The organism is Bacillus cereus group sp. MG4, assembly GCF_040460055.1.
GTDB classification, from domain to species: domain Bacteria; phylum Bacillota; class Bacilli; order Bacillales; family Bacillaceae_G; genus Bacillus_A; species Bacillus_A wiedmannii.
The window spans coordinates 1612521-2535266 of record NZ_JARVGZ010000001.1 but is presented as its reverse complement, the minus strand read 5'-3'; the positions used below and the strand labels follow the sequence as shown (position 1 = coordinate 2535266).

Sequence of the window (922746 nt, the reverse complement as noted above, 5' to 3'; positions counted from 1 at the left end):
ATTTCTAATGTAGTTGAGTTAGAAACAGGAAAGCAAGAAGAAGTAAAACAAGAAAAAGAAGTGCCGAAAAAACAAATGTCTACGCCTGTAGAAAATGTGAACGTAAAAGCAGTTGTAGCTGTATTAATTCTCGGCATGTTCGTTTCTATTTTAAACCAAACAATTATTAACGTTGCATTGCCTCCGTTAATGAATGAATTTAATGTATCAACTTCAACAGCACAATGGTTAATTACAGGCTTCATGCTCGTAAATGGTATTTTAGTACCGATTAGTGCCTTTTTAGTTTCACGATTTACGTATCGTAAATTATTCGTAGCGGCAATGTTATTCTTCACGGTAGGATCTATCATTTGTGCTATTTCAGGAAACTTTACAATGATGATGACGGGCCGCGTTATTCAGGCGGTGGGTGCAGGTATTTTAATGCCGGTTGGTATGAATATTTTCATGACATTATTCCCGCCTCATAAGCGCGGAGCAGCGATGGGATTACTAGGTGTAGCGATGATTTTAGCACCAGCTATCGGACCAACTGTAACGGGCTGGGTGATTGAAAACTATAGCTGGAACTTAATGTTCTATGCGATGTTTATCATCGGTTTAATTATTACATTCCTATCTTTAAAATTCTTTACACTAGCTCAGCCAGTATCTAAAACGAAGTTAGATGTATTCGGTGTTGTTAGTTCAAGTATTGGACTAGGTAGCTTATTGTACGGATTTAGTGAAGCAGGAAATAATAGTTGGACTAGTGCAGAGGTTGTTATTTCACTTATCATTGGTGTAGTAGGTATTGCGGTATTTATTTGGAGAGAGCTAACAACGGACAATAAAATGCTTGATTTACAAGTATTTAAATACCCAGTATTTACTTTTACTTTAGTAATTAATGCAATTGTTACGATGGCATTATTCGGAGGTATGTTATTACTTCCGGTATATCTGCAAAACATTCGCGGTTTCACACCGATAGAATCAGGTTTATTACTACTGCCAGGATCATTAATTATGGGGATCATGGGACCTATTGCAGGTAAACTATTTGATAAGTATGGTATTCGTCCGTTAGCAATTGTCGGTTTAGCCATTACAACGTTTGCGACATATGAATTCACAACGTTATCGATGGATACACCGTATAGCGTTATTATGACGGATTATATTATACGTTCGATTGGTATGTCATTCATTATGATGCCAATTATGACAGCAGGTATGAACGCACTGCCGATGAAATTAATTTCTCATGGTACAGCAACGCAAAATACGTCAAGACAAGTAGCTGGTTCAATTGGAACAGCGATATTAATTACACTTATGACGCAACAAACGACTGCTCACGTAGCAGATTACGGCAACATGTTAACAACATCAAACCCAATTTTAGTTGATAAAGTACACGGCATGGGGCAAAGTTTAGCAGCTATTGCTGGCTCAGCGCAAGCAGGAGATGCGATGAGCACGCAACTATTATTTGGACAAATTTCAAAGCTATCTGCAATTAACGGTATTAACGATGCCTTCTTAATTGCAACGATACTCGCAGGGATTGCTTGGGTGTTATCGTTCTTCTTACCGTCAGGCAATAAATCAAATAGAAAAGCAGGGAATTAATTTCCCTGCTTTTTTGTCTTTTAAAGAGTGAGATATAAAAGGTGACAACCACTCACAGAGCATAATCCTGTTATAAACAAAAGCGTCCCATAGCACGAATACTTGATATTTGTCTTCCGCTTATAATAGCTAATAGTCCGGCTAAAGAGAAAAAACTCCAATATAAAGTTCCTGAAATTGGAACCATCCGCTCTAGATCTATTCCATAACCTATACAAATGATAGGAACAACAATAAGCGATATGCTAATGAAACCAGCCATAATAGTAAGTGAGTTACGACATTTAATACCAGCAATAATTTAAAAAATGCCAACGATGAAGTCGCATAACATTAAAGTAAGAGCGAAAACCATCCAAGTTAATATTCCGAACACTTTTGTATTACCTCCGATTTATGCGTTTCTAAAAAATATTATATATAGTATGAATCACCTACAGTCATGAGTAATCAGAAGATAACCCCTAATATACCAGCGAAAAATCCGCATAAAACAAGAAGTGGCATATAAACAACCCAAAGTAAGCTCAACATATATAGTCTCCTTCTATGTAATCAGTTTTTACTACAGGAGGTTTATTTTGGATATTATTAATAAATATGTATAAATTGATAGAAGTGAGAAGTAATGATACGAATTAATAGATATAGAGAACGTTAGAGAGGAGGGTGCATATGAAAATTACAGAAGAGAACGTTGCAATGCAGCTAAGGAAAAGGAATGAAAAAGCATTATACTTTATTATCGACCAGTACGGTGGACTTATAAAAAGTATTATTCAGAAGCATTTAGCTTCATTTCAAGATGTACAAGAGGAATGTATGGATGATGTGTTATTAGCGATTTGGAATCATATTGAAAAGTATGATGAGGAGAAAAATACTTTGAAAAATTGGATTGCGGCTATTACAAAATATAAATCTATCGACTATGCGAGGAAATATGCGAAAACAGTAAATGAAAAAGGGTTAGATCAAATAGGTGAAATAGCGGCGCATACCGATACGACTAAAAATGAAATTAGTAATGATATGGAACATATATTAGATCATTTAAAGAAGAACGATAAAGAAATCTTTATGAAGCATTATGTGGAAGAAGATAGTGTAGAAAATATTGCAGAGAAAATGGGAGTGAAAACTTCTTTTATATACAATCGTCTATCGAGAGGACGGAAGAAGTTAAGGTCATTATTTTTACATAACCGGATGAAATAAATAAGAAAAGAGGTGAAGAAAATGAAAGATCCATATGAAATGTTAAATGATATGAAAATGGATGAGAATGAATATGAAGAGGTTAACTTAACTCACATAGAGAAACAGAAAATAAAAAAGCGAGTTCGTAAAAAAATAAACAAGAACAAAGCTCATACGAAACGGAATGTAGCGATTGTAACATCGGCTGCGGCATTATTTATTATGATGATGACTGTAGATATGAGAAGGATGATTGCGGATATACCGTTAATCGGAAGTAAAATGGAAGACTACGTGAACAGTAGAGGGGAACCTTTAAAAGAATATAAAACGACAATAGGACAAACAGTTTATGATAACGGTGTAGAAGTACGGTTAGATGAAGTGATGATAGATGAAGGGCAGATTATTGTTAATAGTACGTTTAAGTCTAGTCGAATCAATTTAGAGGGTTCTTATCCTAGTCCTGATATTTATATAAATGGAAAACAGTTAAATGGCAGTGGTAGTGGTGGAGACAAGAAAATAAATGAGTACACGTATACATTTTTCTCAAATATAGATTTAAAAGATGATGAAATGGATCCTCTAGAAATTCGTGGAGAATGTGATGTACAAGTTGTATATAGGGATATTTCTTTAAAAGAGGGCAATTCAACATGGAAAGGAGAATGGGGCTTTTCCTTCAAAGCGTCTGGAGACAAAATAAAAGCTGAAACGAAAACAATCCCAATCCATAAGCATTTTAAATTAGAAAATGGCCAAAAAATAGAAGTGGAAGATTTAAAAGTTTCTCCTATATCTGCGAAGTTGAACTATAAGATGTTGAATGGAACGAAATTAGAGGTGAAATTTATCGCGAAAGATCAAGAGGGAAAAGAGTTAATACCACATTCAGGCCTTACACTATCGAAAAATAGTTATTGGCGGTTTGAAAAACTAGAGGATAATGTAACGAAAATTATACTGACACCTGTCCTAACTTCTGGTGAAGAGGGAGAAAAGAAAACGAATTATCGAAAAGTGTTAACGGAAGAAGAGTTTGAAGTTGTTATAAAAGAGTAAAGAGAGGTATCGTGATGATACCTCTTTTTAGCTCAAAAATGCCAACATATTATTCAGAATATGAAATAACATAGCTGGAATTGGGGTGTCACTAATAAATTTGATTTTTAAGTAAGAAGTAATCAGTGTAGGATAAAGAATCCACTACTGATGGAAGTTTTATAACAATGCAATGGTATTATTCAGCATGTGTAATAAAATAGCTGGAATAATGGATTTTGTTTTTTTACATAAAATGGCCATAAATAGACCCATGATGAACATACTAAACATCACACCAGTTGAGTATATATGACCTATTCCGAAGAGGCAGCTAGACCCAAACGCTGCAATCCAAAATGGGAAGCGCTGTTGTAGGAAGTGAAGAATAATACCACGGACTATAAGTTCTTCAAAAATAGGTACAAGTATAGCGCCACCTATTAGTAATAATAGTTTGTATTGTTTTAACATTTCTAGGTCTAAAGCGGATGACTGCTCTTTTACCGCATCAGGAAAAATATTATTAATTATAAATATATCATTAACGATATGTAGTCCATAAAAAAGAATGATATAGATGTATGTGCTTACTTTTTTTAATGCTGTAAAGTTTAGTGTTGGGACAATTAAATTTCTTAATGGCTTATATGCATAAATTAAAATTAATAAAATGCACAATACAAATAAATGCCTCCCAAAAGTAGTAAGTGATTTTGTTAAAGCAATTTGTTTTGGATCGGTTAAACCTTCTGTATAAATAACGGTAGGAAGACCTATAAAGAGGTCGGCTAGAAATCCTGTTCCCCAAATCGCAAAAACGAGTGAAAATAGAAATTGTGAGAGTGACATAGGGTGTTTTTGTGGGTAAGTTAGTTGTGTGGCTTGTATAATAGTGAATCACCTATCCTTTCTTATTTTATAGTTATATATAAAGATTATAGAATATTTATACAAAAAATTCATCAGTGTAGTAAAAATGATATTTTGAAGCTAATATTTACAGACAGTAATGATTTTACATTGATGTTCTATGCAAACGGAAGAGTTTGAAGTTGTGATAAAAGAGTAAAAATAGGTATCGCAATAATACCTATTTTTAGCTCAAAAATGCCAACATATTATTCATAATATGAAATAACATAGTTGGAATAATGGATTTTGTTTTTTTACATAAAATAGCCATTAATAATCCCATGAAGAAAGTAATTACCATTACGCCAAGTGAGTATGTATGAGCGATACCGAAGAAGAAGCTTGTTACGATAGCTGCAATCCAAAATGGAAAGCGTTCTGAGAAGAAGCGGAGTATAAAACCACGGAAAATCAGCTCTTCAAAAATTGGTGTAAGTATTGCGAAGCCGAGAAGTAATAATATTTGATACTGCTTGAAAACATCTAAGTTAAGTGCGGAAGATTGCTGCTTTGTTGCGTCTTGGAACATATAATTTAACAAGATGTAATTGAGTAAAATATTTATAGTGAAGAAAAGAAGTAAGTATACGTATGTACGCCATTCTTTAAGTGCTTTAAAGTTAAAAGATTTTAGTAGTAATTTTTTTGCGGGTTCGAATTTAAAAATGAAGAATAACAACACGGCTAGTTGTAATACGATACTTGCAGTATTTGCAATAGATTCATACAGGGCAATTTGTTTTTTATCTGTAAGACCGGCTGTATAAATTGTTAAGGGCATTGCGAGGAACACAGTGATAAGTCCGGTTCCGAAAAAAGCGAATAAAACGGAGCTAATAAATTGTCCCCATGACATAGAGTATTTCTGTTCATTAGAAAGTTGTGTAGATGGTTGCATTTGTAAAATCACCTCTTTATATTTGTATATTTAATTATAAAGTGTTTTGTTTTTATATGTAATATTTAAATATTACATATAAAGTGAAACTTTAATGAGTGGGGAGGTTTATCCCCCACTCATTATCAGCCCTCACCAATCGGGCTTTTACGGGCAGTTGATTCCCCCACCTAATTTCTTTACTTCCGCTGAATTTTTGGGGGGGGTCTTACTACCCGTTAATGCGGGGTAAAGGTGTATTTTCCATAAAATAATAAAAGAGGTATCACCCTATAGTGATGCCTCTTTCTCATTGATAACTATGTTCTGCCTTGTTATTCGATTTTGATTGCTCTATTTGTAATTCACGTTCTACCAATCGGTCTAACTGCTGAATAGCTTTAAGTGCTTTTTCATAAGAAATCGTTCTATAATGATGCGCTCCGCCCGGTTCTTCATCTGCTTCGTCTGCCCATTTAATAATGTTTTGAAGAGATGTCCTTTCAATTTCTTGCTGTACTAAGAAAGAATCTGTATGAAGAAGAATTGCGATAGAAATTTCTTTTGCTAGTTTCGGATGTTCTCCTAATCTAATAAGCAATTTATGAGCTCTTTCTGCTCCTTTAATCGCATGTATATCATTCTTTTTATACAAGTCATAATCCCATTCTCCCTCACTGTACCATGTGTGATGTCCGATATCATGAAGGAAACCAGCTTTTGTTGCAGCATCGACTGAGGCGTGATGCTTTTTAGCTAAGTGAAACGCATGGTAAGCGACAGCAATCGCGTGGACCATCCCAGAACGATTTACGTATTTTTGTGTAATATGGTGTTTGAAAATTTGTTCAAGCGTAATACGGTGCATAAAACATTCACTCCTTTTTATCTAATGGTGTCTATAAAGAAAATCGATCGGTTTAAATGTATTTTGAATATTGTACTCCATCTGTGTAGCGTTAGTAAAGTAGAAATGTTTAGGAGAAGAAAAATTTTATAGACATAAAAGGTCACCTTAGTTTTTTTCTAAGGTGACCTTTTATTGTTTATTTTTTTAATCCTTGTTCCAGTGTTCCTAACATTTCGTGTTTTTCATTTTCATCAGCATTTTTCCAAATGACTTCGAATAAAACGCCAAGACCTGGAAGCATTTTTTCTTCACCGCTTTGAATTGCATCGACAATCGTTTCTTGTAATTGATCTTGTGAATTTCCAGATACATTCGCTAATACAGCACCGCGTAAATTAAAACTCATTATTTTCACCTCTTCTTCGGAATTGAAACTGACGTTAGTTTTTGTTCTTTTTTATGTAAATATGTATGAAAAATAGGCTATAATGATAAGACAAGAAGAGAGGGAAATACATATTATGAAAAACATTGATTCAGTGCAAAATCCGCGTGTGAAGCAGTGGAAAAAGCTGCAGACGAAAAAAGAGCGTGATAAAAAAGGTTTATTTTTTGTAGAAGGATTCCACTTAGTGGAAGAAGCTTTAAAAGCAGGAGTTGTAACAGAACTTATCGTTTCTGATCAGACAGATCTTCCGAAAGATTGGACAGTTAATGATGTGGAAATGTATATCGTACCTGAAGCAATCGTAAAAGTACTACGTGAAACAGAAACGACGCAAGGGGTATTTGCTGTTTGTGAGAAACACGAGAGTGAAGTAGCTCTTGCAGATGGAAAGTTTCTTTTATTAGATGGTCTTCAAGACCCGGGCAACTTAGGGACAATTATTCGTACAGCTGATGCAGCTGGTATTCATGCTGTTGTGCTTGGAGAAGGATGCGTTGATGCATATAATAGTAAAGTGCTTCGCTCTACACAAGGTTCTATTTTCCATTTACCAGTTGTAAAAGGGAACTTAGAAGAGTGGGTAGACAAGTTAAGAGAAAATAACGTTCCTGTATATGGAACAGCTCTTGAAAATGGAGTTCCGTATGGTGAAGTAACACCAGCTGGTGGTTTTGCATTAATTGTAGGAAATGAAGGAAGCGGCGTAAGCCAAGAAATTCTTGCAAAAACGGATCAAAACTTGTATATTCCGATTTACGGCGGGGCAGAATCATTAAATGTTGCGGTTGCAGCAGGGATTTTAACGTATTATTTACAAAGCCCAGTTGCGAACAAATAAAAAACTTCTTATAATAAGTTGAAGTATATTATATTAAAAGTTAAATAACGAAAAACGTTGATAGAGAAGAGTAACTTACAAAATCGCCATATAGGGAGAGAATGCCTTAGACTGAAAGCATTCTTATGGTAGACGGAAGTGAATTCACCTCTGGAGTTGACGCCAGGACCATATATATGTAAAGGCGTTCCGGTCAGAATTGATCGTTATAACTAATGAGTGGGCAGACCTGGTCTGTCAATTTAGGGTGGTACCGCGAATTTACCTCGTCCCTTTTTGGGAGCGAGGTTTTTTTATTTTTAAAATTAGGAGGGTTCCAAATGGAAGCACGTTTAAAAGAGCTAAAGCAAAAAGCGTTAGAGCTTATTGAAGAAGCGAAAGAGCTAAAGGGCTTAAACGACGTACGCGTAGCGTATTTAGGAAAAAAAGGTCCAATTACAGAAGTATTACGCGGCATGGGAAAATTATCAGCAGAAGAGCGTCCACGTATGGGAGCATTAGTAAATGAAGTACGTGAAGCGATTCAAACGCGTCTAGACGACAAAATTGGTAACTTAGAAAAAGCAGTAATTGAAGCGAAATTAGCTACGGAAACAATTGATGTTACACTACCAGGTCGTCCTGTTGAAACAGGTTGTCACCATCCGTTAACAGCTGTTGTTGAACAAATTGAAGATGTATTCATCGGTATGGGTTATGAAGTAGCTGAAGGAACAGAAGTAGAAAAAGACTACTACAACTTCGAAGCATTAAATTTACCGAAAGATCACCCAGCGCGTGATATGCAAGATACATTCTACATTACAGAAGAAACGTTACTACGTACACATACATCTTCTGTGCAAGCACGTACGATGGAAAATAATAAAGAAAAAGGCCCAATTAAAATTATTTGTCCTGGTAAAGTGTATCGCCGCGATGACGATGATGCGACGCATTCACACCAATTCATGCAAATTGAAGGTCTTGTAATTGATAAAAACATTCGCATGAGTGACTTAAAAGGTACACTGCAAGTATTCGTGAAAAAGATGTTCGGTGAAGATCGTGAAATCCGTCTTCGTCCAAGTTTCTTCCCATTCACAGAGCCGTCTGTAGAGATGGATATTTCTTGTATGATGTGTCACGGCAAAGGTTGCGGCACTTGTAAAGGAACTGGCTGGATCGAAATTTTAGGCGCAGGTATGGTTCATCCGAACGTACTTGAAATGGCTGGTTATGATTCAAAAGAATATCAAGGTTTCGCATTCGGTATGGGTGCAGAGCGTATCGCAATGTTGAAATACGGCGTAGATGACATTCGTCATTTCTATACAAATGATGTACGTTTCTTACAACAATTCAAACGAGCGTAAGGGAAGGAGAGGATAAGTATGTTCGTATCATATCGTTGGTTACAAGAGTATGTAGATATTAAAGATGTAACAGCACAAGAACTAGCAGACAAAATCACGAAAAGTGGTATTGAAGTAGAAGGTGTTGAAGTATTAAATAAAGGTGTAAAAGGTGTTGTAGTTGGTCACGTATTAGAATGTGAAAAACACCCAGAAGCTGATAAATTAAGCAAATGTTTAATCGATATCGGTGAAGAAGAGCCCGTTCAAATTATTTGTGGAGCTGCTAATATTGCAAAAGGTTTAAAAGTACCAGTTGCAAAAGTTGGTGCTGTACTTCCTGGTAACTTCAAAATTAAAAAAGCAAAACTACGCGGTGAAGCTTCGCACGGTATGGTTTGTGCGCTTCAAGAGCTTGGTATTGATGGAAAGTTAGTTTCAAAAGAATATGCAGACGGTATCTTCATCTTCCCAAGTGACGCTGAAATTGGTGCAGACGCACTTGAAATTTTAAACTTACATGATGAAGTACTTGAGCTTGGTTTAACACCAAACCGTGCAGATTGCTTAAACATGTTAGGTGTTGCATATGAAGTCGCTGCTATTTATGGCCGTGAAGTAAAACTTCCAGCTATCAGCTTACAAGAAACGGCAGAAAAAACTTCTGATTACATTTCTGTAAGTGTAGAAGCGAAAGAAGAAAACCCATTATATATTGCAAAAATGGTGAAAAACGTAAAGATTGGTCCATCACCAATGTGGATGCAAACGCGCCTTATGGCAGCTGGCATTCGTCCAATTAGCAATGTAGTTGATATTACAAACTACATTTTAATGGAATACGGTCAACCGTTACATGCATTCGATTACGATAAATTAGGTTCAAAAGAAATCGTTGTTCGTCTTGCAAAAGAAGGCGAAAAAATTGAAACGTTAGATGATCAAGAGCGTACGTTACAAAGCCACCACCTTGTAATTACAAACGGAACAAAAGCTTTAGCTGTTGCTGGTGTAATGGGCGGAGCGGATTCTGAAGTTACAAATGAGACAGTAAACGTTTTAATTGAATCTGCATACTTTGCAGGTCAAACAGTACGCCGTACATCAAAAGACTTAGGTCTTCGCAGTGAATCAAGTGCACGTTTTGAAAAAGGAATTGACCCAACACGTACATTTGAAGCAATTCAACACGCAGCTGCTTTAATGGCGAAATACGCTGGTGGAGAAGCACTTGAAGGTGTAGTAGAAGCTGACAACTTACAAGTACAAGAGCGTACAGTATCTGTTACTGCTGAAAAAGTAAACCGTGTATTAGGTACAAATATTTCTGCAAGTGAAATGGGTACAATGTTCACAAACTTAAAATTCCCATTCACAGAAGTAGAAGGAACATTCCATGTGAATGTACCAGCACGTCGTCCTGATATTACAATTTCAGAAGACTTAGTAGAAGAAGTGGGGCGTCTATACGGTTATGACCACATTCCAGTTACATTACCTTCTGGAACAATGACTCGTGGTAAATTAACATCAGCACAAACGAAACGTCGTAAAGTACGTCGCTTCTTAGAAGGTGCTGGTTTATATGAAGCAATCACGTATTCATTAACGAGCGCTGATAAAGCGAAGCAATATATGGTTGAGCCAAATGAAAAAGCTCCTGTAAACCTTGCACTTCCAATGAGTGAAGAGCGTAGCCAACTTCGTTTAAGCTTAGTACCGCAATTACTAGAAGCTGTTTCATATAATGTGGCACGTAAAAACGATAGTGTTGCTTTATACGAAGTAGGTTCTGTCTTCTTACCAACAGAAGCAGGAGAACTTCCGAAAGAAGAACAACATCTTGCAGGTGTTATGATAGGTCTTGCTCTTCACCATGCATGGCAAGGTGAGAAGAAAGTAGTAGACTTCTTCGTTGTGAAAGGTGTACTAGAAGGATTATTCGACGTACTTGGCGTTGCAAACCAAATCACTTATGCACCAGCAAAACGTGAAGGTATGCACCCAGGTCGTACAGCTGACATCGTATTAGATGGCGAAGTAATTGGTTTCATCGGTCAATTGCACCCAGAAGCAGAAAAACAATTAGATGTAAAAAATACATTCGTATTCGAATTATCTCTTGTAAAAGTATTTGGTGCAGACGCAGAAGAAACTTACTACGCAGCAATTCCACGTTTCCCATCTATGACACGTGATATGGCTGTTGTCGTAACAAAAGAAACAAAAGCTGGCGAAATGAAGCAAGTCATTGCTGAAGCTGGCGGAGAACTTCTGAAAGACGTAACGTTATTCGACTTATACGAAGGTGAAAAAATGGAAGAAGGCAAGAAGTCACTTGCATTCTCTATGACCTACTTCGATGCAGAACGTACGTTAACAGACGAAGAAGTAACAGAAGCACATAACCGTGTATTAACAACGGTAGAAGAGAAATTTGGTGCGGAGTTACGTAAGTAATAAAAAATTGCCGGATTAAGTCCGGCAATTTTTTTTATGGCACGATTGTCGGAAAATCGATATATTACAAAAATCGCTGATATATTTTTTGGTATCTTGCATCTTTCTCTCGAATGTAGTACATTAATTTTAGTTTAACAAAATGAAAGACGATGATAAGGAAAAGTAGTATATACTATAATCCAAAGCGAGTCAGGGACGGTGAGAGCCTGATGAGGCGGTATATGTGAAGAACACCTTGGAGTTGCTAACCGAAATTGAAACTTGTATTCAAGAGTAGGCTTAGACGGGAATCCGGCCTGTTACAAACCGGGAAGTATGTATTACATACGAGTTAAAGTTGGTCTTTATGACAAATTGGGTGGTACCGCGAAGTTTAACCTTTCGTCCCTTTATGGATGAAAGGTTTTTTTGTATTTAAATATATGTGCAAAGGAGAATTTCACTATGGAAAACACATTAGTAAAAAGTCTGTATAGAGATACAGATAAATACGCAGGTCAAACAGTACAAGTATCAGGGTGGATTCGTAACTTACGTGATTCAAAAGCATTTGGTTTCATCGAATTAAACGACGGTAGCTTCTTCAAAAGCGTTCAAATCGTTTTCGATACAGAGTTAGAAAACTTCAAAGAAATTGCAAAACTTCCACTTAGCTCTTCAGTTAAAGTAGAAGGTAAAGTAATTGCAACGCCTGGAGCGAAGCAACCATTTGAAATTAAAGCAGAAAAAATTGATATCGAGGGCTTATCAGATTCTGATTACCCACTTCAAAAGAAGCGTCATACGTTTGAATACTTACGTACAATCGCTCACTTACGTCCAAGAACAAATGCATTCTCTGCAACGTTCCGTGTACGTTCTGTCGCAGCATTTGCGATTCACCAGTTCTTCCAAGAGCGTGGATTCGTACATGTTCATACACCAATCATCACTGGTAGTGATACAGAAGGTGCAGGCGAAATGTTCCGCGTAACAACGCAAGATTTAAACAACGTACCAAAAGGTGAAGACGGACAAGTTGATGAATCAAAAGACTTCTTCGGCAAAGAAACAAACTTAACAGTAAGTGGACAGCTGAACGCTGAAGCTTATGCATTAGCATTCCGTGACGTATACACATTCGGACCTACATTCCGTGCAGAAAATTCAAACACAACTCGTCATGCAGCTGAGTTCTGGATGGTTGAGCCGGAGATTGCATTCGCTGAATTAGGCGACGTAATGGATCTTACAGAAGATATGCTGAAATATGCAATGAAATACGTACTAGAGCATGCACCAGAAGAAATGGAATTCTTCAACAGCTTCGTTGATAAAACAGTTCTTGAGCGCATGAACAACGTAATCAACTCTGACTTCGGTCGTATCACATATACAGAAGCAATTAAAGTGCTTCAAGAGTCAGGTGCTGACTTCAAATATCCAGTAGAATGGGGTATTGACTTACAAACAGAGCACGAAAGATACTTATCAGAAGAAATTTTCAAACGCCCTGTATTCGTAACTGACTATCCGAAAGACATTAAAGCGTTCTACATGCGTATGAATGAAGATGGTAAAACAGTTGCTGCTACTGACCTTCTAGTTCCTGGCATCGGTGAATTAATCGGCGGAAGTCAACGTGAAGAAAGAATGGACGTTTTAGTAGACAGAATTAAAGAATTAGGTATGAACGAAGAGGACTACTGGTGGTACTTAGAACTTAGAAAATACGGCGGTACAAAACACGCTGGATTCGGTCTAGGTTTCGAGCGCTTCCTAATGTACATCACTGGCATGGCTAACATCCGTGACGTAATTCCATTCCCAAGAACTCCAGGTTCTTCTGAGTTCTAAAATATGAAAAAAGCGAGAGGATTTCCTCTCGCTTTTTATTTTGTATATTGTATAGTTTATTCTCCCGTAGCAAAAAGTAACGCGAAGGGGTGAATATAAATGAGTAAAAAAGTGAAAAAAGATCATTCAAGATCAAGCCTTGGTTCTCCAGAAGTAGAAGGACAAGGAACGACGACACATGAAACAGGTTCTTATAAAGTATCTTCATCAAATAAGAAGCAGAAAAGAAGCTAACATAAAAAAGGAGAGTCTTGGCGGCTCTCCTTTTTTATATGTATTACACCTTATTATCATTAATTTCCTTTGTAATTTTATCTACATCTTTGTCTAATCGACCTAAATAGAAAAACCACATTAAGCTCATGAGCACGTAATAGATGGCCATCACACAAAGACTATCAGATAAATTTTCGAATGTGGATTTAGTAGTGAAAAAAGCTCCCCAAATGATAGAAATAGTGAGGAAAGAAAGTGGGCCTACGAGGTGTACAAAAACATATAATAACTTTTTAACTTTTACAGCGTTCATATGAAGTCCCTCCTTATGTAAACAATCCTTTTTTTCTAATCATAGATTCAAGTTCCTCACAGAAGTGTTGTAGTTTTGCTGGATTGTGTATTAACAAGCGGGCATCGTGTTTCCCGATAAATCTTCGAATCCGAAAGTTTAATAAGAAAGATCGGCCGTAACGCTCTATTAAATCGTTGAACTCTCGTTGTTCACTTAGTAGCTGAATGTTTTCTCTAATTTCAAACTGTCTTTCGTGTGGATCGCCTAGTAAAATATTTAGAATCATTTGTAGAAGTAGCAATGGGAATCTCCTCCTATGTTAGAATAATCTGTATATTCTAATTGTAACAAAAACAAAAGGACAATAGTAGAGTGAAACAAAAAACAGGAGTTTGTAGGCTCCTGTTTTTGTCGATACTATTTTAATAAGCGAAACGCCTTCTCCTTATTAGCGAAATGCATTTTCACAAACTCAGGTAATCGTTCTTTACCAAGCTTTTGAATTAATTTAGCAGCTGCAATATCAACTTGTTTACCAGCACCTTTTGGAAGTGGCATACCGGCTTTTTTGCTTAGTTCATCAAACTGTTTTACGAATGAGTAACGAGCTAAAATAGAAGCAGCGGCTACTGCTAAATGGACACTTTCACCTTTCGTTGCGAAGTAAACATTTTCACGCTGTACCTGCTTTTGCTTTGCTAAATATTTGTAGTATGTATCAGGTTGTGTGAATTGATCGATTAAGACGCCTTCAGGTTTTGTAGGTGCAATTTTAGCTAATAAGTTTGTAATAGCTTTATTATGCAGTAAAGCTTTTAACTTACCTTGGTTGTTTCCTTTATCAAATAGCTCGTTATATTTTTCATTATGAAGGACAAGAGAGCTATAAGGAACAACGTGTAGAAGTTGTTTTGCAATGGCAGTAATTTGATCGTCATTTAAGTTTTTAGAGTCTTTTACACCAAGTTCTTTTAACAGTGGGATTTGCTTCGCATCCACATATACAGCAACTACTGTCATCGGTCCGAAGAAATCACCAGTACCAACTTCATCTGACCCTACGATAGACATTGTACCGATGGAAGCAGGGGGTGCATAACGGTGTGAATCGACAGATTTTTTTACAGCTGTTTTCGGTGTTTGAGAGACAGTTTGCCAACGAGAAGCTTCTGCTTCAGCACGGCCACCTTGGAACATTACTTTTCCAGATTTATAAGCTGTAATGGTGCAAGACGGCACCTTTGCCATGAAGATTCCACCTTGTGGGGTTTTTGGGCTAAGTGCCTGTTTGTATTGTTGTTTCATGTCTTCAATTACTGTAGAATTTGTTTGAATTACGATAGAATTTGACATAGTGGTCGCCCCTTTTTTTATATTGTTATTTTTATCATATCGGATTGTTCTTTCTGTTTCCATAATATGATGGTTCATGGTATGATAAACTTTAGGATTCTGTACGTGATTGGAGGCCGGTGAGTTGTCACAACAAAAGGGAAAGAAAAGTCGAATTAATGTAGAAATCTATGGTCAACAATATTCAGTTGTTGGCGATGAAAGTACAAGTCATATCCGCATGGTAGCAGCGATTGTGGATGATAAAATGCGCGAACTCAATGCCAAGAATCCTTCGCTTGACACGAGTAGACTAGCGGTATTGACGGCGGTAAACGTCATACACGATTACATAAAATTAAAAGAAGAACATGAGAAATTGAAAGAAAGTATGACAAAAAAAGGAATGGAATAACATGATTGATATTATTATCATTTTACTGCTTGTTATGGGATTTTTCCTCGGCTTACGCAGAGGGTTTATTCTGCAACTTGTAAAATTAACAAGCTTTATTATCGCATACCTTGTTGCATACTGGTACTGTAAAGATTTAGCGCCAGCACTTGCGAAATTTATTCCGTATCCATTTGATAAAAACGTATCTGTTCCAGAATGGATTGATGCAAATAATATTGAGACAGTATTTTATCAAGCGCTTGCGTTTATCATATTGTTTATTATTACAAAAATTGCACTTTCATTACTTGGTAATTTGTTAAATATGTTTGCAGAAATACCGGTTTTAAAGCAAGTCAATGCGTTTGCGGGGGCAATCCTCGGATTTTTAGAAGTATATATTATTTTGTTTGTTTTAATTATCGTTGGAAACATTCTTCCAATTGAACAAATACAAACACCATTACAAAAATCATCAATTAGCAAAATAATTGTAGACGATACACCGATTCTTTCTGAAAAGGTGAAGGAACTATGGCAGACAGGTAGCAGAGTATAACTTCTCTTTTTTCGGAAAGAGGAGTTTTTTTCTATGAAAGAAAGGCGGGGCAATGATGAAGGTAAATAAAAAACAAGTTATTAAATTATTAGAGACAATCGGTCTGTTTATGGAACTAAAGGGCGCGAATCCATTTAAAATATCTGCATTTCGTAAGGCGGCGGCAGCGTTAGAAAGTGACGATCGCAGTCTTTCTGAAATTGAAGATTTCACGAAGATTCCGGGCATTGGAAAAGGAACAGCGGCAGTTATTCAAGAATATATAGAATCGGGAACATCTGAAGTATTACAAGAACTTGAAAAAGAAGTGCCAAGTAGCTTATTACCGTTATTAAAATTACCAGGCCTTGGTGGTAAAAAGGTAGCTAAGTTATATAAAGAACTTGGTGTTGTTGATATGGAATCGCTAAAAGCGGTTTGTGAGGAAAATAAAGTACAAGCTTTAGCAGGTTTCGGTAAGAAGACAGAAGAGAAAATATTAGAAGCAATCGATCAAGTAGGATCTCGTCCAGAGCGTTTACCAATCGCAATGGTATTGCCTATTGCCGGGGAAATAGAGGAGAAATTGTCGAATATTGCTGAAGTAATTCGTTTCTCTCGCGCTGGTAGTTTGCGCCGAGTTCGTGAAACAGTGAAAGATTTAGACTTTATCATCGCAACGTCAGAACCAGCTACAGTACGTGAGCATTTACTGCAATTCGATAATATGATTGAAGTAATCGCAAGTGGAGATACGAAAGTTTCTGTTCGTCTTCAATATGAATATGATATTTCAATCGATTTCCGTTTAGTAAAACCTGAAGAATTTATTACAACTCTTCATCATTTCACAGGATCAAAAGACCATAACGTAAAAATGCGCCAAATCGCGAAAGATAGAGGCGAGAAAATTAGTGAGTACGGTGTAGAAAACTTAGAAACAGGTGAAGTGAGAACATTTGAAACAGAAGAGGAGTTCTTCTCTCATTTCGGTCTTCCATTCATTCCACCAGAAGTGCGTGAAGATGGAAAAGAAATTGAATTAATTAAAGAGTATCCGAACTTAATTCAGTTCTCTGATATACAAGGTGATTTACATATGCATACAACGTGGAGTGACGGTGCCTTTTCGATTGAGGAAATGGTACAGGCATGTCGTGCTCGTGGTTATAAATTTATGGCAATTACCGACCATTCACAATACTTAAAAGTAGCGAATGGTTTAACGAAAGAGCGCCTTCGTGAACAAGCGAAAGAAATTGAACGTATGAACGAAAAGTATCCAGACATTACAATTTTACGCGGAATTGAAATGGACATTTTACCAGATGCAACACTTGATTTTGATGATGAAGTATTAGCAGAATTAGATTATGTCATTGGAGCGATTCACTCTAGCTTCTCACAAGACCGTGAAACGATTATGAAACGTCTTCGTGCTGCGCTGGAGAATAAGCATGTCACAATGATTGCCCATCCGACAGGACGCCTTCTTGGGCGTCGTGAGGGTTACGATGTAGATACAGATTTATTAATTGAACTCGCAAAAGAGACAAATACAGTTTTAGAATTAAATGCGAATCCAAATCGTCTAGATTTAAGCGCGAAATTATTAAAACAAGCACAAGATGCTGGTGTAAAAGTAGCGATTAATACGGATGCTCATACGCTTGAAATGTTAGAAGATATGGAAACAGGTGTAGCGGCAGCACGTAAAGGTTGGATTCAAAAAAATAACGTGATTAACACGTGGGATATCGAACGTTTATTAGACTATATTAAACGTAATAAGTAACACAAGGGGGACCTGCAACATGTTAGAAAGAACGTTGCGTGTATTAGAATACAATAAAGTAAAAGAACAATTACTTGAACATACAGCCTCTTCACTTGGCCGTGACAAAGTGAAGCATTTAGTGCCAAGCACTGATTTTGAAGAAATTGTAGAAATGCAAGATACAACGGATGAAGCAGCGAAAGTCATTCGTTTAAAAGGTAGTGCACCATTAGGTGGTATTACGGATATTCGCTCAAATGTGAAGCGTGCAAAGATTGGGAGTATGTTAAGTCCAAATGAACTACTTGATATTGCAAATACGATGTATGGTAGTCGCAATATGAAACGTTTCATTGAAGATATGGTTGATAATGGTGTTGAGCTTCCTATTTTAGAAACTCATGTCGCTCAAATTATATCTTTATATGATTTAGAAAAGAAAATTACAAATTGCATCGGTGATGGCGGTGAAGTAGTCGATAGCGCAAGTGATAAACTGCGTGGTATTCGTACTCAAATTCGTACTGCGGAAAGCCGTATTCGTGAAAAGTTAGAAAACATGACGCGTTCTTCCAACGCGCAAAAAATGCTGTCTGACGCGATTGTAACGATTCGTAACGAACGTTACGTAATCCCAGTAAAACAAGAATACCGCGGTGTATATGGCGGTATTGTTCACGATCAATCAGCTTCTGGGCAAACGTTATTTATTGAACCACAAGTCATTGTCGAGTTAAATAACGCGCTTCAAGAAGCACGAGTGAAAGAAAAACAAGAAATTGAACGCATCTTATTGATGTTAACAGAAGAAGTGGCAGTAGAAGCGGATATCGTTTTATCTAACGTAGAAGTAGTTGCAAATCTTGACTTCATTTTTGCGAAAGCTTTTTATGCGAAGCGTATAAAAGCAACGAAGCCAATCGTAAATAACGAGCGCTATATGGATTTAAGACAAGCACGTCATCCGCTTATTGATCCAGAAATTATCGTGCCAAATAACATTATGTTAGGTAAAGATTTCACGACAATTGTTATTACAGGACCGAATACAGGTGGTAAAACAGTTACGCTGAAAACAGTTGGTATTTGTGTATTAATGGCACAATCTGGTCTTCACATTCCAGTAATGGATGAGTCAGAGATTTGTGTATTTAAACATATTTTTGCTGATATCGGTGATGAGCAATCGATTGAACAAAGTTTAAGTACGTTCTCCTCACATATGGTGAACATTGTTGATATTTTAGAAAAAGCTGATTTTGAAAGCTTAGTTTTATTCGATGAATTAGGTGCTGGAACAGACCCGCAAGAAGGGGCTGCACTAGCAATTTCAATTTTAGATGAAGTATGTAATCGTGGTGCTCGCGTAGTTGCTACGACGCATTACCCAGAATTAAAAGCATACGGATATAACCGTGAGAAAGTTATTAATGCGAGCGTTGAGTTCGACGTGAACACATTAAGCCCAACGTATAAATTATTAATCGGTGTACCAGGACGTAGTAATGCCTTTGAAATTTCGAAGCGCCTTGGATTATCTGATCGCGTGATTGATCAAGCTCGTAATCACATTAGTACAGATACAAACAAAATTGAAAATATGATTGCGAAGTTAGAAGAAAGTCAAAAGAATGCAGAACGTGACTGGAACGAAGCAGAAGCACTTCGTAAGCAATCTGAAAAACTGCATCGCGAATTACAGCGTCAAATTATTGAATTTAATGATGAGCGCGATGAAAAATTATTAAAAGCGCAAAAAGAAGGGGAAGAAAAAGTCGAAGCTGCAAAGAAAGAAGCAGAAGGCATTATTCGAGAACTCCGTCAATTGCGTAAAGCACAGCTTATAAACGTGAAAGACCATGAGCTTATTGAAGCAAAGAGCCGTCTAGAAGGGGCAGCGCCAGAGCTTGTGAAGAAACAAAAAGTAAACGTGAAAAACACAGCGCCAAAACAACAATTACGCGCAGGTGATGAAGTAAAAGTGTTAACGTTCGGTCAAAAAGGTCAATTGCTTGAAAAGGTAAGTGATACAGAGTGGAGCGTACAAATTGGTATTCTGAAGATGAAAGTGAAAGAATCCAATATGGAATACATTAATACACCGAAGCAAACTGAGAAAAAAGCAGTCGCAAGTGTGAAGGGTAGAGATTATCACGTTTCATTAGAGCTTGACCTTCGTGGTGAACGTTATGAAGATGCAATGATGCGCGTTGAAAAATATTTAGATGATGCACAGCTTGCAAGCTATCCGCGCGTATCAATTATTCACGGTAAAGGAACAGGAGCGCTTCGACAAGGTGTACAAGATTACTTGAAGAAGCATCGCGGTGTGAAAAACTACCGCTACGGTGACATGGGCGAGGGAGGCCTAGGCGTAACAGTTGTCGAATTAAAATAGCAAACAACGAAACAAAGGGGAACCATTATATGTTTATGGACAAACTTGCAAAAGTATTGTTAGCTTGTTGCGGAATATTTTTGGTAATTGGGGTTATTTATTTAGTTGTTTTTGCGAAGTAAAAGAGCGTCAATCGTGGCAGAGTGATATTGCCATAGATTGACGCTTTTAATATATAGGAAAAGGAATAAGCTATGAAAATCAACCAATACATAAGCGAAGCAAAATCCTGTTCAAGACGCGAAACAGACCGTCTCATTAAAGCGGGACGCGCTGCAATTAACGGCGAAATATGTACGCACGGTGCATTCGTGAGCGATGATGATGTGGTAACGATTGATGGACAGGTTATTGCAAAAGAAGAGAAAGAAAAGGTGTATATCGCCTTTCATAAACCAGTTGGTATTACTTGTACAGCAGCCGATCATATTGAAGATAATATTATTGATTATATTAATTACCCAGAGCGGATATTTCCAGTTGGGCGATTAGATAAAGCATCAGAAGGACTTATCTTATTAACGAATGACGGTACAATTGCGAATCAAATTTTACATGGTGATCATGAGCACGAGAAAGAATATGTTGTTACAGTTGATAAACCTTTTACAGACTGGTTTATTGAGGAGATGTCCAGTGGTGTAAAGATTAAAGATGGCATGACGAAGCCATGTAAAGTGACGAGAGTTGATCAGTCTACATTTCGAATCGTTTTAACGCAAGGAATGAACAGACAAATTCGTAGAATGAGCCGTGCTTTCGGATTTACTGTAACAAAGTTAAAGCGAGTTCGTATTATGAATATAGAGTTAGACGATCTAGAAGTGGGAAAATGGCGGAGCGTTACATCTGAGGAATTAGACATTTTAATAAATCAGTTATAGGGAGGAAAAATTTTCTCCCTATATTTTTTTGTCAGAAAAAATAAAACTATTGATTTTTTAAAAAATAGCCCATATAATAAAAAACAACAAGTTTCGACAAGATATTTTATAAAAGTAATGATGAGGACATGAGTTGTTTTTGACGATTCTCAGAGAGGGAAGCCTAGGCTGTGAGCTTCCTAATACGGAAAGACAAACTTACCACCTCTAAACTTCAAGAGTGAACTGCATGATGCATTGTAATTCTTGGCGGATAAAACCGTTATCAATTTACACGAGCTATAAAATGAGCTTATTTTGTTATAAATTCATTTTATTAGAATAAGGGTGGAACCACGATTTCAACACTCGTCCCTTTGTTAGGGACGGGTGTTTTTTGCGTTCTTTTACGGGGAAGTATGCTTGAAAGAGGATATGTGACGGCTTTTAATTCAGAATATTTTGTCAATATAAAAATATGTAGGAGGTTAGTAGAAATGAAATCATCTTTAAAGTTTTCTGAGATGTTTGCAATAAGTTTAATGTTGTTTGCACTATTTTTCGGTGCAGGTAATATGATTTTCCCGCCGGCTTTAGGGCAAGGTGCTGGAACAGACGTATGGATCGCGTTATTTGGCTTTATCGTAACAGGTGTTGGATTACCTTTATTAGGGGTAATTGTTATAGCTCTAAAGGGAGATATTAATGAGCTAGCGGGACGTGTACACCCTGTATTCGCACTTGTTTTTATCACTGCAATTTATTTATGTTTAGGCGTATTCGTAAGTGTTCCACGTACAGGAACAGTTGCTTATGAAATGAGTGTTGCACCATTTTTACCAAGTGAGATAGCTGGTCAATCGTATCCACTTGTTATCTTTACATTCATTTTCTTTGCAGTAACTTTCTATTTAGCTTTAAACCCATCGAAATTAGTGGGCCGCATCGGTAAAGTATTAACTCCGATTTTGTTAGCTGTTATAGCAATTATCGTAGGTAAAGCAATTATTACACCAATTGGAGAATTTGGTGCACCGACAGAAGCGTATAATGCTCCGCTCTTTAAAGGTTTTATTGATGGATATTTAACTTTAGATGGACTTGCAGCACTTGTTTTCGGAAATGTTGTTATTAATGCTTTAAAAGCAAAAGGCGTTACAAGTAAGAACAGCATTGCAAAAGTAACAATTTTTGCAGGATTTATTGCAGCGCTCGGTTTACTACTTGTTTATTTAGCACTTGCTTATCTGGGAGCTTCTAGTGTGTCTCTTGGAATGGGAGCAAACGGAGGGATTATTTTAACAAACGTTGTAAATCATTTATTTGGTAGTTACGGAACTTTATTATTAGGGATCGCAATTACAGCGGCATGTTTAACAACTTCTGTAGGTATTGTTGCAGCTTGTGGGGAATATTTTTCTTCCTTATTACCAAAGCTTTCTTATCAAAAGATTGTTTTCATCTTCTGTGTATTAGCATTTATGGTAGCAAATCTTGGGTTAACTCAGTTAAACGCATTAGCATTACCGATTTTAATTGCAATTTACCCAATTGGTATCGTACTGATTGTATTATCACTTGTTGAAAACTATATTCGTCTTCCATTAGCTATGTATGTAGGCGGTATTGTAGGTTCTTTTGCAATTAGCTTCTTTGATGGATTGCATAATGCAAATCTTCAAGTAGCGGCCCTTGCTCCTATCTTAGATAAAATTCCACTATATAGTGTAGGGATTGGTTGGCTAGTTCCGGGTATCATTGGAATTGCAATTGGATATGTAGTTTCTTTATTTCAAAAGCAAGAAGTTGCTGTAGAAAAATAGTGAAAAGAGGCTTTCTATGAAAGAAAGTCTCTTTTTTTGTAGAAAAAATTGCATATAGGGAAATTTAGATATTAAAAATTTTATACGTAATATAGTTGACAAAAAAAATAGCATTAGGCTAAGATTGACTTAGTTGTGGAAATATTTGAAGGAAAGTGAGGAGTGGAAGGTATAAGGTTTTCTATAACGATATCATTTTGTAGATAGAGGTGATAGAGTAGGAGAATGGTGGTTTTATTTTTTTTTGACCTTCATTGAGAATGATAATCATCAAAAGGAATAGGGACTTATGTTAAAATGTAAATCGCTCTTTATAAGGAATAGAGAGGGATATTATTTTTAACACGTAGTGAGAATGATAATCAATAATATCTATATTACATAAATAAATTACAATTAAATAATGATAGAGGATTATTATTTTTTTCTTATAAATTGAGAATAATTATCATTTTCAAAAAAGTATGGATGAAAGATAAACAAGGAGGAAGTAAGCCAAATGAGAAAGATTTCTGTATTACCCGCTTTTATTATAACGTTCGTATGTATGCTAGCTTTTCTTGTCATGCCATATGGGAAAGTTTCAGCACAACTAGCTGACGGTACTTATGATATTAACTATGTCATTCAAAAAGCGGAAAATGATTCAGCTTCAATGGCAAATGATTATTTTGAAAAACCAGCTAAGTTAGTTGTAAAAAATGGTGAGATGAGAGTACAAATTCCGATGAATCATAGTGCTTGGATTACAGAATTTAAAGCACCTGAAAACGGGAATTTTGTTGATGCAAAAGTTGTTAGTAAAGATGAATCAGCAGATAAAAGAACTGTAGAGTTTAAAATAGACGATTTATCTAAGCCAGCAGCTGCAAAAATTCATGTTGTTGTACCGAACGTAAATTATGACCATAACTACACAATTCGCTTTGCGTTTGATGCAAATGTAAAAGCGGTAGGTGGAGAAAATAAAGCAACTACTGTAACAAAGAATAATGATCAAACAAAAACAGATACAAAAGTAAAAGAAGAAGTGAAGAAAGAAGAGAGTAAAGAAGCAAATAAAGAGGCAAGCAAAGGAACAAATGAAAGTGGAAAAGCTGAAAAAACAGATAATCCAAAAACAGGTGATGAAGCACGCATTGGAATATTTGTAGCGTTAATTCTTATTTCAGGTGTTTTCTTAATTCGTAAAGTGAAGTTAAGTAAATAAATCTTTTGAAGGGCGATGAATATATGTTTAAACAATTAAAAATGATTATTGGCGTATTTGCTGTTTTATTTACGTTTATCGCAACACTAGGTTTACAAGATGCAGAGGCTGCTACAAAACTAGCTGATGGAAAATATAATATTGCTTTTACTGTATGGAAAGGCGATAAAGATGAATCATCTAGAATGAATAGTTATTTTGAAAGCCCAGCAACATTAACAGTGAAAAATGGAAAACAATATGTTTCATTTAAAGTGAAAGATAGTGCTTCTATTAAAAGTTTACAAGTAGAAAAAGATGGTCAATTTGTAGAAACAATCGTGTTAAGTGAAAACAAAAAAGATAATACTAGAGTTGTAGAATTTGAAGTTGCTGACTTGTCAAAAAAACTAAATGGCAAGGTGAAAATTAATATCCCAATTATTAATTATAATGCTTCATATGATATTCGTTTTGTATTTGATGGGAACAGTATTAAATAATTAAAAAATTTCCAAAAGGGAGAGTCGTTCCATTGAACAGGTATGTAAAAATTATTGTTGCTATGTTTTTAATGGCATTTACATTCGTATCAACATTACAACCGCTTGCAGTTCAAGCAGCAAGCCAACTAGCTGACGGTGAATATTCAATCGGTTTCAAAGTTCTTAAGGATACATCAGATGAAGAATCTATGATGAATCAATACTCTGTAAGTCCAGGAACTTTAAAAGTGAAGGATGGGAAGAAGAAGGTATCCTTTACGTTAGAACATAGTTCATGGATTACAAAGTTTGAAACAGAAAAAAATGGCCAGTTTGTTGCGACAAATGTAATTAGTGAAGATAAAGAAAAAGATACACGAGTAGTAGAATTTGAAGTGGACGATGTAGAGAAAGTATTAAATGCGAAAGTAAAAGTGGACATAGACTTTTTAAATTATCATCATGATTATGATGTGCGTATTGCAGTTGATCAAAATAGTATTACACCGATTCATGTAGAAAAACCAAATGAAAAAGAGGATCCAGCAAATAAGCCAGATCCAAATGAAAAACCGGATCCAAGTCAGAAGCCCGACCAAAAGCCTGACCCAGATCAACAACCCAATTCTAACACAATTAACGATGGGAATTATAGTATTCCATTTAAAGTGTTAAAAGATAAGACAGATGAAGAATCTAAGATGAATACTTACATGGTAAATCCAGGAGTATTAAAAGTAGAAAACGGTAAGAAAAAGGCAATTGTAACACTAACAAGTAGCTCATTAATTAAAAATTTCCAAACGGAAAAAGATGGCGCATTTGTTGATGCAAAAGTAGTGAGTGAAGATAAAGAAAAAGATACACGAGTAGTAGAGTTTGAAGTGGACGATTTATCAAAAAAATTAAATACAAAAGTATTTATCGAAATGGCATCAAGAAACTATAAGCAAACACATGATGTACAACTTTTATTTGAACAAGATAAACTTGAGTCAATTAAGAACGAAGAAAAGCAACCAGACGGTGATAAAAAGCCAGAGGTAGAGAAACCAGAGGTAGAGAAACCAGAGGTAGAGAAACCAGAGGTAGAGAAACCAGAGGTAGAGAAACCAGAGGTAGAGAAACCAGAGGTAGAGAAACCAGAGGTAGAGAAACCAGAGGTAGAGAAACCAGAGGTAGAGAAACCAGAGGTAGAGAAACCAGAGGTAGAGAAACCAGAGGTAGAGAAACCAGAAGTAGAGAAACCAGAAGTAGAGAAACCAGAAGTAGAGAAGCCGAATGTTGAAACAATTAAAGACGGTGAATACAGCATCAATTTCAAAGCTTTAAAAGATCAATCAGAAGAAATTTCAATGATGAACACGTATACGAAGAGTCCGGGCGTGTTAAAGGTGAAAGATGGTAAAAAATATGTATCATTCACATTAACGAATAGTGCATGGATTACAAAGTTTGAATTTGAGAAAAATGGTTCGTTCGTTGATGCGAGTGTATTAAGTGAAGATAAAAAAGCTGATACACGCGTAGTGGAAGTAGAAGTAGATGATTTATCTAAAAAGTTAAATGCAAAAGTAAAAGTAGATATCGATTCAATGAATTATCACCATTTCTACGACATTCAATTTGCATTTGATAAAGATAGCGTTAAACCGTTAGACAATCAAGGCGGAAATGATAACCAAGGTGGAAACGATAACCAAGGTGGAAACGACAATCAAGGCGGAAACGATAACCAAGGTGGAAACGATAACCAAGGTGGAAACGACAATCAAGGCGGAAACGATAACCAAGGTGGAAACGACAACCAAGGCGGAAACGACAACCAAGGCGGAAATAATCAACCAAAAGTAATAGTTGATCCGAAAAATTTAGTGGATGGTCAATATGATATTCCATTTAAAGTGTTAAAAGATAAAACAAATGAGCTTTCAAAGATGCATGACTATACTGTACACCCAGCAAAATTAATCGTTAAAGATGGTAAAAAGTACATTGAGATGACGTTGAAAAATAGTGCATGGATTACAAAATTCCAAACGGAAAATAACAGTCTTTTTGCTGATGCGAAAGTAGTAAGCGAAGATAAAAATGCAAATACGAGAGTAGTGCAATTTGAAGTAAGTGATTTATTTGCAAAATTAAATGCAAAAGTAAAAGTTGATATCAACGAAATGAACTACCATCATTTCTACGATGTCCAAATTCAATTTGATACAAATAATATTGGTGCATTAGGAACGATTAAAGAGGATCCAAAAAAAGATCCGAAAAATGATCCGAACAATCCAGTGATTACACCGAAAGTAGATAATGTGAAAAAAGTAGATAATCCTGACTTTAACCGAAATGCAGATGATAAGAAGAAAAAAGAAGATCAAAAAAATGATCCGAAAAAAGAGAAAAACTCAAAAACGGCAGATACAGCACAACTAGGTTTATACATGGTGCTATTGCTTGGGTCACTTGTTTTACTAGTTCGTAAATATAGAGCAGGAAGATTGTAATTTTTGGAGTCTTGATGCATGTTCGCATGCATCAAGACTTGTTTCATATTATTTGGAAAGGAGTGGTGATTGAGGGTGAAGAAAATTGCTAGTGTACTAATGGCTATTATTCTATTAGTGAGTATAGCTGGATGCTCGGCGCCTAAAAAAGAAGCAGCAAAACAGGTAAAGAGTGAGAGTAAAGAGAGAATTGTTGCAACGACAGTTGCTGTTACTGAAATTATGGATGCGTTAGAAGTAGATTTAGTTGGTATTCCAACAAGTACGAAAGATTTACCAAAGAGATATAAAGGTTTACCTGAAGTCGGGAATCCGATGAGTCCTGATATGGAAAAGGTAAAATCGTTAAAGCCGTCAGAAGTATTATCCGTGACAACACTTGAATATGAATTAAAGCCAGTTTTTGATGGTGTCGGCACGAAAGTAAACTTTTTAGATTTAACAAGCTTGAAAAATATGCAAAATTCCATTAGCGATTTAGGTAAGCAATATGGACGTGAAAAGCAGGCTGAAGCAGTTGTAACGAAGTTAGATAACAAGGTTGCAGAAATTAAAAAAGCAGTAAAGGGAAAGAAAGAACCGACAGTGCTTATTTTATTAGGTGTACCAGGGAGTTATTTAGTAGCAACAGAGCATTCTTATATTGGAGATTTAGTGAAACAATTAGGTGGTAAAAACATTGTACAAGGTGAACAAGTAGAGTATTTAGCTTCTAATACAGAGTATTTAAAGAAAGCTGATCCGGATATTATTTTACGAGCAGCTCATGGTATGCCTGATGAAGTTGTGAAAATGTTTGATAAAGAATTTAAAACAAATGATATTTGGAAACATTTCGCTGCAGTTAAAAATAACCGTGTTTACGATTTAGAAGAGCGTTTATTTGGAACAACAGGTAATTTAGCAGCAATGGAAGCTTTAGATGAATTGAAAAAAATGATGTATCCGTGATGCATTTTAATATAAAGGAAGAGTGGAATGAATAAAAAAACTTGGAGTTTCCTCATTGTTACTGCATTGCTTATTGTTATGACATCATTGTCAGCGATGAAAGGGAGTTTAGAAATAGGTATTGTTGAGCTTGTGCAAGGGATATTTACAGGGGGGAATGAAGATGTTGAAGTGATTAAAGATTTACGTTTCCCACGTATTATTATTGCACTATTTACTGGAGCAGCTCTGGCTGTTTCAGGTGTGCTTTTTCAAGCTGTTATGAAAAATCCACTTGCTGATGCTGGGGTAATCGGGATATCTTCTGGGGCAAGTTTTATGACACTTGTTATTATTACGTTATTCCCGCAATTCTTTTTCTGGACACCCGTATTCGCCTTTTTAGGTGGTGCGTTTGCATGTTATCTCGTTTATGCATTTTCATGGAAGTCAGGGTTAAGTCCACTTCGCATTATTTTAGTTGGTATAGCTATTAATGCGATGTTCACTGGATTAAATGAATCGTTCATTACGATTTGTGGATATTTCATTAAGAGTATTAAGCAAACGACGACTTCTAACATAACGATGAAGACGTGGGGCGATGTAGAAATAATGGTTACATATGGAACGATTGGTCTTATTCTTGCTCTGTTTGTAGGAGCTTGGTGTAACTTATTATCGTTACAAGATAAGACTGCGAAAAACTTAGGTTTGCACGTGACGAGAGTTCGTCTTATTATTTCTGCTATTGCAGTACTTTTAGCGGCAGTATCAACAGCGATTGCAGGTGTTATTGCTTTCGTAGGATTACTCGTTCCGCACATTTCAAGACAACTAGTCGGTTCGGATCATAAAGTATTAATTCCATTTTCTGCTCTTGCAGGAGCGTTATTAATTTTGACGGCGGATACGATTGGAAGGTTAATTGTGCCACCTAACGAAATTCCAGCAGCGACGATTATGGCGGTGATTGGTGGCCCATTCTTAATATTCTTGCTTAGAAAGAGTGATAAAGTTCATGGAAATTAAAAATGTAACCTTTTCGTATGATAATGTAACGGATCGATTAAAGTCGGTTAGTAGTGAAATAGAAATTGGTAAAATTACAACAATTATTGGCCCAAACGGTTGCGGGAAATCGACATTACTTGGCGTGATGTCAAGAAATCACGCCCCTCGTAGCGGAGAGATAATACTCGATGGGAAGGCGATTAGTCAATATAAACCGAAAGAGTTTGCTAGAAAGTTAGCCGTTGTCCATCAACAAAATGAAGCACCGGCAGACATGACGGTAGAGAAATTAACAAGTTTTGGTCGTATGCCTCATAAAAATATTTTTTCCTCGCAAACTGATGAAGATAGAGAAGCGATCGAAAGGGCTTTAGCATGTACGAATTTGCTAAGTAAACGTGATAAAGAGATTCATGCTTTATCTGGTGGAGAAAGACAACGTGTTTGGATTGCCATGACGTTAGCTCAGAAAACACCAATGCTCTTTTTAGATGAACCGACAACCTATTTAGATATTTATTATCAACTCGAAATATTAGAGCTAGTAAAAGAGTTAAATGAAGTACATGGATTGACAATCGTTATGGTACTACATGATATCAATCAGGCGATTCGCTATAGTGATCATATCATCGTTATGAAAGACGGCGAAATTGTTACGAAAGGTAAGCCGAATGATGTTGTGACAGAAAGTATGATAAAGACGATATACGGTGTAGATGTCGTTGTAAAGCAAGATGAAGATACAGGGTTGTATATGGTCCCAATGGGTATTTAAATATGCGAACAATCCGTTTTGAGGTGATGATTTGAGTAGTAAAAAAGAACGGAAGAAGAATTCTTTTTTTCAACGAATACTTACAGTTGTTTTTTTAGGTACCTTTTTCTATTCAGTATATGAATTAGGTGATATTTTCATGGATTACTATGAAAATCGTAAAGTAATGGCCGAAGCACAAAACATTTATGAAAAGAGTCCGATGGAAGAGCAATCACAAGACGGGGAAGTACGTAAACAGTTCAAAGCTCTGCAGCAAATTAACCAAGAAATAGTTGGATGGATTACGATGGACGATACACAAATTAATTATCCAATCGTTCAGACGAAAGACAATGATTACTATTTATTTCGTAATTATAAAGGTGAAGATATGAGAGCGGGAAGTATTTTTATGGACTATCGTAATGATGTGAAATCTCAAAATCGAAATACTATTTTATATGGTCACCGTATGAAAGATGGTTCTATGTTTGGAAGTTTAAAGAAAATGTTAGATGAAGAGTTCTTCATGTCGCATCGTAAATTATATTACGATACATTGTTTGAAGGATATGATCTTGAAGTGTTCTCGGTGTATACAACAACAACTGATTTTTATTACATTGAAACGGATTTTAGCAATGATACGGAATACACATCATTTTTGGAGAAAATTCAAGAAAAATCGCTGTACAAAACGGATGCAAAATTGACAGCAAGTGATCAAATCGTAACACTTTCGACGTGTGACTATGCACTTGATCCAGAAGCAGGAAGGTTAGTCGTGCATGCGAAACTAGTAAAAAGACAGTAAATAAAAAAGTATAGAATAGGAGAAGTGGTAACGCTTCTCCTATTCTATACTTAAAAAAGAAATATGTTTACTGTGCTGCAGCCATTGGCATACGTACAACTTCAACATTGTAGTAAGTGATTTTATTATCAAGAATATATTCTGGCATCCCACCTTGATGTGAGTGAGCATCTTTAAATGCTGAGCTCTTCGTCCAACCTTGGAAATCTTCTTTTGCATTCCAGCGTGTGCTAATTGTTACTTCATCATAATCCACTGTATTTTGCGTTAAAAGAACTTCTAATCCTAAAAAGCCTGGCATCGTTTCGACTTGACCTACTTTATTAAAACGCTCAATTAATTTATGTCCATTTCCCTTTGTAATTTTAGCTGTATTTGTAACAATAATCATGTTTTATTCCTCCTATAAATATAGCCTTTATTTTCGAGAACTCATATACGTTAAATGATAATGAAAATCATTATCAATGTCAATGGTAAATGTGAAATAAATAAGTTTTTTTATTATTTTGGACAGTAAGATTTCCATTTCAAAATGTAGTAAATATGTGGCGGTTAAGCGAGTTGTACTAGCAAAGCGATAATATGGTATAGTGAAACGAGGTTATTTTTTAGCCTCGTTTTTTATATGCTTCCTACGAATTAGAAAGCATGCAAATGGAAAGGAAGTTATTATATGCGATCAGAAGTAACTGTAAAAATAAAACCGAAATTTATAAAAGAAATTAAAAGTGGATATCCGCTTATTTTAAAAGATGCAATTCAAAATTTAAATGATGTTCAGGAAGAAGGAACAATCATTAAAGTAGTAGATGAGAAAAACAATTTTATCGGAAAAGGTTATTATGGAAAACAAAATAAAGGATACGGCTGGATTTTAACGAGAAAAGAGAGTGAACAAATTAATCAATCTTTCTTTGAAAGTAAAATAAAATCTGCCTTACATAAACGAAAGCAATTTTACAAATCAAGTGATACGACAGCATTCCGTGTCCTAAATGGTGAAGGTGATGGTCTTGGAGGCTTAATTATCGATTATTATGACGGCTATTATGTAGTAAGTTGGTATAGTGAAGGGATTTATACTTTCAGAGATGAGATTATAGCAGCTCTTCAAAAAGTAGCAAACTTTAAAGGGATTTATGAGAAAAAGCGTTTTGATACGAAAGGGAAATACATTGAAGGCGATGATTTCGTAGCAGGAGAGCGCGGCGAGTTCCCACTTATCGTAAAAGAGAACGGTGTGAACTTTGCGGTGTATTTAAACGATGGAGCGATGGTTGGTGTATTTTTAGATCAGCGTAACGTTCGAAAACAAATTCGTGATAAATATGCGACAGGGAGAACAGTGTTGAATATGTTCTCTTATACAGGTGCTTTCTCTGTATTTGCAGCGCTTGGCGGAGCGAGTAAAACGACGAGTGTCGACCTTGCAAATCGTAGTTTAAGTAAAACGATTGAGCAATTTAGTGTAAATGAAGTTGATTATGAAGCGCAAGATATTATTGTAGAAGATGTATTTCTTTACTTCAAATATGCAGCTAAGAAAAAGATGAAATTTGATATGGTCGTACTTGATCCTCCAAGCTTTGCACGCTCAAAAAAATATACATTTAGTGCAGCGAAAGATTATAAAAACTTATTAAAAGAAACAATTGCGATTACAGAAAATAATGGGATTATTGTTGCCTCTACAAATTGTAGCGCATTTGATATGAAAAAGTTTAAAGGATTTATTGATACGGCATTTAAAGAAATGAATGGCAAATATAAAATATTAGAAGAACATTCTTTACCAGAAGATTTTCGTACCATTGATCAATTCAAAGAAGGAGACTATTTAAAAGTAGTTTTCATCGAGAAAATTAAAGGCTAATAAAGAAAAGGAGCTCGGGTTTACTTGAGCTCCTTTTCTTATTGAACGATATTTTGTACTCTACCGACTTGCCCGTCCTGCAATCGTACTTTAATGCCATGTGGATGAGAAGGGGAGTTTGTTAAAATATCTTTTACAATTCCACGTGTTAATTTACCGGTGCGTTGATCTTGTTTTAACACAATATCAACTTCAAGACCGGGTGCGATATTAGAACGTTTTTGTCCGTTCATTTATACACCTGTACGTCTACGTTGGTTGTTTGTTTTCTTCGTTTGTTGATTTTGTAATTTTTTCGTTTCTTGGCTTTGATTTGTATTATTTGAACCATTTCCATTTCCTTGCTTTTTCTTTGCAAGTTGTTCACGCATTAAATCAGCTAAGCTTACTTTTTTGTTTTCTGACATGATAAGTCTCCTTTATATAAAGTTAATTATGAACAATAGTAGTGAATTTCATCATATCACTGTTAGGGAAGGAAGGGAAGTTGGTTTGAAAATTCATATAATTCTTTCCAGTATTCATTCGTTACGATACAATTAACATGCTAATGTTTGTAAAAAAGGGGATAGACATATGTCACATCATATTTTATTAGTTGAAGACGATATCTCAATTCAAGAGATGGTGGAAAAGTATTTAATAAAAGAAGGTTTTCAAGTTACAATCGCGTCTGACGGAGAAGAAGGGGTGCAAGCATTTTTTAAATCATCCTTTGATTTAGTTATCCTCGACATTATGATGCCAAAGCTAGATGGCTTAGAGGTTGTACGTATTATTCGGGAAAAAAGTGCGGTTCCGATTTTAATGATGTCGGCAAAAGATACAGATGTTGATAAAGCTGTTGGATTAGGACTTGGAGCAGATGATTACATTTGTAAGCCATTTTCTATGATTGAATTAGCCGCACGTGTAAAAGCGGGTATTCGGAGGTCTACGAAATATTCGGCTACAGAAACAACAGAAAAGATGATTCAAATTGGTGATTTAGCAATCGATCCAATTAATTTTACAGTTGAAAAAAACGGAAAGCCCCTCAAACTTACTTTAAAAGAATTTGAGATTTTAAAGCTATTCGTAAAAAATCAAAATCGTGTATTTACAAAAGCACAAATCTATACGTTAGTTTGGAGCGAAGAGTATTACGGTGATGATAACGTTATTAACGTTCATATGAGAAGATTGCGTGAGAAAATCGAAAGTGATCCATCTAATCCAGAATATATTAAAACGTTATGGGGCATCGGCTATAAGTTGGAAGTGATGTAATATGGTCAATCTGTTAATATGCATTATTTTTATATTGTTATGTATCATTTATATACAATATAAAATGAGAAAAAATAGTAGTAAAAATTTACGATACACATATGAAAAGTTAGAAAGCATTGTGAATGAACAAACAGGCGAGAAGTTGCTCGTTATGACAGATGATCTAGAATTGCAAAAGTTATTAGTGGCAATTAATCAATTATTAGATGCAAAGCAGAAAACGAATGCAGATCATGCAAAAGTAGAAATTTCGATGAGAAAAATGCTTTCAAATATTTCACATGATTTAAAGACGCCACTAACAGTTATTCTTGGATATACAGAAATGTTAAATAAGGATAAAACGATAAATAAAGAAGAAGAGCAAATATTACTTGAAAAGGTGCATGTAAAAACACTAGAAGTAATGGAACTGATCCATAAGTTTTTTGATTTAGCAAAATTAGAATCTGGTGACAAAGCAATCGAAATGACAAAAGTAAATATGAATGAAGTTTGTCGCGAGAAAATTTTATCTTTTTATGATTTAGTGACGACGAAAGGGTTTCAAGTTCATATTGATATACCAGAAAGAAATATATATGCACTTGGAAATGTAGAAGTATTAGGTAGAGTGTTGAATAATTTAATATCAAATGCGATTACATATGGAGAAGATGGAAAGACACTCGGTATGACGTTAAGAGATGATGAAACGAGTGTGTATATAGATGTATGGGATACAGGAAAGGGAATTGACGAATCTCATATTGATAAAGTGTTTGAGCGAATGTATACACTTGAAGATTCAAGAAATAGATTGTACCAAGGGAGCGGTTTAGGGTTAACAATTACGAAAAGGCTTGTGGAAGCGATGGATGGAAAAATACATCTTTCTAGTAAGCCGTATGAAAAAACAATTTTTACAGTTGTATTAAAAAAGATGCTGTTTTAGCTTGTAGAGAAGTAGATTCTACAAGCTTTTTTTCAGCGTAAGGAATTTGTAAGGAACGGGTAAGAAAAAAGAGATTTCCGTTGTCTATTATAGAAGTATAAGGTAGTGCGAAAGGAGACAGTGACATGACATATATATTAAAAACGAATCAGTTAACGAAAGTGTTTAAAGGGAAAGAAGTTATTTCTAGCGTTAACATGCATGTGAAAAAGGGAGAGATATACGGTTTCTTAGGACCGAATGGTGCAGGTAAAACAACGATTATGAAAATGATCACAAATTTAATAAAACCGACGAGCGGTGATATTGAAATTTTTGGTGAGAAGTTAACGGATACATCTTATGAATTGTTAAAGCGCATGGGGACAATTATCGAATATCCAATCTTTTATGATAAATTAACGGCGAAGGAAAACCTAGAATTACATTGTGAATATATGGGGTATTACGACAAGAATGCAATCGATCATGCTTTACATTTAGTGAAATTGCACGGTATAGATGATAAAAAAGTAAAAGATTTTTCATTAGGGATGAAGCAACGACTTGGTATTGCAAGGGCGATCATGACAAAGCCAGAATTACTCATTTTAGATGAACCAATTAACGGTTTAGATCCAATTGGTATTAAAGAATTAAGAGACTTATTTAAAATGCTCTGCAAAGAATATGGTATTACGTTATTAGTCTCTAGTCATATTTTAGGCGAGATGGAACAAATGGCGGATACAATTGGTGTAATTCAAAATGGAAAACTAATAAAAGAAGTTTCAATGAAGAGTATTAACGGAAAACAAACAGAGTACATTGAAATTACTGTTCCTGATGTGAAGCGTGCAGCTTATATTTTAGAAGATAAACTTGGTATAAAAAATTATAAAATAATGAGTGGAAACATGATTCGTGTGTATGAATTGAAGGCGTCGCAGCAAAACATTTCAAAAGCACTTATTATGAACGATGTAGAAATTGAAAGTATTAATAAGAAACATAGTTCCTTAGAAGAATATTTCTTAAATGTAATGGATGGAGAGGGCATTCATGCTTAATGGATTGTTAGTGAATCTAGTAAGTGGAGTGATCGTAATGTTATAAGTGGGATTTTATATTATAGGAAACCAGAGCGGAAATGGTTGTTAATTCTACTAGTGATAGGAATGTTAAGCGTAATTACTGCTGGAATTAGAATGTTAGTAGTGTAGAGACAGTTATATAAAGAATGGAGGCGTGGTTTATATGTTTCAATTAATGAAACTCGAATGGAAAAAACATAAATTATCTAGTTATTTTAAAGGAGTAGCGATTTGTATTATAGCAATTTTTGCTGCGGTAAGTCTTATGGCATGGGGGTCTAAAGTAGAAGATGATTTGATGTTCTCTAGCTATATGGAATACATGTCTTTAGCAAATATTTTTATTAGAATTACATTTGTTATTTTTGCATCGGTTATTTTATCACGTTTAGTGATTGATGAATACAAGAACAAAACAATACAGCTACTATTTATGTACCCACTGCAAAGGAAAATGCTAATGAGAGCGAAATTAGCAATTGTTTTTAGTTTTTGCTTTGTGAGCACGATAATCGCAACATTTATTATTAGTTTGCTCATATTCTGTATGAATCCAATAATAGGAATACTTGAAACGCCTGTTACGATGGGGGAAATAATAGCTACCGTTCCAACTACTATTATAAGTGCATTTATGATATCTGGTATAAGTTTAATTCCTTTATTTTTTGGAATGAGAAAGAAATCGACACCGACAACGATTACTTCAGCAGTAATAATTGGTATGCTGATTAATGGTAACGTTGGTCCTGGAAATGGTCAAGTAAGTATGTTTGATTTTATAGCTATCCCAATCGTGCTCTGTTTATTAGGAATTTTCATTAGTTATCTATCGTATCGAAAAATTGACAAGATTGATGTGGCGTGAAGCAAGCTTAAAACAAAAACGAACTGGGGTATGACTGGTGAAAAAAATAATAGTAATTGCAATATTAGTCATTACAATTGCTAGTGCGGTTTTTGGTTTTAAGGTATTTCAGGTGAAAGATTTTAAGCAAGAAAGGTCTTTTGAAATCAATAATATAAAAGAAATAGAAGTAGACAATGAAAACTGGAATATTGAATTTAAAAGTACAGACGCTAATAAAATAGTAATTTCCGCTCAAGGTCAACAAGTAGATAAAAAGATAGATCCCGTGAAAATAGAAAATGACGAAAATAAAATTGTGATTAAGCAAAAACAAAAGGTGACCAAATTTTTTAATGGTTTTACGTTTAGGAAGAAAAATAGTATATGTATAGCTATTCCGAAGAAAGAAATAGATAAAATTGTATTAAATAATAAATCGGGTGATGTGAAAATAAGCAATATAGTAGTAAAAAATATCGTGACAAAAGGCAAGTCTGGAGATGAAATGATTACAGGACTATCGGCAGAGAAGGGTGAGTTCACATCCGAAAGTGGAGATTTAATGTTAAAAGATAGTTCATTACAAGAAGTAAATATAACTTCTACTACTGGCGATAATTATGTGAAAAATGCGGAAAATGGAAATATGAACATCACTTCAACATCTGGGGAAGTATTACTAAAAGATATGACAGAAGGAAAATCATTATTTATAGAAACAAAATCAGGAGACATTGGCGTACGGTATAAAGGTGTCCCGGTATCATTGAAACTTACGGCTAAAAGTAATTCGACTGACATAATTGTGGATTTAAAAGAGCTTAAGAAAGATAAAAATACAGAAAAAATAAAAGAGGGAACTATTGGTGATGCAAAAAACGAAGTGAAGATTTTAAGTAAAACAGGAGCGATTTATATCGATTAAAATGTAAATGAAAGGAGGACTATTATGCTACATCTTATGAAGCTAGAATTGAAAAAGTTTAAGCTTGGATGGTATGTAAGGGGAGCGATTATTGCAAATATCGCTATACTGGCATTAATGATCTTTACGAGCATCGTTGCTCAAGTAGAAGGTGATCCGGAAATAAGGGATCCGCAGATGATGTTGTTAACGGCTAGTACATTAGTAAGAGCAACATTTATTATTTTTGGTAGTGTATTAATCGCAAGGTTAATAATTGGTGAATATAAAAACAAAACAATATTACTCATGTTTTCTTATCCAATTAACCGAAAGAAAATGATGATTAGTAAGTTGGTTATTACAGCAACATTAACATTTATAACAGTTATTTTATCTAACATTTTAGTAGTAGGAGTTTTCTTTGGGATAGATAGCTATTTTTCAATTCTTCCTAATTCATTCACAATAGATCAATTGAAGCAAGAAGGGATAAACCTTGTTCCTTTAGCCATTGCAACTGCGGGAATAAGTTTAATCCCTCTATATTTCGGAATGCGTAAACGTTCGGTGCCAACTACAATTGTTTCATCTCTGATTGTTGTATCAATTGCAATTAATAACACTCCTATGTTTTCTACAGCAACTTTTCTTCCCCTTCAACTAGTACTTGCTGCAATTGGAGTTGCGATTGCATATTACGGAATTAAAAATATAGAGAAGGAAGATATAACTGTATGACAAGAATACGTAAAAAGAGTTGGCGTTACACCAACTCTTTTTTGTATATGTATGCTTCGTTACTACTCTGTAAATTTGGAGTGTTTGCTTAAATACTCTTGCACTCCTGGAGAAATATTAAAGTTATTAGGACTTTTATATTCGATAGTAAATTCTCCATCTCTACTTGTCTCAAAGGAGATTGCATAGTTATTCATTTTAGCATCGTAAGAAGTATTTTTGACTTCCGCATCTAGATTAAAGTATTTTGTAATATATTCTTTTGTTTCCGTAATTGCTGTTTGTTTTCCCCAAGGGGTACCATAACTTGTGAAATAAAGAGATACGCTGATAACTCCAATAATAGAAGTTAGTAAAATAGTTTCACATGAAACAAGTTACAGAAAAAGACAAGATGTGTAAACACCTTGTCTTTTTTTTTTGTTACATTTTAGGAGCTTCCATTCCAGCCACAGCCCATTCTTCTTTTGCAGGGCCATATACGCCAGGAACTGTTAAGCCGGCTTGTCGCATTAAAACTGTTATTTGCCCACGATGGTGATTTTGATGATTAATAAGTGTCATTAAAAATATAGAATTCGGCATAGGGCGACCAAAGAAGTCATTAATAGTAGTTAAATCCTTATCAGTCCATTCGCTTTGAAGTGCTTCAACAAAAGCCGCATTCACTTTACGATACCCATCTGCAATTGTTTTAGCTGAAGTTGGAACAGGATAATCTTTCGTTTCCCCTTCAAACTTAAGCCCCGTACCAGATAGCATAACTGGAATTGCCGTCACGATATGCCAAGCAACTCTGCCTAATGTCCAGTGCCCATGTGCAATTTCTTGTGACAAAGACTCATCTGTTAATGCATCGAGCATCTTTTGAGTAGACTCAGCCTCGTATGTCCATGATTGCAAGAAGCCTTCAATAGTTTGGTACATGTTATCCCTCCTCGTTATGTTCATAGGTTAAATTCGTGAAAAAAAGATAGTTTCCTTTTGATCTTATAAGAATGAATAAAAAAGGAGACTTCCAAGAAGATCCTTTTTAACTTTCTTCCAACTCTTCCTCACCAACCATAAGAAATAAGGTGCTCCAAGTACAGCAACGTTCAAATTTGCGCTAACGATAAAGAGTTGAATAATTGTTGAGCCGAGAGCTGAAATACCGATTTCTATTAAAGTAAGGGTTGTTGAGCTAAATCCTAATTTCCATGAAAAAGGGCAATTTTAACTGCAAGTAGTCCGCCGATGAATACACCAATTGGATTGAAGTTTATATGTATATGCAGAATAGAGAAAAAGAATTTCGTTTGAGCAAGAAGGCGAAAGTACAAGCAAAAAGAGAGCAAATCGCATGTAATAATTACTAGAATGTATGGAATAAATCTGTGTTTATCCCCACTAGGTAAAGTGTTTTTTTGTTATTTAGATAGGTGTTTTCTAACTTGGTGATTTTACTTAAAAGATCGAACGTAAAGGAAGTGATCAACATGTCTTCATGGAGCAATAATATAAATGGATATTGTGGGTGTAATAATCAAAATGGTGTACATGTTGATTCATGCTGTTTTAGTTGTGATGGGACAGTTCCTAAGCTGGGTCCAACAGGTGACACAGGCCCAACGGGAGCAACGGGCCTAACAGGTGACACAGGTCCAACGGGAGCGACGGGAATAACAGGGGCAACAGGTCCAACGGGAGCGACGGGAATAACAGGGGCAACAGGTCCAACGGGAGCGACGGGAATAACAGGGGCAACAGGTCCGACGGGAGCAACAGGAATAACAGGGGCAACAGGTCCAACAGGAGCGACGGGAATAACAGGTTCAACGGGTCCGACGGGAATAACAGGGGCAACAGGTCCAACGGGAGCGACGGGAATAACAGGTTCAACGGGTCCGACGGGAGCAACAGGAGCAACAGGAATAACAGGGGCAGCAGGTCCAACAGGAGCGACGGGAATAACGGGTCCAACAGGAGCGACGGGAATAACGGGAGCAACAGGAGCAACAGGTCCAACAGGTCCAACAGGAGCAACAGGAGACACGGGGGCAACTGGCACAAGTATAACTGCAACATACGCTTTTGCAAATAATACATCGGGAACAGCGATATCGGTACTTCTTGGTGGAACGAATGTCCCGCTTCCGAATAATCAAAATATTGGTCCAGGTATTACTGTTTCTGGGGGGAATACAGTATTTACGGCTGCAAATGCGGGGAATTATTATATTTCATATACGATTAATATAACGGCTTCATTATTAGTCAGTTCGCGGATTACAATTAATGGTGCACCTCTTGCTGGAACGATCAATTCTCCTGCGTTAGCAACTACATCATTTAGTGCAACAATTATTACGACTCTTGCGGCTGGAAGTGCCATTAGTTTGCAACTATTTGGTTTGTTAGCTGTTGCAACATTATCAACAACTACACCAGGAGCTGTGTTAACGATAATAAGGTTAAGCTAAATAATAACTCTCTTATTCTTTTAAGATTAGGAGAGTTTATACATATAATAAGAAGTTAATGGAGTGAAGCATAGTTATATAAAAGTCAGAATATTATGATTGTAACGTTATGGCGACTATAATATAATGAAAACAACCATCATGAATGAACATTCATTTATTTTTATGTATTTGAAGGGGGAATGAAGGTGGAAAAACCATGGTTGAAAAGTTATCCAGAAGAAATTCCAAGTACGATTTCTTATGATATTCAGCCGCTTCATGGATATGTGGAACAGGTGGCTTCACGTTATCCAGAAAAGAAAGCGCTTCACTTTTTAGGGAAGGATATTACATTTTCAGACTTCCACGATAAGGTGAAGAGGTTTGCAAATTATCTTCAAAAACTCGGTGTGGAAAAGGGTGATCGAGTTGCTATTATGTTGCCAAACTGTCCGCAATCTGTAATTGGTTATTATGGTACATTACTTGCGGGAGGTATCGTAGTACAAACAAATCCACTATATACAGAAAGAGAATTAGAATACCAGCTTCATGATTCGGGAGCAAAAGTAATTCTTTGTCTCGATTTAGTGTTTCCAAGAGTAACGAATGTTCAATCTGCTACAAAAATTGAACATATTATCGTAACTCGGATTGCGGACTTTTTACCCTTCCCTAAAAATTTACTTTATCCATTTGTACAAAAAAAGCAGGCAAATCTTGTTGTGGATGTGTCGGAAAGCGAAACGATTCATCTATGGAAATCAGTAGAACGAGAAAGTAATGTTAATGTTGAAGTGCCTTGTGATCCTGAAAATGATCTAGCTCTTTTACAGTACACTGGAGGAACAACTGGATTTCCGAAAGGCGTTATGTTGACGCATAAAAACCTTGTTTCGAACACTTTAATGGGAGCTCATTGGCTATATAATTGTAAAGAAGGGGAAGAAGTAATTCTTGGTGTCCTTCCGTTCTTTCATGTGTATGGGATGACAGCTGTAATGAATTTAAGTATTATGCAAGGATATAAAATGGTGCTGATTCCGAAGTTTGATATGAAAATGGTTTTTGAAGCGATAAAAAAACATAAAGTCACACTATTTCCAGGGGCACCGACCATTTATATTGCTCTATTAAATAGTCCCCTCTTAAAAGAATATGATATTTCTTCTATTCAAGCTTGTATTAGTGGATCTGCCCCGCTTCCTGTAGAAGTACAGGAAGAGTTTGAGAGAGTTACAGGTGGGAAATTGGTAGAAGGTTATGGATTAACGGAGTCGTCGCCAGTTACACATGGGAATTTTTTGTGGGAAAAACGCGTGCCAGGAAGTATTGGTGTGCCGTGGCCAGATACAGAGGCAAACATTATGTCACTTGAAACTGGAGAGGCTTTACCTCCGGGTGAAATTGGTGAAATTGTTGTAAAGGGTCCTCAAATTATGAAAGGGTATTGGAATAAGCCAGAAGAAACAGCAGCTGTATTACAAGACGGATGGCTTCATACAGGGGATGTTGGTTACATGGATGAAGATGGATTTTTCTATGTGAAAGATCGTAAGAAAGATATGATTGTTGCGAGTGGATTTAATGTGTATCCTCGCGAAGTAGAAGAAGTATTATATGAGCATGAAAAAGTGCAAGAAGTAGTGACGATTGGAGTTCCCGATCCGTACCGGGGAGAGACAGTTAAAGCATTTGTTGTGTTAAAAGAAGGTGCGGAGTGTTCTGAGGAAGAATTAAACCAGTTTGCGCGTAAATATTTAGCGGCTTATAAAGTGCCGAAAGTATATGAGTTTAGAGATGAACTGCCGAAAACGACAGTCGGAAAAATTTTACGCCGTGTCCTAATAGATGAAGAGAAAAGAAAAAATGAGGATGAGCAAACGGGCTAAGGCCCTTTCTTTTTGAAAAAATAGGATTGACACTTTTCTAAATAGTCAGTATTATAAGAATATGAATGACTATTCATTCAGTCATCTTCTTGAAGGGGACAGTAAAGTGAAGAAAAATAGACCAAAATACAATCAAATTATTGATGCGGCAGTCATTGTGATTGCGGAGAATGGGTACCACCAAGCGCAAGTTTCTAAAATAGCAAAGCAAGCTGGGGTAGCTGATGGCACGATTTATTTATATTTTAAAAATAAAGAAGATATATTAATATCCTTATTCCAAGAGAAGATGGGAGATTTTGTCGAAACAATTCGTCAAAAAACAGCAGGAATTGAAAGCGCTGTATCGAAGTTATTCATGTTGGTAGAAACGCACTTCTTGCTGTTATCACAAAATGATCCTCTTGCTATCGTTACACAATTAGAGCTAAGACAGTCCAATCAAGACTTACGCCTGAAAATAAATGAAGTATTAAAAGGCTACTTACAAGTTATGGATGAGATTTTGGAGACAGGTATAAAGCAAGGTGAATTCCAAGCGGATTTAAATGTTCGCGTGGCAAGACAAATGATCTTTGGAACAGTAGATGAAGTTGTGACCAATTGGGTAATGAGCGATCATAAGTATGATCTGGTCGCACTTTCAAAAACGGTACATGGGCTACTTATTGCAGCTTGTGGTTATCGTCAATAATGGGAGGGATCATGTTGAAATTCCTATCTGTAAGAGTTGAAGATCATATCGCGGTAGCGACGTTAAATCATGCGCCGGCAAACGCGATGTCTTCACAAGTTATGCATGATGTTACTGAATTAATTGATCAAGTGGAGAAGGATGATAACATTCGTGTTGTTGTTATTCACGGTGAAGGGCGCTTCTTCTCGGCGGGAGCAGATATTAAAGAATTTACATCTGTTACTGAAGCGAAGCAAGCGACAGAATTAGCGCAGCTTGGACAAGTTACGTTTGAGCGTGTTGAAAAATGTTCAAAACCAGTTATCGCGGCAATTCATGGAGCGGCACTTGGCGGCGGCCTTGAGTTTGCTATGTCTTGCCACATGCGCTTTGCAACTGAAAGTGCAAAACTTGGTTTACCTGAATTAACACTTGGATTAATTCCTGGATTTGCAGGTACACAGCGATTACCACGTTATGTTGGGAAAGCGAAAGCTTGTGAAATGATGTTAACAAGTACACCGATTACTGGTGCAGAAGCACTAAAATGGGGACTTGTTAACGGAGTTTTTGCTGAAGAAACATTTTTAGATGATACGCTTAAAGTTGCAAAACAGATTGCTGGAAAAAGCCCAGCGACGACTCGTGCTGTACTAGAGTTATTGCAAACGACGAAATCGTCTCATTATTATGAAGGTGTACAACGCGAAGCTCAAATCTTTGGTGAAGTATTTACGGGTGAAGATGGAAGAGAAGGTGTAGCAGCGTTTTTAGAAAAACGTAAGCCTTCATTTAGTGGCAGGTAGTTCAATTATTTTTTTAATATAAATTAACAGAAAATTAAAATTGATAGAATCTTTCTGAAAAACAAGGGGGTAAATGGAATGAACATCTACGTACTCATGAAACGAACATTTGATACAGAAGAAAAAATCGTAATTAAAAACGGTGCAATTTACGATGGCGAAGCGGAATTCATCATCAACCCTTACGACGAATATGCGATTGAAGAAGCAATTCAAGTAAGAGACGCACAAGGTGGCGAAGTTACTGTTGTAACAGTCGGTGGCGAAGATAGTGAGAAAGAACTTCGTACGGCATTAGCGATGGGCTGCGATAAAGCGGTATTAATTAATATTGAAGATGATGTGGAAAATGGTGACCAGTTCACGACAGCAAAAGTACTTGCTGAATATTTAAAAGATAAAGATGTAGATTTAATTTTAGGCGGGAACGTTGCAATTGATGGTGCATCTGGACAAGTTGGTCCACGCGTAGCAGAAGCGTTAAATATTCCGTACGTAACGACAATTACAAAACTTGAAATTGACGGTACAAACGTGAAGATTGAGCGTGATGTTGAAGGTGATACGGAAGTGATTGAAACTTCATTACCAGTTTTAGTAACAGCACAACAAGGTTTAAATGAACCTCGTTATCCATCGCTTCCAGGTATTATGAAAGCGAAGAAAAAGCCACTAGAAGAAGTAGAATTAGATGATTTAGATTTAGAAGAAGATGATGTGGAAGCAAAGACAAAAACAATTGAAATCTATTTGCCTCCTAAGAAAGATGCAGGAAAAGTGTTACAAGGCGAGCTGCAAGATCAAGTAAAAGAACTTGTATCGTTGCTCCATACAGAAGCGAAAGTAATCTAATAAAATACGAAATTATATATGCAGGAGGGAAAATCTATGGCTCGTAAAGTATTAGTAATGGGTGAGGTTCGTGATGGATCGCTACGTAACGTTTCGTTTGAAGCGGTAGCAGCAGCAAAAACAATTGCAGAAGGCGGTGAAGTAGTAGGTCTTCTAGTTGGAGACAGCGTTGCCTCTTTTGCAAATGAATTGATTCATTACGGTGCAGATCGCGTTGTGACAGTTGAAAATGATAAATTAAAATCATATACATCTGATGGTTATGCACAAGCATTTTCAGCTGTATATGCTGAAGAAAAGCCAGAAGGTATTGTATTTGGACATACAGCACTGGGTAAAGATTTATCACCAAAATTAGCAGCGAAGCTTGAAGCTGGTCTAGTTTCTGACGTAACTGCTTTAGATGTTGAAGGTGGAAATGTTATCTTTACTCGTCCAATTTACTCTGGTAAAGCGTTTGAGAAGAAGATTGTAACAGACGGTATCTTATTTGCGACAGTGCGTCCAAATAACATTGCGACGCTTGAAAAAGATGAGTCTCGCAGTGGTGACGTGTCTTCTATTACAGTAGATGTGAAAGATTTACGTACAATTATTCAAGATGTCGTCCGTAAGACGGCAGAAGGTGTTGACCTTTCTGAAGCGAAAGTTATTATCGCTGGTGGACGCGGTGTGAAGAGTGAAGAAGGATTCAAGCCATTAAAAGAGTTAGCTGACGTATTAGGCGGCGCTGTTGGAGCATCTCGTGGTGCTTGTGACGCTGAGTATTGCGATTACTCATTACAAATTGGTCAAACTGGTAAAGTTGTTACGCCAGACTTATACATTGCATGCGGTATTTCTGGTGCGATTCAGCATTTAGCTGGTATGTCTAACTCAAAAATAATCGTTGCGATTAATAAAGACCCAGAAGCAAGTATCTTCAAAGTAGCTGACTATGGTATTGTTGGCGATCTATTTGAAGTCTTACCTCTTTTAACAGAAGAGTTTAAAAAGTTAAAAGTACATTCATGATTTGAGTACCCTTGAGTTCCAAGTGAAGTACCCCTATATATAGAAAAGGTGAGAGATCCCCTGTCTCTCATCTTTTTAGTATTTAATCCGTATTTTTATATAGTATAAAGGAACACTTTTTTGTTACAATACATAACGATACATATTATTCGCCACGTATATAAGTTAATGATATACTCTTGGTAGAATATACTTGAAGGAGGAAATAAAATGGCAATTGTAAATGCAAATGACCAAAGCTTCGCAGCTGAAACTAGCGAAGGTGTTGTATTATTAGATTTCTGGGCACCTTGGTGTGGACCTTGTAAAATGATCGCTCCTGTATTAGAGGAAATTGATGCAGAATTAGGCGAAAAAGTAAAAGTAGTAAAAGTAGACGTGGATGAAAACCAAGAAACTGCTCGTCAATTCGAAGTAATGAGCATTCCAGCTCTTTTCGTATTAAAAGACGGTAAAGTAGTTGATCAAACGTTAGGTTACAAACCGAAAGAAGCATTAGTAGAATTAGTTTCTAAACACTTCTAAAATAAAGGGCTACCATTTGGTAGCCTTTTTTATTTTCCTTTTTTACACCTTTCCGTTACAATAAAAGAACGTATGTTGGGTGTTTTGGCATAGTATGTTTTCATGTGAAAATAAAGATGCTAAGCATGTAGAAATGGAGGGTAACGAGTGCACGAACATTTAAAAGAAAAATTGGCTATTTTACCAGATCAACCTGGTTGTTATTTAATGAAAGATAAGCAAGGAACGGTTATATATGTCGGAAAGGCAAAAGTGCTTAAAAATCGTGTGCGCTCGTACTTTACTGGTTCACATGATGGAAAAACACTACGGCTTGTAGGAGAAATTGTAGATTTTGAATATATTGTAACCTCCTCAAATCTAGAGGCTCTCATTTTAGAGTTAAACTTAATAAAAAAACATGATCCAAAATATAATATTCAATTAAAAGATGATAAAACATATCCTTTTATTAAAATTACAGCTGAGAAACAGCCGCGATTACTTATTACGCGAAATGTAAAAAAGGATAAGGGAAAGTATTTTGGTCCTTATCCGAATGCACAATCAGCTCATGAAACGAAAAAGCTGCTAGATCGTATGTATCCGCTTCGTAAGTGCTCAAATATGCCAGATAAAGTTTGTTTATATTATCATATGGGTCAATGTTTAGCGCCTTGTGTGAAAGAAGTGACGGAAGAACAAAACAAAGAAATTGTAGATGAAATTATTAAGTTTTTAAATGGTGGACATAAAGAAGTTCGTTCAGAATTAGAAACAAAGATGTATGAAGCTTCAGAGAAACTAGAATTTGAACGTGCAAAAGAGTTACGTGATCAAATTGCTCATATCGATGCGATTATGGAAAAACAAAAGATGATTATGAGTGACTTAGTGGATCGTGATGTGTTTGGGTATGCAGTTGATAAAGGATGGATGTGTGTTCAAGTTTTCTTCGTTCGAAAAGGAAAGCTAATTGAACGTGATGTTTCTATGTTTCCAATTTACGATGAACCAGAAGAGGGATTTTTAACGTTTATCGGTCAATTTTATGAGAACAGCAGTCATTTTAAGCCGAAGGAAATTGTCGTTCCAGGAAGTATAGACTCAGAGTTAGTAGAGCGCTTTTTAGAAGTTGAAGCGACACAGCCGAAACGTGGTAAGAAAAAAGATCTTGTAGAATTAGCAAATAAAAATGCGAAGATTGCTCTTGAAGAGAAATTCTACTTAATTGAACGTGATGAAGAGCGAACGATTAAAGCGGTAGATCATTTAGGGAAGCAGCTTGGGATTGAAACACCTTATCGTATTGAGGCGTTTGATAACTCAAATATTCAAGGGACAAATCCTGTTTCTGCAATGATTGCTTTTATCGATGGGAAACCAGCTAAGAAAGAATATAGGAAATATAAAATTAAAACGGTTCAAGGACCAGATGATTATGAGTCTATGAGAGAAGTTGTGAGACGCCGTTATACAAGGGCATTGAAAGAGAGTTTGCCTTTACCAGATTTAATCATTATTGATGGTGGAAAAGGTCATCTGGCAGCTGTAAGCGATGTTCTAGAAAACGAACTCGGTTTATATATTCCGATGGCAGGGCTTGTAAAAGATGACAAACATAAAACCTCCCATTTAATTATTGGAGATCCACCTGAACCTGTGATGCTTGAGCGAAATAGCCAAGAATTTTATTTATTGCAGCGCATTCAAGATGAAGTGCATCGATTTGCGATTACATTCCATCGTCAATTACACGGGAAATCTGTCATTCAATCAGCACTGGATGATATTCCTGGAATTGGAGATAAACGAAAAAAGATATTGTTGAAACATTTTGGGTCACTAAAAAAGATGAAAGAAGCTTCTGTAACGGAATTTGTCGAAGCGGGTATGCCGAAAAATGTCGCAGAGACGATTTATACTTATTTAGCGGATAAGAAGACGTTGTAGTTTACAACGTCTTCTATTTTCTGGTATAATTTCTGAAGATTTAAAATAAACCTAACTGAATGAAAATACAAAAAAGTCAACTAAACTTATATGTCTAGTTGACTGTAGGTAATGCTACACTTCAATGAGATCTTTTATATCCCATTTCACAAGAAATGTAATAGAGTCTGAACGTTTTTTCTTTTCTTCATAGGACTCTGCAACGACGTTTCGTTGCTTTTGAATTTGTTCAGCGATGAATCCAGCTTCTAATTGATAAGAAGAATGTCTGTTTTGTTTTTGACGTTCAGCGATGAGTGTGCCTTTAAGTTGGAACTGCATTTCACGACGCTTATGTTCAATAATGCTTAAAGTGCCCCAGCCAGCTTTTTCAAAGAACTGAATGACTTCTTCAATTGTTTCTAGTGGATATTTTCTTGCAAGGTTTCTACCAGACCAGTATAAAATACCATCTAAATCGTTACCGATTAAATCAGGTAGTAATTCTTCACGTAGCAATTCATAAGCGAAGGCGTTCAATGAAACATCTTCTAAAGATGTTGTATCGATTGTATTTTTACTCACAATATTCCCCTCTTTCTATAGGGATTATTATATAACATTTTGCATTTATAAAAACAGATTTTTCTTTGGGTAAATCTGAATATATAAGAAGAAAAAAAGAATTGGCAAATTATATGCAAATTATGTATACGTTTTCTTGACGCTTCGACAAAAATAGGAGTAAAATGAACTTGGTATCAAATTATGCTGAAATATTTCGAATAATTTTTTCAGTTTTTCTTATGCCAATAGTGAAAAAACATTATTGTTGTAAACTAATCTGAAAACAGCAGTCAAACATTCAAGGGGGGTAATGGGGACATGAAAGGCCGCGAGTATACGTTTCGTAAGTGGCACTCATTAATGGGGGTCATCCCGGTTGGTGTCTTTTTGACGCAACATTTAATTGTGAACAACTTTGCAACACGAGGAGCAGAGGCTTTTAACAAAGCTGCAGGCTTTATGGAGCTCCTTCCATTCCGGTATGCGCTAGAGATTTTCATCATCTTTTTACCGATACTGTACCATGCTATATATGGCTTATATATTGCATTTACAGCTAAGAACAATGCGGTTTCTTACGGTTATTTCCGTAACTGGATGTTCGTCTTCCAAAGAATTTCAGGTATCGTTACACTGATTTTCATTTCTTGGCACGTCTGGGAAACTCGTATTCAAGCAATGCTAGGTAAAGAGGTAAACTATGATATGATGGCAGATATTTTAAACAATCCAGCTATGTTTGCATTCTACTTAGTTGGTGTTGTTTCAACAATTTTCCACTTTGCAAATGGACTATGGACATTCTGCATCAGCTGGGGAATTACAGTATCTCCACGTTCACAAAGAATCTCTACTTATGTAACATTAGCTATATTCTTAGGTCTATCTTATGTAGGTGTGAGTGCATTATTAGCGTTCATCGATCCACAGCTAGCAAACCAGTAAGGAGTGGGAGAGCATGAAAGGGAAACTTATAGTAGTCGGCGGTGGCTTGGCTGGCTTAATGGCAACGATTAAAGCGGCGGAAGCAGGAGTAAATGTTGAACTGTTTTCTTTAGTACCAGTAAAACGTTCGCATTCTGTATGTGCCCAAGGTGGAATTAACGGTGCCGTAAATACGAAAGGTGAAGGGGATTCTCCATGGATCCACTTTGACGATACAATTTATGGTGGGGACTTCTTAGCGAACCAACCACCAGTTAAAGCAATGTGTGAAGCAGCACCTGGTATCATTCATTTAATGGACCGTATGGGTGTTATGTTCAATCGTACGGAAGAAGGACTTCTTGATTTCCGTCGTTTTGGTGGAACACAACATCACCGTACAGCATTTGCTGGTGCAACAACTGGACAGCAATTACTATACGCATTAGATGAGCAAGTACGTCGTCACGAAGTAGCAGGACTTGTAACGAAATATGAAGGTTGGGATTTCTTACGAGCTGTTGTTGATGACGAAGGTGTGTGCCGAGGAATCGTTGCACAAGACTTACAAACAATGGAGATTAAAAGTTTCCAAGCTGATGCTGTGATTATGGCAACAGGGGGCCCTGGCATCATCTTTGGAAAATCAACTAACTCTATTATTAATACAGGTACAGCAGCTTCTGCTGTATATCAACAAGGCGCATATTATGCAAACGGCGAGTTCATTCAAATTCATCCAACGGCAATTCCTGGAGACGATAAATTACGTCTTATGAGTGAATCTGCACGTGGTGAAGGTGGCCGTGTTTGGACATATAAAGATGGTAAACCATGGTACTTCCTAGAAGAAAAATATCCGGCTTACGGAAACCTTGTACCTCGTGATATTGCAACGCGTGAAATCTTTGACGTTTGCGTAGAGCAAAAACTAGGTATTAACGGTGAAAACATGGTGTACTTAGATCTTTCTCATAAAGATCCGAAAGAACTAGATATTAAACTTGGTGGAATTATTGAAATCTATGAGAAGTTTACAGGTGATGATCCTCGTAAACTACCAATGAAAATCTTCCCAGCAGTTCACTATTCAATGGGCGGACTATGGGTTGATTATAAGCAGATGACAAGTATTCCAGGTTTATTTGCAGCAGGTGAGTGTGATTATTCTATGCACGGTGGTAACCGCCTTGGTGCGAACTCACTATTATCAGCAATTTACGGTGGTATGGTAGCAGGACCGAACGCGATTGAGTATATGAAAGGTCTTTCTAAATCGTCTGATGCTGTTTCATCTACTGTATATGAGCAAAATGAATTAATCGAAACAGAGAAATTTAACAATATTTTAACGCTTGATGGTAACGAAAATGCATATGTTCTTCATAAAGAGCTTGGAGAATGGATGACAGATAACGTTACAGTAGTTCGTGAAAATAAAAAGCTACTAGAAACTGATGCGAAAATTGAAGAGTTAATGGCGCGTTACAAACGCATTAACATTAACGATACAGCGAGATGGAGTAACCAAGGTGCTTCATTTACACGCCAACTTGCAAATATGTTTGAGTTAGCACGTGTTATTACAATTGGCGCATATAACCGTAATGAGAGCCGCGGGGCGCATTACAAACCTGAATTCCCAAATCGTGATGATGCAAACTTCTTAAAAACTACGATGGCGAAATTTGAAGGAGAAGGGAATGCACCAGCATTCCATTACGAAGAAGTGGATGTTTCACTAATTAAACCACGTAAACGTGACTATTCTTCAAAACATGATGTAGCTGCTAAGGGTGAAGAGAAGGGGGATAAGCAACATGTCTGAGAAAACAATCCGCCTCATCATTACGAGACAAGATGGACCAGATGCACAAGAGTTTGACCAAGAGTTTGAAATTCCATATCGTCCAAATATGAACATTATTTCGGCACTGATGGAAATTCGTCGTAATCCTGTTGATTCAAAAGGAAACCAAACGACTCCGATTGCATGGGATATGAACTGTTTAGAGGAAGTATGTGGCGCATGTTCGATGGTGATTAACGGAAAACCACGTCAATCATGTACAGCTCTTATTGATCAGTTAGAACAACCAATTCGCTTAAAACCAATGAAGACATTCCCAGTTGTACGTGACTTACAAGTTGACCGTAGTCGCATGTTTAACGCTCTAAAACGCGTTAAAGCTTGGATTCCAATTGATGGTACGTATGACTTAGGACCAGGACCAAGAATGCCTGAGAAGAAACGTCAATGGGCTTATGAGCTTTCAAAATGTATGACATGTGGTGTTTGCTTAGAATCATGTCCAAACGTAAATAGTAAATCTGACTTTATTGGACCAGCACCGTTATCACAAGCTCGTTTATTCAACTCACATCCGACGGGTGAAATGCATAAAGCAGATCGCTTACGTGCAATTATGGGAGATGGAGGACTTGCAAACTGTGGTAACTCTCAAAACTGTGTGCAATCATGTCCAAAGGGTATTCCATTAACAACTTCAATTGCGGCATTAAACCGTGATACAACAATTCAATCGTTTAAAGATTTCTTTGGTAGCGACAATAACTATTAATAAATATTGCCTCTTCATGTTGAAGAGGCAATATTTATAACTTTATTTTTCTGTTTATTCTGTTTATTTTGAAGGCGAAAAGGAGAGGAAACAATGAAGAGGATTTCTTATATTGAAGACTTTGAGCGATGGGAAAGTGGTTTTTCATTTTACAATCCTGTAAAAGTTCGTTTTGGTGAAGTAGATATGTTTGGGCATGTAAATAATGTCGTTGCCTTTACCTATTTTGAAGAAGCACGTATCGCATTGTTTAAAGAACTTGGGTTTATGCAAGAATGGACGCATGAATCTTCAGAAACGATGATCGTTGTTGCAGATTTACAATGTAATTTTATTAAGCAAATATATTTTGATGAACAGTTGAAGGTGTATGTAAAAGCGGGATCGGTTGGGAATTCTTCTTTAGATTTGCATTACATGGTGAAGAATACGGCAGGAGAAGTTTGTTTAGTTGGTCGTGGAATGATGGTTCAAGCATCGAAAAAAACGGGAAGAGGCGAACCATGGCCTGAAGAATGGAAGAAAAAATTACTACAATGATAGAGTGAAAGAAAAATAAGAGAGCAATTTGCTCTCTTATTTTTTGTCTTCCATCGCTTCTTCTAATGTTAAATGATGTTTATATATGTATGTAGCATACGGGTTTCCAACGTAGCGCAAATGCCACGGTTCATATGAATATTCTGTTGTTTCTGTTTTATCTTCTAAATAACGAATGACAAAGCCAAATTCATGGGCGTGTTTTGCAACCCATTTTCCTTCGGCTGTCTCTCCAAAAATAGGCTCTAATTGGAATTTAGCAGATTTTGAACTAATATCCATTGCTAAACCAGTTTGATGTTCACTCGTACCAGGAATGGCACTTACTGAATCAGCTTCAGCTTTTCCTTGACGTCTAACGTATGTATCATGTAATGATTTTTGGCGTTTGTATGAACGATAACCAGATACAGCTGTAAGTTCAAGTCCTTCTTTCTTTGCCGCTACAAACATATTTTCAAGCGCATCTGCAGCATCTTTGCGCAGTAGCGTTTTTTCTTTATCTTTTGGACTAGTAAATGGTACGTTTGGTCTTGTTAAATCTTCAGGTATGTATCCGTCTGGTAGTTTTCGATGTTTATTAACTAATACAAGATTAGACTCTGGATTTGTTACAACGGAAAAATCATTGTCTAGCTTCTTTGCATTATGATCAGCTTTCGGAAAAGCAGGAATCTCTTCTTTTTGGTGATTACTATGCTGTTGACTTTCGACAGCTTTTGCCCCATTTTGTAGTGGTGATTTAGAACCAAAGTAAGCGAAAGAAGTGATACCGATTACAATAGTAGTGGCAGAAATAATGATTATCTTTTTCATGATGCCTTGTAATCACAGTCCTTTCTTAATAAAATATGTATTGTTTTTATTATAAGTCTAGTTTGTTGAAAAAGAAATATAAGAGTCGTAACGTAATAGAAATGCAAAGAAAATGTCAGAAAATGTGTGAAATTGTAGTATTTTTTCATTTAATTCATTTCTTATCTTTCATGAAATGAATTTTTTATGTAATATATATACATAAGAAGATGTAGCGATTATCGAGAATAAAGAACTTCTTGTATAGACTAGGAGTGAATGGGAATGGATTTTGCAACAATTATTGGACTTATTTTAGGATTTGTAGCAGTGGTAGTAGGGATGGTCGTCAAGGGCGCTGACGTAAATTCTTTATTGAATCCTGCCGCAGCATTAATTATTTTTATCGGTACATTTGCTGCAGTATGTATCGCATTTCCGATGAATCAACTAAAAAGGGTTCCAAAATTATTTAAAGTTCTTTTTGGTTCAAATAAAAAGGATTTAAGTTATGAACAGTTGCTAGAATTATTTGTTCATTGGACATCAGAAAGTAGAAAATACGGTATTTTGTCTTTAGAGCAACAATTAGACAAAATTCAAGATGAATTTCTTTTGCGTGGTATGAAATTTGTGATTGATGGCGTATCCGCAGAAGATTTAGAGCAAATTTTAGAAGCTGAATTAGAAGCGATTGAAGAAAGGCATGCAAAAGGAGCGGCAATTTTTTCACAAGCTGGTACGTATGCACCGACATTAGGGGTTTTAGGTGCTGTTATTGGTCTTGTAGCTGCACTTGGCAATTTAACTGATATTGAAAAGTTAGGTCACGCTATTTCGGGTGCTTTTATTGCAACGATTTTTGGTATTTTTTCAGGCTATGTATTATGGCATCCATTTGCAAATAAACTAAAGCAAAAATCTGCAGCTGAATTAGAGAAAAAACGTTTAATTATTGATTGTTTATTAATGTTACAAGAGGGTACATATCCGTTTATTATGAAGAACCGCATTTTAGGTGCACTTTCTGCAACTGAGCGTAAAAAGCTAGAAAAAGGAGCAGAAAAAAATGCGGAGTAAAAAAAATAGAAGAGGCAAAAAGAAAAAACACGAAGAACATATCGATGAAACTTGGTTAATCCCTTATTCTGATATGTTAACGTTGTTATTTGCATTGTTCATCGTATTATTCGCAATGAGTAGTATAGATGCTGCGAAGTTCAAACAGATGGCAGTAGCGTTTCGAAGTGAATTAGCAGGTGGAACAGGAAATAAAGAGTTTTTAAGTGATCAAAAGCCAAATGATGAGAAAGAATTATCAGCCAGTAGCCTTGAGACAGAACAAGCAAAAAAACAAGAAGAAGCTAGAGAAAAAGAAAAAAAAGAGATGGATGAATTGAAAGCATTACAAAAAAAGATTGATCAATATATTAATGAGAAACAATTATCCTCTTCTTTTCAAACTAAATTAACTGAAAAGGGATTAATGCTGACAATATTAGAGAATGTGCTGTTTGATTCGGGGAAAGCAGATGTGAAATTAGAATCTTTAGGGATTGCAAAAGAGATGTCTACTTTACTTGTTTCAGCATCACCTCGTGAAATTACAGTGTCTGGTCATACAGATACTGTCCCTATTGCCAATGCGCAGTTTGCATCGAATTGGGAATTAAGTACGCAGCGGGCAGTTAATTTTATGCAAGTATTACTGCAAAATAAAGAATTACAACCAGAAAAATTTAGTGCGATTGGTTACGGAGAATACCGTTCAATTGCTCCAAATGATACACAAGAAGGAAAGGCAAAAAATAGACGTGTGGAAGTGTTTATCTTGCCTTTAACAGAGAAAACAAAATAAAGAGGATGGCGAATGCCATCCTCTTTATTTTGCATCAAATGATTTTAAATTGTCACGACGGATTTTATCTTTTTCCGTATCTGATTTTTTGAAATCATAATCATATAGAGCACCTTCCCAATCGCCGTACATTGGATTCGGGAAAATGATGAATTTTTCACCAAATTGTGCTTTTGAATCTGTTACAGTTTGATTGCGATCTTTTACAGACTTTCCATCAAAACCAGTGAAATCAGATAAGTTATCCCCGAAGAATAAGACGATCTCATGTGTTTGAGAAACGAGTTCACGGCGTTTTTCTTTTCCTTTTTCTTTCGGATCTTGTAGTAATATATGTTCTTTCGTTGCTTGAGGAGCACCTACACGCTCAAGATTTTTAATTGTTGCATCTAGTTGGTTCGTTTTACGATTTGAGATGTAGTAAATATCTACACCTTTAGACTCGGTATATTTTAAGAAGTCAATTGCGCCTGGAAGAGCTTCAGCTTCAGCCTTATTAATCCAATCATCCCATTTGTAAGGATAGCCTTTTCCTGTTTTTACGCTCATTGCTTGATGAGGGCTGTTGTCTAAAACAGTTTCGTCTAAATCAAGTACGATAGCAGGCTTTTTCTCTGTCCCTTTTGTAAGAGCTGCATCAAGCTTCAATTGGCCGATATTGTACCCTTGGTAGTAAAGTGCTTTCGTTTCACCGGCTGTTTGATACCATAAATCAGCCATTAATTGCTGTTCTGTTAATTTTACCTTTTCTTCTTTCGCCACAGTTTTCTCTGGTGTTCCTGAACATGCTACAAGCGATGTAGATAGAACTGCTACAGATAATAAAGTGGTAATGCCCCTCTTCATCTTCATATGTATCCTCCTTGATGTTAGAAAATCATTTTATATTATATATTAAAATATAATATTTTTATATGAACATTTGCATATTGTCTTTTGTATATATAGTAGTATGTCCTATATTAGAAAGATGAGAAAAATGTTGGGAATCGTTTTGACAACTTTTATTGTCGGAATGACAATTATAATTGACAAATGACATGATATTATTTACAATTTTAACTAAATAGAACAAATGATGGATTAAGGAGATGTTACATACTAAGAGGATGAAGTGTAGTGCTATATTTTATCCTGAATAAATATAGTCTTTGAAAGAGAGTATGAATGATATTAAAGGGGAGGCTTTATACTTTGAGTTTACAAATTCAAAACTTAACGAAACAATTTGGGGAATCAAAAGCAGTTAACGGTTTGCAAATTTCGTTACCAAAAGGTGAAGTGCTAGGATTACTTGGACGAAATGGTGCAGGGAAAACAACGACAATCAAAATGCTTCTCGGATTATTAACGCCTAATGAAGGATCTATTACATGGGATGGAAAATCATTTGGGACTAGTGGGGTAACGATTGGGTATTTACCAGAAGAAAGAGGTTTATATACAAAAAGTAGAGTAATAGACCAGTTGCGATATTTTGGTAGATTAGAAGGAATGTCGAAAAAAGAAGTAGATCTTGCTATTGATCACTGGTTAGAGCGATTAGCGATACCGGAATATAAATTTAAAACGGCAGGAGAGCTTTCAAAAGGAAATCAGCAAAAAATCCAATTAATTGCTGCTCTTCTTCATAATCCTGAACTTCTCATTTTAGATGAACCATTTAGCGGACTTGATCCAGTTAATGCTGGGATGCTAGCTAGCATTATTGAAGAACAAGTACAGAGCGGAAAGACAATTATTTTATCTAGTCATCGTATGGAACAAGTAGAGGCTTTTTGCCAACATGTATGTATTTTGAAAAAAGGCGAAGCAGTCGTAAAAGGCCAGTTAAGTGATATTAAAAAAGAGTATGGTTTCCGCAATTTAACGATTGAAGATACAGAAGAAAATGCGAAGGGATTAAAAGCTATACATGTATCGTATGAAAAACAACAAGGCCTTCTTTATGTGCAAGTACAAGACGATGCAGAAGCTCTAAAGATTTTACAACAGTTGCAAGAACAAGGTGTTACTTTACGACAATTTAAAATGTTAGAGCCGACGTTAAATGAAATCTTTGTAGAGAGGGCGAAATAACGATGCGTAAATTTTCTCACGTATTTTCATTTTATTTCAGGGAAGCGTTTTTATCTAAAAAATCATTAATCATGAGCGCGATTTTATTTTTAATTGTTTTTGGGATTTTTGCGTTCAATCATTTTACTTCAAGTAATGATAAAAATAAGGATAAAGATAAAATTGCAGTTGTGACAGAGAGTTCTACATATAAAATACAAAAAGAAGAGTTAACTAAGTTATTACCATCAGCTAAATTAACAATTGGTTCAAAAGAAGATTTCAATAAACTGCATAAACAAGTAGAAGAAGGCGAGTTAGACGGTTTGTTTCGTGTAACTGAAAAGAATGGAGTTCCAGAAGTCACGTATATGTTTAATGGGTTCGCTAGTGAAACAAATTCTACAATTATAGCTAGTTATTTAAAGGGAAAATATATGGCGGTAACAGTTGCTAAACATAATGTTTCACCAGAAATTGCACAACAATTGCAAACCGAAATTTCTGTGAAACAAGAAGCAATAAAAGATCGTTCTGCCTCTGCTGGAATTGCATATTTCTTCATATTCGCTTTATATATGTTTATTGTTGCGTTCGGAAGCACAATTGCGATGAATATTGCTTCTGAAAAAGCTTCTCGCGTTATGGAAGTTATGATTCCGAAAGTAAAACCTCTTACGATGATGTATGCAAAAATTTTAGCGGTTGTTTCAACGGCGTTATTACAACTTGTCATATTGGCATGTGGTTATTTAGTTCCTTATTTACTAGGGTGGGTAGATTTAGAAAATGGTTCATTATTTGGCGTAATTGATGTTACAAAGTTAGATGCAAAAATAATCGGTATGTTCCTAATTTATTTTGTTACAGGATATTTCCTGTATGCGATGATGTATGCAGCTGCTGGTGCGGTTGTTTCTAAGACGGAGGATTTGCAAGGTGTAATGCTACCGATTTCAATTTTAATAATTGCAGCATTCTTTATAAGTCTTAAATCGTTAGGTGACCCAAATAGTACTATCGTTGTTATAAGCTCTTATGTTCCGTTCTTTACCCCGATGGTTACATTCTCACGCTTTGTAGCTGGTGAAACTGGTATGTTAGAAATTATGATAACATTGGCGGGGCTTTTAGCGACAATCGGTATTTTAAGTGCTGTTACAAGTCGCATTTACGTAAATGGCGTAATGAATTATTCAGACAAAGTGAAATTTAAAGATTTAGCGAAGTTTATAAAGCGTCAATAATGAGAGAAAAGTATGATTTCCTATTGGAATCATGCTTTTTCTTTATGTATAAATTAAAAATAGTATATAATAATAAGAGTCGTCTTTTAATAGAATGAATACAAAGGAGGGTGTGCAGATGGGGATTAGTAGTCGTTTTACAGTAGGTGTTCATATGTTAACGTTACTTGCGATAGATCGAAACTCTCGCTGTACCTCTGAATGGATTGCTGGTAGTGTGAATACAAATCCAGTTGTGATTCGTCGCATTACAGGAATGTTGAAGAGAGCAGGACTTGTTGATGTACAAGCTGGTAAAGGTGGTACGACACTTGCTCGTGATTTAGAAGAAATTACATTACTTGATGTATATAAAGCAGTGGAAGTTGTAGAAGAAGGACAACTATTTTCCTTCCATGAAAATCCCAACATTGAATGTCCAGTAGGAGCTAATATTCAATCAGTATTAGAAATTATTTTAATGCAAGCGCAAGAAGCGATGGAAAACGTACTTGCAAATGTAACGGTAGATCAATTAGTTACAAACTTAAAGTCTAAAATGAAAGAGTAAAAAAGCGAGCAACCTCATAATGAGGGCTCGCCTTTTTTTATTCAGAAATATTGAAAATTCTATTTTTCAGTATTTAAAATGAATTTACCAACAATAGCTGCTACGATACCACCAAGAATTGGCGCTACGATGAATACCCATAGTTGAGAAAGTGCTTCTCCGCCAGCGAATAGAGCTGGTGCGATACTACGAGCTGGGTTAACAGAAGTTCCAGTTAACGGAATTCCTAATAAGTGAACTAAAACTAATGTGAAACCAATTACTAATCCTGCTAGAGAAGAACTTCCTTTTTTACCTGTTACAGCAACGATAACTAAAATGAATACGAAAGTTAAAATAAATTCGACTAGAAATGCTCCAGATAAACCAAGAGTTCCAAAACCATTTTGACCTAAATTATCTAAAGGTGTTTTAGCAGAGCGTAAAATCGTTACTAACGTTGCAGTTCCTAATAAACCACCTAAAATTTGAGCTAATACATAATAACAAAGTTCCATAGCGTTCATTCTTTTGTTGATGAACATAGCTACTGATACTGCTGGGTTAATGTGACATCCAGAAATTGTTCCGATGCTATATGCCATAGCCACAATAGATAGACCGAAAGCCATAGCGATTCCTAATGTTCCAATTCCTTCAATTCCGCCGCCAATGACAGCTACTCCAGTTCCGAATAATACAAGTACAAATGTACCAATAAATTCAGCGATTGCTTTTTTTAACATAATTTACCTCCTAATATTGCGCATGAAACGTATTATAACATAGGTTTTAGTATAAACAGCTAATGAAATACTATTCTGATAAGGCGGAATAGGGGGACAATAAAAAAAGAGTATAGTTCTTTGTTAGAGAACTATACTCTTTTTTATGCAGTTTTTTTCTGCTTAACGACTGGAGCAGAACGGTTTAAAATGCTATTAGCAACCATTCCTAACATAATAATAATCATTCCAAGTAGGGAAAGACCACCAGGAAATGAACCATTCAAGAAAACAATTTCGCCAAACACGGTAAAGACCATCGTTCCAGCTTGCGTTGCTTCAACAGCTCCAAGTAGAGAGAGGTTATCTTTGGCTAAGTCAGTAGCAAAGAAAAATGTCATCGTCGCAATCACGCCAGAACATAATGCTAACAAAAATCCTTGCAACATTTGGCTGGATGTTGGAATACCGGTAGTAGAAAATCCATATATACCAAGTAAAATTGTTATAGGTAGACTTCCTATTGCCATTCCTAATACACGTTGGAACGTATCAAGACGTCCGCCAACAAGTTCCATCATTTTTCGGTTGCCGAATGGATATAAGAAGGCTGCTACTACGACAGGTAAAAAACCTGAAATGAACTGAGTCATTGTAATATGACCTGCTGCAGTAGCTTGCATACAAATTACACCAAGTAAAATAAATAATGCGACATATAAACTACGAAGTGGAATTTTTCCGCGTACAAGTTTTGTGCCGGATTTCGTTTCTAATTTAACGAAGAATAATGGTGATAAAAGTAAACCTGCTAATATAGTAACTTGCCAAGTTCCAGCAACGAGCCAAGCTGGAGAAAAGACAGCTGCGAAACTTAATAAAGAATAGAAACCAATGCCAGCAACGGAACCCCATCCGATCCACGCTAATGGATGTTTCTTTAATTCTTCCCATAAACCCCTTAAGTTTTTGCGAAATAAAACGATAAGGAATAAAATAGGGAGAGCAAATAAAAAACGGAAGGAAGCTGTCCAGGCCCAGCTCGTTCCAGATACATTCATCGCTCGATTAATAATAAAGGTTGCGGAAAAAAAGGCTGATGATAAAAGGCCTAATAAAATTGCGCGCATGAAGTATAGCACTCCTTTCGGAATTTGATGATTATGTATAGTATAATATACTTAAAAATAATAAAAGTAAACTATTTTATACTTTAAGGTGGTTTTATAGATGAAAGAACATGAAGATATGCAAACGAAAGAAGTCATTCAGCAAGTAGGTCAGCTGTTAAGACAAATTCGAAATGAACAAAAATTAAGTTTAGAAGAATTAGCCCAAAAAACAGGGGTTAGTAAATTAACATTAGGAAAGATTGAAAGAGGCGAAACGAATCCGACGTTAGCTGTCATTTGGAAAATAACGAAAGGGTTATCGATTCCTTTATCGAGATTGATGGTTGTTGGAGAGCCTGTAGCTGTGGCGCGCTGCGGAGAAGGATTTGCAGTAGATGTAGGACAAGCATGGCATTTAGAAACGATGTTCCGCTATACGAAAGAAACGGGGATGGAAATGCACCGTGCTTGTTTAAGATCGAATAGTATATATGAACCAGAAGCTCATCATGAAGGTGCTATTGAGCTTGTAACAGTAATGAAAGGGAAAGTATCGATTCAAGTAGAAAGCGATGTATACGAATTAAATGAGTTTGACTCTATTCAATTTGAAGCGAATAAAAAACATAGTTATAGAAATGAAGAAGATGAAGTAGCAGTATTACATTTAACGATGAAATATTCTTCATGAAAAAATCCCCTATAGAAAAATCTATAGGGGATTTTTTATATGCTGTGCTCAAATATATGAAAGAATGTTATTAGTAAGAGCGTGGCATAAGTAATAAACAAATAAAATAAACTAAAAACCCCGTCCCAAAACATAAAATAGCAATGACCCAAAGTATGCGAATGAGAGTAGAGCTAATATCAAAATATTCCCCTAAACCACCGCATATACCAAATAGCATTTTATCAGTTTCGGATTTACATAATCTTTTTGACATCTTCCAATCCACTCCTTTTTATCCCGCTTTAACGAGCAGTAAGACCTCCACCTAAAAATTCAGCGAAAGCAAAGAAGTTAGTTGGGGATTAACTGCCCGTAAAAGCCCGATTGGTTTAACTAATGATCAGTGGGGGGATGAACAAACCCCCCCACTGATCAAAGTTTCACTTTATAACAAGCTATATACTTCTATTCTATATGGAAATTTATGAGAAGACTATGAGGTTGTATGACATTTTTTTAGGGGACAGTCATATTAATTGTCTTAATTTTCAGTTGATATTAAACTTATAGTAAGGGATATAAGGTAACTTTTAATAAAGGGTGGGGGAAATAGAGATGACAGTATATTGGTTGACTAATGTAATGCTTGAATCAGGGTATACATATGAAGAGGGGAGAATTTCCCAAACAGAAACAGAGTTATGTAGTTTACTCATTGAAGATGGACGAATTAAAAAAATGATAGCAGGGGCTGTTCAAGAGGAAGGAGTATTAATTCTGGATGCTAAGCGTTTATTGATTTTGCCAGCTTTCAAAGAGATGCATATTCATATTGATAAGACGTATTATAGTGGCCCTTGGAAAGCTTGTATGCCAGCAGAGAATATTTTTACGCGTTTTAATGAAGAAGAAAAAATTCTGCCGAAGCAATTAGCAACTGCTCAAGATAGGGCGGAAAATATGTTAGCATTATTGCTTCGAAATGGTGCAACGAATATAAGAACGCATTGTAATGTTGATCCGATTATTGGTCTTGGTAATTTGGAGGCGACGTTAGCGGCGTTGGAAACATATAAAAATCAAGTTTCTGGTAGAATTGTTGCTTTTCCGCAACATGGATTATTGCGTAGTAATTCTGTACAACTTGTGAAAGATGCGATGCGTATGGGTGCGCATCTAGTCGGTGGAGTGGATCCAGCTACAGTGGATAATGATATTGAAAAATCATTACATACCATTATGGATATCGCAGTAGAATTTAATGCGGATGTTGATATTCATCTGCATGATGCGAATAATCTTGGGACGTTTACGATGAAGCGATTGGCAAGTTTAACAGAAGAAGCGGGATGGCAAGGTCGCGTAACAATTAGTCATGCACTTGGACTTGGTGGTGTTACGGATAAAGAAGTTGAAGAAGTGGCGGAAAGACTAGCTGCTTTAAATATTGATATTACTTCAACGGTGCCAATTGGGAAACAAGTAATCCCAATTCCGTTATTAGATAAAAAAGGTGTGAAAGTTTCATTAGGAAATGATAGTATTACTGATCATTGGTCACCGTTTGGCACAGGTGATATGCTGCAAAAGGCAAATCGATTAGCGGAACGTTTTGGATGGAGTGACGAAAGGTCTTTAGGAAAAGCCTTTCGCTTTATTACGGGAGGAAAAGAAACGTTAAACAATGAAGGGAAGCGAGCATGGCCGAATGTAGGAGATGAAGCGAGTTTTGTTTTGATGAATGCAACATGTACTGCTGAAGCGGTAGCACGTCAAACAGAGAAACGTTTAGTCGTGCATAAAGGGAATATTGTTGTTGGAAGTTTAAATGAGGTGGAATTAAATAATCTTGTGTAAAAGAATCGTGTGAATGTTTTGAGGAGGGTTCTAATTGTGAGTGTAGAACCCTTCTTTGTTATGCTTGCAATATATTTCTTATAGGGAAGCTAGAAAGGATGAAAAATTTGGACAATCAACATAACCAAAATCATATTATGGGAACTTTGCAATGGTTTATATTTTTATTAGCGAATTCAATCGCACTACCAGTTGTCGTTGGCGGATTATTTCATCTTACGACGGAAGAAATATTTTATTTAATGCAGCGTACGTTTTTTGTAGTTGGTATATCTTCTTTTTTACAAGGGTGGCTTGGACATAGACTGTCAATTGCGGATGGGCCAGCTGGATCGTGGGTTGGAGTATTTACCGTACTTGCTTATGCAACGGCCGGGCAAGATCAATTACATAGTACGTTGCAAATTTTAGAATTAGGAATGATAATTTCCGGTGTTATTTTAATCGGATTAGGAGTCACTGGTTTTATCGGACGTATTTTATTTTTATTCACACCGCTTGTGACAGGGACGTTTTTACTTTTATTATGTTTACAATTAAGCGGTGTATTTCTAAAAGGAATGCTAGGAATTACTGCTACTGTTTCTCAAATTGATGGATTTACAGCGATAATTGCGTTTAGCATATTTCTTTTCGTTATTATACTATCTAACTTCGGAAAAGGTTTTGTCAAAAGTTATGCGGTTTTAATAGGATTAATTAGTGGGTGGATTCTTTTTCTAATTGCAGGAAAAATGACGATTCCATCTCAAGTAACTCATTTTGTGCAACTTCCACATGTATTTGCTTGGGGAATTCCAAAGTGGAATACAGGTATGGCTGTATCCAGTTTCGTTATGGTATGTATTTTAGTTTCAAATACAGTGGCAGCTATTATAGCAATTAATCAAGCTACCATTCAAAAGGGGACTATTGAACAAAAACAGTTGAAGGGTGGTACGTGGGTTGGAGGGATTTCGCATATCATTTCTTCTGTATTTTCAACTGTCGGTGTCGTGCCGTTACCAGCAACGGCAGGATTTATACGTTTAACGAAACAAAAATATATACGATCGTTCTTACTAGCATGTTTGTTACTAGTCGTAATGTCGTTGTTTCCAAATATTATTCGTTACTTAGCATCGTTACCACCCGCTGTCGCATCTGCGGTTTTAATGGCTTCGTTCGTACAGTTAATTGGAATTGGGTTTCATAATATAAAACAAGTGCCAATGAGCGAAAGGAATGTAACGGTTTTAGGAGTTTCTGTATTATTTGGAAGCGGTGTTATGTTTTTACCGTCTGGAGCACTCCAATCACTGCCGTCTGTTATGCAATATATATTCGGAAATGGTTTGTTCGTAGGTACAGTTGTCAGCATATTACTAGAACAAATATGGCGAAATGAAAAGTGAGTGGATACAAAGAGTGTCTGCACTGTATAAAAGTCTAAAATAACATGTGAAATAAAGCCTATTTTCATTCACCACCCGCACATTTCGTTCATACAATATCTTGACTAAATAAACACCCAACTTACACATACACGGCTCTGGCTTAAGCAAGGAGGTTTATACCAGTTGAAGGAAAAAGCGTATCAATCTAAACCGTTACTCACAAAGAGAGAGAGAGAAGTATTTGAATTACTGGTTCAAGATAAAACAACGAAGGAAATTGCAGGTGAACTTTTTATCAGTGAAAAAACAGTACGCAACCACATCTCAAACGCAATGCAAAAGCTAGGAGTTAAAGGACGTTCACAAGCAGTTGTTGAGCTTCTTCGCATGGGAGAGCTCGAACTATAAAAAGAAAGCCGACTTTTATATGAAGAGTCGGCTATTTTTCTGTTTATATTTTGAACTTAAAAAGGTATTTCAGACTTTGAGAAGGAAGATATGTTTAAGAAAGAAACGTTAAAAATAACTACTTTAGAACATGATGAGGCATTCAGGGTAGGTATCTTTGTCATTCACAAATAAGAAGGTGCAAATATGAAGTTGTATTTTAAGGATATGGAGATAGGTGAAATTAAAGATGTTTTTGGAGACATGCCATGGATGTATGGAACAATTCGTCTATATGAAAATAGTAAACCGTTCCAAAAATATTTTCATGAGATGGTAGACGAAGATAGTGGATTTGATTTTGAAAGCATAGATCCTGAATTTTTATATGAAGGAAATTGGTCTGTTTTTGATGAGGATAATCAGCGGTATTTAGGGATTGATATACCCGCTATTCATATGGAGGATAACACGATTGCGTGGCGTTGGAGATAAAAGTTATAAGGTTGTGAAAATCTTCGTACGAAAGAATTCAAACGATAACAACAAGTTGACTTTTATACAAAAGGTCAGCTTGTTGTTATCGTTTTTTCCGCTTGCTATATGAATGATAAGAACATTCCATACATAAATAGGTAGTAAGGAGGGGATATGTTGAAAAGGATATTGTTAGTTTCAACAAGCGCTCATGATATGAATGGACACCCGACTGGTTTGTGGCTGGAAGAGCTCGCAGCTCCTTATAATGTGTTTAAAAAGGCTAAGTTCGATGTTGATATTGTGTCGATAAAGGGCGGTAAAGTCCCTATTAATAGAGTGTCTATTCCGAATGGGATACCTCGTGAATTTAAGTATGTCGCTTCTTTATTGCAAAATACAAAGCCGATCTCAAATGTTCATTTTTCGGATTATGATGCAGTTTTATTTGGTGGTGGGCACGGAGCGATTATAGATTTTCCAGGTAATCCATATGTTGCAAATTTGATTGAGAATATGTACAACAATAACCGGATTGTAGCGGCTGTTTGTCACGGAGTAAGTTCTTTAGTCGGTGTGAAAAATAAAGATGGCTCGTTTTTTGTTGCCGGTAAGCGTATAACAGGTTATACAAACGATGAGGAAAAAGCTGTACATTTAGAAAAGCGAGTGCCGTTTTTATTAGAGAGTAAATTGAAAGAAGAAGGAGCTTTGTTTTATGTTGCTCCAAATTTCACGCCGCATGTAGTAGTAGATGGGCGTTTAATTACAGGGCAAAACCCGCAGTCTAGTATGGAAATAGGGAAAGCTATAAGAAGAGCTGTCAATAAATTATAGAAAAAGTGCTCGCTTTCATTTCTGCTCATTTCTTCTTATTAATAGGAATGTCTTCTTTCCAAAAAAAGATGGAGCAATAAATACGCATTTTATATAGAAGAAACCGACTTTCATATAGAAGGTCGGTTATTTTTCTGTCTTGCAAATTATGAAAAAAAGGAGCAAAATAAAAAAGTCCTAGTCTATATAGGTACTAATGAAAATTTTCATACAGAAGCAGTTTAAGTGAGCGAACTTAAAGTGTGTAAAATATAATGATAAAATAAGATGATGAATGAGAAAACGGGTGATTAAGTTGAATAGAGCAATCGGTGTTATCGATTCAGGAGTTGGCGGTTTAACAGTAGCGAAGGAATTAATTCGTCAGTTGCCGAAAGAGCGTATTATATATTTAGGGGATACGGCACGTTGCCCTTATGGTCCACGTTCCCGAGAAGAAGTGCGTCAATTTACGTGGGAAATGACGGAGCATTTACTAGATTTAAATATCAAAATGTTAGTTATTGCGTGTAATACAGCAACTGCAGTTGTATTAGAAGAGATGCAGAAACAATTACCAATTCCAGTGGTAGGGGTTATTCACCCAGGATCACGTACAGCTTTAAAAGTGACAAACACGTATCATGTTGGGATTATTGGAACGATTGGAACGGTGAAAAGTGGTGCATACGAAGAAGCGCTAAAGTCTATTAATAACCGTGTTATGGTAGAAAGTTTAGCGTGTCCGCCTTTCGTTGAGCTTGTAGAGAGTGGAAATTTTGAAAGTGAAATGGCGTATGAAGTTGTACGAGAAACGTTGCAACCGCTGAAAAATACTGATATTGATACACTTATTTTAGGTTGTACACATTATCCAATTTTAGGTCCTGTTATTAAAAAAGTAATGGGAGATAAAGTACAACTAATTAGTTCGGGTGATGAAACAGCGCGCGAAGTAAGTACAATTTTATACCATAGTAAAATGTTGAATGAGGGAGAGGAACAAAGTGATCATCTCTTCTTAACGACAGGGAAAATAGGCCTATTTAAAGAAATTGCATCAAAATGGTTCGGTCAACCGATTGAAAATGTGAAACATATTTATTTAGAAAAAGAATAATAGTAGAATTTATATAAGTGAGCTCCTGAGAAATCAGGAGTTTTTTTGTTTATAGGAAGCACAGCTTGTTCTAAAAAGTGAAACAGCTCGTATACATAATAATACAAACTTAGATTTTAGGGGGGAATGGCATGCCTAAATCCACTTTTAAATGGGTTGTTGGTGCTACTGTGAGCGCTGTTTTACTAACAGGGTGTGGCTTTATAAATCAGGAGAAAGCAACGGAACAAATCGATCCGCCAAAACAAGTTACGTATACAGAGGGTGGAAAGAAAGAAGTAGCTAAGAAAGATAAGCAAGGACAAACGGTGAATAGAGAACTATACCTTGTTGATAAAAATGGTTATGTTGTACCGCAAACGTTAGCTATACCTACTCCGAAAGCAAATGGGGTCATTCAGCAAACGTTAGAGTACCTTGTGAAAGATGGACCGGTAACGAATTTATTACCGAATGGGTTCCGTGCAGTCATTCCAGCGAATACATCGATGACCTTAGATTTGAAAAAAGATGGGACGGCAGTCATTGATTTCTCTAAAGAAATGAAAAACTATGCAAAAGAGGAAGAGCGTCAGATGGTTGAGTCAATAGCCTGGACGTTGACGCAATTTAAAGAAATAAAACAAGTGCAGTTCCAAATAAATGGTGAGAAATTGGCAAAGATGCCTGTTGGTGGTACACCGATTGGTGAAGGGGTGAGCCGTGCTAATGGTATCAACTTCGATGATGAACAAGTAGCGGATGTAACAAATACAAAACCGGTTACACTTTATTTTATGGCACAAAATAATAATAAGCAGCAATACTACGTACCAGTAACACGCCGCGTTGTAGAAGGAAAAGAAAATGATTATGCAGCAATTATAGATGAACTTGTAAAAGGACCGATTCATCAATCGCTTCTGAATGATTTTAATCCAGGAGTTAAGTTGATTACGAATCCGAAGTTACAAGATGGAAATCTTACATTAAACTTTAATGAAAATATATTTATAAACCCAGATAAAAATATGGTTTCAAATTACGTATTGAAGTCGTTAGTTTTATCTTTAACAGAAAAGAAAGGCGTGAAAAGTGTTTCTATTGAAGTGAATGGTAAAGCGAATCTTATAGATGAAAAGGGTGGAAAGTTAATAAAACCTGTCGATCGTCCAGAAAACGTGAATACAGGTAGTTTTTAATCTTCAATAATTTGATATACTTATACTTAAGTAAGAAAGGGGAATTGCTTTTTGGGTTCTCCTTCTTTTATTGTATACATATCATACATTTAAATTTGGCTATACTAACAAGTAGTTATGAGGAGGTTATTTTTATGCGAGTAGATGGTAGAGAGAAAACAGAATTACGCCATATACATATTCATACGAATTATTTAAAACATCCAGAGGGATCAGTATTAATTGAGGTTGGGGATACAAAGGTAATTTGCTCAGCGACAATTGAAGAGCGTGTCCCACCGTTTATGCGTGGAGAAGGAAAGGGCTGGGTAACAGCTGAATATGCGATGATTCCACGTGCAACAGAACAACGTACAATTAGGGAATCAAGTAAAGGGAAAGTAACAGGACGTACAATGGAAATCCAGCGCTTAATTGGACGAGCATTACGTGCGGTAGTTGACCTAGAAGCACTTGGTGAGAGAACGGTTTGGATTGATTGTGATGTTATTCAAGCGGATGGTGGAACGAGAACTGCTTCTATTACAGGTGCATATGTAGCAATGGTATTAGCGTTTGAGAAGTTATTACAAGCAGAAAAAGTATCTAAAATTCCAGTAAAAGATTATTTAGCAGCAACGTCAGTAGGAATTGTTGAAGAGCAAGGTGTTGTTTTAGATTTAAACTACGCAGAAGATTCTAAAGCAGACGTTGATATGAACGTAATTATGACTGGAAAAGGTCAGTTTGTTGAAGTGCAAGGAACTGGAGAAGAGGCGACGTTTAGCAGAGCGCAGTTAAATGAATTACTTGATGCTGCGGAACAAGGTATCTTCCAACTGATTGACATGCAAAAAGAAGCGTTAGGTGACATCGTATCTCATATAGAGTAGAGGTGGAAAGTATGAAACAAGTTGTTGTAGCGACAAAAAATATGGGGAAAGTACGTGAATTTGCTGAGTTATTTGAGCGATTTGATTTAGAAGTAAAATCATTACACGATTTTCCTCATATTGAAGAAGTCGAAGAAACTGGTGAAACATTTGAAGAAAATGCGATCTTAAAAGCGGATAGTTTGAGTAGACAGCTGAATGCGATCGTAATCGCGGATGATTCAGGTCTTATTGTAGATGCTTTAAATGGAAAACCCGGCGTGTATTCAGCTCGTTTTGCTGGAGAGCCGAAAGATGATCAAGCGAATATTGATAAAGTGTTACAAGAATTAAATGATGTAGCGTTTGATAAGCGTAAAGCTCGCTTCTACTGTGCATTAGCAGTGGCTTTCCCTGAAGGGGATAAAAAGCCTGTCATTGTAAACGGGACGTGCGAAGGGTATATTCTAGAACAGCGCCGCGGAGAAAACGGCTTTGGATATGATCCGATTTTTTATGTGGAAGAATATAAAAAAGCGATGGCGGAACTAAGTTCAGATGAGAAAAATGCTATTAGTCACCGTGGACGTGCTCTACGTAAGCTAGAAGAAAAAATCCCTGAATGGTTTTTAGGAGAATAAGGGAGAGAGATTGATGAAAGCTTTAATCGTAAGCGATAGTCATAGCTCTGTGAAGGAATTACAGCAGTTGAAAGAGAAATATGAAGGAAAAGTAGATATCATGATTCATTGCGGTGATTCAGAGCTAACGCCTGCTCACGAAGAGCTGCAAGGTTTCCATGCTGTAAAAGGAAACTGTGATTATGCTAACTTTCAAGACGAGATTGTAACTGATGTAGATGGTATTCGTTTCGTAGTTGTGCACGGACATCGTCATAACGTGAAAATGACATTACAAACATTAGCGTACCACGCAGAAGAGGTAGGGGCGCAAGTTGCATGCTTCGGACACTCTCACGTATTAGGTGCGGAATTAATCGACGGCGTTTTATTTATTAATCCAGGCAGTATTTTGTTGCCACGTCAGCGTGTAGAAAAGACATTTGCTTTATTAGAAATGGATGAAAACCAAATGGAAGTTCGTTTTGAAACATTAGACGGACAACTAGTTGAACAAGCAGTTTTTAAAAGAGGATAAGAAAAATTATCCTCTTTTAAAAAAGGTGTTGACTTTATGTATGGTTATACATATAATAAATATTGTCGATAGGGCAACAGCGCTAACGAAGAAAAATAAAATAACATATGCGGGTGTAGTTTAGTGGTAAAACAAGAGCCTTCCAAGCTCTGGTCGAGAGTTCGATTCTCTTCACCCGCTCCATGTCCCAGTAGCTCAGCCGGATAGAGCATACGCCTTCTAAGCGTACGGTCGGGAGTTCGAATCTCTCCTGGGACGCTAAAAAAACCATTGCGGTGACGTCAAGATCCGCGATATATAAGCCTTCTAATTCGTTCAGTTGAAACGGTCAGTGATCGGTCAACAACGAGTTAGGAGGCTTATTTTTTTATGTCTAAAAGAAAAGATTCTCTAACAGTTAACGTAGATTTGTCGGATGTTTTTAATCGTAAATCGAAAAAGGAACGTGTCAGAGGTTTTGCAATCGACAAAGCACTCGTAACAGTTATTCGTCAAATGAAAGCGACGGGATTACGTGAACGTACGATTTGTGATTACGAATTACATGTTAACCACTTTATTAAAGTAACAGGCGTTCAGTTTATTGAAGAGTTGAACGTCGATCATATTTATCTATGGTTATCGTCTATGGAAGTGAGTAACCAAACGAAATTAACTCGGTTAAAGTGCCTAAAGGCATTTTTAGGGCGTTGTTTTGATAATGGATGGATTGATATAAATTTTTGGCGAAATGTCAAAATAAAGGTTGATAGCCCTGTTAAAGAAGGTGCAACTGACCGCGAAATAAATATTTTGCTATCAATGCTCGATTTAACACATTTTATAGAGTTACGTGATGCAGTAGCGATATTAACCATGTATCAAACAGGTATACGTGTCGGTACGCTATCACAACTAGAGCATAAGCATGTTAATTTAAACGCGAAACTATTAAGAATTGACGGCGGTATTATTAAAAATCATGAATCTATACATTTACCATTCGATGAATTACTAATGCGATTATTAGACGTTCTTATGAAACAAAACGTTATTATTCGAAAAGAAAGTAAAGTGCATAACGACTACCTATTTATAACTAAAAGTGGAGGACGGATTGCCACAAGTCCGACAAATAACAATATAACAAAACGCTTAAGTAAGTATGCGAAAGATTATGGGCTTAAGAATGTTAATCCACATGCGTTACGACGGGGTTTTGCGAAGAACTTGCTTAAGAAAGGTGCAAATATAGCATTGATATCTAAAGCTTTAGGTCATAGCGATATAGCCGTTACGACGCGTTATTTACATTTAGAAAAAGAAGAGGTAGCGGAGAGTTTACGAAGTTTCTTGTAAATAAAAAAAGAACGTCCGCCAAGACGTTCCTGTAGGGTAGACCGCGCCAACGGTTGATTACCCAAAAATTCACCTTAAAACTAAATAACGGACAAGCCGTATATTCATTACCTTCATTTTATCGAAAAAATTCGAGGAATGCAAGGCTTCTTAAGTGCTGCCTTTTTTAGGAGGTAAGAAGTTTGGGTTACGGTTTTCCGAACGTGGAATTGCCTGTAAACCACGCTAAAAACTGAAATTGGATCGTCTACGTTCGTGCAGGGGACACTCGTCATGTCCCTACAAAGTAGGCAACCCGTAACGTATTCCTATTCGTACGTTGCGGGAGGGTGAGAGCGACCTATAACGGCTCGGGTGGTAGCCATGAGCATTAAGGTGCTCGGGAACACGTTCAGCTTGTCGCACAGGGGTGGCTTTGTGTAGTGGACAGGCCTTCGGCGAAGGGCGTGCGCGATGAAAGTCGCCAAGTGAATAGGGTCTATACATACGGAACACTGACGAAGCAAGGCATGGCATTAACCGTATAAGTCGCTTGTCTCTCTTACGCGCTTCGTTTATTTTTTAACGTAGCGACGTAGGGGACAAGTCCGCCTGCCAGCCGTTTTCCTAACTTCGCTTCGGCATGATAAAAACCGTAAGACCTTAAAGTCAAGGGCAAAAACGAAAGAAAACGAAAGACCAACGAAGTAAACGCCACTGGCTACGAGAGGTGGAGGACGGTAGTAATTACCGCTAACTAAGCGAGATCGGTAAAAGGGCGGAGTAAAGCATGCGTTAAGTTTAAGTTGAAATAACGAGACAATACAATGATAAAACGGAGGAGAAATTACGTTTGGGAGTTAGGGGAAGTGGACGAGAATTAACGTAGGTTATCGAGAGTACAGTCAGTAAATATGATGGAGGAGGACAGAGATGCGAAAATGAGTGCTGTTAAATAGTGCGAAAAATTGTAACGTAGAGAAGCTATTTTTGAGCACGAGAAATGCGTTGAAAAGTGTCCACTAAAAGTGCACGAAAAATGTTGGACAAATGTCCAACAAAAACGGTGTAAAAAATATGGACAAAACGGTTGTAAGTAAACGCTGAGTTAGTTATAATGAAATTAACGAAAAATCACCTCCCTATATTATGACTTTTAGGTTGACAATAGTCTTACAGTTCTGTAACATAAGACAGTCCGCCAGGGGATATAATGTAAAAAATAGGGAATAATAAAAAAGAAGCTCCCTAGCGTTGCGAGCACTAGAAGAGCTTTTAGGTAAAACGTAAAGTATTACTTCTTATTGTTGTTTTGAATCATACCTAGAACAACTAAAAACACAGCACAAGTAGCAGAAACGGTGATCGGATCCATTTTTATCACCACCTTATATAGTGTAAGCTTAGCGCGTATTGCGAGTACGGAGCTAGGCTTTTTGTCGTATGCTTGTATTATAACCGATTTGGTTTTTCAAGGCTAGAGTATTTGTATGTTTTTCCAAAAAAATATTTCATTCTTCTATTTAAAATGAGGACGGTTTAACATAACTTAACAAATTAGCGCACTCTCACCGTTTACACTACGCTACATATTACCAGTCGAACGCTCGTGACGCACGCCTACCCTCCGAAACTCACCCTTCAATTAGTGTATATCGTATGCATTATTTCGTTATGCAAGCAATGTATAAACCGCATAACAGCAACGTTTGTTATTGATGCATAAACGATATAAATAGTATGCAGTAATCGGAAGTAGTACAATCGTTGCTATGACGGTGTTTATTAACTATTGTAACAGGAACAGTTACTTCCTATAGGGGTAATTATGTTAACTAGTGATGAATGAAATCTTGCATAAAAAGCGGGTGGCTCCGATCGGATTTTTGAATGCCGGGGGCTCTCTCGTCGGAAACTTGGGTCCCAGGTAAGGAGAGAATCGACGAATCAAAAATTTTACCTCACCCTTCAAATCTTCAAACTGTCAGTAACCTTGTTGTGTTTTCCACGTTATAAACCTTTCCTATATATTACTACCGCCCTACATATATACCGCTAAATTTCTAGACTATTCTCTCGAAAAATAGCCTTAAAATGCACGTTAGCGCTTCAAAAAGGTTCAGTCTACGCCGTATATCTATTCGTGTGACCAAAACGATACCTATTTCGAATATATGTTGTCAAAACGATACCTAAATTGAGCGACGTCGTGTATTTCTCCATAAAAAAGACGCCCATAACAGGCGGTCTTATTTGATCATATACCTAGTAATTGTTTTTTCTTTGTTGAAAACTCTTCCTCTGTAAGTATCCCTTGATCTTTTAACGAAGCAAGTTTTGCGATTTGGTCAGCGACATCATGGTTGTCTGTACTAGCAGCAACTTGTGATCCAGTATCTTTCTTTTGAATACTTTCTTTTACTATTTCGATAAATTTGGCAATATCGCCGTGATTAATCCACTTCATTTTAACCTTATTCCCGGAGGCAAAGAAATTGATGGAGTGCCCCATAAATCCCTTGCTCACCTCGATTGAACTTATATTTGTATACGGAAATACTTCCATATCGTAACCGAACATTTTTTTTGCATAGAATACCACACGTTTTTCAGTTGCTATGAAAATACCATTTCGAACTGTCTCGCTTTTCATCATTTTTGTTTCATAAGCACCTAAAATAACTGCTAATACTTGTTCAGTTGGCTCTAAGTGTTCTTTAGCAGCTGATAATAATTTGTCAATCTTAGCCATAGTAATAGTACGCACCCTTCAATATAAATTATGTATACAATTTTAGTATATCAAAAATAAACAAGCTAATCTTACATATTTTTAAAATATTTTCCATTTTAAAGTAAATAAAAAGAACGCTTATTTAGCGCCCTACTCATCTTCTCTTATAATCTCGAATAATTCTCTAATATCGTCTATTTTGAAATGATCTGCTACTCTAGCGAGTGTTTCAATATTGGCTCTTTTAATATCTCCTTTACACATTTCGTTAACTGTAGATGGACTCACCTCTAGTATCTCAGCTAACTTGTTTTGACTCGTCTTATTCTCTGTTAATACGTCTTGTAGCTTTATTTTAATTTTTCTCATTAGTAAAAGTCCTCCTATCAATCGTTACTAATAAGTATAAAAGTATTCGGTTAAACTGTAAATTAAATGTTGACATTCGGTTAAACCGAATATAAAATAAAATCAAGTCATTCGGATAAACCGAATAAAATGAGGGGAGAAATGCAAGATGAACGTATCAAACATGGAACAGGTATCAGTAAAGGTGACTATTCAGAATTACGATGGCAGCACTGTTACATTCGCCGAAAAAGGATTGAAAATCAGCGATACATTAATCCTTAGTGTTTATGAAGCTGGCGTAGCTATCAATAAGTTCTACTATGATCAAGCAGGTGACATTGTGTTAGCAGATGAAGTACTTGACCTTCAAGGTATGGTTAACGACTCCGGACTCAACTTAGAAGATATTAGCAACATGAGCGCTATTGGATTTCTTTTGAAAATTGCAACGTTCATGAAGGACTTGCATTAATGGAGGCGCTGAAAATGTTCGAAAAGATGAACGATTACTTTGGAATAGAGACCCGATCAGATGGATTATGGTTCTATGGAGTGTTTGGCGTAGGTGGTACGTTATTTTTAATTGATATGGCGATTGCGTTTATTCTATAAAATTCGAAAAGGTGAGTCGTTAGGTTCGTACACGTTAGGCATGTGTATGAGCGACGACTGAAGTGATGCGCTAAGGTGGCATGGAGCCTTAAGGTTGGCACCTTACGGTTGTGTGCGATTTTTCGTATCGGCCTATAAACTAAAGGGGGAAAAGGAAGTGGAGAAAATCACGGTTAATTTTCATTATCAGGATGTAGATGGATTAAAGGAATCGAAGTATGACGCGTATTTATTATCGGATTCAGTATATTACGAGTTTAACGGAGAGAATCTAACATTTCGAGAAATACCTTTGTGTGAACGCGGTAAAAAGGAGTTAACGATTTACGATTCAGATAGTTATAGAGCATTCGAGGTTTACTGCAATGCGGAAATTGAAAATATAAATGAAATGAGTGCCGTTGAATTCATTGAAGCGGTAATGGAAGGTCAGAATTTACCTAGCGGCAACTAGGCTAAAAACAAATCCTGGCAAGGTAAGACGAAAACGATGACGGCAATTTTATATATAGAACGATTAGAACACGCGCAGCCTATACGCGTGTTTTTTTTTGCGTTTATTTAATCGGAAAGTGCGCGACGGAGGAATCACACGCGTCCTAATAAGTATAGGCGGTAAAAATTACAGAAAAAGCGGGGCGTGGAAATGAGAAAACCAAAGATATTTCATAAAGCAAGAGGGGCGTACAAAGGGAACTTTATCAAACTTCCGTCAAATCTAAAACACTACGTATATCATCCGAAGTATAAAGCCGAGATGAGTTACCTATATGCATTGATCGTTGATTATTTTAACGAAGAATACGGATACGCCTGGCCGTCAACGCACCGACTAGCGATGGAATACGGCAAAGTCGAAAAGACAGTACGAACGCATTTGAATGTGTTAGAAGAGTTGCGATTGATTCAAAAGCGTAGGGGATTATTAGGTAATAGCTATCGACCGTATGAACCATTAGACGAGGACGAGTTTTTCGAAGTATTCCCGGATGCAAAGAAAGCATACGAGAGAGCATTACGTAAATTGGAAGCGGAAAAAGAGGCGGGAATAGAGCGTAAAAAAGAGCTTTACGGCGCTCATTTATTCGACGATTCCTCGGAAGTTTAAGGAACGGTAAAAAAGTATAGTTAGGCGAGGCATTTTAGGTAATTCCGTAAGGGTAATATTTACCGTCTAACTAGATTTATTATAACGAGATTTAAGAAAAGAGATTTATAGTAGCGAAGGCATTCGCTTACGCTCATGCTTCGGTAATCCTTTTCTATCGAAAAGAATTACATCTCATATATTATCGATTAATTACTTATATAAAAGATACTCCGCTAATGTAATAAAAGATATAAAAGAAAAAACATAATTGTATTGGTGGGCGGTATTTTTAACTACGAAAGGGGCGCGTGGAAATGAGGGAGGATGAAATCGCGAAAAAGGTTACAGCCTTTTATTATACGAATCAAAAAGTAGAATCGGCAGAGGAGCGAATACGACTTGTAGAGTCGTTTTTATCAGAGGAATTACTAGTAAAAGAAGGCGATACACCTGAACGGTATGGGAAGGTCTACATGAGGCATCCGGTTATATATCGTAAGAATTTCTCTAGGAATTTCTCCGTATTAGAGGTGCTGGCGGAGTTCATAATGCAGCCAAAACAGTACGGTACAAATGGTGAGAAACATAAGGAGTATCCAGTTAGCGGGGTAGAACGTGAGCATAATAAACTACAACGACAGAAAGAAAAAGAAGTCCCAATCTTATTTGATATCGATGAGAAAGAAACCTATGGGTACGGTGTTCATGAGAGTGAATTAGTTCGAAAATAAATTAAATATTTTTCGATTGTCTACTTGTTTTTTAGGGGGTTAAATTCCATACATAAGTACAGAGGTTTTCCGTTACCTCACGCATTGGATCAGTTTGAGACGTTCATCAACCGCGCCGGTGGCCGTCTTTTCTTTTGACTATTAAGCGACAATTTTAGATTGATAACGATATTACAGGATAAATAAGGAGGGAGTCGTGATGGACAGTACAATGTTTAGGGATTTACGTACGTATTTTCATTTGACGCAACATCAGTTCGCCGACAAATTGAATCTACACAGAAGCACTGTCGCCAATATTGAATGCGGACTATTGCCATTGAGCGATGCTGTTAGAATGCGGGCGTTTCGTGCTTTTAATATAGATGCAGAAATGCTAGAAAAACTTAAGCAATATAGAGAACTTTCGATATAGGAGTGATGGAAATGGCGAGAAAGAAAAACCGCTCTTTGAGGTCTAAACGTGAATTGTTCCGACAGAAAAAAGTGCACGGCGGTACTAGATGGACCGATCAATTGTTACAGAAACTTTTCGTAGATAACGAAGAGGCTCCAACGAAAAATGCAAATTAGAGTAAATACGAGAGGACTCGACTCTTTAATTAGGCGACTAGATCCCGGCAAGTATGAAAGGGCGATTGAGCCAGTAGTCGAAAAACACGCTCGGTTACAAGCGAATACCGCAGCAAACCGTGCGCCAGTCGAATCGGGGCTACTTTCGAACAGTATTCAATCAAGTCCTAAAAGGTTATCGAAACTTAATTGGAGTTACGGGACAGACGTACCATACGCCCAAAGACAAGAGTATGAACATAAGACGAAGAAAGGTTTTATTCGTAAAACTGTATTCGAGGGACGACAAGCATTCATTGGTGATATAAAAAACGCAGTTCGCAATGCATCGAGGGGGTAATTGATATTAAAACTGAAGTGCATAGAGAATTGAGCAATATTTACTTGGGCAATCAGTTGCTAGAAGAGAAAGAAACTATTATTTATTACTCGGACGGGACGTTCGCAGTAGTGCCGTCGGCGAGAACTAAATGGAATGAGGAAGAGGAGGAAACAGAGTGACAGTTACAATTCCAAAGCAAACACACAAAGTATATATGGAGCAATCTTTAGTAATAGGACAAAATCGCTATGAGGCAGGGCACATCTATAACGTGGACTCGGAAATATTTAATGGATTAACGAAATCTGATGAAGATGGGAAAACACCGGCAGCATGTAAAGTTGATTTCCCAAGCCTCGACGCAATGGAGCAATCTATTGATTATGCAGTGGATACTTACAAGAAACAACGAGAGGAATTAAAGTCGCATCCAAAATATGATGACGCACCAAGTCTACGCACACATGAATTACAAGCGTTGCGAAAAGGGTTAGATAAGCAAGTTGCTGAGATGAAAGAGAAGTACGAAATTGAAATCCAAGCATTGCAGTGCGAAGTCGCAGATAAAATGTATACGTTACAAGCATCAGAAGATACGGCGTATTTAGATGTTGCAACAACACAATTACAATTTGGCAATCCGGTAACAACATTGCAGAGTTTACTACTTAAAGCGGATCAAGCAGATGAAGCGGGGAAACTAGCCATCTTACAGGCGTTTAGTGGTATTGCAGATAAAGTTAAATCGCACAAGCATTACTCCTATTACGAAGCTAGTATTGAGAAGAAATTAAGTGAACTGTATGAGAAAGCGAGTAACGTTCCAACTATCCGTGAAAATGAACGTCGCCTACAGCAATTAGACGTATTGAACGAAAATAAATCCAGTGTAGGGGCGTCCTACCGTATGATGAAAATTGTAGAAAAGGCGTGATGGAAAATGACGGATGTAGAGAAAGAACAGTTAACCTCGCAGCTAGAGCAATACAGGGAAGCACACGAAGAGTTAATCGAAATGCGTAAGCGTGAAGCCCTTCGCGAAAAGGGTTTTACAGGGCGGGACGTAGAAAATGCAATTCCACAATTAAATGGTGAAACAAAGGCAGATATTGAAGCTTCACTAAAAGACTTAATGGTACGGTTGCGTATTGAAGAAAGAAAACAAGGTGTAGACCCGAGTCCTGGGAATGGACTTCGATATACACCACCGTCAATAAATCCGACAGAGATTGGGCGGAAGATGTATGAAAGAATTAAAGAAAGTAAATCGAATGTAAGAAGTTTAAGAGAAATTAAAGAATAGGGAGAGCTAATAATGAGAGAACATATCGAAAAAGCACGCACAATTCAAGCGGAAGCGACTGAAAAATATCTTGAACTACAAAAGGAGCTTCAAGGAGAAGTAGAAAAGGTAAAAGCAGATCCTACATTATCGGAAATTGGCCGTACAGGTAAAATAGAGCAATTACAAAAGGAACATGGTCAGAAACTTATTGAATTTGCAAAGCAGTTAAAAAATGAGTATCAAATAGAAGTCATAAGAGCGAAAGGAAGTGCCGAACGCTTCCTAGAAAAGCCCAATAAAAAGCCATCGGACTTTAAAGTTCAGCTCTTCGAACAAGGATTTACAGATTTAAAGACTCGCATTATGTTATCTCTTAATTCGACTCGGGCACTTGAATTAATTAGTGAATTTGTAAAGGGAATAGACGATGCATATCTCGCAAATTTATTACGTAATCAATTCACGGAATTAATTTCACATGTTATTCAACATGCCGATGTGTCCGAAGGTGCAAGGATAAAAGCAGATTTATTAAAGATTTATACCAATTTAGAAACCGACTTTATTACAAGTGAGCAAAACGAAGCAAGACAGATTATCGACGAAGCTAACGTAATGTTTGGAACTAGCTTATTCAATTCAATCGTAGTAGATAGCGTAAGAGAGTTCTATCGTCATAATTTTGCTGATTACATTAATAGACCTGATATATATGTTTACGCAGAAGGTACAAAATAAAAGAATATTAAACATTTGGTGCGATGCCTAGCCTCCTAGCTACTGTTAAACGGTAACACCAAATGAAACACGAGAGGTCGCTATTTTAGCGGCTTCTTTTTTATTTATTTAAAAATAAGGAGTGTTCAAATGAATACATTACAAAATCTAGAGAAGATGCATAAAATCACAGAAGAATTAGCAGTCGCAAAAGATTTAAACGAAGCAAGATCAATAATGAGCCGTTTGTTAGTACTAATGAGCGAAGAGGTTACGAAGATAAATGTTGCTTACGCTTTAATTAATAGTCAACTTGCTGAGATTGAAGACCACCGCCGTTTCCTTGAAAAAGAAGGCCTAATGTTACAGTACGAAGCGTTTAAAAAACGCGGGGTAAAGTAGATGGAAGAACGTATTACGGTCGACCTAGCCGCTCAAATAGGGAATTTTACGAGTGGATTTAGACAGGCTAATCAAGTAGCTAATAACTTCCGTCAAACGATGAGTAGTATGCGAGTTGATATACCGGCTCCTAACATAGCGCCTATTCAACAAGGGTTACAACAAGCGAGTGCCCATGTACAAAGTTTTGGAAACGGCGTAAGTAATGCAGGAAGAACCTTACAGAATGCCTTCGCCCCAGCCGCAGCCGTTTCCGGGCTAGCACTCGGAAAAATGGTGCAAGACAGCCGGGAGTTCGAAAGCCAAACACGAAAGGCAGCGGTACTAACGGGTGGGGCATATGGTCAGGTAAAGAGTGATATTTTAAATATGGCGAAGACCTCCGTTTATTCAACTAGCCAAGTAGCCGCAGCCTATGCAGAACTTGGCGCAAAGGGTTTTGATGCGGCTAAATCAACCGCAGCATTACCTGGTGTATTATCAGCCGCAGCCGCTTCCGGTGAGGATTTAGGACTAGTTGCCGATACTGTAACGTCGGCGTTAAATGCATTCGGAATGGAAGCAAGCCAGTCGGGGAAAGTAGCTGACATACTAGCGCAGGGAGCCAATCAGTCAGCAGCGAGTGTGTTAGATATGAATTATGCGCTAAAATATGCCGCTGGACCTGCTAACGCGTTAGGTATTTCGTTAGAAGAATTATCAGCAAGTATAGGAATCATGGTGGATGCGGGTTCGACCGGAGAATCGAGCGGTACAGCGTTACGCGCCTCACTGCTAAGGCTCGTTGATCCGCCAAAAGCTGCGGCAAAAGAACTTGCTAAACTCGGCGTTTCTGCGACGGATTCTAACGGCAAATTCAAACCGCTTGCACAAATTATGGAAGAGTTACAGAAAGGTATGTCCGGTTACACGGATGCCCAGAAGGCAAGTGCTATGTCTACGATTTTTGGTACGGAAGCCGTTTCCGGTATGTTGAACTTAATGAACGCAGGGCCAGATAAAATCCGAGAAATGACCAAAGCGCTTGAAAACAGTGGAGGTGCTAGTAAGAAAGCGGCCGATGATATGCTCAAAGGTTGGGCGGGCGCCATGACAAAAATGGAATCCGCATTAGATGCCGCAGGACGTGGCTTTACGGACGCTTTAGCACCGGCTATTACAGCGGTATCAGATAAAGTCGCTAGTTTAGCAAATTGGTTCTCGGATTTGCCTACGTCTATGCAAACAACTATTGCTACAGTTGCCGCAATCGCAACCGCATTTACTATATTTGCAACAGTGGCCGGTATTGCGATGTCCGCAATCGGTACATTCATTAGTATCATCGGTGGGTTAGGCGCTTCCCTTTTCGGCGCGGTCGGAGGAGTCGGGGCGTTATCTACGGTATTCGCAGTGATAACCGGTCCGATAGGTATTGCGATTGCCGCTATTGCAGGAATTGGAGCGGTACTAGTCGCCATTTGGCAACAGAACGAAGAGTTTCGTAATAAAGTAACTACGATTTGGAACGCAATATCTTCCGTTATCTCTACGGCTCTTTCAGCTGTAAGTGGATTTATTATGTCGATTTGGGGACAAGCAGTCGCCTTTTGGAATACGAACCAGGAATCGATTTTAACGGCAGCGCAAAACGTATGGACTATGATACAGACGGTAATTAATACGGCGCTTACTGTAATTATGGCAGTATGGCAAGCAGTATGGCCGGTATTAGCATTCATCGTTCAGGGCGTTTGGGAAAACATTAAAGGTTTGATTCAAGGGGCGTTAACGGTTATTCAAGGAATCATCCAAGTGTTTAGCGGCTTATTCTCTGGTGATTTCGGTCTAATGTGGGAGGGCATTAAAAACATATTCTTTGGCGCGATCCAAGCCATTTGGAATTGGTTCAACCTATTGTTAGTCGGCAGATTATTAAGTCTTGGAAAACTTTTATTCTCTGGTTTACAAGGGATTGTCGTTGGCGGATGGTCCTTCATTAAATCGATTTTCCAAGGATCAATTTCAAGTGTATCGACTCTTGTATCCAATGGATTTACTACGATTAGAACAATTATTACTTTCGTAATGAATTCCGTGAAGTCAATTGTTTCGGGTGCTTGGAATGCGATTAAGAGTGGTACCTCTAGCGTCATGTCGGCTATCCAAAGTGTAATATCAGCAGTTTGGAACGCGATTAAGTCAATTATTACTACCGTAGTAAATTCTGCTAAATCAGTAGTACAAGTTGCCTTCCAAACTATGAAAAACGTAGTATCAGAAATCTCAAATAGTATTAGTTCGGCTATATCTACTTCATGGAACGGTATTATTTCATTCTTAAAAGGGGTTAACCTAATGAGCATCGGTAAGAACATCATGGAAGGTTTATTAAAAGGTATTACATCCATGGCGAGTGCGATTTGGGATAAGGTAGCGGACATTGGTAACGGCATCAAGGACAAGTTAACGGGCCTATTCTCGATTCATTCTCCGTCAAGATGGATGCGCGACATGATCGGCGTCAATATGATGAAGGGTTGGATTAATGGTGTTGACGGAATGAAGTCAGCGGTAATACGAACGTCTGAAAATATGGCGAATTGGATGAAGCCGGAAATGTTAGCGGTGGATACAGGCTATGGCAACGTGAACTTAGCGAAGTCTGTAACACCTTCGGTATACACAAGCAAAGAACGTTCTATTAGCGAACCAGTTCGACAATCTAATCGACAAGTAACGATTGAAAACGTAATTGTGATGGATGGATATGAAATTGCAAGAGTTACACAGCCGTATATTGACGATATGCAAAGTGAGAGACTATCGCTGAAGTCTTATATGAAGGGAGGGCGTTGATATGAAGGAAGCACCCGTAATTGACTATGACAAATTAGATAAGAAAATCGAAGAACTACGAGCGAGAAACGAAGCGCACAGACAGGAACGTATTGCAAAGGGATTGTCACCACAGCGTCCTGATCATTTCGTAGATAGAGAAGTATCGAAAGTTTTAGCAGATAAGGTGGAACACCTCTTTGATTACTTTAAGAAGTATAGCGTTCTACTAGTAAAAACGCGAGCATTACAACCAACGGAATATAATACAATCCACCAGAAATATGGCGACTATCTTCTATTATTAAATGAGGCGATTGACCAGGTGCATAATGTAACAGGTCGTAGTCTGCGTGATTTATTAAGAACGATGAAACGTATTGATGCAGACGAAATCAGTTACGAGAAAGCTAGTCGTGAGATTTACTACACATTCAAACTACTAGACTTACGCAGCATCGGGATAAACCAATTTACCGAAGAACCTTTACCGGAAATAGATGAAGAACGGTTAGCGCAACTGCGGAGTGACGAATCGTTCTTACAATCGGAAGTAGATCGTTATTTAAAACACTACGAGGAAATTAAACACTTAATATAAGGAGGAAATACATTGGATCTAAGAGATTTGCGACAGGAGATAACAGAAGAACAAGCACAAGCCGCGGTTAAATTAGTCGAGAATTCGTTCGCAGGTAAGGAACGAAAGACGCTCGAAGAGATTGCGGAAGAGTTAGGCGTTTCAAGGAGATTTTACGGCTAATAAGACACCGTCAATTAAAGCGTTAGAGTTATTCTATAAGTTGAGCGGTAAGCTAGTCGATAAGAAAGAGATTATTACTAACGTTGACAAGCCGAAAGTATCGCAAAGTGAGATCGAAGAGACACTATCGGAATTAGGAAAAGGGATTTAGTAAATAACGGCGGATTCTCCTACGTGGAGGGTTCGCCGCTTTTTTTTGTGCCTATTTACGCTGAAATTCGCATTTTGAGACGATTAGAAATAGCTTTACGAGTAATAGGTCGATTAATAGCGAAATGTTCGCCTTGACGGTAATTCATATAATAAGGTAGAATTTAAGCAAACGGTCAGTTGACCGAACCAGTGAACGTATCAAAAAGCGGATTGTACAAGCGCTTATACATATCGGGTTAAAGGCGGGTCGGGAGTTCGAATCTCTCCTGGGACGCTAAAAAAACCTTGTTATCTTTTGATAACAAGGTTTTTTGTTTGTTTAAAAATTGATGTATGTGCAAGAGGTGTAAAAAATATAAAGTAATATATGATAATTATTATATACAACATATTAAAGTGCATTAAAAAAAGAGCACCATTTATGCGCCCTATTTCTCTTGTTTAATTTAAAGAATCAATTGGCTTATGATGGAACTTAAATCCACATCTGTATTATCCCAATTGTTCACTTAGAACGTTATAAAACTTTTTACCATTCTAGTACGATTAAGCAGCTGTTATCGGAACTTATCCCCGACAGTGTGTTACAATTAATAGAAGCGGAAAACGAGAATCTCCAATTGACTGGACGTGTGATTGGTTGGACAGTTTAAGAAGGTTGTATAAAAAAGGGAGATGGCGCAAAGATGGCTAGATCAAATGAGAATGATTTAACAGAGAAATTGGCAGAAGGTCACCGGAAATATGGTGATGGCAACTTTACAGTACAGAACATCGGTGATGAAACTAACCCAGATTGGACTGTCGTAAAAAATGTGAGGAAGGGATCGGCAGGCATTCGTGAAGGAGAAGATATATTAAGACTGCGATCAAAATATATAAAATAGTACGGAAATGGGCGGAGTGGGAGTTCAAATCTCTCCTGGGACGCTAAGAAACCCTTGTTATCTTTTGATAACAAGGGTTTCTTGTTTAGTTATTAATAAACTTCTCAAAGACAAAACCATAATCTTTCACGTTATATTGTTTCTTCGTATCAACGAGCCAGTTAAAGGCGATCTCGTTCATTTCTTTAAATTGTTCTGCTAAATTTACTTGTGCGTTTGAAATACGGCTGAAAGCGTTAGATGCCATATCTAGACTTTTATGTGCATACTGCAATGTAATATCGTTGTCGTATGAAATTTCTTCTATTTTAAGTAAAGCCTTATATAAATCTTTTAATTCTTCAATATGTTTTTTATGAACATCAATTGAATAATGCTCATCCCCCATCTGGAACTTAATTTCTACGTCTAAATCAATCGTTCCTGCAGTTTCAAGTGCTACGTTTTTAATTTGATACTTACTATAACTAAAGCGGCGTAGTGTACGTTTTTTACTTGTTGCACTTGTACCATCTAGGTGGATTAATCCTTTGTTTGTGAAACAATATTCATCTGATTTTGATTTGATTAAAAAATAAATTTTCTCCCCATCTTCATGCATCACGTAATCATCAGCATCAACTTTATCGTAATCTTTCGGTGTAATGACAGAACCTACATCGCTTAGCCCTAATACATCTGCAGCCATTTTTTTAAACATACATAATCCCCCTTTTAAATTAAATTCTTAATTGTATAAAAATATATTAACACGATTTCAATAAAGTGTTTTCTTATAATTAAAAACATTTGAAGGTAAGTTAAGAAAAGTAACGAATAATTATTTCAACCCTAAGTTATTTAGTAAATCTATCAGTTTAAGAGTGGATTCTCCGAAAAATAACCAAGAGAAAAAGTTAATTTTGCAAGTAATTATAGAGAAATTCCGTGAAAACCTCTCAAGTAATATGAGGTTTTTTCTATCCATTTTGAAATCTTACAATTCTGTAAGGTAACTGTAAGGAAGTTCGATGGTAACAAATTGCTAATCCTCTATAATGAAGGTAACAACGATAAAACGAGGAGGAAGAAATGATGAAAGGATTAATCGTAACGGGTTTAACAGTTGCTTTTGGATTTGTAGCGTATGAGAAATTAACGTATGTAGTTGATGTTGTAAAACATTTAATCGCTTAGTAAAAAAACTGCCATGAGAGGGAAAGGGAATGAGTGAATGAATGGAATGGTTATTTGGAATTATAGGTACTTGTAGTGTAGTGTTATTGTTCTTTGTCCCGAGTGGTATACTTAGTTCGACAACGAGTTTGTTCTTCTTAAGTTTGTTTGCTTGTACGATGCTTATTATTATGTTTTTAATGAAGCGAAGTAAACCAATCTTCTATTTTAGCATGATTGTTATGGCAATTATTGTTCTCCAAATTATTACCCTTGTTATATACCCCACTATTATAAAAGCTTTCCATTAATGATGAATCCTCTGCTTTAATTGATGAGGATTTTTGTTTGTACATTTTTAATTTTTAGTACGGATTTGTTTATATTGAAATATAAAAATTAAATATTTCTATATTTCAAACAAAGGGTTTTGGAATGTTGTGTTCTTATTACTCATTTGATATATTTACTTTAAAGATAATTAAAATCTAGAAAAAGAGGCGGACGTATGGATAAAAAAGAAAATACGGTCGTATTGTTTCCACAACTATCAGAGCGATATATTGATGAAGGTTTTTTAGCACTGAAAGAGCGGAAATTCGAAGATGCATTGCGCTGCTTTGAAATATTACGTCAGTATAATGCAGAAACGGAACAAACGGAACTCGCTTCTGTTATTTGTTTGTTAGAATTAAAACATATGGAAGAAGCGAAAGACAAATGTGAACAGTTACTTGAAACAGGAGCTGTATTATTTGGTGATATTCTTGAAACATATGTGACGATTTTAGTTCAAACAAATGATTATGAAGGTGTCATTGAAATCGTTGAAAAGGTTTTGCAAACGAAAGATGTAATGCCTGAGCAAAAAGAAAAATTAGCACAGCTCGCTTTATTTGCAGAAGGTATGTTAAGTGAAGTAGATACGTCACTAGTCGATTCGAATTTTGAATTGGATGAGTTTACTAATGAAATGTTTGGAGAAAACTTTGGACAAAAGCTAAGAGCGATTCAGCAACTTTCGTTAAAAGACTTGGATCTTGCATTACCTATTTTAAAGAAATTTTTAATAGACGAAAAACAGCACCCTTATTTGAAAACTTCTATTTTATATAAAATGATAGAAAATCAAATAGAAGAAGAGATAGAGGTAGAAAAGTTTGGGAATACGATCAAGGTGATTCCAGCATTTACAGGTCATAATGAGGAGCAATCCGATAACATTATACATACATTATCAAGCCGATTAGAGCAAAATTATCCCGATATATTTGATGCGATGGTTACATATTGGAAAGAATTGCGAATTAGCGTTTTCCCATTCGCTCTATTAATGGATAAAGTGGAGATTTGGGCTGCTGTTTTAGAGAGAATTGGAAGAAAGCGTTTCGGATTGATTATTGATGAAGAAGAGCTTATGACAGCGTATAATATTGAATTAGAAGAGTTTCATATTGCCTATCAATGGTTATTACGTGTTGAAAGAGAAGGATATTTGCCCGTATAATTATGAAAAAGAATCGTTCGGTTCTTGAAACGAGCATATTCTATGTTATAATGTAAGGGTTGCAAAAGGCAGAAATCTGCCTGTTTGTAAGAGAAGAGAAGTGTAAATCTCTTACTTAATATGTTTCATATTATTCTCGAACAAAATATACCGTAGTTGTCTTTTAGACAATTAGTAGATTGGAACATTATATCTGAAAGCTTTTGCTAGAGGATTATTTGTACTTTTGTTATTTCAAAAAAGAGATAATGAAGATTTTAATCTATAGAGGTATGTGCATACATTATTATAGATGGAGGGAAAGAATAAATGGCTGCAAAATGGGAAAAATTAGAAGGTAACGTAGGCGTTTTAACAATCGAAGTTGATGCTAAAGAAGTAAACAACTCTATCGACGCTGCGTTCAAAAAAGTAGTACAAACAATTAACGTACCAGGTTTCCGTAAAGGGAAAATGCCTCGTCCGTTATTCGAACAACGCTTTGGTATCGAATCTTTATACCAAGATGCTTTAGATATCATCTTACCAAAAGCATACGGTGAAGCGATCGATGAAGCTGGTATCTTCCCAGTTGATCATCCTGAAATCAACATCGAGAAGTTCGAGAAAAATGCTAACCTTATCTTCACTGCAAAAGTTACAGTGAAACCTGAAGTTAAATTAGGTGAGTACAAAGGTTTAGCAGTAGAAAAAGTTGAAACAACTGTAACTGACGAAGATGTAGAGAACGAATTAAAATCTTTACAAGAGCGTCAAGCTGAACTAGTTGTTAAAGAAGAAGGAACTGTTGAAAACGGTGATACAGCTGTAATCGACTTCGAAGGTTTCGTTGATGGCGAAGCATTTGAAGGCGGAAAAGGCGAAAACTATTCTCTTGCAATCGGTTCTGGTACATTCATCCCAGGTTTCGAAGAGCAAGTAATTGGTCTTAAATCTGGTGATTCTAAAGAAGTTGAAGTATCATTCCCAGAAGAGTACCACGCTGCTGAATTAGCTGGCAAACCAGCTACATTCAAAGTAACAATTCACGAAATCAAAACAAAAGAACTTCCTGAATTAAACGACGAGTTCGCTAAAGAAGCTGACGAAGAAGTTGCAACTCTTGATGAATTAAAAACAAAACTTCGTACAAACTTAGAAGAAGGCAAAAAGCACGAAGCTGAGCACAAAGTACGTGACGAAGTAGTAGAATTAGCTGCTGCTAACGCTGAAATCGAAATTCCAGAAGCTATGATCGACACTGAGTTAGATCGTATGGTTCGTGAATTCGAGCAACGTTTAAGCCAACAAGGTATGAACCTTGAGCTTTACTACCAATTCACAGGTACTGACGCTGACAAGTTAAAAGAGCAAATGAAAGAAGACGCTCAAAAACGCGTAAGAATCAACCTTGTTCTTGAAGCTATCATTGAAGCTGAAAACATCGAAGTTACTGAAGAAGAAGTAACTGCAGAAGTTGAAAAAATGGCTGAAATGTACGGTATGCCAGTAGACGCTATCAAGCAAGCTCTTGGAAGCGTAGACGCTTTAGCTGAAGACCTTAAAGTGCGTAAAGCTGTAGATTTCTTAGTAGAAAACGCTGCATAATAAAATAATAAGGCACGATTTTAATCGTGCCTTATTTTATAAATATAGAAATATATTTATAAAACTTTTTGATGAAGAAGGAAAAGTTCCTTTGTAAGTCGAATATACATATTTCAAAAGTTTTAAAATTTTTTTATTTGTACATAACTAGTCATATTATTTGTATTTCTCGCCACGTAGTGACATAATATGTATTTACATACGATACATTTATCGTGTACATACGAAGGCAAGAGGTTAGCACTTTGTAAGGGGTGTGAAAATATGTTTAAATTTAATGATGAAAAAGGTCAATTAAAATGTTCTTTCTGTGGTAAAACACAAACGCAAGTTCGAAAGTTAGTTGCAGGTCCAGGTGTTTACATTTGTGATGAGTGTATCGAACTTTGTACTGAAATTGTACAAGAGGAGCTTGCGAAGGACGAAGAAGTAGAATTCAAAGATGTACCGAAACCGGTAGAAATTCGTGAAATCTTAGATGAGTATGTCATCGGACAAGATAACGCGAAAAAAGCACTAGCGGTAGCGGTATATAACCATTACAAACGCATTAATTCTAACAGTAAAATTGATGATGTAGAATTAGCGAAGAGTAATATTTCACTTATTGGGCCAACTGGTAGTGGTAAAACATTATTGGCACAAACATTAGCGCGTATTTTAAATGTTCCATTTGCAATCGCGGACGCAACATCTTTAACAGAAGCTGGTTATGTAGGGGAAGATGTAGAAAACATCTTACTAAAATTAATCCAAGCAGCTGATTATGATGTAGAGAAAGCGGAAAAAGGAATCATTTATATTGATGAGATTGATAAAGTGGCACGTAAGTCCGAAAATCCATCAATTACACGTGATGTATCTGGTGAAGGTGTACAGCAGGCACTTCTGAAAATTTTAGAAGGTACTGTAGCGAGCGTTCCACCTCAAGGTGGTCGTAAGCATCCGCATCAAGAGTTCATTCAAATTGATACAACGAACATCCTATTCATTTGTGGTGGAGCGTTTGATGGCATTGAGCCAATTATTAAACGTCGCCTTGGTGAGAAAGTAATTGGATTTGGTGCTGAGAAGAAAAATGCTGATGTAAATGAGAAGCATGTTTTATCTCACGTTTTACCAGAGGATCTTTTAAGATTCGGTTTAATTCCGGAGTTTATCGGTCGTCTTCCAGTTATTGCGAACCTAGAGCCGCTTGATGAAGACGCTCTTGTAGATATTTTAACGAAACCGAAAAATGCACTTGTTAAGCAATTCCAAAAATTATTGGAGCTTGACGATGTTGAGTTAGAGTTTGAAGAAGGTGCACTAGTTGAGATTGCGAAAAAAGCAATTGAACGTAAAACAGGTGCTCGTGGACTTCGTTCTATTATTGAAGGCTTGATGCTTGATGTAATGTTCGAACTTCCATCTCGCAAAGATATCGAGAAGTGTATTCTGACGAAAGAAACAGTAGCTGATAATGAACCGCCGAAATTGGTGTTACAAGACGGTACTGTACTTGATACAAAAACATCTGCATAGTGCGAAGAAGAAACAGCAATTTTTATAATTGCTGTTTTTCTTTATGTTTAGCTATGTTCCTCCGCGGAAATACTAAGTGATAAAACATTGCGGGAGGAAATAAATTATGAGCTGGACAAATATATTTTTACTTGTTCAACTTGTTTTTGGTGTAATTGTCGGATTGTATTTTTGGCATTTACTTCGAAATCAGCGAACACAAAAAGTTTCAATTGATCGAGAATCGAAAAAAGAATTAGAGCAGCTTCGTAAAATGCGTGAGATTTCTTTAACAGAGCCGCTTGCGGAAAAGGTACGCCCTACATCCTTTTTAGATATTGTAGGGCAAGAGGACGGAATTAGGTCGTTAAAAGCGGCTCTTTGTGGTCCGAATCCGCAACATGTAATTATATATGGTCCGCCAGGTGTCGGGAAGACAGCGGCAGCACGTCTTGTATTGGAAGAAGCGAAACGAAATCCGAAATCTCCATTTCGTACGAATGCAACATTTATCGAACTTGATGCGACAACAGCAAGGTTTGATGAACGTGGTATTGCAGACCCATTAATTGGCTCAGTCCATGATCCGATTTATCAAGGGGCAGGTGCAATGGGGCAAGCGGGTATTCCACAGCCGAAAAAAGGGGCTGTAACAGATGCGCATGGTGGTATTTTGTTCATTGATGAGATTGGTGAATTACATCCAATTCAAATGAACAAAATGTTAAAGGTGTTAGAAGATCGGAAAGTATTTTTGGAAAGTGCGTACTATAGTGAAGAAAATTCGATGATTCCAACGTATATACATGATATTTTTCAAAAAGGTTTGCCAGCCGATTTTCGCTTAGTTGGGGCGACGACACGTTCGCCAGAGGAGATTCCTCCTGCTATTCGGTCACGCTGTTTAGAAGTGTTTTTCCGTGAGTTAGATACAGAAGAGATTCAAAAAGTAGCGAAGAATGCAGCTGATAAAGTGGAAATGCAAATAGGTGAAAATGGTATTGAAATGATAGGGATGTATGCAAGAAATGGACGAGAAGCGATTAACCTTGTACAAATTTCTGCTGGTATGGCAATAAATGAAGAACGTTCTTTCATTAAAGATGAAGATATAGAGTGGGTTGTTCACTCTAGTCAACTTACACCGAAATATGAAAAACGTATTTATCCTATTCCGAGAATCGGTCTTGTAAATGGACTTGCTGTATACGGACCAAATACAGGCGCGTTATTAGAAATTGAAGTAACAGCAATCAAGGCGAAAGATAAAGGGTCGGTAAATGTTACCGGGATTGTGGAAGAGGAAAGTATTGGTAGTCAAACGAAATCCATTCGCCGTAAAAGTATGGCGAAAGGTTCTGTAGATAATGTATTAACAGTACTTCGTTCTCTAGATGTGTTGCCAGAAGGGTACGATATACATATTAATTTTCCAGGTGGTATCCCAATTGATGGGCCTTCGGCAGGTATTGCTATGGCAACAGGTGTATATTCAGCGGTGCATCGTACGTATGTGAGTAATGAAGTAGCGATGACCGGTGAGATAAGTATACACGGGGAAGTGAAACCTATTGGTGGTGTGTACGCAAAAATAAAAGCCGCGAAAAAAGCAGGTGCTAAGAAAGTCATCATTCCTGCTGAAAACATGCAACCGTTTTTGTATACAATAAAAGGAATTGAAATCATTCCTGTTCGTAAGTTAAAAGAAGTATTTGAGCTAACATTTATGCAGGAAAATATGCATCGAGACCTTGATATACATACTACTGTAGACGAAACAGATGCACAATCAATGTGAGAATGAACGATAATAAAATTTGCCAGACTTCGTTTAAGTTTGTATGCTTAAGCGGAGTCTTTTTTCCTTTTTAAAAGGGAGAAAAAACGAGGGATTTACAATTGCGGAAAATCTCTGCAATTGCATCTAGATGTATTGTAATATAAAATAGTTGAACAGGAGTTTAATTTATTATGGAGGTGCTATGTCTAGTATGAATACGAATGAAAGAATCGTACCCCTCCTACCATTAAGAGGCGTTCTCGTATATCCAACGATGGTTCTGCATCTTGATGTAGGACGTGATAAATCGATACAAGCACTAGAGCAGGCGGCAATGGATGAAAATATCATCTTTTTAGCGATGCAAAAAGAAATGAATATCGATGATCCGAAAGAAGATGACATATATAGTGTAGGTACAGTGGCGAAAGTGAAGCAAATGTTAAAATTGCCGAACGGTACGCTTCGTGTCCTTGTAGAGGGTTTACATAGAGCTGAAGTAGTAGAGTTTATCGAAGAAGAGAATGTAGTGCAGGTTTCTATCAAAACGGTAACTGAAGAAGTGGAAGATGATCTAGAAGAGAAAGCTCTTATGCGTACATTACTGGAGCATTTCGAACAATATATTAAAGTTTCGAAAAAAGTTTCAAATGAAACATTTGCAACGGTAGCTGATGTAGAAGAGCCAGGAAGATTAGCTGATTTAATTGCTTCTCACTTGCCGATTAAAACGAAGCAGAAACAAGAAATCTTAGAGATTGTATCTGTGAAGGAACGATTACATACACTTATTTCAATTATTCAAGATGAACAAGAGTTACTTAGTTTAGAAAAGAAAATTGGACAAAAAGTGAAACGTTCAATGGAGCGCACGCAAAAAGAGTATTTCTTACGTGAGCAAATGAAGGCGATTCAAACTGAACTTGGTGATAAAGAAGGTAAGGGCGGGGAAGTTGAAGAACTTCGTGAGAAAATTGAACAATCAGGAATGCCTGAAGAAACAATGAAGGCTGCACTGAAAGAATTAGACCGTTATGAAAAGTTACCAGCAAGTTCTGCGGAGAGCGGTGTTATTCGTAATTATATGGATTGGTTATTAGCACTTCCGTGGACAGAAGCGACAGAAGATATGATTGATCTTGCTCATTCTGAAGAAATTTTGAACAAAGATCATTACGGGCTCGAGAAAGTGAAAGAGCGCGTACTTGAATATTTAGCTGTGCAGAAGTTAACGAATTCATTAAAAGGACCTATCCTTTGCTTAGTAGGACCTCCTGGGGTCGGGAAAACATCGTTAGCGCGTTCGATTGCAACATCATTAAATCGTAATTTTGTCCGTGTATCCCTTGGTGGTGTACGTGATGAATCTGAAATCCGTGGTCACCGTCGTACGTATGTTGGAGCGATGCCAGGACGCATTATTCAAGGTATGAAAAAGGCGAAAACAGTTAATCCAGTCTTTTTATTAGATGAGATTGATAAAATGTCTAACGACTTCCGTGGAGATCCATCAGCAGCATTACTTGAAGTGTTAGACCCAGAACAAAACCATAACTTCAGTGATCATTACATTGAAGAACCGTATGATCTATCGAAAGTTATGTTTGTAGCAACTGCGAATACACTTTCAAGTGTTCCAGGTCCGTTGCTTGACCGTATGGAAATTATTTCGATTGCTGGCTATACAGAACTTGAAAAAGTTCACATTGCCCGTGAACATTTATTGCCGAAACAATTAAAAGAGCATGGCTTACGAAAAGGTAATTTACAAGTACGTGATGAAGCACTTCTTGAAATTATTCGTTATTATACACGTGAGGCCGGTGTTCGTACGCTAGAGCGTCAAATCGCAAAAGTTTGTCGTAAAGCAGCAAAAATTATCGTTACAGCAGAACGCAAGCGTATTGTAGTAACAGAGAAAAACATTGTTGATTTACTTGGTAAGCACATATTCCGTTATGGGCAAGCTGAAAAAACAGACCAAGTTGGTATGGCAACAGGATTAGCGTATACAGCAGCAGGCGGTGATACACTTGCGATTGAAGTGTCTGTAGCGCCAGGTAAAGGGAAATTAATTTTAACAGGGAAACTTGGGGATGTTATGAAAGAATCCGCACAAGCAGCGTTTAGCTATATTCGTTCTCGTGCAGAAGAGCTTCAGATTGATCCGAATTTCCATGAGAAAAATGATATTCATATTCATGTTCCAGAAGGAGCAGTTCCAAAAGATGGACCGTCAGCAGGTATTACGATGGCAACGGCACTTATTTCTGCACTAACAGGTATTCCTGTAAGTAAAGAAGTGGGGATGACAGGTGAAATTACACTTCGTGGTCGTGTATTACCAATTGGTGGTTTAAAAGAAAAAACATTAAGTGCTCACCGCGCAGGCTTAACAAAAATTATTTTGCCGGCAGAAAACGAGAAAGATTTAGATGATATTCCAGAAAGCGTAAAAGAAAACCTTACGTTTGTGCTTGCATCTCATTTAGATGAAGTATTGGAGCACGCATTAGTAGGAGTGAAACAATGAAAGTAACAAAAGCAGATATTGTAATTAGTGCTGTTAAACCAGAACAATATCCAGACAGTGATTTACCAGAAATTGCATTAGCAGGTCGTTCAAATGTCGGGAAGTCTTCCTTTATTAATAAAATTTTAAATCGTAAAAAGTTAGTACGTATTTCTTCTAAACCAGGAAAAACGCAAACGTTGAACTTTTTCTTAATCAATGAGATGATGCATTTTGTTGACGTTCCAGGTTATGGCTATGCGAAAGTATCTAAAACAGAGCGCGCAGCATGGGGCAAGATGATTGAGACTTACTTTACAACACGTGAGCAATTAGACGCAGCTGTATTAGTAGTTGATTTACGTCACCAACCAACAAATGATGACGTGATGATGTATGATTTCTTAAAGCATTATGAAATCCCAACAATTATTATTGCGACGAAAGCCGATAAAATTCCGAAAGGGAAATGGCAAAAGCATTTAAAAGTTGTAAAAGAAACGCTTGCTGTTGAAATTGGCGATGAAATCGTTCTATTCTCTTCTGAAACAGGACTTGGAAAAGAAGAAGCGTGGAAGGCAATTCATAGAATGACAAAAACAAAAAACGCGTGACGAATGTCGCGCGTTTTTTTTATTTACTAAATTTTTTTATCGTACGTTTAATATAACCTCAATATTACCTCTTGTTGCTTTCGAATAAGGACATACACCGTGAGCGGCTTCTACAAGTTCTTGTGCTTCGTCATGAGAGACGCCAGCAACATGTACATCAAGTACAGCAGATAGGCCGAAACCACCATCTGTATCTTTTCCGATAGAAACGTGAGCAGTTACTTCTGTACTTTCTACTTTCACACGTTTTGTACGAATGACAAGCTGTAGTGCACTATCAAAACAAGCGGCATAACCAGCAGCAAATAGTTGTTCTGGATTCGTTGCCTCTCCGCCTGCACCACCTAGTGCTTTCGGCATTTTTACATCAAGATTTAATATGCCATCATCTGAAATTACTTTTCCGTTTCTTCCACCTGTAGCAGTTACTGAAGCAGTATATAATTTATCCATGTTTATTCCCCTTTTCTATCATTAATTGTTTTCATTGTTTCAATTAGTTTATTTAATTGAATTAATAAAGAACGATATTCTTGTTCTGTAATTCCTAAATTTGTTGCCATTGTTGTCGGCAATGAACAAGCCTTTTCTTTTAAATCTTTACCTTGTTCTGTTAATTTAATACAAACTTTGCGCTCATCTTCTTTGGAACGAACGCGTTTTACAAGTTTTAATGATTCCATTCGTTTTAACATAGGTGTTAACGTACCAGAATCTAAAAATAGACGTTCTCCAATTTCTTTTACTGTTAGTCCATCTTGCTCCCATAGTACGAGTAAAGTAATGTACTGGGGATACGTAATACCCATCTCTTCTAAATATGGTCGATAAAAGCGGGTAACTTCTTTAGAACAGGCGTAAATAGAAAAACAAAGTTGGTTATCTAGATGTAAAGAATTCTCTGTCATACATAACTCCCTTCTAATTAAGTTGTGTACAATTTAATTTTGTAAAATCAATATAACGAAAAAGAAATACAATGTCAAATACATTGTATTGAGAAAGTTTGTGTTACGATTTGGAACAATCATACATATTTTCCTGCATGATGAAAGAAGATAGGAAAGATGATGTTATAATTCATATGGAATAGTTTCCATCACTTGATTATGAGTGCTTTTTTTGGTAACGTACAAATAGAGTTATTAATTTATAATCATTATAAAGTAGAAAGTCTTTATTAGTTTTACTGAATCTCCTTTATTACATACGGAGAATAAATAAAAAATAATCGGTTGTTCACACGATTGTCAGATTCATAAGAGGAAAGTTGTATTATGATAGTAGATAAAGTGATAAAACGGGTGAAGGGGGACATGCTGCGTGCATATTCTTGTTGTTAGTGTAAATTATCGAACAGCCCCTGTAGAATTTCGTGAGAAACTCACATTTCAGGCAGCAGAGCTAGAGCAAGCAATGACTACATTACAAAATCAAAAGAGCGTGTTAGAGAATGTCATTGTATCAACTTGTAATCGCACTGAGATTTATGCTGTTGTCGATCAATTACACACGGGACGGTATTATATTAAGAAGTTTTTAGCTGATTGGTTTCAGCTTGAAATAGAAGAAGTCGCACCATATTTAACTATTTTTGAACAAGACGGTGCAATAGATCATTTATTCCGCGTGACGTGCGGTTTAGATTCTATGGTAGTTGGAGAAACACAGATTTTAGGCCAAATAAAAGATAGCTTTTTAGAAGCGCAACAAGTAAAAGCGACAGGCACAATTTTTAATGAGTTGTTTAAGCAGGTGGTTACGTTAGCGAAACGTGCGCACTCAGAAACGACGATTGGTGAAAGTGCGATGTCTGTTAGCTATGCTGCTGTTGAGCTCGGAAAGAAAATATTTGGTGAGTTAACAGATTGTCATGTGCTTATTCTTGGTGCTGGTAAGATGGGTGAACTGGCACTGCAAAACTTATATGGAAGCGGTGCTCGAAAAGTAACAGTCATGAATAGGACGTTTACGAAAGCGGAAGTAATGGCTGAGAAATATATGGGACATGCAAAGCCTTTAAGTGAATTGCAATGTGCATTATTAGAAGCGGATATTTTAATTAGTTCAACTGGTGCATCTGAATATGTCATCACGAAAGAGATGATGACAAAGGTAGAGAAAATGCGCTCTGGTCGTCCGTTATTTATGGTGGATATTGCAGTGCCACGTGATATTGATCCAGCGATTGATGAACTAGAAGGTTCTTTCTTATATGACATTGATGATTTGCAAGGAGTAGTGGAAGCAAATCGTGCTGAGCGTTTGAAAGAAGCAGAGAAAATTCAATTTATGATTGAAGAGGAAATTGTTTTATTTAAAACGTGGTTAAGTACACTTGGTGTTGTTCCGTTAATAGCAGCTCTTCGTGATAAGGCACTTGCTATTCAAAGTGAAACGATGGAAAGCTTGGAACGAAAAATACCGAATCTTAGTGATCGTGAGAGAAAAGTAATTAGTAAGCATACGAAAAGTATTATTAATCAATTATTAAAAGACCCAATTTTAGTAGCGAAAGAAATAGCTGCTGAAGAAGGAGCAGACGAAAAATTAGCGTTATTTGCAAAGATTTTCGACTTAGAAATGGAAGATGTAGAGAGTTGTGCGGAAGAAGTAGAACATAAAAGAGCGTGGACACCATCCGTTCCATCTTTATAATTTGGAAGGATGATCGGATGAGTTTTTTAAATAACAGTATTATTTATCATATTGCAATTATTTTATATGCTTGTAGCATTAGTTTATATTTTATAGATTATTTCCAAAGTAACCGAAAGGCGAACCGATTTGCTTTTTGGTTACTTTCGATTGTATGGGTTCTGCAGTCTATCTTTATGTTACTTAGGGCTACAGATTCAGAAACGAACCCGATATTAACTTTATTATCAGGGATTTATTTTTATGTTTGGCTATTGATTACGATGTCGTTAGTCATTAATCGATTTATGAGAATTGACTTTCTAGTCTTTTTTACAAATGTTGTCGCATTTGGCGTAAGCGCTTTTTCTATTTTTACACCGCTCGGAAAGATGTCGCCGGTACTGGCAGAGCAATTAGTTTCAGAACTTGTATATGTACATGTCGGTATGGCTATTATTTCTTATGCAACTTTCACTGTATCGTTCATTTTTTCTATTATGTATTTATTGCAATATCGCCTATTAAAAAAGAAAAAATGGAATGCGAGATTAAGAAGGTTAGGGAATTTGCCGAAGCTAGAATCGATGTCTTACGGATTAAATTTATTTTCTGTTCCATTTTTCTTATTAGCTATTTTATTAGGATGCATATGGGGATATACGAAATTGGACAATTTCCATTGGTATGATACGAAAGTGATCGGGTCTTTTGTCGTTCTATTTGTATATTGTACTGGCCTATATTTACGAGTGGCAGATGTGTTGCAAGGGAAGAAAATCGTGCAGTGGAACATCGGAGCATTTCTCGTAATGCTAATCAATATTTTTCTATTAAGCAGTTTATCCAACTTCCACTTTTGGTATTTATAATGAGGAGAGAGAATTATGCGCAAAATTATTGTAGGGTCACGAAAGAGTAAATTAGCATTAACGCAAACAAACTGGTTTATTGATCAGTTAAAAGCACTAGGTTTACCATATGAATTTGAAGTGAAAGAAATCGTCACAAAAGGTGATGTTATTTTAGATGTTACTCTTTCAAAAGTAGGCGGAAAAGGCTTGTTTGTTAAAGAGATTGAACATGCGTTACTTACGAAAGAAATTGATATGGCTGTACATAGTATGAAAGATATGCCGGCCGTACTTCCAGAAGGATTAATGATTGGTTGTACACCGAAGCGTGTTGACCCTCGTGATGCTTTTATCTCAAAAAGCGGAGCATCGTTTAAAGAGTTAGCAGAAGGCGCTATTTTAGGTACGAGTAGTTTAAGACGCAGTGCACAATTATTAGCTGCGAGACCAGATTTACAAGTGAAGTGGATTCGAGGAAATATCGATACACGTTTACGTAAATTACAAGAAGAAGATTACGATGCAATCATTTTAGCAACAGCTGGATTACAAAGAATGGGCTGGGATAATGAAGTTATTACAGAACATTTAGATGAGACGTTATGTGTACCTGCTGTAGGACAAGGTGCATTAGCGATTGAATGCCGTGAGGATGATAAGGATTTACTACAGTTGTTAGCGCATATGAATGATGCAGTAACAGAAAGAACAGTGGCGGCAGAACGAGTATTTCTTCATAAACTTGAAGGTGGCTGCCAAGTTCCGATCGCTGGATATGCAACTCTTACAGAAAATGATGCAATTGAATTAACAGCTCTTGTCGGTTCTATGGACGGTTCTATTTTGTTGAAAGAGACAGTAGTAGGAACTAATCCAGAGGAAGTAGGATTAGAGGCTGCGGACCGTTTAATTAAACAAGGCGCAAAAGAACTCATTCTTGCTGCAAATAAGGGGCAACAATAAATATGAACGCTCTCGCTGGCAAAACGGTATTAATTACACGTGCCCAGCATCAAGCGAAACAAATGAGTGTAGCGGTGAAAGAAAAGAGCGGAATTCCATTGGAAATTCCGCTTTTGCGTATGGAAGGTATGTCTCATAGGCAAATTCAACATATAGCAGGGCAGCTGCATTCGTATGACTGGGTTATTTTCACGAGTAAAAATGGGGTAGCTTTTTTTCTAGATAGTTTGAGAAAGAAGCTACCCGCAAAGACTAAAGTTGCTGCAGTAGGCGTGAAAACAAGGTTAGAGTTAGAAAAGCGGGGCTATCAAGTGGACTTCGTTCCAACTTCATTTGTTGCAGAAGTATTTGCAGAAGAGTTTGTAAAAAGACTAAGTGGAAACGAGTGCATTTTATTTCCGAAAGGGAATTTAGCAAGAGATGTAATTCCAGTTGCACTTCGCGAAATTGGTGTTTCTCTAGAGGAGCTAATCGTATATGGTACGGAAGAGAATGTAGAGAAAAGGCAAGAGCTTATAGGAGCGTTAGAAGTAGGGAAAGTAGACATTATTACATTTACGAGCCCTTCAACTGTTACTAGTTTTGTTCGTTTACTTGAGGGTACAAACTGGAGAGAATGGACAAAAAAATGTACAATTGCTTGTATAGGTCCTATTACGGAAAAAGAGGCGAGCCTTTATTTTCCGCATGTTATTATGCCGAAAGAGTACACTGTAGAAGCATTACTACAATGCATTTGTGAATCTATAAAATAAAAGAATGGGGATAGAAATCTATGAACTCTTTACAATTTAATCGTCATCGTCGCTTAAGACAAAGCGGTAATATGCGTGCGCTTGTGCGTGAAACGTTTTTACATACGGAAGATTTTATTTATCCTATTTTTGTATTAGAAGGAGAAAATGTTCGTAATGAAGTACCTTCTATGCCAGGCGTATATCAAATGTCTTTAGATTTATTGCAAGCTGAGATGCAAGAGGTTGTTGATTTAGGTATTCGTTCTGTTATTGTATTTGGTTTACCTGCTGAAAAAGATGAAGTTGGATCATCAGCATATTGTGATCATGGAATTGTGCAACGTGCAATTAAGCAAATTAAAGGTGAATTCCCTGAGCTAGTAGTAGTTGCGGATACATGTTTATGTCAATTCACAAGCCATGGTCATTGCGGTGTAATTGAAGATGGTATTATTTTAAATGACGAGTCTCTTGCAGTCCTTGCGAAAACAGCTGTAAGCCAAGCGAAAGCAGGGGCGGACATTATTGCGCCATCAAACATGATGGATGGATTCGTAACAGCAATTCGCCATGCATTAGATGAAAATGGTTTTGGACATGTACCAGTTATGTCGTACGCTGTGAAATATTCATCAGCATTTTACGGGCCGTTCCGTGATGCGGCACACGGTGCACCACAATTTGGGGATCGTAAAACATATCAAATGGACCCAGCGAACCGTATGGAAGCATTCCGTGAAGCAGAATCAGATGTAATGGAAGGGGCAGATTTCTTAATTGTAAAGCCAGCTCTTTCTTACTTAGATATCATTCGTGATGTGAAAAATAACTTTAATTTACCAGTCGTTGCTTATAACGTAAGCGGTGAATATTCAATGATTAAAGCGGCAGCGCAAAATGGTTGGATTAATGAAAAAGAAGTTGTACTTGAAAAATTAATTAGCATGAAACGTGCAGGAGCAGATTTAATTATTACGTATCATGCAAAAGATGCAGCGAGATGGTTACAAGAAGGAGGCGCTAAATAATGAAAAAGTTTGATAAGTCGATTGCGGCGTTTGAAGAGGCGCAAGATTTAATGCCTGGTGGCGTAAATAGTCCCGTTCGTGCTTTTAAGTCTGTTGGTATGAATCCGTTGTTTATGGAGCGCGGAAAAGGCTCTAAAGTATATGATATCGATGGAAATGAATACATCGATTACGTATTATCATGGGGTCCTTTAATTCATGGTCATGCGAATGATCGTGTTGTTGAAGCTTTAAAATCTGTTGCTGAAAGAGGAACAAGCTTCGGTGCCCCAACGGAAATTGAGAATAAATTAGCGAAACTTGTTATTGAGCGCGTACCATCAATTGAGATTGTACGTATGGTTAACTCTGGAACAGAAGCGACAATGAGTGCACTACGTTTAGCTCGTGGTTATACAGGACGTAATAAAATTTTGAAATTCATCGGTTGTTACCACGGTCATGGTGATTCGTTATTAATTAAAGCGGGTTCTGGTGTGGCAACACTAGGTTTACCAGATAGCCCTGGTGTACCAGAAGGTGTAGCGAAAAATACGATTACAGTAGCGTATAATGATTTAGAAAGTGTGAAATACGCTTTCGAACAATTCGGTGATGATATTGCTTGTATAATTGTAGAACCAGTAGCAGGAAATATGGGGGTTGTTCCTCCGCAACCAGGATTTTTAGAAGGTCTTCGTGAAGTAACAGAGCAAAATGGTGCATTGCTTATTTTTGATGAAGTCATGACAGGATTCCGAGTTGCTTATAATTGCGGACAAGGTTATTACGGTGTAACACCTGATTTAACTTGTTTAGGTAAAGTAATCGGTGGTGGCTTACCAGTAGGAGCATACGGTGGTAAAGCAGAAATTATGCGCCAAGTTGCACCGAGCGGACCGATTTACCAAGCAGGTACTTTATCAGGTAACCCACTTGCAATGGCAGCAGGTTATGAAACGTTAGTACAGTTAACGCCAGAATCATATGTAGAATTTGAGCGTAAAGCTGAAATGTTAGAAGCTGGCTTACGTAAAGCGGCTGAAAAACATGGCATTCCGCATCATATTAACCGTGCGGGTTCTATGATTGGTATCTTCTTTACAGATGAACAAGTTATTAATTACGATGCAGCAAAATCTTCGAACTTAGAATTCTTTGCGGCTTACTATCGTGAAATGGTAGAACAAGGTGTATTCTTGCCACCATCTCAATTCGAAGGTCTATTCTTATCGACAGCACATAGTGATGCAGATATTGAAGCGACGATTGCAGCAGCTGAAATTGCAATGTCAAAATTAAAAGCTTAATTTTTGAAAGAAAATCGCTCTCCATAAGGGGAGCGATTTTTTTTATTCATAAAGTCAGCTTTCCATACATAAATCTGTAATGACATATAGTTTGGGAGGGGGAAAAGAAGTGGCAACAGATCATTCATTACGTTTTTCATTAAAAGAATCTGTTTGGTTCCAAAAAGGACAGGAAGTCGAAGAACTTTTGTCAATTTCGTTAGATCCAGACGTTGAGATAGAAGAGCTTGATCATGAAGTTATCGTGAGAGGGCAATTAGATTTAACGGGAGAGTATGTTGCGCGGCAAGATGATTCGGCTTATTCATTAAGAGATTTATCGCCAGCGAAGTCGATTGATTATGTAGAAACAAGGGAAGATGGGGTTAATGAACTTGTTCATTCCTTTCCGCTTGAAATATCAATTCCGAGAAACCGTGTGAAAGTAATTGAAGAACTATATGTATCTATTGAGGAATTTGATTATGAATTAAAGGAAAATGGTTGCTTACAATTATTAGCGGATATATCTATCACTGGTTTATGTGATGAAGAAAGAATCGAGGATGAAGAGGAAGAAACAGCGTATGCTGAGTTAGAGGCTGATTCCGCAAAAGAAGATGAAAATAGACCCGCTATGCACGTAGAAGAACCAGTCTATAAGGAATCAGATGAGTGGGAAGATTACGCATTTGAACCGTTTCAACTAGAGCAAAGAAAAGAGCAGGAAGTAGAGGAAGAGGAAATAGAAGAACATGAATTTGTGGAGCGTGAAGAGGAGAAAGAATCAACGCCACAATTTGAATTGTTCGGAAGAAAAGATTTCAAGAAAGAAAAAGCGAAAAAACAAGAAGAGCAAGAAGAAGAAACGTATTCACAGCGAGATGAAAATGCACTTTATTTAACGAAAATATTTACGAAAGAACCGGAAGAAGAATTTACAAAGTTAAGAATGTATTTCGTGCAAGAAGGGGATACAATCGAATCTGTTGCAGACCGTTATGAAACGTCTGTACAAAACTTATATCGTGTCAATCAAACAGAAGATATATATTTAACTGCGGGACAAATTATTTATATTCCTGTTTCAAGGGCAAAAGCGAAATAAGTGAGTGTTTTCACTCGCTTATTTTCCTAAAGGCTATGTTTTGAATAGAAAGGGTTATTCGTATGGATATTGAATTACGAAATCGCTATGAACCCATTGTAAGGCAATATAGATTGGATACACAGCATATGGAAGAGCACGGAAGTGTAACGAAAATTTACACGAATCAAGGTCCGTATGCGCTCAAGAAAATAGAAGACGGGAAGTTAGAGCGGAATAACTTTTTGCACCATATTCAATATTTGAAGGAGAAAGGTTTTTCAAATTATGTACCTATATACCATGCGACAGATGGAAATTATATTTTAAGTGACGGGACGTATAATTATTATTTAATGCCTTGGTTAGAACGTGCGGAAGGCAACGGCGAGGATAATGATCAATACTATAAAATGTTTCAAACTCTCGGGACGTTACATCAAAAAACGGTGAAAGAAGAAACGTATACAGAAGAAGATTTAGAAAAACATTATACAAATATATCCGATCGCTGGGAGAATGATGGTGAGATGTTAGAAGAGTTTCTCGTAGAATCTGAAGCGAAGTGGTATATGTCTCCGTTTGAATTGCAATATTGTACGTACTATCATCATGTAATGAGGGCGCGTGAATTTGCAACGAAGCAATTAACTGAGTGGAACGATGCGATGAAAGAAAAAGAAAAAACACGTATTACTTTTGTACATGGTAACGTATCGCTTAATCATTTCTTATTTGATTATGAACGGAATGGCTATTTTATTAGTTTAGAAAAATCGAAGTTTGCCACACCGGTGCAAGATATAGTAGGGTTTTATTCTCGGTCTTTAAACACGTATCCAATTGCACGAAGTGATCGGTTTGAATGGTATCAAATGTACCAAAAGAATTTCCCTTTTACGAAAGAAGAGCAACTACTCATGTTTGCGTATATGACGTATCCATCGCAATTTATTCGGCAAATCCAGTCTTATAAGAAAAGAAGAGAGAGTCGCAATGAGGAAAATGAACTTCTCGGAGTAAAGAGCTTGCAACAATCGCATTGGCTCGTTAGCAATATAGAATATTTCCTTTCGCAATTACAAGCTGCCCAGCAAGGGAACGGATAAGGGGATCTTACTGCCCGCAAATAGTGGGATAAAGAAGATAAGTAGAGGATGCTACTTATCTTCTTTTTTTGCCCAAAAAGCCGTAGTATTAAATTTATCTTGACGAATAGGGTTTCGTTTTTTACACTATTGTATATAATAATTAACAATCATATAAATGCCTTGAAGGGGAAGAGTATAACAAGAAACGTCTTCAGAGAGGAGAATCATTAGCTGGGAGATTCTCTAGATAGTTATGTTAGAAGGTAGCCCTGGAGCATCTTTTCTGAACGGAATAGTTCTCATTAGGAAAAGACGGATTTGTCCGTTATCAAATTAAGAGTATAAGCAAATTTCTGAATTTGTTTGTAAATAAAGGTGGTACCGCGATGTCCCTCGTCCTTTTTGGATGAGGGGCATTTTTTATTTTAAGGAGGGAAAATAATGTCAAATACGGAAAAGAATTTACCAACTAAATATGATCATATGTCCGTTGAAGAAGGCCTTTATCAATGGTGGCTTGAAGGCAAATATTTCGAAGCAACAGGAGATGAGAAGAAACAACCATACACAATTGTAATTCCACCTCCGAACGTAACTGGTAAGTTACACTTAGGTCATGCTTGGGATACAACTCTTCAAGATATTTTAACTCGTACGAAGCGTATGCAAGGTTACGATGTATTATGGCTTCCAGGAATGGACCATGCGGGTATCGCAACACAAGCGAAAGTAGAAGGAAAACTTCGTGAAGAAGGTATTTCACGTTACGATCTTGGCCGTGAGAAATTCCTTGAAAAAGCTTGGGAATGGAAAGAGGAATACGCGTCTCACATTCGTCAACAATGGGGGAAAGTTGGTTTAGGACTAGACTATTCTCGCGAACGTTTCACATTAGACGAAGGTTTATCTGATGCGGTTAATAAAGTATTCGTTCAATTATACGAAAAAGGCTTAATTTACCGCGGTGAATATATTATCAACTGGGACCCAGCAACACGCACAGCTCTTTCTGATATTGAAGTAATTCATAAAGAAGTTCAAGGTGCATTCTACCATATGAACTATCCGTTAACAGATGGTTCTGGTCATATTCGTCTTGCGACTACTCGTCCAGAAACGATGCTTGGTGATACAGCAGTAGCAGTTCATCCAGAAGACGATCGTTACAAACATTTAATCGGAAAAACAGTTACACTTCCAATCGTAGGCCGTGAGATTCCGATTATTGCTGATGAGTACGTAGAAAAAGATTTCGGAACAGGCGTTGTAAAAATTACACCAGCTCATGACCCGAATGACTTTGAAGTAGGTAACCGTCATGACTTACCACGTATCTTAGTAATGAACGAAGACGGATCAATGAACGAAAAAGCTGGTAAGTATAACGGTATGGATCGTTTCGAATGCCGTAAAGCGTTAGTGAAGGACTTACAAGAAGCGGGCGTATTAGTAGAAATTGAGCCTCATATGCATTCAGTAGGTCATAGTGAGCGTAGTGGTGCAGTTGTTGAGCCGTACTTATCAACACAATGGTTCGTAAAAATGGCTCCACTTGCTGAGAAGGCAGTAGAGCTTCAACAAAAAGAAGAAGAGAAAGTAACGTTCGTACCAGAGCGTTTCGAAAACACATATTTACGCTGGATGGAAAACATTCACGACTGGTGTATTTCTCGTCAATTATGGTGGGGACACCGCATTCCAGCTTGGTATCATAAAGAAACTGGTGAAGTATACGTAGGTACAGATGCACCAGCAGATATTGAAAACTGGAATCAAGATAACGACGTACTTGATACATGGTTCAGTTCAGCGCTATGGCCGTTCTCAACACTTGGCTGGCCGGATGAAGATTCAGCAGACTTTAAACGTTATTATTCAACAGATGCATTAGTAACGGGTTATGACATCATCTTCTTCTGGGTATCTCGTATGATTTTCCAAGGTTTAGAGTTTACAGGGGAGCGTCCATTTAAAGATGTATTAATTCACGGTTTAGTTCGTGATGAGCAAGGACGTAAAATGAGTAAATCTCTTGGTAACGGTATTGACCCAATGGATGTTATCGAGAAGTACGGTGCAGATGCAATGCGCTATTTCTTATCAACAGGAAGCGCACCAGGTCAAGATCTACGTTTCAGTATGGAAAAAGTAGAGTCTACGTGGAACTTCATTAATAAAATTTGGAACGCATCACGTTTCGTATTAATGAACATGGATGATATGAAGTATGAAGAAATCGATTTAACTGGTGAAAAATCAGTTGCGGATAAGTGGATTTTAACTCGCTTAAACGAAACAATCGAAAGCGTAACGCGTAACATGGATAAATATGAGTTCGGTGAAGCTGGTCGTTCATTATACAACTTCATTTGGGACGATTTCTGTGACTGGTACATTGAAATGGCGAAACTGCCACTATATGGTGAAGATGAAGCAGCTAAGAAAACAACTCGTTCTATTTTAGCTTACGTATTAGACCAAACAATGCGTCTATTACATCCATTCATGCCATTCGTAACAGAGAAGATTTGGCAACATTTACCGCATGAAGGCGAATCTATTACAGTAGCAGCATGGCCAACAGTTCGCGAAGATTTACAAGATACAGAAGCTGCGGCAGAAATGCACCTTCTAGTTGATATCATTCGCTCTGTTCGTAACATCCGTGCAGAAGTTAATACGCCGATGAGCAAAAAAGTTCAAATGCAAATTAAAGCAAAAGATGAGGCTGTACTTGCTCAACTTACAAAAAACAGCTCTTACATTGAGCGTTTCTGTAACCCAAGCGAATTAATAATTCAAACGGATTTACAAGCACCAGAAAAAGCAATGACTGCAATCGTATCAGGTGCAGAGTTATTCTTACCGTTAGCTGATCTTATCAATCTTGATGAAGAGAGAGCACGTCTTGAGAAAGAATTTGAGAAGTTCGACAAAGAAGTAGAACGTGTACAGAAGAAACTTTCAAACCAAGGTTTCGTAGCGAAAGCTCCTGCAGCAGTTATTGACGGAGAGCGTGCGAAAGAGCAAGACTACCTAGAAAAACGTGAAGCAGTTCGCCAACGTCTAGCAGATCTTGAAAAGTAAAATGTTTTTTAGAGGCTCACTATATTGGTGAGTCTCTTTTCTTTGCGTATAATAGGAGTATGAAGGTTGTCTTTTGAAAGGGGAAAGCATACGTGATACATACATACGAAGAAGCGATAGGATGGATTCATAGCCGATTGAAGTTTGGTATTAAACCAGGATTAGAAAGAATGAGATGGATGCTAGAAGAGCTCGGAAATCCAGAGCGTCACATAAAATGTGTTCATCTTGCTGGTACAAATGGAAAAGGTTCAACGTTAACATATATGCGCTACATGTTAGAAGATGCAAAATATAAGGTAGGAACATTTACCTCTCCATATATTGAAACATTTAACGAACGTATTAGTGTGAACGGGACACCAATTGCAGATGAAGAGATTACTGAACTTGTAAAGATGGTAAAGCCAGTCGTTGAAAAACTAGATGGGACAGATTTAGGGGAAGCGACTGAGTTTGAAATTATTACTGTTATGGCAATTTGTTATTTCGGTAAAGTTAATTTCTGTGATGTTGTTTTATTTGAAACAGGGCTTGGAGGGCGCTTTGATTCTACGAATGTTATTCATCCTGTTCTTACGATTATTACAAATATCGGCCACGATCATATGCATATTTTAGGGAACACACTAGGAGAAATTGCATATGAAAAGGCGGGGATTATTAAGTCTGGTGTTCCAGTTATTACTGGTGTACGAGATGAGGAAGCATTGCAAGTCATTCAAAAAGTTGCAAAGGAAAATCATGCAAACTTATACGAGATGGGCAATCATTTTACAGCGTTACATAAACAGTCTAGTGAAGATGGAGAACAGTTCGATTTCACTTGTCCTTTTGCCACCTTTGAAGATGTGCAAATCTCAATGAAAGGTATTCACCAAGTAGGAAACGCAGCACTTGCACTTATGGCAGTCATGTATGTCAAAACATACTTGTCATTTTTAATTGAGGAAGAAGAAATAAGAACTGGATTACAGGAAGCATATTGGATTGGGCGATTTGAAAAACTGCAAAGCAATCCAGATATTATTATAGATGGTGCCCATAACCCAGAAGGTATCGAAAGTCTTGTGAAAACAGTAGAATCACATTACAAAAATAAAAATGTAATAGTTTTATTTACTGCCCTAGGTGATAAACAATTGCATAATATGGTAGATCAATTAGAAACCATTGCCGATGAAATTATTTTTACAACATTCGCCTTTGATCGTGCTATTTCTGCTGACAAACTTGCATCGTATGCAAAGAAAGAGTCAAAACTAGTTTTTGAAAATTGGAAAGAGGCAATTGATACGAAGGTTGAAATGATTGGAGAAAATGATGTTTTTATCATAACAGGTTCTCTTTATTTCATTTCGGAAGTTCGAAAATATATTTGCGAGAAAAACTAGATAGTCTTTGCTATCTAGTTTTTTTGTTCTACAAATGAAGTCAAATGCATACATATAAGATAAATATATAGGGTTATTTGGCGAATTCCTCTGACAAATATCTCGTTTTTTTGTGAAATGAATATGATATGATGCGGACAACGATAAGAGGTGAGGTGTGAGTGTATGGACAAGCAATCACGAACGATCTCAGTGAAAGTGAATGGAACCGAAGCGAAGTATGAGGAGAAGAAGAAAGATGAATTTGAATGGATGGTAGTAGAAAGTGAAAGACCGAAAAACGTTGTTCCGTTTCAAAAAGCGAAATTGGTGTCTAAGGAAAAAAAACGAAAGAAGTGGAGCAATACGTTAATTGCAATCGTTGCAACTGCGATTGTTATTGGTACGGCTTTTGGGATGGGAATGCTACAGTTACTTAAAGGACAAGGTGCGACAGGGGGAAGCGAAGTAACAGCTTCGAAGCAGATGCGAAATGAAGAATCAAAGGTGGGTGGAACGGCAGAACAAACACCGGAACCAAAAGAGGAAAAACAAAAAGCACAGACAGGAACGTCATTAGATCCAATGAAATTATTTTTTGTGCAAGGAGGGATTTATTCTTCCGAAGAAAAGGGACAGGCCGCTCTTGAAGAGTGGAAAGGTAATGGAGGCGTTGCAGCTTTAAAACCGAGCGGTGATAAGTATGCATTAGTTGTTGGTATTGCTAGCGATGAACAAAGCATAAATCAATTAATGACGCAGTATAAAAATGATAATGTTTCCGTATTGAAAAAGAACTGGGATATAACAGATAAAGCGTTACTTAAAGACGATAAAGAAATTGGGGCGTTTTTAACAAAAGTACAGCCATTATATACTCATTTAGCAAAATATGCTTCCAGCGTACAAGCTAGTGGAAAAAGTAGTGCAAAAGATATAGGTGCGATTGAAAAAGAGTGGGAAGCAATTGAAAAAGAAGGAAAAGGTATGAAGCAGGAAGAAGCAAAGAAATTGTATATGTATACGTCAGTAGCTGTGCAAACAGTGAAGGATGGAAAGGGTGATAAGGAATCTTTGGCGAAATTAAATCAAGTTATTATTGATGGTATACTTTCATATGAAAAAATTGTTTCCCAAAAGGTGAAATAATAGGATAATGAAATGACGAAGGAAGAAGTATAGGTACTTCTTTCTTTTCTTTTGAATTTAGAGCAAAGTGCTTTCTCTATGGCAGGAATATAATCGTATTTTAGTAAAAAGTATTATTTTATTTAGAGAAAATAATATTTCTTTCATTTGTGGACAAACTATTCCTTTGATACGATTGATGTAAATGATTCTGCTTCATGTGAGAAAGGAAGGAGAAAATATGAGAAAAATTATTTTAGCATCAGGATCACCTCGCAGGAAGGAACTGCTTGAGTTAGCGGATGTACCATTTGAAATCATTGTAAGTGAAGTAGAAGAGACGATTGGTGCGTACTCATCACCTTCTGATATCGTTATGTCCCTGGCCCTGCAAAAAGCATCTGCGGTAGCAGAAACGAATAGTGATTACATTGTGTTAGGTGCAGACACAATTGTTACATATGAATCGCGTATTCTTGGAAAGCCTTCTAATGAGGCTGGGGCGAAAGAAATGTTGCAATTATTATCAGGGAAAACACATGAAGTGTATACTGGTGTTGCAATTATAGCAAAAGACAAAACAGTCACTTTTTACGAGCGCACAGAAGTTACGTTTTGGGAATTAACAGAAGAGGAAATTGACGTATATGTTGCATCAAAAGAACCTCTTGATAAAGCAGGAAGTTATGGAATTCAAGGTAAAGGATCTATTTTTGTTCAACATATTCAAGGGGACTACTATAGTGTAGTCGGGTTACCAATTTCACGTCTTGTTCGGGAATTAAAACAATTTAATATTGATGTAACCCATGCGTAAAATTGCATGGGATTTTCTTTGAGAGAACAAATAAAAGGGGTGGAGAAATGAACGGTATTCGTGATGTTGTCAAAGAAGAACAGCCACGGGAGCGTTTATTGTTAGAAGGAGCTGGAAGTTTATCGAATCGGGAGCTTCTTGCTGTGTTACTTAGAACAGGTTCTAAAGAAGAAACAGTTTTAAAGTTATCAGATAAAATTTTACATCACTTTGATGGTTTACGTATGTTGAAAGATGCAACGTTAGAAGAGCTTGTCAGTATACATGGTGTTGGGATTGCAAAGGCAGCCCAGCTTATAGCTGCTTTTGAACTTGGTAGAAGAATGGTACGTTTAGAATATCAAAATAGATACAGCATTCGAAGCCCAGAAGATTGTGCGAGATATATGATGGAAGAAATGCGCTTCCTGCAACAGGAGCATTTTGTATGTTTATATTTGAACACAAAAAATCAAGTTATACATAGGCAAACGGTTTTCATTGGAAGTTTAAACACATCAATTGTACATCCAAGAGAAGTTTTTAAAGAAGCGTTCCGCCGCGCAGCAGCCTCTATCATATGTCTTCATAACCACCCTTCAGGAGACCCCACGCCGAGCCGAGAGGATATTGAAGTAACGAAACGCTTAGTAGAATGCGGCCAGATTATCGGAATTGAAGTTTTGTTATCCTAATAAAAAATATAGGGCGAAATTATATTAGCATTGAAAATAATCATGTATCTCACTTTTGCCCTATTTTAATTTAAAATATGAGCTGCGTATATATCTGTTGTGTGGTTAAGTTGATTATATTGATTTAAATGGTTTTTTTAATCAATAAATGTATTAAATCGTGGAGCTTTAATTTTAGGTATATATAGTGAAGGATAGGGGAATGAAGATTACCATCGGAGGGTACACTGGCTATTTTTTTTGTTCTATTTACTAATTATTTTAGGATCCCCTCTTGTAGGGATAAGAATTGAAGTAGAGGATAGTTGTTTGATTTTTATATTAGGGGAAGGAGAGCCATCGGCTCTCTATTTTTTATTTTTGTATGAATGAAGGGGGGAGAATTATAGACTTGTCAGTTTTATTTTGATGTCTTATTTCTAGACGAGGTTAGCGAATTAAAAGTGTTGAAGTAGCAGAAGAGTTTGTGCTCTTCTTTCAGCGGCTAAGTTTGAGACATGAATATATAATCGGGAAAGTTAAACGTATGTTTGTTTGGAAGAGAAGTTAAATAATATATAATTTAAAATTAGGTTTTAGGATGATTTTCTAATAATAAGTAATTCATGTAACTCACTTCATTTTGCAGATGATGAAGACAAATTAGAGATATGTATACTGGAAGGTTATAAAGCGGCTTGGGAAATAGATGTAGTTCTATTAGTAACCTTGTCTAAAGAATACAACGTAGATATAAAAATTTATATTTTTGGGCGTGGTATGGAATTTAATCAAGATGTTGAAATTTATAAGGGCGAAATTATTAAGGATGTAGAGATTGAATTTGATAATTACATGTGGGAATGTATCAATCCTAATATAGGCGGATGACAATCAAACAAAAGCTTTATTTGGAAGTAAAGGCAGGTGATGAAAGATGATGGGATTTAATCCGTTTCATGAATGTTGGAAGAGAGGCGGTTATGTTTCATGGACAGCATATTTGATAGGAATGTCGCTTATAACAATAGTGATTGCAATAGCAAAGATAGTTATTTAATAAAAACGAGCACTTGTGCCAGAGTGCCCGCTTATGAAATCTTAAACCATTTTATTTATGTTTATGTGTGTGAGTCATGAACAAGGAATAATTAGGAAAGTAAGGATTCAAGATAGTATATGTATGTTGGAGTGGTTGGTTCTTTAAACCAAAAAAAGCAGCTAGCAAAAGCTAACTGCTTAAAGAAAAGGGTGACCGAAATAACAAAAAACTCGATTAAAGGAGGTGTTTACAGTATGCACATGAGTCCATTTTTTATACCAGGTAGTCATGAATGTTTGGTTATATATACCTAATGTTGAACGATGATTTTGTTGATTAGACGGGTAGAAATTAAGAAATTGAGAATGAAAAACAAACCTGTTTTAGGAAGGCGTTGGTGAGCTACTGAATGAATCGGGAATATGAATTTTATATACAGATATAACAATTCAGCATCTTATTTAACACCTATGATGTTTTCAATCGAATTAAAGGGATTTTTATGATCTATATGAAACATCCCTATGTTCCTCGTGGGGAGCATTTATGTAAGTGTCTGAAAGGGTTTCACCTGGTTTCAAAATCCAAATGGAAGTCCAGCTACTATCAGAGATATGGATAGACCTTAAAGCGATTGTGGCATCGTTCCATGTTTCGTGATAGCTTACAATATCTGTATAATCACCAAGTAAAATGTAAAAGTTAGTATTGTTAGTAAAGAAGTTTTTTTGCTTAATACCATTCATTATTAAATCCTCCTTGCAATGGTTGATTGTATTTTTTTATGTATGGTAATCAAATTATTTGGTTAAAATAACCAAGGTTGAGCAAGTTAGTAAAACTAAGTGCTCAACTTCGAAGGTGATTCAAATATGGGATGTCTCCTGAAGGGGAGATTTTTATAATATATTCGGAGTTAAATGATTTATTCTTAATTAGGGATAAAAATGGTTTTAAAAACCATAAAATAAAAATGCTGTTGTAAAGTGAGGGTAGAAGAATGAAAGCTTTGAAGAAAAGAAAAATTAGAAAAGCAATTGCGCGTCGTGCGAAGGTAGTGGAAAAATATCAGTTTGATAAGGCTTGGAGGAATATTTTTGTACGAACTGGTTATTTGAAATAAATGGAATTTGGATAGAGTCCGGATAGAAAACTAGAGGCCACCAATTTTTAAAACAGCAATTGCAGCTGTCTTAAGAAATGGTGGCCTCTTTTATTTTGGAAGGGGGATGGGGAAGGAAGACACTAAAGGATTAATTACATGAGTGGGGAAAACAAGTGGAAAATAAAAATTAAGTATGCGTGAAATTGAAGAATGAATAGGGATTCGTGGCTCGCGTTATGAACGTAGACTTAGAGCATTAAGACAAAAGTAATAAAAAGGAGTGGTCTTGTATGACGAAACAGTTATCTTTCTTACCAAAAATTGATAGAATAGCAACGCAGAAAAAATTAGAAGGTGTTCTCGAAAATGTACGTTTATATAGACAGTTTGGAATGATGAGTGAAGAAATGAAAGTCACTCCTTCTTATGAAATTAGATATCATGGACCTACAAATGATGTAGGGAAGCCACTAGAAGATGTAGCGATGGTTAATATCCAACAAAGTAAAAGAGAAGAGTGGATTAAGCAAACATCATTTCGTATTGACCAGTTTCTTAGTCGTTTGGGTAATGGACGCGCAGGAAAGGATCAAAGAGACATCATCATTAAGCGTTATTTAGAAGATGTATGTGATTATATGGTATATAGTGAAATCGGCATGAGCGAGCGTACGTATCGACGTGTTAAGGCTAGAGTATTTTATAAACTTGCTTTTGCTCTTAGATTAGAAGTTTATGAGACTGAAGAAACGGGAGGTAATGAATCATGAATTTTGTTCAGCCCATACGTAATCTAGAGCAAATACAGTATTTTAAAGAAAAGAGCTTACGTAATTACATTCTCTTCATTATGGGAATCAATACAGGTTTGAGAATATCGGACATTTTGAAATTGAAGGTAGGGGATGTCAAAGGTAGTCATATATCTATGAGAGAAAAGAAAACCGGGAAACAGAAACGAATACAAATTACTGCAGCATTGAAAAGAGAACTCAAATGGTTTATTGAAGAAAGAGAAGATAGTGAGTATTTATTGCACAGTAGACAAGGTAGGAATCGTCCAATTGGTCGTAGTATGGCATATAAGATATTAAGAGGAGCAGCGGCAGAGTTTGGATTAGATGAAATAGGAACACATACATTGAGAAAGACGTACGGGTATCATATGTACATGCAAACAAAAAAATAGCATTTTACTACTTATGGAGATATTCAATCACTCGTCAGAGAAGGTCACATTACGTTATATAGGGGTAAACCAAGATGCAATGGATAAAGCAATGACTAGGTTTAAAATCTAAGCATTGCTTTTTCTTTTTGAATCTATACAGTTACTCGTAAAATTCATACTGTGTAACTCAAAAGGGAATGTTTAATTAGGTCAATGATATCAAGGGATTTGGGGAAAGGGTCAGTTACACACAATATAAGATATGGGTAACTGCAGGTATCGAGAAATCGAATGGTGTATATACATAAATATAAACTGTAAGGGGAGGTAATTGTGATTCATGTTAAATGAAGAACTATTAGAAGGAATCATTAAATATAAAAGGAATACGGGAAGAAATCCAGATATGTTAAAGCTGAATCCAACTTATTTTAGGAATATTCTAGAAGAATTGAATTATCCACATTGGATTATTAAAAAGAAAATGACAGAAATGAAAAAAAGTATATTCGGTGTACCAGTAGAATTAACAGAGGCAGTGAAAAAATTTGAACTATGAAACACACTGGCAGAGTTGTGACCGCTTTTTGTCAGAAAATGTGACGGTTATTTTGGAAGTAATGTGTTATATTTGTATGGTGGGAAGTGTCGGAAAACGCAACTCACGATAATGATATTAAAATTCTAAACGGTTCATAATGACGGTATCAAAAATCCGAAACCAGTTTTCGATGGTGCGAGATTGAATGTAGCTGTTGAATGAAAAGAGCATCTTGAAAGATGCTCTTTATTTTGTATATAGAAAAATACTAATTCTTATAGTAATTATGTTTACAAAAAAGAATGTTACTCTGTCATCTTATTTCTTTATTTAGAGTAAACAGGGAATCTTTGATGTGGTAGGAATGACTTGAAAAAGTGTTGTATTGCTAATGCATGTGCATGGATACAATTATAAACGAAGAGGTAGTTTTTGTATGAACTCGTAGGTATAAGGAGCGCGTGTTTTTAAAGTTTCATGGGTAGAACTATTCAAGTAATAGTAGGCATAGGCTTCAGCAAAATATTCCTCTGGATAGTAGTAATAAGAACTGTTGGAAAAGGAATTATATTCACGACTATGAATCCTTAAGAATTCTTGTGAATAGCTAATGTTTTGGAATACATAACGATCAATCGCGTGAGCTGTTTCGTGTAATTCAAGATTGATTGAAGTATGCATATTACCATAATTACTATATCCTATACGAGCAACAACAGGATTCCCGCCAATACCTGGAACAGAGTCCCAGGTATATCCTGTACCTTCCCAGCCTCTAGGGATTTGCCCTCTTAAATAAGTATATTCGGGTAAATAAGTGATAGGAAAGTTAATGAGTTTAATACGAATATTTTTATGGTAAAGAGCATATAGAGTTTTGCTATCAATGTTGCTAATACGCTGTATCATATTGGCGGCTTCTTGTTGATTATAGTTGCCGGAAGTTTGGACGATGATAAGTTGTTGAGGAAGATTCGCCGGTGATGGTGTGTGCAGTTTTAGGAAACCCGGAAGGGTGGATGGAAAGAAAGGAGAGGTAGAGACAGAGGGATTCGTTGTATTTTTATCAGAAATGATAGGTTGTCCTTTTTGAGCGCTCACACTAATCGAGGGTATAATTAGGAATAATGAGAAACATAAGACAGTTAAGAGTAATTTTTTGAATTTCATAGTTATTCATCCTTTGAAAGTAATTTATATCCATAGTATTATATTATGAAGTTTAGATAATGGTGATAAGAATGTAATCGTTATTTTTATATGTAAAGAGGAAAAGAAAAAATAGGGATGAAGTTATTGGAGAATTATAGCTTTTTCGTATGTTCTCACACAATGCTAATGTGCAAGATAAGTCTATAGCTTGCTATAAAAAAGAGAGCTACATGGTCTGTATAAGACAAGTCATGTAGCTCTGTAAGTGAGTAGGAGGACAAGTGAGTTTTTATGTCCTCGCAGAAATTTAATTAGGGTATATGTATTTTAACATGCCGGGCTTGTAGTGAGGAGAGAAAAGTGTTCTTTTAATAAAGGACAAAAAATAGATAGTTGAATATAGGATTGTATGGTATTTTAAATTAGGTAAATGATGGCGGAAACCACTTTTACGATATATGTATAAGCAGATTTACGGGCATCCATTGTAATTCGGAAGAGCTTTTGCTCTTCTTTCAGCCGCTAAGTTTTAGACATGAATGTATAACCGGGAAAGTTAAACATATATGCTTAGCGGTTGAAAGAGGGGCTAAATAATACATAATGTTAGATTAAGTTTTTAGGGTGATTTTTTAATAATAAGTAAATGCAGTACAAGTTGTACTAGAAGAGAGTACTTTTATTATTGAGGTGCTCTTTTTGATAGGATTTATAATGGGGTGATGGATTAAGGCGGTAAGGGATGAATGATGTATGAAGGAATGAAAAATGCGAAGATATAGATGTGTGGTAGGTTAATTTTGGGATAAGGGATATCCATTCGCATTCTTCATCCTTCTGAAAGAAATGTTGGAGGAAAACAGATGGATTGTAACTGCTTACTAAGTTAAGGGTCTGAAATAAACAGTAGACAGCGTCAGTTTTCCAACCATTTTTAGTATATGCAGAAAATGGTTTTTAAAACCAAAAATAATGTGTTGTCTAGAACTTTTTTCTAAGAATAAGCATATAATGAAGCATAGGACAACACCTATTGATAGTGCTTTTCCAAAGACCTTCCTTTCTATATAAATGATACAAGAGCAGCTATTACCTTGGTTGCTCTCTTTTTACGTCCATATGTACTTTTATAGAAAGAGGCATAGATATGAAAAATGGGCATATAAAGTATATAGAAAATATATGATAAATTGGTTATTTTAACAAAGTGAGGAGTGGGGTACGGATGGACAGCTTGTCTAGAATTATTTTATCAAATGGGAAAGAATATATTGTATCGATTCAGCTTGGTTCCCTCATTGGAAAGACACTTGTAAATGGTGAAGGAGAATTCCTTAATACTTTTGTTGTATTATCTCATATAGATGTGGAAACAGGAAACGAAATGTAAGTTGCTTTAAATCCGCGGTATATAGTAGCGATTGAAGAGTCTAATATAAGAATGCAACCTCATATACCTTCAGTATTTAGAATTGAAAAAATAAATAAGGATTTAGAGTGAAAGTATCCATATGGATACTTTATTTTTGAAGAGGAGTGAGAATAAATGATACTAAATAAACAAGAACAAACTGTTATTATTGGTAAGTTAATTAATAACATTCTTGGGTTGGAATTAGTCAAGGAACATATTCATCCACAGAAATTAGAAAAAGCCGTATTTTTGCATAATGAAATAAGTGATGATATGACACCAAAGCAATGCAGAGAGGTGATGGTTAGTGTGTTAAGTAAGATGGTGGATGAATTTCTGAAGGACAAGGAGTGAGGGGAGATACAAGTTTATTGTTTTAGCTGTAATGAAAATTATGATATGCAACCACACGTAGCGCAGATTTGTAATCGTATTGAGAAGTGTTACTTCACGTGTCCTCATTGTGGCCATGAGCATGTTGCTGCATAAGTGAATGATAAAATTCGTAAGTGTCAATTGGCTATAATCAAGTGCATGAACGGATTAATAAAAAGAATCTTGCTATTGAGGATGAGATGCAACGATTGAGGAAGAGAATGGCAGGTGCCAAGTAAACCATTTAAGCCGTGTAAGTCCTTAGGTTGTAATGAACTAACACGAGATAAGTATTGTGTTAAGCATATCGAAAAGGAAAAAGAAACTGTAAGATATTACGACCAACATATTCGAAACAAAAGTTCACGTTCATTCTACAACTCACGATTGTGGAAGGATATGCGTGAGATTATTTATTGTAGAGATCATGGTTTATGTGTTCAATGTAGATGCAAGGATGACAACATTATGATAGGGGATGTAGCCGATCACAGCAGACCTAATCGTATTGATTGGTCAAAATGATTAGAGCCGGCTAATTTACAAGCACTCTGTCATGCTTGCCATAATAAGAAAACAAAAGAAGATGAGAAGAAAAACAGAATTAGAAAGGAAGGGAAGTACACAAGTATATCACTCTAGATAAATGGGAAGAAGCCCTAGAATGAGTCTAGGGCTTACAGGATACTTGTTTAGGGAAACTGCATGTAACTACAAGTTACATGCATAAGGATAACATTGCATCTATATAAAAGCACGGATGAATTTGTCTTAAAATCGGACAAAAAATACCCCCACCGTAAAAAAGAAAAAAATTCGTTTTATTCCATAAAAGGGGGTTCGGCTGAAGGAGGTGTTATGTCAAGAAAATAGACACATTAAACAGAGACATTTTATTCGTTAAGCAGCCTTATGGTTTCTAGACTTACTGAGATAAAAATCAATCGTGTTTCCTTCAGAGTCAACGGCACGATATAGGTACATCCATTGCCCTTTTACTTTTATGTACGTTTCATCTACTCATCAGGAGTCATTCGTTTGTTTGAGATGACGTCGAATTCGCTTATTTAACTCCGGCCCATATACCGCATAATCGTTGTATGAGCCAAGGATAGTCCTCTTTCCTCCATCATTTCTACCAAATCACGAAAACTAAGATTGTACCGTAGGTACCAACGTACAGGTAATAGAATAATATCTGGCTGATAGTGCTTCCATTTAAACAAAGTTTCCTTTTTCATACTGATCACACATCCTTTTGTAGAGTAATAGTATCAGTATGTCCAAGATTTACAGATTCATTGCACAAGTGTTATATTTTTTGCACCATTTTGGTCGTGTTGAAGATAAAACCTCTTAGAAAGGAAAATAAGTGTGTTTTATGAGATTTATAGTTTTAAGTAGAAAGTAGGTGAATCATCATTTGTTTAACTGGCTGAAGGTATATCAAGAATTAGAACAGGGTATTGCGTATCTAGATTACCACTTAGACAAAACAAAAGCTGAATTAAAACGCTGGGTCAGTGGTGAGTTGCGAGAAGTACGTTTAACTGCTGAATCGAAAGGTGCAAGGGTAGAAGAACGTATTGAAGCAATTGAATATGAATTAGCGCACAAAATGAACGATATGTATAAACTGAAAAAAATAATTCATACATTCAAAGGATTGGAACATAAAATTGCATATCTCAAGTATGTGGAGGGCATGACATTGGAGAAGATTGCTGAAGAACTTAACTACAGTTCACAGTATATTTATAACAAGCATGCTGCCATGCGAGAGAAGGTTGTGTACTCAAATAGAACTTAACATTTACTTAAGGTAAGGTATCATTATACAAACCATTGAAAATATCGATTATAGTAATAACATAAGATTTTGACGAAAGGATAACGGATGTCGTTCACTCCTTTTCTGTGTAGGGAGATAAAAAAGTATTATTGGGAATGGTGTGATTAATAAGGGGAAAATGGTCTATTTGAGCCATAGTAAAAGGGCCTACATAAAAGGTGGCCCTTTTTACTATGTTGTAACGGTTGTCGTAGCGCTTGGTGTAAATTGTACAATTTCCAAAACAATAGGTGTTCCTGTTATTAAATCATCTGCACCAACTGGAACAGTAATGGCTAATGAACCAACGCCTGTTGCACCTGGGGTATACACTGAAATATCTCCCATTTGTAAAACACCATTTACAAACACGTTAACATAACTATTATCAGTAGGTAGAGCGGGCAAAGCAGTAACAGCGGATCCATCATCTTGGAAAAAGTCTGCAGCATCAATAGTTAATGTGTTCCCTGCTGTAGTGGGAGCTGCGGCAACATAGAAAAAACGTAAACTTTCAGGATCGATATTTGTGGAAGTAGAAGCTGTAATAGCGAGTTTCATAAGTTGTAATGCCATAAAAAATCCTCCTTTTCTTTAAAATGGCTGTCCTATTGCAGTATATGTGAGAGGGGAAATTGTGTTCCTACGGATAGATGCTAATGAATTGTAATGTAATAGGTGCATGTAAGGAAGGTGGCTCTTCTGATAATAAGATTAATTTTCCAGTTTCAACAGTATATGTTGAGAGAGGCTGAATAACGCCATTAATAAATAAATTGAAATAAGATACTTCAGAAGGAGAGAGAATATTGGAACTTTTATATTCAGTCAAACCATCTGCATTGGTATATACGAATTGATCTTGTTTGGCAAGAGTGTGATACATGGTGTTTTGGACAGATTTATAAGGTGAAAAAAGAATCGCCAAGGGGCGTTTAGGGCTGCAGTTTGGCAGTTTACTTTTATAGTGCATAAAGAGGTCTCCTTTTAGTTGAGATATTATATTGTATGAAAAAATGTGGGAGACATGTATGGGTGGGAGTTTATTTTGATGAGAGGATGTTACCGTAATATGTCGAAAGGGTAGCTGAAATACAATTTTCTTTTGTTGTATAAAAGAGAAGAATTTAGATAGAAAAGTTTCTAAAAGAGGACAATGGATATGTAGTAGGGGGGAAGGAATGAAGAATGCAAGAAGTTGTAAGTGTGGAGGGTTATTCTAGATGAAAGGTATTCTGAGCATTCTTCACCCTTCTGAAAGAAATGTTGGCGGAAAACAGTTTAGATACCAGAGTAATTGTTTACCAAGTTGAGGGCCTGAAATAAACCGTTTTGGATGGTTTGTTTTCCAACCAGTTGTAGTATGTGCAGAAAATTTGTTTTTAACACCAAAAATAACAGAAGATTCTTCACATTGTATTGATAAGTGAATATGATAAAGTATGGGCAGGAAAATATGTCACCTTTGGAGAGCACACTGGTCATGTGCTTTCCTTTTTGTTTTATTTACCAAAAATACAGAACCTTTTTTTAAGCCAAGCATATATTGGAGCATAGGACAACCATTTAATTGGTACCTATTCACTCATAGAACTCCTTTCTATAATAGAGCTTCCTTAAGGGTAGCCATTTCATTTTGGCTGCTCCTTTTTTCTTTGGTAGCAGAAAACGTTAAGGTGTGTTGGATTAGGCGTATGAATGACAGGCGCATTTGCCTTATCTACACGTAATGTATCGCGACGGTAGATGCACCTCCTAATTTATATACATCGCCTTTAGGGGCACTTTGGCGCGGTTACTCTATTTTTTATGAGAAAAATGATTACAGAATGGTTTTATATACCAAATAAGAGCATATAAATATGGTGAACGTCTATTAGGAGGTTCTTTGAATGAAAAACGGTAAAGAGGGCGTGAAAAGATGGATACCACAAATACAGAGTTACAAATAAAAATTGATATGTTACAGCTATGTCCTGTGAATGATCGTGTTTATCATGAACATCTGAAAGCTTATGAAGAATTAGGGATTTATACAGAGCGTGTGGAGTATTATAAAATGTATGGACAATGTTTTGTGCCCTATTCAAAAGAATATGTCATGCGTTCAACCATAGAAGAGTTGTTACAAAGGGATAAAGAAAAATACATGCAATGTAAGCCATCTTTTTTTAATCGCTTAAAAAGAAAAGTGGGTGTATGGATATGGAGGGGAAAGGTGAAGTCGTTAGGGGGATTAGCAGAGTGGAGCCAGAAATATTTAAAGGATAAAAAGTGATAGACCATTTTTTCTTATTCGCATGAAAAAGCATAGCCAAACTATTTTATGATAAACAATCTGGCTGTGTAGGAGTCAACGGATACTGAAAAACATAATGGCTTCTTTAGGGAAGTCATGTAAGGTGAGGAGAGAGTGGGATGGATAAAATAGTTACGACTCATGTTGGACTTGTGAATGGAAAAGTACATATTTTTCAAATGAGTTTGGAAAAATTTTTGGATAAAGTAGTTGCTGCAGATGGATGTTTTAGGGAAGGGTTGATCCGTTTTAATGATATTTTAATTAATCCAGAACATATCGTTTCTGTGCAACAAGTATCTTCTGTTCGGGCGCGTAGACTGAGTCGAATGATAGAGTGAAATTTAATTTAACATCTATATGGGTATTTTTTTGTGGAGGAATGAATAGATGAAACAATAACGAGCCGTGATCATCGGTACATGCATTTCAATAGTAGGACAAGACCTTGTAAAGAAATGAAAAGCACAGCTGCAGTATCATCTGTGGATGACAAAGCAACTGTGCTAAGGGTAGAGATACAGAAAAGGTAAAACCAAATATGTTTTAGCCTTGACAGCAAGAGAGGTTTAACTCACTTTTACTATAACAGGAAATGAAAATATAGAGAATGATAAAAATGATCTTTTCCAAGAGTGAAAAAATAGTAGGTCAGTATAGACAAAAAAAGACACAGCTACATCATCTGTGGGAGACAAGTAGCTGTGTACATGAAGAGTAGAAAAAAGTCCTTTATAGCTTAATCGTTACAAGGAACATGATTAGGGTACCTTTACTATAACAGGCAGTATGCAAACAGAAAATCATAAAGATAACCTTTTACAAATGCAAAAGGAAGGATAAGCGCTAAGGTGGTTAGAGAACACCTAAAGAAGTGAAGGAATAAAGAACAGTTGTATAATTGTAATAAAGGAAAATGATGGTTTAGGTTTAATAGGAAGTATACAACATGTTCCTTATCCTTCATGGAGTGACTGAAAGGATGAAGCACATACATATTCACACATTTCAAAGATGTAGAATAGCTAACTGGGGTCATTCAATGTACGAGTCATATCATGAGTTCTTCATCCATTTTTACTATGTACTATCTTTTGGTTTTGTATACCAATAATACTGAATATAAATGAGTAAATACCCAAATGGTGTTTTAATGGGAACAGATAGGAGTGGAGAAGATGGAACATATTGAAACAGATGTCCAACAAAAGATTGATGCGCTTGGCCTGCGTCCTTTGGACGATGCAATTTATCATAGGTACTTTAAAAATCGAACGGTAGTAGGAATTGGTGAACTGCAATTTAAGTATTATAAAATGTATGGGCAACAACCTATGTTTTATTCAATGACTCATCTTGCGGATTCGACAATAGAAGAATTAGTAAAGAATGATGAAAAGAATCAAAAGCAATTCAACCCTTCTTTTTTTATGAGATTAAAAAGAAGGGTTGATAGATGGTTGTTCAGAGGAGTAGTTCGAAAGTAGAATGGTAAAGAGGGAATGAAAGAATATAAAACGAAACAACAGAAGCGAAAGTTCTATGACAGTGGTGAGTGGAAGAGGAGAAAGTTCGAAGAACAAGGTACCAATATGAACAACTCTTGAAGAAACATATGATGGCTATCCATCTTACATCCCCCTCTTTATGGATGCTTCCGTTTGCAAGTAGCACTAAAAAAGAGGGATTTCATGTGAATCATCAACGTGTGTGTTAATGAAAGAGCTGAATATTTGGTTTGTAATTCCAAAGAAACGGCGTTTCTTTGGGCGCAAGGCCTTTATTATACAACCAAATTGACTTAATCGTGTATTTAAAATGAATCAACCGAACCGTCATTATGTTACTGTTACAGATATAACCTATCTAAATCTTGGAGATCGTTTCTATGACCTGTTTGCTATCCAAGTTTTTTTTAATAATGAAATTGTCGCGTGGGAGCTATCAAAACGAAATGATCTGAAGTTGGTGAGTGACACTGTCGAAAAACTGGCTACAACAAGGGCGGTATAAGGAGAAATTTTTCATTCAAATCAAGGTTTTCAGTGCATATCTAAAACATACAATAATTAAATGAAAGCATTAGGGATAATAGGTTGTCATTCTCGCAAAGGAAATTGCCTAGATAATGCATGCATTGAATCGTTCTTTTCACACCTCAAAACAGAGAATATGTAATTTTCTGCATATAAAACAGAAAACGATCTCTATCGAGCTGTGGGGGATTATATTTGGTTCTATATTCATGAACGATTTCAGAAAAAACTAAATCAGTGTGCACTAATTGAATATCGGGGCACACTGATTGCATAGTATTTTTGAATATGTCCACTTGACAGGAATAAGACCAATAACAGACTCCTTTAAAAACTATAAACAATGAAATAAAGCAAATATATTGAAGCTGTTTCATAAATCATACTCTGGGGTATTGTCTTGACTTTTATTGATTGAATGTAAAGGGATTACTTTAGAAGGATCCAAATGTTGTTTAGCTTGATACTCTAAATGCTTTTCTAATTCTTGGATAAATGATATGGGATTTTCAAATGTGTCTTGTAATGCTAAGTTTATAATTGAGGATTTAGAGCTACCTGTATTTAGCATATTTACGAGTTCATTTTCTTTGTTACTATAAGTAAACATAGCTAATAATGTTTTTTGAATTCTATAATTTTTTTGTTTTAGAGTTTGAATGATCCATTCTTGTTTATTTAATTTATTTTGTAATGTATTATTTTTATCTTCCAATTGTTTAATTGTTGAAGCAATATTGTACAGGTGTTTATCATAAGGCTCTAAATATTCCCACAGTAACTTTTTGTTTTTCCCCCCATACTTATCAATCAATTCTTTAATATTAATTAAGTCTAGTTCTATTGATTCAGAAATAGAAACTTTTTGTGACTGTATAGTATTAACTGTATCGACTAGTTGGCGGCCAATACGATCTTTCTTTTTCCAAAAGTCATAGCTCGTTTTGATAGAGAATTTCCCTTGTTCATAAAGATGATTGGCATATTCCCAAATATGCTTATATTTAATTTGAGGGTAAGGATTGTGGTCTTGGTTGTAAATTTTAAGTAGATATAATATCTCTTGTTTAAGCTTTTCATTGAGTTCATATTTTTTGGGTCTGCCAGGTCCTTTATTTAAGTTCATCAATCTCCACTCCTAATAGATATTGTAATCTTGCGATAGAAGTTTTGTCGTATTCTATTTTGTCAAATGTGGTCCTTAGCTCAGTTTTTAATTCAGGATTAATTTTTCCGAATTCATCTAAGTGGTGTAAATTATATAGCCCTACTAAGTAATTAATTTTTTTTTGGAGACCGTTATAAATTACACTAATTTCTTTAATAATCAATTCTCGTTTTTCTTGCAAATCATGTAATGATATCCCCCAATGCTTGCAGAAGTAACATCCTGTAAAGTGCCAATTAAATGAGGGACAGGGCATTGTTTTATCTTTACAATAACCCAGGTTTAATTCGATAAAATTACTGGATGCATTATGACTGTAGGTGTTAAATTCACTATAAGCAATATCATCGTGTAGTTTTTCATATCCTTGAACACCTTGTGGTGATACGAAGTTTCCTGTATTGTGTAATATAAATTGGTTTGTTAATCTTTGTATATCTGTGTCAATCCAAAATTTCATATGGTTCGCATAAGAATATTGTGTGTTAAGGTCAAAGTGGCCTGCGAGTCTCTCAATCTCGACTCGGTCATATCCTTGCATCATCAGTGATATGATAGCTATATGTCTTAAATCACCAGGTTTAAGTCGATTGCTAATCTCTAAGTTATAGTCCTCTTTCATAATTTCTATATAAAAACATTCAATTAATTTTTGTAGATATTCTCGAGTAAATATTTTTTGTTCATAGTTTATAGAGTTTTTTATATTTTTTAATGTTAGTTCCTTAAAGGCTTTGAAAGATATTAGGTATTCGGATGATTCATATTCTGATGTTAGTTGTAAATATTGTATAATTTTTCCATATAATTCTTTTGGAATTGGTAATGTGTCGTATGTTAGTTCCGTTCTGTTTTTTTTATTTCGTTTTTGTTTAAGACGAGGGAAGGTTAGGGTATTCTCTGTCAGAGAGAGACAATCTCTCTTAATCAAACAAAATTCGCTAGGGCGCATTGGTATAATGGATGTTATATCCCACCATAGGATGACCGGAAAGAATTTAATCAGTTTATTGAATTTTAATTTGTCTGTTATCTTGTCTTGATGGATTATAAAAAAATATTCTATACAGTCTTTAAAGGCTAAGATATCTTTTGGTGGAGGTAAATCACGATTGTTTTTAGATGATTTTATTTTAGCTCTTTCATTTTCTAGTATCTGAATGTAATAAGGATCTATAGGGAGATCTGTATAAAATTTTGAAAAGCTAAGAAAACTATTTAGAAACCGTAGTACGGTTTCTGGAGCAACAGTTTTGGCTACATAGTCATTGCTTCTAGAGTTTTTTCTACTATAGACTTTACCGGAGTTAATTAATTGGATTAAATTTTCAAAGTTCGTTTGAAACCCTTTTGTTAGTCGACAAATAGAGTATAAATTGCTAAAAAGTTTATACGTTACTGAAGGGGACTTAGAATTTAGGTGTAAAATAATCCAACATTTTAAAGCTAGTACACATTCACTAACTACTAAATTACTATTAAACTTAAGCAATGGTTGAAAAGATTCAAAGTTGAAATGATAAGTTTGACCATTGATTAATTCAGTGAATGACCAGGTATTACTTTTGAAATCCTTTGTTTGGTTAAAAGATTTTATATCGAAATACTCGTTAAATAATTGTTGAGCCTCTATAATATTTTCATTAATATCAAACACATTATCAAGGGTTGAAAGGTCTTCTAAAACTTTATGATTAATTTTTAACAAGCGAATCCTCCTTTGCTGCGCAATTGTATTTAATAGATACCGTCTGTCAAATATTTCTTAGTCTTTGGTAATTGTTGAGAAAGAAGCGAGAATTTCTCTTTGCCACCTTCAACAAAATCATATATTAAATCACCAAACTGTACTTTAGCTGATTGAACTTGTAGCCAGAGCAAGTAGAAATGATTAGCCATTTTTTTCTTTTCTCCTTCTTTAGCACTATCAAAATGAGAAATTATATGATGAATCCCTTTTAGATACGTGTTCATTAAATTTGATAAGGCATATACATTAACAATAGAAAAGGGACAACAGGTGCAGTCTCTATTACTGGTTATATCGTTATATTTACATCTGGAAAAGATACACTGGTAATATTCTTGTTTAGAATATAATGTATTGGTCATTGCTTGAGAGAGGAGATGGTGAATTTCCTTTTTTCTTAAGCCATTTATTAAATCTATAACTTCCCATTGTTCAGTTGCTAGACGATCTATGAGACCAGAAGAGACTTCTATTTTTTGAACATCACCAAATTTCTTTGTTAACTCTAGCATTTTTTGTGTTTCTACATTTTTTTCAATATTTAACCCATCAAATAATTTGTTGGTTAATAGCTGAGTTATATAGCCGAAAGAACTTCTTTCAAAGATTTGCTCTATTAAATGAGTGAGTTGCTTCTCATCTAATTTAATGTAGTGCATCGTTGAATCTTCATTAAAGTGAGATCTTGAGACCTTAGCGGCGTTTAAAGATCTTAATACAGACCAAATCAAAGTCGTAAGTGTACGATTCATTTTTCGATTAGAAAATTTAAATTCATGTTTGAAATATTTAAAAAAGACTTTATGTACTGTATGTTTTGGCTGAATGATATAGCGAGTTTTAATCCATATTAAAGCACCTACATCTTTTGGTTTATTCTTAGGTGATGTGTTTTTTTGATCTGAACTTGGTGTAACGATATGATAAGCATTTACGCGTAATTGACAAATGCTTATAGCAGTTGCAAAAGCGATTTTTAAAGGATCAGCAATCCGAAAAATGCTGTCTGCGCCAGTTTTGTGGATCTTTTTTACATAACGACCTATCTGGAAGATTATAGAGTTAGCATCATCTATTGAAGGGTTATTTTGTTTTAACCAATCTAGATCTGTAATCGAAGTATTCGATAAGTCTATTTCTGGAATTTGAGTTATAACTGTTGCATGGCGCCAATTATTTGTAAGTTGTATTAAGATGTATAGCCAATAACTGTCATAATTATAGTATTTGTTTCCCTTAAGCAAAGATTCGACATCTTGAATTGCAGTAAGTTTGTGTATTGATAAGTCATTGACAAATCGATATAAATCTTTGTACTCCTCATAGGTATATCTAGATAAATCTACATCACGTTGATTTAAAAAATGGTTAGGATTAGTAAGTTTGTCCAGTGTATAAGGTGCTTTTTGTGTAACCTCATAAATAGAAGCATAGACTTCTCTGCAAAAATGATATAGGATGCGCTGGTAAGTACGAGGTATGTTTGAGTTTTCTTCAAAAAATAATTTGTTTAAGGATGACGCAGAATAACTGTAGATTTCTTTAGTTAATAAATCTGCTAAATGGAAACTTGTTTTTGAGAGTTGGTTAATGTAAATACTAATATTTGAACTTCTGGTAGCATGTAATTGTTTTCGAACATATTGAAACCACAGATCTTTAGTTCGTATCAATTTTTTTGAAAAAGAAATTTGTAAAAGTGTTTCTGTTTTGTAAATGAACTCTTTAAAAGGGTCGTCCATTTCGATACTAATTAGGTTTTTGCTGTTTTTACGATCTAATAAGTATTGGTGAACATCTTCTTTTCGAAATAAATTCTTACTGCCATTGTATCTTTTTAATACACCCATTAATAAGGAGGGACATTCAGTAGGTTGAATATTGTTTCTAGGTATATAGGAATATAAAAAATTTGTAGTAGAGCCATCTTTGTTCATAAGTAATTTAATCTCTCGGATTGTGTAATATTCTTGCTTATATTGGCGTTTTAAAAGCCTTTGTTTTTCGATTAATTTATGGATTTCATCTTTTGAAAAGAAGTAAATAAAACTTGTTTTATCTGTATTGAACTTGTATTCTAATATTTCTACAGGTTTAATATCATAGTTATTTAATACCGTATTGATGTAATCGCTACTGAGTGAAAGGTAATTCATTACTTGCTTCTTTGTATAATATTTTTCCCTATACTCAATATATTTGTCATTGCGCTGAGCGTAACTGCCATTTCCTCCACTGGTAATTCCTTTTCTATATGTCTGTAAGTAGTGATAATCGCTTTTTGAAATGAATTTGCCATCGTGGCTACTGCCATAAAGCGTATATATTTTTATATTAATGTGATGCAAGAGGGTAACTAAGTTACTTCGCCTCATAGATAATTCATTTAATACTTTGTTGATACTCACATGTTGTTCAAAAAAATTAATGATTTTCTTACGAAGAAAAACATGGTGTTGAGGTTGAGTTGTATTTTTGAAATATAAAGGTATTGTAAGTTCCTTGTAACCCAATAAGTTATTTAAATTGTGTTTTTGAATGTTGTTAATTACACTTAGTAATGCCCGGCGTGGAAAATTTCTTTTTGATCTTTTGTCTATAGAGCTTATTCTTAATAAATCATATCCAGTAATGTATTTATCATCGGTTATATACTTTTCAATGAATTCTAGTGGAATAAAAATATCTTTGTATATTGTATTGAACTTATGTAGAGGAATTTTATGTGTTTTACATAGCTTTCTTAACGTTTGAGGAGAAATATTACAGCTATCCATTATTTGCTTACCAGACATGTGTTTTTCTAGGTAGGCAGAGCCTTCATGTTGATTCAGAAAAAGGTTTGTATCATTTGTCACCCAAACATCTAGAATATTTGCAGTGGCCAATTGTTTTAGTGTTTGTCTATACAGGTATTTTGAAAAAAAAGGTGCTGATGGGTTTAAGCCAATTCTTTCTGCAAATTCATCACTACTAATTACAGCTTCTTTAATCTGTAAATTCTCTGTATCGGTTATCTGGATTAGCAAAGTGCACGACATCCTTCCATGTTTTATTTAATTCGATCTCTTCAAATTCATAGGATGAATCAATAGATTTAGGGGATATAGTATCTATTGCGTGTATAATGCTACTTGTTGCAGTTAAAATATCGGTGTAGTCTAACATCGCTTGTGGTGACCTATCTCCTCTTAAGATGGCAGTTTGTACAGCACTATAACCAGCATCTAAGCAAAGGTTGGTAAAGGCACCACGTCCGATATGTGTACTCCATTTTGTTTCACGGAACTCTTTAAAATCTTCGTATCGCCCATTTGTATTTTTTAACATTCCTAAGTAAAAACGTTTCAAATTATTGAATGTATTTCGGTAAGTATGGGTCTGCATTGCTTCCCCACGACTATTAATAAATAAAGCTAAATTACTTTTAAACTTACTTTTCCCTTTCATGGAACGGCGCTTTTTATTCAACCAATCTAAATGTTTTTTGTATAAGTAAGGAACAAGAGGGTCTAGTAAAACAGCTTGATCCCGTGGACGTTTCACTTGGTTGTTACTTTGAGGGGAATATAAAGGAAATAAATTCGGTTGCCTATCTCTAATTTTTAAAATCATTCCTTTTTCCCCATATTGTGAGTTGTTTTGGGGTAGTACAGAATTTATATCAAGGTTCATACATTCGGCTGCACGTAACCCCCCGAATATCTGTAAGCAAACTGCAAATGCTATATGAGGAAACTCTATTTTCGCTATCATTAAAAATTCTCTTATTATTTTTAATCGCATGGCTTGTTTTTCTTGTGGTGTTGTCCATTTTTGGGTTAGGAAATCTTTTTTCTTAATTACATTAAGGTCATAGTCTTGCTGTTTAGGTTTCTTATAATAGAGATTTACATTGAAAGTACTTGTTTGTCTATACGATTTAGTATCATTTAAACTGTTGGAATGGCTTGGTTTATTTATCAGAGGTTTATTCTTTAAAACTTTTTTTTGGATTCCAAAAAAGTAATAAAAATGTAGAAGGTAATATTCTTTACGTTTAACAGTGTCCCGTAGGTTGCCTTTTTCTCCACAATACTCTAGAAAAGCTTCCACATGGCATAATTTCAAATCAGCAATGCCTCTAAGTTTTTTAAATATTGAATGACCATTCCTCTTTTGATTGAGTATATAGTTGAGAAATTGTACCAAGGTATCCGCAACTGCTTTTTCGCTGTTTATTGAACCGGATTCATTATAGTAATTTTTATCAAGGAAGTCTGTAACTGGGTGAGGGATTACAATTTCATCTTTTATTAGAAGTCCAATTATATACCGACTATCCGAAATGTATTCATTGCCTTTTTTTCAATATATGGGAACCTCTCTTTTAACGAATTTTATTGTATCTCCGTTAGAACATAAATCCATATGCCCACCTCATCCTATTTTATAGTTAAATGTTTTAAAAGAATTTACTTCTATTCTAAGGATGATTTAATTCTAAGAGTGAGTTGTCTTAATTTTAGCACATTTTTGACGAAAAGGGCGTAAAAAAAAAAGCTCTATACAGATGGTCTCTGGAGGGGATTCTTTAAAGAAATGATAGGGTTCTATAGCTTGCTCTTTTTTGTTGGGATATGTGCTTGACCATATTATAATAGGTGACCATAAATTCGTGAGTTTAAAGGAAAAAGGTCATATTTAAGACTATGCTTTTTACTTATTTTGTTTTATAATGTGATTTATGAGTTTTTTGTAGAAATTTATCTACAAAAAGGATAAAGATATAAAAAACGTACTGTTTTTATAATATAAAGTAAGAAAAAATGAGTCCGTGAAAACAAGAAAGGAAGATAAATAATATGTTTGGATTTGGTGGCTTTACTCGCGATCTTGGAATAGATTTAGGAACTGCGAACACGCTTGTATATGTAAAAGGAAAAGGTGTAGTTTTACGTGAACCTTCAGTAGTAGCGTTACAAACTGATACGAAACAAATCGTTGCTGTAGGTAGCGATGCAAAACAAATGATTGGTCGTACACCAGGAAACGTTGTGGCACTTCGCCCGATGAAAGACGGTGTAATTGCTGATTACGAAACGACAGCAACAATGATGAAATATTACATTCAACAGGCTCAAAAATCAAATGGATTCTTCTCACGTAAGCCTTACGTAATGGTATGTGTACCGTCTGGTATTACAGCTGTAGAAAGACGTGCAGTAATCGATGCGACTCGTCAAGCGGGTGCTCGTGATGCTTATCCAATCGAAGAACCATTTGCAGCAGCAATTGGTGCGAACTTACCTGTTTGGGAACCAACTGGTAGTATGGTTGTTGATATCGGTGGCGGTACAACAGAAGTTGCAATCATTTCTTTAGGTGGTATTGTAACAAGTCAATCAGTTCGTGTTGCTGGTGATGATATGGACGATTCAATCATTCAGTACATTAAGAAAAGCTATAACTTAATGATTGGTGAAAGAACGGCTGAAGCATTAAAATTAGAAATCGGTTCTGCAGGCGAGCCAGAAGGTATCGAGCCTATGGAAATTCGCGGTCGTGATTTAGTAAGTGGTTTACCAAAAACAGTACTAATTCAGCCAGAAGAAATTGCAGATGCATTAAAAGATACAGTAGATGCAATTGTAGAATCTGTTAAAAATACGTTAGAGAAAACTCCACCTGAATTAGCGGCAGACATTATGGACCGTGGTATCGTATTAACAGGCGGCGGAGCATTACTACGTAACTTAGATAAAGTGATTAGTGAAGAAACAAATATGCCAGTTCTTGTTGCGGAAGATCCATTAGATTGCGTAGCAATTGGAACGGGTAAAGCATTAGACAATATCGATCTTTTCAAAACTGCTGCTCGATAATATTGCAAAATAAAAATCAATGAAATTAAGAGGGTGTGAACGTGCCACAGTTTTTCTTAAACAAAAGATTAATTGTTTTGTTAGTTAGTATTATTCTTCTCGTGGCATTGATTGGAATCTCATTGAAAGAACGGAACAGTTTAACATGGCCAGAGCAGTTTGTTAAAGACACTGTCGGTGTTGTAGAACGTGTATTCCAAAAGCCAGCGAAATACGTAGCTGGATTCTTCGAAAATGTAGAGGATGTAAAGCGCACGTATGAAGAGAATAAAGAATTAAAAGCAAAATTAGATAATTATGCAGGTCTATCAGGGAAAGTAAAACAATTAGAAGATGATAACAAGAAGTTACAAGAGTTAACGGGTAAAAAAGAGTTGAATAGCCAATATACTGAAATTCCATCTACTGTTGTTTCTCGTAATCCAGATAAATGGTACGATTTAATCGGAATTGATAAAGGAGCACAGCAAGGAATTAAAAAAGATATGGCTGTAGTAACTTCACAAGGTCTAGTTGGACGAGTGAAAAGTGTATCCCAGTTTACATCATCAGTAGAATTGCTAAGCTCTATGAGCCGAACAAATCGTGTTTCTGCTATCGTACAAGGTGATGAGAAAATCTTCGGATTGATTGAAGGTTACGACAAAGAAAAGCACTTACTTCTTTTCACAAAGATTGGCTCTGATGCTCAGGTAGCGAAAGATCAATTAGTTGTAACATCTGGACTTGGTGATATTTTCCCAAAAGGTCTTGTAATTGGAACAATCGTTGATGTTCAGCCAGATCCATACGGCTTAACAAAAACAGCTTATGTAAAACCGGCCGCTGACTTGAATGACGTAGAGCATATTATGGTTGCTAAACGTGCAACGCCTTCAGCGCCATTAGAATAGGAGGGGGAGAAGAGATGATGAAGATTTTAAAAAGAGCAGCTCTTCCTCTTTTGCTCCTTTTTGTTTTTCTATTTGAAAATATGTTTGCTACTATTGTTCCAACAGAGGTTTTTTGGAAAGACGGTATAGCAGCACCTCATTTCTTTATAATTGTGTTATGTTTTATTACTGTGTACTATAGTCCGGTCCAAGGGATTTATTACGGACTCTTATTTGGTTTCTTATTTGATACCGTATACACAGAACTTGTTGGTATATATATATTTGCGTATCCGATTTTAGCTTATTTAGTTTATAGTGTGATGAAGATACTACAATTGAATTTATTTATTGTTGCTTCTATTGTACTAGCTAGCATTGTAGCACTAGAGTATTATGTGTATGGATTTTTAACTTTGTTAGGACGTACTCATATGTCAGCGTATGTCTTTTTCACAGATCGTCTCCTGTCTACTTTATTGCTAAATGCAATTTTCTTATTGATAGTTTGTTTCCCACTGAGACGATATTTAGTGCGTCTTTCAAAAGCGATGGAAGAAAAAGAAAAAAGGATTTTCTAATTTTATGTCGAATTGAATCGGTGGGGTGAACTTTAGTGGAAGAAAAAAAGCAACAAAATGTAACAATAAAAGGGACAAAAGACGGAATAACGCTTCATTTAGATGATTGTTGTTCATTCTCTGAATTACTGGAGGAACTGGATGAAAAGCTTTCTACACATTACTATGATGGTGATGGGCGCTCTTTAATTGAAGTGCATGTGAAAGTGGGAAATCGTTATTTAACAGAAGTCCAACAAGAAGAGATTCGTACGTTAATTCGTAATAAAAAGAATCTTGTTGTGGATTCAATTGAAAGTGATGTTATAACGAAAGCAGAAGCAATAGCTTGGAAAGAAGAAACAGAAATTGTCCCTATTTCCAAAATTGTTCGCTCTGGACAAGTTTTACATGTAAAAGGAAATTTATTGTTAATTGGAGATGTTAATCCAGGCGGAACGGTTATCGCTGGGGGGAATATTTTTGTCGTAGGATCATTAAGAGGAATTGCGCATGCTGGGTATTATGGGGATTCGGATGCGGTAATCGCTGCATCTGATATGAACCCGATGCAACTTCGAATTAGTGATGTGGCAATGCGGGCTCCGGAAGAGAAAGAAGACGGAGCGGAGGCGGCAGAATGTGCGTATATTAATGAGAACAATCACATTGTTGTCGATCGACTGCAACTTCTCACTCATCTTAGACCTAATTTAACAAAGTTAGAAAGGGGAATTGTATAGCTGTGGGAGAGGCAATAGTAATTACATCTGGAAAAGGCGGAGTAGGTAAAACTACAACGTCTGCGAACATTGGTACAGCCCTGGCGTTATCTGGAAAGAAAGTGTGCTTAATTGACACAGATATCGGTCTTCGAAACTTAGACGTAGTAATGGGGCTGGAAAATCGTATTGTATTTGATCTTGTTGATGTCGTTGAAGGGCGTTGCCGTTTACCTCAGGCGCTTATTAAAGATAAGCGTTTTGATGATCTTTATTTATTACCTGCAGCACAAACGAGTGATAAATCAGCGGTAACACCTGAACAAATGGATGAATTAATACAAGTATTACGTCAAGATTATGATTACATATTAATTGATTGTCCTGCGGGGATTGAGCAGGGATTTAAAAATGCGGTAGCTGGTGCGGATAAAGCAATCGTTGTTACGACGCCAGAAGTATCCTCAATGCGCGATGCGGATCGTATTATCGGGCTTTTAGAAAAAGAGGATATTGAACCACCAAAACTTGTTATTAATCGTGTGCGTAGTCATATGCTTCATGAGCAGGATATGTTAGATGTTGATGAAATCGTACGTACATTGTCAATCGAGCTTCTTGGTGTTGTCGAGGATGATGATGAAGTTATTCGTGCTACAAATACAGGTGAACCTGTAGCGTTGCAACCGAGCGGAAAAGCAGCGTTAGCTTATCGTAATATTGCAAGACGCTTGTTGGGTGAGAATGTACCATTGCAAGCATTTGGACAAGAAAAGGTATCGGTATTTACGAAGATGAAAAACTTCTTTGGAATCCGTTAAAAGCACTTCGCACATATGCGAAGTGCTTTCTTTTTTCTTCACACGAATATCTTCCTGTCTTAGCTCATACATATGTACAAACTGTATACAACTGTTTCTATTTAAATTAGCTTAACGAAAGAAAGGAGACAGTATGAAGAATAATCGTGTAGAAGAAATTAAAAAACGGATTGCGAAAAGGAAGGCAGAGCAAGAAAAGATGGAGGAAGAGCAGTATTTTGCTGGAGGGAATTTTGATAGTGAAACAGTATTTATTGAAGAAGGAGAAAAGGAAATTCATCCTTTATTTCGAAAAGAAGTATTTTTCTTCAAATTTTTGTTATCAGCAATATTAGTTCTTTCTGTCGCTATTTTATATAAGAATGCACCCTCTTCTTTCGACGGTGTTAAAGCTGTTACAGAAAAAGTGATGAAAGAAGAATTTCAGTTTGCTACTGTAGCGAAATGGTACGAAAAGCAGTTTGGAAAACCGCTCGTATTTTATTCACCTACTGAGAAAAAAGAAGGAACTATTCAGCAAAAAGATTATGCCATCCCTGCTTCTGGAAAGGTGATGCAAGGGTTTCAAAAAAATGGCCAAGGTGTATTTGTTCAAACAGCTATAAATGCAACTGTTGAGTCAGTGAATGAAGGGCTAGTTGTTTTTGCAGGCAAGAAAGAGGAACTTGGTAATACGGTTCAAATTCAGCATGCAGATGGAACAGAATCGTGGTATGCGAATTTAAATGACATGACAGTGAAATTATATGATTACGTTTCAAAGAAACAAAAAATTGGAACGGTGAATAATGATGCAAATAATAAAAATGGTAAGTTTTATTTCGCGATAAAAAAGAATGAAAAATTTATTGACCCGATTCAGGTGATTTCATTTGATTAAATATAGAGAAGTTTTAACGAAGATTTCAGTGCATCCGTTGTTTTGGGTTATTATTGTCATTGGTATTTTTACGGCACGTTTTAAAGAGTTACTACTGTTATTTTGTATCGTTCTTATCCATGAACTTGGGCATGCCTTTGCGGCGGCACACTACAATTGGCGTATTAAAAAGATTCAACTTTTACCGTTTGGTGGTGTGGCTGAGCTTGAGGAGCATGGGAATAAGTCATTGAAAGAGGAGCTTGTTGTTGTAATTGCAGGGCCTATACAACATATTTGGATGATGGTGGTAGGTTATATAGTGTTTGAAGCTGGTTGGCTGGGTGCGGATTTATATTATTTCTTTATATGGAATAATATAATTATTTTAGCATTTAATTTACTACCTATTTGGCCGCTTGATGGTGGAAAAGTATTGTTTAACGTATTATCATATCGTTTTCCTTATTTACAAGCACATGAAAAGATGATGAAATTATCATGTGTTTTTTTTAGTGTAATACTAGTGTGGCAGTTACTTTGGAATAGTAACAATATTATGATGTGGGTACTACTCATATTTTTAGCGGTGTCGTTATATCAAGAGTGGAAACAAAGACAGTATGCCTTTATGCGTTTTTTATTGGAACGTTATTATGGGAACAAAAGAGGAATTGAAAAGATTGCACCTATTGAAGTGCAATCAGAAGATCATTTATATAAGATATTCACAAAATTTCGTAGAGGGTATAAGCACTCTATTATCGTCCATGGAAAATATAAAGAACATTATACATTGGATGAAAATGAATTACTCTATGCGTATTTTACTGAAAAACGAACAACTTCATCTGTTGAAGAATTAATCGGTTAGTGTTGACGATAGCACTAACCTTTTATTATTGTAAAAGCAAAGAAGATTATAAAGTGAGGAAAGAATTTTGAAAACGTTATATATGAACTATGCAGGATCGGAAAAATGCGTTGCAATTGAAGAGAAGAAAAAAATTGTTGAGTTTTTATGGAAACGAAATGAAGAACAAGAGATTGTTGGGCATATTTATGTTGGACGTATCGTAAGAACGATTGCTGGAATGAACGCAGCTTTTGTAAACATCGGTTTAGAAAAACATGCGTACCTTTCGTACGATGATGTACCATCTTCTTATCGTATACATGAAGGGCAAGCAGTACTCGTGCAAGTTGTGAAAGAGGCAATTGATACGAAAGGGCCGAAATTGACGGCGAACGTAGAATTTACCGGGAAATATGTCGTTTATATGCCATATGATGAAATGCGTGCGGTTTCTCGGAAAATAAAAAACAATAAAAGAAGGCAACAGCTACTCCAAATTGAGGTAGAAGGGACAGGAGGTTATATTTTCCGCTCTGCTTCTGAAAAAGGAGAAATTGAAGAAATACAAGCTGAAATGCAAAGGTTACAGCAGTTATATGAAGAGCTAAAAAGAAAAGAGGGCCAAGGAAAGGCACCGTTACTACTTCATCGACCGGCGACCTTTTTAGATCGTGTATTCCAAGAGAATCCGATTGAAACGATTGAAAAAGTAGTTGTAGATACAAGAAGTATAGTAAAAGAATTAGAAGAAAAGGTCGGAAAAGAAAAAGTATCTTTTTATAATGAAAAATCTTCAATGTTTAACCATTTTGGAATAGAGCGTGAGATCGAGAAAGCACTTCGAAAAATTGTGTGGCTCCCGAATGGTGCTTATTTAATTGTGGAACAAATGGAGACGATGACTGTAATTGATGTGAATACGGGCAAGTTTACTGGAAAACAGAATTTACAAGATACAGTCCTTCGTACAAATGAAGTGGCAGCTGAAGAGATTGCACGTCAATTAAGACTGCGTGATATCGGTGGTATGATATTAATTGATTTTATTAATATGAAAAGAAGCGAAGATAAAGAAAAGGTAAGAGAATGTCTGATGGCTGCTATGCAAAATGATCGCACATATACAAGAGTTCTCGGTTTTACAGAGTTAGGGATTTTGGAGATGACACGTAAACGTAAGAAACATTCTTTACGCGACGTATTACTAGAAGAGTGTGTATCTTGCAAAGCGACGGGGTATGTAATGTCATATGAAACAATTGCGTATGAGTTAGAGAGAGAGCTAATTACATATGGCAATATAGAGGATGAGGCAGTATTAATCGCTGCACCTAAAGAATTGCAAAAACAATTTTTGCAAAAAGAATTACAAAAAAATATTCCATTTGAAATTTGTTTCAAAGATGATATGATCGAAAAGTATGCAATTGTCCGTTTTGGAAGTAAAACAGAAATTGTAGAACGGAAAAAATAGTTAGTAGAACATTTATTGACAACCGTCTATGATTCATGATAACATCTTTATGTTATAGTTTATAGCACCTAAACGGCTATATGCTACAACCGCACAAGACAGGTTCCCTAAAGACATTTATGTCTACCTCGTTTTTGGCGAGTCTTAGTAATTAAGAGGAGGTGCAAGTATGTACGCAATTATCGAAACAGGTGGAAAACAAATTAAAGTTGAAGCTGGTCAAGCAATCTACATTGAAAAATTAGATGTTGAAGCTGGTGAAACTGTTACTTTTGACAAAGTTCTTTTCGTTGGTGGCGAAAACGTTAAAGTTGGTAGCCCAGTTGTAGAAGGTGCAACAGTTACTGCGAAAGTTGAAAAACAAGGTCGCGCTAAGAAAATCATCGTTTTCAAATACAAAGCGAAAAAGAACAATCGTAAGAAACAAGGTCATCGTCAACCTTACACTAAGCTAGTTGTTGAAGCTATCAACGCTTAATCCAGGTTAACATGATTAAAATTACGATAAGTCGCACGAAATTAGGAAGTATCCAATCATTTAAAATGACTGGACATGCCAATTATGCGCCACATGGACAAGATCTTGTCTGTGCTGGAACTACAGCGGTTGTGTTTGGTTCTATAAATGCAGTGGAAGAACTTTGTAATGTGCAAGCAACTATTGAACTCGGAAGTGATGGTGGATTCTTGACGTATGAATTGCCTAATGATTTAGACGTTCATACAGCAGAAAAAGCACAGATACTTTTAGAAGGATTGGTTGTTTCGCTTAAGACGATCGAACTTGATTACGGAAAGTATATCCGTTTAATAGAAAAAGTGCAGGAGGTGTAACGTATGTTAAGATTAGATCTTCAGTTTTTCGCATCTAAGAAAGGTGTAGGTAGTACAAAGAACGGTCGTGACTCTCAGTCAAAACGTCTTGGTGCTAAACGCGCAGATGGTCAAACGGTTTCAGGTGGTTCAATTCTTTACCGTCAACGCGGTACAAAAATTTATCCAGGTGTTAACGTTGGTCGTGGTGGCGATGACACTTTATACGCGAAAGTTGACGGCGTAGTACGCTTTGAGCGTCTTGGCCGTGACCGCAAACAAGTGAGCGTATATCCTGTTGCTCAAGAAGCATAAGAACTCACGGAAAACTCTAACCTGAGTGCAGGTTAGAGTTTTTCTATATTAAGGGGTATCTAAATGAATGAAAAATGGACAATTATAGATGCATTGCGTCATTCAAGACATGATTGGCTCAATCGTATGCAGATGGTGAAAGGAAACCTTTCCCTTGGAAAAGTGGAAGAAATTCATAGTCTCATCGATCGTTTTGTCCAAGAAGCGAGACAAGAATCCAATCTGATAGGGTTATCAATGCCTTTATTTTCAGAGTGGATTTTAACATATAATTGGAAACAGCAGCCGTGCTTATTGGAGTACGAAGTATTAGGGAAATTACATAACTTATCTCACTTAGATGAGATTGTATGTACATGGACGAATCAATTTTTCTCAATACTTCAGCATAGTTTAGACGTATATGTTGAAAATTATGTTTGTATCACAATTGAATGTGACGCGGAGAATGCTCGTTTCTTTTTTGATTTTCGTGGTAAGCTAACGAGTGTAGAAGAACTACAGAATTGGCTTGCGAACCAAAACAATAAATGGTATTCCATTTCTTATACAGTACGAGACGAAGAAGTCTCAGTTATATTACAACTAATTGAAAAAAGTGTGGTGAAATAATGTTTGTAGATCAGGTCAAGATATATGTAAAAGGCGGCGACGGTGGTAACGGAATGGTTGCGTATCGTCGTGAGAAGTATGTACCTAAAGGTGGCCCAGCAGGTGGCGACGGTGGTAAAGGTGCAGATGTTGTTTTTGTTGTTGAGGAAGGCTTACGTACATTAATGGACTTCCGCTACCAACGTCATTTCAAAGCTGATCGTGGTCAGCACGGAATGAGTAAAGGTCAGCACGGTCGTAAATCTGAAGATTTAATCGTAAAGGTTCCACCGGGAACAATAGTAAAAGATGAAAAAACAGGTGAAATTCTTGCCGATTTAGTAACGCATGAACAAACAGCTGTAATCGCAAAAGGTGGCCGCGGTGGCCGTGGTAACTCACGTTTCGCAACACCGACGAACCCAGCGCCAGAAATCGCTGAGAACGGGGAACCAGGTCAAGAACGTGATGTCACGTTAGAACTTAAAGTGCTAGCAGATGTTGGACTTGTTGGATTCCCAAGTGTAGGTAAATCTACATTATTATCTGTTGTATCATCAGCGCGTCCGAAAATTGCAGAGTATCACTTTACAACAATCGTTCCAAATCTTGGTGTTGTTGAAACTGGTGATAGCCGCAGCTTCGTTATGGCTGACCTTCCTGGACTAATTGAAGGCGCACATGCCGGCGTCGGACTTGGACACCAATTCTTACGTCATATTGAGCGTACACGTGTAATCGTGCACGTTATCGATATGTCTGGTTTAGAAGGCCGTGAGCCATATGAAGATTATGTAACAATCAATAGTGAACTAAAAGAATACAATATGCGTTTAACTGAGCGTCCACAAGTTGTTGTTGCAAACAAAATGGATATGCCAGGTGCAGAAGAAAACTTACAAGCATTTAAAGAAAAATTGGGAGACGAAGTGAAAATTTTCCCAATCTCAGCTGTAACGAAGCAAGGTGTTCGTGACTTACTATTTGAAGTAGCGAACTTATTAGAAACAACACCAGAATTCCCAATGTACGATGATGTGGAAGAATCTGAAGCAAGTGTAATGTACAAATTTGAATCTGAATCTAATTTTGAAATTACACGCGAAAGTGATGGCACATTTGTTATTTCTGGTTACGATATTGAGAAAACATTCAAAATGACAGACTTCTCACGTGATGAATCTGTACGCCGATTTGCTCGTCAAATGCGTGGAATGGGTATTGATGAAGCCCTTCGTGCACGTGGTGCAGTAGACGGAGATATTGTAAAAATTCTTGAATATCAATTTGAATTTATCGATTAAGACTGCCGAAATATGGCAGTCTTTTTTTATTGTAAATGTCTGATTCATATAGGAAAAAATACCCACTAATTAAATTTTCAATTTATAATAGAACAAGGAGTGTCTTTGGAAGAATTTTTTATGGGGAGAAAACGAACATGTATAAAATATTAATTGTAGAAGACGATGAAAAAATAGCGGGAATATTAGAGGAGCATTTAGAAAGGTATGGCTATCAATCATTTAGAGCAAGTGATTTACGTCATATAAAAGATGAGTTTGTGAAAATAAATCCTCATCTCGTATTACTGGATATTAATTTACCATATTTTGATGGTTTTTATTGGTGTCGTCAAATTCGTACTGTATCGAATGCGCCAATTATTTTTGTTTCTGCAAGAACAGGGGAAATGGATCAAGTAATGGCGATCGAGAATGGCGGAGATGATTACATTACGAAGCCATTCCATTTAGATATTGTAATGGCTAAGGTGAAAAGTGCACTTCGCCGTGGCTATGGTGAGTATGCCTCTGTTGCTGAGAGTGATTGTTTAGGTGTAAATGGACTGTTGTTATTTCCGTCCCAGCACATTGTTGAGTGGCAGGGGCAACAAACGGAGCTGACAAAAAATGAATTTTACTTATTAGAATGTTTAATGAAACAAGTAAATCAATATGTAACGCGTGAAGAACTGTTAGAAGCCCTGTGGGACGAGGTAGCTTTTGTTGATGATAATACATTAACCGTAAATGTAAAACGCGTAAGGAAGAAACTAGAGGAACTAGGCATTCAAAATGCAATTGTAACGAAACGCGGATATGGTTATGCGCTTCTTACAGAGTGGGGCGAAGGGCATGAAGGTTAAAAATTACCTCATGGACCGTTTTTCTTTACTTCTTTCTTATATTATTAGCCTTTGTTTATTTGGGCTCGTTTTGCAGTTGCAAAGTCTTTTAGAAAAAAGATCCATTGATTGGAGTACGTGGTTATATGGGCTTTTATTAGGGACAGTTGTATTTACTGTATACCTCATTTACGATTATCGAAAACGAAGTGTATTTTTAAAAAGAATCGAAAAATATGTTGCTAGCAGACATACATTACACGACTCTTTACTTATTGATACTTCTTATACTTCAGAGCAAGAGATGGTTGTTGAATCGTTTACGCTATTAAGACAGCAATATATGAATGAAGTTCATAAACAACATGCGAAAGAACAACAGCAAATGATATTTATGAACCAATGGATTCATCAAATGAAAACACCAGTATCGGTTATAGAATTGCTATTACAAAAGTTTGGTAAAGAGCATCGTGAAGCAAGAGCAACAGTTGAAAGTATTCGTGAAGAAAATAATCGTATACTAAATGGTTTAGATTTAGCGTTACATATGGCAAGGTTAGATCAATTTGCGAAAGATTATAAAGTAGAAGTAGTAAATGTGATAGATATTATTAGAGGTATCATTAATGAAAATCGAAAATCCTTCATTCAATCGTCTGTATTTCCGAAAGTAATGTTTGAAGAAGATACTTGTATGGTTGCATCTGATAGAAAATGGCTAAGTATTGCTATTGGGCAAATTGTTGTAAATGCAATTAAGTATACGAAAATTTCAGAAGCAGAGAAAAAGGAAATTCAATTTCAAATTGAAGAGAAAGATCAAAAGGTGTTACTACATATTAAGGACAATGGAATTGGTATTCCAAAGCAAGATGTAAAGCGTATATTTGATCCATTCTTTACGGGAATAAATGGCCGTAAAACGAGAGAAGCGACTGGAATGGGTTTATATATTACGAAGGAAATTTGCGATAATTTACATCATGGAATGTATGTGCAATCGGCTGAAGGGGAAGGGACAACATTCACGTTCCAATTTGCAAAAGATGAAGAATATCATACATTAATGAGAAAAATGACAAAACTGTAAGATAACAAAACGTTTTGTAAGGGAAATCACTCGTTTCTTTTTCTTATTTTTCTTATAGTAAGTGTAAGAAGAAAACACATAGGGGGATTAGAAATGAGTGTTCTTGAAGTAAAAGGATTAACAAAAGTGTACCAATCAAAAGGTTCAGTAGCGACGACTGCTTTAAACGATATAAATTTTAAAATAGAAGAAGGCGAATTTGTAGGAATTATGGGGCCTTCTGGGAGCGGGAAAACAACGCTTTTAAATTTATTAGCAACAATTGATAAGCAAACTTCAGGTCATGTGCTTGTAAATGGTGAAGAAATTAATCAAATGCGTGCTGCAAAATTAGCGGAGTTTCGCCGTACACATTTAGGATTCATTTTCCAGGATTTTAACTTACTTGATACGTTATCGATTAAAGAAAATATCATTTTACCACTTGTAATGGCGAAGAAATCTGTAAATGAAATCGATGCGAAAGTGCTTGAGATTGCAAAATTTTTAAATATCGAAGAAATTTTAAATAAAAAAGTATATGAAGTGTCAGGCGGACAACAACAACGTGCAGCAGCAGCGAGAGCGATCATTCATGAACCTACGCTAATTTTAGCGGATGAGCCAACTGGAAACTTAGATTCGAAGTCAGCAAAATCATTAATGAGTGCATTGCAAGATTTACATGAACAAAAGAAAGTGACAATTGCAATGGTAACGCATGATCCAGTAGCGGCGAGTTATTGCGAACGTATTCTTTTCATTCGCGACGGAGAAATTTTCTCAGAAATACATAAAGGAAGAACGAAACAAGCCTTTTTCCAAGAAATTCTGGACGTACTTGCGATGCTAGGAGGAGAATATCATGAACTTTCGCCAGCTCGCGCTTAATAACGTAAAAGGAAATTGGCGTAATTATAAAGCTTTCCTTATTAGTAGCTGTTTATCGATTGTCGTATTTTTCATGTATGCTTCCTTTATTTATCATCCAGATGTCGTAAGTGGTAATATTAGTATGAGGGAGATGATCTCAAAAGGGCTAGAATCGATGAATTATATTGTAGTCATCTTCTCAGCACTCTTTATTTTATATGCAAATTCAACATTTTTACGAGCAAGAAAAAAAGAGTTTGGTCTATTAACATTAATAGGCGGAACAAAATCTCAACTTGGCCGAATGATTATATTAGAACAGCTTATGTTAGGTAGTATTGCAATTGTAGTAGGTATTGGGCTTGGCATGCTTTGTTCAAAATTATTTTTCCAAGCATTAAGCGTAATATTGAAAATAGATAAAACACTTCCACTCGTATGGAATAGTAAAGCAATTCTTATTACAGCAGGTGTATACTTTATTCTATTTTTAATCCTATCATTGTTTAGCGTTTGGACGGTAGGCCGCTTGCAAATTATTGATTTATTAAGAGAAGCAAGAAAACAAAAAGTAGAACCTTTTGCATTTACATCGTTATGTGTAGTTGGTATAGGATGTATTATTGTTGCATATGTACTTAGCTTCCAAGTAACATTTATGAATTTTATCATACTGTTTTTACCGATTGTAGGGCTGACGATAGGCGGAACTTATTTACTGTTTACACAAGGTAGTACAGTCGTATTAAAAGCATTGCAAAAAAGAAAAAAATCTTTTTATACATATCCAAATATGTTCGTACTTAGCAATCTTATTTATAAAATGAAAGATAATGCTCGTTTTCTATTTGTAATTTCTATTATTACGGCGGTTGTATCTTCAGCTGTTGGTACACTGTACGTATTCTTTGAGGATATGAGTTATAAGACAGTAACTAGTACCCCGCATGCTATTTCGTATGAGGAAAAGGGAATACATACGCATAATGTTATAAAAGAAGGGAAAACAAAAGAATTAATAAAAAAACATGGATTTGAAGAAGCGCGAGAAGTAACGTACGTAAAACTTCCTGGAACTCAAAAAATCACGATGTTTAACAGTGAACATGAGATGCCAATGGCGATTGTTTCAGAAAAAGAATATAACGCTGAAGTACGTAAACAAAAGAAAGAGCAAGTTAGAGAAGTTCATAATGCACCAGGTAGTGCAACGATGGTCATAATGGATATGGCGAATGATATGATGAAGATAGATCGTATGAAACCGCATGAAATTAAAATTAACGGACAAACGCAGTCTGTTCAATTAAATGAGCCAACTTCATTTTCTGTTTTTAATGATAGTGAATATCTCATTGTGAATGATCAAGATTTTGAGAAATACGCAAAGCTCGTACCGGATGAAGAAAAGACGAAATATTACGGTTATTATATAGAAGACTGGAAAAGTACGGAAGATCTTGTGTTAGATTTGAAAAAGGAAGTTGCACCAGATAAGCAAGAGGAATTGCATAACTCGGTGTTCGCTTATAAAAATATAAGAGAATCAGGAGCAATTACAATGTTTATTGGTTTCTTCGTAGCTGTACTATTCTTCTTCTTTGCTTGTAGTATGACATACTTTAAATGGTTTAACGATAAAGAACAAGATCGTATTCAATTTAAATCGTTAAAGAGAATCGGTATGACAGATCAAGAAATTCGTAAAATTGCAATTCGACAAATGGGCGTTATCTTCTTTATCCCAATTTTAATTGGTGCCATTCATAGTGGATTTGCTCTTCATACGTTAGGAAAAATGCTTTATCTCGATTTATGGAAATCAGGTGCGATTGTAATTGGATCGTACATTGTAGCTTCTGCGATTTACTTTATGATCGCGCAAAGAGGATATTTGAAACATGTGCAAAGCTAGAGAAATCTCTAGCTTTTTGCCTATGTAGTAAGTCATAGGGGGACGATAGATGAACATTCGGCAACTAGCGCTGCAAAATATAAAAGGAAATTGGCGTAATTATAAAGTATTTTTCTTAAGTAGTTGTTTTGCAATATTTGCGTCTTTTGCATACATGTCTGTCATTGTACATCCGTATATGCAGGAGACGATGTGGTATCAAAACGTACGCTGGGGACTGATTATATGTAATGTTATTATCATTTCTTTTTTCGTCATATTTATTTTGTACGCTACTTCTATTTTCATAGAGGCACGTAAGAAAGAATTAGGATTATATATGTTAATGGGAGCAACGAAATCTAACGTAATAGGAGTGATTATGACCGAGCAAATATTAATCGGGATATTTGCTAATATTTTTGGCATTGGGCTTGGCGTGATCTTTTTAAAGCTCTTTTTCATGGTGTTTAGTATGTTACTGGGGCTTCCGAAAGAACTTCCTGTCATATTTGACGTGAGAGCAATTGGGGGAACGTTTATTGCGTATATGGTCGTATTCGTTGTTTTATCTTTTATAAGTGCTTTACGAATATGGAATATAAAAATCATTCGGTTATTGAAAGAATTTCGAACAGATAAAAAAGAGAAGAAAACATCAATGTGGCTTTGCATATTCGGCTTTAGTTGTTTAGGGATAGGATATGCGTTAGCGTTACAAGCGACGATGCCAACGATAGCATTATACTTTTTTCCTGTGTCTATACTTGTCTTTTTCGGAACGTATTTTTCATTTACGCATGGCACTGCTCAAATATTAGAAGTGATAAAACGAAATAAAAAGATTATGTATACATATCCGTACTTATTTATAGTGAATCAATTGTCACATCGAATGAAGGAAAATGGTCGTTTTTTCTTTCTAATGTCAATGGCAACGACGTTTGTAGTTACGGCAACAGGTACGGTGTTCTTATATTTTTCTGGTATGCAAGATATGTGGCGGGATGGGGGCGTACACTCATTTTCATATATAGAAAAAGGTGTTTCTACTCATGAAGTCTTTGAGAAGGATGCGGTTGAACAATTACTGCATCAATATGGATATGATGATTTTCAATCTATGAGTTTTGTTGGAGTGTATGCATCTTTTCAGTCCAACAAGGGAGAAACAGAAGTAGCGCTGCTCATTAAAGAAAGTGAATACAATCAAGAGGCAAGAAAACAAAAACAGAAAACGTATCATCCTAAAAAAGGAACTGTTACACTCGTTTATTATAATAAATACAATCATTCGAATATATATAATCAAAAAGAGATTCAATTACAAGTAATGAATCAAACGTATCCATTCGTATTTAAGGGTCAGAAAGAAGGGGTGCGATTTAACTATCATCTTGCGCACATTAACGGTCTGTTTTTCGTTATGAATGATGAAGATTTTGACAGTATAGCAAATAAGGTTCCGGATTCTGAAAAAATGATGTATAGAGGATACACATTACCAAATATCGAAAATACGAAAAAATTAAATGAAGCTTTACGGAAACATATGAAACAAGATGATAATAACGCATTTCGAAGTAATATGGAGTTATATGTGAATATGAAAGAGTTCGGCAATATTACTCTATTTATAGGATCATTCATTAGTATATTATTTTTCCTTACATCATGTAGCATCGTATATTTTAAATGGTTTCATAATATTGCATCGGATCGTAAAGAGTACGGGGCGCTCTCTAAGCTTGGAATGACGAAAGAAGAAGTGTGGAAAATTTCCCGTTGGCAATTGTGTATGCTATTTTTTGCGCCAATTCTAGTTGGGAGTATGCATAGTGCGGTTGCGTTATATACGTTTCATAATACGATATTTATGGATGGTTCATTACGAAAAGTAGGCTTGTTTATTCTATTTTATATTGCTGCATGCATCATGTATTTCTTCTTCGCTCAAAGAGAATATAGGAAACATTTAGACTAGCGAATGCTAGTCTTTTTTTAATATTCGAAATTTACATAGAAGAATATAAAAAAGTATGGTATAACAGTAAGAAAATGAAAAAGAGGGGAAAAGACGATGATTCGAGTAGGATATTTAGGACCAGAAGCAACATTTACAAATATGGCGGTGAGTCGTTTTTTTCCAGAAGCAGAGCATGTACCGTATCGAACGATTCCAGACTGTATTGATGCAGCTGCAAATGGAAATGTAGATTATGCAGTGGTACCACTAGAAAATGCTATAGAAGGTTCAGTGAATATAACAGTTGATTATCTCGTACATGAGCAACCACTTTCTATTGTAGGAGAAATTACAGTACCAATTCAGCAACATCTACTTGTACATCCGCAGTATGCAGAAGTGTGGGAAGAAGTATATGCAGTGCATTCTCATCCGCATGCTATTGCACAATGTCATAAGTTTTTAAATGAAGAATTAAAAGGGGTAACCGTCCGAGATATGACATCAACAAGTGCAGCTGCGCAATATGTGAAAGAACACCCTGAAGAAAAAATCGCTGCCATTGCAAATGAAGCGGCCGCAGAAAAATATGGATTAACGATCGTAAGACGTAGCATTCATACACATAAAAATAATCATACACGCTTCCTCGTGCTCCATAAAAAAAAGAAAGCAATACTCCCAAATAACGGAGAAAACCGCGGAGAGAAAACGACGCTTATGATAACGTTACCTGCTGATTATGCAGGGGCGCTATATCAAGTGTTATCAGCTTTCGCATGGAGAAAATTAAATCTATCAAAAATCGAATCTCGTCCGATGAAAACAGGACTAGGAAATTACTTTTTCTTAATTGATGTCGATAAAGCATACGATGATGTATTATTGCCAGGCGTAACGATGGAACTTGAAGCGCTCGGTTTTTCTGTTACTGTGCTGGGGAGTTATTCTTCTTATTGGTTGTAAGAGAGGTGGATGAACTGTCGACATTTCCCTTCTAATTGCTGGTATAATTTCATCGGATAATACATTTTGTGATAGATAAATAAAATCCCACCTATAAATGGTGGGATTCTTTATTTTAATTTCGCAAGACGATCCTCTAACTGACCACGCCAAATATCGGCTAGTTCTGGAACAGCAAGAATCTTTTCAATGCCATCTTTATCTTTTCTATTATGAAAATAAATTTCGTTAGAGAACAAAACAGAAACGTTGCCCGGTTGACGTTCTAGTAATGTAATTTTAGAATCTTTACGTACAGTACCTTCTTGAAGAACGCGGCATAGGTAACCAGTAAATCCAGTTGCTACAATGCGAGGCAGTATGCCAGGAATACCGAGACGTTTTGAAATAGTGCTACAAGGTACTCTCGCTTGTGTGACCTGAATGGTTGCTTCACCTAGTTGATATGTATCTCCAATGCAAACATCACGCTCTAACATATTTGTTACGGTAATGTTTTCGCCAAATGTGGAAGCTGGAAGCGTAGTTTGAAATTCTTCTTCCCATAGTGCGTAATGCTCATGTGGATACACACAAACTGCGCGATCAGGTCCCCCGTGGTGTTTTAAATCTGCTACGTCATCACCACGAAATCCATCTTTTGAGAGGAAAGCTTCTTCTGTAAGTTCTTTACATATACCAGTAATCATTTCTTTATCTTCGCTATATTTCATTTGTTTCGGTTTGCCAATGCTAAAGTGAACGAGTTCGATTCCCATGTTTGATCCCCTTTACAATTGATTACAATATTATAGCATTAAAAAAGCACAGAGAATGATAAAAACTCTGTGCTTTACATGAATTAATAAACGAGAAATCCTGCTTTATCTAGTGCCTCGCAAGCAGCGTCTAATTTCTCTTTTGAATCTGCCTCAATTGTATGTAAGTGAATACCATCTGTTAGCTGCGAAAGATAGGAAGCATTTGTGTTTTCGATTTTTTGTAAATATTGCTCTACATCAAATCGATTACTTACCATGATGGACGCTGTTAAGTCACCGTATACAGGATGCTCAACTTTTACATCTTTAATCGTAACGCCGTGATCAACAAGCATTGTAAGTTCCTGACGTACTTCCGCTGGTTTATGTTGGCATACAATTACGCGTTCGAAAGCTTGTTGTTTCTCTTGTGGTTTTAAATATAAATACCCTTGAGCAGTCGCGATAATCGGTTCGTTTCGTGCTTTAAGCAAGGAAATATCTTGCACGATCACTTGTCGACTTACATTTGTCTTTTTCGACAGTTCATTCCCAGATAACGGTTCATTTGCAGCGAGAAGCCACTGAAGGATAAGTTGTCGTCTTTCTTCACCTAAAATCTTTTTTTGGTCATTTTGTTTCATTATGATTTAACACCTCTATAAAATTGATTTCCAATTGTGTGTAGTGCATGAATAGTAGTATCAATTTGATCTTTCGTTGTTTGTTGTCCGAAAGAGAAGCGAACATATTGTTTTGCCTCTTCATACGTTTTTCCAATTGCAAGCATTGTTTTCGAAGGTTCTTGTTTACCGACTTGGCAAGCACTTCCAGTGGAAATGGCAATACCGTGGCGATTACATTCTAGCATTGTATATTGACCTTCTATTCCTTTTATTGTAACCCCAACAATATGTGGTAAACAAGAAGTAGAATGACCTTCTACTTGAATTTCTAGAGGAAGCGCTTGTAAATGTCTTAAAAAGTAGGATCGTAACTCTTTAAAACGTAAGCTCTCTTCTTGTTGATTTTTTAATATATTCTCAGCAGCTGTTAAAAAAGATGCGATGCCAGGAACGTTTACTGTACCTGGGCGAAATCCTTTTTCGTGAGAAGTTCCTGGAAATATTTGTGCCCAGCGAACTTGGGGATTTATATAGCAAGCGCCAACACCCTTTGGTCCGTATATTTTATGTGCTGAAACAGAGAGACTATCAATTCCCATCTCAAAAACATTAATAGGAAGTTTACCAAATGTTTGCACACAATCTGAATGAAATAAAACGTTATATTTTTTTAAAAGTGCCCCGATCTCTGTGATGTTTTGAACGGTTCCGATTTCAGAGTTTCCGTGCTGTATGCTTGCTAGAACAGTATTTTCTGTAATAGCTGTTTCTAAATCTTCTAAATGAATTAGCCCGTCTTCATCAACAGGTATTTCAGTAATGGTATACCCTTCTGATTGTAAGGATTGAAAATAACTTCGAATGAATGCGTGTTCCATAGGTGTCGTAATAATGTGCTTCTTATTTCGAGCATTGAGAAGGGATTGAATCGCAAGGTAGTTGGATTCCGAGCCACCGCTTGTGAAAAATGCCCCTTGTTCCTTTCCACCAATCATTTCAGCAAATGTTTTTCGGCAAACTTGTAATAAAGAAGAGGCTGTTCCTCCAATATCATGTAAACTTTGTTCATTTCCGAAGTATTGCGATGCTGCTTTCATATATGTGTGTAATGCTTCTTCACTCATAGGTGTAGTAGCTGCATAGTCAAGATATATCATCATGTAAGTTCCTCTCCCTAGTAAGAGTTACATTTCTTGTATTTTTTAAATGGTAGTGAAAATAAGAATTATAAAAAAACTCTTGTCATTATTTTAAAACTATGTAAATATAGGTGTCAAGACAGTTGAAAAGTGTAAAGTAGGAGGCAACAATTATGCCAAGTGCAGATGTCTTAATTATTGGAAGTGGCGTTGCGGCACTTCGTGTTGCGAAAGAGATTTGTCACGAAAAGAATGTGATTATTGTCACAAAGGAAACAAATCGTAATAATAATACATATTTAGCGCAAGGTGGAATTGCCGCAGCGGTTGCAACATATGACAATCCAAATGATCATTTTGAAGATACGTTAGTAGCAGGATGTCATTATAACAATGAAGATGTGGTCCGTTATTTAGTCGAGGAAGGACCGAAAGAAATGAATAATCTCATTGAAAATGGAATGAAATTTGATGGAGATGAAACGGGTCCTCATCTTGGAAAAGAAGGCGCACATCGAAAGCGTCGTATTTTACATGCAGGTGGCGATGCAACAGGAAAGAATTTATTAGAGCATTTTATTCAAGAAGTAGCTCCGTACGTTACGGTAGTGGAACAGGAAATGGTGCTTGATTTTATTATAGAAAATGATAAATGTGTTGGAGTTTTAACAAGAACTAGTGAAGGGAAGTTGAAGCGTTACGTTGCAGAGTATACGGTGTTAGCAACAGGCGGGATTGGCGGTTTATACGCCTTTACTTCTAACGATAAGACAATTACGGGTGATGGACTTGCGATGGTGTACCGCGCAGGCGGGGAGCTCGTAGATTTAGAGTTTGTACAATTTCATCCAACAATGTTATACACGAGCGGACGATGCTGCGGCCTCGTCTCTGAAGCTGTCCGTGGGGAAGGAGCTGTCCTTATGAATGGAAAAGGGCAGCGTTTTATGATGAATATACACCCTAATCACGATCTCGCACCACGTGATGTAGTAGCAAGAGCGATTCATGAGCAGCTTTTGGCGGGTGAACAAGTGTATGTAAATATCGAGTCTATTCAAAATTTCGAAGAACGTTTTCCGACGGTATCATCATTGTGTAAAAAGAATGGTGTCGATATAAATAAAAAACGCATTCCAGTCGTACCCGGTGCTCATTTTCATATGGGCGGCGTGAAAACGAACTGTGATGGGGAGACGTCCATTCCAAATTTATATGCGGTCGGTGAAGTAGCTTGTAATGGTGTTCATGGAGCAAATAGATTAGCAAGTAATTCATTATTAGAAGGTCTTGTGTTTGGAAAAAGAATAGGAAAACATATTTTAACTAAAGCGACAAAAGAAAGCTGGAACAACGTGGCTGAGAAGGAAAAGAAGTTTATCGTTCTGAATCATTTGCCGGCGAAAGAAGAAATACAAGAATGCATGATGAAATATGTTGGGATTGTGCGAACAGAGCAAAGTTTATCTTATGCAAAGAGATGGCTTAGTAAGTATGGTGTTCGAAATATGATATTACAACATGATGCTCTTACAAATGAAGAGATAACGCTTATTAATATGTTAACAGCCTGTGAGCTTATAGTCGTATCAGCTTTGCAAAGAGAAGAAAGTATTGGTGGCCATTATCGAAGTGATTATCCAGATAGAAATAGCGTAAAAAAAGAGATCGTTCGAGTGAAAAGAAAACTACAACTTGTGTGATGAAGGGAAGAGGGGCTCTATGAACACGATAAAAGTGAAAGAAGCATTAAATCGATTTTTTCTAGAAGATATAGGAGAAAGAGATGTAACATCTCAGCTTATTTTTCCAGACAATTTACTTTCAAAAGGAACGTTTCTTGCGAAGGATACAGGTATCTTTGCGGGGCGTTTAGTAATTGAAGAAGGATTTAAATTAATTGATGAAAGAATGGAAGTGGAGCTTCATAAAAAAGATGGAGATCTTGTAGAAAAGGGCGAAATAATAGCAACTGCGCAAGGTCCAATCGCATCGTTATTAACGGCAGAGCGCGTTATATTAAACGTTATCCAGCGTATGAGCGGGATAGCGACAATGACACATAAAGCTGTTCTTGCTTTAGATAGCAGCCATACACGCATTTGTGATACGCGAAAAACGATGCCAGGGCTACGTATGTTTGATAAGTATGCAGTCGTATGCGGAGGCGGATTTAATCACCGTTTCGGTTTATATGATGGTGTCATGATTAAAGACAATCATATTGCTTTTGCTGGTTCTATTACGAAAGCTGTTACATCGGTGAAAGAAAAATTAGGGCATATGGTGAAAGTAGAAGTGGAAACAGAAACGGAAGAACAAGTGAGAGAGGCTGTAGCTGCTGGTGCGGATATTATTATGTTTGATAACCGTACGCCAGATGAGATTCGAGAGTTTTCAAAGATTGTACCAAGTGCCATCGTTACAGAAGCTTCAGGAGGCATTACAATTGAAGATTTATCGAAATACGGAAAAACAGGGGTAGATTATATTTCACTTGGAGCGTTAACACATTCAGTGAAAGCACTTGATATTAGTTTCAATATTGAGGCGTAAGGAAAGTGGCTTAGAGGGGGAGAAAGAAATATGAGTATTTTAGAAAAAGTGCAACCGATTGAAACGATGTTACCGGAGCGTTATCACACGATGTCAACAGAAGATATGGAAAAGCGGGTTCGTGAAATTAAAGAAAAAATGGGGAAAACATTATTTATTCCAGGACATCATTACCAAAAGGATGAAGTGGTACAATTTTCTGATGCGGCAGGAGATTCACTTCAGCTTGCGCAAGTTGCAGCGAGCAATAAAGAAGCAAAATATATTGTGTTTTGTGGTGTACACTTTATGGCAGAAACAGCTGATATGTTAACGACAGCTGATCAAATCGTTATTTTGCCAGATATGCGCGCAGGTTGTTCAATGGCAGATATGGCAGATATCGAACAAACAGAAAGAGCGTGGAAAGAGCTCACGAAATTATTTGGAGATACGATGATTCCATTAACATATGTCAACTCTACAGCTGCAATTAAAGCGTTTTGTGGTCGCAATGGAGGAGCGACAGTAACTTCTTCTAATGCAAAACAAATGGTATCTTGGGCGTTTACACAAAAAGAAAGGCTTGTCTTTTTACCGGATCAACATTTAGGGAGAAATACAGCGTACGATTTAGGCATCCCGTTAGATAAAATGGCAGTATGGGACCCGTATACAGATTCATTAGAGTACGATGGAGATATAGAAGAAATTCAAGTGATTTTATGGAAAGGTCATTGTTCGGTTCATCAAAACTTTACAGTGAAAAATATTGAAAATGTACGGAAGAATCATCCGGATATGAATATTATTGTACATCCAGAATGTTGTTATGAGGTTGTTGATGCTTCGGATTACGCAGGATCAACGAAATATATTATTGATATGATTGAAGTAGCGCCACCTGGAAGTAAATGGGCAATTGGTACAGAGATGAATTTAGTGAACCGAATTATTCAGCAACATCCAGATAAAGAGATTGTTTCACTTAATCCATTTATGTGTCCGTGTTTAACGATGAACCGAATTGATCTGCCGCACTTATTATGGGTGCTTGAAACGGTAGAAAGAGGAGAAGAAATTAACGTTATTAGCGTAGATAAACAAGTGACTGAAGAAGCGGTTCTCGCATTAAATCGTATGTTAGAGCGTGTGTAAAGCAACGGTGTTTCTGTTGCTTTTTTTCATGCATATAATCATAACGAGAACGAAATGGGCATACATTGTTTTGAAGAAATCATTGCGATTTTCTTATGCTTATTCCACTTCTAATGATATTGAAAACCGAAAAAGTGATACAAGTGAAAAGAAGTTAGCGTTATTTAGAAAGGGTTACTTCATGAGATTTGTTACTTATAGATAAGTTATACAGGAGGGGGAAAATTTGAAAATTCATATCGTGCAAAAAGGGGATACCCTTTGGAAAATTGCGAAAAAGTATGGAGTGGATTTTGATACGTTGAAAAATACAAATACACAACTTAGTAATCCAGATTTAATCATGCCAGGTATGAAAATTAAAGTACCATCAAACAGCGTTCACGTGAAACAACATGCTGGAGCAGGTTCAGCACCTCCAAAACAATACGTAAAAGAAGTCCAACAAAAAGAATTTGCAGCAACGCCAACTCCGCTTGGAATAGAGGATGAGGAAGAAGTTACGTATCAAGCAGCGCCAATTACACAGCAACCTGCTATGCAACAAACACAAAAAGAAGTGCAAGTAAAACCACAAAAAGAAGTACAGGTAAAACCACAGAAGGAAATGCAAGTGAAACCGCAAAAGGAAGTACAGGTAAAGCCACAAAAAGAAGTGCAAAAAGAAAAGCCAATTCAAATAGAAAAACCAGTTGAAAAACCGTCTGTTATTCAAAAACCACCTGTTATAGAAAAACAAAAACCAGCAGAGAAAGAAAACACGAAATTCTCGGTAAATGTATTACCACAGCCGCCGCAACCACCAATAAAAGCGAAAAAAGAATATAAAATTTCAGATGTAATTAAAAAAGGAAGCGAGTTAATTGCTCCTCAAATTACTAAAATGAAACCTAATAACATCATTTCTCCGCAAACGAAAAAAAATAACATAGTATCACCACAAGTAAAGAAAGAAAATGTAGGAAACATAGTATCACCACAAGTAAAGAAAGAAAATGTAGGAAACATAGTATCACCGCAAGTAAAGAAAGAAAATGTAGGGAACATCGTGTCACCGCAAGTAAAGAAAGAAAATGTAGGGAACATCGTGTCACCGCAAGTGAAGAAAGAAAATGTAGGAAACATAGTATCACCGCAAGTAAAGAAAGAAAATGTAGGGAACATCGTGTCACCGCAAGTGAAGAAAGAAAATGTAGGGAATATAGTATCACCAAATGTAACGAAAGAGAATGTAGTTATTCCACAAGTAATACCGCCAAATATTCAAATGCCAAACATCATGCCAATGTTGGATAATAATCAACCGCCAAATATAATGCCAATCATGGATAATAATCAACCACCAAATATAATGCCAATCATGGATAATAACCCAATACCAAACATCATGCCGATCATGGATAACAATCAAATGCCGAATATGATGCCGAATATGGATAATAATCAAATGCCAAATATGATGCCGATCATGGATAACAATCAAATGCCGAATATGATGCCGATCATGGATAACAACCAAATGCCGAATATGATGCCGAATATGGATAATAATCAAATGCCAAATATGATGCCGATCATGGATAACAATCAAATGCCGAATATGATGCCGATCATGGATAACAACCAAATGCCGAATATGATGCCGAATATGGATAATAATCAAATGCCAAATATGATGCCGATCATGGATAACAACCAAATGCCGAATATGATGCCGATCATGGATAACAACCAAATGCCGAATATGGATAATAATCAAATGCCAAATATGATGCCATATCAAATGCCGTATCAACAGCCTATGATGCCGCCGAATCCATATTATCAACCATCAAATCCATATCAAATGCCATATCAGCAAGGAGCACCGTTTGGACCACAATATACGTCTATGCCAAATCCAAATATGATGCCAATGGATAATAATATGCCACCGCTCGTGCAAGGAGAGGAAGATTGTGGGTGCGGAGGAGAGAGTAGGTTATATAGTCCGCAACCTGGAGGCCCGCAATATGCGAATCCGTTATATTATCAACCAACTCAATCGGCATATGCACCACAGCCAGGAACGATGTATTATCAACCAGATCCACCAAATGTATTTGGAGAACCAGTTTCAGAAGAAGAGGACGAAGAGGAAGTTTAAAAAAGGTGGGATTATTCCCACCTTTTTTGTATGTAGAGTTGTTCCGGAAATGGAGGATTTACATCAAATGTTAGAAAATCCCCAGTGAAATATTAACAGTGTAAAAACCTTCTCTGTTACTCATCATAAGAGGGAGCTTTTCAGAAGAGAAGCTCATTCTAACAGAGGGGGTTTTTGTATTGAATACGAAAGTAAAAGTGATTGCTGCTTCTTTGTTAGTTACCAGTGCATTAGCTGCATGTGGTACACCAAAAGATAACAATGCAATGGATGGACGTAACTACAATTACGAGCGTACATCTTATAATGATACACACCAGTATCGTGATAATGTAACGCGTAATGATCGTTATACAGATTATGTAACATATAGAAATGGTCGTAACGATACAGGATATAACAATTATTACCGCGATGTAAATTACAACGGTCAAATTGCTAACCCGCATCCGACACGTAATATTACAATGAACAATTCATACATTAACAATGATGGTAAAACAGCAGAAAAAATAACAAATCGTGTAAAGCGTATGAATAACGTAGACCGCGTGTCTACAGTTGTATATGGAAACGATGTGGCAATTGCGGTAAAACCGCGTAATCCAGTATCGAATGAAACGGCACTTGCAAACGAAGTTCGTCAAGCGGTTTCAAATGAAGTTGGAAACAGAAACGTATATGTTTCTGTAAGAAATGACATGTTTACTCGTGTCGATGCAATGAGTACACGCTTACGTAATGGTACAGTTACAAACGATTTTAATCGTGATATAGGGAATATGTTCCGAGACATTCGTTACGGTTTAACTGGTACTATGCGATAGCAAAACAAAAGAGGAAGGGGTAGCCCTTCCTCTTTATTCATCTTCATCTTGTAAACGACGTTTTTTAATAAAATAACTAATGGAGTAAGAAATTAAAAAACATATAAAGAAAATACTACCTGTTAGAATAGCCTCAAAGAGAGGTCTTTCTGGACTGAAAATGATATAAATAATGGCTATAATAGTTCCTACAATAAGAGAGCGTAAAATAATTTTGTAATAAGGAGTTAACTTTATATCCTTTTCGCCTTCTTCTACATCGATAGAAACACTTAACTGTAAATAACTAAGTACGATACTTGTAAGGATAAATAATAACCATAACGGAGATTTTGTAATTTGATCCATTCCTTCATTGAATCCGATATAGCCTAAAATGCCAATTATACCAAGCGATTGAAAAAGAAAGGCAATACGTATGTTTTTTAATGTTTTCAGAATGAGACGTTCATCCTTTATTTTTTTCACAATATCCATCTCCTGTTTATTATGATTTCGCTGTCACATTAATTGTAACATATATATTGCATTTATCAATTTATAATTTACATAAAGTTCGTTTGGTTAAAAGAGGAAATAAAATATTTTTATAAACATGTTGCACTTATACTTTATTAATGTTATATTAGCAAAGCGATGAGCTAATTTACGTAAGACGAGAGATATGCTTAAGTGCTAAACACGCGAATGTGGTCGCCTGGTCTCTCGCCGTAAACGCATCAAGACGCCTGCTTTGCAGGCGTCTTTCATTTTGTATAAAAACAAATGCTAATGCAGATAAAGATAAAACTTTATCTGCATTTTTTATTTTCAAGAGAATTATAATGTTTTTGTTTATATGGATAAAACCCCCATTTCCGGAAAAACTACTAATGAAAGTTTGATCTTGCCTAAAAGAGGTGAACGGAAATGAAATGGATGCTGATTACGATGCAAGCTTTCGTTATGATGTTTTGTTTCGTTTATGAAACGAATGTGAAGGCGGAAGGGCCAGTACCAGAAGTAACAGAAAAAGAGCCTGAAGTTACAATTTTATTAGAGCGAATGTATGTTGATGGAGAAGTAAGCGAGGAAATATTTACAGAAAAAGTAGCGGACTTAGAAAAGTTTCTACAGCAATATAAAGGATGGCAACTCGTTGATCGTGATGATGTACAAATTGTATTACAGAAGAAAGTTGATGATATTTCTCCTTTATTAAAGACGAGTGGTTATTTTGGTGTGTCAGAGGAAGGGATATTACAAATCTTCAAAGGGGTGCCGAAAAGTGATAATGCGATCCATTCTTTCTTTCAAATTGATATGAAAAAGCTTGAGAGCTATGAGCGTGCGAAGTTGAAGCGTGGTATTCGTATTAAATCAAAAGAAGGTTTTGTGAAGACGATTGAAAAAATGAAGCAATACGCAGTGCAAAGTAAGAAAAAAAGCAGCTCATGGTGAGCTGCTTTTTTACTTGTTTTTATCTAGAATTTGTTTTGCGATTTCATCAATTAGCATATCTTTTCCGATTGGATTGAAAGCTTTCGTATTAAAGATTTCATTGGATACTTCATATACGTGATTGTTTTTAACTGCTTTATTGTCTTTCCAAACGGCACTGTTTTTGTAGTCTTCGTAAACTTTATCAGCTTCGCCGCCAAAGTTTACAATAAACATTTGATCAGGTTGGAATGCAACAAGACCTTCTAGCGATACTTGTGCCATCGTTTGTTTTAAATCCGTACCTTTTGTTGCTGGAAGTTTTAAGTCATTAAAGATGATGTCACCGTATCCGAAGTTACCGTATACACGGAAGTTTTGTGGTGTAACTGCGACGAACATAAAGTTCTCATCTTTTGTTTTTTCTTTAATTTTTTTAGATAAAGAGTCTGCTTTTTTATCGTAGTCTGCAATCCATTTGTCTGCTTTCTTTTCTTCGTCAAATAGTTTACCTACTTCTTTAAACTTACCGCGCCAGTCTTCTAAGTTTGTTTCTAAAACAACTGTTGGTGCAACCTTTTCTAATTGATCATAGATCTTCAATTGACGATTATTTAAAATAATTAAGTCTGGTTTTAATGCAGTAACAGCTTCTAAATCAACTTTAGGTGCCCAGTACCAACCTACTGCCTTTACGCCGTCTAATTTTTTTGTTAAATGATTTTGGATTTTATCTTTATATGTGTTTGCTGTACCGATAGGTTTGTGTCCAAGAAGTAATAATTCTTCTGTTGATCCAGATAGGTCAACAATTCTCTTTGGATTTACTGGAATTGTAGCTTCCCCTTTAGCGTGTTTTACAACTTTTGTTTTCGGTTGTTCTTTCGCTTTCGATTCTTCTTTTTGAGAAGAACAGCCAACGATAGAAAGAACAACTAGCATAATAGTAAATAAAATAAATAGCTTCTGTTTCATCCTGATGTAACCCCTTTAATTAGTATTGATAATCATTATCGACTTCTGTATATTAAGGTGCTTCATACTTTCTGTCAATGGAAAATAACAGAAGTTTCAAATGGAGAACATTTGTTGGGGTAGTCTCGCTTTTCTATCATTAAATATGTTAAAATGGAATACATGATTTAAGAGGGAGAGATCGTATTTTGTTTGAATATGTTACAGGTTACGTGGAGTATGTAGGACCGGAATATGTCGTAATTGACCATAATGGAATTGGTTATCAAATTTTCACACCAAATCCGTATGTATTTCAAAGAAGTAAGCAAGAAATCCGTGTCTATACATATCATTATGTGAGAGAAGATATTATGGCACTTTACGGGTTTAAAACACGTGAAGAGCGTTTATTATTTACAAAGTTGTTAGGTGTGTCTGGTATTGGACCGAAAGGCGCTCTTGCAATTTTAGCGTCTGGTCAAACAGGACAGGTCGTTCAAGCGATTGAACACGAAGACGAGAAGTTTTTAGTGAAGTTCCCGGGCGTCGGAAAGAAAACAGCACGCCAAATGATTTTAGATTTAAAAGGAAAACTAGCTGATGTCGTGCCAGATGCATTTGTTGATTTATTCTCAGACACAGAACGTTTTGATGAGAAGAAAGGTTCATCAGCTGAGCTTGATGAGGCGCTGGAAGCTCTGCGCGCACTTGGATACGCAGAACGAGAAGTTTCCCGCGTTGTACCAGAGTTATTAAAAGAATCATTAACGACGGATCAGTATATTAAAAAGGCACTTAGTCTTTTACTAAATGGTAAGAGGTGAGTATAATGGACGAACGTCTCCTTTCAGGGGAATCTGCATATGAAGATTCGGATTTAGAATATTCATTACGGCCACAGACGCTCCGTCAGTATATTGGCCAAGATAAAGCGAAACATAATTTAGAGGTGTTTATTGAAGCAGCGAAAATGCGTGAAGAAACGTTAGATCATGTGCTTTTATATGGACCACCAGGACTTGGTAAAACGACGCTTGCCAATATTATTGCCAATGAAATGGGCGTAAATGTTAGAACAACTTCAGGTCCAGCAATTGAAAGGCCGGGAGATTTAGCAGCTGTATTAACAGCACTTCAGCCGGGTGATGTATTATTTATTGATGAAATTCATCGTTTGCATAGGTCAATTGAAGAAGTATTATATCCTGCGATGGAAGATTTTTGCCTTGATATCGTAATTGGAAAAGGGCCGTCAGCACGGTCTGTACGTTTAGATTTACCTCCATTTACATTAGTTGGAGCAACGACACGTGCGGGAGCATTATCAGCGCCGCTTCGTGACCGTTTCGGTGTACTTTCAAGATTAGAGTATTACACAGTAGATCAGCTTTCTGAGATTGTTGAACGTACAGCAGAAGTATTCGAAGTTGAAATTGATTCGTTAGCTGCATTAGAAATTGCAAGACGTGCTCGTGGTACACCTCGTATTGCGAATCGTTTATTACGACGTGTACGAGATTTTGCACAAGTTCGTGGTAACGGAACGGTTACGATGGAAATTACACAAATGGCGTTAGAACTACTGCAAGTAGATAAATTAGGTCTAGATCATATCGATCATAAATTATTACTTGGTATTATTGAGAAATTCCGTGGTGGACCAGTCGGGTTAGAAACGGTTTCGGCAACGATTGGAGAAGAATCTCATACGATTGAAGATGTATATGAGCCATATTTATTACAAATTGGCTTTTTACAACGAACACCAAGAGGCCGAATCGTAACGCCGCTTGCATATGAGCATTTCGGAATGGAGACGCCAAAAGTATGACGGAGATGCCAAAATTGCTTATTACAGCAGGTATCTTACTCATCGTTGTTGGATTAGCTTGGAAGTTCGTTGGAAGGCTTCCAGGCGATATTTTTGTGAAAAAAGGAAACGTTACCTTTTATTTTCCTATCATTACATGTATTGTGTTAAGTATTGTATTATCTTTTATTATGTATATAATAAATCGATTTAAATAAGAAATAGGTGGATATAGTTATGGATATTAATCTGTTTGATTTTCATTTACCAGAAGAACTTATTGCACAAATCCCATTAGAAGATCGTGAAACATCAAGATTAATGGTGTTAGATCGTGAAACAGGCGATATTGAGCATAAACATTTTACAGACATTCTTTCTTACTTACATGAGGGGGATTGCTTAGTTTTAAATGAAACGAAAGTTATGCCTGCTCGTTTGCACGGTGTGAAAGAAGATACAGGCGCGCACATTGAAGTACTTCTTTTAAAACAAGAAGAAGGCGATAAGTGGGAAACGCTTGTTAAGCCAGCGAAACGTGTAAAAGAAGGAACTGTTATCTCTTTTGGCGAAGGGAAATTAAAAGCAACTTGTATAGGAACTGCAGATCAAGGTGGACGTCAGCTTGAATTTTCATATGACGGCATCTTCTATGAAATTTTAGATGAACTTGGGGAAATGCCACTTCCTCCATATATTAAAGAGACGCTAGAAGATCGCGATCGCTATCAAACAGTATATGCGAAAGAAATTGGTTCAGCAGCAGCGCCGACTGCAGGACTTCACTTTACAGAAGAGTTACTGGAGAAGTTAAAACAAAAAGGCGTTGGGTTAGCTTTCATTACACTTCACGTAGGACTTGGAACATTTAGACCAGTTTCTGCTGATACGATTGAAGAACACCATATGCACGCAGAATATTACCATATGTCTGAAGAGACAGCTGCGTTATTAAATCGCGTGAAAGAGAATGGTGGACGTATTATTACGGTAGGTACGACTTCAACTCGTACGTTAGAAACAATTGCGACAGATCATGACGGTAAGCTTTGTGCTGCTTCTGGCTGGACAGACATTTTTATGTACCCAGGTTATGAATTTAAAGCAATTGATGGTTTAATTACAAACTTCCATTTACCGAAATCAACATTAATTATGCTTGTAAGTGCATTTGCAAACAGAGATAATGTACTGCATGCTTATAATGAAGCAGTAAAAGAAAAATATCGTTTCTTTAGCTTCGGTGATGCAATGTTCGTTGCATCTCACGCTAAAATGGGAAACAAATAAAAGGAGTAAATTATGACAGCAATTCGTTATGAATTTATTAAAACTTGTAAACAAACGGGTGCCCGTTTAGGACGTGTACATACGCCGCACGGTTCATTTGATACACCAACATTTATGCCAGTTGGTACACTTGCAACAGTTAAGACAATGTCACCAGAAGAATTAAAAGCAATGGATTCTGGTATTATTTTAAGTAATACGTATCATTTATGGCTACGTCCAGGTCACGAAATTGTTCGTGAAGCAGGTGGTTTGCATAAATTTATGAACTGGGACCGTGCGATTTTAACTGATTCTGGTGGTTTCCAAGTATTTAGTTTAAGTGACTTCCGTCGCATTGAAGAGGAAGGCGTTCACTTCCGTAATCACTTAAATGGAGATAAATTATTCTTATCACCAGAAAAAGCGATGGAAATTCAAAATGCATTAGGTTCAGATATTATGATGGCATTTGATGAGTGTCCACCATTCCCAGCTACTTTTGAATATATGAAGAAATCTGTAGAACGTACAAGCCGCTGGGCAGAACGTTGCTTAAAAGCACATGAACGTCCACAAGATCAAGGTTTATTCGGTATCGTACAGGGTGGAGAGTTCGAAGAGCTTCGTCGTCAAAGTGCGAAAGACCTTGTTTCAATGGACTTCCCTGGTTATGCTATAGGTGGTTTATCTGTTGGGGAACCAAAAGATATTATGAACCGTGTACTTGAGTTTACAACACCACTTCTTCCAGATAATAAGCCACGTTACTTAATGGGAGTGGGTTCTCCTGACTCATTAATTGATGGTGCAATTCGCGGAGTTGATATGTTTGACTGCGTACTTCCAACTCGTATCGCTCGAAATGGTACATGTATGACAAGTGAAGGTCGTCTAGTTGTAAAAAATGCAAAATTCGCAAGAGACTTCGGTCCACTTGATCCAAACTGTGATTGCTATACATGTAAAAATTACTCTCGTGCGTACATTCGTCACTTAATGAAATGTGATGAAACGTTTGGAATTCGTTTAACGTCTTATCACAACCTTCATTTTCTGTTAAACTTAATGGAGCAGGTGAGACAAGCTATTCGTGAAGACCGTCTTGGCGATTTCCGCGAAGAATTCTTTGAACAGTATGGCTTTAATAAACCGAATGCTAAAAACTTCTAATACATAATTTAAAAGGAGGAACAAAAGATGAATCCAGGTATGATGAATATCGTTATGATCGTTGCGATGTTTGCGATTTTCTATTTCTTATTAATTCGCCCGCAACAAAAGCGTCAAAAAGCAGTTGCTCAAATGCAAAATGAGTTAGCAAAAGGTGATGCTATCGTAACAATCGGTGGTTTACACGGTACAATCGAATCAGTAGATGAGACGAAAATCGTTATTAAATCTGGTGGTTCACACTTAACTTTCGATCGTAATGCGATTCGTGAAGTTGTGAAAAACTAATGAGGAAGGCCCTGCATGAAATGTGCAGGGCCTTTTTTAGTTATTTTGTTTTGACATATTTACCCCGAAAATACCACCGAGTGTACTCGCGCCCATTAATGCTAATTGATAAAGTAACTGGGAGTTCGATAAAGTTTGAGAGAAGCCTAAATAGTTAACTAGAAAAACAAGTATAGCGAATGTAAGACCTGTTGTGAAACCTACTAGCCAACCTTTCCCTTGTGCTTTTTTGCCGGCAGTAAATCCGGATATAAGCATAGATAAAAGAGCTAGTATAAAAATAGTAACGGCTAATGTCTCTTCAGTCATATCTGTAAACTTTAATAAAAGAGCCATAATCATGCTAATAATTGATGCGAAAATTAATAAGGTAATGATACCAAAGCCGATTGCGGTTGATAATTTTTTCGTTCCATCCATTTATACATTCCCCCTTTTTAATACAAGCATATTTTCTTTTTGCCCAAGTTAGACTAGTTTATTTTTTATAGGGGAGTCTATACGTAAAAAAGGAGATGTAGAAATGGAATGGGTATCAATCATTGGCCGGACGATACTTTTGTATATCATCATATTAATTATTTTTCGTCTTATGGGTAAACGTGAAATTGGAGAGTTAAGTGTATTAGATTTAGTTGTATTCATTATGCTTGGGGAAATGGCTGTAGTCGCAATTGAAAATACCGATAAATCACTTTGGCACCAATTAGTTCCGATGACTTTTCTTATGTGTATACAGATTATTTTGTCAGTCATTTCATTAAAGTTTCAACGATTTCGGCATTTAATAGAAGGTGAGCCGGCTATTCTTGTAAATGCGGGGAAAATTGATGAAAAGAAGATGAGAAAGCAGCGTTATAATATAGATGATTTATTGATGCAATTAAGGGAGCAAGGAGTTGGAGATATCCGAGATGTAGAATACGCTATTTTAGAACCATCTGGGAAGTTATCTGTCTTTCAAAAACAAAAAGGTAAACAGGATACATTGCAGTTTACTCTTCCTCTTATTATTGATGGAGAAATTCAATTGAATCATTTACAAATGATTGAACATACAGACGAATGGCTTATTGGCAAATTAAAAAACTTAGGTTATAACGATATCGCACAAATTTTATACTGCAGCTTTCAAAACGGACAATTTTTTGTTGATTTGAAAGAAGACTAGAGGCTTACTATATGAAATAGTAAGCCCGTTTACTTCAAAAATGAAAGTTTTCGAATGATTGGAAGTCGACTTAACTCTTCTTTTCGAATGAGTTTGAAAGTGAAGAGGAGGGTAATATAAACGATTGTTGTTAAAGTGATTTCCCATAATGTTTGTACGCCAAGTGAATGAGAGAAAATCATATATTTATGAAGGTAAAAACCGAAAGCACCTGCAATACCGATGGCAAGTCCGCCGAAAATGTAGTCTTTTGCGTAAATGGTAAATGTAATTTTCTTTAAAACAGTAGCGTAATGAAGGAATGTTACCGTCACTATATTTGCTGCAATTGCAAGGGCAACCCCCATCATTTGAAAATCTGGCCTTGAAGCTAGTACAAAAATAACGATTAATTTCACGATGGCGCCAATAAATGTATTCATCATTGCAGCTCTTGCTAAGTTTAAAGCTTGTAAAACAGAGGTAAGTGGACTTTGAAAGTAATGAAATAAAAAGCAAGGTGCAAGAAGCTGGATAAATGCTGTTGCACTATCCGATCCATACATAAGAGTTAAAATAGGAGAAGCGAATACGTATAATATAACGACTGACCACCCACCAGTAATTAATGAGATCCGAAGAGCTTGTTGTAGGCGGTGTTCCACTAATTTATGCTGTCTTTTAGCCATCGCTTCACTAATAGATGGAACGAGTGCTGTAGAAAGAGCGTATGTAATAAAGGCTGGCAGTGATAGAAGTGGGAATGCATAACCGTTTAATATACCGTATTGCTGGGTTGCGACAGAGGCAGCAACTCCGGCAATCGCTAAGCTTTGCATAACGACGATAGGCTCAAAAAAATATGAAACGGAACCGATTAAACGACTTCCTGTAGTTGGAAGGGCAATATCCATAAGAGAATAAAATGTACCCTTGCTCTCCTTTACAGTAGTGAAAAATCCAGAGCGTATAGATAAATGTTTTTCGCGCTGGAATAAAGTGAGTAAAAATAATAACGATGCAACTTCACCGAGAACGGCTGATAACATAGCGCCAGCTGCAGCATATTCTACACCGTAAGGTAAAAATAACTGAATGCATATAGCGATAATTGTAATGCGGACAACTTGTTCTATAACTTGAGCATAAGCGCTAGGTTTCATATTTTGTTTCCCTTGGAAATAACCGCGTAAAACAGAAGAAACAGCAATAACAGGAACGACAGGTAAAATGGCCATTAATGGATAGTATGTTCGTTCATCAGTTAATAATGTTTTTGCTAAAATAGGTGTGAGAAGCATAATTCCGATTGTTAAAATGATACTAATAACGGATGTAACAGCTAATGACACTGTTAATATTTTTTTAACCCTTTGTTTATCGTTCACAGCTTCTGCTTCTGCTACAAATTTTGCGATTGCGACAGGAAGGCCGATTTGTGTTAATGTAATTGCTAGAATGAATGTAGGAACGGCCATCATATAAAGGCCAACACCTTCTTCTCCTAAAATGCGTGCCATTACAATCCGGTTAATAAATCCAAGGATTTTGGTAATAAAGCCGGCTATCATTAAAATAAATGCGCCTTTTAAAAAGCTTTGTCTCGTCATGATCTTCTCCTACCTTCTCAAAATCAGTGGAATGATTTACAATAATTTATATGCACGTATGAGACAAGAATGACAAGCATTTAAGAGAGTGAAGTATGAGAGTGCTCTTGAAAGTAGTTATTGCTGTCCATTAGAGCGGGATTAAAAGCGACTTTTCGTGCTGAAATAAGAAGGAGATGTTTATGTATGTTAGAAAAAGAGGCTTTGGTAGAATCATACCGCGGACAGTTACAAGTCGTTTTAGAAAGCAAAGTAGAAGAGTTTCACATGTTCGGTTATGACCGAGTAACAGATGATGATATTTGGAAGTTTCTTAAAGTGAAGAAGTGGAAAAAAATAAATGGTGATGTTAGATTATATGAATTAGTAAATGATGTATTAAGAGTAAGTACTAATGAATATATGAATTATTTAACTGTTGAAGCATATCAAGCACCACTTTGGTCATTTGATGAATATGAAAATAAATAACCGACTGCAATTGGTTTGTTCTTCCTTTTGCAGTATAATGATAGGTATTGATAATGAGGAAATAATTATGTCTAAGATTATATATAAAGGGGGTAGTGAAGAGAAAAAATAAATAATGAAAGTGTAGGTATTGTGAAAAACTTACCGACACAGCTAGTGATGAACTAGCAAAATTATAGAAAGGAAGTCTACTAACTAGGCGTATGCACACGTGTAAAAGTAAATCGTAAGAGATTTATTTAAAGTGTTAGTAGCAGAAAGAGGGTACATATGGCAAAGCGTGGTACGAGAATTGCCGCCTTTTTCCTCATCGTTTTATTAATCGGTGGAGTAATTGGTGCGGCAGGAAAAGACATAGCAAAAGGAATTAGTCTAGGACTAGACCTTCGCGGTGGTTTTGAAATTCTTTATGAAGTAAAACCAGCCAAAAAAGGTGATAAAATTGATCGAGACGTACTCGTAAGTACAGTAGGTGCTCTTGAAAATCGTGTCAATGCACTCGGTGTAAGTGAACCGAACATTCAAATCGAAGGACAAGATCGAATTCGCGTACAGCTTGCTGGTGTACAAGATCAGCAAAAAGCACGTGAAATGTTATCAACACAAGCGAAATTAACATTCCGTGATGTAGATGACAACCTTCTTATGGATGGGGCGGATTTAAAAGGCGGCGGAGCGAAGCAAACATTTGATGATAAAGGTCGTCCAAGTGTTGGACTTACGTTAAAAAGTGCTGAAAAATTCCGTGGAGTAACAGAAAAGATTTCAAAAATGCCACCACCAACGAATTTAATGGTAATTTGGCTTGATTTTGAAGAAGGAAAAGATTCGTATAAAGCAGAATCAGCAAAACCGAATCCGAAGTTTTTATCAGCAGCAACAGTAGAACAAGTATTTAACCAAGCTGAAGTATCTATCGTAGGTGGAAACTTCACAGTTGAAAGTGCGAAAGAACTTTCATCTTTATTAAATGCAGGTGCACTTCCTGTTGATTTAAAAGAAATGTATTCAACATCTGTTGGAGCAAAATTTGGTCAACAAGCATTAGAGCAAACGATTTTCGCTAGTGCGATTGGTATCGCTCTTATTTTCTTATTTATGCTTGTATTCTACCGTTTACCAGGAATTGTAGCGGTTATTATGTTAGGCTTATACATTTTCGTTACATTACTTGTCTTTAACTGGATGCATGCAGTTCTTACGTTGCCAGGTATTGCGGCGTTAGTGCTCGGGGTAGGTATCGCAGTTGATGCGAATATTATTACGTACGAGAGACTGAAAGAAGAGCTGAAAATTGGTAAGTCAATGATGTCAGCATTTCGTGCTGGTAACCATCGTTCATTAGCAACAATTCTAGATGCGAACATTACAACACTTGCAGCAGCTGGTGTGTTATTCGTTTATGGTAATAGCTCTGTAAAAGGATTCGCAACAAGTTTAATCGTAAGTATTTTAGTTGGTTTCATTACGAACGTATTCGGTACTCGTTTCTTACTAAGTTTACTTGTAAAGAGCCGTTACTTCGATAAAAAACCAACCTACTTTGGTGTGAAACAAAAAGATATTATTCCATTAACAAAAGGTGTAGTACATCCACCGACAAGATTTGATCGTATTAACTTCGTAAATATCGGTCATAAATTCCTTGTTTTCTCGATTGTAGTTATAATTGCAGGTGCAATTATTTTACCAATTTTCAAATTGAATCTTGGTATTGACTTTGCGAGTGGTACACGTATCGACTTGCAATCAAAACAATCAGTTACTGTATCAGATGTTCATAAAGATTTTAAAGAATTGAACATTGATGTGAAGGAAGAAAATATTGTACCTACTGGAGATGACAATAAAGGTTTCGCCGTTCGTACTTTAGGTGTTCTATCAAAAGATGAAATTGCGAAAACAAAAACATTCTTCCATGATAAATACGGTACAGATCCAAACGTAAGTACAGTTTCACCGACAATTGGTAAAGAGATTGCACGAAATGCATTTATCGCAGTATTAATTGCTTCTGCGGTTATCATTTTATACGTAAGTATTCGATTCCGATTTACGTATGCATTATCTGCAGTGCTTGCATTATTACATGATGCGTTCGCTATGATTGTTATATTTAGTATTTTCCAATTAGAGGTAGACTTAACGTTTATCGCTGCGGTATTAACAATCATCGGTTATTCTATTAATGACTCAATTGTTACGTTTGATAGAAACCGTGAATTATACAAACAGAAAAAACGAGTTCGCGATATAAAAGACTTAGAAGAAATCGTAAATGCAAGTATTCGCCAAACGCTTGGCCGTTCGATTAACACCGTATTAACAGTGTTATTCCCGGTAATTGCGTTACTTATCTTCGGTAGTGAGTCATTACGTAACTTCTCGTTTGCGTTACTTGTTGGATTAGTTGTAGGTACGTACTCTTCTGTTTTCGTTGCTTCTCAAATTTGGTTAATGCTTGAAAACCGTCGTTTGAAAAAGGGCAAAAACAAGAAAAAGGTTGAGAAAGTAGAATCTGAACCGCAAGTATAAAAAAGATGATGTCTCTTTATGAGGCATCTCTTTTTTCGTTTGTGGATACAATAAGATAGCAACCTTTTAACAGAAGTAAGATGGAAGAAGGTGGTGATGTTATCGCTGTTTTTGCTACAATAAAAAGATAGGTTAAGAAAAGAAGGGATTTTAATTATGGAAAAAGATGAACGTTTTAAACAGGCCGAGTTTGGTGCTATTGTCGGGATCGTTGGTAATATTATATTAGCGATTGTAAAGGCGGTAATTGGTTATATTGGGAACAGTAAAGCACTATTAGCGGATGCCGTACATTCTGCATCAGATGTAATTGGTTCGCTCGCTGTACTTTTTGGATTGCGAGCAGCAAAGCAACCGCCCGATGAAGATCACCCGTACGGTCATGGTAAAGCGGAATCGATTTCAGCGATTATTGTTGCAGTATTATTATTTATTGTGGGAATCGAGATAGCGATTTCGTCTATAAAAGCTTTTTCGCAGGAACTAGAACCACCGAAGGGAATTACGATTTTTGCTGTTGTTCTTTCAATTATCGTGAAAGAAGGAATGTTTCAATATAAATTCCGATTAGGGAAGAGGGTAAATAGTGATGCAATTATTGCAAATGCATATGAACATCGTTCGGATGTATTTTCTTCAATTGCAGCTTTAATCGGTATTTGTGCAGCGATTATGGGTGGTAAGTTCGGGTTAGATTGGCTTGTGTATGCCGATCCAATTGCAGGATTATTTGTTTCACTTCTTGTTGCAAAAATGGCATGGAGTATTGGAGCAGAAGCAATTCATGCAACGCTTGATCATGTTCTTCATGAGGAAGATGTTGTTCCGCTTAGAGAAGCAGTACTTCAAATAGACGGTGTGAAAAAAATCGGTTCTTTATATGCAAGGGAGCATGGTCATTACGTTATTGTCGATATTAAAGTTTCTGTAGATCCATACATTACTGTAGAAGAAGGGCACCGCATTGGAAAGCATGTGAAAGAAACGCTTATGGAACAAGATAACGTACAAAATGTGTTTGTACATATAAATCCGTATTCTCCAAATTAAACATTATTAACATTTTAGTATATAGATATTGCAGCGTAGTTTGCATTATATTGTCACCCCTTAATCTGTCTTGTATAATGAACAGGTTAAGGGGTGATTTCGTGTTACAACCGAAGACGCGTTGGAAAGAAAAAGAATATAATGACGAGCGAGTGAGTGAATTAGCAAGTAAATTAAAATTATCACCACTTGTCGTTTCGTTATTCCTCGGTAGAGGACTAGATACAGAAGATAAGATTTTAGATTTTTTAAATACAGAAAATCAAGAATTTCATGATCCATTTTTATTAGAAGGAATGGATAGAACGGTAGAACGTGTAAATAAGGCGATTCAAAATGGAGAGCAAATATTAATATTTGGTGACTACGATGCGGACGGAGTAAGTAGTACGACTGTGTTATATCTTGCTTTGCAAGAATTAGGTGCAAATGTAGAATTTTATATCCCAAACCGTTTCACAGAAGGTTATGGACCAAACGAAGAAGCATTTCGTTGGGCGCATAGCGCGGGGTTCTCCCTAATTATTACTGTCGATACTGGTATCGCAGCAGTACATGAAGCGAAGGTAGCGAAGGAGCTTGGAATAGATCTTATTATTACAGATCACCATGAGCCACCACCAGAATTGCCAGAAGCACTTGCGATTATTCATCCGAAATTAGATGGCGGTGTATATCCGTTTCACTATTTAGCTGGTGTAGGTGTTGCATTTAAAGTTGCACATGCACTACTAGGCCGTGTACCAGAAAATTTATTAGAAATTGCAGTAATTGGTACAGTAGCCGATTTAGTGTCACTTCATGGTGAGAATAGATTACTAGTGAAGCGCGGTTTAAAGCATATGCGCATGACGAAAAATATCGGGCTAAAGGCGCTATTTAAAGTTGCTAACGTTTCGCAAAGTGAAATTACAGAAGAGAGCATTGGATTCTCGCTCGCGCCGCGTATTAATGCAGTTGGCCGTTTAGAAGATGCTACGCCGGCTGTACATCTTTTATTATCAGATGATCCAGAAGAAGCGAAAGAGCTAGCTGAAGAAATTGATGAGCTGAACAAACTGCGAAAAGATATTGTAAAGCAAATTACAGAAGAAGCTATCGCTGAAGTGGAAAATAATTTCCCGCCAGAAGACAATAAAGTACTAGTACTGGCAAAAGAAGGCTGGAATCCAGGTATAATTGGAATTGTCGCATCTAAATTAGTTGAACGTTTTTATCGTCCAACGATTGTATTATGCATTGATCCTGTAAAAGAAACAGCAAAAGGTTCAGCACGTAGTATTGCAGGATTTGATTTGTTTGCAAACTTGTCAGATTGTAGAGAGTTATTGCCACACTTCGGAGGGCATCCGATGGCAGCGGGAATGACGCTACATATGAATGATGTAGATGAATTGCGCCGCCGCTTAAATGAACAAGCAGAGGTAATTTTAACAGAAGAAGATTTTATTCCAATTACAGCTGTTGATGTCTTTTGTAAAGTGGAGGATGTAACACTGGCAGCAATTGAAGACATGCAAAAGTTAGCGCCATTTGGTGTTGGAAATCCAAAACCGCGTATTGCAGTGAAGGATGCAGAGCTAGAAAGTATTCGTGCAATCGGATCAGACGGTTCACATTTAAAAATGGCTCTTCGCGATGGACAAGCGACATTGGATACAATCGGATTTGGATTTGGTGCGTATGCGAAAGAAATTTCTCCAGTTGCAAAGGTATCTGTAATAGGGGAAGCATCTATCAATGAATGGAATAATTTTAAGAAGCCGCAATTAATGGTACAAGATATTGCTGTAGAGGCGTGGCAATTATTTGATTGGCGTAGTATGCGTAACGTAGAAGCGAATGTAGCAGAACTTCCGAAAGAAAAAATAACGATGGTGTATTTTTCTGAAGAGGTATTGAATAAATTTTCTTTAGAAGACTATAAAGAGCATATGATGCATGCATCAGAAGTGACTCATTTAGACGATCAATACATCGTGTTACTTGGTTTGCCAAAAGGCACAGATGAATTAAGAGATTTATTTAAAGCTGGGTTCCCGTCGCGAATTTATACGCTATTTTATCAAGAGAATAATCATTTATTTAGTACTGTTCCAACGAGGGAACATTTTAAATGGTACTATTCGTTCTTGAGCCAAAAAGCACCATTTTCTTTAAGACAATATGGAGAACAGCTATGTCGACATAAAGGTTGGTCAAAAGATACAGTAAATTTCATGACACAGGTGTTTTTTGAGTTAGAATTTGTTACAATAAAAGATGGCGTCATTTTTATGGCAGACAAAAAACAAAAGCGTGATTTAATTGAATCGAACACATATCGTGAGAAAATGAACCACTTACAATTAGAAAAAGAATTGGTTTATAGCACATATCAGCAACTATATACATGGTTTGAAACGATTCGTAATCATAAAGAAGTAGAACAGTTAGGGTAAAGGATTTGTATTTGCAAACCTTTTAGATCTGAGGAGGATTCAGAAATATGGATTTCAAGCAACATATCGCAATTGTACCGGATTATCCAAAAGAAGGTATTGTATTTAAAGACATTACACCGTTAATGAACGACGGTAAAGCATACAAAGCAGCAACAGATGCAATCGTTGAGTATGCAAAGAAAAGAGACATTGACGTTGTAGTAGGGCCAGAAGCACGTGGCTTTATTATCGGTTGCCCAGTTTCTTATGCGTTAGAAGTAGGTTTTGCACCAGTTCGTAAATTAGGAAAATTACCACGTGAAGTAATTACAGTTGACTACGGTAAAGAATATGGTAAAGATGTTTTAACAATCCATAAAGATGCAATTAAGCCAGGTCAACGCGTATTGATTACAGATGATCTATTAGCTACAGGTGGAACAATTGAAGCGACAATTAAGCTAGTTGAAGAACTTGGCGGAGTTGTAGCAGGAATTGCATTCTTAGTAGAGCTTACTTACTTAGATGGTCGTAAAATGTTAGATGGTTACGATGTATTAGTATTAGAAAAATACTAATCACTATATAGGTAAAACTACGGTGATAAGAAGTACCCGTGAATCTCTTGGAGAGGAGCGGGTACTTTTGTATAATTGCACAAAAAAATAAGGTGAAATGTCAGTAAAATCTTTTCCTTTTCACAATTCACAATCATTAGGTTATAATGATAGAATATAATTTATTCTACTTAATTAAGATAAAGTCAATTTTCAATAAAAGGTGATTCGATGGCAAATGAGCAGGTACTAACAGCTGAACAGGTACTCGAGAAAGCAAGTCAATATTTAGCAGATGAAGATATTGAGCTAGTGGCACGTGCCTATGAATATGCACGTGATGCGCATAGCGAACAATACAGAAAATCGGGTGAACCGTACATTATTCATCCAATTCAAGTTGCAGGTATTTTAGTTGATTTACACATGGATCCAGCTACAGTATCAGCAGGTTTCTTACATGATGTAGTGGAAGATACTGAAATTACATTAGAAGATATTGAACGGGAATTTAATAAAGAAATTGCTATGCTTGTCGATGGTGTAACAAAGCTCGGAAAGATTAAATATAAATCTCATGAGCAACAACAAGCAGAAAACCATCGCAAAATGTTTATCGCAATGGCTCAAGATATTCGAGTTATTTTAATTAAACTAGCTGATCGTCTTCATAACATGCGTACATTGAAACATTTGCCTCAAGAGAAGCAGCGTCGCATTGCAAATGAAACGTTAGAAATCTTTGCACCTTTAGCACATAGACTCGGAATTAGTACTATTAAATGGGAGCTAGAGGATACGTCACTTCGCTATTTAAATCCACAGCAGTACTATCGTATTGTAAATTTAATGAAGCGTAAACGTGCAGAGCGTGAAGAATATTTAGACGAAGTAATGACTGGTATTCGTGAGAAATTAAAAGAAGTTGCAATTCAACCTGAGATTTCTGGAAGACCAAAGCATATTTACAGTATTTATCGTAAAATGGCACTGCAAAATAAACAGTTCAATGAAATTTACGATTTATTAGCTGTACGTGTCGTTGTAAATAGTATTAAAGATTGTTATGCAGTACTTGGAATTATTCATACGTGCTGGAAGCCGATGCCAGGTCGTTTTAAAGATTATATTGCGATGCCGAAAGCAAATCTATATCAATCTCTTCATACGACTGTAATTGGGCCGAAAGGTGATCCGCTTGAAGTGCAAATTCGTACGAAAGAAATGCATGAGATTGCAGAGTTCGGGATCGCGGCGCACTGGGCGTATAAAGAAGGAAAAACAGCAGAAACAACAGGTACATTAGAGAAGAAACTTACATGGTTCCGTCAAATATTAGAATGGCAAAATGAAGCTTCTAATGCAGAAGAGTTTATGGAGTCATTAAAAATTGATTTATTCTCTGACATGGTATTCGTCTTTACACCGAAAGGCGACGTAATGGAGTTGCCACTTGGATCTGTTCCGATTGACTTTTCGTATCGCGTGCATTCAGAGATTGGAAATAAAACAATTGGTGCAAAAGTAAACGGGAAAATGGTGACGCTTGATTATAAATTAAAAACTGGTGACATCATTGAAATTTTAACATCGAAGCATTCGTATGGGCCAAGTCAAGACTGGGTGAAACTTGCTCAAACATCTCATGCAAAAAACAAAATACGTCAATTCTTTAAGAAGCAACGTAGAGATGAAAATATTGAAAAAGGCCGTGAACTTGTTGAGAAAGAAGTGCGTAGCCTAGAGTATGAGATGAAAGAAGTGTTAGCTCCTGACAATTTAAAACGTGTTGCTGAAAAATTCAATTTTGCAAATGAAGAAGATATGTTTGCAGCAGTTGGATATAGCGGGATTACAGCGTCGCAAATTGTTACGCGACTAACGGACAAATTCCGTAAGCAACGTGAAGAAGAAGAAATCGTTGAAGTTAAAGAAGTTCGTAAACCAATGAAAATTCGAAAATGGGATTCTGGCGTTAAAGTAAGTGGTGCGGATAATTTATTAATTCGTTTATCAAAATGCTGTAACCCGGTTCCAGGTGATGATATCGTTGGGTATATTACGAAAGGCCGAGGTGTATCGATTCACCGCCGTGATTGTGTAAATGTTCATACAGAAGAAGCTATAGAACGTTTATTGGAAGTAGAGTGGGAAGGTAGTCCTGAAAAAGAAATTGAGTATAACGTTGATATTGAAATCTCAGGTTACGATCGCCGTGGCTTATTAAATGAAGTATTACAAGCTGTTACAGAGACGAAAACGTATATTTCGGCAGTTTCTGGTAGAAGTGACCGTAATAAGATGGCGACAATTAATATGTCAATCTCTATTCGTAACTTACAGCACTTGAAAAAAGTAGTAGAACGCATTAAACGTGTTCCAGAAATTTATGCAGTACGACGCATGATGCATTAATAGGGAGTGTAGAAAAGATGAGAGTTGTTTTACAACGATCAAAAGAAGCGTCTGTCACAGTAGACGGTGAGATCGTAGGGCAAATTCCGTTCGGTTTAACATTACTAGTTGGCATTACGCATGAAGATACAGAAAAAGATGCAACTTACATTGCAGAAAAAATTGCGAACTTACGTATTTTTGAAGATGAGAGTGGAAAGATGAACCATTCTGTACTTGATGTAGAAGGACAAGTTCTATCAATTTCGCAATTCACATTATACGGAGATTGCCGCAAGGGAAGACGTCCCAACTTTATGGATGCTGCCAAACCTGATTATGCAGAGCGTTTATATGATTTCTTTAATGAGGAAGTTCGTAAGCAAGGATTGCATGTAGAAACAGGGAAGTTCGGAGCAATGATGGATGTTTCTTTAATCAATGATGGTCCGGTGACCTTAATTGTGGATAGTAAATAGTATTGCTTAAGAAGAGGGGATTACATAATCCTCTCTTTTTTATACATTGCTGTATGTTTTGTTCATTTATCCTGCTATTTGTGGGCAGTGAAACCCACTGATTAAAGTTTCACTTTATTTGGAATCAATAGCTGTTTCAGTTATGTATAACTCTTTCATCAATATGGAACAATAAAAAGTAAAACATCTATATTGAATGTGAGGGATATACGTATGCGTATGAATGAAAAAGGGCATTCTGTTACAAATGGTGCAAATCAACTGTTTAACGTAAATTTTCATGATTTTATTTCAAAAGAGCAAAACAATACTTCAATGGAGCTTGCTTCTGAGTTTGGGATTTCTCTTCAAGATGTAAAGCGTCTAAAGAAGCAGATTGAACGCTCTTAGAGTACTTGACAATCCTACTCAACAAACGTATAGTAATTTTATATTTACATATGAATATAACCGTTGATAGAGAAGAGTAAATGAGATACACATGGAAAGAGAAGAAATGTCTTAGGCTGAAAACATTTCTGCATGATGACTGATTGAATGACACTCTAGAGGTTTCAACTTGAACGGCATATATGCTTAGTAGGGATGAACGCACATTTAAGCGTTATTAAAAAAGTGGAAGCATACGTGCTTCAATTAGGGTGGCACCACGGGTATAATACTCTCGTCCCTACTGTTCAAACAGTAGAGGCGGGAGTTTTTTATTTTTATTAAGATTAAAACAATTTGAGGAGGAACTGAATATGTCTATTCAAATCCCACGCGGAACGCAAGATATTCTTCCAGGTAGCGTTGAGTTATGGCAGTATATCGAAGGGCAAGCACGCGAAATTTGCCGTCGTTACAACTATAAAGAAATTCGTACACCAATTTTTGAACACACTGAGCTATTTTTACGTGGTGTTGGTGATACGACAGATATCGTACAAAAAGAAATGTACTCATTCCAAGATCGTGGAGAGCGCAGTTTAACATTACGTCCAGAAGGTACTGCACCTGTTGTACGTTCTTACGTTGAAAACAAAATGTTCGGTGATGCAACACAACCAACGAAATTATACTATATCGGTCAAATGTTCCGTTACGAAAGACCACAAGCAGGTCGCTATCGTCAATTCGTACAATTTGGTATTGAAGCAATCGGTAGTAACGATCCTGCAATTGATGCAGAAGTAATTGCACTTGCTGTAGAGTTTTACCGCGGCATGGGCTTAAAAAATATTAAAGTTGTATTAAACAGCTTAGGTGATGCGGCGAGCCGTCAAGCGCACCGTGATGCGTTAATCGCACACTTCCAGCCACGTATCGGTGAGTTCTGTTCTGACTGTCAATCTCGTTTAGAAAAGAACCCTCTTCGTATTTTAGATTGTAAGAAGGACCGTAACCATGAATTAATGGGAACAGCACCATCTATTACAGAATACTTAAATGAAGATTCAGCAGTATACTACGACAAAGTTCAAGAACTATTAACGATGATGGATGTTCCGTTTGAAAAAGATCCGAACTTAGTACGTGGTTTAGACTACTATCAACACACTGTTTTTGAAATTATGAGTGAGGCAGAAGGTTTCGGTGCTATCACTACATTAAGCGGCGGTGGCCGTTATAACGGGCTTGTACAAGAAATTGGTGGGCCAGAAATGCCAGGTATCGGTTTTGCGATGAGTATCGAACGTTTAATTATGGCGCTAAAAGCTGAAAACATAGAATTACCAATTGAACATAGTATTGATTGTTATGTTGTAGCGCTTGGTGAAAAAGCGAAAGACCATGCTGCGAAAGTTGCGTTTGATCTTCGTAAAGCTGGATTATCAGTTGAAAAAGATTATTTAGACCGTAAAATGAAAGCACAATTTAAATCAGCAGATCGTCTAAAGGCGAAATTTGTAGCTGTATTAGGGGAAGATGAGCTAGATAAAGGCATCATTAACTTAAAAGATATGGCAACAGGCGAACAAGAAGAAGTAGCATTAGATGTATTTGCTTCATACGTAGCAGAGAAATTAATATAGGGGGAACTTACAGTGGCTGAAAGAACACATGCATGTGGAAAAGTAACAGTAGAAGCAGTTGGACAAACAGTTCAATTAAAAGGTTGGGTACAAAAACGCCGTGATTTAGGTGGATTAATCTTTATCGACTTACGTGACCGTACAGGTATCGTGCAAGTTGTATTTAACCCAGAAACATCAAAAGAAGCGTTAGAAATAGCAGAAACTATTCGTAGTGAATACGTATTGCACGTAGAAGGTACAGTTGTTGAGCGTGGTGAAGGCGCAATTAATGACAATATGGCAACGGGTCGTATTGAAGTACAAGCAACGAAAGTAAACGTATTAAATGCAGCAAAAACAACGCCAATCATTATTGCTGATGATACAGATGCATCAGAAGATGTGCGTTTAAAATATCGTTATTTAGACTTACGTCGTCCTGCAATGTTTAACACATTCAAAATGCGTCACGATGTAACGAAAACAATTCGTAACTTCTTAGACACAGAAGAGTTCTTAGAAGTAGAAACACCAATTTTAACGAAGAGCACACCAGAAGGAGCTCGTGACTATTTAGTACCAAGTCGTGTACATGATGGTGAATTCTATGCATTACCACAGTCTCCGCAATTATTTAAACAGCTGCTTATGGTCGGTGGATTTGAGCGTTACTATCAAGTAGCACGTTGTTTCCGTGACGAAGATTTACGTGCAGACCGTCAACCAGAATTCACACAAATCGATATCGAAGCTTCATTCTTAACACAAGATGAAATTTTAGATATGATGGAGCGCATGATGACGAAAGTTATGAAGGATGCAAAAGGTGTAGAAGTGAGTGCACCATTCCCTCGTATGAAATATGCTGATGCAATGGCTCGTTACGGTTCTGATAAGCCAGATACACGCTTTGAAATGGAACTAACAGACCTATCTGAATTTGCAGTAGGTTGTGGTTTTAAAGTATTTACAAGTGCTGTAGAAAGCGGCGGACAAGTAAAAGCAATTAATGCAAAAGGTGCTGCGAGCAAATACTCTCGTAAAGATATCGATGCATTAACTGAATTCGTAAAAGTATACGGTGCAAAAGGTCTAGCTTGGCTTAAAGTGGAAGAGGACGGCTTAAAAGGACCGATTGCGAAATTCTTCGGTGAAGAAGAAGCAAACGCGTTAATGGCTACATTAGAAGCTACTGCTGGCGACTTATTACTATTCGTAGCAGATAAGAAGAGCGTTGTCGCAGATAGCTTAGGTGCACTTCGTTTACGTCTAGGTAAAGAGCTTGAGTTAATCGATGAAAGTAAATTTAACTTCCTATGGGTAACGGATTGGCCACTTCTTGAGTACGATGAAGATGCAGATCGTTACTTCGCAGCTCACCACCCATTCACAATGCCATTCCGTGAAGATGTTGAGCTATTAGAAACAGCACCAGAAAAAGCACGTGCACAAGCATATGACCTTGTATTAAATGGTTATGAGCTTGGTGGTGGATCACTTCGTATTTACGAGCGTGACGTACAAGAAAAAATGTTCAAAGCACTTGGATTCTCACAAGAAGAAGCACAAGAGCAATTCGGATTCTTACTAGAAGCATTCGAATACGGTACTCCACCACACGGCGGTATCGCATTAGGTTTAGACCGTCTTGTTATGTTACTTGCAGGCCGTACGAACCTTCGTGATACAATTGCATTCCCGAAAACAGCAAGCGCAAGCTGCTTATTAACAGAAGCTCCAAGCCCAGTAGCAGAAGCACAGCTTGAAGAACTGAACTTGAAGTTGAACGTGAAAGAAGAGAAGTAAGAATAAAGTCTAGATGGTTATACTATAGCCGTCTAGACTTTTTTTGAGAGGAAATTTAAAAAGTCCGGTTCAGATGGCAGTCGCATCTCGTCGTTGCTTCGCCAGTCTGGTGCTCGAGTAGTAAAGCTACACTGCGCTCCTCCTGGCTTCAGCGCCTCGATCTGCTCGGCCCTCTGAATCCTCCTTTTTAAACGTGTATTGGAGAGAAAGTTTAAAAAGTCCGGTTCAGATAACTGTCGCATCTCGTCGTTACGTATGCTAGTCCGGTGCTCGAGTAGTACTTCTACACTGCGCTCCTCCTAGCATATGTGCCTCGATCTGCTCGGTTCTCTAAATCCTCCTTTTGAAGCGTATATTGAAAGGGTTGTTTAAAAAGTCCGGTTTACACTATGTTTTTATTCTCGAAATATGTATTTTTAGGAATTCTATAACTTTTTCTATACAAATAGTCGGAAAAACGCTAGAATACATGATAGACCATTTTTGTAATAGGAGTGTAGAGCTGAATGTTACATCAATTTTCACGTAATGAATTAGCCTTCGGTAAAGAAGGACTTGAAATATTAAAAAATAGTACAGTCGGTATTTTAGGAATTGGCGGCGTAGGGTCATTTTCGGCAGAGGCGTTAGCACGTTCTGGCGTAGGACGTCTCGTATTAGTCGATAAAGACGTTGTAGATATTACAAACGTAAACCGTCAAATTCACGCGTTAGTATCTACTGTAGGACGTTCAAAAGTAGAATTAATGAAAGAGCGTATCGCAGACATTAATCCAGAGTGTGAAGTAATTGGACTAGAAATGTTTTATACTGATGAAACATATGAAGAGTTCTTCAAACATGGATTGGATTTCGTAGTAGATGCATCTGATACGATTACGTTCAAAATTCATTTAATTAAACAGTGCTTACGTCGAAAAATTAAAATTATCTCATGCATGGGTGCAGCAAATAAAATGGACCCAACTCGTTTCCGTATTGCGGACATCTCTAAAACACATACAGATCCAATTGCGAAAGTAATTCGTACGAAGCTTCGTAAAGATGGTATTAAAAAAGGTGTAAAAGTTGTCTTCTCTGACGAAAACCCAATCGTAATTCGTGAAGAAGTACGTAAAGAAATCGTACCAGACGAAAATGCAAAAATTCGTAAAGCGAAATTACCACCTTCATCAAATGCATTCGTACCATCTGTGGCAGGCCTAATTATGGCAAGTCACGTTGTACGTGAACGTATTAAAAACGTTGAAGTGAAGCGTGTAGGGCAAGAATAAAAAGAAAGCATATATCCGTCTAGGATATATGCTTTTTCTATTATGCTTTAAAGAATTGCAGATATTTGCAATACTAATAATTCGAATGTAAGTAATCCTAATAAAGAATAATCGTATTTATCCGACTTATAGGCAGAAGTCTTTTTTAAACTTTGAATGGTAAAAAATCCTAATGTTAGGACGAGAACACCGAGTGTTATTTTGAAGACTATTAATGAAATAGTAACCATCTCCCTTCAAACGTATATGTTTATAGTAATATTTAAGTGAAAAATATCCAATTCGTTTCAGAAGTTTCCTTTTATGAAAGAGAAGGATATTTCGTCAATTTTTGTCGGTAAATCGATATTCCTTGTCGAATCGTCGATATATTTTGAGTTTCGATAGATATATTTGAAAAATCGTCGATATAATTTCATTTACCGGCACATATACGCACATATATACTCTCCGCCAAAGAAACAAACAGGGATGTCACTTAGCCAAAAAAGTGACATCCCTGTTTTTAATTTTCTGCAGAATAAATAATATCTAAATTTCCATTTTGATCTGTCTTGAAAATTGGAGCGATCTGTTCTTCTTGTTCTTCAACTGAAACGAGTTTTCGAGCACGGTCCATAATTCTAACAAGCATGGCGTAATCTTCTTCGATTGCTTGTTGTTTTTTTGAGAGGACCGCTAATTTTGCTTCAAGTTCATGATTTGTTTTTTGCAGGGAAGTGAGCTGAGCTTGTAATACGTCATTTTCAGTTTGTAACTTTGCGAGTGAAGGGTTATTGTGCTCTAAGTTTTGCAAAAATGAAATGACACTTTGCATTGTAAGTTCTTGTTTATTTGGCGTAATATCTTCTGAAAACTCGGCATCAATTACGAGTTGTTTCGTTTGTGTGAAATGTTCTTTTTCTATTTTAGCTTCAGAGCGTTTTAATTCTTTACGTTGTTTTTTTGCAAGTTGCACCGCATCTTCGTAATTCGGTCTTACTTCAGCATTCCATCTAAATCCGCAAGCTGCTGAAGTGCGGTTCAATGTATCGCCGACTTCATCGAATGCTTTTATTTGTGTACTGCCGCTGCGAATATGTCGTAAAACAGTTTCTGCTAAAAGGAGATCGTCTTCTTTTGTCCATGCATCTTGACGTGTTTTCATAAGCGAAGCCTCCATAATGGTGACGTTTTCGCTTATGTTACCCTTTATTTTTCGTTTTATTCGAACTTTGTAATCTTTCATATACAGTAGAAAGTGCTTGCTCAAATTTCCCTGTCGTTTTTGGTTTATAATATTGTTTGTTTTTTATTTTATCAGGTAAGTATTGTTGTTGTACCCAGCCATTTGGATGGTCGTGTGGGTATAAGTATCCAATGCCTCTTCCAAGTGATTCTGCGCCTTTGTAATGACTATCTTTTAAATGACTTGGAATGTCGCCTGTTTGACCGTTGCGTAAATCGTGTAATGCAGTATCAAGTGCTTTGTAAGCTGAGTTTGATTTTGGTGATAAGCAAAGCTCGATAACAGCATTTGCAAGTGGGATACGTGCCTCTGGGAAGCCAACTCGTTCAGCTGATTCTATGGCTGCTAGTGTACGCGGTCCGGCTTGTGGGCTAGCAAGTCCGATATCTTCGTATGCCATAATAAGAAGACGTCTACCAATGCTTTGTAAATCACCAGCTTCAATAAGACGTGCTAAATAGTGAAGTGCTGCATTTACATCACTTCCGCGTACCGATTTTTGAAATGCCGATAATACGTCATAATGAGCATCTCCACCTTTGTCGTGAACGAAACTCTTTTTTTGCAAGCATTCTTCTGCGATTTCTAGCGTAATTTCTGCAGACTTGTCATCCGTTGTAAAGCTAGATAAAACAGCTAGTTCAAGTGCACTATAAGCGGAACGCATGTCTCCACCAGATGCATTTGCAAAGTGATGTAATGCTTCAGGCGTAACCGTTACATCATATTCCCCGAGACCTTTTTCTTTATCTTCAAGTGCTCGTTTTAAGCCAATTAAAAGATCATCTTCTGTTAATGCGTGTAATTCGAAGATTTGACAACGACTTCGAATAGCAGAATTAATAGCATGGAACGGATTACTCGTCGTTGCACCGATTAAGGTAAGGAGTCCGCTTTCTAAATGAGGTAATAGAAAATCCTGTTTTGCTTTATCTAGACGGTGTACTTCATCTAAAATTAAAACGAGGTGTCGATGCATCTTTGCTTCTTGTACGACAACTTCCATATCTTTTTTATTATGAGTAACAGCGTTTAATAGGCGAAAAGGGGTTCCAGTACTTCCTGCAATTGCGCTCGCAATGGATGTTTTTCCTGTGCCTGGAGGGCCGTATAAAATCATAGATTGAAAATGATTTGCTTGGACCATTCGCCATAAAATTTTTCCTTCACCAACTAAATGTTGTTGTCCGATAATTTCTTGAATATTTGTAGGGCGCATTCGATGTGCGAGTGGCTGTTTCATTTTTACCGTCTCCCTTAAAGTATAATCTCTTTCTATCGTATCATTTTTTTTATTGGAATTTGAAATAGGATGCTGTTTTGTGGGAAAAATGAATATAAATATTTTCATTTTTCTTTCAATTGTAATAATTTCCGAGTTTTTCAATGTGATTTTATGTTATCATTTTGATACACAAGTTGAAATTTCTTATAATACTATATTATGCTATAATTTCATAGGATTTTAAATTGTGTTCTTTTATAAATAAGATATAACCAATAGAAGTGAAAATTTGAAAAGAGGTGCAAAATAGATGAAGATTTCAACGAAAGGCCGCTACGGCTTAACAATTATGATCGATCTTGCAAAAAAGTTTGGTGAAGGTCCAATTTCCTTAAAATCAATTGCGCAGGCACATGATTTATCGGAACATTACTTAGAGCAATTAATTTCACCACTTCGTAACGCTCGTCTAGTAAAGAGTACGCGTGGGGCATATGGCGGATATGTATTGTCTGATCAGCCAGCTAACATTACAGCTGGGGATGTAATCCGTGTATTAGAGGGTCCGATTAGTGTTGTGGAAATGATAGAAGAAGAGGAACCGGCACAACGCCAATTATGGATGCGTGTTCGTGATGCGGTGCAAGAAGTGTTAGATAGTACAACGTTAGAAGATTTAGTACGTTATGAGGAAGAAAATCACGGGGGCTATATGTTTTACATTTAATTCCTTGTGAAACGATTTGGAAAGAAGGAGATTTAATGGAACGCATTTACTTAGATCATGCTGCGACATCTCCGACTCACCCAGAAGTGGTCGAAAAGATGATTCCATATATGACAGAAACATTCGGGAACCCGTCTAGTATTCACTTTTATGGACGTCAAACGCGCCATGCAGTAGATGAGGCAAGACGCGCGGGAGCACGTAGCATTCATGCGAATCCGAATGAAATTATATTTACGAGCGGTGGTACAGAAGCTGATAATTTAGCACTTATAGGTGTAGCACGTGCGAACCGTCATAAAGGTAACCATATTATAACGACGCGAATTGAACATCATGCAATTTTGCATACGTGTGAATTGTTAGAGCGCGAAGGGTTTGAAGTGACATATTTACCTGTTGATGAAACAGGACGCGTTCAAGTTTCTGACATACAAAATGCATTAACAGAAGAGACGATTCTCGTATCCGTTATGTTTGGGAATAATGAAGTCGGGACGATGCAACCAATCGCGGAAATAGGGAAGTTGCTAAAAGAGCATCAAGCTTATTTTCATACAGATGCGGTACAAGCTTACGGATTAGTAGAAATAGATGTGAAAGAGTTCGGCATTGATTTATTATCGATTTCAGCTCATAAAATTAATGGACCAAAAGGTGTAGGGTTCCTATACGCTGGTGCAAATGTGAAATTTGAACCGTTATTAATAGGCGGGGAGCAAGAAAGAAAACGCCGTGCTGGTACTGAAAATGTACCGAGTATCGTTGGTTTGCAACATGCAATTTTGCTAGCTGAAAAAACTCGTGAGCAAAAAAATGCCCAATATGAAGAGTTTAAAGATATAATGGTATCTGTCTTCAAAAATGAAGACATTACTTTCGAGGTAAACGGAAACTTAGAATATCGCTTACCACATGTGCTTAATATCAGTTTTACAGGAATGAACATTGAACCGTTCCTTGTGAACTTAGACTTAGCTGGCATTGCAGTGTCGAGTGGTTCGGCGTGTACAGCTGGTTCGATTGATCCATCACATGTATTAGTAGCGATGTTCGGAAAAGACTCCGATCAAATACGTTCATCCGTACGCTTTAGTTTCGGACTTGGAAATACGAAAGAGCAAATTGAGAAAGCGGCGTACGAAACAGTGAAAATCGTGAAGCGATTAACACAAAATTAGCATGGGAGGTGACATGATGAACAAACTACCTCAAGAAACACGCGTTGTCATCGGGATGTCCGGTGGCGTCGATTCATCTGTAGCAGCTCTTTTATTAAAAGAGCAAGGTTATGATGTAATCGGGATTTTTATGAAAAACTGGGATGATACAGATGAGAATGGTGTCTGCACAGCAACAGAAGATTACAATGATGTAATTGAAGTGTGTAACCAAATTGGCATTCCGTATTATGCAGTAAACTTTGAAAAACAATACTGGGATAAAGTATTTACGTACTTCCTAGATGAGTACCGAGCTGGTCGTACACCAAACCCAGATGTAATGTGTAATAAAGAAATTAAATTTAAAGCATTTTTAGAGCATGCAATTGCGCTTGGTGCTGATTATGTAGCGACAGGTCATTATGCACGCGTTGCTTATATGGACGGCGAATATAAAATGCTTCGCGGCGTTGATGATAATAAAGACCAAACGTATTTCTTGAATCAATTAAGCCAAGAGCAATTATCAAAAACAATGTTCCCATTAGGTGAATTAAAGAAACCGCAAATTCGTGAAATGGCGACAGAAGCTGGTTTAGCGACAGCGGCGAAGAAAGATAGTACTGGTATTTGCTTTATCGGTGAGCGTAACTTTAAAGATTTCTTAAGCAACTATTTACCAGCGCAACCAGGTGTGATGCAAACATTATCTGGTGAAGTGAAAGGAAAACATGACGGTTTAATGTACTATACAATTGGACAACGTCATGGTCTTGGTATTGGTGGTAACGGTGATCCGTGGTTTGCTGTTGGGAAAAACTTGAAAGAAAACATTTTATATGTTGATCAAGGATTCCATAACGAACTTCTATATGGTGATGAAGTTATTGCTACGAATATCGGCTGGGTAAGTAATGAAGCGAAAGAAAAAGAATTTAAGTGCACAGCGAAATTCCGTTATCGTCAAGAAGACAATAAAGTAACGGTTCAAATCGTTGATGAAAATACAGTTCGTATTCTTTGTGACGAGCCAATTCGTGCAATTACACCAGGACAAGCAGTTGTTTTCTATGATGGAGATGAGTGCTTAGGCGGTGCTACAATTGATGAAGTATATCGTAGTGGTAAGAAATTGGATTATTTAGGATAAAATGAGAAGCCTCTGCCGATTAGCGGTTAGAGGTTTCTTTTACATAAAGCGAATTTTCGTTCGCTTGGAAAATACATTCTTTGTTATAATTTGTTGTAGAGGTGAAGGACATGTCAAACAAACTTGAAACAGGTATTCAATATATGCAAGAAGGAAACTGGGAAGAAGCTGCTAAAAATTTCACAGAAGCAATCGAAGAAAATCCGAAAGATGCGCTTGGATACATTAATTTTGCGAATTTATTGGATGTACTAAGTGATAGTGAAAGAGCAATTTTATTTTATAAACGTGCATTAGAATTAGATGATAAATCTGCAGCTGCTTATTATGGATTAGGAAATGTATATTACGGTCAAGAGCAATTTGCAGAGGCAAAGGCTGTATTTGAACAAGCGATGCAAGCGGGATTACAATCAGCTGATGTAACATTTATGTTAGGTATTACACATGTGCAACTTGGAAATGATCGTCTTGCACTGCCGTTTTTACAAAGAGCAACAGAATTAGATGAAAACGATGTAGAAGCTGTGTTCCAGTGCGGACTTTGCTTTGCACGTTTAGAACATATTCAAGAGGCGAAACCTTATTTTGAAAAGGTATTAGAAATGGATGAAGAGCATGCAGATGCGTATTATAATTTAGGTGTTGCGTACGTATTTGAAGAAAATAACGAGAAGGCTCTTACTTTATTTAAGAAAGCAACTGAAATTCAGCCAGATCACTTTTTAGCTGGTAATGGTGTTCGTTTATTGGAGCAAGAAGCTGAATAAGATGAAAAGATAGTTTAATGGGTAGTTATCCCTCATCTAAATAGGTGGGGGATGTACTGCTCATTAAAGTGAAACGAACCGGAAAGGAGAGGAAAGATGGGAAATCAACATGCAATGGATTTGTTTGAGGAAGATAAAAAGTTTATAAAAGCGCAAGTTCTTCATACCATTTTCCACAACGAAGAAAACCTCTATTCCGTTGTCAGTATGAAAGTCATTGAGACGAATGAAACGTACGACGAAAAAAAAGTGATGATAAACGGTCATTTTCCCCGCATGCATGAAGATGAAGTGTTTACATTGACAGGGCATTTTAAAGACCATCCGAAGTATGGGAAACAATATTTAGTTGAAACATTTAAGAAAGAATTGCCGCAAACAAAAGCTGGTATGGTGCAATATTTAGCGAGTGATTTATTTAAAGGGATAGGAAAGCGTACAGCTGAAAAAATTGTGGATCATCTTGGGGAACATGCCATCTCTAAAATTATGGATGATCCGGATGCGTTAAATGGTGTTGTCAATAAGCAAAAAGCTCAAGAAATATATGAGACAATTGTTGAACATCAAGGACTAGAGAAAGTAATGAGTTTTTTAAATGGTTACGGTTTTGGAACGAAGCTTTCTATTAAGATTTACCAGCAATATAAAGAGATGACATTAGAAGTGATTCGTAATAATCCGTATAAGCTTATTGAAGAAGTGGACGGGATTGGATTTGGAAGAGCGGATGATATAGGACGTGCGTTAGGTATATCGGGTAATCATGATGACCGTGTACGTGCGGGTTGTTTTTATACGTTAGAGAATGTTTCATTGCAACTTGGTCACGTTTATATGGGGAAAAATCAACTCGTAAGAGAAACGATGTCACTTTTAAATAATCAAGAAGGAAGAGTGACCGAGGAAGACATTGTAGCTTGCGTTGAAATGATGCAAAGTGAAGGGAAAGTTATCATAGAAGAAGAACGAGTGTATTTAGCATCGTTATTTTACTCAGAAAAAGGTGTTGTAAAGTCTATTCGCCGACTTATGAATCAAGAAGAAACACCTTCATTTCCTGAAGCAGAAGTGTTAAAGACGTTAGGCCAAATTGAAGAACAACTGAACGTACAGTATGCACCGTTTCAGCAAGAAGCGATTCAAACGGCACTTCATAAACCGATGATGTTATTGACAGGTGGACCAGGAACAGGGAAAACAACAGTTATTAAAGGAATTGTTGAAATGTATGCGTCACTTCACGGGCTATCGTTAAATCCGAATGAATACAGTGACGATAATCCATTTCCGATATTATTAACGGCCCCAACAGGAAGAGCAGCGAAGCGAATGAGTGAATCAACAGGGCTTCCAGCTTGTACAATTCACCGTTTACTTGGTTGGACCCCAGAAGGGTCTTTCCAGCGTAATGAAACGGATCCGGTACAAGGGAAATTGCTCATTATTGATGAATTTTCAATGGTTGATATTTGGCTTGCAAATCAGCTGTTTAAATCATTGCCGACTAACATTCAAGTTATCGTTGTAGGTGATGAAGATCAATTACCATCTGTAGGACCTGGACAAGTGTTGAAAGATTTATTGAATGCAGGTGCAGTTCCAACAGTGAAGCTTACTGAAATTTATCGTCAAGCGGAAGGCTCATCTGTGATTCAACTCGCCCATGCGATAAAAAATGGAACGCTCCCACCAGATTTAGCACAAAATCAAAAAGATCGTTCATTTATCGGCTGTACAGGAGCTCAAATTGTTGAGGTTGTTAAGAAGGTTTGTGAAAATGCTAAGACAAAAGGGTTTAGCGCAAGAGATGTACAAGTACTGGCCCCGATGTATCGTGGCCCTGCCGGTATTAATGTACTAAACGAAGCGTTGCAAGAAGTGTTTAATCCGAAAAGGGAAAAGAGTAAAGAAATTGCTTACGGTGATGTTGTATACCGAAGAGGCGATAAAGTACTGCAACTCGTTAATCAACCGGAGAGCCAAGTGTTTAATGGTGATATCGGAGAAATTGTTTCGGTGTTTTATGCGAAAGAGAACGTTGAACAACAAGATATGATTATCGTTTCATTTGATGGAATTGAGGTAACGTATACAAAGCCAGACTTAAATCAAATTACACATGCGTATTGCTGTTCGATTCATAAATCGCAAGGTAGTGAGTTTCCGATTGTGATTATGCCGATAGTGAAAAGTTACAATCGTATGTTACGTCGTAATTTAATTTACACTGGTATTACAAGAAGTAAAAAGTTCCTCATTATTTGCGGGGAGGAAGCAGCTTTCCAATCTGGTGTAAATCGCCTTGATGATGCAATGCGTCAAACGACTTTAGCGAATCGCTTGCAAGAATCACAAGGAGAAGTACAGATGGTAACAGTTAATGGTGAAGAAATGGACGTGGAAAACATTTCACCGTATGATTTCATGTAACAAGGTGAAATTATATAGTGAAACTTTCAAACGTATAACGTTGAAAGGCTCCAGTAATGTATAAATGAATGCGGTTTGGACATAATGGCGAATAGAATCTGGGAGACTGTAAGGAGATGAAAGCCATATGTTCATTTGTCCAAATTGCAAAGGGAAAGACATTGGAAAAATAGGTGTCAACCAATTTTATTGCTGGAATTGTTATATCGAATTATCGGTTTCAAAAGGGAAAATCCATACGCATCAAGTAGAGGAAGATGGTTCATTAAGCTCTCTTGATGATTTATTTGATGAGAACGAAAGAACGATCGGATAACGAAAAGGGGGATTTACTTTGAATCTACGCAATTCATTAATCGCATTAGGTGTTGGAGCGGCAGCATATCAATATGCTCGCAAGCAAGATGTATTTTCAAAACGCAATATGAAAAAAGCACGTAAGATGATTAAATCTTATTTATAAGCGCAAAAAACTCCCTTCATCATAAGGGAGTTTTTTTATGCACTTGTATGTAAATATAAAAGTCCAATTTCAGAGAAGAGATACGATAGGCCATAACATCCAACGCCAAGCATTCCGTAATGAAATAATTGCTTCGCCCTTTCTTTTCGCGAGGAACGAATAAAGAAACCTTTCCAAATCCCAAACCCGATACAAACCCATTCAAGAATCATAAAAAGTGCTGATAATACGAGCATAAATAAAACCATTATGAGCCCTCCTGATTATATTGTTTCATGCTGCATTCTCAGGGGTGGTTGTCCTTATTATGTTATGTATATGTACGTCTTTACAAAACAGTATGGTCTGTATAAAAAGATTTTAAAACTTTCGCACATAACCTACCCTATTTATTTTCAAAATAAAGGTGGAGGAGGTTTTTCGTGTGAAGAATCTTAAAATCATTTGGATATATCGTTTAGGGTTATTGTTACTTGTATTTCTTTGTTTGCTCGTCTTTTTAAAAATTAAGCCGCTATGGGCACCGATTATTTTTGTATTTAAAGTGGCAATTACACCGTTTCTTATTGCGTGTTTTATTGCGTATTTATTGCATCCTTTAATTGAAAAAATTCATAAAGAAGGGATGCCACGTACACTTGCTATTTTGCTTATTTACATCCTTTTCTTTGGCGGGATTGGTTATGGAATTTATAAAGGAACGCCAGTTGTTATTAAACAGTTACAAGAGATTAATGAACAATTTCCGCAGTTTACAAAAATGTATGATTCTTGGATGGATGGCGTCACAGAACAAACAGCAAATTTCCCATCATTTATTCATGAAAAGGTGAAACAAATTTTTGTTGGTGTAGAAACGAAGATACAATCACTTTTAAATAAAGTGATGAGTACGGCTCGTGGCGTACTGGATTCGTTGCTTATTATTTTCTTAATACCGTTCATTGTATTTTACATATTAAAAGATTACGATGAATTTTATCACATCTTTTGGAAATTAGTCCCAAGTAAGTGGCGTAGTACAGGGCAAATGCTGGCGAAAGAAATTGATAAGTCACTCGGAAGTTATATTCGAGGACAGTTATTTGTTTGCTTAGTATTAGGGGGAGTATCTGTTCTTTCTTTTTGGTTTATCGGTATGAAATATCCATTATTACTCGGCATTATTATTGGGGTAACGGATATAATCCCGTACTTCGGTCCTATTTTAGGGGCGATTCCGACATTGATGATTGCGGCAACGGTATCAACAAGTTTACTCATTAAGGCGGGAATTACGATTGCTATTTTGCAATTTTTGGAAAGTAACATTTTATCACCTTACATCGTTGGTAAGTCACTTCGTATGCATCCTGTTATTATTATGCTTGCATTACTAGTTGGAGGAGAAGTAGCAGGAATTGTAGGGCTATTAATATCAGTTCCTGTTTTAGCGGTCATTCGTACGGTGATCGTTCATGTAAGACCTCTTTGGAAAAAAGAAGATGTGTAATATGAAAGCCCTCTACTTATAAAAGTAGAGGGCTTTCATTATTTAGAGAGTTGCTCGTGTATTTGTTGAACGAGAGAGCTTACATCATTTGTTTGAATATACTTTATTTTTTTCCATTCATTATCGTACATAAATATAATTTGATTGCTGAAAAGCCGCTTTTGCTCTTTTAGATTAGAAATGTTTGCAAAAGAGTACTCTTCAAATATTGGGTTCTTACTTACATCTGGTCCATAAAAGAAGAGCCGTTTGTTCGTTAAAATTAACAGTCCTGGTCTTGCAACGGAACGATAAATAAATATATCTAATGAACATGCAGTGTAAAATAATATCGTTTCGTCAGTCGTTAATATGTTTTAGCCTTGTTCAATAAAGTTGTCATTTTGCTCGCTCCTTTATTATTAATAATTTAATAATAACAAAAAAATAATATTCTCAAAAAAATATAGAGGTAGTACAATTTATTAATAAATGCATAATATATTGAAAGGCTGTTAAGAATGAATAGTAGAATAACTATGGTTAATGCAATATAAATGATTATCTACATTGACAAACTTAAGAGAATTCTATTATATTTAGTCATATAATACATTAAATCAATGACGGAAAAAGTACGTTACAGTCCATTTATAGAGAGAAGCTTCCATATGGCTGAAAGAAGCTTTAAATGAAGGGTAACAGAAAGCTAATCCTGAGAGCAGCTAATCACTGCCGTCTTGCCACGTTACGGCACCATGAGGTGATGAATTGATTGTTATAATAATCAATTCATAATTAGGGTGGTATCGCGAGTTAACTCTCGTCCCTTTTATAGGGGCGGGAGTTTTTTATATTTAAGGAGGAAAATACAATGAAACAACTAACAGGCGCACAAATTCGTCAAATGTTTTTAGACTTTTTCCAAGAAAAAGGACATGCAGTAGAACCTAGTGCATCACTAGTTCCGCATGAAGATCCATCTCTGTTATGGATTAACAGTGGTGTAGCGACATTAAAAAAATATTTTGATGGACGTGTAATCCCGCAAAATCCACGTATTACAAATGCCCAAAAATCAATTCGTACAAACGATATTGAAAACGTAGGGAAAACAGCTCGTCACCATACATTCTTTGAAATGTTAGGTAACTTCTCAATCGGTGATTACTTTAAAGAAGAAGCAATTACTTGGGCTTGGGAATTCTTAACGAGCGACAAATGGATCGGATTCGATAAAGAATTACTATCAGTTACAATCCATCCAGAAGATGAAGAAGCATTCACAATTTGGAATGAAAAAATGGGTGTTCCAAAAGAGCGCATCATCCGTTTAGAAGAAAACTTCTGGGATATCGGCGAAGGACCAAGCGGACCGAATACAGAGATTTTCTATGACCGCGGAGAAGCTTATGGTAATGACTTTAGTGATCCAGAATTATATCCAGGCGGAGAAAACGAGCGTTACTTAGAAGTATGGAACCTTGTATTCTCTCAATTTAACCATAATCCAGACGGTTCATATACACCGCTTCCTAAGAAAAACATCGATACAGGGATGGGTCTAGAGCGTATGACATCTATCGTTCAAGATGTACCTACAAACTTTGATACAGACTTATTCATGCCGATGATTGGTGCAACAGAAACAATTTCTGGTGAAAAGTATCGTAATGGTGACTTAGAAAAAGATATGGCGTTTAAAGTAATCGCTGACCATATCCGTACAGTAACATTTGCTGTAGGTGATGGTGCTCTTCCATCTAACGAAGGCCGTGGTTATGTATTACGTCGTTTATTACGCCGCGCGGTTCGTTATTCGAAGAAATTAAACATCAACCGTCCATTCATGTTTGAATTAGTGTCGGTTGTTGGAGAAGTAATGAAAGACTTCTACCCAGAAGTACTTGAAAAGAAAGATTTCATAGCAAAAGTTGTGAAAAACGAAGAAGAGCGTTTCCATGAAACACTTCATGATGGGGAAGCAATTTTAGCTGAAGTTATCACAAAAGCAAAAGAAGAAAAAACAACTGTTATTTCTGGAGTAGATGCGTTCCGTCTATATGACACATATGGTTTCCCGATTGAATTAACAGAAGAATATGCAGAAGAAGCTGGTATGACAGTTGATCAGGAAGGCTTTGAAAGTGAAATGGAAAAACAACGTGAGCGCGCACGTGCTGCTCGTCAAGACGTTGATTCTATGCAAGTTCAAGGCGGTGTCCTTGGAGAAGTGAAAGTAGCGAGCGAGTTCGTTGGTTACGGTACAGTTGCAACAGAAAGTAACGTTGTTGCACTTGTGAAAAACGGCGAATACACAGATAGCTTACAAGCTGGTGAAGAAGGGCAATTAATGCTGGATGTAACACCATTCTATGCTGAGAGCGGTGGACAAATTGCAGACCGTGGTTACCTTCTTGCTGACGGCGTGAAAGTACTTGTAAAAGATGTACAAAAAGCACCAAATGGTCAAAACTTACACAAAGTTGTTGTTGAAGAAGGTACATTAACGAAAGATGCGGCTGTGAAAGCTATTATCGACACGAAAAACCGTAGTAGCGTTGTGAAAAATCATACAGCAACTCACTTACTACACCAAGCATTAAAAGACGTACTTGGAACGCATGTTAATCAAGCAGGTTCTCTTGTAACTTCTGAACGTTTACGTTTTGATTTCTCTCACTTCGGTCAAGTACAAGCTGACGAATTAGAAAAAATTGAGCGTATCGTAAACGAGAAAATTTGGGAAAGTATTGATGTTGAGATTTCTCAAAAAGCAATTGAAGAAGCGAAAGAAATGGGCGCAATGGCATTATTCGGTGAAAAATACGGTGATGTTGTACGCGTTGTACAAGTAGGCGATTATAGCTTAGAGCTTTGCGGTGGTTGTCACGTTGATAACACAGCTTCAATTGGTATTTTCAAAATCGTTGCTGAGTCTGGTATCGGTGCAGGAACGCGTCGTATTGAAGCAGTAACTGGTAAATCTGCATACGAATTAATGAACGATCAAGTAGGTTTATTAAAAGAAGCAGCAGGAAAAATGAAAACAAACCCGAAAGATATTTTAACAAGAGTGGATGGTTTATTTGCTGAAGTAAAACAACTTCAAAAAGAAAACGAATCTCTTGCTGCAAAATTAAGCAATATTGAAGCTGGAAACTTAACTGATTCAGTAATGACAGTTGATGGAGTAAACGTATTAGCAGCGAAAGTAAACGTTGCAGATATGAACAACTTACGTACGATGATGGATGACCTGAAAAATAAATTAGAGTCTGCAGTTGTCGTATTAGCGTCTGTAAATGATGATAAAGTAAACATCTTAGCTGGCGTAACGAAAGATTTAATTAGCCAAGGTTACCATGCTGGTAAACTTGTGAAAGAAGTAGCTTCTCGTTGTGGCGGCGGCGGTGGTGGCCGTCCTGACATGGCTCAAGCAGGCGGTAAAAACCCAGCGCAAGTTGAGGAAGCTTTAGCATTTGTACAAGAGTACGTTAAATCTGTTTCAAAATAAAGAGATAGTAGTGTACAATGGTAGGGAGAGGAGAAGTTCTTCTCCCTATACTTACTATATAAGTGAGGTGCTTGAAATGGACGGTTTTGATAAAACAATGAAGTTTAGCATTCAAGATGAAAAACAGAGTGTCCATGTAAATGATGTACTTTTAACTGTGTATGATGCACTTCAAGAAAAAGGCTATAATCCGATTAACCAAATCGTCGGTTATTTATTAAGTGGAGACCCAGCATACATACCTCGCCATAAAGATGCACGAAGCATCATTCGCAAGCTTGAACGTGATGAGTTAATTGAAGAGCTTGTGAAGTCGTACTTGAAACATCATCGTGAGGAGTAGTTTATGCGGATATTAGGTTTAGATGTAGGTACAAAAACAGTCGGAGTTGCAATGAGCGACGAAATGGGCTGGACAGCGCAAGGGCTGGAAACAATCAGGATTAACGAAGAACGAGGCCACTTTGGTTTTGATCGTATTTCTGAGTTAGTAAAGCAGTACAATGTGGACAAAATAGTAGTAGGTTTACCTAAAAATATGAATGGTACAATTGGCCCACGTGGTGAAGCGTGCCAGCAATTTGCAGAAAACCTGCGAAATCTGTTACAATTAGAAGTTGTAATGTGGGACGAGCGTTTGTCAACGATGGCAGCGGAACGTCTGCTCATTTCAGCTGATGTGAGTCGTAAGAAGCGAAAACAGGTAATCGATAAGATGGCTGCAGTCGTAATCTTACAAGGATTTTTAGATAGTAAATAAGAGGTGACCAAAATGGAAGAAAATCAAATTACAATTGTAGACGAAAAAGGTAACGAACATTTATGTGAAATTATTTTCACTTTTGATGCTGAAAAATTTGGCAAAAAATCATACGTAGTCTTCTCTCCAATCGGTGAAGTAGACGAAGATGGAGACCCAATTTATGATGCAATGGCTTATGAGCAAAATGAAGAAGAGGGCGGAAGTTTACTTCCAATCGAATCTGAAGAAGAGTGGGAAATGGTACAAGAAATGTTCAACACTCTAGCTGATGAGCAAGAAGCTGAATAATAAGTACTGAAAAGGTGGACGACATATAGTCCACCTTTTTTTATATGTAAAATGAAAGATTTTTTGTCGAAACCGTGTAATCCTTTGTAGTATAATGAGACGGATTGTAGAAAAATAAAATGTCTATCTAAAAAAAGATAAATAAATTTATTGTGTTTTTATATCGTGTTGTATAGAAAGATATACATACGGTCTACAATTTAATTAAGGAGGAAGAGTGTTGATAGAGAATCAAGTGAAAAAAAAGCGTAGACGTCTTTTTTTATTTTCGATTATTGCACTGCTTTTAGTTTGTGGTTCAGTCTATGCGTATATTTCATCCGCATTAGGACCAGTTGATAGCGGGAATAAAAAAGAGATTGAAGTAGAAATTCCAAAAGGATCATCTACTAGTAAAATTGGTGAGATTTTAGAAGAAAAAGGTGCTGTGAAAAACGGTACAGTTTTTAGTTTTTATACAAAGGCTAAATCTAAAAATTTACAAGCGGGTACATATTTATTAAATTCTTCAATGAGTGCCTCAGATGTTATTGAACAAATGTCATCTGGTAATGTACATCGTCCAGCTCTTTATAAAGTGACGATAAAAGAAGGTGCACAAGTAACTGAAATTGCAGAAACGGTTGCAAACGAATTAAAGTGGAATAAAGATGATGTCGTACGTCAATTAAACGATAAAGCATTTATTCAAAAAATGCAGCAAAAGTATCCGAAGTTGTTAACGGATAAAATCTTTGATAGCAATATTAAATATCCATTAGAAGGTTATTTATATCCTGCGACGTACTCTTTCTATAAAAAAGATATAAAGTTGGAAGAAATTGTAATTACGATGCTTGAGAAAACGAATGCAATCATTGTTCAAAACGAGGCAAAAATGAAAGCGAAAAACTGGGATGTTCATCAGCTTTTAACATTGTCTTCACTTATTGAAGAAGAGGCAACAGGCTTTACAGATCGTCAAAAAATCTCTAGTGTCTTTTATAATCGCTTGGAAAAAGGTATGCCCCTGCAAACTGATCCAACGGTATTATATGCACTTGGAAAGCATAAACAACGTGTATTATACGAAGATTTAAAGATAAACTCACCGTACAATACGTATGTTGTGAAAGGATTGCCGGTTGGTCCGATTGCAAACTCTGGTAAACATTCAGTGGAAGCGGCGTTAGAGCCTGCACAAACAGATTATTATTATTTCTTAGCTGCACCAACTGGTGAAGTGTACTATGCGAAAACATTGGAAGAGCATAATACATTAAAGCAAAAATATATTACGAAAAAACAGTGAAATGAGGAGGGATAGCGAAAAATGTCGCACATCCCTCTTTTTTGTGGTAAAATATATCGGGTTAAAAACTGGCAGAAGAATCGTTTTTAATATCAAAACGGGACGTACAAGCTAAGGATGAAGCTGGCTTGTATTTTTATTGCATTCTATGTGTGAAAAGACGTCATAGAGGCACTTCTCCATGTAAATAAGGAGGACCATTATGGAGGATGCAGTTAACGAGTACCTATTATCATTTATTGATCCGAAAGATAAATTAATTCTTGAAATGGAAGATTATGCGAAAGAAAATCATGTGCCGATTATGGATCGACTTGGAATGGAATTTATGTTGCAATTTTTACGTTTAATTGGACCAAAAAGCATTTTAGAGCTTGGTACAGCAATTGGTTATTCTAGTATTCGTATGATGCAAGCTATTCCAAATTCTCGCATTGTGACAGTTGAACGCAATCGTGAGCGATATGAAAAAGCACTTGAATATATAGAACGTTCATCAGTTAAAGAGCGTATTTCTGTTATTTACGGTGATGCGTTAGAAACAGGTGAGCAAGTAGAAGAACATGGAACGTTTGATGTTATTTTTATTGATGCAGCAAAAGGACAATATCGTCGCTTTTTTGACTTATATGAACCGTTATTAAACCCTGGTGGCGTAATTATTTCAGATAATGTTATGTACCATGGTCTTGTAACGACAAAAGAGAAAATTGAAAACAGACGTACACGTGGTTTAATCCGTCGTATTAAGACGTACAATGAATGGCTTATGAACCATGAAGGATATGATACAACGATTTTCCCAATTGGTGATGGAGTAGCTGTTAGTAAAAAGAGAGGGTGACCAAGGTATGAAGAAACCTGAATTGTTAGTAACGCCAAAAGCAGTAGTGGATATCGAACCTCTTGCGAAAGCAGGAGCAGATGCGGTAATGATCGGTGAGCAAAAGTTCGGTTTACGTTTAGCAGGGGAATTTTCACGTGAAGATGTGAAACAAGCTGTGAAGATTGCGCATGAAAATGGTGTAAAAGTATACGTAGCAATGAACGCTATGTTCCACAATGATAAAGTAGACGAATTAACAGATTATGTTGCATTTTTAAACGAAGTAAGTGTAGATGCAATTGTTTTCGGAGACCCAGCAGTATTAATGGCGGTCCGAGAAGTAGCGCCAAATATGCAATTGCACTGGAATACAGAAACAACAGCAACAAACTGGTTTACTTGTAACTACTGGGGAGAAAGAGGAGCAAAACGCGCTGTATTAGCTCGTGAGCTTAGCTTAGATGAAATTGTTGAATTAAAAGAAAATGCTGAAGTGGAACTTGAAGTACAAATTCACGGTATGACTTGTATGTTCCAATCGAAGCGTTCCTTAGTAGGAAACTACTTTGAGTATCAAGGACGTAATCTTGACATTGAAAAGAAAAAATATGAAGAGAATATGTTCTTATATGACCCAGAGCGTAACAATAAATATCCAATTTATGAAGATGAAAATGGTACTCACATTATGAGTCCAAACGATATTTGTTTCATCGATGAGTTAGAAGAACTAATTGACGCTGAAGTCGCTAGCTTAAAAGTTGATGGTGTACTAAAAAGCTCTGCATACATTATTGAGGTAACGAAGAAATATCGTAAAGCAATTGATTTATGTGTAGAAGATCGTGATGCGTATTATGACGTGAAAGACGATTTATATAAAGAGATAGAAGAAATGCAACCAGTAAATCGTCCGTTAGATACAGGATTCTTCTTTAAAGAGACGGTTTACTAAAAGAGGAGGGTGTAGGAAATGACTGGACAAGAAATTTCACGAGTAATCGATGGCAAACGCGTTATTGTGAAGAAACCTGAACTGTTAATCCCTGCGGGTAACTTAGAAAAATTAAAAGTAGCTATCCATTATGGGGCAGATGCTGTATATTTAGGTGGACAAGAATTTGGTCTTCGTTCGAATGCAGGTAACTTTACACTGGAAGAAATGGCAGAAGGTGTTGAATTTGCAAAGAAATATGGAGCAAAAATATATGTAACAACAAATATCTTTGCACATAATGAAAATATGGACGGGCTAGAGGAATATTTAAAAGGGATTGAAAAAGCTGGCGTAACGGGAATTATCGTTGCTGATCCGCTTATTATTGAGACTTGTAAACGTGTAGCGCCTTCTGTTGAAGTGCATTTAAGTACACAACAATCACTATCCAACTGGAAAGCAGCACAGTATTGGAAAGAAGAAGGTTTACATCGTCTTGTATTAGCTCGTGAAGCAAGCTATGAAGAAATGAAAGAAATTAAAGAAAAAGTGGATATTGAAATTGAAGCATTCGTCCATGGTGCAATGTGTATCGCATATTCAGGCAGATGTACGTTAAGTAACCATATGACAGCACGTGACTCTAACCGTGGTGGTTGTTGTCAATCTTGCCGTTGGGACTATGATTTAGTTCAAACAGTATCACAACATAAAGATGCAAAAGAGCTTCCTCTATTCCAAGAAGAAGATGCTCACTTTGCAATGAGTCCAAAAGACTTAAATTTAATTTTATCAATTCCGAAAATGATTGAAATTGGAATTGATAGCTTAAAAGTTGAAGGACGTATGAAATCAATCCATTACGTAGCAACTGTAGCAACGGTATACCGTAAAGTAATTGATGCGTATTGTGCGGATCCGGATAATTTTGAGTTTAAACAAGAATGGTTAGATGAGCTTGATAAATGTGCAAATCGTGATACAGCTCCCGCATTCTTTGAAGGGGTTCCAGGACATCAAGAGCAAATGTTTGGAAATCATAGTAAGAAAACAACGTATGATTTCGCTGGTTTAGTGTTAGATTATAATGAAGAAACAGGCATCGTAACGATTGAGCAACGTAATCATTTCAAACCAGGACATGAAGTGGAGTTCTTTGGGCCAGAAATAGAAAACTTTACGCAGACGGTGGAGAAAATTTGGGATGAGGATGGAAACGAATTAGATGCAGCGAGACATCCGCTGCAAATCGTGAAATTCAAAGTGGATCAACCAGTGTATGTGAATAATATGATGCGCAAAAGCATACTTCAATAAGAAAGAGTTGATAGTCGAATGGGGACGAATAAGCCTGTTGTAATTGGAATTGCTGGTGGTTCGGGATCAGGTAAAACGAGTGTAACGAAAGCGATTTTTGACCATTTTAAAGGTCATTCTATTTTAATCTTAGAGCAAGATTATTATTACAAAGATCAAAGCCATTTACCAATGGAAGAGCGTTTAAAAACAAATTATGATCATCCGCTTGCGTTTGATAATGATCTGTTAATTGAACATTTGCAGCAGTTACTTGCATATGAGCAAATTGATAAGCCTGTATATGACTATACATTGCATACGCGTTCAGAAGAAGTTATTCCAGTTGAGCCGAAAGATGTAATCATTTTAGAAGGAATTCTTATTTTAGAAGACCCGCGTCTTTGTGAGTTAATGGACATTAAGCTATTCGTTGATACAGATGCAGATCTTCGTATTTTACGCCGCATGCAGCGTGATATTAAGGAACGCGGCCGTACGATGGATTCAGTTATTGATCAATACGTAAGTGTTGTACGTCCAATGCACAATCAATTTATTGAGCCTTCTAAGAAATTTGCGGATATTATTATCCCTGAAGGTGGACAAAACCATGTTGCAATTGATATTATGGTGACAAAAATTGCAACAATTCTTGAACAAAAAGTAAATTTGTAATAGCATAGTAAAAGATATACGGTAGGAAGGGATTTTTTCCCTTCCTATCGAATACAATGAAACATGCAACCTCATCTATATATAGGTGAGGGCATATTTATATCAACTTTCCATACATATCTTCTTTATATAAAGAGGAATTGGGAATACGGGGTTGTATGTGACAACTCCGCTAGTACAGGCGTGCTAGAAACCTCCGCTATATATATAAGTGGGGGAGTTTTCATATGGAACTCCTCTTTTTTTTCGGGGGATTGGTATATAAAAGGAGTGGAAAATATGGCAACAGAAAAAACATACCCTATGACGCAAGAGGGTAAGCAAAAGCTAGAGAACGAACTTGAAGATTTAAAAACGGTAAAACGTAAAGAGGTTGTAGAGCGAATTAAGATTGCACGTAGCTTCGGAGATCTTTCTGAGAACTCTGAGTACGATGCAGCGAAAGATGAGCAAGCGTTCGTAGAAGGACGTATTACACAATTAGAAAACATGATTCGTAACGCAGTTATCATCACAGATAACGGCGAAGAGTCTACAGTTGTTACATTAGGTAAAACAGTAACATTTAAAGAGTTACCAGGTGGAGATGAAGAATCTTACACAATCGTAGGTAGCGCAGAAGCAGATCCATTTGAAGGAAGAATTTCTAACGATTCTCCAATTGCAAAAAGCTTATTAGGTAAGCAAATTGGTGAGAAGGTAGCAATCCAAACTCCAGGTGGAGAAATGCAAGTAGAGATTATCTCTGTAAAATAATAAAAAATCACTCGTGTAAAAGCGAGTGATTTTTTTATTTGTATAAAAGATGAAACACTCGGTCCAAACTATAATAGACGAGGTGTTTTTTTATGAAAATAAAACGGAGAATTACAATTGTTTTAATTTGTTTTATATGTATCATGTTTATTTTACTTTGTCGTTTAATTCAAATACAAATTATAGATACAGAATCATTTACAGATCGTAAGATAAATTTAATTGAAAAAAGTGTTACACAACGGACGCAATCCATTACGGTAGATGATGGACGAGGCCACTTTATAGATCGGAACGGTAAGGAAATAGGTGAGAAAAAGTATCCTGTTTTAATTGTTTTTCCATTTCTACAAATAAAAAATGACATGTTAGAGAGAATTGCGCATATCATTGGTGTGTCGAGACAAGAGATTGAAAGTCAAATGAAAGACAAGAAAAGTGCATTTATCATGCAAAGTGGAAGTGGTCCATTTCGCTTGGCACGAGAGCAGATGGAGAAGGTAAATCAATTAAATGTATTAGGTATTGTAGCAGCTGAAGTTCGTTTACGGCAAACTGGCAGGGTGAATCATTTAATTGGCGATGTGGGGGAGAATGAACGAGAATTTCAAAAACGATACGGAGAAGTAAGAAAAATTTCAAGACAAACGTCAATTGGTATTTCAGGATTGCAGCAATCATTTGATGAATTTCTTTTGACCGATGGAGAGGCAAAAGTATTGTATCAAGTGGACCGACAAGGGGAACCGATTTTTGGAAAACAAGCGAAATATACTGCGCCTGGAAATCCGTTTTATCCAGTGACGATTCAAACAACTTTACATAACAGGTTACAGCAAAAAGCAGAAGAAGTGGTTGAAGCAAGCGAAATAAAGAAGGGGGGATTAGTATTACTTGATGTAAAGACAAATGAAATTTTAGCGATGGTCAGTAAACCATCTGTGCAGGTGAAGGATGAGCGTTTATATAAAACTACACTGGAAAATCAAATGTTGACACCACATTTTCCCGGTTCTGTTTTTAAAACAATAGTTGCAGCGGCAGTGATTGATCAAAATGAAAATGTGTTTAATCGTACATTTAATTGTAATCAAGATTTATATGGTGAAGACCAACCACAAGTTATGATGGGTACACTTAGTTTTAAAGAGAGCTTTGCTAGAAGCTGTAACAGGACATTTTCAGAGTTAGGTAATGAGCTAATACAAAAGGATAAGATGGTGTTAGAAACTTACGTAGCAGCGTTAGGAGCCGCTGGTAAGGTTGGATGGAAAGGTTCTGTATTTCATACAACTCATTTTGAGCAAATGCCAGAGGAGAAGAGGGTTACGATTTGGGGTAGTGAAGGAAATAAGAATAGTAAAAAGGCGGTAGCGCAAACAGCAATTGGACAGAAAGATGTACGTATGTCACCTCTAGCGATTGCAAATATGATGGCGACGATTGCTAGAGGTGGAGAAAAGATGGAAGTGAAAGCTGTGGAAAAAATAATGTATAAAAATGGAACGGACTTCTATACATTTGAAGACCATACATTAGGTGGAAAACAGCTTTCCTATGAAACGGTGAAAACATTACAAGAGTTATTAAGGGGCGTTGTAACAACGGAGAAAGGAACAGGAGCAGCATTCAGGTCGTTACCACTAAGCGTTGCCGGAAAATCTGGGACAGCGCAAACAGGAAAAGGGATGAAAGAGAATCGTTGGTTTGCAGGTTATTTTCCATATAAAAATCCAAGATATGCTTTAGTTGTCGTGGATATAGAAACGAATAGTAATGTAAATAGAGTTACACCTATTTTCAAAGCTATCGTAGAATCAATCTATCGATTAGAGAATGAAAAGTAATCTTGCAATTCATAGTGAAATGTTTTCATTTCGTGAAAATATTATTGTAAATGTTCAACCTTTCTAGATTTAATGTTACAATAGCAAGTATGAAAAACTGCATGGAGGTTTGAAGAATGGCAGGAGGATCTAGATTCCAACAGAAACAACAAAAACGTCGTCAAAACGGTGTTTTAAATATTGCAATTGCAATTGTATTAATATTAGTAGCTATTGTATCATATCAATTGTTTGTTCCTGAAAGAAAAGAACAAGCGTCTTCTAGTGATAAAAAAGTAGCTCAGCAAACAACGAAAGAGAATAAGTCTGAGAAAGCTAAAGGCAAAGAAGAGACGAAGAAGAACGAGCAAGATAAGGCAGAGGCTAAGAAGAAGGAAGAAGAGAAGCAAAAGGCTGAAGAAGAACAGAAAAAAGCTGAAGAAGAAGCGAAAGCTAACGAGAAAGTACCAGCTGAAAAAACACAGCCAAAGGCAACTGACGCTTATACGAAGTCTTCTTGGAAGCCAGTAGGTACAGAGCAAGGTGCGACACCTGCGATGACGTTTAAAAAAGGTACAGCAGATTGGAATGAGATGAATCAAGCTATTTCAGCTGCAATTGACGTTCCAGTAGAGCAATTAGTTATTCATCGAATCGGAAATAACGGTAAAAATAAAGCTTACGGTAACGTACAAGATAAACAATCAGGCAAAAAATATTATGTGAATATTGATTGGGTAGACAACGAGGGCTGGAAACCAGTACTTGTTCAAGACCTAAACTAAAAAAGAGAAGCTCCTTAGGAGCTTCTCTTTTTTAGTTTAGCGTAATTTCTTTAATTTAAAATGAACAACCGCGCTATAATATGGCCTTTTGCTTTCGGGATCCATAACCATTTGATGCGAGATGTGATGAACTTCAAGCATAAGTGCTTTATTATTATCGATTTGTTCACTAATTTTTCGTTCCAAAGAAGCTAAGTCTCCTGCTTCGAAAAACTCTACTTTATCTTCTAACATTTCAAAGGTAAATGACACGAAGACGACCCCTCTCCTATGTAATCAACTATAGTGTAACAAAGAAAAGAAGGAAATACCATGTACATTTCAATTGACATTTTTAGAAAGAGGGCATATTATACTGATAAAACCGATAAGAAAAAGGGGAATTTTTATGGGTACAGAATTTAATGGTTTATTTGATGAGTGGGCTCATACGTACGACTCATTTGTACAAGGCGAAGATATACAATATAAAGAAGTTTTCGCCCATTATGAGGACATTCTAGAGGATGTAGTTAACAAGTCATTTGGTAATGTATTAGAATTTGGTGTTGGTACTGGCAATTTAACAAATAAATTATTGTTTGCTGGACGCACAGTTTACGGTATAGAACCGTCACGTGAAATGCGCATGATTGCAAAAGAGAAATTGCCAAAAGAATTTTCCATTACAGAAGGTGATTTTCTTTCGTTTGAAGTCCCAAATTCAATTGATACCATAGTAAGCACCTACGCATTTCATCATTTAACAGATGATGAAAAAAATGTAGCGATTGCGAAGTATAGTCAATTGCTAAACAAAGGTGGTAAAATAGTGTTTGCTGATACGATATTTGCAGATCAAGATGCATATGATAAAACTGTTGAAACAGCAAAACAAAGAGGTTTCCATCAGTTAGCAAACGATTTGCAAACGGAATACTATACACGTATTCCAGTCATGCAGTCTATTTTTGAAAACAATGGCTTCCATGTAACGTTTACGAGATTAAATCATTTCGTTTGGGTAATGGAGGCAACTAAGCAATAGAAAGAGGGATTAGATTGAGAATTGCTGTAATTGGAGCAATGGAAGAAGAAGTACGTATTTTACGTGACAAATTAGAACAAGCAGAAACAGAAACGGTTGCGGGTTGTGAATTTACGAAAGGACAATTAGCAGGACATGAAGTGATCTTGTTAAAGTCTGGTATTGGTAAAGTAAATGCAGCGATGTCAACGACAATTTTATTAGAAAGATATAAGCCTGAAAAAGTAATTAATACTGGTTCAGCTGGTGGCTTCCATCATTCTCTAAATGTTGGAGATGTAGTTATTTCAACAGAAGTTCGTCATCATGACGTAGATGTAACAGCATTTAACTATGAGTATGGTCAAGTACCAGGAATGCCGCCTGGATTCAAGGCTGATGAAGCATTAGTTGCATTAGCTGAGAAATGTATGCAGGCAGAAGAAAATATTCAAGTTGTAAAAGGTATGATTGCAACAGGTGATTCATTTATGAGTGATCCGAACCGCGTTGCAGCAATTCGTGATAAATTTGAAGACCTTTATGCAGTAGAAATGGAAGCAGCAGCTGTTGCACAAGTATGCCACCAATATGAAGTTCCGTTTGTTATTATTCGTGCACTTTCTGATATTGCTGGTAAAGAATCAAATGTTTCATTTGATCAATTTTTAGATCAAGCAGCTCTTCATTCTACAAACTTTATCGTAAAAGTACTAGAAGAGTTAAAGTAATGTAACAAAAAGGCAACTGTCTCATATAAAGAAAATACATACAGTTGCCTTTTCTTTATTGGCAAATAAGGGGGAGAACACGATGAATGTATATCGTGGAGTTCATGAGTTGATTGGTCATACGCCAGTTGTAGAAATTACTCGTTTTTCACTTCCGGAAGGGGTCCGTTTATTTGCAAAGCTTGAATTTTATAACCCAGGTGGAAGCGTTAAGGACCGTTTAGGAAGAGAATTAATTGAAGATGCGCTAGAAAAAGGGCTTGTTACCCAGGGTGGAACAATTATTGAACCGACTGCTGGAAATACTGGTATTGGACTGGCACTTGCAGCGTTACAACATGATTTACACGTTATCGTTTGTGTACCAGAGAAATTTAGTATTGAAAAGCAAGAACTAATGAAAGCACTGGGTGCAACGGTTGTGCATACACCAACTGAGCAAGGAATGACCGGCGCAATTGCAAAAGCAAAAGAATTAGTAAATGAAATACCGAATTCATACTCTCCAAGTCAGTTTGCGAATGAAGCAAACCCGCGTGCTTATTTCAAAACATTAGGACCTGAACTTTGGGATGCACTGAACGGAGAGATTAACATATTTGTTGCAGGAGCAGGAACTGGTGGTACATTCATGGGGACTGCATCTTATTTGAAAGAAAAAAATATAGATATAAAAACGGTTATTGTCGAACCAGAAGGATCTATTTTAAATGGTGGTAAAGCTGGTTCGCATGAAACAGAAGGGATTGGCCTTGAATTTATCCCGCCATTTTTGAAAACATCTTATTTTGATGAAATTCATACAATTTCTGATCGAAATGCATTTTTACGAGTGAAGGAATTAGCGCAAAAAGAAGGACTGCTCGTTGGGAGCTCTTCCGGAGCAGCATTTCATGCAAGTTTACTTGAAGCAGAGAAAGCGGCGCCAGGTACAAATATTGTAACGATTTTTCCTGATAGTAGTGAGCGCTATTTAAGTAAAGACATATACAAAGGATGGGAATAAAAAATGAGAGCAAAGACAAAGTTAATTCATGGTATTCGCATAGGAGAACCTTCAACTGGATCTGTAAATGTACCGATTTATCAAACAAGTACGTACAAACAAGAAGCAGTTGGTAAGCATCAAGGATATGAATATTCACGTACAGGCAACCCAACACGTGCAGCTTTAGAAGAAATGATTGCAGTATTAGAAAACGGTCATGCTGGTTTTGCATTTGGTTCAGGAATGGCTGCTATTACAGCTACAATTATGTTGTTCTCAAAAGGTGACCACGTTATTTTAACAGATGATGTGTATGGTGGAACGTACCGCGTTATCACGAAAGTATTAAATCGCTTCGGTATTGAGCATACATTTGTAGATACAACAAACCTAGAGGAAGTTGTAGAAGCGATTCGTCCAAATACGAAAGCGATTTATGTGGAAACACCAACGAACCCATTACTGAAAATTACTGATATTAAGAAAATATCTACTCTTGCTAAAGAGAAAGATTTATTAACAATTATCGATAACACATTCATGACGCCATATTGGCAGTCGCCGATTACTTTAGGAGCAGACATTGTACTTCATAGTGCAACGAAATATTTAGGAGGTCATAGTGACGTAGTTGCAGGCCTAGTAGTTGTAAATAGCCCGCAATTAGCAGAAGACCTTCACTTTGTACAAAACTCAACAGGAGGCATTCTTGGCCCACAAGATAGCTTCTTACTACTTCGTGGTTTAAAAACATTAGGAATTCGAATGGAAGAGCATGAAACGAATTCACGTGCAATTGCTGAGTTTTTAAATAACCATCCAAAAGTAAATAAAGTATATTACCCAGGTCTTGCATCACATCAAAACCATGAACTAGCGACAGAACAAGCAAATGGATTTGGTGCTATTATCTCATTTGATGTAGATAGTGAAGAAACATTAAATAAAGTACTAGAGAACTTACAATACTTTACACTTGCTGAAAGTTTAGGGGCAGTAGAAAGTTTAATTTCTATCCCATCTCAAATGACACATGCATCAATCCCAGCAGATCGTCGTAAAGAGCTAGGAATTACAGATACATTAATTCGTATTTCTGTCGGTATTGAAGACGGTGAAGATTTAATTGAAGATCTAGCACAAGCGTTAGCATAATAAAAATGCACTGCTCATATAGGCAGTGCATTTTTATTACATTTATTTTGTGAAAAACTTCACAAAATAGACATACACAAATGAAATAATTTCATGTATATTAAGTTCATGAAGTGTTACTCACGAATAAACTTGTGAAATATTTCACAAACAATGAGGTTCATGTAGGAAAGCAACTCTATTTTTTTTGCGCTAATCGGGACTAATTATGACCTATAGGGTCTTATTTAGTCCATGATAGCAGAATAGGAGGAATTTACATGGTAGTCAAAGAGAAAGTTGTAAATGAAATGCAGGAAGTAAAAGAGATGATTGATACGTTAGTGAATAACGGTCGAAAGGCTTTACAAGCATTAGAAAGTTTTACACAAGAGCAAATTGACAACATTGTTCATGAAATGGCATTAGCAGGTGTGGATCAACATATGCCACTTGCAAAGTTGGCTGTTGAAGAAACAGGTCGTGGTGTATATGAAGATAAATGCATTAAAAATATTTTTGCTACTGAATATATTTGGCATAGCATAAAGAAAGATAAAACAGTAGGGATTATTCACGAAGATCCTCATGAAGAAATAATAGAAATTGCGGAACCTGTCGGAGTAGTAGCTGGGGTAACGCCAGTAACGAATCCAACGTCGACAACAATGTTTAAAGCATTAATCGCGATGAAAACGAGAAATCCAATTATTTTCGCATTTCATCCTTCAGCACAAAACTGTTCCATTGCAGCGGCGAAAACAGTATATGATGCAGCGGTGAAGGCCGGGGCACCAAAACATTGTATTCAGTGGATTGAAAGACCTTCTGTCGAAGCAACGAAACAATTAATGAACCATGAAGGTGTTGCGCTTGTTTTGGCAACTGGAGGAGCAGGTATGGTGAAATCAGCTTATTCTACTGGAAAACCAGCGCTAGGTGTAGGTCCTGGTAATGTACCGTGCTATATAGAGAAATCAGCGCATATAAAACGAGCTGTTAATGATTTAATTTTATCAAAAACGTTTGATAACGGTATGATTTGTGCATCAGAACAAGCAATCATTGTAGACAAGGAAATTTATGATGATGTGAAAAAAGAAATGATTGCAAACAATTGTTACTTTGTAACAGAAGAAGAGAGAAGAAAATTAGAAAAGCTTGTTATTAATGAAAATACATGTGCAGTAAATAGTGATATTGTAGGGAAATCAGCACAGTACATTGCCGCATTAGTTGGAATTACTGTGCCTGAAAATACAAAAATGCTTTTAGCTGAAATACAAGGTATCGGAGGAGCATATCCACTATCTCGTGAGAAACTGAGTCCAGTATTAGCTTGTATAAAAGCAAATTCACTAGAAGAGGGACTTACATATTGCGAAGACATGTTAGACCTTGGTGGTTTAGGACATTCAGCAGTCATTCATTCTACAAATAAAGAAGTACAAAAACAATTTGGATTACGTATGAAAGCTTGCCGTCTTATTGTAAACGCCCCTTCATCACAAGGTGGAATCGGTGACATATATAATGGATTTATTCCATCACTTACGCTCGGTTGCGGCTCGTATGGGAAAAACTCAGTTTCTCAAAACGTAACAGCGACGCATTTATTAAATATAAAAAGGTTGGCAAATAGAAAAAAGAATATGCAGTGGTTCAAATTACCACCAAAAATTTATTTTGAAAAACATGCGACAGCATATTTAGCAAATATGCCTAACATTTCACGTGCATTTATTGTAACGGATCCAGGAATGGTTGAGCACGGATATGTAGATACGGTTACGCATTATTTACGTAAACATGCAAATGATGTAAAAGTCGAAGTTTTCTTTGAGGTCGAGCCAGATCCATCAGATGAAACTGTGTTTAAAGGTGCGGAAATGATGAGAAGTTTTAAGCCAGATGTAATTATCGCACTTGGTGGTGGTTCAGCTATGGATGCAGCGAAAGGGATGTGGCTTTTCTATGAGCACCCAGAAACAACATTCTATGGAATTAAACAGAAGTTTTTAGATATAAGAAAACGTACATGTAAATATCCGGAATTAGGAAGTAAGGCGCAGTTTGTTGCCATTCCAACAACATCAGGAACAGGATCAGAAGTGACACCATTTGCGGTTATTACAGATAAGAAAAATAATATAAAGTATCCGCTCGCGGATTATGAATTAACACCAGATGTAGCAATTGTTGATCCACAGTTTGTAATGACAGTACCACCACATGTAACAGCAGACACTGGTATGGACGTATTAACGCATGCAATCGAGGCGTATGTGTCTGTTCTAGCAAATGACTATACAGATGGATTAGCATTAAAGGCCATTGATCTCGTATTTAAATATTTACCAAGAGCATTTAAAGATGGAAATGACGAAGAGGCACGAGAAAAAATGCATAATGCTTCTGCAATTGCAGGGATGGCATTTGCAAATGCTTTCTTAGGTATTAATCACAGCTTAGCACATAAAATTGGACCGGAATTTCATATTCCGCATGGGCGTGCGAATGCAATTCTTATGCCGCACGTAGTTCGCTATAATGCTATTAAGCCAAGAAAACACGCATTGTTCCCAAAATATGAGCACTTTGTGGCTGATGAACGTTATGCACATATTGCGAGAATGCTCGGGCTTCCAGCAGGCTCGACAGCAGAAGGTGTGGAATCCCTCGTCCAAGCAATTATTGAGCTTGGAAAAAGCTTAAATATAAATATGAGTATTGCAGGACAAGGAGTTGCTAAAGACCAATTTGAAGAGGTTGTTGGATTATTAGCAGAAAGAGCTTTTGAAGATCAATGTACAACAGCTAATCCGAAATTCCCTCTCATTTCAGAGTTGAAAGAAATTTATATGGAAGCATATAAAGGGGAGTAATGGGTATGAAAGAGTCGCAATAAAGCGGCTCTTTTTCATTTGGAAAACATCTCCCAGAATGGCTGTATTTACTGGTCTTTAAGTTTAATAGAATATGATACAGTGAAATAGAGGAGTGAGAATATAATGAAAGAATTACAAGGAAAAATAGAAGATTATACTCGGTTCGGACAAATCCTTCTCGCTGTAAGTACATTGTTAATGGTTGGCTTATTGATTCCGAATGGAGCAAAAGAAGCAATACAATCTTTTGTTATGATGGGGAGTACCGTTATATTTTTAAGTTTATCATTCTTTTTCTTTCAGCGTGTGAAAATGATGCGAGAACAGTTAGAGGGAAACGAATGTGAGTAATATTATGAAATAGAGCACTACGAAAAGAACGAATCTTTTTGTAGTGCTTTTTGTTTTTGTAAAAAATGTATGCGGTTTATATTGACAATGATAATCCTTATCAATTAAAGTAGAATAGTAGTTAATGATTATCATTATCAGTTAGAGGTGGAAGAATGAAAAAATCTATTACGCTATTCACAGCGATTTTATCTATTTTTTTCTTGTTAATAGGTTGCAATGCAAAGGGAGACGAAAAAGCATCTGCAACAAAAACAGAAAAAGGAAAAGAGAAAATCGAAGTTACCGACCTATCAGGAAGAAAGGTAACATTCGATAAAGTGCCAGAGAGTTTTGCAACATTAAGTATGGGGGACATGAATATTATTCATGCTTTAGGCGGAAAAATAGTAGGTCGTCCGGATGCAAAAATAACTCTTCCAGAGGATTTAAAGAAAGTACAAGTAATCGGGAATGCACATCAACCGAATTTTGAGCAAATCGCTAGTTTAAAACCGGATGTACTTATTGCTAACAATGGGTTTCAAAAGAATGTTCCAACGGTTGAAGGACAAGGAACGAAAGTAATGATTTCTTCTGCGAATTCTGTACAAGATATTCAAAAGAATATTGAACTATATGGAACGATAATGAAGAAAGAAGATAAAGCAAAAGAACTTAATCAAAAAATTAATGATCAAATGAAGACATATGAGAAAAAGAGTGATGTGAAAGCACTGTTAGTATACGGAGCACCAGGTACTTATTTAGCAGCATTACCAACATCTTTATCGGGTAATATTTTAGAAAAAACAGGCGGAAAAAATATTGCAGCTGATTTTCCGGAAATGAAGGAATATCCGCAATATGCGCAGCTAAGTGTAGAACGTATTATTGAGGCAAATCCAGATGTGATTTATTTAATTACACATGGAGATCCAAATAGCGTTAAAAAAGCATTTGAAGGCGAAATGATGAAAAATGAAGCGTGGAAAAATTTAGATGCAGTAAAACAAAATCGTGTAGTTATTTTGCCACCAGACTTATTTGGATCAAATCCTGGAACAAAAGTTACAGAAGCAATGGACTTTATGTATAAAAGTATACAAGATGTAAGGAAATGATACGTATGGAAAGTAGTGAAGTAGTAAGGGAAAAGGAACATCCTTTTGCGAAAAAAAGATGGATAATAGCAGTTACTTTAGTTGTATTAACGATTCTAGGTCTTTTTTACGGTCTTTTCGCAGGAAGCCTATCCTTTTCTTTACGAGAAATTCTAACAGGGATACAAGATGAAGGTTCGACGGTTCATCGAATTGTATGGGACCTTCGTATACCGAGAGTGCTCGTTGGATTTATAGTAGGAACATGTTTAGCAGCATCTGGTGCACTGCTGCAAGGGGTTATGAGAAATCCTCTTGCAGACCCTGGTATTATCGGGGTTTCATCTGGAGCAGGCCTTGTAGCAATTGTAATTATGATTTTATTCCCTCAGCATATGGCATTTTTACCGCTCGGGGCGTTTATAGGAGCTTTCATAACGGCGATGGTCATTTATGCTTTATCATGGCAAAAAGGGGCGCCGCCTTCAAGGATTGTCTTAGTAGGTGTATCAATCAATGCATTAATTGGTGCAGCGACGTCAGCGTTAATGTTATTACATAGTGACAAAGTACAATCGGTGTTACCCTGGTTAGCAGGTGGCATTGGTGGTGTAAGTTGGGCACATTTAAACATGATTATTTATTATGCACTATTCGCTATTATATTGGCCTTCTTTGGTATAAAGCATATTCGAGTATTAATGCTTGGAGATGAAATGGCGAAATTATTAGGTCATAACGTGGAGAGAAGCCGGTTTTATTTAATAGTAGTAAGTACACTATTAGCTGGAATTGCAGTTAGTGTTTCTGGTCTTATTGGATTTGTCGGTCTTGTTGTACCACATATGTTACGTTTATTAGTTGGAAATGACTATAAATATTTACTGCCATTATCATGCCTTGGTGGAGGGATATTACTTGTTTTCGCGGATGCGATAGCTCGAAGTTGGTTCGATCCAATTGAATTGCCTGTCGGTATTTTATTATCCTTCTTAGGCGGTCCGTTCTTCTTATATTTAATTCATAGAGGGGGGAAACAGCGTGATTTCCGTTAATAAAGTGTTTTACGCACATTCTGAAAGATTTCAAATGCAAAATATGAATGTACATATTAAAGCTGGAGAGGTCGTTAGTTTAATTGGACCGAATGGGTCGGGGAAATCTACTTTGCTTCGTTTAATGGCAAGACTACTTAAACAAAGCGAAGGGGATATCATTTTAGATGGAAAAAGTATTCATACGATGAAAAGTGCCGATGTAGCGAAGCAATTAGCGATGTTACCACAAATGCATGATCATCAATTAGATTTAACAGTGAAAGAATTAATCGAATTTGGAAGGGGACCTCATAAATCATGGAGAGGTCGCTTAAATAAAGACGATGAAGAAATTGTTGATTGGGCATTGTCTGTTACAAATCTTGAAGGGTATGAATATCGTCTTTTACAATCTTTATCAGGAGGAGAAAGACAACGTGCCTGGATTGCAATGACGCTAGCACAACGTACAAATGTCTTATTATTAGATGAGCCAACAACCTTTTTAGATATCGTTCATCAGTTGGAAGTAATGGAACTTGTGAAACGGTTAAACGAGGAGTTTGGCATGACAATTGTAATGGTTTTACATAATATTAACCAAGCGGTTCAATATAGTGATCGTTTACTCGTATTAAAGCGAGGGCAGCTTCAGTATGACGGTATACCAGAAGAAGTGTTATGTCATGAAATGTTTCAACGTGTGTTCGGCATAGAGGTAGATATTTTTCAAGGAAGTGACAAGCCATTTTTCACACCAAAACGAATTTCTAAAAAAGGAGGAGCAAGATGCGAACAGAAGAATGTATTACCACTGAGTTAGTAAGAGAATTTGTTATGGCAGCTCACGGAGATTTAGAAAAAGTACAAGAACTGTTAGCTGAATCGCCAAGCTTACTTCATGCCTCTTACAATTGGGGCGGATCAGATTGGGAAAGTGCGTTAGGAGCGGCGGCACATGTAGGTCGTAAAGATATTGCTCTCTATTTATTAGAAAAGGGTGCTCGAATGGACATTTTCGCGGCCGCGATGCTTGGAGAATTAGAAGTTGTACAAGCTATTTTAGTAGCACAACCAGAGGCATTGTGTGCATCGGGTCCACATGGTATTTCTCTTCTTCAACATGCACGAATGGGTGGAGAAAAAGCACAGCGTGTATTTGAGTACTTAACGGCGCTCTCTTAATGACCGCAAAGGTTCTTATGTGCGGTAAACTTTTCACTTTCATATAATTGAAAAGTTTACCGCCCGTTAGAACGGGATAAGTATCTAGTATATTTGAAAATCCTACACCCCCCTCAATTGTAGTTTTCTTTATGCTAGTTATGATATGGATGCAGTAGACAATATTTGTCTACTGCCTTTTTTAGATTCTTGAGGGATTGAATATTCTGTATTTTATTCTTGGTTCATTTATAATAGATAGTAACATTTAGTATACATACAAAACATGATCGTGTAGTTAAGTACAAATTCGTGGGAAGGAGTGCAGAGATGTTTCATACAGATCGTTTACAAATTCGCAAATATACAATGGATGATTTGCAGTTCTATGCTTCGCTATGGGGAAATGAGAAGGTAATGCGCTATATTGGAAATGGGACGTTAAAAACATATATGCAATGTAAAAAAAGTTTGGAGGAGTGGGTGATTCCTAGCTATAAAAACGGTTTTGGTTTATTTGTATTGATTGAAAAGGAAACGGGAATACGAATTGGTCATGCAGGGTTAGTAAAGCAGCAGATAGATGGAAAAGAAGAAATTGAAATTGGTTATTGGTTATTACCTCAGTATTGGGGAAAAGGGTATGCGAAAGAAGCTGCGGCAGCATTTCGAGACTATGGTTTCCAAGCGTTACGAATGAATAAATTAATTTCTCTTATTAATCCGGATCACCCCGCCTCAATCTTTGTTGCTAGAAAAACAGGGCTTAGTTATGAGAAAACAACTTCATTTCATGGGATGGACGTTCTTGTTTATTCCATTAAACGCGTTGGATGAAAAAAGGTAAATTGCATCTTTTGAAGAATGGTATATAAAAATAAAGGGGGGATTACATGTATATTTATCATAATGGCCTTATTATTCGTGAGGGAACGAATGGTGTGCCAGCATATGCAATTAAAACTTTATTCGAAGATGCTGGTTGGAGTAATGATAATATCCCTTCTTGGCAAATTGAAAAATTCACGATAGCATTTGAAAATTCAACATGGGCATTCACAATTTGGGATGAAGAAGAGATGATTGCGATGGTTAGAGTCATTTCTGATGGAATCATGATCGCGAACATAGTAAATTTAGTTGTGAAATGTGAATATAGAGGGAAGGGATTAGGTAAGAAACTTGTCGCTCTTTGTTTGCAAAAGTTGCCACATGGAGACTGGTTTGCACATACATCTGCGAATAATTTTGATTTTTATAGAAGTTGTGGTTTTGAGGTGAGAGAGTTATCGAGAAATGGAACATGTGCGTACTACGGGTATCAAGTAGCAAAAAAAGATGGGCACCGATAAAAGTAAGATAGTGTAGAAAAAGGATCGCTATTTTAATAATATAAACTGAACTGAGACTCATTTTATGATAAAATAAAAGAAAATTCTGTTTATTAAACGGGGGATAAAAATGAATGTAAAAGTTGGGGATGTATTTAAATACGAAAGAAGATTTACTGAGGAAGAGGTTTTTGAATTTGCAAATATTACAGGAGATAAAGGTAGGCATCATATGGAATATGATGAAAAAGGACGTTTAATGGTTCATGGTTTATTAACTGCTAGTATTGGAACGAAAGTAGGAGAAGAATTACATTACATAGCAAGAGAATTAGTAAGTGAGTTTATTAGACCGGTTTTTACAGGAGATACGATCACTTGTGAATTAACTTTAACAAATATTGAACAGATGGAAGGATATAAAAAGGTTTCAATCGAGTCAGTTTATCGCAATCAACATGAAAAGACTGTACTAGTTGGGACAAGTTATGGCGTTATAAGGTGATAAAAAAGAAGCCTGATTTACAGGCTTCTTTTTTATTTAATAAACACGTTTTCGATTTTCTGCATGACTAGAGATGAGTAATAATGCAGTTTCCTCCCCTATATTACGAACGATATGAGGAACACATGCATTCCAGGAGAAAGAATCACCTTCTTCTACTATTGCAATATCTTCTCCATGTTGAACTTCAAGTTTTCCGCGTAATACAAGGTGACATTCTTCCCCTTCATGGGCATTTGGTATATTTTCTTTCGGAAATCCAGCAGGAATTTCCACGAGGTTTAGGCGGAGGCCACCTTGCTCTGCAACATGTTCAATTCTTTGTTCATCTTTTCCGTATACACTGTATTTACGCTCTACCTTTTTGACAACTTTCAACCGATCTTTTTGTTCTAATAATAAATAGGGAAGGGGAACGTTTAAAAAATTGGAGATTGTTTCTAAAGTTGAGATAGATGGTGATGTTTTATTATTTTCAACCTGACTCATAAATCCTTTAGAAAGACCTGTTCCCTCACAAATTTGTGCGATTGTTATGCCTCTACGTTGACGAATTTCACGTATTGCAGAACCAATATTCATAAAATCAAGCTCCTTTTTGTAAACAACTATTTGTATCATAGCAAAAAAAATATATTTTTTCCCAGTGAAAATGAATTGACGAATAAAAAAAATTAGTGTATGTTTTGTAATGTAAATAAAAGTTTTGTATAAGAAAACTATAAAGGAGAGAATGAAATGAATCAACATATCGGTAACTTAATTATTCGTATCGTGTTAGGGGTAACATTCTTTATGCACGGTTTAACAAAATTCCAATCGGGGATTGACAATATTGCAGGGTGGTTTACAAGCATTGGTTTACCAGGAGGTCTTGCATACGGTGTAGCAACAGCGGAAGTAGTTGGTGGTATATTGTTAATTCTAGGTTTAGGTGTAAGATATATTGGATTATTATTTGCACTTGTAATGGTTGGAGCAATTGTAAAAGTAAAATGGTCAGCTGGTTTATTAGGAGATGGAAAAAATCCTGGCTTCGAATTAGAACTTGCATTGTTAGCAATGGGTGCGTACTTATTTGTTGCGAAAGCAGACGGTTTTGTAGATAATTTCTTAAAAGAGAAAATGTCAAAGAAGAACTAAATTAAATGGGGGGCTAACAAGATGAGTTTTCAACTTCATCCCGATACAACACTTGATGTTGTTCATTTATATGTATCAAATATAAAGAAATCACTAGAGTTTTATACAGAAGTACTAAGTATGAAAGTACTAAAAGAAGATGAAATGGTCGTTACATTTGGGAATGAAAATAACGAACCACTCCTTATTATTGAAGAAAAGAAAGAAGCTTTACCAAAGCAAAGAGGGAGAACGGGGTTATATCATTACGCAATTTTACTACCAAGTAGACAGGATTTAGCGAATATTCTTCGTCATCTTGTAGAAATGGTATATCCACTGCACGGCGGAGCCGACCATTACTTTAGTGAGGCCCTTTATTTAGCTGATCCAGATGGAAACGGGATTGAAATTTATCATGATCGCCAAAAAGAAGTTTGGCGTGATGAGAATGGAGAACTACCATTTGTTAGTAACCCGTTAGCTGGTGAAGAATTATTGCAGCAAGGAATTGCGTGGAATGGTTTTCCAGCTGGTACTGTGATGGGGCATATTCATTTCCATGTAGCTGATTTGGAAGAAGCGAAACGTTTCTATGTGGATGGTCTTGGTTTTGAAGTAACAATCCCAGCTCGTAATGGCGCGTTGTTCGTATCGGCAGGTGGCTATCATCACCATATCGGTTTAAATACGTGGCAAGGTGAAGGAATACCGCCGCAAATGCCAAATTCTGTTGGCTTGAAATATTTCACAATTGTACTAGCAGATGAAAAACAAAAAGAGCAAGTATGTGAAAGCTTAAAAAATATTGGCAAGATTGCTACGTACAAAGATGGAATATTACAAGCCCAGGATCCATTTGGACATTGTATCCATTTCAAAATTAAAGGAGAAGCCTAAAAAAGGCTTCTCTTTTTTTACTTTCTTATAATTGCTTTTTCGTTTTGTAAAAATAGTTCATCAAACTGCTTTGCAAGCTCAAAATCTAGTTTCGTTAAACCTTTTGCATTCCAAGATGACAAAGTAATAATGACTGCTTTATACTGGATAAGGATAAATGGATGGTGATTACGTTCTTCTGATAGTTTGGCGGCTTCAGAGACAAATTCGACTCCTTTTAAGTAGTCGGAAAACATATATTTTCGTTCAATCCATTTTTCATCTTTTATCATCCATTTATCCACCTTTAATAATTCCCCTTGAACTTCTTCTTCAGTTAATCGTAGCATCATTTTTCACATCCTTTACATGCAATAGTGCAAGACCATTGTTAATAAGGCGTGTTACAGCTTCGTCATTTGTGAAAGTAGAAAGTTGTTGTAATAATGCTGCTGATGTTTCGTGTCCTTTGTTATGCTCTAAAAGTAATTCTAATATTTCAAGGCGAAGCAGCCATTCTTTCGGATAAAATTTATTTAATACCTCTTGAATTGCTACTAATTGATCGACATGTGCGTCGTGTAAAATACCTCCACCTCGAATATCACGAACTGTTTGATACATACGATCCAGCTCAGTTAATGCAAGAGGTGCTGGAGTTTCCTCTGTTTCTTCATCAATTGGGAAAAATGATGCTGCATCTGCTGCTCCTGGGAATACTGAAATGATTTGTGAGCCAACAGCCATATCAAATGCGCCCCATGAAGCATCAAATAATACGCGGGCGTTATAAGTAACTGTGCAATCGATAAAGGAAATAAGAGCAATTTTCTTATCATTTTTTATAATATCTGTTACTTTTCCTTTTACATGAATACCACTTGCAAAAGTAAACTCAGCAATATTTCCAATTGTAATTCCTAATGATTGTAGTTGTTCATCTGTACAATTTTCTAATGCAATATTTTCAGTGAGTAATCCAATTGGTGTTCCAAAGCCGTCACTGTGTACAGAGGTAGAATGATTCGCTAGTTGTTTATTATGAATTGCTAATGCAGTTGGCGAATTTGTTCGCATGTAAATCACTTTACCTGCATCGTTTTCAATTGTCTCGCTGAATGTACCTGTAATCTGTAATCCACTAGTTAGTTCAGCAGTTGCATAGTTTTCAGAGCGAATCGCTTTTTCTAAACCTTCTTTTCCACCAGTTTTAAAGGCCATTGTTTCAGAAAACTTTTCAAGTGCTTCGGTTAATTCTTCAAATGATTCACAAACAAATAGTTGTGGTTGCATTTTTGTTACGTCATAAGTTGTACCTGTACATGCCTCGATAGAGAATGGAACCTTTTCTACAGCGTCTGTTAAGCAATGTTTGCTTTCGCCAACAGAAGAAAGGAGACCAGCACCATATATTTTTGGAGCATCTATATTTCCGATTAACCCATATTCTACTGTCCACCAGAAAAGACGTGAAATTTGTTCAGCTTCTGATAAACCAGAAACTAATTTTTGTTTTTCAATTACAGTATTTTCAGCAGCGGCAACTTCGTCAGGAGTAGAAGTAGGGCTTTCTTTTACGATTGTTAATGTACGAACAGCTTCAAAAGCATCATGTTCTTCTTTTGTAGAGAAAGCTTTCGCACCAATTTGTCCAAAGCGTTTCACATACTTCGCATATGTAGGATCCAGTAAAATAGGTGCGTGTCCTGCTGCTTCGTGTACGATATCTGGAGCTGGTGTATACTCGATATTTTCTACTTTGCGAATATCTGTTGCGATTGGTAGTAATCCGTGTCCTTGGAAATCAAAGAATGCTACGCCGGGAATAAGTCCATCAATTGTTACAGCTCCCCATCCGCTTGGTGCTAAACAGTCATTCATTTCTTCTACCTTTGGAATTGCATCTATATTTATACCAGATGATTGTAGTCCGTTCACATAGGCTGGATGAGCAACGTCTTTTAAGAAACTATGATTTTGTCTCATAATGTAACGCCAAACAGCGTGATTCACCGGTGTATATTGATCATAATGCTGCGTGGATACGAATGGTTTTAAATGCGATGGAATTTCTGTTTTCTTTGTCATTTAGACATCCTCCTTGTTTTCTATAAAGTTGAATATTGGTTGGGTATAGCTGGAACCACCACCTTTCAAAATTGTAAGCGCTTATAAAATTTTATCACAAGATTCGGAATTATTTAACATTTGTTTCTGTGAGAAATAGAAAAAGCCCCTATCGGAAAATCCGATAGGGGCGAAAGAATCGCGGTACCACCCTATTTGTAAGTGAAAACATACTTACATCTCAATTAATGATAACGGAAAAACTCCGTCTTTTCCTTCATGCGTACAAGCACTACGAAAAAGAAGCTCCAGAATTGTAATTCATACTTATATATGTGCTAATTTCCACCGACCATTAGCTCTCTGTAACAGGGATATAAGATATTACTGCGATTCTTTCAACGCGTATATATGAAATTGTGCAAAGGGACGGACGCAAAAAAGCCCCTATCGGAAAATCCGATAGGGACGATAAAAATCGCGGTACCACCCTAATTGTAAACAGAAAAATTGTTTACCACTCACTTTAAGATAACGGAAAGATCCGTCTTTCTCTTCATGCATTATGTGCACTACGGGAAAGAAGCTCCAGAATTGTAATTCACGCTTGTATATGTACTGATTCGCACCAACCATCAGTTCTCTGAGACAGGGATATAAGTCGCTACTAGTATTCCTTCAAAGCCGATATATAATTCGTTCAACTAAACTATGTTTCGTATTATAAAACTATTTTTAAAAGATTGTCAACAATAATTTTATCCCGCTATTTGTGGGCAGTAAAACTTCTACCTCAAAATTCGGCCGGAGCAAAGAAGTTAGATGGAAGCTTTACTGTCCGTAAACGTCCGATTGGTGAGGGCTGATTAAAGTTTTACTTTATTTCACTTCTAAGTCAACATTTAAATTAGATGTATTTCCAGCTGCATCAGTTGCTACAATATGAATAGTATTTTTTCCTTGTTGTAATTGGTTACGATCGAAATAAATATCATAACTTTTCTCCCAAGGATTCAGGAACGCACTTTCCCACATGCCATTTCCATTAATTTCATATTGCATTCTCACTGGAATACCAGGTGCAACCCAACCAGATTCTGTCATCCAATCTAGTAGGATATCGTCAACTTTTCCTCTAATTACGAGATTTTCTTGATCAACTTCATGTGTTAATTTCGGTGCAGTTCGGTCAATAAATACAGCCGCTGTTTGTTTCGTTTCTCCGCCTGAATTAGAAGCAACAGCTTCAATTTGATATAGACCATCCGCTAGTGGTGATCCATCTATTTTTGTACCATTCCATTTGAAAGGTTTATAACCTGCTGTTTCATTTTTTCCTTGATAAATCATTCCTTGGTATGTCACACGTTCTTTTGTAACTAAGTTAGCGTGTAACGTTACATCTTCGACTGGAGCAACTAAATAGTAGTTGATGAGATTATCATCTAATATGTTATCGCCGTTTGGACTAAAAGTAGAATTAATAATTTCGAGACCGTCGATACGTTTATAATCTTTAGGGTCGATACTAAATGTAAATGGAATACGCATTTCTTCAGTTTTCCCTTGCTCTTTTACATACAGATTCCCAGTATACACACCTTGTGGTAATGAGCTATCGACAGTGATAGTCAATGGTTTTTCAGTATTACTATTCGGCTGTACGCTAATCGATGAAGGAACAGAAGTTTTTACTTTTGTTTTTGTGTTTGCATCTAGTAATTCTACACGAGTTGAAAAGCTTTTCTTTTTACTAGAAAGATTTTGTAACGTAATATTTTGTGTTAGTTTCACTTTGCCGCTATTCGGTTTAATAAGACCGAAACTTACATTGTTCGGTTTCACTAACGCGTCCGTTTGAGCTGCTTTCGGAATGTTAATTAAACCTGATCCTTGTGCCATAACAGGATATGTATTTTCATTGACATCCTTTAATGTTTTTGCAGTGTTGGCAAGAGCAGATTTCAATTGTTCTGTCGTCCAATCAGGATGCATTTGACGTAGTAAGGCAACGGCTCCTGCTACTTGTGGCGCAGCCATACTTGTTCCGTTGTGAGATTCATAGCCACCCCTTGGTACCGTACTAGTAATTTGTACGCCAGGTGCAACAACATCAGGTTTTATGAGCCAACTTCCTTGTGATGGTCCTCTGGAACTAAAGTTACCAATAAGTTCTGTTTTGTTCGGTTGTCCAATTTTTATATTTTTCTTTCTTTTTGTAATTAAATTTTTCAACTCTTCACCATTTGTATTTGATAGTTGCATAACTGGAAGAGCTATCTCTTCACGGCCAAAATATTCAGGCATAATATTAATTTCTTTTTCATTAGAAATTAGTAGCACCCCGATAGCTCCAGCTTGTTTCGCTTGTTCTGCCTTTACTAACGTGCTTGAAGTTCCTTGTAAAACAAGGGCGAACTTCCCTTTCACATCTTGTTTAGCGTAATCACTTGAATTACCGTAGCCAACATAGACAAGCTGAGCATCGTTTCCTACTTGGAAATCTGCTTTTGATAACGGTGATCCTTGGTAAGATTTATTAGAACCAGCTACTTGGAATGTTGGGAATGGAATAGAAACAGTCGATGCGCCAACAGAGATGACACTACTTGCGTTACCAGGAGCATCAACAGACCAAGGTTTTGGTCCATCATTTCCATTTGAAACAACTGCAGTAACACCAAGTTTTGCTGCGCGTTCTAACGTCATTGTTACAGGTTGATCAGGGACATTCAAATCTTGACCGAGAGATAAATTTAAAACGTCAGCACCATCTTGAATAGCGCGCTCAATACCTTGGATAATATCATCGGTCGTACCAGTTCCACCATCGTTCATGACACGGTAAGCGAGTATAGAAGCATTCGGAGCAACGCCTTTAATTTTTCCGTTACCAGCAATAATACCAGCTACATGAGTACCGTGTACGTTACCATCCATCGGATCGTTATCCTCATCGACTGTATCGTATCCACCGATATAGTTTGCTTGTAAGTCGGGGTGTGTATAGTCTACGCCAGAATCAATAATAGCGATTTTCATACCTTTTCCATCAAGCGGTTTGCCAGATGGATCTTTTAAATTCCATGCTTCAGGTGCACCGATTGTCGGTCCGCCAATATTTGGTGCTTCTTCTTTAGTAGCGCTTTTTGCTGTTTCATGCAATTTATATGTTAAGTTCGGATAAACAGCTCTTACTTCGGGTAAAGAAGCTAAAGCAGCAACTTGATCTCCTGGGATAGAAATAGAGAATCCAGAAAATAACGTGCTATACGTTTCTTTTATCTTTGCTTTTGGTGCTTTTTCTTTAATTTTCTTTGTTGTATCCTCTTGCGCCTTTTTTAGTTGTGCATGGTATGATTGCACACTTCCATTTTTTAAATCTGGAGCATGCTGAATGTTACTTTGTGAAGCGAGCGGAGCATGATGCAATTCTACAATGACTGAAATTTCTTTTGATGTTTTTGTTTCAACATTTTGCGCGATTTTGTTTTCTCCCCATTGCTCAATATTCGCTTTTAACTGTGGACTAAATTGCTTCTCCTTTTGCAGCGATTCAGCATGCGCGCTTAAAGCTCCAAAACTAGAAAAGACAAGCGCCATACTTAATAGTGCAGATGTAGTTTTTTTCATTGAAACTCCCCCTAATAAAAAGTGCCAATATTCAGAAAAGTTATCTTACATTTTTGTTCTGAAATATAAAATCGAATGTTGGCTAAACTATACTTTCGACATAATTCATACCAATCCTCTTTGAATTAAAAAATTTATGGGAAATTTTTTGGGATTATGTCGAATGGCTCATACACAGTGGGGGAAGCCCATCCTCCACTGTGCATAAATCCACAACAATTGTGCAGTAACTGCCAATCAATGCGGAGTGAAATTCGCATATAGTAAGTGGAATATGAGGAATGCTATAAGAAAATGGAGGGACGTATGAAAAAAATTATCGTGAGTAGTAGTGTGGTTTTGTTTATTTTTTTATCTTCAATGTTTAGTACTCGTGCGGAACATAATGGGGTGAAGGTTGCTTTTATTCGTCATCATGATCTTTGGGTTAAAATTGATGGAAAAGAAAAACAAATAACAAAAGGCGAGTACATAACAGGGCCGAAATGGTCTCATGATGGAGAATGGATTTCTTATGCTAAAGGAAAGAAGCAAAACACCTTGGAGTTGTACCGACTGGAAGATGGAAAAAAAGTTAGGCCATTGCAATCTGAGGTATCGAATTATCAATGGTCACCGAAAGAGAATATAATTGCATTTGTATTTGCAAATACATTAAATACGTTTGATGTCAAAAATAAGAATACAGATTTTGAAAATGTGTCAGCTGGTGTAGGTGATTATGCATGGTACCCTGATGGAAAGAAGTTTCTTGTATCTTCTGAAGCACACTTACTTCCAACAGGATGGACAGGAGCTCAGCTATATGAAGTGCAAATAGATGCACATATGAATCCTCACAAAATGAAGCATTTGTATGCATTACCAAATGAACATGATGATTTTCTAGCGCTAGTTGCAAGTGGGTTTGAGTGGTCACCGGATCAAAGGTGGATTTCATTTTTAGCGGTACCGACAGCTTCGTGGTCAGCTGATAGTAATACGCTTTGCTTAGTTCGAGCAGATGGCAGTCGCTTTGAAAAGGTAGATCAAATGTTATTAAACACACAATGGTTCAAATGGGCGCCATCCAAGAATATTTTAGCTTATATTGAAGGAAGCGGAAGAGTTGCGTTAGAGAATAAACATTTAAAAGTAAAAGAGCTGCCGGCACTTCAGCAGAACACCTTTACGCCGAAAGGATATGTCGATTGGGATTTTGTATGGAAGAACGATAAAGTAATGATCGTTTCACGAGCAAAAGAGGCAGGGATAGAAACTCCGCCAGAAAAAAGGCCACTGCCATCCTTATATGAGATCGATAGTACAAGCGACGAACAACATCAAATCACAAAGCCACCCCATAAGCAAGGTGACTATCATCCCATCTTTATGAAGAAGAACAATCAATTAATATGGATACGTTCAGACCGTAAGAAAGCCAATGTATGGCTTTCCAGTAGTGATGGAAAACAGGAAAAGAAGTGGATTGAAAATATAGATGTACCAGAATGGTATTATGAGAAATGGAACTGGGAAAATGTCATCTCGGTAAAAGAAGAATAAAAAACCTGCCTAAAAGATAATTTTAGGCAGGTTTTTTATTGTTATTTATGTGTTTTATTTGGCTTTTTTTTCGCGGGGTTTCCGTTTCCCTGACGCTTTCTATTTTGTTCATCTTTTGCTTGTTTTTCATGTAGTGTATCTAAAAAGTCATTCGAGTTACTCATTTTTATATCGCTCCTTTCATTTCGTCCTAATTACTATAACCATTTAGGAGGATAATCATGAGATAAAAGTTAAGCGCTTAATTTTCTTCGATAGTATACGTAAAATATGCCATACGTAATAAATAGCATAAGTAAAACTTGTAACTCTACATTTTCTTTTAAAATAGTTGCGACAGAAGATGGTAAGTAAGGTGATGTATTACTCGTTCCTAAACCTAACCATTTGTTTAAGAGGTTAATGATACAAAACATGAAAACACCAGACCAGCTTGCAATAATTGCTTTCTGTTTAATTTTTGTTTCACGTTCATCATCTGTAATCCAAGGATTAGCGGTTTTATCACTATTAAAAAATCCATTTATGTATCCCCATATGATCATTCCGATAAAGGCGATAATCCATTTCATATTTGTGATTCCCCTCTCTCTCTCTTGTAAAAAGTATTTTACATATTATAATTGTAATGTTTTTCAATTAATTGTGTCAAATGTTTTTTACATACCAGTTTTTCATATAGCAGGAATAAAGAATGAGGTAGGGAAGAAATATGTAAGAGGATTTCATAGAGAGAGGAGGCTGGATATGAAGCTTGTCTTTGTTCGGCACGGAGAAGGTGAACATACAAAGGATTTGCCGTCAAGTTTACAAGTGCTTCATCCGCCATTAACGGATGAGGGAAAGAATCAGGCTAAATTACTTCAATGCAATGTGCCATTACAAGAAACGGATATATTAATTGTTAGTCCTACACGTAGAACTTTACAAACAGCGGCAATATGGAGTGCGAAAGTAGCTTGTCAAAAAATCGTCCACCCATATGTATCCCCACGTATTTTTCCTTATCGAGAAGGAGCGAAAACATTACCATGTGATGACATAGTAGATCAGGAAATGATAGCAAATTTATTTCCACATTTTTCGATAGAGAAAAGTACAAATAAGCAGTTATGGACGGAAGGTATAAATACTATTTCAGAGAATCGTTTTCAGCAAATAGTAGATGAATTTTTTCTTTGGTGCTATGAGCTAGGCGCTGAAAAAATTTGCATTGTATCTCACGACGGGACAATTACAGCGTATAGGCAATATGTACAGAAAGTCGTTTTAACTAGATCTGATTTTTTGCAAGAAACGGGTATATATGAAATGGATGTATCCCTTGAAAGTCTGATTGATGAGATCTAATTATAGGATGGAGGGTGTATGCTGAATTAGTAGTTGGCTTTAATTCTGTTTTAGAGGTGCAATCAATCCGAGCATCGCTTGAATATTTTAGGGCAAAAGTTGTAACATACTGGATCCGTAGACCGAGAGAGTTCATTAATATTCTTTCTGGAAAGGGTTTATATAATGATATCAATTATGTTATTTTTTGCTTTCATGGTGAGGAAGGAAAGTTTGTTATGGAAGAGTTAAGTGAAGATATATATGAACAAGATGACCGAGGGGATACTTTGGTGCAGCAGAAATTTATAAATATGCAAAATTGCATAATACACATATTGTAAATAGTGGGTGTACGTTAGGGGATCGAAAACTAGTAGAATCTTTTTTACGTAGTGGAGCGAAATCGTATATTGGATCGATAGATTATGTAGATGGGAATGCAGCACTTATGTTTACAATACGCTTATTTTATGGGCTTATTAGCCATGAAAAAACGTTAGAAGATGCTTTTCAAGAGGCAAAATTAATCGATGAGGAGACACGTACATTTCAATTCTATAAATAGTGAAAACACATTTATTCTATATTCGAATAAATGTGTTTCACACTTAACTCACATTTTTTTTACATTTTCTTCAATGAAAATGATTATCACCTATGGTATGATATGTTCAAGTTTTTACAGTTAATAGAAGTTACTATATATTAGTATTTAATGTTTTTTATGTATGTCACAAATTATTCATGATTAACATTTTAAAAATAAGTAACTAATGATATTATATTATCTGTAACTAACTTAATTACAACTTTAGGAGGAAGATATGGTTATTCAATTTTTAAGAGAAAACAAAGCAGTTTCTTTTTTGTTGGCAGTAATTCGAGTGTATCTTGGTTATACATGGTTAATGGCTGGAATCGGTAAACTACAAGGAAAAGGGTTCGATGCAACTGGTTATTTACAAGGTGCAATTGAAAAATCTAAAGGAGCACAACCGGCTGTTCAATCTTGGTGGGCATCATTTTTACAAGATTTCGCAATTCCAAACGTTGATCTATTTAATACACTTGTAACGTGGGGAGAAATTTTAGTCGGAATCGGTTTAATTGTAGGCTGTTTAACAAAAACAGCGGTCTTTTTCGGTCTTGTAATGAACTTTTCCTATATGTTTAGTGGGTCAATTGGTGTGAATCCTGAAATGGTTATTCTATCAATGTTCGTTCTAATTTCTGGTATGAATGCTGGTAAATTTGGAATAGATGGTTTCGTTATTCCAAAAGTATTAGGTTCAAAAACTCAAAAACGCCAAAAGCAAGCTGCTTAATATATGAAAGCGGGTATCTCAAAATGAGATACCCGCTTATGTTATTTTTCAACTTTTATTGGATTGTTCTTAAAGAATTCTTTTACATAACCTACAAATTCTTGTGGTTCTTGACGAAATGGTGCATGATAACCTTTTTCGATAATATGGAAAGTACTATTTTTTAAGAATTGATGATACGTTTCTCCTTCTTTCCAAGAAACGCTACTATCATTTCTTCCCCATATAATTAAGGTTGGTTGTTTAATTTCATTTGCATTGATTTGAAGACGTCTAGGCCATAATTTCATTTTATTGTAATGCTCTTCATCATTACGCTTGGATTTAACTTTGTTTTCATCATAATCTGCAATAGTAGAAACAGTATTTAAATCAGTCGACAACTGTGGTTTTGGTGAACCTTGTTTATTAACGAATGTATGATGACCGCCTGTAGCATCAGTTAAAATAAGGTGGGTAACGGCTTCAGGATATAAATACGTTAAATTAAGAGAAATTTCTCCACCCATTGAGTGTCCTAGTATTGCAAACGAATCATAACCTAGTTTTTTCATTAATTTATAATACAAATTTGCATGGGTGGGGAAAGAATAATAAAAATCCATCGGCTTAGATGAGCGCCCGAATCCTAAAGCATCTACAGAAATAATTGTATGATCTTTTGCTAAGTCTGAGTAAATCTTTTGAAAACCATCTGACGATCCTCCAAATCCATGGATCATAAGTAAAGGTGGTTTTTCATTACCAATCTTTTTAAAGTAAATGGTTTGACCATCTATTTCTACCATTTTTTCCTCGGTAGCTAGTTTCGCTGTAAGTGTATTTTTCACTTGTTTTACTTGCTCTACTGGTTTTTCTGCTGCACTACATCCTACTAATAGTGTAAGAGTAAGACAACCTACCATAAAATAGCTAAATCGCTTCAATTAGGTGTCCCCTTTCTAACATAACGCTGTGTCTATCATAGCAAATAGCATATTACGATTTCCAGGAAGTTGGCTACCATTTTTCATCATAAGAGGTGAAAGAAGCGTTTCTTGGAAATTTTCGATTTGAAGAAATTTACGAAATGAAAATTGTGAATGTGGGACATCAATCCTTACTGTGCCACTCCAACACTCGCAGATTTTCTTGAATAATTGAATAGCATCCTTCTCTTGCTTTGCGATAAGTGGATTGACGCATAATATATTTCCTTTTTGTATACATAAGGAAAAAGCTTCTATACAGTTATTTCTCTCAATTTTAAAAGAGTGGCTAGTTCTTGGTAATAGCGATGAGTAAAGTAAGGAACGATTAGCACCAGTTGTAATTTGATCGAGAGAAATAAGTGAGACAAGATCTTGTTCTTTCACTTGTTGCGTATGAGTAATATGTGTTTTAGTAGTTTGTTTCTCAAAACGATGAATCGTTGTTACTGTTTGAAATCCGCATGATGTATAAAGAGGCTCGCCAGCTTTTGTTGCAAGAAGTGCAATTGGTTGTTTTGGGAGAGTGTGTTCTAAGCAACGATTTAGCAAAATACGCCCGATGCCTCGGCCTTGAAAATTAGGATGAACGATTAACATGCCAATAGTAGAAAAACTATCTTTAAAAGGAAATACTCCTCCAGCTGCAATCAGTTTATTTTCATGCATATAACCAATAAGTGTGCCGAGAGAAAGATACATTTCGAATTGCTTTTTCATAAATGCTTTATCTTGTAACCATCCAATAGCTTTGCAAAGGTCGAGTAAATCAAAAATAAAAGATTCATCTAGCTTTATTGTTTTCATAAATACTCCCCACATTTCTATTAATTTTCATAAAAGTAGATTGAAAATGTTAAATAAGAGATTTACGTTAAATGAAATCCAACTTGTTTATATTTGGATTGTAAAGGCGAAGAATGTTGATACTAACAGACAAACTTATACAAATTATAACTGATATTTACATAAGTTAACAAAAAATTTACATATAACTAATTTTCTCTTAATAGTCTTCTATTAAATTTGATAGTGGGAAATGAATAACCTAATTAGGGGGACAATATAGTGAAAAAGTTTGTAAAAAAAGCATGGCCATTTGCAGTTGTGGCGTCGTTAGCTGTTACTTCGGTAGCAACATGGAATTTTACTCGTTCTAGTGAGGTTAATGCAGATGAGAGCGGAAGCAATGCAAAGATTAAAAATGTCATCGTATTAATTGGGGATGGTATGGGACCTTCATACATGACGGCTCACCGTTATATGAAAGATAATCCAAAAACTTTTGAGATGGAATCTACAGAATTTGATAAGCATCTTGTAGGAACGCAAAAGACATATCCGGAAGATGAGCATGAAAATATTACAGACTCTGCATCTGCAGCAACAGCTATGTCAGCAGGAATTAAAACATATAATGCAGCAATTGCAGTTGATAATGATAAAGCAGAAGTGAAAACTGTTCTTGAACAAGCGAAAGAAAAAGGGAAATCAACAGGATTAGTTGCTACTTCTGAAATTACACATGCAACACCAGCTGCTTTCGGTGCGCATGACATTAGTCGTAAAAATATGGATGCAATTGCAAATGATTATTTTGATGAAAAAATTAAAGGGAAGCATAAAGTAGACGTTATGCTTGGCGGCGGCGTAAAAAACTTTGTTAGAAAAGATCGTAATCTTACAGAAGAGTTTAAGAAATCTGGTTATAGCTACGTAACAGATCGAGATCAATTGTTAAATGATAAAAACGATCAAATTTTAGGTTTATTTGCACCAGGCGGTTTAGATAAAATGATTGACCGTAATGAGAAGACACCTTCATTAGAAGAAATGACAAATGCAGCAATTGAGCGTTTGAACAAAAATAAAAATGGTTTCTTCTTAATGGTTGAAGGAAGTCAAATCGACTGGGCTGGACACGATAATGATATCGTAGGTGCAATGAGTGAAATGGAAGACTTTGAAAAAGCATTTAAAGCAGCGATTGAGTTTGCGAAAAAAGATAAAAATACGTTAGTCGTTGCAACGGCAGACCACGCTACTGGCGGATTATCTTTAGGTGCGAATGGTGAGTATAACTTTAAAGTAGATCCAATTAAAGCTGCAAAACGCACACCAGACTTCATGGCAAATGAGATTGCAAAAGGTGCAAATGTAGAAGAGACATTGAAAAAATATATTGATTTACAATTAACACCAGAAGAAATTAAAGCGGTAAATGATATTGCTCCTTCAAAAGATGTAACAAAGATTGATAATGCGATTGAGGATATTTTCAATAAGCGTTCGGTTACAGGATGGACGACAGGTGGACATACGGGGGAAGATGTAAACGTATATGCATTTGGCCCTGGTAAATACTTGTTCTCTGGCGTTCAAGAGAATACAAATATCGCTAAACGTGTCTTTGATATTGTTGGCGGTGGCGATCCGAATAAAGGAAGACGCTAATTATCAAGAAAAGTGAGGCGAAATGCCTCACTTTTCTTTTTAGGAGATAGGAAAGATGAGGGCTTTTTTCAGAGGGATAGGATCCCTTCTAATAGGTGTAGTATTGCTAGTTGGATGTCAATCCAAGGAGAATCATATAGAACAAAAATCTACTACTAAAAAAATTGAGGAGAAGGTACAAATAACGAAAGAAGAAGAGAAATCGATTCAAGATGTTATGGAGAAATTTGTACGGACGACAAATGAAAAAAATCTTGCTGAACATATGGAGTTATTTTCAAAGAAGATGCCTAGTGCTGAAGATTTAAAAACACAAAAAGAAGCCGCTTTTCAAAAGGGAAATAAGAAAATTGAATTGGAACATATAGACATGAACGCTAGTAAAGCAGGGTATGTTGTAGTTGAAACAAAGGAAAAGGAAATAGAGGGAGAGGTCACTCTTCAGAAGAAAGTACAGTATGCACTTGGAAAAGAAGAGGATGGCTGGAAAATTGAAGAAGTTCGCACGATAGGGAAAAAATAACGTGAACCTTTAATCAGAGAGCCTTACTGCCCGTAAATAGCGAAATAAAAAAGGTTCTCATTGGAGAGAACCTTTTTTTTATAGTGGTAACAGAATTTGATTCGAACATGCTTCGATATCATCAATATCTTGGCGAATTGTTGCCATTTTATTATCAAGATCTTCAGCTTTCATTGCTGCATCATGTAGTTCATCTTTTAAATACTCAGGTATTTTCCCCTCATATTTATAATAAAGTTTATGTTCTAAACTTGCCCAAAAGTCCATAGCAAGTGTACGTAACTGGATTTCTGCAAATACATCTTTTGTACCAGAATTCAGTGATAAAGGATACTTAATGATCATGTGTAAACTTTTATATCCGTTTCCCTTTGGATTAGCGATATAATCTTTTACTTCTATGATTTCCATATCCTCACGCTTTTGAATGACTTCTTTTAAATGATAAATATCTTCTACGAAGCAACATGTAATACGAATGCCGATGATATCTTGTAAATGTGTTTGCGCATTCTCAACTGTCGGTAATAAATTTTTACGTTCAAGCTTTTTAATAATACTTTCAGGTTGTTTTAATCTTGTTTTTATATGTTCAAACGGGTTGTAATCCTCTAAAAATTGAGCTTCCCGGTTCATAATTTCAAATTTAGTTTTTAACTCTTCTAAAGCAAATGTATACGGTAGTACAAAAGCTTTCCAGTAGTTAACTGTTGATTGATTATATTCCATTTATATACACACCTTTTCCTATTTACAAGTGAGGTTGTTATTATACTAAATACCAAAGCATATAAGCGCAAGCAGCAAATGAGGAGATCATAAAACGATATTTAGTTTTCATACTTTCAACTCCTTTCGAGTAAGATTCTATATGAATAAACGTGATTGTTAATAAATTCACTATGTACAATTCTTATAGTAATAGATTCGTGTGAATTTCGTATGAACTAATTGTTTCAGATTTTTGTCTTTTTTTTGTAAATCATCATCATTATCCATAATTTAAAGTGTTTTTATTTGATTTATTCAATTGTATAAATTAATGTATATTTGAATTTACGGTTATTAAGGAGGCTATACGGTGAACTTTGAAGAATTAGCAATTGCCAGACGTTCCGCAATGAAATTTGTACAAGGAATAGAAATCCCTGATGAGGATTTTAAAAAAATATTTGAGCTAACAAAGCTTTCGCCATCTTGTTACAATTTGCAACATACACATTATGTTGTAATTCGTGATCAAGAGCGAAAAGAAAGATTAAAAGAGCTAGCTTTCGGACAATATAAAGTATCGAGTGCATCTGCGGTAATACTTGTTTGTGGTGATAAGAGAGCATACCAAAATGTCGAAAATATTTATTTCGGTATGAAGGTTTTAAAGATGATTGATGAATGTGAATATGAAGATACAATTAGACAAACGCAAGGGTTATATGAAGGAAAAGGAGAACGCTTCATGGAAGAGGAAGCGATTAGAAATGCTTCGTTAAGCGCGATGACTTTTATGTACGCAGCTAAATATTATGGCTATGATACGTGTCCAATGATTGGTTTCGATGAAAAAGCAGTACAAAGTGAATTAAATATGCCGGAGCATGTAGTACCTGTTTTAATGATTACGATAGGAAAAAGTGATACTACTAAAATTCGCCCACGAGGATATCGAAAGCCGATTAGTGAGTTTGTTACATACGAAACATTTTAATATAAGGTATAGATTATTTAAACAAAAGGGTTCTATTTAGATCCCTTTTGTTTTGTAATTGACAAATAGAATAAAGTTATATAACGTGTAAATCGTAATCATTACGTTTTAGTTTGCGATTTTTGAAAGAAAGGAGAATTGCATATGCGTATAAATATTACATTAGCTTGTACGGAGTGCGGTGATCGTAATTATATTTCTAAAAAAAATAAACGAAACAATCCAGAGCGCATCGAACTAAAAAAATATTGTCCACGATTAAAGCGAGTAACGCTACATCGTGAGACGAAGTAGAAGACTAGAGATATCTCTAGTCTTTTTTGTTTATAGCCATTTAGTTTTATTTGTTATAATTACCTTAAATTGTAATAAAGGAGAGGTATGATGAATCAAAAAGATAAAGAAAGAAAAGAGCAAGTGGCTCATATGATTGATATTCCAGATGATTATAGGCTTGTCGTAGATGATCAAGAAGGTGTGGATGACCCATATCATCTATTATGGTGGGAACATAAAGACGATGAGGAGAGAACGATACAAATTACGCTGAATAGACATACTGGTAATTTAATCGAATTTAGTATAGATGATAAAAAATATTTTTCGAGTGGTAAGGAAGCGATAGGAGAGAATAAAGCAAGAGAGATTGCAAATGCATTCTTAAAAAAATATACAAAAGAAGGATATGAATTTTATACATATGTAACGGTTAAGGACGACAGGCGTGGTCGGAAAGAAGTAAATTATATGCAAGAAGTGAATGGTCATCCATTGCCGAATACAGGCTGTATTGTGCACGTTCATTCCTCAGGGGAAGTTGTCCACTTTTATTATAATGGACAAAAAGCTATACAAGAAAAACCGCTATGGCCAAGTGAAATTGTTGAGGAGAACGGCGTCTTAGAAAATTTGAAAGCTAGACAAGATATGAGACTTGTATTTGTGGATTTAACACACTCTTCATGCGAGTATGAAAATGGAGAGGAAGTAAAAGGGTACCATCTTGTATATGAACCAGAACCTAGCCATGCGTTTATTAAAGCAAGTACAGGTAAAGATTTATTTGGGCACGATCATTATAGAATAGCTTCTACAGCACCAGTTGTTAAAGCGATAAAAAACATTGAAAGAAAAGATGTGTTCGATTTATTAGATTGGGATAAAGAAAAATTTATAAAAGTAGATGAAAAAGAGGATCAGTATGAAATTCAGATGAAATTTGTACTGAAGGAAGAATTACAAAAAGAAAGAAAAGAGAAAGATGCATATTCAATGGAGGAATTCTATAAAAAGTATTCCCCGATATTGAAACATGATAACTTCGTTGTAATTACTTTAGATAAAGAAACAAATCAATTACTTTCCTGTTTAATGTGGATGGATGAGCAAGAAAGGAAAACACTCTTATCAAGAGACCAATGTTTAGACAAAGCACTTCAATTTTTGGAGCATATTATCCCGAATGCAACAAAATATGTTCAGCTTTGGGATAATTATGAAGAGGAAGAGGGGATAGAGAGATTTTCCTTCTCAATATATGTAAATGACATTCAAGTAGAGGGAAAATATATTATGATCAACATTAATACCGAGAATGGTGCTGTGGTGCATTATTCCGGAGAGTCAAGCAGCCTTATAAAAGAATTACTTACATACGAAACAACACCAAAAGTAAAGAAGGAAAAAGCGTTAGCAATATACAGAGGGGCCATGCGAGTTCATTTAGAATGGTTTTTAGAAAATGACGTAGAGGAAACGAACTACGAACTACTGTATAAACAAACGACAGATAAAAATTGTAAAGAACCTTTCGAGTTTAGTCGAGAAATTCGTTATATTGATGCGCATACCGGGGAGAAAATTTGGAGTGAGTATTAGTAAAAGCCAATCGATACGTATCGATTGGCTTTTACTATGTTCTTAGAATCATTTATTAATTGCCGTTAAGTGGTTGAAGAATACCATCTTAAGCTTTTGACCAATCATATAGGTTTCCATCAGATCCCACTGCAAAATTTAGCGCACGAGAGTTTTCAGGAGATTCGCGTCCGTATAATACGTCGTATAGCTTAATACCATTTATTGTGCCAATTAGTTTGTCTTCTCTGGAGCTGTAACGAATTTCATTTGAGCGAGCTCCCATTCTTTTTTCTAGAACTTTTATAGCATCTTCACTTGTGAATGTATTAGTATCAGTTTGTTTATTTGGTTGCTTAGCTGGTTGTTGCTCTTTTTGTGTGTTTTTAGATTCTGCTTCAGGTTTCGTATTATTTTCAGTTTTTGCATTGTTTTTAGTTGTTGTGCTGTTCTCAGCTTTTGCGTTGTTTTTAGTTGTTGTGCTGTTCTCAGCTTTTGCGTTGTTTTTAGTTGTTGTGTTGTTCTCAGCTGTTGTGTTGTTTTCAGTTTTTGTGTTGTTCTCAGTTTTTGCATTGTTTTTAGTTGTTGTGCTGTTCTCAGCTTTTGCGTTGTTTTTAGTTGTTGTGTTGTTCTCAGCTTTTGTGTTGTTCTCAGCTTTTGTGTTGTTCTCAGCTTTTGTGTTGTTCTCAGCTTTTGGGTTGTTCTCAGTTTTTGCGTTGTTCTCAGCTTTTGCACTGTCTTCAGTTTTTTGGCTATCTTCCGTTGGCAGTATCTTGTTTAGTAGCCTCAGTTTTTGTAGGAGACGTTTGTTGTCCACAGGCTGAAAGTAAGAAAAATGATGATGTGAGTATTACAAGGTTTCTGATTTGTGATGTAGCGTATTGCATGAAAACACCTCTTTCAAAATTTTGGAATCTTACATATTATAATAAATTGGAAAAATATTCAAGTTATGAAAGACTTATTTCGCTCGACAAAAAGCTAAGGATTCCATATTTATATCGTACAGACACAAATAACCTCACGCCCACATACACATAGTAAAGACCACTATTTTGGCGGAGGTGAAAGGTTTGAGTCTATTCGCCGCAATTGGATATATGGTTCGAGAAGTGTTTGTCTTTGTTTCTTATGTGAAGAATAATGCGTTTCCGCAGCCGTTATCATCAGACGATGAGAGAAAGTACTTAGAGTTAATGGAGCAAGGTGATGCTCAAGCGAGAAATCTGTTAATTGAACATAATTTACGGCTTGTAGCTCATATCGTTAAAAAATTTGAAAACACAGGGGAAGATGCAGAAGATTTAATTTCAATTGGTACAATTGGGCTCATTAAAGCGATCGAGAGCTATTCGGCAGGAAAAGGCACAAAACTTGCGACGTATGCAGCACGCTGTATTGAAAATGAAATTTTAATGCATTTACGTGTACTGAAAAAAACGAAAAAAGACGTTTCACTTCATGATCCAATCGGGCAAGATAAAGAGGGGAATGAAATATCGCTTATCGATATATTAAAATCAGAGTCTGAAGATGTAATTGATATGATTCAGCTTAGTATGGAGTTAGAAAAGATTAAAGAGTATATCGATATTTTAGACGAACGAGAGAAAGAAGTAATCGTGAAGCGTTTTGGACTGGGGCTTGATAAGGAGAAAACGCAACGAGAGATTGCGAAGGCACTTGGTATTTCCAGAAGCTACGTATCAAGAATTGAAAAGCGCGCTTTAATGAAAATGTTCCATGAATTTGTAAGAGCTGAGAAAGAGAAAAAAGCGAAAGAATAATGTACATTGCAAGCAGCCATATTTTAAAATGGGCTGCTTTTCTTTTTGTAAATAAGGAAAGAAAAAGAGTTGTGTTCAGAAGAAATCTATGTTCACTGTTGAAAATGACGGATTCTATCTGTAATATTAGAGGGTGCTAAACAATTTAAGAATAATACCATACTTAGTTTTCCGCATGTATAATGAAACAGTTCTATATGATATGTGGGAATAAGAACCAATTTTACATATGATATAGAAGGAAAAGAAGGGGAAGCTAAAGTTATAGACTGATTAGGAGGTTTCGCAATTTGCGACGTACATTATATCGACTTATGATCGAACTTACAAATGGTCGTTTTACTTCTTATATATTACGTAAATTTGCACAATCTCGTTTGAGCTCTATCATTATTCCATCGTATGCGAAAGTTTTTCAAATTAACCAAGATGAGATGGAAAAGGGTTTGAAGGAATATAGAACATTGCATGAATTATTTACGCGTAAGCTAAAAGAAGGAAAGCGTAGTGTTGATACAGATGCATCGAGTATCGTTAGTCCTGTTGATGGTGTTTTTGCTGATCACGGTCCTATTGAGGACACAAAAACATTTGATATTAAAGGTAAGCGTTATTCAATCGTGGATATGCTAGGTAATGAAGAACGTGCAAAGCGATATGCAGGTGGTACATACATGGTTATTTATTTAAGCCCAAGTCATTATCATCGTATTCATAGTCCGCTTTCTGGTTCTGTGACTGAAAGGTTTGTACTTGGTAGAAAGTCATATCCGGTAAATGCAGCTGGTATGGAATATGGGAAAGAGCCATTGTCAAAAAATTATCGCTCTGTTACAGAAGTAAATAGTGACGGTGAACATATGGCACTTGTAAAAGTAGGAGCTATGTTTGTTAATAGTATTGAGCAGTTGCATGAAAGAGACACTGTTCAAAAAGGTGAAGAAATGGCATACTTTACATTTGGCTCAACAGTTGTGTTATTGTTTGAAAAAGATATGATAGAAGTAGTGCAGGAATTGAAGAGTGGACAAGAGCTTCGTCTTGGTGAAAAAATTGCTACTCGTTCGGCTCATAAGTAAAGAAAACATTTTATAACTGTAAGCAAGAGTTATGGACAAAGATGCTTAATGATGAAATTCCCTAGATGGGAGTACTTGTTTATTCGAGAGCCATCGCAGGATGGCTCTTTTTACAAGTTAGCTCATTAAAATTTCACTTTATATGTAATCAAGACGATTTGACAAGCTTGTCCTCTAATGAGCGTCTAATCATTTCTTGTTTTATAAGTAAAATGAAGTCGGGATTTAATTTTAGTTCTTTTGCTTTATAATAAGACTCAGTGAGTAACTCAGTAGACAACTGTTCCATATATTTTGTTTTCAAGGTGAGTCACCTCCTAATAATTTAAGGATTGATTCGTTGTTGCATTTAATGTACCAAAAAAATATGACAGTCACAAACGAGTGGTTATCCACATACCTAGGTGGATAAAATGTGTATAGATTGTTAGTAAATTCCAAATTGGCTGAAAAATTAATGTGGAAAATGTGTACAATTTTATCCACAGGTCATATATCGAAATATGTTGTCGAAAAATTTTTATGAAAACTCCTCAAAGAGGTGAAAGAAATTGAAGCTATTTTTACCAAATGAATATGTAAAAAATGTATATCATGTTCAACCAGAAGATTTGAAAAAACGTGGAATTAAAGGTGTCATTACTGATTTAGATAACACGTTAATTGAATGGGATCGTCCAAATGCAACGCCACAACTTGAAGAATGGTTTTTGAAAATGAAAGAGCAAGGTATTCAAGTAACGGTCGTTTCAAATAATAATGAGCAACGTGTGAAAGACTTTGCTGATCCATTAGGTATTCCATTTATTCATAGTGCGCGTAAACCATTTGTTCGCGCGTTTAAGCGTGCGATACAAGAGATGCACCTGCAACCAGATGAAGTTGTAGTAATTGGAGATCAGTTACTAACGGATGTTTTAGGTGGAAACCGAGTGGGACTTCATACAATTTTAGTTGTACCGGTAGCACAAACGGACGGATTAGTAACGCGCTTTAATCGAAAAATTGAACGAAGAATTATGAGAAATATGAAGAAAAAAGGTTTAATTAACTGGGAGGAATAAAGTTTGACTGAAACAATTAAATGTATTGGTTGCGGTGTAGAAATTCAAACAGAAGATAAAAACGAAGTGGGATATGCTCCTACCTCATCTTTAGAGAAAGAACAAGTAATTTGTCAACGCTGTTTTCGCTTGAAACATTATAACGAAATTCAAGATGTATCATTAACAGATGATGACTTCCTACGTATTCTAAATGGAATTGGAAAATCGGATGCGTTAGTAGTTAAAATTGTAGATATTTTTGATTTTAATGGTAGCTGGTTACCTGGCCTACATCGTTTCGTGGGAAATAATAAAGTATTACTTGTTGGAAATAAAGCTGATTTAATTCCTAAGTCAGTAAAACATGATAAAGTAAAGCATTGGATGCGCTATAGTGCAAAGCAGCTAGGATTAAAGCCAGAAGATGTCTTTTTAATTAGTGCAGCAAAGGGACAAGGGATTGCTGAGTTGGCAGATGCTATTGAGTATTACCGCGGCGGAAAAGATGTTTACGTTGTTGGATGTACGAATGTAGGAAAATCAACATTTATTAATCGTATGATTAAAGAATTTAGTGATGAGACTGAAAATGTAATTACAACATCTCATTTCCCAGGAACAACACTTGATTTAATTGATATTCCGTTAGACGAAGAATCTTCTTTATATGATACGCCAGGTATTATTAACCACCATCAAATGGCTCATTATGTTGGAAAAGAAAGCTTAAAGCTTATTACACCAACAAAAGAAATTAAGCCAATGGTGTTCCAATTAAATGAAGAACAAACACTATTCTTCAGTGGATTGGCACGTTTTGATTATGTAAGTGGTGGTCGTCGTGCATTTACTTGTCACTTCTCGAATCGTTTAACAATCCATCGTACAAAGCTTGAGAAAGCAGATGAATTGTATAAAAATCATGCTGGGGATTTACTAAGCCCGCCAACACCGGAAGAATTAGAAAATATGCCAGAGTTAGTGAAATACGAATTTAATATTCGTGAACCAAAAACGGATGTTGTATTCTCTGGATTAGGATGGGTTACGGTAAACGAATCGGGAGCAAAAATTGTTGCACACGTACCAAAAGGAGTAAGTGTTTCGCTACGTAAATCTTTAATTTAATATGGAGAGGGATTTATGAAACAATTATATGGTGTAATCGGAAATCCAATTGGACATTCATTATCGCCAGTTATGCATAACGATGCATTTGAACACTTGAATATGGATGCCCATTATCATGCATTTCTTGTTAAAGAGGAAGTGCTAGGGGAAGCAGTAAGAGGTTTAAAAGCATTAGGTATTTCAGGATTTAATGTAACAACGCCGCACAAAGTTGCTATTATGGATTATTTGGATGAGACTGACCCGCTAGCAAAACAAATTGGTGCAGTAAATACAGTGGTTCATAAGGATGGAAAATTGATTGGCTACAATACAGATGGAATTGGTTTTGTCCGAGCGCTGCAGTCAATTAGTAGTGAACCACTTCAGGAGAAACGTATTTTATTGCTTGGCGCAGGTGGTGCTAGTCGAGCTATTTATTTTTCTCTTGCTGATGTAGGTGTGAAAGAGATTGATGTAGCTAATCGTACAGCAGATAAGGCAAAAGAACTTATTGCTGCATGTACGGCTACTGTTAATTCTGTTGCTTTATCGCTAGAAAAAGCAACAGAAGAACAAGGAAATTATGATATTATCATTCAGACGACAACAATAGGTATGCATCCACGCGTCGAATATACGCCATTACAAATTTCTTCGTTAAAAAAAGGGACGATTGTATCAGATATAATTTATAATCCATTTGAAACGAAAATTTTATGTGAGGCAAAAGAGCAAGGTGCAATGATTCAAAATGGTATTGATATGTTTGTCTATCAAGGTGCACTTGCATTTGAAATGTGGACAGGGCGTGTACCGAATATCGATAGAATGAAACAATTAGTTATAAGAAAGCTTGGAGGCTAACATATATGTTAACAGGAAAACAAAAAAGATTTTTACGTGCACAAGCACATCATTTAACACCAATTTTTCAAGTAGGAAAAGGCGGAGTAAATGAAAATATGATTAAACAAATCGCAGATACTTTAGAAGTTCGTGAACTATTTAAAGTAAGTGTGCTACAAAACTGTGAATTCGATCGTCGTGAAGTTGCAGAAGAACTTGCAAAAGGCGCACGTGCTGAAATCGTTCAAGTAATTGGAAGTACAATCGTTTTATACAAAGAATCTAGAGAAAATAAACAAATTAAACTTCCGCGATCAAAAGAATAGCATATGCTATTTTTTATCGTTAGTGCGTAATGATGTAGAGAGCGAAACCAATTGAACTTTTATTAACAGTGAACTCTCTTCGGATAGGAATGAAGAGAGTTACTGTAGGTAAAAGGAAGGGGCGTTTCTTTTGAGAAAAATTGGCATCATTGGCGGTACATTTGATCCGCCACATTATGGGCATTTGCTAATTGCAAATGAAGTATATCACGCTTTGAATTTAGAAGAAGTATGGTTCTTACCGAACCAAATTCCACCACATAAACAAGGACGGAATATTACAAGTGTAGAAAATCGCTTACAAATGTTAGAGCTTGCGACTGAGGCGGAGGAACATTTTTCTATTTGTTTAGAAGAGCTAAGCAGAAAGGGCCCATCTTATACGTATGACACTATGTTACAATTGACGAAGAAGTATCCGGATGTGCAGTTTCACTTTATTATTGGTGGAGATATGGTTGAGTATTTACCGAAGTGGTATAACATTGAAGCGTTACTCGATCTTGTGACGTTTGTTGGGGTTGCAAGACCTGGTTATACATTGCGTGCGCCTTATCCTATCACCACTGTGGAAATTCCGGAGTTTGCAGTTTCTTCATCTTTATTGCGTGAGAGATATAAAGAGAAGAGAACATGTAAATATTTACTTCCCGAAAAAGTACAGGTGTATATCGAGAGGAATGGGTTGTATGAATCGTGAGAAAGCACTTCATATTGTCAAACAACAAATGCATGAAAAACGTTATATACACACAATAGGTGTAATGGAGACAGCAATTGAACTTGCTAAGTTATACGGTGTGGATGAAAAAAAGGCTGAAGTTGCAGCTATATTCCATGATTATGCGAAGTGTAGAGCGATTTCTGAGATGGAAGAGATTATTAAAAGTGAAGATTTGCCGAAAGATTTACTTTGTTATAACAAAGAGTTATGGCATGCACCTGTTGGGGCATACTTAGTAGAAAAAGAAGTAGGCATTACGGATCCTGAAATCCTGCAAGCTATTACATATCATACAAGTGGTCATGAGAAAATGACGATGTTAGATAAAGTAATTTATGTAGCTGATTACATTGAGCCTGGGCGAAAGTTTCCAGGGGTGGAGGAAGCTCGTAAACTCGCATATAAGGATATAAATCAAGCTTTATTATTTGCGTTAAAGCGAACAATTCAATTTTTAATGGAAAAAAATCAAACGATTTATCCATTAACATTCCAAACATACAACGCAGTTATCAAGGAGGAAATTAGTAAATGAAAGATAAAGATTTATTAGTATTAGCAGCAAAAGCGGCTGATGATAAGAGAGCAGAAGATATGGTTGTCCTAAATATGCAAGGTATTTCACCAATTGCAGATTATTTCATTATTTGTCACGGTAACTCAGATAAGCAAGTGCAAGCAATTGCGCGTGAAATTAAATCAAAAGCACATGAGTTCCAAATCGACGTACAACGTATGGAAGGTTTTGACGAAGCACGCTGGGTACTAGTTGACCTTGGAGATGTAGTTGCTCATGTATTCCATAAAGATGAGCGTAATCACTATAATTTAGAGCGTCTTTGGGGCGATGTGCCACGTGAGGATATTACAGACGAGCTAGACCAATGAAATACGAACAATTTGCATTGTTGTACGACGAACTAATGAATGATGTTCCTTATGATAAATGGGTGGAATTCACAGAGGAAAGTTTACAGCAAGCGGATATGAAAGAGGCGAAGATTCTTGATGTAGCATGCGGTACTGGTAATGTAACACTTCCGCTTGTACAAAAGGGTTACGATTTAATCGGTGTCGATCTTTCAGAAGAGATGTTAACGGTCGCTCAGCAAAAACTAGGCGGAGAAGGATACTTTATTCCTTTTTACCAACAAGACATGCGAGAGCTTGACGTTCCAGGTGAGTTTGACTGTGTAACGATCTTTTGTGATTCATTAAACTATGTATTGCAAGAAGATGGAGTGCAAGAAACATTTCGAAGAGTGTTTCACCATTTACGTCAAGATGGTTTGTTTTTATTTGATGTACATTCTTTATATAAAATACATCATGTATTTCAAAATGAAACATACACAGTGAATGGAGAAGAAATATCTCTTATTTGGAATTGCTTCCCTGGTGAAGAATCAAATAGTGTAGAACATGATTTAACATTCTTTGTTCAAGACCCAGAAGAAGATGTGTACCATCGTTTTGACGAATGTCACGTGCAACGTGCATATCAGGTCGAAGAGTTAACGACATGGCTTGAAGAAGCTGGTTTTACCGTGCTTCGCGTCACTGGTGATTTTGAGCGACTTGAAGTTACAGAACAAACAGAGCGTATTTTCTTCATGGCGAAGAAAAACGGATAAAACAAAAGCAACCGAGAAGGTTGCTTTTGTTTTGTAAAGAAGTTGTAATTTTAGTTCTAGCATAATAAGAAGATGATATACGTGAAGTGTGAAAATACTAGTTTAAGTGAAAATGTAATGTAAAAAAGTAAGTATTTATAAAAAGGATTTGGAATGACAATGACGTATTTATTATGTGTGTTTATTGAATTGCTGATCGACGCATTTTAAATCTTCATCAAATTTCTCGTGTGTCCGCTCAATTAATTTATGAAACATATCCCCAACATGTTCTTCTAAAACACGAATGCCTTCTCCTGTAACGCCGCCTTTAACACATACTTTTTCTTGTAAAGTAGGCAATGTGAAAATCTCTTTTTCAAGTAGTTTCCCCATTCCAACGACCATTTCACTTACTAAAGTAGTGGCTTCTTCATGTGTAATATTTGTTTTATCTACAGCAGCGTTAATGAAACATTGTAATAAATAACTAAAGAATGCAGGGCCGCAGCTTGCTATATCAGATGAAACGCGCGTTATATCTTCTTCTATCATAAGAGGAGTAGAAATGTTTTTGAATAGGCGAAATAGCTTTTGTTGCCACTCTTCAGAGCAGTTACTTCCAAATGTAAATAGTGATGCGCCAGACAGGGCGCGGTTTGTAATGCTCGGAATGATACGTGCAATGTGGCAAGGTACAAGCGTCTCTAATTGTGACGGAGATATTGGACTTGTGATAGAAACTAAGCACTTTTCATCAGAAAAATGTTCAGCGTATTTTTGTAGGATCGGGTATATATCTATCGGCTTTACGCAAATAAAAATAAGATGTGATCGTTCGATTACCTCATCGATAGTTTTGGCTATATGAACAGAAGGGTGTTTTTCCTTTATATGATATGCTTTGGCGGGCGTTCGATTAATCATTGTAAGGCACGAAGGTTTGACAGCACGGGTTTCTAAAAATGCGTCGATTAGTATATTCCCCATGTTCCCTGTCCCTATAATTCCTATGTTCAATGTTTCATCCCTCCTTCGTAACAGCTTTCTCCTAAACAATATGAATGATGTTATAAATTTATGATTAGAGGTGTAAAATGATGTGGGATTTTCCAAAGAAATGGTTAGGATTAGTAGCTATTATTGGAACTGTACTTTTTCTTCTTTTTTGGAAAACGAACCAGCATACAGAGCGAACGGTCATTGCAACGGATGTTCAAGCGAAAGAGCTAGAGAAGAAAAGTAAACCGAAAATATCGGATACAAAGCAGCAGAAAAAAATAATTGTAATTGATATGAAAGGGGCTGTTGTTAAAGAGGGGGTGTATGAAATGAAAGAAGGGGACCGGGTCAAGGATGCTATTGAAAAGGCAGGTGGTTTTTTACCTGAGGCAGATAGGAAGAAGGTAAATTTAGCACAAATGGTACAAGACCAAATGATCCTTTATGTACCGAATGAAAACGAACAAGTGCAAGAGGTAGCTGCTATTGCAAAGGGGGAGGGGAAAGTTCAAATAAATGCAGCTTCTAAAGAACAACTTGAAAAAATTACAGGCATTGGTTCTCGGAAAGCAGAAAGTATTTTGAAATATCGAGAAGAACATGGTCCTTTTCAGAAAATAGAAGATTTGTTGGAGATTGATGGGATCGGTGTGAAGTCATTGGAAAGAATAAAAGATCAAATTATTATTCCGTAAAAGATTGACGAAGTTTTTCTTCATTCGCTACACTACAAGTAGACAAAAAAGTAGGTGAAAAATATGGAACGAATTTCATGGGATCAATATTTTATGACGCAAAGCCATCTGCTATCTTTACGTAGTACATGTACAAGGCTTGCAGTAGGAGCGACAATCGTTCGTGATAAACGAATTATTGCTGGTGGATATAATGGTTCAATTAAAGGTGGCGTACATTGTATAGATGATGGATGCTACGTTATTGATAATCATTGTGTTCGTACAATTCACGCAGAAATGAATGCTTTATTACAGTGTGCAAAATTCGGTGTGAAAACGGAGGAAGCGGAAATTTATGTTACGCATTTCCCTTGTTTACAATGCTGTAAGGCGATTATTCAAAGTGGTATTACAGCAGTTTATTATGCACAGGATTATAAAAATCATCCATATGCCGTAGAGTTATTTGAAAAAGCGGATGTAACAGTGAAACACGTTCCGCTAGAATATAATATTGCAGCATTAGAGGATCAAAAGCGTCATATGGAGTTAAAAGAACTATTTGCATCTTTAGAAAAAGAAAACTTATCAATGGAAGAATTACAGCATGTATTCACGAAAGCAAAAATGATGCTATAAGGAGTGAGTATAGTTGTATGGACAATGGGGTTATGTTGCAATCTCATTTATCATAGGGATTGCAATTGCCTTTTCCACTTCAGTTTTATTGCTGACTTGTTGTCTCGTTTTGTATGTTTTCTATTGTTTATACCGTACTTCGCGTAAAACCTTCTTTTTTTGTATGTTAGCGTGTTTTAGTGGCGCTATGTACACTACGTATATTCAAGGGCAAAACAAGCCTCTAGGAGAGTCTTACGAAGTTACAAGGGGGCTAATACAAAATACACCTCTTATTAACGGGGATCGCCTAACATTTCAAGTTGAAGATCAGAATAAAAATATAGTGCAGTTAAGTTACAAAATTAAATCGGCCTTGGAAAAGAAACAACTGCGACAATTACATGCAGGAGTATCATGTGTATTCGAAGGTGAGAGGAAAGAACCACCAATAGCTCGGAATTTTAATGGTTTTAATTATCGTGATTATTTGTATAAGCAAAATATTCATTTCATATTGGAGGCTACATATATTTCTGAATGCCAAAAAACATCGTTGTCACTCGTGCAATGGATTCTTCTTTTGAGACAGCAAGCAATCTCGGGCGTTACAGAAATGTTTCCGGAGCAATCAGGTGCTTTTATGAATGCATTAGTATTTGGTGATAGACAACAAATGACATTTGAAGTTGAAGAGCAATATCAGCAATTTGGTCTTGTACATTTGTTGGCGATTTCAGGATCGCATATCGTATTGTTAATGGTAATTGTGTATTTTATTTTGCTAAGAAGTGGTGTGACGAGGGAGATAGCGACAGTATGTCTTATCTTTTGCATTCCTCTATATATGATTTTAGCAGGAGCATCACCGTCTGTTATAAGAGCTTCTATAACAGGAGTTTTGATGTTGATTGCTTTCATATGTTCTATTCGTTTATCTAGCTTAGATGCTTTAAGCGTTACAGCTATATGTATGCTTATATTTGATCCGTATCTTGTTTTTAATATTGGCTTTCAGTTTTCGTTCGTTGGTAGTTTCGCCTTGCTTTTGTCAGCCCCGCTTTTACTAGATAGTAGCAATGGAGTAATCCGAAATTCCATTTATATTTCTTTTATTTCACAACTCGTTAGTACTCCGATTTTGTTATATCACTTCGGTTATTTTTCTCCATATAGTATTTTTCTTAATATCCTATACGTTCCGTTTTTATCTCTTATTGTATTGCCGTGTAGTATTATCGTTTTGGTATGTATACCGATCGTCCCGTTTCTTGCAAAAGGACTTGCGAATGTACTATCAATAGGTTTGAATCTTTCTAATGATTTTCTAAGTTATTGTGAAAATTTACCGTTTATCCGCCTTATTTTTGGGCAAACACCTATACTTCTTGTAGCTCTATATTGCGCGAGTATTGTTAGTATATTGATGGTTTGGGAAAGGCGGGTGTCGAAGAAAATTACGTTCGTAGCTTCGGGTATATTTCTTTTCGTTTGTACATGTCATTATGTATATCCGTATTTTCGAGAAAGTGGGAGTGTTACATTTCTTGATGTTGGACAGGGAGACGCAATTTTAATTCGTCTCCCGTACGATAAAGAGATTTACCTCATTGATACTGGTGGAACAATGCGTGCAAATAAGGAAGAATGGCAACAGAAAAAGCATGAATTTTCTGTTGGAAATGATATTTTAATCCCGTATTTACAAAAGGAAGGGATTAAAACAATCGATAAATTAATCGTAACGCATGGAGATGCGGATCATATAGGTGCTGCGCAAGAGCTAATATCAAATATAACCGTAAAAGAAGTTGTATTTGGCCGAAAGGAACAAGATGCGGTATTAGAAAAAGTATTAAAGAAACAGGCATTAGAAAAGGAAGTGAAAATAAGTGAAGTGGGGGAAGGAGAGAATTGGAGTGTAAATGAAGCGGAATTTTTTGTGTTAGCTCCAACAGGAAAAGCAAGAAGTGAAAATAACGCTTCAATTGTAATATGGGCAAAATTAGGAGGGTTAACGTGGCTGTTTACAGGTGATTTAGAAGAAGAAGGAGAGAAGTTTTTAATAGCTACGTATCCAAATTTACGGGCGGATGTTTTAAAGGTTGCTCATCATGGGAGTAATACGTCATCTATAGTGCCTTTTTTGAGCACTGTACAGCCTGATGTAGCGATTATTTCTGTCGGTGAGCGTAATAGGTATGGGCATCCTCATAAGGAAGTGATAGAGCGTTTGGAGAAGATGGGGATTGAAATATGGCGTACGGATAAGCAAGGCGCTATTTCCTATGTTTTTAAAGTGGAACACGGAACCTTTCGTAGCAAAAACACATATGATGAAACACATAATAGATAAAAAAGAAGACTGCCAGTAAGCAGCAGTCTTTAAGAACCGATAAATTTAATAACAGTTGCAATGATGAAAAGTGTTGCGAAAAAACCAAATGAGACGATAAATCCTACCCCTGAATCAATAGCGTCATTGCGTTTACTTTGAACGTTCTGTTCAAAATCATTCATTTAGAATCCCTCCCCAACATTCCACTTTAGTATAAAATATTGTCAGAAAAAAATCTACAATTTCCATATGAAGAGAAATCGAGCGTTTTTACTACTTTAGATCGTTAAGGAACGTGAGTGTTTTGTTTCCAAGCATGTTAACAGTTGGCACTTATACTCGAATTTTTATTGTGAATAATAAAGGGAAGGTGATTACCGCACACCAATAAGAAACCCGGGGCTTATTGCGTGGCGTTTAATATAAATAAAGGAACGGGTCATAAAGCCTGTTCCTTTGTACTTGTAAAACGAAAGCTAGGGCAGTAGTATAAATATATATTGCCAAGTTAGGGAGTAGGAAAAAGTATGAGTGATATACATAAAAAGATTAAAAAGAAGCAGTTTGCTCCAGTGTATTTACTGTATGGAACGGAAGCGTTTCTTATAAATGAAACGATAAAGCTTATTACAACAGAAGCGCTTGAAGAGGAAGATCGCGAGTTTAATGTTGTGACATATGATTTAGAAGAAGCGTATTTAGAAGATGTGGTTGAGGATGCACGTACACTTCCTTTTTTCGGGGAACGTAAAGTGATATTAATAAAATCACCACTATTTTTAACTTCACAAAAAGAAAAATTAGAGCAAAATATAAAAATTTTAGAAGAATATATTGGAGAGCCTTCTCCATTTTCTATTCTTGTTTTTGTTGCGCCTTACGAAAAACTTGATGAACGAAAAAAAATTACAAAACTATTAAAGAAAACAGCGGACGTAGTAGAAGCGAATGCGATGCAAGTGCAGGATGTTCAGAAGTGGATTGTTGCTCGTGCAGATGAAGTGCATGTGCATATAGATAATGCAGCTGTTAGTTTGTTGTTAGAGCTTGTGGGAAGTAATGTAACGATGTTGGCGAAGGAAATGGACAAGTTAACGTTATACGTCGGTATGGGCGGAGAGATTACACCGAAACTTGTTGGGGAGCTTGTGCCAAAATCGGTTGAACAAAATGTGTTTGCTTTGACAGAAAAAGTGGTAAAAAAAGATATCGCGGGTGCGATGCAAATTTTGGATGGATTATTTACGCAGCAAGAGGAACCAATTAAACTGCTTGCGTTATTAGTAAGTCAATTCCGCTTGCTCTATCAAGTGAAAGAGTTACAGCAGCGTGGTTATGGACAAAATCAAATTGCGTCTCATATTGGTGTGCATCCATATCGTGTAAAGTTAGCGATGAATCAAACGAAGTTTTTCTCTTTTGAAGAATTAAAAAAAGTGATTATAGAATTAGCGGAAGCTGATTATAGTATGAAGACTGGAAAAATGGATAAGAAACTTGTGCTTGAGTTTTTCTTAATGCGGTTAAATCATATGTGATGAAACAAAAAGTTCACGTGCTTAGCACGTGAACTTTTTGTATATAAAAAAACGATCCAAATGGATCGTTTTTTAAACGCCTTACGCGTTTACTTGTTTCGCTAAGCGAGATTTTTGACGAGCTGCAGCGTTTTGGTGGATAAGACCTTTACGAGCTGCTTTGTCAAGTTTTTTAGAAGCAGTTTTGAAAGCTTCTTTAGCATTTTCAAGATCGTTATTAGTAACTAAAGCTTCTACAGTTTTAACAGCAGAACGCATGTCAGACTTGATAGAAGCGTTATGTGAACGACGCTCTTCGCTAAGTTTAGCGCGTTTGATAGCAGATTTGATGTTTGCCATACTTTTCACCTCCCTGGTGCAATCGAATGACTCGATTCTTAACATAGAACAAGTGATATTCTATCAAACGGTGAAGAGAATTGCAATAGTATATCAATGAAATTTCACGTAAAGGAAAGAATGACCTTATATAACTTTGGGAAATCTAACGATATTTACTATGAATTACGGAGGAGATACGATGAAAGAACCATTAGATTTAAGTAAATATAGTGTTAGAACGGACCTTGCTGTAGAGGCACATGAAATGCTGCAAGAGAGTCAAGAAGAGCAAAAAGGGATACAAGGAGTTATTGTCAAAGAGAGGGAAGAAGAAGGTATTACCATTACAAAAGTAACGATTGATGAAATTGCCTCTGAATCGATGGGTAAAAAACCTGGGAGTTATTTAACGCTTGAAGTACAAGGTATACGTCAACAAGATACGGAACTGCAACAAAAAGTAGAGCGCATTTTTGCAAAAGAATTTTCTTATTTCTTAGAAGAGGTTGGCGTTACGAAAGAAGCGAGTTGTTTAATTGTTGGCCTTGGGAATTGGAATGTAACGCCAGATGCGCTTGGACCAATCGTTGTAGAAAATGTATTGGTAACGAGACATTTGTTTCAATTGCAGCCTGAAAGTGTAGAAGAAGGGTTTAGGCCTGTTAGTGCAATTCGGCCGGGGGTAATGGGAATTACAGGAATCGAAACGAGCGATGTCATTTATGGAATCATTGAGAAGACGAAGCCAGACTTTGTCATTGCAATTGATGCATTAGCTGCCCGCTCTATTGAACGAGTAAATAGTACGATACAAATTTCTGATACGGGAATTCATCCTGGATCGGGTGTTGGGAATAAGCGTAAGGAACTTAGTAAAGAAACATTGGGTATTCCTGTTATCGCGATTGGTGTTCCGACTGTGGTTGATGCCGTTTCGATTACAAGCGATACAATTGATTTTATTTTGAAACATTTTGGACGGGAGATGAAAGAAGGAAACAAACCTTCCCGTTCTTTGTTGCCAGCCGGTTTTACATTTGGAGAAAAGAAAAAATTAACAGAAGAAGATATGCCGGATGAAAAGAGTCGGAATATGTTTTTAGGTGCTGTAGGTACACTGGAAGATGAAGAGAAGAGAAAATTAATTTATGAAGTGTTATCTCCTCTTGGTCATAATTTAATGGTTACTCCGAAAGAAGTGGATGCTTTCATAGAGGATATGGCGAATGTAATAGCGAGTGGTTTAAATGCAGCCTTGCATCATCAAATTGACCAAGATAATACAGGAGCATATACACATTGATGGGAAGAGATGATAATCGTTTAAGCCGTTTTTCGCTTTTATGTATATGTAGTGCGGCTTTATGTTTACTTATGATAATAGCAAGGGTGGCACTTGCTAATCATGGTTTGAAAAGTATGAAAGGTTATCAGCAAATGTCGTATGAACAAATCGCTCATATGACAGGAACAGAGGGTGCGGGTGCTGAATCAGAAATTTTGGGCAGTTCGTTTTCCGTTGCTGAAAAACAAAAACAATTAGAAAGCTTAAAAAGCTTTAATGTTGTAGAAGGAATTGGTATGGCAATAGCAAGTGCTACTTATGAAGTAACAAAGTTCGGAACGGATATAGTTGTTGGGAAAGTGAGAGAGATTTTTAGTTAAGGGTAGCAGGAAGAACGGTTGTCTTACCATTTTGTACGACAGCCGTTTTTAAATTTGAAAAAGGTTTGTCTCTTATGGTTTGTTCGCATAAGATATAAATAGAATGATTTGTATTGTAAGCAGCACGAGTTTTCATTGAATCTTTGCTGCTCTATTGATATAATCAGTGCTAGTGTATATTGGCGAGACTATTAGGAGTTGAGAACATAGATGAACAAAGAAGAAAGAGCAAAAAGACAGTCCAAAATCCGTAATTTCTCTATCATTGCTCATATTGACCACGGAAAATCAACGTTAGCAGACCGTATTTTAGAGAAAACAAACGCGTTAACACAACGTGAAATGAAAGCTCAATTGCTTGACTCTATGGATTTAGAGCGTGAGCGCGGTATTACAATTAAATTAAATGCAGTACAACTAACGTATAAAGCGAAAGACGGTGAAGAGTATATTCTTCACTTAATCGATACTCCAGGACACGTCGACTTTACGTACGAAGTATCTCGTAGTTTAGCGGCTTGTGAAGGTGCGATTCTTGTTGTGGATGCAGCACAAGGGATTGAGGCGCAAACATTAGCGAACGTATATTTAGCGCTTGATAATAATTTGGAAATATTACCAGTTATTAATAAGATCGACTTACCAAGTGCGGACCCAGAACGTGTACGTCAAGAGGTAGAAGATGTAATTGGTTTAGATGCATCGGAAGCTGTACTTGCTTCAGCGAAAGCTGGTATTGGTATTGAAGATATTTTAGAACAAATCGTTGAAAAGGTACCAGCTCCAACAGGGGATTCAGAAGAGCCTTTACAATGTATGATTTTCGATTCTTTATATGACCCGTACCGCGGTGTAATTGCATATATCCGTGTTGTAAATGGAACGGTAAAAGTTGGCGATAAAGTACGTATGATGGCAACTGGAAAAGAATTTGAAGTAACAGAAGTAGGTGTGTTTACACCGAAAACAACGCAACGTGACGAGTTAACAGTAGGTGATGTAGGTTTCTTAGCAGCATCTATTAAAAACGTAGGTGATACACGCGTAGGTGATACGATCACACATGCAAAACGTCCGGCTGCAGAGGCGTTAGCAGGTTATCGTAAATTAAACCCGATGGTATTCTGTGGTTTATATCCAATCGATTCTGCACGTTACAACGACTTACGTGATGCGTTAGAAAAATTAGAGTTAAACGATTCTGCTCTTGAGTTTGAACCAGAAACATCTCAAGCGCTAGGATTTGGTTTCCGTTGTGGTTTCTTAGGACTTCTTCACATGGAAATCATTCAAGAACGTATTGAACGTGAATTTAAAATCGATTTAATTACAACAGCACCAAGCGTTATTTATAAAGTTTATTTAACGAACGGTGAAGATGTTATTGTTGATAATCCATCTAATATGCCAGATCCACAGTCTATTGATCGTGTAGAAGAGCCGTTTGTGAAGGCTTCAATTATGGTTCCGAATGACTATGTTGGAGCTGTAATGGAAATTTGCCAAGGTAAACGTGGAACGTTTATTGATATGCAATATTTAGATGAAACACGTGTTACACTAACATACGAAATCCCGTTATCAGAAATCGTATATGACTTCTTCGATCAGTTGAAATCAAATACGAAAGGATATGCATCGTTTGACTACGAGTTAATTGGTTACAAACCATCGAAACTTGTGAAAATGGATATTCTTTTAAATAACGAACAAGTCGATGCTCTATCATTTATCGTACACCGTGATTCAGCGTATGATCGTGGTAAAGTAATCGTAGAGAAATTAAAAGAATTAATTCCAAGACAACAGTTCGAAGTACCAATTCAGGCGACTATCGGAAACAAGGTTGTAGCACGTTCTACAATTAAGGCAATGCGTAAAAACGTACTTGCGAAATGTTACGGTGGTGACATTTCTCGTAAGCGTAAACTTCTTGATAAGCAAAAAGAAGGTAAAAAACGTATGAAGTCTGTTGGTTCTGTAGAAGTACCGCAAGAAGCATTCATGGCTGTACTGAAAATGGATGACAACTAATAATTGATTGTTATTTCATGCGGATTGAGATAAAAAAAGAAGTCGTTTATACGGCTTCTTTTTTATGTATAATTACTTTTTAGACAACGTAGCTTCTCTCATTTACAATAGTGAGGTGGCTATATTTATGAATGATTGATATAGAGTTAGGAGACTATTAATGTCCGAAAATATTCGAAAAGATATTCACGAAAAAATACAAAATGGCAATTTTAATTGTGAAAAGGAATTGACGCTTTCTATTATTAGCGGGAAGTGGAAAGTTGTGATACTGTGGCATCTTGGTGTGGAAGGGCCTCATCGTTTTAGTGAATTACAACGATTATTCCCAAGCATTTCTCATAAAGTTTTGTCGAACCAATTAAAAGAGTTAATGGAAGATGGGATTGTTGACCGAACAGTATACCCAGAAATTCCTCCGCGAGTAGAGTATTATATGACGGAATTAGGCATGTCGCTTTTACCGATCGTTGAAATGATGTATGATTGGGGAAAAATGCGAATGGAACAAATTCGTAATACGTTAGAGAAGTGAAGATTCCTCCGGAGTGCGGAGGTTTTCTTTTTAGAAAGGTAGGAGTTATATTTGGTGCAAGCTGCATATATTCATATTCCATTTTGTCAGCATATTTGTCACTATTGTGATTTTAATAAAGTGTTTATTGAACGCCAACCGGTCGATCAATATTTAGAGTATTTAGAGAAAGAAATAATAAATACAGTTCAAAAAGTACCGTTTGATAGTATGAAAACGATTTTTGTTGGTGGAGGAACTCCGACAGCGTTAAATATGGAACAGACAAAAAAGTTACTAGATATTATAAACCGTCGCTTACGTCCGTTTGCTCCAAATTGTGAATTAACATTTGAAGCGAATCCAGGTGATTTACCGAAAGAGAAGTTAAATGTATTGCTAGAAGGTGGAGTGAACCGAATTAGTTTTGGTGTGCAAACATTTCGGGATGAATTGCTTGAGAAAATTGGGCGTAAGCATACGAGGGAAGATGCATTTGTAGCAATTAGAGAAGCGCAGGAAGTGGGCTTTAAAAATATAAATGTAGATATTATTTATGCTCTGCCAGGGCAGACGATAGAAGATGTAAAAGAAACATTAGACATTGCTTTTACGCTTGGTGTACAACATTTCTCGGCATATTCATTAATTGTGGAACCGAAAACTGTGTTTTATAACTTAATGAATAAAGGGAAATTAAGACTTCCAGGTGAAGATCATGAAGCGAAAATGTATGAAATGGTAATGGATGAAATGGAGAAACACGGCTATACCCAGTATGAAATTAGCAATTTCTCAAAAGATGATAATGAAAGTAGACACAATCTCACATACTGGAATAATGAGGAGTATTATGGATTTGGAGCTGGAGCGCATAGTTATGTAAATGGAGAACGTATCCAAAATGTAGGGCCGCTCAAGCAATATTTCAATAAAATCGATGAAACTGGATTTCCGTATTTAGATGTTCATGCGGTGACGGAGAAAGAAAGAATGGAAGAAGAGTTGTTCTTAGGACTTCGAAAAACAAAAGGTGTATCTAAAGTAGCGTTTCAAAGGAAATTTAATATGGAGATGGATCAAGTTTTCGCGAAGCAGTTGCAAAAAAATCAAGAACAAGGATTGCTTGAAGAGAAAGATGGATATGTTCGTTTAACGCGAAAAGGAAAATTATTAGGGAATGAAGTATTCCAATCGTTTTTGATTGACTAATTAAATGTTCCATAAACGTGAAAAAGTTTCATTATTTCGTGACGTTTCCGTTGACAATTGAATGTCAATTTTGGTAAGTTATTAATAGATTTAGCACTCGAAGACAAAGAGTGCTAACAGAGGTGATGATGAGATGCTTACGGAACGTCAGCTCTTAATTTTACAAACAATTATTGATGACTTTATTGGATCAGCGCAACCTGTTGGGTCGAGGACGTTGGCTAAGAAAGATGAAATTACGTTTAGTTCAGCTACTATTCGAAATGAAATGGCTGATTTAGAGGAACTAGGATTTATTGAGAAAACGCATAGTTCTTCAGGACGTGTTCCTTCTGAAAAAGGATATCGTTTTTATGTAGACCATCTTTTAGCGCCGCAAAACTTACCGAACGATGAAATTGTACAAATTAAAGATTTATTTGCTGAAAGAATTTTTGAAGCGGAAAAGATTGCACAGCAATCGGCTCAAATTTTATCAGAGCTTACGAATTATACGGCCATTGTTCTTGGACCGAAGTTAAGCACAAATAAACTTAAAAACGTACAAATTGTACCGCTTGATCGTCAAACTGCAGTCGCTATTATTGTAACGGATACAGGGCATGTACAAAGCAAAACGATTACCGTTCCGGAATCTGTTGATTTATCAGATTTAGAAAAAATGGTTAATATTTTAAATGAAAAGCTGTCGGGTGTACCAATGGCAGAACTGCATAACAAAATCTTTAAAGAGATTGTTACAGTTTTACGTGGATATGTTCATAATTACGATAGTGCAATAAAAATGTTAGATGGTACATTTCAAGTTCCTTTATCGGAAAAGATATACTTTGGAGGCAAAGCAAATATGCTTTCGCAACCAGAGTTCCATGACATTCACAAAGTAAGATCCTTGCTGACGATGATTGATAATGAAGCCGAGTTTTATGACATTTTGCGTCATAAACAAGTAGGTATTCAAGTGAACATTGGTAGGGAAAACTCTGCGACGGCCATGGAAGATTGTAGTTTAATTTCTGCAACATATTCGATTGGAGAAGAACAGCTTGGAACAATTGCTATTTTAGGTCCGACAAGAATGCAATACTCTCGGGTAATTAGTTTGTTACAGTTATTTACGAGACAATTTACTGATGGACTTAAAAAGTAAATGAGAGTAATACATTCGCTCAAGTAATGAAATTTTCATTGCTGTGTGTAATATATAATGCTTAAGGAATTGTGTTCAGCATAATACCTAATACCTTTTAAGGAGGTGAATATTGTGGAAGAGCGTAACGAACAAGTGGTAGAAGAAGTAAAAGAAGCGCAAGTTGAAGAAGCTGTCACGACAGAAAACAGTGAAAAAACTGTAGAAGAAAAAAGTGAGGCTGCTCTTTTACAAGAAAAAGTAGATGAGTTACAAGCGAAGCTAACGGAAACGGAAGGTCGCACATTACGTCTACAAGCTGATTTTGAAAATTATAAGCGTCGTGTCCAAATGGATAAACAGGCTGCTGAAAAATATAGAGCACAAAGTCTAGTTTCAGATATTTTGCCAGCTCTTGATAATTTTGAAAGAGCGATGCAAGTGGAAGCAACTGATGAGCAAACGAAATCCTTGTTACAAGGTATGGAAATGGTGCATCGTCAATTGCTAGAAGCGTTGACTAAAGAAGGCGTTGAAGCGATTGAAGCTGTTGGTAAACAGTTTGATCCTAATGAACACCAAGCTATTATGCAAGTGGAAGATAGTGAATTTGAATCAAACGCGGTAGTTGAAGAATTCCAAAAAGGTTATAAACTAAAAGACCGTGTGATTCGCCCATCAATGGTAAAAGTAAATCAATAATTTACATAAAAGTAGGAGGATTCGCCATGAGTAAAATTATCGGTATTGACTTAGGTACAACAAACTCTTGTGTAGCTGTTATGGAAGGTGGAGAACCAAAGGTTATCCCAAATCCAGAAGGAAACCGTACAACACCTTCTGTTGTAGCTTTCAAAAATGAAGAGCGTCAAGTTGGGGAAGTTGCAAAGCGTCAAGCAATTACAAACCCAAATACAATCATGTCTGTTAAACGTCATATGGGTACAGACTACAAAGTAGAAGTTGAAGGTAAAGATTATACACCTCAAGAAATTTCTGCAATCATTTTACAAAACTTAAAAGCTTCTGCTGAAGCATACTTAGGTGAAACAGTAACGAAAGCTGTTATTACAGTACCTGCATACTTCAACGATGCAGAACGTCAAGCAACAAAAGATGCTGGTCGTATCGCTGGTTTAGAAGTTGAGCGTATCATTAACGAACCAACAGCAGCAGCGCTTGCTTACGGTTTAGAAAAACAAGATGAAGAGCAAAAAATCTTAGTATATGACTTAGGTGGCGGTACATTTGACGTATCTATCCTTGAGTTAGCGGATGGAACATTCGAAGTTATTTCAACTGCTGGTGACAACCGTCTTGGTGGAGATGACTTTGACCAAGTTATTATTGACCACTTAGTAGCTGAGTTCAAAAAAGAAAATAACATTGATTTAAGCCAAGATAAAATGGCACTTCAACGTTTGAAAGATGCAGCTGAAAAAGCGAAAAAAGATCTTTCTGGCGTAACACAAACACAAATTTCATTACCATTCATCAGTGCTGGAGCTGCTGGTCCATTACACTTAGAATTAACGTTAACAAGAGCGAAATTTGAAGAGATTTCAGCAGGTCTTGTTGAAAGAACGTTAGAGCCAACTCGTCGTGCATTAAAAGACGCTGGTTTTGCTCCAAGTGAATTAGATAAAGTTATCCTTGTTGGTGGATCTACTCGTATCCCAGCTGTACAAGAAGCTATTAAACGTGAAACTGGTAAAGAACCATATAAAGGTGTAAACCCTGATGAAGTTGTAGCATTAGGTGCTGCAGTTCAAGGTGGCGTACTTACTGGTGATGTAGAAGGCGTACTATTATTAGACGTAACTCCACTTTCTTTAGGTATTGAAACTATGGGTGGTGTGTTCACGAAATTAATCGAGCGTAACACTACAATTCCAACAAGTAAGTCACAAGTATTCTCAACAGCTGCTGATAACCAACCGGCAGTAGATATTCACGTATTACAAGGTGAGCGTCCAATGTCAGCTGACAACAAAACATTAGGTCGTTTCCAATTAACAGACCTTCCACCAGCACCACGTGGTATTCCACAAATCGAAGTAACATTCGATATTGATGCGAACGGTATCGTTAACGTACGTGCAAAAGACTTAGGAACAAGCAAAGAGCAAACTATTACAATCCAATCTTCTTCAGGTCTTTCTGATGAAGAAGTAGATCGTATGGTACAAGAAGCAGAAGCAAATGCTGACGCTGACCAAAAACGTAAGGAAGAAGTTGAACTTCGTAACGAAGCTGACCAACTTGTATTCCAAACAGATAAAGTTGTAAAAGATTTAGAAGGTAAAGTGGATGCGGCTGAAGTTGCAAAAGCAACAGAAGCGAAAGAAGCATTACAAGCTGCGATCGAGAAGAATGAGCTTGAGGAAATCCGTGCGAAAAAAGACGCTTTACAAGAAATCGTACAACAATTAACTGTTAAATTATACGAGCAAGCTCAAGCAGCTGCAGGGCAAGCAGAAGGTGCACAAGGAGCACAAGATGCTGGCGCGAAGAAAGACAATGTAGTAGACGCTGAGTTCGAAGAAGTAAAAGAAGATAAGTAATATAAATAAGTAAGATGACAAAAAGTCAAAGTCAAGCGTGCCTTGACTTTGGCTTTTTTCACGAATGAAAAGAAAAGTGTGAGGTTCTTAAGTTTTTTACTTTGCATACTGTAAGTGAGGAAACTTTGTTGCAAAGCACTTTCTTTCGGTGTTAAAATTACGTTTATGTGAAAGATTCGGGGGTTGTAAATTTATGAGTAAACGAGACTATTATGAGGTCCTTGGACTTAGCCAGGGTGCTTCAAAAGATGAAATAAAAAAAGCGTATCGTCGTTTGGCTAAAAAATACCATCCAGACGTAAGTAAAGAAGAAAATGCAATTGAAAAGTTTAAAGAAGTACAAGAAGCATACGAAGTATTAAGCGACGATCAAAAGCGCGCGCAATATGATCAATTTGGTCATGCTGGTGCAAATCAAGGTTTCGGTGGCTTTGGCGGCGGAGGAGACTTCGGCGGTGGCTTCGGTTTCGAAGATATCTTTAGTTCGTTCTTTGGCGGCGGTGGCGGTAGACGTCGTGATCCAAATGCTCCGCGTCAAGGTGCTGACTTACAATATCAAGTTACTTTAGAGTTTGAGGAAGCTATTTTTGGTAAAGAATTAAATGTTGAGATTCCAGTAGAAGATCCATGTGATACTTGTAAAGGTAGCGGAGCGAAACCAGGAACTTCAAAAGAAACATGTAAACATTGTTCAGGATCAGGGCAAGTAAGTGTAGAACAAAATACACCATTTGGTCGTATCGTAAACCGTCAAGCTTGTGGTCATTGTTCAGGAACTGGTCAAATGATTAAAGAAAAATGTACGACATGTCACGGTTCTGGTAAAGTACGTAAACGTAAAAAAATCAATGTTAAAATTCCAGCAGGTATTGATAATGGTCAACAAATTCGTGTATCTGGAAAAGGTGAAGCGGGCGTAAATGGCGGACCGGCAGGAGATTTATATGTTGTTGTTCATGTGAGAAATCATGAATTCTTTGAGCGTGAAGGAGATCACATTATTTGTGAAATGCCATTAACATTTGCGCAAATGGCACTTGGTGCTGAAGTGGAAGTTCCTACTGTTCATGGGAAAGTGAAGCTGAAAATTCCAGCAGGAACACAAACAGGAACAGAATTCCGCTTAAAAGGAAAAGGTGCTCCGAACGTACGTGGATACGGTCAAGGAGATCAATATGTAGTCGTTCGTGTTGTTGTACCGACGAAATTAACTTCACATCAAAAAGAGTTATTACGTGAATTTGCGGGACAAGAAGAGCAGGATGATAGTTTATTTGGAAAGCTTAAACGTGCTTTCAAAGGGGAATAATGGAAATGAAAAATGGAGTTGGTAAATTGTGAAATGGTCAGAAGTTAGTATTCATACAACAGAAGAAGCAGTAGAAGCTGTCTCTCATATTTTACATGAAGCTGGTGCTAGTGGAGTTGCGATTGAGGATCCAGCGGATTTGACGAAAGAGCGCGAGCAACAATATGGTGAAATTTATGCATTGAACCCAGATGAATATCCGGCGGAAGGTGTATTAATAAAAGCATATTTCCCACAAACGGATTCTTTACAGGAAACGATTGCGGGTGTAAAATCATCTATTGATATGCTTCCATCTTACGACATCGAAATTGGTACTGGAAATATTACCGTTAACGAAGTCAATGAAGAAGATTGGGCTACTGCTTGGAAAAAATATTACCATCCAGTACAAATTTCTGATACATTCACAATTGTGCCGACGTGGGAAGAATATACACCAGCTTCTCCGGAAGAAAAAATTATTGAATTAGATCCAGGTATGGCGTTTGGAACAGGAACTCATCCGACAACAACGATGTGTATTCGTGCTTTAGAAAAAACAGTTCAGCCAGGTGATACTGTCATTGATGTAGGAACAGGTTCTGGTGTACTTAGTATTGCAGCGGCAAAATTAGGTGCGTCTTCTGTTCAAGCGTATGATTTAGATCCGGTTGCAGTGGAAAGTGCAGAAATGAATGTACGTTTAAATAAAACAGATGATATCGTGTCTGTTGGGCAAAATAGTCTTTTAGAAGGTATTGAAGGTCCTGTTGATTTAATCGTAGCTAACTTATTAGCAGAAATTATTCTTTTATTCCCTGAGGATGCAGCAAGAGTTGTGAAGTCGGGCGGATTATTTATTACATCGGGCATTATTGCAGCGAAGGAAAAGATAATTTCTGAAGCGCTAGAAAAAGCTGGATTTACAATTGAAGAAGTATTACGAATGGAAGATTGGGTAGCAATTATTGCACGAAATGCGTAATATAGATTTTAGTTTATAATGAAAAGGGGAGTCTCTCACTATAAGGTGAGGGACTTGCCGTTTGTTATATGAAAAAATGATAACGTTTCGTTCTTTTCGTAAGTGTTGACTTACGAAAGGAACGAAACTCTACTAAGGTGATTATATGCAACGTTATTTTGTAGAAGAGAAATATGTAAATGAGACAAGTATTCGTATTGTAGGTGATGACGTACATCATATCGCAAGAGTGATGCGTATGTCAGCTGGCGATCACATTTATTGCTGTGTAAACGGAAAAACAGCAATATGTTCAATTGATGAAATTACCAGTGAATTTATTAATACGGCTATTGTAGAATGGGTAGAGGCGTCAAGTGAACTTCCTGTTTTCGTGACGATTGCAAGTGGACTGCCAAAAGGAGACAAGCTAGAGTTAATTTTCCAAAAAGGAACTGAGCTTGGGGCGGCCGCATTTTTACCATTTCAAGCATCTCGCTCTATTGTAAAATGGGATGCGAAAAAAGCTGATAAAAAAGTTGAGCGTTTAAGAAAAATTGTGAAAGAAGCTGCGGAACAATCGCATAGAAGCGAAGTTCCAGAAGTGCATGCTCCGGCATCATTTAAGCAATTGCTTTCAATGAGTAATGAGTATGATGTATGTCTTGTTGCGTACGAAGAGGAAGCAAAACAAGGTGAGAAATCCAATTTTGCTAAAGCTTTAACGACGATGAAACCAGGCCAAAAACTATTGATTGTATTTGGACCAGAAGGTGGTTTAGCGGAGGAAGAGATTACTACGCTTCGTGAACATAAATTTGTACCATGTAGTTTAGGACCAAGAATTTTAAGAACAGAAACGGCGCCGTTATACGCGTTAAGTGCTGCTTCGTATCATTTTGAATTGATGGGGTGATGATCAATGTCAACTGTTGCGTTCCATACGTTAGGTTGTAAAGTAAACCACTATGAAACAGAGGCCATTTGGCAATTGTTTAAACAAGGTGGATATGAAAGAACTGAATATGAAAAGAAAGCTGATGTATATGTTATTAATACGTGTACAGTAACGAATACGGGAGATAAGAAAAGCCGTCAAGTTATTAGACGTGCTGTTCGTCAAAATCCGGATGCGGTTATTTGTGTAACGGGATGTTATGCACAAACATCTCCAGCGGAAATTATGGCGATTCCAGGCGTAGATATTGTAGTTGGTACACAGGATCGTGAAAAGATGTTAGGATACATCGAAGAATTCCGCAAAGAGCGTCAACCAATTAATGCTGTCCGCAACATTATGAAAACACGTGTATACGAAGAACTGGATGTACCTTATTTCACGGATCGTACACGTGCATCTTTAAAAATACAAGAAGGTTGTAATAATTTCTGTACATTCTGTATCATTCCTTGGGCACGTGGTTTAATGCGTTCTCGTGATGGAAAAGAAGTTATTAAACAAGCGCAGCAATTAGTAGATGCAGGTTATAAAGAAATCGTATTAACAGGTATTCATACAGGTGGGTACGGTGAAGATATTAAAGATTATAACTTAGCTGGATTACTTCGTGATATGGAAGCGGAAGTAGGCGGATTAAAACGTCTACGTATTTCTTCTATTGAAGCGAGTCAGATTTCAGATGAAGTAATTGAAGTGTTAGATAAGTCTGAAGTAGTTGTACGTCACTTGCACATTCCATTGCAATCTGGATCTAATACTGTATTAAAGCGTATGCGTCGTAAGTATACGATGGAATTTTTCCAAGAGCGTTTAGATCGATTGAAAGAAGCGTTACCAGGCCTTGCGATTACATCGGATGTAATTGTTGGTTTCCCAGGTGAAACAGAAGAAGAATTCATGGAAACATACAATTTCATTAAAGAGAATCGCTTCTCTGAGTTACACGTATTCCCTTACTCAAAGCGTACAGGAACACCTGCAGCGCGTATGGAAGATCAAGTTCCTGAAGATGTGAAGAATGATCGTGTTCATCGTTTAATTGAACTATCTAACCAATTAGCGAAAGAGTATGCATCACAGTTTGAAGGGGAAGTGCTTGAAATCATTCCAGAAGAGCAATTTAAAGAGGGCGACCGTAAAGGGTTATATGTAGGCTATACGGATAACTACTTAAAAATTGTATTTGAAGGATCAGAAGAGTTAATTGGTAAGCTAGTGAAAGTGAAAATTACGAAAGCTGGTTATCCATATAACGAAGCGCAATTTGTTCGTGTTCTTGAAGATGATGTAAAAAAAGAATCAGCAAGCGCATAAAATGAAACTTTAATGAGTGGGGTTTTTGTTCCTTCCCACTAATTATCAGCCGGATTCCTACCTAAGTTCTTTGCTTTTGCTGAATTTTGAGGTGGGGGCCTTACTGCCCGGCAAATAGCGGGATAAAAAAAGCATGCAAACGGAAACGATTTGCATGCTTTCTTTTTTTCGTGGAGAAGTTAAGTACTGAAAAGACAGGTACGTCGAATGAGTAGTTGTTTCGTACATTCCTGCATTAAAAAAGATGTAATGATAAAAATATAGTTGTTTTCAGGGGAAAAGGATAATAGCTATCTACATAGCTTTTGAACAGGAAAGGGCATCTATTCTTCTTTTATTCTGCCAAATAGTTGACCTGAAGTGATAAAATGTATTATAATCGTAAAAGACATGCTGAAGAAGGGTTTCTTTTTGCATGCTGAAATTAGTATGTAAGTGTGATGTTTCGGAGGGAGGGAAAGAGAATGTCAAAAACAGTCGTTCGTAAAAACGAGTCTTTGGAGGATGCACTTCGCCGTTTTAAAAGATCGGTTTCTAAAACTGGTACACTTGCTGAAGCAAGAAAGCGCGAGTTTTATGAAAAACCAAGTGTAAAACGTAAGAAGAAATCTGAAGCGGCAAGAAAGCGTAAATTCTAAGAGAGGGTGTAAGTTATGAGTCTTCTCGGTCGTTTAAACGATGATATGAAACAAGCGATGAAGAATAAACAAAAAGAAAAGTTAACCGTTATTCGTATGGTTAAGGCTGCTTTACAAAATGAAGGTATTAAACTGCAACATACTCTTACTGAAGAAGAGGAATTAACAGTTTTAGCTCGTGAAGTAAAACAGTATAAGGACTCCCTCCTTGAATTTAAAAAAGCTGGTCGTGAAGACCTTGTTAATAAACTGCAAAGTGAAATTCAGATTTTAAGCGCATATTTGCCGGAGCAATTAACAGAAGAAGAACTAGCGAATGTAATTAAGCAAGTTATTTCTGAAGTTGGTGCAACTTCTAAAGCAGATATGGGTAAGGTGATGACTGCTGTTATGCCGAAAGTAAAAGGTAAAACAGACGGATCACTTGTGAATAAGTTGGTTATCCAGCTATTAGCATAAAAAAACGTCTCATTTCGTATGAGACGTTTTTTTATGCTTTTTTTCAGTTTGGACGTGATATTACAAGCTCTTTTTTCATACATATGGGATGAGAGGGGGTCTTTTGAGATGAAAAAATTAGAACAAATGAAGAATTGGTTAACAAAGCAAATAGACCTGCCAGTGGATGTGCTAATGGATCTACCTCGGATCACGCTTGTTGGGCAAGTGCATATCTATATAGAAAATCATCGGGGTTTATTAGTGTTTTCAGATAAAGAAGTAAGATTGTTATTAAAGCACGGTCAATTATTAATTAAAGGGCAATCCTTTATTATTAAAACAATCCTTCCAGAAGAACTTTTGCTTGAAGGAATAATTGAGCAAGTGACGTTTTTAGAAAACGAAAAAAAAGAGGAGTGAGGGAAACTTCCATATGTGAAGTTTTTCTTCGTTATTTTCGTGATTCGACCTTACTATTCAGTTTATCTCGCTATTTATGGGCGGTAGAACTCTTTATTTCATTTTCGTACGAGCTATTTTGCTAATTAAAGTGAAAAAAGTAGTGTGTATACTTTTGGAAAGGTAGTGGAGATAGTAGATGAAAAATAAATGGTTTATAAAGTGGCTTGGATATGTAAAAGTACGAATTGAAGGTAGAGGTGCGGAACGGTTCGTTAACGAATGTGTACGTAGAAAATTATTAGTTTGGGATGTTAAGAAGATTGCTGATGAAACGTTAGTTTTTTGTATGTTATTACGAGATGTGAAGAAAATAAAACCAATTTATAGAAAAAATGAATGTAAACTATATTTTATTGGGCGTTACGGTTTTCCTTTTTTGAATAAGCGTTTAATTAAAAATAGTGGATTCTTAATTGGTTTTTTAATTTTCTTTTTTGGCATGATTGCATTATCCAATATGGTTTGGAAAATTGAAATTACAGGAGCGAAACCTGAAACAGAATATATATTGATGAAAGAATTGGACAAAATGGGTATTAAAAAAGGAAAATTACAATTCCAAATGCCTAATGTAGAAGATGTACAACGTCATTTGACAGACAATATTAATGCGATTACTTGGGCGGGATTAGAAATAAGAGGAACGACGTACCATTTTAAAATTGTTGAAAAAAACGAGCCGAAAAAAGAAAAGGAACAAAGGCCGCAAAATTTAGTTGCAAAAAAAGAAGCGATTGTGACAAAAACATTTGTTGAAGTAGGAAAACCAGTTGTCTTGAAAAATGATCATGTCGAAAAAGGACAGCTTCTCGTATCAGGGATATACGGTAATGAGGAGAGTCCGACGATTGTTTCGGCGAAAGGTATTGTATATGGAGAAACGTGGTACACATCTGAGGTAAGTGTACCACTAAAGACGCAATTTCAAGTATATACTGGCAATGCATATAATGAGCATTACCTTACATTTGGGAGTGCGAAAATAAAAATATGGGGATTTCAACATGATAAGTATAAACGCTCTCGTACTGAAAGTGTAAAACACGATGTGAAACTATTTGGTTTTACACTGCCGATCGCGTATGAAAAAGATATTGTACGAGAAGAGGAAGAAGCGAATCGGGAATATACAGAAAAACAGGCAATGAAAGTAGCGAAAGAGATGGCTGAAAAAGAACTAAAGAAAAAATTGGATGAACATGCTATGATTGTAAGTGATAAGATTTTGAGTAAAGAGGTTGAGGCGGATCAACTAAAAGTCACATTGCATTATACTGTGATCGAAAATATTGCAGAGCCACAACCAATATCCGAATCCGATATTCAAGGAGACTGAGTAATGGCAGAACAATTAGTAGAAATGAACCAACAATTGGAAAATGCTAACGAAGCAATCGCTCTTTTTGGAGTCAATGATGCTCATTTGAAAGTAATTGAACGGGAATTGAATGTATCGATTGTAACTAGAGGTGAAACTGTTCATGCATCTGGAGCAGTTGAAACTGTGACACTCGTAGAAAAAATCTTACAGCAATTACTTGTTGTTATTCGAAAAGGTATATCAATTACAGAAAGAGATGTTGCGTATGCAATTCAGCTCGCACAACAAGGGAAAATTGCTCAATTTGAAGAGTTATATGAAGAAGAAATCTTTAAAACGGCAAAAGGTAAATCCATTCGTGTAAAAACAATGGGGCAAAGAAGATATATTCATGCAATGAAGAAGAATGATATTGTATTTGGAATGGGACCTGCTGGGACTGGGAAAACATACTTAGCTGTAGTAATGGCTGTGAGAGCTTTAAAGCAAGGGTATGTAAAGAAAATTATTTTAACGAGACCGGCTGTAGAAGCTGGAGAAAGTTTAGGTTTTTTACCAGGAGATTTGAAAGAGAAGGTAGATCCGTATTTACGTCCATTGTATGATGCTTTGCACGATATTCTTGGACAAGAATATACGCAACGTATGATGGAGCGAGGGGTAATTGAAATTGCACCTCTTGCTTATATGAGAGGGCGTACGCTCGATGATTCATTTGTTATTTTAGATGAAGCGCAAAATACAACGGGTGCACAAATAAAAATGTTTTTAACTAGATTAGGTTTTAGTTCTAAAATGGTTATTACGGGGGACCCTTCACAAGTAGACTTACCAAAAGGGGTAAAATCAGGGCTTTCGCTAGCTTCTAACATTTTATCTGGTGTATCAGGTCTTTCATTCATTACATTAGAACAAACGGACGTTGTGAGGCATCCGCTGGTGCAACGTATTATTGAGGCATATGATAAAATGGAATGATCCTATTTGTCAGGATCATTTCTTTTTGTATTAAGGTTGGCGACCGGCATATTTTTTACTATCATAAAAGATAAGAGAAATAAACTATAGGTGCTGGTGTATCAAAATGTTACTTAAAAGTATCGTTGGCTAGAAGAAATGAAAGCTATAAATAGTTTCACTTTATTTCTGGAGAGGAGAAGGTATTGAAATCATGTTAAGATCTGAAGAAATTTCTAAGTGGTTTCGTAATTTACAACATTCGAAAAAACTAAGTTGGATTTCTTATGTTTTATTAGGAGCAGTGCTGTTTTTTGCACTTATGAATAATGTAAAACCAGAGCAATTAGATGTTGATATGTATTCTATTGCGAAAAAAACAATTCATTCTCCTATTAAAATTGAAGATAAGGTAATAACGGACAGAAAAAAACAAGAGGCCGCTCAAAAAGTTGGGGATCAATATACATATAGAAGTGAATATAAACAAAATAGAGTAGATATTGTAAATGATGTTTTTGCTAAGGTAAATGAAGCAATTCAAGAGATGAAAGCTGCTGGACCTGAAGAGCAAAAAAAGATGACCGATGCAAATAAATTAGAAAAATTGAAGAAGAAGTTGCCATCTAATTTAACAAAGGAATTATCGGATGAGAATTTATTATATTTTATTAATGCAGAACCGGATCAATTAGAATTAGCAAAGAACGCGGCTCTAACGTCTATTAGTGTTATTATGGGTGGAAATATTAAAATGTCCGAAGAAATAGCAGCAAAAGAGCGATTTGTTAATGAAATGAAAAGCCTCAATGTGAATAGTGGATTGAAGGAAGCTGTGAACGCGCTAGGATCATATGCGATTACAGCAAATTATTTTTATGATCCGGTTGTAACGAAAGAGAAGAAGAAAGCGGAAGAAGATTTAATTCCACCTGTTTATATTCTTCAAGGACAAGTTATTGTTAGAGAAGGTGAAACAATTTCAAGTGATATGTATAATCAGTTGAAATTAGTCGGTTTATTAGAGAAAGGTAATAGTTTTCAGCCTTATGTTGGATTAGCAGTGCTCATTGGTGTGTTACTGTACTTTATGCATAAGCAGTTTGAAGTATTTTTACAGCGTAAAAGAGAAGATAGACCGTATATTTTAGCGTATATTACAATTTTATCTATCACGATTGTTTTAATGAAAACGATTAGTTTGTTTCAAAAGCTTGAATATGCAGGAATTGCGTATGTTGTTCCGGTTGCGATGGGAACAATACTTGTAAAACTAATGATTGGCGATCGGTTTGTATTTTTAACAAGTATGATTTTTTCTGTGTGCGGAAGTATTATGTTTAATGAAGGGGTAACAAGTACACTGAATTATAGTGTAGGTATTTATGTGTTGTTAAGTTCATTATCAGTAAGCATTTTCTTAAGAGAAAAAAATCGTCGCACGATGATTTTGCAAGCTGGTATACTCGTTTCTATCTTAAACGTGGTCGTCTTAGCGGCGTTATTATTATTACGTAATGGGAATTTTTCACCTCTTGAAATTGGAACGCAATTATTGATGGCTTCCGTTTCAGGAATTATCTCATCCGTTTTGGCTATGGGGATATTACCGTATTTAGAGAGTGGACTTGGAATTGTATCAAGCATGAAGCTTATGGAACTATCAAGTCCAAATCATCCGCTTTTACGTAGAATTTTGTTAGAAGCGCCAGGAACGTATCACCACAGTGTAATGGTAGCGAATCTTTCTGAGGCAGCGTGTGAAGCGGTTGGAGCAAATGGTGTATTAGCACGTGTAGGGGCGTATTATCATGATGTAGGAAAAACAGTACAACCGCAATTCTTTATTGAAAACCAGATGGGAATTGAAAATCCACATGATAAATTAGATCCTGTGACGAGTAAAGATATTATCATTGCTCATGTAACAGATGGAGTCAGAATGCTCGAAGAATACCATATTCCGCAAGAAATTATCGATATTGCTGGACAACACCATGGTACAACATTACTTAAATATTTTTATTATAAGGCGATTAAAGAAGATAAAGAAAAATATACAGAAGAGATGTTTCGCTATCCGGGATCAAAAGCAACTTCTAAAGAGTCGGCAATTGTTGGTATTGCTGATAGTGTTGAGGCGGCGGTACGTTCTATGAATCACCCAACGCCAGATCAAATTAATAATTTAGTACAAAGTATTATTAAAGATCGCCTGCAAGATGGGCAATTTAGTGAATGTGATTTGACGTTTAAGGAACTACAAATCGTTGGAAAAACGTTATGTGAAACGTTAAATGGTATTTTCCATTCGCGTATTACATATCCGGAACCACCGGAAGAGAAGGAGAAAGAATGAGTTTATTAATTGATTTCATTGACGAAACAGAAGAAGTGAAAGAAGAATATGTGAATTTAATTCGTGAGATATTAGAAAAAGCAGCTCAAATGGAAAAAATAGAGGATGGTGCGGAGTTATCAGTGACATTTGTAGATAACGAACGCATTCGCGAGATTAATCGTGATTACCGAGATAAGGATCAGCCTACTGATGTCATTTCCTTTGCTATGGAAGAAATGGGAGAAGGAGAAATGGAAATTGTAGGTGCAGAGATGCCTCGTATGTTAGGTGACCTTATTATTTCTATTCCGAGAGCGAAAGAACAAGCTGAAGAGTATGGACATTCTTTTGATCGTGAACTTGGCTTTTTAGCGTTACATGGCTTTTTGCATTTACTTGGTTATGACCACATGACAGAAGAGGATGAAAAAGAAATGTTTGGAAGACAAAAAGAAATTTTAGAGGCATTTGGATTAGGTCGATGAAAAAAGGAAAACTTATAAATAGTTTTGGATATGCTATAGCAGGTATATTCTTTTGTCTTCGTCATGAACGAAATATGAAAATTCATTATTTAGCCGCAGTCATTGTTATATGCTGCGGCTTTTATTTCCATATTACGAAAGTAGAGTGGATGGTATTACTTATTGTAATAGGAATTGTAATGAGTTTAGAGATGGTAAATACGGCTGTGGAGAAAACAGTAGATTTAGCGACTACCGATATACATCCGTTTGCGAAAATTGCAAAGGATGTCGCAGCCGGATCGGTTTTATTGTTTGCGATAATAGCCGTTATAATTGGTGCTATTATCTTTTTGCCGTATGTGGTATAGTTGCATTCCAAAGCTTTTATGAAGCTTTGAAAGTGCTGTAAAGGCCTTTAATAAGAGAGTGTATCTTATTCACAGCTGTGGACAGGAAGGATGCGGGAATATGAATAGTAAACAATTAATTCAAGAAGCAATCGAAGCGCGTAAACAAGCGTACGTACCATATTCTAAATTTCAAGTAGGTGCAGCATTATTAACACAGGATGGAAAAGTATATCGTGGATGTAATGTTGAAAATGCATCATATGGTTTATGTAACTGTGCAGAAAGAACAGCTTTATTTAAGGCGATTTCTGAAGGAGATAAAGAGTTTGTAGCTATTGCAGTTGTAGCGGATACAAAGCGTCCGGTACCTCCTTGTGGAGCATGCCGACAAGTTATGGTAGAATTATGTAAACAGGATACGAAAGTATACCTATCAAATTTACATGGTGACGTTCAAGAGACTACAGTTGGAGAATTGTTACCAGGAGCATTTTTAGCGGAGGATTTACATGAATAGAAAAGGTTATAAATCAGGTTTTGTCTCTATTATTGGCAGACCGAATGTTGGAAAATCTACATTTTTAAATCGTATTATCGGCCAGAAAATTGCCATTATGAGTGACAAGCCACAAACAACTCGTAATAAAATTCAAGGCGTATATACAGAAAATGATTCACAAGTAATTTTCATTGATACACCAGGAATACATAAACCTAAACATAAATTAGGCGACTTCATGGTGAAGATGGCTCAAACGACATTAAAAGAAGTTGATATTGTTCTGTTTATGGTCAATGCAGTTGAAGGATTTGGTCGTGGTGAGGAATTCATTATTGAGAAATTAAAAGAAACGAAACAACCAGTATTTTTAGTAATTAATAAAATTGACCAACTTCATCCAGAGCAATTATTAGAGTTAATTGATCAATACCGTAAACTATATGAATTTGCAGAGATTGTACCAATTTCTGCATTAGATGGCAATAATGTGGATGCTTTAATTGGAACAATTAAAAAGTATTTACCAGAAGGACCGCAATACTACCCAGATAATCAAGTAACGGATCATCCAGAGCGATTTATTATTTCAGAGCTTATTCGTGAAAAAGTATTACATTTAACACGTGAAGAAGTGCCGCACTCTGTAGCGGTTGTTATTGATGCAATTCAAAAACGTGAGGGCGGAGCGGTTTATATAAACGCAACGATTGTTGTTGAACGTGCATCACAAAAAGGAATTATTATAGGTAAGCAAGGAAAGATGTTAAAAGAAGTCGGTAAGCGAGCTCGTTTTGACATTGAAGCATTACTTGGTTCTAAAGTATTTTTAGAAGTATGGGTAAAAGTGCAAAAAGATTGGCGTAATAAAATGTCTCAGCTTCGTGACCTTGGTTTCCGCGAAGACGAGTACTAAAATAGAGTAAAGCTGTAATCAGCGGATGTTTTGTTCATCCGCTGATTATTGGTTTTTATGAGTTTTGATAAATTAGGAAAAATTTTTCTCACATGAAAATGGACAAAATGGGTCAATTTAATAACAACAAAGGAAATTGGTTTATAGGCTACGCTTATTGAGAAAGGTGGATTCTTATGCTAGATTTTACCTGGAAGTTTTTCTCCAAAACAGGAAGCATTGAAACGTACTTGCTTTTGAAAGAAATGGAAAAAGACGTAAACGATGAGATGGATCAACATGAAGAGGAGTTAGCGCATCTAGACTCTCCAATTTCTTGACCCGTTTTGTTCAAACCTTGGATGGTGACGAACATGTTTCAAAAAGTTGAGGGCATCGTTATCCGTACGACAGATTACGGAGAAACGAACAAGATTGTTACAATATTCTCAAGAGAATTGGGTAAGGTAAGTGCAATGGCAAGAGGAGCGAAAAAACCGAAAAGCCGGTTAGCATCTGTTTCGCAACTTATGACACATGGTAATTTTCTTATTCAAATGGGATCTGGACTTGGAACTTTGCAACAAGGCGAGATTATTTCAACTATGAAAGAAATTCGCGAGGATATATTTTTAACTGCTTATGCATCATTTATTGTTGAGTTAACTGATAAAGCAACAGAAGATAAAAAACATAATCCATATTTATTTGAAATGTTATATCAAACGTTGCATTATATGTGTGAGGGTGTTGATTCAGAAGTATTATCATTAATTTATCAAACGAAAATGCTTCCGGTATTAGGGATGCGCCCGTACTTTGATACATGTGCGATTTGTCATCAAGAAACAGATTTTGTCGCCTTCTCTGTCCGGGAAGGCGGTTTTCTGTGCTCGCGTCATGCTGAGCAAGACCAGTATCGTATACCAGTGGGAGAAGCTGTTCATAAATTATTACGTCTTTTCTACCACTTCGATTTACATAGACTTGGCAATGTATCGGTGAAGGATAGCACAAAAAAACAAATGCGTTTAGTATTGAATACATATTATGATGAATATTGCGGGATTTATTTGAAGTCAAGACGTTTCTTAGAACAACTTGATAAGTTTCAAATATAATTTGGGGCCGTATACGGTCCTTTTTACATCCTATCTTTTTCAAATAGCATATTTAGTATATAATATTTAAGAGATAGTATAACTTTTTTCGTTGTGCATTAAAGGTGGTGATTATCATAGAGCTGAATAAACGGCAAGAACATATCATTCAGATTGTAAAAGATCACGGTCCTATTACAGGGGAGTCAATTGCTGCGCAATTAGGATTAACACGTGCAACGCTAAGACCAGACTTAGCAATTTTAACGATGGCTGGTTATTTAGAAGCGCGTCCACGCGTAGGTTATTTTTATACGGGTAAAACCGGGGGGCAGCTATTATCTGAGGCTGTTAAGAAAATTAAAGTACAAGATTATCAATCTAGGCCAGCTGTAATTGATAAAAATGTATCAGTATACGATGCGATTTGTACAATGTTTTTAGAGGACGTAGGTACCTTATTTGTTGTAGATCAGGCGATTCTATTAGTTGGTGTTGTGTCTCGTAAAGATTTATTAAGAGCTAGCCTTGGAAAGCAGGATTTAACCTCTCTTCCGGTTAATATTATCATGACAAGGATGCCAAACATTACGATGTGTCGTAGAGAAGATTCTTTATATGATATTGCGATGGAATTAATAGAAAGACAGATTGATGCGATGCCGGTTGTGAAAGATACGAAGCAAGGTTTAGAAGTGATTGGACGAATTACAAAAACAAATATTACACGTGCGTTTGTAAACTTAGTAAATAACGAATAAGTGTAATTTGTTTAAAGTGAGGTAATATAATGGATAATAAAATCGTATATGTCGTATCTGACTCTGTTGGAGAAACGGCTGATTTGGTTGTTCGAGCAGCGATGGGACAATTCCCATTTGCTCCTGATATTAGACGTGTACCGTATGTAGAAGATACAGGGACATTAAAAGAAGTGATTTCGATTGCTAAGAGCAATCAAGCGCTTATTTGTTTTACGTTAGTAAAGCCTGACATGCGTCAGTATTTAGTGACAGAGGCTGCGAAAGAAGGCGTAGAGGCATATGATATTATCGGGCCTCTTATCGATCAAATTGAAGAAATTACAGGGCAAGTACCAAGATATGAGCCGGGTGTTGTTCGTAGATTAGATGAAGAATACTTTAAAAAGATTGAAGCGATTGAGTTTGCTGTAAAGTATGATGATGGTAGAGACGCGCGTGGTATTTTAAAAGCAGATATCGTGTTGATTGGGATTTCGCGCACATCAAAAACACCACTTTCTCAATATTTAGCTCATAACAAACGTTTGAAAGTTGCTAATGTACCGCTCGTACCAGAAGTAGATCCGCCTGAAGAGTTATATCAAGTGGCTAAAGAAAAATGCTTCGGTTTGAAAATTACGCCAGAGAAGTTGAATCATATTCGAAAAGAGCGATTGAAATCACTTGGACTAAGTGATGGTGCAACATATGCCAATATTAATCGTATTAAAGAAGAAATTGATCACTTTGAGAATGTAGTTGGTAAAATAAATTGTCAAGTAATTGATGTATCGAATAAAGCGATTGAAGAAACAGCTAACATTATTGTGAATGCAGTGCAAAACCAAAAATTGTTTTAGCACATTTACCAGAGGTGAATGTGCTTTTTTCGCTCGTGAGAAACATAATACCTGTTGATTTCGTAATAGATTATAGCGGAGTGGTTATACTTATATTCTTCTGTCTTTTTATTATGCTAAAGGCAGGGTTTCGTTATCCTGAAATAGAAGATGAAAAAATAAAGGGATATGTAGCGTAGTTGAAGAAAATATATTATAATAAAAAATTGTGATAAAAACCTATATTTTACGTTTAGACTTTAATTTTTCAGAATAAACTAGGGATAGGATTTACGAAAAGACATGTAATTACGTTAAATCGACAAAATCTATACAAGAAAACGCACATTATGGAAGGATTCGCAGAAGGGATGTAGAATACAGAAATATGCAAAACATCAATATCGTATTAGTTGATGCAGATGCATAGCCTGTGAATGCTGAAAACTGTGCAAGTTGGAACGAAAGTTCATGTCGAAATTTTGTTTGTCACATCGTATGCTCATCGTTTAAGGAAGAAGCAAGGGAAATTGGATCTATGTAGATACTGAATAAGCTAAAGTTGATTTTTTATATGTATCAACATGCAAAAAAACAGATCTCGTGATCACATAGGATATGGTGCTTGCTAGTCTTCTTGTAAAAAAGTGTATATGTATTGTCTCCAGGAGGTACATTTGTAACAGGTGAGCAAATGGATACAATTTTATATAGTAGGTACGTATCTGCGAAATTACGCAGAAAAGGGCCTACAAAATCGTTTGATAACGTGATCGACAACACTTTCTAATAAGTTTAGAAAAAATATTGTCGAATTATAAAGGAATTTTTTAATTTTTATCGAATACAAAATACGACACGGAGATGGATTTATGGGGAACAGAATTCCCGAAGAAGTTGTTGAACAGATTCGGACGTCATCGGATATTGTAGAAGTGATTGGTGAATACGTTCAACTTAGAAAACAGGGGCGTAACTATTTCGGCCTTTGTCCATTTCATGGTGAGAATTCTCCTTCATTCTCTGTTTCATCTGATAAGCAAATTTTTCATTGCTTCGGATGTGGAGAAGGTGGAAATGTATTTTCCTTTCTAATGAAAATGGAAGGATTGGCTTTTACCGAGGCTGTTCAAAAGCTAGGTGAAAGAAATGGAATGGCGGTTGCAGAGTATACATCAGGGCAAGGACAACAAGAAGACATATCTGATGACACTGTCATCATGCAACAGGCTCATGAACTTTTGAAAAAGTATTATCATCATTTATTAGTAAATACAGAAGAAGGAAATGAAGCACTTTCGTATTTGTTAAAACGTGGTATTACGAAAGAGATGATTGAGAAGTTTGAAATTGGTTATGCGTCACCTGCTTGGGATGCAGCAACGAAAATTTTACAAAAAAGAGGTTTATCGCTGTCTAGTATGGAACAAGCTGGTCTTCTCATAAGAAGCGAGAAGGATGGTAGTCATTATGATCGCTTCCGTGGAAGAGTTATGTTTCCAATCTATACGTTACAAGGTAAAGTGATAGCGTTTAGTGGAAGGGCATTAGGAGATGACACTCCGAAATATTTAAATAGCCCTGAAACACCGATTTTTCATAAAAGTAAATTGTTGTATAACTTCCACCAAGCGAGGCCGTTTATTAGAAAACGTGGGCAAGTGGTCCTTTTTGAAGGGTATGCCGACGTAATGGCTGCGGTAAAAAGTGGTGTGGAAGAAGCTGTCGCGACAATGGGAACAGCTTTAACTGAAGAACAAGCAAAACTTCTGCGACGTAACGTTGAAACTGTTGTTCTTTGCTATGATGGTGATAAAGCAGGGCGAGAAGCAACGATGAAAGCAGGGCAATTATTGCTAAAAGTTGGTTGCCAAGTGAAAGTTACATCCTTGCCAGATAAGCTTGATCCTGATGAATATGTGCAACAATATGGGACAACTGCTTTTGAAAATCTTGTGAAATCAAGTATAAGTTTTGTTGGTTTTAAAATAAATTATTTGCGTTTAGGGAAAAATTTGCAAGATGAGTCTGGCAAAGAAGAATATGTGAAAAGTGTTTTAAAAGAGTTATCGTTGCTACAGGATGCGATGCAGGCAGAATCATATTTGAAGTCATTATCGCAAGAATTTTCGTATTCAATGGAAACTCTTTTGAATCAATTGCACCAATATCGCAAAGAACAAAAGGTACAGCAAAAACAAGTAAAGCAGGTTTCTAAGCCGTCTCAAATTGTTCAAACAAAACCGAAGTTAACAGGTTTTGAAAGGGCAGAAAGAGAAATTATTTATCATATGTTGCAAAGTCCAGAAGTGGCTGTTCGTATGGAATCCCACATAGAAGATTTTCATACAGAAGAACATAAAGGGATTTTATATGAACTATACGCATATTATGAAAAGGGAAATGAACCTTCAGTCGGAACATTTTTAAGTTGGCTCTCTGATGAGAAGTTGAAAAATATTATCACTGATATTTCGACGGATGAATTTATTAATCCAGAATACACAGAAGAAGTGTTACAAGGCCATTTAGAGACGCTCAGCCGTCATCAAGAAAAACTTGAAAAGATGGAAATCATCTTTAAGGTAAAACAAATGGAAAAAACAGATCCTGTAGAGGCTGCTAAATATTATGTAGCATATTTACAAAATCAAAAAGCGAGAAAATAGCTTTTTTGATAAATTTTTAGTATAATGAATGTTTGTATCTCGCGTAAGGAGGGGAACAGATGGCTGACAAACCAGCTCGTTCTAAACAAATTGAAACTGAAATGACCCTTGAGCAAGTGAAAGAACAACTCACTGAGCTCGGAAAAAAACGTGGCGTTCTTACATATGAAGAGATTGCAGAACGCATGAATGGATTTGAAATTGAATCCGATCAAATGGATGAATACTATGAATATTTAGGTGAACAAGGGATTGACTTAGTTGGTGACAATGATAACGACGAAGGTCCTAATAATCGCCAAATTACAAAAGCGGAAGAAGAATTCGACCTTAATGATTTAAGTGTACCACCTGGGGTTAAAATCAATGATCCTGTTCGTATGTATTTAAAAGAAATTGGTCGTGTAGATTTACTATCTGCAGAAGAAGAAATTCGACTTGCAACGCGTATTGAAGAAGGCGATGAAGAAGCGAAACGTCGTCTTGCAGAAGCAAACTTACGTCTTGTAGTAAGTATTGCAAAGCGCTACGTAGGCCGTGGTATGCTTTTCTTAGACTTAATCCAAGAAGGCAATATGGGTCTAATTAAAGCGGTTGAAAAGTTCGATTATCGTAAAGGTTTCAAATTTAGTACGTATGCAACTTGGTGGATTCGCCAAGCGATTACACGTGCGATTGCAGACCAAGCACGAACAATTCGTATTCCAGTTCATATGGTTGAAACGATTAATAAGTTAATTCGTGTACAACGTCAATTACTACAAGATTTAGGACGCGAACCATCTCCTGAAGAGATTGGTGAAGAAATGGATCTTGCTCCAGAAAAAGTACGCGAAATTTTAAAAATTGCACAGGAGCCAGTTTCTCTTGAAACACCGATTGGTGAAGAAGATGACTCCCATTTAGGTGATTTTATTGAAGACCAAGAAGCAACATCGCCTGCGGACCATGCAGCGTATGAATTGCTAAAAGAACAATTAGAAGATGTGTTAGATACACTAACAGATCGTGAAGAAAATGTTCTACGTCTTCGTTTTGGTTTAGATGATGGACGAACTCGTACGCTTGAAGAAGTTGGGAAAGTATTCGGCGTAACGAGAGAACGTATCCGTCAAATTGAAGCAAAAGCACTTCGTAAATTAAGACATCCAAGCCGTAGTAAGCGTCTTAAGGATTTCTTAGAATAGGCTACTTTTAAGTTTACTTCACCTTTGTGAAGTAAACTTTTTTATTTTGTTAACTTTTGTTAAACTTTAGCTATGGGCAACGATTACAATTTCTTGTAATTTATTTTACAGAATTGTCTTTTGATTTGCAAATGCTCATTTTTCGATTTTTCGATTAATTTTGTGTATTCTATACAAAAATATATGTAGAAAAGTGAAAAATATGATGAGAAACGTTAATAATTATCGAAATAATAAGCGATATAACAATAAAAAACAATAAACTGAATTTATGGAATATTTTTAACGATTAGTAGTTTACTCTTTTCTGATAGAACGTTTTCAAGTACAATGGAAATGACTGAATCATCTAACTATTTAGGGGTATAGAGGGGGGAGAAGAGATATGAAACGTAATCCGCTGATTCCGTTCGCTCTTATTGCAGCATTAGGTATTATCGTTATGTTTGTATTTTCATTTCAGGGGCTAAATAAATCTAAAGAGTTAGCTGATGCAAAAAATGGTGGGAAGCCAGCACAAACAGCATCAAAGCCAGAGGATATTGTGAAGCAAAGCTGTACGAGCTGCCACGGTGACCAGTTACAAGGGGCAGTAGGACCTAATTTACAAAAAATTGGTGGGAAACTTTCAAAAGATGAAATTAAAGAAATTCTTTCGAAAGGAAAAGGAAATATGCCTGCCAATATAGTTCCAGCTGATCAAGCCGCTAAAGTAGCTGATTGGTTATCGAAGAAAAAATAAAGTTCCGTATGACAAGTCTTTTGCTTATGCAAAGGGCTTGTTTTTCTATATTTTCTAAAATACGATGAGTGATAGAGAAGTGAATTGTTTTTATAGGCTTGCAACAACTACTATAAATTCATTATCATGGAGACAGACTGACAAGAGAAGGAGTAATGGAAATACATGAATGAAGTAAAGCTTTCAAAACGATTAGAAGAAGTAGTGCGTGAAATACCGGTAGGATCTACAGTAGCTGATATTGGATCGGATCATGCGTATTTACCGTGTTATACAATTATAAATAATATTGCTACAAAAGCAGTTGCTGGAGAGGTTGTAGATGGACCATTTCGCTCTGCACAAGCAACTGTAGCTGAAAGTGGCTTACAAGATAAAATAGATGTGCGTAAAGGGAATGGATTAGCTGTTATCGCGCCAGGAGAAGTAGATGTAATTACGGTTGCTGGAATGGGCGGAGCGTTAATTCGTGACATTTTAGAAAGTGGTAAAGAAAAATTAGAAGGGGTAACTCGTTTAATTTTACAGCCGAATATTGCAGCGCATCACATTCGTGAATGGTTTATTGAGAATGGATGGGAGCTTATCCATGAAAAAATCGTAAAAGAAGATGGGAAAATTTACGAGATTTTAGTAGGCGAGCGAGGAAACATCGCGGTGCCTTATTCTGAGAATAAACAAGCGGAGTTATTTATGGGGCCATTTTTAATAAAAGAAAAAGGTGAAGCTTTCGTTGAAAAATGGGAAGGGGAATTAAAAAACTTCCAAAATATTTTAAAGCAGTTAGAACGTGCGGCTGATTCTGAAGAAACAAAAGCGAAGCGTGCGGAAGTAGAAGCGAAAATGAAAATGATACGGGAGGTTTTATCATGAGTAAAATTCCAAATGGCCATGAAATTATTTCTTTATTTGAAAGTATGTATCCGAAGCATTTGGCGATGGAAGGAGATAAGATTGGCCTGCAAATTGGAGCGCTTAATAAACCCGTACAACACGTATTGATTGCGTTAGATGTAACGGAGGAAGTTGTGGATGAAGCAATTCAATTAGGGGCGAATGTCATTATTGCGCATCACCCTTTAATTTTTAATCCGTTAAAAGCGATTCATACAGATAAAGCGTACGGAAGAATTATTGAAACGTGTATTAAAAATGATATTGCCATTTATGCAGCACATACAAATGTGGATGTTGCTAAGGGCGGGGTAAATGATTTACTTGCTGAGGCGTTAGGATTGCAAAATACAGAAGTTTTGGCACCGACATATGCAGAAGAAATGAAAAAAGTTGTTGTGTTTGTGCCAGTAACTCATGCAGAAGAAGTACGAAAAGCATTAGGAGACGCAGGTGCTGGTCATATCGGCAATTATAGCCACTGTACGTTTAATAGCGAGGGTACAGGCACGTTTGTACCTCAAGAGGGAACAAATCCTTATATCGGGGAAACTGGGCAGTTAGAACGCGTAGAAGAAGTGCGAATCGAAACGATAATTCCAGCTTCACTACAGCGAAAAGTGATTAAAGCAATGGTAACGGCACATCCATATGAAGAAGTAGCATATGATGTGTATCCACTTGATAACAAAGGTGAAACATTAGGGCTTGGAAAAATAGGATATTTACAAGAAGAAATGACACTTGGACAGTTTGCGGAACATGTAAAGCAATCATTAGATGTGAAGGGCGCAAGAGTTGTTGGGAAATTAGATGATAAAGTGCGTAAAGTGGCTGTACTTGGTGGCGATGGTAACAAATACATCAATCAAGCTAAATTTAAAGGAGCGGATGTATATGTAACAGGTGACATGTATTATCATGTTGCTCATGATGCGATGATGCTCGGTTTAAATATAGTTGACCCAGGACATAACGTTGAAAAAGTAATGAAGCAAGGTGTACAAAAGCAATTACAAGAAAAAGTGGATGCAAAGAAATTCAATGTACACATTCATGCTTCGCAATTACATACAGATCCATTTACATTTGTATAAGAAAAATAAAAACCGTTGCTCGTATAGGCAACGGTTTTTATTATTGTTCTTTTTTCACTTTTACACGAGGTAATATTTTTTGTAACGGTACTTTTCGAACTCTCTCCCATGTAGCGGGATTCATTGGATCATATTGATCTAAGAAAGCGATAACTTCTTTTGTAATTGGAGTTGGAGTAGAAGCACCTGCTGTAACAGCTACGTTTTCTACACCTTGTAGCCACTCTAATTTAATCTCACTTACGTCTGCAACGCGGTATGCTTTCGTACCAGCGATTTCTTGTGATACTTGTGCTAAACGGTTTGAGTTGTTACTTTTCGGATCACCGACAACAATTGTTAAGTCTGCAACATCAGCTTGTTTAGCGACAGCTTCTTGGCGAACTTGAGTTGCTAAACAAATTTCCTTATGGAATTCTGCTGTTGGGAATTTTTTCTGAATGTCCTCCATTAAATGTTGAACATCCCATTGGCTCATCGTTGTTTGATTTGTAACTAAAATTTTATCTGTTGGAATTTCTAATGTTTTTAAATCATCAGCTCTTTCGATAAGGTGAACGATGTCAGGTGCAATACCAACTGCGCCTTCTGGTTCTGGATGATTTTTTTTACCGATATAAATGACATGGTAACCTTCAGCTTTCTTTGCTTCAATAAGATCATGTGTTTTTGTAACATCTGGACAAGTGGCATCGATTGTCGTTAAACCTTTTTCTTTTGCACGTTGTTTAACTTCTGGAGAAACACCGTGTGCTGTGAAAATAACAGTACCAGATTCGATTTTATCTAAAATTTCTAATCGACTTGGACCGTCTAACGTAATGATGCCATCTTCTTCGAATGCATCTGTTACATGTTTGTTGTGAACAATCATACCTAAAATATAAATAGGTCTTGGTAATGATGTATCTAATGCGGCGTTACGTGCAATAACCATCGCGTCCACAACACCGTAGCAATAACCACGAGGGGAAATTTTAACAATTTTCATATGAGTAATCCTCTCCTTCTAAACAAGGGATACTTTTGTGCATAGTCTTTTACATTATAAAGGAGGAATGGATAGAAAACAAAGGATTGTTACACATATAGTTTTGGTTTTGTTGCTATTTTATGAACAGGCTCCTCTCGTAATTCTTTTTCTATGACAGGCTCAATCACTATTTTTTTTCTTTTTCTTTTTTTTTGTGGAGGAGGCGGAGTTGCTACCTCAACCTTTTCTGTTATGTCTTCAGTTGGATTTTCAGTTGGATCTTCTTCCGTACTTTTTCCAGAGGTGAGGATTTTAACAATGCTTGGTAGGTTACGCATAATAGGACCGTACTGTTCGACAACAGGGCTTACAGATTGAACGACTTGGGATACTTTTTCAATATTGTTTATCATATTAGTTGGATTCGAAATTAAATTTGCAAAAAAACTGCCGGTGCCGCTACTTGATGCTGCTGTAGTTGCTGCACCGCCGCGCGTTTCATTTGATTCATACATTTGAGGGGGGATCATTTGCTCTGGATGTTGCTGCATGTATGGTTGATATTGTTGTGAGTACTGCTGCGGGTATTGCTGTTGGTATTGGTATTGTTGTTGATATTGGAGCGGCGGTTGTTGGTGCATCATTGGCGGCGGTCCATCCATTTGTCGATAAGGTGGAACCATTTGCATGAAAGGCTCGGTTGGATCGTGTTTTTTAAAGAGTTTAGCAAGGAAACCTTTCTTTTTTTGCGCCATCGGTGGTAGTTGTGGAATTGGATATGGTGTATAAGGTTGCTGTCCTTGATTCGGATACATTTGCCTTGTATGGGATTTTGGAAACATGTGAGAAATCCTCCTTTCTTCAGTTAGGTATATACACATACAATATGCAATAAGAGGGAAGAAGGTTAGTTTTTGAAGTAAAAACCTAAACTAAAGATGGATTTTACTTGTAGATTTCGATATAATGTAGACTTGGCTGATTTGTGCGCGCAGTAGAAATTTAGAAAGAAGGTGTAACTTATGACACAACAAACTTTTACACAGTATGATTTTAAACCATTTTTAATAGATGCAGTTCGTGAACTACGCTTTACAGAGCCGACAGGAATTCAAAAGAAAATTTTCCCGGTCGTGAAAAAAGGTGTAAGTGTAATTGGACAATCCCAAACAGGTTCTGGGAAAACACATGCATACTTACTTCCTACATTGAACAGAATTAATGCAAGTCGTGAAGAAGTACAACTTGTTATTACAGCGCCTACTCGTGAGTTAGCACAACAAATTTACGAAGAAATCGTGAAATTAACAAAGTTTTGTGCGGAAGATCAAATGATTACAGCACGTTGTTTAATTGGTGGAACTGATAAACAACGATCAATTGAAAAGTTGAAAAAACAACCTCATATTGTAGTTGGAACACCAGGACGTATTAAAGATTTAGTAGAAGCACAAGCATTATTTGTTCATAAAGCAAATACTATTATTGTCGATGAAGCAGACTTAATGCTTGATATGGGATTCATTCATGATGTAGACAAAATTGCATCACGCATGCCTAGAAACTTGCAAATGCTAGTTTTCTCTGCAACAATTCCTCAAAAACTAAAACCGTTTCTGAAGAAATATATGGAGAATCCAGAGCATATTCATATCAATCCAAAACAAGTTGCGGCTGGGAATATTGAGCATTATTTAGTACCTTCTAAACATCGTAACAAAATCGATTTAGTGAACAAAATGTTGCTACAATTTAAACCGTATTTAGCAGTTGTTTTCACGAATACGAAGAAGATGGCGGATCAGGTTGCTGACGGATTAATGGAACGTGGCTTAAAAGTTGGACGAATTCACGGAGATTTATCACCGCGTGATCGTAAAAAAATGATGAAACAAATTCGTGATCTTGAATTCCAATATATTGTTGCAACTGATTTAGCAGCACGTGGTATTGATATTGAAGGAATTAGTCATGTTATTAACTACGAACTTCCATCAGATTTAGATTTCTTCGTTCACCGCGTTGGAAGAACAGCACGTGCGGGGCATTCAGGTATTGCAGTGACGATTTATGATCCAGCAAACGAAGAAGCGTTAGATAGTTTAGAAAAACAACGTCATATTGAGTTCAAGCATGTAGAGTTACGCGGAGATGAGTGGGCGGATTTAGGTGAACGTCGTCGTCGTAAGAGCCGTAAAAAACCAAATGACGAACTTGATGTTATGGCAACGAAAGTTATTAAAAAGCCGAAAAAAGTAAAACCAAACTATAAACGTAAACTTGCAACAGAACGTGATAAAGTGAAGAAAAAATATAGCAATAAAAAAAGATAAGGGGCTCCCCTTATCTTTTTTTATCCGGATATTTGCGGGATAATAATCGGTGGGGAATGGAAAAACACTGATTAAAGTTTCGGTGTAGCTAGTTACAATTTGCGTAGTGTTTTAGGAACAAACAATTCGCTACATATTTCTACAAATTATGCTATCATTATATCTATTGTATATTGAAGAGGTGATTGTATGTTAAAGATTGGATCTCATGTTTCTATGAGTGGTAAGAAAATGTTATTAGCAGCAAGTGAAGAGGCTGTTTCATACGGTGCAACGACGTTTATGATTTATACAGGTGCACCGCAAAATACACGAAGAAAACCAATTGAAGAATTGAACATAGAAGCAGGAAGAAAACATATGGAACTAAACGGTATTGAGGAAATTATCGTACATGCGCCATATATTATTAATCTTGGGAATACGACGAAGCCAGAAACATTCCAATTAGGTGTAGACTTCCTTCGCATGGAAATTGAAAGAACATCGGCATTAGGTGTAGCGAAACAAATCGTTCTTCACCCAGGTGCGCACGTTGGTGCAGGAGCGGATGCTGGTATTCAACAAATTATTAAAGGGCTTAATGAAGTATTAACGCCAGAGCAGACGGTTAACATTGCGTTAGAAACGATGGCAGGAAAAGGAACAGAATGCGGTCGTAGCTTTGAAGAAATTGCAAAGATTATTGATGGTGTAAAATATAATGAAAAATTATCAGTATGCTTTGATACGTGTCATACGCACGATGCAGGATATGATATTGTAAATGATTTTGACGGCGTATTAAATGAATTTGATAAGATTGTTGGTATGGATCGTTTGCAAGTACTTCATATTAATGATAGTAAAAATGTATGCGGCGCAGGAAAGGACCGTCATGAAAATATCGGCTTCGGTCATATCGGTTATAAAGCGTTACATCATATTGTGCATCATCCGCAGTTAATGCACGTACCAAAAATCCTTGAAACGCCATATGTAGGTGAAGATAAAAAAGATAAGAAGCCGCCATATAAATTAGAAATCGAAATGCTAAAAAATGGTACTTTTGATGAAGGGATTCTTGAGAAAATTAAAGCGCAATAAGCAATAAGGAGGGGATTTTCCCCCTCCTTATTTTAGTAGTTGCTGAAATAAAGTATTTACTTGTTGGGCAGTAGCAGGGGAGGTTACTTTTGCTATTTGTTTTAAGAGCTCTAGCCGTTCGTCATTATCGTAAATGTTAATATTCTTTCCTTTCATAAGTAAAACAATTTGATCCGCTTGTGCAGTCGTAATAGAAACTTCATACTCTTTACTATATTTCAATAACTCTTTTGTAGAAATATGATTTAATTTTTTATTTACAAGTTGTTTAATGAGGTTCATTGAGTTATCCTCCTTCACACGTTCTTCTATCGAAATATATGAGTACGTAGCTTGTACATATTCGTATAGAGTTTCTTTTTTCATGAGAAAAAGAAGCGTATGTTATAATATAAGGACAAAACTATAGAAAAAGAGTATAAGGAGGACTTATGGAACAAAAGCAACACCGAAAAGAAAGTGTTATCCATCTTATTTATCGTTTAGTTATGATTATTTTTGGGGCAGCATGCGCAGCGGTAGCGATTGAACTATTTTTAATGCCAAATAAAATTATTGATGGTGGAATTATTGGTATTTCTCTTATATTAGATTATCTTACTCCTAATATTTGGTGGTTAAGTTTCTCTACTTTAGTCGTTATTCTCAATATCCCATTTATGTATTCAGGTTATAAGCAAATCGGAAAAACGTTCATGTTATCTTCGGCGTTCGGTATTGTAGCTTTAGCGTTTATTGAATCAACGTTACATGCTGTTCCGCCATTTACAACAGAGCCGATTTTAGCAACAGTGTTTGGTGGTCTTATTTTAGGTATTGGTGTAGGGCTCGTTATTCGCCATGGTGGATCAATGGACGGAACAGAAATTATGGGTATTTTATTAACGAAGAAATTACCTTTCTCTGTTGGCGAATTTGTAATGTTTGTGAACTTATTCATTTTTGCATGGGCAGCATTTGTATTTGGTGTTGAACAAGCTATGTATTCTGTTATGACGTACTATATCGCATTCAAAACAATTGATACAGTCATTCAAGGTTTAGATGAAACGAAAGCAGTTTTAATTGTATCAGATCAATATGAGGAAGTATCAAATGCGATTTTGCATCGTCTTGGTCGTGGAACTACAAAGCTTGTAGCGAAAGGCGGTTACACGGATAAAGAAAAAGAAGTTATTTATGCAGTTGTAACGCGTCTGGAAGTGACGAAGTTAAAATCAATTGTGTATGAAATTGATGCGAATGCGTTTGTTACGATTATGAATACACAAGAGACAAATGGTGGCAAGTTTAAATCGGCTATCCACTAGAAAATTTATCTAGTAAAAGCCCTCGCCAATCGTTAGGGGATGGCCTCATCTGATTAAGGTTTCATTTTATAGGAATATTTTTCGGAAGCAGAGAATTTTTCTCTGCTTTTTGTTATAATAGTAAGGTTTCTTGAAAAAATTGATATATTTTAGGCAGATTGGTTTACAACTATAATAAGCTGTACTATAATTCAAATAGATATAAATCGGAATCATTCTGAATTAAAATAGGTGAGATGCTATGAATAATATATTAGAAATAGAAGGATTGTCATTTCGATATGAAGATCGAAATGTGTTAGAAGATATTAATTTGCAAGTTCCGAAGGGAGCTTTTTTAGGTTTAGTTGGGCCAAATGGTTCTGGGAAATCAACTTTGTTAAAATGTTTATTAGGCGTTTTAAAGCCAAAACAGGGAAGTATTCGTTTGTTTGGTGTTGACAGTAAGAAGTTTAAAGAATGGAACAAAGTTGGTTATGTGTCGCAAAAGGCAAATAGCTTTAATTCTGGTTTTCCGGCCACTGTTTTTGAAGTTGTATCAATGGGACTCGTTTCGAAAAAAGGGCTGTTTCGCTTTTTTACGAAAAACGATAAGGAAAAGGTAGAAAAAGCGATTGCTGATGTAGGGATGAGTGCGTTTCAAGGGCGCAATATCGGAGAACTTTCTGGTGGACAACAACAGCGTGTATTTATTGCTCGTGCGCTCGTTAGTGATCCTGAATTACTTATTTTGGACGAGCCTACTGTTGGAATCGATGTGAAGAATGTAGAAAGTTTTTATGAGATATTAGAGGATTTAAACAAAAGGTTAGGAATCACATTAATTCTCGTTACTCATGATATGGGAGCTGTTACTGAGAAGGTAACACATGTTGCATGTTTAAACCAACATCTACATTTCCATGGAAATGTAGAGAAGTTCCGAGAGTTAGAAGATGCAGAAATGTCCGTCTTATATGGACATCATGTTCATCGTTTAGAACACGAGCATGAGCATCACGGGAGGATATAATGATACAAGATTTTTTACAATATGACTTTTTACGGAACTCTTTATATGCAGGGATTTTAATAGGACTTGTTGCGCCGCTTATCGGTGTATTTGTTGTCATTCGCCGAATGTCGCTTATTGCGGATGCTTTAAGTCACGTGACATTATCGGGTATTGCTGCAAGTTTACTACTAGAAAAAACAATTTTCACAGGAGGATTTTTAAATCCGTTATATATGGGAATGATTTTTTCTATTGGTGGGGCGTTACTAATTGAAAAATTGCGTACTGTATATAAACATTATCAAGAATTAGCAATTCCGATTATTCTTTCAGCAGGAATGGGGATTGGGGTTATTTTTATATCACTTGCAAATGGATTTAACACTGATTTATTTAGTTATTTATTTGGGAGTGTAAGTGCTGTAACAAGTACGGATTTAATAATCATCGGCATTGTAGCAATTGTTGTTATTGTAACGATTACTTTATTATACAAAGAGTTATTTTTACTATCGTTTGATGAGGAATATGCTGTATCAACCGGTTTGAGTGCAAAGTGGATTCACTTTATTTTCATTATATTGGTTGCTCTTGTTATTGCAGTATCAATGCGTGTAGTAGGGGTTCTTCTCGTATCATCATTAATGACATTACCAGTTGCAGCAAGTATTCGTATTGCAAATGGATTTAAACAAACAATTTTCTTTTCCATTTTATTTGGTGAAATTGCAGTAATTGGTGGAATGTTTGCTTCATATCAACTTGATCTAGCACCAGGTGGTACAATTGTTATGATAGCAGTTCTTATTTTAATTGGTGCGATTTTATGGAAAAAGAAAAAAACTGCATAAAGTAGGGATAGATATGAATCTAACAGAAGCTTTACGCCTAATGAAAGATAAAGGATACAAACATACTGGGAAAAGGGAAGAAATGCTCAGGTTATTTGCAGCTCACAATCGTTATTTAACGGCGAAAGACGTTTTAGAGCATATGAAGGATGATTATCCAGGTCTTAGCTTTGATACGATTTATCGTAACTTAACGGTGTTTGCTGAAATCGGTGTTTTAGAACAAACGGAATTAAATGGTGAAAAACATTTTCGTTTTACATGTTCTATTATGGAACATCATCATCATTTTATTTGTTTAGATTGCGGGGGGACGAAAGAGATTACTTCCTGCCCGATGGATTTTATGAATAAAGATTTTAACGGTTATGAAGTAACCGGGCATAAGTTTGAAATATACGGCCGTTGTCCAAAATGTGCAAAATAAGAACTCGTCGGTTACATAACTGACGAGCTTTTTTACGTAAAAAAAGAAGGTTGCCCACAAATATTGTGGCAACCTTCTTTTTATTGTTCTTGTGTTTCTTTTTCTTTTTCTCGTTCAGCAGCCATTTCAGCAGCAATTACATCGATTTCTTTTTTCAGTTCTTCTACCATTATTTCTTCTGGTACTTTACGAACAACTTGCCCTTTACGGAATAATAATCCTTCTCCACGTGCACCGGCAATACCGATATCAGCTTCACGAGCTTCACCAGGACCGTTTACAGCGCAACCAAGTACTGCAACTTTAATTGGTACTTTTAGTGTAGAGATGTATTCTTCCACCTCGTTAGCGATGCTAATTAAATCAATTTCAATACGACCACAAGTTGGACAAGAAATAAGTGTTGCTGCATTAGATGCAAGACCGAATGACTTTAATAGTTCACGCGCAACTTTTACTTCTTCAACTGGGTCAGCACTTAATGAAATACGTAGTGTATTTCCGATGCCTTTATTTAAGATTGCGCCAAGACCAGCGGCACTTTTTACAGTTCCGGCAAATAATGTTCCGGATTCTGTAATACCTAAATGTAATGGGTAATCAAAAGCACGAGCAGCTTTTTCGTATGCTTCAATTGCTAAGTTAACATCAGAGGCTTTCATAGATACGATAATATCGTGGAAATCTAAGTCCTCTAAAATTTTAATATGATGTAGGGCACTCTCAACCATACCATCTGCAGTTGGGTATCCGTACTTTTCTAAAATGTGACGTTCTAATGAACCTGCGTTTACACCGATACGAATTGGAATACCGCGTTCTTTTGCCGCATTTACAACAGCTTCTACTTTATGGCGACGACCAATGTTACCTGGATTGATACGTACTTTATCAATGCCGCCTTCAATTGCTTTTAAAGCAAGACGATAATCAAAATGAATATCAGCAACAAGTGGAATGTTGATTTGTTTTTTAATATCAGCAATAGCATTTGCTGCGCGTTCGTCTGGAACAGCAACACGGACAACTTGACAGCCAGCTTCTTCTAAACGTTTAATTTCAGCAACTGTTGCTTCAACATCATGTGTTTTTGTTGTTGTCATACTTTGTATAATTAATTCATTATTACCGCCAATTGTTAAATTACCGACTTTAACTGGACGTGTTTTTGTACGATGAGTCATTTCATTCACGAATAGATCGCTCTCCTTATAAAAGAAGTTTCTTATTTAGTCCCTCATATCAATGAAAGTATACGTGATACAGGGCTATAGAAACCGAAGTGCTCGGTTTCACTTTTACTATTGTATCAGCGCCTTTATGTAATTGACAAGGATTAAGTGATTGCTCATTGATATAACGGGAATTTATAAGACTTTCCAATTTGTATTTTTGTAGCAGATGTACTTTTGTTTAGTTGTTTAAAGTCATCAATTACCTTTTCAATGGAAGGGATGTTTTTCTTATTAATTTGTTCAGTAATAGAAAGGACTGTCTCACCTGTTTTGACTTCAATTGTTTTATAAGTTACATCTGTTTCTTTTTCTGCTTTGTTCTCTTTATTTTGTTTTGTATCTGTATTTTCTTGCTTTATCGTTTGGGCCGCGGTTGTTTTTTTATATGAACTTAACATCGGTAAAGTGCCGATTTTTATATCGTAATAAAATATATAACCAAGAACAAGCACGAATAAGAATATACCTAATCTTTTCATATTCTTCACTCCTTTGCTAGGAATATATGCTTGTCCAAAAAAAAAATGCCTATTTAGGCATTTTTTCGTTTTTATTTTTCTTTCGGTTTTGGAACTTCTTTAATCGTTAAGTAAAGAACAATTAAAACAACTGCGATATAAATAAATGTTGAACCAGGTACAACGATTTTGAATAGATCCATAATCATAAAGAAGATTGTTGGGATTGTGTAGCTGTATGCAGTTAACGTCCATACTTGCTTATAAGATAATTTACGTTGACCACTCATAGCAGAACCTATAAACGCAAGTAAAGTAATTCCTAAGAAAGTAATAAACAATTGGAATAGGTATACTAACACGCCGATAACGGCTAGTAAAATTGGATAAATACTATCGAATACAGAAATGAAATCTTGTAAATCTTTCTTCTCAAGAGATGTCCCTAATAAATCATTATAGGAGTATGTTTGTGTTTGACCATTTCCTATAGAAACTACTTTATCTTTTAAAATAAATAAACCAGTTTTGTTTTTATATGTTTCTATATCTGTTGTATTGGGATCAAATACGAAAAGAGCATCTCCTTCTTCCTTTTGAATAGGTTGTTCAATATCTGCTTTTAGTTCACCGTTTTCGATTTTAAAATCAGGTAAATCTTTTTCAATCGCTTGATTTACCATGCTGACACTATCTTGGATAAAGCTGCCGTAAAAGAATGTTCTTGGAATAGTAGTGATTAGACAAAGTAGCATAATATACAAAATGGTTTTTCCGATTTTTTGAAAACGGAATAGCGCCATATCTTTAGGCGAATATACGCTTTTTACTAATTGGGTAAATATGGACATAGATTCACTTCCTTTATGTATGTATAAAATCATTGTAACGTAGGAATCTAGAGAATCTCAAGATATATTATATTTACATATAGTGGAGATAACTAAATTTCTTTTTATTAATTTTCTTCTTTTATATGAGAAAAATACAATTGACACTTTTCTTTGTCATATGGTAAATTTATCTTACATTTCTTAAAGGATATATCCGATAGGAATTCCTTTATTTGATATGTTGTTACATACATAATTGTGGACCCTTAGCTCAGCTGGTTAGAGCAGACGGCTCATAACCGTCCGGTCGTAGGTTCGAGTCCTACAGGGTCCATATCCATTTCGCATGTTTATTATGTCAGTGGGAAGCTTCCTTGTAGAAGGGAGCTTTTTTTACGGAATATATGAGCATTTTAATTGAAAAGAAGTGGGATTTTTGCTACGTTAATGATAGCAAGACAATGTGATTTATTTGTTTGCACCCTATGGCAATTAGGGTAGAATGAAGTTGTATGTCACTTAAGTGGCAATACATAAACTGGGAGGAATATAACAATGGCAAAACACGAATTACCAAATTTACCTTATGCGTATGATGCTTTAGAGCCTCACTTTGACAAAGAAACAATGAACATCCATCATACAAAACATCATAACACTTACATTACAAACTTAAACGCTGCTTTAGAAGGTCATGCAGAATTAGCTGACAAAAGCGTAGAAGAATTAGTTGCAAACTTAAACGAAGTACCAGAAGCAATCCGTACAGCAGTACGTAACAATGGTGGCGGACATGCTAACCATACATTCTTCTGGACAATCTTATCTCCAAACGGCGGCGGACAACCAGTAGGCGAACTTGCAACTGCAATTGAAGCGAAATTCGGTAGCTTCGATGCATTCAAAGAAGAATTCGCAAAAGCTGGCGCAACTCGTTTCGGTTCTGGTTGGGCTTGGTTAGTAGTAAACAATGGTGAGTTAGAAGTAACAAGCACGCCAAACCAAGATTCTCCTCTAACTGAAGGTAAAACTCCAGTTGTAGGTTTAGATGTTTGGGAACATGCTTACTACTTAAATTACCAAAACCGTCGTCCTGACTACATCGGTGCATTCTGGAACGTTGTAGATTGGAACGCTGCTGAAAAACGTTACCAAGAAGCAAAATAATTGTAATAACGATAGAAAAAGCTAGGAGAATGCTCCTAGCTTTTTTCTATGCTTTCCTTTTACATAATTGGGCTTGTCTTTGGAAGACTAGAACATGAAGTAAAGGAGAGTTGTGTATGAAGTGGAAACATGTAATTGGTGATGTTGAAGTGAATCGGGATTTAGTGTTATTGCTCCTTATTGGAGGCTTATACACGCTCGCAATTTCTTTATCGAATACGTTTGTTAACATTTATTTATGGAAACAAACACAAAATTATGTGAATCTTGGCTTGTATAATTTGGCCAGCGTTGTATTACAGCCTCTCACATTTCTTATAGGTGGGAAATTAGCGAAGCGTATTGATCGCTCAATCTTGTTACGAATAGGCGTAGGCACGTTAGCTATTTTTTTTATCGTTGTTTTAGTAGCGGGAAAAAGCGCTTCTCACTATATTTTATTAATGGGGGCTCTTTTAGGAGTCGGATATGGTTTTTACTGGCTCGCGTTTAACTTATTAACATTTGAGATTACAGAACCAGAAACAAGAGATTTCTTTAATGGGTTTCTTGGACTTCTTACATCCTTCGCTGGAATGATTGGACCGATAGCAGCTGGATACACAATTTCACGTATGGAAAAATGGAGTGGCTATACGGTTATATTCTTTCTTTCGTTAGTGTTATTTGCAATTGCTGTCATTTTAAGCTTTTTTGTATCTAAGAGAGAATGTGAAGGACGGTATGAAATTGTACAAGTATTGAAAGAGCGGCAGATTGATAAAAATTGGGGAAGAATTACACGTGCTCATTTTTTCCAAGGGTTGAGGGAGGGAACGTTTATTTTTGTGATTTCCGTATACGTGTATTTAGCGACGGATAGCGAACTCGCCTTAGGAAAATATAGCTTAGTAAATTCTGCTGTATCATTTGTATGTTACTACTTAGTCACTCGTATGTTAAAGAAAGAGTGGCGGAAAAAAGCAATTTTACTTGGAGGCATTATTTTATATGCTGTCGTATTTTTAGTTATATTCAACGTTACATACGCAAAATTACTTATTTATGCAGCGTGTATTGCGGTTGCATACCCTATTTTGCTCGTTCCGTACGGATCCATGACATATGATGTAATTGGCAGAGCGAAAAATGCGAGAGAGTGGCGTGTAGAGTATGTAGTTGTCCGGGAATTATGGTTAAATGCAGGAAGAATTTGTTCGGTTTTAAGTTTTTTATGTGCTGTATTATTCTTTCCGCCTGAAAAAAGTTTACCTTACTTATTATGTATTTTAGGTGCAGGACATTTCCTTATTTATTTTGCAGTTAAAAATGTCAAATATGATGAGGGAAATGCGAGTAAAACAAGTGTTGTAACGCAAGCAAATGCGCAGAATCAAACAGAACCAGAAGGTTAACTTCTCGGTTGTTTTATGCTAGAATAGAAAAAGATGTAAGACAGCAGTGAGGACACCTGTATGAAGGTGTCCCTTTCACATTACATAGCTGTTGGTAGAGGGGGTTTGTATGAGCAAGAAGCAGAAACAACAAAAGAAAAAGACTCACGTTCCTTTTCGGTTAAACGTGCTGTTTTTCTGCGTGTTTTTAATGTTCTCCGCGGTTATTGTAAGGCTTGGTTATGTACAAATTGTTCGCGGTGAGGAATATAAGAATGAAGTGGAGAGGAAAGAAAACTCGACGATAAGTAATCCTGTACCACGTGGGAAAATATTTGACCGTTTTGGGCGAGCTGTAGTAGATAATGCAGCTGTACGTACGATTACATTTACAAAAATGAAAGGATCAACTGCAGAGGCTCGCTTAGAAACAGCGAAAAAGCTGGCAGATTTGATTGAAGTACCGACAGATAAATTAACAGATCGTGATAAAAAAGATTATTGGCTTGCTATTCATAAAGAGGAAGCGAAAGAAAAAATTACGAATAAAGATCGTCAAGAGTTTAAAAATAAAAAAATTGACGATAAAGAATTAGACGAGCGTCAACGAAGTCGCGTGACAGAAGAAGAAGTGAATCAATTATCCGCAAAAGATTTAGAAATACTAGCGATTAAAAGCAAAATGGACGGCGGATATGCAATGACACCACAAGTTATAAAAAAAGATGCTACACCAGAAGAATATGCGATTATTAGTGAAAACCTAGCAGCATTACCAGGCGTAGATACGAATGTTGATTGGGATCGAAAATATACGTATGATGATTTATTCCGAAGTGTACTTGGCGGGGTGTCAACGTCTGATGAAGGTTTACCGAGAGAAAGACTAGATTACTATCTTGTTCGTGATTATAATCGAAATGAACGAGTAGGAAAAAGTTATCTTGAACAGCAATATGAAGATAGTTTGCACGGTACGAAAGCGGAAGTGAAAAATATTACAGATAAAAACGGTAATATTTTAGAAACGATTAATGTATCAAAAGGGCAAAGTGGTAATGATCTGAATTTAACAATTGATATGGAATTACAAAAGCGTGTAGAAGAAATTATCACGAAAAGTTTATTGAAATATAAAGGTGGGCAACCTCTTTTAGATCGTGCATTCGTTGTAATGATGAATCCGAAAAATGGTGAAGTTCTATCTATGGCAGGGAAACAGTTAGTGAATGAAAATGGCGAAACGAAAGTACAAGATTTCGCATTAGGAACGATGACAAGTTCTTATCCGATGGGATCAACTGTAAAAGGCGCGACAATACTTACTGGATATCAAACAGGCGCGATTCAACCAGGTTCAGTTCAACTCGATGAACCAATTGTATTAAAAGGACCGCTAAAAAAATCGTCTTGGAAGACGATGGGATATATTAATGACCTTACAGCGTTAAAAATGTCTTCAAACGTTTATATGTTTAAAACAGCGATGAATATTGCTGGTGTTCCCTATGTAAGAGGCGGTACATTAGATATAAAACAAAAATCATATGATACAATGCGTTACTATTTCGGTCAATTTGGACTTGGTGTAAAAACTGGCATTGATTTACCGAATGAAACGGCTGGACAAAGAGGTAGAACAGATCATATGCCAGGTTTCTTATTGGATTTATCAATTGGACAGTATGATACGTATACACCACTTCAATTAGCACAATATGTTTCAACAATTGCAAATGGTGGTTACCGTATGCAGCCGCAAGTTGTAAAAGAAATTCGTCAACCGGCAGTGAAACCAGATGAAGTTGGAAAAGTTGTTCATTCAATGGAACCGAAAGTACTAAACCGTGTAGATATGCCTGAATCACAAATTAAACGTGTTCAGGAAGGATTTAGACAAGTATTTAATGATACAGGTGGTACAGCTGCGAAATACTTTACAGGTGCACCGTATAAAGCTGCTGGTAAAACAGGTACAGCCGAAACTGTGTATGGCGGAGATAAAGAGATTGGTAGAAATGCAAAAGGTGAGCGCAAAGAGACATATAACTTAACGTTAGTAGGTTATGCGCCATTCGAAGACCCTGAAGTAGCATTTTCTGTTGTTGTACCTTGGGTAGATGATAAATCAGGTATTAATGGATATATTAGCCGTGACATTATGGACGCGTACTTTGATTTGAAAAAGGTAGAAAATGGCGAAGCTACAAAAGATGAAATAGATAAGAAAAATAAAGAGCAAGATGATGAATAAAAAAGTTGTAAAAAAAGCACACTATCTGAAAAGATAGTGTGCTTTTTTTTATGGTTCATGCATACGTTTTAATAAAATGGACAAGCGTATCATAGCGGAAAATTAAGGGGCCTCATAAATGATACTTATGCATCTTTCTGGAGGATAACGGTTTTATGGACCAATCATCAGTGAAGATGAACAATGGCTACGGATTAGAATTTCACCTAATGTTGATTCTTGTGGAACTTTACAAAACTTTTACAAACAATTAAAACCGAATTAATAGTTTAGCAGTATTCTTATATCTGTAATCCTGTTATTTCCGGTTACTTCTAGGAGGAAGAACACGTGAAATGGATAAGTGCATCGATTAAAGTTTTCATATTGTCGATATGTTTCTTTTATGTTGGCACGTCTACTGCATTTGCTGTGAATGAAATGGGAGAAGTGAGAGTTGATGGATCCTCAACAGTTTTTCCTATTATAGAAGCAGTAGCGGAGGAATATACAAAGGTGCATCCAAACGTGAAGATTTCCATCAGTGTTTCTGGAACAGGAGGAGGATTTAATCGTTTCAGTAAAGGAGAAGTAGATATAAATAATGCTTCGAGAGCAATGAAACAAGTGGAAGAAAATGAGATGAAAAAAAACTCCATTCAGTTTACACCGTTTGAAGTCGCTTACGATGGCCTTACGATCGTTGTGAATCGCCAAAATACTTGGGTAGACAATATGACGGTAGACGAGTTACGTCTATTATGGAGTGAAGATGAAAGCGAAAAGCGATGGTCACAAATTCATTCATCATGGCCACGTGAACAGGTGAAGTTTTATGCGCCAGGTGTAGACTCTGGTACGTATGATTATTTTCAAAATTTCATCTTACAAAATAGTCGCATTGTAAAAAAAGTCTCTTTGTCTGAAGATGATCAAGTTATTATGCAAGGGGTAATGAATGATAAAAATGCCATTGCTTTTGTAGGATATGCTTATTATATGGCCAATCGAGATAAGGTGAGAGCAATAAAAGTGAATGGTGTACTTCCGACGAAAGATACTATTCAATCAGGTAAGTATAAGCCATTATCTAGGCCGTTATTTGCTTATGTAAATGATGCATCTATCCGAAATAAAATGAATGTAGCAAATTATATTGAGTTTATGATTCAGCATGTAGGTAATCTTGCTGAAGAGGTTGGATATGTAAAATTACCAAAAGAAAAATACAATGAACAGCTGCGGATGTTAACAGAAATAAAAAGGTAATGTCAGGGTGGAAAGGGGTTTTCATCTTTGGCTCATAATGACAAAAGTCAAGTTACATTTTCTGTACAACATTTGATTGAAAGAAATACAAAACAAAGAAAAAAAACGCAGCGAATCAATCGAATCGTTCCATTATTACTAAAAATAATTGCTAGCGTGTCTATTTTAACGACACTTGGAATTATTTTTACATTGGCAAATGAAACATTGATGTTTTTTCAAAAAATACCATTACACTCCTTTTTGACGGGAAAAGAATGGTTACCTTTTTTTGAAGATCCTAAATTCGGTATATTACCACTTATATGTGGAACGTTCCTTGTAACAGCAATTGCCATGTTCGTAGCAATTCCTATCGGTTTAGCGTGTGCTGTATTTTTAAGCGAATATGCTTCAAACGGTGCAAGGAAAGTATTAAAACCGATGTTAGAACTATTAGCAGGTATTCCGACAATTGTATATGGTTTTTTTGCATTAACAGTTGTCACACCGCTTTTACAACGGATTATACCAGATTTACAGTTTTTTAATGCGATCAGTCCAGGTATTGTTATTGGCTTTATGATGATACCTACAATTGCATCTCTATCTGAAGACGCGATGAGAGCTGTAGCGAAAGGAACGAAAGAAGCTTCGTTAGCACTTGGAGCAACTCGGTTTGAGATGGTAAAACAAGTCGTGTTTCCTTCGGCCTTTACAGGGATTATGGCAGCGATCATATTAGCTGTTTCCAGGGCAATTGGTGAAACGATGATAGTTGTAATTGCAGCGGGATCTACACCGAATGTATCGCTCGATCCGACACACTCTATTCAAACGCTAACAGCCTATATTGTGCAAGTGAGTTTAGGTGATGCTCCGCATGGAACAATTACGTATTACAGCATGTATGCTGTAGGCGCAACTTTATTCTTATTTACTTTTATCATGAACATCATTTCGCAGTCTATTATGCGCCGCTTTAGGAGGGTGACATAATATGCGAATGTTGAATCATAAAAAAATACAAGAGAATATGGCATCACGCTTTTTAAAAGACCGAGTTTACAAATTGTTATTTTATATAGCAATTTTGTTTTCAATAGTAATACTGCTTATTTTACTTTTTCAAATTTTTGAAAAAGGTATAAGTTACCTTTCGTTAGATTTCTTTACAAACTTCGCTTCGCGTAATCCGAAAGAAGCTGGGATTGCTGCAGCTTTGTCAGGAACAATATTATTTATGAGTATTGTTATACCGGTCTCCTTTATACTTGGAGTCGGAACTGCTCTTTATTTAGAGCAATATGCGAAGGAATCTATATTTAAAAAGGTAATAGAAATTAATAATCAAACGTTAGCAGGAGTACCTTCCGTTGTATTTGGATTACTCGGCTTAACTATTTTTGTATATGCTCTTCATTTAGGTGAGAGTATTATTGCGGCGGCACTGACGATGAGTTTACTCGTTTTACCGACAGTTGTTGTAGCGAGTCAAGAAGCGATACGATCTGTATCAAGTTCATTATTAGAAGCCTCTTACGGATTAGGTGCTACGAAGTGGCAAACGATGTATCAAATTGTATTGCCATCTGCTTTCCCAGGAATTATAACGGGTTGTACGTTAGCGATATCAAGGGCGATTGGAGAAGCGGCACCGTTATTAGTTATCGGGGCACTTGCATTTGTAAATTTTGTTCCATTTAGTATGTTTGATAGATTTACAGTTTTACCAATTCAAATTTTTAATTGGATGAGTAGACCGCAAGAAGAATTTCAGTACGTAGCAGCTGCTGGGATGATTGTGTTGTTAGGCTTATTACTCTTTATCAATATATTTGTCTTATGGTTACGAAATCGAAAATAAGTTGGAAATGGATGAAAGGGGAATTCAAATGGTAGCAACAGTAGTAAATGTACAGGTGAAAAACGAGGAGAAAATCGAGACTGCACCAAAGAAAGTAGTATTTGATACGAAAAACTTAAATTTATGGTACGGAGAAGACCATGCTTTAAAAGATATTAACTTAAGCATTCATGAGAATGAAGTTACAGCAATTATCGGGCCAAGTGGTTGTGGTAAATCAACGTACTTAAAAACATTAAATCGTATGGTAGAGTTAGTACCAATCGTGCGAACTACAGGTGTAATTGAATACAGAGAGCGCAATATATTTGAAAAATCATACCCAGTTGAAGAATTAAGAACTCATGTGGGAATGGTGTTCCAAAAGCCAAACCCATTTCCGAAATCTATTTATGAAAATGTAGCATATGGCCCGAAAATTCATGGTATTCGTGATAAAAAAACATTGGATGAAATTGTTGAAAAAAGTTTACGTGGAGCAGCGATTTGGGATGAGTTAAAAGATCGTTTGCATGATAATGCATACGGTTTATCTGGTGGACAGCAACAGCGTCTATGTATCGCACGTTGTTTAGCAATTGAACCAGACGTTATTTTAATGGATGAGCCAACATCGGCACTAGATCCAATTTCAACATTAAAAGTAGAAGAATTAATTCAAGAGTTAAAGAAAGACTTTAGTATTGTGATCGTAACGCATAACATGCAACAAGCAGCACGTATTTCAGACAAAACTGCTTTCTTCTTAAGTGGAGAAGTTGTGGAATATACAGATACAAATAAATTATTTACGACACCTTCAGATAAGCGTACAGAAGACTATATTACAGGCCGATTCGGTTGATATCGTTGCAAGGCTAAGAGCAAATACCCTCTTAACAGAGGGTATTTCTTATTTTTACCTCATTTAATTAGAGAAGTAATACTTCTCCTATCTTAAGGCTTATTACAAGTAGGCTAGGTAGGAGATCTATATATAATGGCACATAATATTGAGGGGGAAGAAACAATGGTAAGAGAACAGTTTCAATGTGATTTAAAAATGTTACAGCTAAAGGTGATTGAGCTTGGAGAGCTAGCGAGGGAAGCATTATTGCTTGCTATGGAAGGTCTTCATAAAAGGGATGTAGAGAAAGCGTTAGAGGTAATAGATGGTGATTATCGTATGGATAATTTAGAAGAGGAAATAAATGATCTTGCGCTTATGCTTATTACGAAGCAGCAACCTGTAGCAAGTGATTTAAGAAGGATTTTCATTTCAATTAAAACAGCGACAGATTTAGAGCGTATTGCAGATCATGCTGTTAATATTGCGAAATCAACAATTCGTCTTGGGGAAAAAGAGGTGGTTGTGAGTTTGCACAATCTTGATGAAATGTTTGCAATTGCAAATAAGATGCTACAGTTAGCGCTAGAAGCATATGAGCAAGAAAATTTAACTTTTGCGAAACAAATTGCCGAAATGGATGATTCAGTTGATGAAATATATGGGAAAGCGATTCGTGAATTTATATCTTCAGTTCCAGAACAACCAGAAGCAATTACACAAATTACACAATTATCCTTTGTGGCGAGATATATCGAGCGTGTAGCAGATCATATTACAAATATTGCTGAAAATGTTTTTTATTTAGTAAAAGGAAAGCATTACTTATTAAATGAATAAAGAAAAAGGCAGGTGAAACATCACCTGCTTTTTTTAGTCAAAACATGACAAAAAAAGCTCGTTGTTTCCTTTAGTTTATGATGATAAGATGTATCATAATATAATGGAAAAAATAGGACATATATGTTGTTCACTTATTAAGGGATATTTTACTAAGTTAATGGTAAGCGCTTTCTTTCATGGTGTTGAAAAGGTACATGTATATAGACAGTTTTACCGCCTGTAAAAGCCCGAGTGGTCAGGGCTAATAATCAGTGGGAGATGCACAAAATCACTACTAATTAAAGTTTCATTTTATACTGCTAGTTAATGCGGGGTAGATAATATACATATCGTATATGAAGTTACTGATCATTATATAAGTGGAGGCTGAAGTATATGAAGGGGGTTATTTTAGCTGGAGGAAAAGGACGACGCCTTAGACCATTAACATGTAATACTCCAAAGCCGATGTTACCATTATTAGAAAAGCCAGTTTTGGAATACAATATTGAATTATTACGTCAGCATGGTATTCGTGAAATTGCAATTACTGTTCAGTATATGAGTACAGCCATTAAACAATATTTTGGTGACGGTAGCAAATGGGGAGTTAACTTGTACTACTTTGAAGATTCTCCCCCGCTTGGAACCGCAGGGAGTATTAAACAAGCGGAAACATTTTTAGATGAAACGTTTGTTGTGATAAGCGGGGATGCGTTAACTGATTTTCAATTATCAGAAGGAATTATGTTTCATGAACAAAAGAAAAGAATGGTAACTATGTTTGTAAAGGAAGTAGAAAACCCACTTTCATTCGGTTTAGTTGTAATGAACAAAGAACAAGAGGTTACACGATATATAGAAAAACCTAGCTGGAATGAAGTAGTCTCTAATATTGTGAATACAGGTATATATATTATGGAGCCAGAAATTTTTTCTTACATACCGCCCCGAGAGTTTTTTGATTTCAGTCAAGATGTGTTTCCGCTATTGGCAAATAAGAACGCGTTATTTGCATATTTGTCAGAAGGTTATTGGTTAGATATCGGTACATTTGATCAATATCGACAAGCACAATTTGATTTGTTAACGAAAAAATTGCAAGTACCTATTCCTTACACGGAAGTATTGCCGATGGTATGGATGGGGGAAGGTGTGACGATTGGAAAAGGAACGAAAATTCACGGTCCTTCTTTTATTGGAGAAGGAGCAAAGATTGGTGCTGGAGCTGTAATTGAGCCATACTCTATTATCGGGAAAAATAGTGTGGTTTCAAGTTATTCTCATCTTCAAAAAAGTATTGTTTTTGCAAATGCGCACATTGGTCAGTATTGCGAGCTATTAGAAACGACCATAGGAGAGCATACAATGGTGGAAGATGACGTTACACTGTTTCAAAAAAGCATTGTAGCGGATCATTGTCATATAGGGAAAAGTACGGTAATTAAGCAAAAGGGAAAACTATGGCCATATAAGGCGATTGACAGCTATTCAGTAGTAGGATCGGCTGGTGTTCAAGAAAGTGAAAAGAGTGCAGGATGGTTGCAAAAAAGCCGTATTGTAGGAAGAGGTAATGTTGAAATCACTCCTCAATTTATTGTGAAGGTTGCGATGGCGTATGGATCTCTTTTTGCCAAAGGAGAAAGTATATTAATTGGGAGTCAAGAACATATAGAAACGACTTCTTATAAAAATCTCTTTCTTCATGCGATTCATGGTATCGGGATTCATACGATGGAATGCAAAGAAATAAACGAGTCACTTTTTCAGTATAGCATTCAGGATTTACAATGTGCAGGTGGGGTTTTCATTCAAGTGGAAAACGAAAAAGAGGTTGTTATAAAGTTATATGGTAAGGAGGGGGTACAATTAACGTATAAGCAGCAAAAAGCGATAGAACAAGTATATATGTCTGAGTCGTTTTATTACGTATGTGAGAAAGAAATGGGGCGGAATAAGCTAGTCCACGTTTCTTTACATGATTATATAGAGGCTGTATTAGAGCGCGTTGATATTGAGAAAATACAAAAACAAAAGTTTCATCTTCTTATTAATAAGAGGAATGATATGTTACAACATTTACTGATGCTCTTTTTACAAAGGCTCGGATGCACAGTTACATGGATTTATGCGGGCGAACAAAAGGATCATGTGAAAGCTTTGATGAAATCAAGCAAAGCAAATATGGCACTTATGTTTTCAGAGCAAGGAAATTATTTCGAGTTATATGATAATCATAGTAATATTTACCAAGGAACAGATTTTGAAGAGGTAGATATTCCAGATTTATTACTTGAATCAGCAGGAAATATTTACCCGATGTCTTTGAAATTAGGAGAATGTTACCTTCTATTTTATACGCAGGATGAAAAAAAGTCGTTTCAAGCGAGATGGAAGCGAGATATTTTATATCGAATTGGAAAATTATTCGAGTTAATAGCATTGCAGGGGAAAACATTTCTCAGCATAGTAGAGCAATCACCGCCGCTTTATCTACTTTGTGATGAAGTTGTATGTTCATGGAATGAAAAAGGAAAAGTAATGAGGAAATTATTGGCTGATATGGAAAGAAAGGAAGAAGGTATATTTGAAGGAGTACAGTTCAAATATACCGAAAAAGAGTGGTCTTATATCGTTTCTGACACAAAACAACCGAAATTTTTAGTGTACTCGCATGCCAGAAACCCAGTAATAGCAAGGGAAAACATGAAAAATCTTATAGAAAAAATTAGACAATATCAAAAGGTGTAGAATTTTTATTTTAAAAGTGGTATTATAGTATAGTCTGATTTAAGTTATTAGTACTGGAGGGAATAAGAATGCGTGTGAATATTACTCTAGCATGTACAGAATGCGGAGATCGTAACTATATCTCAAAGAAAAACAAACGTAACAACGCTGAGCGTATCGAGCTTAAAAAGTATTGCAAGCGTGACAAGAAGTCTACGTTACACCGTGAAACAAAGTAAGCAGTAGGAATATTTTCCTACTGTTTCTTTTTTTATTCGATTCCTCTGTTAAAAGTGATACACTATCATCGTAGAGAAAAGTATCACTGTAAGGAGGAAAGTGTGTGAGAGAAGAGAAAGTACGTTTACGTAAACAAATAATAGAGCACATGAATTCTTTATCAGAAGAACGGTATACAACTTTATCAGAGCAAATTGCATTTTCGTTGTATGCGCAAAAAGAGTGGGCTGAAGCTAAAACAGTTGGAATCACTCTCTCAATGGAAAATGAAGTGAATACATATGCTATTATCGAAAAAGCTTGGGAAGAAGGAAAGAAAGTTGTTGTTCCAAAGTGTAATAAAGAAACACGAACAATGTCTTTCCGGCAAATTAGTAATTTTGATCAATTAGAAATAGTGTATATGAATTTACGTGAACCAATTCCAGCGCGTACGGAAGAAGTGAATGCAGATGACATTGATCTTCAAATCGTGCCAGGTGTAGCTTATACAGAGCGAGGAGAACGGATTGGATATGGCGGTGGGTATTATGATCGTTATCTCTTGCATTATAAAGGGAAAACGCTATCATTAGCTTATAGTTTTCAAATAGTAGAACATATTCCAGTAGAGCCGTTTGATAAAAACGTAGAAAAAATTATTACAGAAAAAGGAACAATGGTTAAAAATGGGCTTGTATAGACAAATAAAAATTGACGAGACTTTTTCTTCTTGATTATAATAAAATATGTGAACGTTTTCTTATTATAATTTTTTATAGTAAGTTAGCATAGAGGGTGATAAAATGGTATCTATTTATGATATTCAGCAATTGCTAAAGAAATTTGGTACGATTATTTATACGGGTGATCGAATTGCAGATTTACAATTAATGCAAGATGAATTGCGTGAATTAAATCAATCACAGTTAATCGATCCACAAGACTATCAAACAGCTTTATTTTTATTGAAGCAAGAATTTCAAAAAGAGCTAAATAAGAATTAGATAAAGGTAGGTAAGCAACATGGAAGAGAAATGGTTAGTTGGGGTTGACCTTGGTGGTACAACAATTAAATTAGCATTTATTAATGTGTACGGTGAAATTTTACATAAGTGGGAAATCCCTACGAATACAAATGAGCAAGGAAAACATATTACGCTTGATGTAGCGAAAGCTATTGATAAAAAGTTAGAAGAGTTAGGTGAATTGAAAAGCAAGTTAATCGGTATTGGTATGGGAGCTCCTGGTCCTGTACACGTGGCGTCTGGAATGATTTATGAAGCGGTCAATTTAGGATGGAAAAACTATCCGTTAAAAGATTTATTAGAAGTAGAAACAGGATTACCTGTTGTTATTGATAATGATGCAAACTTAGCAGCGCTTGGTGAAATGTGGAAAGGTGCTGGTGAAGGAGCAAAAGATTTAATCTGTATGACACTTGGCACTGGTGTTGGTGGTGGTGTAATCGCCAATGGTGAGATTGTACACGGCGTAAGCGGAGCTGCTGGTGAGATTGGACATATTACAGTAGTTACAGAGAATGCTTTCCCATGTAATTGCGGGAAGTCTGGTTGCTTAGAAACTGTAGCATCTGCAACGGGTATTGTGCGTGTTGCTATGCAAAAAATACAAGAGACTAATAAAGAGAGTGTTCTACGTTCTATGTTAGCAGAAGAAGGGCGTATTACATCAAAAGATGTGTTTGAAGCACTTGGACAAGGTGACGAGCTAGCAGGCGAAGTAGTAGAAAAAGTAGCTTCTTATTTAGGGTTAGCTGTAGCGAACCTTGCTAGTACGTTGAACCCAGAGAAAATTGTTATTGGCGGGGGCGTGTCTAAAGCTGGAGATGCACTATTAGAGCCAATTCAACGTTATTTCGAGCAATATGCTTTCTCACGTGCTGTAAAGAGCACAAAGTTAGCGATTGCAATACTTGGTAATGATGCAGGTGTTATCGGAGGAGCTTGGCTTGTAAAAAAGCACAAATACGAAGCGAAGATGGTATAAGTTGTGAAATATGAAAAGAGGAAGGGGAAACCCTTCCTCTTTTTGTGTGAAATCTTGATGAAGAATAACATGTAAATGAATTAAGCTGCTGGTGGGTACCCGTTATATAGAACAGTCATGATCGTAAACCATCCGAAAACGAGTACAGTTGCAATTGCAAAGCCGCCCGCGAATAAGTTTTTTTCGCGAAGAGTTCTAAGCGTAGCGAATACAGCTAACAGAGTGACTAGCGCAAAAATAATAACAAGGCCCATACAATATCCTCCTCTGTCTACCCATTCCTCAATATGAGTTTTTAGAATATTAACTCTTTTATATTGTACATGTTTTAAAAATGATTGTCGAGATAGCATCCTTTCTTTTCCTAAGAGAAAAAAATGTTGTATCATTGAAAGTAAGTTTAATAATTGGAGGAGATTTTCATATGAAATGGATACAAATGCCGTTAGGCCCATTACAAACGAATGCTTATATTTTAACGAATGATCAAAATGAGTGTATTATCTTTGATCCTGGTCACGAAGGAGAGAAGCTCGTTACATATTTACAAGAAGAACAATTAAAGCCACTTGCTGTTTTATTAACACATGCTCATTTTGATCATATTGGTGCTGTTGACGCGGTAAGAGACGCTTTTCATATTCCTGTGTACGTACATAAAGAAGAAGCAGATTGGTTAGGCGATGCAACTGTAAATGGCTCTCAAATTTTTATGATGAATCGCAGTATTACAGCAAAACCAGCAGATCATATTATTAATGCAGAAGGTGCATTAGCAATTGGTTCATTTAATTTTGAGATTTTTGAGACGCCAGGACATTCTCCAGGCAGTATTTCTTATTATTGTAAAGAGGCGAATGCTGTATTTTCTGGTGATGTATTGTTCCAAATGAGCATCGGAAGAACAGATTTACCCGGTGGAAGTTTTGCTGAATTGATTGGAAGTATTGAAGAAAAATTATTTGTATTACCAGATGAAACAGCGGTGCTATGTGGACATGGTCCAGAAACAAGCATTGGTTTTGAAAAAGAAAATAATCCATTTTTACAGTAAGGAGCTAGTATGGAGATGGAGCTCATTTTAAAAGAATGGATGGAGAAAGAGAAGGATTATTCAATTTCATATAGTACGTATATGAACCTCGTATTGTACACAGAGGGACATGGCTATTATATGAAGGAGCGTAAAAAAATTGGAAGACAAGGGGATTTTTTTACAAGTAGCAACGTATCCTCTGTTTTTGCAAAAACATTTGCTAAGTTTTTTATTCGTCTTGTTGAAAATGGTGAAGTTGCTCCGAATATTTGTGAGATTGGTGGGGGAACAGGAAGGTTTGCCTATGGTGTTTTACAAGAGTGGAAGCAAGTATCTCCAAAAACCTTTATTGATTTAAACTATTCAATGATTGAAATGAGCCCTTTTCATAGAAACTTACAGCAGAAAAATCTTTGTTCGTTTTCTAATGTTTCGTATTATACGTCGCATAGTGAAATGGGAGAATCATTCGAAGGGATTCTTTTTTCGAATGAGTTATTTGATGCATTTCCTGTTGAAGTAATTGAGAAGAGAAATGGAATATTGTATGAAGTACGCGTTACGTACACAGAGGAAGGGAAACTCGCAGAAGTATGTAGACCGCTACAGAAAAATATTGGTCGATACTTATTGAAATATAATATTCATCTTGCTGAAGGCCAGCGTTTTGAAGTGCCACTTGCGATGGAAGAATATATAGTAGAAATTGCGAAATGGTTTCAACGAGGTGTATGTATTACCGTTGATTATGGATACACAAAAGAAGAATGGATGCATCCTGCACATCAAGAAGGAAGTTTACGAGGATATTACGAGCATAAGTTAATCCGTAATCCTTTAGAGCATCCAGGTGAAATGGATCTTACTACTCATATTCATTGGGACGAACTGAAAGAAATGTTTAGCCTGCAAGGCATGAATATAGTATGGCATAAGAAGCAATCTGAGTTTTTGTTAGCAGCAGGAATATTAGATCAGCTTACGGGTCACCAAGATCGAAATCCTTTTTCTGAAACTCAAAAACAAAATCGTGCAGTTCGTTCTATGATTTTGAGCGGAGGATTAGGGAGTGCATTTGATGTTGTGATACATACGAAACATATGCAACAGTTACACTTGGATCAGTATTTGAAAATATAAAAAAACAAGACACAGCATATTTCTGTGTCTTGTTTTTTAATACGACTTTTTAATTATGTAGCATCATATATTTCCTCTCATGATATATATTTATATTAAAGATATGAGATAAAAAATATAAAATACGCCCTTTTTCTCTGTTTATGAGCTCTTAACCTAATAATACGCGAACGAGTTGAATAATTGTCTCGTTTTCTACTTTGTAATAAATTTCCAATCCTTTTCTTTCACTTGAAACGATTTTAGCACTTTTTAATTTTGCTAAATGCTGTGAAATTGTAGATTGTGGCATGTTTAAGCCAGTGTACATTGTAGAAACGTTGCTTGGACCACGTTCAATTAATCCTTTTACAATACATAAGCGAACAGGATGAGCAAGTACTTTCAATAATTCTGCATTGCTTTCATATAGTTCTATTTCTTTTTGAAAGGTTTCTAACATGTTCTTTTCCACCTCCGTGTGAGCTGTTATACCATACTATACATACCAAAAAATTAAAGAAAAGGAAACAGTTGTTGCAGAAAAAAAGTCCTAAAGTAAAGAAATTGTAAGAAAAGAGACCCTGATGTAAATAAAGTAGATAAATTTGCATGGTTTTGTAAAATGACATTTTTGGGCGAAAATTTCGATGCGTTTTAAAAATTGAAAGATATAGATATATTTGTAACACAATTTTATCATGATTTTCTTATTCTTTCAAATGAATATACAAAATTTTTAAAATAATAAGAAAAAGGAATTATAATGTTATATATAGAATATAAAACAGGTTAAAAGAAAGGAAGCTGAATATAGTCAGTTTCATTATGGTGATAACAAAATATTTGAGTATAGCTGATAAATTTTAGAATTACCAAGACATTAGTTATATATTCTAGAGTTCATCTTTTATCAGCTTTAAAAATCTGCGGTTCCATATGTTCTCATAAAAATCAATTGTCTCTTTTGCGGACATAAATGGATTATTTAACGTAGAGGTTGCTTTCTGTACCATGAAGTTTTCGTATTCTAGTCCATGGGAAAATTTAATCGTAGCATCCATACAGTACTCTGTTTGGGCACCACAAAATTCAATACGGTGTACAGATAATTGTTCTAAAATCTCTTTCAAGTTTGTTTAATAAAATGAATTGGCATGTGTTTTTCTTACAAAAAAATCTTGTTCCTGAACATCTAGATCAGCATGAATAGTCCAAAGTTCTTTTTCGGGTACTAAATCATCGTCACAATGTTGAATAAAAATGATTGGTTTATTTGATTTTCTGTATGAAGAAATTCTTTTATTTACTTTTGTAAGTAAATTTTGTAAATCGAATAAATGCTCTTCGCCATAACATACTCCATTTTGTAAATCGATAACGATTAAAGCATCTGCACAAGTATCCATTATTTTTGCCCCTTTTTTTACTTCTTAATATGTAAATTAATTAATTATTTGGAAATAGATGGTGTTCTTTCGTCTTTTTATGAACTATACGAAAAGTAAAAAATATACGTAACGGCATAAAAAAGAAGATATGAAAACTTAATTTCATATCTTCTGTTCGTCCTATGCATTTACAGGTTCTTCTACATAAGAAAGGGCATTTTCAAAATCGGATATTAAATCGTCAACATTTTCAAGGCCGACGGATAGCCGAAGTAATGAATTAGAAATCCCTCTTTCATCACGAGCTTCTTGTGACAGTGCTGCATGTGACATTTTAGCTGGGTAGGAAAGAATCGATTCGACAGCTCCTAAACTAACCGCAAAGACAGGTAATTTTACTTTTGATAAAAATTGGCGGAGTGCGTCTTCTGACTGTAAAGTGAAAGATAGGACAGCTCCGGCTGATGTAGCTTGAGATTGTTGAATATCAAATCCAAGATGTGTTTGTAAGCCAGGATAATAGACATTTTTAACTTTAGCGTGCTCTTGTAAATAATGTGCAATTTTATTGGCGTTTGCCGCTGAATGCTCAAGACGTACATGCAATGTTTTTAGACCGCGAAGTACGAGAGAACAATCTTGAGGACCTAAAATAGCGCCGAATGCATTTTGTAAAAATCCAAGTTTTTGAGCGAGTTCGGCATCTTTTACAACCGCTAATCCGGCAGTAACATCACTATGACCGGCAATGAATTTTGTGGCACTATGAAGAACGACATCGGCGCCAAGATCAAGTGGTTTCTGGAATAGTGGTGTCAAAAATGTATTATCAACAAAAGTAAGGGCGTCAATAGATTTTGCAAGTTTAGAAACAGCACGAATATCTGTCACTTTTAAAAGTGGATTAGAGGGTGTTTCCACATAAAAGAGTTTTGTGTTTGGCTTAATGTTTTGCTTTATTTCTTCTACATTTGTCATATCAACAAATGTATGTGACACACCGTAACGGGAGAGCACTTCAGTTATAATTCGGTAAGTTCCTCCGTATACGTCTTCTGAAATGAGTACGTGATCGCCTTGTGAAAGAAGGAGGAATGCAGTAGAAATCGCTGCAATTCCTGATGCGAAGGCAAATCCCTTTGTTCCTCCTTCTAATAAAGCAATGATATCTTCAAGAGCTTCACGAGTTGGATTACCAGAGCGACTATAGTCATATTTTCCGAACGTATCTACATCAAACTGGTGGAATGTTGATGTATTATAGATGGGAACGTTAACAGCTCCTGTTTGCGAGTCATGTTTATATTGGTTGTGCAGTAAGAGTGTATCTATAGAATAACTCATATTCTTACACCTTCTTTTACAAGTTTAATGGCTTGCTTTAAGTCTTGGATTAAATCGTTACTATTTTCAATGCCAACGGAAAATCGCAGAAGACGATTACATACACCGTTTGCTGTTCTGATTTCTTCAGGAATATCGGCGTGTGTTTGCGTTGCTGGATACGTCATTAAACTTTCAACACCACCAAGACTTTCAGCAAATGTAATTAAGGATAAAGATTGTAAGAATGGATTAATCCATGTTTCATCTTTCAGACGAAATGAGATCATGCCGCCTCTTCCAGGATAAAATACATCTGTCACCCCGTCTTCATCATTTAAATAAGCAACAACTGCTTTTGCATTTTCTTCATGTTGTCTCATGCGAAGCGCTAACGTTTTCATACCACGAATTAATAGCCATGAGTCAAATGGGCTTAAGACAGCACCAGATGCATTATGATAATGAGCGATTTCCTCACAAAGTTCCTTTCCTTTTGCAACGACAAGACCGCTTAGGACATCGTTATGTCCCCCTAAATATTTCGTTGCGCTATGAAGTACAATGTCGGCACCTTCTGTTAATGGCTGTTGTATATAAGGCGTATAGAATGTGTTGTCTACAATAAGAAGTAGTCCGTGTCTTTTCGCTACAGTTGCGACAGCGGCAATATCAGTAACTTGCATTAACGGATTAGTCGGAGTTTCTATGAAAATAGCTTTCGTTTCAGTTGTGATAGCTCGCTCAATTTGTTTAATAGATTGTGTATTTACGTATCTACATCGAACATTCCACTTTTTTTCGTGCTCAGAAAATAATCGATAAGTGCCCCCGTATAAATCTTCAGATACAATAAGTTCGTCTCCGGAACGGAATAGGGAGAGGACGAGGAGAACAGCTGCCATCCCTGAACTACAGGCATAACCTTGTTCACCATATTCTAAGTCTGCAATTGCCTGTTCTAAAAGACCGCGAGTTGGATTGCCAGTTCGTGAATAGTCAAAGCCAGTAGAGTTACCAATTCCTTCGTGACGATAAGCAGTTGAAAAATAAACAGGTGGGTTAACAGTTCCTGTTGTAGTTTCGCTCCGGTTTCCGATTTGTGCTAGTTTTGTTTCAATAGTTGACATGTGAAAATTCCTCCTTTTTAAATTAACAATTAAGTGAATGTAAAGTGAAACTTTAATCAGTGAGGGGGCATCCCCCACTGATTATCAGCCCTCATCAATCGGGCTTTTACGGGCAGTCGATTCCCACCTAACTTCTTTGTTCTAGCTGAATTTTGAGTTGGGAATCTTACTGCCCTCAAATAGCGGGGTAAAATAAAAAAAGCCTTCTAAGAAGAAGGCTTTCGGTTTGAATAGAGTCTTCTTCTCATCTGTCAAATCTTTCACAATTTGCTGGAATTAGCACCTTATTAACAAATGTTAATGGTTGCTGAGGCGTCATAGGGCCAGTCCCTCTACCTCTCTAGATAAGAATGTTCGTATGAAATTTTATTATGTTTTTAACTTTACAACAAAAGATAATTGAATTGCAACTTTATTTTAAATAATTTTTATTTTTCCACAAGTGTCATTGACTTTTGTATTTGTGCATGCTAAATTTATTAAAAAATTAACAAAGATTGTTAAAAGGGGAACGCATTTCCTTTTAGCTACATAAATAAAATAATAAAGACAAACTCTTATTGAGAGCGGTGGAGGGAAAGGCCCTGTGAAACCCGGCAACCTTCAAACGAAATGTTTGAAACGGTGCTAATACCTGCAAAACGAATGTTTTGCATAATAAGAGGAGGAACAATTATGTCCCCCTCTTCGAAGTGAAGAGGGGGTTTTTATATTGATAGAAATGAGGGAGATTTGTGAAATTACTAGATTTATTATCAAAAGGAATTGTAATAGGTGATGGTGCGGTTGGGACATTATTACATTCACATGGTTTGCAAAGTAGTTTTGAAGAATTGAATATATCTGATCCAGATTTAATTATATCGATTCATAAACAATATGTAGCTGCTGGGGCAGATGTGATTCAAACAAATACGTACGGAGCAAATGAAGCGAAATTACGTATGTATGGCTTAGAGAATCAAGTTGTTCAAATTAATAAAGCGGCAGTGAAGATTGCCAAAGCATCTGTTACAGATAGAAATGCAATTTTAGGGACAATTGGTGGTATGAAACATATCGGAGCTGTTACGACAACTGATATGGAGCGAGAATTTATGCTACTGGAACAGGCAAGTGCATTACTAGAAGAACAGGTTGATGGACTGCTATTAGAGACTTTCTATGATGAGTTTGAATTACTTCATGCTGTTCAGGTGTTACGAAAACAAACGAATATTCCAATTGTAGCTCAATTAGCGTTACATGAGGCAGGTACGACTCAAAATGGAAATGATGTAAATGAAATATTAAAACAGCTTTTAGATTACGGTGCAAATGTCGTTGGATTGAACTGTCAACTAGGGCCACTTCACATGACGGAAGCTTTTAAAATGATATCGATTCCTCAAAATGGCTACTTGTCAGCATATCCAAATGCAGGTCTCCCGAATTATGTGGAGGGACGCTACGTATATGAGGGAAGTCCGGCTTATTTCGAAGCGATGACACCGAAATTTATTGAGCAAGGTATTCGGTTATTGGGTGGTTGTTGTGGCACTACTCCAGAACATATTGAAAGTATGAAACGTGCAATTGCAAATGTTACACCTGTAATAGAAAAGGATACGATTCAAAGACCGAAAGTAGTTCATACACATGAGAAACGTTCAAAAGCACATGTCACTTTAGCAGAGAAAGCAAAAAAACAAACGACAGTAGTAGTGGAATTAGATCCACCGAAAACGTTAGATACGCAGCGATTTTTTGAAGGAGCAAGAGCATTGAAAAGAGCTGGTGCAGATGCTATTACTCTAGCAGATAATTCATTAGCATCGCCTCGCATCTCGAATATGGCAATGGGGGCATTATTAACGAAGCACGATATTCCGGTATTGACTCACTTAACGTGTAGAGACCATAACGTTATCGGACTACAATCTCATTTACTAGGCTTATCAGCGTTAGGTATGGAAGAAGTGTTAGCTTTAACTGGTGATCCAGCACGCGTTGGTGATTTTCCAGGTGCCACTTCTGTATATGATTTGTCCTCTATTGAGCTCATTAAAATGATTAAAGAAATGAACGATGGGCGCTCCATTTTAGGGAAATCAATAGGTCCAGCAACAAGATTTTCAGTGGGAGGTGCGTTTAATCCGCATGTAAGACATTTAAAAGCAGCGGTTAAGCGAATGGAACGGAAAATAGATGCTGGAGCGGAATATTTCTTAACGCAGCCGATTTATGATATCGCGTTAATTGAAGAAGTGTATGAAGCGACAAAGCATTTGGAACAGCCTATTTTTATTGGAGTTATGCCATTAATAAGTAAAAGGAATGCAGATTTCCTTCATTTTGAGGTGCCGGGTATTACTCTACCTGAAGAAATAAGAGAGAGAATGGATGGACATGAAACGAAAGACGCAGCAATTGAGGAAGGGATTCGCATTTCACAAGAATTGATCGATGCGGCGATGAAATATTTTAACGGTATTTATCTTATTACACCATTTCTAAAATATGAAATTACAGAACATCTTGTTAAATATGTGAGAGAAAAGCAAGAAGTGAAAGAAGGTATTAATTGATGAAATGTATAGAAGAAAAATTACAAAATAACATCTTAATATTAGATGGTGCAATGGGAACAATGATTCAGCAAGAGGACTTAACTGCGGAAGATTTCGGAGGAGAAGAGTACGAAGGTTGTAATGAATATTTAGTAGAAACAAGGCCTGATGTCATTTTGAAAATTCATAAAGCTTATATTGAATCTGGAGCGGATATTATTGAAACAAATACATTTGGGGCGACAAACATTGTATTAAGTGATTATGCGTTGTCTCATTTAGACGAGGAATTAAATGAGAAGGCAGCACGTTTAGCGAAGCAAGCGGTCAACGAAAGCGGGAAGGAAGTATATGTTGCGGGAGCAATGGGGCCGACAACGAAAGCGATTAGTGTTACTGGTGGTGTAACGTTTGAAGAATTAATTGAAGCCTATACAAGGCAGGCAAGAGGCTTATTAAATGGCGACGTAGATGTATTACTCGTTGAGACGAGTCAAGATATGCGTAACGTGAAGGCTGCTTATATTGGAATTCAAGCAGCTTTTGATGAGCTAAATAAAATTGTACCTATTATGATTTCAGGAACGATTGAACCGATGGGAACGACTCTGGCCGGGCAAACAATTGAGGCTTTTTACTTATCGATAGAACATATGAAGCCATTATCTGTTGGATTAAACTGTGCGACTGGTCCGGAGTTTATGAGAGATCATATTCGTTCACTATCTGATTTGTCGGAGTGTTACATTTCTTGTTATCCAAATGCAGGTCTTCCTGATGAAGATGGACATTATCATGAATCTCCATCTTCTCTCGCTGAAAAAGTGAAGCGATTTGCTGAAGAAGGATGGGTTAATATTATCGGTGGTTGTTGTGGCACAACACCAGAACATATAAAAGCAATGAAATCCGCGTTAGCTTCTCTTAAGCCGCGTGAACACCACGAAAGAGCTGGACACGGGGTTAGTGGATTAGAGGCACTGCAATATGATGACTCTATGAGACCATTATTTGTTGGTGAAAGAACAAACGTTATTGGATCACGTAAATTTAAACGATTAGTAGCAGAAGGGAAATTTGAAGAGGCTGCTGAAGTCGCAAGAGCGCAAGTGAAGAAAAATGCTCATATTATAGATATTTGTATGGCAGATCCTGATCGCGATGAAATAGAAGATATGGAAAACTTCTTGGCAGAAGTTACGAAAGTGTTAAAAGTACCAATTATGATTGATTCAACAGATGAAAATGTGATGGAGCGAGCTCTTACTTATATTCAAGGAAAAGCTGTTATTAATTCAATTAATTTAGAAGATGGAGAAGAACGATTTAAAAAAGTGACACCGCTTCTTCGGAAATATGGTGCTGCTATTGTTGTAGGAACAATTGATGAAGATGGTATGGCGGTTAGTGCAGAACGAAAACTCGAAATTGCGAAAAGAAGTTATGAGTTATTGACGACGAAATATGGTATACGCCCGTCAGATATTATTTTTGATGCACTTGTATTTCCAGTAGGGACAGGTGATGAAGAATATATTGGTTCAGCGGCGGCGACGATAGAAGGAATTCGCCTTATTAAAGAAGCATTACCAGAGTGTTTAACGATTTTAGGTGTAAGTAACATATCATTTGGTTTACCACCAGCTGGCCGCGAAGTATTAAATTCCGTCTTTTTATATCATGCAACGAAAGCAGGATTAGATTACGCGATTGTGAATACGGAAAAATTAGAACGGTATGCGTCAATTCCAGAGGAAGAAAAACGTCTTGCAGATGCATTACTTTTTGAAACGACGCAAGAGACGTTAGAAGAATTTACAAATTTCTATCGCGCGGCAAAAAAGAAAGATGTCGTTATCCAACAAACATTAACTCTTGATGAAAGGTTGGCAAATTATATTGTAGAAGGTACGAAACAAGGGCTACAAGAAGATTTAAGCCTCGCACTTACAGAAGGAAGAAAACCTTTGGATATTATTAATGGCCCACTTATGACAGGAATGGATGAGGTGGGACGATTATTTAATAATAATGAGCTTATCGTTGCCGAAGTATTGCAAAGTGCTGAAAGTATGAAAGCTGCCGTAAGCTATTTAGAGCCCTATATGGAATCTAGCGAGAGTGCGAAAAAAGGGAAAGTATTATTAGCAACTGTTAAAGGTGACGTACATGATATTGGGAAAAACCTCGTTGAAATTATTTTATCGAATAACGGATATGAGATTATTAATTTAGGAATCAATGTTCGCTCAGATCGAATTGTACAAGAAGTACAAGAAAAGAAGCCTGACATTATTGGCCTTTCTGGTTTATTAGTAAAATCAGCGCAACAAATGGTAACGACTGCTGAAGATTTAAAAGCGGCAAATATTGATATTCCAATCGTTGTAGGCGGGGCAGCGTTAACGAGAAAGTTTACAGATAACCGTATATCCCCATCATATACAGGGCTCGTATGCTATGCGAGTGATGCGATGACCGGGCTTGATATTATTAATAAGCTTCAAAAAGAAGAAGAGCGCGAGAAGATGAAACAAGATAAAAAAGAGCGTCATCTTCATATCGTAAAAAAAGAGGAGAAGAAAGTAGAAATTCCAGCAGTAATTGAACCATTACCGAAGGCTGAGGTTATGATACCTGATTCAACAAAGCGAATTGTATTACGAGATATTCCAGTTGCACATCTCGCTCCATTTTTAAATAGACAAATGCTACTTGGACATCACCTTGGATTAAAAGGAAATGTGAAGAAGCTTTTGCGAGAGGGAGATAAGAGAGCACAAGAATTAAATGATTTAATAGACGAATTATTGCAGGAAGGAAAATCTTGGTTAAAACCGAAAGCGGTGTATCAATTTTTCCCAGCGCAAAGTGACGGACAAAACATTGTAATATATGATCCAGAAGATCGTACACGTGTTATAGAGCGTTTCACATTCCCAAGGCAAGGAAAAGCACCATATCGTACTTTAGGTGATTATTTACGACCAGTTGGAGATGAGATGGACTATGTTGCTTTCCTATCTGTTACGGTTGGGGAAGGCGTTCGGGACATTGCTGAAGAGTGGAAGGCGAAGGGGGATTATTTACGCAGTCATGCTATTCAATCGTTAGCGCTTGAACTAGCAGAAGGTCTTGCTGAAAAAACACATATGCTCATTCGTGATCGCTGGGGGATTCCAGATTCATCAGAACTGACGATGGAAGAGCGTTTCCGTACGAAATATAGAGGGATACGAGTGTCCTTCGGTTATCCGGCATGTCCAGAACTTGCAGATCAAGAAAAGCTATTTCGCTTAATTCATCCAGAGGAAATAGGTATTTCATTAACGGAAGGATTTATGATGGAGCCAGAAGCGTCTGTAACGGCTATGGTATTTTCTCACCCTGAGGCAAGATATTTTAGTGTATTATAGTGTAGAAGGGGGAGACGTATGAAGAAAATAGTCTTTACAGGTGGCGGTTCGGCAGGGCATGTAACACCTAATTTAGCCATCATTCCACATTTACAAGAACGGAATTGGGATATTTCTTATATTGGTTCTCATCAAGGAATTGAGAAAACGATTATAGAACAGGAAGGCATTCCGTACTATAGTATTTCAAGTGGAAAGCTACGTCGTTATTTTGATTTAAAAAATATAAAAGATCCTTTTCTTGTAATGAAGGGTGTTATGGATGCGTATGTAAGGATTCGAAAACTAAAACCGGATGTGATTTTTTCAAAAGGTGGTTTCGTATCTGTACCAGTCGTAATTGGAGGCTGGCTAAATAGAGTCCCTGTTTTATTACATGAATCTGATATGACGCCAGGACTAGCAAACAAAATTGCGCTCCGTTTTGCTTCGAAAATATTTGTTACATTTGAAGAAGCTGCGAAACATTTACCGAAAGAAAAAGTAATCTATACAGGATCTCCTGTACGTGAAGAAGTGCTAAAGGGAAATCGTGAAAAAGGTTTAGTGTTTTTAGGTTTTTCACGTAAAAAACCAGTTATTACAATTATGGGAGGAAGTTTGGGCGCAAAGAAAATTAATGAAACGGTTCGAGAAGCGTTACCAGAACTTCTGAAAAAATATCAAATTGTTCATCTTTGCGGAAAAGGTAATCTTGATGAAAGCTTACAAAATAAAGAAGGATATAAACAATTTGAATATATACATGGGGAACTGCCAGACATATTAGCGATAACAGATTTTGTTATTTCACGTGCGGGCTCTAATGCCATTTTTGAGTTTTTAACATTGCAAAAGCCGATGGTTTTAATTCCGCTATCGAAATTTGCAAGTCGTGGAGATCAAATACTAAATGCAGAGTCTTTTGAAAGACAAGGATATGCTTCCGTATTGCATGAGGAAGATGTGACTGTGAAATCACTTATAAAGCATGTCGAAGAATTAAATCAAAATAATGAAATGTATAAAACAGCACTAAAAAAATATAATGGAAAAGAAGCAATTCAAACAATCATTCAACATATTTCAGAGGCATGATGAAACAATCATGTCTTTTTTAGTAGGTTGAAAGATTCCAAGGATTGATATTTTTATGTTACAATAACAAATGGATTAGTAGGGAAATTCCACTTAATGAAGCGTGAAAATACGAATGGATTAGGAGTGACTGTGTTGGAGCTAAGTCTCTATGAAAATACTGCACTTATTATATGCTTTGTGTTGTACGTTGGTAGTGTTATTGTTTATATTTCAAGGAAATTTTCGCAAGAAAGAGAGCTTGAAAAATCAGAAATAACAGCTGAACTAGAAATGTTAGCTGATGAAAGTTATAAAAAGAAGAAAATAAAAGAAGAGCATGAAGAAACCCATCATTTAAACGCAAATAAGTTTTAAAGATGGGGATTTTTTTTTGAAGTCGTTCTTTAGTTCTTTATTATGTTTATAGCAAGTAACGCTAAAAGGAGTTTCCCGTACATAATGAAGGAGTGTATATAAATGAATTTTTATGTCGCCTCAGGATTCCAAAATAAACATCTTGTACGTTCTATAGCAAATGAACTGAAACATGCAGGATGGCACCATACATATGATTGGACAAGAAACGAAAGAGCAGTGAATCAAGATCAATTAAGAGAAATTGGTCAGGCAGAAAAGAATGCTATTAAAGAAGCGGATGTCTTTTTACTTATATTAGATGGCGGAAACGGGAGCCATACAGAGTTTGGAATGGCGATTGCGCTAGAGAAAAAGATATATGTATATCATGAAAGAAACCCGCTTCAAACAACGTTCTATCATTTGCCAGAAATAAATATTTTTGAAGGAGATGCAACTGAATTTGCATCTTATGTTATGAATCACGTGAAATAATAGTAACGACCTAAAAGGTTATAAAAGTGATCTTTTGGGAACAGTGATGATAAGAAACGTATATAAAGGAGTATATAATATGAAATTAGAAAATGGATGGGAAACGAGCTTTTTAGAAGTTGTACAAAATAGTGAATTTAAGAAAGGGGCCGTTCTTAGTCAATTGCTTTGTGAGGACAGTGAAGAAGTAGAAGAGCTTGTGGATGATTACGGATATGAAGAGATTATTGAACGCGAACATGATGATGAATTAGCAGAAGTTTTAGGTGAAGAACTTTTCGATGAGATGGAACGACACGTATTCTTATCTTCACAGCCAGAAGAAAAACTTATTTCATTCGTAAATGGATTAGGTTTTCATGTGTTAGATTGGATCGTTCTTCTTGAAACAGAATTTGGCATTGATAGTGTACACTTTACGTCGGACGCCGTGAAAATGTTAGAAAAGCGCTTTAGACAATTTCCATACATAGAGGATAAGACGATATTTGATATGACATTTGGAGAAGCAATGGATGTATTACAATCCATTACAGGATTACAACTGAAGGAAAAGATGAACGTATAATGTAAAAAAAGAACGTGAGATATCACGTTCTTTTTTTACATTATAATAATTTTGTCATCTAGTTTTGTTTGCCCGCTAAGAAGTGCGTTTAAATATTCCACTTTCCTTATACAGGCCTGTATATGTCTTTCAACCTCTTGTAACTCTGCTTGGTGATGTGTTTCAATCGGATGAATTTGTACGTTGAATTTTTCAAATTGACTACTATATGTTATTTCTGCATAGCCGCTCATAATATCCATTTCGTTATGAAATAAAAATTGTTTCGTTTTGTCACAGAATGATACATTCTGAAAGCCATATACTTTTAATGCGTCAATTACTTTTTTAATCATTTTTGTATTCATTTTTTTAACCCTCTTTGCGAAGTTCTACTTATATATTATAACATAAAAAATTACATAGAAAGCGCTTCCAAGTGTATTTTATTATAAACTTTACGTTTCAATCACAAAAATGAAACAAAGAAAAAATAATTGTAAAGAAGGGAGGACTCTTTTATTGTTTCGTCATATATATAGAGAAATAGTGCAAGGAAAGGAAAATTTCCGAATTTGAGTTCGTATTTCAAATTTAAGCGCAATAAAAGAGGTGAGAGACTTGAACTTTGATATTGTAGGACAAAAAGCATATATAAAAGATGGACCGCATCGGAACCGAATTGGAATTGTAAAGAACAGCGAGACAAAATTAGAATCGCAGTTTGCTATTGTAATTGGAGAACAAATCATTGATGTAGAGCTAAAGGATATCGTGTTAGTTGGAGTAGACGTAGGACAATTTCATAAATGGTGCGAACAAAATGGTTATTTGTGAAAAGGACGGGCTGTGAGATAATGAAATATATTTGAGAAAAGAGAATATATTATTGTATTCTCTTTTTCTATGTGTAAGGAGACGGAAATGAAGTATAAAGAACAAGATTTTACATTGGAGTTAAAAGAGAAGGTTCAATGCATGGAGAAGGAAATAGAGAGAATATCATTTAAACTTTTTAAAGATTATTCACATTTGTACATAGAAAAAAACATGGAATTATTTATAGAACTCATCAGAGATAAAGAAAATCCTTTTGCAACAGGATATTATTCATCGATTTCGATAGCTGTATTAGATGAAGAAGGAAAGATGATTGAATTTTATACAGTTCCTATCTGGGAATGTTGTAATTATTTTTTAGGAGTACCGCTTCAAATAAGGTTTTGGGGAAGTAAGTTAAGTGGTGAACTTGTTGATGAAACTTATTGTGAGATAGAGGAGGAGTTAAAGGAGCGGTTGGAAGAGTTTTTACAGTTTGCAGATGAGGAATAATAGTTAGTCTTTAGCTTATAATTAATAGTTATTAAAAAAATGAAAAATGGTATTATTTCATTATATCTATGCGTAATAATATATAGGTGGTGTTTTACCATGGTTGAAGTAATTGGTAGAGCTTTACTTATATTATTTGAGACAATATGTTATGCCTTATGTATAAAAGAAAAAGAGGAAGATGGAAAGAACTAAAAAAGGACGCTAACAGTTTTTGTTAGCGTCCTTTTTATTATGAAGCAATTTCACCAGTTTTTGTATCATCTTGATTGTACGTATCTTGATCTAATTCACCAAGCCATTTACTAGAAATAAGACCTGCTGTCATAGAACCACTTACGTTAAGAGCTGTACGACCCATATCGATTAATGGTTCAACTGAGATAACAAGAGCGACAATACCGATTGGTAAGTTCATTGTAGATAGTACGATTAACGCTGCGAATGTTGCACCGCCACCAACACCGGCAACACCGAATGAACTAATAGCAACGACAGCGATTAAAGTTAAAATAAATTGTGGTTGTAATGGATCGATTCCTACAGTTGGAGCGACCATCATTGCAAGCATTGCTGGATAAATACCTGCGCAACCGTTTTGTCCGATGGATACTCCGAATGATGCGGCAAAGTTTGCAATCCCTTCGGAAATACCAAGCTTTTCTTTTTGCGCTTCAATATTTAATGGCATTGCACCAGCACTAGAGCGAGATGTGAATGCAAATGTTAATACAGGGAACACCTTTTTTAAATATTGAATTGGATTTAAACCAGATAGAGCAATTAATAATAAGTGGATAACGAACATTACGATAAGTGCCACGTAAGACGCTAACACGAAGTTACCAAGTTTTAAAATAGCATTAATGTCGCTACCAGCAACTGTTTTTGCCATAAGAGCTAATACGCCGTATGGAGTAAGACGTAAAATTAATGTTACCATACGCATTACGATTGCATATACAGCATCAAGCATTTTCTTAAATAGTTCTGCTTGTTCTGGATATTTTCGTTTTACCCCTATAAAGGCGATACCGATAAAGGCTGCAAATATTACAACAGAAATTGTTGATGTTGGACGAGCACCTGTTAAATCAAGAAACGGATTTGTAGGCAACAGCTCTAATAATTTATCTGGAATTGTTGTTTTTTCAATAGAAGTAAATCTTTCTTCAACTAACTTCAGACGAGCAGATTCTGCATCACCTTGTTGCAGGCCTGTTGCAGATACATCAAATCCTGCACTTGCGGCAATACCGACAGCTGCAGCGATTCCTGTAGTAAGAATTAAAATTCCGATAATAAGACCACTAATTTTACCAAGGTTTTTCGTTAACTGTAATTTTGTAAAGGCTGAAATAATAGATACTAAAATAAGTGGCATAACGATCATTTGAAGTAATTTCACATAACCGCTACCGATTAAGCTAAACCAAGTATTTGATTCAATAATTACTTTAGAAGTTGGCTCATAAATAAATTGTAATATAAGACCGAATATAATTCCGACTCCTAAAGCAGTAAATACACGTTTATTAAAAGATACATGCTTACGTTGCATATAATATAATACGCCAACTAAGATGATCATGACTGCAACGTTAATTCCGACAAGCAGTGTATTCATGTTGATTCCCCCTAATTCCAATCTGTTATATAGAATATAAGGTAATAAAACCTATAAGTCAACTAGGAAATTGCGGAATTAAAAAAAAGATGGCAAAGTGCCATCTTTAATGTCCAGCTCCAGGGACAAGTAAAAATGTCGTGTAGTATGTAAATCCTATGAAGAAAACAGTTAAATATGCCCCGAATACGTATATATACATACGCTCTGTTAAATTTAAATAGCTTAAAAGTACGAAGAAACCTGTTTGTCCTAAAAATAGTAGTGCAGCCTGTTGCATATCCCCTACGTAAAACATAACCGAGAAAATTCCAGTCCAAAAGCCGAGAACGCGAAACATGCGCTCCATGCCATCTCCCTCCTTTTCTAAAAAAAGTAAACCTCACCTCATTATAGTTCATTTTTCTTACTATTGTAAATATTCGTTCATATAAAAAGAAGCCAATTATAATTGGCTTCTTTTTATATGAGAAAATTAAATTGTTAGTTTGTAATTACAAGATTTACATCCATCTAGTAGACTATCGTTTCTAGTTAATTCCATGTTAGGGAATAGGATTTCAAAAATCCCTTTCATCATATCTCCGTGCATATTACAAATTTCAGTTGGGTGATGAACAGCAACCTCTTTAAATGGACAATTGTGTACATCGTAGAAAATTTTCGTTCCATCCGCACTTAATTCAAATGCAGGTGACAAACCAGCTGTTGAGAAAGCTTCTTTTGCAATTTGGACTTTTTGCTCTACTGTTAAAGCATCTTCATTCACATGTAAACGCTGCATATGTTGTTGCATTAACTCGGCCCCGAATTGTTTTCCTGTTTCGTATAGTGCTTTTTCACCAGCGGCGCCAAGGCTAAGTAAAGAATTAAATGCTATTTTTGCTAACAATTGATAATCACGGAATGGAAATTGTAATTGAATCACATCTTCAGATAATACATATAATCTGCTTGGTCTTCCGCCTTTTCCAGTTTTTTTCGTTTCCGATTTCAGCATATGAACATCTTCTAATTTAGATAAATGTAAACGTGCTACGTTTGGATGAATCTCAAACTCATCTGCAATTTCTTGTACAGTTACGTAACTATGTTTTTGAGAAATATATTTATAAATGTAATAACGAGTTGGGTCAGATAATACGCCTGTAATTTTTAAAGCTTGTTCCATGAGGATCTCCACCTTTATCACTTTATCCAAGATAATAACATTATAATACAGATAAACTTCCATATAGGTAATTTCAGACAATAATTCGGAAATTGTTCATAATTTCACAAACATATTTTCCCTTTTTTCTCTAGTGAAAATACAAAAATGCCGATTTTTCTTATGAATTTTTTCATGCTATATACATAGTGGGGAGGGAAAAATGATGAATGGAATTGAAATTTTTGCGAATATGATTTTGAAAGAGGCGTGCAGGGTACAAGCTTCGGATTTACATATTGTGCCCCGGAAGAAGGATGTAGCGGTTCAACTGCGTATAGGAAAAGATTTAATGACGAAAAACTGTATCGAAAAGGAATTTGGAGAAAAACTTGTTTCACACTTTAAATTTTTAGCATCCATGGATATAGGGGAGAGACGGAAACCACAAAATGGTTCACTGTATTTACAAATGGATGGACAAGAAGTGTATTTACGCCTTTCCACGCTTCCAACCGTATACCAAGAAAGTCTCGTTATTCGTCTTCATTTACAAGCATCTATTCAGCCGTTATCTCATCTTTCATTATTTCCAAGTACAGCGAAAAAACTACTCTCTTTTTTACACTATTCACATGGGTTACTCGTATTTACTGGACCGACTGGTTCGGGGAAGACAACAACAATGTATGCATTATTAGAGGTAATTAAAAAAAAGAAAACACGTCGCATCGTTACACTTGAAGATCCAGTTGAAAAAAGAAATGACGATGTATTACAAATTCAAATAAATGAAAAAGCAGGTATCACATATGAGGCGGGACTAAAGGCCATTTTACGTCATGATCCAGATATTATTTTAGTCGGTGAAATTCGTGATGAAGAAACAGCGAAAATCGCTATAAGAGCAAGTTTGACTGGCCATTTAGTAATGACGACATTGCATACTAGTGACGCGAAAGGAGCGATACTACGATTTATGGATTATGGCATAACGAGGCAAGAGATTGAACAATCTTTATTGGCTGTAGCTGCACAGCGACTTGTCGAATTGAAGTGTCCGTTTTGCCAAGGAAAGTGCTCAACTTTATGTAAATCAATGAGGCAGGTAAGACAAGCGAGTATTTATGAGTTGTTATATGGATATGAGTTAAAACAAGCGATTAAAGAAGCAAACGGGGAATGTGTCACGTACAAGCACGAAACATTAGAATCTTCGATACGAAAAGGATACGCTTTAGGATTTTTAGAAGAGGATGTGTATGTTTAAGAAAATATGGAGTTTAAGTGATCAAGTAGTATTGCTGAAACGATTAGGAGACCTATTAGAAAAAGGATACTCCCTTTTGCAGGCATTAGAATTTTTACAGTTTCAATTACCTTTAGAAAAGAAAGTACAATTGCAGCGCATGATTGATGGATTAAAAGATGGAAAAAGTCTACATGATTCTTTTCATCAATTAATGTTTCATCAGGAGGTGTTAAGTTATTTATTTTATGCTGAGCAACATGGTGATATTTCTTTTGCATTGCAACAAGGGAGCGCACTTCTTTATAAAAAGGATAAGTATAGGAAAGATATGATGAAAATAATGCAGTATCCTATGTTTTTGGCGTTCTTTTTAATAATCATGATTTTTGTTTTTAACCGCATTTTATTACCGCAGGTTGACATGGTATATAGTTCATTCGGTTCTACAGCACCGTTACTTACAGAACAAATATTAAGTGCAATTAAGCTGCTACCCAGCCTTATTTTTAGCACTATTTTTATCATTATGATTGGATGTAGTGTATATATGTTTTACTTTCGGAAACTCCCGCATATGAAGCAGGTAAAAATTATGCTTCGTATCCCCCTCGTAAAAACATTTCTTATTTTAAAGCATTCACATTATTTCGCCACTCAATTGAGCGGTTTATTACAAGGTGGACTATCAGTACTTGAGGCCCTAACAATAATGATGGAGCAAAATTATCATCCGTTCTTTCAATATGAAGCGGGTCGAATTGAACGCCAATTAATTGCAGGAGAACCGTTGCAATCTATTATTGCTAAAAGCGGATATTATGAGGAAGAACTTTCTTATATTATTACGCATGGACAAGCAAACGGTAATTTGGCGCTTGAATTAGGTGACTATAGCGATCTTATTATGGAAAAGATGGAGCAAAAAGTTAAACGTATGTTAGTGATCATTCAACCAATTTTATTTACGTGTATTGGAGGAATAGTCGTTCTTATGTATTTAGCGATGATTATGCCAATGTTTCAAATGATGAATTCTATTTAGGAGGCATTTACATGCAGAATGAAGAAGGGTTTACCCTTTTAGAAATGTTATTAGTTATGGTCGTTATAACTGTACTATTACTATTAATTATTCCGAATGTGGTTACACAGCGTTCATCCGTCGAAGGAAAAGGATGTAAAGCCTATGTGAAATCTATAGAAGCTCAAATACAAGCATACCATTTACAACATAATAAAATTCCCTCGCTAAAAGAGCTAAGAGATGAAAAATATATTACAGCTGATGAGTGTCCGAATGGTGAATCCATTCATATTTCAAATGATGGCACAGTAACAACTGGGAAACTGTGAAACAAAAAGGTTTTACTCTTTTAGAAATGCTACTCGTTCTATTTGCAATTTCTGTACTAAGTATGGTCACGTATTTTAACGTACATTCATTACATGAAAAACAAAAAGTGGAACAATTTTTAAGACAGTTTTCAAACGATATTTTGTATATGCAACAATTAGCGATAAACCGTCAAAAACATTATACATTACGATGGTATAAAGATAGGCATACGTATTATATAGGGGAGCTAAGTGAGAATCTTACTATCATTAAAAGAGAATATGATAGCCATATACAAATTGATTTGAATACTTTTCCAAATCCGATGACATATAATCAGAGTGGAAATATTAATAGAGGTGGCACTATTTTACTTTCGTATCGAAGTTATAAATATGAGATTGTATTTCAGCTTGGGAGAGGGAGATTTACGTATCGTGAAATGTCAAAAAGGGTCAGTGATGGCTGAGATGCTTGTAGCATTAAGTATAGTAATGATGGCAGTATCTTTACTACTTCCGCAAACAGTATTGGTTATGCAAGAACGAAAAAATATACAAATTCGCTATAAAGCATTTGTATTATTAAAAAGGGAAGCAGCTTTATATATGTATGAGAATGGGGCGAAACGACCGCAAGAAAAAGTCGTAAACGGAAATGTATATTACACATATTGGGGAGGAAATGAAGTTTGTGCTATGTGGAAAGATGTGAAAGGAAGAATGATGGAACAATGCTTTTATGCAGGAGAAAAAATAAATTAGAAGTTGGGTTTACATTAATAGAAATGATCGTATGTTTTTTTCTGTTATCACTGTTCTTTTTACTCTTGCCACGTTTAAATTTTATTGGAATAGAAAACAACCAATCAAAAGGATTAAATAATTGGGAATGGGATGTGTTTATAGGACAAGTACAGTTAGAGTTTCGTGAAGTATCTTTTGTAGAAAAAATAGTCCCTGAAAATAAAGATAATCTTTTGCGCTTCCGTCTTCGCACTGGAGATGAAGTGACGTATGAAAAATTGAATAATCATCTTATAAGAAAAGTGAACATGCGAGGAAGAGAAGTTATATTACAAAATGTTGAAACGGTTTCGTATGAAGTAACACCTCACTTGCTCTTTATAAATGTGATAGATAGGAGTGGGACAATATATGAAGGTGTAGCTGTAAGGTATAGTGAAATGGAAATAAATACATGAGAAAACAAGATGGATTTACGATGCCAGGAACAATCATTTTTCTTGTATTATTAACTTCGTTCTTCGTATACGAAACGAATATGTTGCTTATAGATAAAAAATTTTATGTTGAAATAGAGCAAAAGTTTGTACTGGAGGAACTACTAAATCGATCTATTACAAATATAAAAAAAGACTTACAGCAAAAAGAAAAGGAAGATACTTTTTTCTTTCAATATAAAAAAGGCGAAGCAAGTGGGAATTACGTCTTTGAAAACGATGTTATACTCGTTTCGTTGCAGTGCAAAATAAAACAAGAAGTTTTCTACAAGGTTAGTTTCCGGTATAGAAAAAAGGATGAGAAAATATTCGATTGGATAGAAGGATAGCATGTAAAATATACGGATGAAAACCATAATTTCTTATTTTAAAATAGGTTATTTTTTTATAGGAAATGGATAAATAAAACAATCAAAAGTTTAAATTTTCTCAAAAAAGAGAAAGGTAGAAAGAATATGATATATTCAAGCTATCCAAACATATTTTTTAGGGAGAATAGGGAAATGACAAATAACAATCAAATAGGTGAAAATAAGGAACAAACTATTTTTGATCATAAAGGAAATGCAATTATGACGGAAGATAGAGAAATACACATTATTTCAAAATTCGAAGAACCTCTTATTGTCGTGTTAGGAAATGTATTAAGTGATGAAGAATGCGATGAATTGATTGAATTGTCTAAAAGTAAAATGAAACGTTCTAAAGTTGGTTCATCACGTGATGTAAATGATATTCGAACGAGTAGCGGTGCATTTTTGGACGATAATGAACTTACTGCGAAGATTGAAAAACGAATTTCATCTATCATGAATGTTCCTGCGTCCCATGGAGAAGGATTACACATTTTAAATTATGAAGTGGATCAACAATATAAAGCGCACTATGATTATTTTGCGGAACATAGTAGATCAGCTGCTAATAATCGTATTAGTACGCTTGTTATGTACTTAAATGATGTAGAAGAAGGTGGAGAAACGTTCTTCCCTAAATTAAATCTTTCTGTGCACCCTAGAAAGGGAATGGCAGTATACTTTGAGTATTTTTATCAAGACCAATCATTAAATGAGCTTACGTTACATGGAGGGGCACCTGTAACGAAAGGTGAGAAATGGATTGCAACACAGTGGGTGAGAAGAGGCGCTTATAAGTAAAAGCGTGTATATAACGTTTTGTTCTTCATTGTATAAGGAGAACAAAACGTTTTTTTATTAAATAATGTAATCTTTCGTTATAATAACAAATAATAACGGATGATTGAGAGGAACGAACATGAAATCTATATACATAACCGGTTATATGGGAGCAGGGAAAACAACAATTGGAAAAGCGTTAAGTAAAGAACTTCATATGGATGTTGTAGATACAGACCAAAAAATTGAAGAGAAGCAGGAGAAGGCAATTCGTGATATTTTTGCTGAAGAAGGTGAAATGGCTTTTCGGGAATATGAAAGTGAAATGTTACGTTCACTACCCAGTTGTAATGTAATTATTACAACTGGTGGTGGAATCATTGAGCGAGAGGAAAACCGAAAGTGGATGAAGGAAAATGGAACTGTCGTGTATTTATATTGTGATCCACATGTAATTGCAGAAAGGCTTCGTGAAGATACGACACGTCCACTATTTCAGAAGAAAGATATAGAGGCATTTGTGATGAAATTCGAATCGCGCCGAGCTCATTATGAAGAGGCTCATATTCATATCGATACGACGAATAAATCGGTAAAACAAATCATGAATGAATTAAAAGAAAAGATTAATGAATAAAAAAGTGGACATACTAATCAAGTAGAGGTGATGATAATATGTCTACTAATGATTATGTTCGCTTTGTGACACAGCAGTTTGTGTCGTATATGGATGCTCCAAAAGAAGATCGTAAACAAAAGAAAGAACAACGCCGTGCTGAAAAAGAGCCATTTATGAATAAGTGGTTTGGTGTTATGCCGTTAAGTGCTGCTTTGTTTTATCGAAACGTAAAAGATAAAAGAAAAAAATCAAGTTAACGATTTCGTAATATGTGTAGCAAAATGAAAATCCCCTAGTAGTATGATGCTACTAGGGGATTTTCATTTACTGCACGGATTCTTTTTCTTCTGTAACGGCATGTATTTTATTGTTCACCCAAACAAATCCAATTCCGATGCAAATAGAAATGCCCCACCCAACAGCGGTCATAATTGCTCTCATTTCACCATAGCCATCTACACCGAAAACAGAGATGAAATAAATTTTTAAGAAGCTTTTTAATATGAATTGTAGGCCGAAAAATAGCGTTAAGTATTGTAGTGCTGGATAGATACGACTATCACGATACAGTTCACGACTTTTATCACGGTCATGGCCTTGCAATGCGGCAATATCTGCTGCGAAATATAACATAAGTGGTTTTTTTATAAAAATTGTACATATGACGATAATACCGAGTACGATGTGATAATACGCATCATTCCACAACATTCGTTCAGCTGATCCAGATAATAGGTCTACTGTTGTATTAGAAATGAGTGTAATTAAAATAAAGAACCCTGTCACGTTAAACTGTTTTTCTTTTTTAAAGGTATACAGTGTATAAATAATCCCTGGAACAGAGGAAAGTAACATCGCGTAGTAAGGATCGATATAAGGTTTTGCAAATTTCCAAATGAGGAATGGGATTACGAGATAAAAGACAAGATCTAATATAGCTTTTTTATTTTGATTCATATAAATCCTCCTTAAGTCATACATATATTTTATAATATAATTTCTGAAAATTGTATAAGGTTTAAGGGGAAAAGAAAAAATATATTACTTTTTGAGGGATTAGTAGATTAAAAAAATTGCCCCTAGCGTAGTAAGTTTTTTTAGTATATAATAAAGGAAACGCTTTCATTTTTGGTTTGTTCACAAAATGGACGGAAAATCACATATTTACTATCGATATGTTGCTTTATAATGAAACTAATTAAATATACATGCATACAATATTGTGAAATAAATAACATAAATAATCTATATAAATGTAAACGTTATCAAAATAGAGAGGTGGAGACAATGAGTAAATTTTTCTTCAATCATAATCCAGCAACAGTAGAGGATGGAAGGCTTGTTAAGTATGCTGAAATTATTTATGGAGAAGGTGGCCGTTCTGTATTAGAAAATTTAATGGTGAAGGCATCTATCAGATTGCGTGATCGTTATCCGAATAAATCTGACGAGCAGATCTCGAACCTCGTAAATAAAGGCATCCATGATATGTTTCAAAAATATGTGAGTGAGTAAGAGTAGCCAATGGCTGCTCTTATTTTTTTGTATAAGGATTGTATCTCTAGCTGAAAATAAGGATGTATTTTGAAAGATATAAAAAGGAGTGATAAAGATGAGTAATGGAATTGGTCGTTCAAAAGAAAATCTTCCAACTGATGCTAATCATGTGAGCGCAAAGGATCGTGCGCATCAAAAACGTATGGCAAAGCAAAAACAACAAGAGCGTAATGGCGATAGAGGATAACTCAAAAAAAGCTCCTTCTAAAACAGAAGGGGCTTTTTAAGAAAGAAAATGATTCGCGGTAACATAAAAGAGTCCGCCGTTAATAATTTGTACTGTAATGCGTGGTTCATATTGCTCTTGCAAGGCTTGTTTTTCAATTTCATAGCTTTCGGGGAGTTCATCACTTTCTTCATAAAAACGATTTAAAAGATCTAAATCGTGATTCCAACGCACTCTTGCTTCTTTCGCCCACGTATGGTCATCTTCTGCAATAATATTCTTTAAAGCATCCTCTATACGTTGTAAACCGCTTTGCGGTTTAATGATAGGCGAGAGCGTAAAACAAAAGTCAGGTATTTTCGGTGTAAGTTTAATTTTAGCTAATGTTTCATGAAAGTTTGCGATCATTGTGCCAGAAATGAGATGAATCCCAATGGAGTGAAGGATGTCTTTTTTTCGATCACATTGATAGGAAACCTTTATATTTACACCGAGCCAAGGATGGAGCGGTGTATGCGTTGCCCCGCTATGCCGTACTTCCTCATATAAACGTATGTAAGAGCCTAATTCTTTTGTCGTTTGGAAAATTTGATGAAGACGTGGTGAACCGTAGTGAATAAGCTCACCATCGTTTTCTTCACTTTCTGGATTTGTAAGAAGAGTAAGGCGCATCGGATTCGGTACGCCTCCTGTTTTCTCAAGATAGTGCCAATAAAAAGGACGGTTCATTAATAATTTATCCATCTCAATTGTTAACTGCACATCTAATAGATGAGGGGAGCGCTTTAAAATTTCGCAGTTATTCGCCTCAAAAAAATTGTATAAGTAATTATGAATTTCATGTTGCTGCATAGCCTTGCACCTCAGCTTCATTTCGTTTCGCGAAGTCGATAATAGATGTTAAGTTTTCCATCTTAATTCGGATTTCTCCTTCGCCTTTTGATTGCGCAAATATTTCTTGAATATGTGCGTCGATGTTTTTCATATTAATTCTCGTTAAAATTTCATCAAGTTCACCGATAACACGCTCAAATAAATTGATTTTTTCATATAACAGTTTCAAAATATGTTCTTCAACAGTATGTTTTGTAGCTAAGTTATAAATATGAACATCATTCTTTTGACCAAGACGGTGAATACGTCCGATTCTTTGTTCAAGACGCATTGGATTCCACGGTAAGTCATAATTAATCATATGGCTACAAAACTGTAAGTTAATCCCTTCACCACCAGCTTCGGTTGCAATTAATACTTGTGCGTGGTTTTGGAAAAGCTCCTTCATCCAATCTTTCTTCCCGCGTTTAAACCCGCCGCGGAATGGAACGGAAGAAATACCGTGTTGTTGTAAAAACCATTGTAAATACATTTGCGAAGCTCTATATTCAGTGAAAATAATGACTTTATCGTCAATTTCTTTTATAAGTTCTAGTGCTTTATTCGCTTTTGAGTTGAAAGGAATATGATTAATTTTGTCCATTAGCACATCAATATGCGGGTCTTTTATGTAATGCTCATTTTCTTTCTGCCTTTTTTCCACATGTTTTTTTAATGAATAGTAAACAGCTTCACGACTACTACACGCTTCCCGTTTTAAAGTTAACGATGAGAAAGCAGATGTGAAGGCATCTTGTCCTCGCCAATTTTCAATACCATTATACAAAGCTTGCTCTTCTTCATTAAACTCAACAAAAATTGTACGTACATGTCTCTTTGGCCAATCAATTCCGGTATTATGACGTCGATTTCGGACCATCACTTTGTTAATAAGAGATTTTAAATCTTCATCAGATTCGGCGGAACGATTTTTTGAAGCGTAATATTCTTCAAAGTTGGATTGATTGCCTAAATGTCCTGGCTTTAATAAAGAAACGAGGTTGAAAATTTCATCAATCTTATTTTGAACAGGCGTAGCGGTTAATAATAAGCAAAATTTCTTTTTTAATCGTTGTGCAAATTCATAGTTTTTTGTTTTATTATTTTTAAGTTTATGTGCTTCATCGATAATAATAAGGTCATATTCTAAATTCAAAACAATATCGCGATGCGGTGAACGTTTTGCAGTATCAATTGATGATACAATTACATCGGCTTGTTCCCACGAGTAGCTTTTCTTTTGGGCTACAGCTGGAATAAAAAACTTTGTATTTAATTCGTATGCCCATTGTGATACGAGAGAGGCAGGGACGAGTATAAGTACTTTTTTCACAAGGCCGCGGACCATATATTCTTTTAAAATAAGCCCAGCTTCAATCGTTTTCCCAAGTCCCACTTCATCTGCTAGTATCGCTTTACCATTCATTTGTTCAATGACATTTTGAGCGACTTCTAATTGATGAGGAAGTGGTGTGAAATGAGATAAATGCTTCGGTGCTTGTAATCCATCGAAAGTAGGAACAAGTAACGATTTTTCTGTTTTATAAGCTAAATGATATAAATCCCAATTTGTCCAAGGACCATCTTCATTAATTCTATTTAAAAAATTGTTTTGCCACGTTCGATCTACGGAAATATCGACATTCATTACGACTCTCCCACCTTTTATAAACTAAAGTAATTATTAAAAAAATCTTTATTATATAAGCCTTGTAATAAGGCTCTATTACACTTGCTGAAAGTTAAAGAATAGGAATAGATAAAGGGCTAAATTTTGAAAATTGTATTTAATAAGATTAAGAATGAAAAATTCTAAATTATTTTTTATGCTAGAATATTGATGAAATATAGCGAATAATGTTAGGATAATGGTGTGAAATGTGTGGAATCTTTCGTATTTTATCCAAGAAAGTGATTTTTTATTTACGCTTTCATAAAAAAATATAATGAGATTCCGTATATCCTATCTTTTCAGAGTGAAAATGTTTAGATATGGCGAGCAACTTTTATTGATTTGTCAAAGCATAAGGGGGAGAGAGCATGATTACATTACAACGTACACCGTTATTTGATGTATACGCGAAGTATGGTGGAAAAACAATCGACTTCGGTGGTTGGGAATTACCAGTTCAATTTTCAAGCATTAAAGAAGAACATGAAGCTGTACGTACGGCTGCAGGTTTGTTCGATGTGTCTCATATGGGAGAAGTTGAGGTAAAAGGTGTAGATAGTTTAGCATTTTTACAACGTGTTGTTACAAATGACGTTTCTACCTTAAAGGTAGGAGGCGCACAATATACAGCTATGTGCTACGAAAATGGTGGTACAGTAGATGATTTATTAATCTACAAACGTGGTGAAGAAGACTATTTATTAGTAATCAATGCATCAAATATCGAGAAAGATTACGAATGGTTAGCTAGCCATGTAATTGGCGATGCGACAGTAGTCAATGTTTCTAGTGAAGTTGCACAGCTTGCAATTCAAGGTCCAAAAGCAGAAGGCATTTTACAAAAAGTTGTGTCAGAAGATTTGAAAGAAATTAAGTTCTTTAAATTTAAAAACGATATTCTTGTAGATGGAATTCCAGCACTTGTATCTCGTACAGGTTACACAGGTGAAGATGGATTTGAAATTTACTGTAAGAGTGAAGATGCTGCAAAACTTTGGGAGAAACTTCTTGAAGTTGGAGCAGAAGAAGGCTTAAAAGCATGTGGTTTAGGTGCTCGCGATACACTTCGCTTCGAAGCAACATTACCACTTTATGGTCAAGAATTATCAAAAGATATTACACCGATTGAAGCTGGCATTGGCTTTGCGGTAAAACCAAATAAAGAAGCCGACTTCTATGGAAAAGAAACGTTAAAAGAGCAAAAAGAAAACGGTGCGCCTCGTAAGTTAGTCGGCATCGAAGTAATCGAACGTGGAATCCCTCGTACACATTACCCTGTATTTATTGGAGAAGAAAAAATCGGGGAAGTAACGAGTGGTACACAATCTCCAACGTTAAAGAAAAGCATTGGTTTAGCACTAATTGATGTAAAATACGCAGCAGTTGATACAGAAGTAGAAATTGAAATTCGTAATAAACGCGTCAAAGCAGTAGTTGTTCCAACACCATTTTATAAACGTTCAAAGTAACGGGGAGAGGGGTAGATTTCATGTTGCATCGTTATCTTCCAATGACAGAAGAAGACAAAAAAGAAATGTTACAAACGATCGGCGTTCAAACGATCGATGAGTTATTCTCTGATATTCCAGAGAGTGTTCGTTTTAAAGGGGATTTAAAAATTAAAGAAGCAAAATCAGAGCCAGAGCTTTTAAAAGAGTTAACTCAAATGGCTAGTAAAAATGCTAACTTAAAAGAATACGCTTCTTTCTTAGGAGCAGGTGTATACGATCATTACGCTCCAGTAATTGTAGATCACGTTATCTCTCGCTCAGAATTTTATACAGCTTACACGCCATACCAACCAGAAATTTCACAAGGGGAATTACAAGCGATCTTTGAATTCCAAACAATGATTTGTGAATTAACAGGAATGGATGTAGCAAACTCTTCTATGTACGACGGAGGTACAGCTTTAGCTGAAGCGGCAATGCTAGCAGCTGGCCATACTCGCAAAAAGAAAATTCTTGTATCTAGTGCAGTTCATCCAGAATCAAGAGCAGTACTTGAAACGTATGCAAAAGGTCAACATCTTGAAGTTGTTGAAATTAATCATAAAGATGGTGTAACAGATTTAGACGTATTACAAAGTGAAGTAGATGATACAGTTGCTTGTGTAATCGTTCAATATCCAAACTTCTTCGGACAAGTTGAAAAATTAGCTGATATTGAAAAAATCGTTCATCAACAAAAATCATTATTTATCGTTTCTTCAAATCCATTATCATTAGGCGCATTAACACCACCAGGAAAATTTGGTGCTGATGTTGTAATCGGTGATGCACAACCATTTGGTATTCCAACGCAGTTTGGTGGACCACACTGTGGTTACTTTGCAACAACGAAAGCATTTATGCGTAAAATTCCAGGACGTCTTGTTGGACAAACTGTAGATTCAGATGGTAAACGTGGATTTGTATTAACGTTACAAGCACGTGAACAGCATATTCGCCGTGATAAAGCGACGTCTAACATTTGTTCAAACCAAGCGTTAAATGCATTAGCAGCATCAGTTGCGATGACGGCACTTGGTAAACAAGGTGTGAAAGAAATGGCACGTCAAAACATTTCTAAAGCACAATATGCAAAACGTCAATTTGAAGCGAAAGGCTTCACTGTAACATTTGCTGGACCATTCTTCAATGAGTTTGTTGTAGATTGCAAGCGTCCAGTGAAAGAAGTAAACGATGCATTATTACAAAAGAATATTATCGGCGGTTACGACCTAGGCCGTGATTATAAAGAGCATGAGAACCATATGCTTGTAGCAGTAACTGAGCTTCGTACAAAAGAGGAAATTGACACACTTGTAAACGAAATGGGGGCTATCCAATGAAGAACCAAGACCAAGCACTTATCTTTGAAGTGAGTAAAGAAGGACGCATAGGATATAGCCTACCAAAATTAGATGTAGAAGAAGTGAAACTAGAAGATGTGTTTGAGAGCGATTATATTCGAGTAGAAGATGCAGAGCTACCAGAAGTATCTGAGCTTGACATTATGCGCCACTATACAGCACTTTCAAACCGTAACCACGGTGTAGATTCTGGATTCTATCCACTTGGATCTTGTACGATGAAATATAATCCGAAAATTAATGAGAATGTAGCTCGTTTCGCAGGATTTGCAAATATTCATCCATTACAAGATGAAAAGACAGTACAAGGTGCAATGGAATTAATGTACGACTTACAAGAGCACTTAATTGAGATTACAGGTATGGATACTGTTACATTGCAACCAGCAGCTGGTGCACACGGAGAATGGACAGGCTTAATGTTAATTCGTGCATACCATGAAGCAAATGGTGACTTTAACCGTACGAAAGTAATTGTTCCTGACTCTGCTCACGGAACGAATCCAGCATCTGCAACTGTAGCTGGCTTTGAAACAATTACAGTAAAATCAAATGAACATGGTCTTGTTGACTTAGAAGATTTAAAACGTGTTGTAAACGAAGAAACAGCAGCACTTATGTTAACAAATCCTAATACATTAGGTCTATTCGAAGAAAATATTTTAGAAATGGCAGAAATCGTCCATAACGCAGGTGGTAAATTATACTATGATGGTGCAAACTTAAATGCGGTATTAAGCCAAGCGCGCCCAGGAGATATGGGATTTGACGTTGTGCATTTAAACCTTCATAAAACATTTACAGGTCCTCACGGCGGCGGTGGCCCAGGTTCGGGTCCAGTAGGTGTGAAAGCTGATTTAATTCCGTACTTACCAAAACCAATTTTAGAGAAAACGGAAAATGGCTATCACTTTAACTATGATCGTCCAGAAGCAATTGGGCGCGTAAAACCATTCTATGGTAACTTCGGAATTAACGTTCGTGCATACACATATATTCGTTCTATGGGTCCAGATGGACTACGTGCAGTAACGGAGTATGCGGTATTAAATGCGAACTATATGATGAGAAGATTAGCACCATTCTATGATCTTCCATTCGATAGACATTGTAAGCATGAGTTTGTATTATCAGGTCGTCGTCAAAAGAAACTTGGTGTACGTACATTAGATATTGCAAAACGCCTGCTTGATTTCGGTTACCATCCACCGACAATTTACTTCCCATTAAATGTGGAAGAATGTATTATGATTGAGCCGACAGAAACAGAATCAAAAGAAACATTAGATGGTTTCATTGATAAGATGATTCAAATTGCTAAAGAAGTAGAAGAAAATCCAGAAGTTGTACAAGAAGCGCCACATACAACGGTAATTAAACGTTTGGATGAAACATTGGCTGCTCGTAAACCAGTTTTACGTTATGAAAAGCTAGCTCCTGTACAAGTTTAATTAGAATAACAAAGGAAGAACTCGCTATATGCGGGTTCTTTTTTTGTATGGAGAATTTGTCCCACATTAACGGGCAGTAAAACTCCCACCTGAAAACTCGGCTGGTGCAAAGGCGTTAGGTGGGAGATAAACTGCCCGTAAATGTCCGATTGGTTCAACTAATAATCAGTGGGGATGAACAAAAATCCCCCGCTGATTAAAGTTTCACTTTATGCAGAATTAGTGAAGAAAATGTTAAAATTTTATATTTTTTGTTTCATAATGGTGTAAAGAAGTAGTTTTATAGGTGATTTTGTTGAAAAAGTCAGTTTGATAAAAGTATTTATTTTTGTTAGAATTTTATTGAAATTAAGAAGATGCAATGAGATAGGAATGACTCATTTTTATGTATATGTGAAAAAACGAGCAAGTTGGGGGTGAAAATGTGGGATATCGGTGTTATAGAATGATATACCATTTAGAAAATGGAAAAACGATTAAAGATGTAAAAGAATTTTGTTATCGAGATCAAGGAAAAGTATTAGAAAGAGTAGCACATCGTGTAATGGATAATAGAGAAGTGACGGCAATTGATAAGAAAGGAACAATCATTTCAATAGCATGTGAGGACATTATAAAGGTGGAACTTGATTACATAACAGAAATTTAACCTTGAGTCATATAGAATTATTCGATACAATATACTGTTGAATGGTGACGAGAGAAGAGAGGAGTTTATTATGGGTAGTACAAGACACTTTTATATGTTTATCTTAGCGTTTGTTCTTGTTGTAGCATTAACGATTTATTTAATTGTTGATAGCACTTGGTACAACACAGTTCATCCGGCGTTCCTTCTGTTTATGTATGTAGGAATTGCGGTAGTGAGTTTTGGAATGAGAGATGAGATGTTAGATCGCTTTGAAAAGTGATACATATACGAAAGACCAACAGGAAAATGTTGGTCTTTTTTTCTTGCCAAAAATAGGATGTTGTGTATATACTGTATATATAAGGTATATACAGTATATACACACTGGAGGAAAACATGAATATTATTATTTCGAATTCTTCCCAAGACCCTATTTATGTACAAATAAGAAAACAATTAAGCCAGCTTATTTTAAATGGTGGTTTAAAGGGTGGAGACCAATTACCGTCTATTCGTAGCTTAGCGAAGGAATTACAAATTAGTGTAATTACAACGAAGCGTGCGTACGAGGAGCTTGAAAAAGAAGGATATATAGAAACTGTTGCTGGGAAGGGGACTTATGTTTCACGTAAAAATAATGAACGACTAAAAGAACAAAGGCTTCGGCTATTGGAAAGTAAAGCGGAAGAGATTGTAAATGAAAGTAAAGCGTTGCAGCTTTCACTTGAAGATTTACAGCAGATGATTGCGTGTTTATATGAGGGGGAATAAAGAGTGCTAGAGCTAAAAAACGTTTGTAAAAGTTATCAAGATTTTGCAGTGGAAAATATAAGTTTTACATTACCACGCGGTTATATTATGGGATTTGTTGGACCAAATGGAGCCGGGAAAAGTACGACGATCAAAATGATTATGAATTTAATTAGAAAAGATAGCGGCGATATAAAAATTTTTGGCAAAGACAATAAGAAATCCGAGAAGGAAATAAAACAAAATATTGGTTTTGTATATGATGAAAATCATTACTACGAAGATTTAACGTGTGAACAAATGAAACGTATTATTGCACCGTTATATAAAAAGTGGGACGAAGAGCAATACAAATCGTATATGCACAGATTACAAGTTCCGAAGTATAAAAAAATTAAAGAACTCTCAAAAGGGATGAAAATGAAATTTGCGATTGCCATTGCACTTTCACATCACGCGGAGTTTATCATTATGGATGAACCGACAGCAGGGTTAGATCCAGTTGTTCGAAGTGAATTACTTGATATTTTGCAAGAAATTGTAATGGAGGATGAAGTATCCGTATTATTCTCAACGCACATTACAACAGACTTAGAGCGCATCGCAGATTATATTACGTTTATCAACGATGGAGAAATTATATTTACTGGTGAGAAAGATGAATTAATGGAGAACTACGTAATCGTAAAAGGAAGTAACGATTTATTAGACCGAGAAGGAAAAGAGCTATTTGTGGGATTACGAAAAAATAAGTTTGGTTTTGAAGGTTTAGCGAAGGATAAACAAGCAATTGTCGATTGGTTTGGAAATGAGGTTGTAATAGAAAAGCCTACATTAGATGATATTATCGTTTACACCGCAAAAGGGAGAGGTGCCTATGCGTCAGCTCATCTATAAAGATTTGTTCTTTTTTCGGGGGATATGGCCAGTGTATCTTATTATACCCTTTATATTCCTTTTATTTGAAAACGGTGATGGAATGCTGTTTCCTATGAGTTGTTTATTTATAACTCTTTCCGCAGTTATGATATTAGTCGCAATAGATGAACGAAATACAAGTGACATTATTATGAATAGTTTACCGTTAAGCAGAAAGGATATCATAATTGCTAGATATATTTCCTGTGCAATATTCATTGTAGGGGGCATGGCTTCCACTCTGCTAGTTGTTTTTCTTATAAGGTGTATCGCTGTTATTGGTGATATCGTTACATACTATCCTAAACTTTATATTGAAATTTCATGGTACGAAGTAATAAATGGAATTGTTTACGCCGTATTTTGGATGGCCACTTTTTTCCCTATTTATTATGTTACAAAATCAAAGGTGGTAATAAGTATAATAGCAGCAACTTCAATACTAGTTGGGGGGATACTTTGGATATTTATTAGTGATGGGCTGAAGGAAGTAGCACCTTCATTCCTTGAGTGGATTATGAATCCTCTGCATATTGGTGTATTTATATTTGGATGCATCGCATTAGTCAGTATTTATATCGCTTCTATGTTTCTTACAATTAAAATTTATGAAGCACGTGATTTGTAAGGGGGAATTGCATGCAACAGTTAATTTTGAAGGAGTTTTTCTTACAAAGAAAAATGGTAACTACTCAGCCACCTTTTGGTGTCTTTTTTTATTTTACTTGTTTCATATGCCTCCCATTTGTAAATACTGAGTATATCAAACAGGGAGGTGAATAGGATGATCCATCGAAAAATCATTTTAGATGCATATAAAAAAGGACCTGAAGCTGTTATTTCTTTATTTGAAGAAACATTTTCTAAGTTAGAAAAACGTATACAAGAACTAGAAAATGCTTCAAAAAAAAACTCCAAAAATAGTCATAATCCACCTTCTACAGATGGTTTGGGTAAGCCCGTTACAAAAAGTTTGCGCAAACCGTCTCATCGTCAAACCGGTGGCCAGTTGGGCCACAAAGGACATACGCTTTATTTGACAACGACTCCGGACCATACGATTACCTATTCTCCTACACATTGTACTTGTTGTAACACTTCCTTACACCAAGAACCTGTAAAAGGATACCGCATTCGCCAAGTGTATGATTTACCACCTATCCAGATAGAAGTGACAGAACATAAAGTGTCACAAAAAGAATGCCCACATTGCCATTCTATCCAAGAATCACAATTTCCTTCTACTGTCTCTCGTCCTGTTCAATATGGTCCAAATATAAAAAGACTGATTCCCTATTTAACGCATTATCAGTGTCTTTCTTTGAAACGAACGAAAGAATTCTTTCAAGATTATTTTGGGCATTCGATTAGTGAAGGAACGTTAGTCAATCATACAAACAGTTTTTCGGCTCAATTGCAGCCCTTTCTTCAAGAAGTAAAAGACAAGATCCTTCAGTCTTCTGTTGTCCATTTTGATGAAACCGGTATGCGAGTAAAAAATAAAACACAATGGTTACATACCGCTAGTACACCGGAGGTGACCTTGCAACATATTCATCAAAAACGCGGAAAAGAAGCAATGGATGCAGGCGGAATTTTACCGTCTTTTTCTGGAATTGCGATGCATGATGGTTGGAAATCGTATGATGCGTATACAGATTGTCGACATGTATTATGCAATGCCCATCTCTTACGAGATTTGCAAGGAATTATAGATAGTACGGGGCAAAAATGGGCTCAACAGATGCAGAAATTTCTCACGCAAGCTTTAACGCTGAAAAAACAATACAAAGGAAGTCTGCCAAAAGCAAAGCAACAGAATCTGTTTACTGTCTATCAAGCCATATTGAAAGAACAACCAGTCTTTTCTGCAAAATTAAAAAAGAAAGGAAAGCAGACGCCTGCTCAAAATTTATGGAATCGCTTCGTCAAATATGCTGATAGAATTCTAGCATTCTTGGAACATCCAGACATTCCATTTGACAATAATCAAGCGGAACGGGATATTCGAATGACGAAAGTCAAACAGAAAGTGTCTGGGACTTTTCGAAGTAAGAAAGGCGCAGAATCCTTTTGTCAGATACGAAGCTTTATAACTACCATGAAAAAACAAAAACAATCTGTCTTACGAGCAATAGGCCAGGTTATAGAAACCGGAACGGTTCCTTTGAATCGCACAACTTCATAAGAGAAATTCTCTATTTGATCTAGATTCTTTCTCTTATTGGAGTATTTTCTTTTCATGTTTTCGAATCGGAAACATGTATTTGGCCTGTTTTTTTATTTGAAGAAGCTGAGTAGTTACGAAAAATGTTTCTTATCTATTTGATCTTACCAATATACGGAGCATTCCAAAATTCTATAGAACCATTTCAATTGGCATATGTTTGTTTTGCTATATGTCTTTTGACGATTTCAATCTCTTTATCAAATGAAGAGAAAAATAGTACGGAAAAAGTATTAGTAAGTCTACCTTTTACTAGGAAAGATATTGTCATTGCGAAATACATATCGACACTATATTTTATTGCATTCAGTCTAATCGTTACATTTATTTTCTTTGTACTACCTATATTTGTATTAAAAGAAAATATAAATATTCCATGGTATGCATTATTTATAGCTATTTTCTTTTCTGTTTTTTATGCCGTTATAATCCTTCCAATAAAATACAGTGAGGATAAGCGAACGGTTACCATGCTTGGAGCAATTATGCTTTTTCCTATAATAGGTTTGTTAGGTTTTATGTGTAATATATTTACTGATGAAAGGCTCATGTTAATGTTTTTTCGAACTTCAGATGTACGATTAGTTATAAGTATTTTAAGTATAGGCGCGTGTGTAAGTTATTTAGCTTCAATGTTTGTAGCTATTGTGAGTTTTAAAAAGAAAGAGCTTTAATACTTATGGCCTTGTCTAATATAAAAACTAATAAGTGATGTTAAGGAATGAGTTTAGTGAGGTGTAATACATGATCAAGCAATTAGTTTTAAAAGATATGATGTTGCAAAGAAAGGTAGGGGTTGTTGGTTTTATATGCTTGCTTTTCCTAGCAATTGTTGATTTCGGTAGCGACACTTTTCTGTTGAAGCTTAGTATAACTATACCTATCCTTGGAACAATATGGTCGACGAGTTATGAGGCTAGGAATAAGAGTGAAAAGATATTAAATAGTTTACCGTTTAATCGTACAGACATTGTCATAGCAAAATACATATTTGTAAGCATTTTAGTTCTTTTAGGTGTGGTTTTCTCACTTTTAGTTGGTCTAATTCAGTTACAAAATGAACATATAACTGGATTTATGCTGTGGGGAGCGATTCTTGGCGGAATAACGGGAGGATTGGTTTATATCATGATCGTACTTCCAATTGAATTTTTGGTAGAATATAGCAGTTCGAAACAGGCCGCTTATTTTATGGGAGTTATAATTGGGGGATTAAGTGGAGTAATTGTAAGTAGTGTATGGTTAGATGTTGAGAATGCTTGGAGCACGAGTTTAGTCGTAAATATTTGTTTTATAGCAGTGCTGCTTCTTTTATATGTTATGTCTATGTTACTCTCAATTCATTTGTATAGTGAGCGTGATTTGTAAGGGGGAGGAGAATAGTTTTGGAACAACTAATTTTAAAAGATTTTATTATTCAGTGGAAGTTTTTAATGTGGTACATATTATACCCTATTCTCTTTTATATGGCCTTAAAAGATACGGGAAATGTATTCGTAATTATGTCGGTCATTTTTACAGTTATGGCGACGATAAAAACGTTTGAAGCCGATGGTAAAAATGAGAGTGAAGTAATAGTAAATAGTTTACCGATATTGAAAAAAGAAATTGTATTTGCCAAATATGTCGTATCGATTATTATTCTTTTCATAAGTGTATCAATTGGTTGTTTTATGATGGTAATGAAAAATGGAACTAATATATTTGAATTTATTGAAACAACAGTATTTACTAGTATTAGCTTCATTTTAGTATATTTAAGTTTTGTTCTACCGATAGCGTTTTGGCTAGGGTATAAAAAAACTATTTTTATTACGATAGTAATATTCATGGCACCGATTGTTATTTTAGAAACTTTGTTTGAAATCAACCTAGAACAAATTCAACTATATAACAGCGTGTTATTCATTAGTTCAATATGCATGTTCATAGTATCTATCTTCGTTTCAGTGAAATTATATGAGAAGAGAGAATTTTAAAAAGTGCCTTATATAAGGCACCTTCTTCAATAACGACAATATGAAAGTAAGAGTTTATAAACAGAGAGGCTATTCGGTACAACATCTTTTGGTGTATGTAATATAAAGCTGAAAATGATAACGAAAATGAGAAAGAAGAAAAATAAAAATAGGATCTGCTTATGTATAGAATTTTGCATAGTATTCACTCCTTTTTTAGGTAGTATGTCCAAAAGAAAGGAGTGTATGAAAAATGTTAGGGGGGAGAATGATGAACAAAAGAAAATGGTTATATAGAATAGGGATATTTTTATTTTCAATGGGTCTCGTATTAGCAAATTTTTACTCAGATATACCATCACCATTTCCTAATTTGCATAATGGGATTGGTATAAGCGTTGTTATAATTGGTCTTCTTTGTCTTATCACATCAAACTTCTACAGAAAATTTGAATGAATACAAAAAAGGACAGTTACTCTTTTTCAGAAGTACTGTCCTTTTTAAATAATTTATTCCATAGTTTGGCGATACTCCATATAATGACGATTGCAATGGAGGCAATAATAGACCAAACAATAGATGCAATTTCAAGTGCCATGCTAGGAAGAAATGTAAGAATGGATACTACTTTATGAAACAACCATTCTATTATATGAAAACTGATTTGCAGTAGAATGACGATCCCGAGTGTAATCCATGCTAACATTTGTTTTCCTTTTTCTTTCCACATGACATTCACCTCACGTTAGCTTAATAGTTTTAAGCCAACAGCGCCGCATAGAATGCAACTTAAGAAGGCAAGACGACGCCAATCCGCTGATTCGCGGAAAATAAGAATACCTAGAAGTGCACTTCCCGCAGTTCCGATTCCAGTCCAAATCGCGTAAGCAGTTCCCATCGGTAACGTGTTCATCGCAAGGGATAAGAAGAAGAAACTTACGCCGAAGTTAGCGATTAAAATAACTTTTGGTGCCCAGCCTTTCTTTTCAGTGGCTACTTTCATAAAGAGTACACCAATAATTTCACAAATACCAGCTAGAATTAAAAATAACCAAGCCATTTTATGCGGCCTCCTTCGCTTCTTTTTCTTCTGTTACTCGTTTTAGCCCAATTACTCCGAAGAAGATTAAACCAATTAATAGAACTTTTACAATAGAGAAAGGTTCTCCGAAGAAGAAAATCTCTGTAAGAACGATCCCACCAGCTCCAATTCCTGTAAAGACTGCGTATACAGTGCCGACAGGTAAATCTTTATAAGCTCTAAATAATAAGACGAAACTAATTGTAATTAATAACGCAACACCAGCCCATTCAAGTGGAGCCTCCGCTTTTTTAAGTCCAATCACCCAAAAGATTTCAATAATACCAGCTAAGATTACATAAATCCATGCCATATGTCATTTCTCCTTCCTACCAGTCGTTAGGTAAAGGGCTTAAAAACGACGCATTGCAAAGGAGCAATCCGTCAGTTTGAAAGACCTCGCCAAAATACTTGCCAAGAGGCGTTTAAACGAGTCTCAAAGCGATTTAAACCTGCAAATAGTAGTTCAACCATAAGTCCGTCCAGTAAGCATAGAAAAGCTTCTAGAGCGTCTTTTACTTCAATGTTATGCAGTTCACTTTGCTCGTTTGCCTGTTTAAATATAGGGAATAAAAGTTTTCCGACGTTTTCAATGTGTGCATTCGCTTTTTCGATAATTTGTACGCGGAATGCATCAGGCGGAAAATAGGAAGTTCGTAACCAAAACATTGATTCTTCACTTTCACCAAATCGTTTTGCGTAGCCCTTTAGTAACTGTAAGAGCAATTCTTCAGTAGACGAATTTGAAAATTTGTCGATATCGTCTGTGAAGCTCTGTAAATCTTTTTGAAGAGCGGATTCTAAGCATATAAAATATAGCTCTTCTTTTCCTTTAAAGTGTGCGTAAATCGATGGTTTTTTAATCCCGACTTCTTGAGCAATATTTGCCAATGAAGTTCCTTCATAGCCGTAGCGTGCGAAATGAGAAAGTGCTACAGCTTTAATGCGGTTTGCTGTCATTTTCATCCCCTACCTACCGTTCGTTAGGTTCATTATATGAGATAGAAAATATAAAGTCAATAGGTGAAGAGCTGAAAAAGAGCGCTATAGGTAACGCTCTTTTTTCAGACAGTATCTCGCTCAATTAAATGGAATGAAAGCTCTTCTGCGTTCCCGTCAATTTGCTCGCTTTGGATTTGTTTATGGAATAAAGAAAAAGCATGTGAGCCCATTGTAAGGCCGGGATGCTCAATTGTTGAAATTTCTAACGCCTTTGAAATTTCATGATTATCAAATCCAAGGATAGCAAGTTCTTCAGGGACTCGAATGCCATGTTTTCGCGCCTCTGTTAATAAACCAGCTGCAACTTGATCGTTCGCTGTAAAAATAGCGGTTGGGCGATTTTTCATGTTTAAAATGCGATGAAGTATTTTTGCACCATCCTGCATCGTATAGCATTGATGAAAAATCCAATCTGGATGTACCGTTTTACCTTCGTTATGAAGCGTATCAGCAAATGCTTTTTCGCGCTCCATAGAATTTGCACTCGTTTTTCTTGCTAAACAGATTCCGATTTTTTCATGGCCTTTACTGAGTAAATAGGCAGTGCCGAGACGGAAGCCTTCATAGTGATCTACGTAGACGGATGAAATGAGGGGATGCTTCATCTTTTCACATGAAATAATAGGGGCAAATTTTGCGAAAGGTTCAATTTGTTCCCAAGAACTCGTTCGAGAGCAAATAATCATTCCATCGAATTGTTTCATTTTCATCATTTCAAGAACGCGAATTTCTTCGAGGCTATCGTAATTTGTTTGACATAAATTAATGTGATATCCAGCTGCTAATGCTTCGTTTCCGATTCCTTCAATAATGGTACTGAAGTATGGAAGATTAATGAAGGGGAGCATAACCCCGATTGTATATGTTTTTCCCTTTATTAAATGAATAGCATTTATATTTTTGGCATAGTTCAATTCTTCAACAGCATCTAGAACACGCTTACGTTTTTCTTCTTTTACGTAAGGGTGATTATTAAGGACGCGGGAAACAGTTGATATGGATACACCAGCGGTTTTTGCAATTTGTTTTATATTGGCCATATGTATCACCTCTTTCCTTTATTATAAGGGCAAAATAATAAGAATGAAAAAATCTTGACCTGAAAAGCTTTTCACAAACTATGTTATAAACATGACTTCTGTTATTCGCGTAACCTTTTTATTTGGGCGTGAGAATGATGGGGGTCTTTTTTGCGTCTATAATAGAGTTTTTGTCAAAATGTGTGAGAATAACGTAGAAAGTTTTCAAAGGGGGAGTTTGTTAATGAAGCGAATATGAATAGCATATAAACGCTTCATTCGTAAAGAGAGCGGTATGAAGAAAGGGCGGAAACAAATTGAAAAAAAGAATCATTTGTTTCGTGTTTTCTAGTCTAGTACTAAGTTCATGTTCGTTTCAGCAAACGATGCAAGAAGAAAAAAATTTTGTGGGAACAACAGGGGGAGTGATGGATCGTGTTACGGATCCTATTCCGCTAAAGGAGCTTCCGAAATATTTTCCAGTGAAATTTAAAGTTCCAGCGTTTTTACCGTATGACATTACGAGTGATGTGAAGGGGGAAGTCAGAACGATTGGGAAAAAGAACGCTGTCTTAATGATTAAATATAAACAGCGGGAGCCAGGTAGAAATGAGTATATTGAGTTAAATGTTGCGAACTTTCCTTATAGTTTTCCGGATTTCGTGGAAGAGAAGCGATTTCAAGAACAAATGAAATTGAATAGTGGAGCATTCGCTTATTTTAAAAATAAGGATGACTCTGGGCGAGGAGATGAATTCGCTACGCTTATTTGGAAAGAGAAAGGACTTGAATATCAGCTGCTGTATCGTAATGCACAAGAGAATGATAAAGATGTGATTAAGCAAAATTTATTATACATTGCGAATAATATGGAATGAAAAAACTAGCTGAATGATTCAGCTAGTTTTTGTATGTTATTATTTCTTTTTAATTTTTCCAGTCCACGTTTTGAATCCACCTTGTAATTGGTAGAAATCTTTGTAGCCTTGTTTTTTTAAGTATTGAGCTGCACGACCAGTACGGAATCCGCTTTGGCAGTATAAGTAAACTGGTTGATCTTTGCGAAGTTCTTTATGACGAAGGCGAATTTGTGATAACGGAATGTTACGTGCGCCTAAAATATGTCCTGCAGTATATTCGTCTGCTTCGCGAATATCGATAAGCTGTGCTTTACGGTAGCCAGCGCGAAACTCTTCTTCTGAAAGTGTTTTAATTAATTTTCTCTGATAGAAATACATCCATACAGTGTAGCCGATGAACGCTACGATTACGGCTAATAAAATAATCCAAGTTGTTGACACGATTCTATCGCTCCCTTTTTTCTTATCCTACTTTCAATATTATAATGACCGTATGTATTTATGCAACAGATTCATTTGCATAATAAGAAGAAATTTCGTATTCTTTCACAAATTTTGTCGAATTTGGTAGACTAGAGAATGTGAAAAATAATTGGTTATATGAGGTGCAGGATGGGAAAAGAAAAATGGTGTTATATTAACTCTGGTCAATGTTCGCCGGCATTTAATATGGCGTTAGATGAATGTTTATTAAATTGGCAAAGTGAAAAGAAAATGCCACCAACCATTCGTTTTTATGAATGGGAAGTACCAACATTAACAGTTGGGTATTTCCAGCGTGTTGAAAAAGATATTAATATGGATGTAGTTAACGAAAAGAAATATGGATTCGTTCGTCGTCAAACAGGCGGCAGGGGTGTACTACATGATAAAGAATTAACGTACAGTGTTATTGTGTCTGAAGATCATCCAAATATGCCAAAAACAGTTACAGAAGCGTATCGTATTATTTCGCAAGGTTTATTAGACGGTTTTAAGGCATTAGGATTAGAAGCATATTATGCAGTTCCAAAAACAGAAGCAGACCGTGAAAATTTAAAAAATCCACGTTCAGGAGTATGCTTTGATGCACCGTCTTGGTATGAAATTGTAGTAGAAGGAAGAAAAATCGCAGGTAGTGCTCAAACACGTCAAAAAGGTGTGATTTTACAGCACGGATCGATTCCGTTAGAAATAGATTTAGATGAATTATACGATCTGTTTTTATTCCCGAATGAACGTGTAAAAGAGCGTATGAAGAGTATGTTCTCTTCTAAAGCGGTAGCAATTAATGAATTAACAGACCGTACGTTTACAATCGAACAGTTAATTAAAGCGTTTGAGGTTGGGTTTGAAAAAGGATTAGATGTAGAGCTTGTTCCGTATGAATTAACAGAAGAACAGTTACATGAAGTGCAAACATTAGCAAAAGAGAAGTATGAAAGTAAGGAATGGAATTATAAAAAATAAGAGGTGGCAATTGCCACCTCTTATTTTTTTATAGTAAATTAAGTACTTTTTCTACTTTGATTCCTTTATCTTGTAAAGAACGAAGGCGATTTACAACGTCCATAATTTCTTTGTCAAATGTAACGCTAATACCTTGGCTTTGTAGTTCTTTCTTTAAGCTTTCAATAGAATCATCTATGTCGATGCCAAGCTCGTAATCTTGACAAACTTCAATCGTCTTTTTCACAAGTTTAACATAATTTTCTTGTAGTTTTGTATTTGTTTCAGTCAAAGCAGGTTGCTTCGGTTTTGCAGGAGCGACCGGTGCTGTCTCTTGCTTTGTAACTGGAGTTGGTACTGCTTTTTTCACAGGTGCTGGAGTAGATAGTTCCACGGCTGCTTCTACACTTACTGGCTTCGGTGTCGGTACCGGAGTAGGTTTAGGTGCTGCAGGTGTTTCTACTCGCGTAACAGGTTTTGGAGCAGGTGTAACTGCTTTTGGAGCTTCTACAACTACTTCTTTTTTCGGAGTAGCTTCTACAACAGTTTCTTCTTGCTCAGCAGCTTCTTTATTTTCTTTGCTCCACATAACGCGTTCAACTTCTAGAGAAACATTATTTTTGTTCATCGCTGTTAATGTAACTTTACCAACTTCAGCGTTCCCAGTGAAATCAACAATTTTATAAATAACACTCTTGTTCCAATCCACGTTTCCGCTCAAAAATAATTCTTCGTTACATTTCGGCGTTAAGCCCTCGATTTTAATTTCTGCGTTTACACCGTTTTCACTATATACCATAATTAGCGAAGCATTTACATCTTCGTCTGCTAACATTAGTTCACGTACCATTTTGCCGGTGCGTACTTGCGTTTTCTTCTTAACTGACATTTAATTTCTCCTCTCAAAAATTCAGTAATAATAAAAAAATCGTATAACGAAAAATAATTGCTCACGAAGATTTATGATACCGATAATAAAAGCATCACGTCAACAATTAACTTTAATTATTTTGCATTTTTCTTATTTTCTTTATGAAATTTTTCAATTTGTAAAATTAGACAGAAGAAAAACAGCCTTTTGAAAGGCTGCTAAAAATTTGATTTTTTGTATAGTAATTTATATAAAACAAAAAATAAGATAGCGATTAAGGCATTTTGCCAAAAAGTTAGATGATAAAGGAGATAAGGTTGTTTTCTAAAATAAATATTTACGAATATAGCTGAACAAAATGGAGTGGCAAAAGCGAGCCCGAATAGAATTCGTCTTTTCCAATTTACCTTTTTATTAAAAGAGTAACGCTTTAATAAATATAAAATAAGTAGTACTCCTAGTACAATTAGTGAAACAGACAAAGTAGTTCCAGGGATGCTAAAAGGTGAGCTTATTATATCGGTATCTTTTTCAAACAGGAAAATGAAAAGAGAAGCAAGGGCATCCATTCCAAACTGTATAGCAAGAAGTAAGCTAATAACAAAACCGATTAAAGAAGTTTTTTCTAATTTTGTTTGGGCGGGCAAAGCTGATATAAGTTCATCGCAGTAAGACTGTAAATCATCTCCAAAGATGTCATAAGCATTTTTATTTTCTGCTTGTGCTTCGATGAGGTGGTCTAATATTTCTAACAAAAGTTCTTCTACTTGATGTTCGGGTACATTAGATAATCGAACATATACTAGCATATCACCATAAGCAGTTTCGTTTTCGGAAGTTAGAAGCTCACGTTTTTTATTATTCAATTCAATCATGTCTTGTGCATTCATCCCTATCACTCCCCTTGTAATAAGTTGTTTACGGTTGTTGAAACCATTCCCCAGCTTTGTTTAAATTCTTCAAGTTGTTCTAATCCTTTAGCGGTTACGTGATAATATTTTCGCTTTGGACCGAGTGAGGAGGCTTTTAATGTTCCTTCAATCAATTTTTCTTTTTGCATACGTAACAATAACGGATATATGCTTCCTTCGCTTACGAATGTAAATCCTTGTTTATTTAATTTTGTACTCAGTTCATATCCGTACACTTCTTCTTGTGAAATGATGTATAGGATGCAACCTTCGAGCACACCTTTTAACATTTGGCTGTGCATGATTTCACCACCTTTTACTCAGGTAACTTGCGTTGCAAGGTAGCTGTTATCTAAATTATAACATTCAGTAACTTGCAACGCAAGTTACTGAAGTGGAAAACTTTAATGAGTGTTAATTTTTCATCGTTTCCCATACTAACGAGAGGAGGGAAGTATATGAAACCATTTATGCCAAAACTCGTTTACTTTGAACCGAAGGCACTCGAATATCCGCTTGGAAAAGAGCTGTATGAGAAGTTTACGAAGATGGGATTAGAAATTCGTGAAACGACATCCCATAATCAAATTAGAAATTTGCCAGGTGAAAATGACTTGCAAAAGTATCGTAATGCAAAGGCAACACTTGTCGTTGGGGTGAGGAAAACATTAAAGTTTGATACGTCAAAACCGTCAGCTGAATATGCAATTCCGCTCGCAACGGGGTGTATGGGACATTGTCATTATTGCTATTTGCAAACGACACTTGGGAGTAAGCCTTACGTTCGCGTGTATGTCAATCTTGATGAAATATTTGAGAAGGCAAAGCAGTATATGGATGAAAGAGCACCAGAAATAACAAGGTTTGAAGCGGCTTGTACATCAGATATTGTTGGAATTGATCATTTAACACATGCATTAAAGCGGACGATTGAATTCATTGGAGAAAGTGAGCATGGGCGTTTACGTTTCGTTACGAAATATTCGCACGTTGATCATTTATTAGATGCAAAACATAATGGGAAAACTCGTTTTCGATTTAGTATTAATTCACGGTATGTAATCAAAAATTTTGAGCCGGGGACATCACCTTTTGAAGAACGAATTGAAGCAGCTCGTAAAGTAGCAGGTGCGGGTTATCCACTTGGGTTTATAGTTGCGCCACTTTATATGCATGAAGGATGGGAAGAAGGATACCGTGAACTATTTGAGCGACTGTACAATGCGCTAAAAGATTTGTCGATACCGAATTTAACATTTGAATTAATTCAACATCGCTTTACAAAACCAGCAAAAAAGGTCATTCAAGAGCGTTATCCGAATACGAAGCTTGAAATGGATGAAGAGAAGCGCAAATATAAATGGGGACGATATGGCATCGGGAAATACGTATATAAAAAAGATGATGCAGAAGTATTGGAAGAAACGATTAGAGGATATATTCATCACTTTTTTCCTAACGCAGAAATTCAATATTTTACATGAAAAGAACTTGTATTGGAATGCAAGTTCTTTTTTCTTTTAAATATTTAGGCTTGTTTTCAACTTGTCACGTTATTCTTTCTGGTGTATCATTTTATTGATTGCTTCGTACGGAATGAGCAAAATGAAATTGGATGGAGGAAACCGATGCCTACCCCTAGTATGGAAGATTATATTGAACAAATTTATTTGTTGATTGATGAAAAGGGTTATGCCCGCGTATCTGATATTGCTGAAGCGCTGAGTGTACATCCATCCTCTGTAACAAAAATGGTGCAAAAATTAGACAAAGATGAATATCTAATTTATGAAAAATATAGAGGGCTTGTATTAACATCAAAAGGTAAAAAAATCGGAGAGCGTCTCGTATACCGTCATGACTTGCTAGAGCAATTTATGCGTATTATCGGTTTGGATGAAAGTAAAATTTACAATGATGTAGAAGGAATTGAACATCATTTAAGTTGGGAAGCAATTGACCGCATTGGTGATCTAGTGCAATATTTTGAACAAGATGAGATTCGAGTGGAAACACTTCGTGGCGTTCAAAAAGCAAATGAAGAGAAAAGTAATTAAGGGGGAACGTATGTCGTTTCCTTTTTTATTTCAACCGAAAAGGATGGGGAAATTATGAAAGCAATTATTTTTGATTTTGATGGATTAATTGTGGACACAGAAACAATATGGTTTCACTCTTTCAGAGACGCCGTTCGTGAGTACGGTGGGGAGTTACCTTTAGAGGAATTTGCAAAATGTATTGGAACGACAGATGATGTACTATATGCATATTTAAATGAGCAATTAAAAGAGAAGTTTAACAAGGATGCATTAAAAGAAAAAGTGAAAACTTTACATAAAGAGAAAATGAAAATACCAGAAGCTCGTGACGGGGTAAAAGAATATTTAGAGGAAGCGAAAGAAATGGGATTGAAAATCGCATTAGCTTCCAGTTCATCTAGAGAATGGGTTACTTCTTTTTTGGAAGAGCTACAAATTCGAGATTATTTTGAAGTCATTAAAAGTAACTACTCAGCTTCTTCAAATAAAAAAACAGGCCAAATACATGTTTCCGATTCGAAAACATGAAAAGAAAATACTCCAATAAGAGAAAGAATCTAGATCAAATAGAGAATTTCTCTTATGAAGTTGTGCGATTCAAAGGAACCGTTCCGGTTTCTATAACCTGGCCTATTGCTCGTAAGACAGATTGTTTTTGTTTTTTCATGGTAGTTATAAAGCTTCGTATCTGACAAAAGGATTCTGCGCCTTTCTTACTTCGAAAAGTCCCAGACACTTTCTGTTTGACTTTCGTCATTCGAATATCCCGTTCCGCTTGATTATTGTCAAATGGAATGTCTGGATGTTCCAAGAATGCTAGAATTCTATCAGCATATTTGACGAAGCGATTCCATAAATTTTGAGCAGGCGTCTGCTTTCCTTTCTTTTTTAATTTTGCAGAAAAGACTGGTTGTTCTTTCAATATGGCTTGATAGACAGTAAACAGATTCTGTTGCTTTGCTTTTGGCAGACTTCCTTTGTATTGTTTTTTCAGCGTTAAAGCTTGCGTGAGAAATTTCTGCATCTGTTGAGCCCATTTTTGCCCCGTACTATCTATAATTCCTTGCAAATCTCGTAAGAGATGGGCATTGCATAATACATGTCGACAATCTGTATACGCATCATACGATTTCCAACCATCATGCATCGCAATTCCAGAAAAAGACGGTAAAATTCCGCCTGCATCCATTGCTTCTTTTCCGCGTTTTTGATGAATATGTTGCAAGGTCACCTCCGGTGTACTAGCGGTATGTAACCATTGTGTTTTATTTTTTACTCGCATACCGGTTTCATCAAAATGGACAACAGAAGACTGAAGGATCTTGTCTTTTACTTCTTGAAGAAAGGGCTGCAATTGAGCCGAAAAACTGTTTGTATGATTGACTAACGTTCCTTCACTAATCGAATGCCCAAAATAATCTTGAAAGAATTCTTTCGTTCGTTTCAAAGAAAGACACTGATAATGCGTTAAATAGGGAATCAGTCTTTTTATATTTGGACCATATTGAACAGGACGAGAGACAGTAGAAGGAAATTGTGATTCTTGGATAGAATGGCAATGTGGGCATTCTTTTTGTGACACTTTATGTTCTGTCACTTCTATCTGGATAGGTGGTAAATCATACACTTGGCGAATGCGGTATCCTTTTACAGGTTCTTGGTGTAAGGAAGTGTTACAACAAGTACAATGTGTAGGAGAATAGGTAATCGTATGGTCCGGAGTCGTTGTCAAATAAAGCGTATGTCCTTTGTGGCCCAACTGGCCACCGGTTTGACGATGAGACGGTTTGCGCAAACTTTTTGTAACGGGCTTACCCAAACCATCTGTAGAAGGTGGATTATGACTATTTTTGGAGTTTTTTTTTGAAGCATTTTCTAGTTCTTGTATACGTTTTTCTAACTTAGAAAATGTTTCTTCAAATAAAGAAATAACAGCTTCAGGTCCTTTTTTATATGCATCTAAAATGATTTTTCGATGGATCATCCTATTCACCTCCCTGTTTGATATACTCAGTATTTACAAATGGGAGGCATATGAAACAAGTAAAATAAAAAAAGACACCAAAAGGTGGCTGAGTAGTTACCATTAAAACAAGGGAAGATGTTGAGAAGGTAAAACCGGATCCAGCACTTTATCGAATTGCGATAGAAGATTTAGGGATTGATCCGTCTGAAGCTGTTGTATTTGAAGACTCGTTAAACGGATTAAAAGCAGCGATTGCAGCAGGATTAAAGTGCGTTGTTGTACCTAATGATGTGACACGTAATTTACCATTTGAAAATCATCACCTTCGAATTGAAAGTATGAAAGTTAAAAGTCTGAAAGAAGTACTGCAAAATATAAAAAAAGACCGTATTTCCTAAAAGGAAGCACGGTCTTTCTTTTTGTTTTTTTTGCCTTCAATGACAGTTAAATGAGATTGTTTTCTTTTTCGCTTCAAAGTGGAAGGAGCGCCTTTCTTACCTTTGTCATTAGAAGCGTTTGATTTCAAGAAAGAATTGCTTAGGGGTGCTACATTTTGTTTCCCATGTTTGCGGTTCGATTGTTTCGCTGCACGCTTATAAGAGCTTTGCGAATTTGCAGAACCACTAGAATTTGTAAACATCTTGTATAGCAAATAAAAGATACCGACAACAAGTAACATGTACCCGATATTTCTTAATACACCCATTGGATTTGTAATGACAGATGAGACAAGGCCGAATATTGCTAATCCGATAATAAGCATAACTATAGCGAATGTAAACGAACGACCGTTCATAAGGGACACCTCCTAAAAACATATATTAAAATTAGTATATTAACGATGAGGAAAGGAGTTGAACACCAATTTTAAATAATTATTGTTTGTTTTCTAAACGTAATAATTCTTCAAACGATGCAATGGCTACTTCCACTTGATCATCTGTTGGTTCTTTCGTTGTTAATAGTTGCAGCCATAATCCGGGATATCCAAGTATGCGTAATACTGGAATATCGCGTAATCGATTTGTAAATTGTAACACTTCAAAAGAAATGCCGAGAACGACTGGAATTAATAAAATTCGGTTTACGACTCTGGCCCAAAGTGGATCTGTAGGGACAAGGAAATAAACAAACATTCCAATAATGACTGTAAATATAATAAAGCTACTGCCACAGCGATAATGAAGGCGAGTTTGTTTTTGAACATTTTCTACAGTCATTGGAAGATTATTCTCATAGGCATTAATTACTTTATGCTCCGCACCATGGTACTGAAATACCCGCTTAATAAGTGGGGTTAAAGAAATAAAGTATATATAGCTCAATAATAGCATGAGCTTAATGACACTTTCGACAATGATTTGCCCTGTATGAGAAGGGAAAATCGGTCTCGTTAATTCAGCTAGTAGTGCAGGAACTGCTGTGAAAATGACTTTACCGAATATGAAAGATAAAACGCCAACTGCTGCAACTCCTAATACCATCGTTAATTTCGATTGTTCTTCTTTGTTATTTGCAATTTGTTCGTCTTCTTCTGGGTGGACATCAAATCGTTCTGAAGCAAAGTTTAAATGTTTTGCCCCATTCGCACTTGCATCCACAATAGCGGCAATCCCTCGTAAAAATGGAATTTTTTTCAGGATAGATAATGCTTTATTACGAACGCGTGGTAATCGATAAAATTCAATCGATTTATCTTTACGACGAACCGCTGTAACAGTATATTCTCTACCGCCAAACATAACTCCTTCTATGACTGCTTGCCCGCCATATATTTGTTTTGACTCTTCTGCCATGTTAACACCAACCTGTATTTGTTTCTCTCTTATGTAGAAAAAGAGGCAATTGTCATACTGGGTTCTGTCATTTCGAAATAAGACAATCACCGAGTTTCCTTTATTTTATCGACAAATACAAGTATATGACAAGGAAAAATGTTACGAGAGTCGGACATTTCTTATTCTTTTTATAGACAAATTTCGCAGTATTTAAACATGGTTCAAAATAGTTTCGGGCATACTATTGAGCGGAGGTGTCGATGTGAGTCAAGAACAATTAGGAACAAGGAATTTTGTACAAATTGGTTTATTTGGTGGAATCTTTTGGGGGGGGATATGGTATTTCCTTCATATATTTTCATTTACGGAAGCAGGACCGAACTATTTACTTTTACCATTTGCCTTTGGAAGCTGGAAAGAAGGGGTATGGGGCAATGTGTCAGGAATTGTTTGTATGGGACTACTTTCGATTTTAATTGCCTTTTTGTATAAAGCGTTTTTGGCAAAGTTTGAAGGAATTATTCCAGGAATGATTTATGGGCTATTTTGGTGGGCGTTACTATTTTTCGGAATGGGATTAATAGCGCCTGCCATTAAAAGTGCACTCCATTTACCGAAAGAAACAATTGTGACGACGATATGTATTTTTATATTGTATGGTGTGTTTATAGCATACTCTGTTTCCTACGCAGTAAATACGAATAAAGCTGAGCGAGAAGGAGAAGAGAAGACAAACTATTCAAATAAGTAACTCCTATGTTAAAATGTTGTATAGATATTTAATATTAAGGAGTTTTAAACATATGAAAAAGGTACTCCTCGTAAACGGTCCTAACCTAAATCGCCTCGGTGTCAGGGAGGTAAATGTATATGGAAAGGGCACGCTAGCGACACTTGAAGCAGATATGAAACAAGAAGCAGAAACAATGGGAGTGGAGTTAGAATGTTTCCAATCGAATCATGAAGGTGCGATTATCGATCGTATTCATGAGGCGGAAGATATATATGAAGGGATCATTTTAAATCCTGGAGCATTTACGCATTATAGCTATGCGATTCGAGATGCAATTGCGAGCATTTCGATTCCTGTTATTGAAGTACATATTTCTAACATTCACCAGCGTGAGTCGTTCCGTCACGAATCTGTGACGGCAGCTGTTTGTGCGGGACAAATTGTTGGATTTGGTTTTTATGGCTATAAGTTAGCGTTATTTGCATTAATGGAGAAATTGAGGGAGGCATAAAGTAATGGAGAAAATCGAAAGAGTAAGAAGCGCATTTGATGAGGCTGGTATTGACGGTATTTTGTTAACAAATGAACATAGTCGTAGATATATGGCTAACTTCACAGGAACAGCTGGTGTTGTATTGATTTCGAAAAATCGGGCTCAATTTATTACAGATTTCCGATATGTAGAGCAGGCTAGTAAACAAGCGGTTGGATACGAGATTGTACAGCATGCAGGATTAATCATTGATGAAGTTGCAAAGCAAGTGAAGCAACTGGGAATTCAAAAGCTTGGCTTTGAGCAAGATACTCTTACATATAGTTCTTATTCAGCGCATAAAGAAGTAATCGATGCTGAATTTATCCCAACTTCTGGGCTTGTAGAAAAGTTACGCTTGATAAAGACTGATTCAGAGATTAAGATATTAAAGGAAGCTGCACAGATTGCAGATGCTGCCTTTGAACATATTCTATCATTCATTCGCCCGGGAGTATCTGAAATTGAAGTGTCAAATGAACTTGAATTTTTCATGAGAAAACAAGGAGCAACATCTTCTTCGTTTGATATTATCGTTGCTTCAGGTCTTCGTTCGGCATTACCGCACGGCGTGGCATCTGAAAAAGTGATAGAAACAGGAGATTTCGTTACATTAGACTTCGGCGCTTATTACAAAGGATATTGTTCTGATATTACTCGTACAATTGCAGTTGGTGAACCATCTGATAAATTGAAAGAAATTTATAATATCGTTTTAGAAGCACAATTACGTGGTGTGAACGGTATTAAAGCTGGTTTAACAGGCCGTGAAGCGGATGCGTTAACGCGCGATTACATAACGGAAAAAGGATATGGTGAATACTTTGGACACTCTACTGGTCATGGAATTGGTCTTGAAATCCATGAAGCACCAGGTTTAGCGTTCCGTTCTGATACAGTACTTGAACCAGGAATGGCTGTAACAGTAGAACCAGGTATTTATATTCCAGGTATTGGCGGCGTACGTATTGAAGATGATATCATTGTAACAAGTGAAGGTAATGAAGTAATTACGAAATCACCAAAAGAACTTATTATTTTGTAATATACAGGAGGATTTTTTTACATGATTTCAGTAAACGATTTTCGTACAGGTTTAACAATTTCAGTGGACAATGCCCTTTGGCAAGTAATGGATTTCCAACACGTAAAGCCAGGTAAAGGTGCGGCATTCGTTCGCTCTAAACTACGTAACCTTCGCACAGGATCTGTTCAAGAGAAAACATTCCGTGCAGGTGAAAAAGTAGAAAAAGCACACATCGAAAACCGTCGTATGCAATACTTATACGCGAGCGGTGAGTCTCACGTATTTATGGATAACGGAACTTACGAGCAAATCGAACTTGGTGAAAACCAAATCGAGCGCGAACTTAAATTCCTAAAAGAAAACATGGAAGTATCTATTATGACATACCAAGATGAAGTACTTGGTGTTGAACTTCCGAACACAGTTGAATTAAAAGTGTCAGAAACAGAGCCTGGTATTAAAGGCGATACGGCTTCTAACGTAACAAAACCAGCTACATTAGAAACTGGTCTTGTTGTACAAGTACCAATCTTCATTAACGAAGGCGAAATGCTTATCATCAACACTGGTGAAGGTAAATACGTTTCTCGTGCATAGTAGAAAAGCACTCGTGATCATCACGAGTGCTTTTTTTTATAGGAAATAGGGTAGATAGTAAATAGCAGTGATAATAAAACTAACTAAAACAAGTGAAAGAGTACCCGCCATATATGGAGTGAAAACGATTTGAAATGGTTTTATTTCGCCAGTCTCAACACCAGTCAGTGTTTTACTGATTGCGTGATCCGTAATGTTGTTCCTATGAGTATTCATAATAATAAACCACATAATTGCAAATATCGCTAAACTCCCAAGGAAAAAGGTCTCCATAAATGACCAACCGACCAATTTTGAAAAAAGATAAATAAGAGCTAATTCTATTACAATTGTTAAACTAATTTTCAATACCTTCATACTTTCCCCCCTCATTTTGCACATATAGTCAATTTTTAAAAAATGGCGCGATACGATATGTAGTACACGAGATGACTTTAGTTCTATCTCTCATGCTGCATCGTCTATACTCCCCATCACTACTGAATATACCATAATATCCCATTTAACAATACGAATATTCGGACTACGGATAGACGATAGAGAAATATTATGTTTTTACTTCTGAAATAGACAACCCCTGCATATGGTTGTACAAATATATTCTTTTTCAGCATATAGCATTAGTAACCGTTATGGGAGAAGGTGGGAGAATGAAACAGTGGCTAGCGGCAATGGAAACATCCGTGCTTGTAATGGGGTTACTTCGGTTGTTTTCAGGTAGCGCGGAAATATTCGCCGCTTTGCTTATGCTTTATGTGAATGATGCGAAGAAAGCATTGTTTATAAATGGTATGTTGGCGTTTGTTGGACCGACCGTATTAATTTTAACAATGACAATAGGCATAGCGAGTGTGGCAAGTGAGATTTCTTTCTTGAAACTCTTTTTTCTAGCGCTTGGAATTGGCTGCATTTTTATCGCGTTGTTGAAATAGTAAGTCGAGTATAGTGGGGAGAAGCTGATGAAAGAAGTATTAGAAGTTTTACCGAAAACGATGAAGCGGCTAGTGGAAAGTTGTAAGCAATATGATGCTCTAGAGGAAATTCGTGTTCGAATTGGAAGACCGCTAGAGTGTATTGCTCATGGCGAAGTGTTTTTTTATGACTATATCGTTACAGCAGAGGATGCCATTTACTTATTGAATAAGTTAAGTCAATTCTCAATTTATACGATGGAAGAGGAATTAAAACGTGGGTATGTGACACTTCGAGGAGGACATAGAATCGGCTTAGCTGGAAAAGTCATTACAGAAAAAAGCGCAGTGAAAATGATTCGAGATGTCTCTTCCTTTAATATTCGTATCGCTCGTCAAAAAATAGGAATTGCTGAACCACTTTTGCCGTATTTGTATGAAACACGATGGTTAAACACGATGGTAATTGGCCCACCGCAAACGGGGAAAACAACACTTTTAAGAGATGTAGCACGTTGTATGAGTCAAGGTGTAAGTGCTTCGAAAATACCTTCTTGTAAAGTGGGGATTGTTGATGAGCGGTCAGAAATTGCAGGTTGTGTGAAAGGTATTCCGCAATATGACTTCGGCACACGAGTAGATGTGTTAGACGCATGTCCAAAAGCTGAAGGAATGATGATGATGATTCGTTCTATGAGTCCAGATATTTTGATTGTAGATGAAATTGGGCGTAAAGAAGATAGTGAAGCAATTATGGAGGCGGTGCATGCAGGGGTTCAGCTTTTTATAAGCGCACATGGATTTTCTTATGATGATGTTGTGAAACGCCCATCACTAAAGGCGGTGCTGGAGCTCGGCATATTTGATAGGTTTGTGGAGCTATCAAAAGCAAGAGGGCCAGGAACAGTTATGCAAGTAAAAGATAAATATGGAAAATCGGTATTACCTCATAGAAAGGCGCAAAGCGTATGGTGAAAATATTTGGTGCAGTGTTAATCGTTGCGGTCAGCACCTTTTTCGGATTTTCATACGCTAAAAGATACAGTGAGAGGCCAAGGCAACTTAGATTATTAAAAGCGGCACTTCAATCATTAGAGGCAGAAATTATGTATGGGCACACACCTTTGTCTGAAGCTGCCGAGCGATTAGTGAAACAAATGCCTAAGCCGTTAAATTGGATATTTCAAAGTTTCGCTAGAAGGCTAGAAGGCGGAGAACAAACTGTAAGAGAAGCTTGGATAGATAGTTTGAAAGAAAATTGGAAGCTAACAGCATTTCAACAAACTGAGTACGAGATTTTGCAGCAATTTGGTGAAACGCTCGGACAACATGATCGTGAATCACAACAAAAACATATTCGCTTATGTATTACACATTTAGAGAGAGAAGAAGAGGAAGCGAAAGCATTACAACTGCAATACGAAAAAATGATCAAGAGCTTAGGGGTACTAGCGGGGCTACTTATCGTAATTTTACTGCTATAGGAGGGAGAAAGGCGATGTCCATTGATGTTGGATTAATATTTCAAATCGCCGGAATCGGCATTGTTTTAGCTTTTATTCATACCGTACTAAAAGAATTAAAGCGAGAGGATATTGCAAATTGGGTTATCCTTGTCGGTTTTGTCGTTATTTTATTTCATGTGGCATTTTTAATTAATACGCTATTCGACAAGATTAAGAGTGTCTTTCTCTTCCAGTAAAGGAGGCGGTTCGAATCGAAATTATACAAATTGTCGGATTAGGCCTCGTTGCTACGTTTTTAGCAGCTGTATTGAATCAGCATAAATCTAGCATTACGTCGTTATTTATTGTATTCGTAGGTAGCGTGATGTTTCTTCTTTTAATTGATCAAATTCACTCTATTTTACAAATGATTGAGAGGGTAGCGAGTGAAGCGAAAGTTAGCAATGTGTATGTAGAAACGTTGCTAAAAATTATTGGAATTGCTTATATTGCTGAGTTTGGAGCACAAATTACAAAAGATGCAGGGCAGGGGGCAATCGCTTCGAAAATTGAATTAGCTGGAAAAATCTTAATTCTAGTAATGGCGATTCCTATTTTGACGGTTGTCATTGAAACTATTCTCGGATTTTTACCGACGGGATAAGGGGGAGTGAATGTTGAGGGGGTTTGGAGCTAAGCTGCTATTTGCTTGCTTCCTTTTCTTTTCTTTACCGGTTGTTGTACAAGCTTCTCCTGTAGAAACAAACGTCGTTGATCAACAATTGGATAAGCTCGGAATTGAAGATGTGAAGCAATTTTGGGACGGGCTCGTTACAAAATATGGAGGTTATTTACCAGAGAGTCAAAAAGGTAGCTTTATGGAGTTTGTAAAGGGAGAAAAAGAAATTTCTATAAAAGAGTGGATGCTAGGTTTATTAAAGTATTTATTTCACGAGCTTGTTGCAAATGGGAAGCTGCTGGGAACGCTCATTATGCTTACAATTTTTAGTGCATTGTTGCAATCACTGCAATCTGCATTTTCAAAGAGTAGTGTAAGTAAAATTGCGGATGCAGTTGTATATATGGTACTTATTATTTTCGCTTTAAATAGTTTTTATGTCGTCATGACATATGCAAGAGAAACGATACAAACAATGGTAGATTTCATATTAGCGCTATTGCCAATCTTGCTTGCACTCATAGCAACTGGAGGTGGTGTTGTATCTGTATCGTTTTTTCATCCGATTATTATCTTTTTAATGAACACGAGCGGGCTTTTGATGAATTATATCGTTCTACCACTTTTATTACTTGCAACGATATTAAGTATTGTAAGTACGATGAGTGATCAATATAAAGTTACGAAATTGTCCAAGCTTCTGCAAAACGTTAGCGTTGGGATTATCGGTATTTTTTTAACGATTTTTTTAGGGGTATTATCTGTACAAGGAACAGCGACAGCTGTTGCTGATGGAATAGCTGTGAAAACTGCTAAATTTGTAACAGGGAACTTTATTCCCGTAGTAGGAAGAATGTTTACAGAGGCGGCGGATACTGTTATTAGTGCATCGGGATTATTAAAAAACACAGTCGGAATTATCGGGCTCGTCATTCTATGCTTAATTGTTGCTTTTCCAGCGATTCAAATTTTTTGTATCGCGTTTATTTATAAATTCGCAGCAGCAGTATTACAGCCAGTTGGCAGCGGAGCAATTATTCAATGTTTAGATATTATCGGGCGAAGCATCATTTATGTATTTGCTTGCTTAGCTATCGTATCATTTATGTTCTTTTTAAGTATCACAATTATTATTGCTGCGGGGAACATTACACTTATGATGCGGTAGGAGGTGAAGGGTATGCAATTTGTTACAGAGTGGATTAGAAATATTATCGTTTTTTTACTCTTAGCGACAATGCTTCATCTTATTCTTCCAAATTCAAATTTGCAAAAGTACGTTAAATTCGTTGTAAGTCTATTATTAGTTGTTTTAATCTTAATGCCCCTTTTTAAACTACTGCAAACAGATGTGAATGAAGTAATCGCAAATTTTAATGAAGAGAAGTACGTAGCAGAAGGATCTGTAAAAAATTCAATAGATTCGAAGAAAAAAGAAATACAAGCTCTAACACGTGCATATAGTTTAGAAGAGATGGCTACCAAAATGAAAAAAGAAGTAGGAAAAGAATTCGAGAAAAAGTATGGTATGACAGTCTCTGAAATACAAATAGTCGCAGCGGAAAGTACAGCGGAAGTAAAGTCAGCGAAAGATATTCAAACTGTTGTTGTGACGGTGAAAGAAAAAGAACGTAGTAAAAATGATGCAATCGAAACAGTAAAACCAGTTGAAATTAACACGAAGGAACCTCCGAAAAAAGTAGAAGAAACGAATGTAGAAATGAAAGATTTCTTTTCAAGCAGGTGGCAACTAGAGAATAAACAAATCCAAGTTCAAATGGAGGGGAGGACAGGTAGAGTAAATGGACAATAAAGATAAAAATTCGAAGTTCTCATTTTTTCGAAACTTATTGAATGGGGATGAAAAAGAAAGCAATGAGAAGGGAAAAAAGATAACACCTAAGTTTTTACTTGTCCTACTCATTCTTGGGATTTTGCTTATGTTTTCTAGTAGTCTTTTTTCAAGTAAAAAAGAAGAAGTACCTGTATTTAAAGAACAAAAAACGCAAAACCAAGAAAAAGACGTACCAACTTTTGGACAAAAAAATAATGATAGTATGTCAAATGTAGAAAAGTATGAAAAAGCGTATGAACAAGAATTAAAAGCAGCCTTAGAAGAAATAGCGGGAGTAAAAAATGTAACGATTAAAGTAAATTTAGATTCATCTGAAGAAAAAATATTAGAAAAAAACACAGTGAAACGTTCACAAACAACAGGTGAAACAGATAAGACAGGTGGTAAGAGGGAAGTAGAAGATGAGTCCCTTGATGAAAAGACAGTCATTATACGTGAAGGTGATAAAGAAACTCCCGTTGTTTTACGAACAGAGAAACCGAAAGTACGAGGTGTTCTTGTCGTAGCAAAAGGAGTGGATAATATACAAGTTAAAGCGATGGTAAAAGAAGCTGTAATACGGCTGCTAGATGTACCAGCTCATCGTGTTTCAGTATCACCGAAAAATTGATAGGGAGGAAATAAAGTGTTAAAAAAACAAACGGTTTGGCTATTAACGATGTTAAGTTTAGTTGTTGTACTATCTGTTTATTACGTAACAACTCCTGACAAAATGAATACAGCATCGCCGGCAACAGGTGAAAAGATTGGACAAGAAAAACAAGGCACTGATAAAGCAGTAACAAATGAAGCACCTAAAGAAACGCCAAAAAAAGAAAATACAAGCAAGGAAACATCAAATAAAGAAACAAACAAAGAAACAAACAAAAAAGAGAGTGCTCAAAAAGAAACAAGTAAAAAAGATGCTAACGTAACAGTTCAATCCAGTGATGAAAATTTCACAGCGTTACGTATGCAAATGGAAGATCAGCTAAGTGAACAAAAATCAAGATTACAAGAAGTGATGAATTCAGCAAAATCTTCAGCAACAGAAAAGAGTAAAGCGAAAGATAATTTTGATGCAATTACTACAATGGAAACGAAGCAAGAATTACTTGAGACAGTGATTAAGTCTCAAGGAGGATATAAAGATGCCCTTGTAAGAGCTGATGGAACTGACATTAAAGTAACTGTGAAAGCAGCAAAGCATTCACAAAAAGAAGCGAATAAAATTATACAGCTTGTAAGAAGTGAAGGCGGATCAAAAGATGTAGGTGTGAAATTTGATCCACCAACAAAATAAAAACTAATAATCCGCGGGGGAATCCCTCGCGGATTATTAGTTTTTACGAATCGGATTGTTTGAAAATAGTTATAGAAAAAAGCTATCATTTTCGATAGCTTTTTTCTGTTTCGTCTTTGTAGTTGTTTTTATTACGTTCAACTCGGAACGGAGAAATACGTTGTGAGTAAAAGATTAGCGGTTCATGGTAATGATGATTACTTTTTCCAGATTTGACGTGGATGAAGAGAACGAATGCCCAGACCATTACGGCAGGTAAGAAGAGAATGAGCCATATCATATGTCCACACCTCGATACGATATATTTTCTACACTTTGAACATACTATTCTTATATGAAGGAATGATGAACGGTGTGTAAACAAAAAAATAATATTTGGTAAAAATATGTTGTTGACTATAGATGAGGTGAAGAGTGGAGCGGTAATGATCTGTTTATTGTGTAGCATTGTGAAAAAAGTTAGGAATGTTTTTTTAGAAGTGGTCTTGCCAATTTTGTGTGAAACTTGGTATTATTACTAGGTAATAAATTTTTATTGGAATAATATTTTTACAGGAGTTTCGATTTATTATAAAGAAATATAAATTGGAATGTTTAAAAAATTTATCGTAAGATGGAAATAGCAATTATTTCTATTAGTAAATGAAATGCATTTTCTAATAGAGTACATCGTATTTTTACAGTCAATCTAGTTTTAGTGACGATAATCTGTAAAAACGAGACAAACAAGAGTATGGGAGTGGATTTTACATGTTTAAAATTCAAGAAGTTCGTGAATTAATTAAATTAATTGATAGCTCTAATATTGATGAATTTGAATACAAAAAAGATGGTACGACAATCAAAATGAAAAAGCATGGTAATGAAGTTGTTGCGGTGCAAGCACCTGTAGCAAAACAAGTCGTGCAACCAGTAGCACCTGTTGAAGTTGAAACAACAGTAGCGGCAGCACAAGTGGAAGTACCAAAACAAGAAGAGCAAAAAGTGGTTCAAAATGAAAACCTACATAAAATTACATCACCGATGGTAGGTACATTCTATTCTTCATCTTCGCCTGATACACCTGCATATGTAAGTGTAGGAGACAGAGTATCAAAAGATTCTATCGTATGCATTGTCGAGGCTATGAAGTTATTTAACGAAATCGATGCAGATGTAGATGGTGAAATTGTTGAGATTCTTGTTAATAATGGACAGCTTGTTGAGTATGGACAACCGCTATTTCTTGTAAAAGCGTAATAAGGGAGTCTTTGTGATGATAAAAAAAGTATTAATAGCCAATCGTGGGGAAATTGCTGTACGAATTATTCGTGCTTGTAAAGAAATGGATATTGAAACAGTCGCAATTTATTCAGAAGCAGATAAAGAGTCACTTCACGTACAAATTGCTGATGAGGCGTATTGTGTAGGACCAACGATTTCGAAAGAAAGCTATTTAAATTTGACGAACATTATTAGTGTTGCGAAGTTAACAGGCTGCGATGCTATTCATCCAGGATACGGATTTTTAGCAGAGAATGCAGATTTTGCAGAGCTATGCCGTGAATGTAACTTGATTTTTATCGGTCCAAGTCCAGAAGCTATTTCAAAGATGGGCACAAAAGACGTTGCTCGTGATACAATGAAAGAAGCAGGGGTTCCGATTGTACCAGGTTCACAAGGGATTATTAAAAATACCGAAGAAGCGATCGAGCTTGCTAATCAAATTGGGTATCCAGTTATTATTAAAGCGACTGCAGGTGGCGGCGGAAAAGGTATTCGTGTTGCACGCCATGAAGAAGAGCTTGTAAAAGGAATTCAAATTACACAGCAAGAAGCTAGTACCGCTTTTGGGAACCCTGGTGTATACTTAGAAAAGTACGTTGAAGATTTCCGCCATGTTGAGATTCAAATAATGGCAGATACACATGGAAATGCCATTCATTTAGGAGAGCGTGATTGTACAATTCAGCGCCGCTTGCAAAAACTACTAGAAGAAAGTCCATCACCTGCACTTGATGAAAATGTTCGCAAGCAGATGGGTGATGCGGCAGTTAAAGCGGCGGTAGCGGTTGATTATACAGGTGCTGGTACGGTTGAGTTTATTTATGAATATAGAACGAAAAGCTTTTATTTCATGGAGATGAATACGAGAATTCAAGTTGAGCATCCAGTTACTGAAATGGTAACAGGGATGGATTTAATTAAAGAACAAATTCGTGTTGCTTCTGGAGAAAAGTTATCGTTACAGCAAGAAGAAGTACAATTTAATGGTTGGGCAATTGAATGCCGAATTAATGCGGAAAACCCTGCCAAAAAATTTATGCCATCCCCAGGTAAAGTAGAAATGTACTTGCCACCAGGCGGATTTGGTATTCGCGTCGATTCAGCTGTATATCCGGGATATTCAATCCCACCTTTCTATGATTCGATGGTTGCTAAATTAATTGTTCACGGAAAAACACGTGAAGAGGCAATTGCAAAAATGAAGCGTGCACTCAGTGAGTTTGTCATTGAAGGCGTACATACAACAATCCCGTTCCATTTGCAATTGCTAGATCATCCTGATTTTGTAAAAGGTGAGTTTAATACGAAGTTTTTGGAAGAGCATGAACTTGTGACGCAGTGATACATTAAAGGAGGTTTTTTTCATGGCTGAACATATGTTAGATATGGGTCAAGATACAACTCTTGGTAAAGTAGAAATTGCACCAGAAGTAATTGAAGTAATCGCAGGTATTGCAGCTGCTGAAGTAGAAGGTGTAGCGGCAATGCGTGGTAATTTTGCTACAGATGTTGTTGAGAAGTTAGGTAAGAAAAATCATGGTAAAGGTGTAAAGGTTGAATTAGCAAACGAAGATATTATCGTTGACCTTTATGTTGTAATGTATTTTGGCGTAGCAATTCCAGTTGTTGCACAAAAGATTCAAGACAACATTCGCCAGGCACTCTTTACAATGACAGGGCTTGAGCCAAAAGAAGTGAATGTTCACATCGTTGGCGTAACATTCGAAACACAAAAAACAGAAATTGAACCAGTGTAAGAATGAAAAAGGTGCCTAGTAACATAGGCATCTTTTTTATCGTTTCATTTCTTCACAAATTAAAACCCTCTAATTATTATACTATTTCAAAAAATAAGAAATCAAAAAGAAGATGTTTCGTTTTTCCAAAAAACGTACATTGTGATAAGATATGGAACTTGAAGTTAATCTTTTTATTATTTTTCAGCCTTGTAACCCGTGTGTGAAACGATAAATTGTGTTATTATCATTGTATTATAAGGTTGGAAAATCAATGAAAACTGTAAGAGTAAGTGAATTGACGGCTTATAAATTATAATAATATAACAAAGCATAAGGAAAGACTTGAAGCATAAAGGAGAGTTACAATGAAACGTAGGACGGCTAGAGAAAGAGCTATGCAAGCATTATACCAAATGGATATTACAGGTGAATTAGAACCGAAAGTAGCGGTAGAAAACACGCTAGATGAAGGTGAAGAAACAAATGATTTTCTAGAATCACTTGTAGTAGGTTTTGTAGAAAATAAAGAAGTAATTGATGAAGCGATTCGTCAAAACTTAAAAAAATGGAAGCTGGAGCGTATTAGTATTGTTGATCGCAGTATTTTACGTGTAGCTGTGTATGAAATGAAATACATGGAAGAAATTCCACACAACGTAACAATTAACGAAGCGATTGAAATTGCTAAAACATTTGGGGATGAGGAATCTCGTCGTTTTATTAACGGCGTTTTATCTAATATAAAAGATACACTGTAATTTCTTTAAGGGGGAATCTTAAAATGGTAGCAGTAATCATCAAAGGAAATGAAGTTGCGGAGAAAAAACGAGCACAATTAACAGAAGAAGTTGTGAAGTTGAAAGAGCAAGGGATTGTACCAGGATTAGCAGTTATTCTAGTTGGAGAAGATCCAGCATCTCGTTCTTATGTAAAAGGAAAAGAAAAGGGCTGTGAACAAGTAGGAATCTATTCAGAGCTAATTGAACTTCCTGAAACAATTACTGAGGAGCGTTTGCTTGCTGAAATCGATCGCTTAAATGGCGATGACCGTATTAATGGCATTTTAGTGCAATTACCTTTACCAAAACATATTGAAGAAAAAGCTATCATTGAAAGAATTTCACCAGAAAAAGATGTAGATGGATTTCACCCAATCAGCGTGGGACGTATGATGACGGGACAAGATACATTCCTTCCATGTACACCGCACGGTATCGTAGAATTAGTAAAAGAAACAAATCTTGATATCTCAGGAAAACATGTTGTAGTAATTGGAAGAAGTAATATTGTCGGCAAGCCAGTGGGGCAATTGTTCTTAAATGAAAATGCAACTGTAACATATTGTCATTCTAAAACGCAAAATATGAAAGAGTTAACGAAGTTAGCTGATATTTTAATCGTAGCTGTTGGACGACCTAAAATGGTAACAGCTGATTATATTAAAGAAGGAGCGGTTGTAATCGACGTTGGTGTGAACCGTTTAGAAACAGGTAAACTTTGTGGTGATGTTGACTTTGACAACGTGTTAGATGTTGCAGGTTACATTACACCTGTGCCAAAGGGTGTTGGTCCAATGACGATCACAATGCTTCTTCATAATACTGTTGAATCTGCTAAGCGTGCAGGTGTCGTTTGTAAATAATTTGAGTCGGCTATGAGGAGAGAGAAATGGAAAAACAATATTTAACCGTTACAGCGTTAACACGCTATATAAAAACAAAAATAGAATATGATCCGCATTTGCAGTCTGTTTGGTTAAAAGGTGAAATTTCCAACTTTAAAAATCATAGTCGTGGCCACATGTACTTTACATTGAAAGATGAAAATGCAAGAATCGCAGCGGTTATGTTTGCGGGTCATAATCGTAATATTAAATTCAGACCTGAAAATGGGATGAAGGTACTTGTGAAAGGGAAGATTTCCGTTTACGAGGCGAGTGGTTCTTATCAAATTTATATTCAAGACATGCAGCCTGACGGAGTCGGAAACCTGCATTTAGCTTACGAACAATTAAAGGTTCGTTTAGAGGAAGAAGGTTTGTTTTCTCAAGTTTATAAAAAAACAATTCCTCCTTATGCTAAAACAATAGGTGTGATTACGTCGCCAACAGGGGCAGCGATTCGTGATGTTATAACAACGATTAAACGTCGTTATCCAATTGGACATGTTATTGTGTTTCCGGTACTTGTACAGGGGGAGTCAGCAGCTCCCTCAATTGTACAAGCGATTCGTACAGCGAATGAAATGGGAGAGATAGATGTCCTAATCGTTGGGCGAGGGGGAGGCTCTATTGAAGAGTTATGGGCTTTCAATGAAGAAATGGTAGCAAGGGCAATCTTTAAGAGTGAGATCCCTATTATTTCGGCAGTAGGCCATGAAACGGACTTTACAATTGCGGATTTTGTTGCCGATTTACGTGCGCCAACACCGACTGCAGCAGCTGAGCTGGCAGCGCCTAACATTATAGAGTTACAAGAAAAGGTATTACAAAGAACTCTAAGATTGCAAAGAGCAATGAGAGAGTTAGTACATAAAAAAGAAGAAAAACTACAAGTATTGCAAAAATCTTATGCGTTCCGTTATCCAAGACAAGTATATGAGCAAAAAGAAGAGCAATTAGATAGAGCGTTAGAACAGCTTGTTTTAGCGAAAGAGCGCTATATTGATAAAAAGGTAAATCAGTTAAAACAGCTTTCATTTTATTTAGAGAAGCACCACCCAGCTCAAAAAATTATGCAAACGAAGGTAGCGGTTGAAACATTGCAAAAGCAATTGCAACGTGAAATGCAAACATTACTTCAAACGAAAGAATTTGCCTTTGTAAGAGCTGCTCAAAAACTTGAAGCGTTAAGTCCGCTTAAAGTAATGATGAGAGGGTACGGGCTTGTATATGATGAAGAGAAGCAAGTGTTAAAAAGTGTGAAAGATGTCAGCCTTGGAGATGCTGTTTCAGTTCAATTACAAGATGGAATACTAGATTGTAGCGTATCAGGCATAGAGGAGCGTGAATTGAATAATGGAAAATAAATTAAGCTTTGAAGAGGCAATTTCGCAACTTGAGCATCTCGTTTCTAAGCTAGAGCAAGGCGACGTACCTTTAGAAGAAGCAATTTCTTATTTTAAAGAGGGTATGGAATTATCTAAGCTTTGTGATGAGAAGTTGAAGAACGTACAAGAACAAATGGCAGTTATTCTTGGGGAAGATGGAGAGCTTGAACCGTTTACTGCTTTAGGAGATGAAGCATAGTGACTATTGCTTTTGATACTTTTTTGAAAGAAAGTAAAACTTTCGTAGAAGAGAAGCTTGTAAGCTATGCAAATGAATTACAATGTCCAAATGTACTTCGTGAAGCGATGGCATATTCTTTGGAAGCGGGTGGAAAGCGTCTCCGCCCGTTACTTTTATTTGCGACATTACAAGCGTTTGGCAAAGAAAGAAATCTTGGAATAGGTGCAGCTTGTGCTCTTGAAATGATACATACATACTCGTTAGTTCATGATGATTTGCCTTGTATGGATGATGATGATTTAAGAAGAGGTAAGCCCACCAATCATAAAGTATTTGGTGAAGCGATGGCAGTTTTAGCAGGCGATGGTTTGTTGACGTATGCTTTTCAAGTTATTATGGCATATGAACAAAAGGAAATCTCTGCTGAAAAAAAAGTAAGACTTGTACTTGAGCTTGCAAAAGCGGCAGGACCAGAAGGAATGGTTGGCGGACAAGTGGCAGATATGGAAGCTGAAGGGAAACAGCTTACGATTGATGAGTTGGAGTATATTCATAAGCATAAGACTGGGAAACTACTTGAATTCGCGGTACTTGCAGGATCGATACTTTCTGATGCCACAGAAGAACAAGAAGAAAAGTTACTTGCGTTTGCAAAATATATCGGCCTAGCTTTCCAAATTCGAGATGATATTTTAGATGTGGAAGGAACCGAAGAAGAGATTGGAAAACCGATTGGTAGTGATGTTTCCAACGAAAAGAGCACATATACGACGTTATTTACTGTAGATAGAGCAAAGGATATTTTAGAAGAAACAATTGCAAAAGCAAAAGGTGCTATTCGTTCCTTGCAATTACAAGATGAATATTTACTATCTATTTGCGATTTGATTGCAAAACGTAATAACTAATATAACAGCGTTTCCATTTGTTGAGTCATTCATCATTTTATGATATAAATGTAGGAAAAGGTTTTTCTTTTCTTGTTATTGGCAAAAATATATGTAGATTACATTGCCGTTATCACTTCGTGTTAGCGGCTATTTTTTTCATCGCCTAAAGAAATATGGTTTATAATAGGATTAGGGCGCAATAGACTGGTTAATTGCAGGACAAGGTGAAAAATAAAAAAAGATAATTTCTTGTTTTGTGTAAATGTTTTTTATAATATTTGACATGTTGACAGATTATGAAATGAAAGTGAGTGATCCATGTGGATCTAACGCAAATTCAAAACCCTAGTTTTTTGAAAGATATGTCTATCGGTGAACTAGAGGGATTGAGTGAGGATATTCGTAAGTTTTTAATTGAAGAGCTCTCTCAAACAGGTGGACATATTGCACCTAATTTAGGTGTAGTAGAACTCACAATTGCTCTGCATAAATTATTTGATAGTCCGAAAGATAAATTTTTATGGGACGTAGGACATCAATCCTATGTACATAAAATTTTAACAGGACGTGCAAAGGAATTCGGTACATTAAGGCAATATCAAGGTCTATGTGGTTTCCCAAAACGTTGCGAGAGTGAGCATGATGTATGGGAAACTGGCCATAGCTCGACATCATTATCTGCTGCAATGGGAATGGCTCTAGCACGTGATTTAAAGAAAACGAAAGAATATGTTATACCAATCATTGGAGATGGTGCTCTAACCGGCGGAATGGCTTTAGAGGCATTGAACCATATTGGACATGAAAAAACGGACATGATTGTTATTTTGAATGATAATGAAATGTCAATTGCACCAAACGTTGGTGCGCTTCATAATGTACTTGGACGTCTACGTACCGCAGGGAAATACCATTGGGTAAAAGATGAACTAGAGTATATATTAAAGAAAATCCCAGCAGTCGGTGGGAAAGTTGCTGCGACAGCAGAGAAAATAAAAGATAGTCTTAAATATTTACTAGTATCCGGTGTCTTTTTCGAAGAATTAGGCTTTACATATTTAGGTCCAGTTGATGGGCACGATTATGAAAAGTTATTCGAAACGTTGCAATATGCAAAGAAAACAAAAGGCCCAGTGCTTGTTCATGTTATTACGAAAAAAGGAAAAGGTTATAAACCAGCTGAGAGTGATGTTATTGGAACTTGGCATGGAACAGGACCTTATAAAATTGAATCGGGTGACTTCGTTAAACCGAAAGAAGTTGCACCAGCATGGAGTGCTGTTGTTAGTGATACAGTACTTAAGCTAGCGAGAACGGATGAGCGTATCGTTGCAATTACACCTGCAATGCCTGTTGGATCGAAACTTGAGAAATTCCAAAAAGAATTCCCGGATCGTATGATTGATGTAGGTATTGCAGAACAGCATGCTACAACAATGGCGGCGGGTATGGCAACGCAAGGAATGAAGCCATTCTTAGCGATTTATTCAACATTTTTACAAAGAGCATATGATCAAGTTGTTCATGATATATGTCGCCAAAATTTAAATGTCTTCATCGGAATCGATCGCTCTGGTTTAGTAGGAGCAGATGGTGAAACGCATCAAGGTGTATTTGACATCTCATTCTTACGTCATTTGCCGAATATGGTACTTATGATGCCGAAAGATGAAAATGAAGGGCAACATTTAGTATATACGGCGATGCAATATGAAGATGGACCAATCGCATTACGTTATGCACGCGGTAATGGACTTGGTGTTCATATGGATGAAGAATTAAAGGCGATTCCAATCGGTACTTGGGAAACGTTAAAAGAAGGTACACAAGCGGCTATTTTAACATTTGGTACGACAATACCAATGGCAATGGAAGCAGCTGAGCGTCTTGAAAAGGCTGGAGTTTCAGTGAAAGTAGTGAACGCTCGCTTTATTAAACCGATGGATGAAGCATATTTACATGATCTCTTAGGGAAAAATATACCGATTTTAACGATTGAAGAAGCTTGCTTAATTGGTGGTTTTGGAACGGGAGTAGTTGAATTTGCATCTGAGAACGGGTACCATAGTGCGTTAATTGAACGAATGGGTATTCCAGACCGTTTCATAGAGCACGGTAGTGTAACAAAATTATTAGAAGAAATTGGTTTAACGACAGATGCTGTTGTAGACCGTATTCATACAATGATTCCATCAAAACAAAAAAGGGCGTAACAAATGAGTGCAAAAAAAGAAAGAGTAGATGTACTATTAGTAGAGCGAGGACTTATAGAAACACGTGAGAAAGCAAAACGCGCCGTTATGGCCGGACTTGTATATGCGAATGAGATGAGACTTGATAAGCCAGGAGAGAAGATCCCACAAGATACAGAGATTACGGTGAAGGGACAAGTTATGCCGTATGTAAGCCGTGGTGGTTATAAACTTGAAAAGGCATTGGAGACATTTCACCTGGATTTACAAGATAAAGTTATGATAGATATTGGTTCATCAACTGGTGGCTTTACAGATTGTGCGCTTCAAAACGGAGCTAAATTATCTTATGCATTAGATGTAGGATACAATCAACTTGCGTGGAAATTGCGTCAAGATGAGCGTGTTGTCGTAATGGAACGGACAAACTTCCGTTACGTGACACCAGCAGACTTAGAACGTGGTTTACCGCAATTTTCTAGTATCGATGTTTCATTTATATCATTAAAGCTTATACTGCCGGTTTTAAAAACAATGCTTATGCCTAATGGGGATGTAGCAGCGTTAATTAAACCACAGTTTGAAGCTGGAAGAGAGCAAGTTGGGAAAAAAGGTATCGTTCGTGATCGAAAAGTACATGAGGCTGTCGTAGAAATGATTGTCGACTTTGCTATAAAAGAAGGATACGACGTAGAAGGTTTAACATTCTCACCAATTACGGGCGGGGATGGTAATATTGAATTTTTAATTCATCTGAAATGGCATGGTGAACGTGAGAATGGCGAAAATCATTCTCCAGTTTCTGTTGAGCAAGTAGTTACAGAGGCGCATGATGTCCTAAAACAAAAAGGAAAAGGGGAATAACATATGTTGTTCCTCTTTTTGTTGTAATTGTATAATGATTGTAAAAACAATTGTGTACAAGCAACGAATTATAAGTTAACATAAATAAGTGAAGTATACCAATGTTTAAACTATGGTAAGAGATAGTGTGAGGTGCAAATGTATGAATAAAGGTCAGCGCCATATTAAAATCAGGGAAATTATTGCGAACAAAGAAATTGAAACACAAGATGAATTAGTTGATATTTTACGTAATGAGGGATTTAATGTAACGCAAGCAACAGTATCGCGCGATATTAAAGAACTGCACTTAGTGAAAGTGCCATTACATGATGGGCGCTATAAATATAGCTTGCCAGCAGATCAACGATTTAACCCGTTACAAAAATTAAAACGCAATCTAGTGGATTCATTTGTAAAATTAGACACGGCAGGACATATGCTTGTGCTAAAAACACTGCCTGGTAACGCTCATTCACTTGGAGCACTTATTGATCATTTAGAGTGGGATGAGATCATCGGAACCATCTGTGGTGATGATACTTGCTTAATTATTTGCCGTACACCTGAAGATACAGGTGTTGTCTCTGATCGTTTCTTAAATATGTTGTAAAAAAAAATCTTGTTTACTTTCCTCTGTAAAGTGGAAAGTGAACAGGATTTTTTTATTGGTTAAAAATGTGAATTCTTAATTGTAATATAATATTTTCTTTGAATAAAATTAGAAAATAGGTGGATTGACCCGTAAAACGAATGTTTGGTACAATGGAGCGGTTAGAAAAGTAATTTATACATACAAACATATAGTTTGACTATTTGAATGAAGAACTGAGAAAAGCCCTTAATAGGGGATTAGTTTATAACGAGGTGAATGGGGCATTGTTATCGGAATTATCGATTAGAAACTTTGCTATTATTGAGGCATTAAATATTTCTTTTCAAAAAGGGTTAACGGTTTTAAGTGGTGAAACAGGGGCCGGAAAATCGATTATTATTGATGCGATTAGTTTACTTGTAGGTGGCCGTGGTTCAGCGGAATTTGTTCGATACGGAACAGAAAAAGCTGAGATAGAAGGGCTATTTTATGTAGAAGATGATAAGCATCCGTGTATTGAAAAGGCAGAAGAGTTGGATATAGAAATAGAAGACGGCATGATTATTTTGAAGCGTGATATCGCTGCAAACGGAAAAAGTGTATGTCGTGTAAATGGGAAACTGGTCACCCTTAGTATATTAAAGGAAATTGGAAAAACACTTGTTGATATTCATGGGCAGCACGAAACACAAGATTTAATGAATGAAGAGCGTCATCTATTTATGCTTGATCATTTTGATGGAGATCGCATTGTTAAACAATTGGGTATATATCAAAATGTATACGCTGACTATGAGAAATTAAAAAAACAGTTAAAATCGTTAAGTGAAAATGAACAACAAATGGCGCATCGCTTAGATTTAATTCAATTCCAGCATGAAGAAATCAGTAAGGCGGATTTAAAGATGGATGAAGAAATTGAATTAACTGAAGAACGATTGCGAATTTCTAATTTTGAAAAAATTTATAAAGCATTAGGCGATGCATATCGCTCATTAAGCGCTGACGGACAAGGGTTAGATAATGTACGAAGCGCAATGGGACAAATGGAGAGTATTACACATTTAGATGAAGTTTATCAAGAAAATCATGATTCAATTGCAAATAGCTACTACTTATTAGAAGAAGTTGCATATCAACTTAGAGAAAAGCTCGATATGATGGAATATGATCCGAAGCGTTTAGACGAAATTGAAACGCGTTTAAATGAAATTCGTATGCTAAAGAGAAAATATGGAAATACTGTAGAAGAGATTTTAGCGTATGCTGATAAAATTGAACAAGAAATTTTTACGATTGAAAATAAAGACGTTCATATTGAAACGACGAAGAAGCAATTAAAGGAATTAGAAAGTGTTATTCTGCAAGAAGCAACGTCGTTAAGTAATATGCGTCATGAGCTTGCAGAGCATCTTACAAATGCCATTCATCAGGAATTAAAAGAATTATATATGGAGAAAACAAAATTTGAAGTGAGAATTATGAAGAGAGAAGGAAATGCTGAAGAGCCTCTTGTTGAGGGTGCCCCGGTAAGACTTACGGCGGATGGCTACGATCATGTGGAATTTTATATTTCAACAAATCCAGGTGAGCCGCTAAAACCACTTTCAAAGGTCGCTTCTGGCGGAGAGTTATCTCGTATTATTTTAGCTTTAAAAAGCATTTTTTCTAAGCATCAAGGTGTTGCATCTGTTATTTTTGATGAAGTGGATACTGGTGTAAGTGGTCGGGTTGCGCAGGCTATTGCGGAAAAAATTTATCGAGTATCAGTAAACTCGCAAGTACTTTGTATTACGCACTTACCTCAAGTAGCTTCAATGGCGGATTCACATTTATTTATTCGAAAACAAGTAGCGAATGATCGGACAATTACATCAGTTACCGTTTTAACTATGGAGGATAAAGTAACAGAAATAGCTCGAATGATTTCTGGTGTGGAAATTACAGATTTAACGACAGAACATGCGAAAGAATTACTTACGCAAGCGCATCATTTTAAACAGACAGCAGAGGCTATCCAGTAATGGATAGCTTTTTTTCTCAAATAATGATTTCTTAATTCTTCCGGTTATAAATAAAGCACTGCAAGGAGAGATTAAAAAGTGAAGCCAAGAAGAGGCTGAATGTGGGGTAGGAGCGAGGAGAGTGAACAAATTGAGATTAGAAAGATTTCGCAAAATAATAGGTCTTTGTCTCCTTGTTTCTTTAGTTTTTATTGGGTGTTTTAAACCGCTTCGGACGTTTATTTCATCTCCGAAGCAACTTGTTGTTTTTGAAGGACAACAATCAGAAATAGCTTCATTACCAGTTTTTCAAGCTTCATCTACAGATCGTCATGTGTTTACAGTAAGTTCCAATGAACAAAAACAAGGACTTATGGTAAATCCTCATCAAAATGGTGAAGCAGATATGGTGTTTCAGCTTGCTGGTTTTCCAGTGAAAAAAGTAAATGTGAAAGTATTGAAAGATTTTAAAGTTATTCCAGGTGGACAATCAATTGGTGTGAAGTTAAATACAAAAGGGGTACTTGTTGTAGGCCATCATTTAATTCAAACTGAAAAAGGGAAAGTATCTCCTGGTGAAACAGCTGGTGTGCAAATCGGAGATATGATTACTGAAATTAATGGTAAAACAATTGAAAGAATGAGTGATGTAGCACCATTTATTCATAATAGTGGTGAAACAGGTGAACCGCTTAATCTTGTTTTGTTAAGAGATGGAAAACATATCCGCACTAAGTTAACACCACAAAAAGACAGTGGAGAATCGTCTTATCGTATTGGTTTATATATTCGTGATTCGGCAGCTGGAATCGGAACAATGACATTTGTTCATCCTGATTCTATGAAATATGGGGCACTTGGTCATGTCATTTCTGATAACGATACGAAAAAGCCGATTCAAGTCGAAGATGGACAAATTATGCGTTCGACAGTTACATCAATTGAAAGAGGTAGTCATGGGAATCCAGGAGAGAAATTAGCGAGGTTCTCACCAGATCGTGAAGTGATTGGTAATATTACAATAAATAGTCCATTTGGTATATTTGGGAAATTAAATACAAATATACCAAATGGCGTAATGGATAAAGCGATGCCTATTGCACTATCTCATCAAGTAAAAGAGGGACCGGCAAAAATATTAACAGTTATTGATAAAGATAAAGTGGAAGCGTTTGATATTGAAGTTGTAAGTACAGTACCGCAAAAGTTTCCAGCTACAAAAGGCATGGTAATAAAAGTAACAGACAAACGTTTATTAGCGAAAACGGGTGGTATCGTACAAGGCATGAGCGGAAGTCCAATTGTACAAAACGGGAAAGTAATTGGTGCTGTTACACATGTATTTGTAAATGATCCAACATCAGGATATGGTGTTCATATTGAATGGATGTTACATGAGGCTGGAATTAACATTTATGAACAAGAAAGAAAAGCGAGCTAATTATTAATTAGCTCGCTTTTCTTTTGAAAAATTCGTTGAAATTTTGTAAAAGCTCCGCAAGAGGTGTTTTTTGTTGTAAAATAAAAGAAAAGGGTTGAACGTTTCGTTGTATTTCTATGATGGAATGTGTTGCGAAAGGGAATAAATGAACGATAAACATATTTTTTTGTGATTTTATCGGAAAGTAACAAACTTTAAAAGGGAATTTTCACACAATTGTCGAACAATTCATGTAGCCTAGAAGGATACACATGTCGGAGAATCGATTCGGTAAGGGAGGAAAAGCTGTGGAGAAAATTAAAGTCTGTCTTGTAGATGATAATAAAGAATTAGTATCAATGCTAGAGAGTTACGTAGCTGCTCAAGATGATATGGAAGTAATCGGTACTGCTTATAATGGTCAAGAGTGTTTAAATTTATTAAATGATAAGCAGCCGGATGTACTTGTTTTAGACATTATTATGCCACATTTAGATGGTTTAGCTGTACTAGAGAAAATGCGAAATATTGAAAGGCTAAGACAGCCTAGCGTAATTATGTTGACAGCATTTGGACAAGAAGATGTGACGACAAAAGCTGTTGACTTAGGTGCTTCATATTTCATATTAAAACCATTTGATATGGAGAATTTAACGAGTCATATTCGTCAAGTGAGCGGTAAGGCGAACGCTACCATTAAACGTCCACTTCCATCTTTCCGTTCAGCAACTACAATAGATGGAAAACCGAAAAACTTAGACGCGAGCATTACGAGTATCATTCATGAAATCGGTGTGCCTGCTCATATTAAAGGGTATATGTACTTAAGGGAAGCAATCTCTATGGTGTACAATGATATCGAATTACTTGGATCTATTACGAAAGTATTGTATCCAGATATCGCGAAGAAATATAATACAACAGCAAGCCGCGTCGAGCGTGCAATCCGTCACGCAATTGAAGTAGCATGGAGTCGTGGGAATATTGATTCTATTTCGTCCTTATTCGGTTATACAGTATCCATGTCAAAAGCAAAACCTACGAATTCCGAGTTCATCGCAATGGTTGCGGATAAGCTTAGACTTGAACATAAGGCTAGCTGAGAGTAAAGATAGTAAGGGATTTAAGTTTTAGTAAAGCTTAATCATTCTTTAAATTTATACTCGATATTAATGTAAAACCAATGAACTTTTTATTTAATGACCAATGAATTTTAGAATTCGTTGGTCTTTTTATTTTATTGAGAACAAGAGATCATTTGATATCATGGAAGATAAATCCTGTTTTTAGTAATATTACATATAAGTGAGTTTTTTTATAAGATAATTAAATAGGTATAGATAGGGAGAAGGGGAATGAAAAATAAAATATTAACTTGGCTAGGAATAGTAGCAGCTATGGGAGTTCTTGCTGTTGCAGTTACATTTGGAATGTTAGAACTTGCCGATAATCCAGTAGATAAAGAAGTGAATGCTCAAATAGATAAAAAGAAGATCCAACGATAGTAGGTAGAGAGGTAGATGGAGTCTTTGTTGATGTGTATGTTACTGAAAATTCTACTGAAAGCGAAGTCATTACAGTGATGCATCATATGACTCATCAAAAAGTAGTGGCAGAACGAAAATCAGAATCCATTCCAATGATTCAAAATAATGCTGAAAAATTAAAAAATATCATAAATAAGAGTGGCTTTGCGAAAAAAAATGAGCTTTTAGAGATTGCTGATAGATGGGTGAAAAAAGATTTTAGTCAAATTGTAGAAGATCACAATTATTTCTCGGATGCCCAAGAAGGTAGCACTTGTAAAGCGACTAGAGCGATGGATGCGGTAGAAGAGCAACATTATATTTTAACTACATTCGGGGAGGAAAAAGCGAAAGAACTATACGATTCAGGAGATGCTCCGCACGTTCAATAAAAAATAATATAAGGGCTTCTAGTTTTATTATTACCTTGCTTTAAGGGCGCAATGGGTACTTGTGAATAAATATTTTTCTTTCTTTATGAATTGTAACAAAAAAGAAGATATATCATTCATTATTAAATGATGAAGTGAATGCTAAATCGCATCATAGTATATCTGTTAAAGGATTTTAGTAGGGAAGTCATCCGTGATATAATAGAAAATAATAAAAAGCCCTGCAAAACAGGACTGTATTATTCTTCGTCTTTATTTTGTTTTTCTAATTCAACTAACTTTTGAATTAGAATGTGCTGCGGCATATGCATAAGTTGTTCAAGTGGAACACCTAATGCTTTTGATAGGCGGACTGCAGTGTCTGGAGAAATTTGTAATGGTCTCATAGAAGTACCTCCTTTTTCGTATAGTATAGCATAAGATTGGGGGAGTGAGGATGACTCTTATATTTGCACATCGTGGTGCAGCGGGAACGTACCCAGAAAATACAATGATTTCATTTGAAGCAGCTGAATCTTTTAGAGCAGATGGAATTGAACTTGATGTTCAATTAACGAAAGATGGAAAAGTTGTCGTCATTCATGATGAAACAGTGGACCGGACAACAAATGGAAAAGGTGCGGTTCGTAATTATTTATATGAGGATTTATGTAAATTAGATGCGAGCTATAAATTCGTTGATAAAGTAGGCTTTTGTAAAATACCTCTTTTAGAAGAGGTGTTAGAATGGATTGATAAAACAGAGTTGCTACTTAATATTGAACTGAAAAATAATAAAATTCCATACAGAGGTTTAGAGGAAGAAGTTATAACGCTTGTACGGAAATGTAATCTAGAAGATCGTGTTATATTTTCTTCATTTAATCACTACAGTATGAAAAGGTGTCATATGATGGCTCCTGATATTCAAACAGCGATTTTATATCGCGAAGGTTTGCATAGTCCGTGGGCGTATGCGAAAAAAATGGGCGCTACAGCAGTGCACCCTAATTATCGTTATCTTCAAGATGCTGTTGCTGAATTAACGATGGAGAGTGGTGTAGAGGTTCGCCCTTATACAATTAATGAAGAAACACTTATGCGTAAATATTTTGATATGAATATTTCGGCGATTATTACTGATTATCCTGAAACGGCAAGAATGTTATTGCCAATAAAAAAATGAGACCGCGTGTAACGGTCTCATTTTTTATTTATAAATAGTGGAGCTTTCCTATCTTTTAAAGCGAGCTTGTACTTTATTTCGTTTACGGTCTCGGTGTAAGACGAAGCCGCCAAAAATATAAAACCCGAGCGCGAAGCAGAGAGCGCCAATTAAAAATTGTAACCACAGTATAGAGAGTGGAGGAAATAGAATCCCGAATACAGTATCTCTCATTAACTTAATGCCAAACACAGCTAATGAAATAGGGATGAGTGCTAATGATAGAGCAAGGTAACGCTGCATATAAACGCTCCTTTTCAGATTATTTTGTTTATTTCAATGATGTTATATGAAAAGGGGGTTTGTCAAGAGGGGGCTGAACGAGTAAGATAAGGGTGTGAAAAATTTTGCAGAGATACTTCGAGAGGAAGTGTAATATATGAAACAAAAAGTTTTAATTGTTGGTGCAGGTGAAGGTGGTAGTACACTGCTGAATCTGTTACAAAGTTCAAATATATTTCAAATTATAGGAATTATTGATATAAATCCGATAGCAAAGGGATTACAAATGGCTAAGGAATATGGGGTTACAATTGGAGAGAGTGTAACGCCGTTTCTTTCTATGCATATTGATGTAATGTTTGATATGACGGGTGACGATGAATTACATAAAGATTTAATAAAGAAAAAGCATAAAGATACTCTTCTTATACCAGGTGATATTGCGAAAATTGTTACGAGATTAGCACATGAGAAGGAAGGTTTAATTGGAAAGTTAGAAGAACAGACGCAGCAAGGGGATTTAATTTTAAATTCTACGCATGACGGTATGATTGTGATTGATCGAGAGGGACAAGTACGCCTATTTAATAAAAGTGCAGAGCGTATTATCGGATATAAAAAAGAAGATGCGGTAGGGAAATATATTTTAGAAGTTATTCCGACTAGTAAGTTGCTTCGTATTATACGTACGAAACAAATAGAAGTAAATTATGAACTGACATTAGAAAATGAAAAGAAGATTATTACAACCCGTATTCCAATATTAAAAGAGGGAGGAGAGGTACAAGGAGCATTTGCGATTTTTAAAGATATAACAGAGGTTGTAGATCTTGCGGAAGAAGTTACAGATTTAAAGGAGATTCAAACGTTACTTGAGGCGATTATCAACTCGTCTGAGGAAGCAATTTCGGTCGTGGATGAAAAGGGAAGAGGATTAGTAATTAACCCTGCCTATACGAAATTAACAGGTTTAACAGAAGAGGACATTATTGGGAAACCGGCTACAACTGATATTGTAGAAGGTGAAAGTATGCATATGAAAGTACTTCGAACGCGTAGGGCGGTACGCGGAATACATATGAAGATTGGACAAAAGAAGCGTGATGTAATTGTAAACGTAGCGCCAGTTATAGTGGATGGGATATTGAAAGGAAGCGTTGGTGTAATTCGTGACGTATCAGAAATTCAAAAGTTAACAAATGAATTGAATAGAGCAAGGCAAATTATTCGAACGTTAGAAGCGAAATATTCATTTGATGACATTGTCGGAAATTCAGATGAAACAACGGCCGCTATTGAACAGGCGAAACTTGGAGCGAATACACCAGCAACAGTATTACTACGCGGAGAATCTGGAACGGGTAAAGAATTGTTTGCACATGCAATTCATAATGGAAGTAATCGAAAATATAATAAATTCGTCCGGGTAAACTGTGCTGCTATTTCCGAGACTTTATTAGAAAGTGAATTATTCGGTTATGAGGAAGGTGCATTCTCAGGAGCAAAAAGAGGCGGAAAACGAGGTTTTTTTGAGGAAGCGAATAACGGTAGTATCTTTTTAGATGAAATAGGAGAATTGTCTGCAAATACGCAAGCGAAACTCCTTCGCGTGTTGCAAGAAAAAGAAATTGTAAAAGTTGGTGGAACGAAAGCGATACCTATAAATGTCCGGGTAATTGCAGCGACACATGTGAATTTAGAAAAGGGCATTCTAGAAGGAGAGTTTAGAGAGGATTTATATTATCGATTAAATAAAATTCCAATTCACATTCCGTCTCTTCGTCAGCGAAAAGGAGATATACCGGCAATTGCAGACAGATTGATTCAAAAAATTAACCAAGATTATGGTCGGAATGTAGAGGGGCTCACTGATTCGGCTATTTCATATTTACAATCATATGAATGGCCAGGAAATGTGAGGGAGCTTGAAAACATTTTAGGACGAGCTATTATCTTTATGAATTATAACGAAATATATATTGATGTCCATCATTTACCACCTTTACATACAGAAGAGCAGACTGAGGTAAAACAAAATAACTTATTACCTGAATTAGAAGAAAAGCCACTTGAACAATTAGTGACAGAGTTTGAAGGGCATATCATTCATGAATGTTTAGAGAGGTTTGATGGAAATAAAACAAAAACTGCAAGAGCATTAGGAATTTCGGTTCGAAATTTATATTACAAGCTAGAAAAGTATGAGTGTGCAAAAAATAGCATGCAATAAATTGCGTACTGTGCAATTTATTGCATGGTATACAAAATACGACAAAACAAGACAGAATGTTTTGTTATTTTCCAAAGTATTGATTTTACTGCATTTTGAATGCGTTTTCATTATTGGTAAGACCACTTTTAAAAGTTGGCACGGTATTTGCTTTATAAATAGACGAGGGACGACGGAAAGGGTTGATTACAAAATATGAAGTTAGAACACTTAATTGATCAAGCAGCAGGACAGCCTAAAAAAACTGTGGCTGTAGCAGTAGCTGAAGATCATGAAGTAATTGAAGCTGTAGCGAAAGCAATTAAATTACAGCTAGCTCAATTTCGTCTATATGGAAATCAAGAAAAAATAATGGGGATGCTACAAGAACATGGTTTACAAACTTCAGAACACATTGAAGTGATTGCAGCAGCGTCAAGTGCTGAGGCTGCAGAACTTTCTGTTAAAGCTGTAAGAAATGGCGAAGCAGATGTGCTTATGAAGGGAAACATCCCAACAGCAAATATTTTGAAAGCTGTATTAAATAAAGAGTGGGGACTTCGTAAAGGTAGCACACTTTCACACGTTGCAGCATTTGAAGTTCCAAATTACGATCGTCTTATCTTTGTTACAGATGCAGCGATGAACATTGCACCTGATGTAACACAAAAAGCTGCTATTATACAGAATACTGTAGAAGTTGCCCAGGCAATAGGAATGGATTTGCCAAAGGTAGCACCAATTGCAGCGGTAGAGGTTGTTAATCCTGCGATGCAAGCGACAATTGATGCAGCGATGTTAACTCAAATGAATCGCCGCGGACAAATTAAAAATTGTGTCGTTGATGGACCACTCGCTTTAGATAATGCAGTATCACAAATTGCAGCAGAACATAAAGGCATAGTAAGTGATGTAGCAGGTAAGGCAGACATTTTACTCGTCCCAACGATTGAAGCTGGAAATGTGCTATACAAATCACTCGTATACTTTGCGGATGCAAAAGTAGGAGCTATGATTGCTGGCGCAAAAGCACCGATTGTTTTAACATCTCGTGCTGATTCAGCAGAAACAAAAGTATATTCATTAGCATTGGCAGTTGCGACTGCTTCAAAATAAACCAAAAAGGGTAAAACACTAGGGGGAAACGACAATGACATTAGAAATCTTCGAATACTTAGAAAAATATGATTATGAGCAAGTAGTATTTTGTCAAGATAAAGAATCTGGTTTAAAAGCAATCATCGCAATTCATGATACAACACTTGGACCAGCTCTTGGTGGAACAAGAATGTGGACATATGATTCTGAAGAAGCGGCGATTGAAGATGCATTGCGTCTTGCAAAAGGGATGACATACAAAAACGCAGCAGCTGGCTTAAACTTAGGTGGTGCGAAAACAGTAATTATCGGTGATCCACGTAAAGATAAGAGCGAAGCGATGTTCCGTGCATTAGGACGTTACATTCAAGGACTAAACGGACGTTACATTACAGCTGAAGATGTTGGTACAACAGTAGATGATATGGATATTATCCACGAAGAAACTGATTTTGTAACAGGTATTTCACCATCATTCGGTTCTTCTGGTAACCCATCTCCAGTAACTGCATACGGTGTTTACCGTGGTATGAAAGCAGCTGCGAAAGAGGCTTTCGGTACTGATAATTTAGAAGGAAAAGTAATTGCGGTTCAAGGCGTTGGTAATGTAGCATATCACCTATGCAAACATTTACATGCTGAAGGAGCAAAATTAATCGTTACAGATATTAATAAAGAAGCTGTACAACGCGCGGTAGAAGAATTCGGTGCATCAGCAGTTGAGCCAAATGAAATTTACGGTGTTGAATGTGATATTTACGCACCATGTGCATTAGGCGCAACAGTTAATGACGAAACTATTCCACAACTTAAAGCAAAAGTAATCGCAGGTTCTGCAAATAACCAATTAAAAGAAAATCGTCACGGCGACATGATTCATGAAATGGGTATTGTATACGCACCAGACTATGTTATTAATGCTGGTGGTGTAATTAACGTAGCAGACGAATTATATGGATACAATAGAGAACGTGCACTAAAACGTGTTGAGTCTATTTATGACACAATTGCAAAAGTAATCGAAATTTCAAAACGTGATGGCATAGCAACTTATGTAGCAGCGGATCGTCTAGCTGAAGAGCGCATTGCAAGCTTGAAAAACTCTCGTAGCACATACTTACGCAACGGTCATGACATTATTAGCCGTCGCTAATCATTCATATATTACTTTTACAAAAGGTGTGGTTACCTCTTATGAGGTTTCCACCTCCTTTTGAATTTATTAGTGGAGGTAGCAACAGTGTCTTTAAATCGAATTCTTGTTATTAATCCGGGTAGTACATCCACAAAAATTGGTGTTTTTGATAATGAAAGGCCTGTTTTAGAAGAAACTATTCGTCATGACGAAGAACAAATTGGAAAATATAAGAGAATTATCGATCAGTATGAGTTTCGCAAAGAAACGATTTTAGAAGTTCTACATTCTCACGGTATTAACATTTCAAAATTAAACGCAGTTTGTGGGCGTGGGGGATTACTTCGTCCAATCGAAGGCGGAACATACACAGTAAACGATTCGATGTTAGAAGATTTAAAAAATGGGTTTAGCGGTCATCATGCTTCAAACCTTGGAGGCATTTTAGCATATGAAATCGCTTCTGGATTAAATATTCCGGCATTCATAGTAGATCCTGTCGTTGTAGATGAAATGGAGCCGATTGCTCGTATAAGCGGTATTGCTGGTATGGAACGTAAAAGTATTTTCCATGCATTAAACCAAAAAGCGGTTGCCCGTAAAGTAGCTGAAGAATTAAATCACAAATACGAGGATTTAAATTTATTAGTTACACATATGGGTGGCGGTATTACAGTTGGTGCTCATAAAAAAGGAAAAGTTATTGATGTGAATAACGGCTTAAACGGAGAAGGACCATTTAGTCCAGAGCGTGCGGGTACAGTACCGGTAGGGCAATTAGTTGAGATGTGTTTCTCTGGTGAGTATTACCGTGACGAAATGGTTAAAAAACTTGTTGGACAAGGTGGACTTGTAAGCCTAATCGGTACAAATGATGCGATCAAAGTAGAACAAATGGTTGAAAAAGGTGATCCGGAAGCAACTCTTATTTATAAAGCAATGGCATATCAAGTTGCAAAAGAGATTGGCGGAGCTAGCGCTGTACTTCACGGGAAAATTGATGCAATCGTTTTAACTGGTGGACTTGCGTACAGTAAAATTCTTGTTGATGAAATAAAAGAACGTGTTGACTGGATTGCAGATGTTATCGTACATCCAGGAGAAGATGAATTACAAGCATTAGCAGAAGGAGCACTTCGTGTATTACGTGAAGAAGAAGCGCCGAAAGAGTATGTTGTACGAGAAAAACAAACAGTAGCTAGGGGTTGAGATAATGGCAAGAGAATATGATTTAGTCATCGTTGGCGGCGGTACTGGTGGATATGTTGCTGCTATTCGAGCGTCACAACTAGGTTTAAAAACTGCACTTGTTGAAAAAGAAAATCTTGGTGGTACTTGTTTGCACAAAGGATGTATTCCTAGTAAAGCTCTTTTACGTAGTGCGGAAGTATACGCAACTGCTAAAAAAAGCGAAGAGTTCGGAGTTATTGCAAGTAATGTAGAACTAAACTTTGCGAAAGTGCAAGAGCGTAAAGAGAAGATTGTAACGCAACTTCATAAAGGTGTTCAACACTTAATGAAACAAGGTAAAATTGATGTGTTTGAAGGTATTGGCCGTATTCTTGGCCCATCTATTTTCTCTCCAATGCCAGGGACAATTTCAGTTGAACTTGCAAGTGGAGAAGAGAATGAAATGTTAATTCCAAAAAATGTACTTGTTGCAACAGGTTCTCGTCCGAATTCATTACCAGGTTTAGAATTAGACGGAGAGTATGTTATGTCTTCCGATCATGCCCTAAAAATGGAAACGCTTCCTAGCTCGATTATTATCGTTGGTGGCGGTGTAATCGGTATTGAGTGGGCATCTATGCTTGCTGACTTCGGTGTAGAAGTTACAGTATTAGAGTATGCGAAAACGATATTACCACTAGAAGATCAGGACGTTTCAAAAGAAATGCAACGTCTATTCAAGAAAAAAGGTATTAAAGTGGTAACTGGTGCAAAAGTATTACCAGAAACATTGGTAAAAGATAATGGAGTAACAATTCAAGCTGAACATAACGGTGAGAATAAAGAATTTAAAGCAGAAAAAATGCTTGTATCTGTAGGAAGACAAGCCAATACGCAAAATATTGGTTTAGAGAATACGGATATCGTTGTGGAAAAAGGATACATTCAAACAAATGAGTTTTATCAAACGAAAGAATCTCATATTTACGCAATCGGAGATGTAATCGGTGGCTTACAACTTGCTCACGTTGCTTCTCATGAAGGAATTGTTGCAGTAGAACATATTGCTGGTAAAGAAGTTACAACAATTGATTACTCTATGGTATCAAAATGCGTATATAGCAGTCCGGAAGTTGCTTCTGTCGGTTTAACAGAACAAGAAGCGAAAGAAAAAGGCTATAAGTTAAAACTAGGTAAGTTCTCATTCCGTGCAATCGGAAAAGCACTTGTATACGGCGAATCAGATGGTTTCGTAAAACTTGTAGTTGATGAAGAAACAAATGACATTCTTGGTGTTCATATGATTGGACCACATGTAACAGATATGATTTCTGAAGCTGGTCTTGCAAGAGTACTTGATGCAACACCGTGGGAAGTAGCACATACAATTCATCCGCATCCATCATTATCTGAGGCGATTGGTGAAGCAGCATTAGCTGTAGATGGAAAAGCGTTACACGCATAAAAATGTGGATTTAGGAGGTTATGAAAAATGGCAGAAGTAAAAGAAAAGCGCCATGAAGAGCTTGGCTTAAGTGATGAGCAAGTATTAGAAATGTTCCGTACGATGTTACTTGCACGTAAAATCGACGAACGTATGTGGTTATTAAACCGTGCGGGTAAAATTCCATTCGTAATTTCTTGTCAAGGACAAGAGGCTGCACAAGTTGGAGCAGCATTCGCTCTTGATAGAGAGAAAGATTATGCATTACCATACTACCGTGATATGGGTGTTGTACTAGCGTTCGGTATGACAGCTAAAGAGCTTATGTTGTCTGCTTTCGCGAAAGCTGGAGATCCAAACTCTGGTGGTCGTCAAATGCCTGGTCACTTCGGTCAAAAGAAAAATCGTATTGTGACAGGGTCATCTCCAGTAACAACGCAAGTACCACATGCAGTTGGTATTGCATTAGCTGGAAAAATGGAAAAGAAAGATTTAGTAACGTTCGTTACATTTGGAGAAGGTTCTTCAAACCAAGGTGACTTCCATGAAGGGGCAAACTTTGCTGGTGTACACAAACTACCTGTTATTTTCATGTGTGAAAATAATAAATACGCAATCTCTATTCCAGTTGAAAAACAATTAGCATGTAAAAACGTATCAGACCGTGCAATTGGTTACGGTATGCCTGGATATACAATAGACGGAAACGATCCGCTTGCAGTATATAAAGCTGTAAAAGAGGCAGCAGACCGCGGCCGTCGTGGTGAAGGCCCAACTTTAATTGAAACAGTATCATATCGTTTAACAGCACATTCTAGTGACGACGATGATCGTGTTTATCGTGATAAAGAAGAAGTAGAAGAAGCAAAGAAAAAAGATTCAATTATAACATTTGCAGCTTATTTAAAAGAAGCTGGCGTGTTAACTGAGGAATTTGAAAAACAAATGTTAGACGAAATTATGCATATCGTAAATGAAGCAACAGAATATGCAGAAAATGCTCCGTATGCAGCACCTGAAGATGCATTGAAGCACGTATACGCAGAATAAGGGGGAACGTTTCATGGCTGTAATGTCTTATATTGATGCTATTACATTAGCAATGCGCGAAGAAATGGAACGCGATGAGAAAGTATTTGTTTTAGGTGAAGATGTTGGTAAAAAAGGTGGCGTATTTAAAGCGACACACGGATTATATGATCAATTTGGTGAAGATCGTGCGCTTGATGCACCGCTTGCAGAATCTGCAATTGCTGGGGTAGCAATTGGTGCGGCAATGTATGGTATGCGTCCAATCGCTGAAATGCAGTTTGCTGATTTCATCATGCCAGCAGTAAACCAAATTGTTTCTGAGGCAGCGAAAATTCGTTATCGTTCTAATAACGATTGGACTTGTCCAGTTACAATTCGTGCGCCATTTGGCGGCGGTGTTCACGGTGCATTGTATCATTCACAATCTGTGGAAGCGATGTTTGCGAACCAACCAGGTTTAAAAATTGTTATTCCTTCTACACCATATGATGCAAAAGGTTTATTAAAAGCAGCAATTCGTGATGAAGATCCAGTATTATTCTTTGAGCATAAGCGTGCATATCGCTTAATTAAAGGTGAAGTGCCAGAGGATGATTACGTATTACCAATCGGAAAAGCAGATGTAAAACGCGAAGGTGATGATATTACTGTTATCACGTACGGATTATGTGTTCATTTTGCTCTTCAAGCAGCTGAAAAGTTAGCGCAAGATGGCATCTATGCACATGTTCTTGATTTACGTACTGTATATCCATTAGATAAAGAAGCAATCATTGAAGCAGCTTCTAAAACAGGTAAAGTTCTTCTTGTAACAGAAGACAATAAAGAAGGAAGTATTATAAGTGAAGTGGCAGCAATTATTGCTGAAAACTGTCTGTTTGATTTAGATGCGCCAATCGCACGTCTTGCAGGTCCAGACGTTCCAGCAATGCCATATGCACCAACAATGGAAAAATTCTTTATGGTAAATCCAGATAAAGTTGAAAAAGCAATGCGTGAACTTGCGGAATTTTAATCGGGGGGACTATACATGGCTGTAGAAAATATCACAATGCCTCAGCTCGGGGAGAGCGTTACAGAGGGTACAATTAGTAAATGGCTCGTTAATGTTGGCGATCACGTAAACAAGTATGATCCGCTTGCAGAAGTAATGACTGATAAAGTAAATGCTGAAGTACCATCTTCTTTCACTGGTATTGTGAAAGAATTAATTGCTGGTGAAGGTGAGACGTTAGCTGTAGGTGAAGTAGTTTGTGTTATTCAAGTAGAAGGCGCAGATGAAGTAGCAGCGACAGCTGTTGAGGAAAAAACAAAAGAAGAACCAAAGGCAGAAGTAGCTACGCCTGAAAAAGCACCGAAAGCAAAACAACCAACTGATGGAAAACCACGTTTTTCACCAGCTGTTTTAAAACTTGCAGGTGAGCATAATGTTGATTTAGATTTAGTAGAAGGTACGGGAGCAAATGGCCGTATCACTCGTAAAGATATTTTAAAGCTAGTGGAATCTGGAAATATTCCGCAAGTAGGTGCGAAGAAAGAGGAAGCGGTAGCAGCAGTAGTAGAAGCGCGTCCAGAAGCACCAAAAGCAGCGCCAGTAGCACAAAAAGTAGAAGCTGCAAAACCAGTTTCTGTACCAACAATGCCTGGCGATATCGAAATTCCAGTAACAGGTGTGCGTAAAGCAATTGCAGCGAACATGTTACGTAGTAAACACGAAGCGCCACATGCTTGGATGATGATTGAAGTAGATGTGACAAACCTTGTGTCATACCGTAATTCAATTAAAGGTGATTTCAAAAAGCGCGAAGGCTTTAATTTAACGTTCTTTGCTTTCTTCGTAAAAGCAGTAGCGCAAGCGTTAAAAGAGTATCCTCAAATCAATTCAATGTGGGCTGGCGATAAGATCGTTCAGAAGAAAGATATTAACCTTTCTATCGCTGTTGCAACAGAGGACGAACTATTTGTACCAGTAATTAAACACGCGGATGAGAAGACGATTAAAGGTATCGCTCGTGAAATTACAGAGCTTGCAGGAAAAGTACGTACGAAATCGTTAAAAGCGGACGAAATGCAAGGTGGAACATTTACAATTAATAACACAGGATCATTCGGTTCTGTTCAATCTATGGGTATTATTAATTATCCACAAGCGGCTATTTTACAAGTTGAATCAATTGTAAAACGCCCAGTAATTATGGAAAATGGTATGTTCGGTGCTCGCGACATGGTTAACTTATGTTTATCACTTGATCACCGTGTACTAGATGGCTTAATTTGTGGTAAGTTCTTAGGACGTGTAAAAGAAATTTTAGAAAATACGTCAGAAAATAATACATCTGTATATTAATAAAAAGCTCGCTTATGCGAGCTTTTTATCATCTTATTTCTTCATCTACATCCTACTATATGTATAATATCTTCCCCAGTAATCTTACAATGAACGATTATGTATTAGGAATTTATGAAAATACATTGCTGATATATGGTATATGGATATAAAATAAGAAAAGAATAATTTTTTTGGCAAATCTTACTGACGAAACTGTAGTATAATATATTGTATTGTATGAAAAAGAGAGTTATTCTATATAAGTGTTTTATAGATAATGTGTAATCAGTCGTCAAAACATGAAGAATGTTGACTCCTGGTTTTTTATTTTGCTGTAACAATGTTTCAGGAGGATGTCATGAAAAGAAGTACCGAGTTTCTAAAAAGTTTAGATGTAAAATTAATATTAATTTTGTTAGCATTATGTGTTACGAGTATAGCTGCTATATATAGCAGTCAGCAAACTGGCCAATATGGAGAGGCAAACTTTGCGATGAAACAGGGTTTGAACTACATAATTGGAGTTGTATTGTTATTGCTTGTTGCAAGCATCGACTTAGATCAATTACAAAAATTGTCTTGGCCACTTTATATCGTCGGATTTGGTTCACTTATTCTTTTGAAAATACTACCGGTTTCCACTTTCACACCTGAAAAATTAGGTGCAAAAAGATGGTTTGTATTTCCGTTAGTTGGACAAATTCAACCATCTGAGTTTTTCAAAATTTCATTGCTTCTCGTAGTAGCAAGTATAGCAGTGAAACATAATGCGCAGTATATGGCAAGGACATTCCAAACGGATTTACAATTAGTAGGTAAAATTGTGCTTGTATCCCTTCCGCCTATGGCTGTTGTATATAGCCAACCGGATACAGGGATGGTGTTCTTATATGCTGCTGCAATTGCATGTATTTTATTTATGTCAGGTATTCAGAAGAAATTGATAGCGTTATGTACAGTTATTCCAGTCACGATACTATCGGCGTTAATATTTATTTACGTAAGGTATGAGGATTTCTTCTTTAATAAGTTAGTTACGTTACTAAAACCTCACCAACAATCACGTATTTTAGGTTGGTTAGATCCATTTGAACATACAGATCAAGGTTATCAAACACAGCAATCGATCTTAGCTGTAGGTAGTGGCGGTATGGAAGGGAAAGGATTTGGCGAAGGGAACGTCTATATCCCTGAGAAGCATACTGACTTTATTTTTGCTACAATTGCCGAAGAAGGTGGATTTATCGTAGCAGCGTTAGTTGTATTCTTGTTCCTATTACTACTATATCGAACAATTATTATCGGTTATTCTGCTGATAATTTATTCGGTACATTATTATGTGCTGGATCAATCGGAATATTAACGGTTCAAATATTCCAAAACATCGGTATGATCGTTGGATTAATGCCTGTAAAAGGGATTGCATTACCGTTCTTATCATATGGGGGGAGTTCCTTGTTCTCGAATATGATTATGATGGGTCTCATATTATCCGTACGAAAAACGTATAAAAAGTATATGTTTTCCGTCAAGTAAGAAAAGCTGATTCGTTTAAAAACGAATCAGCTTTTTTACATATATGCTCTTAAACGTTGCAAACTAAAGCAAAGTAGCAGTTTGAGATGGGTAAGGAGTGCAAAGTGATGCATATGCATATTTTTGAAGGGGCACGGCATCTTTCTAATAGTGAATGGGTTATTCGGGCTATTATAGCATATATATTTTTAATATTAGTTGCGAAAGCGATGGGGCAAAGGTCCATCGCGCAACTTCGTTTTTTAGATGTTGTATTAGTATTATTGCTTGGTGGGAATATTTCTAACGCATTATCTGATGAAAAAGTGGGATTATTCGGCTCGATGAGTACAACGTTCATACTCGTTGTACTTCACATTATAAGCTCAGTCTTAATGTTGAAATGGGATAGATGGAGACGCTTTTTAGAGCCAGCACCTATTATTCTTATACACAATGGTTCCATTGATTTTAGCAATTTGAAAAAAGCGAGAATTACGGTGGAATATTTATTTTCGGAACTTCGCATGCGAAATGTGAGCGATATTCAAACGATTAGATTAGCATTATGGGAAGCGAATGGTGTTGTTTCTATATTTCGGTATCCAGAATATGAAGCAGTTTCGCGGCTTGATCTGAAAGTGGCGGGAAAAAAATCTCCAGTTTCTTTTGTATTAGTAAAGGATGGGAGGATTCAGCAAGATGTTCTAGCTTTAGTAGGAAAAACAGAAGAGTGGGCGAGAGAATTTCTAGAGAAGAGTGCAGAAGTCGAATCCATTATGTTAGCTACAGTAGATGAAGCTCATAAAATAAATATTTTGTTAAAAAAATGAAAAATATACGCATTTTGTCGTTTCATACATATGATACAATAGTGTGGACAACGAAAAAGGAGGGATACGATGGGATATGTAGAGGAGTTACGAAAAGTAGTTGGTCATCGCCCTTTAATTTTAGTTGGTGCTGTTGTACTCGTTATAAATGAAAATGGATATGTATTATTACAGCAAAGAACAGAGCCTTACGGAAAATGGGGGCTACCTGGCGGATTAATGGAGCTTGGCGAATCACCAGAAGAAACAGCTTGCCGTGAAGTATATGAAGAGACAGGAATAGAAGTGAAGAACTTGCGATTAATTAATGTATTTTCTGGAGCGAATTATTTTACAAAACTAGCAAATGGTGATGAATTTCAATCCGTAACGACAGCCTATTATACCGAGGAATATGAAGGGGAGTTTGTTATGAATAAAGAAGAAGCGGTTCAGCTTACATTCTTCCCACTAACACAACTACCTGATTATATTGTAGGATCGCATAAAAAAATGATTGCTGAATATATGAAAATTATGGAAAAAAAGATATAATAATAGTGAAAGAAATACAAAAACACAGTTCTGGTCGGTAGTCTAGACGCATGATTTCATGTCAGTAACCTTCCCCTCCGGGATGTCCCGTATTTCTAATTTTTTTAAAGGAGGGGCTGTCAATGGATTTGACAGTATATTACGATGGCCAATTTTTTGTTGGAATCATTACATGTAAAGAAACAGGGAAATTGTATGGAGCAAGGCATATTTTTGGAACGGAGCCGTCAGACGAAGAAGTACTTATATTTGTGAATGGTCCAATGTTAGCATATTTCCAGCACGTTGCAAAATGCGGTGTGGAAGTGAAAGAAAAACAGCGTCCAAAAAATATAAAACGTATCATACGACAAGTGGCAAAAGAAGTAAATGTAAAACGTTTTACTAAGGCACAAGAGGCAATTAGCTTATCTTATGAACTGCATAAACAAGAAAAGAAAGTGCAGTCTAAAGAGAAGCGAGAAGCTGAAAAACAAAGAAGACGTTTAATTAAAGTACAAAAAGCAAAGCAAAAGCATCGTGGCCATTAAGAAAAGGTGTTAGAGCAAGAGCTCTAACACCTTTTCTATACCCAAATACAAGTAAACTTACTTGTATTTCATAAACATTAACTGGTAAGATACAAATAGATAGTTTTAGAGGAGGGAAAAGATTGATTAATTTTAACTTTTTTATGAATGATGTTGTCCGCCAAGCACGTGAAGAGATTGTCTCTGCTGGATATACAGAATTGACGACGCCGGAAGCAGTAGAAGAAGCGTTTAAAAGAAATGGAACAACACTTGTAATGGTAAACTCTGTATGTGGTTGTGCAGGTGGTATTGCTCGTCCTGCTGCTGCGCATTCCGTACATTATGATAAACGTCCTAACCATCTTGTAACGGTGTTTGCAGGTCAAGATAAAGAAGCAACAGCAACAGCTCGTGAATATTTCGAAGGATATCCACCTTCTTCTCCATCATTCGCTTTATTAAAAGATGGAAAAATTGTAACGATGGTAGAACGTCATGAAATTGAAGGTCATGAACCAATGCAAGTTATTGCAAAACTACAATCTTATTTCGAAGAGAATTGTGAAGAACTATAAAGTGAAACTTTAATCAGTGGGGGGCATACCCCACTGATTATCAGCCCTCACCAATCGGACTTTTACTGTCCACAAATAGCGGGGTAAATATAAGCGAAAAGGCGGTACGTCCACAATGAAGTGGATGTACCGCCTTCTTTTATTTAGTGTTAAAATTTATGGGACATGCATAGTTGTGTTGTTTTATACAATATTTTATACATACAAAACGGTGTTTGTATTGATATTTTGTTTATTTTTATTTTATATATTGCATAAAAATGAAAGTGCTGATACAATACAAACATCGAATAAATATTCTATTAAACTTTTAAATATACACTATTAGGGGGAAGAAAGATGAAGAAGTTATTATCAATATCGTTTGCACTTATTTTAATTGTAAGTATGTTCAGTGCTTGTAGTAATGGGGAAGAAAAGGCTACTGGAAAAAATAAGAAAGTACTGGTTATGGGGACTTCAGCAGATTATAAACCATATGAATACGTAGAAGCCTCAAAAAGTGATGAAATTATCGGCTTTGATGTTGATGTTGCTAAATATATCGGAAAAGAACTTGGTTATGAAGTGAAAGTGAAAGATATGGATTTTGGTGGTTTATTAGCATCTCTTAGCTCAGGAAAAGTTGATTTCGTAATGGCAGGTATGACGCCAACGGCAGAGCGTAAAAATAATGTTGATTTCACAGATATATATTTTGTTGCGAAAAACATGGTCGTTTCTAAAAAGGATTCTAATATTCAATCTGTAGAGGATTTAAAAGGGAAAAAAGTAGGGGTACAAACAGGATCTATCCAAGAAGAGAAAGCAGCAGAATTTAAAAAACAAGTAGATTTCAAAGTTGAGGGACGTGACCGTATACCAGAAATCGTACAAGAAATTAAAGCTGGTCGTTTTGACGCTGCAATTATAGAAGACACAGTTGCTAAAAATTATTTAGAAAAAATGAAAGAATTACAAGGAATTGAAATTAAAGAAGCACCAGAAGAAGTAGGAGCAGCAATTGCCCTTCCGAAAAACAGTGATAAAACAGCAGAATTTAATAAAGTAATTAAAAAAATGCAAGAAAATGGAGAAATGGATAAATTAGTGAAGAAATGGTTTGGCAGCGAGAAGTAAGCTGCCTTTCACTTTTCTGTGAGGGGAATGAAAAGAATGAACTTAGATTTTTCGGCGATTACGCCTTCGATACCATATATACTAAAAGGCCTAGAAGTTACTTTGAAAATTGTAGCAGTATCAGCGTTAGTTGGGTTTATTTTAGGAACGTTATTAGCACTTTGCAAAATTGCTAGAATACGAGCATTAAATATAGCGGCAGATTTTTATACATCAATTTTCCGTGGTACACCACTTGTATTGCAATTAATGATTATTTATTTCGGTGTCCCGCAAATAATTGGTTATGAAATACCAGCATTCGTAGCAGCTGTATTAGCATTTAGCTTAAATTCAGGTGCATATATGTCAGAGGTAATTCGTGCCGGCATTCAAGCGGTTGATAAAGGACAAACAGAAGCAGCGATGGCTTTAGGGATTCCTTACGGGAAAATGATGCGAAATATCATTTTCCCTCAAGCATTAAAAAATATATTACCAGCGCTTGTGAACGAGTTTGCGACACTTACGAAAGAATCGGCTGTAGTAACAGTAATAGGAGCGACCGATTTAATGCGCCGTGCTTACATTGTAGGCGGTGAGACGTTTAAATATCTTGAACCATTACTTTTTGTTGGACTAATTTATTATATGCTAGTCATTATTCTTACATTAGTCGGGAAGGCAATTGAAGGGAGAATGAAGAAAAGTGATTAAAATTGAAAACCTTCATAAATCATTTGGAAAAAACGAAGTATTAAAAGGGATTACAACAACGATTGAAAAAGGGGAAGTAGTAGCAATTATTGGACCGTCTGGATCAGGGAAATCAACATTTTTACGTTGTATGAATGTGTTAGAAGCACCGACAAATGGTCACATTTGGATTGGAACGGAAGAAGTAACGAATCCGAAAACGAATATTATGCACGTTCGTGAAAATGTCGGAATGGTATTTCAGCATTTTCACCTATTTCCTCATATGACTGTATTAGAAAATATTACGTATGCTCCTATCAATGTAAAAGGAGTAACGAAACAAGAAGCTGACAAGAAAGCCGAGAAACTTTTAGAAAAGGTCGGTTTATTAGATAAAAAAGATACGTATCCCAATCGTCTTTCTGGAGGACAAAAGCAACGTGTAGCAATTGCGAGAGCGTTAGCGATGGAACCAGAAGTTATGTTATTTGATGAACCAACATCAGCACTAGATCCAGAGATGGTAAAAGAAGTGTTAGAAGTTATGAAATCATTAGTTACGACAGGAATGACAATGGTGATTGTTACACATGAAATGGGATTTGCAAAAGAAGTAGCAGATCGTGTGCTCTTTTTAGATGGTGGAAAGCTTGTAGAAGATAGTGCGCCAGCAGAATTTTTTGTAGCACCGAAAAGTGAACGTGCGCAACAATTTTTACAAAAAATATTGTAATATGTAATGTTTACGTGAATAATAAGTAGAAAAGGATGACATTGTGTCATCCTTTTTTTATACTAGCTGTAAATACGTTTATACATATAGGAGCAATGCTATGTTCAAAATTGGATACCGTACAGTAAAAACAGCAATAGGGACAGGTGCAGCAGTTTTTATTGCTCAGTTATTAGGATTAGAATTTTATAGTTCAGCGGGCATTTTAGTTATATTATGTGTACAAAATACGAAACGTAAATCACTTCAAGTATCGTTACATCGTTTTTTAGCTTGTGTATTATCAATGGTATTCGCGTTTTGTATTTTTGAAACAATTGGATATACACCGCTAGCCATTAGCGTGCTATTACTTACATTTATTCCGACTGCAGTTATGCTTAAAATTCAAGAAGGTATTGTCACGAGTTCAGTTATTGTGATGCATCTATATTCATTGAAACAAATTACATGGCTTATTGTTGGAAATGAAATTGCGATATTAACGATAGGAATTAGCGTGGCTTTATTAGTGAATATGTATATGCCAAGTAGTGAAAATAAGTTAAAAGAGTATCAGGATACAATAGAAAGTAATTTTAAAACAATTTTGTTTGAAATGGTCGTTTATTTAAGAAACAGAGAAAGTAGTTGGAGTGGGGCAGAACTTATTGAAACTGAAAATATGCTAAATGAAGCAAGGGAGTTATCGTTTAAGAAACTTGAGAATGCATTTATGCGAGAAGATGGCTATTACTATCGTTATTTTAATATGCGCATGCAACAATTCGAAATTTTAGAGCGGATGATACCATTAGCAGCTTCTTTATCATGGACATATGAACAAGCTGACATGATTGCGGATGTGGTTGAAAACATTGGGAATGCTATTAGCCCTGAGAGTACTGGGGTTATTTCCTTAAGACAGCTTCAAGAAATGAGAGAATTATTTAGAGACATGCCATTGCCCGTTACACGTGAAGAATTTGAGATACGTGCGAAGCTTGTTCAACTTGTATATGAAATGGAACAATATTTACTCATTAAAAGCCGTTTTAAGGGAAAGGATAATATAAAAGAACTTATATAGAAGGTAGGAATTATTATGCCGTATCTTCTCTCTTTCATATTATGTCTTTCTTTATCGCCTATTTGGCCTCTTGGTGATAATCCACGTGCCGGAGATCCTTTTATTATTGTAAATAAAGCGACGAATAAACTAGCTTATATTGACGATGGAAAGATCCAAAAGGTTTTTCCAGTAGCGACAGGGAAAACAAATGAATTAACTCCAGAGGGAACTTTTGATGTTGTAATGAAAGCGAAGGATCCGTATTATATTGCGAAGGATATTCCAGGTGGGTCACCGAAAAATCCACTTGGGTCAAGGTGGATTGGATTTAATGCAAGAGGAACTGATGGAAGTAAATATGGAATACATGGAACAAACCAACCTAGTTCAATTGGAAAGTATATTTCACAAGGATGTATAAGAATGAAGAAAAACGATGTGGAGTATTTATTTGACCGCATTCCAATTGGAACGAAAGTATGGATTGTGAAGTCGAAAAAATCATTTCAGCAATTGGCAAAACAAAAAGGAGCCATTGCATATGAAAAAGCCAACGAAAAGGTTGGCTTTTTCTACTGTAATAAGTTGTCTTGACATGTGTACATAACCATGAGTTAATGAGAGTATAGAAAGATAAAGTGAAACTTTAATCAGTGGGATGTTTTTTACCCGCGGATTATCAGCCCTCACCAATCGGGATAAAAAATTAGATAAAGGGGTTGCTCATATGTACTTGAATCCAAAAATTTCGTATATGCAATTTTTTATGGGATTTCTATTTGTTATTACATTCATATTGGCAACTTTTAATATATGTTCTTATCTTGTAGCAATTGTATGTATGGCATTACTCAATCTTACTTTTGTTATTGGAGCATTTCAGCAGAAACAATATACAAGTTTTATAACAGCACTTGTAATGTCATTTTCCTTTAGTATTGTAGCGATTGTGCTTTATATAAAATAAACCATCTCGATATCGAGATGGTTTATTTTATTATGTTATGTGTAAAAAGTAAAAAAAGGACGAACACATCGTCCTTTTTACCAAAACATACTTGCGCCAGCAAGTAATGTTGTTACAAGCATAGAAATTAGCATTACATAAATCATAACTTTTTGAGCTTTTTTATGCATCGTTAAACCTCCTTGCAAATCAGTACAATATCATTGTAACGAGAAATGATATTGTGGACAAGGGGAGAGAAGTGACAAAATTCGAGAAGTGCATGTAAAGTATAACAGGAAATTTGTATGTATGTAGAGAATATATAATTAATGATAGAGTATAAGTTTTTTGTTATGCAAGCTGAAGAATGGAGATACGATGATGAAAATATATGAAACAAATCGTTTACATTTAAGGGAAATTGATGAGTCGTATGCTGAAAAAGTTCTTCAATATTACGACAGAAATCGTGAATTTTTAAAAGCTTGGGAAGAGTATAGACCGGATGATTTTTTTACGTTAGATTATCAGAAGAAAAAGTTACAAAAGGATAGAAAAGAGTTTGCAGAAGGTAAAATCATTAGGCTTTGGATTTTTAAAAAGGGTGATGATACGAAAATAATTGGATGTATTTCATTTAATTTAATTGTTCGCGGAATTTATCAATCTTGTGTACTCGGCTATAAATTAGATAAGGCTGAGTTAAACAAAGGTTATACGACAGAAGCGCTTAGAAAAGCGATTCAAGTTGCTTTTGAGGAATTTCAGTTACATCGTATAGAAGCACCGATTATGCCACGAAATTTAGCATCTATACAAGTAGTGACGAAGATAGGCTTTCAATATGAGGGCGTGTCTAGGAAAATGTTAATGGTTAATGGAGTATGGGAAGATCATATGCGCTGGGTATTGTTAAATGAGTAATAGAAAGCAGATGGTTATCTAGACATATAAACCGTCTGTTTTTTGTCTTGTATTTCGAAACTTTTGCGAAATTCTGTTATAATTAATAGTGTTACATACATAATGGTAGTGCAGGAGGCGCAGTCTTATGATTAATCAAGAACGTTTAGTAAATGAATTTATGGAATTAGTACAAGTAGATTCTGAAACGAAATTTGAAGCAGAAATTTGCAAAGTATTAACAAAGAAATTTACAGATTTAGGTGTAGAAGTATTTGAAGATGACACAATGGCTGTTACTGGGCATGGTGCGGGTAATTTAATTTGTACATTACCTGCAACAAAAGATGGTGTTGATACAATTTACTTTACTTCTCATATGGATACAGTAGTTCCTGGTAATGGAATTAAGCCTTCTATTAAAGATGGATATATCGTATCAGATGGTACTACGATTTTAGGTGCGGATGATAAAGCAGGATTAGCATCCATGTTCGAAGCAATCCGTGTTTTAAAAGAGAAAAATATCCCTCATGGTACAATTGAATTTATTATTACAGTTGGAGAAGAATCTGGTCTTGTTGGTGCAAAAGCATTAGATCGTGAGCGCATTACAGCGAAATACGGCTATGCATTAGATAGCGATGGAAAAGTTGGTGAAATCGTTGTTGCAGCTCCAACACAAGCGAAAGTGAATGCGATTATTCGTGGGAAAACAGCTCATGCTGGTGTAGCACCAGAAAAAGGTGTATCTGCAATTACTATCGCAGCGAAAGCAATTGCGAAGATGCCACTTGGTCGTATTGATTCTGAAACTACGGCAAATATTGGACGTTTTGAAGGTGGTACACAAACAAATATCGTTTGCGATCATGTACAAATCTTTGCGGAAGCGCGTTCTTTAATCAATGAAAAAATGGAAGCACAAGTTGCGAAAATGAAAGAAGCATTTGAAACAACTGCAAAAGAAATGGGTGGTCATGCAGACGTTGAAGTAAACGTTATGTACCCAGGATTTAAATTTGCTGAGGGCGATCACGTTGTAGAAGTTGCAAAACGTGCAGCTGAAAACATTGGTCGTACACCTTCTCTTCACCAAAGTGGTGGCGGAAGTGATGCAAACGTAATTGCAGGACACGGTATTCCAACAGTTAACTTAGCGGTTGGTTATGAAGAAATTCATACAACAAACGAAAAGATTCCTGTTGAAGAATTAGCAAAAACAGCGGAATTAGTTGTCGCAATTATTGAAGAAGTAGCAAAGTAATGTAATAGAAAAAGCGTGTAAATCACAATTGATTTACACGCTTTTTATTTTGATTCGATTGCTTTTACAAGGCGGATCAGCCAATAAAAGAAAATCCATGGCAATATATAAGTTGTTGCTATATGTACTAGGCGAGGGAAGAATCCAAACGTATTAATATTAAAAATAGGAAGCAGTAAATAATTAATGGCTATGATTAATATAATCACAAGGAACGTATAGTTGAGTTTATTAGTTGACTTCATCACAATCACTCCTTTTTATAATTATATCCATTTTATGTAAATTATATCGAATATATAAAGGGAAAAGAACAAGTAATTATTATAACTATTATGCAAAATTTGATATAATGAAAGAACGAACGTTCTGATTAGGGAGTGAGTACTATGCGAGAAATGTATCCGAAAAATGGTCGTGTTATTTTGCATGTAGATATGAATTGTTTTTTCGCATCTGTTGAAATTGCTCATGACCCATCATTACAAGGGAAGCCGTTAGCAGTTGCTGGAAATGAAAAAGAAAGAAAAGGAATTATTATAACATGTAGTTATGAGGCAAGAGACTATGGAATACGTACAACAATGCCTCTTTGGGAAGCAAAAAGGTTATGCCCGCAATTAGTTGTAATGCGTCCTAATTTTACATTATATCGTGAAGCTTCATTTCAAATGTTTCAAATCCTTTCCCGTTTTACGGAAAAAATACAACCAGTCTCTATAGATGAGGGGTATTTAGATATTACAGATTGCTACGCACTCGGTTCACCTCTTGAAATAGCAAAGATGATTCAGCAGGTGTTATTAACAGAGTTACAGCTTCCGTGTAGCATCGGAATTGCTCCTAACCTTTTCCTAGCAAAAACAGCTTCTGATATGAAAAAGCCTCTCGGTATTACCGTGCTTCGAAAACGAGATATTCCAGAAATGATTTGGCCACTTCCAGTTGAAGCGATGCATGGAATTGGAGAAAAAACAGCTGAAAAATTAAATGATATTCATATACAAACAATTGAGCAGTTAGCAAAAGGGAACGAACATATCATTCGCGCTAAAATTGGGAAGCATGGTGTTGATTTACAAAGGCGGGCAAAAGGTATGGATGATAGGGAAGTTGACCCGAGTCAAATGGGACAACATAAAAGTGTCGGTAATTCGATGACTTTTTCAAAGGATATGGATGAAGAGAAAGAATTACTTGATATGTTAGAACGGCTATCAAAATCAGTGAGTAAAAGATTACAAAAGCGAACTCTTGTCAGCTATAATATTCAAATTATGATTAAATATCATGATAGGCGGACAGTAACGCGGAGTAAGCAATTGAAAAATGCGATTTGGGAAGAACGAGATATTTTTCAGGCAGCATCTCGTTTATGGAAGCAACATTGGGACGGTGATTCCGTTCGTTTACTAGGTGTTACAGCTACTGAAATAGAGTGGAAGACAGAATCGGTGAAACAATTAGATTTGTTTTCATTTGAAGAAGATGCGAAAGAAGAGCCGCTACTTGCTGTCATCGATCAAATTAATGATAAGTATGGAATGCCGATTTTACAACGAGGTAGTCAATTATTACGTAAGCAAGAAAAGTCTTTTCAGCAAAAATTAGAAAATAAGTTTATGTAGAAGGTGTCATGACGTAGTAAATATCATGACACCTTTTATTTTTACAATTAACTATGAAATTTTTTACTATAAAGTTTTTATAGAAAATAAATTGTTTCTTTTGCACTACAAGCAAAGGAATTATTAAATAAACTAAGTGAAAGGATAAATTTAGATGAGTTTGATAGAAGTATGTATAAAGATCTTGGGGCGGAATATGACGATTTGCTAAATAAGTATAAATAAAAAAGCACTGTAACCAGTGCTTTTTTATGATAAATTAAGAGATTGTAACATTTTCAAAAATAACAATTTCTGAACTGTTTGTTGTTGAAACGCGTTGTGCGTAATATGTTAAAGCTGAAGAAATATATGTTGGTAATGAATCATTTGTATGTGTTGTTGTATATTCATGGATTAATTCTTTCAAAGTCGTCCATTCTAATTGTGCTGGGTGATCAGACACGAAAGAACTTACCCAGCGATCAAATGAAGATGAAAAATCAGTTTGTAAACGAAATGCTTCTTTCATAATAAAACGCTCCCTTAAAATGTAGTATAATCATTTTAACATAAAACACGAACGATTACTAAGTTTTTTGAGTATAACGTTCGTGATATATAGTTGTCTAGATGATTGGTTATGTAAATTCGATTTGCCATTTGAAATAACATTCCGTAAGATGAAAGGTAGATTATATAAAGAGCTGGAGGAAAGAAAGTGGAATTTGTATTTTTAGGAACTGGTGCAGGTGTTCCTTCGAAAGGAAGGAACGTTTCGGCAATTGCTTTGCAATTGTTAGAAGAACGAGGACAGACTTGGTTATTTGATTGTGGCGAGGCGACGCAACATCAAATATTACATACATCAGTACGCCCACGCCGCATTGAAAAAATATTTATTACGCATTTACATGGTGATCATATTTTTGGCTTGCCTGGTTTATTAGGAAGCCGTTCATTTCAAGGAGGGACTACACCTTTAACAGTGTATGGACCAAAAGGAATTAAACAATTTATTGAAGTGGCATTATCAGTAAGTACGACACATGTAAAATATCCACTTGAAATTGTGGAGATAACAGAAGAAGGTACTGTATTTGAAGATAATGAATTTCACGTGGAAACGAAAAGATTGTCACATGGTATTGAATGTTTTGGGTATCGTATTGTAGAGAAAGATATACAAGGTGCTCTTTTAGTCGATAAATTGCTGGAGATGGGGGTGAAACCTGGCCCGCTCTTTAAACGTTTAAAAGATGGAGAAGTAGTTGAATTAGAAAATGGTACGATACTAAATGGAAAAGACTTTATTGGTCCACCTCAAAAGGGAAGAATTATTACCATTTTAGGTGATACAAGATATTGTGAAGCGAGTAGAGAGCTGGCACAAGACGCTGACGTACTTGTTCATGAAGCCACTTTTGCTGCAGAAGATGAACAACAAGCGTATGATTATTTTCATTCTACATCTAAGCAAGCTGCGAGTATTGCACTTCAGGCAAATGCAAAAAGATTAATATTGACTCATATTAGTTCTCGTTATCAAGGAGATACATATAAGGAATTATGGAAAGAGGCAAGAGAGCTATTTTCTAATACAGAAATAGCTACGGATTTGAAATCATTTCCAGTAGATAGATAATAATGGTGTGAAAAAATGGTGACGAAAGGTTGCCATTTTTTTATTTCTAAAAAAAATTTAAAATAAAACTGTTATCATTTTATGTTTATATTGGATGAAACAGAAAGTTTTAATGATGTGAAGAGATAGGATAAAAATACATAGTACCGATTGTTTAGAAAAACTGTTATATAAGTCAGACGACATACGAGTGGTACAAATAGCAAAAATGTATCGTTATTCAGAACTTTTAAAATTTATTAAAAGTAAGCGTTTTATTAAAAACAAGCTATAATGAGGGCAGATTATAATTTATTGTAGGCTACATGCGTTTTAGCCATTTGTCGTAACAAGTGGAGTTGACTAAATCGTGAGAGGGAAACATGAGAATTATAAATAAGAAGGATATTACTATTATTTGTACTAAGTCTTTTTTCACTTTTTAGCTTTAAAGCACTAAAAGGTATGAAAGCAATGGGAGTTTCACTTGTTTATGCTATCCTTGTAAGGGGTTCTGTGTTAAACTTTGGATTGCCACCAGACTTTATTCTGGATTAGCTTATATTATTTTTAAATGAAGGTAATGCTAAGTTTCTTATTTATTATCATAACTGGTATTATTTCAGGATATATTGTTTCACTGTTATTCAAAAACTATCCAATTCGTATAGCGGAACAAATTCGTCGTACTACTGGAAAAGCAACCAATTCGGTAGCTTAATAGAATAGTAAAATTTTTTTTATAGAGGTTTAGGGGGAGTTATGATGAAGTATCGCTCAGTATTTGATATTATTGGTCCAGTTATGATTGGTCCATCAAGTTCACATACAGCAGGCGCAGCAAGAATGGGGCAAGTTGCTCGCCAGCTGTTTCGTCATGAACCAGAAAGAGTAAGCATTTCATTATATGGATCATTTGCAAAGACGTATCGAGGGCATGGTACGGATGTAGCATTGATCGGTGGAATATTAGGGTTTGAAACAGATGACTTACGTATTCCAGAGGCGCTAGACATAGCAAAAGAGCGCAACATCGAAGTAGAATTCATTGAAGAAGATGCAAATGCACCTCACCCAAATACAGCGAGAATTCGTTTGTATAAAGGTGAAGAAGAAATTGAAGTTGTTGCTTGCTCAATTGGTGGCGGTAAAATTGAAGTTGTAGAATTAAACGGATTCGATCTTCAATTAACAGGCACGAGTCCAGCACTACTTATTGTAAATAACGATCGCTTCGGTGCTATTGCAGCAGTAGCTTCAATCCTTGCGAAACATGAAATTAACATTAGTACAATGAGTGTTTCTCGTAAAGAAAAAGGAAGAAGAGCGCTTATGGTTATCGAAACAGATGAATTATTAGCAGATGAAGTGATTGAAGAAATAAACGCGCAACAAAATATTTGTCAAGTAACTATTATGGAATAATTGCAGGGGGGACACACCATGTTTCGGAACGCAGCGGAACTAGTGGCGCAAGCTAAAGAACAAAATGTAAAAATCGCAGAAATTATGATTCAATGTGAAATGAAAACAAGAAGTATTTCACGTGAAGAAGTAATTGCTGGTATGGAAAAGAACTTAGTCGTGATGGAGCAAGCAGTAGAACGTGGTATTCGCGGAGTGAAATCACCAACTGGTTTAACTGGCGGAGATGCTGTAAAAGTTCAGGCGTATATGAATAGCGGAAAAGGCTTATCTGGAGATACGATTTTGGACGCGGTGAGTAAAGCTGTTGCAACAAATGAAGTAAACGCAGCGATGGGAATTATTTGTGCAACACCAACAGCAGGGTCTGCTGGAACAGTGCCAGGTGTACTGTTTGCACTGCAAGAAAAATTACAGCCGACACGCGAAGAGATGATCGAATTTTTATTTACAGCAGGAGCTTTCGGTATGGTTGTTGCGAATAATGCTTGTATTTCCGGCGCGGCAGGAGGTTGCCAAGCTGAAGTAGGTTCAGCAAGTGGAATGGCAGCAGCAGCAGCAGTTGAGATGGCTGGTGGAACACAAGATCAAGCAGCTACAGCGATGGCGATTTCATTAAAGAATATGCTTGGTTTAGTATGTGATCCTGTTGCAGGGCTTGTAGAAGTACCTTGTGTAAAACGTAATGCAGCAGGAGCTGCGAATGCGATGATTTCAGCTGATTTAGCATTAGCTGGCGTAACGAGTACAATTCCATGTGATGAAGTGATTGAGGCGATGTTTAGAATCGGACAAACGATGCCAGTAGCACTTCGTGAAACAGCTGAAGGTGGACTTGCAGCAACACCAACTGGTCGCCGTCTGCAAGAAGAGATTTTTGGGAAGACTAATAACTAAACAATATATGTTAATAAAAAAATGGGGCTCAAGTAAAATTGAGCTCCATTTTTTATTTTTCTTTTGTTAGTTGTTCTAATGTTTTCCCAAGATTATGTGATCGTTGTGTAGCCTGTGTAATACAAGAAATAAGTGCTTGTTGAAATTTATGTTCTTGTAATACTTCAATGCCTGCTTCGGTCGTTCCGCCAGGAGAAGTAATTTCCTTTCGCAAAACAGAAGGGTGTTTTTCACTTGCTTTTAGCATTTCAGCAGCACCAATCATCGTCTGAAGAATAAGTGACTTTGCAACATCTTCTTTTAAACCAATTGTTTTTGCGGCTTCTTCCATCGCTTCCACTACGTAATAAATATAAGCAGGCCCACTTCCAGATAATGCAGTGACAGCATGCATATCTTCTTCCTCTACAACAGAGACGAGACCGATTGTTTCAAATAAAGCTATGGCAGTCTGAATATGTTCCGCTGTTGCATGTTTTGAAGGCGAGATAGCAGTAGCTGATTTTAAAATAGCTGCAGATGTATTTGGCATCGCACGAATAATCGGAACATCTTTTTGAAGTAGGTTTCTAATCGAGTGAGTAGAAACACCTGCTAATAAGGAAATAATAAGCAGGTTATTATGTATATCTTCTTTAAAAGGAGTAAGTGCTTCTGCAACATCCTTTGGTTTCATTGCTAGAAAAAGAATAGTTGTATCAGTAAGTAGCTCTTTTTTATTATGCGTACCTTTGACGCCATATTTTTTATGTAGCTCCTGCAATCTTGTCTCGTTGGAACGATTACTTACGGTAATTTGTTCGCCTTTCACAACATTTGCATGTAACAAGCCACCAATAATAGCTTCAGCAATAGAGCCTGCACCGAGAAAGGAAATGTTTTGAATAGACATGATGTTCCTCCTTTAAATTTGGTTAGAAATTCTTATAAATGTACATACATTCGTTTTTTTATAGGAAACACCTCTTTTTATCTGAAAATAATGACAAATATATATAGAAGTTGTAAACTGAAGAAGTATTCATTTTTGAACCGGAAAGAGACAGGGGGGCTAAGCATGACGGCGATTCACCGAATGGAGATTCCTGTACCATTTGCTGTTGAAACTGTGAATGTGTTTTTAGTTGAGGGGGAGACATTAACATTAATTGATACAGGGACGAATACAGAAGAGGCAAGAAGTGCATTAGAAAGGCAATTAGGTACATTAGGATATGCGATAGAAGATATTAAAACAGTAGTCATTACGCATCATCATGCGGATCATTGTGGGCTTTTAAATATATTTTCTGAGAAAACGAACATTATTGGACATCCTTGGAATGAGCCTTGGATCACGCAAAATCCAGAATTTTTAAAGCGGTATCATGAGTTTTTTAGAGAGACAGCTTTGCAATTTGGTGTTCCAGCGGCATTTTTGAAAGACGAGGCGTTATTGACGACGAAGACACTTAAATATTCTTGTAATAGATCGTTAACGCATACTGTGAGAGAGGGAGATCGTATTGATTCTTTACCTGGGTTTACAGTAATCGAAACACCAGGTCATGCTTCCACTCATATTTCATTATATAGAGAATCTGATGGAATATTAATTGGCGGGGATGCTCTCATTAGCCATATTTCTTCGAATCCCATATTAGAACCACCATATGAAGGACAAACAGAAAGGGCGCGCCCGTTATTACAATATAATCAAACGTTAAAGCGTTTAAGTGAAATGAATATTCCGCGCATTTTATCAGGACATGGAGAAGATGTTCTAAATGTGAAACAACTTATTGAAACGAGATTACAAAAGCAAGAAACACGTGCGTTTAAAGTGCTTGAGTTATTAAAGGAAAAACCAATGACAGCATTTGAAGTATGTGTAAAACTATTTCCGGTATTATATAAGGAGCAATTGCCGCTTACTATTTCAGAAACTGTTGGACAATTAGATTTTTTAGCATATAATCAACAAGTGATGATTGATGAATCTTCGCAACAATTGATTTATTATGCAAAGTAGGTGACAGCAATGACGGGACGTTTACAAGACAAAGTAATCGTCATTACAGGTGCTTCTAGTGGAATTGGAGAGCAAGTTGCAATGCAAGTTGCAGAGCAGGGGGCGACTCCAGTATTAATGGCTAGAACAGAAAAGAAATTAAAAGCGTTAGCAGAGAAAATTAAAGAAACTTATAATACGCCTTGCTATTATTATGTATTAGATGTAAGTGAAGAGACGGAAGTACAATCTGTTTTTTCAAAGGTATTACAAGAAGTGGGACGTATTGATATATTAGTAAACAATGCGGGATTTGGTATTTTTAAAACGTTTGAAGATGCGTCAATGGATGAAGTGAAAGATATGTTCCAAGTAAATGTATTTGGATTAGTAGCTTGTACGAAAGCGGTACTACCTTATATGGTGAAAAGAAACGAAGGGCATATTATTAATATTGCTTCACTTGCTGGAAAAATTGCAACTCCGAAATCGAGTGCGTATGCAGCGACGAAACATGCAGTACTAGGATTTACGAATAGTTTACGCATGGAGTTGTCTAGTACAAATGTTTTCATAACAGCAATTAATCCAGGTCCAATAGATACAAACTTTTTTGAAATAGCTGATCAATCCGGTACATATGTGAAAAATATGGGACGGTATATGTTAAAACCAACATATGTAGCAGAACAAATCGTGCAATCAATGAAAACGAAAAAGCGCGAAGTAAACTTACCGAAGTGGATGGGCATTGGTCCAAAACTTTATGCTCTATTCCCAGGTTTATTTGAGCGTGTTGCAGGTAAATCATTAAGCAAAAAATAGGAGATTTCCATATGGAAATCTCCTATTTTTTTATTTTCCAGTCACATAATCGTAAACGATATCTTCAACTGCCTCGTATACATCAATTTCAGTATTTGAATGAATTATCGTTTGAATATGTTGAATTAGCATTTCCTGATCCTCATTTGACATAGGATTACATTGATATTGTTGAAAACTTTTTATGATCATTTTCTCAATTAATTTTTCATTCATGTTTTTCCCCGCCTGTATGTATACATGTATTGTTTTATCCCGCTATTTGCCGGGCAGTAAAACTTCCACCTTAAAATTCGGCTAGAGCAAAGAAGTTAGGTGGGAGATCAACGGCCCGTAAACGCCCGATTGGTGTGGGCTAATAATCAGTGGGGATGAACAAAACCCCACTGATTATAGTTTCACTTTATTGTACTTGAAGTGAAATGAAAAAACTACTATACACTGTTTCTGTATAAAAAATCGGTTGTGTATATTGTTTTTTTAGTAAAATTAAGTTTTTTAAGTTTATAAAATTTATAAATATTTAATTGACTCTATAAATATACAATATTATAATCATACTTAATTTAAAGAATCGATATGAGGAGGAGCATATGAAAGTCGCGATTATTGGAGCAACTGGGTATGGAGGTATTGAGTTAATTCGGTTATTAGAGCAACATCCATATTTTTCGATAGCATCTCTTCATTCTTTTTCGCAAGTTGGCGAGTGTATAACAAATGTATATCCGCATTTTCAAAATGTTCTTGTTCATACGTTAAAAGAAATTAATGCGGAGGAAATAAAGAAGAAAGCAGAAATTGTATTTTTAGCAACTCCAGCAGGAGTATCAGGAGAGTTAACTCCAAAATTATTAGCAGTAGGTTTAAAAGTAATTGACCTATCTGGAGACTTTCGTATGAAAGATCCTTTGATATATGAACAGTGGTATAAAAGGGCAGCTGCAAAAGAAGAAGTTCTTAGTGAAGCTGTATATGGGTTAAGTGAATGGAAAAGGTCCGAGATTCAAAATACAAATTTAATTGCAAACCCAGGATGTTTTGCTACAGCCGCATTATTAGCGATATTGCCGTTAGTACGTAGCGGCATGATTGAAGAAGATTCCATTATTATTGATGCGAAATCAGGAGTATCTGGAGCTGGCAAAACGCCAACAACAATGACTCACTTTCCTGAGTTATACGATAACTTGCACATTTATAAAGTAAATGAGCATCAACACATTCCTGAGATTGAGCAAATGCTTGCAGAGTGGAATAGGGAAACGAAGCCAATCACGTTTAGTACACATTTAATACCGATATCACGGGGGATTATGGTTACCCTTTATGCGAAAGTAAAACGAGAAATGGAAGTAGAACAACTTCAAAAATTATATGAAGAAACGTATGAACAATCGGCTTTTATTCGAATTCGCACGCAAGGAGAGTTTCCAAGTCCGAAAGAAGTGAGGGGCTCAAATTATTGTGATATGGGGATAGCTTACGATGAAAGAACAGGAAGAGTGACAGTCATTTCTGTTATAGACAATATGATGAAAGGTGCGGCTGGGCAAGCGATTCAAAATGCAAACATAGTTGCGGGACTAGAAGAAACAACAGGTTTACAACATATGCCGCTTTATCTATAAGGGGGACATGATGATTAAAGTAGAGTCTATTACAAAATTAGAAAATGGTTCAATTGTAACGCCAAAAGGCTTTTCGGCAATCGGTACTGCAAATGGTTTAAAAAAAGAACAAAGAGATTTAGGTGTGATCATTTGTGAAGTGCCAGCATCATGTGCCGCTGTCTATACAACGAATCAAATACAAGCAGCCCCGCTGCAAGTAACGAAAGACAGTATAGCAGCTGAGGGGAAATTACAAGCGATTATCGTCAATAGTGGAAATGCAAATGCTTGTACAGGAATGAAAGGATTACAAGATGCCTACGAGATGCGTGCATTAGGGGCGGAACATTTTGGAGTGAAGGAAAATTACGTTGCAGTAGCTTCAACAGGTGTAATTGGTGTTCCTTTACCGATGGATATAATCCGAAAGGGAGTTGCAAATCTTATCCCGACGAAGGAAGTAAGTGAAGCTCATTCTTTTTCTGAAGCGATTTTAACGACGGATCTTATAACGAAAGAAACGTGCTATGAGATGATGATTGATGGGAAGAAAGTGGTGCTTGCTGGTGTTGCTAAAGGTTCAGGGATGATTCATCCGAATATGGCAACGATGCTGAGTTTTATTACGACAGACGCTCATATAGAGCATGATGTATTGCAAATAGCATTATCACAAATAACGAATCATACATTTAATCAAATTACGGTGGATGGAGATACTTCTACGAATGATATGGTCATCGTTATGGCAAGTGGATTATCAGGAACGAAACCAATCAATATGGAACATGCAGATTGGGAAACTTTCGTATTTGCTTTACAGAAGGTATGTGAAGATTTAGCAAAAAAAATTGCACAAGATGGTGAAGGTGCTACGAAGTTAATAGAAGTAAATGTGCTAGGAGCTCGAACGAATGAAGAGGCAAAGAAAATTGCAAAGCAAATAGTCGGTTCGAGTCTTGTGAAAACAGCAATACATGGTGAAGACCCAAATTGGGGGCGAATTATTAGCAGTATGGGACAAAGTGAAGTAGCGATTAATCCAAATACAATTGATATTACTCTTCAATCTATCGCTGTGTTAAAAAATAGTGAACCTCAAATGTTTTCTGAAGAGGAAATGAAAAAGAAATTAAAAGAACATGAAATTATGATTGATGTGTATTTACATTTAGGAGAAGAAACCGGATCATCTTGGGGCTGTGACTTAAGCTATGAATATGTGAAAATAAACGCTTGTTATCGTACATAAGGAGAGGGAAGATGAGCGATTATATTGTAGTGAAATGCGGCGGTAGTATGTTGGATCAATTAAATGATGTGTTTTTTGATTGTATAAAGAAATTGCAACAGAAGTATAAAGTAGTGATTGTCCATGGTGGCGGCCCAGAAATTGATGCGCAATTAAAAGATTGTAACATTAAAGTAGAAAAAAGAGATGGGTTACGAGTAACACCAAAAGAAGTTATGGATATTGTTCAAATGGTGCTATGCGGAAGTACGAATAAAAAGTTTGTAATGAAGTTGCAAAGGCATAATTTACTTGCGGTAGGTTGTTCAGGGTGTGACGGCAATTTACTTCAAGTTCAACCTGTCAGCGAAGAAATAGGATATGTGGGAGAAGTAAGTTATGTCGAAACAGCCTTACTAAAAGGATTGATAAATTTGAATTATATTCCTGTTATTGCTCCAATCGGGATAAATGATAATGAGATTTATAACATAAATGCGGATACCGCTGCAGCTGGAATTGCGGCGGCGTTATCCGCAAAAGAACTCATTTTTATTACGGATGTAGATGGGATATTACATGAAGGAAAATTAGTAAAGAAAACGGATGAATTTGAAATTGTTACTTTAATAGAAAAAGGAGTTATTACAGGCGGGATGATTCCGAAAGTACAGGCGGCACTAGTGTCATTAAAAATGGGAGTGCAAAAGATAAGTATTGTGAACGGTACAAAAGATTTTACTAAAGTTACGGGAGATTGTATCGGAACGACGGTAACGAAAGGAGTAAGTATCGTATGACAAGTCATCTTTTTCAAACATATGGGAGAAGAAATATTGAGTTTGTAAAGGGAAGTGGAACGAAAGTTATTGATAAAAATGGTAAGCAATATTTAGATTTTACATCAGGAATTGGCGTATGTAATTTAGGACATTGTCACCCTACTGTTATGAAAGCTGTACAAGAGCAACTTCATGATATATGGCATATATCTAACCTGTTTACAAACAGCTTACAAGAAGAAGTCGCGTCATTATTAACAGAAAATATAGCATTAGATTCTGTTTTTTTCTGTAATAGCGGGGCAGAGGCGAATGAGGCTGCGTTGAAGCTGGCTCGTAAGCATACTGGAAAATCTCTCGTCGTAACATGCCAGCAGTCTTTTCACGGTAGAACATTCGCAACGATGAGTGCGACGGGGCAAAATAAAGTGAAGGAAGGATTTGGTCCACTCCTTCCGTCATTTTTACATATCCCTTTTAACGACGTGAAGGTGTTAGAGGAAGTAATGAATGAAGAAGTCGCGGCGGTAATGGTAGAAGTTGTTCAAGGAGAGGGAGGAGTCATACCTGCTAATCTATCTTTTTTGGAAGAGATTGAAACATTATGTAATAAGTTCGGCTCCTTATTTATTATAGACGAAGTACAAACGGGGATAGGAAGAACAGGAACACTATTTGCTTACGAACAAATGGGAATAAAACCTGATATCGTTACCGTTGCAAAGGCACTAGGAAATGGTATTCCTGTTGGAGCGATGATCGGCCGTAAGGAACTCGGAACGTCGTTCACTGCAGGATCACACGGTTCAACGTTTGGCGGGAATTATATTGCGATGGCTGCAGCGAAAGAAGTATTGCAAGTAAGTAAGAGACCATCGTTTTTAAAAGAAGTAAAGGAAAAGGGCGAATACGTATTAGAGAAGCTGCGAGAGGAATTACGACATGTCGACTGTATTCAAAATATACGTGGTAAGGGGCTTATGATTGGGATTGAGTGTAAGCATGAAGTTGCAAGTTTTATAGAACAACTAGAAAAAGAGGGACTTCTCGTATTACAAGCAGGGCCTAATGTTATAAGACTATTACCGCCACTCATTGTAACGAATGAAGAGTTAGAACAGGCAGTATATATGATAAAAAAAGTAGTTTGTACAAAAAACGTATCAATCATATAAGGGGGAAATTCCATGTCAACTGTACAAGTACCGAAATTAAATACGAAAGATCTGTTAACATTAGAAGAACTGACACAAGAAGAAATCATTTCTTTAATTGAGTTCGCTATATATTTAAAAAAGAATAAGCAAGAGCCTTTATTACAAGGAAAAATATTAGGGCTTATCTTTGATAAACATTCAACTCGTACTCGCGTATCTTTTGAAGCAGGAATGGTACAGCTTGGGGGACATGGCATGTTTTTAAGTGGGAAAGAGATGCAAATTGGAAGAGGAGAGACCGTTTCAGATACTGCGAAAGTATTATCTCATTATATTGACGGGATCATGATACGTACATTCTCACATGCCGATGTAGAAGAGCTTGCAAAAGAATCGAGCATTCCTGTTATTAATGGATTAACGGACGATCACCATCCTTGTCAGGCGTTGGCAGATTTAATGACAATATATGAAGAAATAAATACATTTAAAGGAATAAAACTGGCTTATGTAGGTGATGGGAATAACGTATGTCATTCATTGTTGTTAGGGAGTGCGAAAGTTGGAATGAATATGACTGTTGCAACGCCTGTAGGGTATGAACCGAATGAGGAAATTGTAAAAAAAGCGTTAACGATTGCTGAAGAAACAGGAGCTGAAATTGAAATTTTGCATAACGCTGAATTAGCAGTGAGTAAAGCAGATTTCATTTATACTGACGTTTGGATGAGCATGGGGCAAGAGGGAGAAGAAGAGAAATATACTTTATTTCAACCGTACCAAATTAATACCGAACTTGTTATGCATGCGAAGCAAACGTATCGTTTCTTACACTGTTTACCTGCCCATCGTGAAGAGGAAGTAACAGGAGAAATTATAGATGGACCGCAGTCTATCGTATTTGAGCAAGCGGGTAATCGATTGCATGCGCAAAAAGCATTATTAGTAAGCTTATTTAAAAATGTAGAAGAGCCTTCCTAAATGATGTGCACCCCAATTGTTAAGCACGAATAACAATTGGGGTGTGCTTTTTATATTGAAATGTCGTATGTATATTTGGTTAACCATTTTGATATCATTTATAATGAAAGAGAAAATGAAATTTGTTTTTCAGAGTGTGTAAGGGCATACTAGGTATAAAATATAGTTAAAGAGATGATGAGGGTGAAAACAACTAAGAAAACATATTCGTTTTTCCAGCGGATGTGGAGAATATTAAAGTTTCAATATTATAAGTTTCTTCGATCACCAGAAGGAGCGAAGAAAGTATCATTAGGTTTTGCGATTGGTTTTGGCTTAGAGATGTTGGTCATATATACGGCATCGCTCATATATATAATATTTTATCCGATCGTTCGATTAGCAAAGGGATCTTTTCCTGCTGCGGTTATTGGCAATATTATTGGGAAAATATCGTTTCTACCGATATTTTTATTTCCATTTGCTTATGCGTTAGGAAAAATGATATATCCATTTCATGTGCAAAAAATACATCATGAACCATTTACGATATCTGACTTGTTTTCGAGTCATATTTTTACAATGTTAAAGAGCTTGTTACAGAGTGAAGTGTATGTATTAATTGGAATGACGATTTTAGGAGTTGTGTTTGGAGGGATTTCATATTTCGTTGTGCATTATTTATATGAAAAGAACCGTAAGCTCCGCTTGAAGAACAGAAAGAAACGAGTGAGAGAACCACTCGTGCAAATATAAAGAGTGTCACATTCATTTTCTCCTTTGAATATGTTTAAGAAAAAGGGGGAGAGAATGAATGTATTATTATTATTACGTACCGCAAGTATACCCATATGTAAATTATTATCCGGTTTATGATATGAGTAGACAATACGAATTATATCGACAACAACAATTACAGCAATTACCACAAATACCACAACAACAGCCTAAGCAAGAACAAAAACCATATTTAACGACATGGCCATATTCAAATGTGTACTATGGTAATTATTACGAATCATAAAGCTGCTTCTATGTAGAAGCAGCTTTATGCGTTTGTTTTCAAAATTAAATTTTGAATGGTTTGAAGAGAGTGAATGAGCTTTTCGCGCTCTTCCTCAGATAATGTTTGGAAATTTTCTTTTAATTTGTCTAAAATGAATTGTTGATACTGATTTACTAACAATTTCCCTTCAACTGTTAGGGAAATTAAAATGACCCGTCGATCTTTTTCGCTATAATGACGCTCTATTAGTTCTTCTTGAATCAGTTTGTTTAATAGAGGTGTCATGTTAGGCCGTGAAATCGCTAGCCGCTTGCCGATTTCGGAAACTGCTAATGTGCCATTTTCATGCAGAAGCAGCAATACTTGTGTATGTGATGGCGGCATATGTCTTTGAGAAGAAAATTCTCCAGGAAGCATAAATTTGCGATAAAAAAGAGGCACTAGCGAAAGAAGATGATCAACAATACGTTCCCACTCGCGTGATTCCATATAAAGGCCCCCTTCCACTATCATTGTAACAAAAAAGACATGTTATAAAAATAGAATTGTTTCATGGAAATTTTAATATTTGTAGGCCAACACTTTTTTTGTAAATGAATCGGCAATAATCGCGTAGCCATCATCATTTGGGTGCACTTGGTCAAAGAGTAAATCTTTTTTATCATTTGATATTAATTTACGAATTGGTAAAACGATAGAAGGTTGATTTGCTTTTGAAATGGAATAAACGGATTCATTCCATCCATCTAAAAACATATCTGCATAACTGGCGATGGAGTCATCGAGTTGTAACGGATTATAGAGTTCTGAGAGAATGAGTAAAGCGTTCGGATTTTGATCTCGAACTGTCTTTACAATATTTTTTATATCCGCTTCAAAATGAGCTTTTTCTTTATTTAACATTTTAATACCATCTATAACACCGACATCACGATTTAAACGGAATAAATTATTTCCTCCAATATTAATTGTAATGATATTTGCTGCTCTAATTTTTTGCTTTACATCTTCTGATTGCACTTTTTTAGCGAGACGACCTGTTGTAAGACCGTTTATCCCAAGGTTTTCTACTGTAATTGGCTTATGAATTTGTGCTTCTATTTGCCTAGAAGCTAATTCAGCAAATCCCCCTTGTGTCGATCCATATCCTTTGGCGAGTGAATCACCTAGTACGAGATGATAAAAGGAATCGTTTGTTTGCTTATCAATCCAACTTGGAGTAGATATTTTTTCTGTGTTTTCTTCGGGTTCATTTTGTTTTGTCTCATCGTTCTTTTCAAAATAAGAATAAGAAATGATTAGAAGGAGGAGACAAACAATTGTTAAGATGACTTTTTTCATATATTCATCCTCCTTGTAATTGGTAATTGTATCATATTCAGCAGTATTAACAATGTAAGGGCATATTATATGTTTATGAAAAGTTTACAACAACTTTACAGAAAATTTGTAGAAGTATGTCAAAAAATATTGACGATATGAAAGTACATTATATATGATAATGTCAGATAAGGTGAAATTTTAATGAGTAGGGCTTTATTTCCCACTAATTAAAGTTTCACTAATCGGGCGTTTAAGGGGACTACTCATTAGCGCAGGATGAAATGAAAATCTTGTCTCTAATAGAAGAAAAAAGGTATGTGGTTAGAGGCAAATAGAGGTTTATTTCATTATTTTTGGTAATTGTATAAGGGGGATTTTTTGTGAAAAAGTCAAAAAAAATGCTAGCTGGAGCAACTCTTGCTATAGGTGTAATAGCGCCGCAAGTATTGCCAACAACAGCTCATGCGGAGGAGCAAACTGGGGAGAGTACGGTTAACTTACGAATTCTAGAAACATCAGATATTCACGTTAACTTAATGAATTACGATTATTATCAAACGAAAACAGATAATAAAGTAGGTCTTGTGCAAACGGCAACACTCGTTAATAAAGCACGTGAAGAAGCGAAGAACTCTGTCCTATTTGATGATGGGGATGCATTGCAAGGGACACCACTTGGAGATTATGTAGCAAATAAAATAAATGATCCGAAGAAGCCTGTGGATCCTAGTTATACACATCCATTATATCGTTTAATGAATTTAATGAAGTATGACGTCATCTCTCTTGGGAATCATGAATTTAACTACGGTTTAGACTATTTAAACAAAGTAATTAGTAAAACAGAGTTCCCGGTTATTAACTCGAACGTCTATAAAGATGATAAAGATACTAATGAAGAGAACGACCAAAATTACTTTAAACCATATCATGTTTTTGAAAAAGAAGTAGAAGATGAATCAGGACAAAAACAAAAAGTGAAAATTGGCGTAATGGGATTTGTTCCACCTCAAGTTATGAACTGGGATAAAGCAAATTTAGAAGGAAAAGTGAAAGCGAAAGATATAGTTGAAACAGCGAAGAAAATGGTGCCAAAAATGAAAGCAGAAGGTGCAGATGTTATCGTTGCACTAGCGCATTCGGGCGTTGATAAGAGTGGATACAACGTTGGTATGGAAAACGCGTCGTATTATTTAACAGAAGTTTCTGGTGTAGATGCAGTATTAATGGGACATTCACATACTGAAGTGAAGGATGTATTTAATGGTGTTCCAGTTGTAATGCCTGGTGTCTTTGGAAGTAACTTAGGTATTATTGATATGCAATTGAAAAAGGTAAACGGAAAATGGGAAATACAAAAAGAGCAATCGAAGCCGCAACTTCGTCCGATTGCTGATAGTAAAGGGAATCCATTAGTACAATCCGATCAACAATTAGTTAATGAAATTAAAGATGATCATCAAGCGACAATTGATTATGTCAATACAGCTGTAGGAAAAACGACAGCGCCAATTAATAGTTATTTCTCATTAGTACAAGATGATCCTTCTGTACAACTTGTAACAAATGCACAAAAATGGTATGTAGAAAAGTTATTTGCTGAAAATGGACAGTATAGCAAATATAAAGGAATTCCAGTTTTATCTGCAGGCGCACCATTTAAAGCAGGTGGCCGAAACGGTGCTACATATTATACGGATATTCCAGCTGGAACGTTAGCAATTAAAAACGTGGCAGATTTATATGTATATCCAAATACGTTATATGCTGTAAAAGTAAATGGGGCACAAGTGAAAGAATGGCTTGAAATGTCTGCAGGGCAGTTTAATCAAATCGATCCAAAGAAAACAGAAGAACAACCATTAGTAAATATAGGCTATCCTACATATAACTTCGATATTTTAGATGGCTTAAAATACGAAATTGATGTAACACAACCAGCGAAATACGATAAAGATGGAAAAGTTGTAAATGCAAATACGAATCGTATTATAAATATGACATATGAAGGTAAGCCAGTAGCTGACAATCAAGAGTTCATCGTCGCTACAAATAACTATCGCGGAAGTAGCCAAACGTTCCCAGGTGTAAGTAAAGGAGAAGTTGTATACCAATCACAAGATGAAACACGTCAAATCATTGTGAAGTATATGCAAGAAACACCAGTTATTAATCCAGCAGCAGATAAAAATTGGACGTTTAAACCGATTGTTGCAGATAAATTAAATACAACATTCGATTCTTCACCAAATGCACAAAAGTATATAAAGAAAGATGGGAAAATATCATATGTTGGACCATCTGAAAATGAATTTGCTAAATATGCAATTGATATAACGAAGAAGAACGATGATGATAAGGAAACTGGTGGAGAGAATCCAACGACACCGCCAACAGGTAATGGAGAAAACTCAACACCACCAACAGAAGAAGGTAGTAATGGTAATGAACCAAAGCAAGATGGAAACACTACTGGATCTGGACAAACTACAACAGATGATCAAAATACAAAAGAAACAACAACAACTGTAAGTGAAAATAAAGAAGCTGAAAAAGATGAACGTGATTTACCGAAAACAGGTACAAGTGTTGCTTCTACAATTGGAGCAGGCTTGGCGTTTGTTGGAGCGGGATTACTTCTGTTATTTAGAAGAAAGAAAGCAAATAGATAGTGGAGAAATATAAAAAGGATTACCGATTCAGGTAATCCTTTTTAATATATTATGAAAGTGTTACAGCTTTTTCTTTCTTCCATGAAAGGCCAAGTCCAGTGAAACCAACAATAATTGTTAAGACTGGACAAGCTAAACAGAAAATTGCGAATGGAAGGTAATCAAATGTCGGAACGCCAAGGACGTTCGATAAGAATACACCACTTACTCCCCATGGTACGAGCGGGTTAATAACTGTACCTGCATCTTCAAGTACACGTGATAAATTACGACGCTCTAAACCGACTTCATCGTATTTATTAGCAAATGCTTGTCCTGTTAAAACGATGGATAAGTACTGCTCACCAAGTAAGAAGTTTACACCAATTGCAGTTGAAGCAGTAGAAATAATTAAGCGTGTGCTATTTTTTACGAAGCTAGAGATAATATTCATTAGCTGCGCGATAATACCCATTCCTTGTAATAATCCTCCCATACAAAGAGCTAGGAAAATAAGGGCAATCGACATCATCATGCTCTGTAGACCACCGCGAGATAGTAAGCTATCAATGTCTTTAATACCAGTTTTAGAAACGTAGCCGTCTTGCATAATTTTCATTAAATCAGCTAAAGAAGTGCCAGGTTTGAAAATAAAGAGAATAATAATTCCTACCACAATTCCTGCAAGCAATGTTGGAACAGCTGGAACCTTTTTAAATGCGAATAGGAACAGTAATAAAATTGGAATAAGTGTAACGATAGAAATCGTTGCATTTTTCTCTAATGTGCTAATAAAGTTTGTGAAGTCAACGTCTCCGCTAGTACCGCCTCCTAAAATGAAAAATGCGATAAAAGCAATAATGAAAGCTGGAACTGTTGTCCAAAGCATGTTACGAATATGCTCAAATAAATCTACACCCGTAACAGCAGGAGCTAAGTTAGTTGTATCAGATAAAGGAGACATTTTATCTCCAAAGAATGCACCAGAAATAATTGCACCAGCGATTAGAGCCGGATCGTATCCGAGAGCACTACCCATGCCCATAAAGGCAAGCCCTACAGTTGCGGCAGTTGTAAAGGCACTACCGATACTTGTTCCAACAATTGCACAAACAACAAAAACAGTTGGAACGAAAATTTTTGGAGATACAAGCTGGAAGCCGTATACCATTAAAGTTGGGATTGTTCCAGCGGCGATCCAAACACTAATTAATACGCCTACAAGTAAGAAAATAAAAATAGATGGAATACCAGCTGAAATACTACTGATCATCCCTTTTTCCATAGTAGACCAAGAGATTTTTTTCATAAATCCAAATGCTAATAACAGAACGATACCAAATAAAATTGGGATGTGTGGTGAAACTTCTAATTGAATAACACTAAAGCCAATACAGAAAAAGATAAATAATGTTAAAAGAACAGATTCAATTTTTGAAACCATTGTTTTCCCCTCCTAAGTAATCTAAAATAACTCTTTTTTATATAAAATTCGCCAATATTGTTTATTTCCTTCTAAATTTTAGAATTTTGTGACAAATTACCGGTAATTGTCCATATCTCAATATGATGCGGAAATGATTGGATAAAAAAACGTCCCTGCATATAATTATGCAGGGACGAAGAAATCGCGGTACCACCCTAGCTTGTGAAATGAATGTATCACAAAATAAAGGGTCGTATGATATGCGTTAATAAAATAAAAACGCCCCTGCAATATATGCAGGGACGAAAAATTCGCGGTACCACCCTAAATTGTGAAACAGTTTCGTTTCACCACTCTTTAGATATAACGGTCTATAACCGTCTTTCACTACTCCTTACGTTTCGCAAAAGAAGCTCCAGGGGGTAATTCATAATTCGCTCTGTACTGGTTCGCACCGACCACCAGCTCTCTGAAATCAGAAATCGAAATACTACTAAATCCTATCAATGCCGATTCATATGATGTTAGTTAAATTTTTATCACATTTTCATCTTATATGTCAATAAAAATGTTCAATATTTTTTTAGGGAAATAAAGGTTAAATGTTTTTAATGTTCTAAATTTGTACGTTATAATGAATTTGAAAGGGGAGGAAAGAGTGAAGAAAAAAATAATTCTTTTTACCACCTTACTAGTCATTGGCGGAAGTGCTGGAATTTACACAGCTTTTGCAGCTGAATCAGAGCAGTCAAAACAAAGTCGAACAAAGCAGTCAGAAGTGAAGAAAGTAAAAGAAATAGAAGAGAAGAAATCGACGGAAAAAGCAGCTGAGAAACTAGGAGTTTCTACTGAAGGAAAAACAAAAAAAGAGGTTACGAAAGAAGTAAATACAGCAAGATTTGAGAAGCGCCATGATTTATTAATTGAACATGCAAAACAACTTGGAATTGATACAGAAGGAAAAAAAGATGAAGAGATTATTTTAGAAATCGGAAAGGTACAACACGGAAAGTAGAACAACTTATCGTATGATAAGTTGTTCTTTTTTAAGAACTATTTGATTTAAAAATAATTGACAGTCATTTAAATTCAATGTTAACTTTATTTATAAATTAGTTAACATTAGGGGTGGCAATTGTGACTGTTAATAGTAATACGACTGAAAAATCGTCTTATACATATGAAGAATTATCGGAGAAAAATAAAGCTTATGTATGGCATCCGTTTACACAAATGAAAGATTATTTAGAAGAAGACCCTGTCATTATTGAACGTGGAGAGGGAAGAAAGCTATACGATGTAAATGGAAATGAATATTGGGATGGTGTTTCATCTATTTGGTTAAATGTTCACGGACATCAAGTACCAGAATTAGATGAAGCAATTCGTGAGCAATTAAATAAAATTGCCCATTCTACTATGCTAGGACTTGCTAACGTTCCATCTATTTTATTAGCAGAAAAAATAATTGAAGTTGTGCCAGAAGGTTTGAAGAAAGTATTCTATTCAGACTCCGGTTCTAGCGCCGTTGAAATTGCAATTAAGATGGCCTTTCAATATTGGCAGCATAAAGGAAAACCGAAGAAACAAAGATTTGTTACATTAAAAGAAGCGTATCACGGTGATACAATTGGAGCTGTTTCAGTAGGAGCGATAGACTTGTTTCACCAAGTGTATAGTTCACTTTTATTTGAGGCAATTAAAATGCCGTATCCATATACATATCGTTCTCCTTATGGAAATAATAAGGAGGAAATTGTGAAAAAACATTTAGAAGAAATGGAAGAGCTGCTGAAAGAAAAGCATGAAGAAATTGCGGCGATTATTGTAGAGCCTTTAATGCAAGGTGCTGGCGGTATGATTACAATGCCAAAAGGATACTTAAGAGGGCTCCGTAATTTATGTACAAAATATAACGTTCTATTTATTACAGATGAGGTAGCGACTGGATTTGGGCGTACCGGGAAAATGTTTGCATGTGAACATGAAAATGTAACGCCAGACATTTTAACAGCCGGAAAAGGTTTAACAGGTGGATATTTACCAGTTGCAATCACCGTAACGACAGATGAAATTTATAATGCCTTTTTAGGAGACTATGAAGAACAAAAAACGTTTTTCCACGGTCATAGTTATACAGGGAATCCGTTAGGGTGTGCGGTAGCCATTGCGAATCTAGAGCTATACGAGAAAACAAATTTAATAGAAGAAGTGGCACGTAAGACAGAATATGTGGCGACGCAATTAGAATCGCTCTTTGCGTATAAACATGTAGGGGATATTCGTCAGTGCGGGTTAATGGCTGGAATTGAACTTGTGAAGAATAAGGAAACGAAAGAAGCGTTTGAATGGACAGAGAGAGTCGGTGTTCAAGTATGTAAACGCTCAAGAGAGCTGGGCATGATTTTGCGACCACTTGGCAATACAATTGTATTTATGCCTCCTCTTGCTTCTACAATTGATGAGATTGATGATATGTTACGTATTTTGTATAAATCAATCTCGGATGTTACGGAGGGAGAATAATGGGCGGTTTTTTTGTTACAGCAACGGATACTGAAGTGGGGAAAACTGTAGTTGCCGGTGCATTAGCAGGTGTATTTAGAGAATTGGGATATAACATAGGGGTATATAAACCGTTGCAAAGTGGACATGTTGCATCAAATCCAGAGGGAGATGCAGCAAGGTTAAAAGCATTATCAGGTGTACCGACAAAAGAAGATGAAATTTGCCCTTATTCTATTGAAGAGCCTCTTGCTCCGAGACTTGCCATGAAAAGAGCTGGAAGAGTAGTACATTTAAAAGACATTATGGATCACTATAATGAACGATTGAAAGAGTTTAATAGCCTATTTGTAGAAGGAGCAGGTGGACTGGCTGTTCCATATACAGAAGACGCTTTAGTAATTGATTTCGCAAAGGAATTACAGCTTCCTCTTATTATAGTCGCACGCCCTACATTAGGAACAGTAAATCATACAGTTTTAACGATTGCTTATGCAAAGGCACATGGCTTAACGGTAGCAGGTGTAATTTTATCCGGCTGCAAAGAATGTGAAATGGAAAGAGTACAAGAAAATAAAGAAATGATTGAAGAGCTAAGTGGAGTACCGGTTTTAGGTTTATTACCATTCTTTGAAGGTGCGTTTACAAAAGAAGAAGTCTTGGAATCTGCAAAAGAGTATATAATGATTTCAAAATTAGAGGAGTTCATCCGAAATGAATCAAACGTGGCGCACACATCTTCAATCTAAATTGCAACAATTAAATAAGCAAGGGCAGTATCGCAATTTGCATGTAACAGAACAAGCAGAAGAGACATGGCTTATTCGAGATGAAAAAAGGATGCTAAATTTAGCGTCAAATAATTATTTAGGGTTAGCTGGAGATGAGAGGTTAAAAGAAGCTGCTATTGCATGCACAAGAAAACATGGAACTGGAGCGACAGCATCAAGGCTCGTTGTAGGAAATTATTCACTGTATGAAGAGGTTGAGAGAAGTATATGCGATTGGAAAGGCACTGAAAAAGCCTTAGTTGTAAATAGTGGATATACCGCAAATGTTGGAGTGATTTCTTCATTAGCCTGTCGTCACGATATTGTGTTTAGTGACAAATTAAATCACGCAAGCATCGTTGATGGGATTATATTAAGCGGAGCAGAGCATAAAAGGTATCGTCATAATGATTTAGATCATTTAGAGAAGCTGTTGCAAGTAGCACCGCCAAAAAAGAAAAAATTAATCGTAACAGATACTGTTTTTAGTATGGATGGTGATACTGCATATTTAAGAGATTTAGTGCAAATGAAAGAGAAATATGGAGCAATGATTATAGTCGATGAAGCACATGCGAGTGGAATATATGGAATTGATGGAGCAGGGTTGTCTCATATAGAAAAAGATATTGCTCAAAAAATTGATATACATATGGGGACGTTTAGCAAAGCTCTAGGGTGTTATGGTGCGTATTTGACAGGTGATGCAATTTATATAGAGTATTTACAAAATATGATGAGAAGCTTTATTTTTACAACAGCTTTACCACCAGGAACGTTAGGAGCAGTGCAAAAAGCAATTGAAATTGTGAAAGAAGATAATGAAAGAAGAGAGAGACTTATAGAGAATGGAGCATATTTTAGGACACATTTGCAAGAAGCTGGTTTTGATATTGGGAATAGCTCAACTCATATTGTACCGATTGTAGTCGGTTCAAATGAAGCAGCTTTACGGTTTAGTAGAAGGCTGCAAGAGGTAGGTATTGCAGCAATTGCAATTCGTCCACCAACGGTTCCAGTTAATAGTTCACGGGTCCGTTTTGCAGTTACGTCCCAACATACAATAGCTGATTTGAAATGGGCTATTCAGCATATTATACGCATTGATAAAGAAGAGGGGTTTTTCGTATGAAAGAGCTAAAGGTTATTTTTATTCCTGGATGGGGAATGGAAGAAGGTGTTTGGACTTTAGTTCTGCCGTATTTTAAAGAATATTCTGTTCAATGTATCAATTGGCGTAATGTGAAAGAACAAAGTGAATTTGCGGGGCGAATAATAGAGGTAGCAAAAGATGAAAATGTAATTTTAGTTGGATGGTCACTAGGAGCGTTAGCAGCAGTTCAAGCTCATAAAAAGGTTAAGGCAAAAGGTATCGTACTAATTGGTGGTACTGCCAAATTTACAAGTACGAACGATTATACGAGTGGATGGAATACTCTGCATGTAGAACGGCTAAAAAAGAATTTAGTGAGAAAGAAAGAAGATACGCTCAAGCGGTTTTATGAAAATATGTTTACAAAAGATGAGCTGAAAGAGAATAAAAGGTTTGAAGATATGATAAAACGCTTTAAAGGTGATTCTATTCAGTCTTTGCAATTAGGTTTGGAGTATTTAATAGAAGCAGATATGAGAGAAGAACTGAAAGAAATTAAAGTCCCTATACTACTTATTCACGGAGAGCAGGATGTAATTTGTCCATTGTCTGTAGCGCGTAGTATGGCTGAGAATGAGACTGCCACGCTCAAGGTAGTAAGTGAGGCTGGACACGCATTATGTGTAACGAATTTCGAATATTGCGGAAATGAGATAATTCAATTTGTAGAGGGGATACGACATGATCAACAAAACGTTACTTCAAAAACGGTTTAACGCGGCATCTGTATCCTACGATCAATATGCAAATGTACAAAAAAAGATGGCACATTCATTACTTTCTACATTGAATCGGCGATATAGTGCAAATTCATCGATACGTATTTTAGAACTTGGATGCGGAACAGGATATGTTACAGAGCAATTATCAAACTTATTTCCGAAAGCACATATTACAGCCATTGATTTTGCTGAAAGTATGATTGCAGTTGCGAAAACTAGACAAAATGTGAAAAATGTAACGTTTTACTGTGAGGATATCGAAAGATTACGACTAGAAGAAACATATGATGTCATTATTTCAAATGCCACATTTCAATGGCTAAATGATTTAAAACAAGTGATAAGAAATTTATTTCATCATTTGTCTATAGATGGGATATTACTCTTTTCAACGTTTGGACATGAAACATTTCAAGAATTGCATGCTTCGTTCCAGCGGGCGAAAGAAGAAAAAAATATACAAAATGAAACATCGATTGGGCAAATTTTTTATTCGAAAAATCAGTTGCGCCATATGTGTGAAATAGAAACAGGGGATGTGCATGTTTCTGAAACATGTTACATAGAGAGATTTACAGAAGTTAGGGAGTTTCTACACTCTATTCGAAAAGTAGGAGCGAACAATAGTAATGAAGAATCATATTGTCAAAGTCCCTCACTCTTTCGTGCGATGCTTCGCATATACGAAAGAGACTTCACGGAAAATGAAGGGATAATGGCGACTTATCATGCTTTATTTATGCATATAACAAAAGAGGGGAAGAGATGAAATGAAACAAGTACAAACAAAAAGGGATTGGAAAAAACTTGCACATGACGTAGTAGAAGAGAAAATGATTACGAAAGAGGATGCAATTGCAATATTAGAAGCTGATGATACAGAAGTGTTAGAAATTATGAATGCAGCTTACATCATTCGCCATCATCATTTTGGTAAGAAAGTAAAATTGAATATGATTATTAATACGAAATCTGGATTATGTCCTGAAGATTGCGGATATTGTTCACAGTCTATTATTTCAGAGGCGCCGATTGATAAATATGCATGGCTAACGCAGGAAAAGATTGTAGAAGGAGCACACGAAGCAATTCGACGTAAAGCGGGTACATATTGTATTGTAGCATCTGGTCGTCGCCCGACGGATAAAGAGGTGAATCACGTAATTGGAGCAGTTAAGGAGATTCGTGAAACGACAGATTTGAAGATTTGTTGTTGTTTAGGTTTCTTAAACGAAGATCAAGCAGGACGTTTAGCGGAAGCAGGCGTACATCGTTATAACCACAACTTAAATACACATGAAAATAATTACGAAAGTATTTGCTCTACTCATACGTATGACGATCGTGTTGATACGGTTCAAAAGGCGAAACAAGCTGGTATTTCACCGTGCTCTGGGGCGATTTTTGGAATGGGAGAGACAATAGAAGAGCGTGCTGAAATTGCATTTGAATTACAACGTATAGATGCAGATTCCATTCCATGTAATTTTCTTGTTGCTGTAAAGGGTACGCCGCTTGAAGGACAAAAAGAATTAACGCCGGTAGAATGTTTAAAAGTGCTGGCGATGATGCGTTTTGTAAACCCAACGAAAGAAATTCGTATTTCAGGGGGACGTGAAATCAATTTACGTTCTGTACAGCCAATTGGTTTATTTGCAGCAAACTCTATTTTTGTTGGAGATTACTTAACGACAGCTGGACAAGAACCGACTGCAGACTGGGGTATGATTGAAGATTTAGGGTTTGAGATTGAAGAATGTGCATTATAAGATAGATAAAAAGCAAACTTGTAAAAGAGTTTGCTTTTTTTGTAAATAAAATGTAATAAATAGTTGTGAACGCTTGATACTATTGGTTGTTGAGCGAAAAAAAGAATTTTGGTGGACGAATTTTCCAAGCCCCAATTGTACATAGTAAATATGTAATTTATATTGGGTTGGAGGATTTTACATGCACAAATATATATTAGCGATTATGACTTGTCTAATTTTACTAAAAGCAATAAGTGCTGATCCAGTTAAGGCCGCCGAAAATCCTGAACAAAAAGAGATGCAACAACGAATTGAACAACATTTTCGAACGAAAGCTGAACATTTTGGATTGAAAACAGAAGGGAAAGATTTAAAGGAAGTGCGAAAAGAAATTACTATTATAGAAGAAGCGAAGAAAAGAGAGAATGTATGGAGAACAGCACAAACGCTTCGTATACAAACAGAAGGAAAAACAATGAATGAATTAATAAAAGATGTACGGAGAAAAGTGAAAAAATAAAAAAGAGGCCGCAGCCTCTTTTTTATTTTTTATACCCATTGTTTTGATAAATGAGCCATTTCAATCGCAGCAACGGCGGATTCGTAGCCTTTATTACCAGCTTTCGTGCCCGCGCGTTCAATCGCCTGTTCGATTGTTTCAGTCGTTAATACACCGAAAATAACTGGGATGTCTGTTTGTAGTGATAAAGATGCAACTCCTTTTGCTACTTCATTACAAACGTAATCGTAATGTGTTGTAGCACCACGAATTACAGTGCCTAACGTAATAACAGCATCATACTTCCCGCTATTAGCCATCTTTTTAGCGATTAAAGGAATTTCGAATGCGCCAGGAACCCAAGCAACATCGATATCAGCTTCTTCTACACCGTGACGCTTTAATCCGTCTAAAGCTCCGCCGAGTAACTTACTTGTAATAAATTCATTAAAACGTCCAACAACAACCCCAACTTTTAATCCTGTACCAACTAAATGACCTTCGAATACCATAATGAATCTCTCCCTTTATTATAAGTTTAGTAAATGTCCTAATTTGTTTACTTTCGTTTGTAAATACGTTTTATTCTCTTCTTTTGTTGGCATTTGCAATGGAACACGCTCGATTACTTCTAAATCGTAACCTTGTAAGCCAGCAATTTTTCGTGGATTATTCGTTAATAATCGTAAATGTTGTAAACCTAAATCTTTTAAAATTTGAGCGCCAATACCGTAATCACGCAAATCAGCTGGGAATCCAAGTTTTTCGTTTGCTTCTACAGTATCCAATCCTTCTTCTTGTAACTTATAAGCGCGAAGCTTATTAAGAAGGCCGATACCTCGTCCTTCTTGTCTCATATAGAGAAGAACGCCTTTTCCTTCACGCTCAATTTGAGCAAGTGCAGCATGGAGTTGTGGTCCGCAATCACAGCGGCATGAGCCAAATACATCTCCTGTTAAGCACTCTGAATGAACGCGTACAAGTACAGGCTCTCTTGTTGAAATATCACCTTTTACGAGTGCGATATGTTCTTTCGTATCTAATGAATTAGAATAGCCAATTGCATGGAAAGTACCGAAATCTGTAGGTAATGTAATTTCCACTTCTCTCGTCACTAGTGTTTCATGGTGGCGGCGATAAGCAATTAAATCTTCTATTGTAATCATTTTTATATCAAATTGTTTTGCGCACTGTAGTAAATCAGGTACGCGTGCCATCGTACCGTCCTCATTAATAATCTCGCAAATAACTCCAGCTGGTTCTGCTCCGCAAAGCTGTGCTAAATCGACGGCAGCTTCTGTATGACCAGCACGGCGCAAGACACCGCCTTCTTTCGCGATTAATGGAAAGATATGTCCAGGACGATTGAAATCAGCACTTTTTGATGCAGGATTTAACAATTCTTGTATCGTAGTCGCACGTTCGTGAGCGCTAATTCCTGTTGTTGTAGAAACGTGATCAATGCTGACCGTAAATGCAGTATGATGCGAATCTGTATTATGAGATACCATTGGTTCTAGTTGTAGGCGTTCTGCATACCCTTCCGTAATCGGTACACAAACGAGACCGCGTCCATGTGTAATCATAAAATTAATCGTTTCTGGCGTAATATACTCTGCTAAAGCGATAAAGTCGCCTTCATTTTCACGGTTTTCATCATCGCATACGATAACGACTTTTCCTTGTTTTAAATCTTCTAGAGCTTCTTCAATACGATGAAACATAATGCTTCCCCCTTATAGAAATCCGTTTTCTTGTAAAAAGCTTTCGCTCATTGAACCTGTTCGTTTTACAGGTTTAGAAATAAAGCGTTCGATATATTTACCGATCATGTCACACTCAATATTTACGATGTCACCGGCATTCTTTTCTCCGATAACAGATTCACTTACTGTGTGTGGGATGAGTGAGATTGTGATGGAAGATTCGTCTATATCAAATATCGTTAAACTCGTTCCATCAACAGCAACGGATCCTTTATGCAAACAATAGCCCAGCAATTCATCAGCAATAGCTATTTTGTAATAGACGGCATTATAGTGCTGTTTTTTGTTTAATATCGTTCCGATGCCATCAATATGTCCTGAAACAAAATGCCCACCGAATCGTCCGTTTGCAGCCATCGCCCGCTCTAAATTTACTTTAGAGTGTGGTTTAAGCATGCGAAGTGATGTTGATTGCATCGTTTCAGGCATTGCATCCACTGTGAATGAAGCTGTTGTGAAACTCGTTACAGTTAAGCAAATACCGTTAACCGCGATACTATCACCTAAGTGAACATCTGATAAAATTTTATTCGCATGGATCGTTAACTTCATCGCTTCTCCGCTTTGTTGCATGTTTGCAATCGTTCCTAACTCCTCTACAATTCCTGTAAACATTCCGTCACCTCACTTCGGGCATTCGCAACGATTTTTATATCATCACCAACTTGTTTCATCTCTTGAATTTCCAAGGAAAGTGCATCATGTAATGCTGCGAAACCATTTCCCCCAAATAAAGTAGGGGCATCTTTCCCGCCAATTAATTTGGGGCTTATATAAGTTACAATTTCATTGAGATGTTTTGTTTGTAAGAAGCTTGCATGAACTGTTTGACCACCTTCAACGAATAGAGAAAGAATTTGCTTCTCGCCAAGAAAGAAAAGGAGGTCCTTGATTTCTATATGTTTTGTTTTCATTTGGAATATAGCTATATTTTCAGATTCATAAGAAGCTATTTTCTCTTTATTTACATCCTTACCGACAATAATCCATGTCGGTGCTAAACCATCTGTTATGACATGAGAAGATGGTGGCGTTCGTAAATGAGTATCTAAAATAACACGAATAGGATTTTTCCCCCCGTTAGGAATTCTTGTCGTTAAATGCGGATTATCAGCTATAACTGTATTCACTCCAACGAGAATCGCATCATGTGTATGACGATATTGGTGAACATCAGCTCGTGCTTCTTCACCTGTAATCCACTTACTTTCACCCGTGACAGTTGCTGTTTTTCCATCTAAGCTCATCGCTGTTTTTATTGTTACAAATGGACGCTTCGTTTTCATGTAGTGAAAAAAGAAACGATTTAATAAGGTGGCTTCTGTTTCAAGAACACCGGTAGCTACTTCGATGCCAGCTTCTTCTAATCTCCTTTTTCCAGTACCAGAAACGAGAGGATTGCAATCAAGAGTAGCAATTACAACCCGTTTGACTCCTTTTTTGATGAGCAATTCACAGCAAGGTGGTGTTTTTCCAAAATGGCTACACGGTTCAAGTGTTACATAAACGGTAGCTCCTTTTGCTTTTTCACCAGCCATATGAAGCGCGTGAACTTCTGCGTGTTCTTCACCAGCACGTAAATGAGCGCCAATACCGACGATGTTTCCTTCTTTTACAACAACAGCACCAACCATAGGATTTGGACTTGTTTGTCCAGATGTCCCTTCTGCTAACTGCAGGGCAATCCTCATATATTCTTGATCTGTCATTCTCTTCACCTCTCCTGAAAAAATCAAAAAACCCCAAGGATTTTATATCCTTGGGGTTTGGGAGACGTGATTTCTAGAAATATAGTTCGAATACGAAAGTACAGGAAAGAAACCTAACGATGATTGGTATTTTTGCATAAGGAAAAAACCTAGCAAAAATATCGAATTTTTCAAACGCTAGTCGTATCTTTTTATTTCAGTATAGAAACATAAGTATAAAAAATAAAACATATATAAAGATTCAAAACGAAACTTTAAAAATATGCATACTGAAATAAAAGTGTATTCGCTATATAAAATTACTAGAAAACATATCCTTCTCCCATCCAGACTATACTGTCGGCTCTAGAGTTTCACTAGATCCACCGTTTTCGAGTTGAAAACGGGTCACGGACTTAGAAGTTTGCACTTCATCACCGCCGGTTGGGAATTTCACCCGACCCCGAAGGATGTTGTTTGCTCAAATTATAGCACAAAAAAAATAAAAGGCTAGAAAAAAATATTCGAATGTGAAGAATTGTGTGAAAATATATGTAAGTTGGAATGAGGACAAAAGTACGAGGAATGTTGTAAGGAAAAGGGGGACGAGAGTTAATGAAAAGAAAAAACATGCACAAAAAAATGTGCATGTCACATGTAAAATTATTCTGCCTCTGGTGCTCTAACGACAGACTCGAATTTCCCTTTATGCGAAGCATCGCAATAAGGCATATTTTTTGATAAACCACAACGGCATAAAGAAAATGCCGGTTTTGCTGGGAATACATTCCCTTGTGAATCGACTAATTCCACGTCCCCTGTAACGCGAAAAGAGCCATTATCATTTACTTTAATTTGTACTTTCGCCAACGCTATCCCTCCTTCCCAAACGCTTAATTTCATCATATAATTAAGAGAAGTACTTGACAATATAAAATGAGCACTTTCTTTGGGAGAGAAGAGAGTGTTATAATGTTTTTTATAACTGACTAGAGTAAGGTGACGAGAGATGGATAAACAATTACATACATTACGAAACATTGCAAATGAGCGCACGTGGGCATCATTTTTGAATGATAATCATCCATATAGTTTGTTACATTGGTCCATTGCAGGTGTAGGGCAAGAGGCAAAGGATGTTTGGCTACTTCAAGATGAAGTAACATTTCAAACGACAGAATTTCCAACGTTAGATGATGCAATGCAATGGATTTCTGTAAATATGGAACAAGTTACAGACGTTTTAGCGCAATAAAAAAACAGGCTTATGCAAGCCTGTTTTTTGTTTCTTTTACATATGAGTTTAAAAATTGGTCAACGGCTGCTTCATACTCTTCTTTATTTTCGTTATAAGAGCAAGCGTGTGCACCGCGTTCTGCAATATAAAGTTGTTTATTGTTTTCTTTTGCTTCATATAGTGATTTCGTCATATCAGCTAAAATATAATCATCATCTTTACTATGAATAAAGAGGACGGGATTATTAATATTTTTTATACAATCGATTGGTGAAACTTCGCGAATCGTATAACCGTCACGTACTTTTAAAAAAGCATTTGCTAAAGGTAATAAAGGCCATTTAGGTAAATGGAATTCAACCTTTAAACGGTGTTGTAATTGCCCGTAGAAATCAGAAAAAGGACAATCTGCAATATAGAAATCAGCACCATCTTCTACAAGTCCTGCGTATTGAAGAAGTGTTGCAGCTCCCATAGATTCACCATGAATACCGAGTGTTATATTTGTTCCAAAGCGACTTTTTAGCCAGTCAACTACAGATTTTAAATCATGTTTTTCATAGTATCCATAGCTTGTTGTTTTTCCGCCAGTTTTACCATGACGACGATGATCATAAATAACGACATTATACCCTCTGTTTAAAAATAACCTTGCATATTTTACAGAGTTCATTTTATTTACAGTTACGCCGTGACAAAAAATCATAAACTTATTGGAATGACCAGCAGGAATGTAATATCCGTGAAGATCATATCCGAATTGCGAAGGAATATGAATTTCTTCTTTATGAAGAGCATCAAAATCCTCTAAACGAAAATGTTTTTTCGTTTCTCTTTCGAGTACTTCTTCCTCTGTTTTTTTCTTTAAGTACATCACTTTATTTGTAAAGAAAATCCCAAGGGCAGTTATCGCACCTAGTATAGTAAACAATGCTGCAAAAAAACGTTTCATACTTTACCTCATCCTCCAAATACCGTTACATGTGATACACTTACATTGTATCACAATGATAGAAAAGGGGAGAAATAGGAAATGGTGTATATACAAAAAATTACGCCAGCGATGAAAGAAACAATCCGAATGTTCATGTGTGAGAACTGGGGGAGTTCATTGATGGTTTCACGTGGTAAGGGGCATCAGTTAGAAGAGTTGCCAGGATTTGTTGCGCTCTCGGATGACAGAATAATCGGAATTATAACGTATGAAGTGACCGGAAATATGTGTGAAATTGTATCGTTAGATAGCTTTGAAGAAAGAAAAGGAATAGGGACGAAACTTGTAGATTGTGTATTACAAGTTGCAGAAGAAGAACGGTGCGGGAGGGTTTGGCTCATAACAACAAATGATAATATGAATGCGTTACGTTTTTACCAAAAACGTAATTTTGTGATGACTAATTTATATGTGAATGCAGTGGAAGAGGCACGAAAAATAAAGAAAGAAATTCCGCGTATCGGATATGATAACATCTCAATTTTACATGAAATACAGTTGGAGTATCGTTTAATAAATTGATGTAACAATTTTCAGAAATATAAGTTATTAATCTTGACGAATATTGTAATTTAGGTTACCGTAAAATTGTAATCTATTACCATATTAAGGGGTGACGATGTGGCAACTATACGTGATGTTGCAAAATTGGCAGGTGTTTCAGTCGCAACCGTTTCACGAGTTATTAATGAAAAAGGATACGTTCATGAGGACACAGTAAAACAAGTAAAGGAAGCAATTGAGGAATTACGTTATAGGCCAAATAGTGCAGCAAAGCCATTATTTAAAGAGAATTCAACGATAATTGCATTACTTGTAGATAATCTATATGACCCATCAAACATCACTTTGCTACATTGTATTGAGGAAATAGCATATAAAGAAGGATATCAAATCATTGTTTGTAATATAGAGAATAAAGATAGATACATATATATGTTGAAGGAAAATAACGTTGCAGGTGTTATTTTAACAAGATCCGTTTTTAAAAGTATAGGAGAAATTCCACTTCCGTTTGTTGTGATTGATGAAAAAAAATCCCATGCAAATTATTATGAAAGTGGACAAAGAACGGTTTCTTTATTAAAAGAAAAAGGCTGTCAATTTCTTGCTTATTTCGATGAGGGAGAAGATAGTGAAGAAATGGAAGAGCGCATATCAGGATTTTTAGACGCTGTTTGGGAGGAAGGGATCTCTTATCGAGAAGTATGTGTACAAGGGTATACGAATAAACAGTTTATTACATTCTTGCAAACTTACCCGTATATAGATGGAATTGTAACTTCAAGTGAAAAGGTTACTTTTGAGTTAATTCAAGCAGCGAAAAATTTCAATATCCGTATACCGGATAAGTTGAAAATTATTGGACCGAACGGGAGCATAGACAGTGAATGGATAGGCCCGTCACTCATGAAAATTGAAAGTTGCGCCGAAGAAAATGGGAAAATAGCTTTACAACAATTAAAAGAAAAAATAAAAAAGTAAAAGGTGCGTATAAAACGCACCTTTTATAATGTAATTGCGGCAATAAAGCCGAATATAAGTAACGGTATATTATAATGCAGAAAAGTTGGTACACATGTATCCCATATATGATGGTGTTGACCATCAGCATTTAAACCGGATGTTGGCCCAAGTGTACTATCTGATGCTGGAGATCCCGCATCGCCTAGCGCTCCAGCTGTACCGATAATTGCAATTGTGGCCATTGGACTAAATCCAAGCTGCATGCAAAGAGGCACAAAAATTGTTGTTAAAATAGGGATGGTTGAAAAGGATGAACCAATTCCCATCGTAACGAGAAGTCCAATCACAAGCATAAGAAATGCAGCGAGTGGTTTGTTATTTCCAATTATATGTGCACTAGTTTGCACAAGAGATTCAACATGTCCTGTTTTTCGAAGAACAGCGCCAAATCCAGCGGCAGCGATCATAACAAAACCGATAAAGGACATCATGCGCATTCCGCTTGTTAATATCGCATCTGCTTCTTTAAGAGGTAGACTACCACTTACTGATAAGACGATAATCCCCGCTAAAGCACCGAAAATCATTGATTCTGTTGCTAATTGAACAGTTAATGTGGCTATGATAGATAACAATCCGAAAGTAATGCTACGTTTTGTATAGGGAACGATTTCATTTGCGGTAGTATGAACTTGTTCTGTTTCATACGTACGAGGTTTCCGGTACGTAATGAATATCGCTACACATAATCCAATAATCATACCGATTGCTGGAATAGTCATTGCTTTTGGAATAAGTGCGACATCAAATGTAAGACCACTTTGCGCAGCATTTGTTTGCAATACGTCATGATAAATTTTTCCGAACCCTGCTGGAATCCACATATAAGGAGTAATCAATCCGAATGTAATAATACATGTAACAAGCCTGCGATCCACTTTCAGCTCATTTAATACTTTTAAAAGTGCTGGAATTAAGATGGGGATGAAAGCGATATGAACAGGAATCACATTTTGTGAGAAACAAGCCATCGTTAAAATGATGAATAAAATAAGTATTTTAGAATAAACTTGTTTTTTCGTGTCTTGTTCATTGCCAATCCATTTTAGTGCAGTTTGAATCATGGCATCTGGAAGTCCTGTTTTGGAAAGGGAAATAGCGAAACCGCCAAGCATTGCATAACTTAAAGCGATTGGAGCACTGTTTCCAAGGCCAGTTGTAAAAGTGTTAATAGTTTCTGAAATACCGAGTCCACCGATAATTCCGCCTGTTAAAGCTCCAACAATGATGGCGACAATGACCTGGACACGTAACAAACTAAGCAATAGCATAACTGCTACTGCGACGAGTACAGCATTCATAATAAATGTAATCTCCCTAAAATTTTATTGTGCTAAGGCAAGTAAATATGAAGCACTTTGCTATATTTATACATAGTTGCGACATATTATTATAAATTGTTTTCTATGAAATGTAAAAGAGCCTTTTGTTACTAATGTTGAAAAGCTAGCTCTTGTTTAATTGATTGTAAAGAATTGGCGAATAATTCTGGTTCTTCTAAATCAGGGGAATGTGCTGAATTTGGGAACCAAATCATCTTTTTTATGGGGGCTTCTATTACATCACAATATTCCTGAACAAGTGCATAAGGAGTTTGATAATCATAGCGACCAGAACAAAAATAAACCGGAATAGATAAGCTTGAAATAGAAGAAAAGAAATCGATTGTCAACATTTCTTCCCATAAAACGCCAGATTTTAAATTTCCTGCGAGAAACTTGAACCAATCTAATAGCGTATATTCAGGGGAAAAGAAGCCTTTTCGTATGAAAGAAAAGGAAGATCCGTTTTGGATTGCTCCGCCGAATGTGCCAAGCCACTTTCTTTGAATAATAAGGCGTCTCGTATCTAAAAATGGTGGTTTGCCTAATTTTAAAAGGGACGCTAATGCTTTTTTATGATCATGTTTTTTTGCAGAACGAATTAAATGCTGATATAGCAATTCTTCGTTCTGTTTCATATGTACAATCTGCCCAATACCGATGTAAGCCTCGATATACTGTGGATATTGATGTGCTATGTTAAGCCCAATAATACTTCCCCAAGAATGACCAGCGAGAAATAGTTTCTGTTTATTGAATCTTTTAAGTACATATTGAATCACTTCTTTTGCATCGGAAACGAATTGTTCGATTGTAAAATTTGCTCCGAAATCTTTCATTGAAAAGGATTTACCTGCCCCGCGCTGATCCCAATTAATAACGATGAAGTGTTTCTCCAATTCTTTTTGAAAATGACGAATAAATCCAATTTGTGCCATGCCAGGTCCGCCATGACAGCATAATAAAATTGGCTGCTCTATGTTTTGCCCGCGCATAAGGAGAGTTTGTTTTCGATTATGAATCATAACGCTTTCCATCGTAGCAATACTATTAGGAATGAGTTGTTTATTTTCATTATAAAACTGTGGGGTATAGCTACGAAAAAGCATATGGAAAACCTCCTTTTCTGAAATCGTATGAATCGCACAGGCTATTCGTTTTGCATATACTGTTAGAAAATCATTGTAACATACCATACTAGTGTCATTTCAACACGGGAGGAGGGAAATTGTGACGATTGGAGAAATTATAGATTGCTTAAATAGACGTGAATCCATCGCTATTATAGCAAAACGTCTTGAAATAAGCCCATATACATTATCAAAAAAATTAAGATTGATTGGATACGAATATGATGGAGAACAGAAGAAACGTATTTTTGTAGGAGATGGAGAAGAACCGCGTCACTTACAACTCCAAGAAGCGACAGCCCTTCAATATGCGAAAACGGATTATCAATTATTAATTTATGAGCAATTACAAAGTATTTATGAGTTATTAAGAAAGAGAGAAGAAGTAAGTGTACCCATTATGAGTATAAGTACAGAGAAAAAGAAACGTACCTTTTCTATTAATAAAGAAATATTAGCAAAATTAGACGTTATATCAGAATCGAAAGGAATTCAAAAATCTAAACTTGTAGAAGAGGCGTTACAACAATTTTTACAACAGTATGATTTTAACAAAACATCACACTTTGATAACTAAAGAAAAGGATACTATGTTCATTGTAAGAACGAGTATCCTTTTTAGGTTTTACTAATATTGTGGATTAAGTATAAGTGCGTATCCTTTACAATAAAATCTGGATCGCATATTAGGGAAATACTTAATTTACCTTTTGAATTCTTCCATCAATAACTGGCTGAATTGGTTCTTTTAATTGTTTTACATAATCGACTAGCGCTTCAAAGTCGTTTGGACCAGTTTCTGAATTCTTCCCATTTTTAAATGATACGAATCCGTCACCGCCAGAAGCTAAGAAAGCATTCGCAACTACGCTATACGTTTTAGATGGAGATAACTCTTCGCCATTTGTTAAGCGTATATTCGTAACCTTTTCACCGTTTGGTTTATTTGCATCCCACGTATATTGAATACCTGAAATTTGAAGCATTCTTGTTGTTCCTTTTTGCCATTGCTGATTTAAAATGTCGCGAATATCTTGACCTGTTAAATCGATTTTAATCAATTGGTTTCCAAAAGGCTGAACGCCATATAATTCGCCCCAAGTAATATCGCCAGCATCTACGTCATTACGAATGCCACCAGGATTCATAAGTGCGATTTGAGCTTGCATCGTTTGACGCTGTGCGTCGGCAATTACATTCCCAAGAGTAGATTCACCAGCATCATTTTGTTTACGGTCGATAGGTGCTGTAGATTTTCCTACAACTTCATTTACAAGTGGTGCGATTGTTTCTTTATATTGATCTATTTTTTGTTTTACTTGTTTATCAGGTTCCACACCTTCATGATATGTTGTAATCACTTCAGCTTTTTTCTTTACAATATCTTTTGTTTTACGATCAATTGTTACATCTACGTCTGAGAAAGCTGTTCCATAAGAGTTCGCTTGGACGATTAGTTTATTATTTACAGTACCATTTACATACGTGTGACTATGTCCACCGAAAATAACATCAACTTCCGAGTCTGTTTCATTTGCAATTCGAGTAAGGTCTCCATTTGTCACCCCAGACTCATCAGTTGTTCCGCCGACATGGGCAAGGACGACGATGGATTTAACACCGAGACGCTTTAATTGTTGCGCTGATTTATTAATTGCTTCTACTTCGTCAGTGATCTGTACATTTTTAAGCATAGTAGGCATCACGACATTTGGCGTATCAGTTGTAACAACGCCAATGAATCCTACAGGAACACCATCTACCATTTTTACAGTAAATGGTGGTAAAAATAAGCGACCAGTTGATTTGTTATAGAAGTTAGCAGCGACATAAGGGAAGTTAGCACCTTTGAAATTACCTGTTTTCTCGTGATATCCACCGTAAATGAGGCGTTTCATTTCATCGATACCTTCATCAAATTCATGATTTCCGATTGTACCAACATCGAATTTTAAGTCATTTAAAAATTCAATCGTTGGTTCATCTTGTAACAACGCTGAAACTGGTGGACTAGCTCCGACAATATCGCCAGCATGTACGAGAAGTGTATTAGGGTTTTGCTTTTTACGTTCTTTTAAATAAGTAGCTAAGTAATCAGCGCCACCAGCTTCTTTGTTATTAATTTTTTTAACAGTATCTAGTTGTCCATGGAAATCATTAATACCAAGCATTTGTACATCTACGTAGCGGTTTTGTTCAGCTGGAATCTGGGATGGGGGAGCGGCAAATACGCTTGAAAAAGTTATGGTGCTTAAAACGGCAACAGCAGGAATGATTTTTTTCCACATAATTCATTTCTCCTTTTTTTATAATCTGACATCATACGACATAATTTTAATAGATTCATAGGATTATATCTATATAAAAATTTAGTTTTTTCGAAAAATTAACATATTTACAAAAAGTGAATAATAGAGTAACGAACCTTTTTTATTGTCGAGTTCATTGTGTATCTACTATAATGGAGAAAAAAGTAAAAGGTGAGTAGCATGAAGAAAAAGAAACAAAGACAAATGCAAAGACAATCGCAAGTGAATAGACCAGAGAAAGAGTCGCTTACATTAGGCGATCAATTAAATGATTCACTCATGCAGCAATTAAAGAATAAGAAGAAAGAATTGCAAGTGAGAGAAGAAGAAAAAGAGGCAGCTGAACTGGAAAGAAAGCGCCGAGAACAAAAAGAACGTGAAAAGAATAAATCATTTGAAGAACTGTTAAGTGAAAGTAGCCTTACTTGGAAAGACTTTAAATAATATAAAAAATGATCAGTGCATACCGCTGATCATTTTTTTGACGAGCTTGTAAGAAAAGGGGAGTTTTAATGAGAAAAATTGTAGTCGTTCCGCATGAAAATCATTGGAATGAAAAATTTCAAATAGAGGCCGAACGATTAAAATCGGCGATGCCAGAAATGGTGAAAGTCCATCATATTGGAAGTACATCAGTGCCAGGACTGGCAGCTAAACCAATTATAGATATGATTATGGAAGTAGAGTGTATCGACAGAGTAGAACATTGGAATGAACGTTTTGAAGAGCTTGGTTATATCGTAAAAGGGGAAAATGGTATTTCAAGACGTCGTTATTTTATTCATGGAACTGAGGAAAAACGCTCGTATCACTTACACGTTTTTGAAAAAGGAAATCCTGAGATAGTAAGGCATTTAGCGTTTCGTGATTATATGATGGCTCATTGTGAAGAAGCAGAGGCATATGCAACCTTAAAGAAAGAATTAGCCGAAAAATATACATATGATGGCACGTTATATACGGAAGGAAAAAATGAGTTTGTGCGTAGTGTTGATGAAAAAGCGAAAGAATGGAGAGAAGGAAATATGAATAATTGAGTTTGCGTTTTAGTGTATAAAATTATTATGTAAACAGTACATATGTTTTGACTTTTTGGTTGAATCTTGTTGAAATAAAGTGGTGGCTTATAAAAAATGTAAGAATGAAAGGGAGACGACTGTGCACATTCCAACAACTACACTTCATAATGGCGTAAAAATGCCGATGATTGGTCTAGGCGTTTATAAAGCGAAAGAAGGCGATGAAGTAAAACAAGCAGTAAAAACAGCGTTAGAAGTTGGATATCGTTCGATTGATACAGCAACTGTATATGAAAATGAAAGCGGTGTCGGAGAAGCGGTTCGTGAATCAGGGATTCCGAGAGAAGACATATTTATTACAACAAAAGTTTGGAACGACGATCAAGGATACGAGGAAACACTTGAGGCGTTTGAAAAAAGCTTAAAGAAATTACAAATGGACTATGTAGATTTATATTTAATACATTGGCCAATAAGAGGGAAGTATGTCGATACGTACCGAGCGCTAGAAAAACTGTATGAAGAAGGTAAAGTGCGCGCGATTGGTGTTTCAAATTTTCATAAACATCATTTAGAACTGTTATTACCAAATTGTAAAGTGAAACCGATGGTCAACCAAGTGGAACTTCATCCGATGTTAGCGCAATTTGAATTGCGTAATTTCTGTCAAGGTGAGCAAATTCAAATGGAAGCATGGAGCCCATTAATGAGAGGCGGGGAAGTATTCGAGAACCCGATTATTCAGGCCATTGCTACGAAATATGAAAAAACACCTGCGCAAGTTATATTAAGATGGGATATTCAGAGCGGGGTAGTGACGATTCCTAAATCTGTTACACCATCTCGCATTAAGGAGAATTTTTCTATCTTTGATTTTTCATTAACGGAAGAAGAGATGAATCAAATTAATACGTTAAATCGTAATTTACATGTAGGAACGAATCCGGATAAATATGATACGCTATAAAAAGACGCTACCAGTATGGTAGCGTCTTTTTAACGATGTAAAGCGTAAGTATCACATTTAGCAATTTGCTGAAGTTGTATATATTGAGCTGTTGTTAACTGTGTTTGTTTACTAGCCTGGGCATTTTCTTTCAATTGCCCAATAGAGCTTGCACCAGGTATAACAGCTGCAACAGTTTCGTTATGTAAGCAATATTGAATAGCTGTTCCTGTTAAAGAGCTTTCTCCGATTATTTCTTTTACATTCGCGAGTGTCGCATATAATTCATCGTAAGAATAAGAAAGATAATTCTTTTCTTTTACTCTTTCTATCTTTCTTGCATTATTATCAGTTAAAATTCCTTTTGCAAGTGGCCCACGAGCAATAATGCTAATTTGATGTTCACTTAGAAGTGAGAACCATTCTTCAGGGCGACGATTTAAAAGGCTATATTCCATTAGCACACTAATGATATTGGAACGTTTAGCATATTCACGGATAACATTTGGACGTATAGAAGAAATACCGTAATGACGAATAATACCTTCTTTTTTTAATTCTTCAAAGGCTTCAATTGTTTCATCTATTGGATCTTCAATCGTCCCGCCGTGAAGTTGATAAAGATCAATATAATCAGTTTGAAGTCTACGTAAACTTTCTTTCACTTCAGCCTTTATGTAATTTTTAGAAGGATCCCAAGACCACCCGTTTTTTTCTTCTGTCCATCGATTTCCAACTTTTGTTGTAAGAACAATTTGGTCTCGTTTCCCTTTTAAGGCTTTTCCAACAAATTCTTCGTTTAATCCATAATCATATAAATCCGCTGTATCAAAAAAATTGATTCCTAAATCGATTGCTTCATCGATAATACGCATAGCTTCTGTTTCAGATGTACCGAGAGACATACAGCCAAGTCCCATTTCTGTCACAAACAAATCTGAGTTTCCTAATTGACGTTTTTTCATAGGTCAACCTCCTTACCTTTATTGTACGCAAGGGAAAAGAGGTTGACAAACGTTTACTTTTTATTTGCTGTAATCCACTCTTGTACAGTTGTATACTCTTTTCCATATTGTTTTAGCTTATGGCGAATTTGCCATGCTTTTCCGACTAAAGTGACGCGATTTGGTAAAATATAAACTTTCATTTCTATCACGCTCCTTTCAATGTGGTAAAATGTATGAGGAAAGAATAGGAAATAGAACAGGGAGATGAAGTAGTATGAGTAATCTTGCAGAGAGAACAGTAAAAACTGAACCGATTTTTGATGGTAGAGTTATAAAAGTTCGTGTTGATGATGTAGTATTACCAAATGGAGCAATGAGTAAACGTGAAATTGTAAATCACCCTGGTGCAGTTGCTATTATTGCTATTACTGATGAGGGGAAAATTGTGCTTGTCGAGCAGTATCGTAAAGCGCTTGAAAAGGCGATTATAGAAATTCCGGCCGGCAAGTTAGAACCTGGTGAAAAACCTGAGGTGACAGCAGTTCGTGAATTAGAAGAGGAAACAGGATATGTATGTGAAAATATGGAGCTTATTACTTCTTTCTATACATCTCCAGGATTTGCAGATGAAATTTTATATGTATATAAAGCGACAGGTTTGACGAAAAAAGAAAATAAAGCCGAATTAGATGAAGATGAATTCGTGGAATTGATGGAAGTATCGTTAGAAGAAGCGATTATTCTTATGAAAGATCTTCGTATTCATGATGCGAAGACGATGTTTGCAGTACAATATTTACAACTACAAAAATAAACACTCGCCAAAGGCGAGTGTTTTTTAATTGATTTTTGCGTATACGCGTGCATCACGTAAGCTACCATCTGGTGCTATGAAATCATTTTCCATTGTACCCTCTAGAATAAATTCTAAACGTTCTGCTAGGTTACATGCATTTGCATTTGTTGCATCAGTACGAATTTCAATTCTTCTAGCACTTAGCTTATCAAAGGCAAATTGAATGGCACCTTTAATGGCTTCAGTCATATAGCCTTGTTTTGTATAAGCGCTATGCAGCCAGAAGTGAAGTGAAAACTTTGGAATATCCCAGTTTTCAGGCTTGAGCGTTATAGCTCCGATGAATGTACCAGATACTTTATCGTATAAGTGAAAATCAAGTGTTTCACGAAGTAAAAACTGCCCGTGAGCGTTACGAACGATTTCTTCAGCACTTTCTTCTGTTTCAGCGTTAATTGGCATCCACGGTACTAAGTCTTCTAGAGAAGCTTGGATTGCTTCATACACTTCTGCACCATCACCTGGAAATGGCTTACGAACTTGTAAGCGTTCAGTTTGAAATAATGTTGGAAAATCTAATAATAATGGTTTCAAGAGAAATCCCTCCTATTCTCTACTTTTTAGTTTAGCAAAGTAGAGCGGAATTTCAATGTTAATTCGTCATACTTTTTTCTTTCTTTCATACATTTTTAGTAAGAGTGTGAACGGAGGGAAGAAAAATGTGGAGAAAAACTTGGCAAGACCGTGTAATGTCTCACATACAGGAAAACTCTTCATTATATATATTTAACGCTGTTTTATTATTGATGGGAGTAATATTTGGGGCCATTCTTGTAAATAGTTTACAATTAAATCAAAAACAAGATTTATCATTTTATTTACAACGTTTTTTTGGACAAGTTTCTAAAGGAGAATTTGCTGTTGCGAGCGAAATGTTTCGAGAAAGTTACTTTTCGCAATTAAAATACATTGGATTTATTTGGATTTTGGGGATTTCAATTATTGGATTGCCACTTATTTTTATTTTATTATTTGTAAAAGGAGTAGTTGTCGGATTTACAGTAGGTTTTTTAGTAAGTCAGCATGGATGGAATGGATTATTATTAGCATTCGTTTCTGTATTGCCACAAAATCTCATTATTATTCCAGTATTTCTCGTTATGACAACAATTGCCGCAAGCTTTTCCTTACGGATGATTAGACATCAATTTATTCGGAAAATAACCGAACCGCTATTACCATTATTAATTCGTTATACATGCTTCTTTCTTGTAATCGGAGTAGTGTTAGCTCTTGCTTCTAGTGTAGAAGCTTATGCATCACCAGTTTTAATGAAAGAAGTCGTTGAGGCTATTAATAAACAATAAATACTTTTTGAGAATAATTATCAATTTGTTTTTATTGTTTTTCTTTTGACAGAAGCCCTTCTTCTGATATAATGGTGTAAGAGTGGCGAGGAGGGAGTAGTACCGAATGGAAGAAAGAATTGAACGAATTAAGAAGCAATTACATGCAGCGAGCTACAAATTAACACCGCAACGTGAAGCAACAGTTCGTGTGCTGCTAGAAAATGAAGAAGATCATTTAAGCGCAGAAGATGTTTACCTCCTTGTAAAAGAAAAGTCGCCAGAGATCGGATTAGCAACCGTCTATCGAACTTTAGAACTATTATCTGAGTTAAAAGTTGTCGATAAGATTAACTTCGGAGACGGTGTTTCACGCTATGACTTACGCCAAGAAGGTGCGCAGCGTTTCCACCATCATTTGATTTGTACACAATGTGGTGCTGTACAAGAAATACAAGAAGATTTACTTGGTGAAGTGGAAAGGAAAGTAGAACATGACTGGAGCTTTAAGGTGAAGGATCATCGTTTAACATTCCATGGGATTTGTAAAAATTGTCAAGAAAATGAAACGGATGAAAAATAACCTTTTCCTATTTAACTAGGAAGAGGTTTTTTATTTGAATAAGGTATAAATTGGTGAAAGCTTGGCATATGTTGTAATAACTTATATTTTGGAGGAATTTACAATGCGCCGAGCTTTAAAATTAACTTTTGATGGGATAAAAGTATTTTTATTATTTACAAGTTGTACGATTTTGTTTTATTTCGCTATACTATGGATAAATGAAGAATATGAAAGCTATCATCGTTATGAAAAGCCAAAAGAAGAGACTGTAGAAAAAGTATCAGGGAATGAAGAGCCGGCAAAGGATGCTTTCGTAAATAGAATGATGTTTTTCTATGAAAATGGGGAGTAGTGTAGATTGGAAGATCAATTAAAAGATTTTATTCATTATATGGTTGTCGAAAAAGGGCTAGCGAAAAATACAGTAGTATCTTATGAACGTGATTTAAAAAGTTATGTAAAGTATTTGCAAAATGTAGAACAGGCGAAAAGCTTTCATGAAGTAACACGCTTGCACATTGTTAATTTTCTGCAGCACTTAAAAGAAAACGGAAAATCTTCGAAAACATTAGCACGTCATATTGCATCGATTCGTTCGTTTCACCAATTTTTACTTCGTGAACGGGCGGTAGAGCACGACCCATCCGTACATATTGAAACGCCGCAAGGAGAACGGAAATTACCGAAAGTACTATCAATCGATGAAGTAGAGGCGTTACTTCAGACACCAAAAATGACGAGTGCTTTTGGGGTTCGTGACAAAGCGATGCTAGAGTTATTGTATGCAACAGGACTTCGTGTTTCGGAATTAATTGCCTTAAATTTAGAAGATGTACATTTAACGATGGGATTTGTTCGTTGCATAGGGAAAGGGAATAAAGAAAGAATTATTCCACTAGGAAGTTTAGCGACGGAAGCGATTCAAAAGTATATTGAAAAGGGAAGAAGAGAATTGATGGGTAAAAAAGTAGTAGATGCACTCTTTTTAAACCATCATGGGAATCGATTATCAAGACAAGGATTTTGGAAAATTTTAAAACGATTGGCGAAAGAAGCAAATATTGAAAAAGAGCTTACACCGCATACGTTGCGCCATTCTTTTGCTACGCATTTATTAGAAAATGGAGCAGACTTGCGTGCTGTGCAAGAAATGCTTGGACATGCAGATATTTCAACGACGCAAATTTATACGCATGTTTCAAAAGCTAGATTAAAAGATGTATATAAACAGTTTCATCCGAGAGCATAGTTACTATGCTCTTTTTTCATAGATTCAAAAGGCTACAGTACTTCACAAAAACTTCACAAACATTTCGTACATTGTTTTCAGCAGAAGACTAGAATATTACAATGTATTTCCTCTATACTAAATAAGGTATGAAGGAGGAAATGATGATGAAAAAACTTATTATGACTTTATTTATCGCGATGCTAGCATTGGCTGGCTGTAATACAAACAAAGAAGAACCTCAAAAAGAAAAGAAACTAGAAGCTGTAAAAGTAGCAGTTCAAACAAATCCGAAAGAAATTAAACCCGGTGAAAAAACAGAAGTACAAGCACTTGTTACACAAGGAAAAGAAAAAGTAACAGATGCTGATGATGTAAAGTTTGAAATTTGGAAAGCTGGCGACGAAAAGCACGAGATGTTAGATGGTAAGCATAAAGGAAAAGGTGTTTATGCAGTGGAGAAAACGTTCGAGACGGATGGAGTATACCATATTATCGCTCACACAAATGCACGTGAAATGCATGTTATGCCGGAAGTAAAAGTGGCTGTGGGAAATGCGAAAGTAGAAGATGCGAAAAAAGAAAATAGTGATCACGGTGCAGGACATGGCGATCATAAAAGCGATACAATGATCCACCTTATGGCTGGTGACATAAAAGCAAACGCTGAATCAACTATGAAAGTTCATTTAAAACAAAAAGAAGAAGCGCTAACTGGTGCTGAAGTACAACTTGAGATTTGGAAAGATGGTGTTGAAAAACACGAATTTATTCCAGCGAAAGAAGGAAATAAAGGAGAGTATGAAACGAAACATACTTTCAAAGAAAACGGCTCTTACAAAGTGAAAGTTCATGTTAAAAAAGGCGAACTGCATGAACATAAAGAAGAAACAGTAGAAGTAAAATAAAAAGTAGCTCTTTAGAGCTGCTTTTTATTTTTATCCCGTAAACGTCCAATTGATGAGGGCTAATAATCAGTGGAGAAGAACGAAACTCTTACTAATCAAAGCTTCACTTTATATGGAGAAATAAATCATAAAATAATTAGCACTTATTTGCATAATGGATTACAATAGAAGTGTGAAGAAAATGAGAAATTCTACGAAAATGTATTAAAAAGAAAGCGTAAACATGTTATGATATCAGTATCAGATGTCTGACATCTGACTTAGAAAAAACTAGAAATGTTTTTGAGTCGTTTCAAAGTAAACGAAATAGGTTAGAGAATGAGTTAAAGAAGTACTGTTTGACAATGAGAACGAAAGATAATTCTTATAGAGAACAGTTTCACTTTATAGCGTTTTGAACATACTACAAGAAGTAGAACTGAACTTATAGGAGGTCGCAGTTATGAATAAATATAAACGTATATTCCTAGTCGTAATGGATTCTGTTGGAATCGGTGAAGCACCAGATGCTGAACAATTTGGTGATTTAGGATCTGACACAATTGGTCACATTGCTGAACATATGAATGGGTTACAAATGCCTAACATGGTGAAATTAGGCCTTGGTAACATTCGTGAAATGAAAGGTATCTCTAAAGTAGAAAAACCGCTTGGATATTATACAAAAATGCAAGAAAAATCTACTGGTAAAGATACAATGACAGGACACTGGGAAATTATGGGTCTTTACATTGATACACCATTCCAAGTGTTCCCTGAAGGATTCCCGAAAGAATTACTTGATGAATTAGAAGAAAAAACAGGCCGTAAAATTATCGGTAATAAGCCAGCTTCTGGAACTGAAATTCTTGATGAACTTGGTCAAGAGCAAATGGAAACAGGCTTTTTAATCGTTTACACTTCCGCAGATAGCGTACTACAAATTGCAGCACACGAAGAAGTAGTGCCACTTGATGAGTTATATAAAATTTGTAAAATTGCACGTGAACTAACGTTAGATGAGAAGTACATGGTAGGACGTGTTATCGCTCGTCCGTTCGTTGGAGAGCCAGGAAACTTCAAACGTACACCAAATCGTCATGACTATGCGTTAAAACCATTTGGTCGCACAGTAATGAATGAACTAAAAGATAGCGATTATGATGTAATTGCTATTGGTAAAATCTCTGACATTTATGATGGAGAAGGGGTAACTGAATCACTTCGTACGAAATCAAATATGGATGGAATGGACAAGCTTGTAGATACATTAAACATGGACTTTACAGGTCTTAGCTTCTTAAACCTAGTTGACTTTGATGCATTATTCGGCCACCGTCGTGATCCACAAGGATATGGAGAAGCTCTGCAAGAATATGATGCACGTCTTCCAGAAGTATTCGAAAAACTACAAGAAGATGATTTATTATTAATTACAGCAGACCACGGTAATGATCCAGTACATCCTGGTACTGATCATACACGTGAATATGTACCGTTATTAGCATATAGCCCAAGCATGAAAGATGGCGGACAAGAATTATCAATTCGTCAAACATTTGCTGATATTGGTGCAACGGTAGCAGAAAACTTCGGCGTGAAAATGCCAGAACACGGAACAAGCTTCTTAAACGAGCTAAAGAAATAGGGGGATAAACAAATGAATCGTGAACTTATTACAAAATCAGCTTCATACTTAAAAGAGAAATTTCAAGAAACGCCACAAGTAGGACTAATCCTTGGATCTGGACTAGGTGTATTAGCAGATGAAATCGAGAACGCAGTAACAGTACCTTACAGTGAAATCCCTGAATTCCCAGTATCAACTGTAGAAGGTCATGCAGGTCAACTAGTATTCGGTACACTTCAAGGTGTAACAGTAGTAGCAATGCAAGGACGTTTCCACTTCTATGAAGGATACGACATGCAAAAAGTAACATTCCCAGTTCGTGTTATGAAAGAACTAGGTGTAGAAACAGTTGTTGTAACAAATGCAGCTGGTGGTGTAAATACATCATTTGAGCCAGGCGATCTTATGTTAATTTCAGACCACATTAACTTCATGGGTACAAACCCATTAATCGGACCGAATGATTCTGAAATGGGCGTACGTTTCCCTGATATGTCTACATCATATACGACAGAACTTCGTGAAATGGCGAAACAAGTTGCAGCGGACTTAAATATTAAAGTACAAGAAGGTGTATACGTTGGAATGACAGGTCCTGTATATGAAACACCTGCTGAAATTCGTATGCTTCGTACACTTGGCGGAGATGCAGTTGGTATGTCAACAGTACCTGAAGTAATTGTAGCGCGTCATGCTGGTATGAAAGTACTTGGTATTTCTTGTATTTCAAATATGGCAGCTGGTATTTTAGATCAGCCACTTCACCACGATGAAGTAATTGAAACGACAGAACGTGTTAAAGCTAACTTCTTAGCATTAGTAAAAGCAATCGTAAAACAAATGAAGGGGTGACCTCACAATGAGAATGGTGGACCTAATTGCAAAAAAACGTGACGGACATGCATTAACGACAGAAGAAATTAACTTTATTGTTGAAGGATATACGAATGGTGATATTCCTGATTATCAAGTAAGTTCACTTGCAATGGCAATTTTCTTCCAAGATATGAACGATCAAGAACGTGCGGATTTAACGATGGCCATGGTAAATAGCGGTGATACAATCGACTTATCAGCTATTGAAGGGATAAAAGTAGATAAGCACTCAACAGGTGGTGTTGGTGATACAACAACACTTGTGTTAGGTCCATTAGTAGCCGCTTTAGGTGTACCGGTTGCAAAAATGTCTGGACGTGGGTTAGGACATACTGGTGGTACAATTGATAAATTAGAAGCAGTTCCAGGATTCCATGTTGAAATCGAAAATGATGAATTCATGCGACTTGTAAATGAAAACAAAATCGCAGTTATTGGTCAAAGTGGAAACTTAACACCTGCGGATAAAAAGTTATATGCACTTCGTGATGTAACGGCAACAGTAAACTCAATTCCGCTTATTGCAAGTTCGATTATGAGTAAAAAAATTGCTGCTGGTGCAGATGCAATTGTTCTTGATGTAAAAACTGGAGCAGGTGCATTTATGAAAACAGATGAAGATGCAAAACGTTTAGCAGAAGCAATGGTGCGCATTGGTAATAACGTTGGTCGTAATACGATGGCTGTTATTTCTGATATGAGTCAACCACTTGGTGAGGCGATTGGTAACGCACTTGAAGTACAAGAAGCAATTGATACATTACAAGGTAAAGGACCGAAAGATTTAGAAGAGTTATGTTTAACGCTTGGAAGTCAAATGGTATACCTTGCTGGACAAGCTTCATCTTTAGAAGATGCACGTGAGAAATTAATTGAAGTAATGAACAACGGTAAAGCGCTAGAATCATTTAAAACGTTCTTATCAGCGCAAGGCGGCGATGCTTCTGTTGTTGATGATCCTTCTAAATTACCACAAGCACAGTTTAAAATTGAAGTAGAAGCGAAGGAAGACGGTTATGTATCAGAAATCGTTGCAGATGAAATCGGAACAGCAGCAATGCTTTTAGGAGCAGGACGTGCGACGAAGGAATCTGAAATTGATTTAGCAGTTGGCTTAATGCTTCGCAAAAAAGTAGGGGACAGCGTGAAAAAAGGTGAATCCCTTGTTACAATTTACGCAAACCGTGAAAATGTGGAAGATGTAAAAGCAAAAATTTATGAGAACATGAAGATTGCTAACGAACATGTAGATGCACCAACGTTAGTGCACGGCATCGTTACTGAATAATAAAAAAGGGCCAAGGAGTATTTCTCCTTGGCTTTTTTTGCTATTTTTTGTTTATAATAATAATGGGTGAAATTATGATTAGAATTTGTGCAATAACAAAAACAGATGAAGTATTATATGATGTTTCGCTAGAAGAAACAACGAAAGACCATATTGTATGGTATTGGCTAGATTTATATAAGCCAACGAAAGAAGAGTATACATACATTTTGCAAGATCATTTTAAGTTCCATCCCCTTGCAATTGAAGACTGTATAGAATATGTACAGAGGCCAAAAGTTGATTTTTATGATGGATATAACTTTTTAGTTCTTCATGCATTTGGTGAGGATGGATTAGAACCGCACGAGATCGATTTATTTATTAGTGATCGTTTTATTGTTTCTTTCCACTTTTCTCATAACAATGCAATCGAAAGAGTATGGAAAACACTTGGAGAAAAGAAGCGTATTAAAAATAGTCCCCTGCACGTAGCGCATACAATTATCGACCAAATTGTAGATGACTATTTTGCGCCTGTATATTACATTGAGGATCATTTAAATGCAATTGATGATAATTTAACGGGTGAGACAGCAGGGAGTGTATTAGAAGAAGTATTTGATATACGTGCAGATTTATCGAAGCTAAGGCGCACAATCATTCCGATGCGTGATTTATTGTATCGTATTTTAAATTCGACTCGTTTTTATGGTATAAGTGATCATGAGATCTATTTTAAAGATATACATGACCATTTGCTTAAACTAACAGAAATGATTGAAGCAAGCCGCGAGTTAACGGCAGATATTCGGGATAGCTATTTTTCATTAAACTCACATCATATGAATAACATTATGAAAACATTAACTGTATTCTCGACTATTTTCATGCCATTAACATTTATTGCGGGAGTATACGGAATGAACTTTACGCATATGCCAGAGCTTGGTGGACAATATAGTTATTTTATTTGTCTACTTCTAATGGCACTAATTGGCGGTGGGATGATGGCTTGGTTTTATAAAAAAGGGTGGTTTAAGTAAAAAAACACCGAGGAAAATGAAGTGAACCCGAATAGTGGTACATGAAAAAAACACCTCCTGAATTCGCATACTAAGTATGCAAATTCAATGGAGGTGTTTTTTCGTATGACGACAAGAGTTCATTACCCAGAAGAAACAAAGTGGAAAGTAATTGAAATGAAGAAAGATGGTTATTCAAATCGTGCAATTATGGAGAAACTCGGAATTAAAAATGTTTCCCAAATTAAGACATGGATGAAATGGCATCGTACAGATCAAACGTATCGTTTTCAACAACCTGTAGGAAAACAATATTCTTATGGAAAAGGACCAAAAGAGCTCAGTGAATTAGAACAACTACGTTTAGAAAATAAGCATCTAAAAACAAAATTACTTGTATGGGGAAAGTATCTGGAAATCGAAAGGGGCTGAAACCAGAAACTGTAGTTACTTTATGGAAAAACGTAAAAACAAAAATAACGATAAAAGAATTGTGTAACGTATTAGAATTACCCCGTTCCACATTTTATCGCTGGTTACAACGAACGGAAGATCGGAAAGATGATATAGAAGAGAAAGTAAAGGACGTCTGTCTTAGGCATAAATTTCGGTATGGATATCGAAGAGTGACCGCTACTCTTCAAAAAATGGGACTGTGTGTCAATCATAAAAAAGTATTACGAATCATGAGACAAAATCACATTCTTTCAAAAGTACGTCGAAAGAAAAAGAAATATATCAATGGTGCGGAACCAATGGTAGCCCCTCATCGATTGGAACGTGAATTCGATGCATCCAGACCAAATGAAAAGTGGTTTACAGATGTGACGTATCTCTTATTTGGAGAGCGTACCTTGTATTTATCAACGATCATGGATGCCTTTAATCGTGAAATTATTAGTTGTGTCATCAGCGAATCACAAACACTGACATTAGCGATGAAGACATTGAAACAAGCAATGAGAGGGCGAAGAGTAAAAGATGTCCTTCTTCACTCGGATCAAGGAAGTATTTATACAGCAAAAGAATTTCAAGCGTATGCCAAAGAAAACGGCATTATCACCAGCATGTCCCGGAGAGGAAATTGCCATGATAATGCCGTCATGGAAAGCTTCTTTGGTCATTTGAAAAGTGAAGCTTTCTATTCACAAGAGATAACAAAAGTATCCAATACAACTGTGCGAAAGATTGTGCTAGAATACATTCATTACTACAATTGTGTGCGAATTCAAGAAAAATTAAACCACCTATCCCCTAAAGAATTTAGGGAACAGATGGTTTAGGTGTTTTGATAGGTGTCCCGTTTTCAGGGTTCACTTCAAAATTCCTCGGTGTTTTTACTTAACCAATAGCATGTAATACAAACATGGCTAAGAATAAGCATGTAACGATATACATAGACGGTGCGACTTCTTTACGCTTTCCAAGAGCAATTTTTAAGATAGGATAAGCAATAAATCCGAACGCAATGCCATCAGCGATACTATATGTGAGCGGGATCATGACGATAATTAAGAACGCTGGAAATCCTTCTGAAAAATCGTTCAGAGGAATTTGCTGAATGCTTGTAATCATCAGGCCGCCAATAATAATTAAGATTGGTGCAATGGCACTATCAGGAATTAGTTTCACAAACGGAAGTGCAAATAGTGATGCGAAGAATAACAACCCTGTAACGATAGACGTCAGACCTGTCTTTCCGCCTGCAGTAATACCTGCAGCACTCTCTACTGTTGATACGGTAGGGCTTGTGCCAAATAGACCACATGTCATTGCTGAAATTGCATTGGCTTGGTAAGCACGTGGGAATTTACGGTCATCTTCTAATAAACCGTGCAGAAGTCCCATGTTCTCAAAAATAAGCACCATGCTTAAGGAGAATGTTGCAATCCAAAACGGTAAGGAAGAAAGTTTGCCAAATGACATAGCTCCAAACACATCGCCGTAATTAGCGAATGAGAATGAACTATTTCCGATTTGACTTGTATCAACAAGACCAAATAGCCATGCAATACCAGTTCCTATTGCAATCGTCCATAAAAAGTTTCCACGTACGTTACGAATAAATAGTACAAGTGCAACGATAAGAGTAAGCACGGTCGCAAGAACGACAGGGTTACTTAATTTACCCATTGCAACAGCAGTATTTGGGTTCGAAACGACTAAACCACCTTTTTGCAATCCGATAAATGCTAAAAATAATCCGATGCCGACAGTAATAGCTTCCTTTAATGACTTTGGAATCGATACTGAAAGCACGCGAGCGATTGGTGTAAACGCAGCAATTGCAAAAATAATACCAGAGATGAAGACAGCTGCTAGTGCTTCCTGCCAAGCTAATCCGAGCGTATGCACAGCAGTGTACGTGAAGAATGCATTTACGCCCATACCAGGGACAAGAATAGCAGGTGCATTTGCCCAAAATGCCATGAGCAGACATCCGACAAATGAACTGAAAACAGTTGCTAAAATTCCAGCTTCAAGAGGAATGCCAGCATCTGATAAAATTGATGCATTTACAATCATAATATATACGATTGTGAAAAATGACGTAACTCCAGCTAAAACTTCTTGTTTTGGTGATGTTTCGTGTAAACCTAATTTAAATGTTCTTTCAAGTATTCCTTTCATGTTAAACCTTCTTTTTCATATCCCTCTCCCACCCGTGATATCTCTTTCGTAAGAGCTCACCGTCCTTTATTATATCAGAACATCATGTTTTTACAACAAGGAAAATGATAACGTTTACTTATAAAAGAAATTATTTATAAATACGTAAAAATGGCTCGTATTGTTGAAATGATTTCTAATTCTCCTGATTGAATGGGCGGAGCTGCTTGCGCATGTAAAGTAGCATAGGACGTCACTTCCCGTGGTAATTGGACAGATTCTTCAACGAATGAGAGTGGAACTGGATTAATGTTTAAATTGTATGTACTCGCAATAGCACGAGCTTTTTCTACCGCTTGTTGCAGAGCTTGAATGAGAGCTTGCTCATAATATTTATTTGGATGAGATATTCGAAAACGTAACCCTTTTGCTAAGTTCGCTCCATTTGAAACGGCTATATCATATACTTCCCCTGCTTTTTGTACATTTAAAACGGTAATTTCATACAAATGTTCCACACGGTATCCTTGCAGTAATGCTTTATCATTTACATACTCGTATTGGGGAGTGATCGTATAAGAAATCGTTTCTATGTCTTTATCAGCAATACCAAGCTGTTTAAGTGCATCAAGCAATTGTTTTGATTGCACTGCATTTTCTTCTTGCGCTTGTTTCACATTTTTACTATCAGTTCTAATGCCAAGTGTTAATATAACAACATTGGGTTTTGCTTTGACAACACCTTCACCTTGTACAGTAATAGTCGCTTCTTTACCAGTATTAGCTGTACGTACGTTGTGTAAATAAGGATTCATTCCACCTTGCATCTTCCATCACCATCCTTATTTATATGTATATGTGTGAACAAAAAAGAAATTTATATGAAAAAAGTTACATAAATGAGAATGTTGAGGGAAGAAAGCATATACAACATAGGTATTTATAGATTATAATATGTGTAAATATGATAAAAAAGGGACGAGGCTAGTGAACGAAAAAAGAGAAACACTGATTTTAGAGTTATCCGGATCATTCCGAAAGATGATACGTTTATTACAAAATGATATTAATACACGTTTTGCAGAACATATGCCATACAATGAATTTTCTGTATTACGCGCGTTATTTTTAAACAGTCCACAGATGGCTTCGCAAATTGCGAGTGAAGTAAACGTAACCTCCAGTCATATTACAGCTGTTACTGATCGTCTCGTACGAAAAGGGTTTGTAGAAAGAAAGCGTTCAAATTCAGACCGTCGTATCGTGTACCTAGAAATTACAGAACACGGAAGAGAAGTAACTGAAAAACTTGAAGCTGTGCGTAAAGAATATTATAAAGAGAGATTTAAAGGTTGGAGCGACCAAGAAATCGAGATGGTTTTAGATTTATTTGGCCGCGTATTATAATAAATGAGGATAGGAAGCGAAAGCTTTCCTATCCTTTTTCTTTTGAATAAAAACATTTTGAAACTCCAATACTTGAATTAAAAAGAATCGGAGTGAAAAATTATGAAACGTATTTGTACGCTTTTCATTATGATTGGAAGTTTTTTCTGCTTTAATCAATTCGTGGATGCCGCAACGCCTCTTCAAGTCGTTCAGAAAGAATTACAGCATATTTCAAATAAGCAACCTGTTCTATATTCAAAACTATGGATTCGTTCTATGCAGAATGCTATTTTATTTCATCATAGTGATAACATTCGGCATGAAGATACAATCAGTAATGTAACAAAGTCTTCGCTTGTAAAAGTAAAACAACTGCCACTTCAAAAAGCATCGCAGTACATCCCGAGATTATCACAATATATTTCTAAGTTTGAAGCTGAGAATGTGCAAGTGTATTATGTTGCAGCTCGTTATGAAGTGAAAAAAGAAAATTCGTATCAGTTAAATGGAATGAATTATTTTATGCAAGTGTTTATTCAGCAAGGGGGAGAATGGAGAATTGCTGAAAGTATAGTTGCTCCCACAGATCAAATCGTGGCAAATGGTGACGGGTTTGGAACGAAGCAAGAAAAAGAGTATGGGAAAAGAAGAGAGAATGTGAAATAACCTCCTCATCGAGAGGAGGTTATTTTATTTGAAATTCCAAGAGACTTTCCATTTTAACATTTTAGGCAGGAAGAAATACGTAATGAAACTAGTCACGAAAAATCCGATGTAAAAGCTAGACAATGAGTGCGCGCGACTTAGCATTAAACCTCCAACGATCCCACCAAAGAAAATCGCACAAGCTAAAACTACTTTTTGTAGTTTTGGATATAATAAGTAGTTACCATTTCGCTCATTGACTGAATGAACATATAAATACATCCCGAGTGGTAACAAAATAATGATATGTGTAATAGGTGCGATCAATAATTTTGCCGAAGGGATTGTTGTAAAGTTTGGTTCATTATGACGTATTCCATCCTTATCAGTATAAGCGTTTTGAGGATCGTAATTAAAGCTAATAGTAAACTCTTCTGCTGGACTAGAAATACGTATGTTTTCCATCACATTATGTATAAGGCCATTGTCCTTATGAAATTCAGTGTTTGAGTGAACAGCAATGACCCCTGAGATAAGTGATGGAAATAAAGCAGGGAAGATTAATATAGCTGTAGTGAGAAATCCTTGCGATATAATATTCCCTGCAATGGTTCCTATACATAAGGCAAGTGTATAAATTGCGATTAATACAATTAACATGTATATAAAGTAACTATGAAATGGGGAGAATACTTGATATTTATTATGAAAAGTCAACTTTTTCATAATAGCAAATAGTCCCCAGTTTAAAACGACAACAGCGGTGATATTACAGATTCCAAACAACCACTTTGTTATATAAAGGTCTGAACGTTTAAATGGCATAGACCATAACAAGTCGCTAGAGTTATTTTGTCTTTCCCATCCAATTAAAGTACAAGCTAGAACGATTAGCACACTACCTAACAGCATGATAGAATCTAGAAGTGCTAAATCAAAGTGGTAATGATACACATAGTTCCATTTTTTATTGTCATTTAGAAAGTGTTGCTGTTGAATAGAAGTCATATAGTATTTATATGACAGAGTATAGAAGCTGACGAGCCAAAATAACCATACAACATATTTACTTTGTTGATACGTTCTTAGCCACAGTGCTTTTTGAAACATAGGATCTCTCCTTTAAAAAACTTTATAATTTGTTAGGCGTGATAATACAACATAAGTAATGATTCCAGCGAGAAACAAACTGATATAGTAGTTTGGTAAGAAAAAAAATTGATTGATTTTATAGCCACCTAGTAATGCAAAGTAAATGCTTGTTCCCCATATCCATATTTTTAAATGTTTTTGGAAAATAAATATCTTTTGATTATTTTCATTTGGTGACCGCATATATAAATATGTTCCAAGTAGTAAATAAAATATCGTATAGAAAATAGGGACTAACATTGATTTGGCTGAATAATATACGTGAGATGCTGGATTTCTTAAAGTAGTTGGATCGTTGTCCCTCTTCCGAGAATCTGGCTGATAGTTATAATCAATAGAAAAGCGATATATTGGTACAACTATATTTGTTTTTTGATTGATTTCATATAGTTGTTGATCTAATTTATTATTTTTAGTATTGGTAGCCTCTAAATGGTTTAGCGTAAAAGTGTACACTAGTGGAATAAATGTAAGCCCCATTAGTAGCCATGGAATGCAAAAAATGACCTGTGAAACAATACTTCCAGTAAAAGTACCGATACATAGAGCAGCTGTATAGACTGCAACATAAGAAACTATCGCATAAAGAAAGTATCGGTGAAATGGACTAAATGATTGATAATCAAAATGGATGGTTGTTCTATAAATAACATACATAATAATCCAATTTATAAGTAACGAGCTCACAATACAAAGTGAACCGAAAGCCCATTTAGATAAGAAAACATTTTTTCTTTTAAATGGCATCGTCATAAGTAGTGTATTAGATTGGTTGCTACGTTCCCATCCTATCAATAAGCAGGCTAAAGCAATGATAAGAACAGTTAACCAAAAACTATTACCATCTCGTGCAGAAAAGGTATAAAAATAATAATACTGTTCCCCTTTTTCTTGTAATTCGTAATATTTATCGAGTTCCATCTGAGCACTTCTATAGTATCCGAGAGATAGAAGATAAAGCGAACTAAAGAAGAATAGTAACGCAGCATATTTCCCGCGCTTCCAATTCCATATCCACAACGCCTTATGAAACATAACCATCCTCCTCCAGTGTCGTAACGAAGACATCTTCAAGAGACATTGTTAATTCTTCAATGAGTATAGGTTGTTCTTTATAAAATTTCTCTAGTGTTGTAGCCACATTTCCCTCAATTAAGATTGTATATACTTTTCCTGTTTGATTTAATATTTTAATATGGTTTAAGTTTTCTAGTTTTTGAGGTAGTGAACGTTCGTAAGCTACTTGTATTTTTGCGAATCGTGATTTTGCATCGTCTAGTGATGTAATAGAAGATATAGTATGGCCTTTTAATATAATGATTGTATCTGCAATTTGTTCCACTTCATCTAAATGGTGAGTGGAGATGAAAATGGTAATCTCTTTTTCTGCAACTTCTCCAACGAGAAACTGTAAAATTTGTCTTTTCACAATAGGGTCAAGTCCGTTTGTCGGTTCATCTAAAATGATATATTCTGCTTTTGTAGAAACGGCTAAAATGATGGCAAGTAATGCTTTCATTCCTTTTGAGTAACTACGAATTCGTTTGTTTGGTAAGTTAAAGCGTTCTAACAGTTCATAGAAATGCTGTTCATCAAATGCTGTATAAACGGCTTTATAAAACTTTACAATTTCTTTTATCGTATATCCGTTCAGTATGTTAGTAGAATCAGGAACGTATACGATTTTTTGCTTTATTTCAGGGCATTGATGAATGTTTGTATCTTCATATGTAACAGTCCCTGCATCAGGGTCTAAAATGCCGACCATCGTTCGTAATAAAGTTGTTTTTCCCGCACCGTTTCTTCCGAGCAATCCGACGATACTTCCTCTTTGTAATGTGAAAGAAATATCGTCTAAAATCGTTTGATTATCAATTGTTTTCTTCAAGCTTGTCACTTTCAGCATCCGAACTTCCTCCAATCTCTTTATAGTATGAATCTATCCAATCATGAATTTTATCTTTCGTAACACCAAGATAAGAGGCTTCTAATAGTAACTGATGAAATTGCTTTTCAACCATAGCGATTTTCCTTTCGTCTAATGTTGGGGTAATCGATTGGGATACAAATGTTCCTTTTCCTCGTAATGTTTCAATAATCCCTTGTCGCTCTAACTCTTGGTACGCTTTACTCACTGTATTTGGATTTATAACGAGTAAAGAAGCGAGTTCGCGTACAGAAGGTAGTTTGTCACTTGGAGCTAACATGTTCTTCAATACGAGTTCTTTTATATTTTGAACAATTTGTTCCCATATCGGAGTGTTGCTTCTTGGATCAAGTTGAATATGCAAGAGCAATGTCTCCTTTCTGACTTGTATTAAGTGTACTAATGCGTGTAATACACTTAATACAATATAGATGATAAATGTATTTGTCAACTAAAAATATTAGAAAAATATGGTATTAAAAAATGAGGAATTGGAAAAAATAGGTCTGATATAGAATGGAGGGTTAGTCATGAAGCGAGTTTTTGGAATACTTGTTTGTTTCATGTTATTGCTTTCTGTTACTTCAGTTAGTTTCGCACAATCTGAGAAGACGAAGCAGGAGAAAACAGAAGAAACAACGCCGAAGTTAGCGGAACAAGCGTCATCAGCAATTGTAATTGAACAAGATACAGGTAAAGTTTTGTTTGATAAAAATCCAAATGAGAAGTTACCACCTGCTAGTATGACGAAGATTATGACAATGCTATTAATTATGGAACAAGTTGAAAAAGGAAAACTAAAACTGACCGATAAAGTTAGAGCAAGTGAGCATGCAGCTTCAATGGGTGGATCACAAATCTTTTTAGAGCCTGGAGAAGAGATGACTGTAAATGAAATGCTAAAAGGTATCGCAATTGCATCTGGAAATGATGCGTCTGTTGCAGTAGCGGAGCATATCGCTGGTTCAGAAGAAGGTTTTGTAAATATGATGAACAAAAAAGCGAAAGACTTAGGACTGAAAAACACTCATTTTCAAAATCCAACAGGTCTTCCAGCTAAAGACCATTATTCCACAGCAAATGATATGGCTATAATGGCGAAAGAATTGATGAAGTACCCACTTATTCGCAAATATACAGGTAAATACGAAGACTATTTACGTGAAGATACGGATAAGAAGTTTTGGCTCGTGAATACGAATAAGTTAGTACGTTTTTATCCTGGAGTAGATGGTGTAAAAACGGGCTTTACGACTGAAGCGAAATATTGTTTAACAGCATCTGCTGAAAAGAATGGGATGCGTGTTATTTCAGTTGTTATGGGAGCACCTACATCGAAAGAACGGAACAATCAAGTAACGAAGCTTCTTGACTACGCATTTGGTCAATATATGACAAAGAAATTGTATACACGAGGCGAAAAAATTAAGACTGTACAAGTAGGAAAAGGTAAAAAAGAAAAAGTAGATTTAGTTGCGTCAGACAATGTGTCTCTTCTTATGAAGAAAGGCGAAAATATGGATAAAGTAAAGCAAGAAGTAATTGCCGAAAAGAAAGTGAAAGCGCCGATTAAAAAAGGTGACGCACTTGGTACACTTGTTATTAAAAAAGATAAAGATGTTTTATTAAAGCAAACAATTGTAGCAAAAGAAGATGTTGCTGCAGCGAGCTGGTGGGAGTTATTTAAAAGAAGTTTTGGGATGTTTTCAACATCAAAATAGCGGCAAATATTTTGCCGCTTTTCTATTCGTATGAAAGTAAATAATTGCTGAATAGTTTCACTTTATGGCGAAATAGTTCTTCTTTTGTCAGTAGGAAGGATTCTTAGGTTGTATCACGAAAATCTTTATGTATGTAAATGAGTAAAGTTTGAGCATAAGGAGGAAATCGTGTGAGTCTTTCCATGCAATTAGAAGTAAAACGTGACGTCCTATGTGTGAGACTAGCGGGTGAATTAGATCATCATACTGCTGAAGAGTTGCGAACGAAAGTAACAGATATGATTGAGACACATGGTGTTCATCATATTGTTTTGAGCCTAGAGAACTTATCGTTTATGGATAGTTCTGGTTTAGGTGTTATATTAGGCCGATATAAGCATGTAAAGGGATTAGGTGGAGAAATGGTTGTTTGTGCAATTTCACCGCCTGTTAAACGTTTATTTGAGATGTCGGGCTTATTTAAAATTGTTCGTTTAGAAGAAAGTGAAGCGCATGCGCTCGCGACGTTGGGGGTGGCATAAATGAGAAATGAAATGAACCTTCAATTTTCAGCATTAAGTCAAAATGAATCGTTCGCTCGCGTTACAGTAGCTGCATTCATTGCGCAACTAGACCCAACGATGGAAGAACTTACGGAGATTAAAACAGTTGTGTCAGAAGCAGTTACGAATGCAATTATTCATGGGTACGAAGGAAATGCAGAAGGTGTTGTTTATATTTCTGTAATTTTGGAAGAAGCAATGGTGAAACTCACGATTCGAGATGAAGGGATTGGCATCTTTGATTTAGATGAAGCAAGACAACCCCTTTTTACAACTAAACCTGAATTAGAGCGTTCCGGAATGGGATTTACTATCATGGAAAATTTTATGGATGAAGTAGAAGTTATTTCAAACGAATCTTTCGGGACAACAATCCATTTGACAAAATACTTATCAAATAGTAACGCTCTATGCAATTAAGGAGAATAGCCTATGGACATAGAGGTCAAAAATGAGAAGAAGAAACCTCAGTTAAAGGACCACGAGCTAAAAGCGTTAATTAAACAAAGTCAAGATGGAGATCAGCAAGCGAGAGATACAATCGTTCAAAGCAATATGCGTCTCGTATGGTCGGTTGTGCAGCGTTTTCTTAATCGAGGATACGAACCAGACGATTTATTTCAAATTGGATGTATTGGGCTCTTAAAATCGGTAGATAAATTTGATTTATCTTTCGACGTGAAATTTTCAACATATGCAGTTCCAATGATTATTGGCGAAATACAGCGATTTTTACGTGATGATGGATCAGTGAAAGTAAGTAGATCTTTAAAGGAAACAGGAAATAAAATACGAAAGATGAGAGACGAGCTTTCGAAAGAATTTGGAAGAGCCCCAACGATTAATGAAGTAGCCGAAGCGTTAGAACTAACGCCAGAGGAAGTGGTTCTGGCGCAAGAAGCGAGTCGTGCTCCTTCATCCATACATGAAACGGTGTATGAAAACGATGGAGATCCAATCACTATTTTAGATCAAATTGCCGATCAATCCGAAACGAAATGGTTCGATAAAATTGCTTTAAAAGAAGCAATTAGAGAATTAGATGATCGAGAACGTTTAATTGTGTATTTACGCTACTATAAAGATCAAACCCAATCGGAAGTAGCGGAACGAATAGGCATTTCGCAAGTACAAGTTTCAAGACTTGAAAAGAAAATATTAAAACAGATGAAAGATCGAATAGATGAATAGCTGTCTATTCGATTTTTTTTATGACTTTAATTAGGAGGGATTGTAAACTTCTATAAAAATTAACAGAATTTATTGATAATTTAGTAAATTTAAAATATAATCCAAGTATGAACTTGTCACAAAGGGGGAAGGAAATATGGAAACGAGGCAACAATGGGGAACGAGAGCTGGATTTATTTTCGCAGCGGTTGGCTCTGCCGTTGGATTAGGAAACATATGGCGTTTTCCTTATACAGCGTATGAAAATGGGGGAGGCGCATTCTTTTTACCGTACTTATTTGCATTATTAACGACTGGTATTTCATTATTAGCGTTTGAATTTGCTCTTGGGCATCGTCACCGTGGTTCCGCGCCACTTACGTTCTTCCGTATTAGTCCGCGTGCTGAATTCATCGGATGGTGGCAAATGTGTGTAACGTTTATCGTTTCAACATATTATGCAGTAATTATTGCTTGGTCTATTTCGTATACGTACTTTGCAATTACTGGAGCATGGGGGAAAGACACGCAATCATTTTTATTTAAAGAGTATTTGCATGTTGCAGATAAGCCTGGACAGTTTGGAGGGCTCGTACCGGAAGTATTAATTCCATTAGCTCTCGTTTGGATTATCGTGCTCGGTGTAGCATTCAAAGGAGTTAAAAAAGGAATCGAAGTTGTTAACCGTATTTTCATTCCTTTATTAGTTGTTATGTTCCTTATTATCGTAGTTCGTGCAGTGACGATGGAAGGTGCGATGCAAGGATTAGATGCATTCTTTAAACCGGATTGGAGTCGTATTTTTGATGGAAAGGTATGGCTTGCTGCTTACGGTCAAATTTTCTTTAGCTTATCTTTAGCATTTGGAATTATGATTACGTATTCTAGTTATTTACCTAAAAACTCAGATACAACAAATAATGCCTTTATTACTGGCTTTGCAAACTCAGGATTTGAATTATTAGCAGGGATTGGGGTCTTTGCAGCTCTTGGATTTATGGCAAACAATATGGGAGTACCAGTTGATAAAGTAGCAAGTGCTGGTGTAGGACTTGCATTCGTAGTATTCCCGCAAATTATTAATGAATTACCGATGTCACCGTTATTTGGCGTATTATTTTTCTTATCATTAACGGTTGCTGGAATTACATCCCTCATTTCGCTTGCGGAAGTATGTTTTGCTGCCGTATCTGAAAAGTTCAGCTTAAGCCGCCAAAAAACAATTGGAATTATGGGAACGCTTCTCGTACTAGTTTCTCTTGTTTTTGCAACACGTGGCGGGCTTATGTTCTTAGATGTTGTTGATTATTTCGCTAATAACTTCGGATTAATTTCAATTGCATTAGTGGAAGTAGTTACGATAGGGCTCATTCTACGCCGTTTACCAGTTTATCAAAATCATGCAAACTTCGTATCTGATATTAAGTTAGGGACGTTTTGGAGAGTAAGTTTACTCGTTATTACCCCGCTTATGTTAGGATACATGTTAATTGATGGTACAATCCAAAATATTAAAAAGAACTACGGAGATTATCCAACGGAGTTTGTCGTAACATATGGTTGGTCAATTGCAGCAGCGTTCCTTATCGTTGCACTAATCATTAGTATAAAGAAATGGAATGCACAAATACATTCAGATTCTGTTAAGCTTGAAAAAGAATGGAAAGATCGGGGTGTTTCATAATGAGCGGATCAGCGATTATGATGATGGTTATTGGTATGGTAGTCATTTGGGGAGGACTCGCATTAAGTATTGCAAATTTATTTAAGAAAAAGGCATAAACTAAAAAACATCTGTACCGAAACGGTACAGATGTTTTTTTATGAAAAAATTGTATTAGAAAAAAATTCAATAACCATACTACAACTACGAGGAAGAGTGAAGAGTGAAGAGGTGAATGGAAATTGGAACAAACAATTTATATTAAAATGCGTAATCGATTAAAAGTTTCTCCTACGTATGAAGTGAAACTACGTGATGTCGCTCAACTTGCCGGAGATACTGTGGTAGTTGAGTTGTTACAGGATGAGGTAGTTTACAAAATAACAGCGCATGATAAGACGCATGTTGTAATTGATGTTATGAAAATTATTGAGATTATTAGGCGAAAAGCGGCTCATATACAAATTAATTTACTCGGTTCTGGACAAACTCTTGTTGAAATTATATATGAAAAAAAGAAAGTACATCCGATTTTCTTCGGACTTGTATGGTTGTTACTTTTTATTGGAGCGGCTCTTGCGATCATTTATTTCCATGAAGATGTAAGCATGCAACAAGTGCACCAGCGGTTATATTACATGATTACGGGAGAATTTAAGGCACAACCACTTCTATTTCAAATTCCTTATTCAGTAGGTCTTGGGTTAGGTATGGTCTTATTTTTTAATCATGTATTTCAAAAGCGAATTAATGAAGAGCCGAGTCCGTTAGAAGTGGAGATGTTCCAATACCAGCAGTCACTTGACCAATATGTAATTGTTCATGAAAACAAGGACAATATGAAACAACTTGCCGATGATTGAGTCTGGGCTTGTTATTTTAATTGGTTTAGCGGGAGGAATTGCAGTAGGTAGCGGGTATGTCGCATTTTTAGCTGTACTTGGTATAATCCCCCGTCTAACTCAATTAACGAGAAGTGGAAAGCACATTCAATATTTTGAGTGGGCAGTTATTGCAGGTACGTTAACAGGAGCTTGGTGTAGTTTGAAAAACATTACATTTCAAACGTCGCAATATTGGCTTGTTATATTAGGAATATTTTGTGGCACATTCATTGGAATGCTTGCAGCCGCATTAACAGAAGTGTTAAATGTTTTACCTATTTTAGCGAAACGAGTAGGGGTAGAAGGGAAAATCGTTGTTTTACTCGTTGCTCTTGTACTTGGCAAAGTAATAGGCTCATTGTTTCACTGGATTTATTTCGTAAAGTAGGAGGCAATATATAAATGACAGGGCGAAAACTAAAGGATGATTACATAAATAAAGTGAAGGAGTACCATCCAAAACCAAACTATTTTCTAAATTGTGTCAAGGCATTTCTTGTAGGTGGATTCATTTGTACTGTCGGAGAAGTATTGATGAAATTTTATATACATTATTTTCATTTCAGTGAACAAGAGGCAGGAAATCCGACAGTTGCAACGCTTGTATTATTATCGGCGATTTTAACAGGTTGTGGTGTATATGATAAAATCGGTCAATTTGCTGGAGCGGGATCGGCCGTACCTGTTACGGGATTTGCGAATTCTATGGCGAGCGCTGCGCTAGAACATAAGAGTGAAGGAATTGTGCTTGGGGTTGCTACAAATATGTTTAAGCTAGCGGGAAGTGTTATCGTTTTTGGGGTCGTTGGTGCATACGTTATTGGATTAATAAGATATACTTTTAACATTTTTATGTCTTAAAGGAGGGGCTAGTATGAGGTTGACCGGAAAACAAACGTGGGTATTTCAAAATGATATTTATGTGAATGCAACCGGTACTGCTGTCGGTCCAAAAGAAGCTGAAGGCCCTCTTGGGAAGGATTTTGATATTTCATATGATGATTTACATTGCGGAGAGGAAAACTGGGAACTTGCTGAACGAAGATTAATGTCAGATTCAATTCAACAAGTCTTGCAAAAAGGAAATGTAAAAACATCACAAATTGATTTCTTTTTAGCGGGTGATTTATTAAATCAAACAGTGACAGCAAATTATGTTGCACGTAATTGGGGGATTCCCTTTTTAGGGATGTTTAGCGCTTGTGCAACCTCGATGGAGACTTTAGCGGTTGGATCAGCCTTTATAGATGGTGGATTCGCAAATCGTGTTTTAGCGACGGTAAGTAGTCATAATGCAACGGCTGAAAGACAGTTCCGTTATCCAACAGAGTATGGGGGACAAAAACCAGGAACAGCAAATTCCACTGTTACAGGTGCGGGATCCATATTAATTAGTAAAGAAAAAAGTGCTATTAAAATTACGGCAGCTACGATTGGAAAAGTGCAAGATTTAGGGATTGCGAATCCTTTAGATATGGGGTCGGCGATGGCACCTGCTGCTGCTCATACAATTCAACAACATTTTGAAGATTTGAAGAGAAGTGCAGTAGATTATGATTTGATTGTTACCGGTGATTTATCAGCTATTGGGACACCAATCGCAAAACAACTGTTACTGGAAGAAGGTTATGATCTTGGGCATATATATAATGATTGCGGATTAATGATTTATGATCCCGGTCAAGAAGAAGTATTTGCCGGTGGTAGTGGTTGTGCTTGTTCAGCTGTTGTCACATATGGTCATTTATTAAGCGAGATGCAAAAAGGGAATTTACAACGAATTTTTGTCGTTGCTACTGGCGCGTTATTAAGTCCGATGATGATGCAGCAGAAAGAAACCATTCCAACAATTGCACATGGTGTCGTATTTGAGAGAGTGAAGGGAGAGTGAATTGTGGATTTTATATATGCATTTCTTGTAGGAGGCGCCATTTGTGTAATTGGACAGGTATTGTTAGATTTCGCAAAGTTAACACCAGCCCACTTAATGGCTACCTTTGTAGTTATAGGAGCAGTTTTAGATGGATTCGGATTGTACGATAAACTTATAAAGTTTGCTGGTGCTGGGGCGACAGTTCCTATTACAAGTTTTGGACATTCGCTATTACATGGGGCAATGCATGCGGCAGAAAAACACGGATATATTGGGATTGGTATGGGTATGTTTAGTTTAACGTCTGCAGGCATTTCTGCAGCGATATTATTTTCATTTTTTGTAGCACTTATATGTAAACCGAAAGGATAAATCAAATGAGACGAAGGGTTGTTTTGGTCACAGATGGAGATGAATATGCAAAGCGGACAATTGAGCTTTTAACGAAGGAATTTGGGGGAAGGTGTATTTCAGCATCACAAAGTAATCCAACCAAATTGACAGGGAAGAAAGTTGTTGAGCTTATTATGCAAACGCCATATGACCCTGTATTTGTCATGTTTGATGACAGTGGATTTATTGGAGAAGGATCTGGTGAAAAGGCTTTAAAATATGTAGCCACACATAAACAAATTGATGTACTGGGGGTTTTGGCAGTAGCGTCTAATACACATCATTGGGAATGGGCACGTGTAGATGTCAGTGTAGATCGGAACGGGAATTTAACGGAATACGGTGTTGATAAATTTGGACTTCCAGATGGTGAAATTGGCAGAATTAGCGGAGATACAATTTATTGTTTAGATGATCTGAATGTTCCTGTCATTGTGGGAGTTGGTGATATTGGTAAGATGTGTGGAAACGATGAATGGGAAAGAGGATCACCTATTACTAGAAAAGCGATTCAATTAATTTTGGAAAGGAGTGGTTTTTATGACGAAACCTAAAAAAGTGGAAATCCCTATTTCATCTTTCATAAGTGATAATGAAAATTACTTAAAGCAAACAGCTGGACTGGGTGTTACATACGATGTTGGCATTCGTAAATTTCAAATTTTAAATAAAGAAATTGGTGTGTTATTTGTAAACGGACTTTGTGATACAAATTATATTATCCCTATTTTAGAAGAAGCGGTGGATACAAATGAGATAAGGGATGTAGAAGAAGATACAGTGAAGCTTTTAGAGAATCGTTTAATCCATCAACAAGTAAGCAAAGTGAAAACGATGGATGAGGTAATGCTTCAAGTATTATCAGGACTCATCGTTATATTTGTGGAAGGTGAAACGGAAGCGTTCGCAATAGATGTTCGTAGTTATCCGGGCCGGACGCCGACAGAACCAGATACAGAAAAGGTAGTACGTGGTGCAAGGGATGGATTTGTTGAAAATATCGTTGTAAATACAGCGTTAATTCGTAGAAGGATACGTGACCCACGTCTTCGAAATGAAATGATTCGAGTAGGAGATAGATCCCAAACGGATATTTGTATTACATATGTTCAAGATGTTGCAAATCCAGATTTAGTAAAGATTATAAAACAAGAATTAAATAACATTGATGTGGATGGAATTACGATGGCGGATAAAACAGTGGAAGAATTTGTTGTAAAGCAAAGCTATAATCCATTCCCGCTTATTCGATATACAGAAAGACCGGATGTAGCGGCGAATCATTTATTAGAAGGACATGTGTTAGTACTAGTTGATACATCACCGAGTGCTATGATTACTCCAACAACATATTTCCACCATTTACAGCATGCGGAAGAGTTTAGACAAAATCCAGCTGTCGGTACATTTTTACGTTGGGTACGCTTTTTAGGTGTCTTATTCTCCTTATTTTTACTACCATTTTGGTTAGTGTTTGTATTTGATCCAACTCTTTTACCAGAAAACCTTGCTTTCATTGGACCGACTAAGATGACACATTTACCAATTCTATTACAGGTGTTGATGGCCGAAATCGGACTTGAGTTTTTAAGGATGGCAGCCATTCATACGCCAACGCCGTTATCGTCTGCAGCAGGGTTAATTTCCGCCATATTAATTGGTCAAATAGCAATCGATGTAGGTTTGTTTGTACCAGAAGTTATTTTGTATGTAGCAGTTTCTATGATCGGTGCATATGCAACACCGAGTTATGAATTAGGATTAGGAAATAAAGTTGGAAAATTGTTTGTTATTATTTTAACAGGTCTCTTCCATGAGATGGGATTTGTAATTGGTATGACGATATTGATTTTATTTTTAACGTCTATAAAAAGTTTACAAACACCTTATTTATGGCCATTTTTACCATTTGATTGGGGTGCATTAACAAAAATTTTACTTCGCCCGACGATGTCTAGTTTAAAAGTGCGCCCAAGTATTGTAAAACCTCAAAATGTAAGAAGACAAAAATAAGCAGGATTAATCTCCTGCTTATTTTTTATCGAAAATTTATTATTTTTTAACAAAAATCAAACATTTTTTGTGTACACTTAGAGTAGATATTGTGTATGGAAGGGGAAGAGGACATGATTAAATTATTTGTAAGTGATTTAGATGATACGCTCGTTTACAATGTGAATGATATGCAAAAAGAAGATGAACGTGCACTTTGTTGGTTAGCTGAAAAAGGGACAAATATTTGTTTTGCCTCTGGCCGCTTTACTCATCGAATTGATGAAGTCGTAAATAGGTTTGCATTCCCGTATTACACAACTAGTTTAAATGGAGCAACGATGTTACTGCCGGATGGAAAAATATTTCATGAATCAAGTTTTGAAGATGGGATTGCCCAGGAAATATATCGATATATCCATAAAAAGGGACTAGCAGATATTGTTTGTGCAAATGAGCAACGGTATACAAAAAGAAAGAATGAACATCATCATACTTTTGAAACGTATATGGGCGTGCATATTGCTGAGATAGAAGCATTAGAAGAGGAATTTGGTAAGACTGTACATCCTGCAAAATTGTTTGTTTTTGGGGAAGAAGAGACAATTGCAGCATTAGATCAAGAGTTACGAGATACATTTCAGAGCGAAGCGGAAGTTTTTATGTCTGGTAAACGCTATGTTGACATTATGCCAAGGGGAGTAAGTAAAGGGAGTGCTTTAAGGCGACTAATGGAACATTTGCAAATTGAAGCAAATGAAGTTGCATGCATTGGAGATTCTTTCAATGATATTTCTATGTTCGAAGTAACTCCGCATTCATTTACTCTACATCATGCTCATCCATATGTGAAGGATAAGGCAAATCATATTGTTCGTTCGGTCGAAGAAGCTGTTATGAAATTGCCATTACTTGTATAAAAAAAGAAGCTCGTCAGTGACGAGCTTCTTTTTACTTGAATAACGATTTAACAAAATCAATGATACTTGAGAAGAAATCTTTAACTTTATCTAGGAAACCTTGCCCTTCTTCAGATCCTAAAAAGGCAGAAACGTGTTCTTTTGCTTTATTTAACTGACTGCCAACTTGATTCCAATCGATATTAAGATTTTTCATTTTATCAAATAGCGCAACTAAGTTATCTAACTGTTCATCCGTTAATGTAATACCAAGTTGATCCGCAATTTTTTTAATTAATGAACGTAAATCTTCAGTCGTTTTTGGCTGTTCTTTGGCAATTTCTTCTTTAATTTTTGCAACAAGTTGAACTGCTTTTTCTTCACCAATTTTATCGCCGAGCTGGGCTGTTTGCACCATTTCTTCATTGGCTACTTTTTTTACTTCCTCAGGAATTGCTTTGTTCGATGTTGTTTCATAGGCTTTCATTAAACCGGTTAAAGCAGCAGTTCCTGAAACTTTAAATGGTGCAGTAATTTGAATTTCTGCATCTTTCACACCTGCTGTAATAAGTGCGTTTGTGTACATTGCATCTGTTATCGAATTAATGTTTTTTGAACGTACAATGAGACCAGACCCTGGCTTTGTGTATGTAATCATAGAAGAGGAAATTGCTCTCGTACCAATTTGCGCTTTTGGAACAATCCCTTCTAGAAATTTATGTTCTTCCGCATTAGACACAGTAATGATTGTAGCATCTTTTGGTGCTTTCATTTCTTTTAACAGATCTTGTTTTTGTTGTTCAGACAAGTTTTCTCCTAGTGTAACAATTGATTCTCCTTCGATGATGTCTGCAAACGAAGCTGTTGGCATCATAAATACCGTTACAGCCAATAGCAGAGCTAGTAATTTCGTTTTCACGAAAAATCGCTCCCTTTCTCTTTCTAAAATTTTCGGGCAACACAGTTATTATAGTATATATTTCTTATTTGTCACCTAGCTTTTTCCACATTTCGAAAAAGAAGTATCTAGATTGTCGGATTCTTTTTGTTTCTAGTCATGAATGTGGTAATATAGTGCTGAGATAGTTGAAAGGAGACATATACGTATGAAAACTTTAGGATACATATTAATGGAAAATGGCGAAAAAATCGAGTTAGAATTTTTCCCAGAAGAGGCACCAAAAACAGTAGAAAACTTTAAAAAACTAGCAGAGCAAGGATTTTATGATGGTGTGACATTCCACCGCGTTATTCCTGGCTTCGTAAGCCAAGGTGGAGATCCAACAGGAACAGGTGCAGGTGGCCCAGGTTACTCTATCCCATGTGAAACTGATGGAAATCCTCATAGACACCTTGTAGGTTCACTTTCTATGGCTCATGCTGGCCGTAATACAGGCGGTAGCCAATTCTTTGTTGTTCATGAGCCACAACCGCATTTAGATGGTGTACATACTGTATTCGGTAAAGCAACAAGCGGTATTGAAACAGTATTAAACATGCGTCAAGGCGATGTAATGAAAGAAGTTAAAGTTTGGGAAGAATAAGTAAATGGGAAAAGAGAGCTATGGCTCTCTTTTTTGTTTTTTAATAGGAATGGGTATTTCGTTTGCAGTACATGATACAAGTAGTACTGTTATTGTAGCGAAAATATGGCGCTTATAAGAACAAAATTTTAACAAATTACATAGAATACATTAGATTTCATGTTTCAATAAATATTTTTATTACATTAATTTTGCTAGAATTCATTTGCTCTCAGGTGATGAATATTGAAGTGGTAATGAGCGGTGGATGTTTCTTTTTACTTTCATATAACAGCGTTTCTTTCTTAATCTACTTAGAAAAAATAGTACTGAAACATATATTTGACTTTCTTCTTTTCGCTTTGTATGATTATCAAGTTGTTTTAGGCCCTTCTCACTCTGTTGAAAATATTGTAAAATGAATGTGATATGAAAAGAGTGGTTGAGGGGATTAATAGTTTGTAACTTTTGTAAGAAGGGATAAGGGTTATGTTAATTCGTTTTAAAAAAAGTTATGAAAAGATTGCAATGGGGCTTCTTTCATTTATGCCAACTGAAAAAGATGTGAAAACATTACAATTGACTATGAAAGATTATGAAGCAAAGGATGATTGGCAATTGTATTTGTGGAAACAAAACGAAGATTTTGTTGGTATAATGGGGATTGAAAAAAAAGAGAATCAAGTGTTGGAAATTCAGCATTTGAGTGTGAACCCGTCTCATCGTCATATGGGTATTGGGACGAAGATGGTTCAAGAGTTAAAGAGTAAATTTCTTGAGTTTACAATTTGCGGAAATGAGCAAACAGCAAGTTTTTGCAAAAAGTGTAAAGGGCTAGAACAAAATATACATTCGTAAAAGCAGAGATAAGTGGTTTATTATCTCTGCTTTCTTTTTTGTAATTGTTCGTTTCGTTCAGCGATGACCTCTGTTCGATCACGTAACGTGTGCTTATGTATTATATATTCATTAGAAGTAGCATTCACGTCTTTCCAAGGAAGGTTTTGTTTCTGACATAATTCCATGCACTGCTTTTCTAATGTTGTATCCGATAACGGTAAAAATAACGGTGTAAAACTCTCTTCTTTCTGTATAGATTGCAATCTATCCTGGAGTAAGCATAGAAGTTGTGTCTGATTTATTCCTAAACGTAGTAAAGGTGCACTGTTTTTTTCTAGAATCGTTATGGCGCTTTTCATCATCTTCTCTGCACCATTCCAGTTAGAGCGTCTTTGATGGTATAAAGAAACTGCAATTTGAATAAGACCGACTAAATAATTGTCACGATATCCTCTCGGTTTTGTTTTCCAATATTCTTCCAGTGTTTCGTGGCATTCAAAATAATCATAATCTCCGTGAAAATGAATTAAAAATTGTATGTATTCGGTAGGATACATTTTCTTCCCCCCTGTTTAACGGTTATAAATACAAGTGTATCATAGAAATATAAACAATAAACGACTAGGGAATTGCCCCTAGTCGTTATTGTTCATATTAGCAGAAGCAAGCTGCCCCTACAATAATTAGTAAAATAAACAATACAACAAGTAATGCGAACCCACCGCTAAAACCGCAATCAACGTGACCCATAGTTTTTTGACCTCCTACATTGTTCTTACTACACTGTTATCATATGAAGCGGTGGGCATGATGATATAGGCATAGGTCTATTTTTAATTAAATTTCTTAAAAAGGTTGGATAGAACATGAGTATGCTCTATACTTATGTTGTTATAGAAAAAATGTGGTGGGATGCTTTGTGCAGTATAATTTTAAAGTAGAGGCTTTTGAAGGGCCTTTAGATTTATTGTTACATTTAATACATCGTTATGAAATTGACATATATAATATTCCTGTAGCGGAAATTACAGAGCAATATTTATCTTATGTTCATACGATGAAAGAACTACAATTAGATGTTGCAAGTGAGTATTTAGTAATGGCTGCGACTTTATTACAAATTAAAAGTAAAATGTTGTTGCCGAAACATGAAGAAGATGTACTTGATAACGGTGATGACTTTATAGATGATCCTCGTCAAGAATTGATGGAGAGGTTAATTGAATATAAGAAATATAAGCAAGTTGCTACTGAGCTAAAAGAAAGAGAACAAGAAAGAGCACAGCTATATACACGTCCGCCAATTGATTTTACATCGTTGCAACAAGAAGAGGAGACAAACTTGCCTCTTGATGTTACGTTATATGATATGCTAGCGGCATTTCAAAAATTAATGCGCCGTAAAAAAGCAAAGAAACCTGTAACAACACGTATTACTCGTCAAGAAATACCAATTGAAAAGCGCATGATTGATATTTTAAAACAGTTAGAAATACAAGGTGGTCGTCAAAGTTTTTATGATTTGTTTGTTGATGATGAACGGGAAATAATGGTTGTAACATTTTTAGCGGTTCTTGAGCTTATGAAAAATCAACAAATCATAATTGAACAAGAACATAATTTTGATGAAATTTTCGTATCAAGCTCTACTAAATCTGCATAGAGTTAGTATGGAAAATGGGATGGAAATAATATATCTCATGCTAGGTTTGAATGTATCGTTTGGAACAAGAGAAAAAATATTGAACCGAACGCATTGATTGTGATTCGGTTTTTTGATGTGTATTTTTATGGAGAAAATTGGAGGAAGGAGCTCGTAAAATGGATAGAAAAGAACAGAAATCAATCATTGAAGGGCTTTTATTTGTTTCTGGTGATGAAGGGATTTATCCAGAACAAATAGCGAAAGTACTTGAAATTGAAGGAAATGAAGTAATCGATATTTTAGAAGAAATGCAAAAAGAATGTGAAGGTGCACACCGCGGTTTGCAAATTGTACAGTATGCAAAAGTATATCGTTTTGCTACAAAGAAAGAACATGCTTCGTACTATCAAAAATTAATAGATATCCCAACAGCGGCTTCACTTTCTCAGGCTGCTTTAGAAACGTTAGCGATTGTGGCATATCGTCAACCTATTACAAGGACTGAAATGGAAGAGATTAGAGGGGTGAAAACCGATAAGGCGTTACAAACGTTAGTTTCACACTTACTTATAAAAGAAATGGGAAGAGCAGAAGGGCCAGGGCGTCCTATTTTATATGGAACAACGAAAGAATTTTTGGATACATTTGGATTGAAAACATTAGATGATTTACCGGCACTTTCTGAAGAGAATGAACAAATGAATGAAGCAGATTTATTCTTTGGTTCTTTACAGGAGATATCGAAATAAAAGCTTAGAATTTTGCTAAGCTTTTTTTGTATATCAATTATATACCGTGCCATACTAATTGAAAAAAGGAGACGAGTTATGAGAAGTATGCGAAGTATTTTATTGTTAGTTTCTGTTTTGTTATGCTTTTCTTTAAATAGTGCATCGGCCAAAAGATATATGATGTCTATTCATACCGCGTCTCCTTTACATATGCAGCGGCAACATTTTGGTAAAATGAAAGTGAGTTTTTTAAAAGTTGGGCAAGGTGATGCGACACTTATTACATTGCCAAATGGACAAACGATGTTAATTGATGGGGGACCTTATGAAGCAGGTGAGGTTATCATTCAAAAACTAATCGAAAAAGGGATTAACCATTTAGATGCTATCGTCAGTACGCATCCTGATATGGATCACATTGGAGGACTCATTCCGATTGTAGAACAAATGCCGGTATCACTTATATTAGATAGTGGAAAAACATATAGTTCTTTTACGTATCACACATACCGGAATCATATTAAAAAAAGAGGAATTCCTTTCGTTTCAGTAAAAGAGGGACAATACATACCGCTAGATCCGCATGTCTCCATACAAGTATTAAACAATGGGAAATCAAAAGATGAAAATAATGAATCTTCAATTGTGTTAAAGGTACGATACGGAAAAGCGGATTTTTTACTAATGGGTGATGCTGATGTGCGGACGGAAACTGAAATATTAAAGCAATTTGATGTACATGCAGATGTGTTAAAGGTGGGACATCATGGCTCCTATACTTCAACAAGTGAAATGTTTATAAAGAAAGTAGAACCACAGTTTGCGATTCTTTCATATGGAAGCAGAAATCCATATGGACATCCGCATCAAAGTGTAGTGAGACGCTTAAAACAGCATGGTATAATGATATATGGAACAAATAAACGTACAGTAGAAATGGAAACAGACGGCGAGCATATTACAATAGGCTCTAGTGGATTAATGCCATTACTTAAGTGAGTAATATGATAGGGGATATTCTCCCTTTTTGGAAAACTGAATAACATATATTATAATTGCAAGAGACGTACTAAGTTTCCTTTTTGTTAAACAAAGAGGAAATTTCATTCGAATGTCTAGACAACTACTCGTGCATATATTAAGATGGAATTAGGCGAATAAGGTAATAATAACAAGTAGGTATTTCATGGGAAAGGATCGATGAAAATGAAAACGCAAGTTGTCATCAATGCCAAAATTTATACAGGTCAAGAAGTAGTGGAAAACGGATTTATTCGTTACGCAGAAACAATTAAAGAAATTGGTTTGATGGCTCAATATGTATCACAAGAAAATGAAGCGGTTTTAGATGCAGCAGGGAAGATTGTGATTCCAGGTATGATTGATGTTCATATTCATGGTGGATACGATATTGATGCGATGGATGCAAATAGCGATGGGTTAGTAACTCTAGGTAAAGAAATGTTACAAGAAGGAGTTACAACTTACTTCCCAACAACAATGACACAAGCTCCAGAAGCAATCGAAGCAGCACTACATGCTGCGAAGGAAGCGAAAGAAAAAGGGGCACATTTCGAATATATTCATTTAGAAGGACCGTATGTTTCAAAAAAACGTGCAGGTGCACAACCACTTGAACATATTGTTCCTGCGAATATTGAACAATTTAAACAATGGCAGGAAGCAAGCGGGAATCTAATTAAATTAGTAACATATGCACCTGAAGAAGAAGGTGCGTTAGAGTTTGAGCAGTATCTTGCTGAAACTGGTGTTGTTGGCACAATGGGGCATACAGATGCAATTGATGCGCAACTGAAAAATAGAAACATTACACATGCAACGCATTTATACAATCAAATGCGTGGATTACATCACCGTGAACCAGGAGTTGTTGGTCATGTGTTATTAAATCCAGATGTAATGGTTGAAGTAATTACAGATGGTATTCACATTCACCCTGATATGGTGAAATTAGCATATAAATTAAAAGGACCGAAAAAAGTAAGTGTTATTACTGACGCAATGCGTGCAAAAGGTCTTGAAGATGGATTATATGAGCTTGGCGGACAGCCAGTACATGTAAAAGATGGTAGTGCTCGATTAGAAGATGGAACGTTAGCTGGTAGTATTCTAAAAATGGATCAGGCTTTCCGAAATGTAATTGAATTTACAGGTTGTTCAATCGAGGATGCAGTACTAATGACATCAGTTAACCAAGCAGAAGAGTTTGGATTAAATCATAAAGGTGCATTGGCAGTAGGAAAAGATGCAGACTTTGTTGTGATGAATGAAGATTTACATGTATATGATACGGTTCGTTTAGGAATTCATATGAAGGAAGGGAAGTAATTAAATGAATATTCTTGTTGTAAAAACTCCAGAAGAACTAGCAGAAGCAGGTTATAAATTAATTGAAGAAGTTGTAAAAACAAAAGAAAATCCAACATTGGGAATGGCTACAGGAAGCTCTCCATTAGGTATTTATGCAGAAATGCGAAAAAATAAACTTGATACAAGCCGTGTAACCACTGTAAACTTAGATGAGTACGTAAATTTACCACATGAAGATAAAAACAGCTATCACTATTTCATGCAAGAACAGTTGTTTGATCATCTTCCATTTAAACAAACTTATGTACCAAACGGGATGGCAAGTGATTTAGAGGAAGAGTGCAAACGTTACGAGGGCATTCTAGCTGCTAACCCAGTTGACCTACAGATTCTTGGAATCGGTGAAAACGGTCACATCGGATTTAACGAACCAGGAACACCGTTTAATTCTCCAACAAACATTGTTGAATTAACAGAATCTACACGCCAAGCAAACCTTCGCTTCTTCGAAAAAGAAGAAGATGTGCCAACTCATGCGATTACAATGGGAATTGGAAGCATTATGAAAGCGAAACAAGTTCTACTTGTTGCTATGGGTTCTAAAAAGGCAGAAGCTCTTAAAGAATTATTGCAAGGTGAGTATAGTGAAGCGTGTCCTGCTACAGTTTTACAACGTCATCCGAATGTAACCGTAATTGCTGATCAAGAAGCTCTATCTTTATGCAGTGAGGCGATTGCTGATGAACATCGACAAGTATTCACCATTTCCGATCTATTATCAGATTCAAGAGTGGGTGAAACAGCTAATTGAGGACGGCGAATGGAAGCCGGGAGATAAAATCCCATCTGAGAATGAACTTTGTGATAAGTTCGAAGTGAGTCGTATGACAATCAGACAGGCGATTAATAATTTAGTGGAACAAGGTTATTTATATCGGAAACGTGGAATCGGTACGTTTGTCCAACTTCCGAAAGTGGAACAAAAACTGCAAGGAATGACGGGATTCACAGAAGATATGATTTCTCGTGGGATGAACCCAAGTAGTCAATTACTTAGTTTCCGCCTAGTTCCAGCTACTGCGAAAATAGCAGACCGGTTGAGAATACAGGAGGGAGAGTCGGTTTATGAAGTGAGGCGTATTCGCTTAGCTGATGATGAACCGATTGCTTTTGAGACGACATATTTGTCGCCAGCTCTTGTAAAAGATATTAACGAAGAAATATTGCAACAATCTTTATATGAACATTTAGAGAAAAAACTGGGCTTTAAACTTGTTAGCGCTACTCAATCAATTGAAGCTTCAATTGCAACGGATAATGAAGCTGAACATCTGCATATTCCTAAAAAGGCGCCAGTGCTTGTAATGCGTCAATGGTCATATTCAGAAGGTGAAGTACCGCTAGAGTATGTGAAATGTATTTATCGTGGGGATCGTTATAAGTTTATTACAAACATCGCACGTAACAAATAATATATTTCAGTTTGTGAAGTACAGTTAGTGTCAAATTGTTTAACATGTAAAGAAAAAAATACGACTCATCCTTACAAGGAGTGAGTCGTATTTTTATTATGGGCAATTACGTGGTTAACAGCATCTTTAACCGTATTTACTACATAGTGAGCGTGTTCCTTTACTGCGTCATCAGCTTGAGACATAGCAAAACTGTGAGGAGTTAAAGAAAACATTGGAATATCATTATAAGAATCCCCAATGCAAGCAACTTCCTCTGGTTGTAGTTGAAACTCTTTTAATAAAACAGAAATAGCAGCCCCTTTACTAATATTAGGTGGCATTACATCTAAACATTGTTCTGCTGAAATGAAGGTACTAACTTTTCCGTGGAATTTTTCATCAATTTTTTTCTGAAGGAGTTGTAAGCTTTCCTTTGTTCCACCGACAGAGATTTTATTTGGGAAAATTGTATCATCTATTTTCTGTAATAAATTTGGTTCCTCAACAGAAGTCATTGTTACTTGTTGTTCAAGCTCATGAATAAAAGGTGTTTTTTCTTCAATGTAATAATTATGCTCATCACTTACATAACGAAAATAAGGATCTTCATTTGTCATTGCTAACAGATCAGGTAGAATACTCGAATCGAATGTTGCAGATAATAGTTGCTTGTTTTCGTTAGTGTACACGAAAACACCGTTTACACTAATGCGATGGAAATTTGTATTTACAGCTTTCATTAAGTCTGCAATTTCATTATCAAGTCGGCCAGAAGCGAAACAAAGAATAACATTTTGCTCAGCAAGACTGCGCAGTGCCGCAACATCCTGCTCATCAATGAGACCTCCGTGTTGCATCATTGTACCATCGATATCACTTACAAACATTTTAATCATATTGTTATCTCCTTTCTATGTACAGTTGCTCTTACATTATACGCATCATATATAAACATGTCTAAAAAATGAATTTTTATGAAATGGTAGATGTTTTACATTGACGACAAATAAGAATGTTCTGTAACATAAAAGCAGGCTATTTAAGTACGAGGGTGGTGTTATATGAGTAATTATCTAGAAATTAAAAAAGTTTTAAATAATAATGTCATCATTGCTAGCCATCCTGAACACGAGGAAGTAGTAGTGATTGGTAAAGGAATTGGATTTGGAAAAAAAGCGAAAGATGTATTGGAGCAAGAACAAATTGAAAAAATGTTTGTTTTAAAAAATGAACGTGATCGTGAACAATACAAACTGTTAGTGCCGCATGTGAGTGAAAAATTAATTGAATTAATGAATGATATTATGTTCTATATTCAAGAAAAAGCAAAGTCACCATTAAATGAACATATTCATATCGCTTTAACAGATCATATTTCTTTTGCGATTAAACGTTTAAAACAAGGACTTACAATTGATAATCCTTTTTTAGTTGAAACGAAAATGCTCTATCCAGAGGAATATGAAATTGCTGAAGGTGTTGTAGACCTTTTAAATTCTCGTTTGCAAATTACATTGCCAGAAGGAGAAATTGGGTTTATTGCACTCCATATTTACAGTTCACTTACAAATTCAGATTTATCTTCGGTTAATCAAAACTCCCGTCTCATTGCACAGCTTGTATCTTTAATTGAGACAAACTTACAAATTACATTAGACCAAGAAAGTATCCACTATTTACGCCTTATCCGTCATTTGCAATATGCTATTGAACGGGTGAAAAAAGGGGAAAAAGTAGAGGAATCACAAAGTTTTGCTGATTTATTAAAGGCGGAATATCCCGTCTGTTATAATTTAGCTTGGAAGCTAGTTAAGGTCATGCAAAAAGAATTGCAACTTCCTGTATATGAAGCAGAGAGCATATATTTAACGATGCACCTGCAGCGCTTAGTGAAAGCGGAGCATGTGTAAAAAGACATATATTTTTGTCTAAAATGAAAACGTTAAAAAAAATCATTGAATCGCTTACAATAGTTATGTATAATAACTATTGCAAAGTTATACAAATTTCGACAAACACATTAAGGTAAGTAACGAAAACGTTTGCCTTAATTATAGTGAACTTATACGTAAACCTATTTTTGACACGTGTTACTGATTCGATCAGGCATGAGTGGAGAAAAGTAAGGAATGTAAGCTAGAGAAAGGGATATACTACCCTTTGTATAGCTATCGTTCTATCTTTTTTTCCTCATGTCTTTTTGGCGTTTGTCGGAAGGTATCAATATAGATAAGAGAGGAAGGGTTTCCATGTTTAAGAAGATCTTTGGTGTTCTTCAAAAAGTCGGAAAAGCGTTAATGCTTCCAGTAGCGATTTTACCGGCAGCAGGTATTTTACTTGGATTTGGTAATGCATTTCAAAATCCACAGTTAACAGATGTTATTCCTGCTTTAAAAGCAGACTGGTTCGTAATGGTAGCAAAAATTATGGAACAATCTGGTGATATTATTTTCGCTAACCTTGCATTATTATTCGCAGTTGGGGTAGCAATTGGTTTAGCTGGTGGAGATGGAGTAGCTGGTTTAGCAGCATTCGTCGGCTACTTAATTATGAACAAAACGATGAGTGTGTTCTTAGAAGTAGATAAGTTAGTGAAAGTAACAAGTTCTGGAGCAGACCCAGTAAAAATTGGATTTGCAGATCCAGCGTATGCAAACGTATTAGGAATTCCAACGCTACAAACTGGAGTGTTTGGCGGTATTATCGTCGGTATAGTAGCCGCATATTGCTACAATAAATACTTCAACATTGAATTACCATCATACTTAGGTTTCTTTGCAGGAAAGCGTTTCGTACCGATCGCAACTGCAACATTCTCTTTAGTGGTAGGTATTATCATGTGCTTCGTTTGGCCATACATTCAAGGTGGCTTAAACACGTTCTCACATCAAATGATTGATGCAAATAGAACGGTAGCAGCATTTATTTTCGGTTTAATTGAACGTTCATTAATTCCATTTGGATTACATCACATTTTCTATTCACCGTTCTGGTTCGAATTCGGTCAGTATACAAATGCGGCTGGCGAATTAATTCGTGGTGACCAAAAAATCTTTATGGCACAGTTAAAAGACGGTGTAGAATTAACAGCAGGTACATTTACAACTGGTAAGTATCCGTTCATGATGTTCGGTCTTCCAGCAGCAGCTTTAGCAATGTACCATGAAGCACGTCCAGAAAACAAAAAATTAGCAGCTGGTATTTTAGGTTCTGCTGCATTAACATCTTTCTTAACAGGTATTACAGAACCACTTGAATTTTCATTCTTATTCGTAGCACCAGTACTATTCGGAATTCACGCAGTATTCGCTGGTCTATCATTTATGACAATGCAAATTTTAGGTGTTAAAATTGGTATGACATTCTCTGGTGGTTTAATCGACTTTATGTTATTCGGTGTACTACCAGGCCGTACAGCGTGGTGGTGGGTAATTATTGTTGGTCTTGTACTAGCGGTTATTTACTACTTCGGATTCCGTTTTGCAATCCGTAAATGGGATTTAAAAACACCTGGTCGTGAAGTAGCAAATGCTAATGACGGTGCAGGGAAGACTGAAGCTGGTGAACTTCCTCGTGAAGTATTAGTAGCACTTGGTGGTAAAGAAAACATTGCTTCTTTAGACGCTTGTATTACTCGTTTACGTGTTCAAGTTAACGAACAAAAGAATGTAAACAAAGATCGCTTAAAAGAGCTTGGAGCAGCTGGTGTACTTGAAGTTGGAAATAACATTCAAGCTATTTTTGGACCGAAATCTGACACATTAAAATCACAAATTCATGATATTATGTCAGGTCGTACACCTCATGTTGAAAAAGAAGAGCCTGTAAAAGTAGAAGAAGCTCCTCAAAAAGTTGATGAAAACGAAACAATCGTTTCACCAATTGAAGGGAAAATCTTACCAATTACAGAAGTACCTGATCAAGTATTCTCAGGAAAAATGATGGGAGACGGATTTGCAATCGAGCCAACAGAAGGAACAGTAGTTTCTCCAGTTAACGGTGAGATCGTCAACGTATTCCCTACAAAGCATGCGATTGGAATTCAATCTGAAGGCGGAAAAGAAATTTTAATTCACTTCGGTATTGATACTGTAAAATTAAATGGTGAAGGTTTTGAAGCACTTGTAGCACAAGGTGACAAAGTGAAACAAGGACAACCATTATTAAAAGTAGATCTTGCATTTGTAAAAGAAAATGCACCATCTATCATTACACCAATTGTCTTTACGAATTTACAACAAGGACAACAAGTCGAATTGAAAAAAGATGGAAATGTTAAGAAGGGCGAAAACGCAATTATTGACATTCAGTAGGAATTTGACGCAAAATGTTTATAATTATAATAGGCGATGTGGTTGACCGAACATCGCCTATTATATACAATAGATGATGTAGTACTCACGTCTATACAACTAAAAAATACTGTAATTTAAAGGAGATAAATTATCATGGAAAAAATCTTTAAAGTAACTAGCGACTCAGGAATTCATGCTCGTCCAGCAACTCTACTTGTAAACACTGCAAGCAAATTTGGTTCTGACATTAACTTAGAGTATAACGGAAAAAACGTTAACTTAAAATCAATCATGGGCGTTATGTCTTTAGGCATTCAACAAAACGCAGAAATTAAAATCACTGCAAATGGTGATGATGCAGCTCAAGCACTAGCAGCTATCGAAGAAACTATGAAAAACGAAGGATTAGGAGAATAATGACTCTTAACATTCAAGGGATCGCTGCATCAAGTGGGATTGCTATTGCAAAGGCTTTCAGACTTGAGAATCCTGAATTTAACATTGAAAAGAAATCAATTACAAACGAAGCTGCTGAAATTGCACGCTTAGACGCTGCGCTTGAGAAAGCAAAAACTGAATTAGAAGCTATTAAAGACCATGCTTTTGCTGAGCTAGGTGCTGATAAAGCTGCGATCTTTGAAGCACATTTATTAGTGTTAAATGATCCAGAACTAGTAAACCCAGTAAAAGATAAAGTAAATAGCGAAAAAGTAAATGCTGAATTTGCAATGGATGAAGTTGCATCAATGTTTATTTCTATGTTTGAAAACATGGATAACGAATATATGAAAGAACGTGCTGCGGACATTCGTGACGTAACAAAACGCGTTCTTGCACATTTACTAGGAATTAACTTCTCAAACCCTGGTACAATTTCTGAAGAAGTAATCATCATTGCTGAAGATTTAACACCATCTGATACAGCTCAGTTAAACCGTAAGTATGCAAAAGGTTTTACAACTGATATCGGTGGACGTACATCTCACTCTGCAATTATGGCTCGTTCTATGGAAATTCCTGCAGTTGTTGGTACGAAAGTTGTTATGGAGAAAATCCAAAACGGCGATATCGTAATCATCGACGGTTTAGATGGAGAAGTAATTGTAAATCCATCAGAAGAAACTCTTCGTTCTTTTGAAGAAAAGAAAGCGAAATTTGAAGAGCAAAAAACTGAATGGGCAAAATTAAAAGACCAAGCTACTGTAACAAGTGATGGACATCACGTTGAGCTTGTTGCAAATATCGGAACACCAAATGATGTACAAGGTATTATCGATAATGGCGGAGAAGGCGTTGGTTTATACCGTACAGAATTCTTATACATGGGCCGTGACAATCTTCCAACAGAAGAAGAGCAGTTCGAAGCGTATAAAGCAGTTCTTGAAGGTGTAAAAGAAGGTCAACCTGTTGTTGTTCGTACACTTGACATCGGTGGAGATAAAGAGCTTCCATACTTACATTTACCAAAAGAAATGAACCCATTCTTAGGATACCGTGCAATTCGCTTATGTCTTGATGAGCAAGATGTGTTCCGTACACAACTTCGTGCATTACTTCGTGCTAGCGTATACGGTAACTTAAAAATTATGTTCCCAATGATTGCAACTCTTGATGAGTTCCGTCAAGCGAAAGCAATCTTATTAGAAGAGAAAGCGAAACTTGTAGAAGCGGGTACAACTATTTCTGATTCTATTGAAGTAGGTATGATGGTTGAAATCCCAGCTTCAGCAGTATTAGCAGATCAATTCGCAAAAGAAGTTGATTTCTTCTCTATCGGAACAAATGACTTAATCCAATACACAATGGCTGCAGACCGTATGAACGAACAAGTAGCTTACTTATACCAACCATATAACCCATCTATTTTACGTCTTGTAAAAATGGTTATCGATGCGGCTCATAAAGAAGGCAAATGGACTGATATGTGTGGTGAGATGGCGGGAGATTCACTTGCTATCCCATTATTATTAGGATTAGGTTTAGATGAGTTCAGTATGAGTGCAACATCTATTCTTCCTGCAAGAACACAACTAAGCAAGTTGTCAAAAGCAGAAATGGAAACATTAGCAGAAAAAGCGTTAATGATGTCAACTGCTGAAGAAGTTGTTGAACTAGTTAAAAGCATATAATTAATAAAAAAACCTGAGTCGATTTGAAATCGGTCTCAGGTTTTTTCTATGAGAAAAGTACATCTTATTTTCTTACTATAGAGGATAAGACACAGAACTAGATAGCGATAGCAACGATATCAGTTGGGCATACACGTAAAATACCATTAAAAGTATTACGTTGACGGTTCTTATCATCTTTGTCGTTGTCTTTATTATCTTTATCATTATTGTTACGAGCTAAAGCAGAGAAAAGAGCAACGCCATTAGCGAAACCTTCAAAAATTACATTGTGGAAAGATCCAATACCTTTAATGCTTAAAAGAGAAAGTTCTGTTCCAACTGAAATGCTAGCAAGCACGTTACATACAGCTGGTTGTTGTGGTTTTACCTCTCTCTCTTTCTCGCGATGGTCACGATGGTCGCACTCTCTTTCACGATGATGACAGTCTCTAAAGTTATCACAGCATCCAAATGATCCAAACATAATCCTCATCACCCCCTTCACACTTATAATCTATGTAAGTTCGGTAGTGAGTGACTGGACAGAGAGTGGAATTTTTTCTAGGGGATTTTCTCATTTTAAAAGACTAGCTGGGTGTTTAGTACGGGATGATGTTTAAAATAGGGGAAATATCACAAAAAAGTGTAAAGACCACCGAAATGAATGAAATAGGTAGGCTTTACACTTTTTTACTTTTATATAAAACGATGATATATACAGGGAGAGCTAAGAGTAGTGGTGCAATGGATCTTGCAGTATGTTTTTCGGCGTCTAATTGGAACGCTTCTTCTTTTGGGAATTGTAACACTGATATGTTTGTAGCATCGCCAATAAAATATAACAGCAGTACAGTTACTATGTAACTTAAAAGTGCGATAAAGCTTCCGTATGAACTCAATGAAAATCCCTCTCTTGTTATCTATTTGTTATCATTGTATCATAATTGTAACAAAAACACACGGTTATATTTCGATACTTTAACAAAATTCGACACGAAATGTCATTTATGTGTATGGGAATAGCATGAAGTTTACTGTTTTTTTATGTATAGATGTCGAATAATACATTGTAATGTTACGGGTGTGTGACAGAAGAAAAAGAAACGAAGGTAATGAAATTACCTTCGTTTCTTTTTTATCCTGTATTAACAGGCAGTAAGCCCCTCACATTGATTAAAGGTTCACTTTACCCCGCATTAACGAGCAGTAAGACCCCCACCTCAAAATTCAGCGGAAGCAAAGAAGTTAAGTGGGGGATCAACTGCCCGTAAAAGCCCGATTGGTTCAACTAATAATCAGTGGGGGATGAAGAAAACCCCCACTGATTAAAGTTTCACTTTATTATTTTGCCCATTCACTCACTTGCTCTACGCTCATTCGTGGTGCAGGGTGGCCTTTTAAAGTTGATTCACCAATAGTAATAAGCATAATTGGTACGTAGCGAGATGAAACATTGAATTCTTCTGTAAGTGCTTGTGGGTTGAAACCACCAATAGCACAAGTATCCCAGCCAGTTGCTTTAGCCGCAAGCATAAGTTGCATTGCTGCTAAAGATGCATTTGAAAAGGCTGCATCTCTTGGGAATTGCTCACGAGCATATGCAGACTCAATATTTTTAGCTAAGCGCTCTTTTGCTTCTTCTTTCATAAATCCTTGTTCTACAATTGGACCATAAACTGGTTCAACGTTTTTATAAGCTTCTAAATCACCTAAAATAGCGACTACAGCAGAAGCATCAAGTATTTGTTGCTGGTTATAAGCAATTGGATGCAATCGTTTCTGTACATCTTCACCTTGGAATACAAGGAATTTCCAGTGCTGCAAGTTCCAAGCAGAAGGTGCTTGAGCAGCTCCCTTTAAAATCTCGTGTAACTCTGTAGATGAAATTTCTTTCTCTGGGTTGAATGCACGTGTAGATGTGCGTTCGTATAGAACATTAAAAAAGTTGTCGTTTGTCATTATATATCCTCCAAGTAACATATCAAATTATAAAAAAATACATGTAATATATTCTACTTACATTTTGTAAGTTGTCGAATTTAAGAATATAATATCTTTATTTTAATTGTCAAGTTTTAAAGAGGAAGCTAGGGCATTCATACAAACGATACAATTCCTATAATCATACACTAGAAAAGGAATTTATAGAGAAAAAGCGAAGAGAGCATTCTCAATTAGCTTGTTAATATGTATCCCTCACTCATTAAAGTATTTAGAGAACAGTCTTTTTATAAAATGTTTGTGAGGAATGCAGTAGAACAAGATATATGAAGTGAGTGAAGACTAGTGATGAACATACTACATTTTTTATTAGAGAATACGGTTTTCCAAAATGTATTACAAGATCTTCAGTTAAATGTCCTTTATATAGAAAATGGATGTACACATCAACAAACGATAGAAAATATTCATCCAAAATGTATGTTTATAGCAAATAGTTTTGAAGAAGGAGAATTATTGTTTCAGAGAACAAAACCACATATTGTAATTATGTATGTAACAGATTTTTCTCAAATAAAATATATAAAGAATATGTATAATCCACAGAGTACATTTATTGTCATTTGGGATCAACAGATAACAAGCGAGTTTGCAGAGGTGCTTACGTTAGGAATACGTAATATTGTGATAGCTCCTGTGACTCCACAAATGGTGTTAGAGGAAGTGAATAAGAGTTTGTATCAGCTTTCTTTAGTGCGGCAAGTAAGTTTGCAACAAGAGTTACTTCAAACGATGTTTGATTTTCAAAATGATCTATTATTTATAGTAGAAGACGATGAGATTGTTGATTGTAATACAAATTTCTTAGAGTTTTTCGGATATGAAAATTTATTTGCCTATCGTGAGCAACATTTAGTATTTGCTGAACATTTTATTAGAGAAAACGGATACTATTCAACAACTCACGATATAACATGGTTAGATGATACATTATCATATGATAGAAGAATTAAGATGTCCAATTATGAAGGGGAAGTGTCAACTTTTTTATTGCGTGCGACACCACTGCCAGAAGATTTATCAAGATTTATTGTGAAGTGTACAGAGATTACAGAATTAGATGAAATCTATCAAGAACAAGAAAGGCTTGCTACGATAGATTCGTTAACAGAGATTTATAATCGTTTGAAGTTCCAACAAATACTAGAGGCAGAATGGGATAATGCAATGCGTAACGATGAAAAAATAGCACTTATTTTATTTGACATAGATAATTTTAAAACAGTAAATGACACGTATGGCCATGATTTTGGTGACTTAGCATTAATTCAGCTTGCAGAGCTTATGAAATCTAAAGTGGAGCAGCAACATGTATTTGCAAGGTGGGGAGGAGAAGAATTTATTATATTAGTAACGAATACAGTAGAAAAAGAAGCATTTCAGGTTGCGGAATCATTACGATTTTTTATTGAAACAAAGCATTTCTCCGGAATTTCGAAATTAACAGCGAGTTTTGGAGTCGCGTTATATGAACAAGGGATTACAAGAGAAGAATTAATGCAACGAGCGGATATTGCATTATATGAAGCGAAAAAAAATGGGAAAAATCAAGTGTGTGTATATAGAAAAGAAAAAAAGTGATTTTTCGCAACAAATTGTTGCGATTTTTTTTTATTGTTTGATAATAGAATGTGGGGGGGATTTTGAACGAAGGAATTATGGAGGAACAACATGATAAAAAAATAATGACGATGGCTTCGCTGTCTGCTGTAGTTTGTGGTGGAGTATACTATTTTCTCTATAATCCCAATATAAAGGAAAGCACTGTATTAACAACTAAGGTGAATCCTACTATTGAATCAGAAGTACAGGAGAATATAGAAGAAAAAAAAGAACAACAAATTGATTATGCTAGTATATCTCGAAAGTTAGATCAATATTTAATAGGAAAGCAATTTAATGGGACAGTTTTAGTAACAGATAAAGAGCATGTTATATTGAATAAAGGATATGGATATGCTGATGTTCAATATAAGATAGATAATACGTCTCAAAGAAAATATCGTGTCGGTTCTATTACGAAAACCGTTGTGGCAACATCTATTTTACAGCTGCAGGAACAAGGGAAGTTAAATATTCAAGATAATGTAAATAAATATATTCCCTCTTTTCTAGTAGATAAGAATATTACTTTATATCATTTGTTAACACATACATCAGGTTTACCGGAAAGTGGAAAAGGGAAAGTGAATGCCGCTTCTCGTATAAATTTAGTAAATTGGATTGGAAGTCAAAAATTAGAATTTCCACCAGGCTCAGGTTGGCGATATACAGATTATAATTATATGGTGCTTGCCTATATTATAGAAAGTATATCAAAAAAACCTTTAGGAGATTACATAAAAGAAAATATATTTACTAAAGCAGAAATGCATGAATCTGGTATGGGAAATATGGTTCAGGGAGATCAGCATTTTACTAAAGGATATGTAAAGAAAGAGAATGTACTTGAACCTGCACAAAAATTGTTAATGGAGTGGTTATATGGATGCGGTGAGATGTATACGACAGTTGGTGATATGAAGAAGTTAGACGAAGCGATTATAAATGGGAAACTTCTTTCTGAACAAAGTAGACAAGCGATGTTTTCACCTTCAACAGAACGAAAATATGCATATAGTTTTTACATATATCCGGATTATTTTCATAATCATGGTGTACTATCTGGTTGGAACACTTTCAATAATTTTAATAAAGAAAAAGGCACTTTTGTTATATTATTTTCAAATGTGAAAAATAGTATAGATGATGATTTTAATAATGAGTTTCGAAAGATGGTAAGTGATTTATTAGAAAAAAGGGGATGAGAAAATGGAACGTAAAAATGTATCAATAGGTTTCATCGGTATTGGTGTAATGGGAAAAAGTATGGTGCGTCATTTAATGCAAGACGGCTATAAAGTATATGTATATAATAGAACGAAAACGAAGACAGACTCTTTAGTGCAAGATGGTGCGAATTGGTGTGATACACCGAAAGAGTTAGTGAAGCAAGTTGATGTTGTAATGACTATGGTTGGATATCCACATGATGTAGAAGAAGTGTATTTTGGGGTAGATGGAATTTTGGAGAATGCAAATGAAGGTACGATAGCAATTGATTTCACGACATCTACACCAACATTGGCAAAACGTATTAACGAAACCGGTAAAAGTAAGAATGTATATACGTTAGATGCGCCTGTATCTGGAGGAGACGTTGGTGCGAAAGAAGCAAGGCTCGCAATTATGGTCGGTGGCGAAAAAGAAATATATGAAAAATGTTTACCGTTATTTGAAAAACTAGGGACAAATATTCAGTTGCAAGGACCAGCTGGAAGTGGACAACATACAAAAATGTGCAATCAAATTGCGATTGCTTCTAATATGATTGGAGTATGTGAAGCTGTTGCTTATGCGAAAAAAGCTGGACTAGACCCAGATAAAGTATTAGAGAGTATTTCAACGGGAGCAGCAGGTAGCTGGTCATTGAGTAACTTAGCTCCTCGAATGTTAAAGGGAGATTTTGAACCAGGGTTTTATGTAAAGCATTTTATGAAAGATATGAAGATAGCTTTAGATGAGGCTGAAAAATTACAATTGCCAGTACCAGGTTTAAGTTTGGCGAAGGAATTGTATGAAGAGTTAATGAAAGATGGGGAAGAGAATAGCGGAACACAAGTTTTATACAAAAAATACATAAGGGGGTAAATGAGATGGATCTTCAAAAATTTGATGAGATGATTGATACTGTTCAGCGAGCAACTTGTATACAAATTAGTGCAAAACAAAAAGAAGCTTTTAAACAAAAATATGATTTTGAGCCGGAATTCGAATATGGAAGAGATGAGAAGGGGCATTATGTTATTCGAACTTCAAAAAAGATGTTAGAAGAAATGGAGTTTTATTTGGCATTGAAATATGATCGAGATGGGGTTGATCTTTATATGCAAGCAGAGATTGACGGTATATGTCACGTATCTGTTAGCTATAGTGAAGATGTCCTACATTTACAAGAATTGTTTCAATTTCTAGAAGAAAATAAATAAAAGTCCTCATTTGAGGACTTTTATTTATTTAGGTATATTTAATTTTTATAATTATAAGCTAGAAGCTCGGCGGCATCGTTCAATTGGGAATGGAATAACTTGCGCGATGTGATTAGGACCAAATTGTTTTGCACGAGCATGGCGTACTATATAAAATGCACACAGAATTGAAACAGGAATAGCGCCGAATAAACCAAAAAATAAAGCGCTTACACAAGATGCGACAAAACCTAAAACACCAACTTCTAACTCTTCCATAATAGCTCCTAGAATAACAGGAAGTGCTCCACACGTAACCCCTAGTATAAGTGCGATAAGTAAACTCATGATTATCCCCCTCTGTTTGCGATATTCTTTTCCTTTTTATTTAATAGTAGTATACCATACGTAAAACAGAATTTTCAGAAAAATTTCAAAAAAAGTTCAATAAATGTTCAAAAAGTGTTCAGAAATACACTTAAAAAATAGAAGGGGGAGGTTGTTTTTTTGAACGAAAGGAATCGTATGGTTAGGTACATAAAAAATCAGGCTTATTTCATTTTTTGAAATAAGCCTGTTCCATAGGAGGATGTATATATGTAGAGTGAATAAAAGGTTGGAAAAGGGGATCCAAGTCCTTTTATTCAACTAACTACCTTAATAGATCGGAACCCAGCCTTCAGTTGTAACAAAAATACGAATAGCTACAACTTGACGATCATCTTGCAAGGTAAAATAGTGTCTTGCATTTTCTGGAACAGATATGAGATCGCCTGGCTCAAGTTCAACGTCAAAGAATTTGCCATCTTTTCCTTCAATGGCAAAGATGCCATGTCCACTAACAATAAAGCGAACTTCATCATCGGTATGATGGTGTTCTTTTTGGAAATTAATTAATAATTCGTCAAGGTTAGGTGTGCTATTTGAAAGCGAAATTACATCATGTGCTTTATAACCTCGGCGCGCTGAAACATCAGCGATTTCTTTTGAAAACACAGCTAATATTTCAGCCTTGTTTTCATCTGTTAACGAATAATTTTCATTTAAATAAGTAGGAAGTTTAGAGATGTTCCATTTCTCATATAAAACGCCTTCCTCTTGTAGAAATTTAGATACTTCTACTTCATTTTCTATGCGAGTATTTACTTCATGAATACGAATTTGCGCCATTAGAAACGCCTCCTTGAATTGATAATAGTTTTATATGAAATTGGAATAAAAACTCATAAGCTTCTAATCTTTTCTTTGCATCAAAGCTATCTCGGCCCCATACGGTAATACCGTGGTTACGAATTAATACTGCTCCCGAATCTCCTTGTATGTGCTTTCGGAAGTTTTCTCCAAGCGTTGGGATATGGGCATGGTTTTCGATAATAGGAATGTGAATTGTTGCACCTTCTTCCCAAATATCGAGAGCTTTAATAATTTCTTGATTTTGAAGGGTGACTGCATCACTATATAAATTTGTGATGACATTATTATCAGTTGTATGAACATGAAGTACGCACCCAGCATTCGTATTGTTATAAATATGTGTATGCAATATTGTTTCTGCTGAAGGGCGTAATTCAGTCTCTAATACGGGAAGCCCTAGATGATCTACTAATAGAAAATCATCTGGAGTTGTTTTTGTTTTATCTTTACCGCTTGCTGTAATAAGAAAAGTAAGTGGCTCATGACTAACCTTTATAGAAATATTACCACTCGTTGCTGGAAACCAATTTCGTGTTGTTAATTCTTTTTTTATCTCGCTTAAGTCATACCATTGACGAAAAAGTTGTTTCATGATTTCACCTCCAACAAATGTTTTAATGCAGCTTGAACATCGTAAAATGTTTCAAAAGGTGTATAGGCGATATGATTCTCTTCACACTTTGTAATAAGGAAGTCACGGGCAAATACTTTATCTGCTTGTTTCGCAGCTTGTAAATCAGTAATTGAATCTCCAATCACAATATGGAAGTCATTCGTATCACTTAATTTACGGATTAAAGATGATTTGCATAATCCGCAATGATTTTGACAATGATGATCACAAGGATGAGGCCACTTAACTGTAATGAATTCACTTGAAAAGTCTGTTTCATTACAGTAAATTTGCTCTTTTGGAATGATTCCTTGTAAGAGTGGATAGACGAAGAAATCCATTCCACCTGATATAACGTAAAAAGAAATGTTATTTTCATTTACAAATTGTATAAATTCCTGAAAACCACTACGGATTTCAGCAGTTTCTATTAAAAATTGAATCATATCATCGTGTAGACTAGTAGGTATTAATTGAAATAATTGAGAAACACCTTCTTGAATAGATAGCTCTTGTGATAAAATTCTATTCTTTACTTCTTCGGCTTCTGGTGGTGCGAATTTTTCCATAATGGACATAATGTTATCATTATTTGTAATCGTGCCATCGAAATCACAAAATACTTGAATACTCATAATTTCACCCCATGAGAGGGATTTCCCCATATTTGTAGTGCACTATGCAAATTTATGTCATCTACTTCATGGAGTGGTGTATTTTGCAAAGTAGCATTAATTGCAGTACGGAAAGCTTTACCGCCCCCTTGCGCCCCACTTGGATGCCCATGTATCCCGCCGCCAGCATTAATAACAACATCTTTACCGAAATCTCGTAGAATAAAGGGAACGAAACCAGGGTGAATACCAGCAGACGGAACAGAAAAACTCTTCTTGAAAAATGCATCGTCTTCAGTTAAATGTTTTGAGATGGCAAGAGCCTCCTCTTTTTCTAGCGCAACACTTCCGTATGGAGATGGGAATAATGAAAAGTCAGCCCCAGCATAACGTAGTAGCTTTCCTAGTAATAATGGAGAGGAAACTCCATATAACTTGGATGCTGAATAAGCACCACTTACAGCAGGGTGTGCCATAATAGGAACTGGGATTTCATCATCTTCTGCAAGTGATTGTAGTACATCTAATCCGTAAGCAAATACATTAAATAATAGAATATCTGCCCCAGCTTGCACTGCGCGTTTCGCATTTTCTTTTAAATCAAAAGTTCGTCCTGTTAAATTTACGGCATATAACGTTTTATGTCCGTATGTTTCATATACGGATTCTAAAACTTCTTTTCCAGATACAATGCGTTTCGTAAGTGGTGTTAATGTATTCTCAAATAATATTTCATCATCTTTTACTATATCTACACCACCAATTGCTTGATCGCGTAATTGCGTTTTTAAATACCCAATATTTCGCCCAATCATTCCTTTAAAAATACTCATTAAAAGGGGACGCTCATGAACTTGTAACAGATTTCGAATACCATCTATCCCGAATTTTGGACCTGGGAAATATTGTTTTAACTCGTCTGAAAATGTTAGGTCGATTAATTTCACTTCGCCATCAAGTGATAGCTTTCCGAATGTAGTTGTTAAAATTGCTGGTAAGTCCGGACTGAAGTTTAATAACGGATATTCGATTTTAATAATCCCGCGTTTAACTTTTTTACGTAAATACGAATTGGTATGTTCTTGTTCAGCTAGTTCTTCAACATGAATGACGTTGCCTTTATGTTGTTTTAATTGTTCTTGCAATAAGTGTGGCAAATGAGTCCAAGAGCCAATTGTTAAACCGAGTGCAATTTGCTCGGCTTTTTTTTCTAAGTTATGTGAATCATCATGGATTAAATACGTTGCTATAATTCCGCTCATTGTTAAAACCTCCTAGTTAAATAAAAAAACCTCTCAGCTAAGGAGAGGTTTTTTTACAACCAGCTCCTTATCTGTCAGCATAATGCTGCGAGAATTAGCACCGTGTCTACAATTGTAGATCGGTTGCCGGGTTTCGTCGGGCTCGTCCCTCCACCTGCTCTTGATAAGAAGTATTTAGAAATGTTTAAATTTTTAAGATAACTGAATTTTGTCAGATATTTTTCATGTTGTCAATTACTTTTTGAAAAAATTTAATTTATCAATTCGAGTAATGGCTTCTCGTAATCTATCTTCTGTATGCAAGAGACCAACACGGACATATCCTTCGCCATGTTCACCAAATCCAACACCAGGAGCAACTGCAACGTGTGCTTTTTCTAGTAAAATATTAGAAAATTGCTCAGATGTATATCCTTTCGGAACAGGAAGCCATGCAAAGAATGAGCCTGTTGGAATGTCTACATTCCAACCAATTGAGTGACAAGCTGAAACAAGAGCGTTTCTTCGAGATTCGTAACTATTTACAAGGTCTATTACGCAAGACTGTGAACTTAATAGTGCTTCGCGGGCAGCATCTTGAACTGCACCAAAAATACTAACATACATATGATCTTGTAATAAGTTAATTGTCTCAATCACACTTTCATTCCCCACAGCAAAAGCGATGCGCCATCCAGCCATATTGAAAGTTTTCGATAGAGTGTAAATTTCAATACCTGTATCTTTAGCACCGTCTGCTTGCAAGAAACTAACAGGTTTTTGACCATCGAATCCAATAGCACCGTAAGCAAAATCATGAACGACTAATATATTATGTTCATTAGCAAAATGAATGGTTTCATCAAAGAAATCTTTTGATGCAGTAGCACCGGTAGGATTATTTGGATAGTTTAAAAACATTAATTTTGCACGCTCGGCAATAGAATCATCGATTTTCGTATAATCTGGTAAAAAATTATTTTCTGCAATAAGCGGCATTGTTTTAAATTGTGCTTTTGCTAAAGCAACTCCTGATAAATAATCTGGATAGCCTGGATCTGGAACGAGAATAGTATCACCAGGGTTTGTAAAACAAACTGGTAATTCTACTAATCCAGCTTTTCCGCCAAACAAAATAGCAACTTCTGTTTTTGGATTTACTACTACATCATATTCGCGTTGATAGAATGTTGCCACGGCTTCTTTTAAACTTTCGTGTCCGCGAAATGGCGGATATTTATGATGAATGGTCTTTTCAGCAGCATCTTGTAAAGCTTTTACGATATGCTGCGGTGTTGGTTGATCTGGATTACCTTGACCTAGATTAATAACATCGTGACCAGCTGCAACGACTTTGTTAACTTTTGCAACAAGTGAAGCGAAAAATTGTGTTGGCAATGATGTTACTATCTCAGAAGGTTGAAATAATTTCATACTTTCCACCTCTTTTGAAAGTTGTTACAATTCTAGTGACAAATGATATAATCTTTCCAGTATTTTGTAAAGAAAAAATTAAGAATGGGGCTGACAAAATGAAAGTCGCATGTATTCAAATGGATATTGTCTTTGGAGATGTAGAAAAAAATATTGAGAATGCTAAAAATAAAATAAGCGAAGCGATGAAGGAAAGAGCAGATGTTATTGTCTTACCAGAACTATGGACAACGGGATATGATTTAACGAGGCTTACTGAAATTGCAGATAGGGATGGATTGCAAACGAAAGAAAAGCTGAAAGAATGGTCGAAGCAATATGGTGTACATATTGTCGGTGGGTCTATAGCGAAGCAAACGGAGCAAGGTGTTACAAATACAATGTATGTTGTAACTAATAAAGGAGAACTAATTAATGAATATAGTAAAGTGCACTTATTTCAGCTTATGGATGAACATAAATATTTAATCGCTGGAAATAGTACAGGTGAATTTAAGCTAGATGATGTAGAGTGCGCCGGCACAATTTGTTATGATATTCGTTTTCCAGAGTGGATGCGCGTTCATACTGCTAAAGGTGCAAAAGTTTTATTTGTTGTAGCAGAATGGCCATTGGTTCGTTTAGCACATTGGCGTTTGTTATTGCAAGCAAGAGCAGTTGAAAATCAGTGTTATGTTGTTGCGTGTAATAGGGCAGGAAAGGATCCGAATAATGAGTTTGCCGGTCATTCTTTAATTGTCGATCCTTGGGGCGAAGTTGTTGTAGAAGCGAATGAAGAAGAATCAATTTTATTTGGAGAGCTTCATTTTGAGAAAATTAAAGAAGTACGCAAAGGAATTCCAGTTTTTGCAGATCGTCGTCCAGAATTATACAAATAAAATGTTGACAAGTGATTTTTATTCTTGGTATAGTCTTCAACATAAAGTTAAAAATTCGAAAAATTATACAACTCTTATCAAGAGCAGGTGGAGGGATTTGGCCCGATGAAGCCCAGCAACCGACCGTAATACCATTGTGAAATGGGGCGTTTATTTACGCCAAAAGGCACGGTGCTAATTCCAGCAGAAAGTAAACCTTTCTGGCAGATAAGAGGGGAGAAGATAAACTTCAAACCTCTTTCTTTGTGGAAAGAGGTTTTTCTACGTCAGAAAAACCTCTGAATTAAAAAAGGGGGAGAAGACGATGGGATATTATTCATTAACTGAAACGACAGCTATACAATATGCGAAAGAACATGGTTATTTTGAAAAGAAAGCAAATGTAGTTTGTCATGAAATTGGAGATGGAAATTTAAATTACGTGTTCAAATTAGATGATGGAGAGAAGTCTATTATAATAAAACAAGCACTGCCATATGCGAAAGTAGTTGGTGAGAGCTGGCCACTGTCTATAAAAAGAGCGACGATTGAAAGTAAAGCATTACAAATTTTTGCGAAGTATGTGCCGGAATATGTGCCGGTAGTGTACAGTCATGATGAAGAGTTAGCAGTAACGGTCATAGAAGACTTATCGAGGCTAACAATTACAAGAAAAGGATTAATAGATGGAGAGGAGTACCCACTTTTATCCCAACATATTGGTCGTTTTCTAGCACATGTGTTGTTCTATACTTCAGATTTCGGTTTACAATCAGAAGAGAAAAGGGTACTAGAAGGTGCATTTGTAAACCCAGATCTTAGTAAAATCACGGAAGATTTAGTGTTTACAGATCCGTTTAGTCATTATGATACGAATGATTATGAATCAGAGTTACAACTAGCGGTGGATGAACTGTGGAGTGACAAAAATTTAAAATTAAAAGTAGCACAGTATAAATATAAGTTCTTAACGAGAAAAGAAGCGCTTATTCATGGTGATTTACATACTGGTAGTATTTTTTCATCACCTGCTGAAACGAAAGTAATTGATCCCGAATTTGCAACATATGGTCCATTTGGATTTGATCTTGGCCAATTTATTGCAAATTTATTATTAAATGCACTATCCCGTGAAGAGAAAAAAAGAAGTGTGCTATTTTTCCATATTGAGAAAACATGGAGTTATTTTGTAGAAGCTTTTACGAAGTTATGGATTGGAGAAGGTGTAGAAGCATATACGAAAGAGAAACAATGGTTGCCAATTATTTTGCAAAATATTTTTACGGATGCCGTTGGATTTGCCGGATGTGAGCTTATCCGTAGAACAATTGGCTTAGCGCATGTAGCTGATTTAGATGGAATAGCAAATAAAGAAACGAGAATTCAAGCTAAGAAACAAGCGTTATCCTTAGGTAAAGAACTAATAAAATATGAATCTAAGAGCGCTGATATTCAGCTGTTCCGAACATTATTTCAACAGACAGTTTTTGGAGGGATAAAAGCATGAGTACAATTGTTACTGTTCCGAGATCTGTCAGTTGGAAAGGTGATGCCATTGCAGTATTAAATCAAACAAAGTTGCCGCATAGTACAGAATACAAAACATTAACGACGATTGAAGAGGTATGGAAAAGTATTGTCATGCTAGAAGTACGAGGAGCACCTGCAATTGGAATTGTAGCTGCATTTGGCTTGGCACTTGCATCAAAAAAATATAATACTGTACATAAGGAAGAATTTCAAAAGAAGTTTAATAGAGATTGTAATTATTTAGGAACGTCACGCCCGACAGCAGTCAATTTATTTTGGGCAATCGATCGTATGAGAGAATCCATTCGAGAAATTACTACAATAAAAGAAGCACAAAAAAAATTAGAAGAAGAAGCGCTTCTCATTCAGCAAGAAGATGAAGCGGTATGCCGGAGTATTGGAGAACATGCATTAACATGCTTTAAAGACGGTGATAACATTTTAACAATTTGTAACGCTGGAAGTATTGCAACTGCTAGATATGGTACTGCATTAGCACCGTTTTATATTGGGAAAGAAAAAGGTGTACGTTTACATGCGTATGCGTGTGAAACGAGACCGGTTTTACAAGGCGGGCGTTTAACGACCTGGGAATTAAAACAGGCAAATATTGATGTAACACTTATTACAGATAATACGGCAGCGCATGCTATTCAAACGAAAGAAATAAACGCGATTATTGTAGGAGCGGACCGAATTGTCGCAAATGGAGATACAGCAAATAAAATCGGAACAATGAATTTAGCTATATTAGCAAAGTATTTCGATATTCCATTTTACGTTGCAGCTCCGTTATCTACGTTTGATATTACGAAACAAACAGGTACAGAAATTGTTATTGAAGAAAGAGATGAAACCGAAGTTACGAAAATTTTTGGAAAACAAGTGGCGCCAATTGGTACTGATGTTTATAATCCTGCATTTGACGTAACACCGAATGAATTAATTACAGGTATTATTACTGAAAAAGGCATCATACACAGAGATTATAAACGGGAAATTGCATCGTTATTTGAAAGACAAGCTAATACATAATAGCCTGTTTTTTTTATCCCGTAAAAGCCCGATTGGTTCAACTAATAATCAGTGGGGGATGAAGAAAACCCCCACTGATTAAAGTTTCACTTTATGCCTAAATGTTTTCTTTTCTCTTATTTATATAGTGGAAGGAGGCGGAAAAGATGGAAGAGTGGATCAGGATGATAGGTAATGTAGGGTTTCCGATTGTTGTAACATTATATTTACTCCATCGTATTGAAAGTAAATTAGATGGGGTAATTGTTGCAATCGAGAAACTTCCTAAACAATTACTAAAGTAGGAAGGTCCTCGCGATAGAAAGTAAAATAAAGTTTGCTCTTCGTGAGCAAACTTTATTTTTATTGAGCAGTATAGCCACCATCGATAACAACTGCTTGACCAGTTATACCTCTTGCTTTTTCACTTGCTAAAAACATAGCATAATCAGAGATTTCTTGTACTTGCAATAAGCGTTTTTGTGGTACAAGTGGATAAATAACATCTTCTAAAACATTTTCAAGTGGTACATTTCGTGTAGTAGCTAAATCTTGTAGTTGATTACGTACAAGTGGGGTATCGACATAACCAGGACAAAGCGCATTAACGGTAATTCCGTGAGTAGCGCCTTCTAAAGCGGCAACTTTTGTTAATCCGATTACGCCATGCTTCGCGCTATTGTAGGCGGATTTTCCTGCAAATCCAACGAGGCCATTAATGGAAGCGACATTAATAATTCGGCCATACTTTTGTTTTTTCATGATCGGGAAGGCATGCTTAATTGCGATAAAAGGAGCGATTTGCATAATTTTAATAAGTAGTTCGAACTTTTCGGTTGGAAAATCTTCAATTGGTGAAACGTGCTGCATTCCTGCGTTGTTAATTAATATATGTAATGAACCGAAATGATTAACTGTTTGAGAAATTGCAGCTGTAATTTCTTCTTCAGATGTAACATCACATTTTAAACCGATAGCTTGATAGCCTTCTTTTTGTAATTGTTCAGCAGCTTCTTTTGCACGTTCTTCAAGACGATCGGTAATGACAACTTTTGCACCTTCTTTTGCAAAAGCGTTTCCCATTTCATAACCAATACCGCTTGCAGCACCTGTTAAAAAGACAACTCGATTTGTAACCATGGTGAAAAACATCCCTTCGTAATAAAGTTCTCATATTGCTCTATTTAGAGAGTTGATAATAAAAATCCTGCAAAGATTTGGAAAAATATTGTTAGCTATCTTGTTTTGCAAAATAGTTCCTGCTATACTATTTTGTAAAGCAAGATACTTACGCTTGTCTATCTTGTAAAACAAGATAGTGGGAGGATTTGAGTTATGTCGACAAGTCAAATGCTGAAAGGGATTTTAGAAGGATGCTTACTTGCTATTATTTCTGAAGGTGAAATATACGGTTATGAAATGAGTGAAAAGCTAGCGAAGTATGGCTTTACAATGGCGAGTGAGGGAAGTATTTATCCGTTATTAATACGAATGCAAAAGGAAGGATTAATAACAAGTGTAATGAAGGAATCTCCATCTGGCCCAAAGCGAAAATATTATACATTAACAGAAAAAGGCGAGGAAGCACTTCATGAATTTATGGATCGCTGGGAAGCGATGCAAAGTAGTGTAGAGCGTCTACTTGAGGGGAAGGGGAGAAAAAAATAATGCTATCAAGTGAAGCACGAAAGTTTTTATTAGATATGAGATTATTTTTAGTGGCAAAGGATGTGAAAGAAAGCGATATTGAAAATTTTATAGAAGATGCAGAACTTCATTTAATCGAGGGTGAGAGTGATGGGAAAAGTGTAGAAGATATTTTCGGAAGCTCACCGAAAGAATATGCAAATGAACTTGTAAAAGTAATGGAAAAGGATAGACAGGAAACGTGGAAGCAAATTGGTTTTACAGTAATGAATATCTTATCGTTTTGGATTATTGCTTCTATCCTAATAGTGAATAACGGATTATTACAGATGTCACTTATTCAGTGCATTGGCTATAGCTTTACATTGATTGTAGCTGTAATGGGTCCTAATTTTCTACTTCGCAAAATGACCTTCGTAACAAGTTTTACAAAAACGTGGTTTTCTATGTGGGCTTTAGTTATGAGCGTACCAATGTTTCTAATAGGGGCTGTAACGATATTAGATGTGATCTATCCTACAAAAATGTTTATATTCACTCAAACGCAAAGCTATATATTAGCTGGAGGTATATTTGTCATCGCAGTAGCGATAAATATATATTTTGAAGGGTGGTTTAAAAACTTATATTTAATTATTCCACTTTCTATTATGTTAATGTTTAAAACATTTACATCGGAAGACCTCGTGCCAATGCTATTTCAAATTATATGTTTATACGAAAGTTTGTTTATTTTAATTTTCCTTGAAATTATGATGAAGACGAATAGAAGAGAAGTGGTTAAATAAGGGAGGGATAAAAGTGTTATCGAATGAAGGACAAAAATTTTTAGATGATACCCAAGGCTATTTACGAATCAAGGGCATTAGAGAAACTGATATTATTTCCTTTATAGAAGATGCGGAACTACACCTAATAGAAGGTGAGAAGAAAGGTAAGACGGTGAGTGATATATTCGGTCATGCTCCAAAAGAATATGCTAATCAACTTGCGAAAGAGATGGATATAGATAGAAAAGGTAATTATAAATTATTACTTTACTTTATTGTAAATTTATTGGCTTTCACGATGATGAAGAGCGTATTCTTTAGTGCAGCCGACCATCGTTTGTCTTATTCTTTAATTGAGTTAATTGGCTATCCGATTATGATTTTTGCAGGAATTACTGTATTAATATGGGGGATGAGAACAGCATCATTTAAGCGTAAAAGAACTGAATTTTTAATTATGTATATAAGCGGTGCGATATGGTTTTTATTAATTTTTAGTATTGCATTATTAAATAAGTTTTATGGTACAACATTTATTAAGTTTACTAGTACAGAAAGCTTCATTCTGGTTGGTATAGTAGTTCTTTTAGCGGCTGTTACAAATATAAAATTTGGTGGTTGGTTTACTTTGTCGTATTTACTAGTTCCAATTGTATTAGAATATGTATTTGTAATGATAGATCTATCGAGTATTATTGGAATGTATGTACAACAAATAATTCTTTTCATTGTTATTTATATGCTTTTAAAAATTCATATAAAATTAGAAAAAAAAGAAGTATACGAATAAACAAGAGGGACAGTTATTTATATGTATATGAGGGATTTGATTTCTAGGATCAACTATACTGTTTTCAGGAAAAAATACATGATGACTATTTTAATATTTTATTAGGGGATAAGTCTGAATGTATCTTTTAAAATTAATAGGAGAGTGGCTGCTCTGGATATACAAAAAATTATTTCCAAAGAAATACTATATTTTGATTTTTAGAGGGATTTGGTTTAGGTGTATAGTGTATCCTTTGCAGCCGGTATATCGTTTGTTAATTGGAATAAATTGTTTTAAACAGTAACATGACAGTTACTGTTTTTTTCTTTGTAATAAAGAGCTTTGTAAAGAGAGCTCTTTTTGTTCGTTTGTTAATAAGGAATGAATATGGACGTTTTCAGGACGAGGTACGATAGGGTACATAAGATTTGTTGGAGAAGGATGGTGCTCCGAGCCAGTTGGGGAATGAGGATCTGCGTGAGTAAGCTTTCCATGAACACGTCTTGTAAATAAAATATGACCGACTTCGTGAGCGAGCGTATATATATTTTTCATGGGAGCAGCCGAATTTGTTAAAACGATATAACCAGTAAGTTGCTGTTGTTTGGCTAAAGAGTAAGCGCAGGCAATTACGGCTGTTTCTTTGAAATAATCACTGCCAATATAACAAATGTAAAGGTCGCATTCAGGAGCTTCATTTACACATGTTTGGAAAAAGGATGCTAATTTTTCCTGACTTTGAATAGAATTTTTATAACTAATTTCACGGTCAGAAAAACGAAAAAGTTCATTTAAAATGATTACGTCTTTAATTTGAAATGTAATGGGGTACCAAATTGATTCTGCAACTGCTAAATCTTTTGCGATACGGTCATCAGAAATATCGGCGCCTGGAGTAATGCAAATACATATATTGACGTATGGATCCATAAGGAACACCTCAACTGAAAAAATTCTTTCTATAATATATGTTGGGAAAAGACCCTATGTATGGATAAAAGCCTTGTTTATTACAAGTCGAAAAAATTTCATAGTTCTATAACATGGTGTGGTCATCTTTTTGATATAGTAAAGAAAAGGGGGAGAATATATGTATACATTAAAAATCGTTTCAGACAGAGAAGCACTTTATCAATTTGCGAGTTATGTAAGAGTTGTACAAGGGGTTGAAGATGTATATGTAGAGGTGGGAGAACCTTTATATGAACATCCATTAATGAAGTTTTATGTACATATTAAGCTGGAGGAAACATATGAGCAACATAAAGCGTTACAAGAAATAGCAAGATTAGTAGAATTAGGGCGTTTTACATACGTTCATTATCGTAATGATGAAATTGAAGAAGCTTTTGAAGCTGTAAAATATGAAAGTTTTAAGAAATAAAATTGGAAAAAAGGAAGTGAAAGCTTCCTTTTTTTTCTTTGAAATTACATCAACAAAAGGAGAAAAATTTTGTTATGATAAGGAAGGGTGAGGAAAGGAGAGTTTACATATTGGGGTATATTGAAGAGTTACGCAAAGTCGTTGGGACAAGACCACTTATTCTTGTTGGATCAGCAATAATTATACTAAATGATAATCAAGAAGTATTGCTTCAATATCGGTCAGATACATATGATTGGGGTGTACCTGGCGGCGCGATGGAACTAGGAGAAACGACGGAAGAAACTGCTCGCCGAGAATTATTCGAGGAGACGGGATTAACTGCAAAAATCATGCAATTTCTAGGTGTCTTATCAGGAAAGGAAGTGTATTTCCGTTATCCTAATGGGGATGAAATTTTTAATGTTATTCATCTGTATCAGGGGCATCATGTGAGTGGAGAATTAAGGCTTGATCATGAGGGATTGAAGCTTCAATATTTTCCGGTAGATAAGTTACCAAAATTGAATGAAACGACAGAGAAAATTTTACAAAAATTTTTATATGCATTAACAGAATAGAAGGTTAATTCCTTCTATTTTTATTATATTAAATATTTTGATTTTTTAGTATGTTTATAGTATGATAGATGTAGACATACATCTTATGGAATTTCACCTAAAAACTGACTAGGGTACATAAGAGAGGGGCAAGTGCAAAATGCATAATGTTGTTATTACAGCTGCAGTTCGTTCGCCAATTGGAACTTTTGGAGGAGCGCTAAAAAATGTAACGCCAGTAGAATTAGCGGTTCCTGTACTTCAGGAAGCTGTAAAACGAGGCGGGGTAGAACCACACGAAGTTGATGAAGTAATTTTAGGTCATTGTATTCAAAGAACTGATGAAGCAAATACTGCAAGAACAGCTGCATTAGCGGCAGGATTTCCTGACACAGTTACGGGTTATACAATCCAACGTCAATGTTCTTCAGGTATGCAAGCAATTATGTCAGCTGCAATGCAAATTCAATTAGGTGTAAGTGATGTTGTAATTGCAGGTGGAGTTGAAGCAATGAGCTCAAGCCCTTATGCATTAAAACAGCACCGCTGGGGACAACGTCTACAGCACGGAGAAATTCGTGATACGGTGTGGGAAGTACTAGAAGATCCGATTCACCATATTATGATGGGTGAAACGGCTGAAAATTTAGTTGACCAATATGAAATTACAAGAGAGGAACAAGATGAAGTTGCGCTTCGTAGTCATACATTGGCACTGCAAGCAATCGAGTCTGGATATTTTGATGAGCAAATTGTTCCTATTACGATAAAAGAACGTAGAAAAGAAATAGTATTTTCGAAGGATGAACATCCACGTACAGATATTACAGCGGAAAAATTAGCAGGGTTAAAACCAGCTTTCCGTAAAGATGGATCTGTAACGGCAGGGAATGCATCTGGCCTTAATGATGGAAGTGCGGTTCTAGTATTAATGAGCGAAGAAAAAGCGAAAGAAAAAGGCTTACAACCGTTAGCTAGAATTGTTGGATATTCAGTAGCTGGAGTAGATCCGAAAATTATGGGTATTGGACCAGCACCAGCAATTCGTAAAGGGTTAGAAAAAGTAGATTGGTCATTAGAAGATGCTGATTTACTGGAAATTAATGAAGCTTTCGCGGCTCAATACTTAGCTGTAGAGAAAGAATTAGGTTTAGACCGTGAAAAAGTGAATGTAAACGGTAGCGGTGTAGGACTTGGACATCCAATCGGTTGTACAGGAGCTCGTATTACTGTAAGTTTAATTCATGAATTGAAGAGACGCGGTTTAGAAAAAGGAATTGCCTCTCTATGCGTCGGTGGCGGTATTGGGGTAGCATTATTTATAGAAGCACTATAAAAAAGAAGCAGCAATCGCTGCTTCTTTTTTATTAAGAATCAAATAAATGATGAAATAATCGATCACGATTTTCAAAGAAAAGTTTTGTCGTTTGGTAATGCTCGGTTTCTTCTAATGTGGATTCATGAATCCCTTCTTGTGTTAAAGAATATATAGTGGATTCAGGATAAGCCATTAAAATAGGAGAGTGCGTCGCGATAACAAATTGTGAACCTTGTTCCGCTAGTTCGTGCATTCGAATAAGCATGGAAAGTTGCCTCATTGGTGATAGAGCGGCCTCAGGCTCATCTAAAATGTATAAACCTTGTCCTGAAAAACGGTTCATAAATAAGGAAAAGAATGATTCGCCGTGTGATTGTTTGTGTAGTGAGATACCACCATATGAGTCAATAACTGGATTCCCGCGTGCTTCTAGATCAGCATCCATCTCATCAATATAAGAAGCAACGTTATAAAATGATTCAGCACGAAGAAAGAAACCGTCGTTTGGTGTATTGAAACTTTTAGAAATTCGAAGGTATTCATATAAAGATGAATGTGAATCGTTTGTGCTAAAGCGGAAATTCTTCGTTCCACCTTCTGCATTAAATCCTAAAGCGATTGCAATTGCTTCGAGTAATGTTGATTTTCCCGTTCCGTTTTCTCCAATAATGAATGTTACATTTGGATGGAAGGCAAGTGATTGTAAAGTTCGGATAGCGGGTAGACAGTAAGGATATGCGGAAAAACTAGGGATATTTTCTTTTTTTAATGTGACATTTTTTAAAAAGGGTACGTCAATCAATATATAAACCTCAATTCATAACGGATTTTGATTCTAAAAAAGCAGCAAATACAAGGGTAAGACAACTTGCAAATAGTATTGTATATTGAAGTGCGCCAAAGCCAATACCTTCCCAGCCTAAAGACATTCTCTTCCATATGAAAATAAAAAGAACGCTTATAAAACCAACGAGAGCAGGCATATATTTTATAATTTTTAAGTGCTTTCACAGAAAAAAGGCAAGTGTTAATGACACGCGAACCTCTCCTTATTTTCTGAATATTTTATGTGGATTATAACATGTAAACTATCATATTCCAATGTGAAAATAAATATTGCATCAAGATCAATTCTCTCGTTATGATAGATGGTATTCTATTGAAGATATGAAAAGGAGTTAAACATGCCGTTTACATTTGCGCATCCAGCAGCAATTCTTCCTTTTGTGAAAAAGCGTTCTCAATATATTTCAGTAACGGCTCTTATATTAGGGAGTATGGCGCCTGATTTTGAATATTTTTTATACTTTAGACCGTATGGTGTTATTGGACATACATGGCTTGGATTCTTATATTTAAATTTACCACTTGTATTTCTGTTCGCATATATGTATCATTACATTTTAAAAAATACGTTTATAACACATTTACCTAAACCGTTTGCTGGCTATTTTGCATATGCAGTAGATGAGAGGTGGGGGCTTCATACATGGAAGGATTTCTTTGTATTTTGCTATTCTGCTTTATTCGGTATGCTCACGCATGTCGTTTGGGATGCGTTTACTCATAAGACAGGCTACTTCGTTATGGAAATACCATTGTTACAAAGGGAATTACATAGTATCCCGGTGTATAAATATATGCAACACGGGAGTACATGTGTTGGTTTCTTATTACTATTATACGTATTATGGAAGTATAAAGATGAAACAGGGAAAGATATTATGATAGATTCAGAAAAAAGGAAGTATTGGGTTTCGGCAATCATTGTCGCAGCTCTAGTATTTATCGTTCACGCGTTTGTAGATCCCTATTTTCATATTTTCCAAATAGGAGGTATAATAGTATCTGGACTGACAAGTTCGTTTTGTGGACTTCTCATTGTTTCTATAGTCTACAAAGCAAAGGACTAATTTATATTAATGAATGATAGTGTTAGGAGAAATTATATGATGAAAGCATGGAAAAATATTTTTGTTTTATGTAGTTTTCTTCTTATGTTAAGTGGTTGCTTCCATCAAGAAGAAAAGAAAGTTGAACCGAAGAAGAAAGAATCTATTCCTGAAACAAAAGAATATGGCGGGCGTGAGCTGATAAAAGTAGGACAAAAAGTGAAAGAAACAGGGTGGGGTACTTTTAAGTTAGAACAGATTCAATCTGTAAATCAAACATTTGAAGTAGCACCAATGAAAATTCACATACAAGATGTAAAAGTAATCTCTTTATCGCAGATGAGTAAAGATGCAAAAAATGCATTAAAAGTATTTACGGCATTAACTCCTGAAGAAGTAAAGCGTAGATTAGGAGATAAAGTAAGTCAAGAAGATGCGGAGTTATATGCATCGATAAGTGGTACAGAGATTAGTGATACGATTCGTTACGTTGAAATTACATATAAGGTGGAAAATAGCGGGAATAAAAATATGCAATTTTTCTCTATGAATGATGTTACGATTAATGATAAGCAACATTTTAAAGTAGCAACTCAAAACTTTTTATATGATGAAGATACGCTCGTTGGTACAAAAAATGTATCAAGGGAAGACTATAAGCCTGGTGAAACAAGAGATGGTATTATCGGCTTAATACTTGATGATGGAAAAGAAAAGGTAAAGGATATTAAGTTTACAACAGATAATGTAGTCGCAGCAGATACAGAAACGCAAGATGTTGTAAAAGAGGCACAAACTTTTAATATCTCACTTTCTGAGTAGGGGATTTTTAAAAACATAAAAGAAAAAACAGTCAGCGTTAAAAATATTATGCTGACTGTTTTTTCTTTTCTTTTATGTATGAATCTACATTTTGAAAAGGTACCTTAATTTTAAACGCATCTTTTTGTTCATTAAATTGCTTTTCATTATAAGGACCAAAACGTTTATTATGCTTTACGTCAATAATCCAATAATGCTCACTTTTTTTATTTGCAATTGCTCCGTCAGGGTTATTCGGATCTGACTTTTCCTCAATTTGTTTTGCAATAATGTATTTATCATCCCAAGCTATGTCTGTAATTTTTGCAGGAATGTATTGTGTGGCATATACAGCATCTTGCGATGGGAAAAGTTCAAATGCATTTCCAGAAGTACGTATGAGTTCGTATTCATCGTTAATCGTATAAGTTATATGATTTGTATTTCCAGCACAACCGGCTAATAGGAATGCGACGAATAGGATTATCCATTTTTTCAATATGGGAACCTCCTTTACAATGCTGTTGTAACACATTGTACAAGAAAAGTAAGAGAAACGCTAGTTTACAATGTTTTTTAGAAGTGGTACGATGAGACGGGTAAAGAAGGATATGAAGGAGTCGACATAAAATGAAGTTAAAGATGCATCGTCCAGCGCTTGTAATGAATCGCATAGGTGCTTCCCTAATTGACATGTTTTTAATCTCGGTTATGTATGGTGCAGTAGTAGCTATTATGACCGGAAATTATAGAGCTATTTTTAATCGCTTTAATATTAGTTTTGGTGATTATAGATATGATCTCGCAGTAGTTTTTATATTAATGGCGATATATTTTATTTTGGTACCCTTTATTTGGAACGGTGTTACACTTGGTAAAAAGGTAACGAGAATAAAATTAATTTCATTGAAGAGTGAAAAGTTAACATTACAAACATTAATTATAAGATTTTTTGTATTGTTATTACCGAACATATTGCTACTTGGAATTCCGATATTATGTAACGTATATATGATGTTATTCCGCAAAGATAATTGTGGTTTTCAAGATTTAATTACAAAAACAAAAGTGATAAGTCTTGTATAATAAAACAGAGACCTTTTTATACATAAAATAAGAAGGTCTTTTTTAATTATATAAATATATTTTAAAGGATATATAATAAGAAAAAGTTAATCCATATCATTTTTGATTTAAATAGATTGAAAATTAAGAAAATGTTATAATGATTAAAATAATATCTTTATATAATAAGGGGGAAATTGAAATGACTGGGGGTAGCGTAATCTTTTGGGGGATTTTAATTTTTATCGGTTTAGTTTTCGATCAGCGTAATAGTAAGAAAAAAGAAGGAGTAAAAAAGTAATCGCTTACAAGTTAATGAGAAACTTTTCTTGCTTGCAGACTAATCTCATAAAGGAGTATACTGAATGACGGTAAGACTTATAGAAGGGGTAATGAAAATGAAGCTTGCAGGAAAAGTTGCTATCGTAACTGGCGGTGGCATCGGTATTGGACGTAATACAGCTCTTTTGTTGGCTAAACAAGGCGCAAAAGTAATTGTGACGGACATTGATCAAGAAAGTGGACAAGCAACAGTGGAGGAAATTACGAATCTAGGCGGAGAAGCACTTTTTGTATCCTATGATATGGGAAAGCAAGGAGATTGGCAACGCGTTATCAGTATTACTTTGAATGCATTTAGTCGCATTGATATGCTTTTTCAAAATGCTGGTTTATATAAAATAGATTCTATTTTTTCTCGCCAACAAGAGAACGATTCCAATGTACTTTGTATTAATGACGTTTGGATAGAGATAAAACAATTAACGTCATCTTTTATGAAACAGCAAGAAGAAGTGGTGCTGAGTGACTTACCGATTTTCGGTATTATTGGCACGAAAGGACAATCATTTCATACAGTAGAAGCCCTCGTATAATAATGAAAACCGCCCTCAAAGTATGTGGACGGTTTTTTTGTATGTTATACAGAGGAAAATTATTTTTTAACGAATACGTTGTTCAGTTTGACTATCAAAGAAATGTGCTTTATTCATATCAAATGCTAGTTTAATTTGATCTCCAGGTGAAAATGTATGTCTTGCATCAACACGTGCTGCAAAATCTTGATCTCCAAGTTTCATATATAAAATAGATTCAGCACCTAGTAACTCAGCAACTTCGATTTTTGTTGTGAAGGCAGTAGATTGTGAAGCTTCTAAAAATAATAGTTCATCATGAATGTCTTCAGGACGAATACCTAAAACAATTTCCTTATTTACATAGCCTTGTTCACGTAACATCTTCATTTTTCCTTCAGTTACTTTGACTTTTAATGAATTATCTATAACGAAATCGGTTTCAGTCAATTTACCACGGAAGAAATTCATTGCTGGAGAGCCAATAAATCCACCAACGAAAATATTTTCAGGTGTTTCATATACTTCTTTTGGAGTTCCGATTTGTTGAATCTTTCCGTCTTTCATAACAACGAGACGTGAAGCCATTGTCATTGCTTCTGTTTGATCATGTGTTACGTAAATTGTTGTCGTTCCAAGACGGTGATGTAATTTAGAAATTTCTGAGCGCATTGCAACACGTAATTTAGCGTCTAAGTTGGATAAAGGCTCATCCATTAAGAACACTTTCGCGTCTCGAACAATTGCTCTCCCTAACGCAACACGTTGACGTTGTCCACCAGATAACGCTTTCGGTTTTCTATCTAAATATTGTTCCAGTCCTAAAATTTTTGCTGCATCTTTCACACGACAATCGATTTCATCTTTTGGTATTTTTCTAAGTTTTAATCCAAATGCCATATTATCATACACACTCATATGTGGATATAAAGCATAGTTTTGGAAGACCATTGCGATATCGCGATCTTTTGGAGGGACATCATTCATTAGCTTACCATCAATTGAAAACTCTCCTTTTGAAATATCTTCAAGTCCAGCCACCATTCGTAATGTTGTAGATTTTCCACATCCAGAAGGACCGACAAATACGATAAACTCTTTATCTTGAATGTGTAAATTAAAATCTGTTACAGCTGTTACATTATTATCATATATTTTATAAATGTTTTCTAATTTCAATTCTGCCATGGTATTGCCCCCTAGAAAAAATTATGCAAACGTTTTCTTTGAGTTCATTATAAACTAATAGATTCAAAAAATAAACAAAAAAATAAAACGTTTTCATTTATTAGAGGGATATTAGTAATTTGCGTATGTTTTCTTAGAAAAATAAGAATAAAAGTTGTAAGCGCTATTTTAAATTAAGATAGAATCTGTTATCATTCATTAATGAAAACGTTTGCGCCTTAAAAAAGAGAAAATCGAATTATTAATGAAATGGGGTAGCATAATGGAAAAACAGTGGTGGAAAGAAAGTGTAGTATATCAAATTTATCCTCGTAGCTTTATGGATAGTAACGGTGATGGTATTGGGGATCTTCGTGGGATTATTTCAAAGCTAGATTACTTAAAAGAATTAGGGATTGATGTCATTTGGTTATCACCGGTCTATGAATCTCCAAATGATGATAATGGTTATGATATAAGTGATTATTGTAAAATTATGAATGAGTTCGGAACAATGGAAGATTGGGATGAGCTACTACATGAAATGCATGAACGTAATATGAAACTTATGATGGACTTAGTTGTTAACCATACTTCTGATGAACATAATTGGTTTATTGAATCACGTAAATCAAAAGATAATAAATATAGAGATTACTATATATGGCGTCCTGGAAAAGAAGGAAAAGAGCCGAACAACTGGGGAGCAGCTTTTAGTGGATCTGCATGGAAATATGATGAAATGACAGATGAATATTATTTACATCTGTTTTCTAAAAAACAGCCAGATTTAAATTGGGATAATGAAAAGGTAAGACAAGATGTTTATGAAATGATGAAGTTTTGGTTAGAAAAAGGAATTGATGGCTTCCGTATGGATGTTATTAATTTTATTTCTAAAGAAGAGGGATTACCAGCTGTTGAAACCGAAGAAGAGGGGTATGTTTCAGGTCATAAGCATTTTATGAATGGTCCAAACATTCATAAATATTTACATGAAATGAATGAAGAAGTATTATCTCATTATGATATTATGACGGTTGGTGAAATGCCTGGTGTAACGACAGAAGAAGCGAAAATGTATACTGGGGAAGAACGAAAAGAACTGCAGATGGTATTCCAATTTGAACATATGGATTTAGATTCGGGAGAAGGCGGAAAATGGGATGTAAAACCATGCTCACTCCTTACTTTAAAAGAGAATTTAACGAAGTGGCAAAAAGCATTAGAGCATACAGGGTGGAATAGCCTGTATTGGAATAACCATGATCAGCCACGCGTTGTATCTCGTTTTGGTAATGATGGAATGTATCGCATTGAATCTGCGAAAATGTTAGCGACGGTGCTTCATATGATGAAAGGAACACCATATATTTATCAAGGAGAAGAAATCGGAATGACGAACGTTCGATTTGAATCGATTGATGAATATCGAGATATTGAAACATTAAATATGTATAAGGAAAAAGTGATAGAGCACGGTGAAGATATAGATAAAGTAATGCAGTCCATTTATATAAAAGGCCGAGATAATGCTAGAACACCGATGCAGTGGGATGATAAAGATCATGCTGGATTCACAACAGGTGAGCCTTGGATTACGGTAAACCCTAATTACAAAGAAATCAATGTGAAACAAGCGATCCAAAATAAAGATTCAATTTTTTATTACTATAAAAAATTAATTGACCTACGCAAAAATAATGAAATAGTTGTGTACGGATCATATGATTTAATATTAGATAATAATCCTTCTATTTTTGCATACGTAAGAACATATGAAGAAGAAAAACTTCTTGTTATTGCAAACTTTACGGTGGAAGAATGTGTATTTGAATTGCCTAAGGACATTAGTTATAGTGAATCAGAGTTATTAATACACAATTACGACGTAGAGCGTGGATCGATAGATAACATTGTATTACGTCCATATGAAGCGATGGTATTTAAATTAAAATAAGAAAAATCCTTATGCCACACCTTGGCATAAGGATTTTTTATTACCATTTTAAGATCGAGAATCCATATGGAGGAAGTGTAACTTGTAATACACTTGCTTCCGCTGAAAATTCTTCGTTTGTATAAATGTTAATGATTTTCTTTCCAGTAATATGGAGAGGGAGGGAAGCTGTAACATCACTATTAGTCGGATTTAAAACGAAAAAGATCGTTTCATCTTCATATGTTTTTGTATAAGAAATATAATTATGTTCATCATTTGCTTCGATGAATTGGAAAGTACCATGTCCTCCAAATGCTTTATATTGCTTTCGTAATGAAATTAATGTTTGTATATGTGTAAATAATAGATGATCTTGTTCTTTCGTATCCCAAACCATACATTTGCGACAATCTGGGTCCATACCGCCGTCCATACCAATTTCGTCTCCATAATAAATACAAGGAGAGCCGATGAAGGAAAGATGGAATACATAAAGTAACTGTAACTTATTTTTATCTCCGTTACATGTTGTCAATATTCTTGGTGTATCATGACTGTCTAATAAATGAAACGCTGCTTCATTTACATTCATAGAGTAGGAATGGAGAGACTCTGTAATTTGTTTCATAAATTCATTTGCTTTAATGGAATCATTAGCAAAGTAAGACAGTAGAGCGTTTGTAACAGGATAGCTCATTACAGCATCAAATTGATCTCCTTGTAGCCATGGAAGTGCATCGTGCCAAATTTCTCCTAAAATATATACTTCAGGATTTAATGCCTTTATCTCGCTTCGGAATTCTCTCCAAAAGCTGTGGTCTACTTCATTTGCTACATCAAGGCGCCAACCGTCTATATTGAATTCTCTTACCCAATAACGCCCTACTTCAAGTAAGTATTCTTTTACATCTGGGTGTGCTGTATTTAATTTAGGCATATACGGTGTAAACGCGAAAGTATCATAATTCGGGAGTGGATCCGTTACAATTGGAAATTCATGAATATGGAACCACTCTTTATAAGCAGACTTCTCACCGTTTTCTAGTACGTCTTGGAATTTATCGAAAAAGTATCCACTATGATTAAACACGGCATCGAGCATTACTTTTATACCGTGTGTATGACATGCTTGAACGAGTTCTTTGAACGTTTCTTTCGTCCCGAATTGCGGATCGATTTCCATGTAGTCAATTGTGTCATATTTATGGTTTGAATGTGCTTTGAAAATAGGTGTGAAGTATATTCCCGAAATTCCAAGCTTAACAAGGTAATCGAGGTTTTGAATAATACCAGCAAAATCTCCGCCGAAAAAATTAGTTGGAGTTGGCTCAGCGCTGCCCCAAGGAAGAGTGTTTTCTGGATTTAGTGCACGATCTCCGTTAGCGAACCGTTCTGGGAAAATTTGATACCAAACAGTGTCTTTAATCCAAGAAGGTGCTTGAACCACATCATTTGCATGAATAAATGGCAAACAGAAAAAGTTACCAACGTCATCATTTGGAATACTGGAAAAAAATCCTCGCTCTGCATAAATAAGCGTTTCTGTATCATTTTTTAATTCGAATCCATAACGTAAGCGTTTAAATTTTGGCTCGATGGAAATGGACCAATAATCAAACAATGCAGTAGAACCAGTTTTTTTCATCGGTGTACTTGATGTAATCCATTTCCCTTCTTTCCATTCATAAGGATCACCGTAAATAAGAGTGGCGCTTTGAACATCTTCTCTTTTCGTACGTATTCGGATGTGAATCGTTTTTTCATCGTAAGCGTATGCGTAATTATCTTTTGGCCTATGATAAATAGCTTCTTTAAGCATATAGAAAATCCCCCTTTAATATCTCCATGCATATTGTTCCCTTACGTATAATAATAAAGTATATGTTGCAAACGATTGCTTTTTGCATAGCTTTAATATTGCTTATAAGAGTAGTATTCATTTCATATAAAGTCAATGTATAAAGAGTGTAGTAATAATATTTTAAAATTAATATTTGCAAAATAAATAAAAGACTGTATAATGATAGACAAATAGCGCAAACGTTTTCGTAGATTGAGATATTGTTTGTGCTTCTATTAAACCATTTAATGCAAACGTTTTCAATCAGTAAGGTACATATACAATTTAGGGAGGTTTTTGGGATGAAGAAAGCATTATCATTATTAACGGTTTCAGCATTATCAATTGGTATGTTATCTGCATGTGGACCGAAAGATTCAGGGAAGAAAGAAGAAAGTAAAGCGAAGAAAGATTACGATCTTCTCGTTTGGGAAGATGATAAAAAAGGTGTTGGTTTAGAACCAGCAGTGAAAAGTTTTGAGGAAAAATATAAAGTAAAAGTAAAAGTCGTTGAAATGCAAATGACAGATCAAGTGAAGAAGTTACGCCTTGATGGACCAGCGGGGACGGGACCAGATGTTGTAACATTGCCACATGATCAAATTGGAAACGCAGTAACAGAAGGTTTACTTTCTGAAGTGAAAGCTGATGATGCTGTGAAGAGTAGATTTACTGAATCATCAATAGAAGCACAGACATATAACGGAAAATTATATGGTTTACCAAAAGCAATTGAGACACCAGTCTTTATTTACAATAAAAAATTAATGCCAAAAGCACCAGAAACGATGGATGAGCTGTTTAACTTCTCAAAAGAATTTACGAAGGATGGCAAGTATGGATTTTTAACACTAGGAGATAACTTCTACTTTGCTAATGCATTCATGGCAGGTATGGGTGGTTATGTGTTTGGTGAAAAAGATGGAAAGCCAAATGCAAGTGATGTTGGATTAAATAATATTGGGGCAGTACAAGGTGCTGAATATCTTCAAAAATGGTACAAAGAAAAGTTATTCCCGAAAGGTATTATCGGTGAATCTGGTGGACCTGCTGCTGATGGACTATTTAACGAAGGAAAAGTAGCATCTATCATGAATGGTCCATGGGCGTTCCAAGCAATGGAAAAGAACGGAATTGATTATGGCGTTGCTCCAATGCCGAAATTACCAAACGGTCAACCAATGAAAACATTTGTTGGGGTTAAAGGGTGGCATGTAACAAGTTTCTCTAAACAAAATGATTTAGCTACAAAGTTCACTGAATGGGTAACAAATGAAGAGAACGCAAAAATTCGATTTGAGAAAACAAAAGAAATTCCTCCAGTAAAAGCAGTAATGGAAGATCCAATCATTAAAGATAATGAAGCTGCAAAAGCAGTTGCAACACAATCTGAAAATGGAATTCCAATGCCGAACATTCCAGAAATGCAAGAAGTATGGAAACCAGCTGGAGATGCGCTTCAATTAGTTGTTACGGAAAAAGAGGCACCAAAAGCAGCACTTGACAATGCAGTGAAGCAAATTAAAGGTAATATTGAGGCAAATCATAGTAAGAAAAAATAAGGTGAAATTCGTGCCTCTCATATGAGGGGCATGAATTCTCTCCCAGAAAAAAGGGGGAAGGAACATGCAAACATCTATGGAACCAGCAAATGGTTTAAACGGTTCAAAGCATAGGAAAATGGCAACCATGTTATCTATCATTCCAGGCGTGGGCCAAATGTATAATAAGCAATTTGTAAAAGGTCTTATTTTTCTAGTACTAACAGGTTCATTTATTGTAGCCTTTGCTGATTTATTAAATATGGGATTATGGGGAATTGTAACGCTAGGTACAGAAGTTCCACGTGATCATTCTGTCTTTCTATTAGTAGAAGGAATCTTGGCACTCATCGTCATCGTTTTTGGACTCGGAATATATGCATTTAATTTATATGATGCATACCAAAACGGGAAGAAACGTGATATAGGAACACCTTTAAACTCTGTAAAAGAGCAATACCGTAATTTACTAGATCAAGGTTTTCCATATTTAATGGTTTCACCAGGTTTTCTATTACTTATCTTTGTAGTTGTATTTCCAATCATCTTCGTAATTTTAATTGGATTTACGAATTATGATTTATACCACTCTCCTCCAGCTAAATTAGTAGATTGGGTGGGCTTCAAAAACTTTATTGATATCTTTACATTACCGATGTGGAGAGAGACATTTTTAAGCGTATTTTCTTGGACTGTCATTTGGACATTCGTTGCAACGACATTACAAGTTGCGCTTGGTATTTTCTTAGCGATTATCGTAAATCAGCCTGGTATTAAAGGGAAGGCAATTATTCGAACAATCTTCATTTTACCGTGGGCGGTTCCAGCATTCGTATCTATTCTTGTTTTCTCTGGTATGTTTAATGAGACATTTGGAGCAATTAACAATCAAGTATTAGCTTTATTTGGAATCGAAAAGATTGCTTGGATGACAGATCCATTTTGGGCAAAAATCGCTTTAATTATAATTCAAACGTGGCTTGGATTCCCGTTCGTCTTTGCAATGACAACAGGTATACTGCAATCGATTCCAGGGGAGTTATATGAAGCTGCTACAGTAGATGGAGCTACAGCTTGGCAACAGTTTCGTAAAATTACATTGCCACTTGTTCTATATGCAACAGCACCAATATTAATTACGCAATATACGTTTAACTTTAATAACTTTAGTATCATCTATCTATTTAACGGCGGAGGTCCTGCTGTAGCTGGACAAGACGCAGGTGGAACAGATATTTTAATTTCATGGATTTATAAGTTAACGATGACTTCGGCGCAGTACGGGAAAGCGGCAGCTCTTACAATGATCTTATCGTTAATCGTTATTACAGTTGCGTTATGGCAATTTAAGAGAACAAAATCATTCCAAGAAGAGGATATGATGTAAATGAATATTAAAAGACAAAAGATGTTACGTCTCTCATTAAGTTATCTCGTTATTTTCGTAATGTGTGCCATCATTTTCTATCCATTATTATGGATTATTGGCTCATCGTTTAATCCGGGTGATAGTTTATCTGGATCAAGTATTATTCCGCAAAATGCAACGTTAGATCATTATCGTAAGTTATTAGATTTAGAGAATAGTAATTATTTACTATGGTATAAAAACACATTAAAAGTAAGTGTTATAACGATGATTTTCTCAGTGTTAGCAATTAGTTTTACTGCTTATGCATTTTCAAGATACCGTTTTGTTGGAAGAAAAAATGGTTTATTAACATTTTTAATTCTGCAAATGATTCCGAACTTTGCGGCGCTAATCGCTCTATACGTATTAGCACAGTTAACGGGGTTAATCGATACGCACCTTGCATTAATTTTAATTTATGTAGGCGGGGCAATTCCAATGAATACATGGCTTATGAAAGGATATTTTGATACGATTCCGAAAGAATTGGATGAGTCAGCTCGTATGGATGGGGCAGGACATTTCCGTATTTTTTGGCAAATCATTATGCCACTTGCAAAGCCAATCGTAGCGGTTGTGGCGTTATTCACTTTCATCGGTCCATTTACAGATTTCATTTTAGCGAGTGTTATTTTGCGCACACCAGAAAATTATACGTTAGCAGTTGGGTTATATGAAATGGTAGCGAAGAAATTTGGTAATGAATTTACAACGTTTGCAGCGGGTTCAGTATTGATTGCAATTCCAATTTCAATTTTATTCCTATCACTACAAAAATACTTTATCTCTGGTTTAACTGCTGGAGGTACGAAAGGATGAAAAATGGGACGTTACGTCCCATTTTTCTTTTCATCTCCCTATAAAAAATTTTATAGGGAGATGAAAAGAGATTTGACATCACATATGAAAAGAAGTGAAATAAATAGTATATTATAGTATAGGAAAAAAGAGCTATATCCCTTACAATACATGGAGAGGGAGAATATGATAGGTATTACAAGATAGAATCAATGAAAGTTTATGACTTCTCCTATTACTTGCAACGGGTGCAAGATTAAAATATATAACAAAATGGCAGAGAAGTGAAAGGAGGGGGATTTTTATGACAGTTACAATTAAAGATGTGGCGAAGAAGGCAAATGTAGCACCATCTACCGTTTCTCGTGTAATTGCTGATAATCCAAGTATAAGTGAAAAAACAAAGCGTCGTGTTCGGAAAGTAATGAGTGAACTAGGGTATCATCCCAATTTAAACGCAAGAAATTTAGCTAACCAAACAACAAAAACACTTGGTCTTGTTATGCCAAGTTCTGCAAGTAAAGCTTTTCAAAATCCGTTTTTCCCAGAAGTTATAAGAGGGATTAGTTCATTTGCACATGTAGAAGGGTATGCGCTTTATATGTCGACAGGTGAAACGGAAGATGAAATTTTTAATGGTGTTGTAAAGATGGTACAGGGGCGCCAAATTGGTGGCATTATTCTTTTATATTCAAGAGAGAATGATCGGATTATTCAATATTTGCATAAACAAAATTTCCCGTTTGTTTTAATTGGGAAACCGTATGATCGAAAAGATGAAATTACATATGTAGATAATGACAATTATACAGCTGCAAGAGAAGTAGCAGAATATTTGATTTCATTAGGTCATAAACAAATCGCGTTCATCGGCGGTGGATCAGATTTACTTGTAACGAGAGATCGTTTGGCTGGTATGAGTGATGCTTTAAAATTAGCGGACATTGTATTACCAAAAGAGTATATTTTACATTTTGATTTTTCGAGGGAAAGTGGTCAACAAGCCGTTGAGGAGTTAATGGGACTACAGCAACCACCGACAGCAATTGTGGCAACGGATGATTTAATTGGACTTGGTGTGTTAAGTGCTCTTTCTAAAAAAGGATTCGTCGTACCAAAGGATGTTTCCATTATAAGCTTTAACAATGCTTTATTATCAGAAATTGCGAGTCCGCCACTTTCGACAGTTGATGTGAATATTTATCAACTAGGATATGAGGCAGCAAAAGCTTTAGTGGATAAAGTAGAGAATGCGGAGTCTACTGCAAAGTGTATTATTATTCCTCATAAATTACTAAAGCGCCAAACTTGCGATCATTATGCATAAAAAAGCTAAGAGTTTAACTCTTAGCTTTTTGTTGTAGAAAGGCCTCTAATCGATCACAGCCTTCTTTTAAAGTTTCAATACTATACGCATAGGACAAGCGAAGATAGCCTTCACCATATTCAGAAAATGCAGTTCCAGGAACAACAGCTAGTCCAGCTTCTTTGACAAGGTCAAGTGCAAAATCAAATGATGAAGATGTTAAATGACCAACATATGGGAATAAGTAAAATGCACCTGTGGGCTTTTCAACTGTTAAGCCCATTTGAATGAGTCGATTATATACATAATCGCGGCGTTTCTTGTATTGATGACGCATCATTTTTGGGGCATCTTTAGCAGCTGTTAATGCTTCAATTGCAGCATATTGAGCGATTGAAGTAGCACACGTTACGTTGTATTGATGAACTTTTAGTATATGTCCTGCTAAATAGCTTGGTGCAAATAATAGACCGATACGCCAGCCAGTCATAGAATGAGATTTTGATAAACCGTTAATGACGATAGTCTTTTCACGCATTTCTGGGAAATGAGCGATAGATGTATGCTTTTGTTCATATACAAGTTCGCTATAAATTTCATCAGAAAGGACGAAAATATTTTTATCTTTTAAAACAGTTACAATATCCTGTAATTCTTCTTTTGATAAAGTTACACCAGTTGGATTAGAAGGATACGGCAGTACGACGCATCTTGTTTTTTCTGTAATAGCATTTTCTAGCGCTTCGGCTGTTAAACGGAAGCCAGTTTCACGAACATCGATAAAAATAGGTGTAGCACCGCATAATCGAATAATTGGTTCGTATCCTGGATAAATAGGGGCAGGTAAAATAACTTCTGTTCCTGGCTCTAAAATCGTTCGGAATGTAATATCAATTGCTTCACTAGCACCGATTGTAACGATGGTTTCGTTTTCAGGTGAATACTGTAAATCGTAGTTATCTTTTACAAAATTACAAGCTGCCTTGCGTAATTCTAGTAAACCGGCGTTATGTGTATAGCTTGTATAATTTTCTGTAATAGCCCGTTTTGCCGCTTCTTTTACGAGAGAAGGCGTAGGGAAATCGGGTTGTCCAATTGTTAAAGAGATAAGATTATCATAGTTTTGAATCATGTTAGAGAATTGACGGATTCCAGAAATTTGGATGTCCTTCACTCTAGGGTTAATGAATTGTTCCATTGTATCTCCCTTTCTTCCGTTTGAAAATTAAGTTCATTTTAACATATTTTCTATGATTTCGCTTGCGTATATGTTATGTAGAAAGAGAGGGATAATAGAAAAAAAGCCGCTGTAAGCGACTTTTTAATATCCGTACTCCCAATCTATTTCATCTTCATTCCAAAGTACAGAGGATACTTTGCCAAGGTGAACAACTGATTCATTCACAGCACATGTGCAATTTTCTTCTCCGGTTTTATGCTGTAACTCTTCATATACTGATTTTTCAACATTTTCTAGAACGACCAAATTTTCTTCTTTTAAAACAAGCGTAGTACCCGCCATATTTATCTTCCTCCTACTAAAATAATGATCACTTATTTGTAAACATAGATAGTATGGATTATATGCTGTATTTTGCTATAGTTGTCCGTCTCATGAAGTATTTTTTATTTTCTTTGTAATCCGTATTCATTGTATACTGCCGGGCAGAAATTTGGTACAGGGTTTACATTCATTTCGAAAATCTGTAACAATTATTATGTGCTGTTAACAAAGAATTAACAAATATGTTAAGAAAAATCAAAATTTTAAAACAAATAAACCCGTAAAATGATATAATCATATCAAAATACATATAGGGGATGAGAGGCTATGGAGCTGATCCGTGATTTAATGATCCAAATTGCCATCATTATTTTGCCACTATTTTTATATGAAGCGATTCGTTTAAATCGTTATCAAGAAATGCCTCCGAAGCCGAACCGCTACTTTATTATGTTTTTATCCAGCATTACACTCATTCTCTCCATGACATACTCTATTTGTTTTGGTGACATTTGTGGGTATAATTTTCACCCAATCCCGATTGTTAGTGGTTTTTTATATGGTGGGATTGTTGGTTTGATCCCGGGCGTTATTTTTGTTGCATATGAATGGGCGCTAAAGGGAATGAGCCTTCTTCCGGTAATAGAAGTAATATTTCTATTGATAGTTCCATTATTTTTATCAAAGAAATGGTCTCTATTTTCAAGGGATAAGAAGCTAATTTTAGCATTTATGATTTCATCATTGTACGTACTTGTTTCTTTAGTAATTGGTATGATTAACGTTCTGTTAGAAACGGGGTTTACACCACACATTTCACACTTATATAGCGGATATATATTTGCTTCGCTTATTATGGTTATGACTATGGTATTTCAAGTGTACTTAACAGAATATTTAAACGAAAATGCAATATTACGTACAGAGATGCAAAAGTCAGAAAAGCTTAATATTGTGAGTGAGTTGGCAGCAAGTGTTGCACATGAGGTTCGAAATCCGCTCACTGTTGTTCGTGGTTTTATTCAATTGTTAGAAAGTACGGAAGATGTGAAGAATAAGGATTATATGCGTCTCGTATTAGCCGAATTGGATCGGGCAGAACAAATTATTTCAGATTATTTGAATTTAGCAAGGCCACAAATTGAGAAAAAAGAGCATATTTGCTTATCCGCTCAATTAATTGAAATGACAACTCTTATGTCATCATTTGCAGCGATGCAAGGTGTATATTTGCAAGTTGAGATTTCTGAAAGTCTTTATACGATCGGTGATAAGACGAAATTGAAGCAAGCTATTATGAATGTTGTTAAAAATGGTATTGAAGCAATCCAAGGAAATAAAGGATATTTAAAAGTAACAGCTATGCAAAAAGATGAAACGATAGTAATAAGAGTTAAAGATAGTGGTGTTGGAATGACGAAAGAACAGTTAGTAAGACTGGGACAACCGTATTATTCTCTAAAAGAAGAAGGGACAGGATTAGGACTTATGGTAACATTTAGTATTTTACAAGCGCATAATGGTACGCTGGAATATAAAAGCGAAAGTGGGAAAGGAACTGAAGCGATTATTATATTGCCAGCTGTAAGAAATAAGGAATAAAAGTTACCGATGGAAGGTAACTTTTTATTTTATATAGGAAAAAAATATTATTTTATTCAGATGTTTTTTCTTGTTTTGATCGGCTAAATAAACTTCTAAATGATTGAAAAAAACTTTGTTCTTTCGAAGCCGCGACTAATCTTTTTGTTTCTTGAATTTCGCGAATCACTTGCATAAGTTGTGCATCCCGGTTGCTGTCTTTATTATAAATTTGATTTACGAGTTTATTCATTTTTTCCTCTTGCTTGGATTCTCGTTTATACATATGATTCATTAATAAGTCCATCTTTTCTTTTTGCAGGGCATCTGTTTGAGCGGCATGATCTACTAACTCTTGTAGCATTTTTTCTTGAGAGCCTTCTTTTACATAAACTTGTTGCATCAATTCATCTAGCTTTTCATCTTTTAAACGATTTTGGGTAATAAGGGTAGAATTTTGATGAATAATTGCTTCATTTAATTGAGCGAGCATTTCAAGTTTTAACATGAACTCCTCAAAGTTACGCCCATCTTCTTTTTCTTTCGTTTGTATTTCTTGCTTATCTTGTATAGCGGGTACAGGCGGGGCCTCTTTTTCTTTTAAAATAATAGGTATCGTTTCTGAAATATCTTCTTGCAGTTTAGCAGCTCTTTCATGTATAGATTTCAATAGTTTTAAATCATCCAGTTTATAAATACGAGCATCAGCTGTTTTTGAAATGATATAACCATGTTCCTCTAACAGTTGGCTATATTTACGGACTATATGTTTTGGGATGCCTGTTTTATTCGTGACATCTTTCGTTTTATAGATAGCTTCCATGTTATTTCCTCCCCAAAAAGTATCGTATATATCATTTCAATCTTTTATGAGGACTTCCTTTAAAAAAGAATGTCGGAAGGTTATTAGTTTTCTACAGCATTAGTGAAAAGATGAAGAAAAATGAGAGTTTTTGGCGGAATGGCGAAGAAGAGCTAAAATAATGTCTGAAAACATATACAGGAGAAGTTTGTTATAATAACTGAGGAAAAGAAACTGGTAGAAGCATGGAGGTATACATGAAGCAATTAAAAGGTATTATCATTTCAATTATTGCAATTCTTTCTATTGTAGTAGCGGTTTATGAAGTACTTGTCCCAGAGGAAACAAGTATCAAAAAAACGAATGCATATGATCAAGTTCTAGAATTTCCGAAAGAGCGATATCCAGAAACAGGGAAACATATTACGGATGCTATAAAAGAAGGACATTCAGAAGTTTGTACAATCGACCGTGGTGGTGCTGCGGATAGAAGAAAATTATCGTTAGCTCCATACCCATCAAAAAAAGGGTATGATCGTGATGAATGGCCAATGGCGATGTGTAAAGAAGGCGGAAAAGGAGCACATATTGAATATATAAGTCCAGCAGATAACCGCGGAGCAGGGTCTTGGGTAGGAAATAAGTTAGATAAATACCCAGATGGTACGCGTGTGAAATTTGACGTAAAGTAGTAGTTGCATATTTCATAATGAAGGAGAAGGGGAACGATGGAGTTAACAATTTCTTATTCGCAATTAATGTTGATGAACTATGACGGTGATCAGCCTTACGTAGACTGGACGGATGAAGATTTTGAAAGAGGTTATGCGAAGGCGGATGGAACTGTTATTTTTGAAGCACTCTCTGATTATACTTGTGAAGTAAAAGTGACCCCTGGGAAACATATTGAGAAAGAAGAGGTGATTAGAACGGTTACAGTACCTTTTACAGTTAAAAATGAATGTATCGTTGTAACAAGTATTCTTTCGAATAAATTCCAAATCCCTATACCGAATGGTGAGTATACAGTTGTATTACAGGCAACTCCTCTTGAAGAACCAACGAATGATGAATTATATAAAATACAATACGAATTCTTTTTTGAAAGTAAAGAATAAAAAATGGGTTATCCTTTTTGAGGATAACCCATTTTTGTTATGCGTTTGTTTTTAGCAGGGAACGAGCATCTTTTGCTGCTTGCACCATGTGTTCTAGAGCCGGGATAACTTCTTCCGTTCTCCTCGTTTTTAAACCACAATCAGGATTAATCCAGAAATATTTAGGATCACATACTTCTAAAGATTGTTCTACGATTTTATACATTTCATCTTTACTCGGTACACGTGGGCTATGAATATCATATACACCTAGACCGATGCCTTTTTCATATGTTGTATGTTTTAATGTGTCAATAAATTCACCGTGACTTCTTGATGTTTCGATAGAAATCACATCTGCATCTAATGCGCGAATCGCATCAACAATATCTTCGAAGTTACTGTAACACATATGCGTATGAATTTGTGTTTCATTTGCTACAGAAGAAGTTGCTAAAAGGAAGGATTGTACTGCCCATGTAATATAAGCGTCCCAATCTCTTTCTTTTAGTGGCATTCCTTCACGAAGTGCTGGCTCATCGACTTGGATTACTCGAATTCCGGAAGATTCAAGTAGTTCAATTTCGTGACGAAGAGCTAATGCAATTTGATACGAAACTTCTTTTCTTGGAATGTCATTTCGAACGAAAGACCAATTTAAAATCGTAACAGGTCCAGTTAACATTCCTTTTACAACTTTCTCTGTTAAGCTTTGTGCATAAACTGTTTCCTTAATAGTCATTCCGTTAATAAAGGCAACATCACCATAAATAACAGGTGGTTTTACGCAGCGAGAACCGTATGATTGTACCCAGCCGTTTTTAGTGAATGAGAAACCAGCAAGGCGCTCACCAAAATATTCGACCATGTCAGTTCTTTCGAATTCACCATGTACAAGGACATCAAGACCAATTTCTTCTTGGTAACGAATCCATTTTTCTGTCTCTTTTTCAATAAATTGTTCATATTGTTCATTTGAAATAACACCGTTACGCCATTCTTTTCGCGTTTGACGAACTTCAGTTGTTTGCGGGAAGCTACCAATAGTAGTTGTTGGTAATAACGGTAACTCTAGGGCAACTTGTTGTAATTCGTATCGTTTTTCAAATGGAAGAGGACGTGAAAAATCTTCTTCTTTTAGTGCTGTTCGTGCTGCTTTAACATCTTCACGGTTACGTACAGCAGATGAACGAATTGTATGATGTACATTTCGGTATGTTTCCAGCTCATTACTAATGCTTTCTGTACCTTGAGTAAGAGCGGAATGAATAAGAACTAACTCTTCTAATTTTTGATTTGCAAATGCTAACGCATCGAATAGTTCAGTCGATAAGTGAGTTTCTTCTGTTTTATCGATTGGTGTATGCAATAAGCTACAAGAAGGCTGAACGATGAAGTCTTTCGTTTGGACTTGTTTTTGCAACGTTGTAAATAACGTAATAACTTCATCAAGGTCCGCTCTCCAAATGTTACGGCCATCTATACAACCGACAGCTAAAGTTTTATCAGCTGGGAATCCATATTTTGAAATAGCATGTAGATTACCTTCTTTACCATGAACGAAATCTAATCCAATACCGGATACAGGGAATGTAATAATATCTTCATAGTTTTCTTCTATACTATCAAAATATGTTTGTAAAAGAAGATTCGCATTTGGAACTTCTTTACGAATAGCTTCATAAATTTCTTTTGCTTGTTGAACTTCTTCTTTCGTTAAAGAAGCGAAAATCGGTTCATCAACTTGAATGACTTGTGCACCAGCTGCATGTAGTTCTGAAAGCAGTTGTACGTATGGTGCAACTAATTGTTTTAAAATCGTAGTAAATTGTTCTTGTGTATAACCTTTAGCTAATTTCAAGAAAGTATATGGTCCTAAAATAACAGGTTTTCCATCTACTCCTAATTCTTGTTTTGCCTCTTCGTATAAGTGAAGTGGACGATTATCTTTTAAAGAGATTTGTAATCCCTCTTCATATTCAGGAACGATATAATGATAGTTTGTGTTAAACCATTTTGTCATTTCAGAAGCTACGTGATCTTTAGAGCCACGCGCCATTGCGAAATATACATCAAGGTAAGATGTAAACTCAGAAAAACGTGATGGGATAAATCCTAGCATATAAGCAGTATCCAAAACGTGATCATAATATGTAAAGTCGCCAATTGGAATGAGTTCAATCCCTTTTTCTTGCTGTACTTTTACGTGTTGAAGGCGAATTGCTTTCATCTTTGTTAAAAATTGTTCTTCATCGATTTTATTGGACCAAAAAGATTCTAATGTCTTTTTCCACTCTCGTTGTAGTCCGATACGTGGATAACCTAAGTTACTTGTTTGAATTGTCATTTTAAATTCCTCCCTAATTGAAAGTAAGCATTTCCGTTTACTAGGAAATACCTATAACAAAAAGCATAAAGGCATAGAAAATAAGCCTTCCTTTTTGTTTTAACACCTCATCATCATCCGTGAATCTATCAGTGTTGTTAAAACAGGCAGGTCTCCTGACTTATGCTTCATATAATCTCTTTTACCTTCCCGTTTTCACAGTGGCATAGAAAAGAAATCTCAGCATTTACAGTGGCGGGACCGTGTTGGAGTTTCACCAAGCTTCCCTTTTAAACACGAAACGAAATTTTCGTGTACCTATTTTCCTTTTGAAAGGAAGTTAACAAGCGATATGATATTGAAACAAATTCTAACACAATTTTTGGAATTTTGTCTACTGTTTTAAAATAAGAAAATTCTAAAGTTTTTTATTTTTTATTATTCGAATTATTCTGGTTTTTGTAAGACGAAGAAAAGTAAGGGGAATTGAAAGTAAGTACGATTAAACATACAAAGAAGTATGTACTTGTACAGAGATAAGATACTAGTTATGTTATTTAAAAATCCATCCATATTCTGGAGTGAGGAAGGGGATTGAATGGTTTATTTTGAAATATTAACTTATCACAAGAAAGAATAAGGCTCCTGTATAAAGATACATATACTATGTTTATAGAAATGGGGAATTTCAATTGGAAAAAAGTACACAAAATATTTATTCACCACCAAAACATATAGTTTCAGCAGCGACAATTGTAATGAATGAACAAAAAGAAATCTTATTAATTAAGGGACCTAGAAGAGGATGGGAAATGCCAGGTGGACAAGTTGAAGAAAGAGAGTCTTTGAAAGATGCTGCAATAAGGGAAACTAAAGAGGAAACAGGTATTGATATTGAGGTTTTAAAGTTTTGTGGAGTATTCCAAAATGTGAATCATTCAATATGTAATACGTTGTTTTTAGCTAGGCCAGTTGGCGGTAAATTAACGACTACACCAGAAAGTTTGGAAGTAGGATTCTATCCTATTGAGCAGGCGTTAGAAATGGTGAATTTTATGAATTTCAGACAAAGAATTGAATACAGTTTGGATGAAAACCAACATCCTTTTTATATAGAATTTTAAGAAACAACCTTCCATTATGGGACGTTAGTGATGAATAAATCTTAGATTTTTAAACGACTGTATTGTTTTTTGAGCACAGTGAAGTATCTTATATCGAAAATTAAACCCTAAAACAAGCATAACCCCGTCCTAAATTAGAACGGGGCTATGCTTGTTTTAGGGTTTAAAAAGAAATAACTTTATTGTCTTTTTACAGTTTCTTCTTTATAAGTTTAATTTGTATCTATATCAATTTCTGAAAGCCTTCCTGCAACTGCATCTGTAAGGAGGGTGTTTAACCATTGCAATTCAACTGTAATATGTTCAATAACGCTTTGTAAAATATATAGTTGTGCACGTGGAATGTGTCCTTTGCTACAATCATAAATAGTTTGCATTTTATGTAAATATTGAACGGTATCATTTTTCTTTTTTTCTAAAATAGGAATTAACTCTTGATCATCACCAAAATGAGCGAAAGAGAGTGCTGAATAAATTGGTTTATATATTTGATTTTTTGCCTCGAATTGTTTTAATAGTAACGTGTGAAATAACCGTTTACCTTCTTCTGTTATATGAAAGATTGTTTTATCGGGTCTATTCGTATCTCGAACAATCGTGGTAATACGAATTGCACCCTGCTTTTCTAATTGCTCGAAGGCGTAGTAAAGTGATCCTTTTGCATATTTAATATAACAATCCATTTGTCGTTCTTTCATGATGTGCTGCACTTCATATGGATGTTTATCTCCTTCGAGTAGCAAGCCGAGAATGACTAATTTCATGCTCATGCTGTCTCAACTCCTATAAATAAAAACTTTATACATATTATAAACGGCATATCCGTTTTCATAAAGGGATATGCCGTTTCTTTTCTCTATATTAACTTACTTGCTTTTGTTTTTGTTTCGTTTTTGGACCTGTAAAGAGGCGTTCATTTCCCATAAGTAAAATACAAATAATACTTAGTACAGCCGGGATAAGTGCCCAGAAGAATGTACTAGCAATAGAGGTAGCGAGAGCATCTTTAATACCAGTTAATATTTCAGCTGGAATCTTCTCGGTAGCACCTTGTGATAATAAGAAACTTGTGTCTCCGCCTTTTGGAGCTAATTTAGCTAGTTCAGGAGGGAACACAGTGTTTAATTTAGTAGTAAAAATATGGTTTTGAATTGTACCGAAAATCGTTACACCAAGAGTCATACCGAGTGAACGGAAGAATGAGTTTGTTGATGTAGCAGAACCACGGTCTCGCATTTCTAACTTGTGGATAGAAGACATACTTAAAACTGAGAATGAGAAACCAACTCCAAGTCCAGTGAGAACCATAAATAGCGTTACAAGTAGACGAGGTGTATCCATTGTTAAAGTGCTTAGTGAATAAATACCAATTACGAAGAAAACACCAGATACCATCATGATGTTACGATAACTTGTTCGAGAAGCTAACTGTCCACCTGTTTGACTTCCAATTACAGAGCCAACCATCATAGGTGTTAAAATTAATCCAGCATTGGAGGCTGAACCACCGAGAACACCTTGAACAAAGATTGGGATATAAACTGTACAGATAATAAAAGCGGCACCATAGAAAAAGGCAACTCCTTGGCTAGCTGCGAATAAAGGTTTTTTAAATAGATGGAAAGAAATGATAGGTTCAGTTGCTTTTCGTTCTACGAAGAAGAAAATAATAAGCATAATAACAACTGTTGTAAATAAACCGATAATTACAGTGGAATTCCATGCGTATTCTTTACCACCAAGTTCTAAGGCGAACATTAAGCAAACGATACTAATGACAAGTGTAATAGCGCCGGCCCAATCAATTTTTTGTTTTCTAAATTCTAGAGATTCACTGTAGTATTTAGTAATGAAGAAGAAGGAGATAAGTCCTAATGGAATATTAATATAGAAGACCCAATGCCAACTTATATAGTCTGTAATATAAGCACCTAATAAAGGGCCGAATACACTAGATGTCCCGAAAACCGCACCGAATAGCCCGGTCATTTTTCCACGCTTTTCTGGTGGGAATATATCGTACATAATCGTGAAGGCGATAGGCATAAGAGCACCGCCACCGATCCCTTGAATTGCTCTATAAATACTTAGTTGCTCAATACTAGATGCTGTCCCGCAAAGTGCAGAACCGAATAAGAAAAGAATGAGACCACCAATATAAAAGCGTTTCCGTCCGTACATATCAGAAAGTTTTCCGAAGATAGGCATCCCTGCCATTGTTGCTACCATATATGCAGACGTGACCCAAACGAACTTGTCAAATCCTCCTAGGTCTCCAACAATCGTTGCCATTGCTGTTGCAACGATTGTATTATCCATTGCCGCCATTAAAATACCAAGTAATAAACCTGTAACAACAAATTTTGTATTGTTGGAGTCTTTTTTTGATAATTGAGATTCCAAATATAACCCTCCTTTAATAATAAGTAAAATATATGAAGTTTTGAGTGCAGCGCATAAAAATTTGAAATATAGTTTTTTAAATCAATTTACATAAGTGCACTGACAAAGCCATAAAGAATATTATAGTCAAATTTGACTAAAAGGCAAACTTTTTCTTCCGCCAAAATATTCTGTTGTATGGACAGAGAAAGAGTGAGCAATACTTAGTATTGGTGTAAAGTCAATGAAGGAAATTGTAAAAAAATATTTCAGTAAGAATACCTTCTGTTAACAGAGGAAAAATGGTTTTTTCTTTATATTGTCGAATAGGATAAAAGGAAGAGTAATAACTATATATCGTTTGTAACAAGCTTTATTAATATTGTGTGGAGAGGCAGAATAAGGTCGTATGGATATGATGCATCTGAAATGGGGTGAATATTATTATGAAAATATGGAAACGAATTTCAGATCAAGGTAGGCGTTCAATGCCGCTACAACCGGTGTTATGGATTGATGGCTCAAAAAAGGAAAACGAATGTCCTAATGTAGCAGTTACATTGCAAATCCGTAGTATGTATAAAGAAAAATTTTCATATGAACTGACCTATGATGTAAATGACATACTTATTATTCGAATTGAAGTAGAAAATAAAGGAATGGAAATGATTTCACGAGTTGTAGTAAGTCATATGATTCGAGATTATTTTGCATATATCCCAAATTCATTAAAGGCTGATAAGGGGATGAGCGAGTTTTTGTTTCAGCTTGTAAGGTGGCGAATTGATAATTTATTACCGAATGAGAAAGTAGAACTAATTTGTAAAATAAAAGCAAATAAAGATAAAGCAATCAAAAACGCATTATTTCAGGCTACATATACATTTCAATATAAAGGAGTATCATATGGCCCGCTGCAAACAAATGAAGTTGTTGTGCGGCAATGATAAAAAGGAACCTGTAAGAAAGGTTCCTTTTTTAATGAAGATTGTGTTTTTTGAGTACTTTTTTTTGCTCGATTCCTTTTTTTCCTACATAATTATTTTTATAACCAAAATATAAAATGAAAAGAAAGGAAGCAACATTTACAATAGCATCAATTTGATCGTTTGTAATAAAGTTCACTCCGAAAGAATTAAACAGTAATTTTAATGATAATAGAAAACCTGCTAGTAAACGTATAATATCTGATAGATTCTCTTTTTGTAGCATATAAGTCATCTCTTTCTAAAACGATATATAGTATATATATGAAATAGAATAGAAATGGTAGACAAGCTTAAGCGGAAATGTACACTCAATATGTACATTTTTTATTTTGTAGAAAAACATAATTGTTATAGAAACATATATTGGTATAGAAAGGAGGAGAAGTATGAAACATAAAGGGAAAATTAGTGGGTTATTACTTGGGAATACAGTGGCAGTTACAGAATGGATTGCGCTTCAGGATGTAATTACAAAACTGGATTCGCGATCATTTTATACCGTCTTTATTATTTATATATTGCAAATGATACTCAGCTATTATTTTGGACATTGGTATGATAAAAGAGCGAGTGGGCGTATGGATACGGAAGTAGGGGGAATGGCAAGTAATGATTTTGTAGTTGATTTCTTTGAGAAAGTAGCTGCTTTATCAGAACGGGATTCTCATAATATTACAGTGTACATTCTTTCTGTGAAAGAATGGAAAGAACTAAAAGAAACAGTGCAAGAAAAAAAATTGGAGGTGTTAGTACAAAAATTGGAGAGTACGATTGTAAAGACAATTCGTAAAGGAGATGTCATTACAAGGTGGGATGAAAATAAGTATGTTATTGTGGCGATTGATAACGGACATGAAAAGTCGACAATAACAAATCGATTAATGAAAAATATTGAAAGTGAAATAGAAAATGGTTTGTTAAGTATGACGCTATTATTTGGAGCTGCTAGTTATCCAATAGAAGGAAAAACTTTTGAAGAATTGTTAAGAAAGGCACAAAATCAATTGTACCAGCATAGGGATTTGTAAGAAAATGAGTGAAACCTTGATTTGAAGAAATATGATATGAAGAAGTTTTGAATGTAACATTTGTAACTACTCAGCTTCCTCAGACAAAAAAGCATGCTAAATACATGTTTCCAATTCGAAAACATGAAAAAAAATATGCCCATAAGAGAAAGAATCTAGATCGAATCGAGAATTTCTCTTATGAAATCGTGCAATTCCAAGGAACCGTTCCGGTTTCTATAACCTGACCTATCGCTTGTAAGACAGATTGTTTTTGTTTTTTCATGGTGCTTATAAAGCTTCGTATCTGACAAAAAGATTCTGCGCCTTTCTTACTTCGAAACGTTCCAGACACTTTCTGTTTGACTTTCGTCATTCGAATATCCCGTTCTGCTTGATTGTTATCAAATGGAATGTCTGGATGTTCTAAAAATGCTAGAATTCTGTCAGCATATTTGACGAAGCGATTCCATAAATTTTGAGCAGGCGTCTGTTTTCCTTTCTTTTTTGGTTCTGAAGAAAATACTTGTTTTTCTTTTAATATAGCTTGATAGGCAGTCGACAGATTCTCTTGCTCTGCTTTTGGCAGGAGTCCTTTGTATTGTTTTTTTAGCGTTAAGGCTTGCGTTAAAAACTCCTGCATCTGTTGTGCCCATTTTTCTCCGGTACTATCTATAATTCCTTGTAAATCTCGTAAGAGGTGGGCATTACATAATACGTGACGACAATCTGTATACGCATCATATGATTTCCAACCATCATGCATCGCGATTCCAGAAAAAGACGGCAAGATTTCTCCAGCATCCATTGCTTCTTTTCCGCGTTTTTGATGAATATGTTGCAATGTCACCTCCGGTGTACTGGCAGTATGTAACCATTGTGTTTTATTTTCTACACGCATACCGGTTTCATCAAAATGGACAACAGAAGACTGAAGGATCTGGTCTTTTACTTCTTGGAGAAAAGGCTGCAATTGAGCCGAAAAACTGTTTGTATGATTGACTAACGTTCCTTCACTGATAGAATGTCCAAAACAATCTTGAAAGAATTCTTTTGTTCTTTTTAAAGAAAGACACTGATAATGCGTTAAATAGGGGATTAGTCTTTTTATATTTGGACCATATTGAACAGGACGAGAGACAGTAGAAGGAAACTGGGATTCTTGAATAGAATGGCAATGTGGGCACTCTTTTTGTTCCACTTTATGTTCTGTTACTTCTATCTGGATAGGTGGTAAATCATACACTTGGCGAATGCGGTATCCTTTTACAGGCTCATGGTCTAAAGAAGTATAGCAACAAGTACAATAGGTAGGAGAATATGTAATTGTATGGTCTGGAGTCGCTGTCAAACCAAGAGTATGTCCTTTGTGGCCCAACTGGCCACCGGTTTGACGCTGGGATGATTTTCGCAAACTTTTTGTAATAGGCTTACGAAAACCATCTGTAGAGGGTGGTTTATGACTATTTGTAGAGTTTTTTTTTGAACGATTTTCTAATTCTTCTATACGCTCTTTTAAATTCTGTATTTGACTTTCTAATTGATGAACAAAATCGCAAATAGCTTGAGGTCCCTTTTGATAGACAGCTAGAATTTCTTGTTTTTTCAACATAAATACCACCTCCTTGTATGATATATCTAGTATTCACACAAAAAGTACATATCAGACTAGTAAATGAAAAAAGCCTCCGTGAGGAAGCTGAGTAGTTACAAAAGTCTTTAAAAATATATGGAATAAGCATATAATTATGATGGATGTGTCAATGCATTTTGCACAATGTGTTTCATTTTAAAAGTGTAGAGGAAAGCATGCTCTACACTTTTCCTTTTTAGGGAATGACAAGAATAATTGTAAGTTGTTGCAAGATAGCATTTATACTGTGTAAAATGAACAAATAGATTATTTGATAGAAAGCCGGAAAGGGAATGATAGAATGATAGACGTGAGAGAACAACGATCATCTTTTATCAGGTGAATTATTATTACTGTTGTTCTTCAAATTATTATGGCTGTGATGAATTCCGTTGTACTTTTATGTAATACATAGTATGAACAGGCTTTAAAAAGTGCTAAGTAAAAGATGGATATGAAACTGCTAATTGGTTCAAAAAAGTAAAATGTAATTTTAAGTAATACAATTTGTATAAGCATTATAAACAATATCAATGATTTTCGTAGAAAAGGTGCGAGTATGGAGTTTATAGAAGGATATATAATTTTCATAGCTTTTTACACGATGATCGTATATAAGTAGGAGGAAGAAGATGTTGAAATATAGTAAATTAGCAATTGTAACTGCATTATCAATGACTTTATTAGCCGGTTGTTTCGGACCGAAACCAGAAGAGGAATTATATGTTGCATTTGAAAATGCTGCAAAGCAAGAAAAAACAATGTTTGAAGATGCAAAGAAACTTGAAACTTTAGAAAAAGAGGGACAAGAATTATATAACCAGATTGTTCAAGAAGGAAAAGATAATAATCAAACTGTTAAGGAAAAATTGAACCAAGCAGTGAAAAATACAGATGAACGAGACAAAGTGCTTAAAAAAGAAAAAGAATCTTTAAGTAAGGCACAAGAAGAAGTAAAATCAGCAGATAAATATGTGAAGAAAATTGAAGATAAGAAATTGAAAGATCAAGCGGATAAAGTGAAAAGCACATATGAGAAACGACAAGATTCATTTAACAAGATGTATGATAGCTATAATAAATCGTTAAAACAAGAAAAAGAATTATATACAATGTTACAAGATAAAGGTACAAAATTAAAAGATATTAGTGAAAAAGTAAAAGTAGTAAATCAATCTTATAAGGATATTGAATCAGAAAAAGACAAGTTTAATGAATTTACAAAATCTTATAATACAGAAAAAATAGCTTTTTATAAACAAGCAAATATTAAAATTAAAGAAGAGAAAAAATAAAACAGTTTGGCCTACAATTGGCCAAACTGTTTTATTTTTTTGTATAAGTACGACTATACCATGGGACAGGTTCACTTAATTTTTTTTCTTGTTTCAGTGCTTCAGGACCAATATAATCTTGAAGTGTTTTTTTTGCTACTGTTAAAGATAAGGTTGTTTTCGGATTTCGATAGGAGGATTCAAGATGACCAAGATGTGGTAGGATTCGAAAATCTTCTTTAGTAGGAGGAATATGGAAAAAATAATCACCTAAACGTATAAGAACATCAGATTGTTGTTGGCTAAAACGTGGATTTCTAGAAAAATGTAATCCTTCTTTAATAGCTTTTTTTTCAGCAATTAAGCGTTCTAAAGCCGTCTTTTTTAACCAGTATAAATACTTCGGATTAGTTGCAGCTTTAGCATGACGATTCACAACGAAAATAGATTGAGCTAGTCGATTAATAGAATGTTGGTTTTGTAATTGAGATTGTGGTTGTGAAGGTTTCATATTGAATCTCCTTTCAATTTTTCATTATTATAACATAAATAAAAGAGGTTTTTATTATATGCAAAAAGTGATTGTATATATTTTCAATATTAAAGCAATATTGTTACAAAAAACAACTATTTTGTATAATAGTAATAGAATGTGTTTTAGAAATTTGATAATGAAAGAGTGAGAAGTTTGAAAGAAATATTAAAACAGCAATATGCCATTATAGATATTGGATCTAATACAATGCGTTTAGTTATTTATGAAAAGCAAAACGGAGGTTTTTATAAGGAGATTGAAAATACGAAAGTGGTTGCTCGGCTAAGGAATTACTTAATTGATGGTGTGTTGAATGAAGAAGGAATAGAGGTATTGTTACAAACGTTATTTCAATTTCAAGAAAGTACACGATTCCACCAGTTACATCATGTACTTTGTGTTGCAACAGCAACAATTAGACAGGCTGAGAATCAAGAGGCAATTAAAAAACTGGTTGAAGGACAAACAGACTTTACTCTTAGAGTCTTATCAGAATATGAAGAAGCACGTTACGGCTATTTAGCGGTTATGAATTCAACTTCGTTCTCTGAAGGAATTACAGTAGATATTGGTGGAGGAAGTACAGAAGTTACATACTTTCGAAATAGAGAGATTCTAGAGTACCATAGCTTTCCTTTTGGAGCACTTTCTTTAAAGCAACAATTTATTAAAGAGGATATACCTACTGAAGACGAGTTGGAAAAGATTCAAACGTACTTAGAATATCAATTTCGAACATTACCATGGTTAATTGATAAGAAATTGCCTCTTATTGCAATTGGTGGTAGTGCGAGGAACTTAGTGAAAATCCATCAAAATTTAATTTGTTATCCTATAGCAGGGGTACATTTATATAAAATGAAAGAAGAAGATATTAAAAATGTGAAAGAAGAATTGGAAGCATTGTCGTTCATAGAACTTCAAAAATTGGAAGGATTGGCAAAAGATCGAGCAGATACAATTATTCCAGCAGTCGAAGTTTTTCATACGCTTGTTAATGTTATAGAGGCACCAGCATTTGTGTTAAGTAGAAAAGGGTTACGAGAAGGTGTTTTCTATGAAGAGTTGACAAAAGATTTGGGGATTTCATATTATCCGAACGTAGTCGAAGAAAGTTTGTATTTATTATCACATGAATATGAAATGGATATGGAATTTGTAATGCAGCTTATTAAACATGGAAGACTCATTTGTCAACAACTTGAAGAAACAGGGCTGATTTCTATGTCAGTAAAAGACTGGGAAGTATTCCATCAAGCAGCGAAAGTATTTAATATAGGTAAATATATAGACGAAGAAGCGAGCCGCTTACATACGTTTTATTTATTAGCGAATAAAACAATTGATGGGATGATGCATAAAGAGCGAGTTAGATTAGCGCTTATTGCGTCTTATAAATCAAAAATGTTATTCAAACAACATTTGTCCCCATTTGAAGGATGGTTTGATAAAAATGAACAAAAAAAAATCCGTCTATTAGGGGCTGTTTTACAGTTTTCAGCAGCTCTGAATATAAGACAAAGATCGCTTGTTGAATCGATATCTATAACAGAAAGTAAAGAAGGATTAACATTTAAAATTGTATGTGAGCAATCGGCATTAGCGGAAAAAGTGCAAGCTGAAAAACAAAAAAAGCAGCTGGAAAGAGTGTTGAAAACGACTATTAATTTATCCTTCGAATCAAAACGTTAAGTTGTACGGATGTCTTTACAAAAAATTAACACCTTGGAATATTGTAATTTGCTAAAATAAAAGTAACTAAATTATAGTAAAAAAGTTTCAGGGGAAGTGTGAAGAGGATGGAAATGGTGATGGGGAATATAGTAAATTTAAATGATACAGCTTATTACAATAATCGAGAATTAAGTTGGTTAGCATTTAATGAACGTGTACTACAAGAAGCACAGGATGAAACAAATCCGCTCTTGGAAAGATTAAAGTTTATTAGCATTTTCAGTTCCAATTTAGATGAATTCTTTATGGTACGCGTAGCAGGATTGAAGGATCAAGTGAGTGCTGGGTTTAACCAACCAGAAAATAAGGCTGGCTTAACACCAAAAAAGCAATTAAATAAAATTGCGATAAAGGCCCATGAATTAATGACTGTACAATATGATACGTTTAAAAATTATGTGTTGCCAGCGCTGGAGTTAGAGGGGATTGAACGTTTAACATTCCACGATTTGACGAAAGAACAGAGGGAATTTATAGAAGAGTATTTTGATGAGCAGATTTTTCCAGTCTTAACACCTGTAGCTATTGATGCATATCGTCCATTTCCGATGTTATTAAATAAAAGTTTGAATTTAGCTACTCTTTTATATGATGAGAAACAAGTGGAGGAAGAAAACCGCACGAAGTTAGGAATTGTACAAGTTCCTTCATTACTTGAACGTTTCATATTTTTACCGAGTGAGGGGCAAAAGCATAAATTTATTTTATTAGAAGATGTAATTAGTGGTTTTACTCATAAATTATTTACAGGATATAAAGTATCGTCTGTTACTCGTTTCCGTATTACACGCAATGCGGATTTAACGATTCATGAAGAAGGTGCGAGGGATTTATTAAAGGTAATTGAAAAAGAATTAAAAAAGCGTAAGTGGGGAGCTGCTGTACGTTTAGAAGTTGGCAAAGAGCATATTGATGAAAGAGTATTAGCATTATTATATGAGGTGTTGGAAGTAAAAGATGAAGATGTGTATATAATGGATGGACCATTAGATTTAACATGTCTATTTTCTTTATATAAAAAACTAGCTCCTTTATATGAACATCTAGTATATCCGGCTCTTATTCCGCAACGGCCTCAAGACTTGGGGGATGCGGAAGATGTATTTGAAAAAGCAATTGAGCATGATATTTTATTACATCATCCTTTTGAATCATTTCAGCCAGTAGTTGATTTTGTCCGTGATGCGGCAGACGATCCGAATGTACTTGCAATCAAACAAACATTATATAGAGTAAGTGGGGATTCGCCGATTATTCAGGCGCTAAAGGTAGCAGCTGAAAAAGGGAAGCAAGTTACGGTATTAGTTGAATTGAAGGCAAGATTTGATGAAGAAAATAATGTGCATTGGGCTAAAGAATTAGAAAAGGCAGGCTGTCACGTTATTTACGGTGTAAGCCACTTGAAAACACATAGTAAAATTACGCTAGTTGTAAGAAGAAAAAACGGAAAAATCGAAAGGTTCGTACATCTCGGGACTGGAAATTATAATGACGCAACAGCAAAGTTATATACTGATTTCGGGTATATTACATCACGAAAAGACTTTGGGGTCGATGCAACAAATTTCTTTAATTATTTGAGTGGTTATACAACCAAGCCACATTTTCATCATTTATCGGTTGCACCATTTGATATAAGAGAGCAATTTATGGATTTAATAGATGAAGAAATCCGTTATCATAGGCAATATGGAAATGGATATATTATCGCTAAGATGAATTCATTAACAGATAAACCATTAATCAAAAAAATGTATGAAGCATCACAAGCTGGAGTAAAGGTAGAGCTCATCGTTCGAGGAACGTGTTGTTTAAGGCCTGGTATTCCAAATGTAAGTGAAAATATTCGGGTAGTTAGTGTTGTCGGGAGATATTTAGAACATAGCCGAATTTATTATTTCCATCATAATGGAGAAGAGAAAATATACTTATCTTCAGCTGACTGGATGACGCGGAATATGGAGAAGCGAGTAGAAATATCTTTCCCGATATTAGATATTGAAATGAAGGCGAGGATTAAGGCGATTTTACAACTTATATTAGCTGATAATGTGAAAACACGTGAACAGAATAAATCTGGTGAGTACTACTATGTTATTAATAGTAGTACAGAAGAAATTGATAGCCAAGTGAAGTTGTTTAAGATGGCGTATCAAAATACGGATGCTGAATAATGAGAACAAAGTAAAAAAACCTCTTTTTTTAAGAGGTTTTTTTACTTTGTTCTCTACTTATTATACATTCTCTAAATAGAAGGATGCGTAGAGAGAATAGTTTTTATTATAAGCATGTTAATGGATCAGTTAAGAGAGGGAATAACATTGGTAGAATTGTTGGAGTACATTAATAATAGAATGGTTGTTGACAAGGTCCGCCATAACAAGGATAAGGTGTTGGCGGTGGGAAAGGTGGTGGATATGGTGGGTAATACGGTCTAGGACCGAAAGCTAATGCTCCACCGAGCAGTCCACCAGCAATCCCAGCTAGAAATGGAACACCAAAAAACGGAAAGAAGCGTGAGTCGCCTACTGGACCAATAGGTGCTGAACGGACTGGGATTGGTTGATAATATGGATACATGAACAAACCTCCTTTATTGGACTCATTTTTATCATATGGTAAATGAAACGTGGATGAGCGCGTACAAGAAAGGATATGTAAGAAAATAGGCGAATTATTACGAATGTTGGAGCGTAAAAATTGTAATTTCAGGTTTTGCCATAAATCGGAATGGGACGCGTGTTCTGCCAAGACCTCGATTGACATAGAGAGCTAAATCTTGAATCGTATAGAAACCTTCAACATAGTTTTTAGCAAGTGATGGGGTAATAATAGCACCTAAAAAGGGAATTTGTACTTGTCCGCCATGGCTATGACCAGAAAGTTGTAAGTTAACTGGATATTTAGCGATTTGTGGTGCAATATCTGGCTCGTGAACAAGAACAATGTTATAAGTGTTTTGCCTCGCATGCAGTAGTGTTTCTTCTATTTTGGGTTTGCCTAGTAGTATATCATCAAGACCGAAAATTGAAATTTCACTATTATCCAGTAGACGAATTCTCTTTTCGCTATTTAGTAGTAGTTCAAATCCAGATTCACGCATGATGTGCTCGTAGTATTCCGTTCCATATCCGCCGTGATCATGGTTACCATAAATAGAAAATTTACCGAAGGGTGCTTGTATATTTTTTAAAATAGATGGAACGAAAGGAGTGTCAGTATATGTTTGATAATTATCAATGAGATCACCAGTGAAAAGAACAATGTCAGGTTTTACAGCATTAATTTTAGAAACGATTTGAGATAAATGTTGGAGAGAGAAATAGTATCCGAGATGTAAATCGCTAAATTGAAGAATCTTCATACCATGAAAACTTTTGGGTATGAGTTGTGATGTAAGTGTATGCTCTGTAAAAGAGAGTAAATGAGGCTCAATATATTTAGCGTAATAGTATCCGATGCTAGTGGTTATAAATGAATATAGACAAGTGCGCATTCCGGCTTTAAAAAAATCTCTTCTTGTAATTTTCTTCATAAAAATATGAGTATACCTATTTAACTTATATCACATGTTTTCGTTACATTTATAGGTTACTCAAATCTCCTTTCAGTTTATTTGAAATATATTTTAAATAATAAAAAAGTAGTATAGATTACGAAAGAAACGAATAAAAAGAAACCTCTTCACGTTAAAATATCAGAAAAGTTTAAAAATATAAAGATTTCTATTAAATAAAATGATAAAATGAATGTGTATTCATTTTTGGGAGGGGATGTATGTGAAAGAAAAGGTAGTTATTATAACAGGTGGATCGAGCGGAATGGGAAAAGGAATGGCGACCCGTTTTGCAAAAGAAGGGGCACGAGTTGTTATTACAGGACGTACAAAGGAAAAACTAGAGGAAACAAAGTTGGAAATTGAACAATTTCCGGGGCAAGTATTACCCGTACAAATGGATGTAAGAAATACTGATGACATTCAGAAAATGATTGAAGAGATTGATGAGAAGTTTGGTCGAATTGATGTTTTAATAAACAATGCAGCTGGAAACTTTATTTGTCCAGCAGAAGATTTATCCGTGAATGGCTGGAATTCAGTCATTAATATTGTATTAAACGGTACATTTTACTGCAGCCATGCTGTCGGAAAATATTGGATTGAAAAAGGTATAAAAGGGAATATCATTAACATGGTAGCAACATATGCATGGGATGCAGGTCCGGGAGTTATTCATTCGGCTGCAGCGAAGGCTGGAGTATTAGCAATGACGAAGACACTCGCTGTTGAGTGGGGCCGTAAATATGGAATACGAGTTAACGCTATCGCGCCAGGACCAATTGAACGTACGGGCGGTGCTGATAAATTATGGATTTCAGAAGAAATGGCTAAGCGTACGATACAAAGTGTTCCGCTTGGAAGACTGGGCACGCCAGAAGAAATTGCAGGTCTAGCTTATTATTTATGTTCAGATGAAGCTGCGTACATAAATGGAACTTGCATGACAATGGATGGAGGACAACATTTACATCAATATCCATTTTAAAAGGGATAAGAAAATGAATGTTTGATTCATATTCTTACGGTTGAATGTGACGGAATTGTGACATGTGAAAGAAAAGTGTTTACAAGAGGTCATATATACGTTATATTTAAGACCTCTTTTTTCTTCATAGTAGAATTGCTAATTCCCCTTAGCATTTTACCCCTCTAATCCCTTCAGGAAAACTGAAGGGATTTTTTATTATTTTTCCGTAAATATCATGTTATAATTTTTGAAAAGTAAAGGGAGGGAAGCGCGTTGATAGATGCATTAGATGTAATGAGTAACTTGGATAAAGTCCTTCCTTATTATCAAGCTATTTTTAGTGCTGATGAGCATACTGTAATTGGATATGAAGTAGTAGGACGTATTCAAACAGAAGAGGGCATACAAAGTCTAGCTTCTTTCTTTCATGATGATTCTATTCCGAGTGAGTTTCAACTGGAAGCGGATAACATTATAGTAGAAAAAGCTTTAAATCGTTATTTAGAAAGTGATCAAAAACTATTATTATTTATACATCGGAATGCTAACGTATTAATGAACGATGATGATGAAAGTTTACTTCAACTTTTATTGATGTATGAAGAGCAAGGTTTAAATTTGAAACACATTGTTTTAGAAATTACAGAACATGAATGTCAAGAAGATATAGAGCAATTTAATCATTTGCTTATGTATTATCGTACATATGGTATTCAAATTTCGATTAATAAAGTCGGAACGGGTACAAGTAATTTAGAACGTATTAGCGTGTTAGCACCGGATATTTTAAAAGTAGATTTAACAAACTTAAGGCAAACTGCACTTTTACAATCTTATCAAGATATTTTATATTCTTTATCATTACTTGCTAGAAGAATTGGTGCAACATTGTTATATGAAGAAATAGATGCTTTTTATCAACTACAATATGCTTGGAAAAACGGTGGTAGATATTATCAAGGGAATTATTTGAAAGAGTGCTTACCTGATTTTATTGAAACGAATGTTTTGAAAGAACGACTTGGTAATGAGTGTCATCAATTTATTCAACATGAGAAGAAGAAATTACAAAAAATTTATAATTTAACAGAACTGTTACGTGATCGAATTGGTGATGTTCTAGCCAAACAGAAAAAGAATGAGGATATAAATGATTGGTTATTACAATTTAGCCAAAGTGTATCACAGTGTAGTTTCCGCATATTTATTTGTAACGAAGATGGTTTCCAACAATCAGGAAACGTTATGAAAAAAGATGGGGAATGGATTGTGATGCCTGAGTATTATATGAAGAACTGGAGTTGGCGTCCGTATTTTCTAGAAAATATTATGAAAATGCGTTTTGAGAATAAGGCAAGACTTTCAGATTTATATGCTGATATTGAAACCGGTGAGATGGTACGGACATTTTCCTTCCCAATTGATGATGAAAACTTTTTATTTATAGATTTATCGTATGAATATTTATATGAAGAAGATGTTTTATTTTAATGCACGAAGAGATTCGTGCATTTTTTGTTTGTTTTTATCATAAATTGGTAATAGTGAAAATGGTGATGAAAATGCTGTCTATCGTTGTAAAGATTTTACGAACGAAACCACCCCTGTCTTTGCATAATCATTGTTACAATGAATACTACAAAGACAAGTTTTCTTAAAAGGAAGGTGAAAAAATGAGGAAATATGGAATATGGTTAGTTCTATTTGTATGCGTTGCCTTTCTAGTTGGTTATAGTGTCACAACTGTTTTAGGAAAAGAGGAAGTGAAAGTCGATCGGGAAGAAGTGTTTACAACGATACAAAAGGGCTATGAAACCCAATTTTCAATTCGTGGGAAGCATTTGCCGATGAATAAGATGATAGAAACGTTATCACCATATTTTACAGAGAATTTCCTTCAAGTATTTACAGATGAAAATAGTAGAAGTGATAAACAAAGTGGTGAATATTTACTTCCAGCAAAAGAAGCGCCGTTTTCTTTTCATTCAGAAACGAAAATGTCATATGATGAAGAACATAAAATTTTATATGTATATGAGCGGGCGAAAAGTGGACAATATCAAATTGTAACATTGCAAAGAGATCAAGGAAAATGGAAATTGGCCGGATATCATGAAAGCCAAGAACTTTTAACTGAAATAAAACGATTACAACAATTATAAAGTGAAACTGTAATCGGTGGGGATGTTCATTTCTCACTGATTAATAGCTCGCACCAATAGGGCTATTACTGCCCACAAATAGTGGGATAAAAATAAGAATAGGTCTTTACCTATTCTTATTCAATATTGAGTAGCTGTTGTAATTTTTCAATTTGAAAACCAGCAACAACTTCTCCATCAATTACAACTGTTGGAGTTGAATACGAATCATAGTCGTATAAAAGACGATTGCGTGCAGCAGCGTCTTTTTTCACGTCAAATTCTTCATATACAACGTTATTATGCTTTAAAAATTCTTTCACAATGACACATGGCGGACAATCAGGTTGTGTGTAAACCTCAATTTTTCTCATTGTAATTCCTCCTTTTTTCTGTTTTTTATTATATTCTTCCAGTATAAAAATCGCAATAAAGAAGGGAAAAGATGTTCTTTCTGTTTTTTCCTTCGCATTTCGACAAATTTTTAGTTGAGTTTCTGGCCAATAACCTTTATCCTAGACTGTGGAACATTTTTTCTGTTATGACGGATAGAATGAGTATAGCTGTAAAACCTATTGGTAGGAAGATCAGAGAAAGGAGAGATTTCATGTCTCTACTCCAAGGAATTTTAACTCGACTTGTTAGTCTACAAGAACAAGCTGAAAGCGGTGAAGTAGCACAACGCTATTTTGAAGTGAACGGTGAGCGCAAATGTAGCGTGAAATTTTTCGATAAAAGTGAAATGTATGAGTTAGAAGTGTATCAACAAGGTGAAAAACCTCAAGTGTATCAATTCGATAATATCGATATGGTTGCAATTGAGATTTACGATATCATTTCTTGATACATATAAAAAAGGTGTTGCCATATGGCAACACCTTTTTTAGTTCTATTACTTTTTAGCATATATGTATAGGGAGTTTTCATTTTTCCTACAATGGTAATAAAGTGAAATTGTAATCAGTGGGGCTTCTTCGTCCTATACTGAATATTAGTCATCACCAATTGGGTGTTTACAGATAGCAAAAGCTAGATAAAAATAACGAGGAGGTGTGTTGTATGGAACGTTTACCAGTTGTGATTTGTCCTAAATGTCATAATTCTACTGAGATTATTCATGTATTAACAGCTCAATCGAATCAAAATGTAATTTATACGTGCCAAGTTTGCCATTACGTAATTCGAAATATTGAAACGAATAAAGGGTAGGAAGTTATAATTTTTATTTTTGTCCCATACAATGAGAATACGAAAAGTCTGTCTAATTGAAAGGACGTGACTATGTGGCCGGTGAACATACATTTTATAATGTTTCAGAGAGACATTTAAATTTTGATATGGTCTTTAGCCGTATTTGTAGTTTCATTGAAAAGGATCCACGAAATTTATATCGCTTATCCATTGGGACAGACTCACAAGCACATCAAAAGGATACGAGGTTTATTACGGCAATTCATATTCATCGCGTTGGAAAAGGTGCCTGGGGGTGTTTACACCATAAATCAGTGAAAGATAAGCCAGCAACTTTACGTGAGAAAATATATTTAGAAACGCAGTTTAGCCAAGAGATCGCATGCCTATTTACTCCAAATCATATACAAACAATATGGGATTTATTGCATCCATATGCTCAAGATGGGGCTGGATTTATAATGGAAATTCACTTGGATATCGGAAATGATGGTTTAACAAAAGAATTTATTCTAGATATGACAGCGAAAATTCAAGCGATGGGATTAACTGCAAAAATTAAGCCAGATGCTTATGCGGCGTTTAGTTATGCAAATCGATATACGAAATAAAAAACAATTTTTATATATCTTTCGATAAAAACTGAATATTACATCTATTAAATAGGTTGGAAATTATATATAATAAGAGTAACGATGCGAGTATAAGGAGAGGGGTATATGAAAAGGGAATTTGTTTTAACAGAAGAAGAAGAGAGTTTGTTACTAGATATTCTATTTCAGCAAAATTATGCGAGTGAAATTTTATCTGTGGAAATTACAGATATTGAGAATGGCTTAAAACAGACAGATGTGACACAATATAAAAAAATCACAAGGTTATTTTACAGATTAAAAAATAAGGGGTATTAAGCGCTACCGGGATGGTAGTCTTTTTTTTGTGTTGTATGCTAAAATAGCTGTGTAATTTTGTTTTTATTGAAATAAAGTAAGGACAAAATAATAATATGAAAACGCTGTCATAAAATGTGAATAGAGTCGATGATTAAAAGTAGGAAAAAGGGAAAATGGGGGATGTAATATGATTAGTATTCCGAAAGACGAGTTTCAACAAATTTTTGTGAAAGATTTAATGATTTCATCAGAAAAAGTAGCACATGTCCAAATGGGGAATGGTTTAGAGCATGCTTTACTCGTTCTTGTGAAATCTGGATATTCGGCGATACCTGTTTTGGACCCGATGTATAAATTGCATGGGTTAATTAGTACTGCTATGATTTTAGATGGTATGTTAGGGCTGGAGCGTATTGAGTTTGAAAGACTTGACGAAATGAAAGTAGAACAGGTGATGAAGGAAGACATTCCGGTTCTTAAGTTAGAAGATTCGTTTGCAAAAGCTTTAGAAATGACAATTGATCATCCTTTTATTTGCGCTGTCAATGAAGATGGGTATTTTGAGGGGATTTTAACACGTCGGGCTATTTTAAAATTGTTGAATAAAAAAGTAAGGCAACATAATCGATAATGTGAGAAAAGTGACTTCATAGAAGCGGAGAAGTCACTTTTTTTTCGTGCATATCAGTTGTGTATGTATTATATTTAAAAAGATAAAAAATATAAGAGTATATAGTTAAATTAAGGATGAAAAGCTTATTGAGATAAGGTGTATGGAAGCTAAGGAAAGAGGGAGAAAGTTGCAAATTGATGATTTTCAAATGATGGTTGTGTTAGCTCAGGAATCAAATATGAGAAAAGCGGCGGAACGTTTATTTGTTTCACAACCTGCGCTTAGTCAACGATTACAATCTATGGAGAAACAATGGGGAATGAAGTTTTTTATTCGCTCACAAAAAGGATTGACAATTACACCTGAAGGGGAAAAAGTCGCAAATTATGCAAAAGAAATGCTGCAAAAGGAAGAGGATATTAAAAGTGAGCTAGCTGTTTTTAGAACAGAAACTCACGGAACGTTAAAAATAGCTGTTGCATCAGTTATTGGTCAATATTGGCTTCCTCCTGTTTTGAAGAAGTTTGTACATAAATACCCTTCTGTGAAAATATCGCTGTTTACTGGCTGGAGTAGTGAAGTACAAAAGCAATTTTATGAAGGGGACGTTCATGTTGCTATATTGAGGGGAACACAAGAATATAAAGGTCAGAAGCAACAATTATTTGAAGATGAACTTTATTTAGTGGATAAAGAAATAAAAGATATTACGATGTTAAAAGAAACAAATAGACCATTTATTCAATTTAAAAGTGATTCGACTTATTATGGACAAATACAAAATTGGTGGTATGGTTTATTTTCTAATCCACCTAAGAGAACAATTGTGGTTGATCAAATTGAGACTTGCAAACAACTCGTTTTAAATGGTATAGGTTATGCTCTTTTACCTTCTACTGTTTTAAAAGAAGTACAGGAAAATATGTATAAAACACCTGTTCAATTAACGAGAGAAACATGGTTATTGACGAGTGAATCGGCCAGACAATTGAAGCAAGTAAGGGCATTTTTAGAAATTATAGAAGAAATTCAAATGGAAAAATAGGATTATTATCTTGCTACTCGCTCTATCGTTTGGTAGAGTAACATTATAAATGGATTTAGGAGGCAACAAGAATGAAAATGATGGACGCTAACGAAATTATTTCGTTTATTCAAAAAAGTGAAAAGAAAACTCCTGTAAAGGTATACATAAAAGGGGATTTAAAAGAAGTAACATTCCCTGAAACGGTACAAGCATTTGTAAATAAAAAGTCTGGTGTATTATTTGGAGAATGGTCTGAAATTAAGACAATTCTTGATGAAAATAGCAAGCACATTGTTGATTACGTTGTTGAAAATGACCGTCGTAATTCTGCAATTCCAATGCTTGATTTAAAAGGTATTAAAGCTCGTATTGAGCCAGGTGCGATTATTCGTGATCACGTTGAAATCGGCGACAACGCTGTTATTATGATGAATGCAACAATTAATATCGGTGCTGTAATTGGTGAAGGTACTATGATTGACATGAACGCGGTACTTGGTGGACGTGCAACTGTTGGTAAGAACTGTCACGTAGGTGCAGGTGCAGTACTTGCAGGTGTTATTGAGCCGCCTTCAGCAAAACCAGTTATCGTTGAAGATGATGTTGTAATTGGTGCAAACGTAGTTGTGTTAGAGGGAGTTACAGTAGGTAAGGGTGCAGTTGTAGCAGCAGGAGCTGTTGTAACAGAAGATGTACCTCCATATACAGTTGTTGCCGGTACTCCAGCACGTGTAATTAAAGAGATTGATGAGAAGACAAAAGCAAAAACTGAAATTAAACAAGAGCTTCGTCAATTAAACCCAGAGAAATAAACACAAAAAAAGCGTAAGAGCATAACAGGCTCTTGCGCTTTTTATAGATAGAGGTGCAAAAATGGCAGTAAGCAAATTCGTTCAAATTCGTAGAGACTTACACAAAATACCGGAAATTGGATTTAAAGAGTGGAAAACACAACAGTATATTTTAGATTACATAGGAACGCTTTCGAATGAATATGTGGAAGTGAAAGTATGGAAAACGGGTGTCATTGTTAAAGTAAATGGAAAAAATCCAGAAAAAATTATCGGTTATCGCGCAGATATAGACGGTTTACCAATTACCGAAGAAACTGGATATGAGTTTGCTTCTATTCATGAAGGAATGATGCATGCATGTGGACACGATTTGCATACAACAATCGGTTTAGGCCTTCTAACAGCAGCTGTAACAGAAAGAATAGATGATGACCTTGTGTTTCTATTCCAACCAGCTGAAGAAGGGCCAGGAGGGGCTCTTCCTATGTTAGAGAGTGAAGAGTTAAAAGAATGGAAGCCGAATATAATTCTTGGTCTTCATATTGCACCTGAATACGCTGTAGGAACAATTGCCACAAAAGAGGGGCTATTATTTGCAAATACATCAGAGTTATATGTTGATTTGAAAGGGAAAGGTGGACATGCAGCCTACCCGCATACTGCAAATGATATGATTGTAGCAGCAAGTCACCTTGTTACACAACTTCAATCCGTTATTAGTCGTAATGTGAATCCTCTTGATAGTGCAGTGATTACAATCGGAAAAATAACAGGTGGTACAGTTCAAAATATCATAGCAGAAAAGTCTCGGTTAGAAGGAACGATCCGAACGTTATCAGTGGAATCAATGAGGCGTGTTAAAAGTAGGATTGAGGCAATTGTTGCAGGTATAGAAGCTTCCTTCCAATGTGAAGCTGTTATTGACTATGGAGCGATGTATCATCAAGTATATAACCATGAAGTATTAACGAGAGAGTTTATGAAGTTTGTAAGTGAACAAACTGATATGAATGTAATTACATGTACTGAGGCAATGACAGGGGAAGATTTTGGTTATATGCTTCAAGAGATTCCTGGATTTATGTTTTGGCTTGGGGTAAATTCAGAATATGGTTTACACCATGCAAAATTAAAACCAGATGAAGAGGTTATTGAGAAAGCTATCGCATTTTTAGATCAATATGTAAAGTGGAAAGGAACTAGAAAGTAAACTCGCTCGCCAACTTTGCAAAAACTTACAGTGGGTACTTGTTAGTTCCAAGACGAAAACATCTTTCATATTTGTTTTGGATACACATTGGCATACAAATGGATAAAGTAATGAGCAGCGGTTTTGAGCCGCTGCTCATTATTCATTATCGCTTATTGAGAAGATGATTAGTTAACTAGCTTATATATGTTTACATTTCGTGTAGAAAGTGTGTAAAATCAAGGTGAAACATAGAAAAAAGGGTGGGGAATTACGTGCAAATTAGCAGTGCAATGTTGTGTTTCGTCTTATATGCGTATGTTATTATTGCGGCGGTGTATTTTGGGATAAGTTTTTATGCCTACCGTTTAGTAGATAATCATGAATATGACGAAACTTATAAATGGGTGAAAAGATATTTATCACCTGTATTAGAAATTATGAATGGGTTTGTGCTCTTTTTATTTATTGGATTAATTGCTTTCTCGACGAGTTTAGTAGGGAATAAAACGACATTATTTGTACTAGGTATCATTATTTTTATGTTGTTAGGGATACGGATTGGTAACACAGTGTTTTGGAATGAAAGAAAAGTAGATGGTTGGACTGGAATGTTAATCCCGTGTATGTTAGCGGCTATCGTGACAAACATAGAGCATGAGTATTATCAATTACATTTTTGGCTTATTATCGTTTTAACAATTCTTTCAGTTTTGTACATAAGTACGGTAGTACTCACATACATTGCACATGAAAAAGGTGATGTTAAAGGAACACGCTTCTTTAGAGGGCGAGCATTATTTTGGAGTGTGCCAACGATGGCTGTTATAGGAATTATTGCGATATTAGTCAATGGATATCAATTTACTAATTGGCAACTGTTTTTAGAAAATTGGTGGATTTTCATCATTTCGTTTATCGCTTTTTTAGGTGCAACACATTATTTATTCCATCAACATCATTATATATTGGCATTGCTATTCGCATTTACACAACTATTATTTGCTTTCTTCGGACAAGAAACGTTATTATTCGTTTTTGAAACATTTAGTTCATTTGGAAATATATTTGTATTTGGTATGTTAATTTTCAGTATCGCATTTTATTTACAACAGTATTTTTATATGCAAAAACAAAAATAAGAATGATATACAGGTTTTTGTAGCAAATCTAAAGTATGTTACAATAAAAATACATAGTATTCGATGTTATTGGAGGAATTCCTGTGGGTGAAAAAGAGAAAGAATTTGCTGTCATTGGGCTTGGACGTTTTGGTGGAAGCATTTGCCGAGAACTCGCTCAATTAGGTATGGAAGTAATGGCAATTGATTCAGATGAGGATAAAATTAATGAGTTTGCAAATATAGCTTCACATGCTGTAATTGCAGATTCAACAGATGAGATGGTATTAAAAAGCCTTGGTATTCGTAATTTTGATCATGTAGTCGTTGCTATTGGAGATAATTTAAATTCAAGTATTTTAACAACATTAATTTTGAAAGAATTAGGTGTAAAAAATATTACTGTAAAAGCTCAAAATGATTACCATGAAAAAGTGTTAAGTAAAATAGGGGCAGACCACATTGTGCATCCTGAGCGTGATATGGGAAAAAGGATTGCTAATAATATTGCATCAAGTAATGTATTAGACTATCTTGAGCTTTCAGATGAGCACAGTATTGTAGAGATTATTGCAAATAAAAAAATTGATGGTCATTCTTTAATCGAATTAGATATTCGTGCGAAGTTTGGATTGAATATTGTAGCGATTAAACGTGGTAAAGAAGTTATTGTATCTCCTCGAGCTACGGAAAATATTCAAGCGGGAGATATATTAATTGTAATTGGTCATGACGATGAAGTAGATCGTTTTAAACACTTTTTAAGATAAGAAAAAAGGACAATACCATGAAGGTATTGTCCTTTTTCTTATATTTCCATAATGATTGGTAAAATCATTGGGCGACGTTTCGTTTTCTCATATAGGAATGGTGCTAATGTGTCTGTAATTTCATTTTTAATTTCAGACCATTGTGTTGTTTTACGCTCCATTACTTTTTCTAAATGAGTTGTAATTAATGTTTGAGCATCATTAATTAAATCACTACTTTCGCGCATATACACGAAACCACGTGAGATAATATCAGGTCCTGCTGCAACTTTAAACTCTTTCATATCAATGCTTACAACTACAATAACAAGTCCTTCTTCAGAAAGAATACGACGATCGCGTAATACGATATTACCGATATCTCCAATACCATTTCCGTCAATATAGACAGAGCCAGATGGTATTTTACCAGCTACGCTTGCTTCATCAGAACGAAGAGCAAGAACATCTCCATTATCCATGATGAAACAGTTTTCTTCTGGAATACCACAATCGTTTGCTAACTTCATATGCATACGTTGCATGCGATATTCACCATGAATTGGCATGAAATACTTCGGTTTAATTAGACGAAGCATTAGTTTTTGTTCTTCTTGTCCACCGTGTCCACTCGTATGAATGTTTGACAGTTTCCCGTGGATTACATCAGCACCAGCACGATACAACATGTTAATTGTACGGCTTACACTAATTGTATTACCAGGGATTGGTGAAGAAGAGAAAACAACTGTGTCGCCAGGAATGATTTGAATTTGACGATGAGTACCATTAGCAATACGTGAAAGTGCTGCCATTGGCTCACCTTGACTACCTGTACATAAAATAACAACTTTATTAGCCGGTAGGCGGTTTAGTTGAGCTGTATCTATGAATGTATCCTTAGGACAGCGAATATAACCAAGGTTTTGTCCGATTTCAATCGCCGCTTCCATACTACGACCGAACACAGCCACTTTACGATTGTTTTCAACAGCCGCTTCAACAACTTGTTGTAGACGATGGATATTTGATGCAAAGGTTGCAAATATAATACGACCTTCTACTTTGCGGAAAATATCTTGAATACTATCACCAACACGGCGCTCAGACATTGTAAAGTTTGGAACTTCACTGTTTGTACTGTCAGATAAGAGACAAAGTACGCCGTCTTTTCCGATTTCAGCCATTTTTGTTAAGTCCGCTGGTTCGCCGACTGGTGTGAAATCAAATTTGAAATCGCCAGTATGAACAACTTGTCCTTGAGGTGTTTTCACAACAACTCCGTATGAATCTGGGATACTGTGAGTTGTACGGAAGAAGGAAACAGATGTCTTTTTAAATTTAATAACATCATCTTCTTGAATTTCATAAAGTTTTGCTTTACGAAGTAATCCGTGCTCTTCTAATTTGTTTTTGATTAGTGCAATTGCTAATTTTCCGCCATAAATCGGGATGTTTACTTGACGTAATAAGTAAGGAATTCCACCGATATGATCTTCGTGACCATGTGTAATGAATAATCCTTTAATTTTATCTTCGTTTCGCACAAAATAAGTGTAATCTGGTATTACATAATCGATTCCGAGGAGTTCGTCTTCTGGAAATTTAATTCCAGCATCAATAATAATAATTTCATCTTGAAATTGAACAGCATATGTATTTTTACCGATTTCACCAAGTCCACCTAAAGCAAAAACGGCTGCTTGATCATTCTTTAGAAATTTCATATGACTATACGATTTCCGCTAATGTTAAATCAGCGTTTTCTTTTTCATATTCAAGATGAGCACCAGTAACAGACTGAACGAACTCGATATTATATGCGAACTTATTTAATTTCTTACGAACATCCTTTTCAGACGTAGCCTCTAAATATAAAACTTTTGTATTTTCACGTACTGGAACCTCAGTCAATTTTACTTGATAAAATACTTTAAAAATCATTTGGAAAACCTCTCCTTGTCTATGTTTTGCATTATCTGTTACTTATTATAAAGCAAACAGTCACGATTTTCATGTTTTTTCGAATGAGAATGAAGAAAAAGCCCGAAATGGGCACAATTTAAGCGATTGTCTTTTTACGGACTAGATCTTTTAAATAACGCTTGAGCTTTTTCTTCAGCTTCTTCAGCATGATTACTCCTTCCTTTCCTTATTTTAAACATGCATATTACTAGTGAAAACTCCGTCTCTGATATAAGAAAGAAGACAAAAGTGAATGTTGAATCTTGTCCTTTCTCATACAGGGAAAGTTATTCTATAGTAACGATTAGTAGCCGTTAGTTATAGGTATAGTATGAGAAAGAATAGAAAAGAAAATTCATACGAACAAGTATCCACATTTTTTACTAATATATATATGCAGGTTTCATAAATAAGGTTAGAAAGTGAACGCTTTCTTCACAGATGTTTAATATGTTATACTTTTTTTTAGAATTTGAAAAGTGATAATCAAAATAGGAATATAGAGTAACGGAAAGGATTTTGACAAATGAATGATAAAATTGTCTTTTTTGATATTGATGGAACATTATTAGATCACGATAAGAAGATTCCGCAATCTACACGAGATGCAGTAAGACATTTACAAGAACAAGGTGTGCATGTAGCAATTGCGACAGGACGTGCGCCATTTATGTTTGAAGATATTCGTGAGGAACTCAATATACATAATTATGTTAGCTTTAATGGACAGTACGTTGTATTTGAAGATGAGGTAATATTTAATAACCCGTTACATCCAGCTGCCTTACATAAGTTTACTCAGTTTGCAAAACAAGAAAGATATCCACTTGTATATCTGGATCATCAAGAAATGAGAGCATCAGTAGAATATCATGATTATGTGAAAGAAGGTTTTGGAAGCTTAAACTTTGAACATCCGGCATATGAACCTGATTTCTATGAGAAACGTAATATTTATCAAACACTTCTTTTCTGTGAAGTGAATGAAGAAGAAAAGTTTATTAATCATTACCCAGACTTTCATTTTATTCGCTGGCATGCATATTCAATGGATATTATTCCGAATGGTGGTTCGAAGGCAAAAGGAATTGAGAAATTCATTGAAAAATTAGGATTTAACCGTGAGCAAGTGTATGCATTTGGAGATGGCTTAAATGATTTAGAAATGATCGAAGCAGTTGGGACAGGTATTGTGATGGGGAATGGTCACGAAGACTTGAAAAAACTTGCAAATCACGTGACAAAGGATGTTAGTGAAGACGGCATATATCATGGCTTAAAATGGGCTGGATTGCTATAAGTGAATATGGAACCCATTTCATATAAAAAAGGCGGAAGATTAACTCCCGCCTTTTTTTATTATCGCTCTAGAGGATTTGAATCGTCAGGAGCAGCAAATGGATTTTCTTTATTAATGTGGTCATAGAACATAACACCATTTAAATGGTCAATCTCATGCTGAAATACAATTGCTGGTAAACCTTTTAAACGTAATTTTACTTCTTCGCCGTTGATAGATGTTGCTTTCACTGTAATTCTTGTGTAACGAGGGACATAACCAGGTACTTCGCGGTCTACTGATAGACAGCCTTCCCCGCTTTGTAAATATGTACGTTCAACAGAATGACTAATGATTTTGGGGTTGAATAATGCATGACTATATAACGTACCGTCAGTATCAGTTACATGAACCGCAATCATTTTCTTCGAAATACCGATTTGTGGAGCCGCTAATCCGATTCCAGGGCGCAAACTATATTTTTCAGCCATTTCAGGATCTTGGCTATTTATTACAAATTCAATCATTTCTTTTAGGGCAGTTGTATCTTCTTCGCTCGCCGGCATTGATACCTCTTCTGCAACGTTTCGCAAAATAGAATCTCCTTCGCGAATTACATCTTTCATTGTAAGCATATGTAATCTCTCCTTTCTTCTTTAGTCTACCAAAGGAGGTGGAAAAAGTCATCGACAAGTAGGGAAGCACTTTGGAAAGTGTTTTACTATAGAATATTTATGTATGTAATAAAAAGAAAAGACGGCAAAGCCGTCTGTTTCTTCCATAGTTGTTTCATTTTACATTAGCGAATGCAAGCAGCACCAACGATAATTAAAAGAATAAACAACACAACGATTAAGGCGAAGCCGCGTCCAGACCCGCCACAAGAACCGCCATAACCGTAGGAAGGATTTGAACAAGTTGGATAGCAATATGAGTATCCGTACATGAGATGACCTCCTTTATCATTTCCCGCTAACACTGCGGTTACTATAATGTATGGAGGGAAGGATAGAAATGTATGGGTAATTACCTATAAAAGGAAGAAGAGTTTGTATATTTTTGCTAAGAAGAGAGAAAAACTAAAGAGAATTAAATCGTTTACATATTATTCTAAGAGAAAAAATAAGTTGAAAAGGGAATAATATAACAGTAGGTTAATGCTTACTAATACAGATGTGAAAAATAAAAACACGTTTGTGTAGAAGAAACCTGCATATTATTTATAAAAAAACGTATCCAAAGTAATTGACATCGTAATTAGAATAGTTGTAAACTAAAAAACGTGATCAAGATTGTATTAATATGTTTCTGAAAAAACATTAGTACAGATTGTTAGGTACACAAAATTATTCTCAACCGACAGATAAATTTGTTGGTTTACATTGTTGCGTTTTCAGTCTAGCTAATAGATAGTGAAAGCGTTTCAGAATATGGTTCAAGAGAGGAAGAGGTGAACGGAATGGGTACTAAAACAAAAAAGACCCTATTTAATGTTGATGAGCAAATGAAAGCTATCGCAGCTCAATTTGAGACATTACAAATTTTAAATGAAAAAGGCGAAGTTGTGAATGAAGCGGCTATGCCTGAATTATCTGATGATCAATTAAAAGAATTAATGCGCCGTATGGTGTATACTCGCGTACTAGATCAACGTTCTATTTCTTTAAACCGTCAAGGACGTTTAGGTTTCTACGCACCAACAGCTGGACAAGAGGCTTCTCAATTAGCAAGTCATTTCGCACTTGAAGCAGAAGATTTCATCTTACCAGGATATCGTGATGTGCCACAATTAGTATGGCACGGTTTACCATTATACCAAGCATTCTTATTCTCTCGTGGACATTTCATGGGTAACCAAATGCCTGAGAATGTAAATGCACTTGCTCCACAAATCATTATCGGTGCGCAAATCATCCAAACTGCTGGTGTTGCGTTAGGTATGAAACTACGTGGTAAAAAATCTGTTGCAATTACTTACACTGGTGACGGTGGTGCTTCACAAGGTGACTTCTACGAAGGTATGAACTTTGCGGGTGCATTCAAAGCTCCAGCAATCTTCGTTGTACAAAACAACCGTTATGCAATCTCTACTCCAGTAGAAAAGCAATCTGCAGCTAAAACTGTAGCACAAAAAGCAGTAGCAGCAGGTATTTACGGAATTCAAGTAGACGGTATGGATCCATTAGCTGTATACGCAGCAACTGCTTTCGCTCGTGAGCGTGCAGTAAACGGAGAAGGCCCTACTTTAATCGAGACTTTAACATTCCGTTACGGTCCACATACAATGGCTGGTGATGACCCAACTCGTTACCGTACAAAAGATATCGAGAACGAATGGGAACAAAAAGATCCAATCGTACGCTTCCGTGCATTCTTAGAAAACAAAGGCCTATGGTCTCAAGAAGTTGAAGAGAAAGTAATCGAAGAAGCAAAAGAAGATATCAAACAAGCAATTGCTAAGGCTGACCAAGCTCCAAAACAAAAAGTTACTGATTTAATGGAAATCATGTACGAAAAAATGCCTTACAACTTAGCTGAACAATATGAAATTTACAAAGAAAAGGAGTCGAAGTAAGCCATGGCTCAAATGACAATGATTCAAGCAATCACTGATGCTTTACGCGTTGAAATGAAAAATGACCCTAACGTACTTGTGTTTGGTGAAGACGTTGGTGTAAACGGCGGTGTATTCCGTGCTACTGAAGGTTTACAAGCTGAATTCGGTGAAGATCGTGTAATGGATACTCCACTTGCAGAGTCTGGTATTGGTGGACTTGCAGTTGGACTTGCATTAGAAGGCTTCCGTCCAGTTCCAGAAATCCAATTCTTCGGTTTCATTTATGAAGTAATGGATTCAGTTTCTGGTCAATTAGCTCGTATGCGTTACCGTTCTGGTGGACGTTGGACTGCTCCAGTAACAATTCGTTCTCCATTCGGTGGCGGTGTTCATACTCCTGAACTACATGCTGATAGCTTAGAAGGATTAGTGGCTCAACAACCTGGTCTAAAAGTTGTTATTCCATCTACTCCATACGATGCAAAAGGTCTTTTAATCTCTGCGATTCGTGACAACGATCCAGTTATCTACTTAGAGCATATGAAATTGTACCGTTCATTCCGTCAAGATGTACCAGAAGGCGATTACACAATTGATTTAGGTAAAGCTGATATCAAACGTGAAGGTACAGATGTATCTGTTATCGCTTACGGTGCTATGGTTCATGCTGCATTAAAAGCTGCTGAAGAACTTGAAAAAGAAGGTATCTCTTTAGAAGTAGTTGACTTACGTACAGTTCAACCATTAGATATCGAAACAATCATCGCTTCTGTTGAAAAAACAGGCCGCGTAGTTGTAGTTCAAGAAGCACAAAAACAAGCTGGTATTGCAGCTAACGTTGTAGCGGAAATTAACGACCGTGCAATCTTAAACTTAGAAGCTCCAGTTGTACGTGTTGCAGCTGCTGATACAGTATTCCCATTCTCTCAAGCTGAGAGCGTATGGTTACCAAACCATAAAGATATTGTTGAAGCTGTTAACAAAGTAATGAACTTCTAATTTTTAGCTTTTCATGTGCAAAAGAAATCAGCACATGCTGGTTTCTTTTGTACATATTCCATAATAATGAAATGAATCAGGGGGCTGAATTCCGTGGCATTTGAATTTAAACTACCAGATATCGGTGAAGGTATCCACGAAGGTGAAATCGTAAAATGGTTTATTAAACCAGGCGATGAAGTAAACGAAGACGATGTACTTCTTGAAGTACAAAATGATAAAGCAGTAGTAGAAATCCCTTCTCCTGTTAAAGGTAAAGTACTTGAAGTACTTGTAGAAGAAGGAACAGTTGCAATTGTAGGAGATACATTAATTAAATTTGATGCTCCTGGATACGAAAACCTTAAATTTAAAGGTGACGATCATGATGCAGCTCCAAAAGCTGAAGAAGCAGCAGTAGAAGCTCCAGCAGCGGAAGCTACTCCAGCAGCAACTGCAGAAGTAGTAAATGAGCGCGTAATCGCTATGCCATCTGTTCGTAAATATGCTCGTGAAAACGGCGTAGACATTCATAAAGTAGCTGGTTCTGGTAAGAACGGCCGTATCGTAAAAGCTGACATCGATGCATTTGCAAATGGTGGACAAGCAGTAGCAGCAACTGAGGCTCCAGCAGCAGTAGAAGCTACTCCAGCAGCGAAAGAAGAAGCACCAAAAGCACAACCAATCCCAGCTGGTGAATATCCAGAAACTCGTGAGAAAATGAGTGGTATCCGTAAAGCGATTGCTAAAGCAATGGTTAACTCTAAGCATACAGCTCCTCACGTAACATTAATGGATGAAGTAGATGTAACAGAACTTGTTGCTCACCGTAAGAAGTTCAAAGCTGTTGCAGCTGACAAAGGTATTAAATTAACTTACCTTCCATACGTTGTTAAAGCTTTAACATCTGCATTACGTGAATACCCAATGTTAAACACTTCTTTAGATGATGCTTCTCAAGAAGTAGTTCATAAACATTACTTCAATATCGGTATCGCAGCTGATACTGACAAAGGTCTATTAGTACCAGTTGTTAAAGATACAGATCGCAAGTCTATCTTCACTATTTCTAACGAGATCAATGATCTTGCTGGTAAAGCACGTGATGGTCGTTTAGCTCCGGCTGAAATGAAAGGTGCTTCTTGCACAATCACAAACATTGGTTCTGCAGGTGGACAATGGTTCACTCCAGTTATCAATCACCCAGAAGTAGCAATCCTTGGTATCGGCCGTATCGCTGAGAAGCCAGTTGTGAAAAATGGTGAAATCGTTGCAGCTCCAGTATTAGCATTATCTCTAAGCTTTGACCATCGTTTAATTGACGGCGCAACTGCTCAAAAAGCATTAAACCAAATTAAACGTCTATTGAATGACCCACAATTATTAGTAATGGAGGCGTAATAACAATGGTAGTAGGAGATTTCCCAATTGAATTAGATACAGTCGTTGTTGGTGCAGGTCCTGGTGGATACGTTGCGGCAATTCGTGCAGCACAATTAGGTCAAAAGGTAGCAATTATCGAAAAAGCTAACCTTGGTGGCGTATGCTTAAACGTTGGATGTATTCCTTCAAAAGCGTTAATCAATGCAGGCCATCGTTATGAGAATGCAATGCATTCTGATGACATGGGTATCACTGCAGAGAACGTAAAAGTTGACTTTACAAAAGTTCAAGAATGGAAAAACGGCGTAGTTAAGAAATTAACTGGCGGTGTTGAAGGCCTTCTTAAAGGTAACAAAGTTGAAATCATTCGCGGTGAAGCTTACTTCGTAGATGCTAATACATTACGCGTAATGACTGAAGATGCAGCACAAACGTATACGTTTAAAAATGCTGTTCTTGCAACTGGTTCTACACCAATCGAAATTCCAGGATTCAAATACTCTAAACGTGTTATCAACTCTACAGGTGCTTTAAGCTTACCTGAAATTCCTAAAAAACTTGTTGTAATCGGCGGCGGTTACATCGGTATGGAATTAGGAACTGCATATGCTAACTTCGGTACAGAAGTTACTGTAGTAGAAGCTGGCGACGAAATCTTAGCTGGTTTCGAAAAAGCTATGAGCTCTGTTGTTAAACGTGCTCTTCAAAAGAAAGGTAACGTAAATATCCATACAAAAGCTATGGCTAAAGGCGTTGAAGAAACAGAAACTGGCGTAAAAGTTAGCTTTGAAGTTAAAGGTGAAATCCAAACTGTAGAAGCAGATTACGTATTAGTAACTGTAGGTCGTCGTCCAAACACTCAAGAAATTGGTCTTGAGCAAGTTGGAGTTAAAATGACTGACCGCGGCATCATCGAAATCGATGAGCAATGTCGTACAAACGTATCAAACATCTATGCAATCGGTGATATCGTTCCTGGACCACCATTAGCTCACAAAGCTTCTTACGAAGGTAAAGTAGCTGTTGAAGCAATTAGTGGCCATGCATCAGCAATCGATTACATCGGAATTCCTGCAGTATGCTTCACTGATCCTGAATTAGCATCTGTTGGTTACACTAAGAAACAAGCTGAAGAAGCAGGAATGACAGTAGCTGTATCTAAGTTCCCATTCGCTGCTAACGGTCGTGCATTATCATTAAACAGCACTGACGGTTTCCTACAACTTGTAACACGTAAAGAAGATGGTCTTCTTGTAGGTGCTCAAGTTGCAGGTGCAGGCGCTTCTGATATTATCTCTGAGATTGGTTTAGCTATCGAAGCTGGAATGACAGCAGAAGATATCGCTCAAACAATCCACGCTCACCCAACATTAGGTGAGATCACAATGGAAGCAGCTGAAGTTGCTCTTGGAATGCCAATTCACATTGTAAAATAATTTAAGTAATGAAAATAACCCCTCTCTTATTTAAAGAGAGGGGTTATTTTTATTTTAATAAAATGGCTTGCAAGGTCTTTATGTGTACTTGTCGAATGAATATATAATACTTTAAATGAATCGTTAGAACATATGTTAATTCAAAAGTAGTATATATGCTTTCGTATAATATGTAATTGATTCAAACTTAATCCCATATACTAATAAAATAGAGCATGTCAAAGGAGAAGGTTCCATGAGAATATTACATGTTATATTTTATCATTTTTTATTATGGAGTGGTTTTTCCGTAGTATTATCATTGTCAAATGGTGATAAGTTGCATTACAAAGTAATGCTATTCTTTGTATTTCTTTATTTAGCATATGTGATCGCATATTTTGTATTGCACATCAGAAAGCAGGCATTATTCCTTACGTGTTCAAATTGCATACTTTTTTTAATTGTATATTCTATTTTTTAAATTAACGTTTATAGAAATACATCGTTCTTCCATTAAATAATTGTAATTCTCCTTCTAATTTCTTCGCTAGAAAACGGCAAAATTCATTTGCTTTTCCTTTATCACCGAATGTTGCATTAGGTGGTAAAGAAATCTGAATAAAAGATTGTTCCTTTTCTATACCAACACCAACATATATGGAGTCATATCGATCGTGAGTAGCTTGTAGTTTTAATGTTGTTGCTGATGTATCTAAAATTTCATAAGGAAAAGCGGTATTTGTATAAGCGTAATTAATTTGAACACCAGTTTTGGAAGTAACTGTTTTATAGTAGTGAAAAAGTTGTTTTATATCATCTGTTGAAACAGTTTGTTGATTTGATTTAGGTACAAGCGTAATAAAGGCATGTTGCATATAAGTTCCTCCTAACTTAGTAGAATACTATCATTCTACATCCTACTGAATTTTTTGACAATTAAAAGGAGTATTCCTTTTTTTGTTTAATATACTAATGAAAGGTGATCTAGAAAGGTGGAAACCGATGTTTGAAAAATTGTATGATGAGCATGAAAGTGTGAAGGTACGATTTTTGGGGTTTATGACACATGATACTCGTTATGATTTTGGTGTTATTTATACAAATATGTTTTTTGGAAAGCCGCTCATTGTTTGTATGCAAACAGGAAGGTCTACTTTACTTGGAAGAGATGATGTAGAGAATGTGCAACATATACAGGAAGTTTTTAAATTAGGGTCAGAAGAGGAAGCAGCAGAGTTAGCTCAGTTTTTTAAATTTTTAGTCCCATCTACTTCTTTGCATGCGGAATATGAAGAATAATTAATGTAAAACAGTCGTACGTATAAATATGGCTGTTTTTTTATTTGAATATCGCATACTAATTTAAATTAAAAATATTTAATGTGTTATACTAAAAACCTATTGACGTAAAAAGTATAACATATTAAAATGAAGACAGAAAGTTAAGCGGTTACAAAAAGTTTTTGGGATTATAAACTTAGGGGGAAATGAAAAATGGGAACGATCGTATGTCAAGATTGTGAAGGTACAATTGCACACTTCGAGGATGAGAAAGTAACGGTACTTTACGGGAAATGTGGATCTTGCGGATGTGATCACACAGAGCATACAAAAGCCCAATAATTGATAGGAAATGGACAGCTAAAAGTTTTTAGGACCATAAACTTAGGGGGAAATGAAAAATGGGAACAATCGTATGCCAAGTATGTGAAGGAACAATCGGACATTTTGAAGATGAAAAAACGACAGTGCTTTACGGAAAATGTGGTACAAATTGTGACTGTGCTAATAGAGACAAGGCGAAAGCTTAATTATAAATAAGTAGATTATTATTAAAACTCAGGGGGAAATGAAAAATGGGAACAATCGTATGCCAAGTATGTGAAGGAACAATCGGACATTTTGAAGATGAAAAATCAACAGTACTATACGGAAAATGTGGATCTCATTGCGAATGTGACCATAAAGAACATACAAAAGCTTAAATAAGAAGAAGCGCCTACATATATATGTAGGCGCTTTTTTAATAAATTGTAGTTGTATGGCCAACTGTTGCAACGATTGCATCATCTCTAATCGGAATAAATCCTATCGATGTCTGTGGAGTGCTAGGAGAGGCGTAGTGGCTCATGAGACGGCTATCAATACGGGTAATAGTATCGGTCAAGAAAGCTGAAATAAAAGCGTAAGGGACTCGTCGTTCATTTAATGAGTATATAATTTCCTCTTTTGTTTTTACACCTACGCCATGTCCGTAAAAAAAGAAATTTCCTAGATAGATTGTATTTTCTCCTTGCCACTCGATCGTAGCTGGATTCACTTGTGGATTTTTAAAATAAACGAGATCACCTGGAACAAGATCGCCACCCGTTTTTGTTATGAGCTTTAAATCTTGATCGTAGTCCCACGTATAAAGTAAAAGGTTTGCAAAGAGACGGTTGAAAGTTTCTTCCTCATATAATGATAGTAAAGCTTTGTAAAAAATAATGATCATAGCGGTGGCGCATTCAGTTCCATATAGTTTTCCGTTTTTGAAAATATCTTGTATGGCAATGGAAGGGGGTATGTTTGGTAGTAGCTCGAACCCTCCAAGTGGTGTTCTTTTCCAATACTGGGGGTTGCAAAAGGATTGTTGAAATGTGCGAAACTGAAATCCACTTTGAAAAAGTTCTAATGCAGAAGTAATAATATTCACTCGCAAATTTAGATCAAAGCTGAGTTCATCAGATGTTCGGAAGGAATAAATTTCTTGATTTCCTGCCATTATCGATAAAATTTGTTGTTTCTCAGCTGCAAATGGCTCATATTCATTTGTGATATAAGGATGTACAATAGAACGGCCTATTACAATCATAATAGTATCCCCACCTATACGTTACATTACTTAATATCGTATGGGAAAAGAGAAAAAGGGTGAAAGAAAAGCCTATCAACTGATAGGCTTGTACTCTTTAATCACACGTAATGTTTGTAATGTCATATCTTCAGGACCTTGTACAGGTAAACCTGCTTCTAAGTTTTTACGAATATACGCTAAGTTATCTTGTGTAATAATTTCCCCCGGAGTAAAGATTGGAATCCCTGGCGGATAAACCATAACGAAATCAGCTATAATACGACCTGCTGCATTTTCAAACGAAATGACTTCTGTTTCCGAATAAAAAGCATCACGAGGAGAAAGTGCTAGCACTGGTATTTCTGGAATTTCTACTTGTATTTGAACACCTTTATCAGCTTTATTTCTAAATGTTGCTGCTAAATCTTGTAATGCTGCAATAAGTGTATTTGTCTCACTTTCTGTATCCCCAAAAGTGACAAGACATAGTATGTTGTATAAATCTGAGAGTTCTACTTCAATGTTATATTGCTCTCTAAGCCATACTTCAGCCTGATGGCCTGTAATACCTAAATCTTTTACAGATACAATTATCTTTGTAGGATCGTAGTTAAAAGTAGCATCTGTACCTAGCATTTCTTTCCCAGGACAGTAAAGATCCTCAACAGCATTAATAGCATCACGAACTTGTTCCGCTAATTGAATTGTTTGTTCTATGAGTGCTGTTCCTTCTGTAGCAAGACGTTTTCTAGCAACATCTAGGGATGCTAACAAGATGTAAGAAGTTGATGTAGTCGTAAGCATGCTAATAATAGATTGAACATGTTTAACGTTCACAAGGCCTTCCTTCACGTTAAGAATAGAACTTTGCGTTAAAGATCCTCCTAATTTGTGAACACTTGTTGCTGCCATATCTGCACCGGCTTGCATCGCTGACATCGGCAATTCATCGTGAAAATGAATATGAACACCATGAGCCTCATCAACTAGTACAGGGATATCATAAGAATGGGCTAATTGGACAATCTGTTCTAAGTCCGCAGCAAAGCCAAAGTATGTTGGATTAATAACAAGTAAGCCTTTCGCATCTGAATGCTCTTCAAGTGCCTTTTTGACAGATTGAATTGTGATTCCGTGTGAAATACCAAGTTTTGGATCGATTTCAGGATGCATGAAAATCGGTTTTGCACCTGAGAAAATAATAGCTGACATTACTGATTTATGCACGTTTCGTGGCACTAGGATTTTGTCACCAGGACCGCACACGCTCATCACCATTGTCATTATTGCACCACTTGTACCTTGAATAGAAAAGAAAGTATGATCTGCACCAAATGCAGCGGCTGCTAAATCTTGTGCTTCTTTAATCATACCTTTTGGATGATGTAAATCATCGAGCGGCGCAATATTAATTAAATCAATTGCTAATGCATTATGCCCAATAAATTCGCGAAATGTAGGATCCATGCCCTGTCCTTTTTTGTGACCAGGAATATGGAATTGAATTGGATTTCGCTTACTGTGCTCAACTAAAGCGGTAAACAATGGTGTTTCGTATTGGGACAATCTATACACCCCTTCTTTTTCATAATATTTATTAGAGTTTGTTTTATATAATCTTGTTCTAAAAAAGTTAAGTGCTTTTTAGAATGAGACTTGTTTTTCTGCCAATCACAAAAGCATTTTTGAGATGGTAGGTTCACTTTATTTTCTATAAAACAAAAGCATTATATCACCAATAATTATAGATGTATAGAAAAAATATTTTTACAGTGAGTATGTTAAATAGTTATTTCCAATTAACTTATAGAGGAAGACAATTCCATCACAATGAATAAATAGTGTATAATGCAAAGTGGCTATAGTGAAGAAGAAAAAAATCCCTTTAAGATAGCATATTGAAATAAGAAGAAATGATAAATGAGGTGCGAAATGGAATATCAATATCCGTTAGATTATAATTGGTCAAATGAGGAAATGGTTGTAATTGTGAAGTTTTATGAAGCAATTGAGAAAGCATACGAAAAAGGAATTATAAGAGAAGAATTAATGGGATTATATCGTCGTTTTAAAGAGATTGTTCCATCTAAAGCAGAAGAGAAGAAAATTGATAAAGAGTTTCAAGAAGTAAGTGGATATTCTATATACCGTGCGATTCAAAGGGCGAAAGAAACGGAAGAACAAAAGATCGTGAAAATGTAAAAATATTTTGAAAAATAAAAACTGAAGTGATATAATGTGATAACAACTAAAAACGGACAATATAAATTGTCCGTTTTCTACTATCGATTACAAAGTGCATATAAAGGAAGGAGTGATTGCATCGTAGATTCAATCTTAGCAAGGAATTGTTCGTTGGTCATTGCTGAAAACTCCTCAGGTGATATATGAATACCAACTAATAATTCTGCTTTTTTAACAGTAGCTAGACGTTCAATCATCTTTTGTAAGTCTTCTGTTTCAAGTGTTTTATGTAATTTTACACTTGGTTTAGTATGGTCAATGGACCAAACGAAGTCATTTGGAATATTTGTTTTTAAATCATTTAAATGTTCTAAGAAGGCGTGAGCCGTCTCCACTTTTTGTGGACACTCATAGATTAAACCAAAGTATATGAAGGCATGAGTACCCCATAATCCAATTTGGAAATGTGGTAGCATTTTATATCCGCGTTTATTTGTTGAAAAAGCAACCCAAGTATCGTTTGGTGGATTGACTTTGCGACGTGCATGTTTTGCTACATGATAAAAAAAGTTCTCATCAGTTTGTTTGGATAAATACGTTGCAAACTGTTCCCCTAAAGCTTCCAGCTTAGGATGAATGTTCGTTTTAATTGCACTCATTCGTTCTTCGAGACCATCAACTGTAAAGACCTCAAAATCAGTTGACTTGAATGTTTGTAGTGTCATGATTGTTCCTCCAACTCCTATTTTGTTTTTATTTTAGCATAGCTTGTACTATTCATAAAAAAAACAGCACAAAAAAATTTAAATAAAAAAATATAATTTTGTTGCATAGATGATTTATCCAACATAGTATAGTATAAAACAAAAAATCAGAAAATTGAATCAATTCTAGTCCGAGGGCAGACGAATATTGGGAGGAGGCAAATAATATGAGACAGGTGATTAATGCGTTAAAGAGAACAGATGCTGAAAAGAGAATACCGGTGCTACGTTTGGAGCTAGATTATGAATTAGCAACTTTATATGATGCGATGATGGAAAATGATAAACTGAAAAAAGAAGAGTGTGTACAAAAGTTAGAAGTGTTAAGACTTGAAATGATTCGTTTAGAAGCGTAATAATAGTATATGTATAAAAAATTAGTTGGTGCGAACCTTATAAAGGGTTCGTTTTTTCTGTGAACAGTATAGATCGGAGTGTTTAAACATGCAAGAAGTATGGAAAGACATCGATGCACACGCCAAACAGTGGATTCGAGATGCAGGAGAGTTTTTAATGGCATCAATGGAAAAAGCACTTATTATAGAAACGAAATCCAATGCAGCTGATTTAGTAACAAATATGGACCGAGAAATAGAACAGTTTTTAATTGGGAAAATTAAAGAAACATTCCCGAACCATAATATTTTAGGAGAAGAAGGTTATGGAGATGAGGTAACTTCTTCTGAAGGGGTTGTTTGGTTAATTGATCCAATTGATGGCACGATGAACTTTGTTCATCAAAAAAGAAATTTCGCAATTTCAATTGGAATTTATGAGAACGGTATCGGAAAGGTTGGACTCATTTATGATCCAGTTCATGATGAATTATACCATGCGGTAAAGGGAGCTGGAGCATTTTGTAATGAAGTACCAATACCTTTATTGGAAAAAGGAACTGTAGAGCAAGGTATTGTAGCTTTAAATGCGATATGGCTTACCGACAATCCAATGCTTAATAAGGAAAGTATGATGGCGCTGGTTAAGAAAGCAAGAGGCACGAGATCATATGGCTGTGCAGCGTTAGAGATGGTATACGTTGCAACAGGAAGAATAGATGCATATGTAACGCCGAGATTATCACCATGGGATTTTGGTGGGGGACAGATAATTGTAGAGGAAGTTGGAGGCAAGGTGACAACTTTTTCTGGATCCCCGCTTTCTATCGTAGAGAAGAGCAGCGTATTAGTTGCAAAACCAGGAGTGTATGAAGAGTTGTTACGATTTATAGCGGAGTAACAAAAAAAGTAAGAGGCTGTATAAGCGCTTCTTACTTTTTGACGTTATTTCGATTTACGCATTTTTCTTTTTGTTACAAAACCGTATCCAACTGTAACAAATGTGCCGATAATGCAAATAATAATACCGATGGGACTATTTTCAGCAACCATAATGCCGATACCGATTAAGAAAATAACACCGATAATTGCAGTTAATAAAAAGCGATATTGAATGTGTTCCATTTCTTCACCCTCCAATCTCATTTTACTTTCACAAAAGTAAGAATACAACTATATTTTCATTCTTGATTTTATTTTGATTGCCATTGTATCCCCTTCGCTCTTATAATAGAGAAGGATTAAAAAGACATTAGGAGTTGGACATGTTGAAAAAACGACAAGATTTACGAAATATAGCAATTATTGCCCACGTTGACCATGGTAAAACAACACTTGTTGACCAGTTATTACGTCAAGCGGGGACGTTCCGTGCGAATGAACATATTGAAGAACGCGCAATGGACTCAAACGATCTAGAAAGAGAACGTGGTATTACAATTTTAGCGAAGAATACTGCGATTCACTATGAAGATAAAAGAATTAACATTTTAGATACACCTGGTCACGCTGACTTCGGTGGAGAAGTAGAGCGTATCATGAAAATGGTTGATGGTGTTCTACTTGTTGTTGATGCATATGAAGGTTGTATGCCACAAACACGATTTGTTTTAAAGAAAGCTCTTGAGCAAAACTTAACTCCAATCGTTGTTGTAAACAAAATTGACCGTGACTTCGCTCGCCCTGATGAAGTAGTTGATGAAGTAGTTGACTTATTCATCGAACTTGGTGCAAACGAAGATCAATTAGAGTTCCCAGTTGTATTTGCATCAGCAATGAACGGAACAGCAAGCTTAGATTCAAATCCAGCAAATCAAGAAGAGAATATGAAATCATTGTTTGACACAATTATTGAACATATTCCAGCACCAGTTGATAACAGCGAAGAGCCACTTCAATTCCAAGTAGCACTTCTTGATTACAATGACTATGTTGGTCGTATCGGAGTTGGACGCGTATTCCGTGGTACAATGAAAGTAGGACAACAAGTTGCATTAATGAAAGTTGATGGAACTGTAAAACAATTCCGTGTAACGAAATTATTTGGTTACATTGGATTAAAACGTCAAGAAATTGAAGAAGCAAAAGCTGGAGATTTAGTAGCTGTTTCAGGTATGGAAGACATTAACGTAGGTGAAACGGTATGTCCGGTTGAGCATGAAGAGGCTTTACCATTATTACGTATTGACGAGCCAACACTACAAATGACATTCCTTGTAAATAACAGCCCATTTGCAGGTCGTGAAGGTAAATTCATTACATCTCGTAAAATTGAAGAGCGTCTTCGTTCACAATTAGAAACAGATGTAAGTTTACGTGTAGATAATACAGATTCTCCTGATGCGTGGATCGTATCTGGACGCGGGGAATTACATTTATCTATCCTAATTGAAAACATGCGTCGTGAAGGTTATGAACTACAAGTATCTAAGCCTGAAGTAATTATTAAAGAAGTTGATGGCGTAAGATGTGAGCCTGTAGAGCGCGTGCAAATCGATGTACCTGAAGAATACACTGGTTCTATTATGGAATCTATGGGTGCACGTAAAGGTGAAATGTTAGATATGGTGAATAACGGAAACGGTCAAGTTCGCCTTACTTTCATGGTTCCAGCACGTGGTTTAATTGGTTACACAACAGAATTCTTAACATTAACTCGTGGTTACGGTATTTTAAACCATACATTCGATTGCTACCAACCAGTACACGCTGGACAAGTTGGTGGACGTCGCCAAGGTGTTCTAGTTTCACTTGAAACAGGAAAAGCATCACAATACGGTATTATGCAAGTTGAAGACCGTGGTGTAATCTTCGTTGAACCAGGTACAGAAGTATATGCTGGTATGATTGTTGGAGAACACACTCGTGAGAATGACTTAACAGTTAACGTTGTAAAAATGAAACAACAAACTAATATTCGTTCTGCGACGAAAGATCAAACTTCAACAATGAAAAAACCACGCTTAATGACTTTAGAAGAGTCATTAGAGTACTTAAACGATGACGAGTTCTGTGAAGTAACTCCAGAATCAATTCGTCTACGTAAAAAGATTCTTGATAAGAGCGAGCGCGAAAGAGCTGCTAAGAAAAAGAAATCTGTAGAAGCGTAAAATAATAGAACAGCTACCTTTGAGGGGTAGCTGTTTTTTTATTGTATTTATTTTTGGAATATTTACTCTTTTTTTGTGGACAGTATTTTTTTTGCGGGTTACTCTTGTATTAAGTACATAAATAAAATTTGTTTCTTGTGAGAAAGGGGGATGAATGATGTTAGAAAGAATGTCGTTTTTTGCGAAATTATGTAAAGTTGATGAAAATCCAGAACTAGGGATGTGGTTGCTATATGGCATCATTATTATATTAAGTGCACTTGTGTATAATTTAGGTTTTGCAAGAAAACTATCAATAATAAAAAATATAGTGATATATATATCGTTAGCGATTGGGTGTACAGTTTTAACTTTCTTTGCAGTTTTTTTACCTGTTGGAGAGGGCCTTGTTGTAGCGGCAATTGTACTTGGGATTTATAGGTTGCGTTTACGTCAAGCGAGACAACAAAAAGCAGGATGAGGGGGGAGTTTTATGCGTTCAGTACAAGATGCATTATATAATTGGTTAACAATTAAAACAGTTGCCGAAGCACGTCCAGATGATCGTGCTGCAAAAGAAACGTATTTGTTATTTCAAAATATGATATATGAGGAACATAAATTAAAGAATGTGGAAGTTAAAAAGAATGAAGAAATGTATTTGATTACATATGAAATGAATGGAGAAAGAAAATCTGTGAGGTTTCCGTTAGAAGCTATTGATTGCTTTTTGGATCAAATGAATCGTGAACCTGAAAAATATAAATAAGTCCTTATCTATATGATTAAGGACTTATTTACATTTTACCAATCGTCTTCGACTTTTTTATCACGATATAATCGGAAATTACCACTTGCATGACGTTCCATCGTACGTTCTGCAATTCGTTCCGAACATTCCATGCACATATATGTATGAATAGGGCGGTTACGTAGTTTTTTTGCCATAGGATTTTCATCATCTAACATATCTTTTTTATCACAAATCATACATTTGACTCTCATTTCGTCACCTCAATACGAATTCTATCAGTATAAGTATATCATGGAAGTGTAATATTTTTGAATAATAGCGGGAAAAAATAATATTTTCGCAATTCGAAAAATAAGTTATGATAAGGATATACTAATTATATTTGGAGGTGGAAATATGGCGAATGTAGTAGATCCTACATTAACAGATGATTTAGTACAAACGTTACGTAAAGAATGTATTGTTATGGTAGCAACAACAGACTTCGAAAAACAAGTTCCTAACGTAAGTGCTATTTCTTGGGTGTATGCAGTGAGTAAAACTAGTATTCGATTTGCAGTAGATCAACGTTCACGTATTGTGGAAAATATACGGCATAGTACTGGGCTAGTATTGACTATAATGGCGAATGAATCCGTATTTTCCATAAGTGGTACAGGTGAAATTTTGACTGATAGAATGGAAGGCATTCCTCTAAAATTAACTGTAATAGAAGTAAATGTACAAGAAGTACGTGATGTTATGTTTTATGGAGCGAAGCTTGCAACTGAGCCAACCTATGAAAAAACATATGATATTCGCGCAGCGAAAAAGCTGGATAACCAAGTGTTAGTAGGAATAAAAGAATTATAAATGTGATAAATAAGAAAATAAGTTATTAACTTTTGTAATCAGTTATTGTGATTTTATGTTAATAATTATAATTAAAAGTAATATATTGAATAGAAATGAATAAAAAATAAATAAAAGGTTTCATGGCTATGAATTTCGATTCTACCTCGTTTATACGGTACATATAATTATAACAATGGTTCGTCCATATTTTATGGATGAAACCCTTGTTCTACAAATTTAAAAGTGGAGTCAGGGGGTAACAGGTTGGATAAAATTTATGTGTTAGATACGAATGTACTTTTGCAGGATCCTTTATCTATTTTTTCATTTGAAACAAATGAAGTAGTGATTCCAGCAGTTGTATTAGAAGAGGTTGATTCGAAAAAACGTTATATGGATGAAGTAGGACGAAACGCTCGTTATGTATCTAAGTTAATAGACAAATTTCGTGAAATAGGAAAGCTGCATGAAAGTATTCCGTTAGAAAACGGCGGTACATTTCGTATTGAATTAAATCATCGTTCATTTGTTCAACTACAAGATATTTTTGTAGAAAAAACGAATGATAATCGAATTTTAGCTGTAGCAAAAAATCTATCTTTAGAAGAACAAGAAAAAGAGGACGGGAAGTCTGTTATTTTAGTAAGTAAAGACGTGCTCGTAAGGGTAAAAGCTGATGCAATTGGTTTGAAGGCGGAAGATTATTTAAGTGATCGTGTAATTGAAGTAGATAATATATATTCAGGATTTTTAGAAGGGTATATATCAAAAGAGCAATTAGATTATTTTTATGAAAAAGGTGAATTGCCTTTATCCGAAATTGCAAATCACCCTTTTTATCCAAATCAGTTTGTAGTAATGAAAGATGCATTAGGGGGATCTAGTTCAGCACTTGGCATTGTGGATCATTTAGGTAAGAAGGTAAAGAAACTTATTTTTCACAATGAACAAGTATGGGGGATACGACCACGAAATGTGCAGCAAATTATGGGATTAGAATTGTTGCTTCGTGAAGATATTCCGCTAGTAACGTTAACGGGGAAAGCTGGTACAGGAAAAACATTACTCGCGTTGGCTTCAGGACTCATGCAAACGGAAGATTTAGGACTATATAAAAAACTACTCGTTGCAAGGCCAATTGTTCCGGTCGGAAAAGATATCGGTTATTTACCAGGAGAAAAAGAAGAAAAGTTAAGACCATGGATGCAACCGATTTTTGATAATCTAGAGTATTTATTTAATACGAAAAAGCCAGGAGAGTTAGATGCTATTTTAGCTGGAATGGGTTCGATTGAAGTAGAGGCCCTTACCTATATACGTGGGAGAAGTATTCCAGATCAGTTCATTATAATTGATGAAGCACAAAATTTAACGAAGCATGAAGTGAAAACGATATTAACAAGGGTAGGAGAAAAAAGTAAAATTGTATTAATGGGAGATCCTCAGCAAATTGATCACCCGTATTTGGATGAATATAATAACGGTTTAACATATGTTGTAGAGAAGTTTAAAGAGCAACGTATTAGTGGTCATGTAAAGTTTGTTAAAGGGGAGCGGTCTAATTTAGCTCAACTTGCAGCAGATTTATTATAAAAGGAGTGAGCTGAGGCTCACTCCTTTTTCTTCCAAGTATACACTTTAAATAATTGTAAATTTACGGATGTTACGGATTGGATTTTGTCTATTAGATCCATCATTGTAATATAGATGAACAGGTCCATCCTCTTTTAATGGCTTTCCTTCTTTTGAAAAACCAAGAATAGCATTTTCTACAGTTTCTAATGGAAGTATTATTGTTTGATCTACTGTTTCAATTTCGACTTGCGTAGCGTCCTCTGAAATTTCGGCGTTAGCAAGAAATGGATGAAATGGTATACCGAATGTTCCGGTAATTAGTTGTTCTTTTTTATATTTCTTTACACTTTGTTGTATCGGTGGAAACGCAGCACCATCACGGATTTCGCGATCCCAATGCTCTGAAGTGTTTTTTAAATAAGCTTCTAGTTCTGAAGTGTTTTCTCTTGTTTCATCAAAGTAAGTTTTCAAATCTACTTTTCGATCATCAAAGATCCAAACAGTTGGATCGATAGTGATTGGAAAACGAACTTTTCCATTAATAAATAAAATTTCGCTCATTGTTGTTCCCCCATTTGTGTTATACTCCCACTTTTCAGTATAATAGCATTAGACACGGTTGTCACAAAAAATGTTTCTATTGCAATTTACTAAAACTATCGCTAATATTAATAGATAGGAGAGAGTAGGACGGAAACGGAGGGAATCAATTTGGCGTCTGAGACAGTATCAAATCATCAGGAAAAGGCACTAGCCCTTCTACAAGCGGATGCGGAGAAGATTTTAAGACTTATTAAGGTGCAAATGGACAATCTTACAATGCCGCAATGTCCATTATATGAAGAAGTGTTAGACACACAAATGTTTGGACTATCCCGCGAGGTCGATTTTGCAGTTCGCCTTGGTCTTATTGCAGAAGAACAAGGGAAAGCAATGTTAGGAGAGCTTGAACGTGAGTTATCTGCACTTCATGAAGCATTTACGAACAAACAACAATAACGGGTTCAAATAGGGGGGCTCAAACTGAAATAGTTTGGGCTTTTTATTTGTATAATAAAGCAGGAAGAATCAATGTACATATGGAATACAACAATAATTAAATTGAAACAGAAAGAGGAAATGAAATGAAAAGAGTATGGAAATCAATGGATTATTCATTATTACTTCCTCTTGTTATTTTATGTGTGTTGGGAGTTATAATGGTATATAGTTCTAGTTCCATTGTCGCGATTTCGTCGAAATATAACTGGCCAGCAGATCACTTTTTTAAAAAACAATTAGTTGCTCTTGCTATTGGAACAGTAATGCTAGTGATTGTTGCTGTAATTCCTTACAAATTTTGGAAGAAAAAAATAGTTCTTACAGCGATGGGGTTAGGGAGTCTGGGCTTACTAACAGCAGCTTTCCTTTTCGGTAAGGTAATCAATGGTGCAAAAGGATGGATACTAGGTATACAACCAGCTGAGTTTGTAAAAATAGCAGTTATTATTACGTTAGCAAGTTTTTTTGCTAAGAAACAAGAGAGGCAAACCCCTTTTTTCCAAGGGATAATACCTCCCTTATTTGTTGTCGGTGGATCGATGGTGTTAATTTTATTACAAAATGACTTAGGAACTGACATATTAATAGGTGGAACAGTGTTAATTATGTTCTTCTGTTCAGGAGTTAATGTTAACTTGTGGATAAAAAGATTTTTATTAACATCTGTCGTGTGGATACCGGCGTTGTATTTTATTGGGGACTATAAATTAAGTAAATACCAAAAAGCTCGATTTTCAGTTTTTCTTGATCCATTTAGTGATCCTCAAAATGATGGATTTCAATTAGTTAATTCCTTTATTGGAATAGCTTCAGGTGGCTTAAATGGTAGAGGATTGGGAAATAGTATACAAAAGTATGGCTACTTACCAGAGCCGCAAACGGATTTTATTATGGCGATTATATCTGAAGAACTAGGTTTTATAGGTGTAGCTATCATTTTAATCTGTTTACTACTTATTATCATTCGTTCGTTTAGAGTAGCGCAAAAATGTAAAGATCCATTTGGAAGTTTAATTGCAATCGGAATTGCAAGTTTAATTGGGATACAAACTTTTGTTAATGTTGGTGGTATGTCTGGATTAATACCACTTACAGGAGTACCTTTACCGTTTATTAGTTATGGTGGTAGTTCTTTATTGGCTAATCTAATTGCGATGGGTATATTATTAAATGTTGCTAGTCATGTAAAACGACAAGAGAAACAACAAAATGAGATAATGAAAGAAAGAGAGCAAGATGGACCGCGTCTTGTTGTAGTAAAATAAAAAACACATTGTGCTTTAGAGCGCGATGTGTTTTTTTTTATGTGCAAGAAACATTAAATAGGATACATTAATTGGTATATACACCAAAAAATATATCACATTAAATTAAATGTGATATACAATTAAGTTGTTAGAAAAGGAAGAGGTATGCTATACTATTTTTGTGAAACAAATTGATCAGAAAACTTATCATTTGTTAAAAAATAAGGTATGATGGATAAAAATAAAGTGAAGCTTTCTAAGTATAATATAATGTAGAAAGTGAAGAACTTCACGCTCTTTATGGTGTGTATATATTTTATCTCTAGAGTGGTAGGAAAGTAGAGGGGGAAAATCATGACAAAGCTGCAACGTATTCAAAAAGTATTGGTAGCTAACCGTGGAGAGATTGCAATTCGTGTGTTTCGAGCTTGTTCGGAACTTGGATTAAAAACAGTTGCAATCTATTCTAAAGAGGATAGTGGTTCTTATCATCGTTATAAAGCCGATGAGTCCTATTTAGTTGGGGAAGGGAAAAAGCCAATTGATGCTTATCTAGATATTGAGGGCATTATTGAGATTGCGAAAAGTAATCATGTAGATGCAATCCACCCTGGATATGGTTTCTTGTCAGAAAATATTCAATTCGCAAAACGTTGTGAAGAAGAAGGGATTATCTTTATTGGTCCAAAGAGTAAGCATTTAGATATGTTTGGAGATAAAGTGAAAGCAAGAACACAAGCGCAGCTAGCACAAATTCCAGTTATTCCTGGTAGTGATGGGCCGGTAAATTCAGTAGAAGAAGTTGGAGAATTTGCTGAAAAGTATGATTACCCGATTATTATTAAAGCTTCCCTTGGCGGTGGCGGTCGTGGTATGCGTATTGTACGTAGTAGTGAAGAATTAAGAGAATCGTATAATCGAGCGAAGTCAGAAGCGAAAGCAGCCTTTGGTAATGATGAAGTATACGTTGAAAAATTCGTTGAAAAACCTAAACATATAGAAGTTCAAATTTTAGCAGATGAAGAGGGCAATGTTGTTCATTTATACGAGCGTGACTGTTCTGTACAACGTCGTCACCAAAAAGTGGTAGAAATCGCACCTAGTGTGTCGCTTTCAGATGATTTGCGTCAGCGTATTTGTGATGCTGCTGTGAAATTAACAAAAAATGTAAATTATTTAAACGCAGGAACAGTAGAATTTCTTGTAAAAGGTGATGAGTTTTACTTTATTGAAGTAAATCCGCGTGTTCAAGTTGAACATACAATTACAGAAATGATCACAGGGGTAGATATCGTTCAATCGCAAATTTTAATAGCTGATGGACATGCATTACATAGTAAAATGGTAGGTGTTCCGAAGCAAGAGGAAGTAGTTGTTCATGGATTTGCGATCCAATCTCGTGTAACGACTGAGGACCCACTAAATAATTTCATGCCGGATACAGGGAAAATTATGGCATACCGATCAGGCGGTGGTTTCGGTGTTCGTCTTGATACAGGTAATAGTTTCCAAGGTGCTGTTATTACTCCGTACTATGATTCTTTACTTGTAAAAGTTACAACATGGGCACTTACTTTTGAACAAGCTGCTGCGAAAATGGAACGTAACTTAAAAGAATTCCGTATTCGTGGTATTAAAACAAATATTCCATTCCTAGAGAATGTAGTAAAACATAAAAACTTCTTATCAGGAGAATATGACACTTCATTTATTGATGCGTCACCTGAACTATTCCTGTTCCCGAAACGTAAAGACCGCGGAACAAAAATGTTAAATTACATTGGGTCAGTAACAGTAAATGGCTTCCCAGGAGTAGGGAAAAAAGAGAAACCAATTTTCCCGGATGCTCGTATACCGAATGTATTACACTCAGAGCCGATTCAAAATGGAACGAAACAAATTTTGGATGAGCGTGGAGCGGACGGATTAGTAAAATGGGTACAAGATCAAAAGCGTGTACTTTTAACGGATACAACATTCCGTGATGCGCATCAGTCATTACTTGCGACGCGTATTCGTACAAAAGATTTACATCAAATTGCAGAGCCGACAGCGAGAATGTTACCGAGCCTATTCTCAGCGGAAATGTGGGGTGGTGCAACGTTTGATGTTGCATATCGTTTCTTAAAGGAAGATCCATGGGAACGATTACTAGATCTTCGTGAAAAAATGCCAAACGTTTTATTCCAAATGTTACTTCGTTCTTCAAACGCAGTTGGTTACAAAAACTATCCGGATAATTTAATTCAAAAATTTGTGGAATGTTCTGCTCAAGCTGGAATTGATGTCTTCCGTATTTTTGATAGCTTAAACTGGGTAGAAGGTATGAGAGTTGCGATTGATGCTGTACGAGATACTGGTAAAATTGCAGAAGCAACAATGTGCTACACAGGAGATATTCATGATCCGTTACGTAGTAAATATGATTTAAATTACTATAAAAACTTAGCAAAAGAGTTAGAAGCATCAGGAGCACATATATTAGGAATTAAAGATATGGCAGGCTTATTAAAACCTAATGCGGCATATGATTTAGTTTCTGCATTAAAAGAGACGGTATCGATTCCGATTCACTTGCATACACACGATACGAGTGGAAATGGTATATTAACGTATACAAAGGCAATTGAAGCAGGTGTTGACATTGTCGATGTAGCAGTAAGTTCTATGGCTGGTCAAACGTCACAACCAAGTGCGAACACGCTATACTATGCATTAGGTGGAAACGAAAGACAGCCAGACGTTAATATAGATTCATTAGAAAAACTATCTCATTATTGGGAAGATGTACGTAAATACTACGCATCGTTTGAAAGTGGTATGAATGCACCTCATACAGAGGTATATATGCACGAAATGCCAGGCGGACAGTATAGTAATCTACAACAACAAGCGAAAGCGGTTGGTTTAGGAGATCGCTTCGATGAAGTGAAAGTAATGTACCGCCGTGTGAATGACATGTTTGGCGATATTGTTAAAGTAACACCATCATCTAAAGTTGTCGGTGATATGGCATTATTTATGGTTCAAAATCACTTAACAGAACAAGATGTTTTAGAGGGTGGGCATTCTATGGACTTCCCAGGATCTGTTGTTGAAATGTTCTCAGGAGATTTAGGACAACCGTATGGTGGTTTCCCGAAAAAGTTACAAGAAATTATTTTAAAAGGGAAAGAGCCATTAACAGTAAGACCGGGTGAATTATTACAGCCAGTAGATTTCGACGCGTTAAAAGAAGAGCTATTCCATAAGCTTGGACGCGAAGTGACGATTTTTGATGTTGTTGCATATGCATTATATCCAAAAGTATTTATGGATTACGAAAAAGTTGCTGAGCTTTATGGAAGTGTGTCTGTGCTTGATACACCGACATTCTTCTATGGTATGAGACTTGGTGAAGAAATTAATGTGGAAATCGAACAAGGTAAAACATTGATGGTTAAACTAGTATCAATCGGAGAGCCTCAGCCAGATGGAAATCGTATTCTTTACTTGGAGTTTAACGGTCAACCACGTGAGATTGTTGTGAAAGACGAAAGTGTGAAAGCAACAGTGGCACAACGTGTGAAAGGAAACCGTGAAAATCCAAACCACATTAGTGCAACAATGCCGGGAACGGTTATTAAAGTAGTTGTAAAAGAAGGCGATGAAGTGAAAAAAGGCGATTCTATGGCAATTACAGAAGCGATGAAAATGGAAACGACAGTTCAAGCGCCGTTCAATGGTAAAGTGAAAAAAGTATATGTTAACGATGGAGATGCAATTCAAACGGGTGACTTACTCATTGAATTAGATCACTAAAAAAGAAAAAGAGCTGTGTAAATGCAGCTCTTTTTCTTAATTGTAAAAAAAAACACCTTGCCAATTCGGCAAGGTATTTTAATTTATTTTGTTTGTTTAGAAGTTGATTCAGCTTCTTTTGCATTCACTTTACTTCTTGTTCCTAACATAACTAAATAGCATAGTACAGCAAACAAGCAAGAAATGAATAGAGAATGTAATAAAGCCATTGCTAAACTAGCATTTGTAAATACGACTAAAATTCCTACTATGGCTTGAAGTGTAACAAGGATAAATGAAATGATCCATCCCCAGTATACGACAGGCTGCTGCTTGTAATGGCGAATAGCGAGAATCATCGCGTATAGTATCCACACAAAGATTAACATGGCTGCCAATCTATGTCCCATTTGAACCCACTCATGTAGTTGAGTCGGCATAGGTCTATTTTTGCTACATAAAGGGAAGTCTGGACAGGCCAAGCTAGCTCGTTCGTGACGTACTAAAGCTCCTGTGTAGACAACGAGATAACAGTAAATTGTTACACCATAAATATGAAATTTCATTTTTTTGTCCATAATAAGTGAACGTGCATCAAATTTCTGGTCAATTTCAAAGATGAGACACGTTAATAAAATGACAGAAGCAAATGAAATTAAGGAAATACCAAAATGGATAGCAAGTACAGCTGGCATTTGCCCCCAGACAACTGCAGCGGCTCCCATTAATGCTTGTGCAACTAAAAATACGAAGGATAAAATTGCTAACGTTTTTGTTTCGCGCACATGTTTATAATATTTCCAGGACAAAATACAAAGGAGAGTGACAAGAATTCCTGCTGATCCTGATGTAAGGCGGTGACTTAGTTCAATAATAGTTTCCATTGATAAATTAGATGGAACAAATTCACCGTTACAAAGTGGCCATGATTTACCGCAGCCTTGGCCGGAACCTGTTTTTGTAACTAAAGCGCCTCCTAATAAAACTATTAATAAATCAAGACTTGTAATGACTGCTAACCATTTAATAAAGCGTTGCAATCTATTTCACCATCTTTCTGCTATGAAGTTATTGCGGAATATTTTCATTCCATTATGTATAGAATAAAACGCGCTAGTTCCTATGATATATAAAAAATAATAAAATAGCAAAGAAATGGCGGGGGAAGACAGGGGAGAGAAGATCGGTGTGGAAATAGAATATATAAGGAAATTTTTGGTTGAAAAACAGGCTATTTTGAAAAGAAATGGGGAGAATACGTGTTAAATGTGACAAAAAAGTTTATTATAGAAGGTAACATCATGTTATGATAAGGGTAAGTCAGAATTCAGTTTTTTATATTCGACACAAAAAGTTCATGTTTTCTTCACAAAATGTTCGGGAAATATGATTTAATATATTGGAGTATGGGCGTAGATTAGTAGTAGAATGGGTTAACAATATTTCTACTGTAATAATATTGCTATATAAAAGCGAATTATTTCATTCGAAATAGACGCAAAAAAGAAAGATGAAAGTTTTAAGAGGGGGTTAAAGTGATGAACCATGCAACAACTGAGCTGCATGATGAGTCTGCTGTTACAAGCGTACCGGAAACAACTCGGCTACAAGATTTAAAAGCACTCGTTAAAATGGGGATTGTAAACTCAAATACACTTACTGTATTTACAGGATTTTGGTTGGCGTTACACTTTAATGGATTAAGTGTAATGGACAATCTGGATAAGCTATTTTTTACAATCGTTGGTTCTGGATTAGTTATGGCAGGGGTATGTTGTTTAAACAACTACATTGATCGAGACATCGATCCATTAATGGAAAGAACAAAGAACCGTCCAACGGTTACTGGAAAGTATAAACCAGGATTTGCACTTACATTTGGATTAGTTATATTACTTCTTGGGTTTGTATTTTTATTATTAACAACACCAATGGCAGTGTTAATGGGATTTATTGGTGCTTTCACATATGTTGTTCTATATACTTTATGGACAAAGAGAAAGTATACACTAAATACTGTTGTAGGTAGTATATCTGGAGCAGTTCCACCTTTAATTGGATGGGCAGCAATCGATCCATCTTTAGGCCATCCAATTGCTTGGATGCTATTTTTAATTATGTTTATTTGGCAAATCCCACATTTCCTTGCATTAGCGATGAAACGTGTTGATGAATATCGAAATGCAGGAATTCCAATGCTTCCTGTAGTTCATGGATTTGAAATTACGAAACGCCAAATTATGATTTGGACAGTATGTTTATTACCACTACCATTTTATATGAGTGGACTAGGGATAACATTTATGGTAATTGCAACATTGCTTAACATCGGTTGGATCGTTTTAGGGTTTTATGGCTTCCGTAAGCAAGATGACATCAAATGGTCTGTACAAATGTTTGTTTATTCCCTAAATTATTTAACAATCTTATTTGTATTAATGATTGTAGTTACATTCTTCTAAGACAACGACATAAATGGATTTCTTTACGTTGAGATTTACTTTACTTAACTATAAAGTACAATCTAATTCACAAGGAAAGTGGGGGTTGTTTGTATGAAGAAACAGTGGCGACTGCTTTCGTTCGTTTCACTGCTGGCTTTACTGTTAGGGGGATGCGGTAAAGCCTTTCAATCTACTTTAATTCCGCAAGGAGAAGTAGCAAAAATGCAATATGATTTGCTCTTACTAGCAACTGCGATCATGGTAGGAGTAGTACTAGTAGTTACTATTATTTTCTTATATGTAATTGTGCGTTTCCGACAAAAGAAAGGCCAGGAAGATTATATTCCGGAGCAAGTTGAAGGGAATCACAAACTAGAAATTATATGGACAGTTATTCCGATTATTCTTTTGTTAATCTTAGCTGTTCCGACGGTTACATATACATTCAAACTTGCTGATGTAAGTGCGATGGAGAAAAAGAATATTGATAAAGATACTATCGTTGTTGATGTAACAGCGAATCTTTATTGGTGGGAATTTTCTTATAAATCAGAAAAAATAGTAACTTCTCAAGATTTAGTCATCCCCACAGGTAAGAAAGTGTATTTGAATTTGAAGGGTGCCGATATTAAACACTCATTTTGGGTTCCGTCTTTAGCTGGAAAAATGGATACAAATACAGACAATGTGAACAAAATGTGGTTAAAGGCAGATAAATCGGGCACTTATAATGGTTTTTGTACAGAATTTTGCGGTCCATCACATTCTTTAATGCAATTCAAAGTGAAAGCTTTAGATGAAAGCGAGTACAAAAAGTGGCTTGCTGATATGAAGAAGATTGATGGGAAGAAAGAAGTAGCTTCAACAAAGGCGCAAGAGGGCCAAGAAATATTTAATAAAAGCTGTATTGGTTGTCACGCAGTTGGATCTAATGATAGTAGACCACCTTCCGCTCGTATCGCACCAAACTTAGCAAACTTTGCGGATCGCGATATGGTTGCCGGTATTGCCGAAAACAATGAAGAAAACTTAAAAAAATGGCTGAAAGATCCTGAAAATATGAAACCAGGAAATAAAATGACTGGTAAATATGGCAACTTAACGGATGATCAAATTGATGCATTAAATGCATACTTACAAACGTTAAAAGTTGAAAAGTAAAGAGGGATTATTCGCGAAGGGGAGGTTGAAAACGTGAGTTCTGTAGCAAAAAAACAGGGGATGGGTGCTGTCATATGGGATTATTTAACGACAGTAGACCATAAAAAGATTGCCATTCTCTATTTAATTGCAGGTGGATTGTTTTTTATAATAGGCGGAATAGAAGCTCTATTTATTCGCCTTCAATTAGCGATTCCTAACAACGCTTTTCTTGTTGGGGATGCTTATAATCAAGTATTAACGATGCACGGTACAACAATGATTTTCCTCGCAGCTATGCCACTCGTGTTTGCATTTATGAACGCCGCTGTACCACTTCAAATTGGTGCACGTGATGTAGCGTTCCCGTTTTTGAATTCACTCGGATTTTGGTTATTTTTCTTTGGTGGAGTATTTTTAAATTTAAGTTGGTTTTTAGGTGGAGCACCTGATGCAGGATGGACATCTTATGCATCTTTAGCTCTAGCCTCAAAAGGCCATGGTGTTGATTTTTATGTACTCGGATTGCAAATCTCCGGTATTGGTACATTAATTGGAGGTATTAACTTCCTTGTAACCATTATTAATATGCGTGCGCCAGGAATGACGTATATGCGTATGCCAATGTTTACATGGACGACATTTGTAACATCTTCGTTAATATTATTCGCTTTTCCGCCGTTAACTGTAGGATTAGGACTTTTAATGTTAGATCGTTTATTTGGAACAAGTTTCTTTAATCCAGCATTGGGCGGGAATACAATTATATGGGAGCATTTATTCTGGATTTTCGGTCATCCAGAAGTATACATTCTTATACTCCCAGCTTTCGGAATATTCTCAGAAATCTTCGCGACATTTTCGAAAAAGCGATTATTTGGTTATTCATCGATGGTGTTTGCGACAGTATTAATTGGATTCTTAGGATTTATGGTATGGGCGCATCATATGTTTACTGTTGGGCTTGGTCCAGTCGCAAATGCTATTTTCTCAGTTGCAACAATGGCGATTGCGGTTCCGACCGGTATTAAAATATTCAACTGGCTCTTTACGATGTGGGGCGGAAGTATTCGTTTTACGACACCGATGATGTGGGCAGTAGCTTTCATTCCATCATTCGTAATGGGAGGAGTTACAGGTGTTATGCTAGCATCTGCGCCTGCTGATTATCAATTTCATGACAACTATTTCGTAGTAGCGCACTTTCATTATGTAATCGTCGGCGGTGTTGTATTTGGTTTACTTGCAGGAGCTCATTATTATTGGCCACTGATGTTTAATAAAGTATTGAATGAAACGTTAGGAAAGATAACATTTTGGCTATTCTTTATCGGTTTCCATTTAACGTTCTTCATTCAGCATTTCCTTGGATTGATTGGTATGCCGCGTCGTTACTACACATATCTTGAAGGTCAAGGGTTGGAAATGGGGAATATGATTAGTTCTATTGGAGCGGTATTTATGGCTCTTGGAACGATTGTTCTTCTATTCAATGTAATCAAAACAACAGTATCAAAAGAAAAGGCTGGTCGTGATCCATGGGATGCACGTACATTAGAATGGACAATGCCAGCACCTACACCGGAATATAACTTTAAACAATTGCCATTTGTTCGCGGATTAGATCCGTTTTGGATTGAAAAACGTGAAGGGAATAAAGAGATGACCGCGGCGGAACCAGTTGGTGATATTCATATGCCAAATCCATCGTTTTCACCATTTATCATTTCTTTAGGATTGTTTATAGCGGCATTCGGTGCAATGTATATGCAGGGTGGAAAAGATAAGTTTTGGTTATTAGTAGCAATTATCGGTTTAATCATTACATTTGGCACAATGTTCCTACGTTCAGTAATCGATGATCATGGATATCATATTCATAAGGAAGATTTAGAAGATAAGGGGGGCAAGGCATAATGCATGTAGATGAAAAATTAACGAATGAAACATTTCCAGCAGAGCCTGAAAAAGCAACCCTTGAGGGGAAAAATAAGTTTGTCGGTTTTTGGTTATTTCTTGGAGGCGAAACAGTATTGTTCGCTTCCTTATTTGGCACATATTTAGCGTTAAAGAATTCTACAAATGGTGGACCAACATCTCAAGAGATGTTCCAAATGCCACTCGTTTTCATTATGACGATGCTTTTATTAACGAGTAGTTTAACGAGCGTTTATGCGATGTATCATATGAAAAACTTTAACTTTAAAAAAATGCAACTTTGGCTACTAGTAACAGTGTTGCTAGGTTTAGGGTTTTTAGCATTTGAGATATATGAGTTTTATCATTATACGCATGAATTTAAGCATACTATGAGGAGTAGTGCATTTGGTTCCGCGTTTTATGCTCTTGTTGGTACACATGGTCTCCACGTATTGTTTGGATTATGTTGGATTTTAACATTAATCTTTAGAAATGCGAAGAGAGGTCTAAATTTATACAATGCACCGAAGTTTTATGTTGCATCGATTTATTGGCACTTTATTGACGTAGTTTGGGTGTTTATTTTCACTGTAGTATATTTGATGGGAATGGTGGGATAAACAATGGCGATAAAGCAAACGAATAATCCTAAAGTTGATCTTGTTTATCGGAAGAGAAAAAGTGCGGAGGAAATGAAGCATCAAGTTATTACATTTGCATTAATGATTTTTTTAACATTAGTTGCATTTGCAGCAGTCGCATATCCGAAAACTTTTAGTCCGACTTTCTCAGTACCATTTATTTTACTATTAGCAGTGGTACAAGTAATTTTTCAATTGTATTATTTTATGCATATGAGTCATAAAGGACATGAAGCGGCAAGTTTCTTTCTTTATTCTGGTCTGTTGATCGGGTTAATTACAATTTTAGCTTTTATGACAATTGTGTGGATTTGAAAAGTGAAAAATAAGGGAGCTTGTGTTGTCACAGCTCCCTCTTCTTATTATGTGAAAGGATAACCTTAAGAAGGTAGGTGTAACAATGAGTAACTTGTGGATATTTGGTTTTCAAGCTCTATGGAGTCCAATCTTTTTATTATTTATGCTTTCGATTCTTATTGGGTACTTTTTAATTATTGGGCCATATAGAATGCGATTTGAAAATGCGAGGAAGGTAAGTAAGAAGCAAATTTTTTATTTTACGACCGGGATTGTTCTTTTGTATTTTGTAAAGGGAGGGCCTATTGATTTAATTGGTCATATTATATTTAGTGCACATATGTTTGAAATGGCAGTTATGTATATTGCAGTTCCACCGTTATTGTTGCTTGGTATACCAGATTGGTTATATCTTTATATTACTTCTTTTAAGTTCGTTCAAATTATATTAAAGATATTTGCTAAACCACTTATTGGATTGTTTGTATTTAATGGCCTGTTTTCTTTTTATCATTTACCAGTTGTTTTTGATACAGTAAAACAAAGTCAAATTGCTCATCCTATTTGTCTCGCTATATTGTTCTTTACGGCAATCATGATGTGGTGGCCGATGCTAAATCCATTACCAGAATATCAAACGTTAAGTGATATAAAGAAACTTGGTTATATGTTTGCTAACGGTATATTATTAACGCCAGCTTGCGCGTTAATCATTTTTGCGACTGCACCGTTATTCGCAACGTATACGGATCCGGCTGCTTGGATGAAGGCGATGGAACTTTGTGTACCAGCGGGAACTTTATCAGATTTAAATATAACGGGACCAGAATTTTTACACTGGATGCCAGTCGTACAAGACCAACAAACAGGCGGCATCATTATGAAAATTGTCCAGGAAATAGTGTATGGCACAATTATAGGCTATGTATTCTTTCGATGGGCGCGTCGAGAGCGTGAAAAGGATAAAGAGCAGTTGCAACAATTGCCGCCGTATTTACAGACTAAGTAAAAAAGTGTATGGGTTTCCATGCACTTTTTTAGTTTTAGTAAACTGTAAAAAGATTGAATTTTCAATTTATTAATGTTAAGTTAGTGTAGGCATGTACTAAAAGTGGATATAAGATTTACTACTAGCTTTAATACGTAATGATTCCATGTGTAGTGCAAGTTTTTTAGAGAGTTACAAATTTATATTGTTATCTTTAATAAACAAGAACTATTTTAAGGGGGAATTTAAATGGGTAGTAGTGGAAGTATGGTAAAGCCAATTAGTGGTTTTTTAACAGCATTAATACAATATCCAGTACCAGTAGTAGAGTCACGTGCAGACATTGATAAACAAATTAAACAGATCATAAAAACAATTCATTCAACTAAATCAGGGTATCCTGGATTGGAATTGATAGTATTTCCAGAATATAGTACACAAGGGCTTAATACAAAAAAATGGACTACAGAAGAGTTTTTATGTACAGTTCCTGGGCCGGAAACAGACTTGTTTGCTGAGGCATGTAAAGAGTCTGAGATATATGGTGTTTTTTCTATAATGGAAAGAAATCCTGATGGTGGAGAACCGTATAATACAGCAATAATTATTGATCCACAAGGTGAAATGATTTTGAAGTATCGTAAGCTAAATCCTTGGGTGCCAGTCGAACCTTGGAAAGCTGGAGATTTAGGCTTACCTGTTTGTGATGGACCTGGAGGAAGTAAATTAGCTGTTTGTATTTGTCATGATGGTATGTTTCCTGAAGTAGCTCGTGAAGCAGCTTATAAAGGTGCAAATGTCTTGATTCGTATTTCTGGATATAGCACACAAGTTAGTGAACAATGGATGTTAACTAATCGTTCGAATGCATGGCAAAACTTAATGTATACATTGTCAGTGAACTTAGTGGGTTATGATGGGGTATTTTATTACTTTGGTGAAGGACAAGTATGTAATTTTGATGGGACTACTTTAGTGCAGGGACACCGAAATCCTTGGGAGATTGTTACTGCCGAAGTATATCCTAATCTAGCAGATCAGGCTAGATTAGGATGGGGTCTCGAAAATAATATATATAATTTAGGTTCAAGGGGATATGTAGCGACTCCTGGAGGGGTGAAAGAAAACCCGTATACGTTTGTAAAAGATTTAGCTGAAGGTAAATATAAGGTTCCTTGGGAAGATGAGATTAAAGTAAAGGATGGAACTATTTATGGGTATCCAGTCAAAAAGACGATTCATTCTTAAGTAAGATAAATAGAAAAAGCGCATCAATATGATGCGCTTTTTCTATTTACTCAATGATTTGGAATTCTTTTAACTCTTTTTCGATATTTTGTAGGAGTTGTTCGCTTTTTTGAAGTACATTCGTTGGGAAAGTTTCACCATCACCATATTCAACGCCGTGAGGATAATAATGTTTTCCTAATAAGGGAGGAAGTAGCTTTATTTCAGCGTGTCTGCTACCAACATCACCTTCAACAGCCAAACCTTGTACGCGCAAATAATAAATATCATTTAATATTTCGAATTTATAATCGTATGTAACTCGTTCATAATCCCACTGTCCAGCAAGTACAAAATGGTTCTTTTCCATAATCTCTGTTAATAGTGTTAACTCAACGACTGCCCCATTAAATTTCGTATTTGTAAATTGCATATAATACCTCCTCTTTTCATGTTACATCATTATTTTTATAATAGTATGAATAATAAGAAAGTGCAATTCATATTGAGAGAAAAGGTAGAATCCAGACTTTTTTTGCGAAAATATGATATAGTGAAAAGAGTACGGTACACACAAAAAAAGGAAAGAAAAGGATTTGTGTATATCTCAATTTTATGTTTTGTGCAGGAGGTATATCGATTGAAGAAATTATTGCGTATCGTAATGATTACATTTTTAATTTTAGCTGTTGATTTATACGGGAAATTACTCGTTTCACAATATATATTAACCCCATCTCAATCAAAGCAAGAAAATAAAATTGTGAAAAAGAAAAAACAAGTAAATGAAGACTCTTCCGATACTGTTTTAAATATGATTGGTGGGGACTCTGAAAATTTATTAGCAAAATGGGGCGAACCATCTCGAATAGAGCCATCTGCTTACGGATATGAATGGTGGGTATATAATCAAGATTTAACTAAGTATGTGCAATTTGGAGTTGCAGAACGAAAAGTTGTAACGGCGTATGTTGCTGGTGAGCAAGTTAAGGTGCCGCCTTATTATATAAATGAAAAGTATGAAGAAGTTTATAAAAAGAATCCACTCTCGCATGAGATTTCGTTAAAAAGAGGGAAAAATAGTTATCAATTTGAGTTATCTGACACGGAAGTGATGGAACAACCATTAATACCTGTAGAAGATGGCTGGGCACAATTATATTTTGATCATTTTACACATGAGCTTGTTGGTGTTCGTTATATGGATGATGAAACGTTATTACGCCAAAGACCGTATCAGCTTGTTTATTCGGGTGAATTACTAGCTGAACAACCATTGACTCCAGATAAAATGAAACAAATAGAGAATGGGAATATGCAACAAATTTTTGATTTAACAAATATTATTCGAAGTCGCCATAAGTTACCGCTGTTAGCTTGGGATCAACAAACAGCAGAGGTGGCTATAGGGCATAGTAAAGATATGAAGAATAATAATTACTTTTCACACGATTCACCTACACTAGGTACGTTAGGAGATCGTTTACAGCGCGGGAAAGTAGGGTTTCAACTTGCTGGTGAGAACATAGCGGCGCAACATAGTGATGGAATTGCGGCGGTGCAAGGTTGGTTAAATAGTGAAGGGCATAGAAAGAATGTATTAAATGAACAATTTACAGGATTAGGTGTTGGGGTATACGATAAGTTTTATACACAAAACTTTATTCGAAAATAAAGTGAAATTTTAAGTTGTGTAGGGGACACCTCACGTTTAAGTACTTCGTATTCACTGAAGTGTAGGTCGGAATCTTACCGTATGCAAATAGCAGGATAAAAAGGTGCATGAATCGTCTAAAAATAGGCGAACCATGTGCCTTTTTTTTCTTACTATATAGTAGATATACATGAAGAGGTGAGGATTATGCCAACAACAAAAGGGCCGTTACATCCATCGGTTCAACAGTTTAAAGAGTTTGTAAACCATCACCCTAAAATGGTTCATGAGGTTAGAAGTGGTCACAAAACTTGGCAACAGTTTTATGAAGAATGGTACTTACTTGGTGAAGAAGATCCGATATGGGCAACTTTTAGGCCTGATGGAGCGCCAGCTTTTTCTTCGGTAAAAGAAAATAAACAAGAAAAAGAAAAAGATAATCGAACTGAAGAGGAAAAAACTGCTGATGTGATGGGACAAATGCTTTCTTTCTTTAAAAAGCTAGATGTGGAACAGATGCAACACCATTTAGCTAATGTGACGAGTGCTATTGGTAGTGTGCAACAAGTTTTTCAACAATTTCAAGGGAAGCCCGCGCGGCAAGAAGAAAGTACTTCCGAAAATAATCCATTTTTCTTTCAGAAGGATTAGGGGGAATGCGGATGAGAGCAGAAATTATGGAGTTTATAAAGGCTGATGAGGATTTATCTCGCTATATTAGGGAGCAACCGTACTGGTATAGAAAACTAACGCGAAACCCTGAAGAAAAAGAGGCATTTGAGTTAGCGGCTATGCAGCATTTCAAAAAAACGATACCAGATAAAGTTGAGAAATTTCAAAACCAATTGGCAGTTGCCTCCATTATGATCGATATGTTTCAGTATATGAAGCAGCAAAATACAACATAATTGGAAGGGAAAACTATGTCCGTCATGCAGAACTTTTGATACAATAGAAGCGGATTATTTAAAAAGGAGTTGCAGCATGAGCATGACGGAAATTTGTTTAGTACGACATGGACAAACTGATTGGAATTTTCAAGAGATTATTCAGGGACGTGAAGATATTCCACTTAATGAAGTGGGAAAGAAGCAAGCAAGTCAAAGTGCAGTTGCTTTGCAAGCGGAAGCATGGGATGTAATTATAAGTAGCCCATTAATTAGAGCGCACGAAACAGCTAAGGAAATTGCAGGGGCTGCAGGATTGCAATCGATTTTATTAGATGAGCGATTTGTTGAACGTAATTTTGGTGAAGCTTCTGGGAAGCCGGTTGCGACTGTTAGGGAGCTAATTGCAGAAGGTAAAGTAGAAGGTATGGAGCAAGATGACGAGATTGTAACTCGTTGCTTTGCTGCTATAAAAGATGTTGCAGAAACTCATTCTGGCAAACGTATTATCATTGTAGCTCATTCTCATGCGATAAAAGCAATTTTACATGCAATTGCACCGGAAGATATTTCGTTTAAGACACCATTAAAAAATGCATGTATTAGTTATGTGAAAGAAAATAGTGGGAAATGGGATGTTCTGAAATATAATATTGCGGAACATATTAATGTATAAGTATGTGCTGGGATTATACGGAAAATAGTTAGAGTGATATCTTTCTGTTTAGTGAGACACTTCAATTAGTAGTTCTATTCTAAATGTGGTATGATGAATACTCGGAGGTGTCTCTCATGATTGTAGCGACGCTGGAAAGCGTATTGATATTAGATAAGGCAGAGCAGCTTGCAAAAGCGATTATCTGTTCAGATATAGCAGAAGACTATCGTAAGTGTTATAAAGAATTGCATGAAGATATGGAAGTTCAGACGTTAATTCAGCAATTTACAGCGATGAAAGAACGATATGAAGAAGTGCAACGTTTCGGTAAATACCATCCTGATTATACTTTCGTTTCGACGAAAATGAGGGAGTTAAAGCGTTCTGTAGACTTACATGATAAGGTTGCAGCTTTTAAACGAGTAGAAACAGCTTTGCAAAAGTTGTTAGATGAAGTTAGTGTAGCAATCGGTTCTGAGGTGTCTTCTTCCATCAAAGTTCCAACAGGAAATCCATTTTTTGATGCTGGTGGCTGTGGTGGCGGTTGTGGTACCGGCGGAGGTTGTGGCTGTAAAACGGGGTAAATTACCCCGTTTTTTAGAAGATAGAAGAAAACGTATACAGAGTTTGTCCTGTAATGTCATAAATTTCTGATTGGTTTTCATAAAATATAAAATATATGTTTTTAAAAGGAGAAGATGGAGAAGATTATGTTCGGGCAACGACAAAGTATGATTGTTTATTTACATTCATTGAAACATGCCAAGATTTTAAGGAAATATGGTAACATACATTACATATCAAAACGCTTAAAATACGCAGTAGTATATTGTGATATGGAACAAATTGAGCATATGATGCAAAAGTTGAACAAACTTCCTTTTGTGAAGAAGATAGAACAGTCGTACCGCCCGTATTTAAAAACGGAATTTGAAAATTCACGTCCTGATCGGGCAAAAGAATACGATTATAGTTAATAGAAAAAATCCCCTGCTAATTTTAGTAGGGGATTTTTTTGCTTGAAATAACACTTTATTTCATTGGAGGAATGAAATTATTCATTCGTAAAATACCAATTAAATGATTGAAAAACAGTTCTTTTTCTGGGAAAGTTGTGGATGGTTTTACCGTAAAGGTAGTCACTTTTCTTCCTAGTTGTTCTGCCGTTTCTTCAAATAAAATGACGCGTTTACTTTTTTTATTTTCAAGTACAGGAATGCCTTCACGACATATGTATAATGGTTGGAAATCACCAGTAGTAGTTGGTTTTAATATTACAACAAGTGAGCACACTTTTTTTTCATTTTTAATCGTTTCAAATTGTAACATATGTGTTATACGTTCTTGATTTGCTTTGGCAATTTCAAGTAATTCATATAAATCAGAGTAGCCTTCTCCGAGTTCTATAAAGCGTTGAATCATATTTTTTCCTCCTCTTTCTTTTATTTACTGTACCATCTCACTTTTTAAATGAAAAGTAGACAAAGAAAAAAAACCCTGCAAAGCAGGGCCCTTCTTATACTAGCATGTACTAGTAAGAAGGCAAAGGGAGAGGAGAAACCGGAGGAAGAACTTATGGGGAAACGTAAGTCTTCTCCGCGGTTGGCAACAACATCGAAGGTGATGTTGTTATAATTATTTATGTCCAATCTAAATGAAGATATACATCATGAAATTAAATTTTATGTTTGGCTTTTTATTTTTCTTTTTTTTATTTTATGATAGGATAAAAAAGATAAAGTGAAACGAATATACATAATGGGTTCGTGTTAGCGCATGGTGAGATGAATACATAAAAATGCAGAGCGGTTATTTTAAGCTAAAGTTCTCCTATTGTTCGTTGAGAAATGAATGGAAAATTTCATGGAATAGTATAGTTTGGTAGCGGTTACCGAATGGAGAAAGGTTTTCTATAATTGCTCGATAGATTGAAATAAAGGTAGTGACAACAGATGAGAGTAGTTTCAGGAAAATGTAAAGGGCATCCACTAAAAGCGGTGCCAGGTAATACAACACGTCCAACGACAGATAAAGTAAAAGAATCAATCTTTAATATGATAGGTCCTTATTTTGATGGTGGTATCGCTCTTGATTTATTTGGCGGTAGTGGTGGTCTTGGAATCGAGGCTATAAGTAGAGGGATTGATAAAGCAATTTTTGTTGATCGAGATAATAAAGCGATAAAAGTAATTCATCAAAATTTAGAAAGCTGTCGAATACAGGAACAAGCTGAAGTATATCGAAATGATGCAGAACGTGCGGTAAAGGCTCTTATAAAACGTGAAATATCATTCGATCTTATATTAATTGATCCTCCATATAAAGATCAAAAAATTGTATCTTTAATTAGTGTGATGGATCAACATGGATTGCTACATAGAGATGGATTAATTATGTCAGAGCATGGTAATGATGTAGTTTTACCTAATTCTATAGGGAGTCTTGTAAAAGTAAGAGCTGAAAATTATGGGATTACAGCAATATCGATTTATAAGTATGAAGGTGAGGGGACGGAATGACTAGTATAGCTATTTCTTCGGGAAGTTTTGATCCAATTACCCTTGGGCATCTGGATATTATTAAAAGGGGAGCAAAAGTATTTGATGAGGTATACGTAGTAGTTTTAAACAACTCGTCAAAAAAACCGTTCTTTTCAGTTGAAGAGCGCTTAGATTTAATTCGAGAAGCAACAAAGGATATCCCGAATGTAAAAGTAGATTCACATAGTGGACTACTAGTGGAGTATGCGAAAATGCGTAATGCAAACGCGATTTTGCGTGGGTTACGAGCGGTTTCTGATTTTGAATATGAGATGCAAATTACTTCTATGAATCGAAAATTAGATGAAAATATTGAAACCTTTTTTATTATGACAAATAACCAATATTCATTTTTAAGCTCGAGCATTGTAAAAGAAGTTGCGAGATATGGAGGAAGCGTAGTAGATCTTGTACCTCCTGTTGTAGAACGTGCTTTAAAAGAAAAGTTTCAAACCCCGTTAAAGTGAACGGGGTTTTTCTTTGTTGCTACGAAAAAATAATAAGATAACATATACATATAAACAAAATAAAGTAAAGATTGGTCCATAGTGTACAAAAGATGTCCAAATTTCTTGCAGTATAGAAGAATGATTCGATAAAAATACGGGGATATCTTTTTGCATAGGTGAAAAAGAGCTTACTTTTTCATAAAATGGTTTCCAAAATATAAAAGTAAAAATAGGAGCCAGAATACTTTGGATAATTCGTGCGAAAAAATAGGGCTTAAATCGGATGTCTGTTTCAGCTAATATGCTAGCAACTTGTGCCTGAATAGAAAGGCCGCTAAACGCTAAAATAAAGCTTGTTACCATAGCTTGCTGCAGGAGGGGTGTTTCATTTATTTGACTAATCATTTGGCTACCGAGTGTCATTTCAAAAATGCCTGATAAGATTGGAATACTAAATTCTGTAGTTAGTTGGAAGAATGATAAAATATGTTGCATAATAAAAGAAAGTGCTGCTGTAATATGAAATACAGTAATCATTTTATTTAAAACAGAGAATAAAATAATAAATCCACCAATCATAAGTAACGTTTGAATAGAAGAAACGATAGCGTCCCCAAGTAATTTTCCTAATGGTCTTTTTTCTTGCATGCGCGTCTCGTGTAGGACTGAAAAAGGGTTTTGAAAAGGACGTTTTTTAGTAGGATGTTGATCCTTCGTGGAAATATTGTTATTGCCGTAAAAACGCATCAATAACCCGACGGCAAAGTTACTTAAATAATGTGCAGCAGCTAATACGATTCCTAATTTCGGATTATTGAAAAAACCGATAGAAACAGCTCCAAAAATAAAAAGTGGATTAGATGAGTTTGTAAAAGATACGAGGCGTTCTGCTTCGATTTGTGTTAGCTGATTACTTTTACGTAGTCTAGCGCTTAATTTGGCGCCAGCAGGGAATCCTGAAGCCATTCCCATTGCCCAAACAAATCCGCCTATCCCTGGAACGCGAAAAAGTGGTCGCATGAGTGGTTCTAATATAACACCTATAAATTTTACAACACCAATACTAATTAGAAGTTCCGCAATGATGAAAAACGGTAAAAGTGAAGGGAATACAACTTCCCACCATATATTTAACCCTCGAATGGAAGCTTGCAAAGCAGCTTGGGGGTGAAGTACAAGAGAAAAGGTTAAAAACAGTGTTGATATGGTAAGAAAAGCCGTTTTCCATTTTTCATACATGTAAGTAAATCCCCCTTTGTCCCAAAAAACGTTCATTTCAGTATACGTGGATACGTAGTGCATTTAGACCATAAGTATGAAAAAGGAATGAAAAAAATTAAAGGGTGAGAAAAATGAAAGAACCGAAAATTGGTTTAGCTCTTGGATCTGGGGGCGCAAAAGGGTTTGCGCATATTGGTGTTATAAAAGTTTTAAGAGAAAATGGTATACCGATTCATATGATTGCAGGAAGTAGTATGGGGGCTTTAGTAGGTACGTTTTATGCAGCTAGCTCAAACGTTGAAAGGTTGTATAAACTGGCAAATGTTTTTAAGAGGAAATATTATTTAGATTTTACAGTTCCGAAAATGGGATTTATTGCTGGAAAACGTGTCAAAGATATGATTAAAATGTTTACATATAATAAAAATTTAGAAGAGTTAGATATCCCGACGGCTGTTGTGGCTACTGACATCTTGAAGGGGGAAAAAGTAGTTTTTACAAGTGGTCCTGTTGCAGAGGCTGTGAGAGCTAGCATATCTGTACCTGGAGTGTTTGTACCAGAAAAAATAGATGGACGATTATTGGTGGATGGCGGAGTGATTGATCGCATTCCAGTATCGGTTGTGAAAGAGTTAGGTGCCGATATTGTTATTGCTGTTGATGTATCACCGATTAAAGTGAATGGAGAGGTTACGTCTATTTATGATGTAATTATGCAGAGTATTGAAATTATGCAACATGAGCTGGTGATGAATCGACAAATTGCATCGGATTTAATGATGCGACCAGCTGTAGAACAATTTAGTTCACGTGCTTTTACAAACATTGAAGACATTATTCGAGTTGGAGAAGTAGAGGCGGAAAAACATGTTGCAAATATTTATTTATTAATTGAGCAGTGGAAGGAGAAACATAATGTTTAAGCGTTTTCGGTTTATATATGCAATTTTAATAGGGGTTATATTGGCGATGTTACTTGTTTACGTACGTTTACCGTATTATGTAACAAAACCAGGAATGGCGGCCAAATTAGAGCCTTACGTTCAAGTTGAAGGTGGAACGAAAGAATCCGGTGATTTTATGCTTGTTACGGTTTCAATGGGACCAGCAAATGTGGTGAATTTAATAGCAGCACAGTTTAATAAATATACACATATTTCGAAAGCGGAAGAAATATTGCAAAAAGGTGAGAGTGATGAAGAATATCAATTTCGCCAAAATTATGCGATGAAAGATTCGCAAAATGCAGCAATCTATAATGCGTATAAACGTGCAAACCGTACTGTTTCTTTTGAAAATAAAGGTGTATTGGTTGCAGGAGTAGCGAAAGGGATGCCGTCAGAAGGAAAGCTTAAGCTTGGAGATGTCATCATAGCTGTCGACGGAAAAACATTTGAAAAGACGGAGCAATTTATTGAATATATGACAGGGAAAAAAGAAGGGGAAGCAGTAAATATTGAGTACAAGAGAAATGGAAAACAGTTAAAAGAAAATTTAAATGTAAAGACCATTCCGAATGGAAATGGGCGTGTTGGTATAGGGGTTTCTATCGTTACTGAAAGAGAATTAGTGGTAGATCCGAAAGTGAAAATTGATTCTCATGAAATAGGCGGACCATCGGCAGGCCTAATGTTTACATTAGAAATATATAATCAACTTGTGGAAGATGATTTAACAAGAGGGCATGAAATAGCTGGAACAGGGACGATAAATGAAAAGGGAGAAATTGGCCCGATTGGTGGTATTCAGCAAAAAGTGGTTGCTGCAAGTGATGCTGGTGCTGAAGTGTTCTTTGCGCCAAATGAAAAAGGTGCGGAGAAATCGAATTATAAAGATGCGCTTGCGGCTGCGAAAGATATTAAAACAAAAATGAAAGTTGTACCAGTTGATACGCTGGATGATGCATTGCTGTATTTGGAAAAAATGGGCGAGAAAAAATAAACCTCTCTGAAAAAGAGAGGTTTTTTTATAGAAATTTTGCAGTTGTTTCATCATAACGAATTGGATGGTGTGTTGCATCTTGTTTTAGTAGTTGTGTTCGTAATGGTTCTTGCATGATGGAGAAATATACAGAATTGGCTTTTCGCTCTATATGTAAAGTAGGATGGTCAAATGTTTTTGTATGGGTAAGGATAGGAAGTTCTATTTTTTTCTTGTTTTTTGAAAGGTAAGTTTGTCCTTTTTGTGACATGCCTAGTAGACGAATGTACGGTGCATGCTGCTCTATATTTGCGCTATGTATTTCTTCTTTTGTTGTATTTGTTAAAATGTGTGTACAAGCTCTTTGTAATCTAGTCCATGTATAACGCTTCGTTTTTAATGCTTCCATGAATGAATGGAAGGAGGAACTGTTTTGTATTTTTGATAAAATACGATGCTCTAAACCTTCTTCTATTTCATATATATGTCGTAAGTCTTCTGGAGACATCGTCATGAGTTTGTATTTGAAAAATGAAAAGTATTGTTCCCAATTATGTAATATCCCGTAGTTTTGTTTGTAACTTGCTAAAAGAGAAGCAGTCGCTTTTGGGATAAAAGGCTCAATTTCTGTAAAAGAACTATTTTCGCTAAAAAGTTGTTTACGAATACTAGTTGCGCTTGCAATATGTTGGTCGCTAAATGTTTCATCATGATAATGAGATGCGAATCTTTTTATCGTTTGTGCTTGCATAGAACTATTTTGTAAGAAAATTGATTTCATGTATTGGAATCCTAATATGTTATTCGGTTGTGACATGTCTATGTTTTTTTCGGATGGTAAAATGTGTAGGAAGGCTTCAGATGTAGCTTTTGCGTAACTGTTACCTGCATTCATAAATTGCTTTACAAGATGATTAAAAGTATCTTCTTCATTTTTTTGCACAGAGATGGTGTTATGAAAATTTTCAATCTGCCCATCTTCACTACCGAAACAAATTTCAGAAACACGCAGGGCGTTTAAAATAGAAATAGCGCCATTTGCAAAGGTTTCAGCCTTTTGTGTTGAGAAGGCGTATGGAAGCTCTACAACAAGGTCTATACCGCATGATAAGGCCATTTTGGTACGATACCATTTGGATATGAGTGCTGGCTCACCACGCTGTAAAAAAGGGCCACTCATAACAGCGATTGTAATATCGGCGTGTGTTAACTTTTTTGTTTGTTGCACATGATAATCATGACCGTTATGAAAAGGGTTATATTCAACAACAATACCACTAGCTTTTATGGTAATCTCTCCTTTCGATGTAGCATCTTTTTCAAAAACGTGATACTCTATATATTATTTACTATGATGACTTCATTATAGTGTAAAGAAAAAACATTGACAAATATAAAATGGCTAGCTATAATTTTGTTTGTTGCCTTGAGGTGATATGATATGAAATGGTCCATCCATCAATTGAATAAATTGAGAAATAAAGGATTGACATTGGATGAGATGGTAGATGTAAGTGAGCTACAAGAGGTCGAGAAAGATATTCGTGAAATTAATCCTGCTCATGTAACAGGAAGAGTTGATTTTGGCTCCGGTAAGTTTACGTTCCATCTACATATAACTGGAAGCATGGTTTTACCATGTTCTCGCTCTTTAGTAGATGTGACATTACCATTTGACATTAAAACAACTGAGGTGTTCCAAACTTCACAAGAAGAATTTGAAACTGAAGCTGAAATTCATTGTTTAGAAGGAGAAGTACTTGACTTACTGCCCGTAATCAAGGAAAATATACTTTTGGAGATTCCAATGCAAATTTTCAGTGATGATGTTTCTGGTGGAGCACCGATGCAAGGTCAAGACTGGCAAGTGATTTCGGAAGAAAACAAAGAAAAGACTGTTGATCCACGATTAGCAGGACTTGCAAAGTTTTTTGACAAATAATCGGAAGACTGGTTTAGGCCTTCATATGAAAATAACTATTTCTTTTAAGGAGGTGGGAAGAATGGCTGTACCTTTTAGAAGAACTTCTAAAACAGTAAAAAGAAAGCGTCGTACGCATTTCAAATTATCAGTACCTGGTATGGTAGAGTGCCCAAGCTGTGGTGAAGCGAAATTAGCTCACCGTGTATGTAAAGCATGCGGTACTTACAAAGGTAAAGAAGTAATCAGCAAGTAATTGCGGGAAAATAAACGTAGAAGATATCTTCTGCGTTTATTTTTTTTGTCTTATTCTTTATTTGTTGTATTCTATCTTTTCTAGTAACTGCATATGCTTAATAAAAAATGCATAGGGAGGACTAGAGAGATGGCGACAACAAGACAAGATGCTTGGACTGATGATGAAGATTTGCTTCTGGCAGAAGTAGTACTCCGGCATATTCAAGAAGGTGGAACGCAATTATCTGCCTTTAAAGAAGTGGGAAGACATTTATCTCGTACACCAGCAGCATGTGGCTTTAGATGGAATTCTTACGTTAGAAAACAATACAAAGAACGTATTGAAGAAGCGAAGCAACTGCGTAAAGTAGAAAATTATGAAGTAAAAGAGACAAAGGTAGTAGAGCCTACGTCAATTACATTGAATGATGTTATTGATTTCTTGCAAAATTATAAAGATGAAAACTCTTTAATGGTGTTGCAACAGCAAATTGAATCGTTACAAACAGAGAGAGAGAGTCTTTTGGAGCGATTATCAGTATATGAGGAAGAGTATAGAACATTGCTTGATTATATCGATCAAAAAAGAAGTGTAATGGTAGCGGAAAGAAATAGCGCTCGTTCGAATGGGAAATTAGAAAAGTTAAAGAAATAAAAAAACAGCTGCTATGTAGCTGTTTTTTTATTTCTTATGCAGACTCTTCGTTTGTAACCGTATTCAAATTTGTTTCTGGGTTCCAAACATAAAAATCACCATCAGGTACTGATACAGGCCGGAAATTTAATTTATCCCAAAAACCAGCTGAATGGATACGTGCGATCGTTTTAATTGGGAACTGTAGCCCCTTCGCATAATTTACAAGCATTTCTCCGAATCCTTGTTTTTGGAAAGTTGGTAACACTTCAAGTTTATAGAGTTCTAGGTAAGTACCTGTAATTTCGAATGGTTCCCCGCCGTGCCTTTTCATATACAGACTCATACGTGCAATTAGTGATCCGCCATAATAAATACCGTAAAATGGAGATTCACTATCGTTTTCAATAATGTTTGCCTGTAATTCTTCTAACATGGATAATTCTTGAGCTCCGCAACCTTTAAATTTTTTAAATTCGTCTAATGTTTTATAATTGATGAGCAAGCGCTCAACTTTTGGGAATCCCATAACATCACATCCTTTTCTTGTCTCGTTGAATGCAGAAAAGTAAAAATATTTATAATAATATTATAACTCATTTTTTTATTTTTATGAAGAAGATAGTATATTTCTTTTATTATTTTTTTGAGGATTTGCTAAACTAAGAGTAGAAGCATATTAATAGGTAGTATATACATATTGAAAGTAGAGGTTGCATTTGTTTGTTAAAGAGCAATGAAATTGTAAACTATGTTGATGGAATTGAGAAAGGTAAAGTGAAACTGTAATCGGTGGGATCTGTTCACCTTTAGTTAATTATGATTCCGCACCAATCAGGCGTTTGCGGGATAAAAAGGGGGAGGGAAAGGGACTTGTGTAACGTATTTATATGAGTTCCTTGTGTGAAAATGAAAATCGGAGTTGTGGGACCAGGAGCTATCGGTCTGTTATATGCATTTTATTTACAAAAAAGTAATCAAGATGTTACGTTGTTTACAAGGACAGCTAAACAGGCTGAGGAATTGAATAGAACGGGTGTAACTTGTATGAGGGAGGAAAAACGTGAAACCGTATTCCCACCTGTTTTACCAATAGAAAGTATGCTAGACCAGAAGCTAGACTATATATTTATTGCTGTTAAGCAATATCATATAACTGACATACTACCTTTTGTGCGAGGGGAATCCTCATTAATCTTTTTGCAAAACGGAATGTCGCACCTTCATGCTATGCAGCAAATAAGGAATAAAAATATTGCGGTTGGGATTGTAGAGCATGGTGCAAAAAAAGAAGAAAGACATATCGTTTATCATACGGGGATAGGTGTAACGAAGTTTGGAATCGTGCACGGCCAGTCTATACATTTTGAAAAAATATTTAATTGCTTTCCATCTCCTCATTTTCCGATTCAAATAGAAGATGATTGGAAGGATGTCATGCACAAAAAATTAGTAGTTAATGTATGTATCAATCCATTGACAGCATTATTACAAGTCCAGAACGGAGAGTTGATTACGAACCCGTTTTTTAATCGATTGATGGAGCAAGTATTTCAGGAAGTCGTTTTTCTTGTTAAAGAAGAAAAAGAAATGGTATGGAAAATGGTACGTCACGTATGTGAAAGAACGTCTCATAATACATCATCTATGCTGGCAGATGTAAGGGCGAATAGACAAACGGAAATTGGTGCGATTGTTGGATATGTATTAGAGGAAGCTAAGAAACAGCAACGATCCGTTCCGACACTTCAATTTTTGTTCGATGCAATAAAAGGATTAGAAGTAAAAGAATAAGTGTAATTCTTTGCTTTTACGTGCAACATTGACTACAATGTGGATTGGTGAGAGAACAGGATACGAAAGGAAGAATTATATGGAGATAAAAGAAATCTCTGTTCCGCAACAAGGTGTTGTAGCGGACTATATGAACGGTAAAAAAGAGATACAGTCGTGTTTTGACTATATGTTAACAGAAGATGCTTTTAAACAGCGTGTACATGATTTGCGTGAGAGGGAGTTTTTCCGCCAAGATTTAGTAGCGCATTTATTAGAATATAATACAAAATTACAAGCGGGAGAAGCTACGATTCAAAATGTAAAAGCGCTTGGAGAAGAAAATACATATGTTGTTATAGCTGGACAACAAGCTGGGTTATTAACTGGACCACTTTATACAATTCATAAAATCATTTCAGTTTTACAGCTTGCGAGGGAAAAGGAAGAAAGTTTAGGTGTTAAAGTCGTTCCTGTTTTCTGGATTGCTGGTGAAGACCATGATATGGATGAAATTAATCATACTTTTGTAACGAAGAATAAAAAAATAAAAAAGACTATTTTTCATGATCGTAATCCGAAAAAGGCGAGTGCTTCAGAGTCCGAGCTTTCTTTGGAAGACTGTAGAAAGTGGATTGAAGAAATTTTCAAAACATACCCTGAAACGAATTTTACAAAGGATGTACTGCAATTTATTGATGATTCTTTGGGGGAATCGAATACGTATGTAGATTTCTTTGCCCATCTTATTATGAAAATGTTCGTTAATTCTGGTTTAATTCTTGTTGATTCACATCATCCTGAATTAAGAAAATTAGAAGTGCCGTTTTTTAAGCGAATTATAGGTAAGTATAAAGAAGTGCAAGAGGGGCTTCATAACCAACAGGAAATAATTAAAGAATTAGGATATAAACCGATTATTGAAACAAAGTATAATGCAGTACATATATTCATGGAAATTGATAATGAGCGAGTATTACTTGAAGACGATCAAGGGAAGTTTGTAGGGAAGGATGGAGCGTATTCCTTTTCATATGAGGAATTGATGGAAGAGATGGAAAGAAGTCCGGAACGTTTTAGTAATAATGTTGTAACGCGCCCTCTTATGCAAGAGTATCTATTTCCTACGCTCGCGTTTATTGGAGGACCAGGGGAATTAGCTTACTGGAGTGAATTGCAACAAGTTTTCCATACGATTGGTTTCCAAATGCCGCCTGTCGTTCCGCGTATTACAATCACTTATGTAGAGAGGGATATAGCGACAGATTTATACGATTTGCAATTGCAAGACAGTGATCCGTTTTTAAATAACGTAGATAAGTTGCGTGAAAACTGGTTATCTAATCAAATAGAGGAACCGATAGATGATCGATTTGTAGAGGCGAAAAAAGAAATAATTGATATCCATACGTCATTACAACAGTTTGTGAAGAAAATAGATCCTGGATTAAGTGCGTTTGCAGGGAAAAATGAATTCAAAATTAATGAACAAATTGAACTGTTGGAAAGAATGTTGAAAAGAAATGTTGAGAAAAAACATGAAGTACAGCTAAATAAATTCCGTCGCATACAATTTGCACTTCGTCCATTAGGGGCGCCGCAAGAGCGTGTGTGGAATGTATGTTACTATTTAAATCAGTTCGGTTTGGATTTCGTTGATCGTGTAATGGAAAAACCGTTTTCTTGGGACGGAAAACATCATGTTATAAAACTATAGAATCTTGCTCTTAGGAGCAGGATTTTATTTTTGTTCTGTTGAATTTACTGTGAAGTGAAATTTTTCTGAATTATTAATTTTAAAAAAGTGAATATCGTAATTATGCAGGATACTTAAATATATGACAAAATAGCACAAAATGTAAACGTATTATCATCTTTTTCGACAGTTTTTTATTTAAATTCCCGCAAAAGATGATAAAATTTAGTATATAATAAAAGAAAATAGCGATTTGTATAGTATGCTGCCTTTGTAGGCAAGTTAAATGAGTCGTTCTTTCATAGTATTTCGTTCTCTAATCGTGAAATATGCGTTTGGAGGAGGAGATGCATTCAACATAATTAATTGGAAAAAGAGTAGGTGCAACAATGTTTAAACACGTAACAGTGCTTTTGAAGGAAACAGTAGACGGCTTAGATATAAAGCCAGATGGTACATATGTAGATTGTACACTGGGGGGAGGAGGACATAGTTCTTATTTATTATCCCAATTAACTGAAGGCGGAAGATTAATCGCGTTTGATCAAGATGAGATAGCGATTCAAAATGCGAAAGAAAAATTCTCTTCATACGGTGAGCAGTTCATAACAGTAAAGAGTAATTTCCGTTATTTATCTGAAAAACTACAGGAATTAGGTATAACAGAAGTAGACGGTATTTTATTTGATTTAGGTGTTTCATCCCCACAATTAGATACACCAGAGCGTGGCTTTAGTTATCATCATGATGCACCGTTAGATATGCGTATGGATCAAGATGCCCCATTAACAGCATATGATGTTGTAAATAGCTGGTCATATGAACAACTTGTAAGAATTTTCTTCCAGTATGGTGAAGAGAAATTTTCAAAACAAATAGTAAGGAAAATTGAGGCGTATCGTGAGAATAAAGCTATTGAAACGACAGGAGAATTAGTAGAACTAATTAAAGAGGGTATTCCAGCTCCTGCTCGTAGAACGGGTGGACATCCTGCGAAGCGAGTGTTCCAAGCAATCCGTATTGCTGTAAATGATGAATTGAAAGTATTTGAAGAAGCGTTGGAATCTGCAATTGACATGGTCAAGCCAGGTGGAAGAGTTAGTGTTATAACATTCCATTCTTTAGAAGACCGTATTTGTAAAACGACGTTTAAGCGAAATAGTACAACGCCACAATTGCCACCAGGATTACCAATTATTCCTGATGAATTTAAGCCGAAATTAAAACTTATTACAAGAAAACCGATTTTACCTTCTGATATAGAGTTAGAAGAAAATAATCGAGCGCGTTCTGCGAAATTGAGAATCGCTGAAAAACGATAAAAAGGGGAGAGAGGTATGAGTAACTTAGCTGTAAAGTACAAACAACAAGCGCAAGAAGAGATACAGATTCAAACGCCCCCACAGCAGATGGTTCAGCCAAAAGCTAAAGCGAAGATTACAAGAATCGAAAAACTGTTGTATGTAGCATTTATTGGCTTTTTATTGTATGCCTGTGTAGCGTTTATTGGAAATAAAGCAGGCCTTTATCAAGTTAATGTAGAAGCAGCGACGATAGAACAAAAAATTGTACAGCAGCAAAAAGAAAATCAAGAGTTACAGGCTGAAGTAGAGAAGTTAAGTCGCTATGAACGAATCGCTGAAGTTGCAAAAAAACACGGGCTAGAAATTAATGCGAATAATGTGAAGGGCCTCAAATAAGGCAATAGGTGTGAAGGGAAAATGAAGAGAAATATGACTAAATTTCATACCAATAAGGGAGCAGGGTATTTTATGATTTTATTCCTCCTGCTCTTTTTGCTATTGTTAGCCCGATTTTTTTACATACAAGCAACAGGAACTGTTCATAATCAAGATTTGGATAAACTTGCTCAGCAAAAACATAGTAAAAAAGGAGTTCTAGAAGCAAATCGCGGGACGATTTATGATCAAAACGGTCATGTACTAGCGCAAGATGCAAACTCTTATAAACTTGTAGCGGAATTAAAAGGTGCGAATTATGTTGAAAATAAAGAGGATACTGCAAAGAAAATTGCGGGAGTACTCGGAAAAGATGAAGAGAAGATTTTAGCCACGTTAAATAAAAAAGATAAAAGTCAAGTCGAATTTGGAACACTAGGTAAAGATTTGACGAAAGAACAGAAGGAACAAATAGAAGCATTGAAATTGCCAGGCATATCTTTTATTACTGAAAATGCAAGAGTGTATCCGAACGGTGATTTTGCATCTTACGTTATAGGTCATGCTAAACCGAATGAAGAGGGGACTTCGGTAGGGCAATTTGGTTTAGAAAAAAGTTTAGAAAAATATTTAAGTGCTTCTAACGGCAAAGTAGCTTATACAGGCGATCGTAAAGGAGTGTCTCTTGACGGTGGAAAAGTGAACGTAGAGGCACCTAAAAACGGAGATAACGCGTATTTAACGATAGATCAACGTATTCAAAGTTATTTAGAAGATGCGATGAAAGCTGCAAGTAAGCATTACGACCCAGAAAGTTTAATAGGGATTGTTGCGGATCCAAAAACAGGGAAAATATTAGCGATGTCTAGTAAACCTAGTTATGATCCAAATGATCGTCAAATTAAATATTTCTTCAATGATGCAATTGCAAATGCATTTGAACCTGGATCAACAATGAAAATTTTCACGTTAGCAGCAGCTATTAATGAAGGTGTGTATAAAGGACAAGATTATTATCAGTCTGGTACATATCAAGTCGGGAACCGAAAAATAAAAGATCATAACGGCGGCGCTGGATGGGGATCTATCACATTTGATGAAGGGGTAGAGCGTTCTTCCAACGTAGCGTTTGCAATTTTAGGGGATCAAAAACTTGGTCCCGAACGTTTCCGAAAGTATATTCATAGTTTTGGATTAGATGAAAAAACGAATATTGATTTACCTGGTGAAGGTTCAAATGCAATTGTATTTGATCAACAAATACAGCAAGTAACAACAGCTTTTGGACAAGGTTCTACTGTAACGCCAATTCAGCTTGTGCAAGCTGCAACTGCTATTGCAAATGATGGGAAAATGATGAAGCCTTATACAATTGATAAAATTGTAGATCCAATAACAGGCGAAGTAAAATTAGAACATAAGCCAGAGGAAGTGGGAAAACCTGTTACGAAAGAAACAGCAGCGCAAGTAAGACAGTTATTAGAACGTGTTGTTACATCGCCGAAAGGAACAGGAACTGCTTATAAAGTTGATGGGTATTCAGTTGGTGGTAAAACAGGGACAGCGCAAATTCCGGATGGAAAAGGTGGCTATATGACGGGAAGAGAGAATTATATATTCTCATTCTTAGGGATGGCACCTATGGACGATCCACAACTTGTTGTGTATGTAGCTGTAAAACAGCCGAAATTGAAAGATGATGAGAATGGCGCACAGCCTTTAGCTGATATTTTTAAATATGTAACTAAAAATAGTTTAGAGTATTTAAAGATTAAGCCAAATGAAATAAAAGACCCGAAAAAATATGTGAAAGAACAACAAACTGTCGTTCCGGATGTAACAGGGAAAACGATGGAAGAAGCGAAAAAAGCAATCGATAAAGCAAAACTTCGTCCGATCGTATTAGGTGAAGGGAAAGTGCAGCAGCAAGTGCCAAAAGCAACTGAGCAAACATTAAAAGGTGACCGAGTCTTCTTAGTAGGAGATAAACCTACAATGCCAAATATACAAGGCTGGGCACTGCGTGATGTTATGAATTTAGCGAAAACATTAAAGCTTAACCTAAAACCTACTGGTACCGGATATGTAACTGAACAAAGTGTGGCAGAAGGAACATTGTTACAACCTGGTACAGAGTTAGGTGTAACACTTGTACCGCCACTTGAACCACAACAAGAAGCAGAAAAATAGTAATGGTAAAGAGAAGAAGTTCTAATTAAATAAGTACAAGCATATATTGGAACAAGCTAGGCGTAAGGGAGGCTTGTTCCAATATGCGTGTATCAAATGTAACAGTTAGAAAAAGACTTATTTTTATACTCATATCAGGTATACTTATTTTCACTATCATCGATATTCGTCTTGGATATGTGCAATTTTTTCTTGGCAATATGTTAACGGATCGTGCGAAAGATTCATGGAGTCGTAATATTACTTTTGAACCTGAACGTGGGAAGATTTTAGACCGGAATGGTGTGGAACTTGCTACGAATAAAAGTGCCCCAACTGTCTTTGTTGTACCGAGGCAAATTGAAAAACCAGCAGAGACTGCAGAGAAGTTAGCTGCAGTATTAGGTGTGGAAAAAGATGAGGTTTATAAGCGAATTACAAAAAAAGAATCGATTGTAAGGTTAGATAAAGGTGGAAGAAAAATATCACATGATAAAGCGAAAGAGGTACGAGGATTAAGCTTGAAAGGTGTTTATATCGCAGAGGACTCTATCCGGTACTATCCATTTGGCAACTTTTTATCACACGTATTAGGGTTTGCAGGTAGTGATAACCAAGGTCTTATGGGACTGGAAAAATATTATGATAAAGAGTTAAATGGTGATGAAGGTCATGTGCGTTTTTTTGCAGATGCAAAAGGCCAAAGGATGCCTAATGTTGGCGATGATTTCAAAAAACCAGAAGCTGGTTTGAATTTAGGTTTAACAATTGATGCACGTATTAATAGAATTATGGAAAGAGAAATGAATATTGCAGAGTCGACATATAATCCAGATGGTATGATTGCGATTGCAATGAATCCGAAAAATGGTGAAATTTTAGGTATGTCGAGTCGACCGAGCTTTGATCCAGCAGATTTTCAAAGTGTTTCTCCAGAAGTGTATAATAGAAATTTACCAGTATGGAGTACGTATGAGCCTGGTTCAACATTTAAGATCATTACGTTAGCAGCAGCCTTGAATGAAAATTTAGTAGACTTAGAGAAAGATACGTTTTATGATGATGGAGCAGCTGAAGTGGGTGGAGCTAGATTGAAATGCTGGAAAGCGGGAGGCCATGGTAGCCAAACGTTTTTAGAAGTAGTTCAAAACTCATGTAACCCAGGATTTATTGAACTTGGTGATCGTCTTGGTAAAGACCGATTGTTTAAATACATTCGTAATTTCGGCTTTGGACAGAAAACTGGAATTGATTTGCAAGGTGAAGGTAGTGGGATTTTATTTAATTTAGATAAAGTCGGTCCAGTCGAGCAAGCAACTACTTCATTTGGTCAAGGAGTTTCTGTAACACCAATTCAACAAGTAGCAGCAGTAGCAGCGGCTGTAAATGGTGGGACATTGTATCAACCGTATATAGCTAAGGAATTTATTGATCCGAAAAATAATCAAGTTGTAAGTAAAAAGACACCTGTGGAAAAAAGAAAAGTTATTTCCAAGGAAACTTCAGAAAAAGTTCGGTATGCATTAGAGAATGTTGTAGCAAAGGGATCTGGTAAAGGTGCTTTCATTGATGGGTATCGTGTAGGTGGAAAAACAGGTACGGCTCAAAAGGTGAAAGATGGTAAATATTTAGAGAATAATTATATAGTATCTTTTATCGGTTTTGCTCCAGCAGATGATCCGGAAATTGTTGTCTATGTTGCTGTTGATAATCCGAAAGGTGTAACGCAATTTGGTGGAGTAGTAGCAGCTCCAATTGTTGGGAATATTCTTCGGGATGCACTTCCTGTTATGGGAGTGAAACCGAGAAAAGAACAAGTTGAGAGAGAATATAAATGGGGCGATACACCAACTGTGGAAGTTCCGAATTTAATTGGTATGAAAAAGAAAGACTTACAGACACAACTCGTCGATTTGAAGCTTGATATAAGTGGAGACGGAGAGAAAGTAATTAAACAATCCCCAGAAGCAGGAGCTAAAGTGAAAGAAGGCTCAAAAATTAGAATTTACTTCGGGAATTAAAGGTAACCTAGTACGTTTTATGGTACAATTGGTGGAAGTGAGTTCTTTATAGAAGAGTTACTTAATTTGAGGCTGTAAGAGCCCCAATTATAAATAAGTCTATTTATTAGACACAGTAGCACTTACCTCCTATTTTACATATTTAGGAGGTAACGTGTCGCTTATTAAAAAAGAGATAAATACACAATGTAGAGAGGGTTTAGTGAAATGAAGTTGCATACACTTTTATCATGTTTGCATGATTTTCCAGTTGTTCCAAAAGAAAATCCAGAAATCACATCTATAGAAGCTGATTCACGTAAAGTGAAAGAGGGAAGCTTATTTGTATGTATGAAAGGATATACGGTTGATAGCCATGATTTTGCTAAGCAAGCAGCGGCACAAGGAGCGGCTGCTATTGTTGCGGAAAGACCAATTGATGTTGACGTTCCAGTTGTACTTGTGAAAAACACTTTTCGTTCGTTAGCGGTTTTAGCTGATTATTTTTATGGTCAACCAACACACAAGTTACATTTAATCGGAATTACAGGTACAAATGGAAAGACAACAACATCGCATATTATGGATGAGATTATGCGCGCACATGGTCATAAAACGGGGCTAATTGGAACGATTAATATGAAAATCGGTGATGAAACATTTGAGGTGAAAAATACAACACCAGATGCACTAACACTTCAACAGACGTTTTTAAAAATGGTTGAGCACGGTGTAGATAGTACAGTAATGGAAGTTTCGTCACATGCTTTAGATCTTGGTCGTGTACACGGATGTGATTACGATGTAGCAGTGTTTACAAATTTAACACAAGATCATTTAGACTATCATAAAACGATGGAAGAATATAAACATGCAAAAGGGTTGCTATTTGCACAACTTGGCAATAGTTATAACCATGATCGTGAAAAGTACGCAGTACTGAATAACGATGATGCTGTAACTGCGGAATATATGAGAAGTACTGCGGCAACTGTTGTAACGTATGGAATTGATACAACAAGTGATATTATGGCCAAAGATATCGTTATGACGAGTGGTGGAACTACATTTACGCTTGTAACACCGTATGAAAGTGTAAATGTTACGATGAAATTGATTGGGAAATTTAATGTATATAACGTACTAGCGGCAACAGCGGCAGGACTTGTTTCTGGTGTAAGTTTAGAAACGGTTATTGATGTAATAAAGCAACTAGCTGGAGTTCCAGGACGTTTTGAAGTAGTTGATGGTGGACAAAATTATACAGTTATTGTTGATTATGCACATACACCAGATAGCTTAGAGAATGTATTAAAAACAGCAAAACAGTTTGCAAAAGGCGATGTATATTGCATCGTCGGTTGTGGTGGAGATAGAGATCGAACAAAGAGACCAATCATGGCAAGTGTTGCAACAAAATATGCAACTCATGCAATTTACACTTCAGATAATCCAAGAAGTGAAGAGCCAGGGGCTATTTTAGATGATATGGTGCAGGGTGCAAATGGGAATAATTATGAAGTAATTATTGATAGAAAAGAAGCGATATACCATGCAATTGCTAACGCGAAAGCTGAAGATATCATCATTATTGCTGGTAAGGGTCATGAAACGTATCAAATTATTGGTAAAGACGTTCATCATTTTGACGATCGTGAAGTCGCTAAAGAAGCAATTACAGAGCGTTTAAACAACGAAGAGTAACAACGTGAGAGGAGGACTACATGTGCTTGAGCAAGGTTTATTAGTAACGGCTGGGGTAGCATTCTTAATTTCTGTTGCCCTTTCGCCATTGTTTATTCCATTTTTAAGGAAATTAAAGTTCGGACAGAGTATTCGTGATGAGGGACCAAAGTCACATCAAAAAAAATCAGGGACACCTACAATGGGTGGTATTGTCATATATGTATCTATGATGGTAACTTCACTTATTATGGCGATTAAGTTTAATCATTTAGGTGCAGAGGTTTCGTTATTATTATTAGTGACATTTGGCTACGGATTAATTGGATTTTTAGATGACTACATAAAGGTAGTTAAGAAGAGAAATCTTGGTTTAACATCAAAACAAAAATTAGTAGGTCAGCTTGTTATTGCTATTGCGTTCTTTTTAATTGGAAAAGGGCAAGCGTTCCACACATACATCATGATTCCGGGAACAGATGTTAAGTTTGAACTAGGTTGGGCGTATTTTGTACTTGTATTATTTATGCTTATTGGTGGATCAAATGCAGTTAACTTAACTGACGGTTTAGATGGTTTATTATCAGGAACAGCTGCTATTGCATTTGGAGCTTTTAGTATTATTGCAGTAGCGCAAGAGCAATTTGGAGTAGCGATATTCTGTATGGCAGTTGTAGGAGCTGTACTTGGATTTTTAGTATTCAATGCAAATCCAGCGAAAGTGTTTATGGGAGATACAGGTTCCTTAGCTTTAGGTGGAGCCATTGCAGCTGTAGCGATTTTATTAAAACAAGAATTACTACTTGTAATCATTGGTGGAGTATTCGTAATGGAAACTTTATCTGTTATTATTCAGGTCATTTCTTTTAAAACAACAGGAAAACGTGTCTTTAAAATGAGTCCATTACACCATCATTATGAATTATGTGGTTGGTCAGAGTGGCGTGTTGTTGTGACATTTTGGTCTGTAGGATTTTTATTAGCTGTGTTAGGAATTTATATCGGGGTGTGGATGTAATTGAAAACTGTAACTGAATTTCAAAATAAAAATATTCTTGTATTAGGCATTGCAAAAAGTGGTTATGCAGCAGCTACGCTGTTACAAAAATTAGGGGCAAATGTAATTGTAAATGACGGAAAGCCTTTAGCGGATAATGTACTTGCTGCAGAATTACAAGCAAAAGGAATGGACGTTGTATGCGGTGGTCATCCTTTAGAATTGTTAGAGAGAAATATTTCTCTTGTAGTAAAAAATCCAGGAATCCCGTATTCTAATCCAATATTAGTTGCTGCGAAAGAGAAGCAAATTCCAATTGTTACGGAAGTTGAATTAGCATATCGTATTTCAGAAGCGCCATTTGTTGGGATTACGGGGTCTAACGGTAAAACGACGACGACAATGCTTGCATTTGAAATGCTAAAAGAAGGACAAAAGCATCCTGTAATTGCAGGGAACATAGGAACTGTAGCGTGTGAAGTAGCACAGGATGCAAAAGAAAATGAAGTTGTAGTTACAGAACTTTCATCGTTCCAACTGATGGGAGTAGAATTGTTCCAACCTAAAATTGCTGCGTTTTTAAATTTATTTGAGGCCCACTTAGATTATCACGGGACAAAGAAGGAATATGGTTTAGCAAAAGCAAATATTTTTAAAAACCAAACAGAAAATGATTATAGTGTAATAAATGCAGATGATGCAGATGTGATGGCTTTATCTGCTTATAGTAAAGGGCAAAAAGTACTATTCTCGACAACGAAAGAAATTGAAGATGGTGCGTGTATAAAAGAGAATGCTCTTTGTTTTAAAGGTGAAAAAGTTGTTGAAGTAGGCGATATCGTTTTACCTGGTCAACATAATTTAGAAAATATTTTAGCAGCGATGAGTATCGCAAAATTATTAGGTGTTTCTAATGAAGCGATTACGGCGGTATTAAAACGTTTTACAGGTGTAAAACATCGTTTAGAATATGTAACAACTATTAACAATCGTAAGGTTTATAATGATTCAAAAGCAACGAATATGTTAGCGACTGAGAAAGCTTTATCTGCGTTTACACAACCGATTGTGTTATTAGCAGGTGGGCTTGATCGTGGAAATGAATTCGATGATTTAATTCCGTATTTCAAAAATGTAAAAGCAATTGTGACATTTGGACAAACAGCTCCAAAATTAGTAAGAGCTGCAGAAAAAGCGGGATTAGATACAATTGAAAGTGTCGATACTTTAGATGAAGCGGTAGTGAAAGCTTATGCTCATTCTACAGATGGCGATGTAATTCTTCTTTCTCCAGCATGTGCAAGCTGGGATCAATTTAAAACATTTGAAGAAAGAGGAGACATTTTTATACAAGCTGTGCATAAACTTATATAAAGTAAATCAAAACATCAGTAGGCTAACACCTACTGATGTTTTGTTACATAGGGCAAAAGTTTCTGCCTAAAGAGGTGGTGTTTATGGGTAATGAAGAAAACGCCTGATTTTATTCTCATCATCGTTACACTTGCGTTGTTAACAATCGGAATGGTTATGGTGTATAGTGCGAGTGCGGTTTGGGCCTCTTATAAAATGGGGGACTCATTCTTTTTTGCAAAAAGGCAATTGCTATTTGCAAGTATTGGTGTAGTGGCAATGTTTTTAATTATGAAAATTGATTATTGGGTGTGGCGTACGTATTCAAAAGTAATTTTGCTAGTTTGCTTCATTCTTCTTATTCTTGTTCTTGTTCCTGGGGTAGGACTTGTTCGAGGAGGAGCGCGAAGTTGGATTGGAATCGGGGCATTTTCCATTCAACCGTCAGAATTTATGAAGTTTGCGATGATTATTTTTTTAGCAAAATTTTTAGCGGAACGACAAAAATTAATTACCTCTTTTAAACGTGGTTTACTACCAGCTCTTAGTTTTGTATTTCTTGCTTTTGGGATGATTATGTTACAGCCAGATCTTGGCACAGGAACGGTAATGGTTGGGACATGTATTATTATGATATTTATCTCGGGAGCAAGGGTCTTTCACTTTGCAATGTTTGGTTTGCTTGGTGTAGCAGGATTTGTAGGGCTAATTGCATCAGCACCGTATCGAATGAAACGTATTACATCATATTTAGATCCGTGGTCAGATCCGCTTGGAAGTGGATTTCAAATTATTCAATCGTTACTCGCAATTGGACCTGGTGGATTATTCGGGCTTGGACTTGGACAAAGTAGACAAAAGTTTCTTTATTTACCTGAACCGCAAACAGACTTTATATTTGCAATCTTATCCGAGGAATTAGGTTTTATTGGTGGTTCATTTGTGTTATTATTATTTAGTCTATTATTATGGCGTGGGATTCGTATAGCTTTAGGAGCGCCAGATTTATATGGTACGTTTTTAGCAGTAGGTATTGTGGCGATGATTGCGATTCAAGTAATGATTAATGTTGGTGTTGTAACAGGATTGATGCCTGTAACAGGTATTACTTTGCCGTTTTTAAGTTATGGTGGATCAAGTTTGACATTAATGTTAATGGCAGTAGGTGTATTATTAAATATAAGTCGCCATTCTCGCTACTAAACCCTGTTTTATAAGACAGGGTTTTTCGTATGTGCGCGAAGAAACATGATGTATATAGAAAATAAATACGACTGAAATAAGAAAAGAGAAGCGGAGGAGTTAGTAGTGCGTGTATTAGTAAGTGGTGGGGGCACTGGAGGTCATATTTATCCGGCTCTTGCTCTAATAAGAGAAATAAAAAAATTAAATCCGGAAGCAAGGTTTTTATATATTGGTACGGAGAGTGGATTAGAGAGCACAATCGTTCCAAAAGCAGGCATACCGTTTCAATCTATTGTTATAAGTGGATTTAAGCGTAAAATATCGTTAGATAACGTGAAAACGGTGATGCGTTTCCTAAAGGGTGTACAAGATAGTAAACGATATATTCGTCGTTTTAATCCGGATATTGTGATTGGAACGGGTGGATATGTATGTGGGCCAGTTGTATATGCTGCAGCAAAATTAGGTATTCCAACCATTGTACATGAACAAAATAGTGTACCTGGTGTAACGAATAAATTTTTAAGCCGCTATGTTGATAAAGTTGCGGTTTGTTTTGAAGCGGCTGCGGAACATTTTCCACAGTCAAAAGTGGTGATGACAGGAAATCCAAGAGCATCAGAAGTAATGGATCAGAATGGAATGAAAGGAAAACGTTCAGTAGGTTTATCTCTTCCTAAAAAATCGGTACTTATTTTTGGTGGAAGTCGTGGGGCTAGACCGATTAACGATGCTTTCGTAGAGGCAATTGAACAGTTTGGCAATAAAAGTTACGAAATATTGTATGTAACAGGTGAAGTTCATTATGACAAAGTGATGGAAGCAGTGAAGCAAAAAGGGAATCCGAATAATGTTATTATTAAACCTTTCATTCATAATATGCCAGAGGTACTTACAGGTGTAGATCTTGTTGTTTCAAGAGCGGGGGCAACAACACTTGCAGAATTAACCGCGTTAGGTAAGCCAAGTGTGTTAATACCTAGTCCTTACGTAACAAATAACCATCAGGAAAAGAATGCACGTTCCGTTGTAGATAAAGGGGCAGCAAAAATGTTGCTTGAAAAAGATTTAACAGCAGAAACGCTTATTCGTGATATTGATGAGATTTTATTAGATGCACAAACATTACAAAATATGAAGCTGGCTGCGGGGCAATTAGGTATTCCAGATGCAGCAAATAAGCTGTATGAAGTAATGAATAAGCTTGTAAAAAAATAACGTTAGGTGAACGCCCTGCATACTACTGTAATAAGGATACTTAGTATGGGGGAGATTGTTTATGGAGCAATTAGTAAATGAGCTTATAGAAGCAAATGTTGGTCGCGTGTTAGTGAATGAAGCGTTAGCGCGTTATACCACTATGAAAATAGGTGGACCAGCTGATATTTTAATTGTGCCAAAGCATGTTGCCAGTATTGAAAAAACGTTGCAGTTAGTAAAAAAATATAAAACAAAGTGGACTGTAATTGGTCGAGGTTCGAACCTTCTTGTATCTGATCTAGGTATAGAAGGTGCCGTTATTCGTTTAGGAGAAGGATTAGAGCACTTAGAAGTCGAAAAACATAGAGTAAGAGTTGGTGGTGGGTATCCCCTTATTAAATTATCAACTTTACTTAGTCGTCAAGGGTTATCCGGCCTGGAATTTGCCAGTGGTATTCCAGGAAGTGTTGGTGGTGCAGTGTATATGAATGCTGGAGCACATAAATCGGATATATCAAACATATTATCAAAAGCTCTTATTTTGTTTGAAAACGGAACAATTGATTGGTTAACACATGAAGAAATGGAGTTTTCCTATCGTACTTCTGTATTGCAAACGAAACGTCCTGGTATTGTTTTGGAAGCTGAGTTTCAATTGCAGGTAGGAGAGCGTGAGGGAATCGTAAGCGTCATGCAAAAGAATAAAGACTACCGTCGTGAAACACAGCCGTGGAATCATCCTTGTGCAGGAAGCATATTTCGGAATCCAATCCCATACTTTGCAGGAGACTTAATAGAAAAGGCGGGGCTTCGTGGTTATCAAATAGGCGGAGCTCAAATTTCTGAAATGCATGGGAATTTTATTATCAACACTGGGGGAGCCAGTGCGCAAGATGTCTTATCTTTAATTGCATTAATAAAACAAACAATCAAGGATAAATTTGGTGTAGAAATGCATACAGAAGTAGAAATCATTGGAAGATAACGGTTATTCGTTCCGCTCATTATCATTTATGTTATAATAAGAAGATAAGAACGGCATGAGGAACATGCCGTTTTTTATGTTACGTAGGGGGATCGTACATGAAAAATAGTAAAGTGATTAAACTACAGGATCGTGTACCGAAGTTAAAAAATCAACAGAAGAAAAACAAGAAAAATGTTAATCATCGGTTGATTTTATACATATCAATTTTATTTTTATTAGTGCTCTTTTTAATTTATTTTCGGTCTCCGCTAAGCAATATCAAAAAGATAAGTGTGTTTGGAAATCATTATATGACAGATGAACAAGTGATGAAGGAATCAGGTGTGACGTATGATACAAGTTATTTCCGAGTGACAGCACATAAAGCAGAAGAAAACCTAACGAAACGAAAAGAAATTAAAGCAGTAAATGTAAAAAAACGTTTTCCAAATAAAATTGATGTTCATATTGAAGAATATTTAACGATTGGTTATATAAACAAAGATGGGAAATTACAACCGTTACTAGAGAACGGGAAAACACTTGATGTACTTCCGAACGGAAAACTTCCTGTTGCAGCACCAATTTTTGAACCTTTTAAAGAGGAAAAAATGAAGGAGTTAATTGCTGAGCTTGAAAAATTAACACCAACTATTTTAAGGTCTATTTCTGAAATTCGTTATTCACCGACGAATGCGAATGAAGATCACCTTACTTTATATATGAACGAAGGGTACGAAGTGAGCACTACGATTCAAAATTTCGCAAAGCGTATGGAAGCCTATCCGCTTATCTTAAAAACAATTGAACCGGGTAAAAAGGTATTAATTGATTTAGAAGTAGGGGCATATACGAAAGAATTAGGAGCGGAAGAAAAAAAAGAATAGAACGATAGTTTTTACTACGTTCCTGTAGAAAAAACGAAACGAACGTTCTATTGAATACATCTGAATTTACAAGAATGGTTCATTTGATGAAAAAGATGTAAAAATTCTTAGATTCATACTAGGATTGGTACAAGTTTCACTTTTCTATGAGTACATCTTAGTGTAGACTTATACTTGGCGGTAATCTTTACACTTGAAATAGAATTATTTCAAGATAAGCAGTTATTCACAGTTTACTGCGATATTCTTAAATGAATGTTAAATAAAAATAAGAAAAATATAGGGTTAAAAAAGGGAAACGTATAAAGACGTTGAATATTTTTCTTATAAATAGTAAAGTTGCGATTGTTGTTCCATATATTGAGTTGTATGGTATAAATAAAGAAGGAGGTGCCAAAGAATGAACAGCAATGAAATATATGTTAGTCTTGACATCGGTACATCCAATGTTAAAGTCATCATTGGTGAAATGGTTAATGACAGCTTAAACATTATTGGTGTTGGAAATGTAAAATCGAATGGTTTAAAGAAGGGGTCGATAGTTGATATAGATGAGACTGTTCGATCAATTAAAAAAGCAATTGAACAAGCTGAGCGCATGGTGGGAATCCACATTGAGCAAGTTGTAGTAGGTGTCAATGCAAACCAGGTACAGCTACTTCCTTGTCACGGAGTAGTGGCTGTTTCAAATGAAGATCGTGAAATCGGGAATGAAGATGTCTTACGCGTTCTAGATGCAGCACAAGTTGTGTCAATTGCTCCAGAGCGTGAGTTTATTGATGTGGTACCTCGACAGTTCATCGTAGACGGTCTTGACGAGATTAACGATCCACGCGGGATGATCGGTGTAAGATTAGAAATGGAAGGTACACTTATAACAGGCTCGAGAACTTTACTACATAACCTACTTCGTTGTGTAGAAAAAGCAGGTCTTGAAATAGTTGATATTTGTCTTCAACCTTTAGCGGCTGCAACAGTTGCTATATCTTCAGATGAGAAACATAGAGGAGTAGCCCTTGTTGATATGGGGGGAGGATCTACAACTTTATCTATTTTTAAAGATGGAGAGTTACAAGCGACGAGCGTATTACCGTTAGGTGGAGACCATATAACGAAGGATATTGCGATTGGGTTGAAAACTTCAACAGACAATGCAGATCAAATAAAGTTGAAATATGGACATGCTTTTTATGATACAGCATCTGAAGAAGAGATGTTTACGGTTCCTATTATGGGAAGCGATCAAACAGAACAATATTCTCAGTTGGAATTATCGGATATAATAGAGGCTCGTGTAGAGGAAATTTTAATGTTTGTTCAAGATGAAGTGCGTAAGTTAGGAGTAAAGCAAGTAGCTTCTGGCTATGTACTAACTGGTGGAATTGCTTCTATGCCGGGTGTTCTTGATCTTGCATATGATATTTTACATGAAAATGTTCGTATAGCGACTCCTGATTATATTGGTGTGCGTGAGCCCCAATATACAAGTGGAGTAGGATTAATTAAACATTCTTATCAAAAAGCTAAATTACGTGGGAAAAATGTGCAGGAAAAGCAAGAACATTTTGAACCAGTACCAGCACCAGCACCAACGCCGGTACAACAGCAACCTGCGAAACAAAAAACTCGTAATCAAAACAATAATAATCAAAATGATGAACGTATGATGTCAAAAGTAAAACGTGTATTCCGTTATTTATGGGATTAAAATTGGACACGAAAAATGAGGTTCTAGGGGGATTTCGACATGTTAGAGTTTGATACTACTCAAGATCAATTAGCGAATATAAAAGTTATCGGTGTCGGCGGTGGCGGAAACAATGCTGTAAACCGTATGATTGAACACGGTGTACAAGGTGTAGACTTTATCGCTGTGAATACTGATGCACAAGCATTAAATCTATCAAAAGCTGAAACAAAAATGCAAATTGGTGGGAAATTAACACGTGGACTTGGTGCAGGTGCAAACCCTGAAGTAGGGAAAAAAGCTGCAGAAGAAAGTAAAGAACAGATCCAAGAAGCACTTCGTGGTGCGGATATGGTCTTCGTAACTGCGGGTATGGGCGGCGGAACTGGAACTGGTGCAGCTCCAGTTGTTGCTCAAGTTGCAAAAGAATTAGGTGCATTAACAGTTGGTGTTGTGACACGTCCATTTACATTTGAAGGACGTAAACGTGCAACGCAAGCAGCATCTGGTATTGCGGCATTTAAAGAAAATGTAGATACGCTTATTGTAATTCCAAACGATCGCTTATTAGAGATTGTTGATAAAAATACGCCGATGTTAGAAGCATTCCGTGAAGCAGATAACGTATTACGTCAAGGTGTTCAAGGTATTTCTGATTTAATTGCAACACCAGGTTTAATTAACTTAGACTTCGCAGACGTAAAGACAATTATGTCTAATAGAGGTTCTGCTTTAATGGGTATTGGTTCTGGTAATGGAGAAAATCGTGCTGCTGAAGCTGCGAAAAAAGCGATTTCTAGTCCATTATTAGAAACATCTATTGATGGAGCTCAAGGTGTTATCATGAACATTACGGGTGGAGCTAACTTAAGCTTATATGAAGTACAAGAAGCGGCAGACATTGTAGCTTCAGCTTCAGATCCAGAAGTAAATATGATCTTCGGTTCTGTTATTAATGAAGGATTAAAAGATGATATCGTTGTAACTGTAATTGCAACTGGTTTTGATGATAGTGCTTCGACGCAGCCACCAAAACCAATTATCCGTCCGACTGCGAATCACACGCAACAACAGCAACAGCAAGTAGCTCAACCTTCAAAACAACGTGAAGTTAAGCGTGAAATGAAACGTGAAGAGCCGGTTGTGCATGAGCGTCATACAGATTCAGATGACATCGATATTCCAGCATTCTTACGTAACCGTCGTAGACGATAAAAGAAAAGGAGTTTTTATGCTCCTTTTTTGTTTTATACAGGGAAAAGATCTGCTAAGCAGGTCTTTTTTTTATTTTATATATTTCGATTTATCCCGCTATTTGCTGGGCAGCCTGATTCGTGCGGGGTGATTAAAGTTCTACTTAATATATAAGTAAAAAGATATAGTATTCTATGAAACATATACTTTTATTTTTTACCGACAGATTTTGTCTAGAAAGCACAAAATAACAAAAAAACACCTCCGCAAATTGACACACTTTCCTATTGGATATGCATTATACTAGTCTCAACTTAAAAAAAGAGGTGAATTGTTTGGTTGTTTACGCCGACGTTGTTTGGTTGTTAAACGCCTGCATTGATTTTCTTTTACTTTTATTAACAGCAACCGTGTTAAAAAAGAAGATCAAAAGATGGAGGCTTGTGTTAGGGGCATTTATAGGTTCAACCATTGTTATTTTTGCCTTTACTCCTTTTGCTTCTATGATGACACATCCAATTATGAAACTACTGTACTCGTTACTTATTGTGTATACAGCATTTGGGTTTACAACGTTTAGAAACTATGCACAAACTGTTTTTACTTTTTACTTTGTAACCTTTATGGTTGGCGGAGGGTTAATTGGGACTCATTTCTTTTTGCAAACGAATGAAATGGTAAATGGATTGGTTCAATCTCAATCAATTTCTTACGGTGATCCAATTAGCTGGTTGTTTGTTGTTTTTGGTTTTCCAGTAATTTATTATTTTTCTAAAAAGCGTATTGAAAGCGTAGAGGTTACAAAAATACACTATGACCAAATTGTGAAATTGAAAATTCAATTAGCTGAAGAGGAACTAGAACTCGCAGGTTTAATTGATAGTGGGAACCAACTTTACGACCCGTTAACAAAAACACCCGTTATGATTATGCATATTTCATCATTAGAGCATTGCTTGCCAGCTTGGTTAACAGAACAAATTTATTCCAAAACAGAGATTCCTCAAATACCAGAAAATGATTCTGGCTGGGCGACAAAATTACGCTTAATTCCTTTCAGAGCAGTAGGAGTAGAGAATCAATTTTTATGGGCAATTAAGCCAGACAGTGTGCAAATTTATCATGAAGGTAGTTCTATTGTAGTCAGCAAAGTATTGATTGGATTAAATACACAACAGTTGTCAACCAATGGAGAGTATCAATGTATTGTGCATCCGAAAATGTTAATTTCGCAAAAAATGGTAATTGCTTAATAATGGGAGGCGGGATAATATGATGAAATTAAAATTTTATTTAGTATACCTTTGGTATAAAGTATTGTTGAAATTAGGAATTAAGACCGATGAAATTTATTATATCGGTGGAAGTGAAGCGTTGCCACCACCGTTAACGAAAGAAGAAGAGGAAGTTCTTTTGAATAAATTGCCAAAAGGAGATCAGGCAGCAAGATCGTTACTGATTGAACGCAACTTACGCTTAGTTGTATATATAGCCAGAAAGTTTGAAAATACAGGGATAAATATTGAAGATTTGATTAGTATAGGAACAATCGGCCTTATTAAAGCAGTGAATACATTTAATCCGGAAAAGAAAATAAAATTAGCGACATATGCCTCACGTTGTATAGAAAATGAAATTTTAATGCATTTGCGTCGGAATAATAAAAATCGTTCAGAAGTTTCTTTTGACGAACCGCTTAACATTGATTGGGATGGGAATGAACTTTTGTTATCAGATGTATTAGGTACAGATGATGATATTATTACAAAAGATTTAGAAGCTACTGTAGATCGTCATCTTCTAATGAAAGCATTGCATCAATTAAATGATCGTGAAAAACAAATTATGGAACTTCGGTTTGGGCTTGCTGGAGAAGAGGAAAAGACGCAAAAAGATGTGGCGGATATGCTTGGGATTTCACAGTCATACATTTCGCGTTTAGAAAAAAGAATCATAAAAAGATTACGAAAAGAATTTAATAAAATGGTGTAAAGAATAAGACCAGCCGTTATTTAGGCTGGTCTTATTCTCTTTCGTTGTATGAGAAGAGACAACGAAAATGAAAAATGAAGAGAAAACCGCATGCATAAAATCCCCTTCAAAGGAAATACTTTACACTGTACAGCAACTCCCGATAGGAGGGAACACTTTGACGAGAAACAAAGTAGAAATTTGCGGTGTTGATACAGCTAAACTTCCCGTACTAAAAAATGATGAAATGCGTAAATTATTTCGTGAAATGCAAAGTGGAGAGATAAGCGCAAGAGAGAAATTAGTGAATGGAAACTTACGTCTTGTACTGAGCGTCATCCAAAGATTTAATAACAGAGGAGAATATGTTGACGATTTATTTCAAGTTGGTTGCATCGGACTTATGAAATCCATTGATAACTTTGATTTAGGCCAAAATGTAAAATTTTCAACGTATGCTGTGCCGATGATTATTGGGGAAATACGCAGATATTTGCGTGATAATAATCCGATTCGCGTATCTCGATCATTACGAGATATTGCGTATAAAGCGTTACAAGTAAGAGAGAAATTGATTGCAGAAAATTCAAAAGAACCAACAGCAATGGATATTGCAAAAGTGCTTGAAGTGACTCATGAAGAAATTGTTTTTGCATTAGATGCGATTCAAGATCCAGTTTCATTATTTGAACCGATTTATAACGATGGGGGAGATCCTATCTTTGTTATGGATCAGTTAAGTGATGAAAAACAAAAGGACGAGCAGTGGGTTGAAGAGTTAGCACTGAAAGAAGGGATGAAGCGTTTAAATGATCGTGAGAAAATGATTATTCGAAAACGTTTCTTTCAAGGAAAGACACAAATGGAAGTTGCAGAAGAAATTGGGATTTCTCAAGCACAAGTGTCACGTTTAGAGAAATCAGCTATTAAACAAATGAATAAGACGATTCAAGGATAAGGTTTCACCATTTATGGTGAAACCTTTTTATATGTAATATAGTTTGTCTTCGCTCATAGTAGGGAAGCTGTGTTCATATAATGAAAATAATATGGGATTAGTAGAGGGTGCTTCCTGTTAATTTGAGAAACAGTGTTTTTTCAATTCGTCATATATAAGGGAGAGGATGAAAATGATAAGAATTTCGGAGTTGCAGATGAAAGAGATAATAAATGTTTCAGATGGAAAAAGGCTTGGGAATATTGGAGATATTGAAATTGATATGAACACAGGGAAGATCGGGTCTATTATTATTTCCAAACAGGCACGTATGTTAGGGATCTTTGGGAAGGATGTAGAAATTGTAATTCCTTGGGAGGAAATTATGAAAATTGGGGAAGATGTCATACTTGTTAGAGTAAATCCTGTTAATTCTGTAACAGAATCAATACAAACACCGACAATTTCATAAAGAATATTACAAATTCCTCTTTTTTTTCTGTTGGGATTATGAAAAAATAAAAGTATGGTAAAATAGACAGGAAGTACCATGCTTTTTTATGTTATTTTAATTAAAAGGAGTCACTTTATGAGACAACCATTTAAATATGTGGACGGTATACTGTATTTACAAGCGTGGAAAGAACTTGGAAACATTACTGCTGGATTTACGACAAAAGATGGTGGGGTAAGTACGGGCTCCTTTCATGCGATGAATTTAGGATTACATGTGAATGATATCGTGGAGAACGTTCATGAAAACAGACGCATTTTAGCAAATAAGTTACAAAAACCATTAGAAAACTGGATTTGCTCTGAACAAGTTCATGATCATCATGTTGAAAAAGTAGGACAACAGGAAAAAGGAAGTGGCGTCCATTCATATGAAGACGGCATTTCAAAAACAGATGGCATTTATACGACTAATAATGATGTTCTTCTAACATCATGTTACGCCGATTGTGTTCCACTCTATTTTTATGCACCATCACATGGTATGATAGGACTTGCGCATGCTGGATGGAAAGGGACTGTAAAAGAGATTGCAAAGGAAATGATTCAAAAATGGAATGCAGAAGGGATTTCAAGTGATGAAATTCATGTTGCAATTGGACCAGCAATTGGATCTTGTTGTTACGTTGTTGATGATCGAGTGTTAACAGCAGCAGAGCAAGTAGTAAACGGCTCTGTCCCTTATAAAAAAATTTCTGATGGGCAGTACGCAATTAATTTAAAAGAAATTAATCGTATATTATGTGTACAATCAGGCATAAAAGAAGAGAATATTGTAATGTCATCTCTTTGTACAAGCTGTGAAGAACAACTATTTTTCTCTCATCGTCGTGATCAAGGTAAGACAGGAAGAATGTTGAGTTTCATAGGTTTTAAGGAGGAAGAAAGCAAGTGACAGTACAAAAAAATTTAACAATTGTAAATGAAGCAATTAAGCAATCTTGCGTACGAGCGGGACGTTCGTTGCAAGATATTAAACTCGTTGCGGTTACAAAAACGGTAGGAATTGAAAAAACAAACGAAGTAATTGAAGCTGGAATTATCGATTTAGGTGAAAATAGAAATGAAAGTTTCTTACAGAAGTACGAACATTTCGGTTCAAAAGTGAATTGGCATTTTATTGGATCATTACAAACGAGAAAAGTAAAAGAAATCATTAATGAAATTGATTATTTACATTCGTTAGATCGTCTTTCACTTGCAAAAGAAATTCAAAAACGTGCTGATAAGAAAGTGAAATGTTTTATTCAAGTGAAAACATCATCTGAAGAATCAAAGCAAGGATTGGCAATAGAAGAAACCGTTTCTTTTATTCAAAGTTTGCAAGAATTGGATAAGATTGAAGTGGTGGGACTAATGACAATGGCTCCGTTTACAGAAGAAGAGGAAGAAATCAGACGCTGTTTTAAGGAGTTGTGTATGCTACAAACAGAGGTGCAGGAGCTAGAATTATTACATGCGCCATGTAAAGAATTATCAATGGGAATGTCTAATGATTACACGATTGCAATTGAAGAAGGTGCTACATATATTCGTTTGGGGACGATTTTAGTAGGAAAAGCGTAAAAGGAAGGAGAATCTTATTATGAGTTGGTCAAAAGTAAAATACTTCTTTTTTGATACACCGGAAGAAAAAGAAGCAGCTCAATATAGTTATGAAAAGGAGCAAACAGACATGAAGAAGCAGCAAGATCCGCCAGAACAACAAGATGTTGCGTTTCCAAAAGCGCAACCGAAACAAAATGTTGTGAGCATTGAAACGGCAAAGCAATCTTCAAAAGTTGTTTTATTAGAACCACGTACATATTCGGAAGCACAAGGGATTTCGGACCATTTAAAAGGTAGACGAGCTGTTGTGATTAATTTACAACGAATGTCTACTGATCAAGCTGTACGTATCGTTGACTTTTTAAGTGGTACTGTATACGCTATAGGCGGGGACATTCAAAAAATAGGACCGAAAACATTTATGTGTACCCCTGAAAATGTAGATATTGTTGGTGCAATTTCAGAGTTATTCGGTGAAGAAGAAGACACAAATATAAAGAGGTGGTAATACGCCATGGTAACAGTTTTAAACGTTTTAATTACTGCTATCAAGATCTACTCGTGGGCACTTATTATTTACATTCTTCTATCATGGTTCCCTGGTGCAAAGGAATCAACTTTTGGAGAAATTCTTGCGCGTATTTGTGAACCGTATTTAGAACCATTTCGCAGATTTATTCCGCCGCTTGGTATGATTGATATCTCTCCACTCGTTGCGATTTTCACGTTAAAGCTTGCTACGAATGGTTTAATAAGTATATTCAACTATTTCTTATAGTAAGAGGTTAAATACATGAGCATCTATGAACATTTCAGACCCGATGAAGAGGTCTTTGTGGATAAGGTGTTAGAGTGGAAGCGAGCAGCGGAGTACCATCAAGTGAAGTTAACAGACTTCCTTGATCCAAGACAACAACGAATTGTCACTATGGTAATAGGACAAGGGGATGTTGCTGTACAGTTTGATGGTGCAACGCCTCATGCAGAGCGTAAGAGAGCACTCATTTATCCGGACTATCTAGTAGTGAATGAAGAGGAATTTCAAGTAGAAGTATTGGAAATTGACTATCCTTCCAAGTTTTATACGCTAGAACATAGGCAAATATTAGGTACATTTATGTCTCTTGGTTTAACGAGAGAAAAATGTGGTGATATTTTGCTTCAAGAAGATCGTGCCCAAATTGTAGTCGCGAAAGAAGTTGTATCTTATATTGAGATGAACTTACAATCTATAGGGAAAGTGAAAGTCTCCTTATCACCAGTGCAAGGAGAAAAAATTCTACAGATGCAAGAAACGTGGGGAGAGAAATCTGGAACGGTTTCTTCACTTCGTTTAGATGTTATGTTAGCTGAAATGTTACATATATCCAGACAAAAAGTACAACCTTTCATAAAAAATGGTTTAGTAAAAGTTAATTGGAAAACAGTGGAGCAAACTTCTTATGAATGTTATCCAGGAGATGTTTTTTCAGTGAGAGGATATGGACGAAGTAAATTGTTTTCTGTAGAAGGTAGAACAAAGCGCGACAAATGGAGAATTTTGTATGGTATACTAAAATGATTGGTTTTTTAGAAGGAAATCCTCCTATTTTGTCGAAGAAAAGATATAATTGAAATAGGAAATTTAGATAACTACTTGGAGGTGGCGTTGTGCCGTTAACACCATTAGATATTCATAACAAAGAATTTGGTCGCGGATTCCGTGGCTATGATGAAGATCAAGTAAATGAGTTTCTTGATCAAATTATCAAAGATTATGAATTAGTCATTCGTGAGAAAAAAGCTTTAGAAGAAAAAGTTGCGCAATTAGAAGGGAAGTTAGATCATTTCTCTAATATTGAAGATACGTTAAACAAATCTATCATCGTTGCACAAGAAGCAGCGGAAGAAGTAAAACGTAATGCACAAAAAGAAGCAAAATTAATCGTACGTGAAGCTGAAAAGAATGCAGACCGTATTATTAACGAAGCGTTAGTAAAATCAAGAAAAGTTGCCTTTGATATTGAAGAGCTAAAGAAACAAGCGAAAGTATTCCGCACTCGTTTCCGTATGTTATTAGAAACACAGCTTGAAATGTTAAACAACGATGATTGGGATAAACTAATTGAGTTAGAAGACGAAGTAGATGAACTGTTGAAAAAAGAAGAAACAGTGTAAGCTTGACGTTTTTCTCATTATTACATATAATTTTAAACAACATATTTATTAAGAAAAACGAAGATAGGGATAAGTACCTTTTTCATACCTTATATAGCGAACTGAGGATGGTGTAAGCTCAGGATAAGGAGATAATGGGAATATCACCCTGGAGTTCCACGCTGAACAAATAGAGTAAGCGTAGGCGTATATTCGCGTTAAGAATATAAAGAGGATTGTATACATACGTATAGGATCTACTAGGGTGGTACCGCGGGAGACTTTCTCGTCCCTTTTTGGGATGAGAAGGTCTCTTTTTTATTCCGTTTTTTAAGTGTTTCTTTTATACATGTAAGGAGGAATTGAGCATGGAGTACAAAAATACATTACTAATGCCAAAAACAGAGTTCCCAATGCGTGGGAATTTACCAAAACGTGAGCCTGCAATGCAAGAACAGTGGGCTGAAATGAATATTTATGAAAAGGTACAAGAACATACGAAAGGTCGTCCTTTATTTGTACTGCATGATGGACCTCCATATGCGAATGGTGACATTCATATGGGACATGCATTAAATAAAGTGCTAAAAGACTTTATTGTTCGTTATAAGTCAATGACAGGTTACTGCGCACCATATGTACCGGGTTGGGATACACACGGTTTACCAATTGAGCAAGCTTTAACAAATAAAGGTGTAAAGCGTAAAGAAATGACAGTTGCTGAGTTCCGTAAGTTATGTGCAGAGTATGCATATGAACAAGTAGAACGTCAACGTGAACAATTTAAGCGTTTAGGTGTACGTGCAGATTGGGATAACCCATATATTACTTTAGAGCCGGCTTATGAAGCGCAACAAATTAAAGTGTTCGGTGATATGGCGAAAAAAGGTTATATTTATAAAGGACAGAAACCAGTTTACTGGTCTCCAACGAGTGAATCAGCTTTAGCAGAAGCTGAAATTGAATACCAAGATAAAAAATCAGCATCTATTTACGTAGCATTCCCTGTAAAAGACGGAAAGAACGTATTAGAAGGTGATGAGAAATTCATTATCTGGACAACAACACCTTGGACATTACCTGCAAACTTAGGTATTTCTGTTCACCCAGAACTTGAATACGCTATTGTAAAAGTAAATGATGAAAAATATATTATTGCTTCTGAACTATTTGAGACAGTTGCAAAAACGTTAGAGTGGGAAAATGCTGAAGTTGTGAAAACGGTAAAAGGTAGCGAACTTGAGTATACAGTTGCAAAACATCCATTCTACGATCGTGATTCATTAGTTATGCTAGGAGATCACGTAACAACAGATGCAGGTACAGGTTGTGTTCATACAGCACCAGGACACGGGGAAGATGACTTCGTTGTTGGTAAAAAGTATGGATTAGAAGTACTTTGCCCAGTTGATGATAAAGGTGTATTAACAAATGAAGCACCTGGATTTGAAGGCTTATTCTATGATAAAGCTAACAAGCCAATTACAGAAAAATTAGAAGAAGTAGGCGCGTTACTGAAACTAACATTCATTACGCATTCATACCCGCATGATTGGAGAACGAAAAAACCAATTATTTTCCGTGCGACAGCACAGTGGTTTGCATCTATTGAAGCGTTCCGTAAAGAATTATTAGAAGCTGTTGCGGAAACAAAATGGGTACCAGCATGGGGAGAAACTCGTCTTCATAATATGGTTCGTGACCGTGGTGACTGGTGTATTTCTCGTCAGCGTGCATGGGGTGTGCCAATCCCTGTATTCTATGCAGAGAATGGTGATCCAATTATTACAGATGAAACAATTAACCATGTAGCAGATTTATTCCGTGAGCACGGTTCTAACGTATGGTTTGAGCGTGAAGCGAAAGATCTATTACCAGAAGGATTTACACATACAGGTAGCCCAAATGGTGAATTCCGTAAAGAAACAGACATCATGGATGTATGGTTCGATTCAGGTTCTTCTCACCAAGCAGTATTAGAAGAGCGCGAAGACTTACAACGTCCAGCTGATTTATATTTAGAAGGATCTGACCAGTATCGTGGTTGGTTTAACTCTTCATTATCAACAGCAGTTGCTGTAACAGGTAAAGCTCCATATAAAGGCGTACTAAGCCATGGTTTCGTATTAGATGGTGAAGGACGTAAAATGAGTAAGTCGATTGGAAACATCGTCGTACCGAAGAAAATTATGGATCAATTAGGTGGAGATATTTTACGCTTATGGGTATCTTCTGTTGACTATCAATCTGATGTACGTATTTCAGATGATATTTTAAAACAAGTAGCAGAAGTGTATCGTAAAATCCGTAACACATTCCGTTTCTTATTAGGAAACTTAGATGACTTTAAGCCAAGTGAAAATACAGTAGCTGTAGCTGAACTTCGTGAAGTAGATCGTTACATGTTAGTGAAATTAAATGACTTAATTACAAAAGTAAAAGAAGCATATGAAACATACGACTTCGCTGCTGTGTATCATGCAATTCATAACTTCTGTACAATTGATTTAAGTTCATTCTACTTAGACTTTGCAAAAGACATTTTATACATTGAAGGTGCAAACCATGAAGATCGTCGTGCAATTCAAACTGTATTATATGATGTTCTTGTTGCATTGACGAAACTTGTAACACCAATCTTACCGCATACAGTTGATGAAGTATGGCCATACATTCCGGGTGTAACAGAAGAAAGTGTACAATTAACTAATATGCCAGAAGCTGTACAATTAGATGGTGCGGAAGCATTAAAAACAAAATGGGATGCATTTATGACGCTGCGTGATGACGTATTAAAAGCGTTAGAAGTAGCTCGTAATGAGAAAGTAATCGGTAAGTCATTAAATGCAAGTATTACGCTATATCCGACTGTAGAAATGAAAACTATGTTAGAGTCTATTAGCGAAGACTTAAAGCAATTATTCATCGTTTCTGAGTATAAACTTGGTGGTATGATGGAAGAAGCGCCAGCAGATGCGCCGAAGTATGAGCATACAGCGGTTGTTGTTGCTCAAGCAACTGGTGAAACATGTGAACGTTGTTGGGTAGTTTCAGAAACAATTGGTAAAGACGCTGAACATGAAACATTATGTGAGCGTTGTGCAACAGTTGTTAAAGAAAACTATGTAAAATAATAAAAAAACTGACTGTGCGTAAGTACAGTCAGTTTTTTTATTGATGGTATATTAAAATAACTTTCACTCTCTTTCCTATGAAGGAAAAATGTGTGTGAGGTAAGCATAGAAATTTCGGACACACTAATCGTACATTGCAGCTGGGAGGAATGTACACGTGAATGAAATGTATATGGAAATCAAAGAAGAATTGCAATTGATGCGAAAAGAGTTACAAGAGAGGCTAGCTAAAGAGGTCATGCACAAATATGATACAGAGTTTAGCGAAGAGCTTGGATATGAAATTAAGGAAGAGATAAAGAAAAAACTCCTATTACATGATATAAAAGAGGACTTAAAAGATGTAGAACGTGCATTATTTAAAATGGAAATAGATATGTATGGTATTTGTGAAGAAACGGGGAGAGCAATTTCGGTAAAACAAATGAAGACGATGCCGACTGCCCGTACTATTCATGAATTTTTCTATGAAAAAGTAAATGTATGAATGCGCACAACGATATTATGTTACCTTTTTTTAATTTATTTTATTCTTCTATAAAGGTTCATTGTGAAAAGGTTACAGCTATGCTAAAATTTTGAGGTACACTGTCTTTGTGGGGGAAATGAAAATGATATATTATGTAATAGCGTTATTTGTCATTGCCATCGATCAAATATCGAAATGGCTAATTGTAAAGAACATGGAATTGGGTACGAGCATTCCGATTATCGATAATGTATTATACATAACATCACATCGAAATAGAGGAGCTGCCTGGGGGATTTTAGAAAATAAAATGTGGTTTTTCTACATTATTACAGTCGTTTTTGTAGTATTTATCGTAATTTATATGCAAAAATATGCGAAAACAGACAAACTTCTAGGGATTTCATTAGGTCTAATATTAGGCGGAGCAATTGGTAATTTCATTGATCGTGTATTTAGACAAGAAGTAGTGGATTTCATTCACGTGTATATTTTCTCGTACAACTATCCAGTATTCAATATAGCTGATTCAGCATTATGTATTGGTGTTGTATTAATTATTATTCAAACATTATTAGAAGGCAAGAAAACGAAGGAGTAATTGAATGAGTGAAGTAGTACAAGTAACAGTTGCAGAAGAACAAAAAAGTGAGCGAATTGATAAATTCGTTGCAGAAATAAACAGTGAATGGTCACGTTCACAAGTACAACAATGGATTAAAGATGATATCGTTACAGTTAATGGAAAATCGGTAAAAGTGAATTATAAAGTTAAAGAAAACGATGAAATTACAGTAACGATTCCTGATCCAGAAGAGTTAGATATCCAAGCAGAAGATATGGGCTTAGAAATTTATTATGAAGATGCAGATGTACTCGTTGTAAATAAGCCACGTGGTATGGTTGTACATCCAGCTCCAGGGCATACAAGCGGTACGCTTGTAAACGGACTTATGCACCATTGTACAGACCTGTCAGGTATTAACGGTGTAATGCGTCCTGGTATTGTGCATCGTATTGATAAAGATACATCTGGACTATTAATGGTTGCTAAAAATGATGTGGCGCATGAGTCACTTGTAAATCAACTTGTAGCAAAAACAGTAACAAGACGTTACAAAGCGATTGTACACGGTGTGATTCCGCATGATAAAGGAACGATCGATGCGCCAATTGGTCGCGATAAGAAAGAACGTCAAAGCATGACAGTTGATGAAAATGGTAAGAATGCTGTTACACACTTCCAGGTGTTAGAACGCTTTAAAGATTTTACACTTGTAGAATGTCGCTTAGAAACGGGACGTACGCACCAAATTCGTGTTCATATGAAATACATTGGCTATCCACTTGCAGGAGATCCGAAGTATGGTCCGAAGAAAACATTAGACATGAATGGACAAGCACTTCACGCAGGTATTTTAGGGTTTGACCATCCTCGTACTGGTGAATATATTCAGTTTGAGGCACCGATTCCAGAAGTGTTTGAAGACGCATTAAATATTTTACGGAAATAGTATTGACAAATCATAAGAAAACTGAGATACTGACAACAGTTAAATAATGATCCTTTAACACAGCCCCGTGAGGTTGAGAAGGTAACGGTTTGAAATACATAGGGTATGCTGTACCCTTTTTTCAAAAGTCCTCTCGCACACGCTGAGAGGACTTTTTTTATACCATTACTCTCACGCAAGAAAAAAGCTTGGAGGTGTAGAGCATGCAAGAGAAAGCTGTCGTTTTAGATGACCAAATGATTCGCCGCGCTTTAACACGAATTAGTCATGAAATCGTGGAACGAAATAAAGGTGTCGATAATTGTGTTCTTGTCGGAATTAAAACTCGTGGAATTTTTATTGCACAACGTTTGGCAGAACGAATTGGTCAAATTGAAGGAAAAGAAATGGAAGTTGGAGAACTAGATATTACGTTATATCGTGATGATCTAACACTACAATCGAAAAATGAAGAACCACTTGTAAAAGGTTCTGATATTCCTGTAGATATTACGAAGAAAAAAGTTATCCTTGTGGATGATGTATTATATACAGGAAGAACAGTTCGAGCGGCAATGGATGCTCTTATGGATTTAGGTAGACCATCACAAATCCAACTGGCGGTTCTTGTTGATAGAGGTCATCGTGAACTACCAATTCGCGCTGATTATGTAGGAAAGAATATTCCAACATCAAGTGAAGAGCGTATCGAAGTTGATTTGCAAGAGACAGATCAACAAGATCGAGTAAGCATATACGATAAGTAAAGCCCTTTTAAATGTAGTCCTGTGAGGCTGCCAAAGGGTCTTGGCTTTCATATGTCAAATTTGGCATACGAAAGTGTAGGACTCTTTGTGCACAGGCACAAAGAGTTTTTTTATTGCAAAGACTTAAACTGAAGGAGGATGTAACAATGGAACAAAAGCCAGTGTTAGACGTTAATGAAGTACCGAAACCGGGAAAATGGTTATTTTTAAGTATACAACATTTGTTCGCGATGTTTGGATCAACAGTGCTTGTTCCGTTTTTAACAGGATTGAATCCGTCAGTAGCATTAATATCAAGTGGATTAGGAACGCTAGCGTTTCTTCTTATAACGAAAGGTCAAGTACCTGCCTATCTAGGATCATCATTCGCCTTTATCGCACCGATTATAACAGCGAAAACAGCAGGTGGACCTGGAGCAGCAATGCTCGGTGGTTTGTTTGCAGGACTTGTGTACATCTTAATCTCACTCGGAATTAAGAAGTCAGGATCAGAGTGGATTATGAAATTACTTCCGCCAATCGTAGTTGGTCCAGTCGTAATGGTAATCGGTCTAGCTTTAGCACATACAGCAGTTAACATGGCGATGAACGGTGCGGATGGCAAATATAGCTTTACACACTTTTCAGTAGCATTAGTAACATTAGCAATTACAATTATCTGCTCTATATTCGGAAGAGGATTTTTCAGTATCATACCAGTGTTACTGGGCATTATCGGCGGATATATCTTTGCTTACTTCCAAGGGCTAGTAAACTTAAAGCCGGTAGCTGAGGCAAAATGGTTTGTTGTACCAGATTTCACAGTACCATTTGTAACATATACTCCGGAGTTTTCGTGGAAGATTGTACTCTTGATGGTACCAGTTGCATTAGTAACAATTTCAGAACATATCGGACATCAAATTGTACTTGGAAATGTTATTAAAAGAGATTTAATTGAAAAACCAGGTTTACATCGCTCAATCTTCGGTGATGGAATAGCAACATTGATTGCATCACTAATAGGTGGACCACCGAATACAACGTATGGTGAAAATATCGGTGTGCTAGCAATTACGAGAGCTTACAGCGTATACTTATTCATCGGATCAGCAGTATTCGCAATCATGTTTGGTTTTATCGGTAAGATTTCCGCGCTAATTCACTCCATACCAACACCGGTTATGGGCGGGAGTATCAATCTTACTATTCGGTGTAATCGCATCAAGCGGATTACGCATGATGGTAGATGATAAAACAGACCTAAGTGACAAACGAAACTTAATGATTGCATCAGTAATACTAGTAATCGGTATTGGTGGAGCGGTACTTCATGTAGGAGAATCGTTCCAAGTAGAAGGAATGGCACTAGCAGCAATTGTAGGTGTACTGTTAAATCTACTACTACCGGAAACGAAACAAATAAAACAATCTAAGCAGATTGCTTCATAATAACAACCTTTTAATTCAGTCCTGTGAGACCGGAAAGGGTGGCTTCTTCCTTGCACCCTAGTCTCACATGACTAGGGTATTTTTATGCGAAAGTTGTTATAAAAATACAAAAGTGGTAACATAAAAATCAGAAAGATGAGGGATGACGATGAGCCATTTGTTAACGATGAGTGAATTATCGGAAGTAGAAATTTCAGAAATCCTAAAAGACGCAGAAGATTTCGCGAATGGAAAAGAGAGCAAAACGACAGAGCAAACTTTTGTTGCGAACTTGTTCTTTGAGAATAGTACGAGAACGAGATTTAGCTTTGAAGTTGCTGAGAAGAGATTAGGACTTGAAGTTTTAAACTTTTCAGCGGATGCATCTAGCGTACAAAAAGGAGAAACTTTATACGATACGATAAGAACACTAGAATCAATCGGAACAAAAGCGGTGATCGTCCGCCATGAGCAAGATCGCTACTTCGATGAACTAAAAGAACAGGTAAATATCCCAATCTTAAACGCTGGAGATGGATGTGGAAACCATCCAACGCAGTGCCTACTCGATCTTCTTACAATTAAACAAGAGTTTGGAAGATTTGAAGGATTAAAGATTGCGATAGTAGGAGATGTTCGTCATAGCCGAGTAGCACGTTCTAATGCAGAAGCATTAACGAAACTGGGTGCAACAATTTACTTTGCAAGTCCAGAAGAGTGGAAAGATGAAGACAGCACGTTTGGAACATACAAACCATTAGATGAACTTGTTCCAGAAGTGGATGTAATGATGTTACTTCGTGTACAACATGAGCGTCATGATCATTATGAAACAGACATTATGAAAGAGTATCATGAGAAACACGGATTAACAGTGGAAAGAGAAAAGCGTATGAAAGAAGGAAGCATTATTATGCATCCAGCTCCTGTAAACCGTGATGTTGAAATTGCAAGTGAACTTGTTGAGTGTGAGCGTTCACGCATATTTAAACAAATGGAAAATGGAGTTTACGTAAGAATGGCTGTACTAAAACGCGCCTTACCAAATGTATTAGGAGGAATGAAACATGAATTACTTGTTTAAAAATGGTCGTTATATGAATGAAGAAGGAAAAATCGTAGCAACAGATCTTCTCGTACAAGACGGTAAAATCGCTAAGGTAGCAGAAAATATTACGGCAGATAATGCTAAAGTAATCGATGTGAACGGAAAGTTAATCGCACCTGGATTAGTAGATGTACACGTACATCTTCGTGAACCAGGTGGTGAACATAAAGAAACAATTGAAACAGGTACACTAGCAGCGGCAAAAGGTGGATTCACTACAATTTGTGCAATGCCAAATACACGCCCAGTACCAGATTGCAGAGAACATATGGAAGACTTGCAAAATCGTATTAAAGAAAAAGCGCATGTCAACGTACTACCATACGGAGCAATTACAGTACGCCAAGCTGGTTCTGAAATGACAGATTTCGAAACATTAAAAGAACTTGGAGCATTTGCTTTCACTGATGACGGTGTAGGCGTACAAGATGCTAGCATGATGTTAGCTGCTATGAAGCGTGCAGCGAAATTAAATATGGCAGTAGTTGCGCATTGTGAAGAGAATACTCTTATTAATAAAGGTTGTGTACATGAAGGGAAGTTTTCTGAGAAACACGGATTAAACGGTATCCCATCAGTATGTGAATCTGTACATATTGCAAGGGATATACTGCTTGCTGAAGCGGCAGATTGTCACTATCACGTATGTCACGTAAGTACGAAAGGTTCTGTACGCGTAATTCGAGATGCGAAACGCGCTGGAATTAAAGTAACAGCAGAAGTAACACCTCATCACTTAGTGTTATGTGAAGATGATATCCCATCAGCTGATCCTAACTTTAAAATGAACCCACCGCTTCGTGGGAAAGAAGATCACGCAGCACTAATTGAAGGTTTATTAGATGGAACGATTGATATGATCGCAACTGATCATGCACCGCATACAGCGGAAGAGAAAGCGCAAGGAATTGAAAGAGCACCATTCGGAATTACTGGTTTTGAAACAGCATTCCCACTTCTATACACAAACCTTGTGAAAAAAGAAATTATTACATTAGAGCAGTTAATTCAATTCTTAACAGAAAAACCAGCTGATACATTCGGCTTAGAAGCAGGTCGCCTGAAAGAAGGTAGAACAGCTGATATTACAATCATTGATTTAGAACAAGAAGAAGAGATTGACCCAACAACATTCTTATCAAAAGGAAAAAATACACCATTCGCAGGTTGGAAATGCCAAGGATGGCCGGTAATGACAATCGTTGGTGGTAAGATCGCATGGCAAAAGGAGAGTGCATTAGTATGAAAAGACAACTTATCTTAGAAGATGGAACAGTATTAATTGGAAAAGGTTTCGGAGGAGAAATCGAAAAGTCAGGTGAGGTTGTATTTACAACAGGAATGACTGGATATCAAGAAACATTATCTGATCCATCATATTGCGGTCAAATCGTAACATTCACGTACCCATTAATCGGAAACTACGGCATCAACCGTGATGATTTTGAATCGATTCACCCATCTGTAAATGGTTTAATCGTAAACGAAATTTGTGATCATCCATCAAACTTCCGTAATGAAATTTCGTTAAATGATTACTTAAAAGAAAGAAATATCCCAGGGTTAGCAGGAATTGATACAAGAAAATTAACGAGAAAAATTCGTCAATACGGTACATTACGTGGACGTCTATGTAACATGGATGCAGATGTAGAATACATCGTGAGCCAATTAAAAGCGACAGTATTTACAGATCACGTGAAACGCGTATCAACGAAAGATCCATACCCAAGCCCAGGCCGTGGACACCGAGTTGTACTTGTAGACTTCGGAATGAAACATGGTATTTTACGAGAATTAAATAAACGTGACTGTGATGTAATTGTAGTACCTTACAATACAACAGCAGAAGAAATTTTACGTCTTAGCCCAGATGGAATTATGTTAAGTAACGGACCTGGAGATCCAAAAGATGTACCAGAAGCAATTGAAATGTTAAAAAACATTATCGGTAAAGTTCCTTTATTCGGAATTTGCTTAGGACATCAACTATTCGCTCTAGCATCTGGTGCGAATACAAGTAAGTTAAAATTCGGTCACCGTGGTTTAAACCATCCGGTAAAACATCTTGCAACTGGAAAAGTAGCAATTACATCTCAAAATCATGGTTACGCAGTAGAAGAAGAATCAGTTAAAAATACAGAACTTGAAATTACACATGTTGCTTTAAATGATGGAACAGTAGAAGGTCTTCGTCATACGAAGTTCCCAGCATTTACAGTACAATACCATCCAGAAGCTTCTGCAGGACCAGAAGATGCAAACGATTTGTTCGAAGATTTCTTAGCAATGATTGAAAACTTCAAGAAAGAAGGGGAAGAGTTATGCCAAAACGCCTAGACATTAACACAATTTTAGTAATCGGATCAGGACCAATTGTAATTGGGCAAGCAGCAGAGTTTGACTACTCTGGTACACAAGCTTGTCAATCTCTTAGAGAAGAAGGTTACAAAGTAATCCTTGTTAACTCTAACCCAGCAACAATTATGACAGATACTGCAACGGCAGATAAAGTATATATAGAACCATTAACACTAGAATTCGTAAGCCGTATCATTCGTAAAGAACGTCCAGATGCAATCTTACCAACATTAGGTGGTCAAACAGGCCTGAATATGGCTGTTGAACTTGCGAAATCAGGCATACTTGAAGAGTGCGGAGTTGAGATTTTAGGAACAAAATTATCAGCAATCGAGCAAGCGGAGGATCGTGATTTATTCCGTACCTTAATGCAGGAATTAAATGAACCAATTCCATCTAGTACCATTATTCATACGCTAGAAGAAGCACATGAATTTGTAAAAGAAATTGGATATCCAGTTATTGTTCGCCCAGCATTTACAATGGGGGGGACAGGTGGCGGAATCTGTAGTAATGAAGAAGAACTAATTGAAATCGTATCAGGTGGATTAAAACATAGTCCGGTAACACAATGTTTATTAGAAAAGAGCATTGCTGGTTGTAAGGAAATTGAATATGAAGTAATGCGTGATTCAAATGATAACGCGATTGTAGTATGTAACATGGAAAATATCGATCCAGTTGGGGTTCACACAGGTGATTCTATCGTTGTAGCACCGAGCCAAACATTAAGTGACCGTGAATATCAAATGTTACGAAACACTTCATTACGAATTATTCGTGCATTAGGAATTGAAGGTGGATGTAACGTTCAGCTTGCACTTGATCCATATAGCTTCCAATATTATGTAATCGAAGTAAACCCGCGTGTAAGTCGTTCATCTGCACTAGCATCTAAAGCAACTGGATATCCAATTGCGAAGCTAGCGGCAAAAATTGCAGTCGGTTTAACATTAGATGAAATTATAAATCCAGTAACACAAAAAACATATGCTTGTTTCGAACCAGCATTAGACTATGTTGTTTCAAAAATTCCACGCTGGCCATTTGATAAGTTTGAATCAGCAAACAGAACACTGGGTACACAAATGAAGGCAACTGGTGAAGTTATGTCAATCGGACGTAACTTAGAGCAATCATTATTAAAAGCGATTCGTTCTTTAGAACTTGGTGTTTATCACTTAGAGTTAGAGCATTTAAAAGAGCTTGATAAAGAGACAATGAAAAAACGCATTATAAAAGCTGATGATGAGCGACTGTTTATTGTAGCAGAAGCAATTCGTCAAGGTGTAACGAAAGAAGAAATCAACAATTGGTGTGAAATGGACTTCTTCTTCTTACAAAAAGTTGAAAATATCGTAAACATGGAACGCGAAGTAAAAGCAAATGTAGGAAATATGGAAGTATTACAATCAGCGAAAGAAATGGGCTTCAGTGACCATTACATCGCCAATGCTTGGAACAAAACAGAGCGTGAAATTTACGATATGCGTAAAGAAAGCAACATAACTCCTGTTTATAAAATGGTAGATACTTGTGCGGCAGAGTTTGAATCTGCAACACCATACTACTACAGCACATATGGTGACGAGAATGAATCAGTTAGAACAGATCGTAAGAGTGTAGTAGTTCTAGGATCTGGTCCAATCCGTATCGGTCAAGGTGTTGAGTTTGACTATGCAACAGTTCACTCTGTATGGGCAATTAAAGAAGCGGGATATGAGGCAATCATTGTTAATAACAATCCAGAAACAGTTTCAACAGACTTCAGTATTTCTGACAAATTATACTTTGAACCATTAACAATCGAAGATGTAATGCACATTATCGATTTAGAAAAACCAGAAGGTGTTATCGTCCAATTCGGTGGACAAACGGCAATTAACTTAGCTGCTAAATTAGAGGCTCACGGTGTGAAAATCTTAGGAACATCACTTGAAGATTTAGACCGTGCAGAAGATCGTGATAAGTTTGAAGCAGCTCTAACACAACTTGGTATTCCGCAACCAGTTGGTAAAACAGCAACGACTGTAGAGCAAGCGGTAGCAATCGCTGACAAAATTGGTTACCCAGTATTAGTAAGACCATCTTACGTACTAGGTGGACGCGCGATGGAAATCGTATATCGTCAAGAAGAACTGCTGCACTACATGAAAAATGCGGTTAAAGTTCACGCAGATCACCCAGTATTAATCGATCGTTACATGGTTGGTAAAGAAATTGAAGTAGATGCAATTTCAGACGGTGAGAATGTATTCATTCCAGGTATTATGGAACATATTGAACGCGCTGGAGTTCACTCTGGTGACTCAATCGGAGTATATCCACCGCAAAGCTTATCTGCAAAACTGAAAGAACAAATTATTGAACATACAATTGCACTTGGAAAAGGTTTAAACATTGTTGGATTACTAAACATTCAGTTTGTAGTATTCAAAGATGAAGTGTATGTAATTGAAGTAAATCCACGTGCGAGTCGTACAGTACCATTCTTAAGTAAAATTACAGGCGTACCGATGGCGAATGTTGCAACGAAAGTTATTTTAGGTCAAGATCTTGTAGAACAAGGATATGGAACTGGTTATCACCCAGAAGAGAAAGAAGTGTATGTAAAAGCACCGGTATTCTCATTTGCGAAGCTACGTTCAGTTGATACAACATTAGGACCTGAAATGAAATCAACAGGGGAAGTAATGGGTAAAGACTTAACACTTGAAAAAGCATTATACAAAGGGTTAGTTGCTTCAGGAATTAACATCCCAACGCACGGATCAGTAATCATCACTGTAGCGGATAAAGACAAAGAAGAAGCAATGGAAATTGCAAAACGTTTCCACGAAATCGGCTATAACTTATTAGCAACAGCTGGAACAGCACAATCGTTAGCAGAGCAAAACATTCCAGTGCAAGTTGTAAATAAAATTGATTCTGAAGAATACAACTTACTTGATATTATCCGTCAAGGAAAAGCACAGTTTGTAATCAATACATTAACAAAAGGCAAACAACCAGCGCGTGATGGTTTCCGCATTCGCCGTGAATCAGTAGAAAATGGTGTAGCTTGCTTAACATCACTTGATACAACGAGAGCAATCTTACGAGTACTAGAATCTATGACATTCTCAGCTCATTCAATGAAAGAAATTACGCAAACGAAGCGTCACGAGGTGGTACATGCATGATGCAAAAGCAAAATATGATCGTCGTTAACCAAAAAGAAATCGCAAAAAACATTTACGAATTAGTGCTTCAAGGGGATCTAGTACAGCAAATGAACGATCCAGGGCAGTTTGTACACATTAAGGTAGCAGAGGGCATTACGCCCCTTCTGCGCCGCCCAATTAGTATTTGTAATGTCGATCAAGACAAGAACGAATTTACAATGCTATATCGTGCGGAAGGACAAGGAACAAAAACATTAGCGAAAAGAAAACAAGGCGAACTTGTAGATGTGTTAGGACCACTTGGACATGGTTTTCCTGTAGAAGAAGCGGAAGCTGGACAAACGGCTCTATTAGTTGGAGGGGGAATTGGTGTACCACCACTATATGAATTGTCACAGCGTCTTGTAGCAAAGGGAGTACGCGTTATTCACATCTTAGGTTTCCAAACGAAAGATGTTGTCTTCTATGAACAGAAATTCGCAGAGCTTGGTGATACGTATGTTGCAACAGTTGATGGTACGCATGGTACAGAAGGCTTTGTAACAGATGTAATTGATAGCTATGGAATCGACTTTGACATTCTATACTCATGTGGACCTTTAGCGATGCTTCGTGCATTAGAAGGACGCTATAAAGAGAGAAAAGCCTACATTTCATTAGAAGAGCGTATGGGCTGTGGCATTGCAGCATGTTTTGCATGTGTATGCCATTTACAAGCAGATCCGAGTGGACATTCTTACAAGAAGGTGTGTAGCGACGGACCAGTATTTCCAATCGGGGAGGTTGTACTATGAACAGATTGCAAGTTGAATTACCAGGGTTATCATTAAAAAATCCAATCATCCCAGCATCTGGTTGCTTCGGATTTGGTCGTGAGTATGCACAGTTCTATGATTTAAGTGTACTTGGATCAATTATGATTAAAGCGACAACAGAACAGCCTCGTTACGGAAACCCAACGCCTCGTGTTGCGGAAACACCAGGCGGAATGCTAAATGCAATCGGGCTTCAAAATCCTGGATTAGAAAAGGTAATGAATTCTGAATTACCTTTTCTCGAGCAATTTGATCTTCCGATTATTGCGAATGTTGCTGGCTCACAAGCTGAGGATTATGTAGCAGTTGCGAAAGAAATTTCAAAGGCACCTAATGTTCATGCGCTAGAATTAAATATTTCTTGTCCAAACGTAAAAACGGGTGGTATCGCTTTTGGTACGAATCCTGAAATTGCTGCTGATTTAACGAAGCGAGTAAAAGAGGTTTCTGAAGTACCGGTATATGTGAAATTGTCACCGAACGTGGCAAACATTGTGGAGATTGCAAAAGCAATTGAAAATGCGGGTGCGGACGGTTTAACGATGATTAATACATTGCTTGGTATGCGTCTAGATTTAAAAACAGCTAAACCAATTTTAGCAAACCGTACAGGCGGATTATCAGGTCCTGCGATTAAGCCAGTAGCAATTCGTATGGTACATGAAGTAAGTCAAGCGGTTAACATTCCGATTATCGGAATGGGTGGTATTGAAACTGCGGAAGATGTAATTGAATTCTTCTATGCTGGCGCAAGCGCGGTTGCAGTTGGAACAGCGAACTTTATCGATCCGTTCGTATGTCCGACAATTATTGAAGAATTACCAGCATTACTAGATGAATTAGGATTTGATCACATTTCGGAATGTCAAGGAAGGAGCTGGAAGCAAACATGTCACAGTCGTTAATCGTTGCACTAGATTTTCCAGGGAAACAAGATGTAGAACAATTCTTACACCACTTTGAAGGGGAAGAGTTATTTGTCAAAGTTGGTATGGAGTTATTCTACAAAGAAGGACCTGCGATTATTACGTACTTAAAAGAAAAAGGGCATAAGATCTTCCTAGATTTAAAACTTCATGATATTCCGAATACAGTAAAAAGCGCTATGCGTAGCCTAGCTAGTCTAGATGTTGATATGGTAAATGTTCATGCTGCTGGGGGAAGCAGTATGATGAAAGCTGCGATTGAGGGATTAGAGGAAGGTAAGCAAGAAGGAAAAGAGAGACCGATTTGTATTGCAGTTACACAACTAACAAGCACTTCGGAAGCTATGATGAAAAAAGAGATTGGCATTGAGAAAACGTTAGAAGAAGCGGTTGCTCATTATGCAAAACTAACGAAAGAAAGTGGACTTGATGGTGTTGTTTGTTCAACACTTGAAGTTCCGAAATTACGTGAAGTATGCGGAAATGAATTTGTAACAGTAACACCGGGGATTCGTCTTGCAAGCGATGATGTAAATGACCAGGTGCGCGTAGCAACACCGAAACGTGCGAGGGAACTTGGCTCAAGCTACATCGTAGTTGGACGTAGTATTACAAAAGCGGAAAATCCGCTTGAAGCGTATAAAACAGTAAAACAACAGTGGGAAGGTGTAACAGTATGAAAAAAGAAATCGCATCGCATTTATTAGAAATTGGAGCAGTATTTTTACAACCGAACGATCCATTTACTTGGTCTTCAGGTATGAAATCACCAATTTATTGTGATAATCGTTTAACTTTATCTTATCCAAAAGTACGTCAAGCGATTGCAGCTGGATTAGAAGAGTTAATTAAAGAGCACTTCCCAACTGTAGAAGTTATTGCAGGAACAGCAACTGCTGGTATTGCGCACGCTGCATGGGTAAGCGATCGTATGGATTTACCAATGTGCTACGTACGTAGTAAAGCAAAAGGTCACGGTAAAGGGAACCAAATTGAAGGAAAAGCTGAAAAAGGTCAAAAAGTAGTAGTAGTAGAAGACTTAATTTCAACTGGCGGTAGTGCAATTACATGTGTAGAAGCACTTCGCGAAGCTGGATGTGAAGTATTAGGAATCGTATCAATCTTCACATACGAGCTAGAAGCAGGAAAAGAAAAACTAGAAGCAGCTAACGTAGCATCATACTCTTTAAGCGATTACAGTGCATTAACTGAAGTAGCAGCAGAAAAAGGTATGATCGGACAAGCTGAAACGAAAAAATTACAAGAGTGGCGTAAAAATCCAGCAAACGAAGCTTGGATCACAGCGTAACACGAAAAAGACGACCGCGGGGGAACGCGGTCGTTTTTTTATAGTATTGTTAAAACTTCATGTAAAGAACAGATAGTAGGAACATCAAACTTGAGTTGCAAGTTATCCCGATTTAACCATATCCCATGCATTCCAGCTGCTGTACTACTAATTGCATCTGTTTCTAATCGATCGCCAATATAATAGCAATCTTTCATTTCAAGATTTGATTGTAATACAGTTCTTTGAAAAATTTTAGGGTCTGGTTTCGATATCCCAATTTCACTAGAAGTAAATATGTATTTGAAATATTGTAGAATGTTTAGAGTAGTTAACTTTTCGACTTGTTGCTCATATTCACCATTACTAATGATACCTAATGAGTGCCCTTTTTCCTGCAAGGTCTGTAATGTATAGTTTACATCTTCAAACTTGGCCCAGTTGTTCTTATATAGTTCTATATATTGATTGAATTTATGCTGAGATTCCTCGGGAGATAAGTTTACTCCATATGCTTTAAATAAATGATACATTCGCATACTTTGTTGTTCTTGAAAAGATAATTCTTTGGATAAAAATTTGTTGAAATATTCTTCTGATAATTCATGCCAGACTTTCGTTGCCTCTAATTCATTGCCTGAAAAAATAGTATTATATATTTGAAAAAAATCTATAATACCATTTCTTTCAGCGGCCTCATAATCAAGTAAAGTTCCATCAATATCAAAGAAAACCATATTCCTGTCTCCTTGCTAACAACTATTTAGCATTTTCCGCAACTTCATATCCTCTTACAAACAATAGCGTCATATAAGAAACAATAAATGAGAAAATGCTGTACATGCCAACCCAAAAGAAAAATTTTGGAGTAAAGGCGATAACACCTATTATTAAAAAACTAGCAAACGTTACAATCGGCATTACGTAATACGTTTTCGTCTTGCGCGTTCCAATAACAGAAACGATAAAGATAAGTAATGGACAAATTAATAAGAAGAAAATCAATTCATTCATAGTTATGTCCCCTTTTCTAATGGAAGTAATCTGTTTCTCGTAAACGTTTTGGAATAAATACTCTCTTAATATAATTTCGCTAACATTTACATAACTCCTTTTGAAAGCCAGTAATTCATGATGAATTTTACAATAAAAAAACATAAGCAAGAGAACACTTGCTTATGTTATAGGATAAACATCGCAACGATTGTGGTGACAATTAAGCCAATCACAACCGGTAAAAAATTTCGTCTTGCAAGTTCAAATGGATCCACTTTACAAATGGCAGCGGCAGGAATAAGCGCCCAAGGAATTAAAGTCCCGCCTCCGGTCCAGATTGCAGCAATTTGCCCGAGTGCTGTTAATGTAGCTGTTCCAAAAAGGTTAGCAATCGAACCAGCAAGTGAAATGCCGGAAAATCCAGATCCATCTAAACCAGTAATGACACCAACGATAGTTAATGTTCCCGCCGATACATATTGGTTTAAAGGAACAGTTTGAGATAAGGCGATTCCTAAGTCGTTAATGATTCCATGTGAACCTTTCGGTAAATAGTCTCCGATAATTTTTACAAAACCGCTATCTCCTAAATAAAAGAGTGCGGCAATTGGAATAACTGGGCCGAAAATTTTAAATCCAAATTGGAGCCCTTCTATAAAATAATCGGTCGTTTTATTCAATCCATTTCCTTTGTAAGCGATGAGGGAAATAATGATAATCATAATAACAGTCGTCCCGCCGATAAGTGCAGTTGCGTCGCTTCCTTGTAGTTTAAATTGCATCATGCAAAGGATATCGATGGCATATACGATCGGAATACAAATAGCGAGCCATTTTTTTGTCCGAGGAGATAATGAAGTGAGTGTTTTAGAAGACTCAGTTGATGGGATAGATTCTTGTATAGATAAGCCTGTATGGAATTCTTTTCGTAAGAAGAAAAATGCGACGGAAGTTGTCACAATACCCATAACGATAACGAGGGGAACACTGGCAGAAACAACGCTGGAAACAGGAAGACCAGCAGCATCCGCTGTTAATTTCGGTGCACCTTGAATAACGAAGTCACCAGATAAGGCGATGCCGTGTCCGAACAAGTTCATAGCAATGGCAACTCCAATTGGCGGAAGGCCGACGCGTACAGCGACGGGTAATAAAATAGCTCCCATTAAAGCGACAGCTGGAGAAGGCCAAAAGAAGAAAGAAATTGTCATCATCAAAAGGCCGATGATCCAGTAGGCGAGTGTAGGAGTACGAATCATCTTTGTAAATGGTGAAATCATCGTATCATTTATGCCAGTATGAACGAGTAGATTGCTCATTGATACGATAATGGAGATGATTAATATAGTTGGTAATAGCTCAGTAATGGCGTAAATGAAACTTTGAAAAATACCGCTAACGGCAAGAGGGATAGAACTTGTAGCAGTTAATGCTAATAAAAAGATAAAAACGATACAAATAATCGTCGTATCTTTCCGGAGAATAAAAAAAGTAATAATAGTGAGTAAACAAAGAATATAGAGAGCATGCAATAGCGTTAATTCAACTCCCATAACATTCACATCCTTTAGGCATTCGTGTAGTTTATTGTATGAAAGCAGTAAAAGTATGTGAGTATAGGAAAAAGAAAAAAATGAAATTTCATGTACTGTAATGGTAAGAAGTAGAAATGGATGTTACAATACAATTAATCCTAAAAATGGAATTCTAAGAGGGTTTATGCGCAAAAAAATTGGGTTTTGGGGATTCATCCTTTCTTGTAGTCTATTAATCATTTTGAATCTGTTTACAAGTAATGAATGGATCAGTATCATACCTGTTTTCGGGTTTGTATTTATACTTTTATATAACTGGGATGATATGAAACAATATAGTAAGAAAAGTATCGGATGTATGATAGGCATTATTGTTATTTGTTCATTTGTCGCAGGGATTATTTTAATAGAGGGGCAGAAGCAAATGGAGAAAATGTCTATTTTTCAAGAATGGATGTCATCTGCGAAGGGTCTTTATATTGTAATTGTAGTTGTTATTTTACTAGGGTGTGTCTAAAAACTATTTCTATGATAGGATTACCTCAAATCATTTAGAGAGGGGTATTTTCTATGACGCCACGCCGCTACGAACTTACAAATGAACAATGGGAACAAATCAAAGACTTTTTCCCACCGTATTTTACTGGTCGTCCGCCTAAAAGGAGTAATCGTGAAATGTTCAATGCTATTTTATGGATAGCTAGGAGCGGCGCTCCCTGGCGTGATTTGCCGGACCATTACGGATTATGGAAAACCGTGTATGCTCGCTTCTGCAAATGGCGTGATGAAGGTGTCTTACTGACTATTTTTCAAGAATTAAATGCTGAACCGGATCTTGAAAACCTCAGCATAGATTCAACCAGTATCAAAGCGCATCAACATAGTGCTGGTGCAAAAAAAAGGCTGTAAATCATGAGTGTCATCAGCATATTGGCATGAGTCGCGGTGGAAAAACTACCAAAATCCATGCAATTGTTGATGGTTTAGGCAACCCCATTTTATTTCATTTGACTGGCGGAAATATTTTTGATAGCACTCCTGTTTGCGAGCTTTTGGATGAAATACCGATTAAGGGCAGCAATATTCTTGGTGACAAGGCCTATGGTTCTCATACGATTCGTAACTATATTACCGATCATGAAGCAACCTATACCATTCCACCCAGGTCAAATGCGAAAGCTCCTTGGAATGTGGATTGGTATTTATATAAAGAACGCCATTTAGTGGAGTGTTTTTTCAATAAAATCAAGCATTTCCGTAGAATCGCAACACGTTATGATAAGCTGGCATCTTCTTTTTTAGCCTTTGTGTATATCGCTGCCATTTTTCGATTAACACAATGAACAACAGTTTTTAGACACACCCTAAGATTTGTTATAAGCATAGTAAGTTACATATTAAAGGAGAAGTAGAATGGGGGAGTACGAATGAGAGAGAAAATAGGGTATTATGGTGTGCTCGTTTGTTTACTATTATCAGTTATTTCAGGGCAATTTCTTAAAAGTGAATGGGTACCAATTATATTATGTATAGGAGTATTCATATTTGCTCCTATGTATCGCTGGGATGAATGGAAAGCATATAGCAGAAAAAAGAAAATTGTTTTCAGCATCGAGTTTGTCATTATAATTAGCACAATTCCGTTTTTGCTATTGAAAGGAAATGAGATCATAGACGGAATTGTAATGTTTCAAGGGTGGTTATTTATCGCGAAATTACTATATTTAATATGTATTTTAATGTCGATAGCGGTAGTCGCTAAAAAAGTAAATGAAAAGTTATTCGTTAATGAATAAAAGAAAATGCCACCTTATTCGGTGGCATTTTCTCATTTTACTGAATGAGATTTTTGCATCTTTTTAACTAAACGAATTTGTCCGCGATGATTGATTTCATCTTCAAATACGTGAAACCACTTAAAATAGTTATTCGCTCGTTTGTCATACCAAAATTCTGTCGTTTTAAATAGCCATTCATCAGGTAACGATTGAAAAGTCTCGATCGTTTTGGAACGTACTTTTTGTAATGTGTTTATTTAAAATTCTATAGGGTTTCCTTTTATTTTCTCGCGTCCAATATTTCCTAACTCAATAGCAGGTAACCACTGTTCTAATTCAGCCTCCGTTGGTTCACGGTCTTCAAAAGTATGAATCTGGTAGTAAAATTCAATAGCGGCCATATGGTACAAAAGCATGCCAATTGAATTTGCTTCCTCATCATATAAATAATCAAGTTCTTCAATTGTTAAACCTTCCACCGCCTGCATTGTTGTATAGCGAGCGTAATTCATCATGGAAACAAGTTTGGAAAATTCAGCTTGTAAACCATCTATTTTATCAATTACAAAATTCAATTTAAATTCCCCCTCTTTAAACGATGACTCCAGAGAAAGAATTCTATGTGCAGAGAAAAACTCCTTTTAAAAGGTTATGATTTTAACAAGGTATGACAATTAGTTCCCGATTTGATTTTGTAATAACTTCATATCCGTCTTTTGTAATGACAATATCATCTTCAATTCTACAACCGCCCCAGTTTGGTATGTAAATACCAGGTTCAACTGTAACGACCATACCTTCTTCTAAAGTAGCCTTACTTTCTTGGGATAGGCGAAGAGGTTCATGTATTTCTAACCCAAGACCATGACCAGTAGAGTGTCCAAAATATTGGCCGTACCCATGCTCAGTAATGTAATCTCTCGTTATATCATCGATCCTTTTCGCAGTTTCTCCAGGCTTAATTGCTTCCGTCCCACGTTTTAACGCTTCTCGTACAACATTGTATATCTTTTTGAATTCTTCTGATGGTTCTCCGATTACTACAGTACGAGTTATATCGGAACAATATCCATCGTAAAGTGCACCGAAATCTAATGTAACAACGTCGTCTTGTTCGATTATTTTATTTGATGCAACTCCATGAGGAAGTGAAGAACGAACGCCAGAAGCTACAATGATTTGGAATGAAGAGGATGTAGCCCCTTTTTTTCGCATGAAAAATTCTAACTCATCTCGTACATCATTTTCACTTATTTCTGGTTTTAGAAACGTAAGGATGTGGTGAAATGCTTCGTCAGCAATATTAGCTGCGATTTTCATTTTTTCTATTTCAGGCGTGTCTTTAATAATACGAATATTTTCGATGATTTCGCACACTTGAATTATTTCCACATGTACGTATTTTTGTAAGTTTTTATATTGTTGCAATGTCATGTTGTTTTCTTCAATTCCGAGTTTTTGAATGTTTAATTTCGATACTTGATTTGCAATTTCTTTTTCTAAATTTCCATTATGCATAATAATTTCAGCATCTTTTATTTGTGATTTCGCTTGATCTACATAGCGAAAATCAGTTATAAATACAGCTTTATCCGCAGAGATTAAGACGACGCCAGCACTACCTGTAAAGCCTGTTGCATATTGGCGATTTTCTTTTTTTGTAATCAGTAATCCGTCAATTTCATAGTTTTGTAGTTGATTTTGGATTTTATTAATTTTTAAAGTCATGTTAATTCCCCCTATTCACAGTATTAAATAAAGCAAATAGCGTGCCAAAATATATATTTGAAGAAAAGATAGTAGGAGCAACATATATTTTAGGGGAGATAAAAAATAGCAAGGGGATGAAAAAATATTGATTGGAGTTGCACTTTATTTACATGCTGTAAAAAAATTTATACAACTGTGAAATGACCCTGTCAATTTTTTTGACAATATTGAAGGGGAGAAAGATGTTTTGAGTTATTGAATGGATATAGGAACTAAATTGAAAAATATAAAAAATGCGTTACTTATAAGCAACGCATTTTTTATTTACGCTTTTAATTTCATCACAGTATCAGCATCAGGTGTTACATATACGGTTTGCTGATTGTCGTACGTAACAAAACCAAGTTTTGCACCACTCGGTTTTTTGACATGGCGTATTTTGGTGAAATCTACAGGAACAGAACTAGAATCTTTTGCTTTACTGAAATAGGCAGCGATTTTAGCAGCTTCTAACACGGTTTCTTCGGTAGGTTCAAGAGAACGTATGACAACATGAGACCCAGGGATATCTTTCGTATGTAACCAAATTTCATCACGACGGGCAAACTTCGTTGTTAAATAATCGTTTTGCTTGTTGTTTTTACCGACGAAAATTTCTGTTCCGTCACTAGCTAAATATTTGTCTAATACCGGTTTAGTTGGTTTCTTCTTAGCATTTTTTGCTTTACGATTGCGCATATAACCTTCTTCAGCTAATTCCTCGCGAATTTCTTCAATATCTTTTGAAGAAGCAGCTTCCATTTGTTGAAGTAAGCTATCAAAATAAAGAATTTCTTCATTTGTTTTTTCGATTTGTTCTTCTACAACAACAACTGAATTTTTCGCTTTTTGGTACTTTTGGAAATAGCGTTGCGCATTGTCAGATGGTGTTTTTAAAGGATCTAATGTAATTTTTACAGTTCCGCCATTTTCGTCGTAATAGTTAACGACTTCAATATCTTTATCACCTTTTTTCAAAGCGTACATATTGGCTGTAAGTAGTTCTCCAAATAGTTGATATTTATCTGCTTTTCCGGCATCTTGTAATGTTTTTTCTAGTTTAATGAGTTTCTTCTCATTTTTATTTTTTTCGTTTTGCATAAAGCGCTCTAAATCATAAGCTTGTTGTTTTACACGGTCGCGCTCTGCTTTTCCGAAAAAGAAACGGTCTAGCAATTCACTAACAGATGAGAATGTCTTGTCTTCTCCTTGCAAGTGTGCAAGAGGGAAAAGATAAAAGAATTCTTTCCCATTTGAAGTAGTCATTGTTGGTGAATATGTATGAGTTAGTAATGGTTTTTGTATGGAGAAAAATGCGTCCGCTAATGCTTTTTCATTTACCATACCTGCTTTTTTCACTACTTCTTTTGCGAATAACGGCGAAATTCCCGTAAAGGTGCCGACAAGCTGTTTATCCATGTTTCCAGATAGAAAGTCTAGCGGTCTAATAAATTCATCATTTGTTTCAATCTGGAGTGGGTTAATTTTATGTTGTGCTGGTGGTGCAATGTACTCCGCTCCAGCATATACAGTTCGATGTCGGTTTACCGCTAAAGAAACGTGTTTTAAGCTATCTAAAATATTGTTTGTTTTTGTATCTACTAAAATGATGTTACTATGTCGTCCCATTATTTCAATTACTAATGTTTTTAGCGATTCGTCACCAATTTCATTTCTGCTACGAACTGTAATTTGAATAATGCGCTCTAAATCAATTTGTTCAATTTTTTCAATGAACCCACCTTCTAAATGCTTACGAAGAAGCATACAAAACATTGGCGGAAGTGCAGGTGAATCGTAATTTTGATTTGTTAAGTGTAAACGTGCATATGTCGGATGAGCGGAAAGAATTAGTTTTTGATTTTTTCCGTTTGCTCGAATATGTAATAAAATCTCGTATTTTGAAGGTTGATATATTTTGGAAATTCTTCCTGTGTAAAGAGAATTTGCAATTTCATGTGTAATTGCTCTTGTAAATAATCCATCGAATGCCATAAATGAACACTCCTTTCTAACTAAAAGTTAATTATAGCATTTTTTTGGACGAGGCTGAATAAGCTTTCAATAGAGTATGTCTGGAATCAGGAGGTCGATAGCGGGATGAACTGGTATGGAATGCGCGCACACGAAGTGGAAGAAAGAACGAATACGAATGTGAAGGTTGGGCTTACAGAGAAGGAAGCAGAAGGGCGAATAAAAAAATTTGGTACAAATGAATTAGATGAAGCCAAAAGGCCTTCTGCACTGATGGTATTTTTGGCGCAGTTTAAAGATTTTATGGTACTTGTTTTATTTGGTGCAACAATAGTTTCAGCTTTTTTAGGTGAATACATTGATTCTATTGCGATTGTTGCGATTGTTATTATCAATGGTATTCTTGGCTTTTTTCAAGAAAGAAAGGCTGAAAAGTCACTGGAAGCTTTAAAAGAGCTAGCCGCCCCGCAAGTTACTGTAATGCGGAATGGAAATTGGGTAAAAGCACCGTCTAAAGCACTTGTTTTAGGTGATATCATTAAATTTTCTAGTGGTGATCGTATTGGGGCGGATGTACGTCTTGTTGAGGCATCAAGTTTATATATCGAAGAATCAGCTTTGACAGGAGAGTCAGTACCGGTGCAGAAGAAGGTAGAAGCTCTGCAGGGGCAAGATGTTTCAATTGGTGATCAAAAAAATATGGCTTTTATGGGTACGATGATTACACGAGGAGCTGGAACAGGGGTCGTTGTAGCAACTGGTATGAATACAGCGATGGGCCAAATTGCAAATATGTTACAAAATGCAGAGCAAATGGAAACACCACTGCAAAGAAGATTAGAGCAACTCGGGAAAATATTAATTATTGTGGCTCTTATTTTGACAGCGCTTGTCGTATTAGCCGGTGTGTATCAAGGGAATGAAGTGTATCATATGTTTTTAGCAGGCGTGTCGCTAGCTGTTGCTGCTATTCCTGAAGGATTACCAGCAATTGTTACAGTAGCTTTATCGCTTGGTGTACAGCGTATGATTAAAAAGAGAGCAATTGTAAGGAAGTTACCAGCGGTAGAAACGTTAGGATGCGCTTCTGTTATATGCTCTGATAAAACAGGAACAATGACGCAAAACAAAATGATGGTAACACATATGTGGTCAGGTGGGGAATTATGGAAAGTTACGGGTCAAGGATATGAACCTAATGGCTCTTTTTTGAAAGGTGAAAAAGAATGCGATCCAGCTAAAACAAAAGCACTATATCAACTACTAACATTTGGTTCACTTTGTAATAACGCAAATATTATTCAAAAGAAAAAGGCGTATGTATTAGATGGAGATCCAACTGAGGGAGCACTTGTAGCTGCAGCAATGAAAGCGGGGATAACGCGTGAGGCACTGAAAGGGAAATTTGAAATTATTCGTGAATTTCCATTCGATTCAACTCGAAAAATGATGAGTGTTATTGTGCGAGATAGAGAGGGGAAAAAGTTTCTTGTTACGAAGGGAGCACCAGATGTCCTCCTGCAAATGAGTCAAACGATTTTATGGGGGGATAAGCAACAACCGTTAAGTGAGTTATATAGAAAAGAAGTACAGGCGGCTATTCATAGTTTAGGTAGTCAAGCGCTCCGAACAATTGCAGTTGCATTTAAGCCATTAAAATTAACAGATTCTATTGAACATGAAAGAGACGTTGAAAAAGATTTTATGTTGGTCGGGATACAGGGAATGATTGATCCGCCAAGACCAGAGGTAGAACAGGCTGTAAAAGAGTGCAGAGAAGCTGGTATTCGAACAGTGATGATTACAGGAGATCATAAAGTGACAGCAATGGCAATTGCGGAACAATTAGGGGTTTTACCACCTGGTGGACGTGTTGTTGAAGGAGTAGAACTCGCGAATATGGATGTAGAGGAACTAGAAAGTGTTGTAGAAGATACGTATGTATTTGCTCGAGTATCACCTGAACATAAATTGAAGATTGTTAAGGCGTTGCAAAATAAAGGGCATATAGTAGCGATGACAGGTGATGGAGTAAACGATGCTCCGGCTATAAAAACAGCGGATATTGGGATAGCGATGGGAATTACAGGGACAGACGTTGCGAAAGAAGCTTCTTCTCTTGTTTTGCTAGATGATAATTTTGCTACGATTAAATCAGCAATTAAAGAAGGTAGAAATATATACGAGAATATACGTAAGTTTATTCGTTATTTATTAGCATCGAACGTAGGAGAAATTTTAGTCATGTTATTTGCAATGTTACTTGCATTACCGCTGCCGATGGTTCCCATTCAAATTTTATGGGTGAACTTAGTGACTGACGGATTACCGGCGATGGCATTAGGATTGGATAAGGCGGAAGGAGACGTTATGAAGAGAACGCCGCGTCATCCGAAAGAAGGGGTATTTGCTAGAGGGCTTGCCTGGAAAATTATAAGCCGTGGCTTTCTAATTGGAGCAGTGACGTTAGTAGCGTTTATTATTGCATATAATCAACATCCAAATGAACTGAAATATGCACAAACTGTGGCGTTTGCGACGTTGGTACTTGCACAACTTATTCATGTATTTGATTGCCGAAGTGAACATTCTATCTTCCACCGTAATCCGTTTGGGAACGTGTATTTAGTAGGAGCGGTTATTATTTCTTTACTGTTAATGTTAGTGGTTATATATTACCCACCGCTACAACCGATCTTTAGTACAATGCCAATACAAGCAAGAGATTGGTTGTTAATTGGAGGTTTGTCATCAATTCCGACCTTCTTATTAGTAGGTTCTTTATTAACAGGGAAAAAGAGGAAGAAGGAAAAGCCAGTATTATATAAGAAGGGATTAAACTTGAAATAGTCAATGATATGAAAATGTGATATAATTTACAGAAGGTAGTAGAGCCTTGTCTCTATTACCTTTTTCATTGAGTTATTTCATGGCTTGGATGTGATAAAAATGATTTGTAGTATGACAGGATTTGGAAGATCGAAAGTGGAAAATGATACTTTTCAAATTACAGTAGAAATGAAATCGGTGAACCACCGTTTCCTAGAGATGAGTATTCGACTTCCGAAGCAAATGATGATATTTGAAGAAAAAATTCGTAAAATAATTGCAGAACAAGTTCGGCGTGGACGCATTGAAGTGTCTATTAGTATAACGGGTGAAGGGCTTGTTGAAAGAAAATTAAGTGTGAATTGGTCGCTTCTTGAGCAGTACCAATCGATTATGGAAGATATAAAAGGAAAATTTCAATTACAAGATTCTATTACACTTCAGCAATTAATGGAAATGCCAGAAGTAACAGCGATTGAAGAAGTAGAAAATGTAAATGAACAATTTGAGAACGGTTTATATGAGGCTGTTCGCCAAGCTGCTCATATGTTAAAAACGATGAGAGATGGCGAAGGAGAACGATTACATAAAGATATAGCGTATCGTTTACAAGAGATTCACAATTGTGTAAATGCAATTATTCCGCATGTACCGATTGTTACACAAAAATATCGTGAACGATTAGAAAATCGCTTAAAAGAATTACATAATCAAGATCTAGATGAACAAAGATTGTTAACAGAAGTCGCAATCTTTGCAGAGCGTTGTGATATTCACGAAGAGTTAATTCGTTTGCAAAGTCATTTAGAGCAATTTCGTGAAACACTGCAGATTGAAGAGCCTGTTGGAAGGAAAATGGATTTCATCGTGCAAGAGATGCATAGAGAAATTAATACGATTGGTTCTAAGGCAAATGACTTAACAATTTCAAAATATGTTGTAGAAATGAAAAATAACCTTGAAAAAATTCGTGAACAAGTACAAAATATTGAGTAGCTTTCAAAAAATATATAAAGTTATACGTGGTGGAGAAATCGGATAGACTTACTAGGAGGCGCAAACTATGGCCATGCGGTTTTTAAATATTGGATACGGAAATATTGTATCTGCTCATCGAATTATTGCTATTGTAAGTCCGGAGTCAGCTCCTATTAAACGAACAGTACAGGAAGCACGCGAACATAATGCTTTGCTTGATGCTACGTATGGGAGAAAAACAAGGGCGGTTATTGTTATGGATGATGGGCATGTGGTATTAAGTCCAATTCAGCCAGAGACGATTGCACATCGTTTGAATAATAAAGAAGATTTAAGTGAGGAAGGGTAGGTTTTACATATTTATGAGAAGTAGAAGAGGATTGCTCATCGTTCTTTCAGGACCTTCTGGGGTTGGTAAAGGAACGGTTCGAAAAGAGCTGTTTAGTCATGAGGATACACGTTTTCAGTACTCCATTTCAGTAACGACACGTAAGCCACGTGAAGGTGAAGTAGATGGTGTGGATTATTTCTTTAAAGAGAGAGAAGAATTTGAGGAAATGATTCATAATGAAAAATTACTGGAGTGGGCTGAGTTCGTAGGTAATTATTACGGAACACCGATTGACTATGTTGAAAAAACATTACAAGAAGGAAAAGATGTATTCTTAGAAATTGAAGTGCAAGGAGCAATTCAAGTTAAGAAAGCTTTCCCAGAAGGTGTATTTATTTTCTTAGCACCTCCAAGTTTATCTGAACTAAAGAACCGTATTGTCGGCCGTGGTACAGAAACTGAAGATGTTATTGAAAATCGTTTAACGGTAGCGAAAGAAGAAATCGAAATGATGGACGCTTACGACTATGTTGTAGAAAACGATCAAGTTGAATTAGCTTGTGAAAGAATTAAAGCAATTGTGGTTGGTGAACATTGCCGCCGCGAAAGAGTAGCAAAATATTATAAAGAAATGACGGAGGGTCTATAATTATGTTAAATCCATCAATTGATTCATTATTAACAAAAATCGATTCTAAATATACACTTGTAACAGTAGCTGCAAAACGTGCGCGTGAAATGCAACTTGCTGATAACTGTGTTATCGAGCAACCTGTTTCTCATAAATGTGTAGGTAAATCATTAGAAGAAATCGATGCAGAAGTATTAAAATATGTACCAAGCGAAGGCAAAATCATCGATTAAGACATTCTTTTCGACAAATTAAAACATAGACCTTATAATTTTCTATGTAACGGTAACAACCTATTTACAAGTAGGTTGTTATTTTTTTACGATAGGGAAGAAATATTGGTACTGATGAGCTGGGAATTCTGTTTCAGTATTATAAGTTTGAAAAAGAAAGAGGACGAGCCATATGCTAAAAGGGAAAAAGATACTTCTATGTGTAACAGGAGGCATTGCGGTCTTTAAAGCGGCTGCGTTAACTAGTAAATTGACACAGGCTGGTGCTATTGTAAAAGTAATGATGAGTGAGTCGGCAATGAAGTTTGTTACGCCTCTTACATTTCAAGCACTTTCTCGCCATGACGTATATACAGATACATTCGATGAGAAAGACTCGGCTGTTATTGCACATATCGATTTAGCAGATTGGGCAGATGTAGTACTTGTTGCACCTGCTACTGCCAATTGTATTGGGAAGTTAGCTGGTGGTATTGCAGACGATATGATTACAACTACTTTGTTAGCTACTACAGCCCCAGTGTGGATTGCACCTGCTATGAATGTGCATATGTATGAAAACAAAATTGTACAAAAAAATATGATGACGTTGAAAACGTTAGGATATACATTTATTGAGCCTGGAGAAGGTTTTTTAGCGTGTGGTTATGTTGCGAAGGGAAGACTAGAAGAACCGGAAGCAATTATTGCACGGTTAGAAGAGGCTTTTTCCGAACAAAAACCGTTGCAAGGAAAAAAAATATTAATAACTGCTGGCCCAACTCGTGAAAAGATTGATCCAGTGCGTTTTATGACCAATTTTTCTTCTGGGAAAATGGGATATGCAATTGCGGAAGTGGCAGCGAACTTAGGTGCTGATGTCATACTTGTTTCGGGACCGACAGCATTAAACCCACCATTACATGTAAATACGGTACAAGTGGAATCTGCACAAGATATGTTAGAAGTAGTTCTGCAACAGTATCAAAACGTAGATGTTGTCATTAAAACAGCAGCAGTTGCAGATTATCGCCCGAAATATGTTCATGATAATAAAATGAAAAAGAAAAATGGTGATGCTGTAATCGAACTTGAGAGAACAGTAGATATTTTAAAAACGTTAGGTGAGATGAAGGATAAACAGTTACTTATCGGTTTTGCGGCTGAAACGACAAAGGTAGAGGAATACGCAACAAAAAAATTACGTGAGAAAAATGCGAATATGATTGTTGCGAACGATGTAAAGGCACAAGGAGCTGGATTTGGTACAGATACAAACATTGTAACAATGTATAGAAAAGATGGAGAAGTTATCGAGTTACCACTTTTAACGAAGAAAGAGGTTGCTCGTGAAATATTAAAGCAAATTGAAATGATGTTAGAAGATGATCGTCTATGAAATTTGCAAGTGTAATTGTTGATGTACCTGCACGTCAGACAGATCGACCATTTGATTATATTATTCCTAAAAAGTGGGAAGATATTGTTCAGACAGGCATGCGTGTAGTAGTTCCATTTGGCCCAAGGAAATTGCAAGGCTTTATTATTGGGATCAAAGATTCGGCTGAAGTAGAAAGTAAGAAGCTAAAGACAATCCATGAAATATTAGATGTAACACCAGTTTTAAACGAGGAATTATTAAAGCTTGGATATTGGCTTACAAGCGAAACGTTATGTTATATGATTTCAGCCTTTCAAGTCATGCTTCCAACGGCGATAAAAGCTACGTATAAAAAGCGTCTACAACTTCGTAAACAAGAAGAAGTAGCACCTGAACTACTGTTTTTATTTCAGGACAAAGAAGCAATAGATTGGGAAGCTATTGAGACGCAGCCGCATCTATACCGCACGATTCAACAAGAAATTAAAAATGGCACGATTGAAGTTGTTTATCAGGTAAAAGATAAAGTGCAAAAGAAGAAACAAAGAGTCGTTCAACCGGAGTTGTCAGAAGATAAATTGGAATTAGCAGCATTTGAACTGAAAAGTAAAAAACAACAAGATGTACTCTATTATTTTGTGGAAAATTATAAAAGTGTGCCGTTGAAAGTGATAACAGAAGAGTTGCAAATAACAGACGCTCCGATTAAAGCACTTGTTAAAAAGGGGCTAATTTCAGAAAAGTATGTGGAAGTGTACCGAAATCCGTATGACGATGATGATTTTGAACAAACGAAACCATTCCCACTTACGGAGGAACAAAAGCAAGTTATTGCACCGATTTTATCATCAATTACAAATGAAACTTACAATCCATTTTTACTATATGGTGTTACAGGAAGCGGAAAAACAGAAGTATATTTACAATCTATAGCAGCGGTGCTCGCGAAAGGGAAAGAAGCTATTGTACTTGTTCCTGAAATTGCACTAACGCCTCAAATGGTAGATCGTTTTAAAGGCAGATTTGGCTCGCAAGTTGCGGTTCTTCATAGTGCGCTGTCTGTTGGAGAAAAATATGATGAATGGCGTAAGATTTTAAGAAAAGAAGTGAAAGTCGTAGTTGGTGCACGTTCAGCTGTATTTGCTCCTTTTGAAAATTTAGGGATTATTATTATTGATGAGGAGCATGAATCGAGCTATAAGCAAGAAGATAATCCGAGGTATCATGCAAGGGATGTAGCTGTCTGGAGGGGGCAATATCATAAATGTCCTATCGTTCTTGGTAGTGCAACACCGACACTTGAATCGTTTGCAAGAGCGAAAAAAGGTGTGTATGAATTACTAACGATGGAAAAACGTATGAATAAACAAGCGTTACCAACAGTAGAGATTGTTGATATGCGTGAGGAACTTCGTGACGGGAATCGTTCCATGTTTTCGAAGGCATTGCATGAAAAAATAGCAGATCGATTAGAAAAGAAAGAACAGATGGTGCTCTTTTTAAATAGAAGAGGTCATTCTACATTTGTTATGTGCCGTGATTGTGGGTATGTTGTACAATGTCCGCATTGTGATATCTCGCTGACATATCATAAAATAAACCATCGTTTAAAATGTCATTACTGCAGTCACGAAGAGAATATGCCGACTGCGTGTCCTGCTTGTCAAAGTACATATATTCGTTTCTTTGGTACAGGTACACAAAAGGTAGAAGAAGAAATTACAAAACTATTTCCAGAGGCACGAGTCATTCGAATGGATGTAGATACGACAAGTCGCAAAGGAATGCATGAAAAATTATTAAAGGCGTTCGGGGAAGAAAAAGCAGATATACTACTTGGAACACAAATGATTGCGAAAGGATTAGATTTTCCTAAAGTAACTCTTGTCGGGGTTTTAACTGCAGATACGATGCTTCACTTGCCTGATTTTCGAGCGAGTGAAAAGACGTATCAGTTATTGACGCAAGTAAGTGGACGAGCAGGCAGACATGAATTGCCAGGGGAAGTTATAATTCAAACGTATACGCCAGAACATTACAGTATAGAGTTAGCAAAGAACCAACAATATGATGTGTTTTTTGACCAAGAAATGCAAATGAGACGAACAAGACAATATCCACCTTATTACTATGTTGTACTTGTAACAGTATCTCATCCAGAATTATTAAAGGCAGTGCAAGTGACGGAAAAAATTGTCGGTCATTTACGGGCGCACTGCACAGAGCAAACGATGGTGTTAGGACCGGTTGCTTCAGCAATTCCAAGGATAAAAGATAGATATCGTTATCAATGCATGATAAAATACAAACGGGAACCAAACTTAAAGAACGTGCTCAAAATGGTAAATGAACATTATCAAGCAGAAATGCAAAAAGAGCTACAAATCTCAATTGATTTTAATCCAACAATGTTAATGTAGCGGAGGGAAATATGGCAGTTTTAGAAATAGTAAAGCATCCAAATGAAGTGTTAGAAACACCATGCGAAAGAGTAATTAACTTTGATAAAAAGTTAGTGAAATTGTTGAAAGATATGCATGAAACAATGTTAATTGCGGACGGAGTCGGTTTAGCTGCGCCTCAAGTAGGTGTAAGCTTGCAAGTTGCGGTAGTTGATATCGGTGATGATACGGGGAAAATCGAGTTAATCAATCCATCGATACTAGAAAAACGTGGTGAACAAGTAGGTCCCGAAGGCTGTCTAAGCTTCCCGGGACTTTATGGTGAAGTGGAACGTGCGGATTATATTAAAGTACGTGCTCAAAATCGCCGAGGTAAAGTATTTTTACTAGAAGCAGAAGGATTTTTAGCACGTGCAATTCAACATGAAATCGATCATTTACACGGTGTGTTATTTACATCGAAAGTGACAAGATATTATGAGGAAAACGAATTAGAATAGGGTATTAAAAGGAGCGGTTTTTGAATGATAAAAGTAGTATTTATGGGAACACCGGACTTTTCAGTGCCGGTGCTTCGTCGTCTTATCGAAGATGGCTATGATGTAATAGGTGTTGTGACGCAGCCTGATCGTCCGGTAGGTAGAAAAAAAGTATTAACACCTACACCTGTTAAAGTTGAAGCAGAAAAACATGGTATTCCGGTGTTACAACCGTTAAGAATTCGTGAACAAGACGAATATGAACAAGTCTTGGCATTAGAGCCAGATTTAATTGTAACAGCTGCTTTCGGTCAGATTGTACCAAATGAAATTTTAGAAGCACCGAAGTATGGATGTATTAACGTCCACGCGTCTTTACTACCTGAACTTCGTGGTGGTGCACCAATCCATTATGCAATTATGGAAGGTAAAGAAAAAACGGGTATTACAATTATGTATATGGTAGAGAAATTGGATGCTGGTGATATCTTAACGCAAGTAGAAGTCGAGATTGAAGAGCGTGAAACGACAGGCTCTTTATTCGATAAGTTAAGTGAAGCAGGGGCACACCTTCTATCTAAAACAGTACCTTTATTAATTCAAGGTAAGTTAGAACCAATTAAACAAAACGAAGAAGAAGTAACATTTGCATATAATATAAAACGTGAGCAAGAGAAAATTGATTGGACAAAAACAGGTGAAGAAGTATACAATCACATTCGCGGATTGAATCCATGGCCAGTCGCTTATACGACTTTGGCAGGACAAGTTATTAAAGTATGGTGGGGAGAGAAGGTCTCTATTACAGAGAAAGCTGAACCAGGTACAATAGTAGCTCTTGAAGAAGATGGATTTGTTGTTGCAACAGGGAATGAGACAGGTGTTAAAATCACTGAATTGCAACCTTCTGGTAAAAAACGTATGAGTTGTTCGCAATTTTTACGTGGCACAAAACCTGAAATTGGAACGAAGTTAGGAGAAAATGCATGAGACAAAATGTTCGTGAGTTAGCTCTTGATGGCTTAATTCAAGTAGAAAAAAGTGGTGCATACAGTAACTTACTTTTAAATAATCTAATTGAAAAAAATGCAATTGATAGAAAAGATATTGGTTTGTTAACTGAAATTGTATATGGAACGATTCAACGTCGTGACACATTAGATTATTATTTACAGCCTTTTTTAAAAAAGAAGGTTGAGGCGTGGGTAAGAGTATTACTTCGCTTATCTTTATATCAAATGATTTATTTAGACCGAGTGCCAGAAAGAGCGGCTATTCATGAAGCAGTTGAAATTGCAAAGCGTCGTGGGCATAAAGGGATTGCTGGTATGGTAAACGGGGTATTACGTTCGATTCAGAGAGAAGGGGTACCTTCTGTAGATGAAATCAAGGATCCAATAGAACGTTTGGCAATTGCAACAAGTCATCCAATGTGGCTTGTGCAAGACTGGGCTTCTGAATATGGTTTAGAGACAGCAGAGAAAATGTGTGAAGTGAACATGTTACCCCCGGTACCAACAGCGCGTGTAAATGTTGATAAAATAACAGTAGAAGAAGCAATTGAGTTGTTGGCTGGTGAAGGTATAGAAGCGAAGCGCGGCGATTTATCAGAGGATGCAATTCAAATTGAAAGAGGGAATGTAGCGCATACAGATGCGTTCAAAAAAGGTTTTCTTTCTATTCAAGATGAAAGTTCTATGCTTGTAGCACGCGCTTTAGAACCGAATGAGGGAGATGAAGTTCTTGATAGTTGTGCTGCTCCGGGCGGAAAGACAACGCACATTGCAGAGCGATTAAAAGGAACAGGTCAAGTTATGTCTCTTGATTTACATGCACACAAAGTACGTTTAATTAAACAACAAGCGGAGAGACTTGGTCTAGAAAATGTCGAAACAAAAGCACTAGACGCTAGAAAAGTACAAGAACACTTCGCGAATGAAACATTTGATAAAATATTAGTAGATGCACCATGTTCTGGATTTGGTGTGATTAGACGTAAACCTGATATTAAGTTAGGTAAAAATAAAGGCGATAGTGAAAGATTATCGACGATTCAACTTGCAATACTAGAAAAAATAGCACCGTTATTAAAACAAGGTGGTCGCCTTGTTTATAGTACGTGCACAATAGAAAAAATAGAAAATGAACAAGTAATAAAGCAATTTTTACAAGAGCATCCTGAATTTGAATGGGATACTACGATAAAAGATCGCATGCCAGAAAAGTTAAATCCGTATATTGATGAAGGTCAAGTGCGAATTTTACCGCATTATTTTGCAACAGATGGCTTTTATATTGCTTGTTTAAGGAAGAAGGTGTAGCATCGTGGAAACGACTGTGAGAAAACAAAAGAAAAATCTAGAAACGAAGAAACCATCAATTTATTCTTTACAACTTCATGAAATGCAAGATTGGTTAAAGGAACAAGGAGAACCTAAATTCCGTGCAGGACAAATCTTTGATTGGCTATATAAAAAACGTGTAAAAAATTATGACGACATGTCGAATCTTTCTAAAGGATTACGCGATAAATTGTCGAATTCCTTTGATATTACTACTTTAAATACATTAGTAAAACAAACATCTTCTGATGGAACAATTAAATTTTTATTCCAATTATATGATGGCTATTCTATTGAAACAGTGTTAATGCGACACGAATATGGAAATTCTATTTGTGTAACAACACAGGTTGGATGCCGTATTGGTTGTACGTTCTGTGCATCTACACTTGGTGGGTTAAAACGAAACTTAGAGGCTGGAGAGATTGTAGCGCAAGTAGTAGAAGTGCAACGTGCACTTGATGAAACAGAAGAACGTGTAAGTTCGCTTGTTGTTATGGGAATTGGAGAGCCGTTTGATAATTACGACAACTTAATGTCATTCTTACGCATTGTAAACCATGAAAAAGGAATTCATATTGGTGCAAGACATATGACAGTTTCAACAAGTGGAATTGTTCCAAAAATTTATAAGTTCGCTGAAGAAGATATGCAAATTAATTTTGCGATTTCATTGCATTCTGCAAATACAGAGTTACGTTCAAAATTAATGCCGATTAACCGTGCTTATAAGCTACCAGACTTAATGGAAGCTGTTAAATACTATGTAAATAGAACAGGGCGTCGTATTACGTTTGAATATGGCTTATTTGGAGGAGAAAATGACCAAGTTGAGCAAGCTGAAGAACTTGCTGCGCTTTTAAAAGGTGTAAAATGTCATGTAAACTTAATTCCGGTAAACTACGTACCTGAACGTGATTATGTACGTACGCCACGTGAACAAATTTTCTTATTTGAAAAAACGTTAAAAGATCGTGGAGTGAATGTAACAATTCGCCGTGAACAAGGTCATGATATTGATGCAGCCTGCGGTCAGTTACGTGCGAAGGAGCGTAAAGAAGAGACGAGGTGACGAGATGAAAGCCGTGTTTCTATCAGATAAAGGAAAAGTTCGTCAACATAATGAAGATAGTGCGGGAGTTTTTCACAATTTAGATGGAAATATTTTAGCGGTAGTAGCAGATGGAATGGGAGGTCATCGAGCTGGTGATGTAGCTAGCTCGATGACCATTCAATTATTCCATGATTATTGGAAGCAAACGCATAATATGAATGAACCAAAAAAAGTAGAAGAGTGGTTACATACGAGTGTTGGGATTATTAATGAGCGTATATATGAGTACTCTAAGCAACATGTAGAATGTAATGGTATGGGAACAACACTTATAATAGCGATTTGTACGCCAAACTTTGTGACAATAGGTCATATAGGAGATAGTCGTTGTTATATGGTATCAGAGGGAGAAATCTCGCTTGTAACGGAAGATCACTCACTTGTAAATGAACTTGTAAGACATGGTGAAATTTCAAAAGAAGACGCAGAATATCACCCGAAAAAGAATGTTTTGTTAAGGGCATTAGGAACAGAAGAAAAAGTCGGATTAGATGTTAAAACATTGGTGCTTGAGGAAGATGATCAGTTACTTCTTTGCTCGGATGGTTTATCTAACAAAGTTTCTATTGCTGATATGCAACAAATTTTACAGTTAAATGAACAGCTTGAAACTAAGGGACAACGTCTCATTCAATTGGCGAATGATCGTGGCGGGGAAGATAATATCACCCTTGTTCTTATTGATTATGCGGGTTCGACAAACGAAAGTAGGTGAAGTGCAACGTGCTGATTGGAAAACGCTTAAATGACCGTTATAAGCTGCTGAAAATGATTGGTGGTGGTGGAATGGCCAATGTGTATTTAGCTCATGATGATATACTTGGCCGAGATGTAGCGGTAAAAATATTAAGACTCGACTATTCAAATAATGAAGAGTTTATTAAACGTTTCCATCGAGAAGCGCAGTCTGTTACAACGTTGTCGCATCCAAATATTGTGAATATGTATGATGTCGGAGAAGAAGATGGTATATATTATCTTGTAATGGAGTATGTACCAGGACAAACATTGAAGCAATACATAATTGAGCGAGGGATGTTACCTATAGGAGAAGCTCTTGATATTATGGAGCAGTTAACATCCGCCATGGCACACGCCCATCATTTTGAAATTGTGCACCGTGATATTAAACCGCACAATATTTTAATTCGAGCTGATGGAGTAATAAAAGTAACAGATTTTGGAATTGCGACAGCTACAAGTGCAACAACAATTACACATACAAATTCGGTACTCGGTTCGGTGCATTACTTATCACCAGAACAAGCACGCGGCGGGATAGCAAATAAACAATCAGATATTTATTCCCTAGGAATCGTTATGTTTGAGTTGTTAACAGGAAGACAACCGTTTTCTGGCGAATCTGCTGTTGCTATAGCTTTAAAACATTTACAAAGTGAAATTCCGTCTCCAAAGAGATGGAATGAAAATATTCCGCAAAGTGTCGAAAATATTATATTAAAGGCAACTGCGAAAGATCCGTTTCACCGATATCAATCTGCCAATGCGATGAAACGAGATATTGAAACTGCGCTATATCCAGAGAGGATAAATGAGCAGCCATTTTACATACCGGAAGATATGGAAGCGACAAAAGCGATTCCGATTATTCAACAAGAACAATTATTCGAAAATGTAACTGATGAAACAATTGTTTTAAAAGGAAGTAAAGTGGATGAACAGAAAAGAAAAGAAGAAACGGAATTAAATAAGAAGAAAAAACGAAGTAATAAATGGATCAAAGTTTTAATTACGACATTTTTACTTTTAGCAATTGGAATAACGTTAGCGCTTACTGTTATTCCGGGATTCTTTATTCCAAAAGATGTAAAAGTCCCTGATGTGGCTGGTATGAAGTATACGACAGCAGTAAATAAATTAGTTGAAAAGGGTTTTGAGGTTACGGAACCTAATATTGTATATACAGATGATGTTGAAACCGGTGATGTGATAAAAACAGACCCTGTGGCAGGTAGAGTCGTGAAAGAAAACTCTAAAATTACTATCTATCAATCAGGTGGAAAAAAGAAAAGTAAGATGAGTGATCTCACAGGAAAAGATTTTGAGAGTATAAGGAATGAATTAGAAGAAAAATATAAGCAAGTTACAATAAATTATATTGAAAATGATAGGCCAAAAGGTGAAATCGTAGAGCAAATTCCGACGCCTGATCAAATGGTAGTAGAGGCGGAACAAGAACTGAAAATTTGGGTAAGTAAAGGTCCTTATCAAATTAGACCAGGTGATTTTTCAGGATGGACTGAAAATAGCGTAAACGGTTATTTGAATGAGAGAAAGCTAACTCCAGATATAAAACGAGAGTATTCCGATACTGTTGATAAAGGACTTGTAATTTCGCAATCTCCAAAACCAGGAACGCCGTTAAAAGAAGGAGATAAAGTGACGATTATCATCTCAGAGGGGCCTAAGCCGAAAGTAACGAAAACAGTGAAAGTGGATAATATTTCTATTCCGTATGAGTCTTCTATAATTGGTGAGAAAAAACCGCAAACAATAGAAATTTATAAAGAAGATATGCAACAAAAAATGGATAGACCAATTGAAACTAGAACAATTTCAGAGTCGGCAACTATTTCTTTAGAATTTGTAATTCAAGAAGGTACAAAAGGACACTATAAAATTGTACGAGATGGTGTAACGATTATCGACAAAGAAGTACCATACCCAACTCAATAATAATGACTTCCATTTTCTTTCTAGAGGGGATGGAATGTATTACTCTTGCCTGTTATGCTGTCTACATATAGTGGACTGTATAACAGGCAAAAATATATGATTCAAAAAGCTATAAAAGTGATACTGTTATAAATAATATTTTAAATTTGATGGTAGATTAAATATATTAACTTGTATATATGACGGGTTTTGAAATAAGTATTTAAAGAATTTTAAACCATTTAATATTAATGACAGCTTCACTTTATACAAAATAAAGGAGAATTATATGCCAGAAGGAAAAATTGTAAAAGCTCTAAGTGGATTTTATTATGTGCAGCATGAAGAAGGGATTACACAATGCCGTGGGCGTGGTGTGTTCAGAAAAAATAAAATTACGCCACTGGTAGGAGACCAAGTTGTCTTTCAAGCAGATAATCCAACTGAAGGATATGTGCTTGAAGTATTTGATCGGAAAAATGAACTTGTTAGGCCTCCTATTGCTAATGTTGATCAAGCAATTCTCGTTTTCTCTGCAGTAGAACCAGATTTTAATCCGGGACTATTAGATCGATTTTTAGTGCTGATTGAATATCATAACATTAAGCCGATTATTTGCATTAGTAAGATGGATTTAGTGGATGAAAAAATGAGAGAGACTGTTGAATCTTATGCAAATGACTATCGTGAAATGGGATATGATGTATTATTTACTTCTATAAATACATCGGAAAGTATTGATATTTTAAAACCATTCTTAGAAGGTTGTATTTCTGTCGTTGCAGGGCAATCTGGTGTTGGAAAATCTTCTATGCTTAACGTTTTACGTCCAGAGTTAGAACTGAAAACGAATGATATTTCTTCGCATTTAGGACGTGGGAAACATACGACAAGACACGTGGAATTAATTGCGGTTGGAAGCGGACTAGTTGCAGATACACCTGGTTTTAGTTCACTTGATTTCATAGATATAGAGGTAGAAGATCTTACATATTGTTTTCCAGAGTTGAAAGAAGCGAGCCAATACTGTAAATTTAGAGGGTGTACACATCTTTCTGAACCGAAATGTGCTGTGAAGACAGCAGTTGAAGAAGGGAAGATTACAGAATATCGTTATAAAAATTACAAACAATTCGTAGAAGAAATTAGAGAGAGAAAGCCGAGGTATTAGTTATGATTAAAATTGCACCATCGATCTTATCAGCAGATTTTTCAAAATTAGGGGAAGAGATTAAAGATGTAGAAAAAGGTGGAGCGGATTACATTCACGTCGATGTAATGGATGGACATTTCGTACCAAATATTACGATTGGACCATTAATTGTAGAAGCTATCCGTCCAATTACATCTTTACCATTAGATGTACATTTAATGATTGAAAATCCTGATAACTATATCCCGACTTTCGCAAAAGCGGGAGCGGATATTATTACTGTTCATGTAGAGGCGTGCCCTCATTTGCATCGTACAATTCAGCTAATTAAGTCTCATGGCATTAAAGCGGGAGTTGTATTAAATCCGCATACGCCAGTTTCGACAATTGAGCATGTATTAGAAGATATCGATATGGTATTGCTTATGACAGTAAACCCTGGATTTGGTGGACAGAAATTTATCCATTCTGTATTACCGAAAATTAAACAAGTGGCAGAAATGGTTAAAGAGCGCAATCTAGAAGTAGAAATTGAAGTTGATGGTGGTGTAAACACTGAAACAGCACGACTTTGTGTTGAAGCAGGAGCAAATGTACTTGTAGCTGGATCAGCAGTATACAATCAAAAAGACCGTGGTGAAGCAATTCGTGTCATTCGTGGATAATGAATGAACGAGTCTTTATCCTAGTGAAACTGCTAGTGTAGTAAGTTTTCACTATTTATAAAGGATAGAGAAAAAATATGTAAAAAGGCAATCTACCGAATGGCAGATTGCCTTTTTACAATAGAAGGGGAAGGAAACATGATTATTCATATTTTAGCGGGTGGACCTGCGGAATATTGTGCAGATTTTTCTCGATATGAAAATGAGAAAGTAGTGTGGGCGGCAGTTGATAGAGGAGTATATCGTCTATTAAAAGGAGGGATTACTCCAGCTGTTGCATTTGGAGATTACGATTCAGTTACTGAAGAGGAATTAGTATGGATGGGCCAGCAAACAAATGACTTACATATTGTTCCTCGTGAAAAAGATCAAACAGATTTAGAAATTGCGATTAATTGGGCGTTAGAACAAAATCCGATATTGATTCGTATTTTTGGTGCCACCGGTGGAAGGCTGGATCACGGTTTAGCAAATATACAGATGCTTTTAAGAGGGTTAGAAGTAGGGATAGAAATGTGTATTGTAGACAATAAAAATGAAATAAGCGTGAAAAAAGTGGGTACACATATAATTGAAGAAAATAAAAATTTCCCTTATGTATCTTTTGTGCCGGTTACTGAAATAGTAGAAGGGATTACATTACTTGGTTTTAAGTATCCTCTAACTAATAAAACAATAGAATGGGGATCAACACTTTGTATTAGTAATGAACTCGTTGAGGAAAAAGGTACTTTTTCATTTACTTCTGGCATATTAATGGTGATAAGAAGCACTGATTAAAGAAACAATTTTGCTCCTTACATCATATAGTGAACAAGTGGAGTAATGGGGATTAGGAGGGAAACCATGAGATTTTATACAATTAAGTTACCTAAATTTCTTGGTGGAATTGTTCGTGCCATGTTAAATACCTTCAAAAAAGATTAAAAAAAGCACCTATTACCGGTGCTTTTTCCATTGTCATAGTAAAAAAAGAGCCTATCGGCTCTTTTTTTTATTATTAAACACGTTCGATTTTGCCAGATTTTAATGCTCTAGCAGAAACGTAAACACGTTGAACTTTTCCGTCGATGCGTACGCGAACTTTTTGAAGGTTAGCGCCCCATTTACGTTTTGTAGCGTTCATTGCGTGAGAACGAGAGTTACCAGAACGAGCTTTTCTTCCAGTGATAGCACAAACACGAGCCATTTATATTTCCCTCCCTTGATACCTTACCATACGTAATTTTTCAATGTTAGTCTTTTTTGCGATGCTAAAAACACTACTATAATTTAACACAACTAAAAAGAGAATGCAACACCGTAGAAAAAAGAAATCAAGAAAAATTACTTGACACCATATGTCGATGATGAAAAGTTGAAATCAAGAAAAATTGCTTGACATATTATAGTGGTACATGTTGTATAATAACAATGGACTATTTTGCTCATCATAAAAAATGTGATTTAAAACATAAAATATGAGAGTGAAAAGAAAGAACGATGGAATTTTCTTTAAAAAGATTATATGATAGTAACTAAAGTAGTCTAGCTCACTTTCACCATTTATGAAGGGGGAAACGAGATGTCAATTGAAATTAAAACGAAGTATGGTCAAATTGATATTAGTACAGATGTAATTGCAACAATTGCTGGAGGTGCCGCAGTAGATTGCTACGGTATCGTAGGTATGGCATCAAAAAATCAGTTAAAAGATGGTTTAACAGACATTTTACGAAAAGAAAACTTCACTAGAGGTGTTATTGTTCGTAAAGATGAAGATGAAGTACATATTGATATGTATATTATTGTGAGCTATGGTACGAAAATTTCAGAAGTAGCACATAACGTGCAGACGAAAGTGAAATATACATTAGATCAAACTGTAGGACTAGCAGTAGATTCTGTAAACATCTACGTACAAGGAGTTAAAGTAATAAACTTGTAATGTGCATTAAGGAGGAAAATCTGTGTCAATTCAAAAAATTGATGGGAAACGTTTATCACAAATGATCATGCAAGGAGCGAATAATTTAACAAATAATGTTCAGCTTGTTGATGCATTAAACGTATTTCCGGTTCCAGATGGCGATACCGGTACAAACATGAACTTATCAATGACTTCAGGCGCACGTGAAGTGAAAGCAAATCCTTCACAGCATGCTGGTAAAGTCGGCGTAAGTTTAGCCAAAGGATTATTAATGGGAGCACGTGGTAACTCTGGAGTTATTTTATCTCAGTTGTTCCGTGGTTTCTCTAAATCCATTGAACAAAAAGAAGAATTAACAACAGTTGATTTTGCTGCAGCTTTAGATGCTGGGGTAGAAGCGGCTTACAAAGCGGTTATGAAACCGATTGAAGGAACGATTTTAACGGTTGCAAGAGAAACGGGTAAATATGCAGTGACAGTTGCGAAAAAACAGCGCGACTTTGTTTTGTTTATGGAAGACGTTGTGAAAGAAGCGAATGCATCGTTAAATCGTACGCCGGATTTATTACCTGTATTAAAACAAGTTGGCGTTGTAGATAGCGGTGGTAAAGGTCTTGTTGTTGTATACGAAGGATTTTTAGCTGACTTAAAAGGAGAAACGATTTCTTCTAATGTGTCTGCCCAACCATCTATGAATGACATGGTACGCGCAGAACATCACCGTAGTGTACAAAGCCAATTGAGTACAGAAGATATTAAGTATGGATATTGTACGGAATTCATGGTGAAATTAGAGCCTGAAAAAATGAAAGAACATAATTTCTCTGAACAAAAATTCCGTGAAGATATTAGTGTGTACGGAGATTCACTACTTGTTGTATCAGATGATGAGGTTGTTAAGGTTCATATTCATGCGGAACATCCTGGAGATCCTATGAATTATGGACAACGCTATGGTAGTTTAATTAAGATTAAAGTAGAAAATATGCGTGAACAGCATACTGCTTTATTAGATGAGCCTACTATGATGCCTGAGCCAACTAGCCAGTCTAAAGAGAAACAACCGTACGGTATCGTAACTGTTGCTATGGGATCTGGTATCAAAACTTTATTTGAGAGCATTGGCGCGACGAAAGTTATCGAAGGTGGCCAAACGATGAATCCAAGTACGGAGGATATTGTGAAGGCGATTGAAGAAGCGAATGCTGAAAAAATCATTATTTTACCGAACAACGGAAATATCGTGATGGCAGCAGAACAAGCAGCGTCAGTTGTGGATCAAGAAGTGATTGTAATTCGTTCAAAAACAGTTCCTCAAGGTATGGCTGCAATGTTAGCATTTAATCCAGTGGGAACGTTAGAAGAGAACGAAGAAAACATGAAAGAAGCTTTATCTCATGTGAAAACCGGTCAAATTACGTATGCTGTACGTGATACGGAAATTGATGGTGTAGCGATTCAAAAAGATGATTTCATGTGTATTGCAGATGGAAAAATTGTATCAACAAACGCTGCAAAAGTAGGAGCTGCAAAGCAATTACTAGAAGCACTTATTGATGAAGATTCTGAAATTGTAACGATTCTTCAAGGTGAAGATGCAACTGACGAAGAAGTAGCTGAGTTAGTTGCATTTGTAGAAGAGAATTTTGAAGATGCAGAAGTAGAAGTACATGCTGGAAACCAACCGGTGTATTCGTTCATCTTCTCTGTAGAATAAGAGAAAATTCGTTTTGGAAATAAATGGATTGCTTACTTGCTAATGGATAAGAAGTAGTAATATGAAGTTTATTACTAGTTTTTATTCAAAAGGCTAGCATATTGAAGATAAAAAAGAGCCTTGCTGCTAATAGTGAGGCTCTTTTCTTTCGTATTGTTTATGAGGGATTTGAGTAGTTTCTCTAAGAATGCCTATGATAGAATATATAGGGTGAAAGAGAGCGATTACAGATGTCAATAGTATGAATGAATCAAAGAAAATAATGTGACGGAGCGTGAGAATCTTGAATGAAGTTGTACAAGTTCCTGTTACGGATGTAAAGGGAATCGGAGGAGAAACATCTGAATTACTAAACGAGATGGGGATTTATACAGTTTCTCATCTATTAGAACATTTTCCGTACCGTTATGAAGATTATGCGATGAAAGATCTTGCTGAAGTAAAGCATGATGAACGTGTAACAGTTGAGGGGAAGGTTCATAGTGCTCCTTTACTGCAATATTATGGGAAGAAGAAGTCGCGTCTTACGGTTCGTGTCCTCGTCGGTCGTTATTTAATTACAGCTGTATGCTTTAATAGGCCGTACTATAAGCAGAAGTTAAATTTAAATGAAACAGTAACGATTACTGGTAAATGGGATCAGCACCGTCAAACGATTGCGGTATCAGAGCTTCATTTTGGACCAGTTGTACGTCAACAAGAAGTAGAGCCTGTATACTCAGTGAAAGGGAAACTTACAGTAAAACAGATGCGCCGTTTTATTGCCCAAGCGTTCAAGGAGTATGGAGAATCTATAGTTGAAGTGTTACCTGATGGATTGCTAAGTCGATATAAATTATTGCCGCGTTATGAAGCGCTTCGGTCGTTGCATTTTCCAGCAGGACAGGAAGATTTAAAACAAGCACGTCGCCGTTTTGTATATGAGGAGTTTTTCTTATTTCAGCTAAAAATGCAAACATTACGGAAAATGGAGAGGGAAAATTCGAAAGGGACGAAAAAAGAAATTCCTTCAGCAGAATTGCAAGAGTTTATTGATGCACTTCCGTTTCCATTAACTGGTGCGCAGCGTCGGGTAGTAGATGAAATTATGAAAGATATGACATCTCCTTATCGGATGAATCGTCTGTTGCAAGGTGATGTAGGTTCTGGGAAAACAGTCGTTGCAGCGATTGGCCTTTATGCAGCGAAGTTAGCACATTATCAAGGTGCTTTAATGGTTCCTACAGAAATTTTAGCAGAGCAACATTATCAATCGCTTGCAGAGACGTTCTCGCACTTTGGTATGAATGTTGAATTGTTAACCAGTTCTGTTAAAGGTGTAAGGCGTCGAGAGATTTTGGCAAAATTAGAACAAGGAGAAATAGATATCCTTGTTGGAACACATGCTTTAATTCAAGATGAAGTTATCTTTCATAGGTTAGGTCTCGTTATTACTGATGAACAACATCGATTTGGTGTAGCGCAGCGACGAGTTTTAAGGGAGAAAGGTGAAAGTCCGGATGTTTTATTTATGACGGCGACGCCAATTCCGCGTACGTTAGCAATTACTGCATTTGGAGAGATGGATGTTTCTATAATCGATGAGATGCCAGCTGGTAGAAAGGTAATTGAAACATACTGGGCAAAACATGATATGTTAGATCGAGTTCTCGGTTTTGTGGAGAAGGAGATAAAAAAAGGAAGACAAGCATATGTTATTTGTCCCCTTATTGAAGAATCTGAGAAACTTGATGTACAAAATGCGATTGACTTACATAGTATGCTGACTCATCATTATCAAGGGAAATGTCAAGTCGGATTAATGCATGGCAGACTCTCATCTCAAGAAAAAGAAGAGATAATGGGACAATTTAGTGAAAATAAAGTGCAAATTCTTGTGTCGACAACAGTTGTTGAAGTAGGTGTGAACGTACCGAATGCGACTGTAATGGTTATTTATGATGCAGAGCGTTTCGGTTTATCGCAGCTCCATCAGCTCAGGGGACGTGTTGGGCGTGGTAGTGAACAATCATATTGTTTATTAATCGCGGATCCAAAATCGGAAACGGGAAAAGAGCGAATGCGTATTATGACCGAAACGAATGATGGATTTGTATTGTCAGAAAAAGATTTAGAGTTAAGAGGTCCTGGAGATTTCTTTGGAAGTAAGCAAAGTGGTTTACCAGAATTCAAGGTTGCTGATATGGTACATGATTATCGAGCGTTAGAAACAGCTAGACAAGATGCGGCGTTACTAGTAGAATCAGAAGCGTTTTGGCATAATGATCAGTATGCTTCGCTGCGTACTTATCTTGACGGGACAGGTGTGTTCCAAGGAGAGAAGCTCGATTAAAGGGAGGCAACGAAAGTTTTTGTTGCATTCTACTTTTAATGATTATATACTACTGTTAGTACCTAGTCATAAAAATGGATGGTGCGGTATGAAAAAAAGAAGAAGTAAAAAAGAAAGACAAGAATTATTACAACAAACAATAGAAACGAATCCTTTTATTACGGATGAAGATTTAGCAGAAAAATTTCAAGTGAGTATACAAACCGTACGTCTTGACCGTATGGAATTATCTATTCCTGAATTAAGAGAAAGAATTAAACATGTAGCTACAAAGCAACATGAAGAAGATGTGAAATCTTTACCGTTAGAAGAGGTTGTCGGAGAAATTATCGATATAGAATTAGATAGACATGCGATTTCTATCTTTGAAGTGAAGGTAGAACACGTATTTAAAAGAAATCAGATTGCCCGTGGGCATCATTTGTTTGCACAAGCAAACTCACTAGCTGTTGCGGTTATTGATGAAGAATTAGCTTTAACTGCAAAGTCTACCATTCGATACATTCGTCCTGTAAAATTAGGAGAGCGTGTTGTTGCAAAAGCGCGCGTTGAAGATGTAGAGAATGATAAAGGACGGACCGTTGTCAAAGTGCGTAGCTTTGTTGGAGAAGAACTTGTTTTTACAGGCACTTTTGAAATGTATCGATCTAGTAATTATAGTGAGGAAGGTAACAACTTATGAAAATCGCAATAGATGCAATGGGCGGCGATCATGCTCCAAAGGCTGTCGTATTAGGAGCAATGAAAGCTATTAAGGAATATTCTGATTTACATATTACGTTAGTAGGGAAAGAAGAGGAAATTCGTCAATACTTAACGAGTGAAGAACGGATTACTATACTTCATACAGATGAAAAAATCGAATCGACAGATGAACCAGTAAGAGCGGTTCGTCGAAAAAAACAAGCCTCAATGGTACTAGCAGCGCAGCAAGTGAAAGACGGTGTAGCGGATGCTTGTATATCAGCTGGTAGTACAGGAGCTTTAATGGCGGCTGGATTGTTCGTTGTAGGTCGTATGGAAGGGGTTGAGCGACCAGCTTTATCCCCTACAATGCCAACGGTTGATGGAGAAGGTTTTGTTATGTTAGATGTTGGAGCGAACGTTGATGCAAAACCAATTCATTTATATCAATATGCAGTAATGGGATCTGTATACGCTGAGAAAGTAAGAGGAATTAAAAATCCTCGCGTTGGACTTTTGAACGTTGGAACAGAGGATGGCAAAGGGAACGAGCTTTCAAAACAAGTCTTTGCAATGCTTAAGGATGCCCCAATTAATTTCGTTGGGAACGTTGAATCAAGAGATTTATTGCAAGGTGTAGCAGATGTTGTTGTATGTGATGGTTTTACAGGGAATGTAGCGCTAAAATCATTAGAAGGAACAGCACTTGCGTTATTTTCTATGTTAAAAGAGCAGTTAATGAGTTCGTTTACGAGCAAATTAGCAGCAGCGGTATTAAAGCCAAAACTTATGGTATTAAAAGATAAAATGGATTATTCGGAGTATGGAGGAGCGGCATTATTTGGATTGAAAGCTCCAGTCATTAAGGCTCACGGTTCTTCCAATGACCAATCAATATTTAGTGCGATTCGTCAAACGAGAGAAATGGTAGCGAAAGAAGTTATTCCTACTATTTCAAGCGTAATGGAGAAAGAGCCACTCCAATAAGAGGAGGATTTGAAATGGGAAAACTAGCATTTCTTTTTCCGGGCCAAGGTTCACAGGCAGTTGGAATGGGTAAACAGTTAGCGGAGAATAATAAAGAGGTTGCAAATGTGTTTGCGAAAGCAGATGAGGTGTTGCAAGATTCACTTTCAGAAGTGATTTTTGAAGGGCCGCAGGAAAAGCTTACGTTAACGACAAATGCGCAGCCGGCCTTATTAACAACGAGTTTTGCTATTTTGACAGCTTTGAAAGAGTATGATATTACACCAGACTTTGTTGCAGGGCATAGTTTAGGTGAATATAGCGCTCTTGTAGCAGCGGGTGCAATAACTTTTGAAGACGCTGTATATGCTGTAAGAAAACGTGGGGAATATATGGAAGAAGCTGTTCCTGGTGGAGAAGGTGCAATGGCGGCTATTTTAGGTGCTGATCCACATATGCTGAAACAAGTTACAGAAGAAGTAACAAGTGAAGGATATGCAGTGCAAATCGCTAATATGAATAGTACGAAGCAAATTGTGATTTCTGGAACAAAGCAAGGAGTTGAGATTGCTTCTCAAAGAGCGAAAGAAAATGGTGCAAAGAGAGCAATTCCGCTTAAGGTAAGTGGACCGTTCCACTCTTCGCTTATGAAGCCAGCAGCGGAGAAGTTCCAAAGTGTCTTAAAAGAAATTACAATTCAAGATACGAATATTCCTGTTATCGCAAATGTAACAGCAGACGTTATTACAAATGGTGCACTTATTCAAGAAAAGCTAATTGAACAGCTCTATTCGCCTGTCTTATGGTACCCGTCCATTGAAAACATGGTGAATCAAGGGGTAGATACATTTATTGAGATTGGACCTGGGAAAGTACTTGCTGGACTTATGAAGTCAATTGATTCATCAGTGAAAGCATATGCGATATACGATGAAGAGACATTAAAAGATACCATTTCAAATTTGAGAGGAGAAAACTGATGTTAAAAGGGAAAGTAGCATTAGTAACTGGCGCTTCACGTGGAATTGGTCGTGCGATTGCGATTGATTTAGCGAAACAAGGGGCAAATGTTGTAGTAAATTATGCTGGTAATGAGCAAAAGGCGAATGAAGTAGTTGATGAAATAAAGAAATTAGGTTCGGATGCAATTGCAGTAAGAGCAGATGTTGCAAATGCTGAAGACGTTACGAATATGGTGAAACAAACTGTAGATACATTTGGACAAGTTGATATTCTTGTAAATAATGCAGGTGTAACAAAAGATAATTTATTAATGCGTATGAAAGAAGAAGAATGGGATACAGTTATTAATACAAACCTAAAAGGTGTATTCTTATGTACGAAGGCAGTATCTCGATACATGATGCGCCAGCGTCATGGACGTATTATTAATATCGCTTCTGTTGTTGGAGTGACAGGTAATCCAGGACAAGCAAACTATGTTGCTGCTAAAGCGGGTGTAATTGGATTAACAAAAACATCAGCAAAAGAATTAGCGAGCCGTAATATTACTGTAAATGCAATTGCTCCAGGTTTTATTGCGACTGATATGACGGATATATTAGATGAAAATATAAAAGCCGAAATGTTAAAGCTAATTCCTGCAGCTCAGTTTGGTGAAGCGCAAGATATCGCAAATACTGTAACGTTTTTTGCTTCTGATCAAAGCAAATATATTACAGGGCAAACGTTAAATGTTGATGGCGGAATGGTAATGTAATAAAAGAATTGATTTCAACTAGTTTTTTTGGCCAATATTTAATATAATATTTGAGGGGAGGTGAATGGAATGGCAGATGTTTTAGAGCGTGTAACAAAAATCATCGTTGATCGTTTAGGTGTAGAAGAAACTGAAGTAGTACCAGCTGCGAGCTTTAAAGAAGATTTAGGCGCAGACTCCCTAGATGTAGTAGAACTTGTAATGCAATTGGAAGATGAATTCGAAATGGAAATTTCTGATGAAGATGCTGAAAAGATTGCTACTGTTGGCGATGCTGTGACTTACATAGAGAGTCATCTATAATGCTTAAGTGAAGTCCCGTTTTTTAGCGGGGCTTCTCGGCTTATATCTGGAGGGACCTATGCCGTACCGAAAACATAGAGAAAAAAAATACGAAACAAAATATCGTGAAGCGTTTAAAGTATTTCAAGAAGAGATAGGTATTACGTTTTCAGATGAAAAATTATTGATTCAAGCATTTACGCATTCATCGTATGTGAATGAGCATCGAAAAAAACCGCATGAAGACAATGAGCGTCTCGAATTCCTTGGAGATGCAGTATTGGAACTTACTGTGTCACAGTATCTGTTTCAAAAATATCCGACAATGAGCGAAGGAGAGTTAACGAAACTACGTGCAGCTATTGTATGTGAACCATCTCTTGTTCGTTTTGCAAACGAGTTGTCATTTGGTAGCCTTGTTTTATTAGGAAAAGGTGAGGAAATGACAGGTGGACGTGAACGACCAGCTTTATTAGCGGATGTCTTTGAAGCGTTTATTGGTGCCCTTTATCTTGATCAAGGGTTAGAAACAGTATGGGGCTTCTTAAAAGAAATTGTATACCCTAAAATTAATGAAGGTGCTTTTTCTCATGTGATGGATTATAAGAGTCAATTACAAGAGTTGATTCAGCGGGATGGTAGTGGCAATATTGAGTATCAAATTTTGCAGGAAAAAGGACCGGCCCATAATCGAGAATTTGTGTCACGTGTTACGTTAAATAACGTGGCTTTAGGTCTTGGTAGTGGCAAGTCGAAAAAAGAAGCAGAGCAACAAGCTGCTGCAGAAGCATTGAAAAAATTAAAAGAACAACTATAAGGAATCCCCCTTTGAATGAGGGGGATTCCTTATGCATAGAATGAAACTTTCTTTTTGTTTGTGAATAAAGGGAAGGGAAATCCGTATAATAGCTTGTTTTTGTATAGACAACAGTTATAACAACGGAGAATAGGAGGAAGGCCTTTCGTGTTTTTAAAAAGATTAGAAATAGCAGGGTTTAAGTCTTTTGCTGAGCGTGTATCTGTTGATTTTGTCCCAGGTGTAACTTCCGTAGTAGGACCTAATGGAAGTGGGAAAAGTAATATTACTGATGCGATTCGCTGGGTACTTGGTGAACAATCTGCAAAATCATTACGTGGTGCAAAGATGGAGGATATTATTTTTGCAGGCAGTGATACGAGAAGAGCAGTTAATGTTGCTGAAGTAACAATAACTTTAAATAATGAAGATCAACGTTTACCGATTGAATATAATGAGGTGTGTGTAACGCGTCGTGTATCTCGTTCTGGTGATAGTGATTTTTATATTAATAAACAATCATGTAGATTGAAAGATATTATCGATTTATTTATGGACTCTGGTATGGGAAGAGAAGCTTTTTCGATTATTAGCCAGGGGAAAGTTGAAGAGATTTTAAGTAGTAAATCAGAAGAACGTCGTGGTGTATTTGAAGAAGCTGCGGGAGTGCTGAAATACAAACTTCGTAAAAAGAAAGCTGAAGTGAAATTAGCAGACACACAAGAAAACTTAAATCGTGTACAAGATATCATTCACGAATTAAGTAGTCAAGTAGAACCTTTAGAAAGACAAGCTTCTATTGCGAAAGATTATCTCGAGAAAAAAGAAGAATTAGAGAAAGTAGAAGCGGCGCTTATTGTACATGAAATTGAAGAATTACATGAGAAATGGGAAGCGCTTCGAAATCAGTTTGGGCATAATAAAAACGAAGAAGCTAAAATGTCAACGCATTTACAAAAAGGTGAAGAAGAGCTTGAGGAATTACGAGGACAATTACAAGCAGTAGATGAGTCTGTAGATTCCTTACAAGAAGTGCTGCTTCTTTCTAGTAAAGAGCTAGAAAAGTTAGAAGGACAGCGTGAGTTATTAAAAGAGAGAAAACAAAATGCAACGACGCATTGTGCACAACTCGAACAGTTAATTGTTGAATTAACAGAGAAAGCTACAAGTTATGATGGTGAAATTGAATCCAGTACAGAAGTGTTGATGCAATTTGTAAATCAAGTAAAAGAGTTGGAGACAAAATTGCATGATAATGAGCTACTGCTTGCAACTTTTGCTGACAATTTAGAGGAACAAATTGAGAATTTAAAAGGTGACTATATTGAACTTTTAAATCAACAAGCTAGTCATCGTAATGAGTTATCTATGATTGAAGAACAATCTAAACAACAAAACTCAAAAAATGAACGCCTCGATGAAGAAAATGCGAAATATGTAGAAATACGCATGGAAATTACAGCGAAAAAGACGAAACTTGTGGAAAGTTATGAACAAGTGAAAGAAAAAGTAGCTGGTATCCTTTCGAATATACAAAAGACAGAAGCGGCACTTGGGAAATGCAAGGCGCAGTATAGTGAAAATGAAACAAAACTGTATCAAGCGTATCAATTTGTACAACAGGCACGTTCTCGAAAAGAAATGCTAGAAGAGATGCAAGAGGATTACTCTGGTTTCTATCAAGGGGTACGTGAAGTGTTAAAAGCTAGAGAAGATAGGTTGCAAGGTATCGAGGGTGCTGTTGCAGAACTGCTAACGGTACCGAAAGAATATGAAATTGCAATGGAAATTGCTCTAGGTGCAGCGATGCAGCATATTGTCGTACAAAAAGAAGAACATGCTCGTAATGCAATTACGTTTTTAAAACAAAATAAACATGGACGAGCAACGTTTTTACCGCAAGCTGTTATTAAAAGTAGATCGTTATCATTTGAACAATTACGTATTGTAAATCAACACCCATCGTTTGTAGGTGTGGCGGCAGAACTTGTGCAATATAATAATAAATATGAAAATGTAGTTTCAAATTTATTAGGTACTGTTATTGTTGCGAAAGATTTACGTGGGGCGAATGAGTTGGCGAAACAACTGCAATACCGTTATCGCATTGTAACAATCGAAGGTGATGTAGTGAACCCTGGTGGTTCTATGACTGGTGGAGCGGTAAAACAGGCGAAATCTTCTTTATTAGGACGTCAACGTGAGCTAGAAGAGTGGACGAACAAGTTAATTGATATGGAAGAAAAAACGACAAAGTTAGAAAACTTTGTTAAAGCAGTAAAGCAAGAGATTCAAGAAAAAGAAGTGAAAATACGGGAACTAAGGCAAAATGTAGAAGCAGAGCGTGTAGATGAACAGAAATTAAGAGAAGAAATTAGTCGCTTAGAATTAGAAGAACATCGTATTAATGATCGTTTATCTATTTACGATTTAGAGATTGAAGGATTCTTACAAGATCAAGTGAAGATACAAGGGCGTAAAGAAGAGCTAGAAAAGATTTTAGCAACGCTTCAAGCGGAGATTACGGAATTAGATAGTAAAATTGTCGCTTTAACAAAACAAAAAAGTGAGCAGCATTCTTCGAAAGAAAAAGTGCAAAAAGAAATGACTGAGTTAAAAGTGTTGGCGGCTGAAAAGCAACAACGCTTATCTAATCAAAAAGAAAAAGTTGAACGATTGACGAAGGAAAAAGAAGAAACGGATGCAACGCTTGTCAAAACGAAAGAGGATTTAGCATTCTTAAAACAAGAAATGACATCTAATTCAAGTGGTGAAGAACAGATTACGAATATGATTGAGAAGAAAGCATATGATCGTAATCAAACTTCAGAGTTAATTCGCTCTCGTCGTGAACAACGCATATCGTTACAAGAGAGGGTAGAACATTTAGAACGTAATCTGAAAGAAACAACAGGTAAACATAAATACATTCTTGAGATGCTGAAAAATCAAGAAGTAAAAATAAACCGACTTGATGTAGAGTTAGAAAATAGATTACAACATTTACGTGAAACATATACGATTTCATTTGAAGCAGCAAAACTGAAGTATACAATGATGATGCCTGCAGAGGATGCACGTAAAAAGGTGAAACTAATTAAATTATCCATCGAAGAGCTAGGCACAGTGAACTTAGGGGCAATTGAAGAGTATGAGCGTGTAGCAGAGCGTCATACATTCTTACTAGAGCAAAAAGATGACCTAGAAGAAGCGAAAGCGACATTGCACCAACTTATTACTGAAATGGATGAAGAAATGAAAAAACGTTTTTCTACTACGTTTGAAGGAATTCGAATGGAGTTTCAATCGGTATTCTCTGAATTATTTGGAGGCGGTAGAGCGGATTTAGTCATGACGAATCCAGAGGACTTATTAAATACTGGTATTGATATTGTAGCGCAACCGCCAGGGAAGAAACTGCAAAACTTAGGTTTACTTTCTGGTGGGGAGCGTGCTTTAACAGCAATTGCGCTGTTATTCGGTATTTTAAAAGTGCGCCCAGTCCCATTCTGTGTATTAGATGAGGTAGAGGCGGCTCTTGATGAGGCGAATGTTGCCCGTTTTGCGCAGTATTTAAAGAGATTTAGTGATGAGACACAGTTTATTGTCATTACACATAGAAAAGGTACAATGGAAGAGTCTGACGTATTGTACGGTGTAACAATGCAAGAGTCAGGGGTATCTAAACTTGTTTCGGTTCGTTTAGATGATGGAGAAGAACTAGTTGCAAGTAATTAGGAAGGATGGGACAGTATGAGTTTTTTTAAAAAATTAAAAGAAAAAATTTCAAAACAAACAGATACGGTAACAGAGAAATTTAAACATGGATTAGAAAAAACGAGAAATTCGTTTGCAGATAAAGTAAATGATTTAGTTTATCGTTATCGTAAAGTAGATGAAGATTTCTTTGAGGAATTAGAAGAAATTTTAATTGGTGCAGATGTCGGAGTTTCGACGGTAATGGAATTAATTGATCAATTGAAAGAAGAAGTGCAACGTCGTAACATCCAAGATCCAAAAGAAGTACAAGCTGTTATTTCAGAAAAGTTAGTAGGAATTTACAAAGGCGACAGTGAGTTTAGTAACGAAATTAATATGCAAGAGGATCAATTAACAGTTGTTTTATTTGTCGGTGTTAACGGCGTAGGGAAAACGACGACGATTGGTAAACTAGCACATAAATTCAAATCAGAAGGTAAGTCTGTCCTATTGGCGGCAGGAGATACATTCCGCGCAGGAGCGATTGAACAATTAGAAGTATGGGGCGATCGCGTTGGTGTAGAAGTGATTAAACAAGGGTCAGGATCTGATCCAGCGGCGGTTATGTATGACGCTGTACAAGCCGCGAAAGCACGTAAAGTAGACGTATTACTATGTGACACAGCAGGACGCTTACAAAATAAAGTAAACTTAATGAAAGAGTTAGAGAAAGTGAAGCGTGTAATTGAGCGTGAAGTACCGGGGGCTCCTCACGAAGTATTACTTGTTATTGATGCAACAACAGGACAAAACGGTTTAAGTCAAGCGAAGACATTCCGTGAAGCAACGAACGTTACTGGTATTGTTTTAACGAAGTTAGATGGAACTGCTAAAGGTGGTATTGTATTAGCGATTCGTAACGAAATGGATGTACCGGTGAAATTCGTTGGATTAGGAGAGCAAATGGATGACTTGCAGCAGTTTGATCCAGAACAATATGTGTATGGTTTATTTGCGAACTTAGTAGAAACAGAAGAAGTGTAAGTGAAAGAAGCGGCATTTTCCGCTTCTTTTTCTATAAAAATATGTGATGTTAAGAAAAAAACTTGACACTCTTTTGTACTCCATGTAAACTAATTCATGTAAAGGGAAATCACTTAACAAAGGATGATCCAACATGCTCGAGAAAACAACGAGAATGAACTATTTATTTGATTTTTATCAATCGTTGTTAACGCAAAAACAAAGAAGTTATATGTCGCTTTATTATCTAGATGATTTATCTCTTGGTGAAATTGCGGAAGAATTTGATGTAAGTCGCCAAGCCGTGTATGATAACATTAAACGGACTGAAGCGATGCTTGAAGAATATGAAGATAAATTAGTATTACTTCAAAAGTTTCAAGAGCGACAGCGACTTGTTGCAAAGCTAAAACAGCTAATCAGCGAAGAAGAGCATGTGAATGAAGAAATGAAACAAGTTGTTGAAGCTATCGAAAAATTAGATTAGGAGGGCGGCAATATGGCATTTGAAGGATTAGCCGACCGACTTCAACAGACAATGCAAAAAATCCGCGGCAAAGGAAAAGTTTCTGAAGCCGATGTGAAAGAAATGATGAGAGAAGTTCGTCTAGCTCTTTTAGAAGCGGACGTTAACTTTAAAGTAGTAAAAGATTTTGTAAAGCGTGTGTCTGAACGTGCTGTCGGACAAGATGTAATGACAAGTTTGACACCTGGACAACAAGTAATTAAAGTCGTACAGGAAGAACTTACAGAGCTTATGGGCGGAGAGCAAAGTAAAATTGCTGTTGCTAATAGGCCACCGACTGTTATAATGATGGTTGGTCTGCAAGGTGCGGGTAAAACAACGACTACAGGTAAGCTTGCGAATTTGCTTCGTAAAAAGCATAATCGTAAACCAATGCTTGTTGCAGCGGATATTTACCGTCCAGCAGCGATTAAACAGCTTGAAACATTAGGGAAGCAATTGGACATGCCTGTATTCTCTTTAGGAGATCAAGTAAGTCCTGTTGAAATTGCGAAACAAGCGATTGCAAAAGCAAAAGAAGATCATCACGATTATGTTTTAATTGATACAGCAGGTCGCCTGCATATTGATGAAGAACTAATGGATGAATTAGCGAAAGTGAAAGAAGTTGCGAAACCGGATGAAATTTTCCTTGTTGTCGATGCGATGACGGGACAAGACGCGGTAAATGTTGCACAAAGTTTCCATGAACAGTTAGGTTTAACAGGTGTTGTATTAACGAAATTAGATGGTGATACGCGCGGTGGTGCGGCATTATCTATTAAGGCGGTAACAAATACACCGATTAAATTTGCTGGTATGGGTGAAAAACTAGATGCGATTGAAGCGTTCCATCCAGAGCGTATGGCATCCCGTATTTTAGGGATGGGAGACGTCTTAACATTAATTGAAAAAGCGCAAGCTACAGTTGATGAAGAGAAAGCAAAAGAACTTGAGCAAAAAATGCGTACGCTTTCGTTTACGCTTGACGATTTCCTAGAACAACTTGGACAAGTGCGTCAACTTGGACCGCTTGATGAATTGTTAGGAATGCTTCCTGGTGCAAATAAAATTAAAGGGCTGAAAAATGCGCAAGTTGATGAAAAACAAATTGGGCATATTGAGGCAATTATTCGTTCTATGACTAAATTAGAGCGAGAACAACCGGAAATAATCAACGCTAGTCGCAAAAAGCGCATTGCCAAAGGTAGCGGTACAACGGTACAAGAAATCAATCGTTTAATCAAGCAATTTGATGATATGAAAAAGATGATGAAAACGATGACGGGAATGCAAAAAGGTAAGAAAAAAGGACTAGGTGGATTGAAGTTTCCATTCATGTAAGGAAAAAAGATGGCTCTGTTAAGAAAAAATACTTTACAAAGCAATAGTCTTTTTGCTAATATAATTATCTGTGTGAAATAAATTCGGAGGTGCTTTATAAATGGCAGTTAAAATTCGTTTAAAACGTATGGGAGCTAAAAAAACTCCTTTCTATCGTGTAGTTGTTGCAGATTCTCGTTCTCCTCGTGACGGACGTTTCATTGAGGAAATCGGTACTTACAATCCGGTTGCTCAACCAGCTGAAGTTAAGATCAACGAAGAAGCAGCATTAAAATGGTTAGGAAATGGTGCTAAACCATCTGATACAGTTCGTAACTTATTCTCTAACCAAGGTATCATGGAGAAATTCCACTTATCTAAACAAGGTAAGTAATTGAGGCAATGACTATGAAGAAGTTAGTCGAGACGATTGTCAAGCCTCTTGTCGATCATCCTGAAGATGTAAAAGTTACACAGGAACTTTACAACGGAGAGATAAAGTATCGATTAACTGTACATCCTGAGGATGTTGGAAAAGTCATTGGAAAGCAAGGGAAAGTTGCGAAAGCAATTCGAATGCTCTTGTATTCAGTGGGACATCATAATGATGAAAAAGTAACACTGGAAATTCAATAAACGTAAAAAGGGCGAGGAGTTATTTCCTCTCCCTTTTTTAACATTTAAAGAGAAGTTGCATGTTCCATATGTGAAATGGAGATGCTTAATTTATATAGAAACCAGGGGTGACATACTATTTATGACAAAGTGGTTTAACGTAGGGAAAATTGTAAATACTCATGGCGTAAGAGGAGAAATTCGTGTTATTTCTCGTACTGATTTTCCAGAAGAGCGATATAAAGTAGGAAACACGTTATACATAAGTAATGAGAAAAGTACAGACTACCTTCCAGTGAAAGTAACTTCTCATCGTCAACATAAGACATTTGATTTATTAACATTTGAAGGATACAACAATGTAGATGAAGCAGAGAAGTTTAAAGGTTCTTTAATAAAAGTACCAGAAGAGCAGTTAGGTGAACTAGCTGAAGGCGAATACTACTACCATGAAATTATTGGTTGCAGTGTTGTAACGGAAGAAGGAGAAGCGTTAGGAACAATAAAAGAAATTTTATCTCCTGGTGCAAATGATGTTTGGGTAATTAAACGTCCAAAAGGTCAAGATCTATTAATTCCTTATATTGATGATGTTGTACTTCAAGTTAACATTGAGAATAAATTAGTAACCATTCATGTAATGGAAGGGCTATTATAATGAAAATTGACATTTTAACATTGTTTCCAGATATGTTTACGGGTGTGTTTGGATCTTCAATTTTAAAGAAAGCACAAGAAAAAGAAGCGGTAGAGCTTCGTGTTGTCAATTTCCGCGATTATACAACGAGTAAGCATAATAGCGTAGATGATTATCCGTATGGTGGTGGCGCTGGGATGGTATTAACCCCCCAGCCTATCTTTGATGCAGTGGAAGAGTTAACGAAGGAAACAGACCGTAAACCGAGAGTTGTCCTAATGTGTCCACAAGGAGAGCGTTTTACGCAGAAGAAGGCAGAAGAACTTGCTGAAGAAGAGCATGTTATTTTTGTGTGTGGTCATTATGAAGGGTACGATGAACGAATTCGTGAGCATCTCGTAACGGATGAAATTTCTATCGGTGACTACGTATTAACCGGCGGAGAGTTAGCCTCTATGGTTATTACGGATAGTGTCGTGCGTCTCCTCCCGGGAGTGCTAGGAAATCATGCTTCACAAGTCGAGGATTCGTTTAGTACAGGTTTATTAGAACATCCTCATTATACACGTCCAGCTGATTTTCGTGGTATGAAGGTACCGGATGTACTAATGTCAGGAAATCATAAAAATATTGATGAATGGCGACACAAAGAATCACTACGTCGTACGTACACGCGTAGACCGGATTTACTGGAAGAACGAGAATTATCTAAGCAAGAAGCGAAATGGCTAGAACAAATTAAAGAAGACAAGTAAGGGCTTGATATATTTTCTATTGCAACAGTCCTAGCAATATGCTATTATAACACTTGTGCTACTGAAATCAGTGGCCGTATTAACGATGTTCCGCTGTAATTTATTAAGACTTTATAAGAGCATCTGTTTAAAGGAGAGAATTTAATATGCAACAATTAATCGCAGAAATTACTCAAGGCCAATTAAAAACTGACCTTCCTTCATTCCGTCCTGGAGACACTTTACGTGTACACGTAAAAGTAGTTGAGGGAACTCGTGAAAGAATTCAGCTTTTCGAAGGTGTTGTAATTAAACGTCGTGGTGGCGGAATCAGTGAAACATTCACAGTTCGTAAGATTTCTTACGGTGTAGGTGTTGAGCGTACATTCCCAGTTCACACGCCAAGAATCGCGAAACTTGAAGTACTTCGCCGTGGTAAAGTACGTCGTGCTAAGTTATACTACTTACGTAACCTTCGCGGTAAAAAAGCACGTATTAAAGAAATTCGATAAGACATGTATGGGAGCTTGTAAATACACAAGCTCCCTTTTTCCAATCTATATAAAATTTTGATATAATACGAGCAGCGTACATAATCGTGGAGGGGAAATGCATGAAGAAAGAAAAGAGTTCACTTTGGGAATGGATTAAAGCAATTTTGATTGCTGTTGTATTAGCGGGTGTTATTAGACAGTTTTTCTTTGCGCCAATTCTCGTAGATGGAGTATCGATGGCGTCTACTTTACATGATCGCGATCGAATGATTGTCAATAAAATTGGTTATCACATAGGAGATCCGAAACGATTTGATATTATCGTATTCCGAGCGACGGAAGATAAAGATTATATTAAGCGCATTATCGGCCTGCCAGGCGATGAAATAGAGTATCGTAATGATAAACTATATGTTAACGGAAAGGCTTATGAGGAGCCGTATTTAGACAAGCAAAAAAAACAAATTGCTGACGGACCGCTTACATATGATTTTACTCTTGAAGAAATGACAGGGAAGAAAACTGTTCCAGAAGGTCAATTATTTGTTTTAGGCGATAATCGTCGTTTTAGTAAAGATAGCCGTTCGATTGGTACGATTTCAATGGACCGAGTGATTGGAAAAGCAAATATACTATATTGGCCGTTAAAAGATGCTCGTATTGTGAAATAAAAGAAAAAGAAGGTGGCAACATGGTAATTCAATGGTTCCCGGGACATATGGCAAAGGCTAGACGCCAAGTAACAGAAAAATTAAAGTTAATTGATGTTGTAATTGAGCTTGTAGATGCTCGATTACCTTTATCTTCTCGAAATCCAATGATCGATGAGATTATTACACATAAGCCAAGGCTTGTTGTTTTAAATAAAGCGGATATGGCAGATGATCGATTAACAAAGCAGTGGATCGCATATTTTAAAGAAAAAGGCCAAATGGCAATTTCAATTAACGCGCAAGCTGGACAAGGTATGAAGGAAATTGCAGCGGCTTGTAAAGTGTTGGTGAAAGAAAAATTTGATAAAATGGTTGCAAAAGGTATTAGACCGAGAGCGATTCGTGCATTAATTGTAGGTATACCGAATGTTGGTAAATCTACGTTAATTAATAAGTTAGCGAAGAAAAATATTGCTAAAACAGGAGATCGTCCTGGTGTGACAACAGCTCAACAGTGGATTAAAGTTGGGAAGGAAATGGAACTGTTAGATACACCTGGTATTTTATGGCCCAAATTTGAAGATCAATTAGTGGGTCTTCGATTAGCGACAACGGGCGCAATTAAAGATTCAATTTTAAATTTACAAGATGTTGCTGTTTACGCTTTACGTTTTATGGAGAAACATTACCCGGAACGTTTGAAAGAGCGATATAATTTAAATGAAATTCCAGAAGATATTGTGGAGTTATTCGATGCAATTGGAAAAAATAGAGGCTGTTTAATGGGCGGCGGAATGATTGATTATGATAAAACATCTGAGCTTGTACTTCGTGAGCTTCGTGGTGGAAAACTTGGAAAAATGACGTTTGAAACACCAGAAGAGTTTGCAGAGCAGACAGAAGATGCAGAAAAAGTAGAAGAAGTATAAGACGTGCGTTTGTACGTCTTTTCTTTTTTGTATATAAAGGGAGTGGCATGAATGCAAAAAGTGACTATTCAAGAAGCGGAACGTTTACTGCATGAAATAATGAGTGAGGAGGACGACCGCTTCCAAATATTAATGAAAGACGAGCGAAAAGGAATACAAAAGCTTATTTTGAAGTGGCATAAACAAAAAGAGTTAGCGCAGAAAGAAAAAGAAAAGTTTTTCGAAATGTCCAAGTACGAGATTGCATTACGTGAAAAAGGGCTCACACTTATCGCCGGTATAGATGAAGTAGGGCGTGGGCCGCTAGCTGGGCCTGTCGTGACGGCAGCTGTTGTCCTTCCGGAAAATTTTTATATTCCAGGGTTAAATGACTCGAAAAAGCTGAGTGAGGCGAAGCGAGAGCGTTTTTATGATGAAATTAAAGCACAAGCAATTGCAATTGGAGTTGGAATTGTATCACCACAAGTTATTGATGAGATAAATATTTATCAAGCGACGAAACAAGCGATGTTAGATGCTGTTGCGAATTTATCTTGTGCACCAGAACATTTATTAATTGATGCGATGAAACTTCCTACACCAATTCCGCAAACGTCCATTATTAAAGGGGATGCGAAAAGTATTTCTATTTCAGCTGCATCCATTATTGCGAAAGTAACGAGAGATCGTATGATGAAAGAGCTTGGAGAAAAGTATCCTGCATATGGATTTGAACAACATATGGGATATGGCACAAAACAACATTTAGAAGCGATTGAAGCGCATGGAGTATTAGAAGAACATCGGAAATCTTTTGCACCAATTAAAGATACGGTTCAAAAATAAGCTGCGAATATGCAGCTTATTTTTTTATTTTGGTATATGAACATTATTATTTTCAAAAAAGAATAAAGCGATTTCAGTTTTCTGACACTTTATTGTAGACAGCGTGCCAATCATCTTATACAATGGCAATGTAATGTTTTTTAAACATTAAAAAACTTTTCGAGTAAAACAGGAAAACAGGGGAGGATGGGACCATGAATATCCATGAGTACCAAGGTAAGGCAGTCCTTAAAAGCTATGGGGTTAGCGTTCCGAACGGGAAGGTTGCATTTACAGTAGAAGAAGCTGTAGAAGCAGCGAAAGAATTAGGAACGGATGTATGTGTAGTAAAAGCACAGATTCACGCTGGTGGACGCGGCAAAGCTGGCGGAGTAAAAGTTGCAAAAAATTTAGATGAAGTTCGTACATATGCAGAGAGCATTTTAGGAACTACACTTGTGACACATCAAACAGGTCCTGAAGGTAAGGAAGTAAAACGCTTACTTATCGAAGAAGGTTGCGATATTAAAAAAGAATATTATGTTGGTTTAGTTTTAGATCGTGCAACTTCTCAAGTTGTTTTAATGGCATCTGAAGAAGGTGGAACAGAAATTGAAGAGGTAGCAGAGCAAACACCTGAAAAGATCTTTAAAGAATATATTGATCCAGCAGTAGGCTTACAAGGCTTCCAAGCGCGCCGAATCGCGTTTAACATCAATATTCCAAAAGAGCTTGTAGGACAAGCTGTGAAGTTTATGATGGGCTTATACCGTGCGTTTATCGAAAAAGATTGCTCAATCGCGGAGATCAATCCACTTGTTACAACAGGTGACGGTAAAGTTATGGCATTAGATGCGAAATTAAACTTTGATTCTAATGCTTTATATCGCAATAAAGACATTTTAGAACTTCGTGATCTTGATGAAGAAGATTCAAAAGAAATTGAAGCTTCTAAATATGACTTAAACTACATTCCTTTAGATGGAAATATCGGTTGTATGGTTAATGGTGCAGGTTTAGCGATGGCTACAATGGATATCATTAAACATTACCATGGCGATCCAGCTAACTTCTTAGATGTTGGTGGCGGTGCAACAGCTGAAAAAGTTACAGAAGCATTCAAAATTATCCTTTCTGACAAAAATGTAAAAGGTATCTTCGTTAACATTTTTGGTGGCATTATGAAGTGTGATGTTATCGCAGAAGGTGTTATTGAAGCGACGAAACAAGTTGGTCTTGAATTGCCTTTAGTTGTGCGTCTTGAAGGTACAAACGTGGAGTTAGGTAAGAAAATTTTAAATGAGTCTGGCTTAAATATTGTTGCAGCAGAATCTATGGCAGACGGTGCACAAAAAATTGTTTCACTAGTGGGCTAATAGAAAGCGGGGGAGAAAAATGAGCGTATTAGTTAATAAAGATACAAAAGTTATTGTTCAAGGTATTACAGGTTCTCAAGGTTTATTCCACACAAAACAAATGATTGAATACGGTACGAAAATTGTCGGTGGTGTAACGCCAGGTAAAGGTGGCACTGATATTGAAGGTGTACCAGTATTTGATACTGTAGAAGATGCAGTGAAGGCAACAGGCGCAAATGCTTCGGTTGTATACGTTCCACCCGCTTTTGCGGCTGATGCAATTATGGAAGCAGTTGATGCAGAAATCGATTTAGTAGTATGTATTACTGAAGGAATTCCTGTATTAGATATGGTAAATGTAAAGAGATATATGGCGGGTAAACATACACGTTTACTTGGACCAAACTGTCCTGGTGTTATTACGCCTGATGAATGCAAAATTGGTATTATGCCAGGGTACATTCATAAAAAAGGCCATGTAGGTATCGTATCTCGCTCTGGTACATTAACGTATGAGGCTGTACATCAGTTAACACAAGAAGGTATTGGCCAATCTACTGCTGTAGGTATCGGTGGGGACCCAGTTAACGGTACGGACTTTATTGATGCGTTAAAAGCATTTAATGAAGATGAAGAAACGCATGCTGTAATTATGATTGGTGAAATCGGTGGTACAGCAGAAGAAGAGGCAGCTGAATGGGTGAAAGCTAATATGACAAAACCTGTTGTAGGCTTCATTGGTGGCCAAACAGCGCCTGCTGGCAAACGTATGGGCCATGCTGGTGCAATCATTTCTGGTGGTAAAGGAACTGCTGCAGAAAAGATTAAAACGATGGAAGCTTGTGGTATTAAAGTAGCGGAAACTCCAGCGGTTATGGGCGAAACGCTAATCTCTGTCTTAAAAGAAAAAGGTCTATTTGAGACTTGTAAAAACTACTAATCTGTTGAAAGACACCTTCTTGCTTGAAGGTGTCTTTTTACGCAATTTTTGTTTACATAATAAAAATTATGGGTAAGGAGAATTAAGATGAAAAGAGAACGATTATTACATCTTCATTATTTTTTAGCAGATCATTGGAAGGCGATGGAAAGACTACTATATGTCGATCCTGAATTGAAGGGAATATACACTTTTAATACAAAACAAATGGAATACTACACTGGAATATCCTCGAAAAATTCTTCAGAATTAGTAAATTTTCTTCAAAGTTCAAATCTCCCGCAATATATATCTTATTTAGAGAAAAATCGAATTTTTTATATGACTATATGGGATGAAGATTATCCACAATTATTACGTGAAATACAAGATCCCCCCTTTGTGTTATATGGAAAAGGAGAGAAGTATTTTCTCAATAAATCGAATAAATTGGCGGTTATTGGAACGAGAGAACCGACTTTATATGGACAGGAGAGTTTAAAATTTATTTTACACCCATTATTAGAAAGGGAATGGCTTATTGTCAGTGGGTTTGCAAGAGGGATAGATACAATGTCTCATGAAATTACAGTAAGACGGCATTGCCCGACTATTGCAATACTAGGACATGGATTATCGTATATGTATCCAAAAGAGAATAGATATTTATATGAAACGTGGAATGAATATATATTGTTATTAACAGAGTATCCGCCGCACTATGCACCGAAAAAATGGTATTTTCCAAAAAGGAACCGGATTATTAGTGGTATAAGTAAGGGTGTTTTAGTTGTAGAAGCGAAATCAAGAAGTGGAACACTTATTACTGCGGACCTTGCTTTAGAGCAAAATAGAGAGGTATTTGCACTTCCTGGACCTATATTTATAGATAGTGCATCAGGAACGAATCATCTCATTCAACAAGGAGCAAAACTAGTAAGAAATGCAGAAGATATCTTGGAAGAAGTTTTAAATTAACCTTATATTTTTATGTTTTTATTAAACAATTATTGACAAATGGTAGATAGGCACTGTATGGTATATTCATTCTTGATTGACAAAAACAAGAGAAATCAATAAGATTGATGAAGACTTGAATCCACCTCTTAAGGAGGCACTAGCATGTCAGATTACCTCGTAATCGTGGAGTCGCCTTCTAAGGCGAAGACCATTGAGAAATATTTAGGGAAAAAATACAAAGTTGTCGCGTCTATGGGACACGTTCGCGATTTACCTAAAAGCCAAATGGGGATAGAAGTAAAGAACAACTTCACCCCGAAGTATATTACCATTCGTGGTAAAGGTCCCGTCTTAAAAGATTTAAAATCAGCGGCCAAAAAAGCAAAGAAAGTCTATCTCGCGGCCGATCCAGACCGCGAAGGGGAAGCGATTGCTTGGCATTTAGCCAATACGTTAAATGTGGACGTTGAATCAGATTGCCGAGTTGTGTTTAATGAGATTACAAAAGATGCAATAAAAGAATCATTTAAACATCCTCGTGCGATTAATATGGATTTAGTAGATGCACAGCAAGCAAGGCGTATACTAGATCGTCTTGTTGGTTACAATATTAGTCCTTTATTATGGAAGAAAGTAAAAAAAGGATTAAGTGCGGGACGCGTACAATCTGTAGCAGTTCGTTTAATTATCGAACGTGAAAAAGAAATTCAAATCTTTGAGCCTGAAGAATTCTGGACAATTAAAACAGAATTTGTGAAAGGGAAAGACACATTTGAAGCAAGTTTTTACGGTGTAGATGGTGAAAAAGTTCAATTAACGAATGAAACGCAAGTGAATGAAATAATTGAACAGATGAAAGATAATGCGTTTTCAGTTGAAAATGTAACGCGAAAAGAGCGAAAACGTAATCCTGCATTACCGTTTACAACATCTTCCTTGCAACAAGAGGCAGCTCGTAAGTTAAACATGCGAGCAAAGAAAACAATGATGCTCGCGCAGCAATTGTATGAAGGGATAGATCTTGGAAAGCAAGGGACTGTAGGTCTTATTACGTATATGAGAACTGACTCAACACGTATCTCAGAAACAGCTCAAACAGAGGCGCGTACTTACATTACTGAGGCGTTTGGTGCGGAATACATAGGGACAGAAAAGAAGAAAGAAACGAAAAAGTCGAACGCGCAAGATGCGCATGAGGCAATTCGTCCTACTTCGGTAATGAGAAGGCCAGAGGAACTAAAGAGTTTCTTAAGTCGGGATCAACTTCGGTTGTATAAACTGATTTGGGAGCGATTTGTTGCAAGTCAAATGGCGTCTGCTATAATGGATACTGTGACAGCTAGACTCATTAATAACAATGTTCAGTTCCGTGCAAGTGGATCGGTTGTAAAGTTTCCAGGATTTATGAAAGTGTATGTAGAGTCGAAAGATGACGGGGCTGAAGAAAAGGATAAAATGTTGCCACCTTTAGAAGTAGGGGAAACGGTATTTTCGAAGGATTTAGAACCGAAGCAACACTTTACACAACCTCCGCCGCGCTATACAGAGGCTCGTCTAGTAAGAACACTTGAAGAGCTTGGAATTGGAAGACCGTCGACTTACGTACCAACACTTGAAACGATTCAAAAACGTGGATACGTAGGTTTGGATAATAAACGCTTCGTTCCAACTGAACTTGGTGAAATAGTAATTGAACTTATTTTAGAGTTTTTCCCAGAAATTATTAACATTGAATTTACTGCTAACATGGAGCAAAGTCTTGATGAAGTAGAAGAAGGAAATGCGAATTGGGTAAAAATTGTTGATGATTTCTACGTAGGCTTTGAACCGCGTTTAGAAAAAGCGGAAAAAGAAATGCGTGAAGTGGAAATTAAAGATGAACCAGCTGGGGAAGACTGTGAATTGTGTGATCACCCAATGGTCTTTAAAATGGGTAAATACGGGAAATTTATGGCTTGTTCGAATTTCCCAGATTGTCGTAATACAAAACCGATTGTGAAAGAAATCGGTGTTACTTGTCCGAAGTGTGATAAAGGTCAAATTATTGAACGCCGTAGTAATAAAAAGAAACGTCTTTTCTATGGATGCGGTACGTATCCAGAGTGTGACTTTGTATCTTGGGATAAACCAATTGGTCGTAAATGTCCGAAGTGCGAAGGAATGCTTGTAGAGAAGAAGTTGAAAAAAGGCGTGCAAGTACAATGTATTTCGTGTGATTATGAAGAAGAACAACAAATGTGAGCGTAACTGCTCACATTTTTTTCGGGAAGAAAAGGAAAGGTGATAAATATGACAACACAAGTAGTAAACGTCATTGGCGCAGGTCTTGCAGGAAGTGAAGCAGCTTACCAAATTGCAAAACGTGGTGTCCAAGTAAAATTATATGAAATGAGACCAGTAAGGCAAACGCCAGCTCATCACACAGATAAATTTGCAGAGTTAGTATGCAGTAACTCGCTTCGCGCAAACACATTAACAAACGCTGTTGGTGTTATTAAAGAAGAAATGCGTTTAATGGACTCTGTTATTATTCGTGCAGCTGATGAGTGCTCTGTACCAGCAGGAGGGGCTTTAGCTGTAGATCGTCATGAATTTGCGGCAAAGGTAACGGAGTATGTGAAAAACCATCCGAACGTAACTGTGATGAATGAAGAAATTACTGAAATTCCAGAAGGACCTACTGTTATCGCGACAGGTCCACTTACGTCTCCTGATCTTGCTGCACAATTAAAAGAATTAACAGGTGAAGATTATTTTTATTTCTATGATGCTGCAGCACCGATTGTTGAAAAAGACAGCATTGATATGAATAAAGTATATTTAAAGTCTCGTTACGATAAAGGTGAAGCTGCATATTTAAACTGCCCAATGACGGAAGAGGAATTTGACCGTTTTTACGAGGCTTTAATTGCTGCTGAAACAGTACCTTTAAAAGAATTTGAAAAAGAAATTTTCTTTGAAGGTTGTATGCCGGTAGAAGTTATGGCAAGTAGAGGAAGACAGACGCTAGTATTTGGACCGATGAAACCTGTTGGATTAGAAGATCCGAAAACAGGGAAAACACCATATGCTGTTGTTCAGTTACGTCAAGATGATGCAGCAGGAACGTTATACAATATCGTAGGTTTCCAAACACATTTAAAGTGGGGACCACAAAAAGAAGTGTTACAGTTGATTCCAGGACTGGAAAACGCAGAGATTGTACGTTATGGTGTAATGCATCGTAATACGTTTATTAATTCACCTAACTTGCTTCGTCCAACATATCAATATAAACAACGTGATGATTTATTCTTCGCTGGTCAAATGACTGGAGTAGAGGGATATGTTGAATCAGCGGCGTCAGGATTACTAGCGGGTATTAATGCTGCTCGACTTGTGAAAGGTGAAGAACCAGTTGTATTACCGCCTGTAACTGCAATGGGAAGTATGGCGAATTATATTACTGCGACAAACGCGAAAAACTTCCAGCCAATGAATGCAAACTTCGGTTTGTTTGCACCGTTAGAGAAGAAAATTAAGAGGAAAGCAGAACGAAATGAAGCATATGCAACACGCGCTTTAGAAACGATTCGAAATTTTGTAAATATTTAGTTAAATTTCTTGCAAAGGCTACTAAGTTGTGATACGATTTAGTAGCCTTTATTGAGGTGAATTGTGTGAATGTGAAGAAATTGTTACAATTATTCGTTGGATATTTACAAATTGAAAGAAATTATTCAAAATATACAATTGCAAGTTATCAAAATGATTTAGAACATTTTGTGCAATTTATGGAGCGAGAAGGCATATCCTCTTTTTTAGATGTTACATACGCGGATGTTCGTTTGTACTTAACGACGTTGCACGATGAAAAGTTAGCCCGTAAATCTGTCGCAAGAAAAGTATCAAGCTTACGAAGTTTATATCGTTTTTTGATGCGTGAAGGTTATCGGAAAGATAATCCGTTTGCACTTGCGTCACTCCCCAAAAAAGAATTGTCAATCCCAAAGTTTTTATATGCTGAAGAATTAGAGGAATTATTTGAAGTTGCTGATACGGAAACGCCGCTAGGTCAAAGGAATCAAGCTTTATTAGAGTTGATGTATGCGACTGGAATCCGTGTGAGTGAATGTGTCAATTTACAACTTACCGATATTGACTTCGCGGTGGGAACAATTTTAGTAATGGGAAAAGGAAAAAAACAAAGGTATATTCCGTTCGGAAGCTATGCGCAAGATGCTTTAATTACTTATATTGAGAACGGGAGAAAACAGTTAGCTCACAAAACTGAAGAGCACTCTCATATGGTATTTTTAAATGCGAAAGGCACGCCGCTAACAAGTCGAGGGGTACGTTATGTATTAAACGAACTCATTAAGAAGGCTTCACTGACAATGCGGATAAGTCCCCATATGTTAAGGCATACATTTGCTACACACATGTTAGATGAAGGGGCAGATTTACGTACTGTACAGGAGCTACTTGGTCATGAGAATTTGTCGACGACACAAATTTATACGCATGTCTCTAAAGAAAGATTGCGTTCAGTCTACATGAAGCATCACCCGCGGGCATAAATTGCTTTTAAAGCTATAAAAACATATAAAGGAGTTTTTTTCTATGGGAAATTTCCACGCTACAACGATATTTGCAGTTCATCATAATGGAGAATGTGCAATGGCTGGAGATGGTCAGGTGACAATGGGAAATGCAGTTGTAATGAAACATACAGCTCGTAAAGTCCGTAAACTTTTCCAAGGGAAAGTTTTAGCTGGCTTTGCAGGTTCCGTTGCTGACGCATTTACTCTTTTTGAAATGTTTGAAGGGAAATTAGAAGAGTACAATGGGAACTTGCAGCGTGCTGCAGTTGAGATGGCAAAACAATGGCGTGGCGACAAAATGTTACGTCAGCTAGAAGCGATGCTCATTGTCATGGATAAAACAACTATGCTTCTTGTTTCAGGTACAGGAGAAGTGATTGAACCGGATGATGGTATTTTAGCGATTGGATCTGGTGGGAATTATGCGCTTTCTGCAGGTCGTGCTTTAAAGCAATATGCAAGTGAACATTTAACAGCGAAGCAAATTGCGAAAGCGAGTTTAGACATTGCTGGCGATATTTGTGTTTATACAAACCACAATATAATTGTGGAAGAATTGTAGAATCGTAAGGGAGGCATTTTATATGCATTTACATTTTACTCCGCGTCAAATTGTGGAAAAATTAGATCAATACATTATCGGTCAAAAAGATGCGAAGAAAGCGGTTGCTGTAGCTTTAAGAAATCGATATCGTCGAAGTAAATTAGCTGAAAATCTACGTGATGAAATTGCGCCTAAAAATATTTTAATGATTGGACCGACAGGTGTTGGTAAAACAGAGGTAGCACGACGAATGGCGAAACTCGTTGGAGCACCTTTTATTAAGGTTGAAGCTACCAAATTTACAGAAGTTGGATATGTAGGTAGAGATGTAGAATCGATGGTACGTGACCTTGTGGAAACGTCAGTTCGTATCGTGAAAGAAGAAATGGTAATTAAAGTACAAGACAAAGCAGAAGAACAAGCGAACCAACGTCTTGTTGAAATTTTAGTGCCGAGTCCGGAGAAACAATCTGGATTTAAAAACCCATTAGAAATGCTATTTGGCGGTGCTCAAAATTCGAATCAAACATCTGATGCACAGGAAGATGTTGAAATCGAAAAGAAACGTCAAGATGTGGAAAGAAAGCTTGCTGCAGGACTTCTTGAAGATGAAATTGTATCGATTGAAGTGACTGAGCAACAGTCTTCCATGTTCGATATGTTACAAGGAACAGGCATGGAACAAATGGGAATGAATTTCCAAGATGCATTAGGAAGTTTTATGCCGAAAAAAACAAAAAAACGTAAACTTTCTGTGAAAGAAGCAAGAAAACTCTTGACAAATGAGGAAGCACAGCGCTTAATTGATATGGATGAAGTTACACAAGAGGCTGTTTATCGTGCTGAACAGCTCGGGATTATTTTTATCGATGAAATTGACAAAATTGCTGGTAAGCAGTCGAATAGCGTAGATGTATCACGTGAAGGTGTGCAACGTGACATTTTACCAATTGTAGAAGGATCGAATGTTGCGACAAAATACGGATCAGTAAAAACGGATTATATTTTATTCGTTGCAGCTGGAGCGTTTCATATGTCTAAACCGTCGGATTTAATTCCGGAACTGCAAGGGAGATTTCCGATTCGAGTAGAATTAACAAAATTATCGACAGATGATTTTGTTAAAATATTAATCGAGCCTGACAATGCGTTAATTAAACAATATATGGCTTTATTAGCGACTGAAGGTATAGAAATTGAATTTTCAGACGAAGCTATTCGTAAGATTGCTGAGATTGCTTATCAAGTTAATCAGGATACAGATAATATTGGAGCAAGAAGACTTCATACGATTATGGAGAAACTCCTTGAAGATTTATCGTTTGAAGCATCTGAAATTACGTTAGAGAAAATAACGATAACACCTCAATACGTTGAGGAGAAATTAGCAACGATTGCTAAAAATAAAGATGTGAGCCAGTTTATTTTGTAATAGTGTCATCAGGTGACTCGCCCTAGTTTCCAAGTGATGAAAAAATATGTAAGTAACATGTAGGAGGAACTTTTGAAATGGAATTATTAGCAAAAACAAGAAAATTAAATGCGTTATTACAGAGCGCAGCAGGAAAGCCTGTAAACTTTAGAGAAATGTCTGACACAATGTGTGAAGTAATCGAAGCGAATGTATTCGTAGTAAGCCGTCGTGGTAAATTACTAGGTTATGCAATTCACCAACAAATTGAGAATGAGCGTATGAAACAAATGCTTGCAGAGCGTCAATTCCCGGAAGAATACACGCAAAGCTTATTCAACATTACAGAAACATCTTCAAACTTAGATGTAAACAGTGCTTACACAGCATTCCCAGTAGAAAATAGAGAATTATTTGGTCAAGGCTTAACTACAATCGTACCAATCGTTGGTGGCGGTGAGCGTCTAGGCACATTAGTGTTAGCTCGTCTTGGTCAAGAGTTTTTAGACGATGATTTAATTCTTGCTGAATACAGTTCAACTGTAGTAGGTATGGAAATCTTACGTGAAAAAGCAGAAGAAATCGAAGAGGAAGCACGTAGTAAAGCTGTTGTTCAAATGGCGATTAGCTCATTATCTTACAGTGAGTTAGAAGCAATCGAGCATATCTTCGAAGAATTAAATGGAACAGAAGGTTTACTTGTTGCAAGTAAAATTGCTGATCGCGTAGGAATTACTCGTTCTGTAATCGTAAATGCACTTCGTAAATTAGAGAGTGCTGGTGTTATTGAGTCTCGCTCTTTAGGTATGAAAGGAACATACATTAAAGTGCTAAACGACAAGTTTCTACAGGAACTTGCTAAATTAAAAACAAACTAATTTATAAAACTCTCCTCATTTTTTGAGGAGAGTTTTTTTGTGTATAAAAGATTGATGTTGTTTGTAAATAGCGTCATAATCGTGTTTTTCGGAAAAGCTATGAATTGAATTTTATTTTTTTGCTTAAAGGAAATACAGGTTGGTAATACTAGAATTCGAGTGTGAACAAAGAAAGTTTTACATTGTTCGCATTTTCGACTTGATTGTAATATTTCAGTATGATATAGTAAGCAGTGGTGTCAGTACAAAGTACACACGTTTACTGATTTAAGTGTTGGTGCTACGTTTGTAGTTTCGCTTAGAGATGAAGTAAACGGAGGATATCAAAAACCATTTAGGAGGAACTATATTATGTCAGTAATTTCTATGAAGCAATTGCTTGAAGCTGGTGTTCATTTCGGACATCAAACTCGTCGTTGGAACCCAAAAATGAAGCGTTACATTTTCACAGAGCGTAACGGTATCTACATCATCGACTTACAAAAAACTGTGAAAAAAGTTGAGGAAGCTTACAGAACGATGCGTGACATCGCTGCTGAAGGCGGAGACATCTTATTCGTAGGTACTAAAAAACAAGCACAAGAAGCTATTAAAGAAGAAGCAACTCGTGCTGGTATGTACTTCGTTAACCAACGTTGGTTAGGTGGAACTTTAACAAACTTCCAAACAATCCAAAAGCGTATCAAGCGCCTTAAAGACATCGAAAAAATGCAAGAAGATGGTACTTTCGAAGTACTTCCTAAGAAAGAAGTTGTTCAACTTAAAAAAGAGTTAGAGCGTCTTGAGAAATTCTTAGGCGGTATTAAAGATATGAAAGGTCTTCCAAGTGCATTATTCGTAGTAGACCCTCGTAAAGAGCGTATTGCAGTTGCTGAAGCGCGCAAATTACACATTCCAATCATCGGTATCGTTGATACAAACTGTGATCCAGACGAAATCGATCACGTTATCCCAGCAAACGATGATGCAATTCGTGCTGTAAAACTTCTTACATCTAAAATGGCAGACGCGATCCTTGAAGCAAAACAAGGTGAAGAAACTGTTACTGCGTAACAAATTTGGAAAGGTGATAAGGGGTTCGGCCTTTTATCACCTTTTTTAAGGTATAAACACCTTTATAAAAGGTATAAATACATATTTTAGGAGGATGAAAAATATGGCAATCACTGCACAAATGGTAAAAGAACTTCGTGAAAAAACAGGCGCAGGTATGATGGACTGCAAAAAAGCTTTAACTGAGACTAATGGCGACATGGAGAAAGCAATTGACTTCTTACGTGAAAAAGGTATTGCAAAAGCTGCTAAAAAAGCAGACCGCATCGCTGCTGAAGGTTTAACTTTCATCGAAACAAACGGTAACGAAGGTTTAATCTTAGAATTAAACTCTGAAACTGATTTCGTTGCGAAAAACGAAGGTTTCCAAGCGTTAATTAAAGAATTAGCTGCACACTTATTAACTAACAAACCAGCTAACGTTGAAGAAGCTATGGCTCAAACAATCGAAGGCGGCAAAACAGTAGAAGAGCACATCAACGAAGCAATTGCTAAAATTGGTGAAAAACTTACACTTCGTCGTTTCGAAATCGTATCAAAAACTGATGCTGATGCATTCGGCGCTTACCTACACATGGGTGGACGTATTGGTGTATTAACAGTTCTTGAAGGTTCTACTGACGAAGCTGCTGCTAAAGATGTAGCAATGCACATCGCAGCAGTTAACCCTAAATACATCGACCGCGATGCTGTAACAGCTGAAGAAGTTGAGCATGAGCGTCAAGTATTAACACAACAAGCTTTAAACGAAGGCAAGCCTGAAAAAATCGTTGCAAAAATGGTTGAAGGCCGTCTAGGTAAATTCTTCGAAGAAATTTGCTTACTTGACCAAGCATTCGTTAAAAACCCTGATATGAAAGTTCGTCAATTCGTTGAGTCTAAAGGCGGAACATTAAAAGGATTCGTTCGCTACGCTGTTGGTGAAGGTATCGAAAAACGCGAAGACAACTTTGCTGAAGAAGTAATGAACCAAGTAAAAGGTAGTAACTAATACAGATTAGGGAACACATTGTGTTCCCTTTTTTAAAATAAAGATGTAAGCAATTGGAGGTTCATTATGAGTAAACCGAAATATAATCGTGTCGTATTAAAGCTAAGCGGAGAAGCGTTAGCTGGCGAACAAGGATTTGGAATTAACCCATCTGTTATTAAATCAGTTGCGGAACAAGTGAAAGAAATTGCAGAACTTGATGTAGAAGTTGCTGTTGTTGTTGGTGGCGGAAACATTTGGCGTGGAAAAATCGGAAGTGAAATGGGAATGGATCGTGCTGGAGCGGATTACATGGGTATGTTAGCAACAGTTATGAACTCATTAGCTCTTCAAGATAGCTTGGAGAACATTGGAATTCAAACTCGTGTTCAAACTTCAATCGAAATGCGTCAAGTAGCAGAGCCTTACATTCGTCGTAAAGCAGTTCGTCATCTAGAGAAAAAACGTGTTGTGATCTTTGCAGCAGGTACAGGTAACCCATATTTCTCTACAGATACAACAGCAGCACTACGTGCAGCGGAAATCGAAGCAGACGTTATCTTAATGGCGAAAAACAATGTAGATGGCGTATATAATGCAGATCCATCTCTTGACCCAACAGCTACGAAATACGAAACACTTACTTACTTAGATGTATTAAAAGAAGGTTTAGGTGTAATGGATTCAACAGCTTCTTCTTTATGTATGGACAATGATATTCCATTAATTGTATTCTCAGTTATGGAAAAAGGTAACATTAAACGTGCCGTTTTAGGCGAAAATATCGGAACAGTTGTAAGGGGGAAATAAATATGGGACAACAAGTATTGAAGTCTTCAAATGAAAAAATGGAAAAAGCAGTTGCAGCTTACTCTCGTGAATTGGCAACAGTTCGCGCAGGTCGTGCAAGCTCGTCTGTATTAGATAAGGTACAAGTTGATTACTATGGTGCACCAACACCTGTTGTGCAATTAGCGAACATTACAGTTCCAGAAGCACGTTTACTTGTAATTCAACCTTATGATAAAACTTCTATCGGTGATATTGAAAAAGCAATCTTAAAAGCAGATTTAGGCTTAAATCCTTCTAATGATGGAACTGTAATTCGTATTGCATTCCCTGCATTAACAGAAGAGCGTCGTCGCGATCTTGTAAAAGTTGTGAAAAAATATGCTGAAGAAGCAAAAGTTGCTGTTCGTAACGTACGTCGTGACAGTAACGATGATCTTAAGAAGCTTGAAAAAGCTGGCGATATTACAGAAGATGATTTAAGAGGATATACTGAAGATATCCAAAAAGAAACAGATAAATATATTGCAAAAGTTGACGAAATCGCAAAAAACAAAGAAAAAGAAATCATGGAAGTGTAATAGCGATACCTTCGCAAATATGACCCTCTTCTTAAGGGGGTCTTTTTACACTTTTAGGCATACGTCTGCTTGCTGGAGGGTATGAATGATGTTTAAAAACTTTCCTTTTTTTAAAAGTAAAAAGGTCGCATCGTTTGATCATCTCGTTGAAAAAGTGAAAAAAGGATACATCCCAGAACATATTGCCATCATTATGGATGGTAATGGAAGATGGGCAAAGAGGAGAGCGATGCCTCGTATTGCGGGACATCATGAAGGCATGCAAGTTGTAAAGAAAATCACAAAATTTGCAAGCAAACTTAATGTAAAAGTGTTAACTCTTTATGCTTTTTCAACTGAGAACTGGAAAAGACCGAAAAAGGAAGTTGACTATTTAATGAGGCTTCCAGAAGAATTTCTAGGTACATTTTTACCAGAATTGATTGAAGAGAACGTACAAGTCCGAGTGATAGGACAACAAGATCGTCTTCCTACGCATACACGCAGAGCGATGGAAAAGGCCATGGAAGATACGAAAGAGAATACGGGATTAATTCTTAATTTCGCGTTAAACTATGGAAGTCGAGATGAGATCGTTTCTGCTGTGCAACATATGGTGAAAGATAGTGAGGAAGGAAAAATTCGTGTTGAAGATGTAAGTGAAGAAATGCTTTCTTCCTACTTAATGACGAGTTCTTTACCTGATCCAGAGTTGTTAATCCGTACGAGCGGAGAGCTACGTATTAGTAATTTCATGTTATGGCAAATTGCATATTCGGAGTTTTGGTTTACAGATGTGTATTGGCCAGATTTTACCGAGGAACATTTGCTAAATGCGATTACAGACTTTCAACATAGAGGGCGCAGATTCGGAGGCGTGTAGAAAGAGAGGGTTTGGTAGTGAAACAGAGAATTATTACTGGAGTGGTTGCTGCCGCGCTATTCATTCCCATCGTAATTTACGGTGGCGTGCCTTTTACGGTTTTAGTGTATGCACTTGCTTCTATAGGTTTATATGAATTAATTCGTATGAATAAGCTTACGCTTATTTCAGTACCAACAGTTTTAGCTGCAGTATTATTATGGGTTATTTTAATTCCAAGTAGTGCATCAGAACTGTTTACTTGGATTGGATTAGGTAAATTAGAAATCACATTTGTGATTGTTTTATTACTTTTATCATATACAGTCCTTTCTAAGAATACATTTACTTTTGACCATGCTTCCTTTTTACTAATGGCAACAACATATGTTGCAATGGGATTCTTATATTTGAATGAAACGAGAATTTTAGGAATTAAATATGTGTTTTGCGCATTATTTGTTATATGGGCTACCGATTCAGGCGCATATTTCGTAGGGAAAGCATTAGGAAAAAGAAAATTATGGCCAGAAATTAGTCCGAATAAAACGATTGAAGGTTCATTAGGCGGCATCGTTTGTGGGATTGTTGTGGCACTTGTTTACAATATGTTCTTCCCAGTTGAGGCTAATGTAGGGATTTTAATTGTGTTGACAATTATCATTTCTATTTTTGGACAAATTGGTGATTTAGTACAATCTGCATTTAAACGTCATTATGGCGTAAAAGATTCAGGTACAATTTTACCTGGACATGGTGGTATATTAGATCGAACAGATAGTTGGTTATTCGTTTTACCAATTCTCTACTTCTTATTACAATACAATTAATAAATGAACGAGGGGTTGGAGTCATGAAAAACATTAGTTTATTAGGTGCAAGCGGATCAATTGGTACACAAACTTTAGATGTATTACGCTCGCACCCAGACCAATTCCGTCTCGTTGCTTTTTCTGTAGGGAAAAATATTGACTACGCAGTAAAGGTAATTCAAGAATTTTCTCCGCAAATTGTCTCTGTGCAAAGAGAGGAAGATGTTTTAAAATTACAAGCTGTCTCTGGTAATACAAAAATTGTATATGGTAGTGAAGGGCTTTTAGAAGTAGCATTACATCCAGATGCAGAGATTGTAGTAAATGCTGTTGTAGGTAGCGTAGGGTTGTTACCAACACTTCGTGCAATTGAGGCGAAAAAAACAATCGGAATTGCAAACAAAGAAACGTTAGTAACCGCAGGGCATCTTGTAATGGAAGCAGCACGAAAACATAATGTTTCGTTACTTCCAGTAGACAGTGAACATTCAGCTATTTTTCAATGCTTGAATGGTGAAAATGAAAAAAGAATTTCTCGACTGATTATTACAGCTTCTGGAGGAAGTTTCCGTGATAAAACGAGAGATGAATTGCATCATGTGACGGTAGAAGATGCGCTTCGACATCCAAACTGGTCAATGGGTTCGAAAATTACAATTGATTCTGCTACAATGATGAATAAGGGGCTAGAAGTAATTGAAGCACATTGGCTTTTTGGTATCCCTTATGAGCAAATCGATGTTGTTTTACATAAAGAAAGTATTATTCATTCTATGGTTGAATTTGAAGATCGTAGTGTGATGGCACAGCTTGGCTCACCTGATATGCGAGTACCAATTCAATACGCACTTACATATCCTGATCGATTACCTCTTTCAGACACAAAGCAGTTAAATTTATGGGAAATGGGAACATTGCATTTTGAGGAAATGAACCAAGAACGTTTCCGTTGTTTGCGTTTTGCGTATGAAGCTGGAAAAACAGGTGGAAGTATGCCAGCTGTAATGAATGCAGCGAATGAAGTAGCTGTTGAAGCTTTTTTACAAAAGAGAATTGGTTTCTTAACAGTGGAAGACCTCATTGAAAAAGCAATGAACCATCACAATGTCATTGCACGTCCGAGCTTAGAGGAAATTCTGGAAATTGATGCAACCACAAGACGGTTTGTGATGGAACAAATTTAGCAAAGGTGGTATGGAATTGAATACAGCGATTGCCTTTATATTAATTTTCGGTGCACTCGTATTTTTCCATGAGCTAGGGCATCTATATTTCGCAAAAAGAGCAGGTATTTTATGCCGTGAGTTTGCGATTGGTTTTGGTCCGAAAATATTCTCATTTGAAAAGAATGAAACGGTGTATACGATTCGATTACTGCCCCTTGGTGGCTATGTAAGAATGGCTGGCGAGGATGCAGACACAGTTGAGTTAAAGCCTGGAAAAAAGGTTGGCCTTGTATTAAATGAAAAAGACGAAGTTGCGAAATTAGTTTTTGATGGATATGAAAAGTATCCAAATGTTCGTGTCATTGAAGTCGAACAAGCTGATTTAGAGCATAATTTAACAATTTCGGGCTATGAAGAGTACGAGGAAGAGCTTCAAACATTCCGAGTGAATGAAAAGGCTCGTATTATTACTGCTGGTGAAGAAATACAAATTGCTCCGTATAATAGGCAGTTCGGCTCCAAGAAATTGGGTCAACGTGCCTTAACAATCTTTGCAGGTCCTGCAATGAACTTCATTTTAGCATTTGTTATTTTTGTGATTCTTGGATTTGTACAAGGTGTTCCTGTTGACAAGCCAATGGTCGGAAAAGTAATGGAGAATAGTGCAGCCGAGCAAGCCGGATTAAAAGAAAATGATACAATTCAAGCAATCGATGGGAAAAACACAAGTACATGGAAAGATGTTGTTACCATTGTACGTGAAAACCCAAATAAAGAAATTACGTTACAAGTAAAGCGTGATAATGAACAGTTTAATGTAAAAGTAACGCCAACACTCGATAAAGAAGGAAAAGACGAAGTAGGTAGAATTGGTGTTTACTCTCCAGTAGAGAAAACAGTAATGGGTTCTATTAAATCAGGATTTGAACAAACATACCAATGGACAAAACTAATTTTTGATTCACTTGTGAAATTAGTAACTGGTCAATTCTCTATTAATGAGTTGTCAGGTCCAGTAGGAATTTATAATCTAACAGATCAAGTTGTAGATTATGGATTTACGCGTGTATTAAGTTTAGCAGCAGTTTTAAGTATTAACCTTGGTTTATTTAATTTACTACCAGTCCCTGCTTTAGACGGTGGACGTTTGTTCTTCTTCTTAATTGAAGCGTTACGAGGGAAACCAATTGACCGCCAAAAAGAAGGAATGGTTCACTTTATTGGTTTTGCATTATTAATGTTACTTATGTTAGTTGTAACTTGGAATGACATTCGTAAGTTTTTCTTGTAAAATAAAGTGAAACTTATAATGAAATAGAGCTCGTAGAATAAAATCCCTCACCTAACTCGAGGTGAGGGGTTTTACTGCGTGTAAGAGTAAAATGAAGAGGTGCGAATAAATGAAACAAAGTATGGTATTCAGTCCTACATTACGTGAAGTTCCAGCTGATGCGGAGATTAAGAGTCATCAGTTATTACTTCGTGCAGGTTTTATGCGTCAAAATGCTTCTGGTATTTATAGTTTTCTACCATTTGGATTAAAAGTACTACACAAAGTAGAACGTATCGTTCGAGAAGAAATGGAGCGCGCAGGAGCTGTAGAATTATTAATGCCAGCGATGCAAGCTGCAGAATTATGGCAAGAGTCAGGCCGTTGGTATTCTTACGGATCTGAATTAATGCGTATGAAAGATCGTAACGCTCGTGAATTCGCATTAGGAGCGACACATGAAGAAGTAATTACGGATCTTGTACGTGATGAAGTGAAATCATATAAAAAATTACCGTTAACATTGTACCAAATTCAAACAAAATTCCGTGATGAACAAAGACCTCGTTTCGGTTTATTACGTGGAAGAGAGTTTCTAATGAAAGATGCATATTCTTTCCATGCTACACAAGAGAGCTTAGATGAAGTATACGATCGCTTATACAAAGCATACTCTAACATTTTTGCTCGTTGTGGCTTGAATTTCCGTGCAGTTATTGCTGACTCTGGAGCAATGGGCGGAAAAGATACGCATGAATTTATGGTATTATCTGAAGTTGGTGAAGATACAATTGCATACTCTGATACATCTAATTATGCAGCAAACATCGAAATGGCTCCTGTGGTAGCTACGTATACGAAGAGTGATGAAGCAGAAAAGGCACTTGAAAAAGTAGCAACACCAGATCAAAAAGCAATTGAAGAAGTATCTGCATTCTTAAACATTGAAGCTGACAAGTGCATTAAGTCTATGGTATTTAAAGTAGATGAGAAATTAGTAGTTGTACTTGTTCGTGGTGATCATGAAGTAAACGATGTAAAAGTGAAAAATGTATACGGCGCTTCAGTTGTTGAGCTTGCTTCTCATGAAGAAGTGAAAGAATTATTAAACTGTGAAGTTGGTTCTTTAGGACCGATTGGTGTAACAGGGGATATCGAAATTATCGCAGACCATGCTGTAGCATCAATTGTTAACGGATGTTCAGGAGCGAACGAAGAAGGATTCCATTATGTAAATGTAAATCCAGAACGTGACTTTAAAGTAAGTCAATACACAGATTTACGCTTCATTCAAGAAGGAGACCAGTCTCCAGATGGAAATGGAACAATTCTTTTCGCACGCGGAATTGAAGTTGGCCATGTATTCAAATTAGGAACTCGTTATAGTGAAGCAATGAACGCAACATTCCTAGATGAAAACGGAAAAACACAACCACTTATTATGGGTTGTTACGGTATCGGTGTATCTCGTACAGTGGCAGCAATCGCAGAGCAGTTTAATGATGAGAACGGTTTAGTTTGGCCAAAAGCTGTTGCACCGTTCCATGTGCATGTAATTCCAGTAAATATGAAATCTGATGCGCAACGTGAAATGGGTGAAAACATCTACAACTCATTACAAGAGCAAGGGTACGAAGTATTACTAGATGATCGTGCAGAACGTGCAGGTGTTAAATTTGCAGATGCAGATTTATTCGGCCTTCCAGTTCGCGTGACAGTTGGTAAAAAAGCAGACGAAGGTATTGTAGAAGTGAAAGTACGTGCTACAGGCGAGTCTGAAGAAGTGAAAGTAGAAGAACTTCAAACATATATTGCAAATATTTTAAAATAAGAAGAGGTACCTCGTAATGAGGTACCTTCTCTTTCTTTGTAAACGTATTTTGTAAAAGAAGAAGGGAGAAATCTTTCTTTGTAGTACGTTTCAATTTATAATAGCAAATGGAAGGAGAGTGCTTATGTCTTTAACAAATGAACAACAAGAGCGATTTCAAATTTTGCTCCAGCAGTTGCAAATACCAGACGACCTTATAAATCAATATTTACAAGGTGGTGGCATTGAAAGGCTCGTTATTGATAAAGCGAATAAAAGTTGGCATTTTGATTTACAAGTGCCACGAATTTTGCCTACAGAATTATATGAGTTGCTAGAAACAAAGCTTAAGCAATCATTTTCTCATATTGCAAGAACAACATTTGCATTAGAAACAGAGAATAAACAATTTACAGAAGAAGAAGTGAGGGCGTATTGGCCACTTTGTACGGAACGAATTACATTTTCACCTATGTTTGCTTACTTAAAAAAGCAGCTTCCGCAGGTGAATGGAGTGAAGTTGCTAATAAATGTGAATAATGAGCTGGAATCTACTGCTTTAAAGAAAAACGTTGCGAAACCAGTAGGGGATCAATACGAAACTTTTGGATTCCCGCGTTTTCAGTTAGACACACATATACAGCAAAATACAGAAGAAATGCAAAAGTTTCGTGAGCAAACGCAGCAAGAAGATCGTGAACGTGTTATACAAGCTATGGAGGAAATGGCGAAGAAGCAAGCTGAAGAAAGTAGCGTTTTGCATGAAGGACCGATTACACTCGGGTATCTTATTAAGCCGGATGAAGAGATTACACCGATGCGAGAAATTCAAGATGAAGAAAGAAGAAAAACGGTTCAAGGATATGTCTTCCATGTAGAAACAAAAGAGCTTCGTAGTGGCCGTACGTTATTAACTTTAAAAATAACAGACTATACGGATTCAATTATGATCAAAATGTTCTCGCGTGACAAAGAAGATATTCCAATGCTGCAATCCTTGAAAAAAGGAATGTGGGTGAAAGCGCGTGGTTCTGTTCAAAATGATACATTTGTTCGAGATTTAGTAATGATTGCAAATGATATAAATGAAATAACAGGACCGTCTCGTAAAGATAAAGCGCCAGAAGGTGAAAAACGTGTAGAGCTGCATCTTCACACACCGATGAGCCAAATGGACGCTGTTACTCCTGTTTCTAGACTTGTTGCCCAAGCAGGGAAATGGGGACATGAGGCAATTGCTGTTACAGACCATGCTGTTGCGCAGTCTTTCCCAGAGGCATATTCTGCGGGTAAAAAGGCTGGGGTTAAAGTTATATATGGTGTAGAGGCGAATTTAGTTAATGATGGTGTACCGATTGCATATAACGAAGCGCATCGTTTACTTGCAGAGGAAACTTATGTTGTTTTCGACGTTGAGACGACAGGTTTATCAGCTGTATATGATACTGTTATCGAGTTAGCGGCTGTAAAAGTAAAAGGTGGCGAAATTATTGACCGCTTTGAATCTTTCGCAAATCCACATCAACCATTATCTGCGACGATTATTGAATTAACAGGTATTACAGATGATATGTTAACGGATGCACCAGAAGTGGACGAAGTGTTTAAAAAGTTTGAAGGATGGATGGGCGACCATACACTTGTTGCTCATAACGCAAGTTTTGATATGGGCTTTATTAACGTAGGTTTTAAAAAGGCTGGACTAGAAAAAACGAATAATCCTGTTATTGATACGTTAGAACTTGCAAGATTCTTATTCCCGGAAATGAAAAACCATCGATTAAATACGATGTGTAAAAAGCTTGATATTGAATTAACGCAACATCACCGTGCGATTTATGATACAGAAGCAACGGGATACTTACTTGTGAAAATGTTAAAAGATGTGATTGAAAAGGGATTTGAATATCACGATCAATTAAATGATAGCATGGGGCAAGGGGACGCGTATAAGCGTGGACGTCCAAGTCATATGACGTTACTTGCCACATCAGATGTAGGGTTGAAAAATTTATATAAACTTGTTTCCTATTCTCACCTAAATTACTTTTACCGTGTACCACGAGTACCAAGGTCACTATTAAAAAAATATCGTGAAGGAATTTTAGTAGGAACGGCTTGTGATAAAGGTGAAGTGTTTGAGGCGATGATGCAAAAAGCTCCTGAAGAGGTAGAAGAAATTGCGCAGTTCTATGATTACATTGAAGTAATGCCTCCAGAGGTGTTACGTCATTTAGTAGAGCGTGAACTTGTTCGAGATGAGGGACAATTAAAAACAATTATTTCTAACTTAGTAAAACTAGGTGAGACGTTAGATAAACCAGTTGTTGCTACAGGAAACGTGCATTATATAGACCCAGAGGATGCGATGTATCGCAAAATTTTAGTCAGTTCGCAGGGCGGAGCCAATCCGTTAAACCGACATTCATTACCGCCTGTACATTTCCGTACAACGGATGAAATGTTAGAGTGTTTTTCATTCTTAGGTGAAGACGTAGCGAAAGAAATTGTTGTAACGAATACACAAAAGATTGCATCATTAATTGGGGATGTTCATCCAGTGAAAGATGATCTATATACACCGAAAATTGAAGGTGCAGATGATGAGACGCGTGACATGAGTTATAAAATGGCGCGTAGCATTTATGGTGAAGAGTTACCTGAAATTGTAGAAGCGCGTTTAGAAAAAGAATTAAAAAGTATTATTGGGCATGGATTTGCCGTAATTTATTTAATTTCACATAAGCTTGTGAAAAAATCGTTAGTAGACGGATATTTAGTAGGTTCGCGTGGATCGGTAGGTTCATCATTCGTTGCAACGATGATGGAAATTACAGAAGTAAACCCATTACCACCACACTATGTATGTCCGAAGTGTAAGCAATCAGAATTCTTTAATGATGGTTCTGTAGGTTCTGGTTTTGACTTGCCGGATAAAGAATGTCCTGCATGTAATGTTCCATACGTGAAAGATGGACATGATATCCCGTTCGAAACGTTCCTTGGATTTAAAGGAGATAAGGTACCCGATATCGATCTGAACTTCTCTGGGGAATACCAACCACGTGCCCATAACTATACGAAAGTACTGTTCGGTGAAGATTATGTATACCGCGCAGGTACAATAGGTACAGTTGCGGAAAAAACGGCTTATGGATATGTAAAAGGTTATGCAAATGATCATAATTTAACGATTCGAAATGCAGAGATTGACCGCTTAGTAGCAGGATGTACGGGTGTAAAACGTACAACCGGACAGCATCCAGGTGGTATTATCGTTGTGCCAGATTACATGGATATCTTTGATTTCTCACCAATTCAGTTTCCGGCAGATTCAATAGGGGCTGAGTGGAGAACGACACACTTTGATTTCCACTCCATTCATGATAATTTATTGAAACTTGATATACTAGGACACGATGATCCTACTGTTATTCGTATGTTACAAGATTTAAGTGGTATTGATCCGAAAACAATCCCAACAGACGATCCGGAAGTAATGAAAATTTTCTCAGGCCCGGAATCGTTAGGGGTAACGGAAGACCAAATTAACTGTAAAACAGGTACACTTGGTATACCAGAGTTTGGTACGAAATTCGTAAGGCAGATGTTAGAAGAGACGAAACCTACGACATTCTCTGAGTTAGTCCAAATTTCTGGACTATCACATGGTACAGACGTATGGCTTGGTAATGCAAACGAGTTAATTTATAACGGTACATGTACGCTGAGTGAAGTTATCGGTTGTCGTGATGACATCATGGTATATTTAATCTATCAAGGTTTAGACCCATCATTAGCCTTCAAAATTATGGAGTCTGTTCGTAAAGGTAAAGGTGTACCGGAAGAATGGGAAGATGACATGAAAAGTAATAATGTACCAGGTTGGTATATTGATTCATGTAAGAAAATAAAGTACATGTTCCCTAAAGCCCATGCGGCTGCTTACGTACTTATGGCTGTACGTATTGCATACTTTAAAGTACATTTCGCGCTTCTATTCTATGCGGCATACTTTACAGTTCGTGCAGATGACTTTGATATAGAGGCGATGGCGAAAGGTTCAGCATCTATACGTGTAAGAATTGATGAAATTGCGCAAAAAGGTTTGGATGCAGCGCCGAAAGAGAAAAGTTTATTAACAGTACTAGAAATGACACTTGAAATGTGTGAGCGTGGATACTCATTCCAAAAGGTTGATTTATATCGTTCACATGCAACAGAATTTATTATTGATGGGGATACTTTAATTCCTCCATTTAATGCAGTGCCTGGACTTGGTACAAACGCAGCTTTAAGTATTGTAGAAGCACGCAAAAATGGAGATTTCTTATCAAAAGAAGATTTACAGCAGCGCAGTAAGGTTTCGAAAACAATTATTGAGTATTTAGATAGTCAAGGTTGCTTAGGCGATCTACCTGATCAAAACCAGTTATCACTGTTCTAATAGGTAGGAAAATTCTTTGCAAATCAACATTTGCTATGGTATACTATTAACCGAGATAACCATGTCATGTATATTGTGTAAAAAAAAGAGTGGGGAAACCCACTCTTTCGTGTTACTATCTACGTTTTATTGATGTGGAGAGGTAAGAAATTTCTGTCGTATATACATATTTTGTTACAAGTTTTACTTCTTAAATTTGGTAATACTAAGACAGATATTCCCTGCTTAACGGCAGGGGCTTTTGTTAGCTAACGAGAAAGAATAAGATGGACCGTTTTTATGGACGGGGTCTTTTCTTGTAAATGGTACATGGCGGCAGGAAGGAGGCTGTTTATGGATAAGAAAGTCACAGAAGTTGTAGAAGCATTTGCGCAGCCAATCGTTGAAGAGTTAAATCTTGAACTTGTAGATGTAGAGTATGTGCAAGAAGGACAAGACTGGTTCTTACGCGTATTCATCGATTCTGAAAAGGGAGTCGACATTGAAGAATGCGGTGCGGTAAGTGAACGTTTAAGCGAAGCTTTAGATAAAGAGGATCCAATTCCTCATCTTTACTTTTTGGATGTATCATCTCCTGGAGCGGAACGCCCATTAAAGAAAGAGAAAGACTTCCAGCAAGCGGTAGGAAAACAAGTGGCAATTAAAACATATGAGCCGATTGATGGTGAAAAAATGTTTGAAGGAAAGCTACTTTCCTACGATGGTACTACAATTACATTATTATTAACAATTAAAACACGTAAAAAAGAAATCCAAATTCCAATGGATAAAGTTGCAAATGCGCGACTTGCTGTTACGTTTTAGTTAGAAGGGGGATCTTCATGAGCACTGAGTTGTTAGATGCCTTGCTCGTATTAGAGTCAGAAAAAGGAATCAGCAAAGATATTATTATTGATGCGATTGAAGCAGCGTTAATCTCTGCTTATAAACGCAATTTTAATCAAGCACAAAACGTTCGTGTGAGCTTTAACCCAGAAGTGGGAACAATTCAAGTTTTAGCACGTAAAGACGTTGTAGATAATGTGTTTGATCCACGTCTTGAAATTTCTGTTGAAGAAGCAAGACAAATTAATCCAAACTATCAAGATGGTGACGTACTAGAGATTGAAGTAACACCAAAAGATTTCGGTCGTATTGCAGCACAAACTGCAAAACAGGTTGTAACACAACGAGTGCGCGAAGCAGAGCGTGGTGTTATTTACTCTGAGTTTAGTGACCGTGAAGAAGATATCATGGTGGGTATCGTACAACGTCAAGATGCTCGTTTTATCTATGTAAGCTTAGGGAAAGTAGAAGCTTTATTACCTGTAAGTGAGCAAATGCCAAACGAACAGTACAAACCACATGATCGTATTCGCGTATTCATTACGAAAGTAGAAAAAACAACAAAAGGACCACAAATTTACGTATCACGTACACATCCTGGTCTTTTAAAACGTTTATTCGAAATGGAAGTTCCTGAAATTTATGATGGAACTGTTGAAATTCGTTCTGTAGCACGTGAAGCTGGCGATCGTTCTAAAATTTCTGTACATGCAGAGAACATTGATGTTGATCCAGTAGGTTCTTGTGTAGGACCGAAAGGACAACGTGTACAACGCATTGTAGACGAATTAAAAGGCGAAAAGATTGACATCGTTCGCTGGTCAAATGATCCAGTAGAATATGTTGCAAATGCTTTAAGCCCATCACAAGTTGTTAAAGTTCTTGTAGATGAAGAAGAAAAAGCAACAACTGTTGTTGTTCCAGACCACCAACTGTCATTAGCTATTGGTAAGCGTGGACAAAATGCACGTCTTGCAGCTAAATTAACAGGTTGGAAAATTGATATTAAGAGTGAGTCTGATGCGAAACAACTTGGTATTGTAACAGAAGAAGATAGCGTAATCGCATTCGGATTCGATTCAGTTGAAGACGAAATCGAATAGAGGTGATGAGTATGAGCAATCGAAAAGTTCCGTTACGAAAATGTGTTGCAACGCAAGAAATGAAATCAAAACGAGAGCTCGTTCGCATTGTTCGTTCCAAAGAGGGAGAAGTGTCCATTGATTTAACTGGAAAGAAATCAGGACGAGGTGCTTATTTATCAAAAGATAAAGAAAGTATTCTTCAAGCCCAAAAGAAAAATGTTTTGGAACATCATCTAAAAGCGAAAATCGACGGTTCTCTATACGAAGAGCTTCTTGAGCTTGTTGAGAAGGAGTCGAAATAAGTGTCCGATTGGAAATCGTTTTTAGGACTAGCAAACCGGGCTCGGAAAATTATTTCGGGTGAAGAACTTGTTTTAAAAGAAGTACGAAGTGGCAAAGCAAAACTTGTATTGCTATCTGAAGATGCGTCAGCAAATACTACAAAACGCATCACGGATAAAGCGACGTATTACAACGTACCAATGAGAAAGGTCGAAAATCGACAACAATTAGGGCATGCGATTGGGAGAGACGAGCGAGTCGTTGTAGCTGTGTTAGATGAGGGCTTTGCGAAAAAGCTGCGTAGCATGCTCGATACAAATTACCGGGGGTGAAGGTATGAGTAAAATTCGAGTGCATGAATATGCAAAACAACATAATATCTCAAGTAAAGATCTTATGACAAAACTAAAAGAAATGAATATCGAGGTTTCGAATCATATGACAATGTTAGAAGATGAAGTAGTAAATAAATTAGATAATGCGTATCAAACTGAAAAACCTTCTGTTGCAGATGAGTTTGAAGTAGAAGAAAAAGTTGTTCGTAGTAAAAAGAACAGCAATAAGAAAAAGAAAAAAGGCAAGGGAAATGAAGACAAACGTCAAGATAACTTTGCTGGAAGACAACAAACACAAACTGTAGAAACACCAGATAAAGTTACTTTCTCTGGAAGTCTTACAGTAGGTGAGCTTGCTAAAAAATTAAGCAAAGAGCCGTCTGAAATTATTAAGAAGCTCTTTATGCTTGGAATTATGGCAACAATTAACCAAGACTTAGATAAAGATACAATTGAGTTAATTGCTACTGATTATGGTATTGAAGTAGAAGAAGAAGTAGTTGTAAGTGAAACTGAATTTGAAACATTCATCGATGAGCAAGATGATGAAGAGAACTTAAAAGAGCGTCCAGCTGTAGTTACAATTATGGGGCACGTTGACCATGGTAAAACAACTTTACTTGACTCTATCCGTAATTCAAAAGTAACTGCAGGCGAAGCAGGTGGAATTACTCAGCATATTGGTGCATACCAAGTTGAAGTAAATGACAAGAAGATTACATTCTTAGATACGCCTGGTCACGCGGCATTTACAACGATGCGTGCTCGTGGTGCGCAAGTAACGGATATTACAATCCTTGTTGTTGCAGCTGATGACGGTGTTATGCCACAAACAGTTGAAGCGATTAGCCATGCGAAAGCAGCTGGAGTACCAATTATTGTAGCTGTGAATAAAATGGATAAACCAGCGGCAAATCCTGATCGTGTAATGCAAGAATTAACAGAATATGAATTAGTTCCAGAAGCTTGGGGTGGAGATACAATTTTCGTACCAATTTCTGCAATTCAAGGTGAAGGAATTGACAACTTACTAGAAATGATTCTTCTTGTAAGTGAAGTAGAAGAATATAAAGCAAATCCAAACCGCTATGCAACTGGTACTGTAATCGAAGCACAGCTTGATAAAGGTAAAGGAACTATCGCGACATTACTTGTTCAAAACGGTACACTTCGAGTTGGAGATCCAATCGTTGTTGGTACTTCATTCGGACGTGTTCGTGCAATGGTAAGTGATATTGGTCGTCGTGTAAAAGTTGCTGGTCCATCAACTCCTGTTGAAATTACAGGTTTAAACGAAGTACCACAAGCAGGAGATCGTTTCATGGCATTCGCTGATGAGAAGAAAGCTCGTCAAATCGGTGAATCACGTGCACAAGAAGCGTTACTTGCTCAGCGTGGTGAAAAATCTAAATTAAGCCTTGAAGATTTATTCCAACAAATCCAAGAAGGCGATGTAAAAGAAATTAACTTAATTGTGAAAGCAGACGTACAAGGTTCTGTAGAAGCAATGGCAGCGTCACTTCGTAAAATTGATGTTGAAGGTGTTAAAGTTAAAATTATCCATACAGGCGTAGGTGCGATTACAGAATCTGATGTTATTTTAGCTTCTGCATCTAATGCAATTGTAATTGGATTTAACGTACGCCCTGATGTGAATGCGAAGCGTACAGCTGAATTAGAGAATGTTGATGTTCGTTTACACCGTATTATCTATAAAGTAATCGAAGAAATCGAATCAGCAATGCAAGGTATGCTGGATCCAGAATTCGAAGAAAAAGTAATCGGTCAAGCGGAAGTACGCCAAACATTCAAAGTAACAAAAGTTGGAACAATCGCAGGTTGTTACGTAATTGACGGTAAAATTACACGTGATAGTGGCGTGCGTATTATCCGTGATGGCGTAGTAATTTTCGAAGGACAACTTGATACGTTAAAACGTTTCAAAGATGACGTAAAAGAAGTTGCACAAAACTATGAGTGTGGTATTACAATTGAGAGATATAATGATCTTAAAGAAGGGGACATCATTGAAGCGTACATTATGGAAGAAGTGAAGCGATGATTATCGCTTCACTCTCATTCGAGTGTATGATTTACGATGTGCATTCTTTAAAAGAGAAACGAGCAATTTTGCAACGGGTGCTAACTCGTGTGAAGCAGCGTTATAACGTAGCTGTTTCAGAAGTAGGGCATCAAGATGTATGGCAACGTACAGAAATTGCAATTGTTTCTGTATCCTCTAATCGTGTTATTTGTGAAAAAGAAATGAATCGTGTACTCGAGTACATCGATTCATTTCCTGAAATTGAACGTACAATAACACAATTGGAATGGTATTGAATGAGGTGAAGAGTTATGAAATTACGTGCAAACCGTGTAGGCGAGCAAATGAAAAAAGAATTAGGCGACATCATCAGTCGTAAAATTAAAGATCCACGTGTTGGATTTGTTACAGTAACAGATGTACAAGTGAGTGGGGATTTACAAATTGCTACAGTATATATTTCTGTTTTAGGTGATGAGGAACAGAAAGAAAGTACATTAAAAGGTTTAGCGAAGGCAAAAGGCTTCATTCGTTCAGAAATTGGCCAGCGTATTCGTCTTCGTAAAACACCGGAAATTTCCTTTGAGTTTGATGAGTCTATCGGATATGGTCATCGAATTGATACACTTTTACATCAAATTAATAAAGACGGTAAACGTGAAGAATAATGGATAGACATTTGTCTATCCATTTTTTCAATGCAAAATAAATTTTGGATAATTACTATGAAAGAATTATGATGAGGTGAACATATATGGAAGGTGTAGTATTATTACATAAGCCAAAAGGCATGACATCACATGATTGTGTATTTAAATTAAGAAAGATATTGCGTGAGAAACGAATTGGTCATACAGGAACATTAGACCCAGATGTAACAGGAGTATTACCTATTTGTGTGGGACGAGCAACGAAGATTGCACAATTTTTAACGAGTGAGACGAAAACATATGAAGGTGAAGTAACACTTGGATTTTCAACGACAACTGAAGATGCTTCTGGTGAAGTAGTTGAAACGAAAAATGTAGATCGTGTTATTACTCGTAAGGAAGTAGAAGGGGCTCTTGCTGCATTAACAGGTACGATTGAACAAATGCCTCCGATGTTTTCAGCTGTAAAAGTTAACGGGAAGAAATTATATGAATATGCAAGAGCAGGACAAGAAGTTGAACGTCCGGTTCGTACAATTACAATTCATGAATTTGTATTACTAGATGAACGTGAAGTGTTTGAGGGGGGAAATATTTCATTCCGTTTCCGTGTAACGTGTAGTAAAGGAACATATGTAAGAACGTTAGCAGTAATGATTGGTGAAAAACTTGGTTTCCCATCACATATGTCTCACCTTGTAAGAACAGCTTCTGGTGAATTTTTATTAGAAGATTGCATATCATTTGAAGAAATTGAAGAAAACGTGCAAAATGGAACAGTAGAGTCTATCTTCATTTCAATTGATGAAGCGTTAAGTAAGTTCCCGAAAATGGTTGTAGATGAAAAGCAAGCAGAGAAAATAAAGAATGGTATGTTCTTAAAAAATGAATTGCAAATAACAGCGCCATTTATAACAGTGTTTGATAAAAATGATCGCTGCCTTGCAATTTTTGAGCACCATCCAAAACACCCTGGTATGCTAAAGCCGATGAAAGTACTTGTGAATAATCAAGAACTAAAGCTATAATGAATTATTGGAAGGATTATTACAGAAAAAGGTGAATTCAAGCGTGAAACTTATTCATTTAACTCATCCACATGAACAAAATAAATTAGAATTACCACCTACTGTAATGGCATTAGGATTTTTTGATGGCATTCATTTAGGGCATCAATGTGTAATTCGAACTGCGAAACAAATAGCGGATGAACGGGGATATAAAAGTGCAGTTATGACATTTTATCCGCATCCATCTGTTGTTTTAGGAAAAAAGGAAGCGCATGCGGAGTATATTACACCAATGTGTGATAAAGAAAAAATAGTCGAGAACTTAGGGATCGATATATTATATGTTATTAAATTTGATGAATCGTTTGCAGGCTTATTGCCACAACAATTTGTAGATGATTATATTATTGGTTTAAATGTAAAGCATGTAGTAGCAGGGTTTGATTATTCATATGGACGTTTAGGAAAAGGAAAGATGGAGACTTTACCATTTCATGCAAGAGGGGAGTTTACACAGACTGTGATTGAAAAAGTTGAATTTCAAGAAGAGAAAGTAAGTTCTACAGCATTACGAAAGTTAATTCGAAATGGCGAAATGGAACAAATTCCATCTATTTTAGGCAGAGCATATACAGTAGGGGGAACGGTTGTACACGGTGATAAGCGTGGACGCCAAATTGGTTTTCCCACAGCTAATGTAGGTTTAAGTGATGAGTATCTATTACCACCTGTAGGTGTTTATGCAGTGAGATTAAAAGTTCACGATGAATGGTACGATGGTGTATGTAATATTGGATATAAACCAACTTTTAAAGAAGATGAGCGTCAATTATCTATTGAAGTGCACTTATTTGAATTTAACAAAGACATATATGATCAAAATGTTACAGTAGAGTGGCATATGCGTATAAGAGAAGAGAAGAAATTCAATGGCATCGATGAATTAGTTGAACAAATTGCAAAAGATAAGAAAACAGCACAAGAATATTTTGCGAACGAAAAGAATATACTTGCTTTTTCAAATGAAAAGTAGTATTCTATGTTATGTACTTTATGACAACCATTGCTTGGCATTGCGACTCACCGACGCTTGCTAGGTAATTGGGGGTTTAATTAATAGGAGGTGAAATAGGATGGCTTTAACACAAGAGCGTAAAAATGAAATCATTGCACAATTTAGAACTCATGAGACTGATACTGGTTCTCCAGAGGTTCAAATTGCTGTCCTAACGGAGCAAATTAACACTCTAAACGAGCACTTACGTACTCACAAGAAAGATCATCATTCACGTCGTGGTCTATTAAAGATGGTTGGTAAACGTCGTAACTTACTAACTTACCTTCGTAATAGCGATATCACACGTTACCGTGAATTAATCACAAAGCTTGGCTTACGTCGATAGTCAAAGAAGCGGGAATATTCCCGCTTTTTTGTTAGGTAAAAATATATCTTCTACCCTTTATAGCTTACTTCATTTTCGGTAATACTAGAGGTAGAATATTGTGATATACTATCCATTTACATAGAAGAATTGAATACTTTAAATTGAGAGGGGTACTTAAATGAGTCAAGAAAAGCAAGTCTTCTCGATAGATTTAGCTGGTCGCCAGCTAACAGTTGAAACAAGTCAGCTTGCGAAGCAAGCGAACGGAGCAGTATTAGTAAGATATGGCGATACAGCGGTTCTATCTACAGCAACTGCATCAAAAGAACCAAAAAATGTAGATTTCTTCCCACTTACAGTAAACTATGAAGAACGTTTATATGCAGTCGGAAAAATTCCTGGCGGTTTCATTAAACGTGAAGGTCGTCCGAGTGAAAAAGCAATTTTGGCAAGTCGTTTAATCGACCGTCCAATTCGTCCACTTTTCGCAGATGGTTTCCGTAACGAAGTACAAGTTGTCAGCATTGTAATGAGTGTTGATCAAGATTGTTCTTCTGAAATGGCAGCTATGCTTGGTTCTTCATTAGCGTTATCGATTTCAGATATTCCATTTGAAGGCCCAATCGCGGGTGCAACAGTTGGTCGTATTAACGGCGAATTCGTTATTAATCCAACAGTAGAACAGCAAGAGCAAAGTGATATTCATCTTGTTGTGGCTGGTACGAAAGATGCAATTAACATGGTTGAAGCAGGAGCAGATCAAGTGCCTGAAGAAACAATGTTAGAAGCAATTATGTTTGGACATGACGAAATTAAACGTCTAATTGCATTCCAAGAAGAGATTGTACAAGCTGTAGGTAAAGAGAAAACAGAAGTGAAACTTTATGAAGTTGACGCTGATCTTAATCAAGCTGTACGTGAAATGTCTGAGAAGGATATGCATTCTGCAATTCAAGTACATGAGAAACATGCACGTGAAGATGCAATTAACGAAGTGAAAAAGCGTGTAATTGAGCATTACGAAGCGCAGGAAGCTGACGCTGATACATTAGGACAAGTAAGTGAGATTTTATATAAAATTGTAAAAGAAGAAGTACGTCGTCTTATTACAGTTGAAAAAATCCGCCCAGATGGCCGTAAAGGTGACGAAATCCGTCCATTAGCATCAGAGGTTGGTATTTTATCTCGTACACACGGTTCTGGTTTATTCACACGTGGACAAACACAAGCATTAAGTATTTGTACATTAGGTGCATTAGGCGATGTACAAATTTTAGATGGTCTTGGTGTAGAAGAATCAAAACGCTTTATGCACCATTACAATTTCCCATCATTTAGTGTTGGTGAAACAAGACCGATGCGTGGACCAGGTCGTCGTGAAATTGGTCACGGTGCACTAGGAGAACGTGCTCTTGAGCCTGTAATTCCATCTGAAAAAGATTTCCCATATACAGTACGTCTTGTATCTGAAGTTTTAGAATCAAATGGTTCTACTTCACAAGCAAGTATTTGTGGTAGTACTTTAGCAATGATGGATGCTGGTGTTCCACTTAAAGCTCCAGTTGCAGGTATTGCAATGGGTCTAGTTAAAACTGGTGAGCATTACACAATTTTATCTGATATTCAAGGTATGGAAGATCATTTAGGTGATATGGACTTTAAAGTAGCAGGTACAGCAAAAGGTGTAACTGCACTGCAAATGGACATTAAAATCGATGGTCTATCTCGTGAAATTTTAGAAGAGGCATTACAACAAGCGAAAGTTGGTCGTGTGCACATTCTAAATCATATGTTATCTGTTATTGCAGAGCCACGTACTGAATTATCAGCTTACGCTCCAAAGATTATTACAATGACAATTAACCCAGATAAAATCCGTGACGTTATTGGGCCGAGCGGTAAACAAATCAATAAAATTATTGAAGAAACTGGCGTTAAAATTGACATCGAGCAAGATGGTACAGTATTCATTTCTTCAATAAATCAAGAAATGAATGACAAAGCTAAGAAAATTATCGAAGATATCGTTCGCGAAGTACAAGTAGGTGAAATCTACGAAGGAAAAGTGAAACGTGTTGAGAAATTCGGTGCTTTCGTTGAATTATTCAGCGGTAAAGATGGATTAGTTCACATTTCAGAACTTGCACTTGAGCGTGTAGGTAAAGTAGAAGACGTTGTGAAGATCGGTGATGTAATTACAGTTAAAGTTATCGAGATTGACAAGCAAGGTCGTGTGAATCTATCTAGAAAAGTATTGCTAAAAGAAGAGCAAGAAAAAGAAGCTGCTAAAGAAGAAAACAAACAAGAGCAGCAATAAGTAAAAGCCAGTTAAACTGGCTTTTTTTGTTATGTAAAAAATATGATTTACATATATTTTTATGTCAGTATAGGTATAGTTTTCATTATAACGCTCAAATTAACAAAGATAAGAAGAAAAAAGGTTTTTATATAGTTAATGGGAGGGTTTATATGAAAGCTCGTATATTGGCATACATATGTATATTCTTTTTATATGTCAGTGTAGGCTCTTATTCCGTTTTTGCACAGGATAACTTATATGAAGATATTCAAAAACATGCAAAACAATATGAGATTGCACCTCAAAACGCGATGATTGATAAGATATGGAAATTAACACCAGGATATAATGGAAGACAAGTTGATATTGAAGCATCTTATAATAATATGAGGAAACTAAAGAAATTTGATCAAAAATATCTGGAATTCAAGGAATTATCACCGAGTGTCCACTTAGAAGATTTATCACCAGCTCCAATTTATAGGGGACATCCAAATAAAAAGATGGTGGGATTAACAATAAATGTGGCGTGGGGAAACGAGTATTTGCCTCGTATATTAGAAATATTGAAAAAACATGATGTGAAAGCGACTTTCTTTTTAGAAGGACGTTGGGTGAAGGAAAATTTGCGATTTGCAAAAATGATTGTTGATGCAAATCAAGAAGTCGGAAATCATTCTTACACACACCCTAATATGAAAACGCTATCTTCTGATGAAATCCGAGATCAGTTACAAAAAACAAATCGAATGATCGAAGCAGCTACGAATCAAAAGGTAAGATGGTTTGCTCCGCCGAGTGGAAGTTTTCGGGGTGAAGTCGTGAAAATTGCAGATGATTTCCAAATGGGAACGATTATGTGGACTGTAGATACAATTGATTGGAAGCGACCTGAACCAGAGGTACTATTGCAGAGAGTGATGACAAAAATACATCCAGGTGCTATCGTATTAATGCATCCAACTTCATCTACAACAGAAGCATTAGATACAATGATTACAAAATTGAAGGAACAAGGATATAAAGTAGGGAATATAACAGAATTACTGGATGAAAAACGTGTGGATTAAATACATTTGCATGACATTCATCCTTAAACTTGTTATCATTAAATAATAGCAATTAATTAGAGAAACTGGCAGTAGGAGGAAAGTTTTTGATTAAAAAATATACTTGTAAAAATGGTGTAAGAATCGTTATGGAGAATATACCAACAGTAAGATCGGTTGCAATTGGTATTTGGATTCATGCGGGATCAAGAAATGAAAATGAAAAAAATAACGGGGTTTCCCACTTTTTAGAGCATATGTTCTTTAAAGGAACGGAAACACGTAGTGCACGCGAAATTGCAGAATCATTTGATAGCATTGGTGGGCAAGTGAATGCTTTTACTTCAAAAGAATACACTTGTTACTATGCAAAAGTGCTAGATGAGCATGCTAAATATGCTTTAGATGTATTAGCAGATATGTTCTTTAATTCAACATTTGATGAGGAAGAACTGAAAAAAGAGAAGAATGTCGTATGTGAAGAAATTAAAATGTACGAAGATGCTCCAGATGATATTGTGCATGATATGTTAACGAAAGCAACATATGAAACGCATCCACTTGGATATCCTATTTTAGGAACAGAAGAAACGCTTGATACGTTTACAGGTGATACGCTACGCCAATATATCAAGGATCATTACACACCTGAAAATGTCGTTGTTTCAGTTGCAGGAAATATTGATGAAGCCTTCTTGCAAACGGTAGAGCAATATTTCGGTAGTTATGAAGGAACAACAAACCGTGAACAAGTACATAGCCCAATTTTCCATTTTAATAAGGTAGCACGTAAAAAGGAAACAGAACAAGCTCATTTATGTTTAGGATATAAAGGCTTACAAATGGGACACGAAGATATTTATAACTTAATTGTATTAAATAACGTTTTAGGCGGTAGTATGAGTAGCCGTTTATTCCAAGAAGTACGTGAGCAACGCGGGTTAGCCTATTCAGTATTTTCTTACCATTCTTCTTATGAAGATACAGGTATGTTAACGCTGTATGGTGGAACAGGTAGCCAACAATTAGATACACTGTATGAAACAATGCAAGAAACATTAGAAACATTGAAAAATACAGGTATTACAGAAAAAGAGCTTATTAATAGTAAAGAGCAATTAAAAGGAAACTTAATGTTAAGTTTAGAAAGTACGAATAGCCGTATGAGCCGTAATGGTAAAAATGAATTGCTACTTCGTAAGCATCGTTCACTTGATGAGATTATTGAAAGTGTAAACACAGTAACAAAAGAAAATGTTGATGAGTTAATTCGTAATATGTTTACAGATGAATTCTCTGCAGCATTAATTAGTCCAGATGGAAAACTTCCAAAAGGAATAAAACTATAATTGCTTTATATGAAGTATGTAAAAATAACCGTATCTCTTTTAAAAGAGATACGGTTATTTTTTTTGATATACAGAATAGGTACTAATTATGGATAACTTAAATTCATAATTCGGTAGGGGGAGAGTGTGTGCGATTAAGTGAATTAAGTGGCAAAGAGATTGTAAATTTAGAAAGAGCAGAAAAAATGGGAGTTTTAGGTTATGTGGATTTAGAGATTGATGAGAAGGATGGCCAAATACAGGCTCTTATCATACCGGCTGGGAAATGGGGAGGTTTTAAAAAGGAACCACAAGAAGTAAGAGTCACGTGGAGCCAAATTAAGAAAGTAGGGCACGATATGATCCTTTGTGATATTACGGATCATTCAAATTCGAAGTGAAAGGTGGCCATTTTGGTCATCTTTTTTTGTTCATTCTCTTCTGAGTAAAAGCTCACATGAATCGAGCGTTTACCGGAAATCAATTTCCCGTATAATGTCCTCTCATATGTCGAATGTTGAGATGGAGGTCTAACTGCATACAAATAGCGGGATAAATCATACGTGCTTTTGTTTTTCAATCACCTAAAACTCGTACATTACATATGATGTGGAGGAAAAAGAAAAAGTAGGCACTTTTCTTATAAATGACAGAAAAAGAAGGTGAATTAGGGAATGTTGACTGAGATGCATATTGCTGTCATAGGAGGAGATGCAAGACAGCTAGAAGTAATTCGCAAGCTAGTTGAATTGGATGCGAAACTTTCATTGATAGGGTTTGATCAGTTAGATCATGGCTTCACAGGGGCAGCAAAAGAAAGTATACAAAATTTAGATTTCACTTCTGTAGATGCAATTATTTTGCCAGTTGCAGGTACAAATGCCAAGGGAGAAGTAGATACTATTTTTTCAAACGAAAAAGTTTCTATAACGAAAGAACAAATTGAAAATACACCAGAACACTTTACTATATATTCAGGTATTGGTACGCCTTACTTGGAAAATCTCGTATCTACTACAAACCGCAAACTTGTTAAATTATTTGATCGTGATGATGTGGCAATCTACAATTCTATACCAACTGTAGAAGGTACATTAATGATGGTAATTCAACATACCGACTATACAATTCATGGTTCCAATGTAATGGTTTTAGGATTTGGTAGAACAGGGATGAGTGTTGCCAGAGCATTTCAATCATTAGGAGCCCATGTCAAAGTTGGAGCAAGACGATCGGAACATATTGCACGTATTACAGAAATGATGTTTTCTCCTTTTCATATGCAAAATATTGAGAAAGAAGTAGGAAATATCGATATTGTCATTAATACAATTCCGCATCTCGTCGTGACAGCGAATGTTATTTCGAAAATGCCGGCTCATACGTTAGTAATTGATTTAGCTTCTAAACCAGGCGGTACCGACTTTAGATATGCGGAAAAAAGAGGAGTCAAAGCGCTGTTAGCACCTGGATTACCAGGTATTGTTGCTCCAAAAACAGCAGGACAAATTTTAGCGAACGTTCTTTCTCAGTTACTAGCAGAAGACGTAATAGCAAGAAAGGAGAATGGGGAATGAATTTAAAAGGGAAAAGAATAGGATTTGGTTTTACTGGTTCACATTGTACGTACGAAGAAGTAATGCCTCATTTAGAAAAATTAATTGCTGAGGGAGCAGAAGTACGCCCCGTTGTTTCTTACACTGTTCAATCAACAAATACGAGATTTGGCGAAGGAGCAGAGTGGATTAAAAAGATTGAAGAAGTAACAGGCTTTAAAGCGATTAATTCCATCGTTGGTGCAGAACCACTAGGACCTAAAATTCCACTAGATTGTATGGTGATTGCGCCACTAACAGGAAATTCTATGAGTAAATTTGCAAATGCAATGACAGACTCTCCAGTATTAATGGCAGCAAAAGCGACGTTAAGAAATGGAAAGCCTGTCGTGTTGGCTGTTTCGACGAATGATGCTTTAGGGCTTAATGGGGTAAATCTCATGCGCCTAATGGCAACAAAAAACATCTATTTCGTCCCATTCGGCCAAGATGCACCAGAGAAAAAACCGAACTCAATGGTAGCTCGCATGGAGCTGCTTGAAGATACAGTATTAGAAGCGCTACAAGGGAAGCAATTGCAACCGGTTGTCGTAGAAAAATTCAGATATATGAATTAAAAAACGAAAAAAAACGGACAATTTTTGATGAAACCATCATTCTTACTGTAGAATATGATAAAATTAACGTTATTAAGATTAGAAGGGGTATTCTATACTCCTTCTGATTCTAAGTTATAGAAGGATTGGTATCTAGAAAGGGGCATAGTGATGGAAAAGCAAAAAACTTTTCATGTCGCTGTAGTTGGAGCAACCGGCGCAGTTGGTGAACAAATGTTAAATACTTTAGAGAAACGAGAATTTCCAATCGGGAAGTTAACGTTACTTTCATCTAAACGATCTGCAGGTAAGAAACTTGTATTTAAAGGCGAAGAATTTACAGTTCAAGAGGCAACTCCTGAAAGTTTTGAAGGAGTAGATATCGCACTATTTAGTGCTGGTGGATCTGTATCAAAACAATTAGCGCCAGAAGCAGCAAAGCGCGGTGCGATTGTTGTTGATAATACAAGTGCATTCCGTATGACAGAAAACGTGCCACTTGTTGTACCTGAAGTAAATGAAAACGACTTAAAAGAACATAATGGTATTATTGCAAATCCAAACTGTTCTACAATTCAAATGGTAGTAGCTCTTGAGCCAGTTCGTCAGCAATATGGTTTAAAACGAGTAATCGTTTCCACATATCAAGCTGTATCAGGTGCTGGTGCGGCAGCGATTGAAGAACTTCATGAACAATCACAAGCAATCTTAAATGGTGAAGAAGTGAAGGCGAATGTTTTACCTGTATCAGGTGATAAGAAACATTTCCAAATTGCTTTCAACGCGATTCCACAGATTGATAAATTCCAAGATAATGGATTTACGTTTGAAGAAATGAAAATGATTAATGAAACGAAAAAAATTATGCATATGCCTGAATTAGAAGTAGCGGCAACATGTGTACGTTTACCAGTTGTATCAGGTCACTCTGAGTCTGTTTACATCGAAGTAGAAAAAGAAGGTGTAACAGTAGAAGAATTCAAGAGCTTACTTGCAAATGCGGAAGGTATCGTTCTGCAAGATAATCCAGAAGAGCAGTTATATCCAATGCCAGCTACTGCAGTAGGTAAAAACGAAGTATTCGTTGGAAGAATCCGTAAAGATTTAAATAACGATAAAGGATTCCATCTTTGGGTCGTATCTGATAACTTATTAAAAGGCGCTGCATGGAATTCTGTTCAAATTGCAGAGCGCTTAGTAAAATTACAATTAGTGTAAACGGCTAAGAGAAGGTGCAAAATATGAAAATTATTGTTCAAAAATTTGGTGGCACATCCGTACGTGATGAAAATGGACGTAAGCATGCGCTTCATCATATAAAAAAATCGCTAGATGCGGGTTATAAAGTAGTTACTGTCGTATCTGCTATGGGCCGTAAAGGTGAACCATATGCAACTGATACTTTGTTAAGTCTTGTAAATCAAGAGGAATCTCGCATTTCTAATCGTGAGCAAGATTTATTATTATCATGCGGAGAATTAATCTCAGCAATCGTCTTCTCTAACATGTTAAATGAGAACGGTATAAAAGCAGCGGCATTAAATGGTGCACAAGCTGGTTTTGTAACAAATGAGGATTTTACGAATGCTAAGATTATTGAAATGAATTGCGATCGTGTACATGAAGAATTAGGAAATGTAGATGTAATCGTAGTTACAGGATTCCAAGGACAAACGAAAAAAGGTGATACGACAACACTTGGACGCGGAGGTAGCGATACTTCAGCTTCTGCATTAGGTGTTGCGCTTCATGCTGAATTTATTGATATCTTTACAGATGTAGAAGGTGTTATGACTGCGGATCCTCGCATTGTAAAAGATGCACGTCATCTTCAAACGGTAACATACAATGAAATTTGTAACATGGCATATCAAGGTGCAAAAGTCGTGCATCCACGTGCAGTTGAAATTGCGATGCATGCCAAAGTACCACTTCGTGTACGTTCTACGTATTCTGATAGTGAAGGTACGCTTATTTCAGCATCGGACGGTGCGACAAAAGGCCGTGATGTAGAAGAACGTCCTGTTACAGGTATCGCTCATGTATCAAATGTGACGCAAATTAAAGTGCTGGCAAAAGAAACAGCATATGATTTACAACAGCATGTGTTTAAAGAAATGGCGAATGAAGGAATCAGTGTCGATTTAATTAACATTTCACCTACTGGGGTAGCTTATACGGTGAGTGATAGTGTATCAAGTCGTGCAGTTGAATTATTAAAAAACCTTGGATATGAGCCAATTGTGACAGAGCATTGTGCAAAAGTATCTATTGTAGGAGCTGGAATGGCAGGATACCCAGGGGTTACTGCAAAAATCGTTACAGCTTTAGCGGAAAAAGGTATTCAAATTCTGCAATCGGCAGATAGCCATACAACAATTTGGGTTCTTGTAAAAGAAACTGATTTAGTGGAGGCTGTAAATGCATTACATAGTGCGTTTGAGCTTTCAAAAGAAAAGCAACTGGAACAATAAGGAGTGAGACCATGATAGATTTTGGGACAATTGCAACCGCGATGGTAACTCCGTTTGATAAAAACGGAAATATCGATTTTACGAAGACAACGAAATTGGTAAATTATTTAATAGATAACGGTACAACAGCAATCGTGGTAGGAGGAACGACAGGAGAATCTCCTACATTAACTTCAGAAGAAAAAGTAGCGTTATATCGCCATGTCGTATCTGTTGTCGATAAAAGGGTGCCCGTAATCGCTGGAACAGGTAGTAATAATACGCATGCTTCTATTGACTTAACTAAAAAGGCAACAGAGGTTGGTGTTGATGCAGTAATGCTAGTAGCACCGTATTATAACAAACCGAGTCAAGAAGGAATGTATCAGCACTTTAAAGCAATTGCTGAAAGCACGCCGCTTCCGGTTATGCTATATAACGTTCCAGGACGATCTATTGTACAAATCTCCGTTGATACAGTTGTTCGTTTATCAGAAATAGAAAACATTGTTGCGATTAAAGATGCAGGCGGCGATGTGCTAACAATGACAGAAATCATTGAAAAAACAGCGGACGACTTTGCAGTATACAGCGGTGATGATGGTTTAACGTTACCAGCTATGTCAGTTGGAGCGAAAGGTATCGTTTCTGTAGCATCTCATGTGATTGGAAATGAAATGCAAGAAATGATTGCAGCATTCCAAGCAGGAGAATTTAAAAAGGCGCAAAAATTACATCAATTACTTGTAAGAGTAACGGATTCATTATTTATGGCGCCAAGCCCAACGCCAGTAAAAACAGCGTTACAAATGGTTGGATTAGATGTAGGCTCCGTACGTTTACCACTTCTTCCATTAACAGAAGAAGAAAGAGTAGCGTTACAATCTGTTATGCAATCTATCCCTCGTTAATAAAAAATGACCTAGTATAAAACTAGGTCATTTTTTTATGGTATGAAAATCTTTGCCGCTCTTTTTTACCTACCATATTACTCCATTTGTTTGATCGCTTTTTCATTATGTATTGCAACATATACAAGAAAATAATTGTACCCCCTTTAAATGAATCAAAAAAACATAGTTATTATAGAATAAACATTTGTATAAAAGTAATAAACTATCGATTCTGTTTTTCAGAGGAATTGCCTCAAATGTGATGTGATTCATAAAGAAGCTTTATTTTATAAGTTTTTTTGTTCGATTCTAGAAGAATAAGTCTTGAAAATCCATATTATGAAATAAATTTAGTGTATTTATGGCTATTTCTTCAAAAAATTATGGAGTACAAAATCGAAGCAAATATAAAGGAAACACGTTAGATACTTTTGTTGTAATTCCGTTCTTTTACTTTCTCTTTCGCACGATTTAACTTGTGTTCTATTTCTTGTATCAGGTATAATATGGCTAAGTAGCTTAGTACGGGTATGCTTAGCAAAATTGGTAAAAATTATAATTTGATTACATTTTCATATCATATCGAATAAGATATTTGATTTATATAATGAAAGAGAGGTGAAACCTGGTTTAAAAAATAAATAAGGACATGATATCGCATAACGGTAAGGACATTCGTCTTGGACGGTGAATATATGGTGGTTGTAGAGTTTCCCCTGGTGTCTCTGCAATTTTAGTGAAATCAGTGTTTGAAAGATTTTTAAACCAGGCAACAACATGAAGAGAAAAGAGAATGAGTCTGTTAAAGTATTTGCTCTTGGTGGAGTAGGTGAAATCGGGAAAAACATGTACTGTGTTGAAATTGATTCTGAAATCTTTATTGTAGATGCAGGATTAATGTTCCCAGGAGATGAAATGTTTGGAATTGATATCGTTATTCCTGATATTACATATTTAGTGGAAAATCAAGAGCGAGTAAAAGGTTTATTTATTACTCACGGACATGAAGATCATATTGGAGGTATTGTTTACGTACTTCGTAAATTATCTATTCCAGTGTATGCAACGAAATTAACGGTAGGACTTATACAAGAAAAACTTGGCGAAGCGGGTATGTTAGGCCGTGTAGACTTAAAAACGATCGATTCAAATTCAACAGTAGAGTTTAATACTACAACGGTGTCATTCTTTGGAACGACACATAGTATTCCAGATTCTGTTGGTGTTTGTTTCCATACATCAAAAGGTGCTATCGTATACACGGGAGACTTTAAATTCGATCAAACTCCAATTGGAAATAGTGGAGCAGACCTTGGGAAAATGGCACAAATCGGAAATGAAGGCGTACTGTGCTTATTATCTGATAGTACAAATGCTGAGCGTCCAGGCTATACAGGTTCTGAAAAAGAAGTTGGTGTAGAAATTTCTAAAGTGTTCTACGGCGCAGAAGGACGTATTATTGTTGCTTCATTTGCATCGAATGTACATCGCATTCAACAAGTATTTGATGCAGCTGCTGAAACAGGACGAAAAGTAGCGGTTGTAGGTCGTAGCATGGTGAAAGTGGTAGATATCGCAAGACGTCTTGGTTATTTAGATGTTCCAGAAGGTATGGTTATTTCACTACAAGAAGTAGACAATTTCCCAGAGAAAAAGGTAGCTATTTTAACGACAGGTAGCCAAGGTGAACCGATGGCAGCCCTTTCTAGAATGGCGAAGCAAGCTCATAAACAAATTTCAATTCGTAAAGGCGATACGGTTATTATTGCGGCTTCTCCAATTCCGGGTAATGAAATATCTGTATCGAAAATTATTGACTTGTTATTTAGAGCTGGAGCTGATGTTATTTATTACGGTGAAAGAAAAGTTCACGTTTCAGGTCACGGTAGCCAAGAAGAATTAAAATTAATGTTAAATTTAATGAAACCTAAGTATTTTGTACCCGTACATGGTGAGTTCCGTATGCAAAAAGCACATGCATATTTAGCTGAAGATGTAGGTATTGCAAGAGAGAATATCTTTATCGTAGAAAAAGGAGATGTAATTGCTTTTGGTGACGATGAAGCAAACTTAGTTGGCAAAGTACAAGCTGGTAATGTGTTAATTGATGGATTAGGTGTAGGTGACGTTGGTAATATCGTTCTTCGAGATAGAAAAATGTTATCTCAAGATGGAATATTAGTAGTTGTTGTAACACTTGGTAAAGATGAAAAGAAAATTATCTCTGGTCCAGAAATCATTTCACGTGGTTTTGTGTATGTTCGTGAATCAGAAGCGTTAATTGACCGCTCTACAGAGATTGTACGTATGATTGTTGAGCAATCGATTAAAGAGTATTCAATTGAATGGTCTATGTTAAAACAAAATATTCGTGAATTATTAGGGCAGTTCTTGTACGAAGAGACAAAGAGAAAACCTATGATTTTACCGATTATTATGGAAGTATAAAAAAGATCACCTTTACGGGTGATCTTTTTTTCTTTTTAAACTCTATCGAATGAAATTTATAACTTAAGAAATAATAGTTATATACGAGTGAAAGGGGATGCGATATGACAGAACGTGATCGTTATACAAATGAAGGGAAAGAGGCTGAGCCGAAAGAAACTGGGAAAGAAGCCTCGATAGTGGAAAAAATTCAACAGCTAGGGCAAACGAATGTACCACAAATGAATGAATCGAGTATTCATTGTTTAACAATCATTGGACAGGTGGAAGGTCATGTTCAGTTGCCGCCGCAAAATAAAACAACAAAATATGAGCATATTATTCCGCAAATTGTTGCGATAGAACAAAATCCGAAAATTGAAGGTTTGCTTTTAATATTAAACACGGTCGGAGGTGACGTTGAAGCAGGGTTAGCAATTTCTGAGATGGTAGCTTCGCTTTCAAAGCCAACGGTATCACTTGTTCTGGGCGGAGGGCATTCTATCGGTGTACCAATCGCCGTCTCTACGGATTATTCATTTATTGCGGAAACTGCGACGATGACAATTCATCCCATTCGTCTAACAGGTCTTGTTATAGGTGTGCCGCAAACATTTGAGTATTTAGATAAAATGCAAGAAAGAGTCATTCGATTTGTGACGAAGCATTCGAAAGTAACCGAAGATCGTTTTAAAGAACTTATGTTTGCGAAAGGGAATTTGACGCGAGATATTGGGACGAATGTTATTGGTGGCGATGCAGTGAAATATGGTCTTATAGATGATGTCGGTGGTATTGGGAATGCGATTCGAAAGCTGAATGAATTAATAGATGCTCGCATGGATAATAGTGCAGAAGGGGCAATGTTACAATGATTTTATACACAATTATGCCAGAGCAACTTGTATATCCAGCTGATTATTCGCAATGTGAAAGCCAAAAAGTTGTAAATATAAACGGTGTTGAATTAATGGTTGCTGAAGAAGAACATGGCTTTTATTCTATTGTACGTGTGTTAAGTACGGATCCGCTACACTACTTAGAGTTTGAGCCCGGTCAGAAAATAACCTTTTAGTAAAAAGAAGGATTTTGTTTAGAAGCTATGGTATAATATAAAAAACAAGACGGTTGAGCAGCCATGAGAGGGCTGCTTTCTTCTGTTTATTTAACAATTTACAAGAAGTGTAAAAATAGAAGATGTAAGACCTGAAAAAATAGAGAAAACAGACATATAAGTAGAGCTTTTTTAGGAAGCCCTACTTACATGTAGAACACGAGGTGAAGAAATGGCAAAACAAAAGCAAAGAGGGACGAAGGCAAAAGCAAGACGCACGATAAAGCCAACTTTGTATTATGAAATCGTCGGTTTAACTCTTTTTGCACTTTCAATCATTACGATTTTACAGCTAGGTGTTGTAGGGAAATCGTTTGTGTTATTTTTTCGCTTCTTCTTTGGTGAGTGGTACATAATTGGTGTGTTAGGTGTAATAGCTTTATCGGTTTCGTTTGTTATCAAACGTGGATGGCCGAACCTTTTAAATAAACGGTTAATTGGTTTTTATTTAATAGTATTGGCGATATTAATGTTTAGTCATATTACATTATTTAACCTTCTTACGAAAGATGGAGCGGTGCAAAATACTTCTGTTATTGTAAGTACGAAAGATAACTTCTTTCTTGAAATGAAAAAGGGGCCGGATAGCGTTCATTTAGGCGGTGGTATGTTTGGTGCGCTTATGTTCGCGACGTGTTACTTTTTATTTGACGAAGTAGGAGCTTATATCATTGGTATTATTTTAGTGATTCTCGGCATACTTTGTATAACAAATAAGCATATTGGAGAAGTACTTGCCCCTGTAGGAAGAATCCTTAGAAGTCAATTTGAAGTAATGCAAGGGGATTATAAAGATTGGAGATCCAAAAGGACGGCTGAACAAACAGAAAAGAAAAAAACAACGAGAAGCACAAGGAGCAAACGTGCTGCAGAACAAGAAGAGATTATTGAGCCGATGGAAGAAATCTCAATTGATCCTCCAATTATTTCGAATTTCACTGAGAATTATCCTGTAAATGAAGAAGAGAATAAACGAATTAGCGAAGAACAGGAAGCAGAGTTAATAACTTCACCGTCTATTGAAGAGGCTCCGCCTGTTGAAGAATCTAAGAAAAAGCGTGGAGAAAAGATTGTAGAATCTTTAGAGGCGGAAACAAGTGCCCCGCCAATGCAATTTTCAAATGTAGAAAATAAAGATTACAAGCTTCCTGCACTTGATATATTGAAATTTCCTAAGAATAAGCAAGTTACAAATGAAAATGCAGAAATTTATGAGAATGCTCGTAAATTAGAACGTACATTCCAAAGTTTTGGAGTGAAAGCGAAAGTAACAAAAGTACATAGAGGTCCTGCAGTTACAAAATATGAAGTGTATCCTGATATGGGAGTAAAGGTAAGCAAAATCGTTAGTTTAAGTGATGATTTAGCACTTGCTTTAGCTGCGAAAGACATTCGTATTGAAGCACCTATTCCCGGGAAATCAGCTGTAGGGATTGAAGTTCCGAACTCAGAAGTATCTATGGTAACGCTTAGAGAAGTTCTTGATTCTAAGGCTAATAATCATCCGGAAGAGAAGTTGTTAATTGGTCTTGGACGAGATATTACAGGTGAAGCTGTATTAGCCCGTTTAAATAAAATGCCCCATTTACTAGTAGCTGGTGCGACAGGTAGCGGGAAAAGTGTATGTATTAATGGTATTATTGTTAGTATTTTAATGCGTGCAAAACCACATGAAGTAAAATTAATGATGATTGATCCGAAAATGGTAGAGTTAAATGTATATAACGGTGTTCCGCATTTATTAACACCAGTTGTAACTGATCCGAAAAAAGCATCACAAGCTTTGAAAAAAGTCGTGAGTGAAATGGAACGACGTTATGAGTTATTTGCTCATAGTGGCACGCGTAACATTGAAGGATATAATGATCATATTAAAGAACATAATAGTCAATCAGAAGCGAAACAACCGGAATTACCTTATATTGTAGTAATAGTGGACGAGTTAGCCGATTTAATGATGGTTGCTTCATCAGATGTAGAGGATGCGATTATGCGTTTAGCACAAATGGCTCGTGCGGCTGGTATTCATTTAATTATTGCGACGCAGCGTCCATCGGTTGATGTTATTACGGGAGTTATTAAAGCGAATATTCCATCACGTATTGCATTCGCGGTATCTTCTCAAACGGACTCTCGTACAATTCTTGACGGTGGTGGTGCAGAGAAACTGCTAGGTCGTGGAGATATGCTGTTTATACCAATTGGTGCATCGAAGCCTGTACGTGTACAAGGTGCATTTTTATCCGATGATGAAGTTGAGAGAGTTGTAGAATATGTTATTGGTCAGCAAAAAGCGCAATATCAAGAAGATATGATTCCACAAGATGTTCCTGATACGAAGCAGGAAGTAGAAGATGAATTATATGATGAAGCAGTTCAGCTTGTAGTAGAAATGCAAACAGCATCTGTTTCTATGTTGCAACGTAGATTTAGAGTAGGTTATACGCGAGCTGCCCGTTTAATTGATGCAATGGAAATGAATGGTGTAGTAGGTCCGTATGAAGGTAGTAAACCACGAGAAGTGCTCATTAATGATGTACAAGAAAAAAGTTCATAAAAAAAGCCTAATTGTTTTTACAATTAGGCTTTTTTATATGCTAGTTTTGTTATATACTATATCCAGTGGTAAAGAAAGGGCTTACATCTAAAACGATTCTTTAGAATACGAATACTTTGATTATGTTTTTAATGAATGTTCGATATTTAATGTAGAAAAATGTTGAATTTTGTTGACACGTATGGGAGCAAGTGGTAAGATTACTTCGAAAAGAATCACTGCCTCATATAATCTTGGAGATAAGGTCCATAAGTTTCTACCCGGCAACCATGAATTGCTGGACTATGAGGGGAAAAGTGTGTAACAAAGGATGTAAGAGATCTTTGTGCCGAACTTTTTCTCGAAATGAGGAATGTTTATGGTGCAAAGTTTTTTTTATGCAGTAAAGAGTGAAAATTTCATCTTAAAAAATTATTAATATTTATTCGACAATTAAGCTTATTTTTAGTATTTAGCAATTTTATTATGTTGTAAGTTGAAAAAAGAGAAAAGAAGTCTTACATCAGAGGTCGAATAATTGAAATGCGGGGGAGTCTTATGTCAGTAAAATCCGATAGTCGTCACCTATATTTACGGGTGATTGATCACATCAAAGAAAAAATTAAAGATGGAGCTTACAAAGAAAGACAGAAGTTACCATCAGAGTTTGATTTAGCGAAAGAACTTGGTGTAAGTAGGGCGACTTTAAGGGAAGCGCTGCGTATTTTAGAAGAAGAAAATGTTGTCATTCGTAGACATGGTGTAGGAACATTTGTAAATGCAAAGCCGTTATTTTCTTCTGGGATTGAACAACTTTCTAGTATTACAGATATGATTTCTAGTGTGGGGAAAACACCAGGAACTATCTTTTTATCATCATCTACAACAAGTTTAACAGAAGAAGAAAAAGAGAAGTTTAATAGTGAAGACGGTTTTAATGCCGTAATGATTGAGCGTGTGCGTACAGCAGATGGGGAACCTGTTGTATATTGTATTGATAAACTTGCAAAAGAAATCTTGCCAGATTTATCGGGATACAACGAAGAATCATTGCTTACAGTGATACATAACAATACGCACAAACGTATCACATACGCAGTTGCTCACATTGAGCCAATTGGCTATCATCCGAAAATCTCACCGATTTTAGAATGTGAACCTGAAACGGCACTGCTAGTTTTAAAACAAATGCACTATGATCAAAATGATGAGCCAATCTTATATTCTATCAATTACTTTAGAGCTGACAAATTTAGCTTCCACGTATTAAGAAAACGTATGTAGGTAAGTTCCATTTTAGGGAGGTGACAACAAGAAGTTAGGGACAGCAGCGTAAGAATAAAGATATATATATAATTTCAGGAGGGGTTTCTAGTATGAAGAAAAAAACAGGTCTTTTATTATCATTAACATTAGCAGCGAGCGCGATTTTAGGTGCATGTGGTAACTCGGATAAGGCGAGTAGTGACAAGAAAGAAGATAAAGAATTTAAAGTTGGTATGGTAACAGATGTTGGGGGCGTTGATGATAAATCATTCAACCAATCTTCTTGGGAAGGTTTGAAAAAGTTTGGTAAAGATAATGGATTAAAGGAAAAGACAAATTATCGTTACCTACAGTCTGAAAAAGAAGCAGATTATATTCCAAACTTAAAGAAATTTTCAAAAGATAAGTATGATTTATCTTTCGGAATCGGTTATAAATTAGAAGGTGCAATTAAAGAAGTAGCAAAAGAAGCTCCAAAACAACAATTTGCAATTGTGGATACTGTTGTAGATGCACCGAACGTAACAAGCATTACATTTAAAGATCATGAAGGTTCATTCCTTGTAGGTGCGGTAGCGGCTATGTCAACAAAATCGAATAAAGTAGGATTTGTTGGTGGAATGAAGAGTGATTTAATTAGTAAATTTGAAAATGGATTTAAGGCTGGTGCAAAGGCAGTAAATCCAAACATTGAAATCGTATCTGAATATGCAGAAGCATTTGATAAACCTGAAAAAGGTACAGTTCTTGCTTCAGCAATGTACGGTCAAGGTGTAGATGTAATTTATCATGCTGCTGGTGGTACAGGTAACGGTGTGTTCACTGAAGCGAAAAATCGTAAGAAAAAAGGTGAAAATGTTTGGGTAATCGGTGTTGACCGTGACCAACATCAAGAAGGTATGCCTGAAAATGTAACATTAACTTCAATGATAAAACGCGTTGATGTAGCTGTAGAAAAAGTAGCTAAAGAAGCAAAAGACGGAAAGTTAAAAGGTGGAAAAATTGAAGCGTTTGGCTTAAAAGATGACGGTATTGGTATTTCAAAAACAACTGATAACGTGAAAAAAGTTAACCCTGAAATTTTAACAAAAGTAGAAGAATTTGAAAAGAAAATTACAGACGGTGAAATTAAAGTACCAGCTACAGATAAAGAGTATAAAGAATATGAAGCTTCTCTAAAAAAATAAATAGAGAAATAGCAAAGGTTAGTTCATAGAACTAACCTTTGTATGTATAAAACTTCCGAATTGCTTAATAAGTTAATAGTGTAATAGGGGAATATTCCCTGTTAAAAGGAGGAACACAATGGAATACGTAATTGAAATGAATAATATTACGAAAGTATTCCCAGGCATTGTAGCGAATGATGATATTACGCTGCAAGTAAAGCAGGGTGAGATACATGCTTTACTTGGAGAAAATGGTGCAGGGAAATCCACATTGATGAATGTACTATTTGGTTTGTACCAACCAGAACAAGGTGAAATTAAAATTAAAGGAAAGTCTGTAAACATTACCAATCCGAATGTGGCAAATGACCTTGGTATTGGAATGGTTCATCAGCACTTTATGCTTGTTCATAATTTTACAGTTACTGAGAATATTATTCTCGGAAATGAACCGAAGAAAAAAGGTAAAATTGCTGTTGAGGAAGCTGCTAAAGAAATTCAAAAACTGTCTGAACAATACGGCTTAGCTGTAGATCCATATGCGAAAATACAGGATATTTCAGTTGGTATGCAACAGCGTGTTGAGATTTTGAAAACTCTTTACCGTGGTGCAGAAATTTTAATATTTGATGAACCGACAGCTGTGTTAACACCACAAGAAATTCATGAGCTAATTCAAATTATGAAAAAGCTTGTGCAAGAAGGAAAATCTATTGTTCTTATTACACATAAGTTGAAAGAAATTATGGAAGTTTGCGATCGTTGTACGATTATTCGTAAAGGAAAAGGGATTGGAACGGTTGACGTTGCAAATACGGATGAAAATAAACTTGCAGAATTAATGGTCGGACGTCAAGTGAATTTTAAAACAGAAAAAATAGACGCGAAGCCAAAAGAAGAGGTACTTTCAATTGCAAACCTTGTTGTTCACGATGCACGTCAACTACCTGCTGTAAAAGGCCTTGACTTAACTGTTCGTGCGGGGGAAATTGTTGGGATTGCAGGGATTGACGGAAACGGACAAAGTGAATTAATAGAAGCGATTACTGGTTTACGAAAAGTTGAGTCAGGTTCTATTGCAATTAGAGGAAAAGAAATAACAAATTGGCCTGTTAGAAGAATAACAGAAGAGGGAATTGGTCATATTCCAGAAGATCGTCATAAACACGGACTCGTTCTTGATTTTTCTGTTAGAGATAATATAGTTCTGCAAACGTACTATAAAAATCCGTTTTCAAAGAAAGGGATTTTAAATTTCAGTAAAATTACAGAAAAAGCAAAGGCTCTTATTGAACAGTTTGATGTACGTACACCTAGTGAGCAAACGTTAGCACGCGCTCTATCTGGGGGGAATCAACAAAAAGCAATTATTGCACGTGAAGTAGACCGTGATCCAGATTTATTAATCGCGGCACAGCCAACACGTGGTTTAGATGTAGGCGCAATTGAATTTATTCATAAGAGATTAATAGAGCAAAGGGATAAAGGAAAAGGTGTATTACTTTTATCACTAGAGTTAGATGAAATCTTAAATGTTAGCGATCGAATTGCTGTTATTTATGAAGGGAAAATTGTAGCAATAGTTGATGCGAAAGAAACGAATGAACAACAGCTTGGATTGTTAATGGCTGGAGGAACAAAGAAGGAGCAGGTGGGTACAAATGGCTAAAAAACTTTTAACTGAACGAACGATAAATATTTTAGTCCCAGTACTATCCGTTATTTTCGGTTTACTTGTCGGAGCAATTGTAATGCTAGTTAGTGGCTATGACCCAATTGTTGGTTATAGTGCACTTTGGACAGGTATGTTCGGTAGCCCAAGTGCGATCGGTGAAACGCTTCGTACAATGATACCGCTTATTCTTGCCGGCTTATCAGTGGCGTTTGCATTTCGTACAGGTTTATTTAATATCGGGGTAGAGGGTCAATTACTAGTTGGTTGGCTTGCAGCAGTTTGGTTCGGTTATGCAGTTTCGCTACCAGCTGTTCTTCACATTCCGTTATCTATTTTATTTGCAGCATTGGTAGGTGGAATTTGGGGTTTCATTCCTGGATATTTAAAGGGGAAATTTCAAGTTAATGAAGTTATTGTAACAATTATGATGAACTATATTGCGTTATACGTAACATATGACATTATTAAGCGTTTCTTGCACGAGGGTAATGATAAAACGTACGACATCAAAGGGAGTGCGTCATTATCTTCAGACTGGCTCGCTACCATCACTGACGGTTCGCGCCTTCACTGGGGAATTGTTGTAGCAATTTTAATCGCTATTTTAATGTGGTTCTTATTAGATCGAACAACTGTAGGTTATGAATTAAAGTCGGTAGGATTTAATCAACATGCTTCCCAATATGCTGGCATGAAAGTTTCTCGTAATGTAGTATTCTCTATGACAATTGCAGGGGCATTTGCGGGGATTGGTGGAGCGATGGAAGGGTTAGGAACATTCCAAAGTATGACAGCAATGTCTTCGTTTACAGGAGTAGGATTTGACGGGATTGCCGTAGCCTTACTTGGGGGGAATAATCCGTTTGGTATTATCCTTTCAGCTTTATTATTTGGTGGTTTGAAAAGTGCTTCCCCTCAAATGAACTTTGAGGCAGATGTACCATCAGAGCTTATTAATGTGATTATTGCATGTATCATCTTCTTTGTTGCATGTAGTTATGTGTTAAGATGGGCGCTTACACGCATGAGCAAGGAGGGGAAATAAATGAGCTTTTTAGATATATTAGCCATTCTTGTGACGGGTACGTTATATACATCAGCACCTATAATTTTCACAGCATTAGGTGGTGTATTTAGTGAACGATCGGGTGTTGTAAATATCGGATTAGAAGGACTAATGCTATTTGGTGCATTTATTGGAGTAGTTACAAACTTATTAATGGGTGATACTTGGGGAACGATGACTCCATGGATTGCGTTATTATTTGCGGCAATTGGTAGTGGGTTATTTGCATTACTTCATGCGGTAGCCTCTATTACATTCCGAGCGGATCAAGTTGTAAGTGGTGTAGCAATTAACTTCTTATCTCTTGGTTTAACAGTATTTGCAATTAAGAAGATTTTTGATAAAGGACAGACTGACTTTATTCAGTATCGTATTGAAAAGATTGATATTCCAGGCCTTTCGGATATTCCGGTTTTAGGGAAAATATTTTTCTCGAACGTACCAATAACTTCGTATATTGCCATTATTTTAGCATTCGTTGTTTGGTATGTTATTTATAAAACGCCGTTCGGTCTTCGTCTGCGTGCTGTTGGTGAGCATCCAATGGCAGCTGATACGATGGGGATTAACGTATATAAAATGCGCTATATTGGTGTTTGTATATCAGGTGTGTTTGCTGGAATTGGTGGAGCAATTTTTGCAATGTCAATTTCTAATAACTTCTCAGGGGCAACTATTACTGGACAAGGTTTCTTAGCATTAGCTGCTATGATCTTTGGGAAGTGGAATCCACTAGGTGCATTAGGTGCAGCGTTATTCTTTGGTTTTGCACAATCGTTAAGTGTAACAGGTGGAACAATTCCTGTGTTAGATCAAATTCCGAGTGTTTTATTAACGATATTACCATATGTATTCACAATATTAGCACTTGTTGGTTTTGTAGGTCGTTCTGAAGCTCCGAAAGCGTTAGGAACGCCGTATGAAAAAGGAAAACGATAAGTATAAAAAAGCTCGCACATTAGTGCGGGCTTTTTTACATAGACTATATGTAATACGGAATTTTACGATGTTCCTTACATATGACAGTTTTTAGAAAGAGCCTCATGTAAGTATAGTGAGGAAGAAAAGTTGATTTTTTATTTCTAAAAACTGTATATTGAAGAGGAATATTCCTATATACGTAAAGGAGGGCTATAAATGAAACTAATGGAACAACAGTTACATGAGTTAGGTGGTTTGCGAGTACATATTATTCCGACTGATAAATATAAAACAAATACGTTTGTATTTCGTTTTAAAGCACCTTTAAATGAGGAGACGGTGACAGAGCGTGCCCTATTGCCATACGTATTGCAAAGTGCGACAGAAAAGCTTCCTTCTGTAATTCGTCTTCGTCAATATTTAGAAGAATTATACGGATCTTCTTTGGCAGTAGATGTAAGTAAAAAAGGAGAAGACCATATTATCTCTATTTATGTAGACATTGCAAATGAAGTATATTTACATGATGCACCACCGTTATTTGAAAAAGCACTTTCTATGTTATCGGATATCGTTTTACATCCAGCAACAGAGGGGGATGGTTTTCTACCTTCTATCGTAGAAAGTGAAAAGAGAGCGCTCTTGCAACGAATTGAAGCTACGTACGATGATAAAATGCGCTATGCAAACGAGCGTTTAATTGAAGAAATGTGCAAAGTAGAACCGTATCGTTTAAGTGCACATGGGAAAAAAGAGAGTGTTTCTTCTATTACAAATGAAAGTTTGTATCAATATTATCAAAAAGTGTTAGCAGAAGATGAAATGGATCTATACATTATTGGTGATATTTCAGAAAATGCAGTGGATCTTGTAAGTAAGTATTTTTCTATTTCAGCGCGTCCTGCGAGAGAAAGAAATGTACTTCTTCATAAGAGAAATAATGAAGAAAAAGAAGTTGTTGAAAAACAAGAATTAAAACAAAGTAAATTACACATCGGTTATCGTACGTTTATTACGTATAAAGACGAAGATTATTTTGCGCTGCAATTGTTCAATGGATTGTTTGGAGGATTTTCTCATTCAAAGTTATTCGTTAATGTTCGTGAAAAAAATAGTTTAGCGTACTATGCAGCGTCTCGCTTTGAAAGTCATAAAGGCTTATTGTTTGTCATGTCAGGAATCGAAGCGAAAAATTATGAAAAAGCTGTTGAGATTATTAAAGAACAAATGTTGGCGATGCAAAATGGTGATTTTTCTGAAGAAGAGATGCATCAAACGAAAAGTGTCATTCAAAATCAAATATTAGAAGCGATTGATACACCTCGCGGATTTGTGGAAATGCTGTATCATGGTATTATTTCAGACCGTACGCGTCCGGTTGAAGAATGGCTTTCAGGTATTGAAAGTGTGACGAAAGAAGAGATTGTGAAAGTTGCTAAAAATATTGAACTAGATACAATTTACTTTTTACATGGAACGGAGGGAGAATAAATGGAGAAAATTGTTTATGAGCAATTAAAAGAGACACTCTATTATGAAAAACTTCCTAATGGATTAGATGTATATATTTTACCGAAGCAAGGATTTAATAAAACATTTGCAACGTTTACGACAAAATATGGTTCTATGGATAATACATTCGTGCCACTAGGTAAAGAAGAAATGGTTCGTGTACCTGATGGAATTGCTCATTTTCTTGAGCATAAATTATTTGAAAAAGAAGATCACGATGCTTTCCAATTGTTTAGTAAACAAGGAGCATCAGCAAATGCTTTCACATCTTTCACAAGAACAGCTTACCTGTTTTCATGTACATCAAATGTAGAACAAAATTTAAATACATTGTTAAACTTCGTACAAGAGCCTTACTTCTCTGAAAAAACAGTTGAAAAAGAGAAGGGAATTATTGGGCAAGAAATTCAAATGTATCAAGATAATCCAGATTGGCGCTTATACTTTGGATTAATTGATAGCTTGTTTGTAAAGCACCCAATTAAAATTGATATTGCAGGGACAATCGAGTCTATTAGTAAAATTACGAAAGACTTATTATATGAATGTTATGAAACATTTTATCATCCGAGCAATATGTTATTGTTCGTTGTGGGGGCAATTGATCCAGAGAAAACAATGGATTTAGTACGTGAAAATCAAGCGAAAAAAGATTATAAAAACCAGCCAGAAATTGTACGTTCATTTGAGGAAGAACCAGATGAGGTAAATGAAAAGAAGAAAATTATTTCCATGCCTGTACAAACACCGAAATGTTTAGTTGGTATTAAAGCGACAAATTTAAAAGAAAAAGGGAAAGCCCTTTTAAAACAAGAAATTGCGCTTACGTTACTTTTAGATTATTTATTTGGGAAAAGCTCCGTTCATTACGAATCTTTATATAATGAAGGTCTTATTGATGATTCGTTCTCGTATGATTATACGGAAGAGAATAACTTCGGTTTTGCAATGGTTGGCGGCGATACGAAGCAACCTGATGAGCTGGAAGAGCGTTTGAAAAGCATTTTACTAAATACAAATTATGATCAATTAGATGAGGTGGCATTAGAACGAGTAAAGAAAAAGAAAATAGGTGGCTTTTTACGCTCGTTGAATTCGCCGGAATATATTGCAAATCAATTTACACGATATGCGTTTAATGAATCTAGTCTGTTTGAGGCATTGACTGTATTAGAAAGTTTAACTGTTCAAGATTTACAAGAAGTAGCCAAATTATTATTATCAGAAGAGAAAATGAGTGTTTGTCAAGTTTTACCGAAAAAATAAAAGGTTTCATAATAATACCCTCATCTTATCATTGATAAATTGTAAGATGAGGGTATTATTTATAGGAGAAAGATTTTGTTGAGATAAGAGAGGAATTGTATGAAAAAGTATGCATTAGTAACTGGAGGAAGCGGAGGGATTGGCTCTGCTATTTCAAAACAATTAATTCAAGATGGATATACAGTATATGTTCATTATAATAACGGTGAAGAGAAAGTGAACGAGTTGCAGAAAGAATGGGGTGAAGTGATTCCTGTTCAAGCGAATTTAGCTTCTACTGATGGGGCAGAGCAGTTGTGGGAACAAATTGAACATCCTCTTGATGTTATCGTATATGCAGCTGGGAAGAGTATCTTTGGACTCGTAACAGATGTAACGAACGATGAATTGAATTATATGGTAGAACTTCAAGTGAAGAGTATCTATAAATTAATATCAAGGGCGCTGCCATCTATGATTCAGCGGAGAAGTGGTAATATTGTACTTGTTTCTTCTATATGGGGCCAAATCGGCGCATCATGTGAAGTGCTTTACTCGATGGTGAAAGGTGCACAAAATTCATATGTGAAAGCTTTAGCGAAAGAAGTTTCATTAAGTGGATTAAGGGTTAACGCGGTGGCGCCAGGTGCAATTGAAACGGAAATGTTACAAGTATTTTCAGAAGAGGATAAGAATGAAATTGCTGAAGAGATCCCGTTAGGCAGGTTGGGACTACCAGAAGAGGTAGCGAAAACAGTGTCATTCCTCGTATCACCAGGAGCATCTTACATAACTGGACAAATTATCGGAGTAAATGGTGGTTGGCATTGCTAAAAATTTCTTACATAAAAAATGAAAAACTGTACAAATTAAGCATGATTCTATTACTAAGTAGTGAGGTGCTTACACATGTCAGTTTTAGATAATTTTGATCAATGGAAGAGCTTTTTAGGAGAACGTTTAGAACAGGCATCAGGAAAAGGTCTTGATGGTGGTGCTGTATCAGATATGGCATTTCGTGTTGGAGATTATTTAGCAAATGAAGTAGAAGCGCGCAACGATCAAGAGAAATTATTGTCTGAGCTTTGGAAAGTTGCTGATGAACAAGAGCAACATACAATCGCAAACTTAATGGTGAAGTTTGTACAGCATAAGTAAAAAATAGAGAGGAGATTCTCCTCTCTATTTTTTTTGTATAATAATTGAACGGGATAGATTATACATTTAGCTTCCCTATTAAGGTGAAATCATATAATATAGTACGTAGGTGTAAAGTAAGCAAGGGGAGTGATCTTGGATGATTGAATGGTATTTTGAATATGAAATACATAAAAACCGACCTGGCTTGCTTGGTGACGTTTCTTCGTTAATCGGTATGCTCGGCATTAATATTGTCACAATTAATGGTGTAGATAATGCACGACGTGGATTACTCCTTATGTGTGATAATCAAGAGCAAATCTCTAGACTTGAATCAATTTTAAATACGATGGATAACATAACGGTAACGAAATATCGTCCGCCAAAGCTAAGAGATAAGCTAGCGGTTAGACATGGTAGGTACATACAACGAGATGCAGATGATAAGAAGACATTTCGATTTGTACGTGATGAATTAGGGTTACTTGTAGACTTTATGGCTGAAATAATGAAAAAAGAAGGTCATAAACTAATCGGGATACGAGGAATGCCTCGTGTCGGAAAAACAGAATCCATTGTTGCCGCAAGTGTTTGTGCAAATAAAAGATGGTTATTTGTATCATCTACTCTTATTAAGCAAACTGTTCGTAGTCAATTGATTGAAGATGAGTATAGCGACGACAATATTTTTATCTTAGATGGAATCGTGTCAACAAAGCGTGCTAACGAAAGGCATTGGCAGCTTGTTCGTGAAATTATGAGATTACCTGCAACGAAAGTTGTGGAACATCCTGACGTATTTGTGAGTCAGTCAGAATACACATTGGATGATTTTGATTATATTATCGAGTTGCGTAACGATTATGATGAAGAAATTCAATATAATTTAGTAGATGAAATTGAGCAAGGTACGCAAAATAATTTCTCTATGTTTGACTTTTAAAGAAATATTGAGGTGTTAGTAGTGACAGAATTAGGACAAAAGCTGAAAGAAGCAAGAGGAACGAAGGGCTTGTCTATGGATCAGCTGCATGAGATTACAAAAATTCAAAAACGCCATTTAGTAGCGATTGAGGAAGGCAATTATGATGTATTGCCAGGAGCTTTTTATGCGCGTGCATTCATTAAACAATACGCAGATGCGGTTGGGTTAAATGGAGAGGAACTGCTTGTAGAATATCAGAGTACGATACCACAATCTGAAAAACGCGACGTTCCACAAGTATCAACAGGACAGAAAACACAAGAAACAATGCAAAAATCTTCATCATGGCCAATTGCAGATCATATGCCGAAAGTTTTAGTTGCGCTATTAGTAATTGCATTTGGAGTGGTAATTTGGTTTGTTTTCCAAGCGTTAACTGGAAAAGGTGATGAGAAAGTTCCGAATGCTCAAAGCGAGAAAATTGAAGTTAAAAAAGCAGAAAACTCTCCGTTAGATACGAAGAAAGATGAAGTGAAAGCGGAAGAGCCGAAAAAAGAGGAACCAAAGAAAGAAGAGCCAAAGAAAGAGGAACAACCAGCACAACCAACGGGACAAGAAGAAGTAAAAGTAGTTGGTACCACTGGTAAAGTATCTACTTTGGAAATTCATAACAATAAAACATTAGAACTGGAAATATCGGGTAAAGGTGCGAGTTATGTAGATGTTAAAGATGATGCGGGGAATGTGATTCTAAACGCTACAGTACAAGAGGGCCAAATAGAAAAACGTGATGTATCAACATTAAAAGAAGTGCGACTTAATATTGGGAATGCAACGAATGTTGAAGTTAAACTGAATGGCCAAGTGGTCGCTTATCCATTGGATCCAGAAAAAGAACTTCACCAAAGATTGGTGATAAAAAACCAAGGGATAGGGCAACCAGCACAATAATAGTCATCGCCTCGATGACTTTTTTAAATGAACAAATGTTTTTGATATGATGGAGGAATAGCTGTGAATTTACCAAATAAAATTACAATATCTAGAATCTTCTTAATTCCAATTTTTATGGTAATTATGTTAGCGCCCTTTGAATGGGGTTCATACACAATTGGTGATGTTGATTTACCAATTCAACATTTAGTAGGGGCACTTATCTTTATTATTGCTTCGGCTACAGATTGGATTGATGGACATTACGCAAGAAAGTATAATCTTGTAACGAATTTAGGGAAGTTTCTTGACCCGTTAGCTGATAAATTACTTGTTTCAGCAGCGCTTATTACATTAGTTGAGATGCAATACGTACCTGCTTGGATCGTTATTGTAATTATCAGCCGTGAGTTTGCAGTAACTGGTTTACGCCTTGTACTTGCTGGAACAGGAGAAGTAGTGGCAGCAAATCAGTTAGGGAAAATTAAGACGTGGACACAAATTATTGCAATTGCGGCGTATTTATTACACGATGTACCTTTAAATTTAATCCATATCCCAGTTGCTGATATTTTCATATGGATTGCATTAATCTTTACTGTTATTTCAGGGTGGGATTATTTCTGGAAAAATAGAGCTGCTTTTGTAAACTCAAAATAGAAGTTTATGGGGGAATTGGGATGAATGCTGAAATTATTGCGGTTGGAACTGAATTATTACTTGGACAAATTGCAAATACAAATGCCCAGTTTTTATCTGAAAAGTTAGCTTCAATCGGAATTAATGTGTACTACCATACTGTAGTTGGAGATAATAACAAGCGATTACAGCAGGCAATTGAAGTTGCGGAAGAACGTGCTGACATACTTATTTTCACAGGTGGATTAGGCCCGACAAAAGATGATTTGACGAAAGAAACGATATCTTCTAGGTTGGGTGAAGAGCTTGTATATGATGAAAAGGCATTAGCATCGATAAGCGAGTACTTTAAGCGTACAGGTCGCGAGTTCACAGAGAATAATAAAAAGCAAGCGCTCGTTTTGAATGGAGCAACTGTATTTGCGAATGATCACGGCATGGCACCTGGTATGGGGCTAAATAAGAACAGGAAAGTTTATATTTTATTACCAGGACCACCGAAAGAGATGAAGCCGATGTATATAAGTTATGTAGAGCCTTTTTTACGTAACTTTACAACAGGAGAAAACATTTATTCTCGTGTGCTTCGCTTTTTCGGGATTGGGGAATCTCAATTAGAAGTGAAAGTTCAAGATTTAATTGATGGACAAACGAACCCGACAATCGCCCCCCTTGCTAATGATGGAGAAGTGACACTACGTTTAACTGCCAAACATCAAAATGCTGATGAAGCTGCGAAACGCATTCAGCATATGGAAGATTTGATTTTAGAAAGAGTAGGAAAATTTTTCTACGGGTATGATCAAGAGTTTCTGCATGATAAGGCGATAGAGTTATTGAAGAAAAAAGGATTAACTTTAGCGTGTGCAGAAAGTTTAACCGGTGGTCTCTTTGGCAATCAAGTAACAGAAAGTGCTGGTGTGTCTTCGGTATTTAAAGGCGGTATCATTTGTTATCATAATGATGTGAAGCAACATGTTTTACATGTACCTGCGGAAGTGTTGTCTACTGATGGTGCAGTTAGTAAAGAATGTGCTCGTTATCTTGCTGAAAATGTTAAGGGCTTATTAAAAGCGGATATCGGAATTAGTTTCACTGGGGTAGCAGGACCGGATGCTTCAGAACATAAAGAGCCGGGAACAGTATTCGTTGGATTGGCGATTAAGGATGAACCAACTGTAGTCTTTCCTCTTATTTTAAGTGGAAGTCGTCAACAAATTAGGGAACGTTCGGTGAAATATGGATTTTATCATTTATATAAAAAGCTAGAAGAGATATAAGTTTCTTCTAGCTTTTTTTATGGTTAAACTCATTTTTATTTAATGGAAAATAAAAAAATCGAATAAATGTTCGATTTTGTTGGCAAATTGAATTGAAAATAGGTATAATAAGATTAGCAATTCAGTTAAGGAGGAATTTTGAATGAGTGATCGTCAAGCGGCGTTAGATATGGCGTTAAAACAAATAGAGAAGCAATTCGGTAAAGGTTCAATTATGAAATTAGGAGAACAAGCGGAGCGTAGAATTTCTACAATTTCAAGTGGTTCTTTGGCACTTGATGTGGCATTAGGGGTAGGCGGCTACCCACGTGGTCGTATTATCGAAATTTATGGACCAGAAAGTTCAGGTAAAACAACAGTTTCATTACACGCAATCGCGGAAGTACAGCGTCAAGGTGGACAAGCAGCGTTTATTGATGCGGAGCATGCAATGGATCCTGTATATGCACAAAAATTAGGCGTTAACATAGATGAATTACTATTATCACAACCTGATACAGGGGAGCAAGGACTAGAAATCGCAGAAGCACTTGTACGAAGTGGCGCGGTTGATATTATCGTAATTGACTCTGTAGCAGCTCTTGTACCGAAAGCTGAGATTGAAGGAGACATGGGTGACTCACACGTAGGTCTACAAGCTCGTTTAATGTCTCAAGCACTTCGTAAGCTGTCAGGTGCAATTAATAAATCAAAAACAATCGCAATCTTTATTAACCAAATTCGTGAAAAAGTTGGGGTTATGTTCGGAAATCAACCACAAGTTGCTTAATCAGAGCGTAGTACTTGAATCTTTATTTGTCTTCTTCATTTAAGTCTTTATAAGGGATTTCTTATAAGGAGAGATTAAGGTGGCAGTGACAATCGGAAATAGAACTTATCGAAACATAGAACAATGGCAAGTGGATTTTATCGCGACACATGCGGAGAGAAAATTAAAAGATATAGGTAAAGAAATTAATCTGGATGAAAGGCGAGTAGGTGAAATATTAAAGTTACTCGGAATTAAAAGAACCAGACATAGGAAGATTTATTTACCTAAAACCGCAGAAGTTGAATAGGAGTTAAAAAATCCATATTTATCACATGTTGAAATTGCCGTTAAGTATGGCGTATCCGATACATGTGTTGCTAAAAGGAGAAAAGAGCTTAATGTAAAGGTCAGAAAGAAAAATTATGATACTTTACTGGAACAACAGGTCGAACAGATATTATTAAGCTTAGATCTGGCGTTCATTAAGCAAAAAAGAATCGATAAGTGGTCCATTGATTTCTACTTAGGTAGAAAATATTGTTTAGATGTCCATGGGAAATGAGCACACTCACTCCACAAAATAAGAGAACGAGATAAAAGAAAACTTTTATTTATGGAAGAGAGCTGCTATAAATATCTTGTTATACATGAAGAAGAGTTAGTAAATAAAGAAAAAGTCGCACAAAAGATTAAGGAGTTTACCATGGGTTTCCCTTGCTAGTGATAGCATGTTAAAAAACCTTGTGAACCTTATTGCCTAAGGGTGTAACTATTTATATAGTTGCTAACGGTGAAGCCCACCATTATTTAGGGTAATACCGTGCCAAGCTTCATATTTATATGGGGAAGGTGTAGAGACTACCGAAAAGGACTTTTAGTTAACTGAGTAGGGTACGGCAGATGATAGGCTACTGCTGGAAGTGCAAGGCTCTCTGTAAAGAGATGAAGAGATAGTCCGGACTATAGAGATGGAAAATCTATAGATAGTGCCAGAAACAACTCCAGGAGGTCGTGCGTTGAAATTCTATTCAACAGTTCGTCTTGAAGTGCGTCGTGCGGAGCAATTAAAGCAAGGTAACGACATCGTTGGTAATAAAACAAAAGTAAAAGTAGTTAAAAATAAAGTGGCACCACCATTCCGTGTTGCTGAAGTTGATATTATGTACGGAGAAGGTATTTCAAGAGAAGGTGAAATCTTAGATATGGCTTCTGAACTTGATATCGTTCAAAAGAGTGGTGCTTGGTACTCTTATAATGAAGAGCGTTTAGGTCAAGGTCGTGAAAATTCGAAGCAATTCTTAAAAGAGAATACGGATTTAAGAGAAGAAATTGCCTTCTTTGTTCGTGACCATCACGGAATTGGTGAAGACTCTGGTGCTGAAGACACGGAAGATTCAAATCTTCAAGATTAAAAAATAAAAGACACGGAACCGTGTCTTTTATTTTTAATTATTATGAAAGCGTTGTATATCGTTGGAGATAAAATATTTAATCTGCCTAAAAGGCTATGTATAAAGAGGGATATATGCATGTTTTGTATGCATAAACTGGAATTCACTAAGGTTTTCCAGGATAATATGCTGTCTTCTTTTTAAATTCATATATGAATTAGAGCTGAAGGTAAAGAAAGTAAAAGTAGACAACGCTTGACAATGAAAATTGCGATAGATACAATGAGAATGTATATTTTTTCTTATATACGAAACACTCTTCTCAAGAAGAGAAGTAATATTCGGAGTAAGACTTAAATCTTGCCGAAATAATAATATGACATTTTAATTGTGAAATGAAGAAAGTCCCTTAAAAAAGCGGGACGACGGTCTTTGCTGTATGTTGGTATTCAATGTACATGCCGACAGTCTTTTTTCATTCATAGCAAGGGGAGGTGAAATCATGAGTAGTACAGTTTGGATACTCATCTCCATTTTGCTTGCAACAGTCGGTGCAGTTGTTGGCTTTTTTGTTCGAAAGTCTATTGCTGAAGCGAAGATTAATGGTGCAGCTAACGAAGCGAAACGTATTCTAGACGAAGCGAATCGTGAGGCTGAAGCACTTAAGAAAGAAGCGCTTTTAGAAGCAAAGGATGAAATTCATACACTTCGTACAGAAGCTGAATTAGAAATTCGTGACCGTAGAAGCGAATTACAAAAACAAGAAAATCGTTTAATGCAAAAAGAAGAGAACCTTGATCGTAAAGACGAAACGCTCGATAAACGCGAGCGACAGTTAGAAAAGAAAGAGGAATCTCTTGTAGCGAGACAACAACAGATTGAAGAGTTGGAAAGCAAAGTGGGAGAGTTAGTTCAAAAGCAACAAACAGAATTAGAGCGCATTTCCAATCTGACACGCGAACAAGCGAAAGCAATTATTCTTGGTAAAGTAGAAAGTGAAGTTTCTCATGAAATTGCCGTAATGGTAAAAGAAAGTGAAGTTCGTGCGAAAGAAGAAGCGGATAAGAAAGCAAAAGAGATTTTATCTCTTGCAATGCAAAGATGTGCAGCTGATCATGTTGCTGAAACAACCGTTTCGGTTGTAAATCTTCCAAATGACGAAATGAAGGGACGTATTATCGGACGTGAAGGTCGAAATATTCGTACGTTAGAAACGTTAACAGGTATTGACCTAATTATCGATGATACACCAGAAGCGGTTATCCTTTCTGGATTCGACCCAATTCGTCGTGAAACAGCTCGTATCGCTCTTGATAAACTAGTACAGGACGGACGTATTCACCCAGCGCGTATTGAAGAGATGGTCGAAAAATCAAGACGTGAAGTGGACGAGTATATTCGCGAAGTCGGAGAGCAAACAACGTTTGAAGTGGGTGTTCATGGATTACATCCAGATTTAATTAAGATTTTAGGTCGTTTAAAATACCGTACAAGTTACGGACAAAACGTCTTAAAACACTCTATGGAAGTTGCATATTTAACTGGACTTATGGCAGCGGAGCTTGGTGAGGATGAAAAACTAGCAAGACGTGCTGGTCTATTACATGATATCGGTAAAGCAATTGATCATGAAGTAGAAGGTAGCCACGTTGAAATTGGTGTCGAACTCGCAACGAAGTATAAAGAGCATCCTGTAGTTATAAACAGTATTGCATCTCACCATGGGGACACAGAACCAACTTCTATCATTGCAGTTTTAGTTGCAGCAGCAGATGCATTATCAGCTGCAAGACCTGGAGCTCGTAGTGAAACACTTGAGAACTATATTCGTCGTCTTGAAAAGTTAGAAGAGATTTCAGAGTCTTATGAAGGCGTAGAAAAATCTTTCGCAATTCAAGCAGGACGAGAAGTTCGTATTCTGGTAAAACCAGATACAATTGATGATTTAGAAGCTCATCGTTTAGCTCGTGATATTCGAAAACGTATTGAAAATGAACTGGATTACCCAGGACATATTAAAGTAACTGTTATTCGTGAAACACGTGCAGTGGAATACGCAAAATAAAGTGGTGAAACACCACTTTATTTTTTTGTGTTGGAATTGGTTAAAATAAAGGAAATTAGTTCCCTACATTAACGGGCAATAAGCCTCCCGCCTCAAAATTCAGCGAAAGAAAAGAAGTTAGGTTGGGAATCAACTGCCCGTAAATGTCCGATTGGTGGGGGCTAATAATCAGTGGGGATGAAGGAAACCCCCACTGATTAAAGTTTCACTTTATAGCTAGCATACAAGTGAAACAAACTTATAATAAATATATTGTAAGGAAATCACTTGAAGCTATAGTAATAAAAAATGTAGTACATAGGAAGGGTAAGACATATGAGAATATTATTTGTTGGGGATGTAGTAGGATCTCCTGGTAGAGGTATGATTCAACAATACGTACCGGCATTAAAGAAGAAATATACACCTACAGTAACCATTATTAATGGAGAAAATGCAGCAGGTGGCCGTGGAATTACGGAAAAAATATATCGAAACTTTTTAGAATGCGGGGCACAAGCGGTTACACTTGGAAACCACGCTTGGGATAACCGTGAAGTATTTGAATTTATTGATGACGCAAAATATCTTGCAAGACCAGCTAACTTCCCAGAAGGAACTCCAGGAAAAGGACTTATCTTTGTGAACTGCAATGGAACAGAAGTTGCAGTTATTAACTTACAAGGACGTACATTCCTTCCTCCAATTGATTGTCCATTCCGTAAGGTGGATGAATTAATTAACATTGCAAAAAAACGTACGAATATTATCTTTATTGATTTTCATGCGGAAACTACAAGTGAAAAACAAGCGTTAGGTTGGTATGTAGATGGTCGTGCTACAGCAGTAGTGGGTACACATACACATGTTCCTACAGCAGATAATCGTATTTTACCAAGCGGAACCGCATATATCACAGATGTTGGTATGACAGGTCCTTACGATGGGATTTTAGGTATGGATCGAGAAGCGGTATTGAAGAAGTTTTTAACAAACTTACCAGTACGATTTGAAGTGACAAGTGGTAGAACACAATTAAGTGCAGTGCTAGTTGATGTGGATCCTAATACAGGAAAAGCTAAGAAAATCCAGCGTATCTTAATTAATGATGATCAGCCATTTTTTGAGTAATTTCTGGATAAGATTTAGAAAAGTTATTATTTTTTAATTTTTTAGAAAAATTACAGAAATTTAGCAGGAATACGCGTCATTCCTCGTGAATATAAGTTAAAGTGAAATAATTGCTAATACTTTTTATAGAAACGAGGAGGAAACGCGGAATGGAAATATTAAAAGTTAAAGCAACGTCGGTCCCTAATTCTGTAGCTGGTGCACTTGCAGGTGTTATTCGCGAACGCGGAACAGCAGAAATTCAAGCCATTGGTGCAGGTGCATTGAACCAAGCGGTAAAGGCAGTAGCAATTGCAAGAGGATTTGTAGCGCCTAGTGGTTTGGACCTGATTTGTATCCCAGCGTTTACGGATATTATGATTGATGGGGAAGAACGTACAGCAATAAAATTAATTGTAGAACCTCGTTAAGTTTAAACAACCTGTTTGCAGTATGCAAACAGGTTGTTTTTATAATGGAGGAATGAAAATGAAAATTTTTGATGCTCATTGTGATGTGCTTCTTCAGTTATGGAGTGCACAAGGGAAAAAGGATTTTAAACATGATCCGCAATTACATATTACATTTGAACAGTTAAAGAGAAGAAAAGGAAGTATACAATGTTTTGCTATATATGTGCCAGAAACAGTGCTATATGAAAAACGATTTGAAGCGGCATTACAAATGGTAGATATTTTTTATAATGAAATTTTATCATTACCGGGTGTAAAGTTTATTCAGACAAAAGATGATATTAACATGTTAAAACAGGACGAGATTGGAGCGATATTAACACTAGAAGGATGCGAAGCAATTGGAAAAGATGCAATGAAATTACGGTTGTTGTATCGCCTAGGAGTACGTTCTTTTGGACTAACATGGAATTATGCCAATCTATTAGCTGATGGTGCGCTAGAGACACGTGGGGCGGGTTTAACGACTTTCGGTAAAGAAGTTGTACAAGAACTTAATACGTTACATGCATGGACTGATGTGTCTCATCTGAATGAAAGAAGTTTTTGGGATGTTGTAGAAAGTGCAAAAAATCTTATTGCTTCCCACTCAAACTGTATGAAACTTTGTCAGCATCCACGTAATTTAAACGATGAACAACTTAAAGCTCTTATAAAGCGAAATGGCATGATAGGTGTCACTTTCGTACCGCAGTTTCTAACAAATGAAAAACAAGCGAATATAACAGATATAGTAAGACATATCGAATATATTTGTTCATTAGGTGGAGAGAAGAATATAGGGTTTGGTTCGGATTTTGATGGGATATTAGAAACAGTTGTAAATGTATCAGCGTATCGAGATTATGAAAATGTAATGAATGAGCTTTGTAAACACTATGCTGCATCTACTGTAGAGCGATTTTTATATGATAATTTTGTTGAACATATAAGCTTTTAAGATTTTTGTTTTAAAAATCCAGAAAAATTAGAATTAATTCATTTGATATTATTGCTTTTTTTAAGACCTAATACTAGAATGAAAAACAAAATAGCTTTATACTAAAGATTCAGGGAAATCAGAAGAGGCATAATTTGCGTCCGTTGTAGTTTATTTGTATAAAAAATGCTAAACTATTACTGTAAAAAAATACACTACAATGAATGCAGCCAAAAGGGGTGTAGGAGATGATTAGTCAACTTTCATGGAAAGTTGGAGGCCAACAAGGTGAAGGAATTGAAAGTACAGGAGAAATCTTCTGTATTGCATTAAACCGATTAGGATATTACCTATACGGTTACCGCCACTTCTCATCACGTATTAAAGGCGGCCATACAAATAATAAAATTCGCGTAAGTACAACAGAAGTACGCGCGATCTCAGATGATTTAGATATTTTAATTGCTTTTGATCAAGAAACAATTGATTTTAACTTCCACGAACTACGTCCAGGTGGAATTGTAGTTGCGGATGCGAAATTTAATCCAACAATACCTGATAATACAGATGTAAATCTATATGTGATACCGTTTACAGATATTGCTTCAGAATTAGGCACATCATTAATGAAAAACATGGTTGCTGTTGGGGCATCAAGTGCGGTATTAGGATTAGATGAAACAGCTTATTTAAATGTTGTTGAAGAAATCTTTGGTCGTAAAGGAGAGCAAGTCGTTCAAAAGAATATGGACGCAATTAAGCGCGGCTCTCAATATATGAAAGAATTGCTTGGTGAGAAAGTAAACATGATGCAGCTTGAAAAAGCTGATGGTAAGAAACGCATGTTTATGATTGGAAACGATGCAATCGCATTTGGTGCGGTAGCTGGTGGTGCTCGCTTTATGTCTGCATATCCAATTACACCTGCATCTGAAATTATGGAATACTTAATTAAAAAATTGCCAAAAGTTGGTGGAACAGTAATCCAAACTGAGGATGAAATCGCAGCTTGTACAATGGCAATCGGTGCAAACTATGCTGGTGTTCGTACATTAACTGCATCTGCCGGTCCGGGTCTATCTTTAATGATGGAAGCGATTGGTTTAGCGGGTATTACAGAAACACCATTAGTAATTGTTGATACACAACGTGGTGGTCCAAGTACAGGATTACCAACGAAACAAGAGCAGTCGGATTTAATGGCGATGATTTACGGTACGCATGGTGAGATTCCAAAAATCGTAATGGCGCCAAGTACAGTTGAAGAAGCTTTCTATGATATTGTAGAAGCATTTAACCTAGCTGAAGAATATCAAGTACCTGTTATTTTCTTAACGGATTTACAGCTTTCTTTAGGAAAACAAACTGTAGAACCGCTTACGTTAGATAAAGTGGAAATTCGTCGCGGTAAGCTTGATTTAGAAGCGGAATTACCAGAACGTGAAAATAAAGCATACTTCAAGCGCTATGAAGTAACCGAAGATGGCGTTTCACCACGTGTTTTACCTGGTATGAAAAATGGTGTTCACCATGTTACAGGTGTAGAACATGATGAAACTGGTAAACCATCTGAATCAGCAATAAACCGTAAAGATCAAATGGACAAACGTTTCCGTAAAATGGAGAACTTGAAGTTTAATACCCCTGTCTATAAAAATGTTAAGCATGAAGAAGCGGACGTATTGCTTGTTGGATTTAACTCAACTCGTGGTGCGATCGAAGAAGCAATGGAGCGTTTAGAACAAGAGGGTATGAAAATAAACCATGCTCATGTACGCTTAATTCACCCGTTCCCGACAGCTGAAATCGATCCACTTGTGAAAAATGCGAAGCGTGTTGTAGTGGTAGAAAACAATGCAACAGGTCAGCTTGCTAACATTATGAAAATGAATCTTGGTAACGGTGAGAAAATTTCTAGTCTTTTAAAATATGATGGGAACCCATTCTTGCCGAAAGAGATTTACAACGAATGCAAAAAAGGGGTTGTATTAAATGGCAACATTTAAGGACTTTCGTAACAGCGTAAAACCAAACTGGTGCCCAGGTTGCGGAGACTTCTCGGTGCAAGCTGCAATTCAACGTGCGGCAGCTAACGTTGGTTTAAATCCAGATGAACTTGCTGTTGTCTCCGGTATCGGCTGTTCAGGTCGTATTTCAGGTTATATTAATTCATATGGTGTGCATAGTATTCATGGTCGTGCCCTTCCAATTGCACAAGGTGTGAAAATGGCAAATCGTGATTTAACAGTTATCGCATCAGGTGGTGACGGTGATGGATTTGCGATTGGTATGGGACATACAATCCATTCTATTCGTCGTAACATCGACATTACGTACATCGTAATGGATAACCAAATTTACGGATTAACAAAAGGGCAAACTTCACCGCGTAGTGAAGCTGGATTTAAAACGAAAAGCACACCACAAGGTTCAATTGAACCGTCACTAAATGTTATGGAAATGGCTTTAACAGCTGGTGCGACATTTGTGGCGCAAAGCTTTTCAAGTGATTTAAAAGAATTAACACAAATTATTGAAGCTGGTATTAACCATAAAGGATTTTCATTAATTAACGTATACAGCCCATGTGTTACTTACAATAAAGTAAATACTTACGATTGGTTTAAAGAGAATTTAACAAAACTAAGTACAGTAGAGGGGTATGATCCGTCTAATCGCATGATGGCTATGCAAACGTTAATGGAAAATAACGGATTAGTAACAGGTTTAATATATCAAAATACAGCGCAACCTTCATACCAAGAACTTGTAAAAGGCTATAGTGAGAAGCCTTTAGTGCAAGCTGATTTAAATATGGATCAGAAAATGTTTGATGAACTTGTTGCTGAATTTATGTAATATAAGAAGAGGAGGTTGCCATTTGGTAACCTTTTTTTATGAGTAAAAAATATAGGGTAGTCTTATTTACTTGGAAAATTCAGAATGGTAAAATAATATATAAATCGTTGTATGAAAATGGCGAGTTCATTGCTGATGAAATGTAAGATCAGACAGAGCCTCTTTCTTGTTAAAATTGGCGCAACGCTTCATACTATGGTAATGTTTATAGGGATAAAGCAATATGCTTTTGGATAGGACAAAAAGAAGTATGAAAAGGGAATGTCTATTTGTGTGGGGAAGACTTCATTCTTATGAATGATTAGATTGATTACTCAAGTTTCAAAGGACAAGTTATCTCTCAAGCTATCTAACCATTTTTGAGGTGAGTCAAAGCGCATTAAAATGGACTATAGAGTGTGTATAGTTAAGGGTGAAAGGAGATTACCAATGAACGAGCAACAACGATTAGCAAGTCGACAAGCAAATTCCTCTACGAAAAAAGAAGAGAAAGATTATAGTAAATACTTTGAAAGTGTATACCAACCACCTTCCTTAAAAGACGCGAAAAAACGAGGGAAAGAAGAAGTTAAAATTGAACGGGATTTTGGCTTACCTGAAGAATTTCGCAATTTTGGTACAGGAAGAAAGTTCTATATTCGTACATATGGTTGTCAAATGAATGAGCATGATACGGAAGTAATGGCGGGTATTTTCACCGCACTTGGATATGAGCCAACCTTTTCAACTGAAGATGCAGATGTAGTTTTATTAAATACTTGTGCAATTCGTGAAAATGCTGAAAATAAAGTGTTCGGTGAACTAGGTCATTTAAAGTCATTAAAAAGAAGAAATCCGGACCTTTTAATTGGTGTATGTGGTTGTATGTCTCAAGAAGAATCTGTTGTAAATAAAATTATGCAAAAAAATCAGCATGTAGATATGGTGTTTGGAACGCATAATATTCATAGGTTGCCGTATATTCTTAAAGATGCGATGTTCTCGAAGGAGACGGTAGTTGAAGTTTGGTCAAAAGAAGGGGATGTAATTGAAAACCTTCCGAAAGTACGCCGTGGTGATATTAAAGCTTGGGTAAATATTATGTATGGCTGTGATAAGTTCTGTACATATTGTATCGTGCCGTATACACGTGGAAAAGAGCGAAGCAGACGTCCAGAAGACATTATCCAAGAAATTCGTCATTTAGCTGCGAATGGTTATAAAGAAATTACATTACTTGGCCAGAACGTAAATGCATATGGTAAAGACTTTGAAGATTTTGAATACGGTCTTGGCGATTTAATGGACGAACTCCGTAAAGTTGATATTGCCCGTATTCGTTTTACAACGAGCCATCCACGTGATTTCGATGATCACTTAATTGAAGTGCTTGGAAAAGGTGGAAACTTAGTAGAACATATTCACTTACCAGTTCAATCTGGAAGCACAGATATGTTAAAAATTATGGCGCGCAAATATTCACGTGAGCATTATTTAGAACTTGTAAGAAAAATTAAAGAAGCAATTCCAAATGCAGTATTCACAACTGATATTATCGTTGGTTTCCCGAATGAAACAGATGAGCAATTTGAAGAAACGATGTCGTTATATCGTGAAGTAGGATTTGATACTGCCTTTACCTTTATTTATTCTCCGCGCGAAGGTACACCAGCTGCAAAAATGAAAGATAATGTACCGATGGAAGTGAAAAAAGAACGTCTTCAACGCTTAAATACACTAGTAAATACGTTGGCAATTGAAAAGAATAATCGTTACAAAGGTCAAATTGTAGAAGTGTTAGTTGATGGGGAAAGTAAAAATAATCCAGAAGTACTCGCAGGTTATACTCGTACGAATAAACTTGTAAACTTCGTCGCTTCAAAATCTTTAATTGGTCAGCTTGTGAAAGTAAAAGTAACGGAAGCAAAAACTTGGTCTCTTAACGGGGAATTAGTTGAAGAGCCGATTGAGGTGGAATAATAGATGAAAGCATATTCGAAAGATGACATTGTTGAACAAGCGAAAGAATTAGCAAAAATGATTTCTGAAACAGAAGAAGTTGATTTCTTTAAGAAAGCAGAGGCGCAAATTCATAAAAATGAAAATGTAAAGCGCGCAATTGATGAAATTAAAGCACTGCAAAAACAAGCAGTAAACTTGCAGCATTACGGGAAATGGGAAGCTTTGAAAAAAGTAGAAGCTGACATTGATGCATTGCAAGATAAGTTGGATAGTATCCCAGTTGTGCAAGAATTTAAATCTTCACAAACATATGTAAATGACTTACTACAGCTAGTTGCAAGTACGATTTCTAACAACGTAACAGATGAAATATTAATTTCAACTAATGGCGATGTATTGAAGGGTGAAACGGGCGCAGAGGTAGAAAGTAAAAAAGGAAATTGTGGTTGTTAAAGAGATGTCGAATTGACATCTCTTTTTTTAGTGGGTTAAACGTAAGTTCTTCTCGAAAAAAGAATGACACATTCCGCTATTGTCACGCATATGATTAAGTGAATAGTGATTGAGGAGGGTTACGAATGTCCGAATTTAGAGAGATTATTACAAAAGCAGTGGTTGGAAAAGGACGTAAGTATACAAAGTCAACGCATACATGTGAATCGAATAATGAGCCAACAAGTATTTTAGGGTGCTGGGTAATTAACCACTCGTACGAAGCAAGAAAGAATGGAAAGCATGTGGAAATTGAAGGTTTCTATGATGTGAACACTTGGTATTCATTTGATGGTAATACAAAGACAGAAGTTGTAACAGAACGTGTGAACTACACTGATGAAGTGAGTATTGGGTATCGTGATAAAAACTTTTCTGGTGATGATTTAGAAATTATTGCTCGTGTCATTCAGCCACCAAATTGTTTAGAAGCTCTTGTATCACCAAATGGTAATAAAATTGTTGTAACTGTAGAACGTGAATTTGTAACAGAAGTAGTTGGGGAAACGAAAATTTGTGTAAGTGTAAATCCTGAGGGTTGCGTAGAATCAGACGAGGATTTCCAAGTCGATGATGATGAGTTTGAAGAATTAGATCCGAACTTTATCGTCGATGCAGAAGAAGAGTAATAGAAAGCTAGGGAGAAGTTCTTCCTAGCTTTTTACTTTACATAAGTGATGCTTGAATGAACATGATTCCTTATGAAATGTGCTATAATGAGGAAAGACTCCTGAAATAGGAGATATGGATGTCCGTGAAGTGTGACATATATGAAAATTGATTACTATGTAAGAATTATGGAGGAAAAGTATGACTCAATATACCCCTATGATACAGCAATATTTAAAGGTTAAGGCAGACTATCAAGATGCCTTTTTATTTTTCCGATTAGGTGATTTTTATGAAATGTTCTTTGAAGATGCGGTTAAAGCAGCTCATGAACTTGAAATTACATTAACGAGCCGAGATGGTGGTAGTAGTGATCGTATACCGATGTGCGGTGTACCACATCATGCAGCTAAAAATTATATTGAACAACTTGTTGAAAAAGGATATAAAGTAGCTGTTTGTGAGCAAGTGGAAGATCCAAAAACAGCTAAAGGTGTAGTACGCCGTGAAGTCGTACAACTAATTACGCCAGGAACGATGATGGAAGGGCGTACTATTGATGAGAAAGAAAATAACTTCTTAGCAGCATTAACACATTTTGAAGATGGATCGTATGCTTTAGCTTGTAATGATTTAACGACTGGACAAAATACAGTAACGTTGTTAACAGGTTCAGTAGAAGATATTTTATTAGAAGTGTATGCAACTGGTTCAAAAGAAATTGTTGTAGATTCTACATTTTCAAAAGATGAATTAAATAAATTAACTGCAACATTAAAAATGACGATTTCGTATGAAGATGCAACAACGATTCCGGAAGGGTTAGAACATCTTGTGAAAAACGTTTCGCAAGCAAAGTTAATTAAAGCAGTTGGACGCTTATTTAACTATGTAATAAGAACGCAAAAACGTTCGTTAGACCATTTACAACCAGTGGAAATTTATTATACGAATCAATTTATGAAAATTGATGTGCATTCAAAGCGAAATTTAGAGCTGACAGAAACACTCCGAACGAAAGAAAAAACAGGATCATTATTATGGCTATTAGATAAAACGAAAACAGCTATGGGTGGTCGTATGTTAAAACAGTGGATGGAACGTCCGCTGATCCAAAAAGAAAAAGTAGAAGAGCGTTTAGAAATGGTTGAAACATTTGTAAATGATTACTTCTTACGTGAAGATTTAAAAGAAAAATTAAAAGAAGTATATGATTTAGAACGTTTAGCAGGGAAAGTTGCATTTGGTAATGTGAATGCACGGGACTTATTACAGTTAAGACGATCTTTACTTCAAGTACCGGCTATTTTAGAAGCGATTAGTCTGTTAGATAATGCTTATGCAGCAAGGTTAATTCAAGGTGCGGATCCATGTGAGAGCTTAACTGAATTACTAGGAAGAAGTATTCAAGAAAACCCACCGCTTTCTATTAAAGATGGAGATATTATTAAAGACGGTTATAATGACAAGCTTGATCAATATCGTTACGTTAGTAAAAACGGGAAAACGTGGATCGCTGAGCTTGAAAAACGAGAGCGTGATATTACAGGAGTTAAATCGTTAAAAATCGGGTACAACCGTATTTTCGGCTACTACATTGAAGTGACGAAGGCGAATCTTGCAGCGCTTCCAGAAGGCCGCTATGAGCGTAAACAAACGCTTGCTAATGCGGAACGTTTCATTACAGATGAATTGAAAGAAAAAGAAACATTAATCTTAGAAGCAGAAGAGAAAATTGTACAATTAGAATATGATTTATTTACAGCGCTTCGTGAAGAAGTAAAAGTATTTATTCCGAAATTACAACATTTAGCGAAAGTAATTAGTGAATTAGACGTACTGCAAAGTTTCGCGACAGTTAGTGAAGAAGAACAGTTTGTAAAACCGGTTTTAACAACTAAGCGCGAAATCTTTATTAAAGATGGTCGTCATCCTGTCGTTGAAAAAGTATTGAACGGGAAATTGTATGTACCGAATGATTGTATTATGCCGGAGAAGATGGATGTCTTTTTAATTACAGGACCGAACATGTCTGGTAAAAGTACGTATATGAGACAATTAGCACTTGTAACTGTTATGTCACAGATTGGTTGTTTCGTACCAGCAACAGAAGCGGTATTACCTGTATTCGATCAAATCTTTACGAGAATTGGTGCAGCGGATGATTTAATTTCGGGTCAAAGTACATTTATGGTCGAAATGTTAGAAGCGAAAAATGCAATTGCAAATGCATCAGAAAGAAGTTTAATTTTATTCGATGAAATTGGACGCGGTACATCTACGTATGATGGTATGGCACTTGCACAAGCAATCATTGAACATATTCATGACCAAATTGGTGCGAAAACGTTATTCTCTACGCATTATCATGAATTGACGGTGCTAGAAGAAAGTTTAGGACAATTGAAGAATGTACACGTTTCAGCTATTGAAGAGAACGGAAAAGTAGTATTCCTTCATAAAATTCAAGATGGAGCAGCTGATAAAAGTTACGGAATTCACGTTGCGCAACTTGCGGAGCTTCCAGATAGCTTAATCGCTCGTGCGAAAGAAGTGTTAGCGCAACTAGAAGGACAAGAAGAAATTATTATTCCAAAGCGTACAGAAGTGAAAGTACAAGAAGTGGCTCCAGAAGCAGCTGTTGTAAAAGAAGAACCAGCAGAAATACAAGAGACGAAAGTAGAGACTGAGGAAGAATCGCAATTATCATTCTTTGGTGGAGAACAATCTTCGAAAAAACAAGACAAGTCAGTTCTAGATGCAAAAGAAACGGCAGTACTTACGCAAATTAAAAAAATTGATTTACTTGATATGACACCTTTAGAGGCGATGAACGAACTGTATCGCTTGCAGAAAAAGTTAAAGAAAGGATGAGTAAGTAGATGGGGAAAATTCGCAAACTCGATGATCAACTCTCTAACTTAATTGCGGCAGGGGAAGTAGTAGAGCGCCCTGCCTCAGTCGTAAAAGAACTTGTGGAAAATTCTATCGATGCGAATAGTACATCTATTGAAATCCACTTAGAAGAAGCTGGTTTATCAAAAATTCGCATCATTGATAATGGGGATGGCATTGCAGAAGAAGATTGTATCGTCGCTTTTGAACGACATGCGACGAGCAAAATTAAAGATGAAAACGATCTGTTTCGCATTAGAACACTCGGTTTCCGCGGTGAGGCATTGCCGAGTATTGCCTCAGTTAGTGAATTAGAATTAATCACTAGCACAGGTGATGCGCCTGGTACACACCTTATGATTAAAGGTGGAGACATTATAAAGCAGGAGAAAACAGCGAGCCGAAAAGGAACAGATATTACAGTACAAAACTTATTCTTTAATACACCAGCGCGTCTTAAATATATGAAAACCATTCATACAGAGCTTGGGAATATTACAGATATTGTGTATCGTATTGCAATGTCACATCCAGAAGTATCATTAAAGCTGTTTCATAATGAAAAGAAATTGCTTCATACATCAGGAAATGGTGATGTAAGACAAGTACTTGCATCGATTTATAGCATTCAAGTTGCGAAGAAGCTTGTTCCAATTGAAGCTGAATCTTTAGATTTTACAATTAAAGGCTATGTAACATTACCAGAAGTAACGAGAGCATCTCGAAATTATATGTCAACGATCGTAAATGGCCGTTACGTTCGAAATTTCGTATTAATGAAAGCCATTCAGCAAGGATACCATACGTTACTGCCAGTCGGACGATATCCAATCGGCTTCTTATCGATTGAAATGGATCCAATGCTTGTTGACGTTAACGTACATCCAGCGAAATTAGAAGTTCGTTTTAGTAAAGAACAAGAATTACTAAAGCTTATCGAAGAAACATTGCAATCGGCATTCAAAAAAATACAGCTCATTCCAGATGCAGGTGTAACAACGAAGAAAAAAGAAAAAGATGAAAGTGTGCAAGAACAGTTTCAGTTTGAGCATGCGAAGCCGAAAGAACCATCTATGCCGGACATCGTTTTACCGACTGGCATGGATGAAAAACGAGAAGAACCACTGGCTGTGAAACAGCCAGCGCAACTGTGGCAACCGCCAAAGCAAGAATGGCAACCACCACAGTCGCTCGTAAGAGAAGAACAAAGTTGGCAACCATCTACTAAACCGATAATGGAAGAACCAATTCAAAAAGAGAAATCGTGGAACAGTAACGATGAAGACTTTGAATTAGAGGAATTGGAAGAAGAAGTTCAGGAAATAGAAGAGATTGAAATGAACGGTAATGACTTACCGCCACTTTATCCAATTGGACAAATGCATGGAACATATATTTTCGCTCAAAATGATAAAGGCTTATATATGATTGACCAACATGCCGCGCAGGAACGTATTAATTATGAATACTTCCGGGATAAAGTAGGAAGGGTAGCGCAAGAAGTACAAGAACTACTTGTACCATACCGTATTGACCTATCTCTTACTGAATTTTTACGTGTCGAAGAGCAACTAGAAGAACTGAAAAAAGTTGGATTATTCTTGGAGCAATTCGGCCATCAATCCTTTATCGTCCGCTCGCATCCAACGTGGTTCCCGAAAGGACAAGAAACAGAAATTATCGACGAAATGATGGAACAAGTCGTCAAACTAAAAAAAGTTGACATTAAAAAACTACGTGAAGAAGCAGCCATCATGATGAGCTGTAAAGCATCCATTAAAGCAAATCAATATTTAACGAACGATCAAATATTTGCTTTACTGGAAGAACTACGTACAACAACAAACCCATACACATGTCCGCACGGAAGACCAATTCTTGTGCATCATTCTACTTATGAGTTGGAGAAGATGTTTAAGAGGGTTATGTAGGGGTACTGTTCATAGAGAAAAAATGGTTCCTTGTTATTTTAATAAAACATAGAGAGAAATAAAAAGGAGCGATAGTAACAAGTCGCTCCTTTTTAATATAATTCTTTTGCAACTATATTTTAAAAATTCATTTATAAACTAGAGATAACCTCAACCTATTTGTAATTTATATGTGCTTTCTCATTTTCTTTGTAAGGAAAGAGTTTTTAATTTACAGATTTATCAAAAATATGTAAAGTGTAGATAAAACCATAAAATGGGGTGTTCTTTATGTGTACTAGTTTGACATTACAGACAAAAAACGGTCAGCATCTTTTTGCAAGAACGATGGACTTCACATTAGATTTGAATCAAGAAGTAATAATCATTCCTCGACATTACCAGTGGAATAATATAACTGGTGAAATTATTAATACGAAACATGCTACGGTCGGAATGGGAATTAATCATCAAGGAAGGATCATTATGGCGGACGGAGTAAATGAAGCAGGTATGACATGTGCAACACTCTATTTTCCAGGATTCGCTACTTATAGTCAAAGCATAGATGATAACAATACAAATTTGGCCCCATTTGATTTTGTGACTTGGAGTTTGACACAATTCAATTCTGTCAAAGAGTTAAAGAAATCTGTAGATAGCCTTACCTTTTTGGATATACCATTACCGGATTTAGGGCTTACGCCACCACTACATTGGATTTTAGCGGATAAATGGGGAGATTGCATTGTACTGGAGCCAACAAATGAAGGATTAAAAATGTATGATAACCCACTAGGAGTGATGACGAATAGTCCGGAGTTTAATTGGCATTTGCAAAATTTAAGACAATATATAGGCCTTAAATCGCAGCCATTCGCGCCAACTGAGTGGAGTAACTTACCATTAAGTGCTTTTGGTCAGGGCTCAGGTTCAATGGGACTTCCAGGGGATTTCACCCCGCCATCAAGGTTTGTGCGGGCAGCATATGGCAAACAAAACATTCAAGGTATAGATAGTGAAGAAGAGGGAGTATCGGCCCTATTTCATATTTTATCAAATTGCGAGGTTCCTAAAGGCGGAGTAATAACAGAAGAAGGTGCATTAGATAATACCATTTATACAAGCGTAATGTGTATGGAGTCCGGAACATATTATTATCATACTTACGATTGTAGACAAATTATAGCCATTCATTTATTTCATGAAAATTTAGATACAGATGAGATTAAAGCCTATCCATTCCAACGGAAACAAAAAATATTTGTAACTACTCAGCCACCTTTTGGTGTCTTTTTTTATTTTACTTGTTTCATATGCCTCCCATTTGTAAATACTGAGTATATCAAACAGGGAGGTGAATAGGATGATCCATCGAAAAATCATTTTAGATGCATATAAAAAAGGACCTGAAGCTGTTATTTCTTTATTTGAAGAAACATTTTCTAAGTTAGAAAAACGTATACAAGAACTAGAAAATGCTTCAGAAAATGCTTCAAAAAAAACTCCAAAAATAGTCATAATCCACCTTCTACAGATGGTTTGGGTAAGCCCGTTACAAAAAGTTTGCGCAAACCGTCTCATCGTCAAACCGGTGGCCAGTTGGGCCACAAAGGACATACGCTTTATTTGACAACGACTCCGGACCATACGATTACCTATTCTCCTACACATTGTACTTGTTGTAACACTTCCTTACACCAAGAACCTGTAAAAGGATACCGCATTCGCCAAGTGTATGATTTACCACCTATCCAGATAGAAGTGACAGAACATAAAGTGTCACAAAAAGAATGCCCACATTGCCATTCTATCCAAGAATCACAATTTCCTTCTACTGTCTCTCGTCCTGTTCAATATGGTCCAAATATAAAAAGACTGATTCCCTATTTAACGCATTATCAGTGTCTTTCTTTGAAACGAACGAAAGAATTCTTTCAAGATTATTTTGGGCATTCGATTAGTGAAGGAACGTTAGTCAATCATACAAACAGTTTTTCGGCTCAATTGCAGCCCTTTCTTCAAGAAGTAAAAGACAAGATCCTTCAGTCTTCTGTTGTCCATTTTGATGAAACCGGTATGCGAGTAAAAAATAAAACACAATGGTTACATACCGCTAGTACACCGGAGGTGACCTTGCAACATATTCATCAAAAACGCGGAAAAGAAGCAATGGATGCAGGCGGAATTTTACCGTCTTTTTCTGGAATTGCGATGCATGATGGTTGGAAATCGTATGATGCGTATACAGATTGTCGACATGTATTATGCAATGCCCATCTCTTACGAGATTTGCAAGGAATTATAGATAGTACGGGGCAAAAATGGGCTCAACAGATGCAGAAATTTCTCACGCAAGCTTTAACGCTGAAAAAACAATACAAAGGAAGTCTGCCAAAAGCAAAGCAACAGAATCTGTTTACTGTCTATCAAGCCATATTGAAAGAACAACCAGTCTTTTCTGCAAAATTAAAAAAGAAAGGAAAGCAGACGCCTGCTCAAAATTTATGGAATCGCTTCGTCAAATATGCTGATAGAATTCTAGCATTCTTGGAACATCCAGACATTCCATTTGACAATAATCAAGCGGAACGGGATATTCGAATGACGAAAGTCAAACAGAAAGTGTCTGGGACTTTTCGAAGTAAGAAAGGCGCAGAATCTTTTTGTCAGATACGAAGCTTTATAACTACCATGAAAAAACAAAAACAATCTGTCTTACGAGCAATAGGCCAGGTTATAGAAACCGGAACGGTTCCTTGGAATCGCACAACTTCATAAGAGAAATTCTCTATTTGATCTAGATTCTTTCTCTTATTGGAGTATTTTCTTTTCATGTTTTCGAATCGGAAACATGTATTTGGCCTGTTTTTTTATTTGAAGAAGCTGAGTAGTTACAAATATTTTATGAAAACTAAGTAGCTTTGAAACGATGTTTGGTAAATATAATAGAGCAATAATGGCCTATATAATTCTTGGGTGCTTCTTTAACTTTGTGATCCATCATAAATCTACTCCTTTCTCCAATGACTCCTACCAGTAAAATTCTTCTGACAGGAGCATTGGCTAAGAAATTGATTTTTAATTAAACTAGTTTTTATATTTTCTAGAAGGGCCATTAAAGTGCGACTAGGTAAAATAAACATGGACGTACTTTATTTATAAATAGTAAAGAACAAAAAGGTATGGGAAATATCCATACCTTTTTGTTCTTCCATTATCTATGTATAAAAAAGCGCTGTATATCAGCACTTTTTAAAAGTACATGAGTTGTAAAAGAAAGATTTATATATTACCTATAACTATGCAAGGTCTAATATAGATTCTTATTTGTTTAATTGGCATAAAAGTCTATAAGGTTATTTGTTTTTATTATTATTAATTTTTTCCGTATATAACACCTGTTCTTTATAGTGTTTTTTAATTGGGAAAGTATGTGTACCTGAGCCGTTTTTGTATGTTTTATTGATGGGGTTTTTTAGAGGGATTGTTGTAGTTTCAGTAAATTCATATGGGTAATTTATTTTAGATTTATCTTCAAACATGAAAATGCCTCCTTTTAGGATTTCCTGAATTCTTTACTATAACATGATATGCATATAGATTTTTTTTGGACTAGTTATTTATAGAGGTTAATGGAATTTAATTACGTAACTACTGAAATATTTCAAAGGAAAATAATTTGAGAAATATGTGATAATGATTTTTTTCATTTATGGGGGAAGGGAATTTTGCATATATATTCGTTATAAATTGTTTTTATAATATGATTTATATAGGTTTTTTCTGATAATATAATGCGGGATATTATAGTGTTATTAGGTTATTAGGAACATTTAATACTGTTTCATAACTGAAAGGGAATTGAAAAAGAACTGAAACTTTTCTCATAAAAATTCAATCTAACTTGAAAAATGAAAGGAAAATGAAATTTTCCAAAAGATATTCTTTGTTAAGATAAAAAGCATACATACAAAAAGTATTGACATATCTTAAAAATGTATTTTCAAGATATAGTGGGGGAAAAGATGAGAGTAGAAAAACAATTAATAAAAAAGATGTATTATGAAACATTCCTAATGGAGAATGAAACAAAACCACCTCTTGACGTACTTGGAGAAGCTTATGTAAACGAAGAAAGAAATGAGATTTCTGATGGATCTTACATTCGTTTTGCACAAGGTGAATTTTATTATCGCCATCAAGATTTTGAAGCAGCTATTTTTAAATGGGAGAAGGTGAGTAATGAATTAGCACCATGGGCACAAAAAAATATTGCCGATGCTTATTTCGAGCTTAATCAATTACCAGTTGCTGAAAATGTGTATACTTCCATTACTACTGATAATATAATATTGATGACGGAGATTAGATTACAATTACTTTCTCTTTACATAGAGCAAAATAATTTTGACGCTGCTTTCGCTGTTATTAAAGAAGCAGTTTCTTTAAATCCGGATTATCCAAATGTCACAAAAATTGCCCGTTCCTTTTATGAGGAGCAGCAAGATTTTGATAGTGCAGTAGAGCTTGCTGTGAATGAGTTAATTCGAACAGAATCTTATCCGTGGTTTGAGGTTTTAAAAGGATATATCGATAAAAGATTTACTAAACATATTTCACCAGATTATTTTTATGAAGTATTAGTTACGTTAAATAATGTAGATCAAGTACAATTTACGCAAATGGTTTCATCACTTTGGAATAGTTATAAAAACGAACAAAATTACTTATTATGGCTTAACACAATAAATGAATTTTTCTTACATATTGAAATACATTCGTCCGATATATGGGACAAAATTTCTTCTCTTTACGAAGGAACGTACTTTGAATTAATTCAAGGTCAATATATTCTTAAACAATTGCACGACATCATTCCAAACTTGTTAACAAATTGGTTAAAGGTAGTCAATCCATCTTATGCTGTATTTCCATCAGCAGCTGTATTGGCATGGGATGAGATTTTCCCTTCTAAAATAGATTCAGCAAATATAAAACATGCGGAAAACCTGTTGTTATATTCTATTAATCATGTGGATGGCTTAGAGTATAGTTTGCATCTTTTTGAATCTATTACAGAGTGGGCACAAAAGCATAATATAGAAATGGGTCACCGATTTAGATGGTTAGTTGGCGAGCTCGCAGATTTAAGAACAAATCGCATTTTAGTAACGGGAACTTCAGGAAACGGAAAAACTACATTTATTAACTCTATATTAGGAGAAAATATATTAGAAAAATCAATTTCAAATGTAGTAGTTTTAAAAAATGATGCGCATACAGAAATTAATGCCATAACAGACTCAGCAATTACAACAATGGAAGATGTCTCTGATTACCATCATATGATGTCTCAGCACCATCAAACTTATAGAGATAGAGCATGTGTTGAATTTAAATTACCATGCAGATTTTTAAGTGAAAATAAACTTACATTTGTAGTTACACCTGGATTTAATAGGAATAACGATACTAAAGATGAGGTATTCGAATATTTAAATTCTGTAGACGAATTATTATTCGTATTGAATGCGGATTCACCTTTTACTGACAAAGAACGTGATATTCTATTAAGCATTCAAGAACATACACCAAATTTACAAATTCATTTCTTATTAAATAAAATCGATAACATTTACAGTGATGCAGAAGTGAAAAGAGTATTACATGATACGCAAGCGAGAATAAACACATATTTCCCGCATGCGAGAATTTTCCCTTACTCTTCGTTATATACAAGTAGTCAACAATTAAATGATTTAACTGAGTTTATTCATTTTAACTTTAATCATAAAAATATCGATGCAGCACGTACGGAAAAGCTATTGTTTTTCATTCGAAAAACAATTACATATCTATTGGATAAACGCGTTGAGAAAGAAAACAATTTAGTGGATTCTATTCATTGGAATGAAGAAATGCTAGTGAAACTAAATGGTAGCATTAATAATCTTACCACTTTTGAGAAGGAAAAAATTCATTTCATTACAAAATCATATCGCACAATGAAAACGGAAATTACGAATGATCTCACTGAAAATATTCCGAAGATATTACAGAGTTGTTCGGATTTAATTAGTGAAGAAAGCGATTTCGGGCACATTGATACGGAACTAAATAAAGCGATGAATGAAAGAGTACATAAATATTTAGAACAAACTGTATTACCTAATTTTGCTCTTTCTATGCAAAATTGGATTGCGATTTCTAATAATGAGCTCCTTCAAAGTCAATCGTACCTAGAAGAACTTAGTGAAGGACTTAATTCTTTATTTGGAGAAAATCGAATACAGTTAGAATGTGATTTTAAAGTGCTTGATGACTGGCGCAGAGATACTGACAGAATGACGACTAGAATACAAATGGATGAAGTAAATATTTTACGTCGCTTTACGCCAGCACAATTTTTACTGAAAAGTGCCGGTAAATTATTTGGAGTTCTTCCTAAAAACAAAGGTATGCTATATAACAAATACAAACAGTATGTAGAAAATGAAGATTATACCGAGGTAACGGCTTCTATTATGAAGAAATTTTTCTTGCAATTTGAGTTATTTGAAAACACGCAAGAGCGGGATATTAACATATTCTTTAGGGATCCATTTAACTCCTTGAAACAAGCTGTAGAAAACACTCATTTAGAAATACAAAAAAAACAAGAGATGTTACATAAGATGAAATCACAACCTGAAGTTTATCATGATTCTATCATGCTCTTTGAATTGAGATTACGTCAATGTGAAGTAATTTTAAATATAGGTGATGATCATACCTATACAGATGTAACTTTAGAAACAAGCGTAGAATAAAAGTAAAACATATCAGATTTTTTATAAGAGAGTAAAAGGAAGCAACCTTAATGAGTTGCTCCCTTTTCATATTTAGATTATTTTTCAGTCTCTTTAATTTGAGTTTGTACTTCGCCAGTTTTAACTTTATTACTTTCTGAGAAACGTAATAAATCGCCTTCAATAATTTTGTCAGACATTCTTAATTCGTTTTGTGCACGGTTAATGAGTGCTTGTGCTTCTTTTTTTGGTAAATCTACAATTTCACCTGTTATGCGATCATAGAAAGTGTTGTTTGTGTATGAATACTTCTCTGTAATAAAGCTACCATCACGTAAAACAACAAAACCGGTATATTCATCTGAAAACATATCATGACCAAAACGGATATCGTTCGTAGTATCAATCCCAAGTAAGTTTAGAATAGTAGGTTTCATATCGATTTGTCCCGTAGGCTTTGAAATCGTTTGACCTTCTGTTTGCCCAGGCATATGAATATATAAAGGTGTACGTTGTAAATTTAAAGTATCAAATTCTGTTATTTGATCTTTTTCTAAAAACTGTGCCATTGCGCGATTGTGTTTTTCAGAAATGCCATAATGATCACCATACAACACAATAATAGAATCATCATACATTCCCTCGGCCTTTAAACGCTCAATAAATTTTTTAATTGATTCGTCTAAGTAACGTGCTGTTACGATATAACGATCAAATACGCCATTACCAGAGTTGTATGGTTCAATGAATTTTGTATCTTCATCATACGTAAATGGATAATGATTCGTTAAAGTAAGGAAACGAGCATAAAAGGGTTGGTCAACAGTTTTTAATATATCTACTGATTGATCAAAGTATTCGATATCTTTTAATCCCCAATTTAAATTTGTTTCGGGCGTAATTTTGTAATCAAGTTCATTATAGTAACGATCATAACCAAGAGCAGAGTACATGATATTACGATTCCAAAATGTTGCGTTATTCGCATGAAATACAGAAGTGAAATAGCCTTGCTGACGTAAAATTTCTGGAGTCGCAGTATAATCATTGTTACCGTGCGTGAAAAATACAGCTCCACGATTTAATGGATACAACGACGTATCGATTAGAAATTCAGAATCGGATGTTTTTCCTTGGCCAGTTTGATGGAAAAAGTTATCGAAGTAATAGCTTTCATTTATGAATTGATTCAAGAATGGTGTAACTTCTTGGCCATTGACTGATGCGCCTATTAAGAAGGTTTGCAGTGATTCAAGAGTAACGACAATTACGTTTTTTCCTTTCGCTACACCAAACATGTTAGGATGCGGTTCACTTTGGTTTGCCTTTACGTAATTTTCAGTTTCTTGTAATTTACTGCTATCAGCAAGTGCTTTTTGTGATCCTGCTTTTACTTGCAGTGTTAAATCATATATTTGATGAGTGTATAGTCCTAAATTTTTAACAAGCATGACTCGGTCGAATGATCTCGTTAATAGTTCAGGTCGTTCTTTTTCTGCAAGGTGTAGATTCGCAAAAAATATACCAAACGTTAAGAGAAAATATAACAAGCGTGCCCGATGAGTTACACGTCCTGTTTGGAAGACTAGTGCCTTCTTCTTTAACAAAATAAAGAAGAAAATAATGTCTACGAATGCCAGAATAATTTTGTAGTTCAATATTTCTATAATACTGCCGCCTAATTGGCCAAAGTTTGATGTTTGTCCAAGTACGGGTAACGTAACGAAATCACTATAAAAATCATAGAACATTACATTTCCAACAAGTACGATTGTTAATAAGAGATTAATACATAGCGCTATATAATTTCGCTTTTCACCGGTTGCAAATAATGCTAATCCGACAAAAGCTAATGATGCAGCGAGAGGGCTAATAAACAAAATAAGCTCTTGTGTAGAAGACTCAATTTTTAAATCAAAACTGAATCTTGTAATAAGATATGTTTTTAACCATACTGCTAAAGCAATTATTAAAACAAAGCTTATATTTTGCATTTGTAAATTGATTTTATTTTTCATTTTTACACCTTCTTTATACAATTTATTTAACTTATGTTATATATTATATTTTTATAACTATTAGAGTGTAATAAACCATTTAATGGTTTCTAAAGGTAATAATATGAAGTATTCATATACGTACAATGGGGAATTTTAAAGCGCAAATCTATTTTTTGAAACAGAACAGAAAAAGTCATAGTTGTAGTAAAAAATACTTATAGACATCCTAACATATTAAACACTATGATGATGTTACAAAATATCGAACAAATGAAAGTGGAAATGAATAGAGGCTTTTAAAACTGTTGACATTCAATTTGTTAGAATTGAATGTCGATAGTTTTACCATACATAGTTATGTTACATATGTATTTCGTAAAATCCCGATTCTTGGCGGGATAATCATTAGCGGGGGAAGGACAAGGTACATAAATAAAGCGTTATAGAAGTTAAAATATTTGATTGCTATCTTAATGAAAGAAATTAAATATGAGATAAATATTTTCCAACATACAATCCACTTGCAGCAGCTTGAGATAATGAATGAGTGACGCCTGAACAATCTCCAACTAAAAATAGTCCATGCACACTTGTTTCAAAATGGTTATTGATTTTTATCGTAGGAGCATAGAACTTTCCGTCAATTCCATATAATAAAGTATCTGTATCGATCGGTTCTTGAATAAATTGTTCTAAACGTAATAAAAATTCTTTAATCCCTTCAATATATAATGGAGGAATCTCTGTATGCAAATCTCCGTAATCTCCTTGTAGTGTAGGCTGTATACGGTTATGTTTCATATCGTTCTCTGTTGTAGGTTGTTTATTTAGTAAGTCCTCTAAGCGCTGTATAACAATTCGATCTTGTCCTTGGTTAATGCTTTTAATAATTGAACTTGCGTATACATTTGCTTCTTTGAGAGTTGAAAAATAGCGCGGGATAAATAAAGTGAAATTTAAGTTAGGTGTGCCAGTTCCTTCCTCTCGAAAATTTTGACCGTCAGGCATAACTAAACCTTCTTCGTACTTTCTAATGATGCGTCCTTTCGGATTCATACAGTACGTAGTTGCGGTGAAGTGTTCATGCTCATAAGAAAGTTTTGTCTCAAATGTATCTTTTAATATAGAACGTAATTGGTGTTCTTTCATCTCTACTCTAATCCCTAAATCTACACGAGTTTGCTCCTGAGAAATATTGAGAGAAGTGCACATTTCTTTTAACCAATCCGCTCCAGAACGCCCAGTTGCAAATACTAGTTGCTTAGATTGAACTGTTACTTCATTTGTCTCTATTGTAAAATGATCTTTCTGTTTCATAATATGTTGCACATCTATATGAAATTGTATATTTATTTTCGTAAGTAAAAATTTATAGAGTTGCTGAAAAATTTCACTTGAAAGGGTAGTGCCAAGATGCCTTACTTCTGTTGTTAGCATTTGTAAACCGCACGCTTCAGCCCTCTTATTGAGAGATGGATTTTCTGTAGAATATTTTGAAACAGAACTTCCTCCGAACTGACATAGAATTTCATCTACTTCAGCCATAAGTTGTATAAAGCCTTCTTTACCGACTTTTTGCTCAAGTTCTCCGCCAAATCCGTTTGTATAATTAAATTTCCCTTCAGATTTTCCTAAACCACCAAATCCGAAATATTTATCACATGTAGTACAAGTACACACTTTTCCTTCGTCTAAAGGACAATGGCGATCTTCTAGCGTTTTACCTTTATCAAGAATTAAAACCTTTTTGTTACTTTTAGCCAGTGAATAAGCCATAAAAATGCTACTTACTCCAGCACCGATAATTGTAACATCATACATATTTTTTCACCTGCTAACGAATAGTTTGTTTTTATTTTTCTAGTGTATAACAATTTTATGAAGTTAAGAAATAGCTTTTATTAATAAAGAGGGAGTTTTTGAACTTGATGCTTTTTTAATTTCTCGGAGTGGTGGGATAAATACAAATGTTTTTATTTGAAAGAAGAAATAGTTTTAAATGATCACTATGTCATATGATTAATAAAATCTAACATATAAAAAAACAGACCTTTCAAGTGAAGAGGTCTGTTAATGATTTCAAATGTTATTTAGCAAACAGATGGTTACCAATTACTGCTACTGTTTGACGTGTCGTAATCCATTTGTCTGTTGATGTTTTTGGATTATAGAAATAAAGCCAATCAGAATGTATGCCATTTGTGGAGATAGCTTCTTCTACTGCCATTTTTGCTTCTGGGCTTGCAGGCTGATTAATTCTTCCATCTGTAACAGGAGTAAAGGCATATCCGTATTTAATAGGTTCATAAATAACGCCTGTTATTGTATTTGGAAAACCTTTTGCGTTTACACGATTTAGTATAACTTTTGCTACAGCTACTTTACCTTTATAGGATTCGCCACCTGCTTCAGCGGTAACTAAGCGTGCCATTAAGTCTTTTTCTTTTTCTGAAATGCTTGAGTTGATTTTTAAATGTTGTCCTGTATAAAGCTTGTTTCCGGCTGTATTGTTAATTTGTTTTATAGATTGAACGGTAACATTGTAACGCTTTGCTATCGTTTCTAATGAATCTCCCTGTTGTACTTGATAAATAATTTGTCTAGAAATGTTCGCAGGTTTGGGTTTGGCATTTTGACGAACGGTGATTTCATTTGAGTTCGTGGACCCTGGAATATTTAACTGTTCACCAATAAAAGTTTGATCGTTTCCTTTATTATTAGCCTGTTTAATGGATTGTATTGAAACCCCGTATTGTTTACTAATGCCCCAAAGTGTATCATTCTTTTTTACTGTATGAATGGTAGATGCTTCAGCTGTACTTTGATGACATACGAATGTAATTGCAGCTGCAGATATAGGGATTATATGTTTTATTTTTAATAATTTCATTGTAAATCCTCCTAGCAAAAATAAGGTGAAACTGTTAAGTAATGTAGTTCATAATGTCTATACATAATATTTTAATATAAGTATATTAGCACGTATAAAATAAATAATCATCATAAGTTTCTTATTTATTTAGTGTAGAGTCCGAATATGAAATATTGCATATGAAAATACATTGAAGTTCCTTTCAATTTTTCTGATTGTATTGAGGATATGTGAATGATTTTTTAATTTTACTTCTATGCAATATTTCATATTGATGAAATGTTATTTATTTTTTATCAACTAGCTTATAGTATATTCAATAAGTTTGATGCAAAAACATAAAAAGAGAGGAATAATAATGAGAAAAAAGAGATTTATTTTGAAGTTATTAATATGTAGCACGATACTTAGTACCTGTATATTTGCCTTACATGATAATCAAGTCGTTGCAGCTAGCTCTGTTAATGAGCTTGAAAATTGGTCAAAATGGATGCAGCCTATACCTGATAACATCCCATTAGCACGAATTTCAATTCCAGGAACACATGATAGTGGTACGTTCAAATTACAAAATCCAATTAAGCAAGTATGGAGAATGACGCAAGAATATGATTTTCGTTATCAAATGGATCATGGAGCTCGCATTTTTGATATAAGAGGCCGTTTAACAGATGATAATACGATAGTTCTTCATCATGGGCCATTATATCTTTATGTAACACTGCATGAATTCATAAACGAAGCGAAACAATTTTTAAAAGATAACCCAAGTGAAACAATTATTATGTCTTTAAAAAAAGAGTATGAGGATATGAAAGGGGCAGAAGGTTCATTTAGTAATACGTTTGAAAAAAATTATTTTGTTGATCCTATCTTTTTAAAAACAGAAGGAAATATAAAACTTGGAGATGCTCGAGGGAAAATTGTACTACTAAAAAGATATAGTGGTAGTAATGAATCTGGAGGATATAATAATTTTTATTGGCCAGATAATGAGACGTTTACGACAACTGTAAATCAAAATGTAAATGTAACCGTACAAGATAAATATAAAGTGAGTTATGATGTGAAAGTAAAATCTATTAAAGATACGATCAATGAAACGATGAACAATAGTGAGGATTTAAATCATCTATATGTTAATTTTACAAGCTTGTCTTCTGGTGGTACAGCATGGAATAGCCCATATTATTATGCCTCTTATATAAATCCCGAAATTGCGGCATATATTAAACAAGAGAATCCAAAAAGAGTTGGTTGGGTGATCCAAGATTATGTTAGTGATAAGTGGTCACCGATTCTCTATCAAGAAGTTATAAGAACTAATAAGTCACTTTAAGTTTTACCATAATTTCATAGAAACAATGTAACGCTATTAAAAGTCTTGTGGAATTCCCATAAGACTTTTTAGTATTTAATATTATGAGAATCAAAGTTCTTTGAATAGGTTTATATAGTTAATATAATAATTTAATGCGGTTATAAAATCGACACGAAAAAATTGTCGATAAATGTCGATTATTATTGTAATATAAAACATATAAGTATAATATACAGATGAGGTGGATTTATTGTCTTTTATTAAAAATAGTAAAATTGGAACGAAATTAAATGTGTTAGTCATTATATCGAGTTTGGCTTGTATCATGTTATCTTCCCTGGGTTTTTTAGGGCTTCAAAAAGGTGAAAATACATCTTCTAGTATGTATGACGAAAGGCTATTACCAATTGAATGGATAGGAACTGTAGAATCAAATTTTTACCATGTTAATATGAATTTTATGGAGATTATGATATCGAAAGATGAAAAAAGAATGAAAGAACTAATAACAGAAATGGATAAGACTAGGAAAGAAAATGATGAGTTATTAAAACAATTTGAAACTAGAATTAGTTCTCATAAAGAAAAGGGGCTGTATAATGCATTTCAAAGTCAATTCAAAGATTTAAGAATACAAATGAAGAAAGCACAGGACTTGGGACTGACTAATAATGAAGAAGCGTATAGCTATTATTTAAAAGAAATTGAGCCTAATATGGGGAAAACAATTCAATCTATCCGTGAACTTATTTTATATAATAATACCGCGGCTGAACAACTACAAAAAGAGAATATCAATAGTGTGAAAAATACAATAATAACATTTGTAATTATTTCATTTGTTGGAATCATAATAATTATTTTTATTGGTTTTATAATAAAAAATGCTATAAAAAAACCAATTGTATTATTACAAAAAGATATGGAACGAGTATCTGCTGGAGATTTAACAATTCGAACTTCTTATAAATCCGAGAACGAATTAGGCCATATTGTACAATCCTTTAATAGTATGTTAGATAACTTGCAACAATTAGTCGGTCAGGTGAAAGTTACAGCAAAAGAAGTGATTATTTCAACTGAAAATATGTTACAAGAGACAAGAACGGCAGCAAATATATCAAACGAGGTTGTTCGAACTACTTCTGAAATAAATAAAGAAATAGAGGGACAAGTGACTAGTATTCAAGAAAGTTCAACTGCGATGGAAGAAATTGCAACTGGAGTTCAAACAGTAGCTGAATCTTCAGCGATGGTTGCTGAAGTTGCTGTTGCAACGATAGACCAAGCAAATTCTGGTAGTGAAGTTATAAAACAATCTATTCGTCAAATGAATAGTGTGAATGAAGTTGTCGAAGAAACTGCTAAGGTCATTGATAGACTTGTTACACGTACACAACAAATTGAAGAAGCGCTAGATATTATTACTAATATTGCAGAACAAACGAATTTACTGGCCTTAAATGCTGCAATTGAGGCAGCACGCGCCGGAGAAAATGGAAAAGGATTTGCAGTAGTTGCAGCTGAAGTAAGAGGTCTGGCTGAGAAATCTAAAACGTCTGTAAATGATATAAATAATTTATTACGTTTTATACATCAAGATACACAGGATACAGTTCATGTAATGAAAAAAGGTCAACAACAGGCTAGTGGTGGTAAAGAAGCAGCATATAAGGCAGAACTCGCATTTTCATCTATTATGCAAGATATTAATAGAATAACGTCCCAAATTCAAGAAGTGTCTGCTGCCACAGAAGAAATGTCTGCTGGGACAGAAGAAGTGAATGCCTCTTTATCAATAGTTTCTGAAACTGCAACACAAGTCGCACAAGAAACGAATCGAACGGTACAATCAATTCAAGCACAAGCCACATTAATTCAAGAAATAACGACGAAATCTAATGAAATGAAAGAGAAAGTCGAAAATTTAGAAATGCTAATTTCACAATTCATTATTGAAGAATAAGTTTGTTAACATTTATCATTAGTATAAACTTTAAGATACTCAATATAGTGCTGCGTTGCACAATTTGAAAAAGGACCTTCATAGGTTCTTTTTTTGTAAATGGTGTGAATGCTATATTTAATTATAGTGAAAAACAGAAACTTATTATATGATAATTATTTAAATTTGTACCTACAAATATTATATGTAATAATGAATTTGATTTATTCTAATGAAATGGAGGTATATACTATGAAGTTTCCACATGATTTTTTATTTGGGGCTGCTTCAGCTTCTTATCAAGTAGAAGGTGCATGGAATGAAGATGGAAAAGGTGTTACGAATTGGGATGAGTTTTCAAAAATTCCTGGTAAAACATACAATGGAACAAATGGTGATGTAGCTGTTGATCATTATCATCGATATAAGGAAGATGTTCGCTTAATGGCTGAGATGGGGTTAGAATCGTATCGTTTTTCTATTTCTTGGGCGAGAATATTGCCGGCTGGAGATGGAGAGGTAAATGAAAAAGGAATCGAATTTTATAACAACTTAATTGATGAGTGTTTAAAATACGGGATTGTACCATTTGTCACTTTATATCATTGGGATTTACCATTGCCTTTAGAGAGAGATGGTGGATGGACAAATAAACGAACAGCAGAAGCTTTCGTAAAATACGCAGAAATTTGTTTTAAGGCATTTGGTGATAGAGTTAAACATTGGATTACTTTTAATGAGACAGTAATGTTTTGTGGATTAGGTTATTTAAAAGGTGCACATCCACCAGGAATACAAAATGATGTTCCAAAGTATTTTCAAGCGACTCATTATGTATTTTATGCGCATGCGAAAACAGTTGCGGTGTACAAGCAGCTGAAACAATATGGTGAGATTGGGATTACACATGTTTTCTTACCTGCTTATAGTGTGGATGATCAAAAAGAAAATATACTAGCAGCAAATCATGCGAATGAATATGAAACGTATTGGTATTATGATCCAGTTTTAAAAGGTGAGTATCCGTCTTATGTTGTACAGCAATTAAAGGAAAAAGGGTGGACGCCTAATTGGACGGTTGAAGAATTAGAAATCATTAAACAAAATGCCGAAAAGAATGATTTTATTGGCTTGAATTATTATCAACCAATACGAGTAGAAAGATACGATATGGATATAAAGAGCGGAGAGCATTCTCGAGAAAATTCAACACTTGCTCCAGGTAGTCCTTCTTTTGATGGTTTTTATCGAACAGTTAAAATGGATGATAAAACATATACAAAATGGGGATGGGAAATATCTCCCGAAGGTTTCTTAGATGGGTTGCATATGTTGAAAGAGCGTTACGGTGACATAAAGATGTATGTAACGGAAAATGGACTTGGTGATGAAGATCCAATCATTGACGGAGAAATTGTAGATGTTCCGAGAATTAAATTTATTGAAGAGCATTTAAAAGTAATAAAGCGTGCAATTGAAGAGGGAATCAATTTAAAAGGTTACTATGCATGGTCAGTGATTGATCTTTTGAGTTGGTTAAATGGATATAAAAAGCAATATGGCTTTATTTTTGTCGATCATAATGATAACTTAAAACGTAAGAAGAAGCTTTCGTTTCATTGGTATAGACATGTGATCGAAACGAGAGGAGAAGAGTTATAACAGATAAAAGAGTATTTTAGGAGAAAGTGTATGAGTGCAAAGTATAAACAAATTGCAGATGTGTTAGAGCAAAACATTCGTGACGGGCTTTTTAAAGAAACGAAAAAACTACCTACAGAAGAAGCGTTGATGAATCGATTTGAAGTAAGCCGTAATACGATACGTAAAGTAATTAGTCAGCTTGTGAATAGAGGTTATATTTTTCAAGTGCAAGGTAGTGGCATGTTTTTACGTGAAACTTCTGTAACAGATTACATTAATTTAGGAAGTTTACGTGGATTAACGAAAAATCTCGTTTCGCAAAATATTAAAACGAAAGTGTTAGAGCTTGAAGTAATAGATGCGGACGAAGATATAGCAAAGCGGATGCAATGCGAAGCTGGAACTAGGTTGTATTTTTTGAAGCGTTTAAGAATTGTAGATGCTAAGCCATTCTCTATTGAAGTAAGTTATTTCAAAAAGGATATTATTCCATATTTGAACGAAGAAATAGCATTAAGCTCTGTATACAGTTATTTCATTGAAGATTTACGATTAAATATTGGTTTTGCCGATAAAGTTATTAGTTGTGAAAAAGTAAATAAAGAAAATGCAAAGCTTTTAGAATTAAATGAAGGTGATCCGGCGCTTCTTATTGAAAATACAGTTTGTCTTGTAAACGGGACAATTTTCGAATTATCCCAATCGATGTTTCATTATGAAAAGGCTAAACTTTTAAATCGAATTAATTTCAAATAAAAAAAGAAAATAATTTATCGTGTGAAAAGCAACTGAGTCCAAAGTGATCAGTTGCTTTTTATTTTCAAAGTGGATGAGCAAAAAAACACAAAAGTGGTTGGTCCGTTTTTGGCAAACATACATTATGATAAGAGAAGAAAGGTAGTATGTTATTAACGCTTTAAAGAGGAAGTTCTTTATTAAAATAGATTGTCTTTAGAGAGGTGAAAATACAATGAGTTTTGCAATTTCACTAGTGGTTATTATTGTAATTGTATCGCTGTTTGGGACCGTGCTAGTTGCACGAAATGTGGAGGAGAATTACGGCAAGTCTACAAAGAGAAATGTGAAAAACTTATCAACTATTTATATTCTCCTTCTTTTTGTACTACTTGTTGGGGTAATGTGGTATGCGGTAGTGATTTAATAGTTTTGAAAGAAAAAGGTTAATATTGTATATGATGGAGGAGTATGATTTTGATAAAAAATGAACGCCACGTTTTAATTGTTTTTCCGCATCCAGATGATGAGTCATATTGCGTGGCAGGTACAATTTTAGCTTATGCGCAGCGAAATGTTCCTCTTACTTATGTTTGCTTAACGTTAGGTGAAATGGGGAGAACGATGGGGAATCCTCCTTTTGCAACACGTGAATCATTAAATGTTATAAGAGAGAAGGAACTAAAGAGGGCTACAAATATTTTAGGGATTAAAGATTTACGTATGATGGGATATCGTGATAAAACTCTTGAATTTGAAACTCCCGGAGAGTTAAGACGTGTAATACAAAAATGTGTAGAAGAAGTGAATCCTTCGTTAGTCATTTCTTTTTATCCGGGATATGCGGTTCATCCAGATCATGATGCAACAGGAGAAGCGGTAGCAGAGGCGTTAGCTAATATTCAGGAATATAAAAGGCCAACATTTTATGCGGTAGCTTTTTCGAAGAATCATGAAGCGGAAATAGGTCCTCCGCATTTTAAAAATGAAGTGAAAGAATATGTTCCCAAAAAGTTAGAGGCATTGCAAGCACATGCATCACAATTTGCGACGAAAGTAACGGAACTAAAAAGAGAGTATGAAGAAGGTGTACCGGAAACAGTAGAGTGGTTAGAAAAGGAACCATTTTGGATATATTCATTCAAAGATAAGAGTAAGTGACGTTATAGCTGAAGGTGATGAATATGTATTTTGAATATAAGAATCGGAAAATTTCTTACAATATAGAAGGATCGGGCCCTGTTATATTGTTATTACACGGTCTTGGTGGGAACGCAAACAATTGGCTATATCAAAGGCAATATTTCAAAGAGAATTGGACGGTGATTTCTCTTGATTTACCGGGGCATGGGAAATCTGAAGGGCTGGAAATTCCTTTTAAAGAATATACAAATGTTTTGTATGAGTTATGCAGTTATTTAAAGCTACAAAAAGTAGTTATGTGTGGTCTTTCAAAAGGAGCTAGAATCGGTATCGATTTTGCTATTCAATATCCAGGCTTTGTTTCCAGTTTAATTGTTGTAAATGCATTTCCCTATTTGGAGCCTGAAGATCGAAAAGAACGAATTGAAGTATATGATTTACTTAGCTTACACGATAATGGAAAAACATGGGCGGATACATTATTGAAGGCGATGGGAGTAGCAAATAATGAAGTAATTGTTAGGGGATTTTATCAATCTTTACAGTCTATTAATTCGGTGCATATTCAAAGATTATTTGCTGAATTAGTAGATTATGATCAAAGACCGTTTCTTTCAAATATTTCATGTCCTACTTTAATTATAAGAGGGGAAAATGATGATTTCGTTCCCGAGAAATATGTAAGAGAGTTTGAAAGACGTTTGAAAAATACAACTTTTATTGAGTTTAAAAATAGTGGACACTTACCTTATTTAGAACAGCCGACTAGCTTTAATATGACGGTAGAAAGATTTTTAAATCATGCACTTAATTAATACTATTATTACAGTCAATACTGTTATTAGGAAATCAAGTATATTTCGTTTTGAGAGGGGCAATAAGGTGGAATGGAAACCAAATCGTGCAGATAAGACGCCTGTATATAAACAAATAGCGGATTATATGGAAAGGGGTATTTCTTCAGGTGAGTTTCCTTCTGACAGCAAGTTACCTTCTGAGCGTACGTTAGTAGCTGCATATGAAGAATTAAAATCACTTGGAGTAGTAGAACGGCAAAAAGGAAGTGGGACACGGGTAAATACAGACATATGGGGTGTTTCACATAAACGAATACCGAACTGGGGTAGGTACGTTGAGGATGGATCGTTCTTACCTAATGTACCACTCGTTCAACAAATTCGAACGGAAACACAAAAAGATGACTTAATTAATTTAGCGAGTGGTGAATTGTCACCAGAATTAATTCCGAGTGATAGATTCCGAACGATTTTGTCGGAGAAAACATTTATGGAAAACCTCGGTTATGACCATCCACTTGGAAATGAAATGTTGCGAAAAACAATTGCAGCACATGTTCAGCAATATAAACAAATTGAAGCGGATTCGAATTCTATCCTTATTACATCTGGCGCACAACAGGCACTTAATCTTATCGTTCAATGCTTATTAAAACCTGGTGATGCGATTGCAATTGAAGATCCGTCGTATTGTTTCTCATTACCGATGTTTAAATCCGCTGGCTTAAAAATATTCCATTTACCTGTTGATCAGCATGGAATGAATCCAGATGATTTAATTGATTTGCATAAAAAGCATCGCATTCGTATGGTATTTTTGAATCCAGATTATCAAAATCCAACGGGAACTGTGCTTTCATTAGCGAGACGTAAAAAGATTTTAGAACTGTCTTCTGAATTTGGGATACCGATTGTAGAAGATGATCCGTATAGTTTAACTTCATTTAATGGAGAAGTGAATCCAACATTAAAATCAATGGATCAAAACGGGAATGTTCTTTATATAAGTTCATTATCAAAAATTGTTGCATCAGGATTACGTATTGGCTGGGTAATTGGCCCTACGCGTGTAATAGAACGTTTAGCAGATGCGAAGCAGCAAGTTGATTTTGGGCATAGTGTATTTACGCAGTGGGTGGCAAATCAGTTTTTAGAATCAGCAGATTTTCATGCGCATATTACAATGCTTCGTGAACAATTGAAAGAAAGAAGAGATGTGTTAATTAGAAAGCTTGAAGAAATATTGGGGGACCAGGTTGAATTTTTTGTTCCAGAGGGTGGAATACATTTATGGTGCAAAGTGCAAGGAACGTTTGATGAATATCATTTATTAGGCGAATCTATACGAAATGGTGTAGCGTTTGTCCCAGGAAGTGTTTTAGGTACTAAAAGTGAATATATTCGTTTTACTTTTGGAAGAGTAGATGTCGAACAAATTCAACTGGGAATGACGAGATTCGCGGAAACGTTAAATGAGATTTCATAATAGAGATGCGTAATATTGAAATGAGGGAAAGAAATGAAGTACGTGACGCTTTTACTTCAAGTAGGCGTGCTATATGTATTTAGTTTAGTTGGAACGTGGATTCAAGGAGTATTCCACTTATCAATGCCAGGAAGTTTAATAGGGATGTTAATGCTGTTTCTGATCCTTTCTACTCGTATTTTACCATTAAAGTGGTTTGAGGAAGGTGCGGAAAAATTAATCGTATTTTTACCGTTATTTCTAATTCCTTCGACAACAGGGCTGATGGAATACGGGTCTTTTCTTTTCAGTAAGGGGAGTGTTACATTCCTTTTAGTAGTTGTGAGCACGGTAGTAACTTTAGTTGTTTCAGGTTATATAAGTCAATTATTAGTAACATCAAAAAAATAAAATCGATAAGGTGCACGATGCAAATGGTCTTAATTATTATTACTGTAGTAATGTATGTATTGGCGATAAAGTTATATAAAAAAATTCCGTTTCCATTTACGTTACCGGTGTTAACAGTTACAGCAAGTATGATTTGTTTATTTCTGATTTTTGGTATTTCTCATCATGAGTATAGAGAAAATGGGGGAGATATTCTTTCCGGCTTATTGAGTCCTGCAATTGTAGCGTTAGCGATACCTTTATTTAAAGAGCGAAATATACTTATGAAAAACTTTTTATCGATACTTATCGGCGTAGCGGTAGGTATAGTGGCTTTAACGAGTATGAATGTAGTGATTGGCGGAATGTTAAATATAGATAAGGAACTCATATTAACAACACTGCCGCAATTAGCGACGATGCCTATCGCCATTTCATTAGCGGATCAAATTGGTGGTATTCCATCTATGACTTCTAGTTTTGTAGTTGTTGCAGGAATAACAGGTGCTATTATCGGACCAACAGTACTTAAGTTTTTCCGAATAACAAGTACGATTGGAAAAGGAGTGGGGATGGGATGCGCATCACATATTATCGGTGTGAGCCGTCTCGTGAAGGAAGGCGAGAAAGAGGCGACGATTGGTTCGGTGACGATGATTGTAACTGGAATACTTATTAGTATATTTATACCTTATGGAGCGAAATTTATATTTTAAAATGTAATGGAGATGAAGAAAATGACAACATGGTTTATAGTAACATTATTTATTTTTGGCGCTCTTAAAGTACTAGTTTCTAGTATGCCAACTTCTGTTGTAGAATCAATTATTAGTAGATTTGAATTGCATCAAAAACTTGAGGAAGAGAATACCTCTATATCAATAGATGGCAAGAATATAGAGGGAGAAATGAAGCTACAAGTTATTCATGAATTTAATGAGGCTTTATTTTTAGATAAACACTATTTTCCGCCGCACGGGGAAGGAACACCAATCGTTATTAACACGAAGAAAGGGAATAAAGAGATTCGTTTTTCTCTATATAGCCATGAGGAACATGTGGATGTAATCAAGCAATATAAGAAAAAAATCGTTGCCTATCGTTTACGTTCAAAAAGTCTTCAAAACCCTATATCATTAGCAATAACTGAAGATTATGCTTAAGAAGAGATCGATTATGGTCTCTTTATTTTTGTATGAAATGATATACTTTCCAAATAAAAGAAAAGAAAATCATATAGCCAAATAAAGAATATGTATGATTCCAATCCAAGCTATGAATAAAGAAACCGAATCTTTCAGCAACCTGTTCAAAAATGCTGGCAAAAATGCCTATTGAAATAATAAATAGAATTCTAGAAACTGCAGATAATGTTTTTGAAATTTGTATGAAAATCGTTGTTAAAATTGGTAGTACAAACAAAGTAAAGCCAATGTTAACTGAAAATATGGATGAGAATGGTCTAACCGGAAAGGAATATATTTGTTTCGCAATAAAGAAAGCATCTAAGCAAGTTCCGATAATAGAAGAGAGTAAGATTGTAACTGCTAATGCTAGAAAATCACTCTTCTTCTCGAAGGAGGACGTTTTTCTTTGCAAGAATGGCGAGTTCAATTCTTTCGAGTGTTTTACAGTAGTCTTCTGTAATTTGTCCATTTATATTTTCCTCCTTATCTACTAAGTAATTTACAATTTGCCAGTCCGTAAACCAATCTTCACTGTCAACTTCTTCATGCTTCATATCTCGCCATGCATAGATGAGTGCAGGACTGTATATACGATGAGCGCCACTACGCAACTGGCATTTCTTTATTCGACGCTTATAAAACTCACGAGAAAAAGATTCATTTACACTTGAAAATAAATGAGGCCAGTAATCTTTCCTTGATCCTGTATGCGGATTGTGCTGGGCCCAGCTTATTATTTGAGATAAAACATGTGTGTCTCGAAATAATAATGAATACAACCTTTTGCCAATTAAGATTCGTTCGTGTAAGGACGTGAAATGTTTCATTGTATCACCAAATAGTAATACTTTGTGTTTCTTATCATTTTTGTAGAATGGGAAAAGGATATGATTAAACTGAAAAAAATCAAAGAGTTTAAATCCAATACTATTAAGTACAGTCTTTTTAAATTGTATATTTTGAATCACTCTTTTTTCTAAGTAGTTTTGTTCATTAATAATAGTTGCAATGGCTAATGTTTTTTTGTTACCTGTTTTCCAAAAATCGTTCCACATCGTTTCCATAAATGTAGAAACATTTAGGTGAGGGAGAAGGTGAAATAGTTTTTGTGCTCTTTTTACACTTTGTTCATAAAGCAGAAATTGAGGATATACATCTTGGAAAATAAGCCAATTCCCTCTTTCTAAAAAAGAAAAAAATGTAATTTGATCTTTCTCTGATAAAATTCTCGTATATAAATCGCCCTTTAAATCAGTCATATTCCAACCGCCGTTACGTGATACCATATGCCCAAGTAGTGCCCAATGTATTTCTGGATATTGAATGTAAAATTGGTAGTATGCGCGTGTTCTTGTCACATTATTTTTATTTATTTTATGTTGTTGATGATGAGTTGCTCTTCTTTCGTTAATTTATACATCGTGCCAGAATGTATGAGTTTGCTTTTTTGTTTCAATTCATTTTTTACATCAAATAGGGAGAGAGGCAGTGCTTTGGAAGGTCCGTTATATGTATAATTTGAATTGCTTCGGTACATTCCGTTACCTCCATTTTTCATAAATTTAAACATGATTATTGGCTATGAATCATTCTACTTATTTTATTACGAGTATAAGAAATAAATGAGTGGTGTTTTTTACAAGGGTTTAGTTATCATGCAAACAGTATAAAAAATCTTACTGTTGTGAGGTGAAATAAAAAAACAGAAACTATTTTTAATAGTTTCTGTTTTTTTATTTTGTCAATTAAATGTAACAAACGAAGATTATGATTTAAATCAATTGAAAATAATTCAATAAATTTTATAAATACAATTTTAATTGAAATGTGTGGTAGGAGGAAAAGAAATGCTAAATAAAATAATTTTAATTACTGGTGGTACAGGTTCGTGGGGACATGAACTTATAAAACAATTGTTAGAAAAATCACCGAAAGAAATTAGGGTTTTTTCAAGAAATGAAACGGTTCAGTTTGAAATGCAGCAACAGTTTATAAATGATGATAGATTAAAATTTATTATTGGAGATATTCGTGATAAAGATCAACTAGTCTATGCATGCCAAGGTGTCCATTATGTATTCCATCTTGCAGCTTTAAAACATGTTCCGGTATGTGAGTATTATCCTAATGAAGCTATAAAAACAAATATACATGGTACACAAAATGTAATTGAAGCATCTATACAGATGCAAGTTGAGAAAGTTATATATGTTTCAACGGATAAAGCAGCCGATCCATCAAATACGTATGGGATGACAAAAGCAATTGGTGAGAAGTTAATGGTCCATGCGAATATGCAAACGAAGAAAACAAAATTTATTTGTGTTCGTGGTGGAAATGTTTTAGGGACGAGCGGAAGTGTGGTACCACTTTTTAAAAAACAAATTAAAAAATCTTCACAAGTAGGGATTACCGATGCAAATATGACTAGATTTTTCTTAACGATTGAAGAGGCTGTTGGATTGTTATTTAAAGCCGTATATCAAGGTAGAGGTGGGGAAATCTTTGTTATGAAAATGCCGGCATGTAAAATAACAGATTTAGCAGAAGTGTTAATTGAAGATTCGAAAAAAGAAAACGTGAAGGTAAAAGAGGTAGGAATAAGACCGGGTGAAAAATTAAGTGAAATGCTTTTATCTGAGGTAGAGAGTAAAACAAGTATAAGCTTTGATCAAAATTATTTTGTGGTACTACCGACTACTCCTATAGAAGGACTCCAAGAATATTATGCTAGTTATCCGTTAGTGGATGTGAAGAGTTTTAGTTCTCAACAAGACTTACTTGCAAAACATGAGGTGAAACAAATGTTAGAAAAAGGAGGGTTTTTACGATGAAAAAAAATGCGAGCCTTTTAATAACTGGTGCAAATGGCTTCACAGGGCGCCATGCTTGCCAATATTTTTTAGAGCAGGGCTTTCATGTTATTCCTATGTTTCAAAATCGTGCACATAGAGAAATAGTTGGGAATGGTATTACTTGTAATTTAACTAATAAGAGCGAAGTAATGAAGGTAATGAAACAAATAAAGCCAGATTATGTATTGCATTTAGCAGGAAGGAATTCGGTCATAGAGTCTTGGACAGCTGCTCTTGAATATGTAGAGATTAATGTAATAGGGACATTATATTTATTAGAAGCAATTAAGCAAGAATCACCTCATTGTAGAACATTAATTATAGGATCTGCTTTGCAATCAGATAGTATGAACGAAATAAAAATTTCAAATCCATATAGTTTAAGTAAAACGATGCAAGTCATTATTGCAGAGGCGTGGAGTGAATTAATGAATTCAAATATTATCATTGCAAAGCCCTCGAATTTAATTGGCCCAGGAGTATCGAATGGTATTTGTTCTATTCTTGCAAAAAAAATGATAACTATAGAGTCGAATAAAAGTGAAGCAATTATTGAAGTAAACAGTTTGAAAGATAGTAGGGATTTTCTAGATGTACGTGATGCGGTTAAAGCGTATCATGTGTTATTGCGCGATGGAATAAATGGAAAACAATATAATATTGGATCAGGGATAAAACGGTCTTTATTAGATGTACTAGAACAATACAAAGAATTAACACAGCTGAATTTTTCCATAAAAGAAGCAGAGCATAGTGGGAGCGAATTAAATGAGAGTTTAGTAATAGAGGATATAAAAAGGTTAGGTTGGGTCCCAGAAATTCAATTCCATCAATCATTAAAAGATTTACTCGAGTATGCGAAGTGTAATGAAATCTGCATTCAATGAAAAATGAAAAGGATGTAAGAAATATATGAATGGCTATAAAACAATAGATAATCAAAATACGCTATTTCTTTTAATTGTTGATACGCTGGACTGGAAAGATGAGGAAGAGCATGTTTTGTGTATCTGTGAGGCGATAAATAAATGTCGAGTCTATGTGGAAGGTAAAAAGGATGATAGGAAAAATCCAGTAATAGGTACAGGAACTAGGCCTGTAATTCAAGTCTTTGCTCAGTATGAATGTAGTGAGTATGGAAATGATTTTTATGATCTCATTAAAGATTTTTTGCAAGATGTAGGATTTGAGTTAAATGTTTATATAAATAATAGTAAGTTTACTTACATTTAATAGATTAGTATAAAACAAGATTTTTAATGATAAAGGTGGATATAAATTATGAATAAAAAGATTCTCTTTACTGGGGGCGGTACAGCCGGACACGTAATGATTAATATGGTATTGATTCCTAAATTTATGGAAAAAGGATGGGAAGTTGAGTATATTGGATCTCAAAATGGAATTGAAAAACTATTAGTTCAAAATGTGAAATACAATAGTATTTCAACGGGGAAGCTTAGGAGATATTGGGATTGGGAGAACTTTAAAGATCCTTTTAAAATAATAAAAGGTTGCATACAAAGTTATAAATTGATGAAACGAATAAAACCAGATGTTGTTTTTTCGGCAGGAGGATTTGTGTCCGTTCCTGTAGTAATAGGAGCGTGGATGAATAAAGTACCTGTAATAATACGTGAACCAGATAGTACGTTAGGATTAGCAAATAAAATAGCATTACCTTTTACTACAAAACTATGCACAACATTTCCTCAGACAGGAGAAAATGTAAGTAATGAGAAGAAGGTTTATGTAGGACCAATTGTAAGGGAAGAAATTGGGAGGTGCAACGTATTGCGGGGAAGAAGCTATTGTAAATTTCAGCAAGATAAACCAGTATTGTTAATTATGGGTGGGAGTCAAGGTGCTCAATGGATAAATGATATGGTAAGGGAAAGTTTGGAAACATTACTATTAAATTTTAATATTGTTCATATGTGCGGTAAAGGGAAGGTGGATTCATCTATTGGTATGGAAGGTTATATGCAATTTGAGTATATAGGGGACGAGTTGCCGCATATACTAAATATGGCGAGTGTTGTAGTTTCTAGAGCGGGTTCTACTGCTATTTCTGAATTGCTATTTTTGAAGAAACCGATGTTGCTTATCCCGTTAACTAACAGTTCCAGTAGGGGAGATCAAGTTTTAAATGCTGAATATTTTTCTCGGCAAGGATATGCGGAAGTTTTACTCCAAGACAGAATAAGTACGAATGTATTCATACATGCAGTAAATAAGTTGCATACAAATAAGGAGAGATATATTCAAAACATGAATGGATATAAGAAAACAAATGATGAGGGGATTCATCAATTAATAGATATAATAAATGAAGTGGTGAAGTAATAGAAATTTAAATAAAAAAAGGAAAGAAGGTATCTTCTTTCCTTTTTACTATAGTTGTTCAAATTCATTATTACTTATCCAAATTAGCTATATACTATGGGTGAATACCGATTTCTAATAGCTCAGTAAATGCATGAGTATGGATAGGTTTACTATAATAGTAACCTTGAATAAATTGACAATTATTTTTTTGAAGAAAATTTACGTGTTCTTTCGTTTCTACACCTTCAGCAATAACAGACATTCCTAATGTATTTGCTAATGTGATGATCGTTTTAATAATTTCCATTCCATCGTCACATGTTTCAGACATTGTAATAAATTCTCTTGGGATTTTTAATGTATCGATTGGATATAAAGGTAAGTAAGCTAGCGAAGAATAGCCTGTACCAAAGTCGTCGATTGAAATGTGAATCCCTAAACTTTTTAGTGTACGCAATTTTATCAATGTTTCTCGCTCATCCATCATCGCAATTCGCTCTGTTAACTCAAGATCGAGAGAACTTGCTGGTAAACCTGTATTTGCTAAAGTAGAAGAAATAGACTTTACAAAATCCTCTTGTTCAAATTCTTTAGCAGATAAGTTTACACCTATTTTTAAATGTGAATATCCGAGTGCGTGCCAACGTTTCATTTGCTCACAGGCTTGCTGTAACGTCCACTTTCCTATTGGAATAATTTGTAGTGTTTCTTCAGCAATCGGAATAAATTCATATGGAGAAATAACGCCTAATTCGGGATGGTTCCACCTGATTAAAGCTTCAGCACCGATAATTTTGTTAGATTCGCTATCAACTTGAGGTTGATATAAAATGAACAATTCTTTATTTTGTATTGCGTTTGGTAAATCTTTTTCTAATCGTAATCGTCTTTCAATTTTTTTAGCAATTACATCGTCATAAATAGAGACAGAGTTAAGTTCTTTTGCTTTCGCATCATACATGGCAACATTAGCGTTTTTCAAAAGTGTAGTGATATCGATTCCGGAATGTGGATAAATAGCGATACCGATACTAAGTGATAAAGTTAATGTATGCTCATGTAAGACAAACGGCTTTTCTATGCTTTCAAATAATTGGCTGCATAACTCGAATAAGGAATCTTCGTCAGTATAGTTTTCAATTAAGATTGTAAATTCATCGCCACCGATTCTTGACAGATGAGTATGTGATGGAAGACATGATTGGAATCGCTTTGCTACTTCTTCTAATATGTGATCTCCTGCCGAATGTCCAAGTGTATCGTTAATTGCTTTAAAGCGATCTAAATCTAAGTATAATAATGCGAACTCACTGTCTGTTGTTTTAGCATTTTTTATAACTCTTTTTAATTTCTTATGGAAAAAGGCACGGTTCCCAATTTTCGTTACCGTATCATGGAATGCTAAATACTTTATTTCTTCTTGTTGCTTTTTTAGTGCGGTAATATCTTTTACCATAATATAGCTTCCTGAAATTTGTCCGTCTATTATAATAGGGACGATGGTAACGTATAAAAAATAAGTAAAACCATCTTTATATTTAGAACTTAGTTGTAAGTATGCCGATTCTTGTTGTTTCACCTTTTCTAATGCAGATGTTAGTTTATGTTTGTCTTCATCTAAAATAATCGAAAAACAAGTTTCACCGAGTAACTCATCTGTTGGTGCTCCAAGTAGTATACTTCCGGCTTGATTTACATTTAAGAATACGCCATGTAAATCAATTGTAAAAATAGGATCAGGATGATATTCATATAACGATTTAAACTTTTGTTGTTTTTGAGATAGAGCCTCTGATTTATGAACTAAATCAGAAGTCCGTAAAGTCACTTTTTCTTCTAGTTGCGCATTGAATGCCTGTAAACGTTTTGTTAGGGAATTGTTTTGCATACGTACAATAGAATGACGAATGAGTACGAAAATAAAAGTAATACAATTTCCTGTAATGAGAGTTGAGGATGATGTTTGTTCTTTTAATGTAAACCCGATTAGTATTGCAACAGCAAGATAGGGAAATACAACTAAAGCCTTTTTTCCTATTATAGGGTTAACAATGAAATAATTTTTATGGCTATTACGATCTGCTGAAATAGATCCAGCTATTGCAATAAATAATATAGGTATTCTATATAAAAGACGTAATAATGTTATCGTTTCAGTTGCTAAATGGTTATTTAAGTAAAAATAAATATAGTTAAAAGTTGCAGAACTTATTAATACAAAAATAAAGATATAAATCTTCCGTTTAGAATTAAAAATTGTCGGACGGAAAAAGAGACTAACGCCTAGTAGAAGAAATAATAAATCTGCAATTGGATATAGAAATGAAAGGAAAACATCTCCTAGTGAAAGAGAGAATATATTTAAATTTGGTTGATTAAATAAATACCACTCTAATGTGAATATGGAAGTAAGTACTATACATATATCACAAATAAAGAACGCTTTTTCCCATTTATCGCATTCTTTTAAAATTTTATAACTGAAAGCGATAAGACAAAAGAGTAGAAAAAACATGTAAAATACATCAGAAATAGTAAAACGATGTATTGGAATTTCGAAGAAGCTATCTTGATATGTATATACTATTTTTCCTAATAAAAAACTCCCAATTGCTATTGTGATACATACCCAAAATGGATTTGAACTGACTTTTTTAGAATATATAGAATAAATTAGTGATACAAATGTAATGGCTTCAACGATAAGTGAAGCGAAGCGTACATCCGAATTTGAAAAATGAGTAGGGAACAGATAAAAAAATATAAAATAGATTGAATAGCATATTAATGTTCCGATTAATATACATAGTTGTAAATTTTTATTTAATTTCAATAAAATCACCTTCTTTAATTATGCACTATATTCGTAATATCTATACATAATAATATTATTTAAGAATTGTATCAGATTTCCTTGTAAAAATCTTGTTTATAAGGAAAGTATTGAAGAGTTTAATACTTCTTAAAATTGAAAAATATCGAGTTTGATAATATGTACTTCATCAAGATTTTAAATGGAAATTGTATATTTAGTCATCCTTTGAATTGTAAAGGTTTTTTAGTGATTTGTAAGAGGAGATGCACAATTGCATATAAAATGATGAGAATCCTCTTTCTAGCTGATCTTTGGATTGTTATAGGCTATTTTAAGTAAGGTTTTCATTTTTAATCTGAAAAGTAACATTTGTAAAAATGTTACAAAAGGATATAAAATAAGAACGTGTATTCTTACAGAGTGGATAGTATTTTCACTAAATAGGGAGGACTTTTTATGTTATGGCGAATTAAAGATGCGGAAATATACTATGAAATTGTTGGAGAGGGGAAACCGGTCCTTATTATACATGGCTGTGCTCCGGATCATAGGTTAATGATGAAATGTATGGAATCAGTATTTCAAAAATATGAAGGTTATCAACGAATATATATTGATTTACCTGGAATGGGAAAGTCGAACGCTCCAGATTGGATAAATAGTTCAGATCATATATTAGAAGTGTTAACTATATTTATTGAAGAAATCATTCCAAAGAAAGATTTTTTACTAGTAGGAGAGTCTTTCGGCGGATATTTAGCTAGAGGGATACTTTCAAAAATGTTTGAGAGAGTCAATGGATTATTATTAATATGTCCTGTGGTTGTTGCGGTGAAAAAAGAAAGACGTTTACCGGATAAACAGATAATTGTACAAGATAAGGAGTTTTTAAATACGTTAACTTCTACCGAAAGAAATGAATTTAGCGAGTTAGCAGTGGTAGCAAATAAAAATACATATAAGCGATTTAAAGAAGAAATTAAGCCGGGGTTAGATGTTGCTAATTATGAATTTATTGAAAGATTGCAAAAAAATTATTCTCTTACTATGGAGTTTCACCGAAAGAAATATGAGAAACCCGTTCTTTTATTAGCAGGAAGACAAGATATATCGGTAGGTTATCGAGATATTATAGAAATTATTGAAGATTATCCAAGAGCAACATTAGCGGTGCTTGATATGGCGGGACATAATTTGCAAATTGAACAGCCTGAACTATTCGAGAGTTTAGTAGGAGAATGGATTATACGAACGAAACAACAAAATTTATAAAAAACGAATGAATATTTTCAAGGAGGAAGTATGAATACATATATTTATATGGTTAGGCACGGTGAATCATCAAAATTAGAAGGGAGTGAAAGAACACGTGGTTTAACTGAAAAGGGAAGTTTAGACGCTCATAGAGTAACAGACATATTAAAAACAGAGGGAATCGATACTTTCATTTCAAGTCCATATAAGAGGGCTGTGTTAACGATAGAAAAAACAGCCAATTTCTATGAAAAAGAAATATTAATATATGAAAACCTTAAAGAGTGTATGTTTTCCAGTGGGGATCAAGTTATATCAGATAAAGAGGTGTATCCGCTTGTAAAGAAGATGTTCTCTAATCCTGACTTTGCATTCATGGAAGGAGAGTCATATAAGGATTGTCAGAGACGGGTAGTGAAAGTGTTAAAGGAAATATTAATGGATTTTCAAGGACAAAAAATTGTAATTGGCACACATGGGCTTGTAATGACACTCATGATGAATTATTTTGATAAGCAATACGGGTTTGAATTTCTAATACATACATCGAAGCCTGACATATATAAGCTGGAATTTAATGATGAACAATTATTGAATGTAGAAAAATTATGGATAGGAGAATGAAACTGAATATATGGAGTATGTTTTAATTCGTACTTATAAAATATACTTTTTTTATAGAAAGCATTTTTATCAACTATTTTTAGAATCTTAAATCAATAAGTAATTATTCAAATTCTGAATAATATAAATGGAAGTTGGTTTAAGGAAACAATTTTAAGTTTGACGAAACTCCAAACGTTGGCTTTATATTCAAACAGAGAAAAAGATGTAGAATTTTGTCTTACGGTCCCCGTTTACTTTTCATTTCATTACATATAGGCTTTGTGGTGTAAAGGGGAACATCATCTTTACACAAAATTTATAAGGAGGACATTGTGATGAAAAAGATTAAAAAGTTTGCGGGAGTTGCTTTAGCGGGGACGATTGGATTAAGTGGACTACTGTTTTTAGAACAAAGTGTAAGCGCTGCGGAAACAAAGCAGGTGAAAGAAGGAAATTTCAATGCGATTGATGTAACGATGAATCAAAGTGAATTTTATGTATTGAGTGGTAGAAGTATTGATATTCTTTCTGGAGATAAAGAAGCAATTCAGTTAAATAAATACACAATTCGTTTTAGTAAACCAGGGAAGTATGTAATTAAAGTAAATGGCTGTATTTATGACGATGTATATACTTTTATTGTGAATGAGTAGTATATATTCTGAAATTGTGAGATAAAAAAAGAAACACCCTATTTGCGGTGAGAATCGTAAATAGGGTGAATTTATTTGTATTAAGCTGTACTTTAAATATGTTCACTAACTTTCTCTTTGTTATGTAAAGTATGTAAGAGTGTTTGAAACATCTTAAATGATTGCTGAAAGATTGGACTTTGAATAAAGGTGTACAGAAAAGTTACGATGAAAACAGGACCTCCTAGCATAAATCCAATAACTAGTACAACACATTCTACTATAATTCTAGCACGGCTAATAGACAGTCCTGTTTTGTCGGAAATAGTAAGCATGAATCCATCGCGAGGGCCAGCACCAATCCCAGCCGCAACATACATCCCTCCCCCAATACCTGTAATTGCAATACCAGCAAATAAAATGAGTAAGTTCATCCATAAATAATCACTAGCGTTTGGAAGGATATTTGATTGTAAGAAAAAGTCCATAATGGGACCGATAAGTAGTGCATTTAAAAATGTGCCCACATTTATATATTTTCGATCTACTAGTAAAGAAATGAGAACGAGACATAATCCACATATGACACTCCACGTACCAATGGTCCACCCAAACCTTTGGTAGAGAGCCATATTTAAAACTTCCCAAGGGTGTAAACCAAGAAATTTAACTTTGACTGCAAGGGCGTTTCCAAGGCCGAAAAAAATTAATCCTAAGAAAAAAAGAAAATAGCGAAAGAGAGTTAGCCTCATCTTTAAAACCTCCTATATTGTATAATTATGTATATTACATGTAAGAGTTTTGATGTACAAATATTACGACTTTTTAGCTGCTATTTAACATTGCTAAAATACAAATGAAATATATATTCGCAGTCAAAAAAGTTAAAATATTTCGTTTTAAGGATTATAATAGAACGAGAAACATAAAAGGGAGTGAATGAGTTTGAAACAAGAACTTATTGAAAGATTTACGAGATATGTAAAGATTGATACACAATCAAATGAAGAAAGTCATACAGTACCAACAACACCTGGACAAATTGAGTTTGGTAAGTTATTAGTGGAAGAGTTAAAAGAGATTGGCTTAACAGAAGTAACAATGGATGATAATGGGTATGTAATGGCAACACTTCCTGCTAATACGGATAAGGATGTTCCAGTAATCGGCTTTTTAGCACATTTAGATACGGCAACAGACTTTACAGGGAAAAACGTAAAACCACAAATTCATGAAAATTTTGATGGCAATGCAATTACGTTAAATGAAGAGCTAAATGTTGTGTTAACGCCAGAACAGTTTCCGGAATTACCATCATATAAAGGACATACGATTATTACAACGGATGGTACGACACTTCTAGGAGCAGATGATAAAGCTGGTCTGACTGAAATTATGGTTGCAATGAACTATTTAATACATAATCCGCAAATTAAACATGGGAAAATAAGAGTAGCATTTACTCCGGATGAAGAAATTGGTCATGGGCCAGCGCATTTTGATGTAGAAGCATTTGGTGCATCATGTGCTTATACGATGGATGGAGGTCCATTAGGTGGTTTAGAGTATGAAAGCTTTAATGCTGCAGGTGCTAAGTTAACGTTTAACGGAACGAATACACATCCTGGAACAGCGAAAAATAAAATGCGTAACGCAACTAAACTTGCTATGGAGTTTAATGGGCACTTACCAGTAGAAGAGGCACCAGAATATACAGAAGGCTATGAAGGATTCTATCATTTACTTTCATTAAATGGTGATGTTGAGCAAAGTAAAGCGTATTATATTATTCGAGATTTTGATCGTGAAAATTTTGAGGTGCGTAAACATAACGTTGAAAATATTGTGAAGCAAATGCAAGAGAAGTATGGACAAAATGCAGTCGTTTTAGAAATGAATGATCAATACTATAACATGCTCGAAAAAATCGAACCAGTGAGAGAAATTGTTGATATTGCATATGAAGCGATGAAAAGTTTAAATATCGAACCAAACATTCACCCGATTCGTGGTGGAACAGATGGATCACAATTATCGTATATGGGATTACCAACGCCGAATATTTTCACAGGTGGTGAAAACTATCACGGTAAATTTGAATATGTTTCGGTGGATACGATGGAAAAAGCTGTTCAGGTTATTGTGGAAATCGCAAGACGATTCGAAGAACAAGCTTAAAAAAACCAAGTAGTGCGGATGCGCTACTTGGTTTTTTAGTATAATACTCGCCACAAATAAAAAGTTGCGTAAGACTCCCAGTTGGTCCAATTTGCCGCAAAATCTTTTATTTCCTGTTTAGTCGGTTTACTTTCAGAACCTGTTATATATTTAATTGCATTGTGCAAGCCAACATCGTCAATGGGAAAAGCGGAAGGAAATCGTAAACAGCGCATTAAAACATAGTTGGCAGTCCACGGTCCTATACCATGTATAGCAGTTAATTGTTTTTCAGCTTGTTGCACATCTTGTATTTGCAGTAAAGATTCTTTTGATAATTTTCCTTCTGTAATAAGCTTTGCAATACCGATTACATATTCGCATTTTCTAGTCGTCATTTTTAAGTTTTTGAGATCCTCTACATGTAAATTGGCAATCGTTTCAGGAGAAGGGAATATCCAATGTTTTCTATCGTTCCATTCTACATAATTTCCAAAGTGTTCGACTAATCTTCTTTTTAGTGTATAAGCATATGTGAGATTAATTTGCTGACCGATAATTCCCCAGGAAAGTGCTTCAAATAAGTCTGGAATACCTAAAGTACGAAGCCCATAATATTGTTCAATTGGTCCTTGAAGGAGTACATCATGTTTAGCTAATGTATAAAAGGGAGCTAAATCAGTAGTTAAATCAAACCACTCTTTTACATAGTGAGCTACAGCTTCGCATATCGATTCTTCAGATGTATATGATTCTTCTAAAAAACGTATTTGAATATTATCATCCGAGTTCATACTAATTTCAACTAAAGGATGTACATCCTGAACAGGGATAACTTTATAAATTTTGTTATCTTCAATGTGGAACATACATTCATTGTTAGAACGTGATAGATAGCGTAAATTTTCTTGGAAACTAAATTCTGTTGGAACTGCTAAAGTTAATGTGCTAGTATATTTTGCTGTCATATGCATTTTACCTGAGACTTTTCTAATGTAAGCAACACTTTCTTCATTTCTAATCCACCCCTAAAACCGGTCAGTTTACCATTCTTTCCAATAACACGATGGCAAGGAATTGTAATGAGAAGAGGGTTGGCAGCAATAGCAGTAGCAACGGCACGCACAGCAGTAGGTTTTTGCATTCTTTCGGCAATTTCTGAATAAGAGTATGTCTTTCCATAAGGAATTTCACGTACCGTATTCCAAACAGATAATTGAAAATCAGTTCCGTAAGCATCGATAGGGAATGTAAAAGTTTCACGTTTACTTTCTAAATACTCGATAACTTCTTTCATATATGATTGTAGGTAATCTGGATTACATGCCAATATATGTTGTGGCAATTTCTTTCTAGCCCATATATTTAGTTCTTCAAATTTTTCATCTTGTGATCCAATGAAGCATAGTCCATTTTCAGTTGCAGCAATATGAAAATGCCAATTTTCATTTGTAAGTAGCGTCCAATATATAAATTTATTTTTGGAGGAATTCATTATTTTATCCTTCTTTCATTTCGTTATTTTTTCGATATTCAGTAGGAGTGAATCCGGTTTTCTTTTTAAATAAAGTTGCGAAATACTCTGGGTTTTCTATCCCGACAGCAGTACTAATTTCTTTAATGGATTGATTTGTGTGTAAAAGGTGTTCTGCCGCTTTAACAATCCTAAACTGCTGTATATATTCTATTGGACTTATTCCTGTTACTTTTTTGAAAGTGCGTTGCAAATGAAATGGGCTACCATGACATATTTCAACAAGTATGTCGAGAGTTAATAATTCGTCAAAGTGCTTTTTGATATAATCTTTAATTTGTTCTACCCACTCTTCATTAGGTAAAGTGAGCCCATTTGGTTTACAACGTTTGCAAGGGCGAAATTTTTCGCTTAATGCTTGCTCTGCATGATGAAAAATTCGTACATTGTTTCTATTCGGTATTCTTGATTTGCATGACGGTCGGCAAAAGATTCCGGTTGATTTCACAGCATAAAAGAATTTACTATCATAGGAAGGGTCATTATGAATAATTGCTTGCCAATGCTCATTTGTTAACGTAATTCCTTCATTGTGCAAAGAACATCACCTCTGAAATTAGTATAACCTGAATAAAGTGCGTATGTATGTATTCACAAATGTAAGAGCAAGATTACAAAGGTGAAAATATGATTGTTTTTCTATTTTGTGATAGCATGAAATTTGAAAGTGAACATCAAGAGGAGGACTATAGGTGAAGTTAATTTCGTGGAATGTAAATGGTTTGCGAGCAGTTATCGCAAAAGGTGGATTTTTAGAATATCTTGAGGAATCAAATGCTGATATATTTTGTTTACAAGAGATTAAATTACAAGATGGGCAAATTGATTTAAATCCAGAGGGATATTATACATACTGGAATTATGCTGTGAAAAAAGGCTATTCAGGAACAGCTATTTTCACGAAAAAAGAACCGCTATCTGTAACATACGGTTTAGGAATTGAAGAGCATGATCAAGAAGGACGAGTTATTACTTTAGAATTCGAAGATTTTTACATGATAACGTTATATACACCAAACTCAAAACGAGGATTAGAACGATTAGATTACAGAATGAAATGGGAAGATGATTTCAGGGCTTATATTAAGCAATTAGATGAAAAAAAGCCCGTTGTTTTTTGCGGTGATTTAAACGTTGCTCATAAAGAAATCGATTTAAAAAATCCAAAAAGTAATCGTAAAAACCCTGGATTCTCTGATGAGGAACGAGAGAAATTCACATGTATTTTAGAAGAAGGATTTATTGATACGTATCGTTATCTGTATCCTGATCAGGAAGGTGCATATTCGTGGTGGTCGTATCGTATGGGAGTGAGAGCAAAAAATATTGGATGGCGTTTAGATTATTTTGTTGTTTCCGAAAGAATGAAAGACAAAATAACAGAGGCGAAAATTAATAGTGAAGTAATGGGATCAGACCATTGCCCAGTTGAATTACATATAAATTTCTAAAAAAAGAAGTATCTTCCTAAGATTAGGTGGATACTTCTTTTTTATTCAGTTTGTTAAAATTTTTCAAATCTTTCTTGAAATAATTGCATATTAAATATATACTTAGTAACGATAATCATTATCAATGAAAAGTGTTATCAATAGATGAAGTGTAAAAGAATTATAGTTTAGGGGAAGTGAACGAGAATGAGTTCTGGATAGAATTATTAATCTAATGAATTATATATGTGAGATAAGTTACATATAGTTAAATTTTATTGAGAATATAGTTTGAAAATTCGAGAGGAGTTATATAAAGATGAACAAGAAGTTATTTACTTTAGGGATGGTTACAGTTTTAAGTGTAGGACTAGCAGCATGCAATAGTACGGATAAAACTTCAGGAGAACAAAAGCAACAGACAAAAGCTATGGAAACGAAAAAAGACGAAAAAAGAAAAATTACATATTTAGGTAAAGAATATACAGTACCAGCAAAAGTAGATAAAATTGCGACAGCTAGTTTAGAGTCAATGGAAGATGCAGCGGTACTTGGTATTAAGCCGGTAGGTGCCATTACTGTTGGTGGTAAATTACCGAAGTATCTTGAGAAAGATTTAGAGGGTGCGAAATCTGTTGGCGAGAAAATGCAACCAAATTTTGAAACATTACTACAATTAAAGCCAGACGTTATTACATCAAGTACAAAATTCCCAGCAGAAACAGCTGAAAAGTTTACGAAAGTAGCGCCTACATTCCCGGTATCACACGTTTCAACAAATTGGGAAGATAACTTAAAGTTAATGGGAGAATTAACTGGTAAAAAAGATAAAGCAGAAAAAATTATTAAAGATTACAATTCAGACGCTGAAAAGGCAAAAGCAAAACTAGGAGATAAGTTAAAAGACAAAAAAGTACTTGTCATTAGACTAAGAGCAAACGAATTATTCCTATATCCAGAAGGAGTATACTTCAACCCTGTCATTTATAAAGATCTTGGATTAACTGCTCCAGAACAATTGAAAACTGTAAAAGCACAAGAGAAAATTTCATTTGAAAAACTTGCTGAACTTAACCCAGATTATATTTTCTTACAATATGAGACAACTGAAAATAAAAACCCGAAAGTGCTAGAAGAAATTGAAAGTAATCCAATTTGGCAAAGTATGAATGCTGCGAAGGAAAAGAAAGTGTTTGTAAACGTTGTAGACCCAATGGCACAAGGTGGTACTGCTTGGAGTAAAAAAGCATTCTTAAAAGAAGCAGTGAAAAATTTATCTAAATAATACAATAAGTAAGGTGCGTTGAATGATATGCAGAAAACAAATGCAGTACCAGTGACTATATTATGTATAGCACCCATACTCATCTTATTTACAGTTATACTTTCTATTTTGTATGGGGCGAAGAGTATTGATGCTGAAATAGTGTGGAACGCATTATTTCATTTTGATTCAAGCGATGTAAATCATAATATTATTATTACTTCACGTTTACCAAGGGTAGTTGCAGCTCTTTTAGTTGGAGCATTTCTAGCCATATCAGGAGCACTTATGCAGGGGATGACAAGAAACTATCTTGCATCCCCTTCTATTATGGGTGTGACGGATGGGGCAGCCTTTGTTATTACACTTTGTATGATTTTTCTTCCGGGAATGTCATCAATTGGTATGGTTTTATGTTCAATGATTGGTTCTGCACTAGGAGCCGGTATCGTATTTGGTTTTGGTTCGCTCCTTCAAAATGGCTTATCACCAGTTAGGTTAGCGATTATCGGAACAGTTATTGGAACATTTTTAAGTAGTGTATCGGCCGCGATGGCATCATATTTCCAAATCTCTCAAAATGTTAGTTTTTGGTTTAATGCAAAGTTAGACCAAGTGGACCCTAATATCATTAAAATCACGATACCGTTTGGGATAATTGGAATAATTTTAGCATTGTTAATATCAAAATCTATTACCATTCTTTCTTTAGGAGAAGAAGTTTCTATTAATCTAGGGCAGCGTACAAAACTAGTTAAAGCGATGGCAATTTTATCAGTTATCTTTTTAACAGGAACAGCAGTTGCTTTAGTAGGAAAAGTTGGTTTTGTAGGTTTAATTATTCCGCACATTACTCGCTTTATAATTGGGGTAGATTATAAGTGGATTTTGCCATGTGCAGGCGTTATTGGTGGAGTTTTCTTAGCGTTATGTGATGTTTTAAGTAGATTTGTAAACTATCCATTTGAAACACCTATTGGGGTCGTTACCTCCTTAATTGGAATTCCTTTCTTCCTTTATTTAATTCGTACAAGAGGAGGAGAGAGACATGCTTAAAAGTTCAAGTCAACGTTTTGGAATGACGATGGGGATTATTATATTTTTAATACTATGTGCTATTTATATTAGTTTAACGAATGGTACGTTTGATATTACAATTACAGATGTATTTAAAACACTCTTTAGAATAGATCCAGTACCAGACCATGATTTAGTTATTTTTGAGTTTCGTCTTCCTCGTATCGTAATTGCTGGATTAGTAGGATTAGGTCTAGGCGTTGCAGGTGCTGTAATTCAAGGGATTACGAGAAACGGCCTGGCAGACCCGGGAATTTTAGGAGTAAATGCCGGAGCAGGAACAGCAATCGTCATTTTTATGTTTTTCTTTCAAGGGCAATTAAAGAGCACAGACTGGGTTTCTATTATGATGATGCCGATGTTTGGTTTAGTTGGCGGGTTAGGAGCTGCTATCATTATTTATCTGTTTTCGTGGAAAAACGGTAAGTTAGATTCGCAGCGTCTTTTATTAACAGGGATTGCGATTGGATCAGGATTTGGAGCATTTTCCATGTATTTATCACTCAAAATGAAGTCAACTGATTTCGAGATGGCTGCAGTTTGGGTGTCAGGAAGTATATATAGTGCAAACTGGAAGTATATTATTGCTATGTTGCCGTGGCTTATCATATTAATTCCGCTTATACAAAAGAAAGCTTATTTATTAGATTTATTTCAATTGGAAGAAACGAGTATTACAAGTTTAGGTGTTTCAGTAGAAAGAGAGAAATCTATTTTACTATTAAGTAGTATCGGACTTGTAAGTGCATGTGTTGCAGTTTCAGGAAGTATTGGTTTCATTGGTTTAATGGCACCGCATATAGCGAAAAGGCTTGTCGGTATTCAGCATAAGCATATCATTCCTACGTGCGGAGTAATTGGAATGTTCCTTGTAATAGCTTCAGACTTTATTGCAAAAACAGTTTTCAACCCTGTAGAGTTACCTGTTGGGATCGTTATTTCTATTGTCGGTGTACCGTATTTCTTATATTTACTTTATAAGGCGAAAGCGTAAGAGGAGGAATAAAAGTGAGTATTTTAAGTGCAAAAAATTTAGAAACGAGTTATGAAAAGCTTACAGTGTTTCGCGATTTAAATGTGGAAATACAAGAAGGAAAAGTAACGACAATTATAGGGCCAAACGGGTGCGGTAAATCCACACTGTTAAAAACAATGGGAAGAATTTTAAAGCAAAAGAGCGGTAAAGTATATTTGCAAGGACAGGATTTAAATACGATTCCAACGAAAGAAATTGCGAAGCAGTTAGCTTTACTCCCGCAAACTCCAATTGCACCAGGAGAACTTAAAGTGGAAGAATTAATTTCTTATGGACGCTATCCTCATCGAAATAATGTAAATAAGTTAACTTCAAAAGATAAAGAGATGATTGATTGGGCATTAGATATAACGAAAACTTCTGAATTTCGAACGAGACAAATTGCAAATTTATCAGGCGGTCAAAGACAAAAGGTATGGCTAGCGATGGCTTTAGCACAAGAGACAGAAGTGTTACTACTAGATGAACCAACTACATATCTCGATATGTCTCATCAATTAGATGTATTACAAATTGTGGAGAAGTTAAATAAAGAACATAATTGTACGGTTGTTATGGTACTGCATGATATTAACCATGCAGCAAGGTTTTCAGATGAAATTATTGCGATGAAGGAAGGGAAAATCGTTACAACTGGTAGCCCAGAAGAAATCATTACAAATGAAGTGTTAAAAGAAGTATTTCATATTGATGCGCGTGTCATGATTGATCCGTATAATGGGTCTCCTGTTTGTTTCGGTTACGATAGTGTTGCACTTCAAGAAGAGAAAGTAGAAATATATGTAACGAGTTAAGAAGGGGGGAATATAAGATGAATACTACTATTGAAAAACAGCAGGTTATTACATTTAATACAGAACAGTGGAAAATGTATTCAAAATTAGACGGTAAGGAATATCAAATACATATTTCAAAGCCGAGGCAGCCAGCACCAGAGTCAGGATATCCTGTTATATACGTATTAGATGGCAATGCTTTTTTTCAAACATTCCATGAAGCGGTTAAAATACAATCAGTTAGAGCGGAAAAAACAGGTGTTTCACCAGCCATTATAGTAGGTATTGGTTATCCAATTGAAGGGGCATTTTCAGGTGAGGAAAGATGCTATGATTTTACGCCTAGTGTAATTTCAAAAGATGCCCCTTTAAAACCAGACGGTAAACCGTGGCCTAAAACAGGAGGAGCACATAATTTCTTTACTTTTATTGAAGAAGAATTAAAACCTCAAATTGAAAATAATTATGAGATTGATAAAGGGAAGCAAACATTATTTGGGCATTCGCTAGGTGGTTTATTTGCTTTACATATACTATTTACAAACGTAAATGCCTTTCAAAGTTATTTTATTAGTAGTCCATCTATTTGGTGGAATAACCAATCCGTGCTTGAAAAAGAAGAGAATCTAATAAATGAGTTAAACAATGCAAAAGTTGAAACAGGAGTATTTCTTACAGTTGGTTCACTAGAACGAGAGCATATGGTTGTAGGTGCAAATGAATTATCAGAGCGCCTTCTCCGAGTAAAACACGATCAGTTTCGATTTACGTTTTATGAAGCTGAAGGAGAGAATCATGCATCAGTTGTGCCGACCTCTTTAAGTAAAGGGTTAAGATTTATTAGTCACGTATAAATTGAAATGAATATCTAATAAAATGCAAACAAAAGGCTATGGGAAATTCTCCATAGCCTTTTGTTTGTGCAAGTAGAATTGTCCTTTTTGAACGTTTTGTTTCAACTTTTCGTCTGAAGAGACAAAAAGTTGTCACAATTCAGTCACAATTAGCATAAACATAAAATAGACGAAATGAACTTATTTCCAAAAAGGCTTGATTCATTCCATTCGTGATTAGTAGAGCTGAAAAAGCATGGATTAAAAGTTCACTATATTCTCAAGGAGGTAGATCGTATGAAAACTATTCTTGCTATCGCTGGGCTTATTTGGGTTTTATCACATGGCATTCCAATTTATGAAGGAGAACAAATTCGCAGTGCTCTGAATAAAAATTTTGATGAATATCACGTTATTGATCGGCAAGATAATGTCGTGACAGTTCGTGTAAATGACTGTTTTCATACGGTAACCGTTGAAGGAACTTCAGTAGTGAATGATACAAAAGTATGTGATCAGCAATAATTATATATAGGAAGAAAAAAGTCTCAATTTACATGTGTGAAAATTGAGACTTTTATATTTGTGGATGAATAATAAGCGGGGATGGATAATCCCTGCTTATTATTGTTTTTTGAAAAAAAGGCAAGGGTATCATAATAATTGAGTCTGAGAAGCTAATAAGTTGTTAAGAATAAGCATAGAGCGGAAATATACTCATATGGGGTATCATACGTAGATAATTAATGCTATAATTGGTATACTCGTAAAAGTAATTGTTTTATTGGATGAAGAGAAACTTTAAGAAGGTGATAATATGGATCATAAAGAGCATGAAGCGGTAACACATAGATCAGAAAAAGAAAAAGAGCAGATTATAAATAGATTAAAGAGAATTGAAGGACAGGTCCGCGGTATTCAAAATATGATTGAAAATGATCGTTATTGCGTGGATATTTTAGTACAAATTTCAGCGATTAATGCAGCGATGAAAAAAGTAGGAATGGGTGTATTAAAAAACCATACAAGTCATTGTGTTTCAGGTGCTATTAAAGATGGCAATGGTGACGAAGCAATTGAAGAATTAATGACTGTATTTGAACGTTTTTCAAAAGCGTAAAAACAAGCTAGTATGTAACTGGCTTGTTTTTTGTTTACCTTCATATAAGATTTCGGGGTATTGATGTGAAAAAGTGTATGTAAAATAAACTTTTAGAAAATAATTGAAAAATCATGATACAAAACCATTGATTACCTTAGGGGGGTATGGTAAGATGTAATTGTGATTAACAAACAATGAAGAAACAAGAGGAGGATTTTAAATGGAACAGTTAACATTACAAGTTGAAGGTATGTCTTGTGGACATTGTGTAAATTCTATTGAAAGCAGTGTGAAAGAACTAAACGGTGTTGAACAAGTGAAGGTTCAATTAGCAGAAGGAACTGTTGAAGTTACTATCGACTCGTCTGCTGTAACACTAAAAGATATCGTTGCTGTAATTGAAGATCAAGGATACGATGTTCAATAATTATTTTTAGATATGGAAATAAATCGTACTTTATAGGAAGTACGATTTATTTTGCTAATAATTATACCTTATGAGGGTATATAGAGGTGAGAGACATGAATGAACGGAAAGAGGCTAATCTTCAAATATCAGGAATGACATGTGCGGCATGTGCGAATAGAGTTGAAAAAGGTCTGAAAAAAGTAGAAGGTGTTCATGATGCAAATGTAAATTTTGCACTTGAAAAAACAAAAATAATGTATGATCCCCAAAAAACAAATCCGCAACAGTTTAAGGAAAAAGTTGAATCGTTAGGATATGGAATTGTAAGTGATAAAGCTGAGTTTACTGTTTCAGGGATGACATGCGCAGCGTGTGCCAATAGAGTAGAAAAGCGTTTAAATAAGTTAGAAGGTGTGAACGGAGCGACAGTAAATTTCGCTTTGGAATCAGCTACAGTAGATTTTAACCCTGATGAAATTAATGTAAATGAAATGAAGAGTGCAATTACGAAATTAGGATATAAATTGGAAGTGAAATCAGATGAGCAAGATGGATCAACTGATCATCGCTTACAAGAAATTGAGCGACAAAAGAAGAAATTTATCATTTCATTTATTTTATCATTCCCGTTACTGTGGGCAATGGTAAGTCATTTCTCATTTACATCGTTTATTTATTTACCTGATATGCTTATGAACCCTTGGGTGCAGCTAGCTCTTGCAACTCCAGTTCAGTTTATCATTGGTGGGCAGTTTTATGTTGGAGCTTATAAAGCGTTACGAAATAAAAGTGCCAATATGGATGTTCTCGTGGCACTTGGAACGTCGGCAGCGTATTTTTACAGTGTGTATTTAAGTATTAGGTCGATTGGTTCTTCGGAACATATGACAGACTTGTATTTTGAAACGAGTGCAGTACTTATTACATTAATTATTTTAGGTAAATTATTTGAGGCGAAAGCAAAGGGACGCTCGTCAGAAGCAATTAAAAAATTAATGGGATTACAGGCGAAAACCGCTACTGTTGTACGAGATGGAACAGAAATGAAAATTTTAATCGAAGAAGTAGTAGCTGGTGATATCGTTTATGTAAAACCCGGTGAAAAAATCCCGGTAGATGGGGAAATTGTAGAAGGAAAGTCAGCAATAGATGAATCGATGTTAACAGGTGAAAGTATTCCAGTTGATAAAACAATTGGGGATGGAGTAATCGGTTCTACAATGAATAAAAATGGCTTTTTAAAAGTGAAAGCAACTAAGGTAGGAAGAGATACTGCATTAGCTCAAATTATTAAAGTAGTAGAAGAGGCGCAAGGTTCAAAAGCTCCTATTCAAAGGGTAGCTGATCAAATTTCAGGTATTTTCGTACCTGTTGTAGTTGTGATTGCTATTATCACATTTGCAGTGTGGATGCTATTTGTTACACCTGGTGATTTTGGCGGAGCACTTGAGAAAATGATAGCCGTACTTGTTATCGCTTGTCCATGTGCATTAGGTCTTGCGACACCTACATCTATTATGGCTGGATCAGGAAGATCAGCGGAGTATGGTATTTTATTTAAAGGTGGAGAGCATTTAGAAGCAACGCACCGATTAGATACAGTTATTCTAGATAAAACAGGTACTGTGACAAACGGGAAGCCTGTTTTAACAGATGTAATTGTAGCAGATGGATTCCATGAAGAAGAAATACTACGTTTAGTCGGTGCGGCAGAAAAAAATTCTGAACATCCACTTGCAGAAGCGATTGTAGAAGGAATTAAAGAAAAGAAAATTGATATTCCAAGTTCAGAAACGTTTGAAGCGATTCCAGGATTCGGTATCGAATCAGTTGTAGAAGGGAAACAATTATTAATTGGTACACGTCGATTAATGAAGAAATTCGATATTGATATTGAAGAAGTTTCTAAATCGATGGAAGAGCTAGAACGAGAAGGAAAAACAGCAATGCTTATTGCGATCAATAAAGAATATGCTGGTATAGTGGCCGTTGCAGATACTGTAAAAGATACTTCAAAAGCAGCTATCGCAAGACTTAAGAAAATGGGTCTAGACGTTGTTATGATTACAGGAGATAACACACAAACTGCTCAGGCAATCGCTAAGCAAGTTGGTATTGATCACGTAATTGCAGAAGTATTACCAGAAGGAAAAGCAGAAGAAGTGAAAAAACTCCAAGCACAAGGTAAGAAAGTAGCAATGGTTGGAGATGGAATAAATGATGCTCCTGCACTGGCTACGGCGGATATCGGTATGGCAATTGGAACAGGAACGGATGTAGCGATGGAAGCGGCAGATATTACGTTAATCCGTGGGGATTTAAATAGCATTGCTGATGCAATCTTTATGAGTAAGATGACGATAAGAAATATTAAGCAAAATTTATTCTGGGCACTAGCTTATAACGGAGTAGGAATCCCGATTGCGGCGTTCGGTTTCTTAGCACCTTGGGTTGCAGGAGCGGCTATGGCATTTAGTTCTGTATCCGTTGTATTAAATGCATTACGATTACAAAGAGTGAAATTAAAAAAATAAAAATCTAGAGAGTAATTGCATATGCTTTTAAACGAAAAACAATACTTTGAAATAAGTATTGTTTTTTGTTTATATAGAAAGAAAAAAGATATAATAAAGCAGAAATATTGAATACTAGATGGTAGACAAGTTAAATGATAGTTTAGTAAGGAGGTTCATATATGTTAAAAGATACGATCATTAGAACATTCCATAAGGAGGATTTAGAACAAGTATTACAGTTGTTCTATGAAACAGTTCATACAATTAATGCAAAAGATTATAACGTGTTACAGCTACAGGCATGGGCACCAGATCGACTAGATAGAGAAAGCTGGTTAAAGTCTTTAGAAAAGAATATTAGTTATGTAGCGGATCATAACGGTGTGATAGTGGGATTTGGGGATTATAATGATGATCATTACGTGGATCGCTTATTTACGCATAAAGATTATCAAGGAAAAGGGATAGCTTCCTACATACTACAGAAGTTAGAAAAAGAAGCAGTAAGCTTGGGTCATAGGGAGATATATACAGAGGCGAGTATTACAGCAAAACCTTTCTTTGAAAGTAACGGTTTTATTTGCATAAAGGAACAAAAGAAACAGCATAATGGTCAGATTTTTATTAATTATGTAATGAAAAAAATAGCCTTCTCATAAACGAGAAGGCTATTTTTCATTATTTTACAGCTTCTTTTAGTTCTTTACCAGCTTTGAAAGCAGGTACTTTAGAAGCTGCGATTTGCATTTCTTCACCAGTTTGTGGGTTACGGCCTGTACGAGCAGCTCTTTCGCGAACTTCGAATGTACCGAATCCGATAAGTTGTACTTTCTCACCAGCAGCTAAAGTGTTAGTGATTGATTCTACTACAGTTTGTAAAACTACAGTAGCTTCTTTTTGAGAAATCTCAGCATTTTGTGCTACGTTTTTGATTAATTCTGTTTTGTTCATGTTTTTCACCTCATATGTAAATAATGCTATTTAAGTTGTTATTATAACGTATAAAACATTCGAGAACAAGTGTACGCACATATATTCGTAAAAAAAATGAAATTTGTAATATTTTTGAGAGCCACTTTATAGACATTCAATTTAAGCGGATACAGATTTTTTCTTTAATGCAGTTTGCTCTTTATTGGAAGGGAGTTTCTTATTATAGGATATGAAATAAGGTAATGCTACAAATAACATACCTCCTACTAAGTTTCCGAAGAAAACAAAAATGAAGTTTGGAAAATATTCAATCCAAGTTAAATGACCGGCAAAAATTGCAGCTGGGATAACAAACATATTGGCTACAACGTGTTGAAATCCAATCGCAACAAAAGTCATAACTGGGAACCAAATGCCGATAATCTTTCCAATAAATTCTTTACTTCCCATACTAAGCCAAACAGCTAAACAAACGAGCCAATTACATCCGATTGCAGAAATGAAGGCTTGTAGTGGTGTATCTTGAAGTTTAGCTTGCGCAATAGAAACTGTTTTCGCTAAAAAAGCGCCTTCTGTTAATCCGACGATATGACCGAAAAAATAAGCAACGAATACAGCACCTATGAAGTTGCTAAACGTAACAATAACTAAATTTTGAATGAAGTGAAATAAGTCGATTTTTTTGTGAAGCCACGCCATTGAAACGGTCATCATATTGCCAGTTACTAACTCACCGCCTGCAAGAATAACGAGTATAAGACCGATAGGAAATACAGCGGCACCTAGAAAACTAGTAAATGATCCCCAAGATTTTGGCATTGTTCCAATAACATGAATATCGAGTAAATACCCTAATGCTATGAAAGCACCACCAAAAAAACCGAGAATTAGCATAGGGAGTAATGATAAATGAGCTTTTTTTCTACCGGAATTCGCAGCAAGTTCCGTAATTTCTTCTGGTGTAAATACAGACATGAATAATCTCTCCTTAATAAAATGATAGAATGAATAGAAGGAACATTTTTAAGAATCTATGTATTATAAAAATCTATGTATTATAAAAATATGTTATGACTTCTGTATAAATTTGTCAAAGTGAATGAGGATAGAATTGGATATAGCTAACATTGTTCATGTTGTCACATTAATGTAACAATAAGGCTTTAAAGTACTTCTAGAGGTGAGAACATGAATACGAATCATGTAAAAAAAGAACAAAAAAAATCAATCGTCAAGATATGTATAATCAGTTTCATAAGTATAGTAATGATTTCAATAAGTTTGTATTTCTATGCGACAGAAATAGAACGAAAACTAGTAACAGTTACGTGGAATGAAATAGAAGCTTCTACAATTCCTAAAGAGTTTAATAACAAAAAGATATTACAATTCTCAGATGTGCATTTAGGGCCAGAATTTACATTGAAACAACTAGAAAATTTGGTAGAGAAGATGAATGCATTACATCCAGATGTAGTAGTTTTTACAGGGGATTTAATAGATAAGTTTGGATCGTATAAGGCGGAAAGAGAAGAAGCGAAAAGTATTTTACAGAAAATACATGCGCCCTTAGGGAAATATGCAGTGTTTGGGAATCATGATAGGGGCGGGGGAGGTAGTTTATTTTATAAAAAGTATATGGAGGAAGCTGGTTTCTCTGTGCTAGTAAATGAAGTGCGTAAAATTAATGCGGAAAATGGCAAATATATTACAATATCAGGTTTGGATGATTTTTTATTAGGGAATCCGAAAATAGACGCGACTTTAAAACAAGTAAGGCAACAAGATTTTAATATGCTCTTAGTACATGAGCCGGATATTGTAGACAAAGTAGCTCGTTACCCAGTTGATTTTCAAATGTCAGGACATAGTCACGGAGGACAAGTTCAAATTCCTTTTATAGGTCCATTAATTACTACAAAATTAGCTGAGAGTCATGTTGAAGGTATGTATGAATTAGAAGGGAAGAATAAGCCGTTACATTTATACGTAAATCGTGGTATTGGGACAACCCGAATGCCTGTTAGATTTTGGAGTGTACCAGAACTTTCAGTATTTGTGTTAAAGCAAAATAGCAACTAGACTATTTTAGAGTAGTAACAGGACTTTCAGAGAAAGTTCTCTTTTTTTATTGGGTAAATACAGAATGTTATGTGATTTTTATTTAAAGTGTTAAAAAGGAAAGGGGGATTTCTATGGTAGAAACATGGCATAAAGAATTGGAAAGTTTATATAACGAAATGGTTTCGTGGCAAATTACTTTTAAGTATTGTAAATAGTTATGTAGAGATGGAAAAGAATCTTTTCATCATGTAGAAGTGAAAAAGTAATTTACATAAATAAAAAACAACAATAGGTTATGTAACCTATTGTTGTTTTTTATTATTTTTGCAAGGGAATAGCATCAAAATATGTTCTATAGTTATTAGAGAATTCAAAGTTGTTTTTTGCATCCCAATTAATAGACCAAGACATTAGGCCGCGGAATGCAGGGTAGCCACTCTGATTTGAAAGTTTATACTTTCCTCCGAAAGGAATTCCTTTAATGATATAATCTAAAGCTTTTTTCATTTCAGTTGGAGAAATATATCCGCCACTTGGAGCGGCCGCTGGTGCTGCAGGAAGTCCAATCATGACTTGATCCGAACGAAGAGCTGGGAAAATGTTATTTGTATTACCACCTACAGGAAAACCATGTAAGAGCATATCTGCCATAGCGACTTCGTAGTCTGCAGTACCTTGATTGTAGTTATTACCGTCCATTCCAATGCCACTGCCAGCGTTGTAGTGTTGAACGTGAATGTATGTTAGTTTGTCTTTTACTCCGAAAATAATCGGTAAATAAGCACCCCAGATGCTTCCGTATGCGCTATAACCACCTTGAACATAAGCTGTTTCAGGAGCCATGCTTAATAAAAAATCTGGACCGTAATGATCTGAGATTGTTCGAATAGCTGAGATAAGATTTACGATTTGAGGAGTAGTTGGGTTTTTAAAATTAGTGTCATTTCCGTTTAAATAAATACCTGATTCAAGGTCAATATCTATTCCATCAAAACCATATTTATCGATTAGAGATTGTAGGGAATTAATAAAACGTTGCTTAGCCGCATTGTCAGGAAGTAAAACGACCCCATTTTGTCCACCTATTGAAAGAACTATTTTCTTACCTTTACTTTTTAAATAAGAAATATCTGATTTAAACTCTGCATCTGTACCATACACAGGAGAAAATTCAACAGTGGAACGATCACCACCAGTTTCACCGAAAGATACATTGATTACATCCCATTTTGGTGAAACGTCCCTTAATTTAATAATGCCAGTACCGTTGTCGAAGTTATGCCAGTATCCAACGAGTAATTTTGATCCTAAATTGTTTGCAGCTTGTGCTTGGAAGGGAGCTAGCGGTAGCAGTAAGAAAATTACTAAAGTACAACAAATAAATTTGAACTTGTTTAACATATCAACACTCCTATACAAAAAGTTGTCTAGATGTATAATCTTGTTTATTTCATAATATCTGAAAATTTTCTCTTTTGTAAGGTGACTATAATTTTCTCAACAATTGTGTATGGAAAATTATTAAACCTAATGTAATAATTTTTGGAGGAGGTCGAATTACGATTGTTAAATTCAGAATATTTTTATATATTTTAAAGTATAGGACAAGATTTTTCGCATAATACTCTTACTGCCCGTTAATGCGGGGTAAATTTCAAAATTAAGTTTGGAAGGGGATGTACAAGAGTTGGATAAAAATCTTAAGAAAGACCTCAAAATACGCCACATTACAATGATTTCCATTGGTGGCGTAATAGGAGCTGGTTTGTTTGTTGGAAGCGGTGCGGTTGTGCATTCAGCCGGACCAGGTTCTATCGTTTCATATGCATTAGCAGGACTTCTAGTCATTTTCGTTATGAGAATGCTAGGGGAAATGGCAGCTATTAACCCGACAAGTGGTTCATTTGCAACATATGCAAGAGAAGCAATTGGTCCATGGGCCGGTTATACAATTGGGTGGCTATATTGGTTTTTCTGGGTAATTGTTATTGCGATAGAAGCTACAGCAGGTGCTGGTATTATTCAATATTGGATTCCAGAAATCCCGCTCTGGTTATTAAGCTTAATATTAACGATTTTATTAACATTGACGAATGTTTTTTCGGTGAAATCATTTGGAGAGTTTGAATATTGGTTTTCATTTATTAAAGTAATAAGTATTGTTTTGTTCCTTTGTCTTGGACTCGCTGTTATTTTAGGATTTGTACCAGGAACGGAAGCACCTGGCGCTTCGAATTTAGTAGGGCAAGGAGGATTTATGCCAAATGGTATAAGTTCGGTGCTACTTGGAATTACCGTCGTTATATTTTCATTTATGGGATCAGAGATTGTCGCAGTAGCCGCTGGAGAGTCTGCCGAACCTGTAAAAGCAGTAAAAACAGCAACAAATAGTGTAATTTGGCGTATTCTCGTATTTTTTATTGGATCAATCGCTGTAGTTGTTACACTCCTTCCGTGGAATTCAGCGAACATACTAAAAAGCCCGTTTGTGGCGGTGCTGGAACATATAGGGATACCAGCGGCAGCACAAATTATGAACTTTATCGTTTTAACAGCTGTACTTTCTTGTTTAAATTCGGGTTTATATACGAACTCAAGAATGCTTTTTTCAATGGCAGAAAGAGGAGACGCGCCAAAGGCATTTTTGAAATTGAATAGTAGTGGTGTTCCAGTTCGGGCGGTTTTATTTGGAACTTTCTTTGCTTACATTGGAGTTGTTTTTAGTTACATATCTCCAGATAAAGTATTTTTATTTTTAGTGAATGCATCTGGCGGGATTGCGTTACTCGTTTATCTCGTTATAGCGGTTTCACATTTCAAGATACGTAAAAAAATGGGGAAAGCGGAACAACAAAATTTGAAAGTCAAAATGTGGCTTTTTCCATATGTAACATATGTTACAATTACTGCGATTATAGCAGTTTTAGTTGCCATGCTCGCAATTGAATCTTTACGTTCACAAGCGCTTTTAACAATGCTTGTTACTGTTCTTATAATAATTTCTTATTTTATTTTTAATAGAAATAAAAATAGTACATTATTGAATCCTAAAAGCAAGAATGAGGAATCTGTTCGATTCTAATTTCTTGTTTTAGAAGAGAGTTACACCCAATCATTGCTATAAAAGAATCATATATAATCATAGAAACAAGTAATTACTATTGTCATAGTGAATATAAACTTTTTTCTTGACTTTTTATATGAAGGCGAGCAAAATGGTAAAAAAGGAAGGGGGGATGACGATGGAAGAGTACGTACTAGAGCTGTATAACTTGTTATATACGACAGAATGGCAAGATATTGTTTCATTTCTAGGAATAATGTTTTGTATGAAAATTGTAATTGTATATATGGAAGAGCAAGGTATGTTCTATTCCTTCTCATCTCCGTTCGATGTGCAGCGCGAGCCGTTGCCAAACTATGCCAAGGTAAATTACGAACAATTTCCTTTTGTGATTTTCTTTATGATTCGATTTATAACAGCAATTGTAAAGAAAAAGGAAAGTGACGATGAAGAGTGCCATTCAACTTGTAATATAGCGACTGCTTTTTAAGCTAAATACAAGGAGGAGATTTATATGTGGTTTCGATTTCTTATGATTGGTTTCTTTTCATTAACAGCAATTTCTTTAATGGGATATCAAGTGTCTGAAATTTATCAAGCATATAGCAATACGTTTTTTAACAAAAACTAATTACATTGCTATTTAAATAATAAAGCGATAAAATCCTTCTTAAGAAGTTTTATTAAGAAGGATTTTTTTCTTTGCTCTGTCTTACTGTGTCAAACTATTGTCACATTTACACTGTGAATAATATGTTAAAATAGTGAGGTTACGTATACATATTTGAAGGAAGAGGAGTGACCATTTTGGTGGATCAATCAACTAATCAGAAAAGCTATGCTCCTATTGTGATAACGCTTTCTGTAATTGTAAATGCGATTATTTTATTTTTGTTCTTTGGACCTGTTGGCTATGAAGGAGAAGTACATTTTGATGTAACAATTTTACCAATGTTAAATGCAATTTTTAATAGCTTTACGTTCGTATTCTTATTAGCAGCCTTATACTCTATTATTAAGAAGAATGTGAAAATGCACCGTGGTTTCATCCTAGCAGCATTTACAACGACGTTGCTATTTTGTGTTTCTTATTTATCGTATCATTACTTGGCGCCAGCAACACATTTTGGCGGAGAAGGATTCATTAAATATGTGTATTTCATCATTTTAATTACACATATTATCCTGGCAGCAATTATTGTACCACTTGCATTGTTTGCACTTGTATTTGGTTTTACAAATCAATTAACACGTCATCGTAAAATTGTACGTTGGACGATGCCAATTTGGTTATATGTAAGTTTATCTGGTGTTATTGTTTACTTAATGATCTCACCGTATTATCAATAAAAAATCTCAGCCTTTAGGCTGGGATTTTTTTGTTAGGCAAATATTTTTGTGAAATGAAAAAAATATGGTATACAAAAGTATAGTTGCTTTTCATATAGAAGGGATGGTAAAGGGATATGCAAAATTTTGTATTTCGTAATCCAACGAAACTTATTTTCGGTAAAGGTCAATTAGAACAGTTAAAAACTGAAATTCCACAGTTCGGTAAAAAAGTTCTTCTCGTATACGGGGGAGGCAGCATTAAAAGAAACGGTATTTATGATAATGTAATTTCTATTTTAAAAGATATAAATGCGGAAATATTTGAATTGACAGGTGTTGAACCGAATCCTCGTGTATCAACTGTAAAGAAAGGGATTCAAATTTGTAAAGATAATGGCGTCGAATTCATATTAGCGGTTGGCGGAGGAAGTGTAATCGACTGTACGAAAGCAATTGCTGCTGGTAGCAAATATGATGGAGATGTATGGGATATTGTAACGAAAAAAGCCTTTGCTAGTGAGGCATTACCATTTGGTACGGTACTTACGCTTGCGGCAACAGGATCTGAAATGAATGCTGGTTCTGTCATTACAAACTGGGAAACGAATGAAAAATATGGCTGGGGTAGCCCTGTCACTTTCCCGCAATTTTCGATTTTAGAACCAGTTCATACTGCGTCTGTGCCGAGGGATCAAACAATTTACGGTATGGTAGATATTATGTCGCACGTATTAGAGCAATACTTCCATCATGGAACAAATACAGAATTACAAGATCGTTATTGTGAATCTGTTTTAAAAACAGTAATTGAAACTGCTCCTAAGCTTTTAAGTGATTTAGAAAATTATGAGCATAGAGAAACTATTTTATATTGCGGTACTATGGCGTTAAACGGTATTTTAGCGATGGGAGTAAAAGGAGATTGGGCGACTCATAATATTGAACATGCAGTTTCTGCGGTTCATGATATACCACACGGGGGTGGCCTTGCGATTTTATTCCCGAACTGGATGAAGCGTGTTGTAGATGAAAATGTAAGTCGTTTTAAACAGTTCGCTATTCGCGTATTCGATGTAGAAACAGATGAAAAGACTGATCGAGAAATTGCGTTAGAAGGAATTGAGGCGTTACGTCAATTTTGGACTTCAATTGTGGCACCAGTAACGTTAGCGGATTACGGTATTGGGGAAAATGAAATTGATTTAATGGCTGATAAAGCGATGGCTTATGGTGAATTTGGTAACTTTAAAAAATTAAATAAAGACGATGTTTTAAGTATATATAAAGCTTCTTTATAAGTGAATCGAAAAAAGAAACCCATTTGATATAACAATCAAATGGGTTTCTTTTTTGTTGTTTATAACTGTTTGTGACTGGTTTTGGTTATTTGTGAATGTTTATGGTTGATTTTTGTGATCGTTTTCATTATACTGTAATCAAAGAAGAGGTGAATAAAATGTTAACTCCTGAACGTCATCAAATGATATTGCAACTTGTAAAAGAGCAGAAGGTTGTTAAATTACAGCAATTAGTGGAAAGAACAGAAAGCTCTGAATCAACAATTCGTCGTGATTTAGCGCAATTGGAAAAGCAAAGGTTATTAAAAAGAGTTCATGGTGGTGCTGCTGTTTTAACAGGAAAAGGACAAGAGCCAACGATGGTTGAAAAATCATCCAAAAACATTCAAATAAAACAACAAATTGCTAACTATGCGGCTAGCATTGTTGAACAAGGTGATTGCATTTATTTAGATGCAGGAAGTACAACATTTGAAATGATCCCATTTTTAATAAATAAAGATGTTACTGTCGTTACGAATGGACTTATGCATATTGAAGCTTTAGTTGAAAATAATATTCGTGCGTATTTACTAGGCGGAATGATGAAAAGTAGGACGAAAGCTTTAATTGGTGCTATGGCACAGGAAAGCATGCAGAAGTACCGTTTTGATAAATGTTTTTTAGGAGCAAATGGTGTGCATGAACAGCTTGGTTTTACAACTCCAGATCCAGAAGAGGCACTTTTAAAACAAATGGCATTAACATTTGCGAACGAAGGATATTTCTTAATTGATGAAAGTAAGTTTTCAGAAGTTGCGTTTGCGAAAATTGCCAATGTTGAAGAAGCAAATATTATTACAAACCATTTAGAAATTGATTTAGAAAAATATAAAAGACAAACCAATGTAATTGAGGCTGATAAATAATGATCTATACAGTTACTTTAAACCCATCTATTGATTATGTAGTACAAGTTACTTCCTTCGATTTAGGCGCAGTAAATCGAGCAGAGAAAGATATGAAATTTCCTGGAGGGAAAGGCATTAACGTTTCTCGTGTTCTTCATCGTTTAGGTGTTGAAAATGTAGCGCTTGGATTTACTGGTGGATTTACCGGTCGATTTATTAAAGATGTATTACAGGCGGAAGGTGTAACAACAAACTTTGTTCAAGTAGATGGAGATTCTCGAATTAATGTGAAAATAAAAGGGCAAGAAGAGACAGAATTAAATGGACAAGGTCCTAGTGTGACAAATGGGCAATTTGAACAATTAATGAAACAAATTGAAAGTATGAGGCAGGGAGATTGTGTTGTACTAGCTGGAAGTTTACCGGCGTCTATCCCAACTACTTTTTATGAATCAATCGCAGTGTTCGGAGCTGAAAAAGGCATTCGTGTAGTAGTCGATGCAAGTGGTAGTGCACTGCATCATGTAATTAAAAATAAGCCATTTTTAATAAAGCCTAATCATCATGAACTTGGTGAGTTATTCGGAGTAGAGATTTCAACAGTAGAAGATATTTTACCGTATGGAAGAAAATTAGTTGAACAAGGTGTAGAGCATGTTATCGTATCAATGGCTGGAGATGGGGCTTTATTATTTACGGCAGAAGGTATATATGAAGCAACTGTTCCAAAGGGTGTTGTAATTAATTCGGTTGGGGCCGGAGATTCACTCGTTGCAGGATTTGTAGGGAAATATGAACAGACAAAAGATATTGAAAAGGCATTTCAATATGGCGTTGCAACAGGAAGTGCAACGGCATTTTCAGCTGATTTATGTGAAAAGGAAAAAGTAGAAGAATTATTGTCGCAAGTAATTATAACTAAGCGATAGGGGGAAACAACATATGAAAATTACAGAACTATTAAAAAGGGATACAGTTATTATGAATTTGACAGCTTCAAATAAAGAAGCTGTCATAGATGAATTAGTTGAGAAATTAGACGGCGCAAATCGTTTAAATAGTAAAGCGGAATTTAAAGAAGCTATTTTAAAGCGGGAGTCACAAAGTACGACTGGAATAGGGGAAGGGATTGCAATACCTCATGCGAAAACAAAAGCTGTTAAGCAACCAGCGATTTGTTTTGGTAGAAGTGTAAGCGGTATCAACTATGAATCGCTTGATGGGCAGCCTGCACATTTATTCTTTATGATTGCTGCGAGCGAAGGGGCGAATAATACTCATTTAGAAACGTTATCGCGCCTATCTACATTATTAATGGATGAAGGATTTCGTAAGCAATTGTTAGAAGCAAAGGATGAAGAGGAACTTCTTCGTTTATTTGATGAAAAAGAGAATGAAAAAGAAGAAGAAGACATTGAGGTTGCAAAACCAGAAGGAAATGAACCGTACGTATTAGCAGTTACGGCTTGTCCAACTGGAATCGCTCACACTTATATGGCTGCAGATAGCTTGAAAGCAAAAGCAGCAGAGCTAGGAATAGCGATTAAGGTTGAAACGAATGGATCAACAGGTATAAAAAACGCTTTAACGAAAGAGGACATTGAACGAGCAGCAGCTATTATCGTTGCCGCAGATAAACAAGTAGAAATGAACCGTTTTGCTGGGAAACATGTCATTCAAGTGCCAGTCGCTGATGGGATTAGAAAAACGGAAGCGCTTCTTAATCGAGCTGTAAAACAAGACGCGCCAATCTTTAAAGGAATAAAGGAAGATGAGAAGACAGAAAGTACAGAGAAAGAAAAAGGGTTAGGAATTTATAAGCACTTAATGAACGGTGTAAGTAATATGCTTCCATTCGTTGTTGGTGGAGGAATTTTAATTGCACTAGCATTTTGGATTGGTGGCATAAAAGCAGAAGGACCATTGGCTGAATTGTTAATGTCTATTGGTGGAGGCAAAACAGGTGCGTTTTTATTCCTCGTACCAATTTTAGCTGGATTTATTGCAAGTTCTATTGCTGATCGCCCTGGTTTCATGCCTGGTGTTGTAGGTGGATTTTTAGCTGCACATGCGAATGCTGGATTTTTAGGGGGATTAATTGCTGGTTTCTTAGCTGGGTATGTTGTTTTAGGATTGAAAAAATTGTTTTCAGGATTACCAGCACAGTTAGAAGGAATTAAACCTGTATTGTTATATCCGGTCTTTGGATTGTTGATTACAGGAGTTGTTATGCAAAAAGTAGTAATTCCGCCTGTAGTAGCATTGAATGAAATGTTAACAGGATGGTTAAATGGTTTGAACGGTACAAATGCTATATTACTAGGTCTTATATTAGGTGGTATGATGGCAATTGATATGGGTGGTCCAATTAATAAAGCTGCATTTACATTTGGTATTGCTGCAATAGAAGCGCAGAACTTTGGCGTGCACTCTGCTGTTATGGCCGGTGGTATGGTACCACCATTAGCGATTGCATTCGCAACTACTTTCTTTAAATCAAAATTTACTGAAGCAGAACGTAAATCTGGTTTAACAAATTATATTATGGGAGCATCGTTTATTACAGAAGGTGCGATTCCATTTGCAGCTGCAGATCCGATTCGAGTAATAGTAAGTTGTGTTGCTGGTTCAAGTGTTGCGGGTGCATTATCTATGTTATTCCAAATTACGTTACCAGCACCGCATGGTGGATTGTTTGTTATCGCATTAGTAAATAAACCGGTGTTATATATTTTCTCGATATTCATAGGGACAGTTATTTCAGCTCTTATGATGGGGATTTGGAAAAAGAAAGTTAAATAACACATGAAAAAGGAGTAGCTTTTATTAGCTGCTCTTTTTTATTACAAAAAAGGAGATTAATAATTGGAGAATGATGAATTTTGGTAAAAGATGTAATGAAATATGTTTTTTTGTAACAAAGAAGTAATACTGTAATTTTTTCTGGAAAAAAATTTTGGGCTAGTATGTGGAAAATATATGAAAACTATTGGGAATTCTATTAGAAATGGAATTCATTAATATGGAAATTTATGTTACAACTCATTAATCGTGTATTACGAATGGTTTGTAATTGTGTGATTTCTAAAAATCCTAAAAATCTGTTGCTATAATGAAAATACGAAAACAAAGCAAATGGAGGCTATTCATGAAAAAATTATTAGGTATAGCAACGGCGGCAGTTTTTGGTCTTGGGATTTTTGCAGGTTCTGCGAAAGCAGAAACGATTGTAACAACAGACGTATTAAATGTTAGAGAAAACCCAACTGTAGAGTCAAAGCTTGTAGGTAAAATGTTAAGTGGAAATAAATTAGATGTTATAAATACAGAAAACGGATGGGCAAAAATTAAATTAAATGGTAAAGAAGCGTTTGTAAGTGCTGAATTTACAAAAAGTACATATTATGTAACGCCGGGCGTGTTAAATGTTCGTGCTGGAGCGAATACTGACTCTGAAATTCTTGGTAAGCTGAATAAAGGTGATGTAATTGAAACGACAAATCAAGTTCAAAATGAATGGTTACAATTTGACTATAATGGAAAAACGGGATATGTTCACATGCCATTTTTAACAGGGACGGCACCTGTAATTGAAAAGAAAGAAGTTGTAACGCAAGAAGAGGCGCCAGTAAGAGTAAATACGCCGGTTAAAAATAATAAAGTAGTTAAGAGCAAAGAGTCTGTTAAAAATGTAGAATCAAGTAAACCTGTGGCAAAACAGCAGTCAACTACGAAACAAGTTACGAAATCTACTGAAACAAGTGCACCTGCTGGTGGACGTGAAATAACAGTAGAAGCGACAGCGTATACAGCGCATCCAAGTGAGAATGGTACGTATGGTGGTCGTGTATTAACTGCAATGGGGCATGACTTAACAGCAAATCCGAATATGAAAGTAATTGCTGTTGATCCTAAAGTAATTCCGCTTGGATCAAAAGTATGGGTAGAAGGATATGGAGAAGCGATTGCTGGAGATACTGGTGGTGCGATTAAAGGAAATCGTATTGATGTATTAGTCGGTTCAGATGGTAGTGCCGATAGCTGGGGGCGCAAATCTGTAAAAGTGAAAGTGATCAAATAGTGTATATGTATTAATATAAAAGGCGGTTGCTTGAAAGTATGTAAGCAACCGCCTTTTATGGGTTATTGAAAAGGATAAATAGTTTTACCTGTAATAATTTTATAGGCACTGCAAAATTGATTTTGTATATACTCTGTATTTTTATTTTCTGGATGTAATGTTGTTTCTTGGAGAGTAGAATGAAAAGAACGTAGCAAACAATTTAAGGCGAAATATAATTCTTCTTGTGAACAATTTTGTTCTTTTGTAGCAGTAGCTAAAATAAGGTCTTTTGTTAAAGATGAAAAATTGATGGTGGATTGTTTCATAGTCAACTCATCCTCTCGAAGGTATTTTTAATCATGTATATGCGGAATTGGACAAACTATGTTCTTTTTTATTTGAAATTTCATGTACCGGAATGAAAGAACTTGCAATCATGCCGTTAAAATTGGTAAGATTGGATATAATCAATAGATGGAGTACATTACATAAAGAGAGTTGAATGATATGGGAGAAGTGCAACGTGAAAAAGTTGCTGTCATCATTGGACCAACTGCTGTTGGAAAGACGAAGTTAAGTATTGATCTTGCCAAAGCGTTGAATGGTGAAATTATAAGTGGAGATTCCATGCAGATTTATCGTACGATGGATATTGGAACTGCAAAGGTGACAAAAGAAGAGATGGATGGAATTCCGCATTATATGGTCGATATAAAAAATCCGGAAGAATCATTTTCTGTTGCCGAATTTCAAGAACGTGTTCGTAAGCATATTCGAGAGATTGCAGAGCGTGGTAAATTGCCAATTATCGTTGGTGGAACTGGTCTGTATATACAATCTGTTTTATTCGATTATCAGTTTACGGATGATGCTGGCGATGCTATATACCGAGAACAAATGGAAAAGTTAGCATTAGAACGTGGTGTGGAATATGTACATAAGAAATTACAAGAAGTAGACCCAGAAAGTGCTGAGCGTATTCATGCAAATAATGTACGTCGTGTCATTAGAGCGTTAGAAATTTTCCACACGACGGGTGAAAAAATGAGTGAACAACTCGAAAAACAAGAAAACGAGTTATTATATGATGTTTCACTAATTGGCTTGACAATGGATCGAGAAATGCTATACGATCGCATTAACTTACGAGTAGATTTAATGATGGAACAAGGTTTATTAGAGGAAGTAGAAGGGCTGTATAATCGTGGGATAAAAGATTGTCAATCTATTCAAGCGATTGGGTATAAAGAGATATATGATTATTTTGAGGATCGTGTCTCTTTAGAAGAAGCGGTATCACAATTAAAGACGAATTCACGTCGTTATGCAAAGCGTCAATTAACGTGGTTCCGTAATAAGATGGATGTCACGTGGTTTGATGTTACAGGCGGTGAAAAAACGTCAGAAATTTTACGATACATAGAAGGAAAGTTACAACTAAAGTCGAATAATAGTAAGTAGAGAAAAAGAGGAGGATTCGACATGAAGCAATCAATCAATATTCAAGATCAGTTTTTAAATCAACTCCGTAAAGAAAATACGTTTGTTACGCTGTACTTATTAAATGGTTTCCAGCTTCGTGGATTAATTAAAGGATTTGATAATTTTACAGTCCTACTGGAAACAGAGGGTAAGCAACAGCTTATTTATAAACATGCAATTTCTACATTTGTACCACAAAAAAATGTTTCAATTGAATTAGAGTAGTAATGAATTATTGTACATAACAAAAAAAGAGCGGATTTCTCGCTCTTTTTTTATTTGCCATAAACGATACATAGTGAAATTTAAGCGATTCTAAATACAGTAAGGCGAATGTTAGTGTTTCCTGTTTCAGGAATTGTAATTTCGCTAAGGGTAGGTTTGACGGAAATGTTTGCGCCGGCAGCTAATGTTTCGATCGTAGTGAATGAAAGTGAGTCGCCTATTAGATTTGAAGAGAAGTTGTCAGTTGCGACTGCTCCATTTATTGAAATTCCTACTCCAAGTGGGGCACATCCTGGTGCAGTTGTAGAGATGGATACGCTAATGACATAAATACCACCGTTGATAACTGTAACTGTATCTGTGCCATTAAAGATAATATTGTTTACGTTAATTGCAGTACTGAAAATAAAGTTATTAAATTGTAATACTGTTTGTTGAATATTGTTTGTTACAACAATTGTTGCTACAGGGAAGCTAGGTCCAGTAGGCCCGGTAGGTCCAGTAGGTCCACCAGAAGGTCCAGTAGGTCCAGTAGCTCCTATACCAGTGGCGCCGGTAGCACCTGTTGGTCCTTGAACACCTTGAGGCCCAGTAGCACCCGTGTTACCTTGAGCACCTTGAGGACCAGTAGCACCAGTAGCGCCCGTGTTACCTTGAACACCTTGAGGCCCAGTAGCGCCCGTGTTACCTTGAACACCCTGAGGCCCAGTAGCACCCGTGTTACCTTGAACGCCTTGAGGTCCGGTAGCACCCGTGTTACCTTGAACGCCTTGAGGTCCGGTAGCACCTGTGTTACCTTGAACACCTTGAGGTCCAGTGGCACCCGTGTTACCTTGAGCACCTTGAGGCCCAGTAGCACCCGTGTTACCTTGAGCACCTTGAGGCCCAGTAGCACCAGTAGCGCCAGTAGCACCCGTGTTACCTTGAACGCCCTGAGGCCCAGTAGCACCCGTGTTACCTTGAACACCTTGAGGTCCAGTAGCGCCCGTGTTACCTTGAGCACCTTGAGGACCAGTAGCACCAGTAGCACCCGTGTTACCTTGAACGCCCTGAGGTCCAGTGGCACCAGTAGCGCCCGTGTTACCTTGAACGCCCTGAGGTCCAGTAGCACCAGTATTACCTTGAACACCTTGAGGTCCAGTAGCGCCGGTAGCACCTGTGTTACCTTGAACACCTTGAGGTCCAGTAGCACCCGTGTTACCTTGAACACCTTGAGGTCCAGTAGCGCCCGTGTTACCTTGAGCACCTTGAGGACCAGTAGCACCAGTAGCACCCGTGTTACCTTGAACGCCCTGAGGTCCAGTGGCACCAGTAGCGCCCGTGTTACCTTGAACGCCCTGAGGTCCAGTAGCACCAGTATTACCTTGAACACCTTGAGGTCCAGTAGCGCCGGTAGCACCTGTGTTACCTTGAACACCCTGAGGTCCAGTGGCACCAGTAGCACCCGTGTTACCTTGAACGCCCTGAGGTCCAGTGGCACCAGTAGCGCCCGTGTTACCTTGAACGCCCTGAGGTCCAGTAGCACCAGTATTACCTTGAACACCTTGAGGTCCAGTGGCACCAGTAGCACCCGTGTTACCTTGAACGCCCTGAGGTCCAGTGGCACCAGTAGCGCCCGTGTTACCTTGAACGCCCTGAGGTCCAGTGGCACCAGTAGCGCCCGTGTTACCTTGAACACCTTGAGGTCCAGTAGCCCCAGTAGCGCCCGTGTTACCTTGAACACCTTGAGGTCCAGTGGCCCCAGTAGCGCCCGTGTTACCTTGAGCACCTTGAGGTCCAGTGGCCCCAGTAGCGCCCGTGTTACCTTGAGCACCTTGAGATCCAGTGGCACCAGTGGCCCCAGTAGCGCCCGTGTTACCTTGAACGCCTTGAGGTCCAGTGGCACCAGTAGCGCCCGTGTTACCTTGAACGCCCTGAGGTCCAGTAGCCCCAGTATTACCTTGAACACCTTGAGGTCCAGTGGCACCAGTAGCACCTGTGTTACCCTGAGGTCCAGTGGCACCGGTAGCACCTGTGTTACCCTGAGGTCCAGTGGCACCGGTAGCACCTGTGTTACCTTGAGGTCCAGTAGCCCCAGTAGCGCCCGTGTTACCTTGAACACCTTGAGGTCCAGTGGCACCGGTAGCACCTGTGTTACCCTGAGGTCCAGTGGCACCGGTAGCACCTGTGTTACCCTGAGGTCCAGTGGCACCAGTAGCCCCCGTGTTACCTTGAGGCCCAGTAGCACCGGTAGCGCCCGTGTTACCTTGAGGCCCAGTGGCACCAGTAGCGCCTGTGTTACCTCGAGGTCCAGTAGGCCCGGTAGGACCTCTGCCGAACGAAGCTGAATTAACTAGAGTAGTTTGTAACTCTGCAATTAATTTAAGGAGTTCTTGGAGTGTACAATGATCGATTCGGAATAACTTTGTGATGTAAAGTAAATAATTAATTAAAATTTGGAGTTCAACAAATACAGCACTTGCTACGAAAGTTGGATTTTTTAATATAGTTATTAAGTTTTTAATAATTGCTAATCCTTGCGCTTTCAGGGAGGAAGTAGCTTCTAGTGAACAAATAAATTTACTTAGTAGGTCCAATGTATCAATTAGATCTTCAATATTTTGGGGAGATGGATTTGCAAAAAGTTTTGGGATTATTTTTGTTAAATCGATAATGATTGCGCGAAATGTTCTAAGTTGTGCTTTAGTAATTGGGATCGATGGGGTATTTGGGATTCGTCCAGCGCTACTTGGAAAGCATGGTTTGGAGAATTTGTTTTGACTGTCGTCATAACGAGACATTAAATCTCTCCTTTCTAATGAGAATGTGAATGAAACTCATCATAGTAGATGCAAAAATTAGTTAAATGGTCATAGTAAAATCGTTTGTTTAAAGAAAAAATAGAAAAAACGCCTCATGATAAGGCGTTTTTTCTATTTTCTGCGTATTGATAATATCGTTTTAGTGAAACTTTTGATTTAAATCCAGCTAGTTTTATAATTTCTGACTCTGGAATTTCTTTTTTTATTAAGTTTAAAATATAGGTGTTACGAAAGTGTTGTCCTGAGATTCCTTTGCATAAATTAGCTCTAGATACTTCAAGGCGAATCATTTTTTGGATAGCGATTTCTGTTAATCCCTTCGGTGCATCATTTTCGTATACCCATCTGTATGTTCCGCGATTAAAATCAAATGCGATAAATAATGGGTCATGACTATGGTATTTTGGACGAACGGGTTCAGGGATGCTTTTGTAATAAGTATATAGTTGTTTTTTGTCTTCGTTAGTTAATGTAATTGTTCTTTCTACCCCTGCGGTTGCTGGGATAGATAATGTGTTAGTTTCAAAGTGAACGTGATGCATAGTTAACGCTGTAAGTTCCTGTAAGGATAATCCATAGTCGATTAATAAGTTTAAAATAGCAACATTACGATCCATTAATAAAGGGCGCACAGGACGTTGTTTTTCTGAAAGTCCTTCTAATGAAGTGATTATATGTTTTAATCTTTTTTCTTCATCAGATGAAATGAAATCTTCGTTACGAAGTGTGCGGTCTGGTTGAATAGAAATTTCCATGTTCTTTAATGGGTTAGGGATGTTTAGAAAATGATGCATTCTATTTAATACAATAAATACACGGTGCATCGTTTTCTCTGAGTAATGTCGATTCTTTTTTAGGTCGGAAAAGTAATCTTCGTAGTCTTTTGTACAAAGTGTAGCCCATATATTACTGGAAGGGAGCTTTTTGTTTTTTTCTAACCAATGTCCGAAATCTTCAATGTCATAAACATAACGTTTAATGGTTGAAGGTTTTCGGCCTTTATTCAATAAAAAAATAGAAAAGGCTTGTATTGTATCATGGAATTCCGTTGTCTCCATAGTCCCACCACCTTCATTATTTCTTATATTATAGCAAACTTTTCTGAAAATAGTCATTTGCAAGGGAGACCGGAATAATAATATTTGGTGAGTGGATAAAGTGAAACTTTAATCAGTGGGGATTTTGTTCATCCCTCTGATTATTAGTTGAACCAATCGGGCATTTACGGACAGTTATCTCCCGGCTAACTTCCTAGCATTTGCTGAATTTTGAGGTGGGAGTCTTACTGCCTGTTCATGCGGGATAAAATGAGGTGATTGTATGGAACAATCGATGCGAAAGAAAAATAATAATCAAATTAACATTGTGTTAAATCATCGAAAGAAAATTTCTTTACCGGCCGCAGAAAATAAAACAGTGATTTCAAGTGAAACTACTACGAAACATGAGATGTTGCAAAGAATTGAAGAAGAGATGGGAAAGCTTGTTGGGATGGATGATATAAAAAAGATAATAAAAGAAATATATGCTTGGATTTATGTGAATAAAAAAAGACAAGAAATAGGGTTGAAATCTGAGAAGCAAGTACTCCATATGTTGTTTAAAGGGAATCCAGGTACAGGGAAGACAACTGTTGCTAGAATGATAGGGAAATTGTTGTTTGAGATGAATATTCTATCAAAAGGGCACTTAGTTGAAGCTGAACGAGCTGACCTTGTAGGAGAGTACATCGGTCATACAGCTCAGAAAACAAGAGATTTAATAAAAAAAGCAATGGGAGGTATTTTGTTTATTGATGAGGCGTATTCATTAGCCCGAGGGGGAGAAAAAGATTTTGGGAAAGAAGCAATTGATACGCTCGTAAAACATATGGAAGATAAACAACACGGTTTTGTATTGATTTTAGCCGGTTATTCAAGAGAGATGAATCACTTTCTTTCATTAAATCCAGGACTGCAATCACGTTTTCCGTTTATAATAGAATTTTCTGATTACTCAGTAAATCAACTGTTGGAAATTGGGAAGAGGATGTATGAAGAACGTGAATACCAGTTATCGAAAGAGGCTGAATGGAAATTTAGAGATCATTTACATGCTGTAAAGTACTCATCGCAAATTACATCGTTTAGTAATGGAAGATATGTACGGAATATTGTTGAAAAATCGATTCGTACACAGGCTATGCGGTTGTTGCAAGAGGATACGTATGATAAATATGATTTAATTGGGATATCAAGTTGTGATTTGATGCTTGAAGAGGAGACGCACAGTACGTAAACTGTGCGTCTGTTTTTTGTATAAGTGCTGCTACTCTTTTTTTGCTTTTTCTTGATAAGATTTATGGAAGCGTTCCATTTTAGCGCTTTTTTCGTGTGCAGAATTAGAATCGTGTCCAATTTGACCTACTGAGCTTTTTTGAGCACCTTTATTAACGTGGTTTGTCATTTGTGTTCACCTCGCTTTGAGGATTAGTATAAACATTATGTAAAGAAAAACTCGTTAGAAAAGAAAAACCTCTTTACGATCTGTAAAGAGGTTGGATTGCTATTTATGCACTGAACGTTCTTTTGTATCGATACGTCTATGCGGTAAATGCCATTTGTAATGAATAGAAACCATGCGGAAGCAAACAATTAAAATGAATAAGGTATATAGAGCCCAATCGCTAACAATAATTTGAGCACCGATTAAGAAACCTGCTAGAATCGTCCAAAAGGCATATACTTCAGCTCGAAGGACGAGAGGTTTTCTGCGGGCTAAAAGATCGCGGATGATACCACCGCCAATACCAGTTAAAACAGCTGCTACGATTGTAGCGCTAATTGGTAAATTTAATTTTTGAGCGTATAATGCTCCTTGTACGGCGAATGCTGATAAGCCGATAGCATCAGTGATATTTTCCCACTTTTTCCAATGTCTAATTAATTTATTAGGAAAAAGAAAAATAATCGTCATTGATAGTAGTGCGATTTGGAATAACATGTCTTGTTGCCAAAACGCGACAATCGGATAACCGATTAATAAATTACGAAGGGCACCTCCCCCAAATGCGGTTGCCATTCCTAAAATATACACCCCGAAAATATCATAATCCTCTTCCATTGCAACAATGGCTCCGCTTAGTGCGAAAGCGATTGTGCCTATGATGCTAAAAATCTCCCATGCCATGAATTTTCTCCCCCGCTAACTAGATGAAATGTGCTTCCTCTGCTATTATATTAGAAGGTTTAAATTTCGAAAAGGATGAGTGAACATATTTGATGGAAGAAAAAGAAAAAGTCATATTAGTAGGCTGTCAATTGCCACAAGATGATGATGAAAAGTTTATGCATTCCATGAAAGAGCTTGCATCGCTAGCGAAGACTGCACGAGCAGAATTGTTAGTGTCTACAACGCAAAAACGACCGAAGTTTCATCCGGCGACTTATATAGGTAAAGGTAAATTAGAAGAGCTTACAATGTTAACGGAAGAATTAGAACCGGATGTTATCGTATTTAATAACGAATTAACGCCGAGTCAAATTCGGAATTTATCCTCAGTATTAGATGCGAGGGTAATTGATCGAACGCAACTAATATTAGATATTTTTGCGCAACGTGCGAAGTCGAGGGAGGGTAAGCTTCAAGTAGAATTAGCTCAGTTGCAATATACAATGCCACGTCTTATGGGGCAAGGATTGTCTTTATCACGTCTTGGTGGTGGTATTGGAACGAGAGGGCCGGGTGAGACGAAACTTGAGACGGATCGTCGTCATATTCGATCACGCGTTGATGAAATAAAGAAACAACTTGCAGTTGTTGTGGAGCATCGAAAAAGATATCGTGAGAGAAGAAAAGATAATAAAGTATTTCAAGTTTCATTAATAGGGTATACGAATGCGGGAAAATCTACACTGTTTAATAGATTGACGGAAGCAGATACGTTTGAAGAAAACTTGTTGTTTGCAACGCTAGACCCGACGACAAGGAAGATGCCGTTACCTTCAGGTTATACAGTATTACTAACTGATACGGTGGGTTTTATACAAGATTTACCTACGTCATTAATTGCTGCTTTTCGTTCGACATTAGAAGAAGCTGGTGAAGCGGATGTTATTTTACATGTAGTTGATTCAGCAGATCCTAATTATGTAGGGCATGAGAAAACAGTAAAACAATTATTGTCAGAACTTGAAATTAATCATATTCCTATTATTACGTTATATAATAAAAAAGATGAATTACATCAAAACTTTATTCCGTTTCCGAAAAGTGACTTCTTAATGACTAGTGCCTTTGAACAAAGTGATTTATTACATATAAAAGAAGCGATAGAAACGAAAATGAAGGAAGAAATGAATCGTTATCAAGTGGAAATTCCACCGAGTGAAGGTAAGCTGTTAACGCTATTAAAGACGGAGACGCTATTAACAAAGATGGAGTTTCTGGAAGATAAATTTGTATATGATTGCGTGGGGTATATTTTTGCTCATTCATCGCTTAATGTGCAATTAAAGAGATTTTTAGTGGAAGAAGGAGAAAATAAAAATGTTTGATCGTTTGAAAAATGGAGAAAAAATTGCTCCAATCGTAAAAGAAGTAGAGAGCCAGATTACAGAAGTACATAAACGCGCGGATGAAGTAATTGAAAGCAATCAGTTTCGAGTGTTAGAAAGTTTCCGTAAACATAAAATTAGTGATTCGCATTTTATTCCGACGACAGGTTACGGTTATGATGATATTGGCCGTGATACGTTAGAAAAAGTGTATGCGGATGTATTTGGAGCGGAAGCTGGTCTTGTTCGTCCGCAAATTATTTCAGGTACTCATGCTATTTCTACAGCGTTATTTGGTGTTTTACGTCCGGGAGATGAGTTATTGTACATCACTGGCAAACCGTATGATACGTTAGAAGAAATCGTTGGTGTACGCGGAAAAGGTGTAGGTTCATTTAAAGAATATAATATTGGTTATAATGCAGTTCCGCTTACTGAAGAGGGGTTTGTTGATTTTGGAGCTGTTGCGACTGCAATTCATAGTAATACGAAGATGATTGGGATTCAGCGCTCAAAAGGTTATGCTACTCGTCCATCGTTTACTATTTCTCAAATTAAAGAGATGATAGCATTCGTTAAAGAAATTAAACCTGATGTTGTTGTGTTTGTAGATAACTGTTATGGTGAGTTTATTGAAGAGCAAGAGCCATGTCATGTTGGTGCAGATTTAATGGCAGGTTCGCTTATTAAAAACCCTGGTGGTGGAATTGTTAAAACTGGTGGTTATATTGTTGGTAAAGAACAGTATGTTGAAGCGTGTGCATATCGTTTAACATCTCCGGGAATCGGTGCGGAAGCAGGGGCATCTTTATACAGTCTGCAAGAAATGTATCAAGGTTTCTTCTTAGCACCGCATGTAGCGGGACAAGCGCTAAAAGGTGCGATTTTTACAGCTGCATTTTTAGAGAAGTTAGGAATGAATACATCACCAGCATGGAATGCACCAAGAACAGATTTAATTCAGTCTGTTCAATTTGATGATAAAGATCGTATGATTGCATTCTGCCAAGCGATTCAATATGCATCTCCAATTAATTCTCACTTCACTCCATATGCCAACTATATGCCGGGTTATGAAGATGATGTAATTATGGCTGCGGGAACGTTTATTCAAGGTGCAAGTATTGAATTGTCAGCTGATGGTCCAATTCGTCCGCCTTATGTTGCTTACGTGCAAGGTGGGTTAACTTATTCACATGTGAAGATCGCGATTTGTTCTGCAATTGATGCGTTAATTGAAAAAGAATTATTAACAATTTCTTAAGGGGAAGCTGTCGATTTCGACAGCTTTTTTCGTGTGAAAGTAATGATTAATCTCATTAGAAAAAAGAATGAAAAAATTTATAAAAAAATCATGTAAGAAAAGCTAACATCTATTGACACTAAACATAACATGGTATAAAATGAGAAGCAGTTAAGGCGAAGGAGGAACTGAAACAATGAAAGAAGATAGACGTTCTGCCCCGCTGTTTCCTATTGGTATTGTTATGGATTTAACACAATTATCTGCACGTCAAATTCGCTACTATGAAGAGCATAATCTTGTTTCTCCAACCCGTACAAAGGGGAATCGTAGGTTATTTTCATTTAACGATGTAGATAAGTTGTTAGAGATTAAAGATTTATTAGATCAAGGCTTGAATATGGCTGGTATTAAACAAGTGTTACTAATGAAAGTAAATCAAACAGAAACAGTGAAAGTAAAAGAAGAAACGAAAGAAATTTCAAAAACTGAGCTTCGCAAAATACTTCGAGATGAACTACAACATACAGGTAGATTTAATCGGACTTCATTGCGACAAGGTGACATTTCAAGGTTTTTTCACTAAAGATAACTGATTCTGAAGGTGTTTAGAGGGACTAAGGAGGAATTTATAATGGCTAGGTACACAAGAGAAGATATTTTCCGTTTGGCGAAAGAAGAGAATGTAAAGTATATCCGCTTACAATTTACGGACCTTTTAGGAGTAATTAAAAACGTAGAAATTCCAGTGAGCCAATTAACAAAAGCTCTTGATAACAAAATGATGTTTGATGGATCTTCTATTGAAGGTTTCGTACGTATTGAAGAATCTGATATGTACTTATATCCAGATTTAGATACTTGGGTAATTTTCCCTTGGACAGCTGAAAAAGGAAAAGTAGCTCGATTAATCTGTGATATTTACAATGCAGATGGCACTCCATTTGATGGCGATCCACGTAACAACTTAAAGCGTGTATTAAAAGAAATGGAAGCATTAGGATTCTCAGATTTCAATCTTGGACCAGAGCCAGAATTCTTCCTATTTAAAGTAGATGAAAAAGGAAATCCAACATTAGAATTAAACGATAACGGTGGATACTTCGACCTTGCGCCGATGGATCTAGGGGAAAACTGTCGTCGTGATATCGTTCTTGAACTTGAAGAAATGGGCTTTGAAATTGAAGCGTCTCACCATGAGGTTGCTCCAGGGCAACACGAAATTGACTTTAAATATGCAAATGCAATTCGCTCATGTGATGACATTCAAACATTCAAACTTGTTGTAAAAACAATTGCTCGTAAACACGGTTTACACGCAACATTTATGCCAAAACCATTATATGGTGTGAACGGTTCAGGTATGCACTGTAACTTATCACTATTCAAAAATGGTGAGAACGTATTCTTCGATCAAAACGGTGACTTACAATTAAGTGATGATGCTCGTCACTTCATCGCAGGTATTTTAAAACACGCACCAGCATTTACAGCGGTAGCAAATCCAACTGTAAACTCTTACAAGCGTTTAGTACCTGGATACGAAGCTCCTTGTTACGTAGCATGGTCTGCACAAAACCGTAGCCCATTAGTACGTATCCCTGCATCTCGTGGTATTAGTACACGCGTAGAAGTACGTAGTGTTGACCCAGCTGCAAACCCATATTTAGTAATGGCTACATTATTAGCAGCAGGTCTTGATGGAATTAAAAACAAATTAACTCCACCAGCTGCAGTAGACCGTAACATCTATGTAATGACAAAAGAAGAGCGCGAAGAAGCAGGTATCGTTGACTTACCAGCAACATTAGCGCAAGCATTAGTTACATTACAATCTAATGAAGTAGTATGCGGTGCACTAGGAGAACATTTACTTGAGCACTTCATCGAAGCAAAAGAGATTGAGTGGGACATCTTCCGCACGCAAGTTCACCAATGGGAACGCGATCAATATATGTCTCTATACTAAGAGGCTTAAACCCTTGACACATAATGTGTTGAGGGTTTTTTATTTACAAAACATTTTTATAGGAGGGATATAAAGGGGCAAACAAATTCAAAAATGTATTTGCTAATACCAATGTGAAATGAATTTCAATTGAAAAAGTGAGTTATAATATACGACCGATTTAAAAGTTTTAAAAAGCCTTGCTATAATCCGTTTTAATACAAAGAAAAACATCCTGATACTGCAGTAATAGGGTGTTTTCGTCATTTATCTACAGTGAATTATGAAGAATATTGTCGTAATTTTTGAGTTGAAATTAAGAGGTGATTAAACAAAAATAAATTATATTGACTCGTTCTATATAAAGAACTAAAATGACAGTAATTAGTAATGTTTATATATTTAAAAAATAAAAAACATGAGCTTTATTTATAGTTCTTATGGGGGTTTTAACTGAAATCTCATTGGTATTAAATGAGGGGGAGAAGTAATGAATAAGGAAATAAATTTGAAAAATCTATTCACTTTAATGCGGAAAAGGGTGTGGATACTACTATTGTTTACGACGCTCACAACGGTAGGAGGAGTCCTGTATAGTATGTATATGAAAACGCCTTTGTATGCTTCTTCGGCAAGGGTAATTGTTCAAGCTAATGCCGAAACGATGAATACATTGAAAGTAATGGTAAATGAGCCTGTAATATTAGAAAAAGTAGCTGCTGAATTGAATATAAACAGATCAGCAGGTGCATTAAGTGGACAAATAAGTACAGAAAGTGTACAAGGCTCTCAAATTATGAGGATAAATGTAGTGGATATGGATCCTGTGCTTGCACATAAAATTGCAAATACGACAGCGGCTGTTTATAAGCAAGAAGTAGCAAATATACTGAATTTTAATAATGTAAGTATATTACCAGAGGATCCAGTTCAAAAAAGTTCTATGCCTATAAATATAAATCACTTTAAGACGATACTAATCGCATTCACGTTAGGTATGGTGCTCAGTATCGGTTTTATTTTTTTATTGGATTCATTGGATGAGAGAATCCAATCAGAACGACGAATTGAACAATTGTTAGATATCCCTGTTTTGGGTGGGATTTCTAAAATGAATAAGAAGAATATGAAAGATAAATTTAGTGGGAAAAATACAGTGTTATTGGGGGAGGGAACGGAGTGGCATACAAAAATAGACGGAAAACAAATAAAGTTAAAGGAGAAAGTATAGTTGCGTATACCGCCCCAAGATCGAAAATTTCGGAGCAGTATCGTTCGCTTCGAACAAACATTCAATTATCTTCGTCTATGCATAAAATCAGGACGATAGTGATTACTTCTCCGAGGTACGGTGAAGGGAAATCAACGATTACAGTAAATTTAGCAGTCTCAATAGCACAAAAAGGTGAAAAAGTATTGGTAATAGATGCGAATTTACGAACACCAACGATTCATGAAATGTTAGAAGTAGAAAATACAATTGGATTAACTGACATATTGAACGGAAAAACAAATTTGGTAGGTGCTGTAAAAAAAACAAGGATGGAGAGTCTGGATGTATTAACTAGCGGTCCAGTACCATTCAATCCGTCAGAAGTACTTAGTTCAGAGGAAATGGATATGTTGATTCAAAAGGCGATGGAACGGTATGACATCATATTATTTGACTCTTCCCCTGTATTAGAAGTAACAGATACGAGCGTATTAGCTGATAAGTGTGAAGGAGTACTTTTGGTGATCCGATATAATCGCACTGTGAACGAAGACGCACTTGAAACGAAAAGGGCACTAAGTTTTACGAAAAGTAGAATGTTGGGTGCGATTTTGAATGGGAAAGTATAAAGGCTATTTTTAAATTAAACTTTCACAAGTGGAATTGTTCGTTATAAAGAAGAAAATAAAATCGTGATGTGGTGATGTCTCCTGACCGCTATCAATGGAGGCACTCGATTATGCTGTGGGTTGTGAAAACAACCTTAGATGCCAGTCGTCAAAAGTGTAATGTGAGGGAGGGTTAGATGCCCATGTTTTATTAAAGTTTCTAACTATGTGTTTTTAATAAAGAGAATATAGTTAGAAACTTTAAGTTTGAAAGAGTTAAGTAAGGAATTGATTAAAGGAGGAAGTTATATGACGTATCGCCGGAGGATATCGTTATTGCTTTTAATGGATTCACTGATAGTATTAACTGCTATTTTTTTCAGTTATTTTTTTGTAAATGCTAGCTTCAGTGTTATCACTTTATCATCAGTTATTAGCTCTATCACTTTATTAGTTAGTCATCATTTGTTTGCTTTTATTTATAAGTTGTATAAAAAGGCATTGGAATATGCAAGTATAGGAGAATTGCTAATTATATGCAAGGTTGTTACATTTTCTATACTTACTACAGCGGTTGTACAGCAACTAGTCATGGGGAAAATGTATTTTCGATTGTTAGTTGTTACTTGGATGATTCATATTTTATTAATAGGTGGTTCTCGCTTTATTTGGAGAATGTACAGAGATATTTATTATGTAAAAAAAGGAGATAAGAAAAGAACGTTAATTGTTGGTGCGGGATCCGCTGGGACAATGGTTGCAAGACAGTTGTTGAAGAATAGTGCTACGGAATTAATGCCAGTCGCGTTTATTGATGATAATGTCAAAAAACATAATCTTGATATTTGGGGGATTCCGGTAATTGGTGGTACGAACCAAATTGATTACGTTATCAAAAAACTGAATATTGAAATGATAATTTTAGCAATTCCTTCGCTAAACAAGAAAGATAGAAATAATATTTTAAAAGATTGTTTAAAAACAAATGTAAAAACGCAAATTCTTCCAATGTTAGAAGACTTAGTAACAGGTAAAGTTTCAGTGAATGAATTCAGAGATGTTCAAGTAGAAGATTTATTAGGGCGTGATCCTGTAGAGTTAGATGTGGATATCATTTCAGATTATATAACGGATAAAGTCATTTTAGTTACTGGTGCAGGTGGATCAATAGGTTCAGAAATTTGTAGACAAGTTGCGAAATTTAAGCCGAAAAAATTGATTTTATTAGGGCACGGAGAAAACAGTATATATTCAATAGAAATGGAATTAAATGAAAAACATAATGATAAAAAAGGCGTGTTTATTCCAGAAATCGCAGATATTCAAGATGAAAAGAAGATGCATTTAATCATGAATAAACATCTTCCTCATGTTGTATATCATGCTGCTGCACATAAACATGTACCATTGATGGAAAACAATCCTGAAGAGGCAGTTAAAAATAATTTGATTGGGACTATGAATATAGCAGAGGCGGCAAAAACACATGGAGTAGGAACGTTTGTTATGATTTCGTCGGATAAAGCAGTGAACCCAACGAGTGTTATGGGGGCGACAAAGAAATTAGCTGAGATGGTAATACAACATAAAGATAAAATAAGTCATACAAAGTTTGTTACTGTACGATTTGGAAATGTCTTAGGAAGTAGAGGGAGTGTTATCCCGTTATTTAAGAAGCAGATTCAAAAAGGGGGGCCAGTTACAGTTACTCACCCAGATATGGTTCGTTATTTTATGACTATTCCGGAGGCATCTAGACTGGTAGTACAAGCCGGTGCGTTAGCAAAAGGTGGAGAAATTTTTGTACTGGATATGGGAGAACCAGTAAAAATAGTGGATCTTGCTAAAAACCTCATTCGATTATCAGGAAACTCTGTGGATGAAATAGGAATAGAATTTACGGGTATACGCCCTGGAGAGAAATTGTTTGAAGAATTACTAAAAGAAGATGAAATGAATGAAAAGCAAGTCCACCCGAGAATTTATGTAGGACAAGAAATGAATGTTCGTATAGATGAGATAGAAAAAATGATTTCTGAATATTCAGCATTAGGTGAATTAGAATTAAGAAAGCGATTGTTAAATTTAGTGAATCAGCGTAAAACTTTAAAGCTATTAATACCAGTATCAGGTTAAAGGCAAAAATTTATAATAAGACGGGTGCGTGGGATGGTGTCTAAAAAAGTTCTGTTTTGTGCAACTGTGGATTATCATTTTAAAGCATTTCATTTACCGTATTTGAAATGGTTTGCAGACCAAGGTTGGGAAGTACATGTTGCAGCGAATGGGAATATGCACCTTCCGTACGTAACTCAAAAATATAATATTCCTATTCAAAGATCACCTCTTAGCATACAAAACCTTCATGCATATAAAAAACTAAAATCAATTATTCACCAAAATAAATATAAAATCATTCATTGTCATACGCCTATGGGAGGTGTAATTGCTCGAATAGCTGCCCGGAAAGCACGGCGGGAAGGGACAAAGGTAATATATACGGCGCATGGATTTCACTTTTGTAAAGGATCGCCGTTTATAAATTGGCTTTTATACTATCCAATCGAAAGAAGTTTAGCTACTACTACAGATTGTCTCATAACAATTAATCAAGAAGATTACAATTTAGCGGTTAAACATCGTTTTCAAGCTAAAGATATTAAACTCGTTCATGGTGTAGGGGTAGATATAGAACGATATGTTCCTGTTACTGAAAGTGAAAAGGAGAAAATAAGACATAAAAATGGTTATAAGTCTAAAGATTTTTTAATGTTTTATGCTGCTGAATTTAATAAGAATAAAAATCAAAGCTTTTTAATCCATGTATTAGCACAATTAAAAAATGAAATGCCACATGTAAAGCTTTTGCTTGCTGGAGAAGGTCCGTTAATGGAAGAGTGCAAAAAAATAGCGACGCAACTAGGTGTGAGTAGTATGGTGCACTTTCTTGGTTATAGAAATGATATAGCCCATTTGCTACTGATGTGTGATCTAGCTGTTGCATCCAGTTACAGGGAAGGTTTGCCAGTTAATATTATGGAAGCCATGGCTTGTGGACTTCCGGTTGTAGCTACAAGTAACCGAGGGCACAGGGAGTTAATTATTAATAATAAAAATGGTTGGACTATAGAACGCGATGACATAAAGACGATGGCTGAAAGAATCAATACTATTTCTAAAAATACTAAATTACAAGCGCAGTTTGGACAGTATGGACGTACTATTATTGTGAATGAATATTCAGTTAATGAAGTATTGAAAGAGAAAAAAGAAATTTATACAAGTTATATGGATGAAATGGAGGATTTAAATTGGGCACTCCATTAAGAGTATTACATGTAGTCGTAAATATGAATAGAGGCGGAGCCGAAACTTTAATTATGAATTTGTATCGTAATATAGACCGCTCAAAAGTACAATTTGATTTTTTAACTTGTAAAGAGGGAGTATTTGATGAAGAGATAGTAAAGTTGGGCGGGGAAGTTCATAGAATTCCATACGTTACAGATGTTGGTCATAGAGGTTATATAAAGGCTCTCAATACCTTCTTTAACTCTCATCCACAATATAAAATCATTCATTCACATATGGATAAAATGAGCGGATTTGTCCTTCGTTCAGCAAAAAAAGCAAGGGTGCCAGTTAGGATTGCGCATAGTCATAGTACAAGCAGTGAGGGTGGGGCTATAGCAAAAATATATAAATGGTATGCAGGAGCATTTATTACGTCGTGTGCTACACATTTTTTAGCGTGTTCAGTAGCTGCAGCGCAATGGTTGTTTGCTAATAGAGAAAGTGCAACAAAAATATTAAAAAATGGAATTGAATGTGATGAATTTACATTTAATCCAGACATTAGAGCGCAGGTAAGAAAAGAACTCAACCTTCATGGGGATGTTTTTGTGATTGGACACGTGGGAAGATTTGCGCATCCAAAAAATCATACTTTTTTAATTGATATTTTTGCTCAATTAATAGAATACAGGCCGAACTCTATTCTTCTATTAGTTGGAGATGGGCCGCTTCGATTAGAAATGAAGAAAAAAGTAGAGAAACTGAATCTAACAGATAAAGTTAAATTTTTAGGAATACGTAGCGATATTAATCGTTTATTACAAGCATTTGATACATTTATATTTCCATCTATTTATGAAGGTTTACCAGTTACTCTTATTGAAGCACAAGGGGCGGGTTTGCCATGTATTATATCGGACACTATTACACAAGATGTGGATTTGGGGTTGAATTTAGTTGAACAGTGTTCATTGTTAGAAATAAGAAATTGGGTAGGTCCATTACAAAATATAGCGAACAAGCAGGTATCGCGAAGTGTGGAACAAAATGTATTAGCTGAAAAAGGATACGATATAAAAAATATTACAAAGTTTACCCAAAAATTTTATGTAGCAGTATCGAGGTGAGCATATTGAAAAGGCTAACGATTTTTACCCCTACATATAATCGAGCATATTGTCTTCAGGGGTGTTATGAAAGTTTGAAGCAGCAAACGTGTAAAGATTTTATATGGTTAATTATAGATGATGGGTCTGATGATTATACAAAGGAGTTAGTGCAATCTTGGATTTCTGAAGATTGCATAAGCATACGGTATTACTGGCAAGTAAATCAAGGGATGCATGGTGCTCATAATGCAGCTTACGAGATGATTGATACAGAACTTAATGTATGTATTGATTCAGATGACTCAATGCCTAGTGACGCCGTAGAGAAAATTATTTCATTTTGGGATGAAAATGGAAGTGACCAAGTAAGTGGAATTATTGCTCTTGATTTATATAAAGATGGGACAGTAATTGGTTCAAAGCTACCATTAAATCTTAACCGTTCTACACTTTTTAATCTTTACAATAAACATGGTGTAACTGGAGATAAGAAATTAGTATATCGAACAGAACTCACTAGGAAGTATCCTTATCCGGTTTTTAAAAATGAAAAGTATGTAGGTTTGGCATATAAATACTATATGTTGGATCAGAAATATGAGATGTTACTCATGAACGAAGCACTTTGTTATGTTGAATATATGCCTGATGGTTCGTCGATGAATATGCTAAGTCAGTATTGTAAAAATCCAAAAGGTTTTGCTTTTTATCGTAAGGAACTGATGAAGCTACCATTTGCAAATAGATTGTTTAAATATAGACAAGCTGTACATTATGTATCAAGTAGCATTATTGCGAAGAATAAAAAATTTATAAAAGAGTCACCATGCAAAGTGCTTACCCTTTGTGCAGTGCCATTTGGGATTATTCTATATAGTTACATTACATTGAAAACAAGAATGAAAGTAAATATATAGAAATTTAATTAGGATTGATAAGAGGGAAGAATAATGACTATACTTTGGATGAATTTCTTTATAGTGTTCGTACTAGCGTTTTTTGCACGGTATTTTGCGATGCCAGTAACTTCAGAAATTGTGATGTTAAAACCGAATCGACTCTTGATTTTAATGGCGACGACCTCTCTTGTACTAGTATCTGGTTTTAGAAATAATATTGGTGATACGTATTTTTATATGCATGCTTTTACAGTTACTGATTTTAATTGGGATTATATTCAAAGTAGTAAGGACGTTGGATTTAGTATTTTACAAATGATTTTAAAAGTATATACGAATGATCCGCAAGTTTTGATTTTGATAACAGCTCTATTAACAAATATATTAATAGTAGCAGTTCTATATAAATATTCAAGAATGATTGAATTAAGTTTATATGTGTATATCGCATCCGGCATGTATTTAGTGTCAATGAATGGAGTAAGACAGTATTTAACTGCAGCGATTATTTTTACTGCTACAAAATATATTTTAGATGGGAATTGGAAGAGATATTTTTTGATTGTCCTATTTGCTTCTACTTTTCATCAAAGCGCCCTTGTATTAATTCCTATTTATTTTGTAGTCCGAAGAAAAGCATGGTCGACAATATCATTTATACTACTCTTTGTTGCGGTATTTATAGTAATAGGGTTTAATCAGTTTGCAGAAATTTTCTTTGCAACTATAGGGGATACACAATATGGTCACTATAAGGATTTTCAAGAAGGAGGAGCTAATATTCTTCGGGTTGCTGTGGATGCAATACCGCTCATTCTAGCTTATATTGGGAGACATAAATTAAGAGAGATTTTTCCGGAAAGTGATTATATCGTAAATATGGCATTGTTAGGTCTAGTTTTTATGATTATTTCAACTCAAAATTGGATTTTTGCAAGATTCTCCATATATTTTGGGCTATATCACTTGATATTGATATCGTGGGTTATAAAGTTATTTATAGAAAAGGATCAAAAGTTAATTTACTATGCAGTAATATTATGTTATTTTGTTTACTTTGTATATGAACATATTATTACTTTAGGAATAGTTTATAAGAGTAGTTTTTGGGGATAAAATATATATTTGAAAATCGTTCTTAGATGGGAGTAATTTTCAATGTTTAAACAAGAACGACCAAAAAGAGTGTTACATATCGTTAGTGCGATGGACCGAGGTGGCGCTGAGACCTTATTAATGAATGTATATAGGAATATAGATAGAGAAATGGTGCAATTTGATTTTGTTTCCCATAAAAGTGAAGAAAGTGATTATGATAAGGAAATCATTGCGTTAGGTGGGAAAATACATCGAATATCTAGCTTAGGACAGCTAGGCCCTCTTTCATACATTAAAGAGCTTGTTAAGGTAATGTCTGATAATCAATATGTGGCGGCTCATGCACATACTGATTATCAGGGGGGGATTGTGGCTATTGCTGCTAAAATAGCTGGTATAAAAATAAGGATTTGTCATTCACATAGTAATAATTGGCCGATGGGATCGGGGGTAAAAGGGAAAGTTTTATTGAGTTTTTTACGAACAGTTATTACTTATGCAGGAACAAATTATTGTGCGTGCAGTGTAGAATCTGCACGTTTTTTATTTCAAAAAAACATTGATAATTCAAAGGTAAAGATAATGAAAAACGCAATAGATATTAATCAATTTATTAATGTAAATATGCAGGATGATAATAAAATAAGGAATGAATTCAATATACCAGTTGAACAGAAAGTGATTGGTCATATTGGGCGTTTTTCTGAATCTAAAAATCATATATTTATATTGAAAGTTTTCAATGAGGTATTAAAATATGATCCTAATTTTATGCTTGTTTTAGTAGGAGATGGTCCGTTACAGAAGTCTATTGAGCTAGAATCCAAAAGACTAGGTATCTATGAAAAAGTTAGATTTTTAGGAGTAAGAAAAGATATTCCAAGAATTATAAGGATGTTTGATGTTTTTCTTTTTCCATCACTTTTTGAGGGATTTGGAATTGTTGCATTAGAAGCACAGTGTGCAGGTATTCCGTGTGTAGTGGCAAATACAATAACTAAAAATGTTGATATGGGATTAGGGATAGTATCATTTGTTAGCTTGGATGAAAATCTTAAAATATGGTCTGCAGAAATTCAAAAGGTTTTGGAAAAAGAAAAATTAAATACAGAAATAATAACTGATACAATCTCGAAGCTAGGTTTTGATATAAAGAGTAATATTCAAGAGTGGCTATTATTATATGGATTAGAGTATAGGGAATCATAGTTAAATGTAATTATTTTCATAAGAAGAAAACTAGTAAAATAAATCGGCTGAGGGAGTAAGAAATGAAAAAGAAAAAAATTCTCATTACATCATTTGATATGGCAATTGGTGGGGTAGAAAGAAGTTTAATTGGTTTGTTGAATACAATCGATTATAGCAAATATGATGTAGATTTAATGTTATTTAAACATGAGGGAGAGTTTCTTTTTTTATTACCTAAACTGCCTAATTTGTTAAGGGAAGTAAAACAATATACTACTTTTAGAAAATCAATTAAGCAAATATTGCAAGAAGGGCAAATTAAAATTGGAGTGGCAAGGACTTTTGGGAAAATTTTAGGAGATGTGCATGGGAGATATGTGAAAAGTGCAGAGGTTGGATATTTCGTTATTCAATATGGGTGGAGAATAACTTTACCCTTTATACCGAAACTGGAAGAGGAGTATGATGTAGCAATTAGTTTTTTATGGCCCCATTATTTTGTTGGGGATAAAGTTCGAGCGAAACGAAAGATTGGTTGGATTCATACAGATTATTCAAATATAAATCTGAATGCAAACATGGAGTATAAAATGTGGAGAAAAATGGATAACATCGTAGCAGTTTCAGAAGGATGTCGAGATTCATTTCTTAGTATTTTACCAAATGTAAATAAGAATGTTGAAATTATAGAAAATATATTATCTCCTGAGTTCGTACGTGAGCAAGCAGACAAGGGAGATGTTATGAAAGAATTACAGATGAAACCAGAAAAAATAAAGCTTGTTACTGTAGGACGGTTATCATATGCAAAAGGAATAGACATTGCTATGCATGCCTTAAGAAAGTTGTTAGATGAGGGATATGATATTGAATGGTATGTAGTTGGGTACGGAGTACAAGAAGTTGAACTTAGAAAGTTATTAGCTGAACTTAATCTGGAAAAACAATTTTTTTTATTGGGCAAAAAGACAAATCCCTATCCATATATAAAAGCATGTGATATATATGTGCAGCCATCAAGATATGAGGGGAAAGCTGTAACAGTTCGGGAAGCACAAATAATCGGAAAGCCAGTACTTATTACTAATTTTTCAACTGCTAAAAGTCAGGTACAGGATGGAATTGATGGATTAATAACTGAGATGGGGATAAACGGGTTAGTTAATGGGATTAAGAGGCTTATTGAAGATAAAGAATTAAGGGAAGCGCTGGTAGAAAATACTCTTAAAGGTGAGTATGGAAATCGTAATGAAATTAATAAATTATATGCATTATTTTCGTAAAGGGAAATTTAGTAAATGATTTTTAATATTTTGAGCTCAATAAAAACACTTTAGGGTAGTGATAGTTATGAAGAAAAAAATTTTATTCGTTATAGATTCGCTACAAAGTGGAGGAGCTGAAAAAAGTTTGGTTTCTTTACTTTCTTTATTTGATTATACGAAATATGAAGTCGATTTGTTAATGTTTTCTGCTAGTGGATTGTATTTACCATTACTACCAAAACAGGTAAACGTTTTAGAAGTACCGAAAATTATTAAAAGACAGGCTGAGAAATTTAATTATTTAATTAAACATAAATACTTTAAAGAGTTATTTCTTAGAGTTGGGGCTTCTATATCTCTTAGAAATCCATACATAAATAAAAAATTACATGCAGCTCAAGTAGTTTGGAGATGGGTGTCTAGAGGGATGGATAGTTTAAAGATGGAATATGATGTTGCCATAGCTTATAGTCAAGGAATGCCAACATATTTTGTGGCAAATAAGGTTTACGCATGCAAAAAAATTGCCTGGGTGAATACTGATTATAGGTTAGCTGCATATAATAAAGATTTTGATTTGAAATATTATGAGGAATTTAATGAAATAGTAGCTGTGTCCGATGTTTGTAAGGAAGTATTGATTCAAGAAATTCCTAAAATAAAGTCGAAAATTCAGGTTGTCTATGATATTATATCGCCGACGTTAATTAAATCGATGGCAAATGAGAGTAAAGGATTTAGTGATCAGTTTGAGGGATTACGAATATTAACGATTGGTAGGTTAGTGTATGAAAAAGGATATGAACTGGCCATAGAAGCTTGTTATAAGTTAAAGCAAAAAGGGTATAGATTTAAGTGGTATGTAATTGGAGAAGGAAATCTTCAAAGTGAACTCGAGGATAGGATAAGTAAATATAATTTACACGATACTTTTATATTATTAGGTACATACAAGAATCCCTATCCCTTTATAAAACAAAGTGATATATATGTACAACCCTCTAGGTATGAAGGATATGGCTTGGCAATAGCAGAGGCTAGAATATTTCAAAAGCCTATAGTAGTAACCGATTTTATAACAGTTCATAATCAAATCAAACATAGACAGAATGGTGTAATAGTGAAGATGGATTCGGAAGCAATATATGAAGGGGTGAAAGAAATTATAGAAAATGGTTTGCTAAAAAAACGGTTGTGTGAAAATTTAAAGAAAGAGCAGGTTGGAACTGAAGAGGAAATTGAGAAGATATATGCTTCTTTCAATTAAAGGATTTTATAAAGAGAAAGAATAGGGGGAACTATGAAAAAGAAAATACTCTTTATGGTTATAAATATGAATATAGGTGGTACAGAGAAGGCCCTATTAAATATGGTAGCAGAAATCCCAAAAGACAAATATGAAGTGACAATTTTAATGTTAGAGAAAAAAGGAGATTTTTTAAATTTTATTCCAAAGGAGGTTCGTATTGAATATGTAAAGGATTATGAAGAAATGCAATATATATTAAATAGACCATCACGATTAGTTATAGCGGATCTTATAAAACAACGAAAAATTACAAAAGCGTTGCAACTGGCAGTGTTGTACGTAATCTCTAAGATTATGAAAGAACGGAGCGTTATTTTAAAATATTGTTTACAAAATTATGAAGATGTTTATAGAAATTATGATATTGCTATAGCTTATGCTGGACCCATGGATTTTATTAGTTACTTTGTGGCAAATAAAATCAAGGCTAGACGAAAGGTTCAATGGGTCCATTTCGATATTGAAAAAATATATTTTAATAAGTATTTTGTTAACAAAGTATATAAAAAGTTTCAACATGTTTTTGTAGTGTCAGATTTAGGAAAGATGAAACTTACTCAAACTGTCCCAGAATTGATAAATAAGACAGAAACTTTTTTTAATATTATTTCACCTGAAATGATATGTAAGATGGCAAATGAAGGAATTGGGTTTGTAGATGATTTTGAGGGAGTAAGAATCCTTACTGTTGGTAGATTGAGTATAGAGAAGGGACAGGATTTAACAATATCTGTGTTAGCTAAGCTGAAAGAAGCTGGCTACAATGTTAAATGGTATTGTATAGGAGATGGAAAGGAAAGAGGAATGTATGAAAAGCTTGTGAAAAATTACGATGTTCAAGGTGATTATATATTTTTAGGAGCAGTTTCGAATCCCTATCCATTTATGAAACAATGTGATATATATGTACAACCGTCTCGACATGAGGGATACTGTATAACACTTGCAGAAGCCAGATGTTTTAATAATCCAATTATTAGTACAAATTTTACAGGGGCAAGTGAACAGATAATCGATAACCACAATGGATTAATCGTTCAATTTGACGAGCAGCAAATGTATGATTCTATTGTACAAATATTAAGTGATAAATCGCTAGAAGGACGGTTGAGAAAAAATATAGAAAAGGAAGTGGTAGATACGAGAGAAGAGTTAAAAAAGTTATATAAAATAGCAAATTCTAATGTGTAACTTGTTTTAGAAGGTATTATTATCGTATTACAGAAATATGGACGTTTCATTATTATAAATTATGTTTTTTGTGAAAACATCTTTGAGAGGGTGTTTTTTTATTTTGTTATAAAACTTTTAGGTGGTAGAAGGAGACAGGTATGAAGAGAGTACTATTTATGGTAAGTAGTATGAATATAGGTGGTGTAGAAAAATCACTTCTTTCTTTGTTATCTGTGATACCAAAAGAACAGTATGATGTCACAGTATTGATGTTGGAGAAGCGAGGGGGATTTTTAAAACAATTACCAAGTTGGGTAAAGATAGAAGAAGTTACTTGGTTTGAAAATATAAAACCTAAAATTATGCAACCAACAAAGAAAACGATTAATGAGTATTTCGAAAATACAAGATATATTAAGGGTTTAAACTTTTTACTCACTTATGTGGTATCAAAAAAATTAAAGGATAGATATATTTTCTATAAAGAGATTTTTAAAGACATTCCACATAATAAGAATAAATATGATATTGCAATAGCATATCAAGGGCCTACTGAAATAATTGATTATTATATAGTTAATAGAGTAGCTTCAGAAAAGAAAATTTCTTGGATACATTTCGATGTTTTTCAACATCAAATTAATACAAAATTATATGAGAAATTATATGATCAGTTGGATAATATATATGTAGTTTCTAAAGAAGCACAAAAACATTTAATAGAGAAATTTCCTAAAGTAGAAAGTAAGACAAGTGTCTTTTTAAATATTGTACTTCCAGATTTAATAAATGAAATGGCGAAAGAAAAAGTAGAGTTTGATAATGGATATAAAGGTATAAAGATAGTAACAGTAGGTAGACTTTCAAAAGAAAAAGGTCAAGACCTTGCAATTAAAGTTTTATCAATGCTACGTAAGGAGGGATACGAAGTACGATGGTACTGTATCGGAGAAGGGGAAGATAGAGAGTATTATGAGACATTAATATGTAAGTATAATTTGAAACAGGATTTTCTATTATTAGGATCAACAATAAATCCGTATCCATATGTAAATCAATCAGATATATATGTTCAAACCTCTAGGCATGAAGGGTATTGCCTCACGTTAGCTGAGGCGAAATGCTTAAAAAGACCTATTGTAACGACTAATTTTACAGGAGCATATGAGCAAATAAAAGATGGATATAATGGTTTTGTTGCTGAATGTAATGAGGAAAGTCTATATAACAAGATAAAATATCTTTTAGATCAACAAAGAGTGCGTGAAGAGGTCAAGACTAATTTGTTAGAAGAGGAATTTAACAACTTAGAAAAGGTAAATAGTTTTCTAAGTTAATTGCAAATGAAAGGGTGCAATTATGAATCCTAAAATTAGTATTATTGTTCCAGTTTATAAAGTTGAGCAGTATATTCATAAATGTATTGATTCTATATTAAAGCAAACGTTCAAAGAGTTTGAGCTGATACTTATTGATGATGGATCTCCTGATAGTTGTGGTGAGGTTTGTGATGGGTATGCGACTCAAGATAGCCGAATTAAAGTAATCCATAAGGAAAATGGTGGATTATCTTCTGCAAGAAATGCTGGATTAGAAATAGCGCAGGGAGATTATATAGGATTTGTTGATAGTGATGATTGGATAGAAGTGGATATGTATGAATTGTTATATGGTATGTGTGTAGAACAGGAGTGTGATATAGCTATTTGTAGTAGTGAAATTCATTACAATGATAAAACGGTAATTTCAAGCAGCCAACCGTTCGTTATTCATGATAGATATAGCGCGATGAGAGCGATGCTAGAAGGGGATTTGTATGATGAAGTTGTTTGGACTAAACTTTTTAAAAGACAGTTATTAGAGGGTATTAAATTTCCAATAGGTATGTCATATGAAGATACAGCATTTACATATAAAGTTATTCATAAGTGTAACAAAGTATGTTTCATAGGAGAACCTAAATATCATTATATAAAGCGTGATAATAGTATGATGGATCAGGCTGTAAAAGAGATTAAAATTGACTCAGTCTTAATTTATGATGAAATGTGTAAATTTATGGAGCGATATTATAAGGAGTTATATAACTTAGTTATATTAAAACTAGGAAATTGTTCGATGGTAGTATTAAATTTAATATCATTAAGTGGAAGACTTAATGAGCATAAGAGTAAATATTATAAGGTTATTGGTATATTGAATCGTTATTTTTATAAAACAATGCGTTTAAAAGAGTATGGGAAAAGTGTAAAGTTTTTATTATTGGCGACCAAGTTACATCCATTATTGTATAAATTTTTAATTAATAATTTTGCAAAAAGGGGATGAGGATCGTCCAGAATAATATAATCTGAATATTCATCTCTCGATAGTTTAGTTTAACTTATGAAGGGGATTAATCATGCGAACGATGCATTCAATCAAGAATATATCAATAAGTATATTTTCTCAAATGGTTATTGTTATTCTGGGATTTATATCTAGGAAGGTTTTTTTGGATAGTTTAGGAATAGAGTATTTAGGGATAGATGGCTTGTTAATTAATGTTTTATCTATGTTAGTGTTAATTGAAGCTGGTATAGGAGCGAGTATAGTATACAATTTGTATAAACCATTGGCAGAAAATAATCAGTATAAAATTATAGCTCTTGTTCAATTATATAAAAAAATTTATCAGATTTTAGCAATCATTATTTTAGTAATAAGTGCTATGATATATCCCTTTTTAAGTTATTTAATGGAAGACGGGGCGTCTATATCGAATATTGCGATAATCTATTCGATATTCGTGGTGAAAAATGTAGTTACCTATTTAAATGCTCATAAGAGGTCTTTAATACAAGCTGATCAAAGAGGATACATATTGGCTAGGGTGGATCTCTTATTCCAAGTGGTAACTACAATATTTAAAATATTTATACTAATGTACACAAAAAATTATATATTGTATTTAATTATAGAGTTGAGTATATATGTAATTCAAAATGTCGTAAACGGTAGGAGTGTGAATAAGAACTATCCTTATATAAAGACAAAAAAGAAGTATTCTATAGATAATGATACGAAAGAAAAATTAATTATAAATGTAAAGGCGATGTTTTTGCATAATATTGGAGGATATATTGTATTTGGAACGGATAATATACTGATTTCATCTTTTGTAGGTCTTGCTATGGTTGGGATATATTCGAACTATACAATGATAATAAATCAATTAGCAGCTGTAGTAAATCCTATATTAAATGGAATTGAAGCAAGTGTAGGAAATCTAATTGCAACTGAGAATAATGACAAAAATTATGCAATATTTAAAGTGACTTATTTAGTGAATTTTTGGATCTTTTCTTTTTGTACCATATTTTTATTTAATCTGTTAGAGCCATTTATAGGGTGGTGGCTTGATAAGAAGTATTTATTAAATAACATAGTTTTTGTAGTGATACTCATTAACTTTTATTTAACAGGGATGCGAACCGCGATAGCTATTTTTAAAAATAAAGCGGGATTATTTGTACAAGATAAGTATATTCCATTAGTTGAAGCGATAATCAATTTAAGTTTATCTATTCTATTAGCTAACATGTTTGGGTTGGTAGGTATATTTATAGGAACGGCGATTAGTACAATTGCTACTGTACTTTGGATTCAGCCTTATATTGTATATAAAAAGCTTTTTAAGAAATCAGTTTGGAAGTATTTTATAACATATGTATTTTATATGTTTTTAACTATCGTAACAGGTTTCATTACTACAAGTATATGTAATTATTTTATAGAAGGTAGTACCTTTATTTCGTTAGTCGAAAAAGGTTTGATTTGCTTATTAGTACCAAATGTAATATACGTTTTAATTTTTTATAAAAGCACAGAATTTCAATATATAAGGAATATCTTTAGTATGATGTTTTTACAAATTAAAAAGAAACGGAACGTTATTTAGGTATAAAAAGTATGGAGACATTATATTGGTTTGAATTATTAAGGAAGTATATTGTTGTTGAAGCTTGTTAGTATGAAATGAAACTTGATTTTAATTAGAAAACGTGAATCATTAGCCCTAACATAGTATTTATATAATGCATAGTATTCTATTAAAGGGATACGTATGTAAGCATAATATAAAATATTTGTCCCCATGCACTGATATAAGTTTGAATTTTCTGTCAAAATTCAACTTCTATCTTAGTTGGAGGTTATATATAAATCATGGCAAAATTTCAAGTGACATGTGTTTTGAAAGGGAATCTGCCTGTGTTAAGCGAGGGAGAATTTTGTTTTTGTATAGATACTTGTGAGTTATTTATTGGGACGAAAAAAGGGAATGTAAAAGTATCAACGGAGAATAAATTTGAGAGGTTAGTAAGTAAACTTAAAAGCAATACATTTGGAAGTTCTAAGTCTAGAAAATCACTGATTGGAGAAACAGAATCTGCTAATGTGGTTTCGGGCACGTATTTTCTTGAGTTAGAGAGATGGAATGTTAAAAATGATGGAACGGACGCGGATAATACTTCTAAAGGGATTAATAATGCATTATCATGGGCATCTCAACAAGGATTTATAGAAGTTGTTTTACCCATGGGGACATATTTAATTGATGAAAATACACCAATTGAGCCACAAAGCTTTATGACTTTAAATTTAGGTGGATCAACTTTAAAAATAAGAAGTAATGGATTATTTAAATATGCAATCGTACGATATCAAAGAAATCAAAAATTTTCTCGGATTACGAATGGAAGGGTTGAAGGGGATAAAGATACACACGATTATACAACGATTCCTCATACTCATGAATGGGGATATGGGATTGAAGTAGGAAATACGACTCCTGCTGAGGGGAGTAATATGAATTATATTTCAATAGATAATATGGAAATTTTAAATTGTACTGGCGATGGGATAGCAATGGAAAGTACATGGGGACAAATTGGAGAATATGATTTTGCTGGTACATTTGAAGTGGGGGGGATTAGTGATGTCGATGGTTCCCTAATAGTAGATGATAATAAAATTAGATCGAATTTAAAAATAGATTTACATCATAGTAGCATTATAAAATGGGGATATTTTGGTTTGTATGGAGATGGCTATGGTGGAACTGGTTCAGAAATATACACAGAATTATATGATGTGTTATTTTATAGGGCTGATAATACTTTTTTAACGGCTGCTAAGAGAGTAAAGTTTTTTGAAGAAGTGAGTGTTCCAAAAGAAGCAGATTATGCGAAAATAGTTCTTAACCAAGGTGAAATACCTACGGAAAACGGTTGTAAAATAACTGTTAGAATTCCGGAATTTTCTCGAAATGTATTTATTGAGAAATGTAAAATACATGATTGTAGAAGGCTTGGGGTAAGTGTATCTGGAGCGAAACAAATCTATATTAGAGATTGTGAAATTTACAAAATGAAAGGTACAGCACCTCAGGGAGCAATAGATATTGAAGATGGATATCGATTAAATCAATATATAAACATTGAGCGTAATAACATATATGATAATCAGGGATATAACGTTGTTGTAGTCGGTGGTAGATATATTAATATCATTCAAAATAAATTAGCTAATAATTCATTAGTAGTAGGCGAAAATGTAGAGAAAGTGATTATAAACAATAATCACTTAAGGGAAGTAAGTTGTGTTTTAAGCGGAGAAGTAACTTTTACGAATAATCAAATGTATGCTACTCGAGTCACGATAGATCAAGGAGATAAGGAAGCGCTTATTGGTAACTGTATTTTCCATAATAGCGCATTGTTAATGGGAAGAGATAAAGCATATTGTATTCAAGTCAACCAATGTGAATTTTTTAGTGATCGAGATTTATTTCATTCTTTTTCACAGTTGGGTTCAATAATTGGTTTTTCAGCAGAACCGCAAACTATATCAAATTGTGTTATTAAAGGAGGGGCTGTAGAGGGTACAAGTTTGACAGGCGTATCACCTGGTATGAAAAATGGATGGAGATTAAATAATATTTCTTTTATAGATACGAAACACCCGCAAGGAATCATTACGAATTTACCACCAGGAGTATATACGGGATGTAAATTTGAGAACAGCGGTACAATATCATTTGTTACAAAAACTCCTCAAGCGGAATATGAATTTAATGGATGTTCATTTAGTTGGGATGCTTATAATCTTTTTACTGTTGAGTCTTCTCAAAGGATAGCAATGCTAAAAGTGAAAAATAGTAATTTTAGAGGGGGAAGATGGGGCTCAGCATTTTTTTTATGGGACATTGGGGGAAGATTAGAATTTAATAATAATGCATTTGAATACCTTCATTCGGAATCGACAGACAGTATAATGAATTTTTGGAATGAAACATTTACGAGTGAGTTTATGTTAATAGAAAATAATATATTTAGGTCAAATAAAAGTATGATAGGCGTGAATGCAAATCAGATTTCATCCTCAATCACTTTGATTTTTAAAGATAATATTGTGGAGACAGTAGTTATAAAGTTAAGGGATGAACATATAAAAAAGGATAATTATATTAATGGCGTCTATGATCCGTACATGTAAAGTTATAGGAACTAATGGAGTAACAGATCCTTTGTAAATAAGTAGTGATACCGCATGGGAATATTCACATAGGCTAGCCATGTTTAAACTATTTGATGAGATAGAATTAATGAAAGATGACGTAATGAAACAAAACAAGGGGCAACTAACTGTAGTTGCCCCTTGTTTTGTTTCATTGCATATAAAGTTCTAAATGGTCCTTCGTGTTAGGAGTATTAAACGTAAATAAGTAAGGAGGATAGTACATGAAAAGAATTTTTGATGTATGTATTTCTTTATTATTATTATTTGTATGTTTGCTGCCTATTTTTGTTGTGGCAATTTTAGTTAGGATGAAATTAGGATCTCCTGTACTGTTTAAACAACAGCGTCCAGGACTGCATGGAAAACCGTTTAATGTTTATAAGTTTCGAACTATGCTAGATAAGAAGGGTAGTGATGGGGAATTACTTCCAGATCAAAATAGATTGACTACTTTTGGGGCAATTCTTAGAAAATATAGTTTAGATGAGTTACCTCAACTTATGAATGTTGTATGTGGTGATTTAAGTTTAGTAGGTCCACGACCGTTATTGATGGAATACTTACCCCTATATTCTAGTAAACAGGCTAAAAGGCATAATGTAAAACCAGGGATTACGGGATGGGCACAAATAAATGGTAGGAATTTGATTACCTGGGAAAAAAAGTTTGAATTGGATGTATGGTATGTGGAGAATCACTCTTTTTTATTAGATTTGAAAATAATTGTACTTACAATATTAAAAGTATTTAAAACAGAGGGAATAAATCATGTAGGGCATGTGACAATGGAGCGATTTACTGGAGGGAAAATAGAAATAAAGGGGGAGGGAAAATGAAAATTTTAATAATAGGATGTGGTGGGCATAGCAAGGTTGTGAGGGATATAATCTTATCAAATGAAGGATATGAAATAGTCGGTTATTTAGATGATTTGTATACAGGTATAAATATTGTAGATAATCTTTATTTTGGAACAATTGCAGATGCAAGGGAAATTATTAATAATTTTAATGATGTAAAGCTCATTATTGCTATAGGAAATAATAAAATAAGAAGGGAAATTGCAGAAATATTAAATCAACAAAGTAGCATATATGCTACTTTAATTCATAAAACAGCCATTATAAGTTCAAATGCTTATATAGGAAACGGAACGGTAATTATGCCAAATGTGGTTGTTAATGCGGATACTTTCATCGGTAACCATACTATAATAAATACGGGCTCAATAATAGAACATGATAATATAATTGATGATTTTGTTCATATTTCACCACATGCTACACTTACAGGTTCTGTCACTATAGCAGAGGGGGCACATATAGGAGCATCAGCTACTATAATTCCAGGTGTTCAAATCGGTAAGTGGTCGATTGTTGGAGCTGGTTCTGTTGTCATAAATGATTTTCCATCTAATTGTACTGCTGCTGGTATTCCAGCCAAAGTTATTAATGTAGTAAATTGAGAGGAGATGAAGAATGATGATAAAAAATAAGGAGAAAATTTATCTTTCCTCTCCACACATGAGCGGAAATGAACAAAAATATATAAAAGATGCCTTTGACTCAAATTGGATTGCACCTCTTGGTCCAAATGTAGATGAATTTGAAAGAGAGCTTGCTTCTTTTGTAGGAGTTAAAGGTGGGGCTGCGGTTAGTTCAGGTACTGCTGCCATTCATCTAGCTTTGCGATTATTAGACGTTCAAAAGGGAGATACAGTATTTTGTTCAAGTTTCACTTTTGTAGCGAGTGCGAATCCGATTGTTTATTTAGGAGCTGAACCAGTATTTATTGACTCAGAACCGGAAACATGGAATATGTCACCACAAGCTCTAGCACTTGCGTTGCATGATGCTGATAAAGCAGGGAAATTACCTAAGGCTGTCATTCTTGTTCATTTATATGGTCAGAGTGCAAAATTAGATGAAATTCTTTCGCTTTGTAATCACTATGATGTTCCCATAATTGAGGATGCAGCAGAATCTCTCGGTTCTACATATAAAGGAAAAGCAAGTGGTACATTCGGGAGGTTTGGGATTTATTCATTTAATGGAAATAAAATTATTACAACTTCAGGTGGTGGAATGCTAGTTTCTGATGATGTGGAAGCGTTAGAAAAAGCGAGATTTTTAGCGACTCAAGCAAGAGATTCAGCACCGCATTATCAGCATAGTCATGTGGGCTACAATTATAGAATGAGTAATATATTAGCTGGTATCGGGAGAGGGCAATTAGAAGTGTTAGAAGGTAGGGTGAGCTCTAGAAGGCGTATATTTAAGCGGTATTATGAAGAGTTATCTCATATACCGGGATTTTGTTTTATGCCAGAATTAGAAAATACTCGTTCGAACCGTTGGCTTACAACTATGATGATTGATGAATTGGAATCTGGAATATCTATTGAAAAAATAGTAACAACTTTAGCTGAAGAGAATATTGAAGCGCGTCCTACTTGGAAGCCACTACATATGCAGCCGCTTTTTAAAGAATATAAGTATTATTCTCATCAGAAAGATAATGATGTATCTAAAAAATTATTTGAAAATGGGATGTGTCTTCCTTCTGGCTCCAATATGACGGATGAAGATCAACGTAGAGTTATTCAATCTATAGTAAATATTATATAGCAAGCAAAAATTTACAGAAAAACAAGTGAATCGAAGTTCATTATTAAGAATATTACTCCTTGAATATGGATTATAATAACATTGGTTATTGACGAGAAGGGGACGTAATGATAATTTAAACATAAATATACCTTGATTTATAAGTGAATTAGAGTGCGGAATTGAAATGTGTATTATTGTTCTTTAAAAAGAATCTGACTGGAAAGAGAAAGGTTCATGAAATAAATAAAACAAAATATTTGCAGTAACTTGTTGTATAGGAGGGAGGGGAAAAATGAGCGCTATAACTGGCATTATTCACTTTAATAATGAACCTGTATTAATTGAACATGGAACACGATTAATGAGTGGTTTACAAAAGTATCCTGCTAATGATATTCAAATATGGCACAAAGAAAATGCTTTTCTAGGGTGTCACGCACAATGGATTACACCCGAGTCAGTTGGTGAACAATTACCATTCTATAATTATGAAAAACAACTGGCAATTACCGCAGATGCTATTATTGATAATCGTTATGAGTTGTTTGAAAAATTACAAGTAGATTATGTAGATAGAAAAAACATGACAGACAGTGAATTGATTTTATTATCTTATCAGAAATGGGGAGAAGCAGCACCAAAATATTTGGTGGGCGATTTTGCTTTTATGATTTGGGATGAGAAAAAACAAATGCTTTTTGGTGCTAGGGATTTTTCGGGAAGCCGAACTCTTTATTTTTATCGTAGTGAGGAAAGGTTTGCTTTTTGCTCTATTATAAATCCACTATTTTCTCTACCAGAAGCTGAGAGAAAATTGAATGAACAGTGGCTTGCTGAATTTTTAGCAATACCTGTGAATTTTGAATCAGTAGATCCTTCTTCAACGGTATATAAAACTGTTGAGCAAATTCCACCTTCCCATGCTGTTATTGTAAAAAATGGGAAAGTGAAGTTATTGAGATACCATACACCAATTATTGGAGAAAGGCTTCAACTCAAATCGAACGAAGAGTATGAAGAAGCGTTTTTGGAAGTGTATCAAAATGCGATAAGATCACGTTTACGCACTCATCATCAAGTAGGGGCTCATTTGAGTGGAGGACTTGACTCGGGTTCTGTAGTTAGCTTTGCTGCACGAGATTTAAGTGCAGCAAATAAACGTCTACATACATATAGTTATGTCCCGGTAAAGGGGTTTGTAGATTGGACGCATAGAAGTAGAATAGCTGATGAACGACCTTTTATTCAATCAACTGTACAGCATGTAGGAAATATTAAGGAACATTATTTAGATTTTGAAGGAAGAAGTCCTCTATCAGAAATAGATGATTGGCTTGAAATTCTAGAGATGCCATACAAATTCTTCGAGAATACTTTTTGGCTTAGGGGAATCTATGAGGAGGCCCGGTTACAGGGGATTGGAGTACTCTTAAATGGTCAGAGAGGAAACTGGACGGTGTCATGGGGATCGGCTGTGGACTATCAAGCTATGCTTTTGAAAAAGATGAATTTGCGTCGCTTTTTGCAAGAGTTATATTCGTATAGTAAAAATATTGGTGTAAAGAAATCGCGAGTATTTTCAGTAGTGAAAAAAAAGGCATTTCCGTTTTTGAATCGAATATCTTCATCGAAAAATCAAATCGTTTTCCCAAGATTTATTAATCCAGAATTTGCAAATAGAATGAATGTGTTCGATAAGCTTCTAGAGCATGATGTTGATATAACAGGAACCTCTATAACAGATGTATATGAAATAAAAAAAAGGCAATTTGACCAGTTATATTATTGGAATATAACTGGTACATACGGATCTAAATTATCTTTGCGCTATTCTTTATGGGATCGAGATCCAACGAATGATTTACGGGTTGTTAAATTTTGTTTAGCTGTTCCAGAAGAACAATACGTTCAAAATGGTGTAGATCGGGCACTAATTCGAAGAGCAACCAAAAATTATTTGCCTGATAAAGTAAGGTTAAATCAACTTACTCGAGGTGTTCAAGGTTCTGATGGTGTTTATCGTATGACGCATCAATGGAGTGGATTTATTGAAGAGCTTGAGCAGCTTAGTAAGGATCCTATAATTTCAGAATTCTTGGATATAGAGGTTATTAGAACTGCGATTTCTAAGATTAAAGAAGTACCCCATCCAGAATATGCATTTGATTTAGATTTTCGAATTTTAATGCGTAGTTTAATAGTATATCGATTTATGAAGAAAATTATTTGAAGGGAGGTGACATAATGAAAAAAGATTGGACAATTCCTACACTGGAAGTACTTGATATTAATATGACAATGGCTGGACCGGGACTTAAAACACCGGATGCTGTTCAACCAGATGTTGATGAAGTAGTGCACTATAGTTAATTCATCGAGTAGCAATTAGATCTTATGTTTCTTATCCCCTTATACATTAGAAGTATAAGGGGTATTTGTAAAACAACGCTGATAATTATTTGGAGTGAGAGAGTTGATTAAAACTACAAAAAAAAATATGTATAAAGTTTTTGGGTTAAGGGTGTTGAGTGAAATTCAATTTCCAGAATTACCTAGAATTAATGAACAAGAAGAAACGATAGAAGTAATAATACGAACTGCTGATTTATTTCAGAAATGGAGTGAATTTACTAACACAGAACAAAATTTTGTAGTTGATAAAAACGTAGTTATGATTCGTATTCCTGATACAGCTATATTTTCTATACAAGAAGGAAAGCAAATAGTTGTTTCACCAATGAAAGAAGCTTGTGAAGATAAGATTCGTCTTTATATACTTGGAACTTGTATGGGTGCCTTGCTAATTCAAAGAGGGATTTTACCATTACATGGTAGTGCAATAAATATTGATGGGAAAGTTTATGCCTTTGTAGGTGATTCAGGAGCAGGTAAATCAACTCTTGCATCGGCTTTTTTAAGTAAAGGATACAAAATTTTGAGTGATGATGTAATTGCTGTGACAGTTTCGTCAGATAAGACTCCAATTGTGATTCCATCTTATCCGCAACAAAAATTATGGGCGGAAAGTTTGAATGCTTTTGGAATGGGAACGGCAAGTTATAATCCGTTGTTTGAACGAGAAACAAAGTATGCTGTTCCTGTACAATCTCATTTTCTCTCTGAACCATTACCTCTTGCAGGTATTATTGAGTTAACGAAAACAGAGAATGAGAATGTTGAATTGATTCGAATCGAAGGACTTGAACGACTGCGTACATTATTTTTGCACACGTTTCGTAAGTTTTTAATTGCGCAATTAAAATTAACAGAGTGGCATTTTACTACTTCTACAAGCGTGATAAACAAAGTAGATATGTTTCATTTGAAACGTCCCAATAATAGGTTTACAGCACATGAACTTGTATCAATTATATTAAAAACTATACAAGGAGGAGTAATAGATGATGTATACAGAGAGAATTTCTCTAAAGTCTCAGATTGTGCAAAGTGAAGAGAATATTGTGAGTGATATGGATGGGGAAAAAGTGATGCTAAATGTTCAAAAAGGAAAATATTATAATTTGGGACAAACAGGGGGGGAAATTTGGGAACTAATAAAAACTCCAATTATGGTTACTGAACTAGTTAGTACATTGTTGTCAAAGTACAACATTGAACGGAGTGATTGCGAAGAGCAAGTTCTTTCCTTTTTAGATTGTTTATTTCAAGAAGGTTTAATTCAAATAAAAGGTGAATCTAATAGATAGATTCGTAATGTCAAGAGAACTGTTAGGAAGGGATTCATGAATATTGTGAAGAGGTTAAGGGGATTTTTATCACTGAATATGGACACAAAGCTTTTATTATTAGAGGCTTTTATTTTTTTAGGGTGGGCGCGTGTATTAAAAAGTATTACCTTCTCCAAATTTGCACCTTCTTTAGGGGAGTATATGAATGAAACATCAGTTGCTCAAATTGAGCCACACGGAGATACACTAAAGAAGGTGTCTGAAGCTATTTCTATTATGAGTCGTTATACTTTTTGGGAAAGTCAGTGCCTTGTTAAAGCTATAGCTGGGATGAAAATGCTCGAAAAACGTCACATTGAGAGTACTCTTTATTTAGGAACTGCTAAGGATAGTCATGGTGAATTAATTGCACATGCATGGTTACGGAGCGGTTCTTTTTATATTACTGGATCAGAAGGAATGGAGAAATTTACTGTCGTTGGATCATTTGCAAAGAGGCTAAGTGAGGACACTATTAAAGGAGAATAAAATGGAGAAAGATTTTGGTCTTAATGTAGAGTTCATGTCTAAGGAATTGAAACTGCTTTTTACAATTTTGAAGTTACAAGATGATGAGACAATGCAAACTTATAGTAGTGAATGGTTCATAGATATTGATTGGGAGGTTTTTCTTAAGCAAGCTGTGCATCATCGCGTTTATCCGGTGATATATCAAAAACTTAAACAGGTGGATGAAGAACTAATTCCTTCGCATATTGTACAAACCTTGAATAGAAAATATAAAAAAAATACATTTCAACTGCTTTATTTAAGTGCTGAAATGGAACGAATAAATAAACTATGTAGTGAAAATGAGATTCGTATGATTTTTCTAAAAGGACCTGTACTGTCTCAGGATTTATATGGAGATATTTCTTTAAGAACATCCTGTGATTTGGATGTTCTTATTCCGATGCAAAATTTAGAAAAAGTAGAAATGCTACTTTGGGAGCAGGGGTATGTAAAAGATGATTATATTCAAACGATATTAAGTGATTGGAAATGGAGGCATCACCATATAACATTTTTCCATCCAACAAGGCGGATCAAACTTGAAATCCATTGGAGGTTAAATCCCGGACCGGGTAAGGAACCTGGGTTTGAAGAGCTTTGGAAGCGAAAGAGAAAAAGTACACTTACGAGTAATTCGGTATATATGTTAGGAAAAGAAGACTTGTTTTTATTTCTTGTATCTCATGGTGCTAGACATGGTTGGTCCAGGTTACGTTGGTTAGTAGATATAAAAAAAATTGTCGGTCAGGATCTTAACTGGAATGAGATTCATAAATTAATGAGAAAATATCAAGTGCTTCATTTAGGGGGACAAGCATTAATTTTGGCGTCACAATTGCTAGGTGTACAGCTAAATGAAAGCATGACGGAATTAGTAGCTAAGAAACATTCGAAGCAGTTAGCACAAGAAGCGCTATTTTATTTCAAGAAAATGATAAATTTACATTCAGAACCTGTTCCTGAAGAAATACTTTCCTATCATAGTAGACATTTATTTTCACTGATGTCTAATCAACAAAAAATTATATTTATTTTGAGCCAGCTTTACCCTTATCCAATTGATGCAAAAACATTACCGTTGCCAAAATTCCTTCATTTTTTATATTTTCCTTTACGTCCGTTTTTATGTCTTTGGAGGAAAACAAAGAAGCTTGCTTTGTTATAGGGGGGACATCGATGAAGCATATTATATATTTTATGAAAAAATTATACTCTTCAGCGGGAAAAATACTGCATGTGAATTTATTTGGTATGGTTTTAATAAGTTTACTTGAAGGGATAGGGATTATTTTATTAATTCCTATGATAAGTATGACTGGAGTAATTAATATAGGCGAGGAGTCTACTTTTATTGCACCTGTCTATAGGTTTTTGCAGGATTTTCCTAAAACGACAAGTCTAATTTCTATTTTAGGTATATATATACTAATAGTGTTAGGTCAAAATCTACTACAAAGAAACATAACCCTAAGGGATGCGAGAACACAACAAGTTTTTGTAAGAGAATTAAGAATAGAAACATATAGTATGATTCTAAAAGCGAAGTGGAGTTTTTTTTTAGAGAAAAGGAAAACAAATCTAATAAATATATTAACTACAGAATTAGCTCGCGTAAGTTATGGGGTTAATTTAATTTTACAATTGTTAGCTGCTATTCTGTTTACATTCATACAGGTGGGGATTGCGTTTTTACTATCTCCTCAAATAACTATATTTGTTTTGGTCTTTGGCTTATTATTCTTGGTAGCTTCTCGTGTTTTTATAAAAAAAGCACGAATACTAGGCGGTAAGACCTCAGAATTGGCAAAAAACTATCTTTCTGGTATAACAGATCATTTTAATGGAATTAAAGATATAAAGAGTAATACTTTGGAATCATCACGTATAGATTGGTTACAATCTATAACAGAAAAGATGAGCAATGAGCAAATGGAGTATATGAGAATAAGATCGAGCTCTCAATTGTTTTATAAAGTTTCAATGGCTATATTAATTGCATGTTTTTTATTATTATCAGTAAGTATGTTTCAAGCGCAATCCACCCAATTACTATTAATCATCCTCATTTTTTCTAGACTATGGCCGAGATTCATGACAATTCAATCAAATTTAGAACAACTAGCTGCAAGTATTCCGGCTTTTAAGTCATTATGGGAGCTGCAAGAGGAATGTAAGGAAGCGATTGAAATGCAGGATATACATCAGCAAAAGTATATAAAGCCGATTTGTATTGAGCAAGGTATTGAGTGTAAGGATGTTCACTTTCGTTATAATAAGCAAGAATCTTTATACGCACTTCAAAATATTAATGTGCAAATTCCAATAAATAGTATGACGGCCATTGTGGGGCATTCTGGTGCAGGAAAAAGTACATTAATTGATGTATTAATGGGATTAATCCAGCCAGAAAAAGGTCAAGTGTTAATAGATGGTACGCCACTTACAACAGATAATTTATTGTCATTAAGACGGGCTATTAGTTATGTACCACAAGATCCTTTCTTATTTAATGCGAGCATAAGGAATAATTTATTGATGATTGAACCGAATGCAAGTGAGGAAGAAATTTGGGATGCATTAAGTTTTGCGGCCGCCGCTGAATTTGTACAAACGCTTCCTAATGGGCTTGATACACTGATTGGAGATCGTGGGGTGAGACTTTCAGGTGGTGAACGTCAGCGACTTGTATTAGCTCGGGCTATTTTAAGACAACCATCCATTTTAGTATTAGATGAAGCTACGAGCGCATTAGATACTGAAAATGAGGTGAAAATCCAATCAGCAATAGAAAGATTGAAAGGAACGATGATTATTGTTGTTATTGCGCATCGTTTATCTACGATCCGTAATGCAGATCAAGTTATTGTTTTAGGAAAAGGTGAAATTGTTCAAAAAGGTGAATTTAATCAATTGGCTAAAGAGAGAAAAGGTGTATTTCGAAATTTGTTAAGGTCACAAATGGAAGTTGGTTCTTAGAAGGGAAAGAGTGAATGAATTTTTGTATTCATACAGTTCGAATCGAATAAAAGCCTGAGTGATGGCCAGTTATAACAGGGCATTATTCAGGCTTTTATTTGTACGTTTTCTAAATTTAGGGAGTAAATATAAATGAGTACCTTGCAATGAATAATACTAAGTGGTATATTATGGATATAACAGGTACCGTGTATTGAATAGTACTGAAATGAGAAAGGGGGATTGACCTTGAACGTTCAGTTTAAAAAAGGCGTGTTAGAACTGTGTGTTTTAGCACTTGTGAAACGTAAAGATTGTTACGGCTATGAACTTGTTCAGCAAATCTCAAATAAATTTTTAATATCGGAAGGGTCAGTGTATCCTTTATTACGTCGTTTAACAAAAGAAGGATATTTTCAAACGTATTTAAAAGAATCTACAGAGGGACCGCCTCGTAAATATTATCAACTAACTGAGCAAGGGGAAACACAACTGAATTTGTTAGTAACGGAGTGGCGTGATTTTGCAAAAGGCGTACAAGAAATTATTGAAGGGGTGGAGTGGGATGAGTAAAGAACAGTTTCTTAAAGAATTATCAAGTCATCTTAGAAAGTTACCGGAAGAAGAGAGGAAAGATATTTTATTTGATTATGAAGAGCATTTTCAGTTTGGAATAGAAGAAGGAAAAACTGAATCGGAAATAATAAAGGGCCTTGGCTCTCCGAAAGTAATTGCGAAAGACTTACTTGCTTTGTATCGCTTTGATGAAATGAAAAAGGACCCATCTACTCCGAATATAACAAGGGCTGTCATGGCAGCGATTGGACTTAGTTTGTTTAATTTTATTATTGTGTTAGGCCCGTTAGTTGCAATTATTGCTTTTATATTTTCCTTCTGGCTCGGTGGAATTGCTAGTGTAGTGACACCATTTTTCGTTATTGGAAAAGTATTTATGGGTACTTTTATATGGTTGGATTTATTCGTTAGTATAACGTTTGTTGGAGTAGGTTTGTTGTTATGTATTATCGCTTATTATAGTACGAAGTGGTTTAAAAAGTTATGCGTACGCTATGTAGTATGGAACTTCAAAATGATAAAAGGGGAGTAGATGATGAAAAAAATATTGTTAGTCGCAATCGCTTGTATCATTATTGGAGTAATAGGGATTTCACAAACATATGAAAAAGCAGTGCAAACTGCAGAAAAAGGAAATAAAGAAGACGTTATTAAAAACGAAACATTAAAAAATATAGAAGTTAAGTTAGACGCTGGGGATATTGTTGTCCAAAAATCTCCTGACTCTTCTTTTTATGTAAAGCAATCAGGAGATGCACGTAAACAAGAGGTTCGTATTACCGAAGATGGTGACACATTAAAAATTATTGGGGAAAGAGAAAAAGGTGCTTCATTTGATTTTTCTTTTTACAATTTCAAAATTCAAACGTCTACATTGACTATATTTGTACCAGAACGTTCTTACCAAAAGATAAAAATAAATTCATCAGCTGGACAAATAGAAGTAAGTGATGTGAAAAGTGATCGTGTAAGTGTTGGGACACTCGCTGGAGAAGTAGATTTGAAACATGTCACAGCTAAGAGTGTGGAGGGATCTACAAAAGCTGGTGAGGTAAACTTTAAAAAGGTAATAGGGAAAGTAACAGCGAAGACGGCTAGTGGGGAAGTGCATATTATGGATCATGATCCTAAATATGATGTAGAAGCAAGTTCAACTGCTGGTGATGTAGATATAACTTTATTGGAAAAACCACAAGATGCAGTTATAATGGGGCAAAGCGCTGCTGGTGATGTGATGATTTTTAATGAAGAAAATAAAAATATAACTATTGGCAATGGTAGTAAAAAGATTAGCGGTAAAACAGCTGCTGGCGATGTGACGATTGAAACTCGTTCATAAGAAATAAAATATATGAAAATCTATCAAAATACAAAAAATAAGATAATTACCGTATATAAATAAGGTAATTATCTTATTTCATTATTCTTAATGTAAATCACGATATACGCCAATTACTTTTCCAATAACTGACACTTGTTTTAAAATGATAGGTTCTAATGAAGAGTTTTCCGGTTGTAGACGGAAATGGTCTTTTTCTTTATAGAAACGTTTAACAGTTGCTTCGTTATCTTCTGTTAAAGCGACTACAATTTCACCGTTGTATGCAGACTGTTGTTGGCGAACAACAACTAAATCCCCATCGAAAATACCAGCTTCAATCATACTATCTCCAGAAATACGTAACATAAACACTTGATCTGCTCCAGCAACAATGCTAGCTGGAAGTGGGAAGTGATCTTCTACACTTTCAACTGCTGTAATCGGTAATCCAGCAGTAACTTTTCCGATAATTGGAACTTGAATAACAGATTGTGTTTCTGCATCCATTCGGTTGTCACCTAAAATTTCAATTGCTCGTGGTTTTGTTGGATCTCGTCGAATATATCCTTTTTCTTCTAGTCGTGATAAATGTCCGTGCACTGTAGAACTAGAAGCGAGGCCGACTGCTTGACCAATTTCACGTACGGAAGGTGGATATCCTTTTTCTTGTACTTTTAGCTTAATAAAGTCGAGAATGTCTTGCTGGCGTTTCGTTAACTTTTCCATGTTTTCTAACACCTCGTTTTCTTTCATTTTTCTTATTAATAAGTATAACATGCGAAAAAACATTCTACAAACATAAGTTCGAACAAAAGGCGAATTTATGTTACACTGGAGGGGAATAATAGTGAGAAAGAGGGGTTCATAATGAATGCAATTATTTATGCGCGTGTGAGTACAACGAAAGAAGCGCAAGAAACGTCATTATTACGTCAAAAAGATGAATTATTGCATTTAGCTGAGCGCTATCAAATGAATGTTGCTAAGGTAATTGAAGAACAGGCTAGTGGGTATACGATTGAACGTGACGGTATATTAGAAGTGCTAGATACAATTCGAGACGAACAAATTGATGTGCTACTCATACAAGATGAAACACGCCTTGGTAGGGGGAATGCAAAGATTGCATTAATGCACTGTTTACATAAAGAGGGAATAAAAGTATACACGCATACGCATAATGGAGAATTACAATTATCGGATTCTGATTCGATGGTATTAGATATTATTGGTATTGTTGAAGAGTATCAAAGAAAGATTCATAACTTAAAAATTAAACGTGGTATGCAACGTGCAGTAGAAAAAGGTTATCGTCCAGAAAATAATTTGAAGAATCGTCATTTAAGTGTAGGACGAGAGAAGAAAGAAGTTCCGATTGAGGAAATTGTACGTTTGCGCAAGAGTGAACTTACTTTCGAAGAAATTGCGGCAACGCTTCGCGGCTTTGGTCATAATGTTTCAAAAGCGACTGTACATCGTAGATATGTAGAATATACAAAGCAATTGCTTGATAAAGAGGACTAACTATTGTATGATAATAATCAGTTTTGAGTAAAAGGGGGATTCGAGATGCAAAGTCACGAACTCATTGAACGCATTAACTTCTTAGCGAAAAAAGCAAAAGCTGAAGGCTTAACTGAAGAAGAACAACGTGAGCGCCAATCGCTACGTGAACAATATTTAAAAGGATTTCGTCAAAATATGTTAAACGAACTTAAAGGAATTAAAGTTGTTAACGAAGAAGGTACTGATGTTACACCGGCGAAATTAAAAGCTTTAAAAAAGCAAGATAATGCAAAATTAAACTAAAAGATGGGCGAAGCCCATCTTTTTTATTTATTATATCGGTTATTTAATAACTTTCCAGTTATTATTGACTGTTGCCTCTATCTTTTTGTGCTTCAATATATAGTTAGCGATAAGTTCAGACATATCTGTTGGTATGTCTTTTATTACGGGCTTATTTTGAAACATAAAGAAGTTTCCTCCGCCGCTTGCGCGATAATTATTCATAACGACGTCATATTCTTTATCCATATTAAGAGGAGCGCCTTTATACTGTAAAGATTCTACTCTCTCGCCAATAGGTTTGGAAATGTTTAATACGTACGAAATCCCTTCCCACATATCGTAATTATAGTGTTGTGGCTTCGGTTCTATGAAGGTAGGGTTTACGATGATAGTTCCATCTGCATTTAATGTGAAATAAGAAGCAGAGAGTTCAAGGGCATTTTTTATATCTGCTCCAGTTATTCTAATTACTTGTAATGTATTTGGATAAATATAATTAGAAACGATGTCACGCATTGTTACATGATCAGGGAAACCTGGAGATGTATTATGGAATAAGCTTGTACAAGAAATAGAAACATTAGCTATATCCATTTGTATCTTATTTATGAATTCAATAAAAGGATGGTCTTGCAAACGAGTTTGCATAGCGTCTGAAATTTGCATATCTCCATAGATTAGTCCAATAGGTTGATCGAGCCAATTTTGTGTGTTCTCTTCATATTCGGTAACCAAGGAAAGCATATGTTGGTCCGCCGCAATTCCTCGCACGGGCAATAATTGTGAATAACTCTCTTTTTTTGCCCATTTTTGTTCTGTTTTCTCGAATGTTACTGTTATTTTTCCGACGGAGTGTCCATTGCATCCAGTCTGTAAAACTGTTACACCATTTATTACGGTGTGAGCGATTTCCCGGTGTTGGTGGCCTGTTAGTAAAATATCTATGCCTTCAATTTCATGGCACATTGCATATCCTTGGTTTTCACTTGTTAAAACTTCAGTCGGTACCCCAGTTTGTAAATCGCGTTCAAATCCCCCATGGTAGGCTACGACTAATAAATCTGGTTTCTCGTGTTCGCGAATGTAAGAAACCCACCTTTTTGTTGTTTCTAATGCATCTTCAAATTGTAAATCTTGAATGTGATGGGGTTGTTCCCAATTGGGAATGTAATGCGTTGTCATCCCTAAAATAGCAATTTTTATATTTGATTCAATATGTTTTATTATATATGGTTTCCCGAAATAAGGTTCTTTTCGGTTTTTATCTAAAATATTTGCTGATAGATACGGGAAGTTTGCAGTAGAAATAGCATGATTTAATACATCCATTCCATAATTAAATTCATGATTCCCAATAACTGCAGCATCATAACGTAAATAGTTCGCTAATAAAGACATTGGATTTTTCTTATCTTCTTCATATGTAGCGTAATGATAAGTAAAGGGTGTTCCTTGTATGAAGTCACCGTTATCAATTAAAAGAACGTTTCTATTTTGGGAACGTTCTTTTTTTATAAGGGTAGAAATTTTCGCTAAACCAATTTCAGCTTTGGAGTTATCTTGGTAGTGAATTGGATAAACAGTGCCATGTATATCACTTGTTAATAAAATGTTTAAAGTTACAATTTGATTTGGATTCAATATCATTCACCTTTTCTATTGTTATCTACTAATTAAGCATATCAAATATATGAAGAGAATTTTAATGAGAATGTATAGAATGTGTAAAGATTCTGTAAATAAGCAATTATACGTGAAAATGTGTGATATATTTCTTCATGTTTACGGAAGTCAATTTTATAACAATAAAAATGGAGGCATTAATATGTTGAAAAAAGTTTTTGCAATGAGTACGACAGTTGTACTAGCGGCGGGATTATTAAGTGGTTGTGGAACGAAAGAATCAAGTGCAAGTAAAACTGAAGATACGAAAAAAGGTTATGTACCGAAGACTTTAAATGTTCAATTTGTTCCTTCTCAAAATGCAGATACGTTAGAGGCAAAGGCGAAACCATTGGAAAAGCTATTAAGTGATAAATTAAATATCCCGGTAAAAGTTAGTATTTCAACGAATTACAATACAATTGTAGAAGCGATGGCATCTAAGCAAGTAGATGTAGGCTTTTTACCACCAACAGCATATGTGCTAGCGCATGAGAAAAAGGCTGCAAACGTAATTTTACAAGCACAACGTTTTGGGGTAGATGATGAAACAGGAGCTCCTACAAAAGATTTAGTAGACTTTTATAAATCTGAGTTTGTAGTTAAGAAAGATTCAAATATTAATAGTGTAAAAGATTTAAAAGGTAAAAAAATTGGTTATCAAGATGTAACATCATCAGCAGGATACGTATGGCCTGCGGCTGTATTGTTAAAAGAGGGTGTTGATCCGTTAAAGGATGTGAAACCTGTTACATTAAAAGGTCACGATCAGTCGCTTATTGCGCTTTTAAATGGTGATGTAGATGCAGCGGTTGTATTCCAAGATGCTCGTAATATTGTGAAAAAAGATTATCCGAATATATTTGATCAAACGAAAATAGTGAAATTTACAGAGAAAATTCCGAACGATACGATTTCGGTACGTTCTGATTTAGATGCAGAGTGGAGTAAGAAATTACAGGACGCTTTCATTGAAATAGGAAAGAATGAGGAAGGTCACAAAATCATTAAAGAAGTATATTCACATGAAGGATATGTTAAATCTGATGATAGTAAATTTGATATCGTTCGTGAATATGGAAAGAAAGTAAAAACGCAATAATACATATGGAAATGGCAGCTAACTGGAAGGCATATGTTTCTAGTTAGTTTGCCATTTTGAATACATAGAAGGTAGGTAAGATGTGTGATAGAATTTCGAAATGTTTCCAAAATGTATCCGAATGGTACAAAAGGATTGAATAATATAAACTTGAACATTCAAAAAGGTGAGTTTGTTGTAATGGTAGGGCTGTCGGGGGCTGGAAAGTCTACACTTCTTAGATCGGTAAATCGCCTTCATGAGATTACAGAAGGAGAAATCTTGATTGAAGGTGAGTCTATTACTGCTGCGAAAGGAAAAGAATTACGACGCATGCGCCGGGATATTGGTATGATTTTTCAAAGTTTTAACCTTGTAAAACGATCAACGGTTTTGAAGAATGTATTAGCTGGGCGTGTTGGATACCATTCGACTTTTCGTACAACGTTAGGTCTATTTCCAAAAGAAGATTTGGAGCTTGCCTTTCAATCGTTAAAAAGGGTGAATATTTTAGAAAAAGCATATGCGCGAGCTGATGAATTATCAGGAGGACAACAGCAACGTGTATCGATTGCTAGAGCGTTGGCGCAAGAAGCAAAAATCATATTGGCAGATGAACCTGTTGCGTCGTTAGATCCGCTAACAACAAAGCAAGTATTAGATGATTTGAAAAAAATTAATGAAGATTTTGGGATTACAACAATTGTAAACTTACATTCTATTGATTTAGCTAGGCAATATGCGACACGCATTATTGGATTACATGCAGGCGAAATTGTTTTTGATGGTTCAGTAGAAGAGGCAACGGATGAAAAATTTGCTGAAATTTATGGAGACGTAGCGCAGAAAAGTGAATTATTAGAGGTGGCAGTTAAATGAATGACGCGACGATATATTCAAAATCGATACCGAAGCCGCCGAGTAAGTTGAAACATATGTTAACGGCTATTCTAGTCATTTTACTGTTGTGGGGAAGTAGTGTACAGGTCGACGCATCATTTTCAAAACTAGTAGTTGGTTTTCCTAATATGATTGATTTGTTAAAAGAGATGGTGCCGCCTGATTGGAGTTATTTTCAAGTTATTACAACAGCGATGTTAGATACAATACGTATGGCGATTATTGGGACGACTTTAGGAGCGATTTTAGCTATTCCACTGGCACTATTTGCGGCAAGTAATGTGTTTACTAGTACATTTTTGTACGGTCCAGCTCGATTGGTTTTAAATTTTATCCGAACGATACCAGATTTATTATTAGCGGCAATTTTCGTAGCTATTTTTGGAATAGGACCACTTCCAGGTATTTTAGCTCTTACTTTTTTCTCAATTGGGCTCGTGGCGAAATTGTTGTATGAGTCAATGGAATCGATTGATCCAGGTCCATTAGAGGCGATGACAGCAGTAGGAGCAAATAAAGTGCAATGGATTGTGTATGGGGTAATTCCGCAAGTGAAAGCACATTTTGTTTCCTATGTTCTTTATACATTTGAGGTGAACGTACGTGCAGCAGCTGTTTTAGGTTTAGTAGGAGCGGGTGGTATTGGGTTGTATTATGACCGTACACTTGGATTTTTACAATATCAACAAACTGCATCTATTATTATTTATACTCTTGTTGTTGTATTGTTAATTGATTATGTAAGTACATTGTTGCGGGAGAAATTATAATGAGTAAAACGACGATAATTGTACCAAAACCGAAGAAACCGAGTATGTATCGCTGGTTTATTTTTATAGCACTTGCATTTGTTTATGTATGGGCTTTTTCAGGAGTCCCGCTAGAGGGTAACTAACTGTTACGATTTATTTAACCAATTATAACCAAAGTTAATTAAATATATCAGTAAGCCCTGCTAGTCAAGTGATTGGCTAGTAGTGAGGGTTAACTGCGGGCAATCCCTAAAGCTGATTGAACTACAACGTGTCTAGAAATGGTGAGCGTGAATGTCGCGAAAGCAGAAAAAATCAATCAGATGGTGCAAGGTTAAATCCTAAACACTAGAGCAATGGGTCTTCCGCCTCGAATCATCTAAGTCAAAATGGATAAGATGAACGTTCAACGACTATCTCGTATAACTGACGAGAGTACATCACAAGCCTATGGTGATGGAAAAATCCTCTATCTCTAAAGAGATAAACATATAGTCTGCGCTCATGTGAAAACATGAGAAGTTCATAAGAGAACTGGCTAAGGAATTGCGCCCCTAGTTGAACGAGATAAATTTAATTAAATCTATCAAGTCTCATTGAATCTACCGAATCTATGCATTATGGTAAATTCAATGAGGTGAGAATGATAATGAAATTTTCACGAGTTAGTCAAGTATCGGAATTAACAGGTTTGTATCCTAGTAGTCTTAGGAGAATGCTGGTGGAACACGCTACGATTCAGAAGAACAAATCTTCCATTAAAGGAGTTACATTCTGAGGGTATTGGCGAAGAAAGTCAGACTGATTCCAACGCCTGAACAAGAAAAAAATGCTTAGAAACCATGCTGGTGCTGCAAGATTCGCTTATAACTATTGTAAAAGAATGAGTGATAGATACTATAAGCTATTTGGAAAATCTGTTTCACAGTTAGCTTTACAGAAACGATTTACAAAGATCAAGAAGCGAAAGAGATATGAGTGGTTAAATGACATTAATGCACAAGTTCCTAAACAGGCTTCAAAAGATTTTGACAAGGCGAGGAAAAATTCGTTTGAAAAGTACCAAAATGGTTATCACACTTCTTATAAATCCAAAAAAGATTTAATCCAAGGATTTTATGCCAATTATGAAAGACTGATTATAAGAGAGAAAGTAGTTCATATTCAGTCCATTGGAGAAGTGAAAACAAGCCAACAACTACCAAGAAACAAAAAAACATCAAATCCAAGAGTTACCTTTGATGGTCGTCACTGGTGGATGAGTGTAGGGTTCAAAGAATCCTTTGAAGCACAAGAATTAACCGATGAGTCGATTGGTGTGGATGTTGGTTTAAAAGAGCTGTTTGTGGCTTCTAATGGTACGAAAGAACGAAATATAAACAAAGATGCCAAGGTTAAAAAACTTTTGAAAAGGAAAAAGTCAGCACAAAGAGATATGTCTAGAAGATTTAAAAAAGGTGTAAAAATTCAATCTGCCGGATATGAAAAAGCGAAAACTGAGCACCTGCGGTTATCTAGGAAAATTATGAATATCCGAAATAACCATATCCATCAAGCAACAGCTAAATTAGTGAAAACCAAACCAATGAGGATTGTTGTGGAAGACTTATCTATCTCAAACCTGTTAAAAAACAAAAAACTATCGAAAGCATTTTCATTTCAAAAATTAAACTTCTTCTTTCAATGTTTATCATACAAGTGCGAGAAGTATGGCATTGCGTATGTAAAAGCTGATAAATGGTTCGCCTCAAGCCAGATTTGCTCATGTTGCGGAGTTAAATACGACCATTCAGTTCAACCAGAAGGACAGTGGAGTTTAAAAATACGTGAGTGGCGTTGTGTTCCATGCAATAGCCATCACGATAGGGATGTAAATGCTGCGATAAATTTATCAAGATGGGTAAAATAAAAGCTTGATAATAGGAGGTAACGATACTGCCTCGTGTGGAGTGTTATACCCCTCTTCCCTTCGGGGTTGCGAGAACACGATGAAGCACTAACTTGTGTAAATTTGATTGAATTGTATAGATTTAGTTAAGTTTATCGTATCGGAATAAAGGATACGGCAGGAGAAATTACAAAAGCAATTATGACAGGTGTATTGAATCCAGATTGGTCGTATGTATCTTTGCCAGATGGTGAAGATTTATTACATGGCTTAATTGATACGTTGGCAATTGCGATATTAGGTACATTTATTTCTGCCTTTTTATCTGTTCCATTCGCTTTTTGGGCGGCAACGAATATGAGCAGTGGAAAATTAACGGCAGGAACTGGGAAATTTGTACTTAGTTTTGTTCGTACATTTCCTGAATTAGTTATGGCTCTTTTATTTATAAAAGCTGTAGGACCAGGCTCCTTTGCCGGAGTTCTAGCTTTAGGATTACACTCTATCGGAATGTTAGGAAAATTATATTCAGAAGGAATTGAAAATATAGATAAAGGACCGACGGAAGCGTTAATAGCTACAGGTGCGAATCGCTTTCAAATACTTTGGTATGCAGTATTGCCACAAGTATTACCGGATTTTCTATCGTATACGTTATACAGGTTCGAAATTAATGTACGATCCGCTGCTATTTTAGGTGTTATTGGAGCAGGTGGGATTGGTACGCCTCTAATTTTTGCACTGAGTTCACGCAATTGGTCTCGTGTGGGGATTATTTTATTGGGTATTATTTTAATGGTAATTATCATTGATTTTATTTCAAGTTCGATACGGAAGAAAATTGTATAATTTATTTTAAGCACCTATAAAAGGTGCTTTTTTATATAATAAGAATAATAAATGTGAGCAATAGGGGGGATAATTTGGCTTTACAGCACGAGTTTGTATTTGTTTCGAATGAAGAAAAAAGGTGGGATTTTATAGGTATAGATTGGATTGAACTTTGTTTTCTATATAAAGAAGAGGCAACGATAGATGAGTGTGTTGTATTAAGTGATGAGCTAATCGTATATCTATTAGATTTTACCCATTGGATTCCGACCTATTATCCAGCGAAAAGAGCAGAAGGATTTGGAATTCACTATTATGGTATTACGAAAATAGAACAGCAAGGGGCAGTGATAGCAGAACAGTTATTTTGTTCGCTAGTTAACATGTTTTCTCTAGCGCCAGAAACAATCGAACTGACAGGGCAGTTTCAATGGGAAAATGATAATAATACTGATGGAGAATATGAAAGATACGTATTTGATCGAGATAAATTATGCCAAGATTTAAATTCTTTTATTCGTTTGCTTTGCAGAGTGAAAAATGGGGAAGGATATATTTTGCATTATGGAATTTGAAAATGATGAATAAATATACAGATAATTCCCTTTCTTTTTAAAATAAAAATAATGAAAAAGTATGTCATATTGAATACCCATACATTCCCGAAATCATTGATTTTTTTATGAAAAACCAAAAAAATATCAACATATTTGTCGATACATGTTGTATAATCTTGCGTGGGAAGCTATCATATAAATGTATAAAACGTTTACTAATATAAGCGAAGGGAAGAATAGCATGTCACATTCAATCGAACAACTTTCTATCAACACGATTCGCACATTATCCATCGATGCGATTGAAAAAGCAAACTCTGGTCACCCAGGAATGCCAATGGGTGCAGCACCAATGGCTTATACATTATGGACTCAATTTATGAAACACAATCCAAATAACCCAACGTGGTTTAACCGTGATCGTTTCGTATTATCTGCAGGTCATGGTTCAATGTTACTATACAGCCTACTTCACCTATCTGGTTATGATCTAACAATGGATGACTTAAAGAACTTCCGTCAATGGGGAAGCAAAACTCCAGGACATCCTGAGTACGGTCATACAGCAGGTGTAGACGCAACTACTGGTCCACTTGGACAAGGTATTGCAACTGCTGTAGGTATGGCAATGGCTGAAAGACATTTAGCGGCTAAATATAACCGTGATGCGTATAATGTAGTAGATCATCATACATACGCTATTTGTGGTGATGGAGATTTAATGGAAGGCGTTTCTGCTGAAGCATCTTCATTAGCTGCTCATTTACAATTAGGTCGTCTTGTTGTGCTTTATGATTCAAACGATATTTCATTAGATGGCGATTTAAATCGTTCATTCTCTGAAAGTGTAGAAGATCGTTACAAAGCATACGGATGGCAAGTAATCCGTGTTGAGGATGGAAACGATATTGAAGCTATCGCGAAAGCAATCGAAGAAGCGAAAGCTGACGAAAAACGCCCAACGCTAATTGAAGTAAGAACGACAATTGGTTTCGGTTCTCCAAACAAATCAGGAAAATCAGCTTCACATGGTTCTCCACTTGGTGTAGACGAAACAAAATTAACGAAAGAAGCATATGCTTGGACTGCTGAGCAAGACTTCCATGTAGCAGAAGAAGTATATGACAACTTCCGTAAAACCGTACAAGATGTTGGTGAAACTGCGCAAGCAGCCTGGAACACTATGCTAGGTGAATATGCACAAGCATACCCAGAATTAGCAAACGAATTACAAGCGGCAATGAATGGTCTTCTTCCAGAAGGTTGGGAGCAAAACTTACCAACTTATGAATTAGGATCAAAAGCAGCAACTCGTAATTCTTCAGGTGCTGTAATTAATGCAATTGCAGAGTCTGTACCATCATTCTTCGGTGGATCTGCTGACCTTGCTGGTTCTAACAAAACATACATGAATAACGAAAAAGACTTTACAAGAGATGATTACAGCGGAAAAAACATTTGGTACGGTGTACGTGAGTTCGCAATGGGTGCAGCAATGAACGGTATTGCACTACATGGCGGCTTAAAAACTTACGGTGGTACGTTCTTCGTATTCTCTGACTACTTACGTCCAGCAATTCGTCTTGCAGCATTAATGCAATTGCCAGTAACGTATGTATTCACACACGACAGTATCGCTGTTGGTGAAGATGGTCCAACACATGAACCAATCGAGCAATTAGCAGCGCTACGTGCAATGCCAAATGTATCTGTTATTCGTCCAGCTGATGGTAACGAATCTGTTGCAGCTTGGAGACTAGCTCTAGAATCTACAAACAAACCAACTGCTTTAGTATTAACTCGTCAAGACCTTCCAACATTAGAAGGTGCAAAAGAAGATACGTATGAAAAAGTAGCAAAAGGTGCATATGTAGTTTCTGCAAGCAAGAAAGAAAAAGCTGATGTAATCTTACTTGCATCTGGATCTGAAGTAAGTCTAGCTGTTGAAGCGCAAAAAGCGTTAGCAGTAGACGGCGTTGACGCAGCTGTTGTCAGCATGCCATCTATGGATCGCTTTGAAGCTCAAACAGCTGAGTACAAAGAATCTGTATTACCAAAAGCAGTAACAAAACGTTTCGCAATCGAAATGGGTGCTACATTCGGATGGCACCGTTACGTAGGTCTTGACGGAGATGTGTTAGGTATCGATACATTCGGTGCTTCTGCTCCTGGTGAGAAGATTATGGAAGAGTATGGATTTACTGTAGAGAACGTTGTTCGTAAAGTAAAAGAAATGCTTTAATGATTTTAGAAAAATCTCTCCGGCATGGAGAGATTTTTCTATGTAAATGAGTTTTTTCGACAGAAAAAGTTTTTTATCTCTCCGCAGTCAGACAATCATTGCAAAATTTCTTCTATATAATGAAGGGAAAAGGTTGTCCAGATTGGGAGGCGAAAGATGAAAACGTATGAATTGTATTTAATTCAAGAGGATATTGCGAAAGCTTACTTTGGTCGTGAATATTTGTTTTTTGATTTATTTGCTAGATTTTCAGAATCTGGGTCCCTTTCGGAGAAAAAAGTGTTATATAAACAAATGATGTATATAACGATGCCATTACAAGTAATGAAAATTCACCATAAATTAGAACAAGCTTTGCGTGTTCTTGGTAAATATGATCGAACACATCATACACATACACTTTATACAGGAGCGGAATACGGCGAAATAATGGTGAAACCGCACTATATTCGCATGAATACCTCTGGAAACGTTTCTATGGAAACGACTTTCTTTGAGGTGTTAAGAAAGTGTGAATTAACATTTTTAGCTATGGATTATGAAAATACAAAGTACGGATGGCTGAATCCTCTAAAACAAGTACGAACATATGTGTAAAAAATGTCGAATTGTATCTTGTCTTATTGAAAAGGTTTTAGTACACTGTAAGGTAGACAACATGAAGGAGGAAAATATATGCCAATTTGGTTAGGTATTCTAGTGGGCGTAGTAGCACTAGTAGCAGGCGTGGCGTTAGGATTTTTCATTGCCCGCAAATACATGATGAACTACTTAGAAAAAAATCCACCAATTAATGAACAAATGTTAAAAATGATGATGATGCAAATGGGACAAAAACCTTCCCAAAAGAAAATCAATCAAATGATGAGCGCGATGAATAAGCAACAAACGAAATAAGCGCTAAAAGACACTCGCTAAGAGTGTCTTTTCTTTTTGTTAGTTATGTAGTTTAAAACTTTTAAAAATTCAGCATTTTTGGTAAACTGAAAACATCGCTCATTTTAAGGGAGGAGGATAAAAATGAAGGTATTTATTAATTTAGCGTGGTTTTTTAAACAAGAAAAACGAGCGTACATAATCGGAATTATTATGTTATTTGGTGTCGCGCTTCTTGAACTTGTAGCTCCGAAAGTACTAGGTATTGTAGTAGATGAAATTAATAATGGAACATTAACATCTGAAAAATTGTTGAAGTGGGTTATTCTGTTAGTAGTTGTAGGGATTACTATGTACATATTACGTTATTTATGGCGTATTATGATTTTTGGATCTTCGTTAAAACTAGCCCGTCAATTACGAAAGAATTTATATGAACATTTTACAAGGATGAGCCCATCTTTCTATCAATCACGTCGTACGGGTGATTTGATGGCGCATGCGACTAATGATATTCAGGCGATTCAACAAACTGCTGGATCGGGTGTTTTAACACTTGTTGACTCATTAGCGGTTGGGGGATGTGTACTCGTAGCGATGGGTTTTACAATTAGTTGGAAGTTAACATTGTTAAGCTTAATTCCAATGCCGATTGTAGCGATTTCGACAAATTATTATGGAACGTTATTACATAAAAGGTTTCATAAAGCGCAGCAATCGTTTTCAGAAATCAATGATAAAGTGCAAGAGAGTATGAGTGGGATGAAGGTAATTCGATCACTTGGACAAGAGAAAGAAGATTTACAAGCATTTCGAAAAAAATCAGAAGATGTTGTACATAAAAATATGTTAGTTGCACGTATTGATTCGTTGTTTGATCCAACAATCTCTCTTATCGTTGGATTTTCTTTTTTAATTGCAGTGTGTTACGGGTCAGTATTAGTTGTGAGGGGTGAATTAACTGTAGGTGATCTCGTTACATTTACAACGTATTTAGGTACCCTCGTTTGGCCAATGTTAGCCTTTGGATGGTTGTTTAATATTATGGAGCGTGGGCGTGCTTCGTATGACCGTGTAGAAAAAATTCTCTCGCAAAAATCAGATGTAGTAAATAGAGAAGATGCTGTACATAAAGTAGCAAGCGGTGATGTTACATTTGCGGTCGATTCATTTTCATATAAGAAAAATGAACTGTTACAGCTAATAGATGTTCACTTTGATTTGAAGAAGGGTGAGACACTAGGCGTTGTCGGACGTACAGGAGCAGGGAAAACGACTTTATTAAAATGTTTAATCCGTGAGTATGATCATTTTAGTGGTGAATTAAAAGTTGGGGAGCGGGATATTCGCGATGTAACACTTTACGGTGTCCGTTCTGCCATTTCATACGTGCCGCAAGATCATTTTTTATTTTCAGCGAGTATTGGGGAGAATATTGCCTTCGGAAAGGCGGATGCTACATATAATGAAATAACCCGCGCTGCAGAGATTGCTTGTATTCATGATGACATCCTCCAATTTTCAGAAGGGTATGAAACGGTAGTGGGAGAAAGAGGCGTTTCGTTATCTGGAGGTCAAAAACAGAGAATCTCTATTGCACGTGCTTTATTAACGAATGCGGAAATTTTAATTTTAGATGATTGTTTATCAGCGGTCGATGCAAAAACAGAAGAAACGATTTTAAATGCATTAAAGAGGGAAAGAGCAGGAAAAACAACGATTATTACTGCTCATCGTTTAAGTGCAATTCAACATGCCAATCTTATACTTGTTGTGGATGAAGGCAGAATTGTACAACGAGGTACACATGAACAATTAATGAAAGAAAACGGTTGGTATAAAGAAATGTACGAGAGCCAGCAGTTAGAAGCATTAGTCGAGAAAGGTGGCGTATGATGACCGGGAAGAAGCGGAGTGATTTAAGTAGATTACTTTCTTATATGAAGCCATATAAAAGGTTACTATCTTTAGCATTTATCTTTTTAGTTGGTGCAACTGTAACTGAAATGATGGGCCCTTTTTTAATTAAACAATTTCTTGATGAACATTTAGTACCACGTAACTTTGATCAATCCGCACTTGTTACTCTATTTGTAGTGTATCTTATTGCTCACTTATTAAAAGTATTATTTACTTATTTAGACTTATTGTATTTTCAAAATATCGCTTTTAAAATTGTTCAAGATATGCGTGTTGAAGTATATGATCATGTTCAAAAGTTGTCATTAAGTTTCTTTGATCGTACGCCGATTGGTACGCTTGTATCGCGCATAACGAATGATACGGAAGCAATTAAAGATTTTTATGTCAGTGTATTATCCACATTTGTCAAAAATGTAGTCTTTTTAATAGGTATTTTAGTAGCAATGTTTTTATTAAATGTAAAACTAGCTCTATTTTCTCTCGTATTAATTCCGATAATGTTTGCAATTATGGTGCTATATCGCCGGAAGAGTGCAGCCTTTTATTTAGAAGTACGTAATCAATTAAGCGTGTTAAATGCGAAGTTAAATGAGTCCATTCAAGGAATGAATATTGTTCAAGTGTTCAGACAAGAAAAGCGTATGAGAAAAGAGTTTGAAGAAGTGAATAATAAACATTATAGTGCAGGGCGGCGGACGTTAAAATTAGACGCGTTACTTTTACGTCCAGCAACTGATTTAGTTCATATTGTGGCTATTGCGTTAGTACTTGGTTTATTTGGAATTGATGCTTTGAAGAGTCCTGTTGAAGTAGGTGTCTTATATGCGTTTGTTAACTATATACATCGTTTCTTCCAGCCTGTAAATGAGATGATGATGAAATTATCATTTTTCCAACAGGCACTTGTTTCATCATCACGTGTATTTCATTTAATGGATGAGAAAGATTTAGCACCAGTTCAAAAAGGAGATGGAAATCCTCAAGTCGTTAATGGAGAAATTGAATTTAAAAGTGTTACTTTTTCGTATGATGGAAAACGTGATGTTTTAAAAAATATATCTTTTCACGTGAAACAAGGGCAAACGGTGGCTTTCGTTGGGCACACTGGTAGCGGAAAAAGTACCATTATGAATTTGTTAATGCGATTTTATAATATTAAGTCCGGAAATATTGTAATAGATGGTGTAGATTTAGAGAAATTTGAAGAAAGAGAAATTAGAAAGAAAATAGGACTCGTATTGCAAGATGCATTTTTATTTGCGGGAAATGTAAAACAAAATATTCGTATGTACAATGAAGAAATTACGGATGAAGAAGTAAAAGAAGCGGCACAATTTGTGCAAGCGAATACGTTTATTGAAAAATTACCAGAACAGTATGAAACGGAAGTAGTAGAAAGAGGAGCTGCATTTTCTAGTGGTCAACGACAATTAATTGCTTTTGCTAGAACGATAGCAACGAATCCGAAAGTATTAGTATTAGATGAAGCAACAGCTAATATTGATACAGAAACAGAAGATGCGATCCAAACAGCATTACAGCAAATGCGAAAAGGGAGAACGACTATAGCAATTGCACACAGATTATCTACAATTCAAGATGCAGATCAAATTTTTGTTATGCATGATGGAGAAATAGTAGAAAGAGGAACACATCAAGAATTACTGAGTGAGCAAGGGTTGTATTATAATATGTATTTACTACAAAATAAAGGAATTTTACAAAAGGCCTTGTAATTACAAGGCCTTTTTACTTTGTTTATAAAATATGTTTGCTCTCAATGTCGATAGTATAAACGTCGTGACCCTTTATTAAAGTTGTACATATTGTATGTATACGAAATGAAAAAAATTGATAGGAGCTTTTATATGCAAGATAGATCTAGTTCAAATATTACGTTTATCGATGTGTCTCATTGGGAAGGGAACATTGATTGGAATGCAGTGAAGGGATCGGATCGGGTATTTCAGCGGCGTATGCAAAAGCGACAGAAGGTGTGAATAATCTTGATCCTACTTTGGTTCAAAATGTACAAGCAGCGGGAAATGCGAATGTATTAATCGGTGCATACCATTTTGCACATCCAGAACTAAATGATGCAATTTCAGAAGCGAAACATTTTGTGAACATATTACAAAGCAATTAGACAGACTTAATACCAGTTTTAGATTTAGAATCACCGATAGATCCGAGTAATAGTAATTTAACTGGTACTGCTATATCTAATGGGGCAAGAAGTTTCATAAATTATGTGAAACAGGCTACTGGAAAAGATGTCATGTTATATACAGGAGTTTGGTATATTAATGAGTTTGGAATTAACGGATTAAGTGATATTCCACTTTGGATTTCTAAATACTCTAGTACGCCGCCTGCTGATGCTGATGGATGGACAGAGTGGACAGCAATACACAGATTCTGGTCAAATTTCAGGTGTAGTAGGAAACTGTGGCGTATCAGCAGCGGTTTCATTAGAAGCTTTGCAAGAAAATGGAACAAATGGTGGTGGAAATGTTTCTCCACCTAGTACTGCTACTGCAGTCTACGGCGTTGCTGTAATTAAAGGCGATAATGTAAATTTACGGAGTGGACCATCTTTACAATCTAGTGTAATTCGCCAGCTAAATAGAGGAGAATCGTATGAAGTTTTGAGTGAACAAGATGGTTGGCTTGCTTTAGGTGGAAACGAATGGATATACTATGATCCAAGTTACATTCAGTATAAACATTATGTGGCGACTATTACTGGTGATAATGTGAATCTGCGGGATGCTCCATCATTAAATGGAAATGTTATAAGACAGTTATATCGCGGTGAGGCTTATAGAGTATGGTGTAAGCAAGATGGTTGGCTTGGTTTAGGTGGAAATGGCTGGATATACTATGATTCAAGTTATATTCAGTATGGTGTACAATAAAATGCACGTAAAAGGTATCTCGCCTGAGATTCCTTTTATGCTGCTATTTGCGGGTAACCTGAAACAATCAGTGGGGAATGAGAAAAATCGCTTATTAAAGTCTCTCTTCATTAAAAGTATGTAATTTTTACAAAGTGTATATTGAAAGCATAGTATAATATAATGGATGTTTATAAAAATAAATGAAAATGGAATAAAGGAGTAAGGATATGGATTATGTGCTAATAGGTGTGATTTTATTATTATTAGCTGTAGTATTCGTGCTGTTCTATAAAAATAAACAGCTAGAATCAGAGAGTCAGCAAGTAGAATTTGAAAAGAAACAAGCAATTGAAACGTATGAAACTGAAATTGCAGCTACGGTTACAGAGCATAAAGAACAACAAAATACATTAAAAAATATGGAACAGAAGAAATACAATGATTTACAAATAAGTGCAGCTAGAGAACTTGAAAATATGCGTATGATGAAAAATCAATTAGCTATGCAACATAGTAAAGAACGAAGTGAAATACAAGAGAAACATAGTAACGAAATACACATGTTTCAAAAGTTAATTGCAAATTTGCGAGAGTATACGAAAAATGGAGCTGAAGTGAATACACACGAAACATTACATTATATGAAGCGTGGATTCGTAGAACAAGGCATAATACTAGACAATGAATTTCATATTATGCCGAATGTTTTTATTAAAAGTCAGCACGGAGGAAATGATTTTCGCATTCATCATCTTGTCTTAAGTAAAACGGGTATGTATGTACTTGAGACGAAAGAATGGACAGGGAAATTAATTCATGGCTTAACGAAAGAAAATGCTAGTATATATTCATTTATGATTGATGAAATTGGCAAGTATCAACAAGAAGTAGAGAAAGAAGAGACGTTTTGTATTACAGGTGAAGATTCATTAACGATACAAGTGAAAAATGAAGGGAATCCAGTATATAGAGCGAAGAAACTATCCCATATTCTATACAATTGTTTGAAAGAAATACAAGTTGATATTGTAAAGGAAAACGTAAAACCGATTGTATATTTTTATAATGAGAGTGGGAAAGAAGTGCTAGATCTGTCTGAAGAAAAAACGCCGAGATTAAAAGATAGAGAGCAAATTGTAATGTTCTTTAGAAATGAGATCTTAACAGGGAAAGTAATATATACAGATCAAGAGTTAGAAAAACTTCGAGAAACCATTAATCGAATAAATTATATAATGAATTAAAAAGAGGTGGGCTTTCTGAGTACTATATTAAGGGGTATTTTGTATGTTTATATTTGTTTGTATATACTAATGTATCTTGCTTTTATGTTTATTATTGGTATGGCTCATACGTCATTAAGTGTAACGAGCGTTTTTGTAATAGTCGTGCCATTTGTTTTATTAGTTATGATTCAAAAGTGGATCTTATATGTTGCTAAAAATCGTAATGAAGAAAAGAAGCAAATGTCGGGAGTGTTAATAGTAGCACTTATTCCGTTAATAGTATGTACTGCACAATTAAGTATGAATACATACACTTCAAAGTTTAATCAAGATCGATGGTTACATGCTGAAGATAAACGGGTACATATGGTAGATGATCTAATACAAAAATATAAATTAACAGGAAAATCAAATGAAGAAATTACACAATTATTAGGAACGCCTACTGAAACGAGAAATGGAGAAAACGGGGTTATCACTTCGTACTATCTTGGAACTGAACGTGGCTTTATCCCTATAGATAGTGAACATCTTGTTTTACAATTTGATAAAGATAGTAGAGTTTTGAAATATAAGGTGCAGAGAGATTAAATAAAAAAGAAGCTATATGTTATAGCTTCTTTTTTATTTTTCAATACGTTACGGAAGGGAGAGAAGGGTTTTGAAGGGAATAAGGAATGAAAGTGGAGGTGATGCATATATATAGATGCATTGGGTTATTTTTATCGTGCATAAACGAGCAGCCCGATTATAATCAGTGCGGAATGGACCAAATCGCAACTGATTAAAGTTTCACTGTATCATATTGTATAAATGAAAAGGAGGTAAGACGGTGAAAGCAATCCCGACTGATGTCCTGAGTAAAGAATTAATGGAAAGAGAAGGAGTTATATCTATTACAGTAAAGGAATTTGAAAAGATAGAAGTAGCTGGAGTAGTAGTCGCTGGCCCGGCAGTTATTTTGATTAATCAAGATTAAGTACATATTATTGAAATAAAAAGCATCCATCTAGGGTGCTTTTTATTTGTATACAAGGAAGAATATGATGGATAATTGCTTTACTGGAGGGAAAGTCTGTGGCAATTATTATAACGATGTTAGTAATGGGAGTTTTATTAGGATTTGTTGGAGCAGGGGGAGCTGGTTTTATTATCGCAATACTCACTTTAGTATTCCGCATTCCTATTCATGTTGCGCTTGCAACGTCTTTAACTGCAATGGCATTTACGACATTATCTGGGGTTATAAGTCATTATCGTGAAGGAAATGTTGTAGTTACTATAGGAGGGATTGTTGGTGGATGTGGAGCACTTGGTTCTTATATTGGTGCAAAGCTTGGTTCACTTATACCACCGCATCTTCTTCATTGGTTTACAGCTGGGATGTTATTTTTATCTGCAATTTTTATGTTTGTTAAATTAATTAAGTTTCAAAATAGGGAAGAACTACTTTTAGCAGAAATTAAAGATTTTTCGAAAGACAATATAATGAAATGTATATGTCTCGGATTAGTCACTGGAATGATGGCTGGTTCATTTGGGATTGGTTCTGCACCATTTATTCAACTTGGATTAATGGTTCTATTAGGATTAACAATCCAGCAATCTGTAGGAACAACCATGCTTGTCATATTGCCGATTGCGATTGGAGGTGGGCTAGGATATAGTTCAGAAGGCTACCTAGATTATATACTGTTATTGCAAGTATTAATTGGCACGATGTTAGGAGCGTATATCGGGGCGAAGTTTACAAATTATGCACCACGTATGCTTTTGAAGCTTTCAATGATTATGACACCAGTTGTAGCTGGATGTATGTTATTGATGGAATAAAATAATATAGCAAACTAATATGTTTTACGAATGAATTATGTAAGTAATTCATATTTCCCATATAAAAGGATTTGCTTTAATATAATGAGTATAAAGTTCGAGTATTCGAAGTACTACTTGAATTATATCCCTATCCCTTTTCTAAAAATGCGAACAAGTTTTGCCCTATTCTATTCAATAATTAATTGCATAGAAATATATTGTTCGATGACCATTATGGAACGTACATAATGGGAAAATCCCGATCCTTAAAGAGGATGCCCCTAATCTTCATGTGAAAATATGATCGGATAAGAAAGCTGACCAATTTATGGTCGGCTTTCTTTTTGTTCAAAAGTTATTTCTTCTTTAATTTCTGTTTGCAATAATAAAGCTTTTCCGAAACGACGTTTACATTCCGCACGAACTTTTTCAATGGCTAGTAGCTGAGTAGTGGCGGGAACTGTTACGATAGCTTGGCGTGGTTTTCGATTTTCTTCACAAAAGACACATTCCACAACATATTTAGAAATCATATTTTCATCCTTCCGTTTTTAATTTCTAAGAAGGGATTGTCTATGAAGTTAATGTGATTTTTCGTCATTAGTTTACTTTTTTCCTCTTTTTTCAAGGAGAAAATGATAAAGAAGGTGAATTTTTGTAGGGGGAGGGATGTATATGGAAAGATGGATAGGTTGTGCAGCAGTATGTATAAATGAAAAAAATGAAGTTTTAATGGTGTTGCAAGGGCAAAAGGGTGAAGAAAAAAGGTGGTCTGTTCCAAGTGGAGGGCTTGAAAAGGGAGAGACACTAGAAGAATGTTGTATTCGAGAAGTTTGGGAAGAAACAGGTTACAATGTGGAAGTTGTAAATAAAATATACGAAAAAGAGGGTATTACATACGGGGTTCCTGTATACGTTCATTATTATGTCGTTAAAAAAATAGGCGGTAGTATGAAAATCCAAGGTCCTGATGAGTTAATACATGAAATTGCTTGGAAGAGGATAGATGAAATGAAGGAATTAACGCTATCTTTCCCGGAGGATTATGAGGTTTTAAATAAATATATAAATAAAAAAGCGAGTGTTTAAACACTTGCTTTTTTAATGTATCCACGACAAGAAAAGCGGAACAATAACTAAACTAGCTCCTGCTGTTAAAAGCATAGATAAACTTGCAATGGTTCCTTCTACAGGGCCGATTTCGAATGCTTTTGATGTACCGGTTCCATTTGCGCTAGTGCCTAACATAATGCCTTTTGCGAGCGCTGTTTTAATACGGCATATACGTATGAGAGCAGGTCCGAGCAATGCTCCTGTTAACGCAGTTAAAACAACAAATACAGCTGTTAATTGTGACATACCACCGATCATTTCTGAAATGGCCATTGCAATTGGTGTCGTTACAATATGAGGCGCTAAACTATGTTCTAACGATGAATCAATTTGAAAATAATTAGCTAGTAGTGCTGAAGTAATAACTGATAAAAATGAACCGACAATGACATTAAGTAAAATAGCTATTCCATGTTTCTTGAGTAAATCAAAGTATTTATAGATTGGCCATGCGAAAGCAACTGTTGCAGGCTTTAATAATTCTGTTAACCATTGACCACCTGTTTCATATGTTTCATAAGGTGTGTCTAGTCCGAGTAATAAAGCAATTAAAATAATAGGGCAGACGAGAAGAGGAGAAAGTAAGCTCCAATTCCAGCGTTGATACATTTTCTTCGATATCCAATATGTGAATAGTGTTAATAGTAAACAAAGAAAGCCGATCATTGTGTTGATCCTTTCCGCTTTAGTAGCAATTCTGTTAGGAGTCCTGTAGCGAGAGTGACACAAAGTGTACTAATCATAATAATTAAAATGAGATCGATTCCATATTGTGATAGTGTATCTTTGTAGCGTATGATAGCGACTGCAGAAGGAATGAAAAATAAAATAAGTTCTTTTAATAAAAAGTCTGCTCCGTCCTGTATCCACTCTTTTTTCACTAGGTTAAATTTTAATGAAATTAACAATAAAAAAATACCGATTATACTTCCTGGAACTGGGAGGTGTGCCTGTTTTGCAATCCATTCACCTGTCCAAGCGAAACAAAATAATAATAAAATTTGTCCGCTTAATTTCCACCATTTCATACAGTACCCACCTCTTTCTTTTTTTACATAAAAATTGTAAAAAAGAATTAACAATTTCTACTATACGTTCATTCGAAAAATTTGTCTAATATATAAATTATATGTTATTAATATATTAGATGTATTAATTGAAAGTGAAAAGGGTGTCCAAAATGGAATTACGGCATTTGCAATATTTTGTTGTAGTGGCAGAGGAGTTACACTTTGGACGAGCAGCTGCTCGTTTACAAATGACACAACCACCGCTTAGTCAACAAATTCAGCAATTAGAAAAAGAAATGGGAGTTATGTTATTTTCAAGAACGAAGAGAAAAGTTGAATTAACAGAAGCTGGAGAAATGTTTTTAAAAGAAGTAAAAAAAGCGTTCGAACAAATTGATAAAGCAGTAGAAGTTGCACAAAGTGCCCAAAGGGGAGAAGTGGGCTCACTTTCAATTGGTTTTGTAGGTGCGGCGATATATGATATTTTACCATCTATCGTAAGGGAGTATAGAAAGAAATTTCCGAGAGTGTCTGTTGCATTACATGAACTGTCAACACCGGATCAGGTGCATGCACTTCACGATAACCGTATTGATATTGGCTTTTTGCGTCCGCCAATTCCAACGCAATTACTAGAGTTAGAACCAATTCAAAAGCTTTCTTGTACGTTATGTTTACCGAAGGCACATCCACTTGCTGAAAAGGATGAAATACATATTGAAGATTTAAGAGACGAACCGTTCGTATTTATTACGAGACCGGTATGGCCAGCGTTATACGATACAATTTTATCACTTTGCCGCGACGTAGGATTTAGTCCACACATTGTACAAGAAGCAACGGAATATCAAACAGTTATGGGACTTGTAGCGGCAGGAATCGGAATTACGGTAATACCTGTATCGGCGAATAAATTGTATAAAACCGAAGTCGTATATAAAGAGTTATGTGATTCTAATTTTGTTGCAGAAATGTCAGTAGCGTACAAAAAAATGAATACTAATCCAGAACTTTTAGAGTTTTTGAAAATTGCAAGAGAGAAGAAAAGAATAGAAGTTGAGGATGAGATTAATTAATTTGTTAAAAAGTACACCTCGTTAAACACTAAAGCGGAAATGCAATTATATTGCATTTCCGCTTTAGTGTTCTTTTTTAGTTCTATACTAAAGAGATAAACATGTTCGTTTTCTTGTAATAATTGTTCAATAGTAGTTTTTTCCTCAAGCATTGGAATTCTTACGGTTTCTTTATTCGTTTTTATTATAGCCGCTAAAGTCGTCTTTTGATTGTATGTTAAGTTTATAGCAGATTGAAGAGTAGTAGAGGTAGAGCTATTTATGATTGGAGGTGCTTCTTCAGGAGCGAGCATGGAACTACCTTCAATATTAACATACCAATGTTTTTGCACTTGTACATCTTTATCGAGTTGGGATTGAGGTGGTAAAAAAGAAAGCTTTACTTTCTTTTCTTGAAAATGGGAGGTAGCTATATTCGCAATTACGTTTGTTTTTTTACCATTTTGATAATAATCAATTGTAGCATGTATTTTATCTTTTTCATTTTTTAGGGTAACGCTATAAAACATGCTATTGCCTTCTTGAAAAGGAGTTATTTGTAAAATAGAAGATTGTTCTTTTGTTAATTTATATGGCTCAACAATGGCATCTGCATTGTTTTTAAGTGGGATACAACTTGTGAGAAATAATAAAGAAAAGATTAATAGCAATTTTATGCGCATGAAATCCCTCCCTTTTTTACAATTATATCCTTGATATGATTTATTTCCTATTTTATTTTCTAGGACTAAAGACTTAGAACAAATTCAGATTGTAGTGCGATGTTTAAAATGTCATATTTTTATACACTAGTAGTATAGAATGAGTATGGTATGAAGTGAGGTAGGGGAAGAACATATGTCTTTATGTCAGTTAGTGAGAAAAAATATAAGAACATTTGCTGCCAAAAGGATGAAGCAATTCATGTGGGTTGCTATGAGTACTATGATTTTATTTTTTATGATATCGCTCCAATTTAATGAAGGAGCTATTGGGAAATTAGAGACTACACTTTTATTTCAAATGAGCTTTTACATGTTGTTTATTGTATTCATTTTTATTTGTATTTTTACTACATATAAAATAACGTTTTCTCTTCTGCAAGTGAGGAAAGAGGAAATTAAATCTTATGTAGCAGAGAATAGGAAGAGAAATGACGTACTATGTTTATTATGTCAGGAGCAATTATTTATTTATGGAGCAGCGTTTGTTTTTGGATTAGTGAATGGGATGTTATTTTTGAAATTATTTACGATTATCTTTATGAAAATAGCAGGAATACAAGGGATAAATAGTGCACCGATTACAATATATGCAATCGTAGTTGTTAGTATAATTATGATTGTGATCGTCCTATTATCGATGATGCAATGTTTTCGATTTGTTCAAAGTTTACAAGATGAAAATTCGTTTTAATTCAAGGAAAAGGCATGAGAAATCATGCCTTTTCTTATTTTACACATAAAAATAATCATGTTACAGTGTAAAGACCTGACAAAGCATGGGAAGGAAAGGTTGTATAGTATGACAAATGAACAATCAATTGTAAAGGTTGAGCGGTTAACGAAACGAATCGGTTCAAAGACACTTGTAGAAAATATTAGTTTCGAAGTTAAAAAGGGTGAAGTAGTTGGCTTGCTCGGACCAAATGGTGCTGGAAAAACGACTTTAATGAGAATGATGGTCGGCATGATTCGTATGACAGAGGGTGAAGTTTGGATTGACGGTCAATCTGTAAAACAGCAATTTGAAAGTACTGCTGAGAAAATTGGAGCAGTAATTGAGACACCGGAATTTTATCCTTTTTTGAGCGGCTATGAAAATTTAACATATTTCGGACGAATGAATGGTAACGTGACGGAAGAACGTATCGATGAAGTAGTGAAATTGTTAGGGATGGGACAAGTAATTGACCGAAAAGTAAAAGCATATTCACTCGGCATGAGACAACGTTTAGGAATTGCTCAAGCGCTTATTCACGATCCAGATGTATTAATATTAGATGAACCAACGAATGGATTAGATCCTAGTGGAATACATGAAATGAGAATGTACATAAAGAAAATTGCACATGAACAAGGAAAAGCGGTACTTGTATCTAGTCACTTACTTTCAGAAGTTGAATTAATGTGTGATAGAGTTATCATTATTCAGCATGGAGAATATGTGGCGACGCAAAATATTCAGCATAATCAAAGCGAAGAGATGGAGACAATCCGTATACGTGTAGATGATGCAAATAAAGCAGCAGAAATGTTAGACCAAGATGTTTTAATAAAAGGTAATGATCTACTTATTCATGTAAAAGATGAAGAAATCCCAAATGTTATTCGTATATTGCTTGAGAAAAATATTCAAGTGTATCGTGTATATGAAGAAAGAAAAACGTTAGAAGAGCAATTTTTAGAATTAACAGGGGGAAAAGATATTGTTTAATCTAGTGTATAACGAACTGTATAAAATATTTAAGCGAAAGCGAACGATTATTCCCTTTGCAGTTATTGCAGTATTAATAATTGGATTAGGATGGGTCACGGTAAAGTATTTAGAACCGGAAACAAAAGGATGGAAAGCCGATTATACAGAACGAACTGTAGAAATAGAGAAAAAGCTAGGTATGAAAAAAGAATCTATATTAGCAGAACGATCTGGGGACGAGCTTGTAAAGGAATATCAGCTTAAGATGAAGCATTTAGATACAGATACAGCACCGGCAAGCAGTTCTCCGCTTTCTTTCATGAGAGATACAGGTTTTATCGTATTTCCAATATTGCTCCCATTTATCCTCGTGTATGCAAGTACAATTTTTGCGAATGAATATAGCTGGGGAACATATAAATTTTTAACGATACGACCAGCGAGTCGATTTAAAATTTTGACAGCTAAATTTTTAGCAATTGTGATATTTGCAGCGTTATTGTTTATATTTAATATGATTTTCTCCACTTTATGTGGACTTGTTATTTATAAATTCCAACAGCCTGCATGGAGCGAGCTTATTTTCCAAGATGGAAATATTATAAAACAAAATATTTTTGTGGAAGCTAGTAAGTATTATATTTTATCGTGGTTGCCGACCATTGTGTACGCAGCGTTTGCATTTATGATTTCTGTATTAACAAGATCTAGTGGGGGCGCGATTGGTATTTCACTATTTCTTGCTTTATCAGGAAATATTGCATTACTAGCAGCAACTAGATATGATTGGGCGAAATATTTATTGCCAGAAAATACAGATTTATACAGTATTTCAAAGAATGGAAGTTTTATTGATGGAGTAACATTCCCGTTTGCTTCATGTATGTTATTACTATATTTATTTGTATTTTTAAGCATTTCCTATATAGTATTTTTAAAACGTGATTTAACTTAAAAAAGGAGCCGTTAAGTATTTCTTAACGGCTCTTTTTTATGCAAAGTGTTTAAGTGCTTTTTCAGCTAACAAAGCGAAGTATTCTGCACTTATAGGTAATGCTTGCTCATCTACTGTAAAAGCTGGATGATGCCATTCATGTGTACCAATCGTTCCCATAAAAACGAATGAGCCAGGTATTTCTTGTTGATAAAAAGAAAAATCTTCTCCGGCCATTGACGGGGTAGGAGAGATGATATTTAAATTCATTTTTTCAGCAACTTGAGAGGATAAGTTTGTTAAAGATGTATCGTTATGAACAGCAGGAGGACCTGCATAAAAACGAAATTCTGTTTTTACACCTAATGCATCAGAAACCCCTTGAATAATACGTTTCATTAGTGCAGGAATCTTTTCACGTGTTTCAGTTTGGAATGTACGTACAGTTCCTTCCAGCGTTGCTTTTTCAGGAATTACGTTCCACGTACTTCCTGAATGGATGCTTGTGACACTGACGACGGCATTATGTGAAGAGCTTATATTTCGGCTTACAATTGTTTGGAGTGCCATCACGATTTGAGAGGAGGCGACAATAGGGTCTACCCCAGCATCTGGTACAGCTGCATGTGTACCAACTCCGTGAATTTCAATTTCAAATCGATCGACCCCGGCCATCAGTGGACCATCTTTAATACCGATTGTACCTACTGGTAAATCAGGTTTATTATGCATACCGAAAATAGCTTGCACGCCATGTAAATGCCCGGCTTCAATTACTTTGCAAGCACCATTGCTACTTTCTTCAGCTGGCTGGAATATAAAGCGTACAGTTCCACCAAGAGAAGATTCTTTTTCTTTTAATAAATAAGCGGCACCTATAATAGCAGCTGTATGAAAATCATGCCCACAAGCATGCATTTTACCGGGAATTTTTGAAGCATACGGTAAATTTGTTTCTTCTTGAATAGGAAGGGCATCAATATCAGCACGGAGTGCTATAATTGGTCCGCTATTATTCCCTGAAATTTCAGCAATAACGCCTGTTTCTAAACTAGAATTTATAATCGTAATGTTTTTCTTTTCTAACCAATTTTTTATAGTCTTCGTCGTTTCAAATTCTTCGTATGATAATTCTGGATGCTCATGTAAATTTCGACGAATAGAAATTAGCATCTCAGTTAATTGCTCTAGATTTGCTGCCACGTATAATGCCTTCTTTCTTAATTAATGTATTTACATTAATTATACAATAAGAAAAGAGAGGATTCTCAAATGAAAATCCTCTCTTGTTTTATGCTGCCAATTTTTTGTGTGTATGATGTTTACGATAACGTCCACGCATTGCATAGGCAATTTGCGGGATTGCAATACCGATTAAAATAAGTGATACACCGATCCATTGTGAAGATAGCACCGCTTCTTTTAAAACGAATACAGACATAATTGTTGTAACTGGTAGTTCTGCTGCACCAAGAATAGTCGCTAAGCCAGAACCGATCTTTGGAATACCGATTGTAAAGGCGATAGAAGGAATAACGATACTAAATGTTCCTAATCCTAAACCGTATTTCCAAAGTCCTTCAGAAATTGCACCGCTAAAAATAAAGGTTGGCGGGAATACGATCATTACTAAAGTTAAAGCGCCAGTCATTAAGAGAACACCGCGCGGTAATGAAGGCACTTCAACAGCAACTTTTCCGCTCACGAAAATGTATGTTGCGAATGTAACAGCAGATAATAAACCTAGTATGATTCCAGTCATATCGAAATCACCTGCTGATTTCTCTAGTAAACCACTTGATAAAAATGTACCTGCAAGTAAGAAAATAACGGAAATAACCTTTTCTCTTGAAGGTAATGTTTTTGTTGCGACTGCTTCAATAATAATTCCGACCCAAACGAATTGGAATAAAAGTATAATTGCAATAGATGCCGGTACAGTTTTTAATGAAGCATAATAAAAAATTCCAGTAAAACTTGCAGATGTACCTGCAACGAATAAAATTAACGCTTGTTTTAATGGAACACGATGTCTAGAAAATAGAAGTGTAATAGCAAGCAAAATAATCCAACCGAACAAATATTGGCTGCCAATTACCTCTCCAAGTGAAAACCCTTCTGCATAGGCAAGTTTAACGAAAATAGCTAAAATCCCATAACTACACGCTCCTAATAAAACTAAAAGAGAATAACGAAGCATGAAAAATTCCTCCCATCTATATGAAATTGTTCCTAACGGACATATATAACTAGAGGGAAGTATACAAAATTAAAAATAAAGGGTCAAATAAAAGAAAAGTGTGACATTTTATAGAATAATAATAAAAGTATGATATTTATGCATAATCTTGAAATTAGTAATAATAAAAGTATTGTAAAATCAGCTTCTTATTGTATAAAGACAGCATTTGAAAAAAATATTTTTTAGGGAGATAGAAGGGGAGTCCATTATAGTGTGCTAATCATTTGAGAAACTATGTTACCTTTGTTATGTTAATAACAATTAGAGAAGTTTCGTAGTCCAATTGAGATTGTTCTATATAATAGAAGGAAATGAAAACGTTTTATTAGAAACTGTTTGTAAGGGTAGTTTTTCTTATTATCACGTTGTTAAAGTGAGTTCACGAATTGTTCATAGTATTTTTATGTGTTTTTGCTACAATATGTAAGGAGAGGAGTGGAATTATGCAAGATATTAGTATTTTTTTAGCGTTTGGCGCTGGATTTCTATCATTTATTTCCCCATGTTGCTTACCGCTTTATCCGGCATTTTTATCGTACATAACAGGTATGTCGGTTTCTGAGTTGAAAGAAGAAAATGCAATGCTTCGCAAAAGAAGTATGATACATACAGCGTTTTTCTTACTTGGATTTTCAATTATATTTATTGCAATTGGGTTTGGTACAAGTTTTATTGGAGGCATCTTTACAAATTATAAAGATTTAATTAGACAGTTAGGTGGTATATTTATCATCGTGTTCGGTCTTATTATTGTCGGTGTGTTTAAGCCAAAGTTTTTAATGCAAGACCGTAAATTTACGTTTAAAAATCGTCCGAGTGGCTATTTTGGATCCGTTCTAATTGGGTTGGCCTTTGCTGCAGGGTGGACACCTTGTACTGGACCTATTTTAGTGTCTGTCATTGGATTAGCAGCAACAAATCCAGAATCAGCAATGATTTATATGATAGCATACATACTTGGATTTGCTATCCCATTTTTCGTGCTATCATTCTTTATTACGAAAATGTCTTGGATTAAAAGAAATAGTATGAAATTCATGAAAATTGGAGGATACGTTATGGTTGTCATGGGTATCTTCCTATATTTTAACTGGATGACGAGAATTATCGTATATTTCTCAAGTTTATTTGGTGGTTTTACCGGTTTTTAGTATTATTCCGTGAAAATGTTGGAAATACTAACGGAAAAGCATATAATGAAAGTATATTTTGCATATAGCCACAAAAAAGGATGAGAAAATATGAACATAGTTGTTTTATCCAGTATCGTTGCTGTTTGTATGGCTGTTGGTGCGATGTTTATTCGTTTAAAAGCAGCTAAGAAACCTGCAACATTGAAAAAAATTATACTTCCACCATTTTTCATGAGCACGGGAGCGTTGATGTTTGTTTTTCCTGAATTTCGATTAACTCCAGCAGAAATGTTAGAAGCAATTGGAGTCGGTTTGTTTTTCTCTATTTTCCTTATTAAAACATCTAAATTTGAAATTAGAGGACAAGAGATTTATTTGAAGCGTTCAAAAGCCTTTGTTTTTATATTAATTGGATTACTTGTCGTGCGGATTGTATTTAAAACATACTTAAGCCAATCTCTTGATTTAGGACAACTTAGTGGCATGTTCTTCTTACTGGCGTTCGCGATGATTGTTTCATGGAGAATTGCCATGTACCGTTCCTTTACGAAATTACAGAAGGAAATGGAAAAAGAAGATGGTTTTTATAATGAAAAAGATATGAAACTAACGTGAAGTATATATCTGTACAGAAAAAACAGCGTCAAAGACGCTGTTTTTTTATTGATATTATTAATAATTTTTTCTTCCAATTGCAACTTATAAATTGTTTAGTCTTGCGGTTAACTTGTTTGAAAAATGAAGATTATTTTGCTAATAAATTTTTATAATTTGAATAATCAATCTCTTTTTCTTGCAGTTTTTTTACTAAAAATTTATGATCACGCTTCGGTGTAGCAATAATATATCCTTTAATAATTAAATCTTGTGTAATTTGAGAGGCCTTTTCTTGTAATGCCAGTTCTCCGATTTTGCCAGCAATTTTTGATTTAGCAACATCGCGAAATAGTTCTGGAACAGGACTTACGAGCTCTTCTAACAATTGTTTTTGTTCTTCATCCCATAAATGTCTAGTTTTATTAATATAGTGCTCTTCCCAATCTAAAATGGACATACCATCTTCTTTCGGTAATCGTTTTAGGAATTTTCTGAACATAAAGTATCCACCGATAGACATAAGTCCTAATAAAATAACAGTCCATAGCACTATGAACCAACTGAACCACCCTTCGAGCAAGCTTATCCCCCCTTAATGATTGCGGTTTTCTTTTATTCATATTATAAACAGTGAGATTCATAGAAAGCAAGAACGCTTGGTCATTTTGACCAAGCGTTATCATTTAAACAAAGTATAGTTGTTCAACACATAAATTATTATTATCATCTTCTACATATTCAATGATTAATGTGCCAACTTTACGATCTTTATCTTCAGTTGTGAAAATAGAGTAAGAAGTAAAACGTACTGTTGATAGGCCGCTTATATGTGTAGGTAAAGAAATGTAGTCGTTATCGCGGAAGAATTCCATCAGTTCAATATCTTCAAATTCTTTTCGATCAACTTGTTTGTTTGTATAGCGGCGTTGAAGTTGTTTTAAAGACTCATTCCAAGAAATTGCTTTTGTATCGTATACCATTGTTCTATCTCCTTACTGTATGTAATCATTAAGAACATACGTTCTAAACTAGTATACTCTTTTTATTAGAAAAGGGAAAGCAAAAAATAATGTAAGCTTGGATTTCCAAGCTTACATTATTGATGCGTCCGTCATAATCTCTATTTTTATTATAAGTTAGATAAGAATAAGAAACAAGATGATATATATTCTGTTGATAGTTTTTAAAATTCTGTATATTTTAGATATACTAAAATGCAAGGGAATGAGAGGAATGGCATATGTAATTTCACTCCAAGGATTGATGGCAAGTGGAAAGACAACATTGGCTAAAAGGTTAGAGAGATGTGGGCTTTCAGTTATATATGAAAATCCATATCCAATTGTAGAAAAGCGAAAACAATTAAATTTAGATATGAATTCAAAAGAAGGGTTTATTATAAATCAAAAAATGTTTATAGAAGCTAAAATAAAAGAGTTTAAAAATGCAAAAGATTTAGTCATTATTTTCGATCGCGGACCAGAAGATATTGAATTTTATACACTCTTTTATCCAACGATTATAGGGGAAAAGTGGGATATAGAAATTGAATTGAAAGATGAATTATATAAATTAAGAGAATGCCGTTCGGATGCTATTGTTTATTTAGATGGATCGGAAAG

The 922746-nt window shown here is 36.0% G+C and carries 935 protein-coding genes, 3 tRNA genes, 31 pseudogenes, 7 riboswitches and 11 other annotated features (2 of these 987 running past the window's edge); of the genes and pseudogenes, 763 read left to right on the top strand and 206 right to left on the bottom strand.

Features of this window, described 5'->3' with window-relative positions; genetic code table 11:
* On the top strand, positions 1-1617 hold the 3' portion of the coding sequence (locus QCI41_RS13330) for a DHA2 family efflux MFS transporter permease subunit (RefSeq protein WP_046956237.1). 183 nt of this gene lie to the left of the window's left edge; the window shows 1617 of its 1800 coding nt (coding positions 184-1800); the start codon falls outside the window, past its left edge; its stop codon occupies positions 1615-1617.
* A 20-nt stretch (positions 1618-1637) separates the two neighbouring features.
* Here the strand turns inward: QCI41_RS13330 and QCI41_RS13325 are convergent.
* Positions 1638-1879, bottom strand: a pseudogene (locus QCI41_RS13325) (ammonia permease).
* A 194-nt stretch (positions 1880-2073) separates the two neighbouring features.
* Positions 2074-2151: pseudogene (locus QCI41_RS13320) on the bottom strand (DNA-binding protein); the annotation flags it as partial.
* Between the two features lie 141 nt (positions 2152-2292).
* Here QCI41_RS13320 and QCI41_RS13315 point away from each other — a divergent pair.
* On the top strand, positions 2293-2835 hold the full coding sequence (locus QCI41_RS13315) for a sigma-70 family RNA polymerase sigma factor (protein ID WP_353837322.1): 543 nt from the start codon (positions 2293-2295) through the stop codon (positions 2833-2835).
* A 21-nt stretch (positions 2836-2856) separates the two neighbouring features.
* On the top strand, positions 2857-3882 hold the full coding sequence (locus QCI41_RS13310) for a DUF4179 domain-containing protein (protein WP_353837323.1): 1026 nt from the start codon (positions 2857-2859) through the stop codon (positions 3880-3882).
* A 159-nt stretch (positions 3883-4041) separates the two neighbouring features.
* Here QCI41_RS13310 and QCI41_RS13305 read toward each other — a convergent pair whose 3' ends face one another.
* The 4 genes from QCI41_RS13305 to sspI all read right to left on the bottom strand — a co-directional run bounded on the left by QCI41_RS13305 (position 4042) and on the right by sspI (position 6909).
* Positions 4042-4713, bottom strand: a complete 672-nt coding sequence (locus tag QCI41_RS13305) for a CPBP family intramembrane glutamic endopeptidase (protein ID WP_483299051.1) — start codon at positions 4711-4713, stop codon at positions 4042-4044.
* Positions 4714-4960: 247 nt separating this feature from the next.
* Positions 4961-5674, bottom strand: coding sequence for a CPBP family intramembrane glutamic endopeptidase (locus QCI41_RS13300; protein WP_353837324.1), 714 nt, complete (start codon positions 5672-5674; stop codon positions 4961-4963).
* A 289-nt stretch (positions 5675-5963) separates the two neighbouring features.
* Complete coding sequence (locus QCI41_RS13295) at positions 5964-6521, bottom strand: HD domain-containing protein (protein ID WP_000554785.1); 558 nt, start codon at positions 6519-6521, stop codon at positions 5964-5966.
* Between the two features lie 178 nt (positions 6522-6699).
* On the bottom strand, positions 6700-6909 hold the full coding sequence (gene sspI / locus QCI41_RS13290; RefSeq protein ID WP_000009511.1) for a small acid-soluble spore protein SspI: 210 nt from the start codon (positions 6907-6909) through the stop codon (positions 6700-6702).
* Positions 6910-6991: 82 nt separating this feature from the next.
* Between sspI and QCI41_RS13285 the strand changes: the two genes are divergently transcribed.
* The 5 genes from QCI41_RS13285 to QCI41_RS13265 all read left to right on the top strand — a co-directional run bounded on the left by QCI41_RS13285 (position 6992) and on the right by QCI41_RS13265 (position 13656).
* Positions 6992-7789, top strand: coding sequence for a TrmH family RNA methyltransferase (locus tag QCI41_RS13285; protein WP_137036649.1), 798 nt, complete (start codon positions 6992-6994; stop codon positions 7787-7789).
* Positions 7790-7837: 48 nt separating this feature from the next.
* Positions 7838-8066 (top strand) — a binding site (T-box leader).
* A 43-nt stretch (positions 8067-8109) separates the two neighbouring features.
* The gene (pheS, locus tag QCI41_RS13280; protein ID WP_000388217.1) at positions 8110-9144 is read left to right on the top strand and encodes a phenylalanine--tRNA ligase subunit alpha; all 1035 of its coding nucleotides are present in this window, start codon (positions 8110-8112) and stop codon (positions 9142-9144) included.
* 18 nt (positions 9145-9162) lie between these two features.
* A complete protein-coding gene (pheT, locus tag QCI41_RS13275; RefSeq protein ID WP_353837325.1) occupies positions 9163-11583 on the top strand; it encodes a phenylalanine--tRNA ligase subunit beta in 2421 nt (806 codons plus the stop codon).
* 143 nt (positions 11584-11726) lie between these two features.
* Positions 11727-11978: a binding site (T-box leader), on the top strand.
* Positions 11979-12030: 52 nt separating this feature from the next.
* Positions 12031-13422 carry an asparagine--tRNA ligase gene (gene asnS, locus QCI41_RS13270; RefSeq protein WP_000432171.1) on the top strand — a complete coding sequence of 464 codons (1392 nt, stop codon included), beginning with the start codon at positions 12031-12033 and terminating at the stop codon, positions 13420-13422.
* Positions 13423-13521: 99 nt separating this feature from the next.
* Complete coding sequence (locus QCI41_RS13265) at positions 13522-13656, top strand: YuzL family protein (protein ID WP_046958756.1); 135 nt, start codon at positions 13522-13524, stop codon at positions 13654-13656.
* 43 nt (positions 13657-13699) lie between these two features.
* Here the strand turns inward: QCI41_RS13265 and QCI41_RS13260 are convergent, their stop codons facing one another.
* The 3 genes from QCI41_RS13260 to rnhC all read right to left on the bottom strand — a co-directional run bounded on the left by QCI41_RS13260 (position 13700) and on the right by rnhC (position 15286).
* Positions 13700-13951 carry a hypothetical protein gene (locus QCI41_RS13260; protein ID WP_353837326.1) on the bottom strand — a complete coding sequence of 84 codons (252 nt, stop codon included), beginning with the start codon at positions 13949-13951 and terminating at the stop codon, positions 13700-13702.
* 13 nt (positions 13952-13964) lie between these two features.
* A complete protein-coding gene (locus QCI41_RS13255) occupies positions 13965-14234 on the bottom strand; it encodes a hypothetical protein (protein WP_000925542.1) in 270 nt (89 codons plus the stop codon).
* Between the two features lie 116 nt (positions 14235-14350).
* Positions 14351-15286 carry a ribonuclease HIII gene (rnhC, locus tag QCI41_RS13250; protein ID WP_098048075.1) on the bottom strand — a complete coding sequence of 312 codons (936 nt, stop codon included), beginning with the start codon at positions 15284-15286 and terminating at the stop codon, positions 14351-14353.
* Between the two features lie 124 nt (positions 15287-15410).
* Here rnhC and zapA point away from each other — a divergent pair, with 124 nt between their 5' ends.
* From zapA to srtB, 13 genes are all read left to right on the top strand, one after another.
* Complete coding sequence (gene zapA / locus QCI41_RS13245; protein ID WP_000082701.1) at positions 15411-15680, top strand: cell division protein ZapA; 270 nt, start codon at positions 15411-15413, stop codon at positions 15678-15680.
* Between the two features lies 1 nt (position 15681).
* Positions 15682-16221 (top strand): CvpA family protein, encoded by a 540-nt coding sequence (locus tag QCI41_RS13240; protein ID WP_000565411.1) that lies wholly within the window; start codon positions 15682-15684, stop codon positions 16219-16221.
* A gap of 55 nt (positions 16222-16276) precedes the next feature.
* Positions 16277-17995 carry a DNA polymerase/3'-5' exonuclease PolX gene (polX, locus tag QCI41_RS13235; RefSeq protein WP_353837327.1) on the top strand — a complete coding sequence of 573 codons (1719 nt, stop codon included), beginning with the start codon at positions 16277-16279 and terminating at the stop codon, positions 17993-17995.
* Between the two features lie 19 nt (positions 17996-18014).
* Positions 18015-20375 (top strand): endonuclease MutS2, encoded by a 2361-nt coding sequence (locus tag QCI41_RS13230; protein WP_353837328.1) that lies wholly within the window; start codon positions 18015-18017, stop codon positions 20373-20375.
* 194 nt (positions 20376-20569) lie between these two features.
* Entirely contained in the window at positions 20570-21259 is a 690-nt protein-coding gene (locus QCI41_RS13225; RefSeq protein WP_353837329.1) for a 23S rRNA pseudouridine(2604) synthase RluF, read from the top strand.
* Between the two features lie 108 nt (positions 21260-21367).
* Positions 21368-21618, top strand: a binding site (T-box leader).
* Positions 21619-21735: 117 nt separating this feature from the next.
* On the top strand, positions 21736-23061 hold the full coding sequence (gene brnQ6, locus QCI41_RS13220) for a branched-chain amino acid transport system II carrier protein BrnQ6 (RefSeq protein WP_353837330.1): 1326 nt from the start codon (positions 21736-21738) through the stop codon (positions 23059-23061).
* A gap of 499 nt (positions 23062-23560) precedes the next feature.
* Positions 23561-24271 carry a heme uptake protein IsdC gene (gene isdC, locus QCI41_RS13215; RefSeq protein WP_060486521.1) on the top strand — a complete coding sequence of 237 codons (711 nt, stop codon included), beginning with the start codon at positions 23561-23563 and terminating at the stop codon, positions 24269-24271.
* Between the two features lie 23 nt (positions 24272-24294).
* Entirely contained in the window at positions 24295-24753 is a 459-nt protein-coding gene (locus QCI41_RS13210) for an NEAT domain-containing protein (protein WP_002107604.1), read from the top strand.
* 32 nt (positions 24754-24785) lie between these two features.
* On the top strand, positions 24786-27242 hold the full coding sequence (locus QCI41_RS13205) for an NEAT domain-containing protein (RefSeq protein WP_353837331.1): 2457 nt from the start codon (positions 24786-24788) through the stop codon (positions 27240-27242).
* A gap of 75 nt (positions 27243-27317) precedes the next feature.
* Positions 27318-28193 (top strand): heme ABC transporter substrate-binding protein IsdE, encoded by an 876-nt coding sequence (gene isdE, locus QCI41_RS13200; RefSeq protein ID WP_080345175.1) that lies wholly within the window; start codon positions 27318-27320, stop codon positions 28191-28193.
* Positions 28194-28220: 27 nt separating this feature from the next.
* Positions 28221-29204 carry a FecCD family ABC transporter permease gene (locus QCI41_RS13195; protein WP_001036828.1) on the top strand — a complete coding sequence of 328 codons (984 nt, stop codon included), beginning with the start codon at positions 28221-28223 and terminating at the stop codon, positions 29202-29204.
* Positions 29194-29964, top strand: coding sequence for an ABC transporter ATP-binding protein (locus tag QCI41_RS13190; protein WP_353837332.1), 771 nt, complete (start codon positions 29194-29196; stop codon positions 29962-29964). Before QCI41_RS13195 ends, QCI41_RS13190 begins: the two co-directional genes overlap by 11 nt.
* 31 nt (positions 29965-29995) lie before the next feature.
* Entirely contained in the window at positions 29996-30760 is a 765-nt protein-coding gene (gene srtB, locus QCI41_RS13185) for a class B sortase (RefSeq protein ID WP_046956250.1), read from the top strand.
* 67 nt (positions 30761-30827) lie between these two features.
* Here srtB and isdG read toward each other — a convergent pair whose 3' ends face one another.
* Positions 30828-31151: a heme oxygenase gene (gene isdG, locus QCI41_RS13180; protein ID WP_000587825.1), complete on the bottom strand. Its 324-nt coding sequence runs from the start codon at positions 31149-31151 to the stop codon at positions 30828-30830.
* 285 nt (positions 31152-31436) lie between these two features.
* Here isdG and QCI41_RS13175 point away from each other — a divergent pair, with 285 nt between their 5' ends.
* On the top strand, positions 31437-32636 hold the full coding sequence (locus QCI41_RS13175; RefSeq protein WP_215562184.1) for a class I SAM-dependent rRNA methyltransferase: 1200 nt from the start codon (positions 31437-31439) through the stop codon (positions 32634-32636).
* Positions 32637-32674: 38 nt separating this feature from the next.
* Here QCI41_RS13175 and QCI41_RS13170 read toward each other — a convergent pair whose 3' ends face one another.
* Both QCI41_RS13170 and QCI41_RS13165 read right to left on the bottom strand, forming a co-directional pair.
* On the bottom strand, positions 32675-32869 hold the full coding sequence (locus QCI41_RS13170; protein ID WP_001014310.1) for a YwbE family protein: 195 nt from the start codon (positions 32867-32869) through the stop codon (positions 32675-32677).
* On the bottom strand, positions 32870-33043 hold the full coding sequence (locus QCI41_RS13165; RefSeq protein ID WP_001293585.1) for a hypothetical protein: 174 nt from the start codon (positions 33041-33043) through the stop codon (positions 32870-32872).
* 169 nt (positions 33044-33212) lie between these two features.
* Between QCI41_RS13165 and QCI41_RS13160 the strand changes: the two genes are divergently transcribed.
* The 6 genes from QCI41_RS13160 to QCI41_RS13135 all read left to right on the top strand — a co-directional run bounded on the left by QCI41_RS13160 (position 33213) and on the right by QCI41_RS13135 (position 38410).
* Complete coding sequence (locus QCI41_RS13160) at positions 33213-33905, top strand: response regulator transcription factor (protein ID WP_048562167.1); 693 nt, start codon at positions 33213-33215, stop codon at positions 33903-33905.
* 1 nt (position 33906) lies between these two features.
* Positions 33907-34842 carry a HAMP domain-containing histidine kinase gene (locus QCI41_RS13155; protein ID WP_048562168.1) on the top strand — a complete coding sequence of 312 codons (936 nt, stop codon included), beginning with the start codon at positions 33907-33909 and terminating at the stop codon, positions 34840-34842.
* Between the two features lie 125 nt (positions 34843-34967).
* Positions 34968-35891, top strand: coding sequence for an ABC transporter ATP-binding protein (locus tag QCI41_RS13150; protein ID WP_048562169.1), 924 nt, complete (start codon positions 34968-34970; stop codon positions 35889-35891).
* 187 nt (positions 35892-36078) lie between these two features.
* The gene (locus tag QCI41_RS13145) at positions 36079-36783 is read left to right on the top strand and encodes an ABC transporter permease (protein ID WP_353837333.1); all 705 of its coding nucleotides are present in this window, start codon (positions 36079-36081) and stop codon (positions 36781-36783) included.
* 37 nt (positions 36784-36820) lie between these two features.
* Positions 36821-37690: a DUF4097 family beta strand repeat-containing protein gene (locus QCI41_RS13140; protein WP_353837334.1), complete on the top strand. Its 870-nt coding sequence runs from the start codon at positions 36821-36823 to the stop codon at positions 37688-37690.
* 24 nt (positions 37691-37714) lie between these two features.
* Entirely contained in the window at positions 37715-38410 is a 696-nt protein-coding gene (locus QCI41_RS13135) for an ABC transporter permease (RefSeq protein WP_046956256.1), read from the top strand.
* 62 nt (positions 38411-38472) lie between these two features.
* Here the strand turns inward: QCI41_RS13135 and QCI41_RS13130 are convergent, their stop codons facing one another.
* On the bottom strand, positions 38473-38769 hold the full coding sequence (locus QCI41_RS13130) for a YfjL-like protein (RefSeq protein WP_353838836.1): 297 nt from the start codon (positions 38767-38769) through the stop codon (positions 38473-38475).
* A 64-nt stretch (positions 38770-38833) separates the two neighbouring features.
* Positions 38834-39337 (bottom strand): DinB family protein, encoded by a 504-nt coding sequence (locus tag QCI41_RS13125; RefSeq protein WP_353837335.1) that lies wholly within the window; start codon positions 39335-39337, stop codon positions 38834-38836.
* Between the two features lie 551 nt (positions 39338-39888).
* Between QCI41_RS13125 and QCI41_RS13120 the strand changes: the two genes are divergently transcribed.
* The 8 genes from QCI41_RS13120 to uvrC all read left to right on the top strand — a co-directional run bounded on the left by QCI41_RS13120 (position 39889) and on the right by uvrC (position 48551).
* A complete protein-coding gene (locus QCI41_RS13120; RefSeq protein WP_353837336.1) occupies positions 39889-40872 on the top strand; it encodes a BclA C-terminal domain-containing protein in 984 nt (327 codons plus the stop codon).
* 188 nt (positions 40873-41060) lie between these two features.
* Positions 41061-42746 (top strand): long-chain-fatty-acid--CoA ligase, encoded by a 1686-nt coding sequence (locus QCI41_RS13115; protein WP_353837337.1) that lies wholly within the window; start codon positions 41061-41063, stop codon positions 42744-42746.
* A 106-nt stretch (positions 42747-42852) separates the two neighbouring features.
* Entirely contained in the window at positions 42853-43440 is a 588-nt protein-coding gene (locus tag QCI41_RS13110) for a fatty acid metabolism transcriptional regulator FadR (RefSeq protein WP_000742213.1), read from the top strand.
* 11 nt (positions 43441-43451) lie between these two features.
* The gene (locus QCI41_RS13105; RefSeq protein WP_000911294.1) at positions 43452-44228 is read left to right on the top strand and encodes an enoyl-CoA hydratase; all 777 of its coding nucleotides are present in this window, start codon (positions 43452-43454) and stop codon (positions 44226-44228) included.
* 78 nt (positions 44229-44306) lie between these two features.
* Positions 44307-45080, top strand: a complete 774-nt coding sequence (gene etfB, locus QCI41_RS13100; protein WP_001029035.1) for an electron transfer flavoprotein subunit beta — start codon at positions 44307-44309, stop codon at positions 45078-45080.
* 36 nt (positions 45081-45116) lie between these two features.
* Positions 45117-46094 carry an electron transfer flavoprotein subunit alpha gene (gene etfA, locus QCI41_RS13095; RefSeq protein ID WP_000101967.1) on the top strand — a complete coding sequence of 326 codons (978 nt, stop codon included), beginning with the start codon at positions 45117-45119 and terminating at the stop codon, positions 46092-46094.
* Between the two features lie 210 nt (positions 46095-46304).
* Positions 46305-46619: a thioredoxin gene (gene trxA / locus QCI41_RS13090; RefSeq protein WP_001018944.1), complete on the top strand. Its 315-nt coding sequence runs from the start codon at positions 46305-46307 to the stop codon at positions 46617-46619.
* A gap of 147 nt (positions 46620-46766) precedes the next feature.
* Positions 46767-48551: an excinuclease ABC subunit C gene (uvrC, locus tag QCI41_RS13085; protein WP_000544269.1), complete on the top strand. Its 1785-nt coding sequence runs from the start codon at positions 46767-46769 to the stop codon at positions 48549-48551.
* 114 nt (positions 48552-48665) lie between these two features.
* On the opposite strand, the gene QCI41_RS13080 is transcribed toward uvrC, so the two are convergent.
* On the bottom strand, positions 48666-49115 hold the full coding sequence (locus QCI41_RS13080; RefSeq protein WP_000042225.1) for a YslB family protein: 450 nt from the start codon (positions 49113-49115) through the stop codon (positions 48666-48668).
* 300 nt (positions 49116-49415) lie between these two features.
* Between QCI41_RS13080 and sdhC the strand changes: the two genes are divergently transcribed.
* From sdhC to QCI41_RS13060, 4 genes are all read left to right on the top strand, one after another.
* Positions 49416-50042, top strand: coding sequence for a succinate dehydrogenase cytochrome B558 (sdhC, locus tag QCI41_RS13075; RefSeq protein WP_000678354.1), 627 nt, complete (start codon positions 49416-49418; stop codon positions 50040-50042).
* Positions 50043-50055: 13 nt separating this feature from the next.
* Positions 50056-51849 (top strand): succinate dehydrogenase flavoprotein subunit, encoded by a 1794-nt coding sequence (gene sdhA, locus QCI41_RS13070; RefSeq protein WP_000676749.1) that lies wholly within the window; start codon positions 50056-50058, stop codon positions 51847-51849.
* A complete protein-coding gene (gene sdhB / locus QCI41_RS13065; RefSeq protein ID WP_001291830.1) occupies positions 51842-52603 on the top strand; it encodes a succinate dehydrogenase iron-sulfur subunit in 762 nt (253 codons plus the stop codon). Before sdhA ends, sdhB begins: the two co-directional genes overlap by 8 nt.
* 93 nt (positions 52604-52696) lie before the next feature.
* A complete protein-coding gene (locus QCI41_RS13060) occupies positions 52697-53143 on the top strand; it encodes an acyl-CoA thioesterase (protein ID WP_000822751.1) in 447 nt (148 codons plus the stop codon).
* Between the two features lie 36 nt (positions 53144-53179).
* Here QCI41_RS13060 and QCI41_RS13055 read toward each other — a convergent pair whose 3' ends face one another.
* Positions 53180-53959, bottom strand: coding sequence for a M15 family metallopeptidase (locus tag QCI41_RS13055; protein WP_000720198.1), 780 nt, complete (start codon positions 53957-53959; stop codon positions 53180-53182).
* A gap of 264 nt (positions 53960-54223) precedes the next feature.
* Here QCI41_RS13055 and motA point away from each other — a divergent pair, with 264 nt between their 5' ends.
* Both motA and motB read left to right on the top strand, forming a co-directional pair.
* A complete protein-coding gene (gene motA, locus QCI41_RS13050; RefSeq protein ID WP_000344855.1) occupies positions 54224-55018 on the top strand; it encodes a flagellar motor stator protein MotA in 795 nt (264 codons plus the stop codon).
* On the top strand, positions 55008-55796 hold the full coding sequence (gene motB, locus QCI41_RS13045) for a flagellar motor protein MotB (RefSeq protein ID WP_353837338.1): 789 nt from the start codon (positions 55008-55010) through the stop codon (positions 55794-55796). The genes motA and motB overlap by 11 nt, the downstream gene beginning before the upstream one ends.
* A 24-nt stretch (positions 55797-55820) precedes the next feature.
* Here motB and QCI41_RS13040 read toward each other — a convergent pair whose 3' ends face one another.
* Complete coding sequence (locus QCI41_RS13040) at positions 55821-56648, bottom strand: 5'-nucleotidase, lipoprotein e(P4) family (protein ID WP_097815614.1); 828 nt, start codon at positions 56646-56648, stop codon at positions 55821-55823.
* Between the two features lie 342 nt (positions 56649-56990).
* Here QCI41_RS13040 and QCI41_RS13035 point away from each other — a divergent pair, with 342 nt between their 5' ends.
* The 3 genes from QCI41_RS13035 to QCI41_RS13025 all read left to right on the top strand — a co-directional run bounded on the left by QCI41_RS13035 (position 56991) and on the right by QCI41_RS13025 (position 59651).
* A complete protein-coding gene (locus tag QCI41_RS13035; protein WP_046958782.1) occupies positions 56991-57875 on the top strand; it encodes an ABC transporter ATP-binding protein in 885 nt (294 codons plus the stop codon).
* Between the two features lie 2 nt (positions 57876-57877).
* A complete protein-coding gene (locus QCI41_RS13030; protein WP_001224961.1) occupies positions 57878-59101 on the top strand; it encodes an ABC transporter permease in 1224 nt (407 codons plus the stop codon).
* Between the two features lie 118 nt (positions 59102-59219).
* A complete protein-coding gene (locus QCI41_RS13025; RefSeq protein WP_000512998.1) occupies positions 59220-59651 on the top strand; it encodes an Rrf2 family transcriptional regulator in 432 nt (143 codons plus the stop codon).
* A 59-nt stretch (positions 59652-59710) separates the two neighbouring features.
* On the opposite strand, the gene QCI41_RS13020 is transcribed toward QCI41_RS13025, so the two are convergent.
* Together QCI41_RS13020 and QCI41_RS13015 are read right to left on the bottom strand one after the other, a co-directional pair.
* Positions 59711-60376 (bottom strand): MIP/aquaporin family protein, encoded by a 666-nt coding sequence (locus tag QCI41_RS13020; protein ID WP_000913204.1) that lies wholly within the window; start codon positions 60374-60376, stop codon positions 59711-59713.
* A gap of 143 nt (positions 60377-60519) precedes the next feature.
* Positions 60520-61485 carry a DMT family transporter gene (locus tag QCI41_RS13015; protein WP_353837339.1) on the bottom strand — a complete coding sequence of 322 codons (966 nt, stop codon included), beginning with the start codon at positions 61483-61485 and terminating at the stop codon, positions 60520-60522.
* Between the two features lie 100 nt (positions 61486-61585).
* Here QCI41_RS13015 and QCI41_RS13010 point away from each other — a divergent pair, with 100 nt between their 5' ends.
* Positions 61586-62158: a helix-turn-helix domain-containing protein gene (locus QCI41_RS13010; protein WP_000658052.1), complete on the top strand. Its 573-nt coding sequence runs from the start codon at positions 61586-61588 to the stop codon at positions 62156-62158.
* A gap of 70 nt (positions 62159-62228) precedes the next feature.
* Here QCI41_RS13010 and QCI41_RS13005 read toward each other — a convergent pair whose 3' ends face one another.
* Positions 62229-62414, bottom strand: a complete 186-nt coding sequence (locus tag QCI41_RS13005; protein WP_000044335.1) for a PspC domain-containing protein — start codon at positions 62412-62414, stop codon at positions 62229-62231.
* Positions 62415-62755: 341 nt separating this feature from the next.
* Here QCI41_RS13005 and QCI41_RS13000 point away from each other — a divergent pair, with 341 nt between their 5' ends.
* From QCI41_RS13000 to QCI41_RS12940, 13 genes are all read left to right on the top strand, one after another.
* Positions 62756-63997, top strand: coding sequence for an amidohydrolase family protein (locus QCI41_RS13000; RefSeq protein ID WP_353837340.1), 1242 nt, complete (start codon positions 62756-62758; stop codon positions 63995-63997).
* Positions 63998-64095: 98 nt separating this feature from the next.
* Positions 64096-65391: a purine/pyrimidine permease gene (locus QCI41_RS12995; RefSeq protein ID WP_353837341.1), complete on the top strand. Its 1296-nt coding sequence runs from the start codon at positions 64096-64098 to the stop codon at positions 65389-65391.
* Positions 65392-65556: 165 nt separating this feature from the next.
* Positions 65557-65781 (top strand): spore germination transcription factor GerE, encoded by a 225-nt coding sequence (gene gerE, locus QCI41_RS12990; RefSeq protein WP_000659484.1) that lies wholly within the window; start codon positions 65557-65559, stop codon positions 65779-65781.
* Between the two features lie 186 nt (positions 65782-65967).
* Positions 65968-66255, top strand: a complete 288-nt coding sequence (locus QCI41_RS12985) for a hypothetical protein (RefSeq protein WP_353837342.1) — start codon at positions 65968-65970, stop codon at positions 66253-66255.
* Between the two features lie 156 nt (positions 66256-66411).
* Positions 66412-67074 (top strand): type 1 glutamine amidotransferase domain-containing protein, encoded by a 663-nt coding sequence (locus tag QCI41_RS12980; RefSeq protein WP_353837343.1) that lies wholly within the window; start codon positions 66412-66414, stop codon positions 67072-67074.
* Positions 67075-67363: 289 nt separating this feature from the next.
* Positions 67364-68173, top strand: coding sequence for a glutamate racemase (gene racE, locus QCI41_RS12975; protein WP_000774001.1), 810 nt, complete (start codon positions 67364-67366; stop codon positions 68171-68173).
* 131 nt (positions 68174-68304) lie between these two features.
* On the top strand, positions 68305-69354 hold the full coding sequence (gerM, locus tag QCI41_RS12970; RefSeq protein ID WP_046956270.1) for a spore germination protein GerM: 1050 nt from the start codon (positions 68305-68307) through the stop codon (positions 69352-69354).
* A gap of 134 nt (positions 69355-69488) precedes the next feature.
* Entirely contained in the window at positions 69489-70226 is a 738-nt protein-coding gene (gene rph, locus QCI41_RS12965; protein ID WP_001261765.1) for a ribonuclease PH, read from the top strand.
* 11 nt (positions 70227-70237) lie between these two features.
* The gene (locus QCI41_RS12960) at positions 70238-70846 is read left to right on the top strand and encodes an XTP/dITP diphosphatase (protein WP_000815934.1); all 609 of its coding nucleotides are present in this window, start codon (positions 70238-70240) and stop codon (positions 70844-70846) included.
* A gap of 13 nt (positions 70847-70859) precedes the next feature.
* On the top strand, positions 70860-71363 hold the full coding sequence (locus QCI41_RS12955) for a metallophosphoesterase (RefSeq protein WP_353837344.1): 504 nt from the start codon (positions 70860-70862) through the stop codon (positions 71361-71363).
* A 109-nt stretch (positions 71364-71472) separates the two neighbouring features.
* Positions 71473-71546: transfer RNA gene (locus tag QCI41_RS12950), tRNA-Gly, on the top strand.
* A gap of 1 nt (position 71547) precedes the next feature.
* A tRNA-Arg gene (locus QCI41_RS12945) sits at positions 71548-71621 on the top strand.
* A gap of 111 nt (positions 71622-71732) precedes the next feature.
* On the top strand, positions 71733-72701 hold the full coding sequence (locus tag QCI41_RS12940) for a tyrosine-type recombinase/integrase (protein ID WP_353837345.1): 969 nt from the start codon (positions 71733-71735) through the stop codon (positions 72699-72701).
* A 2236-nt stretch (positions 72702-74937) separates the two neighbouring features.
* Here the strand turns inward: QCI41_RS12940 and QCI41_RS12935 are convergent.
* Entirely contained in the window at positions 74938-75432 is a 495-nt protein-coding gene (locus tag QCI41_RS12935) for a PH domain-containing protein (RefSeq protein WP_064472626.1), read from the bottom strand.
* Positions 75433-75564: 132 nt separating this feature from the next.
* Positions 75565-75783, bottom strand: a complete 219-nt coding sequence (locus QCI41_RS12930) for a helix-turn-helix domain-containing protein (protein ID WP_081252561.1) — start codon at positions 75781-75783, stop codon at positions 75565-75567.
* 148 nt (positions 75784-75931) lie between these two features.
* Here QCI41_RS12930 and QCI41_RS12925 point away from each other — a divergent pair, with 148 nt between their 5' ends.
* The 16 genes and pseudogenes from QCI41_RS12925 (at position 75932) to QCI41_RS12850 (ending at position 86117) form a co-directional block, all read left to right on the top strand.
* Entirely contained in the window at positions 75932-76237 is a 306-nt protein-coding gene (locus QCI41_RS12925; RefSeq protein ID WP_064472627.1) for a hypothetical protein, read from the top strand.
* A gap of 14 nt (positions 76238-76251) precedes the next feature.
* Positions 76252-76377, top strand: a complete 126-nt coding sequence (locus tag QCI41_RS12920) for a DUF3961 domain-containing protein (protein WP_141669034.1) — start codon at positions 76252-76254, stop codon at positions 76375-76377.
* Between the two features lie 157 nt (positions 76378-76534).
* Complete coding sequence (locus QCI41_RS12915; protein ID WP_353837346.1) at positions 76535-76831, top strand: hypothetical protein; 297 nt, start codon at positions 76535-76537, stop codon at positions 76829-76831.
* Between the two features lie 192 nt (positions 76832-77023).
* Positions 77024-77485, top strand: coding sequence for a helix-turn-helix domain-containing protein (locus tag QCI41_RS12910; RefSeq protein ID WP_353837347.1), 462 nt, complete (start codon positions 77024-77026; stop codon positions 77483-77485).
* A gap of 296 nt (positions 77486-77781) precedes the next feature.
* Complete coding sequence (locus tag QCI41_RS12905) at positions 77782-78198, top strand: hypothetical protein (RefSeq protein WP_353837348.1); 417 nt, start codon at positions 77782-77784, stop codon at positions 78196-78198.
* Positions 78199-78397: 199 nt separating this feature from the next.
* Positions 78398-78613, top strand: a complete 216-nt coding sequence (locus QCI41_RS12900; RefSeq protein ID WP_353837349.1) for a helix-turn-helix domain-containing protein — start codon at positions 78398-78400, stop codon at positions 78611-78613.
* A gap of 11 nt (positions 78614-78624) precedes the next feature.
* Positions 78625-78771, top strand: a complete 147-nt coding sequence (locus QCI41_RS12895; protein WP_353837350.1) for a hypothetical protein — start codon at positions 78625-78627, stop codon at positions 78769-78771.
* On the top strand, positions 78761-79111 hold the full coding sequence (locus tag QCI41_RS12890; RefSeq protein ID WP_262744950.1) for a hypothetical protein: 351 nt from the start codon (positions 78761-78763) through the stop codon (positions 79109-79111). The genes QCI41_RS12895 and QCI41_RS12890 overlap by 11 nt, the downstream gene beginning before the upstream one ends.
* Positions 79112-79268: 157 nt before the next feature.
* Positions 79269-80027: a hypothetical protein gene (locus QCI41_RS12885; protein ID WP_353837351.1), complete on the top strand. Its 759-nt coding sequence runs from the start codon at positions 79269-79271 to the stop codon at positions 80025-80027.
* Positions 80028-80033: 6 nt separating this feature from the next.
* Positions 80034-80396 (top strand): hypothetical protein, encoded by a 363-nt coding sequence (locus QCI41_RS12880; protein ID WP_353837352.1) that lies wholly within the window; start codon positions 80034-80036, stop codon positions 80394-80396.
* Positions 80397-80408: 12 nt separating this feature from the next.
* A complete protein-coding gene (locus QCI41_RS12875; RefSeq protein WP_353837353.1) occupies positions 80409-81116 on the top strand; it encodes a hypothetical protein in 708 nt (235 codons plus the stop codon).
* Between the two features lie 129 nt (positions 81117-81245).
* On the top strand, positions 81246-81497 hold the full coding sequence (locus QCI41_RS12870; protein ID WP_353837354.1) for a hypothetical protein: 252 nt from the start codon (positions 81246-81248) through the stop codon (positions 81495-81497).
* A 99-nt stretch (positions 81498-81596) separates the two neighbouring features.
* Positions 81597-83066: pseudogene (locus tag QCI41_RS30685) on the top strand (phage tail tape measure protein); the annotation flags it as partial.
* Between the two features lie 1270 nt (positions 83067-84336).
* Entirely contained in the window at positions 84337-84915 is a 579-nt protein-coding gene (locus tag QCI41_RS12860) for a hypothetical protein (RefSeq protein WP_353837356.1), read from the top strand.
* A 12-nt stretch (positions 84916-84927) separates the two neighbouring features.
* Positions 84928-85077 (top strand): hypothetical protein, encoded by a 150-nt coding sequence (locus tag QCI41_RS12855; RefSeq protein WP_353837357.1) that lies wholly within the window; start codon positions 84928-84930, stop codon positions 85075-85077.
* 839 nt (positions 85078-85916) lie between these two features.
* Positions 85917-86117, top strand: coding sequence for a hypothetical protein (locus tag QCI41_RS12850; RefSeq protein ID WP_000124458.1), 201 nt, complete (start codon positions 85917-85919; stop codon positions 86115-86117).
* 85 nt (positions 86118-86202) lie between these two features.
* Here QCI41_RS12850 and QCI41_RS12845 read toward each other — a convergent pair whose 3' ends face one another.
* Positions 86203-86817: a PH domain-containing protein gene (locus tag QCI41_RS12845; RefSeq protein WP_000473869.1), complete on the bottom strand. Its 615-nt coding sequence runs from the start codon at positions 86815-86817 to the stop codon at positions 86203-86205.
* A gap of 517 nt (positions 86818-87334) precedes the next feature.
* Between QCI41_RS12845 and QCI41_RS12840 the strand changes: the two genes are divergently transcribed.
* The 7 genes from QCI41_RS12840 to ysxC all read left to right on the top strand — a co-directional run bounded on the left by QCI41_RS12840 (position 87335) and on the right by ysxC (position 96775).
* Entirely contained in the window at positions 87335-87583 is a 249-nt protein-coding gene (locus QCI41_RS12840; protein ID WP_001983650.1) for a hypothetical protein, read from the top strand.
* A gap of 197 nt (positions 87584-87780) precedes the next feature.
* Positions 87781-88779, top strand: coding sequence for a hypothetical protein (locus QCI41_RS12835; protein WP_088082337.1), 999 nt, complete (start codon positions 87781-87783; stop codon positions 88777-88779).
* A 309-nt stretch (positions 88780-89088) separates the two neighbouring features.
* The gene (gene tig, locus QCI41_RS12830) at positions 89089-90366 is read left to right on the top strand and encodes a trigger factor (RefSeq protein ID WP_353837358.1); all 1278 of its coding nucleotides are present in this window, start codon (positions 89089-89091) and stop codon (positions 90364-90366) included.
* A 264-nt stretch (positions 90367-90630) separates the two neighbouring features.
* A complete protein-coding gene (gene clpX, locus QCI41_RS12825) occupies positions 90631-91890 on the top strand; it encodes an ATP-dependent protease ATP-binding subunit ClpX (RefSeq protein ID WP_000472285.1) in 1260 nt (419 codons plus the stop codon).
* Between the two features lie 106 nt (positions 91891-91996).
* Complete coding sequence (gene lonB / locus QCI41_RS12820; protein ID WP_120341421.1) at positions 91997-93667, top strand: ATP-dependent protease LonB; 1671 nt, start codon at positions 91997-91999, stop codon at positions 93665-93667.
* Between the two features lie 184 nt (positions 93668-93851).
* Positions 93852-96182, top strand: coding sequence for an endopeptidase La (lon, locus tag QCI41_RS12815; protein WP_000097312.1), 2331 nt, complete (start codon positions 93852-93854; stop codon positions 96180-96182).
* Positions 96179-96775, top strand: coding sequence for a ribosome biogenesis GTP-binding protein YsxC (ysxC, locus tag QCI41_RS12810; protein ID WP_000869124.1), 597 nt, complete (start codon positions 96179-96181; stop codon positions 96773-96775). The genes lon and ysxC overlap by 4 nt, the downstream gene beginning before the upstream one ends.
* Positions 96776-96811: 36 nt before the next feature.
* Here ysxC and QCI41_RS12805 read toward each other — a convergent pair whose 3' ends face one another.
* The gene (locus QCI41_RS12805; protein WP_046956275.1) at positions 96812-97228 is read right to left on the bottom strand and encodes an organic hydroperoxide resistance protein; all 417 of its coding nucleotides are present in this window, start codon (positions 97226-97228) and stop codon (positions 96812-96814) included.
* A 2-nt stretch (positions 97229-97230) separates the two neighbouring features.
* Positions 97231-97683: a MarR family winged helix-turn-helix transcriptional regulator gene (locus QCI41_RS12800; protein ID WP_000138543.1), complete on the bottom strand. Its 453-nt coding sequence runs from the start codon at positions 97681-97683 to the stop codon at positions 97231-97233.
* Positions 97684-98098: 415 nt separating this feature from the next.
* Between QCI41_RS12800 and hemA the strand changes: the two genes are divergently transcribed.
* The 13 genes from hemA to radC all read left to right on the top strand — a co-directional run bounded on the left by hemA (position 98099) and on the right by radC (position 113519).
* Positions 98099-99433, top strand: a complete 1335-nt coding sequence (hemA, locus tag QCI41_RS12795) for a glutamyl-tRNA reductase (RefSeq protein ID WP_000547847.1) — start codon at positions 98099-98101, stop codon at positions 99431-99433.
* Between the two features lie 17 nt (positions 99434-99450).
* Positions 99451-100284 carry a cytochrome c biogenesis protein gene (locus QCI41_RS12790; protein WP_353837359.1) on the top strand — a complete coding sequence of 278 codons (834 nt, stop codon included), beginning with the start codon at positions 99451-99453 and terminating at the stop codon, positions 100282-100284.
* A 15-nt stretch (positions 100285-100299) separates the two neighbouring features.
* Positions 100300-101229: a hydroxymethylbilane synthase gene (gene hemC / locus QCI41_RS12785; RefSeq protein ID WP_001226427.1), complete on the top strand. Its 930-nt coding sequence runs from the start codon at positions 100300-100302 to the stop codon at positions 101227-101229.
* A 2-nt stretch (positions 101230-101231) separates the two neighbouring features.
* Positions 101232-101984, top strand: coding sequence for a uroporphyrinogen-III synthase (gene hemD, locus QCI41_RS12780; protein ID WP_353837360.1), 753 nt, complete (start codon positions 101232-101234; stop codon positions 101982-101984).
* Between the two features lie 20 nt (positions 101985-102004).
* A complete protein-coding gene (gene hemB, locus QCI41_RS12775; RefSeq protein WP_076540466.1) occupies positions 102005-102994 on the top strand; it encodes a porphobilinogen synthase in 990 nt (329 codons plus the stop codon).
* The gene (gene hemL, locus QCI41_RS12770; protein WP_048541355.1) at positions 102994-104283 is read left to right on the top strand and encodes a glutamate-1-semialdehyde 2,1-aminomutase; all 1290 of its coding nucleotides are present in this window, start codon (positions 102994-102996) and stop codon (positions 104281-104283) included. Before hemB ends, hemL begins: the two co-directional genes overlap by 1 nt.
* Positions 104284-104392: 109 nt before the next feature.
* Positions 104393-105370 (top strand): stage VI sporulation protein D, encoded by a 978-nt coding sequence (gene spoVID / locus QCI41_RS12765; RefSeq protein ID WP_060488206.1) that lies wholly within the window; start codon positions 104393-104395, stop codon positions 105368-105370.
* 62 nt (positions 105371-105432) lie between these two features.
* Complete coding sequence (ysxE, locus tag QCI41_RS12760; RefSeq protein WP_353837361.1) at positions 105433-106458, top strand: spore coat protein YsxE; 1026 nt, start codon at positions 105433-105435, stop codon at positions 106456-106458.
* Positions 106459-106611: 153 nt separating this feature from the next.
* Positions 106612-106844, top strand: a binding site (T-box leader).
* 37 nt (positions 106845-106881) lie between these two features.
* Positions 106882-109527: a valine--tRNA ligase gene (locus tag QCI41_RS12755; protein WP_000072220.1), complete on the top strand. Its 2646-nt coding sequence runs from the start codon at positions 106882-106884 to the stop codon at positions 109525-109527.
* 92 nt (positions 109528-109619) lie between these two features.
* Positions 109620-110921, top strand: coding sequence for a bifunctional folylpolyglutamate synthase/dihydrofolate synthase (locus QCI41_RS12750; RefSeq protein WP_353837362.1), 1302 nt, complete (start codon positions 109620-109622; stop codon positions 110919-110921).
* A 165-nt stretch (positions 110922-111086) separates the two neighbouring features.
* Complete coding sequence (locus tag QCI41_RS12745) at positions 111087-112049, top strand: stage II sporulation protein B (RefSeq protein ID WP_353837363.1); 963 nt, start codon at positions 111087-111089, stop codon at positions 112047-112049.
* A gap of 220 nt (positions 112050-112269) precedes the next feature.
* Positions 112270-112845 (top strand): Maf family protein, encoded by a 576-nt coding sequence (locus QCI41_RS12740; RefSeq protein WP_353837364.1) that lies wholly within the window; start codon positions 112270-112272, stop codon positions 112843-112845.
* A gap of 47 nt (positions 112846-112892) precedes the next feature.
* Positions 112893-113519: a DNA repair protein RadC gene (radC, locus tag QCI41_RS12735; protein WP_353837365.1), complete on the top strand. Its 627-nt coding sequence runs from the start codon at positions 112893-112895 to the stop codon at positions 113517-113519.
* 1521 nt (positions 113520-115040) lie between these two features.
* On the opposite strand, the gene QCI41_RS12730 is transcribed toward radC, so the two are convergent.
* Positions 115041-115286, bottom strand: a complete 246-nt coding sequence (locus QCI41_RS12730; protein WP_353837366.1) for a hypothetical protein — start codon at positions 115284-115286, stop codon at positions 115041-115043.
* Positions 115287-115540: 254 nt separating this feature from the next.
* On the opposite strand from QCI41_RS12730, the gene QCI41_RS12725 reads away from it, so the two are divergent.
* From QCI41_RS12725 to QCI41_RS12710, 4 genes and pseudogenes are all read left to right on the top strand, one after another.
* The gene (locus QCI41_RS12725; RefSeq protein WP_000645584.1) at positions 115541-115663 is read left to right on the top strand and encodes a DUF3983 domain-containing protein; all 123 of its coding nucleotides are present in this window, start codon (positions 115541-115543) and stop codon (positions 115661-115663) included.
* A gap of 272 nt (positions 115664-115935) precedes the next feature.
* Positions 115936-116415, top strand: a complete 480-nt coding sequence (locus QCI41_RS12720; RefSeq protein WP_353837367.1) for an ArpU family phage packaging/lysis transcriptional regulator — start codon at positions 115936-115938, stop codon at positions 116413-116415.
* Positions 116412-116946, top strand: a pseudogene (locus tag QCI41_RS12715) (site-specific integrase). Before QCI41_RS12720 ends, QCI41_RS12715 begins: the two are co-directional and overlap by 4 nt.
* Before the next feature lie 210 nt (positions 116947-117156).
* Entirely contained in the window at positions 117157-117375 is a 219-nt protein-coding gene (locus tag QCI41_RS12710) for a hypothetical protein (protein WP_097856892.1), read from the top strand.
* A gap of 393 nt (positions 117376-117768) precedes the next feature.
* Here the strand turns inward: QCI41_RS12710 and QCI41_RS12705 are convergent, their stop codons facing one another.
* Positions 117769-118527, bottom strand: a complete 759-nt coding sequence (locus QCI41_RS12705; protein ID WP_353837368.1) for an anthrax toxin lethal factor-related metalloendopeptidase — start codon at positions 118525-118527, stop codon at positions 117769-117771.
* A 1207-nt stretch (positions 118528-119734) separates the two neighbouring features.
* On the opposite strand from QCI41_RS12705, the gene QCI41_RS12700 reads away from it, so the two are divergent.
* From QCI41_RS12700 to QCI41_RS12685, 4 genes and pseudogenes are all read left to right on the top strand, one after another.
* Positions 119735-119899 (top strand): hypothetical protein, encoded by a 165-nt coding sequence (locus QCI41_RS12700; protein ID WP_223811551.1) that lies wholly within the window; start codon positions 119735-119737, stop codon positions 119897-119899.
* A 156-nt stretch (positions 119900-120055) separates the two neighbouring features.
* Positions 120056-120277, top strand: coding sequence for a hypothetical protein (locus QCI41_RS12695; protein WP_097856893.1), 222 nt, complete (start codon positions 120056-120058; stop codon positions 120275-120277).
* A 6-nt stretch (positions 120278-120283) separates the two neighbouring features.
* Positions 120284-120537, top strand: a pseudogene (locus QCI41_RS12690) (hypothetical protein).
* Positions 120527-120940, top strand: a pseudogene (locus QCI41_RS12685) (HNH endonuclease). The pseudogenes QCI41_RS12690 and QCI41_RS12685 overlap by 11 nt, the downstream one beginning before the upstream one ends.
* Before the next feature lie 261 nt (positions 120941-121201).
* Here QCI41_RS12685 and QCI41_RS12680 read toward each other — a convergent pair.
* Positions 121202-121539 (bottom strand): annotated as a pseudogene (locus tag QCI41_RS12680) (IS6 family transposase); the annotation flags it as partial.
* 182 nt (positions 121540-121721) lie between these two features.
* Between QCI41_RS12680 and QCI41_RS12675 the strand changes: the two are divergent.
* Complete coding sequence (locus QCI41_RS12675; protein WP_097856894.1) at positions 121722-122108, top strand: hypothetical protein; 387 nt, start codon at positions 121722-121724, stop codon at positions 122106-122108.
* Positions 122109-122321: 213 nt separating this feature from the next.
* Here QCI41_RS12675 and QCI41_RS12670 read toward each other — a convergent pair whose 3' ends face one another.
* Complete coding sequence (locus tag QCI41_RS12670) at positions 122322-122705, bottom strand: DUF4183 domain-containing protein (protein WP_097856895.1); 384 nt, start codon at positions 122703-122705, stop codon at positions 122322-122324.
* Positions 122706-122772: 67 nt separating this feature from the next.
* The gene (locus tag QCI41_RS12665) at positions 122773-123102 is read right to left on the bottom strand and encodes a DUF4183 domain-containing protein (RefSeq protein WP_223811552.1); all 330 of its coding nucleotides are present in this window, start codon (positions 123100-123102) and stop codon (positions 122773-122775) included.
* A 948-nt stretch (positions 123103-124050) separates the two neighbouring features.
* Between QCI41_RS12665 and QCI41_RS12660 the strand changes: the two genes are divergently transcribed.
* The 3 genes from QCI41_RS12660 (at position 124051) to QCI41_RS12650 (ending at position 125915) form a co-directional block, all read left to right on the top strand.
* Entirely contained in the window at positions 124051-124407 is a 357-nt protein-coding gene (locus QCI41_RS12660; RefSeq protein WP_353837369.1) for a hypothetical protein, read from the top strand.
* 140 nt (positions 124408-124547) lie between these two features.
* Positions 124548-124769: a hypothetical protein gene (locus QCI41_RS12655; protein ID WP_353837370.1), complete on the top strand. Its 222-nt coding sequence runs from the start codon at positions 124548-124550 to the stop codon at positions 124767-124769.
* 837 nt (positions 124770-125606) lie between these two features.
* Entirely contained in the window at positions 125607-125915 is a 309-nt protein-coding gene (locus QCI41_RS12650; protein ID WP_097856898.1) for a hydrolase, read from the top strand.
* Between the two features lie 922 nt (positions 125916-126837).
* Here the strand turns inward: QCI41_RS12650 and QCI41_RS12645 are convergent.
* Genes QCI41_RS12645 through QCI41_RS12630 form a run of 4 tightly spaced genes read right to left on the bottom strand, consistent with a single transcriptional unit; the run spans position 126838 to position 133573 of the window.
* The gene (locus tag QCI41_RS12645) at positions 126838-127590 is read right to left on the bottom strand and encodes a hypothetical protein (RefSeq protein WP_353837371.1); all 753 of its coding nucleotides are present in this window, start codon (positions 127588-127590) and stop codon (positions 126838-126840) included.
* Positions 127577-129340, bottom strand: coding sequence for a site-specific integrase (locus QCI41_RS12640; RefSeq protein WP_097856900.1), 1764 nt, complete (start codon positions 129338-129340; stop codon positions 127577-127579). The genes QCI41_RS12645 and QCI41_RS12640 overlap by 14 nt, the downstream gene beginning before the upstream one ends.
* 29 nt (positions 129341-129369) lie before the next feature.
* Positions 129370-132411, bottom strand: coding sequence for a hypothetical protein (locus tag QCI41_RS12635; protein ID WP_353837372.1), 3042 nt, complete (start codon positions 132409-132411; stop codon positions 129370-129372).
* Complete coding sequence (locus QCI41_RS12630) at positions 132371-133573, bottom strand: hypothetical protein (protein ID WP_353837373.1); 1203 nt, start codon at positions 133571-133573, stop codon at positions 132371-132373. The genes QCI41_RS12635 and QCI41_RS12630 overlap by 41 nt, the downstream gene beginning before the upstream one ends.
* Before the next feature lie 424 nt (positions 133574-133997).
* Between QCI41_RS12630 and QCI41_RS30680 the strand changes: the two are divergent.
* The 20 genes and pseudogenes from QCI41_RS30680 to pheA form a co-directional block, all read left to right on the top strand.
* Positions 133998-134069 (top strand): annotated as a pseudogene (locus QCI41_RS30680) (JAB domain-containing protein); the annotation flags it as partial.
* Positions 134070-134226: 157 nt separating this feature from the next.
* On the top strand, positions 134227-135246 hold the full coding sequence (gene mreB / locus QCI41_RS12625) for a cell shape-determining protein MreB (RefSeq protein ID WP_000466737.1): 1020 nt from the start codon (positions 134227-134229) through the stop codon (positions 135244-135246).
* A gap of 41 nt (positions 135247-135287) precedes the next feature.
* Complete coding sequence (gene mreC / locus QCI41_RS12620; RefSeq protein ID WP_001135496.1) at positions 135288-136139, top strand: rod shape-determining protein MreC; 852 nt, start codon at positions 135288-135290, stop codon at positions 136137-136139.
* Positions 136140-136153: 14 nt separating this feature from the next.
* Positions 136154-136699: a rod shape-determining protein MreD gene (gene mreD / locus QCI41_RS12615; protein WP_000975755.1), complete on the top strand. Its 546-nt coding sequence runs from the start codon at positions 136154-136156 to the stop codon at positions 136697-136699.
* A 35-nt stretch (positions 136700-136734) separates the two neighbouring features.
* On the top strand, positions 136735-137421 hold the full coding sequence (gene minC, locus QCI41_RS12610; RefSeq protein ID WP_000391511.1) for a septum site-determining protein MinC: 687 nt from the start codon (positions 136735-136737) through the stop codon (positions 137419-137421).
* A 2-nt stretch (positions 137422-137423) separates the two neighbouring features.
* Positions 137424-138221: a septum site-determining protein MinD gene (gene minD / locus QCI41_RS12605; RefSeq protein WP_000503312.1), complete on the top strand. Its 798-nt coding sequence runs from the start codon at positions 137424-137426 to the stop codon at positions 138219-138221.
* A 133-nt stretch (positions 138222-138354) separates the two neighbouring features.
* Entirely contained in the window at positions 138355-139101 is a 747-nt protein-coding gene (gene spoIVFA, locus QCI41_RS12600; protein WP_353837374.1) for a stage IV sporulation protein SpoIVFA, read from the top strand.
* Positions 139094-139954, top strand: a complete 861-nt coding sequence (spoIVFB, locus tag QCI41_RS12595) for a stage IV sporulation intramembrane metalloprotease SpoIVFB (protein WP_000599080.1) — start codon at positions 139094-139096, stop codon at positions 139952-139954. The genes spoIVFA and spoIVFB overlap by 8 nt, the downstream gene beginning before the upstream one ends.
* Before the next feature lie 67 nt (positions 139955-140021).
* The gene (locus QCI41_RS12590) at positions 140022-141410 is read left to right on the top strand and encodes an Rne/Rng family ribonuclease (RefSeq protein ID WP_353837375.1); all 1389 of its coding nucleotides are present in this window, start codon (positions 140022-140024) and stop codon (positions 141408-141410) included.
* Between the two features lie 77 nt (positions 141411-141487).
* Positions 141488-141565: a sequence feature (ribosomal protein L21 leader region), on the top strand.
* A gap of 14 nt (positions 141566-141579) precedes the next feature.
* A complete protein-coding gene (gene rplU / locus QCI41_RS12585; RefSeq protein WP_000270907.1) occupies positions 141580-141888 on the top strand; it encodes a 50S ribosomal protein L21 in 309 nt (102 codons plus the stop codon).
* Positions 141889-141899: 11 nt separating this feature from the next.
* Positions 141900-142244, top strand: coding sequence for a ribosomal-processing cysteine protease Prp (locus tag QCI41_RS12580; RefSeq protein WP_002008596.1), 345 nt, complete (start codon positions 141900-141902; stop codon positions 142242-142244).
* A gap of 3 nt (positions 142245-142247) precedes the next feature.
* Entirely contained in the window at positions 142248-142538 is a 291-nt protein-coding gene (rpmA, locus tag QCI41_RS12575) for a 50S ribosomal protein L27 (RefSeq protein ID WP_000944957.1), read from the top strand.
* A 63-nt stretch (positions 142539-142601) separates the two neighbouring features.
* A complete protein-coding gene (locus QCI41_RS12570) occupies positions 142602-143150 on the top strand; it encodes a sporulation initiation phosphotransferase B (protein WP_001003576.1) in 549 nt (182 codons plus the stop codon).
* A complete protein-coding gene (gene obgE, locus QCI41_RS12565) occupies positions 143150-144433 on the top strand; it encodes a GTPase ObgE (protein WP_046958810.1) in 1284 nt (427 codons plus the stop codon). The genes QCI41_RS12570 and obgE overlap by 1 nt, the downstream gene beginning before the upstream one ends.
* 137 nt (positions 144434-144570) lie before the next feature.
* Positions 144571-145278, top strand: coding sequence for a response regulator transcription factor (locus QCI41_RS12560; protein ID WP_098135106.1), 708 nt, complete (start codon positions 144571-144573; stop codon positions 145276-145278).
* Positions 145268-146350: a HAMP domain-containing histidine kinase gene (locus QCI41_RS12555; protein ID WP_353837376.1), complete on the top strand. Its 1083-nt coding sequence runs from the start codon at positions 145268-145270 to the stop codon at positions 146348-146350. The genes QCI41_RS12560 and QCI41_RS12555 overlap by 11 nt, the downstream gene beginning before the upstream one ends.
* 93 nt (positions 146351-146443) lie before the next feature.
* Positions 146444-147220 carry an ABC transporter ATP-binding protein gene (locus QCI41_RS12550; protein WP_000114530.1) on the top strand — a complete coding sequence of 259 codons (777 nt, stop codon included), beginning with the start codon at positions 146444-146446 and terminating at the stop codon, positions 147218-147220.
* Positions 147195-149117 carry an ABC transporter permease gene (locus tag QCI41_RS12545; protein WP_353837377.1) on the top strand — a complete coding sequence of 641 codons (1923 nt, stop codon included), beginning with the start codon at positions 147195-147197 and terminating at the stop codon, positions 149115-149117. Before QCI41_RS12550 ends, QCI41_RS12545 begins: the two co-directional genes overlap by 26 nt.
* A gap of 49 nt (positions 149118-149166) precedes the next feature.
* Entirely contained in the window at positions 149167-151080 is a 1914-nt protein-coding gene (locus QCI41_RS12540) for an FtsX-like permease family protein (protein ID WP_353837378.1), read from the top strand.
* 96 nt (positions 151081-151176) lie between these two features.
* Positions 151177-152028 carry a prephenate dehydratase gene (pheA, locus tag QCI41_RS12535; RefSeq protein WP_046956290.1) on the top strand — a complete coding sequence of 284 codons (852 nt, stop codon included), beginning with the start codon at positions 151177-151179 and terminating at the stop codon, positions 152026-152028.
* A gap of 110 nt (positions 152029-152138) precedes the next feature.
* Here pheA and QCI41_RS12530 read toward each other — a convergent pair whose 3' ends face one another.
* The 3 genes from QCI41_RS12530 to QCI41_RS12520 form a co-directional block, all read right to left on the bottom strand.
* Positions 152139-152786: an MOSC domain-containing protein gene (locus QCI41_RS12530; RefSeq protein ID WP_353837379.1), complete on the bottom strand. Its 648-nt coding sequence runs from the start codon at positions 152784-152786 to the stop codon at positions 152139-152141.
* Positions 152787-152869: 83 nt separating this feature from the next.
* A complete protein-coding gene (locus QCI41_RS12525) occupies positions 152870-153412 on the bottom strand; it encodes a transcription repressor NadR (RefSeq protein WP_000812240.1) in 543 nt (180 codons plus the stop codon).
* Positions 153412-154554: an IscS subfamily cysteine desulfurase gene (locus QCI41_RS12520; protein ID WP_353837380.1), complete on the bottom strand. Its 1143-nt coding sequence runs from the start codon at positions 154552-154554 to the stop codon at positions 153412-153414. The genes QCI41_RS12525 and QCI41_RS12520 overlap by 1 nt, the downstream gene beginning before the upstream one ends.
* 152 nt (positions 154555-154706) lie before the next feature.
* On the opposite strand from QCI41_RS12520, the gene nadB reads away from it, so the two are divergent.
* From nadB to QCI41_RS12495, 5 genes and pseudogenes are all read left to right on the top strand, one after another.
* The gene (gene nadB / locus QCI41_RS12515; protein ID WP_353837381.1) at positions 154707-156236 is read left to right on the top strand and encodes an L-aspartate oxidase; all 1530 of its coding nucleotides are present in this window, start codon (positions 154707-154709) and stop codon (positions 156234-156236) included.
* A gap of 19 nt (positions 156237-156255) precedes the next feature.
* A complete protein-coding gene (nadC, locus tag QCI41_RS12510; RefSeq protein ID WP_353837382.1) occupies positions 156256-157089 on the top strand; it encodes a carboxylating nicotinate-nucleotide diphosphorylase in 834 nt (277 codons plus the stop codon).
* Between the two features lie 30 nt (positions 157090-157119).
* The gene (nadA, locus tag QCI41_RS12505; RefSeq protein WP_353837383.1) at positions 157120-158226 is read left to right on the top strand and encodes a quinolinate synthase NadA; all 1107 of its coding nucleotides are present in this window, start codon (positions 157120-157122) and stop codon (positions 158224-158226) included.
* A 226-nt stretch (positions 158227-158452) separates the two neighbouring features.
* Positions 158453-158609, top strand: a pseudogene (safA, locus tag QCI41_RS30675) (SafA/ExsA family spore coat assembly protein); the annotation flags it as partial.
* Between the two features lie 1942 nt (positions 158610-160551).
* Positions 160552-161199 carry a YhcN/YlaJ family sporulation lipoprotein gene (locus tag QCI41_RS12495; protein ID WP_353837385.1) on the top strand — a complete coding sequence of 216 codons (648 nt, stop codon included), beginning with the start codon at positions 160552-160554 and terminating at the stop codon, positions 161197-161199.
* Positions 161200-161232: 33 nt separating this feature from the next.
* Here the strand turns inward: QCI41_RS12495 and QCI41_RS12490 are convergent, their stop codons facing one another.
* Positions 161233-161676 carry a branched-chain amino acid ABC transporter substrate-binding protein gene (locus QCI41_RS12490; protein ID WP_353837386.1) on the bottom strand — a complete coding sequence of 148 codons (444 nt, stop codon included), beginning with the start codon at positions 161674-161676 and terminating at the stop codon, positions 161233-161235.
* Positions 161677-162108: 432 nt separating this feature from the next.
* Here QCI41_RS12490 and QCI41_RS12485 point away from each other — a divergent pair, with 432 nt between their 5' ends.
* Positions 162109-162639, top strand: a complete 531-nt coding sequence (locus QCI41_RS12485) for a BofC C-terminal domain-containing protein (protein ID WP_353837387.1) — start codon at positions 162109-162111, stop codon at positions 162637-162639.
* A gap of 9 nt (positions 162640-162648) precedes the next feature.
* On the opposite strand, the gene QCI41_RS12480 is transcribed toward QCI41_RS12485, so the two are convergent.
* Positions 162649-163593 (bottom strand): iron-hydroxamate ABC transporter substrate-binding protein, encoded by a 945-nt coding sequence (locus QCI41_RS12480; protein ID WP_087982123.1) that lies wholly within the window; start codon positions 163591-163593, stop codon positions 162649-162651.
* Positions 163594-163781: 188 nt separating this feature from the next.
* Here QCI41_RS12480 and ruvA point away from each other — a divergent pair, with 188 nt between their 5' ends.
* From ruvA to yajC, 6 genes are read left to right on the top strand one after another with little or no spacing between them, the layout of a single operon-like run.
* Complete coding sequence (gene ruvA, locus QCI41_RS12475; RefSeq protein WP_000464511.1) at positions 163782-164399, top strand: Holliday junction DNA helicase RuvA; 618 nt, start codon at positions 163782-163784, stop codon at positions 164397-164399.
* Between the two features lie 5 nt (positions 164400-164404).
* Positions 164405-165406: a Holliday junction branch migration DNA helicase RuvB gene (ruvB, locus tag QCI41_RS12470; protein ID WP_353837388.1), complete on the top strand. Its 1002-nt coding sequence runs from the start codon at positions 164405-164407 to the stop codon at positions 165404-165406.
* Positions 165403-165603: a DUF2905 domain-containing protein gene (locus QCI41_RS12465; RefSeq protein WP_087982121.1), complete on the top strand. Its 201-nt coding sequence runs from the start codon at positions 165403-165405 to the stop codon at positions 165601-165603. Before ruvB ends, QCI41_RS12465 begins: the two co-directional genes overlap by 4 nt.
* A gap of 19 nt (positions 165604-165622) precedes the next feature.
* Positions 165623-166675 carry a tRNA preQ1(34) S-adenosylmethionine ribosyltransferase-isomerase QueA gene (gene queA / locus QCI41_RS12460; protein ID WP_000354006.1) on the top strand — a complete coding sequence of 351 codons (1053 nt, stop codon included), beginning with the start codon at positions 165623-165625 and terminating at the stop codon, positions 166673-166675.
* Positions 166676-166687: 12 nt separating this feature from the next.
* On the top strand, positions 166688-167827 hold the full coding sequence (tgt, locus tag QCI41_RS12455) for a tRNA guanosine(34) transglycosylase Tgt (RefSeq protein ID WP_000125371.1): 1140 nt from the start codon (positions 166688-166690) through the stop codon (positions 167825-167827).
* Between the two features lie 27 nt (positions 167828-167854).
* Positions 167855-168115, top strand: coding sequence for a preprotein translocase subunit YajC (yajC, locus tag QCI41_RS12450; RefSeq protein ID WP_001068064.1), 261 nt, complete (start codon positions 167855-167857; stop codon positions 168113-168115).
* A 36-nt stretch (positions 168116-168151) separates the two neighbouring features.
* Here yajC and QCI41_RS12445 read toward each other — a convergent pair whose 3' ends face one another.
* Positions 168152-168535: a TIGR04086 family membrane protein gene (locus tag QCI41_RS12445; RefSeq protein ID WP_353837389.1), complete on the bottom strand. Its 384-nt coding sequence runs from the start codon at positions 168533-168535 to the stop codon at positions 168152-168154.
* 103 nt (positions 168536-168638) lie between these two features.
* Between QCI41_RS12445 and QCI41_RS12440 the strand changes: the two genes are divergently transcribed.
* Entirely contained in the window at positions 168639-169286 is a 648-nt protein-coding gene (locus QCI41_RS12440; protein WP_353837390.1) for a DUF421 domain-containing protein, read from the top strand.
* 29 nt (positions 169287-169315) lie between these two features.
* Here the strand turns inward: QCI41_RS12440 and spoVB are convergent, their stop codons facing one another.
* Positions 169316-170875 (bottom strand): stage V sporulation protein B, encoded by a 1560-nt coding sequence (spoVB, locus tag QCI41_RS12435; protein WP_000198304.1) that lies wholly within the window; start codon positions 170873-170875, stop codon positions 169316-169318.
* A gap of 186 nt (positions 170876-171061) precedes the next feature.
* Here spoVB and QCI41_RS12430 point away from each other — a divergent pair, with 186 nt between their 5' ends.
* The 11 genes from QCI41_RS12430 to QCI41_RS12380 all read left to right on the top strand — a co-directional run bounded on the left by QCI41_RS12430 (position 171062) and on the right by QCI41_RS12380 (position 185861).
* Complete coding sequence (locus tag QCI41_RS12430; RefSeq protein ID WP_000890214.1) at positions 171062-171346, top strand: post-transcriptional regulator; 285 nt, start codon at positions 171062-171064, stop codon at positions 171344-171346.
* A gap of 270 nt (positions 171347-171616) precedes the next feature.
* Positions 171617-173881 carry a protein translocase subunit SecDF gene (secDF, locus tag QCI41_RS12425; RefSeq protein WP_353837391.1) on the top strand — a complete coding sequence of 755 codons (2265 nt, stop codon included), beginning with the start codon at positions 171617-171619 and terminating at the stop codon, positions 173879-173881.
* A gap of 156 nt (positions 173882-174037) precedes the next feature.
* Complete coding sequence (locus tag QCI41_RS12420) at positions 174038-174931, top strand: cation diffusion facilitator family transporter (protein WP_000409734.1); 894 nt, start codon at positions 174038-174040, stop codon at positions 174929-174931.
* A 101-nt stretch (positions 174932-175032) separates the two neighbouring features.
* On the top strand, positions 175033-177372 hold the full coding sequence (gene recJ, locus QCI41_RS12415; RefSeq protein ID WP_353837392.1) for a single-stranded-DNA-specific exonuclease RecJ: 2340 nt from the start codon (positions 175033-175035) through the stop codon (positions 177370-177372).
* 47 nt (positions 177373-177419) lie between these two features.
* Positions 177420-177932, top strand: coding sequence for an adenine phosphoribosyltransferase (locus tag QCI41_RS12410; protein ID WP_000346221.1), 513 nt, complete (start codon positions 177420-177422; stop codon positions 177930-177932).
* A 210-nt stretch (positions 177933-178142) separates the two neighbouring features.
* Positions 178143-180326: a GTP diphosphokinase gene (relA, locus tag QCI41_RS12405; RefSeq protein WP_001262796.1), complete on the top strand. Its 2184-nt coding sequence runs from the start codon at positions 178143-178145 to the stop codon at positions 180324-180326.
* Between the two features lie 17 nt (positions 180327-180343).
* Positions 180344-180784, top strand: a complete 441-nt coding sequence (locus QCI41_RS12400; RefSeq protein ID WP_001266955.1) for a D-tyrosyl-tRNA(Tyr) deacylase — start codon at positions 180344-180346, stop codon at positions 180782-180784.
* Between the two features lie 213 nt (positions 180785-180997).
* Positions 180998-181174: a hypothetical protein gene (locus QCI41_RS12395; protein ID WP_001242605.1), complete on the top strand. Its 177-nt coding sequence runs from the start codon at positions 180998-181000 to the stop codon at positions 181172-181174.
* A gap of 54 nt (positions 181175-181228) precedes the next feature.
* Positions 181229-181459: a binding site (T-box leader), on the top strand.
* 68 nt (positions 181460-181527) lie between these two features.
* Positions 181528-182799: a histidine--tRNA ligase gene (hisS, locus tag QCI41_RS12390; protein ID WP_353837393.1), complete on the top strand. Its 1272-nt coding sequence runs from the start codon at positions 181528-181530 to the stop codon at positions 182797-182799.
* 12 nt (positions 182800-182811) lie between these two features.
* Positions 182812-184587 (top strand): aspartate--tRNA ligase, encoded by a 1776-nt coding sequence (gene aspS / locus QCI41_RS12385; protein WP_353837394.1) that lies wholly within the window; start codon positions 182812-182814, stop codon positions 184585-184587.
* Positions 184588-185093: 506 nt separating this feature from the next.
* Positions 185094-185861, top strand: coding sequence for a tRNA threonylcarbamoyladenosine dehydratase (locus tag QCI41_RS12380; RefSeq protein WP_000903181.1), 768 nt, complete (start codon positions 185094-185096; stop codon positions 185859-185861).
* Between the two features lie 505 nt (positions 185862-186366).
* Here QCI41_RS12380 and QCI41_RS12375 read toward each other — a convergent pair.
* Complete coding sequence (locus QCI41_RS12375; RefSeq protein WP_000857720.1) at positions 186367-187008, bottom strand: RsfA family transcriptional regulator; 642 nt, start codon at positions 187006-187008, stop codon at positions 186367-186369.
* 37 nt (positions 187009-187045) lie between these two features.
* Positions 187046-188332, bottom strand: coding sequence for a replication-associated recombination protein A (locus QCI41_RS12370; RefSeq protein WP_353837395.1), 1287 nt, complete (start codon positions 188330-188332; stop codon positions 187046-187048).
* Between the two features lie 292 nt (positions 188333-188624).
* Here QCI41_RS12370 and cymR point away from each other — a divergent pair, with 292 nt between their 5' ends.
* The 7 genes from cymR to QCI41_RS12335 all read left to right on the top strand — a co-directional run bounded on the left by cymR (position 188625) and on the right by QCI41_RS12335 (position 195020).
* On the top strand, positions 188625-189041 hold the full coding sequence (gene cymR, locus QCI41_RS12365) for a cysteine metabolism transcriptional regulator CymR (protein WP_000704116.1): 417 nt from the start codon (positions 188625-188627) through the stop codon (positions 189039-189041).
* 35 nt (positions 189042-189076) lie between these two features.
* Positions 189077-190222 carry a cysteine desulfurase family protein gene (locus QCI41_RS12360; protein ID WP_060488233.1) on the top strand — a complete coding sequence of 382 codons (1146 nt, stop codon included), beginning with the start codon at positions 189077-189079 and terminating at the stop codon, positions 190220-190222.
* Between the two features lie 16 nt (positions 190223-190238).
* Positions 190239-191354 carry a tRNA 2-thiouridine(34) synthase MnmA gene (gene mnmA / locus QCI41_RS12355; protein WP_001038022.1) on the top strand — a complete coding sequence of 372 codons (1116 nt, stop codon included), beginning with the start codon at positions 190239-190241 and terminating at the stop codon, positions 191352-191354.
* Positions 191355-191464: 110 nt separating this feature from the next.
* A complete protein-coding gene (locus QCI41_RS12350) occupies positions 191465-192124 on the top strand; it encodes a tetratricopeptide repeat protein (protein ID WP_353837396.1) in 660 nt (219 codons plus the stop codon).
* Positions 192125-192220: 96 nt separating this feature from the next.
* Positions 192221-194557 carry an SF1B family DNA helicase RecD2 gene (recD2, locus tag QCI41_RS12345; RefSeq protein WP_046958828.1) on the top strand — a complete coding sequence of 779 codons (2337 nt, stop codon included), beginning with the start codon at positions 192221-192223 and terminating at the stop codon, positions 194555-194557.
* 127 nt (positions 194558-194684) lie between these two features.
* Complete coding sequence (locus QCI41_RS12340; RefSeq protein WP_000469281.1) at positions 194685-194873, top strand: hypothetical protein; 189 nt, start codon at positions 194685-194687, stop codon at positions 194871-194873.
* Positions 194874-194891: 18 nt separating this feature from the next.
* Positions 194892-195020 carry a YrzQ family protein gene (locus tag QCI41_RS12335; RefSeq protein WP_001053553.1) on the top strand — a complete coding sequence of 43 codons (129 nt, stop codon included), beginning with the start codon at positions 194892-194894 and terminating at the stop codon, positions 195018-195020.
* A 35-nt stretch (positions 195021-195055) separates the two neighbouring features.
* Here the strand turns inward: QCI41_RS12335 and QCI41_RS12330 are convergent, their stop codons facing one another.
* Entirely contained in the window at positions 195056-195268 is a 213-nt protein-coding gene (locus QCI41_RS12330) for a hypothetical protein (protein ID WP_000242555.1), read from the bottom strand.
* A gap of 176 nt (positions 195269-195444) precedes the next feature.
* Between QCI41_RS12330 and QCI41_RS12325 the strand changes: the two genes are divergently transcribed.
* Entirely contained in the window at positions 195445-196512 is a 1068-nt protein-coding gene (locus tag QCI41_RS12325) for an AI-2E family transporter (protein WP_353837397.1), read from the top strand.
* Positions 196513-196550: 38 nt separating this feature from the next.
* Here the strand turns inward: QCI41_RS12325 and QCI41_RS12320 are convergent.
* Positions 196551-196894 (bottom strand): annotated as a pseudogene (locus tag QCI41_RS12320) (PH domain-containing protein).
* A gap of 211 nt (positions 196895-197105) precedes the next feature.
* Positions 197106-197325: a binding site (T-box leader), on the top strand.
* A gap of 40 nt (positions 197326-197365) precedes the next feature.
* Here QCI41_RS12320 and alaS point away from each other — a divergent pair.
* The 12 genes from alaS to QCI41_RS12260 all read left to right on the top strand — a co-directional run bounded on the left by alaS (position 197366) and on the right by QCI41_RS12260 (position 209454).
* Positions 197366-200008 (top strand): alanine--tRNA ligase, encoded by a 2643-nt coding sequence (gene alaS, locus QCI41_RS12315; RefSeq protein WP_353837398.1) that lies wholly within the window; start codon positions 197366-197368, stop codon positions 200006-200008.
* Positions 200009-200084: 76 nt separating this feature from the next.
* Entirely contained in the window at positions 200085-200351 is a 267-nt protein-coding gene (locus tag QCI41_RS12310; RefSeq protein ID WP_000348590.1) for an IreB family regulatory phosphoprotein, read from the top strand.
* Positions 200352-200354: 3 nt separating this feature from the next.
* Positions 200355-200768: a Holliday junction resolvase RuvX gene (gene ruvX, locus QCI41_RS12305; protein ID WP_001221204.1), complete on the top strand. Its 414-nt coding sequence runs from the start codon at positions 200355-200357 to the stop codon at positions 200766-200768.
* Positions 200769-200780: 12 nt separating this feature from the next.
* Positions 200781-201059 (top strand): DUF1292 domain-containing protein, encoded by a 279-nt coding sequence (locus QCI41_RS12300; protein WP_000392245.1) that lies wholly within the window; start codon positions 200781-200783, stop codon positions 201057-201059.
* 220 nt (positions 201060-201279) lie between these two features.
* Positions 201280-202350 carry an endolytic transglycosylase MltG gene (gene mltG, locus QCI41_RS12295; RefSeq protein ID WP_353837399.1) on the top strand — a complete coding sequence of 357 codons (1071 nt, stop codon included), beginning with the start codon at positions 201280-201282 and terminating at the stop codon, positions 202348-202350.
* A gap of 202 nt (positions 202351-202552) precedes the next feature.
* Positions 202553-203194: an O-methyltransferase gene (locus tag QCI41_RS12290; protein WP_046956307.1), complete on the top strand. Its 642-nt coding sequence runs from the start codon at positions 202553-202555 to the stop codon at positions 203192-203194.
* Positions 203195-203201: 7 nt separating this feature from the next.
* Entirely contained in the window at positions 203202-204131 is a 930-nt protein-coding gene (locus QCI41_RS12285; RefSeq protein WP_046957595.1) for a peptidase U32 family protein, read from the top strand.
* Positions 204132-204149: 18 nt separating this feature from the next.
* Positions 204150-205430 (top strand): peptidase U32 family protein, encoded by a 1281-nt coding sequence (locus tag QCI41_RS12280; protein WP_353837400.1) that lies wholly within the window; start codon positions 204150-204152, stop codon positions 205428-205430.
* An 18-nt stretch (positions 205431-205448) separates the two neighbouring features.
* Positions 205449-206087 carry a uridine kinase gene (gene udk, locus QCI41_RS12275; RefSeq protein WP_000537082.1) on the top strand — a complete coding sequence of 213 codons (639 nt, stop codon included), beginning with the start codon at positions 205449-205451 and terminating at the stop codon, positions 206085-206087.
* A 279-nt stretch (positions 206088-206366) separates the two neighbouring features.
* On the top strand, positions 206367-206843 hold the full coding sequence (greA, locus tag QCI41_RS12270; RefSeq protein WP_000179964.1) for a transcription elongation factor GreA: 477 nt from the start codon (positions 206367-206369) through the stop codon (positions 206841-206843).
* Between the two features lie 92 nt (positions 206844-206935).
* Positions 206936-208690, top strand: a complete 1755-nt coding sequence (locus tag QCI41_RS12265; RefSeq protein ID WP_353837401.1) for a peptidoglycan D,D-transpeptidase FtsI family protein — start codon at positions 206936-206938, stop codon at positions 208688-208690.
* A gap of 116 nt (positions 208691-208806) precedes the next feature.
* On the top strand, positions 208807-209454 hold the full coding sequence (locus tag QCI41_RS12260) for a YrrS family protein (RefSeq protein WP_088123436.1): 648 nt from the start codon (positions 208807-208809) through the stop codon (positions 209452-209454).
* A gap of 36 nt (positions 209455-209490) precedes the next feature.
* Here QCI41_RS12260 and QCI41_RS12255 read toward each other — a convergent pair whose 3' ends face one another.
* A complete protein-coding gene (locus QCI41_RS12255) occupies positions 209491-209706 on the bottom strand; it encodes a YrzA family protein (RefSeq protein WP_000010984.1) in 216 nt (71 codons plus the stop codon).
* Positions 209707-209842: 136 nt separating this feature from the next.
* Between QCI41_RS12255 and QCI41_RS12250 the strand changes: the two genes are divergently transcribed.
* The 13 genes from QCI41_RS12250 to QCI41_RS12190 all read left to right on the top strand — a co-directional run bounded on the left by QCI41_RS12250 (position 209843) and on the right by QCI41_RS12190 (position 221671).
* Positions 209843-210481 carry a class I SAM-dependent DNA methyltransferase gene (locus QCI41_RS12250; protein WP_000536314.1) on the top strand — a complete coding sequence of 213 codons (639 nt, stop codon included), beginning with the start codon at positions 209843-209845 and terminating at the stop codon, positions 210479-210481.
* 14 nt (positions 210482-210495) lie between these two features.
* Entirely contained in the window at positions 210496-211191 is a 696-nt protein-coding gene (mtnN, locus tag QCI41_RS12245; protein WP_001217038.1) for a 5'-methylthioadenosine/S-adenosylhomocysteine nucleosidase, read from the top strand.
* An 82-nt stretch (positions 211192-211273) separates the two neighbouring features.
* Positions 211274-212197 (top strand): O-acetylserine dependent cystathionine beta-synthase, encoded by a 924-nt coding sequence (locus QCI41_RS12240; protein WP_046956310.1) that lies wholly within the window; start codon positions 211274-211276, stop codon positions 212195-212197.
* 3 nt (positions 212198-212200) lie between these two features.
* Positions 212201-213334: a bifunctional cystathionine gamma-lyase/homocysteine desulfhydrase gene (locus QCI41_RS12235; protein ID WP_046956311.1), complete on the top strand. Its 1134-nt coding sequence runs from the start codon at positions 212201-212203 to the stop codon at positions 213332-213334.
* Between the two features lie 260 nt (positions 213335-213594).
* Complete coding sequence (gene adhE / locus QCI41_RS12230; protein ID WP_353837402.1) at positions 213595-216198, top strand: bifunctional acetaldehyde-CoA/alcohol dehydrogenase; 2604 nt, start codon at positions 213595-213597, stop codon at positions 216196-216198.
* Between the two features lie 126 nt (positions 216199-216324).
* Positions 216325-216552: a YrhC family protein gene (locus QCI41_RS12225; protein WP_000661457.1), complete on the top strand. Its 228-nt coding sequence runs from the start codon at positions 216325-216327 to the stop codon at positions 216550-216552.
* Between the two features lie 155 nt (positions 216553-216707).
* Positions 216708-217655, top strand: a complete 948-nt coding sequence (locus QCI41_RS12220) for an ABC transporter substrate-binding protein (RefSeq protein ID WP_088082372.1) — start codon at positions 216708-216710, stop codon at positions 217653-217655.
* Between the two features lie 5 nt (positions 217656-217660).
* Positions 217661-218689 (top strand): FecCD family ABC transporter permease, encoded by a 1029-nt coding sequence (locus tag QCI41_RS12215; protein WP_327973351.1) that lies wholly within the window; start codon positions 217661-217663, stop codon positions 218687-218689.
* Positions 218676-219494 carry an ABC transporter ATP-binding protein gene (locus tag QCI41_RS12210; protein ID WP_353837403.1) on the top strand — a complete coding sequence of 273 codons (819 nt, stop codon included), beginning with the start codon at positions 218676-218678 and terminating at the stop codon, positions 219492-219494. Before QCI41_RS12215 ends, QCI41_RS12210 begins: the two co-directional genes overlap by 14 nt.
* Positions 219461-219856 (top strand): ankyrin repeat domain-containing protein, encoded by a 396-nt coding sequence (locus QCI41_RS12205; protein ID WP_137052623.1) that lies wholly within the window; start codon positions 219461-219463, stop codon positions 219854-219856. The genes QCI41_RS12210 and QCI41_RS12205 overlap by 34 nt, the downstream gene beginning before the upstream one ends.
* A 237-nt stretch (positions 219857-220093) precedes the next feature.
* Positions 220094-220672, top strand: a complete 579-nt coding sequence (locus tag QCI41_RS12200; protein WP_165761989.1) for a GNAT family N-acetyltransferase — start codon at positions 220094-220096, stop codon at positions 220670-220672.
* Between the two features lie 56 nt (positions 220673-220728).
* Positions 220729-221187, top strand: a complete 459-nt coding sequence (locus QCI41_RS12195; RefSeq protein WP_000276111.1) for a GNAT family N-acetyltransferase — start codon at positions 220729-220731, stop codon at positions 221185-221187.
* Between the two features lie 109 nt (positions 221188-221296).
* Positions 221297-221671: a hotdog family protein gene (locus QCI41_RS12190; protein WP_353837404.1), complete on the top strand. Its 375-nt coding sequence runs from the start codon at positions 221297-221299 to the stop codon at positions 221669-221671.
* Positions 221672-221707: 36 nt separating this feature from the next.
* On the opposite strand, the gene QCI41_RS12185 is transcribed toward QCI41_RS12190, so the two are convergent.
* A complete protein-coding gene (locus tag QCI41_RS12185; RefSeq protein WP_001020697.1) occupies positions 221708-222253 on the bottom strand; it encodes a helix-turn-helix domain-containing protein in 546 nt (181 codons plus the stop codon).
* 156 nt (positions 222254-222409) lie between these two features.
* On the opposite strand from QCI41_RS12185, the gene QCI41_RS12180 reads away from it, so the two are divergent.
* Together QCI41_RS12180 and QCI41_RS12175 are read left to right on the top strand one after the other, a co-directional pair.
* Positions 222410-222814, top strand: coding sequence for a DoxX family protein (locus QCI41_RS12180; RefSeq protein ID WP_001071550.1), 405 nt, complete (start codon positions 222410-222412; stop codon positions 222812-222814).
* Positions 222815-222835: 21 nt separating this feature from the next.
* Entirely contained in the window at positions 222836-223693 is an 858-nt protein-coding gene (locus QCI41_RS12175; protein WP_000009823.1) for a VOC family protein, read from the top strand.
* A 17-nt stretch (positions 223694-223710) separates the two neighbouring features.
* Here the strand turns inward: QCI41_RS12175 and QCI41_RS12170 are convergent, their stop codons facing one another.
* The 3 genes from QCI41_RS12170 to QCI41_RS12160 all read right to left on the bottom strand — a co-directional run bounded on the left by QCI41_RS12170 (position 223711) and on the right by QCI41_RS12160 (position 229372).
* Entirely contained in the window at positions 223711-224025 is a 315-nt protein-coding gene (locus QCI41_RS12170) for a 4a-hydroxytetrahydrobiopterin dehydratase (RefSeq protein ID WP_046957588.1), read from the bottom strand.
* Entirely contained in the window at positions 224006-225760 is a 1755-nt protein-coding gene (locus QCI41_RS12165) for an aromatic amino acid hydroxylase (RefSeq protein ID WP_353837405.1), read from the bottom strand. The genes QCI41_RS12170 and QCI41_RS12165 overlap by 20 nt, the downstream gene beginning before the upstream one ends.
* 162 nt (positions 225761-225922) lie before the next feature.
* Positions 225923-226150: a binding site (T-box leader), on the bottom strand.
* A gap of 50 nt (positions 226151-226200) precedes the next feature.
* Positions 226201-226430: a binding site (T-box leader), on the bottom strand.
* Positions 226431-226618: 188 nt separating this feature from the next.
* A complete protein-coding gene (locus tag QCI41_RS12160) occupies positions 226619-229372 on the bottom strand; it encodes a S8 family serine peptidase (protein WP_353837406.1) in 2754 nt (917 codons plus the stop codon).
* Positions 229373-229678: 306 nt separating this feature from the next.
* Here QCI41_RS12160 and QCI41_RS12155 point away from each other — a divergent pair, with 306 nt between their 5' ends.
* Positions 229679-230917 carry a TolB family protein gene (locus tag QCI41_RS12155; protein WP_088082375.1) on the top strand — a complete coding sequence of 413 codons (1239 nt, stop codon included), beginning with the start codon at positions 229679-229681 and terminating at the stop codon, positions 230915-230917.
* 41 nt (positions 230918-230958) lie between these two features.
* On the opposite strand, the gene QCI41_RS12150 is transcribed toward QCI41_RS12155, so the two are convergent.
* Positions 230959-231081 (bottom strand): DUF4023 domain-containing protein, encoded by a 123-nt coding sequence (locus tag QCI41_RS12150; protein ID WP_000071861.1) that lies wholly within the window; start codon positions 231079-231081, stop codon positions 230959-230961.
* 69 nt (positions 231082-231150) lie between these two features.
* Entirely contained in the window at positions 231151-231489 is a 339-nt protein-coding gene (locus tag QCI41_RS12145; protein WP_000871130.1) for a hypothetical protein, read from the bottom strand.
* A 175-nt stretch (positions 231490-231664) separates the two neighbouring features.
* Here QCI41_RS12145 and QCI41_RS12140 point away from each other — a divergent pair, with 175 nt between their 5' ends.
* The 3 genes and pseudogenes from QCI41_RS12140 to QCI41_RS12130 all read left to right on the top strand — a co-directional run bounded on the left by QCI41_RS12140 (position 231665) and on the right by QCI41_RS12130 (position 233574).
* Entirely contained in the window at positions 231665-232267 is a 603-nt protein-coding gene (locus tag QCI41_RS12140; protein WP_255258660.1) for a histidine phosphatase family protein, read from the top strand.
* 14 nt (positions 232268-232281) lie between these two features.
* Positions 232282-232814: pseudogene (locus tag QCI41_RS12135) on the top strand (delta-aminolevulinic acid dehydratase).
* A 259-nt stretch (positions 232815-233073) separates the two neighbouring features.
* Complete coding sequence (locus QCI41_RS12130) at positions 233074-233574, top strand: DoxX family protein (RefSeq protein ID WP_060488247.1); 501 nt, start codon at positions 233074-233076, stop codon at positions 233572-233574.
* A gap of 41 nt (positions 233575-233615) precedes the next feature.
* Here the strand turns inward: QCI41_RS12130 and QCI41_RS12125 are convergent, their stop codons facing one another.
* Positions 233616-234500 carry an alpha/beta fold hydrolase gene (locus QCI41_RS12125; RefSeq protein WP_098189889.1) on the bottom strand — a complete coding sequence of 295 codons (885 nt, stop codon included), beginning with the start codon at positions 234498-234500 and terminating at the stop codon, positions 233616-233618.
* Between the two features lie 15 nt (positions 234501-234515).
* The gene (locus tag QCI41_RS12120) at positions 234516-235349 is read right to left on the bottom strand and encodes a GNAT family N-acetyltransferase (RefSeq protein WP_353837407.1); all 834 of its coding nucleotides are present in this window, start codon (positions 235347-235349) and stop codon (positions 234516-234518) included.
* A 261-nt stretch (positions 235350-235610) separates the two neighbouring features.
* Here QCI41_RS12120 and QCI41_RS12115 point away from each other — a divergent pair, with 261 nt between their 5' ends.
* Together QCI41_RS12115 and QCI41_RS12110 are read left to right on the top strand one after the other, a co-directional pair.
* A complete protein-coding gene (locus QCI41_RS12115; RefSeq protein ID WP_000714921.1) occupies positions 235611-236996 on the top strand; it encodes an alkaline phosphatase in 1386 nt (461 codons plus the stop codon).
* A gap of 55 nt (positions 236997-237051) precedes the next feature.
* A complete protein-coding gene (locus tag QCI41_RS12110) occupies positions 237052-237519 on the top strand; it encodes a hypothetical protein (RefSeq protein ID WP_001201021.1) in 468 nt (155 codons plus the stop codon).
* Between the two features lie 78 nt (positions 237520-237597).
* On the opposite strand, the gene QCI41_RS12105 is transcribed toward QCI41_RS12110, so the two are convergent.
* Positions 237598-238248 carry a GTP pyrophosphokinase gene (locus tag QCI41_RS12105; RefSeq protein ID WP_000456212.1) on the bottom strand — a complete coding sequence of 217 codons (651 nt, stop codon included), beginning with the start codon at positions 238246-238248 and terminating at the stop codon, positions 237598-237600.
* A 352-nt stretch (positions 238249-238600) separates the two neighbouring features.
* Between QCI41_RS12105 and QCI41_RS12100 the strand changes: the two genes are divergently transcribed.
* The 3 genes from QCI41_RS12100 (at position 238601) to QCI41_RS12090 (ending at position 241102) form a co-directional block, all read left to right on the top strand.
* Positions 238601-239224, top strand: coding sequence for a nitroreductase family protein (locus tag QCI41_RS12100; protein ID WP_353837408.1), 624 nt, complete (start codon positions 238601-238603; stop codon positions 239222-239224).
* Positions 239225-239368: 144 nt separating this feature from the next.
* On the top strand, positions 239369-239518 hold the full coding sequence (gene rpmG, locus QCI41_RS12095; protein ID WP_306183995.1) for a 50S ribosomal protein L33: 150 nt from the start codon (positions 239369-239371) through the stop codon (positions 239516-239518).
* Positions 239519-239605: 87 nt separating this feature from the next.
* Entirely contained in the window at positions 239606-241102 is a 1497-nt protein-coding gene (locus tag QCI41_RS12090) for a YcdB/YcdC domain-containing protein (RefSeq protein ID WP_353837409.1), read from the top strand.
* An 88-nt stretch (positions 241103-241190) separates the two neighbouring features.
* On the opposite strand, the pseudogene QCI41_RS12085 reads toward QCI41_RS12090, so the two are convergent.
* Positions 241191-241968, bottom strand: a pseudogene (locus tag QCI41_RS12085) (hypothetical protein).
* A gap of 186 nt (positions 241969-242154) precedes the next feature.
* On the opposite strand from QCI41_RS12085, the gene sigK reads away from it, so the two are divergent.
* Together sigK and QCI41_RS12075 are read left to right on the top strand one after the other, a co-directional pair.
* Positions 242155-242868 carry an RNA polymerase sporulation sigma factor SigK gene (gene sigK / locus QCI41_RS12080; protein WP_000051382.1) on the top strand — a complete coding sequence of 238 codons (714 nt, stop codon included), beginning with the start codon at positions 242155-242157 and terminating at the stop codon, positions 242866-242868.
* Positions 242869-243158: 290 nt separating this feature from the next.
* Positions 243159-243947, top strand: a complete 789-nt coding sequence (locus QCI41_RS12075; protein ID WP_353837410.1) for a phosphatidylserine decarboxylase — start codon at positions 243159-243161, stop codon at positions 243945-243947.
* Between the two features lie 148 nt (positions 243948-244095).
* On the opposite strand, the gene sda is transcribed toward QCI41_RS12075, so the two are convergent.
* Positions 244096-244251: a sporulation histidine kinase inhibitor Sda gene (gene sda, locus QCI41_RS12070; protein WP_000853283.1), complete on the bottom strand. Its 156-nt coding sequence runs from the start codon at positions 244249-244251 to the stop codon at positions 244096-244098.
* 247 nt (positions 244252-244498) lie between these two features.
* Here sda and QCI41_RS12065 point away from each other — a divergent pair, with 247 nt between their 5' ends.
* The 8 genes from QCI41_RS12065 (at position 244499) to QCI41_RS12030 (ending at position 249636) form a co-directional block, all read left to right on the top strand.
* Positions 244499-245011, top strand: a complete 513-nt coding sequence (locus QCI41_RS12065) for a YqeG family HAD IIIA-type phosphatase (protein ID WP_000765308.1) — start codon at positions 244499-244501, stop codon at positions 245009-245011.
* A 3-nt stretch (positions 245012-245014) separates the two neighbouring features.
* Positions 245015-246121, top strand: a complete 1107-nt coding sequence (gene yqeH, locus QCI41_RS12060; protein ID WP_000140797.1) for a ribosome biogenesis GTPase YqeH — start codon at positions 245015-245017, stop codon at positions 246119-246121.
* A gap of 15 nt (positions 246122-246136) precedes the next feature.
* The gene (gene aroE / locus QCI41_RS12055) at positions 246137-246970 is read left to right on the top strand and encodes a shikimate dehydrogenase (RefSeq protein ID WP_353837411.1); all 834 of its coding nucleotides are present in this window, start codon (positions 246137-246139) and stop codon (positions 246968-246970) included.
* Between the two features lie 5 nt (positions 246971-246975).
* On the top strand, positions 246976-247278 hold the full coding sequence (yhbY, locus tag QCI41_RS12050; RefSeq protein ID WP_000955225.1) for a ribosome assembly RNA-binding protein YhbY: 303 nt from the start codon (positions 246976-246978) through the stop codon (positions 247276-247278).
* A gap of 130 nt (positions 247279-247408) precedes the next feature.
* On the top strand, positions 247409-247978 hold the full coding sequence (gene nadD / locus QCI41_RS12045) for a nicotinate-nucleotide adenylyltransferase (protein ID WP_353837412.1): 570 nt from the start codon (positions 247409-247411) through the stop codon (positions 247976-247978).
* On the top strand, positions 247968-248537 hold the full coding sequence (gene yqeK / locus QCI41_RS12040; RefSeq protein WP_001078361.1) for a bis(5'-nucleosyl)-tetraphosphatase (symmetrical) YqeK: 570 nt from the start codon (positions 247968-247970) through the stop codon (positions 248535-248537). Before nadD ends, yqeK begins: the two co-directional genes overlap by 11 nt.
* Positions 248534-248890: a ribosome silencing factor gene (gene rsfS / locus QCI41_RS12035; protein WP_000653203.1), complete on the top strand. Its 357-nt coding sequence runs from the start codon at positions 248534-248536 to the stop codon at positions 248888-248890. The genes yqeK and rsfS overlap by 4 nt, the downstream gene beginning before the upstream one ends.
* On the top strand, positions 248887-249636 hold the full coding sequence (locus QCI41_RS12030) for a class I SAM-dependent methyltransferase (RefSeq protein ID WP_000873071.1): 750 nt from the start codon (positions 248887-248889) through the stop codon (positions 249634-249636). The genes rsfS and QCI41_RS12030 overlap by 4 nt, the downstream gene beginning before the upstream one ends.
* A gap of 171 nt (positions 249637-249807) precedes the next feature.
* On the opposite strand, the gene comER is transcribed toward QCI41_RS12030, so the two are convergent.
* Positions 249808-250635 (bottom strand): late competence protein ComER, encoded by an 828-nt coding sequence (gene comER, locus QCI41_RS12025; protein WP_353837413.1) that lies wholly within the window; start codon positions 250633-250635, stop codon positions 249808-249810.
* A gap of 77 nt (positions 250636-250712) precedes the next feature.
* On the opposite strand from comER, the gene QCI41_RS12020 reads away from it, so the two are divergent.
* The 3 genes from QCI41_RS12020 to QCI41_RS12010 all read left to right on the top strand — a co-directional run bounded on the left by QCI41_RS12020 (position 250713) and on the right by QCI41_RS12010 (position 254268).
* Positions 250713-251312 carry a helix-hairpin-helix domain-containing protein gene (locus QCI41_RS12020; RefSeq protein ID WP_000989940.1) on the top strand — a complete coding sequence of 200 codons (600 nt, stop codon included), beginning with the start codon at positions 250713-250715 and terminating at the stop codon, positions 251310-251312.
* 63 nt (positions 251313-251375) lie between these two features.
* Entirely contained in the window at positions 251376-251933 is a 558-nt protein-coding gene (locus tag QCI41_RS12015) for a ComE operon protein 2 (RefSeq protein ID WP_000439780.1), read from the top strand.
* Positions 251934-251946: 13 nt separating this feature from the next.
* The gene (locus tag QCI41_RS12010) at positions 251947-254268 is read left to right on the top strand and encodes a DNA internalization-related competence protein ComEC/Rec2 (RefSeq protein ID WP_353837414.1); all 2322 of its coding nucleotides are present in this window, start codon (positions 251947-251949) and stop codon (positions 254266-254268) included.
* Positions 254269-254297: 29 nt separating this feature from the next.
* Here the strand turns inward: QCI41_RS12010 and QCI41_RS12005 are convergent, their stop codons facing one another.
* Entirely contained in the window at positions 254298-254432 is a 135-nt protein-coding gene (locus QCI41_RS12005; protein WP_000997609.1) for a YqzM family protein, read from the bottom strand.
* A 345-nt stretch (positions 254433-254777) separates the two neighbouring features.
* Between QCI41_RS12005 and holA the strand changes: the two genes are divergently transcribed.
* Positions 254778-255788: a DNA polymerase III subunit delta gene (gene holA / locus QCI41_RS12000; RefSeq protein ID WP_353837415.1), complete on the top strand. Its 1011-nt coding sequence runs from the start codon at positions 254778-254780 to the stop codon at positions 255786-255788.
* 81 nt (positions 255789-255869) lie between these two features.
* Here the strand turns inward: holA and rpsT are convergent, their stop codons facing one another.
* Entirely contained in the window at positions 255870-256127 is a 258-nt protein-coding gene (gene rpsT, locus QCI41_RS11995; protein WP_001274014.1) for a 30S ribosomal protein S20, read from the bottom strand.
* A 181-nt stretch (positions 256128-256308) separates the two neighbouring features.
* On the opposite strand from rpsT, the gene gpr reads away from it, so the two are divergent.
* From gpr to QCI41_RS11840, 31 genes are all read left to right on the top strand, one after another.
* Complete coding sequence (gene gpr, locus QCI41_RS11990; protein ID WP_000662625.1) at positions 256309-257412, top strand: GPR endopeptidase; 1104 nt, start codon at positions 256309-256311, stop codon at positions 257410-257412.
* Positions 257409-257774 (top strand): YqxA family protein, encoded by a 366-nt coding sequence (locus QCI41_RS11985; RefSeq protein ID WP_353837416.1) that lies wholly within the window; start codon positions 257409-257411, stop codon positions 257772-257774. The genes gpr and QCI41_RS11985 overlap by 4 nt, the downstream gene beginning before the upstream one ends.
* Before the next feature lie 210 nt (positions 257775-257984).
* A complete protein-coding gene (lepA, locus tag QCI41_RS11980; protein ID WP_001030960.1) occupies positions 257985-259808 on the top strand; it encodes an elongation factor 4 in 1824 nt (607 codons plus the stop codon).
* Between the two features lie 160 nt (positions 259809-259968).
* Positions 259969-260343: a winged helix-turn-helix transcriptional regulator gene (locus tag QCI41_RS11975; RefSeq protein ID WP_001293536.1), complete on the top strand. Its 375-nt coding sequence runs from the start codon at positions 259969-259971 to the stop codon at positions 260341-260343.
* Positions 260344-260394: 51 nt separating this feature from the next.
* A complete protein-coding gene (gene hemW, locus QCI41_RS11970) occupies positions 260395-261534 on the top strand; it encodes a radical SAM family heme chaperone HemW (RefSeq protein WP_060488259.1) in 1140 nt (379 codons plus the stop codon).
* A 133-nt stretch (positions 261535-261667) separates the two neighbouring features.
* On the top strand, positions 261668-262684 hold the full coding sequence (gene hrcA / locus QCI41_RS11965) for a heat-inducible transcriptional repressor HrcA (RefSeq protein ID WP_000954947.1): 1017 nt from the start codon (positions 261668-261670) through the stop codon (positions 262682-262684).
* A gap of 114 nt (positions 262685-262798) precedes the next feature.
* Positions 262799-263365, top strand: coding sequence for a nucleotide exchange factor GrpE (gene grpE, locus QCI41_RS11960; RefSeq protein WP_000392716.1), 567 nt, complete (start codon positions 262799-262801; stop codon positions 263363-263365).
* Between the two features lie 26 nt (positions 263366-263391).
* On the top strand, positions 263392-265227 hold the full coding sequence (dnaK, locus tag QCI41_RS11955) for a chaperone protein DnaK (RefSeq protein WP_000034697.1): 1836 nt from the start codon (positions 263392-263394) through the stop codon (positions 265225-265227).
* 193 nt (positions 265228-265420) lie between these two features.
* Entirely contained in the window at positions 265421-266536 is a 1116-nt protein-coding gene (gene dnaJ, locus QCI41_RS11950; RefSeq protein WP_000043954.1) for a chaperone protein DnaJ, read from the top strand.
* Between the two features lie 28 nt (positions 266537-266564).
* On the top strand, positions 266565-267503 hold the full coding sequence (gene prmA, locus QCI41_RS11945) for a 50S ribosomal protein L11 methyltransferase (RefSeq protein WP_353837417.1): 939 nt from the start codon (positions 266565-266567) through the stop codon (positions 267501-267503).
* A 145-nt stretch (positions 267504-267648) separates the two neighbouring features.
* Positions 267649-268398, top strand: coding sequence for a 16S rRNA (uracil(1498)-N(3))-methyltransferase (locus QCI41_RS11940; RefSeq protein ID WP_353837418.1), 750 nt, complete (start codon positions 267649-267651; stop codon positions 268396-268398).
* A gap of 6 nt (positions 268399-268404) precedes the next feature.
* Complete coding sequence (gene mtaB, locus QCI41_RS11935) at positions 268405-269757, top strand: tRNA (N(6)-L-threonylcarbamoyladenosine(37)-C(2))-methylthiotransferase MtaB (protein ID WP_000108688.1); 1353 nt, start codon at positions 268405-268407, stop codon at positions 269755-269757.
* Between the two features lie 464 nt (positions 269758-270221).
* Complete coding sequence (gene rpsU, locus QCI41_RS11930; protein WP_000048061.1) at positions 270222-270395, top strand: 30S ribosomal protein S21; 174 nt, start codon at positions 270222-270224, stop codon at positions 270393-270395.
* A gap of 15 nt (positions 270396-270410) precedes the next feature.
* Positions 270411-270854 carry a GatB/YqeY domain-containing protein gene (locus QCI41_RS11925; RefSeq protein WP_000054579.1) on the top strand — a complete coding sequence of 148 codons (444 nt, stop codon included), beginning with the start codon at positions 270411-270413 and terminating at the stop codon, positions 270852-270854.
* Between the two features lie 108 nt (positions 270855-270962).
* Positions 270963-271256: a sporulation protein YqfC gene (gene yqfC, locus QCI41_RS11920; protein WP_000732264.1), complete on the top strand. Its 294-nt coding sequence runs from the start codon at positions 270963-270965 to the stop codon at positions 271254-271256.
* 178 nt (positions 271257-271434) lie between these two features.
* Positions 271435-272634: a sporulation protein YqfD gene (gene yqfD / locus QCI41_RS11915; RefSeq protein ID WP_000792473.1), complete on the top strand. Its 1200-nt coding sequence runs from the start codon at positions 271435-271437 to the stop codon at positions 272632-272634.
* 3 nt (positions 272635-272637) lie between these two features.
* Positions 272638-273597: a PhoH family protein gene (locus QCI41_RS11910; RefSeq protein ID WP_000840500.1), complete on the top strand. Its 960-nt coding sequence runs from the start codon at positions 272638-272640 to the stop codon at positions 273595-273597.
* A 193-nt stretch (positions 273598-273790) separates the two neighbouring features.
* On the top strand, positions 273791-275935 hold the full coding sequence (locus tag QCI41_RS11905; protein WP_046956328.1) for an HD family phosphohydrolase: 2145 nt from the start codon (positions 273791-273793) through the stop codon (positions 275933-275935).
* Positions 275932-276402, top strand: a complete 471-nt coding sequence (gene ybeY / locus QCI41_RS11900; protein WP_000054689.1) for an rRNA maturation RNase YbeY — start codon at positions 275932-275934, stop codon at positions 276400-276402. Before QCI41_RS11905 ends, ybeY begins: the two co-directional genes overlap by 4 nt.
* The gene (locus QCI41_RS11895; protein WP_000715484.1) at positions 276399-276752 is read left to right on the top strand and encodes a diacylglycerol kinase family protein; all 354 of its coding nucleotides are present in this window, start codon (positions 276399-276401) and stop codon (positions 276750-276752) included. The genes ybeY and QCI41_RS11895 overlap by 4 nt, the downstream gene beginning before the upstream one ends.
* A gap of 100 nt (positions 276753-276852) precedes the next feature.
* Positions 276853-277251: a cytidine deaminase gene (locus QCI41_RS11890; RefSeq protein WP_001086293.1), complete on the top strand. Its 399-nt coding sequence runs from the start codon at positions 276853-276855 to the stop codon at positions 277249-277251.
* Positions 277244-278149 carry a GTPase Era gene (gene era, locus QCI41_RS11885; protein ID WP_001080239.1) on the top strand — a complete coding sequence of 302 codons (906 nt, stop codon included), beginning with the start codon at positions 277244-277246 and terminating at the stop codon, positions 278147-278149. Before QCI41_RS11890 ends, era begins: the two co-directional genes overlap by 8 nt.
* 176 nt (positions 278150-278325) lie before the next feature.
* A complete protein-coding gene (locus QCI41_RS11880; RefSeq protein ID WP_000883924.1) occupies positions 278326-278469 on the top strand; it encodes a YqzL family protein in 144 nt (47 codons plus the stop codon).
* 33 nt (positions 278470-278502) lie between these two features.
* Positions 278503-279249, top strand: coding sequence for a DNA repair protein RecO (gene recO, locus QCI41_RS11875; protein WP_000487012.1), 747 nt, complete (start codon positions 278503-278505; stop codon positions 279247-279249).
* 107 nt (positions 279250-279356) lie between these two features.
* Positions 279357-279989, top strand: coding sequence for a transcriptional regulator CcpN (gene ccpN, locus QCI41_RS11870; RefSeq protein WP_000583754.1), 633 nt, complete (start codon positions 279357-279359; stop codon positions 279987-279989).
* A 29-nt stretch (positions 279990-280018) separates the two neighbouring features.
* On the top strand, positions 280019-280831 hold the full coding sequence (locus QCI41_RS11865; RefSeq protein ID WP_000368941.1) for a pyruvate, water dikinase regulatory protein: 813 nt from the start codon (positions 280019-280021) through the stop codon (positions 280829-280831).
* Positions 280832-281682: 851 nt separating this feature from the next.
* A complete protein-coding gene (gene dnaG, locus QCI41_RS11860; RefSeq protein WP_000528234.1) occupies positions 281683-283479 on the top strand; it encodes a DNA primase in 1797 nt (598 codons plus the stop codon).
* 59 nt (positions 283480-283538) lie between these two features.
* Positions 283539-284666 carry an RNA polymerase sigma factor RpoD gene (gene rpoD, locus QCI41_RS11855; RefSeq protein WP_000764061.1) on the top strand — a complete coding sequence of 376 codons (1128 nt, stop codon included), beginning with the start codon at positions 283539-283541 and terminating at the stop codon, positions 284664-284666.
* A 385-nt stretch (positions 284667-285051) separates the two neighbouring features.
* A complete protein-coding gene (gene cccA / locus QCI41_RS11850) occupies positions 285052-285408 on the top strand; it encodes a cytochrome c550 (RefSeq protein WP_000828141.1) in 357 nt (118 codons plus the stop codon).
* A gap of 165 nt (positions 285409-285573) precedes the next feature.
* Entirely contained in the window at positions 285574-286281 is a 708-nt protein-coding gene (locus QCI41_RS11845; RefSeq protein ID WP_001006534.1) for a tRNA (adenine(22)-N(1))-methyltransferase, read from the top strand.
* Entirely contained in the window at positions 286278-287399 is a 1122-nt protein-coding gene (locus tag QCI41_RS11840; protein ID WP_000036229.1) for a Nif3-like dinuclear metal center hexameric protein, read from the top strand. The genes QCI41_RS11845 and QCI41_RS11840 overlap by 4 nt, the downstream gene beginning before the upstream one ends.
* A 40-nt stretch (positions 287400-287439) precedes the next feature.
* Here QCI41_RS11840 and QCI41_RS11835 read toward each other — a convergent pair whose 3' ends face one another.
* Together QCI41_RS11835 and vrrA are read right to left on the bottom strand one after the other, a co-directional pair.
* Positions 287440-288390: a 4-hydroxy-3-methylbut-2-enyl diphosphate reductase gene (locus QCI41_RS11835; protein ID WP_000706674.1), complete on the bottom strand. Its 951-nt coding sequence runs from the start codon at positions 288388-288390 to the stop codon at positions 287440-287442.
* Positions 288391-288479: 89 nt separating this feature from the next.
* Complete coding sequence (gene vrrA / locus QCI41_RS11830; protein ID WP_353839239.1) at positions 288480-289214, bottom strand: VrrA/YqfQ family protein; 735 nt, start codon at positions 289212-289214, stop codon at positions 288480-288482.
* 180 nt (positions 289215-289394) lie between these two features.
* Between vrrA and QCI41_RS11825 the strand changes: the two genes are divergently transcribed.
* The gene (locus QCI41_RS11825; protein ID WP_000194012.1) at positions 289395-290705 is read left to right on the top strand and encodes a DEAD/DEAH box helicase; all 1311 of its coding nucleotides are present in this window, start codon (positions 289395-289397) and stop codon (positions 290703-290705) included.
* 189 nt (positions 290706-290894) lie between these two features.
* Positions 290895-291791, top strand: a complete 897-nt coding sequence (locus QCI41_RS11820; protein ID WP_000912444.1) for a deoxyribonuclease IV — start codon at positions 290895-290897, stop codon at positions 291789-291791.
* A gap of 27 nt (positions 291792-291818) precedes the next feature.
* On the opposite strand, the gene QCI41_RS11815 is transcribed toward QCI41_RS11820, so the two are convergent.
* Positions 291819-292073 carry a DUF2624 domain-containing protein gene (locus QCI41_RS11815; protein ID WP_001048965.1) on the bottom strand — a complete coding sequence of 85 codons (255 nt, stop codon included), beginning with the start codon at positions 292071-292073 and terminating at the stop codon, positions 291819-291821.
* A gap of 149 nt (positions 292074-292222) precedes the next feature.
* Here QCI41_RS11815 and QCI41_RS11810 point away from each other — a divergent pair, with 149 nt between their 5' ends.
* The 4 genes from QCI41_RS11810 to QCI41_RS11795 all read left to right on the top strand — a co-directional run bounded on the left by QCI41_RS11810 (position 292223) and on the right by QCI41_RS11795 (position 295373).
* Positions 292223-293101 carry a YitT family protein gene (locus QCI41_RS11810; protein WP_000435955.1) on the top strand — a complete coding sequence of 293 codons (879 nt, stop codon included), beginning with the start codon at positions 292223-292225 and terminating at the stop codon, positions 293099-293101.
* A 241-nt stretch (positions 293102-293342) separates the two neighbouring features.
* The gene (locus QCI41_RS11805; protein ID WP_001059648.1) at positions 293343-294113 is read left to right on the top strand and encodes a metal ABC transporter ATP-binding protein; all 771 of its coding nucleotides are present in this window, start codon (positions 293343-293345) and stop codon (positions 294111-294113) included.
* Positions 294113-294946, top strand: a complete 834-nt coding sequence (locus QCI41_RS11800) for a metal ABC transporter permease (protein ID WP_000613823.1) — start codon at positions 294113-294115, stop codon at positions 294944-294946. The genes QCI41_RS11805 and QCI41_RS11800 overlap by 1 nt, the downstream gene beginning before the upstream one ends.
* Before the next feature lie 13 nt (positions 294947-294959).
* Complete coding sequence (locus QCI41_RS11795) at positions 294960-295373, top strand: Fur family transcriptional regulator (protein ID WP_001054512.1); 414 nt, start codon at positions 294960-294962, stop codon at positions 295371-295373.
* Positions 295374-295453: 80 nt separating this feature from the next.
* Here the strand turns inward: QCI41_RS11795 and ispG are convergent, their stop codons facing one another.
* From ispG to QCI41_RS11780, 3 genes are all read right to left on the bottom strand, one after another.
* Positions 295454-296557, bottom strand: a complete 1104-nt coding sequence (ispG, locus tag QCI41_RS11790) for a flavodoxin-dependent (E)-4-hydroxy-3-methylbut-2-enyl-diphosphate synthase (RefSeq protein ID WP_075308387.1) — start codon at positions 296555-296557, stop codon at positions 295454-295456.
* 164 nt (positions 296558-296721) lie between these two features.
* On the bottom strand, positions 296722-297087 hold the full coding sequence (yqfZ, locus tag QCI41_RS11785) for a protein YqfZ (RefSeq protein WP_353837420.1): 366 nt from the start codon (positions 297085-297087) through the stop codon (positions 296722-296724).
* 71 nt (positions 297088-297158) lie between these two features.
* Positions 297159-297917: a DUF1189 domain-containing protein gene (locus tag QCI41_RS11780; protein WP_353837421.1), complete on the bottom strand. Its 759-nt coding sequence runs from the start codon at positions 297915-297917 to the stop codon at positions 297159-297161.
* Between the two features lie 242 nt (positions 297918-298159).
* On the opposite strand from QCI41_RS11780, the gene QCI41_RS11775 reads away from it, so the two are divergent.
* The 14 genes from QCI41_RS11775 to glcK all read left to right on the top strand — a co-directional run bounded on the left by QCI41_RS11775 (position 298160) and on the right by glcK (position 312394).
* Positions 298160-298233, top strand: a tRNA-Ile gene (locus tag QCI41_RS11775).
* 221 nt (positions 298234-298454) lie between these two features.
* Positions 298455-299066, top strand: a complete 612-nt coding sequence (sodA, locus tag QCI41_RS11770) for a superoxide dismutase [Mn] (RefSeq protein WP_001052034.1) — start codon at positions 298455-298457, stop codon at positions 299064-299066.
* Positions 299067-299182: 116 nt separating this feature from the next.
* The gene (locus QCI41_RS11765; RefSeq protein ID WP_088082392.1) at positions 299183-300460 is read left to right on the top strand and encodes an MFS transporter; all 1278 of its coding nucleotides are present in this window, start codon (positions 299183-299185) and stop codon (positions 300458-300460) included.
* Between the two features lie 109 nt (positions 300461-300569).
* A complete protein-coding gene (locus QCI41_RS11760; protein ID WP_060488265.1) occupies positions 300570-302693 on the top strand; it encodes a peptidoglycan D,D-transpeptidase FtsI family protein in 2124 nt (707 codons plus the stop codon).
* Between the two features lie 330 nt (positions 302694-303023).
* Positions 303024-303941: a phosphate ABC transporter substrate-binding protein PhoX gene (phoX, locus tag QCI41_RS11755; RefSeq protein ID WP_353837422.1), complete on the top strand. Its 918-nt coding sequence runs from the start codon at positions 303024-303026 to the stop codon at positions 303939-303941.
* A gap of 27 nt (positions 303942-303968) precedes the next feature.
* On the top strand, positions 303969-304919 hold the full coding sequence (pstC, locus tag QCI41_RS11750) for a phosphate ABC transporter permease subunit PstC (protein ID WP_353837423.1): 951 nt from the start codon (positions 303969-303971) through the stop codon (positions 304917-304919).
* Between the two features lies 1 nt (position 304920).
* Positions 304921-305787 (top strand): phosphate ABC transporter permease PstA, encoded by an 867-nt coding sequence (gene pstA / locus QCI41_RS11745; RefSeq protein WP_353837424.1) that lies wholly within the window; start codon positions 304921-304923, stop codon positions 305785-305787.
* A 28-nt stretch (positions 305788-305815) separates the two neighbouring features.
* On the top strand, positions 305816-306631 hold the full coding sequence (pstB, locus tag QCI41_RS11740; protein ID WP_000226689.1) for a phosphate ABC transporter ATP-binding protein: 816 nt from the start codon (positions 305816-305818) through the stop codon (positions 306629-306631).
* A gap of 165 nt (positions 306632-306796) precedes the next feature.
* A complete protein-coding gene (phoU, locus tag QCI41_RS11735) occupies positions 306797-307453 on the top strand; it encodes a phosphate signaling complex protein PhoU (RefSeq protein ID WP_088082409.1) in 657 nt (218 codons plus the stop codon).
* A 378-nt stretch (positions 307454-307831) separates the two neighbouring features.
* Positions 307832-310186, top strand: a complete 2355-nt coding sequence (locus QCI41_RS11730; RefSeq protein WP_048565714.1) for a sugar phosphate nucleotidyltransferase — start codon at positions 307832-307834, stop codon at positions 310184-310186.
* Between the two features lie 68 nt (positions 310187-310254).
* Positions 310255-310404, top strand: coding sequence for a 50S ribosomal protein L33 (gene rpmG, locus QCI41_RS11725; RefSeq protein ID WP_001265616.1), 150 nt, complete (start codon positions 310255-310257; stop codon positions 310402-310404).
* Between the two features lie 104 nt (positions 310405-310508).
* The gene (locus QCI41_RS11720; RefSeq protein WP_001206435.1) at positions 310509-311087 is read left to right on the top strand and encodes a 5-formyltetrahydrofolate cyclo-ligase; all 579 of its coding nucleotides are present in this window, start codon (positions 310509-310511) and stop codon (positions 311085-311087) included.
* Positions 311088-311190: 103 nt separating this feature from the next.
* Positions 311191-311391, top strand: a complete 201-nt coding sequence (locus tag QCI41_RS11715; protein ID WP_353837425.1) for a YqgQ family protein — start codon at positions 311191-311193, stop codon at positions 311389-311391.
* A gap of 19 nt (positions 311392-311410) precedes the next feature.
* Complete coding sequence (gene glcK / locus QCI41_RS11710) at positions 311411-312394, top strand: glucokinase (RefSeq protein WP_000391711.1); 984 nt, start codon at positions 311411-311413, stop codon at positions 312392-312394.
* Between the two features lie 80 nt (positions 312395-312474).
* Here glcK and QCI41_RS11705 read toward each other — a convergent pair whose 3' ends face one another.
* Positions 312475-312648: a DUF2759 domain-containing protein gene (locus QCI41_RS11705; protein WP_000524847.1), complete on the bottom strand. Its 174-nt coding sequence runs from the start codon at positions 312646-312648 to the stop codon at positions 312475-312477.
* 170 nt (positions 312649-312818) lie between these two features.
* Between QCI41_RS11705 and QCI41_RS11700 the strand changes: the two genes are divergently transcribed.
* Positions 312819-313448 carry an MBL fold metallo-hydrolase gene (locus QCI41_RS11700; RefSeq protein WP_000871245.1) on the top strand — a complete coding sequence of 210 codons (630 nt, stop codon included), beginning with the start codon at positions 312819-312821 and terminating at the stop codon, positions 313446-313448.
* 9 nt (positions 313449-313457) lie between these two features.
* The gene (locus tag QCI41_RS11695) at positions 313458-314570 is read left to right on the top strand and encodes a class I SAM-dependent methyltransferase (RefSeq protein WP_353837426.1); all 1113 of its coding nucleotides are present in this window, start codon (positions 313458-313460) and stop codon (positions 314568-314570) included.
* A 151-nt stretch (positions 314571-314721) separates the two neighbouring features.
* On the opposite strand, the gene QCI41_RS11690 is transcribed toward QCI41_RS11695, so the two are convergent.
* The 4 genes and pseudogenes from QCI41_RS11690 to metI all read right to left on the bottom strand — a co-directional run bounded on the left by QCI41_RS11690 (position 314722) and on the right by metI (position 318393).
* Positions 314722-315012, bottom strand: coding sequence for an ArsR/SmtB family transcription factor (locus tag QCI41_RS11690; protein ID WP_000894375.1), 291 nt, complete (start codon positions 315010-315012; stop codon positions 314722-314724).
* Between the two features lie 433 nt (positions 315013-315445).
* Positions 315446-315958, bottom strand: a pseudogene (locus QCI41_RS11685) (cysteine hydrolase family protein).
* Between the two features lie 162 nt (positions 315959-316120).
* A complete protein-coding gene (metC, locus tag QCI41_RS11680; protein WP_000122285.1) occupies positions 316121-317284 on the bottom strand; it encodes a cystathionine beta-lyase in 1164 nt (387 codons plus the stop codon).
* Positions 317281-318393, bottom strand: coding sequence for a cystathionine gamma-synthase/O-acetylhomoserine thiolyase (metI, locus tag QCI41_RS11675; protein ID WP_353837427.1), 1113 nt, complete (start codon positions 318391-318393; stop codon positions 317281-317283). The genes metC and metI overlap by 4 nt, the downstream gene beginning before the upstream one ends.
* A gap of 241 nt (positions 318394-318634) precedes the next feature.
* A riboswitch (SAM riboswitch) is annotated at positions 318635-318744 on the bottom strand.
* Between the two features lie 203 nt (positions 318745-318947).
* Positions 318948-319057: riboswitch (SAM riboswitch) on the top strand.
* A 70-nt stretch (positions 319058-319127) separates the two neighbouring features.
* On the opposite strand from metI, the gene QCI41_RS11670 reads away from it, so the two are divergent.
* The 6 genes from QCI41_RS11670 to QCI41_RS11645 all read left to right on the top strand — a co-directional run bounded on the left by QCI41_RS11670 (position 319128) and on the right by QCI41_RS11645 (position 326837).
* On the top strand, positions 319128-320960 hold the full coding sequence (locus QCI41_RS11670) for a bifunctional homocysteine S-methyltransferase/methylenetetrahydrofolate reductase (protein ID WP_240588484.1): 1833 nt from the start codon (positions 319128-319130) through the stop codon (positions 320958-320960).
* A complete protein-coding gene (gene metH / locus QCI41_RS11665; protein ID WP_353837428.1) occupies positions 320960-324358 on the top strand; it encodes a methionine synthase in 3399 nt (1132 codons plus the stop codon). The genes QCI41_RS11670 and metH overlap by 1 nt, the downstream gene beginning before the upstream one ends.
* An 18-nt stretch (positions 324359-324376) precedes the next feature.
* The gene (gene murG / locus QCI41_RS11660) at positions 324377-325435 is read left to right on the top strand and encodes an undecaprenyldiphospho-muramoylpentapeptide beta-N-acetylglucosaminyltransferase (RefSeq protein ID WP_353837429.1); all 1059 of its coding nucleotides are present in this window, start codon (positions 324377-324379) and stop codon (positions 325433-325435) included.
* Between the two features lie 96 nt (positions 325436-325531).
* Positions 325532-325792 (top strand): DUF3966 domain-containing protein, encoded by a 261-nt coding sequence (locus tag QCI41_RS11655; protein WP_353837430.1) that lies wholly within the window; start codon positions 325532-325534, stop codon positions 325790-325792.
* 102 nt (positions 325793-325894) lie between these two features.
* The gene (locus QCI41_RS11650; RefSeq protein WP_001012499.1) at positions 325895-326269 is read left to right on the top strand and encodes a nucleoside 2-deoxyribosyltransferase; all 375 of its coding nucleotides are present in this window, start codon (positions 325895-325897) and stop codon (positions 326267-326269) included.
* 79 nt (positions 326270-326348) lie between these two features.
* Positions 326349-326837 (top strand): hypothetical protein, encoded by a 489-nt coding sequence (locus tag QCI41_RS11645; RefSeq protein WP_000764277.1) that lies wholly within the window; start codon positions 326349-326351, stop codon positions 326835-326837.
* Positions 326838-326872: 35 nt separating this feature from the next.
* On the opposite strand, the gene QCI41_RS11640 is transcribed toward QCI41_RS11645, so the two are convergent.
* Positions 326873-327184: a hypothetical protein gene (locus tag QCI41_RS11640; protein ID WP_001093232.1), complete on the bottom strand. Its 312-nt coding sequence runs from the start codon at positions 327182-327184 to the stop codon at positions 326873-326875.
* A 253-nt stretch (positions 327185-327437) separates the two neighbouring features.
* On the opposite strand from QCI41_RS11640, the gene QCI41_RS11635 reads away from it, so the two are divergent.
* Positions 327438-327653 (top strand): DUF3912 family protein, encoded by a 216-nt coding sequence (locus QCI41_RS11635; RefSeq protein WP_001008334.1) that lies wholly within the window; start codon positions 327438-327440, stop codon positions 327651-327653.
* Positions 327654-327740: 87 nt separating this feature from the next.
* The gene (locus tag QCI41_RS11630) at positions 327741-328148 is read left to right on the top strand and encodes a hypothetical protein (protein ID WP_353837431.1); all 408 of its coding nucleotides are present in this window, start codon (positions 327741-327743) and stop codon (positions 328146-328148) included.
* A gap of 232 nt (positions 328149-328380) precedes the next feature.
* On the opposite strand, the gene QCI41_RS11625 is transcribed toward QCI41_RS11630, so the two are convergent.
* The 3 genes from QCI41_RS11625 to QCI41_RS11615 form a co-directional block, all read right to left on the bottom strand.
* On the bottom strand, positions 328381-329775 hold the full coding sequence (locus tag QCI41_RS11625; protein ID WP_240588489.1) for an L-cystine transporter: 1395 nt from the start codon (positions 329773-329775) through the stop codon (positions 328381-328383).
* A 106-nt stretch (positions 329776-329881) separates the two neighbouring features.
* Positions 329882-330124: a DUF2626 domain-containing protein gene (locus QCI41_RS11620; protein ID WP_000440719.1), complete on the bottom strand. Its 243-nt coding sequence runs from the start codon at positions 330122-330124 to the stop codon at positions 329882-329884.
* A 126-nt stretch (positions 330125-330250) separates the two neighbouring features.
* Positions 330251-330946 carry a helix-turn-helix transcriptional regulator gene (locus QCI41_RS11615; RefSeq protein WP_353837432.1) on the bottom strand — a complete coding sequence of 232 codons (696 nt, stop codon included), beginning with the start codon at positions 330944-330946 and terminating at the stop codon, positions 330251-330253.
* A 205-nt stretch (positions 330947-331151) separates the two neighbouring features.
* Here QCI41_RS11615 and comGA point away from each other — a divergent pair, with 205 nt between their 5' ends.
* The 10 genes from comGA to QCI41_RS11565 all read left to right on the top strand — a co-directional run bounded on the left by comGA (position 331152) and on the right by QCI41_RS11565 (position 336765).
* Positions 331152-332195 carry a competence protein ComGA gene (gene comGA / locus QCI41_RS11610; protein ID WP_353837433.1) on the top strand — a complete coding sequence of 348 codons (1044 nt, stop codon included), beginning with the start codon at positions 331152-331154 and terminating at the stop codon, positions 332193-332195.
* Positions 332188-333219, top strand: a complete 1032-nt coding sequence (gene comGB, locus QCI41_RS11605; protein ID WP_080377689.1) for a competence type IV pilus assembly protein ComGB — start codon at positions 332188-332190, stop codon at positions 333217-333219. Before comGA ends, comGB begins: the two co-directional genes overlap by 8 nt.
* Positions 333220-333230: 11 nt before the next feature.
* On the top strand, positions 333231-333530 hold the full coding sequence (gene comGC / locus QCI41_RS11600) for a competence type IV pilus major pilin ComGC (RefSeq protein ID WP_001178693.1): 300 nt from the start codon (positions 333231-333233) through the stop codon (positions 333528-333530).
* Positions 333527-333982 (top strand): competence type IV pilus minor pilin ComGD, encoded by a 456-nt coding sequence (gene comGD, locus QCI41_RS11595; protein WP_353837434.1) that lies wholly within the window; start codon positions 333527-333529, stop codon positions 333980-333982. The genes comGC and comGD overlap by 4 nt, the downstream gene beginning before the upstream one ends.
* Positions 333975-334277 carry a hypothetical protein gene (locus QCI41_RS11590; RefSeq protein ID WP_000829516.1) on the top strand — a complete coding sequence of 101 codons (303 nt, stop codon included), beginning with the start codon at positions 333975-333977 and terminating at the stop codon, positions 334275-334277. The genes comGD and QCI41_RS11590 overlap by 8 nt, the downstream gene beginning before the upstream one ends.
* Complete coding sequence (comGF, locus tag QCI41_RS11585) at positions 334247-334717, top strand: competence type IV pilus minor pilin ComGF (protein WP_353838838.1); 471 nt, start codon at positions 334247-334249, stop codon at positions 334715-334717. Before QCI41_RS11590 ends, comGF begins: the two co-directional genes overlap by 31 nt.
* Positions 334714-335085 carry a competence type IV pilus minor pilin ComGG gene (gene comGG / locus QCI41_RS11580; RefSeq protein WP_353837435.1) on the top strand — a complete coding sequence of 124 codons (372 nt, stop codon included), beginning with the start codon at positions 334714-334716 and terminating at the stop codon, positions 335083-335085. The genes comGF and comGG overlap by 4 nt, the downstream gene beginning before the upstream one ends.
* A 174-nt stretch (positions 335086-335259) precedes the next feature.
* Positions 335260-335910 (top strand): 2OG-Fe(II) oxygenase, encoded by a 651-nt coding sequence (locus QCI41_RS11575; protein WP_048562313.1) that lies wholly within the window; start codon positions 335260-335262, stop codon positions 335908-335910.
* Between the two features lie 118 nt (positions 335911-336028).
* Positions 336029-336526, top strand: coding sequence for a shikimate kinase AroK (aroK, locus tag QCI41_RS11570; RefSeq protein WP_098764550.1), 498 nt, complete (start codon positions 336029-336031; stop codon positions 336524-336526).
* Between the two features lie 38 nt (positions 336527-336564).
* The gene (locus tag QCI41_RS11565) at positions 336565-336765 is read left to right on the top strand and encodes a YqzE family protein (protein WP_000106080.1); all 201 of its coding nucleotides are present in this window, start codon (positions 336565-336567) and stop codon (positions 336763-336765) included.
* A gap of 67 nt (positions 336766-336832) precedes the next feature.
* On the opposite strand, the gene QCI41_RS11560 is transcribed toward QCI41_RS11565, so the two are convergent.
* A complete protein-coding gene (locus tag QCI41_RS11560) occupies positions 336833-337465 on the bottom strand; it encodes a VC0807 family protein (protein WP_001073110.1) in 633 nt (210 codons plus the stop codon).
* Positions 337466-337605: 140 nt separating this feature from the next.
* Entirely contained in the window at positions 337606-337722 is a 117-nt protein-coding gene (locus tag QCI41_RS11555; protein WP_003279814.1) for a hypothetical protein, read from the bottom strand.
* A 73-nt stretch (positions 337723-337795) separates the two neighbouring features.
* On the opposite strand from QCI41_RS11555, the gene QCI41_RS11550 reads away from it, so the two are divergent.
* Together QCI41_RS11550 and QCI41_RS11545 are read left to right on the top strand one after the other, a co-directional pair.
* Positions 337796-338023: a hypothetical protein gene (locus tag QCI41_RS11550; protein WP_000032702.1), complete on the top strand. Its 228-nt coding sequence runs from the start codon at positions 337796-337798 to the stop codon at positions 338021-338023.
* Positions 338024-338120: 97 nt separating this feature from the next.
* Positions 338121-338252, top strand: coding sequence for a hypothetical protein (locus tag QCI41_RS11545; protein ID WP_000064661.1), 132 nt, complete (start codon positions 338121-338123; stop codon positions 338250-338252).
* 36 nt (positions 338253-338288) lie between these two features.
* Here QCI41_RS11545 and QCI41_RS11540 read toward each other — a convergent pair whose 3' ends face one another.
* Together QCI41_RS11540 and QCI41_RS11535 are read right to left on the bottom strand one after the other, a co-directional pair.
* Complete coding sequence (locus tag QCI41_RS11540; protein ID WP_001183977.1) at positions 338289-339083, bottom strand: YqhG family protein; 795 nt, start codon at positions 339081-339083, stop codon at positions 338289-338291.
* A complete protein-coding gene (locus tag QCI41_RS11535) occupies positions 339070-340752 on the bottom strand; it encodes a DEAD/DEAH box helicase (RefSeq protein ID WP_353837436.1) in 1683 nt (560 codons plus the stop codon). Before QCI41_RS11535 ends, QCI41_RS11540 begins: the two co-directional genes overlap by 14 nt.
* Before the next feature lie 392 nt (positions 340753-341144).
* Between QCI41_RS11535 and gcvT the strand changes: the two genes are divergently transcribed.
* From gcvT to QCI41_RS11470, 13 genes are all read left to right on the top strand, one after another.
* Positions 341145-342245 carry a glycine cleavage system aminomethyltransferase GcvT gene (gene gcvT / locus QCI41_RS11530; RefSeq protein ID WP_353837437.1) on the top strand — a complete coding sequence of 367 codons (1101 nt, stop codon included), beginning with the start codon at positions 341145-341147 and terminating at the stop codon, positions 342243-342245.
* Between the two features lie 20 nt (positions 342246-342265).
* A complete protein-coding gene (gene gcvPA / locus QCI41_RS11525) occupies positions 342266-343609 on the top strand; it encodes an aminomethyl-transferring glycine dehydrogenase subunit 1 (protein ID WP_000903246.1) in 1344 nt (447 codons plus the stop codon).
* Positions 343606-345081 carry an aminomethyl-transferring glycine dehydrogenase subunit 2 gene (gcvPB, locus tag QCI41_RS11520; RefSeq protein ID WP_000795689.1) on the top strand — a complete coding sequence of 492 codons (1476 nt, stop codon included), beginning with the start codon at positions 343606-343608 and terminating at the stop codon, positions 345079-345081. The genes gcvPA and gcvPB overlap by 4 nt, the downstream gene beginning before the upstream one ends.
* 445 nt (positions 345082-345526) lie before the next feature.
* A complete protein-coding gene (locus tag QCI41_RS11515) occupies positions 345527-345730 on the top strand; it encodes a DUF3929 family protein (protein WP_353838839.1) in 204 nt (67 codons plus the stop codon).
* A gap of 70 nt (positions 345731-345800) precedes the next feature.
* Positions 345801-345992, top strand: a complete 192-nt coding sequence (locus QCI41_RS11510) for a hypothetical protein (RefSeq protein ID WP_000535935.1) — start codon at positions 345801-345803, stop codon at positions 345990-345992.
* A gap of 116 nt (positions 345993-346108) precedes the next feature.
* Entirely contained in the window at positions 346109-346483 is a 375-nt protein-coding gene (locus QCI41_RS11505) for a GntR family transcriptional regulator (protein WP_353837438.1), read from the top strand.
* Positions 346484-346486: 3 nt separating this feature from the next.
* Entirely contained in the window at positions 346487-347359 is an 873-nt protein-coding gene (locus QCI41_RS11500) for an ABC transporter ATP-binding protein (protein ID WP_353837439.1), read from the top strand.
* Positions 347340-348008 carry an ABC-2 transporter permease gene (locus QCI41_RS11495; RefSeq protein WP_353837440.1) on the top strand — a complete coding sequence of 223 codons (669 nt, stop codon included), beginning with the start codon at positions 347340-347342 and terminating at the stop codon, positions 348006-348008. The genes QCI41_RS11500 and QCI41_RS11495 overlap by 20 nt, the downstream gene beginning before the upstream one ends.
* A gap of 156 nt (positions 348009-348164) precedes the next feature.
* Entirely contained in the window at positions 348165-349568 is a 1404-nt protein-coding gene (tnpC, locus tag QCI41_RS11490; protein WP_353836579.1) for an IS66 family transposase, read from the top strand.
* A gap of 122 nt (positions 349569-349690) precedes the next feature.
* The gene (locus QCI41_RS11485; protein ID WP_353837441.1) at positions 349691-350281 is read left to right on the top strand and encodes an ABC-2 transporter permease; all 591 of its coding nucleotides are present in this window, start codon (positions 349691-349693) and stop codon (positions 350279-350281) included.
* A gap of 70 nt (positions 350282-350351) precedes the next feature.
* Positions 350352-350975 (top strand): ABC-2 transporter permease, encoded by a 624-nt coding sequence (locus QCI41_RS11480; protein WP_353837442.1) that lies wholly within the window; start codon positions 350352-350354, stop codon positions 350973-350975.
* 17 nt (positions 350976-350992) lie between these two features.
* Positions 350993-351586 carry an ABC-2 transporter permease gene (locus QCI41_RS11475; protein ID WP_353837443.1) on the top strand — a complete coding sequence of 198 codons (594 nt, stop codon included), beginning with the start codon at positions 350993-350995 and terminating at the stop codon, positions 351584-351586.
* Between the two features lie 247 nt (positions 351587-351833).
* The gene (locus tag QCI41_RS11470) at positions 351834-352022 is read left to right on the top strand and encodes a hypothetical protein (protein ID WP_483299053.1); all 189 of its coding nucleotides are present in this window, start codon (positions 351834-351836) and stop codon (positions 352020-352022) included.
* Positions 352023-352038: 16 nt separating this feature from the next.
* Here QCI41_RS11470 and QCI41_RS11465 read toward each other — a convergent pair whose 3' ends face one another.
* The 5 genes from QCI41_RS11465 to QCI41_RS11445 all read right to left on the bottom strand — a co-directional run bounded on the left by QCI41_RS11465 (position 352039) and on the right by QCI41_RS11445 (position 354689).
* Entirely contained in the window at positions 352039-352296 is a 258-nt protein-coding gene (locus tag QCI41_RS11465) for a DUF3975 family protein (protein WP_353837444.1), read from the bottom strand.
* Positions 352297-352311: 15 nt separating this feature from the next.
* Positions 352312-352626, bottom strand: a complete 315-nt coding sequence (locus tag QCI41_RS11460; protein ID WP_046956356.1) for a DMT family transporter — start codon at positions 352624-352626, stop codon at positions 352312-352314.
* Position 352627: 1 nt separating this feature from the next.
* Positions 352628-352960: a DMT family transporter gene (locus tag QCI41_RS11455; RefSeq protein ID WP_353837445.1), complete on the bottom strand. Its 333-nt coding sequence runs from the start codon at positions 352958-352960 to the stop codon at positions 352628-352630.
* Positions 352961-353031: 71 nt separating this feature from the next.
* Positions 353032-353613: a TetR/AcrR family transcriptional regulator gene (locus QCI41_RS11450; protein WP_353837446.1), complete on the bottom strand. Its 582-nt coding sequence runs from the start codon at positions 353611-353613 to the stop codon at positions 353032-353034.
* A gap of 98 nt (positions 353614-353711) precedes the next feature.
* Positions 353712-354689 (bottom strand): LacI family DNA-binding transcriptional regulator, encoded by a 978-nt coding sequence (locus QCI41_RS11445; RefSeq protein ID WP_353837447.1) that lies wholly within the window; start codon positions 354687-354689, stop codon positions 353712-353714.
* Positions 354690-355009: 320 nt separating this feature from the next.
* On the opposite strand from QCI41_RS11445, the gene QCI41_RS11440 reads away from it, so the two are divergent.
* Entirely contained in the window at positions 355010-355546 is a 537-nt protein-coding gene (locus QCI41_RS11440; RefSeq protein WP_353838841.1) for a DNA polymerase III subunit delta, read from the top strand.
* A 39-nt stretch (positions 355547-355585) separates the two neighbouring features.
* Here QCI41_RS11440 and QCI41_RS11435 read toward each other — a convergent pair whose 3' ends face one another.
* Positions 355586-355969, bottom strand: a complete 384-nt coding sequence (locus QCI41_RS11435) for a rhodanese-like domain-containing protein (RefSeq protein WP_000108656.1) — start codon at positions 355967-355969, stop codon at positions 355586-355588.
* Between the two features lie 171 nt (positions 355970-356140).
* Here QCI41_RS11435 and QCI41_RS11430 point away from each other — a divergent pair, with 171 nt between their 5' ends.
* Positions 356141-356977, top strand: coding sequence for a lipoate--protein ligase family protein (locus tag QCI41_RS11430; protein WP_000514071.1), 837 nt, complete (start codon positions 356141-356143; stop codon positions 356975-356977).
* A 28-nt stretch (positions 356978-357005) separates the two neighbouring features.
* Here QCI41_RS11430 and QCI41_RS11425 read toward each other — a convergent pair whose 3' ends face one another.
* The 3 genes from QCI41_RS11425 to QCI41_RS11415 form a co-directional block, all read right to left on the bottom strand.
* Positions 357006-357845, bottom strand: coding sequence for a hypothetical protein (locus QCI41_RS11425; RefSeq protein WP_353837448.1), 840 nt, complete (start codon positions 357843-357845; stop codon positions 357006-357008).
* Between the two features lie 200 nt (positions 357846-358045).
* Positions 358046-358717, bottom strand: a complete 672-nt coding sequence (locus QCI41_RS11420) for a DUF1129 domain-containing protein (protein WP_353837449.1) — start codon at positions 358715-358717, stop codon at positions 358046-358048.
* Positions 358718-358722: 5 nt separating this feature from the next.
* Complete coding sequence (locus QCI41_RS11415) at positions 358723-359040, bottom strand: PadR family transcriptional regulator (protein WP_000556089.1); 318 nt, start codon at positions 359038-359040, stop codon at positions 358723-358725.
* A 156-nt stretch (positions 359041-359196) separates the two neighbouring features.
* Here QCI41_RS11415 and splB point away from each other — a divergent pair, with 156 nt between their 5' ends.
* The 3 genes and pseudogenes from splB to QCI41_RS11400 form a co-directional block, all read left to right on the top strand.
* Positions 359197-360222 (top strand): spore photoproduct lyase, encoded by a 1026-nt coding sequence (gene splB, locus QCI41_RS11410; RefSeq protein ID WP_000802111.1) that lies wholly within the window; start codon positions 359197-359199, stop codon positions 360220-360222.
* 144 nt (positions 360223-360366) lie between these two features.
* Positions 360367-360795 (top strand): transcriptional regulator MntR, encoded by a 429-nt coding sequence (gene mntR / locus QCI41_RS11405; protein ID WP_001143070.1) that lies wholly within the window; start codon positions 360367-360369, stop codon positions 360793-360795.
* A gap of 54 nt (positions 360796-360849) precedes the next feature.
* Positions 360850-361242 (top strand): annotated as a pseudogene (locus tag QCI41_RS11400) (HAD family hydrolase); the annotation flags it as partial.
* A 115-nt stretch (positions 361243-361357) separates the two neighbouring features.
* Here the strand turns inward: QCI41_RS11400 and tnpC (QCI41_RS11395) are convergent.
* On the bottom strand, positions 361358-362761 hold the full coding sequence (tnpC, locus tag QCI41_RS11395) for an IS66 family transposase (RefSeq protein WP_353836579.1): 1404 nt from the start codon (positions 362759-362761) through the stop codon (positions 361358-361360).
* A gap of 101 nt (positions 362762-362862) precedes the next feature.
* Here tnpC (QCI41_RS11395) and QCI41_RS11390 point away from each other — a divergent pair.
* Positions 362863-363141 (top strand): annotated as a pseudogene (locus QCI41_RS11390) (HAD-IA family hydrolase); the annotation flags it as partial.
* On the opposite strand, the gene QCI41_RS11385 reads toward QCI41_RS11390, so the two are convergent.
* Both QCI41_RS11385 and QCI41_RS11380 read right to left on the bottom strand, forming a co-directional pair.
* A complete protein-coding gene (locus QCI41_RS11385; RefSeq protein WP_001014467.1) occupies positions 363138-363539 on the bottom strand; it encodes an SA1362 family protein in 402 nt (133 codons plus the stop codon). The pseudogene QCI41_RS11390 and the gene QCI41_RS11385 sit on opposite strands and share 4 nt — an antisense overlap.
* Positions 363540-363618: 79 nt before the next feature.
* A complete protein-coding gene (locus QCI41_RS11380) occupies positions 363619-364539 on the bottom strand; it encodes a DUF1385 domain-containing protein (protein WP_000807116.1) in 921 nt (306 codons plus the stop codon).
* Between the two features lie 244 nt (positions 364540-364783).
* Here QCI41_RS11380 and QCI41_RS11375 point away from each other — a divergent pair, with 244 nt between their 5' ends.
* The 4 genes from QCI41_RS11375 to efp are packed head-to-tail and all read left to right on the top strand — an operon-like array spanning position 364784 to position 367410.
* On the top strand, positions 364784-365272 hold the full coding sequence (locus tag QCI41_RS11375; RefSeq protein ID WP_000076890.1) for a YqhR family membrane protein: 489 nt from the start codon (positions 364784-364786) through the stop codon (positions 365270-365272).
* Between the two features lie 52 nt (positions 365273-365324).
* Complete coding sequence (aroQ, locus tag QCI41_RS11370) at positions 365325-365765, top strand: type II 3-dehydroquinate dehydratase (RefSeq protein WP_000757087.1); 441 nt, start codon at positions 365325-365327, stop codon at positions 365763-365765.
* Between the two features lie 4 nt (positions 365766-365769).
* Complete coding sequence (gene pepQ, locus QCI41_RS11365; protein WP_087985171.1) at positions 365770-366831, top strand: Xaa-Pro dipeptidase; 1062 nt, start codon at positions 365770-365772, stop codon at positions 366829-366831.
* Between the two features lie 21 nt (positions 366832-366852).
* Positions 366853-367410, top strand: coding sequence for an elongation factor P (efp, locus tag QCI41_RS11360; RefSeq protein WP_000626521.1), 558 nt, complete (start codon positions 366853-366855; stop codon positions 367408-367410).
* A 36-nt stretch (positions 367411-367446) separates the two neighbouring features.
* Here the strand turns inward: efp and QCI41_RS11355 are convergent, their stop codons facing one another.
* Positions 367447-367767: a hypothetical protein gene (locus QCI41_RS11355; protein ID WP_353837450.1), complete on the bottom strand. Its 321-nt coding sequence runs from the start codon at positions 367765-367767 to the stop codon at positions 367447-367449.
* Between the two features lie 293 nt (positions 367768-368060).
* Between QCI41_RS11355 and QCI41_RS11350 the strand changes: the two genes are divergently transcribed.
* The 9 genes from QCI41_RS11350 to QCI41_RS11310 are packed head-to-tail and all read left to right on the top strand — an operon-like array spanning position 368061 to position 373582.
* On the top strand, positions 368061-368342 hold the full coding sequence (locus QCI41_RS11350) for a YqhV family protein (RefSeq protein ID WP_000816054.1): 282 nt from the start codon (positions 368061-368063) through the stop codon (positions 368340-368342).
* A 27-nt stretch (positions 368343-368369) separates the two neighbouring features.
* On the top strand, positions 368370-369296 hold the full coding sequence (spoIIIAA, locus tag QCI41_RS11345; RefSeq protein WP_353837451.1) for a stage III sporulation protein AA: 927 nt from the start codon (positions 368370-368372) through the stop codon (positions 369294-369296).
* Positions 369290-369805, top strand: coding sequence for a stage III sporulation protein SpoIIIAB (gene spoIIIAB, locus QCI41_RS11340; protein ID WP_000238693.1), 516 nt, complete (start codon positions 369290-369292; stop codon positions 369803-369805). Before spoIIIAA ends, spoIIIAB begins: the two co-directional genes overlap by 7 nt.
* A 14-nt stretch (positions 369806-369819) precedes the next feature.
* The gene (gene spoIIIAC / locus QCI41_RS11335) at positions 369820-370023 is read left to right on the top strand and encodes a stage III sporulation protein AC (RefSeq protein WP_000020914.1); all 204 of its coding nucleotides are present in this window, start codon (positions 369820-369822) and stop codon (positions 370021-370023) included.
* 23 nt (positions 370024-370046) lie between these two features.
* Positions 370047-370430 carry a stage III sporulation protein AD gene (gene spoIIIAD / locus QCI41_RS11330; RefSeq protein WP_079998460.1) on the top strand — a complete coding sequence of 128 codons (384 nt, stop codon included), beginning with the start codon at positions 370047-370049 and terminating at the stop codon, positions 370428-370430.
* Positions 370431-370440: 10 nt separating this feature from the next.
* Positions 370441-371613: a stage III sporulation protein AE gene (gene spoIIIAE, locus QCI41_RS11325; RefSeq protein ID WP_000943696.1), complete on the top strand. Its 1173-nt coding sequence runs from the start codon at positions 370441-370443 to the stop codon at positions 371611-371613.
* Positions 371614-371625: 12 nt separating this feature from the next.
* Positions 371626-372258: a stage III sporulation protein AF gene (gene spoIIIAF, locus QCI41_RS11320; RefSeq protein ID WP_353837452.1), complete on the top strand. Its 633-nt coding sequence runs from the start codon at positions 371626-371628 to the stop codon at positions 372256-372258.
* Positions 372248-372910: a stage III sporulation protein AG gene (gene spoIIIAG / locus QCI41_RS11315; RefSeq protein ID WP_000368870.1), complete on the top strand. Its 663-nt coding sequence runs from the start codon at positions 372248-372250 to the stop codon at positions 372908-372910. The genes spoIIIAF and spoIIIAG overlap by 11 nt, the downstream gene beginning before the upstream one ends.
* A gap of 15 nt (positions 372911-372925) precedes the next feature.
* The gene (locus QCI41_RS11310) at positions 372926-373582 is read left to right on the top strand and encodes a SpoIIIAH-like family protein (protein ID WP_000914707.1); all 657 of its coding nucleotides are present in this window, start codon (positions 372926-372928) and stop codon (positions 373580-373582) included.
* Positions 373583-373667: 85 nt separating this feature from the next.
* On the opposite strand, the gene QCI41_RS11305 is transcribed toward QCI41_RS11310, so the two are convergent.
* Entirely contained in the window at positions 373668-373862 is a 195-nt protein-coding gene (locus QCI41_RS11305) for a DNA recombination protein RecO (RefSeq protein WP_353837453.1), read from the bottom strand.
* A 470-nt stretch (positions 373863-374332) separates the two neighbouring features.
* Between QCI41_RS11305 and accB the strand changes: the two genes are divergently transcribed.
* The 15 genes and pseudogenes from accB to QCI41_RS11230 all read left to right on the top strand — a co-directional run bounded on the left by accB (position 374333) and on the right by QCI41_RS11230 (position 389677).
* Positions 374333-374821 (top strand): acetyl-CoA carboxylase biotin carboxyl carrier protein, encoded by a 489-nt coding sequence (gene accB, locus QCI41_RS11300; protein WP_046957515.1) that lies wholly within the window; start codon positions 374333-374335, stop codon positions 374819-374821.
* 16 nt (positions 374822-374837) lie between these two features.
* Positions 374838-376190 carry an acetyl-CoA carboxylase biotin carboxylase subunit gene (gene accC, locus QCI41_RS11295; RefSeq protein ID WP_000592872.1) on the top strand — a complete coding sequence of 451 codons (1353 nt, stop codon included), beginning with the start codon at positions 374838-374840 and terminating at the stop codon, positions 376188-376190.
* A 22-nt stretch (positions 376191-376212) separates the two neighbouring features.
* Entirely contained in the window at positions 376213-376605 is a 393-nt protein-coding gene (locus tag QCI41_RS11290; protein WP_000807630.1) for an Asp23/Gls24 family envelope stress response protein, read from the top strand.
* A gap of 347 nt (positions 376606-376952) precedes the next feature.
* Positions 376953-377345: a N utilization substance protein NusB gene (nusB, locus tag QCI41_RS11285; RefSeq protein ID WP_000830244.1), complete on the top strand. Its 393-nt coding sequence runs from the start codon at positions 376953-376955 to the stop codon at positions 377343-377345.
* Positions 377346-377368: 23 nt separating this feature from the next.
* Positions 377369-378229: a bifunctional methylenetetrahydrofolate dehydrogenase/methenyltetrahydrofolate cyclohydrolase FolD gene (folD, locus tag QCI41_RS11280; protein ID WP_000226735.1), complete on the top strand. Its 861-nt coding sequence runs from the start codon at positions 377369-377371 to the stop codon at positions 378227-378229.
* A 26-nt stretch (positions 378230-378255) separates the two neighbouring features.
* Positions 378256-379614, top strand: coding sequence for an exodeoxyribonuclease VII large subunit (xseA, locus tag QCI41_RS11275; RefSeq protein WP_353837454.1), 1359 nt, complete (start codon positions 378256-378258; stop codon positions 379612-379614).
* Positions 379604-379834, top strand: a complete 231-nt coding sequence (gene xseB / locus QCI41_RS11270) for an exodeoxyribonuclease VII small subunit (protein WP_000428423.1) — start codon at positions 379604-379606, stop codon at positions 379832-379834. The genes xseA and xseB overlap by 11 nt, the downstream gene beginning before the upstream one ends.
* Positions 379834-380724 (top strand): (2E,6E)-farnesyl diphosphate synthase, encoded by an 891-nt coding sequence (ispA, locus tag QCI41_RS11265; protein ID WP_048562336.1) that lies wholly within the window; start codon positions 379834-379836, stop codon positions 380722-380724. The genes xseB and ispA overlap by 1 nt, the downstream gene beginning before the upstream one ends.
* A gap of 302 nt (positions 380725-381026) precedes the next feature.
* Positions 381027-382919: a 1-deoxy-D-xylulose-5-phosphate synthase gene (gene dxs, locus QCI41_RS11260; protein WP_046956368.1), complete on the top strand. Its 1893-nt coding sequence runs from the start codon at positions 381027-381029 to the stop codon at positions 382917-382919.
* Between the two features lie 3 nt (positions 382920-382922).
* Positions 382923-383762 carry a TlyA family RNA methyltransferase gene (locus tag QCI41_RS11255; protein ID WP_046956369.1) on the top strand — a complete coding sequence of 280 codons (840 nt, stop codon included), beginning with the start codon at positions 382923-382925 and terminating at the stop codon, positions 383760-383762.
* Positions 383763-383904: 142 nt separating this feature from the next.
* Positions 383905-384354 (top strand): arginine repressor ArgR, encoded by a 450-nt coding sequence (gene argR, locus QCI41_RS11250; RefSeq protein ID WP_001032581.1) that lies wholly within the window; start codon positions 383905-383907, stop codon positions 384352-384354.
* A gap of 266 nt (positions 384355-384620) precedes the next feature.
* Entirely contained in the window at positions 384621-386360 is a 1740-nt protein-coding gene (recN, locus tag QCI41_RS11245; protein ID WP_000947735.1) for a DNA repair protein RecN, read from the top strand.
* Positions 386361-386481: 121 nt separating this feature from the next.
* Complete coding sequence (spoIVB, locus tag QCI41_RS11240) at positions 386482-387780, top strand: SpoIVB peptidase (protein WP_002096319.1); 1299 nt, start codon at positions 386482-386484, stop codon at positions 387778-387780.
* Between the two features lie 287 nt (positions 387781-388067).
* Positions 388068-388862: a sporulation transcription factor Spo0A gene (gene spo0A, locus QCI41_RS11235; protein ID WP_033658812.1), complete on the top strand. Its 795-nt coding sequence runs from the start codon at positions 388068-388070 to the stop codon at positions 388860-388862.
* A 252-nt stretch (positions 388863-389114) separates the two neighbouring features.
* Positions 389115-389677: pseudogene (locus QCI41_RS11230) on the top strand (PRK06770 family protein).
* Between the two features lie 239 nt (positions 389678-389916).
* On the opposite strand, the gene QCI41_RS11225 reads toward QCI41_RS11230, so the two are convergent.
* Positions 389917-390063 carry a YycC family protein gene (locus tag QCI41_RS11225; RefSeq protein ID WP_001247671.1) on the bottom strand — a complete coding sequence of 49 codons (147 nt, stop codon included), beginning with the start codon at positions 390061-390063 and terminating at the stop codon, positions 389917-389919.
* Between the two features lie 50 nt (positions 390064-390113).
* Between QCI41_RS11225 and QCI41_RS11220 the strand changes: the two genes are divergently transcribed.
* On the top strand, positions 390114-390842 hold the full coding sequence (locus QCI41_RS11220; RefSeq protein WP_353837455.1) for a glycerophosphodiester phosphodiesterase: 729 nt from the start codon (positions 390114-390116) through the stop codon (positions 390840-390842).
* Between the two features lie 48 nt (positions 390843-390890).
* Here QCI41_RS11220 and QCI41_RS11215 read toward each other — a convergent pair whose 3' ends face one another.
* A complete protein-coding gene (locus QCI41_RS11215) occupies positions 390891-391124 on the bottom strand; it encodes a DUF2627 domain-containing protein (RefSeq protein WP_001190196.1) in 234 nt (77 codons plus the stop codon).
* Between the two features lie 136 nt (positions 391125-391260).
* On the opposite strand from QCI41_RS11215, the gene QCI41_RS11210 reads away from it, so the two are divergent.
* From QCI41_RS11210 to QCI41_RS11120, 19 genes are all read left to right on the top strand, one after another.
* Entirely contained in the window at positions 391261-393333 is a 2073-nt protein-coding gene (locus tag QCI41_RS11210) for a sigma 54-interacting transcriptional regulator (RefSeq protein WP_353837456.1), read from the top strand.
* A gap of 195 nt (positions 393334-393528) precedes the next feature.
* A complete protein-coding gene (gene yqiS / locus QCI41_RS11205; RefSeq protein ID WP_353837457.1) occupies positions 393529-394428 on the top strand; it encodes a phosphate butyryltransferase in 900 nt (299 codons plus the stop codon).
* Positions 394429-394462: 34 nt separating this feature from the next.
* Positions 394463-395563 (top strand): leucine dehydrogenase, encoded by a 1101-nt coding sequence (locus QCI41_RS11200; RefSeq protein ID WP_000171359.1) that lies wholly within the window; start codon positions 394463-394465, stop codon positions 395561-395563.
* 87 nt (positions 395564-395650) lie between these two features.
* On the top strand, positions 395651-396754 hold the full coding sequence (buk, locus tag QCI41_RS11195) for a butyrate kinase (protein WP_000056195.1): 1104 nt from the start codon (positions 395651-395653) through the stop codon (positions 396752-396754).
* 4 nt (positions 396755-396758) lie between these two features.
* Entirely contained in the window at positions 396759-398180 is a 1422-nt protein-coding gene (gene lpdA, locus QCI41_RS11190) for a dihydrolipoyl dehydrogenase (RefSeq protein WP_353837458.1), read from the top strand.
* 27 nt (positions 398181-398207) lie between these two features.
* A complete protein-coding gene (gene bfmBAA, locus QCI41_RS11185) occupies positions 398208-399209 on the top strand; it encodes a 3-methyl-2-oxobutanoate dehydrogenase subunit alpha (RefSeq protein WP_000852549.1) in 1002 nt (333 codons plus the stop codon).
* A gap of 13 nt (positions 399210-399222) precedes the next feature.
* Complete coding sequence (bfmBAB, locus tag QCI41_RS11180; RefSeq protein WP_353837459.1) at positions 399223-400206, top strand: 3-methyl-2-oxobutanoate dehydrogenase subunit beta; 984 nt, start codon at positions 399223-399225, stop codon at positions 400204-400206.
* Between the two features lie 15 nt (positions 400207-400221).
* Positions 400222-401538 carry a dihydrolipoamide acetyltransferase family protein gene (locus QCI41_RS11175; protein ID WP_262745840.1) on the top strand — a complete coding sequence of 439 codons (1317 nt, stop codon included), beginning with the start codon at positions 400222-400224 and terminating at the stop codon, positions 401536-401538.
* A gap of 340 nt (positions 401539-401878) precedes the next feature.
* On the top strand, positions 401879-403057 hold the full coding sequence (locus QCI41_RS11170; protein WP_000831201.1) for an FtsW/RodA/SpoVE family cell cycle protein: 1179 nt from the start codon (positions 401879-401881) through the stop codon (positions 403055-403057).
* A 107-nt stretch (positions 403058-403164) separates the two neighbouring features.
* Positions 403165-403869 (top strand): DUF421 domain-containing protein, encoded by a 705-nt coding sequence (locus QCI41_RS11165; protein WP_199712544.1) that lies wholly within the window; start codon positions 403165-403167, stop codon positions 403867-403869.
* Positions 403870-403938: 69 nt separating this feature from the next.
* The gene (locus QCI41_RS11160; protein WP_353837460.1) at positions 403939-404403 is read left to right on the top strand and encodes an NUDIX hydrolase; all 465 of its coding nucleotides are present in this window, start codon (positions 403939-403941) and stop codon (positions 404401-404403) included.
* A gap of 122 nt (positions 404404-404525) precedes the next feature.
* Complete coding sequence (locus QCI41_RS11155; protein WP_353837461.1) at positions 404526-404933, top strand: YjdF family protein; 408 nt, start codon at positions 404526-404528, stop codon at positions 404931-404933.
* A gap of 143 nt (positions 404934-405076) precedes the next feature.
* Positions 405077-405490 carry a BrxA/BrxB family bacilliredoxin gene (locus QCI41_RS11150; RefSeq protein WP_002008492.1) on the top strand — a complete coding sequence of 138 codons (414 nt, stop codon included), beginning with the start codon at positions 405077-405079 and terminating at the stop codon, positions 405488-405490.
* Positions 405491-405829: 339 nt separating this feature from the next.
* Positions 405830-406609, top strand: a complete 780-nt coding sequence (locus QCI41_RS11145; protein WP_000735475.1) for a transporter substrate-binding domain-containing protein — start codon at positions 405830-405832, stop codon at positions 406607-406609.
* Between the two features lie 36 nt (positions 406610-406645).
* A complete protein-coding gene (locus tag QCI41_RS11140; RefSeq protein ID WP_001046922.1) occupies positions 406646-407305 on the top strand; it encodes an amino acid ABC transporter permease in 660 nt (219 codons plus the stop codon).
* The gene (locus QCI41_RS11135; RefSeq protein WP_000590214.1) at positions 407298-408020 is read left to right on the top strand and encodes an amino acid ABC transporter ATP-binding protein; all 723 of its coding nucleotides are present in this window, start codon (positions 407298-407300) and stop codon (positions 408018-408020) included. Before QCI41_RS11140 ends, QCI41_RS11135 begins: the two co-directional genes overlap by 8 nt.
* A 100-nt stretch (positions 408021-408120) precedes the next feature.
* Positions 408121-409089 carry an aromatic acid exporter family protein gene (locus QCI41_RS11130; RefSeq protein WP_353837462.1) on the top strand — a complete coding sequence of 323 codons (969 nt, stop codon included), beginning with the start codon at positions 408121-408123 and terminating at the stop codon, positions 409087-409089.
* A 15-nt stretch (positions 409090-409104) separates the two neighbouring features.
* On the top strand, positions 409105-409665 hold the full coding sequence (locus tag QCI41_RS11125; protein WP_001146549.1) for a L,D-transpeptidase: 561 nt from the start codon (positions 409105-409107) through the stop codon (positions 409663-409665).
* A gap of 133 nt (positions 409666-409798) precedes the next feature.
* Positions 409799-410038, top strand: a complete 240-nt coding sequence (locus QCI41_RS11120) for a DUF3894 domain-containing protein (protein WP_000281162.1) — start codon at positions 409799-409801, stop codon at positions 410036-410038.
* Between the two features lie 77 nt (positions 410039-410115).
* On the opposite strand, the gene prli42 is transcribed toward QCI41_RS11120, so the two are convergent.
* Positions 410116-410208 carry a stressosome-associated protein Prli42 gene (gene prli42, locus QCI41_RS11115; protein WP_000549038.1) on the bottom strand — a complete coding sequence of 31 codons (93 nt, stop codon included), beginning with the start codon at positions 410206-410208 and terminating at the stop codon, positions 410116-410118.
* Positions 410209-410398: 190 nt separating this feature from the next.
* On the opposite strand from prli42, the gene QCI41_RS11110 reads away from it, so the two are divergent.
* Together QCI41_RS11110 and QCI41_RS11105 are read left to right on the top strand one after the other, a co-directional pair.
* On the top strand, positions 410399-410944 hold the full coding sequence (locus QCI41_RS11110) for a GNAT family N-acetyltransferase (RefSeq protein WP_002008488.1): 546 nt from the start codon (positions 410399-410401) through the stop codon (positions 410942-410944).
* A 127-nt stretch (positions 410945-411071) separates the two neighbouring features.
* Positions 411072-412190, top strand: a complete 1119-nt coding sequence (locus QCI41_RS11105) for a tripeptidase T (RefSeq protein ID WP_046957504.1) — start codon at positions 411072-411074, stop codon at positions 412188-412190.
* Positions 412191-412234: 44 nt separating this feature from the next.
* Here the strand turns inward: QCI41_RS11105 and QCI41_RS11100 are convergent, their stop codons facing one another.
* Positions 412235-412435 (bottom strand): hypothetical protein, encoded by a 201-nt coding sequence (locus QCI41_RS11100; protein WP_353837463.1) that lies wholly within the window; start codon positions 412433-412435, stop codon positions 412235-412237.
* 144 nt (positions 412436-412579) lie between these two features.
* Here QCI41_RS11100 and QCI41_RS11095 point away from each other — a divergent pair, with 144 nt between their 5' ends.
* A complete protein-coding gene (locus QCI41_RS11095; protein WP_001208849.1) occupies positions 412580-413818 on the top strand; it encodes a DNA polymerase IV in 1239 nt (412 codons plus the stop codon).
* Positions 413819-414077: 259 nt separating this feature from the next.
* Here the strand turns inward: QCI41_RS11095 and QCI41_RS11090 are convergent, their stop codons facing one another.
* The gene (locus QCI41_RS11090) at positions 414078-414329 is read right to left on the bottom strand and encodes a DUF3932 family protein (protein WP_000656497.1); all 252 of its coding nucleotides are present in this window, start codon (positions 414327-414329) and stop codon (positions 414078-414080) included.
* Between the two features lie 189 nt (positions 414330-414518).
* Here QCI41_RS11090 and rnz point away from each other — a divergent pair, with 189 nt between their 5' ends.
* The 3 genes from rnz (at position 414519) to sdaAA (ending at position 417743) form a co-directional block, all read left to right on the top strand.
* Complete coding sequence (gene rnz, locus QCI41_RS11085) at positions 414519-415442, top strand: ribonuclease Z (protein WP_000397451.1); 924 nt, start codon at positions 414519-414521, stop codon at positions 415440-415442.
* 744 nt (positions 415443-416186) lie between these two features.
* Complete coding sequence (gene sdaAB / locus QCI41_RS11080) at positions 416187-416846, top strand: L-serine ammonia-lyase, iron-sulfur-dependent subunit beta (RefSeq protein WP_000877443.1); 660 nt, start codon at positions 416187-416189, stop codon at positions 416844-416846.
* 18 nt (positions 416847-416864) lie between these two features.
* Positions 416865-417743, top strand: coding sequence for an L-serine ammonia-lyase, iron-sulfur-dependent, subunit alpha (sdaAA, locus tag QCI41_RS11075; protein WP_000489470.1), 879 nt, complete (start codon positions 416865-416867; stop codon positions 417741-417743).
* Between the two features lie 52 nt (positions 417744-417795).
* On the opposite strand, the gene proI is transcribed toward sdaAA, so the two are convergent.
* Positions 417796-418635, bottom strand: a complete 840-nt coding sequence (gene proI / locus QCI41_RS11070) for a pyrroline-5-carboxylate reductase ProI (RefSeq protein ID WP_000027261.1) — start codon at positions 418633-418635, stop codon at positions 417796-417798.
* Between the two features lie 165 nt (positions 418636-418800).
* Between proI and QCI41_RS11065 the strand changes: the two genes are divergently transcribed.
* The gene (locus tag QCI41_RS11065; protein ID WP_353837464.1) at positions 418801-419754 is read left to right on the top strand and encodes an MBL fold metallo-hydrolase; all 954 of its coding nucleotides are present in this window, start codon (positions 418801-418803) and stop codon (positions 419752-419754) included.
* A gap of 9 nt (positions 419755-419763) precedes the next feature.
* A complete protein-coding gene (locus QCI41_RS11060; protein ID WP_353837465.1) occupies positions 419764-420558 on the top strand; it encodes an SDR family oxidoreductase in 795 nt (264 codons plus the stop codon).
* A 30-nt stretch (positions 420559-420588) separates the two neighbouring features.
* On the opposite strand, the gene QCI41_RS11055 is transcribed toward QCI41_RS11060, so the two are convergent.
* Entirely contained in the window at positions 420589-420774 is a 186-nt protein-coding gene (locus tag QCI41_RS11055; protein WP_353837466.1) for a YqzH family protein, read from the bottom strand.
* Between the two features lie 377 nt (positions 420775-421151).
* Here QCI41_RS11055 and argC point away from each other — a divergent pair, with 377 nt between their 5' ends.
* The 7 genes from argC to QCI41_RS11020 all read left to right on the top strand — a co-directional run bounded on the left by argC (position 421152) and on the right by QCI41_RS11020 (position 427325).
* Positions 421152-422189, top strand: coding sequence for an N-acetyl-gamma-glutamyl-phosphate reductase (gene argC / locus QCI41_RS11050; RefSeq protein ID WP_353837467.1), 1038 nt, complete (start codon positions 421152-421154; stop codon positions 422187-422189).
* A gap of 10 nt (positions 422190-422199) precedes the next feature.
* Entirely contained in the window at positions 422200-423423 is a 1224-nt protein-coding gene (argJ, locus tag QCI41_RS11045) for a bifunctional glutamate N-acetyltransferase/amino-acid acetyltransferase ArgJ (protein ID WP_353837468.1), read from the top strand.
* Positions 423424-423434: 11 nt separating this feature from the next.
* Positions 423435-424202, top strand: coding sequence for an acetylglutamate kinase (gene argB, locus QCI41_RS11040; protein WP_353837469.1), 768 nt, complete (start codon positions 423435-423437; stop codon positions 424200-424202).
* Entirely contained in the window at positions 424199-425359 is a 1161-nt protein-coding gene (locus QCI41_RS11035; RefSeq protein WP_353837470.1) for an acetylornithine transaminase, read from the top strand. Before argB ends, QCI41_RS11035 begins: the two co-directional genes overlap by 4 nt.
* Positions 425360-425371: 12 nt before the next feature.
* Complete coding sequence (gene argF, locus QCI41_RS11030) at positions 425372-426322, top strand: ornithine carbamoyltransferase (protein WP_353837471.1); 951 nt, start codon at positions 425372-425374, stop codon at positions 426320-426322.
* 174 nt (positions 426323-426496) lie between these two features.
* On the top strand, positions 426497-427057 hold the full coding sequence (locus QCI41_RS11025) for a DUF2062 domain-containing protein (RefSeq protein WP_353837472.1): 561 nt from the start codon (positions 426497-426499) through the stop codon (positions 427055-427057).
* A gap of 58 nt (positions 427058-427115) precedes the next feature.
* Complete coding sequence (locus QCI41_RS11020) at positions 427116-427325, top strand: hypothetical protein (protein ID WP_353837473.1); 210 nt, start codon at positions 427116-427118, stop codon at positions 427323-427325.
* Between the two features lie 24 nt (positions 427326-427349).
* Here the strand turns inward: QCI41_RS11020 and QCI41_RS11015 are convergent, their stop codons facing one another.
* Together QCI41_RS11015 and QCI41_RS11010 are read right to left on the bottom strand one after the other, a co-directional pair.
* Positions 427350-427796 carry a MarR family winged helix-turn-helix transcriptional regulator gene (locus QCI41_RS11015; RefSeq protein ID WP_000445824.1) on the bottom strand — a complete coding sequence of 149 codons (447 nt, stop codon included), beginning with the start codon at positions 427794-427796 and terminating at the stop codon, positions 427350-427352.
* 72 nt (positions 427797-427868) lie between these two features.
* Positions 427869-428648, bottom strand: coding sequence for a GDSL-type esterase/lipase family protein (locus tag QCI41_RS11010; RefSeq protein WP_353837474.1), 780 nt, complete (start codon positions 428646-428648; stop codon positions 427869-427871).
* A 362-nt stretch (positions 428649-429010) separates the two neighbouring features.
* Here QCI41_RS11010 and cpdB point away from each other — a divergent pair, with 362 nt between their 5' ends.
* A complete protein-coding gene (gene cpdB, locus QCI41_RS11005) occupies positions 429011-431302 on the top strand; it encodes a bifunctional 2',3'-cyclic-nucleotide 2'-phosphodiesterase/3'-nucleotidase (protein ID WP_353837475.1) in 2292 nt (763 codons plus the stop codon).
* A 49-nt stretch (positions 431303-431351) separates the two neighbouring features.
* Here cpdB and nhaC read toward each other — a convergent pair whose 3' ends face one another.
* Positions 431352-432725 (bottom strand): Na+/H+ antiporter NhaC, encoded by a 1374-nt coding sequence (gene nhaC, locus QCI41_RS11000; protein ID WP_353837476.1) that lies wholly within the window; start codon positions 432723-432725, stop codon positions 431352-431354.
* 277 nt (positions 432726-433002) lie between these two features.
* Positions 433003-433223: a binding site (T-box leader), on the bottom strand.
* Between the two features lie 142 nt (positions 433224-433365).
* Here nhaC and QCI41_RS10995 point away from each other — a divergent pair.
* From QCI41_RS10995 to QCI41_RS10960, 8 genes are all read left to right on the top strand, one after another.
* Complete coding sequence (locus QCI41_RS10995; protein ID WP_353837477.1) at positions 433366-433722, top strand: hypothetical protein; 357 nt, start codon at positions 433366-433368, stop codon at positions 433720-433722.
* 122 nt (positions 433723-433844) lie between these two features.
* Entirely contained in the window at positions 433845-435233 is a 1389-nt protein-coding gene (gene bioA, locus QCI41_RS10990) for an adenosylmethionine--8-amino-7-oxononanoate transaminase (protein WP_046957489.1), read from the top strand.
* Positions 435233-435961, top strand: coding sequence for an ATP-dependent dethiobiotin synthetase BioD (gene bioD, locus QCI41_RS10985; protein WP_046957488.1), 729 nt, complete (start codon positions 435233-435235; stop codon positions 435959-435961). Before bioA ends, bioD begins: the two co-directional genes overlap by 1 nt.
* Entirely contained in the window at positions 435927-437114 is a 1188-nt protein-coding gene (gene bioF, locus QCI41_RS10980) for an 8-amino-7-oxononanoate synthase (protein WP_353837478.1), read from the top strand. Before bioD ends, bioF begins: the two co-directional genes overlap by 35 nt.
* The gene (locus QCI41_RS10975) at positions 437111-437851 is read left to right on the top strand and encodes an alpha/beta fold hydrolase (RefSeq protein WP_353837479.1); all 741 of its coding nucleotides are present in this window, start codon (positions 437111-437113) and stop codon (positions 437849-437851) included. Before bioF ends, QCI41_RS10975 begins: the two co-directional genes overlap by 4 nt.
* On the top strand, positions 437817-438626 hold the full coding sequence (gene bioC / locus QCI41_RS10970; RefSeq protein WP_353837480.1) for a malonyl-ACP O-methyltransferase BioC: 810 nt from the start codon (positions 437817-437819) through the stop codon (positions 438624-438626). The genes QCI41_RS10975 and bioC overlap by 35 nt, the downstream gene beginning before the upstream one ends.
* Position 438627: 1 nt before the next feature.
* Positions 438628-439626 (top strand): biotin synthase, encoded by a 999-nt coding sequence (gene bioB, locus QCI41_RS10965; protein WP_353837481.1) that lies wholly within the window; start codon positions 438628-438630, stop codon positions 439624-439626.
* A gap of 181 nt (positions 439627-439807) precedes the next feature.
* Positions 439808-440128: a hypothetical protein gene (locus QCI41_RS10960; protein ID WP_353837482.1), complete on the top strand. Its 321-nt coding sequence runs from the start codon at positions 439808-439810 to the stop codon at positions 440126-440128.
* Between the two features lie 29 nt (positions 440129-440157).
* Here QCI41_RS10960 and ribH read toward each other — a convergent pair whose 3' ends face one another.
* The 5 genes from ribH to QCI41_RS10935 form a co-directional block, all read right to left on the bottom strand.
* The gene (ribH, locus tag QCI41_RS10955; protein WP_353837483.1) at positions 440158-440619 is read right to left on the bottom strand and encodes a 6,7-dimethyl-8-ribityllumazine synthase; all 462 of its coding nucleotides are present in this window, start codon (positions 440617-440619) and stop codon (positions 440158-440160) included.
* A gap of 18 nt (positions 440620-440637) precedes the next feature.
* Entirely contained in the window at positions 440638-441831 is a 1194-nt protein-coding gene (gene ribBA / locus QCI41_RS10950) for a bifunctional 3,4-dihydroxy-2-butanone 4-phosphate synthase/GTP cyclohydrolase II (protein WP_353837484.1), read from the bottom strand.
* A 12-nt stretch (positions 441832-441843) separates the two neighbouring features.
* Complete coding sequence (ribE, locus tag QCI41_RS10945; protein ID WP_353837485.1) at positions 441844-442488, bottom strand: riboflavin synthase subunit alpha; 645 nt, start codon at positions 442486-442488, stop codon at positions 441844-441846.
* Positions 442470-443582, bottom strand: a complete 1113-nt coding sequence (gene ribD / locus QCI41_RS10940; protein WP_000131998.1) for a bifunctional diaminohydroxyphosphoribosylaminopyrimidine deaminase/5-amino-6-(5-phosphoribosylamino)uracil reductase RibD — start codon at positions 443580-443582, stop codon at positions 442470-442472. The genes ribE and ribD overlap by 19 nt, the downstream gene beginning before the upstream one ends.
* Before the next feature lie 310 nt (positions 443583-443892).
* A riboswitch (FMN riboswitch) is annotated at positions 443893-444036 on the bottom strand.
* Between the two features lie 188 nt (positions 444037-444224).
* On the bottom strand, positions 444225-444431 hold the full coding sequence (locus QCI41_RS10935; RefSeq protein WP_001151582.1) for a CDGSH iron-sulfur domain-containing protein: 207 nt from the start codon (positions 444429-444431) through the stop codon (positions 444225-444227).
* 139 nt (positions 444432-444570) lie between these two features.
* Here QCI41_RS10935 and QCI41_RS10930 point away from each other — a divergent pair, with 139 nt between their 5' ends.
* Positions 444571-444816 carry a DUF2552 family protein gene (locus tag QCI41_RS10930; RefSeq protein WP_000360794.1) on the top strand — a complete coding sequence of 82 codons (246 nt, stop codon included), beginning with the start codon at positions 444571-444573 and terminating at the stop codon, positions 444814-444816.
* Positions 444817-444826: 10 nt separating this feature from the next.
* Here QCI41_RS10930 and QCI41_RS10925 read toward each other — a convergent pair whose 3' ends face one another.
* Positions 444827-445750: an alpha/beta hydrolase gene (locus QCI41_RS10925; protein ID WP_000819238.1), complete on the bottom strand. Its 924-nt coding sequence runs from the start codon at positions 445748-445750 to the stop codon at positions 444827-444829.
* An 81-nt stretch (positions 445751-445831) separates the two neighbouring features.
* Here QCI41_RS10925 and QCI41_RS10920 point away from each other — a divergent pair, with 81 nt between their 5' ends.
* Both QCI41_RS10920 and QCI41_RS10915 read left to right on the top strand, forming a co-directional pair.
* Positions 445832-446314, top strand: coding sequence for a GNAT family N-acetyltransferase (locus tag QCI41_RS10920; protein WP_353837486.1), 483 nt, complete (start codon positions 445832-445834; stop codon positions 446312-446314).
* Between the two features lie 99 nt (positions 446315-446413).
* Positions 446414-447277 (top strand): LacI family DNA-binding transcriptional regulator, encoded by an 864-nt coding sequence (locus tag QCI41_RS10915; protein ID WP_353837487.1) that lies wholly within the window; start codon positions 446414-446416, stop codon positions 447275-447277.
* 23 nt (positions 447278-447300) lie between these two features.
* Here the strand turns inward: QCI41_RS10915 and QCI41_RS10910 are convergent, their stop codons facing one another.
* On the bottom strand, positions 447301-448620 hold the full coding sequence (locus QCI41_RS10910) for a Na+/H+ antiporter family protein (RefSeq protein ID WP_353837488.1): 1320 nt from the start codon (positions 448618-448620) through the stop codon (positions 447301-447303).
* Between the two features lie 131 nt (positions 448621-448751).
* A complete protein-coding gene (locus QCI41_RS10905; protein WP_353837489.1) occupies positions 448752-449750 on the bottom strand; it encodes an alpha/beta fold hydrolase in 999 nt (332 codons plus the stop codon).
* A 121-nt stretch (positions 449751-449871) separates the two neighbouring features.
* On the opposite strand from QCI41_RS10905, the gene QCI41_RS10900 reads away from it, so the two are divergent.
* Positions 449872-450348, top strand: coding sequence for a ribbon-helix-helix domain-containing protein (locus QCI41_RS10900; RefSeq protein ID WP_075308142.1), 477 nt, complete (start codon positions 449872-449874; stop codon positions 450346-450348).
* Positions 450349-450469: 121 nt separating this feature from the next.
* Here the strand turns inward: QCI41_RS10900 and QCI41_RS10895 are convergent, their stop codons facing one another.
* On the bottom strand, positions 450470-452059 hold the full coding sequence (locus QCI41_RS10895) for a bifunctional metallophosphatase/5'-nucleotidase (RefSeq protein WP_353837490.1): 1590 nt from the start codon (positions 452057-452059) through the stop codon (positions 450470-450472).
* A gap of 201 nt (positions 452060-452260) precedes the next feature.
* Here QCI41_RS10895 and QCI41_RS10890 point away from each other — a divergent pair, with 201 nt between their 5' ends.
* From QCI41_RS10890 to QCI41_RS10880, 3 genes are all read left to right on the top strand, one after another.
* On the top strand, positions 452261-452524 hold the full coding sequence (locus QCI41_RS10890) for a YqkE family protein (RefSeq protein ID WP_000727564.1): 264 nt from the start codon (positions 452261-452263) through the stop codon (positions 452522-452524).
* Positions 452525-452592: 68 nt separating this feature from the next.
* Complete coding sequence (locus QCI41_RS10885) at positions 452593-453117, top strand: GrpB family protein (RefSeq protein ID WP_353837491.1); 525 nt, start codon at positions 452593-452595, stop codon at positions 453115-453117.
* 121 nt (positions 453118-453238) lie between these two features.
* A complete protein-coding gene (locus tag QCI41_RS10880) occupies positions 453239-454066 on the top strand; it encodes an aldo/keto reductase (RefSeq protein WP_046957473.1) in 828 nt (275 codons plus the stop codon).
* Between the two features lie 29 nt (positions 454067-454095).
* On the opposite strand, the gene lolS is transcribed toward QCI41_RS10880, so the two are convergent.
* Both lolS and mciZ read right to left on the bottom strand, forming a co-directional pair.
* Positions 454096-455010, bottom strand: a complete 915-nt coding sequence (gene lolS / locus QCI41_RS10875) for an aldo/keto reductase (RefSeq protein ID WP_046957472.1) — start codon at positions 455008-455010, stop codon at positions 454096-454098.
* Between the two features lie 53 nt (positions 455011-455063).
* The gene (gene mciZ / locus QCI41_RS10870) at positions 455064-455192 is read right to left on the bottom strand and encodes a Z-ring formation inhibitor MciZ (protein ID WP_000870295.1); all 129 of its coding nucleotides are present in this window, start codon (positions 455190-455192) and stop codon (positions 455064-455066) included.
* 74 nt (positions 455193-455266) lie between these two features.
* On the opposite strand from mciZ, the gene QCI41_RS10865 reads away from it, so the two are divergent.
* Positions 455267-455806 carry an NUDIX domain-containing protein gene (locus QCI41_RS10865; protein WP_000067040.1) on the top strand — a complete coding sequence of 180 codons (540 nt, stop codon included), beginning with the start codon at positions 455267-455269 and terminating at the stop codon, positions 455804-455806.
* A gap of 24 nt (positions 455807-455830) precedes the next feature.
* Here QCI41_RS10865 and QCI41_RS10860 read toward each other — a convergent pair whose 3' ends face one another.
* Positions 455831-456382 carry a GNAT family N-acetyltransferase gene (locus QCI41_RS10860; protein ID WP_000803489.1) on the bottom strand — a complete coding sequence of 184 codons (552 nt, stop codon included), beginning with the start codon at positions 456380-456382 and terminating at the stop codon, positions 455831-455833.
* A 155-nt stretch (positions 456383-456537) separates the two neighbouring features.
* Between QCI41_RS10860 and spoIIM the strand changes: the two genes are divergently transcribed.
* The 10 genes from spoIIM (at position 456538) to QCI41_RS10810 (ending at position 465895) form a co-directional block, all read left to right on the top strand.
* A complete protein-coding gene (spoIIM, locus tag QCI41_RS10855) occupies positions 456538-457155 on the top strand; it encodes a stage II sporulation protein M (protein ID WP_223261357.1) in 618 nt (205 codons plus the stop codon).
* A 106-nt stretch (positions 457156-457261) separates the two neighbouring features.
* Positions 457262-457717 (top strand): ferric iron uptake transcriptional regulator, encoded by a 456-nt coding sequence (gene fur, locus QCI41_RS10850; protein ID WP_000392655.1) that lies wholly within the window; start codon positions 457262-457264, stop codon positions 457715-457717.
* A 103-nt stretch (positions 457718-457820) separates the two neighbouring features.
* A complete protein-coding gene (locus tag QCI41_RS10845) occupies positions 457821-458051 on the top strand; it encodes a YqzK family protein (RefSeq protein WP_001250432.1) in 231 nt (76 codons plus the stop codon).
* A gap of 6 nt (positions 458052-458057) precedes the next feature.
* Positions 458058-458948, top strand: coding sequence for a site-specific tyrosine recombinase XerD (gene xerD / locus QCI41_RS10840; protein ID WP_000390083.1), 891 nt, complete (start codon positions 458058-458060; stop codon positions 458946-458948).
* A gap of 143 nt (positions 458949-459091) precedes the next feature.
* Positions 459092-459835, top strand: coding sequence for a FixH family protein (locus QCI41_RS10835; RefSeq protein WP_052767426.1), 744 nt, complete (start codon positions 459092-459094; stop codon positions 459833-459835).
* Positions 459836-460277: 442 nt separating this feature from the next.
* Positions 460278-461462 carry a phosphopentomutase gene (gene deoB / locus QCI41_RS10830; RefSeq protein ID WP_353837492.1) on the top strand — a complete coding sequence of 395 codons (1185 nt, stop codon included), beginning with the start codon at positions 460278-460280 and terminating at the stop codon, positions 461460-461462.
* A gap of 12 nt (positions 461463-461474) precedes the next feature.
* Positions 461475-462296: a purine-nucleoside phosphorylase gene (locus tag QCI41_RS10825; RefSeq protein ID WP_001078444.1), complete on the top strand. Its 822-nt coding sequence runs from the start codon at positions 461475-461477 to the stop codon at positions 462294-462296.
* 7 nt (positions 462297-462303) lie between these two features.
* Positions 462304-463608 (top strand): pyrimidine-nucleoside phosphorylase, encoded by a 1305-nt coding sequence (locus QCI41_RS10820; RefSeq protein ID WP_001243064.1) that lies wholly within the window; start codon positions 462304-462306, stop codon positions 463606-463608.
* A 62-nt stretch (positions 463609-463670) separates the two neighbouring features.
* Complete coding sequence (corA, locus tag QCI41_RS10815; RefSeq protein WP_002008459.1) at positions 463671-464633, top strand: magnesium/cobalt transporter CorA; 963 nt, start codon at positions 463671-463673, stop codon at positions 464631-464633.
* A gap of 105 nt (positions 464634-464738) precedes the next feature.
* Positions 464739-465895 (top strand): IS3 family transposase gene (locus QCI41_RS10810; protein ID WP_353837493.1). Its coding sequence is split into 2 segments (ribosomal slippage): positions 464739-464991 and positions 464991-465895, totalling 1158 coding nucleotides; the frame shifts between segments, so codons are not numbered across the junction.
* 58 nt (positions 465896-465953) lie between these two features.
* Here the strand turns inward: QCI41_RS10810 and QCI41_RS10805 are convergent.
* Complete coding sequence (locus QCI41_RS10805) at positions 465954-467243, bottom strand: NCS2 family permease (protein ID WP_283791529.1); 1290 nt, start codon at positions 467241-467243, stop codon at positions 465954-465956.
* Positions 467244-467377: 134 nt separating this feature from the next.
* Positions 467378-468049 carry an SIMPL domain-containing protein gene (locus QCI41_RS10800; protein ID WP_353837494.1) on the bottom strand — a complete coding sequence of 224 codons (672 nt, stop codon included), beginning with the start codon at positions 468047-468049 and terminating at the stop codon, positions 467378-467380.
* Positions 468050-468209: 160 nt separating this feature from the next.
* Here QCI41_RS10800 and QCI41_RS10795 point away from each other — a divergent pair, with 160 nt between their 5' ends.
* Together QCI41_RS10795 and QCI41_RS10790 are read left to right on the top strand one after the other, a co-directional pair.
* Positions 468210-468629, top strand: a complete 420-nt coding sequence (locus QCI41_RS10795; protein ID WP_001003312.1) for a MarR family winged helix-turn-helix transcriptional regulator — start codon at positions 468210-468212, stop codon at positions 468627-468629.
* Positions 468630-468731: 102 nt separating this feature from the next.
* Entirely contained in the window at positions 468732-469277 is a 546-nt protein-coding gene (locus QCI41_RS10790) for a hypothetical protein (protein ID WP_353837495.1), read from the top strand.
* 24 nt (positions 469278-469301) lie between these two features.
* On the opposite strand, the gene QCI41_RS10785 is transcribed toward QCI41_RS10790, so the two are convergent.
* Genes QCI41_RS10785 through QCI41_RS10770 form a run of 4 tightly spaced genes read right to left on the bottom strand, consistent with a single transcriptional unit; the run spans position 469302 to position 472699 of the window.
* On the bottom strand, positions 469302-470366 hold the full coding sequence (locus tag QCI41_RS10785; protein ID WP_353837496.1) for an ABC transporter permease subunit: 1065 nt from the start codon (positions 470364-470366) through the stop codon (positions 469302-469304).
* 12 nt (positions 470367-470378) lie between these two features.
* The gene (locus QCI41_RS10780; RefSeq protein WP_353837497.1) at positions 470379-471443 is read right to left on the bottom strand and encodes an ABC transporter permease; all 1065 of its coding nucleotides are present in this window, start codon (positions 471441-471443) and stop codon (positions 470379-470381) included.
* The gene (locus QCI41_RS10775; protein WP_353837498.1) at positions 471433-472314 is read right to left on the bottom strand and encodes an ABC transporter ATP-binding protein; all 882 of its coding nucleotides are present in this window, start codon (positions 472312-472314) and stop codon (positions 471433-471435) included. Before QCI41_RS10775 ends, QCI41_RS10780 begins: the two co-directional genes overlap by 11 nt.
* The gene (locus QCI41_RS10770) at positions 472280-472699 is read right to left on the bottom strand and encodes a GntR family transcriptional regulator (protein WP_353837499.1); all 420 of its coding nucleotides are present in this window, start codon (positions 472697-472699) and stop codon (positions 472280-472282) included. The genes QCI41_RS10775 and QCI41_RS10770 overlap by 35 nt, the downstream gene beginning before the upstream one ends.
* A 166-nt stretch (positions 472700-472865) precedes the next feature.
* Between QCI41_RS10770 and dacF the strand changes: the two genes are divergently transcribed.
* The 14 genes from dacF (at position 472866) to QCI41_RS10700 (ending at position 483493) form a co-directional block, all read left to right on the top strand.
* On the top strand, positions 472866-474056 hold the full coding sequence (gene dacF, locus QCI41_RS10765; RefSeq protein WP_353837500.1) for a serine-type D-Ala-D-Ala carboxypeptidase DacF: 1191 nt from the start codon (positions 472866-472868) through the stop codon (positions 474054-474056).
* A gap of 170 nt (positions 474057-474226) precedes the next feature.
* A complete protein-coding gene (gene spoIIAA / locus QCI41_RS10760) occupies positions 474227-474577 on the top strand; it encodes an anti-sigma F factor antagonist (RefSeq protein WP_000059133.1) in 351 nt (116 codons plus the stop codon).
* Entirely contained in the window at positions 474578-475018 is a 441-nt protein-coding gene (gene spoIIAB / locus QCI41_RS10755) for an anti-sigma F factor (protein WP_001243399.1), read from the top strand.
* Between the two features lie 12 nt (positions 475019-475030).
* A complete protein-coding gene (sigF, locus tag QCI41_RS10750; RefSeq protein ID WP_060488359.1) occupies positions 475031-475789 on the top strand; it encodes an RNA polymerase sporulation sigma factor SigF in 759 nt (252 codons plus the stop codon).
* 136 nt (positions 475790-475925) lie between these two features.
* Positions 475926-477452: a sodium-dependent transporter gene (locus QCI41_RS10745; protein ID WP_060488360.1), complete on the top strand. Its 1527-nt coding sequence runs from the start codon at positions 475926-475928 to the stop codon at positions 477450-477452.
* Positions 477452-477550, top strand: coding sequence for a methionine/alanine import family NSS transporter small subunit (locus QCI41_RS10740; protein WP_000016829.1), 99 nt, complete (start codon positions 477452-477454; stop codon positions 477548-477550). Before QCI41_RS10745 ends, QCI41_RS10740 begins: the two co-directional genes overlap by 1 nt.
* A 123-nt stretch (positions 477551-477673) precedes the next feature.
* Complete coding sequence (spoVAA, locus tag QCI41_RS10735; RefSeq protein WP_046956412.1) at positions 477674-478294, top strand: stage V sporulation protein SpoVAA; 621 nt, start codon at positions 477674-477676, stop codon at positions 478292-478294.
* Positions 478287-478703 carry a stage V sporulation protein SpoVAB gene (gene spoVAB / locus QCI41_RS10730; protein WP_172552697.1) on the top strand — a complete coding sequence of 139 codons (417 nt, stop codon included), beginning with the start codon at positions 478287-478289 and terminating at the stop codon, positions 478701-478703. The genes spoVAA and spoVAB overlap by 8 nt, the downstream gene beginning before the upstream one ends.
* Positions 478704-478717: 14 nt before the next feature.
* Complete coding sequence (gene spoVAC, locus QCI41_RS10725; protein ID WP_000147730.1) at positions 478718-479176, top strand: stage V sporulation protein AC; 459 nt, start codon at positions 478718-478720, stop codon at positions 479174-479176.
* Positions 479177-479189: 13 nt separating this feature from the next.
* Positions 479190-480206, top strand: a complete 1017-nt coding sequence (gene spoVAD / locus QCI41_RS10720) for a stage V sporulation protein AD (protein ID WP_353837501.1) — start codon at positions 479190-479192, stop codon at positions 480204-480206.
* A gap of 3 nt (positions 480207-480209) precedes the next feature.
* On the top strand, positions 480210-480560 hold the full coding sequence (gene spoVAE, locus QCI41_RS10715; RefSeq protein WP_000345909.1) for a stage V sporulation protein AE: 351 nt from the start codon (positions 480210-480212) through the stop codon (positions 480558-480560).
* A 5-nt stretch (positions 480561-480565) separates the two neighbouring features.
* Positions 480566-481135: a stage V sporulation protein SpoVABEA gene (spoVAEA, locus tag QCI41_RS10710; RefSeq protein WP_088081519.1), complete on the top strand. Its 570-nt coding sequence runs from the start codon at positions 480566-480568 to the stop codon at positions 481133-481135.
* Positions 481122-482594, top strand: a complete 1473-nt coding sequence (gene spoVAF, locus QCI41_RS10705) for a spore germination protein SpoVAF (protein WP_075308172.1) — start codon at positions 481122-481124, stop codon at positions 482592-482594. The genes spoVAEA and spoVAF overlap by 14 nt, the downstream gene beginning before the upstream one ends.
* A 95-nt stretch (positions 482595-482689) precedes the next feature.
* Positions 482690-483493 carry a Cof-type HAD-IIB family hydrolase gene (locus QCI41_RS10700; RefSeq protein WP_116867838.1) on the top strand — a complete coding sequence of 268 codons (804 nt, stop codon included), beginning with the start codon at positions 482690-482692 and terminating at the stop codon, positions 483491-483493.
* A gap of 31 nt (positions 483494-483524) precedes the next feature.
* Here the strand turns inward: QCI41_RS10700 and QCI41_RS10695 are convergent, their stop codons facing one another.
* The gene (locus QCI41_RS10695) at positions 483525-484391 is read right to left on the bottom strand and encodes a DUF1002 domain-containing protein (protein WP_000850509.1); all 867 of its coding nucleotides are present in this window, start codon (positions 484389-484391) and stop codon (positions 483525-483527) included.
* Between the two features lie 187 nt (positions 484392-484578).
* On the opposite strand from QCI41_RS10695, the gene QCI41_RS10690 reads away from it, so the two are divergent.
* The 3 genes from QCI41_RS10690 (at position 484579) to ribT (ending at position 485853) form a co-directional block, all read left to right on the top strand.
* Entirely contained in the window at positions 484579-485016 is a 438-nt protein-coding gene (locus tag QCI41_RS10690; RefSeq protein WP_000853789.1) for a peptidylprolyl isomerase, read from the top strand.
* 218 nt (positions 485017-485234) lie between these two features.
* Positions 485235-485417 (top strand): hypothetical protein, encoded by a 183-nt coding sequence (locus QCI41_RS10685; protein ID WP_137052988.1) that lies wholly within the window; start codon positions 485235-485237, stop codon positions 485415-485417.
* Positions 485418-485484: 67 nt separating this feature from the next.
* Positions 485485-485853, top strand: coding sequence for a GNAT family N-acetyltransferase RibT (gene ribT, locus QCI41_RS10680; protein ID WP_353837502.1), 369 nt, complete (start codon positions 485485-485487; stop codon positions 485851-485853).
* A 20-nt stretch (positions 485854-485873) separates the two neighbouring features.
* Here ribT and QCI41_RS10675 read toward each other — a convergent pair whose 3' ends face one another.
* Positions 485874-486392, bottom strand: coding sequence for a DUF309 domain-containing protein (locus tag QCI41_RS10675; protein ID WP_353837503.1), 519 nt, complete (start codon positions 486390-486392; stop codon positions 485874-485876).
* 97 nt (positions 486393-486489) lie between these two features.
* Positions 486490-486585 (bottom strand): YjcZ family sporulation protein, encoded by a 96-nt coding sequence (locus QCI41_RS10670; protein WP_000510194.1) that lies wholly within the window; start codon positions 486583-486585, stop codon positions 486490-486492.
* Positions 486586-486754: 169 nt separating this feature from the next.
* Between QCI41_RS10670 and scpA the strand changes: the two genes are divergently transcribed.
* The 6 genes from scpA to phnF all read left to right on the top strand — a co-directional run bounded on the left by scpA (position 486755) and on the right by phnF (position 492014).
* On the top strand, positions 486755-487498 hold the full coding sequence (gene scpA, locus QCI41_RS10665) for a segregation/condensation protein A (RefSeq protein WP_001199757.1): 744 nt from the start codon (positions 486755-486757) through the stop codon (positions 487496-487498).
* A 158-nt stretch (positions 487499-487656) separates the two neighbouring features.
* On the top strand, positions 487657-488229 hold the full coding sequence (scpB, locus tag QCI41_RS10660) for a segregation/condensation protein ScpB (RefSeq protein WP_000375162.1): 573 nt from the start codon (positions 487657-487659) through the stop codon (positions 488227-488229).
* A gap of 78 nt (positions 488230-488307) precedes the next feature.
* Positions 488308-489210, top strand: coding sequence for a ComEC/Rec2 family competence protein (locus QCI41_RS10655; RefSeq protein ID WP_046957457.1), 903 nt, complete (start codon positions 488308-488310; stop codon positions 489208-489210).
* Positions 489211-489417: 207 nt separating this feature from the next.
* Complete coding sequence (gene nagA / locus QCI41_RS10650) at positions 489418-490560, top strand: N-acetylglucosamine-6-phosphate deacetylase (RefSeq protein WP_353838843.1); 1143 nt, start codon at positions 489418-489420, stop codon at positions 490558-490560.
* A 4-nt stretch (positions 490561-490564) separates the two neighbouring features.
* The gene (nagB, locus tag QCI41_RS10645) at positions 490565-491353 is read left to right on the top strand and encodes a glucosamine-6-phosphate deaminase (RefSeq protein WP_088097623.1); all 789 of its coding nucleotides are present in this window, start codon (positions 490565-490567) and stop codon (positions 491351-491353) included.
* Positions 491283-492014, top strand: coding sequence for a phosphonate metabolism transcriptional regulator PhnF (gene phnF / locus QCI41_RS10640; RefSeq protein ID WP_002194085.1), 732 nt, complete (start codon positions 491283-491285; stop codon positions 492012-492014). The genes nagB and phnF overlap by 71 nt, the downstream gene beginning before the upstream one ends.
* Before the next feature lie 71 nt (positions 492015-492085).
* On the opposite strand, the gene QCI41_RS10635 is transcribed toward phnF, so the two are convergent.
* The gene (locus QCI41_RS10635) at positions 492086-492892 is read right to left on the bottom strand and encodes an HAD family hydrolase (RefSeq protein WP_353837504.1); all 807 of its coding nucleotides are present in this window, start codon (positions 492890-492892) and stop codon (positions 492086-492088) included.
* Positions 492893-493057: 165 nt separating this feature from the next.
* Between QCI41_RS10635 and glcT the strand changes: the two genes are divergently transcribed.
* From glcT to ptsP, 4 genes are all read left to right on the top strand, one after another.
* A complete protein-coding gene (glcT, locus tag QCI41_RS10630; protein WP_098667429.1) occupies positions 493058-493906 on the top strand; it encodes a glucose PTS transporter transcription antiterminator GlcT in 849 nt (282 codons plus the stop codon).
* A 339-nt stretch (positions 493907-494245) separates the two neighbouring features.
* Positions 494246-496309: a PTS glucose transporter subunit IIABC gene (gene ptsG / locus QCI41_RS10625; RefSeq protein WP_353837505.1), complete on the top strand. Its 2064-nt coding sequence runs from the start codon at positions 494246-494248 to the stop codon at positions 496307-496309.
* 135 nt (positions 496310-496444) lie between these two features.
* Positions 496445-496708 (top strand): phosphocarrier protein HPr, encoded by a 264-nt coding sequence (gene ptsH / locus QCI41_RS10620; RefSeq protein WP_000411080.1) that lies wholly within the window; start codon positions 496445-496447, stop codon positions 496706-496708.
* Positions 496708-498420, top strand: coding sequence for a phosphoenolpyruvate--protein phosphotransferase (gene ptsP, locus QCI41_RS10615; RefSeq protein WP_353839238.1), 1713 nt, complete (start codon positions 496708-496710; stop codon positions 498418-498420). The genes ptsH and ptsP overlap by 1 nt, the downstream gene beginning before the upstream one ends.
* Before the next feature lie 97 nt (positions 498421-498517).
* Here the strand turns inward: ptsP and QCI41_RS10610 are convergent, their stop codons facing one another.
* From QCI41_RS10610 to QCI41_RS10600, 3 genes are all read right to left on the bottom strand, one after another.
* Positions 498518-498886, bottom strand: a complete 369-nt coding sequence (locus tag QCI41_RS10610) for a DUF3915 domain-containing protein (RefSeq protein WP_342715622.1) — start codon at positions 498884-498886, stop codon at positions 498518-498520.
* Positions 498887-499082: 196 nt separating this feature from the next.
* Positions 499083-499301: a hypothetical protein gene (locus QCI41_RS10605; RefSeq protein ID WP_060488367.1), complete on the bottom strand. Its 219-nt coding sequence runs from the start codon at positions 499299-499301 to the stop codon at positions 499083-499085.
* 442 nt (positions 499302-499743) lie between these two features.
* Positions 499744-500361 carry a nitroreductase family protein gene (locus QCI41_RS10600; RefSeq protein WP_000180385.1) on the bottom strand — a complete coding sequence of 206 codons (618 nt, stop codon included), beginning with the start codon at positions 500359-500361 and terminating at the stop codon, positions 499744-499746.
* A gap of 330 nt (positions 500362-500691) precedes the next feature.
* On the opposite strand from QCI41_RS10600, the gene QCI41_RS10595 reads away from it, so the two are divergent.
* The 4 genes from QCI41_RS10595 to QCI41_RS10580 all read left to right on the top strand — a co-directional run bounded on the left by QCI41_RS10595 (position 500692) and on the right by QCI41_RS10580 (position 504431).
* Positions 500692-501984, top strand: coding sequence for a GGDEF domain-containing protein (locus QCI41_RS10595; RefSeq protein ID WP_353837507.1), 1293 nt, complete (start codon positions 500692-500694; stop codon positions 501982-501984).
* Positions 501985-502061: 77 nt separating this feature from the next.
* Entirely contained in the window at positions 502062-503210 is a 1149-nt protein-coding gene (locus QCI41_RS10590; RefSeq protein ID WP_353838844.1) for a serine hydrolase domain-containing protein, read from the top strand.
* Between the two features lie 4 nt (positions 503211-503214).
* Positions 503215-504093, top strand: a complete 879-nt coding sequence (locus QCI41_RS10585) for an NAD(P)-dependent oxidoreductase (protein ID WP_262744712.1) — start codon at positions 503215-503217, stop codon at positions 504091-504093.
* Between the two features lie 5 nt (positions 504094-504098).
* On the top strand, positions 504099-504431 hold the full coding sequence (locus QCI41_RS10580) for a DUF3909 family protein (RefSeq protein WP_097917829.1): 333 nt from the start codon (positions 504099-504101) through the stop codon (positions 504429-504431).
* A 51-nt stretch (positions 504432-504482) separates the two neighbouring features.
* Here QCI41_RS10580 and QCI41_RS10575 read toward each other — a convergent pair whose 3' ends face one another.
* The 6 genes from QCI41_RS10575 to QCI41_RS10550 all read right to left on the bottom strand — a co-directional run bounded on the left by QCI41_RS10575 (position 504483) and on the right by QCI41_RS10550 (position 509506).
* Positions 504483-504758, bottom strand: coding sequence for a hypothetical protein (locus tag QCI41_RS10575; RefSeq protein WP_000054671.1), 276 nt, complete (start codon positions 504756-504758; stop codon positions 504483-504485).
* Between the two features lie 309 nt (positions 504759-505067).
* Positions 505068-505580: a 1,2-dihydroxy-3-keto-5-methylthiopentene dioxygenase gene (locus QCI41_RS10570; RefSeq protein WP_000057324.1), complete on the bottom strand. Its 513-nt coding sequence runs from the start codon at positions 505578-505580 to the stop codon at positions 505068-505070.
* Positions 505558-506196: a methylthioribulose 1-phosphate dehydratase gene (locus QCI41_RS10565; RefSeq protein ID WP_000811321.1), complete on the bottom strand. Its 639-nt coding sequence runs from the start codon at positions 506194-506196 to the stop codon at positions 505558-505560. The genes QCI41_RS10570 and QCI41_RS10565 overlap by 23 nt, the downstream gene beginning before the upstream one ends.
* The gene (locus QCI41_RS10560) at positions 506193-506852 is read right to left on the bottom strand and encodes a 2-hydroxy-3-keto-5-methylthiopentenyl-1-phosphate phosphatase (protein WP_353837508.1); all 660 of its coding nucleotides are present in this window, start codon (positions 506850-506852) and stop codon (positions 506193-506195) included. The genes QCI41_RS10565 and QCI41_RS10560 overlap by 4 nt, the downstream gene beginning before the upstream one ends.
* Complete coding sequence (gene mtnW, locus QCI41_RS10555; protein ID WP_048562410.1) at positions 506849-508093, bottom strand: 2,3-diketo-5-methylthiopentyl-1-phosphate enolase; 1245 nt, start codon at positions 508091-508093, stop codon at positions 506849-506851. Before mtnW ends, QCI41_RS10560 begins: the two co-directional genes overlap by 4 nt.
* Positions 508094-508157: 64 nt before the next feature.
* Positions 508158-508263, bottom strand: a riboswitch (SAM riboswitch).
* A gap of 64 nt (positions 508264-508327) precedes the next feature.
* Positions 508328-509506 (bottom strand): pyridoxal phosphate-dependent aminotransferase, encoded by a 1179-nt coding sequence (locus tag QCI41_RS10550; protein ID WP_353837509.1) that lies wholly within the window; start codon positions 509504-509506, stop codon positions 508328-508330.
* A 14-nt stretch (positions 509507-509520) separates the two neighbouring features.
* Between QCI41_RS10550 and QCI41_RS10545 the strand changes: the two genes are divergently transcribed.
* From QCI41_RS10545 to QCI41_RS10530, 4 genes are all read left to right on the top strand, one after another.
* Positions 509521-510384 carry a carbon-nitrogen family hydrolase gene (locus QCI41_RS10545; protein WP_353838846.1) on the top strand — a complete coding sequence of 288 codons (864 nt, stop codon included), beginning with the start codon at positions 509521-509523 and terminating at the stop codon, positions 510382-510384.
* Between the two features lie 71 nt (positions 510385-510455).
* Positions 510456-510598, top strand: a riboswitch (SAM riboswitch).
* 90 nt (positions 510599-510688) lie between these two features.
* On the top strand, positions 510689-511870 hold the full coding sequence (gene mtnK / locus QCI41_RS10540) for an S-methyl-5-thioribose kinase (RefSeq protein WP_353837510.1): 1182 nt from the start codon (positions 510689-510691) through the stop codon (positions 511868-511870).
* A complete protein-coding gene (mtnA, locus tag QCI41_RS10535; RefSeq protein WP_000104619.1) occupies positions 511867-512928 on the top strand; it encodes an S-methyl-5-thioribose-1-phosphate isomerase in 1062 nt (353 codons plus the stop codon). The genes mtnK and mtnA overlap by 4 nt, the downstream gene beginning before the upstream one ends.
* A 146-nt stretch (positions 512929-513074) precedes the next feature.
* Positions 513075-513212 (top strand): YvrJ family protein, encoded by a 138-nt coding sequence (locus QCI41_RS10530; protein ID WP_000393342.1) that lies wholly within the window; start codon positions 513075-513077, stop codon positions 513210-513212.
* A 58-nt stretch (positions 513213-513270) separates the two neighbouring features.
* On the opposite strand, the gene QCI41_RS10525 is transcribed toward QCI41_RS10530, so the two are convergent.
* The gene (locus tag QCI41_RS10525) at positions 513271-514047 is read right to left on the bottom strand and encodes a 3-hydroxybutyrate dehydrogenase (protein ID WP_000258442.1); all 777 of its coding nucleotides are present in this window, start codon (positions 514045-514047) and stop codon (positions 513271-513273) included.
* Positions 514048-514242: 195 nt separating this feature from the next.
* On the opposite strand from QCI41_RS10525, the gene QCI41_RS10520 reads away from it, so the two are divergent.
* From QCI41_RS10520 to QCI41_RS30670, 4 genes and pseudogenes are all read left to right on the top strand, one after another.
* Entirely contained in the window at positions 514243-514575 is a 333-nt protein-coding gene (locus QCI41_RS10520) for a PadR family transcriptional regulator (protein ID WP_000107986.1), read from the top strand.
* Positions 514575-515342 carry a DUF1129 domain-containing protein gene (locus tag QCI41_RS10515; RefSeq protein WP_353837511.1) on the top strand — a complete coding sequence of 256 codons (768 nt, stop codon included), beginning with the start codon at positions 514575-514577 and terminating at the stop codon, positions 515340-515342. The genes QCI41_RS10520 and QCI41_RS10515 overlap by 1 nt, the downstream gene beginning before the upstream one ends.
* Before the next feature lie 13 nt (positions 515343-515355).
* A complete protein-coding gene (locus QCI41_RS10510; protein WP_353837512.1) occupies positions 515356-516114 on the top strand; it encodes a DUF1129 domain-containing protein in 759 nt (252 codons plus the stop codon).
* 74 nt (positions 516115-516188) lie between these two features.
* Positions 516189-516393, top strand: a pseudogene (locus QCI41_RS30670) (DNA-binding protein).
* A gap of 15 nt (positions 516394-516408) precedes the next feature.
* On the opposite strand, the gene QCI41_RS10505 reads toward QCI41_RS30670, so the two are convergent.
* The gene (locus tag QCI41_RS10505; RefSeq protein ID WP_000371617.1) at positions 516409-517026 is read right to left on the bottom strand and encodes a hypothetical protein; all 618 of its coding nucleotides are present in this window, start codon (positions 517024-517026) and stop codon (positions 516409-516411) included.
* Between the two features lie 160 nt (positions 517027-517186).
* Here QCI41_RS10505 and QCI41_RS10500 point away from each other — a divergent pair, with 160 nt between their 5' ends.
* The 3 genes from QCI41_RS10500 to QCI41_RS10490 all read left to right on the top strand — a co-directional run bounded on the left by QCI41_RS10500 (position 517187) and on the right by QCI41_RS10490 (position 519355).
* A complete protein-coding gene (locus QCI41_RS10500) occupies positions 517187-517480 on the top strand; it encodes a DUF3928 family protein (protein WP_000288327.1) in 294 nt (97 codons plus the stop codon).
* Between the two features lie 110 nt (positions 517481-517590).
* On the top strand, positions 517591-518040 hold the full coding sequence (locus QCI41_RS10495) for an NUDIX hydrolase (protein ID WP_000540530.1): 450 nt from the start codon (positions 517591-517593) through the stop codon (positions 518038-518040).
* 139 nt (positions 518041-518179) lie between these two features.
* On the top strand, positions 518180-519355 hold the full coding sequence (locus QCI41_RS10490; protein WP_137052860.1) for an acetyl-CoA C-acetyltransferase: 1176 nt from the start codon (positions 518180-518182) through the stop codon (positions 519353-519355).
* 31 nt (positions 519356-519386) lie between these two features.
* Here the strand turns inward: QCI41_RS10490 and QCI41_RS10485 are convergent, their stop codons facing one another.
* Complete coding sequence (locus tag QCI41_RS10485; protein WP_000567981.1) at positions 519387-520139, bottom strand: AAA family ATPase; 753 nt, start codon at positions 520137-520139, stop codon at positions 519387-519389.
* A gap of 10 nt (positions 520140-520149) precedes the next feature.
* A pseudogene (locus QCI41_RS10480) lies at positions 520150-520344 on the bottom strand (hypothetical protein); the annotation flags it as partial.
* A 177-nt stretch (positions 520345-520521) separates the two neighbouring features.
* On the opposite strand from QCI41_RS10480, the gene QCI41_RS10475 reads away from it, so the two are divergent.
* Positions 520522-521250 carry a DUF4184 family protein gene (locus QCI41_RS10475; protein WP_353837513.1) on the top strand — a complete coding sequence of 243 codons (729 nt, stop codon included), beginning with the start codon at positions 520522-520524 and terminating at the stop codon, positions 521248-521250.
* 36 nt (positions 521251-521286) lie between these two features.
* The gene (locus QCI41_RS10470) at positions 521287-522051 is read left to right on the top strand and encodes a CREC-EF hand family protein (protein WP_000973878.1); all 765 of its coding nucleotides are present in this window, start codon (positions 521287-521289) and stop codon (positions 522049-522051) included.
* A gap of 46 nt (positions 522052-522097) precedes the next feature.
* Here QCI41_RS10470 and QCI41_RS10465 read toward each other — a convergent pair whose 3' ends face one another.
* The gene (locus tag QCI41_RS10465) at positions 522098-522529 is read right to left on the bottom strand and encodes a DUF3997 domain-containing protein (protein WP_000758773.1); all 432 of its coding nucleotides are present in this window, start codon (positions 522527-522529) and stop codon (positions 522098-522100) included.
* A 131-nt stretch (positions 522530-522660) separates the two neighbouring features.
* Between QCI41_RS10465 and QCI41_RS10460 the strand changes: the two genes are divergently transcribed.
* From QCI41_RS10460 to QCI41_RS10450, 3 genes are all read left to right on the top strand, one after another.
* Entirely contained in the window at positions 522661-523116 is a 456-nt protein-coding gene (locus QCI41_RS10460; RefSeq protein ID WP_353837514.1) for an RDD family protein, read from the top strand.
* A 181-nt stretch (positions 523117-523297) separates the two neighbouring features.
* On the top strand, positions 523298-523396 hold the full coding sequence (locus tag QCI41_RS10455; RefSeq protein WP_000145657.1) for a hypothetical protein: 99 nt from the start codon (positions 523298-523300) through the stop codon (positions 523394-523396).
* A gap of 64 nt (positions 523397-523460) precedes the next feature.
* Entirely contained in the window at positions 523461-523970 is a 510-nt protein-coding gene (locus tag QCI41_RS10450; RefSeq protein WP_000218424.1) for an SDR family NAD(P)-dependent oxidoreductase, read from the top strand.
* A 66-nt stretch (positions 523971-524036) separates the two neighbouring features.
* Here QCI41_RS10450 and QCI41_RS10445 read toward each other — a convergent pair whose 3' ends face one another.
* Positions 524037-525137: an ABC transporter ATP-binding protein gene (locus tag QCI41_RS10445; RefSeq protein ID WP_353837515.1), complete on the bottom strand. Its 1101-nt coding sequence runs from the start codon at positions 525135-525137 to the stop codon at positions 524037-524039.
* Positions 525138-525399: 262 nt separating this feature from the next.
* On the opposite strand from QCI41_RS10445, the gene malL reads away from it, so the two are divergent.
* Positions 525400-527076: an oligo-1,6-glucosidase gene (malL, locus tag QCI41_RS10440; RefSeq protein WP_353837516.1), complete on the top strand. Its 1677-nt coding sequence runs from the start codon at positions 525400-525402 to the stop codon at positions 527074-527076.
* A 40-nt stretch (positions 527077-527116) separates the two neighbouring features.
* On the opposite strand, the gene QCI41_RS10435 is transcribed toward malL, so the two are convergent.
* Entirely contained in the window at positions 527117-528877 is a 1761-nt protein-coding gene (locus QCI41_RS10435) for an alpha-glycosidase (RefSeq protein ID WP_353837517.1), read from the bottom strand.
* 323 nt (positions 528878-529200) lie between these two features.
* Here QCI41_RS10435 and QCI41_RS10430 point away from each other — a divergent pair, with 323 nt between their 5' ends.
* The 4 genes from QCI41_RS10430 to malR all read left to right on the top strand — a co-directional run bounded on the left by QCI41_RS10430 (position 529201) and on the right by malR (position 533975).
* Entirely contained in the window at positions 529201-530460 is a 1260-nt protein-coding gene (locus QCI41_RS10430) for an extracellular solute-binding protein (RefSeq protein WP_353837518.1), read from the top strand.
* Between the two features lie 64 nt (positions 530461-530524).
* Complete coding sequence (malC, locus tag QCI41_RS10425; protein ID WP_060488386.1) at positions 530525-531826, top strand: maltosaccharide ABC transporter permease MalC; 1302 nt, start codon at positions 530525-530527, stop codon at positions 531824-531826.
* Positions 531827-532669: a maltosaccharide ABC transporter permease MalD gene (gene malD / locus QCI41_RS10420; RefSeq protein ID WP_001022607.1), complete on the top strand. Its 843-nt coding sequence runs from the start codon at positions 531827-531829 to the stop codon at positions 532667-532669.
* Positions 532670-532952: 283 nt separating this feature from the next.
* Positions 532953-533975, top strand: a complete 1023-nt coding sequence (gene malR, locus QCI41_RS10415) for a maltose operon transcriptional repressor MalR (protein WP_000219036.1) — start codon at positions 532953-532955, stop codon at positions 533973-533975.
* Between the two features lie 13 nt (positions 533976-533988).
* Here malR and QCI41_RS10410 read toward each other — a convergent pair whose 3' ends face one another.
* Both QCI41_RS10410 and QCI41_RS10405 read right to left on the bottom strand, forming a co-directional pair.
* Positions 533989-535152 carry an aminotransferase A gene (locus QCI41_RS10410; RefSeq protein ID WP_088093453.1) on the bottom strand — a complete coding sequence of 388 codons (1164 nt, stop codon included), beginning with the start codon at positions 535150-535152 and terminating at the stop codon, positions 533989-533991.
* Between the two features lie 123 nt (positions 535153-535275).
* Positions 535276-535476 (bottom strand): hypothetical protein, encoded by a 201-nt coding sequence (locus QCI41_RS10405; protein ID WP_000929285.1) that lies wholly within the window; start codon positions 535474-535476, stop codon positions 535276-535278.
* Positions 535477-535785: 309 nt separating this feature from the next.
* On the opposite strand from QCI41_RS10405, the gene kinB reads away from it, so the two are divergent.
* On the top strand, positions 535786-537060 hold the full coding sequence (kinB, locus tag QCI41_RS10400) for a sporulation sensor histidine kinase KinB (protein WP_353837519.1): 1275 nt from the start codon (positions 535786-535788) through the stop codon (positions 537058-537060).
* A 52-nt stretch (positions 537061-537112) separates the two neighbouring features.
* On the opposite strand, the gene QCI41_RS10395 is transcribed toward kinB, so the two are convergent.
* On the bottom strand, positions 537113-537862 hold the full coding sequence (locus QCI41_RS10395; protein WP_000387495.1) for a DUF3967 domain-containing protein: 750 nt from the start codon (positions 537860-537862) through the stop codon (positions 537113-537115).
* Between the two features lie 236 nt (positions 537863-538098).
* Between QCI41_RS10395 and nucA the strand changes: the two genes are divergently transcribed.
* On the top strand, positions 538099-538533 hold the full coding sequence (gene nucA / locus QCI41_RS10390) for a DNA-entry nuclease (protein WP_000811502.1): 435 nt from the start codon (positions 538099-538101) through the stop codon (positions 538531-538533).
* 36 nt (positions 538534-538569) lie between these two features.
* Complete coding sequence (gene comJ / locus QCI41_RS10385; RefSeq protein WP_353837520.1) at positions 538570-538959, top strand: competence protein ComJ; 390 nt, start codon at positions 538570-538572, stop codon at positions 538957-538959.
* Between the two features lie 37 nt (positions 538960-538996).
* Here comJ and metE read toward each other — a convergent pair whose 3' ends face one another.
* Positions 538997-541285, bottom strand: a complete 2289-nt coding sequence (gene metE, locus QCI41_RS10380) for a 5-methyltetrahydropteroyltriglutamate--homocysteine S-methyltransferase (protein ID WP_353837521.1) — start codon at positions 541283-541285, stop codon at positions 538997-538999.
* Between the two features lie 128 nt (positions 541286-541413).
* A riboswitch (cobalamin riboswitch) is annotated at positions 541414-541601 on the bottom strand.
* A 355-nt stretch (positions 541602-541956) separates the two neighbouring features.
* Between metE and QCI41_RS10375 the strand changes: the two genes are divergently transcribed.
* Positions 541957-542388: an NUDIX hydrolase gene (locus QCI41_RS10375; protein ID WP_353837522.1), complete on the top strand. Its 432-nt coding sequence runs from the start codon at positions 541957-541959 to the stop codon at positions 542386-542388.
* Positions 542389-542600: 212 nt separating this feature from the next.
* On the opposite strand, the gene QCI41_RS10370 is transcribed toward QCI41_RS10375, so the two are convergent.
* Positions 542601-543158: a PadR family transcriptional regulator gene (locus tag QCI41_RS10370; protein WP_097857841.1), complete on the bottom strand. Its 558-nt coding sequence runs from the start codon at positions 543156-543158 to the stop codon at positions 542601-542603.
* Between the two features lie 91 nt (positions 543159-543249).
* Positions 543250-544791 carry an MDR family MFS transporter gene (locus QCI41_RS10365; RefSeq protein WP_353837523.1) on the bottom strand — a complete coding sequence of 514 codons (1542 nt, stop codon included), beginning with the start codon at positions 544789-544791 and terminating at the stop codon, positions 543250-543252.
* Between the two features lie 425 nt (positions 544792-545216).
* Here QCI41_RS10365 and QCI41_RS10360 point away from each other — a divergent pair, with 425 nt between their 5' ends.
* Positions 545217-545717: a hypothetical protein gene (locus tag QCI41_RS10360; protein ID WP_046957438.1), complete on the top strand. Its 501-nt coding sequence runs from the start codon at positions 545217-545219 to the stop codon at positions 545715-545717.
* Positions 545718-545748: 31 nt separating this feature from the next.
* Here the strand turns inward: QCI41_RS10360 and QCI41_RS10355 are convergent, their stop codons facing one another.
* Complete coding sequence (locus QCI41_RS10355) at positions 545749-545982, bottom strand: SPP1 phage holin family protein (RefSeq protein WP_000939452.1); 234 nt, start codon at positions 545980-545982, stop codon at positions 545749-545751.
* A 163-nt stretch (positions 545983-546145) separates the two neighbouring features.
* Between QCI41_RS10355 and QCI41_RS10350 the strand changes: the two genes are divergently transcribed.
* Positions 546146-546787, top strand: a complete 642-nt coding sequence (locus tag QCI41_RS10350) for a diguanylate cyclase domain-containing protein (protein ID WP_353837524.1) — start codon at positions 546146-546148, stop codon at positions 546785-546787.
* Positions 546788-546965: 178 nt separating this feature from the next.
* On the opposite strand, the gene tnpC (QCI41_RS10345) is transcribed toward QCI41_RS10350, so the two are convergent.
* Positions 546966-548378, bottom strand: coding sequence for an IS66 family transposase (gene tnpC / locus QCI41_RS10345; protein ID WP_353836078.1), 1413 nt, complete (start codon positions 548376-548378; stop codon positions 546966-546968).
* A gap of 653 nt (positions 548379-549031) precedes the next feature.
* Between tnpC (QCI41_RS10345) and QCI41_RS10340 the strand changes: the two genes are divergently transcribed.
* Positions 549032-549694, top strand: a complete 663-nt coding sequence (locus QCI41_RS10340; protein WP_000922489.1) for a YkyA family protein — start codon at positions 549032-549034, stop codon at positions 549692-549694.
* Between the two features lie 31 nt (positions 549695-549725).
* Here the strand turns inward: QCI41_RS10340 and QCI41_RS10335 are convergent, their stop codons facing one another.
* The gene (locus QCI41_RS10335) at positions 549726-550184 is read right to left on the bottom strand and encodes a YkyB family protein (RefSeq protein WP_000804864.1); all 459 of its coding nucleotides are present in this window, start codon (positions 550182-550184) and stop codon (positions 549726-549728) included.
* A gap of 177 nt (positions 550185-550361) precedes the next feature.
* Here QCI41_RS10335 and ppx point away from each other — a divergent pair, with 177 nt between their 5' ends.
* Positions 550362-551900, top strand: a complete 1539-nt coding sequence (gene ppx, locus QCI41_RS10330; protein ID WP_046956440.1) for an exopolyphosphatase — start codon at positions 550362-550364, stop codon at positions 551898-551900.
* A 107-nt stretch (positions 551901-552007) separates the two neighbouring features.
* Entirely contained in the window at positions 552008-554116 is a 2109-nt protein-coding gene (locus QCI41_RS10325; protein WP_353837525.1) for a polyphosphate kinase, read from the top strand.
* Positions 554117-554285: 169 nt separating this feature from the next.
* Here the strand turns inward: QCI41_RS10325 and QCI41_RS10320 are convergent, their stop codons facing one another.
* Both QCI41_RS10320 and QCI41_RS10315 read right to left on the bottom strand, forming a co-directional pair.
* The gene (locus QCI41_RS10320; RefSeq protein WP_000283744.1) at positions 554286-554522 is read right to left on the bottom strand and encodes a hypothetical protein; all 237 of its coding nucleotides are present in this window, start codon (positions 554520-554522) and stop codon (positions 554286-554288) included.
* A 97-nt stretch (positions 554523-554619) separates the two neighbouring features.
* Positions 554620-555477 (bottom strand): metallophosphoesterase, encoded by an 858-nt coding sequence (locus QCI41_RS10315; RefSeq protein WP_046956442.1) that lies wholly within the window; start codon positions 555475-555477, stop codon positions 554620-554622.
* A gap of 244 nt (positions 555478-555721) precedes the next feature.
* Between QCI41_RS10315 and fadH the strand changes: the two genes are divergently transcribed.
* The 3 genes from fadH (at position 555722) to QCI41_RS10300 (ending at position 558630) form a co-directional block, all read left to right on the top strand.
* Positions 555722-556486: a 2,4-dienoyl-CoA reductase gene (fadH, locus tag QCI41_RS10310; protein ID WP_000660912.1), complete on the top strand. Its 765-nt coding sequence runs from the start codon at positions 555722-555724 to the stop codon at positions 556484-556486.
* A gap of 255 nt (positions 556487-556741) precedes the next feature.
* Complete coding sequence (locus QCI41_RS10305) at positions 556742-557959, top strand: EAL domain-containing protein (protein ID WP_088081485.1); 1218 nt, start codon at positions 556742-556744, stop codon at positions 557957-557959.
* Positions 557960-558141: 182 nt separating this feature from the next.
* The gene (locus QCI41_RS10300) at positions 558142-558630 is read left to right on the top strand and encodes a DUF3993 domain-containing protein (protein WP_001233813.1); all 489 of its coding nucleotides are present in this window, start codon (positions 558142-558144) and stop codon (positions 558628-558630) included.
* Between the two features lie 116 nt (positions 558631-558746).
* Here QCI41_RS10300 and QCI41_RS10295 read toward each other — a convergent pair whose 3' ends face one another.
* Positions 558747-558983, bottom strand: coding sequence for a glutaredoxin family protein (locus tag QCI41_RS10295; RefSeq protein WP_001225788.1), 237 nt, complete (start codon positions 558981-558983; stop codon positions 558747-558749).
* A 233-nt stretch (positions 558984-559216) separates the two neighbouring features.
* Between QCI41_RS10295 and QCI41_RS10290 the strand changes: the two genes are divergently transcribed.
* The 10 genes from QCI41_RS10290 (at position 559217) to QCI41_RS10245 (ending at position 566207) form a co-directional block, all read left to right on the top strand.
* Positions 559217-559453: a YkuJ family protein gene (locus QCI41_RS10290; RefSeq protein WP_000055151.1), complete on the top strand. Its 237-nt coding sequence runs from the start codon at positions 559217-559219 to the stop codon at positions 559451-559453.
* 215 nt (positions 559454-559668) lie between these two features.
* Positions 559669-559818, top strand: coding sequence for a hypothetical protein (locus tag QCI41_RS10285; protein WP_353837526.1), 150 nt, complete (start codon positions 559669-559671; stop codon positions 559816-559818).
* 74 nt (positions 559819-559892) lie between these two features.
* The gene (locus tag QCI41_RS10280) at positions 559893-560411 is read left to right on the top strand and encodes a ribonuclease H-like YkuK family protein (protein ID WP_000896654.1); all 519 of its coding nucleotides are present in this window, start codon (positions 559893-559895) and stop codon (positions 560409-560411) included.
* A gap of 108 nt (positions 560412-560519) precedes the next feature.
* Positions 560520-560711 carry an antirepressor AbbA gene (gene abbA / locus QCI41_RS10275; protein WP_000817795.1) on the top strand — a complete coding sequence of 64 codons (192 nt, stop codon included), beginning with the start codon at positions 560520-560522 and terminating at the stop codon, positions 560709-560711.
* A 169-nt stretch (positions 560712-560880) separates the two neighbouring features.
* Positions 560881-561324 (top strand): cyclic-di-AMP-binding protein CbpB, encoded by a 444-nt coding sequence (gene cbpB / locus QCI41_RS10270; protein WP_000623572.1) that lies wholly within the window; start codon positions 560881-560883, stop codon positions 561322-561324.
* A gap of 142 nt (positions 561325-561466) precedes the next feature.
* Entirely contained in the window at positions 561467-562351 is an 885-nt protein-coding gene (locus QCI41_RS10265; protein ID WP_002008407.1) for a transcriptional regulator CcpC, read from the top strand.
* Between the two features lie 71 nt (positions 562352-562422).
* Complete coding sequence (gene dapD / locus QCI41_RS10260) at positions 562423-563145, top strand: 2,3,4,5-tetrahydropyridine-2,6-dicarboxylate N-acetyltransferase (protein ID WP_000783245.1); 723 nt, start codon at positions 562423-562425, stop codon at positions 563143-563145.
* Positions 563146-563206: 61 nt separating this feature from the next.
* A complete protein-coding gene (locus tag QCI41_RS10255) occupies positions 563207-564337 on the top strand; it encodes an N-acetyldiaminopimelate deacetylase (RefSeq protein ID WP_353837527.1) in 1131 nt (376 codons plus the stop codon).
* A 254-nt stretch (positions 564338-564591) separates the two neighbouring features.
* On the top strand, positions 564592-565458 hold the full coding sequence (locus QCI41_RS10250; RefSeq protein WP_046956446.1) for a hypothetical protein: 867 nt from the start codon (positions 564592-564594) through the stop codon (positions 565456-565458).
* Between the two features lie 83 nt (positions 565459-565541).
* Positions 565542-566207, top strand: coding sequence for a potassium channel family protein (locus QCI41_RS10245; protein ID WP_000504032.1), 666 nt, complete (start codon positions 565542-565544; stop codon positions 566205-566207).
* A 38-nt stretch (positions 566208-566245) separates the two neighbouring features.
* On the opposite strand, the gene rnjA is transcribed toward QCI41_RS10245, so the two are convergent.
* Together rnjA and QCI41_RS10235 are read right to left on the bottom strand one after the other, a co-directional pair.
* Positions 566246-567913 (bottom strand): ribonuclease J1, encoded by a 1668-nt coding sequence (gene rnjA / locus QCI41_RS10240; RefSeq protein ID WP_000670370.1) that lies wholly within the window; start codon positions 567911-567913, stop codon positions 566246-566248.
* 4 nt (positions 567914-567917) lie between these two features.
* Complete coding sequence (locus QCI41_RS10235; RefSeq protein WP_000576445.1) at positions 567918-568130, bottom strand: DNA-dependent RNA polymerase subunit epsilon; 213 nt, start codon at positions 568128-568130, stop codon at positions 567918-567920.
* Positions 568131-568677: 547 nt separating this feature from the next.
* Here QCI41_RS10235 and QCI41_RS10230 point away from each other — a divergent pair.
* A complete protein-coding gene (locus QCI41_RS10230) occupies positions 568678-569451 on the top strand; it encodes a Cof-type HAD-IIB family hydrolase (protein WP_353837528.1) in 774 nt (257 codons plus the stop codon).
* Positions 569452-569510: 59 nt separating this feature from the next.
* Here QCI41_RS10230 and def (QCI41_RS10225) read toward each other — a convergent pair whose 3' ends face one another.
* Both def (QCI41_RS10225) and QCI41_RS10220 read right to left on the bottom strand, forming a co-directional pair.
* Entirely contained in the window at positions 569511-570065 is a 555-nt protein-coding gene (def, locus tag QCI41_RS10225) for a peptide deformylase (protein WP_353837529.1), read from the bottom strand.
* A 164-nt stretch (positions 570066-570229) separates the two neighbouring features.
* The gene (locus QCI41_RS10220) at positions 570230-570376 is read right to left on the bottom strand and encodes a YjcZ family sporulation protein (RefSeq protein WP_000274561.1); all 147 of its coding nucleotides are present in this window, start codon (positions 570374-570376) and stop codon (positions 570230-570232) included.
* A 513-nt stretch (positions 570377-570889) separates the two neighbouring features.
* Between QCI41_RS10220 and pdhA the strand changes: the two genes are divergently transcribed.
* The 5 genes from pdhA to QCI41_RS10195 all read left to right on the top strand — a co-directional run bounded on the left by pdhA (position 570890) and on the right by QCI41_RS10195 (position 576247).
* Positions 570890-572005, top strand: a complete 1116-nt coding sequence (pdhA, locus tag QCI41_RS10215) for a pyruvate dehydrogenase E1 component subunit alpha (RefSeq protein ID WP_000536893.1) — start codon at positions 570890-570892, stop codon at positions 572003-572005.
* 3 nt (positions 572006-572008) lie between these two features.
* The gene (pdhB, locus tag QCI41_RS10210; protein WP_000068162.1) at positions 572009-572986 is read left to right on the top strand and encodes a pyruvate dehydrogenase complex E1 component subunit beta; all 978 of its coding nucleotides are present in this window, start codon (positions 572009-572011) and stop codon (positions 572984-572986) included.
* Positions 572987-573079: 93 nt separating this feature from the next.
* Positions 573080-574366: a pyruvate dehydrogenase complex dihydrolipoyllysine-residue acetyltransferase gene (pdhC, locus tag QCI41_RS10205; protein ID WP_098857205.1), complete on the top strand. Its 1287-nt coding sequence runs from the start codon at positions 573080-573082 to the stop codon at positions 574364-574366.
* Between the two features lie 5 nt (positions 574367-574371).
* Positions 574372-575784: a dihydrolipoyl dehydrogenase gene (gene lpdA, locus QCI41_RS10200; protein WP_000260106.1), complete on the top strand. Its 1413-nt coding sequence runs from the start codon at positions 574372-574374 to the stop codon at positions 575782-575784.
* Between the two features lie 235 nt (positions 575785-576019).
* Complete coding sequence (locus QCI41_RS10195) at positions 576020-576247, top strand: hypothetical protein (protein ID WP_001221352.1); 228 nt, start codon at positions 576020-576022, stop codon at positions 576245-576247.
* Position 576248: 1 nt separating this feature from the next.
* On the opposite strand, the gene QCI41_RS10190 is transcribed toward QCI41_RS10195, so the two are convergent.
* A complete protein-coding gene (locus QCI41_RS10190; protein WP_353837530.1) occupies positions 576249-576641 on the bottom strand; it encodes a DUF1885 family protein in 393 nt (130 codons plus the stop codon).
* A gap of 127 nt (positions 576642-576768) precedes the next feature.
* Between QCI41_RS10190 and QCI41_RS10185 the strand changes: the two genes are divergently transcribed.
* From QCI41_RS10185 to QCI41_RS10170, 4 genes are all read left to right on the top strand, one after another.
* Positions 576769-577065, top strand: coding sequence for a DUF3055 domain-containing protein (locus QCI41_RS10185; protein ID WP_033656384.1), 297 nt, complete (start codon positions 576769-576771; stop codon positions 577063-577065).
* Positions 577066-577260: 195 nt separating this feature from the next.
* On the top strand, positions 577261-577389 hold the full coding sequence (locus QCI41_RS10180; protein WP_000536778.1) for a GapA-binding peptide SR1P: 129 nt from the start codon (positions 577261-577263) through the stop codon (positions 577387-577389).
* A gap of 59 nt (positions 577390-577448) precedes the next feature.
* Entirely contained in the window at positions 577449-577577 is a 129-nt protein-coding gene (locus tag QCI41_RS10175) for a GapA-binding peptide SR1P (protein WP_000536801.1), read from the top strand.
* Between the two features lie 45 nt (positions 577578-577622).
* Positions 577623-577751 (top strand): GapA-binding peptide SR1P, encoded by a 129-nt coding sequence (locus tag QCI41_RS10170; protein WP_000536796.1) that lies wholly within the window; start codon positions 577623-577625, stop codon positions 577749-577751.
* Positions 577752-577789: 38 nt separating this feature from the next.
* Here the strand turns inward: QCI41_RS10170 and QCI41_RS10165 are convergent, their stop codons facing one another.
* Complete coding sequence (locus QCI41_RS10165) at positions 577790-578620, bottom strand: protein-glutamine gamma-glutamyltransferase (RefSeq protein WP_000635322.1); 831 nt, start codon at positions 578618-578620, stop codon at positions 577790-577792.
* 75 nt (positions 578621-578695) lie between these two features.
* Entirely contained in the window at positions 578696-580168 is a 1473-nt protein-coding gene (speA, locus tag QCI41_RS10160; protein WP_353837531.1) for an arginine decarboxylase, read from the bottom strand.
* Positions 580169-580534: 366 nt separating this feature from the next.
* Between speA and QCI41_RS10155 the strand changes: the two genes are divergently transcribed.
* Positions 580535-580804: a UPF0223 family protein gene (locus tag QCI41_RS10155; protein ID WP_353837532.1), complete on the top strand. Its 270-nt coding sequence runs from the start codon at positions 580535-580537 to the stop codon at positions 580802-580804.
* A gap of 80 nt (positions 580805-580884) precedes the next feature.
* Here QCI41_RS10155 and QCI41_RS10150 read toward each other — a convergent pair whose 3' ends face one another.
* Positions 580885-581511 carry a YktB family protein gene (locus tag QCI41_RS10150; protein ID WP_000175087.1) on the bottom strand — a complete coding sequence of 209 codons (627 nt, stop codon included), beginning with the start codon at positions 581509-581511 and terminating at the stop codon, positions 580885-580887.
* Between the two features lie 206 nt (positions 581512-581717).
* Between QCI41_RS10150 and QCI41_RS10145 the strand changes: the two genes are divergently transcribed.
* Positions 581718-581906, top strand: coding sequence for a hypothetical protein (locus QCI41_RS10145; RefSeq protein ID WP_001250166.1), 189 nt, complete (start codon positions 581718-581720; stop codon positions 581904-581906).
* 88 nt (positions 581907-581994) lie between these two features.
* Positions 581995-582786 (top strand): inositol monophosphatase family protein, encoded by a 792-nt coding sequence (locus tag QCI41_RS10140; RefSeq protein ID WP_001158688.1) that lies wholly within the window; start codon positions 581995-581997, stop codon positions 582784-582786.
* Positions 582787-582830: 44 nt separating this feature from the next.
* On the opposite strand, the gene QCI41_RS10135 is transcribed toward QCI41_RS10140, so the two are convergent.
* Complete coding sequence (locus QCI41_RS10135; RefSeq protein ID WP_000400128.1) at positions 582831-583010, bottom strand: DUF5325 family protein; 180 nt, start codon at positions 583008-583010, stop codon at positions 582831-582833.
* 140 nt (positions 583011-583150) lie between these two features.
* Between QCI41_RS10135 and typA the strand changes: the two genes are divergently transcribed.
* The 3 genes from typA to QCI41_RS10120 all read left to right on the top strand — a co-directional run bounded on the left by typA (position 583151) and on the right by QCI41_RS10120 (position 585743).
* Positions 583151-584995: a translational GTPase TypA gene (typA, locus tag QCI41_RS10130; RefSeq protein WP_000914755.1), complete on the top strand. Its 1845-nt coding sequence runs from the start codon at positions 583151-583153 to the stop codon at positions 584993-584995.
* A gap of 157 nt (positions 584996-585152) precedes the next feature.
* Positions 585153-585455: a YlaH-like family protein gene (locus QCI41_RS10125; RefSeq protein WP_000893656.1), complete on the top strand. Its 303-nt coding sequence runs from the start codon at positions 585153-585155 to the stop codon at positions 585453-585455.
* Between the two features lie 12 nt (positions 585456-585467).
* Positions 585468-585743 carry a hypothetical protein gene (locus tag QCI41_RS10120; protein ID WP_353837533.1) on the top strand — a complete coding sequence of 92 codons (276 nt, stop codon included), beginning with the start codon at positions 585468-585470 and terminating at the stop codon, positions 585741-585743.
* Positions 585744-585778: 35 nt separating this feature from the next.
* Here QCI41_RS10120 and QCI41_RS10115 read toward each other — a convergent pair whose 3' ends face one another.
* Positions 585779-585979 carry a YlaI family protein gene (locus QCI41_RS10115; RefSeq protein WP_001995040.1) on the bottom strand — a complete coding sequence of 67 codons (201 nt, stop codon included), beginning with the start codon at positions 585977-585979 and terminating at the stop codon, positions 585779-585781.
* Positions 585980-586124: 145 nt separating this feature from the next.
* On the opposite strand from QCI41_RS10115, the gene QCI41_RS10110 reads away from it, so the two are divergent.
* The gene (locus QCI41_RS10110; protein ID WP_353837534.1) at positions 586125-586580 is read left to right on the top strand and encodes a pyridoxamine 5'-phosphate oxidase family protein; all 456 of its coding nucleotides are present in this window, start codon (positions 586125-586127) and stop codon (positions 586578-586580) included.
* A gap of 246 nt (positions 586581-586826) precedes the next feature.
* A complete protein-coding gene (locus QCI41_RS10105; protein ID WP_000358079.1) occupies positions 586827-588155 on the top strand; it encodes a PhoH family protein in 1329 nt (442 codons plus the stop codon).
* Between the two features lie 45 nt (positions 588156-588200).
* Here the strand turns inward: QCI41_RS10105 and QCI41_RS10100 are convergent, their stop codons facing one another.
* Positions 588201-588698: a molybdopterin-binding protein gene (locus tag QCI41_RS10100; protein ID WP_046957427.1), complete on the bottom strand. Its 498-nt coding sequence runs from the start codon at positions 588696-588698 to the stop codon at positions 588201-588203.
* A gap of 150 nt (positions 588699-588848) precedes the next feature.
* Here QCI41_RS10100 and QCI41_RS10095 point away from each other — a divergent pair, with 150 nt between their 5' ends.
* The 3 genes from QCI41_RS10095 (at position 588849) to pyc (ending at position 594226) form a co-directional block, all read left to right on the top strand.
* Positions 588849-589136, top strand: coding sequence for an Fpa/YlaN family protein (locus tag QCI41_RS10095; RefSeq protein ID WP_000135698.1), 288 nt, complete (start codon positions 588849-588851; stop codon positions 589134-589136).
* A 125-nt stretch (positions 589137-589261) separates the two neighbouring features.
* Complete coding sequence (ftsW, locus tag QCI41_RS10090) at positions 589262-590443, top strand: putative lipid II flippase FtsW (RefSeq protein WP_046957426.1); 1182 nt, start codon at positions 589262-589264, stop codon at positions 590441-590443.
* 336 nt (positions 590444-590779) lie between these two features.
* The gene (pyc, locus tag QCI41_RS10085) at positions 590780-594226 is read left to right on the top strand and encodes a pyruvate carboxylase (RefSeq protein WP_353837535.1); all 3447 of its coding nucleotides are present in this window, start codon (positions 590780-590782) and stop codon (positions 594224-594226) included.
* A gap of 83 nt (positions 594227-594309) precedes the next feature.
* Here the strand turns inward: pyc and ctaA are convergent, their stop codons facing one another.
* Positions 594310-595245: a heme A synthase gene (gene ctaA, locus QCI41_RS10080; protein ID WP_063221194.1), complete on the bottom strand. Its 936-nt coding sequence runs from the start codon at positions 595243-595245 to the stop codon at positions 594310-594312.
* Between the two features lie 498 nt (positions 595246-595743).
* On the opposite strand from ctaA, the gene ctaB reads away from it, so the two are divergent.
* The 7 genes from ctaB (at position 595744) to QCI41_RS10045 (ending at position 602883) form a co-directional block, all read left to right on the top strand.
* Positions 595744-596667 carry a protoheme IX farnesyltransferase gene (gene ctaB, locus QCI41_RS10075; protein WP_353837536.1) on the top strand — a complete coding sequence of 308 codons (924 nt, stop codon included), beginning with the start codon at positions 595744-595746 and terminating at the stop codon, positions 596665-596667.
* Between the two features lie 93 nt (positions 596668-596760).
* Positions 596761-597810, top strand: a complete 1050-nt coding sequence (gene coxB / locus QCI41_RS10070; RefSeq protein WP_000745278.1) for a cytochrome c oxidase subunit II — start codon at positions 596761-596763, stop codon at positions 597808-597810.
* 60 nt (positions 597811-597870) lie between these two features.
* Entirely contained in the window at positions 597871-599706 is a 1836-nt protein-coding gene (gene ctaD / locus QCI41_RS10065; protein WP_000501451.1) for a cytochrome c oxidase subunit I, read from the top strand.
* Positions 599706-600329, top strand: a complete 624-nt coding sequence (gene ctaE / locus QCI41_RS10060) for a cytochrome c oxidase subunit III (protein WP_000557858.1) — start codon at positions 599706-599708, stop codon at positions 600327-600329. The genes ctaD and ctaE overlap by 1 nt, the downstream gene beginning before the upstream one ends.
* Positions 600330-600332: 3 nt before the next feature.
* Positions 600333-600665 (top strand): cytochrome c oxidase subunit IVB, encoded by a 333-nt coding sequence (gene ctaF / locus QCI41_RS10055; RefSeq protein WP_000985699.1) that lies wholly within the window; start codon positions 600333-600335, stop codon positions 600663-600665.
* An 85-nt stretch (positions 600666-600750) separates the two neighbouring features.
* Positions 600751-601656, top strand: a complete 906-nt coding sequence (gene ctaG / locus QCI41_RS10050; RefSeq protein WP_353837537.1) for a cytochrome c oxidase assembly factor CtaG — start codon at positions 600751-600753, stop codon at positions 601654-601656.
* Positions 601657-601884: 228 nt separating this feature from the next.
* Complete coding sequence (locus QCI41_RS10045; RefSeq protein WP_353837538.1) at positions 601885-602883, top strand: formamidase; 999 nt, start codon at positions 601885-601887, stop codon at positions 602881-602883.
* A gap of 46 nt (positions 602884-602929) precedes the next feature.
* On the opposite strand, the gene QCI41_RS10040 is transcribed toward QCI41_RS10045, so the two are convergent.
* On the bottom strand, positions 602930-603295 hold the full coding sequence (locus QCI41_RS10040) for a YugN family protein (RefSeq protein ID WP_353837539.1): 366 nt from the start codon (positions 603293-603295) through the stop codon (positions 602930-602932).
* Positions 603296-603502: 207 nt separating this feature from the next.
* On the opposite strand from QCI41_RS10040, the gene QCI41_RS10035 reads away from it, so the two are divergent.
* The 6 genes from QCI41_RS10035 (at position 603503) to QCI41_RS10010 (ending at position 607038) form a co-directional block, all read left to right on the top strand.
* Complete coding sequence (locus QCI41_RS10035; protein ID WP_353837540.1) at positions 603503-604537, top strand: CAP domain-containing protein; 1035 nt, start codon at positions 603503-603505, stop codon at positions 604535-604537.
* A gap of 186 nt (positions 604538-604723) precedes the next feature.
* Positions 604724-605167 (top strand): YlbD family protein, encoded by a 444-nt coding sequence (gene ylbD, locus QCI41_RS10030; protein ID WP_001143336.1) that lies wholly within the window; start codon positions 604724-604726, stop codon positions 605165-605167.
* Between the two features lie 11 nt (positions 605168-605178).
* Positions 605179-605424 (top strand): YlbE-like family protein, encoded by a 246-nt coding sequence (locus QCI41_RS10025; RefSeq protein ID WP_001200991.1) that lies wholly within the window; start codon positions 605179-605181, stop codon positions 605422-605424.
* An 82-nt stretch (positions 605425-605506) separates the two neighbouring features.
* The gene (locus QCI41_RS10020; RefSeq protein ID WP_002008391.1) at positions 605507-606079 is read left to right on the top strand and encodes a histidine phosphatase family protein; all 573 of its coding nucleotides are present in this window, start codon (positions 605507-605509) and stop codon (positions 606077-606079) included.
* Positions 606080-606195: 116 nt separating this feature from the next.
* Positions 606196-606645, top strand: a complete 450-nt coding sequence (locus tag QCI41_RS10015) for a YlbF/YmcA family competence regulator (RefSeq protein WP_000634355.1) — start codon at positions 606196-606198, stop codon at positions 606643-606645.
* 126 nt (positions 606646-606771) lie between these two features.
* A complete protein-coding gene (locus QCI41_RS10010) occupies positions 606772-607038 on the top strand; it encodes a YlbG family protein (protein ID WP_002080814.1) in 267 nt (88 codons plus the stop codon).
* Between the two features lie 55 nt (positions 607039-607093).
* Here the strand turns inward: QCI41_RS10010 and QCI41_RS10005 are convergent, their stop codons facing one another.
* Positions 607094-607483 (bottom strand): DUF7147 family protein, encoded by a 390-nt coding sequence (locus tag QCI41_RS10005; protein ID WP_000616012.1) that lies wholly within the window; start codon positions 607481-607483, stop codon positions 607094-607096.
* A gap of 530 nt (positions 607484-608013) precedes the next feature.
* Here QCI41_RS10005 and rsmD point away from each other — a divergent pair.
* Positions 608014-608580 carry a 16S rRNA (guanine(966)-N(2))-methyltransferase RsmD gene (gene rsmD, locus QCI41_RS10000; RefSeq protein WP_353837541.1) on the top strand — a complete coding sequence of 189 codons (567 nt, stop codon included), beginning with the start codon at positions 608014-608016 and terminating at the stop codon, positions 608578-608580.
* Complete coding sequence (gene coaD, locus QCI41_RS09995; protein ID WP_000200598.1) at positions 608577-609068, top strand: pantetheine-phosphate adenylyltransferase; 492 nt, start codon at positions 608577-608579, stop codon at positions 609066-609068. The genes rsmD and coaD overlap by 4 nt, the downstream gene beginning before the upstream one ends.
* On the opposite strand, the gene ylbJ is transcribed toward coaD, so the two are convergent.
* The gene (gene ylbJ, locus QCI41_RS09990) at positions 609060-610289 is read right to left on the bottom strand and encodes a sporulation integral membrane protein YlbJ (protein WP_000273093.1); all 1230 of its coding nucleotides are present in this window, start codon (positions 610287-610289) and stop codon (positions 609060-609062) included. The two genes, coaD and ylbJ, sit on opposite strands and share 9 nt — an antisense overlap.
* Before the next feature lie 113 nt (positions 610290-610402).
* Here ylbJ and QCI41_RS09985 point away from each other — a divergent pair, with 113 nt between their 5' ends.
* Together QCI41_RS09985 and QCI41_RS09980 are read left to right on the top strand one after the other, a co-directional pair.
* On the top strand, positions 610403-611194 hold the full coding sequence (locus tag QCI41_RS09985) for a patatin-like phospholipase family protein (protein ID WP_000662602.1): 792 nt from the start codon (positions 610403-610405) through the stop codon (positions 611192-611194).
* A complete protein-coding gene (locus QCI41_RS09980; protein ID WP_172553626.1) occupies positions 611187-612212 on the top strand; it encodes a SepM family pheromone-processing serine protease in 1026 nt (341 codons plus the stop codon). The genes QCI41_RS09985 and QCI41_RS09980 overlap by 8 nt, the downstream gene beginning before the upstream one ends.
* A 25-nt stretch (positions 612213-612237) precedes the next feature.
* On the opposite strand, the gene QCI41_RS09975 is transcribed toward QCI41_RS09980, so the two are convergent.
* Entirely contained in the window at positions 612238-613479 is a 1242-nt protein-coding gene (locus QCI41_RS09975; protein WP_353838848.1) for a nucleotidyltransferase, read from the bottom strand.
* A gap of 153 nt (positions 613480-613632) precedes the next feature.
* Between QCI41_RS09975 and QCI41_RS09970 the strand changes: the two genes are divergently transcribed.
* The 3 genes from QCI41_RS09970 (at position 613633) to QCI41_RS09960 (ending at position 615004) form a co-directional block, all read left to right on the top strand.
* Complete coding sequence (locus tag QCI41_RS09970; protein WP_000872150.1) at positions 613633-614133, top strand: YceD family protein; 501 nt, start codon at positions 613633-613635, stop codon at positions 614131-614133.
* Between the two features lie 61 nt (positions 614134-614194).
* Entirely contained in the window at positions 614195-614368 is a 174-nt protein-coding gene (gene rpmF, locus QCI41_RS09965; protein WP_001984764.1) for a 50S ribosomal protein L32, read from the top strand.
* A 129-nt stretch (positions 614369-614497) separates the two neighbouring features.
* Complete coding sequence (locus QCI41_RS09960; protein WP_060488408.1) at positions 614498-615004, top strand: RsfA family transcriptional regulator; 507 nt, start codon at positions 614498-614500, stop codon at positions 615002-615004.
* Between the two features lie 34 nt (positions 615005-615038).
* Here the strand turns inward: QCI41_RS09960 and QCI41_RS09955 are convergent, their stop codons facing one another.
* Positions 615039-615512 carry an N-acetyltransferase gene (locus QCI41_RS09955; protein WP_353837542.1) on the bottom strand — a complete coding sequence of 158 codons (474 nt, stop codon included), beginning with the start codon at positions 615510-615512 and terminating at the stop codon, positions 615039-615041.
* A 374-nt stretch (positions 615513-615886) separates the two neighbouring features.
* Here QCI41_RS09955 and panE point away from each other — a divergent pair, with 374 nt between their 5' ends.
* The 39 genes and pseudogenes from panE (at position 615887) to pyrE (ending at position 659514) form a co-directional block, all read left to right on the top strand.
* Positions 615887-616777, top strand: a complete 891-nt coding sequence (gene panE / locus QCI41_RS09950; RefSeq protein ID WP_353837543.1) for a 2-dehydropantoate 2-reductase — start codon at positions 615887-615889, stop codon at positions 616775-616777.
* A 79-nt stretch (positions 616778-616856) separates the two neighbouring features.
* Positions 616857-618473, top strand: a complete 1617-nt coding sequence (gene bshC / locus QCI41_RS09945) for a bacillithiol biosynthesis cysteine-adding enzyme BshC (protein WP_353837544.1) — start codon at positions 616857-616859, stop codon at positions 618471-618473.
* 368 nt (positions 618474-618841) lie between these two features.
* Positions 618842-619774 (top strand): 16S rRNA (cytosine(1402)-N(4))-methyltransferase RsmH, encoded by a 933-nt coding sequence (gene rsmH / locus QCI41_RS09940; RefSeq protein ID WP_000472509.1) that lies wholly within the window; start codon positions 618842-618844, stop codon positions 619772-619774.
* A 15-nt stretch (positions 619775-619789) separates the two neighbouring features.
* Entirely contained in the window at positions 619790-620152 is a 363-nt protein-coding gene (gene ftsL / locus QCI41_RS09935) for a cell division protein FtsL (protein ID WP_000067079.1), read from the top strand.
* A gap of 21 nt (positions 620153-620173) precedes the next feature.
* A complete protein-coding gene (locus tag QCI41_RS09930) occupies positions 620174-622321 on the top strand; it encodes a penicillin-binding protein (RefSeq protein ID WP_483299054.1) in 2148 nt (715 codons plus the stop codon).
* Positions 622322-622404: 83 nt separating this feature from the next.
* A complete protein-coding gene (locus QCI41_RS09925) occupies positions 622405-624321 on the top strand; it encodes a stage V sporulation protein D (RefSeq protein WP_001266244.1) in 1917 nt (638 codons plus the stop codon).
* Between the two features lie 207 nt (positions 624322-624528).
* Positions 624529-626004, top strand: coding sequence for a UDP-N-acetylmuramoyl-L-alanyl-D-glutamate--2,6-diaminopimelate ligase (murE, locus tag QCI41_RS09920; RefSeq protein ID WP_000766286.1), 1476 nt, complete (start codon positions 624529-624531; stop codon positions 626002-626004).
* A gap of 22 nt (positions 626005-626026) precedes the next feature.
* Positions 626027-627001, top strand: a complete 975-nt coding sequence (mraY, locus tag QCI41_RS09915) for a phospho-N-acetylmuramoyl-pentapeptide-transferase (protein WP_000893058.1) — start codon at positions 626027-626029, stop codon at positions 626999-627001.
* Positions 627002-628354 (top strand): UDP-N-acetylmuramoyl-L-alanine--D-glutamate ligase, encoded by a 1353-nt coding sequence (gene murD, locus QCI41_RS09910; RefSeq protein ID WP_097857831.1) that lies wholly within the window; start codon positions 627002-627004, stop codon positions 628352-628354.
* A 90-nt stretch (positions 628355-628444) separates the two neighbouring features.
* Positions 628445-629536, top strand: coding sequence for a stage V sporulation protein E (gene spoVE / locus QCI41_RS09905; RefSeq protein WP_000753517.1), 1092 nt, complete (start codon positions 628445-628447; stop codon positions 629534-629536).
* Positions 629537-629641: 105 nt separating this feature from the next.
* Entirely contained in the window at positions 629642-630736 is a 1095-nt protein-coding gene (gene murG / locus QCI41_RS09900) for an undecaprenyldiphospho-muramoylpentapeptide beta-N-acetylglucosaminyltransferase (protein ID WP_001265424.1), read from the top strand.
* A gap of 61 nt (positions 630737-630797) precedes the next feature.
* Positions 630798-631703, top strand: a complete 906-nt coding sequence (gene murB, locus QCI41_RS09895) for a UDP-N-acetylmuramate dehydrogenase (protein WP_353837545.1) — start codon at positions 630798-630800, stop codon at positions 631701-631703.
* A gap of 98 nt (positions 631704-631801) precedes the next feature.
* Complete coding sequence (divIB, locus tag QCI41_RS09890) at positions 631802-632572, top strand: cell division protein DivIB (RefSeq protein WP_000798232.1); 771 nt, start codon at positions 631802-631804, stop codon at positions 632570-632572.
* Between the two features lie 400 nt (positions 632573-632972).
* Positions 632973-634280: a cell division protein FtsA gene (gene ftsA, locus QCI41_RS09885; protein ID WP_001087543.1), complete on the top strand. Its 1308-nt coding sequence runs from the start codon at positions 632973-632975 to the stop codon at positions 634278-634280.
* A gap of 39 nt (positions 634281-634319) precedes the next feature.
* The gene (gene ftsZ / locus QCI41_RS09880) at positions 634320-635474 is read left to right on the top strand and encodes a cell division protein FtsZ (protein WP_000888983.1); all 1155 of its coding nucleotides are present in this window, start codon (positions 634320-634322) and stop codon (positions 635472-635474) included.
* A gap of 314 nt (positions 635475-635788) precedes the next feature.
* The gene (gene spoIIGA, locus QCI41_RS09875; protein ID WP_000261976.1) at positions 635789-636706 is read left to right on the top strand and encodes a sigma-E processing peptidase SpoIIGA; all 918 of its coding nucleotides are present in this window, start codon (positions 635789-635791) and stop codon (positions 636704-636706) included.
* Positions 636707-636725: 19 nt separating this feature from the next.
* Positions 636726-637445, top strand: a complete 720-nt coding sequence (gene sigE, locus QCI41_RS09870; protein WP_000976947.1) for an RNA polymerase sporulation sigma factor SigE — start codon at positions 636726-636728, stop codon at positions 637443-637445.
* Between the two features lie 157 nt (positions 637446-637602).
* Complete coding sequence (gene sigG / locus QCI41_RS09865; protein WP_000197753.1) at positions 637603-638382, top strand: RNA polymerase sporulation sigma factor SigG; 780 nt, start codon at positions 637603-637605, stop codon at positions 638380-638382.
* A gap of 172 nt (positions 638383-638554) precedes the next feature.
* Positions 638555-638833 (top strand): YlmC/YmxH family sporulation protein, encoded by a 279-nt coding sequence (locus tag QCI41_RS09860; protein WP_000619414.1) that lies wholly within the window; start codon positions 638555-638557, stop codon positions 638831-638833.
* Between the two features lie 117 nt (positions 638834-638950).
* A complete protein-coding gene (pgeF, locus tag QCI41_RS09855; protein ID WP_353837546.1) occupies positions 638951-639769 on the top strand; it encodes a peptidoglycan editing factor PgeF in 819 nt (272 codons plus the stop codon).
* Positions 639766-640440 carry a YggS family pyridoxal phosphate-dependent enzyme gene (locus QCI41_RS09850; protein ID WP_353837547.1) on the top strand — a complete coding sequence of 225 codons (675 nt, stop codon included), beginning with the start codon at positions 639766-639768 and terminating at the stop codon, positions 640438-640440. Before pgeF ends, QCI41_RS09850 begins: the two co-directional genes overlap by 4 nt.
* A gap of 19 nt (positions 640441-640459) precedes the next feature.
* A complete protein-coding gene (locus QCI41_RS09845) occupies positions 640460-640930 on the top strand; it encodes a cell division protein SepF (protein ID WP_000119131.1) in 471 nt (156 codons plus the stop codon).
* Between the two features lie 6 nt (positions 640931-640936).
* On the top strand, positions 640937-641200 hold the full coding sequence (locus QCI41_RS09840; RefSeq protein ID WP_353837548.1) for a YggT family protein: 264 nt from the start codon (positions 640937-640939) through the stop codon (positions 641198-641200).
* Positions 641201-641215: 15 nt separating this feature from the next.
* Entirely contained in the window at positions 641216-641983 is a 768-nt protein-coding gene (locus QCI41_RS09835; protein WP_353837549.1) for a YlmH family RNA-binding protein, read from the top strand.
* Positions 641984-642072: 89 nt separating this feature from the next.
* Positions 642073-642579, top strand: a complete 507-nt coding sequence (divIVA, locus tag QCI41_RS09830) for a septum site-determining protein DivIVA (protein WP_001131609.1) — start codon at positions 642073-642075, stop codon at positions 642577-642579.
* Positions 642580-642630: 51 nt separating this feature from the next.
* Positions 642631-642855 (top strand) — a binding site (T-box leader).
* A 71-nt stretch (positions 642856-642926) separates the two neighbouring features.
* Positions 642927-645692, top strand: a complete 2766-nt coding sequence (ileS2, locus tag QCI41_RS09825) for an isoleucine--tRNA ligase (RefSeq protein WP_353837550.1) — start codon at positions 642927-642929, stop codon at positions 645690-645692.
* A gap of 157 nt (positions 645693-645849) precedes the next feature.
* Entirely contained in the window at positions 645850-646179 is a 330-nt protein-coding gene (locus tag QCI41_RS09820) for a TraR/DksA C4-type zinc finger protein (RefSeq protein WP_001004658.1), read from the top strand.
* 124 nt (positions 646180-646303) lie between these two features.
* Positions 646304-646762: a lipoprotein signal peptidase LspA gene (gene lspA / locus QCI41_RS09815; protein WP_000642186.1), complete on the top strand. Its 459-nt coding sequence runs from the start codon at positions 646304-646306 to the stop codon at positions 646760-646762.
* Positions 646763-646766: 4 nt separating this feature from the next.
* On the top strand, positions 646767-647675 hold the full coding sequence (locus QCI41_RS09810) for an RluA family pseudouridine synthase (RefSeq protein ID WP_098199917.1): 909 nt from the start codon (positions 646767-646769) through the stop codon (positions 647673-647675).
* Between the two features lie 203 nt (positions 647676-647878).
* Positions 647879-648421, top strand: coding sequence for a bifunctional pyrimidine operon transcriptional regulator/uracil phosphoribosyltransferase (gene pyrR, locus QCI41_RS09805; protein ID WP_001156490.1), 543 nt, complete (start codon positions 647879-647881; stop codon positions 648419-648421).
* Between the two features lie 146 nt (positions 648422-648567).
* Positions 648568-649852: pseudogene (uraA, locus tag QCI41_RS09800) on the top strand (uracil permease).
* A gap of 148 nt (positions 649853-650000) precedes the next feature.
* On the top strand, positions 650001-650915 hold the full coding sequence (gene pyrB, locus QCI41_RS09795; protein ID WP_000018865.1) for an aspartate carbamoyltransferase: 915 nt from the start codon (positions 650001-650003) through the stop codon (positions 650913-650915).
* On the top strand, positions 650899-652185 hold the full coding sequence (gene pyrC, locus QCI41_RS09790; RefSeq protein ID WP_353837551.1) for a dihydroorotase: 1287 nt from the start codon (positions 650899-650901) through the stop codon (positions 652183-652185). The genes pyrB and pyrC overlap by 17 nt, the downstream gene beginning before the upstream one ends.
* Complete coding sequence (locus tag QCI41_RS09785) at positions 652182-653279, top strand: carbamoyl phosphate synthase small subunit (RefSeq protein WP_000828673.1); 1098 nt, start codon at positions 652182-652184, stop codon at positions 653277-653279. Before pyrC ends, QCI41_RS09785 begins: the two co-directional genes overlap by 4 nt.
* On the top strand, positions 653264-656482 hold the full coding sequence (carB, locus tag QCI41_RS09780) for a carbamoyl-phosphate synthase large subunit (protein WP_048563197.1): 3219 nt from the start codon (positions 653264-653266) through the stop codon (positions 656480-656482). The genes QCI41_RS09785 and carB overlap by 16 nt, the downstream gene beginning before the upstream one ends.
* Positions 656479-657258 carry a dihydroorotate oxidase B electron transfer subunit gene (gene pyrK, locus QCI41_RS09775; protein WP_353837552.1) on the top strand — a complete coding sequence of 260 codons (780 nt, stop codon included), beginning with the start codon at positions 656479-656481 and terminating at the stop codon, positions 657256-657258. Before carB ends, pyrK begins: the two co-directional genes overlap by 4 nt.
* Entirely contained in the window at positions 657255-658184 is a 930-nt protein-coding gene (gene pyrD / locus QCI41_RS09770; protein ID WP_001081053.1) for a dihydroorotate oxidase B catalytic subunit, read from the top strand. The genes pyrK and pyrD overlap by 4 nt, the downstream gene beginning before the upstream one ends.
* Complete coding sequence (gene pyrF / locus QCI41_RS09765) at positions 658169-658885, top strand: orotidine-5'-phosphate decarboxylase (protein WP_000083488.1); 717 nt, start codon at positions 658169-658171, stop codon at positions 658883-658885. The genes pyrD and pyrF overlap by 16 nt, the downstream gene beginning before the upstream one ends.
* Positions 658882-659514, top strand: a complete 633-nt coding sequence (gene pyrE, locus QCI41_RS09760) for an orotate phosphoribosyltransferase (RefSeq protein ID WP_000711449.1) — start codon at positions 658882-658884, stop codon at positions 659512-659514. The genes pyrF and pyrE overlap by 4 nt, the downstream gene beginning before the upstream one ends.
* 38 nt (positions 659515-659552) lie before the next feature.
* Here pyrE and QCI41_RS09755 read toward each other — a convergent pair whose 3' ends face one another.
* The 3 genes from QCI41_RS09755 to QCI41_RS09745 all read right to left on the bottom strand — a co-directional run bounded on the left by QCI41_RS09755 (position 659553) and on the right by QCI41_RS09745 (position 662042).
* Positions 659553-660230 (bottom strand): HAD family hydrolase, encoded by a 678-nt coding sequence (locus QCI41_RS09755; protein ID WP_353837553.1) that lies wholly within the window; start codon positions 660228-660230, stop codon positions 659553-659555.
* A 22-nt stretch (positions 660231-660252) separates the two neighbouring features.
* Positions 660253-660507: a YbeF family protein gene (locus QCI41_RS09750; protein ID WP_353837554.1), complete on the bottom strand. Its 255-nt coding sequence runs from the start codon at positions 660505-660507 to the stop codon at positions 660253-660255.
* Positions 660508-660674: 167 nt separating this feature from the next.
* Positions 660675-662042, bottom strand: coding sequence for a hypothetical protein (locus QCI41_RS09745; RefSeq protein WP_353837555.1), 1368 nt, complete (start codon positions 662040-662042; stop codon positions 660675-660677).
* 100 nt (positions 662043-662142) lie between these two features.
* On the opposite strand from QCI41_RS09745, the gene QCI41_RS09740 reads away from it, so the two are divergent.
* The 3 genes from QCI41_RS09740 to QCI41_RS09730 all read left to right on the top strand — a co-directional run bounded on the left by QCI41_RS09740 (position 662143) and on the right by QCI41_RS09730 (position 663820).
* A complete protein-coding gene (locus QCI41_RS09740; RefSeq protein WP_353837556.1) occupies positions 662143-662541 on the top strand; it encodes a YoqO family protein in 399 nt (132 codons plus the stop codon).
* A gap of 53 nt (positions 662542-662594) precedes the next feature.
* Positions 662595-663367 (top strand): IS5 family transposase gene (locus QCI41_RS09735; RefSeq protein ID WP_483299041.1). Its coding sequence is split into 2 segments (ribosomal slippage): positions 662595-662925 and positions 662925-663367, totalling 774 coding nucleotides; the frame shifts between segments, so codons are not numbered across the junction.
* An 84-nt stretch (positions 663368-663451) separates the two neighbouring features.
* Positions 663452-663820: a YoqO family protein gene (locus QCI41_RS09730; RefSeq protein ID WP_001208261.1), complete on the top strand. Its 369-nt coding sequence runs from the start codon at positions 663452-663454 to the stop codon at positions 663818-663820.
* A 32-nt stretch (positions 663821-663852) separates the two neighbouring features.
* Here QCI41_RS09730 and QCI41_RS09725 read toward each other — a convergent pair.
* The 3 genes and pseudogenes from QCI41_RS09725 to QCI41_RS09715 form a co-directional block, all read right to left on the bottom strand.
* Positions 663853-664377, bottom strand: a pseudogene (locus tag QCI41_RS09725) (DinB family protein).
* Between the two features lie 82 nt (positions 664378-664459).
* Entirely contained in the window at positions 664460-665530 is a 1071-nt protein-coding gene (locus QCI41_RS09720; RefSeq protein WP_353837557.1) for a M24 family metallopeptidase, read from the bottom strand.
* Positions 665531-665836: 306 nt separating this feature from the next.
* Positions 665837-667546, bottom strand: coding sequence for an Rqc2 family fibronectin-binding protein (locus QCI41_RS09715; protein WP_000863260.1), 1710 nt, complete (start codon positions 667544-667546; stop codon positions 665837-665839).
* Positions 667547-667651: 105 nt separating this feature from the next.
* Here QCI41_RS09715 and QCI41_RS09710 point away from each other — a divergent pair, with 105 nt between their 5' ends.
* The 17 genes from QCI41_RS09710 (at position 667652) to spoVM (ending at position 685645) form a co-directional block, all read left to right on the top strand.
* The gene (locus QCI41_RS09710; protein ID WP_353837558.1) at positions 667652-670375 is read left to right on the top strand and encodes a calcium-translocating P-type ATPase, SERCA-type; all 2724 of its coding nucleotides are present in this window, start codon (positions 667652-667654) and stop codon (positions 670373-670375) included.
* Positions 670376-670474: 99 nt separating this feature from the next.
* The gene (locus QCI41_RS09705; RefSeq protein ID WP_353837559.1) at positions 670475-671350 is read left to right on the top strand and encodes a YicC/YloC family endoribonuclease; all 876 of its coding nucleotides are present in this window, start codon (positions 670475-670477) and stop codon (positions 671348-671350) included.
* Between the two features lie 67 nt (positions 671351-671417).
* Positions 671418-671681 carry an extracellular matrix/biofilm regulator RemA gene (gene remA / locus QCI41_RS09700; protein ID WP_001251456.1) on the top strand — a complete coding sequence of 88 codons (264 nt, stop codon included), beginning with the start codon at positions 671418-671420 and terminating at the stop codon, positions 671679-671681.
* A gap of 13 nt (positions 671682-671694) precedes the next feature.
* Positions 671695-672312: a guanylate kinase gene (gene gmk / locus QCI41_RS09695; RefSeq protein ID WP_353837560.1), complete on the top strand. Its 618-nt coding sequence runs from the start codon at positions 671695-671697 to the stop codon at positions 672310-672312.
* A gap of 2 nt (positions 672313-672314) precedes the next feature.
* Complete coding sequence (gene rpoZ, locus QCI41_RS09690) at positions 672315-672527, top strand: DNA-directed RNA polymerase subunit omega (RefSeq protein WP_000933965.1); 213 nt, start codon at positions 672315-672317, stop codon at positions 672525-672527.
* 172 nt (positions 672528-672699) lie between these two features.
* A complete protein-coding gene (gene coaBC / locus QCI41_RS09685; RefSeq protein WP_000911721.1) occupies positions 672700-673905 on the top strand; it encodes a bifunctional phosphopantothenoylcysteine decarboxylase/phosphopantothenate--cysteine ligase CoaBC in 1206 nt (401 codons plus the stop codon).
* Positions 673902-676307, top strand: a complete 2406-nt coding sequence (priA, locus tag QCI41_RS09680) for a primosomal protein N' (RefSeq protein ID WP_353837561.1) — start codon at positions 673902-673904, stop codon at positions 676305-676307. Before coaBC ends, priA begins: the two co-directional genes overlap by 4 nt.
* 11 nt (positions 676308-676318) lie before the next feature.
* Positions 676319-676789, top strand: coding sequence for a peptide deformylase (gene def, locus QCI41_RS09675; protein ID WP_000279468.1), 471 nt, complete (start codon positions 676319-676321; stop codon positions 676787-676789).
* Between the two features lie 24 nt (positions 676790-676813).
* Positions 676814-677758, top strand: a complete 945-nt coding sequence (fmt, locus tag QCI41_RS09670) for a methionyl-tRNA formyltransferase (RefSeq protein WP_353837562.1) — start codon at positions 676814-676816, stop codon at positions 677756-677758.
* Positions 677755-679089: a 16S rRNA (cytosine(967)-C(5))-methyltransferase RsmB gene (rsmB, locus tag QCI41_RS09665; RefSeq protein ID WP_001249653.1), complete on the top strand. Its 1335-nt coding sequence runs from the start codon at positions 677755-677757 to the stop codon at positions 679087-679089. Before fmt ends, rsmB begins: the two co-directional genes overlap by 4 nt.
* Positions 679090-679093: 4 nt before the next feature.
* Positions 679094-680182 (top strand): dual-specificity RNA methyltransferase RlmN, encoded by a 1089-nt coding sequence (rlmN, locus tag QCI41_RS09660; protein WP_000450539.1) that lies wholly within the window; start codon positions 679094-679096, stop codon positions 680180-680182.
* 4 nt (positions 680183-680186) lie between these two features.
* Positions 680187-680939 (top strand): Stp1/IreP family PP2C-type Ser/Thr phosphatase, encoded by a 753-nt coding sequence (locus QCI41_RS09655; RefSeq protein ID WP_000648694.1) that lies wholly within the window; start codon positions 680187-680189, stop codon positions 680937-680939.
* A gap of 8 nt (positions 680940-680947) precedes the next feature.
* On the top strand, positions 680948-682921 hold the full coding sequence (prkC, locus tag QCI41_RS09650) for a serine/threonine protein kinase PrkC (protein WP_064459844.1): 1974 nt from the start codon (positions 680948-680950) through the stop codon (positions 682919-682921).
* Between the two features lie 268 nt (positions 682922-683189).
* Positions 683190-684071: a ribosome small subunit-dependent GTPase A gene (gene rsgA / locus QCI41_RS09645; RefSeq protein ID WP_001113945.1), complete on the top strand. Its 882-nt coding sequence runs from the start codon at positions 683190-683192 to the stop codon at positions 684069-684071.
* Between the two features lie 2 nt (positions 684072-684073).
* Positions 684074-684718 carry a ribulose-phosphate 3-epimerase gene (gene rpe, locus QCI41_RS09640; protein WP_000589963.1) on the top strand — a complete coding sequence of 215 codons (645 nt, stop codon included), beginning with the start codon at positions 684074-684076 and terminating at the stop codon, positions 684716-684718.
* Positions 684719-684817: 99 nt separating this feature from the next.
* On the top strand, positions 684818-685498 hold the full coding sequence (locus QCI41_RS09635) for a thiamine diphosphokinase (protein ID WP_002008369.1): 681 nt from the start codon (positions 684818-684820) through the stop codon (positions 685496-685498).
* A 66-nt stretch (positions 685499-685564) separates the two neighbouring features.
* Positions 685565-685645: a stage V sporulation protein SpoVM gene (gene spoVM, locus QCI41_RS09630; RefSeq protein WP_001213599.1), complete on the top strand. Its 81-nt coding sequence runs from the start codon at positions 685565-685567 to the stop codon at positions 685643-685645.
* A 73-nt stretch (positions 685646-685718) separates the two neighbouring features.
* Here spoVM and rpmB read toward each other — a convergent pair whose 3' ends face one another.
* A complete protein-coding gene (gene rpmB, locus QCI41_RS09625) occupies positions 685719-685907 on the bottom strand; it encodes a 50S ribosomal protein L28 (RefSeq protein ID WP_000124776.1) in 189 nt (62 codons plus the stop codon).
* A gap of 375 nt (positions 685908-686282) precedes the next feature.
* On the opposite strand from rpmB, the gene QCI41_RS09620 reads away from it, so the two are divergent.
* The 92 genes and pseudogenes from QCI41_RS09620 (at position 686283) to tnpC (QCI41_RS09160) (ending at position 788745) form a co-directional block, all read left to right on the top strand.
* Positions 686283-686645: an Asp23/Gls24 family envelope stress response protein gene (locus tag QCI41_RS09620; protein ID WP_000021109.1), complete on the top strand. Its 363-nt coding sequence runs from the start codon at positions 686283-686285 to the stop codon at positions 686643-686645.
* A 22-nt stretch (positions 686646-686667) separates the two neighbouring features.
* A complete protein-coding gene (locus QCI41_RS09615; protein WP_000027123.1) occupies positions 686668-688344 on the top strand; it encodes a DAK2 domain-containing protein in 1677 nt (558 codons plus the stop codon).
* A 283-nt stretch (positions 688345-688627) separates the two neighbouring features.
* A complete protein-coding gene (gene recG / locus QCI41_RS09610) occupies positions 688628-690676 on the top strand; it encodes an ATP-dependent DNA helicase RecG (RefSeq protein WP_001006891.1) in 2049 nt (682 codons plus the stop codon).
* Positions 690677-690764: 88 nt separating this feature from the next.
* On the top strand, positions 690765-691358 hold the full coding sequence (gene fapR, locus QCI41_RS09605) for a transcription factor FapR (protein ID WP_000747352.1): 594 nt from the start codon (positions 690765-690767) through the stop codon (positions 691356-691358).
* Positions 691355-692347: a phosphate acyltransferase PlsX gene (gene plsX, locus QCI41_RS09600; protein ID WP_353837563.1), complete on the top strand. Its 993-nt coding sequence runs from the start codon at positions 691355-691357 to the stop codon at positions 692345-692347. The genes fapR and plsX overlap by 4 nt, the downstream gene beginning before the upstream one ends.
* Before the next feature lie 14 nt (positions 692348-692361).
* Positions 692362-693306: an ACP S-malonyltransferase gene (fabD, locus tag QCI41_RS09595; RefSeq protein WP_000516944.1), complete on the top strand. Its 945-nt coding sequence runs from the start codon at positions 692362-692364 to the stop codon at positions 693304-693306.
* Positions 693306-694046 carry a 3-oxoacyl-[acyl-carrier-protein] reductase gene (gene fabG / locus QCI41_RS09590; protein WP_000911777.1) on the top strand — a complete coding sequence of 247 codons (741 nt, stop codon included), beginning with the start codon at positions 693306-693308 and terminating at the stop codon, positions 694044-694046. Before fabD ends, fabG begins: the two co-directional genes overlap by 1 nt.
* 69 nt (positions 694047-694115) lie before the next feature.
* A complete protein-coding gene (gene acpP / locus QCI41_RS09585) occupies positions 694116-694349 on the top strand; it encodes an acyl carrier protein (RefSeq protein WP_000786062.1) in 234 nt (77 codons plus the stop codon).
* A 58-nt stretch (positions 694350-694407) separates the two neighbouring features.
* Entirely contained in the window at positions 694408-695145 is a 738-nt protein-coding gene (gene rncS, locus QCI41_RS09580; RefSeq protein ID WP_001146867.1) for a ribonuclease III, read from the top strand.
* 147 nt (positions 695146-695292) lie between these two features.
* Complete coding sequence (gene smc / locus QCI41_RS09575) at positions 695293-698862, top strand: chromosome segregation protein SMC (RefSeq protein ID WP_353837564.1); 3570 nt, start codon at positions 695293-695295, stop codon at positions 698860-698862.
* A gap of 15 nt (positions 698863-698877) precedes the next feature.
* Positions 698878-699867, top strand: coding sequence for a signal recognition particle-docking protein FtsY (gene ftsY / locus QCI41_RS09570; RefSeq protein WP_000007644.1), 990 nt, complete (start codon positions 698878-698880; stop codon positions 699865-699867).
* 133 nt (positions 699868-700000) lie between these two features.
* Entirely contained in the window at positions 700001-700333 is a 333-nt protein-coding gene (locus QCI41_RS09565) for a putative DNA-binding protein (protein ID WP_000891061.1), read from the top strand.
* 12 nt (positions 700334-700345) lie between these two features.
* Entirely contained in the window at positions 700346-701695 is a 1350-nt protein-coding gene (gene ffh / locus QCI41_RS09560; RefSeq protein ID WP_000863466.1) for a signal recognition particle protein, read from the top strand.
* A 100-nt stretch (positions 701696-701795) separates the two neighbouring features.
* Entirely contained in the window at positions 701796-702068 is a 273-nt protein-coding gene (gene rpsP, locus QCI41_RS09555) for a 30S ribosomal protein S16 (protein ID WP_000268750.1), read from the top strand.
* A gap of 14 nt (positions 702069-702082) precedes the next feature.
* The gene (locus QCI41_RS09550; RefSeq protein ID WP_000737397.1) at positions 702083-702310 is read left to right on the top strand and encodes a KH domain-containing protein; all 228 of its coding nucleotides are present in this window, start codon (positions 702083-702085) and stop codon (positions 702308-702310) included.
* A 121-nt stretch (positions 702311-702431) separates the two neighbouring features.
* On the top strand, positions 702432-702947 hold the full coding sequence (rimM, locus tag QCI41_RS09545; RefSeq protein WP_000170282.1) for a ribosome maturation factor RimM: 516 nt from the start codon (positions 702432-702434) through the stop codon (positions 702945-702947).
* On the top strand, positions 702947-703681 hold the full coding sequence (trmD, locus tag QCI41_RS09540; protein ID WP_000686894.1) for a tRNA (guanosine(37)-N1)-methyltransferase TrmD: 735 nt from the start codon (positions 702947-702949) through the stop codon (positions 703679-703681). The genes rimM and trmD overlap by 1 nt, the downstream gene beginning before the upstream one ends.
* A 146-nt stretch (positions 703682-703827) precedes the next feature.
* Positions 703828-704172: a 50S ribosomal protein L19 gene (rplS, locus tag QCI41_RS09535; RefSeq protein ID WP_001186518.1), complete on the top strand. Its 345-nt coding sequence runs from the start codon at positions 703828-703830 to the stop codon at positions 704170-704172.
* A 101-nt stretch (positions 704173-704273) separates the two neighbouring features.
* The gene (gene lepB / locus QCI41_RS09530; protein WP_000711858.1) at positions 704274-704825 is read left to right on the top strand and encodes a signal peptidase I; all 552 of its coding nucleotides are present in this window, start codon (positions 704274-704276) and stop codon (positions 704823-704825) included.
* Positions 704826-704845: 20 nt separating this feature from the next.
* Entirely contained in the window at positions 704846-705736 is an 891-nt protein-coding gene (gene ylqF / locus QCI41_RS09525; RefSeq protein ID WP_000236709.1) for a ribosome biogenesis GTPase YlqF, read from the top strand.
* A gap of 51 nt (positions 705737-705787) precedes the next feature.
* Complete coding sequence (locus QCI41_RS09520; RefSeq protein ID WP_353837565.1) at positions 705788-706561, top strand: ribonuclease HII; 774 nt, start codon at positions 705788-705790, stop codon at positions 706559-706561.
* Positions 706562-706755: 194 nt separating this feature from the next.
* On the top strand, positions 706756-707916 hold the full coding sequence (gene sucC, locus QCI41_RS09515; RefSeq protein WP_001020778.1) for an ADP-forming succinate--CoA ligase subunit beta: 1161 nt from the start codon (positions 706756-706758) through the stop codon (positions 707914-707916).
* A 19-nt stretch (positions 707917-707935) separates the two neighbouring features.
* A complete protein-coding gene (sucD, locus tag QCI41_RS09510) occupies positions 707936-708838 on the top strand; it encodes a succinate--CoA ligase subunit alpha (RefSeq protein WP_000115178.1) in 903 nt (300 codons plus the stop codon).
* Between the two features lie 87 nt (positions 708839-708925).
* On the top strand, positions 708926-709795 hold the full coding sequence (dprA, locus tag QCI41_RS09505) for a DNA-processing protein DprA (RefSeq protein WP_353837566.1): 870 nt from the start codon (positions 708926-708928) through the stop codon (positions 709793-709795).
* 144 nt (positions 709796-709939) lie between these two features.
* A complete protein-coding gene (gene topA, locus QCI41_RS09500) occupies positions 709940-712018 on the top strand; it encodes a type I DNA topoisomerase (RefSeq protein ID WP_001286953.1) in 2079 nt (692 codons plus the stop codon).
* A gap of 48 nt (positions 712019-712066) precedes the next feature.
* Positions 712067-713371 (top strand): FADH(2)-oxidizing methylenetetrahydrofolate--tRNA-(uracil(54)-C(5))-methyltransferase TrmFO, encoded by a 1305-nt coding sequence (trmFO, locus tag QCI41_RS09495; RefSeq protein ID WP_137035215.1) that lies wholly within the window; start codon positions 712067-712069, stop codon positions 713369-713371.
* Positions 713372-713436: 65 nt separating this feature from the next.
* A complete protein-coding gene (gene xerC / locus QCI41_RS09490) occupies positions 713437-714336 on the top strand; it encodes a tyrosine recombinase XerC (RefSeq protein WP_001101235.1) in 900 nt (299 codons plus the stop codon).
* A gap of 43 nt (positions 714337-714379) precedes the next feature.
* Positions 714380-714922 (top strand): ATP-dependent protease proteolytic subunit HslV, encoded by a 543-nt coding sequence (gene hslV, locus QCI41_RS09485; RefSeq protein ID WP_000526271.1) that lies wholly within the window; start codon positions 714380-714382, stop codon positions 714920-714922.
* A 22-nt stretch (positions 714923-714944) separates the two neighbouring features.
* On the top strand, positions 714945-716336 hold the full coding sequence (gene hslU / locus QCI41_RS09480) for an ATP-dependent protease ATPase subunit HslU (RefSeq protein ID WP_000550070.1): 1392 nt from the start codon (positions 714945-714947) through the stop codon (positions 716334-716336).
* A gap of 77 nt (positions 716337-716413) precedes the next feature.
* The gene (gene codY, locus QCI41_RS09475; protein ID WP_000421290.1) at positions 716414-717193 is read left to right on the top strand and encodes a GTP-sensing pleiotropic transcriptional regulator CodY; all 780 of its coding nucleotides are present in this window, start codon (positions 716414-716416) and stop codon (positions 717191-717193) included.
* Between the two features lie 351 nt (positions 717194-717544).
* Positions 717545-718246 (top strand): 30S ribosomal protein S2, encoded by a 702-nt coding sequence (gene rpsB / locus QCI41_RS09470; RefSeq protein WP_000111484.1) that lies wholly within the window; start codon positions 717545-717547, stop codon positions 718244-718246.
* A gap of 103 nt (positions 718247-718349) precedes the next feature.
* On the top strand, positions 718350-719237 hold the full coding sequence (gene tsf / locus QCI41_RS09465; RefSeq protein WP_088081438.1) for a translation elongation factor Ts: 888 nt from the start codon (positions 718350-718352) through the stop codon (positions 719235-719237).
* Between the two features lie 66 nt (positions 719238-719303).
* Positions 719304-720026 carry a UMP kinase gene (gene pyrH / locus QCI41_RS09460; RefSeq protein ID WP_000042667.1) on the top strand — a complete coding sequence of 241 codons (723 nt, stop codon included), beginning with the start codon at positions 719304-719306 and terminating at the stop codon, positions 720024-720026.
* 2 nt (positions 720027-720028) lie between these two features.
* Positions 720029-720586, top strand: coding sequence for a ribosome recycling factor (gene frr / locus QCI41_RS09455; protein ID WP_000531506.1), 558 nt, complete (start codon positions 720029-720031; stop codon positions 720584-720586).
* An 85-nt stretch (positions 720587-720671) separates the two neighbouring features.
* Positions 720672-721448, top strand: a complete 777-nt coding sequence (gene uppS / locus QCI41_RS09450) for an undecaprenyl pyrophosphate synthase (RefSeq protein ID WP_000971311.1) — start codon at positions 720672-720674, stop codon at positions 721446-721448.
* Between the two features lie 17 nt (positions 721449-721465).
* Complete coding sequence (cdsA, locus tag QCI41_RS09445; RefSeq protein WP_000813596.1) at positions 721466-722257, top strand: phosphatidate cytidylyltransferase; 792 nt, start codon at positions 721466-721468, stop codon at positions 722255-722257.
* Between the two features lie 23 nt (positions 722258-722280).
* Entirely contained in the window at positions 722281-723423 is a 1143-nt protein-coding gene (gene dxr, locus QCI41_RS09440) for a 1-deoxy-D-xylulose-5-phosphate reductoisomerase (protein ID WP_071726861.1), read from the top strand.
* A gap of 16 nt (positions 723424-723439) precedes the next feature.
* A complete protein-coding gene (rseP, locus tag QCI41_RS09435) occupies positions 723440-724696 on the top strand; it encodes an RIP metalloprotease RseP (protein ID WP_001090238.1) in 1257 nt (418 codons plus the stop codon).
* A gap of 109 nt (positions 724697-724805) precedes the next feature.
* Positions 724806-726506, top strand: coding sequence for a proline--tRNA ligase (locus QCI41_RS09430; RefSeq protein WP_046956487.1), 1701 nt, complete (start codon positions 724806-724808; stop codon positions 726504-726506).
* A 124-nt stretch (positions 726507-726630) separates the two neighbouring features.
* Positions 726631-730932 (top strand): PolC-type DNA polymerase III, encoded by a 4302-nt coding sequence (locus tag QCI41_RS09425; protein WP_353837567.1) that lies wholly within the window; start codon positions 726631-726633, stop codon positions 730930-730932.
* 333 nt (positions 730933-731265) lie between these two features.
* Positions 731266-731736 (top strand): ribosome maturation factor RimP, encoded by a 471-nt coding sequence (gene rimP / locus QCI41_RS09420; protein ID WP_000359098.1) that lies wholly within the window; start codon positions 731266-731268, stop codon positions 731734-731736.
* Positions 731737-731753: 17 nt separating this feature from the next.
* Positions 731754-732860, top strand: coding sequence for a transcription termination factor NusA (gene nusA, locus QCI41_RS09415; RefSeq protein WP_000102596.1), 1107 nt, complete (start codon positions 731754-731756; stop codon positions 732858-732860).
* An 11-nt stretch (positions 732861-732871) separates the two neighbouring features.
* Entirely contained in the window at positions 732872-733144 is a 273-nt protein-coding gene (gene rnpM, locus QCI41_RS09410; protein ID WP_000071127.1) for an RNase P modulator RnpM, read from the top strand.
* Positions 733145-733456 carry a YlxQ family RNA-binding protein gene (locus QCI41_RS09405; RefSeq protein WP_001286521.1) on the top strand — a complete coding sequence of 104 codons (312 nt, stop codon included), beginning with the start codon at positions 733145-733147 and terminating at the stop codon, positions 733454-733456.
* Between the two features lie 4 nt (positions 733457-733460).
* Positions 733461-735521, top strand: coding sequence for a translation initiation factor IF-2 (gene infB, locus QCI41_RS09400; RefSeq protein WP_000036353.1), 2061 nt, complete (start codon positions 733461-733463; stop codon positions 735519-735521).
* Positions 735518-735799, top strand: a complete 282-nt coding sequence (locus tag QCI41_RS09395; protein ID WP_000582364.1) for a DUF503 domain-containing protein — start codon at positions 735518-735520, stop codon at positions 735797-735799. Before infB ends, QCI41_RS09395 begins: the two co-directional genes overlap by 4 nt.
* Positions 735800-735814: 15 nt before the next feature.
* On the top strand, positions 735815-736171 hold the full coding sequence (gene rbfA, locus QCI41_RS09390; protein ID WP_000776445.1) for a 30S ribosome-binding factor RbfA: 357 nt from the start codon (positions 735815-735817) through the stop codon (positions 736169-736171).
* Positions 736172-736257: 86 nt separating this feature from the next.
* Positions 736258-737181, top strand: coding sequence for a tRNA pseudouridine(55) synthase TruB (gene truB, locus QCI41_RS09385; RefSeq protein ID WP_353837568.1), 924 nt, complete (start codon positions 736258-736260; stop codon positions 737179-737181).
* Positions 737182-737224: 43 nt separating this feature from the next.
* Positions 737225-738196 carry a bifunctional riboflavin kinase/FAD synthetase gene (gene ribF, locus QCI41_RS09380; protein WP_000766716.1) on the top strand — a complete coding sequence of 324 codons (972 nt, stop codon included), beginning with the start codon at positions 737225-737227 and terminating at the stop codon, positions 738194-738196.
* A 100-nt stretch (positions 738197-738296) separates the two neighbouring features.
* Positions 738297-738566, top strand: coding sequence for a 30S ribosomal protein S15 (rpsO, locus tag QCI41_RS09375; RefSeq protein WP_001229392.1), 270 nt, complete (start codon positions 738297-738299; stop codon positions 738564-738566).
* A gap of 160 nt (positions 738567-738726) precedes the next feature.
* Positions 738727-740865 (top strand): polyribonucleotide nucleotidyltransferase, encoded by a 2139-nt coding sequence (gene pnp / locus QCI41_RS09370; protein WP_000076761.1) that lies wholly within the window; start codon positions 738727-738729, stop codon positions 740863-740865.
* A gap of 152 nt (positions 740866-741017) precedes the next feature.
* On the top strand, positions 741018-741917 hold the full coding sequence (locus tag QCI41_RS09365) for a polysaccharide deacetylase family protein (protein ID WP_353837569.1): 900 nt from the start codon (positions 741018-741020) through the stop codon (positions 741915-741917).
* An 86-nt stretch (positions 741918-742003) separates the two neighbouring features.
* The gene (locus QCI41_RS09360; RefSeq protein ID WP_000593006.1) at positions 742004-743245 is read left to right on the top strand and encodes a M16 family metallopeptidase; all 1242 of its coding nucleotides are present in this window, start codon (positions 742004-742006) and stop codon (positions 743243-743245) included.
* A 128-nt stretch (positions 743246-743373) separates the two neighbouring features.
* A complete protein-coding gene (locus tag QCI41_RS09355) occupies positions 743374-743625 on the top strand; it encodes a YlmC/YmxH family sporulation protein (protein WP_001239751.1) in 252 nt (83 codons plus the stop codon).
* Between the two features lie 273 nt (positions 743626-743898).
* Positions 743899-744801 (top strand): dipicolinic acid synthetase subunit A, encoded by a 903-nt coding sequence (gene dpaA / locus QCI41_RS09350; RefSeq protein ID WP_000954740.1) that lies wholly within the window; start codon positions 743899-743901, stop codon positions 744799-744801.
* A complete protein-coding gene (dpaB, locus tag QCI41_RS09345) occupies positions 744798-745397 on the top strand; it encodes a dipicolinate synthase subunit B (RefSeq protein WP_001049480.1) in 600 nt (199 codons plus the stop codon). Before dpaA ends, dpaB begins: the two co-directional genes overlap by 4 nt.
* 150 nt (positions 745398-745547) lie before the next feature.
* Positions 745548-746594, top strand: coding sequence for an aspartate-semialdehyde dehydrogenase (gene asd, locus QCI41_RS09340; protein WP_000414854.1), 1047 nt, complete (start codon positions 745548-745550; stop codon positions 746592-746594).
* A 23-nt stretch (positions 746595-746617) separates the two neighbouring features.
* Positions 746618-747850, top strand: a complete 1233-nt coding sequence (gene dapG / locus QCI41_RS09335; protein WP_353837570.1) for an aspartate kinase — start codon at positions 746618-746620, stop codon at positions 747848-747850.
* Positions 747851-747861: 11 nt separating this feature from the next.
* Positions 747862-748740 carry a 4-hydroxy-tetrahydrodipicolinate synthase gene (dapA, locus tag QCI41_RS09330; protein WP_353837571.1) on the top strand — a complete coding sequence of 293 codons (879 nt, stop codon included), beginning with the start codon at positions 747862-747864 and terminating at the stop codon, positions 748738-748740.
* Positions 748741-749499: 759 nt separating this feature from the next.
* Positions 749500-751170 carry a ribonuclease J gene (locus tag QCI41_RS09325; protein ID WP_000823080.1) on the top strand — a complete coding sequence of 557 codons (1671 nt, stop codon included), beginning with the start codon at positions 749500-749502 and terminating at the stop codon, positions 751168-751170.
* 104 nt (positions 751171-751274) lie between these two features.
* Positions 751275-752024, top strand: a complete 750-nt coding sequence (gene tepA / locus QCI41_RS09320) for a translocation-enhancing protein TepA (protein ID WP_353837572.1) — start codon at positions 751275-751277, stop codon at positions 752022-752024.
* Positions 752021-752224 (top strand): YlzJ-like family protein, encoded by a 204-nt coding sequence (locus QCI41_RS09315; protein WP_353837573.1) that lies wholly within the window; start codon positions 752021-752023, stop codon positions 752222-752224. Before tepA ends, QCI41_RS09315 begins: the two co-directional genes overlap by 4 nt.
* 211 nt (positions 752225-752435) lie before the next feature.
* Positions 752436-754820 (top strand): DNA translocase FtsK, encoded by a 2385-nt coding sequence (locus tag QCI41_RS09310; RefSeq protein WP_001118773.1) that lies wholly within the window; start codon positions 752436-752438, stop codon positions 754818-754820.
* Positions 754821-755023: 203 nt separating this feature from the next.
* Positions 755024-755125: riboswitch (purine riboswitch) on the top strand.
* Positions 755126-755357: 232 nt separating this feature from the next.
* Complete coding sequence (locus QCI41_RS09305) at positions 755358-756083, top strand: GntR family transcriptional regulator (RefSeq protein WP_000114176.1); 726 nt, start codon at positions 755358-755360, stop codon at positions 756081-756083.
* 92 nt (positions 756084-756175) lie between these two features.
* On the top strand, positions 756176-757252 hold the full coding sequence (locus QCI41_RS09300) for a BMP family lipoprotein (RefSeq protein WP_098137098.1): 1077 nt from the start codon (positions 756176-756178) through the stop codon (positions 757250-757252).
* Between the two features lie 118 nt (positions 757253-757370).
* The gene (locus QCI41_RS09295) at positions 757371-758903 is read left to right on the top strand and encodes an ABC transporter ATP-binding protein (protein ID WP_000456926.1); all 1533 of its coding nucleotides are present in this window, start codon (positions 757371-757373) and stop codon (positions 758901-758903) included.
* On the top strand, positions 758896-759954 hold the full coding sequence (locus QCI41_RS09290) for an ABC transporter permease (RefSeq protein ID WP_353837574.1): 1059 nt from the start codon (positions 758896-758898) through the stop codon (positions 759952-759954). Before QCI41_RS09295 ends, QCI41_RS09290 begins: the two co-directional genes overlap by 8 nt.
* A complete protein-coding gene (locus QCI41_RS09285; protein ID WP_000008857.1) occupies positions 759955-760914 on the top strand; it encodes an ABC transporter permease in 960 nt (319 codons plus the stop codon). It begins immediately after the preceding gene.
* A 198-nt stretch (positions 760915-761112) separates the two neighbouring features.
* Entirely contained in the window at positions 761113-762387 is a 1275-nt protein-coding gene (gene yfmF, locus QCI41_RS09280; protein ID WP_046956496.1) for an EF-P 5-aminopentanol modification-associated protein YfmF, read from the top strand.
* Positions 762388-763674 carry an EF-P 5-aminopentanol modification-associated protein YfmH gene (yfmH, locus tag QCI41_RS09275; RefSeq protein WP_048545969.1) on the top strand — a complete coding sequence of 429 codons (1287 nt, stop codon included), beginning with the start codon at positions 762388-762390 and terminating at the stop codon, positions 763672-763674.
* 99 nt (positions 763675-763773) lie between these two features.
* A complete protein-coding gene (gene ymfI / locus QCI41_RS09270; protein WP_353837575.1) occupies positions 763774-764487 on the top strand; it encodes an elongation factor P 5-aminopentanone reductase in 714 nt (237 codons plus the stop codon).
* A 75-nt stretch (positions 764488-764562) separates the two neighbouring features.
* Complete coding sequence (locus tag QCI41_RS09265) at positions 764563-764811, top strand: DUF3243 domain-containing protein (RefSeq protein WP_000114455.1); 249 nt, start codon at positions 764563-764565, stop codon at positions 764809-764811.
* Positions 764812-764950: 139 nt separating this feature from the next.
* The gene (locus QCI41_RS09260) at positions 764951-765736 is read left to right on the top strand and encodes a DUF3388 domain-containing protein (protein ID WP_000574107.1); all 786 of its coding nucleotides are present in this window, start codon (positions 764951-764953) and stop codon (positions 765734-765736) included.
* Positions 765737-765757: 21 nt separating this feature from the next.
* On the top strand, positions 765758-766669 hold the full coding sequence (locus QCI41_RS09255) for a helix-turn-helix domain-containing protein (RefSeq protein ID WP_000137490.1): 912 nt from the start codon (positions 765758-765760) through the stop codon (positions 766667-766669).
* A gap of 63 nt (positions 766670-766732) precedes the next feature.
* The gene (gene pgsA / locus QCI41_RS09250) at positions 766733-767311 is read left to right on the top strand and encodes a CDP-diacylglycerol--glycerol-3-phosphate 3-phosphatidyltransferase (protein ID WP_001052976.1); all 579 of its coding nucleotides are present in this window, start codon (positions 766733-766735) and stop codon (positions 767309-767311) included.
* 20 nt (positions 767312-767331) lie between these two features.
* Positions 767332-768570: a competence/damage-inducible protein CinA gene (gene cinA / locus QCI41_RS09245; protein ID WP_046956498.1), complete on the top strand. Its 1239-nt coding sequence runs from the start codon at positions 767332-767334 to the stop codon at positions 768568-768570.
* Positions 768571-768712: 142 nt separating this feature from the next.
* Positions 768713-769321 (top strand): annotated as a pseudogene (gene recA, locus QCI41_RS09240) (recombinase RecA); the annotation flags it as partial.
* Positions 769322-769418: 97 nt separating this feature from the next.
* Positions 769419-770042: pseudogene (locus QCI41_RS09235) on the top strand (topoisomerase I).
* 268 nt (positions 770043-770310) lie between these two features.
* Positions 770311-770733 (top strand): annotated as a pseudogene (locus QCI41_RS09230) (recombinase RecA family protein); the annotation flags it as partial.
* Positions 770734-771214: 481 nt separating this feature from the next.
* A complete protein-coding gene (gene rny, locus QCI41_RS09225) occupies positions 771215-772777 on the top strand; it encodes a ribonuclease Y (RefSeq protein ID WP_048545962.1) in 1563 nt (520 codons plus the stop codon).
* Between the two features lie 315 nt (positions 772778-773092).
* Positions 773093-773887 (top strand): TIGR00282 family metallophosphoesterase, encoded by a 795-nt coding sequence (locus tag QCI41_RS09220; protein ID WP_001221093.1) that lies wholly within the window; start codon positions 773093-773095, stop codon positions 773885-773887.
* A gap of 149 nt (positions 773888-774036) precedes the next feature.
* Complete coding sequence (spoVS, locus tag QCI41_RS09215) at positions 774037-774297, top strand: stage V sporulation protein SpoVS (RefSeq protein WP_000404341.1); 261 nt, start codon at positions 774037-774039, stop codon at positions 774295-774297.
* A 58-nt stretch (positions 774298-774355) separates the two neighbouring features.
* On the top strand, positions 774356-775279 hold the full coding sequence (locus QCI41_RS09210; protein ID WP_353837576.1) for a dipeptidase: 924 nt from the start codon (positions 774356-774358) through the stop codon (positions 775277-775279).
* Between the two features lie 227 nt (positions 775280-775506).
* The gene (locus QCI41_RS09205; RefSeq protein ID WP_088081426.1) at positions 775507-777264 is read left to right on the top strand and encodes a 2-oxoacid:acceptor oxidoreductase subunit alpha; all 1758 of its coding nucleotides are present in this window, start codon (positions 775507-775509) and stop codon (positions 777262-777264) included.
* Positions 777251-778117 carry a 2-oxoacid:ferredoxin oxidoreductase subunit beta gene (locus QCI41_RS09200; protein WP_000190162.1) on the top strand — a complete coding sequence of 289 codons (867 nt, stop codon included), beginning with the start codon at positions 777251-777253 and terminating at the stop codon, positions 778115-778117. Before QCI41_RS09205 ends, QCI41_RS09200 begins: the two co-directional genes overlap by 14 nt.
* A 429-nt stretch (positions 778118-778546) precedes the next feature.
* On the top strand, positions 778547-780076 hold the full coding sequence (gene miaB / locus QCI41_RS09195; RefSeq protein WP_001005405.1) for a tRNA (N6-isopentenyl adenosine(37)-C2)-methylthiotransferase MiaB: 1530 nt from the start codon (positions 778547-778549) through the stop codon (positions 780074-780076).
* 3 nt (positions 780077-780079) lie between these two features.
* Positions 780080-780511 (top strand): YlbF/YmcA family competence regulator, encoded by a 432-nt coding sequence (locus QCI41_RS09190; RefSeq protein ID WP_060487531.1) that lies wholly within the window; start codon positions 780080-780082, stop codon positions 780509-780511.
* Positions 780512-780636: 125 nt separating this feature from the next.
* Positions 780637-781179: an outer spore coat protein CotE gene (gene cotE / locus QCI41_RS09185; RefSeq protein WP_001288802.1), complete on the top strand. Its 543-nt coding sequence runs from the start codon at positions 780637-780639 to the stop codon at positions 781177-781179.
* A gap of 181 nt (positions 781180-781360) precedes the next feature.
* Positions 781361-784033 carry a DNA mismatch repair protein MutS gene (gene mutS, locus QCI41_RS09180; RefSeq protein WP_353837577.1) on the top strand — a complete coding sequence of 891 codons (2673 nt, stop codon included), beginning with the start codon at positions 781361-781363 and terminating at the stop codon, positions 784031-784033.
* A gap of 8 nt (positions 784034-784041) precedes the next feature.
* Positions 784042-785985, top strand: a complete 1944-nt coding sequence (mutL, locus tag QCI41_RS09175) for a DNA mismatch repair endonuclease MutL (protein ID WP_000516495.1) — start codon at positions 784042-784044, stop codon at positions 785983-785985.
* A 270-nt stretch (positions 785986-786255) separates the two neighbouring features.
* Positions 786256-787230 (top strand): annotated as a pseudogene (locus QCI41_RS09170) (choloylglycine hydrolase family protein); the annotation flags it as partial.
* A 100-nt stretch (positions 787231-787330) separates the two neighbouring features.
* A pseudogene (tnpC, locus tag QCI41_RS09160) lies at positions 787331-788745 on the top strand (IS66 family transposase).
* Positions 788746-789323: 578 nt separating this feature from the next.
* On the opposite strand, the gene QCI41_RS09155 reads toward tnpC (QCI41_RS09160), so the two are convergent.
* Positions 789324-789509 (bottom strand): hypothetical protein, encoded by a 186-nt coding sequence (locus QCI41_RS09155; RefSeq protein ID WP_000461131.1) that lies wholly within the window; start codon positions 789507-789509, stop codon positions 789324-789326.
* Positions 789510-789992: 483 nt separating this feature from the next.
* Here QCI41_RS09155 and QCI41_RS09150 point away from each other — a divergent pair, with 483 nt between their 5' ends.
* On the top strand, positions 789993-792776 hold the full coding sequence (locus QCI41_RS09150) for a dynamin family protein (protein WP_353837578.1): 2784 nt from the start codon (positions 789993-789995) through the stop codon (positions 792774-792776).
* A gap of 77 nt (positions 792777-792853) precedes the next feature.
* Here the strand turns inward: QCI41_RS09150 and QCI41_RS09145 are convergent, their stop codons facing one another.
* From QCI41_RS09145 to QCI41_RS09135, 3 genes are all read right to left on the bottom strand, one after another.
* Complete coding sequence (locus tag QCI41_RS09145) at positions 792854-794773, bottom strand: LTA synthase family protein (protein ID WP_353837579.1); 1920 nt, start codon at positions 794771-794773, stop codon at positions 792854-792856.
* A gap of 465 nt (positions 794774-795238) precedes the next feature.
* Positions 795239-796576: an NAD(P)/FAD-dependent oxidoreductase gene (locus QCI41_RS09140; RefSeq protein ID WP_353837580.1), complete on the bottom strand. Its 1338-nt coding sequence runs from the start codon at positions 796574-796576 to the stop codon at positions 795239-795241.
* A 265-nt stretch (positions 796577-796841) separates the two neighbouring features.
* The gene (locus QCI41_RS09135; protein WP_046956510.1) at positions 796842-797645 is read right to left on the bottom strand and encodes a cell wall hydrolase; all 804 of its coding nucleotides are present in this window, start codon (positions 797643-797645) and stop codon (positions 796842-796844) included.
* 340 nt (positions 797646-797985) lie between these two features.
* Here QCI41_RS09135 and QCI41_RS09130 point away from each other — a divergent pair, with 340 nt between their 5' ends.
* The 11 genes from QCI41_RS09130 to QCI41_RS09080 all read left to right on the top strand — a co-directional run bounded on the left by QCI41_RS09130 (position 797986) and on the right by QCI41_RS09080 (position 808230).
* A complete protein-coding gene (locus QCI41_RS09130; RefSeq protein ID WP_353837581.1) occupies positions 797986-798966 on the top strand; it encodes a phosphatidylinositol-specific phospholipase C in 981 nt (326 codons plus the stop codon).
* Between the two features lie 232 nt (positions 798967-799198).
* The gene (locus QCI41_RS09125) at positions 799199-800914 is read left to right on the top strand and encodes a methyl-accepting chemotaxis protein (RefSeq protein WP_353837582.1); all 1716 of its coding nucleotides are present in this window, start codon (positions 799199-799201) and stop codon (positions 800912-800914) included.
* A 231-nt stretch (positions 800915-801145) separates the two neighbouring features.
* The gene (locus QCI41_RS09120; protein WP_353837583.1) at positions 801146-802555 is read left to right on the top strand and encodes a glycoside hydrolase family 1 protein; all 1410 of its coding nucleotides are present in this window, start codon (positions 801146-801148) and stop codon (positions 802553-802555) included.
* 30 nt (positions 802556-802585) lie between these two features.
* Positions 802586-803293, top strand: coding sequence for a GntR family transcriptional regulator (locus QCI41_RS09115; protein ID WP_353837584.1), 708 nt, complete (start codon positions 802586-802588; stop codon positions 803291-803293).
* A 214-nt stretch (positions 803294-803507) separates the two neighbouring features.
* The gene (locus QCI41_RS09110; protein ID WP_353837585.1) at positions 803508-803699 is read left to right on the top strand and encodes a hypothetical protein; all 192 of its coding nucleotides are present in this window, start codon (positions 803508-803510) and stop codon (positions 803697-803699) included.
* A gap of 53 nt (positions 803700-803752) precedes the next feature.
* A complete protein-coding gene (gene bshB2, locus QCI41_RS09105; RefSeq protein ID WP_353838851.1) occupies positions 803753-804433 on the top strand; it encodes a bacillithiol biosynthesis deacetylase BshB2 in 681 nt (226 codons plus the stop codon).
* A gap of 23 nt (positions 804434-804456) precedes the next feature.
* A complete protein-coding gene (locus tag QCI41_RS09100) occupies positions 804457-805230 on the top strand; it encodes an alpha/beta fold hydrolase (protein WP_353837586.1) in 774 nt (257 codons plus the stop codon).
* 67 nt (positions 805231-805297) lie between these two features.
* Positions 805298-806698, top strand: coding sequence for an aminotransferase-like domain-containing protein (locus tag QCI41_RS09095; RefSeq protein WP_353837587.1), 1401 nt, complete (start codon positions 805298-805300; stop codon positions 806696-806698).
* Between the two features lie 33 nt (positions 806699-806731).
* Entirely contained in the window at positions 806732-807088 is a 357-nt protein-coding gene (locus tag QCI41_RS09090) for a CidA/LrgA family holin-like protein (RefSeq protein WP_000878490.1), read from the top strand.
* A gap of 23 nt (positions 807089-807111) precedes the next feature.
* The gene (locus QCI41_RS09085) at positions 807112-807783 is read left to right on the top strand and encodes an LrgB family protein (RefSeq protein WP_353837588.1); all 672 of its coding nucleotides are present in this window, start codon (positions 807112-807114) and stop codon (positions 807781-807783) included.
* 21 nt (positions 807784-807804) lie between these two features.
* Positions 807805-808230, top strand: a complete 426-nt coding sequence (locus tag QCI41_RS09080) for a YfmQ family protein (protein ID WP_000214624.1) — start codon at positions 807805-807807, stop codon at positions 808228-808230.
* A gap of 22 nt (positions 808231-808252) precedes the next feature.
* On the opposite strand, the gene QCI41_RS09075 is transcribed toward QCI41_RS09080, so the two are convergent.
* The gene (locus tag QCI41_RS09075) at positions 808253-808723 is read right to left on the bottom strand and encodes a CBO0543 family protein (RefSeq protein WP_353837589.1); all 471 of its coding nucleotides are present in this window, start codon (positions 808721-808723) and stop codon (positions 808253-808255) included.
* Positions 808629-809791, bottom strand: a pseudogene (locus QCI41_RS09070) (DUF2515 domain-containing protein). Before QCI41_RS09070 ends, QCI41_RS09075 begins: the two are co-directional and overlap by 95 nt.
* 310 nt (positions 809792-810101) lie before the next feature.
* On the opposite strand from QCI41_RS09070, the gene QCI41_RS09065 reads away from it, so the two are divergent.
* The 4 genes from QCI41_RS09065 to QCI41_RS09050 are packed head-to-tail and all read left to right on the top strand — an operon-like array spanning position 810102 to position 813455.
* Positions 810102-811088 carry a UDP-N-acetylglucosamine 4,6-dehydratase family protein gene (locus QCI41_RS09065; protein ID WP_097914752.1) on the top strand — a complete coding sequence of 329 codons (987 nt, stop codon included), beginning with the start codon at positions 810102-810104 and terminating at the stop codon, positions 811086-811088.
* Positions 811085-811996: an SDR family oxidoreductase gene (locus QCI41_RS09060; RefSeq protein WP_353837590.1), complete on the top strand. Its 912-nt coding sequence runs from the start codon at positions 811085-811087 to the stop codon at positions 811994-811996. Before QCI41_RS09065 ends, QCI41_RS09060 begins: the two co-directional genes overlap by 4 nt.
* Positions 811997-812021: 25 nt before the next feature.
* The gene (locus QCI41_RS09055) at positions 812022-812342 is read left to right on the top strand and encodes a DUF6572 domain-containing protein (RefSeq protein ID WP_353837591.1); all 321 of its coding nucleotides are present in this window, start codon (positions 812022-812024) and stop codon (positions 812340-812342) included.
* Positions 812343-812390: 48 nt separating this feature from the next.
* Entirely contained in the window at positions 812391-813455 is a 1065-nt protein-coding gene (locus tag QCI41_RS09050; protein ID WP_353837592.1) for an undecaprenyldiphospho-muramoylpentapeptide beta-N-acetylglucosaminyltransferase, read from the top strand.
* A 94-nt stretch (positions 813456-813549) separates the two neighbouring features.
* Here the strand turns inward: QCI41_RS09050 and QCI41_RS09045 are convergent, their stop codons facing one another.
* Complete coding sequence (locus tag QCI41_RS09045) at positions 813550-816270, bottom strand: sensor domain-containing phosphodiesterase (protein WP_141474845.1); 2721 nt, start codon at positions 816268-816270, stop codon at positions 813550-813552.
* A 438-nt stretch (positions 816271-816708) separates the two neighbouring features.
* Between QCI41_RS09045 and QCI41_RS09040 the strand changes: the two genes are divergently transcribed.
* The 3 genes from QCI41_RS09040 (at position 816709) to QCI41_RS09030 (ending at position 818765) form a co-directional block, all read left to right on the top strand.
* Positions 816709-817524 carry an alpha/beta fold hydrolase gene (locus tag QCI41_RS09040; protein ID WP_353837593.1) on the top strand — a complete coding sequence of 272 codons (816 nt, stop codon included), beginning with the start codon at positions 816709-816711 and terminating at the stop codon, positions 817522-817524.
* 30 nt (positions 817525-817554) lie between these two features.
* Entirely contained in the window at positions 817555-818130 is a 576-nt protein-coding gene (locus tag QCI41_RS09035) for a histidine phosphatase family protein (RefSeq protein WP_353837594.1), read from the top strand.
* A gap of 317 nt (positions 818131-818447) precedes the next feature.
* A complete protein-coding gene (locus tag QCI41_RS09030; RefSeq protein ID WP_097859095.1) occupies positions 818448-818765 on the top strand; it encodes a hypothetical protein in 318 nt (105 codons plus the stop codon).
* Between the two features lie 92 nt (positions 818766-818857).
* Here the strand turns inward: QCI41_RS09030 and QCI41_RS09025 are convergent, their stop codons facing one another.
* Positions 818858-819496, bottom strand: a complete 639-nt coding sequence (locus QCI41_RS09025; RefSeq protein ID WP_088082235.1) for a YczE/YyaS/YitT family protein — start codon at positions 819494-819496, stop codon at positions 818858-818860.
* Between the two features lie 193 nt (positions 819497-819689).
* Between QCI41_RS09025 and pepT the strand changes: the two genes are divergently transcribed.
* Positions 819690-820922 carry a peptidase T gene (gene pepT / locus QCI41_RS09020; RefSeq protein ID WP_353837595.1) on the top strand — a complete coding sequence of 411 codons (1233 nt, stop codon included), beginning with the start codon at positions 819690-819692 and terminating at the stop codon, positions 820920-820922.
* Positions 820923-820957: 35 nt separating this feature from the next.
* Here pepT and QCI41_RS09015 read toward each other — a convergent pair whose 3' ends face one another.
* Genes QCI41_RS09015 through QCI41_RS09005 form a run of 3 tightly spaced genes read right to left on the bottom strand, consistent with a single transcriptional unit; the run spans position 820958 to position 822973 of the window.
* Entirely contained in the window at positions 820958-821869 is a 912-nt protein-coding gene (locus QCI41_RS09015) for a DNA-3-methyladenine glycosylase family protein (protein WP_046956526.1), read from the bottom strand.
* Positions 821866-822396: a methylated-DNA--[protein]-cysteine S-methyltransferase gene (locus tag QCI41_RS09010; RefSeq protein ID WP_353837596.1), complete on the bottom strand. Its 531-nt coding sequence runs from the start codon at positions 822394-822396 to the stop codon at positions 821866-821868. Before QCI41_RS09010 ends, QCI41_RS09015 begins: the two co-directional genes overlap by 4 nt.
* Positions 822397-822400: 4 nt before the next feature.
* Complete coding sequence (locus QCI41_RS09005) at positions 822401-822973, bottom strand: bifunctional transcriptional activator/DNA repair enzyme AdaA (RefSeq protein ID WP_353837597.1); 573 nt, start codon at positions 822971-822973, stop codon at positions 822401-822403.
* Between the two features lie 154 nt (positions 822974-823127).
* Between QCI41_RS09005 and QCI41_RS09000 the strand changes: the two genes are divergently transcribed.
* The 11 genes from QCI41_RS09000 to QCI41_RS08950 all read left to right on the top strand — a co-directional run bounded on the left by QCI41_RS09000 (position 823128) and on the right by QCI41_RS08950 (position 833537).
* Entirely contained in the window at positions 823128-823886 is a 759-nt protein-coding gene (locus QCI41_RS09000; protein ID WP_353837598.1) for an exodeoxyribonuclease III, read from the top strand.
* Between the two features lie 298 nt (positions 823887-824184).
* On the top strand, positions 824185-825150 hold the full coding sequence (locus QCI41_RS08995) for an iron-hydroxamate ABC transporter substrate-binding protein (RefSeq protein WP_353837599.1): 966 nt from the start codon (positions 824185-824187) through the stop codon (positions 825148-825150).
* Positions 825151-825177: 27 nt separating this feature from the next.
* Complete coding sequence (locus QCI41_RS08990; protein WP_001173044.1) at positions 825178-826185, top strand: FecCD family ABC transporter permease; 1008 nt, start codon at positions 825178-825180, stop codon at positions 826183-826185.
* Positions 826178-827200: a FecCD family ABC transporter permease gene (locus QCI41_RS08985; protein WP_000920448.1), complete on the top strand. Its 1023-nt coding sequence runs from the start codon at positions 826178-826180 to the stop codon at positions 827198-827200. Before QCI41_RS08990 ends, QCI41_RS08985 begins: the two co-directional genes overlap by 8 nt.
* Positions 827201-827214: 14 nt before the next feature.
* Complete coding sequence (locus QCI41_RS08980; RefSeq protein WP_353837600.1) at positions 827215-828036, top strand: ABC transporter ATP-binding protein; 822 nt, start codon at positions 827215-827217, stop codon at positions 828034-828036.
* Between the two features lie 17 nt (positions 828037-828053).
* Positions 828054-828872: an alpha/beta hydrolase gene (locus tag QCI41_RS08975; protein WP_353837601.1), complete on the top strand. Its 819-nt coding sequence runs from the start codon at positions 828054-828056 to the stop codon at positions 828870-828872.
* A 276-nt stretch (positions 828873-829148) separates the two neighbouring features.
* Positions 829149-829376 carry a hypothetical protein gene (locus QCI41_RS08970; protein ID WP_016086693.1) on the top strand — a complete coding sequence of 76 codons (228 nt, stop codon included), beginning with the start codon at positions 829149-829151 and terminating at the stop codon, positions 829374-829376.
* Positions 829377-829668: 292 nt separating this feature from the next.
* On the top strand, positions 829669-829971 hold the full coding sequence (locus QCI41_RS08965) for a metal-sensing transcriptional repressor (protein ID WP_000349636.1): 303 nt from the start codon (positions 829669-829671) through the stop codon (positions 829969-829971).
* A gap of 202 nt (positions 829972-830173) precedes the next feature.
* Positions 830174-830380: a copper chaperone CopZ gene (gene copZ / locus QCI41_RS08960; RefSeq protein WP_000436979.1), complete on the top strand. Its 207-nt coding sequence runs from the start codon at positions 830174-830176 to the stop codon at positions 830378-830380.
* Positions 830381-830475: 95 nt separating this feature from the next.
* Positions 830476-832896 carry a heavy metal translocating P-type ATPase gene (locus QCI41_RS08955; RefSeq protein ID WP_353837602.1) on the top strand — a complete coding sequence of 807 codons (2421 nt, stop codon included), beginning with the start codon at positions 830476-830478 and terminating at the stop codon, positions 832894-832896.
* A gap of 161 nt (positions 832897-833057) precedes the next feature.
* Positions 833058-833537 (top strand): GNAT family N-acetyltransferase, encoded by a 480-nt coding sequence (locus QCI41_RS08950; protein ID WP_000910418.1) that lies wholly within the window; start codon positions 833058-833060, stop codon positions 833535-833537.
* A gap of 19 nt (positions 833538-833556) precedes the next feature.
* Here the strand turns inward: QCI41_RS08950 and QCI41_RS08945 are convergent, their stop codons facing one another.
* A complete protein-coding gene (locus QCI41_RS08945; protein ID WP_001043902.1) occupies positions 833557-833829 on the bottom strand; it encodes an HU family DNA-binding protein in 273 nt (90 codons plus the stop codon).
* 141 nt (positions 833830-833970) lie between these two features.
* A complete protein-coding gene (locus QCI41_RS08940) occupies positions 833971-834786 on the bottom strand; it encodes a formate/nitrite transporter family protein (protein WP_353837603.1) in 816 nt (271 codons plus the stop codon).
* Between the two features lie 213 nt (positions 834787-834999).
* Between QCI41_RS08940 and QCI41_RS08935 the strand changes: the two genes are divergently transcribed.
* Together QCI41_RS08935 and QCI41_RS30665 are read left to right on the top strand one after the other, a co-directional pair.
* Complete coding sequence (locus QCI41_RS08935) at positions 835000-835893, top strand: metallophosphoesterase (protein WP_060487498.1); 894 nt, start codon at positions 835000-835002, stop codon at positions 835891-835893.
* Positions 835894-836061: 168 nt separating this feature from the next.
* Positions 836062-836141: pseudogene (locus tag QCI41_RS30665) on the top strand (N-acyl-L-amino acid amidohydrolase); the annotation flags it as partial.
* Between the two features lie 52 nt (positions 836142-836193).
* Here the strand turns inward: QCI41_RS30665 and QCI41_RS08930 are convergent.
* A complete protein-coding gene (locus QCI41_RS08930; RefSeq protein WP_002107829.1) occupies positions 836194-837276 on the bottom strand; it encodes a chitinase in 1083 nt (360 codons plus the stop codon).
* 286 nt (positions 837277-837562) lie between these two features.
* On the opposite strand from QCI41_RS08930, the gene gabP reads away from it, so the two are divergent.
* From gabP to entD, 8 genes are all read left to right on the top strand, one after another.
* Positions 837563-838957: a GABA permease gene (gene gabP / locus QCI41_RS08925; RefSeq protein ID WP_000360097.1), complete on the top strand. Its 1395-nt coding sequence runs from the start codon at positions 837563-837565 to the stop codon at positions 838955-838957.
* 133 nt (positions 838958-839090) lie between these two features.
* On the top strand, positions 839091-839429 hold the full coding sequence (locus tag QCI41_RS08920; RefSeq protein ID WP_113732328.1) for a hypothetical protein: 339 nt from the start codon (positions 839091-839093) through the stop codon (positions 839427-839429).
* Positions 839430-839746: 317 nt separating this feature from the next.
* Complete coding sequence (locus QCI41_RS08915; RefSeq protein WP_000228316.1) at positions 839747-840289, top strand: DUF420 domain-containing protein; 543 nt, start codon at positions 839747-839749, stop codon at positions 840287-840289.
* A gap of 116 nt (positions 840290-840405) precedes the next feature.
* Positions 840406-841569, top strand: a complete 1164-nt coding sequence (locus tag QCI41_RS08910; RefSeq protein ID WP_353837604.1) for an iron-containing alcohol dehydrogenase — start codon at positions 840406-840408, stop codon at positions 841567-841569.
* Between the two features lie 158 nt (positions 841570-841727).
* Positions 841728-842477, top strand: coding sequence for a DeoR/GlpR family DNA-binding transcription regulator (locus QCI41_RS08905; protein WP_000957283.1), 750 nt, complete (start codon positions 841728-841730; stop codon positions 842475-842477).
* Positions 842477-843388: a 1-phosphofructokinase gene (gene pfkB, locus QCI41_RS08900; RefSeq protein WP_353837605.1), complete on the top strand. Its 912-nt coding sequence runs from the start codon at positions 842477-842479 to the stop codon at positions 843386-843388. Before QCI41_RS08905 ends, pfkB begins: the two co-directional genes overlap by 1 nt.
* A 13-nt stretch (positions 843389-843401) precedes the next feature.
* Positions 843402-845261: a PTS fructose transporter subunit IIABC gene (locus tag QCI41_RS08895; RefSeq protein WP_353837606.1), complete on the top strand. Its 1860-nt coding sequence runs from the start codon at positions 843402-843404 to the stop codon at positions 845259-845261.
* 346 nt (positions 845262-845607) lie between these two features.
* The gene (gene entD / locus QCI41_RS08890; protein ID WP_098190051.1) at positions 845608-846540 is read left to right on the top strand and encodes a cell wall-binding protein EntD; all 933 of its coding nucleotides are present in this window, start codon (positions 845608-845610) and stop codon (positions 846538-846540) included.
* A gap of 62 nt (positions 846541-846602) precedes the next feature.
* Here entD and QCI41_RS08885 read toward each other — a convergent pair whose 3' ends face one another.
* Positions 846603-846848: a hypothetical protein gene (locus tag QCI41_RS08885; RefSeq protein ID WP_000814419.1), complete on the bottom strand. Its 246-nt coding sequence runs from the start codon at positions 846846-846848 to the stop codon at positions 846603-846605.
* A 181-nt stretch (positions 846849-847029) separates the two neighbouring features.
* Between QCI41_RS08885 and miaA the strand changes: the two genes are divergently transcribed.
* Together miaA and hfq are read left to right on the top strand one after the other, a co-directional pair.
* Positions 847030-847983: a tRNA (adenosine(37)-N6)-dimethylallyltransferase MiaA gene (miaA, locus tag QCI41_RS08880; protein WP_353837607.1), complete on the top strand. Its 954-nt coding sequence runs from the start codon at positions 847030-847032 to the stop codon at positions 847981-847983.
* Between the two features lie 21 nt (positions 847984-848004).
* Positions 848005-848229 (top strand): RNA chaperone Hfq, encoded by a 225-nt coding sequence (gene hfq, locus QCI41_RS08875; protein WP_000813896.1) that lies wholly within the window; start codon positions 848005-848007, stop codon positions 848227-848229.
* An 80-nt stretch (positions 848230-848309) separates the two neighbouring features.
* On the opposite strand, the gene QCI41_RS08870 is transcribed toward hfq, so the two are convergent.
* Both QCI41_RS08870 and QCI41_RS08865 read right to left on the bottom strand, forming a co-directional pair.
* Positions 848310-851009 carry a Gly-Xaa-Xaa repeat protein gene (locus QCI41_RS08870; RefSeq protein WP_353837608.1) on the bottom strand — a complete coding sequence of 900 codons (2700 nt, stop codon included), beginning with the start codon at positions 851007-851009 and terminating at the stop codon, positions 848310-848312.
* Positions 851010-851122: 113 nt separating this feature from the next.
* Complete coding sequence (locus tag QCI41_RS08865) at positions 851123-852088, bottom strand: tyrosine-type recombinase/integrase (protein WP_353837609.1); 966 nt, start codon at positions 852086-852088, stop codon at positions 851123-851125.
* Positions 852089-852350: 262 nt separating this feature from the next.
* On the opposite strand from QCI41_RS08865, the gene spoVK reads away from it, so the two are divergent.
* On the top strand, positions 852351-853307 hold the full coding sequence (gene spoVK / locus QCI41_RS08860; protein ID WP_000438186.1) for a stage V sporulation protein K: 957 nt from the start codon (positions 852351-852353) through the stop codon (positions 853305-853307).
* Positions 853308-853337: 30 nt separating this feature from the next.
* On the opposite strand, the gene QCI41_RS08855 is transcribed toward spoVK, so the two are convergent.
* Entirely contained in the window at positions 853338-853475 is a 138-nt protein-coding gene (locus QCI41_RS08855; RefSeq protein WP_000181498.1) for a hypothetical protein, read from the bottom strand.
* 99 nt (positions 853476-853574) lie between these two features.
* Complete coding sequence (locus QCI41_RS08850; RefSeq protein WP_000312271.1) at positions 853575-854198, bottom strand: trimeric intracellular cation channel family protein; 624 nt, start codon at positions 854196-854198, stop codon at positions 853575-853577.
* A gap of 92 nt (positions 854199-854290) precedes the next feature.
* Between QCI41_RS08850 and hflX the strand changes: the two genes are divergently transcribed.
* The 32 genes from hflX (at position 854291) to QCI41_RS08690 (ending at position 890196) form a co-directional block, all read left to right on the top strand.
* Positions 854291-855565, top strand: a complete 1275-nt coding sequence (hflX, locus tag QCI41_RS08845) for a GTPase HflX (RefSeq protein ID WP_000391406.1) — start codon at positions 854291-854293, stop codon at positions 855563-855565.
* Positions 855558-856829, top strand: coding sequence for a methionine gamma-lyase family protein (locus QCI41_RS08840; RefSeq protein ID WP_075312333.1), 1272 nt, complete (start codon positions 855558-855560; stop codon positions 856827-856829). Before hflX ends, QCI41_RS08840 begins: the two co-directional genes overlap by 8 nt.
* A 175-nt stretch (positions 856830-857004) precedes the next feature.
* Positions 857005-857394, top strand: coding sequence for a transcriptional repressor GlnR (gene glnR / locus QCI41_RS08835; RefSeq protein ID WP_000656785.1), 390 nt, complete (start codon positions 857005-857007; stop codon positions 857392-857394).
* 48 nt (positions 857395-857442) lie between these two features.
* Complete coding sequence (gene glnA, locus QCI41_RS08830) at positions 857443-858777, top strand: type I glutamate--ammonia ligase (protein ID WP_000135338.1); 1335 nt, start codon at positions 857443-857445, stop codon at positions 858775-858777.
* A gap of 469 nt (positions 858778-859246) precedes the next feature.
* Complete coding sequence (locus QCI41_RS08825; protein WP_353837610.1) at positions 859247-859987, top strand: YveK family protein; 741 nt, start codon at positions 859247-859249, stop codon at positions 859985-859987.
* Positions 859936-860598 (top strand): CpsD/CapB family tyrosine-protein kinase, encoded by a 663-nt coding sequence (locus QCI41_RS08820; protein ID WP_000323607.1) that lies wholly within the window; start codon positions 859936-859938, stop codon positions 860596-860598. Before QCI41_RS08825 ends, QCI41_RS08820 begins: the two co-directional genes overlap by 52 nt.
* 288 nt (positions 860599-860886) lie before the next feature.
* The gene (locus QCI41_RS08815; RefSeq protein ID WP_353837611.1) at positions 860887-862713 is read left to right on the top strand and encodes a polysaccharide biosynthesis protein; all 1827 of its coding nucleotides are present in this window, start codon (positions 860887-860889) and stop codon (positions 862711-862713) included.
* A gap of 33 nt (positions 862714-862746) precedes the next feature.
* Positions 862747-863904, top strand: coding sequence for a glycosyltransferase family 4 protein (locus QCI41_RS08810; protein ID WP_353837612.1), 1158 nt, complete (start codon positions 862747-862749; stop codon positions 863902-863904).
* Positions 863889-864998 carry a glycosyltransferase family 1 protein gene (locus tag QCI41_RS08805; protein ID WP_088081768.1) on the top strand — a complete coding sequence of 370 codons (1110 nt, stop codon included), beginning with the start codon at positions 863889-863891 and terminating at the stop codon, positions 864996-864998. Before QCI41_RS08810 ends, QCI41_RS08805 begins: the two co-directional genes overlap by 16 nt.
* A 5-nt stretch (positions 864999-865003) precedes the next feature.
* Positions 865004-865897, top strand: coding sequence for a glycosyltransferase family 2 protein (locus QCI41_RS08800; protein WP_061672877.1), 894 nt, complete (start codon positions 865004-865006; stop codon positions 865895-865897).
* 33 nt (positions 865898-865930) lie between these two features.
* On the top strand, positions 865931-866995 hold the full coding sequence (locus tag QCI41_RS08795; RefSeq protein ID WP_353837613.1) for an EpsG family protein: 1065 nt from the start codon (positions 865931-865933) through the stop codon (positions 866993-866995).
* Positions 866996-867037: 42 nt separating this feature from the next.
* Entirely contained in the window at positions 867038-868186 is a 1149-nt protein-coding gene (locus tag QCI41_RS08790; RefSeq protein ID WP_000476157.1) for a glycosyltransferase family 1 protein, read from the top strand.
* Positions 868187-868248: 62 nt separating this feature from the next.
* A complete protein-coding gene (locus QCI41_RS08785) occupies positions 868249-869451 on the top strand; it encodes a glycosyltransferase (protein ID WP_353837614.1) in 1203 nt (400 codons plus the stop codon).
* Between the two features lie 67 nt (positions 869452-869518).
* Positions 869519-870700: a glycosyltransferase gene (locus QCI41_RS08780; RefSeq protein ID WP_061672875.1), complete on the top strand. Its 1182-nt coding sequence runs from the start codon at positions 869519-869521 to the stop codon at positions 870698-870700.
* A gap of 33 nt (positions 870701-870733) precedes the next feature.
* Positions 870734-871933 (top strand): glycosyltransferase, encoded by a 1200-nt coding sequence (locus QCI41_RS08775; protein ID WP_353837615.1) that lies wholly within the window; start codon positions 870734-870736, stop codon positions 871931-871933.
* Positions 871934-872073: 140 nt separating this feature from the next.
* Positions 872074-873252, top strand: a complete 1179-nt coding sequence (locus QCI41_RS08770) for a glycosyltransferase (RefSeq protein ID WP_353837616.1) — start codon at positions 872074-872076, stop codon at positions 873250-873252.
* A 22-nt stretch (positions 873253-873274) separates the two neighbouring features.
* Entirely contained in the window at positions 873275-874243 is a 969-nt protein-coding gene (locus QCI41_RS08765; protein WP_353837617.1) for a glycosyltransferase family 2 protein, read from the top strand.
* Positions 874244-874316: 73 nt separating this feature from the next.
* Positions 874317-875855 (top strand): lipopolysaccharide biosynthesis protein, encoded by a 1539-nt coding sequence (locus QCI41_RS08760; RefSeq protein ID WP_353837618.1) that lies wholly within the window; start codon positions 874317-874319, stop codon positions 875853-875855.
* 266 nt (positions 875856-876121) lie between these two features.
* Positions 876122-878452: a right-handed parallel beta-helix repeat-containing protein gene (locus QCI41_RS08755; RefSeq protein WP_353837619.1), complete on the top strand. Its 2331-nt coding sequence runs from the start codon at positions 876122-876124 to the stop codon at positions 878450-878452.
* A gap of 245 nt (positions 878453-878697) precedes the next feature.
* Entirely contained in the window at positions 878698-879312 is a 615-nt protein-coding gene (locus QCI41_RS08750; protein ID WP_353837620.1) for a sugar transferase, read from the top strand.
* Complete coding sequence (locus QCI41_RS08745; RefSeq protein ID WP_088081760.1) at positions 879309-879941, top strand: acetyltransferase; 633 nt, start codon at positions 879309-879311, stop codon at positions 879939-879941. The genes QCI41_RS08750 and QCI41_RS08745 overlap by 4 nt, the downstream gene beginning before the upstream one ends.
* Positions 879942-879957: 16 nt before the next feature.
* Positions 879958-881103 carry a DegT/DnrJ/EryC1/StrS family aminotransferase gene (locus QCI41_RS08740; RefSeq protein WP_353837621.1) on the top strand — a complete coding sequence of 382 codons (1146 nt, stop codon included), beginning with the start codon at positions 879958-879960 and terminating at the stop codon, positions 881101-881103.
* Positions 881104-881377: 274 nt separating this feature from the next.
* Complete coding sequence (locus QCI41_RS08735; RefSeq protein WP_353837622.1) at positions 881378-883315, top strand: lasso peptide isopeptide bond-forming cyclase; 1938 nt, start codon at positions 881378-881380, stop codon at positions 883313-883315.
* Between the two features lie 14 nt (positions 883316-883329).
* Entirely contained in the window at positions 883330-883455 is a 126-nt protein-coding gene (locus QCI41_RS08730; protein ID WP_000711189.1) for a paeninodin family lasso peptide, read from the top strand.
* 103 nt (positions 883456-883558) lie between these two features.
* Complete coding sequence (locus QCI41_RS08725) at positions 883559-884536, top strand: aldolase (protein WP_353837623.1); 978 nt, start codon at positions 883559-883561, stop codon at positions 884534-884536.
* Positions 884487-884792 (top strand): lasso peptide biosynthesis PqqD family chaperone, encoded by a 306-nt coding sequence (locus QCI41_RS08720; protein ID WP_353837624.1) that lies wholly within the window; start codon positions 884487-884489, stop codon positions 884790-884792. The genes QCI41_RS08725 and QCI41_RS08720 overlap by 50 nt, the downstream gene beginning before the upstream one ends.
* Before the next feature lie 36 nt (positions 884793-884828).
* Complete coding sequence (locus tag QCI41_RS08715; protein ID WP_353837625.1) at positions 884829-885302, top strand: lasso peptide biosynthesis B2 protein; 474 nt, start codon at positions 884829-884831, stop codon at positions 885300-885302.
* A gap of 1 nt (position 885303) precedes the next feature.
* Positions 885304-886491, top strand: a complete 1188-nt coding sequence (locus QCI41_RS08710) for a nucleotidyltransferase domain-containing protein (protein ID WP_353837626.1) — start codon at positions 885304-885306, stop codon at positions 886489-886491.
* Positions 886492-886502: 11 nt separating this feature from the next.
* The gene (locus QCI41_RS08705) at positions 886503-888302 is read left to right on the top strand and encodes an ABC transporter ATP-binding protein (protein ID WP_353837627.1); all 1800 of its coding nucleotides are present in this window, start codon (positions 886503-886505) and stop codon (positions 888300-888302) included.
* 228 nt (positions 888303-888530) lie between these two features.
* Complete coding sequence (locus QCI41_RS08700; protein WP_001102620.1) at positions 888531-888854, top strand: PadR family transcriptional regulator; 324 nt, start codon at positions 888531-888533, stop codon at positions 888852-888854.
* Positions 888847-889389, top strand: a complete 543-nt coding sequence (locus tag QCI41_RS08695) for a DUF1700 domain-containing protein (RefSeq protein WP_353837628.1) — start codon at positions 888847-888849, stop codon at positions 889387-889389. The genes QCI41_RS08700 and QCI41_RS08695 overlap by 8 nt, the downstream gene beginning before the upstream one ends.
* Positions 889390-890196, top strand: coding sequence for a DUF4097 family beta strand repeat-containing protein (locus QCI41_RS08690; protein ID WP_353837629.1), 807 nt, complete (start codon positions 889390-889392; stop codon positions 890194-890196). It begins immediately after the preceding gene.
* 87 nt (positions 890197-890283) lie between these two features.
* Here the strand turns inward: QCI41_RS08690 and lexA are convergent, their stop codons facing one another.
* Positions 890284-890904 carry a transcriptional repressor LexA gene (gene lexA / locus QCI41_RS08685; protein WP_353837630.1) on the bottom strand — a complete coding sequence of 207 codons (621 nt, stop codon included), beginning with the start codon at positions 890902-890904 and terminating at the stop codon, positions 890284-890286.
* A 141-nt stretch (positions 890905-891045) separates the two neighbouring features.
* On the opposite strand from lexA, the gene QCI41_RS08680 reads away from it, so the two are divergent.
* Together QCI41_RS08680 and QCI41_RS08675 are read left to right on the top strand one after the other, a co-directional pair.
* Positions 891046-891702 (top strand): YneB family resolvase-like protein, encoded by a 657-nt coding sequence (locus QCI41_RS08680; RefSeq protein ID WP_061677970.1) that lies wholly within the window; start codon positions 891046-891048, stop codon positions 891700-891702.
* A 45-nt stretch (positions 891703-891747) separates the two neighbouring features.
* Positions 891748-891987 carry a DUF896 domain-containing protein gene (locus QCI41_RS08675; protein WP_001190582.1) on the top strand — a complete coding sequence of 80 codons (240 nt, stop codon included), beginning with the start codon at positions 891748-891750 and terminating at the stop codon, positions 891985-891987.
* A gap of 39 nt (positions 891988-892026) precedes the next feature.
* On the opposite strand, the gene QCI41_RS08670 is transcribed toward QCI41_RS08675, so the two are convergent.
* Positions 892027-893610: a bifunctional metallophosphatase/5'-nucleotidase gene (locus QCI41_RS08670; RefSeq protein ID WP_353837631.1), complete on the bottom strand. Its 1584-nt coding sequence runs from the start codon at positions 893608-893610 to the stop codon at positions 892027-892029.
* Positions 893611-893794: 184 nt separating this feature from the next.
* Here QCI41_RS08670 and QCI41_RS08665 point away from each other — a divergent pair, with 184 nt between their 5' ends.
* The 17 genes and pseudogenes from QCI41_RS08665 to QCI41_RS08585 all read left to right on the top strand — a co-directional run bounded on the left by QCI41_RS08665 (position 893795) and on the right by QCI41_RS08585 (position 910640).
* The gene (locus QCI41_RS08665) at positions 893795-894733 is read left to right on the top strand and encodes a phosphate/phosphite/phosphonate ABC transporter substrate-binding protein (protein ID WP_076539480.1); all 939 of its coding nucleotides are present in this window, start codon (positions 893795-893797) and stop codon (positions 894731-894733) included.
* Positions 894734-894817: 84 nt separating this feature from the next.
* Complete coding sequence (gene phnC / locus QCI41_RS08660; protein WP_000569233.1) at positions 894818-895591, top strand: phosphonate ABC transporter ATP-binding protein; 774 nt, start codon at positions 894818-894820, stop codon at positions 895589-895591.
* Positions 895588-896382, top strand: coding sequence for a phosphonate ABC transporter, permease protein PhnE (phnE, locus tag QCI41_RS08655; protein ID WP_000996079.1), 795 nt, complete (start codon positions 895588-895590; stop codon positions 896380-896382). Before phnC ends, phnE (QCI41_RS08655) begins: the two co-directional genes overlap by 4 nt.
* Positions 896382-896501 (top strand): annotated as a pseudogene (locus QCI41_RS08650) (phosphonate ABC transporter, permease protein PhnE); the annotation flags it as partial. The gene phnE (QCI41_RS08655) and the pseudogene QCI41_RS08650, both read left to right, overlap by 1 nt.
* A 637-nt stretch (positions 896502-897138) precedes the next feature.
* Positions 897139-898273, top strand: a pseudogene (locus tag QCI41_RS08645) (RNA-guided endonuclease InsQ/TnpB family protein).
* A gap of 141 nt (positions 898274-898414) precedes the next feature.
* Positions 898415-899101, top strand: a pseudogene (phnE, locus tag QCI41_RS08640) (phosphonate ABC transporter, permease protein PhnE); the annotation flags it as partial.
* Between the two features lie 74 nt (positions 899102-899175).
* Positions 899176-899658: a coproporphyrinogen III oxidase gene (locus QCI41_RS08635; protein WP_353837632.1), complete on the top strand. Its 483-nt coding sequence runs from the start codon at positions 899176-899178 to the stop codon at positions 899656-899658.
* 223 nt (positions 899659-899881) lie between these two features.
* Positions 899882-901882, top strand: coding sequence for a transketolase (gene tkt, locus QCI41_RS08630; protein ID WP_353837633.1), 2001 nt, complete (start codon positions 899882-899884; stop codon positions 901880-901882).
* A gap of 156 nt (positions 901883-902038) precedes the next feature.
* Positions 902039-902479: a sporulation inhibitor of replication protein SirA gene (gene sirA, locus QCI41_RS08625; protein WP_000860645.1), complete on the top strand. Its 441-nt coding sequence runs from the start codon at positions 902039-902041 to the stop codon at positions 902477-902479.
* A 78-nt stretch (positions 902480-902557) separates the two neighbouring features.
* On the top strand, positions 902558-902779 hold the full coding sequence (locus QCI41_RS08620; protein WP_001123315.1) for a YneF family protein: 222 nt from the start codon (positions 902558-902560) through the stop codon (positions 902777-902779).
* A gap of 123 nt (positions 902780-902902) precedes the next feature.
* Complete coding sequence (locus QCI41_RS08615) at positions 902903-904654, top strand: ABC transporter ATP-binding protein (RefSeq protein ID WP_088080256.1); 1752 nt, start codon at positions 902903-902905, stop codon at positions 904652-904654.
* Positions 904654-906417 carry an ABC transporter ATP-binding protein gene (locus QCI41_RS08610; RefSeq protein ID WP_353837634.1) on the top strand — a complete coding sequence of 588 codons (1764 nt, stop codon included), beginning with the start codon at positions 904654-904656 and terminating at the stop codon, positions 906415-906417. Before QCI41_RS08615 ends, QCI41_RS08610 begins: the two co-directional genes overlap by 1 nt.
* A gap of 132 nt (positions 906418-906549) precedes the next feature.
* Positions 906550-907599 (top strand): annotated as a pseudogene (locus tag QCI41_RS08605) (GH25 family lysozyme).
* Between the two features lie 209 nt (positions 907600-907808).
* Positions 907809-908825, top strand: coding sequence for a nuclease-related domain-containing protein (locus QCI41_RS08600; protein ID WP_353837635.1), 1017 nt, complete (start codon positions 907809-907811; stop codon positions 908823-908825).
* A 6-nt stretch (positions 908826-908831) separates the two neighbouring features.
* Positions 908832-909398 (top strand): hypothetical protein, encoded by a 567-nt coding sequence (locus tag QCI41_RS08595; RefSeq protein WP_080345009.1) that lies wholly within the window; start codon positions 908832-908834, stop codon positions 909396-909398.
* Positions 909399-909639: 241 nt separating this feature from the next.
* Entirely contained in the window at positions 909640-909786 is a 147-nt protein-coding gene (locus QCI41_RS08590; RefSeq protein WP_000644411.1) for a BC1881 family protein, read from the top strand.
* Between the two features lie 98 nt (positions 909787-909884).
* Entirely contained in the window at positions 909885-910640 is a 756-nt protein-coding gene (locus QCI41_RS08585; protein ID WP_000974679.1) for a sulfite exporter TauE/SafE family protein, read from the top strand.
* A gap of 308 nt (positions 910641-910948) precedes the next feature.
* Here the strand turns inward: QCI41_RS08585 and QCI41_RS08580 are convergent, their stop codons facing one another.
* On the bottom strand, positions 910949-911155 hold the full coding sequence (locus QCI41_RS08580) for a DUF3903 domain-containing protein (RefSeq protein WP_000624203.1): 207 nt from the start codon (positions 911153-911155) through the stop codon (positions 910949-910951).
* 142 nt (positions 911156-911297) lie between these two features.
* Here QCI41_RS08580 and QCI41_RS08575 point away from each other — a divergent pair, with 142 nt between their 5' ends.
* On the top strand, positions 911298-911711 hold the full coding sequence (locus QCI41_RS08575; protein WP_353837636.1) for an NUDIX hydrolase: 414 nt from the start codon (positions 911298-911300) through the stop codon (positions 911709-911711).
* Positions 911712-911723: 12 nt separating this feature from the next.
* On the opposite strand, the gene QCI41_RS08570 is transcribed toward QCI41_RS08575, so the two are convergent.
* Together QCI41_RS08570 and QCI41_RS08565 are read right to left on the bottom strand one after the other, a co-directional pair.
* Positions 911724-912401, bottom strand: a complete 678-nt coding sequence (locus tag QCI41_RS08570; RefSeq protein ID WP_000578955.1) for an LrgB family protein — start codon at positions 912399-912401, stop codon at positions 911724-911726.
* Positions 912398-912763 (bottom strand): CidA/LrgA family holin-like protein, encoded by a 366-nt coding sequence (locus QCI41_RS08565; RefSeq protein ID WP_046957704.1) that lies wholly within the window; start codon positions 912761-912763, stop codon positions 912398-912400. Before QCI41_RS08565 ends, QCI41_RS08570 begins: the two co-directional genes overlap by 4 nt.
* Before the next feature lie 152 nt (positions 912764-912915).
* Here QCI41_RS08565 and alsR point away from each other — a divergent pair, with 152 nt between their 5' ends.
* Complete coding sequence (gene alsR, locus QCI41_RS08560) at positions 912916-913821, top strand: acetoin biosynthesis transcriptional regulator AlsR (protein ID WP_000423221.1); 906 nt, start codon at positions 912916-912918, stop codon at positions 913819-913821.
* On the opposite strand, the gene QCI41_RS08555 is transcribed toward alsR, so the two are convergent.
* Complete coding sequence (locus QCI41_RS08555; RefSeq protein ID WP_353837637.1) at positions 913818-914483, bottom strand: histidine kinase; 666 nt, start codon at positions 914481-914483, stop codon at positions 913818-913820. The genes alsR and QCI41_RS08555 overlap by 4 nt on opposite strands.
* A gap of 175 nt (positions 914484-914658) precedes the next feature.
* On the opposite strand from QCI41_RS08555, the gene QCI41_RS08550 reads away from it, so the two are divergent.
* The 3 genes from QCI41_RS08550 to QCI41_RS08540 all read left to right on the top strand — a co-directional run bounded on the left by QCI41_RS08550 (position 914659) and on the right by QCI41_RS08540 (position 917173).
* The gene (locus tag QCI41_RS08550) at positions 914659-915216 is read left to right on the top strand and encodes an FtsX-like permease family protein (RefSeq protein WP_000050588.1); all 558 of its coding nucleotides are present in this window, start codon (positions 914659-914661) and stop codon (positions 915214-915216) included.
* 108 nt (positions 915217-915324) lie between these two features.
* On the top strand, positions 915325-916236 hold the full coding sequence (locus QCI41_RS08545) for an ABC transporter ATP-binding protein (protein WP_353837638.1): 912 nt from the start codon (positions 915325-915327) through the stop codon (positions 916234-916236).
* Complete coding sequence (locus QCI41_RS08540) at positions 916229-917173, top strand: ABC transporter permease (protein ID WP_353837639.1); 945 nt, start codon at positions 916229-916231, stop codon at positions 917171-917173. The genes QCI41_RS08545 and QCI41_RS08540 overlap by 8 nt, the downstream gene beginning before the upstream one ends.
* A 36-nt stretch (positions 917174-917209) precedes the next feature.
* Here QCI41_RS08540 and QCI41_RS08535 read toward each other — a convergent pair whose 3' ends face one another.
* Together QCI41_RS08535 and QCI41_RS08530 are read right to left on the bottom strand one after the other, a co-directional pair.
* Entirely contained in the window at positions 917210-918355 is a 1146-nt protein-coding gene (locus QCI41_RS08535; protein ID WP_353837640.1) for a M20 peptidase aminoacylase family protein, read from the bottom strand.
* Positions 918356-918443: 88 nt separating this feature from the next.
* Positions 918444-919352: an EamA family transporter gene (locus QCI41_RS08530; protein ID WP_046954537.1), complete on the bottom strand. Its 909-nt coding sequence runs from the start codon at positions 919350-919352 to the stop codon at positions 918444-918446.
* A gap of 325 nt (positions 919353-919677) precedes the next feature.
* Here QCI41_RS08530 and QCI41_RS08525 point away from each other — a divergent pair, with 325 nt between their 5' ends.
* From QCI41_RS08525 to QCI41_RS08515, 3 genes are all read left to right on the top strand, one after another.
* On the top strand, positions 919678-919821 hold the full coding sequence (locus QCI41_RS08525) for a peptidase T (RefSeq protein WP_087944407.1): 144 nt from the start codon (positions 919678-919680) through the stop codon (positions 919819-919821).
* A 16-nt stretch (positions 919822-919837) separates the two neighbouring features.
* Positions 919838-920545: a cytochrome c-type biogenesis protein CcdA gene (gene ccdA, locus QCI41_RS08520; RefSeq protein ID WP_353837641.1), complete on the top strand. Its 708-nt coding sequence runs from the start codon at positions 919838-919840 to the stop codon at positions 920543-920545.
* A 90-nt stretch (positions 920546-920635) separates the two neighbouring features.
* The gene (locus QCI41_RS08515) at positions 920636-921142 is read left to right on the top strand and encodes a CcdC family protein (RefSeq protein WP_001028637.1); all 507 of its coding nucleotides are present in this window, start codon (positions 920636-920638) and stop codon (positions 921140-921142) included.
* A gap of 130 nt (positions 921143-921272) precedes the next feature.
* Here QCI41_RS08515 and QCI41_RS08510 read toward each other — a convergent pair whose 3' ends face one another.
* Together QCI41_RS08510 and QCI41_RS08505 are read right to left on the bottom strand one after the other, a co-directional pair.
* Positions 921273-921704: a DUF2621 domain-containing protein gene (locus QCI41_RS08510; protein WP_353837642.1), complete on the bottom strand. Its 432-nt coding sequence runs from the start codon at positions 921702-921704 to the stop codon at positions 921273-921275.
* Between the two features lie 103 nt (positions 921705-921807).
* A complete protein-coding gene (locus QCI41_RS08505) occupies positions 921808-922104 on the bottom strand; it encodes a hypothetical protein (protein ID WP_000262405.1) in 297 nt (98 codons plus the stop codon).
* A 253-nt stretch (positions 922105-922357) separates the two neighbouring features.
* On the opposite strand from QCI41_RS08505, the gene QCI41_RS08500 reads away from it, so the two are divergent.
* On the top strand, positions 922358-922746 hold the 5' portion of the coding sequence (locus QCI41_RS08500) for an AAA family ATPase (protein WP_353837643.1). The gene runs 190 nt beyond the window's last position; 389 of the gene's 579 nt are visible here — the first part of the coding sequence; its start codon is at positions 922358-922360; its stop codon lies off the right edge, out of view.

Coding starts and splice junctions, on each gene's coding strand:
- QCI41_RS08550 (WP_000050588.1), top strand. CDS start 914,659: ATGTCTTTATGTCAGTTAGTGAGAAAAAATATAAGAACATTTGCTGCC.
- pheS (WP_000388217.1), top strand. CDS start 8,110: ATGGAAGCACGTTTAAAAGAGCTAAAGCAAAAAGCGTTAGAGCTTATT.
- QCI41_RS09290 (WP_353837574.1), top strand. CDS start 758,896: ATGGCTAAAAAACTTTTAACTGAACGAACGATAAATATTTTAGTCCCA.
- lonB (WP_120341421.1), top strand. CDS start 91,997: ATGAGCTGGACAAATATATTTTTACTTGTTCAACTTGTTTTTGGTGTA.
- QCI41_RS11625 (WP_240588489.1), bottom strand. CDS start 329,775: ATGAATACACTGCTTGTCGGAATTAACGTTGCAGTCATGATCATCTTA.
- trmD (WP_000686894.1), top strand. CDS start 702,947: ATGAAAATTGACATTTTAACATTGTTTCCAGATATGTTTACGGGTGTG.
- typA (WP_000914755.1), top strand. CDS start 583,151: ATGTTGAAAAAACGACAAGATTTACGAAATATAGCAATTATTGCCCAC.
- QCI41_RS11160 (WP_353837460.1), top strand. CDS start 403,939: ATGGGATATGTAGAGGAGTTACGAAAAGTAGTTGGTCATCGCCCTTTA.
- pyc (WP_353837535.1), top strand. CDS start 590,780: ATGACAAAGCTGCAACGTATTCAAAAAGTATTGGTAGCTAACCGTGGA.
- QCI41_RS08910 (WP_353837604.1), top strand. CDS start 840,406: ATGCAAAATTTTGTATTTCGTAATCCAACGAAACTTATTTTCGGTAAA.
- QCI41_RS10895 (WP_353837490.1), bottom strand. CDS start 452,059: ATGTGGAAAAAAATCATTCCTGCTGTTGCCGTTTTAAGCACCATAACT.
- fmt (WP_353837562.1), top strand. CDS start 676,814: ATGATAAAAGTAGTATTTATGGGAACACCGGACTTTTCAGTGCCGGTG.
- glnR (WP_000656785.1), top strand. CDS start 857,005: ATGAAAGAAGATAGACGTTCTGCCCCGCTGTTTCCTATTGGTATTGTT.
- mutS (WP_353837577.1), top strand. CDS start 781,361: ATGACTCAATATACCCCTATGATACAGCAATATTTAAAGGTTAAGGCA.
- polX (WP_353837327.1), top strand. CDS start 16,277: ATGAAGGTAAATAAAAAACAAGTTATTAAATTATTAGAGACAATCGGT.
- QCI41_RS12195 (WP_000276111.1), top strand. CDS start 220,729: ATGTATATTTATCATAATGGCCTTATTATTCGTGAGGGAACGAATGGT.
- QCI41_RS09115 (WP_353837584.1), top strand. CDS start 802,586: ATGAGTGCAAAGTATAAACAAATTGCAGATGTGTTAGAGCAAAACATT.
- QCI41_RS12250 (WP_000536314.1), top strand. CDS start 209,843: ATGGGTACAGAATTTAATGGTTTATTTGATGAGTGGGCTCATACGTAC.
- sirA (WP_000860645.1), top strand. CDS start 902,039: ATGAAAACGTATGAATTGTATTTAATTCAAGAGGATATTGCGAAAGCT.
- lpdA (WP_353837458.1), top strand. CDS start 396,759: ATGGCAAGAGAATATGATTTAGTCATCGTTGGCGGCGGTACTGGTGGA.
- QCI41_RS12665 (WP_223811552.1), bottom strand. CDS start 123,102: ATGCACTATAAAAGTAAACTGCCAAACTGCAGCCCTAAACGCCCCTTG.
- rpsT (WP_001274014.1), bottom strand. CDS start 256,127: ATGGCAAACATCAAATCTGCTATCAAACGCGCTAAACTTAGCGAAGAG.
- QCI41_RS08790 (WP_000476157.1), top strand. CDS start 867,038: ATGTTTAAACAAGAACGACCAAAAAGAGTGTTACATATCGTTAGTGCG.
- QCI41_RS12860 (WP_353837356.1), top strand. CDS start 84,337: ATGAAGGAAGCACCCGTAATTGACTATGACAAATTAGATAAGAAAATC.
- aroQ (WP_000757087.1), top strand. CDS start 365,325: ATGAAAAAGGTACTCCTCGTAAACGGTCCTAACCTAAATCGCCTCGGT.
- QCI41_RS10370 (WP_097857841.1), bottom strand. CDS start 543,158: ATGAGCATGAAATTAGTCATTCTCGGCTTGCTACTCGAAGGAGATAAA.
- ribE (WP_353837485.1), bottom strand. CDS start 442,488: ATGTTTACAGGAATTGTAGAGGAGTTAGGAACGATTGCAAACATGCAA.
- QCI41_RS10820 (WP_001243064.1), top strand. CDS start 462,304: ATGAGAATGGTGGACCTAATTGCAAAAAAACGTGACGGACATGCATTA.
- QCI41_RS10690 (WP_000853789.1), top strand. CDS start 484,579: ATGAAAACTTTAGGATACATATTAATGGAAAATGGCGAAAAAATCGAG.
- QCI41_RS10395 (WP_000387495.1), bottom strand. CDS start 537,862: ATGGAAGCTATCTATAAAACGAAAGATGTCACGAATAAAACAGGCATC.
- QCI41_RS09840 (WP_353837548.1), top strand. CDS start 640,937: ATGGTAACAGTTTTAAACGTTTTAATTACTGCTATCAAGATCTACTCG.
- QCI41_RS13030 (WP_001224961.1), top strand. CDS start 57,878: ATGCGTAAATTTTCTCACGTATTTTCATTTTATTTCAGGGAAGCGTTT.
- hisS (WP_353837393.1), top strand. CDS start 181,528: ATGTCTATTCAAATCCCACGCGGAACGCAAGATATTCTTCCAGGTAGC.
- QCI41_RS08945 (WP_001043902.1), bottom strand. CDS start 833,829: ATGAACAAAACAGAATTAATCAAAAACGTAGCACAAAATGCTGAGATT.
- QCI41_RS10340 (WP_000922489.1), top strand. CDS start 549,032: ATGTTGAAATATAGTAAATTAGCAATTGTAACTGCATTATCAATGACT.
- QCI41_RS12570 (WP_001003576.1), top strand. CDS start 142,602: ATGAATGAAAAATGGACAATTATAGATGCATTGCGTCATTCAAGACAT.
- rsgA (WP_001113945.1), top strand. CDS start 683,190: ATGCCAGAAGGAAAAATTGTAAAAGCTCTAAGTGGATTTTATTATGTG.
- yajC (WP_001068064.1), top strand. CDS start 167,855: ATGAATCCAGGTATGATGAATATCGTTATGATCGTTGCGATGTTTGCG.
- QCI41_RS13005 (WP_000044335.1), bottom strand. CDS start 62,414: ATGTCAAAAAGATTATGTAAATCCGAAACTGATAAAATGCTATTTGGT.
- spoVB (WP_000198304.1), bottom strand. CDS start 170,875: ATGACGAGACAAAGCTTTTTAAAAGGCGCATTTATTTTAATGATAGCC.
- lon (WP_000097312.1), top strand. CDS start 93,852: ATGTCTAGTATGAATACGAATGAAAGAATCGTACCCCTCCTACCATTA.
- QCI41_RS10580 (WP_097917829.1), top strand. CDS start 504,099: ATGGATCTTCAAAAATTTGATGAGATGATTGATACTGTTCAGCGAGCA.
- QCI41_RS08885 (WP_000814419.1), bottom strand. CDS start 846,848: ATGAAACAATCCACCATCAATTTTTCATCTTTAACAAAAGACCTTATT.
- QCI41_RS10040 (WP_353837539.1), bottom strand. CDS start 603,295: ATGCAATTTACAAATACGAAATTTAATGGGGCAGTCGTTGAGTTAACA.
- QCI41_RS12960 (WP_000815934.1), top strand. CDS start 70,238: ATGAAACAAGTTGTTGTAGCGACAAAAAATATGGGGAAAGTACGTGAA.
- QCI41_RS13170 (WP_001014310.1), bottom strand. CDS start 32,869: ATGAACGGACAAAAACGTTCTAATATCGCACCCGGTCTTGAAGTTGAT.
- rnpM (WP_000071127.1), top strand. CDS start 732,872: ATGAGCAATCGAAAAGTTCCGTTACGAAAATGTGTTGCAACGCAAGAA.
- QCI41_RS11835 (WP_000706674.1), bottom strand. CDS start 288,390: ATGAAAATTGTTAAAATTTCCCCTCGTGGTTATTGCTACGGTGTTGTG.
- QCI41_RS10505 (WP_000371617.1), bottom strand. CDS start 517,026: ATGGATCCATACGTCAATATATGTATTTGCATTACTCCAGGCGCCGAT.
- acpP (WP_000786062.1), top strand. CDS start 694,116: ATGGCAGATGTTTTAGAGCGTGTAACAAAAATCATCGTTGATCGTTTA.
- QCI41_RS12540 (WP_353837378.1), top strand. CDS start 149,167: ATGAACATTCGGCAACTAGCGCTGCAAAATATAAAAGGAAATTGGCGT.
- QCI41_RS12660 (WP_353837369.1), top strand. CDS start 124,051: ATGGATACCACAAATACAGAGTTACAAATAAAAATTGATATGTTACAG.
- tnpC (WP_353836579.1), bottom strand. CDS start 362,761: ATGATCCATCGAAAAATCATTTTAGATGCATATAAAAAAGGACCTGAA.
- QCI41_RS09315 (WP_353837573.1), top strand. CDS start 752,021: ATGATTTTATACACAATTATGCCAGAGCAACTTGTATATCCAGCTGAT.
- QCI41_RS10045 (WP_353837538.1), top strand. CDS start 601,885: ATGGGTAGTAGTGGAAGTATGGTAAAGCCAATTAGTGGTTTTTTAACA.
- QCI41_RS10015 (WP_000634355.1), top strand. CDS start 606,196: ATGATTGTAGCGACGCTGGAAAGCGTATTGATATTAGATAAGGCAGAG.
- QCI41_RS12430 (WP_000890214.1), top strand. CDS start 171,062: ATGTTAGAAAAAGAGGCTTTGGTAGAATCATACCGCGGACAGTTACAA.
- QCI41_RS10865 (WP_000067040.1), top strand. CDS start 455,267: ATGAGTAATCTTGCAGAGAGAACAGTAAAAACTGAACCGATTTTTGAT.
- rpmG (WP_306183995.1), top strand. CDS start 239,369: ATGCGTATAAATATTACATTAGCTTGTACGGAGTGCGGTGATCGTAAT.
- QCI41_RS10590 (WP_353838844.1), top strand. CDS start 502,062: ATGGAGGAACAACATGATAAAAAAATAATGACGATGGCTTCGCTGTCT.
- QCI41_RS12440 (WP_353837390.1), top strand. CDS start 168,639: ATGGAATGGGTATCAATCATTGGCCGGACGATACTTTTGTATATCATC.
- murG (WP_353837429.1), top strand. CDS start 324,377: ATGAAGAAAATAGTCTTTACAGGTGGCGGTTCGGCAGGGCATGTAACA.
- ribH (WP_353837483.1), bottom strand. CDS start 440,619: ATGGTATTCGAAGGTCATTTAGTTGGTACAGGATTAAAAGTTGGGGTT.
- QCI41_RS08720 (WP_353837624.1), top strand. CDS start 884,487: ATGATGTATACAGAGAGAATTTCTCTAAAGTCTCAGATTGTGCAAAGT.
- mreB (WP_000466737.1), top strand. CDS start 134,227: ATGTTTGGATTTGGTGGCTTTACTCGCGATCTTGGAATAGATTTAGGA.
- QCI41_RS08840 (WP_075312333.1), top strand. CDS start 855,558: ATGTTTGATCGTTTGAAAAATGGAGAAAAAATTGCTCCAATCGTAAAA.
- QCI41_RS12015 (WP_000439780.1), top strand. CDS start 251,376: ATGGAACGAATTTCATGGGATCAATATTTTATGACGCAAAGCCATCTG.
- deoB (WP_353837492.1), top strand. CDS start 460,278: ATGAATAAATATAAACGTATATTCCTAGTCGTAATGGATTCTGTTGGA.
- QCI41_RS12480 (WP_087982123.1), bottom strand. CDS start 163,593: ATGAAACAGAAGCTATTTATTTTATTTACTATTATGCTAGTTGTTCTT.
- QCI41_RS13155 (WP_048562168.1), top strand. CDS start 33,907: ATGGTCAATCTGTTAATATGCATTATTTTTATATTGTTATGTATCATT.
- QCI41_RS12895 (WP_353837350.1), top strand. CDS start 78,625: ATGGCGAGAAAGAAAAACCGCTCTTTGAGGTCTAAACGTGAATTGTTC.
- hslV (WP_000526271.1), top strand. CDS start 714,380: ATGGGAAATTTCCACGCTACAACGATATTTGCAGTTCATCATAATGGA.
- QCI41_RS10635 (WP_353837504.1), bottom strand. CDS start 492,892: ATGATTAAAATGTTTGTAAGTGATATCGATGGTACAATGATGCAACAC.
- QCI41_RS10470 (WP_000973878.1), top strand. CDS start 521,287: ATGATGAAAGCATGGAAAAATATTTTTGTTTTATGTAGTTTTCTTCTT.
- QCI41_RS11355 (WP_353837450.1), bottom strand. CDS start 367,767: ATGAAGGTATTGAAAATTAGTTTAACAATTGTAATAGAATTAGCTCTT.
- ftsA (WP_001087543.1), top strand. CDS start 632,973: ATGAACAGCAATGAAATATATGTTAGTCTTGACATCGGTACATCCAAT.
- isdG (WP_000587825.1), bottom strand. CDS start 31,151: ATGATTATTGTTACAAATACAGCTAAAATTACAAAGGGAAATGGACAT.
- phnF (WP_002194085.1), top strand. CDS start 491,283: ATGAACATCGACAAGTATTCACCATTTCCGATCTATTATCAGATTCAA.
- QCI41_RS11480 (WP_353837442.1), top strand. CDS start 350,352: ATGATCAAGCAATTAGTTTTAAAAGATATGATGTTGCAAAGAAAGGTA.
- argB (WP_353837469.1), top strand. CDS start 423,435: ATGAGCGATTATATTGTAGTGAAATGCGGCGGTAGTATGTTGGATCAA.
- vrrA (WP_353839239.1), bottom strand. CDS start 289,214: ATGTTTCCAAAATCCCATACAAGGCAAATGTATCCGAATCAAGGACAG.
- nadC (WP_353837382.1), top strand. CDS start 156,256: ATGAACACGATAAAAGTGAAAGAAGCATTAAATCGATTTTTTCTAGAA.
- rpsB (WP_000111484.1), top strand. CDS start 717,545: ATGTCAGTAATTTCTATGAAGCAATTGCTTGAAGCTGGTGTTCATTTC.
- spoIIIAF (WP_353837452.1), top strand. CDS start 371,626: ATGCAATTTGTTACAGAGTGGATTAGAAATATTATCGTTTTTTTACTC.
- ctaF (WP_000985699.1), top strand. CDS start 600,333: ATGGCGATAAAGCAAACGAATAATCCTAAAGTTGATCTTGTTTATCGG.
- sdhA (WP_000676749.1), top strand. CDS start 50,056: ATGAAAGGGAAACTTATAGTAGTCGGCGGTGGCTTGGCTGGCTTAATG.
- QCI41_RS12910 (WP_353837347.1), top strand. CDS start 77,024: ATGAGAAAACCAAAGATATTTCATAAAGCAAGAGGGGCGTACAAAGGG.
- QCI41_RS10325 (WP_353837525.1), top strand. CDS start 552,008: ATGGAAATGGTGATGGGGAATATAGTAAATTTAAATGATACAGCTTAT.
- QCI41_RS12140 (WP_255258660.1), top strand. CDS start 231,665: ATGAAGCTTGTCTTTGTTCGGCACGGAGAAGGTGAACATACAAAGGAT.
- QCI41_RS11630 (WP_353837431.1), top strand. CDS start 327,741: ATGAAGTATAAAGAACAAGATTTTACATTGGAGTTAAAAGAGAAGGTT.
- ctaG (WP_353837537.1), top strand. CDS start 600,751: ATGAGTAACTTGTGGATATTTGGTTTTCAAGCTCTATGGAGTCCAATC.
- QCI41_RS12725 (WP_000645584.1), top strand. CDS start 115,541: ATGAAAGCTTTGAAGAAAAGAAAAATTAGAAAAGCAATTGCGCGTCGT.
- fabD (WP_000516944.1), top strand. CDS start 692,362: ATGGGAAAACTAGCATTTCTTTTTCCGGGCCAAGGTTCACAGGCAGTT.
- QCI41_RS08950 (WP_000910418.1), top strand. CDS start 833,058: ATGTTAAAAGATACGATCATTAGAACATTCCATAAGGAGGATTTAGAA.
- QCI41_RS09110 (WP_353837585.1), top strand. CDS start 803,508: ATGAGTTTTGCAATTTCACTAGTGGTTATTATTGTAATTGTATCGCTG.
- spoVK (WP_000438186.1), top strand. CDS start 852,351: ATGGAACAATCGATGCGAAAGAAAAATAATAATCAAATTAACATTGTG.
- dnaK (WP_000034697.1), top strand. CDS start 263,392: ATGAGTAAAATTATCGGTATTGACTTAGGTACAACAAACTCTTGTGTA.
- QCI41_RS10285 (WP_353837526.1), top strand. CDS start 559,669: ATGGAACGTTTACCAGTTGTGATTTGTCCTAAATGTCATAATTCTACT.
- QCI41_RS08975 (WP_353837601.1), top strand. CDS start 828,054: ATGAATACTACTATTGAAAAACAGCAGGTTATTACATTTAATACAGAA.
- QCI41_RS10135 (WP_000400128.1), bottom strand. CDS start 583,010: ATGGAACACATTCAATATCGCTTTTTATTAACTGCAATTATCGGTGTT.
- QCI41_RS11910 (WP_000840500.1), top strand. CDS start 272,638: ATGGCAGAACAATTAGTAGAAATGAACCAACAATTGGAAAATGCTAAC.
- QCI41_RS09265 (WP_000114455.1), top strand. CDS start 764,563: ATGTCAGTTTTAGATAATTTTGATCAATGGAAGAGCTTTTTAGGAGAA.
- hemB (WP_076540466.1), top strand. CDS start 102,005: ATGAACTCTTTACAATTTAATCGTCATCGTCGCTTAAGACAAAGCGGT.
- QCI41_RS09135 (WP_046956510.1), bottom strand. CDS start 797,645: ATGAAATTATTAAAAATAAAACATATAATCCCTATATCTGCAGCTGCA.
- QCI41_RS12465 (WP_087982121.1), top strand. CDS start 165,403: ATGACGGAGATGCCAAAATTGCTTATTACAGCAGGTATCTTACTCATC.
- QCI41_RS11780 (WP_353837421.1), bottom strand. CDS start 297,917: ATGTCCATATTTACCCAATTAGTAAAAAGCGTATATTCGCCTAAAGAT.
- QCI41_RS10185 (WP_033656384.1), top strand. CDS start 576,769: ATGTTTGAAAAATTGTATGATGAGCATGAAAGTGTGAAGGTACGATTT.
- rsmD (WP_353837541.1), top strand. CDS start 608,014: ATGAGAGTAGTTTCAGGAAAATGTAAAGGGCATCCACTAAAAGCGGTG.
- QCI41_RS12145 (WP_000871130.1), bottom strand. CDS start 231,489: ATGAAATGGATTATCGCCTTTATCGGAATGATCATATGGGGATACATA.
- QCI41_RS12225 (WP_000661457.1), top strand. CDS start 216,325: ATGAAAGAATTACAAGGAAAAATAGAAGATTATACTCGGTTCGGACAA.
- QCI41_RS08545 (WP_353837638.1), top strand. CDS start 915,325: ATGACAAATGAACAATCAATTGTAAAGGTTGAGCGGTTAACGAAACGA.
- QCI41_RS11385 (WP_001014467.1), bottom strand. CDS start 363,539: ATGAACGGTCGTTCGTTTACATTCGCTATAGTTATGCTTATTATCGGA.
- etfB (WP_001029035.1), top strand. CDS start 44,307: ATGAACATCTACGTACTCATGAAACGAACATTTGATACAGAAGAAAAA.
- QCI41_RS10890 (WP_000727564.1), top strand. CDS start 452,261: ATGAAGAAAAAGAAACAAAGACAAATGCAAAGACAATCGCAAGTGAAT.
- QCI41_RS10025 (WP_001200991.1), top strand. CDS start 605,179: ATGAGAGCAGAAATTATGGAGTTTATAAAGGCTGATGAGGATTTATCT.
- QCI41_RS12340 (WP_000469281.1), top strand. CDS start 194,685: ATGTTCATTTGTCCAAATTGCAAAGGGAAAGACATTGGAAAAATAGGT.
- pepQ (WP_087985171.1), top strand. CDS start 365,770: ATGGAGAAAATCGAAAGAGTAAGAAGCGCATTTGATGAGGCTGGTATT.
- QCI41_RS11095 (WP_001208849.1), top strand. CDS start 412,580: ATGCGAGAAATGTATCCGAAAAATGGTCGTGTTATTTTGCATGTAGAT.
- QCI41_RS11805 (WP_001059648.1), top strand. CDS start 293,343: ATGAATAATATATTAGAAATAGAAGGATTGTCATTTCGATATGAAGAT.
- QCI41_RS11155 (WP_353837461.1), top strand. CDS start 404,526: ATGGATTTGACAGTATATTACGATGGCCAATTTTTTGTTGGAATCATT.
- QCI41_RS10235 (WP_000576445.1), bottom strand. CDS start 568,130: ATGATTTTTAAAGTATTTTATCAAGTAAAATTGACTGAGGTTCCAGTA.
- QCI41_RS09075 (WP_353837589.1), bottom strand. CDS start 808,723: ATGGACAAATTACAGAAGACTACTGTAAAACACTCGAAAGAATTGAAC.
- QCI41_RS08705 (WP_353837627.1), top strand. CDS start 886,503: ATGAAGCATATTATATATTTTATGAAAAAATTATACTCTTCAGCGGGA.
- nadB (WP_353837381.1), top strand. CDS start 154,707: ATGCCAAGTGCAGATGTCTTAATTATTGGAAGTGGCGTTGCGGCACTT.
- QCI41_RS08695 (WP_353837628.1), top strand. CDS start 888,847: ATGAGTAAAGAACAGTTTCTTAAAGAATTATCAAGTCATCTTAGAAAG.
- QCI41_RS12935 (WP_064472626.1), bottom strand. CDS start 75,432: ATGGCTAAGATTGACAAATTATTATCAGCTGCTAAAGAACACTTAGAG.
- gerM (WP_046956270.1), top strand. CDS start 68,305: ATGCCTAAATCCACTTTTAAATGGGTTGTTGGTGCTACTGTGAGCGCT.
- phoU (WP_088082409.1), top strand. CDS start 306,797: ATGGTAAGAGAACAGTTTCAATGTGATTTAAAAATGTTACAGCTAAAG.
- QCI41_RS12980 (WP_353837343.1), top strand. CDS start 66,412: ATGTTGAAAAGGATATTGTTAGTTTCAACAAGCGCTCATGATATGAAT.
- QCI41_RS09295 (WP_000456926.1), top strand. CDS start 757,371: ATGGAATACGTAATTGAAATGAATAATATTACGAAAGTATTCCCAGGC.
- QCI41_RS11470 (WP_483299053.1), top strand. CDS start 351,834: ATGATGAACAAAAGAAAATGGTTATATAGAATAGGGATATTTTTATTT.
- gpr (WP_000662625.1), top strand. CDS start 256,309: ATGAAAGAACCATTAGATTTAAGTAAATATAGTGTTAGAACGGACCTT.
- QCI41_RS08565 (WP_046957704.1), bottom strand. CDS start 912,763: ATGAAATGGTGGAAATTAAGCGGACAAATTTTATTATTATTTTGTTTC.
- QCI41_RS13295 (WP_000554785.1), bottom strand. CDS start 6,521: ATGCACCGTATTACGCTTGAACAAATTTTCAAACACCATATTACACAA.
- QCI41_RS11140 (WP_001046922.1), top strand. CDS start 406,646: ATGAACTTAGATTTTTCGGCGATTACGCCTTCGATACCATATATACTA.
- yqiS (WP_353837457.1), top strand. CDS start 393,529: ATGAAGTTAGAACACTTAATTGATCAAGCAGCAGGACAGCCTAAAAAA.
- comGB (WP_080377689.1), top strand. CDS start 332,188: ATGTTTAAGAAAATATGGAGTTTAAGTGATCAAGTAGTATTGCTGAAA.
- QCI41_RS10780 (WP_353837497.1), bottom strand. CDS start 471,443: ATGTTTCATAAGGCGTTGTGGATATGGAATTGGAAGCGCGGGAAATAT.
- QCI41_RS09035 (WP_353837594.1), top strand. CDS start 817,555: ATGAATACATATATTTATATGGTTAGGCACGGTGAATCATCAAAATTA.
- QCI41_RS10450 (WP_000218424.1), top strand. CDS start 523,461: ATGACGGTAAGACTTATAGAAGGGGTAATGAAAATGAAGCTTGCAGGA.
- ysxE (WP_353837361.1), top strand. CDS start 105,433: ATGGATATTGAATTACGAAATCGCTATGAACCCATTGTAAGGCAATAT.
- dnaG (WP_000528234.1), top strand. CDS start 281,683: ATGGGGAACAGAATTCCCGAAGAAGTTGTTGAACAGATTCGGACGTCA.
- QCI41_RS12370 (WP_353837395.1), bottom strand. CDS start 188,332: ATGAAACAGCCACTCGCACATCGAATGCGCCCTACAAATATTCAAGAA.
- comGF (WP_353838838.1), top strand. CDS start 334,247: ATGCTTTTATGCAGGAGAAAAAATAAATTAGAAGTTGGGTTTACATTA.
- QCI41_RS11815 (WP_001048965.1), bottom strand. CDS start 292,073: ATGAACCTCATTAAACAACTTGTAAATAAAAAATTAAATCATATTTCT.
- QCI41_RS08575 (WP_353837636.1), top strand. CDS start 911,298: ATGGAAAGATGGATAGGTTGTGCAGCAGTATGTATAAATGAAAAAAAT.
- QCI41_RS08680 (WP_061677970.1), top strand. CDS start 891,046: ATGAATGCAATTATTTATGCGCGTGTGAGTACAACGAAAGAAGCGCAA.
- radC (WP_353837365.1), top strand. CDS start 112,893: ATGAACGGTATTCGTGATGTTGTCAAAGAAGAACAGCCACGGGAGCGT.
- spoVAD (WP_353837501.1), top strand. CDS start 479,190: ATGAGGTTGACCGGAAAACAAACGTGGGTATTTCAAAATGATATTTAT.
- tepA (WP_353837572.1), top strand. CDS start 751,275: ATGACAGAACGTGATCGTTATACAAATGAAGGGAAAGAGGCTGAGCCG.
- metH (WP_353837428.1), top strand. CDS start 320,960: ATGAAATGTATAGAAGAAAAATTACAAAATAACATCTTAATATTAGAT.
- QCI41_RS09040 (WP_353837593.1), top strand. CDS start 816,709: ATGTTATGGCGAATTAAAGATGCGGAAATATACTATGAAATTGTTGGA.
- QCI41_RS11380 (WP_000807116.1), bottom strand. CDS start 364,539: ATGGCAGAAGAGTCAAAACAAATATATGGCGGGCAAGCAGTCATAGAA.
- QCI41_RS12190 (WP_353837404.1), top strand. CDS start 221,297: ATGAATGTAAAAGTTGGGGATGTATTTAAATACGAAAGAAGATTTACT.
- QCI41_RS11455 (WP_353837445.1), bottom strand. CDS start 352,960: ATGGCATGGATTTATGTAATCTTAGCTGGTATTATTGAAATCTTTTGG.
- recO (WP_000487012.1), top strand. CDS start 278,503: ATGTTTCAAAAAGTTGAGGGCATCGTTATCCGTACGACAGATTACGGA.
- pstB (WP_000226689.1), top strand. CDS start 305,816: ATGGTAGCAACAGTAGTAAATGTACAGGTGAAAAACGAGGAGAAAATC.
- relA (WP_001262796.1), top strand. CDS start 178,143: ATGGCAAATGAGCAGGTACTAACAGCTGAACAGGTACTCGAGAAAGCA.
- QCI41_RS11010 (WP_353837474.1), bottom strand. CDS start 428,648: ATGAAAAAAGTCATCTTAACAATTGTTTGTCTCCTCCTTCTAATCATT.
- QCI41_RS10930 (WP_000360794.1), top strand. CDS start 444,571: ATGGATAAACAATTACATACATTACGAAACATTGCAAATGAGCGCACG.
- dxr (WP_071726861.1), top strand. CDS start 722,281: ATGAAAAACATTAGTTTATTAGGTGCAAGCGGATCAATTGGTACACAA.
- QCI41_RS08615 (WP_088080256.1), top strand. CDS start 902,903: ATGAAGGTATTTATTAATTTAGCGTGGTTTTTTAAACAAGAAAAACGA.
- QCI41_RS09810 (WP_098199917.1), top strand. CDS start 646,767: ATGAGTGAAGTAGTACAAGTAACAGTTGCAGAAGAACAAAAAAGTGAG.
- rimP (WP_000359098.1), top strand. CDS start 731,266: ATGGATAAGAAAGTCACAGAAGTTGTAGAAGCATTTGCGCAGCCAATC.
- QCI41_RS10120 (WP_353837533.1), top strand. CDS start 585,468: ATGCGTTCAGTACAAGATGCATTATATAATTGGTTAACAATTAAAACA.
- tgt (WP_000125371.1), top strand. CDS start 166,688: ATGACAGCAATTCGTTATGAATTTATTAAAACTTGTAAACAAACGGGT.
- QCI41_RS09720 (WP_353837557.1), bottom strand. CDS start 665,530: ATGACTTTAAAAATTAATAAAATCCAAAATCAACTACAAAACTATGAA.
- QCI41_RS10585 (WP_262744712.1), top strand. CDS start 503,215: ATGGAACGTAAAAATGTATCAATAGGTTTCATCGGTATTGGTGTAATG.
- QCI41_RS10670 (WP_000510194.1), bottom strand. CDS start 486,585: ATGGGTCACGTTGATTGCGGTTTTAGCGGTGGGTTCGCATTACTTGTT.
- pyrH (WP_000042667.1), top strand. CDS start 719,304: ATGAGTAAACCGAAATATAATCGTGTCGTATTAAAGCTAAGCGGAGAA.
- QCI41_RS12920 (WP_141669034.1), top strand. CDS start 76,252: ATGTTCGAAAAGATGAACGATTACTTTGGAATAGAGACCCGATCAGAT.
- QCI41_RS12445 (WP_353837389.1), bottom strand. CDS start 168,535: ATGGATGGAACGAAAAAATTATCAACCGCAATCGGCTTTGGTATCATT.
- sucC (WP_001020778.1), top strand. CDS start 706,756: ATGAATATCCATGAGTACCAAGGTAAGGCAGTCCTTAAAAGCTATGGG.
- QCI41_RS10740 (WP_000016829.1), top strand. CDS start 477,452: ATGAGCGGATCAGCGATTATGATGATGGTTATTGGTATGGTAGTCATT.
- ptsP (WP_353839238.1), top strand. CDS start 496,708: ATGACTCTTAACATTCAAGGGATCGCTGCATCAAGTGGGATTGCTATT.
- QCI41_RS10300 (WP_001233813.1), top strand. CDS start 558,142: ATGAGGAAATATGGAATATGGTTAGTTCTATTTGTATGCGTTGCCTTT.
- copZ (WP_000436979.1), top strand. CDS start 830,174: ATGGAACAGTTAACATTACAAGTTGAAGGTATGTCTTGTGGACATTGT.
- dapG (WP_353837570.1), top strand. CDS start 746,618: ATGAAAATTATTGTTCAAAAATTTGGTGGCACATCCGTACGTGATGAA.
- QCI41_RS08995 (WP_353837599.1), top strand. CDS start 824,185: ATGAACAAGAAGTTATTTACTTTAGGGATGGTTACAGTTTTAAGTGTA.
- etfA (WP_000101967.1), top strand. CDS start 45,117: ATGGCTCGTAAAGTATTAGTAATGGGTGAGGTTCGTGATGGATCGCTA.
- dpaB (WP_001049480.1), top strand. CDS start 744,798: ATGAATTTAAAAGGGAAAAGAATAGGATTTGGTTTTACTGGTTCACAT.
- QCI41_RS12485 (WP_353837387.1), top strand. CDS start 162,109: ATGAAATGGATGCTGATTACGATGCAAGCTTTCGTTATGATGTTTTGT.
- QCI41_RS11210 (WP_353837456.1), top strand. CDS start 391,261: ATGAAACAAAAAGTTTTAATTGTTGGTGCAGGTGAAGGTGGTAGTACA.
- QCI41_RS09085 (WP_353837588.1), top strand. CDS start 807,112: ATGGTCTTAATTATTATTACTGTAGTAATGTATGTATTGGCGATAAAG.
- rpmG (WP_001265616.1), top strand. CDS start 310,255: ATGCGTGTGAATATTACTCTAGCATGTACAGAATGCGGAGATCGTAAC.
- sdhC (WP_000678354.1), top strand. CDS start 49,416: ATGAAAGGCCGCGAGTATACGTTTCGTAAGTGGCACTCATTAATGGGG.
- plsX (WP_353837563.1), top strand. CDS start 691,355: ATGAAAATCGCAATAGATGCAATGGGCGGCGATCATGCTCCAAAGGCT.
- era (WP_001080239.1), top strand. CDS start 277,244: ATGAATAGAAAAGGTTATAAATCAGGTTTTGTCTCTATTATTGGCAGA.
- QCI41_RS12940 (WP_353837345.1), top strand. CDS start 71,733: ATGTCTAAAAGAAAAGATTCTCTAACAGTTAACGTAGATTTGTCGGAT.
- QCI41_RS12165 (WP_353837405.1), bottom strand. CDS start 225,760: ATGACAAAGAAAACAGAAATTCCATCGCATTTAAAACCATTCGTATCC.
- malL (WP_353837516.1), top strand. CDS start 525,400: ATGGAAAAACAGTGGTGGAAAGAAAGTGTAGTATATCAAATTTATCCT.
- QCI41_RS09015 (WP_046956526.1), bottom strand. CDS start 821,869: ATGACAGCAAAATATACTAGCACATTAACTTTAGCAGTTCCAACAGAA.
- metE (WP_353837521.1), bottom strand. CDS start 541,285: ATGACAATTCAAACAAGTAACTTAGGTTATCCACGTATCGGACTACAA.
- QCI41_RS08865 (WP_353837609.1), bottom strand. CDS start 852,088: ATGGAGACAACGGAATTCCATGATACAATACAAGCCTTTTCTATTTTT.
- QCI41_RS13165 (WP_001293585.1), bottom strand. CDS start 33,043: ATGTCAGAAAACAAAAAAGTAAGCTTAGCTGATTTAATGCGTGAACAA.
- QCI41_RS10835 (WP_052767426.1), top strand. CDS start 459,092: ATGATGAAAAAACTTATTATGACTTTATTTATCGCGATGCTAGCATTG.
- QCI41_RS11110 (WP_002008488.1), top strand. CDS start 410,399: ATGATGAAAATATATGAAACAAATCGTTTACATTTAAGGGAAATTGAT.
- QCI41_RS12580 (WP_002008596.1), top strand. CDS start 141,900: ATGATTAAAATTACGATAAGTCGCACGAAATTAGGAAGTATCCAATCA.
- QCI41_RS12930 (WP_081252561.1), bottom strand. CDS start 75,783: ATGAGAAAAATTAAAATAAAGCTACAAGACGTATTAACAGAGAATAAG.
- pnp (WP_000076761.1), top strand. CDS start 738,727: ATGAGTCAAGAAAAGCAAGTCTTCTCGATAGATTTAGCTGGTCGCCAG.
- QCI41_RS12490 (WP_353837386.1), bottom strand. CDS start 161,676: ATGGATATTGTGAAAAAAATAAAGGATGAACGTCTCATTCTGAAAACA.
- QCI41_RS08730 (WP_000711189.1), top strand. CDS start 883,330: ATGAAAAAAGATTGGACAATTCCTACACTGGAAGTACTTGATATTAAT.
- QCI41_RS09155 (WP_000461131.1), bottom strand. CDS start 789,509: ATGTTTGAAGATAAATCTAAAATAAATTACCCATATGAATTTACTGAA.
- QCI41_RS08505 (WP_000262405.1), bottom strand. CDS start 922,104: ATGGTATACGATACAAAAGCAATTTCTTGGAATGAGTCTTTAAAACAA.
- QCI41_RS11905 (WP_046956328.1), top strand. CDS start 273,791: ATGTTAAGATCTGAAGAAATTTCTAAGTGGTTTCGTAATTTACAACAT.
- QCI41_RS11200 (WP_000171359.1), top strand. CDS start 394,463: ATGACATTAGAAATCTTCGAATACTTAGAAAAATATGATTATGAGCAA.
- QCI41_RS13260 (WP_353837326.1), bottom strand. CDS start 13,951: ATGAACGCTGTAAAAGTTAAAAAGTTATTATATGTTTTTGTACACCTC.
- rsmH (WP_000472509.1), top strand. CDS start 618,842: ATGTTTAAACACGTAACAGTGCTTTTGAAGGAAACAGTAGACGGCTTA.
- QCI41_RS12730 (WP_353837366.1), bottom strand. CDS start 115,286: ATGAATGGTATTAAGCAAAAAAACTTCTTTACTAACAATACTAACTTT.
- QCI41_RS09985 (WP_000662602.1), top strand. CDS start 610,403: ATGAAAGAACCGAAAATTGGTTTAGCTCTTGGATCTGGGGGCGCAAAA.
- QCI41_RS10445 (WP_353837515.1), bottom strand. CDS start 525,137: ATGGCAGAATTGAAATTAGAAAACATTTATAAAATATATGATAATAAT.
- rph (WP_001261765.1), top strand. CDS start 69,489: ATGCGAGTAGATGGTAGAGAGAAAACAGAATTACGCCATATACATATT.
- QCI41_RS11515 (WP_353838839.1), top strand. CDS start 345,527: ATGATATACCATTTAGAAAATGGAAAAACGATTAAAGATGTAAAAGAA.
- rpmB (WP_000124776.1), bottom strand. CDS start 685,907: ATGGCTCGTGTTTGTGCTATCACTGGAAGAAAAGCTCGTTCTGGTAAC.
- rpsO (WP_001229392.1), top strand. CDS start 738,297: ATGGCTTTAACACAAGAGCGTAAAAATGAAATCATTGCACAATTTAGA.
- QCI41_RS11800 (WP_000613823.1), top strand. CDS start 294,113: ATGATACAAGATTTTTTACAATATGACTTTTTACGGAACTCTTTATAT.
- QCI41_RS12695 (WP_097856893.1), top strand. CDS start 120,056: ATGATACTAAATAAACAAGAACAAACTGTTATTATTGGTAAGTTAATT.
- QCI41_RS10165 (WP_000635322.1), bottom strand. CDS start 578,620: ATGATTGTAATAGGCCGTTCTATTGTACATCCTTATATCACAAATGAA.
- rsmB (WP_001249653.1), top strand. CDS start 677,755: ATGAGACAAAATGTTCGTGAGTTAGCTCTTGATGGCTTAATTCAAGTA.
- spoIIIAB (WP_000238693.1), top strand. CDS start 369,290: ATGGTGAAAATATTTGGTGCAGTGTTAATCGTTGCGGTCAGCACCTTT.
- ruvX (WP_001221204.1), top strand. CDS start 200,355: ATGCGGATATTAGGTTTAGATGTAGGTACAAAAACAGTCGGAGTTGCA.
- mciZ (WP_000870295.1), bottom strand. CDS start 455,192: ATGAAAGTTTATATTTTACCAAATCGCGTCACTTTAGTCGGAAAAGCA.
- QCI41_RS13305 (WP_483299051.1), bottom strand. CDS start 4,713: ATGTCACTCTCACAATTTCTATTTTCACTCGTTTTTGCGATTTGGGGA.
- QCI41_RS12120 (WP_353837407.1), bottom strand. CDS start 235,349: ATGAAAACAATAAAGCTAGATGAATCTTTTATTTTTGATTTACTCGAC.
- spoVE (WP_000753517.1), top strand. CDS start 628,445: ATGAAGAAAACGCCTGATTTTATTCTCATCATCGTTACACTTGCGTTG.
- splB (WP_000802111.1), top strand. CDS start 359,197: ATGAAACCATTTATGCCAAAACTCGTTTACTTTGAACCGAAGGCACTC.
- QCI41_RS09425 (WP_353837567.1), top strand. CDS start 726,631: ATGTCTTTAACAAATGAACAACAAGAGCGATTTCAAATTTTGCTCCAG.
- ysxC (WP_000869124.1), top strand. CDS start 96,179: ATGAAAGTAACAAAAGCAGATATTGTAATTAGTGCTGTTAAACCAGAA.
- dapD (WP_000783245.1), top strand. CDS start 562,423: ATGAAAATGATGGACGCTAACGAAATTATTTCGTTTATTCAAAAAAGT.
- QCI41_RS10350 (WP_353837524.1), top strand. CDS start 546,146: ATGAAACATAAAGGGAAAATTAGTGGGTTATTACTTGGGAATACAGTG.
- QCI41_RS10190 (WP_353837530.1), bottom strand. CDS start 576,641: ATGCAACATGCCTTTATTACGCTTGTACCTAAATCAAATCAACAAACT.
- QCI41_RS11175 (WP_262745840.1), top strand. CDS start 400,222: ATGGCTGTAGAAAATATCACAATGCCTCAGCTCGGGGAGAGCGTTACA.
- spoIIIAA (WP_353837451.1), top strand. CDS start 368,370: ATGAAAGAAGTATTAGAAGTTTTACCGAAAACGATGAAGCGGCTAGTG.
- murB (WP_353837545.1), top strand. CDS start 630,798: ATGGAGCAATTAGTAAATGAGCTTATAGAAGCAAATGTTGGTCGCGTG.
- corA (WP_002008459.1), top strand. CDS start 463,671: ATGGGTGAAATTATGATTAGAATTTGTGCAATAACAAAAACAGATGAA.
- QCI41_RS12265 (WP_353837401.1), top strand. CDS start 206,936: ATGAAAATAAAACGGAGAATTACAATTGTTTTAATTTGTTTTATATGT.
- QCI41_RS13015 (WP_353837339.1), bottom strand. CDS start 61,485: ATGCGCGCAATTTTATTAGGCCTTTTATCATCAGCCTTTTTTTCCGCA.
- yhbY (WP_000955225.1), top strand. CDS start 246,976: ATGTTAACAGGAAAACAAAAAAGATTTTTACGTGCACAAGCACATCAT.
- QCI41_RS11795 (WP_001054512.1), top strand. CDS start 294,960: ATGAATCTAACAGAAGCTTTACGCCTAATGAAAGATAAAGGATACAAA.
- carB (WP_048563197.1), top strand. CDS start 653,264: ATGCCAAAACGCCTAGACATTAACACAATTTTAGTAATCGGATCAGGA.
- QCI41_RS12360 (WP_060488233.1), top strand. CDS start 189,077: ATGGAACGCATTTACTTAGATCATGCTGCGACATCTCCGACTCACCCA.
- QCI41_RS10230 (WP_353837528.1), top strand. CDS start 568,678: ATGAATGATAAAATTGTCTTTTTTGATATTGATGGAACATTATTAGAT.
- QCI41_RS09200 (WP_000190162.1), top strand. CDS start 777,251: ATGGCAACATTTAAGGACTTTCGTAACAGCGTAAAACCAAACTGGTGC.
- QCI41_RS12330 (WP_000242555.1), bottom strand. CDS start 195,268: ATGGTTTTATTTATGCTCGTATTATCAGCACTTTTTATGATTCTTGAA.
- QCI41_RS09785 (WP_000828673.1), top strand. CDS start 652,182: ATGAAAAGACAACTTATCTTAGAAGATGGAACAGTATTAATTGGAAAA.
- QCI41_RS12350 (WP_353837396.1), top strand. CDS start 191,465: ATGTCAAACAAACTTGAAACAGGTATTCAATATATGCAAGAAGGAAAC.
- QCI41_RS09190 (WP_060487531.1), top strand. CDS start 780,080: ATGAAAGCATATTCGAAAGATGACATTGTTGAACAAGCGAAAGAATTA.
- QCI41_RS11560 (WP_001073110.1), bottom strand. CDS start 337,465: ATGAATCAAAATAAAAAAGCTATATTAGATCTTGTCTTTTATCTCGTA.
- QCI41_RS12700 (WP_223811551.1), top strand. CDS start 119,735: ATGGACAGCTTGTCTAGAATTATTTTATCAAATGGGAAAGAATATATT.
- QCI41_RS10005 (WP_000616012.1), bottom strand. CDS start 607,483: ATGATTCAACGCTTTATAGAACTCGGAGAAGGCTACTCTGATTTATAT.
- QCI41_RS11290 (WP_000807630.1), top strand. CDS start 376,213: ATGGCTGAACATATGTTAGATATGGGTCAAGATACAACTCTTGGTAAA.
- QCI41_RS12005 (WP_000997609.1), bottom strand. CDS start 254,432: ATGAATGATTTTGAACAGAACGTTCAAAGTAAACGCAATGACGCTATT.
- QCI41_RS09750 (WP_353837554.1), bottom strand. CDS start 660,507: ATGAATGAATTGATTTTCTTCTTATTAATTTGTCCATTACTTATCTTT.
- ribD (WP_000131998.1), bottom strand. CDS start 443,582: ATGACAGATCAAGAATATATGAGGATTGCCCTGCAGTTAGCAGAAGGG.
- QCI41_RS10775 (WP_353837498.1), bottom strand. CDS start 472,314: ATGCTGAAAGTGACAAGCTTGAAGAAAACAATTGATAATCAAACGATT.
- QCI41_RS08600 (WP_353837635.1), top strand. CDS start 907,809: ATGGATTATGTGCTAATAGGTGTGATTTTATTATTATTAGCTGTAGTA.
- QCI41_RS08555 (WP_353837637.1), bottom strand. CDS start 914,483: ATGCGCATAAAATTGCTATTAATCTTTTCTTTATTATTTCTCACAAGT.
- QCI41_RS11105 (WP_046957504.1), top strand. CDS start 411,072: ATGATTAATCAAGAACGTTTAGTAAATGAATTTATGGAATTAGTACAA.
- QCI41_RS10010 (WP_002080814.1), top strand. CDS start 606,772: ATGTTCGGGCAACGACAAAGTATGATTGTTTATTTACATTCATTGAAA.
- lolS (WP_046957472.1), bottom strand. CDS start 455,010: ATGAAAAAACGTCAATTAGGAAACTCAGATTTGTTTGTGACAGAAATG.
- tig (WP_353837358.1), top strand. CDS start 89,089: ATGGCTGCAAAATGGGAAAAATTAGAAGGTAACGTAGGCGTTTTAACA.
- bioF (WP_353837478.1), top strand. CDS start 435,927: ATGAATCAAACGTGGCGCACACATCTTCAATCTAAATTGCAACAATTA.
- QCI41_RS09210 (WP_353837576.1), top strand. CDS start 774,356: ATGAAAATTTTTGATGCTCATTGTGATGTGCTTCTTCAGTTATGGAGT.
- QCI41_RS09520 (WP_353837565.1), top strand. CDS start 705,788: ATGCAAAAAGTGACTATTCAAGAAGCGGAACGTTTACTGCATGAAATA.
- QCI41_RS13145 (WP_353837333.1), top strand. CDS start 36,079: ATGTTTCAATTAATGAAACTCGAATGGAAAAAACATAAATTATCTAGT.
- QCI41_RS08770 (WP_353837616.1), top strand. CDS start 872,074: ATGAAGAGAGTACTATTTATGGTAAGTAGTATGAATATAGGTGGTGTA.
- QCI41_RS12205 (WP_137052623.1), top strand. CDS start 219,461: ATGCGAACAGAAGAATGTATTACCACTGAGTTAGTAAGAGAATTTGTT.
- QCI41_RS12670 (WP_097856895.1), bottom strand. CDS start 122,705: ATGGCATTACAACTTATGAAACTCGCTATTACAGCTTCTACTTCCACA.
- QCI41_RS13120 (WP_353837336.1), top strand. CDS start 39,889: ATGTCTTCATGGAGCAATAATATAAATGGATATTGTGGGTGTAATAAT.
- QCI41_RS12530 (WP_353837379.1), bottom strand. CDS start 152,786: ATGGGAATCGAACTCGTTCACTTTAGCATTGGCAAACCGAAACAAATG.
- QCI41_RS08690 (WP_353837629.1), top strand. CDS start 889,390: ATGATGAAAAAAATATTGTTAGTCGCAATCGCTTGTATCATTATTGGA.
- scpB (WP_000375162.1), top strand. CDS start 487,657: ATGGATAGAAAAGAACAGAAATCAATCATTGAAGGGCTTTTATTTGTT.
- QCI41_RS12880 (WP_353837352.1), top strand. CDS start 80,034: ATGACGGATGTAGAGAAAGAACAGTTAACCTCGCAGCTAGAGCAATAC.
- QCI41_RS12710 (WP_097856892.1), top strand. CDS start 117,157: ATGTTAAATGAAGAACTATTAGAAGGAATCATTAAATATAAAAGGAAT.
- QCI41_RS11820 (WP_000912444.1), top strand. CDS start 290,895: ATGTTAAAGATTGGATCTCATGTTTCTATGAGTGGTAAGAAAATGTTA.
- spoVAB (WP_172552697.1), top strand. CDS start 478,287: ATGATTGAGTCTGGGCTTGTTATTTTAATTGGTTTAGCGGGAGGAATT.
- QCI41_RS09260 (WP_000574107.1), top strand. CDS start 764,951: ATGATTGAATGGTATTTTGAATATGAAATACATAAAAACCGACCTGGC.
- QCI41_RS11125 (WP_001146549.1), top strand. CDS start 409,105: ATGCCGTATCTTCTCTCTTTCATATTATGTCTTTCTTTATCGCCTATT.
- trxA (WP_001018944.1), top strand. CDS start 46,305: ATGGCAATTGTAAATGCAAATGACCAAAGCTTCGCAGCTGAAACTAGC.
- QCI41_RS11420 (WP_353837449.1), bottom strand. CDS start 358,717: ATGAATGCACAAGACATGATTGAATTGAATAATAAAAAACGTGAGCTT.
- malD (WP_001022607.1), top strand. CDS start 531,827: ATGAATATTAAAAGACAAAAGATGTTACGTCTCTCATTAAGTTATCTC.
- QCI41_RS09090 (WP_000878490.1), top strand. CDS start 806,732: ATGAAGTACGTGACGCTTTTACTTCAAGTAGGCGTGCTATATGTATTT.
- QCI41_RS12180 (WP_001071550.1), top strand. CDS start 222,410: ATGAATCAACATATCGGTAACTTAATTATTCGTATCGTGTTAGGGGTA.
- QCI41_RS12840 (WP_001983650.1), top strand. CDS start 87,335: ATGGAATGGTTATTTGGAATTATAGGTACTTGTAGTGTAGTGTTATTG.
- QCI41_RS11150 (WP_002008492.1), top strand. CDS start 405,077: ATGAATGATGTTGTCCGCCAAGCACGTGAAGAGATTGTCTCTGCTGGA.
- QCI41_RS10595 (WP_353837507.1), top strand. CDS start 500,692: ATGAACATACTACATTTTTTATTAGAGAATACGGTTTTCCAAAATGTA.
- cotE (WP_001288802.1), top strand. CDS start 780,637: ATGTCCGAATTTAGAGAGATTATTACAAAAGCAGTGGTTGGAAAAGGA.
- rnjA (WP_000670370.1), bottom strand. CDS start 567,913: ATGAAATTTCTAAAGAATGATCAAGCAGCCGTTTTTGCTTTAGGTGGA.
- QCI41_RS11065 (WP_353837464.1), top strand. CDS start 418,801: ATGACGGCGATTCACCGAATGGAGATTCCTGTACCATTTGCTGTTGAA.
- sdaAA (WP_000489470.1), top strand. CDS start 416,865: ATGTTTCGGAACGCAGCGGAACTAGTGGCGCAAGCTAAAGAACAAAAT.
- QCI41_RS12755 (WP_000072220.1), top strand. CDS start 106,882: ATGTCAAATACGGAAAAGAATTTACCAACTAAATATGATCATATGTCC.
- malR (WP_000219036.1), top strand. CDS start 532,953: ATGACAGTTACAATTAAAGATGTGGCGAAGAAGGCAAATGTAGCACCA.
- QCI41_RS10525 (WP_000258442.1), bottom strand. CDS start 514,047: ATGGTTACAAATCGAGTTGTCTTTTTAACAGGTGCTGCAAGCGGTATT.
- bshC (WP_353837544.1), top strand. CDS start 616,857: ATGGAGATAAAAGAAATCTCTGTTCCGCAACAAGGTGTTGTAGCGGAC.
- rbfA (WP_000776445.1), top strand. CDS start 735,815: ATGAAATTACGTGCAAACCGTGTAGGCGAGCAAATGAAAAAAGAATTA.
- QCI41_RS09655 (WP_000648694.1), top strand. CDS start 680,187: ATGAAAGCCGTGTTTCTATCAGATAAAGGAAAAGTTCGTCAACATAAT.
- xseA (WP_353837454.1), top strand. CDS start 378,256: ATGGAAAAACAATATTTAACCGTTACAGCGTTAACACGCTATATAAAA.
- mtnA (WP_000104619.1), top strand. CDS start 511,867: ATGAGTACAATTGTTACTGTTCCGAGATCTGTCAGTTGGAAAGGTGAT.
- rpsU (WP_000048061.1), top strand. CDS start 270,222: ATGTCAAAAACAGTCGTTCGTAAAAACGAGTCTTTGGAGGATGCACTT.
- truB (WP_353837568.1), top strand. CDS start 736,258: ATGGAAGGTGTAGTATTATTACATAAGCCAAAAGGCATGACATCACAT.
- QCI41_RS08745 (WP_088081760.1), top strand. CDS start 879,309: ATGAAAATTTTAATAATAGGATGTGGTGGGCATAGCAAGGTTGTGAGG.
- QCI41_RS10220 (WP_000274561.1), bottom strand. CDS start 570,376: ATGTACGGATACTCATATTGCTATCCAACTTGTTCAAATCCTTCCTAC.
- QCI41_RS13125 (WP_353837335.1), bottom strand. CDS start 39,337: ATGTACCAAACTATTGAAGGCTTCTTGCAATCATGGACATACGAGGCT.
- QCI41_RS11540 (WP_001183977.1), bottom strand. CDS start 339,083: ATGCAGCAACATGAAATTCATAATTACTTATACAATTTTTTTGAGGCG.
- isdC (WP_060486521.1), top strand. CDS start 23,561: ATGAGAAAGATTTCTGTATTACCCGCTTTTATTATAACGTTCGTATGT.
- QCI41_RS11550 (WP_000032702.1), top strand. CDS start 337,796: ATGAGTAAATTTTTCTTCAATCATAATCCAGCAACAGTAGAGGATGGA.
- QCI41_RS12105 (WP_000456212.1), bottom strand. CDS start 238,248: ATGGAATATAATCAATCAACAGTTAACTACTGGAAAGCTTTTGTACTA.
- QCI41_RS11645 (WP_000764277.1), top strand. CDS start 326,349: ATGAAATTAGAAAATGGATGGGAAACGAGCTTTTTAGAAGTTGTACAA.
- QCI41_RS10530 (WP_000393342.1), top strand. CDS start 513,075: ATGGAAGAGTGGATCAGGATGATAGGTAATGTAGGGTTTCCGATTGTT.
- hemL (WP_048541355.1), top strand. CDS start 102,994: ATGAAAAAGTTTGATAAGTCGATTGCGGCGTTTGAAGAGGCGCAAGAT.
- QCI41_RS08940 (WP_353837603.1), bottom strand. CDS start 834,786: ATGTCTGTATTTACACCAGAAGAAATTACGGAACTTGCTGCGAATTCC.
- lexA (WP_353837630.1), bottom strand. CDS start 890,904: ATGGAAAAGTTAACGAAACGCCAGCAAGACATTCTCGACTTTATTAAG.
- gcvPB (WP_000795689.1), top strand. CDS start 343,606: ATGAAGAACCAAGACCAAGCACTTATCTTTGAAGTGAGTAAAGAAGGA.
- QCI41_RS12300 (WP_000392245.1), top strand. CDS start 200,781: ATGGAAGAAAATCAAATTACAATTGTAGACGAAAAAGGTAACGAACAT.
- recD2 (WP_046958828.1), top strand. CDS start 192,221: ATGGGAAATCAACATGCAATGGATTTGTTTGAGGAAGATAAAAAGTTT.
- cccA (WP_000828141.1), top strand. CDS start 285,052: ATGAAACGTAATCCGCTGATTCCGTTCGCTCTTATTGCAGCATTAGGT.
- QCI41_RS12395 (WP_001242605.1), top strand. CDS start 180,998: ATGCGTATGAATGAAAAAGGGCATTCTGTTACAAATGGTGCAAATCAA.
- QCI41_RS10155 (WP_353837532.1), top strand. CDS start 580,535: ATGGAATATCAATATCCGTTAGATTATAATTGGTCAAATGAGGAAATG.
- QCI41_RS13010 (WP_000658052.1), top strand. CDS start 61,586: ATGAAAGAACATGAAGATATGCAAACGAAAGAAGTCATTCAGCAAGTA.
- yqeK (WP_001078361.1), top strand. CDS start 247,968: ATGAATCGTGAGAAAGCACTTCATATTGTCAAACAACAAATGCATGAA.
- QCI41_RS08810 (WP_353837612.1), top strand. CDS start 862,747: ATGGTGTCTAAAAAAGTTCTGTTTTGTGCAACTGTGGATTATCATTTT.
- gcvPA (WP_000903246.1), top strand. CDS start 342,266: ATGTTGCATCGTTATCTTCCAATGACAGAAGAAGACAAAAAAGAAATG.
- QCI41_RS09710 (WP_353837558.1), top strand. CDS start 667,652: ATGAACTGGTATGGAATGCGCGCACACGAAGTGGAAGAAAGAACGAAT.
- QCI41_RS08580 (WP_000624203.1), bottom strand. CDS start 911,155: ATGATTTCTAAATATGTTGTGGAATGTGTCTTTTGTGAAGAAAATCGA.
- QCI41_RS12925 (WP_064472627.1), top strand. CDS start 75,932: ATGAACGTATCAAACATGGAACAGGTATCAGTAAAGGTGACTATTCAG.
- QCI41_RS11640 (WP_001093232.1), bottom strand. CDS start 327,184: ATGAATACAAAAATGATTAAAAAAGTAATTGACGCATTAAAAGTATAT.
- ispG (WP_075308387.1), bottom strand. CDS start 296,557: ATGACTCATCGTACAAAAACACGTCCAGTTAAAGTCGGTAATTTAACA.
- QCI41_RS12185 (WP_001020697.1), bottom strand. CDS start 222,253: ATGAATATTGGTTCTGCAATACGTGAAATTCGTCAACGTAGAGGCATA.
- QCI41_RS08750 (WP_353837620.1), top strand. CDS start 878,698: ATGAAAAGAATTTTTGATGTATGTATTTCTTTATTATTATTATTTGTA.
- QCI41_RS09305 (WP_000114176.1), top strand. CDS start 755,358: ATGTCAGTAAAATCCGATAGTCGTCACCTATATTTACGGGTGATTGAT.
- QCI41_RS10655 (WP_046957457.1), top strand. CDS start 488,308: ATGAGAAGTATGCGAAGTATTTTATTGTTAGTTTCTGTTTTGTTATGC.
- udk (WP_000537082.1), top strand. CDS start 205,449: ATGGGGACGAATAAGCCTGTTGTAATTGGAATTGCTGGTGGTTCGGGA.
- QCI41_RS10290 (WP_000055151.1), top strand. CDS start 559,217: ATGTCTCTACTCCAAGGAATTTTAACTCGACTTGTTAGTCTACAAGAA.
- QCI41_RS12420 (WP_000409734.1), top strand. CDS start 174,038: ATGGAAAAAGATGAACGTTTTAAACAGGCCGAGTTTGGTGCTATTGTC.
- ctaE (WP_000557858.1), top strand. CDS start 599,706: ATGCATGTAGATGAAAAATTAACGAATGAAACATTTCCAGCAGAGCCT.
- QCI41_RS12380 (WP_000903181.1), top strand. CDS start 185,094: ATGTTACATCAATTTTCACGTAATGAATTAGCCTTCGGTAAAGAAGGA.
- pyrC (WP_353837551.1), top strand. CDS start 650,899: ATGAATTACTTGTTTAAAAATGGTCGTTATATGAATGAAGAAGGAAAA.
- QCI41_RS08970 (WP_016086693.1), top strand. CDS start 829,149: ATGAAAACTATTCTTGCTATCGCTGGGCTTATTTGGGTTTTATCACAT.
- QCI41_RS09635 (WP_002008369.1), top strand. CDS start 684,818: ATGGCAGATTGCCTTTTTACAATAGAAGGGGAAGGAAACATGATTATT.
- nucA (WP_000811502.1), top strand. CDS start 538,099: ATGAAGCAATTAAAAGGTATTATCATTTCAATTATTGCAATTCTTTCT.
- QCI41_RS12995 (WP_353837341.1), top strand. CDS start 64,096: ATGAAAAATTTGGACAATCAACATAACCAAAATCATATTATGGGAACT.
- aroE (WP_353837411.1), top strand. CDS start 246,137: ATGAAACAATTATATGGTGTAATCGGAAATCCAATTGGACATTCATTA.
- QCI41_RS10550 (WP_353837509.1), bottom strand. CDS start 509,506: ATGAAATTATTTCAACCTTCTGAGATAGTAACATCATTGCCAACACAA.
- QCI41_RS12155 (WP_088082375.1), top strand. CDS start 229,679: ATGAAAAAAATTATCGTGAGTAGTAGTGTGGTTTTGTTTATTTTTTTA.
- lepB (WP_000711858.1), top strand. CDS start 704,274: ATGAAGAAAGAAAAGAGTTCACTTTGGGAATGGATTAAAGCAATTTTG.
- sspI (WP_000009511.1), bottom strand. CDS start 6,909: ATGAGTTTTAATTTACGCGGTGCTGTATTAGCGAATGTATCTGGAAAT.
- QCI41_RS10675 (WP_353837503.1), bottom strand. CDS start 486,392: ATGTATCCTACCGAATACATACAATTTTTAATTCATTTTCACGGAGAT.
- coxB (WP_000745278.1), top strand. CDS start 596,761: ATGAAGAAACAGTGGCGACTGCTTTCGTTCGTTTCACTGCTGGCTTTA.
- argC (WP_353837467.1), top strand. CDS start 421,152: ATGAAAGTCGCGATTATTGGAGCAACTGGGTATGGAGGTATTGAGTTA.
- QCI41_RS09300 (WP_098137098.1), top strand. CDS start 756,176: ATGAAGAAAAAAACAGGTCTTTTATTATCATTAACATTAGCAGCGAGC.
- ribT (WP_353837502.1), top strand. CDS start 485,485: ATGTTAATTCGTTTTAAAAAAAGTTATGAAAAGATTGCAATGGGGCTT.
- QCI41_RS11170 (WP_000831201.1), top strand. CDS start 401,879: ATGAAAAGAAGTACCGAGTTTCTAAAAAGTTTAGATGTAAAATTAATA.
- QCI41_RS11450 (WP_353837446.1), bottom strand. CDS start 353,613: ATGAAAATGACAGCAAACCGCATTAAAGCTGTAGCACTTTCTCATTTC.
- metC (WP_000122285.1), bottom strand. CDS start 317,284: ATGAGTTATTCTATAGATACACTCTTACTGCACAACCAATATAAACAT.
- QCI41_RS09755 (WP_353837553.1), bottom strand. CDS start 660,230: ATGGTTTTCTTTGATATTGATGGAACTTTACTTGATTATGAGGCCGCT.
- QCI41_RS11165 (WP_199712544.1), top strand. CDS start 403,165: ATGCATATGCATATTTTTGAAGGGGCACGGCATCTTTCTAATAGTGAA.
- bfmBAB (WP_353837459.1), top strand. CDS start 399,223: ATGGCTGTAATGTCTTATATTGATGCTATTACATTAGCAATGCGCGAA.
- QCI41_RS11765 (WP_088082392.1), top strand. CDS start 299,183: ATGAAGTGGAAACATGTAATTGGTGATGTTGAAGTGAATCGGGATTTA.
- QCI41_RS10925 (WP_000819238.1), bottom strand. CDS start 445,750: ATGAAACGTTTTTTTGCAGCATTGTTTACTATACTAGGTGCGATAACT.
- ylbD (WP_001143336.1), top strand. CDS start 604,724: ATGCCAACAACAAAAGGGCCGTTACATCCATCGGTTCAACAGTTTAAA.
- ylqF (WP_000236709.1), top strand. CDS start 704,846: ATGGTAATTCAATGGTTCCCGGGACATATGGCAAAGGCTAGACGCCAA.
- QCI41_RS09010 (WP_353837596.1), bottom strand. CDS start 822,396: ATGAATTCCTCCAAAAATAAATTTATATATTGGACGCTACTTACAAAT.
- QCI41_RS13300 (WP_353837324.1), bottom strand. CDS start 5,674: ATGCAACCATCTACACAACTTTCTAATGAACAGAAATACTCTATGTCA.
- QCI41_RS11145 (WP_000735475.1), top strand. CDS start 405,830: ATGAAGAAGTTATTATCAATATCGTTTGCACTTATTTTAATTGTAAGT.
- QCI41_RS09060 (WP_353837590.1), top strand. CDS start 811,085: ATGAAAAAAAATGCGAGCCTTTTAATAACTGGTGCAAATGGCTTCACA.
- QCI41_RS11305 (WP_353837453.1), bottom strand. CDS start 373,862: ATGATATGGCTCATTCTCTTCTTACCTGCCGTAATGGTCTGGGCATTC.
- QCI41_RS10195 (WP_001221352.1), top strand. CDS start 576,020: ATGAGAATATTACATGTTATATTTTATCATTTTTTATTATGGAGTGGT.
- QCI41_RS11615 (WP_353837432.1), bottom strand. CDS start 330,946: ATGGAACAAGCTTTAAAAATTACAGGCGTATTATCTGACCCAACTCGT.
- QCI41_RS10825 (WP_001078444.1), top strand. CDS start 461,475: ATGAATCGTGAACTTATTACAAAATCAGCTTCATACTTAAAAGAGAAA.
- QCI41_RS12740 (WP_353837364.1), top strand. CDS start 112,270: ATGAGAAAAATTATTTTAGCATCAGGATCACCTCGCAGGAAGGAACTG.
- topA (WP_001286953.1), top strand. CDS start 709,940: ATGTCAGATTACCTCGTAATCGTGGAGTCGCCTTCTAAGGCGAAGACC.
- hfq (WP_000813896.1), top strand. CDS start 848,005: ATGAAGCAATCAATCAATATTCAAGATCAGTTTTTAAATCAACTCCGT.
- QCI41_RS09740 (WP_353837556.1), top strand. CDS start 662,143: ATGGTAAGAAGTAGAAATGGATGTTACAATACAATTAATCCTAAAAAT.
- QCI41_RS09055 (WP_353837591.1), top strand. CDS start 812,022: ATGAATGGCTATAAAACAATAGATAATCAAAATACGCTATTTCTTTTA.
- ftsL (WP_000067079.1), top strand. CDS start 619,790: ATGAGTAACTTAGCTGTAAAGTACAAACAACAAGCGCAAGAAGAGATA.
- QCI41_RS10455 (WP_000145657.1), top strand. CDS start 523,298: ATGACTGGGGGTAGCGTAATCTTTTGGGGGATTTTAATTTTTATCGGT.
- QCI41_RS11215 (WP_001190196.1), bottom strand. CDS start 391,124: ATGCAGCGTTACCTTGCTCTATCATTAGCACTCATCCCTATTTCATTA.
- bfmBAA (WP_000852549.1), top strand. CDS start 398,208: ATGGCAGAAGTAAAAGAAAAGCGCCATGAAGAGCTTGGCTTAAGTGAT.
- spoIIIAG (WP_000368870.1), top strand. CDS start 372,248: ATGGACAATAAAGATAAAAATTCGAAGTTCTCATTTTTTCGAAACTTA.
- QCI41_RS09845 (WP_000119131.1), top strand. CDS start 640,460: ATGAGTTGGTCAAAAGTAAAATACTTCTTTTTTGATACACCGGAAGAA.
- motB (WP_353837338.1), top strand. CDS start 55,008: ATGCGGAGTAAAAAAAATAGAAGAGGCAAAAAGAAAAAACACGAAGAA.
- QCI41_RS10360 (WP_046957438.1), top strand. CDS start 545,217: ATGAAAATATGGAAACGAATTTCAGATCAAGGTAGGCGTTCAATGCCG.
- QCI41_RS13000 (WP_353837340.1), top strand. CDS start 62,756: ATGACAGTATATTGGTTGACTAATGTAATGCTTGAATCAGGGTATACA.
- nagA (WP_353838843.1), top strand. CDS start 489,418: ATGAAAACGCAAGTTGTCATCAATGCCAAAATTTATACAGGTCAAGAA.
- rpmF (WP_001984764.1), top strand. CDS start 614,195: ATGGCTGTACCTTTTAGAAGAACTTCTAAAACAGTAAAAAGAAAGCGT.
- asd (WP_000414854.1), top strand. CDS start 745,548: ATGGAAAAGCAAAAAACTTTTCATGTCGCTGTAGTTGGAGCAACCGGC.
- QCI41_RS11845 (WP_001006534.1), top strand. CDS start 285,574: ATGAATGAAGTAAAGCTTTCAAAACGATTAGAAGAAGTAGTGCGTGAA.
- pyrD (WP_001081053.1), top strand. CDS start 657,255: ATGAACAGATTGCAAGTTGAATTACCAGGGTTATCATTAAAAAATCCA.
- QCI41_RS12550 (WP_000114530.1), top strand. CDS start 146,444: ATGAGTGTTCTTGAAGTAAAAGGATTAACAAAAGTGTACCAATCAAAA.
- QCI41_RS11925 (WP_000054579.1), top strand. CDS start 270,411: ATGAGTCTTCTCGGTCGTTTAAACGATGATATGAAACAAGCGATGAAG.
- comJ (WP_353837520.1), top strand. CDS start 538,570: ATGGAGTTAACAATTTCTTATTCGCAATTAATGTTGATGAACTATGAC.
- QCI41_RS08825 (WP_353837610.1), top strand. CDS start 859,247: ATGAATAAGGAAATAAATTTGAAAAATCTATTCACTTTAATGCGGAAA.
- QCI41_RS09970 (WP_000872150.1), top strand. CDS start 613,633: ATGAAATGGTCCATCCATCAATTGAATAAATTGAGAAATAAAGGATTG.
- QCI41_RS08715 (WP_353837625.1), top strand. CDS start 884,829: ATGAATATTGTGAAGAGGTTAAGGGGATTTTTATCACTGAATATGGAC.
- QCI41_RS11760 (WP_060488265.1), top strand. CDS start 300,570: ATGAGCAAGAAGCAGAAACAACAAAAGAAAAAGACTCACGTTCCTTTT.
- phnE (WP_000996079.1), top strand. CDS start 895,588: ATGAATGACGCGACGATATATTCAAAATCGATACCGAAGCCGCCGAGT.
- rnhC (WP_098048075.1), bottom strand. CDS start 15,286: ATGTCAAATTCTATCGTAATTCAAACAAATTCTACAGTAATTGAAGAC.
- yqfZ (WP_353837420.1), bottom strand. CDS start 297,087: ATGAAAAGATTAGGTATATTCTTATTCGTGCTTGTTCTTGGTTATATA.
- prli42 (WP_000549038.1), bottom strand. CDS start 410,208: ATGCATAAAAAAGCTCAAAAAGTTATGATTTATGTAATGCTAATTTCT.
- QCI41_RS08765 (WP_353837617.1), top strand. CDS start 873,275: ATGAATCCTAAAATTAGTATTATTGTTCCAGTTTATAAAGTTGAGCAG.
- nhaC (WP_353837476.1), bottom strand. CDS start 432,725: ATGGTTTCAAAAATTGAATCTGTTCTTTTAACATTATTTATCTTTTTC.
- nusB (WP_000830244.1), top strand. CDS start 376,953: ATGAAACGTAGGACGGCTAGAGAAAGAGCTATGCAAGCATTATACCAA.
- hflX (WP_000391406.1), top strand. CDS start 854,291: ATGGAAGAAAAAGAAAAAGTCATATTAGTAGGCTGTCAATTGCCACAA.
- mtaB (WP_000108688.1), top strand. CDS start 268,405: ATGTCAACTGTTGCGTTCCATACGTTAGGTTGTAAAGTAAACCACTAT.
- QCI41_RS08610 (WP_353837634.1), top strand. CDS start 904,654: ATGACCGGGAAGAAGCGGAGTGATTTAAGTAGATTACTTTCTTATATG.
- QCI41_RS11460 (WP_046956356.1), bottom strand. CDS start 352,626: ATGGCTTGGTTATTTTTAATTCTAGCTGGTATTTGTGAAATTATTGGT.
- QCI41_RS08985 (WP_000920448.1), top strand. CDS start 826,178: ATGCTTAAAAGTTCAAGTCAACGTTTTGGAATGACGATGGGGATTATT.
- malC (WP_060488386.1), top strand. CDS start 530,525: ATGCAAACATCTATGGAACCAGCAAATGGTTTAAACGGTTCAAAGCAT.
- QCI41_RS08780 (WP_061672875.1), top strand. CDS start 869,519: ATGAAGAAAAAAATTTTATTCGTTATAGATTCGCTACAAAGTGGAGGA.
- pheA (WP_046956290.1), top strand. CDS start 151,177: ATGATTCGAGTAGGATATTTAGGACCAGAAGCAACATTTACAAATATG.
- QCI41_RS13175 (WP_215562184.1), top strand. CDS start 31,437: ATGCGATCAGAAGTAACTGTAAAAATAAAACCGAAATTTATAAAAGAA.
- QCI41_RS10920 (WP_353837486.1), top strand. CDS start 445,832: ATGGTGTATATACAAAAAATTACGCCAGCGATGAAAGAAACAATCCGA.
- pyrR (WP_001156490.1), top strand. CDS start 647,879: ATGCAAGAGAAAGCTGTCGTTTTAGATGACCAAATGATTCGCCGCGCT.
- QCI41_RS08530 (WP_046954537.1), bottom strand. CDS start 919,352: ATGCTTCGTTATTCTCTTTTAGTTTTATTAGGAGCGTGTAGTTATGGG.
- QCI41_RS09310 (WP_001118773.1), top strand. CDS start 752,436: ATGGCAAAACAAAAGCAAAGAGGGACGAAGGCAAAAGCAAGACGCACG.
- QCI41_RS12170 (WP_046957588.1), bottom strand. CDS start 224,025: ATGATGCTACGATTAACTGAAGAAGAAGTTCAAGGGGAATTATTAAAG.
- QCI41_RS08955 (WP_353837602.1), top strand. CDS start 830,476: ATGAATGAACGGAAAGAGGCTAATCTTCAAATATCAGGAATGACATGT.
- QCI41_RS13195 (WP_001036828.1), top strand. CDS start 28,221: ATGAATAAAAAAACTTGGAGTTTCCTCATTGTTACTGCATTGCTTATT.
- QCI41_RS12310 (WP_000348590.1), top strand. CDS start 200,085: ATGGACGGTTTTGATAAAACAATGAAGTTTAGCATTCAAGATGAAAAA.
- QCI41_RS09065 (WP_097914752.1), top strand. CDS start 810,102: ATGCTAAATAAAATAATTTTAATTACTGGTGGTACAGGTTCGTGGGGA.
- QCI41_RS11220 (WP_353837455.1), top strand. CDS start 390,114: ATGACTCTTATATTTGCACATCGTGGTGCAGCGGGAACGTACCCAGAA.
- rpe (WP_000589963.1), top strand. CDS start 684,074: ATGATTAAAATTGCACCATCGATCTTATCAGCAGATTTTTCAAAATTA.
- QCI41_RS10790 (WP_353837495.1), top strand. CDS start 468,732: ATGAAACGTATTTGTACGCTTTTCATTATGATTGGAAGTTTTTTCTGC.
- QCI41_RS08850 (WP_000312271.1), bottom strand. CDS start 854,198: ATGGCATGGGAGATTTTTAGCATCATAGGCACAATCGCTTTCGCACTA.
- mtnW (WP_048562410.1), bottom strand. CDS start 508,093: ATGAGCGGAATTATAGCAACGTATTTAATCCATGATGATTCACATAAC.
- sigE (WP_000976947.1), top strand. CDS start 636,726: ATGATGAAATTAAAATTTTATTTAGTATACCTTTGGTATAAAGTATTG.
- QCI41_RS12020 (WP_000989940.1), top strand. CDS start 250,713: ATGATGTGGGATTTTCCAAAGAAATGGTTAGGATTAGTAGCTATTATT.
- glcK (WP_000391711.1), top strand. CDS start 311,411: ATGGAAGAGAAATGGTTAGTTGGGGTTGACCTTGGTGGTACAACAATT.
- QCI41_RS13265 (WP_046958756.1), top strand. CDS start 13,522: ATGAGTAAAAAAGTGAAAAAAGATCATTCAAGATCAAGCCTTGGTTCT.
- gmk (WP_353837560.1), top strand. CDS start 671,695: ATGAGAAGTAGAAGAGGATTGCTCATCGTTCTTTCAGGACCTTCTGGG.
- QCI41_RS11575 (WP_048562313.1), top strand. CDS start 335,260: ATGACAAATAACAATCAAATAGGTGAAAATAAGGAACAAACTATTTTT.
- QCI41_RS11120 (WP_000281162.1), top strand. CDS start 409,799: ATGTACTTGAATCCAAAAATTTCGTATATGCAATTTTTTATGGGATTT.
- dpaA (WP_000954740.1), top strand. CDS start 743,899: ATGTTGACTGAGATGCATATTGCTGTCATAGGAGGAGATGCAAGACAG.
- QCI41_RS09620 (WP_000021109.1), top strand. CDS start 686,283: ATGTCAATTGAAATTAAAACGAAGTATGGTCAAATTGATATTAGTACA.
- asnS (WP_000432171.1), top strand. CDS start 12,031: ATGGAAAACACATTAGTAAAAAGTCTGTATAGAGATACAGATAAATAC.
- QCI41_RS10460 (WP_353837514.1), top strand. CDS start 522,661: ATGAAGTTAAAGATGCATCGTCCAGCGCTTGTAATGAATCGCATAGGT.
- QCI41_RS10975 (WP_353837479.1), top strand. CDS start 437,111: ATGAAAGAGCTAAAGGTTATTTTTATTCCTGGATGGGGAATGGAAGAA.
- QCI41_RS10175 (WP_000536801.1), top strand. CDS start 577,449: ATGGGAACAATCGTATGCCAAGTATGTGAAGGAACAATCGGACATTTT.
- ribBA (WP_353837484.1), bottom strand. CDS start 441,831: ATGTTTCATCGTATTGAAGAAGCTCTAGAAGATTTAAAACAAGGAAAA.
- QCI41_RS09705 (WP_353837559.1), top strand. CDS start 670,475: ATGATTTGTAGTATGACAGGATTTGGAAGATCGAAAGTGGAAAATGAT.
- QCI41_RS08935 (WP_060487498.1), top strand. CDS start 835,000: ATGAATACGAATCATGTAAAAAAAGAACAAAAAAAATCAATCGTCAAG.
- def (WP_000279468.1), top strand. CDS start 676,319: ATGGCAGTTTTAGAAATAGTAAAGCATCCAAATGAAGTGTTAGAAACA.
- QCI41_RS12720 (WP_353837367.1), top strand. CDS start 115,936: ATGACGAAACAGTTATCTTTCTTACCAAAAATTGATAGAATAGCAACG.
- entD (WP_098190051.1), top strand. CDS start 845,608: ATGAAAAAATTATTAGGTATAGCAACGGCGGCAGTTTTTGGTCTTGGG.
- QCI41_RS09395 (WP_000582364.1), top strand. CDS start 735,518: ATGATTATCGCTTCACTCTCATTCGAGTGTATGATTTACGATGTGCAT.
- QCI41_RS12150 (WP_000071861.1), bottom strand. CDS start 231,081: ATGAGTAACTCGAATGACTTTTTAGATACACTACATGAAAAACAAGCA.
- argR (WP_001032581.1), top strand. CDS start 383,905: ATGAATAAAGGTCAGCGCCATATTAAAATCAGGGAAATTATTGCGAAC.
- QCI41_RS10110 (WP_353837534.1), top strand. CDS start 586,125: ATGGCGAATGTAGTAGATCCTACATTAACAGATGATTTAGTACAAACG.
- QCI41_RS13055 (WP_000720198.1), bottom strand. CDS start 53,959: ATGAAAAAGATAATCATTATTTCTGCCACTACTATTGTAATCGGTATC.
- ctaD (WP_000501451.1), top strand. CDS start 597,871: ATGGGTGCTGTCATATGGGATTATTTAACGACAGTAGACCATAAAAAG.
- trmFO (WP_137035215.1), top strand. CDS start 712,067: ATGACAACACAAGTAGTAAACGTCATTGGCGCAGGTCTTGCAGGAAGT.
- dprA (WP_353837566.1), top strand. CDS start 708,926: ATGAAAAGAGAACGATTATTACATCTTCATTATTTTTTAGCAGATCAT.
- coaD (WP_000200598.1), top strand. CDS start 608,577: ATGACTAGTATAGCTATTTCTTCGGGAAGTTTTGATCCAATTACCCTT.
- QCI41_RS12520 (WP_353837380.1), bottom strand. CDS start 154,554: ATGATGATATATCTTGACTATGCAGCTACTACACCTATGAGTGAAGAA.
- QCI41_RS10845 (WP_001250432.1), top strand. CDS start 457,821: ATGCGCCGAGCTTTAAAATTAACTTTTGATGGGATAAAAGTATTTTTA.
- argF (WP_353837471.1), top strand. CDS start 425,372: ATGTCAACTGTACAAGTACCGAAATTAAATACGAAAGATCTGTTAACA.
- frr (WP_000531506.1), top strand. CDS start 720,029: ATGGGACAACAAGTATTGAAGTCTTCAAATGAAAAAATGGAAAAAGCA.
- QCI41_RS10800 (WP_353837494.1), bottom strand. CDS start 468,049: ATGCAAGGTGGAATGAATCCTTATTTACACAACGTACGTACAGCTAAT.
- spoVS (WP_000404341.1), top strand. CDS start 774,037: ATGGAAATATTAAAAGTTAAAGCAACGTCGGTCCCTAATTCTGTAGCT.
- QCI41_RS09550 (WP_000737397.1), top strand. CDS start 702,083: ATGAAGAAGTTAGTCGAGACGATTGTCAAGCCTCTTGTCGATCATCCT.
- cbpB (WP_000623572.1), top strand. CDS start 560,881: ATGATTAGTATTCCGAAAGACGAGTTTCAACAAATTTTTGTGAAAGAT.
- QCI41_RS11650 (WP_001012499.1), top strand. CDS start 325,895: ATGAATTTTTATGTCGCCTCAGGATTCCAAAATAAACATCTTGTACGT.
- QCI41_RS12525 (WP_000812240.1), bottom strand. CDS start 153,412: ATGAAACAAAATGACCAAAAAAAGATTTTAGGTGAAGAAAGACGACAA.
- glnA (WP_000135338.1), top strand. CDS start 857,443: ATGGCTAGGTACACAAGAGAAGATATTTTCCGTTTGGCGAAAGAAGAG.
- QCI41_RS11350 (WP_000816054.1), top strand. CDS start 368,061: ATGAAACAGTGGCTAGCGGCAATGGAAACATCCGTGCTTGTAATGGGG.
- ptsH (WP_000411080.1), top strand. CDS start 496,445: ATGGAAAAAATCTTTAAAGTAACTAGCGACTCAGGAATTCATGCTCGT.
- efp (WP_000626521.1), top strand. CDS start 366,853: ATGATTTCAGTAAACGATTTTCGTACAGGTTTAACAATTTCAGTGGAC.
- QCI41_RS09430 (WP_046956487.1), top strand. CDS start 724,806: ATGAAACAAAGTATGGTATTCAGTCCTACATTACGTGAAGTTCCAGCT.
- nadA (WP_353837383.1), top strand. CDS start 157,120: ATGAGTATTTTAGAAAAAGTGCAACCGATTGAAACGATGTTACCGGAG.
- QCI41_RS11535 (WP_353837436.1), bottom strand. CDS start 340,752: ATGAATGTCGATATTTCCGTAGATCGAACGTGGCAAAACAATTTTTTA.
- QCI41_RS11020 (WP_353837473.1), top strand. CDS start 427,116: ATGTATTATTATTATTACGTACCGCAAGTATACCCATATGTAAATTAT.
- QCI41_RS08675 (WP_001190582.1), top strand. CDS start 891,748: ATGCAAAGTCACGAACTCATTGAACGCATTAACTTCTTAGCGAAAAAA.
- QCI41_RS09925 (WP_001266244.1), top strand. CDS start 622,405: ATGCGTGTATCAAATGTAACAGTTAGAAAAAGACTTATTTTTATACTC.
- hrcA (WP_000954947.1), top strand. CDS start 261,668: ATGCTTACGGAACGTCAGCTCTTAATTTTACAAACAATTATTGATGAC.
- spoIIIAE (WP_000943696.1), top strand. CDS start 370,441: ATGTTGAGGGGGTTTGGAGCTAAGCTGCTATTTGCTTGCTTCCTTTTC.
- QCI41_RS12160 (WP_353837406.1), bottom strand. CDS start 229,372: ATGAAAAAAACTACATCTGCACTATTAAGTATGGCGCTTGTCTTTTCT.
- QCI41_RS13025 (WP_000512998.1), top strand. CDS start 59,220: ATGGGGATTAGTAGTCGTTTTACAGTAGGTGTTCATATGTTAACGTTA.
- comGG (WP_353837435.1), top strand. CDS start 334,714: ATGAGAAAACAAGATGGATTTACGATGCCAGGAACAATCATTTTTCTT.
- QCI41_RS10805 (WP_283791529.1), bottom strand. CDS start 467,243: ATGAAAGGAATACTTGAAAGAACATTTAAATTAGGTTTACACGAAACA.
- rpsP (WP_000268750.1), top strand. CDS start 701,796: ATGGCAGTTAAAATTCGTTTAAAACGTATGGGAGCTAAAAAAACTCCT.
- QCI41_RS08665 (WP_076539480.1), top strand. CDS start 893,795: ATGTTGAAAAAAGTTTTTGCAATGAGTACGACAGTTGTACTAGCGGCG.
- QCI41_RS13225 (WP_353837329.1), top strand. CDS start 20,570: ATGAAAATCAACCAATACATAAGCGAAGCAAAATCCTGTTCAAGACGC.
- QCI41_RS12285 (WP_046957595.1), top strand. CDS start 203,202: ATGAAGAAACCTGAATTGTTAGTAACGCCAAAAGCAGTAGTGGATATC.
- QCI41_RS08895 (WP_353837606.1), top strand. CDS start 843,402: ATGAAAATTACAGAACTATTAAAAAGGGATACAGTTATTATGAATTTG.
- QCI41_RS09025 (WP_088082235.1), bottom strand. CDS start 819,496: ATGAGGCTAACTCTCTTTCGCTATTTTCTTTTTTTCTTAGGATTAATT.
- spoIVFA (WP_353837374.1), top strand. CDS start 138,355: ATGAAGAATAATCGTGTAGAAGAAATTAAAAAACGGATTGCGAAAAGG.
- QCI41_RS11445 (WP_353837447.1), bottom strand. CDS start 354,689: ATGGCCAATATAAAACAAATTGCAAAAACCGCTGGTGTATCCATATCA.
- spoVAC (WP_000147730.1), top strand. CDS start 478,718: ATGACAGGGCGAAAACTAAAGGATGATTACATAAATAAAGTGAAGGAG.
- QCI41_RS10145 (WP_001250166.1), top strand. CDS start 581,718: ATGAGACAGGTGATTAATGCGTTAAAGAGAACAGATGCTGAAAAGAGA.
- QCI41_RS08930 (WP_002107829.1), bottom strand. CDS start 837,276: ATGTTAAACAAGTTCAAATTTATTTGTTGTACTTTAGTAATTTTCTTA.
- QCI41_RS10490 (WP_137052860.1), top strand. CDS start 518,180: ATGCATAATGTTGTTATTACAGCTGCAGTTCGTTCGCCAATTGGAACT.
- argJ (WP_353837468.1), top strand. CDS start 422,200: ATGATTAAAGTAGAGTCTATTACAAAATTAGAAAATGGTTCAATTGTA.
- QCI41_RS09050 (WP_353837592.1), top strand. CDS start 812,391: ATGAATAAAAAGATTCTCTTTACTGGGGGCGGTACAGCCGGACACGTA.
- divIB (WP_000798232.1), top strand. CDS start 631,802: ATGAAAAATAGTAAAGTGATTAAACTACAGGATCGTGTACCGAAGTTA.
- QCI41_RS11430 (WP_000514071.1), top strand. CDS start 356,141: ATGGGAAAAGAAAAATGGTGTTATATTAACTCTGGTCAATGTTCGCCG.
- QCI41_RS11465 (WP_353837444.1), bottom strand. CDS start 352,296: ATGTGGAAAGAAAAAGGAAAACAAATGTTAGCATGGATTACACTCGGG.
- bioB (WP_353837481.1), top strand. CDS start 438,628: ATGAAACAAGTACAAACAAAAAGGGATTGGAAAAAACTTGCACATGAC.
- ybeY (WP_000054689.1), top strand. CDS start 275,932: ATGAGTTTATTAATTGATTTCATTGACGAAACAGAAGAAGTGAAAGAA.
- QCI41_RS11655 (WP_353837430.1), top strand. CDS start 325,532: ATGAAGCGTGAAAATACGAATGGATTAGGAGTGACTGTGTTGGAGCTA.
- tnpC (WP_353836579.1), top strand. CDS start 348,165: ATGATCCATCGAAAAATCATTTTAGATGCATATAAAAAAGGACCTGAA.
- aroK (WP_098764550.1), top strand. CDS start 336,029: ATGAAATCTATATACATAACCGGTTATATGGGAGCAGGGAAAACAACA.
- QCI41_RS11730 (WP_048565714.1), top strand. CDS start 307,832: ATGAAGGGGGTTATTTTAGCTGGAGGAAAAGGACGACGCCTTAGACCA.
- QCI41_RS09365 (WP_353837569.1), top strand. CDS start 741,018: ATGAAAGCTCGTATATTGGCATACATATGTATATTCTTTTTATATGTC.
- yfmH (WP_048545969.1), top strand. CDS start 762,388: ATGGAGAAAATTGTTTATGAGCAATTAAAAGAGACACTCTATTATGAA.
- QCI41_RS12985 (WP_353837342.1), top strand. CDS start 65,968: ATGAAGTTGTATTTTAAGGATATGGAGATAGGTGAAATTAAAGATGTT.
- QCI41_RS12410 (WP_000346221.1), top strand. CDS start 177,420: ATGGATTTCAAGCAACATATCGCAATTGTACCGGATTATCCAAAAGAA.
- QCI41_RS12790 (WP_353837359.1), top strand. CDS start 99,451: ATGAGTTTTTTAAATAACAGTATTATTTATCATATTGCAATTATTTTA.
- remA (WP_001251456.1), top strand. CDS start 671,418: ATGGCCATGCGGTTTTTAAATATTGGATACGGAAATATTGTATCTGCT.
- QCI41_RS10785 (WP_353837496.1), bottom strand. CDS start 470,366: ATGTTTCAAAAAGCACTGTGGCTAAGAACGTATCAACAAAGTAAATAT.
- pstA (WP_353837424.1), top strand. CDS start 304,921: ATGCGAATGTTGAATCATAAAAAAATACAAGAGAATATGGCATCACGC.
- QCI41_RS10150 (WP_000175087.1), bottom strand. CDS start 581,511: ATGACACTACAAACATTCAAGTCAACTGATTTTGAGGTCTTTACAGTT.
- mreD (WP_000975755.1), top strand. CDS start 136,154: ATGATGAAGATTTTAAAAAGAGCAGCTCTTCCTCTTTTGCTCCTTTTT.
- nagB (WP_088097623.1), top strand. CDS start 490,565: ATGAATATTCTTGTTGTAAAAACTCCAGAAGAACTAGCAGAAGCAGGT.
- ftsY (WP_000007644.1), top strand. CDS start 698,878: ATGAGTTTTTTTAAAAAATTAAAAGAAAAAATTTCAAAACAAACAGAT.
- cinA (WP_046956498.1), top strand. CDS start 767,332: ATGAATGCTGAAATTATTGCGGTTGGAACTGAATTATTACTTGGACAA.
- pdhA (WP_000536893.1), top strand. CDS start 570,890: ATGGGTACTAAAACAAAAAAGACCCTATTTAATGTTGATGAGCAAATG.
- glcT (WP_098667429.1), top strand. CDS start 493,058: ATGAGTAATTATCTAGAAATTAAAAAAGTTTTAAATAATAATGTCATC.
- accB (WP_046957515.1), top strand. CDS start 374,333: ATGTTTAAAATTCAAGAAGTTCGTGAATTAATTAAATTAATTGATAGC.
- QCI41_RS11825 (WP_000194012.1), top strand. CDS start 289,395: ATGACACAACAAACTTTTACACAGTATGATTTTAAACCATTTTTAATA.
- QCI41_RS12175 (WP_000009823.1), top strand. CDS start 222,836: ATGAGTTTTCAACTTCATCCCGATACAACACTTGATGTTGTTCATTTA.
- QCI41_RS11510 (WP_000535935.1), top strand. CDS start 345,801: ATGGGTAGTACAAGACACTTTTATATGTTTATCTTAGCGTTTGTTCTT.
- QCI41_RS12870 (WP_353837354.1), top strand. CDS start 81,246: ATGAATACATTACAAAATCTAGAGAAGATGCATAAAATCACAGAAGAA.
- QCI41_RS13150 (WP_048562169.1), top strand. CDS start 34,968: ATGACATATATATTAAAAACGAATCAGTTAACGAAAGTGTTTAAAGGG.
- QCI41_RS11880 (WP_000883924.1), top strand. CDS start 278,326: ATGCTAGATTTTACCTGGAAGTTTTTCTCCAAAACAGGAAGCATTGAA.
- QCI41_RS10410 (WP_088093453.1), bottom strand. CDS start 535,152: ATGGAACAATTCATTAACCCTAGAGTGAAGGACATCCAAATTTCTGGA.
- pyrK (WP_353837552.1), top strand. CDS start 656,479: ATGATGCAAAAGCAAAATATGATCGTCGTTAACCAAAAAGAAATCGCA.
- tkt (WP_353837633.1), top strand. CDS start 899,882: ATGTCACATTCAATCGAACAACTTTCTATCAACACGATTCGCACATTA.
- pyrF (WP_000083488.1), top strand. CDS start 658,169: ATGTCACAGTCGTTAATCGTTGCACTAGATTTTCCAGGGAAACAAGAT.
- yqfC (WP_000732264.1), top strand. CDS start 270,963: ATGAAAAAATTAGAACAAATGAAGAATTGGTTAACAAAGCAAATAGAC.
- uppS (WP_000971311.1), top strand. CDS start 720,672: ATGATGTTTAAAAACTTTCCTTTTTTTAAAAGTAAAAAGGTCGCATCG.
- QCI41_RS12240 (WP_046956310.1), top strand. CDS start 211,274: ATGAATGTATATCGTGGAGTTCATGAGTTGATTGGTCATACGCCAGTT.
- hemC (WP_001226427.1), top strand. CDS start 100,300: ATGCGCAAAATTATTGTAGGGTCACGAAAGAGTAAATTAGCATTAACG.
- QCI41_RS11975 (WP_001293536.1), top strand. CDS start 259,969: ATGTCCGAAAATATTCGAAAAGATATTCACGAAAAAATACAAAATGGC.
- QCI41_RS09980 (WP_172553626.1), top strand. CDS start 611,187: ATGTTTAAGCGTTTTCGGTTTATATATGCAATTTTAATAGGGGTTATA.
- QCI41_RS11225 (WP_001247671.1), bottom strand. CDS start 390,063: ATGAGACCATTACAAATTTCTCCAGACACTGCAGTCCGCCTATCAAAA.
- QCI41_RS12835 (WP_088082337.1), top strand. CDS start 87,781: ATGGATAAAAAAGAAAATACGGTCGTATTGTTTCCACAACTATCAGAG.
- tsf (WP_088081438.1), top strand. CDS start 718,350: ATGGCAATCACTGCACAAATGGTAAAAGAACTTCGTGAAAAAACAGGC.
- QCI41_RS13190 (WP_353837332.1), top strand. CDS start 29,194: ATGGAAATTAAAAATGTAACCTTTTCGTATGATAATGTAACGGATCGA.
- priA (WP_353837561.1), top strand. CDS start 673,902: ATGAAATTTGCAAGTGTAATTGTTGATGTACCTGCACGTCAGACAGAT.
- QCI41_RS08870 (WP_353837608.1), bottom strand. CDS start 851,009: ATGTCTCGTTATGACGACAGTCAAAACAAATTCTCCAAACCATGCTTT.
- QCI41_RS12905 (WP_353837348.1), top strand. CDS start 77,782: ATGAGGGAGGATGAAATCGCGAAAAAGGTTACAGCCTTTTATTATACG.
- QCI41_RS12235 (WP_046956311.1), top strand. CDS start 212,201: ATGAGAGCAAAGACAAAGTTAATTCATGGTATTCGCATAGGAGAACCT.
- QCI41_RS12400 (WP_001266955.1), top strand. CDS start 180,344: ATGAGAGTTGTTTTACAACGATCAAAAGAAGCGTCTGTCACAGTAGAC.
- QCI41_RS10355 (WP_000939452.1), bottom strand. CDS start 545,982: ATGCTACAAAAAGAGAATCTATCAGATATTATACGTTTACTAGCAGGT.
- abbA (WP_000817795.1), top strand. CDS start 560,520: ATGAAAAGGGAATTTGTTTTAACAGAAGAAGAAGAGAGTTTGTTACTA.
- pgeF (WP_353837546.1), top strand. CDS start 638,951: ATGAGACAACCATTTAAATATGTGGACGGTATACTGTATTTACAAGCG.
- QCI41_RS08755 (WP_353837619.1), top strand. CDS start 876,122: ATGGCAAAATTTCAAGTGACATGTGTTTTGAAAGGGAATCTGCCTGTG.
- rplS (WP_001186518.1), top strand. CDS start 703,828: ATGCAACAATTAATCGCAGAAATTACTCAAGGCCAATTAAAAACTGAC.
- mutL (WP_000516495.1), top strand. CDS start 784,042: ATGGGGAAAATTCGCAAACTCGATGATCAACTCTCTAACTTAATTGCG.
- QCI41_RS09145 (WP_353837579.1), bottom strand. CDS start 794,773: ATGAAAAATAAAATCAATTTACAAATGCAAAATATAAGCTTTGTTTTA.
- QCI41_RS12375 (WP_000857720.1), bottom strand. CDS start 187,008: ATGAAAACACGTCAAGATGCATGGACAAAAGAAGACGATCTCCTTTTA.
- ccdA (WP_353837641.1), top strand. CDS start 919,838: ATGCAAGATATTAGTATTTTTTTAGCGTTTGGCGCTGGATTTCTATCA.
- fabG (WP_000911777.1), top strand. CDS start 693,306: ATGTTAAAAGGGAAAGTAGCATTAGTAACTGGCGCTTCACGTGGAATT.
- QCI41_RS11035 (WP_353837470.1), top strand. CDS start 424,199: ATGACAAGTCATCTTTTTCAAACATATGGGAGAAGAAATATTGAGTTT.
- QCI41_RS10575 (WP_000054671.1), bottom strand. CDS start 504,758: ATGAGTTTACTTATCGCACTTATACTAGGGGTTACGTGTGGAGCACTT.
- QCI41_RS10115 (WP_001995040.1), bottom strand. CDS start 585,979: ATGAGAGTCAAATGTATGATTTGTGATAAAAAAGATATGTTAGATGAT.
- QCI41_RS10335 (WP_000804864.1), bottom strand. CDS start 550,184: ATGAAACCTTCACAACCACAATCTCAATTACAAAACCAACATTCTATT.
- QCI41_RS12955 (WP_353837344.1), top strand. CDS start 70,860: ATGAAAGCTTTAATCGTAAGCGATAGTCATAGCTCTGTGAAGGAATTA.
- dapA (WP_353837571.1), top strand. CDS start 747,862: ATGATAGATTTTGGGACAATTGCAACCGCGATGGTAACTCCGTTTGAT.
- QCI41_RS10100 (WP_046957427.1), bottom strand. CDS start 588,698: ATGAGCGAAATTTTATTTATTAATGGAAAAGTTCGTTTTCCAATCACT.
- QCI41_RS11090 (WP_000656497.1), bottom strand. CDS start 414,329: ATGAAAGAAGCATTTCGTTTACAAACTGATTTTTCATCTTCATTTGAT.
- QCI41_RS12215 (WP_327973351.1), top strand. CDS start 217,661: ATGGAAAGTAGTGAAGTAGTAAGGGAAAAGGAACATCCTTTTGCGAAA.
- lspA (WP_000642186.1), top strand. CDS start 646,304: ATGATATATTATGTAATAGCGTTATTTGTCATTGCCATCGATCAAATA.
- QCI41_RS09835 (WP_353837549.1), top strand. CDS start 641,216: ATGAGCATCTATGAACATTTCAGACCCGATGAAGAGGTCTTTGTGGAT.
- sucD (WP_000115178.1), top strand. CDS start 707,936: ATGAGCGTATTAGTTAATAAAGATACAAAAGTTATTGTTCAAGGTATT.
- QCI41_RS12290 (WP_046956307.1), top strand. CDS start 202,553: ATGGAGGATGCAGTTAACGAGTACCTATTATCATTTATTGATCCGAAA.
- QCI41_RS10295 (WP_001225788.1), bottom strand. CDS start 558,983: ATGAGAAAAATTGAGGTTTACACACAACCTGATTGTCCGCCATGTGTC.
- QCI41_RS10700 (WP_116867838.1), top strand. CDS start 482,690: ATGGAAGGGGAAGAGGACATGATTAAATTATTTGTAAGTGATTTAGAT.
- QCI41_RS11485 (WP_353837441.1), top strand. CDS start 349,691: ATGTTTCTTATCTATTTGATCTTACCAATATACGGAGCATTCCAAAAT.
- ylbJ (WP_000273093.1), bottom strand. CDS start 610,289: ATGTATGAAAAATGGAAAACGGCTTTTCTTACCATATCAACACTGTTT.
- QCI41_RS11590 (WP_000829516.1), top strand. CDS start 333,975: ATGGCTGAGATGCTTGTAGCATTAAGTATAGTAATGATGGCAGTATCT.
- bioC (WP_353837480.1), top strand. CDS start 437,817: ATGATCAACAAAACGTTACTTCAAAAACGGTTTAACGCGGCATCTGTA.
- QCI41_RS11565 (WP_000106080.1), top strand. CDS start 336,565: ATGTCTACTAATGATTATGTTCGCTTTGTGACACAGCAGTTTGTGTCG.
- QCI41_RS12805 (WP_046956275.1), bottom strand. CDS start 97,228: ATGGATAAATTATATACTGCTTCAGTAACTGCTACAGGTGGAAGAAAC.
- rpmA (WP_000944957.1), top strand. CDS start 142,248: ATGTTAAGATTAGATCTTCAGTTTTTCGCATCTAAGAAAGGTGTAGGT.
- QCI41_RS08760 (WP_353837618.1), top strand. CDS start 874,317: ATGCGAACGATGCATTCAATCAAGAATATATCAATAAGTATATTTTCT.
- secDF (WP_353837391.1), top strand. CDS start 171,617: ATGGCAAAGCGTGGTACGAGAATTGCCGCCTTTTTCCTCATCGTTTTA.
- QCI41_RS08775 (WP_353837615.1), top strand. CDS start 870,734: ATGAAAAAGAAAATACTCTTTATGGTTATAAATATGAATATAGGTGGT.
- QCI41_RS08920 (WP_113732328.1), top strand. CDS start 839,091: ATGGTAAAAAAGGAAGGGGGGATGACGATGGAAGAGTACGTACTAGAG.
- rncS (WP_001146867.1), top strand. CDS start 694,408: ATGCCGTACCGAAAACATAGAGAAAAAAAATACGAAACAAAATATCGT.
- QCI41_RS13310 (WP_353837323.1), top strand. CDS start 2,857: ATGAAAGATCCATATGAAATGTTAAATGATATGAAAATGGATGAGAAT.
- QCI41_RS11690 (WP_000894375.1), bottom strand. CDS start 315,012: ATGTTAGAAACCTTTCAAAAAGAAATAGAACTATATGAAAGCAATGCA.
- QCI41_RS11895 (WP_000715484.1), top strand. CDS start 276,399: ATGAAAAAAGGAAAACTTATAAATAGTTTTGGATATGCTATAGCAGGT.
- QCI41_RS12030 (WP_000873071.1), top strand. CDS start 248,887: ATGAAATACGAACAATTTGCATTGTTGTACGACGAACTAATGAATGAT.
- QCI41_RS12090 (WP_353837409.1), top strand. CDS start 239,606: ATGATGAATCAAAAAGATAAAGAAAGAAAAGAGCAAGTGGCTCATATG.
- infB (WP_000036353.1), top strand. CDS start 733,461: ATGAGTAAAATTCGAGTGCATGAATATGCAAAACAACATAATATCTCA.
- QCI41_RS10125 (WP_000893656.1), top strand. CDS start 585,153: ATGTTAGAAAGAATGTCGTTTTTTGCGAAATTATGTAAAGTTGATGAA.
- hslU (WP_000550070.1), top strand. CDS start 714,945: ATGCATTTACATTTTACTCCGCGTCAAATTGTGGAAAAATTAGATCAA.
- QCI41_RS10885 (WP_353837491.1), top strand. CDS start 452,593: ATGAGAAAAATTGTAGTCGTTCCGCATGAAAATCATTGGAATGAAAAA.
- QCI41_RS12845 (WP_000473869.1), bottom strand. CDS start 86,817: ATGTTTAAAAAAATGGCTGCAGATGTATTAGGGCTAAGCGATGTAGGT.
- QCI41_RS09565 (WP_000891061.1), top strand. CDS start 700,001: ATGCTCGAGAAAACAACGAGAATGAACTATTTATTTGATTTTTATCAA.
- QCI41_RS12890 (WP_262744950.1), top strand. CDS start 78,761: ATGCAAATTAGAGTAAATACGAGAGGACTCGACTCTTTAATTAGGCGA.
- QCI41_RS11425 (WP_353837448.1), bottom strand. CDS start 357,845: ATGTCAGTTAAGAAGAAAACGCAAGTACGCACCGGCAAAATGGTACGT.
- fur (WP_000392655.1), top strand. CDS start 457,262: ATGGAAGAAAGAATTGAACGAATTAAGAAGCAATTACATGCAGCGAGC.
- QCI41_RS11060 (WP_353837465.1), top strand. CDS start 419,764: ATGACGGGACGTTTACAAGACAAAGTAATCGTCATTACAGGTGCTTCT.
- QCI41_RS12545 (WP_353837377.1), top strand. CDS start 147,195: ATGAACTTTCGCCAGCTCGCGCTTAATAACGTAAAAGGAAATTGGCGT.
- QCI41_RS10610 (WP_342715622.1), bottom strand. CDS start 498,886: ATGTTTGGATCATTTGGATGCTGTGATAACTTTAGAGACTGTCATCAT.
- holA (WP_353837415.1), top strand. CDS start 254,778: ATGAGTGATATACATAAAAAGATTAAAAAGAAGCAGTTTGCTCCAGTG.
- QCI41_RS12900 (WP_353837349.1), top strand. CDS start 78,398: ATGGACAGTACAATGTTTAGGGATTTACGTACGTATTTTCATTTGACG.
- QCI41_RS10960 (WP_353837482.1), top strand. CDS start 439,808: ATGCACAAATATATATTAGCGATTATGACTTGTCTAATTTTACTAAAA.
- rpoZ (WP_000933965.1), top strand. CDS start 672,315: ATGTTAAATCCATCAATTGATTCATTATTAACAAAAATCGATTCTAAA.
- QCI41_RS11620 (WP_000440719.1), bottom strand. CDS start 330,124: ATGGAGCGCATGTTTCGCGTTCTCGGCTTTTGGACTGGAATTTTCTCG.
- ileS2 (WP_353837550.1), top strand. CDS start 642,927: ATGGAGTACAAAAATACATTACTAATGCCAAAAACAGAGTTCCCAATG.
- QCI41_RS10565 (WP_000811321.1), bottom strand. CDS start 506,196: ATGAAACAACTTTTTCGTCAATGGTATGACTTAAGCGAGATAAAAAAA.
- accC (WP_000592872.1), top strand. CDS start 374,838: ATGATAAAAAAAGTATTAATAGCCAATCGTGGGGAAATTGCTGTACGA.
- QCI41_RS12280 (WP_353837400.1), top strand. CDS start 204,150: ATGACTGGACAAGAAATTTCACGAGTAATCGATGGCAAACGCGTTATT.
- QCI41_RS09220 (WP_001221093.1), top strand. CDS start 773,093: ATGAGAATATTATTTGTTGGGGATGTAGTAGGATCTCCTGGTAGAGGT.
- QCI41_RS10520 (WP_000107986.1), top strand. CDS start 514,243: ATGTCGACAAGTCAAATGCTGAAAGGGATTTTAGAAGGATGCTTACTT.
- QCI41_RS09150 (WP_353837578.1), top strand. CDS start 789,993: ATGAGAGTAGAAAAACAATTAATAAAAAAGATGTATTATGAAACATTC.
- motA (WP_000344855.1), top strand. CDS start 54,224: ATGGATTTTGCAACAATTATTGGACTTATTTTAGGATTTGTAGCAGTG.
- QCI41_RS10500 (WP_000288327.1), top strand. CDS start 517,187: ATGTATACATTAAAAATCGTTTCAGACAGAGAAGCACTTTATCAATTT.
- QCI41_RS12260 (WP_088123436.1), top strand. CDS start 208,807: ATGGCAGGAGGATCTAGATTCCAACAGAAACAACAAAAACGTCGTCAA.
- comGA (WP_353837433.1), top strand. CDS start 331,152: ATGAATGGAATTGAAATTTTTGCGAATATGATTTTGAAAGAGGCGTGC.
- ffh (WP_000863466.1), top strand. CDS start 700,346: ATGGCATTTGAAGGATTAGCCGACCGACTTCAACAGACAATGCAAAAA.
- pyrE (WP_000711449.1), top strand. CDS start 658,882: ATGAAAAAAGAAATCGCATCGCATTTATTAGAAATTGGAGCAGTATTT.
- QCI41_RS10430 (WP_353837518.1), top strand. CDS start 529,201: ATGAAGAAAGCATTATCATTATTAACGGTTTCAGCATTATCAATTGGT.
- spoIIIAC (WP_000020914.1), top strand. CDS start 369,820: ATGTCCATTGATGTTGGATTAATATTTCAAATCGCCGGAATCGGCATT.
- ymfI (WP_353837575.1), top strand. CDS start 763,774: ATGAAAAAGTATGCATTAGTAACTGGAGGAAGCGGAGGGATTGGCTCT.
- QCI41_RS11705 (WP_000524847.1), bottom strand. CDS start 312,648: ATGGGCCTTGTTATTATTTTTGCGCTAGTCACTCTGTTAGCTGTATTC.
- QCI41_RS12130 (WP_060488247.1), top strand. CDS start 233,074: ATGGTTATTCAATTTTTAAGAGAAAACAAAGCAGTTTCTTTTTTGTTG.
- QCI41_RS11890 (WP_001086293.1), top strand. CDS start 276,853: ATGAATAGTAAACAATTAATTCAAGAAGCAATCGAAGCGCGTAAACAA.
- QCI41_RS08785 (WP_353837614.1), top strand. CDS start 868,249: ATGAAAAAGAAAAAAATTCTCATTACATCATTTGATATGGCAATTGGT.
- ftsW (WP_046957426.1), top strand. CDS start 589,262: ATGAAAAGAGTATGGAAATCAATGGATTATTCATTATTACTTCCTCTT.
- QCI41_RS11100 (WP_353837463.1), bottom strand. CDS start 412,435: ATGAAGTCAACTAATAAACTCAACTATACGTTCCTTGTGATTATATTA.
- metI (WP_353837427.1), bottom strand. CDS start 318,393: ATGTCAACTATTGAAACAAAACTAGCACAAATCGGAAACCGGAGCGAA.
- QCI41_RS11695 (WP_353837426.1), top strand. CDS start 313,458: ATGGAGATGGAGCTCATTTTAAAAGAATGGATGGAGAAAGAGAAGGAT.
- mnmA (WP_001038022.1), top strand. CDS start 190,239: ATGAACAAACTACCTCAAGAAACACGCGTTGTCATCGGGATGTCCGGT.
- QCI41_RS13230 (WP_353837328.1), top strand. CDS start 18,015: ATGTTAGAAAGAACGTTGCGTGTATTAGAATACAATAAAGTAAAAGAA.
- QCI41_RS09730 (WP_001208261.1), top strand. CDS start 663,452: ATGAGAGAGAAAATAGGGTATTATGGTGTGCTCGTTTGTTTACTATTA.
- QCI41_RS12220 (WP_088082372.1), top strand. CDS start 216,708: ATGAAAAAATCTATTACGCTATTCACAGCGATTTTATCTATTTTTTTC.
- QCI41_RS09030 (WP_097859095.1), top strand. CDS start 818,448: ATGAAAAAGATTAAAAAGTTTGCGGGAGTTGCTTTAGCGGGGACGATT.
- QCI41_RS10140 (WP_001158688.1), top strand. CDS start 581,995: ATGCAAGAAGTATGGAAAGACATCGATGCACACGCCAAACAGTGGATT.
- QCI41_RS09120 (WP_353837583.1), top strand. CDS start 801,146: ATGAAGTTTCCACATGATTTTTTATTTGGGGCTGCTTCAGCTTCTTAT.
- QCI41_RS08515 (WP_001028637.1), top strand. CDS start 920,636: ATGAACATAGTTGTTTTATCCAGTATCGTTGCTGTTTGTATGGCTGTT.
- QCI41_RS09205 (WP_088081426.1), top strand. CDS start 775,507: ATGATTAGTCAACTTTCATGGAAAGTTGGAGGCCAACAAGGTGAAGGA.
- QCI41_RS12705 (WP_353837368.1), bottom strand. CDS start 118,527: ATGAAATTCAAAAAATTACTCTTAACTGTCTTATGTTTCTCATTATTC.
- QCI41_RS12110 (WP_001201021.1), top strand. CDS start 237,052: ATGAGGGCTTTTTTCAGAGGGATAGGATCCCTTCTAATAGGTGTAGTA.
- QCI41_RS12650 (WP_097856898.1), top strand. CDS start 125,607: ATGGAACATATTGAAACAGATGTCCAACAAAAGATTGATGCGCTTGGC.
- QCI41_RS11555 (WP_003279814.1), bottom strand. CDS start 337,722: ATGCATGTATATTTAATTAGTTTCATTATAAAGCAACATATCGATAGT.
- QCI41_RS10905 (WP_353837489.1), bottom strand. CDS start 449,750: ATGCTTTTTCGTAGCTATACCCCACAGTTTTATAATGAAAATAAACAA.
- QCI41_RS11415 (WP_000556089.1), bottom strand. CDS start 359,040: ATGCACAGCCAAATGTTAAAAGGTGTGCTCGAAGGTTGCATCCTATAC.
- QCI41_RS09285 (WP_000008857.1), top strand. CDS start 759,955: ATGAGCTTTTTAGATATATTAGCCATTCTTGTGACGGGTACGTTATAT.
- QCI41_RS10315 (WP_046956442.1), bottom strand. CDS start 555,477: ATGAAGAAAATTACAAGAAGAGATTTTTTTAAAGCCGGAATGCGCACT.
- QCI41_RS13060 (WP_000822751.1), top strand. CDS start 52,697: ATGAAGAGGATTTCTTATATTGAAGACTTTGAGCGATGGGAAAGTGGT.
- murE (WP_000766286.1), top strand. CDS start 624,529: ATGAAGTTGCATACACTTTTATCATGTTTGCATGATTTTCCAGTTGTT.
- clpX (WP_000472285.1), top strand. CDS start 90,631: ATGTTTAAATTTAATGATGAAAAAGGTCAATTAAAATGTTCTTTCTGT.
- gcvT (WP_353837437.1), top strand. CDS start 341,145: ATGATTACATTACAACGTACACCGTTATTTGATGTATACGCGAAGTAT.
- ruvB (WP_353837388.1), top strand. CDS start 164,405: ATGGACGAACGTCTCCTTTCAGGGGAATCTGCATATGAAGATTCGGAT.
- QCI41_RS13020 (WP_000913204.1), bottom strand. CDS start 60,376: ATGTTAAAAAAAGCAATCGCTGAATTTATTGGTACATTTGTACTTGTA.
- QCI41_RS11015 (WP_000445824.1), bottom strand. CDS start 427,796: ATGGAATCACGCGAGTGGGAACGTATTGTTGATCATCTTCTTTCGCTA.
- QCI41_RS13160 (WP_048562167.1), top strand. CDS start 33,213: ATGTCACATCATATTTTATTAGTTGAAGACGATATCTCAATTCAAGAG.
- adhE (WP_353837402.1), top strand. CDS start 213,595: ATGGTAGTCAAAGAGAAAGTTGTAAATGAAATGCAGGAAGTAAAAGAG.
- QCI41_RS11715 (WP_353837425.1), top strand. CDS start 311,191: ATGGTATCTATTTATGATATTCAGCAATTGCTAAAGAAATTTGGTACG.
- QCI41_RS11255 (WP_046956369.1), top strand. CDS start 382,923: ATGAGTGCAAAAAAAGAAAGAGTAGATGTACTATTAGTAGAGCGAGGA.
- QCI41_RS10405 (WP_000929285.1), bottom strand. CDS start 535,476: ATGGCGGGTACTACGCTTGTTTTAAAAGAAGAAAATTTGGTCGTTCTA.
- QCI41_RS12560 (WP_098135106.1), top strand. CDS start 144,571: ATGTATAAAATATTAATTGTAGAAGACGATGAAAAAATAGCGGGAATA.
- rsfS (WP_000653203.1), top strand. CDS start 248,534: ATGAAAGATAAAGATTTATTAGTATTAGCAGCAAAAGCGGCTGATGAT.
- QCI41_RS11940 (WP_353837418.1), top strand. CDS start 267,649: ATGCAACGTTATTTTGTAGAAGAGAAATATGTAAATGAGACAAGTATT.
- QCI41_RS13135 (WP_046956256.1), top strand. CDS start 37,715: ATGCTACATCTTATGAAGCTAGAATTGAAAAAGTTTAAGCTTGGATGG.
- QCI41_RS11840 (WP_000036229.1), top strand. CDS start 286,278: ATGAGTAAAATTCCAAATGGCCATGAAATTATTTCTTTATTTGAAAGT.
- QCI41_RS13210 (WP_002107604.1), top strand. CDS start 24,295: ATGTTTAAACAATTAAAAATGATTATTGGCGTATTTGCTGTTTTATTT.
- alsR (WP_000423221.1), top strand. CDS start 912,916: ATGGAATTACGGCATTTGCAATATTTTGTTGTAGTGGCAGAGGAGTTA.
- lpdA (WP_000260106.1), top strand. CDS start 574,372: ATGGTAGTAGGAGATTTCCCAATTGAATTAGATACAGTCGTTGTTGGT.
- bioD (WP_046957488.1), top strand. CDS start 435,233: ATGGGCGGTTTTTTTGTTACAGCAACGGATACTGAAGTGGGGAAAACT.
- QCI41_RS09930 (WP_483299054.1), top strand. CDS start 620,174: ATGAAGAGAAATATGACTAAATTTCATACCAATAAGGGAGCAGGGTAT.
- QCI41_RS09080 (WP_000214624.1), top strand. CDS start 807,805: ATGACAACATGGTTTATAGTAACATTATTTATTTTTGGCGCTCTTAAA.
- QCI41_RS10435 (WP_353837517.1), bottom strand. CDS start 528,877: ATGCTTAAAGAAGCTATTTATCATAGGCCAAAAGATAATTACGCATAC.
- QCI41_RS12875 (WP_353837353.1), top strand. CDS start 80,409: ATGAGAGAACATATCGAAAAAGCACGCACAATTCAAGCGGAAGCGACT.
- QCI41_RS10515 (WP_353837511.1), top strand. CDS start 514,575: ATGCTATCAAGTGAAGCACGAAAGTTTTTATTAGATATGAGATTATTT.
- QCI41_RS09100 (WP_353837586.1), top strand. CDS start 804,457: ATGTATTTTGAATATAAGAATCGGAAAATTTCTTACAATATAGAAGGA.
- spoIIM (WP_223261357.1), top strand. CDS start 456,538: ATGTCTCACATACAGGAAAACTCTTCATTATATATATTTAACGCTGTT.
- xseB (WP_000428423.1), top strand. CDS start 379,604: ATGGAAAATAAATTAAGCTTTGAAGAGGCAATTTCGCAACTTGAGCAT.
- miaB (WP_001005405.1), top strand. CDS start 778,547: ATGAACGAGCAACAACGATTAGCAAGTCGACAAGCAAATTCCTCTACG.
- dnaJ (WP_000043954.1), top strand. CDS start 265,421: ATGAGTAAACGAGACTATTATGAGGTCCTTGGACTTAGCCAGGGTGCT.
- QCI41_RS08735 (WP_353837622.1), top strand. CDS start 881,378: ATGAGCGCTATAACTGGCATTATTCACTTTAATAATGAACCTGTATTA.
- tnpC (WP_353836078.1), bottom strand. CDS start 548,378: ATGTTGAAAAAACAAGAAATTCTAGCTGTCTATCAAAAGGGACCTCAA.
- QCI41_RS10320 (WP_000283744.1), bottom strand. CDS start 554,522: ATGTATCCATATTATCAACCAATCCCAGTCCGTTCAGCACCTATTGGT.
- pdhB (WP_000068162.1), top strand. CDS start 572,009: ATGGCTCAAATGACAATGATTCAAGCAATCACTGATGCTTTACGCGTT.
- cymR (WP_000704116.1), top strand. CDS start 188,625: ATGAAGATTTCAACGAAAGGCCGCTACGGCTTAACAATTATGATCGAT.
- ctaB (WP_353837536.1), top strand. CDS start 595,744: ATGAACCATGCAACAACTGAGCTGCATGATGAGTCTGCTGTTACAAGC.
- queA (WP_000354006.1), top strand. CDS start 165,623: ATGGATATTAATCTGTTTGATTTTCATTTACCAGAAGAACTTATTGCA.
- nusA (WP_000102596.1), top strand. CDS start 731,754: ATGAGCACTGAGTTGTTAGATGCCTTGCTCGTATTAGAGTCAGAAAAA.
- QCI41_RS08710 (WP_353837626.1), top strand. CDS start 885,304: ATGGAGAAAGATTTTGGTCTTAATGTAGAGTTCATGTCTAAGGAATTG.
- sdaAB (WP_000877443.1), top strand. CDS start 416,187: ATGAAGTATCGCTCAGTATTTGATATTATTGGTCCAGTTATGATTGGT.
- spoVM (WP_001213599.1), top strand. CDS start 685,565: ATGAGATTTTATACAATTAAGTTACCTAAATTTCTTGGTGGAATTGTT.
- alaS (WP_353837398.1), top strand. CDS start 197,366: ATGAAACAACTAACAGGCGCACAAATTCGTCAAATGTTTTTAGACTTT.
- QCI41_RS10600 (WP_000180385.1), bottom strand. CDS start 500,361: ATGACAAACGACAACTTTTTTAATGTTCTATACGAACGCACATCTACA.
- QCI41_RS10570 (WP_000057324.1), bottom strand. CDS start 505,580: ATGGCGCAAATTCGTATTCATGAAGTAAATACTCGCATAGAAAATGAA.
- QCI41_RS10910 (WP_353837488.1), bottom strand. CDS start 448,620: ATGAATGCTGTACTCGTCGCAGTAGCAGTTATGCTATTGCTTAGTTTG.
- def (WP_353837529.1), bottom strand. CDS start 570,065: ATGCTTACAATGAAAGATGTAATTCGCGAAGGAGATTCTATTTTGCGA.
- QCI41_RS10255 (WP_353837527.1), top strand. CDS start 563,207: ATGGCAGTAAGCAAATTCGTTCAAATTCGTAGAGACTTACACAAAATA.
- QCI41_RS13105 (WP_000911294.1), top strand. CDS start 43,452: ATGTTGAAATTCCTATCTGTAAGAGTTGAAGATCATATCGCGGTAGCG.
- hemD (WP_353837360.1), top strand. CDS start 101,232: ATGAACGCTCTCGCTGGCAAAACGGTATTAATTACACGTGCCCAGCAT.
- QCI41_RS11810 (WP_000435955.1), top strand. CDS start 292,223: ATGGAACAAAAGCAACACCGAAAAGAAAGTGTTATCCATCTTATTTAT.
- QCI41_RS11055 (WP_353837466.1), bottom strand. CDS start 420,774: ATGAATGAAAAATTAATTGAGAAAATGATCATAAAAAGTTTTCAACAA.
- QCI41_RS09715 (WP_000863260.1), bottom strand. CDS start 667,546: ATGGCATTCGATGGATTATTTACAAGAGCAATTACACATGAAATTGCA.
- QCI41_RS10560 (WP_353837508.1), bottom strand. CDS start 506,852: ATGAGTATTCAAGTATTTTGTGATTTCGATGGCACGATTACAAATAAT.
- QCI41_RS13040 (WP_097815614.1), bottom strand. CDS start 56,648: ATGAAGATGAAGAGGGGCATTACCACTTTATTATCTGTAGCAGTTCTA.
- kinB (WP_353837519.1), top strand. CDS start 535,786: ATGGAGCTGATCCGTGATTTAATGATCCAAATTGCCATCATTATTTTG.
- QCI41_RS08570 (WP_000578955.1), bottom strand. CDS start 912,401: ATGATCGGCTTTCTTTGTTTACTATTAACACTATTCACATATTGGATA.
- ptsG (WP_353837505.1), top strand. CDS start 494,246: ATGTTTAAGAAGATCTTTGGTGTTCTTCAAAAAGTCGGAAAAGCGTTA.
- QCI41_RS12645 (WP_353837371.1), bottom strand. CDS start 127,590: ATGAACTTAAATAAAGGACCTGGCAGACCCAAAAAATATGAACTCAAT.
- yqfD (WP_000792473.1), top strand. CDS start 271,435: ATGAAAAATAAATGGTTTATAAAGTGGCTTGGATATGTAAAAGTACGA.
- mntR (WP_001143070.1), top strand. CDS start 360,367: ATGCCTACCCCTAGTATGGAAGATTATATTGAACAAATTTATTTGTTG.
- QCI41_RS11545 (WP_000064661.1), top strand. CDS start 338,121: ATGAGTAATGGAATTGGTCGTTCAAAAGAAAATCTTCCAACTGATGCT.
- yfmF (WP_046956496.1), top strand. CDS start 761,113: ATGAAACTAATGGAACAACAGTTACATGAGTTAGGTGGTTTGCGAGTA.
- obgE (WP_046958810.1), top strand. CDS start 143,150: ATGTTTGTAGATCAGGTCAAGATATATGTAAAAGGCGGCGACGGTGGT.
- pyrB (WP_000018865.1), top strand. CDS start 650,001: ATGAGCCATTTGTTAACGATGAGTGAATTATCGGAAGTAGAAATTTCA.
- QCI41_RS08905 (WP_000957283.1), top strand. CDS start 841,728: ATGTTAACTCCTGAACGTCATCAAATGATATTGCAACTTGTAAAAGAG.
- QCI41_RS11865 (WP_000368941.1), top strand. CDS start 280,019: ATGGATAATAAAATCGTATATGTCGTATCTGACTCTGTTGGAGAAACG.
- rpoD (WP_000764061.1), top strand. CDS start 283,539: ATGGCTGACAAACCAGCTCGTTCTAAACAAATTGAAACTGAAATGACC.
- QCI41_RS12555 (WP_353837376.1), top strand. CDS start 145,268: ATGAAGGTTAAAAATTACCTCATGGACCGTTTTTCTTTACTTCTTTCT.
- codY (WP_000421290.1), top strand. CDS start 716,414: ATGGAATTATTAGCAAAAACAAGAAAATTAAATGCGTTATTACAGAGC.
- QCI41_RS09130 (WP_353837581.1), top strand. CDS start 797,986: ATGAGAAAAAAGAGATTTATTTTGAAGTTATTAATATGTAGCACGATA.
- QCI41_RS11025 (WP_353837472.1), top strand. CDS start 426,497: ATGATGAGGGTGAAAACAACTAAGAAAACATATTCGTTTTTCCAGCGG.
- comGC (WP_001178693.1), top strand. CDS start 333,231: ATGCAGAATGAAGAAGGGTTTACCCTTTTAGAAATGTTATTAGTTATG.
- QCI41_RS11130 (WP_353837462.1), top strand. CDS start 408,121: ATGTTCAAAATTGGATACCGTACAGTAAAAACAGCAATAGGGACAGGT.
- QCI41_RS11700 (WP_000871245.1), top strand. CDS start 312,819: ATGAAATGGATACAAATGCCGTTAGGCCCATTACAAACGAATGCTTAT.
- QCI41_RS08965 (WP_000349636.1), top strand. CDS start 829,669: ATGGATCATAAAGAGCATGAAGCGGTAACACATAGATCAGAAAAAGAA.
- sodA (WP_001052034.1), top strand. CDS start 298,455: ATGGCAAAACACGAATTACCAAATTTACCTTATGCGTATGATGCTTTA.
- QCI41_RS08795 (WP_353837613.1), top strand. CDS start 865,931: ATGACTATACTTTGGATGAATTTCTTTATAGTGTTCGTACTAGCGTTT.
- QCI41_RS13315 (WP_353837322.1), top strand. CDS start 2,293: ATGAAAATTACAGAAGAGAACGTTGCAATGCAGCTAAGGAAAAGGAAT.
- miaA (WP_353837607.1), top strand. CDS start 847,030: ATGGGAGAAGTGCAACGTGAAAAAGTTGCTGTCATCATTGGACCAACT.
- QCI41_RS12655 (WP_353837370.1), top strand. CDS start 124,548: ATGGATAAAATAGTTACGACTCATGTTGGACTTGTGAATGGAAAAGTA.
- rplU (WP_000270907.1), top strand. CDS start 141,580: ATGTACGCAATTATCGAAACAGGTGGAAAACAAATTAAAGTTGAAGCT.
- QCI41_RS12800 (WP_000138543.1), bottom strand. CDS start 97,683: ATGACAGAGAATTCTTTACATCTAGATAACCAACTTTGTTTTTCTATT.
- QCI41_RS11505 (WP_353837438.1), top strand. CDS start 346,109: ATGAATATTATTATTTCGAATTCTTCCCAAGACCCTATTTATGTACAA.
- rny (WP_048545962.1), top strand. CDS start 771,215: ATGAGTAGTACAGTTTGGATACTCATCTCCATTTTGCTTGCAACAGTC.
- fapR (WP_000747352.1), top strand. CDS start 690,765: ATGAAAAAAAGAAGAAGTAAAAAAGAAAGACAAGAATTATTACAACAA.
- QCI41_RS13285 (WP_137036649.1), top strand. CDS start 6,992: ATGATAAGACAAGAAGAGAGGGAAATACATATTATGAAAAACATTGAT.
- QCI41_RS09140 (WP_353837580.1), bottom strand. CDS start 796,576: ATGTATGATGTTACAATTATCGGTGCTGGAGTAAGTAGCATTTTTATG.
- pheT (WP_353837325.1), top strand. CDS start 9,163: ATGTTCGTATCATATCGTTGGTTACAAGAGTATGTAGATATTAAAGAT.
- folD (WP_000226735.1), top strand. CDS start 377,369: ATGGTAGCAGTAATCATCAAAGGAAATGAAGTTGCGGAGAAAAAACGA.
- QCI41_RS08815 (WP_353837611.1), top strand. CDS start 860,887: ATGACGTATCGCCGGAGGATATCGTTATTGCTTTTAATGGATTCACTG.
- lepA (WP_001030960.1), top strand. CDS start 257,985: ATGAACAAAGAAGAAAGAGCAAAAAGACAGTCCAAAATCCGTAATTTC.
- QCI41_RS11495 (WP_353837440.1), top strand. CDS start 347,340: ATGCGTCAGCTCATCTATAAAGATTTGTTCTTTTTTCGGGGGATATGG.
- QCI41_RS13240 (WP_000565411.1), top strand. CDS start 15,682: ATGATTGATATTATTATCATTTTACTGCTTGTTATGGGATTTTTCCTC.
- ftsZ (WP_000888983.1), top strand. CDS start 634,320: ATGTTAGAGTTTGATACTACTCAAGATCAATTAGCGAATATAAAAGTT.
- QCI41_RS10475 (WP_353837513.1), top strand. CDS start 520,522: ATGCCGTTTACATTTGCGCATCCAGCAGCAATTCTTCCTTTTGTGAAA.
- QCI41_RS08740 (WP_353837621.1), top strand. CDS start 879,958: ATGATAAAAAATAAGGAGAAAATTTATCTTTCCTCTCCACACATGAGC.
- greA (WP_000179964.1), top strand. CDS start 206,367: ATGGCAACAGAAAAAACATACCCTATGACGCAAGAGGGTAAGCAAAAG.
- rimM (WP_000170282.1), top strand. CDS start 702,432: ATGACAAAGTGGTTTAACGTAGGGAAAATTGTAAATACTCATGGCGTA.
- QCI41_RS10685 (WP_137052988.1), top strand. CDS start 485,235: ATGAATATTGAAGTGGTAATGAGCGGTGGATGTTTCTTTTTACTTTCA.
- QCI41_RS10265 (WP_002008407.1), top strand. CDS start 561,467: ATGGAAGCTAAGGAAAGAGGGAGAAAGTTGCAAATTGATGATTTTCAA.
- QCI41_RS09960 (WP_060488408.1), top strand. CDS start 614,498: ATGGCGACAACAAGACAAGATGCTTGGACTGATGATGAAGATTTGCTT.
- QCI41_RS09745 (WP_353837555.1), bottom strand. CDS start 662,042: ATGGGAGTTGAATTAACGCTATTGCATGCTCTCTATATTCTTTGTTTA.
- mtnK (WP_353837510.1), top strand. CDS start 510,689: ATGGGATATTATTCATTAACTGAAACGACAGCTATACAATATGCGAAA.
- dacF (WP_353837500.1), top strand. CDS start 472,866: ATGAAGCGAGTTTTTGGAATACTTGTTTGTTTCATGTTATTGCTTTCT.
- QCI41_RS10745 (WP_060488360.1), top strand. CDS start 475,926: ATGGAAACGAGGCAACAATGGGGAACGAGAGCTGGATTTATTTTCGCA.
- sigF (WP_060488359.1), top strand. CDS start 475,031: ATGGACATAGAGGTCAAAAATGAGAAGAAGAAACCTCAGTTAAAGGAC.
- QCI41_RS09955 (WP_353837542.1), bottom strand. CDS start 615,512: ATGGGATTCCCAAAAGTTGAGCGCTTGCTCATCAATTATAAAACATTA.
- QCI41_RS10020 (WP_002008391.1), top strand. CDS start 605,507: ATGACGGAAATTTGTTTAGTACGACATGGACAAACTGATTGGAATTTT.
- proI (WP_000027261.1), bottom strand. CDS start 418,635: ATGTCTATTCAAAACATTTCCTTTCTCGGTGCAGGCTCTATTGCTGAA.
- QCI41_RS12745 (WP_353837363.1), top strand. CDS start 111,087: ATGGACAAGCAATCACGAACGATCTCAGTGAAAGTGAATGGAACCGAA.
- QCI41_RS08620 (WP_001123315.1), top strand. CDS start 902,558: ATGCCAATTTGGTTAGGTATTCTAGTGGGCGTAGTAGCACTAGTAGCA.
- QCI41_RS10180 (WP_000536778.1), top strand. CDS start 577,261: ATGGGAACGATCGTATGTCAAGATTGTGAAGGTACAATTGCACACTTC.
- QCI41_RS12850 (WP_000124458.1), top strand. CDS start 85,917: ATGGCTAGATCAAATGAGAATGATTTAACAGAGAAATTGGCAGAAGGT.
- QCI41_RS10170 (WP_000536796.1), top strand. CDS start 577,623: ATGGGAACAATCGTATGCCAAGTATGTGAAGGAACAATCGGACATTTT.
- QCI41_RS08855 (WP_000181498.1), bottom strand. CDS start 853,475: ATGACAAACCACGTTAATAAAGGTGCTCAAAAAAGCTCAGTAGGTCAA.
- QCI41_RS09325 (WP_000823080.1), top strand. CDS start 749,500: ATGAAGAGAAAAGAGAATGAGTCTGTTAAAGTATTTGCTCTTGGTGGA.
- coaBC (WP_000911721.1), top strand. CDS start 672,700: ATGCTAAAAGGGAAAAAGATACTTCTATGTGTAACAGGAGGCATTGCG.
- QCI41_RS09860 (WP_000619414.1), top strand. CDS start 638,555: ATGATAAGAATTTCGGAGTTGCAGATGAAAGAGATAATAAATGTTTCA.
- QCI41_RS08990 (WP_001173044.1), top strand. CDS start 825,178: ATGCAGAAAACAAATGCAGTACCAGTGACTATATTATGTATAGCACCC.
- spoVAEA (WP_088081519.1), top strand. CDS start 480,566: ATGAGACGAAGGGTTGTTTTGGTCACAGATGGAGATGAATATGCAAAG.
- spoVAF (WP_075308172.1), top strand. CDS start 481,122: ATGACGAAACCTAAAAAAGTGGAAATCCCTATTTCATCTTTCATAAGT.
- sdhB (WP_001291830.1), top strand. CDS start 51,842: ATGTCTGAGAAAACAATCCGCCTCATCATTACGAGACAAGATGGACCA.
- pfkB (WP_353837605.1), top strand. CDS start 842,477: ATGATCTATACAGTTACTTTAAACCCATCTATTGATTATGTAGTACAA.
- spoIIAB (WP_001243399.1), top strand. CDS start 474,578: ATGAGAAATGAAATGAACCTTCAATTTTCAGCATTAAGTCAAAATGAA.
- brnQ6 (WP_353837330.1), top strand. CDS start 21,736: ATGAAATCATCTTTAAAGTTTTCTGAGATGTTTGCAATAAGTTTAATG.